The 907,266-nt window shown below is 65.3% G+C and carries 850 protein-coding genes, 10 tRNA genes, 16 pseudogenes and 1 riboswitch (2 of these 877 only partly in view); of the genes and pseudogenes, 438 read left to right on the forward strand and 438 right to left on the reverse strand.

All coding sequences use genetic code 11. From position 1 onward, the window contains the following. The 5 genes from bchY to ACQY4T_RS11515 form a co-directional block, all read right to left on the reverse strand. Positions 1-363, reverse strand: the beginning of a protein-coding gene (gene bchY, locus ACQY4T_RS11495; protein WP_428541799.1) for a chlorophyllide a reductase subunit Y. 1,119 nt of this gene lie to the left of the window's left edge; the window shows 363 of its 1,482 coding nt (coding positions 1-363); its start codon is at positions 361-363; its stop codon lies beyond the left edge, outside the window. Continuing rightward, positions 360-1,352 carry a chlorophyllide a reductase iron protein subunit X gene (locus ACQY4T_RS11500; RefSeq protein ID WP_428541802.1) on the reverse strand — a complete coding sequence of 331 codons (993 nt, stop codon included), beginning with the start codon at positions 1,350-1,352 and terminating at the stop codon, positions 360-362. Before ACQY4T_RS11500 ends, bchY begins: the two co-directional genes overlap by 4 nt. Beyond that, the gene (gene bchC / locus ACQY4T_RS11505; protein ID WP_428541805.1) at positions 1,349-2,284 is read right to left on the reverse strand and encodes a chlorophyll synthesis pathway protein BchC; all 936 of its coding nucleotides are present in this window, start codon (positions 2,282-2,284) and stop codon (positions 1,349-1,351) included. Before bchC ends, ACQY4T_RS11500 begins: the two co-directional genes overlap by 4 nt. Before the next feature lie 92 nt (positions 2,285-2,376). Beyond that, positions 2,377-3,489 (reverse strand): methyltransferase, encoded by a 1,113-nt coding sequence (locus ACQY4T_RS11510; protein WP_428541808.1) that lies wholly within the window; start codon positions 3,487-3,489, stop codon positions 2,377-2,379. 146 nt (positions 3,490-3,635) lie between these two features. Further along, complete coding sequence (locus tag ACQY4T_RS11515) at positions 3,636-4,505, reverse strand: polyprenyl synthetase family protein (protein ID WP_428541811.1); 870 nt, start codon at positions 4,503-4,505, stop codon at positions 3,636-3,638. 179 nt (positions 4,506-4,684) lie between these two features. On the opposite strand from ACQY4T_RS11515, the gene crtD reads away from it, so the two are divergent. The 3 genes from crtD to ACQY4T_RS11530 all read left to right on the forward strand — a co-directional run bounded on the left by crtD (position 4,685) and on the right by ACQY4T_RS11530 (position 8,741). Continuing rightward, positions 4,685-6,193 (forward strand): 1-hydroxycarotenoid 3,4-desaturase CrtD, encoded by a 1,509-nt coding sequence (gene crtD, locus ACQY4T_RS11520; protein ID WP_428541814.1) that lies wholly within the window; start codon positions 4,685-4,687, stop codon positions 6,191-6,193. Then, the gene (locus ACQY4T_RS11525) at positions 6,190-7,089 is read left to right on the forward strand and encodes a carotenoid 1,2-hydratase (protein ID WP_428541817.1); all 900 of its coding nucleotides are present in this window, start codon (positions 6,190-6,192) and stop codon (positions 7,087-7,089) included. The genes crtD and ACQY4T_RS11525 overlap by 4 nt, the downstream gene beginning before the upstream one ends. Positions 7,090-7,169: 80 nt before the next feature. Beyond that, a complete protein-coding gene (locus ACQY4T_RS11530; protein WP_428541820.1) occupies positions 7,170-8,741 on the forward strand; it encodes a c-type cytochrome in 1,572 nt (523 codons plus the stop codon). A gap of 116 nt (positions 8,742-8,857) precedes the next feature. On the opposite strand, the gene ACQY4T_RS11535 is transcribed toward ACQY4T_RS11530, so the two are convergent. From ACQY4T_RS11535 to ACQY4T_RS11595, 13 genes are all read right to left on the reverse strand, one after another. Next, positions 8,858-9,034 carry a hypothetical protein gene (locus ACQY4T_RS11535; RefSeq protein ID WP_428541823.1) on the reverse strand — a complete coding sequence of 59 codons (177 nt, stop codon included), beginning with the start codon at positions 9,032-9,034 and terminating at the stop codon, positions 8,858-8,860. Continuing rightward, positions 9,031-9,384, reverse strand: a complete 354-nt coding sequence (locus ACQY4T_RS11540; protein WP_428541826.1) for a hypothetical protein — start codon at positions 9,382-9,384, stop codon at positions 9,031-9,033. Before ACQY4T_RS11540 ends, ACQY4T_RS11535 begins: the two co-directional genes overlap by 4 nt. Positions 9,385-9,396: 12 nt before the next feature. Further along, on the reverse strand, positions 9,397-10,419 hold the full coding sequence (locus ACQY4T_RS11545; protein WP_428541829.1) for a phytoene/squalene synthase family protein: 1,023 nt from the start codon (positions 10,417-10,419) through the stop codon (positions 9,397-9,399). Beyond that, positions 10,403-11,920 carry a phytoene desaturase gene (locus tag ACQY4T_RS11550; RefSeq protein ID WP_428541832.1) on the reverse strand — a complete coding sequence of 506 codons (1,518 nt, stop codon included), beginning with the start codon at positions 11,918-11,920 and terminating at the stop codon, positions 10,403-10,405. Before ACQY4T_RS11550 ends, ACQY4T_RS11545 begins: the two co-directional genes overlap by 17 nt. 83 nt (positions 11,921-12,003) lie before the next feature. After that, a complete protein-coding gene (locus tag ACQY4T_RS11555) occupies positions 12,004-12,396 on the reverse strand; it encodes a hypothetical protein (RefSeq protein ID WP_428541835.1) in 393 nt (130 codons plus the stop codon). Further along, positions 12,380-13,687, reverse strand: a complete 1,308-nt coding sequence (locus tag ACQY4T_RS11560) for a DUF3422 family protein (protein WP_428541838.1) — start codon at positions 13,685-13,687, stop codon at positions 12,380-12,382. The genes ACQY4T_RS11555 and ACQY4T_RS11560 overlap by 17 nt, the downstream gene beginning before the upstream one ends. Further along, positions 13,671-14,543, reverse strand: a complete 873-nt coding sequence (bchO, locus tag ACQY4T_RS11565) for an alpha/beta fold hydrolase BchO (protein ID WP_428541841.1) — start codon at positions 14,541-14,543, stop codon at positions 13,671-13,673. Before bchO ends, ACQY4T_RS11560 begins: the two co-directional genes overlap by 17 nt. Positions 14,544-14,551: 8 nt before the next feature. After that, positions 14,552-16,315: a magnesium chelatase subunit D gene (locus ACQY4T_RS11570; protein ID WP_428541844.1), complete on the reverse strand. Its 1,764-nt coding sequence runs from the start codon at positions 16,313-16,315 to the stop codon at positions 14,552-14,554. Beyond that, positions 16,312-17,328 (reverse strand): magnesium chelatase ATPase subunit I, encoded by a 1,017-nt coding sequence (gene bchI / locus ACQY4T_RS11575; protein WP_428541847.1) that lies wholly within the window; start codon positions 17,326-17,328, stop codon positions 16,312-16,314. The genes ACQY4T_RS11570 and bchI overlap by 4 nt, the downstream gene beginning before the upstream one ends. 146 nt (positions 17,329-17,474) lie before the next feature. Continuing rightward, entirely contained in the window at positions 17,475-19,625 is a 2,151-nt protein-coding gene (locus ACQY4T_RS11580; RefSeq protein WP_428541850.1) for a GAF domain-containing protein, read from the reverse strand. Between the two features lie 20 nt (positions 19,626-19,645). Beyond that, positions 19,646-21,016 (reverse strand): transcriptional regulator PpsR, encoded by a 1,371-nt coding sequence (ppsR, locus tag ACQY4T_RS11585; RefSeq protein WP_428542816.1) that lies wholly within the window; start codon positions 21,014-21,016, stop codon positions 19,646-19,648. Between the two features lie 98 nt (positions 21,017-21,114). Next, on the reverse strand, positions 21,115-21,657 hold the full coding sequence (locus ACQY4T_RS11590) for a response regulator transcription factor (RefSeq protein WP_428541853.1): 543 nt from the start codon (positions 21,655-21,657) through the stop codon (positions 21,115-21,117). Then, entirely contained in the window at positions 21,654-22,541 is an 888-nt protein-coding gene (locus ACQY4T_RS11595; RefSeq protein ID WP_428541856.1) for a S1C family serine protease, read from the reverse strand. The genes ACQY4T_RS11590 and ACQY4T_RS11595 overlap by 4 nt, the downstream gene beginning before the upstream one ends. A gap of 148 nt (positions 22,542-22,689) precedes the next feature. Here ACQY4T_RS11595 and ACQY4T_RS11600 point away from each other — a divergent pair, with 148 nt between their 5' ends. From ACQY4T_RS11600 to ACQY4T_RS11630, 7 genes are all read left to right on the forward strand, one after another. Then, entirely contained in the window at positions 22,690-23,628 is a 939-nt protein-coding gene (locus tag ACQY4T_RS11600; protein ID WP_428541859.1) for a S1C family serine protease, read from the forward strand. A gap of 124 nt (positions 23,629-23,752) precedes the next feature. Next, entirely contained in the window at positions 23,753-24,742 is a 990-nt protein-coding gene (locus ACQY4T_RS11605; RefSeq protein WP_428541862.1) for an SDR family oxidoreductase, read from the forward strand. A 100-nt stretch (positions 24,743-24,842) separates the two neighbouring features. Next, positions 24,843-25,154 carry a glutathione S-transferase family protein gene (locus ACQY4T_RS11610; RefSeq protein WP_428542819.1) on the forward strand — a complete coding sequence of 104 codons (312 nt, stop codon included), beginning with the start codon at positions 24,843-24,845 and terminating at the stop codon, positions 25,152-25,154. Positions 25,155-25,205: 51 nt separating this feature from the next. Then, positions 25,206-25,433: a glutathione binding-like protein gene (locus tag ACQY4T_RS11615; protein ID WP_428541865.1), complete on the forward strand. Its 228-nt coding sequence runs from the start codon at positions 25,206-25,208 to the stop codon at positions 25,431-25,433. 91 nt (positions 25,434-25,524) lie between these two features. Beyond that, positions 25,525-26,244 (forward strand): pyridoxamine 5'-phosphate oxidase family protein, encoded by a 720-nt coding sequence (locus tag ACQY4T_RS11620; RefSeq protein ID WP_428541868.1) that lies wholly within the window; start codon positions 25,525-25,527, stop codon positions 26,242-26,244. A gap of 59 nt (positions 26,245-26,303) precedes the next feature. Beyond that, the gene (locus tag ACQY4T_RS11625) at positions 26,304-26,765 is read left to right on the forward strand and encodes a glycine/sarcosine/betaine reductase selenoprotein B family protein (RefSeq protein WP_428541871.1); all 462 of its coding nucleotides are present in this window, start codon (positions 26,304-26,306) and stop codon (positions 26,763-26,765) included. A gap of 63 nt (positions 26,766-26,828) precedes the next feature. Further along, positions 26,829-27,476, forward strand: coding sequence for a hypothetical protein (locus ACQY4T_RS11630; protein ID WP_428541874.1), 648 nt, complete (start codon positions 26,829-26,831; stop codon positions 27,474-27,476). Positions 27,477-27,722: 246 nt separating this feature from the next. Here ACQY4T_RS11630 and ACQY4T_RS11635 read toward each other — a convergent pair. Then, positions 27,723-27,797: transfer RNA gene (locus ACQY4T_RS11635), tRNA-Gly, on the reverse strand. 125 nt (positions 27,798-27,922) lie between these two features. Here ACQY4T_RS11635 and ACQY4T_RS11640 point away from each other — a divergent pair. The 3 genes from ACQY4T_RS11640 to ACQY4T_RS11650 all read left to right on the forward strand — a co-directional run bounded on the left by ACQY4T_RS11640 (position 27,923) and on the right by ACQY4T_RS11650 (position 30,584). Continuing rightward, positions 27,923-29,269: an LLM class flavin-dependent oxidoreductase gene (locus ACQY4T_RS11640; protein WP_428541877.1), complete on the forward strand. Its 1,347-nt coding sequence runs from the start codon at positions 27,923-27,925 to the stop codon at positions 29,267-29,269. Between the two features lie 118 nt (positions 29,270-29,387). Next, positions 29,388-30,002, forward strand: coding sequence for a glutathione S-transferase family protein (locus ACQY4T_RS11645; RefSeq protein ID WP_428541880.1), 615 nt, complete (start codon positions 29,388-29,390; stop codon positions 30,000-30,002). A gap of 3 nt (positions 30,003-30,005) precedes the next feature. Beyond that, complete coding sequence (locus ACQY4T_RS11650) at positions 30,006-30,584, forward strand: histidine phosphatase family protein (RefSeq protein WP_428541883.1); 579 nt, start codon at positions 30,006-30,008, stop codon at positions 30,582-30,584. Positions 30,585-30,645: 61 nt separating this feature from the next. Here ACQY4T_RS11650 and ACQY4T_RS11655 read toward each other — a convergent pair whose 3' ends face one another. From ACQY4T_RS11655 to ACQY4T_RS11670, 4 genes are read right to left on the reverse strand one after another with little or no spacing between them, the layout of a single operon-like run. Then, complete coding sequence (locus tag ACQY4T_RS11655; RefSeq protein ID WP_428541886.1) at positions 30,646-32,322, reverse strand: ABC transporter ATP-binding protein; 1,677 nt, start codon at positions 32,320-32,322, stop codon at positions 30,646-30,648. After that, positions 32,319-33,362 (reverse strand): ABC transporter permease, encoded by a 1,044-nt coding sequence (locus tag ACQY4T_RS11660; protein WP_428541889.1) that lies wholly within the window; start codon positions 33,360-33,362, stop codon positions 32,319-32,321. The genes ACQY4T_RS11655 and ACQY4T_RS11660 overlap by 4 nt, the downstream gene beginning before the upstream one ends. Beyond that, complete coding sequence (locus tag ACQY4T_RS11665) at positions 33,362-34,438, reverse strand: microcin C ABC transporter permease YejB (protein WP_428541892.1); 1,077 nt, start codon at positions 34,436-34,438, stop codon at positions 33,362-33,364. The genes ACQY4T_RS11660 and ACQY4T_RS11665 overlap by 1 nt, the downstream gene beginning before the upstream one ends. 58 nt (positions 34,439-34,496) lie before the next feature. Continuing rightward, positions 34,497-36,524 (reverse strand): extracellular solute-binding protein, encoded by a 2,028-nt coding sequence (locus ACQY4T_RS11670; protein ID WP_428541895.1) that lies wholly within the window; start codon positions 36,522-36,524, stop codon positions 34,497-34,499. Between the two features lie 327 nt (positions 36,525-36,851). Here ACQY4T_RS11670 and ACQY4T_RS11675 point away from each other — a divergent pair, with 327 nt between their 5' ends. After that, complete coding sequence (locus tag ACQY4T_RS11675; RefSeq protein WP_428541898.1) at positions 36,852-45,137, forward strand: hypothetical protein; 8,286 nt, start codon at positions 36,852-36,854, stop codon at positions 45,135-45,137. A gap of 176 nt (positions 45,138-45,313) precedes the next feature. Next, positions 45,314-47,008, forward strand: coding sequence for an oxalyl-CoA decarboxylase (gene oxc, locus ACQY4T_RS11680; protein ID WP_428541901.1), 1,695 nt, complete (start codon positions 45,314-45,316; stop codon positions 47,006-47,008). Positions 47,009-47,050: 42 nt separating this feature from the next. On the opposite strand, the gene ACQY4T_RS11685 is transcribed toward oxc (ACQY4T_RS11680), so the two are convergent. Further along, positions 47,051-48,124 carry an amidohydrolase family protein gene (locus tag ACQY4T_RS11685; RefSeq protein WP_428541904.1) on the reverse strand — a complete coding sequence of 358 codons (1,074 nt, stop codon included), beginning with the start codon at positions 48,122-48,124 and terminating at the stop codon, positions 47,051-47,053. Between the two features lie 194 nt (positions 48,125-48,318). On the opposite strand from ACQY4T_RS11685, the gene ACQY4T_RS11690 reads away from it, so the two are divergent. Beyond that, the gene (locus ACQY4T_RS11690; RefSeq protein ID WP_428541907.1) at positions 48,319-48,984 is read left to right on the forward strand and encodes a dienelactone hydrolase family protein; all 666 of its coding nucleotides are present in this window, start codon (positions 48,319-48,321) and stop codon (positions 48,982-48,984) included. Between the two features lie 299 nt (positions 48,985-49,283). After that, entirely contained in the window at positions 49,284-49,871 is a 588-nt protein-coding gene (locus ACQY4T_RS11695) for a septal ring lytic transglycosylase RlpA family protein (protein WP_428541910.1), read from the forward strand. Here ACQY4T_RS11695 and ACQY4T_RS11700 read toward each other — a convergent pair whose 3' ends face one another. From ACQY4T_RS11700 to ACQY4T_RS11715, 4 genes are read right to left on the reverse strand one after another with little or no spacing between them, the layout of a single operon-like run. Continuing rightward, positions 49,872-50,729 carry an S-methyl-5'-thioadenosine phosphorylase gene (locus tag ACQY4T_RS11700; protein WP_428541913.1) on the reverse strand — a complete coding sequence of 286 codons (858 nt, stop codon included), beginning with the start codon at positions 50,727-50,729 and terminating at the stop codon, positions 49,872-49,874. 29 nt (positions 50,730-50,758) lie between these two features. After that, positions 50,759-51,538: a cytochrome c1 gene (locus tag ACQY4T_RS11705; protein ID WP_428541916.1), complete on the reverse strand. Its 780-nt coding sequence runs from the start codon at positions 51,536-51,538 to the stop codon at positions 50,759-50,761. Then, the gene (locus tag ACQY4T_RS11710; protein WP_428541919.1) at positions 51,538-52,812 is read right to left on the reverse strand and encodes a cytochrome b; all 1,275 of its coding nucleotides are present in this window, start codon (positions 52,810-52,812) and stop codon (positions 51,538-51,540) included. The genes ACQY4T_RS11705 and ACQY4T_RS11710 overlap by 1 nt, the downstream gene beginning before the upstream one ends. A 34-nt stretch (positions 52,813-52,846) precedes the next feature. Continuing rightward, on the reverse strand, positions 52,847-53,140 hold the full coding sequence (locus tag ACQY4T_RS11715) for a hypothetical protein (RefSeq protein WP_428541922.1): 294 nt from the start codon (positions 53,138-53,140) through the stop codon (positions 52,847-52,849). Between the two features lie 200 nt (positions 53,141-53,340). On the opposite strand from ACQY4T_RS11715, the gene hemF reads away from it, so the two are divergent. Further along, positions 53,341-54,234 carry an oxygen-dependent coproporphyrinogen oxidase gene (gene hemF / locus ACQY4T_RS11720; RefSeq protein ID WP_428541925.1) on the forward strand — a complete coding sequence of 298 codons (894 nt, stop codon included), beginning with the start codon at positions 53,341-53,343 and terminating at the stop codon, positions 54,232-54,234. Between the two features lie 51 nt (positions 54,235-54,285). Here hemF and ACQY4T_RS11725 read toward each other — a convergent pair whose 3' ends face one another. The 8 genes from ACQY4T_RS11725 to ACQY4T_RS11760 form a co-directional block, all read right to left on the reverse strand. Further along, positions 54,286-55,287 carry a hypothetical protein gene (locus ACQY4T_RS11725; RefSeq protein WP_428541928.1) on the reverse strand — a complete coding sequence of 334 codons (1,002 nt, stop codon included), beginning with the start codon at positions 55,285-55,287 and terminating at the stop codon, positions 54,286-54,288. A 136-nt stretch (positions 55,288-55,423) separates the two neighbouring features. Continuing rightward, entirely contained in the window at positions 55,424-55,786 is a 363-nt protein-coding gene (locus tag ACQY4T_RS11730; RefSeq protein WP_428541931.1) for a hypothetical protein, read from the reverse strand. Positions 55,787-55,879: 93 nt separating this feature from the next. After that, positions 55,880-56,716, reverse strand: coding sequence for a factor-independent urate hydroxylase (gene pucL, locus ACQY4T_RS11735; protein ID WP_428541934.1), 837 nt, complete (start codon positions 56,714-56,716; stop codon positions 55,880-55,882). Positions 56,717-56,959: 243 nt separating this feature from the next. Continuing rightward, a complete protein-coding gene (locus ACQY4T_RS11740) occupies positions 56,960-57,283 on the reverse strand; it encodes an NIPSNAP family protein (RefSeq protein WP_428541937.1) in 324 nt (107 codons plus the stop codon). Positions 57,284-57,381: 98 nt separating this feature from the next. Next, positions 57,382-59,400: an AsmA family protein gene (locus ACQY4T_RS11745; protein WP_428541940.1), complete on the reverse strand. Its 2,019-nt coding sequence runs from the start codon at positions 59,398-59,400 to the stop codon at positions 57,382-57,384. Positions 59,401-59,456: 56 nt separating this feature from the next. Further along, complete coding sequence (locus tag ACQY4T_RS11750; RefSeq protein ID WP_428541943.1) at positions 59,457-60,035, reverse strand: UPF0149 family protein; 579 nt, start codon at positions 60,033-60,035, stop codon at positions 59,457-59,459. A gap of 222 nt (positions 60,036-60,257) precedes the next feature. After that, on the reverse strand, positions 60,258-61,010 hold the full coding sequence (locus tag ACQY4T_RS11755) for a flagellar hook assembly protein FlgD (RefSeq protein ID WP_428541946.1): 753 nt from the start codon (positions 61,008-61,010) through the stop codon (positions 60,258-60,260). A 21-nt stretch (positions 61,011-61,031) separates the two neighbouring features. Beyond that, positions 61,032-62,387: a flagellar hook-length control protein FliK gene (locus ACQY4T_RS11760; RefSeq protein ID WP_428541949.1), complete on the reverse strand. Its 1,356-nt coding sequence runs from the start codon at positions 62,385-62,387 to the stop codon at positions 61,032-61,034. A gap of 190 nt (positions 62,388-62,577) precedes the next feature. Between ACQY4T_RS11760 and ACQY4T_RS11765 the strand changes: the two genes are divergently transcribed. The 13 genes from ACQY4T_RS11765 to ACQY4T_RS11825 all read left to right on the forward strand — a co-directional run bounded on the left by ACQY4T_RS11765 (position 62,578) and on the right by ACQY4T_RS11825 (position 75,171). Next, positions 62,578-63,252 carry a hypothetical protein gene (locus ACQY4T_RS11765; protein ID WP_428541952.1) on the forward strand — a complete coding sequence of 225 codons (675 nt, stop codon included), beginning with the start codon at positions 62,578-62,580 and terminating at the stop codon, positions 63,250-63,252. Between the two features lie 30 nt (positions 63,253-63,282). Further along, the gene (gene flgE / locus ACQY4T_RS11770; RefSeq protein ID WP_428541955.1) at positions 63,283-64,614 is read left to right on the forward strand and encodes a flagellar hook protein FlgE; all 1,332 of its coding nucleotides are present in this window, start codon (positions 63,283-63,285) and stop codon (positions 64,612-64,614) included. 11 nt (positions 64,615-64,625) lie between these two features. Next, positions 64,626-66,155 carry a flagellar hook-associated protein FlgK gene (locus ACQY4T_RS11775; protein ID WP_428541958.1) on the forward strand — a complete coding sequence of 510 codons (1,530 nt, stop codon included), beginning with the start codon at positions 64,626-64,628 and terminating at the stop codon, positions 66,153-66,155. Further along, complete coding sequence (locus tag ACQY4T_RS11780; RefSeq protein WP_428541961.1) at positions 66,152-67,231, forward strand: flagellin; 1,080 nt, start codon at positions 66,152-66,154, stop codon at positions 67,229-67,231. The genes ACQY4T_RS11775 and ACQY4T_RS11780 overlap by 4 nt, the downstream gene beginning before the upstream one ends. A gap of 103 nt (positions 67,232-67,334) precedes the next feature. Further along, entirely contained in the window at positions 67,335-68,186 is an 852-nt protein-coding gene (locus ACQY4T_RS11785; RefSeq protein ID WP_428541964.1) for a flagellin, read from the forward strand. 87 nt (positions 68,187-68,273) lie between these two features. Further along, positions 68,274-68,738, forward strand: a complete 465-nt coding sequence (locus ACQY4T_RS11790; RefSeq protein ID WP_428541967.1) for a flagellar biosynthesis repressor FlbT — start codon at positions 68,274-68,276, stop codon at positions 68,736-68,738. Continuing rightward, positions 68,704-69,051 carry a flagellar biosynthesis regulator FlaF gene (locus tag ACQY4T_RS11795; protein ID WP_428541970.1) on the forward strand — a complete coding sequence of 116 codons (348 nt, stop codon included), beginning with the start codon at positions 68,704-68,706 and terminating at the stop codon, positions 69,049-69,051. Before ACQY4T_RS11790 ends, ACQY4T_RS11795 begins: the two co-directional genes overlap by 35 nt. Positions 69,052-69,054: 3 nt before the next feature. Further along, entirely contained in the window at positions 69,055-69,900 is an 846-nt protein-coding gene (locus tag ACQY4T_RS11800) for a DUF1217 domain-containing protein (protein WP_428541973.1), read from the forward strand. A gap of 49 nt (positions 69,901-69,949) precedes the next feature. Beyond that, positions 69,950-71,407, forward strand: coding sequence for a tetratricopeptide repeat protein (locus ACQY4T_RS11805; protein ID WP_428541976.1), 1,458 nt, complete (start codon positions 69,950-69,952; stop codon positions 71,405-71,407). After that, positions 71,397-73,781, forward strand: coding sequence for a tetratricopeptide repeat protein (locus ACQY4T_RS11810; protein ID WP_428541979.1), 2,385 nt, complete (start codon positions 71,397-71,399; stop codon positions 73,779-73,781). The genes ACQY4T_RS11805 and ACQY4T_RS11810 overlap by 11 nt, the downstream gene beginning before the upstream one ends. 401 nt (positions 73,782-74,182) lie before the next feature. Continuing rightward, the gene (locus ACQY4T_RS11815) at positions 74,183-74,485 is read left to right on the forward strand and encodes a BrnT family toxin (RefSeq protein WP_428541982.1); all 303 of its coding nucleotides are present in this window, start codon (positions 74,183-74,185) and stop codon (positions 74,483-74,485) included. Continuing rightward, positions 74,451-74,834, forward strand: a complete 384-nt coding sequence (locus ACQY4T_RS11820; RefSeq protein ID WP_428541985.1) for a BrnA antitoxin family protein — start codon at positions 74,451-74,453, stop codon at positions 74,832-74,834. The genes ACQY4T_RS11815 and ACQY4T_RS11820 overlap by 35 nt, the downstream gene beginning before the upstream one ends. Positions 74,835-74,844: 10 nt before the next feature. Next, complete coding sequence (locus ACQY4T_RS11825) at positions 74,845-75,171, forward strand: helix-turn-helix domain-containing protein (protein WP_428541988.1); 327 nt, start codon at positions 74,845-74,847, stop codon at positions 75,169-75,171. A 231-nt stretch (positions 75,172-75,402) separates the two neighbouring features. Here ACQY4T_RS11825 and ACQY4T_RS11830 read toward each other — a convergent pair whose 3' ends face one another. The 8 genes from ACQY4T_RS11830 to ACQY4T_RS11865 all read right to left on the reverse strand — a co-directional run bounded on the left by ACQY4T_RS11830 (position 75,403) and on the right by ACQY4T_RS11865 (position 82,915). Further along, positions 75,403-76,209, reverse strand: coding sequence for an exodeoxyribonuclease III (locus ACQY4T_RS11830; RefSeq protein WP_428541991.1), 807 nt, complete (start codon positions 76,207-76,209; stop codon positions 75,403-75,405). After that, a complete protein-coding gene (locus ACQY4T_RS11835; RefSeq protein ID WP_428541994.1) occupies positions 76,209-76,895 on the reverse strand; it encodes a fumarylacetoacetate hydrolase family protein in 687 nt (228 codons plus the stop codon). Before ACQY4T_RS11835 ends, ACQY4T_RS11830 begins: the two co-directional genes overlap by 1 nt. Positions 76,896-77,086: 191 nt before the next feature. Beyond that, the gene (locus ACQY4T_RS11840) at positions 77,087-77,773 is read right to left on the reverse strand and encodes a PEP-CTERM sorting domain-containing protein (RefSeq protein WP_428541997.1); all 687 of its coding nucleotides are present in this window, start codon (positions 77,771-77,773) and stop codon (positions 77,087-77,089) included. A 258-nt stretch (positions 77,774-78,031) separates the two neighbouring features. Further along, positions 78,032-78,445, reverse strand: coding sequence for a DUF3574 domain-containing protein (locus ACQY4T_RS11845; protein WP_428542000.1), 414 nt, complete (start codon positions 78,443-78,445; stop codon positions 78,032-78,034). Between the two features lie 19 nt (positions 78,446-78,464). Beyond that, on the reverse strand, positions 78,465-79,736 hold the full coding sequence (locus ACQY4T_RS11850) for a dihydroorotase (protein ID WP_428542003.1): 1,272 nt from the start codon (positions 79,734-79,736) through the stop codon (positions 78,465-78,467). Beyond that, the gene (locus ACQY4T_RS11855) at positions 79,726-80,754 is read right to left on the reverse strand and encodes an aspartate carbamoyltransferase catalytic subunit (RefSeq protein WP_428542006.1); all 1,029 of its coding nucleotides are present in this window, start codon (positions 80,752-80,754) and stop codon (positions 79,726-79,728) included. The genes ACQY4T_RS11850 and ACQY4T_RS11855 overlap by 11 nt, the downstream gene beginning before the upstream one ends. A 116-nt stretch (positions 80,755-80,870) precedes the next feature. Further along, positions 80,871-82,148, reverse strand: coding sequence for an MFS transporter (locus tag ACQY4T_RS11860; protein ID WP_428542009.1), 1,278 nt, complete (start codon positions 82,146-82,148; stop codon positions 80,871-80,873). A gap of 251 nt (positions 82,149-82,399) precedes the next feature. Beyond that, positions 82,400-82,915 carry a hypothetical protein gene (locus ACQY4T_RS11865; protein ID WP_428542012.1) on the reverse strand — a complete coding sequence of 172 codons (516 nt, stop codon included), beginning with the start codon at positions 82,913-82,915 and terminating at the stop codon, positions 82,400-82,402. 288 nt (positions 82,916-83,203) lie between these two features. Here ACQY4T_RS11865 and ACQY4T_RS11870 point away from each other — a divergent pair, with 288 nt between their 5' ends. The 19 genes from ACQY4T_RS11870 (at position 83,204) to ftsH (ending at position 104,257) form a co-directional block, all read left to right on the forward strand. After that, a complete protein-coding gene (locus tag ACQY4T_RS11870; protein WP_428542015.1) occupies positions 83,204-84,010 on the forward strand; it encodes a transglutaminase-like domain-containing protein in 807 nt (268 codons plus the stop codon). Positions 84,011-84,402: 392 nt separating this feature from the next. Next, positions 84,403-85,530: an MlaE family ABC transporter permease gene (locus ACQY4T_RS11875; RefSeq protein ID WP_428542822.1), complete on the forward strand. Its 1,128-nt coding sequence runs from the start codon at positions 84,403-84,405 to the stop codon at positions 85,528-85,530. Between the two features lie 61 nt (positions 85,531-85,591). Beyond that, positions 85,592-86,458, forward strand: coding sequence for an ABC transporter ATP-binding protein (locus tag ACQY4T_RS11880; RefSeq protein ID WP_428542018.1), 867 nt, complete (start codon positions 85,592-85,594; stop codon positions 86,456-86,458). Next, a complete protein-coding gene (locus ACQY4T_RS11885) occupies positions 86,455-87,423 on the forward strand; it encodes an MlaD family protein (RefSeq protein WP_428542021.1) in 969 nt (322 codons plus the stop codon). Before ACQY4T_RS11880 ends, ACQY4T_RS11885 begins: the two co-directional genes overlap by 4 nt. Further along, complete coding sequence (locus ACQY4T_RS11890) at positions 87,420-88,013, forward strand: PqiC family protein (RefSeq protein WP_428542024.1); 594 nt, start codon at positions 87,420-87,422, stop codon at positions 88,011-88,013. The genes ACQY4T_RS11885 and ACQY4T_RS11890 overlap by 4 nt, the downstream gene beginning before the upstream one ends. Positions 88,014-88,100: 87 nt before the next feature. Further along, positions 88,101-89,030: a zinc-binding dehydrogenase gene (locus tag ACQY4T_RS11895; RefSeq protein WP_428542027.1), complete on the forward strand. Its 930-nt coding sequence runs from the start codon at positions 88,101-88,103 to the stop codon at positions 89,028-89,030. Positions 89,031-89,245: 215 nt separating this feature from the next. Then, positions 89,246-90,847, forward strand: a complete 1,602-nt coding sequence (locus ACQY4T_RS11900; protein WP_428542030.1) for a trypsin-like peptidase domain-containing protein — start codon at positions 89,246-89,248, stop codon at positions 90,845-90,847. 118 nt (positions 90,848-90,965) lie between these two features. After that, positions 90,966-91,478: a flagellar basal body-associated FliL family protein gene (locus ACQY4T_RS11905; protein WP_428542033.1), complete on the forward strand. Its 513-nt coding sequence runs from the start codon at positions 90,966-90,968 to the stop codon at positions 91,476-91,478. Next, a complete protein-coding gene (fliM, locus tag ACQY4T_RS11910; protein ID WP_428542036.1) occupies positions 91,475-92,548 on the forward strand; it encodes a flagellar motor switch protein FliM in 1,074 nt (357 codons plus the stop codon). Before ACQY4T_RS11905 ends, fliM begins: the two co-directional genes overlap by 4 nt. A 27-nt stretch (positions 92,549-92,575) precedes the next feature. Continuing rightward, positions 92,576-93,049: a DUF6468 domain-containing protein gene (locus ACQY4T_RS11915; protein ID WP_428542039.1), complete on the forward strand. Its 474-nt coding sequence runs from the start codon at positions 92,576-92,578 to the stop codon at positions 93,047-93,049. Beyond that, positions 93,049-93,816 (forward strand): MotE family protein, encoded by a 768-nt coding sequence (locus ACQY4T_RS11920; protein WP_428542042.1) that lies wholly within the window; start codon positions 93,049-93,051, stop codon positions 93,814-93,816. The genes ACQY4T_RS11915 and ACQY4T_RS11920 overlap by 1 nt, the downstream gene beginning before the upstream one ends. A gap of 25 nt (positions 93,817-93,841) precedes the next feature. Continuing rightward, on the forward strand, positions 93,842-94,234 hold the full coding sequence (locus ACQY4T_RS11925) for a chemotaxis response regulator CheY (protein ID WP_428542045.1): 393 nt from the start codon (positions 93,842-93,844) through the stop codon (positions 94,232-94,234). Then, positions 94,227-94,880 (forward strand): protein phosphatase CheZ, encoded by a 654-nt coding sequence (locus ACQY4T_RS11930; protein WP_428542048.1) that lies wholly within the window; start codon positions 94,227-94,229, stop codon positions 94,878-94,880. The genes ACQY4T_RS11925 and ACQY4T_RS11930 overlap by 8 nt, the downstream gene beginning before the upstream one ends. 79 nt (positions 94,881-94,959) lie before the next feature. Continuing rightward, entirely contained in the window at positions 94,960-98,073 is a 3,114-nt protein-coding gene (locus ACQY4T_RS11935; RefSeq protein ID WP_428542051.1) for a hypothetical protein, read from the forward strand. A 204-nt stretch (positions 98,074-98,277) separates the two neighbouring features. Next, positions 98,278-98,742 (forward strand): adenosylmethionine decarboxylase, encoded by a 465-nt coding sequence (gene speD, locus ACQY4T_RS11940; protein ID WP_428542054.1) that lies wholly within the window; start codon positions 98,278-98,280, stop codon positions 98,740-98,742. Positions 98,743-98,785: 43 nt separating this feature from the next. Next, entirely contained in the window at positions 98,786-99,661 is an 876-nt protein-coding gene (speE, locus tag ACQY4T_RS11945; RefSeq protein ID WP_428542057.1) for a polyamine aminopropyltransferase, read from the forward strand. 90 nt (positions 99,662-99,751) lie between these two features. Beyond that, the gene (locus ACQY4T_RS11950) at positions 99,752-100,648 is read left to right on the forward strand and encodes a tetratricopeptide repeat protein (RefSeq protein WP_428542060.1); all 897 of its coding nucleotides are present in this window, start codon (positions 99,752-99,754) and stop codon (positions 100,646-100,648) included. A gap of 34 nt (positions 100,649-100,682) precedes the next feature. Beyond that, positions 100,683-102,071, forward strand: coding sequence for a tRNA lysidine(34) synthetase TilS (tilS, locus tag ACQY4T_RS11955; protein WP_428542063.1), 1,389 nt, complete (start codon positions 100,683-100,685; stop codon positions 102,069-102,071). A 260-nt stretch (positions 102,072-102,331) separates the two neighbouring features. Further along, a complete protein-coding gene (gene ftsH, locus ACQY4T_RS11960; protein WP_428542066.1) occupies positions 102,332-104,257 on the forward strand; it encodes an ATP-dependent zinc metalloprotease FtsH in 1,926 nt (641 codons plus the stop codon). Between the two features lie 318 nt (positions 104,258-104,575). Here ftsH and ACQY4T_RS11965 read toward each other — a convergent pair whose 3' ends face one another. The 3 genes from ACQY4T_RS11965 to ACQY4T_RS11975 form a co-directional block, all read right to left on the reverse strand. Continuing rightward, on the reverse strand, positions 104,576-105,949 hold the full coding sequence (locus tag ACQY4T_RS11965) for a hypothetical protein (RefSeq protein WP_428542069.1): 1,374 nt from the start codon (positions 105,947-105,949) through the stop codon (positions 104,576-104,578). Between the two features lie 350 nt (positions 105,950-106,299). Beyond that, positions 106,300-106,917: a response regulator gene (locus tag ACQY4T_RS11970; RefSeq protein WP_428542072.1), complete on the reverse strand. Its 618-nt coding sequence runs from the start codon at positions 106,915-106,917 to the stop codon at positions 106,300-106,302. Further along, positions 106,914-108,374 carry a histidine kinase gene (locus ACQY4T_RS11975; protein ID WP_428542075.1) on the reverse strand — a complete coding sequence of 487 codons (1,461 nt, stop codon included), beginning with the start codon at positions 108,372-108,374 and terminating at the stop codon, positions 106,914-106,916. The genes ACQY4T_RS11970 and ACQY4T_RS11975 overlap by 4 nt, the downstream gene beginning before the upstream one ends. Positions 108,375-108,592: 218 nt before the next feature. Between ACQY4T_RS11975 and ACQY4T_RS11980 the strand changes: the two genes are divergently transcribed. Both ACQY4T_RS11980 and ACQY4T_RS11985 read left to right on the forward strand, forming a co-directional pair. Next, positions 108,593-110,962, forward strand: coding sequence for a TonB-dependent receptor (locus ACQY4T_RS11980; RefSeq protein ID WP_428542078.1), 2,370 nt, complete (start codon positions 108,593-108,595; stop codon positions 110,960-110,962). Positions 110,963-111,235: 273 nt separating this feature from the next. Then, entirely contained in the window at positions 111,236-112,822 is a 1,587-nt protein-coding gene (locus tag ACQY4T_RS11985; protein ID WP_428542081.1) for an FAD-dependent oxidoreductase, read from the forward strand. 26 nt (positions 112,823-112,848) lie between these two features. Here the strand turns inward: ACQY4T_RS11985 and ACQY4T_RS11990 are convergent, their stop codons facing one another. The 3 genes from ACQY4T_RS11990 to ACQY4T_RS12000 all read right to left on the reverse strand — a co-directional run bounded on the left by ACQY4T_RS11990 (position 112,849) and on the right by ACQY4T_RS12000 (position 114,645). Beyond that, positions 112,849-113,151 carry a BrnA antitoxin family protein gene (locus tag ACQY4T_RS11990; RefSeq protein WP_428542084.1) on the reverse strand — a complete coding sequence of 101 codons (303 nt, stop codon included), beginning with the start codon at positions 113,149-113,151 and terminating at the stop codon, positions 112,849-112,851. 44 nt (positions 113,152-113,195) lie between these two features. Then, entirely contained in the window at positions 113,196-113,360 is a 165-nt protein-coding gene (locus ACQY4T_RS11995; RefSeq protein WP_428542087.1) for a hypothetical protein, read from the reverse strand. Between the two features lie 145 nt (positions 113,361-113,505). Next, positions 113,506-114,645 carry a DUF2336 domain-containing protein gene (locus ACQY4T_RS12000; RefSeq protein ID WP_428542090.1) on the reverse strand — a complete coding sequence of 380 codons (1,140 nt, stop codon included), beginning with the start codon at positions 114,643-114,645 and terminating at the stop codon, positions 113,506-113,508. A 171-nt stretch (positions 114,646-114,816) separates the two neighbouring features. Between ACQY4T_RS12000 and ACQY4T_RS12005 the strand changes: the two genes are divergently transcribed. Next, positions 114,817-115,464 carry a biliverdin-producing heme oxygenase gene (locus tag ACQY4T_RS12005; RefSeq protein ID WP_428542093.1) on the forward strand — a complete coding sequence of 216 codons (648 nt, stop codon included), beginning with the start codon at positions 114,817-114,819 and terminating at the stop codon, positions 115,462-115,464. A 101-nt stretch (positions 115,465-115,565) separates the two neighbouring features. On the opposite strand, the gene ACQY4T_RS12010 is transcribed toward ACQY4T_RS12005, so the two are convergent. Together ACQY4T_RS12010 and ACQY4T_RS12015 are read right to left on the reverse strand one after the other, a co-directional pair. Beyond that, complete coding sequence (locus ACQY4T_RS12010) at positions 115,566-116,027, reverse strand: hypothetical protein (protein WP_428542096.1); 462 nt, start codon at positions 116,025-116,027, stop codon at positions 115,566-115,568. 405 nt (positions 116,028-116,432) lie between these two features. Next, on the reverse strand, positions 116,433-118,454 hold the full coding sequence (locus ACQY4T_RS12015; protein WP_428542098.1) for a protein-disulfide reductase DsbD family protein: 2,022 nt from the start codon (positions 118,452-118,454) through the stop codon (positions 116,433-116,435). Between the two features lie 128 nt (positions 118,455-118,582). Here ACQY4T_RS12015 and ACQY4T_RS12020 point away from each other — a divergent pair, with 128 nt between their 5' ends. From ACQY4T_RS12020 to ACQY4T_RS12040, 5 genes are all read left to right on the forward strand, one after another. Beyond that, a complete protein-coding gene (locus ACQY4T_RS12020) occupies positions 118,583-119,872 on the forward strand; it encodes a CaiB/BaiF CoA transferase family protein (RefSeq protein WP_428542101.1) in 1,290 nt (429 codons plus the stop codon). 41 nt (positions 119,873-119,913) lie between these two features. After that, positions 119,914-121,566, forward strand: a complete 1,653-nt coding sequence (locus ACQY4T_RS12025; RefSeq protein ID WP_428542104.1) for a thiamine pyrophosphate-binding protein — start codon at positions 119,914-119,916, stop codon at positions 121,564-121,566. Positions 121,567-121,785: 219 nt separating this feature from the next. Then, entirely contained in the window at positions 121,786-122,034 is a 249-nt protein-coding gene (locus ACQY4T_RS12030; RefSeq protein ID WP_428542107.1) for a CopG family ribbon-helix-helix protein, read from the forward strand. Further along, positions 122,031-122,351, forward strand: coding sequence for a type II toxin-antitoxin system RelE/ParE family toxin (locus ACQY4T_RS12035; RefSeq protein ID WP_428542110.1), 321 nt, complete (start codon positions 122,031-122,033; stop codon positions 122,349-122,351). Before ACQY4T_RS12030 ends, ACQY4T_RS12035 begins: the two co-directional genes overlap by 4 nt. Positions 122,352-122,501: 150 nt before the next feature. After that, positions 122,502-123,491 (forward strand): hypothetical protein, encoded by a 990-nt coding sequence (locus ACQY4T_RS12040; RefSeq protein WP_428542113.1) that lies wholly within the window; start codon positions 122,502-122,504, stop codon positions 123,489-123,491. Positions 123,492-123,522: 31 nt separating this feature from the next. Here the strand turns inward: ACQY4T_RS12040 and ACQY4T_RS12045 are convergent, their stop codons facing one another. From ACQY4T_RS12045 to ACQY4T_RS12060, 4 genes are all read right to left on the reverse strand, one after another. Then, complete coding sequence (locus tag ACQY4T_RS12045) at positions 123,523-123,900, reverse strand: type II toxin-antitoxin system VapC family toxin (RefSeq protein WP_428542116.1); 378 nt, start codon at positions 123,898-123,900, stop codon at positions 123,523-123,525. Continuing rightward, the gene (locus ACQY4T_RS12050) at positions 123,900-124,148 is read right to left on the reverse strand and encodes a type II toxin-antitoxin system Phd/YefM family antitoxin (protein WP_428542118.1); all 249 of its coding nucleotides are present in this window, start codon (positions 124,146-124,148) and stop codon (positions 123,900-123,902) included. The genes ACQY4T_RS12045 and ACQY4T_RS12050 overlap by 1 nt, the downstream gene beginning before the upstream one ends. A gap of 66 nt (positions 124,149-124,214) precedes the next feature. Beyond that, entirely contained in the window at positions 124,215-125,750 is a 1,536-nt protein-coding gene (locus tag ACQY4T_RS12055; protein WP_428542120.1) for a DHA2 family efflux MFS transporter permease subunit, read from the reverse strand. 10 nt (positions 125,751-125,760) lie between these two features. Next, positions 125,761-126,852 (reverse strand): HlyD family secretion protein, encoded by a 1,092-nt coding sequence (locus ACQY4T_RS12060; protein WP_428542123.1) that lies wholly within the window; start codon positions 126,850-126,852, stop codon positions 125,761-125,763. 424 nt (positions 126,853-127,276) lie between these two features. On the opposite strand from ACQY4T_RS12060, the gene ACQY4T_RS12065 reads away from it, so the two are divergent. Beyond that, complete coding sequence (locus tag ACQY4T_RS12065) at positions 127,277-128,122, forward strand: hypothetical protein (RefSeq protein WP_428542126.1); 846 nt, start codon at positions 127,277-127,279, stop codon at positions 128,120-128,122. A gap of 267 nt (positions 128,123-128,389) precedes the next feature. Here the strand turns inward: ACQY4T_RS12065 and ACQY4T_RS12070 are convergent, their stop codons facing one another. The 3 genes from ACQY4T_RS12070 to ACQY4T_RS12080 all read right to left on the reverse strand — a co-directional run bounded on the left by ACQY4T_RS12070 (position 128,390) and on the right by ACQY4T_RS12080 (position 131,544). Next, complete coding sequence (locus tag ACQY4T_RS12070) at positions 128,390-130,240, reverse strand: TRAP transporter large permease subunit (protein WP_428542129.1); 1,851 nt, start codon at positions 130,238-130,240, stop codon at positions 128,390-128,392. Further along, positions 130,237-130,464, reverse strand: coding sequence for a hypothetical protein (locus tag ACQY4T_RS12075; protein ID WP_428542132.1), 228 nt, complete (start codon positions 130,462-130,464; stop codon positions 130,237-130,239). Before ACQY4T_RS12075 ends, ACQY4T_RS12070 begins: the two co-directional genes overlap by 4 nt. A gap of 72 nt (positions 130,465-130,536) precedes the next feature. Further along, a complete protein-coding gene (locus ACQY4T_RS12080) occupies positions 130,537-131,544 on the reverse strand; it encodes a TRAP transporter substrate-binding protein (RefSeq protein WP_428542135.1) in 1,008 nt (335 codons plus the stop codon). A 314-nt stretch (positions 131,545-131,858) separates the two neighbouring features. Here ACQY4T_RS12080 and ACQY4T_RS12085 point away from each other — a divergent pair, with 314 nt between their 5' ends. Both ACQY4T_RS12085 and ACQY4T_RS12090 read left to right on the forward strand, forming a co-directional pair. Next, complete coding sequence (locus ACQY4T_RS12085; protein WP_428542138.1) at positions 131,859-132,194, forward strand: cupin domain-containing protein; 336 nt, start codon at positions 131,859-131,861, stop codon at positions 132,192-132,194. Positions 132,195-132,298: 104 nt separating this feature from the next. Beyond that, positions 132,299-133,204 (forward strand): SAM-dependent methyltransferase, encoded by a 906-nt coding sequence (locus ACQY4T_RS12090; RefSeq protein ID WP_428542141.1) that lies wholly within the window; start codon positions 132,299-132,301, stop codon positions 133,202-133,204. A 258-nt stretch (positions 133,205-133,462) separates the two neighbouring features. On the opposite strand, the gene ACQY4T_RS12095 is transcribed toward ACQY4T_RS12090, so the two are convergent. Both ACQY4T_RS12095 and ACQY4T_RS12100 read right to left on the reverse strand, forming a co-directional pair. Further along, complete coding sequence (locus ACQY4T_RS12095) at positions 133,463-134,398, reverse strand: 2-dehydropantoate 2-reductase (protein ID WP_428542144.1); 936 nt, start codon at positions 134,396-134,398, stop codon at positions 133,463-133,465. Further along, a complete protein-coding gene (locus tag ACQY4T_RS12100; RefSeq protein ID WP_428542147.1) occupies positions 134,389-135,036 on the reverse strand; it encodes a glutathione S-transferase family protein in 648 nt (215 codons plus the stop codon). The genes ACQY4T_RS12095 and ACQY4T_RS12100 overlap by 10 nt, the downstream gene beginning before the upstream one ends. A gap of 231 nt (positions 135,037-135,267) precedes the next feature. Between ACQY4T_RS12100 and ACQY4T_RS12105 the strand changes: the two genes are divergently transcribed. Further along, a complete protein-coding gene (locus ACQY4T_RS12105; protein ID WP_428542150.1) occupies positions 135,268-135,576 on the forward strand; it encodes a plasmid stabilization protein in 309 nt (102 codons plus the stop codon). Between the two features lie 160 nt (positions 135,577-135,736). Here ACQY4T_RS12105 and ACQY4T_RS12110 read toward each other — a convergent pair whose 3' ends face one another. The 3 genes from ACQY4T_RS12110 to ACQY4T_RS12120 are packed head-to-tail and all read right to left on the reverse strand — an operon-like array spanning position 135,737 to position 138,452. Then, entirely contained in the window at positions 135,737-136,129 is a 393-nt protein-coding gene (locus tag ACQY4T_RS12110; RefSeq protein WP_428542153.1) for a response regulator, read from the reverse strand. Then, the gene (locus tag ACQY4T_RS12115) at positions 136,126-137,640 is read right to left on the reverse strand and encodes an RAD55 family ATPase (protein WP_428542156.1); all 1,515 of its coding nucleotides are present in this window, start codon (positions 137,638-137,640) and stop codon (positions 136,126-136,128) included. Before ACQY4T_RS12115 ends, ACQY4T_RS12110 begins: the two co-directional genes overlap by 4 nt. Positions 137,641-137,651: 11 nt before the next feature. Beyond that, complete coding sequence (locus tag ACQY4T_RS12120; RefSeq protein WP_428542159.1) at positions 137,652-138,452, reverse strand: sensor histidine kinase; 801 nt, start codon at positions 138,450-138,452, stop codon at positions 137,652-137,654. Between the two features lie 555 nt (positions 138,453-139,007). On the opposite strand from ACQY4T_RS12120, the gene tkt reads away from it, so the two are divergent. The 4 genes from tkt (at position 139,008) to ACQY4T_RS12140 (ending at position 143,509) form a co-directional block, all read left to right on the forward strand. Then, entirely contained in the window at positions 139,008-141,041 is a 2,034-nt protein-coding gene (tkt, locus tag ACQY4T_RS12125) for a transketolase (protein WP_428542162.1), read from the forward strand. A gap of 143 nt (positions 141,042-141,184) precedes the next feature. After that, positions 141,185-142,861, forward strand: coding sequence for a CHAD domain-containing protein (locus ACQY4T_RS12130; RefSeq protein WP_428542165.1), 1,677 nt, complete (start codon positions 141,185-141,187; stop codon positions 142,859-142,861). Between the two features lie 33 nt (positions 142,862-142,894). Then, positions 142,895-143,095 carry a hypothetical protein gene (locus ACQY4T_RS12135; RefSeq protein ID WP_428542168.1) on the forward strand — a complete coding sequence of 67 codons (201 nt, stop codon included), beginning with the start codon at positions 142,895-142,897 and terminating at the stop codon, positions 143,093-143,095. 12 nt (positions 143,096-143,107) lie between these two features. Then, positions 143,108-143,509 (forward strand): hypothetical protein, encoded by a 402-nt coding sequence (locus tag ACQY4T_RS12140; RefSeq protein ID WP_428542171.1) that lies wholly within the window; start codon positions 143,108-143,110, stop codon positions 143,507-143,509. Between the two features lie 154 nt (positions 143,510-143,663). Here the strand turns inward: ACQY4T_RS12140 and ACQY4T_RS12145 are convergent, their stop codons facing one another. The 5 genes from ACQY4T_RS12145 to ACQY4T_RS12165 all read right to left on the reverse strand — a co-directional run bounded on the left by ACQY4T_RS12145 (position 143,664) and on the right by ACQY4T_RS12165 (position 148,162). Continuing rightward, positions 143,664-144,695 (reverse strand): hypothetical protein, encoded by a 1,032-nt coding sequence (locus ACQY4T_RS12145; RefSeq protein WP_428542174.1) that lies wholly within the window; start codon positions 144,693-144,695, stop codon positions 143,664-143,666. Then, positions 144,692-145,597: an efflux RND transporter periplasmic adaptor subunit gene (locus ACQY4T_RS12150; RefSeq protein WP_428542177.1), complete on the reverse strand. Its 906-nt coding sequence runs from the start codon at positions 145,595-145,597 to the stop codon at positions 144,692-144,694. The genes ACQY4T_RS12145 and ACQY4T_RS12150 overlap by 4 nt, the downstream gene beginning before the upstream one ends. Then, on the reverse strand, positions 145,594-145,806 hold the full coding sequence (locus tag ACQY4T_RS12155) for a DUF1656 domain-containing protein (RefSeq protein ID WP_428542180.1): 213 nt from the start codon (positions 145,804-145,806) through the stop codon (positions 145,594-145,596). The genes ACQY4T_RS12150 and ACQY4T_RS12155 overlap by 4 nt, the downstream gene beginning before the upstream one ends. Then, on the reverse strand, positions 145,803-147,887 hold the full coding sequence (locus tag ACQY4T_RS12160; protein WP_428542183.1) for an FUSC family protein: 2,085 nt from the start codon (positions 147,885-147,887) through the stop codon (positions 145,803-145,805). Before ACQY4T_RS12160 ends, ACQY4T_RS12155 begins: the two co-directional genes overlap by 4 nt. 146 nt (positions 147,888-148,033) lie before the next feature. Further along, a complete protein-coding gene (locus tag ACQY4T_RS12165) occupies positions 148,034-148,162 on the reverse strand; it encodes a hypothetical protein (protein ID WP_428542186.1) in 129 nt (42 codons plus the stop codon). Between the two features lie 101 nt (positions 148,163-148,263). Here ACQY4T_RS12165 and ACQY4T_RS12170 point away from each other — a divergent pair, with 101 nt between their 5' ends. Beyond that, on the forward strand, positions 148,264-149,820 hold the full coding sequence (locus ACQY4T_RS12170) for a CoA transferase (RefSeq protein WP_428542189.1): 1,557 nt from the start codon (positions 148,264-148,266) through the stop codon (positions 149,818-149,820). A gap of 140 nt (positions 149,821-149,960) precedes the next feature. Here the strand turns inward: ACQY4T_RS12170 and ACQY4T_RS12175 are convergent, their stop codons facing one another. After that, a complete protein-coding gene (locus ACQY4T_RS12175; protein ID WP_428542192.1) occupies positions 149,961-150,971 on the reverse strand; it encodes a TauD/TfdA dioxygenase family protein in 1,011 nt (336 codons plus the stop codon). A gap of 219 nt (positions 150,972-151,190) precedes the next feature. Here ACQY4T_RS12175 and ACQY4T_RS12180 point away from each other — a divergent pair, with 219 nt between their 5' ends. Then, positions 151,191-152,552, forward strand: a complete 1,362-nt coding sequence (locus tag ACQY4T_RS12180; RefSeq protein ID WP_428542195.1) for an MFS transporter — start codon at positions 151,191-151,193, stop codon at positions 152,550-152,552. A 164-nt stretch (positions 152,553-152,716) separates the two neighbouring features. Here ACQY4T_RS12180 and ACQY4T_RS12185 read toward each other — a convergent pair whose 3' ends face one another. The 4 genes from ACQY4T_RS12185 to ACQY4T_RS12200 all read right to left on the reverse strand — a co-directional run bounded on the left by ACQY4T_RS12185 (position 152,717) and on the right by ACQY4T_RS12200 (position 156,310). After that, the gene (locus ACQY4T_RS12185) at positions 152,717-153,073 is read right to left on the reverse strand and encodes a YkgJ family cysteine cluster protein (RefSeq protein ID WP_428542198.1); all 357 of its coding nucleotides are present in this window, start codon (positions 153,071-153,073) and stop codon (positions 152,717-152,719) included. Positions 153,074-153,185: 112 nt separating this feature from the next. Next, positions 153,186-154,322, reverse strand: coding sequence for a hypothetical protein (locus tag ACQY4T_RS12190; protein WP_428542201.1), 1,137 nt, complete (start codon positions 154,320-154,322; stop codon positions 153,186-153,188). Between the two features lie 61 nt (positions 154,323-154,383). Beyond that, complete coding sequence (locus ACQY4T_RS12195) at positions 154,384-155,436, reverse strand: lactonase family protein (protein ID WP_428542204.1); 1,053 nt, start codon at positions 155,434-155,436, stop codon at positions 154,384-154,386. 1 nt (position 155,437) lies between these two features. Continuing rightward, complete coding sequence (locus tag ACQY4T_RS12200; RefSeq protein WP_428542207.1) at positions 155,438-156,310, reverse strand: hypothetical protein; 873 nt, start codon at positions 156,308-156,310, stop codon at positions 155,438-155,440. Between the two features lie 107 nt (positions 156,311-156,417). Between ACQY4T_RS12200 and ACQY4T_RS12205 the strand changes: the two genes are divergently transcribed. From ACQY4T_RS12205 to ACQY4T_RS12225, 5 genes are all read left to right on the forward strand, one after another. Then, positions 156,418-158,094 (forward strand): 4Fe-4S dicluster domain-containing protein, encoded by a 1,677-nt coding sequence (locus ACQY4T_RS12205; protein ID WP_428542210.1) that lies wholly within the window; start codon positions 156,418-156,420, stop codon positions 158,092-158,094. 113 nt (positions 158,095-158,207) lie between these two features. After that, positions 158,208-159,920, forward strand: a complete 1,713-nt coding sequence (locus ACQY4T_RS12210) for a tetratricopeptide repeat protein (RefSeq protein ID WP_428542213.1) — start codon at positions 158,208-158,210, stop codon at positions 159,918-159,920. 5 nt (positions 159,921-159,925) lie between these two features. Then, on the forward strand, positions 159,926-160,783 hold the full coding sequence (locus ACQY4T_RS12215) for a 4-(cytidine 5'-diphospho)-2-C-methyl-D-erythritol kinase (RefSeq protein ID WP_428542216.1): 858 nt from the start codon (positions 159,926-159,928) through the stop codon (positions 160,781-160,783). 62 nt (positions 160,784-160,845) lie between these two features. Then, a tRNA-Gln gene (locus tag ACQY4T_RS12220) sits at positions 160,846-160,920 on the forward strand. Between the two features lie 962 nt (positions 160,921-161,882). Next, positions 161,883-162,035: a hypothetical protein gene (locus tag ACQY4T_RS12225; protein ID WP_428542219.1), complete on the forward strand. Its 153-nt coding sequence runs from the start codon at positions 161,883-161,885 to the stop codon at positions 162,033-162,035. A 240-nt stretch (positions 162,036-162,275) separates the two neighbouring features. On the opposite strand, the gene ACQY4T_RS12230 is transcribed toward ACQY4T_RS12225, so the two are convergent. After that, entirely contained in the window at positions 162,276-162,458 is a 183-nt protein-coding gene (locus ACQY4T_RS12230; protein WP_428542222.1) for a hypothetical protein, read from the reverse strand. Between the two features lie 235 nt (positions 162,459-162,693). Between ACQY4T_RS12230 and cydD the strand changes: the two genes are divergently transcribed. Beyond that, positions 162,694-164,400 (forward strand): thiol reductant ABC exporter subunit CydD, encoded by a 1,707-nt coding sequence (gene cydD / locus ACQY4T_RS12235; RefSeq protein WP_428542225.1) that lies wholly within the window; start codon positions 162,694-162,696, stop codon positions 164,398-164,400. After that, complete coding sequence (gene cydC, locus ACQY4T_RS12240) at positions 164,397-166,028, forward strand: thiol reductant ABC exporter subunit CydC (RefSeq protein ID WP_428542228.1); 1,632 nt, start codon at positions 164,397-164,399, stop codon at positions 166,026-166,028. Before cydD ends, cydC begins: the two co-directional genes overlap by 4 nt. A 695-nt stretch (positions 166,029-166,723) precedes the next feature. Here the strand turns inward: cydC and ACQY4T_RS12245 are convergent. The 3 genes from ACQY4T_RS12245 to ACQY4T_RS12255 are packed head-to-tail and all read right to left on the reverse strand — an operon-like array spanning position 166,724 to position 171,081. Next, positions 166,724-168,325, reverse strand: a complete 1,602-nt coding sequence (locus ACQY4T_RS12245; RefSeq protein WP_428542231.1) for an efflux transporter outer membrane subunit — start codon at positions 168,323-168,325, stop codon at positions 166,724-166,726. Between the two features lie 3 nt (positions 168,326-168,328). Next, positions 168,329-169,885 carry a DHA2 family efflux MFS transporter permease subunit gene (locus ACQY4T_RS12250; protein ID WP_428542234.1) on the reverse strand — a complete coding sequence of 519 codons (1,557 nt, stop codon included), beginning with the start codon at positions 169,883-169,885 and terminating at the stop codon, positions 168,329-168,331. Continuing rightward, a complete protein-coding gene (locus ACQY4T_RS12255) occupies positions 169,882-171,081 on the reverse strand; it encodes an efflux RND transporter periplasmic adaptor subunit (RefSeq protein ID WP_428542237.1) in 1,200 nt (399 codons plus the stop codon). Before ACQY4T_RS12255 ends, ACQY4T_RS12250 begins: the two co-directional genes overlap by 4 nt. A gap of 387 nt (positions 171,082-171,468) precedes the next feature. Here ACQY4T_RS12255 and ACQY4T_RS12260 point away from each other — a divergent pair, with 387 nt between their 5' ends. The 3 genes from ACQY4T_RS12260 to ACQY4T_RS12270 all read left to right on the forward strand — a co-directional run bounded on the left by ACQY4T_RS12260 (position 171,469) and on the right by ACQY4T_RS12270 (position 173,396). After that, a complete protein-coding gene (locus tag ACQY4T_RS12260) occupies positions 171,469-172,644 on the forward strand; it encodes a beta-propeller fold lactonase family protein (protein ID WP_428542240.1) in 1,176 nt (391 codons plus the stop codon). Between the two features lie 217 nt (positions 172,645-172,861). Beyond that, positions 172,862-173,206 carry a BrnT family toxin gene (locus tag ACQY4T_RS12265; RefSeq protein WP_428542243.1) on the forward strand — a complete coding sequence of 115 codons (345 nt, stop codon included), beginning with the start codon at positions 172,862-172,864 and terminating at the stop codon, positions 173,204-173,206. Then, positions 173,184-173,396, forward strand: coding sequence for a BrnA antitoxin family protein (locus ACQY4T_RS12270; RefSeq protein ID WP_428542246.1), 213 nt, complete (start codon positions 173,184-173,186; stop codon positions 173,394-173,396). Before ACQY4T_RS12265 ends, ACQY4T_RS12270 begins: the two co-directional genes overlap by 23 nt. Positions 173,397-173,880: 484 nt before the next feature. Here the strand turns inward: ACQY4T_RS12270 and ACQY4T_RS12275 are convergent, their stop codons facing one another. Then, positions 173,881-174,660 (reverse strand): double zinc ribbon domain-containing protein, encoded by a 780-nt coding sequence (locus ACQY4T_RS12275; RefSeq protein WP_428542249.1) that lies wholly within the window; start codon positions 174,658-174,660, stop codon positions 173,881-173,883. Next, the gene (locus tag ACQY4T_RS12280) at positions 174,638-176,242 is read right to left on the reverse strand and encodes a rhodanese-like domain-containing protein (protein ID WP_428542252.1); all 1,605 of its coding nucleotides are present in this window, start codon (positions 176,240-176,242) and stop codon (positions 174,638-174,640) included. The genes ACQY4T_RS12275 and ACQY4T_RS12280 overlap by 23 nt, the downstream gene beginning before the upstream one ends. Positions 176,243-176,593: 351 nt before the next feature. Here ACQY4T_RS12280 and ACQY4T_RS12285 point away from each other — a divergent pair, with 351 nt between their 5' ends. The 5 genes from ACQY4T_RS12285 to ACQY4T_RS12305 all read left to right on the forward strand — a co-directional run bounded on the left by ACQY4T_RS12285 (position 176,594) and on the right by ACQY4T_RS12305 (position 181,182). Continuing rightward, positions 176,594-177,379, forward strand: a complete 786-nt coding sequence (locus ACQY4T_RS12285; RefSeq protein ID WP_428542255.1) for a methyltransferase domain-containing protein — start codon at positions 176,594-176,596, stop codon at positions 177,377-177,379. Positions 177,380-177,418: 39 nt separating this feature from the next. Beyond that, positions 177,419-177,871 (forward strand): bleomycin resistance protein, encoded by a 453-nt coding sequence (locus ACQY4T_RS12290; RefSeq protein ID WP_428542258.1) that lies wholly within the window; start codon positions 177,419-177,421, stop codon positions 177,869-177,871. A 334-nt stretch (positions 177,872-178,205) separates the two neighbouring features. Next, positions 178,206-178,934: a sugar transferase gene (locus ACQY4T_RS12295; RefSeq protein WP_428542261.1), complete on the forward strand. Its 729-nt coding sequence runs from the start codon at positions 178,206-178,208 to the stop codon at positions 178,932-178,934. Between the two features lie 12 nt (positions 178,935-178,946). Continuing rightward, on the forward strand, positions 178,947-180,023 hold the full coding sequence (locus tag ACQY4T_RS12300) for a glycosyltransferase (RefSeq protein ID WP_428542264.1): 1,077 nt from the start codon (positions 178,947-178,949) through the stop codon (positions 180,021-180,023). Positions 180,024-180,126: 103 nt separating this feature from the next. Then, positions 180,127-181,182 carry a glycosyltransferase family 2 protein gene (locus tag ACQY4T_RS12305; protein ID WP_428542267.1) on the forward strand — a complete coding sequence of 352 codons (1,056 nt, stop codon included), beginning with the start codon at positions 180,127-180,129 and terminating at the stop codon, positions 181,180-181,182. 57 nt (positions 181,183-181,239) lie between these two features. On the opposite strand, the gene ACQY4T_RS12310 is transcribed toward ACQY4T_RS12305, so the two are convergent. Continuing rightward, positions 181,240-182,532 (reverse strand): outer membrane beta-barrel protein, encoded by a 1,293-nt coding sequence (locus tag ACQY4T_RS12310; protein WP_428542270.1) that lies wholly within the window; start codon positions 182,530-182,532, stop codon positions 181,240-181,242. A gap of 407 nt (positions 182,533-182,939) precedes the next feature. Between ACQY4T_RS12310 and rpoZ the strand changes: the two genes are divergently transcribed. From rpoZ to rsfS, 4 genes are all read left to right on the forward strand, one after another. Continuing rightward, positions 182,940-183,350 (forward strand): DNA-directed RNA polymerase subunit omega, encoded by a 411-nt coding sequence (rpoZ, locus tag ACQY4T_RS12315; RefSeq protein ID WP_428542273.1) that lies wholly within the window; start codon positions 182,940-182,942, stop codon positions 183,348-183,350. Positions 183,351-183,356: 6 nt separating this feature from the next. Beyond that, positions 183,357-185,708 carry a RelA/SpoT family protein gene (locus tag ACQY4T_RS12320; RefSeq protein WP_428542276.1) on the forward strand — a complete coding sequence of 784 codons (2,352 nt, stop codon included), beginning with the start codon at positions 183,357-183,359 and terminating at the stop codon, positions 185,706-185,708. Between the two features lie 42 nt (positions 185,709-185,750). After that, positions 185,751-186,434: a nicotinate-nucleotide adenylyltransferase gene (locus ACQY4T_RS12325; RefSeq protein ID WP_428542279.1), complete on the forward strand. Its 684-nt coding sequence runs from the start codon at positions 185,751-185,753 to the stop codon at positions 186,432-186,434. A 185-nt stretch (positions 186,435-186,619) separates the two neighbouring features. Then, entirely contained in the window at positions 186,620-187,042 is a 423-nt protein-coding gene (gene rsfS, locus ACQY4T_RS12330; protein WP_428542825.1) for a ribosome silencing factor, read from the forward strand. A gap of 60 nt (positions 187,043-187,102) precedes the next feature. Here rsfS and ACQY4T_RS12335 read toward each other — a convergent pair whose 3' ends face one another. Next, positions 187,103-187,966 carry an MFS transporter gene (locus ACQY4T_RS12335; RefSeq protein WP_428542282.1) on the reverse strand — a complete coding sequence of 288 codons (864 nt, stop codon included), beginning with the start codon at positions 187,964-187,966 and terminating at the stop codon, positions 187,103-187,105. Between the two features lie 100 nt (positions 187,967-188,066). On the opposite strand from ACQY4T_RS12335, the gene ACQY4T_RS12340 reads away from it, so the two are divergent. After that, positions 188,067-188,510 carry a hypothetical protein gene (locus tag ACQY4T_RS12340; RefSeq protein WP_428542285.1) on the forward strand — a complete coding sequence of 148 codons (444 nt, stop codon included), beginning with the start codon at positions 188,067-188,069 and terminating at the stop codon, positions 188,508-188,510. On the opposite strand, the gene ACQY4T_RS12345 is transcribed toward ACQY4T_RS12340, so the two are convergent. The 4 genes from ACQY4T_RS12345 to hmgA form a co-directional block, all read right to left on the reverse strand. After that, entirely contained in the window at positions 188,492-189,253 is a 762-nt protein-coding gene (locus tag ACQY4T_RS12345; protein WP_428542288.1) for a DUF3750 domain-containing protein, read from the reverse strand. The two genes, ACQY4T_RS12340 and ACQY4T_RS12345, sit on opposite strands and share 19 nt — an antisense overlap. 78 nt (positions 189,254-189,331) lie before the next feature. After that, the gene (locus ACQY4T_RS12350) at positions 189,332-190,006 is read right to left on the reverse strand and encodes an alpha/beta family hydrolase (RefSeq protein ID WP_428542291.1); all 675 of its coding nucleotides are present in this window, start codon (positions 190,004-190,006) and stop codon (positions 189,332-189,334) included. Positions 190,007-190,214: 208 nt separating this feature from the next. Beyond that, the gene (locus ACQY4T_RS12355; RefSeq protein WP_428542294.1) at positions 190,215-191,417 is read right to left on the reverse strand and encodes an ABC transporter substrate-binding protein; all 1,203 of its coding nucleotides are present in this window, start codon (positions 191,415-191,417) and stop codon (positions 190,215-190,217) included. Between the two features lie 49 nt (positions 191,418-191,466). Beyond that, the gene (hmgA, locus tag ACQY4T_RS12360; protein WP_428542297.1) at positions 191,467-192,795 is read right to left on the reverse strand and encodes a homogentisate 1,2-dioxygenase; all 1,329 of its coding nucleotides are present in this window, start codon (positions 192,793-192,795) and stop codon (positions 191,467-191,469) included. A 128-nt stretch (positions 192,796-192,923) separates the two neighbouring features. Here hmgA and ACQY4T_RS12365 point away from each other — a divergent pair, with 128 nt between their 5' ends. After that, complete coding sequence (locus ACQY4T_RS12365; protein WP_428542300.1) at positions 192,924-193,679, forward strand: SDR family oxidoreductase; 756 nt, start codon at positions 192,924-192,926, stop codon at positions 193,677-193,679. Between the two features lie 20 nt (positions 193,680-193,699). Continuing rightward, positions 193,700-194,185: a MaoC family dehydratase gene (locus tag ACQY4T_RS12370; protein ID WP_428542303.1), complete on the forward strand. Its 486-nt coding sequence runs from the start codon at positions 193,700-193,702 to the stop codon at positions 194,183-194,185. A gap of 4 nt (positions 194,186-194,189) precedes the next feature. On the opposite strand, the gene ACQY4T_RS12375 is transcribed toward ACQY4T_RS12370, so the two are convergent. Continuing rightward, the gene (locus tag ACQY4T_RS12375) at positions 194,190-194,996 is read right to left on the reverse strand and encodes an enoyl-CoA hydratase/isomerase family protein (RefSeq protein ID WP_428542306.1); all 807 of its coding nucleotides are present in this window, start codon (positions 194,994-194,996) and stop codon (positions 194,190-194,192) included. A gap of 207 nt (positions 194,997-195,203) precedes the next feature. Here ACQY4T_RS12375 and ACQY4T_RS12380 point away from each other — a divergent pair, with 207 nt between their 5' ends. The 9 genes from ACQY4T_RS12380 (at position 195,204) to ACQY4T_RS12420 (ending at position 205,811) form a co-directional block, all read left to right on the forward strand. Beyond that, on the forward strand, positions 195,204-196,370 hold the full coding sequence (locus tag ACQY4T_RS12380; RefSeq protein WP_428542309.1) for a c-type cytochrome: 1,167 nt from the start codon (positions 195,204-195,206) through the stop codon (positions 196,368-196,370). Beyond that, a complete protein-coding gene (locus tag ACQY4T_RS12385) occupies positions 196,367-196,834 on the forward strand; it encodes a (2Fe-2S)-binding protein (protein ID WP_428542312.1) in 468 nt (155 codons plus the stop codon). Before ACQY4T_RS12380 ends, ACQY4T_RS12385 begins: the two co-directional genes overlap by 4 nt. Further along, a complete protein-coding gene (locus ACQY4T_RS12390) occupies positions 196,831-199,014 on the forward strand; it encodes a molybdopterin cofactor-binding domain-containing protein (protein ID WP_428542315.1) in 2,184 nt (727 codons plus the stop codon). Before ACQY4T_RS12385 ends, ACQY4T_RS12390 begins: the two co-directional genes overlap by 4 nt. Positions 199,015-199,315: 301 nt before the next feature. After that, a complete protein-coding gene (locus ACQY4T_RS12395; RefSeq protein WP_428542318.1) occupies positions 199,316-200,398 on the forward strand; it encodes a hypothetical protein in 1,083 nt (360 codons plus the stop codon). Then, entirely contained in the window at positions 200,395-200,544 is a 150-nt protein-coding gene (locus ACQY4T_RS12400; protein WP_428542321.1) for a hypothetical protein, read from the forward strand. Before ACQY4T_RS12395 ends, ACQY4T_RS12400 begins: the two co-directional genes overlap by 4 nt. A gap of 212 nt (positions 200,545-200,756) precedes the next feature. Further along, positions 200,757-202,262, forward strand: a complete 1,506-nt coding sequence (locus ACQY4T_RS12405) for an acyl-CoA synthetase (protein ID WP_428542324.1) — start codon at positions 200,757-200,759, stop codon at positions 202,260-202,262. 2 nt (positions 202,263-202,264) lie between these two features. Continuing rightward, entirely contained in the window at positions 202,265-203,407 is a 1,143-nt protein-coding gene (locus ACQY4T_RS12410; RefSeq protein WP_428542327.1) for an FAS1-like dehydratase domain-containing protein, read from the forward strand. A 348-nt stretch (positions 203,408-203,755) separates the two neighbouring features. Further along, positions 203,756-204,595: an IclR family transcriptional regulator gene (locus tag ACQY4T_RS12415; RefSeq protein ID WP_428542330.1), complete on the forward strand. Its 840-nt coding sequence runs from the start codon at positions 203,756-203,758 to the stop codon at positions 204,593-204,595. A 46-nt stretch (positions 204,596-204,641) separates the two neighbouring features. After that, positions 204,642-205,811 (forward strand): acyl-CoA dehydrogenase family protein, encoded by a 1,170-nt coding sequence (locus tag ACQY4T_RS12420; RefSeq protein ID WP_428542333.1) that lies wholly within the window; start codon positions 204,642-204,644, stop codon positions 205,809-205,811. A 76-nt stretch (positions 205,812-205,887) separates the two neighbouring features. Here ACQY4T_RS12420 and ACQY4T_RS12425 read toward each other — a convergent pair whose 3' ends face one another. Then, a complete protein-coding gene (locus ACQY4T_RS12425; RefSeq protein WP_428542336.1) occupies positions 205,888-206,379 on the reverse strand; it encodes a ferritin-like domain-containing protein in 492 nt (163 codons plus the stop codon). A gap of 109 nt (positions 206,380-206,488) precedes the next feature. Continuing rightward, positions 206,489-207,289 carry an HpcH/HpaI aldolase family protein gene (locus ACQY4T_RS12430; protein WP_428542339.1) on the reverse strand — a complete coding sequence of 267 codons (801 nt, stop codon included), beginning with the start codon at positions 207,287-207,289 and terminating at the stop codon, positions 206,489-206,491. A gap of 210 nt (positions 207,290-207,499) precedes the next feature. On the opposite strand from ACQY4T_RS12430, the gene ACQY4T_RS12435 reads away from it, so the two are divergent. Further along, positions 207,500-207,571 (forward strand) — tRNA-Thr (locus tag ACQY4T_RS12435). Positions 207,572-207,740: 169 nt separating this feature from the next. On the opposite strand, the gene ACQY4T_RS12440 is transcribed toward ACQY4T_RS12435, so the two are convergent. From ACQY4T_RS12440 to ACQY4T_RS12465, 6 genes are all read right to left on the reverse strand, one after another. Continuing rightward, positions 207,741-208,013 (reverse strand): glycine zipper family protein, encoded by a 273-nt coding sequence (locus ACQY4T_RS12440; protein WP_428542342.1) that lies wholly within the window; start codon positions 208,011-208,013, stop codon positions 207,741-207,743. Between the two features lie 35 nt (positions 208,014-208,048). Continuing rightward, on the reverse strand, positions 208,049-208,471 hold the full coding sequence (locus tag ACQY4T_RS12445) for a Rap1a/Tai family immunity protein (RefSeq protein WP_428542345.1): 423 nt from the start codon (positions 208,469-208,471) through the stop codon (positions 208,049-208,051). Positions 208,472-208,732: 261 nt separating this feature from the next. Beyond that, a complete protein-coding gene (locus tag ACQY4T_RS12450; RefSeq protein WP_428542348.1) occupies positions 208,733-208,933 on the reverse strand; it encodes a hypothetical protein in 201 nt (66 codons plus the stop codon). Between the two features lie 70 nt (positions 208,934-209,003). After that, complete coding sequence (locus tag ACQY4T_RS12455) at positions 209,004-209,198, reverse strand: hypothetical protein (protein ID WP_428542351.1); 195 nt, start codon at positions 209,196-209,198, stop codon at positions 209,004-209,006. Positions 209,199-209,206: 8 nt separating this feature from the next. Then, positions 209,207-209,536, reverse strand: a complete 330-nt coding sequence (locus ACQY4T_RS12460; protein WP_428542354.1) for a hypothetical protein — start codon at positions 209,534-209,536, stop codon at positions 209,207-209,209. A gap of 418 nt (positions 209,537-209,954) precedes the next feature. Then, entirely contained in the window at positions 209,955-210,284 is a 330-nt protein-coding gene (locus tag ACQY4T_RS12465) for an FtsB family cell division protein (RefSeq protein WP_428542357.1), read from the reverse strand. Between the two features lie 140 nt (positions 210,285-210,424). Between ACQY4T_RS12465 and ACQY4T_RS12470 the strand changes: the two genes are divergently transcribed. The 5 genes from ACQY4T_RS12470 (at position 210,425) to ACQY4T_RS12490 (ending at position 214,008) form a co-directional block, all read left to right on the forward strand. After that, positions 210,425-210,691 (forward strand): hypothetical protein, encoded by a 267-nt coding sequence (locus ACQY4T_RS12470; RefSeq protein ID WP_428542360.1) that lies wholly within the window; start codon positions 210,425-210,427, stop codon positions 210,689-210,691. Positions 210,692-210,880: 189 nt separating this feature from the next. Continuing rightward, positions 210,881-211,720: a 2,3,4,5-tetrahydropyridine-2,6-dicarboxylate N-succinyltransferase gene (dapD, locus tag ACQY4T_RS12475; protein ID WP_428542363.1), complete on the forward strand. Its 840-nt coding sequence runs from the start codon at positions 210,881-210,883 to the stop codon at positions 211,718-211,720. Positions 211,721-211,733: 13 nt separating this feature from the next. Then, positions 211,734-212,879, forward strand: coding sequence for a succinyl-diaminopimelate desuccinylase (gene dapE, locus ACQY4T_RS12480; RefSeq protein WP_428542366.1), 1,146 nt, complete (start codon positions 211,734-211,736; stop codon positions 212,877-212,879). Further along, entirely contained in the window at positions 212,876-213,445 is a 570-nt protein-coding gene (locus tag ACQY4T_RS12485) for a hypothetical protein (RefSeq protein WP_428542369.1), read from the forward strand. Before dapE ends, ACQY4T_RS12485 begins: the two co-directional genes overlap by 4 nt. After that, positions 213,442-214,008, forward strand: a complete 567-nt coding sequence (locus ACQY4T_RS12490) for a hypothetical protein (protein WP_428542372.1) — start codon at positions 213,442-213,444, stop codon at positions 214,006-214,008. The genes ACQY4T_RS12485 and ACQY4T_RS12490 overlap by 4 nt, the downstream gene beginning before the upstream one ends. Here ACQY4T_RS12490 and truA read toward each other — a convergent pair. Genes truA through def form a run of 3 tightly spaced genes read right to left on the reverse strand, consistent with a single transcriptional unit; the run spans position 213,971 to position 216,296 of the window. Continuing rightward, positions 213,971-214,792: a tRNA pseudouridine(38-40) synthase TruA gene (gene truA / locus ACQY4T_RS12495; protein ID WP_428542374.1), complete on the reverse strand. Its 822-nt coding sequence runs from the start codon at positions 214,790-214,792 to the stop codon at positions 213,971-213,973. The genes ACQY4T_RS12490 and truA overlap by 38 nt on opposite strands. 22 nt (positions 214,793-214,814) lie before the next feature. Beyond that, positions 214,815-215,723, reverse strand: a complete 909-nt coding sequence (gene fmt / locus ACQY4T_RS12500; RefSeq protein ID WP_428542376.1) for a methionyl-tRNA formyltransferase — start codon at positions 215,721-215,723, stop codon at positions 214,815-214,817. Between the two features lie 6 nt (positions 215,724-215,729). After that, the gene (gene def / locus ACQY4T_RS12505; RefSeq protein ID WP_428542379.1) at positions 215,730-216,296 is read right to left on the reverse strand and encodes a peptide deformylase; all 567 of its coding nucleotides are present in this window, start codon (positions 216,294-216,296) and stop codon (positions 215,730-215,732) included. A 243-nt stretch (positions 216,297-216,539) separates the two neighbouring features. Between def and ACQY4T_RS12510 the strand changes: the two genes are divergently transcribed. Next, positions 216,540-217,019, forward strand: a complete 480-nt coding sequence (locus ACQY4T_RS12510) for an Hsp20 family protein (RefSeq protein WP_428542382.1) — start codon at positions 216,540-216,542, stop codon at positions 217,017-217,019. A 76-nt stretch (positions 217,020-217,095) separates the two neighbouring features. After that, the gene (locus tag ACQY4T_RS12515) at positions 217,096-217,359 is read left to right on the forward strand and encodes a DUF1150 family protein (RefSeq protein WP_428542385.1); all 264 of its coding nucleotides are present in this window, start codon (positions 217,096-217,098) and stop codon (positions 217,357-217,359) included. Positions 217,360-217,502: 143 nt separating this feature from the next. Here the strand turns inward: ACQY4T_RS12515 and ACQY4T_RS12520 are convergent, their stop codons facing one another. After that, a complete protein-coding gene (locus tag ACQY4T_RS12520) occupies positions 217,503-218,228 on the reverse strand; it encodes a response regulator (RefSeq protein WP_428542388.1) in 726 nt (241 codons plus the stop codon). A 228-nt stretch (positions 218,229-218,456) separates the two neighbouring features. Here ACQY4T_RS12520 and ACQY4T_RS12525 point away from each other — a divergent pair, with 228 nt between their 5' ends. Together ACQY4T_RS12525 and ACQY4T_RS12530 are read left to right on the forward strand one after the other, a co-directional pair. After that, the gene (locus tag ACQY4T_RS12525; RefSeq protein WP_428542391.1) at positions 218,457-219,629 is read left to right on the forward strand and encodes a thiolase domain-containing protein; all 1,173 of its coding nucleotides are present in this window, start codon (positions 218,457-218,459) and stop codon (positions 219,627-219,629) included. A gap of 5 nt (positions 219,630-219,634) precedes the next feature. Then, the gene (locus ACQY4T_RS12530) at positions 219,635-220,036 is read left to right on the forward strand and encodes a Zn-ribbon domain-containing OB-fold protein (protein ID WP_428542394.1); all 402 of its coding nucleotides are present in this window, start codon (positions 219,635-219,637) and stop codon (positions 220,034-220,036) included. 83 nt (positions 220,037-220,119) lie between these two features. On the opposite strand, the gene ACQY4T_RS12535 is transcribed toward ACQY4T_RS12530, so the two are convergent. Continuing rightward, positions 220,120-220,926, reverse strand: a complete 807-nt coding sequence (locus ACQY4T_RS12535; RefSeq protein ID WP_428542397.1) for an SDR family NAD(P)-dependent oxidoreductase — start codon at positions 220,924-220,926, stop codon at positions 220,120-220,122. A 232-nt stretch (positions 220,927-221,158) separates the two neighbouring features. On the opposite strand from ACQY4T_RS12535, the pseudogene modA reads away from it, so the two are divergent. Together modA and ACQY4T_RS12545 are read left to right on the forward strand one after the other, a co-directional pair. After that, positions 221,159-221,725 (forward strand): annotated as a pseudogene (gene modA / locus ACQY4T_RS12540) (molybdate ABC transporter substrate-binding protein); the annotation flags it as partial. Between the two features lies 1 nt (position 221,726). Beyond that, entirely contained in the window at positions 221,727-221,966 is a 240-nt protein-coding gene (locus ACQY4T_RS12545; protein ID WP_428542828.1) for a substrate-binding domain-containing protein, read from the forward strand. Positions 221,967-222,088: 122 nt separating this feature from the next. On the opposite strand, the gene ACQY4T_RS12550 is transcribed toward ACQY4T_RS12545, so the two are convergent. The 8 genes from ACQY4T_RS12550 to ACQY4T_RS12585 all read right to left on the reverse strand — a co-directional run bounded on the left by ACQY4T_RS12550 (position 222,089) and on the right by ACQY4T_RS12585 (position 228,124). Next, positions 222,089-223,420: a beta-ketoacyl-ACP synthase gene (locus tag ACQY4T_RS12550; RefSeq protein ID WP_428542400.1), complete on the reverse strand. Its 1,332-nt coding sequence runs from the start codon at positions 223,418-223,420 to the stop codon at positions 222,089-222,091. Between the two features lie 48 nt (positions 223,421-223,468). Then, positions 223,469-224,650: a beta-ketoacyl-ACP synthase gene (locus ACQY4T_RS12555; RefSeq protein WP_428542403.1), complete on the reverse strand. Its 1,182-nt coding sequence runs from the start codon at positions 224,648-224,650 to the stop codon at positions 223,469-223,471. Continuing rightward, the gene (locus ACQY4T_RS12560) at positions 224,640-225,143 is read right to left on the reverse strand and encodes a 3-hydroxyacyl-ACP dehydratase FabZ family protein (RefSeq protein WP_428542406.1); all 504 of its coding nucleotides are present in this window, start codon (positions 225,141-225,143) and stop codon (positions 224,640-224,642) included. The genes ACQY4T_RS12555 and ACQY4T_RS12560 overlap by 11 nt, the downstream gene beginning before the upstream one ends. A 24-nt stretch (positions 225,144-225,167) precedes the next feature. Continuing rightward, positions 225,168-225,449 carry an acyl carrier protein gene (locus tag ACQY4T_RS12565; protein ID WP_428542409.1) on the reverse strand — a complete coding sequence of 94 codons (282 nt, stop codon included), beginning with the start codon at positions 225,447-225,449 and terminating at the stop codon, positions 225,168-225,170. A gap of 270 nt (positions 225,450-225,719) precedes the next feature. After that, positions 225,720-226,922, reverse strand: a complete 1,203-nt coding sequence (locus tag ACQY4T_RS12570; RefSeq protein WP_428542412.1) for a hydantoinase/carbamoylase family amidase — start codon at positions 226,920-226,922, stop codon at positions 225,720-225,722. Between the two features lie 149 nt (positions 226,923-227,071). Beyond that, the gene (locus ACQY4T_RS12575; RefSeq protein WP_428542415.1) at positions 227,072-227,398 is read right to left on the reverse strand and encodes an NIPSNAP family protein; all 327 of its coding nucleotides are present in this window, start codon (positions 227,396-227,398) and stop codon (positions 227,072-227,074) included. Between the two features lie 67 nt (positions 227,399-227,465). Next, entirely contained in the window at positions 227,466-227,891 is a 426-nt protein-coding gene (locus ACQY4T_RS12580) for a type II toxin-antitoxin system VapC family toxin (RefSeq protein WP_428542831.1), read from the reverse strand. Continuing rightward, the gene (locus ACQY4T_RS12585) at positions 227,888-228,124 is read right to left on the reverse strand and encodes a type II toxin-antitoxin system Phd/YefM family antitoxin (RefSeq protein ID WP_428542418.1); all 237 of its coding nucleotides are present in this window, start codon (positions 228,122-228,124) and stop codon (positions 227,888-227,890) included. Before ACQY4T_RS12585 ends, ACQY4T_RS12580 begins: the two co-directional genes overlap by 4 nt. Before the next feature lie 180 nt (positions 228,125-228,304). Here ACQY4T_RS12585 and ACQY4T_RS12590 point away from each other — a divergent pair, with 180 nt between their 5' ends. The 9 genes from ACQY4T_RS12590 (at position 228,305) to ACQY4T_RS12630 (ending at position 237,500) form a co-directional block, all read left to right on the forward strand. After that, positions 228,305-229,507 carry a pyridoxal phosphate-dependent aminotransferase gene (locus tag ACQY4T_RS12590; protein WP_428542421.1) on the forward strand — a complete coding sequence of 401 codons (1,203 nt, stop codon included), beginning with the start codon at positions 228,305-228,307 and terminating at the stop codon, positions 229,505-229,507. Positions 229,508-229,526: 19 nt separating this feature from the next. Next, positions 229,527-230,729: a pyridoxal phosphate-dependent aminotransferase gene (locus ACQY4T_RS12595; RefSeq protein ID WP_428542834.1), complete on the forward strand. Its 1,203-nt coding sequence runs from the start codon at positions 229,527-229,529 to the stop codon at positions 230,727-230,729. A gap of 15 nt (positions 230,730-230,744) precedes the next feature. After that, complete coding sequence (locus ACQY4T_RS12600) at positions 230,745-231,266, forward strand: GNAT family N-acetyltransferase (protein ID WP_428542424.1); 522 nt, start codon at positions 230,745-230,747, stop codon at positions 231,264-231,266. 95 nt (positions 231,267-231,361) lie between these two features. After that, positions 231,362-233,218: an aspartate--tRNA ligase gene (gene aspS / locus ACQY4T_RS12605; protein WP_428542427.1), complete on the forward strand. Its 1,857-nt coding sequence runs from the start codon at positions 231,362-231,364 to the stop codon at positions 233,216-233,218. A gap of 121 nt (positions 233,219-233,339) precedes the next feature. Further along, the gene (locus ACQY4T_RS12610) at positions 233,340-234,164 is read left to right on the forward strand and encodes a cell envelope integrity EipB family protein (protein ID WP_428542430.1); all 825 of its coding nucleotides are present in this window, start codon (positions 233,340-233,342) and stop codon (positions 234,162-234,164) included. Between the two features lie 240 nt (positions 234,165-234,404). Beyond that, positions 234,405-235,235 (forward strand): hypothetical protein, encoded by an 831-nt coding sequence (locus ACQY4T_RS12615; RefSeq protein ID WP_428542433.1) that lies wholly within the window; start codon positions 234,405-234,407, stop codon positions 235,233-235,235. A 150-nt stretch (positions 235,236-235,385) separates the two neighbouring features. Continuing rightward, positions 235,386-236,387, forward strand: a complete 1,002-nt coding sequence (locus ACQY4T_RS12620) for a phospholipase D-like domain-containing protein (RefSeq protein WP_428542436.1) — start codon at positions 235,386-235,388, stop codon at positions 236,385-236,387. After that, on the forward strand, positions 236,380-236,982 hold the full coding sequence (locus tag ACQY4T_RS12625; protein ID WP_428542439.1) for a chromate transporter: 603 nt from the start codon (positions 236,380-236,382) through the stop codon (positions 236,980-236,982). Before ACQY4T_RS12620 ends, ACQY4T_RS12625 begins: the two co-directional genes overlap by 8 nt. Continuing rightward, complete coding sequence (locus ACQY4T_RS12630) at positions 236,982-237,500, forward strand: chromate transporter (RefSeq protein ID WP_428542442.1); 519 nt, start codon at positions 236,982-236,984, stop codon at positions 237,498-237,500. The genes ACQY4T_RS12625 and ACQY4T_RS12630 overlap by 1 nt, the downstream gene beginning before the upstream one ends. Before the next feature lie 31 nt (positions 237,501-237,531). On the opposite strand, the gene ACQY4T_RS12635 is transcribed toward ACQY4T_RS12630, so the two are convergent. Next, on the reverse strand, positions 237,532-238,299 hold the full coding sequence (locus tag ACQY4T_RS12635) for an alpha/beta fold hydrolase (RefSeq protein ID WP_428542445.1): 768 nt from the start codon (positions 238,297-238,299) through the stop codon (positions 237,532-237,534). A 228-nt stretch (positions 238,300-238,527) separates the two neighbouring features. On the opposite strand from ACQY4T_RS12635, the gene ACQY4T_RS12640 reads away from it, so the two are divergent. Together ACQY4T_RS12640 and ACQY4T_RS12645 are read left to right on the forward strand one after the other, a co-directional pair. Further along, the gene (locus ACQY4T_RS12640) at positions 238,528-239,667 is read left to right on the forward strand and encodes a glycosyltransferase family 2 protein (protein WP_428542447.1); all 1,140 of its coding nucleotides are present in this window, start codon (positions 238,528-238,530) and stop codon (positions 239,665-239,667) included. A gap of 127 nt (positions 239,668-239,794) precedes the next feature. Further along, positions 239,795-241,249: a glycosyltransferase family 39 protein gene (locus ACQY4T_RS12645; RefSeq protein WP_428542450.1), complete on the forward strand. Its 1,455-nt coding sequence runs from the start codon at positions 239,795-239,797 to the stop codon at positions 241,247-241,249. A gap of 530 nt (positions 241,250-241,779) precedes the next feature. On the opposite strand, the gene ACQY4T_RS12650 is transcribed toward ACQY4T_RS12645, so the two are convergent. The 5 genes from ACQY4T_RS12650 to ACQY4T_RS12670 form a co-directional block, all read right to left on the reverse strand. Next, positions 241,780-242,217, reverse strand: a complete 438-nt coding sequence (locus ACQY4T_RS12650; protein ID WP_428542453.1) for a rhodanese-like domain-containing protein — start codon at positions 242,215-242,217, stop codon at positions 241,780-241,782. A 108-nt stretch (positions 242,218-242,325) separates the two neighbouring features. After that, on the reverse strand, positions 242,326-243,435 hold the full coding sequence (locus ACQY4T_RS12655; protein WP_428542456.1) for an NAD(P)/FAD-dependent oxidoreductase: 1,110 nt from the start codon (positions 243,433-243,435) through the stop codon (positions 242,326-242,328). Between the two features lie 180 nt (positions 243,436-243,615). Continuing rightward, positions 243,616-245,031, reverse strand: a complete 1,416-nt coding sequence (locus ACQY4T_RS12660; RefSeq protein ID WP_428542459.1) for a hypothetical protein — start codon at positions 245,029-245,031, stop codon at positions 243,616-243,618. A gap of 26 nt (positions 245,032-245,057) precedes the next feature. Next, positions 245,058-246,173 (reverse strand): hypothetical protein, encoded by a 1,116-nt coding sequence (locus ACQY4T_RS12665; RefSeq protein ID WP_428542462.1) that lies wholly within the window; start codon positions 246,171-246,173, stop codon positions 245,058-245,060. Between the two features lie 108 nt (positions 246,174-246,281). Then, entirely contained in the window at positions 246,282-247,148 is an 867-nt protein-coding gene (locus ACQY4T_RS12670) for a VOC family protein (RefSeq protein WP_428542465.1), read from the reverse strand. A 323-nt stretch (positions 247,149-247,471) separates the two neighbouring features. On the opposite strand from ACQY4T_RS12670, the gene ACQY4T_RS12675 reads away from it, so the two are divergent. Next, positions 247,472-248,212, forward strand: a complete 741-nt coding sequence (locus tag ACQY4T_RS12675; protein ID WP_428542468.1) for an SDR family NAD(P)-dependent oxidoreductase — start codon at positions 247,472-247,474, stop codon at positions 248,210-248,212. A gap of 161 nt (positions 248,213-248,373) precedes the next feature. Here ACQY4T_RS12675 and ACQY4T_RS12680 read toward each other — a convergent pair whose 3' ends face one another. Then, a complete protein-coding gene (locus ACQY4T_RS12680; protein ID WP_428542471.1) occupies positions 248,374-249,579 on the reverse strand; it encodes a serine hydrolase domain-containing protein in 1,206 nt (401 codons plus the stop codon). Between the two features lie 130 nt (positions 249,580-249,709). Between ACQY4T_RS12680 and ACQY4T_RS12685 the strand changes: the two genes are divergently transcribed. Beyond that, positions 249,710-250,441, forward strand: a complete 732-nt coding sequence (locus tag ACQY4T_RS12685; RefSeq protein ID WP_428542474.1) for a dienelactone hydrolase family protein — start codon at positions 249,710-249,712, stop codon at positions 250,439-250,441. A gap of 69 nt (positions 250,442-250,510) precedes the next feature. Here the strand turns inward: ACQY4T_RS12685 and ACQY4T_RS12690 are convergent, their stop codons facing one another. Further along, positions 250,511-251,023 carry an OmpA family protein gene (locus tag ACQY4T_RS12690; RefSeq protein WP_428542477.1) on the reverse strand — a complete coding sequence of 171 codons (513 nt, stop codon included), beginning with the start codon at positions 251,021-251,023 and terminating at the stop codon, positions 250,511-250,513. 380 nt (positions 251,024-251,403) lie between these two features. On the opposite strand from ACQY4T_RS12690, the gene ACQY4T_RS12695 reads away from it, so the two are divergent. Beyond that, positions 251,404-252,498, forward strand: coding sequence for a sensor histidine kinase (locus ACQY4T_RS12695; protein WP_428542480.1), 1,095 nt, complete (start codon positions 251,404-251,406; stop codon positions 252,496-252,498). A gap of 84 nt (positions 252,499-252,582) precedes the next feature. Here ACQY4T_RS12695 and ACQY4T_RS12700 read toward each other — a convergent pair whose 3' ends face one another. The 4 genes from ACQY4T_RS12700 to ACQY4T_RS12715 form a co-directional block, all read right to left on the reverse strand. Beyond that, positions 252,583-253,767, reverse strand: coding sequence for a serine hydrolase domain-containing protein (locus ACQY4T_RS12700; RefSeq protein WP_428542483.1), 1,185 nt, complete (start codon positions 253,765-253,767; stop codon positions 252,583-252,585). 440 nt (positions 253,768-254,207) lie between these two features. Next, positions 254,208-255,410: a M20 aminoacylase family protein gene (locus tag ACQY4T_RS12705; RefSeq protein ID WP_428542486.1), complete on the reverse strand. Its 1,203-nt coding sequence runs from the start codon at positions 255,408-255,410 to the stop codon at positions 254,208-254,210. A 232-nt stretch (positions 255,411-255,642) separates the two neighbouring features. Then, positions 255,643-256,446 (reverse strand): NAD kinase, encoded by an 804-nt coding sequence (locus ACQY4T_RS12710; RefSeq protein ID WP_428542837.1) that lies wholly within the window; start codon positions 256,444-256,446, stop codon positions 255,643-255,645. Between the two features lie 5 nt (positions 256,447-256,451). Next, complete coding sequence (locus tag ACQY4T_RS12715; protein WP_428542489.1) at positions 256,452-257,288, reverse strand: carbon-nitrogen hydrolase family protein; 837 nt, start codon at positions 257,286-257,288, stop codon at positions 256,452-256,454. Between the two features lie 174 nt (positions 257,289-257,462). Between ACQY4T_RS12715 and ACQY4T_RS12720 the strand changes: the two genes are divergently transcribed. Next, complete coding sequence (locus tag ACQY4T_RS12720; RefSeq protein ID WP_428542492.1) at positions 257,463-258,110, forward strand: cytochrome b/b6 domain-containing protein; 648 nt, start codon at positions 257,463-257,465, stop codon at positions 258,108-258,110. A 120-nt stretch (positions 258,111-258,230) separates the two neighbouring features. Then, complete coding sequence (locus tag ACQY4T_RS12725; RefSeq protein ID WP_428542495.1) at positions 258,231-258,824, forward strand: DUF2442 domain-containing protein; 594 nt, start codon at positions 258,231-258,233, stop codon at positions 258,822-258,824. A gap of 177 nt (positions 258,825-259,001) precedes the next feature. Here ACQY4T_RS12725 and rsmA read toward each other — a convergent pair whose 3' ends face one another. The 10 genes from rsmA to mutM all read right to left on the reverse strand — a co-directional run bounded on the left by rsmA (position 259,002) and on the right by mutM (position 271,833). Beyond that, entirely contained in the window at positions 259,002-259,823 is an 822-nt protein-coding gene (gene rsmA, locus ACQY4T_RS12730; RefSeq protein ID WP_428542498.1) for a 16S rRNA (adenine(1518)-N(6)/adenine(1519)-N(6))-dimethyltransferase RsmA, read from the reverse strand. Between the two features lie 17 nt (positions 259,824-259,840). Further along, positions 259,841-261,220, reverse strand: coding sequence for a peptidylprolyl isomerase (locus ACQY4T_RS12735; protein WP_428542501.1), 1,380 nt, complete (start codon positions 261,218-261,220; stop codon positions 259,841-259,843). Positions 261,221-261,236: 16 nt separating this feature from the next. After that, positions 261,237-263,402, reverse strand: a complete 2,166-nt coding sequence (locus tag ACQY4T_RS12740) for an LPS-assembly protein LptD (RefSeq protein WP_428542504.1) — start codon at positions 263,400-263,402, stop codon at positions 261,237-261,239. Between the two features lie 155 nt (positions 263,403-263,557). Continuing rightward, positions 263,558-264,670, reverse strand: a complete 1,113-nt coding sequence (lptG, locus tag ACQY4T_RS12745; RefSeq protein ID WP_428542507.1) for an LPS export ABC transporter permease LptG — start codon at positions 264,668-264,670, stop codon at positions 263,558-263,560. Positions 264,671-264,673: 3 nt separating this feature from the next. Beyond that, a complete protein-coding gene (gene lptF, locus ACQY4T_RS12750) occupies positions 264,674-265,885 on the reverse strand; it encodes an LPS export ABC transporter permease LptF (RefSeq protein ID WP_428542840.1) in 1,212 nt (403 codons plus the stop codon). Next, positions 265,846-267,015, reverse strand: coding sequence for an NAD(P)/FAD-dependent oxidoreductase (locus ACQY4T_RS12755; protein WP_428542510.1), 1,170 nt, complete (start codon positions 267,013-267,015; stop codon positions 265,846-265,848). Before ACQY4T_RS12755 ends, lptF begins: the two co-directional genes overlap by 40 nt. After that, on the reverse strand, positions 266,997-267,692 hold the full coding sequence (locus ACQY4T_RS12760; RefSeq protein WP_428542513.1) for a methyltransferase domain-containing protein: 696 nt from the start codon (positions 267,690-267,692) through the stop codon (positions 266,997-266,999). The genes ACQY4T_RS12755 and ACQY4T_RS12760 overlap by 19 nt, the downstream gene beginning before the upstream one ends. A gap of 52 nt (positions 267,693-267,744) precedes the next feature. After that, entirely contained in the window at positions 267,745-268,800 is a 1,056-nt protein-coding gene (locus tag ACQY4T_RS12765; protein ID WP_428542516.1) for a type III polyketide synthase, read from the reverse strand. Positions 268,801-269,083: 283 nt separating this feature from the next. Further along, complete coding sequence (locus ACQY4T_RS12770) at positions 269,084-270,514, reverse strand: FAD-binding oxidoreductase (RefSeq protein ID WP_428542519.1); 1,431 nt, start codon at positions 270,512-270,514, stop codon at positions 269,084-269,086. A 455-nt stretch (positions 270,515-270,969) separates the two neighbouring features. Next, the gene (mutM, locus tag ACQY4T_RS12775; RefSeq protein WP_428542843.1) at positions 270,970-271,833 is read right to left on the reverse strand and encodes a bifunctional DNA-formamidopyrimidine glycosylase/DNA-(apurinic or apyrimidinic site) lyase; all 864 of its coding nucleotides are present in this window, start codon (positions 271,831-271,833) and stop codon (positions 270,970-270,972) included. A 28-nt stretch (positions 271,834-271,861) separates the two neighbouring features. On the opposite strand from mutM, the gene ACQY4T_RS12780 reads away from it, so the two are divergent. From ACQY4T_RS12780 to ACQY4T_RS12790, 3 genes are read left to right on the forward strand one after another with little or no spacing between them, the layout of a single operon-like run. Further along, a complete protein-coding gene (locus ACQY4T_RS12780; protein WP_428542522.1) occupies positions 271,862-272,611 on the forward strand; it encodes a class I SAM-dependent methyltransferase in 750 nt (249 codons plus the stop codon). Positions 272,612-272,648: 37 nt separating this feature from the next. After that, complete coding sequence (coaBC, locus tag ACQY4T_RS12785) at positions 272,649-273,908, forward strand: bifunctional phosphopantothenoylcysteine decarboxylase/phosphopantothenate--cysteine ligase CoaBC (protein ID WP_428542525.1); 1,260 nt, start codon at positions 272,649-272,651, stop codon at positions 273,906-273,908. 30 nt (positions 273,909-273,938) lie between these two features. Beyond that, positions 273,939-274,439, forward strand: a complete 501-nt coding sequence (locus tag ACQY4T_RS12790; RefSeq protein WP_428542528.1) for a GNAT family N-acetyltransferase — start codon at positions 273,939-273,941, stop codon at positions 274,437-274,439. Positions 274,440-274,441: 2 nt separating this feature from the next. Here the strand turns inward: ACQY4T_RS12790 and ACQY4T_RS12795 are convergent, their stop codons facing one another. Together ACQY4T_RS12795 and ACQY4T_RS12800 are read right to left on the reverse strand one after the other, a co-directional pair. After that, positions 274,442-275,137 (reverse strand): ATP-binding protein, encoded by a 696-nt coding sequence (locus ACQY4T_RS12795; RefSeq protein WP_428542531.1) that lies wholly within the window; start codon positions 275,135-275,137, stop codon positions 274,442-274,444. A gap of 524 nt (positions 275,138-275,661) precedes the next feature. Then, complete coding sequence (locus ACQY4T_RS12800) at positions 275,662-275,952, reverse strand: hypothetical protein (protein ID WP_428542534.1); 291 nt, start codon at positions 275,950-275,952, stop codon at positions 275,662-275,664. Between the two features lie 200 nt (positions 275,953-276,152). Between ACQY4T_RS12800 and ACQY4T_RS12805 the strand changes: the two genes are divergently transcribed. From ACQY4T_RS12805 to ACQY4T_RS12820, 4 genes are all read left to right on the forward strand, one after another. Then, positions 276,153-277,487 carry an MFS transporter gene (locus ACQY4T_RS12805; protein ID WP_428542537.1) on the forward strand — a complete coding sequence of 445 codons (1,335 nt, stop codon included), beginning with the start codon at positions 276,153-276,155 and terminating at the stop codon, positions 277,485-277,487. A gap of 79 nt (positions 277,488-277,566) precedes the next feature. Continuing rightward, on the forward strand, positions 277,567-277,824 hold the full coding sequence (locus tag ACQY4T_RS12810; RefSeq protein WP_428542540.1) for a TauD/TfdA family dioxygenase: 258 nt from the start codon (positions 277,567-277,569) through the stop codon (positions 277,822-277,824). A 56-nt stretch (positions 277,825-277,880) separates the two neighbouring features. Then, positions 277,881-279,077 (forward strand): formyl-CoA transferase, encoded by a 1,197-nt coding sequence (locus tag ACQY4T_RS12815; protein WP_428542543.1) that lies wholly within the window; start codon positions 277,881-277,883, stop codon positions 279,075-279,077. Between the two features lie 403 nt (positions 279,078-279,480). Further along, positions 279,481-284,493, forward strand: a complete 5,013-nt coding sequence (locus ACQY4T_RS12820; RefSeq protein ID WP_428542546.1) for a beta strand repeat-containing protein — start codon at positions 279,481-279,483, stop codon at positions 284,491-284,493. Between the two features lie 30 nt (positions 284,494-284,523). On the opposite strand, the gene ACQY4T_RS12825 is transcribed toward ACQY4T_RS12820, so the two are convergent. After that, on the reverse strand, positions 284,524-284,802 hold the full coding sequence (locus ACQY4T_RS12825) for a hypothetical protein (RefSeq protein ID WP_428542549.1): 279 nt from the start codon (positions 284,800-284,802) through the stop codon (positions 284,524-284,526). Between the two features lie 188 nt (positions 284,803-284,990). Here ACQY4T_RS12825 and ACQY4T_RS12830 point away from each other — a divergent pair, with 188 nt between their 5' ends. Beyond that, a complete protein-coding gene (locus ACQY4T_RS12830; protein WP_428542552.1) occupies positions 284,991-286,178 on the forward strand; it encodes an iron-containing alcohol dehydrogenase in 1,188 nt (395 codons plus the stop codon). Positions 286,179-286,281: 103 nt separating this feature from the next. Here the strand turns inward: ACQY4T_RS12830 and ACQY4T_RS12835 are convergent, their stop codons facing one another. Beyond that, on the reverse strand, positions 286,282-286,866 hold the full coding sequence (locus ACQY4T_RS12835) for a ferritin-like domain-containing protein (protein ID WP_428542555.1): 585 nt from the start codon (positions 286,864-286,866) through the stop codon (positions 286,282-286,284). Between the two features lie 146 nt (positions 286,867-287,012). Here ACQY4T_RS12835 and ACQY4T_RS12840 point away from each other — a divergent pair, with 146 nt between their 5' ends. After that, positions 287,013-288,299 carry an MFS transporter gene (locus ACQY4T_RS12840; RefSeq protein ID WP_428542558.1) on the forward strand — a complete coding sequence of 429 codons (1,287 nt, stop codon included), beginning with the start codon at positions 287,013-287,015 and terminating at the stop codon, positions 288,297-288,299. An 11-nt stretch (positions 288,300-288,310) separates the two neighbouring features. On the opposite strand, the gene ACQY4T_RS12845 is transcribed toward ACQY4T_RS12840, so the two are convergent. From ACQY4T_RS12845 to ACQY4T_RS12875, 7 genes are all read right to left on the reverse strand, one after another. Next, positions 288,311-289,741 carry an MFS transporter gene (locus ACQY4T_RS12845; protein WP_428542561.1) on the reverse strand — a complete coding sequence of 477 codons (1,431 nt, stop codon included), beginning with the start codon at positions 289,739-289,741 and terminating at the stop codon, positions 288,311-288,313. A gap of 186 nt (positions 289,742-289,927) precedes the next feature. Then, positions 289,928-291,325, reverse strand: a complete 1,398-nt coding sequence (locus tag ACQY4T_RS12850; protein WP_428542564.1) for a carotenoid oxygenase family protein — start codon at positions 291,323-291,325, stop codon at positions 289,928-289,930. Between the two features lie 244 nt (positions 291,326-291,569). Then, the gene (locus tag ACQY4T_RS12855) at positions 291,570-291,821 is read right to left on the reverse strand and encodes a hypothetical protein (protein WP_428542567.1); all 252 of its coding nucleotides are present in this window, start codon (positions 291,819-291,821) and stop codon (positions 291,570-291,572) included. 191 nt (positions 291,822-292,012) lie between these two features. Then, the gene (gene mdoH / locus ACQY4T_RS12860) at positions 292,013-294,229 is read right to left on the reverse strand and encodes a glucans biosynthesis glucosyltransferase MdoH (protein ID WP_428542570.1); all 2,217 of its coding nucleotides are present in this window, start codon (positions 294,227-294,229) and stop codon (positions 292,013-292,015) included. A 137-nt stretch (positions 294,230-294,366) separates the two neighbouring features. After that, positions 294,367-295,884: a glucan biosynthesis protein gene (locus ACQY4T_RS12865; RefSeq protein ID WP_428542573.1), complete on the reverse strand. Its 1,518-nt coding sequence runs from the start codon at positions 295,882-295,884 to the stop codon at positions 294,367-294,369. 121 nt (positions 295,885-296,005) lie between these two features. Further along, on the reverse strand, positions 296,006-296,584 hold the full coding sequence (locus ACQY4T_RS12870; RefSeq protein ID WP_428542576.1) for a YqaA family protein: 579 nt from the start codon (positions 296,582-296,584) through the stop codon (positions 296,006-296,008). A 352-nt stretch (positions 296,585-296,936) separates the two neighbouring features. Then, on the reverse strand, positions 296,937-297,701 hold the full coding sequence (locus tag ACQY4T_RS12875) for a manganese catalase family protein (protein WP_428542579.1): 765 nt from the start codon (positions 297,699-297,701) through the stop codon (positions 296,937-296,939). Positions 297,702-297,822: 121 nt separating this feature from the next. On the opposite strand from ACQY4T_RS12875, the gene ACQY4T_RS12880 reads away from it, so the two are divergent. Beyond that, on the forward strand, positions 297,823-298,131 hold the full coding sequence (locus tag ACQY4T_RS12880) for a metal-sensitive transcriptional regulator (RefSeq protein WP_428542582.1): 309 nt from the start codon (positions 297,823-297,825) through the stop codon (positions 298,129-298,131). 96 nt (positions 298,132-298,227) lie between these two features. On the opposite strand, the pseudogene ACQY4T_RS12885 reads toward ACQY4T_RS12880, so the two are convergent. Together ACQY4T_RS12885 and ACQY4T_RS12890 are read right to left on the reverse strand one after the other, a co-directional pair. Further along, positions 298,228-298,797: pseudogene (locus ACQY4T_RS12885) on the reverse strand (AMP-binding protein); the annotation flags it as partial. Between the two features lie 89 nt (positions 298,798-298,886). Then, positions 298,887-299,039, reverse strand: coding sequence for a hypothetical protein (locus tag ACQY4T_RS12890; protein ID WP_428542585.1), 153 nt, complete (start codon positions 299,037-299,039; stop codon positions 298,887-298,889). A 283-nt stretch (positions 299,040-299,322) separates the two neighbouring features. On the opposite strand from ACQY4T_RS12890, the gene ACQY4T_RS12895 reads away from it, so the two are divergent. Together ACQY4T_RS12895 and ACQY4T_RS12900 are read left to right on the forward strand one after the other, a co-directional pair. Next, positions 299,323-301,008: a thiamine pyrophosphate-binding protein gene (locus ACQY4T_RS12895; protein WP_428542588.1), complete on the forward strand. Its 1,686-nt coding sequence runs from the start codon at positions 299,323-299,325 to the stop codon at positions 301,006-301,008. A gap of 80 nt (positions 301,009-301,088) precedes the next feature. Next, positions 301,089-301,292: a type II toxin-antitoxin system HicB family antitoxin gene (locus tag ACQY4T_RS12900; RefSeq protein ID WP_428542591.1), complete on the forward strand. Its 204-nt coding sequence runs from the start codon at positions 301,089-301,091 to the stop codon at positions 301,290-301,292. A 236-nt stretch (positions 301,293-301,528) separates the two neighbouring features. Here the strand turns inward: ACQY4T_RS12900 and ACQY4T_RS12905 are convergent, their stop codons facing one another. After that, entirely contained in the window at positions 301,529-302,827 is a 1,299-nt protein-coding gene (locus ACQY4T_RS12905; RefSeq protein ID WP_428542594.1) for an MFS transporter, read from the reverse strand. Positions 302,828-303,055: 228 nt separating this feature from the next. Here ACQY4T_RS12905 and ACQY4T_RS12910 point away from each other — a divergent pair, with 228 nt between their 5' ends. The 7 genes from ACQY4T_RS12910 (at position 303,056) to ACQY4T_RS12940 (ending at position 309,617) form a co-directional block, all read left to right on the forward strand. Beyond that, positions 303,056-303,946: a VOC family protein gene (locus tag ACQY4T_RS12910; RefSeq protein WP_428542597.1), complete on the forward strand. Its 891-nt coding sequence runs from the start codon at positions 303,056-303,058 to the stop codon at positions 303,944-303,946. A 92-nt stretch (positions 303,947-304,038) separates the two neighbouring features. Continuing rightward, positions 304,039-304,839 (forward strand): hypothetical protein, encoded by an 801-nt coding sequence (locus tag ACQY4T_RS12915; protein ID WP_428542600.1) that lies wholly within the window; start codon positions 304,039-304,041, stop codon positions 304,837-304,839. Between the two features lie 498 nt (positions 304,840-305,337). After that, the gene (locus tag ACQY4T_RS12920; RefSeq protein ID WP_428542603.1) at positions 305,338-305,664 is read left to right on the forward strand and encodes a hypothetical protein; all 327 of its coding nucleotides are present in this window, start codon (positions 305,338-305,340) and stop codon (positions 305,662-305,664) included. Further along, positions 305,661-305,852: a hypothetical protein gene (locus tag ACQY4T_RS12925; protein ID WP_428542606.1), complete on the forward strand. Its 192-nt coding sequence runs from the start codon at positions 305,661-305,663 to the stop codon at positions 305,850-305,852. Before ACQY4T_RS12920 ends, ACQY4T_RS12925 begins: the two co-directional genes overlap by 4 nt. Positions 305,853-306,163: 311 nt before the next feature. Continuing rightward, positions 306,164-307,840 carry an AMP-binding protein gene (locus ACQY4T_RS12930; RefSeq protein ID WP_428542609.1) on the forward strand — a complete coding sequence of 559 codons (1,677 nt, stop codon included), beginning with the start codon at positions 306,164-306,166 and terminating at the stop codon, positions 307,838-307,840. A 16-nt stretch (positions 307,841-307,856) separates the two neighbouring features. Beyond that, positions 307,857-308,642: a fumarylacetoacetate hydrolase family protein gene (locus tag ACQY4T_RS12935; RefSeq protein ID WP_428542612.1), complete on the forward strand. Its 786-nt coding sequence runs from the start codon at positions 307,857-307,859 to the stop codon at positions 308,640-308,642. A gap of 159 nt (positions 308,643-308,801) precedes the next feature. Next, positions 308,802-309,617, forward strand: a complete 816-nt coding sequence (locus ACQY4T_RS12940) for an HpcH/HpaI aldolase family protein (protein WP_428542615.1) — start codon at positions 308,802-308,804, stop codon at positions 309,615-309,617. Here the strand turns inward: ACQY4T_RS12940 and ACQY4T_RS12945 are convergent. The 4 genes from ACQY4T_RS12945 to ACQY4T_RS12960 form a co-directional block, all read right to left on the reverse strand. Beyond that, entirely contained in the window at positions 309,577-310,656 is a 1,080-nt protein-coding gene (locus ACQY4T_RS12945) for an NAD-dependent epimerase/dehydratase family protein (RefSeq protein ID WP_428542618.1), read from the reverse strand. The genes ACQY4T_RS12940 and ACQY4T_RS12945 overlap by 41 nt on opposite strands. A 66-nt stretch (positions 310,657-310,722) precedes the next feature. Continuing rightward, entirely contained in the window at positions 310,723-311,787 is a 1,065-nt protein-coding gene (locus ACQY4T_RS12950) for a zinc-binding metallopeptidase family protein (RefSeq protein ID WP_428542621.1), read from the reverse strand. Between the two features lie 107 nt (positions 311,788-311,894). Next, positions 311,895-313,250, reverse strand: coding sequence for an NtaA/DmoA family FMN-dependent monooxygenase (locus tag ACQY4T_RS12955; protein WP_428542624.1), 1,356 nt, complete (start codon positions 313,248-313,250; stop codon positions 311,895-311,897). A 165-nt stretch (positions 313,251-313,415) separates the two neighbouring features. Beyond that, positions 313,416-314,168: an SDR family NAD(P)-dependent oxidoreductase gene (locus ACQY4T_RS12960; RefSeq protein WP_428542627.1), complete on the reverse strand. Its 753-nt coding sequence runs from the start codon at positions 314,166-314,168 to the stop codon at positions 313,416-313,418. 123 nt (positions 314,169-314,291) lie between these two features. On the opposite strand from ACQY4T_RS12960, the gene ACQY4T_RS12965 reads away from it, so the two are divergent. Continuing rightward, positions 314,292-315,899: an acyl-CoA synthetase gene (locus tag ACQY4T_RS12965; RefSeq protein WP_428542630.1), complete on the forward strand. Its 1,608-nt coding sequence runs from the start codon at positions 314,292-314,294 to the stop codon at positions 315,897-315,899. A 96-nt stretch (positions 315,900-315,995) separates the two neighbouring features. Here the strand turns inward: ACQY4T_RS12965 and rho are convergent, their stop codons facing one another. The 6 genes from rho to ACQY4T_RS12995 all read right to left on the reverse strand — a co-directional run bounded on the left by rho (position 315,996) and on the right by ACQY4T_RS12995 (position 324,520). After that, positions 315,996-317,270, reverse strand: coding sequence for a transcription termination factor Rho (rho, locus tag ACQY4T_RS12970; RefSeq protein ID WP_428542633.1), 1,275 nt, complete (start codon positions 317,268-317,270; stop codon positions 315,996-315,998). 452 nt (positions 317,271-317,722) lie between these two features. Continuing rightward, a complete protein-coding gene (locus ACQY4T_RS12975) occupies positions 317,723-320,422 on the reverse strand; it encodes a valine--tRNA ligase (RefSeq protein ID WP_428530798.1) in 2,700 nt (899 codons plus the stop codon). Positions 320,423-320,607: 185 nt separating this feature from the next. After that, a complete protein-coding gene (locus tag ACQY4T_RS12980) occupies positions 320,608-321,207 on the reverse strand; it encodes a DUF2497 domain-containing protein (protein ID WP_428530801.1) in 600 nt (199 codons plus the stop codon). Between the two features lie 66 nt (positions 321,208-321,273). Continuing rightward, the gene (locus ACQY4T_RS12985) at positions 321,274-322,815 is read right to left on the reverse strand and encodes a TolC family outer membrane protein (protein ID WP_428530804.1); all 1,542 of its coding nucleotides are present in this window, start codon (positions 322,813-322,815) and stop codon (positions 321,274-321,276) included. 286 nt (positions 322,816-323,101) lie between these two features. Next, the gene (locus tag ACQY4T_RS12990; protein ID WP_428530807.1) at positions 323,102-323,788 is read right to left on the reverse strand and encodes a protein-L-isoaspartate O-methyltransferase family protein; all 687 of its coding nucleotides are present in this window, start codon (positions 323,786-323,788) and stop codon (positions 323,102-323,104) included. A gap of 195 nt (positions 323,789-323,983) precedes the next feature. Then, complete coding sequence (locus tag ACQY4T_RS12995; RefSeq protein WP_428530810.1) at positions 323,984-324,520, reverse strand: GcrA family cell cycle regulator; 537 nt, start codon at positions 324,518-324,520, stop codon at positions 323,984-323,986. A 283-nt stretch (positions 324,521-324,803) separates the two neighbouring features. On the opposite strand from ACQY4T_RS12995, the gene ACQY4T_RS13000 reads away from it, so the two are divergent. Beyond that, positions 324,804-326,348, forward strand: coding sequence for a trypsin-like peptidase domain-containing protein (locus ACQY4T_RS13000; protein WP_428530813.1), 1,545 nt, complete (start codon positions 324,804-324,806; stop codon positions 326,346-326,348). A gap of 118 nt (positions 326,349-326,466) precedes the next feature. Here the strand turns inward: ACQY4T_RS13000 and ACQY4T_RS13005 are convergent, their stop codons facing one another. Together ACQY4T_RS13005 and ACQY4T_RS13010 are read right to left on the reverse strand one after the other, a co-directional pair. Further along, on the reverse strand, positions 326,467-327,696 hold the full coding sequence (locus ACQY4T_RS13005) for a calcium-binding protein (protein WP_428530816.1): 1,230 nt from the start codon (positions 327,694-327,696) through the stop codon (positions 326,467-326,469). 788 nt (positions 327,697-328,484) lie between these two features. Further along, entirely contained in the window at positions 328,485-329,369 is an 885-nt protein-coding gene (locus ACQY4T_RS13010; protein WP_428530819.1) for a 2-dehydro-3-deoxygalactonokinase, read from the reverse strand. Between the two features lie 172 nt (positions 329,370-329,541). On the opposite strand from ACQY4T_RS13010, the gene pgeF reads away from it, so the two are divergent. The 3 genes from pgeF to ACQY4T_RS13025 all read left to right on the forward strand — a co-directional run bounded on the left by pgeF (position 329,542) and on the right by ACQY4T_RS13025 (position 331,938). Continuing rightward, positions 329,542-330,303 (forward strand): peptidoglycan editing factor PgeF, encoded by a 762-nt coding sequence (gene pgeF / locus ACQY4T_RS13015; protein WP_428530822.1) that lies wholly within the window; start codon positions 329,542-329,544, stop codon positions 330,301-330,303. A gap of 170 nt (positions 330,304-330,473) precedes the next feature. Then, complete coding sequence (locus tag ACQY4T_RS13020; RefSeq protein ID WP_428530825.1) at positions 330,474-331,370, forward strand: hypothetical protein; 897 nt, start codon at positions 330,474-330,476, stop codon at positions 331,368-331,370. 142 nt (positions 331,371-331,512) lie between these two features. After that, the gene (locus ACQY4T_RS13025; protein WP_428530828.1) at positions 331,513-331,938 is read left to right on the forward strand and encodes a CHRD domain-containing protein; all 426 of its coding nucleotides are present in this window, start codon (positions 331,513-331,515) and stop codon (positions 331,936-331,938) included. A 20-nt stretch (positions 331,939-331,958) separates the two neighbouring features. On the opposite strand, the gene ACQY4T_RS13030 is transcribed toward ACQY4T_RS13025, so the two are convergent. Continuing rightward, on the reverse strand, positions 331,959-332,993 hold the full coding sequence (locus ACQY4T_RS13030) for a glycosyltransferase family 9 protein (RefSeq protein WP_428530831.1): 1,035 nt from the start codon (positions 332,991-332,993) through the stop codon (positions 331,959-331,961). A gap of 230 nt (positions 332,994-333,223) precedes the next feature. Next, positions 333,224-333,424 carry a hypothetical protein gene (locus ACQY4T_RS13035; RefSeq protein WP_428530834.1) on the reverse strand — a complete coding sequence of 67 codons (201 nt, stop codon included), beginning with the start codon at positions 333,422-333,424 and terminating at the stop codon, positions 333,224-333,226. Between the two features lie 93 nt (positions 333,425-333,517). Here ACQY4T_RS13035 and ACQY4T_RS13040 point away from each other — a divergent pair, with 93 nt between their 5' ends. From ACQY4T_RS13040 to ACQY4T_RS13070, 7 genes are all read left to right on the forward strand, one after another. Further along, positions 333,518-333,766 carry a hypothetical protein gene (locus tag ACQY4T_RS13040; protein WP_428530837.1) on the forward strand — a complete coding sequence of 83 codons (249 nt, stop codon included), beginning with the start codon at positions 333,518-333,520 and terminating at the stop codon, positions 333,764-333,766. Positions 333,767-333,832: 66 nt separating this feature from the next. Further along, positions 333,833-334,606 (forward strand): SDR family NAD(P)-dependent oxidoreductase, encoded by a 774-nt coding sequence (locus ACQY4T_RS13045; RefSeq protein ID WP_428530840.1) that lies wholly within the window; start codon positions 333,833-333,835, stop codon positions 334,604-334,606. A gap of 117 nt (positions 334,607-334,723) precedes the next feature. Continuing rightward, the gene (locus ACQY4T_RS13050; RefSeq protein ID WP_428542846.1) at positions 334,724-335,314 is read left to right on the forward strand and encodes a TetR family transcriptional regulator C-terminal domain-containing protein; all 591 of its coding nucleotides are present in this window, start codon (positions 334,724-334,726) and stop codon (positions 335,312-335,314) included. Positions 335,315-335,639: 325 nt separating this feature from the next. Then, positions 335,640-336,794, forward strand: a complete 1,155-nt coding sequence (locus ACQY4T_RS13055) for an efflux RND transporter periplasmic adaptor subunit (protein WP_428530842.1) — start codon at positions 335,640-335,642, stop codon at positions 336,792-336,794. A gap of 111 nt (positions 336,795-336,905) precedes the next feature. Next, complete coding sequence (locus ACQY4T_RS13060) at positions 336,906-340,091, forward strand: efflux RND transporter permease subunit (RefSeq protein ID WP_428530845.1); 3,186 nt, start codon at positions 336,906-336,908, stop codon at positions 340,089-340,091. A 129-nt stretch (positions 340,092-340,220) separates the two neighbouring features. After that, positions 340,221-340,442 carry a hypothetical protein gene (locus ACQY4T_RS13065; RefSeq protein ID WP_428530848.1) on the forward strand — a complete coding sequence of 74 codons (222 nt, stop codon included), beginning with the start codon at positions 340,221-340,223 and terminating at the stop codon, positions 340,440-340,442. Between the two features lie 9 nt (positions 340,443-340,451). Continuing rightward, positions 340,452-340,631 (forward strand): hypothetical protein, encoded by a 180-nt coding sequence (locus ACQY4T_RS13070; RefSeq protein WP_428530851.1) that lies wholly within the window; start codon positions 340,452-340,454, stop codon positions 340,629-340,631. Between the two features lie 10 nt (positions 340,632-340,641). Here the strand turns inward: ACQY4T_RS13070 and recG are convergent, their stop codons facing one another. Then, positions 340,642-342,744, reverse strand: a complete 2,103-nt coding sequence (recG, locus tag ACQY4T_RS13075; protein ID WP_428530854.1) for an ATP-dependent DNA helicase RecG — start codon at positions 342,742-342,744, stop codon at positions 340,642-340,644. Here recG and ACQY4T_RS13080 point away from each other — a divergent pair. The 3 genes from ACQY4T_RS13080 (at position 342,743) to ACQY4T_RS13090 (ending at position 347,313) form a co-directional block, all read left to right on the forward strand. Next, complete coding sequence (locus ACQY4T_RS13080) at positions 342,743-343,054, forward strand: succinate dehydrogenase assembly factor 2 (RefSeq protein ID WP_428530857.1); 312 nt, start codon at positions 342,743-342,745, stop codon at positions 343,052-343,054. The two genes, recG and ACQY4T_RS13080, sit on opposite strands and share 2 nt — an antisense overlap. After that, positions 343,051-346,569, forward strand: coding sequence for a transcription-repair coupling factor (gene mfd, locus ACQY4T_RS13085; RefSeq protein WP_428530860.1), 3,519 nt, complete (start codon positions 343,051-343,053; stop codon positions 346,567-346,569). The genes ACQY4T_RS13080 and mfd overlap by 4 nt, the downstream gene beginning before the upstream one ends. A gap of 267 nt (positions 346,570-346,836) precedes the next feature. Continuing rightward, positions 346,837-347,313 carry a response regulator gene (locus ACQY4T_RS13090; RefSeq protein ID WP_428530863.1) on the forward strand — a complete coding sequence of 159 codons (477 nt, stop codon included), beginning with the start codon at positions 346,837-346,839 and terminating at the stop codon, positions 347,311-347,313. A gap of 125 nt (positions 347,314-347,438) precedes the next feature. On the opposite strand, the gene ACQY4T_RS13095 is transcribed toward ACQY4T_RS13090, so the two are convergent. Next, a complete protein-coding gene (locus ACQY4T_RS13095) occupies positions 347,439-348,038 on the reverse strand; it encodes a carbonic anhydrase (protein WP_428530866.1) in 600 nt (199 codons plus the stop codon). A 31-nt stretch (positions 348,039-348,069) separates the two neighbouring features. Further along, complete coding sequence (locus ACQY4T_RS13100) at positions 348,070-349,401, reverse strand: MFS transporter (protein ID WP_428530869.1); 1,332 nt, start codon at positions 349,399-349,401, stop codon at positions 348,070-348,072. A 222-nt stretch (positions 349,402-349,623) separates the two neighbouring features. Here ACQY4T_RS13100 and ACQY4T_RS13105 point away from each other — a divergent pair, with 222 nt between their 5' ends. The 3 genes from ACQY4T_RS13105 (at position 349,624) to ACQY4T_RS13115 (ending at position 351,926) form a co-directional block, all read left to right on the forward strand. After that, positions 349,624-349,995: a nuclear transport factor 2 family protein gene (locus ACQY4T_RS13105; RefSeq protein ID WP_428530872.1), complete on the forward strand. Its 372-nt coding sequence runs from the start codon at positions 349,624-349,626 to the stop codon at positions 349,993-349,995. Between the two features lie 75 nt (positions 349,996-350,070). Further along, entirely contained in the window at positions 350,071-351,360 is a 1,290-nt protein-coding gene (locus tag ACQY4T_RS13110; RefSeq protein ID WP_428530875.1) for an RsmB/NOP family class I SAM-dependent RNA methyltransferase, read from the forward strand. After that, positions 351,357-351,926: an N-acetyltransferase family protein gene (locus ACQY4T_RS13115; protein ID WP_428530878.1), complete on the forward strand. Its 570-nt coding sequence runs from the start codon at positions 351,357-351,359 to the stop codon at positions 351,924-351,926. Before ACQY4T_RS13110 ends, ACQY4T_RS13115 begins: the two co-directional genes overlap by 4 nt. A 95-nt stretch (positions 351,927-352,021) precedes the next feature. On the opposite strand, the gene ACQY4T_RS13120 is transcribed toward ACQY4T_RS13115, so the two are convergent. Then, positions 352,022-353,089, reverse strand: coding sequence for an amidohydrolase family protein (locus ACQY4T_RS13120; protein WP_428530881.1), 1,068 nt, complete (start codon positions 353,087-353,089; stop codon positions 352,022-352,024). Between the two features lie 577 nt (positions 353,090-353,666). On the opposite strand from ACQY4T_RS13120, the gene ACQY4T_RS13125 reads away from it, so the two are divergent. Then, a complete protein-coding gene (locus tag ACQY4T_RS13125; RefSeq protein ID WP_428530884.1) occupies positions 353,667-355,325 on the forward strand; it encodes an ATP-binding response regulator in 1,659 nt (552 codons plus the stop codon). 51 nt (positions 355,326-355,376) lie between these two features. Here ACQY4T_RS13125 and ACQY4T_RS13130 read toward each other — a convergent pair whose 3' ends face one another. Together ACQY4T_RS13130 and ACQY4T_RS13135 are read right to left on the reverse strand one after the other, a co-directional pair. After that, positions 355,377-356,669 carry an ABC transporter substrate-binding protein gene (locus ACQY4T_RS13130; protein ID WP_428530887.1) on the reverse strand — a complete coding sequence of 431 codons (1,293 nt, stop codon included), beginning with the start codon at positions 356,667-356,669 and terminating at the stop codon, positions 355,377-355,379. A 428-nt stretch (positions 356,670-357,097) separates the two neighbouring features. After that, on the reverse strand, positions 357,098-357,628 hold the full coding sequence (locus tag ACQY4T_RS13135) for a DUF3833 family protein (RefSeq protein ID WP_428530890.1): 531 nt from the start codon (positions 357,626-357,628) through the stop codon (positions 357,098-357,100). A 202-nt stretch (positions 357,629-357,830) separates the two neighbouring features. Between ACQY4T_RS13135 and ACQY4T_RS13140 the strand changes: the two genes are divergently transcribed. Both ACQY4T_RS13140 and guaB read left to right on the forward strand, forming a co-directional pair. Continuing rightward, positions 357,831-359,063 (forward strand): ABC transporter substrate-binding protein, encoded by a 1,233-nt coding sequence (locus tag ACQY4T_RS13140; protein ID WP_428530893.1) that lies wholly within the window; start codon positions 357,831-357,833, stop codon positions 359,061-359,063. Between the two features lie 138 nt (positions 359,064-359,201). Next, positions 359,202-360,722: an IMP dehydrogenase gene (gene guaB, locus ACQY4T_RS13145; RefSeq protein WP_428530896.1), complete on the forward strand. Its 1,521-nt coding sequence runs from the start codon at positions 359,202-359,204 to the stop codon at positions 360,720-360,722. A 20-nt stretch (positions 360,723-360,742) separates the two neighbouring features. Here guaB and ACQY4T_RS13150 read toward each other — a convergent pair whose 3' ends face one another. Next, the gene (locus tag ACQY4T_RS13150; protein ID WP_428530899.1) at positions 360,743-362,257 is read right to left on the reverse strand and encodes a peptide ligase PGM1-related protein; all 1,515 of its coding nucleotides are present in this window, start codon (positions 362,255-362,257) and stop codon (positions 360,743-360,745) included. Between the two features lie 400 nt (positions 362,258-362,657). Here ACQY4T_RS13150 and ACQY4T_RS13155 point away from each other — a divergent pair, with 400 nt between their 5' ends. Both ACQY4T_RS13155 and ACQY4T_RS13160 read left to right on the forward strand, forming a co-directional pair. Then, positions 362,658-363,056 (forward strand): hypothetical protein, encoded by a 399-nt coding sequence (locus ACQY4T_RS13155; protein WP_428530902.1) that lies wholly within the window; start codon positions 362,658-362,660, stop codon positions 363,054-363,056. 80 nt (positions 363,057-363,136) lie between these two features. Next, a complete protein-coding gene (locus ACQY4T_RS13160) occupies positions 363,137-363,652 on the forward strand; it encodes a DUF2244 domain-containing protein (RefSeq protein ID WP_428530905.1) in 516 nt (171 codons plus the stop codon). Between the two features lie 59 nt (positions 363,653-363,711). On the opposite strand, the gene ACQY4T_RS13165 is transcribed toward ACQY4T_RS13160, so the two are convergent. The 5 genes and pseudogenes from ACQY4T_RS13165 to ACQY4T_RS13185 form a co-directional block, all read right to left on the reverse strand. After that, positions 363,712-364,167 (reverse strand): helix-turn-helix domain-containing protein, encoded by a 456-nt coding sequence (locus ACQY4T_RS13165; protein WP_428530908.1) that lies wholly within the window; start codon positions 364,165-364,167, stop codon positions 363,712-363,714. A 168-nt stretch (positions 364,168-364,335) separates the two neighbouring features. Further along, the gene (gene lnt / locus ACQY4T_RS13170; protein ID WP_428530911.1) at positions 364,336-365,895 is read right to left on the reverse strand and encodes an apolipoprotein N-acyltransferase; all 1,560 of its coding nucleotides are present in this window, start codon (positions 365,893-365,895) and stop codon (positions 364,336-364,338) included. Positions 365,896-365,902: 7 nt separating this feature from the next. Then, a complete protein-coding gene (locus tag ACQY4T_RS13175) occupies positions 365,903-366,730 on the reverse strand; it encodes a GNAT family N-acetyltransferase (RefSeq protein WP_428530914.1) in 828 nt (275 codons plus the stop codon). A gap of 239 nt (positions 366,731-366,969) precedes the next feature. Next, positions 366,970-367,377 (reverse strand): annotated as a pseudogene (locus tag ACQY4T_RS13180) (Fur family transcriptional regulator); the annotation flags it as partial. Positions 367,378-367,567: 190 nt separating this feature from the next. Continuing rightward, a complete protein-coding gene (locus tag ACQY4T_RS13185) occupies positions 367,568-367,981 on the reverse strand; it encodes a MucR family transcriptional regulator (protein WP_428530917.1) in 414 nt (137 codons plus the stop codon). A 101-nt stretch (positions 367,982-368,082) separates the two neighbouring features. Between ACQY4T_RS13185 and ACQY4T_RS13190 the strand changes: the two genes are divergently transcribed. Beyond that, complete coding sequence (locus ACQY4T_RS13190) at positions 368,083-368,325, forward strand: sulfurtransferase TusA family protein (RefSeq protein ID WP_428542849.1); 243 nt, start codon at positions 368,083-368,085, stop codon at positions 368,323-368,325. On the opposite strand, the gene ACQY4T_RS13195 is transcribed toward ACQY4T_RS13190, so the two are convergent. The 7 genes from ACQY4T_RS13195 to ACQY4T_RS13225 form a co-directional block, all read right to left on the reverse strand. Then, positions 368,326-368,601 carry a GNAT family N-acetyltransferase gene (locus ACQY4T_RS13195; protein WP_428530920.1) on the reverse strand — a complete coding sequence of 92 codons (276 nt, stop codon included), beginning with the start codon at positions 368,599-368,601 and terminating at the stop codon, positions 368,326-368,328. A 146-nt stretch (positions 368,602-368,747) separates the two neighbouring features. Beyond that, positions 368,748-369,398 carry a tRNA (adenosine(37)-N6)-threonylcarbamoyltransferase complex dimerization subunit type 1 TsaB gene (tsaB, locus tag ACQY4T_RS13200; RefSeq protein ID WP_428530923.1) on the reverse strand — a complete coding sequence of 217 codons (651 nt, stop codon included), beginning with the start codon at positions 369,396-369,398 and terminating at the stop codon, positions 368,748-368,750. A 47-nt stretch (positions 369,399-369,445) separates the two neighbouring features. Continuing rightward, positions 369,446-370,033 (reverse strand): malonic semialdehyde reductase, encoded by a 588-nt coding sequence (locus tag ACQY4T_RS13205; protein ID WP_428530926.1) that lies wholly within the window; start codon positions 370,031-370,033, stop codon positions 369,446-369,448. A 259-nt stretch (positions 370,034-370,292) separates the two neighbouring features. Continuing rightward, positions 370,293-370,853, reverse strand: coding sequence for a NifU family protein (locus ACQY4T_RS13210; protein WP_428530928.1), 561 nt, complete (start codon positions 370,851-370,853; stop codon positions 370,293-370,295). Between the two features lie 263 nt (positions 370,854-371,116). Next, positions 371,117-371,917, reverse strand: coding sequence for a gamma-glutamyl-gamma-aminobutyrate hydrolase family protein (locus ACQY4T_RS13215; RefSeq protein ID WP_428530931.1), 801 nt, complete (start codon positions 371,915-371,917; stop codon positions 371,117-371,119). A gap of 87 nt (positions 371,918-372,004) precedes the next feature. After that, entirely contained in the window at positions 372,005-372,730 is a 726-nt protein-coding gene (locus ACQY4T_RS13220; RefSeq protein WP_428530934.1) for a LolA family protein, read from the reverse strand. Between the two features lie 37 nt (positions 372,731-372,767). Then, complete coding sequence (locus ACQY4T_RS13225; protein ID WP_428530937.1) at positions 372,768-373,994, reverse strand: MFS transporter; 1,227 nt, start codon at positions 373,992-373,994, stop codon at positions 372,768-372,770. A 49-nt stretch (positions 373,995-374,043) separates the two neighbouring features. Between ACQY4T_RS13225 and ACQY4T_RS13230 the strand changes: the two genes are divergently transcribed. Then, positions 374,044-374,853, forward strand: a complete 810-nt coding sequence (locus ACQY4T_RS13230) for an AraC family transcriptional regulator (RefSeq protein WP_428530939.1) — start codon at positions 374,044-374,046, stop codon at positions 374,851-374,853. A gap of 2 nt (positions 374,854-374,855) precedes the next feature. On the opposite strand, the gene ACQY4T_RS13235 is transcribed toward ACQY4T_RS13230, so the two are convergent. Then, a complete protein-coding gene (locus tag ACQY4T_RS13235) occupies positions 374,856-375,611 on the reverse strand; it encodes an SDR family NAD(P)-dependent oxidoreductase (protein WP_428530941.1) in 756 nt (251 codons plus the stop codon). Between the two features lie 137 nt (positions 375,612-375,748). Between ACQY4T_RS13235 and ACQY4T_RS13240 the strand changes: the two genes are divergently transcribed. Both ACQY4T_RS13240 and ACQY4T_RS13245 read left to right on the forward strand, forming a co-directional pair. Continuing rightward, a complete protein-coding gene (locus ACQY4T_RS13240) occupies positions 375,749-375,973 on the forward strand; it encodes a hypothetical protein (RefSeq protein ID WP_428530944.1) in 225 nt (74 codons plus the stop codon). A 70-nt stretch (positions 375,974-376,043) separates the two neighbouring features. After that, positions 376,044-377,060, forward strand: coding sequence for a C-terminal binding protein (locus ACQY4T_RS13245; RefSeq protein WP_428530947.1), 1,017 nt, complete (start codon positions 376,044-376,046; stop codon positions 377,058-377,060). A gap of 99 nt (positions 377,061-377,159) precedes the next feature. Here the strand turns inward: ACQY4T_RS13245 and ACQY4T_RS13250 are convergent, their stop codons facing one another. Then, on the reverse strand, positions 377,160-378,497 hold the full coding sequence (locus ACQY4T_RS13250) for an ABC transporter substrate-binding protein (protein ID WP_428530950.1): 1,338 nt from the start codon (positions 378,495-378,497) through the stop codon (positions 377,160-377,162). 181 nt (positions 378,498-378,678) lie between these two features. Here ACQY4T_RS13250 and ACQY4T_RS13255 point away from each other — a divergent pair, with 181 nt between their 5' ends. After that, the gene (locus ACQY4T_RS13255; RefSeq protein WP_428530953.1) at positions 378,679-379,860 is read left to right on the forward strand and encodes an ISNCY family transposase; all 1,182 of its coding nucleotides are present in this window, start codon (positions 378,679-378,681) and stop codon (positions 379,858-379,860) included. A gap of 380 nt (positions 379,861-380,240) precedes the next feature. Beyond that, positions 380,241-380,657, forward strand: a complete 417-nt coding sequence (arfB, locus tag ACQY4T_RS13260) for an alternative ribosome rescue aminoacyl-tRNA hydrolase ArfB (RefSeq protein ID WP_428530956.1) — start codon at positions 380,241-380,243, stop codon at positions 380,655-380,657. Positions 380,658-380,707: 50 nt separating this feature from the next. Here the strand turns inward: arfB and ACQY4T_RS13265 are convergent, their stop codons facing one another. From ACQY4T_RS13265 to ACQY4T_RS13275, 3 genes are all read right to left on the reverse strand, one after another. After that, positions 380,708-382,099, reverse strand: coding sequence for an amidase (locus tag ACQY4T_RS13265; protein WP_428530959.1), 1,392 nt, complete (start codon positions 382,097-382,099; stop codon positions 380,708-380,710). Between the two features lie 87 nt (positions 382,100-382,186). After that, positions 382,187-382,918 (reverse strand): NUDIX hydrolase, encoded by a 732-nt coding sequence (locus ACQY4T_RS13270; protein ID WP_428530962.1) that lies wholly within the window; start codon positions 382,916-382,918, stop codon positions 382,187-382,189. Continuing rightward, positions 382,911-383,735 carry a nitroreductase family protein gene (locus ACQY4T_RS13275; RefSeq protein WP_428530965.1) on the reverse strand — a complete coding sequence of 275 codons (825 nt, stop codon included), beginning with the start codon at positions 383,733-383,735 and terminating at the stop codon, positions 382,911-382,913. Before ACQY4T_RS13275 ends, ACQY4T_RS13270 begins: the two co-directional genes overlap by 8 nt. Positions 383,736-383,842: 107 nt before the next feature. On the opposite strand from ACQY4T_RS13275, the gene ACQY4T_RS13280 reads away from it, so the two are divergent. Further along, the gene (locus ACQY4T_RS13280; RefSeq protein ID WP_428530968.1) at positions 383,843-384,907 is read left to right on the forward strand and encodes an Ldh family oxidoreductase; all 1,065 of its coding nucleotides are present in this window, start codon (positions 383,843-383,845) and stop codon (positions 384,905-384,907) included. Positions 384,908-384,968: 61 nt separating this feature from the next. Here the strand turns inward: ACQY4T_RS13280 and ACQY4T_RS13285 are convergent, their stop codons facing one another. From ACQY4T_RS13285 to ACQY4T_RS13295, 3 genes are all read right to left on the reverse strand, one after another. Next, on the reverse strand, positions 384,969-385,280 hold the full coding sequence (locus ACQY4T_RS13285) for a hypothetical protein (RefSeq protein ID WP_428530971.1): 312 nt from the start codon (positions 385,278-385,280) through the stop codon (positions 384,969-384,971). 28 nt (positions 385,281-385,308) lie between these two features. Next, on the reverse strand, positions 385,309-386,442 hold the full coding sequence (locus ACQY4T_RS13290) for a bifunctional 2-C-methyl-D-erythritol 4-phosphate cytidylyltransferase/2-C-methyl-D-erythritol 2,4-cyclodiphosphate synthase (protein WP_428530974.1): 1,134 nt from the start codon (positions 386,440-386,442) through the stop codon (positions 385,309-385,311). A gap of 130 nt (positions 386,443-386,572) precedes the next feature. Next, positions 386,573-387,547 carry a lysylphosphatidylglycerol synthase domain-containing protein gene (locus tag ACQY4T_RS13295; RefSeq protein WP_428530977.1) on the reverse strand — a complete coding sequence of 325 codons (975 nt, stop codon included), beginning with the start codon at positions 387,545-387,547 and terminating at the stop codon, positions 386,573-386,575. A gap of 265 nt (positions 387,548-387,812) precedes the next feature. Between ACQY4T_RS13295 and hpnA the strand changes: the two genes are divergently transcribed. From hpnA to hpnD, 4 genes are read left to right on the forward strand one after another with little or no spacing between them, the layout of a single operon-like run. Beyond that, a complete protein-coding gene (gene hpnA, locus ACQY4T_RS13300; RefSeq protein ID WP_428530980.1) occupies positions 387,813-388,805 on the forward strand; it encodes a hopanoid-associated sugar epimerase in 993 nt (330 codons plus the stop codon). Next, positions 388,802-389,917 carry a glycosyltransferase gene (locus ACQY4T_RS13305; RefSeq protein WP_428530983.1) on the forward strand — a complete coding sequence of 372 codons (1,116 nt, stop codon included), beginning with the start codon at positions 388,802-388,804 and terminating at the stop codon, positions 389,915-389,917. Before hpnA ends, ACQY4T_RS13305 begins: the two co-directional genes overlap by 4 nt. Before the next feature lie 17 nt (positions 389,918-389,934). Then, positions 389,935-390,795: a squalene synthase HpnC gene (gene hpnC, locus ACQY4T_RS13310; protein WP_428530985.1), complete on the forward strand. Its 861-nt coding sequence runs from the start codon at positions 389,935-389,937 to the stop codon at positions 390,793-390,795. 29 nt (positions 390,796-390,824) lie between these two features. Then, positions 390,825-391,688: a presqualene diphosphate synthase HpnD gene (gene hpnD, locus ACQY4T_RS13315; RefSeq protein WP_428530987.1), complete on the forward strand. Its 864-nt coding sequence runs from the start codon at positions 390,825-390,827 to the stop codon at positions 391,686-391,688. Between the two features lie 367 nt (positions 391,689-392,055). Here hpnD and ACQY4T_RS13320 read toward each other — a convergent pair whose 3' ends face one another. The 5 genes from ACQY4T_RS13320 to ACQY4T_RS13340 are packed head-to-tail and all read right to left on the reverse strand — an operon-like array spanning position 392,056 to position 398,615. Continuing rightward, positions 392,056-392,544: an NADH-quinone oxidoreductase subunit B family protein gene (locus ACQY4T_RS13320; RefSeq protein ID WP_428530990.1), complete on the reverse strand. Its 489-nt coding sequence runs from the start codon at positions 392,542-392,544 to the stop codon at positions 392,056-392,058. Beyond that, positions 392,544-394,067: a nickel-dependent hydrogenase large subunit gene (locus ACQY4T_RS13325; RefSeq protein WP_428530997.1), complete on the reverse strand. Its 1,524-nt coding sequence runs from the start codon at positions 394,065-394,067 to the stop codon at positions 392,544-392,546. The genes ACQY4T_RS13320 and ACQY4T_RS13325 overlap by 1 nt, the downstream gene beginning before the upstream one ends. Continuing rightward, positions 394,064-395,686 (reverse strand): hypothetical protein, encoded by a 1,623-nt coding sequence (locus ACQY4T_RS13330; protein WP_428531002.1) that lies wholly within the window; start codon positions 395,684-395,686, stop codon positions 394,064-394,066. Before ACQY4T_RS13330 ends, ACQY4T_RS13325 begins: the two co-directional genes overlap by 4 nt. 5 nt (positions 395,687-395,691) lie before the next feature. Next, positions 395,692-396,609, reverse strand: a complete 918-nt coding sequence (locus ACQY4T_RS13335) for an NADH-quinone oxidoreductase subunit H (RefSeq protein ID WP_428531005.1) — start codon at positions 396,607-396,609, stop codon at positions 395,692-395,694. Next, on the reverse strand, positions 396,606-398,615 hold the full coding sequence (locus ACQY4T_RS13340) for a hypothetical protein (RefSeq protein ID WP_428531008.1): 2,010 nt from the start codon (positions 398,613-398,615) through the stop codon (positions 396,606-396,608). Before ACQY4T_RS13340 ends, ACQY4T_RS13335 begins: the two co-directional genes overlap by 4 nt. A 220-nt stretch (positions 398,616-398,835) precedes the next feature. On the opposite strand from ACQY4T_RS13340, the gene ACQY4T_RS13345 reads away from it, so the two are divergent. Beyond that, the gene (locus ACQY4T_RS13345; RefSeq protein WP_428531011.1) at positions 398,836-399,714 is read left to right on the forward strand and encodes an oxygenase MpaB family protein; all 879 of its coding nucleotides are present in this window, start codon (positions 398,836-398,838) and stop codon (positions 399,712-399,714) included. An 83-nt stretch (positions 399,715-399,797) separates the two neighbouring features. Here ACQY4T_RS13345 and ACQY4T_RS13350 read toward each other — a convergent pair whose 3' ends face one another. The 3 genes from ACQY4T_RS13350 to arsM form a co-directional block, all read right to left on the reverse strand. Beyond that, a complete protein-coding gene (locus ACQY4T_RS13350) occupies positions 399,798-400,667 on the reverse strand; it encodes a DMT family transporter (RefSeq protein ID WP_428531014.1) in 870 nt (289 codons plus the stop codon). 292 nt (positions 400,668-400,959) lie between these two features. Then, a complete protein-coding gene (locus ACQY4T_RS13355) occupies positions 400,960-402,282 on the reverse strand; it encodes a chloride channel protein (protein ID WP_428531017.1) in 1,323 nt (440 codons plus the stop codon). Between the two features lie 89 nt (positions 402,283-402,371). After that, the gene (gene arsM / locus ACQY4T_RS13360; protein ID WP_428531020.1) at positions 402,372-403,163 is read right to left on the reverse strand and encodes an arsenite methyltransferase; all 792 of its coding nucleotides are present in this window, start codon (positions 403,161-403,163) and stop codon (positions 402,372-402,374) included. A 178-nt stretch (positions 403,164-403,341) separates the two neighbouring features. Between arsM and ACQY4T_RS13365 the strand changes: the two genes are divergently transcribed. The 6 genes from ACQY4T_RS13365 to ACQY4T_RS13390 all read left to right on the forward strand — a co-directional run bounded on the left by ACQY4T_RS13365 (position 403,342) and on the right by ACQY4T_RS13390 (position 408,313). After that, complete coding sequence (locus ACQY4T_RS13365) at positions 403,342-403,569, forward strand: FitA-like ribbon-helix-helix domain-containing protein (protein WP_428542852.1); 228 nt, start codon at positions 403,342-403,344, stop codon at positions 403,567-403,569. Positions 403,570-403,709: 140 nt separating this feature from the next. Continuing rightward, positions 403,710-403,910, forward strand: coding sequence for a type II toxin-antitoxin system VapC family toxin (locus ACQY4T_RS13370; protein WP_428531023.1), 201 nt, complete (start codon positions 403,710-403,712; stop codon positions 403,908-403,910). A gap of 226 nt (positions 403,911-404,136) precedes the next feature. Next, positions 404,137-404,700, forward strand: coding sequence for a carboxymuconolactone decarboxylase family protein (locus ACQY4T_RS13375; RefSeq protein ID WP_428531026.1), 564 nt, complete (start codon positions 404,137-404,139; stop codon positions 404,698-404,700). A 171-nt stretch (positions 404,701-404,871) separates the two neighbouring features. Further along, complete coding sequence (locus ACQY4T_RS13380; protein ID WP_428531029.1) at positions 404,872-405,798, forward strand: OmpA family protein; 927 nt, start codon at positions 404,872-404,874, stop codon at positions 405,796-405,798. A 77-nt stretch (positions 405,799-405,875) separates the two neighbouring features. Beyond that, positions 405,876-407,165: a hypothetical protein gene (locus ACQY4T_RS13385; protein ID WP_428531032.1), complete on the forward strand. Its 1,290-nt coding sequence runs from the start codon at positions 405,876-405,878 to the stop codon at positions 407,163-407,165. Then, positions 407,165-408,313 (forward strand): hypothetical protein, encoded by a 1,149-nt coding sequence (locus ACQY4T_RS13390; RefSeq protein WP_428531035.1) that lies wholly within the window; start codon positions 407,165-407,167, stop codon positions 408,311-408,313. The genes ACQY4T_RS13385 and ACQY4T_RS13390 overlap by 1 nt, the downstream gene beginning before the upstream one ends. Before the next feature lie 42 nt (positions 408,314-408,355). Here ACQY4T_RS13390 and ACQY4T_RS13395 read toward each other — a convergent pair whose 3' ends face one another. Beyond that, positions 408,356-409,483, reverse strand: coding sequence for a lytic transglycosylase domain-containing protein (locus ACQY4T_RS13395; RefSeq protein ID WP_428531038.1), 1,128 nt, complete (start codon positions 409,481-409,483; stop codon positions 408,356-408,358). A 490-nt stretch (positions 409,484-409,973) separates the two neighbouring features. On the opposite strand from ACQY4T_RS13395, the gene ACQY4T_RS13400 reads away from it, so the two are divergent. Both ACQY4T_RS13400 and ACQY4T_RS13405 read left to right on the forward strand, forming a co-directional pair. Next, entirely contained in the window at positions 409,974-410,798 is an 825-nt protein-coding gene (locus tag ACQY4T_RS13400) for an ABC transporter permease (protein ID WP_428531041.1), read from the forward strand. A 101-nt stretch (positions 410,799-410,899) separates the two neighbouring features. Further along, on the forward strand, positions 410,900-411,595 hold the full coding sequence (locus ACQY4T_RS13405) for an ABC transporter ATP-binding protein (protein WP_428542855.1): 696 nt from the start codon (positions 410,900-410,902) through the stop codon (positions 411,593-411,595). A gap of 36 nt (positions 411,596-411,631) precedes the next feature. Here the strand turns inward: ACQY4T_RS13405 and ACQY4T_RS13410 are convergent, their stop codons facing one another. After that, entirely contained in the window at positions 411,632-412,975 is a 1,344-nt protein-coding gene (locus ACQY4T_RS13410) for an amidase (RefSeq protein ID WP_428531044.1), read from the reverse strand. Positions 412,976-413,007: 32 nt separating this feature from the next. On the opposite strand from ACQY4T_RS13410, the gene ACQY4T_RS13415 reads away from it, so the two are divergent. After that, on the forward strand, positions 413,008-413,841 hold the full coding sequence (locus tag ACQY4T_RS13415) for an NAD-dependent epimerase/dehydratase family protein (RefSeq protein ID WP_428531047.1): 834 nt from the start codon (positions 413,008-413,010) through the stop codon (positions 413,839-413,841). Between the two features lie 164 nt (positions 413,842-414,005). Here the strand turns inward: ACQY4T_RS13415 and ACQY4T_RS13420 are convergent. Continuing rightward, a pseudogene (locus ACQY4T_RS13420) lies at positions 414,006-414,838 on the reverse strand (TauD/TfdA dioxygenase family protein). On the opposite strand from ACQY4T_RS13420, the gene ACQY4T_RS13425 reads away from it, so the two are divergent. Then, the gene (locus tag ACQY4T_RS13425) at positions 414,777-414,929 is read left to right on the forward strand and encodes a hypothetical protein (RefSeq protein ID WP_428543073.1); all 153 of its coding nucleotides are present in this window, start codon (positions 414,777-414,779) and stop codon (positions 414,927-414,929) included. The pseudogene ACQY4T_RS13420 and the gene ACQY4T_RS13425 overlap by 62 nt on opposite strands. 20 nt (positions 414,930-414,949) lie before the next feature. Continuing rightward, positions 414,950-415,447, forward strand: a complete 498-nt coding sequence (locus ACQY4T_RS13430; RefSeq protein WP_428531050.1) for a nucleoside deaminase — start codon at positions 414,950-414,952, stop codon at positions 415,445-415,447. Here ACQY4T_RS13430 and ACQY4T_RS13435 read toward each other — a convergent pair. From ACQY4T_RS13435 to ACQY4T_RS13445, 3 genes are all read right to left on the reverse strand, one after another. Further along, complete coding sequence (locus ACQY4T_RS13435) at positions 415,437-416,012, reverse strand: Uma2 family endonuclease (RefSeq protein ID WP_428531053.1); 576 nt, start codon at positions 416,010-416,012, stop codon at positions 415,437-415,439. The genes ACQY4T_RS13430 and ACQY4T_RS13435 overlap by 11 nt on opposite strands. Positions 416,013-416,123: 111 nt before the next feature. After that, positions 416,124-416,699 carry a Uma2 family endonuclease gene (locus ACQY4T_RS13440; protein ID WP_428531056.1) on the reverse strand — a complete coding sequence of 192 codons (576 nt, stop codon included), beginning with the start codon at positions 416,697-416,699 and terminating at the stop codon, positions 416,124-416,126. A gap of 37 nt (positions 416,700-416,736) precedes the next feature. Beyond that, a complete protein-coding gene (locus ACQY4T_RS13445; RefSeq protein ID WP_428531059.1) occupies positions 416,737-418,437 on the reverse strand; it encodes a dihydroxy-acid dehydratase in 1,701 nt (566 codons plus the stop codon). Positions 418,438-418,558: 121 nt separating this feature from the next. On the opposite strand from ACQY4T_RS13445, the gene ACQY4T_RS13450 reads away from it, so the two are divergent. Continuing rightward, positions 418,559-419,272: a hypothetical protein gene (locus tag ACQY4T_RS13450; protein ID WP_428531062.1), complete on the forward strand. Its 714-nt coding sequence runs from the start codon at positions 418,559-418,561 to the stop codon at positions 419,270-419,272. A gap of 27 nt (positions 419,273-419,299) precedes the next feature. On the opposite strand, the gene ACQY4T_RS13455 is transcribed toward ACQY4T_RS13450, so the two are convergent. After that, positions 419,300-419,707 carry a VOC family protein gene (locus tag ACQY4T_RS13455; protein WP_428531065.1) on the reverse strand — a complete coding sequence of 136 codons (408 nt, stop codon included), beginning with the start codon at positions 419,705-419,707 and terminating at the stop codon, positions 419,300-419,302. A 73-nt stretch (positions 419,708-419,780) separates the two neighbouring features. On the opposite strand from ACQY4T_RS13455, the gene aat reads away from it, so the two are divergent. Further along, positions 419,781-420,449, forward strand: a complete 669-nt coding sequence (gene aat, locus ACQY4T_RS13460; protein WP_428531068.1) for a leucyl/phenylalanyl-tRNA--protein transferase — start codon at positions 419,781-419,783, stop codon at positions 420,447-420,449. Positions 420,450-420,696: 247 nt separating this feature from the next. On the opposite strand, the gene ACQY4T_RS13465 is transcribed toward aat, so the two are convergent. Together ACQY4T_RS13465 and ACQY4T_RS13470 are read right to left on the reverse strand one after the other, a co-directional pair. Beyond that, on the reverse strand, positions 420,697-421,197 hold the full coding sequence (locus tag ACQY4T_RS13465) for a hypothetical protein (protein WP_428531071.1): 501 nt from the start codon (positions 421,195-421,197) through the stop codon (positions 420,697-420,699). Between the two features lie 66 nt (positions 421,198-421,263). After that, entirely contained in the window at positions 421,264-421,833 is a 570-nt protein-coding gene (locus ACQY4T_RS13470) for a DUF4337 domain-containing protein (RefSeq protein WP_428531074.1), read from the reverse strand. A 190-nt stretch (positions 421,834-422,023) separates the two neighbouring features. On the opposite strand from ACQY4T_RS13470, the gene ACQY4T_RS13475 reads away from it, so the two are divergent. Beyond that, complete coding sequence (locus ACQY4T_RS13475) at positions 422,024-423,520, forward strand: amidohydrolase family protein (RefSeq protein ID WP_428531077.1); 1,497 nt, start codon at positions 422,024-422,026, stop codon at positions 423,518-423,520. Positions 423,521-423,625: 105 nt separating this feature from the next. Here ACQY4T_RS13475 and ACQY4T_RS13480 read toward each other — a convergent pair whose 3' ends face one another. Then, positions 423,626-424,030, reverse strand: a complete 405-nt coding sequence (locus ACQY4T_RS13480) for an AMP-binding protein (protein WP_428542858.1) — start codon at positions 424,028-424,030, stop codon at positions 423,626-423,628. Between ACQY4T_RS13480 and ACQY4T_RS13485 the strand changes: the two genes are divergently transcribed. Further along, positions 424,015-424,254 carry a hypothetical protein gene (locus tag ACQY4T_RS13485; protein WP_428531080.1) on the forward strand — a complete coding sequence of 80 codons (240 nt, stop codon included), beginning with the start codon at positions 424,015-424,017 and terminating at the stop codon, positions 424,252-424,254. The genes ACQY4T_RS13480 and ACQY4T_RS13485 overlap by 16 nt on opposite strands. On the opposite strand, the gene ACQY4T_RS13490 is transcribed toward ACQY4T_RS13485, so the two are convergent. Both ACQY4T_RS13490 and ACQY4T_RS13495 read right to left on the reverse strand, forming a co-directional pair. Continuing rightward, on the reverse strand, positions 424,251-424,886 hold the full coding sequence (locus ACQY4T_RS13490) for a TetR/AcrR family transcriptional regulator (RefSeq protein ID WP_428531082.1): 636 nt from the start codon (positions 424,884-424,886) through the stop codon (positions 424,251-424,253). The genes ACQY4T_RS13485 and ACQY4T_RS13490 overlap by 4 nt on opposite strands. Positions 424,887-425,128: 242 nt before the next feature. Further along, the gene (locus ACQY4T_RS13495) at positions 425,129-425,806 is read right to left on the reverse strand and encodes a dienelactone hydrolase family protein (RefSeq protein ID WP_428531085.1); all 678 of its coding nucleotides are present in this window, start codon (positions 425,804-425,806) and stop codon (positions 425,129-425,131) included. Positions 425,807-426,026: 220 nt separating this feature from the next. Here ACQY4T_RS13495 and ACQY4T_RS13500 point away from each other — a divergent pair, with 220 nt between their 5' ends. Together ACQY4T_RS13500 and ACQY4T_RS13505 are read left to right on the forward strand one after the other, a co-directional pair. Further along, positions 426,027-426,278 carry a GDCCVxC domain-containing (seleno)protein gene (locus tag ACQY4T_RS13500; RefSeq protein ID WP_428542861.1) on the forward strand — a complete coding sequence of 84 codons (252 nt, stop codon included), beginning with the start codon at positions 426,027-426,029 and terminating at the stop codon, positions 426,276-426,278. 70 nt (positions 426,279-426,348) lie between these two features. Then, positions 426,349-427,194 (forward strand): carboxyl transferase domain-containing protein, encoded by an 846-nt coding sequence (locus ACQY4T_RS13505; RefSeq protein ID WP_428531088.1) that lies wholly within the window; start codon positions 426,349-426,351, stop codon positions 427,192-427,194. Between the two features lie 61 nt (positions 427,195-427,255). Here the strand turns inward: ACQY4T_RS13505 and ACQY4T_RS13510 are convergent. Further along, positions 427,256-427,347, reverse strand: a tRNA-Ser gene (locus ACQY4T_RS13510). A gap of 275 nt (positions 427,348-427,622) precedes the next feature. Here ACQY4T_RS13510 and ACQY4T_RS13515 point away from each other — a divergent pair. Next, positions 427,623-427,964, forward strand: coding sequence for a VOC family protein (locus tag ACQY4T_RS13515; RefSeq protein WP_428531091.1), 342 nt, complete (start codon positions 427,623-427,625; stop codon positions 427,962-427,964). 73 nt (positions 427,965-428,037) lie between these two features. Here the strand turns inward: ACQY4T_RS13515 and ACQY4T_RS13520 are convergent, their stop codons facing one another. Further along, positions 428,038-429,351, reverse strand: a complete 1,314-nt coding sequence (locus ACQY4T_RS13520; RefSeq protein ID WP_428531094.1) for a UdgX family uracil-DNA binding protein — start codon at positions 429,349-429,351, stop codon at positions 428,038-428,040. A gap of 65 nt (positions 429,352-429,416) precedes the next feature. Here ACQY4T_RS13520 and ACQY4T_RS13525 point away from each other — a divergent pair, with 65 nt between their 5' ends. From ACQY4T_RS13525 to ACQY4T_RS13535, 3 genes are all read left to right on the forward strand, one after another. Next, positions 429,417-430,343, forward strand: a complete 927-nt coding sequence (locus tag ACQY4T_RS13525) for a DMT family transporter (protein WP_428531097.1) — start codon at positions 429,417-429,419, stop codon at positions 430,341-430,343. Positions 430,344-430,447: 104 nt separating this feature from the next. Beyond that, positions 430,448-431,287 (forward strand): PRC-barrel domain-containing protein, encoded by an 840-nt coding sequence (locus ACQY4T_RS13530; RefSeq protein WP_428531100.1) that lies wholly within the window; start codon positions 430,448-430,450, stop codon positions 431,285-431,287. A 7-nt stretch (positions 431,288-431,294) separates the two neighbouring features. Then, the gene (locus ACQY4T_RS13535) at positions 431,295-432,515 is read left to right on the forward strand and encodes an MFS transporter (RefSeq protein WP_428531103.1); all 1,221 of its coding nucleotides are present in this window, start codon (positions 431,295-431,297) and stop codon (positions 432,513-432,515) included. On the opposite strand, the gene ACQY4T_RS13540 is transcribed toward ACQY4T_RS13535, so the two are convergent. Continuing rightward, positions 432,493-433,461, reverse strand: coding sequence for an NAD(P)-dependent oxidoreductase (locus ACQY4T_RS13540; RefSeq protein ID WP_428531106.1), 969 nt, complete (start codon positions 433,459-433,461; stop codon positions 432,493-432,495). The two genes, ACQY4T_RS13535 and ACQY4T_RS13540, sit on opposite strands and share 23 nt — an antisense overlap. A 407-nt stretch (positions 433,462-433,868) precedes the next feature. Here ACQY4T_RS13540 and urtA point away from each other — a divergent pair, with 407 nt between their 5' ends. The 7 genes from urtA (at position 433,869) to ACQY4T_RS13575 (ending at position 440,607) form a co-directional block, all read left to right on the forward strand. Continuing rightward, the gene (gene urtA / locus ACQY4T_RS13545; RefSeq protein ID WP_428531109.1) at positions 433,869-435,206 is read left to right on the forward strand and encodes an urea ABC transporter substrate-binding protein; all 1,338 of its coding nucleotides are present in this window, start codon (positions 433,869-433,871) and stop codon (positions 435,204-435,206) included. Positions 435,207-435,278: 72 nt separating this feature from the next. Continuing rightward, entirely contained in the window at positions 435,279-436,913 is a 1,635-nt protein-coding gene (gene urtB / locus ACQY4T_RS13550; RefSeq protein ID WP_428531112.1) for an urea ABC transporter permease subunit UrtB, read from the forward strand. Next, positions 436,910-438,028, forward strand: coding sequence for an urea ABC transporter permease subunit UrtC (urtC, locus tag ACQY4T_RS13555; RefSeq protein WP_428531115.1), 1,119 nt, complete (start codon positions 436,910-436,912; stop codon positions 438,026-438,028). Before urtB ends, urtC begins: the two co-directional genes overlap by 4 nt. Further along, positions 438,025-438,774 (forward strand): urea ABC transporter ATP-binding protein UrtD, encoded by a 750-nt coding sequence (gene urtD / locus ACQY4T_RS13560; RefSeq protein ID WP_428531118.1) that lies wholly within the window; start codon positions 438,025-438,027, stop codon positions 438,772-438,774. Before urtC ends, urtD begins: the two co-directional genes overlap by 4 nt. Further along, positions 438,774-439,469 (forward strand): urea ABC transporter ATP-binding subunit UrtE, encoded by a 696-nt coding sequence (urtE, locus tag ACQY4T_RS13565; protein WP_428531121.1) that lies wholly within the window; start codon positions 438,774-438,776, stop codon positions 439,467-439,469. The genes urtD and urtE overlap by 1 nt, the downstream gene beginning before the upstream one ends. After that, positions 439,444-440,283 (forward strand): urease accessory protein UreD, encoded by an 840-nt coding sequence (locus ACQY4T_RS13570; protein ID WP_428531124.1) that lies wholly within the window; start codon positions 439,444-439,446, stop codon positions 440,281-440,283. The genes urtE and ACQY4T_RS13570 overlap by 26 nt, the downstream gene beginning before the upstream one ends. Before the next feature lie 21 nt (positions 440,284-440,304). Further along, entirely contained in the window at positions 440,305-440,607 is a 303-nt protein-coding gene (locus ACQY4T_RS13575; protein WP_428531127.1) for an urease subunit gamma, read from the forward strand. Between the two features lie 5 nt (positions 440,608-440,612). On the opposite strand, the gene ACQY4T_RS13580 is transcribed toward ACQY4T_RS13575, so the two are convergent. After that, the gene (locus ACQY4T_RS13580; RefSeq protein WP_428531130.1) at positions 440,613-440,876 is read right to left on the reverse strand and encodes a BrnA antitoxin family protein; all 264 of its coding nucleotides are present in this window, start codon (positions 440,874-440,876) and stop codon (positions 440,613-440,615) included. Further along, a pseudogene (locus ACQY4T_RS13585) lies at positions 440,863-441,093 on the reverse strand (BrnT family toxin); the annotation flags it as partial. The pseudogene ACQY4T_RS13585 and the gene ACQY4T_RS13580, both read right to left, overlap by 14 nt. Positions 441,094-441,305: 212 nt before the next feature. Here ACQY4T_RS13585 and ACQY4T_RS13590 point away from each other — a divergent pair. The 13 genes and pseudogenes from ACQY4T_RS13590 to ACQY4T_RS13650 form a co-directional block, all read left to right on the forward strand. Further along, positions 441,306-441,724, forward strand: a pseudogene (locus ACQY4T_RS13590) (IS5 family transposase); the annotation flags it as partial. Between the two features lie 491 nt (positions 441,725-442,215). Then, positions 442,216-442,815, forward strand: coding sequence for a reverse transcriptase domain-containing protein (locus ACQY4T_RS13595; RefSeq protein WP_428542864.1), 600 nt, complete (start codon positions 442,216-442,218; stop codon positions 442,813-442,815). A gap of 46 nt (positions 442,816-442,861) precedes the next feature. Further along, a complete protein-coding gene (gene istA, locus ACQY4T_RS13600; RefSeq protein ID WP_428531133.1) occupies positions 442,862-443,896 on the forward strand; it encodes an IS21 family transposase in 1,035 nt (344 codons plus the stop codon). Next, the gene (istB, locus tag ACQY4T_RS13605; protein ID WP_428531136.1) at positions 443,893-444,738 is read left to right on the forward strand and encodes an IS21-like element helper ATPase IstB; all 846 of its coding nucleotides are present in this window, start codon (positions 443,893-443,895) and stop codon (positions 444,736-444,738) included. Before istA ends, istB begins: the two co-directional genes overlap by 4 nt. Before the next feature lie 211 nt (positions 444,739-444,949). Beyond that, entirely contained in the window at positions 444,950-445,627 is a 678-nt protein-coding gene (locus ACQY4T_RS13610) for a reverse transcriptase domain-containing protein (protein ID WP_428531139.1), read from the forward strand. 45 nt (positions 445,628-445,672) lie between these two features. Beyond that, a complete protein-coding gene (locus ACQY4T_RS13615) occupies positions 445,673-446,149 on the forward strand; it encodes an IS5 family transposase (protein ID WP_428542657.1) in 477 nt (158 codons plus the stop codon). Positions 446,150-446,252: 103 nt separating this feature from the next. Next, the gene (locus ACQY4T_RS13620; RefSeq protein WP_428531142.1) at positions 446,253-446,561 is read left to right on the forward strand and encodes an urease subunit beta; all 309 of its coding nucleotides are present in this window, start codon (positions 446,253-446,255) and stop codon (positions 446,559-446,561) included. Further along, entirely contained in the window at positions 446,561-448,270 is a 1,710-nt protein-coding gene (gene ureC / locus ACQY4T_RS13625; RefSeq protein ID WP_428531145.1) for an urease subunit alpha, read from the forward strand. The genes ACQY4T_RS13620 and ureC overlap by 1 nt, the downstream gene beginning before the upstream one ends. Then, positions 448,270-448,746 carry an urease accessory protein UreE gene (locus ACQY4T_RS13630; protein ID WP_428531148.1) on the forward strand — a complete coding sequence of 159 codons (477 nt, stop codon included), beginning with the start codon at positions 448,270-448,272 and terminating at the stop codon, positions 448,744-448,746. Before ureC ends, ACQY4T_RS13630 begins: the two co-directional genes overlap by 1 nt. Continuing rightward, positions 448,724-449,464, forward strand: a complete 741-nt coding sequence (locus tag ACQY4T_RS13635) for an urease accessory protein UreF (RefSeq protein WP_428531151.1) — start codon at positions 448,724-448,726, stop codon at positions 449,462-449,464. The genes ACQY4T_RS13630 and ACQY4T_RS13635 overlap by 23 nt, the downstream gene beginning before the upstream one ends. Next, complete coding sequence (gene ureG, locus ACQY4T_RS13640) at positions 449,461-450,084, forward strand: urease accessory protein UreG (protein WP_428531154.1); 624 nt, start codon at positions 449,461-449,463, stop codon at positions 450,082-450,084. Before ACQY4T_RS13635 ends, ureG begins: the two co-directional genes overlap by 4 nt. Positions 450,085-450,147: 63 nt before the next feature. Further along, on the forward strand, positions 450,148-450,534 hold the full coding sequence (locus tag ACQY4T_RS13645) for a carboxymuconolactone decarboxylase family protein (protein WP_428531157.1): 387 nt from the start codon (positions 450,148-450,150) through the stop codon (positions 450,532-450,534). A gap of 127 nt (positions 450,535-450,661) precedes the next feature. Continuing rightward, positions 450,662-451,510, forward strand: a complete 849-nt coding sequence (locus ACQY4T_RS13650) for an SDR family NAD(P)-dependent oxidoreductase (RefSeq protein ID WP_428531160.1) — start codon at positions 450,662-450,664, stop codon at positions 451,508-451,510. On the opposite strand, the gene xseA is transcribed toward ACQY4T_RS13650, so the two are convergent. Continuing rightward, positions 451,505-453,040 (reverse strand): exodeoxyribonuclease VII large subunit, encoded by a 1,536-nt coding sequence (gene xseA, locus ACQY4T_RS13655; RefSeq protein ID WP_428531163.1) that lies wholly within the window; start codon positions 453,038-453,040, stop codon positions 451,505-451,507. The two genes, ACQY4T_RS13650 and xseA, sit on opposite strands and share 6 nt — an antisense overlap. Positions 453,041-453,196: 156 nt before the next feature. On the opposite strand from xseA, the gene purD reads away from it, so the two are divergent. The 3 genes from purD to rsmD are packed head-to-tail and all read left to right on the forward strand — an operon-like array spanning position 453,197 to position 455,846. Further along, entirely contained in the window at positions 453,197-454,462 is a 1,266-nt protein-coding gene (purD, locus tag ACQY4T_RS13660; RefSeq protein WP_428531166.1) for a phosphoribosylamine--glycine ligase, read from the forward strand. Then, positions 454,459-455,229 (forward strand): pseudouridine synthase, encoded by a 771-nt coding sequence (locus tag ACQY4T_RS13665; RefSeq protein WP_428531169.1) that lies wholly within the window; start codon positions 454,459-454,461, stop codon positions 455,227-455,229. Before purD ends, ACQY4T_RS13665 begins: the two co-directional genes overlap by 4 nt. Then, complete coding sequence (gene rsmD, locus ACQY4T_RS13670; protein ID WP_428542867.1) at positions 455,226-455,846, forward strand: 16S rRNA (guanine(966)-N(2))-methyltransferase RsmD; 621 nt, start codon at positions 455,226-455,228, stop codon at positions 455,844-455,846. Before ACQY4T_RS13665 ends, rsmD begins: the two co-directional genes overlap by 4 nt. A gap of 444 nt (positions 455,847-456,290) precedes the next feature. Here rsmD and ACQY4T_RS13675 read toward each other — a convergent pair whose 3' ends face one another. Continuing rightward, a complete protein-coding gene (locus tag ACQY4T_RS13675; protein WP_428531172.1) occupies positions 456,291-456,725 on the reverse strand; it encodes a hypothetical protein in 435 nt (144 codons plus the stop codon). 176 nt (positions 456,726-456,901) lie between these two features. Continuing rightward, positions 456,902-458,068 (reverse strand): acyl-CoA dehydrogenase family protein, encoded by a 1,167-nt coding sequence (locus tag ACQY4T_RS13680; RefSeq protein ID WP_428531175.1) that lies wholly within the window; start codon positions 458,066-458,068, stop codon positions 456,902-456,904. 173 nt (positions 458,069-458,241) lie between these two features. On the opposite strand from ACQY4T_RS13680, the gene pdxH reads away from it, so the two are divergent. Together pdxH and ACQY4T_RS13690 are read left to right on the forward strand one after the other, a co-directional pair. Beyond that, complete coding sequence (gene pdxH, locus ACQY4T_RS13685) at positions 458,242-458,832, forward strand: pyridoxamine 5'-phosphate oxidase (RefSeq protein WP_428531178.1); 591 nt, start codon at positions 458,242-458,244, stop codon at positions 458,830-458,832. 291 nt (positions 458,833-459,123) lie between these two features. After that, on the forward strand, positions 459,124-459,990 hold the full coding sequence (locus ACQY4T_RS13690) for a universal stress protein (RefSeq protein ID WP_428531181.1): 867 nt from the start codon (positions 459,124-459,126) through the stop codon (positions 459,988-459,990). A gap of 155 nt (positions 459,991-460,145) precedes the next feature. Here the strand turns inward: ACQY4T_RS13690 and ACQY4T_RS13695 are convergent, their stop codons facing one another. The 3 genes from ACQY4T_RS13695 to ACQY4T_RS13705 form a co-directional block, all read right to left on the reverse strand. Beyond that, positions 460,146-461,057: a tyrosine recombinase XerC gene (locus ACQY4T_RS13695; RefSeq protein WP_428531184.1), complete on the reverse strand. Its 912-nt coding sequence runs from the start codon at positions 461,055-461,057 to the stop codon at positions 460,146-460,148. A 109-nt stretch (positions 461,058-461,166) separates the two neighbouring features. Beyond that, positions 461,167-462,048 carry a TauD/TfdA dioxygenase family protein gene (locus ACQY4T_RS13700; RefSeq protein ID WP_428531187.1) on the reverse strand — a complete coding sequence of 294 codons (882 nt, stop codon included), beginning with the start codon at positions 462,046-462,048 and terminating at the stop codon, positions 461,167-461,169. A 203-nt stretch (positions 462,049-462,251) separates the two neighbouring features. Continuing rightward, positions 462,252-463,586, reverse strand: a complete 1,335-nt coding sequence (locus ACQY4T_RS13705; protein ID WP_428531190.1) for an MFS transporter — start codon at positions 463,584-463,586, stop codon at positions 462,252-462,254. Between the two features lie 163 nt (positions 463,587-463,749). On the opposite strand from ACQY4T_RS13705, the gene ACQY4T_RS13710 reads away from it, so the two are divergent. Next, complete coding sequence (locus ACQY4T_RS13710) at positions 463,750-463,845, forward strand: hypothetical protein (protein WP_428542870.1); 96 nt, start codon at positions 463,750-463,752, stop codon at positions 463,843-463,845. A gap of 617 nt (positions 463,846-464,462) precedes the next feature. Here the strand turns inward: ACQY4T_RS13710 and ACQY4T_RS13715 are convergent. The 4 genes from ACQY4T_RS13715 to ACQY4T_RS13730 form a co-directional block, all read right to left on the reverse strand. Further along, complete coding sequence (locus ACQY4T_RS13715; RefSeq protein ID WP_428531193.1) at positions 464,463-466,094, reverse strand: CTP synthase; 1,632 nt, start codon at positions 466,092-466,094, stop codon at positions 464,463-464,465. Between the two features lie 253 nt (positions 466,095-466,347). Further along, positions 466,348-466,701, reverse strand: a complete 354-nt coding sequence (gene secG, locus ACQY4T_RS13720) for a preprotein translocase subunit SecG (protein ID WP_428531196.1) — start codon at positions 466,699-466,701, stop codon at positions 466,348-466,350. Positions 466,702-466,981: 280 nt separating this feature from the next. Beyond that, positions 466,982-467,719 carry a triose-phosphate isomerase gene (gene tpiA / locus ACQY4T_RS13725; RefSeq protein WP_428531199.1) on the reverse strand — a complete coding sequence of 246 codons (738 nt, stop codon included), beginning with the start codon at positions 467,717-467,719 and terminating at the stop codon, positions 466,982-466,984. 274 nt (positions 467,720-467,993) lie between these two features. Continuing rightward, positions 467,994-468,365: a hypothetical protein gene (locus tag ACQY4T_RS13730; protein WP_428531202.1), complete on the reverse strand. Its 372-nt coding sequence runs from the start codon at positions 468,363-468,365 to the stop codon at positions 467,994-467,996. Positions 468,366-468,636: 271 nt separating this feature from the next. On the opposite strand from ACQY4T_RS13730, the gene ACQY4T_RS13735 reads away from it, so the two are divergent. The 6 genes from ACQY4T_RS13735 to ACQY4T_RS13760 all read left to right on the forward strand — a co-directional run bounded on the left by ACQY4T_RS13735 (position 468,637) and on the right by ACQY4T_RS13760 (position 476,247). Beyond that, the gene (locus ACQY4T_RS13735; RefSeq protein ID WP_428531205.1) at positions 468,637-470,136 is read left to right on the forward strand and encodes a flavin-containing monooxygenase; all 1,500 of its coding nucleotides are present in this window, start codon (positions 468,637-468,639) and stop codon (positions 470,134-470,136) included. 106 nt (positions 470,137-470,242) lie between these two features. Continuing rightward, positions 470,243-470,710: a hypothetical protein gene (locus ACQY4T_RS13740; protein WP_428531208.1), complete on the forward strand. Its 468-nt coding sequence runs from the start codon at positions 470,243-470,245 to the stop codon at positions 470,708-470,710. Positions 470,711-470,918: 208 nt separating this feature from the next. Then, positions 470,919-472,844: a peptidyl-prolyl cis-trans isomerase gene (locus tag ACQY4T_RS13745; protein WP_428531211.1), complete on the forward strand. Its 1,926-nt coding sequence runs from the start codon at positions 470,919-470,921 to the stop codon at positions 472,842-472,844. Between the two features lie 27 nt (positions 472,845-472,871). Further along, a complete protein-coding gene (gene trpE / locus ACQY4T_RS13750; RefSeq protein ID WP_428531214.1) occupies positions 472,872-474,404 on the forward strand; it encodes an anthranilate synthase component I in 1,533 nt (510 codons plus the stop codon). A 276-nt stretch (positions 474,405-474,680) separates the two neighbouring features. Next, a complete protein-coding gene (locus tag ACQY4T_RS13755) occupies positions 474,681-475,466 on the forward strand; it encodes a hypothetical protein (protein ID WP_428531217.1) in 786 nt (261 codons plus the stop codon). 340 nt (positions 475,467-475,806) lie between these two features. Then, positions 475,807-476,247, forward strand: a complete 441-nt coding sequence (locus tag ACQY4T_RS13760; protein WP_428531220.1) for a GNAT family N-acetyltransferase — start codon at positions 475,807-475,809, stop codon at positions 476,245-476,247. 13 nt (positions 476,248-476,260) lie between these two features. On the opposite strand, the gene ACQY4T_RS13765 is transcribed toward ACQY4T_RS13760, so the two are convergent. The 8 genes from ACQY4T_RS13765 to ACQY4T_RS13800 all read right to left on the reverse strand — a co-directional run bounded on the left by ACQY4T_RS13765 (position 476,261) and on the right by ACQY4T_RS13800 (position 487,936). Beyond that, complete coding sequence (locus ACQY4T_RS13765; RefSeq protein WP_428531223.1) at positions 476,261-477,184, reverse strand: efflux RND transporter periplasmic adaptor subunit; 924 nt, start codon at positions 477,182-477,184, stop codon at positions 476,261-476,263. A 13-nt stretch (positions 477,185-477,197) separates the two neighbouring features. After that, entirely contained in the window at positions 477,198-477,392 is a 195-nt protein-coding gene (locus ACQY4T_RS13770) for a DUF1656 domain-containing protein (protein ID WP_428531226.1), read from the reverse strand. 1 nt (position 477,393) lies between these two features. Then, a complete protein-coding gene (locus ACQY4T_RS13775; protein WP_428531229.1) occupies positions 477,394-479,412 on the reverse strand; it encodes an FUSC family protein in 2,019 nt (672 codons plus the stop codon). A 119-nt stretch (positions 479,413-479,531) separates the two neighbouring features. Then, positions 479,532-480,725: a glycosyltransferase family 4 protein gene (locus tag ACQY4T_RS13780; RefSeq protein WP_428531232.1), complete on the reverse strand. Its 1,194-nt coding sequence runs from the start codon at positions 480,723-480,725 to the stop codon at positions 479,532-479,534. A gap of 49 nt (positions 480,726-480,774) precedes the next feature. Then, positions 480,775-483,537 carry an XrtA/PEP-CTERM system TPR-repeat protein PrsT gene (prsT, locus tag ACQY4T_RS13785; protein ID WP_428531235.1) on the reverse strand — a complete coding sequence of 921 codons (2,763 nt, stop codon included), beginning with the start codon at positions 483,535-483,537 and terminating at the stop codon, positions 480,775-480,777. Between the two features lie 5 nt (positions 483,538-483,542). Next, positions 483,543-484,955, reverse strand: coding sequence for a PEP-CTERM-box response regulator transcription factor (prsR, locus tag ACQY4T_RS13790; RefSeq protein WP_428531238.1), 1,413 nt, complete (start codon positions 484,953-484,955; stop codon positions 483,543-483,545). 83 nt (positions 484,956-485,038) lie between these two features. Further along, positions 485,039-487,138: an XrtA/PEP-CTERM system histidine kinase PrsK gene (prsK, locus tag ACQY4T_RS13795; protein WP_428531241.1), complete on the reverse strand. Its 2,100-nt coding sequence runs from the start codon at positions 487,136-487,138 to the stop codon at positions 485,039-485,041. A gap of 33 nt (positions 487,139-487,171) precedes the next feature. Further along, positions 487,172-487,936, reverse strand: coding sequence for a sugar transferase (locus ACQY4T_RS13800; protein WP_428531244.1), 765 nt, complete (start codon positions 487,934-487,936; stop codon positions 487,172-487,174). Between the two features lie 463 nt (positions 487,937-488,399). Here ACQY4T_RS13800 and ACQY4T_RS13805 point away from each other — a divergent pair. The 10 genes from ACQY4T_RS13805 to xrtA all read left to right on the forward strand — a co-directional run bounded on the left by ACQY4T_RS13805 (position 488,400) and on the right by xrtA (position 499,461). Continuing rightward, positions 488,400-488,473: transfer RNA gene (locus ACQY4T_RS13805), tRNA-Val, on the forward strand. Positions 488,474-488,600: 127 nt separating this feature from the next. Beyond that, the gene (locus tag ACQY4T_RS13810) at positions 488,601-489,245 is read left to right on the forward strand and encodes an XrtA/PEP-CTERM system exopolysaccharide export protein (protein WP_428531247.1); all 645 of its coding nucleotides are present in this window, start codon (positions 488,601-488,603) and stop codon (positions 489,243-489,245) included. Positions 489,246-489,258: 13 nt separating this feature from the next. Further along, positions 489,259-490,803, forward strand: coding sequence for an XrtA system polysaccharide chain length determinant (locus tag ACQY4T_RS13815; protein ID WP_428531250.1), 1,545 nt, complete (start codon positions 489,259-489,261; stop codon positions 490,801-490,803). Between the two features lie 67 nt (positions 490,804-490,870). Beyond that, the gene (locus tag ACQY4T_RS13820; protein ID WP_428531253.1) at positions 490,871-491,890 is read left to right on the forward strand and encodes a P-loop NTPase; all 1,020 of its coding nucleotides are present in this window, start codon (positions 490,871-490,873) and stop codon (positions 491,888-491,890) included. A gap of 24 nt (positions 491,891-491,914) precedes the next feature. Then, positions 491,915-493,684, forward strand: a complete 1,770-nt coding sequence (locus ACQY4T_RS13825; RefSeq protein ID WP_428531256.1) for a hypothetical protein — start codon at positions 491,915-491,917, stop codon at positions 493,682-493,684. Positions 493,685-493,692: 8 nt separating this feature from the next. Then, entirely contained in the window at positions 493,693-494,673 is a 981-nt protein-coding gene (locus ACQY4T_RS13830; protein ID WP_428531259.1) for an AAA family ATPase, read from the forward strand. A gap of 17 nt (positions 494,674-494,690) precedes the next feature. Continuing rightward, on the forward strand, positions 494,691-495,560 hold the full coding sequence (locus tag ACQY4T_RS13835) for an XrtA system polysaccharide deacetylase (protein WP_428531262.1): 870 nt from the start codon (positions 494,691-494,693) through the stop codon (positions 495,558-495,560). Between the two features lie 5 nt (positions 495,561-495,565). Beyond that, entirely contained in the window at positions 495,566-496,606 is a 1,041-nt protein-coding gene (locus tag ACQY4T_RS13840; protein WP_428531265.1) for a FemAB family XrtA/PEP-CTERM system-associated protein, read from the forward strand. A 30-nt stretch (positions 496,607-496,636) separates the two neighbouring features. Continuing rightward, entirely contained in the window at positions 496,637-497,905 is a 1,269-nt protein-coding gene (locus ACQY4T_RS13845) for a TIGR03087 family PEP-CTERM/XrtA system glycosyltransferase (RefSeq protein WP_428531268.1), read from the forward strand. After that, positions 497,905-499,461, forward strand: coding sequence for an exosortase A (gene xrtA, locus ACQY4T_RS13850; RefSeq protein ID WP_428531271.1), 1,557 nt, complete (start codon positions 497,905-497,907; stop codon positions 499,459-499,461). Before ACQY4T_RS13845 ends, xrtA begins: the two co-directional genes overlap by 1 nt. Positions 499,462-499,518: 57 nt before the next feature. On the opposite strand, the gene ACQY4T_RS13855 is transcribed toward xrtA, so the two are convergent. Further along, on the reverse strand, positions 499,519-500,838 hold the full coding sequence (locus ACQY4T_RS13855; RefSeq protein ID WP_428531274.1) for a sulfotransferase family protein: 1,320 nt from the start codon (positions 500,836-500,838) through the stop codon (positions 499,519-499,521). A 240-nt stretch (positions 500,839-501,078) separates the two neighbouring features. On the opposite strand from ACQY4T_RS13855, the gene ACQY4T_RS13860 reads away from it, so the two are divergent. Next, positions 501,079-501,678: an ABC transporter substrate-binding protein gene (locus ACQY4T_RS13860; protein WP_428531277.1), complete on the forward strand. Its 600-nt coding sequence runs from the start codon at positions 501,079-501,081 to the stop codon at positions 501,676-501,678. Positions 501,679-501,699: 21 nt separating this feature from the next. On the opposite strand, the gene ACQY4T_RS13865 is transcribed toward ACQY4T_RS13860, so the two are convergent. Further along, a complete protein-coding gene (locus ACQY4T_RS13865; protein ID WP_428531280.1) occupies positions 501,700-502,578 on the reverse strand; it encodes a TauD/TfdA dioxygenase family protein in 879 nt (292 codons plus the stop codon). A gap of 12 nt (positions 502,579-502,590) precedes the next feature. After that, on the reverse strand, positions 502,591-503,487 hold the full coding sequence (locus tag ACQY4T_RS13870) for a TauD/TfdA dioxygenase family protein (protein ID WP_428531283.1): 897 nt from the start codon (positions 503,485-503,487) through the stop codon (positions 502,591-502,593). A gap of 309 nt (positions 503,488-503,796) precedes the next feature. On the opposite strand from ACQY4T_RS13870, the gene ACQY4T_RS13875 reads away from it, so the two are divergent. Next, positions 503,797-504,471, forward strand: a complete 675-nt coding sequence (locus ACQY4T_RS13875) for a hypothetical protein (RefSeq protein ID WP_428531286.1) — start codon at positions 503,797-503,799, stop codon at positions 504,469-504,471. Positions 504,472-504,485: 14 nt separating this feature from the next. Here ACQY4T_RS13875 and ACQY4T_RS13880 read toward each other — a convergent pair whose 3' ends face one another. Further along, complete coding sequence (locus ACQY4T_RS13880; protein WP_428531289.1) at positions 504,486-505,121, reverse strand: TetR/AcrR family transcriptional regulator; 636 nt, start codon at positions 505,119-505,121, stop codon at positions 504,486-504,488. Between the two features lie 82 nt (positions 505,122-505,203). Here ACQY4T_RS13880 and ACQY4T_RS13885 point away from each other — a divergent pair, with 82 nt between their 5' ends. Continuing rightward, a complete protein-coding gene (locus ACQY4T_RS13885; protein ID WP_428531292.1) occupies positions 505,204-506,280 on the forward strand; it encodes an aldo/keto reductase in 1,077 nt (358 codons plus the stop codon). A 200-nt stretch (positions 506,281-506,480) separates the two neighbouring features. Here the strand turns inward: ACQY4T_RS13885 and ACQY4T_RS13890 are convergent, their stop codons facing one another. After that, complete coding sequence (locus ACQY4T_RS13890) at positions 506,481-508,283, reverse strand: ABC transporter ATP-binding protein (RefSeq protein WP_428531295.1); 1,803 nt, start codon at positions 508,281-508,283, stop codon at positions 506,481-506,483. Positions 508,284-508,549: 266 nt separating this feature from the next. Here ACQY4T_RS13890 and ACQY4T_RS13895 point away from each other — a divergent pair, with 266 nt between their 5' ends. The 4 genes from ACQY4T_RS13895 to cysE all read left to right on the forward strand — a co-directional run bounded on the left by ACQY4T_RS13895 (position 508,550) and on the right by cysE (position 513,084). Then, positions 508,550-509,605, forward strand: coding sequence for a glycosyltransferase family 4 protein (locus ACQY4T_RS13895; RefSeq protein WP_428531298.1), 1,056 nt, complete (start codon positions 508,550-508,552; stop codon positions 509,603-509,605). 55 nt (positions 509,606-509,660) lie between these two features. Next, positions 509,661-510,851, forward strand: a complete 1,191-nt coding sequence (locus ACQY4T_RS13900) for an MFS transporter (RefSeq protein WP_428531301.1) — start codon at positions 509,661-509,663, stop codon at positions 510,849-510,851. Positions 510,852-510,949: 98 nt separating this feature from the next. Beyond that, the gene (locus ACQY4T_RS13905) at positions 510,950-511,981 is read left to right on the forward strand and encodes a YihY/virulence factor BrkB family protein (RefSeq protein WP_428531304.1); all 1,032 of its coding nucleotides are present in this window, start codon (positions 510,950-510,952) and stop codon (positions 511,979-511,981) included. Between the two features lie 242 nt (positions 511,982-512,223). Next, positions 512,224-513,084, forward strand: a complete 861-nt coding sequence (gene cysE, locus ACQY4T_RS13910) for a serine O-acetyltransferase (RefSeq protein WP_428531307.1) — start codon at positions 512,224-512,226, stop codon at positions 513,082-513,084. Positions 513,085-513,212: 128 nt separating this feature from the next. Here the strand turns inward: cysE and ACQY4T_RS13915 are convergent, their stop codons facing one another. Together ACQY4T_RS13915 and ACQY4T_RS13920 are read right to left on the reverse strand one after the other, a co-directional pair. After that, entirely contained in the window at positions 513,213-515,084 is a 1,872-nt protein-coding gene (locus tag ACQY4T_RS13915; RefSeq protein WP_428531310.1) for an alkaline phosphatase family protein, read from the reverse strand. Between the two features lie 251 nt (positions 515,085-515,335). After that, a complete protein-coding gene (locus ACQY4T_RS13920) occupies positions 515,336-516,052 on the reverse strand; it encodes a hypothetical protein (protein ID WP_428531313.1) in 717 nt (238 codons plus the stop codon). A gap of 88 nt (positions 516,053-516,140) precedes the next feature. Between ACQY4T_RS13920 and ACQY4T_RS13925 the strand changes: the two are divergent. The 3 genes and pseudogenes from ACQY4T_RS13925 (at position 516,141) to ACQY4T_RS13935 (ending at position 519,735) form a co-directional block, all read left to right on the forward strand. Next, a pseudogene (locus ACQY4T_RS13925) lies at positions 516,141-517,163 on the forward strand (histone deacetylase family protein). Between the two features lie 2 nt (positions 517,164-517,165). Then, positions 517,166-518,743 carry an ABC transporter substrate-binding protein gene (locus ACQY4T_RS13930; RefSeq protein ID WP_428531316.1) on the forward strand — a complete coding sequence of 526 codons (1,578 nt, stop codon included), beginning with the start codon at positions 517,166-517,168 and terminating at the stop codon, positions 518,741-518,743. 41 nt (positions 518,744-518,784) lie between these two features. Further along, positions 518,785-519,735 carry a bifunctional helix-turn-helix transcriptional regulator/GNAT family N-acetyltransferase gene (locus ACQY4T_RS13935; RefSeq protein ID WP_428531319.1) on the forward strand — a complete coding sequence of 317 codons (951 nt, stop codon included), beginning with the start codon at positions 518,785-518,787 and terminating at the stop codon, positions 519,733-519,735. A 6-nt stretch (positions 519,736-519,741) separates the two neighbouring features. On the opposite strand, the gene ACQY4T_RS13940 is transcribed toward ACQY4T_RS13935, so the two are convergent. Then, complete coding sequence (locus ACQY4T_RS13940) at positions 519,742-520,884, reverse strand: glycosyltransferase family 4 protein (protein WP_428531322.1); 1,143 nt, start codon at positions 520,882-520,884, stop codon at positions 519,742-519,744. A gap of 78 nt (positions 520,885-520,962) precedes the next feature. On the opposite strand from ACQY4T_RS13940, the gene ACQY4T_RS13945 reads away from it, so the two are divergent. Genes ACQY4T_RS13945 through ACQY4T_RS13955 form a run of 3 tightly spaced genes read left to right on the forward strand, consistent with a single transcriptional unit; the run spans position 520,963 to position 522,314 of the window. Continuing rightward, the gene (locus ACQY4T_RS13945; protein WP_428531325.1) at positions 520,963-521,256 is read left to right on the forward strand and encodes a type II toxin-antitoxin system CcdA family antitoxin; all 294 of its coding nucleotides are present in this window, start codon (positions 520,963-520,965) and stop codon (positions 521,254-521,256) included. Further along, positions 521,246-521,551, forward strand: a complete 306-nt coding sequence (locus tag ACQY4T_RS13950; RefSeq protein WP_428531328.1) for a CcdB family protein — start codon at positions 521,246-521,248, stop codon at positions 521,549-521,551. The genes ACQY4T_RS13945 and ACQY4T_RS13950 overlap by 11 nt, the downstream gene beginning before the upstream one ends. 4 nt (positions 521,552-521,555) lie before the next feature. After that, complete coding sequence (locus tag ACQY4T_RS13955; protein WP_428531331.1) at positions 521,556-522,314, forward strand: alpha/beta hydrolase; 759 nt, start codon at positions 521,556-521,558, stop codon at positions 522,312-522,314. On the opposite strand, the gene ACQY4T_RS13960 is transcribed toward ACQY4T_RS13955, so the two are convergent. The 4 genes from ACQY4T_RS13960 to ACQY4T_RS13975 are packed head-to-tail and all read right to left on the reverse strand — an operon-like array spanning position 522,270 to position 525,600. Continuing rightward, the gene (locus ACQY4T_RS13960; protein ID WP_428531334.1) at positions 522,270-523,115 is read right to left on the reverse strand and encodes an SDR family oxidoreductase; all 846 of its coding nucleotides are present in this window, start codon (positions 523,113-523,115) and stop codon (positions 522,270-522,272) included. The genes ACQY4T_RS13955 and ACQY4T_RS13960 overlap by 45 nt on opposite strands. Beyond that, complete coding sequence (locus tag ACQY4T_RS13965; RefSeq protein ID WP_428531337.1) at positions 523,112-523,861, reverse strand: ABC transporter permease; 750 nt, start codon at positions 523,859-523,861, stop codon at positions 523,112-523,114. Before ACQY4T_RS13965 ends, ACQY4T_RS13960 begins: the two co-directional genes overlap by 4 nt. Before the next feature lie 10 nt (positions 523,862-523,871). Beyond that, positions 523,872-524,606 carry an ABC transporter ATP-binding protein gene (locus ACQY4T_RS13970; RefSeq protein WP_428531340.1) on the reverse strand — a complete coding sequence of 245 codons (735 nt, stop codon included), beginning with the start codon at positions 524,604-524,606 and terminating at the stop codon, positions 523,872-523,874. Between the two features lie 7 nt (positions 524,607-524,613). Continuing rightward, on the reverse strand, positions 524,614-525,600 hold the full coding sequence (locus ACQY4T_RS13975; protein ID WP_428531343.1) for an ABC transporter substrate-binding protein: 987 nt from the start codon (positions 525,598-525,600) through the stop codon (positions 524,614-524,616). Positions 525,601-525,659: 59 nt separating this feature from the next. On the opposite strand from ACQY4T_RS13975, the gene ACQY4T_RS13980 reads away from it, so the two are divergent. Both ACQY4T_RS13980 and ACQY4T_RS13985 read left to right on the forward strand, forming a co-directional pair. Next, a complete protein-coding gene (locus ACQY4T_RS13980; RefSeq protein WP_428531346.1) occupies positions 525,660-526,391 on the forward strand; it encodes an SDR family NAD(P)-dependent oxidoreductase in 732 nt (243 codons plus the stop codon). Beyond that, positions 526,388-527,077: an SDR family NAD(P)-dependent oxidoreductase gene (locus ACQY4T_RS13985; protein WP_428531349.1), complete on the forward strand. Its 690-nt coding sequence runs from the start codon at positions 526,388-526,390 to the stop codon at positions 527,075-527,077. Before ACQY4T_RS13980 ends, ACQY4T_RS13985 begins: the two co-directional genes overlap by 4 nt. 23 nt (positions 527,078-527,100) lie before the next feature. Here the strand turns inward: ACQY4T_RS13985 and ACQY4T_RS13990 are convergent, their stop codons facing one another. After that, the gene (locus tag ACQY4T_RS13990; RefSeq protein ID WP_428531352.1) at positions 527,101-527,901 is read right to left on the reverse strand and encodes an SDR family NAD(P)-dependent oxidoreductase; all 801 of its coding nucleotides are present in this window, start codon (positions 527,899-527,901) and stop codon (positions 527,101-527,103) included. A 222-nt stretch (positions 527,902-528,123) separates the two neighbouring features. On the opposite strand from ACQY4T_RS13990, the gene ACQY4T_RS13995 reads away from it, so the two are divergent. Further along, positions 528,124-529,080 (forward strand): peptidyl-alpha-hydroxyglycine alpha-amidating lyase family protein, encoded by a 957-nt coding sequence (locus ACQY4T_RS13995; RefSeq protein WP_428531355.1) that lies wholly within the window; start codon positions 528,124-528,126, stop codon positions 529,078-529,080. A 37-nt stretch (positions 529,081-529,117) separates the two neighbouring features. Here the strand turns inward: ACQY4T_RS13995 and ACQY4T_RS14000 are convergent, their stop codons facing one another. Then, a complete protein-coding gene (locus ACQY4T_RS14000; RefSeq protein WP_428531358.1) occupies positions 529,118-529,918 on the reverse strand; it encodes a DsbA family protein in 801 nt (266 codons plus the stop codon). A gap of 134 nt (positions 529,919-530,052) precedes the next feature. Between ACQY4T_RS14000 and ACQY4T_RS14005 the strand changes: the two genes are divergently transcribed. The 6 genes from ACQY4T_RS14005 to ACQY4T_RS14030 all read left to right on the forward strand — a co-directional run bounded on the left by ACQY4T_RS14005 (position 530,053) and on the right by ACQY4T_RS14030 (position 536,990). Continuing rightward, positions 530,053-531,780, forward strand: a complete 1,728-nt coding sequence (locus ACQY4T_RS14005; RefSeq protein ID WP_428531361.1) for a gamma-glutamyltransferase — start codon at positions 530,053-530,055, stop codon at positions 531,778-531,780. Positions 531,781-531,833: 53 nt separating this feature from the next. Next, positions 531,834-532,142 carry a hypothetical protein gene (locus tag ACQY4T_RS14010; protein ID WP_428531364.1) on the forward strand — a complete coding sequence of 103 codons (309 nt, stop codon included), beginning with the start codon at positions 531,834-531,836 and terminating at the stop codon, positions 532,140-532,142. 216 nt (positions 532,143-532,358) lie between these two features. Beyond that, positions 532,359-533,519, forward strand: a complete 1,161-nt coding sequence (locus ACQY4T_RS14015) for a pyridoxal phosphate-dependent aminotransferase (protein WP_428531367.1) — start codon at positions 532,359-532,361, stop codon at positions 533,517-533,519. Positions 533,520-533,663: 144 nt separating this feature from the next. Beyond that, positions 533,664-534,803 carry a glutathione-independent formaldehyde dehydrogenase gene (locus ACQY4T_RS14020; protein ID WP_428531370.1) on the forward strand — a complete coding sequence of 380 codons (1,140 nt, stop codon included), beginning with the start codon at positions 533,664-533,666 and terminating at the stop codon, positions 534,801-534,803. A 134-nt stretch (positions 534,804-534,937) separates the two neighbouring features. Next, a complete protein-coding gene (locus tag ACQY4T_RS14025; protein WP_428531373.1) occupies positions 534,938-535,759 on the forward strand; it encodes an alpha/beta fold hydrolase in 822 nt (273 codons plus the stop codon). A 415-nt stretch (positions 535,760-536,174) separates the two neighbouring features. After that, positions 536,175-536,990 carry an alpha/beta fold hydrolase gene (locus tag ACQY4T_RS14030; RefSeq protein WP_428531376.1) on the forward strand — a complete coding sequence of 272 codons (816 nt, stop codon included), beginning with the start codon at positions 536,175-536,177 and terminating at the stop codon, positions 536,988-536,990. Between the two features lie 51 nt (positions 536,991-537,041). Here the strand turns inward: ACQY4T_RS14030 and ACQY4T_RS14035 are convergent, their stop codons facing one another. Then, entirely contained in the window at positions 537,042-537,326 is a 285-nt protein-coding gene (locus ACQY4T_RS14035; RefSeq protein WP_428531379.1) for a hypothetical protein, read from the reverse strand. 30 nt (positions 537,327-537,356) lie between these two features. Between ACQY4T_RS14035 and ACQY4T_RS14040 the strand changes: the two genes are divergently transcribed. The 3 genes from ACQY4T_RS14040 (at position 537,357) to ACQY4T_RS14050 (ending at position 541,124) form a co-directional block, all read left to right on the forward strand. Beyond that, a complete protein-coding gene (locus ACQY4T_RS14040; RefSeq protein ID WP_428531382.1) occupies positions 537,357-538,769 on the forward strand; it encodes an MFS transporter in 1,413 nt (470 codons plus the stop codon). Positions 538,770-539,157: 388 nt separating this feature from the next. Further along, positions 539,158-540,303, forward strand: a complete 1,146-nt coding sequence (locus ACQY4T_RS14045; protein WP_428531385.1) for a CaiB/BaiF CoA transferase family protein — start codon at positions 539,158-539,160, stop codon at positions 540,301-540,303. Next, complete coding sequence (locus ACQY4T_RS14050; RefSeq protein WP_428531388.1) at positions 540,303-541,124, forward strand: isocitrate lyase/PEP mutase family protein; 822 nt, start codon at positions 540,303-540,305, stop codon at positions 541,122-541,124. The genes ACQY4T_RS14045 and ACQY4T_RS14050 overlap by 1 nt, the downstream gene beginning before the upstream one ends. A 67-nt stretch (positions 541,125-541,191) precedes the next feature. Here the strand turns inward: ACQY4T_RS14050 and ACQY4T_RS14055 are convergent, their stop codons facing one another. Together ACQY4T_RS14055 and ACQY4T_RS14060 are read right to left on the reverse strand one after the other, a co-directional pair. Then, positions 541,192-542,148, reverse strand: coding sequence for a hypothetical protein (locus ACQY4T_RS14055; protein WP_428531391.1), 957 nt, complete (start codon positions 542,146-542,148; stop codon positions 541,192-541,194). A gap of 720 nt (positions 542,149-542,868) precedes the next feature. Beyond that, positions 542,869-543,938, reverse strand: a protein-coding gene (locus ACQY4T_RS14060) for an IS630 family transposase (protein WP_428531394.1) whose coding sequence is annotated in 2 segments (ribosomal slippage) — positions 542,869-543,449 and positions 543,449-543,938 — 1,071 coding nt in all. Because the reading frame shifts where the segments join, the coding sequence is not laid out codon by codon here. Positions 543,939-544,095: 157 nt separating this feature from the next. Between ACQY4T_RS14060 and ACQY4T_RS14065 the strand changes: the two genes are divergently transcribed. After that, entirely contained in the window at positions 544,096-545,682 is a 1,587-nt protein-coding gene (locus ACQY4T_RS14065) for an ABC transporter substrate-binding protein (RefSeq protein WP_428531397.1), read from the forward strand. Positions 545,683-545,733: 51 nt separating this feature from the next. Here ACQY4T_RS14065 and pyk read toward each other — a convergent pair whose 3' ends face one another. The 3 genes from pyk to ACQY4T_RS14080 form a co-directional block, all read right to left on the reverse strand. Further along, the gene (gene pyk, locus ACQY4T_RS14070; protein WP_428531400.1) at positions 545,734-547,167 is read right to left on the reverse strand and encodes a pyruvate kinase; all 1,434 of its coding nucleotides are present in this window, start codon (positions 547,165-547,167) and stop codon (positions 545,734-545,736) included. 319 nt (positions 547,168-547,486) lie between these two features. Beyond that, a complete protein-coding gene (locus ACQY4T_RS14075; protein WP_428531403.1) occupies positions 547,487-547,999 on the reverse strand; it encodes a hypothetical protein in 513 nt (170 codons plus the stop codon). After that, positions 547,981-548,622, reverse strand: coding sequence for a helix-turn-helix domain-containing protein (locus tag ACQY4T_RS14080; protein WP_428531406.1), 642 nt, complete (start codon positions 548,620-548,622; stop codon positions 547,981-547,983). The genes ACQY4T_RS14075 and ACQY4T_RS14080 overlap by 19 nt, the downstream gene beginning before the upstream one ends. A gap of 195 nt (positions 548,623-548,817) precedes the next feature. On the opposite strand from ACQY4T_RS14080, the gene ACQY4T_RS14085 reads away from it, so the two are divergent. The 7 genes from ACQY4T_RS14085 to ACQY4T_RS14115 all read left to right on the forward strand — a co-directional run bounded on the left by ACQY4T_RS14085 (position 548,818) and on the right by ACQY4T_RS14115 (position 553,977). After that, positions 548,818-549,576 (forward strand): hypothetical protein, encoded by a 759-nt coding sequence (locus ACQY4T_RS14085; protein ID WP_428531409.1) that lies wholly within the window; start codon positions 548,818-548,820, stop codon positions 549,574-549,576. A gap of 3 nt (positions 549,577-549,579) precedes the next feature. After that, positions 549,580-549,786 carry a hypothetical protein gene (locus ACQY4T_RS14090; protein WP_428531412.1) on the forward strand — a complete coding sequence of 69 codons (207 nt, stop codon included), beginning with the start codon at positions 549,580-549,582 and terminating at the stop codon, positions 549,784-549,786. Between the two features lie 196 nt (positions 549,787-549,982). After that, a complete protein-coding gene (locus ACQY4T_RS14095; RefSeq protein WP_428531415.1) occupies positions 549,983-550,822 on the forward strand; it encodes a class I SAM-dependent methyltransferase in 840 nt (279 codons plus the stop codon). A 164-nt stretch (positions 550,823-550,986) separates the two neighbouring features. Further along, entirely contained in the window at positions 550,987-551,532 is a 546-nt protein-coding gene (locus ACQY4T_RS14100) for a hypothetical protein (protein ID WP_428531418.1), read from the forward strand. Next, complete coding sequence (locus ACQY4T_RS14105; protein ID WP_428531421.1) at positions 551,529-552,050, forward strand: hypothetical protein; 522 nt, start codon at positions 551,529-551,531, stop codon at positions 552,048-552,050. The genes ACQY4T_RS14100 and ACQY4T_RS14105 overlap by 4 nt, the downstream gene beginning before the upstream one ends. A gap of 19 nt (positions 552,051-552,069) precedes the next feature. Next, positions 552,070-553,704, forward strand: a complete 1,635-nt coding sequence (locus ACQY4T_RS14110) for a PQQ-binding-like beta-propeller repeat protein (protein ID WP_428531424.1) — start codon at positions 552,070-552,072, stop codon at positions 553,702-553,704. A gap of 15 nt (positions 553,705-553,719) precedes the next feature. Further along, on the forward strand, positions 553,720-553,977 hold the full coding sequence (locus ACQY4T_RS14115; protein WP_428531429.1) for a hypothetical protein: 258 nt from the start codon (positions 553,720-553,722) through the stop codon (positions 553,975-553,977). A gap of 77 nt (positions 553,978-554,054) precedes the next feature. Here ACQY4T_RS14115 and ftsY read toward each other — a convergent pair whose 3' ends face one another. The 4 genes from ftsY to ctrA all read right to left on the reverse strand — a co-directional run bounded on the left by ftsY (position 554,055) and on the right by ctrA (position 557,892). Beyond that, complete coding sequence (gene ftsY / locus ACQY4T_RS14120; protein ID WP_428531432.1) at positions 554,055-554,987, reverse strand: signal recognition particle-docking protein FtsY; 933 nt, start codon at positions 554,985-554,987, stop codon at positions 554,055-554,057. Next, positions 554,987-556,216 carry a tRNA (N(6)-L-threonylcarbamoyladenosine(37)-C(2))-methylthiotransferase MtaB gene (gene mtaB / locus ACQY4T_RS14125; RefSeq protein WP_428531435.1) on the reverse strand — a complete coding sequence of 410 codons (1,230 nt, stop codon included), beginning with the start codon at positions 556,214-556,216 and terminating at the stop codon, positions 554,987-554,989. Before mtaB ends, ftsY begins: the two co-directional genes overlap by 1 nt. Then, complete coding sequence (gene dapF / locus ACQY4T_RS14130) at positions 556,213-557,028, reverse strand: diaminopimelate epimerase (protein ID WP_428542873.1); 816 nt, start codon at positions 557,026-557,028, stop codon at positions 556,213-556,215. The genes mtaB and dapF overlap by 4 nt, the downstream gene beginning before the upstream one ends. Positions 557,029-557,154: 126 nt before the next feature. Next, positions 557,155-557,892, reverse strand: coding sequence for a response regulator transcription factor CtrA (gene ctrA / locus ACQY4T_RS14135; RefSeq protein ID WP_428531438.1), 738 nt, complete (start codon positions 557,890-557,892; stop codon positions 557,155-557,157). 166 nt (positions 557,893-558,058) lie between these two features. Between ctrA and ACQY4T_RS14140 the strand changes: the two genes are divergently transcribed. The 4 genes from ACQY4T_RS14140 (at position 558,059) to ACQY4T_RS14155 (ending at position 561,306) form a co-directional block, all read left to right on the forward strand. After that, complete coding sequence (locus ACQY4T_RS14140) at positions 558,059-559,414, forward strand: FliI/YscN family ATPase (RefSeq protein WP_428542876.1); 1,356 nt, start codon at positions 558,059-558,061, stop codon at positions 559,412-559,414. Positions 559,415-559,436: 22 nt separating this feature from the next. Continuing rightward, the gene (locus ACQY4T_RS14145) at positions 559,437-559,877 is read left to right on the forward strand and encodes a hypothetical protein (RefSeq protein WP_428531441.1); all 441 of its coding nucleotides are present in this window, start codon (positions 559,437-559,439) and stop codon (positions 559,875-559,877) included. Between the two features lie 283 nt (positions 559,878-560,160). Continuing rightward, positions 560,161-560,562, forward strand: a complete 402-nt coding sequence (locus tag ACQY4T_RS14150) for a response regulator (protein WP_428531444.1) — start codon at positions 560,161-560,163, stop codon at positions 560,560-560,562. Positions 560,563-560,820: 258 nt separating this feature from the next. Beyond that, positions 560,821-561,306, forward strand: coding sequence for a hypothetical protein (locus tag ACQY4T_RS14155; protein WP_428531447.1), 486 nt, complete (start codon positions 560,821-560,823; stop codon positions 561,304-561,306). A gap of 3 nt (positions 561,307-561,309) precedes the next feature. On the opposite strand, the gene ACQY4T_RS14160 is transcribed toward ACQY4T_RS14155, so the two are convergent. Next, positions 561,310-561,383 (reverse strand) — tRNA-Gly (locus tag ACQY4T_RS14160). Positions 561,384-561,601: 218 nt separating this feature from the next. Further along, a riboswitch (SAM riboswitch) is annotated at positions 561,602-561,681 on the forward strand. A 57-nt stretch (positions 561,682-561,738) separates the two neighbouring features. On the opposite strand from ACQY4T_RS14160, the gene metZ reads away from it, so the two are divergent. Continuing rightward, positions 561,739-562,971, forward strand: coding sequence for an O-succinylhomoserine sulfhydrylase (gene metZ, locus ACQY4T_RS14165; RefSeq protein ID WP_428531450.1), 1,233 nt, complete (start codon positions 561,739-561,741; stop codon positions 562,969-562,971). 22 nt (positions 562,972-562,993) lie between these two features. On the opposite strand, the gene ACQY4T_RS14170 is transcribed toward metZ, so the two are convergent. Then, the gene (locus tag ACQY4T_RS14170) at positions 562,994-563,248 is read right to left on the reverse strand and encodes a hypothetical protein (RefSeq protein ID WP_428531453.1); all 255 of its coding nucleotides are present in this window, start codon (positions 563,246-563,248) and stop codon (positions 562,994-562,996) included. Between the two features lie 49 nt (positions 563,249-563,297). Between ACQY4T_RS14170 and apaG the strand changes: the two genes are divergently transcribed. After that, positions 563,298-563,741, forward strand: a complete 444-nt coding sequence (apaG, locus tag ACQY4T_RS14175) for a Co2+/Mg2+ efflux protein ApaG (RefSeq protein WP_428542879.1) — start codon at positions 563,298-563,300, stop codon at positions 563,739-563,741. A gap of 190 nt (positions 563,742-563,931) precedes the next feature. Further along, a complete protein-coding gene (gene folE / locus ACQY4T_RS14180) occupies positions 563,932-564,588 on the forward strand; it encodes a GTP cyclohydrolase I FolE (protein WP_428531455.1) in 657 nt (218 codons plus the stop codon). Between the two features lie 27 nt (positions 564,589-564,615). Here folE and ACQY4T_RS14185 read toward each other — a convergent pair whose 3' ends face one another. The 3 genes from ACQY4T_RS14185 to ACQY4T_RS14195 all read right to left on the reverse strand — a co-directional run bounded on the left by ACQY4T_RS14185 (position 564,616) and on the right by ACQY4T_RS14195 (position 567,514). Continuing rightward, positions 564,616-565,434, reverse strand: a complete 819-nt coding sequence (locus ACQY4T_RS14185) for a hypothetical protein (RefSeq protein WP_428531458.1) — start codon at positions 565,432-565,434, stop codon at positions 564,616-564,618. A 137-nt stretch (positions 565,435-565,571) separates the two neighbouring features. Next, positions 565,572-566,543 carry an Hsp33 family molecular chaperone HslO gene (locus tag ACQY4T_RS14190; RefSeq protein WP_428531461.1) on the reverse strand — a complete coding sequence of 324 codons (972 nt, stop codon included), beginning with the start codon at positions 566,541-566,543 and terminating at the stop codon, positions 565,572-565,574. Positions 566,544-566,764: 221 nt separating this feature from the next. Next, positions 566,765-567,514 (reverse strand): AAA family ATPase, encoded by a 750-nt coding sequence (locus ACQY4T_RS14195; protein ID WP_428531464.1) that lies wholly within the window; start codon positions 567,512-567,514, stop codon positions 566,765-566,767. Positions 567,515-567,682: 168 nt separating this feature from the next. Between ACQY4T_RS14195 and ACQY4T_RS14200 the strand changes: the two genes are divergently transcribed. Continuing rightward, positions 567,683-568,156, forward strand: coding sequence for a DUF5662 family protein (locus ACQY4T_RS14200; protein WP_428531467.1), 474 nt, complete (start codon positions 567,683-567,685; stop codon positions 568,154-568,156). A 21-nt stretch (positions 568,157-568,177) separates the two neighbouring features. Here ACQY4T_RS14200 and ACQY4T_RS14205 read toward each other — a convergent pair whose 3' ends face one another. Genes ACQY4T_RS14205 through ACQY4T_RS14220 form a run of 4 tightly spaced genes read right to left on the reverse strand, consistent with a single transcriptional unit; the run spans position 568,178 to position 573,973 of the window. After that, the gene (locus ACQY4T_RS14205) at positions 568,178-569,425 is read right to left on the reverse strand and encodes an oligosaccharide flippase family protein (RefSeq protein WP_428531470.1); all 1,248 of its coding nucleotides are present in this window, start codon (positions 569,423-569,425) and stop codon (positions 568,178-568,180) included. Then, entirely contained in the window at positions 569,422-570,849 is a 1,428-nt protein-coding gene (locus tag ACQY4T_RS14210) for a hypothetical protein (RefSeq protein WP_428531473.1), read from the reverse strand. Before ACQY4T_RS14210 ends, ACQY4T_RS14205 begins: the two co-directional genes overlap by 4 nt. Beyond that, positions 570,839-571,825, reverse strand: coding sequence for a UDP-glucose 4-epimerase GalE (gene galE / locus ACQY4T_RS14215; RefSeq protein ID WP_428531476.1), 987 nt, complete (start codon positions 571,823-571,825; stop codon positions 570,839-570,841). The genes ACQY4T_RS14210 and galE overlap by 11 nt, the downstream gene beginning before the upstream one ends. 6 nt (positions 571,826-571,831) lie before the next feature. Further along, positions 571,832-573,973, reverse strand: coding sequence for a GumC family protein (locus ACQY4T_RS14220; protein WP_428531479.1), 2,142 nt, complete (start codon positions 573,971-573,973; stop codon positions 571,832-571,834). A 382-nt stretch (positions 573,974-574,355) separates the two neighbouring features. Between ACQY4T_RS14220 and ACQY4T_RS14225 the strand changes: the two genes are divergently transcribed. Continuing rightward, a complete protein-coding gene (locus ACQY4T_RS14225; protein ID WP_428531482.1) occupies positions 574,356-574,907 on the forward strand; it encodes a polysaccharide biosynthesis/export family protein in 552 nt (183 codons plus the stop codon). Beyond that, the gene (locus ACQY4T_RS14230) at positions 574,904-575,758 is read left to right on the forward strand and encodes a penicillin-insensitive murein endopeptidase (protein WP_428531485.1); all 855 of its coding nucleotides are present in this window, start codon (positions 574,904-574,906) and stop codon (positions 575,756-575,758) included. The genes ACQY4T_RS14225 and ACQY4T_RS14230 overlap by 4 nt, the downstream gene beginning before the upstream one ends. Positions 575,759-575,787: 29 nt before the next feature. On the opposite strand, the gene ACQY4T_RS14235 is transcribed toward ACQY4T_RS14230, so the two are convergent. From ACQY4T_RS14235 to ACQY4T_RS14265, 7 genes are all read right to left on the reverse strand, one after another. Continuing rightward, the gene (locus ACQY4T_RS14235; RefSeq protein WP_428531488.1) at positions 575,788-575,964 is read right to left on the reverse strand and encodes a hypothetical protein; all 177 of its coding nucleotides are present in this window, start codon (positions 575,962-575,964) and stop codon (positions 575,788-575,790) included. 12 nt (positions 575,965-575,976) lie between these two features. Then, positions 575,977-577,383 carry an amidase gene (locus ACQY4T_RS14240; RefSeq protein ID WP_428531491.1) on the reverse strand — a complete coding sequence of 469 codons (1,407 nt, stop codon included), beginning with the start codon at positions 577,381-577,383 and terminating at the stop codon, positions 575,977-575,979. Then, on the reverse strand, positions 577,380-577,532 hold the full coding sequence (locus ACQY4T_RS14245) for a hypothetical protein (protein WP_428531494.1): 153 nt from the start codon (positions 577,530-577,532) through the stop codon (positions 577,380-577,382). Before ACQY4T_RS14245 ends, ACQY4T_RS14240 begins: the two co-directional genes overlap by 4 nt. Positions 577,533-577,632: 100 nt before the next feature. After that, the gene (locus tag ACQY4T_RS14250) at positions 577,633-578,625 is read right to left on the reverse strand and encodes an ABC transporter ATP-binding protein (protein ID WP_428531497.1); all 993 of its coding nucleotides are present in this window, start codon (positions 578,623-578,625) and stop codon (positions 577,633-577,635) included. After that, positions 578,618-579,685 (reverse strand): ABC transporter ATP-binding protein, encoded by a 1,068-nt coding sequence (locus ACQY4T_RS14255; protein ID WP_428531500.1) that lies wholly within the window; start codon positions 579,683-579,685, stop codon positions 578,618-578,620. The genes ACQY4T_RS14250 and ACQY4T_RS14255 overlap by 8 nt, the downstream gene beginning before the upstream one ends. Then, on the reverse strand, positions 579,682-580,587 hold the full coding sequence (locus ACQY4T_RS14260) for an ABC transporter permease (protein WP_428531503.1): 906 nt from the start codon (positions 580,585-580,587) through the stop codon (positions 579,682-579,684). Before ACQY4T_RS14260 ends, ACQY4T_RS14255 begins: the two co-directional genes overlap by 4 nt. A 14-nt stretch (positions 580,588-580,601) precedes the next feature. Beyond that, on the reverse strand, positions 580,602-581,540 hold the full coding sequence (locus ACQY4T_RS14265) for an ABC transporter permease (RefSeq protein ID WP_428531506.1): 939 nt from the start codon (positions 581,538-581,540) through the stop codon (positions 580,602-580,604). 224 nt (positions 581,541-581,764) lie between these two features. Here ACQY4T_RS14265 and ACQY4T_RS14270 point away from each other — a divergent pair, with 224 nt between their 5' ends. The 4 genes from ACQY4T_RS14270 to ACQY4T_RS14285 all read left to right on the forward strand — a co-directional run bounded on the left by ACQY4T_RS14270 (position 581,765) and on the right by ACQY4T_RS14285 (position 587,200). Continuing rightward, positions 581,765-582,484: a cysteine hydrolase family protein gene (locus ACQY4T_RS14270; protein WP_428531509.1), complete on the forward strand. Its 720-nt coding sequence runs from the start codon at positions 581,765-581,767 to the stop codon at positions 582,482-582,484. A 54-nt stretch (positions 582,485-582,538) separates the two neighbouring features. After that, complete coding sequence (locus tag ACQY4T_RS14275; RefSeq protein ID WP_428531512.1) at positions 582,539-584,143, forward strand: ABC transporter substrate-binding protein; 1,605 nt, start codon at positions 582,539-582,541, stop codon at positions 584,141-584,143. 14 nt (positions 584,144-584,157) lie between these two features. Further along, positions 584,158-585,759: an ABC transporter substrate-binding protein gene (locus tag ACQY4T_RS14280; protein WP_428531515.1), complete on the forward strand. Its 1,602-nt coding sequence runs from the start codon at positions 584,158-584,160 to the stop codon at positions 585,757-585,759. 100 nt (positions 585,760-585,859) lie between these two features. Then, entirely contained in the window at positions 585,860-587,200 is a 1,341-nt protein-coding gene (locus ACQY4T_RS14285; protein WP_428531518.1) for a tetratricopeptide repeat protein, read from the forward strand. Here ACQY4T_RS14285 and ACQY4T_RS14290 read toward each other — a convergent pair. Continuing rightward, positions 587,189-588,988, reverse strand: a complete 1,800-nt coding sequence (locus tag ACQY4T_RS14290; protein WP_428531521.1) for a M3 family oligoendopeptidase — start codon at positions 588,986-588,988, stop codon at positions 587,189-587,191. The two genes, ACQY4T_RS14285 and ACQY4T_RS14290, sit on opposite strands and share 12 nt — an antisense overlap. Before the next feature lie 190 nt (positions 588,989-589,178). On the opposite strand from ACQY4T_RS14290, the gene ACQY4T_RS14295 reads away from it, so the two are divergent. From ACQY4T_RS14295 to ACQY4T_RS14325, 7 genes and pseudogenes are all read left to right on the forward strand, one after another. Next, positions 589,179-590,888, forward strand: a complete 1,710-nt coding sequence (locus ACQY4T_RS14295) for an AMP-dependent synthetase/ligase (protein WP_428531524.1) — start codon at positions 589,179-589,181, stop codon at positions 590,886-590,888. A gap of 165 nt (positions 590,889-591,053) precedes the next feature. Next, positions 591,054-591,257 carry a 50S ribosomal protein L32 gene (gene rpmF / locus ACQY4T_RS14300; protein WP_428531527.1) on the forward strand — a complete coding sequence of 68 codons (204 nt, stop codon included), beginning with the start codon at positions 591,054-591,056 and terminating at the stop codon, positions 591,255-591,257. 67 nt (positions 591,258-591,324) lie between these two features. Further along, a pseudogene (plsX, locus tag ACQY4T_RS14305) lies at positions 591,325-592,350 on the forward strand (phosphate acyltransferase PlsX); the annotation flags it as partial. A gap of 318 nt (positions 592,351-592,668) precedes the next feature. Beyond that, complete coding sequence (locus ACQY4T_RS14310) at positions 592,669-593,640, forward strand: beta-ketoacyl-ACP synthase III (protein WP_428531530.1); 972 nt, start codon at positions 592,669-592,671, stop codon at positions 593,638-593,640. A 93-nt stretch (positions 593,641-593,733) separates the two neighbouring features. Next, complete coding sequence (locus ACQY4T_RS14315; RefSeq protein WP_428531533.1) at positions 593,734-594,045, forward strand: integration host factor subunit alpha; 312 nt, start codon at positions 593,734-593,736, stop codon at positions 594,043-594,045. Positions 594,046-594,147: 102 nt separating this feature from the next. After that, positions 594,148-594,385: pseudogene (locus tag ACQY4T_RS14320) on the forward strand (MerR family transcriptional regulator); the annotation flags it as partial. Positions 594,386-595,413: 1,028 nt separating this feature from the next. After that, on the forward strand, positions 595,414-603,012 hold the full coding sequence (locus tag ACQY4T_RS14325; RefSeq protein WP_428531536.1) for an Ig-like domain-containing protein: 7,599 nt from the start codon (positions 595,414-595,416) through the stop codon (positions 603,010-603,012). A 134-nt stretch (positions 603,013-603,146) separates the two neighbouring features. Here the strand turns inward: ACQY4T_RS14325 and ACQY4T_RS14330 are convergent, their stop codons facing one another. The 6 genes from ACQY4T_RS14330 to ACQY4T_RS14355 all read right to left on the reverse strand — a co-directional run bounded on the left by ACQY4T_RS14330 (position 603,147) and on the right by ACQY4T_RS14355 (position 610,378). Beyond that, positions 603,147-604,352, reverse strand: coding sequence for an acyl-CoA dehydrogenase (locus ACQY4T_RS14330; protein ID WP_428531539.1), 1,206 nt, complete (start codon positions 604,350-604,352; stop codon positions 603,147-603,149). Further along, the gene (locus ACQY4T_RS14335; protein WP_428542882.1) at positions 604,349-605,863 is read right to left on the reverse strand and encodes a DEAD/DEAH box helicase; all 1,515 of its coding nucleotides are present in this window, start codon (positions 605,861-605,863) and stop codon (positions 604,349-604,351) included. Before ACQY4T_RS14335 ends, ACQY4T_RS14330 begins: the two co-directional genes overlap by 4 nt. 753 nt (positions 605,864-606,616) lie before the next feature. Further along, positions 606,617-607,891, reverse strand: coding sequence for a formyl-CoA transferase (gene frc, locus ACQY4T_RS14340; RefSeq protein WP_428531542.1), 1,275 nt, complete (start codon positions 607,889-607,891; stop codon positions 606,617-606,619). Beyond that, the gene (locus ACQY4T_RS14345; RefSeq protein WP_428531545.1) at positions 607,888-608,682 is read right to left on the reverse strand and encodes a GntR family transcriptional regulator; all 795 of its coding nucleotides are present in this window, start codon (positions 608,680-608,682) and stop codon (positions 607,888-607,890) included. The genes frc and ACQY4T_RS14345 overlap by 4 nt, the downstream gene beginning before the upstream one ends. Positions 608,683-608,943: 261 nt before the next feature. Continuing rightward, positions 608,944-609,033: a pentapeptide repeat-containing protein gene (locus tag ACQY4T_RS14350; protein ID WP_428531548.1), complete on the reverse strand. Its 90-nt coding sequence runs from the start codon at positions 609,031-609,033 to the stop codon at positions 608,944-608,946. Between the two features lie 112 nt (positions 609,034-609,145). Next, positions 609,146-610,378, reverse strand: a complete 1,233-nt coding sequence (locus ACQY4T_RS14355; RefSeq protein ID WP_428531551.1) for an FAD-dependent oxidoreductase — start codon at positions 610,376-610,378, stop codon at positions 609,146-609,148. A 492-nt stretch (positions 610,379-610,870) separates the two neighbouring features. On the opposite strand from ACQY4T_RS14355, the gene ACQY4T_RS14360 reads away from it, so the two are divergent. From ACQY4T_RS14360 to ACQY4T_RS14385, 6 genes are all read left to right on the forward strand, one after another. Further along, positions 610,871-611,689 carry an SDR family NAD(P)-dependent oxidoreductase gene (locus ACQY4T_RS14360; protein ID WP_428531554.1) on the forward strand — a complete coding sequence of 273 codons (819 nt, stop codon included), beginning with the start codon at positions 610,871-610,873 and terminating at the stop codon, positions 611,687-611,689. 154 nt (positions 611,690-611,843) lie between these two features. Next, a complete protein-coding gene (locus ACQY4T_RS14365) occupies positions 611,844-612,170 on the forward strand; it encodes a carboxymuconolactone decarboxylase family protein (protein WP_428490978.1) in 327 nt (108 codons plus the stop codon). Positions 612,171-612,188: 18 nt separating this feature from the next. Next, complete coding sequence (locus ACQY4T_RS14370; RefSeq protein ID WP_428531558.1) at positions 612,189-613,139, forward strand: NAD(P)-dependent oxidoreductase; 951 nt, start codon at positions 612,189-612,191, stop codon at positions 613,137-613,139. A 150-nt stretch (positions 613,140-613,289) separates the two neighbouring features. Further along, on the forward strand, positions 613,290-614,639 hold the full coding sequence (locus ACQY4T_RS14375) for an ABC1 kinase family protein (RefSeq protein WP_428531561.1): 1,350 nt from the start codon (positions 613,290-613,292) through the stop codon (positions 614,637-614,639). A 101-nt stretch (positions 614,640-614,740) separates the two neighbouring features. Next, a complete protein-coding gene (locus ACQY4T_RS14380; RefSeq protein ID WP_428531564.1) occupies positions 614,741-615,463 on the forward strand; it encodes a TetR family transcriptional regulator in 723 nt (240 codons plus the stop codon). Between the two features lie 63 nt (positions 615,464-615,526). After that, a complete protein-coding gene (locus ACQY4T_RS14385; RefSeq protein ID WP_428531567.1) occupies positions 615,527-616,084 on the forward strand; it encodes a hypothetical protein in 558 nt (185 codons plus the stop codon). A gap of 10 nt (positions 616,085-616,094) precedes the next feature. Here ACQY4T_RS14385 and ACQY4T_RS14390 read toward each other — a convergent pair whose 3' ends face one another. From ACQY4T_RS14390 to ACQY4T_RS14400, 3 genes are all read right to left on the reverse strand, one after another. Then, positions 616,095-616,283 (reverse strand): hypothetical protein, encoded by a 189-nt coding sequence (locus ACQY4T_RS14390; RefSeq protein WP_428531570.1) that lies wholly within the window; start codon positions 616,281-616,283, stop codon positions 616,095-616,097. A gap of 57 nt (positions 616,284-616,340) precedes the next feature. Beyond that, positions 616,341-617,942, reverse strand: coding sequence for a chaperonin GroEL (gene groL, locus ACQY4T_RS14395; protein WP_428531573.1), 1,602 nt, complete (start codon positions 617,940-617,942; stop codon positions 616,341-616,343). A 423-nt stretch (positions 617,943-618,365) separates the two neighbouring features. After that, a complete protein-coding gene (locus tag ACQY4T_RS14400) occupies positions 618,366-619,232 on the reverse strand; it encodes an ADP-polyphosphate phosphotransferase (RefSeq protein ID WP_428531576.1) in 867 nt (288 codons plus the stop codon). Positions 619,233-619,397: 165 nt separating this feature from the next. On the opposite strand from ACQY4T_RS14400, the gene ACQY4T_RS14405 reads away from it, so the two are divergent. Both ACQY4T_RS14405 and ACQY4T_RS14410 read left to right on the forward strand, forming a co-directional pair. After that, positions 619,398-620,627 carry an aconitase X gene (locus tag ACQY4T_RS14405; protein ID WP_428531579.1) on the forward strand — a complete coding sequence of 410 codons (1,230 nt, stop codon included), beginning with the start codon at positions 619,398-619,400 and terminating at the stop codon, positions 620,625-620,627. Further along, positions 620,624-621,034: an aconitase X swivel domain-containing protein gene (locus ACQY4T_RS14410; protein WP_428531582.1), complete on the forward strand. Its 411-nt coding sequence runs from the start codon at positions 620,624-620,626 to the stop codon at positions 621,032-621,034. Before ACQY4T_RS14405 ends, ACQY4T_RS14410 begins: the two co-directional genes overlap by 4 nt. Positions 621,035-621,196: 162 nt before the next feature. On the opposite strand, the gene ACQY4T_RS14415 is transcribed toward ACQY4T_RS14410, so the two are convergent. Beyond that, positions 621,197-621,856 carry a phosphoribosylanthranilate isomerase gene (locus ACQY4T_RS14415; RefSeq protein WP_428531585.1) on the reverse strand — a complete coding sequence of 220 codons (660 nt, stop codon included), beginning with the start codon at positions 621,854-621,856 and terminating at the stop codon, positions 621,197-621,199. Positions 621,857-622,037: 181 nt separating this feature from the next. Between ACQY4T_RS14415 and ACQY4T_RS14420 the strand changes: the two genes are divergently transcribed. Further along, on the forward strand, positions 622,038-623,144 hold the full coding sequence (locus tag ACQY4T_RS14420; RefSeq protein ID WP_428531588.1) for a catalase family protein: 1,107 nt from the start codon (positions 622,038-622,040) through the stop codon (positions 623,142-623,144). 123 nt (positions 623,145-623,267) lie between these two features. Here the strand turns inward: ACQY4T_RS14420 and ACQY4T_RS14425 are convergent, their stop codons facing one another. Together ACQY4T_RS14425 and ACQY4T_RS14430 are read right to left on the reverse strand one after the other, a co-directional pair. Beyond that, positions 623,268-623,525 (reverse strand): helix-turn-helix domain-containing protein, encoded by a 258-nt coding sequence (locus ACQY4T_RS14425; protein ID WP_428531591.1) that lies wholly within the window; start codon positions 623,523-623,525, stop codon positions 623,268-623,270. Positions 623,526-623,814: 289 nt separating this feature from the next. After that, the gene (locus ACQY4T_RS14430) at positions 623,815-624,360 is read right to left on the reverse strand and encodes a hypothetical protein (protein WP_428531594.1); all 546 of its coding nucleotides are present in this window, start codon (positions 624,358-624,360) and stop codon (positions 623,815-623,817) included. Between ACQY4T_RS14430 and ACQY4T_RS14435 the strand changes: the two genes are divergently transcribed. Further along, positions 624,349-624,813, forward strand: a complete 465-nt coding sequence (locus ACQY4T_RS14435; RefSeq protein WP_428531597.1) for a WHG domain-containing protein — start codon at positions 624,349-624,351, stop codon at positions 624,811-624,813. The two genes, ACQY4T_RS14430 and ACQY4T_RS14435, sit on opposite strands and share 12 nt — an antisense overlap. Positions 624,814-624,895: 82 nt before the next feature. On the opposite strand, the gene ACQY4T_RS14440 is transcribed toward ACQY4T_RS14435, so the two are convergent. Beyond that, complete coding sequence (locus tag ACQY4T_RS14440) at positions 624,896-626,140, reverse strand: class I SAM-dependent methyltransferase (protein WP_428531600.1); 1,245 nt, start codon at positions 626,138-626,140, stop codon at positions 624,896-624,898. An 861-nt stretch (positions 626,141-627,001) separates the two neighbouring features. Here ACQY4T_RS14440 and ACQY4T_RS14445 point away from each other — a divergent pair. The 6 genes and pseudogenes from ACQY4T_RS14445 to ACQY4T_RS14470 form a co-directional block, all read left to right on the forward strand. Then, entirely contained in the window at positions 627,002-627,538 is a 537-nt protein-coding gene (locus ACQY4T_RS14445; protein WP_428531603.1) for an invasion associated locus B family protein, read from the forward strand. Further along, positions 627,523-628,710: a 23S rRNA (adenine(2503)-C(2))-methyltransferase RlmN gene (gene rlmN, locus ACQY4T_RS14450; protein WP_428531606.1), complete on the forward strand. Its 1,188-nt coding sequence runs from the start codon at positions 627,523-627,525 to the stop codon at positions 628,708-628,710. Before ACQY4T_RS14445 ends, rlmN begins: the two co-directional genes overlap by 16 nt. A 109-nt stretch (positions 628,711-628,819) precedes the next feature. Then, the gene (locus tag ACQY4T_RS14455; RefSeq protein ID WP_428531609.1) at positions 628,820-629,521 is read left to right on the forward strand and encodes a TetR/AcrR family transcriptional regulator; all 702 of its coding nucleotides are present in this window, start codon (positions 628,820-628,822) and stop codon (positions 629,519-629,521) included. Positions 629,522-629,688: 167 nt separating this feature from the next. Then, complete coding sequence (locus tag ACQY4T_RS14460) at positions 629,689-630,441, forward strand: SDR family NAD(P)-dependent oxidoreductase (RefSeq protein WP_428531612.1); 753 nt, start codon at positions 629,689-629,691, stop codon at positions 630,439-630,441. A gap of 80 nt (positions 630,442-630,521) precedes the next feature. Next, entirely contained in the window at positions 630,522-631,274 is a 753-nt protein-coding gene (locus ACQY4T_RS14465; RefSeq protein ID WP_428531615.1) for an SDR family NAD(P)-dependent oxidoreductase, read from the forward strand. Between the two features lie 197 nt (positions 631,275-631,471). Further along, positions 631,472-632,182: pseudogene (locus ACQY4T_RS14470) on the forward strand (alpha/beta fold hydrolase); the annotation flags it as partial. Between the two features lie 286 nt (positions 632,183-632,468). Here the strand turns inward: ACQY4T_RS14470 and ACQY4T_RS14475 are convergent. Continuing rightward, the gene (locus ACQY4T_RS14475; protein WP_428531618.1) at positions 632,469-632,927 is read right to left on the reverse strand and encodes a hypothetical protein; all 459 of its coding nucleotides are present in this window, start codon (positions 632,925-632,927) and stop codon (positions 632,469-632,471) included. Between the two features lie 215 nt (positions 632,928-633,142). On the opposite strand from ACQY4T_RS14475, the gene ACQY4T_RS14480 reads away from it, so the two are divergent. After that, positions 633,143-633,892: a pyridoxine 5'-phosphate synthase gene (locus tag ACQY4T_RS14480; protein ID WP_428531621.1), complete on the forward strand. Its 750-nt coding sequence runs from the start codon at positions 633,143-633,145 to the stop codon at positions 633,890-633,892. On the opposite strand, the gene ACQY4T_RS14485 is transcribed toward ACQY4T_RS14480, so the two are convergent. After that, entirely contained in the window at positions 633,877-634,053 is a 177-nt protein-coding gene (locus ACQY4T_RS14485) for a hypothetical protein (RefSeq protein WP_428531624.1), read from the reverse strand. The genes ACQY4T_RS14480 and ACQY4T_RS14485 overlap by 16 nt on opposite strands. Before the next feature lie 139 nt (positions 634,054-634,192). Here ACQY4T_RS14485 and ACQY4T_RS14490 point away from each other — a divergent pair, with 139 nt between their 5' ends. Next, the gene (locus ACQY4T_RS14490) at positions 634,193-634,357 is read left to right on the forward strand and encodes a hypothetical protein (RefSeq protein WP_428531627.1); all 165 of its coding nucleotides are present in this window, start codon (positions 634,193-634,195) and stop codon (positions 634,355-634,357) included. 135 nt (positions 634,358-634,492) lie between these two features. Here the strand turns inward: ACQY4T_RS14490 and ACQY4T_RS14495 are convergent, their stop codons facing one another. From ACQY4T_RS14495 to ACQY4T_RS14505, 3 genes are all read right to left on the reverse strand, one after another. Next, on the reverse strand, positions 634,493-635,113 hold the full coding sequence (locus tag ACQY4T_RS14495) for a histidine phosphatase family protein (protein WP_428531630.1): 621 nt from the start codon (positions 635,111-635,113) through the stop codon (positions 634,493-634,495). Then, positions 635,110-635,901, reverse strand: a complete 792-nt coding sequence (locus tag ACQY4T_RS14500) for an ABC transporter permease (RefSeq protein WP_428542885.1) — start codon at positions 635,899-635,901, stop codon at positions 635,110-635,112. The genes ACQY4T_RS14495 and ACQY4T_RS14500 overlap by 4 nt, the downstream gene beginning before the upstream one ends. 70 nt (positions 635,902-635,971) lie before the next feature. Continuing rightward, positions 635,972-636,712 carry an ABC transporter ATP-binding protein gene (locus ACQY4T_RS14505; RefSeq protein ID WP_428531633.1) on the reverse strand — a complete coding sequence of 247 codons (741 nt, stop codon included), beginning with the start codon at positions 636,710-636,712 and terminating at the stop codon, positions 635,972-635,974. An 80-nt stretch (positions 636,713-636,792) separates the two neighbouring features. Between ACQY4T_RS14505 and ACQY4T_RS14510 the strand changes: the two genes are divergently transcribed. The 3 genes from ACQY4T_RS14510 (at position 636,793) to ACQY4T_RS14520 (ending at position 639,637) form a co-directional block, all read left to right on the forward strand. Then, complete coding sequence (locus ACQY4T_RS14510) at positions 636,793-637,509, forward strand: metallophosphoesterase family protein (protein ID WP_428531637.1); 717 nt, start codon at positions 636,793-636,795, stop codon at positions 637,507-637,509. Positions 637,510-637,676: 167 nt separating this feature from the next. Then, positions 637,677-639,164 carry a PfkB family carbohydrate kinase gene (locus tag ACQY4T_RS14515; protein WP_428531640.1) on the forward strand — a complete coding sequence of 496 codons (1,488 nt, stop codon included), beginning with the start codon at positions 637,677-637,679 and terminating at the stop codon, positions 639,162-639,164. Between the two features lie 89 nt (positions 639,165-639,253). After that, complete coding sequence (locus ACQY4T_RS14520) at positions 639,254-639,637, forward strand: hypothetical protein (protein WP_428531643.1); 384 nt, start codon at positions 639,254-639,256, stop codon at positions 639,635-639,637. A 150-nt stretch (positions 639,638-639,787) separates the two neighbouring features. Here the strand turns inward: ACQY4T_RS14520 and ACQY4T_RS14525 are convergent, their stop codons facing one another. The 7 genes from ACQY4T_RS14525 to ACQY4T_RS14555 all read right to left on the reverse strand — a co-directional run bounded on the left by ACQY4T_RS14525 (position 639,788) and on the right by ACQY4T_RS14555 (position 643,802). Beyond that, positions 639,788-640,453, reverse strand: a complete 666-nt coding sequence (locus ACQY4T_RS14525) for a cytochrome c biogenesis CcdA family protein (RefSeq protein WP_428531646.1) — start codon at positions 640,451-640,453, stop codon at positions 639,788-639,790. A gap of 9 nt (positions 640,454-640,462) precedes the next feature. After that, entirely contained in the window at positions 640,463-640,867 is a 405-nt protein-coding gene (locus tag ACQY4T_RS14530) for a thioredoxin domain-containing protein (protein ID WP_428531649.1), read from the reverse strand. A gap of 154 nt (positions 640,868-641,021) precedes the next feature. Beyond that, positions 641,022-641,729: a nitroreductase family protein gene (locus ACQY4T_RS14535; RefSeq protein WP_428531652.1), complete on the reverse strand. Its 708-nt coding sequence runs from the start codon at positions 641,727-641,729 to the stop codon at positions 641,022-641,024. Positions 641,730-641,925: 196 nt separating this feature from the next. Then, entirely contained in the window at positions 641,926-642,411 is a 486-nt protein-coding gene (gene rnhA, locus ACQY4T_RS14540; protein ID WP_428531655.1) for a ribonuclease HI, read from the reverse strand. Continuing rightward, entirely contained in the window at positions 642,401-643,360 is a 960-nt protein-coding gene (locus ACQY4T_RS14545; RefSeq protein WP_428531658.1) for a homoserine kinase, read from the reverse strand. The genes rnhA and ACQY4T_RS14545 overlap by 11 nt, the downstream gene beginning before the upstream one ends. 8 nt (positions 643,361-643,368) lie before the next feature. Beyond that, positions 643,369-643,674 (reverse strand): ETC complex I subunit, encoded by a 306-nt coding sequence (locus tag ACQY4T_RS14550; RefSeq protein ID WP_428531661.1) that lies wholly within the window; start codon positions 643,672-643,674, stop codon positions 643,369-643,371. A gap of 51 nt (positions 643,675-643,725) precedes the next feature. Continuing rightward, positions 643,726-643,802, reverse strand: a tRNA-Pro gene (locus ACQY4T_RS14555). A gap of 288 nt (positions 643,803-644,090) precedes the next feature. Here ACQY4T_RS14555 and ACQY4T_RS14560 point away from each other — a divergent pair. The 6 genes from ACQY4T_RS14560 to ACQY4T_RS14585 all read left to right on the forward strand — a co-directional run bounded on the left by ACQY4T_RS14560 (position 644,091) and on the right by ACQY4T_RS14585 (position 649,993). Continuing rightward, positions 644,091-645,515, forward strand: a complete 1,425-nt coding sequence (locus tag ACQY4T_RS14560) for a cytochrome ubiquinol oxidase subunit I (RefSeq protein WP_428531664.1) — start codon at positions 644,091-644,093, stop codon at positions 645,513-645,515. After that, a complete protein-coding gene (locus ACQY4T_RS14565; protein WP_428531667.1) occupies positions 645,512-646,522 on the forward strand; it encodes a cytochrome d ubiquinol oxidase subunit II in 1,011 nt (336 codons plus the stop codon). The genes ACQY4T_RS14560 and ACQY4T_RS14565 overlap by 4 nt, the downstream gene beginning before the upstream one ends. Positions 646,523-646,630: 108 nt before the next feature. Further along, complete coding sequence (locus tag ACQY4T_RS14570) at positions 646,631-647,761, forward strand: thiolase family protein (protein ID WP_428531670.1); 1,131 nt, start codon at positions 646,631-646,633, stop codon at positions 647,759-647,761. A 15-nt stretch (positions 647,762-647,776) separates the two neighbouring features. Continuing rightward, the gene (locus tag ACQY4T_RS14575) at positions 647,777-648,178 is read left to right on the forward strand and encodes a Zn-ribbon domain-containing OB-fold protein (protein WP_428531673.1); all 402 of its coding nucleotides are present in this window, start codon (positions 647,777-647,779) and stop codon (positions 648,176-648,178) included. A gap of 412 nt (positions 648,179-648,590) precedes the next feature. Next, positions 648,591-649,046 carry a methylated-DNA--[protein]-cysteine S-methyltransferase gene (locus ACQY4T_RS14580; RefSeq protein WP_428531676.1) on the forward strand — a complete coding sequence of 152 codons (456 nt, stop codon included), beginning with the start codon at positions 648,591-648,593 and terminating at the stop codon, positions 649,044-649,046. 422 nt (positions 649,047-649,468) lie between these two features. Next, positions 649,469-649,993 (forward strand): DUF6790 family protein, encoded by a 525-nt coding sequence (locus ACQY4T_RS14585; RefSeq protein WP_428531679.1) that lies wholly within the window; start codon positions 649,469-649,471, stop codon positions 649,991-649,993. A gap of 50 nt (positions 649,994-650,043) precedes the next feature. Here the strand turns inward: ACQY4T_RS14585 and ACQY4T_RS14590 are convergent, their stop codons facing one another. From ACQY4T_RS14590 to ACQY4T_RS14605, 4 genes are all read right to left on the reverse strand, one after another. Continuing rightward, positions 650,044-651,333, reverse strand: coding sequence for an MFS transporter (locus ACQY4T_RS14590; RefSeq protein ID WP_428531682.1), 1,290 nt, complete (start codon positions 651,331-651,333; stop codon positions 650,044-650,046). A gap of 91 nt (positions 651,334-651,424) precedes the next feature. Next, positions 651,425-652,003: a 16S rRNA (guanine(527)-N(7))-methyltransferase RsmG gene (gene rsmG, locus ACQY4T_RS14595; RefSeq protein ID WP_428531685.1), complete on the reverse strand. Its 579-nt coding sequence runs from the start codon at positions 652,001-652,003 to the stop codon at positions 651,425-651,427. After that, positions 652,000-653,202, reverse strand: coding sequence for a CDF family Co(II)/Ni(II) efflux transporter DmeF (dmeF, locus tag ACQY4T_RS14600; protein WP_428531688.1), 1,203 nt, complete (start codon positions 653,200-653,202; stop codon positions 652,000-652,002). Before dmeF ends, rsmG begins: the two co-directional genes overlap by 4 nt. A gap of 9 nt (positions 653,203-653,211) precedes the next feature. Beyond that, entirely contained in the window at positions 653,212-653,490 is a 279-nt protein-coding gene (locus ACQY4T_RS14605; protein WP_428531691.1) for a metal/formaldehyde-sensitive transcriptional repressor, read from the reverse strand. Positions 653,491-653,671: 181 nt separating this feature from the next. Here ACQY4T_RS14605 and ACQY4T_RS14610 point away from each other — a divergent pair, with 181 nt between their 5' ends. The 3 genes from ACQY4T_RS14610 (at position 653,672) to ACQY4T_RS14620 (ending at position 655,233) form a co-directional block, all read left to right on the forward strand. After that, complete coding sequence (locus tag ACQY4T_RS14610) at positions 653,672-654,358, forward strand: CarD family transcriptional regulator (protein WP_428531694.1); 687 nt, start codon at positions 653,672-653,674, stop codon at positions 654,356-654,358. A 75-nt stretch (positions 654,359-654,433) separates the two neighbouring features. After that, positions 654,434-654,604, forward strand: a complete 171-nt coding sequence (locus tag ACQY4T_RS14615; RefSeq protein ID WP_428531697.1) for a hypothetical protein — start codon at positions 654,434-654,436, stop codon at positions 654,602-654,604. 200 nt (positions 654,605-654,804) lie between these two features. Beyond that, on the forward strand, positions 654,805-655,233 hold the full coding sequence (locus ACQY4T_RS14620; RefSeq protein ID WP_428531700.1) for a VOC family protein: 429 nt from the start codon (positions 654,805-654,807) through the stop codon (positions 655,231-655,233). A gap of 21 nt (positions 655,234-655,254) precedes the next feature. Here the strand turns inward: ACQY4T_RS14620 and ACQY4T_RS14625 are convergent, their stop codons facing one another. Next, complete coding sequence (locus ACQY4T_RS14625) at positions 655,255-655,992, reverse strand: sulfite exporter TauE/SafE family protein (RefSeq protein ID WP_428531703.1); 738 nt, start codon at positions 655,990-655,992, stop codon at positions 655,255-655,257. A 247-nt stretch (positions 655,993-656,239) separates the two neighbouring features. On the opposite strand from ACQY4T_RS14625, the gene ACQY4T_RS14630 reads away from it, so the two are divergent. Continuing rightward, positions 656,240-657,091 (forward strand): 3-keto-5-aminohexanoate cleavage protein, encoded by an 852-nt coding sequence (locus tag ACQY4T_RS14630; RefSeq protein WP_428531706.1) that lies wholly within the window; start codon positions 656,240-656,242, stop codon positions 657,089-657,091. A 298-nt stretch (positions 657,092-657,389) separates the two neighbouring features. On the opposite strand, the gene ACQY4T_RS14635 is transcribed toward ACQY4T_RS14630, so the two are convergent. Further along, positions 657,390-658,481: an acetoin utilization protein AcuC gene (locus ACQY4T_RS14635; RefSeq protein WP_428531709.1), complete on the reverse strand. Its 1,092-nt coding sequence runs from the start codon at positions 658,479-658,481 to the stop codon at positions 657,390-657,392. Positions 658,482-658,590: 109 nt separating this feature from the next. After that, positions 658,591-659,514: a methylisocitrate lyase gene (gene prpB / locus ACQY4T_RS14640; RefSeq protein ID WP_428531712.1), complete on the reverse strand. Its 924-nt coding sequence runs from the start codon at positions 659,512-659,514 to the stop codon at positions 658,591-658,593. Between the two features lie 155 nt (positions 659,515-659,669). On the opposite strand from prpB, the gene ACQY4T_RS14645 reads away from it, so the two are divergent. Next, positions 659,670-660,485 (forward strand): class I SAM-dependent methyltransferase, encoded by an 816-nt coding sequence (locus ACQY4T_RS14645; protein ID WP_428531715.1) that lies wholly within the window; start codon positions 659,670-659,672, stop codon positions 660,483-660,485. A gap of 157 nt (positions 660,486-660,642) precedes the next feature. Continuing rightward, positions 660,643-661,761, forward strand: a complete 1,119-nt coding sequence (locus ACQY4T_RS14650) for a hypothetical protein (RefSeq protein WP_428531718.1) — start codon at positions 660,643-660,645, stop codon at positions 661,759-661,761. 24 nt (positions 661,762-661,785) lie between these two features. Here ACQY4T_RS14650 and ACQY4T_RS14655 read toward each other — a convergent pair whose 3' ends face one another. Further along, a complete protein-coding gene (locus ACQY4T_RS14655) occupies positions 661,786-662,739 on the reverse strand; it encodes an LLM class flavin-dependent oxidoreductase (RefSeq protein ID WP_428531721.1) in 954 nt (317 codons plus the stop codon). 163 nt (positions 662,740-662,902) lie between these two features. Between ACQY4T_RS14655 and ACQY4T_RS14660 the strand changes: the two genes are divergently transcribed. From ACQY4T_RS14660 to ACQY4T_RS14670, 3 genes are all read left to right on the forward strand, one after another. Beyond that, positions 662,903-663,688: an enoyl-CoA hydratase/isomerase family protein gene (locus tag ACQY4T_RS14660; RefSeq protein WP_428531724.1), complete on the forward strand. Its 786-nt coding sequence runs from the start codon at positions 662,903-662,905 to the stop codon at positions 663,686-663,688. Between the two features lie 78 nt (positions 663,689-663,766). Continuing rightward, positions 663,767-665,953, forward strand: coding sequence for a glycosyltransferase (locus ACQY4T_RS14665; protein WP_428531727.1), 2,187 nt, complete (start codon positions 663,767-663,769; stop codon positions 665,951-665,953). Positions 665,954-666,036: 83 nt separating this feature from the next. Beyond that, the gene (locus tag ACQY4T_RS14670; protein WP_428531730.1) at positions 666,037-667,113 is read left to right on the forward strand and encodes an amidohydrolase family protein; all 1,077 of its coding nucleotides are present in this window, start codon (positions 666,037-666,039) and stop codon (positions 667,111-667,113) included. Between the two features lie 58 nt (positions 667,114-667,171). On the opposite strand, the gene ACQY4T_RS14675 is transcribed toward ACQY4T_RS14670, so the two are convergent. From ACQY4T_RS14675 to ACQY4T_RS14710, 8 genes are all read right to left on the reverse strand, one after another. Beyond that, positions 667,172-668,167, reverse strand: a complete 996-nt coding sequence (locus ACQY4T_RS14675; protein ID WP_428531733.1) for a DUF2332 domain-containing protein — start codon at positions 668,165-668,167, stop codon at positions 667,172-667,174. 108 nt (positions 668,168-668,275) lie between these two features. Beyond that, complete coding sequence (locus ACQY4T_RS14680; RefSeq protein ID WP_428531736.1) at positions 668,276-669,394, reverse strand: 5-methyltetrahydropteroyltriglutamate--homocysteine S-methyltransferase; 1,119 nt, start codon at positions 669,392-669,394, stop codon at positions 668,276-668,278. Positions 669,395-669,414: 20 nt separating this feature from the next. Further along, positions 669,415-670,206 (reverse strand): alpha/beta fold hydrolase, encoded by a 792-nt coding sequence (locus ACQY4T_RS14685; RefSeq protein ID WP_428531739.1) that lies wholly within the window; start codon positions 670,204-670,206, stop codon positions 669,415-669,417. A gap of 443 nt (positions 670,207-670,649) precedes the next feature. Further along, positions 670,650-671,303, reverse strand: coding sequence for a GntR family transcriptional regulator (locus ACQY4T_RS14690; RefSeq protein ID WP_428531742.1), 654 nt, complete (start codon positions 671,301-671,303; stop codon positions 670,650-670,652). Between the two features lie 86 nt (positions 671,304-671,389). After that, positions 671,390-671,524 carry a hypothetical protein gene (locus ACQY4T_RS14695; RefSeq protein ID WP_428531745.1) on the reverse strand — a complete coding sequence of 45 codons (135 nt, stop codon included), beginning with the start codon at positions 671,522-671,524 and terminating at the stop codon, positions 671,390-671,392. A 42-nt stretch (positions 671,525-671,566) separates the two neighbouring features. Further along, positions 671,567-672,370 carry a pirin family protein gene (locus ACQY4T_RS14700; protein ID WP_428531748.1) on the reverse strand — a complete coding sequence of 268 codons (804 nt, stop codon included), beginning with the start codon at positions 672,368-672,370 and terminating at the stop codon, positions 671,567-671,569. Between the two features lie 27 nt (positions 672,371-672,397). Next, the gene (locus ACQY4T_RS14705) at positions 672,398-672,613 is read right to left on the reverse strand and encodes a rubredoxin (protein WP_428531751.1); all 216 of its coding nucleotides are present in this window, start codon (positions 672,611-672,613) and stop codon (positions 672,398-672,400) included. A 220-nt stretch (positions 672,614-672,833) separates the two neighbouring features. Beyond that, complete coding sequence (locus ACQY4T_RS14710; RefSeq protein WP_428531754.1) at positions 672,834-673,358, reverse strand: hypothetical protein; 525 nt, start codon at positions 673,356-673,358, stop codon at positions 672,834-672,836. Positions 673,359-673,827: 469 nt separating this feature from the next. On the opposite strand from ACQY4T_RS14710, the gene oxc (ACQY4T_RS14715) reads away from it, so the two are divergent. Then, positions 673,828-675,486, forward strand: coding sequence for an oxalyl-CoA decarboxylase (gene oxc, locus ACQY4T_RS14715; protein ID WP_428531756.1), 1,659 nt, complete (start codon positions 673,828-673,830; stop codon positions 675,484-675,486). Positions 675,487-675,619: 133 nt separating this feature from the next. After that, positions 675,620-676,999 (forward strand): FAD-binding oxidoreductase, encoded by a 1,380-nt coding sequence (locus tag ACQY4T_RS14720; RefSeq protein WP_428531759.1) that lies wholly within the window; start codon positions 675,620-675,622, stop codon positions 676,997-676,999. Positions 677,000-677,021: 22 nt separating this feature from the next. Here ACQY4T_RS14720 and ACQY4T_RS14725 read toward each other — a convergent pair whose 3' ends face one another. Continuing rightward, complete coding sequence (locus tag ACQY4T_RS14725) at positions 677,022-677,690, reverse strand: aspartate/glutamate racemase family protein (RefSeq protein WP_428531762.1); 669 nt, start codon at positions 677,688-677,690, stop codon at positions 677,022-677,024. 160 nt (positions 677,691-677,850) lie between these two features. Here ACQY4T_RS14725 and ACQY4T_RS14730 point away from each other — a divergent pair, with 160 nt between their 5' ends. From ACQY4T_RS14730 to ACQY4T_RS14745, 4 genes are all read left to right on the forward strand, one after another. Continuing rightward, positions 677,851-678,270: a DUF983 domain-containing protein gene (locus ACQY4T_RS14730; RefSeq protein ID WP_428531765.1), complete on the forward strand. Its 420-nt coding sequence runs from the start codon at positions 677,851-677,853 to the stop codon at positions 678,268-678,270. Beyond that, positions 678,267-678,767: a UPF0262 family protein gene (locus ACQY4T_RS14735; RefSeq protein WP_428531768.1), complete on the forward strand. Its 501-nt coding sequence runs from the start codon at positions 678,267-678,269 to the stop codon at positions 678,765-678,767. The genes ACQY4T_RS14730 and ACQY4T_RS14735 overlap by 4 nt, the downstream gene beginning before the upstream one ends. Positions 678,768-678,794: 27 nt before the next feature. Beyond that, the gene (gene mtnA / locus ACQY4T_RS14740; RefSeq protein ID WP_428531771.1) at positions 678,795-679,883 is read left to right on the forward strand and encodes an S-methyl-5-thioribose-1-phosphate isomerase; all 1,089 of its coding nucleotides are present in this window, start codon (positions 678,795-678,797) and stop codon (positions 679,881-679,883) included. 129 nt (positions 679,884-680,012) lie between these two features. Then, positions 680,013-680,327, forward strand: a complete 315-nt coding sequence (locus tag ACQY4T_RS14745) for a hypothetical protein (RefSeq protein WP_428531774.1) — start codon at positions 680,013-680,015, stop codon at positions 680,325-680,327. Positions 680,328-680,371: 44 nt separating this feature from the next. Here ACQY4T_RS14745 and ACQY4T_RS14750 read toward each other — a convergent pair whose 3' ends face one another. Both ACQY4T_RS14750 and ACQY4T_RS14755 read right to left on the reverse strand, forming a co-directional pair. Next, a complete protein-coding gene (locus ACQY4T_RS14750; RefSeq protein WP_428531777.1) occupies positions 680,372-680,524 on the reverse strand; it encodes an entericidin A/B family lipoprotein in 153 nt (50 codons plus the stop codon). Positions 680,525-680,569: 45 nt separating this feature from the next. Continuing rightward, positions 680,570-682,135: a helicase HerA-like domain-containing protein gene (locus ACQY4T_RS14755; protein ID WP_428531780.1), complete on the reverse strand. Its 1,566-nt coding sequence runs from the start codon at positions 682,133-682,135 to the stop codon at positions 680,570-680,572. 205 nt (positions 682,136-682,340) lie between these two features. Here ACQY4T_RS14755 and ACQY4T_RS14760 point away from each other — a divergent pair, with 205 nt between their 5' ends. From ACQY4T_RS14760 to serS, 4 genes are all read left to right on the forward strand, one after another. Beyond that, positions 682,341-683,090 (forward strand): metallophosphoesterase family protein, encoded by a 750-nt coding sequence (locus ACQY4T_RS14760; protein ID WP_428531783.1) that lies wholly within the window; start codon positions 682,341-682,343, stop codon positions 683,088-683,090. 111 nt (positions 683,091-683,201) lie between these two features. Next, the gene (gene tatB, locus ACQY4T_RS14765; protein ID WP_428531786.1) at positions 683,202-683,729 is read left to right on the forward strand and encodes a Sec-independent protein translocase protein TatB; all 528 of its coding nucleotides are present in this window, start codon (positions 683,202-683,204) and stop codon (positions 683,727-683,729) included. A 75-nt stretch (positions 683,730-683,804) separates the two neighbouring features. Further along, complete coding sequence (gene tatC, locus ACQY4T_RS14770) at positions 683,805-684,548, forward strand: twin-arginine translocase subunit TatC (protein ID WP_428542888.1); 744 nt, start codon at positions 683,805-683,807, stop codon at positions 684,546-684,548. 4 nt (positions 684,549-684,552) lie between these two features. Then, on the forward strand, positions 684,553-685,827 hold the full coding sequence (serS, locus tag ACQY4T_RS14775; RefSeq protein ID WP_428531789.1) for a serine--tRNA ligase: 1,275 nt from the start codon (positions 684,553-684,555) through the stop codon (positions 685,825-685,827). Between the two features lie 3 nt (positions 685,828-685,830). On the opposite strand, the gene ACQY4T_RS14780 is transcribed toward serS, so the two are convergent. The 3 genes from ACQY4T_RS14780 to ACQY4T_RS14790 form a co-directional block, all read right to left on the reverse strand. Beyond that, the gene (locus ACQY4T_RS14780; RefSeq protein ID WP_428531792.1) at positions 685,831-686,655 is read right to left on the reverse strand and encodes an LLM class flavin-dependent oxidoreductase; all 825 of its coding nucleotides are present in this window, start codon (positions 686,653-686,655) and stop codon (positions 685,831-685,833) included. A 172-nt stretch (positions 686,656-686,827) separates the two neighbouring features. Beyond that, entirely contained in the window at positions 686,828-687,808 is a 981-nt protein-coding gene (locus tag ACQY4T_RS14785; protein WP_428531795.1) for an enoyl-CoA hydratase-related protein, read from the reverse strand. Between the two features lie 247 nt (positions 687,809-688,055). Further along, positions 688,056-688,502, reverse strand: coding sequence for a MucR family transcriptional regulator (locus tag ACQY4T_RS14790; RefSeq protein WP_428531798.1), 447 nt, complete (start codon positions 688,500-688,502; stop codon positions 688,056-688,058). Between the two features lie 262 nt (positions 688,503-688,764). On the opposite strand from ACQY4T_RS14790, the gene ACQY4T_RS14795 reads away from it, so the two are divergent. After that, the gene (locus tag ACQY4T_RS14795) at positions 688,765-689,223 is read left to right on the forward strand and encodes a hypothetical protein (protein WP_428531801.1); all 459 of its coding nucleotides are present in this window, start codon (positions 688,765-688,767) and stop codon (positions 689,221-689,223) included. Between the two features lie 1,408 nt (positions 689,224-690,631). On the opposite strand, the gene ACQY4T_RS14800 is transcribed toward ACQY4T_RS14795, so the two are convergent. Beyond that, positions 690,632-691,825 carry a DUF1501 domain-containing protein gene (locus ACQY4T_RS14800; protein ID WP_428531804.1) on the reverse strand — a complete coding sequence of 398 codons (1,194 nt, stop codon included), beginning with the start codon at positions 691,823-691,825 and terminating at the stop codon, positions 690,632-690,634. Between the two features lie 3 nt (positions 691,826-691,828). Further along, a complete protein-coding gene (locus ACQY4T_RS14805) occupies positions 691,829-693,115 on the reverse strand; it encodes a DUF1800 domain-containing protein (RefSeq protein ID WP_428531807.1) in 1,287 nt (428 codons plus the stop codon). 341 nt (positions 693,116-693,456) lie between these two features. On the opposite strand from ACQY4T_RS14805, the gene fusA reads away from it, so the two are divergent. Next, positions 693,457-695,544 (forward strand): elongation factor G, encoded by a 2,088-nt coding sequence (fusA, locus tag ACQY4T_RS14810; RefSeq protein WP_428531810.1) that lies wholly within the window; start codon positions 693,457-693,459, stop codon positions 695,542-695,544. A 96-nt stretch (positions 695,545-695,640) separates the two neighbouring features. On the opposite strand, the gene dnaQ is transcribed toward fusA, so the two are convergent. From dnaQ to ACQY4T_RS14825, 3 genes are read right to left on the reverse strand one after another with little or no spacing between them, the layout of a single operon-like run. Continuing rightward, complete coding sequence (gene dnaQ / locus ACQY4T_RS14815; protein ID WP_428531813.1) at positions 695,641-696,318, reverse strand: DNA polymerase III subunit epsilon; 678 nt, start codon at positions 696,316-696,318, stop codon at positions 695,641-695,643. Further along, positions 696,315-696,902: a dephospho-CoA kinase gene (gene coaE, locus ACQY4T_RS14820; protein ID WP_428531816.1), complete on the reverse strand. Its 588-nt coding sequence runs from the start codon at positions 696,900-696,902 to the stop codon at positions 696,315-696,317. Before coaE ends, dnaQ begins: the two co-directional genes overlap by 4 nt. 10 nt (positions 696,903-696,912) lie before the next feature. Continuing rightward, on the reverse strand, positions 696,913-697,752 hold the full coding sequence (locus ACQY4T_RS14825) for a shikimate dehydrogenase (RefSeq protein ID WP_428531819.1): 840 nt from the start codon (positions 697,750-697,752) through the stop codon (positions 696,913-696,915). A gap of 141 nt (positions 697,753-697,893) precedes the next feature. Between ACQY4T_RS14825 and ACQY4T_RS14830 the strand changes: the two genes are divergently transcribed. Continuing rightward, a complete protein-coding gene (locus ACQY4T_RS14830; protein WP_428531822.1) occupies positions 697,894-698,229 on the forward strand; it encodes an ArsR/SmtB family transcription factor in 336 nt (111 codons plus the stop codon). 2 nt (positions 698,230-698,231) lie between these two features. After that, complete coding sequence (locus tag ACQY4T_RS14835) at positions 698,232-698,744, forward strand: SRPBCC family protein (RefSeq protein ID WP_428531825.1); 513 nt, start codon at positions 698,232-698,234, stop codon at positions 698,742-698,744. A gap of 5 nt (positions 698,745-698,749) precedes the next feature. On the opposite strand, the gene ACQY4T_RS14840 is transcribed toward ACQY4T_RS14835, so the two are convergent. Beyond that, the gene (locus tag ACQY4T_RS14840) at positions 698,750-699,607 is read right to left on the reverse strand and encodes an isocitrate lyase/PEP mutase family protein (RefSeq protein WP_428531828.1); all 858 of its coding nucleotides are present in this window, start codon (positions 699,605-699,607) and stop codon (positions 698,750-698,752) included. Positions 699,608-699,673: 66 nt separating this feature from the next. Between ACQY4T_RS14840 and ACQY4T_RS14845 the strand changes: the two genes are divergently transcribed. The 4 genes and pseudogenes from ACQY4T_RS14845 to ACQY4T_RS14860 all read left to right on the forward strand — a co-directional run. Next, positions 699,674-700,096 (forward strand): alpha/beta fold hydrolase, encoded by a 423-nt coding sequence (locus ACQY4T_RS14845; RefSeq protein WP_428542891.1) that lies wholly within the window; start codon positions 699,674-699,676, stop codon positions 700,094-700,096. Beyond that, a complete protein-coding gene (locus ACQY4T_RS14850; protein ID WP_428531831.1) occupies positions 700,093-700,491 on the forward strand; it encodes a hypothetical protein in 399 nt (132 codons plus the stop codon). Before ACQY4T_RS14845 ends, ACQY4T_RS14850 begins: the two co-directional genes overlap by 4 nt. Continuing rightward, on the forward strand, positions 700,446-700,583 hold the full coding sequence (locus tag ACQY4T_RS14855; RefSeq protein WP_428531834.1) for an alpha/beta fold hydrolase: 138 nt from the start codon (positions 700,446-700,448) through the stop codon (positions 700,581-700,583). Before ACQY4T_RS14850 ends, ACQY4T_RS14855 begins: the two co-directional genes overlap by 46 nt. Before the next feature lie 44 nt (positions 700,584-700,627). Then, positions 700,628-701,644, forward strand: a pseudogene (locus ACQY4T_RS14860) (dipeptidase); the annotation flags it as partial. Positions 701,645-701,731: 87 nt separating this feature from the next. Here ACQY4T_RS14860 and ACQY4T_RS14865 read toward each other — a convergent pair. The 6 genes and pseudogenes from ACQY4T_RS14865 to ACQY4T_RS14890 all read right to left on the reverse strand — a co-directional run. Then, a pseudogene (locus tag ACQY4T_RS14865) lies at positions 701,732-701,953 on the reverse strand (transposase); the annotation flags it as partial. A gap of 35 nt (positions 701,954-701,988) precedes the next feature. Beyond that, complete coding sequence (locus tag ACQY4T_RS14870; RefSeq protein WP_428531837.1) at positions 701,989-702,501, reverse strand: winged helix-turn-helix domain-containing protein; 513 nt, start codon at positions 702,499-702,501, stop codon at positions 701,989-701,991. A gap of 295 nt (positions 702,502-702,796) precedes the next feature. Continuing rightward, complete coding sequence (locus ACQY4T_RS14875; protein ID WP_428531840.1) at positions 702,797-704,077, reverse strand: NupC/NupG family nucleoside CNT transporter; 1,281 nt, start codon at positions 704,075-704,077, stop codon at positions 702,797-702,799. Continuing rightward, positions 704,077-705,735 carry a thiamine pyrophosphate-binding protein gene (locus ACQY4T_RS14880; RefSeq protein ID WP_428531843.1) on the reverse strand — a complete coding sequence of 553 codons (1,659 nt, stop codon included), beginning with the start codon at positions 705,733-705,735 and terminating at the stop codon, positions 704,077-704,079. The genes ACQY4T_RS14875 and ACQY4T_RS14880 overlap by 1 nt, the downstream gene beginning before the upstream one ends. A 138-nt stretch (positions 705,736-705,873) precedes the next feature. After that, positions 705,874-706,488: a zeta toxin family protein gene (locus tag ACQY4T_RS14885; protein WP_428531846.1), complete on the reverse strand. Its 615-nt coding sequence runs from the start codon at positions 706,486-706,488 to the stop codon at positions 705,874-705,876. A gap of 27 nt (positions 706,489-706,515) precedes the next feature. Then, the gene (locus ACQY4T_RS14890) at positions 706,516-706,731 is read right to left on the reverse strand and encodes a hypothetical protein (RefSeq protein WP_428531849.1); all 216 of its coding nucleotides are present in this window, start codon (positions 706,729-706,731) and stop codon (positions 706,516-706,518) included. 332 nt (positions 706,732-707,063) lie between these two features. On the opposite strand from ACQY4T_RS14890, the gene ACQY4T_RS14895 reads away from it, so the two are divergent. Further along, positions 707,064-709,766 (forward strand): MGH1-like glycoside hydrolase domain-containing protein, encoded by a 2,703-nt coding sequence (locus ACQY4T_RS14895; protein WP_428531852.1) that lies wholly within the window; start codon positions 707,064-707,066, stop codon positions 709,764-709,766. A gap of 70 nt (positions 709,767-709,836) precedes the next feature. Here the strand turns inward: ACQY4T_RS14895 and ACQY4T_RS14900 are convergent, their stop codons facing one another. The 6 genes and pseudogenes from ACQY4T_RS14900 to ACQY4T_RS14925 form a co-directional block, all read right to left on the reverse strand. Next, complete coding sequence (locus ACQY4T_RS14900; protein ID WP_428531855.1) at positions 709,837-710,580, reverse strand: LLM class flavin-dependent oxidoreductase; 744 nt, start codon at positions 710,578-710,580, stop codon at positions 709,837-709,839. Between the two features lie 13 nt (positions 710,581-710,593). Continuing rightward, positions 710,594-710,890 (reverse strand): annotated as a pseudogene (locus ACQY4T_RS14905) (LLM class flavin-dependent oxidoreductase); the annotation flags it as partial. A gap of 118 nt (positions 710,891-711,008) precedes the next feature. After that, positions 711,009-711,082 (reverse strand) — tRNA-Cys (locus ACQY4T_RS14910). Between the two features lie 186 nt (positions 711,083-711,268). Further along, positions 711,269-712,714, reverse strand: a complete 1,446-nt coding sequence (locus ACQY4T_RS14915) for an NAD(P)/FAD-dependent oxidoreductase (protein WP_428531858.1) — start codon at positions 712,712-712,714, stop codon at positions 711,269-711,271. 214 nt (positions 712,715-712,928) lie between these two features. Beyond that, positions 712,929-714,083, reverse strand: coding sequence for a GNAT family N-acetyltransferase (locus ACQY4T_RS14920; RefSeq protein WP_428531861.1), 1,155 nt, complete (start codon positions 714,081-714,083; stop codon positions 712,929-712,931). A gap of 10 nt (positions 714,084-714,093) precedes the next feature. Continuing rightward, positions 714,094-714,561 carry a RidA family protein gene (locus ACQY4T_RS14925; RefSeq protein ID WP_428531864.1) on the reverse strand — a complete coding sequence of 156 codons (468 nt, stop codon included), beginning with the start codon at positions 714,559-714,561 and terminating at the stop codon, positions 714,094-714,096. A gap of 299 nt (positions 714,562-714,860) precedes the next feature. Here ACQY4T_RS14925 and ACQY4T_RS14930 point away from each other — a divergent pair, with 299 nt between their 5' ends. Beyond that, positions 714,861-715,442 carry a hypothetical protein gene (locus tag ACQY4T_RS14930; RefSeq protein WP_428531867.1) on the forward strand — a complete coding sequence of 194 codons (582 nt, stop codon included), beginning with the start codon at positions 714,861-714,863 and terminating at the stop codon, positions 715,440-715,442. A gap of 20 nt (positions 715,443-715,462) precedes the next feature. Here ACQY4T_RS14930 and ACQY4T_RS14935 read toward each other — a convergent pair whose 3' ends face one another. Then, the gene (locus ACQY4T_RS14935) at positions 715,463-716,935 is read right to left on the reverse strand and encodes a TSCPD domain-containing protein (RefSeq protein ID WP_428531869.1); all 1,473 of its coding nucleotides are present in this window, start codon (positions 716,933-716,935) and stop codon (positions 715,463-715,465) included. Positions 716,936-717,194: 259 nt separating this feature from the next. On the opposite strand from ACQY4T_RS14935, the gene ACQY4T_RS14940 reads away from it, so the two are divergent. From ACQY4T_RS14940 to ACQY4T_RS14970, 7 genes are all read left to right on the forward strand, one after another. Further along, on the forward strand, positions 717,195-717,551 hold the full coding sequence (locus tag ACQY4T_RS14940; protein ID WP_428531872.1) for an NADH:ubiquinone oxidoreductase subunit NDUFA12: 357 nt from the start codon (positions 717,195-717,197) through the stop codon (positions 717,549-717,551). Between the two features lie 7 nt (positions 717,552-717,558). Then, entirely contained in the window at positions 717,559-718,176 is a 618-nt protein-coding gene (mlaD, locus tag ACQY4T_RS14945; RefSeq protein ID WP_428531875.1) for an outer membrane lipid asymmetry maintenance protein MlaD, read from the forward strand. 68 nt (positions 718,177-718,244) lie between these two features. Beyond that, complete coding sequence (locus ACQY4T_RS14950) at positions 718,245-718,394, forward strand: hypothetical protein (protein ID WP_428531878.1); 150 nt, start codon at positions 718,245-718,247, stop codon at positions 718,392-718,394. An 11-nt stretch (positions 718,395-718,405) separates the two neighbouring features. Then, positions 718,406-719,218 (forward strand): DUF2155 domain-containing protein, encoded by an 813-nt coding sequence (locus tag ACQY4T_RS14955; protein WP_428531881.1) that lies wholly within the window; start codon positions 718,406-718,408, stop codon positions 719,216-719,218. 3 nt (positions 719,219-719,221) lie between these two features. Continuing rightward, positions 719,222-719,947 (forward strand): trehalose-phosphatase, encoded by a 726-nt coding sequence (gene otsB, locus ACQY4T_RS14960; RefSeq protein WP_428531884.1) that lies wholly within the window; start codon positions 719,222-719,224, stop codon positions 719,945-719,947. Then, complete coding sequence (locus ACQY4T_RS14965; RefSeq protein WP_428531887.1) at positions 719,944-720,717, forward strand: HAD-IA family hydrolase; 774 nt, start codon at positions 719,944-719,946, stop codon at positions 720,715-720,717. The genes otsB and ACQY4T_RS14965 overlap by 4 nt, the downstream gene beginning before the upstream one ends. Before the next feature lie 72 nt (positions 720,718-720,789). Further along, the gene (locus tag ACQY4T_RS14970) at positions 720,790-721,290 is read left to right on the forward strand and encodes a GlcG/HbpS family heme-binding protein (protein ID WP_428531890.1); all 501 of its coding nucleotides are present in this window, start codon (positions 720,790-720,792) and stop codon (positions 721,288-721,290) included. A gap of 158 nt (positions 721,291-721,448) precedes the next feature. Here the strand turns inward: ACQY4T_RS14970 and ACQY4T_RS14975 are convergent, their stop codons facing one another. Then, positions 721,449-722,594 (reverse strand): alkaline phosphatase family protein, encoded by a 1,146-nt coding sequence (locus ACQY4T_RS14975; RefSeq protein WP_428531893.1) that lies wholly within the window; start codon positions 722,592-722,594, stop codon positions 721,449-721,451. A 102-nt stretch (positions 722,595-722,696) separates the two neighbouring features. Here ACQY4T_RS14975 and ACQY4T_RS14980 point away from each other — a divergent pair. Next, a protein-coding gene (locus tag ACQY4T_RS14980; RefSeq protein WP_428531896.1) for an IS630 family transposase occupies positions 722,697-723,766 on the forward strand; the annotation gives its coding sequence in 2 pieces (ribosomal slippage) (positions 722,697-723,186 and positions 723,186-723,766; 1,071 coding nt in all). A gap of 159 nt (positions 723,767-723,925) precedes the next feature. On the opposite strand, the pseudogene ACQY4T_RS14985 reads toward ACQY4T_RS14980, so the two are convergent. The 6 genes and pseudogenes from ACQY4T_RS14985 to tnpA all read right to left on the reverse strand — a co-directional run. Further along, positions 723,926-724,258: pseudogene (locus tag ACQY4T_RS14985) on the reverse strand (alkaline phosphatase family protein); the annotation flags it as partial. Between the two features lie 194 nt (positions 724,259-724,452). Then, positions 724,453-725,070 carry a PadR family transcriptional regulator gene (locus tag ACQY4T_RS14990; RefSeq protein WP_428531899.1) on the reverse strand — a complete coding sequence of 206 codons (618 nt, stop codon included), beginning with the start codon at positions 725,068-725,070 and terminating at the stop codon, positions 724,453-724,455. A 188-nt stretch (positions 725,071-725,258) separates the two neighbouring features. Beyond that, complete coding sequence (locus ACQY4T_RS14995; RefSeq protein ID WP_428531902.1) at positions 725,259-725,558, reverse strand: hypothetical protein; 300 nt, start codon at positions 725,556-725,558, stop codon at positions 725,259-725,261. Then, positions 725,510-727,162, reverse strand: a complete 1,653-nt coding sequence (tnpC, locus tag ACQY4T_RS15000) for an IS66 family transposase (protein WP_428542708.1) — start codon at positions 727,160-727,162, stop codon at positions 725,510-725,512. The genes ACQY4T_RS14995 and tnpC overlap by 49 nt, the downstream gene beginning before the upstream one ends. 71 nt (positions 727,163-727,233) lie before the next feature. Continuing rightward, positions 727,234-727,581, reverse strand: coding sequence for an IS66 family insertion sequence element accessory protein TnpB (gene tnpB, locus ACQY4T_RS15005; protein WP_428531905.1), 348 nt, complete (start codon positions 727,579-727,581; stop codon positions 727,234-727,236). After that, a complete protein-coding gene (tnpA, locus tag ACQY4T_RS15010; RefSeq protein WP_428531908.1) occupies positions 727,578-727,973 on the reverse strand; it encodes an IS66-like element accessory protein TnpA in 396 nt (131 codons plus the stop codon). The genes tnpB and tnpA overlap by 4 nt, the downstream gene beginning before the upstream one ends. Before the next feature lie 104 nt (positions 727,974-728,077). Here tnpA and msrB point away from each other — a divergent pair, with 104 nt between their 5' ends. After that, positions 728,078-728,512 carry a peptide-methionine (R)-S-oxide reductase MsrB gene (msrB, locus tag ACQY4T_RS15015; protein ID WP_428531911.1) on the forward strand — a complete coding sequence of 145 codons (435 nt, stop codon included), beginning with the start codon at positions 728,078-728,080 and terminating at the stop codon, positions 728,510-728,512. Positions 728,513-728,519: 7 nt separating this feature from the next. Here the strand turns inward: msrB and dctP are convergent, their stop codons facing one another. The 3 genes from dctP to ACQY4T_RS15030 all read right to left on the reverse strand — a co-directional run bounded on the left by dctP (position 728,520) and on the right by ACQY4T_RS15030 (position 732,718). Next, complete coding sequence (dctP, locus tag ACQY4T_RS15020) at positions 728,520-729,569, reverse strand: TRAP transporter substrate-binding protein DctP (RefSeq protein ID WP_428531914.1); 1,050 nt, start codon at positions 729,567-729,569, stop codon at positions 728,520-728,522. A gap of 2 nt (positions 729,570-729,571) precedes the next feature. Continuing rightward, complete coding sequence (locus ACQY4T_RS15025) at positions 729,572-730,915, reverse strand: MmgE/PrpD family protein (RefSeq protein ID WP_428531917.1); 1,344 nt, start codon at positions 730,913-730,915, stop codon at positions 729,572-729,574. Between the two features lie 219 nt (positions 730,916-731,134). Next, positions 731,135-732,718, reverse strand: a complete 1,584-nt coding sequence (locus ACQY4T_RS15030) for a 2-isopropylmalate synthase (protein WP_428531920.1) — start codon at positions 732,716-732,718, stop codon at positions 731,135-731,137. A 426-nt stretch (positions 732,719-733,144) separates the two neighbouring features. Here ACQY4T_RS15030 and ACQY4T_RS15035 point away from each other — a divergent pair, with 426 nt between their 5' ends. From ACQY4T_RS15035 to ACQY4T_RS15055, 5 genes are all read left to right on the forward strand, one after another. Beyond that, positions 733,145-733,570: a type II toxin-antitoxin system PemK/MazF family toxin gene (locus tag ACQY4T_RS15035; RefSeq protein ID WP_428531923.1), complete on the forward strand. Its 426-nt coding sequence runs from the start codon at positions 733,145-733,147 to the stop codon at positions 733,568-733,570. Between the two features lie 299 nt (positions 733,571-733,869). After that, positions 733,870-735,051: a ribonuclease D gene (gene rnd / locus ACQY4T_RS15040; protein WP_428531926.1), complete on the forward strand. Its 1,182-nt coding sequence runs from the start codon at positions 733,870-733,872 to the stop codon at positions 735,049-735,051. 76 nt (positions 735,052-735,127) lie between these two features. Further along, positions 735,128-736,450 (forward strand): adenosylhomocysteinase, encoded by a 1,323-nt coding sequence (ahcY, locus tag ACQY4T_RS15045; protein ID WP_428531929.1) that lies wholly within the window; start codon positions 735,128-735,130, stop codon positions 736,448-736,450. A 163-nt stretch (positions 736,451-736,613) separates the two neighbouring features. Then, a complete protein-coding gene (locus tag ACQY4T_RS15050; protein ID WP_428531932.1) occupies positions 736,614-736,859 on the forward strand; it encodes a hypothetical protein in 246 nt (81 codons plus the stop codon). A gap of 136 nt (positions 736,860-736,995) precedes the next feature. Further along, positions 736,996-737,952: an acetamidase/formamidase family protein gene (locus ACQY4T_RS15055; protein WP_428531935.1), complete on the forward strand. Its 957-nt coding sequence runs from the start codon at positions 736,996-736,998 to the stop codon at positions 737,950-737,952. Between the two features lie 180 nt (positions 737,953-738,132). On the opposite strand, the gene ACQY4T_RS15060 is transcribed toward ACQY4T_RS15055, so the two are convergent. Further along, positions 738,133-738,444, reverse strand: a complete 312-nt coding sequence (locus ACQY4T_RS15060; RefSeq protein WP_428531938.1) for a hypothetical protein — start codon at positions 738,442-738,444, stop codon at positions 738,133-738,135. 169 nt (positions 738,445-738,613) lie between these two features. Here ACQY4T_RS15060 and ACQY4T_RS15065 point away from each other — a divergent pair, with 169 nt between their 5' ends. After that, a complete protein-coding gene (locus tag ACQY4T_RS15065; RefSeq protein ID WP_428531941.1) occupies positions 738,614-739,042 on the forward strand; it encodes a hypothetical protein in 429 nt (142 codons plus the stop codon). 194 nt (positions 739,043-739,236) lie between these two features. On the opposite strand, the gene ACQY4T_RS15070 is transcribed toward ACQY4T_RS15065, so the two are convergent. The 3 genes from ACQY4T_RS15070 to ACQY4T_RS15080 form a co-directional block, all read right to left on the reverse strand. Next, positions 739,237-739,551: a hypothetical protein gene (locus tag ACQY4T_RS15070; protein ID WP_428531944.1), complete on the reverse strand. Its 315-nt coding sequence runs from the start codon at positions 739,549-739,551 to the stop codon at positions 739,237-739,239. Beyond that, the gene (locus tag ACQY4T_RS15075; RefSeq protein ID WP_428531947.1) at positions 739,551-739,790 is read right to left on the reverse strand and encodes a hypothetical protein; all 240 of its coding nucleotides are present in this window, start codon (positions 739,788-739,790) and stop codon (positions 739,551-739,553) included. Before ACQY4T_RS15075 ends, ACQY4T_RS15070 begins: the two co-directional genes overlap by 1 nt. 292 nt (positions 739,791-740,082) lie before the next feature. Then, positions 740,083-741,153 (reverse strand): P63C domain-containing protein, encoded by a 1,071-nt coding sequence (locus ACQY4T_RS15080; RefSeq protein WP_428531950.1) that lies wholly within the window; start codon positions 741,151-741,153, stop codon positions 740,083-740,085. 322 nt (positions 741,154-741,475) lie between these two features. On the opposite strand from ACQY4T_RS15080, the gene ACQY4T_RS15085 reads away from it, so the two are divergent. After that, positions 741,476-741,904 carry a hypothetical protein gene (locus ACQY4T_RS15085; RefSeq protein WP_428531953.1) on the forward strand — a complete coding sequence of 143 codons (429 nt, stop codon included), beginning with the start codon at positions 741,476-741,478 and terminating at the stop codon, positions 741,902-741,904. Positions 741,905-743,151: 1,247 nt separating this feature from the next. Then, on the forward strand, positions 743,152-744,447 hold the full coding sequence (locus ACQY4T_RS15090; protein WP_428531956.1) for a hypothetical protein: 1,296 nt from the start codon (positions 743,152-743,154) through the stop codon (positions 744,445-744,447). Between the two features lie 8 nt (positions 744,448-744,455). On the opposite strand, the gene ACQY4T_RS15095 is transcribed toward ACQY4T_RS15090, so the two are convergent. After that, entirely contained in the window at positions 744,456-745,409 is a 954-nt protein-coding gene (locus ACQY4T_RS15095) for an IS1595 family transposase (protein ID WP_428531959.1), read from the reverse strand. A gap of 113 nt (positions 745,410-745,522) precedes the next feature. Here ACQY4T_RS15095 and ACQY4T_RS15100 point away from each other — a divergent pair, with 113 nt between their 5' ends. Both ACQY4T_RS15100 and ACQY4T_RS15105 read left to right on the forward strand, forming a co-directional pair. Next, the gene (locus tag ACQY4T_RS15100; protein WP_428531962.1) at positions 745,523-745,768 is read left to right on the forward strand and encodes a helix-turn-helix domain-containing protein; all 246 of its coding nucleotides are present in this window, start codon (positions 745,523-745,525) and stop codon (positions 745,766-745,768) included. 673 nt (positions 745,769-746,441) lie between these two features. Next, complete coding sequence (locus ACQY4T_RS15105) at positions 746,442-746,909, forward strand: hypothetical protein (protein ID WP_428531965.1); 468 nt, start codon at positions 746,442-746,444, stop codon at positions 746,907-746,909. A gap of 108 nt (positions 746,910-747,017) precedes the next feature. Here ACQY4T_RS15105 and ACQY4T_RS15110 read toward each other — a convergent pair whose 3' ends face one another. The 3 genes from ACQY4T_RS15110 to ACQY4T_RS15120 form a co-directional block, all read right to left on the reverse strand. Then, positions 747,018-747,227 (reverse strand): hypothetical protein, encoded by a 210-nt coding sequence (locus tag ACQY4T_RS15110; RefSeq protein ID WP_428531968.1) that lies wholly within the window; start codon positions 747,225-747,227, stop codon positions 747,018-747,020. A 790-nt stretch (positions 747,228-748,017) separates the two neighbouring features. Further along, on the reverse strand, positions 748,018-749,325 hold the full coding sequence (gltA, locus tag ACQY4T_RS15115; RefSeq protein ID WP_428531971.1) for a citrate synthase: 1,308 nt from the start codon (positions 749,323-749,325) through the stop codon (positions 748,018-748,020). 181 nt (positions 749,326-749,506) lie between these two features. Continuing rightward, on the reverse strand, positions 749,507-749,713 hold the full coding sequence (locus ACQY4T_RS15120) for a hypothetical protein (RefSeq protein ID WP_428492832.1): 207 nt from the start codon (positions 749,711-749,713) through the stop codon (positions 749,507-749,509). Between the two features lie 113 nt (positions 749,714-749,826). Between ACQY4T_RS15120 and ACQY4T_RS15125 the strand changes: the two genes are divergently transcribed. The 12 genes from ACQY4T_RS15125 to ACQY4T_RS15180 all read left to right on the forward strand — a co-directional run bounded on the left by ACQY4T_RS15125 (position 749,827) and on the right by ACQY4T_RS15180 (position 760,940). Further along, on the forward strand, positions 749,827-750,687 hold the full coding sequence (locus tag ACQY4T_RS15125; protein ID WP_428531974.1) for an LpxI family protein: 861 nt from the start codon (positions 749,827-749,829) through the stop codon (positions 750,685-750,687). Further along, positions 750,684-751,070, forward strand: a complete 387-nt coding sequence (gene gloA, locus ACQY4T_RS15130; RefSeq protein WP_428531977.1) for a lactoylglutathione lyase — start codon at positions 750,684-750,686, stop codon at positions 751,068-751,070. The genes ACQY4T_RS15125 and gloA overlap by 4 nt, the downstream gene beginning before the upstream one ends. 142 nt (positions 751,071-751,212) lie before the next feature. Next, positions 751,213-752,325, forward strand: a complete 1,113-nt coding sequence (locus tag ACQY4T_RS15135) for a CaiB/BaiF CoA transferase family protein (protein ID WP_428531980.1) — start codon at positions 751,213-751,215, stop codon at positions 752,323-752,325. A gap of 159 nt (positions 752,326-752,484) precedes the next feature. After that, a complete protein-coding gene (locus tag ACQY4T_RS15140) occupies positions 752,485-753,159 on the forward strand; it encodes a lipid-binding SYLF domain-containing protein (RefSeq protein WP_428531983.1) in 675 nt (224 codons plus the stop codon). Positions 753,160-753,230: 71 nt separating this feature from the next. Next, positions 753,231-753,304: transfer RNA gene (locus ACQY4T_RS15145), tRNA-Gln, on the forward strand. A gap of 454 nt (positions 753,305-753,758) precedes the next feature. Beyond that, the gene (locus ACQY4T_RS15150; protein WP_428531986.1) at positions 753,759-755,000 is read left to right on the forward strand and encodes an ABC transporter substrate-binding protein; all 1,242 of its coding nucleotides are present in this window, start codon (positions 753,759-753,761) and stop codon (positions 754,998-755,000) included. Positions 755,001-755,303: 303 nt separating this feature from the next. After that, the gene (locus tag ACQY4T_RS15155; protein ID WP_428531989.1) at positions 755,304-756,173 is read left to right on the forward strand and encodes a branched-chain amino acid ABC transporter permease; all 870 of its coding nucleotides are present in this window, start codon (positions 755,304-755,306) and stop codon (positions 756,171-756,173) included. After that, positions 756,174-757,088 carry a branched-chain amino acid ABC transporter permease gene (locus ACQY4T_RS15160; protein WP_428531992.1) on the forward strand — a complete coding sequence of 305 codons (915 nt, stop codon included), beginning with the start codon at positions 756,174-756,176 and terminating at the stop codon, positions 757,086-757,088. Next, positions 757,085-758,548 (forward strand): ATP-binding cassette domain-containing protein, encoded by a 1,464-nt coding sequence (locus tag ACQY4T_RS15165; RefSeq protein WP_428531995.1) that lies wholly within the window; start codon positions 757,085-757,087, stop codon positions 758,546-758,548. Before ACQY4T_RS15160 ends, ACQY4T_RS15165 begins: the two co-directional genes overlap by 4 nt. A gap of 94 nt (positions 758,549-758,642) precedes the next feature. Further along, entirely contained in the window at positions 758,643-759,533 is an 891-nt protein-coding gene (locus ACQY4T_RS15170) for an NAD(P)-dependent oxidoreductase (protein WP_428531998.1), read from the forward strand. A gap of 103 nt (positions 759,534-759,636) precedes the next feature. Continuing rightward, a complete protein-coding gene (locus ACQY4T_RS15175; RefSeq protein WP_428532001.1) occupies positions 759,637-760,002 on the forward strand; it encodes a response regulator in 366 nt (121 codons plus the stop codon). 182 nt (positions 760,003-760,184) lie between these two features. After that, positions 760,185-760,940 (forward strand): LexA family transcriptional regulator, encoded by a 756-nt coding sequence (locus tag ACQY4T_RS15180; RefSeq protein ID WP_428532004.1) that lies wholly within the window; start codon positions 760,185-760,187, stop codon positions 760,938-760,940. A gap of 62 nt (positions 760,941-761,002) precedes the next feature. Here ACQY4T_RS15180 and ACQY4T_RS15185 read toward each other — a convergent pair whose 3' ends face one another. From ACQY4T_RS15185 to ACQY4T_RS15205, 5 genes are read right to left on the reverse strand one after another with little or no spacing between them, the layout of a single operon-like run. Then, positions 761,003-761,179 (reverse strand): hypothetical protein, encoded by a 177-nt coding sequence (locus ACQY4T_RS15185; protein WP_428532007.1) that lies wholly within the window; start codon positions 761,177-761,179, stop codon positions 761,003-761,005. Then, a complete protein-coding gene (locus ACQY4T_RS15190; RefSeq protein WP_428532010.1) occupies positions 761,172-762,164 on the reverse strand; it encodes an ABC transporter ATP-binding protein in 993 nt (330 codons plus the stop codon). Before ACQY4T_RS15190 ends, ACQY4T_RS15185 begins: the two co-directional genes overlap by 8 nt. Beyond that, positions 762,157-763,122 (reverse strand): ABC transporter ATP-binding protein, encoded by a 966-nt coding sequence (locus ACQY4T_RS15195; RefSeq protein WP_428532013.1) that lies wholly within the window; start codon positions 763,120-763,122, stop codon positions 762,157-762,159. The genes ACQY4T_RS15190 and ACQY4T_RS15195 overlap by 8 nt, the downstream gene beginning before the upstream one ends. 10 nt (positions 763,123-763,132) lie before the next feature. Then, a complete protein-coding gene (locus ACQY4T_RS15200; protein ID WP_428532016.1) occupies positions 763,133-764,053 on the reverse strand; it encodes an ABC transporter permease in 921 nt (306 codons plus the stop codon). Beyond that, positions 764,053-765,021 carry an ABC transporter permease gene (locus ACQY4T_RS15205; RefSeq protein ID WP_428532019.1) on the reverse strand — a complete coding sequence of 323 codons (969 nt, stop codon included), beginning with the start codon at positions 765,019-765,021 and terminating at the stop codon, positions 764,053-764,055. Before ACQY4T_RS15205 ends, ACQY4T_RS15200 begins: the two co-directional genes overlap by 1 nt. 186 nt (positions 765,022-765,207) lie before the next feature. Here ACQY4T_RS15205 and ACQY4T_RS15210 point away from each other — a divergent pair, with 186 nt between their 5' ends. Further along, positions 765,208-765,834, forward strand: a complete 627-nt coding sequence (locus tag ACQY4T_RS15210) for a Uma2 family endonuclease (protein ID WP_428532022.1) — start codon at positions 765,208-765,210, stop codon at positions 765,832-765,834. A 57-nt stretch (positions 765,835-765,891) separates the two neighbouring features. Here the strand turns inward: ACQY4T_RS15210 and ACQY4T_RS15215 are convergent, their stop codons facing one another. The 3 genes from ACQY4T_RS15215 to ACQY4T_RS15225 form a co-directional block, all read right to left on the reverse strand. Beyond that, on the reverse strand, positions 765,892-767,709 hold the full coding sequence (locus ACQY4T_RS15215) for a TRAP transporter large permease subunit (protein WP_428532025.1): 1,818 nt from the start codon (positions 767,707-767,709) through the stop codon (positions 765,892-765,894). Between the two features lie 14 nt (positions 767,710-767,723). Next, positions 767,724-768,737, reverse strand: a complete 1,014-nt coding sequence (locus tag ACQY4T_RS15220; protein WP_428532028.1) for a TRAP transporter substrate-binding protein — start codon at positions 768,735-768,737, stop codon at positions 767,724-767,726. A 118-nt stretch (positions 768,738-768,855) separates the two neighbouring features. After that, on the reverse strand, positions 768,856-769,725 hold the full coding sequence (locus ACQY4T_RS15225; protein WP_428532031.1) for a LysR substrate-binding domain-containing protein: 870 nt from the start codon (positions 769,723-769,725) through the stop codon (positions 768,856-768,858). 93 nt (positions 769,726-769,818) lie between these two features. On the opposite strand from ACQY4T_RS15225, the gene ACQY4T_RS15230 reads away from it, so the two are divergent. Then, the gene (locus tag ACQY4T_RS15230) at positions 769,819-770,325 is read left to right on the forward strand and encodes a DinB family protein (protein WP_428532034.1); all 507 of its coding nucleotides are present in this window, start codon (positions 769,819-769,821) and stop codon (positions 770,323-770,325) included. Here ACQY4T_RS15230 and ACQY4T_RS15235 read toward each other — a convergent pair. The 3 genes from ACQY4T_RS15235 to ACQY4T_RS15245 are packed head-to-tail and all read right to left on the reverse strand — an operon-like array spanning position 770,322 to position 772,184. Beyond that, positions 770,322-771,101: a TerC family protein gene (locus ACQY4T_RS15235; protein WP_428532037.1), complete on the reverse strand. Its 780-nt coding sequence runs from the start codon at positions 771,099-771,101 to the stop codon at positions 770,322-770,324. The two genes, ACQY4T_RS15230 and ACQY4T_RS15235, sit on opposite strands and share 4 nt — an antisense overlap. A 33-nt stretch (positions 771,102-771,134) precedes the next feature. Continuing rightward, entirely contained in the window at positions 771,135-771,854 is a 720-nt protein-coding gene (locus ACQY4T_RS15240) for a Bax inhibitor-1/YccA family protein (RefSeq protein WP_428532040.1), read from the reverse strand. 12 nt (positions 771,855-771,866) lie between these two features. Continuing rightward, a complete protein-coding gene (locus ACQY4T_RS15245) occupies positions 771,867-772,184 on the reverse strand; it encodes a hypothetical protein (RefSeq protein WP_428532043.1) in 318 nt (105 codons plus the stop codon). A gap of 379 nt (positions 772,185-772,563) precedes the next feature. On the opposite strand from ACQY4T_RS15245, the gene ACQY4T_RS15250 reads away from it, so the two are divergent. Next, positions 772,564-774,654 (forward strand): acetate--CoA ligase family protein, encoded by a 2,091-nt coding sequence (locus ACQY4T_RS15250; RefSeq protein WP_428532046.1) that lies wholly within the window; start codon positions 772,564-772,566, stop codon positions 774,652-774,654. On the opposite strand, the gene ACQY4T_RS15255 is transcribed toward ACQY4T_RS15250, so the two are convergent. Continuing rightward, positions 774,651-775,496, reverse strand: coding sequence for a PCC domain-containing protein (locus tag ACQY4T_RS15255; protein ID WP_428532049.1), 846 nt, complete (start codon positions 775,494-775,496; stop codon positions 774,651-774,653). The two genes, ACQY4T_RS15250 and ACQY4T_RS15255, sit on opposite strands and share 4 nt — an antisense overlap. Before the next feature lie 2 nt (positions 775,497-775,498). On the opposite strand from ACQY4T_RS15255, the gene phnN reads away from it, so the two are divergent. Then, complete coding sequence (phnN, locus tag ACQY4T_RS15260) at positions 775,499-776,104, forward strand: phosphonate metabolism protein/1,5-bisphosphokinase (PRPP-forming) PhnN (RefSeq protein ID WP_428532052.1); 606 nt, start codon at positions 775,499-775,501, stop codon at positions 776,102-776,104. Here the strand turns inward: phnN and ACQY4T_RS15265 are convergent. From ACQY4T_RS15265 to phnG, 8 genes are read right to left on the reverse strand one after another with little or no spacing between them, the layout of a single operon-like run. Next, positions 776,070-776,753, reverse strand: a complete 684-nt coding sequence (locus ACQY4T_RS15265) for a DUF1045 domain-containing protein (protein WP_428532055.1) — start codon at positions 776,751-776,753, stop codon at positions 776,070-776,072. The genes phnN and ACQY4T_RS15265 overlap by 35 nt on opposite strands. Then, positions 776,753-777,892 carry an alpha-D-ribose 1-methylphosphonate 5-triphosphate diphosphatase gene (locus tag ACQY4T_RS15270; RefSeq protein ID WP_428532058.1) on the reverse strand — a complete coding sequence of 380 codons (1,140 nt, stop codon included), beginning with the start codon at positions 777,890-777,892 and terminating at the stop codon, positions 776,753-776,755. The genes ACQY4T_RS15265 and ACQY4T_RS15270 overlap by 1 nt, the downstream gene beginning before the upstream one ends. Continuing rightward, positions 777,889-778,578 (reverse strand): phosphonate C-P lyase system protein PhnL, encoded by a 690-nt coding sequence (phnL, locus tag ACQY4T_RS15275; RefSeq protein WP_428532061.1) that lies wholly within the window; start codon positions 778,576-778,578, stop codon positions 777,889-777,891. The genes ACQY4T_RS15270 and phnL overlap by 4 nt, the downstream gene beginning before the upstream one ends. A gap of 5 nt (positions 778,579-778,583) precedes the next feature. After that, positions 778,584-779,360, reverse strand: coding sequence for a phosphonate C-P lyase system protein PhnK (gene phnK / locus ACQY4T_RS15280; RefSeq protein ID WP_428532064.1), 777 nt, complete (start codon positions 779,358-779,360; stop codon positions 778,584-778,586). Further along, positions 779,357-780,223 (reverse strand): alpha-D-ribose 1-methylphosphonate 5-phosphate C-P-lyase PhnJ, encoded by an 867-nt coding sequence (locus ACQY4T_RS15285; protein WP_428532067.1) that lies wholly within the window; start codon positions 780,221-780,223, stop codon positions 779,357-779,359. The genes phnK and ACQY4T_RS15285 overlap by 4 nt, the downstream gene beginning before the upstream one ends. Beyond that, on the reverse strand, positions 780,220-781,290 hold the full coding sequence (locus tag ACQY4T_RS15290; protein ID WP_428532070.1) for a carbon-phosphorus lyase complex subunit PhnI: 1,071 nt from the start codon (positions 781,288-781,290) through the stop codon (positions 780,220-780,222). Before ACQY4T_RS15290 ends, ACQY4T_RS15285 begins: the two co-directional genes overlap by 4 nt. Before the next feature lie 2 nt (positions 781,291-781,292). Further along, on the reverse strand, positions 781,293-781,865 hold the full coding sequence (gene phnH, locus ACQY4T_RS15295; protein WP_428532073.1) for a phosphonate C-P lyase system protein PhnH: 573 nt from the start codon (positions 781,863-781,865) through the stop codon (positions 781,293-781,295). Beyond that, positions 781,862-782,329 (reverse strand): phosphonate C-P lyase system protein PhnG, encoded by a 468-nt coding sequence (phnG, locus tag ACQY4T_RS15300; protein WP_428532076.1) that lies wholly within the window; start codon positions 782,327-782,329, stop codon positions 781,862-781,864. Before phnG ends, phnH begins: the two co-directional genes overlap by 4 nt. A 101-nt stretch (positions 782,330-782,430) precedes the next feature. On the opposite strand from phnG, the gene phnF reads away from it, so the two are divergent. Next, a complete protein-coding gene (gene phnF / locus ACQY4T_RS15305) occupies positions 782,431-783,189 on the forward strand; it encodes a phosphonate metabolism transcriptional regulator PhnF (protein WP_428532079.1) in 759 nt (252 codons plus the stop codon). Between the two features lie 12 nt (positions 783,190-783,201). Next, positions 783,202-784,386 carry an alpha-D-ribose 1-methylphosphonate 5-triphosphate diphosphatase gene (locus ACQY4T_RS15310; RefSeq protein ID WP_428532082.1) on the forward strand — a complete coding sequence of 395 codons (1,185 nt, stop codon included), beginning with the start codon at positions 783,202-783,204 and terminating at the stop codon, positions 784,384-784,386. A gap of 218 nt (positions 784,387-784,604) precedes the next feature. On the opposite strand, the gene ACQY4T_RS15315 is transcribed toward ACQY4T_RS15310, so the two are convergent. The 5 genes from ACQY4T_RS15315 to cyoA form a co-directional block, all read right to left on the reverse strand. After that, complete coding sequence (locus ACQY4T_RS15315; protein ID WP_428532085.1) at positions 784,605-784,931, reverse strand: hypothetical protein; 327 nt, start codon at positions 784,929-784,931, stop codon at positions 784,605-784,607. 281 nt (positions 784,932-785,212) lie between these two features. Next, on the reverse strand, positions 785,213-785,593 hold the full coding sequence (cyoD, locus tag ACQY4T_RS15320) for a cytochrome o ubiquinol oxidase subunit IV (protein ID WP_428532088.1): 381 nt from the start codon (positions 785,591-785,593) through the stop codon (positions 785,213-785,215). After that, a complete protein-coding gene (cyoC, locus tag ACQY4T_RS15325) occupies positions 785,590-786,240 on the reverse strand; it encodes a cytochrome o ubiquinol oxidase subunit III (RefSeq protein ID WP_428532091.1) in 651 nt (216 codons plus the stop codon). The genes cyoD and cyoC overlap by 4 nt, the downstream gene beginning before the upstream one ends. Continuing rightward, a complete protein-coding gene (cyoB, locus tag ACQY4T_RS15330) occupies positions 786,237-788,240 on the reverse strand; it encodes a cytochrome o ubiquinol oxidase subunit I (RefSeq protein WP_428532094.1) in 2,004 nt (667 codons plus the stop codon). The genes cyoC and cyoB overlap by 4 nt, the downstream gene beginning before the upstream one ends. 2 nt (positions 788,241-788,242) lie before the next feature. Continuing rightward, complete coding sequence (gene cyoA, locus ACQY4T_RS15335; RefSeq protein ID WP_428532097.1) at positions 788,243-789,190, reverse strand: ubiquinol oxidase subunit II; 948 nt, start codon at positions 789,188-789,190, stop codon at positions 788,243-788,245. 507 nt (positions 789,191-789,697) lie between these two features. Between cyoA and ACQY4T_RS15340 the strand changes: the two genes are divergently transcribed. Genes ACQY4T_RS15340 through ACQY4T_RS15350 form a run of 3 tightly spaced genes read left to right on the forward strand, consistent with a single transcriptional unit; the run spans position 789,698 to position 792,378 of the window. Further along, positions 789,698-790,408, forward strand: coding sequence for an ABC transporter ATP-binding protein (locus ACQY4T_RS15340; protein WP_428532100.1), 711 nt, complete (start codon positions 789,698-789,700; stop codon positions 790,406-790,408). Positions 790,409-790,417: 9 nt separating this feature from the next. Further along, positions 790,418-791,290, forward strand: a complete 873-nt coding sequence (locus tag ACQY4T_RS15345; RefSeq protein ID WP_428532103.1) for a branched-chain amino acid ABC transporter permease — start codon at positions 790,418-790,420, stop codon at positions 791,288-791,290. A gap of 2 nt (positions 791,291-791,292) precedes the next feature. Beyond that, entirely contained in the window at positions 791,293-792,378 is a 1,086-nt protein-coding gene (locus tag ACQY4T_RS15350; RefSeq protein ID WP_428532106.1) for a branched-chain amino acid ABC transporter permease, read from the forward strand. Between the two features lie 35 nt (positions 792,379-792,413). On the opposite strand, the gene ACQY4T_RS15355 is transcribed toward ACQY4T_RS15350, so the two are convergent. Then, complete coding sequence (locus tag ACQY4T_RS15355; RefSeq protein ID WP_428532109.1) at positions 792,414-793,937, reverse strand: FAD-dependent monooxygenase; 1,524 nt, start codon at positions 793,935-793,937, stop codon at positions 792,414-792,416. Positions 793,938-794,178: 241 nt separating this feature from the next. Here ACQY4T_RS15355 and ACQY4T_RS15360 point away from each other — a divergent pair, with 241 nt between their 5' ends. After that, positions 794,179-795,036: a hypothetical protein gene (locus ACQY4T_RS15360; protein ID WP_428532112.1), complete on the forward strand. Its 858-nt coding sequence runs from the start codon at positions 794,179-794,181 to the stop codon at positions 795,034-795,036. Between the two features lie 13 nt (positions 795,037-795,049). Here ACQY4T_RS15360 and chrA read toward each other — a convergent pair whose 3' ends face one another. Continuing rightward, positions 795,050-796,240 carry a chromate efflux transporter gene (gene chrA / locus ACQY4T_RS15365; protein WP_428532115.1) on the reverse strand — a complete coding sequence of 397 codons (1,191 nt, stop codon included), beginning with the start codon at positions 796,238-796,240 and terminating at the stop codon, positions 795,050-795,052. Between the two features lie 75 nt (positions 796,241-796,315). Beyond that, positions 796,316-797,494: a pyridoxal-phosphate-dependent aminotransferase family protein gene (locus ACQY4T_RS15370; RefSeq protein ID WP_428532118.1), complete on the reverse strand. Its 1,179-nt coding sequence runs from the start codon at positions 797,492-797,494 to the stop codon at positions 796,316-796,318. A gap of 158 nt (positions 797,495-797,652) precedes the next feature. Between ACQY4T_RS15370 and ACQY4T_RS15375 the strand changes: the two genes are divergently transcribed. Further along, a complete protein-coding gene (locus tag ACQY4T_RS15375) occupies positions 797,653-798,216 on the forward strand; it encodes a glycine cleavage system protein R (protein ID WP_428532121.1) in 564 nt (187 codons plus the stop codon). A gap of 38 nt (positions 798,217-798,254) precedes the next feature. Here ACQY4T_RS15375 and ACQY4T_RS15380 read toward each other — a convergent pair whose 3' ends face one another. After that, positions 798,255-799,226: an acyl-CoA desaturase gene (locus ACQY4T_RS15380; protein WP_428532124.1), complete on the reverse strand. Its 972-nt coding sequence runs from the start codon at positions 799,224-799,226 to the stop codon at positions 798,255-798,257. 133 nt (positions 799,227-799,359) lie between these two features. After that, positions 799,360-799,998 carry a glutathione S-transferase family protein gene (locus ACQY4T_RS15385; protein WP_428532127.1) on the reverse strand — a complete coding sequence of 213 codons (639 nt, stop codon included), beginning with the start codon at positions 799,996-799,998 and terminating at the stop codon, positions 799,360-799,362. Between the two features lie 90 nt (positions 799,999-800,088). Here ACQY4T_RS15385 and ACQY4T_RS15390 point away from each other — a divergent pair, with 90 nt between their 5' ends. From ACQY4T_RS15390 to ACQY4T_RS15415, 6 genes are all read left to right on the forward strand, one after another. Beyond that, positions 800,089-800,589: a disulfide bond formation protein B gene (locus tag ACQY4T_RS15390; protein ID WP_428532130.1), complete on the forward strand. Its 501-nt coding sequence runs from the start codon at positions 800,089-800,091 to the stop codon at positions 800,587-800,589. Next, entirely contained in the window at positions 800,586-801,143 is a 558-nt protein-coding gene (locus tag ACQY4T_RS15395; RefSeq protein WP_428532133.1) for a demethoxyubiquinone hydroxylase family protein, read from the forward strand. Before ACQY4T_RS15390 ends, ACQY4T_RS15395 begins: the two co-directional genes overlap by 4 nt. A 108-nt stretch (positions 801,144-801,251) precedes the next feature. Further along, positions 801,252-801,758 carry an eCIS core domain-containing protein gene (locus ACQY4T_RS15400; protein WP_428532136.1) on the forward strand — a complete coding sequence of 169 codons (507 nt, stop codon included), beginning with the start codon at positions 801,252-801,254 and terminating at the stop codon, positions 801,756-801,758. Between the two features lie 695 nt (positions 801,759-802,453). Beyond that, positions 802,454-804,019, forward strand: a complete 1,566-nt coding sequence (locus ACQY4T_RS15405) for a Hint domain-containing protein (RefSeq protein ID WP_428532139.1) — start codon at positions 802,454-802,456, stop codon at positions 804,017-804,019. Positions 804,020-804,224: 205 nt separating this feature from the next. Beyond that, entirely contained in the window at positions 804,225-805,628 is a 1,404-nt protein-coding gene (locus tag ACQY4T_RS15410; protein ID WP_428532142.1) for a diguanylate cyclase, read from the forward strand. Then, the gene (locus tag ACQY4T_RS15415) at positions 805,628-806,881 is read left to right on the forward strand and encodes a DUF2336 domain-containing protein (protein WP_428532145.1); all 1,254 of its coding nucleotides are present in this window, start codon (positions 805,628-805,630) and stop codon (positions 806,879-806,881) included. The genes ACQY4T_RS15410 and ACQY4T_RS15415 overlap by 1 nt, the downstream gene beginning before the upstream one ends. Here the strand turns inward: ACQY4T_RS15415 and argB are convergent. Next, positions 806,878-807,840: an acetylglutamate kinase gene (gene argB / locus ACQY4T_RS15420; RefSeq protein ID WP_428542894.1), complete on the reverse strand. Its 963-nt coding sequence runs from the start codon at positions 807,838-807,840 to the stop codon at positions 806,878-806,880. The two genes, ACQY4T_RS15415 and argB, sit on opposite strands and share 4 nt — an antisense overlap. 179 nt (positions 807,841-808,019) lie before the next feature. Here argB and ACQY4T_RS15425 point away from each other — a divergent pair, with 179 nt between their 5' ends. Then, positions 808,020-809,864 carry a putative bifunctional diguanylate cyclase/phosphodiesterase gene (locus ACQY4T_RS15425; RefSeq protein WP_428532148.1) on the forward strand — a complete coding sequence of 615 codons (1,845 nt, stop codon included), beginning with the start codon at positions 808,020-808,022 and terminating at the stop codon, positions 809,862-809,864. Next, positions 809,857-810,330: a BLUF domain-containing protein gene (locus tag ACQY4T_RS15430; protein WP_428542897.1), complete on the forward strand. Its 474-nt coding sequence runs from the start codon at positions 809,857-809,859 to the stop codon at positions 810,328-810,330. Before ACQY4T_RS15425 ends, ACQY4T_RS15430 begins: the two co-directional genes overlap by 8 nt. Before the next feature lie 55 nt (positions 810,331-810,385). Here the strand turns inward: ACQY4T_RS15430 and hpaB are convergent, their stop codons facing one another. The 8 genes from hpaB to ACQY4T_RS15470 form a co-directional block, all read right to left on the reverse strand. Next, the gene (gene hpaB, locus ACQY4T_RS15435) at positions 810,386-811,834 is read right to left on the reverse strand and encodes a 4-hydroxyphenylacetate 3-monooxygenase, oxygenase component (RefSeq protein ID WP_428532151.1); all 1,449 of its coding nucleotides are present in this window, start codon (positions 811,832-811,834) and stop codon (positions 810,386-810,388) included. A gap of 130 nt (positions 811,835-811,964) precedes the next feature. Further along, the gene (locus tag ACQY4T_RS15440; RefSeq protein ID WP_428532154.1) at positions 811,965-814,067 is read right to left on the reverse strand and encodes a hypothetical protein; all 2,103 of its coding nucleotides are present in this window, start codon (positions 814,065-814,067) and stop codon (positions 811,965-811,967) included. A 71-nt stretch (positions 814,068-814,138) separates the two neighbouring features. Beyond that, positions 814,139-814,876, reverse strand: a complete 738-nt coding sequence (gene yihA, locus ACQY4T_RS15445; protein ID WP_428532157.1) for a ribosome biogenesis GTP-binding protein YihA/YsxC — start codon at positions 814,874-814,876, stop codon at positions 814,139-814,141. After that, positions 814,822-816,552, reverse strand: coding sequence for a membrane protein insertase YidC (gene yidC, locus ACQY4T_RS15450; protein WP_428532160.1), 1,731 nt, complete (start codon positions 816,550-816,552; stop codon positions 814,822-814,824). Before yidC ends, yihA begins: the two co-directional genes overlap by 55 nt. Then, positions 816,552-816,899: a membrane protein insertion efficiency factor YidD gene (yidD, locus tag ACQY4T_RS15455; RefSeq protein ID WP_428532163.1), complete on the reverse strand. Its 348-nt coding sequence runs from the start codon at positions 816,897-816,899 to the stop codon at positions 816,552-816,554. Before yidD ends, yidC begins: the two co-directional genes overlap by 1 nt. Next, positions 816,896-817,258 (reverse strand): ribonuclease P protein component, encoded by a 363-nt coding sequence (gene rnpA / locus ACQY4T_RS15460; RefSeq protein ID WP_428532166.1) that lies wholly within the window; start codon positions 817,256-817,258, stop codon positions 816,896-816,898. The genes yidD and rnpA overlap by 4 nt, the downstream gene beginning before the upstream one ends. A 26-nt stretch (positions 817,259-817,284) precedes the next feature. Beyond that, positions 817,285-817,419: a 50S ribosomal protein L34 gene (gene rpmH, locus ACQY4T_RS15465; RefSeq protein WP_160937070.1), complete on the reverse strand. Its 135-nt coding sequence runs from the start codon at positions 817,417-817,419 to the stop codon at positions 817,285-817,287. Between the two features lie 234 nt (positions 817,420-817,653). Then, on the reverse strand, positions 817,654-818,718 hold the full coding sequence (locus ACQY4T_RS15470) for an LLM class flavin-dependent oxidoreductase (RefSeq protein ID WP_428532169.1): 1,065 nt from the start codon (positions 818,716-818,718) through the stop codon (positions 817,654-817,656). 414 nt (positions 818,719-819,132) lie between these two features. On the opposite strand from ACQY4T_RS15470, the gene ctaD reads away from it, so the two are divergent. The 5 genes from ctaD (at position 819,133) to tmk (ending at position 824,617) form a co-directional block, all read left to right on the forward strand. After that, entirely contained in the window at positions 819,133-820,728 is a 1,596-nt protein-coding gene (ctaD, locus tag ACQY4T_RS15475; RefSeq protein WP_428532172.1) for a cytochrome c oxidase subunit I, read from the forward strand. Positions 820,729-820,771: 43 nt separating this feature from the next. Continuing rightward, entirely contained in the window at positions 820,772-821,785 is a 1,014-nt protein-coding gene (locus tag ACQY4T_RS15480; protein ID WP_428532175.1) for a lytic murein transglycosylase, read from the forward strand. Between the two features lie 134 nt (positions 821,786-821,919). Next, positions 821,920-822,750, forward strand: a complete 831-nt coding sequence (locus ACQY4T_RS15485; RefSeq protein WP_428532178.1) for an RlpA-like double-psi beta-barrel domain-containing protein — start codon at positions 821,920-821,922, stop codon at positions 822,748-822,750. Positions 822,751-822,765: 15 nt separating this feature from the next. Further along, positions 822,766-823,974, forward strand: a complete 1,209-nt coding sequence (locus ACQY4T_RS15490; RefSeq protein WP_428532181.1) for a D-alanyl-D-alanine carboxypeptidase family protein — start codon at positions 822,766-822,768, stop codon at positions 823,972-823,974. A gap of 22 nt (positions 823,975-823,996) precedes the next feature. Then, positions 823,997-824,617 (forward strand): dTMP kinase, encoded by a 621-nt coding sequence (gene tmk / locus ACQY4T_RS15495; RefSeq protein WP_428532184.1) that lies wholly within the window; start codon positions 823,997-823,999, stop codon positions 824,615-824,617. A 36-nt stretch (positions 824,618-824,653) separates the two neighbouring features. Here tmk and ACQY4T_RS15500 read toward each other — a convergent pair whose 3' ends face one another. Further along, complete coding sequence (locus tag ACQY4T_RS15500) at positions 824,654-825,838, reverse strand: ABC transporter substrate-binding protein (RefSeq protein WP_428532187.1); 1,185 nt, start codon at positions 825,836-825,838, stop codon at positions 824,654-824,656. 233 nt (positions 825,839-826,071) lie between these two features. On the opposite strand from ACQY4T_RS15500, the gene ACQY4T_RS15505 reads away from it, so the two are divergent. Then, positions 826,072-826,350 (forward strand): type II toxin-antitoxin system RelE/ParE family toxin, encoded by a 279-nt coding sequence (locus ACQY4T_RS15505; RefSeq protein ID WP_428542900.1) that lies wholly within the window; start codon positions 826,072-826,074, stop codon positions 826,348-826,350. A gap of 13 nt (positions 826,351-826,363) precedes the next feature. Next, positions 826,364-826,666, forward strand: a complete 303-nt coding sequence (locus tag ACQY4T_RS15510) for a HigA family addiction module antitoxin (protein ID WP_428532190.1) — start codon at positions 826,364-826,366, stop codon at positions 826,664-826,666. A 559-nt stretch (positions 826,667-827,225) separates the two neighbouring features. Here ACQY4T_RS15510 and ACQY4T_RS15515 read toward each other — a convergent pair. Next, positions 827,226-828,116, reverse strand: a complete 891-nt coding sequence (locus ACQY4T_RS15515) for a cyclase family protein (RefSeq protein WP_428532193.1) — start codon at positions 828,114-828,116, stop codon at positions 827,226-827,228. 210 nt (positions 828,117-828,326) lie between these two features. Here ACQY4T_RS15515 and ACQY4T_RS15520 point away from each other — a divergent pair, with 210 nt between their 5' ends. The 4 genes from ACQY4T_RS15520 to ACQY4T_RS15535 all read left to right on the forward strand — a co-directional run bounded on the left by ACQY4T_RS15520 (position 828,327) and on the right by ACQY4T_RS15535 (position 831,762). Further along, complete coding sequence (locus tag ACQY4T_RS15520; protein ID WP_428532196.1) at positions 828,327-829,538, forward strand: MFS transporter; 1,212 nt, start codon at positions 828,327-828,329, stop codon at positions 829,536-829,538. Positions 829,539-829,597: 59 nt separating this feature from the next. After that, positions 829,598-829,828 (forward strand): hypothetical protein, encoded by a 231-nt coding sequence (locus ACQY4T_RS15525; RefSeq protein WP_428532199.1) that lies wholly within the window; start codon positions 829,598-829,600, stop codon positions 829,826-829,828. Continuing rightward, a complete protein-coding gene (locus ACQY4T_RS15530; protein WP_428532202.1) occupies positions 829,825-830,253 on the forward strand; it encodes a DUF29 domain-containing protein in 429 nt (142 codons plus the stop codon). Before ACQY4T_RS15525 ends, ACQY4T_RS15530 begins: the two co-directional genes overlap by 4 nt. A gap of 165 nt (positions 830,254-830,418) precedes the next feature. After that, complete coding sequence (locus tag ACQY4T_RS15535; protein ID WP_428532205.1) at positions 830,419-831,762, forward strand: class-II fumarase/aspartase family protein; 1,344 nt, start codon at positions 830,419-830,421, stop codon at positions 831,760-831,762. Positions 831,763-831,925: 163 nt separating this feature from the next. On the opposite strand, the gene ACQY4T_RS15540 is transcribed toward ACQY4T_RS15535, so the two are convergent. Further along, positions 831,926-832,345: a TIGR03668 family PPOX class F420-dependent oxidoreductase gene (locus ACQY4T_RS15540; RefSeq protein ID WP_428532208.1), complete on the reverse strand. Its 420-nt coding sequence runs from the start codon at positions 832,343-832,345 to the stop codon at positions 831,926-831,928. Positions 832,346-832,422: 77 nt separating this feature from the next. Between ACQY4T_RS15540 and ACQY4T_RS15545 the strand changes: the two genes are divergently transcribed. After that, a complete protein-coding gene (locus ACQY4T_RS15545; RefSeq protein ID WP_428532211.1) occupies positions 832,423-833,013 on the forward strand; it encodes a hypothetical protein in 591 nt (196 codons plus the stop codon). Positions 833,014-833,053: 40 nt separating this feature from the next. On the opposite strand, the gene mazG is transcribed toward ACQY4T_RS15545, so the two are convergent. Continuing rightward, entirely contained in the window at positions 833,054-833,860 is an 807-nt protein-coding gene (mazG, locus tag ACQY4T_RS15550) for a nucleoside triphosphate pyrophosphohydrolase (RefSeq protein ID WP_428532214.1), read from the reverse strand. Positions 833,861-834,084: 224 nt separating this feature from the next. On the opposite strand from mazG, the gene greB reads away from it, so the two are divergent. Then, a complete protein-coding gene (gene greB / locus ACQY4T_RS15555; RefSeq protein WP_428532217.1) occupies positions 834,085-834,609 on the forward strand; it encodes a transcription elongation factor GreB in 525 nt (174 codons plus the stop codon). On the opposite strand, the gene ACQY4T_RS15560 is transcribed toward greB, so the two are convergent. Next, positions 834,606-835,526 (reverse strand): dihydrodipicolinate synthase family protein, encoded by a 921-nt coding sequence (locus tag ACQY4T_RS15560; protein ID WP_428532220.1) that lies wholly within the window; start codon positions 835,524-835,526, stop codon positions 834,606-834,608. The two genes, greB and ACQY4T_RS15560, sit on opposite strands and share 4 nt — an antisense overlap. Further along, positions 835,526-836,020: a YcgN family cysteine cluster protein gene (locus tag ACQY4T_RS15565; protein WP_428532223.1), complete on the reverse strand. Its 495-nt coding sequence runs from the start codon at positions 836,018-836,020 to the stop codon at positions 835,526-835,528. Before ACQY4T_RS15565 ends, ACQY4T_RS15560 begins: the two co-directional genes overlap by 1 nt. A 157-nt stretch (positions 836,021-836,177) precedes the next feature. On the opposite strand from ACQY4T_RS15565, the gene ACQY4T_RS15570 reads away from it, so the two are divergent. After that, positions 836,178-836,810 (forward strand): LysE family translocator, encoded by a 633-nt coding sequence (locus ACQY4T_RS15570; protein ID WP_428532226.1) that lies wholly within the window; start codon positions 836,178-836,180, stop codon positions 836,808-836,810. A 97-nt stretch (positions 836,811-836,907) separates the two neighbouring features. Here ACQY4T_RS15570 and ACQY4T_RS15575 read toward each other — a convergent pair whose 3' ends face one another. From ACQY4T_RS15575 to gyrA, 21 genes and pseudogenes are all read right to left on the reverse strand, one after another. Next, a complete protein-coding gene (locus tag ACQY4T_RS15575; protein ID WP_428532229.1) occupies positions 836,908-837,756 on the reverse strand; it encodes a Crp/Fnr family transcriptional regulator in 849 nt (282 codons plus the stop codon). Between the two features lie 692 nt (positions 837,757-838,448). Beyond that, the gene (locus ACQY4T_RS15580) at positions 838,449-839,387 is read right to left on the reverse strand and encodes an acetamidase/formamidase family protein (RefSeq protein WP_428532232.1); all 939 of its coding nucleotides are present in this window, start codon (positions 839,385-839,387) and stop codon (positions 838,449-838,451) included. A 162-nt stretch (positions 839,388-839,549) separates the two neighbouring features. Continuing rightward, a complete protein-coding gene (locus ACQY4T_RS15585; protein ID WP_428532235.1) occupies positions 839,550-840,245 on the reverse strand; it encodes an ABC transporter ATP-binding protein in 696 nt (231 codons plus the stop codon). A 25-nt stretch (positions 840,246-840,270) separates the two neighbouring features. Next, positions 840,271-840,993 (reverse strand): ATP-binding cassette domain-containing protein, encoded by a 723-nt coding sequence (locus ACQY4T_RS15590; RefSeq protein WP_428532238.1) that lies wholly within the window; start codon positions 840,991-840,993, stop codon positions 840,271-840,273. 1 nt (position 840,994) lies between these two features. Beyond that, complete coding sequence (locus ACQY4T_RS15595; RefSeq protein ID WP_428532241.1) at positions 840,995-842,059, reverse strand: ABC transporter permease subunit; 1,065 nt, start codon at positions 842,057-842,059, stop codon at positions 840,995-840,997. A gap of 10 nt (positions 842,060-842,069) precedes the next feature. Beyond that, on the reverse strand, positions 842,070-842,939 hold the full coding sequence (locus ACQY4T_RS15600; RefSeq protein WP_428532244.1) for an ABC transporter permease subunit: 870 nt from the start codon (positions 842,937-842,939) through the stop codon (positions 842,070-842,072). A 16-nt stretch (positions 842,940-842,955) separates the two neighbouring features. Then, entirely contained in the window at positions 842,956-844,191 is a 1,236-nt protein-coding gene (locus tag ACQY4T_RS15605) for an urea ABC transporter substrate-binding protein (protein ID WP_428532247.1), read from the reverse strand. A 37-nt stretch (positions 844,192-844,228) separates the two neighbouring features. Further along, on the reverse strand, positions 844,229-845,635 hold the full coding sequence (locus tag ACQY4T_RS15610) for an amidase (protein ID WP_428532250.1): 1,407 nt from the start codon (positions 845,633-845,635) through the stop codon (positions 844,229-844,231). A gap of 517 nt (positions 845,636-846,152) precedes the next feature. Further along, positions 846,153-846,524: a hypothetical protein gene (locus ACQY4T_RS15615; RefSeq protein WP_428532253.1), complete on the reverse strand. Its 372-nt coding sequence runs from the start codon at positions 846,522-846,524 to the stop codon at positions 846,153-846,155. 220 nt (positions 846,525-846,744) lie between these two features. Then, positions 846,745-846,909, reverse strand: a complete 165-nt coding sequence (locus ACQY4T_RS15620; protein ID WP_428532256.1) for a hypothetical protein — start codon at positions 846,907-846,909, stop codon at positions 846,745-846,747. 3 nt (positions 846,910-846,912) lie between these two features. Continuing rightward, positions 846,913-847,359: an efflux RND transporter periplasmic adaptor subunit gene (locus ACQY4T_RS15625; protein WP_428532259.1), complete on the reverse strand. Its 447-nt coding sequence runs from the start codon at positions 847,357-847,359 to the stop codon at positions 846,913-846,915. Next, positions 847,356-847,727 carry an FAD-dependent oxidoreductase gene (locus ACQY4T_RS15630; RefSeq protein ID WP_428532262.1) on the reverse strand — a complete coding sequence of 124 codons (372 nt, stop codon included), beginning with the start codon at positions 847,725-847,727 and terminating at the stop codon, positions 847,356-847,358. The genes ACQY4T_RS15625 and ACQY4T_RS15630 overlap by 4 nt, the downstream gene beginning before the upstream one ends. Positions 847,728-847,768: 41 nt before the next feature. After that, complete coding sequence (locus tag ACQY4T_RS15635) at positions 847,769-848,368, reverse strand: FAD-dependent oxidoreductase (RefSeq protein WP_428542902.1); 600 nt, start codon at positions 848,366-848,368, stop codon at positions 847,769-847,771. A gap of 699 nt (positions 848,369-849,067) precedes the next feature. After that, complete coding sequence (locus tag ACQY4T_RS15640; RefSeq protein WP_428532265.1) at positions 849,068-849,319, reverse strand: alpha/beta fold hydrolase; 252 nt, start codon at positions 849,317-849,319, stop codon at positions 849,068-849,070. Then, positions 849,312-850,507: pseudogene (locus tag ACQY4T_RS15645) on the reverse strand (ISAzo13 family transposase). The gene ACQY4T_RS15640 and the pseudogene ACQY4T_RS15645 overlap by 8 nt, the downstream one beginning before the upstream one ends. A gap of 397 nt (positions 850,508-850,904) precedes the next feature. Beyond that, positions 850,905-851,669 carry a hypothetical protein gene (locus ACQY4T_RS15650; protein ID WP_428532268.1) on the reverse strand — a complete coding sequence of 255 codons (765 nt, stop codon included), beginning with the start codon at positions 851,667-851,669 and terminating at the stop codon, positions 850,905-850,907. Positions 851,670-851,753: 84 nt separating this feature from the next. After that, positions 851,754-851,829 (reverse strand) — tRNA-Lys (locus tag ACQY4T_RS15655). 88 nt (positions 851,830-851,917) lie between these two features. Further along, a complete protein-coding gene (locus tag ACQY4T_RS15660) occupies positions 851,918-852,418 on the reverse strand; it encodes a peptidylprolyl isomerase (protein WP_428532271.1) in 501 nt (166 codons plus the stop codon). A 19-nt stretch (positions 852,419-852,437) separates the two neighbouring features. Further along, positions 852,438-853,028 carry a peptidylprolyl isomerase gene (locus ACQY4T_RS15665; protein WP_428532274.1) on the reverse strand — a complete coding sequence of 197 codons (591 nt, stop codon included), beginning with the start codon at positions 853,026-853,028 and terminating at the stop codon, positions 852,438-852,440. Between the two features lie 49 nt (positions 853,029-853,077). Beyond that, the gene (coaD, locus tag ACQY4T_RS15670) at positions 853,078-853,599 is read right to left on the reverse strand and encodes a pantetheine-phosphate adenylyltransferase (RefSeq protein ID WP_428532277.1); all 522 of its coding nucleotides are present in this window, start codon (positions 853,597-853,599) and stop codon (positions 853,078-853,080) included. After that, on the reverse strand, positions 853,592-856,444 hold the full coding sequence (gene gyrA / locus ACQY4T_RS15675; RefSeq protein WP_428542905.1) for a DNA gyrase subunit A: 2,853 nt from the start codon (positions 856,442-856,444) through the stop codon (positions 853,592-853,594). Before gyrA ends, coaD begins: the two co-directional genes overlap by 8 nt. A 385-nt stretch (positions 856,445-856,829) precedes the next feature. On the opposite strand from gyrA, the gene ACQY4T_RS15680 reads away from it, so the two are divergent. From ACQY4T_RS15680 to ACQY4T_RS15695, 4 genes are all read left to right on the forward strand, one after another. Further along, complete coding sequence (locus tag ACQY4T_RS15680; RefSeq protein WP_428532280.1) at positions 856,830-857,351, forward strand: hypothetical protein; 522 nt, start codon at positions 856,830-856,832, stop codon at positions 857,349-857,351. Further along, a complete protein-coding gene (locus ACQY4T_RS15685) occupies positions 857,348-859,540 on the forward strand; it encodes an acetate--CoA ligase family protein (protein ID WP_428532283.1) in 2,193 nt (730 codons plus the stop codon). Before ACQY4T_RS15680 ends, ACQY4T_RS15685 begins: the two co-directional genes overlap by 4 nt. Then, entirely contained in the window at positions 859,540-860,859 is a 1,320-nt protein-coding gene (locus ACQY4T_RS15690; protein WP_428532286.1) for a Rieske 2Fe-2S domain-containing protein, read from the forward strand. The genes ACQY4T_RS15685 and ACQY4T_RS15690 overlap by 1 nt, the downstream gene beginning before the upstream one ends. A gap of 643 nt (positions 860,860-861,502) precedes the next feature. After that, positions 861,503-862,714, forward strand: coding sequence for a heme-binding protein (locus ACQY4T_RS15695; RefSeq protein WP_428532289.1), 1,212 nt, complete (start codon positions 861,503-861,505; stop codon positions 862,712-862,714). Between the two features lie 52 nt (positions 862,715-862,766). On the opposite strand, the gene ACQY4T_RS15700 is transcribed toward ACQY4T_RS15695, so the two are convergent. Beyond that, positions 862,767-863,549 carry an SDR family oxidoreductase gene (locus tag ACQY4T_RS15700; RefSeq protein ID WP_428532292.1) on the reverse strand — a complete coding sequence of 261 codons (783 nt, stop codon included), beginning with the start codon at positions 863,547-863,549 and terminating at the stop codon, positions 862,767-862,769. Between the two features lie 233 nt (positions 863,550-863,782). On the opposite strand from ACQY4T_RS15700, the gene ACQY4T_RS15705 reads away from it, so the two are divergent. Beyond that, positions 863,783-865,153: a S41 family peptidase gene (locus ACQY4T_RS15705; protein ID WP_428532295.1), complete on the forward strand. Its 1,371-nt coding sequence runs from the start codon at positions 863,783-863,785 to the stop codon at positions 865,151-865,153. 49 nt (positions 865,154-865,202) lie between these two features. Here ACQY4T_RS15705 and ACQY4T_RS15710 read toward each other — a convergent pair whose 3' ends face one another. Continuing rightward, complete coding sequence (locus ACQY4T_RS15710; protein ID WP_428542908.1) at positions 865,203-866,246, reverse strand: bile acid:sodium symporter family protein; 1,044 nt, start codon at positions 866,244-866,246, stop codon at positions 865,203-865,205. Positions 866,247-866,704: 458 nt separating this feature from the next. Between ACQY4T_RS15710 and ACQY4T_RS15715 the strand changes: the two genes are divergently transcribed. Next, positions 866,705-867,388 carry a 3-oxoacid CoA-transferase subunit A gene (locus ACQY4T_RS15715; RefSeq protein ID WP_428532298.1) on the forward strand — a complete coding sequence of 228 codons (684 nt, stop codon included), beginning with the start codon at positions 866,705-866,707 and terminating at the stop codon, positions 867,386-867,388. A 43-nt stretch (positions 867,389-867,431) separates the two neighbouring features. Next, on the forward strand, positions 867,432-868,094 hold the full coding sequence (locus ACQY4T_RS15720) for a 3-oxoacid CoA-transferase subunit B (protein WP_428532301.1): 663 nt from the start codon (positions 867,432-867,434) through the stop codon (positions 868,092-868,094). A gap of 143 nt (positions 868,095-868,237) precedes the next feature. On the opposite strand, the gene ACQY4T_RS15725 is transcribed toward ACQY4T_RS15720, so the two are convergent. After that, complete coding sequence (locus tag ACQY4T_RS15725) at positions 868,238-868,741, reverse strand: flavin reductase family protein (RefSeq protein WP_428532304.1); 504 nt, start codon at positions 868,739-868,741, stop codon at positions 868,238-868,240. Between the two features lie 79 nt (positions 868,742-868,820). Then, a complete protein-coding gene (gene ybaL, locus ACQY4T_RS15730; RefSeq protein ID WP_428532307.1) occupies positions 868,821-870,539 on the reverse strand; it encodes a YbaL family putative K(+) efflux transporter in 1,719 nt (572 codons plus the stop codon). A gap of 445 nt (positions 870,540-870,984) precedes the next feature. On the opposite strand from ybaL, the gene ACQY4T_RS15735 reads away from it, so the two are divergent. Beyond that, the gene (locus tag ACQY4T_RS15735) at positions 870,985-872,277 is read left to right on the forward strand and encodes a protein-L-isoaspartate O-methyltransferase family protein (protein ID WP_428532310.1); all 1,293 of its coding nucleotides are present in this window, start codon (positions 870,985-870,987) and stop codon (positions 872,275-872,277) included. Between the two features lie 30 nt (positions 872,278-872,307). Here ACQY4T_RS15735 and phoB read toward each other — a convergent pair whose 3' ends face one another. The 7 genes from phoB to ACQY4T_RS15770 form a co-directional block, all read right to left on the reverse strand. Next, the gene (gene phoB / locus ACQY4T_RS15740; protein ID WP_428532313.1) at positions 872,308-873,024 is read right to left on the reverse strand and encodes a phosphate regulon transcriptional regulator PhoB; all 717 of its coding nucleotides are present in this window, start codon (positions 873,022-873,024) and stop codon (positions 872,308-872,310) included. Positions 873,025-873,092: 68 nt separating this feature from the next. Next, positions 873,093-873,812, reverse strand: coding sequence for a phosphate signaling complex protein PhoU (gene phoU, locus ACQY4T_RS15745; RefSeq protein ID WP_428532316.1), 720 nt, complete (start codon positions 873,810-873,812; stop codon positions 873,093-873,095). 20 nt (positions 873,813-873,832) lie between these two features. Then, positions 873,833-874,624: a phosphate ABC transporter ATP-binding protein PstB gene (pstB, locus tag ACQY4T_RS15750; RefSeq protein ID WP_428542911.1), complete on the reverse strand. Its 792-nt coding sequence runs from the start codon at positions 874,622-874,624 to the stop codon at positions 873,833-873,835. A gap of 73 nt (positions 874,625-874,697) precedes the next feature. Then, positions 874,698-875,594 (reverse strand): phosphate ABC transporter permease PstA, encoded by an 897-nt coding sequence (pstA, locus tag ACQY4T_RS15755; RefSeq protein ID WP_428532319.1) that lies wholly within the window; start codon positions 875,592-875,594, stop codon positions 874,698-874,700. Between the two features lie 16 nt (positions 875,595-875,610). After that, positions 875,611-876,573: a phosphate ABC transporter permease subunit PstC gene (gene pstC, locus ACQY4T_RS15760; protein ID WP_428532322.1), complete on the reverse strand. Its 963-nt coding sequence runs from the start codon at positions 876,571-876,573 to the stop codon at positions 875,611-875,613. Positions 876,574-876,591: 18 nt separating this feature from the next. Then, positions 876,592-877,611, reverse strand: coding sequence for a phosphate ABC transporter substrate-binding protein PstS (gene pstS, locus ACQY4T_RS15765; RefSeq protein ID WP_428532325.1), 1,020 nt, complete (start codon positions 877,609-877,611; stop codon positions 876,592-876,594). Between the two features lie 410 nt (positions 877,612-878,021). Then, positions 878,022-879,026, reverse strand: coding sequence for an ion channel (locus tag ACQY4T_RS15770; protein WP_428532328.1), 1,005 nt, complete (start codon positions 879,024-879,026; stop codon positions 878,022-878,024). A gap of 124 nt (positions 879,027-879,150) precedes the next feature. Here ACQY4T_RS15770 and ACQY4T_RS15775 point away from each other — a divergent pair, with 124 nt between their 5' ends. From ACQY4T_RS15775 to ACQY4T_RS15795, 5 genes are all read left to right on the forward strand, one after another. Further along, complete coding sequence (locus tag ACQY4T_RS15775; protein WP_428532331.1) at positions 879,151-880,206, forward strand: ABC transporter ATP-binding protein; 1,056 nt, start codon at positions 879,151-879,153, stop codon at positions 880,204-880,206. Between the two features lie 120 nt (positions 880,207-880,326). Continuing rightward, entirely contained in the window at positions 880,327-881,670 is a 1,344-nt protein-coding gene (locus tag ACQY4T_RS15780; protein WP_428532334.1) for an ABC transporter substrate-binding protein, read from the forward strand. Positions 881,671-881,800: 130 nt separating this feature from the next. Continuing rightward, positions 881,801-883,270 carry an ABC transporter substrate-binding protein gene (locus tag ACQY4T_RS15785; RefSeq protein WP_428532337.1) on the forward strand — a complete coding sequence of 490 codons (1,470 nt, stop codon included), beginning with the start codon at positions 881,801-881,803 and terminating at the stop codon, positions 883,268-883,270. Between the two features lie 21 nt (positions 883,271-883,291). Then, positions 883,292-884,254: a carbohydrate ABC transporter permease gene (locus tag ACQY4T_RS15790; protein ID WP_428532339.1), complete on the forward strand. Its 963-nt coding sequence runs from the start codon at positions 883,292-883,294 to the stop codon at positions 884,252-884,254. Then, a complete protein-coding gene (locus tag ACQY4T_RS15795; protein ID WP_428532342.1) occupies positions 884,247-885,158 on the forward strand; it encodes a carbohydrate ABC transporter permease in 912 nt (303 codons plus the stop codon). The genes ACQY4T_RS15790 and ACQY4T_RS15795 overlap by 8 nt, the downstream gene beginning before the upstream one ends. Positions 885,159-885,323: 165 nt before the next feature. Here ACQY4T_RS15795 and ACQY4T_RS15800 read toward each other — a convergent pair whose 3' ends face one another. From ACQY4T_RS15800 to ACQY4T_RS15820, 5 genes are all read right to left on the reverse strand, one after another. Further along, the gene (locus ACQY4T_RS15800; protein WP_428532345.1) at positions 885,324-885,899 is read right to left on the reverse strand and encodes an SgcJ/EcaC family oxidoreductase; all 576 of its coding nucleotides are present in this window, start codon (positions 885,897-885,899) and stop codon (positions 885,324-885,326) included. A gap of 9 nt (positions 885,900-885,908) precedes the next feature. Continuing rightward, on the reverse strand, positions 885,909-887,378 hold the full coding sequence (locus ACQY4T_RS15805) for an efflux transporter outer membrane subunit (protein WP_428532348.1): 1,470 nt from the start codon (positions 887,376-887,378) through the stop codon (positions 885,909-885,911). Continuing rightward, complete coding sequence (locus tag ACQY4T_RS15810) at positions 887,378-890,671, reverse strand: efflux RND transporter permease subunit (protein WP_428532351.1); 3,294 nt, start codon at positions 890,669-890,671, stop codon at positions 887,378-887,380. Before ACQY4T_RS15810 ends, ACQY4T_RS15805 begins: the two co-directional genes overlap by 1 nt. Positions 890,672-891,113: 442 nt before the next feature. Further along, entirely contained in the window at positions 891,114-894,227 is a 3,114-nt protein-coding gene (locus ACQY4T_RS15815) for an MdtB/MuxB family multidrug efflux RND transporter permease subunit (protein ID WP_428532354.1), read from the reverse strand. 18 nt (positions 894,228-894,245) lie between these two features. Continuing rightward, positions 894,246-895,622: an MdtA/MuxA family multidrug efflux RND transporter periplasmic adaptor subunit gene (locus tag ACQY4T_RS15820; RefSeq protein ID WP_428532357.1), complete on the reverse strand. Its 1,377-nt coding sequence runs from the start codon at positions 895,620-895,622 to the stop codon at positions 894,246-894,248. Between the two features lie 367 nt (positions 895,623-895,989). Between ACQY4T_RS15820 and ACQY4T_RS15825 the strand changes: the two genes are divergently transcribed. Beyond that, positions 895,990-896,571 carry a hypothetical protein gene (locus ACQY4T_RS15825; protein WP_428532360.1) on the forward strand — a complete coding sequence of 194 codons (582 nt, stop codon included), beginning with the start codon at positions 895,990-895,992 and terminating at the stop codon, positions 896,569-896,571. A gap of 236 nt (positions 896,572-896,807) precedes the next feature. Here ACQY4T_RS15825 and ACQY4T_RS15830 read toward each other — a convergent pair whose 3' ends face one another. Then, on the reverse strand, positions 896,808-897,599 hold the full coding sequence (locus ACQY4T_RS15830) for a hypothetical protein (protein ID WP_428532363.1): 792 nt from the start codon (positions 897,597-897,599) through the stop codon (positions 896,808-896,810). A 334-nt stretch (positions 897,600-897,933) separates the two neighbouring features. On the opposite strand from ACQY4T_RS15830, the gene ACQY4T_RS15835 reads away from it, so the two are divergent. The 5 genes and pseudogenes from ACQY4T_RS15835 (at position 897,934) to ACQY4T_RS15855 (ending at position 902,621) form a co-directional block, all read left to right on the forward strand. Further along, on the forward strand, positions 897,934-898,734 hold the full coding sequence (locus ACQY4T_RS15835; RefSeq protein WP_428532366.1) for an SRPBCC domain-containing protein: 801 nt from the start codon (positions 897,934-897,936) through the stop codon (positions 898,732-898,734). Beyond that, positions 898,734-899,633 (forward strand): AAA family ATPase, encoded by a 900-nt coding sequence (locus ACQY4T_RS15840; RefSeq protein WP_428532369.1) that lies wholly within the window; start codon positions 898,734-898,736, stop codon positions 899,631-899,633. The genes ACQY4T_RS15835 and ACQY4T_RS15840 overlap by 1 nt, the downstream gene beginning before the upstream one ends. 233 nt (positions 899,634-899,866) lie before the next feature. Beyond that, positions 899,867-900,285, forward strand: a pseudogene (locus tag ACQY4T_RS15845) (IS5 family transposase); the annotation flags it as partial. A 491-nt stretch (positions 900,286-900,776) separates the two neighbouring features. Then, the gene (gene ltrA, locus ACQY4T_RS15850) at positions 900,777-902,099 is read left to right on the forward strand and encodes a group II intron reverse transcriptase/maturase (protein ID WP_428532372.1); all 1,323 of its coding nucleotides are present in this window, start codon (positions 900,777-900,779) and stop codon (positions 902,097-902,099) included. A 45-nt stretch (positions 902,100-902,144) separates the two neighbouring features. Next, positions 902,145-902,621, forward strand: coding sequence for an IS5 family transposase (locus tag ACQY4T_RS15855; protein WP_428542914.1), 477 nt, complete (start codon positions 902,145-902,147; stop codon positions 902,619-902,621). A gap of 102 nt (positions 902,622-902,723) precedes the next feature. Here the strand turns inward: ACQY4T_RS15855 and ACQY4T_RS15860 are convergent, their stop codons facing one another. Both ACQY4T_RS15860 and ACQY4T_RS15865 read right to left on the reverse strand, forming a co-directional pair. After that, complete coding sequence (locus ACQY4T_RS15860; RefSeq protein ID WP_428532375.1) at positions 902,724-903,794, reverse strand: TauD/TfdA family dioxygenase; 1,071 nt, start codon at positions 903,792-903,794, stop codon at positions 902,724-902,726. Positions 903,795-904,186: 392 nt separating this feature from the next. Beyond that, positions 904,187-905,251 carry a ketopantoate reductase family protein gene (locus ACQY4T_RS15865; protein WP_428532378.1) on the reverse strand — a complete coding sequence of 355 codons (1,065 nt, stop codon included), beginning with the start codon at positions 905,249-905,251 and terminating at the stop codon, positions 904,187-904,189. Between the two features lie 423 nt (positions 905,252-905,674). Here ACQY4T_RS15865 and ACQY4T_RS15870 point away from each other — a divergent pair, with 423 nt between their 5' ends. Then, positions 905,675-907,266, forward strand: partial view of an N-6 DNA methylase gene (locus ACQY4T_RS15870; RefSeq protein ID WP_428532381.1) — the 5' portion only. Its footprint extends 397 nt past the window's final position; the window shows 1,592 of its 1,989 coding nt (coding positions 1-1,592); the start codon lies at positions 905,675-905,677; its stop codon lies off the right edge, out of view.

Raw genomic sequence — 907,266 nt, forward strand, 5'->3', positions numbered from 1 at the left:
GGGTTTGGCGGTCTCGAACACCGCGTTGCGGATGTCCTCGTAGAGTTGGCCGCGCACCAGGGATTCCGAATTGAACGGTACGTAGCCGACGGTGCGTTTGGCGCCGTAGAAGTGGGACGTGAAGGTCAGGCCGTAAACGCAGCAGGCCGAGCCGGACAGGATGGTGGCGGTGCGGCGCATGCGCAGGCCGACGCGCAGCGATCCGAACGCCGGGCACATCGATTGCGGCTGGTCGTGCGGGCCCTTGGGGTAGTCGGTCATCAGCCGCTCGAGCGATTGGCTTTTGCCGGCGGCGCGCGCGGCCTCAAGCATCGTTTCGCGTCCGCCGTGGCAGCCCGAGGTGATGTCGCCGTCCACGCTCATGACCCCTCGTAGATGACTTCGAGCGACGGCTTGTCGAGCACGGTGGCGGCGCACATGTCCTCGGTGGTGGCCGGATCCAGTACCACGTCGCGTCCGACCGCGTCGCCGGCGAACAGGCCGAGCAGGGCGTCGTGGGTCAACGGGGTCGGGCGTACCGGCGGGGCGAGGGCGACCTGTTCGGCGAGTTGCTCGAACACTGGGGCCCAGCGGCCGCCGGGCTTGCCGATGATTTCGTAGTTGGCGCTCTTGCGGCGGATGTCGTCGTCGGCGGGGATAGCGGACAGCACCGGGATGCCGACGGCGGCGGCAAAGGCCTGGGCCTCGCCGGTGCTGTCGTCCTTGTTGATGACCATGCCGGCGACGCCGACATTGCCGCCCATCTTGCGGAAGTAATCGACGGCGGAGCAGACGTTGTTGGCGACGTAGAGCGATTGCAGATCGTTCGATGCGACAACGATCACCTTCTGGCACATGTCGCGCGCGATCGGCAGGCCGAAGCCGCCGCATACCACGTCGCCCAGGAAGTCGAGCAGCACGTAGTCGAAGCCCCACTCGTGGAAGCCTAGCTTTTCCAGCAGCTCGAAGCCGTGGATGATGCCGCGGCCGCCGCAGCCGCGGCCGACCTCGGGGCCACCGAGTTCCATGGCGAACACGCCGTCGCGCTTGAAGCAGACGTCGCCAATTTTCACCGCCTCGCCGGCCAGCTTCTTTTTCGACGATGTTTCGATGATGGTTGGGCAGCTTCGGCCGCCGAACAGCAGGGACGTTGTGTCGCTTTTCGGATCGCAACCAATCAGCAGCACCCGCTTGCCCTGCTGCGCCATCATGTAGGACAGGTTGGCGAGGGTGAAGCTCTTGCCGATGCCGCCCTTGCCGTAGATGGCGATGATCTGGGTTTCTTTCTTCACCGGACCGGTCGCAGGGGCATCCGGTTCGATCGCCGCCTCGGTGCGGAGCCGGGAAAGGGCCGCGTCAAAGGGTGCGTTCATACGGTGGCTCTCCAATCGAGGATCATTTTCAGGCAGGCGGGATCGCCGAACGCGGTGCGGTAGGCGGCATCGGCGCAGGCGGCTTCGGCTCGATGGGTGATCAGGCCGTCGAGCGACAGCTTGGCGTCGTCGATCAGTTGGCGAACGGCTTGCAGGTCTTGCGGCTGCCACTGCGCGGCGACGCGCAGGCGGGCTTCGCGCATGAACGCCATCGGGAAGGCGAACGACAGCCGCTCGGCATAGAAGCCGGCCAGCACGATCTCCCCGCCGGGGGCGATGCGGGCGATCAAGGTGTCGAGCAGGCCGGGATCACCGCTGGCGTCGCAGATGCAACGATAATCCTTGCGCGGGTCGTCCTCGGGGCGCAGCACTTGGTAGCCGGTGGCGCCGTCGGCGCGCTGCGGGTTGGTTTCCCAGACCACGGGGGGCGGGGCGCCGGCGGCGAGTGTCAACCTCGCCAGCAGGCGGCCGACGACGCCGTGACCGACGATCAGTTCGAGTGGCTGGCCTCCGGCGATGGCATGTTGCGCGGTCGCCGCCAGCGCGATCAGCGTGCCGCGTTCACCCAGGTCGGGATCGATCGCCAGCGCGCGCGCGGCGGGCACCACCAGGCGGGACGCGGCGCCGCCGAACAGGCCGCGGATTTCGCCGAAGCAACTGGCTCCGGCGACGAACACGGTTTCCCCGATGCGTTGCCGGAAATCCACACCGGCGGCGGCAATGCGGCCGACCGATTCGTAGCCCGGGACCAGCGGATAGCCCATACCGGGAAACGGCGGCATGGTGCCTTGCCACAGCAGCCGCTCGGTTCCCGTGCTGATGCCGCTGAAGGCGATGTCGACGACCACGTCCGCAGGGGTGGGCGGCGTCAGGCCGATCCGGTCCAGGGAGAGACTTCCAGGTCTGTTGAGCACAACTGCTAAGGCTTCCATCCCTACCTCTTGCCGAGCCGTTTGGCCGCTAAGCACGAGAATTTCTGTCATCCTAAGTTGACGGATTGATCTGTCAACCGGGATTTACGGATTCACTTCACCGCAGCGAGGATTCGCACCAGCATCGGCTGCGGGCTGGGCAGCAGGCGGACGCGGGTGAAGCCGGCGGTGTGCAGCATGGCGGTCAGTTCGTCGGGGCGCCGCGGGCGGCCGCTGCCCATCGCCAGCAGGTAGAACAGGAAGTAGGCCTCCATGCCGCCGGCGGCCGCTGTGCCGGCCATTGGTTCGGCCAGCAGCAGGGTGCCTCCCGTGGGCAGGGCGTTCCAGGCGGCCGACAGGATGGAAGCGGCGGCTTCGTCATCGTGATCGTGAACGACTCGCACCAGGCTGACGATGTCGGCGCCTTGCGGCAACGGATCGGTGCGGAAGTCGCCGCCGAAGATGCGGGCGCGCTTGTCGAGTCCGGCGGCGGTCAGGCGCGGGCGGGCGTGTTCGGTCACCGCCGGCAGATCGAACAGCATCAGGTCGAGGCGGGGCGCGGAGGCGGCGGCCTGGATCAGGAAGGTTCCGTCACCGCCGCCGACATCCATCAGGCAGCGGTGGCGGTCGAGTCGGTAGCTGGCCAGCACGTCGGCGGCGACCAGCGGCTGCGAGGCGGCCATCAGGGTGGTGTAGGCGGCGACATCCTGGGACGGCAGGTTGGCCGGCATCGGCCCGGCGGCGTAGGGCCATAGCCGCCCCAACTCGGTGGCGGGGTGCTGGCGCCGCAGCAGGCCGACGGGATCGCGAAGATCGGTATAGAGCGGCGCGTGGTGCCGGATCATCGCGGTGACGGCGGGGTTGCCGACCAGCGCGGCCCCGAGCACGCCGAGACCGAAGCGGTCGTGGCCCCGGCGCTGCAGCAGACGCAGCGCGGTGGCGGCATGCAACAGACGGGCGGCGTCGGTGGGTGGCAGCGACAGTCGTTCGGCGATCTGGTCGGTGGTGTGTGCGCCGTCGCGCAGGATGTCGAACAGGCGCAACTGGACGCAGGCTTGCAGCACCTGGCTGTAAACGAAGCCGGCGCAGAGGTCGAACAGCGCGGTGGCGCGCTTGCGGGCGATCGGTCGGGTCAGCGGGAACGCGGTGGCGCGGCGCTGAAACCCCGGATCGGACAGCAGCCGGTTGCGCAGATCGAACCAGCGGGAGGTCAGGGTTTGCAGCACGGGAGTGTTCGGGTCACGGCCGGCGCGGGACGACCGCGCGACTTTGGGGCTCACCCCGGTAAGACGTGGGTGGCCGGGCCAGGGCCGGCCATGACACGGCGACGGCGGGGCCACGAGACGATGGAACCAGACGTCGCTTTGGCACTTTACGCGGCGCGTTGCGAGAGGTCCTTGGGCAGCAGGCGGCGGGCTTCGCTGAGGGTCAGCGCCTTCAGGGCGGCGGCGCCGGGGCAGGGCGGGATCGAGCCGGCGGCCGCCTCGGCCAGCGCCTCGAGATGGCGCAGTGCGGCGTCCACACCCATGGCAAGGGCGGCGTTGGGGCGGCCGAGGGCGAGATCCTGGCCGATCGGTTTGCCGAGGTCGGCCTCGCCGGACAGCACGTCAGCGATATCGTCGGCGACCTGGTAGGCCTCGCCCAGGCGTTCGCCCAGTTCGCGCCACGGCTGTGGTTCAGCGCCGGCGGCGGCGGCGCCGAGCGCGGTGGCGGCGGCGAACAGGGCGCCGGTCTTGGCGCGCTGGTAGCGGGCCAGATCGACACTTGGCTCGCATTCCCAGGCCTGGCCGGCTGCGATGCCGGACGGCAAGCCGGTGGCGCCGGCCATGATCAGCAGCAGCGCCGGCAACCGCGCCGAGGCATCGGCGGCGCCCCAGGCGATGGCCTGGAACGACAGCACGATCAACGCGTCGCCGGCCAGCACCGCCAGCGGCTCGCCGAACGCGCGGTGCACCGAGGGGCGCCCGCGGCGGGTATCGGCGTTGTCGAAGCAGGGCAGGTCGTCGTGGATCAGCGAGGCGCAGTGCATCAGCTCGATCGCGGCGGCGCCGGCGTCCGAGGCGGCCGGCTGGTCGTCCCCGCAAGCCGCGGCGACGGCGAGGCAGAGCCTTGGGCGGATGCGCGCGCCGCGCGGAAACACCGCGTGCCGCATGGCAGCGGCGAGCAGCGGTGGGGCGTCCTGGGTATCGACACGATCGATCGAGGCCGACAGGGTCCGTTCGATCCGGGTGATGGCATCCATGGCGATCCTCCCCTCGGCGTGTTGATTTACGGGTGTGTGTTTGCCGGGTGTGTGTCTTTGGCCGTCTGTCTTTGGGCGTCAGTTTAAGGCGTTGGTTCTTGGGTGTCTATTTTAGTTGTCGATTGGAGTGTCAGATCATATTGACACATAAGTCAACGGCGATTTTGGGGTCCGAGCAGGTGCGAACGCCACGCGTCATCGTGATCGGTGCTGGAGCGGGCGGCCTTGCGGCGGCGATCGAGTTGGCGCGGCAGGGGGCGGCGGTGACCGTGCTGGAAAAACAGCTGGCGGTCGGCGGCAAGATCCGGGTCGATGGCGCCGGTATCGATTCCGGGCCGACCGTGCTGACCATGCGGTGGGTGCTGGAGTCGTTGTTCAACGACGCCGGCGCGACACTGGACGATCATCTGACGCTGCGTCCGGCCGACCTGTTGGCGCGTCACGCCTGGGGGCCGGACCAGCGGCTGGATCTGTTCGCCGATACCGGGCGGTCGGCCGAGGCGATCGCCGCGTTCGCCGGGCGGGCCGAGGCGGATGGGTTCCGGGCGTTCTGCGCCCGCGCGCAAACCGTCTATCGTACGCTGGAAGCGCCGTTCATGAGCGCGCAGAAGCCATCGGCGATATCGCTGACCGCAGCGGCGGGGCTGGCCCCGATGTTCCGCATCTCGCCGTTCGCCACGCTATGGAAGGCGCTGGGTGAGCATTTTCGTGACCCTCGGCTGCGCCAACTGTTTGGCCGCTACGCGACGTATAGCGGGTCGTCGCCGTTCCTGGCGCCGGCGACCTTGATGTTGATCGCGCATGTCGAGCAGCAGGGCGTCTGGCTGGTCGAGGGTGGCATGGTTCGGGTGGCGGCGGAGCTTGGCAGGCTGGCAACGCGGCTTGGGGCCACGGTGCGGGTGGCGGCTCCGGTGGGCGAGATCATGGTGAACGGTGGGCGGGCGAGCGGTGTGGTTCTGACCGACGGGGAGCGTCTCGATTCGGATGCGGTGGTTTGCAACGCTGACTATGCCGCGCTGGCCGATGGTGCGTTCGGCGCCGCGGTGGTGGGATCGGCCCCGGCGGCGAAGCCCGAACGACGGTCGGCCTCGGCGGTGACCTGGACGTTTCCGGCGGTGACTGGGGGGTTTCCGCTGACCCGGCACAACGTGTTCTTCGGTGGCGACTACGCGGCCGAATTCGATGCGGTGTTCCGCGGCGGCGCGATCACCGCGGAACCAACGGTCTATGTCTGTGCCCAGGACCGCGGCGGCGTCGACCCGGCTGTCGCTTCCCCTGCCGCCTGGCGTGCCGCCTTCCCTGCGGACGAGGGCGAACGGCTGCTGGTCCTGATCAACGCCCCGGCCAATGGCGACCGGGTTCAGCTTTCGGCATCGGAGATCGAGCAATGCATGACCCGGACATTCGCCCAGTTGGCCCGATGCGGGCTGATGCTGCACCGCCGGGGGGAAGCGGTGGTGACGACGCCGGCGGACTTCGCTCGGCTGTTTCCGGCGACCGGGGGGGCGCTTTACGGGCAGGCGGTGCACGGGTCGATGGCGGCGTTTCGCCGGCCGGGCTCGCGCAGCGCGCTGCCGGGGCTGTACCTGTCGGGGGGCAGCGTGCATCCGGGTCCGGGCGTGCCGATGGCGCTGCTGTCGGGTCGGCTGGCGGCGGCGAGCGTGCTGCAGGACCTGACTTCTCGGTGACGCCGGCGGGGGGCGGCTATGCCTGGTGGTATGTCGATGCGCTGAGCGACGACGGGGCTTTCGGTATCACCCTGATCGCGTTCCTGGGCAGCGTGTTCTCGCCGTATTATGCCTGGAAGCGACGTGCGGGGCGAGGCGAGGCTGATCCGCTGCAGCACTGCGCGCTGAACGTGGCGCTGTACGGCAAGGCCAGGCGCTGGGCGATGACCGAGCGTCGGTCCGGCGCGGTCCGGCGGGGCGCGGATTTCTTGGCCATTGGGCCGAGTTCATTGGCGTGGGACGGATCGGCTCTGACGGTGTTGATCGACGAGGTCGGGGCGCCGTTGCCTCGGCGGGTCCGGGGCTCCGTGCGGCTGTATCCGTCGGCGATCGAGACCCGGGTGCTGGCCTTGGACTCGGCCGGACGGCATCGCTGGCAGCCGATCGCGCCCTGCGCGCGGGTGGAGGTTGCGCTGGATCGGCCGGGTATGGCGTGGTCCGGGCCGGCGTATTTCGACAGCAACGATGGCGACCGGCCGCTGGAGGCGGATTTCGTTCGCTGGAACTGGGGCCGGGCTCGGGTGCCGGGCGGGACGGCGGTGCTGTACGATGTGGAGCGGCGGGACGGACCGTTGAGCCTGGCGATGCGCTACGACGATGCCGGGGGCGTGACGGATTTCGATCCGGCCGCCGCGGTGGCGTTGCCGGCAACGATGTGGCGGGTGCCGCGCAAGATCAGCGCGGTGGCTCCGGCGGTCGTCGATACGCTGGAGGACACGCCGTTTTACGCGCGTTCGTTGGTTGCCGCCGAGGTCATCGGGCAGCGTGTCACGGTGATGCATGAGAGCCTTGCGATGAATCGTTTCGCCGCCACGTGGGTGCAAGCGATGCTGCCGTTCCGCATGCCGCGTGTATGATCCGGCGGAACCGAGACGGCCCTGTCGTCGTTGTGCGTTTGATTGATGACAACTCTATTTGACAGGGATGGAAAAACGCCATGGTGGATCGACAGGTTCGGCTCGGCGGGCGGTTCGCTATTTCAGCGATGCTTGGGCTGTTCGCCATGGCGATATCGGTCCCGGCTTCTAAAGCGGCCGATGCACCGAATGCCGACCTGGTGGCGAAAGGCAAATATCTGTCTGATGCCGGGGACTGCATGGCTTGTCATACCAAGGCGGGCGGTGAGCCGTTTGCCGGCGGGAAATATCTAGATACGCCGTTTGGCCCGCTGTCGACGCCGAACATCACGCCGGACCCGGAGACCGGGATCGGCAAGGTCAGCGATGATCAGTTCTACCGGGTGTTCCATCAGGGCATCGGGGCGGGGGGCGAGTATCTGTATCCCGCCATGCCGTACCCTTGGTACACCAAGGTTACACGCGACGACGTGCTGGCGATCAAGGCTTATCTGATGACGGTGAAGCCGGTGCATTCCGATCGGCTGCCGAGCAAGATGGCGTTCCCGTTCAATATCCGCACCGGACTGCTGGCCTGGAACCAGGCGTTTTTCCATGAAGGTACGTTCAAGCCGGACCCAGGCAAGTCGGCCGAGATCAATCGCGGCGCCTACCTGGTGCAGGGACTCGGCCATTGCGGCGAGTGCCACAATGGCAACAGTATGCTGGGCGCCGGGGGCGTCGCCGGACAATTGCAGGGCGGCTCGATCCAGAACTGGTATGCCCCGAACATCACCTCGGACGTGCATCAGGGCGTTGGCAAATATACCGACGACCAATTGGTCAGCTATCTGAAGACCGGACAGGCTCAGGGTATGGGCGCTGCCTCCGGTCCGATGGCGGAGACCGTCCACGACAGTCTTGGCAAGCTGACCGATCCCGACCTGCACGCGATCGTCGCCTATCTGAAATCGACCAAGGCCGAGACCACCTATGTCAGCACTGAGCGCTCGGGTTACACCGGGCAGGCGCCGGTCGGGCGGGAGACTTATCTGAACTATTGCTCATCCTGTCACCAGCCTGATGGCAAGGGCCTGCAGGGAGCGGTCGCGCCTTTGGTCAACAATGGAGCGGTGCTGGCCAAGGGGCCGCAGGATGTGGTGCGGACTATTCTGGGCGGCATCGAGGCGAAGAACACCGACGCGCCGATGCCGGCCATCGGGCAGGGCATGACCGATCAGCAGATCGCCGATGCCACGAACTATGTGCGTCAGGCCTGGGGCAACAAGGCTCCGCCGAATGCCGGTTCCGGTACTGCCGGGGAATTGCGGAAGACGACGTCCGTGGCGTTGTATGGAGCGGTGAACGGCCATTGTCCGGCGGTCGAGCCGGCCGATATCGCAGCGGCGGTGAAGGATCCGAAGACCGGCATCCAGGACGCGCTGCAAAAGACCACGCAGGCCACGGTTCTGCAGACGGTCGAGCTGATTGTGCCGAAGCTGAAAGCGGCGGTGCCGCAGGCCAAGCCGGCGGATATCGTGAACGGGCTGACGCTGGCGTATTGCCCGGTGCTGCGGCAGGACGCGACGATTCCGCAGCAGCAGAAGGCGACCGAAATTGGCCAGTTCAGTGAGCGGGTCTATTCGGAACTGCACAGCAGCGGGAAGGAGTAGGCCGGGGCGGTCCTGCCCGGTGGTGGCTGGGCGTTCCCGGTTTTCCACGGGGAATGATGGGTTTCCGGGCTGGTCGTGATGGTATAGTAACTAAGCCGTTGGGGGCGGTTTGCTGCTCAGGGATCGTTCCCCCGGCGAGGATGGGGGGAGGCCGCGGCCGGATCGGCGCTTTGGGCTTTTTCTCGGTCGCGGCGTTTGGTTCGGCGCAGGCTGTAGAGCTCCCAGAACAGGAAGCCCAGCACCACGAACTCACCGAGCGCCCATTCCCATTGGGCGCCGTGTGGCCAGTTCATGCTGCCCAGGTCGCTTCGGCGGGACGCTGTTCGGTCGCCTGTCGCGGTCTCGCGGTGGCGGCGACCAGATAGCCGCAATAGGTTGCCAGCACGAACATCAGGCCGGCGTAATCAAGCGCGGTCAGCAGTCCCGCGCCGCCGAACACGAAGTAGAACAGCGATATCTTCAGTGCGAGCACGCCGACGGCAAAGAAGATCAGCGGCCGGACGATCTGGCCCATGGCGGCGAATTCCGGGCGGATCGAGCCGGGCCGAACCGGGGACAGCCGGCGGCTGCGGTGCTTGAGCAGACTGGCCGCGATCAGCGCCAGTCCGGTGGCGATCAGTCCGATACCAAGCCAGTCATGCATCTGAGGCCTCCTTCAGGATTGCACACGCTGTTGTTGTTCCAGGCGTTCGAATAGTTCGATGGTCCACCGCACGCGCTGCTGCACGGCCCACCACGGAAGCGAGGGAGCCGTCCGGGGCGATGCGTGGACCACGGCATCCACCACGAATACTCCTTCCGGAACGCAGCCGCCAGCCAGCCGGCGCGGCAGCAGCATTCCCGGCAGGCCGGCGGCGAGGACAAGGAGCTTGCGGCGGTTGGACACGACTGCCCTGGCGGAGACTGAATCCAGGTCGCGGCGGGCGACCTCGCGTCCGATTTCGGCGTAGAGCAGGCCGGCGGCGCCGATGCCGAGGCGGCAGGTCAGCGGCAGACGGGTGATGGCGGCGTCGGCGTTGCTGTAGTGCTGTTGGGCGACCGCCAGCAGGCGGGCGACGACGCTGCCCAGCGCGGGGCAGTGTGTCGGATCGGCGAGGAAACGGTCGGGGTCGATGCCGGCCTCGGCGAGCCAGTCCAGCGGCAAGTATAGACGGCCGGCGACGGCGTCCTCGCCGATGTCGCGGGCAATGTTGGACAGTTGCATCGCCACGCCGAGGTTGACCGCGGCGGCGAGCCTGGCGCGGTCGCGCACGCCCATCACCACGGCCATCATGGCGCCGACGGTTCCGGCCACCCTGACGGCATAGGCGCGCAGCGCGGCGAGGTCGGGATAGCGGCGTCGTTCGGCGTCCCAGGCAAACCCTTCCAGCAGGGCTTCGGGCAGACCGCGCGGGATGGCGAAACGATCGACTACCCTGGCGAAGGCGCGGTCGGCGGGCAGCGCGAGCGGGCGTCCGAGGTAGGCGAGATCGAGGCGTTCGCGCAACCAATCCAGGCTGCCGCCGCCGCCATCGATGACGTCGTCGGCGTCGCGGCAAAAGGCATAAAGCGCGACCGCCGGGTCGCGGATCGACGCCGGCAACAGTTTGGCCGCGGCGTCGAAGCTCTTCGACCCTGCGCGCAGCAGCGCGCGGCAGGCACGCTGGTCGGCGGCTTCGAGGTCAACGCGCGGCGGCATGCGGCACCACGCGATCCAGCACCTTGGCCGAGGACAGCACGCCCGGCACGCCGGCGCCGGGATGGGTGCCGGCGCCGACGAGATAGAGCCCGGCTATGTCCTCGCTACGGTTGTGCGGGCGGAACCAGGCGCTTTGGCGCAGCACCGGTTCCAGCCCGAAGGCGGCGCCTTGCCAGGCGCACAGCCGATCGGCGAAATCCAGCGGCGTCATCAGCTTCGAGGTGACGACGTGGCTGCGCAAACCGGGCAGTACGGTGGCGGACAGGTGTTCCTCGATCGCCGCGCGGTATGGTTCGGCGGCGGTGTGCCAGTCGGTCGCGCCGGCCAGGTTAGGCACAGGCGACAGTACGTAGAACGCGTCGCAGCCGGGTGGGGCGAGGGAAGGATCGGTCGCCGTCGGGCGATGCAAGTAGAGCGAGAAATCCTTGGCCAGCAGCTTGCGCTTGAAGATGTCGGCCAGCAATTCGCGATAGCGCGGACCGAGCAGGATGGTGTGGTGTGCGACGTCTTCGTAGCGGCGGTCGGTGCCGAAGTACCAGACGAACAGGCTCATGGAATAGCGGGCTCGTCGCAGTTTGCGATCGGTCCAGCGGCGGCGTGCTTGCGGCGGCAGTAGCTTGGCGTAGGTCCAGGCGGCGTCGGCGTTGGATACTACAATGTCGGCCGGGATGGTTTCACCGGATACCAGTTGGACTCCCTGGACGCGGCCGCCGGCGATGGTGATGCGGGACACCTCGGCGTCGTAGCGCATGGTGCTGCCTTGGGCTTCGATCAGGTTCACCAGGCCGCAGACGACCTCTCCGGTGCCGCCCATGGCGAAATGCACGCCCCAGCGGCGTTCGAGATAGGGGATCAGGGTATAGATCGCGCTGGCGGTGAACGGATTGCCGCCGATCAAAAGCGGGTGGAAGCTGCAGACGATGCGCAGCTTCTCGTTCTTGATGAAGCGGCTGACCAGGCGGTAGACGCTTTGGTAGCCGCCTAGCCGGATCAGATCGGGGGCGATCCTGGCCATGTCCGTCAGCGAGTTGAACGGTTCGGCGCCGAGTTGTTCGAAGCCGATGCGGCAGGTGGTTTTGCTGAGCCGCATGAACCGTTCGTAGCCGTCGAGGTCGGCGGGGGCGAGAAGACTGATTTCGCGGCGCATCGAATCGGGGTCGCCGCTGCAGTCGAAACTGGAGCCGTCATCGAAACGGATGCGGTAGAACGGGGAGACCGGCTGCAAGGTCAGGTCGTCTTGCATCCGCCGGCCGCATAGGTGCCAAAGCTCTTCGAGCAGGAAGGGCGCGGTCAGGATGGTCGGGCCGGCGTCGAAGGTAAAGCCATCCTGGCGGAACACCGAGGCGCGGCCGCCGGCGGCTTCGAGTTTTTCCACGACAGTGACGCGGTAGCCGCGGGCGCGCAGCCGGATCGCGGCGGCGAGGCCGCCGAAGCCGGCGCCGATCACCACGGCATGGGGCGGGGTGGGGGGTGCTGGAGCGTGGAGGGAGGTATCCGTCAACAGGTCCATACACCGAAGTGTAAGCTAAAGGTGACAGTTTTGGCTAGGGGCCGACGCGTGGAGTTTGCTTCGGAGAACGGTATTTAGCCGAACCAGCGTTGACGCAGATCGGCCAGATGCGCGACCAGCGCCGCCGCCAGTGCGAGCGGCAGCCAGGGCCAGGCGGTTCCATCGAGTGCCGCGCGGATCGCCAGCATCAAGAAAACGCCCGGCAACAGCATCCGCACGACGCCGATCGGTCGTAGTGGGTCGTTTTCCGTCGGCTTCGATGGCTCGATGGGGCCGGGGGGCGCCGCGGTCTCGGCTTGGGCGGCGGATGCTGACGAACCCTTCGGCCGCGGCCGAGGGGTGACCTCGCGGCCCAGGGCCGAGCGATTGACGAGGCGTCGGCGTGCCAGGAGCAGGCCGATCGCCTCCAGCAACGTCAGGACGAGCACCAGATCGATGATGTGCGGCGAGCTAAAAATCCGCTGCATGTTCGTTCTCGGCCGGCCGGGTCACGCTGCGGCGGATATGGTGGATGCCAAAGAATGCCACCGCCGCGACTACGGGGATGCTGACGCCGATCGCCAGCGCGGGGTCGACGTGCAGGCCGGCGAAGCGCAGCGCCTCGGCGGCGTGGCCGACCAGGGCGGAGACGTAGTAGGTGACTGCAGCAACCGAGAGGCCCTCGACGGTCGATTGCAGACGCAACTGCAAGCGTGCGCGGCTGTTCATCGAGGCCAGCAGTCGCTGGTTCTGTTGTTCCCGCGTCAGGTCGACCCGGATCGATAGAAGGTGGGTGGCGCGGTCGACGCGCAGCGACAGCGATTCCTGGCGGCTGGCGATGGAGCGCCAGGTGTTCATTGCCGGTGCCAGCCGGCGTTCGGTAAATTCGCGCAGCGTCTGCAGGCCGGTGATACGCTGCTCGCGCAGTTCGTCGATGCGTCTGCGCATCAACTCGTAATAGGCGTCGGCGGCGCCGAAGCGGTAGCGCATTTCCGACTGCTGGTTTTCGATCTCGGCCTCAAGCTGGGTAAGGCGATCGAGCAGCGCGGGTTCCTCGGCCGGCTGCACCGATACCAGCAGCGCAGTGATGCTGGCCAGTTCACGTTCGGAGTTGGCGAGCAGGGGACCGGCGCCGCGGGCAACCGGAAGTGCCAGCAGCGCCAGAATTCGGTAGGTGTCGATTTCCAGCAGACGTTGCGCGATGCGGCCGGCCTGCCAGGGCGTTGTCGCGTGATCCAGCATCAGGTGGCGGCTGAAGCCATCGGCGTGGATTTGAAGATCGGTCAGCGCGGTCACGGCGGCGCCGGAGACGGCGGCGCCGACCGGCATGTTGCCGTCGAACCAGCAGGTCGCGATGGCGGGCAGGTCGAGCTCGCCCGGTTCGGCCTTGATCAGGGCGACGTGGGCGGCGACCACGACCTCGCCGGGAAGGGCGGCGACCCAATCGGGGGGCAGTTCGGCGATCGCGGGGTGGTGGAAAGCGTCGTCGGCATCGCCATCGGCGATGAAGGTAAAGCGGATGAACTCGGTGTGCCGCTCCCATTTGACCCGCAGCGCGCCGAGCTGGGCGCTGAAATGCAGCAGGCTTTGCGGCGGCGGTTCCAGGTTGTGGCGGCGGCACAGGTCGCTGATGGCGGCCCAGCCGGCTTCGCGTTGCGTCGTGTCGCACAGCAGCGCCAGGTAGGAGAGCCGGGAGGGGGCGATCAATGGCTCCGGCGGGCGGGCGTGCACCTCGTCGTTGAGTTCGACCCGCTGCGGGTGGTCAGCCGGCAGCTTCATGCGCCACCATGCGCCGCAGCAGCGCGGCGATCTCGGCGGGACGTTCTTCGTGCGCGAGGTGGCCCGAGCCGTGCAGTGAGACTAGTTCCGCGGTCGGCACCAGGGCTCGCACGCGAAGGGCTTCGGCCGGCGGGACCATGCCGTCCCGGCTGCCTGTGACCAGGACCAGCCGGCAACGCAGGCCTGGCATATCGCGCTGCAGGGGACGCAAGTCCCAGTTGGCCATCAGAGACAATGCGCCGTGGACGTGGCCGGAGTTGCCGGCCAGCCGGCTGTATAGCCGCATCCCCTCGGGATCGATGCTGGATCCGGTGGACCGCATCATGCGTTCGACGCTGGGGCGGGAACCGGCGAACAGCGCGAATGCCTTGGCGGTGACCGAGGAACTTGCCAGGAACCTTGCGGCGGGGCCGAAAAAATCGTTGGCCATGCCGGGAAACGGCAGCAGCGCTCCGGCCAGGCTGACGACGGCGACCGGTTCGATGGACCCTTGCAGGGTCATGTGCACGGCGATCGCGGCGCCGGCCGAATGGCCGACGGCGAGGGTGGGCCGGAGACCGAGTTCGCGCAGCAGGGCGTCGATGCCGTTGGCCACCGCGACAAGCGTGTAGCCCGAGGCGCGGCTTGGCGAGGCGGTGAAACCGTGTCCGGGCAGGTCCGGCGCCACGACGGTGAAATCGGTTGCCAGCATCGGTGCCAGGGCGCGGAACGAATGGGTGGAGGCGCCGGTGCCGTGCAGCAGCAGCACGACTGGTCCCTGGCCAAGCACCTGGACGTGCCAGCGCAGGCCGCCGGCGCTGACGAACCGGCTGGCCGCGCGGTTTGGCCAGTCGCGGCCGTCGCGGCCCCAGTTCAACCCCCTGCTCACGCCGCCGCGGCGGCTCGGACCGCGCGCGACAGGGCGCCGGCATCGGCGTACGGCAGCGGCAGGTAGTGCGCGGCCATCTCGGTGGCGATGCGGCGGGCAAACGGGTTGGGCCGCGGGGAGGTGTCGATCAACAGCGCGGCGACCCCGGACATGCGCAGCGCTCGGGCGGCTTCGATGGCCTCGGCCTCGGCGCGCGGGCGGCCGCCGGTTCCGTCGCGCGCGATGTTGGCGTGGGCGTCGGTCAGCAGGGTGATCACCGGGGTGCGGCCGGCGCGGCGGACGGTGTCGGCGAGCGTCGTTGCGGCCTCGATGCCGGCGGCCAGCGGGGTGGGGCCACCGCCGGGCAGGCCGGCGAGGCTGCGTTTGGCGCGGAGCAGGGATCCGGTCGGGGGCAGCAGAAGCTTGGCGGCATTGCCCCTGAACGCGATCAGCGCCACCTGGTCGCGGCGGACGTAGCAATCGGCAAGCAGCAGTTCGACCGCGCCCTTGGCTTCGGCCAGGCGGTGCATCGCGGCGGACCCGGACGCATCGACCGCGAACACGGTGGTGGCGCCGATGCGCTGGCGAAAGCGGATGATGCGGAAATCGTCCTTGCGCACTTCGAAACGACCGGAGCGTCGGCGCAGAACCTGCCACGGCGCGGCGGCTTTGAGGGTTTCCAGGAGATGCAGCCGAGCACCGTTGCGCGGCTCGCCTGGGCGGGTGCCGATCGGGCGGCCTCGGGTGGTGGAGGATCGGACCTGGCCGGCACGTCCTGGTGCGCGGGCGGGTGCCCTTGGTGCGTCGTTCGCCACCAGGGCTGCGAGCAGATCGACGGGCAGGGCGGCCTTCACGGCGTCCAGCACGACGTCGGAGAGGGGTTGGTCGGGCAAGGTTTGCGGGTCCGTGGCGGGGTCTTGTGTTGTCGGGTCTTGTTTTTCAGCGGGCGGTTCCGGGATTGGTTCCGGCTGCTCCTCGGTGTCGGCTTGCTGGGGGGCGGGGAATCGGGTCGCCCGCGGTGTCAGGACGAGCCGCGCCGCCGATCCGAGGTCATCGTCGGTTATCTGATCGTTGCCGGATCGAATCGCTGCGGCGCGGGCTGCCCGAAGAGCGAGGAGCGGAGCGCGGAGCGAATCGATTCCGAGTGCCAGGGCGGCATGGCACAGGGCTTCGGCGGCTGCGGGGGCGGTTTCGACCGATGCGGTTTCGAGCGATATGGGGTCGAGCGATGCAGGCACTGGCAGGGTTGCGACCGAACCGGCGATGTCGCGTAGCGACACCTCATTTAGGTCGATATGGAACGCCATCCGATCCAACAGCGATGCCGGGGTGCGTTCGTCGGGTTCGACACCTTCGTCCAGCGCCACGATGGCGAAACGGGTCGGCAGGATCCGCGCCAGTCCATCGCGCTGCAGGGTGATGGCGCCGGTATCGAGCGCGGCGCGCAGGCGGGCCTGGGTCGCGGCATCGATCCGTTCGGCCATGGCGAGCAGCACGACGCCGCCATCGGCCTCGGCCAGCAGGCCTTTTTGCGCCACCGGGCGGCCGGCTTGCAGCGTCGCGGCGAGATCGAGCCCGCCAAGCAGGCGGTCGTCACCGACGTGCAGCGGCAATCGGCGCACGGGTCGTTCCGGTGGCAAGGATTGATGCAGCAGCTTGAGGAAATGGTCGCGCACCGGTCCGGCTGCGGCGCGTATCGACAGCCCGCCCAGGCCGATCGGGTCAATGGAAAACAGCCCCAGGGATTGCAGCGCGTCGGCCCAGGCGGCCGCCCCGGTCATGGGCCGAGGATCTCCTCGGCGGCCCGGGCAACGCGGGTGCTGGCGACGGCTTCGTCCAGCGGGTTGCGGCGCAGGCGATGGCCCAGCACCATCGCCGCGACCCGGCGCAAATGGGTGTCGGCGACCTGCGCCGCGTCTTCCAGTGCCGCTACGGCGCGGCCGGCGCGGATCAGGGTCAGTTCGCCGCGCAGGCCATCGGTGCCGAGCGCCATGCACAGCCGGGCGGCTTGTTCGAGCGCGGTGTCGGGCACCAGGATGGAGGGCAGTCGGTGTTGTGAAGCAACGATCTGGCGGCGCAGCTTGTCCTGTGGTTTGCGCCAGCTTTCGGCGAACGTTACTGAATCGGATTCAAACCGGTCGCGGCGGCGGATTACTTCAACGCGGGTCGGCAGATCCATCGGTGTGCGCACTTCGACCGAGAGGCCGAAGCGGTCGAGCAACTGCGGCCGCAGTTCGCCCTCTTCGGGGTTGCCGCTGCCGATCAGCACGAAACGGGCAGGGTGACGGACGCTGAGCCCCTCGCGCTCGACCAGATTCTCGCCGGAGGCGGCGACGTCGAGCAACAGATCGACCAGGTGGTCCTCGAGCAGGTTGACTTCATCGATGTAGAGGAAGCCGCGGTTGGCGCGGGCAAGCAACCCGGGCTCGAACACCTTGACCCCGGTCAGTGCGCGTTCGAGGTCGAGCGCGCCGACGATACGGTCTTCCGTGGCGCCGAGCGGCAGATCGACGACCGGCACAGACGCGGTCTCGCTTTTTCCCTTTCCGGCGGCGCGGCAGTCGTCGCACCAGCGATCGAGTGAGGCCGGATCGCAGCGGTAGCGGCAGCCGGCCATGACCTTCATCGGCGGCAACAGGGCGGCAAGGGCGCGCACTGTGGTGGACTTGCCGGTGCCGCGATCGCCGAACGCCAGCACGCCGCCGATGCCCTGATCGACGGCCGCGATCAGCATGGCGAGCTTCATATCCTCTTGCCCGACGATCGCGGCGAACGGGAAGGCGGCGCGCGTCACCGGCGATGCTTCTGGCTGACGGCTACGGCACCGCTCAGGGTTACGGATCGGCTGGGATGCATCGCAGCGTTATCACGTGAGCGGCCTGGAGCGTCAAGCCCGGTTGTCAATGGTGCAACCAACTGTCATGTGGGGGTGACACTCGTTCAGTCGTTGGAGGAATGCCAGATCAGGTAGCCCAGCATCTCGGCGGTGCGGGTGACGGATTGTCGGATCGCTTCCAGCATGTTCGGCATCTGCGCCGGGTCGACGCTGTCGGCGATTTCCAGGGCGGCGAGCTGGGCGTTTTCCAGCACCGTGGAAAGCAGGTTGCGGAACACCAGATCGGACTTCGAATCGAGCCGGCCGATCACTGGGCGAGGCTGCTGGATCACGCCTTCCTGGAAACGCCGGCGCGCGCTTTCGGCCGCCTTGCGCTCGGTCAGGTCGGTGAACATTAGGGTGAAGCCGAGCAGGCGAGCTTGCGGGGCGAACACCGGGTCGGCGCGGACCAGGAACGGCATTGGGGTATCGAAGCGGCCTTCGAGTTCGACCTCGCCGCGCCAGCCGCGTCGGTTCTTCACCGCTTCCTGCAGCGCCTCCTCCGGGGTGGCGAACAGGGTCAGCAGATCGGACACCGAGGAGGGGCGTTTGGCATGCGGCGGCAGCAGCGCGTCGAATGCCGAGTTGATCTGCAGGATGATCCCGTCGGGGTCAGCGATGACAACCGGATTGCCTGACTGCTGTACTTGACGGCGCACTTGGTCGACCTGGTCCTCAGCGATCAGGGCGCGCACCGAGCGAAACTGGATGACGACATCGGTCACGCTTTCGCCGATCATGCGCGCGGTGGCGAGGTCGGCTGGTCCCCAGGGCTCCGCGGTGGCTTCCACTACTTGGTGCCATTGGGCGAATGAGCGACGCGGTGAAAGGGTGGAGGGATCGTCGCCGACGAGATGCGGCTCGAACGGGTTGCCGCCCCAGGTGACGGTGCGGATGCGTTCGGGTCGCAGCCAGATCAGGTATTCACCCGCCATCGTGGAGACCGGCGCCGCCAGCAGGCCGCTGGCGATCGGGGTCAGCGCGGCGAATTGCGGGGCGTCCTTGGCAAAGCCGGTGGTGGAGATGAGACCGGAGCGCGGCTGCCGATCCAGCCAGGCGGCGATGTCGCGCAGCGCGGCGGTGCTGGGGACCTCGCCGACGGTGCGCACCTCATTCTCGAAAATCAGTGCGGCGCCGGTTGCGCCAAGCGGTTCGAGCAGGGCGGTAGATCGATCGAACAGGGCGTTGCGCCAGTCGCCCTCCTTGGCGATTACCCGGACCATCTGTTGTTCCAGGCGACGGACCGAGAATTCGGCCTGGGCCTGGATGAAGCTCTCCAACGCGGCGATCCGGGTTGCCACCGCCTCGGCCAGCAATTCGCAGACCGCGCGTTCCTCGAAGTGCATGAAGCGGGGGACGTAGTGATGGCACGATACCAGTCCCCACAGCTTGCCGTTGACCAGCAGCGAGACCACCAGCGTGCCGCGAACCCCCATGTTCTTCAGATACTGCAGGTGGATCGGCGAAATGCTGCGCAGGAAGCACAGCGACATGTCCAGATGATCCCCGGTGATCGGCGACAATGGCGGGGTCAGGGCTGCCGGGGTGTATTCCACGTCGCGCAGCACGCGGACCCGGTTGCGTTCGTAGAGGCGTCGGGCGATCTGCGGGATGTCGGTGGCTGGGTAACGATTGCCGAGGAACGATTCGAGGGTTGCTTCCCTGGCCTCGGAGAACACCTCGCCATGGCCTTCGTCGTCGAAACGATAGATCATGACGCGGTCGTAACCGGTGAGATTTTTAAAGATGCTGGCTGCTTCGTCGCACAGGGCGCGCAAGGTTGACGCCGCCATGATCGCCTGCAGTGCTCGTTCCAGATGGTGCGACAATTCAACGGCGGGGCCGGCGCGTTCGAGTTCGATGATCAGGCCGCCGCCGAGTGGGCGGTGGATCAGGCAATCGAATTCACGCCGGCCGCGACCGACGATGCAGCGGACGCCGCGGATGATTTCATGCAGCGGATCGGCAAAATGGGGACGCAGCCGTTCGGCCAAATCCCCCCGTATCTGGTCCAACGATTTGCCGATCGGATCGCTGTCGAGACCGAGGAAGGCAGCGGCGTTGTCACTGACCTGAATGATTACGTTGTCGGTTTCACGTATCAGCAGGAGGGCGCCATGCGGTTGAACCGACCCGGCCAGATGAATTTGTTCGCGTTCGCAGTTTAAAAGATCGGCCTGCCCGAAGGCAGGTGTCGCGGCCGCACTAGCCGGCACAGTTCATCCTCCCGACTTGCTTATGCGTCGGAGTATGGACCCGTGCGTGAATGCCCGTCCATCTCGTACTGGGCCAGTTTCTTGTAGAAACCTTGTCGGCTCATGCCGAGGATTTCGGCGGCGGCGGTACGGTTGCCTTCGGTGAGGTCGAGCGCGGCGACGATGTAGTGGCGCTCGACCAGCCCGACCGTGTCGCGAACCAAGGAGCGCAGCGAGGCTTTGCCGGATTGTTCGATGATTGCTGCGAGCGCGGCGTGCAGACTGGGGGAATTTTCGCTGACAGAGACCCGGCGGCTGACGTCTCGTAACAACAGCGCGATGTCGTTTGGCTTGGAGGCGGTATCGCCGGCGGCGGAGATTTCGACAGCGGTATCGCCGCCGAGTTCGCCGTGGATGCTGGTGGCGAACAGGCGGACGGAACCGTAACGATTGAGGTTGGCGAGCAACGCCGCGAGGTCGGCTCCAGGCTCGGACAGCCAGCGGCCGAGCGGTTCGCCGAGCACGGCACCCTCGGCGCCGGCCTCGGCGAGGTCGAGAAACGCGCGATTGACCCGGCGGATGATGCCATCGCGATCGGTGACGACGAAGGCGTCGGGCAGGCGATCGATGAAGCTATCCAGTTTGGACCGGTCGGTTTCACGCGGCGCCGGTTCCGGTACGCCACCGGCGGGGGCGAGTTGAACGAGGAACAGCGGGCCTGGATCGCTGGTCATCAGCGAAGCCCGCACCAGCCATGCGGCACGTTGTGGCCCGAGGTGTAGCAGTACGCCGGGCGCGCGGCCGTATTGGCTGACCCGTTTCAGCATCGCCTGGAACTGGTGGCGTTCATCGGCGGCCATTTCCGGCAGCAGGTCGCGTCCACGGGTCAGGCCAAGGGCGCGCATCGAGGCCGGGTTGGCTTCGATAATCCGCAAACTGTTGGCGTCGAGCAGCAGCACGGCCTCGTTCGAGGCGTCGAACAGCAGGCGATAGCGGGTCTCGACTTCGCGCAGCTTCCAGTATTCCTGTTCCATCGCCTGCTGGGCGGCGACCAGGCGCGACTGCAGGTCGGAGACGGCATTCAGGTTGCGCCCGACGGCGATCATGCCGGCTTTTCCACCGAGACGGACGGTGGTGTACTCCATCGGAACTTCGAGGCCGCTGGGGAATCGCTGGTTGACCTGGCGGAAGGCGGAGACCCCGTTCTCACGCGCGTCGGCCAACATGCGCATGACCTTGCCGCCGAGATCGTCGCCGAAGGTGTCCACCCATGGTCGGCCGCGCCATGCGTCAATCGATTCATCGGAGACGGTGTTGGACACCATCGCGTCCTGAATGACGCCGTCGAGATCCATCATCAAGGTGACGTCAGGCTGTGCGATGTTGATGCTGGGCGGCAGCGCAATGGTGATTGTAACCTCCTGTAGACGTCACCCTCTGAGGTAGGCGAGCTTACGGCGGTTTACAGGCCAAGACGAGCGATTTAGGCCGCATTCCGCGGGTCTGCAGGTTAAAGTTCGATCACACCGCCCCGCAGGCCCTTGGTGACGGCTTCGGCTCGGCTGGCGGCGTCGAGTTTGGTGAACAGCGCCTCGAGATGGAATTTGACAGTGTGGACCGAGATCCCGAGGCGACGGGCCATCGCTTTGTTGCTGAGGCCCTCGCCGATCAGGCCGAGGATTTCGCGCTCCCTCGGGGTCAGCAGCGGCATGTCGTCGGCGGGTGCGAAGCCCTTGATATCGGGCGCGGCGGTGGAGCGCACCAGCAGGCCGGCGAACACTGCGCGCAGCGCGGCATCGAGTTGCTGGGCGGTGGCGTCGGGCATCAGCACGCCGGCCGGTGCGCCGGCAGGTGAGCCCCTGGTGAGTGCGACGACCGGCGCCTCGGCCTCTTTCGGCAATGGCGAGGACCCGCGATCCATATCGCACAGCTCCACGTCCGGGGTTTCGTCGGTGAGGAGGTGCCCGGCGGCCTGCAGCATCGCCGCCAGACCGTGGCGGCGCACCGGATCGGTGGCGTGGACCCGGACCCGGAGGCCGCCGGTCGCGGTCATGCCGGCGGGCGGGCGGCGATGGTCAGGCTGATCGCCTGCACCGCCCCGGCGCGCAGCACCCGCAGCGTGGCGGTCTGGCCGATGCGGTCGGCATTGAGCAGGGCCGACAGGGCGCGTGGCCGATCGAGTGCGCCGCCATCGATATCGAGCACGATGTCGCCGGGCAGGATGCCCGCTGTCTCGGCTGGGCCGCCGCCGGCGAGGCTGACCACCATTAGCCCGCTATCCCGGCCAGCGGACTGACGGAAGCTATCCGGGATGGAGACAGGTTGCAGACCAACGCCGAGCCAGGCGCGGGCGATGCGGCCATCGTTGAGTAGCGGGTCGATGACGCGGCTCAGGGTGGCGGTCGGGATGACGATGGTGCGCCGGCGAGGCCCGGACGTGGACATGCCGATCAGATCACCGGCCAGCGACAGCACCGGGCCGCCTTCGTCGCCGCCCAGCCTGGTGTCGAGCCGGATCAGCGCATCGATGCGGCCGCCCGCCATGCTGTGCCAGGCCTCGCCCAGTGCATGGACCATTGCCAGCCGCGCGGTTGGGTGGCCGGCGGCATCGGCACCGGCCAGCAAGGCGAGGCTGCCGACGCGGACTGCCCCGGTCGGCGGCGGCAGGGCGCCGTCGAGTGGCGCGTGCAGCTTCAATACCGCCACGTTGGTGCCGGGATCACGACCCGCCAGCGTCGCCTGCACGGTTTGGCCGCCGCGCACCACGACAAGCGAGGCGGCGTCTTGCGGCAGCGTCTGTTCCGAGGCGATGACGACATCGGGGCGCCACAGGATGCCGCTTTTCGGCTGCCTGCCGGTGCGGATGCCGACGACGACCGGCGCCACGGCGGGGATGCGGTCGGCGAGAGCGGACGAGAACTGCTCGATCATATCCATGCGCTGATGACCTCCTTGCATGGTCGCAGGTTGCGCCGGTTCGGGGCGCGCCGGCATCGGGCGGATGACCGGGATGGCGCCTCGCCGGATGGCCGGGTGTCCGGCGCCGCCGCGGGCTTCCAATTTGGGTGATGAAAGGAAGACTTCCATGCCGCTCGATGCACTGAGTGAGGAACCGGATCCGTATTCTGCCCAGGTGGAGCAAGCGTTCGACCGCGTTGGCCCGGCGGTCGTGCATGTCACCGGGTTCGGCTTGGGCGGGCGTTCGGCCGGTCAGGGGTCTGGGGTGATGTTCACGCCTGACGGCTACGTGCTGACCAACAGCCACGTCGTCGGCCGCGCCGTTCGGCTGCAGGCCAGCCTGACCGACGGTCGCGGCTTGGAGGCCGCCCTGATCGGTGACGATCCGGCCACCGACATCGCCGTGCTGCGACTTTCCGGCGCCGGCCTGCCGCATGCCGAGCTGGGTGCCTCGGCGACGCTGAAGGTCGGGCAACTGGTGGTGGCGATCGGCAATCCGCTGGGCTTCACCTGCACCGTCACCGCCGGGATCGTCAGCGCGCTGGGGCGGACGTTGCGGACGCGGGCGGGGGGCCTGCTCGACAGCGTGATCCAGACCGACGCAGCGCTGAATCCGGGCAACTCGGGAGGGCCGCTAGTGTCCGGTCCTGGGCGGGTGGTGGGGATCAACACGGCGATGATCGCGCCGGCGCAGGGCATCTGTTTCGCGATCGGCATCGACACCGCGGTGTGGGTGGCGACCCGGCTGATGCGCGACGGCCGGGTGCGCCGTTCGCGGCTGGGACTGGCGGCGCAGACCGTTCCCATCGCCACCAGGGTGCGCCGTTTCCATGCGCTGGAGCAGGCCAGCGGAGTGATGATCTCAGAGCTTGCCGCGAACGGTCCCGGCAGGCAGGCGGGCCTGCAGCCAGGCGATGTGCTGGTGTCGTTCGACGGCATTGCGGTCACCGGCGTCGATGATCTGCACCGCAGCCTGACGGAGGAGCGCGCCGGCATCGCGGTGCCGCTGCGGTTGCTTCGCCGGACCGAGTTGCTGACGCTGCCGGTGACGCCCCGGGAGGGCTGACGGCGAGGGTTCGGGATCGGCGGGCTCACGGGCTTCTGACGATTGCCGCGCGCGATCGCATGGTTGGGGCGCAACCCATGGGGCGTGCCGTCCGCTTACGTCCTGGCAACAAGGGGAACCGTCCGTGGCGAAAGTGGTGGTTATTACCGGGGCAGGCGCCGGCGTGGGTCGGGCGACGGCGCGGGCGTTCGCGCACCGACGCTGCGACGTCGGCTTGATCGGGCGCGATGTGGAGCGACTGGAGCACGCTGCCGTGGAATTGCGCGAATTGGGCGTCCGCGCGGTGGCTGCTCCGGCCGACGTCGCTGACGCCAACGCGGTCGAAGCCGCAGCCAGCCAGATCGAGCAGCACCTCGGGCCGATCGATATCTGGGTCAACAATGCGATGGCGACGGTGTTTGCCCCGGTATCGGAGATCGGCGTCGCGGAGTTCAGGCGCGGCACCGAGGTCACCTATCTGGGCACGGTTCATGGCACGATGGCGGCGCTGCGCCGGATGCGGACGCGCCGGCGCGGTGTCATCATCAATGTCGGGTCGGCGCTGGCGTACCGGTCGATCCCGCTGCAGGCGGTATATTGCGGCGCCAAGTCGGCGATCCGCGGCTTTACCGACAGTCTGCGCTCCGAATTGATCCACGACCGGGCGGGGATCAGCCTGTGCATGGTGCACCTGCCGGCGGTGAACACGCCGCAGTTCGATTGGGCGCTGAACAAGTTGGGGCGCCGGACGCAGCCGGTGCCGCCGATCTACCAGCCGGAGGTTGCCGCGCGCGCCATCGTGTTCGCGGCGTTTCATCCCCGGCGTGAGATCTGGGTCGGCTTCCCCACCGTGGTGGCGATCCTGGCCAACCGCATCGCCCCTGGCCTGGCCGATCGGTATCTGGCGGGCAGCGGCTATCGCGGGCAGATCACCAGCGAACCGAAGCCGGCCGACGCGCCGGCCAATCTGTTCGCTCCGGTGGCGGGCGAGGTCGGCGCGCACGGGCGGTTTGGGCGGCAGGCGCGCAACGAGAGCTGGGAGATGTTCACCAGCCGGCACCGGGATGCGGTCATGGTCGGCGTCGTCGGCCTGCTGTTCCTGGCGGGGCGGAGGTTGTTGTGGAAGCGACGGTGATTGGGCCGGCAGGGCCCGCGTGACTTCCGAGGAGCCACTGCATGACTGAGGTGCAAACGCATGGCTGAAGCGGACAAGATCGTGCTGTTTCACTGCCCAAATTCGCGTTCCAGCGACTGGTTCTGCTCGAGGAACTGGTGCGCCCTATGAGCTTCGGGTGATGAACATGCGGGCCGGCGAGCAGCGGCAGCCGGCCTATCTGCGGGTCAATCCGATGGGCAAGGTGCCGGCGATCCTGCACGACGGTGTGCTGGTGACCGAGCAGGTGGCGGTTTATTTGTATCTGGCCGATCTGTTTCCGGAGGCGGGTTTGACGCCGTCGATGGGTGATTGGAGGCGCGGCCCGTATTTGCGCTGGATGGCGTTCTATGCCGGGTGTTTCGAGCCGGCGTTGGTGAACCGGGCGATGTAGCGCGAGCCTGGGCCGCTGGCGATGTCGCCGTACGGCACGTCCGACAGTGTTATGTCGGCGTTGAAAACGCAGCTTCAGGCGGGTCCGTTCATGCTTGGCACGGCGTTCTCGGCGGCTGATGTGCTGTGGGGTTCGGCGCTGGGATGGACCACGCGGTTCGGCCTGGTTTCGGAAACACCGGAGATCAAGGCCTATCTCGGCCGGGTTACCGAGCGTCCGGCGGCGATGCGGGTTCGGGAGCGGGACGCGGCGCTGGCCGAACAGCACAAGACGTCATGATATTGGAACAGTGATGGCGTGTGGAATTGGTCGGATCAACTTGGCCGAATTTCGCCGATAAGTGCAGATCAATTTTGTTCAGGACGAGGCGATGCCGGACACCGGTGCAACGAGTTTTCCGATCTCTGACCGCAACCGCCTGAGGCGGACGCACGAACGCGGCCGGTTCGACAAGGCGACGGTATATGACATCCTCGATTCCGCCATGGTGGCGCACATTGCCTATGTGATCGATGGCCAGCCGTTTTGCACGCCAACCGGGTTCTGGCGCGAGGACGACAAGCTGTATTGGCATGGGTCGTCGGCCAGCCGGATGATCCGCAGCCAGTCGGCGGGGGTGCCGGTATGCGTGACGGTGACCCACTTCGACGCCATCGTGCTGGCGCGCAGTGGCTTCCATCACTCGGTCAATTACCGTTCGGTGATGGCGTTCGGCACGGCGCGGATGGTTGACGACCAGGAAGAGAAGCGGCGGCTGATGGATCGCTTCGTTGATCGGCTGTTCCCGGGCCGCTCCGGCGAGATCCGGCCGCCCACGAAGCAAGAGATGAAGGCGACGAGCTTCGTGGTGATGCCGATCGATCAGGCGTCGGGCAAGATCCGTGCGACTCATGTCGTGGACGACGAGGAGGACTATTCGCTGCCGGTCTGGACTGCCCGCATTCCGTTGCGGCAGGTGTTGGGCGAGGCTGAACCGTGTCCTCGGCAACTGCCTGGGCTGGCGGTTCCGCCCGGCATGGCGGGGTATCGGGATGGTCGTTTACTGGAAGAGGCTTTGCGGGAAGCGTTTGACGTGACGTATCCGGACTGATCGGCCGGGGGGTTTGCTGACCCCTTGCGCCACACCGCCCTGTGTGCCACGGTCGTCGGATGGCACGTATCGAAGACCTTCCCCAGGCGACCCGCGACGCGGTTCTGAGCGTTCCCTGTCCGGCGTTCGAGACGACACCGTTCGTATCCGGGCCGCCGTTGGGGCGGCGCCGGGTCGCCATCGTGTCCAGCGCGGCGCTGATCCGACGCGGCGACATGCCGTTTGCATTCGGGTCGGGCGAGTGCCGCTTTGTCGCGGCTGACACGCCGCCTGGCGACCTGCTGCTCAGTCACGTGTCGATCAATTTCGACCGCGCCGGGTGGCAGCGCGACATCAACGTGGTGTTCCCGATCGATCGGCTGCGCGATCTGGCCGCGATGGGTGAGATCGGCGGCGTGGCGGAGACGCATTACACCGTGATGGGATCGACCGACCCGGCGGCGATGGACCAGGCGGTGGACCAGATCGAGGGGCAACTGCGGCAAGAACGGATCGATTCCGTGCTGCTCAGCCCGGTCTGACCGCTTTGCACGCGCGCCGTGTGCGCGCTTGGGCATAGGCTTGAAGAACGCGGGTTTTCGACGGTGGCGATAGCGTCGGTGCGGGCGCAGGCCGAGAAGACGCGGCCGCCACGGGCGTTGTGGACCTCGGCGATACTGGGGCGTCCGGTCGGCGAGCCGGAGGATCCGGGGTTTCAGTTGCGGGTCGTTCGGGCGGCGCTGGGGTTGCTGGAGCGGACCGATGGGCCGGTGATCCTGGAGGATTTTCCGGATGACCCGCCCGGGTGGGTGGACAATCCGGGCTGGGTGGCGCCGGGAACGAATGCGTCGGATGGGTTCGCAGCGGAATTGGCGGCAATGCTACCGCTTTGGCAGGTGGCACAGGCGCGGTTCGGCCGCACCTCGGTGGGGCTGAGCTTCCAGGTGCCCGAGATGTGGCCCGGGTTTGCCGCGGCGGTGCTGGATGGGGGGCTGCCGGTGGTGGCGGAACTGGGCACCACGGCCTTGTCGGTTCGGTTCCTGTGCGATGACATCAAGGCGCTATATGGCGAGGCGGCCCAGGCGGTGGGGCCAGCGCCTTCGGCTGGGCAGGTGGATGGCTGGTTCTGGCGGCGTACTGCGGCGGGGGCGTTGCTGCGGCGGCTTCGGCTGGTGGCGATGGAGAGTGGGAACCATGCGCTGAAGACGGTGGGGGGGCGGTTTTTCGTGCCGGGGCCTCGGGTGGACGCTTGAGGCCGGAGGGGTCCTAGCCGTCGAGGTGTCCAGGCGCCGTCCCTAGCTAAACATGACAGCGCGTTGAGATGTCAACGTATGGACTTGTTCTGACGGTCAGGGTTCCGCCGTGGCGGGTGTCCGACGGAGATCTGGTGTCGCACACTGGAGCCCGGCTCAACGAGCGGCTGAGGTGAGCTTCTATGCCGGAGTGGCTAATTCTCGACGTAGGGGCCAATCTAGGTCTGTGGATTCTCAGATAAAACCTGGAGCGGGCGAAGGGATTCGAACCCTCGACCCCAACCTTGGCAAGGTTGTGCTCTACCCCTGAGCTACGCCCGCACTCCAATCCGGACGCGCCTTCTAGGCGGATTCACCCCCCATTGCAAGCATCCGCCAAGTCAACCTTTCCGCATCCCTCCCGGCACGCTATACAGATAAACCAAAGCCAGCGGGGAACCACATCGATGCGCCAGATGACACTCGTCGGCTTCCTGCAAGCACAGAACTGCACCAACTTCGTCGGTTCCTGGCGCCACCCGCTGGCCAAACAGGATTTCACCTCGGCCGAATACTACCGCCGCATCGGACGCGCCCTGGAAGCTGGAAAATTCCACCTCGGTTTCTTCGACGATCGCCTGGCGATGCCCGACCGGTTCGGCGGCGACCACGCCCACACCGTCGCCAACGGCATCCGCTGCGTCAAGCTGGACCCGATCACCATCCTCACCGTGATGGGCATGGCCACCGAACGCCTCGGTCTCGGCGCCACCTTCTCCACCACCTACTTCGAGCCGTTCCACGTCGCCCGCGTGTTCGCCACCCTCGATCTCGTCACCGACGGCCGCGCCGCCTGGAACATCGTCACCTCGATGAATGACGGCGAGGCCTTGAACATGGGCCACGCCTCGCACGGCGAGCACGACCGCCGCTACGACCGCGCCGACGAATTCCTTGAAGTCGTCATGGGACACTGGGACGCATGGGACGACGGCGCCATCGTCGCCGACCGCGAAACCGGCCTGTTCGCCCATCCCGACAAGGTCCGCCGGCTCGACTATCAGGGTGAGTATTTTCGCTCCCGCGGCCCGTTCACCGTCCCCAGATCGGCCCAGGGTCACCCGGTGCTGATCCAGGCCGGCCAGAGCGGCCGCGGACAAAAATTCGCCGCGCGCTGGGCCGAGTGCGTGTTCGTCGCCTATCACGATCTGGCCCAGGCCCAGCGCGACTATGCCAGCTTCAAGACCCAGGTTGCAGCCGCCGGCCGCGACCCGGAAAGGGTCTTCGTCTGCGCCGGCGTCTACCCGGTGGTGGCCGAAACCCGCGCCGAGGCCGAAGACCACGCCGCCCTGATCGACGCCTTGCCGAAACAGATCGACAGCCTGTCGCTGCTGTCCGAGGTGCTCAACTTCGACTTCTCCAAACAGCCGATCGACACACCGTTTACCCAGGACCAACTCGACAGTTGGACCGGCGTGCAGGGCATGCGCGACCGCATCAAGCGCGTGCTCGGCGATCGTCTGCCGACCCCACAAGACTTCATCGATATCACCCGGCGCGGCACCTTCCACGACCACCCGCGCTTCATCGGCAGTCCAAAGGACGTCGCCGACGGCATGGAGGAATGGTTCGCTACCCGAGCCTGCGATGGCTTCGTGGTCGCCGCGTCCCATGTGCCCGGCGCCTACGAAGATTTTTCCCGCCTCGTTGTCCCCGAACTGCAACGCCGCGGCCTGTTCCATACCGACTACACCGGGGCCACGCTGCGGGAAAACCTTGGCCTCGACCGCCCCGCGGTCGGCGCTTGGCAATAACGCCGCCGCCCCGCGGTCGGCGCTTGGCAATAACGCCGCCGCCCCCGCGGTCGGCGCTTGGCAATAACGCCGCCGCCCCCGCGGTCGGCGCTTGGCAATAACGGGAAAGAAACCTCAGATGAAACTATATTACGCACCCGGTGCCTGTTCGATCGGCATCCACGTCCTGCTTGAGGAAATCGGCAAGCCATACGAAACCGAACGCATGAACCTGCAGCAAGGCGAGCAGTTCAAGCCGCCGTTCACCGCCGTCAATCCGAAGTCGAAAGTGCCAACGCTGCAACGCGACGACGGCTCGGTGCTGACCGAATTCCCGGCGATCGCCTATTGGCTGGCGAAGAAGAACCCATCCGCCAACTTGCTACCCGACGACCTCGATCTGCAGACCAAGGCGCTGGAACTCACCGACTACGCCGTGGCCACCGTCCACATGCAGGGCTTCGGGCGCCAGTTCCGCCCGTCCAACTTCACACCGAACGCAGCCGATGAGGATGCGGTGAAGGCCCGCGGCAAGGAACTCGCCGAGAAAGGCTTCGCGCTGATCGACAAGGCAATGGATGGCAAGGACTACGCGATCGGACAATTCTCCATCGCCGATGCCGCGATTTTCTACGTCGAGTACTGGTCAAAGCGCGTCGGCATGACCTTACCCTCGCACTGCGCCGCCCATCTGGATCGCATGCTGGCACGTCCCGCCGTACAGCGTGTGATGCAGCAAGAGGGCCTGACCTGAACGATGAGCGCGCCCCCTGTGGACAACCTGCATCGCGTCGCATTCTGGTTCCTGCGCCATGGCGAGACCGACTGGAACGCCCAGGACCTGTCCCAGGGGAACGTCGATATCCCGCTGAACGAGACCGGGCTGGCGCAGGCTCGGTCCGCGTCTCTATTGCTGCGCAATCGCGGGATCAAGGCGATCATCTCCTCGCCGTTGTCCCGCGCCAGGGTCACCGCCGACATCGCCGCGGCCGAACTCGGCCTGCCGGTGCAGATCGATGATGGCCTGCGCGAGGTGTCGTTCGGCGTGCAGGAGGGCAAGCCGATGGCGGAATGGTTCCAGCCCTGGGTGGACGGGCTGTTGACGCCCGCCGGGGCGGAAACCTTTCCGGCCCTGACCGCCCGCGCCGTCGCCGCTATCAACCGCTGCATTTCCCGCCCGCCGATCGTTCTGGTGGTCGCCCACGGCGCGCTGTTTCGCGCCCTGCGCGGCGCCATGGGCCACGAACCGAACGTGCGCACGCGCAACGCGGTGCCGGTCTGGTGCGAACCGCCGCCAAGCGGGGAGACGGTCTGGCGGATCACCTACGCCGATTAAGCCGAGCGCCCAGATAAAGTAGCGGTCGGCGAGCCATCCCCCGGACCCGCAACCGAGCGCTCTATTCCTCCACCGCCAGGCTGTCATCCGCGTCCAGCGTGAACGCGGCGGCCATCAGCGCCCGGGTGTATTCGTGCCGCGGCCGAGCCAAGACCTCGTCGGCGGGTCCGTGCTCGACGACCACGCCATGGCGCAGCACCACGATGCGGTGCGCCAGCGCCCGGACCACCCGCAGATCATGGCTGATAAACAGATAACCCAGACTGTGGTCGTGCTGCAGCTTTTGCAGCAGGTCGACGATCTGCGCCTGCACCGACATATCCAGCGCGCTGGTCGGTTCATCCAGCACCACGAAACGCGGCTTCAGCACCATCGCTCGGGCGATGGCGATGCGCTGGCGCTGACCGCCGCTAAACTCGTGCGGATAGCGGTCGCCGATATCGGCCGCCAGACCGACCTCTTCCAACGCCGAAGCCACACGCAGGCCGCGTTCGGCGCGCAACAGCGACGGCTCGTGCACCGCCAGGCCCTCGGCGACGATCTCCGCCACTGTAAGCCGAGGCGACAGGCTGCCGAACGGGTCCTGGAACACGATCTGCATGTCGGCGCGCAGCTGCCGCAACCGACGTTTGTCCAGCTCCGCGAGGTCGGTGCCGTCAAAGCGGATACAGCCCTGCGCCTGAACCAGCCGCAGCAGCGCGTAACCCATGGTGGACTTGCCCGATCCGCTTTCGCCGACCAGCCCGACTGTCTCGCCTTCGTGCACCACCACGTCGACGCCATCGACGGCGCGGATATGCCCAACCGTCCGCCGCAACACACCGCGACGCATCGGGAAATGCACCTTCACCCCGGAACCCTGCATCAGCGTCGGCGTGCCGGGGGCCAGCGGCAATGGCCGGCCGCGCGGTTCGGCAGCCAGCAGCAGCTTGGTGTAAGGATGGCGCGGATTGTCGAAAACCTCGGACACCAGACCGGCCTCCACCACCCCGCCGTTCTTCATCACGCAGACGCGGTCGGCGTAGCGTCGCACGATCGCCAGGTCGTGGCTGATCAGCAGCAGCGCCAGGCCGCGCACCGACTTCTCCTGCGCCAGCAGCTTCAGGATCTGCGCCTGGATCGTCACGTCCAACGCGGTGGTGGGCTCGTCGGCGATCAGCAGCGCCGGGTCGTTCGCCAGCGCCATCGCGATCATCACCCGCTGCCGTTGGCCGCCGGACAATTGATGCGGATAGGCGTCCAGCCGATGCGAGGCGTCGGGAAATCCGACCTCGCCCAGCAACTTGATCACCCTGGCCCGCGCCGCCTCCTTGGTGACGCGCTGGTGCAGCCGAACCGCCTCGGCGATCTGCTTGCCGATCCTGGCCAGCGGATTTAGGCTGGTCATCGGTTCCTGGAACACCATGCCGGCGACACCGCCACGCAGCCGGCGCAGCAGCCGATCGCCGCCGCCGATCATGCTTTGGCCATCCACCATCACATGGCCCCGGCAGGAGGCGCCCGGCGGCAGCAATTGCAGCAGCGACAGCGCGGTCAACGATTTGCCGGAACCGCTTTCGCCGACCAGCGCCAGCGTCTCGCCGCGATCCAGGGTAAATCCGACGCGGTTCACCACCACGCGGCCGCCGAAGGCAACGGTCAGGTCCTCGACCGTGACCAGACTGGTCTGCCCTGCGCGATTGGTTTGCCCTACGCGACTGGTGTGCCCCGCGCCACGGTTTTGCCCCACTCGGGTCATTTGCGCCGCCCGATGCGCGGGGTCTTGCGCGGATCGAACGCGTCGCGCACCGCCTCGCCGATGAACACCAGCAGGGTCAGCAGCCCGCCCAGCACCACGAACGCGGTGATACCCAGCCACGGCGCCTGGAGGTTGTTCTTGCCCTGCGACACCAGTTCCCCCAGCGAAGGCGACCCCGGCGGCAGCCCGAAGCCGAGAAAGTCCAGGCTGGCCAGGATGGTGACCGAACCGGACAGCGTGAACGGCAGGAACGTCAGCGTCGCCACCATGGCGTTGGGCAGGATATGGCGCCACATCACCGCCGCATCCGACACCCCCAGCGCCTTGGCGGCGCGGACATAGTCCAGGTTGCGGCCGCGCAGGAACTCCGCCCGCACTACCCCGGTCAGGTTCATCCAGCTGAACAGCAGCAAGAACACCAGCAATATCCAGAAGCTGGGCGTGATGATGCTGGCCAGGATGATAAGAAGATAGAGCTGAGGCATCCCGGACCAGATCTCGATAAAGCGCTGGAACAGCAGGTCCACCAGACCGCCGCGATAGCCCTGGATCGCACCGGCGGCGATGCCGATGACCGACGAAATGATCGTCAGGGTAAAACCGAACAACACCGAGATGCGAAATCCGTAGATCACCCGAGCCAGGACGTCGCGAGCCTGGTCATCGGTGCCCAAGAGGTTCTTGCCATCCGGCGGCGACGGCGCCGGCGTGGATGGATGGCGCACCACGGTATGGTAGTTATAGCGGATCGCCGGCCAGATCATCCAGCCATGGGCGTTGATCGCGGCTTGCACCTCCGGATCCATGTAATCCGCCTCGGTCGGCATGAAATCCGACCCAAACGTGTCCTCGCTATAGTCGTGCAGCACCGGCACATACCAATGGCCGTCATAACGGATCAGGATCGGTCGGTCGTTGGCCAGGAACTCGGCGAACAGCGACAGGCCGAACAACACCAGGAAGATCCACAGCGACCAGTAGCCGCGCCGGTGGCCCCGGAAGATCGCCAATCGCCGGCGCGTCAGCGGCGAAAGATGCACTATTGCCGGGCCTCGAAGTCGATCCGCGGGTCCACCACGGTGTACAGCAGGTCGCCGACGATCTGCATCAGCAGACCCAGCAGGGTGAACACGTAAAGTGTGCCAAACATCACAGGGTAGTCGCGCTGGATCGCCGCCTGGAACCCCAGAAGTCCAAGCCCGTCGAGCGAAAAGATGATCTCGACCAACAGCGCCGAGGAAAACAGGATGCCGATAAAGGCCGCGGGGAAGCCGGCAATGATCAACAGCATCGCGTTGCGGAACACATGACGGTACAACACCCGCTGCTCGCTGGCCCCCTTGGCTCGGGCGGTGATCACATACTGCTTGCGGATCTCCTCCAGGAAGCAGTTCTTGGTCAGCACGGTCAACCCGGCGAACCCGCCGACCACCAGGGCGACCGTCGGTAATACCATGTGCCACAGGTAATCAACGATTTGCGCCGGCACGCTCCAGGACTCGCTGCCCATGCTGTGCAGACCCCGCATCGGGAACCACTGCACGAAGCTGCCGCCGGCGAACAGCACCACGAGCAGGATCGCGAACAGAAACCCCGGCACCGCGTAGCCGACCAGCACCGCGGCACTGCTGAACACATCGAAGCGGCTGCCGTCGCGCACCGCCTTGGCGATGCCCAGCGGGATCGAAACGAAATACACCAGGAGCGTCGACCATAACCCCAACGAGATCGAGACCGGCATTTTCTCGCGGATCAGTTTCACCACCGGTTCGTCCTGGAAAAAGCTGCGCCCGAGATTGAAGGTCAGGTAGTCGCGTAGCATCAGCACGAAGCGTTCCGGTGCCGGCTTGTCGAAGCCGAACATTTTCCTGATGTCGGCCACCATGTGTGGGTCCAGGCCTCGGGCGCCGCGGTAGTGGCCGTCGTTCACCGGCATCACCTCGGCGGTGCCGGCACCGGTCATGCGTCCGGTCACTGCGCCGCCGCCTTTCAGTTCGGCGATCATCTGCTCCACCGGGCCGCCGGGGGCGAATTGCACGACCACGAAATTGATCGTGATGATGCCGAACAATGTCGGTATCACCAGTAGCAGCCGACGAATCAGATAGGCGCCCATCAGGCCTCGATGCCTCGCCCGATGCGCCGCTGGGCGGGCAACCGACCCCTACGACCGCTCAAGGCCCGTGGCTCCTGGCGGCGTCGATCGCGGCGGCCTTCGCCGGATCGACCCACCAACTGTCGAATTCCAGCCCGGTGCGCACCGGCTTGCCCGGGTTGCCGAAGCGGTCCCAGAACGCCGCGCGTACCGATTGCAGATGCCACTGCGGCACCACGTACCAGCCGTCCAGCAGCACCCGGTCCAGTGCGTGCGTGGCAACCACCAGGTCGGCGCGATCCGGGGCGGATACCACCCGGTGCACCAGGTCATCGATCACCGGATTGCACACCCCCATAAGGTTCCAGCCGCCCTCCGGCTTGGCGGCGCCGCAGGTCCAGTAGCCGGTCTGCTCGTTGCCCGGACTTTCCGACTCGCCAAAGGTGACCACGATCATGTCGAAGTCATAAGTGTCGGTCAGGCGTTGGAACTGGGCCGGATCGACGGTCCGCACGTGAGCATCGATGCCCAGGCGCGCCAGCCATTGCACGTAGGGCAGGGACACCCGCTCGAACGCCGGCTGGTCCAGCAGGATCTCGAAGCGGAACGGCTGGCCTTGGGCGTTGACCAGCTTGCGGTCTTTTACCTTCCAGCCGGCCTGTTCCAGCAGCGCCAGGGCGCCGCGCAATTCAGTGCGGTTGTCGCCGGTTCCATCAGTGACCGGCAGTTCGAACGGCTTGGTGAACAGGTCGGGCGGCAGTTGGTCGCGATACTTGTCCAGCAGCGCCAGTTCCTTGCCTTCGGGAACGCCGCTGGAGGCCAGGTCGCTGTTGCTGAAATAGCTCTTGGTCCGGGTATAGGCGCCATAGAACAGGTTCTTGTTGGCCCATTCGAAATCGAACGCCATTGCCAGCGCGTGCCGCACCCGGACATCCTTGAACAGCGGCCGGCGGGTGTTCATGCCATAGCCCTGCATGCCGGTCGGCAACTTGTGCGGCAGCAACTCCTTCTTCACCAGCCCCTTCTGCACCGCGGGAAAGTCGTAGGCAGTGGCCCAGTCCTTGGCGACGTTCTCCTCGCGGAAGTCGACCTGGCCGGCCTTGAACGCTTCCAGCGCCACCGTGCCGTCGCGGAAGTATTCGGTTCGCCTGCGATCGAAATTGTTCAGCCCCCGCATCACCGGCAGGTCCTTCGACCAGACGTCGGGCACCCGTTCCATCGAAATCGTGCGGCCGAACTCGAAATGGCCGACCCGATAGGGACCCGACCCCAGCGGCGGATCGGTCAGCGGCTTTTCAAAATCGCGCCCCGCCCACCAGTGCTTCGGCAGGATCGGCATTTGGCCCAGGATCAGCGGCAGCTCGCGGTTGTTGTCGGACTTGAAGTGGAACACCACCCGCCGTGGTCCCTCGACCGTCACCGAGGCGACATCGGCGTAGTATTGCCGGAAAAACGGGCGGCCCTTTTCACGCAATGTCTCGAAGGTCCAGGCGACGTCCTCGGCGGTGACCGGCGTGCCGTCGTTGAACTTCGCCTCCGGCCGTAGCTCGAAGGCGACGCCCATGTGGTCGGCTGGTACCTCGATCACCTTCGCAAGAAGCCCGTATTCGGTCTCCGCCTGGTCGGCGTCCGACTTGGTCAGCGAGTCCCAGACCCGGGCAATGTCGCCGGGGGCGGTGCCCCTGACGATGAACGGGTTGAAGCTGTCAAAGGTGCCGACGCTGCTGAGCGCGACCTCGCCGCCCTTCGGCGCATCCGGGTTGACGTAGTCGAACGATTTGAAATCCGGCGGTAGCCCGAGCTTGCCCATCAGCGAAAGGCCGTAGGTGTGCAACGGCTCCCCTGCCGGGGCAGGCGCCGTTGCCGGCTGCTCGGCGCCGGCTGGCGTCGAGGCCGCCGGTGTCTGAGCCGCCGGTGTCGGAGCGGCCGCTGTCTGGGGCGCCGGTGTCTGGGCCGCCGGTGTCTGGGCCGCCGGTGTCTGGGCCGCCGGTGTCTGGGCCGCCGGTGTCTGGGCCGCCGGTGTCTGGGCCGCCGGTGTCTGGGCATTCGTCGCCGCGCCGGCGGCAGCTAGCCACGCTGCCACCGCAAGTCCCCGTAGCACGTGCATTTTGTGCCTCCCGTGTTTCCGGCATGATAGCGTGTGCTGTCCCGGTTCGTCAGCCGGGTTCCGCGCTACCTGGGCGTTTTGCCCTTACTGTCGGCAACGTGACGCCACCGGCTCTTCGCGTTGGAGGCTGGCGCCCCTCCGCCACTAGTGGACCCGGCTGCCGCGCAGTCGCAGCGGTTCGCTGTCAAGCACCTCTCCCCGCACACAATCGGCCGGCCTAAGCGGCGCCTTTGACCGCTGTCAACCGGCACCCGCTTAACCAGTTTTTAACCTTTCAAGCGCAAAACCGGCGTTCGGCCGCTCCATAGCTGAACTGTAACCGCTCGCATGCCCCTTTCCCTCAGCTTGAGCGGCAGCCAGGCCAGCCAGCGGATCAGCGATCAGTCCACCATCGTGCCGTTGGCCAGCGCCGCGATCGCCGACGACATCGGCCAGACCGAGACCGTGACGGTTACGCTGTCAGCCGCCGGAAACGGTACGCTGAGCAATCTCGGCAGCGGCAGCTACGATCCCCGGACAGGCGCTTTTACCGACATCGGTTCGGCTGCGGCGGTGGCCCGCGACCTTGACGCGCTGAGCTTCACGCCGACCCCGCAACAGGTGGCGCCGGGGCAGACCGTCACCACCGTATTCCGGATCAGCGACACCGATACTGCCGGGTCCAGTGTCAGCGACAGCACCACCTCGGTGATCGCCACCGCCGGCACCCTGGCACCGACGATCAGCAATACCGTCGTCAACCAGGCAGCCACCGATCACACGTTTATCGCACCGTTCGCCTTGGTGGTGATCGGCGATCTGAACGTCGGCCAGACCGAAACCCTGACGGTGAGGCTGTCGGCGGCGGCGAATGGCAGATTCACCAACCTCGGAGGCGGCAGCTACGACGCCGGCAGCGGCACCTACACCGACCACGGGTCCGCCGCCGCGATCACCGCCGATCTCGAAGCCTTGCTGTTCGTCCCGACACAAAACCAGGTCGCGCTCGGGCGCAGCGTCGCCACCGGCTTCACCATCGGCGTCACTGACAGCGCCGGAGCCGGCGCCAGCGATGCCACGACCTCGGTCATCGCCACCGCCGTCACACTGCCGACGATCAGCAACACCGTTTCTGGCCAGGCGGTCAGCGACCAGACCACGATCATGCCGTTTGCAGGCGTGACGATCGCCGACGTCAACGCCGGGCAGACCGAGACCGTAACGGTCACGCTGTCCGCCGCGGCCAACGGCAGCCTGACCAATGTCGGCGGCGGCTTCTATAACTTCCTGACAGGTGTCTATACCGACAGCGGGTCGGTCGCCGCGGTCAGCCACGACCTCGGTAACCTGGTGTTCGTGCCGACGCAGTCTCAGGTGCCGGTGGGCCAAAGCCTGACCACCGGCTTCAGCATCAGCGATACCGATATCGCCGGGCTCACCGTCACCGACAATGCCACGTCGGTTCGCACCACGGCGATCGCCGCGCCAACCATCGCCAACACCGTGGCGAACCAGGCGGTGACGGATCATGCCACGATCATGCCGTTCGCCGGTGTGGTGGTCGCCGACATCAATCCGGGACAGACCCAGAGCGTAACTGTAACGCTGTCCACGACGGCGAACGGCACGCTGATCAGCCTCGGCAACGGTAGCTACAATACAACGACAGGCATCTATACCGATGTCGGGTCAGCCGCCATGGTCAGCAGCGATCTGGGTAACCTGGTGTTCGTCCCGACCCAGGCCGAGGTTCCGGTCGGCCAGACGGTCATAACCGGCTTCACCATCAATGACACCGACAGCATGGGTGCCAGCGCCGGCGACAGCACCACCTCGGTGATCGTCACCGACGTAGCCGTGCCGGCGATCAGTGACGCCGCCGCTGGTCAGGCGGTGACCGACCGGAGAACGATCGCACCGTTCGCCGCGGTGGCGATCACCGACGCCAATGCCGGGCAAACCGAGACCCTGACGGTAACCCTTTCCGCCGCCGGCAACGGCACCCTGACCAACCTTGGCAGTGGTCAGTACAACGCCGGCACCGGGGTCTACACCGATAGCGGGTCCGCCGCCTCGGTGAGCAGTGACCTCGACGGCTTGCTGTTCGTCCCGACACCGGGCCAGGCGGTGCTCGGAGGCACCGTCGTCACCGGCTTCACCATCCGCGATTCCAATACCGTCGGCACCAGCGCCAGCGACGTCACGACATCGGTGGTCGCCACCGCCGTGGCGCTACCGACTATCAGCGGCGCCGTTGTGTCGCAGACGGTAAACGACCACGCAACGATCAACCCGTTCGCCAGCGTAATCGTAACCGACGCCAACACGGCGCAGACCCAAAGCATGACGGTAACGCTGTCGGCCCCGGTCAATGGCCGCCTCAGCACGCTTGGCGGCGGCAGCTATAATCCGGCCACCGGCGTCTATACCGATACCGGGTCCGCCGCCGCCATCACCCACGACCTCGATGCCCTGGTGTTCAATCCGACCCAAGGTGAGGTCGCGGTCGGCCAGAGCGTCATCACCCGCTTCACCCTCAGCGACACCGATACCCTGGGGTCGACGGCGACCGACAGCGGCACCTCGGTCATCACCACCGCGATCGCCGCGCCGATCATCCGCAACACCGTGGCCGGCCAGGCGCTGAACGATCAGCAGACGATCGCCCCGTTCTCCGCCGTGGTGATCACGGACGCCAATTCCGGGCAGACCGAGAGCGTGACGGTAACGCTGTCGGCGGCGGCTAACGGCAGCCTGACGCATCTGGGGAATGGCAGCTACAACGCCGGAGTCTTCACCGACCATGGGTCCGCCGCCGCCGTCACCACCGACCTCGACGGCTTGCTGTTCGTCCCGACCAAGGCCCAGGCGGGACTGGGCCAGACCATCACCACCGGGTTCACCGTCGCGGTCACCGATAGCGCCGGGTTCACCGGCAGCGACGCCACGACATCGGTCGTCAGCACCACCGTCACGCCGCCGACGATCAGCAACACCCGAGCGAACCAGGCAGCGTCCGACCAGGCCACGATCCTGCCGTTTGCCACGGTGGTGGTCGCCGACGCCAATCCGGGACAGACCGAAACCGTAACGGTCAAGCTGTCGAACACCGCGAACGGCACGCTGACCCCGATGGGCGGCGGCAGCTACAATGCCGGTTCGGGTGTCTTTACTGACACCGGCAGCGCCGCCGGGGTCACCGGCGACCTCGAGGCTTTGGTGTTTGTCCCGACGCCGAACCAGGTCGCCCTGGGCCAGACCGTAAGCACCGGCTTCACCATCACCGCCACCGATACTGCCGGGCTGGTAGCCAGCGACAGTGTCACCTCGGTCATCGCCACATCCTCGGCCACTCCGACGATCGGCAACACGGTCCCTGCGCAGGTGCTCAATGACCACGCCACCATCAGTCCGTTTTCCGGCGTGGTGTTGCAGGACCAGAATGCCGGCCAGACCGAGACCGTGACGGTGATGCTGTCCTCGCCGGCCAACGGCGGGCTGAGCCACCTCGGCAACGGCAGCTATGATCCCAGCACCGGCCTCTATACCGTCAGCGGATCGGCTGCCACCGTCACCGCCGCGCTCGCCGGATTGGTCTTTACCCCGACCGCGGCCGAGGTCGGCGTCGGCCAGACCGTCACCACCGGCTTCATCATCACCGACACCGATAGCGCCGGGCTCACCGCCACCGACTCCACCACCTCGGTGGTCGCCACAGCGGTCACCCGACCGACCATCAGCAACACCACGGCGAACCAGACGGTAACCGATCAGACTGTGATCGCACCGTTCGCGAACGTGGTGATCGGCGAATTCAACGCCGAGCAGACCGAAACCGTGACGGTGACGCTGTCGGCGTCGGGAAACGGCCAGCTTTCCAACCTCGGCGCCGGCAACTACGACATCAACACCGGGGACTATTCCGACAGTGGATCCGCCGCCGCGGTCAGCACCGACCTCAACGGGCTGGTGTTCACGCCGACGCCCGGCCTGGCCGGAATCGGCCAGACGGTGACCACACGCTTCACCATCAGCGACACTGACAGCCTGGGGCTGAGCGTGACCGACGCCGCCACGTCGGTCGTTGCCGTCGGCTTCAGCGCGCCGACCATCGCCAACACCGTGGCAAACCAGGCGGTGAGCGATCTGACCACCATCATGCCGTTCCTGGGCGTGGTCATCGCCGACAGCAACGCCGGGCAGACCGAGACCGTGACGCTGACCCTGTCGTCGCCGGCCAACGGCACCCTGACCAATCCCGGAAACGGCAGCTACGACCCGGTGCGGGGGATCTATACCGACACCGGTTCGGCAGCCGCGGTCACCGCCGATCTGCACGGTCTGGTGTTCAATCCGACGCCGCGGCAGGTCGCCCCCGGCCAGACCGTCAGCACCGGCTTCACCATCAGCGACATCGACACCGCGCAGGCCAGCACGGTCGATAGCGCGACATCGGTCATCACCACGGCCGGCACCGTGCTGCCGACGATCAGCGGCGCGATCGCCAACCAGGCGGTGGCCGCCACCGCCACCATCGTGCCGTTCGCCCATTTGGCGATCGCCGATCTGAACCTCGGCCAGACCGAGACCTTGACGATCGGGTTTTCGCCGGCCAACGGCAGCCTGACCAACCTGGGCAACTTCCACTACGACACGCTGTCAGGCAGCTACACCGATATCGGATCGGCCGCGGCGATCAGCGCCGACCTGAATGGTCTGGCGTTCAATCCCACGCCGCGGCAGGTCGCGCCGGGTCGATCGGTCACCACGGTGTTCAGCATCACCGACACCGATACCGCGCGGGCCAGCGCGTCAAACGCGACGACCTCGGTCATCGCCACCGCCGGCACCCTTGCGCCGACCATCAGCGGCTCGGTCGCGGGCCAGACGGTGACCAGCCCAGGCTCGATCGCACCGTTCTCCGGCGTGGTAATCGGCGATCTGAATTTCGGCCAGACCGAGAGCGTGACAGTAAAGCTGTCAGCGCCAGCAAACGGCAGCCTGACCAATCTCCGTGGGGGCAGCTACAACGCCACGACAGGCGTCTATACCATTGCCGGTTCCGCCTCGGCCGTCACCACCGCGGTGGACGGGTTGGTGTTCATCCCGAAGCAAGCCCAGTTGGCCCCGGGCCAGACCATCACCAGCGGTTTCACCATCAGCGATACCGACACTGCGTCGGCCCAGGCTATCGATACCGCGACAACGGTCATCACCACCGCCGGTACCCTGGCGCCGACCATCGCCGGCACCGTCGCCCGCCAGGCGGTAACCGCCCCGGGGACGATCAAGCCGTTCACCGGCGTCGCTATCAGTGATCTGAACTCCGCCCAGACCGAACGCGTGACGGTGATGCTATCGGCGCCGGCGAACGGCACCCTCACCAACCTGGGCGGCGGGACCTACGCCACCGGCGTCTACACCGTCAGCGGGTCCGCCGCCGCCGTGTCCACCGCGTTGCAGGGTCTGGTGTTCAACCCGACGCCGCAGCAGGTGGCACCGGGTCAGAGCGTCACCACGGTCTTTACCATCGCTGATACCGACACCGCATCTGCCAGCACGTCCGACAGCACGACATCGGTGATCGCCACCGCCGGCACCTTGGTCCCCACCATCAGCGGCACCGCCGCAAATCAGACCGTTGCGGCCTCGGCGACGATCACACCGTTCCTGAACGTGATGCTCGGCGACGCCAACTTCGGCCAGACAGAAACCCTGACGGTGTCGCTGCCCAGCGCGAACGGCACGCTGACCAACCTGGGCAATTTTACCTTGAGCAACGGCGTCTATACCGATGTCGGGTCCGCCGCCGCCGTCACCGCGGACCTTGAAGCCCTGGTGTTCAATCCGGCACCGCACCAGGTCGCCCCGAACCAGACCGTTACGACGGTGTTCACCATCAGCGACACCGACACCGCCTCCGCCCACACCACCAACAGCGCCACAACCGTCATCGCCACAACCGGCACGGTGTTGCCGACCATCAGCGGAGCCGTCGCCGCCCAGTCGGTAATCGCACCGGGGACGATCACGCCATTCTCCACGGTGACGATCGGTGATCTTAATTTTGGCCAGGTCGAGACCGTCACGGTGACGCTGTCCGCGCCAGCGAACGGCACGCTGATCAACCTGGGCGGAGGCACCTACAGCGCCGGCGTCTACACCGTCACCGGCACCGCCGCCGCGGTCAACAACGCCCTGCGCGGGCTGGTGTTCACCCCTGCGCAGGTTGCGCCGGGCCAGACCGTTACCACGAGCTTCACCATCAACGACATCGACACCGCATCCGCGCGCGCTGCCAGCGCCACCGCGTCGGTGATCGCCACCGCCGGAACGATCGCGCCAACCATCACCGGAACGACCGCGCTCCAGACGGTGGGCGCCGCAGGCACGATCACGCCGTTCTCCAGCGTGGTGATCGGTGAGGCCAATCTGGGCCAGACCGAGACCGTAACGGTTGCGCTCTCGTCCGCCGCGAACGGAGCGCTGACCAATCTGGGCGGCTTCAGCTACAACCAGGCGACCGGCAGCTACACCGATATCGGGTCCGCCACCGCGGTCTCCGCCGCGCTGAACGGACTGATCTTCACGCCCACGCCGTATCAGGTCGCGCCGGGTGAGACGGTGACCACCATCTTCAGCATCAGCGACGTCGATACCGCCGGGGCCAGCGCCGTCAACAACACGACATCGGTGATCGCCGTCGCCGGCACCGTGGCGCCGACCATCACCGGCACGCTGGCCCGCCAGACCGTGGCTGCGTCGGGGACGATCACACCGTTCGCCGGCGTGTTCATCGGCGATCTGAACGTCGGCCAGACCGAGACCGTGACGGTGACGCTGTCGACAGTCGCAAATGGAACGTTGACCAACCTCGGCGGCTTCCGCCCCGGTCCCGCACCCGGCGTGTACATCGATGTCGGCTCCGCCACCACGGTCACCGGCGACCTGGATGGCCTGGTGTTCAATCCGGCAGCACTCCAGGGGGTGCCGGGTCAGACCGCAACCACCGTCTTCACCATCAGCGACACCGATACCGCCTGGGCCGTCCCGGTCAACGCCGCGACATCCGTCATCGCAACGATTGGCACCGTTGCGCCGACTATCATCGGCGCTGTCGCCGCGCAGACCATTGCCGCCCCGGGGATGATCAGGCCATTTGCCAACGTCGTTATCGGAGACCTGAATTTTGGCCAGACCGAGACCCTGACGGCGACGCTGTCGGCGGCCGCGAACGGCTTCCTGAGCAACCTCGGCAGCGGCGCCTACAATGCCACGACCGGGGTGTTCACCGATACCGGCTCCACGGCCGCGGTCACGGCCGACCTCGATGGTCTGGTATTCAACCCGACCGCCAGCCTGGTCGCCAGGGGCCAGACCGTTACGACCGGCTTCACGCTCAAAGATACCGACACCGCGTCAGCAAGCGCATCCGACGGCACGACGTCAGTCACAACCACCGCCGGCATCGGCGCCAACCCGGCGGCGGATATCCTGTTGCAGAGCAACAGCGGACAACTGGTGCTGTGGCAAGTAAACGGCTCGACAATCAGTGCGGGTGGAGCCATTCAACCGAACCCGGGGCCTTCCTGGTTCGCGATGGCCGTCGGCGGGTTCTACCCTGGCGACACCTCGGACATCCTTTGGCAGAACCAGGATGGCTCGGTCGTCACCTGGCAGGTACAGGGCGTCAATGTCATCGCAAGTTCCGCGCTCCCAAACCCAGGTTCGGCATGGCACATCAAGGCTACCGGCGACTTCTTCGGCGACGGCAACACAGATGTCGTTTGGCAGAACGATGACGGCTCGATCGAGCTCTGGGACGTACAAGGAGGCACGATTGTCAAAGCCGGCGCTGTCGCCAATCCGGGGCCGGCCTGGCATATCGAGGGCACCGGCGACTTCTATCGAAATGGCAGCACGGCCATATTATTACAGAATAATAATGGTCAGGTCCTTATCTGGAAGATGAGCGGAACGAATATCATCGGCGGTGGTCCGGTCGCCAAGCCCCCGCCCTCCTGGCGTATCAAGGGCACCGGGGATTTTTACGGTAATGGCGACACGGATGTCCTGCTACAAAACGACAACGGTCAGATCGTCGTCTGGGACATGAATGGAACCAGTATCGTCGGCGGCGGAAACGTCGTCATCAATCCGGGACCCACGTGGCATGTCCAGGGCACCGGCGATTTCAACAATCAAGCAAAGAACGGCATCGTACTGCAGAACGAAGATGGATCGGTCGTCGTCTGGCAAATGAACGGCCTGCAGGTGGTCGGCGGCGGACCGCTCGCGAACCCAGGCCCAACATGGAGCCTGTTCGGCAGCGGCGAGACCATGCGGTTCATCCACAGCACCGCCGCCAACGAGACGCTGGCAGCGACCCCGACGAAGCCCGACGAGTTCATTCTTACAAGCGTCGCGGCCGGCCTGCATACGATCACCGGCTTCAACCCCGTACAGGATATCGTCGAGTTGAGCGCCGCCCAGTTCCCGACGTTCGCCTCTGTTCAGCAGGCCACCGCGGCGATCCCCGGCGGCACGATGATCAACCTCGGCAACGCGACATCGCTGATGCTAACCGGTGTCGATCCCAGTGTGCTTCATGCCAGCAACTTTGCACTGACCTGAGGTCGCTCGCGGACACAGATACCAAGGTGGCAATACGCACTGGAAACGTGCGGCGGGACTGACGCAGCGCCTTGGCGTAACCGGCTGGGTCTCCCACAATGGCTGCTCATGCGGCAGCTACCGCCTGATCAGAAGAGTTTCACGTCCAGGCACCAACCACTGACAGAGGTCAAACAATGACCAAAGAAACCGACCCGGCAACGGTGACCGACGGCTTCCACCTCGTGGTGGATGCGCTGAAACTCAACGGCATCGACACCATCTACGGCGTCGCCGGCATCCCGATCACCGACCTGGCTCGGCTGGCGCACGCCGAGGGTCTGAAATACATCGGCTTCCGCCACGAGCAGGCCGCCGGCAACGCCGCCGCGATCGCCGGCTATCTGACGCAGAAGCCGGGCATCTGTCTCACCGTCTCGGCGCCGGGGTTTCTCAACGGCATGCTGGCACTCGCCAACGCCACCACCAACTGCTTCCCGATGATCCTGATCAGCGGGTCGAGCAGCCGCGCGATCGTCGATCTGGAGCAGGGCGATTACGAGGAACTCGACCAACTCAACGCCGCCCGGCCCTACGCCAAGGCCGCCTATCGCGTCAACAACCCCGAGGACATCGGCACCGGCATCGCCCGCGCGATTCACGCCGCGCTCTCCGGCCGGCCCGGAGGGGTTTACCTCGATCTCACCGCCGACGTGCTCAGCGCGGTGATCGCCAAGGACACGGGGTTGAAATCGCTGGTCAAGGTGGTCGATCCGGCGCCGCGTCAGATCCCCGCGCCCGCGTCGATCGCCCGCGCGCTCGACCTGCTGGCCGAGGCGCGACGCCCGCTGATCATCCTCGGCAAGGGCGCCGCCTACGCCCAGGCGGATGCCGATATCCGCGGCTTCATCGAGACCACCGGCATCCCGTTCCTGCCGATGTCAATGGCCAAGGGGCTGTTGCCCGACAACCATCCGCAATCGGCAGCCTCCGCTCGATCGCTCGCCATCGGCCAAGCCGACGTCGTCATGCTGATCGGCGCTCGGCTTAACTGGCTGCTGTCGCACGGCAAGGGCAAAACCTGGTCGCCCGACACGCGCTTCGTGCAGGTCGACATCTCGCCCACCGAGATCGACAGCAACCGCCCGATCGCCGCCCCGGTGATCGGCGATATCGGGTCAGTCATGGCGGCGTTCGCGGCCGCGCTCAAGCCGGGCAAGATCAAGCCGAACGCCGCTTGGGTCGATGTCCTGGCGGTGACCAAGCAGAACAACGCCGAACGCATGGCGCGGCGTTTGAACGCCGACCCAAGCCCGATGAACTTCTCCAGCGCGCTGCGCGCGGTCCGCAACGCCCTGGTCGATCGGCCCGAAGTCACCATCATCAACGAGGGCGCCAACACGCTCGACTTCGCTCGTAACATCATCGACATGTATCAGCCGCGCAAGCGACTCGACAGCGGCACCTGGGGCATCATGGGCATCGGCATGGGATACGCCATCGCCGCCGCCGTGGTCAGCGGCAAGCCGGTGGTCGCGATCGAGGGCGACAGCGCGTTCGGCTTCAGCGGCATGGAGATCGAGACGATCTGTCGCTACCAGTTGCCAGTCATCACCTTGGTGTTCAACAACAACGGCATCTACCGTGGCGACACCGACGCGGGATCACCGTCGCCCACCGGGTTCGTCCCGAACGCCCGCTACGACAAGCTGATCGAGGCGTTCGGGGGCGCCGGCTATCACGTCACCGACACACCAGGCCTGACCAAGGCCCTGTCCGCCGCGCTGGAGGCCGCCAAACCGGCGCTAATCAATGTCGTCATCGACCCCGCCGCCGGCACCGAAAGCGGGCATATCCAGAACCTCAACCCAAAACGGGCGGTCGCGCACTAAGGGCCACGCGCGTCACCCCGAACGTTCCCGAGCAAACCAAGCTCAAGGCACCATCAGCCGATACACCCGGGCCGCCGTCCCGCTGTACAACGCGGTCTTTTCCGCCGCCGATGCGGCCGCCGTGATGCGCTTGAACGCGTTCCACAACTCGGTGTAGCCACATGACTGCTTGTCGGGCGGAAAGTTGCTTTCGAACATGCAGCGCTCGACGCCGAACGCTTCGATGCACGGCTCGACATACTGACGCCAGGCGGCGGCAAGTTCCTCCGACGATGGCGGAACCTCCCGCTCGTGGAACGCGAAGCCGAACGACGTCATGCCGATACCGCCAAGCTTGACGTTGACGTTCGGGCACTTCGCCATTTCGCGGATATCATTTCGCCAGGCGCCCAGAATTTCCGAACGCCGCCCAGAATACGGCCCGACGCCCAGCACCCCGCCGACATGGTCCAGGATGATCGTGGCATCGGGAAACGCCCGAGCCAAATCGATCGCGTCGGTTAGTTGCGGATGATACTGCCACGATTCGAAACTGAGGCCCAGTTTGGCGAGCTGTGCGAAGCCTTCGCGAAACCGCTCGTCCCTCACCAGATGACCGGGAACGTTGCGCGATGCAAACTTGCCGACCGAGGGATCGGCATCCCAGGACACGCCCTGGCGGATGCCGCGAAAGCGTCCGCCGCCGGCGGCGATTTCGGCCTCCAGCACCTCACGCACCCGCGCCCCCAGCCTGAGGTCGGCGTAGCCTATGATGCCCTCGGCGACCCGGCACGGCCCGTAATTGCCCGACGCGCTCATCGCCGCGATGCCGTTGACGAACTCGACCTCGCCGACCGGCGCCATCTCCGGCGGACCGTGTCGGCGATACATCGACTGGCATTCCAGGAAAACGGTGGCAACGATATTGTGCCCGCCGCCGATATCGGCCAGCAGGTCGGGCAGGAAGTAGCTGCCGCGCTGCGGCGTGTCCCAAAGATGGTGGTGCGGGTCGATGATCGGCAGTTGCGGTTCAAGCGCGGCCTCGGGCGGGCGCTTCCCCAGCCACTGCTTCAGTCCGCTGTCGTCGCGATGGATCAGGCCGCGATATTCGCCTTTCGAATCGCCGATCTCGGTCATTCCACCCCCTTTTTGTTGCTTCGCCGCGCAGGCGCGCAAATCGCATCCGCGTTCGGGCTGTCTACGGCCCAAGCCTACCCCGGCCCGCGCGAAACACAATATCAGCCCGCGGTCACTGGCGTCATCCGGTCACGGTTGACGGATCGGGCAATCTCGCCATGCTGTCGCCAACATACGCTTGCAGGAGGGATCACATGGGCGAGACAATCCAGTTGAAGGCCGCCGACGGCTTCAGCCTGTCGGCTTACGTCGCCGGCCCAGTCAACGCCACCAAGGGCGTGGTGGTGGTGCAGGAGATTTTCGGCGTCAATCACCATATCCGCGACGTGGCCGACCGCTTCGCCGGGCTGGGCTACGCGGTGGTCGCGCCGGCGGTGTTCGACCGCGCCCAGAAGGGCGTCGAGCTCGGATACACCCAGGACGACGTGGGCAAGGGTCGTGACATCCGCATGAAGCTCTCCGACCCCGACGTGATGAAGGACATCGAGGCCGCCGCCGGCCATCTCGCCGGCAAGAAGCTCGGCATCGTCGGCTACTGCTTCGGTGGCACTGTGGCGTGGTGGGGTGCCACGCGGACCTCCAAGTTCGCTGCCGCATCGTGCTGGTATGGCGGCGGCATCCCCGGCACCAAGACCGAGACCCCGCACTGTCCGGTGCAGATGCATTTCGGCGAACAGGATGCCTCGATCCCAATGACTGACGTGGATGCGGTACGCGCGGCGCAGCCGAAGACCGAGGTCTACGTCTATAAAGGCGCGCAGCACGGCTTCGGCTGCGATGAACGGGCCAGCTACAGCAAGCCCGACTATGAACTGGCGCAGCAGCGGACGGTGGAGTTCTTCGCCAAGAACTTGGGGTGAGTCGCGGCTTCGATCCCGCGACCGTCTCCCGGTCAATCGATCAGGTTGCGGCGACAAGACCTGATCGCCATACGCAGCCGTCCAGGCGGGTGGCATCAATATAACTGCGGACCGAAGGAAGTGAGTCGTATTCAATACTGACGACGCGTTGTCCTAACGATCCCGACATAAGTATCCTTGACGCCCTATACACACCCACACATCCGAATATCACGAAGTTTTCAGGGCACGACCCTTTGTGATCGGAACCAACTGGAGCGCCGACGCGTCTTTGCTTGGAATACTCCAGGGGTCGAATGATGAATGGATGGCGTGCCGCGACCGCGGCGGGGTGGATTTGCGTGCTGTTGCCCTATTCCACTGTCGCGGCGCCGCTGCCAGCCGACGCGCCGGGCGCCAAACAGGAAGCCGAGCGGCTCGATCAACTGCCGCCACTGCCCCCCGCACCGGCTGGCCATATTGACCACTCCGGTCGAACACAGGCCGGGCGGGCGTCGTATTATGCCGATAGCTTCGCCAACCGGAAAATGGCCAACGGCCAACGGATGAACCCGAACGCCAATGTCGCGGCCAGCAAGACCCTGCCGCTGGGCAGTGTCGCCAAGGTGACCAACCTGCGGAACGGCAAGACCGCCACCGTCAAGATCGAGGACCGAGGCCCTTATGTGGACGGCCGAGTCGTCGATCTGGCGCCTAAAGTCGCCAATCAACTAGACCTGACCCACCAGGGCGTCGCCCCCGTCGTGGTCAAGCCGGTCACCCTGCCGCAGCCGGACGGTCAGGTGAAGCTCGGCGCCGGTGCGGCCGACGCGAGCCCGCAGGAAGTGCAACAGGCGATCGAGGCAACCAGGCAACTGATCGCCCCGAACGAAACCGCCGAGAAGTAGCTACAGCACCCGCCCGGCCACCGCGTCCAGCCTGGCAGCAAGCGCCTTGTCACGGCGGTCCGGGGACGTAATCACCGCATGATCCAGTGCGCGGTCGCAGCCGCACGGACACAGCCCACGTTCGCGCCCGATCGTGGGCACCACCGAACGAACCAAGCCACGCGCGGCATCCGCATTGCTCAGCAGAATGCGCACCACCGCCTCGACCGTCACATGGTCGTGGTCCGGATGCCAGCAGTCGAAATCCGTCACCATGGCCACGGTCGCGTAGCAAAGTTCGGCCTCACGAGCCAGTTTGGCCTCCGGCATGTTAGTCATGCCGATCACGCTGCAGCCCCACGACCGATACAGTTCGCTCTCCGCCTTGGTGGAGAACTGTGGCCCCTCCATCACCAGGTAGCTGCCGCCCCGCGTCACCGGCAGCGACAATGAAGCCGCCGCCCCGAACAACGCCTCCCCCAGACGGCCGCAAACCGGATGAGCCATCGAGACATGGGCAACGATGCCGTCGCCGAAGAAGCTCTTTTCCCTGGCAAAGCTGCGATCGATGAACTGATCGACCACCACGAAGTGCCCCGGCGCCAGCTCCGGCTTCAGGCTGCCGACCGCCGACAACGACAAGACATCGGTCACGCCGCTGCGCTTCAGTGCATCGATATTGGCGCGATAATTCAGGTGCGTCGGTGACGTCGGATGACCCCGCCCGTGCCGCGGCAGGAACACGCATTGCACGCCGCCCAGCCGTCCGAACAGCAGCGCATCCGAAGGCTCGCCCCACGGGGTTTCGACCCGCCGCCAGACTTTGTCCTCCAGCCCATCGATATCATACAGGCCGGACCCGCCAATGATGCCGATCATTGGCTGGATTAGGGAATCAGGGGCCGCCATCAGTGGTGCACGTCGGACCACACCTTGCGTTTCACGGCATAGGTGATGCCGGTCATGAACACCAGGAACAGGATGACCCGCACCCCGACCTGCTTGCGCTCCACCAGTTCCGGGTTCGCCGCCCAGGCCAGGAAGGTGATGACGTCGTGCGCCTCCTGCGGCAGCTTGTTGCTGGTGCCGTCGGTATAATCCACCGTGCCGTCCTGCAGCGGCGGCGGCATGTGGATCTGATGTCCGGGAAACATCTTGTTGTAATACAGGCCTTCCCCAACCTTGAACCCCGGCGGAGCAGGGACGAAGCCGGTCAGGATGCCATAGACATAGTTCGGACCGCCCTCGCGCGCATTGACCATCAGCGACAGGTCCGGGGGCACCGCGCCATTATTCGCTGCCTTCGCCGCCGCGTCATTGGCAAACGGCGACTTGAACTGGTCGGCCGGAGTCGCCGGGCCTTGCTTGGGGTTGCCCTGGTCGTCGACGCCGTCCGGCACGGTCACCGCCGCGGCCACCGCCTCGATCTGGGCCTTGTCCAGCCCGATCCCCGACAGATCCCGGTAGTGCAGCAGATTCATCGAATGGCAATTGGAGCAGACACTGGAATAGATCTGAAATCCGCGCTGCGCTGCCGCCAGGTCATAGCTCCCGAACAGCCGCTCGAAGCTCCATTTCTCGCTCGGCATCGGCTCCTGTGCCCTCGCCGGCAGGCTGCCGACTGCCAGCGTCGCCGCCAAGACCACGGGCGCGAAGGCCGCCGTCAGCACTGCACGCAGCGAACCCATCACGCCTTCTCCATCGGCTTGGCCGGCGCACTGCCGGGCAACGGACCGCCGCCGCGTCTGCCCAGCACCGGCTGGCTGATGCTCTCCGGCAACGGCAGCGGCCGCTCCAGCTTGCCGAGGATCGGCAGGATGACCAGGTAGTGCAGGAAATAATACACCGCGCAGACCCGGCTCAGCACCACCCAGATGCCCTCCGGCTTGTGCGCCCCGCACACCCCCAGCACGATTACCGCCGCCACCCACACCCAGATCAACTGCCGGTAGATCGGCCGAAACCGCGCACTGCGCACCCGCGAGGTGTCGAGCCACGGCAGCACGAACATCACCAGCAGGGACCCGAACATCATGCACACGCCCAGCAGCTTGTTCGGCACCGATCGCAAGATGGCGTAGTACGGCAGGAAGTACCATTCCGGCACGATATCGGCCGGGGTCTGCAGCGGGTTGGCGGGAATGAAGTTGTTCGGATCGCCAAGGAAGTTCGGTGCAAAGAACACCAGCGCCGCGAACACGATCAGGAACACGCAGATCCCGACGCTGTCCTTGATCGTGTAGTACGGATGGAACGGCAGTGTGTCCTGCGGCGACTTCACGTCGATGCCCAGCGGATTGTTCGACCCGGTGATGTGCAGCGCGGCGACGTGCAGGAAGATCACGCCCACCAGGACGAACGGCAGCAGGTAGTGCAGCGCAAAGAACCGGTTCAGCGTGGGGTTATCGACGCTGAACCCGCCCCACAGCAGGGTGACGATCTTCGGCCCGACCACCGGAAACGCCGAGAACAGGTTGGTGATCACCGTCGCGCCCCAATACGACATCTGGCCCCAGGGCAGCACGTAGCCCATGAACGCCGTCGCCATCATCAGCAGCAGGATGACCACGCCCAGCATCCACAGCAGCTCCCGAGGGGTCTTGTATGATCCGTAGTACAAGCCGCGGAAGATATGGATGTAGGTGACGATGAAGAACATCGACGCGCCGTTCTCATGCACGTAGCGCAGCAGCCAGCCGTAGTTCACGTCGCGCATGATGTGCTGCACCGAACCGAACGCCAGCTCGGTGTTGGGCTGGTAGTTCATCGCCAGGAAGATGCCGGTGATGATCATGATCACCAGGTTCACCACCGCCAGCGCGCCAAAATTCCAGAAATAGTTGAAATTTTTCGGCGTTGGGAACACCCCATATTCCTTTTGCACCATCGTGAAGATGGGCAAGCGGGTGTCGATCCAGTTGATAACCGGATTGCTGAACTCACTCTTTGTCATGCCAGCCATTGTTGGTTCCCTGTCGGGGGTCAGACTGAACGGGTCAGCCGATCTTGATCTTGGTATCGGATGAGAACGCGAAAGGGGGAGTGTCGAGGTTCGATGGCACCGCCAGGGCGTGGCCGAAGTCGCCCGCCGGAGCACGGTGAGTGTCGCCCGACGGGGCGCGGTGGATGTCGCCCGACGGGGCGCGGTGGATGTCGCCCGACGGGGCGCGGTGGATGTCGCCCGACGGGGCGCGGTGGATGTCGCCCGACGGGGCGCGGTGGATGTCGCCCGATTGGGTTCGGTGAGTGTCGCCGGAAGCGGTCGGGTGGGCGGTGGCGAAGTTAGCCATGATGTCTCTCAAGTTCCCGTTCCAGCCGGGCAGCGGACACGGCTGACCGCGGGCCAGCCACCAGACCAGCCCGAAATATTGTGTGGCCCCCGCCGGGTTGCCGCCGAAGTCGGGTTCGGCGCAGTCTGCGATCCGGCCTCGCCTCCTGCAACACGTTGGCAACAGGGGTTATCCCGACTGTCGCCCAGGAACAAGCCCCCATGACTGAAATTCCATCCATCCTCGCCTACGAAGCGCTGAAGCCCACGGTCCGCGCCTGGTTCGAGCAACTGCGCGACCGCATCTGCACCGCCTTCGAGGCGATCGAGCAGGCCCAAACCGGTCCGCTGAGCGACCACCCGCCCGGCCGGTTCCAGCGCATCCCCTGGACTCGTCCGACCGAGGACAGGAAGGACGGCGGCGGCGGCGTCATCAGCATGATGAAAGGCCGGGTGTTCGAGAAGGTCGGCGTCAACGTCTCCACCGTGTGGGGCGAGTTCAGCCCGGACTTCCGCGCCCAGATCCCGGGCGCCGCCGAGGATCCACGTTTCTGGGCCAGCGGCATCAGCCTGGTGGCGCATATGCAAAGCCCGCTGGTGCCGGCGGTGCATTTCAACACCCGCATGCTGGTGACCACCAAGGGCTGGTTCGGCGGCGGCGGCGACCTGACGCCGATGCAGCCGGACAGCGCGCCGGCGATGCAGGACGCGGCGGACTTCCATGCCGCCCTGCGCGTCGCCTGCGACCGCCATGACCCAACCTATTACCCGAGCTTCAAGGCCTGGTGCGATCGCTACTTCTATCTGCCGCACCGGCAGGAGCCGCGCGGCGCTGGCGGCATCTTCTTCGACCACCACGAAACCGGCGACGCGGCGGCTGACTTCAGCTTCACCCGGGATGTCGGGCTGGCCTTCCTCGAGGTCTATCCCGGCATCGTTCGCCGGCGCATGGCACAGCAATGGACGCCGGCGCAGCGCGACCATCAACTGATCCGGCGCGGGCGCTATGTCGAGTTCAACCTGATCCACGACCGCGGCACCCTGTTCGGCCTGAAGACCGGCGGCAATGTCGAGGCGATCCTGATGAGCCTGCCCCCCGAGGTCCGCTGGCCGTGAACCGTGCTCAGCCGCTGACCGACGCTGCCACCGGATAGACCGCCCGCAGCGTCAGGCCGGCGCCGGCGAGGCGCCCGCCGAGGCCGGCACCGCCGGCGACGCGCAAGCCTTGACCGGCAGGGCCGTCTGGCCAAGCACCCAGCCCTCCCAGCGCCGGATCCATGGATCGGCCGGCGCGGTATCCGGACGCCGACCCGCCAGCACGTTCAGCACGCAGAGCACACCGAGCACGCTGTCGAAACGGTCCTCGCCGGCCGCGTCGGTGCCGAAACCGTCCAGCATCGCCCGTCGCATCGCATTATCCGGCACCGCCGCCTGCTGATCCGCCGCGATCATAAAGGCCGCGGCGCTGGCGCGGCGGTCGGCCTGCCGCCGCTTGCTGCCGCGCAACCGGATGCCCAGATGGCGCAGCGCCTCGGCCGGATAGGTCTCCGCCAGCGCCACCGAACCCGGCGCCAGCAATGCCCGGAACGCGCCCTCGAACGGCCACAGCCGCAGCCCAACCCGGTCCGGCGCACCCGGCAATAGCGCCGGCAGGATCAGCGATTGCCACGCGGCGATCGCGGCCTTGCCGGATTGGTTCGCGCCCAGCGTCCAGAACAGCGGCGCGCCGGCCGGCCGTTCGGCGGTCGCCCGATCGCAGTCGCGCGACAGCGCCGAGGCATCTGCTAACCCAAGCGCCAAGGCGTGCGACAACCGGGTCATCCCAGCCACGCCGCGGGCCGGATAGAACGGCCGATCGGGGCCGATTTCATCCAGCCGGGCGCAGACTGTGAAAAACCCCGGCAATCCCCCAAGACAACGCAGGAATTGCAGAAAATCCGCCTCCGGCCGGGTCGCGGCATAGGCGCGTGGCAGACCGATCGGCAGATCAGCCCCCAGCGCGACCGCGCCACCTCCGGCTTCGCGGACCAGGCGGGTGGTCAACGTCGCCACCTCGCCGACCAGCCTGGGTGCCCGCAGGCGCCACCCGGTCGTGCCGCGGCGGGCGACGGTCAGCCAGCGTTTGCGCGGATCGATGCTCCAATCCGCATGCGCGGCGAGGCTCAGCATGACCGGTCACGCTGCGGAGCGCCCAACCGGTGGACCCGCAGCCGCTGGACCTTTCGAGCCGCCTCGGCAGCAGCACCAGGTCGACGATCGGCCACGACGGCTGCCAGGTCGGCTGGTCCAGTGGGGCGCGCCCGCGTCAGGAACCGAACGGCCGCTGCGCCCGTTCCAGCAGGCGCCCCAGCAAGCCCGGCGGCTTCGCCGGCTTGACCACCGGCACGGCTTTCAGCTTGGCCCTTGCCTCGGCCTCCCGCTCGCGCTCCTTGCTGGCCAGCCATTTGTCCAGGCTCATGCCCGCCTTGGCGGCACGCTTGGCTTCATAGACCCGCTGGCCCTCGGTCAGCGACTTGGCATTTACTGGCTTGGCGGCGGCCGGCGCGGCAGGGGGCGACTTGGCGATCGCCGGCTTGGCAACCACTGGCGTGCCAGTGAGCGGCTTGCCAGTGGGCGCCTCGTTCGCCGCCGGATTGGCAGTCTGTGCGTTTGTCTTCTGCGGCTTCACGTCGGTTCCCCAGCTATCCCGTCGCCTTTTCGCAGCCCCAGGATCATCGATCAAGCGGTTTGCCGGCGATCGCGTCGCGCCGCCAGCCGAACCTCATCGTCCGACGGTGCATTCGATCTGACCATGCGGCTCATCGGTCGCCACGAACACCTGGTTGGCGTTGTCCAGCCCGAACGGCGACAGGTTGACCGGCAGGTAATGCTTGTTCGGACAGGCCATGGAGATGTCCGAGATCTCCGCCACCGCCTCCAGCGCCGCCATCGCCATGCGATACAGGCTGTCCTGGATGCTGGCGCTATAGGTCGAGGCAAACAGCTTCAGCAGTTCGCCCAGGATCCTCGCGTTGGCTGCCTCATAATCGCGGGGTGCGTCGCGCCAGCGCCACGACGCGTCCATTGCCGTCGCCGCCAGTCGGTCGCCGGTCTCGGGCAGCGTGGTGAAGCGGTCCTGGACGTAGTTCTCCCATCCCGAACCGGTCGACTTCATGAAGGTGAAGCCGGATACGCCCGATTCCGTGGCCATCCCGCCGCGCGTCGCGACCACCTTGGCGAACGGCTTGCCGTTGCTGTCCAGCACGAAGCCGTGCCCATGCGGCACCCCATCCACCGCCAGCCGCTGCCATTTCGTTTCATGCCCGCTGACCGTCGCGCCGTCCACGCCGGGATACAGATCCAGCAGCCTCTGCGCCACCGCCGCGCAGAACAGCTCGGTTCCCAGCGCGATGTTCTCGCGCGCCACCACATGGATGATGTTCTTCACCGTGTCGGTCGCCACCGAGGCCGCGTTCTCGGCCCGCGTGAAGGTCTCGTCGAAGTCGCCCGTGAGCATCGCCCGCACCGTCAGTTCGCGCACCTCGTGGCGGTCGCCGTTTCGATCGACGCGCATGACGCGGACGTGGTCCTTGCCATAGGTCTTTCGCAGCAGTGCCATTTCGCCATTTTCCTCTGCTCGGCTACTCATGCCGGCGGACACGAAGCGTGCCGGCAGACGCACGACCCAGACCAGCCTTCGCACGACCCAGACCGGCCTTCGCACGACCCAGACCGGCCGTGCCGTCTTTCGATGCGGCCGGCCCGCGGTCAAATTGCCGACAGTCCACGCGGTCGCTGACCGCACGCCGACCAGCCAGCCATGGCCCGCGCCGGTCCCGACGTGCGGCCCCGTGCGTTGTCGCTACCGCGCCACGGATTTCGGTGTCGGCACCATTCGCGTTATCACCATCGCCGCTCGATCCAGGTGCTCGGGCACCCGAGGCGCAATCTGTGTCTTCCAGTACTCGGACTCGTACACTGCGGCATACAGCGCCACCCGCTGTTCCTCGGAGTCGAAGCGCCGCAGCCAGATATAGACCGACGGATCGGTCTCCCCCTGAAAGCTGCCGGTGATCACCATGCCCTTGGCTACCTGGAACGGAATGATCTCGGTCTCCATGATCTTCACCCAGCTATCCAGCTTGCCGGGCAGCACCTTGTATTGCCGCAGTTCATAGAATGCCATCGGTGTTCCTCCTGTGGATTTCCGCAGCAAGCCACGCCGGCCCGCACGATGCAACTCGACCGATCCGGCCTCAAAGCGAGCGCCTCGGCGGGCGCCAACTAGCGCTGCGCCGGCGTCGCCTTCACCGCCGGCGGCAGGGCCTTGCCGCCGGCACTCGCCCTGGCCTGCTGCAGCAGTTCGCCGCAACGTGCGTCATCCGCCTCCGACGTGCCGAACTGCACCGTCGGCAGGATCGCCAGCGGCAGAAACAATGCCCCGAGCCCAACCGCCGCCCCGGCCCGCGCGGCAACTTCTGCCCCTGGCCGGATCGAGGGGTCCTTGAACGTGCCGCCGATATCGATCCTGGTGGGCAGCGACCCGACGCTGAAACGCTTGGAGTCGGTCTTCAGCGCCAGGTCGATGGTTTCCTTGCTCAGGTTGACGTTGCCGCCGACATTGGTGATCGCCTCGCCGGTATCCAATGTCATCGCTTTGAAATCCAGCACGCCGCGCTGCATTCCCAGATCACCGACAAAACACTTCACCTCGGTCTTGGTCGGCACCCCAAGCGCCGAAAGCAGCGCCTTGCCGAACTGCAGCCCGGTCAGGTCGATCAGCACCGCCGACAGGTCGCCGCCGGCCATCGCCATCTTCACCTCGCCGTTGCCGTTCGCCATCAATCCGGCCAGCGAGTCCCCGGTCGCGTCAATCGCCCCAACCCCACTGACCGACCCGGCGCCCTGGAACGTGTGCGTCGCCGCCATCAGTCGCGAAACGTCGAGGTTCTGCATCCGCAGGTCGATCCGCGCATGCACGTCCTTGGCATTGGTCGGCGTCAGATCGATATTGCTGATCAACCGGCCCTTGCCGACGCCGAAACTGATCGGATGCAGACTGATCCGGCCGCCGACCACGTCCAGCGCGACGCTGAGGTTATCGAGCGGAATGTTCCGCCCTTCGATATGCGCCCCGTGATAGCGCAGATGGATGTCCGCCCAGTCTAGCCGCGGCACGCTGATCGGCGTGTCCGGCAGCAGCTTCGGACTGGCATTGGCCTTCGCCGCCGCCTGCCTTTCCTGCGGCGTGGCGTCGCGGGTATTGGTCCGACCCGGGGTGCCGCCGATGAACCCGTTCAGGTCCACCAGATCGACCCGGTTCGAGCGCAGATCCATCGTTACCACCGGCCTCGACTTGCCCTTGATCTGGGTCGCGTTCGGCTGCTCCTCGATCGTGCCGGCAATGTCGGAGTTGCCGAGCCGCCCCTGAAAGTCCTCGAACCGGATGCGGCTGAAGCCCTGCAGATTGAGCCGGCCGGCGATCTGGTAGGCCGGCGTCTTGGGAATCGGAAACCCGACCAGTGGTTCCAGCAATCCCATGTCCGGCCCGCTGAACTTAAGCCGCACATTGGCGCCCCGGAACGCCAGCGGATCGGCAATGGTGCCATCGAGTGCCACCCGAGTCGGCCCATTCGCCACGTTCAGATCGACCGGCCATGGATGCGCCGGATCGCGCAACGACAGCAGCGCGCCGCCGACCAAACGGGCGGTGATCGGCTGCGCCGCATAGGTGCCCTTGGCGTCGACCACGATCTTCGCCGCATCGCCTTCGCCCTGGGTCGCGACATCGGCGTTGAAATCGGCTTTCAGCTTCGCCATCACCACGTGCGCGTCGGTATCGGAGATGCGCAGATCGCCGATCTTCACCGCGCTGCCGCCGCCACCGCCACCACCGGTGGCCAATTGGTAGTTCGACGCCCCGTCCGCGTGTTGCGCAGCCAGCAGTCTGGCGCCGTCGATCCCGATCAGCGGCAGCACCAGGCCATGACCCCGCACATAGCCCCAGGCATCCGCCTGGATCGTCAACGCCTTGATCGCAGCCAGCGGCGGGTCGTCGGCCGGCCAGTCCGGCGGGTTGGCAACCACCACGTCGTCCGCGGTCACCTGCACGACCCGGCCCAGTCGCACATGCAAATGACCGATCGTCACCTTGCGCCCGATCGCGGACGAGGCCTGCGACTGCACGATCGGGATGAACCAGTCCCAGTTCCAGAACAGCGCCAGCAGCACCAGCAGGACGATCGGAACGCCGATCCAGGCCAGACGGCGCGTGGTGCGGCGAGTGGTACGGGAACTTGCCATGCCGGCAGAACGCCTATGGCGGCGTCGTGGTTTCCGTGCCGATCATCAACATTCGATCAGTGCCGGATCATTCTTTTATCAGCCGCTTGCTGCCGCCAGAACCGCCGCAGCCCCAGAACGCACACCGGCAGCACCTGCTCGGCATCCTGCATCAGCCCGTCCAGCGCATCGTCGGTCATCGCCTGGCCGCCACGCTCCGCCTCCGGCAGGGTCATGCCGGCCAGGCTGGCGATCGGGATCAGCAGCATCGACGCATCCTCATCCGCCAGCGCCGGCTGCCAGGCCTCGGCCCGCAGCGTCATCGCCTGCATGAAGCCCGCCGCCCAGTCCTCGGCCACCGTGGTGCCGGCCTCGTCCTGCCACAGGATCGCCGAATACCCCAGCGGCGTGGCATCCAGGCCGGCCTCGATGGCCGCGTAACGATCCGCCATCGCCTGCTCGACCGCCCGCCGCTCCGCGGCATCGGCATAGTCCGGTTCTTCGCCGTCCCACACCTCGGCCAGCCATTCGTCGCGCGGCACCGCCTCGGGTCCGCAAACCAGGCCGGCCAGGAACCCGTCCAGTTCGGACAGATCCATGCACCCCTCGGGCGCGCTGTCGGAGTTCAGAAACTGCGCCAGATCATCGAGCGACACCGGGTCCACCCTTCACCGCCATTGATACCGCAGCATACCGCGAGGAACCCAGCCGATGGAACGGTGCATCGCGGTCGGCGCACGCGGTGCTTCGGCAACTGGCTTGTTGCCGCGCTAAAATTCTGCGTTAGCGCTCCGAACGAAGGCGCCGCGGCGGCTGAATGATGCGACTTGCCTCGCGCGGCCTGATCCGGTTGCGCCGCCCTGCGTCAAGACCGGTGGCTAACCGCCGACCGACGTCACGGCGCTGAACGGCAGCGTCAGCCCGCCCATTTCAACCTGCACCGTGCCGGCGTTGTTCACCACTGACGTCGCCGTCCCGGTCACCGTGAACGGAACTTGCGATGTCGAACCGTTGACGCCCAGCGCGGTAACGGTGACCTTGTAGGGTCCGTCCGGCATGGTGCTCCCGGCGGCGCTCTTGCCGTTCCAGGTCCAACTGTTGGTCCCGGCGCTGCTGGTCAGCGTCGCGGTCTGGATCTGCGCACCGGCCGAATTATACACCGCAATCGCCACCGGTTCGGCGGTCGTCGTGCTGAAATTGATCTCTGCGTTGCCGTTCTGCAACGAGAGCTGGCTGCTGTTCGCCGTCACCGGCTTGCCGACCATCGACGCCGACTGCTCGATCTGACTCGCCTGGGTCAGTTGGATCAACTGGGTCAGATCGCTGTTGGTGTTGATCTGCTGCTCCACCGAGGAGAACTGCACCAGTTCGCTGGTGAACTGATTGGAATCCATCGGCGCCGACGGGTCCTGGTTCTGCAACTGCGTCATCAGCAGCGACAGAAAGTCCGAGAAATTGCTGCTCAGGCTGCCCAGCGCGGTGGTGCCGGTCTGCGTCACTGCATTGCCGGTCGAGGATGTGCCCCCGGTCGACGATGTGCCCCCGGTCGAGGATGTGCCCCCGGTCGATGCCGTGGCGCCGGTCGAGCCGGGAGCGCCGGCGCCAGTCGTCTGTTGAATACTTCCACTCATGTCACGATGTCCTTTTGACCATCAGGCGGTGATGTCCAAGCCAATTCGATACGATTGTGTCGCCGGCGTGGCAGCGGTCGCGGTTGGCGCCGCGGTCGTGCCCATTTGTCGGCTGGCGGCATAGGCGCCGCGTTCCCGCGTGGCATAGCCGCCGCGGCCGCCGCTCGATCCGCCGGCATCCGACATGCCGGCGTGGCCCCGCCCGGAGGACCCAAATCCTGAGGACCCGGGCTGGCTGTTGCCGTGGCTCCCCGCCGACGTCCCGCCGTTGCCGCCGGCTGCCGCCTGAACCTCGGCCGCGGCATGGAAGCTGACGTTTCGTCCGGCGGTCGGAATGCCCGCCTGATCCAGCGTGCGATGCAATTGCGGCTGATCCCGCTGCAGCGCCAGCAACGTATTGGGATTGTCGGCGGTGATCTCGATCTGGGTGGAACCGGATGCCTCGCGGGCGATACGCACCTGGACCATGCCGAGATCGCCCGGCTGCAGGCGAACCGTCATCTGCTGGCCGCCATCGGCGGTTTTGGCCAGCGTCAGCAGTGCGGGGGCGACCTGTTCGGTCAGCGTCGCCGGGTGCGCCTGAGCCGGGGCGGCGGCGGCAGTCGCGGTTGTCACGACGGCGGGCGTGAGCGGCGGCGCTGCCTGCTCCAGCAGCGCGACGGACGGCGCATCAGGCTGCCCACCGGGTTGCGCAACGTCCGCCGCGCTCTCGACCGGATGCAGCGTGATCTTGTGGTCCGAGGCCGGGGCAGGGGCCTGAGCCGCCAGCCCGGCGATATCCGCAGCCGTTGCCGCGAACCGCAGGTTCGCCGCCGGCGCGGCGGTTTGATCCGACGCAGCCAGCCGGTCAGCCGTCGCCGGCGTCGCCGACGCGTCGGCGGTTGTCCCGGCACTGCCGCCGGCTTGGTTCGGTGGCTCCGAAGCGGACCCGGCACCCTGCTGCGCCGAAACGCTGCCGGCACCGGATGACGCCGCCCCGCCCGGCGCCGTCGCCCTGGCGGGAGCGGTCCCGTTCGCGGGTCCCGCCACGTTGCCCGCGGCAGCGCCTGCCGTCCCAGGGGCGGCTATCGCAACCCCGACCAGCGCCGCGGCTGCGGCTTCCTGACCGATGACAGCCTGTGCCGCCGGCGCCATGTCAGCGGTCGCGGTGGCCTGTGCGCCGGCACCCTGCGCATCGGTTCCCTGCGCATCGGTACCCTGTGCATCGGTAGCCTGCGCATTGTTCGCCCGAGCCTCGGCGGCCTGCCGGTCGGCTGCGCGCGCCGGTCCCGCCGCCGAGGTCGATCCAGACCTCGCGACCGGCCGATTGTCCCGCGCCGCGGGTTGTGCGTCGGCGGTAACCCGCCCGTCCGGGCCGGGCCGGGGTGCAATCGGCAAGCGCGGGGCCCCCGTGGCATCCCCGGCCGCAGCGGTCCCAGCAGCTTCCTCGCCGGACGCGGGCGCGAGCGGGCCAGCGGCATTCCGCGCCGATGTCCCCACCGCCGCGGAGTCTGTCGCCGCGGTTGGCGTGCTGGCCGGACGCCTGTCGTCAATCGCTGCTCGCCGCGGCGTGCCAGCCGAAGCGGTCGTGCCAGCCGAAGCGGTCGTGCCGGTCGAAGCGGTCGTGCCGGTCGAAGCGGTCGCCGCTGCCGTCGCCGGCGCAACAGCCGAAGCGGCTGTTGCGCCCGTCGCGGGCATTCCGGCTGAAGCCTTCACCGCAGTAACAGCCGTCGCCATCCCGCTCGCGGCGGCAGCCGCCGCCGCGACGCTCGGCGTCGCAGCCGTCGAAATCGGTGCGGCTATCGGCGTGCGATCTGCTTCCGTCCCTGCGGCGGCTTCCGGCGCGCCAGCCGAGGCGCTGGCAGTCCCACGCGCCGGCGTGCCCGCCGCCGTCCCCGCCGCCGCATCCCGGACCGAGCGCAACACTTGCCCAAACCCATCCCCGGAGGCTGACGGTGGCGGTGCGGTCACCGAGCTGACGGCGATCGGGTCAGCCGACGCAGCGATCGCATGGGCAACTGGCAACGTTCATTCTCCTGCACGGGTTTTGCCGCGAAACCTTCATCCGCCAACAAGCAATGTCCGGGCCAAGCCAAAAAGCCGCACCGAACCGTCAACCCAAGCTCGCAACGCGGCAGAAACGACCTGGCGGACCCCGGCAACCGGCATAATTTGCCGGGCTAAACAGCAAAACATCCGCGAAATCCGTCATTTCGCAGTTGGCACGCTTTATGCTGCTCCGCACCGCAATGCCGACCGCTAGACCCCGAGCAGATCCTGGAGCGTTAAAACAATGTCCTTGTTCAGTGCGATCAACACCGCGATCAGCGGCCTCACCGCGCAATCCACTTCGTTCGGCAATATCAGTGAGGACGTGGCCAATAGCCAGACCACTGGTTTCAAGCGGGTCGATACCAGCTTCAGCGACTATCTGACCACCAGCACCCCGACCGCCAACGAACCGGGCGCCGTGGTCGCCCGTCCGGACTACGTCAATAACGTTCAGGGGGCCATTACCCAAACCGATAATCCGCTCGGCATGGCGATCGCCGGTCAGGGCTTCTTCGCCGTCTCTCAGTCCACCGGCAGCGTCAACAACGTACCGACGTTCGATCCGCAGCAGTATTATTCCCGGGCAGGCGATTTCACCATGAATGCCCAAGGGTATTTGGTGAATTCGGGCGGCCAGTACCTGAACGGATGGACGGTCAATTCAAAAACTGGTGCGGCCGATCAGAACGCGCTGGTGCCGATCCAGGTGAACCAGCAGACCTACAACCCGGTCGCCACCTCCAACGTGACGCTGTCGGCCAATCTCCCCGCCACCCCGACAGCCGGAACCGCCACCGCCGCCGCGCCGCTGTCCTCCCAGATCACAGTCTACGACTCGCTCGGCACCGCCCACACGGTTGACCTGAACTTCTCGCAGACCGCAGCCAACGGCTGGAATGTGCAGGTCGGCGTGCCGGATTCCACCACCGGCTCCACTGATGCCGGATCGGCCACAGTCAACTTTGGTGCGGCAGGCGATCCGGTGCCCGCGGGCACTATCAATAACGTTGTGGCCTCCGCCACCGACCCAGGCATCACGGTGACAGGCAGCGGCGCGCCTGGCAGCGCGGCGACCCTGCAGTTTACCACGAATTTCGGCTCCGGCCCGCAGACCATCAACCTCAACGTCGGGAACTATGGCGGAACCACCGGCGTCACCCAATACGCCGGCACCGCCTATAGCCTGCTCGGCCTGACCCAGGACGGCGTTCCGCCCGGCAGTTTCTCCGGCGTCACCGCGCAGGCCAACGGCGATGTGGTGGTCAACTACAACAACGGCCAGAGCCGCACCATCGCCCAGGTGCCGCTGGTGACCTTCAACGACCCGAACGCACTGCAAAGCCAGAACGGCCAGTCGTTCACCGCCACCACCGCCAGCGGCACGCCGTTGGCCGAATCCGCCGGCACCAACGGCGCCGGCAACCTGGTCACCGGATCCATCGAAGGATCCAACGTCGATATCGCCACCGAATTCTCCAACCTCATCGTGGCCCAGCAGGCCTATTCGTCGAATGCCAAGGTGGTCACCACCGCCAATACCATGATGCAGGTCACCCTGCAGATGGTCACCTGACCGCCTGACCCATGGGCCTCGATTCCGCACTCTCGATCGCCAGCGGGGGGCTGGCGAACATCAACGCACAGTTCGCGTTGCTGTCGCAGAATGTCGCCAATGCGGCCACCCCGGGCTATGCGGTCGAGGTCGGCACGCAAACCTCGCTGACCGCCGATGGCGTCGGGCTTGGCGTTCATACCGGCCCGGCGACGCTGCAGATCGATCAGGCGTTGCAGGCCTCCGTGGTGCAGCAGAACGCCACCGTCACCGGCCTGCAGACCACCCAGACCGCGTTACAGGCGATCGACAGCGTGCTCGGCACGCCGGGATCCGGCACCGATATCGGCAGCCTGCTGGGCAACCTGCAGGACAGCTTCTCCACCCTGCTGACCGACCCCGGTAGTCAGACCCAGCAGACCGCCGTGGTGTCATCGGCGGCCTCGCTGGCGCAGGGCGTCAACACACTCAGCAACGCTTATTCGGCGCAACGCCAGGCGGCGCAGAACGACCTGTCATCCTCGGTCAACACCCTGAACAACACGCTGGCGACGATCGGCCAGCTCAGCAGCCAGATCATCGCCCTGAAGCCGACCAACCAGAGCACCGCCGACCTGGAAAACCAGCGCAACGCCGCCGTCCAGACGCTGTCGCAACTGGTCAACGTCCGCACCATGGCACAGCCCAACGGCGATCTGTCGGTGTTCACCGCCAACGGTCTCAGCCTGCCGACCCGCGCCGGCGCCGGTCCGCTCACGCTCGCCAATGCCTCGACCCCGGCGGGATCGTTCTACCCCGGCGGCGGCATCCCAGGCATCATGCTGGGCGGCAGCGACGTCACCAACCAACTCGCCGGCGGCCAGATCGGCGCCGATATCACCCTGCGCGACTCCACAATGCCGACCGACCAGGCCGAGCTGGACGAATTCGCCCAAGGTGTCTCCAGCCGGTTCGCCGCCCAGGGGCTGACGCTGTTCACCGACCCGGCCGGCAACGTCCCGACCGGCGGGGGCACCCCGGCCCAGGCAGGCTATGTCGGCTTTGCCGGCGTCATCGGGGTCAACCCCGCCGTCACCAACGATCCGTCGCTGGTCCGCAACGGCACCAACGCCATCGCCGGCAGTCCGGCCGGAGCCGCCGCGTTCACGCCAAATCCGCCCGGCGGCCCGGCCGGCTTCACCACGCTGATCTCCAGGATCGCCAACTTCACCTTCGGCACCCAGGCGCAGGCGGGGGTCACCCAGCCGGCGTTGCGCACCAACGGTCTCGGCGCCACCGGCAACCTGATTGCGCCGTTCAACGCCGCTGGCAACCCGCTGTCCGGCTACGCCACTAGCCTGGTCGCCTCCCAGGCCCAGGGCAGCGCCACCGTCACCAGCAACCTGGCCACCGAGCAGACGCTGCAAACCAGCCTGAACGCCAAGGTCTCATCGGTCAGCGGAGTCAACATGGATACCGAGCTGTCGCAGATGCTCTCGCTGCAGAACGCCTACGGCGCCAACGCCCGGGTGATCTCGGCGGTGCAGTCGATGTTCACCCAACTGCTGCAGTCCGTGCAATGAGCACCACGATCGGCTCCGGCTACGGCATCATGCCGACCCTGATCGCCAACGCCGGCAACGTGCATCAGCAACTCGATACCCTGACCCAGCAGGTCAGCACCGGCCTGGTGTCGCAGACCTACGCCGGGCTGGGCAGCCAGGCCGGCGTCGCGCTCGATCTGTCGCCGCAACTGAACAGCCTGCAGATCTATCAGAACAACATCAGCCAGGCGACCGGCACCATGGGGGTCACCCAGACCGCGATGACCCAGATCCAGCAGATCGCGGCCAGCTTCGCCGGCGACATTCCCGCGCTGACCGGTCTCAACGCATCCGAGGTCGACAGCGTCGCCGCCCAGGCCAACGCCGCCCTGCAACAGGTCGCCGATCTGCTGAACACCAAATCCGGGGACAGCTACGTATTCGCCGGCCAGGACAGCGCCAACGCACCGGTTCCCTCAGGCGACGCCATCCTGTCGTCGGGCTTCTATACCCAGATCAACACCGCAGTCTCCGCGCTGTCCGCCAACGGCGCTGCCGCCACCGCCGCGACGACACTGTCGATCGCAAGTTCGAATGCCAGCGGCACCACGCCATTCTCCCCCTATCTGTCGCAGCCCGCCTCGGCCATCAGCGCTCCGGTGGTGCAGACCGGAGAGTGGGGCGGCACGGTGCAGACCGGTCTGCTCGCGAGTGCCAATTCGGCTTCGGTGTCTTCCGGCACATCCACCACCGGGTCCTACATTCGTGACCTGATGCGTTCCCTGGCGACGCTGGGATCGCTGTCCAGCTCGCAGATCAACACCCCCGGGTTCGCCGCCCTGGTGCAGGACACCGGCAGCAGCCTGAACGGGGCCGTCAACGCGATGGCGGTCGATGTCGGCGTGCTCGGCAACACTCAGTCGGGCCTGACCAAGACGCAAACTCAACTGTCCGACACCGCGACCGCGCTGTCTGGACAATTGTCATCCGTGCAGGACGTCGACATGGCGGCGGCACTGTCCAAGCTGACCGCCACACAAACGCAACTACAGGCGTCGTATCGCATGATAACATCGGAAGGCAGTCTTTCCCTGGCGAATTTCCTTCCTGCCTGAAAATATTTGATTTGTTCATCCAATTTTAACCTTCATCCGTCACTGTCACCACCGAGCCCACAAAAAGCGGGCACATTCATCAGGACCCAAAGGGTAAACAGCCATGTCTCTGAACTCAGTAAACACCAACATGGGCGCCATGGTTGCGCTGCAGTCGTTGGAATCAACCCAGTCCCAGCTCACCGCGACGCAGAAGCAGATCTCGACCGGTTACCGGGTTTCCGACTCGACCGACGACGGCGCCGCCTACGCCATCGCCCAGGGTATCCGCTCCACTGTCGGCGCGCTGACCACCGCCAATCAGCAGTTGGGCAGCGTGCAAGGCCTGCTCTCGACCACGCAGTCCGGCTTGAACCACGTGTCCAACCTCATGAGCAGCATGCGCGACACACTGCAGCAGCTGTCGTCGCCCAGCGTAACCGGCAGCGAGCGTACCAACTACGAAACCAGCTACAATTCGATGCTCCAGCAGGTAAAGGGTGACATCCAGGATGCCGGCTACAACGGCAAGACACTGATCGGCAACATCACCGGAAGCACAGGCAGCTTCGGCCGCACCGCGGTTGTCCGTAACGACAGCGGCGCGACCTACGCCCTCACTACCTTCAGCGGATCGGCGATGTTCGGAGCGATCAGCGTAACTCCTACTACGTTCGGCGGGGCAGCCAGCGTCGCGGCGCTGATCACCGCCGGCGGCGCGTTCATGAAGCAGATGAACGCGGTCAATAACCAACTCAACGTGGTCGGCAACTCGATCAATTACATCAACAACGAGACCACCTACAACAGCGACAAGATCGACGCCCTGAACAGCGGCCTGGGCTCGCTGATCGACGCCGATCTGGCCAAGGAGTCAGCCCAGCTCACCGCGCTGCAGATCCGTCAGCAGCTCGGCACCCAGTCGCTGTCGATGGCCAACCAGGCGCCGCAGACACTGCTCAGCCTGTTCAAGTAATCGGCTTTCGGTGGCCGGCGGATCCCGACAACGGATCCGCCGGCAGCACCGGCTGAAAATGCATTCGCCCCGCGGAAGGTATCCATCGTGTCTAATCTCGTTCTCGAGCTCCGCCAGGGCGAAGTCATGATCGTAAATGGTGCGCCGATCCGCTTTCGCACCCGCTCACGCATCGAACTCACCGCCAAGGCCCGCTTCCTGTTCGGCAAGCAGATCATGCCGCCCGACCAGGTGGACAGTCCCGCCCGGCGCATCTACTTCGCGCTCCAGTCAGCCTACATAGGCAACGAAACCGAACGCGAGGGCGGCCTAGAGTCGGCCCGCACCTTCATCGCAGAGTTCCAGGCGGCAACGACATCGGACCTGGTGCGCATGATCCTCGACGAGGCCCTGCTCGCCGCCGAGTCAGACGACTGTTACCAGGCGCTCAAACTGGTCCGCCGAGTCATACAGCACGAAGACGCCGTGCTCGGGAAAATCCCAGACGTCTCGATTCCAACAGGGAACAATGATCGCCATGCTGAACACCAGTCACGCCATCCAGGCCTATAAGACCGCATCACGCTACCGCTCGCAGCGCGACCAGGAAGCCGATGTCTTCAACCACGTCACCGCCGCGCTGAAAGGCGCCAAAGGCACGACCCCGATCCGCCAGATCCGCGCGCTGGCCGACAATCGCCGGTTGTGGTTGACCGTCAGCGACCTGCTGCGCGATCCGGGAAACGCCCTGCCGGACCCGCTGAAAGCCTCCATCCTCTCGGTCGGCGCAACCGTGCAGCGGGAAATGGACCAGGACACCCCGGACTTCGACTTTCTGATCTCGATCAACGAGAACATCGCCGCCGGCCTGGCCGGAAAGCCCTGACCGATGAGCGACTCGCTCAGCTATCTGTCGATCCTCTACGGAGATAGTTCGTCCGGCGGCTCGTCGCTGCTCGATACCATCTACGGCATCGGCGGATCCCCGGCCGGATCGACCGACCCGGTCCAGGCGCTGCAATCGGCCGAACTGAACCAGGCGCAAGACGTCAAGGTGACCGCCGCGCAGCCGATGGTCAAAGCCGCCGTCGGCGCCTTCACCCAGGCGGTCAACTCGGCCAAGAGCATGACCCAGTTGCTCGCCAATCCTCAGTTCATGAACGTGCTGCTGACCGCCAACGGCATGAGCGACCAGGTCGGCTACACCGCGCTGGCAACCAAGGCGCTGACCTCGAACCTGAGCGATCCGAATTCGCTGGCCAACCAGTTGACTGACACGCGCTGGAAAACCCTCGCCCAAAAATACGATTTTTCCGCCAATGGACTGAAATCGTTACAGAACCCCGCAACCATCGCCTCGATCGCCAACGACTATGCAACCGCGAGCTGGGGGGCCAGCCAGGATCAGGTGACGCCCGGCCTGTCCAACGCGCTGGCGTTCAAGGCACAGGCCTCCAGCATCACCTCGGTCGACCAGATCCTGGGCGATCCGACACTGCGCACGGTGGTCACCACGACGCTTGGCATCCCCGAGCAGATTGCCTTCCAAAGCCTCCCCGCGCAGGAAACCGCGATCAGCTCCCGCATCGACATCAGCCAGTTCAAAGACCCGAAATTCGTCGAGAGCTTCGCCCAGCGCTACCTCATCGCCAACGCCGCCAATGCGTCCTCCTCGGGCACCTCCACATCCGACATCACAAGCCTGGCAGTCCAGGCCCGGGGAATCCTGGTCTGAGCATCCTGGTCTGATTGTTTCTTCAACGGCTCAAAAGGAGTCCGTCGCTATGGATACCATCAACCTCACCGCCGACGCCGATGCGCTGCGGCTGCGAGCCGAGGCACTGATCGATGCCGGTCGTTTCGCCGCGGCACGTCCGCTGCTGGCCGCCGCCCGCGCGATGGCACCGCCATCCGCCGAACTCAGCCTGACCGCCGCGCGCATGGCGATCGGCAGCGGCGCTTGGGACCAGGCGATCGCCGAACTCGACAGCGGCATCGAAGCCACCCCGGCTCATGGCGGGCTGCGCAAATGCCGCGCCGACATACGCCAGCGGATGGGCAACAGCGAAGACGCCGCGCGCGACGCCGCCGAGGCAGTGATCTGCGATCCGGACGACCCGCAGGCCAAGGCGATCCTCGGTATCGCGCTGCGTGAAATCGGACGTATCGCCGACGCGGTCGCCTGCCTGGCCGAAGCGGTCACTGCCGCGCCGGCCAATTACGGCTACCGCGAAGCGCTGTCCGCCGCGCTGGAAAGCGCCGGCGATAGCGATGCCGCGCTTGCCGTGCTGACCGAGGGCATCGCACTTTGTCCGGCCAGCGTCGCCCTGCGCAACGCCGCCATCCTGCTCTGCGTGCGCCGCCGCGATTTCAACGGCGCGGTCAAAATTGCCGAAAACGCCCGCACCGCCGGAATCGCCGATGCCTGCACCTTCGGACTGAAGGGCCACGCCTTGTCCACCCTCGGCCGCCACGACGAGGCCGCGCTGGCCTATCAGGACGCCCTCAAGCTTGGTCCGGAAGACCCCTACGTGCGCCACCTCGTGGTGTCGTCCGGCGCCATGCCGGATGCAAAACGTGCCCCAGAGGATTATGTCCGCACCGTCTTCGACGGCTATGCCGACCGATTTGAATCACACCTGATCTCGCTCGGCTACCGCATCCCCGGCGCCTTGCGCACCATGCTGGCCTCGCACCCGAAAGTCGTCGTCGGCATGCCGATCGGCCCGGTGCTGGATCTCGGCTGCGGCACCGGGATGGCCGCGCTGGCGATCGGCGATCTGCCGCTCGGGCCGTTCACCGGGGTGGACCTGTCGCCGCGGATGCTCGCCCACGCCCGGGTCAAGCGGCTCTACGCCGAACTACGGGAAGGCGACATCATCGCCGACCTGATGGCGCACGATCAGCAGTGGCCGCTGATCATCGCGGCCGACGTGCTGTGCTATTTCGGCGCCCTGGAAGAGCTTCTCGCCATCGTCCACAGCCGCTTGCAACCTGGCGGCTGGTTCGTGTTCTCGGTCGAGCAGGTGTTGCCTGACCACGACGGCATCGTCCCCGGCAACGGCAAATGGGCATTGCAGCGCCAGGGCCGCTACGCCCACGATGAGGAATATCTCTACGAAGCCGCCTGCACCGCCGGTTTCCGCGTGCTGCGGGTCGATCGGCCGGTGGTTCGCCAGGAAGCTGGGGCCGACGTTCCCGGTCTGCTGTTCGCCATCGAGCGCATCCGCCATGACGGTTGACGTCAGGCCCGCGCCACCCGGCGCAGGTTTGCACCGCCCAAACCTGCCCGGCGCAAGCCTACCCGGCGCAAACCTACCCGGCGCAAGCCTGCCCGGCGCAATCCTGCCCGGCATCGACCTGCTCGCCGCCGGCCGCTTCAAGGAAGCCCTGGCACCGCTGCGCCTGGCCCTCTCGCTCGGGAACGCCGCGCCCGCCACCCTGCTCAACCTCGCGATCGCCGAGGATCACGCCGGCGACCGCCAGTGCGCCCGCCGCATCTGCCGCCAGGTCGCCGCCGCTTTGCCGGACTGGGACGAACCGGTGCTGCGGCTGGCCGAGAGCCTGCGCGCCGCCGGCGAACACACCGCGGCGGAACAAACCTACCGCCAGGTGCTCGAACTCAATCCCGCGCGCCCGGAAGCGCTGATCGCCCTCAGCGGCCTGCTGCTGATGCGCGGCCAGCCCGAACCGGCGCGCGACCTATTGCTGCAATGCTGCGGCGTCGCCCCCGACAATGCCGAGGCCTGGAACACGCTGGGCCTCGCCTTGCGCGCGACCGACGCCGCCGGACTGGCGCTGTCGGCCTTCATCGCCGCCCAGCGTCTGCGCCCCGACTGCCTGGATTACGTGCTGAACGGCGTGGAGACCGCGGTCGACGCGAAAAACCTCGATCCCGGCCAAGGCGACGCCGAGCTGGCGCGTCTGTCCGTCGCCTGCGAGCAGAACCCGCTCAACCCGGTCCTTCAGGCCGGCCGCGGTATGTTGCTGGAACGCCTGGGCCGCCGCCCCGAGGCGATCGATGCGCTGGAGGCGGCGACCGAATTGGCCCCGGACGAACTGGCACCGCTGCGCCTGCTGGGCGGCGTGCTAGCCCGCTCCAGCCGGGCGCGCCAGGCCGTCGCCGTCCTGCGCCGCCTCAGCGCGCTGGACCCCGAGAACCCACAGGTCCACAACGACCTCGCCGCCGTGCTGATGCGGCTGCACCAGCACGCCGAGGCGCGAACCATCCTGCTCGATGTGCTCGGAAAGATCGGCCCCAACACCGCCATCCTCTGCAACCTCGCCAACGCCACGACCTGCGTCGGACTGCAGGACGAAGCGGTCGCCCTCGCCCGCCGAGCCATCGAACTCGACCCTGAGGCGGTGCTGGCGCGACGCGCGCTGTGCAATACGCTGCCGTATCGCGACGGCACCACCGGCGCCGAGTTGCTGGCGGCGATGCGGGACTGCTCCGCCGCGCTGGCACGATCGCCGCAGCCGCCGTTGGCGAACCCGCCCGACCCGCACCGTCCGCTGGTCGTTGGCCTGCTGTCGGGCACCCTGCGGTCGCACCCGGTCGGCTGGCTCACCGTCGCCGGCATCGAAACCCTCGATCCGGACCAGTTCAGCGTGATCTGCCTGGTGCAGAACGCCGCCCCCGAGGAACCGATTGCCCGCCGATACCGCGTCGTCGCCCGGAATTGGATCGAGGTCGACGGCCTGACTGACGCCGCCCTGACCACCGTGGCGCGCGAACACGGCATCGACATCCTGATCGACCTCGGCGGCTACGGTGACGCCGCCCGCATGGCGGCCTGCGCCAATCGGCTCGCCCCGGTGCAGATCAAATGGGTCGGCATGCAGGCCCACAGTTCCGGGCTGGCCGAGATGGACTGGTTCATCACCGACCGTTGGGAAACCCCGGACGGGTTCGAACCGCTCTACAGCGAGAAGCTGCTGCGTCTGGATGACGGCTACGTCTGCTACAGCCCGCCGCCGCACAGCCCCGACGTGGTCACGCTGCCCGCGCTCGCCAACGGCTTCGTCACCTTCGGCTGTTTCAACAACCTGGCCAAGATCACCCCCCGAGTGATCGAAACCTGGGCCGAGATCCTGCGCCGCATCCCCAACGCAAGGCTGGTCCTGAAGACCCATCAGCTATCCGACGCCGCAACCGCCGACGGCTTCCTGGCCGACTTCGCCGCACTTGGCATAGCGGCCGAACGCATCGAAACCCGCGGCTCCTCCGGTCATCGGGCCTTCATGGGCCAGTATGGCGACATCGATATCGTGCTGGACCCATTCCCCTATTCCGGCGGCCTGACCACCTGCGAGGCGCTCTGGATGGGCGTCCCCACCATCACGCTGCCCGGCCAGACCTTCGCCTCGCGCCATTCCACCAGCCACCTGAGCAACGCCGGCTTGCCGGACTGGATCACCGGTTCGGTCGATGAATACATCGCAATGGCCGTCTCCCGCGCCGCCGATCTCACAGCCCTGGCCACGCTGCGCGCCGGCCTTCGTCAGCAACTACGGCAAAGCCCGCTATGCGACGCCCCACGCTTCGGCCGCAGCCTGGGCGCGGCGCTGCGGCGAGCGTGGCAGGCGTGGTGCGCGGACAATCAATGCTGTTGAATCAATCATTTTCAACGCCGATGCACGCACATTGCCGCGGATCCCGCTATCCTCAATACCCTCACTGAACTCGTTATCGGCCGAGCATTCATAGTCGCGAATACGCTGCGAACTGGTTTCCTTGAAAAGGTCTGTGAAAACGCTTTGCCCACGACCTCTACAAAATCGGCCTGCTCGTCAGCCAGCAGCAGAATATCGCCATGAACTCCGATAACGTTGTCGTCGGGGCCAGCGCTGCCGACTTGGTCGTCCAGACCGAGCTCAAAAAGCTTATGGCTTCTTGACGCCGACGATATGATTTAGTCCAGCGTCCATCAAGATCCCCTCGAATGACCCGCAGAGCCTTGCGATCGACTACCCGAATAACTACATCTTCGTAGTTACGTTGAGGCGCGCAATTGTTGCGATTCACGTGGGATGAAGCCAAGGCAGGCAGCAACCAAGCCAAACACCAAGTCGGCTTTGAGACTGCCGTCCGCGTGTTTCTCGACCCGTTTGCACTCAGTGAGCAGGACCGCATCGAGGAGGGAGAGTATCGCTGGCAAATTATTGGATCGATCGAAGGCGAAGTTTTTCTGGTAGCGCACATGGAGCGCGAGGCCGCCGACGGAGCCACAATTATTCGTATCATCTCGGCTCGCCGAGCCGTCCGAACTGAAAGGAGGCGCTATGAGGAGGAAAAATATCGTCGGCTACGAACTTGACCTAGAGCAGCCCCCGCCCTTGAGTGCGGCACAAAGGGCGGAACTAAAGGCATTGGCGACGGTGCCGGATGAACAGATCGACACCTCCGACATCCCCCTGCTGTCCGAAGAATTCTGGAACTCCGCGATTAGCAACCCATTCTATCGGCCGATAAAGCAGCAGCTCACCGTGCGCCTAGATGCAGACGTGCTGATATGGCTGCGTTCGGCCGGGCCGGGATACCAAACCAAGCTGAACGCCATCTTGCGTGAAGCCATGGTACGGGAAGTGGCGTCGCGGGCGAGGTCTAACCGCCGCATCAGTCAGGCCGCTTCCTCCGCATTTTCAAATGCCTTTTCCTTTGCATGAGAACCTCTTCATGACCTTCCAAGAACTTATGGCTTGGCGCAAAAGACATGGATTCACGCAAAGTCAAGCCGCTAGCGTGCTCGGCATTTCCGTTAGCGAGGTCGCAAACTATGAGCGCGATGAAAATGGCAACAAGGGCAAACCTGACACCATTCCAAAGGCCATTCAACGTGCCTGTGATTCCTTTGACCGCAAAAGCGAGCTTTTATCCGCGCTCAGGTCAAAGATTAAGGACGGACTTCGGTCCGATGGACCACCGGGCCATATAACCCCGGAGGTCTTGCGAGAAATCCTCCTTGAGATCGTCGATGCAATCCAAAAGGAGAAACTCTCATAGTTATATTATTGCCACGCGTTATATATTATAAATCGGATATGCGTATCGGAGAAACCAACGCCATCAATTCCATCGATCTCTTCCGTAATCCTTGATTTTGCTGATCTGGCATTGGTGTTGAGCACGGACCTGCATCTGAAGCCGGATTCCCGTCAATCCGCCGAGATCCGCGCGCGCACATGTGTTAAAATCGCGGAACAAACCAGAACGCCTCCTTAAGCGCCCACCGCCCTAAACCTCCAACTCCACGCAAACCGGCACGTGGTCCGACCCTCGAGGCCAGTCCCGCGCATCGCGCAAGATGGTGTGGCTGCGCAGCCCCAGTTGGAGATCCGGCGTCACCCAAACATGGTCCAATCGCCGCCCGCGATCCGATGCCCGCCAGTCCTGATTGCGGTACGACCACCAGGAATACAGTTTCTGCTCCGCCGGCACGAAGTGCCGTACCGCGTCCACGAACCCGGCGTTCAGCCAAGCAGTCAGCCCCTCGGTCTCCGGCGGCGTATGGCTGACCACGCCCAGCAATTGCTTGTGGCTCCAGACGTCCTGCTCCAGCGGGGCGATGTTCAGGTCGCCGACCAGCACCGACCTCGCCAGTCCAGGCCGAGCGGCGAACCACGCCCTGGCCTCCGCGACGAAGTCCAGCTTGTGCCCATATTTCGGGTTCTGCGTCCGGTCCGGCACGTCACCCCCCGCCGGCACGTAGAAATTATGCAGTTCCACCGGCCCACCCGGAGCCGCCAGCGCCGCCGCGACATGGCGGCAATCGCCCTTGCCGCACCAGTCCGGCGCCTTCTCATGCACTTCCAACGGCACCCGCGAAAGAATCGCCACGCCATTGTAGCCCTTCATCCCGCGAAACACCGTATGCGGATAGCCCAGCGGCAACAGCGCCTCAGCCGGAAACAGTCCGTCCGGCACCTTGGTCTCTTGCAGGCAGATCACATCCGGCCGCAGTGCCTCGACCAGTCTGTCCAGCAACCCGACGCGCAGCCGCAGTGAGTTGATGTTCCATGTCGCCACGCGCAGCGAAGTCATCAGACGATGCGGGTTTTCACCGCACCGACGCCCTCGACAACGCCCTCCAGCAGATCGCCCCGCTGCACGGCGGCGACATTCTCCGGCGTGCCGGTGTAGATCAGGTCGCCCGGCGCCAACTTCACCAGCCCGGACAGGTAGGCGATCGTTTCCGGCACGCTCCAGATCATCTTCGACAGATCGGAACTCTGCCGCACCTTGCCGTTGACCTTCAACTCGATCAGTCCGCTCGCGGGATGGCCGATCTTCGAGGCCGGAACCATCGGCCCGATCGGCGCCGAGGCGTCAAACCCCTTGCCCATGTCCCACGGCTTGCCTTCCTGCTTCGCCGCGTTCTGCAAATCGCGCCGCGTCATGTCCAGCCCGGCCGCATAGCCCCAGACATGCGCCAAGGCATCCGCCTCGGCGATATCCGCGCCACCCCGGCCGATCGCCACCACCAGTTCCATCTCGTGGTGCAACTGTGTGCTCTTCGGTGGATACGGCATGTCGGCGTCATTCAGCAGCAGCGCGTCCGCCGGCTTCATGAAGAAGAACGGCGGCTCACGATCCGGATCGCTGCCCATTTCCCTGGCGTGTTCGGCATAGTTGCGTCCGACACAGAACACCCGCCGAACCGGAAAAGCGCCGCCGCTCACGACGGGCACGGCGATGATCGCCGGCGCGGAGATGACGTAATCAGCCATTCGGTAACACCTCGTTTCGGATTGACCCGGACCATGGCAACTAGGAACGGATTGGCGGAAATACGGGAAACCGCGGCATCAGGCAATGCCGCTGCCAATCTGCCCCGAGGCAGCCGGCGCCGACCCCGTCGGCACGAAGCGGCCGCCCACCATCCGGCGAGCGGCCGCTTCGATCAGGCATGGCTTGCGCCCTACCCAGCCAGCGCTGCCCGCCGGCGACGCACGGCGCCGAGGCCAGCCAGGCCCGCCGCAATAATCGCCAGGCTCGCGGGCTCCGGAACATTGACGTCCAGCACCGACGGGGTGCCGTTCTCCCGCGCGTAATACAGCGTGGTATCACCGGCCGAGGTCAGTTCGACGGTTTCCGTCACCGCGCTGGTCGGGTCGGCGGTGGTGGTGCCGATCCTCGTCGAACCCTGGTAAACGCTCGCTCCGTCGTCGTGCGTGATGGTCAGGATGGTGCCGGCCGCTAGCGTGCCAAGGTCGATGGTGATGAACGAACCGTACTGAAACCCGGACGCGCTGCCGCTGGACGCCAGGAACGTCGTCAGGGTGCTGAAGTCGGCGCCGGCCGGGGTGCCAAGGCTGCCCGATCCGCTGTAGCCGGAGATCGAACCGCCGTTGAAGAAGTTCGAGTTCAGATCGCCCGCGTTGCTGCTGTTCTGCGCGGCGGTGTTGCTGAAACTCAGCGGCCCGCTATAGCTGAACGTCGCGGTGATCGCCCCGGCTGAGTTGAAGCCATCATGCGTGGCGTCCGCCAGGAACGACTGGCCTCCCTGATTCGCGGTGCTGTCGGTGACCATGTAAGCGTTGGCATTGCCGATCCCGATGACCGCCGCGATCGCCGTCGCGATCAGCAAATACTTTGAGTAAGCCATTGTCGAGGTCTCCCTGCGGATGTTGATACCTGCGACGCATCGTTCTGATACGCCAGGTGCCCACAAGAAAATGCAAGCTGCGTGCCAAAAATACTTGCACGCAATGAAATGCCGCCGCTACCATTACACCAAATATAGGTCAAATAATACCAACAAAGCCATATCCCGAAGGACAGTCGTATTCAACGGCCCAACGCACCCGTCGAGAAACATTACACCTCGGCCACACCTTTGGCGTCACGATCCACCGAACACCTCTCAGAACGCCGCGCAAGCCGGCGCGACCGTCATGCCGACCGACTGCTGGTGGAACCGGCTCTGATACGCCGACCGGACCCGGTCGACCGCGGCCAGGCTCTCGGGCGTCTCGGGCAGCGCCACCAGCAAGACCTTGGTGCGCTGCTCGACGGTCTTGCGGGTGATCGGGTTCATCCACCCGCCATCGGCATCGAACACCGTGAAGCCGTTCGCCAGATTGGCGGTCACCGTGTCATTCAGGAACGACTGCCACTCGCCATCAGTCAGATCCTCGCGCCCGGCGATCGCTCGGCCCATGAACAGCGTGAACACCGCGACCGGCGAACCCACCCCAGGCGCGCAGGGCGCGTCATCGCCGGCCGCGCAACCGCCCAGGCTCGTGATCAGCCAAACCGCGATGATCAGACGCAACAAGATCCCATCCCCCCCAGCGTCAGCCGAACACCCGCCGGCCGCGCTTCCAGGTGCCCAGCACCACCCCCTCCAGCGCACGCCCATCGAACGGCGTGTTCTGTGCCTTGCCAGGAAGCCGCCCGGCATCCACTTGCCAGATCCGCTCGGGATCGAACAGGCACAGGTCGGCCGGCGCCGACTTGGCGATCCGCCCGGTCTCAACGCCCAGCAGGCAGGCCGGCCGCGCGGTCAGCAGGTCGATCGCCGCGGCCAAGCTCAGCGACCCGTTATGCACATGCGCCAGCGTGATCGCCAGCAGCGTCGCCAGCCCCGCACCCCCAGCCGAGGCCAGCGCGAACGGCTGGCGCTTGTCGTCGGCATCGCGCGGCTGATGGTCCGACGCGATGGCATCGATCGTGCCGTCGGCCAGCGCCGCGATCACCGCCTGGCGGTCGTGCTCCTTGCGCAACGGCGGCGACAGCTTCGCATAGCTGCGGAAATCGCCGATCGAGGTCTCGTTAAGATCGAAATACGGCGGCGCTGTATCGCAGCTCACCGCAATCCCGGCCGCCTTGGCGGCGCGGATCAGCCCCAGCGCCTCACCGGTCGAGACATGCGCGAAATGCACCGCCCCGCTGGTCAGCTCAGCCAGCCTGATATCGCGCGCCACCATGATCGCCTCGGCCGCGGCCGGAATTCCGGGCAGCCCCAGCCGGGTCGCCTGCTCGCTTTCGGTCGCGCTGCCGCCGGCGGCAAGCGAGGGGTCCTCGGGGTGCTGCACGATACGGGCGCCGAAGCCCTGCGCATACGCCAGCGCCAGCCGCATCAGCCGGGCCGGCCCGATCGCCCGCGACCCGTCGGTAAACGCCACGGCCCCGGCCTCGCGCAGCAACCCCAACTCCGCCAGCTCCTCGCCGCGGCAACCGCGGGTGACCGCGCCATATGGCAGGATCGTCAGGCTGCCGGTCTCGGCGCCGCGCGTGCGCAGCAACTGCACCAGGGCCGGATCGTCGATCGCCGGCTGGGTATCGGGCAGCGCCGCCAACGTGGTGATCCCGCCCGCCGCCGCCGCCGCCGCCGCCGAGGCGATGGTTTCGCGGTACTCGAACCCGGGCTCGCCCAGCGCGGCGCGCATATCGACCAGCCCCGGGCACAGCACCGCCCCCTCGGCCTCGATCACCGCGGCGCCCTCGGGCGCTGCCACCGAGGCGGCGAAATCGGCGATCCGGCCATCGCGCACCAGCAGATCGCCCAGCAGATCGACCCCGGAGCCCACGATACGGGCGCCGCGGAACAGCGTGTCAGGGTTCATTCCGGCGATGGTCCCGCGACAGCATGTCCAGCACCGCCATGCGCACGGCGACCCCCATCTCGACCTGCTCCTTGATCACGCTGCGCAGCTTGTCGTCGGCCACCGCGCTGTCGATCTCCACACCGCGATTCATCGGACCGGGATGCATGACGATGGCGTCGGCCTTGGCCAGCGCCAGCTTGGCCTCGTCCAGGCCCCAGAAACGGAAGAACTCCCGAGCGCTGGGCACCTCCCCGTGCGACATCCGCTCGCGTTGCAGCCGCAGCATCATCACCACGTCGGCCCCCGCCAGCCCCGCCGCCATGTCATGGAACACGCTCACCCCCAGGTCCGCCACCTCGGCCGGGATCAGCGTCGGCGGTCCGATCACCCGCACCTGGCAGCCCATCGTGGTCAACAAATGGATGTTGGAGCGCGCCACCCGCGAATGCGCGATATCGCCGCAGATCGCCACGATCAGTCCGGCGATGCGGCCTTTGCGCCGCTTGATCGTCAGCGCGTCCAGCAGCGCCTGGGTCGGATGTTCATGCGTTCCGTCACCGGCGTTGATCACCGCCGCATCGACGATCTGCGCCAGCAGGTTCGGCGCCCCGGACTGGTCGTGGCGCACCACCAGCAGGTCACAATGCATCGCGTTCAGCGTGGCCGCGGTGTCGATCAGCGTCTCGCCCTTGTTTACCGAGGACGTGGCGACCGACATGTTGATCACGTCCGCCCCCAGCCGCTTGCCGGCCAATTCGAAGCTGGTCCGCGTGCGCGTGCTGTCCTCGAAGAACAGATTGATCAAGGTGCGCCCGCGCAACAGGTCGCGCTGCGTCTTGCCCGACCGGTTGAGCAGCACATAGCTTTCCGCAAGGTCGAGCAATTGACTGATCGCGGGCGGCTCCAGCCCCTCGATTGCCAGAAGATGTCGTTGCCGGTGGAACACAAGACTTCGTTGCAGCAACCGGCATCTGGCGTCAACCGCGCCCTCCATCATGTCCCGCCGCCCAGCCGCTCGGTCTAGCCCCGCCGACATTCAGGTCGGCGCCGCCGGAGCTTGCCCCAGCTTGGCGGAACAGTCTCCGAGCGCGTCGCGAATCGCCGGCGTCATGACCCGGCGATAGCGAGCCGAGGCAGAACGGGCGTCCGAGCCTACTCGGCGACGGCAACCGGCGCACCGCGCGGCGACATGCGCAGCACCAGCATCGAGGCCAGCAGGCAGGCGAGCCCGCTGGCGACGAAGGCGATCAGGTAGCTGCCGGACAGGCTGCGCACCGCGCCGGCGCCGAACGCCGCCATGGCTCCGCCGACCTGGTGCGCGGCGAAGATCCACGACACAATCACCGGTGCGTCGCGGCGGCCGAACACCTCGTTCGTCAGGGCGAAGGTGGCCGGGCCGGTGGCCACCCAGTCCAGCCCATAGAACACCGCGAATGCCGACAGGCTGAGCGGGTCGAACCCGCTGAACGGCACCATTACCAGCGACAGTCCGCGCAGCCCATAGTACCAGAACAGCAACAGGCGCGGGCTGTAGCGATCGCACAGCCAGCCCGAGGCGGTGGACCCGATCAGGCTGAACACCCCGATCACCGCGAGCAGCGAGGCGCCTTTCATCGGGCTGATGCCGTGGTCGGCGCAGTAGGCGATCAGGTGGGTGTTGATCAACCCGTTGGTGGAGAAGCCGCACACCCCGAAGGTCAGGCACAGCAGCCAGAAATCCATCGATCGGGAGGCGCGTGCCAGCGCGCTGAACGCCACCGCGAACGGATTGCCGGCGGCGCGGCTGACTGGCACCACGGCGGACCCGCCATAGGCCGGCAGCCCGATCGCGGCGGGGGATTCCGGCAGCAGCAGCATCACCATGGGGATTACCACGGCGATCACCGCGGTGAGTGTGATCGCCACGCCCTGCCAGCCGAAATGCTGCACCAGCAGCGCCAGCACCGGCAGGAAGATCAGTTGCCCGGCGGCGTTGGCCGAGGTGAGCAGGCCCATGGCCAGTCCGGCGCGATGGATGAACCAGCGGTTGGCGACCGCCCCGGCAAAGCCGACCGCGCCGGCTCCGGACCCGATGCCGACCATCAGTCCCCAGGTCAGGAACAATTGCCATGGCTGGGTCATCAGGGTGGACAGCGCGGTGCCGGCCATCAGGATGACCAGGCAGCCGATCATCGTCCGCTTCAGGCCGATGACCTGCATCAGGCCGGTGAGGAACGGGCCGGTCGCGCCCAGCAGGATGATGTTCAGCGAGACCGCGCCAGAGATGGTCGAGATGTCCCAGCCGAAAGCCTGCTGCAGCGGCACGATCATCACCCCCGGCGCCGCGCGCACGCCGACGCCGGCCAGCATGGCGGTGAACACCACGGCCAGGGTGATCCAGGCGTAGTGCAGCCGGCCGGAGCAGGCTTTTGCGATCGGCGCGATGATCATGAAGGGTGCTTCTTTGCCGGTCGGCTAACTTAGAATTCATTTCTCCCGCCAGAAAGGCCCCAGCAATGCAAACAACGCATGGCTGCCCCAGCCGAGCGATCGCGGCGTCGCGAGGGGAAGCGAGGCGCGGGCGACGGGGCGCGGGGCGGCGAGGCGGGGGCGACGAGACGAGGGGCGACGAAAAAATGGGCGACGAGACGAGGGGTGACAGGGCGCGGGGCGACGAGGCGCGGGGCGGCGCGCGTTGGGTGTCACACCGGCTGCAGATCCTGCAGCCGCACCAGACCGGTCTGGCTGCTGAAGCACAGGGTCTGATCGCTGCCCTGCTGCTGCGAGACGCCGACAATACGGTGCTGGCCGGTGTCGTAGAGGCGAACCTGGCCCTCGCGCATAACCGCGAGGCGCCGTTGATCGGGGAAACAGGCATAGCGCATGTCGTTCTGCTCGCCGGTGGCTGACGCGGCGCCGAGCTCAGAGGGCCACCACTGGCTGGCCTGACCCGGCTCTTGCTCCGCCGCCGCCGGTGCCGGCCCCGGCAGCGCTGACAGATCGCGGCACAGGGCGTCGACGCGCGCCTTGAGCGCGTGGTTGGACATCTCGCCGATCATCAGCATGCCGCCGGCGGCCCACTGGCCCATGCCGCCGAGTTCCGGATGGTCGAACTGCGCCATCCCGCCGCCGCCGCGGCGCAGCGCCTCGGCCAGCGCGCGGCCGGCGTCGGGGCTGAAGCCGTGGCGTTGGGCGATATCGGCGATGTTGTCGGGCATTTTGAATTCCTTGCGGTTGGCTGTTTGGATCTCCGCCGCGCATGGGTCTCCCGATGGCGTAAGCTCCGGGGTAGTAACGCGTTCGGCGTGATCCGGTCGGCGCGTGCGGCCTGGACGGCCGGAGACGAAGCACGACAACCGGCGGACCTCGCGTTAACGTGTGGCGAAACGCCTTCCGCACATGCGAACGCAGCGCCCATGGGCGGCGCATTGTGCAGTATGGCAGCTTCGTGAACACGCGCTGGCCATTGCGATCAGTTAATTAAACCCTCGCCGGAGACCCCCACTGTGCAGATCAACGCCGGCTTCGACATTACCTACCAGTGCCAGCAGCCGACGCCGATGTTGCTGGCGTTGAGCGTCCACCCGTCGCGCATGCCCGACGTCACCGGACCGCACCGGATCTGGTTCGACCCGCCGATCGGCGCCAGCGAGTATCGCGACGATTTCGGCAACATCTGCCACCGTATCGTGGCGCCCCCCGGACCGTTGCGGATCTCGACGCAGTTCATGGTGAGCGACCCCGGCACGCATGACGCGGTGATGCCGCAGGCGCCGCAGCATGCCATCCAGGATCTGCCCGACGATGCGCTGGTGTTCCTGCTGGGCAGCCGCTACTGCGAGACGGATCGGCTGACCGAACTGGCATGGTCGCTGTTCGGGCAGACCGAGGAGGGGTGGCCGCGGGTGCAGGCGATCTGCGATTACGTGCATAAGCGGATCGAATTCGGTTACCATCACGCCGACCCGACACGTTCCGCATTCGCCGGCCACGCCGACGGCCGCGGGGTTTGTCGCGACTTCGCGCACCTGGCGATCACGCTGTGCCGCTGCATGAACATTCCGGCGCGCTACTGCACCGGCTACCTCGGCGATATAGGCATCCCGCCGGTCGATGCGCCGATGGATTTCAGCGCCTGGTTCGAGGCCTATCTGGGCGGCCACTGGCACACTTTCGATGCCCGCCACAACACGCCACGCATCGGCCGGATCCTGATGGCGCGCGGACGCGACGCCACCGACGTAGCGTTGTCGACGATCTTCGGCCCCAGTATCCTGGCCGGCTTCAACGTGATCACCGAGGAGGTGGCTTAGGATCGCGCACCGGTTAAGCCGCGATGCGTCGTGTTGTTGTTTGGGTTTCCGATATCCGTCAGCCGAGATCAGTGGGATTGCCGTATGCGACCGGGCCAGAAGACGCCGAGTATCGCGCATCAGGGCAGCGCGATACTTCGCTTTTTGTTTGACCATCCGGTTCACGCGCCGAATCGCGGACGCTCCGCGTCTCACGCTGGTCTGCGATCGGATACTCGTATCGCGCATCAGAGCAGCGCGATACGTCGCTCCTTGTTTGAATATCCGATTCACGCGCCGAATCGCGGAAGCTCCGCGTCTCGCTCTTCTCTGCGATCGGATACTGGTTGACCCCGTCGCAGCGCGCGGATCCGCCGCCGACGTGGCGGATCCAGCCGTCGGCCGGGCAGGCCATGCTGCTGCTGGAGGGCGACTGGATCGGCCAGTCCGGCGCGATCCCGGCGTTCCCCCCGGCTGCGCTGGACGCGGTTGGCGGCGCCCCGCTGGACGCGGTTGGCGGCGGCACGCCGCCGGGCGAGCTTGGCGGCGGCGCGCTGCTGGCGCTGGATATCGCCGGCGTCGGGCGCTGGGATACCGGCCTGATCGAGTTCCTGTGGGACGTCCGGCGCGCCGCCAACGTTCGGGGGATCAGCATCGACACCGCCAACCTGCCGGAGTCCGCCCGCAAGCTGCTGGGTCTGCTGCCCGACCGCCTGGCGGAGCCCCGAACGCCGCCGCGCCGGCGGTTCCGCCCGCTGACCTGGCTGGGCGGCCAGACCATCGGGCTGCTGACCGAGATTGGCGTGCTGAGCATCCTGCTCGGCAACACCGCCAGCGGCGGCGCTCTGGCACTGACCGGGCGGGCCCGCATGCGCGCTGTCGATCTGTTCGCCAATATCCGCGACGCCGGCCCGTCGGCACTGATCATCATCAGCGTGGTCAACTTCCTGATCGGCGCCATCCTGGCGTTCGTCGGCGCCGTGCAACTGCGCAAATTCGCCGCCGACATCTATGTCGCCAATTTGGTCGGCCTCGCCCTGGTGCGCGAGATGGCGGCGGTGATGACGGCGATCGTCATGGCCGGGCGAACCGGGGGCGCCTACGCCGCGCGCATCGCCACCATGCAGGGCAACGAGGAGATCGACGCGCTGCAAGTGTTCGGCATTCCGGTGTCGGACTACATCGTGCTGCCCTCGATCCTGGCATTGGTGTTCACCATGCCGCTGCTTTACTTGTATGGCTGCCTGGTCGGCATGGCGGGCGGCTTCGTGGTATCGATCGCCATGCTGAACATCACCGGACCGGGCTATCTGAACCAGACGCTGGGATCGATCGCGTTCAGCCAGTTCGCCTTCGGCTTCGTGAAATCGATCGCCTTCGCCATCCTGATCGGAGTGACCAGTTGCCGGATCGGGCTCAAGGCCGGGCGCAGCGCCGCCGATGTCGGCAGCGCCGCGACTCGGGCCGTGGTCACCGGCATCGTCGGGGTGATCGCGCTCGATTCGCTGTTCGCGGTGCTCGCCAACGTGGTCGGACTGTGAAGCGCCGGGCTGTGCAGGGCTCGGACTGCGAAAGCTCGGACCGTGATGGGCTTGGGCCCTGATGGCCTCGGACCGTGAAGTGGCCGGACTGGGCGACCGCGGCCTGACCAGCGCTGACCCGTCGCCCATCGGCGCCGATGCGCTGCTGTCGGTGCGCGGCGTCACCCTGGCGTTCGGCCCCAAAGTGATCCAGCACGACCTGTCGTTCGACGTAGACCGCGGCAGCATCTTTGCCGTGATGGGCGGCAGCGGCTGTGGCAAGAGCACGGTGCTGAAGGCGATGATCGGGCTGCTGCGTCCCGCCGCCGGGTCGATCCTGGTCGATGCCGAGGATTACTGGGCAGCCAGCGCCGCCCAGCGCAGCGCGACCGGGCGCCGGTTCGGCGTGTTGTTCCAAAGCGGCGCGCTCTGGAGCGGGCTGTCGGTCGGCGAGAACGTCGCCCTGCCGCTGCGCATGTTCACCCGGCTGCCGGACGCCGCGATCGCCCGCCTGGTGCGGCTCAAGCTCAGCCTGGTCGGCATGGAGCACGCCGTCGAGCAGTTGCCCTCGGAGCTGAGCGGCGGCATGCGCAAGCGGGCCGGGCTGGCCAGGGCGCTGGCGCTCGACCCCGATGTGCTGTTCTTCGACGAACCCTCGGCCGGGCTGGACCCGATCACCTCGAGCCGGCTGGACGACCTGATCGTCAATCTGCGCGACGGGCTTGGCGCTACCATCGTCATCGTCAGCCACGAACTGCCCAGCCTGTTCGCGGTCGCCGACGACGGGGTGTTCCTGGACGCCGAGACCAAGACCGCGATAGCGCATGGCTCGCCGCGGGCGTTGCGTGATAGTTGCCCCAACCCGCAGGTGGAGGCGTTCATGCGACGCGAACGTCCCGAAGCCCTGCATGCCGAAGCCCAGCCCAGCGGAGACCGCGCCAAGCCATGAACGCCAGTAAACAAGCCGCTGTCGGTGCCTTCGTGCTGGGCGGCATCGTGCTGGCGCTGGCCGCCATCGTGTTGTTCGGCAATTTCGCTCTGTTCAACCCGAGCATCCGCGCCGCGATCGTGTTCCAGAACTCGATCGCCGGACTGTCGATCGGTGCCCCGGTCACGTTCCGCGGCGTGCGCGTTGGCGCGGTGGAAAGTATCGGCATCGAGTTCGACCCGAAGACCAGTGTGGCCTACATTCCGGTGACGGTGCGCCTGGAGCCGGGCCACGCGCTGGTCACTCACACGCCGAGCGACACCAATGTCGATCTGCCGGCGCTGATCAACCGGGGCCTGCGTGCCGAATTGAACGTGCAGAGCTTCGTGACCGGCCAATCGCAGATCGATCTGGATTTCGACCCGACCTCGGCGCCGGTGCTGCACCCCGACATCGCCAGCCTGCCGGAGATTCCGACCCGCCAATCCACCCTGCAGAAGGCGCAGGAGCAACTCAGTCAACTGCCATTGCGCGACCTGGCCGACAATGCCACCGCGACGTTGCAAAGCCTGCGCGGGCTGGCCGAGAAACTGGACAAGGACCTGCCGCCGCTGGTCGAGAGCCTGACCGCGACGTCGAACCGCTCCAGCCAGACGGTGGACACCACCAACCAGGCGATCCGGGACCTGCAGGCCAGGCTGGACAGCACGCTAGGCTCGATCGGGCAGCTTGCCAGCAGCGGCGACCAGCAGCTCAATCAGCGCGGCGCCGAGTTGCATACGTTGCTCGATGCGTCCAACCAGACCATGGTGCAGGTGCGCGACCTGATGGGTGACGTCCGGGGGCTGACCTCGAATCGCGCCGCGTCGCGGGCCAACCTGGAATCGACCTTGCGCGATCTCGCCGCCGCCGCCGCGTCGCTGCGCGGCTTTGCCAACGACGTCGAGCATAATCCGCAACTGTTGCTGACCGGGCGGCGGCCGTGACGGTGTCCGCGGGGCGGGTATCCGTTGCCCGGATCGCCGGTGTGGGCTGCGTCGTGCTGCTGCTGGCCTCGTGCGGGGCGCCCCCGCTGACGGTTTACACCCTTGCGGCGCCTGCCACCGCGGCGGATGCCGCGCCGGCCGGGCGCACCAAGCTGGTGATCGCGGTTGCCCGGGTCAGCATCCCCGATGCGCTCGACACCGAGGACATCGTGGTGCGCGACGACGGCAGCGTATTGCGGCGCAGCCGATCCGGCAGGTGGGCCAGCCGGCTTTCGCTGGGCATCACCGACCGGCTGACCCAGCTTCTGGCCGAACGGCGCCCGGACGCGCTGGTGACCGACCGGCCACTCAGCGACGCGGCGATCTCGCGGGTGCTGGTCAATATCGAACGACTGGACGTGACGGCGGCCGGGGTGGCGACGCTGGATGCCGACTGGCTGGTCGTGCGGCGCGACGCCGGCGCTCCGACGCTGCCGGTTCGAGGTCATTTCAGCGCAACCGGGCCGGTCGGCACCGATCAGGATGTGGTCACGCTGGTCGGACATCTGGTGGACCGGCTGGCCGCCGCGATCAGCATCGGCCGCGGCTGACAGCGCAAGCCAAGCCGGGGTCTTGACGGTCGGGTCGGCGGCCGAGACATGGGCGCAGCAGGTTCACCGCTGAGGGAGGATCCGTCGATGCTTGCTTTGGTCAACACGCCGAACCGGCCCGACCCGATCGAATTGCGCGCCGTTGCCGACCCAACCCCGGCGCACGACGAGGCATTGGTCGAAGTGCATGCGTTTTCGCTCAATCGTGGCGAGCTGAGTTCGTTCGCGCGCAACAAGGAAGGCTGGGTGCCGGGTCAGGACATTGCCGGCATCGTGCTGCGCCAGGCCGAGAACGGCAGTGGGCCGGTCGCCGGAACCCGGGTGGTGGGGCTGGTGGATGACGCGGGATGGGCGCAGCGCGCCGCGGTGCCGGGTCAGCGGATGGCGGCGCTGCCGGAAAATGTCGACTTCGCGCAGGCCGCGGCGTTGCCGGTCGCCGGGCTGACCGCGCTACGGACGCTGCGGCACGGCGGCCCGCTGCTCGGGCGGCGGGTGCTGATCACCGGCGCGGCCGGCGGGGTCGGCAACCTGGCGGTGCAGCTCGCGGCCAGGTCCGGCGCCCATGTCACCGCGGTGGCGCGCGGGTCGCAGCGGGCGGCGGACTTGCAGGCACTTGGTGCGGCGGTGGTGTTCGACGGCATCGACAAGGTTCGGGGCCGGTTCTGGCTGATCCTTGAATCGGCCGGTGGGGCGTCGTTGGCCAAGGCGATCGCGCTGGCCGAGGCGCGGGGCACCGTGGTGGTCTATGGCAACTCCTCGGGTGAGCCGAGTTCGATCAGCTTCGGCGATTTCCGCGGCGCGGCGAACGCTCGGCTGCAGAGCTTCAGCTATTTCACCTCCGAGGCGGAGGAGCGGTTTGCCCCAGACCTGGGCTTGCTGGTGTCGATGGTGGCGGATGGGTTGCTGCGGCCGCGCATCGGCATGCAGCGCGATTGGCGAGATATCCTGCAGGTGACCGGGCCGCTGCGCGACCGCCAGGTGGACGGCAAGGCGATGTTGATGGTGCGGCAAGGATGATCGGGGGTTGAGTGTCGGGGGTTCTTCGGTGCTTGCCTGCCGCCGTCTGAGGCTTTCTCGCAGCGCCCGCGCCCCGGCACCAACCATGCGCAGCCTGGCAGGAAATGCGGTGGTTTGATTTTGCCCTGATGCCAGAGGCGTGCTAATCATGCGTGTTTGTTGCAAATTTGTGACGAACCTGTTTCCGTGTGCCATCTCGACTGGGGGAATCTGCGATGAACGCGCTGTTGCGGGCGATGTCTGATGGGCAGCCCAAGGCCGCAGTTGTTGGCGGAAATGTCCTGCGCCGAACCCTGTTGGCCGTGGCGGTGACGCTGGCGGCAAGCTGGGCGGGATCCGCGCTGGCCGAGGGGGCGGCCTCCAGCCGATCCGAGCTGATCCGCAACCTGCTGCCGACGGTGGTCAACATCTCGGTGCGCAAACTGGAGATCGTCAACAGGCCCGACGCCGGGGTGGCGATGGCCGGGATGCCCGCGGGTCCGCCGAGTGGCGGCGCGGCGGGGGCAGGCGGCTCGGCCGGAGCGGGCACCGGTGGAAATGCGGCGGCGGGCGCAAAGGTGAATGCTGCACCGGCGAACCCGATGGGGCCCGGCGATGTCAGCGACGCCAGCCAGCAGATCAAGGGCTACGGCGGGTCTGGCTTCATAATCGACCCCTCGGGGCTGATCGTGACCAATTATCATGTGGTGCAGGATGCATTCGAGATCACCGTCAGCTTCTCCGACGGCACGACGTTGCCGGCGAAGACCATGAGCGCGGCACGGCTGGCCGATCTGGCGCTGCTGAAGGTGGATGCGACCCGGCCGTTGCCGACGGCGCGCTGGGGCAACAGCGACCTGGTCGGGGTCGGCGACGAGGTATTTGCCGCCGGCGATCCGTTCGGTGTCGGCCTGTCGGTCAGCGCCGGGATCGTCAGCGCGCTGGATCGCGACATCCAGAACTCACCGTATGACGACTACATCCAGACCGATGCAACGATCAATCACGGCAATTCCGGCGGCCCGCTGTTCAACACCCAGGGCGAGGTGATCGGGGTGAACTCGGCGATCATTTCTCCCACCACCGGGTCGATCGGCCTGGGCTTCGCGCTGCCCTCGAACGACGCCAAATTCGTGATCAACCGGTTGCGCACCTATGGCTGGATTCGTCCCAGTTGGATCGGCATCAAGTTGCAGCAGGTGACGCCGCGGATCGCCGAGGCGCTGGGGATGGCACAGCAGAACAGCTCGATCGTGTCGTGGGTGTTGCCGAACGGGCCGGCGGAAAAGGCCGGCATGAAAATCGGCGATATCATCCTGCGCTTCGACAACCAGGCGCCGTCCGATGACCGTGGCTTGCTACGCCACCTCGCATCGACCCCGGTCGGCGACAAGATCACGTTGCTGGTTCGCCGGGACGGTGCCGAACGCAACGTTTCGATAACCACTCAACTATGGCCGCGCGACCAGTGGGAGGCCGAGGACGCGCCGACCAAGGTGGCCCAGCCGAAGATCGTCATCCAGCCCGATCTGGGGCTGTCGCTCGCGGCGCTGAACGCCGAACAGAGCGCCAAGATGGGGTTGCAGCAGGGATTGCACGGGGTGCTGGTGACCAAGGTGACACCCTATACCGACCCGGCGGTGCAGGGCATCGTGGATGGCGACATCATTTTAAGGGTGCAGGACACGCCGGTCGCCACACCCGAACAGGTGCAAGCCGGGATCGACGCGGCCAGGAACGACAAGCGCGAATTCGTGCTGATGCTGGTTCTGCCGAAGGTGCGCACCGTGCCGGGTCCGCGATGGATGGCGCTGCAGGTGGCGACCAGGGGCGGCTGAACTGGCCGCGGTCAGGCGCTCGCCAGGTCACCGGCGGGCGGCGGGCGGTCCGCCTGACTCCTGGCGTTGACGGCTTTCATCAACCTTTCATTAACGCTTTGCTGTCACCCTGGCGGGCATGAGTTCCCCCCCGCCCGAAGCCAAGCCCGATGCGGCCGCGGAAGCGCCGCCGAAGAAGGCTGGCAAGCGCAAGCTGATCATCATGATCGCGGTTCCGGCGGTGCTGCTGCTGACCGGCGGCGGGCTGTGGTTCACAGGCATCCTGCCGCATCTGCTGGGCATGGGTAAGCCCGATGCGCACGACAAGGAGGCGGCCAAGGTGGTGCCTCCGACCTATGTCGAGTTGCCGGAGATGATCGCCAACCTCAACAGCACCGCTCATAAGCCCAGCTACGTGAAGCTGGGCGCCAAGGTGGAGGTGGCAAAACCGGAGGATGCGGAGAAGGTGAAAGCCGTCCTTCCCCGCCTGCAGGACATGATGCAGACCTACCTGCGCGAGATGCGGCCGGAGGAACTGCGCGGGTCGGCCGGCACCTATCGCCTGCGCGAGGAATTGCTGTCGCGGGCCAACGCCGCGGTCGCTCCGGCCAAGGTCACCGACATCCTGTTCACCCAGATGCTGATCCAATGAGCGGTTCGTCGGAGCCGAACGAGGAAGAACTCGCCGCCGCCTGGGGAGCATCGACGGATGCCGACGGCGAAGGCACCGCGGTGGAGGGGGTGCAGCCGGCGCGCGAACTGAACCAGGCGGAAATCGACAACCTGCTTGGCTTCGATGATGGGCCGTCGGCGGGCGAAACCAGCACCGGCATGCAGAAGATCATCAGCTCCGGGCTGGTGTCTTATGAACGCCTGCCGATGCTGGAGATCGTGTTCGATCGGCTGGTGCGGATCATGTCCACCAGCCTGCGCAACTTCACCTCCGACAACGTCGAGGTCGGCATCGACAACATCCTGTCGCTGCGGTTCGGCGATTATCTGAACTCGATTCCGCTGCCCGCCATGCTTGCCGTGTTCAAGGCCGAGGAATGGGACAACCAGGGCCTGATGGTGATCGATTCGGCGATGATCTATTCCATCGTCGACGTGCTGCTGGGCGGGCGTCGCGGCACCGCCGCGATGCGCATCGAGGGTCGGCCGTATACCACGATCGAGCGCACCCTGGTGGAGCGGCTGATCCAGGTGGTGCTGGCGGACCTGTCCACCAGCTTCGACCCGCTGTGCCCGGTGACCTTCAAGTTCGAGCGGCTGGAGGTCAATCCGCGGTTCGCGACCATCAGCCGGCTATCCAACGCGGCGATCCTGGCTCGCTTGCGCATCGACATGGAGGATCGCGGCGGACGGGTGGAGCTGCTGCTGCCGTACGCCACGCTGGAGCCGGTGCGCGAGCTGCTGTTGCAGCAGTTCATGGGCGAGAAATTCGGCCGCGATTCGATCTGGGAGACCCATCTGGCCGAGCAGTTGTGGTCGACCGACGTGGAGCTGTCGGTGGTGCTGGACGAGCACGTGATGCGGCTGTCCGACGTGATCAACCTGAAGCCCGGCCAACAGCTTCTGCTGAATACCGCGCCCGGCGGCACGGTTTCGGTGCGCTGCGGATCGGTCGCCCTGTTCGACGGCAAGATGGGGCAGAAGAACAACAATGTCGCGGTCAAGATCGAGCGCGAATTGTCGCGGGCACCGATACCGGATCGGTTCTAAACCGTTTGTTAAGGTTTGCGGGGCACCATGACGGGCATGCAATGGAGCCTGGAAATCATCCTCGTCGTGCTGCTTGGCGCGACCCTGTTCCAGGCCATGCGGCTGGAACGGGCGCTGGGTGTGCTGAAGCGCGATCGTGCCTCGCTTGAGGCGCTGGTGGCGCACTTCAACGCCAGCACGCAGCAGGCCGAGGGCGGCATCCAGCGGCTGCGCGCGGCGGTGGACAGCGCCGGACGGCAGATCGAAACCCAACTGAGCAAATCGGTATCACTGAAGGACGACCTGGCGTTCCTGAGCGAACGCGGCGAGCGGATCGCCGATCGCCTCGACGCACTGGTGCGGACCGCTCGGCCGCTGCTGCAGGAGCGGGGGGCGCAGGAGCGGGGCGTGCAGGAGCGGGGGGCTCAGGAACGGCCGGTCTACCCGGTCGAGCCCAGCGCGACAAACGGTGGCAGTCAGGTCGAGCGCAACCTGCTGCAGGCCTTGCGGTTGGCACGCTGATGTTGAAAGTCCCGGCGCCACGGTTGTTGCCGACCACGATCACGGTGATGGCGGCGGTGTTGCTGCTGAAGTGTGGCGTGCTGCTGGAGGCGGCGTTCAGCGACAGCGCGATGCTGGACAGCGGCATGGTCGCCAGCGCCAACGCCGCGAGCTCGGACGAGACCAAGCAGCCCGAAAGCCCGGCGCCGCCGACGCGGCAGAAAATTGCCGCCGCCGCGGCATTGGCGGCGAGCCGGGCGGCGGCGCCGCAGCCTTCTGCCGAACCGGCGGCCACCCCGCAACCGGTCAGCGACAGCGAGAAGGCATTGCTGCAAGAGCTTCGCCAGCGCCGCCAGGAGCTCGATGCTCGGGCTCAGGCGATCACCGCCCGCGAGTCGGTGCTGGTGGCGGCGGAGCGCAAGCTGGGCGCCAGAGTGGACCAGATGCAGGCGCTGCAGGCCAAGCTGGAGGGCCTGGACGCAGAGCAGAAGCGCAAGGTGGAAGCCGGTTGGCAGGGCCTGGTCAAGCTCTACGAAGTGATGAAGCCGAAGGACGCCGCGACGATCTTCAACGACCTGACGATGTCGGTGCTGCTGCAGGTGATGGATCGGATGAAGGACAGCAAGGCCGCCGCGATCATGGCGGCGATGAATCCCGACAAGGCGCGCGACGTGACCGCCGAACTGGCGCAGATGCGAACCGGGCGCGACGCGTCGGGCGTGTCGGGCGGACGTGACGCGGCGATCGCGCCGGTCGCGGGTCTGAAGCCTCCGGTCTCGGGTGGTTGAACGCAACAGCAAAGGAAAGCGTGCAATGGCGATCGACAAGTCGATGAATGTGCTGATCGTGGACGACTACAAGACGATGCTGCGGATCATCCGCAACCTGCTCAAGCAGATCGAATTCAACAACGTCGAGGAAGCCTCGGACGGGGCGGACGCGCTGACCAAGCTGCGCGGCGGCAATTTCGGGCTGGTGATCAGCGACTGGAACATGGCGCCGATGACCGGCCTGCAGTTGCTGCAGGAGGTGCGGGCCGACAACCGGCTGAAGAGCCTGCCATTCATCATGATCACCGCCGAGAGCAAGACGGAGAACGTGATCGCGGCCAAGGCGGCAGGGGTTTCCAACTACATCGTCAAGCCGTTCAACGCCGAAACGCTGAAGGACAAGATCGAAAAAGTGCTGAACCATGTCCATGCTTGAGTCCGTGGATCCGGCCGGCCCCGTCGGCATCGTTGCCCTGAAGCGAAAGCTGACCGAGATCAGGGGCCAGCAGCCCGCGGCCGAGCCCGCGATGATTACCGAGGTGGTACGTGCCGTGCTGACAACCATGAGCGACGAACTGACGGTGAAGGAATCATCCCTGCTGCGCGAGGTCGAGGAGCTGGGGCGGATGATCGCCAGCGCCAAGACCGAGATCGCGGCGCTGAAGGTCGATGACATCACCGGCCACGACATTCCGTTCGCCACCGATGAACTGGATGCCATCGTCGCGCACACCGCGCACGCCACCGACGCGATCCTGGAAAGCTGCGAGATGCTGGACGAGGTCGCGGCCACGGTCAGTGGTGAGCCGGCCGAGAAACTGCAGGCGGCGACCACGAAGATCTATGAAGCCTGCAGCTTCCAGGACATCACCGGGCAACGGATCACCAAGGTCGTCGGCACGCTGAAGACGATCGAGGGCAAGGTGGCCCAGATCATCAGCACGTTCGGCCAGGGCATCAGCGCCGCGGCAAGCCCGGCGCAACGCGTCGCCACCGAGGCCGACCTGCTGAACGGCCCGCAGCTTCCGGCGCACGCGATGGATCAGTCCGACATCGATAAATTGCTTGCAAGTTTCGAATGATGTTGCTCGCCAGTTTCGAATGATCCGGCAGCGGACACCACGCAGGACAGCGCACGCTCTGGCCGCAGCCGTCGTCCTGGTGGTTGAGACAAATCTCGCCGCGGCTGCGGGCCAGGCGGCGTTACCGGCGGCGTCTTCCGCTACCCTGCCGGTCATCACGGTAGTGCGTTCGGCCACCTATTTCGACCATGGCCGGCTGGTGATCGAGACCAACGGCCAGACCGAGTATCAGGTGCGGCAGGCCGGTAATCATGTGATGGTGCGGTTCGCCGACGGCATCGTGCTGGGCCGGCCGCCGGCGTCACCGCGCAATGTGGTCGATATCGTGACCGACGGTGCCGCGCTGGACCTGACCATCCAGCGTGGCGCGAGGATCCACGCGATGCGGCTGGACGGGCGGGTCGTCATCGACATTCTGGGTGCCTGGGCAGGGCCTCGGGCGATGGAGCATCCGGCGCTCAGCATGGCGTCCTCGCCCGAGTTGGGCGGCCGTTCGGCTGGCGGTTCGGCATCGGCGATCGCGGCGCTGCAGCGGACGCCGGCGGCGGCTGCTCCGGCGAGCCCGTCCGAGGCGGGCCAAACGATGGCGCCGTCGGCCGGGCAGGGGGCGGTGGGGCAACCGGTGTCGAGCCACAGGGTCGCGGGGCAAACAGCGGCGGCACCAGCGGGGCAGGGGACTTCGGGGCAACACGGGCCGCTGCAAACGGCTTCGGGGAAAACCGCCTCCGGCCAGCGGTTGGCGAGGCAAACGGTGCCGACGGCGTCGGCGCAATCGGCGTCGGGGCAAACTTCGTCGGCGCAAACCGCGTCGGGGCAATCGAGCGCTGATCCGGACGTGGTGCAGACGACCGAACCACTGTCGCCCGGACGCGATGTCATGCCGGAGAGCGACGGCCCGCTGTCGCTGCTGGCCAGGCGGGTGAGCCTGCCGAAGGAGATGGCCGGGACGGCGTTCCTGATCCCGTTCGACGCCACCACCGCGGCGGCGGCGTTCCGCGGCGGCGACAATGCCTACATCGTGTTCGATGAGCGGCGTCCGGTGGACATGAGCATGCTGCGCGGCGATCCCGTGTTCGCTGCGGCCTCGGTGCAGCTTCTGCCCAACGGCACGCTGGTTCGCATCCCGCTCGCACACGGCCAATCGATTGCCCTGACGCAGTTTCCGCACGGCTGGCGGATCGCGGCGCTGAACGGCGAGGCGAAACAGCAGCCGATCGTTGCTTCCTTCACCGGCGGCCACCTGAACCTGGCGGCGGAACAGCCCGGCGACGTCCTCAGCCTGGCCGATCCCGATACCGGGGCGACGCTGCTGGTGGGCACCCAGCATCGCCCGGGCCAGGCGATCAGCAACATTCGTCGCGGCGCCGAATTCGTGCTGCGCCCGACCACCCAGGGCGTCGCGGTCGAGGCGTTGGCGGACGCGGTGGTACTGCGCCAGACGGCGTCCGGTTTCAGTCTGTCCGGCGGCCCTGGCGGGCTGCTGCTGTCGCCACCGAGCAGCGCCACCGACGCGCTGATGGGCGCGGCGCTGCTGACCCGGCGACTGAGCTTCTCCACCATACCGCCCGAGGCGCTGCGGCGGCTGGCGCGAGCGCAGCTCAACGACGCCGCCGAGGCGCCGCCGCTAGCGCGCGGCCTGAAGCGCCACCTCGCGGCGCAAAGCCTGTTGTCGCTCGGTATGGCGGCGGAGGCGCAGAGCCTGTTGCACCTAGCGGCGTTGCAGGACCCGAAGGAGGCCGGTTCGGCCGACACCGAGGCGCTGACCGCGATCGCGGCGCTGCTGGCCGGGCGGCCGCAAGACGCCGATGGGTTGAAGGACCCGCGGCTGGACGGCAGCGACGAGATTGCGCTCTGGCGGGCGATCCGCCAGGCGATGGCCGACGATGGCTCGCCCGGTGCCGCGGCGGTGCTGGCGGCGACCGCGCCGCTGGTGTTCCAGTACCCCCAGGCGATCCAGGAGCACATCCTGCCGCTGATCCTGGAGACCATGATCAAGGGCGGCGAACTCGATCCGGCGGCACGGCTGCTGGATCAGCGCAAGGACGATCCAAAGCTCGATTTTGCCCGCGCCACGCTGCGCCAGGCCGAGGGCGACACCGATCAGGCGCTGGCCATGCTGGACGCGCTGAGCAACGGTCATGATCAGTTCGACCGCGCCCGCGCCGCGGTGCGCGCGGTCGAGCTCCGGCTGTCCACCGGCAAGCTGGACAAGGCGGCGGCGGCGGATGCGCTCGACAAACTGCTTTACGCGTGGCGCGGCGACGGTCGCGAACTGGCATTGCGCGAGCGGGTGGCGGAGTTGCGCGGGCAGACCGGACAATGGCGTAGCGCGCTGGCGACGCTGCGTCAGGCGCAGACGGATTTTCCCGAACAGGCGGCTCCGCTGCAGCAGCGGCTGAAAGAGACGTTCGCCGCGATGGTGCGGGCCGAGGGCGAGCAGCAATTGCCGGCGATCGATTTCGTCGCCAGCGTCGACGAGAACGCCGACCTGACGCCCGGGCCCGGCGAGGACGAAACCGTGCAGCAATTGCTGGCGGACCGGCTGGTGGCACTGGACCTGCCGGAGCGGGCCAAGCCGGTGCTGCAAAAGTTGCTGCATTCGGCGAAGACCGATGTGGCGAAGGCGCGCTTCGGTCTCAGCCTGGCGAGGCTTGACGCGCGTGATGGCAACAACGCCGGCGTGAAAGCCGACCTGGATGCCTCCGAGGCTAGCGGCCTGCCGCCCGATCTGGCCGAACAGCGCACCATCATGCGGGCCGGGTCGGTCGCCGGGCTGGGCAATCCGCCAGCCGCGGCGGCAATGCTGGCGGAACTGCGATCGGCCCCGGCGACGGCCGCGCGCGCCGAGATCCTGGAGAATGCCTCGGACTGGGCGGGCGCGGAGCAGGCCTGGTCGGACAACCTGGCGCTGACGGTGCCCGAGGCCGGCATCCTGAACGAGGCGCAGACCCGGACCGTGCTGCGGCTTGCCACCGCGAGCGCGCGCGTCGGTGACGATGCCGAACTGACCAAGCTGCGCGGGCAATACGGCAAACGCATCGGGCCTGGGCCGCTGGCCGACATGTTCCGGCTGCTGATTGCCGAACCGATCAACACCACCGCCGACATCACGCGCTCACAACGCGAGGTCAGCCTGGCGGCATCATTGCCGGCGGGGCTGAAGGCGCTGCAGGGCGACCCGCCGCCGCGGTGATCGGATCGCGCGCGCTGGCGCTGACCGGTGGTGTCGGCGCGGCGGCTTGGCGGGTTGCGGTTTTCTCATCGCGCGCGGCAAAAAAAGAGGCTTGCGCCCACCCCCCCTAATCATCATGTTCCGCTGCCTTGGCCCCAGGGGACAGTGGGCGCGATTTCGCGCGTACTGTCCAACAGGCTGTCTACTGGTAGGAAGGGGTACGCGATGAACGCACTCAGCCCACTGGGGATGGTCTCGGAACTTCCGAGCAGCAACCAGATGCAGTCCGACGCTGAGCGGACAACTGCGGAAGTCCAGAAGGACTATTTCGTGCAGAAAGATGGCGTCAAGTTCGCCGGCACGCATCTGCTGGTGGACCTGTGGGGCGCGTCCAACCTGTGCGATCCCGACCACATCGACCGGGCGTTGCGCGACGCGGCGGAGGCTTCGGGTGCGACCATCCTGCACGGTCATTTCCACCACTTCTCGCCGAACGGCGGGGTCAGCGGCGTGCTGGTGCTGGCGGAGAGCCATATCTCGATCCACACTTGGCCGGAGCGGGATTTCGCCGCCGTCGACATCTTCATGTGCGGCGCCTGCAACCCCTATCACGGGCTTCCCGCGCTGAAGGCGGCGTTCGACCCAAGCCAGGTCAACCTGGGTGAGCAGCGGCGCGGACTGATCGCCTGATCGGTCGAGCGGCCGCTGGCGATGACGGCGTGGAGCGAATGCGATGTCCACCGATAGCTGGATCAACGAAACGCTGTATCCCGATTGGGGCCAGCGGTTCCGCTCGGTGCGCGAACTAGCGCGCGTAAAAAGCGCGTTCCAGGACATCGTGGTGTTCGAGAGCGCATCGCACGGACGGGTAATGGTCCTGGACGGAGTGATCCAAATCACCGAGGCGGATGAGTTCGTCTATCAGGAGATGCTGACCCATGTGCCGCTGCTGGCGCATGGCGCGGCGCGCAACGTGCTGATCATCGGCGCCGGCGATGGTGGCGTGCTGCGGCGGGTGCTGCAGCACGCCACGGTGCGGCGCGCCGTGATGGTCGAAATCGACGGCGAGGTGATCCGGCTGGCAAAGCAGTTTCTGCCCGACATCGCCGGCGGCGCCTGGACCGATGCGCGGGCCGAGGTGGTGACCGGCGACGGCATCGATTACGTGCGGCGCGCGCCGGATGCCTGTTTCGATGTCATCATCGTCGATTCGACCGACCCGATCGGGGTCGGCGAGGCGCTGTTCACCGAGGCCTTCTATCACAATTGCGCCCGCATCCTGACCTCGCGCGGGGTCATCGTGAACCAGTGCGGCGTGCCGTTCATGCAGGCCGAAGAGTTGCGCGAGACCAGTGTTCGGCGGCGCAAGGCGTTCGCGCACGTCACCGCCTATGTCGCCGCGGTTCCGACCTATGTCGGCGGCTTCATGACGCTGGGATGGGCGGCGAAGCATGCCTCGCTTGCGGCGACGCCGGTGGAGACCCTGCGTCAGCGCGCCGCAAGCGGCGGGATATTGGGGACGACGCAATACTGGACGCCGGAGATCCATGCCGGCGCGTTTAACCTGCCGCCATACATCGCCCGCCATCTGGGCATGGCATCGGGATAGGGCTCAACGCCCGGGCGCGGCTGGCGGACTGCCGCGCTGGCATATCGCGGGCTATGTTGGCGCGGTCGGATCAACATCGAGGAAGTCGACATGCGTCTGGTGGTTCCCGTAGTGGCGAGTTTTCTGCTGGCAGCGTCGGTGGCGCCGGTCGATGCGCAGGTTGACAGCCGCGAGGGCATCGCGCTGCAGAACCAGATCTATCAGCTTCGGCAGGAACTCCGCTCGGCGGAGGATCAGATGCGTGGATCTGGCAACCGTACGCCGGCCTATGCGCCGCCGCCGCAACAGCTTGGCGGCGGCAGTGGCGACCTGGTGGCTCAGTTGCTGACCAGGGTGGATGCGTTGGAGGACCAGGTGCGCCAGTTGCGCGGCCGCATCGACGAGACGCAGAACCAGTTGCAGCGTCAGAACGAGGACCTCGGCAAGCGGATCGACGACCTGGCGTTCCAGGTCAATCCGCGGGCCGCGCAGCAGGGGTCGGGATCGCCGGACTATCCTAATCAGGGATCGCCCCAAGGGCCGCCTCCCCAGGGGCCGCGCGACGGGCCAGCCGTGGCAACGCTGACGCCGCCACCGACCGCACCGCGGCCGCCGTCCGGCCCGCGCACTCCGGAGCAGGAACTGCAGGACGGCAACAACGCCATGGCGCGGCGCGATTACGTTCGCGCGGAGGCATCGGCGCGCCAGGTGCTGAGCAACCGCACCTCGCCGCGGGCATATGACGCCAGGCTGCTGCTGGCACAGGCGCTGGCGGGACAGCGGCAGAATGCGCAGGCGGCGATCGCGTTCGACGATGCCTATAACAGTTCGCGCAAGGGCAGCCACGCGCAAGATGCGCTGCTGGGTCTGGCCGGGTCGCTGGCGGCGATCAACGAGAAGAAGGCGGCGTGCGACACGCTGACCCGGCTGCGGACGGATTTCCCGCAGCAACGCGCGGACATTGCCTCCGGCGCGGCGTCGACGGCGCAGAAAGCCGGCTGCCATTAACCCGCATCCGCCCGGCGCCGTTCATCGGCTGAGCGTGGCGTTCGCCCGAACGATGGACCGGCTGGGTCCGTTCGAGCCTTGCCCTGTCCTGGCGGTGGCGGTCTCCGGCGGCGCCGACAGCATGGCACTGTCCATCCTGGCGGCGGAGTGGACGCGCCGACGCGATGGATCGGCGCTGGCGCTGGTGGTCGATCACGGGTTGCGTTTGGCCTCGGCCGAGGAGGCCAGGGTCACCGTCGAGCGGCTTGCCGGCCTGGATATCGCGGCGCGGACGCTGCTTCTTAGCGGCCTGACGCATGGTCCGGCGCTGGCGGAGCGGGCTCGGATCGGGCGCTACGAAAGCCTGATCAAGGCGTGCCGAAGCGCCGGGGTGCTGCACCTTCTGCTTGGCCATCACCAGGCGGACCAGGCCGAGACGGTGGCGATGCGGGTGCTGCGCGGCAGCCGGACGCACGGCCTGGCGGGGATGGCGGCACTGCGAGAGACCGCCGCGGTGCGCCTGCTGCGTCCGCTGCTGGGGGTCCAGCCTGCGGTGCTGCGGGATTTTCTTTGCGATCGCGGGATCGGCTGGATCGAGGACCCGTCGAACCAGGACACGCGGGCGACCCGGCCCAGGCTGCGACATCGCCTGGCGGGCGCTGGGCTTGCCGCCAGTGGGCCGGGCGCCAGTGGGCCGGGCGCCAGTGGGCTCGGCGCCAGTGGGCTCGGCGCCAGTGGGCTGGGCACCAGTGGGCTGGGCACCAGTGGGCTGGGCACCAGTGGGCTGGGCACCAGTGGGCTGGGCACCAGTGGGCTGGCGGCGGCGATCGCCGCGGTGGGCGCGATGCGGGCGCGCGAGGAGGAAGAGGCCGGCGCCGAACTCGCGGCCCGCGCGATGATCCGGCCCGAGGGGTTCGCGCTGCTTAGCCCTGGGCGGATCGGGTCGGCCGCACTGGCCGGCCTGTTGCAGACGATCGGTGGTGCCAGCTATGCCGCCGGCGCCGATCGGGTCGCGGAACTGGCGGCCGACCCGAGGCCGGCGACCGTGGCGGGGGTGCGGATCATGCCGGCGGGCCGGTTCGGCAACGGGTTGTTGATCGTGCGGGAAGAGGCAGCGGTGATGCCAGCGGTCGCGGTTGCTCGGGACACCACCTGGGACAGGCGGTTTCGGGTGACTGCACCCGACGACAAGCCGGCGGCGACGGTGGGCAAGCTGGGGGCGGACGCGGCGCGGTTTCGCCGCCTGTCCGACCTGCCGTCGGCGGTGCTGCGCACGCTTCCCGCCGTCAGGGTCGGTAATTCGCTGGTCGCGGTGCCGCATTTGCGCTATGCGACCGACGGGCACGGGACAGCCATAAGGATCTGGTTCGCGCCTGCCAGGCCGGCTGCCGGAGCGGCTTTCGTGCCGGCGTCAGGGTTTTCTCGGCGTGGATTTGCCTGCTGAACACGGTTTGCTGTTGGTTTGACGCCACGATCGGGGCGTTCCGGACGCGATCGTGCTCTGGCTTTTGCGGCGGCCGGGTCCACTTCCCGGTTGTCAATCGCGGTGGCTTGGTGGACGATCGCGGAACAGCGGGGATGTAGCCATCGGTCCCGCACACTATGTAAAGGCCTGTCGGTCGGGCCGGAGATTGCCTGACGCCCGTAACCCGATGCCCGAAACCTGATACCCCTGGGGCGGACTGAGAACGTGAGCAAACTGATATGAGCAATTTCGGCCGCAACCTCGCGCTGTGGGTAATCATCGCCCTGCTGCTCGTGGTGCTATTCAATCTGTTCCAACCCGGGGTGAACCATACCAACTCCACCCAGATCGCCTACTCGGATTTCATCACCGAGGTGAATGGCGGGCGGGTCCGGGACGTGGTGATCCAAGGCCGGACGGTTTCCGGCCAACTGAACGACGGGCGCACGTTCCAGACCTACACGCCGGACGATCCCGCACTGGTGAAGACGCTGACCGACAAGAACGTCCGGGTCATCGCCAAGCCGGAAGACAGCGACGTCAACCCGCTGCTGCACTACCTGTTGTCGTGGTTCCCGATGCTGTTGCTGATCGGCGTCTGGGTGTTCTTCATGCGCCAGATGCAATCGGGCGGCGGCCGGGCGATGGGCTTCGGCAAGAGCCGAGCGCGGATGCTGACGGAAAAGCAGGGGCGGGTGACGTTCGAGGATGTCGCCGGCATCGATGAGGCCAAGAGTGAATTGCAGGAAATCGTCGAGTTCCTGAAAGACCCGCAAAAGTTCCAGCGGCTGGGCGGCAAGATCCCCAAGGGCGTACTGCTGGTCGGGCCTCCCGGCACCGGCAAGACGCTGTTGGCCCGTGCCATCGCCGGTGAGGCGAATGTGCCGTTCTTCACCATCTCGGGTTCGGATTTCGTCGAGATGTTTGTCGGCGTCGGCGCATCACGGGTGCGTGACATGTTCGAACAAGGCAAGAAGAACGCGCCCTGCATCATCTTCATCGACGAAATCGACGCGGTGGGGCGCCATCGCGGCGCCGGCCTGGGCGGCGGCAACGATGAGCGCGAGCAGACGCTGAACCAGATGCTGGTGGAGATGGACGGCTTCGAGTCGAACGAGGGCGTCATCCTGATCGCCGCGACCAACCGCCCGGACGTGCTGGATCCGGCGCTGCTGCGGCCTGGGCGTTTCGACCGCCAAGTGGTGGTGCCGAACCCGGACGTGAACGGGCGGGAGAAGATCCTGCGGGTGCATATGCGCAAGGTGCCGCTGGCGTCGGATGTCGATCCGAAGGTGATCGCGCGCGGCACGCCTGGGTTCTCGGGTGCCGACTTGGCCAACCTGGTGAACGAGGGTGCGTTGCTGGCGGCCCGGCTGGGCAAGCGGGTGGTGGCGATGGCCGAGTTCGAGGCCGCCAAGGACAAGGTGATGATGGGCGCCGAACGCCGGTCCTTGGTGATGTCGGAGGCTGAAAAGCGGATGACCGCGTACCACGAGTCGGGTCATGCGCTGTGTGCGATGCATGAGCCGGAGTGTGATCCGGTGCACAAGGCGACGATCATCCCGCGTGGCCGGGCTCTGGGCCTGGTGATGAGCCTGCCGGAGGGCGACCGCTACTCCAAGTCGAAGTCCAAGCTGTTGTCGGAACTGACCATGGCGATGGGCGGCCGGGCGGCGGAGGAGATCATTTTCGGCCCCGACAAGGTGTCCAACGGCGCGGCCGGCGACATCAAGATGGCGACCGACCAGGCTCGGCGGATGATCACTGAGTGGGGCATGTCGGACAAATTGGGCATGATCGCTTATGGCGATAACAGCCAGGAGGTGTTCCTGGGCCACTCGGTCACCCAGAACAAGAACGTGTCGGAAGCCACCGCGCGCGAGATCGACGGCGAGATCAAGGACATCATCGATCGCGCCTACAACAAGGCGCGCCGGTTGCTGACCGAGAACGTCGAGGAACTGCATCGGCTGGCACGTGGCCTGCTGGAGCATGAGACGCTGTCGGGCGACGAAATCCGCACCGTGTTGCGCGGCGAGCCGGTGATCCGCAAGGTGGTGGATGACCCGGCGCCGGAATCGCGGCGCGCCTCGGTGCCGACGGCGGGACGGCCGGCGTCGCCGCCCCCGACCGGTGGTGCGGCGCCGGCACCGCAGCCGGGTTGAGGTGACAGTGGTGGCATTAGCCGCCATTGGCTGCGCTTTTGGATTGCGCCTTCACTAGACCGCAGACAGGGCATTCAACCCTGTCTGCTTTGGCCATTATCCGCTATTCGACGCAAATCTGCGGCTCAAATGCCCTTCGGGCGGAGCTCGCCAGGCGGAAGCGTAAGATGCATCTGGGCTGGGGATCCGCACCCGCCCGGTCTGGTAATTTGACCGTTCGACTAAACTATACAAACGCGGATTGAAGACGATTCAACCCTCGGCCGTCGAGCCGTAATGGACGATAATGCGACTGTGTTTGGGTCGTTGCGAAAAAAGCTACAGGCTATTCCAGCCGAGTTTGAAATCGGCCTCGGTCTTGCGCCGGATGTCGCTGTCGGCGAGGGCCGTGTGTGCTCGCTCGCATCCCGACATCCACTCGACACCCACGCCAGGTTGCTCACACGAGGGCAGTGACTTGTTGCCGCGGTTGGCGGCCCAGAACAGCACCCCATTCTTGAAGTCGCCATCGGCAAGGGCTTCAAACCATCGTTCGTAATCGATGCGGGCCTGCCGCCCGTCGCGGAACGGCTGACCGGCCGGTGTCACCCCAGGCTGGGACTGCCCGGTGGCGACCGAGGCTGCCGCGGCACCCGATTGCAGCGCCTCGGTGTGGTTGGACAGCACCGCACCGTTTTCCGAGATGATGGCCATCACATCATCGCTGATCTTCAGCACGAAGTTGGCGGTGCCGACCGAACGCACACCACGTTCCGCGCTGCTCACGTCCCAGGCGACGACGCCGGTCACCGAGCAGACCGCCGCACACTGCACGAAGACCGTATTCGGCTTGATCCTATACTGACGCACCGGCCAGCGCTGGACAAACTTCTGCTTCTCGACAAGCACTCTGGCCTTCGGCACGTTCGACCCATAGAAGTTGACCAGGTCGGCATACATTGGCGTCAAGCTACTGACACTCGTTCCTGTGCCCGACCAATTGGCATAGTAGGTCTGGACGAAGCCAACGATGCGCGCTTCGCGCGGCGCAAGCGTGGCGGCAGGCGGCGGCACCGGGTCAGCCGGCGGCGATACCGGGTCGGCCGGCGGGGACGGTGGATCCTCCGGCAGGGTAACGAATGCCACGCCGATCTGATCCGCGAGTTCGCGGTTCAGCCAGCGCATCTCGGTGGGCGCCGCTGACGTCATGAACACCACCGCCTTGTAGGTAAGTCCGAGACGGTCGAGATAGGCGCCGACGACAGCGTTGGCGACGCCGCTCTCTGACGCCGTGGCGCCAACCCTGGTGTAGGCAGCATGGCAACCGACATGCGAAGTGGGACCGGCGATCCGCGGCGTCCCAGCCAGCCAAATCAGACCGCAGGCGGAGGCACATATGGCATCGTTCGGCACCAACGTGGCGAAATGACTGGCCCGGATCATCTCGCCGATCCGCAGCGCTTCGGTGACAGCGCCGCCTTCGCTGGCCAGCAGGACACCGGTCTGGCGCCGCGGGTCGGGCCGCAAGGCGCCGAACCGGTCGGCATCACCGGCCGCGATTTCGCCGCTGATGCTGATCAAGTTCACGCCATTCTGCACTTGATAGTCGATGGTGGCGGCGTGGCCGCAAATCGGCAGCAGCACGCCAAGCAAAGCGGCAGCGATCCGCGGTCGCCGGTTCGTGCAATGCATCCGGTTTACATAGGAGAACATCACTGCATGCTGATTCAATACGATGTCGGTATTATACTCTATTTGTAAAATACGGCTATCGCCTCAATCGGTCCGCGCGGAGATTTGATAATATCGAAACTGCAATGTCGAGCGGGAGCATCCGCGTGGCCCGCGCCAATGGGATCGGGCTGCGGGTGAAACTGTGCCTGGTTCGTCTGATCAACTGATTATTGCGCCGTGCGCCTGGTAGCGGGCGTCGAGCAACTCAGTATTCCGGCGCGCGAACAATCGCACGGATCGGCTGGATGCATCGCCACGCCGAACGATCATCCTGGATCAAGCCGCCGTGACGGGCGCTCCGCCTGGCGCAAGGAGCCTATCTGGGGCGCTCAGGCAACCCCCATCTCGATTGCAAGCCGGACCAGATCCAGCGTCCGCGCCACGCCGAGCTTCGCCTTGATCTGGGTACACGCATTGGCCACCGTCTTGTAACTGACACCGAGCGCATCGGCGATTTTCGATAGCTCCTGACCGTCACCAAGCAGCCGCATGATCTCGAGATCACGCTCGGTCAGCCGATCGTCCTGGTGGCTGGCTTCGGCGGCCTGCAGCGCCAGCCGCTGCGCGATCTCGGCTTCGATGTAGCGCCCGCCGCCGACGACGCGCCGCACCGCCCGCAGCAGCTCGTCGGGCGACGCATTCTTGCTCAGATAGCCGACCGCACCGGCGCGCAAGGCGCCTGCCGCGTAAAGTGTTTCTGCGTGCATGCTCAGCACCAGGACGCGGGCCTGCGGATGCTCCGTCAGGATGCGTCGCAACAATTCCAGACCGCCCAGTCCCGGCAGGTTCAGGTCGAGCAGGACCAGCGACGGCCGTGTGGCGCGCACCAGCGCCAGAGCCTCGCGCCCGCTCGCCGCTTCCTCGATCACGATGTCCGGCATCGCGGCCAGGAGCCGCCGCAACCCGGCGCGAACGATGGCGTGGTCGTCGACCAGCAGAACGTTCACGCGACTTCCATCGCCGCCGCGCAGGGCAGCCGAGCGGTCACGACCAATCCCTTTCCGGTTGTGTTGGGGATGACATCGAGGGTCCCGCCAAGCCCCTCCACACGCTCGCGCATGCCTTTCAATCCCAGTCCGGTTAATCCCAGCCCGGTCGATCCGAGCCCGGTCGATCCCAGTCCGGTCAATCCCAGTCCGGTCAATCCCAGCCCGGTCAATCCCAGCCCGGTCGATCCCAGTCCGGTCAATCCCAGCCCGGTCGATCCCAGCCCGGTCAATCCCAGTCTAGGCAATCCCAGTCCGGCCGCATTACGGCCGGTGCGCCCGGCGCCGGTGTCGGCGACACGGACCGTGACCGGACCAGTTTCGAACGCCTGGACGGCGATCTCGATCCGATGCGGGCGGCCGTGGCGAATCGCATTGGTCAACCCTTCCTGGATCACGCGGTAAATCGCCGCCATGGTCGGATCGCCCAGACGATCCTCGTCGACGGCGATCGCCAGCGCGAAATCCACATCGGGCTGTCGAACGCGCCAGAAGTCGACGAGATGCGCCAATGCCGGAGCCAGCCCGGCTGCCACCGGACTGGCCGGGCGCAGCCGGTGCAGCATGGCGCGGACATGGCGTTGCATGTGCTCCACGGCTTCGCGGATCGCACGGGCGCGTTCCGCCACCTCGGGAACCCGGTCGTCACTGGCCGATTGCTCGATCGAGGCGGCGTCGAGATTGACCGTGAACAGGAACGGCCCGACCTCGTCATGCAGGTCACGCGCGAGCTCCCTTCGTTCTTCCTCCTGCAGATTGAGCAGTTGTTCGTCGAGACGCAGGTTGCGGAGCCGCACCGCATCAAGCCGCTGCGCCATGGCGTTGAATCCGTCCGCCAGGCGCCGAAGTTCGGGGGGCCCGGCGGGGTCGATGCGCACGGCGCATTCTCCCGCCCCCACCAAGGCAAACGCCGCTGAAAGCCGGCCAAGCGGCCGAAACGCGCTACCCACCACCATGCTGATCAGCAAACTGCTCAGCGCGCAGGACAAGCCGGCCACCACGAGATCGTCCTGAAACTGCGTCCAGACCTCACCAATCTCGTTGCGCGGGTCGGGCTCGATGGTGATGGCCTCGCCGGCGCCGACATCGAGGCGCTCCGAAGACCGCGAAGGCGCAAACAGCGCGGCGAACCAGACCGGAACCCTCGGTCTGACCGTGCCCAGCTTCGACGCTATGCGGGGCCGGCCAGACGCATCGTGCCATATTGCCCGGACGTGGCGATCGCCGTCGAAGGTCCGCACCAGCGGTTCGATCCCGCTTGCCGGGTCGCGCGCCCGCGGCAGCTTGTCGATGCCGTTGCGCAGCGTCTGCGCGCCGACCGCGACCGCCGCCTGGATCTCGGTCCGCACCGATCGAACCGCGTGCCATGACGCGACCGCCCCGCCAAAGCCCAGGCTCACCAGCAGTGCGATTGCCATGGATGCGATCAGACGGACTCGCAACGACATCGTCGGACGTACTCCCCAGTTTCGGATGCTATGCGAAATCCGATGCCGCGCGAAGATCGGGAAGTGTTTCCCCCGATCGCGGGAATGATTGCCATCGACTTAGCCGGTCCGTTGGGCCAACGCTTGCCGACCAAGAACGAAGACCGGGGACGAAACGCCGATGACGAAGCACCGATGACGAAGCGCCGATGACGAAACACACCCCGCGCGAGGTCCACCGTGCCGCTGTCCGGCTGGCCGGGTCGGCCGCCCTGGCGGCGCTCTGCTGTGTAACCGCCAAGGCGCAGCAGCCGGCGGCGACCCCGGAGCCAGCGCTGTCGATCAGCGTCCCGCCGGTCAACATTATCGGCGCCTCGCCCTTGCTCGGCTCCGGTGTGGATCGCGATACGGTGCCCGGCGAAACCAACGTGCTGCGGCGCAACGACCTGACGCGTGGCGGCACCACGACGCCGGACGCGGTCCGCTCGTTGAACGAGCAGGTTGGCGGCGTCAACCTCGATTCGGCGTCCGGCAATCCCTTCCAGCCGTCGCTGTTCTACCATGGCTTCGCGGCTTCGGCGTTGCAGGGGACGCCGCAAGGCCTGGCGGTCTATGTCAACGGCGTCCGCTTCAACCAGGCGTTTGGCGACACGGTCAATTTCGACCTGCTGCCTAGCCTGGCGATCGACCAGATCAACCTGGAAGGCTCGAACCCGGTGTTCGGCCTGAACGCGCTTGGCGGTGCGCTGAGCGTGCAGTTGAAGAACGGCTTCACCTACCAGGGCGGCGAGATCGAACTGTCCGGCGGGTCATTCGACACCTACGGGGCGAACTTCCAGTATGGTCGCCAGAGCGGCAACACCGCGGCCTATGTCGCCGCAAGCGGCCTGCACCAGGGCGGCTGGCGCGATCTGCAGTCCTCCGACCTCGAGAATTTCTACGGCGATGTCGGTTGGCGCGGGAACAAGGGCGAGCTGCATTTCAACGCCCTGGTGGCGAACTCTGTCCTGAACGGGCCGGGGACATCGCCGGTCGAACTGCTGGCGGTCGATCCGGCCGCCCAGTTCACCGCGCCGAACCGGATCAGCAACCGCTTCACCCAGGTCAGCCTGTCGGGCAACCTGGACCTCAGCGACACGCTGTCGCTGCAGGCCGTCACCTATTACAACAATTTCCTGCAGCGGGTGATCAACGGCAACGCCCCCAACGACCTGCCCTGCAACGATGGGTCCGGGTTGCTGTGCAGCGATTCCGGCCCCAGCACGACGACCGCAGGAGGCACCATCCCGGCCTTCCTCGGCGCCAACCCGCTGGCCTATTCAGAGCTGGACAACCAGACCACCAACACCAACGGTTACGGCATCTCGGTCCAGGCGACCGATACGCAGACCGTGCTCGGCCTCGCCAACCATCTGGTTGCCGGTTTCAGCTTCGACGGTTCGCAGACCGGGTTCACCGCCGCATCGCTGATCGGCGGCATCACGCCCGACACCAGGGAATTTGTCGGCCCCGGTGTTACCATCGACGAACCGGACAGCAATTCGCCGGTCAGGGTGGCGATCAGTGACGCCTATTATGGCGCCTTCGTCAGCGACACCCTGAACATCACCGACCGCCTGGCGCTGACCGCATCGGGCCGGTTCAATGCCGCCCAGATCAACCTCAACGATCAGAATGGCGGCGATGTGACCGGCAACCACTCGTATCAGCGCTTCAATCCCGCCGGCGGCGTGACCTACAAGGTTGCACCGTGGCTGACGGCCTATGCCGGTTACTCGGAGGCAAACCGCGCGCCGACGCCGGCCGAACTGTCCTGTGCGGGTCCGACCGAATCGTGCAGCCTGGCCAACTTTTTCGTCGGCGATCCCGACCTGAAGCAAGTCGTTGCGCATACCATGGAGTTCGGCCTGCGCGGAACCGTGGCGACCGATAGCGCCGATCGACTGAACTATAACCTCGGATTCTACCGCAGCACCCTCGACGACGATATTCTGTTCGTCAACAGCACGACGCTGAACCGCGCGTTCTTCACCAACATCGGCCAGACGCGCCGGCAGGGCGTGGACGCCAGCGTCCAATACAAGGCGCCACGCTGGTCGGCCTACCTTGCCTACACCTATACCGACGCTACCTTCCGCGACGGCTTCGTGGAGGCCGCTGGCAACAATCCGGCCGCCGATGCCGACGGCAACATCACGATCGCCACCGGCAACCGGCTGCCCGGCGTCCCGGCCCATCAAGGCAAGCTGGGATCGACCTATCGTGTCACCGATCGGTGGACGGTGGGCGCCGCCGCGATCGCGCAGAGCGGGACCTACCTGTTCGGCGACGAGGCCAACCTGACGGCGAAGTTGCCCGCCTTCGTCACGCTCAATCTCAGCACCAGCTACCGCTTGACGCCGCACATCGAACTCTTCGCCCTGGTGGACAACGTCACCGCCGAGAAATACTACACCTACGGCACATTCTCGCCGACCACGGCGGTGTTTCTTGCCCAGGCGCCGAACTCAACCAATCCCCGCGCCTACAGTCCCGCCGCGCCGATCGCCGGCTTTGGCGGCGTGCGGATCAGGTTCTAGTCCAGGCCGGATGTTCGCCCGAGACGGGTCGCCCCGATCTCGGGCGAACATCCGCTCTCGGCTAATTTCCCGCCGCGACATTTCCGACACGATGCGGCAGCCGCAGCAAACCAGCAGGCCGCCAAAAATCAAGCGACGACCGCCGCAAGGCTGCGGTTCGTCTGCCCTGGCGAGCCCCCGGCTCGCGACATGCGGTCACAACCCCGCGCGCCCGGCGAACGCCCCCCACCTCCCGTCCGTCAACGTACAACACCGAACCGCAGGACCCACCGCATGCCCCAACACGACGTCGCCGCGCTGACCGACCTGCCGGACGGCGCCATGCGCACCGTCCAGGTCGAGGACCACCAGATCCTGCTGATCCGCGACGGCCAGGGCGTGCACGCCATCGGCGCGGTCTGCCCGCATGCCGGCGCCCCGCTCGATCAGGGCATCCGCAACGCCGACCGCATCGTCTGCCCCTGGCACAAGGCCGCGTTCTGCATCCGCACCGGCGCCCTGCTCGACCCGCCGGCCGTTGATCCGCTGCCGCGCTACGACGTGCGCATCGACTCCCAGCGCATCCTGCTGACGATCCCCCCAGCCGAACCCGCCACCCCGACCTTGCCACCGGACCGGCGCAGCTTCGTCATCGTCGGTGCCGGCGCCGCCGGAGCGCTGGCGGCGCAGACCCTGCGCCAGACCGGCTTCAACGGCCGCGTCATCATGCTCGATCGTGAAAACCGGGTGCCCTACGACCGCACCGTGCTCAGCAAATTCACCCTCTCCGGCGAGCCCAACGCCGAGAAATCTCCGCTGCAACCCCAATCGTTCTACCGCCAGCACCGGATCGAGCGCCGCACCGCCGAGGTCACCCGCCTCGATGCGACGCAAAAGCGCATCGACTGCGCGGACGGCAGCAGCCTAACCTACGACGCCGCCTTGCTCGCCACCGGCGCCGATCCCATCCTGCCGAAACTGCCCGGCGCCGCGCTGAAAAACGTTTTCCTGCTGCGCAGCCGATCCGACGCCGACGCCATCCTGGCGCAGGCCGAACGCAGCCAGCGCGTCGTCGTGCTGGGGGCCAGCTTCATCGCCATGGAAGTCGCCGCCAGCCTGCGCGAGCGTGGCCTCGACGTCACCGTCGTCGGCCAGGAAACCGCCCCGTTCGCCAAACAGCTCGGTGAGCGGATCGGCAACGTCTTCGTCGGCCTGCATCGCAACAACGGGGTCGAATTCCGCCTCGGCCAGAAGGTCCAGGCGCTGCACGGCGAGACCGACGTCCAGGCCGTGGTCCTGGCCGACGGCCAGCGCCTTGCCGCAGACCTCGTGGTGATCGGCTTCGGGGTCCGGCCGGTCACCGGATACCTGCACGGCGTGGCGCCGCACCCGGACGGCGGGGTCACCGTCGATGCCACCCTGAAGGCCGCCGACGGACTCTACGCCGCCGGCGACATCGCCCGCTTCCCGTTGCACGGCGACGGCCCGCCGATCCGCGTCGAGCACTGGCGGGTTGCCCAGCAACACGGCCGGGTCGCGGCCCTGAACATGGCAGGCCAGGGGGCGGCCCAGGGCGCAGGCCAAGGCGCCCGCTACGACGCAACCCCGGTGTTCTGGACCATTCAATACCTCAAACGCCTCGACTACATCGGCCACGCCACGGACTGGGACGACATCATCGTCCATGGCGATCTGGAAAAACCCGAGTTTCTTGCGTACTATGTCAAAGCTGGATGGGTCATCGCCGCCGCCGGCCTGGATCACGACCAGGACACCGCCGCGCTGATCGAATTGTTCAACCAGCGTCGCGACTGGACCCCCGAGGCGCTCGGCGCCACCCCGGCGGAGCGGTTCAAGTCACCGGCGTCAAAGCAGCCCTGATCGCGGCCATCCGGCCTGCGTCGCGATTATCGTCCTGACGCCGGCATATGCTCGCGCAGCACCTGGTTCATCCGCACCTGCCACCCCGGACCGCTCCGCCGATAGGCATCCAGCACATCGGCATCCAGCCGCAGCGTCTGGTTGATCTTCGTGTCCGCCTTGGCCGGCCGCCCGCGACCTCGGCGCAGCATCTCAGCGGCGGCGGGGCCAAAAACCTCGGCAAACACCTCCAGGGCAGGCCGAGCATTGCGGATCTGCTCGCGGCTCCATTCGGGATTTTCCTCATCCGGGCGGGACGCCTGTTCTGTTTCCATAATCGTTTTCAACATCCAAAATCAGGCTGAGCACGGCTTAATCAAGCCACATCGCCGGCTTAACGGGCGACATGAGCGAAGGTCCAGGCCATGACCGCGAACAGCGCCGAGGTGACAGCGACGCCCGCGCCAACAGCCGCGCTGAGTGCCTTCCACGGCTCCCAGCGCCGCTGCTCTTCCTTCAGCTTGGTATCAGCGGTTTTATTGGCGATGTCCGCGCGCATGAGGTCTATCCTCAGTTCGTGTTCCTCGTCCCCGACCTCAGCTCACAATGGTTTCCGGTCCCGGAGGAGCAAGTCAAAAAACGTCAGCACACTAATCCGCGCTCGCATAGTCCCAGCGATCGTCTTGCCAAATCGCCGCCCGCGCTCACCCCACCGCGACAGGAACCCGATCATCCGCCGGTGCGCCCACCAGCACGTCACCCAGCTTCTCCAGCAGATAATCCGCGTCCGCCGCGTCCACTGCCTCCACCTGCGTCAGCACCCGGCTGATCACCCGCCCGCGGAACCGCTCCAGATCGCGATCCTCGCCGTCGAACCGCGTCTCCTCCACCACATCCACCGCCGCCCGCACCGCCGCGAACAACCCCTCGGGCAGCCCCGCCCGCTGGTAGATCGCCGCCAGCCCGCGCCGGCTCGGGTCGTGGATCAGGATCTGCGCGTTATCCACCGGGATGTCGTTCCTGACCGCCAGCGCCGCCTCGAAGAACCCGATATCCCCGCTGCACAGCGCCCGCAGGATCAGCGACGGCGTCAACCGCCCGTTGCGATGCATCTGCGCGATCATGTGCCGCAAGTCCTCGTCCGAGGCCCCGGCACTCAACCGGATGATCGCCTGCTCACGCGATGCCAGCACGATGTTGGCCGCCGTCGCCGGAGCCAGGTCGTGCGCCTTCACCAGATGCGCCTGCAACGCCTTCGACACCATCGTGACCATCCGTTCGGCCACTGCGATCGGCAGCTTGTCCCGCAACACCATCGCATGCTTGACGTTGTCGCTGCCGGCGAACCGGGTCGCCGCGCGATGCAGCGTGTCCTCGGCGATGTTGGCGCTGTTGTTCGCCATCAGCACCACCACCGCCGGCTCCTCGCCGAACCGCACCAGCACATCCGCCACCGCTTCGCGCAGGCCAGCCCGGCTCGCGACCGCCTCTTGCTTCAGCGATGAACCGCGGCGCACGATCTCGATCAGGTCCTCATCCGTCAGCACCACCGAATCCGCCAGCACCGGCAGCGCCACGAACTCGACATCGTCGGCCAGCTTCCGCGCGATCTCGCGCGGCAGATGCGGCGAGTGGCGCAACGCCCGAGCCAGCGTCGCACGCACCGTCTCGGCCACATCGCGCGCCAGGATGCCGACGATTTCCTGCGCCAGCCTGACCTCGCCCGCGGTCAGTCCGTTCGCCGACAGACCCGCCGCCACCTTGCCCGCCAGTTCGGCGCGCATCTCGGGCGAGGGCTCCGCCATCAATCGGGCGACATCCTTGGGGGAAAGAACGACAGCCATGCAACCCTCGTGCTGGACACTGGTTCGCCCCAGTGTCAGGCCGACAGATGAATAACCGGTTAACTCCCCGCCCGGCAAAGCCCTCGCGTCATGCCGGCAATGGCATGTTGTCACGAAGCCCGATAAAACCATGCGGCCGCCGCGATCTGGCCGCGAGATCCGAACCCATGGATGAACCAGAGCTTGCAGCCAGCCTTGCCCGCCGCCTCGATACCCCGCCGGCCGCCGCCCACTCCCGATTCGGCCCGCGCCGTGCTCCGCCGAGCAACCGACGCAGCGCACGCCAGGCTGCATCACGCCCCGGCCTTCGCCCGGCTTGCGGCCGGCCGGATCGACCTTGCGGAGTACCGCCGCCTGCTTGCCCGTCTCTGGGGCTTTCATCACCCGATCGAGCACCGACTGCGCGCCGCGCCCTGGCCGACCGCGGCCGCCGTGCTCCTGCCGCAACGCCGCCGCGCCCATCTGCTGCACCAGGATCTTCGCGACCTCGGCCTGCAGCCGAACCAGATCGCCGACCTGCCGCGGGTCCCCCTGGACCGCCTGCCGGCGCTGACCGATGCCGCCCGCTTCCTCGGCTGTCTCTACGTCCGTGAGGGCGCCACGCTGGGCGGCCGACTCCTCGCCGCCGCCCTCGATCCCCTGCTGGGACCCGCAGCCGTCAGCGGCCGGCGCTTCCTGCTCGGCAGCCGAAACGACCCCGCGCTATGGCGCCTGCTGTGCGAGGCGCTGGAGACCGTCGAACCGAACCACCGCGACGGCCTGATCGCCGGCGCCCGCGAAAGCTTTGCCGCCCTGGAGGCCTGGCTCGGCCCGCAGTAACTCAGCGTCTCGACAAAACCGCCCGATTGAACCGATCCGCGATTGCCGGGCCGCCAGCCATAGTCCTTCCGAACCATGCCCCGGAGCCGACCATACCGCTGCTACCAGCCGTAACCCGGCCCATACGACAGCACGTAGCCAGGCCCCCACGGGCCCCAGGCCCCCCAATTCCATGCCGGATTGGAGTACATCTGCGCGGTCAGTTCCTGCTGATCCGCCAGCCGCTGCTGCTGGATATGATACATGTACTGGTTGTACGATTGCTGTGACCCGACATACAAACAATCACAAACCAACGGATCAGAGTAGATATAGCTGACAGTATCACCATGAAAACGCTGAATGAAGCGGTGCGGCGGCAACTCGTTCAACATGGCTTGACGTTCGGGAGTATTGGCCGGCCGCACGATAAACCCAGCCGCGGCCAGATTGTCCTCGTGCTGCGCAACGATCTGCTGCGGCGTGGCGCAGCTCGCCAGCGCAAGCATGCCAAGCAGTGTAACAACTGATCTCAATCCATTGGCGCTGTTGCCGCCGACAAACCGCAGTATACTCGCACTCATCATTTCCCTCCGTCTTCGCCGCGTTGCTAATGCATTGTCACAGGCCAGTCCACCCCAGCGCCCGGCAAGCGCCTATCCGCTTGAGCGAAGTCGGCAAGGCCAAGCACCTGACGGTCACGGGGTTTGGGCCGGTCACACGCCTCGGCCCAGATCACTACCGTGCGCTCGCGCCCGTTGCCTGCGACGGCAACCGGCCGGGTCTAGGCCATGTCCTGATATCGGCCGATGTGGCGCTGAAACTTGCAACGGGAACTTGAATAGTGCTGCCACCCATATTCGACAGATATGCTTCCAAATAGACTGTACTATACATGGACTGTACTATACATGGAAATACGTGAGAAGGTCGGCTGGCTTACCTCGATGCAACGTTGACGGCGTCCAGACGTCATGCTCGCCCCCCACCTAAGACGTCCGCAACAACCCCAACACCCTCCCCTCCGTCAGGATCTGAGGCAGCACCTCGGGCTGCCCGCCACCCGCCGGGAAGAACACATACAACGGCACCCCATCACGCCCGTTCTGCCGCAGGAACGCAGTGATTGCCGGGTCCTGCCGCGTCCAATCCCCCTTCAAATAGGTCACATCATCAGCGGCAAACGCCTGCTTCACCGCATCCGTCCCGATCGCCACCCGCTCGTTCACCAGACAGGTCACGCACCACGCCGCCGTCATGTTCACGAACACCGGCTTGCCCGCCGCCCGCAGCGCCGCCAGCCGCTCCGGCGTGAACCGCTCGGCCGAGCTCTGCGCCGCCGCCCCGACCGGCGCCGTCGAGATCCCGCTCAACACCGCCAGCGCCGCCAGCACCGCGACGATAGCCGCGCTCTGCCCGATCCGCCGGCGCTGCACGGCCGAGCCCTGGGTGGTGCCGAACACCCAGCCCGCAAACCCCACCAGCACCAGCCCCGCCGCCGTCGCCAACACCCCGGCCGGCCCGGCCTCCTGGCTCACCACCCACACCAGCCACGCCGCCGCGCCATACATCGGGAACGCCAGACCCTGCTTCAGCACCTCCATCCAGCGCCCCGGCCTGGGCATCAGCCGTCCCAGCCCGGGCAGCGACGCCAACGCGACGTATGGCGCCGCCAACCCGAGACCCATCATCGCGAACACCAGCAGCGTCACCGCCGGTGGCGCCGCCAATCCCGCCGCCACCGCCACCCCCATGAACGGAGCAGTACACGGCGTCGCCACCAGCACCGCCAGTAGCCCGGTAAAGAAACTCCCCGCGGCGCCCTGCCGCGTGGTCAGCTCGTTGCCCGTCCCGGCCAGCCCCGCGCCGACCTGGAACACCCCCGACAGGTTCAATCCGACCGCGAACAGCAGCCACGTCATCGCCGCCACGAACACCGGCGAGGAAAACTGAAACCCCCAGCCCGCCGCCGTCCCCGCCGCCCGCGCCGCCAGCAGCGCGCCGGCGAGTGCAACGAACGTCACCAGAACCCCAGCGGTATACCAGACCGCGTGCGCGCGCCCGCGTCGGCTGTTCCGCCCGCCAGCAATCTGGGCCAGCGCCACCGCCTTGATCGCCAGGATCGGGAACACGCAGGGCATCAGGTTCAGGATCAGCCCGCCCAGAAAGGCAAACACCAGGATCTGCCCGAGCGGCGGCATCGCTGCTGGCGGCGGCGGCCCCGGTTTGGCATTGACCGCCGCATCCACCTGCATCCCCGCCCGGTCACGCACCGACAGCACGCCCGCAAGATCCTTCGTCGCGTCGAACCCCGCGGTCGGCCGCAACGCAAGCGTGAATCCGCCGCTGCGCACCGACAGCGGCTGCGCCGCATCGTCCTGGATCCGGCCCGGATCATCCGGAATGAACCAGGCATCGGTCACCGTCGCCGTGGTCAGCTCCGGCCCCTGCACGAACAGCGTCCCATCGGGCGAAATCCGCGCCGTCCACGGCAGCGTCCGAGGCACCGCGGCATCATGCGCGGCGAACAGCCCGGCCTGCGCCGACGGCCCCGGCGTCCCGACCGGCACGTCCAGCGAGAAATCACCCTCCTCCGGCACGCAGATGTCCTTGCACACCAGCCACCGAGCATGCGCGCGGATCTGTCCGGAGGTCGCGGTGACCTTGACCGGCAAAACCACCTCGCCGGTATAGGCGTAGGTCATCACCGGCCCCTCGGCGACCCGGCGCGGCGTCGGCCAGTCGATCGCCGATTGCTGGACCCCCGCGATCGTCAACTCCGGCGCCACCCCCGCGTCGCCCGGATTCCTCCAATAGGTGTGCCAGCCCGCAGCCAAGCGCAGCCGCAGCCCGACCCGGAACGGCACCCCCGGCCGCATCGTGTCGGTCTCGCTGATCAGCGTCGCCACCGCGCGCTTGCTGCTGACCGCGGCACTCTCCAGCGCATCCGCCGGCCGCGCCGCAATCGCGCCCAACGCCACCACCAGCAACGCCACAACAAGCCGTTTCATGCCGTCTCCGCCCGCCGTCAACCGCGCTGATATGCGCCCGCCGCATCACCCACGCCAGCCGTGGGACTTACCTTCACGGATTTTTCGCTCTAGCCTTCACTTAACGCGGTAGCAGGGGAAACCATGCGATGACAACCAATGGCGCCAACCCATCCGGCCTCAATGGGTTCGGCAGCGACTGCCTCGCCGGCGTGCGCGTGCTCGACCTGACGCAGTTCGAGGCCGGCCCATCCTGCACCGAAACCCTCGCCTGGCTCGGCGCCGAGGTGGTCAAGGTGGAAAACCCCAAGGCCGGAGACCCCGGCCGCTCGCTTGGCGGCACGCCAGGCCAGGACGACCCCTACTTCCTCAATTTCAACGCCAACAAGAAATCGCTCAGCGTCAACCTGAAAGACCCGCGCGGCCTGCAACTGGTGAAAGACCTCGCCACCAAGGCCGACGTCCTGGTGGAAAACTTCGCCCCCGGCGCGATCGAGCGCCTCGGCCTCGGCGCCGACGTAATCCGAGCGTTGAACCCGTCGATCATCTATTGCCAGGTGAAAGGCTTCGGCGAGGGCAGCCCATACGAAAACAACCTCGCCTTCGACATGATCGCGCAGGCCTGCAGCGGCATCATGAGCACCACCGGCGAACGCGACGGCCGGCCGCTGAAACCCGGCCCATCACTGGGCGACACCGGCACCGGCATGCTGCTGTCGATCTCCATCCTCGGCGCGCTGTATCGCCGCAAAACGACGGGGCAGGGCGATCATCTGCAAGTCGCCATGCAGGACGCCATGCTGCACTACATGCGTATCGCATTCTCCTATCAGTCGCGCACCGGCAAGGCCGCCCCGCGCGCCGCCGACAGTTCGGTCTCCGGCGGCAACCCGCCGATGGGCACGTTCCCCACCAAGGGCATCGGCGACAGCGACGGCGGCGGCCTCAACGACTACGTCTATATCTACACCTCGCGCGCCAACCCCGAACACTGGCGCCGCCTGCTCGCGGTGATCGGCCGCGAGGACCTCCTCGGCGATCCCCGCTACGACAGTCCCAACGCGCGGTCCGAACGCGCCGCCGAGGTCAACGACATGATCGCCGCCTGGACGCGGAAGCACACCAAGCACGACGCCATGCGGATCATCGGTGCCGCCGGCATCCCCGCCGGCGCGGTGCTCGACACGCTGGAACTGACCAACGACCCGACGTTCGAACAGCGCGGCATCATGCAGACCATCGATCACCCGGTGGTCGGCCCGTTCAAGATCGTTGCCTGGCCGGTGCGCTTCTCCGGCCACACCCCGCCGGTCAAGCCATCTCCATTACTTGGGGCGAACAACACCGACGTGCTGACCAACTGGCTCGGTCTCGATGCCGACCGCCTCGGCGCCCTGCGCGACGACAAGATCATCGGCGGCGACAACATCATCGGCTGACCGCGATGCTCAGCGATCGGCAATTCTAGGGAGAACAAGACATGGCGGAACTCACCGGCTCGGAAATCATCGCCCGATGCCTGCAAAAGGAAGGGATTACCGATCTCTTCTACATCATGGGCGGGCCGATGCTGCTGGCCGAGGCCACCTGCGTCAAAGAAGGCATCCGCATGATCGACGTCCGCCACGAACAGGCGGCGGCGTTCAGTTGCCAAGCCTATAGCCGGCTGAAACAGGTGCCCTCGGTCTGCATGGGCGCCTCCGGCCCGGGCGTCACCAACCTGATCACCGGCATGGCCAACGCGCTGGTCGATTGCTGCCCGGTGGTCGCTCTCGGCGGATCCAGCCCGTTGTCACAGTTCGGCCGCCAGGTGTTCCAGGAAATCGACCAGGTCGAACTGATGCGCGGCTGCTGCAAATATGTCGACCGGCTGATCAATCTCAAGCGCATCCCGCAACAGATCAACTTCGCCCTGCAAAAAGCCATCAGCGGCAAGCCCGGCCCGGTCTATCTCGATTGCCCCGGCGACATGCTGTACCAGAAGATCGACGAAAACCTGGTGGATTGGAGCTTCGCCGGCCGTCCGATCCTCGACAGCCGCCCGATGGGCGACCCGCGCCAGGTCGATGCCCTGATCGGCGCCCTGGCCGAGGCGAAAAATCCGCTGATCGTTTCAGGCTCCGGTGTGATCTGGTCGCGCGCCTGGGCCGAGATGCAGGCCTTCGTCGAAGCCGCCGGCATCCCGTTCTTCACCACCCCGCAAGGCCGCGGCGTGGTGCCCGACGATCATCCGTATTCGTTCCTGTCGATGCGCTCCGGCGCATTCAAGGACGCCGACCTGATCCTCGTCCTGGGCACCCGCATGAACTACATCATCGGCCATGCCGGCCCGCCGCGCTTCGGACCCACGGCCAAGATCGCCCGTATCGATATCGATCCGTCCGAAATCGCCATGGCCGCCCGCTACGTCGACATCCCCATCGTCGGTGACTGCAAGGCCGTGCTCGGGCAACTGCTGGCCGGCATCAAGGGTCGCATCAACCCCGACAAATACGCCGGCTGGCGCAAGCAACTGGCTGACGGTGAAGCGGCGAAACGATCCTCCGCCGGTGCCAACAAGCTGCAGGAAGACGGCGACATCCATCCCGTCCGCATGCTCGAAGCGGTCCGCGACTTTGCCAACCGCGACGCCATCCTGTGCGTCGACGGACAAGAGACGTTGAACTTCGGCCGCCTGACCATGCCCACCTTCGCGCCGGGCCACCGACTGAATTCCGGCCCGTTCGGCACCATGGGCGTCGGCATGCCGTTCGGCGTCGGCGCCAAGGTCGCCTGTCCCGACAAGCAGGTCATCGTCGTGCACGGCGACGGCTCGATGGGCCTCAACGCCATGGAGCTCGACACCGCGATCCGCCACAAGATCCCCATCCTGGTGGTGATCAGCCTGAACGGCGGCTGGACCGGCGATCCCAAGCGGGAAAAGCCCGGCCGCGATCTTGGTTACACCCGTTACGACAAAATCTGCGAGGCACTCGGCGGCTACGGCGAGTACATCACCAAGGCCGAGGACATCCGTCCCGCGCTGGAACGCGCACAGAAGAAGGTCGACGAAGGCATGGTCGCCCTGGTCAACGTCCGCACCGACTACCGCGCCCGCTTTGCCGGCGTGGCGTTCTCGGATTATTCCACATAGCTCGGCTTTCGGCGGTCCGCCGCGCCCAGCGGCGGACCAAGGCGACCGCGCCGGCATCTAACCGGGCCTTGCCGATCGGCGCCACTGGCTCGCCTGATCGAAACCGCGTCGGCTGGTTCTGGCCCAACGCCATCCCGCTAAGGCAGAAGGCAGGGAAATGTTTGCACGTCATACAGAGCTGTAGTACAACGTTTGCGTTGTATCACAAGCGAGTTCAGCATGCCAAAAGCAGTCACCCTCGCGGCCCGGGTCGATGCCGATCTCGACGCTGAGTTGACCCGTCTCGCCGTCGCCACGGGACGCACCAAGTCATGGCTCATCAACGAAGCCTTGCGCTCCTACGTCGCTAACGAGCAGCAGTTCCTTGCTGCCGTCGAGGAAGGTAAGCAGGCCTTGCGGGAAGGTCGCGTCGTCGACCATGAAACGGTCGTCAACGCATTTGACCGGCTTTTCGCAACAGGCGCATGACGCGGCTGCGATGGACGGAACCCGCCAGCGCCGATTTTCTTGGGATCGTGGAATGGCTCAAGGGCAGAAATCCAGCCGCTGCTGCTCGCGTCGGACGGCGTATTCTTGATGACGCCGAGCAGCTCGCCAATTTTCCCTACTTGGGCAAGCCTGGCCGCTCGCAGGGTACTCGCGAGCTGGTGGTGGCCAGGTTTCCCTATTTGATCGTCTATGCCGTTGAGCACGATGCCGCCGTTTCCGAACAGCCTCAGGCTGTCGTTATTTTGCGTGTGTTGCATGGCGCGATGCAATGGCCGCCCGACCCGAAGAACCCATAGCGCCCCAGACACGCCCTTGCGGCCACCCCCGGTTGCGGCCCGTCCGTTATGTCTAATACGCTACAGCGCCGGACCCGCCCGTCAGGGCTCATAGAACCCAACCGTCGATGACACCAACATCGCCGCGAAAAAAATCGGAAGGAAACATCAATGCGTCGATCCGACCATCGAACCCGAATCACCCGCCCCCGGCACATCATCGCCGCCGCCGCGCTGGCGGCCGGCTGGGGCGCAACCGCTCTCGCCGCCCCTCGCACCGTGACCCTGCCCGGCAATCAGGCCTACCCCGAAAGCGTGACATCGATCGCCGACGGCACGCTCTACGTCGGCAGCTTCGCCTCCGGCGGCGTGGCGCGAGTCCGGCCCGGCCAGTCCGAGGCCGAACCCTGGATCAAGCCCGGCGCCTTCGACACGAGATCCACCCTCGGAGTCCTCGCGGATGAACGCTCGAACACCCTCTGGGTCTGCTCGAACGACCTGTCCGCCATGGGTGTGCCAGGTCCTTCATCGGCCAAGGGCAGTGAATTGAAAGGCTTCGACCTCGCCACCGGCCACGGTAAACTCAGCGCCCGACTGCCGGGCCAGCACACCTTCTGCAATGATATCGCGGTCGGTTCCGACGGCTCGGTGTACGTAACCAATACCGCCGCCCCGCAGATCCTGCGCCTGCGACCGGGCGAGAAGCAATTGCAGGTCTGGGCAACCGATCCTGCCTTCACCCCACCGCCCAAGGGCGGCGGACTGGATGGACTGGCCTTCGGCACGGACGGCAACCTTTACGCCGACACCTTCACCAAGGCCGAACTGTTCCGCGTCGAGGTCAAGGACGGAAACCCCGGAACCATCACCAAGCTGCAGCCCTCCCAGCCGTTGGCGCTCACCGATGCGTTGCGCCCTGACCCGAACGGGGGCTTCCTGATGATCGAAGGTTCCGGGAAGCTCGATCACCTGACGATAAAGGGCGACGAGGCAACCGTGCAGACCCTCAAGGACGGCTATACCGGCCCGACCGGAGTAACCCCGGTCGGCAACACCGCCTGGGTATCCGAAGGCCAGCTCGGCTTTCTGGTGGACCCCGCGAAGAAGGGGCAGTCGCCGCGTCTTCCGTTCAAGCTCTATGCGGTGGATCTGTCTCGGTAACCGGCGCTTCGAAACCCGCACCGGCAAGCCGTCACCAGACCGTCGTCACTCCATAGGCCGGAAACACGGCATCGTTGGTGATGACGGTCAAACCGGTGCGCAAAGCGGTGGCGATCAGCATGCGGTCCATCTGATCGCGGTGATGCGGCGGTAGGGCGTTGGCGGCCTCGGCATCGCCCAACGACAATGGAATCTCGCGCAATCCCAGCGCCACCAGATGGCGGGCAAAACTGCCGCTCTCGCTCGGCAACGGCGGCAGCTTTCCAGTCGCCGCCTTGCGGGTCAGCTCCCACACCGTGATCGGAGACACCACGACATCGGCCCGCATCGCGTCCATGCCCGCACGGCCCATCGTCCGCCCGCCGCCGCCGAAATACGCCAGCAACGCGCACGCGTCGGCGATGAACATCAAGCCCAGCCTTCGTCCTCGATCTCCGCATCATTCATCGGAGCTAGCACCGCGGGATCATAGACATAGCCCTCCCAACCCGGATGCACGCGCCATAACCCAGGCTCGCGGCTGATCGCCGGTTCGACCGACGACAAGCGGGCAACCGGAACGCCGTTGCGCGCGATCACCACGTCTTCCCCGTTTTCAACCGCGACCAGAAGCTGCGAAAGCCTTGTCTTGGCTTCATGAACGTTCACAGTCTTCATTGCACGATTTCCTAGCTAACCGAGAACTAATCGATCCCGAACCGCTCGGTCAAGCCTCGTGCAAAATCAATCCATCACCGCCGCATGATCCGACCCGCCGCCGCTGCCCTTCTTCGGCCCCCGCATCAGCAACAGCAGCAGCAACATCGGCATCGAAAGCAGCATCATCAGCTTCCAGTCGTTGTTGTAGGAGATGATCTGCGCCTGGTGGTTCAGCATCGCGTTCAGCATCTGCGCACCGCGTGCCGTGGTCGGCATCAGGCTGGCATCGGCGCCCTGGAACGCCCGGTTCAACGGCGTCACGAACCCCGACAGCACCGAGTGCTCGATCTGGTTGTTCTGCGTCACCAGCGCCCCGGTCACCGAGATTCCGATCGCGCTGCCGACATTGCGCAGCAGGCTCAGCAGCGCGGTGCCCTCGGTGCGCAGCGCCGGTTCCAAGGTGGCGAACGCGATCACCTGCAGCGGCACGAACACGAACCCAAGCCCGGCGCCCTGCAGCATGGTGTTCAGCACCACCGTCCTGTCCGACACCGCCGGAGTCCACCCGGTCATCTGATACAGGCTGAAGGTCAGGATCACGATCCCCACCGCCATCAACACCCTGGCGTCCACCTTGTTGGACAACCGCCCGGCGACCATCATCGCCGCCATCGTGCCGATACCGCGCGGTGCCATCGCCAGCCCCGCCGTCTCCACCGGATAGTTGGCAAGGTTCTGCAGCCACGGCGCCAGCAGTGCCGAGACCGCGAACAGCACCATGCCGACCGCGAACATCACCACCAGCCCGGCGGACAGGTTGCGGTCCTTGAATACCCGCGGCGTGATGAACGGCTTCTCCGCCGTCAGCATGTGCACGATGAACAGGTAGAAACCGAGCCCGGCCAGCGTCGCCTCGATGATGATCTCGGTCGACCCGAACCAGTCCATCGTCTCGCCGCGATCCAGCATCAGTTGGAAGCCGCCGATGCCCAGCGCCAGCACCCCGAAGCCGATCCAGTCGAACTTCATCCCCGTGCCCGGTTCGGTTTTCGGCAGGAACGCCGCCATGCCCGCGCTCGCCAGCACGCCGAACGGCAGGTTGACGAAGAACACCCAGCGCCAGTTGTACAATTCGGTCAGGTAGCCGCCCAAGGTCGGACCCAGGATCGGCCCGACCATCACCCCCATGCCCCAGATCGCCATCGCCGATCCGCGCTTCTCGGGCGGGTAGATGTTCAGCATGGTCGATTGCGACAGCGGCACCAGCGCGGCGCCGAAAATCCCCTGCAACAGCCGGAACGCCACCATCTCGGTCAACGTCCCCGCCACCCCGCACAGCATCGAGGCCACGGTAAACCCGATCATCGAGATCAGATACAGGTTCTTCAGCCCGAACCGTGCCGACAGCCAGCCCACCGGAGCGGTCATGATCGCCGCCGCGGTGATGTAGGAGGTCAGCACCCAGGTGATCTGATCGGAACTCGCCGACAGGCTGCCCTGCATATACGGCAGCGCCACGTTGGCGATGGTCGAATCCAGCGACTGCATCAGCGTCGCCATCATCGCGCACACGGTGATCAGCCCGCGATACGGAACCACCTGCTCCTGCCGCCCGGACATGTCTGAAATCCTAGAACAGGTCCGACAGCGTGCGGACGTGGCCGGTGTCGATGTCGATGTCGGCGCTCATGCCGGCGCGCAGCGGCGGATCGTTCGGCTTCATGTCGACCCGCACCCGGACCGGGATCCGCTGCACCACCTTCACCCAGTTGCCCGAGGAATTCTCCGCCGGCAGCAACGAGAAATTCTGGTCGGTCGCCGGCGCCACGCTCTGCACCGTTCCCTTCCAGGTGCGACCCGGATAGAGGTCGAAGCTGACATCCACCGGATTGCCGTTCTTGGCATAGGTGAGCTGGGTCTCCTTCGGCTCGGCCTCAACCCAGACGTGATCGGTCGATACCAGGCCGAACGCCGCGCTGCTGGCCCCAAGATACATGCCAAGCTGCAGCTTGTTCACCTGCGTGACGATCCCGTCATACGGCGCCCGCACCACCGAGTGGTTCTTTTCCCGCTCGGCTTCCGCCACCGCCGACTGCGCCTGCTTGAACGACGGCATGTCCTGGGTGGCGATTTCGGGGTTGCCGTCCAGCTTGGCCAGCAGCGCCCGCGCCTGACTCTCCGAGGCGCGCACCGCCTGCTGGTCCGCCGCCAGCTTATAGCGGGCGTCGTCGGTCTCTTGCTGGGTCACCGCATGGGTCTTCACCAGCGCGGAATAGCGGCCATAGGTCGCCTGATCGGCATTGACCTGCTGCTGCTTGGCGCCGGTGTCGCGCAACGCCGCCTGATAGTCCGCCTTCGCCGCCTCGATATTCAGCCTTGTCTGCTCCAGGTTGGCGCGCGCATTGTCCAGCGCGATCTGGAATTTCTGCGGATCGAGGCTGAACAGCACCTCGCTCTTGGTTACAGCCTGACCCTCGTGTACCGGGATCGAGGCGACGATGCCGGACACGTCGGTGGACAGCGTCATGCTGTCGGCCTGCACATAGGCGTCATCGGTATCCACCCACCGCCCGCTGGACAGCCAGTAGAACCCGCCGCCGATCACCACCGCCAGCACGCCGCCGGCCATCAAGCCCCAGCGCAGCAGCTTCTTGCGCGACCGCGCCCGCGACGCCGGCCGGGTAGCGATATCGTCGCGGAACGTTGTGGTCGCTTGAGACATGATGAGGCGAATCCGATCGTAGACGGTGATGATTGTAAGCTAGCTTATTATCGTCCCATCTCAAGTCGTGCTGCTATGCACAATCGCGTTGTCACCGGTGCGAGACCTGCGGGTCTGACGTGGCCCGCCTCCGCCGCAAAGCGCCCCCAGAATAGGCCCGGTCAGGCCTCGGAGGCCGTGAGCCATAACCATCAGCGTCACCGTCAGCCATCACCGCCGGCCTCAGCGTCGGCCATCGTCGCCGGTCATCACCGCCGGCCATCATCGCCGGCCATCATCGCCGGCCATCACCGCCGGCCATCACCGCCAGCCATCATCGCCGGTCATAACCATCAAAACCCAGATGGATTCTTGTTGTGTTCATATACAACCTATAGTAGTAATATCAGAACGTAAACCGAACACCAACTTCGAGCCCCTGCCCATGACCCTCGCGAGCAACATCGACCAGACGCCGTCCCCTCAGGCGACGACCGAATGCGTCATGCAAACCATCCTCGATTTCCTGCTGCCGTTCTTCCTCGCGGCCGCCGGCGGCAATCCGGTTACCGCGCGCGCCGCGATCCGCCAACTCATCGCCGCCCACAATGCGGTGGACGCCACCGAACTCGACCTCGCCGGCCGCATTGTCGGCTTCAGCATCGCCGCGCTGGATAACCTCAGGCTGTCGATGGGTGCCGACCTGCCGGTCACCAGGCTGCTGCGCTATCGCGGCAATGCCGTCAGCCTGAGCCGCGCCTCCGACCAGGCCCGCAAGGCGCTCGCCGCGCTGCGCGCCAACCCCGAGCAGCCGCACAAGACGCCGCGTCCCTCGGTGGCGCCAGCGCCATCGAACCCATCGCCGTCAAATCCGGGGCCATCGACCCCATTGCCGCCAAATCCGGGCAGGGCCGCCGCGACCTGCTGCGCCCAACCCCATGCCGTTGCGCCCCGCGCCACCCCATCCGCCGAGGCGGTCGCCGCGCACACTGCGACCGCCCTGGCCGCCCCCGCCCCGGCCGCCCCGCCCGCATCCGCCCCGCCTGCCTCCGTCCAGCCCCGTGCCAACAGCGTGCTGACGAACAGCCGCGCGGCCGACCCGGCGTCGCATGACATCGAGGCGATGAAGCACGACGCCCGCATGCTGATGAACGCGTTCTCCAAGCACGGCGTGTCATCCGCCGCATCGATGTCGGCCATCGCCGATCCCGCCACCCTGGCCACCGCCGCTGCCCGAGCCGCCGTCGCCGCCGTCCGCCGGCCAAATCCGGGCGGTCCCCAAGCCGCATAATGGCGTCGTATCCGGCCCAAGCCGCACTGGCGGCCGACCCTGCCCAAGCCGCACAGCGGCAGCGTTTTAAGCCCAAGATAAAAGGCGAACCCTGAGCGAAGCGGTTTCAAGTCGTCCCGCTGATGGAGCAGCTCCCCGCACGCCTTCGTGTTTTTGTGTCTTCGTGTTGAATCAGGCCATCCGCCCAACGAACACCAGACCGTCGGCACCGGCCTCAACCCACCAGACGCAAAAAGCGCCCGGTCAAATCCACCCGAAACCCGCCCCCTACAAAAACCCCACACTCAGCCAAGGCACCGCCGCCACCACCACCAGACCCGCCAGCACCGCGAGCAGATACGGCCAGATCCGCCGCATCGCCGCATCCGGCGACACCCGCCCGATCGCGCAGGCAGCATAATAGCCAACCCCGAACGGCGGCGCGAACAGCCCGATCCCCATCGCCAGGATCACCACCATCGCGTAGTGCACCTCATTGATCCCGACCTGGCGGGCCGAGGGAAACAGCAGCGGCCCGAACAGCACGATCGCCGGAATCCCCTCCAGCACACTGCCCAGCACGATGAAGGCGACCACCGAAACCGCCATGAACCCGGCCGCGCCGCCCGGCATCGCCGTCATCCCCGCCGCCAGTTGGCGAGAAAACCCCGACTGGGTCAGCGCCCACGCCATCGCCGTCGCGGTGCCGATGATCAGCAGGATGGCGCCTGACAGCGCCGCCGTCTCCACCAGCATCGGATACAGCCGCCGCCAGGCAAACTGCCGATAGATCAGCAGCCCGACGATCACCGCATAGACGATGCCGATGGTGGACACCTCGGTTGCCGTCGCTACCCCCTCGATCACCGCGCTGCGAATCACCACCGGCAGCACCAGCGCCGGCAACGCCACCACGAAGGCGCGCCCGATCACCGGCCATGGCGGCCGCGTCACTCCGGCCAGGTTCTCCCGCCGGCCGCGCCAACGCGCGATCACCGCCAGCGCCACCGCCAGCACCGCGGCCGGCACCAGGCCGCCGGTGAACAGCGCCGCGATCGAGACCCCGGTAACCGACCCGATGGTGATCAGCACCAGCGACGGCGGGATCGTCTCGCTCATCGCCCCCGACGCCGCCAGCAGTGACACCAGCTCGCCCTCGTTGAACCCGCGCCGCTTCATCTCCGGAAACAGCACCGGCGCCACCGCCGCCATGTCCGCCGCCTTCGAACCGGAGATCCCCGATACCAGATACATCGCCCCCAGCAGCACATAGGACAGCCCGCCGCGCACATGTCCCAGCAGCGCCGACAGAAACCCCACCATCGCCCGGGCCATGCCGGTCATCTCGATCAGCAGCCCCAGCAGCACGAACAGCGGCACCGCCAGCAGGATCAGCGAGCTCATGCCCTCGTCCATGCGCGACACCACCACGCTCAGCGGCGTGCGGGTCAGCGTCGCTAGGTAGGCGAGGCTGGCCAGCCCGAAGGCAAACCCGATCGGCACCGACAGCAGCACCGCCGCGCCCAGCAGCCCGACGAAGAACAGCACCAGGTTCCAGTTGCCGAACCGCGTAAGGAACGGCGCGGCGAAATGCAGCCCCACCGCCAGCCCGACCACCGCCGCCACGCCAAACACCGCGTCCGCCCACGACAGCCGCAGCAGCCGCGACAGCGCGGTGATCACCATCAGCACCGCGCCGACCAGGATCGCCGCCGCCCGGTAGGTGTCGGGCATCCCCAGCGCCGGCGTCGTGATATACCACTGGTCCGACGCATAATCCCACGCCGAGGGCACCACCATCAGCAGGAACACCGCGACCGAGGCCGCCGCCAGCGCCTCGCACCGAGCCCGCCCCGCCGCCGACATGGCGCCCACCACCGCGGTCAGCCGCATGTGCTCCGATCGTTGCAGCGCGATCACGCTGCCCAGCGTCGCCAGCCACAGGAACAGCATCGAGGCCAGCTCGTCGGTCCACACCAGCGGCGCATGCAACACGTAACGAGCCATCACCCCGGCAAACAACACCACGACCTCGGCCACCACCAGCACCACCGCCGGGAGCTCGGCGATCAGCCGCAGCGCCCGGTCGATCCGCGCCGCGGCCAGACCCCGTGTCGTGCCGCCGCCGGCGTCGATCACCGCCGGCCGCCCATCAGCCCGGCGCCCATCAGTCCGGCGCCCATCAGTCCGGCGCCCATCAGTCCGGCGCCCATCAGTCCGGCGCCCATCAGTCCGGCGCCCATTAGCCCGGCGCCCATCAGCCCGGCGCCCATCAGTCCGGCGCACATTAGCCCGGCGCCCATCAGCCCGTCGCCCATCAGCCCGGCGCCCATCAGTCCGGCGCCCATCAGCCCGGCGCCCATCAGGTCGGCTCCCAAGACCGCCCGGCGCTCATCACAACCCATCGTCACGCGACATCCATCTCCGCCTGTCGGTCACGACAGAACGCCGACCTCGCCCTCCAGGATGCCCCAGGCCTGGTCGCCATACTTCTGCTTCCACTCGGCGTAGAACCCGGCGGACTTCAGCGCCTGGCGGAACGCCGGCTTGTCCACCTCGACAAAAATCAGCCCCTTGGCCTTCAGGTCGGCCGCGACCGACCCGTTAAGCGCGGCGATGTCGGCCCGCTCTTGCAGCGCCGATGCGTTCAACTCGCGCGCCACGATCGCCCGCGCATCGGCCGGCAGACCCGCGTAGCTGCGCCGGTTGGCCAGCATCCAGAACCCGTCCCACATGTGGCTGGTCATCGAGACGTATTTCTGCACCTCGTACAGTTTCGCGATCTCGATCAGCGACAACGGGTTTTCCTGCCCCTCGGCGATCTTGGTCTGCAGCGCAGAATACACCTCGGAGAAGTTGATGCTGATCGGCGACGCGCCCAGAGCCTGGAACATGCTGGTCCATAGCGGTGACACCGGCACCCGGATCTTGAACCCCTTCAGGTCGGTCGGCTGGCGGATCGGATGGGTGGAGCTGGTGATCTGGCGAAAGCCGTTGTCCCACATCTTGTCCATCGCAATCAGGCCGCGCTTGTCGATCTCGGACCGCACATAGGTGCCAAGCTTGCCGTCCATCGCCTTCCACACCGTATCGTAGTCCTTGAACGCGAAGCCGATACCGTTGATCGAGGCCGCCGGCACCAGCGTCGACAGGATCAGGCCCGACAGCGTGAACATGTCGATCGCGCCGGAGCGCAATTGCGACAGCATGTCGGTGTCTGATCCCAACTGGTTGTTCGGGAACACGGTGATCTCGACCGCGCCGTTGGTCGCCGCCTTGATCCGCGCCGCGGCTTCCTGCTGGCGCACGGTCTGCGGGTGCGTCACCGGCGAATTGTTCACCAGCTTCAAGCTGAACGCCGCTGCTCGGGCGCGCCCGGTGCCGATGGCGAACAAGGGCAGCGCGGCCCCGGCGAGCAGGCTACGGCGATGGACGGCGGTCATGTTGAATTCCTTGGGGTTTCTCTCCGGTGCTTAAATACCGGCCGCACCTTTGGTGGCAAGGGCAGGGTGGCAAGGGCAGGGTGGCAAAGGCAGGGTGGCAAGGGAGGGGGGGGCAAAAAGGGCCGGGGTGGCAAGGGCCGGGGTGGCAGGGCACCGGTGGCAAGGGCCGGGGTGGCAAGGGCCGGGGTGGCAGGGCACCGGTGGCAAGGGCCGGGGTGGCAAGGGCGGGGCCGGGTGGCGAGCGCAGGGGGCGGCAAGGACAGGGGTGGCAAGCAGCAGGTGCCGCGGGCACAATCGGCGCCCAGAGGACCCGAATGACCGACAGCCCCTATTTGTTTCGAGCCGCCGACCACGAACTGCGCCAGGTCTCCGATCGGCTGAAGCTGCGCGAGGCGATATCGGGTTTCGGCATCGCGCTGCGCTACCAGGAACGCGCCCCCGACCCCGCGGGCGCGGACGAGGCCGATTGGTGCCAAACCGGCCACTCGATCTTCATCCTGTCCGGGCGCATCCGCTACCGCTTCGATAGCCATACGGTGGAAGCCGGCCCGGGCGACATGCTGCACATCCCGGCCGGCCGCGAACACCGCCACAAGCCCAGCGTCGTCGGCCCCGACCCGGTGCATTACGTGCTGACCGAGTTCGGCTGACCTTTGGGCGTCAACCGGCGGGCGCAAACCGGGGGGCGTAATCTGGGGAGCGTAAACGTTTTGGTAGGGTTCTTGGTCTATCCTTGGTCGTTGGAGACCGAAGAATGTTCGACACTGTGGTGCGCAGTTGGTTCCATCGATCGCTGCCCCCCGGTGCGGCGATGTCGGCGCCCGCGCCGGACGCCACGGCCGAACCGGCCCCGCCGACCGCCGCCGCCGAAGCCCCGATCCGATCCGCCTGGCCGGCCGGCCGGCTGGACCTGGCGCACCGGTTGTGGGGTGACGGCTTCATCTTCCCCGGCGGCGAGATCGACACCCTGCGGCTGGCCCGCCCGCTCGGTATGTCGGCCGCGGCCAGCCTGCTGCTGGTCGGCGTCGGCAGCGGCGGGCCGGCCATCACCATCGCCCGCAACCTCGGCGCCTGGGTGACCGCCACCGACGACGATCCCGCGCTGCTCGCCTCCGCCCAGGCACAGGTCAACCACGCGCAACTCGGCAAGAAGATCAGCATCAATTCCTGGGACCCGGACGAGCCCAACTTTGCCGCCAAGGGTCATCACCATTGCCTGGCGCTGGACCCGTTCCGCAACGCCCAGCCCGAGCCCATCCTGGACCGCCTGACCGGGGCGCTGAAACCGGGTGGCCAGATCGTCATCACTTCGCTGGCCGCGCCGAAACCGCTGGACCCGGATGACCGCACGGTGCGCCGCTGGGCCGAACTGGAACGACGCGACCCGGCCGAGTTGCTCGCCCCGGTGACGGTGACCCGCATGCTGGGGCGGATGGGTCTCGATGTCCGCGTCGCCGAGGACACCTCGCAGAGCCACATCGAGCATGCGTTGCTGGGCTGGCGGGTGATGCTGCGCGACCTGGATCGCAAACCGACCCGGCGCGAGGCGGTGCCGATGATCGCCGAGGCCGAACTATGGCTGTTGCGCCGGCGACTGATCGACGACGGCCGGCTGCGGATGATGCGTTGGCACGCGATCAGCCGGCTGCCGATTGTCTGATCGGTGCGGTTCCGTCCATTGGCTCATGGAAAAAGCTCTGGCGGACTGAAGGTCAAGATTGGCCGCCGGGGGCGGTTTACGGCAAGGCCAGGGGCGTTGCCCCTAGACCCCATCAAAGGCGAGCCTTTGAAATCCGGTACTTAGTTTCACGCGGTCTGGCGGCTCCGGCCCCAGCGGCGCGCGGGCAAAGCCCTCGGCTGGCAGATCGTTTTGTGCCCACACCCAACCGTTCGGATATTGGTCCGACCCAAATCCGCGCTAACTCGGGCGCCCGTCCACGAACGGCTTCAGCACCGCATAAAGCGTCTCGTGCACCGGCGTCGGAACGCCAAGCTCGCGCCCCAATGATACCACCTTGCCCGATAGCCAGGGCAACTCGATGCGGCTGCCGCGGATCAGGTCGTGCGCCATCGACGCCATCATCGCCGGCGGCGCGGCGCGGTTGAAGCCGACGGTGCGTTCCACTGCGTCCTCAGGAATGGCGACGCCCTTGGCTCTACCAACTGCGGCGACCTCGGCGTAGGCGCGGGCGAACAGCGGTTCGATGTCAGGGTCGTCGCGCAGGGCGCCCAGCGGCGTTCGGGTCGCCGCGGTGATCGCGGCGTTGCTGGCCAGCAGGATGAACTTCATCCACAGATCGGTCAGGATGCGATCGCTGTTCGTGGCGTCGAACCCGGCCTGGCGGCAGAGGGTCAGGAAAGCTTCGCCGCGCGCGCTGGGGGTGCCGTCCAGCTCGCCGAACACCAGCCGCATGAAGCTGCCGGTCTGGCGGATCACGCCAGGTTCGGCGATGGTGGCACTGATCTGGGCGACCCCGCCCATCACCGCGCGGGCACCCAGGATCGGGATCAGCCGGTCGGCGGCGTCGATGCCGTTCTGCAGCGGGATCACCGCCGTTTCCGGACCGAGAAGGGGCCGGATCGCGGCGCCGGCGGCCTCCACGTCCCATAGCTTGACGCAGAACAGCACGACATCGACCGCCCCGATGCTGGCCGGGTCCTCGGTCGCCCTGACCGGTCTCACCACCGTCTCGCCGCGGCCGCCCTCGATCCGCAGGCCGGTCTCGCGCATCGCCCGCAGATGCGCCCCGCGCGCCACGAAGCTGACCTCGACGCCGGTATTGGCCCCAGTTGCGGCCAGTGCTGCGCCAAACGCGGCGCCGACACCACCGGCGCCGATGACGGCTATGCGCATGGATCGAACTCCCGGTCCTTCGATGGGATAAGGTCGTACGGCAGGGCGAAGCCGGGCAACGCGGCAAGCCGGTGCGACCAGGCCTGGACGTTGGGCCAGGCGGCGATGTCGAGGCCGCCCTCGGCCATGAACACCATGCGGCCCCAGCAGCCGATATCGGCGATACTGGGCGCCTCGCCCACCAGCCATTGGCGGCCTTGCAGCGCCTGGTCGACGAAGCTGACGGCGGCCAGCGCCAGCGGCCGGAAATACTCCATCACCGCCGCATCCACCTGGCGAAACCGGCTGTAATGGCGCACCTTGGCGACATTGGTGATGTTGTCCGCCTCCCACGACAGCCACTCACGCGCCCGCCAGTGGTCCTGTGCGGTGGCGCCGGCGAAGTGGCCGGTGGTGCGGGCCAGGTAGTCCAGGATGACGTTGGACTGCACGATGGTCAGCCCGTTATGGCGCAGCGCCGGAACCTGGCCGTAGCGGTTGATCGCCAGATACTCCGGCTGTTTCTGCACGCCGTGCTTGAGGTTGACGGTGCGGAAGCTGAACGGCAGCCGCGCCAGCGCCAGATACAGCATCGGCTTGTACGACGAGCTGGAGGTGAAGCTGCCGTAAAGTGTCAGGCGGGCGGGGTCGGGGATCATGTCCGCCTAGACTGCTGGCGATCGAGGCGGATGGCAAATGCCGCACGACAACGCCCGCGCGACATTGGGACCTGCCGCTCCGCACGCTCGAATCACTGCTTCATGCTCGAGAGTTCGCGATGCTCCCGCAACAGGCTAACGTTGGTGTTAGCCACCAAGCTATCTGGCGAACCGCGTGGCCGCGGCTTCGTTCACCCATGTGGCTCCCCGTTCCGGCAAAGGAAACCGACCATGCCGCGCGGCGACAAATCCAGCTACACCGGCAAGCAGAAGCGCCAGGCCGAGCATATCGAGGCAGGCTACGCGCAACGCGGCGTCTCGGAAGCCGACGCCGAGCGCCGCGCCTGGGCGACGGTGAACAAGGAGTCCGGGGGCGGTAAGGCCAGCGGCAGCGGGCGCGGCAAGGCGGAAAATCATGCGCCGTCGCGCAAGGGCGGCAAGCTTGGCGGTAAGGCGGCCGCCTCGCGTCCCGCCGCGGGCCGTTCGGCGGCGGCGAAACAGGCGGCTGCCAACCGCAAGCGCAAGGCTCCGTCCGCTTGAGGCTCGCGCAGCTAACAGGGGGAATTCCGAAGCGGCCTGCCTGCCGATCTCATCCCTGCTGCGGCGGCTTCAAGGTGCCGACTGCGCCCCCGAGGCCGACCGGACCTTAGCCTGAATCACCTGCATCGTTACCGTGGAAAGTTGGAGCCCTCGGGCTAGTCTAAGCTGAGTGCGTCGAGCTTATCGGCCCAAGGATGGTCGCAACCAGCTCGACCACTTTGAGAAGATGGAATGGTTTGCGAACGAAACTAGCGTAGCCCTGGATGCGTTGACGCACGTTGTCCTCAGGCATCGAGCTCATGATGATGTAAGGGATGTCGCGCTGCGCCTCATTTCCCCGCATCGTCTGGATCATGCTGGCGCCATCGAGGATCGGCATCATGTAGTCCGAGATCACCAGGTCCGGGCGCGAGTCGTTGGCGAGGCGCTCCAGCCCCTGCCGCCCGTTGCTCGCCCTGAGGACACTGTAGCCCTCGTCGACGAGAACCATCTCCAGCAGTTCGGCGATGGCGAACTCATCTTCGACGATCAGGATGGTGGCCATGCCGCTCATGCCGGCTGATCAATGTCGTCCGCGCGCGGTTCCGTTGCGCGGCTCTCGGACCGAGCCGTGGAATCGGTCTTCACTTCGGGGGCTGTAACGGTCGAGGCAGCTGCGGCGGCGTCGAACGCGCCACCTATGATGATTCCGGTGTCGCTGACGGTGAATTCGCGGATCGTATTGTCGAACGCGCCCTCGCGCACCTTAAGTAACGAGATCAAGCGATGCAGTCGGGCTCGGAGTTCAACGTAACGCAGCAGGATCATGACCTCGCCCAGCGAGGCTATCCCGCTCATGGGAGCACGGAAGTCGGGTCCGGCGAGTTCCTGCAATTCCACACTATATATAGTGGTGACGCCGAGCGCGCGCAACTCATTGGACAGAGCGGACCAAAAGCGCACCATCCGGTTCGGTTCGACCGCTGCCTCCTGAAACACGGAAATTCCGTCGATCACCAGACGCTTGACGTTACGCCGCCGAACCGCGTCGAGCAGCAGGTGGCCAAGTTCATCCAGAATATGTTCGCCGACGGGATGCCAGAGGATTTCCACTTCGCCGCGCTGTTCTGCGCCGGCGAGGTCGAAGCCCATCAATGCGGCTTTGTAACGAAGTCGCGCGGCGGGTTCATAGGAGCCGAACAGAAGGCCGGGCTCGGCGGCGCTGGACGCAGACAGGAAATGCAGCCCGATGGTGGTTTTGCCGGCGCCCGATGCGCCCATCACCGCGGTCATGCTGGCGACCGGGATGCCGCCGCCAAACATCGCGTCGAGATTGGCGATGCCGCACGAAAGGCGTGACCCCGACATGGTACCCGCAATCTCTGCCATCCTGAACGCGGCCTCGATCCTCGGGAACGCGGTAACACCGTCGCGCGAGATGGTGAAAGCATGCTCGCCCTGGAGGAAATCGCTGCCGCGCAGCTTGTGAGCCACAAACCTGCGTTCGGTGCGGGAGCCATAGGGTCGCTGTAAAAGCTCGATCAGCCCATCCACCATCGTGCGCTCGACCCCCAGAGTCCCATTGGAAGCCGTGGTCAAAAGGAACATGGTGCAATTGGTTAATGAGGCCAGGGTCTGCAGTTCATGGGTGAACCGCTTCATGTCGAATGTACCGGGCGCTTTCGCCTGGACGGCGGACATGTCATCGACGACCAGCAAAGTCGCCTGGTGTGCCAGAATCTCCCGCCGAAGAAGGTTTGCAAGGCCGCTCAGCCCGTCGTCATCGAAGGCTTGATAGGCACTGATGTAACGCACGTGATCGGGCATGAATGATGCGTCGAAAAACCGCATTGGGCGCAGATGGAGCATCATGCGGCCATGGTTTTCGCCGAGCACGGTGACGAAAAGGGCTCGGTGCCCTCGCCTGGCGAGGTTGTAGATGATCTGATTGGCCAGGATCGTCTTGCCCATCCCAGGTGATCCCTGGATCATGTAGAGGCCGCCCGATAGGAAACCGCCGCGCAGGATGGTGTCAACGCCTGGCACAAGGCTCGGCACCCGTTCGATTTCGACGTCAGAGTCCATTTCCTGTGGTGTCATTTCGTCTGCCGACCAGATTTAGGTGGTTCCAGAGGAAGCATCACGCTGAACATTGAACCCTCACCCGGACGGCTGTCGACTGTGATGCGGCCGCCCATGGCATCGACAAGGCGCGCCGCCACCCACAGACCAATCCCGAAACCGCTGCCTCGGTGCTGGGTCACGACTTGCTCGAACCGGCCGAATATCAGCGCCTGTTGATCAGGCCGCATACCTATGCCGAAGTCCTGCACCTCGATGCACGCATACGTCTCATGCGATCCGAGCCGAACGTTCACTGACCGGCCCATGCCGAATTTGAGCGCGTTGGAGAGTAGATTCTCGATCACCTGCTCGACCGCAAGCCGATCCCACTTGCCCGAGATTCCCCCGGCGATGTCGAGCCTAAGCGGGGAGCCGCCATGAGCGGCGTTGAGTTCGTATCTCTCGACGACCGAGATCACCAGGGCGGACAGGTCGGTCGCGGACGGTTTGAGCTGAAGGTTATCGGCCTCGATTCTTCTAACATCGAGCAAACTTGTTGCTCGTCTGATGAAGTCGCTGATGGCGAACTGCATTCTTTCCAGCATAGCCGTGACGCGCGGCGGGCAGGTTCCTTCCGCCGCCCGTGCCGAGGCTAGCGCGAGTTCGGCAAAGCCTTGGAGCGGCGTCATCGGGTTGCGCAACTCGTGGGCAGCGATGGCGATAAAATCGTCTCGGGCCTGTACCGCTTGGCGCAAATCATCCACCAGCAGGCGCAAACGGGTGAGTTCGTGGGCAGCATCTTCAGCGCTCAGATGCTGTTGATCGCTACCCATGCTGTATTGGTATAGCCGGCCTGGCGACAGAGCAGAGTGGCGCGCCGGGGCGTGTTCCCGCGGGTCTGCAGAAGTTGCGCCGGCCTTTGATGCCGGTGTTCCGGGGAGAGATCATTCGTGCGGCAAATCAGCTGAATTCCGGGCTGGCGAGTGGCTGGCCTGAAGGCACGAAGCAAACGTCGGTTGCTCATCTCGTTGATGCCGGCGGACTGCGGCGCGCGTCAGTCCCAGCGCACCGCGTGTCGCCCGGTCTTCTCGGGGACCCTAAACTCGATCTCCGGAGGATCCTAAACTCGATCTCCGAAGGTGAGGATTGAGGATTATTAAGACGCTCCGATGAGATAGATGAATTCTTGGGGGCAGGTTGTCAATGACTTCCGCACGTCGAAAGTGGCTGGGTCCCCTGGCGATGGCTTGGCGGATCGACGATCTTCGCCCGAATCAGCCGGTTGCGGCACCACCCTTGCCTCGGCTGCGCGGATGCCCGACTGTCCGCCGTCTTGGCACTGCCAAGTGCCCTCGATCACACGGTTTTCCTGGTAAGGATACCCAGCCATGTCGAACACCATGACCGACGCAAAGTCGCTGCCGGCGCCGCGCGATCAGCATTTGCGCGACCTTGCCGACTGCATCCGCGCGCTGTCGATGGACGCGGTCGAGCAGGCCAAGAGCGGCCATCCCGGCATGCCGATGGGCATGGCCGACATCGCCACCGTGCTGTTCCGTGATTTCATGCGATTCGATGCGGCGGACCCGCACTGGCTCGATCGCGACCGTTTCCTGATCTCCAACGGTCATGGCTCGATGCTGCTGTATTCGCTGCTGTATCTGACCGGCTACAAGGACATGACGATCGAGGAGATCAAGCATTTCCGCCAGGTCGGCAGCAAGACCGCCGGGCATCCGGAATACCGCCACGCCGACGGCATCGAGACCACCACCGGCCCGCTCGGGCAGGGGCTGGCGAACTCGGTCGGCATGGCGCTGGCCGAGCGGATCATGAACGCCAAGTTCGGCGATGCGCTGGTGGATCATTTCACCTATGTGTTCATGGGCGACGGCTGCCTGATGGAGGGGATCAGCCACGAGGCGATCTCGTTCGCCGGGCACCTGCGGCTGGGCAAGCTGATCGCGTTCTTCGATAACAATTCGATCTCGATCGACGGTGCCACCGGGCTTTCGGTGTCGGATGACCAGACCGCGCGGTTCCGAGCCTGTCATTGGCACGTGCAGGAGATCGACGGCCACGACACCGACGCCATCCGCGAGGCAATCAAGCAGGCCCATTCGGTGACCGACAAGCCGTCGATGATCTCGTGCCGTACGGTGATCGGCTTCGGACTGCCGACCAAGGCCGGCACCCAGAAGGCGCACAGCGACGCGCCCGGCGAGGAGGAGATTGCCGGCGCCCGCAAGCTGCTGAGCTGGGATTCGCCGCCCTTCGTCATCCCCAAGCCGCTGCTGGATGACTGGCGGGCGATCGGCGAAAAGGGGCGGCCGCAACGGATGGCCTGGGCGGATCGGGTGAAGGCGGCGCCGGACGGGCCGCGGCAGGATTTCGAGCGGCGCACCAGGGGCGAACTGCCGAAGGGTTGGCAGAGCGCGATCACCGCGGCGAAAAAGGAATTCGTCGATAGCGGCAAGGATATCGCGACCCGGGCGGCCAGCGGCGCGGTGCTGAACCACCTGTTCGCCGCCATTCCCGAACTGCTGGGCGGTTCGGCCGACCTGACGCCGTCGAACAACACCAAGGCGAAGGGCCAGGTGGAGATCAAGCCGGGCGAGTACAATGGGTCCTATGTGCACTATGGGGTGCGTGAGCACGGCATGGCGGCGGTAATGAACGGCATCGCGCTGCATGGCGGGCTGATCCCGTATGGCGGCACGTTCCTGACCTTCTCCGACTACTGCCGGCCGGCGATCCGGCTGGCGGCGATGATGCAGATCCGCACCATCTTCGTGATGACACACGATTCGATCGGGCTGGGCGAGGACGGGCCGACGCACCAGCCGATCGAGCATTTGGCCGCGTTGCGCGCGATTCCGCACCTGGCGGTGTATCGCCCCGGCGACCCGGTGGAGACCGCGGAATGCTGGGAACTGATCCTGGACGACGCGCGTCGGGCGGCACTGATCGCGCTATCGCGCCAGCCGATGCCGCTGCTGCGGCGCGATACCGGCAGCGAGAACCGCTGCGCCAAGGGCGCCTACGTGCTGCACGAGGCCGAGGGCGGCGCGCGCGAGCTGACCATCATGGCCACCGGTTCGGAACTGCACCTGGCGGTCGAGGCGCGCGCGGCAATGCAGAAAGACGGCGTGCCGACGGCGGTGGTGTCGATGCCGTGCCGGCTGCTGTTCGAGGAGCAGGACGCCGCCTACAAGAATTCGGTGCTGGGCGAGGGCACCGCCAGGGTCGCGGTCGAGGCCGGGGTCGAGATCTCGTGGGACCGCTATCTGGGGTTCGATGGACGGTTCGTGGGCATGCACGAGTTCGGTGCCTCCGGCAAGATCGCCGACGTCTACAAGAAGTTCGACATCAACACCGAGGCCGTGGTGCGGGCGGCGCGGGAGGCGATGGGGCGGCGATAAGGCGGCGGTAAGGCCTGCCGCTGGCACGGGGTGTCGCCCACCGCAACTGCTTTTGATGTCGTCCGGTGCTGCCTTTTCGCGTTATGCTGCGTTGCAACATTATGACGCAAGCTTTGTCCAATCAGGCCGGCCGGGAAGTCGAGTTGAAGCTCCTGGTGCCGGAGGCTTCGCTCGATCACTTGTTCGGGCACGCCAGGTTCGGTGTGGACGGCGCGGCGAGGCCGGAGCCTCGGCGCCAGGTCACCACCTATTTCGACACGACCGATCGAGCGCTGTCGCGTCGCGACATCAGCCTGCGGGTGCGCCGCAGCGGCGAGCGGCTTGTGCAGACCCTGAAGGCTGACAAGAAGGCTGGGCTCATCGCCGACCGGGCGGAGTGGGAATGGGCGATCGAGCATGACACGCCCGACCTCTTGCTGCTGGCGGCGACGCCGGTCGCGGCGCAGTTGCCGGTTCGGCCTGAACTGGCGCCGATGGTGGTGACCGAGATCGAGCGTTCGATCCGGCTGCTGACGCTCGATGGCGACGTGGTGGTCGAAGCGGCGATCGATATCGGCGTGATCATCGCCGGCGGCAAGCGTGAGCCGGTGCGTGAACTGGAACTGGAACTGCGATCCGGCGACCCGGCGGCGCTGTATCGGCTTGCCCGGGAGTTGCACGCGGCGGTGCCGATGACGATCGAAAGCCAGAGCAAGGCGACACGCGGTTACCGGCTGCTGACCGGAGAGCCGCCGGCGGCGCGCAAGGCCGAGGCAATCGAGCTGGCGGCAGGCGTCACCGGGGCGGCGGCGCTGCGGCGGATGCTGCACGCCACGATGGGCCACCTGCTGGCCAACCAACCGGCCGCGCTGGCCGGCGACGCCTGGGGCGTGCATCAGATGCGGATCGCGATCCGCCGGTTGCGCGCCGCGCTGACGCTGTTCCAGCCGCTGCTGGACCCGGCCGCCGTGTCGCGTTTCCAGGCCGAACTGGGTCGCATCGGCCAGCGGTTCGGCGAGGCCAGGGATTGGAACGTATTCAGCCTGCGGACCCTGCCGTGGATGTCGCGGGTCGATGCGCAAGAGGGCGGCGCGGCGGGTGAACTGCTGCGCCAGCCGGCGATGACCAGGCGCGAGGCAGCGCACCGCGGCTTCGCTCAAGCAGTCCAGGCTGCAGACTTCACCGGCTTGCTGCTCGACCTGGCAGCATGGGCGGAACAGCCCGACCTGCTGGGCGAGGCGGCTTCGCGCCAGCCGATCGAGGCGTTGTGCCCGGCGTTGCTGGATCGCCTGGCGAACAAGGTGGAACGCCTTGGCCGCAATGCTGCGCAGGGCTCCGACGCGCAGCGGCACGCCTTGCGCAAGGCGATGAAAAAGCTGTGTTACGGCATCGATTGCCTGCGCGGGGTGCTGTCGGCGGAGGCGGTGGGGTGGTATCTGCTCACCTGCAAGCGATTGCTGCGCAACTTGGGCGACAGCAACGATACGGTGACCGCGATGCACCTGGCGGGTCATCTGGAAGCCGACTCCCCGCCCAAGCACGCGACGGCCAGTGCGGCACCGAGCGGTATGGCATCGGACGGTGCGGCCTCATCAGGGTTGGCGGCGGCTATCGGATTGCTGGCGCGGCGGCTGCAACGGCGGCGCGCCGAGGCTCTGCAGGAATTTGCCAAGCGGTGGAATGCGTTTCAGGCTGCGCCTCGGATCTGGGCGCCGGGTAACTGGGTGCCGGGGAGTTGGGCGCCGGGGAGTTTGGCGTCGGGGAGCTGGGCGCCGGGCGGCGGCCGGGCGATCGGGACCGGGTCGTTGCCGGCCGGTGGGCCGCCGGGACCGACCGCATGAACCAGCGCATGAAACCATCGGGGGGAGCATGACATGGGCTTTGAACTGCGGATTGGCGGGCAGGCCATCGACCGCTTCGAGACGTCGGATGATGCCGAGGCGCGGGCAAGGGAATTGGTGCGGGAAAACGCCGACATCGTTGTGGAGATCATCGATCTGAGCACCGGACGTCCATACGCGCCGGCGGCCGGCGCCGGCGAGCGCGACGCGCTGGCAGGCAAGATCGGTTTTTGAGGAGCGAGGGCGATGACCACTCCGACCCGCCGGGCGATGACCGGCGCGACGCTGGCGGGCCTGGTGGCGGGCAAGCTTGGCGCGCCGAGGCCGGCCGCGGCCGAAGCGACCGGCGCGCAGTCCTTGCTGACGGTGTTCTTGCGCCACGACGAAAGCAAGACCCTGGCCGAGATCAATCAACACCTGAAACAGACCGGATTTTTCCGGCAGTTTCCGCCGCCGGGCATCGAGGTGGTGTCGTGGTACGTGATGATGGGCATCGGCCAGGTGGTGACCTTGAACGTGCCGCCCGATCGGCTGCGCGAGGTCAACCGGGTGCTGGAGCAGACCGCCTGGGGCGGCTTCCACACCGAGTTCTATCCGACCTACGACTATCGCCAGGGCGCCGCCGATGTCCGCAAGCAGATGCAGTGAGCAAGCCGGCGAAACCGGCGCCGGTTGGCGGCCAGAACGCGATCGCGGCCTCAGCGGAACGTTCGATGCGCGTGATCACACGATCAATCAGCTAGCTGCGGCGCGGGCCGGAGAGCGAGGTGGGCGCTGCGCGGTTTGGCTGCGACCAGACGGTTCAGGGCGATGGACAGTAGACCCGGACAGCGGCTCCGGAGCCCGGCGTTTCTGCTGGAACCGCAACGAAGAGTCGATCGAGTTGCGGCACAAAGATGGAGGTTCGAGCGCCTCGCGAGGTCGTTACGCGCCCGATGTGGCTGGGGGTTTCTCCCGGGGCTTCGTGCAGCACGTCCACGCTGCCGTCTCCACAACTAATGTAGATTCGATTGCGCCTGGCGTCGAAGTAAGCATCGTCGGCGTCGTCGCAGGTCGCCACGTCGGCGGTCACAGCGCCTGTTGCAGGGTCCAGGATCGCGATTCTGGCTGGACCGCGGAAGACCACGGCGAGCGAGCCGCCGGCATGGTCGATCGCCATCGGGAAGTTTGCTCCGCTTCCCGGTATTTTCCAGGCCGCAAGCTGCCTGCGGGTGCCGCGGTCAGCAACCACGACCTGATGCCTGTCCGGCACGTTGATGTAGATGCGACCCAGCTTCGGATCGAGTTGGAAGCTTTCCGGATGGCCGGGTAGCCGGATGTCGCCGACCCTGGCCCGCGTGGCGGGATCGATGATCGCCAGACCGCCATCGCCATATCCGATGAGAACCTGCCCGGAGATGGGATCGATGCGAACGTTGTCCGCATCCTCGCCGAGCGCGACGCTGCCCACCGGCGATAGATCGGCGGCTCGGAAGAAGCGGGCGGATCCATCGCCGGCGCTGGCCACCACGATCAGGTCCTGTTTGGCGACGTAGCCGATGCCCTGCGGCTGTTTCAGACCGCTGATGCGCCTGACGACCTTGCTGGCATGAAGATCGATGACATCGACGCTGCCGTTGCCGAGTTCGGCGACGAACAGGCGTTCTCCGGCAACATCGACGGCCATGTGATCGATGCGTCCGGAGACCCCGTCGAGCGGGATCGTTTGCTCCAGGATCAGCGGCGCCGCCGCGGCATTGGTCGCGGCCATGATGATGACGGTTGCCAGCAGCCGCGGGACGATACGCGGAACGCGCGCCGGGTCAGGTGTTCTTGGGGGCGCCGGCGGGTTCATTGTCTTGATTGAGCCGCGCTGGTGCCGGGTTCGATGGTGACGGTGGCGGTTCGGCCGACCACCAGGTTCACGCCGGGGGGCAGCGGATCGGGTTTGATCCGCACCGGGATGCGCTGGGCCAGGCGCACCCAGTTGAAGGTTGGATTGATGTTGGCCAGCAGGTCGGGGCTGTCGGTTCGCTCACGATCGGCGATGCCGGCGGCGATGCTCTCGACCCGGCCGGCGAGCAGCCTGGGGTCGCCCATCAGGCGGACCTGGACGCGGTCGCCGATATGGATCCGGGGCAGCTTGGTTTCCTCGAAATAGCCCTCGATGCGCAGCGTCGCGCTGTCCACCAGGGCCATCACGGCCTTGCCGGTGGTGACGTAGTCGCCGGGCTCCAGCGCCACGTTGGTGACAGTGCCGTCGACCGGGCTGGTGACGATCGAGCGCCTGAGGTTGAGTTGCGCCACGGCGCGGTCGGCGACCGCCTGGCGGTACGAAGCGGCTGCCGACTCGGCGCTGGTCAGACGCTGCTCCTGGGTTTCCTTGGAGACCGAGAGCTGATTGAGCTGCTGGTAGCGGTTGGCTTCGCGGTTGGCCTCGTCCATCTGCGCCTTGCGGCTGGCGACGGCGGCCTCGGCCTGGGCGAGTGCCAGTTCGAAGCGGTCGGGATCGATGCGGAACAGCTCGTCGCCGCGCCTGACGGTCTGGTTGTCACGCACCACCACCTTGTCGACCAGGCCGGAGACATCGGGGGCGATGGTGACAACATCGGCGCGGACCCGGCCGTCGCGGGTCCAGGGTGCCTCCTGGTAGTAGGCCCACAGGAAGCGGCCGGCGACGATGGCGACGGCGACGATCAGCAGGGTCGTCAGCGGGCGCCCGGAATTCAGCACCAGGCGGCGGAGAAATGGTTTCATGAGCCGATCCATAGCGGCAGGGCGGCGGCGACCACCGCCATGATGATGACGAGCAGCGACAGGTCCACCAGCGGGCGATGCCAGACCAGCCGGTAGAAGCCGACGCGGGCCAGGACGCGGCGCAGCCCGGCGGTGAGCGCCAGCGCGATCAGCGCCCACACCAGCAGGATGGGGACGAACACGCCATAGATGTCAACCTCGCCGATCATGCCGCCTGCCGGGCCGGGTCGGGTCGGTCGGCGTCATCCGGCGGTGGCTGAGGTCGGGGCCGGTACGGCGGGGCGTCGGCGAACAGGCCGCGGCGGATGCCGACCAGTTGCAGCAGCAGGTCGCGCGCATCCGCATCGGCGATGACGGCATCCAGGGCGCGGTCGATGTCGCGCAGCAGGGCGGCGGCCGGACGCAGTTCGCGACCGGCGGCGGCCTGGGCGGCGAAGCGCGCGGCGACACCTTGCAGCACGGTATCGACCGCCTGGCGCAGTGGCGGCGCCATGACGTCGCGCTGGTTCCGCAGCTCGACCATGTTGATGCCGATGCGCAGGTCGGCCAGGGCGTCCACCGCGGCGAGGTCGTTGCCGGCTCCGACCGCGGCCAGCCTGGGCACCAGCAGGCCAAGCCGGTCCAGCAGTAGTCCGGTCATGGCATTCCGTTCCTGGGCGTCGCGCTGGTGCGGGGTGTGGCTGGCGGGGATCGCCGCCAGGTCTCGCCAATCGGCGCGCAGCAGGCGCCGGGCGCTCCATTCGGCGCCAACCGAGCGCATCAGGGCGGTGACCACGGCGGCGCTGGCGACGCCCAGCACGGCGGCGAAGCTGCCATCGGCGTAGCTGACGAAGTCGGCTGAATAGGCGCCTTGCAGGCTGAGTAGGGTGGCGGTGAGGAAGCCCAGTCCGGAGCCCATCGGCTGGCTGGCGGGGCGGGCGATGAGCAGGCCGACGGGGATGAAGAACACCGCGAGCACCAGCGCCAGCATCTCGAAATCATGCACATTGGGCAGGATGGCGAACAGCCCGATGCCGACGGCGGCGACCGCAATCAAGGTGACGACGAGAAAGCTCTTCAGCGCCGGCGTCGGGTCGTCCTGGGCGGCGAACAGGCAGCAGGCGGCGGCGGCAAGTGAGGCCATGCCGCTGCCGGCCTGCCAGCCGGTGGCGATCCAGAATGCGCAAGTCAGCAACACGGTGACGGCGGCGGCCAGGCCGGACAGCACGGCCAGGCCTTGATCGTGGTGCAGCCGTTCGGGGCCACTGGTGGGCACCGCCAGCGGATGGGCGAGCGGGCCGCCGCCTTCCTCGATATGGCGGCGCAGGTCACGCATGTCCTGGCGCAAGTCGACCAGGTCGTACAGCCGCAGCAGCAGGCTGCAGCGCATCACCTGGTTCCAGTCGGCGCCGGGGTCGGTTTCGGCCTGCAGTTGCTCGATGCGACTTCGCATGCGGTCGGCCTCGGCGCGCGGTGGCGGTGCTCCGGCGCGGACCCACAGGCTGAGCTCGGCCAGCAGGTGGCGCAGGCCGGGGGTGATGGCGTCGGCGGCTCGCAATGCGGCCAGACGATCGCTGGTCGAGGACAGCACCGGCAGCAGCAGCACCATGCGCCGCTGCTGTTCGCCGACCCAGCGTGTCGCGGACTGCCAGATCGAGTTGTCCCAGGCGAGCTGGGAGGTGAGCATGCGCAGCTCCACTGCATCGGCGGCGAGCCGGAGGTGGGCAAAGGCGTTGGCCTTGTCGTCGGTGCCGTCGAGCACCTGCTGGGTCCAGGTGCTGGCGTTGCTGACCCAGGCGAGGATGCGCTCGCTGAGCAGCGGCCCGAGTTGGCGCGGGAAGACCACGGTGGCGATGACGGTGGAGCAGACGATGCCGAGCCAGATTTCCTCGACCCGGGCGAGTGCGACGTCCCAGATCGTGCCGGGAGCGTTGACGGCGGGGAAGCCGATCAGCGCGGCGGTGAAGCCGGCCAGAATGAAGACATAGCTGCGCGGGGTGCGGTCGAGCATGGCGATGTAGAGGCAGCCTCCGGTCCACAGCGCCAGGGTGGCACTGAGCAGCTCGGGGGCATCGACCAGGTTCGGCACCAGCACGATTGTCGCGATGGCGCCGATGGCGGTGCCGATCAGGCGGAAGATCGCCTTGGAGCGCAGTGAGCCGATCAGCGGCTGGGACACGATGTAGACCGTGGCCATGGCCCAGTATGGCCGATCCAGGCCGATCGCCATGGCGATGTAAAGTGCGAGCATGGCGGCGGCGAAGGTCTTCCCCGAGAACAGCCAATCGTTGGCGCCGGGCCAGGAGTTCATCGATCGTTCATCGGGCGGTGCATCGGCGGTTGCGTTTCGCGGCGGGGGCGGTGACGCTCGGCAGGCGCGAGACGCTCGGCGGGCGCCAGGCGGGGCCGGCGACAATGACGTCGATTGCGGCGGGCATTGGTCACCGTAAGACGAAATCACTGGGCGATAAAGTCGGGGGCGATAAAGTCGGGGGCGACAAAGTTGGGGGCGACAAAGTTGGGGGCGACAAAGTCGGGGGCGACAAAGTCGGGGGCGACAAAGTCGGTGCCGGTCGGGCGAAGCATTACCTCGGGCCGCGGCGGGGTTGGGCGGTTTCCGATTGCATTGGGCTGGGGCATGATCGCCGCGCGGGTGACGCGGAATTCAGGGCCGGGAGTTGATGATCATGTCGGAGCACGCGGCTGACAAGACGCAGGGTGGCCCATCACCGGGTCGGGCTGGGCAGTTCGGTGGGCGGAATGTTGCTGGGATGACGGCGCGGGATGCGTTGGGCTCGATCCTGCCCGCCGCCGGATGGTCGGCCGAACAGGCGAATGGGGTGAAGTTCAGCGGTGGCGCCGATCCGGTGCTGCCGACGCCGTTCCGGATCGGCGCCGCCGGGGCGGCGACGCTGGCGGCGAGCGGGATCGCCGCGGCGGAGCTGTGGCGGTTGCGCTCCGGCCGGTGGCAGGACATCGGCGTCGATGTGCGCCAGGCCACGGCATCGTTGCGCAGCGGTCATTACATGAAGCTGGGCGACGGCGAGGTTTCGGCCGGGCGCAATCCGATCATGGGGGTGTATCCGGCAAGGAACGGACGCTGGAGCTACATCCACGCCAATTTCCCCAACCATCGTGCCGCCGCGCTGGGCGTGCTGGGTTGTGAGGAGACCAGGGCGGCGGTGACCCGGGCGGTGGCGGCGTGGGATGCGCGGGACCTGGAGGAGGCGATCATCGCGGCGAACGGCGCCGGCGGCATGGTGCGCACCGCGTCGGAGTGGGCACAGCATCCTCAAGCGGCGGCGATCGCGTCATTGCCGCTGATGGAAATCGTGCGGATCGGCGACAGTGAACCCGAGCCGCTGCCGGCCGGCGAGCGGCCGCTGTCGGGCATTCGCGTGGTGGACCTGACGCGGGTGCTGGCGGGGCCGACCTGCGCGCGGACGCTGGCCGAGCATGGCGCGGAGGTGATGAAGATATCGGCCGAACACCTGCCGAACCTGGGGTATCAGGAGTTCGATACCGGGCACGGCAAGCTGAACGCCTACCTTGATCTGCGGGAGCAACGGAACCTCGATACGCTGCGCGGCCTGGTGCGGCAGGCGGACGTGTTCTCGCAAGGCTATCGGCCGGGCGCGCTGGGTGCCAGGGGGTTATCGCCGGAGGAGCTGGCGGCGATCCGGCCTGGGCTGGTTTATGTCTCGCTCTCGGCATTTGGGCACACCGGTCCGTGGGCTTCGCGGCGCGGGTTCGATACGGTTGTGCAGACGGTCAGCGGGATCACGTCGCGGCAGGCCGAGGTGGTGGCGGGCGAGACGGGGGCGGGCGAGGCGGGTGCGGGCCGGACCGGTGCGGGCCAGGCGGGTGCGGGCGAGACGGGTGCGCCGCAGTTCTATCCGGTGTCGGCGATCGATTACTGCACCGGGTATCTGATGGCGACCGGGGCGATGATCGCGCTGCGGCGACGGGCCGAACAGGGCGGAAGCTGGCTGGTGCGGATTTCGCTGGCGCAGGTAGGCAAGTGGATCGTCGATCTGGGCGAGGTCTCGGCCGACACACTGGGCGGCGTGGCGGAGGAATTCAGTCCCGAGGAACTGCTTGATTGGTCGATGGAAACGGAGACGCCGTCGGGTCGGCTGCGGCACTTGAAACCGGTTGTCCGACTGTCGGAGACGCCGCCGTTCTGGGCTCGGCCTTCGGTTCCGCTGGGCTATCATCAGCCGGTTTGGCCAGTGCGGGGTTAGGCGTGCGGGGGTAGGCGTGCGTAGGCGTGTCGGGCTGGGCGTGCAGGGATAGGCGTGCGGGGATAGGCGTTCGGGGCTGGGCGTGCGGGATAGGCGCGCGGGGTCGCGCGCGCGGGGACAGGCGTGCCGGGTAGCCGGGATTACGCCGCCGGGGGAGCGGCGCCCTTGATCTGGGTGCGGTGCATGACGCGGCGTGAGGTGGCCTCGAACGGGTCGCGTCGGTGCATGGTGCAGCGGTTGTCCCACAGCACCAGGTCGCCGACCTGCCAATGATGGGCGAAGCTGATCTCGGTTCGGGTGGCGTGGGCCCAGATTTCATCGAGCACTGCCCCGGACTCCGGCAGGCTGAGGCCGTCGATCCAGGCCATGCGGCGGCGCCCGAGATAGAGCATGCGGCGGTGGCTCTCGGGGTGGGTGCAGACCAGCGGGTGCAGGGTTCCGGGGGCTTGGCGCGGATCATCGGTGGGGGTGACGCCTTGGCGCAGGTACCCGCCGCTGTTGTAGGTGCCGTCGTGCTTGACCCGCAGGCCGAGGGCGTGTTGGCGCAAATCCGGCGGCAGCGATTCGAAGGCGGCGTACATGTTGCAGAACCAGGTATCGCCGCCGGTTGGGGGGATTTCCAGCGCGAACAGCATGCTGGCCTTGGGCGGGCTGGGCAGGTAGGACATGTCGGTGTGCCAGACGGCTTCTCCGGCACCCAGGCTGCCGATCGCCTCGCCGTTTTCGATTACGTTGGAAACGACATAGATTTCCGGCATTCCGCTGGCGAAGCGTTGGCCGTTCTCCTGCACCGGGGCGTGGTCGAGTTCGCCGAACCGGCGGGAGAACGCGATTAGGTCGGCGTCGGTCAGGGCTTGGGCCGGGAACACCAGCACCTGGTGGTCGATCCAGGCCTGGTGGATGGCAGCGAAATCTGCGTCGGTGATGGCGCGTAGGTCGAGCCGCGGGATCGTGGCACCGAAGCTTGTGGCACCGAGCGGCTGGGCACCGCGGCCGGTAGCACTGGGGCTGGTGACGGTGGGGCTGGTGACGGCGGGGCTGGTGACGGTGGGGCTGGTGACGTTGGGGCTGGCGGCATCGGGGGGTTGGATGGGGCGGTTCGGGGTGACGCCGATCGGGCGTGCCGGCGGGTTGGACAATGCGGTGGTCATGAACGTGTCTCCGGTGCGAACGGGCTCGGTTCTGCTTGGGACAGTATTAGGATTGGCCGGGGTTGGCGGTCAATTTGGTGCACCTGGCGGTGCATGTGACTTTCGCGGGGGCGCGGATTAGGGTCAGGCCAAGCTCGGATTGGGGCAACCTCGGATTGGGCCAAGCTGGGATTCGGGAAAGCTGGGATTAGGGCAAGCGCGGATTGGGGGGAGATAAAGATGGCCAGCATCAGTGCCAGGCTGGACCGGCTGCCGATGACCTCGGCGCACAGCACGGCGTTCATCGCGCTGGCGTTCGCCTATTTCTTCGAGCTGGGTGATCTGAACACGTTTGCCTATGCGGCACCCGCGGTGATCAGGCAGTGGGGGATCTCGGTCGGCACGGTGGCGCTGATCACCTCGGCGAGTTTCGGCGGCATGACGATCGGGGCGCTGGCCGGCGGCAAGCTGGCTAATGCCATCGGGCGGCGGCGCGGCTTCATCTTGTCTACCCTGCTGTATGGGGTGTTCTCGTTGCTGAACGCAGCGGCGTGGGACGTGGCGTCGCTGGCGGTGCTGCGCTTCATCACCGGGATCGGCCTGTCGGCGATGACGGTGATCGCCAATACCTATATCAGCGAATTCTTCCCCAAGCACCTGCGCGGCCGTTACATGGGTCTCACCATGACGGTGGGGTTGCTGGGCATTCCCGCCACCGCCTGGGTGGCTCGGCTGCTGGTGCCGGTGGCGCCGTGGGGCTGGCGGCTGATCTTCGTCTGGGGCGGTCTTGGCATCGTCGCCGCGCTGGTTGGCCGCTGGATGGCGGAATCGCCGCGCTGGCTGTCGGTGCAAGGCCGCACCGAGGAGGCCGAGGCGGAAGTGGTTCGGCTGGAGCGGCTGGCGCTGGATCGCTATGGCAGCCTGGCGGAGCCGGACCAGCAGGCCGACGAACCGATCCGGCAGCGGCCACCTTACGCCACTCTGTTCCGCTCGCCGTATCTCGGCCGCACCGTGGTGCTGACGGTGATCTCGATCACCGGGACGGTGGGGTTCTATGGGTTCATGTCGTGGGTGCCGACGCTGCTGTTCGAGCGCGGGTTCTCGGTGGTGAAGTCGCTGACTTTCGTCAGCGTGATGGCGGTGTGCAATCCGCTGGGGGCGCTGCTGGCGGCGGACCTGATGGAGCGGTTCGAGCGTAAGTGGTTCAACACCGCGGTGTCGTTGCTGGTGGCGGTTGCCGGGGTGGCGTATGGTTTTAGCAGCGATCCGACCTGGATCATGGTGTTCGGCGCGCTGGTGGTGATCAGTCTGCAGGCCGGCGCGACCGGCGGTTATATCTACACGTCGGAGCTTTATTCCACCGATGTGCGCTCGTTGGGCACCGGGATGACCTATGGGCTGGGTCGGCTGGCCAATGTGGCGGGGCCGTTCGCGGTGGCGGCGGTGTATGCCGGGTTGGGGTATGAGGCGGTGTTCGGCTTCGTCGCCGGCTGCTACGTGCTGCGTGGCGTGGCCTATGCGGTGTATGGCCCGCTCACCACCGGGCGTTCGCTGGAGGATGTCAATGCGGCGCTGATGTTGCGGCCGCGGCGGGCTTCGTAGGCGGGGTTTTTCCGCGCCGGGGCAGGCGTGGACGACCGGTCAAGTCGAGGGTCGGTCAGCGCGGGCGCAGTCGGCGGGCGTGGGCAACCGATACGCTGGGCAGTTGGCGAGCGTGGGCAGTCGGCGGGCGTGGGCAGTTGGCGAGCGCGATCCCGTGGTGGGGTTCAGTTCTCCTGATCGCGCAGCTTGGCCACGTCGGTCTGCAGGAACAGGGCGTAGCCGTAAACGGTCTCGTCGGGCTGGTTCCAGCAGACATAGCCGCGGCAGTCGTGCGGGCGCGCGTCATAGACTGTGCACATGTGGTTGTGGTCGAGGAATTGGCAGGTCTTGTAGCCCTGCTTGATGCGTTTCTCGCCCTTTTTGGTGACTTCGACGACGTGGCGCCTTTCGAACTCGGCGACGCTGATGGCGAGGTGCTTGGCAAGCCGTCTGATGTCGTCGCGGCTGACCCGAACATAGCCTGCCATGCGGCAGCACAGGGCTGGGCATTTCAGGCAGTCGAGACGCTCGTGATTAGCCATCCGGCATGATTGCGACGACGCGGGGCGGGCCGCAATGGTTGTGCCGGATGTTTTCAGCGCGGCCGTGGGCGCCGAGATCGGTTGGACCGGTCCGCTGGACGGATCGGGCGCGTTATGGCGCGGTGGTCTTGAAGTCGGCCGGGACGATGATTTCAAGCACCTCGCAGTCGGGCGAGTAGTCCAGCACGGTGTGGCGGATGCCGCTCGGCTGCAGCCAGCAGCTTCCGGCGGACATCATCTGGGTGCCGTGGCCCTCGAAGTGGTTCTTCATCCAGCCTTGCAGCACGTAGATCAACTGCAGGTCGACGTCGTGGGCGTGCGGCTGGCGGACTGCGTCGGTGCAGGGCGGGGTGAAACGGATCACATGCGCCTGGCAGAGGCCCGCGCTCGCCGCCGCGATCCCGAGGTCGCGGTAGAGCGCGTAGGCGCGCAGGCCGTCGGGCTTGAAATCCTGCTGGTCGAGGTGACTGACGGTGAAGCTGTGCGGCGCGCGGGGGGTGACGGCGTCGGCCCGGCTTTTGGCCGCCGGTGGCTTGCCCACCGAGGCTGGCAGCTTGCGCGACGCTGGCCGGAGCTTACGCGGCGCGGCAATCGGGCGCGGGCGGCGGGCGGCGGCCGGCGGGACTGTTGGCCTGCTGTCGGAGTGACGGCTGGCGGCGGTTTTTGCCGCGACGGTCTTGCGGCCGGACTTGACGGCGGCGGCCGATCCGGTGGCTTTCGGTTTGGCGGCCGGCGGCTTAGATGGGGTCCGCTGTAGCGCGGGAGGCTTCGGCGCCGGTAGCTTCGCCGCCGCGGTTTTCGCCCTGGCGGTGGACTTGGCTGGCGCATTTTTTGCCCGCGGCCGCAGAGCTGTTGTCTTCTGGGCGGTTGTCTTCTGGGCGGTTGTCTTCTGGGCGGTTGTCTTCTGGGCGGTTGTCTTCGGGGCGGTTGTCTTCGGGGCCGGGTTCGCTGGGGTCGTGGCCGTCCGGGCAGCGGCTTTGCCAGGCGGAGCTTTGCCAAGCGGAGATTTGTCGGCCGGGGACTTGCCGGACGGAACTTTGCCGGGCGGAGCTTTGCCGGTCGGGGTCTCGCCGGTCGGGGTGCCGCCGGAGGCGGTCTTTCGCGCCATCTTTGGCGCGGCTGGTGTTGCGGCGGTCTTGCCGGCGGCCTTGCGCTTCGCCGCGGCGGCCTTGGCAGCGGTCTTGCCGGCGGGCCGCGGTGCCGGTTTCATCTTGCCGGGCGCTGTTGGTCCGGTGCTGGCTTTGGCCATGGCGTCGTCCCCAGTGATACCTTTCGATTAAGAACAGTATCGACTGGATTGCGCCATGCTTTCAAGAGGGCGTCACAAAGCTGATAGCGGATGGGCTGCCGACGCTGACCCGCACGCCGGTGGGGATCAGGCTGCCCGAGGCCTGGTCGATGTGGAACACGGTGATCTCGTCGCTGTCCTGGTTGGCCACGTAGAGATGTTTCGCCCTCGGCCCGAGGGTGAAGAACCGCGGCTTGGCGCCCCCAGTCGGGAAGTTGCCGGCGTAGGTCAGCAGCCCGCTGTCGCGGGCGATGACGAACTGCACGATGTTGTCCTGGCCTCGGTTGGACACGTAGAGGTGGCGTCCGCAGGGCGAGGCAACGATCTCGGCGGTGGTGTTGCGGGCGGCGTAACCGGCCAGCAGGGTCGAGATCACCTGTCGTTCGGTGGCGCCTCCGGCGGTCCAGTCGAGCACCGTGACGGTCGAATCCAGCTCGTTGTTGACGTAGAGCACGGCCAATGTCGGATGGAACGCGGCGTGTCTCGGCGCGGCGCTGGCGGCGGAGACGATGTGGGACTGTTGCGTCGGGGTCAGGCGGCCGTGCTGGAAGCGGAAGAAGAAGGTGCAGTCGAAGCCCTTGTCGGGGACGACGACGAACTGTCCGGTCGGGTCGAATACGACGGCGTGCGGATGGGACGAGGACTGCTCTTGCGGGTCGGGGCCGGGGGTGCCCTCCAACTGGACAAGTTGGCTGACCGGCTGCAGCCTGCCGTCCGGCGCGAGCGGCATGACGGCGACCGCTCCGCTGGCGTAGTTGGCGACGATCAGGAAGCGCTCGCTGGGGTCGAGGGCGGAATCGACGGGGTTGCTGCCCTGGCAGTCCTGCTGGTTGAGCAGGGTGAGCGACCCGGTCTGGCGGTCGATGGCGAAGGCGCTGATCAGGTTGCGTCCGCCGTGCACGCTGTAGAGCCGGGTCTGGTCACGGTTCAGCGTGAACAGCGCCGGATTGTCGAGCCCGCCGACACGCTGCAGGTGGGTCCAGCCGGCACTGACCTCGTCAACACGATAGACGTTGATGCCGTTGCCTCGGCCGTCGCGATCGGGCGTGGTGTAGCCGCCGACATAGGCGAACATCTCAGTCTCCTTTTGCAGCGACGGCGTGGTGCGCCTGGTCGATGATGATTGCCGGCATCGCCGGATCGTCGGTGACGCAGCCGGCGAAGTGCACGGTCGGCGCGGCAGCGTCTGCTCGCGGGGAAGCGCCAGACGTAGAGCGTCCCTCGCGCGCGGCCAGTTCGGCGGCGATCAGGCCGGGGATGTCGTCGCGGACATGGGCACCGTGGTTGGCGAAGCAGCCGATGACCAGCACCGGGTGGTGGCGCAGGCCGGCCAGCGTATCGGCGAAGAACGGCGGCTCCTCCAGGCAGGCGGGTTCGACGCGGGCGAACAGTTCGGTGGCGGCAACCCGAGCGGCGTGGCGGTGCAGCGCCAGTGCCCGATTCGGCGCGCTGGCCGAACCGTGCCCGAGCAGGACGATCGCGGCGGTGGGTGGGGGGATGCCTAGGTTGTGGCACGCGGCCAGGGCCTGGCGCTCGATAACGCCGGCGATTGCATCGTGGACGCCGATGGCGGGGCAGATGGTGGTTCCAGGTCGGGCGGCCAGGGCGCTGGGGACGGCAATGCGGCTGAAATAGCCGTCCTCCATGAAGAACGGCACCACGCGCAGGGTGGGCGCGGTGATGCGGTCTAGGGCTTGCTCGACCGAGGGGGCGCCGTGCAGCAGCGCGACCTCGACTTGGGCGAACCTTGGGGCGAACCTTGGGGCGAACCTTGGGGCGAACCGGGCGGTGTCGCCAACGGTCGCCTCGCCCAAGGTGGCGTCGCCCAAGGTGGCGTTGCCCACGGTGGCATCGCGCAGCGTTTGGGCGTGTCGGTGCATCGCGGCGGCGGCGTCCGGATAGCGCGCCGATCCGTGGCCGATCAGCAACAAAGCGTCGTTCTCCGGCAAGGTTGTGCTCCGCGGCTAGGGGTTGAGTGGCGGGGTTAAATGTTCGGGAGGGGTCGCCGGTTTGCCCCTGCGGACTGTTCTGTCGCACATAGGGCTGAATCGAAGTCATGACAGACGCCAAGGAGTGGAAAATGGCCGAGGAGCTACCCGGGCGGGAAGCGATGGGGCGGGAAGCGATGGAGTTCGACGTCGTCATCGTCGGGGGCGGGCCGGCCGGCCTGTCGGCGGCGATCCGGCTGAAACAGTTGGCGCCGGAGGCGGCGGTCTGCCTGGTGGAAAAGGGCGGCGAGATCGGCGCCCATACGCTGTCGGGGGCGGTGATCGAGCCGCGGGCGCTAAACGAGCTGATCCCGGACTGGCAGGAGAAGGGGGCGCCGCTGGACACCCCGGCGCGCGAGGACCGCTTCATGCTGATGACCGAGAGCCGAGCGTTCAAGCTGCCGACGCCGCCGCAGATGCACAACTCGGGCAACTATATCGTCTCGCTGGGCAACGTGGTGCGCTGGCTCGGGCAGCAGGCCGAGGCGCTGGGGGTGGAGATCTATCCGGGCTTCGCCGCGACCGAGGTGCTGCAGGACGAGGGCCGCGTTGCCGGCATCGCCACCGGCGACATGGGGGTGGGCAAGGATGGGTCGGCCGCCGGCAACTTCCAGCGCGGCATGGAGTTGCGGGCGCGCTACACGCTGCTCGCCGAGGGCTGCCGCGGATCGCTGTCCAAGCAGGTGATGACACAATTCAACCTGCGCGACGGCCGCGATCCGCAGACCTACGCGATCGGGATCAAGGAGTTGTGGGAGATCCCGGCCGAGAACCACCGGCCGGGGCTGATCGAGCACAGCCTGGGCTGGCCGCTGGACCGGGCGACCTATGGCGGGTCGTTCCTGTATCATTTCGGTGACAACCTGGTCTCGTATGGCTTCGTCATCGGGCTGGATTATGCCAATCCCTGGCTGTCGCCGTTCGACGAAATGCAGCGCTTCAAGGCGCATCCGGCGATGCGCAAGCATTTCGAGGGCGGCCGGCGGATTTCCTATGGTGCTCGGGCGCTGATCGAGGGCGGCGTGCAGTCGTTGCCGAAGCTGAGCTTCCCGGGCGGGCTGCTGATCGGCGACGCGGCGGGTTTTCTGAACGTACCGAAGATCAAGGGCACTCATACGGCGATGAAGTCGGGCATGTTGGCGGCCGAGACGGTGGCCGAGGCGCTGGCGGGCGGGCATGCGGCGGAATTGGACGGCTACGTCGATCGGGTCAAGGCGAGCTGGGTGTGGGAGGAACTGTCGAAGGTGCGCAACGTGCGACCGTCGTTCGCGCGGTTCGGGATGTGGGGCGGATTGGCGTACAGCGCGCTGGATACCTACGTGCTGCGCGGCAAGGCGCCGTGGACGTTGCACCATCGGCACGCCGACAACGAAACGCTGGCGACGGCCGAGGCGGCGCCCCGGATCAGCTATCCGAAGCCGGACGGGGTTCTGACGTTCGACAAGCTGTCCTCGGTGTTCATCAGCAACACCAACCACGAAGAGAACCAGCCGGCGCACCTGGTGCTGGCGGATCCGGCCAAGGCGGTGGCGCTGAACTGGCAGGAGTATCGTGGCCCGGAGGTGCGGTATTGTCCGGCGGCGGTGTATGAGTATGTCGGCGTGGAGGAGGGCGAGCCGAAGTTGCAGATCAACGCGCAGAACTGCGTGCACTGCAAGACCTGCGACATCAAGGACCCGTCCCAGAACATCAACTGGGTGCCTCCGGAGGGTGGCGGCGGGCCGAATTATCCGGGCGGGATGTAGGCCGCTTCGGGCCGGGCGGTGTCAGTTCGGGGGTCACTGCTCCGCGGTGTCGGGCCCGGGGTGACGGCAACAAGCTGAATGACATGGGTTTTCACGGCTGCTAGAGTGAGCGGATGCAACATGCCCGTACCGCCAGGCGGTCCGTCCTGCTCGCGCTGACGCTGTTGTCGGCCTGCGCGGCGTCCCATCCATCGCCCGAGACCGCAACGTCCGAGACTGCAACCTCCAAGACTGCGACCGAGGCGGTGCCGAATGGCGTCATCGGTGATTACCTGGCGGGGCGTTACGCGCTTTCGGAGGGGGATTCGCAAACCGCGGCGAACGATCTGCTGAAGGCGTCGGGGCTGAATCCGAGCGATCCGGAGCTGACGCTGCAGGCGTTCATCGCGACGCTGCAGGCGGATCGGCCGGAAGCGGCCAAGCTGGCGCGGCGGTTGCCGGACAGCCAAGTGGCGCAGCTCGTCTTGGCCGACGTCGACATCAAGGCGGGGCGCTGGCAGGCGGCGGAAAGCCGCTTTCATGGGTTGCCGCGGCAGGGGCTGACCCAGTTGCTGCAGCCGCTGCTGGTGGCGTGGGCGCAGCAGGGTGACGGGCGGACCGATACCGCGCTGTCGACGCTGCGGCCGTATGTGGAAAATCCCCGGTTCCGCGGGATCTTTGCGCTGCACGCGGCGATGATCGCCGACCTCGGCGGGCGCAATGACGAGGCTGCCAAACTGTATCGGACCACGCAGACCGATCTGGCGCAGCCCAACCTGCGGATGGCGCAGATCCTGGCGAGCTGGGAGGCGAGGTCCGGTCAGCCGGCCGAAGCGCAGCGTATCCTGGCGTCGCTTCCCGGGGTCTCGCCTGAGCTGGCGATCGCCTTGCCGGGGCTGATGGCCAACGTCACCAAGCGTCCGGTGGCGCGGGCGAGCGACGGCATCGCCGAGGCGTATTTCACCTTTGCCGCGCTGCTGCAGTCGCAGGATGCCAATGATTTCGCGCTGGTGATGTTGCGGCTGGCGCTGGATCTGCGGCCGGATTTTGCCGCCGCGCGGCTGCTGGCGGCCGACATCGAGCAGAGCGAGCATCATCCGGAGCTTGCGTTGCGCCGGTTGAACGAGGTGCCCTCGACCGACCCGATCATTGCCATCGTGCAGTTGCGTCGAGCGGCGCTGACCGATCGGCTGGGGCGTTCGGATGACGCGATGCGAGAGCTGGAGCGGCTGGCGCGGCAATATCCGGACAGCCCGTTGCCGGATGAGCAGCGCGGCGACATCCTGCGCAGCAAGCAGCGCTTCCCGGACGCGGGGGCGGCGTATGACCGGGCGATCGCCAGGCTGTCTCGGCCGGCGGCGCAGGACTGGGTGCTGTTCTATGATCGTGGCGTGTCCGAGGAGCGCTCGCACGCCTGGCCGAAGGCGAAGGCGGATTTCGAACACGCGCTGGAGCTGTCGCCGGATCAGCCTTACGTGCTGAACTATCTGGGCTATTCCTGGGCCGACATGGGGCATCACCTGACCGAGGCGCGGCAGATGATCCAGCGCGCGGCGGAGAAGCGGCCGAATGACGGGGCGATCACCGACAGTCTGGGCTGGGTGATGTATCGCCAGGGCGATGCCAAGGAGGCGGTCAGCACGCTGGAGCGGGCGGTCGAGCTGGAACCCGAGGACTCGACGATCAACGCCCATCTGGGCGATGCCTACTGGGCGGCCGGGCGCAAGATCGAGGCGCAGTATCAATGGCGGCGGGCGTTGACCTTGAATCCGACGAAGGACGATGCCGCCAGGCTGGAAGCCAAGCTGAACACCGGGCATCCTGGCACGGTCGCCAGTGGGCAATAGGCGGCGTGTTTGCGCCTGATACGGAATTTGCGCCGGCCAAGGTAAATCTGCACCTGCACGTGCTTGGCCGCCGGCCGGATGGGTATCATCTGCTGGACAGCCTGGTGGTTTTCGCCGGCGTCGGCGACCGGCTGAGCGTTGCGGCGGCGGATCGGCTGTCGTTGTCGGTGACCGGGCGGTTCGCCGCCGGGCTGGCCGGCGAGGATGACAACCTGGTGCTGCGGGCGGCGCGGGTGCTTGCCGAACGGGCCGGGGTGGGGGCGGCGGCAAGCCTGGTGCTGGAGAAGAACTTGCCGGTGGCGTCGGGGATCGGCGGCGGATCGGCCGATGCCGCCGCCGCGCTGCGGCTGCTGTGCCGGTTCTGGCGGCTCGACCGCGGGCTGGCCGGCCGGGTGGCGTTGGGTCTGGGAGCTGATGTGCCGGCTTGCCTGGCGGGTGCTCCGGCGCTGATGTCGGGGATCGGCGAGGTGCTGGCGGCGGTGCCGGCGTTGCCGGATGTCGGGATCGTGCTGGTCAACCCAGGGGTCGCGGTGGCGACTCCGGCGGTGTTCCGAACGCTTGAGGGGGCATTCTCGGGCGCGGCGCGGTTTTCGGGGCGGGGTTGGGATGATGTCGGCGGGCTGGTCGGCTCGCTTCTGGGTTGCCGCAACGATCTGGAGGAGCCGGCCATGCGGCTTGCGCCCGCGGTGGGCGAGGCGTTGCGGGCGGTGGGGCAGGCTCCGGGCTGTATGCTGGCGCGGATGAGTGGTTCGGGGGCGACCTGTTTCGGCCTGTTCGCGTCCCCGGTGGCGGCGCGGGCGGCGGCGGGGACGATCGGACGTGACGACTGGTGGGTGTGGGGCGGGGGACTTATGGTGGAGTAGCGGTTGCGGCTTTACGCGGGCGAGCGGCCGACCTATCACGTCGGCGCGGCGGCTTTCGTGTTTGGGGCGTCGCCAAGCGGTAAGGCAACGGATTTTGATTCCGTCATGCGGAGGTTCGATCCCTCCCGCCCCAGCCAAACGAATCTGCGCTTATCAGAGCTTAATATCGTATAGGATCGGTCGGTTCAGCACGTCCGAATGGGCGATCGAAGCTAGACCATTTTCAGCCTGACTGTGCATGCCGAAAATGGTCTAGCTCTTTGTTTTGTCGCATGATTCACGCGCTTTGAACGTTCCGCCCAGCGCGATCATGCTCTATTCAGCGGCGAGGCGGTCGGTGTTCCTGGCTTCCCGGGTGCCTGCCGACATCAGGTCAAATTTGGGACGGAGCGAAACTGGTAAACGCCTGGACACCGCGGATCCGCGTGCGGCAAGAGAGTGGCCAGCGCGATATCACGTGGGCGTGGTTGAGGTTTGCTTAGAGGTGCGGTTATGCGTGCGAAAGGTTCCGCCGCCGATAAGCTTCATATGACGCCCGGGACCACTCACCTCGGTGGATGAGGCGCAGATCGATGCTCGTCGTGGCGAGGTTTATGAAGGTAGCGGGAAAGATACTCGCGGTGGCGCTCGAAGTGTTCGCTGTCCAATTGCCCGGCGCGCTGACGTTTGCACAGGAGCAGCCTTCGCTGAATGCTGTGCTGGCCGACCCGCGGGAACGCTCGGTTGTGCTTGATGCTGCGCGCCGGTCAACGGTTGTCGTTAACAACCCTTGCGCATCGGCAAATTTTGATCTTACGGACGTTGTCGTGGTCTACAGACCAGTGACAGTCGATGCCTCGGGCATAATCAATGGCGGAGCGTGGAAGCAAGTCGTTCGGGAACGAGGATGCGGTTCAAGTCGGACGTTGAACGTCCTGGCTTACGTGCAACAGCCGAGGTCTCTTGCGACCGCGCCGCTGCTGCCTGGAACGACCCGCGCCGACCCGCAGTTGCAAAAGGACGGCGCCCGTTATGCCGGGACCGCTGCCGGGCTTCCGGAAAAAACTGTGGCGTTGGGTATATCGCTGACACCGAATTTCTGCGACGGGAGGAGACCCGGATGGGCGGCGGCAAGGGTGCCGCGTGGACGGAGCTATGGACGCTGGTCTCATGCTCCGCGACGACGCAGGTTTCCATGCACTTCGTGCCGGAAAGCACGGGGACCACGATTGGCGCGGGGCCGATGAAGGTGATTCCGCACAGTTCCAAGTAGGCTGGATAGTTGCGCCCGCACCTTCCGCTGGACGCGCGTCGCTTTGATCATGGCGGCAGGCATTGCCGGGCTTACCAAAGCTTATCCCGCGGATCCTGTTGCGCCATGAAGGGGTGTCACGCCGAGTGGTCGCGAGGATCGGCGTGACGCCGCTCTTGCCTCAGCTAATCCGATGTTTGGGTAACCCGATGCCTCAGCTAACTCGACCCGGGGCAACCAGGCCGTAGAGCCTGGACGTCGCTATCGCGGCGTGGTGCGGCGCAGATCGCTGATCGCGGCTTCGACGTTCTGCCAGCGCTGCACGCCGGCGGTGTCGCCTTGCTGACGGGCCTCGGCGGCGCGTTCCTGGACCACCGCCTGGGCGCGCAGGCCGTGCACGGCCATCAGGTTCTGGGCGGTGTATTTGCTGTCGGATTGCGACATTCTGGTTTCCTTCCTCCGCGGGTTCGTCCGGGGCTGTCAGATAGGTCGGTCAGGCGCGGATCGGAAGACGAGGCGGGGTTGAAACTTCGTGAAGCTGGGTATCCGGGCCATGATCCCACGGTCGATTATCCCGCGGTGGGTGAGACTATGACTTGTTTGCAACTAACTGATCTCTTGACGAAGTTTAACCGGCGGCTGCTGTGCAGCGCCACGCCCTTGGGGTAAGCCGGCACTCATGGCACAGGCGGACACTCCCAAGGCCGCGGCGCGGTCCTGGCTACGGCGAGAACAGCGGGCTGGGGGGCGGCCCGCGCGACCGGTGCTGGTGCTGCATGTCGCGGGCCTGGTGCTGGCGATCGGGCAGGCGTTTGCCGCCGCCTCGGTGCTGGCGGCCGGGTTCGCTGGAGCGGCGGCGAACGGGGCAGCGGCGGTGGACGGGTGGGCGCTGGCGGCGTTCGGCGTGCTGGCGGTGGCGCGCGCGGGGCTGACCTACCTGAACGAGAAATTCGCCTTCGCGGCGGGGGCGGCGGCGCGGCGGCGGGTGCGCAGCGATGCGCTGGTCCGGCTGCTGCACGCCGGGCCGGCGCTGCTGCGGGCGCGTCATTCCGGCGATCTGGCCACCATCGTGGTGGACAAGGTCGAGGCGCTGGACGGTCTTTTTTCCCGCTATCTGCCGGCGGCGAGCTTTGCCGTGGCGGGACCGGCGATCGTGCTGCTGGCAGTGCTGTATGCCGACCCGTGGGCGGCGCTGGTGCTTTTGGGGTGTGGCCTGCTGGTGCCGGTCGGCATGGCGATCGCCGGGATCGGTGCCGCGGCGGCGTCGCGCAACCAGTTCCTGGCGATGGTTCGGCTGCAGGCGCGGTTCCTGGATCGGGTGCGCGGCATCGCCACCATCGTGCTGTATGGCCGAACCGAGGACGAGGCGGTGTCGCTGTCGCGGGCGGCCGCTGATTTGCGGGTGCGTACCATGCGGGTGCTGCGGGCGGCGTTCCTGTCATCTGTGGTGCTGGATCTGGCGGCGGCGTTGGCGCTGGTGGTGCTGGCGATCCATTATTTCGGCCTGCTGCGAGTGGGTGGCACGCGCGGCGTGCTGTGGCCGGCGCTGGCGGTGCTGCTGCTGACGCCGGAGTTCTTCGCGCCGCTGCGAACGTTTTCGGCCGCCTATCAGGACCGGCTGCACGCCACCGGCGCGGCCGAGTCGCTGATCGACCTGCCGCCGCTGCCTGAGCCGGTGCCGGCGCGCGAGATCCGCACCGTCGCGGCCCAAGGGGTGACGGTGGCGTTCGACCGGGTCGGGCTGACCTGGGACGCCTCGCGCGGGGCGGCGCTGGAGGGGCTGTCGTTCCGGGTCGCGGCCGGGGAGACGCTGGTGCTGGCCGGGCCGTCGGGATCGGGCAAGTCGTCGGTGATCGAGATCCTGCTGGGGTTCGTGCACCCCGATGCCGGGCGGGTGACGATCAACGGCGCCGACATCACCGACCTGGTGCCGCAGGCGCTGTCGCGGCTGACGGCGTGGATCGGTCAGCGGCCGGTGCTGTTCTCGGGCTCGATTCGCGACAACATCCTGTTCGCCCGGCCGGAGGCCTCAGTCGATGAGGTCGCGGCGGCGGCCCGATCGGCTCGGCTCGATCGGTTCATCGCGGAGCTGCCGGAGGGGCTGGACAGTCGGATCGGCGAGGGCGGCTACGGCCTGTCGGGCGGCCAGGCGCAGCGGGTGGCGATTGCGCGGGCGTATCTGAAGAACGCGCCGCTGCTGTTGCTGGATGAACCGACGGCGCACCTGGACCCGGCAACCGAGGGCGAGGTGCTGGACAGCCTGCGCCGGCTGGCGCTGGGCCGGACGGTGATCCTGGCCAGCCATTCGTCCGCCGCGCACGGATTTGGCGGCCGACGGATTGATCTGCGAGACGGTCATGCCGAGGCGGCGCGGGGTGTGGCATGACCGAACCGCTGCTGCGGATCATCGGCCTGTGGGGTCGGCAGAGCGGCTGGCTGCTGGCTGGCTTGGCGGTCTCGCTGGCGGCGCTGATCGCCGGGGTGGGGCTGCTGGCGACATCGGGCTTCAGCATCGGCGCGGCGATCCTGGCGGGTGGGGTCGCCGTGCCGGTGGTGCTGCGGGCGCTGGGTGGCGCCCGCGTGGTGCTGCGCTACAGCGAGCGACTGGTCACTCATGGCGCGACGTTTCGCGCGCTGGCCGATACCAGGGTTTGGTTCTTCCGCCGGCTGGCACGGAGTTCGGCCGGCGGGCTGGGGTTTCGCCAGGCGGGCGACGTGCTGGCGCGGCTGGTCGGCGATGTCGAGGCGCTGGACGGCCTGTATTTGCGCATCCTGCTGCCGCTGGCTGCCGCGGTGCTGCTGCTGCCGGTGCTGGTGCTGCTGATCGGTCACCGTGCGCCGGGGCTGGCCGCCGAGGTCGGGGTGTTGTTCGCCGCCGCGGCGTTCGTGTTGCCGTGGCTGGCCGCCAGGGCGTCGGGGCGGGCCGGGGCCGGGTTGGCGGTCGAGGCCGGGGCGTTGCGCATCGCGGCGCTGGATGCGCTGACCGGGCTGCGCGAAGTCCGAGCATTCGCCGCCGAGGGCCGCATGCTGGCCCTGGTGCAGGCCAAGGAGGCGGCGCTGCTGTCAGCGCAGCGCGGCATGGCGGGGCGCACCGCGCTGGCTGGGGCGGCGTCATTCCTGTGTGCCCAGCTTGCGGTGCTGGCGGTGCTGATCGAGGCCGGGGCCAATCCGGCGACGGCGATCGTCGGCGCGTTCCTGGTGCTGGCGGCGTTCGAGGCGGTCGGTGGGCTGACCCGGGCGGGTTCGCTGGCGGGGTATGCCTCGGCGGCGGCGGGACGAGTGCTGGAGGCGGCCGATGCGCCGGTGGTGGTGCCCGATCCGGCCGATCCGGCGGCGATGCCGGCGGGGACGGCGCTGCGGTTCGAGGCGGTGGAGTTCCGCTGGCAGGCCGACCGGCCGGCGGTGTTCGCCGGGCTGACGCTGGAGGTGCCGCAGGGCGCGCGGGTGGCGCTGCTGGGGCCGTCGGGGGCGGGCAAGTCGACGCTGGCGGCGCTGGCGCTGAAGGTGGTGGCGCCTCGGTCGGGCCAGATCAGGCTGGGCGGAGTGGATATCGCGACGCTGCCGGCTGCGCTGGTGCGGGCCAGGATCGGCTGGCTGGGGCAGACCACGCATTTGTTCGACGACAGCATCCGCGCCAACCTGTTGCTGGCTCGGCCGGACGCCGATGAGCCGGCGCTGTGGGCGGCGCTGGACGCGGCGCGGATCGGCGATGTGGTCCGCGCGTTGCCGGACCGGCTGGATGCCTGGGTGGGCGAGGGCGGGACGCGGTTCTCGGGCGGCCAGGGACGGCGGCTGGCGCTGGCGCGGGCGCTGCTATCGCCGGCGCCGATCCTGATCCTGGACGAGCCTTGCGCCGGGTTGGACGCCGACACCGAACGGGCGTTCCTAGAGACGCTGAACGAGACGGCGGCGGGGCGGACGGTGGTCTTGATTACCCATCGGCTGACTGGGGTGGAGCGGCTGGACCGGATTTTCCGGCTGTCGGGGGGCAAGGTGGTGGCGGCGGCGGGGTAGGCTGGGTCGGCCCCAGGTCCGCGGGCGGGTGGTGCTCGTCAGGCGTGGGTGAAGCGTTCGGGCATTGATGCTGTGGCATCAAAGGCTTTGGAACGTAGATTCACCCGGATTAAAAGGGATGAACGCGGATCGGGTCCATGGCGCCGCCAAGCTTGTAGGGCGGTGTACGAATTTGCCGCCTGTCGGGCGGGAAGGTGCTGGCGGCGGCTGGGTCGGCGGACGTTTTCCGGTCGTGCCGCAATCAAGGTAAAGCCCGGGTCGGTCATGGCTGGGTAGTGGTCATGGCTGGGTAGTGGTCATGGCTGGGTAGTGGTTGGGGCTTGCTGGTGGTTGGGGCTTGGTGGTGATCAGGGTTGGGTCGTTTGGGGCATGTGCCGGTGCAGGAAGTCGCGCATCAGGGCGGCGATCTAGGGGTTTTTAGCGCGAAATGGCCAGTGTCGAGCATGTGAATCTCGGCGTCGGGCAGGTCACGGCTGAGGGCCTCTGCGCCGGGCGGCAGAGAGTGCTTGTCGTTGCGTCACCAGATCGCCAGCAGCGATGGGCAGCCGAAATAGGCCTGGAAGTCAGGATAGAGTTGGAGAATGGTGGCCTGACTATCAATGCAAGTCGAGGCTCCAGAATCCGGGTTGCAATCGGCCTAATGCTTTTGGCAAGCCGACATGGATTGGCCCTCGGGCACCTATCGCACCAAAGCGTCAATCCGGGGGCGCCCCCGCCACACTATCAAGTGCCGCCGGCAGCACCGGTGGCGCGTGATCGAACCCCGGGGCCTGCAGCGTCCCGGCGTCCTTGGTCCAGCCGCCACCAAGCGCGTCGTACAGCGACACCACGTCGTTGGTCAGCGTTACATCGGCCTGCACCAGTTGCTGTCGCGCGCCGATCAGCGTGCGTTCAGCGTCGAGCACCTGAATGAAATTCTGCAACCCGTGGGTGTAGGCGTCGCGCGCCAGATACAGCGCCGTTTGCCCCGAACGGACGGCCACCGCCAGCTTGTCGCGCTGCGCCCGGTCGGTGCGATAGCCGACCAGCGCGTCCTCGACCTCGCGCAGGGCGTTCAGCACCGTGCCGCGATAGTTCAGCACCGCCGCCGCCTGCTGTGCCCGAGCCAGCCGCAGCGCCGAGGTCAGCCGGCCGCCTTGGAAGATCGGCAACGAAACGCTGGGGCCGAACGAGTAGAACGCGCTCGCCCAGTTGGTCAGATAGCTGGCATCGAGCGCCCGCAGTCCGAAGTTGCCGGTCAAAGAGATGTCGGGATAGAAGCTTGCCACCGCGATCCCGACATTGGCGGTCGCGGCGTGCAGATTGGCCTCCGCCTCGCGCACGTCGGGACGGCGGCGCGCCAGGGTGGACGGCACACCGATGCCGACCACCGCCGGGATCACCGGCAGCGGGGCCGACGAGCCTAGCATGGCGTCCAGCGTGCCGGGTGGCTGCCCGGTCAGGACGCTGAGTCTGTTCATTGCCTGTTCGGATTGTTTCTCGTAGCCCGGCAACTGCGACTCGGTATCCGCCAACTGCGTGCGCGCCTGCTCGACGTCGAGATCCGTCGCCAGGCCGCGGCGCTGCTGTTGCTGGGTCAGGGTCAGCGCGGCCTGCGCGGTGCGCACGTTATCCTGCTGGGTGCTGGTCAGCATCTGGCCGCCGCGAAGCTGCACATAGGCCTGCGCGACCTGCCCCTCCAGCATCACCAAAGAATCGTTGGTGGCTTCGACCTGCGCCTGGGTCTGCGCCCCGGCCTGCTCCTCGGACCGTCGCACCCGGCCGAAGAGGTCAAGCTCCCACGACGAGCTGAGACCATACGAAAACAGATCGACCGGCTGGCTGATCTGGTTCAGTGCGCTGCGACCGGCGCTGCTCAACCGGTTGCCCAGTCCGGGACTGAATTGATTGACCGCCGAACTGTCGGCCAACGCGTTCAACTGCCCGTAGGCGCCTTTCGAGAGCAGGATGCCATGCGCGCCGAGTTGTTCGCGCATATAGCTGCCGTTGCCGCTGATGGTGGGAAGGCCGGCGGCGCGGGCCGACACCTCGTTCTGCTGTGCTTCAACGACGCGAAGTACCGCCTGCTGAAGGTCCAGGTTGCCGGCAATCGCCCGCTGCATCAATTGCGTCAGCACCGGATCGCGGAAGCCGTTCCACCATCGCGGATCTGGATTGGTGCGCTGGCTGATGGTCTTGCTGGTGCGAACCGACTTGTCTTGAAACGCGGTGCCGTCGGGCGGCTTCGGCGGCGCGTAGTTGGGGCCGACTGAGCAAGCGGTGAGGCTGAGGGCCAGGGCGCAGGGGAGCAGGCGCATCGGTCAGTGCGCCCCGCCGCTCGACTTCGTTTTGATGCCGGACATAAAGAGTGCCGGTGGAACCATCAACAGCGCCAGACCGGCGGTGATCAGGAACACGTCGTTGTAGGCCAGCACGGCAACCTGTGTTGCCAGCATTTGGCTGATCTCCGCCTGCGCCTGCCCGGCGGCTTGGCCGATCCCGATCAGCCCCTGCTGCACCTGCTGCAACAGGACATTGTATGGCTGATTGACCGGCGTCAGGTGCTCGACCAGATACGACTGGCGGATTTGTTCATGTTGGGTGACCAGCGCGGTGGAGACCGAAATGCCGATGCCGCCGAAAAAGTTCCGCGACATGCTGAACAGCGCCGACGCATCGCCGTTCAGGTGTTGCGGCACGGTGGCATAGGCAATCGTGCTGATCGGCACGAACAGCAACGCAAGCGCCGCGGTCTGCGAGGCGCGGAACAGCACGAGATGGTAAAAGTCCAGTTGCGGGACAAGATTCATCGAGTAGACGGCCGCCAGCGAGAGGCTCAGGCCGCCCATCGCAATGACATATTTCGTCTGCACCAGGTCAAGGAGTTTACCGACCACCGGGATCAGCAATACTAAGACCACAGCTCCCGGCGCCAGCACCAGGCCGGCCCAGGTCGCGGTATAGTTGAGCTGCTGTTGGGCGAATTGCGGGATCAGCACGGCGCTGGCGTACAGCACAAACCCCATCATCCCCATCTCGAATGTTCCGAGGGCGAAATTGCGATCCTTGAACACCCGTAGATTGACGATCGGGTTGCGCACGTAGAGCAGGTAGGCGATGCCGAACACGAAGCCGCATGCCGACAGGATGAACATGACCCGGATGAAGGTGGATCCCAGCCAATCGTAGTCCTCCCCGCGATCGACGCCGATTTCCATGCAGCCGAGCGCCAGGGCGATGAAAAACGTTCCCCAATAGTCGAAACGCGGCGCGGTCTTTTGCTGCTGCTTCATCGCCGGCGAATCCTCCACCAATGCCAGCACGCCGAAGAACGTGGCAATCCCGACCGGCACGTTGATGAGGAAGATCCAGTGCCATGAATACTGGTCGGTCAGGTAGCCGCCGATCACCGGGCCGAGGACCGGGGCGATGATGATGGCGATGGCGGTGAGCGAGAACGCCTGCTGGCGTTTCTCGGGCGGGAAATAGTCCAGGATGATCGACTGCTGGGTCGGCTGCAGGCCGCCGCCGAAGAAGCCCTGCAGGGCGCGGAACAACAGGATTTCCTCGAAGTTGGTCGAGATCCCGCAGGCGAACGAGGCAGCGGTGAAGGCGCCGATGCAAATCAGGAAGTAGCGTTTGCGGCCAATCCGGCGGCTGAGCGCGCCGGAGATCGTCAGCACGACGCCGTTGGCCACCAGATAGGTGGTCAGGGTCCAGGTGCTGTCGTCGCTGCTGACCGAGAGCGAGCCGGCTATGTGCGGCAGCGAAACATTCACGATGGTGGTGTCGAGCACCTCCATGAACGCGCCCAGTGTCACGACAACCGCCACCAGCCATGGATTGGAGCGCGGCTTCCAGCCTTGAGTATCGCTCACCGAACCGTAACCGTGGGCTCGACGGAAATTCCCAGCGGCAGGATGTGATCTTTGTCGAGACCGTGATCGATGATGATCTTGACCGGCACCCGGCGCACGATCTTGACGAAGTTGCCGGTCGCGTTTTCCGCCGGGAAGGTCGAGAACCGGGCGCCGCTGCCCTGCTGGATGCTGTCGATATGGCCTTGCAGATGCAGGTTCGGGTAGGCGTCGACGTCCATCGTGACATGCTGCCCGGGATGCATGTCGGTGAGCTGGTTCTCCTTGAAGTTCGCGGTCACCCAGACGTCTGGCGTAACGATGTAGAACACTTGCTGTCCGGCCTGGACGAAGGTGCCGAGATCGACGTTGCGGCGGGTGATATAGCCGTCCTGCGGCGCGATAAGGTCGGTGTACGACAGGTTGACCTCGGCCTGAGCCAGATTGGCATCGGCCTGGGAAACCTGGGCCTGGCGCTGGCGCACCGTGTCCTCGGCCGACTGGATGTTCTGCTGCACCAGTTGGGCGACTTTCACCTGCGCCTCGGCATTGGCGACCGACGCCGTGGTGGACCGCATCTGGGCGTTCGCCTGGTCGATATCGGTCTGCGTCGTCGCCCGCGGATCGACCGCGTGCTGGCGTCGATAGGCCTGCTCGGCCTGCGTCTTGTTGGCCTGCGCCTGTTGCAGTTGAGCCTGAGCCTGCTGCAGCGAGGCCGGCGCCTGCACCTGGGCAATGTCGAGCGCCACCTGCGCGCTGGATAGTTGCGCCTGCGCCAGCGACAGGCTGGCCCGGGACTGATCGCGCGCAGTGATGTAGTCGCGTGGGTCGATCTTTAGCAGCAGATCGCCTTTGTGGACAAATGTATTGTCATCGACGTGCAGTTGCGTGACGTAGCCCGCAACCTTGGCGGCATAGGCGACAGCGTTGCCTTCAGTGTAGGCATCATCGGTGCTCTCCAGGTTGCGCGTCGTGAACCAATACACGGCGCCGGCAATGATCGCCGCCAACACGACCAGTGCCAGGATGATCAGCGGCCAGCGACTGCGCGGTTTTTGCTCTGGGTCATCCGGCTTATCCTCGCGCGACTGGCGGTCGTCGTCTCTTGCCTTGCCCTTCGCCTTGTCGGGGGACCGCTCAAGCTGATCGCCGCGCGGCGGCGCGGCCTGGTCGGGTTTGTCACCCCCCGGGTTCTCGCTCCTGCCTGCATCGTCCATTGTCTGGCTCAACCCCGACCCTCACTCCTCGCCGCGATGCAACAACGTCAGGAATTGGAAAAAGTCAGGTGGCGATCACGTCATGGTGAAGGCTCGGACGACGGTGTTGCCGAACCGCCGGCGGGCGGCACGGCTCACACGGCCGATCGCCGCGAAAGCATCGCCGTGGGCATCAGACATATGCGGCGGACGAGATAATGCCTGCTGCCTTGCGCCGCTTGCCGGGTGGCTGGGAGGTTATCCGGTGCGGCCACAGTTCAGCCTCTACAACTGTCTTTACGGCAGCGCGCCGGGGTGGCTTGGTGTCGCGGCGCCGGGTTTGCCGAAGCGGTACCGGGCTGACAAACTTGCACGGTCCGGAAAACAAGGACGCGGAAGGAAACATCCATGCGGCGCCACCCCACCCCGCTGCTCGCGGCGGTCCTCGCGATGTCGTTGCCCGCTGCTGCGACGGCCGAGGTCATCGTGTCCTCGAACGACGGCCACACCATCATGGACGGGCAAGGCAAGCTGGTCGCGCCGGCCCAACCCGCGCCCGACACGATCAGCGTGATCGACGTGACATCCGTCCCGCGACGCATCAAGGCCACGTTCGATGCACCCGGCAGCGTGGTGGGACCGCCCGGCGCGATCTGGCTCAGCGCCGACGAATCCTGGGGCATCGTGACCGCCGCGACCAAGGCCGACGCCGATGCCAAGTCCGGGGGGACCAAATCCGGCGGCATTTCCCCCGACGACCGGGTCGCGGTGTTCGACCTCAGCGCCAACCCGCCGAAAGTCGTGCAGACCGTCACCGCCGGGTTCGGCGCCAGTCAGGTCCGGGTCGCGCCCGATGGCCGCCTTGCCTTGGTCGCCAACCGCGCCGAGGGCACCGTCTCGGTCTTCGCCGTCGACGACAAGCGGCTGACCGCGGTCGGCAAGGTCGACACCGGCAACGCGAAATCGATGCCCAGCGCGGTGGTCTTCGTCGATGACCACACCGCTCTGCTGACCCGCGGCGGCGACAACATGGTCAGCGTGCTGCATATCGAGGGCACCAAGGTGACGATCGACCCGCGACCGATCACCACCGGGCTGGCGCCCTACAGCATGGACGTCAACGCCGCGCACACGCTGGCGGCGGTATCCAACATGGGCCGCGGAGAGGGCGACGAGGATTCGGTCAGCCTGATCGATTTGACATCGAAACCCTATCGCTGCGTCGGCACCTTCGGTGTGCCCAGCGGACCGGAACCGATGAAGTTCTCGCCCGATGGGCGCTACTTGGCGATCGGCGCGGAGCACGGCACCACCAAGCCGGCGACCAATCCATTCCACCACGATAACGGACTGCTCGGCCTCTACGCGGTGCAGGGCCAGACCCTGCACAAGCTAGCCGAGACCTCTACCGGCCCGTGGATCGAGGCGATCGCGTTCACCCGCGACGGCAAGACCATCCTGCTGCAGGGCATGCAGAATCGCCAGATCGAGGTGTTCGATTGGAACGGCCGGAGCCTGACCCGCGGCAACACCTTGGCGGTGCCGAACGCCGGCCCGGAATCCTTTGCCACATCCTGGCCTTAGAGCTTGGTGCGCTGAACCAGCAAGCGGGTGATCTTCATCGATCTGCCGCGGCGGCGGACGGTGGCTCCGTCTGGGTTCGCGCCCCCTCACGCAGCTGCTTCGCGGCCCTCCCTTGGAGGGAGGGCGCGTCCCCTGTGGCTGTTTGTTTCGTACGAAACGAACTGATTTTTTTACAGATACCGCTTTGCCCAAATCGCTTTTTGTGCCACAATAACGATTGGAGATTGAGTTCGACCCGGACAAGAGCGCCAAGAACGACAAGCAATGCGGCCTGCCGTTCGAGCGGGCGGCGGAACTGGAATGGGATAGCGCGCTCGCCGTCGCCGACGACCGACACTACTACGGCGGACAGCGGATCGTCGCCTTGGCCCCGATGCAGGGGCGGCTTTACGTGGTCTGCTACGTCATGCGCGGTCAGGTCCGCCGGATCATCAGCTTCCGCAAGGCCAACAAGCGAGAGGAGCGAGCCTATGAACAGGCCATCACTGACCGAAGCAAACGGCGAGGTCCGCGAACTGACCGCCGACGACTTCAAGGCCATGCGCCCGATTGCCGACGTTGACCCCGGCATGACCGGCGCGATGAACGCCATGCGGAACAAGGGCGGCAGGCCGAGGGTTGAAAACCCGAGGGCACACATTGCCTTCCGATGGGACAGGGACTTGGTTGCCACCATCAAGGCAACCGGGAAAGGCTACAACGCCCGTGTTGAGCGCGTGTTGCGTGAGGCGTTGGCGAAGGGCGGGTTTTGATAATCACCATTGTGGAAACTGCGAATGGTGGAGGTTGGAAAGCCAGCGGTCCTAGCGGGCCGATCAGGATAAGGCTCACCGACCACAACCGATTCGACATTATGGATCATTACGTCGATGTGGTAAGCGGCCCGGAAATCCACACTTCAGGTTTCGTCTACCGATGACCCGCTCTCCGGCCTGTCCGAGGATGAAACCTCGCTATCATTGGCGTGCCAGCGGCCTCGGGCGCCCGGCGTAGCGGGGCATCGTGTCGGGCATGAAGCTCTCGCCAGGCTCCGGTCGCTGCGCCCCGAACACGCAGCCGAGGAAATCGAGCGTCTTCTGAACCGCCCAAATCTCGTCATTGGCCGAGGGCGGTCGGATGATCGCGGGATCGCCGACCGCAATCCAACCTAGCGGGACGACGGCGCCCTGACACGGCGCCTCCGCATGACGCCAGCAATCGACCGCCGAGCGGCTGTTCGGCGGCCGTCATCGCACGCTACCCCAGCCGCGGATCCGGCACCCGCGCCGCCGCCAGAATATCCACCGCCGTCGCCCCCGCCGCCAACAGCGCCGCGGCACAGGCATTCGCCGTCGCGCCCGATGTCATCACGTCATCCACCAGCAGGATCGTCCGCCCGCTGATGCGCCCCAGCCGAGATTGTCGCACCTCGATCGAACCACCGATCTCGCGCGCGCGCTCGTCCGGCGACTTGTCCTCCAACGGCGCGGTGCGCCGCGTGCGCACCAGCCCATCGGGCAGCACCGGACGACCTGCCAGCCGAGCGATCGCATGCGCCAGCACCGCTGCCTGGTTGTACTTGCGCTCGAACAGCCGCCGCCGGTGCAGCGGCACGGGCACCAGCGCATCTGCCCGCGCCAGCAGCGCCGCCCCGGCACGTTGCATCATCGGCGCCAGCACCTGCGCCAGATCGGTCCGGTCGCCATGCTTCAGCGGCAGGATCAGCCGCCTCGCCTGCTCGTCGTAACGCAACGCCGCCCTGGCCTGGCGAAACAAGGGAGGCTGCCCCCGGCAGCCTTCGCACAGCCGCTCCGACCCACCCTGCTCAGCGGCGGCGAACGGCACCCCGCAGCCGACGCAGAATGGAGCGCTGATGAAATTGGTCCGGCCGAAACAGGCCGCGCAAAGCTGACCGTGCACGCCCACCGCATTGTCGCACGCCACGCAGCGCGGCGGCAGCAGCAGGTCCAGCGCAACGCGCCCGCCGCGCCACAGCCAGGCTGCGCGTGTGGCGCTAGGCGGCGGCGTGAGCTTCACCGGGCATCCCGAACCGCACCGTCGCGTCGCGCTGGATCTCGCGCACCAGATCGATCTCCCACGACAGATAGGCGTTCATCGCCTCCTGCACGCCGGAGTTGCGGTCGTAGGGACGCAGGTAGAAGTCGACGCAGGCGTCATCCGCCGGCGTGGTGCGGTCCTTTACCAACGGCCGGCCGAACGCGTGCCAGGCGTCGGTGCCGCCGTCCAGCACATGCACCGTCGCACCGGTCAGAGCCTCGACCTCGACCACCGCCAGGCGGCCCAGCATGCCGTCCGGTGAGGTGATCACGACGTGCCGCGCCGCCGCAAGCTGCGGCTGCAGCGACTCGAGCCGGCTGCGCACACCCCACAGCGCGCCGGGGATATGCCCGTCGCGGAAATCCACGCTGCGCCCCAGATCCAGCACCAGCGTGCCGGCGCCGCTGTCCTGCAGATGCACCAGCCCGGTCACATCGACCAGCTTCACCGCCGCGCCCAGTTCAGGCACCGCGACCGGAGCGCTGCCGGGCGCGCTGACGGCCTCCAGCCCGCCCTCGACCACGAACACGTCGCGGTGCCCCATCTGGCGCAGCCACCCGGCCGCCATCCTGGCCCGCACGCCGGTATCGTCCACCAGCACGATCCTGGCGTTCAGCACGCCGATCCAGCCGTCGGTCGCCTGCACCAACTGGCCGCCCGGCGCATTGCGGCTGCCGGGACGATGTCCGGCGCGGAACTCCGCCGGATCGCGCACATCCAGCACATACAACGTGCGTTCGGGATCGTCCTGGAACCGTGTAAGGTCCATCGCCCCGATCACCCCCACGCCAGACGTCTCGGCGAACGCGCGGGCCCGCTGCAACGCCAGCGCCGCGGTCTTCGGCGTGCCCGGCTGGAACTTCTCGGTGCGGCCGCGATCGCAGCGCAGCCCGGCGAGTTCCCACCCCATGGTGCCATTGCGCAACGCCACCACCTTGTTCGGAATACCCGCTCGGCGCAGGCTTTCGGCGCCCAGGATGCTGCGCGTGCGGCCGGCGCAGTTGACCACCACCAGGGTCTTCGGATCGGGTACCAGGTCGCCGATGCGATATGCCAGCTCGCCCCCGGGCACGCTGATCCCGGTCGGGATCGACATACGGGTGAATTCCTCCAGCGTGCGGCTGTCCAGCACCACCATGTCGCGCCCGGACTCGATCCAAGTCTTCAGCTCGGGCGGATCGACGCTCTCGGTGCCGTAATGGTGTTCCACCCATTCGCCGAACGCCTTCGACGGCACGTTGACCCCGCTGAACAGCACGTATCCGGCTGCCGCCCAGGCCGGCGTGCCGCCTTCCAGCACCGCCACATCGGTCGCGCCGATCGATTCCAGCCACTCCGCCAGGGTCTCGGCGATGCCCCGCCCGTCATCCACGCAGCAGATCCGCACCGCCAAGCCTGGCAGCAGCGCGCGGGCTCGGATCTCCTTGCGTGCCAGGCCGCAGGGGACCGCCCAGAACAGATGCGAGGCGCCGAATTCGCCATCCTCCCGCGCGTCCAGCAGCGCGAGTTCCTGCCCATCGGTGATCCAGCCATGCAGCGTCTTGGCGCTGATACGTTTCATTGTGGTATCCTTACAGCACGATAGCGCTGAACGGAACATCCAAAACGCGCGAATCGTGCGATCAAACAACGGGCGAGACTATTTCCGTCACGAAAATTCAGGCTGAAGATAGTCCGGTGCCCGGCGCCCCAAATCCATCGCATCATGCGCCGAAGCAGGCTACGAAAACCCCAACCCGGCCGCGGGACCGCGGTTCACCATCGATGGCGAAGTTTCCGACGCCGACACCAAACCCACAGCCGCAACGTCCAGAGCGGGAGGATCCCGTGACCGAAGAACCGGTCCGTGCCTGACGGTAGTGCCGACCCGACCCGCTTGGCAACGCACGGTGGCGGGCGCACATGCCGATGCATGGATTCCATGCTGGTCTTCGATCGCCGCGCCGTCCGCCGCCATCGCGACCGAGCGGCGCGCACTATACACTTGCTGGCCGACGTGCTGCGCGACGCCGCCGAACGCCTGCTCGACCGCCTGGACGATACCAACCGGCGGTTCACCGATGCGCTCGACCTCGGCGGCCGCGGCGCCGTTGCCCCGCTGCTGCGACAGCGCGGGCTGCGGGTGATCAGCGCCGACCTGTCTCCTGGCATGGCCGCGCTCAATGCCACTGCTTGCGTCGCCGCCGACGAGGAATGCCTGCCGTTCGCCGCCGCCAGCTTCGACCTCATCGTTGCCAGCCTGTCGCTGCACTGGATCAACGACCTGCCGGGCGCGCTGCTGCAGCTCCGTCACGCGTTGCGCCCCGACGGCCTGCTGCTCGCCAGCTTGCCGGTGCTGGGCACGCTGGCCGAACTGCGCGCCGCGCTGAGTGAGGCCGAGGCCGAAACCGCCGGTGGGGTCTCGCCCCGGATCTCGCCGTTTCCCGAACTGCGCGACTGCGCCAACTTGCTGCAACGCGCCGGCTTCGTGCTGCCGGTCGCCGATGTCGAGGACATCCGCCTGCTCTACGCTGACCCCGCCGCCGTGTTGACCGATCTGCGCGCCGCCGGAGAGACCAACGCGGTCCGCCAGCGCGACCGCGCCATCCCACCCCGCGCTTTGTTCCCCACCGCCCTCGCCCGCCTGCCGCTACAGGACGGCCGCGTGGCGGTCACCCTGCGCATGGCAGTGATGACCGGCTGGGCTCCGGGTCGATGACCGATGCTTGACCACAAGCTGAATCCTTGAGCAACCGCGATGAAAACGCCGTCAGCCTCGATCCCGGCAAATTTCGCCTGGGCGCGCCTGGTTCCCGAACTGCTGGTCGCCGACCTGGATCGCAGCCTGCGGTTCTGGCGCGACCTGTGTGGCTTCCAGGTCGCCTTCGACCGGCCCGAGGACCGCTTCGCCTATCTCGATCTGGATGGCGCGCAGGTGATGCTGGAGCAGCGCGGCCTGGGCCGGAACTGGGTTAGCGCGCCGCTGGAGGTGCCGCTTGGAAGGGGGATCAACTTCCAGGTCGGGGTTCATTCGATCCAGCCGATCCTGGCCACTCTACAAGCTGCTGGCTGGCCGCTGTTCATGCAACCCGAGCGAAAATGGTATCGCACGGGTTCGTTCGAGACCGGCGTGGAGCAGTTTCTGGTGCAGGACCCGGACGGCTACCTGATCCGGTTTTCCGCGCCAATCGGTGAGCGTGCGGCAGGCTGAAACCCCGGCGTGGCGACTTTCTGCCTTTCAATCCGGCCCACTGCCTATCATGCCTGCCACTGCCTATCATGCGTGCCCGCTGCCTAGCATCCGTGAAGGTTGATTGTGGGCCGGCGCGGATGCGGGAGGAGTCGGCCGCGGCGACGCCGATCATATCGTGTGCGGCACGGCCAACCCGCGGTTGTCGAGCACGCGGTTCGTTGTGTGTTCCGTCGGCTAACTGTCGTTTGACAAAAAATCTCGCCCCCGCTTACAGCCGTGTGCCGGCTTAACCGATCGACAACCCTGCACCGTCCATCTTGCGCGCTGTCGCAACCCCGCAGCCGCAGCAGTCATGTCCGCAGTCCATCGTCTCGATTTCCAAGCGCTTGCCTACGACAGCGGCCAGACCTCGCCGCCCTCGATCACGTTCGCCTACCCCGGCGCCTATCCCGGCTTCGCCGCGGCCGGCACGGACCCAAGCTACTCGATCGCCAAACGGCTCTCGGACATCGTGCTGTCGCTGGCCGGCCTGGCGTTTATGGGCATCCCGATGCTGCTGATCGCGACCGCGATCCGCCTCACCAGCAGCGGGCCCGCGCTGTTCCGCCAACAGCGGATCGGATTGAACGGGCGGCCTTTCGTGATGCTGAAGTTTCGCACCATGCATCACAGCGCCGAAACCCCCAGTGCTTTGCATCAAGCTACCCGCCACGACCCCCGAGTCACTCGCATCGGCGCCTGGCTTCGCCAAACTTCGCTGGATGAGCTGCCGCAGTTTCTCAACGTGTTTGGTGGTTCGATGTCAATGGTCGGGCCACGCCCGCACGCGCCCAACACGCGCGCCGCGGGGCGCCCGTTCGAACTCGTCACCGACCGCTACGCCGCCCGCCATTGCGTCAAGCCGGGCATGACCGGGCTTGCCCAGGTGCGCGGCTGGCGCGGCGAAACCGATACCGAAGAGAAACTCCTGCGCCGTGTCGACAGCGATCTTGAATACATCGCCACCTGGAGCATCGGGCGCGACCTGATGATCCTCTGGCGCACCATCGTGACCCTGTTCCGCACGCCGAACGCTTACTAGGAGGACGGACTGATGAGATCGGTGACCTTGGATCATCCAGCCGCCGCGGTGACCCTCGAGCCATCGCAGTCCGCCCTGCTCGATCGCCCGGCCGCCCGTTCCCGCCACCGCACGCACTATTCGGACGAATCGATCGCCGAACAATTCGGCCTGCTCACCAACCAGCCGCGCGTCGCCGTGCTGATCCCATGCCATAACGAGGAAACCGCCATCGGCAAGGTCGTCGCCGACTTCCAGGATGCCCTGCCGAACGCCGTGGTCTACGTCTACGACAACAACTCGACCGACCACACCACGCTGGAAGCGCGCGCCGCCGGCGCCGTCGTCCGGCACGAGCGGCTGCAGGGCAAGGGCCACGTCGTGCGCCGCATGTTCGCCGATATTGACGCTGACATTTATATCCTGGTGGACGGCGACGACACCTATGATGCCGCCGCCGCGCCGCAGATGCTGGCCATGCTGCGGGAGCAGCAACTCGACATGGTCAGCGCCGCACGCCACGGCGCTGTGCGCGACGCGTATCGAGCCGGCCATCGCCTCGGCAACGTGGTGCTGTCCACCTTGGTCGCCTGGGCGTTCGGTGGCGGCATCCGGGACCTGCTGTCCGGATACCGCGCCTTCAGCCGCCGCTTCGTCAAATCGTTCCCGGCGCTGTCATCGGGTTTCGAGACCGAAACCGAGCTCACCGTGCACGCCCTGGCGCTCAACATGCCGGTTTGCGAGATCGCGGCCAGCTACCGCAGCCGCCCGGCCGGGAGCCATTCCAAGCTGAACACCTGGATCGACGGCATGCGCATCCTGCGCGCCATCGTCACCCTGATCCAGCAAGAGCGCCCGCTGCAGGTGTTCTCGCTGTTCGCGCTGGCGAACCTGACGCTTGGCGTCGGCCTCGGCATTCCGGTGGTGGTCGAATTCCTGCGCAGCGGCCTGGTGCCGCGACTGCCGACCGCGCTGCTGTCCACCGGACTGGTGCTGCTGTCCTCGCTGTCGGTCTGCTGCGGCCTGATCCTGGACGCCGTGGCGCGCAGCCGCAAGGAGAGCAAGCGCCTAGCCTACCTGGCGATCCCCGCGGTGGACGCGCCGCGATGACCCGTTCCGCGGGACGCCCCGCAATGACCGGTTACGTGGGACACCCCGCGATGACCATCCACGCGAGACACCCCGCGATGACCATCCACATGGGACACCCGCGATGACCATCTACGCGGGACGCCCCGCGATGATCGCCCACGCGGGACACCCCGCGATGACCACCCGCCTGGTTGCCGGCGCCGCCGCCCCGCCGGATGGACCCTACGACGCCGACATCATCATCCTGGCGTTGGACCGCACCGCCGAAACCATCGCCGCGATCCGCTCCGCCCGCGACCAGACCGGCGTTGCGGCGCATGTCTTCGTGCTCGACCAGGGGTCGCAACCCGAGGCGCTGCGGGCCCTTGCCGAGGCCGTCGCCGAGGCCGCCGATGTCACCCTGTTGGCATCGTCGCAAAACCTCGGCGTGGCCGGCGGCCGCAACCTGATGTCCGCGCTGGGCCGCGGCCGCGCCATCGTCGCACTCGACAACGACGCCGAGTTCGCCACGCCCGACACCGTCGCCCGCATGCTCACCGCGCTCGACGCCGAACCGAGGCTGGCCGCGATCGGCTGCCGCATCGTCAGCCACGCCGACGGCACCGACGACCTGTCGTCCTGGGGCTATCCCGCCGACCTGCTGTCCTGTGCCGCGGAATGCTTCGACACCGTCACCTATGTGGGCGCCGGCCACGCAATCCGCCGAGCCGCTTGGGAACAAGCCGGCGGCTACGACTCCAAGCTGTTCTTCTGCTGGGAGGAATTCGACTTCTGCCTGCGCGCCATCGCGCTTGGCTGGCGCGTTCGCTACCGCGGCGACATCGTCGTCCGCCACAAGGTCGCCGCCGAACAGCGGGTCGGCTGGACCGCGGCGCGCTGGTTCTACTTCGTGCGCAACCGGCTCTATATCGAGCGCAAGTTGGGCCGCGGCTGGGCCGCGCTGGCCCCCCGCGCCGCCGGCTATCTGTTAAAAGGCTCACGCAACCGGCTGCCGCTGCAGACGCTGCGCGCGATCCTCGCGGCCGTCGACATGGCCCCCCGTTCGCCCACCCGCCCGATGCCCGCGGCTGGCGCATCCTACCTGACCCGCAACGACCGCGCCCACCGCGGATCGTTGCTGCACCGCCTCAGCCGCGAAGCGCTCGGCCGCCTGGCATCCGATCGCAGAGAAGCGTAGGACGCTGCGCGACCGTCAGGTCGGCGACTTCCAGTCCCGGCACCCCGACCGTGCCGATCATAGCCCCAGTTGCAGCGTCACCAGCCCGACGCCCCGGCTGTAGCCGGTCACCAGGGCCTCGGTCGCGATGCTCGACCCGTGCAGATCGGTCTGGTCGTAGGTGAACACCAATCGCGCGTTGCGGTTCAGCACCCAGGTCATCCCCACCCCGGCGGTGGTTCCGGTCTGATGGCCGCCCTGGAAGAAATCGGCCCGCTGTAACCCGATCGACGCCTTGAACAGCAGATCGCGCAAGTATTCGTGGTCGATCGTCAGCCGCGCCGACGAGTAGACCAGGCCCGACACACCTTCCTGTTCCGCCGGTTCGGTGTCGCGGCTGACCACCGCGCTCAGCGTGGTCATTCGGCTCGGCGACCAGCCAACCCCGGCCTCGGCGATCAGCGTGTTCTGCCGGGGATACAGCCGGCTGCTGAACCGACGCGTCTCACCGCCCACTAGCGCCCGCCAGCGCCACACCGGATCATCGTTGAAATCGATCCCCGCCAGCATCTGGTAGGCGGTCGAATCCGGACTCGGCTGGCCGGGCGGCGTATGCGTGTAATCCTGCCCGATCGCTCGCCCCACCAGCACCAGGTCGCGCAGCGGAGCCAGTTCGTAGCGCACCGTCACCCCGGCCTGGGCCACCACCCGGTCGCGATACGTCTGGCTGGCGGGAAGCCCCAGCAAGGTCGTGCCGGCATAGCTCCAGTTGGTCGCCTGGAGGCTGGGCGTGATGGTCCAGCGCCCGTCGGAGATCGCATACGACGCCCGGATGTCGTCCAGTTGGAAGGCGATTGGCCGATCGCTCGCCAGGCTGTCCAGCGCACCGCGATCCTCGTGCTGGGACACGTGCGCGAAGCCGATGCTCAGCCTGTCGTCGCCGATGTCGATCCGGGCGCCGGCCGACACCGTTCCGTCGGTGTGATCCTGGCTTGGTAGCGACAGAAAACGCGTATCCCGCACCGACGCCACCGCGCCGAAGGCATCGCGCGACCAGTCGGTATCGACCGACACCGAGGGGGACGTCACCACCTCCCAACTGCCACGCCTATACGGTCCGGGCAGCGCGTTGCTGGTGTAGCCCACACTTTCCTCGAGCCGCGGCGAGAAGCGCACATCGGCCTCGCGCAGTCCCAGGGGCATCTGCTCGGGATGCAGCCGGGTTTCCACCGTGACCCCGTCATCGGCGTCGTAGCCCGGCACCCCGTCCGGCAACAACGCGGTCATCAGTTCGGCGACTGCCCGCCCGGCGATGCAGACCACCAGGGCGAGGGCCGTAAAACCCGACAGCAAGGTCGATCGCGCCCACATGCGACGCGTACTATCGTCGGCAAAGCCTAATGGCCGGTTAACGCCGTCTGCCTACGATCCGATCGCGGCCGGCCAGGGGATCGTCAGGTCCCGGCCGAGCTGCCGCGGCATCCGATCCGGGTGCGCCATCGCCCGCTTTATCGCCGCGCTCGAGGCGCGACCGGCCACCCCTGGGGGCGCCGCTTGTCAGGGCGCGTCCCGTATGGACGTTGGCCGAAAGCTGACTCCCTCGCGGGTCGAACACGCTGTGCGGCCTGGCTGAGGGGGGTCGATTGGCGTGCCGTTGGGCATTCGGGCGTCGGGCTCGTGGCCGCTGAGCGGCGACGCATGGGCTTAAGTGCTTGCAAATCCACTGCCGGTCGATTAAGTGGACTGTTCCCTTTCAATATATACCGGAGGCTGAGCGCATGGCGCGCGTCACCGTTGAAGACTGCGTTCAAAGAGTGCCGAACCGCTTCGAGCTTGTCTTGCTGGCGGCGCAGCGTGCCCGCAACATCAGCCGCGGCGAGGAACTCACCGTCGGGCGCGACAATGACAAGAACCCGGTCGTCGCGCTGCGCGAGATCGCCGATGAGACAATCGAGCTGCCCCGCATCGAGCAGGACCTGATCAAGTCGCTGTCGCGTTCGCCGGAGCCGGAGCCGGCCGACGAGGAAGTTTTGGACCTGATCCCGACGGACCAGAACATCTTCGGGTTACAGGACGTGTCGGCCGACGAAGAATCCGCGACGCTGCCGACCGAAGGCGGCGAGGACCTGACATCGGAAGACCTGGAAGCGGCCATCGAGGCGGAACTCGGCGGCCGAGCCGCCCGGTAACCCGGGATGAAGGACGGGGGCTTCGGCGGTGACATGAATCGGTCCGCGCCGGCCCCCGCTGGGCCGGGTCGGCCGCTCCGGGTTGGCGCGAAAATGGTGCCCGGAGACCTGGTCGAATTGGCGACGCTGCCGGGGCCGGCGGCATTGGCGCAGTGCGCCCTGACCGGCAAAATCCTGGATTACGATCCCAAGGCGGACACCCGGCTGATCGACGCGGCCTATGACCTGGCCGAGCGGGCGCACGTCACGCAGCGGCGTGAAAATGGCGATCCGTATTTCTCCCATCCGGTGGCGGTTGCCGAAATCCTGGCCGGTTACCGGCTGGATGTGGCGTCGATCGCGACGGCATTGCTGCATGACGTGGTCGAGGACACCTCGGTCAGCCTGACGGAGATCGAGCGTCGGTTCGGCAGGGAAATCGCCGGGCTGGTCGACGGTGTAACCAAGCTGACGCGGCTGGAGCTGCAGTCCGACCGGACCAAGCAGGCGGAAAACTTCCGCAAGCTGGTGCTGGCGATGAGCCGCGACATCAGGGTGCTGCTGGTCAAGCTGGCGGACCGGCTGCACAACATGCGGACGCTGCATTTCGTGCGCGATGCGGAGCGGCGCAAGCGGATCGCTCGGGAGACGATGGAGATCTATGCGCCGCTGGCCGAACGCATCGGCATGGACACGGTGAAGACCGAATTGCAGACGCTGGCGTTCACTCAGTTGGAGCCGGAGGCTTATGGCACCATCCAGGCCCGGCTGAACTTCCTGCGCGGGCAGGGGGCGGACGTGATCGACGATGTGCGACGCGAGTTGATCCAGGTGTGTCGCGACGCCGGGGTGGAACCGACCGAGATCATGGGACGCGAGAAGTCGCCGTTCTCGATCTGGGAGAAGATGCACCGCCGGAACGTGGCGTTCGAGCAACTGTCCGACATCATGGCGTTCCGCATCGTGGTGCGGACCAAGGGCGATTGCTACGGCGCGCTGGGAGCGGTGCACTCGGCCTATCCGGTGATCGCCGGGCGGTTCAAGGATTACATATCGACGCCGAAATCGAACGGCTATCAGTCGCTGCACACCGGGGTGACGCTGCGCGAGCCGCGCAACCAGAAGATCGAGGTGCAGATCCGTACAGCGGAAATGAACGACGTGGCGGAGAATGGTGTCGCCTCGCACTGGGTCTACAAGGCGCCGGACAAGCAAGTCGACGGCACCGACGTGCAGCGCTTCCGCTGGGTGCAGGACCTGCTGGAAATCCTGGATGATTCGGCGGCGCCGGATGACTTCCTGGAGAACACCAAGCTGGAGCTGTATGCCGACCAGGTGTTCTGCTTCACGCCGAAGGGGCAGTTGATCCAGTTGCCGCGCGGGGCGACTCCGGTGGATTTCGCTTATGCGGTGCACAGCCAGGTCGGCGACACCTGTGTCGGCGCCAAGGTCAATGGCCGGCTTATGCCGCTGCGGCACCATCTGGAGAACGGCGACCAGGTGGAGATCATGACCGCGCGCGGCGGCACGCCGTCGCCGCAGTGGGACCGGTTCGTGGTCACCGGCAAGGCGCGGGCCAGGATCAGGCGCTTCATCCATCAGGAGCAGCGTCAGCAGAGCCGCGATTCGGGGCGGGTTGAGCTGACCAAGGCGTTCCGTCAGGCCGGCGTGGATGGATCGGAGAAGGCGCTGGAGCCGGCCTTGAAGACGCTGAAGCTGGCGACGGTCGACGATTTGTACATCGCCGTGGGCAACGGCAACCTGGTCGCCAAGGATGTGGTGCACAGTGCCTATCCGGAGCTGCGCCAGGCGACGCGCGGGCCGCGGATGGTGCCGCCGATGCTGCCGCGCGGCAAGTTGTCGGCGCGCCACGACGTCGATATGCCGGTGACCGGGCTGGTTCCCGGCATGGCCTACAGCTTTGCCGGCTGCTGCCATCCGGTGCCGGGCGACGAGATCGTCGGGATCGTCACCACCGGCAAAGGCGTCACCATCCACGGGCGGGAATGTCAGACGTTGACCGCGTTCGCCGCGACTCCGGAACGGTTCATCGATATCGAGTGGAACTACGAGGCGGTGGGCAAGGAGGCGGTGGGCAAGGAGGCAGCGGGCAAGTCGGGGGCGATGAAGGCGAGCGGCCATACCGCCCGGATCAGCGCGATCGCGGCCAACGAGCACGGCGCGCTGGCCGATATCTCGAACGCGGTGGCCAAGCAGGACGGGGCGATCGCCAACCTGAAGATCGTCAACCGCCAGCAGGACTTCATGGAGGTCATGGTCGACGTGGATGTGCGCGATCTCGCGCATCTGTCGAAGGTGATCGTGGGCTTGCGCGGGTTGAAGACGATCAAAGGCGTGGAACGGGCGACCGGGGGCTGATGATGCCCGGGCGTGCAAAGCCGGGGCGCGGGAAGCTGGGGCATGGCATGCTGGGTCTGCCTGGCGCCCGACTTGAATGCGGAGCGCGGCGGGCCGGTGGCGACACGGTCTGATCCGATCCCGAAATTCGGCGACCGACGGCGGATGCGCGTCGGCTTGCTGGGCGGGTCGTTCAATCCCGCGCACGAGGGGCATCGGCTGGTGGCGGAACTGGCGATGCGGCGGCTCCGGCTGGATCAGGTCTGGCTGCTGGTATCGCCCGGCAATCCGTTGAAATCGGCGAACGGGATGGCTCCGTTGGCGGATCGCCTGGCAGGCGCGGCGCGGATCGCGGACGGGCGGCGGGTGGTGGCGAGCGGGATCGAGGCGGCGTTGCGGACGCGCTATACCGTCGATACCATGCGGTCGTTGCTGCGGCGCTTTCCATCGGCGAAGTTTGTCTGGATCATGGGGGCGGACATCCTGGAGCAGTTGCCGCGCTGGCGCCGCTGGGGCGATATCGTGCAGCGGCTGGGGTTCGTGGTGCTGCCTCGGCCCAATCACTCACGGCGCGCGCTTGCGGGACAGGCGGCGCATCGGCTACGGGCGGATCGCCGGCCGGCGCGGCAAGCCGCGCTGCTGCCGGGTGCGGCCCCTGGATGGGTGTTCCTGCCGGGCCGCCAGACTGCCGCTTCGGCTACCGCGATCAGAGCGAAATCGTCGGAGGCGGACTCGCCGGGGAGGTGAATTTCGCTGTCAAACAATGGTTTGGGGCGGTCTCCGTGAACCAGGGTTATCGGATACAGCTTTAAATCAGCCGCTGAAGGACATGTGCCATAACCAAGACGCCGAAGATTTCGTCCTCGCCGGCAAGGCATAAGCCGGCGCCGCGCAAGATCGCGGTCAAGCCGAAGTTGCCGGAGGCTGGGGTGGTGCAGGGCGGCCCGCGCAAGAAGACGATCGCGGCCGGGCCGAAGCAGGCCAGGGCCGCGGCGGGGAAGGTGGCAGCGGAGCCGTCGGTGCTGGACCGGCTACAGGCGGTGATCGTCGGCAGTCTGGACAACGACAAGGCGGAAAACGTGGTCACCATGGATCTGGCGGGCAAGGCGATGTTTTGCGACCGGATGGTGATCGCCTCGGGCCTGGCGGACCGCCAGATCAGCGCGATGGCGCAGCATCTGAGCGAGAAGCTGAAGGACGCCGGGTTGAAGCGGGTGCAGGTCGAGGGCGCCGGCGGATCGGACTGGGTGCTGATCGATGCCGGCGACATCGTCATCCATCTGTTCAAGCCGGAGGCGCGGACGATGTACGCGCTGGAGAAGATGTGGGGCGAGGATCTGGATGAAGCGGTGTGACCCGCGCCCAATGATCGGGGCGGTTTGATCGGGGGCGGGCGCAGGGGTTCGGCGGCGGAGTCAGCCTGGACGCGCCACGGAGTCTTGCAGGTCGGCACCCATCCGGGTGCCCTTTGGCTCGCGGCCCAATGCCACCATGACGGCGATGATCACCGCCACCACGCCAACCACGATGGCCAGCGCCATGGCGTAATCGCCGTCGAAGCGCTGGGCCAGCCAGACCTGGATATTGGCGTTGGCGGCGGCCAGGAAGTTGCCCAACTGATAGACCAATCCGGGGAAGGTGCCGCGGATCGTCGGCGGAGACAGTTCATTCAGATACACCGGCACCACGCCCCAGGCGCCTTGCACGCAGACCTGCATCAGGAAGGCCCCCAGCCCGAGCATGATCGGGGTGGTGGAGAATGCCCACAGGCGCAGGACGGGCAGCGCCAGCAGCGCGGCGATCACGATCCGCCATTTGCGCCCGATCCGCTGCGAAAGCGTGGCGAAGCCGATGCCGCCGAGGATCGCTCCGAGATTGGCGATGATCGAGATCGCCGAAATCGTCGTCGTCGAAAGATGATGCTGCGCGCCCAGGAACTCGCTGGGATAGAGGTCCTGTGAGCCGTGGCTGAAGAAATTGAACGCCATCATGACGATCGCGGCGAACGCTACCGGCCCTCCGCGCTGGCGCAGTACCGGCCAGATGCTGGCTCGGCATTCATGATGGCTACGGGCCAGCCAGTCCGGGCTCTCGGGCACGCTGCGGCGGATGTAGAACACCAGCAGTGCCGGGATTATGCCGACCATGAACATGCCGCGCCAGCCCAGCCAGGGCAGCGCCAGATACAGCACCGAGGCCAGCAGATAGCCGCTGGGAGCCTGCGCGTTGACGGTTTCGCTCAGGCCGCGATCATGCGCAAGAAAGCGCGGCTCGATCACGGTGCGGGTATCGCGAGACCGATGCTTGGCTGCTATAGCGACGCTGAGTCGGGCACGCTGTTACCCCGGCCGCCGCAGCCAAACCAACTAGGAGGAACGCATGGTGACATGGACGCGGATCACCGACCCCGAAACGGTATCGGGCATGCTGCCGGCTTGGCTCGGACGCCGCATGGTCGGACTTCGCGGCGCGTTCGGGCTGCTGCTGACGACGGGGGACGTGTTGCGGCTGACCTCGATCGCCGCGGCGCATCAATCCTCGGAGGGGCTGGTGCTGCTGGATGTCCTGCTGGATGACGCCGGCGTGCCGGAGGGCATCGACCTGGCCTGGCGATCCAAGCATTTTCTGGGGTCGCCGATTCAGGGTGCATCGGTGGCCACGGTGAACCTGGCCCAGGTCGTCGCCGCGGTGGAATTCACGGTGGCGGAAATGGCGCAAAACCCTGGCGACGAGACGGTGCCGTTCAGCGACGAGGTGGACGTTGACCGCAGTGAGGCGGCGCCCGAAGCGGTTGGCGGCGGCGGTCAACTGCTGCCGTCCTGATCCACACCGAACCGGCCGAGGCCGGGAAGCTTGACCGCCGGGCGACGAATATCGAGACCCGCGACTGCGCCCAGGATGTTGACCTCGATCCCGTCCACCCAAGCCAGCGTCACCCCGGCGTAGCCGCCCAGGGTCAGCCGCAGCCCGGGACCGGATCGCGTCCGGCGCAGCCATTGCCCGTCGTAGGGGTAATCCTTGCCGATCGCGGTCGGCGGCAGGCTGACGCGCATCTCGGGCACCGCATCCAGGATCGCCGCGACGAAGGTGTTTGAATTCGGTCCCGGCCAGGCGCGGTAGTCGCCGGCGTTGCGCCAGGCGTAGCCGGCGATTGCCGCCTCGATCTTCGCCAGCAACGCGGTGGCGGTGTCGCCGTCGGCGGCGAACACCACCTGGGGCACCTTGCCGAACCATCGCCCATCGGGTTCGAAACCGTTGACCCGGATCGGCAATTCGCCCCAGGCGGTGTAGTCGTAGCGGCGATACGAGGATGCGCCATAGGGTTTGAAAACGATCCAACAGTGCGACGCCATGATGCCGCGCCAACGTACCGTTTGGGCTGAGAAGATGCGCACCACCGCGGCCGCGTGAGGCTCCGGCGGTGGCAGCGCGCCGATGCTGGACCGATCGGCCGAACGCCATCCGCGGCCGGTGCCGCCGGCAAGGTAGCGCAGCGCCGCGATGCCGAGTGGCAAGAGATAGACCACGGCAAACAGCGTCAGGCCGGTCTTGAAAAGCGACATCATTCGGCAGAGATTGCCATGGCGCGGCGTAACGACAACCGGCGTGGCGACAACCGGTGGCCGCGGCTGGCACGGTCATCGTCAGTCCCGCCGCGCCGCCATCCAGGATACCGCGGCATCGAGAACCGTGTGCAGAAGCTCTGTATCGGTCCGACCTGACCGCTTGGGGACGTGGAACGAGTGATCGGCCTGGTCGAACAGTTTCAGCGTCGCGGCCGGTGCCAAGGTTTCGAGCGTGCGCGCAAGCAGCGCCGGGTTGGCCAGCGCGTCCCGGCTCCCCTGCAGGAACAGCATCGGGACCCGCATCTGGGCCAGATGGCGCGCCCGCTCGTCGGCTGGCTTGCCCGCCGGATGCAGCGGAAACCCGAGGAAGACCAGGCCGCGCACCTGCGTCAGCGGGGCCTCGGCCTGGGCTTGCGAGGTCATGCGGGCACCGAACGATTTGCCGCCGGCGAACAGCGCGAGACCGGGCGCGAGCCGGACCGCCGTCGCGACCGCCGCGCGAATCGTCGCATGAGCCAGTGCCGGGCGGTCGGGCCGCTTCGAGCGGTTTTCCATGTAGGGAAACTGAAACCGCAGGCTGGCGACCGCGCGCGCCTGCAGCCCGTCGGCGACCGCCGCCATGAAGGGGTGGGTCATTCCGGCGCCGGCACCATGTGCCAGCACCAGGCAGGCGCTGGGCCTGTCGGGGGTCTGCCAAAGTCCCGAGACCGTCTGGGCGGCGTCGACCGCGATGGTTATTGGATCAACGCTCACGCTAGTGCGAAATGGTCGGAGGCGGCATCGCCGGAGACATGAGTTTCGGTTTCATACAATGCGGATCGTCGGGCTCTGGCAACGCAGGAGACGTGAGTTTCGCTCTCAAACACTGCGAATCGTCGGAGGCTGGCAACGCCGGAGACGTGAGTTTCGCTCTCAAACACTCTGGAGCGGTGTCCGTGAAGTGAGGTGAACGAATACCGCACTAAGCGCAGGTGGGGTTCATCGGCAAAAACGCCTCCGCCGCCGGCAGCGTCCCGATCTCGGCATAGTAGTCCCAGGGTGCGCGGCTTTCATCCGGTCGTTTCACTCGATACAATGTCACGTCGTAGAGCAGCCTGCCGTCCGCGCGCAGCGTGGCGGGACGGCCGAAGTAATCCACCGGCATGGCGCGCATCGCCTTGTTGACGGCGATCGGGTCGTCGGTTGCGGCCTGCGCCATCGCCTTCAGGAAGTGCAGCGTGCTGGTGTAGTTGACCGCCTGGTTCTTGGTCGGCGCCGCCTTGCGGCTTGCCATGAACCGCTTCGAGAACGCCCGGCTCTGCTGGGTCTGATCCCAGTAGAATCCGGCCGGGAAAGTCAGCCCTTGGGCAACTTGCAGTCCGAGCGCGTGGATGTCGGTGATGTAGACCAGGAATCCGGCAAGGCGAGTGCCGTTCTTGCGCAGGCCGAACTCGGCGGCCTGCTTGATCAGGTTGACCTGATCCCCGCCCACCGCGGCCAGCCCGACGATCGCTGCCCCGGAACTCTGCGCGGCGATGATCTGTGAGGAAAATTCGGTGTTACCGATGGGAAATTTCGCATCGCCCACGACCTTGCCGCCGTTTGCCTGGATCGCCTTGGCGGTGAGTGCCTGCAGCGCCGCGCCGAAGCTGAAGTCGACGGTGATGAAGAACCAGGTGCGTCGGTCCGACCCGGCGGTCAGCTTTGCCGCCCCGGTGGTCAACGCGTGGGTGTCGTCCGCCCAATGGCTGCTGGTGGGCGAACAATTCTTGGAGGTGAATTCGCTGATCGCCGAGGCGGTGATCATTACCGTCCGGCCTTTCTGCCGCGCCACCTGCTGCACTGCGGCGGCAACCGGGGTCACCGGCAGGTCGATGATGGCATCGACGCCGGAATCATACCACGCCCGGGCGATCGAGCCGGCGATGTCGGGCTTGTTCTGGGTATCGGCGTGCAGGATCTCGATCTTGCGGCCGAGCACCACGCCGCCGAAATCCTCGGCCGCCATGCGTGCGCCGAGGATCGAACCGGCGCCGCCGGAATCGCTGTACGGGCCGTTCTCGTCGGTCAGGACCGCCACCCGCACCGGATCGGATGTCGCGGCGGCGGCGGAGAACGCGGGCATTGCCGCGCTGATCGCGGCGCCGCCGAGCACGGCCCGCCGGCGGAGATTCTTGCTGGTCATGGTGGACGTCCTCCGGGCGGATTATCGGGGCTTCATGCCTCCGCATCAATCAGCGCCGGGTCGCATCGAAGCGCTTCGGCAGGGCGCTCCCATAACGGGTGTAGTCGGGCTGGAGTTGGGGCATGTTCGCGGCGTAGGCGGTGACCTGCTGGCGGAACCTGGTTTCGAACATGAAGGCCAGGGTTCCGTCCAGCCGGTGCGGCTGCAGGTCGGCGTTGCTGGCGGCCTCGAACGCGGCGCGGTCGGGGCCGTGCGGCAACATGGTGTTGTGCAGCGAGAACCCGCCGGGCACGAAACCGCCGCCGGTCTTGCCGTCGTAGACACCGAGGATCAGGCCCATGAACTCGCTCATGATGTTCATGTGATACCAGGGCGGGCGGAAGGTGTCCTCGGCCACCAGCCAGCGATCGGGAAAGATCACGAAATCGATGTTGGCGGTGCCGGGCGTGTCGCTGGCCGAGGTCAGCACGGTGAAGATGCTCGGATCGGCGTGATCGAATTGCACCGGGCCGACCGGGGAGAACCGCCGCAGGTCGTATTTGTAGGGTGCGTAGTTGCCGTGCCATGCCACCACGTCGAGCGGCGAATGGTCGAGATCGGTCTGCCACAATGCGCCGCCCCACTTAACTGTCAGCCGGCACGATGTCTCGCGGTCCTGGTAGGCGGCGACCGGGGTCAGGAAGTCGCGCGGGTTGGCCAGGCAGTTGGCGCCGATGGGGCCGCGTTCGGGCAGGGTGAACGCGGCGCCGTAGTTCTCGCACAGATAGCCGCGGGCGGCGCCGCTGGGAAGTTCGACGGCGAACTTCACCCCGCGCGGCAGCACCGCCACTTCGCCGGGCGCGATGTCGATGATGCCGAACTCGGTGCGCAGGCGCAGCGCACCTTGCTGCGGCACGAACAGCATCTCGGCGTCGGCATTGTAGAAACAGGCGTCCACCATGGACTGGGTCAGCAGGTAGACATGCGCCGCCATCCCGGCGAGCGTTGCGGCATCGCCGGCCGTGGTGATGGTGTGCACGCCGGCGGGAAAGTCGTGCGCGTCGTCGGGGATCGGGATCGGGTCCCAGCGCATCGGTGCGGGGGGCAATTGGACTTCGGCGCAGGGAGCGGTGCGCCACAGGCCGGTATCGGCCGGGCGGAACTGGCCCCAGTGCGCCACGGTCGGGCGGATGCGATACAGCCAACTTCTCTTGTTGCTGGCGCGCGGGGCGGTGAATGGCGAGCCGCTGATCTGCTCCGCGTACAGCCCATAGGCGCAGCGCTGCGGCGAATTGCGGCCGACCGGCAGCGCGCCGGGGAGCGCTTCGGTTTCGAAGCCGTTGCCGAACCCCGACTGATAGCCGGTGGTAGCGGCCACGCTGAAGGTGGCGTCGTTCATCGATCGATCTTTCGTTGCTGTGCGGGTCGTTGCTGTGCGGGTCGTTGCTGTCTGGGGCGCGGTGTGTGGGTCGCGGCCGGGACGATCATGCGGTATCCTGACCAACAGGCAAACCAGGGGGAACGCCGATGCGGGGACTGACAGGGCGTGGCGTCTTGCTGACCGGGGGCGCCAGCGGCATCGGGCGGGCGACCGCGGTCCGCCTTGCCCAACAGGGCTGCCGCGTCGGCATCCTGGATATCGACGAGGCCGGCGCCGCGGCGACGGTCGCTGCCTGCCCGAACGGGGCCTGGTACGCGGCCACCGACATCACCGACCGGGCCGCTGTCGAGACCGCCGTCGCCCGCTTCGAGGCCGAGGTCGCCCCGGTCGATCTGCTTGCCAATGTCGCTGGCTGGGAACGCTTCAGCAATTTCCTGGATACCGACATCGCGCTGTGGGATCGCATCATCGGCATCAATTTGTATGGACCGATGCATCTACACCATGTCGTGCTGCCGGGCATGGTGCGGCGCGGCTTCGGACGCGTGGTCAATGTTGCCTCCGACGCGGGTCGGGTCGGGTCTTCGGGGGAGGCGGTGTATTCCGCCTGCAAGGGCGGCATCATCGCCTTCACCAAGACGATGGCGCGCGAGATGGCTCGGTTCGGCATTACGCTGAACGTGGTCTGCCCGGGGCCGACCGACACGCCATTGTTCGACGAGTTCAAGTCCGCCACGCAGGACGGCGCCAAGGTGGGCGCGGCAATGGCCCGAGCGGTGCCGCTGAAGCGCATTGGCCAGCCGGAGGACTATCCGGGGACCATTGCCTTCCTGCTGTCTGACGACGCCGCCTTCATCACCGGCCAGACGCTGAGCGTCTCGGGCGGCCTGACGATGTCCTGACAACCGAACGGAATTTCCGCATGCCAGAAACCGACGAGTATGAACTGCTGGGGCTTGGGCTGTGCTTCGAGGACCTGCCGGTCGGGCGCAAGTTCCGCACAATTGGGCGCACCCTGACCGAGGCCGACCTGGTGAACTTCATCGGCGTCACCGGGATGACGGAGGTGCTGTTCTCCAACACCGAATTCCTGCGCGAGGAAAGCGACATCGCGCGCCGTGTGGTGCCTGGCGCGATGGTGTATGCCTTCGCCGAGGGACTGCTGGTACACGCCACCATGCAGCACACCGGTTTCGCCTTCCTGAACATGGAACTGAACGTCGCCGGGCCGACGTTTGCCGGCGATACCATCCACGTCGAGTGCGAGGTGGTCGAAAGCCGGCGCAGTGCCAGCCGGGCGAACCGCGGCCTGGTGCGCACATTCAACACTGTGAAGAAACAAGATGGGTCGGTCGCGATCACCTATAATCCGCTGCGCATGGTCAAGGCGCGCGGCGCGGGGGATTGATGGTTCAGACGGCCGAGTCTGGTGGAAATGCCGGTCTGCGCTTGGCTTGATGTGACCCCAGGCCTTCGGCCACCTCGGGTCCGGTGAAGGACAGGAACTCCAGCGCCAGCGAGGCATCGAAGGTCGGGCCGGCCTGGCGCAGCCAGTTGTTCAAGGCGTATTTGGTGAACCGGATGGCGGTCTGCGCGCCTTCGGCGAGCCGGGTCGCGATCTCGATCGCCTTGGCATCCAGTTCGTCGTCCTCCACCGCCAGGCTGATCAGGCCGATGCGTTCGGCCTCGGCGCCCAGCACCTGCTCGCACAGCAGCAGGTAGTATTTCGCCTTCGCCAGCCCGCACAGCAGCGGCCAGATGATCGCCGCGTGATCGCCGGCCGCGACGCCGAGCCGGGTGTGGCCGTCGATGATCCGGCAGTCCTTGGTTGCGATCGAAACATCCGCCAGGATGCCGCAGACCAGCCCGGCGCCAACCGCCACGCCGCGCATCGCGCTGACCACCGGCTTGCCGCAGTTGATCACGTTGTAGACGATCTCGCGGGCTTCCTTCCATTGTCGGGTGCGAGCGTCGAAGCCGTCGATCGCGTGCTGGACCATGGCAAAGTCGCCGCCGGCCGAGAACACCTTCCCGGCGCCGGTGATCACCACCGCATTGACCGTCGGATCGCGATCGACGTCGCGCCAGATATCGGCCAATTCTGCGTGCATGACGTCGTCGGCGGTGTTCATCCGGCCGTTGTCCATGGTGATCCGCAGCACCTTCGGGTGCGGCCGGTCGAACCGCAGCCGCGTGTAGCGGGCGTAGGCATCAGTCATCGTCTCGTTCTCCTCCCGGGGACCGGGTAGTGGCCACCGCATGCCGATACCGGTCAAGTCCCGCGTGTTGACTTCGTTGTTGTGGCCAGTACTGTTATGATGGCTTAAGCAGTAACCCGGGGATGGTTTTGCGCAAGGCACCGATCGCCGCGGTCATCGCAGTGCTGCTGATAGCAGGCGGGTGCTGGGCAGAGTTGGCACCCGGCCATGGCGCCGGTTCAGCAGCATGCCCGGTTTCCGCCGGCTCAGGTTGCTCGTGGCGCCGAACTCGCCGCGATCGGGGACTGCTCGGTTTGTCACACTAATCAGAGCGGTCAGTCATATGCCGGCGGGCGGGCGATACCCACTCCATTCGGGTCGATTCATTCCACCAACATCAGCCCTGATCCCGAGACCGGCATCGGGCGCTGGTCGCTGGCCGCGTTCCAGCGCGCGATGCGGGACGGCATCGATCGGAATGGGCGCCACCTTTATCCGGTGCTGCCTTATCCGCATTTCACCCGAGCCAGCGACGACGACATTGGAGCGATGTATGCCTTTCTGATGACGCGGGTGCCGATCCATGCGGCGAGGGTGCCGAACGAGCTGCCATTCCCGATCGACCAGCGCGTTGTGCTGACCGGGTGGAACTTGTTGTATCTGAGGCCTGGGCCTTGGCGTCCCGATTCCGATCACGACGCGGTCTGGAACCGAGGCAATTATCTGGTCGAGGCGATCGGCCATTGTGGCGCCTGCCATACGCCGCACAATGTGCTTGGTGCCGAGGAAGCCGGGCGCAGCCTGGCCGGTGGAGATGCCGAGAACTGGTATGCACCTCCGCTGCAGACAGCGTCTCCGGCGGCGCATCCCTGGACGCAGCAAGCCCTTGCCAGCTACCTGCGCACCGGCTTCGCCGCCGATCATGGCGCCGCTGCTGGCCCGATGACGGCGGTGACCGACCAACTGGCCAAGGTTCCCGAGGCAGACGTGAGCGCCATGGCGATCTACCTGGCGTCGCTGATGCCGCAATCGGCCGCACCGCAATCCGCGCGCGCGGTCGAGGCCAGGAGCGCCGATCCGGCGGCGCGGGCGATGTTCGATGGCGCCTGCGGCGGATGCCATGGGGCCGATGCGCCGATGAGCCGAGACGGCGCGCCATCACTGGCGCTCAGCACCGCGGTCAACGCGCCGACGCCGCGCGGCGCGATCCAGATCATCTTGCACGGCATCCCGTGGCGCGAAACCAGGCCGGCGCCCTATATGCCGTCCTTCGCCGCCGTGCTGACCGACGCTCAGGTGGCGCAAGTGGCGGGTTATCTGCGAGCCGCGTTCAGCAGCAAGCCGGCGTGGAGCGATGTTGCGGCCGAGGTGGCCAAGGCGCGAGGGGCATCATGATCCGGCTGACTGTCAACGGACGCGACCACGATGTCGATGCGGAACCGGATACGCCGCTGCTATATGTGCTGCGCGACGAACTTGGCCTGAACGGCGCCAAGTTCGGCTGCGGCCTGGGACAGTGCGGCGCCTGCACGGTGATGCTTGACGGGCAGGCGGTGTTTTCCTGCCTGACCCCGATCGCCATATTGCCTGGCCGGAATGTTCGCACGATCGAGGGGCTCGGCATGAACGCCGTGCAGCACGCGTTCATCGACGAGCAGGCGGCGCAGTGCGGCTATTGCATTGCCGGCATGGTGATGCGCGCGCAGTCCTTGCTGGAGCACAATCCGCATCCGTCCGAGCAGGAAATCCGCCAGCACATGGCGGTCAATTTGTGCCGCTGCGGTACCCATATGCGCATCCTGGCGGCGGTGCGGCGTGCTGCCGGGGCGATGCGATCGGCGCGGGTGGTGAAGCCATGAAGGCGGTGCTGCGGCGTCGCGCGCTGCTGGTTGCCGGCGGCGGCCTGATGGTGTCTTTCTCGCTTTCCGCCGAACCGCGGGGGCGGTCGGGCAGTCTAAAGCAGACCCCGCTGCTCGACGCCTGGATCCGCGTCGCTCCGGATGGCCGGATCACTGTCTTCACGGGCAAGGCGGAGCTTGGTCAGGGGTTGAAGACTGCGCTGTTGCAGGTGGCCGCGGAACAACTCGATGTCGGGGTCGGGCGGATCGAACTCGTTACCGCTGATACCGCCCGGACCGCGAATGAGGGCTTCACCGCGGGCAGTCATTCGATGCAGGACAGCGGCACGGCGATCATGAATGCCGCCGCCGAGGTGCGGGGTTTGCTGGTGAGCGCCGGCGCTGCCGAATTCGGCGTGGGTCCGGACTCCGTTTCGACGGTGGACGGATCAGTTCGAGCGCCGGACGGACGCAGCCTGGGGTATGGAGCGCTGGCGACGAAGCTCAACCTGCACGTCGAGGCGCAGCCGGAAAGCCAGCTTCGGGATCCGGCATCGTATCGGCTGATCGGCACCTCGATGCCGCGGACCGATATTCCGGCGAAGCTGACTGGTGGCGTCGCCTATGTGCAGGACCTTCGGCTGCCGGGGATGCTGCATGCTCGTGCCATCCGCCAACCCAGCGTGGGTGCGGTGCTGCTGGATTTCGACAGCGCGCCGATCGAAAGCATGCCGGGGGTCGTCAAGCTGGTGCGCGAGACCAGCTACCTGGCGGTGGTTGCGCAGAAAGAATGGCAGGCGATCAAGGCGATGCGCGCGTTGGCGGTCGCGGCGAGATGGCGGCAGACCGCGACCCTGCCCGAGGAGGCGACGGTTCTGGAAGCGATCCAATCGTTGCCGGCGCGGGATATCCCGGTGCTGACGTGGCAGGCGCCGGGGGCGCCACCGGTGCGGCGGCTGCGAGCGCGTTACACTCGTCCATACCTGATGCATGGCGCTATCGGTCCATCGTGCGCCGTGGCGCAACTCGCCGACGGCAAGATGACGGTGTGGACCCATTCCCAGGGTGTGTTTCCATTGCGCTCGGCGTTGGCTGAGCTTTTGCGCATGCCGTCCGAGCAGATCCGCTGCATCCATGTCGAGGCGGCGGGCTGTTATGGCCATAACGGTGCCGATGACGCAGCCGGCGACGCCGCGCTGATCGCGCGTGCGATGCCCGGGGTGCCGATCCGTGTGCAATGGATGCGCGAACAAGAGCACAGCAACGAACCATACGGTGCCGCGATGATCGCCGAGGTCGACGGCGCGCTGGATGCCGCGGGCAATGTCGTGGACTGGAACTACGAGGTCTGGAGCAACACCCACAATCGGCGGCCCAATGTCGGCGGGCTGATGCTGCAGAACGCCGCATTGCCTGATCCCCTGCCGGTGCCTCCGCCGGCGCCGATTCCGATGCCTGAGGGCGGCGGAGACCGCAACAGCAACCCGATCTACCGCTTCCCGAACGCCACGGTGGTATCGCACTTCATTCCCGAGATGCCGTTGCGGGTATCGGCGCTGCGCTCGCTGGGTGCCTATTTGAACGTGTTCGCGATTGAAAGTTTCGTTGACGAACTGGCCGCCGCGGCCGGTATCGATCCGGTGGCATTCCGGCTGCGGCATTTGTCTGACGACCGGGCGAAGGCGGTGGTCGCGCTGGCGGCGGAGCGCTTTGGGTGGTTCGCGGGTAGGCCGGGCGAGGGCAGGGGGTTTGCGTTTGCGCGCTATAAGAACCTGGGTGCCTACTGCGCCATTGCGCTGGGTTTGCGGGTCGAGCATGAGACCGGGCGGATCCGGCTGGGCCGGGTGGTCGCCGCGGTGGACAGCGGTCAGCCGATCAATCCCGACGGCATCCGCAACCAGATCGAGGGCGCCATCGTGCAGGCGGCGAGCTGGACGCTGTATGAGCAGGTGCATTTCGACCGCACGCGCATCCTGAGCACCGATTGGAGCGGCTATCCGATTATGCGGTTTCCGGCTCTGCCGGAGTCGATCACGGTGGATGTCGTTGCGCAGGCGGGTCAACCTTTCCTCGGGACCGGCGAGGCCGGGCAAGGCCCCACCGCCGCCGCCATCGCCAACGCGGTGAGCGATGCGACAGGTGTGAGGTTGCGCGATGTTCCTTTCACGGTGGCGAAGGTGAAGGCGGCGATCGGAGTATAGCCGTCCGGGCGTGCGATATTGGACGTTCATCAAAATTTCTCTTGCGTCATCGGATTTATTACTTGGTCCGGACATTGGAAATGCGGTGATGGACTTCGTGTTCTAGTGTCTTCGTATTGACGCCAACCCGGCGAACCGCACGAACATCCGGCCTGACCGACAACACAGTTTAAGCCGGGGCACGGCCTTATCGCGACCGCGCGGAACGCGACCTGACGGCGGAAATGTCAAACCCGGGAAATCTGTTTTCCGCCAGGCTGCGTATCCCCTCGTAGGCAACGTGACGGGGCCTTGATTGCAGATGACCTCCGAAGCTGGGCTTGACTTTGCGCGACCGAGGTCCCTGCGAGCCTGCATCCTCGCCGTCGCCGCGACGCTGACCCCGGTAGCGGCCAGCGCGCACGTGAAGTGGTTCTGCTCGATCGCCGACGTGAGCCTGCCGCCGATCGCGTTGAGCAGGGTGCTGACGCCGATCTTCGTTGCGGTCTGCTGCGGCTTTCTGCTGCTGTTGTTTGCCGGCTTCATGCTGGATGACGCGGTGGCGCAGCGCTGGCCTCGGCTTGCCTCCAGCGGCCGACTGCATGTCGAGACCGAGGAGAAGCTGCTGCGGCTCGCTGCGGGTGCGTTCTTTCTGCTGCTTTGGGACAAAGGCGCGATCGTGTTGTGGGAGCGTGGCGACGCCATCCTGACGCCCGAACTGATGGCCAGCGTCGGCTGGGTGAGCGGTCTGCAGTTCGCCATCGCGCTGTCGGTTGCGTGGCGCCGCACCTGCATTCTTGGCGCTGTCGGAATTGGCATCCTGTACGGCTTCGGGATCGATCAGTTCGGTATCTTTCACATGACCGACTATGTGTTCTTTCCCGGCATCGCCGCCTATCTGGCGCTGACAACGATTGGCACCGCTGGCTGTCTTCGGCTGCGCGTGCCGCTGCTTTCGGGCGGCCTGGCGTTCAGCCTGATGTGGACGGCGATCGAGAAATTCGTCTATCCGGAATGGACCCTGTTCGTGGTCGCCGAACACCCTGATCTTGCGTTCGGATTTCCGTGGGCGTTCGTCGTCGTGGTTGCAGGGTTCGTCGAATTCACCCTTGCTTTCTACGTGATGACCGGTCGGGGGCTGGTGCGTTTCGGTGCTGCTGCCTACGCCGCCATCTTCATCGCCGCGATTCCCGAGTTCGGGCATCTGGACGCGGTCGGCCACATCCCGATCGTCGGTATCCTGGCGGTGGTTTGCCTGCGCGGCGCATCCCCGCTGCCGCGACTGCTGGGATTGATCCAGCGCCGGCCGATCGTCAATGCCGCTGGCGTCGCTGGGTTCTACGTTGCGTCGCTGGTCGTAATGTTCGCGATGTATTACGGGCTGCAATGGGCTGAATACGGATGACGGCGCTTCAGACAGGGTGGCGCTGGCTGCCGTTCGGCCTCGGTCTGGTTGCCGGGCTGGTGCTGGCTGAACTGATGAACATGATGGTGGCCTATCCTACACCGGTCGTGGACCTTCTGCAGGCGTTGGATTTCGCCTTACTCTGAGCGTTGCAAGATGGAGAGCGAGGGCGCGGGGGCTCTTCCGGTTGCGCCCACCGGTTTGTCGCGCCGCAGTTATGTTGTCCTGGCACAACAGCTACGGCAAATTGACAACATCGGTGGTTCGGTCTGTAGTTTTGTCCGCCATGGCGAAGCTAATCGATCATACGACGTATGCGGACGCTCAACGTCTGTTTACCACCGCTCGGTTGTGGGAGATGTTCGATGGCAGTCGGGAGCGGCTGAATATCGGGTGGGAATGCGTGGACCGTCACGCGGGCGAAGGTGGGGACGCCAGCGACGCGAGGGTGGCGCTGCGAGTGGCGCACGCCGATGGTCGTGACGAAACCATCGGCTTCAAGGCTCTGGCGGCGGCGTCGTCGCGGTTCGCGCATTGGCTTGAGGCCGCCGGTGTGATGCCGGGCGATCGCGTGGCGATCATGCTGGATCCCGGCCTGGCGTTCTATGCGGCGCTGTTCGGCACGATCAAACGTGGTGCAATAGCAGTACCGTTGTTCACCCTGCTGGGGGCCGATGGCGTGCGGCTGCGTACCGATGATTGCCGGCCTCGGCTGTTGCTGGCCGATGCGGAAAAGGCGGCCCAGCTTACGGTTGCGGATGACGTGCGGGTGGTTGCGCTGGATCAGGGATTCATCGACGCGTTGGCGGCGTGGCCGGAGCGCTACGAGGCGACGACGGCGTCTGTCGACCTGGCGATCTTTCAATATACCTCCGGTACGACGCGTGAGCTGCCGGCGGCGATCAAGCACACTCAGCGTGCGCTGGTGGTGGTGATGAACGCGGCACTGTATGGCACCGGTTTGCGGCCCGGCGATCGGTTCTTTTGTCCGTCCTCACCGGCCTGGGGGCACGGGCTATGGCACGGCACGCTGGCGCCGCTGGCGTTGGGGATCGAAACCGGCGCCTATGCGGGCAAGTTCAACGCCGAGCGGCTGCTGCGCGCGCTGCAGGATTATCGGTCGAGCAATCTGTCGGCGGCGGCGACGCATTACCGCATGATCAAGAATAGTGATCGCGTCGGTGCGTATCGTTTCATGCTGCGCAAGCTGTCGTTCACCGGTGAGCCGATCGATCAGGATGCCGTCGCGTTCACCGAACATGCGTTCGGGGCCAAGCTGTGTAGCATGTATGGCACGACGGAAGTGGGGGTGATCCTCGCCAACTATCCGGGCGCCGACGATTTCGAGGTCAGGCCGGGTTCGCTGGGGCGTCCGGTTCCTGGCGTCGATGTCGAGGTGCAGCAACCGGACGGCACGCGTTGCGGGTTCGACGAACTGGGTGAGATCAAGGTGCGGCGCCACGATGCATGGTTTCCGACCAAGGATCGCGGCCGGATGGATGCGGGCGGGTATTTCTACCATGCCGGGCGGGCCGACGACGTGATCATATCCGCGGGCTGGACCATGAGCGCGGTGGAGATCGAGAACAGCCTGCTGAAGCATCCGGGCGTTCACGCGGCGGCGGTGATCGGCGTGCCGGACCCGCTGCGTGGCCTGGTGGTGAAGGCGTTCGTGGTGCCGGGTCCTGGACAGGCCACCGACGCGGCGGCGATTGCCGATATCCAGAACTTCGTGCGTGGCCGTTTGAGCCAGCACGAATTTCCCCGGGTTGTTGCCTTTGTCGATGACCTGCCGCGGACGCCGGCCGGCAAGATCAACAGAAAAGCGCTGCGGGACGCGGAAGCGGCCGGCCTAATGGAGTAAGCATGAACGACGATCCCACTCGGCGGTTTCCGAAGATAACCGACAAGGCGCTGGATGCGTTACGCGCCCGGAAGGATGTGCGGATCGAGAATACCGCTGAGCCATGGTGTCATGAGGCGACGCGGGACAACATACGGCACTACGCGCATGGCATCGGCGATGACAACCCGTTGTGGTGTGAGCCGGCTTACGCGGCGAAGACCCGGTTCGGCGATATTGTCGCGCTGCCGAGTTTTCTGTTCGCCACCAGCCGGATCATCTCGGGCTATGTCGGCGGGATCCCCGGCGTACACGCGATGTGGGCCGGCGCTGACTGGACCTGGCACCAGCCGGTGCTGCGCAACCAGGCGATCAGCACCGAAGCGTGGCTGAAAGACCTGATCGAGCATGAAACGAAGTTCGCCGGTCGGGCGATCCAGCAAATCTATCATGTCAATTTCTTCAACCCCACCGGCGATCTGGTGGCGGAGGCCGATAGCTGGTGCTTTCGCACCGACCGCGATCAGGCGCGCGAACAGGGCACCAAGTACTCCGAGGTGCGGGCGCGTCCGCCCAGGGTTTATACCGACAATGAGCTGGGTCGGGTGTCGGATCTATATGAAGCCGAGGTGATTCGTGGTGCGCTTCCTCGTTACTTTGAAGATGTGAATGTCGGGGATGTGTTGCCGACGATGGCCAAGGGGCCGATGACCGTCACCGGCTTCATCGCTTTCGCCCAAGGGTGGGGCGGGCTGTACATCCGAGCCAACAAGTTGGCTTGGCGGCAGGCGCATAATCATCCCGGCCTTGGCATCAAGAACCGGTTCGGCATTCCCGACTGCCCGGAGCGGGTACACTGGGAGCCGGAATTTGCCTTGATGGTCGGCGCTCCGGGGGCGTACGACTATGGTCCGGAACGGTGTTCCTGGCTGACCCACCATCTGACCAACTGGATGGGCGACGATGGCTTCCTGCGGCGCGCGAGCTGCAAGATCCGGCGGCACAATCCGGAGGGTGACCTGCTGTTCATCGACGGCAAGGTGGTGCGGAAATTCGATCACGATGGGCGCCATTTGGTGGAGATCGAGCAGTCGGCGCACAATCAGGATGACGAACTGTCGGTGCTGGGGAGCGGGGTCGTGGAGTTGCCCAGCCGGGGCGGCTGATCTGGGGTGTGTCGCCTGCCGCGGATCAGGAATGGGGGAGCCGACATCCGGTTTGGTCTACAGGGGTGAAGGCGTGCTTCCCGGTGATCGTTGCGATCGGATGATAGAAATCCCAGGCATGGGTTGCGTCCGCGGCTGGTTTGACCCGCCGGGCATGCATCGGGTCCAGCAGCCGGCCGTTTGACTGAATCGGAACGTTGTCGTGATGGGCGTTGACCGGCATCTGGTTTTTTTCTCGCAGCCGTTCCGATGCGGAGAGATGACAGCAGACGGTGTTGTCAACCGCCGTGATTTATTGCCCGGGCGCAACGCTGATAGGTAGGCTGCGGAATCTCGGATGAGGGGAGCATGGTAAAAATCGCGGGTGGACCGGCTACCCGGGCGACGACAAGGATCAGGCAGGTCCCGGCGCTTACGCGCGGGATCGCAATCCTGCGTCTGTTGGGGCGCGGCGATGCGGCGTTGGGCGTGCATGAAATTGCCCGCTGCCTCGATCTGGTGCCGAGTACCTGCCTGCACATCCTGCGTGTGCTGGTGGCGGAGCGCCTGCTTGCCGTCGATCCTGTAACGAAGAAGTATAGCGTCGCAGCCGGGCTGGCTGTGCTGGCAAGAAGCGCGCTGCGTCAGCATACGTTTCCCGCTGCGGTGCAACCCGATCTCGACGAACTGTCCAGGATGTACGGTGCCACCGCCATCGCGGTGGAGGCGAGCGGCTTGGAGCACATGGTGGTTGTCGCGCTGTCGCGGGCGGATTCGCCTCTGCGCGTGCATGTGGACATCGGCAGCCGGTTCCCCGCGCTGATCAGCGCGACGGGGCGGTGCATCGCCGCATTCGGCAGCCACAAGTGGTCGGAGATCAAGGCTCGCTTCGGCAGGCTGCGGTGGGATGTGCCGCCATCGCTGGCGCAATGGCGGTCGGAGGTGCGGGCTGTTCAACTAGTCGGATATGCGGTGGACGAAGGGCGCTATATCCGCGGCGTCAGCATCGTCGCGGCACCGGTCCGGATGCAAAACGGATCGATCAACGCCATGGTCGTGGTCGGCGTCAGCGAGCAGATGCGGCGGATCGGCATGGCAAAGATGGGCAAGGACCTGCGTGGCCGGGCCGCTCGGATTTCAGAGGCATTCGGCGACGCTGCGTGGGTCGATGCTGATCGGGAGCGCCGCGCGGGGGCGGTTTTGCGCTGAGGCCGGCGGCGGTTAGACTGGCCCGATCCGGCGAGGGGACCGATCCATGGACTTCCAGATCAATGCCCAGCAGCGTGAGATGATCGCCTCGGTGCGGTCGCTGGCGCAGCGCGAATTCAAGCCCAATGCGATGCGCTGGATGGATGGCACGTTTCCCTGGCGGAACATGAAGCTGCTTGCCGAACTTGGCGTGCTGGGGATGTCGGTGCCGGAGGAGTATGGCGGTCTGGGCCTGCCGATCCTGGACACCGCGCTGATCCTGGAGGAGATCGCCAAGGTGGATTACGTGACCGCGATGGCGGTGCTGGGCGAAGCCGGGGTGCAGACCCGGGTGATTGCGCGCTATGCGCCGGCCTCGATACGGGACCGTATCTTGCCGCTGGTGGTCAACGGTGACTGCGTGCTGGCGGTATGCATGACCGAGCCGCATGCCGGGACCGATGTGGCGAATTTCCGGACCAACGCGCGTGTGGTTGGCGATCGCGTGGTCCTGAAGGGGACCAAGACGCTGATTAGCCGAGCGCGTGAGGCTGGGATGTTCGTGGTGTTCACCCGGGTGGACGGCAAGCCGGGGCGCGAAGGCATCGGCTGCGTTCTGCTGGAGCCGAACACGCCGGGTTTCGAAGTGACCGGCACCTATCACACCATGGGCGGGGAAAACCTGCACGAGATCCAGTTCAACGATTGCGAGTTGCCGCTGGAGAACCTGGTCATCCGCGAGGACGGGTTTCGCCGGCTGTTGTCGGCGTTCAATACTCAGCGTTGCTTGAACCCATCGATTTCGTTAGGTCTGGCGGAGGGCGCATTCGATGAGGCGGTGAGCTATGTGCGTGAGCGCACCGTGTTCGCCAAGCCGATAGCCGACTTCCAGGGGATTCGCTGGAAGCTGGCCGACATGTTCAAGGACATCGAGGCGGCGCGCGGTCTGCTGTATCGCGCCTGTCTGACCGCCAACCCGTTTCCCGATGCGTTCATGGCGGCTTCTGCGAAAATCTTCTGCAACGAGATGTCGCTGCGGGTCACCAGCGAGGCGGTGCAGGTGCATGGCGGTTTCGGCTTCACCGACGAGTATCCGGTGTCGCGGCTGTATCGTGGCGCCCGCTACGGTTCGATCGGTGGCGGCGCGTCGGAGACGTTGCGTGACCTGATCGGAAAGAAGATTGTCGGGGATTTCGATGCGGCCGACGGGATCATGGGGCTCGTGCCGGGCGTCTGAAGTTCGCCATAGCAGGGTCGTCTTGAGGTGATCCGCCGACCGAGGCCGCCGCCGGTCGGCGGCGACCCTGGCGCGATTATGCCGCGGCCTTTTCGGCGCGCTGCGCCAGCTCGGTCGAGTAGTCGTCGGCATTGTAGATATCCTTGACGATCGACTTCAGTTTGGTGGCGTCGTCCTTCAGTCCCAGGGCGCTGGCGTATGCCGCGGCGGTGCCGAAGCCGGCCAGTCCATAATGCGACATCCGCTGGTATTGCGAGATGATGACCAGGTCGCGCAGAGGGCCGTCGAGATCGTGTTCAGCCGCGTGCGTCTTGGCTTCCTCCACCAAGCCTTCCATGCCCTTGCAGTGTTCCTTGCGGACCCGGCCGCCCTGGGCTTCCAGGACTGACTTCAGGGTTTCAGTGTGCCGGCCGATGCCGGAGACCGATTTCTCCAGCAAATCTTTCAGCTTCTTGTCGGATGCCTGCTGGCCGAGGGTTTTCATCACCCGCTGCATCTGGTCGTTGGCCGACCAGAGGTCGCGCACTTCGTCGATATAGATTTCTTTAAGGGTTTCCGTTGAAGCCATGCTGTTAACTCCTGTGCGGCGCAGTCCGGCGGGGGGCCGACGGGCTACGCTCGTCGCCGCAACGCCGGGGCTGGTTCAGGGTTTCCGGTGCACCCGAACAGGGGGAGCGCTATGGCTGCATCTGCTGGACGAAGCGTGCCCGTTGCTGGCAGGCGGAGATCAGGAATGACAAATCCGTTCCGGTTGAGACATAACGAGCGCCCATCCGGACGCATTGCGCCATCAGGTCGTCGCGCGCGGCCAATCCGCCCACGCCGACGTGTTTGCCGACCTTGGCGGCTGCCGCGATCGATCGGGTGAAGGCGTCCTTCAGCCTGGGATGATCGAACTCGCCGGTGATGCCCATCTCGGCGCAGAGATCGTTACTGCCGATCAACAACATATCGACGCCCTCGGTGGCGATGATGGCCTCGACATTTTCCAGCGCGGCGACGGTTTCCAGCATCACCACCAGGGAGGTGGCGCGGTTCATCGCCGAGTTGAGCGTCGCCGCGGGGAAACTGCGATACTGGTAGTGCGACAGCGCGCCGCCGGCGGATCGGTTTCCCAGCGGCGGGAAGCGGACCAGATCGACCATCGCGCGCGCTTCGTCGGCGGAGCGAACATGGGGGGTGATGACGCCCATGGCGCCGCCATCCAGCACGCGGCCGATATAGTCCGGGGTATTCGCGGGCACCCGGACCAAGGGCGTGATGCCGATCTGCTGGGCGCTGATGCAGATCTGGCAGCAGGTGTCGATCGAGAGGGTGTTGTGCTCCAGGTCGACATAGAGCGTGTCAAAGCCGGCGGTCTTGGCGATCGCGGCGATCTCGATCGAGCGCGCGAGGCGCACCGCCATCGATGCCACGACCGCACCGGCGGCGAGTTTTTCCTTCATGTGGTTGCGTAGGATGTCATCGGGTCCGGACATGTGGGTCTCCGCAGGGAACCCGGGCAGGGTGGGGACAAGAGGCGTGGCCGGCAAGCCTGTGGGTGGTAGCACGATTGAGCTGCTGGCTGAGAATGGGGTGCTTCGTGGAAACGAGCGGCGCACTGCGGGGCCGCTGGGCATGCTGGCCGGAACAAGGGTTGCACCGCCTGGGTCAACCGGCTAGGAAACCCGCCCGTCTCACAGTCTGGCGCTGCTGTAGCTCAGTGGTAGAGCACTCCCTTGGTAAGGGAGAGGTCGAGAGTTCGATCCCCTCCAGCAGCATCAATTTTCAGTCGCTTAGGGTTATCGTTCCTGTTTGGAACTATGCGACGGCCGTCTCCTCGACAGGGTTGCCGAGGATTGCTTGTTCACTCGCCAACGATCTCGACGCCGGGCAGCGCGGCGAGCATGCCGCCGTCCGGTCGATCATGCACAGACCGCGACGATGCGGCTAGTATTGCGAGCGCTGGCCGTTGTAGTAGCCACGCTGGTATGATTCGTGTTCGTTATTCTTCCAGGAATTGACCAGCAACCCGCCGGCGAGACCGGCGGCGGCGCCCACACCGGCGCCCAATCCGGCATTGCCGCCCAATGCGCCGAGCACCGCGCCGCCCGCGGCGCCGATGCCGGTGCCGGTCGCGGCGCGTTGCTCACCCGGTGTCAGGTTGGCGCAGCCGCCGAGCGAAACGGCGACGACAACCCATGCCAAGACAAAGTTCTTCATAGCGCGGCTTCCTCCGAGGTTGTCGCCTGATGGGTTCATTTCGATGCGGGTCGATGGGCGGACGCATGCGGGCATGGATACTGATAGATCAGGAACCGCATCAGGCCGAGCACCGCGGGTTCAGTCATCCGGTTGGGGTCGGCGTTGGCCCATGTCACAAACCGAGCCAGTGCGTCGTCGTATGACGGTCTTGGTGTCGGCAGGCAGAACGGCTGGCGATCCGCTCGGGTGACGGCCTCGTAGCTGAGTGCCACGCCGACCGCGCCGTCGGCGAAGCCGCGGCAGAAGCTGTGCGCCACGTGCATCATCGGGTCGTCATTGCCGGCGCTGCACAGTTCGATCAGGTCGCGGGTCGACCGCGGCGGGAACTGGTCGCGATTGACCGTCGCATGGGCGGCGGCCGGAGCTACGGCGCCGAACACCGCGATTGCGCATGCCAAGTTGGAAAGTCGGATCACGTTTTACTCTCCCGGGGGTCGACGACCCAAAGCGATTATCATGGCCAGGATGGCTGAAAAGCAGAATCAGCCTAACCGGTTCGATCATGTTGACAACCGGCTAGCCAGTGCCTGCTGAGTCACGGTTGCGCGGGACCGGCCGCCCCTACGGTGATCGGCCCCCGACGGTAATCGGCGGGGTCAGCCCGGATGGCTGTTGCCGTCCGGGGGCGTGGGCCGGTCAGGGCGTGGGCCGGTCACCGAAGCCGCGGGCTGAGCTGATCAGTATCCGTGCCGTCGCTCCGACGGTTTGGCGAATGGGTCGGTAACGTAGCGAAAACGTTGATCCCGAGCGATCCAGCCCCTGGCCGCCGCCTCGGTGGCGAAACCGGCCGCGGTCTGCGGCAACGCTCCAACCCTGGCGATTTCGACGGCGAAGCTGTCGTCGTCGCGGTGGACGATGCGGTACGACGTGTCGGTCATGCTCCACCCCGCCGGTCAGTCGCCACTTCGGCCGCGGCTGACGCGACGGTCAGGCAATGCGGTGGGATGGTCACGAGCCACCGCGAACGGGCGCGGAATCGTCGGCCCGGGATACCATCGCGGCGGCGCGCTGAACCGTGATTTCTTTCAGCACATGCACGCCGCCGGCGGCGGTCGCCAACTTGACCTCGCCATGTTCATCGTAGATCGAGACGACGTGACGGGCCTGCACCATCAGCAGGCTGCCGGTCGCGGTCTCGAACATGGCCCAGTTCACCGCGCCCCGCGGGAGATCATCAGCTTGATGTAATCGGCTCGGCTGGTGCCGTCATAGGACATTCCAAACGGCTTCTTTTCGGTGGTTGCCGGTTTGGTCTGCACGGCGGCGGCCCTGGTCCGCTTCATCCTGGCGTTGGTCGGCGGGACGATCGGGCGGGCAACCGCGACGCTGAGTTCGGTGGCGGCGCGCCCTGATCCGTCGGAACGGCCTTCGCGCCACGACGCTACGTCCTTCCGCAGTTGGTCCTTCATCGCGCTGGCCGCTTGATCCGCTTCATCGGTCTGCCCGGAATCTGCCGGCGTCGGCTGATCGGTCTTGTTCATGCTGGCTTCCTTCTGATGATCGGTCGCGCCGGTCGGTTTGCGCCCTGCGTTGAGCGACGAGTGGGGAACTGCGTTGAACGACGCGGGCGCTGGACGGCCCTGTCGCCGATCGGGTCAGCACCGGACTGACGGGATATTTTGACCGGGGCGGCGGAAACTGGGGTAGACATGCACCGGGGCAGGCGAGGGGTCCTCGCGCAGAACATCCACCTGATGTGCGCATGATGGCGACAAAATGCAAGTCCGAGGCCGGCTGGCGCGTGATCCGCGCTGATGTCCGGCGTCCAAAGTCCGCCGCGCCAAGCGAACCTTGGTTCGCGCCACTGGCTGTTTGGTGCAGGTGCAGTGGCCTGCTTGTCTCTTCGGTGCGCCGCATCGTGCGGCGCTTCGGCATAGTGCGGCGCTCCGGCGGCAGGATTTAGAACAGCTTGTCCTGCGGCCCGAGTTTGACGATCACGTCATTCGGGTCGGCCAGATTGAGCATCGCGCGGGCACGCTCGTCCAGCGTGTCCGGGTCCAGGTGGCGGGCGCGCAGGCCGGAGACGCGGATACTCCAGGCATCGCGTTCCGCCTTCGCCGCCGCCTGATCCGCCACAACCTCATGCAGAAGCTGTTGCCGCTGAGCGTAGGCCACCAGCCCGCGATCACCCTGGGTGGCGTTCCAGCCGAAGTAACCGGTGATCGCCAGGAACACCGCTGGTGCGACCATCATGCGGGCGCGTCGCTTCAATTCTCGGCCGAGTGACATCGCTCACCCCAGGATTCGCCGGGCGAACTTAGCGCACGGCCCGCGTCCAGTGAACGAGAAAACGCCATCAAGCGGACGAATTTTCGACATTTCCAAGGGTCATCGTGCGTACTGATCCAATAAGGGAAGGGGACGATCCGATGCGATTTCGCAGGCTGACCCTGGCGCTGTGCGGCCTGGTCACCGCGCTCGGTGTGGTGGCGCCGGCGTTCGCTTATGACGACCGGCGCGGGCAAGATCGTCGTGAGTGGCGACAACGCGAATGGCGGGACCATCAATGGCGAGAGCATGACTGGCGAGAACCTCAATGGCGCCAGCAGTATTGGCCCCCCGCCCTGGCGGTCAGGCCGTACGGCAACTACGCTCCGCCGCCGGTGTTCTACCACAATCCGACCTTGTATCGCTGAACGCGGCGCTTCCTATCGCTGAACTCGGCGCCTCGGTCGGGTTTCTCGCCCGCGGCCCTGGCGGAGACCCGGCGGTTTACCTGATGGCAGCTGTCGTCGCGGCGTCGTGGGCCGGCCGGCATGGCGCGTTGACATGCAAGGATGCCGAACGCATCGTCCGGCCGCTGCAATCCAGGAAACGGCCGCGCAATGTCTCAACACAGCCTGCAATACCTGATCGAGGACCTTTGGGAGCGCCGCGAAACCCTGTCCTCGTCCACCAAGGGTCAGGCGCGCGACGCGGTCGAGGCGGCGCTCGACGCCCTGGACAGCGGCGAGGTGCGGGTGGCCGAACGGCGTGAGGCCGGCTGGGCGGTCAATCAATGGCTGAAGAAGGCGGTGCTGCTGTCGTTCCGGCTGACCGATTCGGCGGCGATGGAGGGGCCGGGCGGCGCACCGGTCTGGGACAAGGTGGCGCTGAAATTCGCCGGTTGGGGGGAGAACCGCTTCAGGCAGGCCGGCTTCCGCGCCGTGCCGGGTGCCGTGGTTCGCCGTTCTGCGTTCATCGCGCCAGGGGCGGTGCTGATGCCCAGCTTCGTCAATGTCGGCGCCTGGGTCGGGCGTAACACCATGGTGGATACCTGGGCCACGGTCGGCAGTTGCGCCCAGATCGGCGCCAATTGCCATCTGTCGGGCGGCGTCGGCATCGGCGGCGTGCTGGAGCCGTTGCAGGCCAACCCGGTGATCATCGAGGATGACTGCTTCGTCGGCGCCCGATCCGAGGTCGCCGAGGGCGTGGTGGTGGAGCGGGGCAGCGTGCTGTCGATGGGGGTTTTCATCGGCGCCTCCACCAAGATCGTCGACCGCTCCAGCGGCGAAATCTTCATCGGCCGGGTGCCGGCCTATTCGGTAGTGGTTCCAGGGTCGCTGCCGGGCAAGGCGTTGCCGAATGGCTCGACCGGGCCATCGCTATATTGCGCCGTCATCGTCAAGACGGTGGATGCGCAGACCCGGGCGAAGACGTCGATAAACGAGTTGTTGCGAGATTGATGGACGCCTTGTGATGGAGGGCTGGGGCACGGCCACGGACCTGACGGATCCCGTGCCGCTGGCACAGGCGCTGATCCGCTGCGCATCGGTGACGCCGGCCGACGATGGGGCGCAACAGGCGCTTGGCGCGATGCTTGGGGCCTTGGGCTTCAGCGTGCAGCGCCTGCGCTTCGGCGAGGTCGAGAACCTGTTCGCGCGGCGGGGCGAGTGCAGTCCGCATCTCTGCTTCGCTGGGCATACCGACGTGGTGCCCCCGGGGGCGGCGGACTGGCGGGGCGATCCGTTCGGCGGCAAAGTGCGAGACGGCGTGCTTTATGGCCGTGGCGCCTGCGACATGAAGGGGGCAATCGCGGCGTTCGTCGCCGCGGTCGCGCAAGCGCCTCGCGCGGTGGGTCGGGAGGGCTCGATCAGCCTGCTGATCACCGGCGACGAGGAGGGTCCTGCCACCGACGGCACGGTCAAGGTGCTGGAATGGATGCGGGTGAACGATCAACTGCCGGATTTTTGCCTTGTCGGGGAGCCGACCTGTCCGGTGCGGCTGGGCGACATGGTCAAGATCGGCCGGCGCGGCAGCGTTAACATGAAGCTCGCGGTGAACGGGACCCAGGGTCACGTGGCGTATCCGCATCGGGCCGACAATCCGGTGCATCGGCTGATCCAGGTGCTGGGTGCGTTGACCTCGGCGCCGCTGGATGCCGGCACCGACTGGTTCGAGCCCTCGACGCTGCAGGTGACCAGCATCGATGTCGGCAATGGCGCCACCAACGTAATCCCCGCGGTGGCTCGGGCGGCGCTGAACATCCGCTTCAACGACCGGCACAGCGGAGCCTCGCTGACCGCTTGGGTGCGGGCCACGCTGATGCGATACGCCGAACGCTTCGACCTGGAATCCAGCGTCAGCGGCGAGTCGTTCGTGACCGAACCGGGAGCCTTGGTGGAGTTGCTGCGCGATGCGATCCGTAGCGCGACCGGGGTGGATCCGAAGCTTGATACCGGCGGCGGCACGTCGGATGCGCGGTTCATCGCCCGCTACTGTCCGGTCGCCGAGTTCGGTCTTGTCGGCGCCACGATGCACCAGGCCGACGAGTGCGTGCCGGTGTCCGAACTGCGCGACCTGGCCAGGATCTATCGGGACATCATCGTGGCCTTCCTGGCATGAGCCAAGGCTCGGTGCCGCGCAAAAGCATCCTGCTGGGGATACTGCGCATTGCGCGCGGCCGGGCTGACGGTGTGGGCTGCTTCGGGTCGACCTCGCAGGCGTTCCTGTCCAGCCTGGCGCCGCTGGTGGCGTTTCCGTTGGTCGGGGCGATCCTGGCGATGTTCAGCGAGGGGCCGAGGCGGGCGCTGACCGGCCTGGCGATGACGCTTTGCGCGCTGCTGACACCGGCTGTGGTGTCGTTCGAACTGGCGCGGATCTGGCGGCGCGGCGAGGCCTGGGCGCGCTTCGCCACGGCGTTCAACTGGTGCGAGTGGATCCTTCCGGTGCTGGCCTGCTTTGTCATGGTGCCGCTGAGCGTGGCGATCGGCGCCGGCATGAGCGAATCGGCGGCCAGTTTCGTGCTGGTATGCTGCCTTGGCAGCTACGGGCTGTGGCTGCACTGGTTCCTGGCCCGCAAGGCGCTTGGCTTGTCGCGGTCGCGGGCCGTTGTGCTGGTATTCCTGGTCAACTTGGCGACCGCGCTGGTGGTCATCGGCCCGCGGCTGCTGGGCAACGACCTGGGATGAGTTCGGTCTCGGTCGTGACCCTTGGGCTGAACGCGGCGTTGCGGCTGGCGCGCGGCCGGGCGGATGGCGTCGTGCTGGTGCCGAATGACCGCAAGACCATCGTGCGCAGCTTCTGGTCGATCGCATTCTGCCTGCCGGCGGTGGCTTGCCGGTTGCTGATGTCCTGGCAGGACAGCGGGGTGCCGACCGATGCCGTCCATCTGCTGGCTCGCGAGTTGATCGTTTTCGTGGTCGGCTGGCTGGTGTTCGTCGAAGTGACCTATCGCCTGGCGCCGCTGATTGGGCGAGCCGATCGCTGGGGCCGGTTCATCGCGGTGTGGAACTGGTGCAACGTCATCGAGGGCGTGCTGATCATTATCGGTGGTCTTCCCGGCGTGCTGGGGGCGCCCCCGATCGTCGATCAGGCGTGCGAACTGGTTACCATCGGCTGGGCGCTGTGGCTGGAGTGGTATGCCACGCGACTGGCGTTCGGGGTCACACCGCTGGCGGCGGTCGGGCTGGTCCTGCTGGACCAGTCGATCGGCATCATGCTGGCTTCGCTGGCGCTGATGATGGGGTCCTGATTGCCGCTGGCGTCGCGTGGAACGAGCTGTCCTTATAGCCGACGCTGATCAGCGCCAGACCCTCGGGTGGGGCGGTGGGTCCCGCGGCGGCGCGGTCCCGGGCGGCCAGCGCCTGACTGACCCGCTCGACCGGCCAGCGTGCCTCGCCGACAAGTTTCAGCGTGCCGGCCAGATTGCGCACCTGGTGGTGCAGGAAGCTGCGCGCCTCGGCGGTGATTTCGACGATGTCGCCGTGACGGGTGACGTCGAGCCGTTCCAGCGTGCGGATCGGCGAGGCGGCCTGGCAGGAGGCGGCGCGGAACGAGGTGAAGTCGTGCCGGCCGAGCAGACGCTGGGCGGCCTGGTGCATGGCGGTGGCATCGAGCGGGGCGGGGACGTGCCAGACCCGTCCGGCCATCAGGCCTGGGCGGCTGCGCCGGTTGAGGATGCGGAAGCGATACGACCTGCGGTCGGCTGCGAACCGCGCGCTCCAGTCCGGCGCCACGGCGACCGCGTCCAGCACCACGACGGGATGTGGTTTCATGTAGAAGTTCAGCGCGTCGCGGATGGCGCCGGCGCTGTGCGAGTCCGGCAGATCGATGTGGGCGACCTGGCCCTCGGCATGGACGCCGGCGTCGGTGCGCCCGGCGACGACGCTGGCGACCGGCTGGCCGGCGTTGAGGTGGGCGGCGGCCTGCTCCAGCACTTGCTGGATCGACAGGCCGTTGCTCTGGCGTTGCCAGCCGACGAACGGGCCGCCGTCATACTCTAGCAGCAGCGCCCAACGGGTCGTCGAGTGGGTCATTGGGCGTGGGTCATTGGGCGGGTCATTGCCCAAGCAGGGTTCCGGGGGGCACCGGATGGCCGCGCAGGAAGGCGTCGGCGTCGAGCGGGGCACGGCCTGGCAGTTGCACCCGGGTCAGCCGTACGGCACCGCTGCCGCACGCCACTGTCAGCCCGTCATCCAGCACGGTTCCGGCGGTTCCGGACCCGCCGGCGGGCCGGGCCGCGAGGATTTTCAGCGGGGCGCCGGCAAGGCTGGTGAAGGTGCCGGGCCACGGGTCGAATGCCCGGATCCGGCGGTCGATGACAGCGGCGGATTCGCGCCAATCGATGCGGCCATCCTGGCGCGACAACTTGGCCGCGTAGGTCGCCTCCGCCTCCGGCTGCGGCGCCGGCGCGGGCGAGGTCGCAAGCGCGTCCAGGATCAGCTTCGCGCCGATCGCGGCGAGCGCGTCGTGCAGCGTGGCGGTGGTGGTTTCGCCGCTGATCGGGATGCTTTGGCGCAGCAGCATCGGGCCGCTGTCGAGGCCGGCCTCCATCTGCATGATGGTGATGCCGGTCTCGGTGTCGCCGGCCAGGATCGCGGTCTGGATCGGTGCGGCTCCACGCCAGCGCGGCAGCAGGCTGGCATGGATGTTGAGGCAGCCGCGATGCGGCGCATCCAGCATCGGCTGCGGCAGGATCAGGCCGTAGGCGGCCACCACCGCGGCACCCAAATGCAGCCGGCGGAACGCCTCGGCCGCCTCTGGGTCGGTGCGCAGCCGGGCAGGAGTACGTACCTGCAGACCCAGCCGGGTGGCTTCGACCTGCACCGGGCTGCGCCGGATTGCGTGGCCGCGGCCGGCGGGGCGCGCCGGCTGGCAGTATACCGCGGCGATGTCGTGGCCGGCGCCGTGCAGTGCCCGGAGGGCGGGAACGGCGAACTCCGGGCTGCCCATGAAGGCGATGCGCATGCGCGTTCACCGTTTCCGTTCGTCTTGCTTCAGCCGCTGTTCCTTGGCCAGCCGACGCATGATCATGTTGCGTTTCAGCGCCGAGAGGTGATCGACGAACAGCACCCCGTCCAGGTGGTCCAATTCGTGCTGCAGGCAGGCCGCCAGCAGACCGTCGGCCTCGATCTGACGCCTGGCCCCGGTTTCGTCCAGGTAGCGTAGCTTGATCCGAGCGGGGCGGCTGATGTCGGCGTATTGACCGGGCAGCGACAGGCAGCCTTCCTCGCGGGTGGCGAGTTCGTCGCTGGCGGCGACGATTTCGGGATTGATCAGGCTGCGCGGTTCCGGTTTGTCGTCCGGGGCCAGGTCGATGACCACAAGGCGAAGGCCTCGGCCGATCTGCGGCGCCGCGAGGCCGATGCCAGGGGCTTGATACATCGTTGCGAACATGCGTGGGATCAGCTCGCGCACGGTATCCCGGTCCGCTGGCTTCACCGGTTGGGCGCGTGCCTTCAACATCGGGTTTGGCGCGATCAGGATCGCCAGCGGCTCACTCGCCGCCTGTGTCGCCGTTGGATTTTTGTCGCTGCTCATTGTCTCGCTGCATTTAGAGTACGATGGCGTTCAGCGGAACGTCCGCGGCGGGCGAATCACGTGAAAAATCAGACCGCGGGACGTTTTCGGTGGCCACGGCGAGGGTGCAATTGATTTTGCTCAAGGCCGACTCGGGCGGGCATCCTAAACCTCTTGAATCCGCCGTCGTGGCTGCCAAGATGTTGCGTAGCCGAGATGCCTCGACAGGGTTTCGGCGGTTTGCTTCGCTCGTAGGAGGGGGCCTTGACGACCCGCATGTTTACTTCGCCGCTTTTCCTGGGCTTCGACCACCTCGAGCAAATGCTGGAGCGTGCGTCGAAGACATCGTCCGATGGCTATCCGCCATATAATATTGAGCAGACCAGCCCGACCGGGCTGCGTATCACGCTCGCGGTTGCCGGGTTTACGATGGACGATCTGCAGATCACCCAGGAAGACAACCAATTGGTCATCCGGGGGCGACAAACTGACGACAGCCAGGGCCGAATCTTCCTGCACCGAGGCATCGCGGCGCGGCAGTTCCAGCGGTCTTTCGTGCTGGCCGAGGGGATCGAGGTCAAGGGGGCATGGCTCGACAACGGCCTACTGCACATCGACCTGGCCAAGCCGCAGCCCGAGGTTCGCGTCAAGACGATCCCGATTACACGTAATACCTCCTCTTCCGCCATGCGACCGAACGGTGCCGATCTGGGCGCCCTGGTCGACAGCAAGGCGGATCGATGAGGCAGCTTGGGCCTTTGGCCTCGCAAGCACCGACAGCGCTTCGACAAGGCTGTCGTCAGACAGGAGTACACAAGCGATGAATATCGACCCAGCCGACCAAATTGATGCTGCGTCTTCGCCGGCCGAAATGATCCCGTTCGATGTGAGGCATCTGTCGGAACAGCAACTCGCCGCGCTTGGGGTGGCGCACATCGCCTATGTCAAGCCGGTGATGGTGAACGGCGTGCAGGGGTTCGCGATTCATGCCGCTGACGGCACGCCGATGGCAGTGGCGGGCGACCGCGAGGTGGCCATCGCCGCTGTCATGCAGCACGAGATGATGGCGCTTTCAGTACACTGACGGTCCCGCGAGGCCGGTTGGCCGACGCCGGTTAGCCGGCCGTGGCCGACCGTCGGGCGGGACGGCGCTTTTTGGCTTGGGACCGGAGTGACTGTGGCCTGAGCTGGCGGCGAGGCCTGATACAGAGATATAATCCGGCGCAATCAATTGTCCGCCGCCAGCGTGACCACCGGGGTGAACATGTACCCCCCATACCTCACTGTCTTGATGAAGGCGGGATCTTTCAGGTTGGTCTCGATCTTGCGCCGTAACCGGCTGATCTGCACATCGATGCTGCGGTCGAACACCGCCGCGGCTCGGCCGTGCACCAGTTCCAGAAGATCGTCGCGCGACAGCACCTTGCGCGTGTGCTGACAGAACACCAGCAGGATGTTGAACTCACCGCTGGTCAGCGGGCGGGACTTGCCGTCGGGGGAGAACAGTTGTCGCCGGCCGACGTCCAGCCGCCAACCCTCGAACACCAGGACCTGCGGCGTCTCGGCCTGGCCTGGGTCGTTTTGCACGCTGCGACGCATCACCGCGCGCACCCGGGCCAGCAGCTCGCGCGGGTTGAACGGCTTGGGCAGATAGTCGTCGGCGCCCATTTCCAGGCCGACGATGCGGTCGGTGTCGGCGCCTCGGCCGGTCACCATGATGATCGGCACCGAGGACTTGCCGCGGATCCGGCGGCAGATCGAGAGCCCGTCCTCGCCCGGCAGGCCGACGTCGAGGATCACGCAGTCCAGCCGGCCGCACGCCATGACCTGGTCGAGGTCGCGTCCGGTTCGCGCGGCGGCCACCTCGAAGCCGTTGTCGCTCATGTAGGTTTTCACCATTCGGCTGATTTCGGGATCGTCCTCGACGATGGCGATACGGGATAAAGCGTCCATGGCCCACCTTTCGGCCGCGAGATTGCCACCGCATGGAGCTCACGAACAAGTGTAACCTGTATGCGGAAACAAATTGACATGTTCGAGGTGGTCAACGATCGCCCGGAGCGGCTATCGGACGCGGGGTAGCCGAGCGCATACCGATCCGTATAATCGTCCGCGACGTCGCGCCCCGGCTATCCGTGGGGCCGACCCTTGGCCCGCGGGCCGATCCCTGGGGAGTGAAGCATGAGTTTGAAAGCTGCGGCCTATATCGCGGGTGCGTGGGAGCACCCGACTCGCAAGGCGCCGGACAAGTCGATCGCGCTATTGCACGCCGAATGCGCCAAGGGCGCGCTTGAGGATGCCGGACTGAGTAAGGACGACGTCGACGGCTATTTCTGCGCCGGCGACGCGCCGGGCGCGCTGGGCCCGCTGTCGATGGTCGACTACATGAACCTGAAGTGCCGCCACGTGGACAGCACCGATGTCGGCGGATCGTCCTACCAGGTGGCGGTGGGTCACGCGCTGGAGGCGATCGCGGCGGGCCGCTGCAACGTCGCCCTGATCACGCTGTCGGGGCGGCCGCGCAGCGAGGGCCAGGCCACCGGTACCGCGCCGCGGCCCGGCAATCCCACCGCGCCGGAAATGCAGTTCGAGTTCCCCTACGGTCCGGCGACCGCCAACCTCTACGGGATGTGCGCCGCTCGGCACATGCACGAGTATGGCACCACCAGCGAGCAGCTTGCCTGGATCAAGGTGGCCGCGTCCCACCACGCCCAGTACAATCCGCACGCCATGCTGCGCGACGTGGTCACGGTGCAGGACGTGGTCAGTTCGCCGATGGTTTCCACCCCGCTGCACCGGCTGGATTGTTGCGTGATCAGCGACGGCGGCGGTGCGTTGGTGCTGACCAAGCCGGAGATCGCCAAGAGCGTGAAGCGGCCGCTGGTGAAGGTGATCGGGGTCGGTGAATCGCCCAAGCATCAGTCGGGCGGTGATCTGGATCTGACCTACACCGCGGCGCGCTGGTCAGGGCCCCCGGCGTGGGAGATGGCCGGGGTCAAGCCGTCCGACATCAAATACGCCTCGATCTACGACAGCTTCACCATCACCGTGCTCATGCAATTGGAAGATCTGGGGTTTTGCGAAAAGGGTCAGGGCGGCAAGTTCGTCGCCGACGGCAACCTGATCTCGGGCAACGGCAAGCTGCCGTTCAACACCGATGGCGGCGGGCTATGTTCGAACCACCCGGCCAACCGCGGCGGCATCACCAAGATCATCGAGGCGGTGCGCCAGTTGCGCGGCGAAGCGCATCCGAAAGTGCAGGTTCCGAACTGCAACCTTGCTATCGCTCACGGCACCGGCGGCGCGCTTGGCACGCGCCATTGCGGCAGCACCGTGATCCTGGAACGGGAGTAACCGACATGGCCGACACCGCGCGCAAAATCCAGTTCATCGGCAGCACCGAGACCAATCCGGAAACCAAGCCGTATTTCGACGGCGCGTCCGCCGGCAAGCTGATGGTGCGGCGCTGCACCCATTGCAACAAGGTGCATCACTATCCGCGCGAACTGTGCCCGTTCTGCTTCGGCGCCTGCACCTGGGAGCAGGCCTCCGGCAAGGGCACGATCTACACCTTCAGCGTCATGGAGCGGGCCAATCCGCCCTACGCCATCGGTTACGTCACGCTGGCCGAGGGCCCCAAGATGCTGACCAACTTTGTCGACTGCGACTTCAAGGCGTTGAAGATCGGCCAGCCGGTGAAGGTGGTGTTCGCCAAGACCGAGGGCGACGGACCGTCGATGCCGGTGTTCGCCCCCGCCTGAGCGGAGCGGGCCGTTTCAGGGCCCAGGGGGCCAGGGGTTCAGGGGCCAGGGGTTCAGGGGCCAGGGGTTCAGGGGCCAGGGGTTCAGGGGCCAGGCTCGATCGGCATGCGGGCAATGCTCAGCCATGCCACCGGCGCACCGGCGGCTTCGGCTGCCTGGGGCGCCGGACGCGAGGCGTCCCAGTCGGCGGCGATGAAGCGTCGGCCGCTGACGCCGGCCGCCTGATCGGAGACCAGCCAGAGCAGCGGCGGCAGCATGATCTCGGGCCGCAACATCTTGGACCGGTCGCCGGCCTGGGCTCCCACCAGCGGCGTATCGGTGGTGCCGCCGGGGACCAGGACGTTGGCGGTGACTTCGGTGCCGGCCAGATCGGCGGCGAGCACCGCCATCGACGATTCGAGCGCGGCCTTGCTCGATCCGTAGAGCAGGTGGCCGGCGCGGACCATGGTTCCCAGGCTGGTGGTGACGGTGATGATGCGCCCGCTGTTGGCTTGCAGCATGTGCGGCAGCACCGCCCGCGACATCAGGATCGGCGCGGTCGCATTGATGGTGACGAAGCGCTGCCATTGTTCGGGGGTGATATGCCAGAAGCGGATCGGATGGCTGCGCTGATCGGGGCGGATCGCCGCCTGGCCGATGCCGGCGTTGTTCACCAGGACGTCGATGCCACCGAACCGGGTGATGGTTTCGGCCGCGATCCGCTCGAACGAATCGGGCTGCGCCAGGTCGGCATTGAGCGGTGCGATCGGCGCCGGCAGCGTGCCCAGCCCGTCGGCGTTGAGATCGACCGCGATGACGTTGAACCCGGCGTCGGCCAGACCGAGCGCCATGGCGCGTCCCAGGCCGCTGGCGGCGCCGGTGACGATGGCTGTCTTTTGTGGTGTCGGCATTGTCGGTTCCTCCGCGAGGCAGTGTGCGGCGAGCGCGGCGGGATGCCAAATCGCGCTGCTTCTGTCGGCGATCGGCGGGTCATTGCATGGCGATGCGGGTCTATCTCAGAGACGTGAATTGGGGCGGCGTTATTTCCGTGTGAGCATAGCGCTCAGGAATCTTTCAGGAAAACTCGCCATGTCTATTCGACGCACACGTATTGCGCTCGTGCCGACTGTACTGTTGCTCTTCATGGTTGTATTTGCCGTCGCCGCGCGGGCGCAGTCGGTGACCCTGGTCGCCGCCGGCAGCCTGAACCTGGCGCTTTCGCAGGTTGCCGATGCCTTCACCGCGGCGACCGGCATCAAGGTGGCGCAGACCTATAGCCCGTCGGGCACATTGCGACAGCAAATCGAAAGCGGGCTGCGGCCGGACGTGTTCGCCAGCGCCGACACCAACAGCCCGCAGACGCTGCAGCAAGAGGGATTGGCTGGCCCGGTGCAGGTCTTCGCCAGCAACCAGAACGTTGTCGTCGTCCGCTCCGGCTTCGGCCAAGCGGTGAACCCGTCAAACCTGCTGAGTGTACTGCTTGATAGCTCCACCAGGATCGGCACCTCGACCCCGGTCGCTGACCCCGGTGGAGACTACGCGCAAGAGATTTTCCAAAAGGCCGACGCGGTGCAAGCGGGGGCGACGGCGACCTTGCAGGCCAAGGCGCAGGAACTGGTGGCGAATGCGAACGCGCCGGCGGTCCCGGCTGGAACCAACAGCCTGGTCTATTTCCTCGACACGACGCAGACCGTTGACGTGTTCATTTCCTATGTTACGAGCTGCGGTGCAGGCCCGTGTGCTCGATCCCGCGCTGCACATCGTATTTCTGCCGCGAGAACTGTCGGTGGCAGCACCATTCGGGCTGACGGTACTCAATGGCGCATCCTCCGAGGGGCGGCAGTTCGCCGATTTTATTTTGTCTCCGAAGGGACAGCAGATACTGGCGAGTTACGGATTTATCCCGGCTTGCCGGACGTGGGCGCGGAATCCGTTTCGTGACGTTTGCTAGACGATAGTCAGCCTGACTCAAAACAAAGCGCTGCGCCCAGCAGGCCAGAGATAGCGCGTTTGGGCATCCCGGCGAAATACCAGGTCTATACTGAGAGCCCACGCCAGGTTTGACTGGCGCGGCTAGGTCGGCGCGCCGATCACAAGGCAGACATTTTGGCCGCCGAAGCCGAACGAATTCGATATTGCGTGGCGCACCGTGGCCGGACGGGCGACATTCGGCACACAATCCACCGGCAGTGCCGGGTCCGGCAGATCGTAGTTGATGGTCGGCGGCAGCAAGCCGGCGCGGATCGTCAGCAGGGTGAAGATCGCCTCGATCGCGCCGGCCGCGGTCAGGCTGTGGCCGATCATCGACTTGTTCGACGATATCGGGATCGATCCGGCCCGGTCGCCGAACACCGCGGTTATGCCGACCCATTCCATCTTGTCGTTCTCCGGCGTGCCGGTGCCGTGCGCGTTGATGTAGTCGATCGCCGCCGGGTCCAGCCCGGCATCGGCCAGAGCGTTGCGCATGCAGGCGATGATCGGTTTGCCGTCGGGCGAGGACCGGGTGCGATGGAACCCGTCCGCCACCTCGCCGCAGCCCTCGATCACGCCTAGTACCGTGGCGCCGCGGGCTTGGGCGGCGGCGAGGCTTTCCAGCACCAGGGCGCCGGCGCCCTCGGCCATCACGAAGCCCTCGCGGTCCTTGCTGAACGGGCGCGACGCCGAAGACGGCGGATCGTTGCGGATGGATAGCGCCGACAGCAAGGAGAACCGAATCAGGCTCTCGGGGTTGACCGAAGCGTCGGTGCCGGCCACCAGCGCGCACTCGGCTTCGCCGCGGCGAATCGCCTCGACCCCAAGCTGGATCGCGGTGCCGCCGGAGGCGCAGGCGGTCGAGGTCGATACCGGCGAACCCTTGGTGCCGAACCGTTCAGCCAGGTTCTCGCCGACTGATCCGAAGAGGAAGCGACGGTAATACGGTTCAAAGGCTCCGCTGCCGGCGGCGCGCAACAGGTCGTCGTAGGTTACTGTTTGATCCGCGTCCGACTCTTTGCCCCCGCCTAACTTTTGGCCTGCCTCTAACTTTTGGGCCGCCCTGGATGCGGCCGCCATGGCGAGACGCTGGGGCCACTCCAGCTCCACCGGCGGCAGTGCCAGGAACAGCGGCCCGGGGAAATCGCCGAACCGTCCGATCCGGGCCTGGGCGATGGCTTCCTCGATGACCAGTTCGGCCATCCGTTCCGACAGGGCAGGGGCAGATTGGTCCACTACAGGAACGAAATCGACGGTGCCGGCGATCGTCGTACGCAGGCCGTCGATCGGGAAGCGGGAGATCCGCCGGATGCCGGACACCCCGGCGGTCAGCGCCTGCCAGTTGGCCGGCTGGCCCTGGCCCAGCGAGGTGAGCACGCCCATGCCGGTCACCACGACGATGCGGCGGCCCAGATGATCGGTGTCGATGGTCATTTTGGTCCCCCTCGGATGGCGCGCTTTGGGTGCCTCGGCTCGACCGCTTCAGGCGGCGGTGACAAGGGCCAGCGATTCGCCGCGCCAGTGGCCCCAGGACGTCACTAGGGCCTGCCGCAGCGGCGTTGTCATCGGCTTTTCGGCGGGCTCCAGCGGCGGGAACAGCGTGGCGTGGCGAACCGCCAGCGCGGCGAGCGCCAGGCTGGCTGGGAAGGACGGCTCCAGCGCATGGCCCAGCGCCGTGGCGGTGGCGCGCACCGGGATTGCCAGGTCCGCCAGGAACGTCGCTTCCTCTCGTGTCGCCGCGGCGACTCCGGAGGCGCCGGAGATTACCGCGGCTTCGGTCGGATGATAATGCGGTGCCATGGTTTGGAGCTGCGCCTTGGCATTGCTGGTCGCCTCACCTGGCAGGCGTCGGCTGCGGTCGGTGCGGATCGCGGCGATGTGCGCCCACGCCGGCGCCCCCCGAGCGGCGGCATGGGTTCGGGATTCGATCACCAGGAAGCAGCCGACCGATCCGAGCATCAGGCCGCCGCCGGAGGTCTGGCGCGCCCAGATCGGATAGAACGGGGCTTTGCGCTGCATTCCACCCATCTCGTAGTGCAATAGGACATCCGGACGCTGCGCGTTGTATGACCCGCCGACCAGCATGATTTCGCCCTGGCCGGCGGCAATGCGGGCGCAGGCGATGCGCACCGCGTCGGCGCCGGCGGCCTCCTCGCCCATGAAGGTGCGGGACGATCCGATGACGCCATGCACGATGGAGATGTTGCCGGCCAGCAGATTGGACAGTTGCGCCAGGAACAGCGTCGGCCGCAGCTCGCCCTGCAAATGCTGGTTCAGATAGAGTCCCGGGTTGGCGGCGTGCGGATAGCCGGACAGCAGCGCCGAATCGACGGCCTGGTCACGCTCACCGCCGCCGGCCGCGACGATCATCCCCATCCGTGACAACAGTTCGGTGTTGCCTTTCGCGCCGGCCTGCTCCAGCGCCAGGCCGGCGGCGAATACGCCGATGCGCTGCCAGGGCTCCATCTGGCGCTGATCGCCGCGCTTGGGAATCTGGCGGTCGAAGTCCAGCGCGGCCAGCGGATGCACCGCGAAGGGGGCGTAGCTGGTCAGGTCGAGCACCGGGCGGAAGTCGTTCAACGCCTGCCAGTGCGCTTCGGTGCCGCAGCCGAGGCTCGACACGATGCCGATGCCGGTGATCAGCGCGTCGCGGTCATGCGCCATCGGCTGACCCGTCCGCGGCCTCCGCCGGGGGCAGGAACGCTTCGGCCAGCCCGATGCGATGGGCGGTGGCGATCATCGCCGCGCGCAATGTCGGGTTGGGGAACACCACGACCCCGTAACGCAGTTCGGCGTCGGCTATTTTCTTGCCGCCGGCCGTGATCGAGGCCTTGGCCACGGCGTAGCCGGAGCCTTCGTGCAGCAGGGTTGCCTCGGTGCGCAGGTCCTGGGCGGGTGGGACGATGGATCGCATCTTGGCTTTCTCGACCTGGATCAGGAACGGCATCCGGGCACAGCGCAGGGTGGCGAGGATCAGCCAGCCGCCGGTTTGTGCCATGATTTCAATCATCAACACCCCTGGCAGGATCGGGTAGCCGGGGAAATGGCCCTCGAACACCGGGGACCGGTCCGGCACCTGGCCGGCGGTGGCGATGCGGCCGGCGCCGACGTCGAGCTCGATGATCCGATCGACCATCTGGAAGTATTCCAGGCGCATCCGGTCAAGCCGCCTGGGCGGCGGTCATGCTGCCTTGGCCGCCACCAGCTTGTCGATGTTGGCGCAGAGGTTCTTCAGCACGAAATACTCGTCGGTGGTGACCTTGCCGGCGTTGACGTCCTGGGTCCACTGCTCCAGCGGCATCTTGATGCCGAACGACTTGTCGATGGCAAACGCGACATCGAGGAAGTCCAGGCTGTCGATGCCGAGGTCGTTGATCGCATGGCTTTCGGGCGTGATCTTGTCGGGTTCAATGTCACAGGTGTCGGAGATGATCCCCGCCACGGTTTCGTACGTCGATGCCATGCCCAAAGCCCCTGAGAAAGTCCGCGCGGCACTAACATTCTCGCCCATGGGTGGCAAGAGTCGGCAAGCAAGGCCGGGCTCTGCCCGGACCCGCGAAGGGGGCGACGCCCCCTTTGATCCCATTGATTAAGGGACTGGGTGAGGAGGGGGCTACTCGGGGAATGCAACCACCTCGGTCGCCCCCTCCTCACCCAGTCCCCTATACCGGGTTCCAAGGGCCGTCGGCCCTTGGCGGGGTTCGGGGCAGAGCCCCGACCTTCCTGTCGGCCCTCACCCCGTGGCGACAATCGCGGCGGCGGCGTCGGTCAGCACCTGGCAGCCGAGGGAGATGTCCTGGTCGCTGGTATTTTCGGCGTAGTGGTGGCTGATGCCGCCGATGCTGGGGACGAACAGCATGGCCGAGGGCAGCCGTTGGGACAGGATCTGGGCGTCGTGGCCGGCGCCGGATGGCATCGACTGGTGCTGGCCGGGGGCGTGGGTCTGGGCGGCGGTGGTCAGGGCCTGGCGGAACGCTTGATCCATCGCGCTGGGGGCGGTGGTGCCGCGCTGGGCGATGCTGACCTCGCAGGGGCCGTTGGCGGCTTCGGCCAGCAGTTCGTCCAGCGCGGCGTCCAGCGCGGCGAGCATCGCGGGATCGGTATCGCGGAACTGGAACACCAGTTCGGCGGCGCCCGGCACGATGCTGGGGGCGCCGGGGTCGAGCTTGATATCGCCGGTCGTCCAGACCGTGCGTGGTCGGGCGATCGGCGGGAATCGGGCTTCGATGGCGGCGACCAGCTTGACCAGCGCGACCCCGGCGTCGCGGCGCACCGCCATGCGGGTGGTGCCGGCGTGGTTCTGCTGGCCCTTGAACTGGATGCGGAAGCGGTGGCTGCCGACGATGGCGGTGACGATGCCGAGGCGCAGATGGTGGTCTTCCAGGTCGGCGCCCTGCTCGATATGGGCTTCCAGGTAACCGCGGTAGCGCGCGGGGTCGATGGTCTGCCGCGGGCGGTCGGCGAATCCGGCCTGACGCAGCGCGTCGCGCAATGAGAGGCCGGATTCGCGGTTGGCGCAGGCGTCGATTTCGGCCTCGGTCAGCAGGCCGCAGAACGACCGGCTACCGATGAACGAGCCGAAATGGCCTTCCTCGTCGGCCCAGGCGGCGACGTCGATGCCGCGACCGAGACTGCGGGCGACTTCCAGGCCGTAGATCACGCCGAGGGCGCCATCCAGCCAGCCGGCATGGTTCTGGGTTTCCATGTGGCTGCCGATCAGCAGCTTGGGCCCCGGTGTGGGGTCGCGGCCGAAGACGTTGCCGATGCCGTCGATCGAGGCGTCCAGCCCGGCCTCGGTGAGCCGGTCGGCGAGCCAGTGACGGGCCTCGACGTCCGGCGGGGAGAAGGTCGGGCGGTGCACGCCGGTCTTGTATTTGCCGATTTCGCGCGCCGCGTAGAGGTCGCGGAGCAAGCGGGTTGCGTCGATCGCCGGCATGTCGGTGTCCCTTGGGTATGATCGCGTCGCCAGGCTTTAGGGTTGGCCTGGCATCGCTCCGGTCACGACTTCACCGCATGACGAGCTGATCTGTCCATCGCGCGCATGGCAGGGTGACTGGGGGTTTCACGCTGCCATGCAACGCGGGGTTACTTGACGCTGGAGTAGGGGGTTGGGCCGAGGATGTAGTTCGTCACCTTGGCGACGATCGGGCCGTTGGCCTCGGTCTTGGCGCGCGCGGCGTGCCATTCCGGGTCGGCCTGGAAGGCGGTCCACTTGGTTTCGCGTTCGGCGAGCGATTCCCAGGCCAGCATGTAGTAGAGCGTCATGTTCGATTCGCCGATCAGCGTGGTCCAGAAGCCGGCCTGGCGAATGCCGTGGCGCTCCCAGATCTTCAGCGTGATGGTGCTGAAGCGGTTGTTGAGGTCGGGCAGGCGGCCGGGAACGGTTTCGTAGATGCGCAGTTCGTAGATCATGGTTCCTCCGTCGGGTAGTCTGCGGCGGAGTGTGGGACCGCAGCGGCAGGCGGGCAAGCCGGCCCGGCTAGACCAGTTCGGCGTCCACCGCGAAGGTGGTGGCGGCATCGGCCAACCGCCGGTCGAGCGTACAGAGCCTGGCGCCGTGGTCCGCCGCGACGGCGAGATGCATTGCGTCGGCGGCGCGCAGTCCGAGGCTGAACTGCTCGACGAAGCGGGCGGCGGTGGCGAAATGGTCCCGGTTGATCGGTAGAACGGTCAGGGATTCGGTTCGCAGCCGAGTGAATACGCCGGCCAAGCGTGCCCGATCGGCGGCGTCGAGTTCTCCCGAACGGACCTTGATCGACAACGCGGAAGTCAGTTCGGTGACGACCCAATCGCTGATCAGCAGGGTTTCTGGTGGCTGGCGTCCAAGCCAGGCCTGGACGCGACGGGTGGCGGCTTCGTTGGCCAAGGCCGCCACCAGCAGCGATGTGTCGAGGTAGACCGTCAGTAGCGGTCCTCATCCCGCATGGCGCGGACCAGTCCCGAGCGTGCGCCTGGGGCCAGCGTGTTGGTCACGGCGCGTAGCATCGCGACGTCAACCGGCTTGCGCGGACGCGCAACGGCGCGAAGTTCCACGACCGGTTCGCCGCGGCGGCTGATCTGGACCTGCTCCCCGGCCTCGGCGCGGGCGACGAGTTCGCTGAGGTGCGATTTGGCCTCAGCGAGGTTGATGGCGTCCACGGGATCGTCCTGACCAAGTTGTTAGTCACATATAGGCGTTTGCCATGGACCCGGCAAGTGGTCAATTGCACGCCCCTGACCGCTGCCCGGCATGGCTGCGGGCCCGCTCGGGACACTGCCGGTTGATCCGCCTGCCGCGCGCGGGTAGGGTCCCGCGCCCATTTCGTTCTGGTATGCCCGATGTCTCTCACCGCCGAACGGCTCGACCGTATCCAGCCCAGCCTGACCATCGCGATCTCCACTGTCGCGCGGCGGATGATCGCCGAGGGCAAGAACGTCATCAGCCTGTCGCAGGGCGAGCCGGATTTTGATACGCCGCGCAACATCAAGGATGCGGCAATCCGAGCGCTGGAGGCGGGCGAGACGAAATATACCGATGTGGCGGGTACGCGGGTGCTGCGCCGCGCGGTGGCGACCAAGTTCGCCCGCGACAGCGGCATCGAGTACAAGCCGGAGGAGATCATCATCTCGACCGGGGCCAAGCAGGTGCTGTTCAACGCCATGCTGGGGACGTTGAATGCCGGCGATGAGGTGATCATTCCGAGCCCTTGCTGGGTCAGCTATCCGGATATCGTGACGCTGGCCGACGGCAAGCCGGTGCTGGTGCCGTGCGGGCAGAACCACGGCTTCAAGCTGCGCGCGGAGGACCTGGAGGCGGCGATCACGCCGAAAACCCGCTGGTTCATGCTGAACAATCCGTGCAACCCGACTGGGGCGGCGTACAGCGCGGATGAGCTGAAGCCGATCTGCGAGGTGCTGATGCGGCATCCGGAGGTCTGGGTGCTGACCGACGACATCTACGACAAGCTGGCGTACGATGGCTTCAGGCCGGGCACGATCGTGGCGGTGGAGCCTCGGTTGAAGGAGCGCACGCTGACGGTGCATGGGGTGTCGAAGTCGTATGCGATGACCGGCTGGCGGATCGGCTTTGCCGGCGGCCCGGTGGCGCTGATCAAGGCGATGGACAAGCTGCAGAGCCAGTCGACCTCGAACCCGAACTCGATCGCCCAGGCGGCGGCGGTGGAGGCGCTGCTGGGGCCGCAGGACACGGTGGAGGCGATGCGGTTGGTGTTCGAGCAACGGCGCGACCTGGTGGTGGAGATGCTGAACTTGGCGCCGGGCATCAACTGCAGCACGCCGGATGGGGCGTTCTATGTGTATCCGTCGATCCACGGCTGTATCGGCAAGACCAGCAAGGGCGGCGTGGCGATCAAGGACGACGAGGCGTTCGCGCTGACCTTGCTGGCCGAGGAAGGAGTGGCGACGGTGCATGGCGCGGCGTTCTGCTATCCCGGCTACATCCGCATCAGCTATGCCAACGCCACCGAGGAATTGCGCGAGGCGTGCGTGCGCATTCAGCGCTTCTGCCAGGGGCTGCACTGAGATGAGTGAGGCGGCGACGATGCCGGGGCTGTCGCGGCGGATCGGCCGGGTCGAGCTGGCCGCCAGCGTTCGGATGACGATCAAGGCGCGTGAACTGCGGGCAGCGGGCAAGCCGGTGATCACGCTGACCACCGGGGAGCCCAACTTCGACAGCCCGCCGCATGCGATCGAGGCGGCGTATCAGGCGGCGCTGAAGGGCGACACCAAATACCCGCCGCAGGATGGCACTCGGGCGCTGAAGGAGGCGATCCAGCGCAAATTCATGCGGGATTCGCGGCTGGATTACGCGTTGGAGGAGATCACCGTCTCGAACGGCGGCAAGCAGTGCCTGTTCAATGCGATCATGGCGACGGTGGACTCCGGCGACGAGGTCATTATCCCGGTGCCGTCTTGGATCGCCTACGCGCAGATGACGCAGCTTTGCGGCGGCGTGCCGGTGCTGGTGAACTGCCCGCAGAACAATGGCTTCAAGCCGCGGGCCGAGGATATCGACGCGGCGATCACGCCGCGCACCAAGTGGCTGATCCTGAACAACCCGAACAATCCGACCGGGGCGTGCTGTTCGGCCGCGGAAATCGCCGAGATCGCGGTGGTGATGCGCCGCCATCCGCATGTCTGGGTGCTGTCGGACGACATGTACGAGCATCTGGTGTTCGACGGGTTTCAGCACGCGACGTTCGCCCAGGTGGCGCCGGACCTGAAGGGTCGGACGCTGACGGTGTCGGGGGTGTCGAAGACCTATGCGATGACCGGCTGGCGGGTCGGCTTTGCCGGCGGCCCGAAGACGCTGATCAAGGCGATGACGGTGATGCAGGGACAGGCGACGGCGGGAATTTCGACGCCTGGACAGGCCGCCGCGACCGCCGCGCTGGACGGTCCTCAGGACGGCGTCGATGTGCAGATCGCGGCCTATAGGCGGCGCCGCGACCTGGCGGTGGAGCAGTTGAACGCGGCCAAGGGCATCAGTTGCCACAAGCCGGAAGGCGCGTTCTACGTTTTCCCCAATGTCGCCGGCTGCCTGGGCAAGACCACCGCCGGCGGACGCACGCTGCACAGCGACGAGGATGTCTGCCTGGCGTTGCTGGAGGAAAACCTGGTCGCAACGGTGCACGGGGCGGCCTATCACATGAGCCCGTTCCTGCGTATCAGCACGGCGACGGCGGACGACCATCTGGCCGAGGGCCTGCGGCGGATCCAGACCTTCTGCGAAGGCCTGCGCTGAGCTGTGGCGGGCAGCGTGGCCAACGCGGGCTGGGTGATCCGAGAGGGGCGGGACGCCGATGGCGACGGCATCATCGCGCTGATCGCTTCATGCTGGTCGCAATATCCACGCGTGATCATGGATGTCGACCGGGAGATGCCGGAACTGCGTGCGCTGGATAGCTACTATCGGCGCAACGGCGGCCGGCTGTGGATCGCCGAGTCGGACGCCAGGCTTCGCGGCATGATCGCGGTCCGGCCGAGCGAGCCGCCGGGTTGGGAAATCTGCCGCGTCTATGTCGATCCAAGGTTGCACGGGTCGGGCCTGGGTCATGCCCTTTTGGATCGGGCGGAGGGCCACGCCGTCGTGGCCGGTGCCCGGCGCCTGGCGCTGTGGAGCGACACCCGGTTTCACCGCGCGCACCGGTTTTACCAGAAACGGGGTTATGCGCGGGTCGGTCCGGTCAGGGTGCTGAACGATCTCTCGAACTCGGAGGAGTTCGGCTATGTCAAGCAGATGGATGGTTCGGCGGCTGAGCCTGACAATCGCTTGACTTGACCAACCGCGCGGGGCTTGTGTGCCGGCCTGATGCCGGAGGGCCCTGACGCAGAGGGCCATCGGGCCTGGCCCATTCATCCTCCAGGACCTCAACGATGCACGCCTACCGTAGCCATACCTGCGGCGCCCTGCGCGCCGGCGACGCAACGACCGAGGCCCGGCTGTCGGGCTGGGTACACGCCAAGCGCGACCACGGCGGCCTGCTGTTCATCGACCTGCGTGACCATTACGGCATCACCCAATGCGTGTTTGCCGCCGGCTCCCCGGGGTTCGCCGCTGCCGACGCGGTGCGGCCGGAGAGCGTCATCACCGTGACCGGCCAGGTGGTGATGCGCGAGGCCGGCACGATCAACCCTCGGCTGCCGACCGGGGAGATCGAACTGCGGGTCACCGACCTGGTGGTTCAATCCGCCGCCGAGGTGCTGCCGATGCAGGTTGCCGGCGATGAAAAATTCCCCGAGGACATCCGGCTGAAATACCGTTTCATCGACCTGCGGCGCGACAAGTTGCACCACAACATGATGCTGCGCAGTCGGGTCATCACGTCAATCCGGCGGCGGATGATCGAGCAGGGGTTCCTGGAGTATCAGACGCCGCTGCTGACCGCGTCCTCGCCCGAAGGCGCGCGCGATTTCCTGGTGCCGGCTCGGTTGCACCCGGGCAAGTTCTATGCCCTGCCGCAGGCACCGCAGCAGTTCAAGCAGTTGCTGATGGTCGCTGGCTTCGACCGCTATTTCCAGATCGCGCCGTGCTTCCGCGATGAGGCGTCGCGCGCTGACCGGTCACCGGGCGAGTTCTACCAGCTCGATTTCGAGATGAGCTACGTCACGCAGGAGGACGTATTCAACACCATCGAGCCGGTGATCGCCGGTGTGTTCGAGGAATTCGCCGACGGCCGGGCGGTGACCAGGCCGCCGTTCCAGCGCATCCCGTACGACGAGGCGATGCTGGCGTTCGGCTCCGACAAGCCGGACTTGCGCAATCCGATCCGCATTGGCGATGTCACCGAACATTATGCCGGGTCCGGCTTTGGGCTATTTGCGCGCATCGCCGCCTCGGGCGGCATCGTCAGAGCAATTCCGGCGCCGGGGGCGGGGGCGCAGCCGCGCAGCTTCTTCGACAAGCTGAACGATTGGGCGAAGGCGGAGGGGCAGGGGGGCCTGGGCTACATCACGTTCGACGCCGAGGGTCCGAAGGGGCCGATCGCGCGCAACCTGGAAGCCGACCGGGCCGAGGCGATCCGGATGGCCTGCGGCCTGCAGCCGGGCGATGCGGTGTTCTTCGCCGCCGGCAAGAAAGATGTCGCGGCCAAATTCGCCGGCACGGTGCGAGGCCGCCTGGCGGAGGAGCTCGGGCTGATGGAAACCGGCAGCTTCCGGTTCTGCTGGGTCACCGATTTTCCGATGTTTGAACTGAACGAGGAAACCAGGCAGGTCGATTTCAGCCACAACCCGTTCAGCATGCCGCAGGGCGAACTGGAGGCGTTGAACAGCCGCGATCCGCTGACCATCAAGGCGTACCAGTACGATATCGTTTGCAACGGTATCGAGCTGTGTTCGGGGGCGATCCGCAACCATCGCCCCGAGGTGATGATCCGCGCCTTCGAAATCGCCGGCATGACCGGCGCCGATGTGGAGCAGCATTTCGGCGGCATGCTGAACGCGTTCCGCTACGGCGCGCCTCCGCACGGCGGCGCCGCCCCGGGGATCGACCGCATGGTCATGCTGCTGGCCGATGAGCCGAACATCCGCGAAGTGATTCTGTTTCCGCTCAACCAGCAGGGCGAGGACCTGATGATGGGAGCGCCGGCGGAAATTCCCGCGGCGCGGCTGAAGGAATTGTCGTTGCGGCTGGATGTCGCGCCGGCCAGGCCGAAGGCGGGGGCGGAGCCGCTGTCGGCTGAGGCCGGAGCAACGAACGCGGAGGCGGCGCCGAGGGTCAGCGGTGGCTGAGACTGGACGCGGCGCGATGATAGGCGGTGGCGCACGGTGCCGACGTATGGCTATGTTAAGATGCCGGTTCGCGGCGACGTTCAACCGCCGGTTCGCGGCGACCTTTCCAGCGGAGTTGTCCATGCGCCTTCCCGCCGCCCTCGGCGCGCTGCTTCTGACCGCCATCTGTGGTGTTCAGCCGGCCCTCGCGGCCAATACCGCGGCGCCGACCGCGCCTGCGCTGCCAAGCCCGCTGATTGCGCACAAGGCGCTGTATTCGCTGACCCTGGACAGCGCCAAGAGCAATGACGTGGTCGCGGCCCGTGGCACCATGGGCTATGAGGTGACCGATGCCTGCGACGGCTGGGCGGTGCGCCAGCGGTTGAACATGACGATCACCAACGCCGACGGCCAGGACATCCAGATGGCCTCGGACTATGCCACCTGGGAATCCAAGGATGGGCTGAAGTTCCGCTATCACATGCGCCAGACTACTGACACCGCGGTCACCAGCCAGACCGACGGCGAGGCGTCGCTGCAAAAAGTCGGCGGTCCCGGCGAGGCGCACTACAACTCACCGCATGACACCACCAGCGCGCTGCCGGCGGGCACCCTGTTCCCGATGGCGCACACTGCCGCGATCATCGCGGCGGCGCGCGACAAGAAGCATTTCCTCGCCCTGCCGCTGTTCGACGGCACCGACGAGAATGGCGTCGAGGACAGCTTCATCGTGGTGATCGACTGGAAGCCGCCGACGCCGAACAAGTGGCCGACGCTGTCGCCGTTGCCCAGCACCAAGGTCAACATCGCCTTCTTCGACCACGGACCCGATTCCATGATGCCGTCGTACGAGGTTGCGATGCGGTATTGGGAGAACGGGGTGGCCGACGATATGAAGATGAACTTCGGCGAGTTCGTGATGAACGCCAAGATGCAGGAGTTCGCGCCGCAGCCGCATCGGTGCTGAGGGCGCAGCGCTGGGCAGGGGCCTTCCGCAACGCGCGGGTTCGGTTCGGGCCAAGCTGATGGCAGACCGGATCGAGCAGAAAACATCGTCTCGGCGTGGCTTGCCTCGCAGAACCTGATCTGTCAGTCTGACAGTCAAACCAACGGATTTACACCGGTCTCAAACGTAGGCTTACGTTAGGGATGAAGAACGGTAACGCGTTGCTTGATTTTTTGCGACTTGTTCGGGACCGACGCAGGAATGAATTCGCCTTGGACATCGCTGGTCGCGCTTTTACTGTTCTTGCTGGCGAGCGGCTTTGGCGCCTTTGTCAGGCCCAAGCTGAACGAACGGCACAGAACCCGGGAGACGATCGAGCTACTGCAGGTCACGGTTACCATGCTGGTGACATTCGCCGCGATCGTGCTGGGTCTTCTCATCACGTCGGCGAAGAACAGCTTCGACACGGTGGAGGCGGACGTGCGAAGTTATTCGGTGGCGCTGATGCAGTTGGACCAGGCGCTGGTCGCGGCCGGTCCTCCCGGGCTGCCGATCCGGGAGAATTTGGCGCGTTATACTGCCGCCGCGATCGCGTCGACCTGGACCGGCGAAGCGCCGCCCGAGGGGAACTATTATCCCCGCAGTCTGGCGAAGTCACCGACTGATCTGGCGGAGGAGAGCTCGTCATTGCGCGCGGTGCTGGCCATGGTGCAGGCAAGCATCCGCGACCTGGCGGACACTACGGTCGCGCAACGGGATATCCAGGCCGAGTGCCAGCGTCAGATGGATCGCGTGTTCAAACTGCGTTGGGCGCTGATCGAAGCCTCTCAAGGGTCGCTGTCAGTGCCGTTTTTCATTGTTCTGGTGTTTTGGCTGTCGGTCATCTTCCTCTGCTTTGGTCTCAGTTGTCCGGTCAATCCTTTGTCTATCGTCATTACCAGCCTGAGTGGTGTGGCGCTTACCTCGGCGCTGTTCGTGGTGATCGATTTGAATACCTTGTTCGACAATGGCTTTTTCACGATTTCGAGCCAATCGTTGCGGGCCGCATTGACCGAAATGCCCCACCCCGCGGCACAGTTGGCAACCAAATGACTGGATACCGATTGACGCCAGGTGCCGGATTGACGCCAGGCTCAGTCGCCCGGCAGAATTCGTCTTGTCGATGCGACGCGCCGGCACGCGCCGCGGCAGCAAAGCCATTGTGAAATACGCCGACCCCGGCACTGGCAGGGAGCCCTGAAGGTGGTCCACATCTACCAACCCCGCGCCGTCAGCGTGGTCACTCAGCCCGAGGCGGGTGTCGGTCCGGTCGTCACGCTGATCGAGCAGGCAACCCAGTATATCTGCGTCAAGATGTTCACTTTCACTTCGCCTATGCTGGTAACCGCGTTGGTCGCGGCGGCAAAGCGCGGCGTGCTGGTGCGCGTCATGCTCAATCCGCACCGATCCTCGGGCAGCCGAGCGAACGATGAGACGGTTGAGCTGTTGCGGGCAGGCGGGGTCGTCTGTAGCTGGACCAACCCGGCATTCGTGGTGACACATGAAAAGTCGTTGGTGGTGGACGATCGGACTGTATTGATCGCGACATTCAATTTTTGTGAAAAGTATTTCTCCCTGACGCGCGACTATGGCGTGGTGATCGACGATGTCCGACTGGCGCGGGAAGTGATGGCCTGCTTCGAGGCGGACTGGGCGCATCGGTCGTTCGAGATACCGCCCGACACCTGTTTGATATGGAGCAACCGCACCTCGCGGCGGGCGATGTGCGAGTTCATCGATGCGGCGAAGGTAAAGCTGCGGATCCAGCACCCGAAGTTCAGCGACGTGACGGTGCTGGACCGGTTGTTGAAGGCGCTGGATCGCGGCGTCGAGGTGCGGGTGTTATGTGGCGGCCGGCATGGCATCAGCGAATACGATCTGTTGGACACCTTCTCGTCGTTGCGCGCGCTGCATCGGGCTGGCGCCTCGGTACACAAACAACATGGCCTGCGGACCCACGCCAAGCTAATGCTGGCCGATGACCGTTATGCGCTGCTGGGTTCGATGAACATCGACCGCAGCGCATTCGACCTGCGCCGCGAACTGGGCATCCTCATGCAGGTGCCGGATGCGGTCGGCCTGTTGGCCGCTCGGTTTCGTGCGGATTGGGCGATCTCGAGTCACTACGACGCACCAGACCCGCTCGATGAAGTCATACCGATCGAGACCGATCATCCGCTGGACCCCGAGATGGCTCATGAATGACCGCGCCGCGCCGCCAGCGACGAGCGACGTCGGGGGGACGCTGGCGCCAGCCGAACCGCCAAGCCTGCTCAAACTGGCGAGCACCTTCAACGGCATCGCGCTGGCCAGTTTCGGTGGCGGATTGTCGGCCTGGTCACGCGAGATCGTCGTTACCCGCCGCGGCTGGCTGACCGAGGCCGAGTTCCTCAGCGCGATGATGCTGTGTCGATTGCTGCCGGGGGCCAATCAGGTCAACGTTGCGGTGTTCGTCGGCGCAAGGATGCGCGGTGCCCTGGGCGCGCTGGCTGCGGTGCTGGGACTGATCACCGTGCCATTCGGGATCATCCTGTTGTTGATCGCTTTCGCCGCTCAGCAGGAGACTCCAGCGATACGCCACGTCATGGCGGGGCTGACCGCGGCGGGCGTCGCACTGACGCTTTCGATGGTCTGGCACACCGGGCGCAAGTCGCTGACCTCGGCGGTACCGCTGGGGCTGGCGGCGCTGACCGCGATCCTGTCGGGTGTGGTGCGAGCGCCGCTATGGGTCACCCTGCTGTTGCTGGGCTCGGCCGGGATCGCGTGGGCCTGGCGTCGGGGCCTACCGGCGGCGGGCTGATGCGCGGTTATCAGATTTGCCTGGTGTTCGCCAGCGCCTCGCTGCTTTCGTTTGGCGGCGGCAATGCGATCATTCCGCAGATCCAGCAGCAGGTCGTAAACAGCTATGGCTGGTTGACGGTCACGCAATTCGCCGATGCGTTCGCCATCGCCCAGGTTGCGCCGGGGCCCAGCACCTTATTGGTCAGTGCGGTCGGGTATGAGGCGGCCGGGCTTTACGGTGCTCTGCTGGCGACGGCGGCAATGATCCTGCCCGCCGCCGTGCTGATGTTCGGGGTCGCTCGCGTGTGGCAGCACATCCACCAGTCGCGCTGGCGTCAGGCGATCGAGGACGGGCTGGCGCCGGTCACCATCGGGTTGATCCTGTCGAGTGCGATGGTAATTGCCTGGTCGGTCGAACATTCCTTGACCCAACTCGCACTCACGGCGGCGGCGACGGTGGTGCTGTGTTCGACCCGGCTGAATCCGCTGGTGGTGATGGGCGCCTGCGGTTTGGTCGGCTGGGCTGCGGGGGCGTGAGGGTGCGGGCGAACAAAGCCGGATATTTTACCTATACCTGCCCAGCCGCATCCAGGATCAGCCTGGTGATGGTATCTGGCTGGCTGATCAGCGACAGGTGGCTTGCCTTCACCTCGATCGTCGTGGCGCCCATGCGCTTCGCCATGAACCGCTCAAGGTCGGGATCGATCGTTCGGTCCTCGGTGGACACGGCATACCAACTCGGCTTCGACCGCCAGGCCGCGTGCATGGTCCTGCCGGCCAGCAATCGGCGCTCGAACGGCGCCTGCACGGCGTAGAGCACCCGCGCCTTCGCCGCCGGCAGATCAGCGGCGAAGTCGTGCAGGAATGCCGCTTCGCTGAGTTGCCCCCAATCGCCCGACCAGACGATGCCCGCCGTGGCCGGTGGGGTCGGAAACCGTTTTGCAAGTTCTGTGTAGTCCTCGCCGGCATCGGGCGCCCGCGCCGCGATATAAACCAGCGCGCTTACCTTGGGATCGATCCCGGCTTCGGTGACGATCATGCCGGAGAACGAATGGCCGACCAGCACAGTCGGACCATCTTGTCGCGCAAGGACGCGCTGCGACGCCGCAACACCTTGGTCCAGCGTCGTCAACGGGTTTTGCACCGACGTGGCGTTGATACCGGTGGCTTGCAGCCTTTGGATGACCTCGGACCAGCATGACCCGTCGGCGAACAGCCCGTGCACCAGGACCACGTTGCGGGCTTTCGGTACTGCCTGTTTTGCCTCCGCGCCGGGAAACGTTGCGCTGGCTGCGCCCATCGCCGCGGCGCGAGCCATGAAAGTGCGACGATCCAAGTTCGGTTCTCCCATGTGGTCGGCTCTCGCGGAGAACTCGACGGTCCACCCTCGACGCGACGATGGCAAGGCCGCTACCCCCGGCATTGACGTGCCCGACCGCGCCGGGCCGGGGCGAAGCCCGCATGCGGCGCCGCATGACCCGGCAGTTGCCGACCGGCTCTTGACCGCCGATCGAGGTCTTGTATCTCTCGCCTCCGCCGCTCACGCGGAGCTGATCGGAGATCCATGCCCGAGACCACTGTCCAGTCCGCGCCTTCGGTGGCCGCCCAGCCCGGCGGAATGCCTGTGCTCAGCGTCATCGTTCCCTGCTTCAACGAACGGCCCAACGTCGTGCCGATGATCGCCAAGCTGGACGAGGCACTGGCCGGCGTCGCGTGGGAAGTCATCTACGTCGATGACAACAGTCCCGACGGCACCGCCCAAGAGGTGCGTCGCATCGCCGGCCACGACCCACGGGTGCGCTGTATCCGCCGCGTCGGGCGCCGCGGCCTGGCGTCCGCGGTGATCGAGGGTGCGTTGTCGTCCTCGGCCGACTACGTCGCGGTGATCGACGGCGATCTGCAGCATGACGAGACCCGGTTGCCGGTGATGCTGTCGTCATTGCGCGCCGGCGGTTACGATCTTGCCGTCGCGAGCCGTTACGCCGAGGGCGGCGATAGCGCCGGGCTGCCCAGCAAGTGGCGCCACATGCTGTCCGATGGCGGCATCTGGCTGGCGCAGGCGTTCATGCCGGTGCGGCTGACCGATCCGATGAGCGGCTTCTTCATGCTGCCTCGGTCGCTGTTCGAGCAGTTGGCGCGCGGCCTGAACGGCCAGGGTTTCAAGATTCTGCTCGACCTTGTGCTGAGCAGTTCCGCGCCGTTGCGGGTGCTGGAGGTTCCCGCCCGGTTCCGCGAACGCGCCGCCGGACAGAGCAAGATGGACGCGCTGGTGGTGGTCCAGTTCGCCGGCCTGTTGCTGGACAAGCTGTGCGGCGGGTTGCTGCCGTTGCGGTTCTTCTCATTCGCGCTGGTCGGGGCGCTGGGTATTTTCATCCACCTGGCCGTGCTGGCGACGGTGCGGCACAGCAGTTCGTTGTCGTTCGAAACCGAGCAGGCGGCGGCGACGATTGCCGCGATGGTGTTCAACTTTCATCTGAACAACTCGATCACCTATCGCGACCAGCGGCTGAGCGGGCCGGGGCTGTGGCGGGGATTGCTGCTGTTCACGGTGGTCTGCGGCTTCGGTGCGATCGCCAATGTTGGTATTGCCCAGATACTGTATGAGCGGCACACCGCGTGGAGCATCGCCGGCGGCATCGGTGCGCTGATCGGCGTGGTGTGGAACTACGCCATTTCCGCCACCCTGGTGTGGCGATCGCGATGACAGTGGGGGATGACGCAAGGTTCGAGGCGCCCCTGGCAGCGGCACCGGCCTGAGGGTGAAGCCGCTATCGATCCGCCGACCTCCCGCGGCGATCAGCTCCGGGTTCGGGGGCGGTCCGGCGTCGCCGGTGAGGCGTCTCGTCGCCGTCGTGGCGGTGCTGACCCTGCTTCGGCTAATTGTCGCGGCGGTGGCGCCGCTGGCACCGGACGAGGCGTATTACTGGGTCTGGTCGCATGCCCTGGCCGGTGGTTATGTCGACCATCCGCCGATGGTGGCGCTATGGATCAAGGCCGGCACGATGCTGGCCGGGCAGAATGCGCTGGGCGTTCGCCTGCTGGGCCCGCTGGCGGCGGCGCTGGCGTCGTGGATGCTGTTCGACGCCGCCCAAGTGCTGTTCCCGAACACCAGGGGCGGCATCGCGGCAGTCATGCTGTTGAACGCGACGCTGTTGCTGGGCGTCGGCACCGTTATCATGACGCCGGACTCGCCGCTGCTGTTCTTCTGGACCGCGGCGCTATGGGCGCTGGCTCGGCTGGCGGCCGGGGGCACCGGGGTGTGGTGGCTGGCGGCGGGGCTGTTCGGCGGTCTGGCGCTGGACAGCAAATACACCGCGCTGTTGCTGTGGATCGGCGTCGGGCTGTGGGTGCTGCTGGTTCCCGCCGTGCGGCTTTGGCTTTGGCGTTGGCAGCCCTGGGCGGCTTGCCTGATCGGGCTGGTGCTGTTCGCGCCGGTCTTGGCGTGGAATGCGGCGCATGGCTGGGCCAGCTTTGCCCGGCAAGGCGGCCGGGTGGAGGATTGGCGTCCGGCGCGCGCCGCGGACTTCCTGGCGGAACTGGTCGGCGGTCAGATCGGGCTGGCCACTCCGTTGGTCTGGGCGCTGTGCATGATCGCCCTGGTGGTCGCGGTGCGGCGATCCTGGGCGGGGCGCGATGTGGGGTGGTCGCTGCTGGCGGCGTTGTCGGTGCCGCCGGTGCTGGTGTTCGTGCAGCATGCGTTCGGCGACCGGGTGCAGGGCAATTGGCCGGCGATCATCTATCCGGCGTTGGCGGTCGGCGCCGGCGGCCTGGCGCTGACCCGGCGTTGGTGGGTCGGGGCGAGCGCCGTCGGGTTCGCGATCACCGCATTGGCCTATTTGCAGGCCACCACCGGGTTGCTGCCGCTGCCGCCGCGGATCGACCCGATCGCGATACGGCTGGACGGATGGGATGCGGTGGCACGACAAGTGGCGACGCTGGGCGAGGCCGCAAATGCCAGCTACGTGGCGGCCGACAATTATGCTGTTGCAAGCGAACTGGCGTGGTGGATGCCGCCGGCGCTTCCGGTCGTTGCGACGGGTGAACGCTGGCGATCGACGACGCTGTCCCAGGCACCAATCGCCGGACAGACCGGCCTGCTGGTCGACGATGCGGGCCGGGTGCCGGATGCGGCGGTCTGGACGGACGTCGAGCGGATCGGGACGGCGGCCCGGCCGGGCGCTCCGGGTCGCGGTTTCACGGTCTATCGGGTCGCCGCGGTGAAGGGCGGCGGTTACACGGTTGTGCTGCCGCCCCGGCAGTCTGGTGGCATCGTCGTGGGCAGGTAGCGTCGGCGTATGGTTCGGTTCGTGGGCAGGCTCGCGAACTGGACGCCCGGCCGATCAGTCCAATGGACGATGGCCATATTTTCCGACAACCATAACAGATGCTCGGCCACCTCTCGTTCGGGGTTTCGAACTTGGATCGCGCCATCGGGTTTTAGGATGCCGCGCTCGCCCCGCTCGGCCTGACCCGTGTGTGGACAAAGACGGATGCTGCCGGTTATGGCTCGGCAGGCTACGGCGACATCCTGGCCTTGAAGCAGCAGCCGGTTGCAGTGACACCGCCAAGCCGAGGCTTTCACCTCGCTTTCAACGCTCCAACGCGAGCGGCGGTCGATGGATTCCATTCAGCGGCCTTGCGGGCCGGCGGAAGCGACAACGGCGCCCCTGGCCTACGACTACACTACGGGTCAACCTACTATGCTGCGTTTGTGATTGATCCCGACGGATACCCGATAGAAGCAGTCAATCAGTCACAAAGGTTGAGGTGCAGCAACCCGCGGTGAATGTTTGCCGCCCCGCGCTGTCGCTGCTTGCTATTCGGCGGCGGCAAGCAAACTGCCCGGTTCATGCGAAGCGGCCACAGGATGCCCGTCGCGACGCCACCAGTCGAGGCCGCCGAGCAGTTCCTTGGCGCGAAATCCCAGGCGCGCGAGCTTGTATGCACCCTTGGTCGATGCATTGCAGCCGATCCCGTCGCAATACACGACATAGACTTTGCTGCGGTTGAGGCTTGAGGTGGTTTCCGCGTTCATCTCGCGATGCGGAAAGTTGACCGCACCGGGAATATGGCCCGCGATGTATGCCGCGCGGGGGCGCGCGTCCATCACGACGATGTCGGCAACGGCGGCTTTGAGATCAACGGACAAATCCCATGAGTCGGTCTGGAATCGAAGCTTTTCGCCCATCATCGTAGCGATTTCACCCGGCTCAGGCGGGCCAAATTCAAGAACCGCAGACATCGCGTTCGCCATGATCGACCTCCATCCCCGATGAACATCCCGATCCTGAGTTAACCGGCTTTAAGGCTCAAGCCCATGAGGCAACAAATCAGTCAGGCGCACGATGTCCGGCGAACGAGACTACGACTCGGTGCGCGAAACTTGCAGCACGTGATCTGCGATCGCCAGTGACGCGGTCAGGCCCGGGCTTTCGATGCCGAACAGGTTGATCAGCCCGGCGACGCCGTGGGTTTGCGGCCCCTGCACCACAAAATCCTGTCCCGTCACCCCCTGCGGCACGATCTTCGGCCGAATTCCGGAGTAACCCGGCTGCAAGCCGCCATCCTGCAGCCCCGGCCAGTATTTGCGCACCGCCGCGTAGAAACTGTCCGAGCGCGATGGATCGACGGTGTAATCGATCGTATCGATCCACTCGACGTCCGGGCCGAACCGCGCCTGGCCGCCCAGATCCACCGTCAGGTGGACCCCGAGGCCACCGGGCACCGGCACCGGGTATATCAGCCTGGAGAACGGTGAGCGCCCCGACAGCGTGAAGTAGTTTCCCTTGGCATAATAGGCCGTCGGCACCCGTTCGGCGGGCATGCCGCGCAAGCGGGTGGCCAACGCCGGTGCGTGCAGGCCGGCCGAGTTTACCAACAGCCGGCAGGACAGCGTCATTGGGTCGGCGCCGCCGATATCGATCTCGAGCCCGCGCCCCGCCACCCGGCCGCCCAGGACGGGGCTGAAAAATACCGGAACCGCGCCGGCGTGCTCGGCGTCGCCCTGCAGCGCGAGCATGAACGCGTGGCTGTCGACGATGCCGGTGGCGGGCGACAGCAGCGCACTGGTGCACCTGAGGTTGGGTTCCAGCGCCACCGCCTCGGCTGCGGTAAGCACCCGCATGCCCTCGACGCCGTTGGCCTCGGCACGCTGCTTGATGCCGGCCAGCAGTGCGTCTTCCTGTGGGTTGGTCGCAACGATCAGCTTGCCGCAGTTTAAGTGCGGCACGCCCTTCGCGGCGCAGAACGCATACAGCCGCCGCCGCCCAGTGACGCAGAACCTGGCCATCAGGCTGTTGGCCGGGTAGTAGATGCCAGCGTGGATCACCTCGCTGTTGCGCGACGAGGTTTCGGTACCGATGGCCTCGGCAGCGTCCAGGATGATGACCTCACGCCCGGCCATAGCGAGCGCGCGCGCCACCGCGAGGCCGACCACCCCGGCGCCCACCACGACGCAATCGACTTGCTCCACGCCGGTCTCCTTCGGCCATCCACGCTACGATCGGCCACGGGTTAGGCTGGCGGCGACGTGGAGTCCATACACACCGGATCGGCGTCGGCAGCGAGCCCTGGATCGATCAGTCGCCTTAAGTCGGGCTTGATCGGTGGACCGACCATGCGCCAGCGCGGGCCTATCACGGCACGCGCTGGGTTAGCCGGCCTGTTCGACGATCGCCAGGGCGGCATCGGATCCGGCGAGGATTTCGACCAGGCGAAGCTGCTCGGTCGGCGCCAGGCGGCCGCGCATGGTGTCGGCGGTGATGGCCTCGGTTGCCTTGCTGAGCAGCAGATCGTAAGTCGCGGCGTTGCCGGCCGCGCGCGCCTCGGTTTCCAGCATCCGCAATCCGCGCGCCGCGGCTTCCAGGGGGTCCATGTCCGTCGCGGCCGAGGCGACGCCGATCCGGCTCAGCGGCGCCAACAACTCGTGCTGCAGGCCAGCGGCGAAGCGGGCTTCGCAGGCCGCGGCAAGATGCCGCCTGGCGGTCCGCAGCCGGTCGCGGCGCGGGATGTTGGCGTCGATCAGTCCGAGGTGTTTCAGCAGGCTAGCGATCCGCGCCGCCGCCGCTCCGGCATCGGCCAGGGTTCCGGCGGCGATGCGGGTTTCGATCCCACCCTGGGGTTCGAGCCGGCGCAGCAGCAGGTCGGCCGCTTCGTCGGTCGCGGTGCGGATGACGCTGTCCGGCAGGCCGCAGTGCCGAGTTGTCAGCAGGTCGGCCGCTTCGGGCAACTGGTCCAGCAGCATGGCGACCAGCATCGGCAGAGCCGCCCGGTTCGCCTTGTCCACCCGCTCGAGCATCGCGGCGATCGCGTCCGGTTGTGCCGGCACCAGGCCGAACGCGGCGTCCAAACGAAGTCTATCGAGCGTGACGGCTTCGGCCAGCAGCGCAGCGACGGCGTCGGCCAGCGGGCGATAGCTGTCGGCGCCGAGGCCGGTCTCGCCCCAGCCTTCCGGCACCGCGGCTTCGGTCAGCGTAGCGGCGGCAAGCGGCCACAAGGTCTGCCCGGAATGGGCGATGACGTCGATATCGGCCGTGCTGTGGCCAGCGATTTCGCTGCCGAACGTGGCTACCGCAGGGCCCATCGCGCGGCGGACATGGTCGGCCATCGGCTTGATCACGCTGCGCGGTATCAACGGCTGACCGGGTCGCCAGCGTGCCGCGCGAACCATCAGCAGGTCGAGCGGGTAAAACAGCAGCCGGGCAAAGCGCAGCGGCCGCGGCGGCCGCAGCACCGCCAGGCGCGGGCGCAGCGGCACGATCAGGAAGTCCGCCGGTCCGCGCTGGATCATCGCGTCCACCGCCGCCACGATCTTGAGTATCTGCGGGTCCGAGGCACCAACCAGCGCGCGTTTCATCGCATCGAGGGATGCGCCTGACTTCATCGCATCGGGGGATGCGCCTGACTTCATCGCATCGAGGGATGCATCTGGCGTCATCGCGTCGAGGGATGCGTCAGGCGTCATCGCGTCGAGGGATGCGTCTGACTTCATCGCATCGGGGGATGCGTCTGACGTCATCGCGTCGAGCAATGCGTCTGGGGTCAACGCGTCGGGGGATGGGTCGTCCATCGGGTTGGGCCTGCTCCTCACTCTGTTCAAATGCTCATTGCCAGCAGCTTTTCGTTGCGCTCGATCAGGCGGAACGCGGCGCTGCCGGTGCGCCAGGCGTCGCGCTGGCTGGTCACTCGGCACAGTTGCGTCATCGCCTCCGCGGGGATTGCCGCTCCGACCCATTGCAGCACCTCACGCGGCAGCACCGGCAGCAGCGGCGCTGCCTCCAGCAAGGCGGCGCGGCGCGAGGCGGCGGTGTTGGCCGCGAGCCACAGCAGGCTGATCCGTTCCCAGCCGTCCAACAGCCAATCGCAGCGTGCCGAGGCAGCTACGACGCTGTCCGGGTCGCTGATCTGGCGCCTGAGCAGCCGGGTGGGATCGGTCAATGCCATTTGGGTGGCCCGCAGCACCGCAATCCCGCTTTGCACGGCCTGGAGCATGGCGGTTCTGATGGTTTCGCCCAACCCGCTGATATCCGGGTCGGGATCGGATCGCAGCCAGTCGGATGGGTCGTCCGCGGTTTGCTGCAGCCGCGTCAGCAGCCGCGGCAGCCTGGCATCGCGATCGACGGCCGTGATACCGATCGGGGCGAACAGGTCGCCCAGCGCCGCCAGCACGTCCGACAACTCGGCTGCCGGCCGGCCCATCGCGTCGGCGAGGTGCCGCAGCACCAGGTTTGCCTTGTGCTCGATCTCCAGCGTCCGCTGCGCTGGTTGTCGGCAGCCCGGACCATCGGGATTCTCCGGCTCGACCAGGGCCGTCATCAGCCGCAGCCGCGCCAGCAGCCGCTGTGACCTGTCCTGCGCCAGCGCGGCCTCGGCAGCCTCGGCGGCGCGGCGTCCGGCGAAGCCTTCCCGGGCGACACGCAGCGTCGCGTCACGGATCGAGGCCGGGTCGACCGTCGCCAGGTGGCGGAAGCGCTTGAACAACATGGTATCGTGCAGCGTGGCGTGGCACCGGGCACGCACCGCGGGCCAGGTCAGCACATAGACGCCGCGCGCGCCCGACGGGTTGGGCAGCACGATTTCGAGCTCCCGATCGATCGATTGGCGAACTCGCGCCCCGGCCAGCATCGGCGTCGTAAAGTTCACGCTGACGCCGCGGCTGCTGAACGTCAGCGGGTGCTCGGTTTCGTCGGGCGGTAGGGCCTGATCTTTCACCGTCGCAGGGTAGCCACCAACAGCTTAATCAATCCTTACCCGCGAGGATGCCGATGGCCGCGCCGCGTGCTTGCAGGCATACCGGGGGGTGGCGTAGCGGGCATCGCCTCAGACGCTGAATTCGATGGTTACCCCGAAGGCCTCGCGCGCCGGAACCAGCACGCTGGTACCGATACGGTCCCAGCCGCGGATACCGCCGGCGTCGAGCGCGGTCTGCACCGCATCCAGCGACAGGGTGCGGATGGTCAGCGCCGCCATGTAGTCACGCCGGCCACGGCTGTCCGGCGCCGCGCCACCGAGCATTTCCCAAAGCGCCGACGGCGTGACCACGTCGAACCGCGCCAGGCCCAGTATCAACGAGCAACCGTCGTCGGTCTGGCGCACCGCGCGGGCGCCGAACATGCGGGCGAACAGGCTGCCCAGCCTCGCCGGGTCCTCGGCCGCGATGACCGCGCGGGCAACCCCGACCGCGGCATTGGAGTGCTGGCGCCAGGCGTCGCGCCAAACCAGGTCACGCGTCAGATGTTGACAGAAATAGAACCGTCCGGCCGGCGTGGCGTCGCGCCGCAGTTGCGTGGTGCGGAACACCGCGTCGCGTTGCTCGCTCTCGGCGCAGCAAATCGTGGCGTCGTCGGCGGTCATCACTTCGATCGGCACCGGACGGGAGAATTGCTTCGGCGGGTCGATCGGCACCGCGTTGCGCAGCATGGCCTGGTGCGTCGCGTCGGCGTTTTCGGTGCCGAACACCAGCCCATTTAGCCCGAACGGGGCGGCCATCAGCTCCGGGCGGCTGTCGTCGCCTGAGGGGGCACCGAGCAGTTCGAGATAATCGGTGCCGAACATGGCCAGGTGGTTCATCGAGCCCAGGGTATGGTAGCCGCGCGGCGTGAGGGTGAACCCCAGACGGCGGTAGGTATCGGCGACATCGTCGAGGCGGTCGCGGGCGTTGACGACGACATGGTCGAGCGTGGGCACGGGGAAATCACAAGGCATATACGAAGATCCCGATCATTTGGCCGCCGATCGTCGTGCGACCGGCCAGGCACTGTTGGACAGGATTGACAGAGCGGGCAAGGATAATGCGGATGCGCCCCTGCGCGTCACGGCCGTCTTCCGCTTCGGTGGGGCCGGCGTCAAGCCGGCGTGATGAGTGCCGCGCCAGCTTGGTAGGGAAACGTCGCACGCGGATAAGCCCCCCGCGGATAGACCCCTGGCAAATCTTACCCCTCTGGGATTTTCGCTCGCCGCGGCCTATGTTCGCCGGTTATTAGCCAAGTGCAGCGCAAAGGATCCGGATCATGTCCGCCGGCCAACAACCTGTTCTGCTGCTGACCGGTGCCAGCCGCGGCATCGGTCATGCGACCGTCAAGCGCTTCAGCAGCGAGGGCTGGCGGGTGCTGACGATGTCGCGCCAGGCGTTCGATCCGCGCTGCCCCTGGCCGGGCGGGGAGCGCAACCACATCCAGCTCGACCTGTCCGACGTCGATGTGGTGCGCGATGCGCTGCCCGAGATCAAGCGCATCGCCGGGGGACGGCTGGACGCGCTGATCAACAACGCGGCGATTTCGCCCAAGCATCCCGACGGGCGCAAGATCAGCAGCCTGGAGATGGCCTACAAGGACTGGCTGCACATCTTCAACGTCAATTTCTTCTCCGCGATCCTGCTGGCCCAGGGCCTCAGCGACTATCTGATCGAGTCGAAGGGCAGCATCGTCAACATGACCTCAATCGTTGGGTCCCGCGTGCATCCGTTCGCCAGTGCCGCCTACGCCACGTCCAAGGCCGGGCTGGCGGCGCTGACCAGGGAAATGGCCAACGATCTTGGGCGCTATGGCGTGCGGGTGAACGCCGTGTCGCCGGGCGAAATCGACACCGCCATCCTGTCGCCCGGCACCGATGAATTCGTGCAGCGCGAAATCCCCATGCGACGGCTGGGCAAGCCGAACGAGGTCGCCGACCTGATGTTCTTCCTGTGCTCGAACCAGGCGATGTACATCACCGGCTCCGAGGTCCATATCGATGGCGGCCAGCGGGTCTGATCGGCAGCGCAATTCGCCGCCCGTGCCGCGGCGATCGAGAAGGTGTGGAGCGGGAAGATGGCGGCGCTTGGGGCCGACGAGGATACGCGGGCGACGTATCTGGCGGTTTGAATTCTGCCGGTCGCGTCAGTCGCGCAAATCAGGTCTCCGAGGTGCAGCGATCATCCCGCCGATGACTGATCCAGCGATCGGTAGACCGCGCTCTCGAACCCATCGAGCGCCTGCAGCACGGTCGGGTCGGCGAACGGCAATGTCTGGGTCAGCAACACTCCGGCGATCTTGCGGACCGGGTCCAGCCAGTAATAGGTGTTGTTCAACCCGGCCCAGGCGAGGCTGCCGGCGCTGCGCCCGGCCGGCCCCGGCTGGGTGTTGATCAAGAAACTCAGGCCCCATTTCTTCGGCATGCCGGGGAACAGCTCGACCGGATTGGACAATTCCGGCACCTGCGTCGGCAGCGGGCCGACCTCGAGCGAGCCGATGTGGTTCTGGCCCATCAGGGCGACGGTCTCGGGTTGCAGGATGCGGCCACCATCGAGTTCGCCGTGGTTCATCAGCGCGCGCAGGAACCGCAGGTAATCCGCAGCGGTAGAGAACAGTCCGCCGCCGCCGGGATAGAATTCGCGCTCTGTCGCGGGCGGCGGGGCAGGGGTCGGCCGCAATGAACCGTCGGGCTGGCGGGCGTGGATGCGTGTCAGGCGGAAGTCCCACTCCGGTCGTTGTATGAAGCTGGTGTCGGTGACGGCGAGCGGGGTGAAGATGTGACGCTGCATGTAGGCTTCGAGATCGAGGCCGGAAGCGATCTCCACCATGCGGCCGACGATGTCGATGTTGATGCCGTATTCCCAACGTTCACCCGGATCGAAGTTCAACGGCGCAGTCAAGGCAGCCAGCCTGCCGGTGCGGGCGGGGGGCAGGCCGGTGATTTTGGCGTAGCGGTTCATCTCCTGGTTCCAGGTGTCGTAGACGAAGCCGGCGGTGTGGGTCAGCAGGTTGCGCAGGGTGATTTCGCCGCGCGGGGCGCGCATGATCGGCATATCGTTGGCGTCGAATCCGAGCAGGACCTTGGTGTCGGCAAGGAACGGCAGGATTTCGCGGGCCGGTTGGTCGAGCGCGAGCTTGCCTTGCTCTGTCAACTGCATCGCCGCCGTAGCGGTGATCGCCTTGGTCATCGAGGCGATACGGAAGACCGCATCGGTGGTCATCCGCTGCGGCAGCGACAGGTTCCGGCGGCCGAACGCCGACTGATAGATCACGCCTTTACTGTCGGCGGCCGCGGCGACCAGGCCGGCGATCTTCCCGCCGCCGACCGCGGCGGCGAGCACGCTGTCGATTAGCGCCGCGCCGCGCATCGGAGGTTCGGTTGCCATGCGTCCATCGCTTTCACGTCGGTTTCGTCTCCGGGCACTGGTAACCTAACATTCGCCGGCAGCGGCTTGCAAACCGACCGAAGGCGCGTGAAACTGCCGTTCAGGGATCAACAATTCGGGGAGCGTCAGGATGCTCGAACAAGACGTGACAGTAACGACAAAGCACGGCCGGATGCCGGCTTTCGCTGCCTGTCCAGATGGGGCAGGACCGTTTCCAGCGGTCATCTTCTACATGGATGCGCCTGGCACCCGCGAGGAACTGCGCAATATGACGCGCCGGGTCGCCAAGCAAGGTTACTTCTGCCTGCTGCCGGATATGTATTACAGATTGGGAACGGTCCGGTTCGACATTCCGCGCCGCGACGACGCGATGTCGGGGGTAATCCGGGCATCGATGAACAGCATCACCAACGCCCTGGTGACCGATGATACCGCGGCGATGCTGGGTTGGTTCGACGCGAACGACAAGGTCGGTACCGGTCCGGTGGGCTGCGTCGGTCATTGCATGAGCGGATGTTATATCACGACCGTTGCGGGCAGATTTCCGCATCGCATCAAGGCGGCGGCGTCGTTGTACGGGGTCAACATCGTCACCGACAAGGCGGATTCCTCGCATCTGCTACTGCCTCAGGTGACGGGCGAGCTTTATTACGCTTTCGCTGAACACGACCAATCGGTTCCGGCGTCGGTGATCCCGGAGCTTCGCGCGGCGCTGGCGAAAACCGATGTCGCCAACAGCGTGAAGGTGTTCGATGGGACGCATCACGGTTTCTGCTTCGCCGAACGGGCGGTATATCACGCCGCAGCGGCGGAACAGACATGGAGCGACATATTCGACCTGTGGAAGCGCAAACTGACCTGACGCTTCGGACGCGGTGTCGGGGCTGTTTTCGGCCAGCGTTGCCGGGAACAGTCGGCCGGCGGCGGATGCTCAGCGCACCGAGGTGATGGCGTTGCGGTTCTGCGCCCAGGCCTCGGGCGTAGAGGCAGCATCGATCGGCCGCGATTTACCGTAGCTGATGGTCTCAATGCGACTGCGCTGGATACCGTGGGCCACCAGATAATCGCCATCGGCGGCGGCTCGGCGTTGGCCGAGGGCGAGGTTGTACTCCTCGGTGCCGCGCTCGTCGCAGTTGCCGGCGACCCAAACGTTGACCTGGGGATATTGCTGCAGCCAGCTGCCCTGTCGGTCCAGCGTGGCGATCGCCTGCGGGCTGAGGGTGTTGCGGTCGGTGTCGAAGAAGATGCGATCACCGGCCGACTGGGTCAGGTCTTCCTGGCTGCCCGGCGTGGCTCGGCCGGCACCCGCAGCGCCGGCGCCGCCTGCTCCGCCCGGGCCAAATCCGCCGCCGCCGGATCCGTTAGCGGTCTTGGACTCATCGGATGAGGAACAGGCGGCAAGCAAGGCGACGCCGAGCAGGCAGGCAAGGGTCCGGTGTTTCATGAGGCATCTCCGGTCGGGTGATGTGGCCGCCGCGTTGTAGCCGGGTGGCCCCGATTCGCGGCACGGTTCTAATGCTGTAACGGATATCCGGCTAGCCCGGCCTGGCCGGCAATACCCCAGCGTGTTGTTTTATAGCATGATACGGACACGCAATAGAAAGGGATCGTGGCAAGCGCTGACGGAACCCTTGTTGGGCCCATTATGATTACAAATCCGCGTGACAACACCGGAGCATTCTTCCAGAAGTTGTCAATTTTTCAGCACATTACGAAACTGCGGATTGTTTACATTTGTAAACACTCCTGCCCCGGACAAAGGATGACGAGAACCCCGACGGCTAGAACGGCTTAATACGACGTATCGGGTTGAACGGAGTAAGCGTGGGAGCTGTTGATCGAACATTCGACGACTTGTGGGGGGCGGATCGGCTGCATGCCTCCCGCTGGGCTCGTGTTCTCGCTGTTGTCGTGATGATCGGGGCAGCCGCATGTGCGCTGCTCCCCAACGTACCCGTCCTCTATACGCGAATTTTTCTGTTTGCAGGGGTGCTTATCGGGGCGGCATGCTATGGGCTGGCGATCGGCCTCTCGGCGGCCACGGTCGGTTTCGCCCTGCTGCTTTGGCGGGAAATCCAGTCGGCCGGAAATCTTGTTGCCGCCCCGGTCATAGCCGCTGTGGTCTGGTTTGCGGTGGCAAAGTTCGCCGCGGCGCTGATCGGGTTCCAGCGAAAACAATATCAGAGACAGAAGGATGCCCGGTGTCATGCCGAGGCCGTCGTTCGGCAGCAGACGTTGCTGCTGCATGAAATGACCCATCGCACGCGGAACGACATGCATCGACTGCATGGGATGCTCAATGTCCAGGCGCGCGATCATCCGGAAGCTTCGGATGTGCTGGGCCGGGCAGCCAGCCACTTGCTTATCCAGGCACGGCTCAACGAGAGGCTTGCGATGCGTGGCGCTCAGAAGGTTATCGAAAGTCAAGGCTTCCTCGACGATCTGGCCGGCGACATCCGAGGTATCATCGAAAGCGATCGGAATATCGGGGTAGTTGTTTCCGCTGAAAACCATCCTCTTGCGCCCGCGATCGCCGCACACATCGGCCTAATCGTCAACGAATTGGTCACCAACAGTCTGAAGCATGCATTCCCTGCGACCGCGGTGGGGATCATCCGGGTGATCTTTCGGCGCGTCGGCGACGACAACGGCCTGTTTGAGCTGACGGTCAGCGACAATGGGGTCGGCTATGAAGTATCTGGGCACTCGAAGGGCCATGGCCATGGCCTTTTGCATGGCCTCGCAGCCCAGTTGGGCGGCAGGATGATGATCGCGGGAAGCGAGGTCGGTGGGACGCAGTGTCGCCTGCTGTTTCCGGCGGAAGCGCCGCCGGCGCCACCGGGAGCTTTTCCCTCAAATTCGAATGTGACTTCCAACCGCTTCAATCCGGCACAGCCGCCAGTAGAAAAATTTGGTTAGGACGTCGAAGGTCAGTGAGTGCGTCAACCGGCATTGGCGGCTTTCGAAGCATTTCCCCAAACTCGGTTGAGCTTTTTCAGCGGCCTAGTCGGTCACCGCCGCGTAAACCATGTCGCGGAACAGCAGGCGATAATGTTCCCGCTGCACCGGTGCCTGGATCATCAGCGCGGCGTATAACCGTTCGACCGGATCGACCCAGAACGTGGTGCCGGCCGCACCGCCCCAGTAATAGTTGCCGATCGATCCGGGAAACGGTGCCATGCCGGCGGCGGTGCGAACCGCGAAGCCAAGACCGAAGCCGTGGCCGGGGGGCAGCAGATCGACCGCTCCGGTGATGCTGCCGAGGTGGTCGGAGGTCATAAGTTCCACGGTCTTGCGTCCCAGCAGGCGGGTCGCGCCCAACCGGCCGTTGCCCAGCAGCATGCCCAGGAAGCGGGCGTAGTCCATCGCTGTCGCGACCATGCCGCCGCCGCCGGACTCGAACATCGCCGGGCGGCGGATATCCAGCAGGGCGACATCGATGCCGTCGTCGGGGTCCTTGGCGAACGGTTCGGCGATGCGGGACTGGTCGGCGGTGGGCACCGAGAAGCCGCTGTCGGACATCCCCAGCGGGACCAGGATCCGATCGGAGAGGAAGTTGCCCAAGGTCTGGCTGGAGATCACCTCGATCAGGCGGCCGAGTACGTCGGTGGAGCGGCTGTATTCCCAGACGGTGCCCGGTTGGTGCAGCAGCGGCAGGCCAGCGAGTTCATCCACCTGGTCGGCGTTGGTCTGCTTCAGGCGGGCGACGCGGGCCTCGCCGTAGGCCTTGTGGATCGGGCCGGTACCGCGGAATTCATAGGTCAGGCCGGAGGTGTGGCGCAGCAGGTCCTGGATGGTGATCGGGCTTGTCGCCGCGGTCAGTGTGTAGCTGTCGCCGGAGACGACACCGACCCTTGTATTGGCGAAGGCGGGGATGAACTTGCTGATTGGGTCACTCAGCAGCAGGCGGCCCTCTTCCCACAGCATCATTGTCGCGACCGACACGATCGCCTTGGTCATGGAATAGATGCGGAAGATCGCATCGGTGCCCATGGGCGCGTCGGAGGCCGGGTCGAGCCGGCCGAAGCTCTGATGGTAGGCGACCTTGCCGTGGCGGGCGACCAACGCGACGGCGCCTGGGATGTGGCCGCTGGCGACGCGGTCGTTCAGGGCCGCGGACAGGCGGTTCAGCGCGGCCTCGCTGAGGCCGACTTCCTCGGGCTTGGCGCTTGGCAGCGGTTCGATCATCCGAGCGGTCCTCGTGGTGGGCTAGGTGTGCAAGTATCGCCGGATGCGCGGTGAGATCAAGCCGGCGATCTGAGGTCGGCGGCTTGATCAGCCGTCCTGGTGGCGAGGGGTGATGGCTGGAATCCGGACCATGACGCGCATCCCGGATCACGATCGATCCCAGACGTTGCCATGGCCGGAAAGACGGGCGCTTCGCGTGAGGTGGGCGTGGTGGTTGCTTAGTATACTCAGACGTTGGTGAGCGTACAAGAAACGTTAGGCAGTCGATGAAAAATCTATACTTGACAAATAATGAAATGTCCGCCCGTCGGGGGCCCCATCCCTGCGGCCGCTGCGCAATGGTGGCGGCGGGGCGGGACAGAAGTGTTTTTTGCTGGGTGGGAGCGTTTCTGGTCCCAACGATATGGGCTTAGGTAAACGAAGGACGCTGCATTGCCGATCTATGCGGTGGCGCCCAGCTCCGTCCGCACCAGTTGAATCCAGTACGCCGAACCCAAGGTCAGGATCTCGTCGTTGAAATCGTAGTTCGGGGTGTGGACATGATGCACCGATTCGTCCTTGGTGGTGCCGTTGCCGATCATGATGAAGCCGCCGGGGCGAGCCTGCAGCATAAAGGAGAAATCCTCCGACCCGGTGAACGGCGCGCAGTCGGTATCCACCTTGTCGGTGCCGACCAGGGCGGTGGCGGCGGCAATCGAGTGCGCGGTCGGTTCGGCTTGGGTGATCAGCGGCGGGTAGCGACGTTCGTAGGTGACCTCGGCTGAGCAGCCGAACACGGCGGCTTGGGCGCGGGCGATTTCGCCGAGGCGCTGTTCCATAAGGTCGCGGACCTTCGGGTTGTAGGACCTGGCTGTGCCGATGACGGTGACACGGGATGGGATGATGTTGGGCGAGCCGGGGTCGCCGCCCGCGACCGAACCGACGCTGACGACAGCGGTATCGGCGGCGGCGACGTTGCGGCTGACAATGGTCTGCAGCGCCATGATGAACTGCGCCATGGGCAACGTGGCGTCGGTCGACAGATGCGCCCCGCCGCCGCCGTGACCACCGGTTCCGGTGAAGCTCACCGACCAGGTGTCGGACGCGGCGAGGAAGGCGCCGGTGCGGGTGCGGAACTCGCCCGCCGGGATGCCCGGCATGTTGTGCATGCCGTAGACGGCATCGACCGGGAAGCGGTCGAACATGCCTTGGGCGACCATCTCTCGGCCGCCGCCGAGGCCTTCCTCGGCCGGCTGGAAGATGAAGGCGACGGTGCCCCCGAAGCTGTCGGGATGTTCGGCGAGCCAGCGGGCCGCGCCCAGCAGCATGGCGGTGTGGCCATCATGGCCACAGGCGTGCATCTTTCCGGGCACGGTCGAGCCGTGCGCCCGGTTCGGCACTTCCTGGATGTGCAACGCGTCGAGATCGGCACGCAGGCCGATCGCGCGCTGCCCCGGCAGGCGACCCTTCAATGTCGCCACCACGCCGGTTGTAGCGATGCCCTCGGTGACATCCAGACCCCAGGCGCGCAGCCGTTCGGCGACCAGCGCGGCGGTGCGGGTTTCCTCGAACCCGACTTCGGGATGGCGATGGATATCTCGTCTGATCGCGATCAATTCCGGTTCGTAGGCCTTGAGGTCGGCGATCAGGTCGAGCGGTGCCATGGGACTCTTTCGTTGACGTTGACAAACATTGTCGCAGGTCCAGGCTGAACGGAAACGCCCGGCGCTCCGGCCGACCCACAAGAATCGGTCGCTGGCCCAGAAAGTTTTGTTCAAGCTGAACATGTTTTCGCAGTCTGCGCAAAGGGTGTCAGTCGAGCGTGATTTGGCCGGTTGATACCAATAGTAGCGATTACGCCAGTGCCTCCCAGCGGCCAGATCCAGATTCGCCCCGTTACACCGTGAACTGCTCGGCGATGATGCGTTCAGACAGGCCCTGATCGGGGTCGAACAGCACGGTCACCGTGACCGAGCGATCTTCGCTGACAGCGACCGAGACGATGTCGCGCACCTCGGTGAAATCGGCCACCGCCGCGGTCGGGCGCTTGTCGGTCTCCAGCGCCTCGAACAGGACCTCGGCACTGCTTGGCAGCAGGGCGCCGCGCCAACGCCGGGGGCGGAACGCGCTGATCGGGGTCAGCGGCAGCAAGTTGGCCGACAGCGGCACGATCGGGCCATGCGCCGACAGGTTGTAGGCGGTCGATCCGGCGGGGGTGGAGATCAGAACGCCGTCGCAGGACAATTCCGCCAGCCGCACCCGGCCGTCGATCAGGATGCGGATCTTCGAGGCCTGGCGCAGTTGGCGCAGCAGGCTGACCTCGTTGAATGCCAGCGCTTCCTCGATCGTGCCCGAGGTGGTGACCGCACGCATCCGCAACGGGTGCAGTTCGGCGGCCTGGGCGCGCGACAGCCGAACGGGCAGATCATCCTCGTTATAGGCGTTCATCAGGAAGCCGACCGAACCCCGGTTCATGCCGTAGACCGGGACCTCCAGCGCCAGCACCTGGTGGATGGTTTCCAGCATGAAGCCATCGCCGCCCAGCGCCACGACGACGGCGGCTTGCGACAGCTTGCATTCGCCGTAGCGCCCGATGAGGCTCTGGCGCGCCTCGGTGGCGATCTCGGTGGGGGCGGCGACGAAGGCGATCTGGCCGGCGAGGAAGCCGCGATCCTCGCCGATTGGCGGGCCGGAAACCAGCCCGCTCAAACCCGCTTCCTGTGCTGCAACACTGGCATGTCGCGGCGCACCCTGGACGTCAGGTCGGGGTCGATGCGCGCGGTGGTCCAGCCGATGCCGTCCGACACCTGGGCGACGAGGTGGCCCCAGGGGTTGACCACCATCGAGTGGCCAAAGGTGAAACGCGGCTCGCCCTTGCCTTCGAGGTGCTTGCCCCAGGTGGCCGGAGCGGCGAACCAGCATTGCGTTTCGATGGCGCGGCCGCGGATCAGCGCTTCCCAATGGTCCTTACCGGTGGCCAGGGTGAAGGCGCTGGGCAGGAAGATCAGGTCGGCGCCCTGTTCGCGCAGCGTCCAGAACAGGTCGGGGAAGCGCACATCGTAGCAGATGGCGCAGCCGACGGTGACGCTGCCGGCCTGGTAGGTGACGACCTCATCGCCGGCGCCGTAGCTGTTGCTCTCGCGGTAGCCGGTGCCGTCGGGGGCTGTGATGTCGAACAGGTGGATTTTACGGTAGCGCGCCAACTCGCTGCCGTCGGGGTTGAACACCACTGTGGTGTTGAACAGTTTCTCCGGTCCTTGTTCGATGATCGACCCGCCGTGCACATGGACCTTGGCGGCGCGGGCGGTTTCGCGCAGGAACTCGTAGGCTTCGCCGCCGGGCTGGTTGGACCCTTTCGGCGGCAGTACTTCGGCGTTGGCGCCGCGGGTGGCGCGGTCGCCGCCGAGCGAGTCCCAGACCTCCGGCAGACTGACGATGTCGGGACGGTCTTGTTCGACCGCGGCCTCGATCAGTTGCCTTGCCTGTGCGATGTTTTCGGCTTTGTCGGCGCCGGGGTTCATCTGCATCACGCTGACGCGCATTGTTCGGCCTCCGATCGGATGGCACGGTTTCGCGGAGTCGCCGCGCACGGCATTGCAAACTCGGTGGCAGTCGCCAGTTCGGCGGCTGTAGGGCGCAGGAAAGCTTATCCACCGGCTGGAGGCAACAGGGGTCGCACGGTGCTATGGTGCGTCGCGGCAGCGAGGGGCGGGCGGATGCGGCGGATCAAGGTGTGGGATTTGCCGGTGCGGCTGTTCCATTGGGCGATCGTGGTGCTGATCTTCTGTTCCTGGGCCACGCAGGAATGGAACCACATGGAGTGGCATGTGCGCAGCGGCTACGCGATCCTGACGCTGTTGCTGTTCCGCATCGTGTGGGGCTTCGTCGGCAGCGACACGGCCAGGTTCGCGCGATTTCTGCGCAGTCCGGCGGCCGCGCTGCGGCATCTGGCGCGCATCCGCCGCCCGGAAGCCGACCGCGAGATCGGCCACAACGCTGCCGGCGGCTGGATGGTGCTGCTGATGCTGGTGCTGATCGGGGTGCAGGCGGGAACCGGATTGTTCGCTAATGACGACGCCAACACCGAGGGGCCATTGATGCACTTGGTCGGCAAGGACCAGAGCGACTGGCTGAGCCATATCCACTCGCTGAACTTCAACCTGATCGAGGCGGTGATCGTGCTGCACGTGGTGGCGATCGCGGTGTATGCGGTGCTGAAGCGGCAGAACCTGGTGCGGCCGATGCTGACCGGGACGAAACTGATGCCGGCGGACGCGGCGGCGCCTCGGCTGGTGCGCCCAATCTGGGCGGTGGTGGCGCTCGCGGTGGCGGCGGGGGCGGTAGCGTGGCTGGTGCGGTTGTAGGGCACGGTATCGCTTGGCGGGGCGCGAAGGCAATGGATTTGAAAACCCATCACGCCAGGTTACTCACTGGCCATGGTCGCAGTTTTTCGTGCCATGGTCTTCGCGTGGTAATTTTCGTAGATGATCACCGGCCGGTCCATGTGCGTGTCTTCGGCAACGGCCAGGCGAAAAATCAATCTGACCGGACTGGCCGGCAAACCCGAGTTGGTCTGGGCTGAAGGGATGACCCGGGCCGAGGTTCGACCCGCCCCATACGGCTTGTTGTCGAACAAAAGCCGCTACTCCGGACGCGCTGGGAGACTATCCACGGGCGAATTAGCTAACGCCGAGATCGACGCATTGCTGAAACTTGGTTACTCCGCCCGCATGACGGAACCGCGTGCCGCTTCCGCTCGCTACGACCCCTCGGGCAGTCGGGTCATCATCGAGCTGACCAACGGTTGTACTTTCAGCTTTCCGCCTGGATTGGCGCAGGGGCTGGAAGACGCGACCGAGGACCAACTCGCCAGTGTGGAAATCATCGGATCCGGGTATGGGCTGCATTGGGAGGCGCTTGATGCCGATCTGTCCGTGCCGGGTCTGCTGGCCGGCCTACTAGGGACGAGGGCGTATATGGCGCGCCGTGCGGGGCAGGCGACGTCGGTCGCGAAGGCAATCGCGGCGCGAGTGAACGGGGCTCGCGGTGGGCGCCCGCGCAAGGCCGCACAGGACTGATCGCGCGGACGCCGAAGTGGCGTGCTGGTCGAACAGCCGTCCTTCCGGTCAAGCCGCATCGCTCCCAGTGCCAGGTCCATGCGAGAAGTCTCCGCCCTGGTCGGGTGCGCGCCAGTCGGGTGCTTCGAGCATTACGACGAGCGATCCCCACACCGACCACCACACAGCCATTTCCCCTCAATGTGTGGCGGCGGTCAGCCCGACCAGCCGATCGAACTCGACCACCGACAGGGTCTCGGCGCGCCGCTCGGGTGCAATGCCGGCCCGTGCCAGCAGCGCCTCTCCGCCCAACGTGCGCAACGATCCGCGCAGCATTTTGCGACGCTGCCCGAAGGCGGCGGCGGTCAGCGACTCCATTGCGGCGACTAGCCCCGCATCGGGCTGGATGGTGTGCGGCGTCAGGCTAACCACCGCCGAGGAGACTTTCGGCGGTGGGGTGAAAGCCTCGGGCGGCAGGCGCATGACTACGCGAGCCTCGCAGGTCCACTGCGTCAGCACCGACAGCCGGCCGTAGGCGGCGGTACCGGGGGCGGCGCAGATCCGGTCCGCCACCTCCTGCTGGAACATCAGCGTCAGCCGCTCGAACGCGGCGGCCTGGCGTAGCCAGCGGATCAGCAGCGGCGCGGCGATGTTGTAGGGCAGATTGGCGATCATCCGGCGTGGCGAGGCGACCAGGGATGCGGTGTCGAGCGCCATCGCATCAGCCTCGATCACGCGCAACCGGGGGCCGGTGGCTGCCGCCAGTTCGCCCAGCGCGCCGATCGCGCGCCGGTCCAGCTCGATCGCAGTGACGCTGGCAGCGGCGGACGCCAACAATGATCGGGTCAGGCCGCCGGGCCCGGGTCCGACCTCGATCACATGGCGGCCCGCCAGATTACCGGCATGGCGGACGATGCGGTCGGTCAGGTTGGCATCGAGCAGGAAATGCTGGCCCAGTGAATGCCGCGCGGCCAGGCCGTGGCGGGCAATAACATCGCGTAACGGCGGCAGGTCCGCCAACAGCGGTCAATCTCGGCTCAGACCCCGTGATCACGCTGGTCGATCGTGGCCTTGCGGCGCAGGTCGCGCATGGTCTGACGCGATAGCATCTCGACCCGCTCCCCGATCAGGCGGTGCTGGATTTCCTCAGCCGTGATGGCGCCCAGGTTTTTCTGGTCGCGGGTGCAGACCGTGATCACCGCGATGCCATCGCGTGAAATCAACGGTTCAGTGGGTTTGCCCAGCGGAATGGTTTCCAGCAACTTGCGGAACGCCGGGGGATTGACGCCCTCGACCCGAACGTCACCCGGATCGGCCGGATGGTTGGGTGAGTTGTTGGCCTTCGCCGCCGCGTCCATCTGGTCGCAGCCTTTTACCGTGGCACCGAGGGAGCGGGCCTTGTTCAGCGCCTGGCGTTGCTGCTCGGTCGGATTCTGCGGATCGGTCAGCGGTGTGGTAAAGGCCATGAATGCTTGGCGCAGGGTCACCACGGTCGCCATTTCGTTGCCGATCTCCCGTTTCGCCTGCAACATGACCACGGAAAATCCGCCCGGTACGCGGACCGGATTGCTGATCGCGCCGACCGGCATCTGGGTGACGATGCGGGCGACGGCGGGGTCGAGCTGGTTGGTCTGCACCCAGCCGAGTTGACCGCCCTCCAACGCCGACTCGGCCTGGCTGAACTGCGCCGCCACCACGGAAAACGCCGCGCCAGCATGCAGTTCAGAGATCACCGTCTCGGCGAAACGCTGCGCGTCCGCGCCGTTGGCCGGGTCGTCTACCGGGATGAAGATCTCGGCCAGTTGATATTCCGGCCGGCCGACCTGCTGGGACTCCAATTTCTGCTGTTCGGCGACGTCGGCCTCCGACACGCCGACCCGCTCCGAGACGATCTGACGCAGCATTTGCGACCAGGCAAGCTGGGCGCGGATCTGGTCGATCAGAGTGCGCGCGCTGACCCCGTCGGACGCCAGTTTCGCCCGCAGCGCGCCGGGCTGCATGTTGTTGCGGGTCTCGATGTCCTTGATCGCGGCGGCGATCTGGGCGTCCTGGATGACGATCTTGCGGCGCTGGGCTTCCTGCACGCGCAGCCGCTCGTCGATCAGTTGGCGCAGGATCTGCGGCCGCAGGCGGTCGATCACGTCCGGCGACAGGCCCATTCCGGTGGACAGCGCGAACAGGCGGGCACGATTGGAGATATCGGCCTCGCTGATGACGTCGCCATTGACCACGGCGGCGATGCGGCTGGTGTCCGCCATCTTCTGGTCGTTCGTCGCGCCGGTGGCGGGCGGGTTCGGTTTCACCGCTTTCGCCGGCGTCGCGGCCAGCGTGGCGGTCGAGCAAGCCATCAGCAGCGTCAGCAGCGCGAGTACGCCCGGGACGCTTAGGGGGATGTGGCCGCGGCGAAGGGTCGGCATGTCAGGCACTCCCATGCTACAGGGCGCGATAGCCGAATTGGCCGATCGTCTTGAAGGTCAACAGGAACAGCACTGTGGTACTGCCGCTATCGCCATTGATGCTGGTATAGCGGCGGTACAGCCGAAGATCAAAGATGAAGCATTCGTCCTCGTAGATCGCGTCACCGGCGACCGAGACCATGCGGTTGGTTGCCAGGTCGCGGCGGACGTCGCCGCTGACCCGGTAGTTACCCCATTTGGAGGATGCCCCCAGCGTAATCTCGTTGCGCGGAAAGTAGTAATTGTTGCCGGCGGGGGGCGGCGCCGGCTGGTCGTAAAAGGTGTAAGGATCGAACGTGGTGTAGATATAGCCTGCCGAAACCCGCAGCCGGTCCACCCCGGCGGTGCCGACGGCATCGGCGAAATGGGTTGCCAGCGAGTCCTTGTCGAGCCGGGTGCGATAGGTCAGGTCGAGCCACCTTGTGGGCGAGAAGGTACCGCGGGCCACGATGTCGGACACCTGATCGTGCAGACCGGATGATTCGGGGAACAGGTTGTCTTTTTCAGTTCGGTAGGATTGCCCGACGAGGCCGTCGAAGGTGGTTCCGCCCAGATACCAGGCACCGTGCAGCCCGACATTGGCGCGCACCCCGCCCTCCAGCCGATCGATGCCCGGGAAGCGGTTGAAGCCGAACAGATTGGCGTCGGTGAATTCAAAATCCAGGCTGTCCTCGTTCGGGATGCGCCGTATCTGGCTGTCGCCGGTCTGTGGCGCGATGATCATCTGGGCAATCGGCTCGATGATCTGGGTACCCCAGGCGCCGCTATCGCGGGCGAACGGCCAGCGAAAATCCACCGCCGCCTGCGGCAGGGCGCGAGCGGTGCCGACACTGTGGTCGGAGGCGAAGTTCGGGGTCCCGTTGAAATCGGTTGCATCGTAGGCGGCGGCGTCGGCGTGCAGGGTGACCTTCCAACGGTCGCCCAGCGAACCGGTGAACGGCCGCTCGTAGTCCATCGTCAGCGCGCCGCGGCGGGTGCTGGTGCCGCTGCTGCGGATCACGTTGAAGGCGCCGGTGGACAGCGAGAAGCGGCCACCGAGCGAATCCGGCGTGCCGACGAAGCTGTACTGGTAGCGCGGCAGCACGGTCGGCAGCGCGCTGCTGTTGATGGCTTCGTTCAGCGCCTGGTAGGATTTCGAATCCAGGCGGGCGTACGAGCCCTGACCGAACCCCTCGATGTAGAACTGGCTAATCAGCACGTTCTGATCGCCGGTCAGCCCCTCGGTCAGATGGAAGTCACGCACATAATCGGCCGAGGAGGCCCGGTTGACACTGAAGCCCCAGCGCCAGGTGTCATCATAGGCGAACTGGCCGTCGGTCACGAACGAGCCTTGCGGCGACCCGTTGATGTAGCCGCCCGATCCGTTCACCAGCAGCGAGCCATCGTTGAACTTGCGGCGATACTCGATATCGAGCTGCGGGCCGGCCTCGGTCGTTATCATCGGGATGATGGTCGCGTCGGACTGATCGTCGATCACCTGGTAATACGGCTGGCCGTAAAACGCGCCGATGTTGGACGAGGTGCCCAGCAGCGGGGGCAGAATGCCGGATTCCCGTTTCACCGACGGATCTGCGGTCCAGAAATACGGGAAGTACGCCACCGGGATGCCGAACATCTGCAAGGTGGCGTCGTGGTACTCGATTTTCTTGTGCTCCAGGTCCTGCACGATCGACGTGGCGCGGATCTGCCATAGCGGCGGGCGGGTGGGATCCTTGGCGCACAGGTTGCAGGTGGTATAGACGGCCTTTGAAAGCTCGTTGATCTGGCCGCCGGTGCGCTGCACACCATTCGCCGCCAACTTGCCGTTCTGCTGCAACAGCGCGCGCATATCCTTCAGGATGCCGTCGTTCATGTTGTTCTGCATCTCGGCGTAGTCCGAGAACAACACTTCGCCGTCAGGTTCCAGCAGTACGACATGGCCGGTGGCGGCGGCGACGCCGGTGTTGCGGTCGAAGGTGATCTTGTCGGCGCGCAACACGTGGCCGTTCTGCCATGCTTCAACATGCCCGGTCGCGGTGACCAGGGATTTGTCCTTGTCGTAATCCACCTGATCGGCGGTGAAGGTGACCGGCTCGCTGCGGTTTATCTGGTGGCTGGACGGATTGGTGTTGAGCGCGCCGAACTGGGCGTGGGCCGGTTGCAAGCCGAGCAATCCCAGCACGGCGCACAACGCGAGGGCGCGCCAGACGGGAATTTCCAGGCGGAATGGGATGCGCCAGGCTTGGCAGCGCCCAGCTTGGTTGCGCCGGGTTCGGAAGAGAACGCCTTGTGGTGTGGAATGCCGCGCGCGATGCATTCTCAGCCGTCCTCCGTATGCAGCAGCAGGGCGACGGCGAGCATAAGGCCCGACGCGGCCGGCGCCCAGGCCGCCAGCACCACCGGCAGGGCGCCGGACTGGCCGATCTGTTCGGCGATCTTCGACACCACGAATAGCGCGAATCCCGCCGCCACGCCGCTGGCGATCATCTGTGCCACGCCGCCACGCCGCGCCGGGCGCATGGAAAATCCGGCGGAAACCAGGGTCATCGTTGCCGCCAGCAACGGCAACGCAAGCAGCGCCTGGAAATGCAACTGATGACGCACCGATGAGAAGCCGGACCGATCGAGCAGGGCGATGAAACCGGGCAGCGCCCAGAACGACAGCGTATCGGGCGAGGCGAAGCTCTCCTGCACCCGGCTGACTGTCAGGTCGGTGGGCAGGTTGATCAGCCGCGGCGGCTCCGGCAACTGTTCGGGGCGGATGGAGCGGGCGTTTTCCAGCATCCAGTTGCCTGGGCCCAAGGTGGCATTGGTCGCCTCGATGCGGCTGAGCAGCTTGTCCGACCCGTCCAGGCGGAACACGCTGACGCGTTGCGCCGTGAGCTGGCGGTGATGCAGTTCCACCTGTTGGGCATGGATGATGGCGACGCCTTTCGGCGAGCTCTGGCGGTCCGATTGGCGCAGCCAGAGTTGACCGCCATTCAGCGCCAGCGGACCGCCCCCGGTGCTCAGATAGGTGTTGTCCATCGCCTCGGCCCTGGCCAGCATCACCGATGACACCGGACTGACGAGGGCGGTGGCGATCACCCCGAACAGCACCGCGCACAGGGTCGGCGCGGTCAGGAACTCCCACGCCGAGACGCCGGCGGCGCGGGCGACAATCAGTTCGGACGAGCGGGTCAGGCGCCAGAAGCACAGGATGCCGCCCAGCAGCACGGCGAACGGCAGGATCTGCATCGCCTCATACGGCAGGCGCAGCGCGGCGATCTGGCTGACCGTGCCGAAGCTGACTTCGGGGTGGCTGGCGGACCGGCGCAGCAGTTCGATGAAATCGAACATCGACACCAGGCCGGACAGCGCCAGCAGCATGCCGAGCACGGACAGCGCGAACTGACGCACGATATAGAGCGAGAGGGTGACCGCGGCGGTCATCGATCAGGCTTCCGCCGGCTGCGGCTGGAACAGCCGGATCGGCGGCCCTAGCAGCAGCCAGGCGCAGATCAGGCCCGGCACCGTAGCGTGCAGCCACATCAGGAACAGCAGGTTGTTGTCGCGTGCGCCCAGTGTGCCGAAAGCCAGGCCCAACGCCAGCAGCAGGACCATGGCGCCGACCGTGACCAGCGGGCGGGCGACGCCGCCATGACGCCGGAAGATCCCGCCCAGCGCCGAGAACAGCCCGACCATGGCGTATGACAACGTGGTCAGCGGCGCGGTCAGCCGCTTGTGGCCCTCGGCAAGCCATTTCGACCGGTCACGCGCGAAATACGGATGCGGGTTGAGCAGGTCACCGAGCGGCACCTCCGACATGTCGGCGGGGCGAGCGGCTTCGTCCTTGGTGGCGTCTGCGAGGTCGATCTCGTTTTGCTTGAAGGTCAGCATGTCGAGCCGGCCAGTTTGGTGGTCGATCTCTTGGCGACTGCCGTCCTGCAGCAGCACGCGCGGACCCGACGGGCCATCGATCAGCCGCCCGCGCTCCGCCAGGATGGTGGCGTGAGCGGTCGGATTGCGGGCGTCATCGACCAGCACGCCGTGCAGGGTGCCGTCCTGGTCGCGTGAGCGGATATAGACGGTCAGCTTGTCGGATAGCGGGGTGAACACGCCGTCCTGCAGCAGGAAGGCGGCGAGCCGGTTGCGAATTTCCCATTGGAATTGCTTGAAATCGTTCAGCGACGCCGGCACCGCCCAGAGGCTGAGGATATAGCCGGCGATGGTCGCCAGCAGCGCCACCGCGAGCGCCGGGCGCGCCAGTGCCCAGGGCGACAGCCCGGCGGAGCGCATCACCGTCAACTCCCGATCGGTCGCCATCCGCTGGTAGGTGAACTGGATCACCACATAGGTGGTGATCGGCAGGATGACGGCGATGAAGCTGGGGATCAGCAGACTGGTGAGGTGCAGGAAAACCAGCAGCGAGAGGCCGCGGTTGACCACCAGGTCGACGAAGCGCAGCGACTGGGTCAGCCAGATCAGCGCGGTAAGGCCGCCGGTCGCCACGACCAGCGCGACGAGCACCTGACGGAAGATGTAGAAATCGAGCCGGGTGAGCATCTTGCCGGAGCGCATGGCGGCTTTCTGCGGCAGGCTTGGGCGCGATGCAACCCGACTTTTCTTCATGCCCCCGTAGGCTGATCCCCCGGCGCGGTCGGTGATGCGAGGCGGGTGCGATTCGCCGCGTGATGCAGCAGCGAGGGAAACCACACGGCGGTTCGCGTCAGGGCGGCTTGCACCGAACCGGTCATGCAAGCGTGATGCAGCAGGCCGGCCAGCCGCATCTGCCGGCGCAGGGTCCCCGCCAGGCCGTGGTGATAGGTGGCCGAGTCGCCGCCCGCCAGCCAGGTCTCGGCGGCGCTTGTTCCGCTGTGCAGGGCGATGGCCATGCCGTCTCCGGTCAGCGACGGAATCACCGCCGCCTGGTCGCCGAGACGGAAAAGGCCGTCGGCGGCAGGCGTTCCGGACTGGTAGCCATAGGGGACGCCGGCAACCGCGAGCGGGCGCGCCAGCAGGGCCCGGGCGCCGGACAGCAAGGCGCTGAAACGCCGGCTGTGCTGCGCGACCCCGGCGAGCAGGTCGTCCCAGGTACCGCCGTGGCGCAGCAAGGCCTGACGCTGGGTCGCGATGCAGAGCACGGTCCGGCCGTCCTCGACCGGCTGCATGCCGGCGTAACCGCCTGGGAACAGGGTCAGTTCGATGGCGTCGTCCAGCATCCTGGCCGCGTCGGGCGCGAGGGCGAAATACATCTTCATGCCGACGGCGCCGCGATCGGCGCGCGCCCGTGGCAGGTCGCGCAGGTCATGCTTGCCGGTTGCCAGGAAAACGGTGTCGGCGCTGAACGCGGTCTGGTCGGTGGTGCGGGCGATCCATTCGCGCGGCGCTGAAGCCGAAGCCGTGGAGGCTGAGATGGTCGGGGCCTCGCGGGCCAGTTGGCGAACCGTTTGGCCGCCGCGCAGGATTGCCCCGGCGGACTCTGCCACGCGCAGCAGGGCGGCGTCGAAGCCGCGGCGGGACAGGCCCATGGCCGGGAATGGCAGCGTGGCCTGCGCCACCCGGTTGCGGTGGACCAGCCGGACTTGGCGGATCGGGGCGGCGCCGAGCGAGGCGGGATCGACCCCCAGCGCCTGGGCGCGGCGGATCGTGTCGATGCTTATGAAATCGCCGCACACCTTGTCGGTCGGCCCGCTGGCGCGCTCGATCATCACCGGGCGGCAGCCGGCCCGGGCCAAGGTGATCGCGGCGGCGGTTCCGGCCGGACCGGCGCCGATGATCAGCGGGTCTCGACGCACAGCCGGAACGGGACATACCAGGCGATCGTCGCCTGTTGTTCGGTGATGCCGGCGCGATGCAGCAGCGCTTCCCACTCGGCGCGGATGAACGACCTGGCGATGGAGACCTGGCCGTCCTCGCGCACGAATTGGTGCCACCGCGCGATCCGGGCGAGCACCGGGAAACCGTAGTACGGCAGCACGTGGCGGTGCAGGTCGCTGATGAACCAGCCTCGGGCGGCGTTCCGGGGTAGCCAGCGCAGGAAGCTGACCACCTGGTCGTCGGTCAGGTGGTGGGTGAACTGGGAGGTGATGATGAAGTCGAATTTGCGCTCCGGCCGATAGGCGAAGGCGTCGTCGTTGATGAATTCGATGCCGGCGGCGGAACCGGTCGCGTCCCGCGCCGCCGCTGTGGCCCAGGGGTTGAGGTCGATGCCGGTCAGCCGGGCGCGCGGATAGCGCGAGCGGATCTTGCGCAATGCGTCGCCGTGGCCACAGGCGATGTCCAGCACCGAGAAGTCGTCGTTGGCGCGCTTGCCCAGCCAGGACAGCATCGGGCGGTGCGTCAGGGTGACGACGTTGACCCTGGACAGGTCGCGCAGGCAGCGCCGGTAGTCCTCGAAGTCGGCGCAGTCGGTATCCATCCGCTCCGGCTGCGAGCTGCGATGCGCGAGCCCCCTCAGCCGGACTGGGGTCATTGGGCCCGGTTCATTGGGCCAGGTTCATGGGACGCGGATCATCTGGCGCGGTTCACGGTCGGCTGAAACCGAAGCTCTCGACCGAGAGGCCGGGTCCGAAGGCCATCGCCATGCCACCGCCGCGCGCGTCGGTATCCTGCAGGATGCTGTGCAGCACGAACATCAGGGTGGCCGAGGACATGTTGCCGTAGTCGCGCAGCACCGCCCGCGAGTGACGCAGCGCGTCGGGTGCCAGGCACAGCCCGTGCTGCACCGAGTCGAGGATCGACCGGCCGCCGGCATGGACCGCCCACAGCTTGGGCGGGTCGCGCGGCAGCAGCCTGACGCCGTGTTCGGGCAGCCAGCGGCGGATGCGGCCGGGCACCTGGCCTGACAGGTGCATCTCGAAACCGTCGTTGCCGATCTCCCAGGTGATCAGGTCGTGGCTGCGCGGGATGATGGCGGCCTGGAACCGGCCCAGGGCGATGCCGGTCGGGTCGGCGCTGACCAGGGCGGCCGAGGCGCCGTCGGCGAACAGCATGAAGCTGAGCATCTTCGGCAGATCCTGGAAGTCTTCCTGCAGGTGCAGGCTGCACAGTTCCAGATTGACCACCAGCACGCGGGAGGCGGGATCGGCGCGCACGATCTGGTCGGCCAGTTTCAGCACATTGACGGCGGCGAAGCAGCCCATGAAGCCGACAATGGTGCGCTGCGTTGCATCGGGCAGACCGGCCGCCCGCATGATCTGGAAATCCAGGCCGGGGGCGGTAAAGCCGGTGCAACTGGCGACGATCAGGTGGGTGACGGCGTTCGGATCGAGGTCCAGCTTGCGCACCGCGGTCATCGCCAGATCGAGCGCATGCGGCTGATACAGCGCCATCCGGGCGGCGGTCGAGGGGAAGGCACCGCGGCGATAAAAGCCGGTGACGTCGAGAATCTTGTCGCGCGGCCTTGGTCCGGGTTCGAAGATCGCGTAGCGGTGCTCGATGTCGGACAGTTTGGCCATGCGGTCGAACAGCACGCGCTTGTGCCAGTCGGCAACCGTATCGCGGCCGAATTCGACGAAGGCGGCGTGAATGTCGTGCGGTGGGACCGCGGTAGTGATCCGGTTCAGCCAGGCCTGGGTCACGGGCGGTCCTTCGATGATCCCCCGGATGTGGGGGTGCGGGAACGTTACGCCAGGGTGGCGGCTGGCTACGGTTTGGCAATGTGACCGTTTAGGGTGAGCTTGCCTGTGTCCCGCGTCCGCGGCCGGCGATCGCGATGCAACCCCAGACGATGGACTTTGATGGTTTGTTTCAGTGCTCGGCTTATTTCTCTTTCGGAGGATTTTCTCTTTTGGAGGATTAGGGTTGCAGGTTCGGATTTGTGACAGTAGTCGGCAATCGTGCCGGAGTCGATGGCGGCTGCCCCTACGGCAGTACCTTGCCGGGGTTCATGATGCCGCCCGGATCGATCGCCGCCTTGATCCGCTGCATCAGCGCCAGCTCGGTGCCGCCGCGCCAGTCCGGCATCATGTATGGTTTCAGTCTGCCGACGCCGTGTTCGGCCGAAAAGCTGCCGTCGTATTGGCGCACCACCTGGTTCACCGCGTCCATGATGATGTGGTCCTGGGCCAGGAACCATGCCGCGTCGGACCCGACCGGCTGCTCCAGATTGAAGTGAATGTTGCCGTCGCCGATATGGCCGAACGGAACCACGCGGACCCCGGGCAGAAGCGCCTCGCAGGCGGCGGTGGCCTGGCGGATGAAGCCGGGGACTTTCGACACCGGCACCGAGACGTCGTTCTTGACGCTGGCGCCTTCGCGTTTCTGCGCCTCGGAGTGTTCCTCGCGCAGGCGCCAGATCGCCGCGCGCTGGGCGTCGGATTCGGCGATCGCGGCGTCGTTGACGATGTCTTCACCGAGCGCCTGCTCCAGGATCTGTTCCAGCATGTCACGCAGGCCGGCGCCGGGGCGCGGCGAGGCGAGTTCCACCAGCACGTAGAACGGCGCGGGTGCTTCCAGCGGCAGCGTGGCGCCGGGGATGTGCTTGACCACGAACGACATGCCGAGGCCGGACATCAGTTCGAAGGCGCTGATCGAGGCGGCGTCGTGGGCCTGGAAACGGGTAAATAACGACAGTGCGGCTTCCGCCGAGTTCACCCCGCACAGCGCGACCGCGGTTTCCTTCGGCTGTGGTGCCAGTTTGAGCACGGCGGCGGTGATAATGCCCAGCGTGCCCTCGGAGCCGACGAACAACTGCCGCAGGCAGTATCCGGTGTTGTCCTTGCGCAACCGGCGCAGCCCGTTCCACACCGTGCCGTCGGGCAGCACCACTTCGAGGCCCAGCACTAGGTCGCGGGCATTGCCATAGCGCACGGTATTGTTGCCGCCAGCGTTGGTTGCCAGCACGCCGCCGATCTGCGCGGTGCCTTCCGAGGAGATCGACAGCGGCAGCAGGCAGCCTTGTTCGGCGGCGGCGAGTTGGGCGGCCTTCAGGGTGACGCCGGCCTCGATGGTCAGCGTCAGGTCGGCGGCGTCGAGCTCGCGGATGCGGTTCAGCCGAACGGTGGACAGGACCAGTTCGGATCCGTCCTCGTTCGGCACGGCGCCGCCGACCATGGATGTGTTGCCGCCTTGCGGCACGATCGGCGTGCCGGCGCGGGCGCACAGCGCCACCACGGCGGCGAGTTCCGCCGTGGTGCCGGGTCGGATGACGCCGCTGGTGCGGCCTTGGTAGAGCCGGCGCCAGTCCTCGGCGTAGGGCGCGGTGTCGGTGGTCTCGGTCAGGATGCCGCGGTCGCCGACGATGGTTCGGATGGCGTCCAGCAGATTGGCGGCGGGCAGGGCGGCATCGGGCATCGGCGGTTCCTTTCTGGTCGCTCGTTTAGCGCGGGTTCTGATTGGATGCACGCGCGGGGCGCATTGCTGAACGCCGGTTGCAGTCGAGAGGGCGGTTTGGGAGGCGAATGAAGGCGGCCACCAGATGTCGTTACCAAGGACGTTGTCCCCTCCGATGGCGGATTGTGCTTGCGCCGGAGTGGCCGGCATCAAGCCCAAGCCGCCTTCGGCGGTCGCTCCGCGAGGCTTGACCCGGGCCACTTCGACGCAGCGAGGCTCGGTATCGGAGTGTCGGTTGGTGTGCTCAGCGTGCGCGCCTGATGATCGAACGGCTGAAGCTGGCACGGCCAGAGCAACCGCTGCGCCGGATCCCCGCCAGCGCCGTTCCGACCACACCGACGATGCAGCACAGACCTTTGGCTTGCCGAATACAGGCGGCTTATGCCGCTCGTTCGGCGCCAATCCGCGAAGATGGCTTAGCGCTGGGTCCTAGGGCAATAGAAGGAACTGCGGCCGGATTGGACGATGCGTCTGATGCCGGAGCACGACGGATCGGCCGGGGCGCCCCCCGAGGCGATGCCGGGGCAGCCGGGGCAGGGCCGGCCTTCGCGGCCGTAGACATTGAAGGCGTGCTGGAAATATCCCAGTTCGCCGTTGGTCTGGACATAGTCGCGCAGCGACGACCCGCCGGCGGTGATCGCCTCGGTCAGGGTCTGCTTGATGGCCGGGACCAGGCGTTTGGTGCGTGCGCCGGGCACCGTGTAGGCGAGGCGCTGGGGCGAGATGGCGGCGCGGAACAGCGCCTCGCAGACGTAGATGTTGCCCAGGCCGGCGACGACCTTCTGGTCGAGCAACGCGGCCTTGATCGGTGTCTTCTTGCCGGCCAGGGCGGCGGCGAGCACCGCTGTGGAGAAGCTTTCGTCCAGCGGTTCGGGTCCCAGCCCGGCCAGCAAGCGGTGGCGGTCCTCGCGCTCGGTTTCGATCAGGTCGACGGAGCCGAAGCGGCGCGGATCGACGAAGCCGACCCGCCAGCCGTCGTCGGTTTCCAGTTCGAGATGTTCGTGCAGGGTGATGGCGTTGCGTCCGACCGGTTCGGCCAGCATGCGTCCCGACATGCCCAAGTGCAGCAGCACCGACCAGCCGTTATCCAACCGCATCAGGATGTATTTGGCGCGGCGGCGGAAGCTGGTGACGCGGGCGCCGGTCAGGGTGGCGGCGAGGCCGGGGGGCAGCGGCCAGCGCATATCCGGACGGCGGGCGACGGCACGCAGCAGCATGCGGCCTTGCAGGCGCTGGCGCAGGCCTCGCATCACGGTCTCGACTTCGGGGAGTTCCGGCATGGGTGGTTCCAGGATATACAGCCAGATCATGAGCGACCATCCCGCAGCGAGCGTCGATTTCGGCTTCCGACGGGTGGAGCGTGGGGCAAAGGCGGCGCTGGTGCGTGGCGTGTTCGACAGTGTGGCAGCGCGCTACGACCTGATGAACGACCTGATGTCGCTGGGCATCCACCGGGTGTGGAAGCAGATCTTCATCAGTGATTTGCAGCCGACTGCTGGGCACGTGCTGCTGGATCTCGCGGGCGGGACCGGCGACATCAGCTTCGGCTGGCTGCGGCGCGGCGGCGGCCCGGTGCTGCTGAGCGACATCAACTACGCCATGCTGTCGATCGGGCGTGACCGCGCGCTGGATCGCGGCCTGGGCGCCGAGGTCAGCCTGCTGGTGGCTGACGCCGAGACGCTGCCGCTGCCGGATCGCTGCGTGGATCGGGTCTCGATCGCGTTTGGCCTGCGCAACTGCACCGACAAGGCGGCGGTGCTGCGCGAGGCGCGGCGGGTGCTGAAGCCGGGGGGACGGTTCCTGTGCCTGGAGTTTTCCCGCCTGCGGGTTTACGCGCTGGGCCCGGTTTATGACGCCTGGTCGTTCGGGGTGCTGCCTCGGCTGGGGCAGATGGTGGCGGGCGATGCGGAGAGCTACCGTTATTTGGCCGAGAGCATTCGAACATTTCCGGCGCAGCAGGAACTGGCGACGATGATGCAGGAGGCCGGGCTTGACAGGGTCAAGGTGCGCAACCTGTCGGGCGGGATCGCGGCGATCCATTCGGGATGGCGGCTGTGACTTCGCGGGTGCGGGTTGCCGGGTCGGGCGGGGTGGGATGGCGGGCAAGGAGATGACCGGCGAAAAGAAAACCGGCAAGAAGGTGCTGCTGATCGTCGCGGGCGGGATCGCGGCCTACAAGGCGTTGGAGTTGATCCGCCTGCTGCGTCGGGCCGGCTGTGGGGTCAGTTGCGTGCTGACCGACAATGGCGGGCGGTTCGTGACGCCGCTGTCGCTGCAGGCGCTGAGCGAATCCAAAGTTTACGCCGATCTGTTCTCTTTGACCGACGAGTCGGAGATGGGGCACATCGAGCTGTCACGCGCGGCCGACCTTCTGGTGGTGGCGCCGGCGACCGCCAATATCCTGGCGAAGATGGCGGCCGGCGTGGCCGACGACCTGGCCACCACGGTGTTGCTGGCGACCGACAAACCTGTGCTGGTGGCGCCGGCGATGAATGTGCGGATGTGGCTGCACCCGGCGACAGTTGCGAACATGGCGACCCTGGCGGAGCGCGGCGTGCATGTCGTGCAGCCCAACGAGGGGCCGATGGCGTGCAACGAATTCGGTCCCGGCCGGCTGGCCGAGCCGCCCGAGATCCTGGCCGCGATCGAGGCAGTGCTGGCGGGCCCGACGATCGGAGCGGCCCCGACGAGCGGTGCATCGGCGCCGCTGGCGGGCCGGCACGCGCTGGTGACCAGTGGTCCGACGTATGAGCCGATCGACCCGGTGCGCTACATCGCCAATCGTTCGTCCGGGCGGCAGGGCCACGCCATCGCGGCGGCTCTGGCACAACTGGGTGCGCGGGTGACGCTGGTGTCGGGTCCGGTCAGCGTTGCCGATCCGGACGGCGTCAGTGTGGTGCATATCGAAAGTGCGCGCGAGATGCTGGACGCCTGCACGTCCGCGTTGCCGGCCGATATCGCGGTGTTCGCCGCCGCCGTAGCGGATTGGCGGGTGACGACGGCGGCGGTGGGCAAGATCAAGAAGCGACCGGGTGCCGAGCCGCCGACGCTGTCGCTGGTGGCGAATCCGGACATTTTGGCCTCGATTGCCGCCGCCGGCCCGGAGCGTCCCAGGCTGGTGGTCGGGTTCGCGGCCGAAACGGATGACCTGATGGCCAACGCTCAGTCCAAGCTGGCGCGCAAGAACGCCGATTGGATCGTGGCGAACGATGTCTCGCCGAGCAGCGGGATCATGGGTGGCGCGGAGAATGCGGTGCATCTGGTTTCCGCCTCGGGCATCGAGACGTGGCCGCGCCTGGCGAAGGACGATGTGGCGCGGCGGCTGGCTCGGCGCATCGCCGAGACGTTCGGCTGAGTGGGGGAGCGGCCTTGGCGGATCCGTCGGTTGCGGCAAGAGGATCTGCCGCTGCTGCGGCCATTGCGGCTGGAGGCGTTGCGTCGGCACCCCTCGGCGTTCGGTGTGGCGTTCGAGGAGGAGAGGTGCGGCGATCTGGGCCGGCTGATCGGCGAGGCGCCGAGTGTCACGCTGGGCGGCTTTGTCGGCGCCGCGCTGGTGGGATCGGTCGGCATGGTCGTTCCGGAGCGGGTCAAACAGCGGCACAAGGGTCACGTCGTCGGGGTTTACGTCGATCCCGCGTGGCGGCGGGCGGGGCTGGCGCGGGCGTTGCTGGACGGGCTGATCGAGCAGGCTCGGGCGCAGGGCCTGGTGCTGTTGACACTGTCGGTCACGGTGGGCAATGCGGCGGCTCGGAGTTTGTATGTCGGCGCCGGGTTCTCGGTCTATGGCGTGGAGCCTCGGAGCTTGCGGGTCGGAGACGACTTCCTGGACGAGGAGTTGATGGCGCTTCGATTGGATCGGACGGGAGCGCCGGTGGCTGAGGGGTGAAACTAGTGCGGCAAGGCCAGCGTCGCGACAGTTCCAGCATCGCCGTCCATCGACAGGGAGCCGTCATGGCGGGCGGCGAGACCGCGGGCGAGTGCCAGACCCTCACCGGCGCGAAGCTTGCCGGCGAAGCCCCAGCCGTTGTCGAGCACGGTCAGTGTGGTGCGGCAATCGTCGCTGACCAGGCGGACGGCGATGCGCCCGGTGGTACGGCCCTTCATGCCGTGCTTGACCGCGTTGCTGATCAATTCGTGGGCGCTGCGCAGCACCGCTTCGCGCAGGTTTGCCGGGCAGTAGCCGCGGATCGATATGCCGACGCGGATCACCTGATCGGTGTCGCGCATCATGTCGACCACCGCGCCGGCCAGATGGCGCAGCCGTTCCGCCATCGGCCCGGGCGCATTGGTCAGCCCGAACAGCGCGTCGGAAATCGTCGCTGACAGGCCGATGCGGTGTTCCAGTTCCTGGACGATCCTCTCGCCTTGCGGCGTGTCGCCGAGGCCCGGGGCTTCGGCGAACACGGCGATGATCCGCTGCAGCGCGTTCTTGGTATGATGGCGCAGTTGACGTAGGTCGAGTTCCTGTTCGGCGAGGTCATGATCATCGCTGCCGCGCGGGTCGGTGAAGCGGGTCATGGGCCGGTTCTGTTGGGTGCCGGCGTGGCGCCGCATGGCGGGCATGTAGGTAGCGACTTGCGACATGGCTAAAGCTTTCTGGTTTCGATGCGCTGTCGTTGCTGGGGGCGCATGTGAACGATGACGCCTTAAAATACGGTTAAGGGCGTTGTTCTTGGGATGGCCCGAGTCGTACGCGAGAAAGTTCCCTAAGTCAATCGATTTTTGCTATTTGATGGCATATTTATCACATGATGCAACTGTATGTTTCGAACGCGGTGGTAATCGCCCCAACGCACGTGTGTCCGACTGCCTGTATCGGTGGCCGGGATGCCGCACCTTTTGATGCGACCGGGCGGTGCAACCCGCAGCTTGGTTGGGCGCCTTATGAAGCAAAATGCATTGGCATTTCCAGTGCTCGCTGATCGGTCGTGCGGTTTATTCGCGGCGGTTCGATCGGTGACGTCCTGGATGTTCACGCGGACCAGCGGCTTTGACCGGTTTCCCGGCTGTCGACCTAGGACTGGGCGGGTCAGTACTGGACGTTGTCGCTAGTGCCGTTCGCTGTCGCGGCGGGGACGACCGATTCGGTTCACTAGTGCTGGGGGTGATCAGGCGGGCAGCAGTTCCGCCACCAGGGCGTCCCATTCCTGTTGCAGCGTATTGCTGGCCGGCGGGCGGCCGGCACGGCTGTACCAGTAACTCGCATTGGACGGGTCCGGCTCCTTGCGGTGCAGATAGGCGTGCACCGCTGCGCCGGCTGGACCGGACTCGGACTGGGCGCATTGATGGGCCTTGCCCCAGTCGCCCTTGGCGTCCCACCACAGCGCCTGCAGCGACAACGAGGCGGCTTGCGGCGGGGCGGCGGCGGTAAGCGAGTCGCGGAATTGCGCAGGGTCCATGGTCAAGCCGCCTTTGCGGTGGATCGGATCGAAGTCGCGCGTTACTGCCGAGATGGAGGGTGCCTGGCGTCGGTCAAGGGCATGCACGCACTCCTGCAGTGCGGGCGATGCGGCCCCCCGAGGTGGTTGACCCGCGGCAACTTGGCGGGGGATGCTCCGCGCTGATGGCCGGGACAACACGGCCTCGGGGAGAATGTATCATGGCCGGGCCGAACCTGTCGGCGACCGAAGCCGCGTTGGAGGGGCAGCGGATCGGTCCGCTACAGCTTCGGGTGGCGGCAATCTGCCTGCTGGCGCAGACCTTTGACGGCTACGACCTGAGCAGCATCAGCATGGCGGCGCCGGCGCTGTCGCAGGCGTGGCACCTGCCGGGCGCGGCGTTTGCCAGCAGCTTCGTGATGTCCAGTGTGGGTATCATGGCCGGAGCACTGATCTCGGGTCCGATTGGCGATCGGACCGGGCGCAAACCGGTGCTGCTGGCCAGCTTGATACTGCTGATGGTTTCGTCGCTGGCCTGCGTCTGGGCCGCGAGCGTTCCGGCGTTGGCGGCGTTGCGCTTTTTCACCGGGTTCGGCATCGGTACGCTGATGCCGGCGACGGTCTCGCTGAGTTCGGACTACCTGCCGGACCGTCTGCGCGCGAGCGTCATTATGGTGGTCTTCACCGGGGCGCCTTTGGGCGGCTTCCTGGGCGGCCAGTTGGTGGCGCAATTGCTGCCGATCTACGGCTGGAAGGTGATCTTTGTCATCGGTGGCATTCTGCCGATGCTGTTGATCCCCGTGGTGCTGTTCTGGCTGCCTGAATCACCCCGATTTCTGGTCAAGCGCGGCCGGCTGACGCCGCGCGCCGCGGCGTTGTTGCAGCGGCTGAAAATCGACCCGACCGCGACCGGCGACGGGTTGGACGTAGCCAGCGGAAATCCCGTGGCCGGATTGTTCCGCGACGGCCTGGCGCCGATCACGGTGCTGGTGTGGACGCTGTATTTCGCCAACCTGATCAGCATGTATCTGATCGGCTACTGGATGCCGACGGTGCTGCACATGTCGGGGCTGACGCCCGCGGACTCGGTGTTTGCCGCCAGCCTACGCGATGCCGGACCGTTGCTGAGCATCTTTATTCTCGCACCGCTCAGTCAGCGGTTCATGCCGCAGAGCGTGTTGGCGTTCAGCCTGGGGGCGGGGATCGTCGCGATCGGCGTGGTCGGGTTGCTGGACCTGCCGTATCTGCCACTGCTGGTGACGATCTTTGTTATCGGCTGCTGCACGACGGGCAGCATGACGGTGATCAACGGGATGACCGCGGCGCTGTATCCGGCTCGGGTGCGCAATACCGGGATGGGCTGGGCGCTGGGGATCGGACGCCTTGGCGGCATCGGCGGCCCGTGGCTGGGCGGCCTGCTATTGGGGCTGGGCTGGCCGCCACGGCAGATTTTTCTATTCGCATGCGTAACCGCGTTGGTCGCCGCGGTCAGCGTCATTCTGCTGCGGCTGCAGGTTCGGCGGCGGCCGCCATTGCCCGTGCTGGGGCGGGCGTAGAGCGTCAGGCGTGTAGCGCCCGCGCGTTTGGGCGGCGCGGCTTGCGCCGGCGCGACAAGCTTCGCAGGATGCGACGGCATTGGAATTTCAGATCCAAGAGATGCATCCTGGCTTTGCCGCCGAGGCCGGTTCGATCAACCTGTTGCTGTTCGACCTGAATGCGCACACGACGCAGGCTGGCTTCGTCTACCGTCACAGTTGGCGGGTCGGCGATCTGGTGATCTTGGACAATCGCTGGACGATGCATCGTGGCCGCCCGCTCCAGGAGGACCAGCCGCGCGACCGGCGCCGAGCGACGACGCTGGACACCGGGTCGAGCCTGGAGGAAGCGGCGTAGAGCCATCTCGCGGCGGCGAATGGTTTGCCGCGGCAGGGGCGGGCAGGGGAAAGCACATGAGCCTGGCGTTGCAAGGGATTCGCGTCATCGACATGACGCACAACCAGGCTGGGCCGGCCTGCGCCCAGATATTGGGATTCCTCGGGGCCGACGTGATCAAGCTGGAGGAGCCGAAAGGCGGCGACGTCGCGCGCACCAACATGCGCGACAAGCCAGACAGCGACAGTCTGTTCTTCCTGATGCTGAATGCCAACAAGCGCAGCCTGACGCTGAACCTGAAGAGCGAGGAGGGGAAGGCGCTGTTCCGCAAGGTGATCGCCGAATCCGACGTGCTGCTGGAAAATTTCGGCCCCGGCGCGCTGGACCGGCTGGGGCTGGGCTACGATGCGCTGGCGAAGCTCAACCCGCGGCTGATCTATGCCACGATCAAGGGGTTCGGGACGTATGGCCCCTATAGCGGCTACAAGAGCTTCGAGCCGATCGCCCAGGCGATGGGCGGTGCGATGGCGGTGACCGGGTTTCCGGAGAACCCGCCGACCTACGTGTTCCCCGCGATCGGTGATTCCGGCACCGGCATGCACATGGCGATCGGTATCCTGGCGGCACTGCAGCAACGGCACAGCAGCGGGCAGGGGCAGCATGTGGAAGTGTCGATGCAGGATGCGGTGGTCAATCTGATTCGCGTCAGCCTGCGCGACCACCAGCGCCACGGTCATCCGCCGCCGCGGGTCGGCAACCAGCTTGGCCACACGGTGCCCGGGACGACCTATCCTTGCGCGCCGGGCGGGGCGAACGACTATGTCTATATCTTCGTTCAGCCGCAGATGTGGAAGCCGTTTCTTGCCGCCATCGGGCAACCCGAACTGGCTGACGATCCGCGGTTCGCGACCGCCGAGGCTCGGTGGGACAACCGCGACGCGTTGAACGCCGTCGTTGGGCGCTGGACGTGTTCGCGCGGCAAGCACGAGGTGATGCGGATCCTGGGCGAGGCGGGGGTGCCCAGCGGAGCCTGTCAGGATACCGCGGAGGTGCTGGCCGACGAGCATCTGCTTGCTCGGGAGATGATCGTGGAGGTCGATTTCCCGACCCGGGGCAGCTATCAGACGGTTGGATGTCCGATCAAGCTGTCGGCGTCTCCAGCCGAGATCACCCGTCCGCCGCTGCTTGGGGAACATACCGATGAGTTGCTGCGGGGGCTTTGCGGGGTGGATCCGGAGGAGCTGCGGCGGCTGCGCGACGGCGGCGTAGTGTAGCCTGGTTTGCGGGACGTCGGCTTGAGGGAGATTGTATAGGCGGGCACTATAGTATGTCCCGTTAAGTAAATGCTAATGAATATTCTCAAAAAACGAATTTGACATTCAAGCATCGACTTGCGATGGTGGGTTTATCGCAGACTGTTCTATTTGCTCGCGGCTTCGCGTCCAGGTCGAGGCGCGGCCGAACCGTTGCCTCTTTGGGGCAGATATCGAAGGGCCTGATGCGTCTTACCGAGGGTCATTTGGATCAGCACATTCTTATTGACGGGCGACGGCCGGTTAAACGTTGCGGGCATCCCGCGCGGGTTGGCTGGCGGCGGTGCGGTGCAAGGCCGGGCGAGCGGCGGATCAGCCGCGGATCCGGTTCGGGGGCAGCGATGAGCAGCGAACCGCGACACACATGAGCGGCATGCAGTCCTCGGGTACCCACACCTATTACTGGTCCAATGGATATGGGGGCGCCTGGGGCTCCGCGGCGAACTGGTTCGATGCCACCGCCGGGACGGTTGCCGCGGTCGCGCCGGGCAGCGGTGCCAGCGTCGGCATCAACGGCGGGGTGAACGAGACTTTCATCAATATCGTCGGCGGCGGGGCGGCGGCACAGCTTGCGATCAGCAACGAAGTACTGCTTTGGGGAAGCGACGCGGTTGCCGGTTCGGTGGCGCTTGCCGGCGCCGCCGATCTGGAACTGGATGGCGGGGCCAGCCTGTCGGCGGTCGCGCTGGCCCTTGCCAACGGCGCATCACTGGAGGTTGGCGGCGGCAGCACCGCGACGGTGAGCGGGGCGGCGACGCTGGCGGCCGGTTTCCTGGTCGCCACCAATGGCGGCAAGGTGCAGTTGAGCTCGTTGATCGCCAACAGCGTCAACAATGGGTTCGTCACCGTCGGCGGCACTGTTGCGGTGGATGGCAATTCCTCGATCGAGATCGGCACCACCGGCGCGGTGGCGCTGGGCGCGCTGACGATCGATCGCGGTTTTTCGGCGGCGGTGAGCGGTGTCATCGACGGCAACGTCGTTGTCAACGGGATGCTGGGTGTGCAGGCCCATGGGACCCTGGCGATCGATCTGGCGGACCCGTTCGGCAATCCGCAGGGCATCTCCGGCAGCGGCACGCTGGGCTTGAGCGAGAACAGCCTGCTGACGCTTGGCATAGCGGACAGCGCTGCGATCCGGTTCGGCGGCCCGGCCGGCACGCTGGCGCTGGATGTGCTGCCGAGCGGGACGATCAGTGGCTTTGCTTTGGGTGATGTGATCGAGATTGTCGGTCATGGCAGTGCGCTGGCAACCGGGGTCAACTACAGCCAGACCGGCAGCAACGTCGCTACCCTGACCTTGTCGAAGGGCGGGGTCTCGGTGGGGACGCTGGCGTTGGCCGGAGATTACACGGGCAGCCTGTTTCACCTGGCGGTCGATCCGTATGGCGATGCGCTGATCTCGCTGCAGACCATCGGCAGCGCCGCGGCGCAGCCCAGCCTGATCGTCGGTTCGGCGGGTTACGACACGCTGAACGCGACGGCGAACAATCAGACGTTGACCCCGCTGGGCGGCAACGACTTGCTTGGCGCGGGCAGCTTCACCGGGATCGACTTCAAGGATACCAGCGCCGACCTGACCGGGGCGACGATAACGGCGTTCGGCACATCTTCGATGATCGACCTGACCGACATGAATGTGGCGACGGTCTCGGTCGGCTATATTTCAGGCGTCGGCGGACTGGGCACGTTGAGCGTCGCCGACGGCACGCATGCGGCGAGCATCGGGTTGATGGGCAATGCGTTGCCGCCAGGTTACTTCACCGCCGGGTCGGATGGCGCCGCGGGCACCTCGGTGCAGTTCACCGCGGTGAACACAGATGCCTATCTGTTCGGTTCGACGGTGGGCGGGTTCGCCACGGCGGCGAAGTGGCAGGACGTCACTAGCGGCGGTCCGGCCGTGCTGGCACCGAGCTATGGCAATGCGGTGACGATCGCGGGTGGTGCGGCGATGAGCAGCGACGTCACCGGGACAGGCTTTGCCGCCAGCCTGGCTACCAGCGGCAATGTGCTGCTGTGGGGCAGCCTGGCGATCGGCACGAAGGTGAGCGGGGTCAGCGGCAACTTGTCGCAGAGCGGCATGCTGGTGCTGGACGGCGCGGCTAATCTTTCGCTGGCGGGCACGGCGGCGATCGGTGGTCTGGTCGAGGTTGGGGGTGCCAGCAGGCTGACCGCGGCGGGGCTGGTGTTTTCCGCCAACTCCGGGTCGTTGCTGGCGATCAATGGCGGCGCGGTGCAGGCGGCGGCGGTGCTTCCGGTGGCGAGTTATTCCGGCGGGGCGCAGTATGATACCTCGGTCATCGGCGTGGACGGTGCTTCCAGCATCGAGTTCGGCACGCTGGGAACGGTCGCCAAGGGTGCGCTGACGATCGACAGCGGCGTGGCGGTCGATCTGGCCGGAACCATCGACGGCAACGTGGTGGTCAACGGCACGCTGATCATTGCCGGAACGCTGGCAATCGCGCCGTTCGGTTCGGCGCCCGGGTCGATCATCGGGGCGGGCACGATCGCGCTGACCTGGGGCGACATGCTGACGCTGAGCGGAGCCGACAGCGCCTCGATCCTGTTCAGCCAGGCGTCGTCGGGGGCGGCCGCCAGCAGTGCCGAGACGCTGGTACTGTCCGCCATCATGCCGACCGGGACGATCAGCGGGTTTGCCGCGGGTGACGTGATCACCGTGGCGCGGGCGGTTACCGGTGTCAGCTACAGCCAGAGTGGCGGCAGCGGCAGGCTGACGCTGCTGAACGGTGCCAGCGTGGTTGGCACGCTGAACCTGGCGGGCGTTTATGTCCCCGGTCAGTTCCAGGTGCAGCAGGCGGCCAGCGGGCTTTCGAGCAGCATCATCTATACGGCGGCGCCGAGCATGGTGACAGGCAACCAGATCAGCGGCAACGGCGATAGTTACAGTTGGAACAACACGGCTGGCGGGGTTTGGAGCAACTCGGGCAACTGGACCGACACGACGGTTGGCGCGACGCTGTCAACCGCGCCGGGTAATGGCAACGCGGTGTTCATCAACGACGCGACCGGGATCGACGCGGCGCAGGTGATCTCGGGCAACGGGTCGGCGGCTTCGCTGAGCATTTCCGGCGCCGCCAACACGGTGTTGACCGGGACGTTATCGGTGGCCGTGCAGTTTTCCGTCGCCAGTTTCGGCGCCGGTTCGGGTGACGTGGGGTTGAGCAACGGCGCGACCCTGATGGCTGGCAGCCTGAATGTGACGTCGCCGCTGACGCTTTCCGGCGGCAGCGTGCTTACGGTGCTGGGGTCGGGCGGCGGCAGCTTCGTTTCCGGCAGCCTTGGGGTGTTCGGCGGCAGCGCGGTGACGGTGATCGGCGGGAGCAGCGTGGTGACCGGCACGATCGCGGTGGACGCTGCGTCGAGTTTCGAATTCGGCGGGGTCGGAGGCGCGGCGGCGGGCGCGGTGACGATCGATGCCGGGCAGGCGCCGACGCTGCAAGGGGTGGCGACGATCGCGGGTCGGCTGGTGGTGAACGGCAGCTTGCTGGTCTATTCGGGAACCATCGGCGGTTTCGCCGGGTCGGTCGGTTCGATCAGCGGCGGCGGCACAATCACGATCGGGGCGTTGGGGCCGTCGGGGTTGCTGACCTTGAACGCCTCGGACAGTGCCGCGATCGCGTTTCAGGGGTACTTTATCGGCGGCGTTGCCTATGCGAGCGAGACGCTGGTGTTGAATGGGCCGTTGCCGACCGGGTTGATCAGCGGTTTTGTCGCCGGCGACAGCATTATTGTGGGACGCACGGTGACCGGTGTCGCCTACACACAGATGAGTCCCGGTCAGGGCACTCTGACGTTGACCAACGGCGCGACGACGGTCGGGGCGCTGACGCTGAGTGGAAACTATGCGGCCAATCTGTTTCAGCTCGACGTTGCCGCGGCGACCGGGTTGGCGACGATCTCGGTGCAGAGCGCGATCAGTGGGGCGGGCAGTGCGTTTGCCGATAATGGGTCGCATGGCTATGGCTGGGCCGGCGGCAGCGGCGGCAGCTGGAACTCGGGCGGCAACTGGATCGATACGACGGCCGGGGTCACGCCGGGCACCATGCCGGGGGCGTTGGATCCCGTCAGCATCGCCGGCAGCATGGTTGCCGGGCAATACACGAGTATTGGCGGCAATGGGTCGGGCGCCAGCCTGACGATCAGCGGCAACGTGCTGCTGACCGGGCTGATTTCGGTTGGCGGCCAGGTGCAGGTAGTTGCCGGGTCGGGTACGTCGGGCGCGCTGGTGCTGGATAATGGTGCCGGGCTGACCGCCGGGGGCGGGGCGACAGTGACCGGCCGGCTGCAGGTCGAGGGCGGCAGCTCGGCGACGATCGCCGGAAATGCGACATTGCTGGGCGGGTCGCTGCTGGCTTTGGGCGGCAGCACTTTGCAAGCCGGAGGGCTGATCGGCAACGGCGGTGGCGATGTGATCGTGGTGGACGCCAACTCCAGTCTGCGCATCGGTGCGCCGACGACGGCTTATGCCGGCACGTTGACGTTGTCGCCCTCGGCGACCGCGGTGTTCTCCGGTTCGATCTACGGCAGTGTGGTGGCGAACGGTGCGTTCTGGGTCAATGCCGGGGGCGCGCTGATGATCGACATGGCGGGAACTGCCAAGAGCGACCCGTTCGAGGCCAATCCGACGGTTAGCGGGTCCGGCAGCTTCTTTTTGACCGAGGGCAGCACGTTGGGCCTGGGTGTCAGCGACAGCGTGGCGATCCAGTTCGCTGGCCCGAATGCGACGCTGCTGCTGGCGGCGCTGCCCACGGCCTCGATCAGCGGCTTCGTCGCCGGCGACACCATCCAGGTGGACCAGACGGTGACCAGCCTGGTGTTCAGGCAGGTGACCGGGTCGAGCGCCACGCTGACCCTGAACAACGGTTTCAACTATGTCGGGACGCTGAAGCTGGCGGGCAATTATAGTGCCGGCAACAATGCCTTCCACCTCGATTCGGCGGCCAATGGGGCGACGGCGGTGATTACCCTGCAGTCGCTGCAGATCGCGCCGATGCAGCCGACATTGATCCAGGGCACCGTCGGGTCCGATCTGCTGACGGCGACCGCGAACGGGCAGATCCTGACCGGGCTTGGCGGCGGCGACACCATGAGCGGTGGCGGTTTCGGGGGGATCGTGTTCAAGGACGTCACTGCGTCGTTAGGCGGCAGCACGTTCACGGGTTTTGCCACCTCCGACATCGTCGATTTCACCGACTTGAGGGCCGCCGCCGCGGTGGTGAGTTACGGCAATGGGGCATTGTCGGTCAGCGATGGCGTCCATTCGGCGACGCTGGGCCTCGGATTCGGCAGCGCGCCGCCGACTGGTTCGTTTCACATAGCCAGCGACGGTGCCGGGGGGACCAGCCTGACCTGGCATTGAACCGAGCATCGAGTCGACGACCGGTTGAAGTCAGTGCTGCAGCACCGGCAGGGCGATGTGGATGGCGATCAGGATCAGCACCAGTATCACCGCCACCCGGATCAGGCCGCCGAACAGCCGCAGCGCGCCGATGATGAGCAGGACCGCGACGGCGACCAGGATCGCGGTCTGGATCGGCGGCGGCAGTCCGAACTGGGTAAGCTGGGCGCGCAGCCAGACCTCGACCGTGACCAGGGCGGCAACGACGACGTTGCCCAGCGAGATCAGCAGGTCGAGCAGGCTGCGGACGAAATTCGAGGCGCTGTTCATCGTGTTCTTCCCGGGGCCAGCATCGGCGCATGAGGTCGTGCCGAAGTGTGGCGGATTACAGGTTTTGTCACCGGATCGTGACGATTTTGCACCATCTTGTCGGTGCCCTCGGCAGTTGCATAACACCGGCGATCGTGACGCGCACCGTGCCGCGCGCTACACCGACGGGGTCAATCGGAGGAACGGTCATGACCACGATCGCGATGAATTTCGCTTCACCCCGCCTGTTGCTGGTGCAGGCCGGGGCAGTTCGCCAGATCGCCGAGGTGCTGGCGAAGTTCGGGCTGTCGCGGCCGTTGGTGGTCAGCGATCCGTTCATGGTCAGTTCGGGGCACCTGCGACACTGCCTGGACCCGCTGGCGGCGGCCGGGCTCGCGGTATCGGTTTTCAGCGATACCGTGGCGGACCCGACCGACACGGTGGTCGAGGCCGGTGTGGTGGAGCTGAAGCGTGGGGCGTTCGATTGTTTGATTGGATTCGGCGGCGGGTCGCCGATCGATACCGCGAAGGCGATGGCGATCCTGGCGGCGGGTGGCGGCAAGATGCGCGACTACAAGGCTCCGTTCGCCGCCGATCGGGGGGCGCTGCCGGTGATCGCGGTTCCGACCACGGCGGGCACCGGCAGCGAGTGCACCCGCTTCACGGTGATCACCGACACCGAGCGCGACGAGAAGATGCTGATCGCCGGGCTGGGGGCGCTGCCGCTGGCGGCTTTGGTGGATTACGAACTGACCTATTCGGCGCCGCCGCGCACCACCGCTGACACCGGGGTGGACAGCCTGACCCACGCGCTGGAGGCGTATGTGTCGAAGCGCGCCAACCCGATTTCGGATGCACTGGCGCTGTCGGCGATGGGGTTGATCGGCGGCAACATTCGAACGGCGTATGGCGAACCGCGCAATGCCTTGGCGCGGGAGGCGATGATGTTGGGGGCGACCGAGGCGGGTCTGGCATTCTCCAACAGTTCGGTGGCGCTGGTGCATGGCATGTCGCGGCCAATCGGGGCGCATTTCCACGTACCGCACGGGCTGTCGAACGCGATGCTGCTGCCGGCGGTGACGCGGTTCTCGGTCGGCGGAGCGGAGGCGCGCTATGGCGAGGCGGCGCGGCGCATCGGTTTCGCCGCGGCAGCGGATGGCGACGCGACGGCGGCGGCGAAGCTGATCACCGGGCTGGAGCGGCTGAATCGGGGTCTGTCGGTGCCGACGCCGGCCGATTACGGGATCGAGGAGGCGGCGTGGAGCGGCAAGCTGGGATTGATGGCCGAGCAGGCGCTGGCCTCGGGCAGCCCGGGGAACAATCCGGTGGTGCCGACGGCGGAGCAGATCGTCGGGTTGTATCGCGAGGTGTGGACCGGGGCGGCGGCGAACCGGTAGCCCAAGGGTTCCTGCGCTGGAAGCGGTGTGGCGCGGCTGGACCGTTTGTGCCCAAGCCGTGGTCCAGCTGGCGCGGGTCGGCCGCGCCAACCGGATCGTTGAGTCAATCCTTGAGCGGCGGGGTGCCTTCGTGAGCGACCAGCAGGTCGTGCATGTCGGTGGCGTGTTCCTCCTCGACCGAAAGAATGCCTTCCAGCATGACCCGTGTCGACGGATCGTCGTCGCCGAAGTAGCGGATCAGTTCGCGGTAGTGGTCGACGGCGATGCGTTCGGCGACTAGGTTTTCCTTGATCATGTCGATCAAGTTCTCGCCCTCGGCGTATTGCGACGCGGACCGCGTCGCCATGCCTTCGGGGTTGAAGTTTGGGGCGCCCCCGAGCTGGTCGATGCGTTCGGCGACCGACATCATGTGGGCCTGCTCTTCCTTGGCGTGTTCGGCGAATTCGGCCTTGACGCCCTCGCTGGAAATCCCGGTCGCGGTGATGGCGTGCATGGTGTAGCGCAGCACGCAGACGATCTCGGTCGCCAGCACCGATTGCAGGATTTCGATCGCCTTTTTGACGTCGCCGCCATAGGTCGTGGTGATCAGGCCGTCGGACATGTTCTGCCGGGCACGCTCGCGTAACGTCTTGACGTCAGTCAGGAACGGCTTCTTTGAGGCGTCTTTGCTGGTTGGTGCGCTGCTCACCACGATCTCCCGTTATTGGTCGGACTCTCTACATCGCTACCTAGTGCGGCATGGCCGGATTGACGAGGCGCCAAAGGCGCTCGGTCGGCCGGTTGACTTGACATTCCTGTCATCCCCTTCCCAGGCTGGCAACAGGGGGAGAGACGATGAAACTGTTCGGCACCGTGCGCTGGGCCGTCGTGGGGCTGTTGTTCCTGGGCGGGATGATCAGCTACCTGGACCGCGCAGCGCTGTCGGTGGCGGCGCCGTTGCTGAGCAAGGAACTGAGCCTGTCGCCGGCTGAACTGGGGATGGTGTTCAGCGTATTCTTCTTCGGCTACGCGGCGTTCTGCTTCGTCGGTGGCTACGCGTCGGACCGGATCGGCGGCAGGAACGTGTTCGCCATCGCATCGGTCGTGTGGTCGGTGTTCTGTGGCTTGACCGCGATGGTGTTCAGCTTCGGGTCGTTGCTGATCGTGCGGCTGATTTTCGGCATGGGCGAGGGGCCGTATGGGTCGGCGGCCAACAAGCTGGTGAGCAACTGGTTTCCGCGCCGCCAGCAGGCAACCGCGGTCGGGTGGGCGAATGCCGGAACGCCGCTGGGCGGGGCGCTGGCTGGTCCGATCGTCGGGTTCATCGCGTTGGCTTGGGGCTGGCGGGCATCGTTCGTGATCATCGCCGCCATCGGGTTGTGCTGGTCCGCGGCCTGGATGCTGATGGTGACCGAGCGCCCCGAGCATAATAGTCATGTGAGCGCGGCGGAGGCCGCCGAGATCGCGGCGGATCAGGACGCTGCCACGAGTGGGCCGACGGTCTCGCTGGGGTCGCTGCTGGCTCGTCCGGCGGTGCTGGCGACGGCGTTCGCGTTTTTCGGCTACGCCTACATCCTGTATTTCTTTCTGTCGTGGTTCCCGACCTATCTGACGACGGCTCGGCATCTGAGCCTGCAGAGCATGAGTTTCGTCAGTACCATCCCGTGGCTTTTGGGGTTCATCGGGTTGGCGGCGGGTGGATCGGTGTCCGATGCCATCTTCCGCATCACCGGTAACGCGGTGCGGGCGCGCAAGCTGGTGCTGGTGGTGGCGCTACTGATTGCTGCCTTGTGTGTCGCTTTGGCTGGCAGCGTGGAGACCGTTCAGGCTGCGGTCGGGCTGATGGCGGTGTCGGTTTTCTTCATGTATCTGACCGGCAATACCTATTGGGCGATCATCCTCGACACGGTGGACAGGGACCGGGTCGGCGGGGTCGGCGGGTTCGTGCATCTGATCGCCAACCTGGCGGGGATCGTTGCACCCTCGGTTACCGGGTTCATGGTGCAGGCGACCGGCGGCAGCTACGCTGGTGCGTTCGGTCTGGCCGGTGGGATCGCCGTGCTGGGGGCGCTGTCGGTTGCGGTGTTCGTTCGTGCGCCGGTGGGATCAGTGGGGTTGGCGGCGGCCGGCACTCGGGTGTGAGTGCCGCCTGGTCAATAAATCGCCCCCGAGGTGGGATTTGCAATCGTGTCGGGCAGCGGTCCGGGGGCGGTATCTTGTGCTATCGGTTTGCCCGCGGTTTCCGGCCCCAGGAAGGTGCAGGCGAGGCCGACGAGCAGCATGCAGGCGGCCAGGAACAGGAAGGCGGGTGTCACGGCCTGCGCCGTCGCCTTGGGCGAGACGAAATTATCCGCCCCGGCGATCAGCGCCAGGCAGAGCGGGCCCACCACCTTGCCGCAGCCGTTCGCGGCCTGGGACAGTCCGGCGGCGCGGGCACCGAGGCGCACGCCGTAGGCTTCGACGGCCCATGGGGTGATGTTGGAGGCCTCGCCTTCCAGGAACAGCGAGGTGACGATCATCGCCAGCACGAACACCGGCACGCCGATCATGAAGACCGGCTCGTAAGAGTAGGCCGCCAGCGCCAGGGCCACGGCGGCGCCGTAAGCGGTGACCTCACCGCAGCGTTTGCGACCGAGCCATTGCGCCAGGAACGAGAATAGGACCTTGCCGGTCAATCCGGCGGCGGTGACGTAGACGAAATAGGCGGCGGCCTGGCGGGGGGTGATGCCCAGCAGCAGGGCGACGACGGTCGGCCCCCAGAGCAGCATGCCGTAGATCGCGGTGGCGAGGCCCAGCCATGTCAGGCCGACGAAGGCGAACAGCCGCGGGTGGTGCAGAAGTTCACTCAGGCTGGCGCGTGGCGCGATGGGGGGTGGGACGGTGGGCAGCGGTATCGTGTCCAGCGGCGCCCGCAGCGTCCATGCGACGGTGGTTCGGGCGTCGGCGAAGCGGCCCTTGACGGCCAGCCAGCGGGCCGATTCCGGCAGCGCGAAGATATAGACGAAGCCCATCAGGGCCGGGACAAGGCCGAGCGTGGCGACGCCTCTCCAGCCTAGCACGCCCAGCAGGTTGGCGGAGGTGAGCGCGGCGAGGAAGCTGCCGAAGGTGGCGAACACGATCAGAAGGCTGGTGACGACGGTGCGGTTTCGGGTCGGGGTGTATTCGACGATCAAGGCGGTGATCGCGGTGGCGCAGCCGGCCAGGCCGACGCCGACGAAGAAGCGCAGCACGGCGAATGTCATCCAGTCGCCGTCGCGGACCAGTGCGATGCTGCCGGCGGCGATGGCGCAGACGAAGCTGCCGGCGACCAGCATTGCCTTGCGGCCCCAGGCATCGCTGAGCGGTCCCCAGACCAGGGCGCCACAAATCGCCCCCAGGCCGCCGCCGAGCAGCATCAGCGAGGATTGGCCGTAGGTGAGATGCCATTGCGGCCCGACCACGGCGACGAGGTAGCCGACGACGAAGAAATCGAAGAAATCGAGTGCGGCGCCGACTGCAAGCAAGGCGAACAGGGTCCAATAGCGGGCGTCGAGGCGGCCGCGATCGAGGTGACCCAGCATGGCCTCGGTGGTCACGGATTGCATTGTGTTGCTCCCCTGTTTTCCGGATCGAGCCGGTTGATTTTGCTTGGACGTCAGACATCGCCGGCGTCGAGGTCGTTGGAGGGTAAGCCGAATTGGGCGGCGGCGCGCAATAGGTCGGTTTCAGCCTGCCGCTAAAGGCTGAGTTCGGTTCGCACGGTGGGCCGGTCAAGTCTCGGCGGCGGTCGTTCAGGCGGTGCGGCTGACCCAGTTGCCGTGGAAGCCGAATGGCACGCGGTGGTCGAGCTTGACCGTGGCGATTGGTCCTCGCTGGATTGCGTCGGTGTCCAGGACCAGCAGATCGCTGCGGCGCTCGGCGGCGCGCCAGGCGACGGTCAGCAGCCAGCCGTCGCCCTCGGGTGCGGAAGGGCTGCGCGGTACGAAAACCGGCTCCGACGCCGCGTCGCCGGGCGGCAGCGTCAGTTGGTCGCGGCGTCCGGACACCAGATCGAGCCAGACGATGGTATCGAGGGCGCCGTCTGGACGGGTCTTGCCGGCAAAAGCGCCGAACCGGTTGGCCGAACCGGCGCGGCGTTCGTCGAAGCGCGGAAATTCGCTGGTCATGTCGTCGAGTTCGGTGGATTTGAAGGCGTCGGTGCCGGCGTCGAGGTCCAGCGTCCAGCGCTTCAGCCTGGCGCGGGTGGCGGCCGGGTCCGACGGGCGGCCATCGGCGCGCGGGAACAGCGGCGGTTCGTCGTACTGCATGACATCGGCGACGATCCGGTTGCCGTCGTCCCAAGCGTTCATGACGTGAAACACGAAGCAGGTCTCGGCGCGGAACCAGCGCAGCGAGGCGACGCCCTGGTCGCGGCGGATCACTCCGATATGGCCGCCGAGGTCGGGGTCCCAGGCGTAGGGCATCTGCCCGGATTGGGCGCGTTCCAGGCTGAAACCGAGCGGAAGTATTGGGAACAGCACGTGCCGGTCGGTGACGGCAAAGTCGTGCACCATGCTGCTGTAAGGGGCTTCGAACGGGTCGAAGCGGGTCACCTTGCCGGCTGACGTGATCGTGCCGTAGGTCATGCCGGCCGCCTGTTCGCCGCCGGATGCGTAGCCGAAGAACACCATTTCGCCGGTGATCGGATCGATCTTCGGGTGGGCGGTGAAGGGACCTCGGAGCGCTCCGGCGAAATTTTGTACGCCGCGCGTGGATAGTGTTGCCGGGTCGAGTTCGAACGGCAGGTGGGCTTCCTCGAGCGCCAGCAGGCGACCGGCGTGGAACACGATGCTGGTGTTAGCGACGCCGGTATCGGCGAGGCGGCCGTCGGGGTCGGGGGGGCCCTCGAACGCCGGTGGCAGTGAATGACCGGCGGCGTTTTCGGCGCGCCATTTATCGGTGCGGACCCAGCGGTTTTGGTAGCTGGCGCGGCCATCGTGGAGGCGGAAGGCGTGGATCATGCCGTCGCCGGCGAACCAGTGATGGCGTGCCGGGTCGAGCGGCATGAACTGTGGATTGGGGCCGTTGCGGAACAGCGTGCCGTCGAGCCCGCGTGGCAACTCGCTGATGACCGGAAGGCCGGTCAGGTCGTATTCCTGGTGGATCGGCTGGAAGTTTGCATCGGTATCGAGGCTGGGGCTGTCCGACATCGAAGGCCTCGCGAGGTCGATCTTCACATTGTTCGATCGCGTGGCGGATGACAAGTCCAACGGTTCACGGTGCAATGGCGGTCAGACTGGCAAGCGACCGAGTGGCAAGGCTACCGAGTGGCAAGCGAAAGAGTGGCAAGCGACAGAGTGGCGTCAATCACGGTTTGGCCCAGCCGGCAGCGGCGTGGACGCGGATCGCATCGCCTTGCGTATCATCAACCGTCGGCGCGGGTCGGTGCCCGCGTCATGCGCCGGCGGTGGGACCGTTCAACGATAGCTGACGGCCGACCAGTTCGGCCAGTACGGTCGGTGACAACGGTATCGTCGGCACCAGCAGAAATGGTTGCTCTGGTTTTGCCGGCGGGTCGGCAGCGGCTGGGTCGGCTGGGGTGTGAGGTCCGGCGGACGACGGGGCGGCAACCGAAGGCAGAGAGGAGGTCCGATCAGGTGGCAGGTAGCCACTTCCGCCCATCGCGGACACGGTATCGATCGACATTATTGATAATCCTGTCCAATGTCCCCAATAACGCAAAGCAGCCGTAAGTAGCGGGCAAGGCCGGCAGCAAACGACGAAAAGCAATCGGCGGCCAGAAACCAGATCAGCAATCGACGTGCCATAGTTACCAGCTTGATTCGGCGAAACAAATCTTGCCGCGAGGCTCGGCGGATTTTGCCGATGGGCAAGCTCTATCGAGCAGTTTTTGCCGGGCGGCTGATCGGGTCGGCATCGCGTCTCGCCAGCGCCAGCAGCCGGTCCAACGCCGGACCGTCGGACAACACGGCGGCTTTCTCGGCGGCGTTCAGCGCGGGCCACACGGTGTCCAGGCATTCGGCCTCGGCCAGTTGGGCAGTGCCGGTCAGCAGCGCGACGTTCAGCGGATCGATCCCGGGCCGGCGCGGCGGCGGCAGCATTTGCCGATGGGCGGCCAACAGTGCCGGGTCGTGCAGCAGCGCGGAGACGCTGTCGGGCGCCGGTTCGGCCTGTGGTTCGAGCTCCGAACGGCGCGACAGCGCCTGGGCCCGACGCAACACCTCGGGCGGATGCAGTTCCTCGGGTATGCGCAGCAGGCCGATGCGCCGCAACCCCATGCCCAGGGACCGCCGCCCGGTCAGCGCGGCGAGCGGGACCGCCAGCGCCAGACCCAGCACCACGGGCAGCATCCACAGCGCCAGGTAGGGCGAGACCGCCCAGGCGCCGATCCCCAGCAGCACGCCGAGGATGGTATGGCGCCGGTACAGCCGGACGATGTCGCGCAACGGTACGCCGCCGTCGTCGCGGCGTTGCGCGTTCCACCCGGAGTCGCGTCCCAGCAGGATGGCGACGACGTCGATCGATTGGGTCAGCATGACCACCGGGGCCATCAGCCCGGCGATCAGGGTTTCCAGCAAAAGGCTGCCGAGCAGCCCGAGGAATCCGCCGCAGCCGCGGCGGAGATCGCGATGGGCCATGACGGTGAGCATGCCCAGCAGCTTGGGCACCAGCAGCAGCGCCATGGTGCCGATGAACACCCACATGGCTCGCACCGGGTCGATCACTGGCCATTGCGGGAACAATGACTTGCCGTTGGAGGGGAAGTAGTCCGGCGGGATGAAGCGCGCCTGCAGCGCGATCAGCACGCCGCTCAGCAGGAACAGCAGCCAGAGCGGGGCGGTGATGTAGGATCCGATTCCGGTCAGCAGGTGCATCCGGCTGATCATGTGCAGGCCGCGCGCCGGCAGCACCGCCATATGCTGCAGGTTGCCCTGGCACCAGCGGCGGTCACGCACCGCGAGGTCGATCAGCGACGGCGGGCTTTCCTCGTAGCTGCCTTCCAGGCCCGGCATCATGTGGATGGCCCAGCCGCCGCGGCGCATCAGCGCGGCCTCGATAAAGTCGTGGCTCATGATATGGCCGCCGAATGGTTTGCGGCCGTGCAGCTCGGGCAGGCCGGCCTGGCCGGCGAAGGCGACGGTGCGGATCAGCGCGTTGTGGCCCCAGTAGTTGCCCTCGGCGCCGTGCCACCAGGCGATACCGTGCGCGATCAGCGGGCCGTAGACCCGGCCGGCGAACTGCTGCATCCGGGCGAACAGGGTGGTGCCGCCGGTGATGATCGGCAGGGTCTGGATCAGGCCGACATCGGGATGGGCCTCCATTGCGCGGACCAGGGCGAGCAGGGTGTCGGCGCGCATCACGCTGTCGGCGTCGAGGATCAGGAATTGCGGGTAGGCGGCGCCGAAGCGGGTGACCCATTCGGCGATGTTGCCGGCCTTGCGGGCGGTGTTGTCGGCGCGGTGGCGATAGAAGATGCGGCCGGCGCCGCCGGTTTGACGGCACAGGTCGAGGAAGGCTTTTTCTTCCTCGATCCAGACCTCGGGGTTGGTGGTGTCGCTGAGTATGAAGATGTCGAACAGATCGCCGGCACCGAGGCACTGGATCGCTTCGACGATCGCTTGCAGGCCGGCGGTGACGCGGGAGGGGGATTCGTTGTAGGTCGGCATCAGCAGCGCGGTGCGGGTCGCGGGTAGGGTGCCCGGCGCGGCGAGGCGTTGTCCGCCGCGGGCGAGGACCGAGGCGAAACCGGCGATCGCGCTGGTGAACGACAGCGCGATCCAGGCGAACAGCGCGACGAACAGGGCCAGCATGAAGATTGCTAGCGGGGTGGCGCCGTTGACCGCCAGCACGCGGTACATTTCCCGAGCGCCGAACCCGGTCATGACGATGGCGCCGCCGATGACGAGCAGGCGGCGCAGGGCCATGGCGCGCGGCGCGGAGGCGAAGCGGCCGGACCGGGGCGGGTCCGACGACTGGGTCGGTGGCGCCTGACCGGCTGACGCCTGGCGCGGCGACGTTTGGCGCAGCGACTGGGTCGGCATTGCCAACGGCGCGTCCGGCGGCAGTGGTTGGAACGTCAGGCCGGCGTCCATGTCAGGCCCGTATCCATGTCGGTCTTAGATCCATGTCGGTTCTGGGTCCATGTCAGCCTTAGGTTTACCTTACTACTGGGTCCGGGCTGGTCTTGGGTCCAACTCGGTCTTAGGTCCACCTCAGCCCTGGGCCCAACTCAGCCCTGCGTCCAACGGTAGATCCAGGTTTCGGTCAGCGGTTGATCGGCTTGCATCAGCCTGGCGTGCAGTTCCACTAGCTTGTTGTCCTGGATATCCAGTTCGATGCTGACACGCCAACCGCTGACGTCGGGGTTGGGTTGCGCGACCGCGCTGATGATCTTGCCTTTGTCGCTGCCGACATCGAGTGCCGGGGCGCTTTCCGGGTTGAGGGATTTCAGCGAATCGCCGACGAAATCGATGATGAACTGCCGGTGTTTTTGGTCGAACGACAGCCCGCAGCGGGTTTGCAGGGTCTGCGCCAGCCTGACCTCGCCGGGCGGTGCCCAGCACCAGTGCAGCCGATAACTTCCCAGATACTCGCCCTTGGCCCGCAGCGGGTCGTGCGGGCGCCAGAATGCCACCACGTTGTCGTTGACCTCACGGTCGCTGGGGATTTCCACCAGTTCGACGACGCCCTGGCTCCAGTCGCCGATCGGCTCGACCCAGAGCGAGGGGCGTTTCTCGTAGCGGCTTTGCAGGTCCTGGTAGTCGACGAAGGCGCGTTTGCGCTGGGCCAAGCCGAAACCGCGCGGGCTGGTATCGGCGAACGCGCTGATCTGCAGATCGCGCGGGTTGGCGAGCGGCCGCCACAGGGCCTCATCATGGCCGGTGCGGATTTGCAGGCCGTTGGAGTCGTGCACCGCGGCGCGCCAGTCGTCGAAGCGCATGCGGTCGTTGGCATCGAACAGGAACATGCTGGTCAACGGTGCCAGGCCGGCCTGGGCGATGTCGGTGCGCGGATAGATCGCCGTTTCGGTGTCGAACACGGTGTCGTTGCCGGGGCGGATGGTGAAGCGGAACGCGGCCGTGGTGCTGGGGCTGTCGAGCAGGGCGTGGATGGCGATGATATCGGCACCTGGTGCCGGGCGTTCCAGCCAGAATGAGCGGAAGACAGGGAATTCCTCGCCGCCCGGGTCGGCGGTCTTGATCGCCAATCCGCGTGCCGAGAGCCCATATCCCTGGCCTTTCGCCACGGCTCGGAAATAGCTGGCGCCGAGGAAGGCGCACAGTTCGTCGGATCCGTTCGGGTGGTTCAGCGGGTATTGGATGCGGAACCCGGCGAAACCGAGGTCGCCGGTGCTGGGAGCCAGCTTCTCGAAAGTGAACATATCTGAGCTGTAGGCTACCGGCTCGGCCTTGCCGTCGGCGACCTGGAAGATGTTGACGCGGTCATGATAGATGTAGCCACGGTGGAAGAACTGGGCGGTGAACTTGCGCCCCTGTCCTAGCCACAGCGCCTTCGCCGGATCGAAGCGGATGCCCTGGTAGGTGTCGTAATCCAGCGTCTTGAACGGCGCCGGCAGGGTGCTGTCGGGGGCCTTGTAAGGTTGCAGCGAGAGTTGGCGCGCCATGTTGCGCACCGTCGCGCCGTCAAACGGCGTGGCGGTGGGCGCCGGGTTAGCGGCGCCGGCGCGATCGGCGGCGGAGACGATCGGCAGGGATGCGCCGGCGGCAAGGAAAACGCGACGAAGCAAAGGTCACCTCCGAAGGGATGCGCGATGTGGTTGGGGGCGCAAGGGTACTGAATTATGGCGGTGCGGCGCACATTTGGGTGAAACGGCGAATCGCCATGCGGTGGCTAACGGGGACCCCGGCTTAGAGGAATTTCAGGGCCAGGAACCCGCCGACCACGCCGATCGCCAGGGCGCTGGTTACCAAGGTTAGCCATTTCTCGATGAAATGGCGAACCGCGTCGCCGAAGAAATGCAGCAGCGTCGCCACGAGGAAAAACCGAGCGCCTCGGGTCAGCAGGCTGGCGGTCATGAACACCCAGAAGTCGAAGCGGGCGGCGCCGGCGGCGATTGTAACGATTTTGTAAGGGATTGGCGTCAGGCCCTTGATTAGGATGATCCACAGCCCGTATTCCTGGAATTTGGCCTGGAATGCCTGGTAGGCAGGCCCATAGCCGTACAGGTGCAGGATCGGCTGCGCGACCCGATCGAACACAGCGAACCCGATCAGGTAGCCCAGTGCCCCGCCGATGACGCTGGCGACCGTGCAGATCGCGGCGAACCGCCATGCGGACCGTGGCTTGGCCAGCGCCATCGGCACCAGCAGGGCATCTGGCGGGATCGGGAAGAAGCTGGCCTCGGCGAAGGCGATCAGCGCCAGCCACGCGTCCGCGTAGGGTGAGGCGGCGAGCATCATGACGCGGTTGTAGAATCTGCGCAGCATGGGGTGGGGTTTAGCAGTCGGCGCCGAGCGGGTCACGTGTTCGTTGCCGATTCTGGCGTGCGGCCCCGATGTTCGAGCGAAGGCGACGGAGGCGACGAGCAGGCGGTTGAGAGCGCTCTGTATGCAGGGTCGCTTAACCGGCGACCTCTGGCGCGAATGATGATAGCCATGCGCGGGCCTGCTTGATGTGCTTTTGGCAAAGCCGCGGACCGCACAGGGTGGCGGCACAATAATCGGCCGCGCTGCGGCTCCTGTTCAGGCCTCGGCGCGCTCGGCTTCATAGTGCGAGAGGCTATTTGCTTGGAAGGCCGCAGGGGGACGTTCGTCGATGCTCGAACGTCCCCGTTGCGGACTATTTCCGGCCGTTGGCGTGCTTGCCCTTTGCATCAGCCTTCGAAGCAGGCTTCTCGTCATCCGGATTGATTGGAGCGAGCGGCATGCCTCCCTTCGGCTCCGGAGCGGCAATGTATTCGAAGGGCGCCTCGTTCCATGGCCCGCGCGCGTCCTCGCCCTGGGACAGGTTAAATACAAGGTTTACGGTGTCATCCGGCGGGATGTTGCCGAACATCGGGTCATCGAGCTTGCCCATCTGGTCGAGCGCCTTCATGAACATCGCCGCGTGGGTAATTTCGCGCGTCAGCAGATGATGTAGGGTCTTCTTCGTGCCCTCATCGTCACAGGCCTTGATCAGGGCCTCATAGGTCTGCCGCGCACCGGCCTCCGCTGAAATGTTGGCACGGAGATCCCGGACGACGTTGCCACCCTCCTGAATGTAGGCGGCGGTCCAGCAGCTTCCCTGGCTGTCGAGAAAATGCGGGCCGCCACCCTTCAACTTGAAGATTGGCGCCTCGTAAGCCGTAGTCTGATCCATCTTGCTGGTATGTTGGGCGATCAATTTGCCGACCATTTCTAGGTGGCTGAACTCCTCGATCGCGATATCCTGCAGCATGTCGCGGATCGCAGCGTTTTCGACGTGAAAGGACTGCACCCAATATTGCAGGGCTGCGGTCAGTTCGCCGGTTGCGCCGCCGAATTGCTCCAGCAGGAACTGACCGAAGACGGCGTTGGGCTTGCCGACGCTCACCGGCTGGATAAGCTCTTTGCGATGTAGGAACATTAAAACCTCACTAATCGAGTTTCTCAGCAGCTTAACGCCAGCATTGTCTAGCGTCGGCGCCGCGCCCAGATAGCCCGACAGCGGCCTTGGATATGGTACTGAGTAGGGGTATAACTCAGGGATGGAATACGAGTTCCGGGACGGCCGACTATTTGTGCTCAGAACGGCCGAGGAGAAAGCGCGGATCGTCGAGCGGCTGAAGAAGATCGAAGGCCAGGTTCGCGGCGTGCAACAGATGGTCGAGGATAGCCGCTATTGTCTTGATGAGGTCCAGCAGGCCAATGCGATTGTCGCCGCGATGCGTCAGGTGGAAATCCTGATTATCGAAGACCACCTGAACGCGGGCATGGATTTTGCTGTGAAATCGCAGGACATCAATGCGGCGGTAAAAGATATGATGGCCGTGCTGCGCGCTGCGGTTCGACGTTAGGCGCGAGGCGGTCGAGCAACGCGACCTGTTTTGGCGGGCTCTGGTCTCCGCATCTTTGGCACCGGATCGTATGTTCCAGATGCTTGGGCATCAGACTCAGGAATACCTATCGCAGCCGGAAGCGCTGGATCTTTCCGGTCTGGGTTTTCGGCAGAGCGGGGACGAACACCACCGAGCGGCGCCGAAGCGCAATGGGAAGATCGCCAGGCCGCCGAGGCCAAAGATGAACGCCAGCGGCGGCGAGCCGACGAACACGTCCTGTGGGATGACCCCGAGCACTTTGCTTGCGCAGCCGTCGGCGACGATCAGCAGGTCTCGGTGGAAGTGCATCGTCGCCTTTGGCTCGCCGGTGGTATTGGAGGTGAGGCCCAGCAGTGCGACGTCGTCGCGTCCGGTCGGCACCGCGTCGAACCGCACCGGCTTGGCCAGCGCCACGCGATCGAGTTCGGCGTCGTGGTTGGCGCTGCAGTCGAAGCCGACGACGGTTTTGACGAAGCCGCTGTGCTTGGCGCAGCCAGTTTGTCCATCAGACGGGTGTCGCAGAGCGCCAGGCCGATCTCGGCCTTGTCGACGATCTGGGCCGGCCAGTTCGCCGGTGCGCAGCATCGGCATGGTGTTGACCACCACGGCGCCGGCCTTGGTGGCGGCGAGCCAGCAGGCCACCGTCGCCGGATTGTTGGCTTAACGGGTCAGCATCCGGTTGCCGGGAACGATGCCGTAGTCCCGGGCGCAGGCGATGCGGTTGGTCCAGTCGGTCAGTTCCTTGTAGGTGCGGTGGCGTCGTAGGTGCGGTGGCATCCGTTGCCGATCGGCGCGGTGATGTCGCCGAAGCCCTTGGCCACCGTGGCGTCGGTCAACTCGACGGTGGCGCTCAGTTGTTCGGGATAGATGAAACCATCGAGCGGCACGTCCGGCCACAGGTGTCATGCGGGGGCAGGCGGTCGCGGGTGAAGCTGTCGATATGGGCTGAGAATCCAGCATAGTGCGTTCCAAGTGTCATGGCGTGCCGCCGGCGGGGGAGCTTGCCGCGGCCCAGCCGGGCGCAGATTGCCGTGTCGCGGTGGTTGCGACAATGCGCGTTCACGGCCGCGGGGTTGTCCGTGGGAAAATCGCGGTCCTATATGGCGCCAGTCGGGGACGTCTTGTCGGCGAAGCCGGTTGATGCGCCCAACCAACGGAGACGCAGCCAGGATGCCCACTACTGTCGCCCGCCTGCTGGCGGATAGTCTTGAAGCGCATGACATCGACCAGATCTTCTGCGTGCCGGGGGAGAGCTATGTCGGTCTGACCAGCGTGCTGAGCGAGCGGAACTCGATCCGCATGATCGTCTGCCGGCACGAGGGCGGGGCCGGCTTCATGGCGGTGGCCGACGGGCGGCTGCGCAGCCGGGCCGGGGTTTGCATCGTGTCGCGCGGGCCGGGGTTGTCGAACGCGATGGTGTCGCTGCACTCGGCGTTCCATGACGCGACGCCGCTGGTGATGCTGGTGGGGCAGGTCGAGCGCCGCGATTTCGGGCGGCTTGCGCTGCAGGAGCAGAATTACTCCAAGCTGCTGTCCGACGTCACCAAGAGCGTCATCGAGGTCATCGAACCGGAGCAGGCGTCGGAGGCGATCGCGCGGGCGTTCCACCTTGCCGAGAGCGGAACGCCCGGCCCGGTGGCGGTGATCCTGCCGGAGGATATATTCGACCAGCCGACCGATGCGGAACTGAACCAGCCTCGGCCGCGGGTGGTCGCGGGACCTCGGGCGCAGGATCTGGAGCGGCTGGCGGAGATGCTGGCGCAGGCGGAGCGGCCGCTTATCCTGGTGGGCGGGGCGCTGCTGGCAGACAGCTTGTACGATGAGGCGGTCTATGATGATCTGCGGCGGCTTTCCGAGCAATGGGTGCTGCCGATCAATCCGACGCATCGGCGGCCGCAGTTGTTCGACGCAAGGCATCCGAATTATGGCGGCTACATGGGGATCCGGGTGCCTCCGGCGCTGATCGCGGAGATGAAGAAGGCCGACCTGATCGTTGCGCTGGGGGAGCGGCTGAGCGACACCGTGAGCCAGTCGTACAGCTTTCCGGCGGCGCCTCAGCCGCAGCTTCCGCTGGTGCATATCTGGCCGGACCCGAACGAGGTCGGCCGTGTCTGGCGCGCCGATCTCGGCATGCCGTGCGATCCGCATGAGGTGGTGAAGAGCCTGCTGGCGTTGAAGACGCCGACCGATGCGGCGAAGCGGCGCGGCTGGGTCGATGGGCTGCACAAGATCCATCTGTCGTTGCTGGAGAAGACCTGGGAGCCGACCACCGACGGGGTCAACTTCGCGGCGGTGGTTTGCGAGATCGACAAGCATCTGGCGGACGACGCGGTGGTGACCTCCGACGCCGGGAATTTTGGGTCGTTCCTGCATCGGTATATCGGCTTCAAGCCGGGCCAGGAGTTCCTGTCCTCGGTGGTGGGCGCGATGGGTTCCGGCGTGCCGATGGCGGTTGCCGGGTGTCTGCGCCGGCCGGGGCGGCAGGTAGTTGCGTTCGTGGGGGATGGCGGCGCGCTGATGATGGGCAACGAGATCGCCACGGCGTGCCAGTACGGCGGCGCTCCGATCGTGGTGATCTCGGACAATTCCATGTACGGAACGATCGGCATGCACAGCTATGTGCGCTATCCGGAGCGCAAGTTCATGGAGGCGACGCGGCTGACCAACCCCGACTTTGCCGCGTGGGGGCGGTCGTTCGGGGCCGAGGGCATCACCATCCGCGAAGAGTCCGAGGTTGCCGAGGGCGTTGCCCGGGCGTTCGCGGTGAAGACGCGGCCCGTGGTGCTGCACTGCCTGACCTCGGCGGTGCAGATGAGTGCGTGGCGGCGGTTTCAGGGGGGTGGGGCGTTGGCTTAGGGGGCGGAGCACCTGCCGGGGCAACGTTTTACTCGTAATGGTCGACCGAGCGATCCATAATCGGAGGGCAGGAGACACCGATGCTTGTCATTGAGGTCGAGCGTGAAGACGACGGACGTTGGGTCGCTGAGGTGGCCGCTCTGCCGGGCGTGCTGGCTTATGGCACTACCAAAGCGGATGCGCGGGCACGAGCCGCCGCCTTGGCGTTCCGGGTGCTGGCAGACCGCATCGAACACGGCGAGCCCATTCCGGAGGAGGTCCCGGAACTGTTCGCGGCGGCGTGACTACTTGGCCGTCGGCTAAAGCCGGTGCTGTTTTGCGTGCGCTTATTCGGATCGGGTGGACGATCAAGCGGCAGTCCGGGTCTCACCGGACGCTACCCGGCCGGGATGGCCGGACACGGTTTTCTCGTTTCACGACAATGCGGAAATCGGGCCACGCATGCTGGCGCGTATATCCAAACCTACTGGGCTCAATGCCGAAGACCTGTAGCGGCCAAAGGTAAGGCGCGAGGCTCGGCCTACTCGGCCGCCGCCACCTCGACGCCGACGCGGCGTGGGATGTGCAATCCGACGGCGCAGATCACCATGCTGGCGGCGGTGAAGGCGGCGAGGCCGTAGAGGCCGCCGGCGAAGCTGCCGGTCTCGGCCTTCAGCCAGCCGACGATCGCCGGTCCCAGGGCGCCGCCGATATTGCCGAAGGCGTTGATGAAGGCGAGGCCGCTGGCCGCCGCGGCGCCGGTCAGCAACATCGTCGGCATGGCCCAGAACGGGCCTTTGGTGCCGTAGAAGCCGGCGGTCGCGAGACATATTCCGAACAGCGACCACCAAGTGCCGATGGTGGCTCCGGCGATCACCAGGCCCAGTGTCGCCATCCCGCAGGTCAGGAACAGCAGCCAGCGACGGTCGCGCAACCGGTCGGAGAGCCAGCCGAAGCCGAACATCGAAATCGCGCCGCAGACATAGGCCAGGCTGGTGACGTAGCCGACGCCCATGTTGGTCGCACCCAGCGCCTTGATGATCTGCGGCACGAACAGCAGGAGACCGAGGCTGGCGGTGACGATCCCCAGATAGTTCAGCGAGAGCAGCAGGATTTTAGGGTTAGTCATCGATTGCAGGACGTTGTACTTGCCGCCGCTCTCGACCGCGCGGCGTTCGGTTTCCAAGGTGCCGGCGAGCCAGTTCCGCTCCGGTTCGGTCAACCAGCTTGCCTGGGCCGGCCTGTCGGTCATGGCGACCAGCACGAAGCAGCCGATGATGACGGTGGGCAGCGCCTCCAGGATATAGATCCACTGCCAGCCCTTGAGGCCGAGGACGCCGTCCATGCCGAGGATGGCGGTGGAGATCGGGGCGCCGAGCGCCACCGAGACCGGCAGTGCCAGGGTGAAGGCGCCGATGATGCGGGCGCGATGGCCGTCGGGGAACCAGTAGGTGAACAGCAGCAACACGCCGGGAAACAGTCCGGCCTCTCCGGCGCCGAGCAGGAAGCGGATGACCAGGAAGCTGGACGGTCCCCAGACGGCGGCGGTGAGCGCCGAGGCGATGCCCCAGGAGATCATGATGCGGGCCAGCCAGAGCCGCGCGCCGACCCGGTCCATGATCAGGTTGCTGGGGACCTCGAACAGCACGTAGCCGAGGTAGAACGCACTGGAGCTGAGTCCGTAGGTCCAGGCGTCGAGACCGATATCCTTGTTCATGGTCAGGGCGGCGAAGCCGACGTTGATGCGGTCGATGTAGCAAAGCAAGTAAAGCAGCACGGTGAGCGGAAGAATGCGCAGGTAAACCTTGCGCATGGCCGATGTCTCGATCGCACTATCCATCGATGTTGCCTCCCAGGCATGGATTGCGGCTTGTTCGGCCCGTTTGGATCGCCGCGCTTATGCGGCACAGTGTTCCGTATTGGGCTGGTTTTGCAAGCGGCAGTCGGGGACTTGGCGATGCGCCCTCATCGCTCGACGCGGGCGTCCGGCGTCGGGATGGACCGGGCAACACGCCAGGGATAGGATGCGGGTCGGGATTGAACGCGGACTGAAGGGGAGACCATCGAGATGGATACCAATGTCGCTACCCCGACTTTCGATCGGACCACCGAAGACCTGGGCAACATCGTCGAGCTGGGCCACGTGAATGTGCGGGTGCCGGATCAGAGCAAGGCGATCGCATACTACTTGATGGGTCTCGGCCTGACTCGTGACCCCTATCTGATGGCTGGGCTGGACAACATGTGGGTCAATGTCGGGCGCGGCCAGTTCCATCTGCCGACGCGCGGCACCGACGTGGTGCGCGGCACCACCGCCCTGGTGATGCCCGACCTGGAAGCGCTGTTAAAACGTCTGGACGCCGCGAAGAAGTATTTGGAGGGCACCAAGTTCAGCTTCCGTGAGACGGGCGACACGGTGGAGACGGTGTGTCCATGGGGCAACCGGATCCGGGTTCACGCACCGGATGCGTCGCGCTTCGGTGCCATGCGCGTCGGCATGCCGTATGTCGAGTTCGACATCCCATCGGGCACCGATCTGGCGGCGATCGCCAAGTTTTACGTGGAGATCCTTGGGGCGATCGCCGGGGTCGCCAGTGATGACCGGGGTCCGTATGCCTGGGCGCGCACTTCGGCGGAGAGCAAGGTGATCTACCGTGAGACCAACGCGCCGCTGCCGGAGTTCGACGGCCACCATATCCAGATCACCCTGGTGGACTTCTCCAGCCCGCACAAGAAACTGCTGGAGCGCGGCCTGATCAGCGAGGAAAGCGACCAGCACCAATATCGCTTCCTGGATATCGTCGATGTCGACAGCAACAAGCCGCTGTTCCGCATCGAGCACGAGACACGGAGCATGCGTCATCCGATGTTCGGCCGCACTTTCATCAACCGCAATCCGGACATGACCAACCGCAATTTCGTTCCGGGCTACGAAGTGGGGCTTTGGGCGCTGAACTAACGGTTGGACGGTCGAAGCATGGCCAGGCGTGGCGTGGCCGGGCAGGAGCTTGACCATCAGCACACGAGGCAACTCAAGCGGAGCATCCGATCATGGCGCTGGAGCCGTATAATGTCGTCGCCATCAATACCTCGAAGGCGTCGGAGAACAAGATCCACGACGACGCCACGGCGCGGCGGTTCGGCTTCAAGGGTGGCTTCGTCGGCGGGGTGAACGTCTATGCGTTCATGACTCACCTGCCGGTGCGGCAGTGGGGCCTGGATTGGCTGGAACGCGGCACCGGGGAGGCACGGTTCGCCAAGCCGGTCTATGCCGATGACGTTGCCGAGGTTGCCGGGGTAGCGGATGCCGACGGGCTGGCGTTGACTGTCCACAGCGAGGGTGTTCTGTGTGCGACGGGGCGGGCGGCGCTGGCGTCGGAGTTGCTTCCGGCGCCGGCTTTGGGCGAGTTTCAATCCGTGCCGGCCCGCCTCGAGCGGGCTCCGGCCGATGAGGCGAGCCTCAGGATCGGAGACTGGCTGGGTATGATCCCGCTACCGGTTACCGCGGCGTCGCACGCGCAGGATCTGGCCGATATTGGTGAAACCGATCCGATTTACGAGCGGGAGCAGATTGTGCACCCGGTCACGATCATGCGGTGCTGCAACTGGGTGTTGAGTCAGAACGTTATATTGCCGGCGTGGATCCATATGGGCAGCAACGTTCGCAATCTGGGCTTGGCACGTGTCGGGGACACGCTGAACGCGCGGGGGCTGATCACTAAGAACTACGAGCACAAGGGCCACAAATGGGTCGAAGTCGACGTCATGGTGGTGGCCAATGAGACGACTCCGATCATCCGGGCGAGCCACATCGCGATCTACCGGCCGCGACACCTGGCCGAGGCGGCGTAATCGACAGGACTGGCGGCCTTCACGACAGGTGGTGACGTTGAGCATGCCGCGCCTGAAGGCGTGATCTGTGATCGGGCCAGCGTGTAGTCGACCGGGTTGCGGGCGATGCGCGCCCGCTGGGTGTTGCATCGATCAATCCAGCCGGTGTTGATCGGGAGCGAGCCAGTATGGACCTCGCGGGATTGCCCCGCCCCGGTGCGGGCTAGCGGCGCCCCTGCCTGAACTAGGCGGTCACGACGGAGTTGTTCGCGATCGGCTCATGGAGCAGGAAAGCTGACCCCCTGCCAGCCGGTGAAATTGGTCGAGCCGACTTGGATCGCGACGTCATCGGAGGGTGCGGCAGGCGTCAGGCTGATTCCCTCACCGGTACTTTTGTTGCCATGCGTTGTCTAATGTTTTACGCTGTAATATAGGAGTGATGATTGGACCGGCCGCATCCTGGCCATCGTAGAGCGACTGGAAGTTGGGCAGGCCGATTTGGTCACGAAGCAGGCTGATTTGGTCGCCGGGCAGGCCGATGTGGTCGCGGGACAGGGCGGTTTGGTTGCCAAGCAGGCCGATTTGGTCGCCAAGCAGGCCAGCATGGGCGCCGATTTAACCCGCCTCCGGGTGGACATGATGGCCAGAATGGATCGGCTGCAGTACAGCCTGACGGCGATCCGAGACGATATCAGCATCAACTACGGCACCGCCGAGGCGGCGCAGCGGGCCAACGACAACACCCGCACGGAGCTGCGCGCGCTCAGTGAGGTGGCGAGTAGCCTGGCGCGTCAGATCCGCCGGCTGGATACCGAGGTTCGGATCCTGAAGGGCGATGACTCTTGAGAAGACGATCGGCCACCGGCAAGAACCCCTCGCTCAAGAGCGACGTCCTGGGCATTCGCCTGGAGGCCGCCGAGCGGGATGCGCTGGAACGCGCGGCGCGGCGGGACGACCGCCCGGTGTCGACGATGGCGAGAAAGATCATCCTCGATTGGTTACGCGAACACGACCTGTTGGAAACTACGTCGTGAACACCTCGATGCAGCGGACGGAACGTCGGATGGATCACCCCGCCTTAAACTCGTAACCTCTTCCGACCGGCTGGCATCGCGATAGAGCCATTGCGCGATCGACCCGTGAGGCGGGTTAATCGGTCAGGGACGACCGCGCCGGGCGAGCAGGGTAATCGCATTTGGATTTCTGTCGGCGCTACCGCCGGACGCGGCGTGACCAATACAAGCGGTTGGAAGCGCGGATGCACGCCGATGCCCCCCAGTTGTAGCGCGGCCTCGGGGCAAGCATGATGACGGGAAACGACGAAGCCGTTTCGGGGAGGGGAGCAATGACCGACGCCGCGCCCAGTTACCAGCACGGCGCCTCCGACCAGCCGATGATCGGCGACACGATCGGGGTGCATTTCGACCGCACCGTCGCGCGCCACGGTGCTCGGCCGGCGCTTATCGTCCGCCAGCAGGGTATTAGCTGGACGTGGTCGGAATTGGCGGCTCGGGTCGAGGCCGTTGCCGCCGGCCTGGTGGCGTTGGGGCTGCGGCCGGGTGAGCGTGTCGGCATATGGTCGCCGAACAATGCCGAATGGATCATCACGCAATATGCCACCGCCAAGGCCGGGTTGATCCTGGTCAACATCAATCCGGCCTATCGGCTGACCGAGGTGGAGTACGCGCTGAACAAGGTCGGCTGCCGGGCATTGATCACCGCGACGCGGTTCAAATCCAGTGATTATATTTCCATGATCAACATGTTGGCACCTGAACTTCGCGTGGTATCTCAGGGTGAATTGCATGCGGCCAGGCTGCCCGCGCTGCGTTTGGTGATCCAGATTGGAGGCAATGACCCGGGCTGCCTCGGATTCGACCAGATCGCCGGCCTCGGGCGGGAGGTCGATCGGCAGCGGCTGCGGGAACTGGTTCCCCTGCTGCAGTTCGACGATCCGATCAACATCCAATTCACCTCGGGAACCACCGGATTGCCCAAGGGTGCCACGCTGACCCACCATAACATCTTGAACAACGGGTTCTTCATCGGCGAGGTGATGCGCTACGGCGAGCAGGATGCGGTCTGCATCCCGGTGCCGATGTATCATTGCTTCGGCATGGTGATTGGTTCGCTGGCCTGCATGACCCACGGCGCCGCCATTGTCTTCCCGTCCGAGGGTTTCGATCCGCTCGCGACCCTGCAGGCGGTCGCCGAGTATCGCTGCACGTCGCTCTATGGGGTGCCGACGATGTTCATCGCCGAGTTGGATCATGCTGAATTTGGGAAGTATGACCTGAGCAGCCTGCGCACCGGCATGATGGCGGGGTCGCCATGTCCGGTGGAAGTCATGCGGCGGGCGATCCGCGACATGCACCTGACCGAGATGACCATCGGCTACGGCATGACCGAGACCAGCCCGGTCAGCACCCAGACCCGGATCGGCGATACGCTGGAAAAACAGGTTGGCACGGTTGGCCGGCCGCATGCGCACGTGGAGATCAAGATCATCGACGGCGATGGCCGCATCGTGGCTCGTGGCACCAACGGCGAACTGTGCACCCGCGGCTACCCGGTGATGCTGGGGTATTGGGATGAACCGGAACGGACCGCCGAGGCGATCGACCCGGCCGGGTGGATGCATACCGGCGATCTGGCGACGATGGACCAGGATGGCTACTGCGCCATTGTCGGGCGCATTAAGGACCTGGTGATCCGTGGCGGGGAAAACATCTATCCGCGTGAAATCGAAGAATTCCTGTATCGCCATCCGGCGATTGTCGAGGTCCAGGTGTTCGGCGTTCCCGACCAGCGGTTCGGCGAGGAACTCTGTGCCTGGGTGAAACAGCGGGCCGGGGAGACCCTGACCGAGGATGACCTCAAGGCCTTCTGCAAGGACCAGATCGCGCATTACAAGATCCCTCGCTATGTCCGCTTTGTCGATGAGTTTCCGATGACCGTGACCGGGAAAATGCAAAAATATCTGATGCGTGGGACGATGATTGAAGAACTGGGTTTAACCTGAGATCGGAGGAAATCATATGCGCTGGGCACGTTTCGATCAAAATGGCTCGCCGGCTTACGCGGTGGTCGAGGGCGACACCGTCATTCCGGTTCGCGGCTCTCCGTTCGATGCGTGGGAGCGCAGCGGGCAAAAGCTGCCCCTGGCCGACGTGCGGCTGCTGGTGCCGGTGGTAACGCCGACATTCTATGCGGCCGGGATGAACTATCCTGAGCATGTGCGTGAAGTTGCGGAAAAGGTGGGGCAGAAGCCCAATCTGCCGGCGCGGGCCGATGTCGGCTACCGCGCCAACAACGCGCTGATCGCCCATGGCGAGGCGATCGTGATTCCGGCCGATGCGACCGACCAGATTCAGTACGAGGGCGAGCTGGTGGTGGTGATTGGCCGCAAGTGCAAGGGCCTGACTCGGGAAAACGCCTTGTCGGCGGTGCTGGGCTACAGCATCGGCAACGACGTCAGCGAGCGCACTTGGCAGAAGGCGGACCGCACCCTGTGGCGGGCGAAGAACACCGACACCTTCAAGCCGATGGGGCCGTGGATCGAGACCGACGTGAAGCTTGAGGATCTGGTGACCAAGGTCAGGCTGAACGGCGAGCAGCGGATCGCTTTCCCGACCAACCATATGATCTTCGGTGTCGTCGACTTCCTGGTGAACATGACGACGTGCCTGACGCTGTATCCGGGCGACGTGGTGTGGATGGGCACCGAGGGGGCGACCGCCAACATGAAGCATGGCGACCGCATCGAGGTGGAGATCAGCGGCATCGGCACGCTGAGCAATCCTGTCGTGCGGGAGGGGCATTGACGGTCAGTCTGATCGTTCGGGCGTGATGGTCGCTGGCTGGGGCTGGTTGCCGCGGTCTGATCGCGGATTTTTCCGGGTTGGCCGCGGCATGTCGTGTGGGTGCCGGAACGCCGGTTCAGCACGTTGAACGAAACTAGCGTCCGAGGAGGTGGGTCATCCATGCAAGCAGCGATCGGCGGCAATCTCGCCAAACAGAAGCTCGCGGCGAACGATCTGGTGCTGTGCTTCGGCGTCAATCAGTTGCGCACACCCAACATCGCGATGATGGCCGCCGCTTGCGGCTTCGATGCGCTCTACATCGACCTTGAACACAATCCGACATCGCTGGAAACCGCTGCCGGCATCTGTGTCGCCGCGATCGGCCTGGGGATCACGCCGATCGCCCGGGTATCCTCGCACGATCCGCATGATTCTACTCGCGTCCTGGACTGCGGCGCGCAAGGCGTGATGGTGCCGCACATCAACACCGCCGAGGAGGCGCGGGCGATCGTCGAGGTTTGCCGGTTCGCCCCATCCGGCCACCGCTCCGCCGCGGGAACCGTCCCGTCACTTGGCTATGCGCAACTGTCGCAGCCGGAGATCTGCCGCCGGCTGAATCAGGAAACTTTGCTGATTGCCATGATCGAGACCCCGGAAGCAGTGGCCAATGCCGACGCCATCGCCGCGGTCGAGGGGATCGACACCCTGCATATCGGGTCCACTGATCTGTCCACCGAGATGGGTATTCCCGGCGACTACCGCCATCAGCGGATGCGCGATGCCTTTGAAGCCGTTACCCGCGCCGCCAGGACGCACGGCAAGTCGATGGGCGTCGGCGGGGTGCGTCAGGATGTCGCGTTCCAGTCCTGGCTGCTTGGACTGGGTGTTCGCTACCTGACCAGCGGGTCCGACACGCTGTATATCCTGAGCGGCGGGCGGGCCGATGTGGCGCAGATCAGGGAGGTGGCAGCAGCCGCTGTTGCTGGAACAGCTTGAACCATTTGCGAAACATCAGCTCGGTGTCCATGACTTCGTGGAATCCGGCCTGCCTGAGCTTGATGGTGGAAACGATGGCCGGTGGGCCCGGTTCGGTGTGGCCGTAGCGCATCTGGTAGTCGGCGTATTCCAGCGACAGGCCGACGAAATCGGCAAGCGGAGGGGACAGCAGCGCGTGGCGCTGACGGACCTGGTCCCAGTCGGCGCTGCCGAGCGACTGCAGCAGGAACGGCTCGTCCGGGCCGGGCTGCATGCCGACTGCGCGGGCGATCGCCGGCCAGACGTTGGGCCAACTGAAGACGTCGCCGTTGGTGACGTTGAAGGTCTGGTCGCGCGCCGCCTCGGCGTCCCCGGCCCAGGCGATGGCGCGTGCCAGCAGGTCGGCATCGACCGCCTGACCGACCCGTTCGGCACCGCCGGGATAGGGCAGGATGGGGCCGCGTTGGCGCATCACCGCGGCATGCGCCCCCAGCACCGGGATCAGGTTCATTGCCCCGCCGATTGCCTCGCCGATGATGAGCACGGGGCGCAGAATGGTGAAGCACCAATTCCTCTTGGCGCGGACGCGGCGCAGGTAATCCTCTTGCGCCCAATAGAAGTTGGGCTGTTCGCGCAGGTCGGAGCGGCCTTCGCGGGCCGGCACCGCCAGCGGGCGGACATGCACCCCGTAAGCCTTGGTTCCCTGCAGCAGGGTCACATGCCGTAGTCCGGTGGCCGCCTTCAGCAGGGGATCCAGCAGGTTGCGCAGCATCCGGCCGTTGGTTTCGATCTGGCGGTCATCGCGCCAGCCCTCTACCAGCCCGGGCAGTTCGAACAAGGCGGCATAGACCAGGTGGGTGACGTGCCCAAGGTTCGCCGCCGCATCGCGGCAGGCGGCGGCGTCGGTCAGATCCAGGGCGACGTGCATCGCCTTGACTCCCGGCGGCGAACGCCGCGACAGGGCGATCACCTCACAGTCGGGCGCCTGCGTGAAATGCTTGAGCGCGGCATATCCCACAAGCCCGGTGGCCCCTGCTACCAGCACGGTTCTTTGCGCCATGGTCGTCATACTCCGGGGCACAGATTACCACTGCCGGGCGCCGCCGCACCACCGTCGCCGTGATGATCAATCGGCCGCCCGTCCATGCACCACGTCATGCACGAAACCCAGTTTCGCGACCACGGCAGGGGTCAGCACAAACGGGTAGAGGTCGGGGTTTCCCATCGCCCGATTGAGGCTGTTCATGGCGAAGGTCAGCGGCAGCCAGGCGGAAATGATCTCGGTCATGCTGGCCGTGTGGTAGGCATCGAGATCGATCGAGGCCGACAGCGCCTGACCGCGGAGCAAACGCGGCTGCACGCTGATGCCGAAGGCGTGGGCCATTTCCAGCGTGTCGATGATGTGCAGGTAGTGCGCCCAGGTCTCCGCCCAATCCTCCCACGGGTGGGTGCTGGCGTACTGGCTGACATAGTGTCGCTGCCAGTCGGGGGGCGGGCCGTTGTCGTAGTGGGTTCGCAGCGCGGCCTGGTAATCCTGGGTTTCGTTGCCGAACATCGCTCGGCATTGCGGCAGTCGGCCGCCGTCGCGGATCAGCACGTCCCAGAAATAGTGGCCGACCTCGTGGCGGAAATGGCCCAGCAGGGAGCGATATGGCTCGTTCATCTGGGTGCGGCGGCGTTCGCGTTCGGCGTCATCGGCCTCGATCAGGGCGATGGTGATGATGCCGTTGTCGTGTCCGGTCATCACCCTAGGGCCGGTGGGATCGGGGCGGTCGGCGAGGAAGTCGAAGGCCAGCCCATGCAGCGGGTCGTCGATCCGGTTGTTCAGCGGCAGGTTTAAGCGCATCAGTGAGTAGAACAATTGGTGCTTGGCGGCTTCCAGACGTTGCCAGCGGTGCAGGTTCGACGGCTGCGTCAGGTCGGGGATGATCCGATTATGGCGGCAGGCCGGGCACTGGGTTGCATCGCCGTCGGCGGCAACCAGCCAGTTGCAGGCGAGGTTCGCAGCATTGTTGCAGAACCGCATGGGGTGGTCCCAGGAGGCCAGCGGGCGAAACAGGTTGCCGTCGGGTTGGAGTGCCGAAATGGTCATCTGTTGCGGCAAATAACCCAGCCGATGGCCGCACGTTTCGCAGCGTGTGTTGTCGAAGTAGAGTGCGCTACCGCAGCTTTGGCACTCGAACAGCCGCATCCGGCATTTCCCTATCCAGCAGGGCGGGATATGGGCAGCGGCGGCCTGCGACCAACGTGGCGACGGCGTGTCCGGCGATCACGTCAGCGGGTGGGCGACGGGTGCGATCATTCCGCGGCCTGGGTCGGCCGCCAGGCGTTTCGCCGGGGCACTGGTAGGCCGAGGTTTTCGCGCAAGGTGGCGCCGGTGTATTCCGAGCGGTACACGCCCCGGCGTTGCAGTTCCGGCACGACGAAGCGGACGAAATCCTCGAAGCTGCCGGGCATGTGGGTGCCGGCGATGACGAAGCCGTCGCAGACGCGTTCGGTGAACCAGAGTTCCATGCGGTCGGCGATGTCCTTGCCGCTGCCGACGACGGCCTGGCCTGGCCGGCCCCGGCGCGTCACTTTCAGGAAGTCGGCCACGGTTGGGTTTCGGCCGGCGACACGCATGACGTGATCACGCATTGCCTGCATCCCGGACATGCCTTCCAGCTCCTGCGTGCTGAAGGCTTCGTCCATCGATTTGGTCTTGAAGTCGAAATTCATAGCCTCCGAAAGCAGGGAAAGGCCGTCCACTTCGCGGTAGTGGGAGTTGATCAACGCCATCTTGTCCTCGGCCTCGGCGCGGGTTTCGGCGACGACGGGATAGGCGATCGTATTGACGGTTGTCAGGTCGGGGTCGCGGCCCAGGCGGGCCACCTCGGTCTTGAAGTCGGCGTATTGGCGCTTGCCTTCGGCGAGGTCGTGATAGGAGACGAACACGGTTTCGGCCCAGCGGGCGGAGAAGGTCTTGCCGCGGTTGCTGGCGCCGGCCTGGATCACGACGGGGTGGCCCTGCGGGCTGCGGGGCACCGTGAAGGTGCCGGATGAGTTGAGGAATTTTCCTTTGTATTCGAGGCGATGCACCTTGTCGGGGTCGGCAAACAGGCCGGTGGTCTTATCGACGACCAGCGCGCCGTCTTCCCAGCCATCCCAGCAGCCGTGGACGATCTCCATGAACTCATCGGCGCGATCGTAGCGCAGGTCGTGGTCCATGTGGACTTCGCGGCCCATGTTGTGGGCTTCGCCGTCGTTGACCGAGGTGACCACGTTCCACGCCGCGCGGCCGCCCAGCATGTGGTCCACGGTCTGGAATCGGCGGGCGACGTCGAACGGTTCGTAGTAGGTGGTGGAGGCGGTGGACCCGACGCCCAGGTATCTGGTGCCGAAGCCCATCGCCATCATGGTTGCGACCGGATCGATCTTGACCACGCGGACGCCGTTGGCGACGACCTCGGCGGGGTTGCCGCCGTAGATGTCGGGCATCGCCAGGCGGTCGTCGAAGAAGGCGAGCTGGAATTTTCCTTCCTCCAGCACCTGGCCGATCCTTTGGTAGTAGGCGGCGGAGGTGAAGTCGCTGCGGGCCTCCGGATGGCGCCAGGCGCTTGCCAGGGTGGTGCAGTTCTGCGCCTGCAGGAAGCCCACCAGGACCATTTGCCGCATTGTTTTGTCTCCTATCCTATCGGCGCCGGTGCGCCGAACGGCGGTTCGGCCCGACCGCTCACCAGCGGGTCCGAGGGTCACGCGTTTCGGGTGGTAGTCTGGGCAGAACCGTAGCAATGTCCAGACGGACGCGAGACTGCTTGCGGCGGCTTGCTTCGGTGCGGTCTAGAACTGATAGCGCCGCAAGCCGCCGTCCACCGGAATCACCGCGCCGGTCACGTAGCGCGCCAGCGGCGAGGCCAGCCAGATAGCCATCACCGCAAGATCCTCCGGTTCACCCCAGTAACGAACGGGGATCTCGGTTTCGGCGAAGTGCTTGCGGTAGTCTTCCGGATAGTTGCGCAGGATCTGCTCGCTCATGATCCGCCCGGGCGGGATCGAGTTAACCGTAATGCCAAACTGGCCGACCTCGCGCGATAGTCCCTTGGCCCAGGCATGGATGCCGGCCTTGGCGGAGAACGCGGCGTTCAGGTGCTCCGGTTCGCTCTTGCCGGTGATGTTGATGATGCGGCCCCAGCGGTTCGCGATCATGTTCGGCAACAGCGCGTGGGTCAGTTGCCGGGGGCGGGTGAAATTCAGCGTCATCGCCTCGGTCCAGTGTTCCTCGGGCGCATCGACCGCCAGCTTGCGGCTGCCGCCGGCGTTGTTGACCAGGATGTCGATGTGTCCCAGGGCGTTAAGCGCCGCCTCAGCCAGGCGCGCCGCGGCGTCGTCCGGCATCACGTCCTGCTTGACCAGGATCGGGCGCGGATGCTGGGCGGCTTCGACCTCGGTGGCCATTGCCTCCAGCAGTTCGAGGCGGCGGGCGGCGGCCACCACGCGCACGCCCTCTGCCGCCAGGGCCTTGGCGATGGCCCGGCCGATTCCCATGCTGGCGCCGGTTACCAGGGCGGTTTTTCCCCCAAGTTGCAGATCCATTTGTTGAGCTCCCTGGTGTTGATCCTTCTCGCACACTGGCGCGGGATTGCCGCCGCATTGGCAACCGCCGGTGTGGTGCCATAGCTTCGGCGCGTGGTCCAGCAACGGACCGGAGGAACGACGATGTCCATCTTCGAGCAGAACCTCGATCGCCGGCCGGCGAACCATGTGCCGCTGTCGCCGGTTTCGTTCCTGACACGGTCGGCGCGGATCTGGCCGGACCGGGTGGCGGTGATCCATGGCGAGCGCCGCTTCACATATGCGCAGTTCCTGGAGCGTGCCAGGCGGCTGGCGTCCGCACTGGCGCAAGCGGGGGTGGGGAAGGGCGATACGGTGGCGATCATGGCACCGAATACGCCGCATATGCTGGAGGCGCACTATGCGGTGCCGATGCTGGGGGCAGTGCTGTGCTCGATCAACGTGCGTCTCGATGGCGCCGCGATCGACTTCATTCTGCGCCATTCGGAAACCAAGGTGCTGCTGACCGATACCGAGTTCGCCGGGGTGATGGCGCCGGCGGTCGCCGAGGCTGCGATCCTGGTAGTCGATATCGACGATGCGGGCGGCGAGCGGATCGGTGAGATCGAGTATGAAGAGTTCCTGCGCAACGGTGACCCGGCGCATCCGGTGCGGTTGCCGGATGACGAGTGGCAGGCGATCGCGCTGAATTACACGTCGGGCACCACCGGCAATCCCAAAGGCGTGGTGGCGCATCATCGTGGTGCCTACCTGAACGCCTGCGCGAATGCGCTGACATTCGGGTTGACGCCGCAAAGCGTGTATCTCTGGACGCTGCCGATGTTCCACTGCAACGGCTGGACCTATACCTGGGCGGTGACGCTGGCGGGGGGCACCCATGTCTGCCTACGCCGGGTGGAACCGGCGCAGATTTTCGCCGCGATCGCCGAACACGGGGTGACGCATATGTGCGGGGCGCCGGTAGTGCTGACAATGCTGATCCATGCACCATCGGCGGCACGTCGCGTCTTCGACCAGACGGTGAAGATTGCCACCGGCGGTGCGGCTCCGCCGTCGTCGGTGATAGCGCGGATGGAGGCGATGGGATTTTCCGTGCTGCATCTGTATGGACTGACAGAGAGCTATGGACCGTCCACGGTGTGCCTGTGGCAGCCCGACTTCGACGGCCTGTCGATCGATGACAAGTCCGCCTTCATGGTTCGGCAGGGTGTCAATACGCCGATGCTGGAGGAAGCCGCCGTGCTGGACCCGGCAACCATGCAGCCGGTGCCGGCGGATGGCGCGACGATGGGCGAGTTGATGCTGCGCGGCAACACGGTGATGAAGGGATACCTGAAAAATCCGCCGGCGACGGAGGATGCCTTCGCTGGCGGCTGGTTCCACAGCGGCGACTTGGCGGTGATGCATCCGGATGGTTATGTCGAGATCAAGGACCGCGCCAAGGACATCATCATTTCTGGGGGCGAGAACATTTCCTCGCTCGAGGTCGAGGAAGTTTTGTACCGGCATCCGGCGGTGATGGAAGCGGCCGTGGTGGCGCGTCCGGACGAGAGGTGGGGGGAGACGCCGCAGGCTTTCGTGACGCTGAAGTCCGGCGCCGAGGCGTTGACGGACGGCGAGATCATCGCCTGGTGCCGTCAGCACCTGGCGCACTACAAGTGCCCGCGGTTCGTGACGTTCGGGGCGCTACCGAAGACCTCGACCGGGAAGATCCAGAAGTTCGATCTGCGGGAGCGGGCGCGGGAGGGATGATCCGCCGCGGTTGACTCGAGCAATATCGGTTCAGGCAAATTATTGTCCGAAAGAGCGATTCACGCTTTTGGTGATGCCACCAAAAACGATCGCACTCTAGGTATTCATCGCGTCGAAGAAATCATTGTTGGTCTTGCTGTATTTCAGTTTGTCCAGCAGGAACTCCATCGCATCTACTGTTCCCATCGGGTTCAGGATGCGGCGCAACACCCACATTTTCGACAACGTGGCTCGCTCGACCAGCAGTTCTTCCTTGCGGGTGCCGGACTTGGTGATGTCGATGGCCGGGAACGACCGTTTGTCCGATAGCTTGCGATCCAGGATGATTTCGGAGTTGCCGGTGCCCTTGAACTCCTCGAAGATGACCTCGTCCATGCGGCTGCCGGTGTCGATCAGTGCGGTGGCGATGATGGTCAGCGAGCCGCCTTCCTCGATGTTGCGGGCGGCGCCGAAGAAGCGTTTCGGGCGCTGCAAAGCGTTGGCGTCGACACCGCCGGTCAGCACCTTGCCGGACGACGGAACCACCGTGTTGTAGGCCCGAGCGAGGCGGGTGATGCTGTCGAGCAGGATCACCACGTCGCGCTTGTGCTCGACCAGGCGCTTGGCTTTTTCAAGCACCATCTCGGTCACCTGGACGTGGCGGGTGGCCGGTTCGTCGAAGGTGGAACTGATCACCTCGCCCTTGACGCTGCGGGCCATATCAGTAACTTCTTCCGGTCGTTCATCGATCAGCAGGACGATCAGGAACACTTCCGGGTGGTTCGCCGCAATCGCCGAGGCGATATTCTGCAGCATGACCGTCTTGCCGGTGCGCGGCGGCGCCACGATCAGGGCGCGCTGGCCTTTGCCGACCGGAGAGATCAGGTCGATCACCCGCGGGGTGAAGTCCTTTACCGGGCCTTTCGCGACGGACTGGAAATTCTCCATCTCCATCTTCAGGCGTTCTTCCGGATACAGCGGGGTCAGGTTGTCGAAGTTGACGCGGTGGCGCACCGCGTCGGGCGGTTCGAAATTGACCGTATCGACTTTCAGTAGTGCGAAGTAACGCTCACCATCGCGCGGCGCGCGGATCTGGCCATCGACCGAGTCGCCGGTGCGCAAGCCGAAGCGGCGAACCTGGCTCGGGCTGACATAAATGTCGTCGGGACCGGCCAGGTAATTCGCCTCGGGGCTGCGCAGGAAGCCGAATCCATCCGAGAGGATTTCCAGCGTGCCCTCGCCATGGATCGCTTGATCGTTGTCGGCGAGGTTTTTCAGGATCGCGAACATGATGTCCTGCTTGCGCAGCGACGAGGCGTTCTCGACTTGCAGGGATTCTGCGAAGTTCACCAGTTCGGCTGGCAATTTTTGTTTCAGTTCAGCAAGATGCATGATCGGTTGCCTGGACGTGAGGGTACAAGACGGGCGTGGGGAGAGCCTGAACGGGTAAGGGGCGAGCATCGCCCCACGGTTCGCGGCGGATCGGATTTCTGGAATCGAGGCTGGATCGGCGAATGCACGACCGCCTGAAAGTCAGGATGGATGTATATAATAGGAACAAGGCTGGGTTTCGTCAATGCTTTAGATACGGTGCCTCTGGGTAATCGCATTTGGATTTTCTGTTGGCGCTATTCGCCGGTCGTGGCGTGACCGAGAGAAGCGGTTTACAACCGCCGATGCACGCAGATAAGAGTTACGCTGACAAATGGGTGCAAAGACCTTGCGTATCCTTTCCGCATCCGTGGTTCCAGCATTGTGCATCTGAGGCAAATGGAATTGCACTGAACGGAACCCTCAGGGTTATCGCTTGGCCGATCGAGAAGTCCGGCTTAGGTGGGCGAATCTCATCCAAGACGATCCAACGCCGCTTGCAGCCGGGCAATCTCGAGGACCATCCCCTCGAGCCGTTCGCGGTTCTCTGTCACCACCGGTTCGGGCGCGCGGTTGACGAAATCGGCGTTGGCCAATTTCTGCCGCAGCTTGCTGGCGTCTCCGGTCAGTCTGTCGCGGTCCTTCAGCAAACGATTCCGTTCCGCAGAAATATCGATCAGATCCTGCAGCGGCAGCACGACGGTGATTTCGTCCAGCACTGCCTGGGCGGATCCCTTCGGCACCTCACCGGTCAGCAGCCGCACATCGGAGGCTCGAGCCAGCCGCCGGATCGCTTCGTGCCAGCGATCGACGCGCCCGAGCATTTCGGCCGAGGCACCTTGCAACAACAGTGGGGAAGGCTTGGACGGCGGCACGTTCATTTCGGTGCGGACGGAGCGGACCAGCCCGATCAGGCGCACCACCCAGTCGAGTTCGCCGCGAGCCTCGGCCGCGTCACGCACCGGAGAGGGATCGGGCCACGCCGCGCGGATCAGGCTGCACGCTTCGCCGTATCCGAAGCGATCCCACAGCTCCTCCGTGACGAACGGGATCGCCGGGTGCAGCAGACGCAGGATGAGCCCCAGGACGTGCGCGGCGACGGCGCGGATTTCGGCCGCGTCGGCCGGATCGGCCGTCGGGGCCAGCAACGGCTTGGCGAACTCCAGGAACCAGTCGCAGAACGTATTCCAGACAAAACGATATCCCGCGGCGGCGTAGTCGTCGAAGCGATAGGCATCCAGCGCCGCCGTCGCCTCGGTGACCGCAGTATTGGCCTCCACCAGCAGCCAGCGTGACAGCGCCAGGCGCGCGGTGGAGGGATCGAACCCGGGTGCGGGCCGCACGCCGTTGAGTTCGCAGAACCTGGCGGCATTCCACAGCTTGGTGACGAAGCCGCGGTAGCTTTCGACCCGGGATGCACTCAGCTTGACATCGCGTCCTGGTCCGGTGAGCGCGCAAATGGTGAAGCGCAGCGCGTCGGCGCCATAGCTGTCGATCAGGTCCAGCGGGTCGATGACGTTGCCCCTGGATTTCGACATCTTCTGGCCGCGCTCGTCGCGCACCAGGCCATGGATATAGATGGTGCGGAACGGCACATCGCCCATCATGTGCAGACCCAGCATCATCATCCGAGCGACCCAGAAGAAGATGATATCGAAGCCGGTGACCAACACATCGCCGGGGTAGTAGCGTTCCAGCTCCTTGGTGCGGTCGGGCCAGCCCAGGGTGGAGAATGGCCACAGGCCAGAGCTGAACCAGGTGTCGAGCACGTCCTCGTCCTGGGTGATAGCCTCGTCGCGGCCGTAATGATCGCGCGCCTGGGTGGCGGCGGCGGCCTCGTCCTTGGCGACGAACACGGTTCCGTCCGGGCCGTACCAGGCCGGGATACGGTGCCCCCACCAGAGTTGGCGAGAGATGCACCATGGCTGGATCCCTCGCATCCAGGCGAAGAAGGTGTTTTCCCATTGTTTCGGCACGAACACGGTCTTGCCGCTTTCGACGGCCTCGATCGCCGGCTTGGCTAGCGCCTCGGCGTTGCAATACCACTGGGTGGTCAGCAGCGGTTCGACCGGCACCCCGCCGCGATCGCCGTGCGGCACCTGGTTGGTGTGCGGTTCGATCTTGTCGAGCAGGTCCAGGCGATCCAGTTCCGCGACGATGGCGGCGCGCGCGGCGAAGCGTGACTGCCCGGCCAGGGTGCGCACGAAGCCGGGGTCGGCCACACCGGGCCGCGATTGCAGCAGGGGTTCGATTTCGGCGAGTGTCACATTGGCCTGCCGGTCCAGCACCGAGGGCATCGCCAGATCGTGGCGCCTGCCGACCTCGAAGTCGTTGAAATCATGCGCCGGGGTGATCTTGACCGCGCCGGTGCCCTTCAGGGGATCGGCGTAGGCGTCGCCGACGATCGGGATCGACCGCCCGACCAGCGGCAGGATTGCGCGCTTGCCGATCAGCGCCGAGAGGGTCGGGTGATCGGGGTGCACCGCGATCGCGGTGTCGCCCAGCATGGTCTCCGGCCGGGTGGTCGCGACGATGATGAATTTGGCTGGGTCAGCCTCGATCGGATAGCGGATATGCCACAGCGATCCTTTCAGTTCGCGGTTTTCGACCTCGAGGTCGGAGATCGCGGTTTGCAGCTTGGGGTCCCAGTTGACCAGTCGCCGGTCGCGGTAGATCAGCCCTTCGTCGAACAGCTTGACGAAGGTTTCCTTCACCGCGGCGGACAGGCCGTCATCCATGGTGAAGCGCTCGCGCGGCCAATCCAGCGAGGCGCCGAGGCGCCGCAACTGCGTGGTGATGGTGCCGCCGGATGCGGCCTTCCATTGCCAGACGCGGTCAACGAACGCGTCGCGTCCGATACTCCGCCGGTCCTTGCCCTCGGCGTCCAGCAGCCGTTCGACGACCATCTGGGTGGCGATGCCGGCATGGTCGGTGCCCGGCTGCCAGAGTGCATCGCGTCCCTGCATGCGACGCCAACGCACCAGCACGTCCTGCACGGTGAAGGTCAGCGCGTGTCCCATGTGCAGGCTGCCGGTGACGTTCGGCGGCGGGATCATGATGGTGAAGGGCGGAGCGTTGGAGTCAGGATGGCAGGCGAAGCTGCCGGCGTTTTCCCAGCCGGCGTAAAGTTGGGGTTCGATATCGCCCGGAACGAACCGGCTATCCAGTGTCATGACTCTCTCCCGCGCGGCACTTTTGCGCGCGACGACTTGGTATGTCCCACGCTATTCCGCGCGACTTCCTGCCGAATGATACTCTGGCGCGAAACCGGGGTTTCCCGGCGGCCGGGCCGGCGATGCAGAGTCCGCGAAACGATCGCGTTTGCCGGTGCCGCCATTGGCGAGCTTCGCTGGGTTGATCAGGGAGTCGCGCGGCCGACCACCCGTTCGATTTCGGTGCGGACCAAGCGTTCGACCATCGGCGGCAGATTGGTATCCAGCCATTCCTTCAGCAACGGGCGCAACTCGGCGCGCACGATGTCTTCCAGCGTCGGTCCGCCGGCATAAACCTGGGTCGCGCGTCCGGCGGCCAGCGTGCGGACCAAGCTGCCGACCGAGGATGCCGCCGCTGCCGCTGCTTCGGGTGCCACCAATCCGGGTATCAGCGGGTCAAACGGGTCAGCGGTCGTCAGTGCCTCGTTTTCCTGCTGCAGCGGTTCGGCTTCCAGGGGCGCCGGGGCCGGCCGAACCGGGAGCGCGGGCTGCGGACTTGCGGCCGGGTGATCCGCGGCGGCGGTTTGGGAGATCATCATGGACTGATCCAGCAGCAGCACATCGTCGTCCGCTGGCGGCGGTTCGGCCATAGTCGGTTTGTCGAGGGCGGGCGGTTTGCCCAGCGCTGGTGGTCTGTCCACGCTTGGCGGTTTGTCCGATGCCGGGGTTTCAGGCATGGACGGTGGTTCGGCGGGGGCGTCGTCATCGTTCAGGATGCGTCGGATGGAGGCAAGGATTTCCTCCATTGAGGGGTCGGCACCATCGGCAGTCGCAGGTGAAGGCGGTTGGTTTTTCATGTTTACAACTCGGGTTCATCGGCCGGGCTGGCTGGTGGCATAGTCGGCGAGACCAGCCCAGCGGTCCTTGACAGCCTGATAATACGCGGTTTCGTCATACAACGGCACCGGAAGATGCAGATCCCTCGCGGTCAGCCGCCCGATCGCCACGGCAACCGCGTAGGAGGCGGTGATCACTTGCGAAAGGTTCTGCACCAGCGTGGTGCGTGACTGCAACAAAAGCTGGGTTGCGTTCAATACGTCCAGCGTGGTCCGGCTGCCGACGATGGCCTCGCGTTCGACGCCTTCCAAGGCGACCTCGTTGGCGCGGATCTGGGCTCGGGTGCTGTCGGCCGAGGCCTTGGCGGCGGCCAGGGTATCCCAGGCCTGTACGGCGTTTTGCACCGCGGTGCGCTTGGCGTCATCGATCAGTCGCTGGGTCTGCTGCTCCGACTGCCGCGCCTGGCGGACGGCGGCATATTCGGCTCCGCCTTGATACAGCGGCACCGAAACCTGGGCGACGACCTGGTAGCCATTGGCATTGGTGCTGCGGCTGCCGGCGTTGTTTTGCTGGAAGGTCTGGCCCTGCAGGCTGACCTGGGGCAACAGGGCGGAAAACGCCACGTCGATCGCATCTTTAGCGGCGGCATCATTGAACACCGCGGTGATCACGTTGGGATTATTGATGGTGGCGAGCTGGGAGGATTCCTGCTCGCTGTGCACCGGCAGATTGAGCGGCTGCGGTTCCACCAGATTATCCGGCGGGAACACCCCGACGATCTGCTGGAAGGTGCCGCGGGCGGTTTGCAGGTTGCCGACGGCGGTCTCCCGCGTCGCCCGCGCGCCTTCCAGCGCGGCTTCGGCCTGGGCGACGTCGGTGCGGGTGATCTCACCAACGCGGAACCGGTCGTTGGTGGCCTGAAGCTGTTTGGCCAACACCTGCTCGTTGTTGATATCGAGCGCCAGCAGTTGCTGTGCCTCGATGACCCCGACATAGGCGCTAACGCTGTTGTTGAAGCTGGTCTGCTCTTGGGCGATGAGATTGGCGCGTTCCGAGTATACCTGGTTTTTGGAACGGTTGACGTTGGCCTGGGTCTTGCCGCCGGTATAGAGGTTTTGCGTCACGCTTGCCTGGGCGGTGCCGATCAGGCGGTCGGTCTGGACGTTGAGGATATTGCCGGTCAAGCCGTTGTAGGCGCGTGATACTCCGTCGCCGGAGCCGGCGGAACCGGCCAGCACCACCGTGGGACGCCAACCGGCTAGCGCGGTCGGCACGTTTTCATCGGTCGCTCGCAGCTTGGCGCGTTCGGCCTGTAGCGCGGGCTGATTGGAATAGGTCGCGGCCAGCGCTTCACTCAACGTATGTGGAACGTTTCGCGCCGGTGCGATGGTCGGCGGCTTGGCGGTGGCGGACGATGTCGGTGCGACCCTGGGCGCGGTCCGCCGACCCTGTTCCTGCGCTAGCCGGGTGGGTCTCGCTGCCCGATGCAGCGGCGTTGCGGGCGAGGTTTGAGCCGCGGCGGAGGCGACGAGGGCAAGCAGGCTGAAGCCGGCTAGCAAACCGTGACGGAAACCCATTCCGGACCCCTTCTTTCAGCACATCGCCGGCCGCGTGCTGGCCTATGGGAGGACCATTGGCGGCTCGGCTTATTATGGAACGGCTGCAGTCGTCACGAAATAAGATTCCGCGTCTTGTCCCGAGTCCGGAGTTCGTCTTATCAGGCGAACTTCAGACTCAGGACCCCTGGCTGCTTGATTCGGTGGCCTGCTGATCCCAAACCCGTGCCGCACGGTGCGGCGAACGTCTAGGACAGCACACTCAGATCTATCCAGCATCGGCCTCACCCAATCGCCGCTGTTGCAATCAAAAGACGAAAGTCGGTGCGCGTCGCAGCGACGGGATCGGCGGGGTGGCACAGTCGAACAGCGGGGAGATGCCAAGTCCGGCGGCGGTTGCCTCGGCGATCACCGCCTGGGTTATCCGCCCCTCGGCATAGATCGCGCTGAGGATGCGTCCGGTTTCCTGTTGGGTCTGCGCCGCAAGAGCGGGGGGAATGCTCGGCACGGCGCCTTCGATCAGGATAAGGTCGTATGGCGCCAGAGCCGGCCAGCCCTTGGCCAAGGGACCGACAACCAGGGTCACTCCCGGTGCTTCGACCGGCAAAGCGGCGCCGGCGATCGCCAATAGTGCGGCGGCTTCCTCCAGCGCGGTGACGCGACAGCCACAGGCGGCCAAAACCGCGGCGCCGTATCCGGTGCCGGCGCCGACCACCAGGACACGCTCGTTGTCGCGCAGGGTCGCGGCCTGCAGCAGCCTGGCGAACACCATCGGCTCCATCAGGAAACGGCCATCGCCCAGGGGCACGTCTTCGTCGGCATAAGCCAGCGCTGCTACGCTGAACGGCAGGAAACGTTCTCGCGGCAGGCGCCGCATCGCAGACAGGATTCGCGGGTCGGTTACCCGGTTGGGCCGGATCTGGCTGTCCACCATGCACTTCCGGGCGCCGGCAAAGTTGTCGGCAGGGGCGAAATCCTCGGCTGGCGTTGCCATTTTGTGACCCGGTTACAAGGGAAGGTAGCTGCGGCGGCGGCTGTTATAGACGCGCGACGTTGTAGGGCAAACCCGTCGTGATCCGGCCTCCGGCGATTTAGCACCTGGTGTTGCCGATCATCGCGCCGCCCGCGCCTGAGACCGTGCGGCAACAGCATCGGTTGGCTGAGGCGGCTGCGCCTCAGCCAACCGATCTCAGGCCGCGTCTTCCTTGCGATCGCGGATCTTGACGTAAGCCAGCTTGGCGTGTTCGCCACAGTATGGCTTGCCGGGGACCGAGACATCATCACAGAAGCGGAATGTCTTTGTTCCCGGTTCGCCGATCGGCCAACAGCAGGACGGGGTCGAGCGGCGGGTCTGGATCGGCGCCGACGGCATGGTCGGCCGCGGAGCCGGTGCCGCGACCTGCGCCGGGGGCAGCGCCCTCGGGACGAAGCCAGGCGGCGATCGGATCGGCTGGACGTTGGCGGCGGCCGCCACCGAGGCCACGCCCGTGCTGGCGAGCGGCGGCAGCGTGGGTCCCGCCATCCTGGCATACGCCGCGGGGCGGTCCACCGCGGGTTTTACGACGTCGCGCCGGATTGGCGAAGGACGAGCGTCGAGGTCAAGCCGGTGAGCCTTGCCGACGATGGCGTTTTTGGAAACACCGAGCCGGCGACCGATTGCCGCGGTGGAAAGCCCTTGCGCCCAGAGATCCCTCAAATCCCGGATCGTGTTCTCGTCCCATACCATATGCTGGACCCTTTTTCTGACTCTACCCACTAGATACAGTATTGAGTGGGAGAACCGGTGGCAACGAGTTAATCGTTCCGGGCAGCAGAATACTGTGGACAAAGCAGCGTCCGGCTTGGTGGGCGGCAACCGGTCTGGCCGTGGGCGGCAACCAGTCTCGCCGTGGGCGGCGACCTGGCGGTGCGTGGTTCGGCGTATTTGCTCGGCATCGGCGCTCGGGCCCGGTTATTCGGGGAGGAGATTCTTTCCCACCTTCGGTCTATAATTCTGTTTGAGGATGCCGATGATAAAGCGCCGCCGATTGATTCGCGGCAATTCCGTTCTGTTGCCGGATGAAGACGATGCCAATGTCGGCCGCGGCGGACCCGACACCGGAGCACTGACGATGGACAGACGCCAAGCAGGCCGAATTCTTTCGGCCGCCACGATGATGATCATGCTGGCCGGCGCCAGCGCGGGCCCGGCGATGGCTGACGATATCGGCCCGAACCAGGCCGAACTGATCCATCGCCTGCTGCCGACGGTGGTCAACATCGCGGTCAAGAAGAACGAGCCACCGGCGCCCGACGTTTCGTCGACGAGCGTGAGCGCGAACACGCCAACCCTGCCGGCGGACACGGTCTCCAACATCAAATCCTATGTCGGGTCGGGTTTCGTCATCGATCCATCCGGGCTGGTCGTCACCAACTATCATGTGGTGGAGGATGCGTTCGAGATCACCGTGACGTTCTCGGACGGCGAGCGTCTGACGGGAAAGATGTTGAGCGCATCGCGTCTGGCAGACCTCGCGCTGGTGCAGGTGCACGCCAAACATCCGTTGGTGGCGGCGCATTGGGGCGACAGCGACAAGCTACAGGTCGGCGACCAGGTGTTCGCGGCGGGCGATCCGTTCGGGGTGGGTCTGTCGGTCTCCGCCGGCATAATCAGCGGATTGAACCGCGACATCCAGAATTCGCCGTACGATGACCTGATCCAGACCGATGCCACGATCAATCACGGCAACTCGGGTGGTCCGTTGTTCAATATGCAGGGTGCGGTGATCGGGGTGAACTCGACGATCCTGTCGCCCACCTCCGGCTCATCGGGTATCGGCTTCGCGATACCGTCGGCCAGCGCGCATTTCGTGATCGACCAGTTGCACACCTACGGCTGGGTTCGTCCCGGCTGGATCGGCGTCAAGGTGCAGACGGTTACCGCCGAAATCGCCGACGCGACGGGCATGTCGCGGCCGGAAGGATCGATCGTGTCCTGGGTGCTACCCAACGGGCCGGCAAAAAAGGCCGGGTTGGCGATCGGCGACGTCATTCTGCGCTACAACGGCGCCGCACCGAGCGACGAGCGGGCGTTGTTGCGTGACATCGCTCATACCCAGGCGGGTGAGAGGATGACGCTGCTGGTGAGGCGCGGCGGTGACGATCATGACGTTGTCCTCGCCGCCGAGCAGTGGCCGCGTAACCAATGGGACAAGAACGACGCGCCAAAGCCGGTGCAGCGGCCCAAGATCAATGTCCCGCCCAACCAAGGGCTTTCGTTGTCTCCGCTGCCGCCGGATGACAAAGCCAAGCTGGCGGCCTCGGTCGGGATGGGCGGCGTGCTGGTGACGAATGTTGTGGCGAACTCCGACGCGGCGAGCCGGGGGATGGCGAATGGTGACATTATCCTGCGCGTGCAGGACAAGCCGGTGGCGACTCCGGACGAGGTGACGCAGGGGGTGGACGCAGTCCGCGCCGAGAAGCGCGGCTTCGTGCTGATGCTGGTGCTGCCGAAGAAGTCCACCGTGGCTGGGCCGAAATGGGTCGCGCTGCAGTTGGACCCGGCTGGCGGATAGCCGGGCCTGGCCGCGTAGCAGGCGTGTAAAACCGGGACGGTCCGTTCGTTGCCAGGAGCCAGAGGTTCGCCAATTAGGCGAATCTCTGTGCTACACCATCTGCTTATAACGAATGACTTTAGCTGAAGTTCGACTTCGACAACGAGTTGATATCCTGGAAGGTGATTTTCGTTCCATCGGTCAGGCCGATGGTCACCGATCCGTTGGCCGACGTCTGGTTGGCCAGTGCGTTGTCGGCCTCGCTGGCGCTGTATCCGACAAGATCGATCTTGATCGAGGACGGCTGGAATATACCGGTCACAAGTTCGGTTCCGCCGGCCTGGCCGTTGATGAACTCGAACACGCCGTTGCCGAACGGAGACGTCACGGTGGCAGTTCCCGCGCCGCCGACGAAGGTGTCGGAGCCGCTGCCGCCGATCAGCAGATTAGTGCCGCTTCCGGCGCTCAGTGAATCGTTGGCGGACGATGCCAGGGCGCTGAGGGTCTCGTTGCCCGACCCGGCGGTCAGCACCTGGTTGCTGATGCCATAGGCCATCAGTTGGTCATTGTTGCCGCCGCCGACCAGGGTTGCCGGGCCGTCGCCGGCCATAAGGTAGTTGTTTCCCGCCGATCCGCCGACGATATATTGCGATCCGGTAAAGCCTGCCGACCCGATGTAGGTATCGCTGCCGGTGCCGCCATAGATCGTCGAACCGCCGGCGCCCCCGATGAATAACAACTGGCTGTCGCCGCCACTGACCTGGTCACGACTGGCGCCGGAGGCATCGACGGTCTCGGCGCCGGAACCACCCGAGATCGAGTCATCGCCGTTAGAGAAGATCAAATCCTTGCCGCTGCCCAGCAGGATCGCGTTGCTGCCGCCACCGGCACCAATCGTCGCATTCACCGAGTTCAGCGCCGAGACCACGTCGTTGCCGCTGCCGGAATAAAGTGACCAATTCCCGGTTCCGCTGGTGAACAGCCGATTATCGCCGCCGCCGGCCAGCACCGATCCAGACCCGGCCGAAGCGACGAATGTCAGATCGGTCGTCACGTCGGACAGGATCGTTTGGCCGGACGTTCCGTTACCGAACACCAACGCCGGACTTGGCTTAGTAACGAGGTCGATGGAATAGCCTTGCGGCATGATGAAGAACGGGTTCTGGGCCTGGACGAAAGCGCCGGTGACACTCGCCGGAACCGTCGGCGGCGGTACTCCGTTGTCGGGCTCGGTCAGTATCGTTCCGGCTGCGATACCGGCATTGATGCCAGCCGCCACTTGCTGCGCCAGAAGGAAATTGGATGTAGTGTCGTAACCAATGCTGATGGTCTGGTTCTGACTTCCATGAATAGTAACGTACGACACCATGGGTATGCTGGCCTCCCCGCGCCGGTCTGGTTCAACTTGCTCTACTATCCCGGCGGGACCGGGGTAAGGCAACCACGAAAACAGTATTGTCCAAGGCCGTCGGCGAAGTATCGTTTGAACCTGCAATATTATCTATTAGGCATCGTATGATTTTTGATTAATTATGTCGATTTATTAAAAACAGCGCTCTCCGATCATTGTCGATTGACAACACATCCGCGCTCGGGCGAGCGATTTCAGCCATCTATTGTCTGGTTTGCGGGCCGCCACGGTGGCCCGCGCGGGCGAACGAAGAGCACCTTCTACCGTTGACAAAAATTTAGATGTTGTCGGAACGTGTTCACTAACGCGTGAACATACATCCGACGCGCGGATTTGGGCTGGGATTTGGTTTTGGAGGCGGCCTTGGACCAAGCTTGTGTCAGCCGACTCCGCGCGCGGGCGTTGACGGAGGTGGCGGAAGAGGTCGATGGCGGAAGAAATCGGTGACAGAAGAATGAGGACGACGCAAGGTCGATACAGATAAGTCGTGAATCGACGCGGGCGGAGGATACTGACATATGTCAAGGCGACACTGGCGCTGCGCCATGCCCGGGATCGTCCGGTGCCGGATGAGGCGATCGGCGGTAGCGGTCTGAGCAGATCGCAACGGTTTGCAACCAAAGCCGGGCCTGTCGTATCGACTTAAATATCGATGTCCGTATTGACGCCGCGATGATCCGGACGGATTGGTGAGGCCAAATTCCACAGAGCGATCGGCGTCCGGTCGCAGCGCCGCGGCAATTATGTCAGTTCCATTGCGCATATTCCGCCACCAGCGCCAGGCCGCGGGCGGCGGCCTCACCGTCATGGCGTTCGGCATAACCGCCGCAGGCAGTGATCGCCTTGGCATACAGTGCGGTCAATTCCGGCGCGCCGATCACTTGCACCACGTCGGTCGCGGCCGACGCCAGCGCGGCGCGCACTTCGTGCCCGATCAGGATGCCCGAAAGATAGGCCGGTGCCTCGGACTCGCTCAGCCGGTTGGCCAGCGCCAGGGCACGCACGCCGAACAGGTGATGCAGCAGGCCGCCGGAGTCGGCCGAACGCGCGATCCCGGAATCGAATGGCGTGCCGTCGGAGGGGCCGTCGCGCATCATGCGGGCCAGGATGGTATGGCCGCGCAGCGCGCCGAACGCCTCGCCGGTCATATGGGTGGTGAAGCCGACGATGCGGCCGCCCGCGACCCGGACCCATTTCGAGTGCGTGCCCGGCAGGCAGGCGAGGCCGCCGTCGCGCAGCAGCGCCTCGATGCCCAGCGCCTGGGTCTCTTCGCCGCGCATGACCTCGGCGACACCGGCTTCGTCGACGCCGGACAACCCGGGGACCAGTTTCACCCGAGCCCAATCGAAGCCGATATCGACCAGCGCGCTGGCCAGTTCGGCCGGACCGGCCGGGCAGGGGAGATAGGGTGCCTCCTTCCAGCCCTGGCGGCTGCCGATGGTGCCGCTGAGCAGCACGCGGTCTTCACCGGCCGCCAGCCAGGGGCCGATTTCCTCGCGCAGCGTGTCACCGAACCGTCCGTCCGGCACGTTCAGGATGCCTTTCGGGCCGACGCGCCGGTCACGGATGACGCCGTCGCGACCGACGCGAAACGCACGGAAGCTGGTGTTGCCCCAATCGATCCCGATCATAGCGTTTCCTCTTCCGGATTTGAGTCTCGTTGCAGCGTAATACGGTTCGGCGCCGAGGCGAAAACGTCGTCGTCCATTTAACCCTTGATAGCCGCCGGGCGATAACTTCGGTTGACCGGCGGCGGCCAAGCCCGCACACCAGCTTGATGCTCTTGGACCGGAGTCGCATAGCATGGCGGAAGCCCTGACCGCAGACGGGCTGGGGGCGCGGCACGGGTTTTTCACCCGCCGCGGTGGCGTGTCGAGCGGTCCGTATACCAGCCTCAACTGTAGCCTCTCCAGCCGCGACGCACGCGCCGCGGTGCTGGAAAACCGCGCCCGGGTCGCCGTTTCGTTGGCGATCGAACCAGGCCGGCTGCTGGGTTTGACGCAGGTCCACGGCAGTCGGGTGATCACCGCGACCCAACCTTGGAGCGCCGGCCAGGGCGAATCCGCGGACGCCATGGTCACTGCCGAACCCGGCCTTGGGCTTGGCATCATCACTGCCGATTGCGCGCCGGTTCTGTTCGCTGCGTCGGGCGGGGCCATCGTCGGCGCGGCACATGCCGGCTGGCGCGGCGCCGTGGCCGGCGTGCTGGAGGCCACGGTCGCGGCCATGGTGGCGCTGGGGGCCACGGCCGGCGGCATCGTTGCCGCCATCGGCCCGTGCATCACGCAAGTCTCCTACGAGGTCGGAGCTGATTTGCGCGACGCCGTGCTGGGGCACTCGATCGCCGATGCGGCGTGGTTCACCGAAGGACGGCGGCAGGATCGTTGGCAATTCGACCTGCCGGGCTACTGTGCTGCCCGTCTGCGCCGCGCCGGCGTGGGGCACGTCATCGTGACCGGCATCGACACCCTGGCCGCGGCGGACCGCTTCTTCAGCCACCGCCGAAGGACGCTGGCGAATGGCGGCCCGATCGGGCACCAGATTTCGGTGATTCGGCCGGCTTGACCCTGCCGGGGTGATGGCGGCGGACGGCGTGCCGGCCGGGTGCGCGAATCACCGGGCCGCCGAACCCGAGGGCTAGGACGTGCGGAAGCGCAATTCGCCTATCCGCAAGCCCTGGGGACAAAAAAGAAAGCCTCTTCCGGCGCCGTTCCGCATCTGCTTGAAGCTGGCGGATGATTGCTCGTCTCGGCCTTCTGGCGCTGCTGCTTTGCTTGAGCGTATCCGCCTGTGGCGACCTGCCGGAGCCTTTCCTGGGCAATCCGGGCGCGACCGCGCAACGGTTGGCCAAGCCGCTGACGCCATTGCTGGCGGTGCCCCCTGGGACCGACACGTTGTTGCCGGATGCGGCTAGCCGGGATCTGGCGAAACAGCTTGCCACCGCGCTGCAGGCGACCGAGGTCCCGGCGATGGTGCGGCAACCGGCGAAGACCGATTGGCGGCTGGTGACGCGAGCCGAGCGCGATGGCAACGGCGTGAAACCGCTGTTCAGCGTGCAGGATCCTCAGGGCAAGGAACGCGGCAGCGCGGTGGGTGAGGTGGTGCCTCTGAAAGCCTGGGCCAACGCCGATCCGGCGCTGATCCAGCAGGTCGCCGCCGAGGCGGCGCCACGGGTCGGAGCCGTGCTGACCAGCATCCGCATCGCGCACGACAAGGCTGATCCGGGCAGCTTGTACAACCGCGCGGCCAAGGTAGAGGTCGTCGATGTCACCGGGGCGCCGGGTGACGGCGACCAGACCTTGACGCAACAGATGCGGGCTCGGCTCGCGGTGCTGGGGCCGGTGGTGCTGACCACGCCGATCGGGGCCGACTTTGTCGTTCAGGGCCAGGTCAAGGTAGTTCCGATACCAAAGCGGCAAGAGCGGGTCGAGATCCAATGGGTGGTGAAGACCGCGTCGGGAGATGAGCGCGGTCGGGTCGTGCAGTTGAATGAAATCCCGGCCGGCACGCTGGACCACTACTGGGGCGATGTTGCGGTCGTCGTTGCCACCGAGGCATCGGCCGGGGTCAACGACGTGATCCTGCGCCAGTCCGGTCATGAACCGAACCAGACCCGTCAGTCCGCCAAGTAGCGCAGCCGCCGGCGCCACGATTCAAAGGAGCGGTGGAGCTATTGCCCGGAACCCGCAGTTCCGGCATAGCAAGTTGCGTGGACGGAAAATCCCTGCCGGGTTGCCGTCGTTGAAAAAATGCCACGGCAGAAAGGGAGATTGCATGTTCCGTCGCTCATTGGCTGTTGCCAGCCTCGCCGCTTTGTTCGCCGGTCCGGTGTACGCGGCGAGCGTGAAGTATGATGCCGCTCTGACGCCCGCGTCCGAGGTTCCGCCGACCAAGTCGACCGGATCGGGCGAGGCGAGCGTCACACTCGACACCGCGACGCACGAGATTAGCTGGGACGTGACCTTCAAAGGCTTCAGCAGCGCGGTGACCGCGGCGCACATTCACGGCCCGGCGGCGGCCGGCAAGAATGCCGGCGTGGTGGTGCCGTTGGGCAACGCGCCGACTAGCCCGATTCATGGCAGCAAGAAGCTGACCTCGGAGCAGGAGCAGCAACTTACGGCGGGGATGTACTATGTCAACGTCCACACCAAGAACAATCCAAGCGGGGCGATCCGGGGCCAGTTGATGAAAGCCGAGTAAGCGGCGCCGCGGCTGCCGTGTTAGCCGGGGGCGATGCGTCCCCGGTCGGCCTGGATCGCCTGCAGCACTTGGGGTAGGCTGACACGCGCCATGCCGTCATGCAGCCCGATATCGGGCGCGGCAACCGGAACGATCTGGCTGGCGTGGTCGAACGCCCGAGTAGTGCCGAACAGCGCATAGGTCCTGGTGCCGGTTGCTGCGGCAATGTTCATGGCTCCGGTGTTGTTGCCTACGTAGAACGCCGCCGCCGACAGCACCGCCATCACTTCGGGCAGATCCCAACCCAATACGGGCCGGGCGCGAGCGCCGTGCTCGCCCAATGAGCGTACGATATTGGTCATCGAGGCCTGGTCCTCGGTGCCCCCAACCAGCGCCAGCATCGGCCATCCCGCGTCCAGCACCGCCGCGGCCAGGCCGGCGAAACGCTCGGTGCCCCATTGGCGTAGATGCTCGCTGCTGCCGATGCCGATCGCGACGAAGCCGCCAGGTGGGGCGCCGAGCCGCCGCAGCGCCGCCTGCCGTGCGGGTTGGGAAACCGTAAGCCGCGGTTCGGCCGAGTGCAGCATGATGCCGGCAGCCCGCAGATAGCGGGTCGCCCTGGTGTGCTGATGCAACGTCTTCACATCCAGCGGCAGAAAAGGGCCGGTATTGAGAAACCACCGCTGCCGACCCCAGCCGTAGCCGCGTCGATCCGGGATGCCTGCCATCCAGGCGGCTGCCGCCAGACGGTCGCTATGGTGCAACAACACGATCGAGCCGAAGCCTCGGCGCCGCAGGCTGTGGACCAGGCGGCGGAATCCGCCGATGCCGTCATGCGCGCCGCGCCGACGGCCGCCCGGATTTAGATCCACCGGCATGATATCGGCGATGGCCGGATCGCCGGCCAGAAGCTGATCGGCCAGGGCGCGAGGCTTGGCCAGCAGGGTGACCGCGGTGCCGGCGTGGGTGGCGATGGCGCGGATGTGCGGCACGTGCCAGACCATATCGCCGATGCCGGGCAGCGGCTGAATCACCGCGACCGGGTGCCGGTAGGGCGGCGATGCGGTTCCGGTCAACGCATACCGAGGTTTGTTCCGATCACTGACAGAGGCCCAGCATGCCACAGACCGGCTTCAGGCCCAATTGACTGGTTTGCTTTGCGAGCGCGCTGTTCGCTGGGGACCGCCGCGACCGCGGGGTGCCTGGGTGCGGCCCTTGAATCGGCAACAGCAGCAGGACTCAGGCAGTTTGGTGGCGATCAGCGGAACGTTGTCGGTCATGTGGGCGATGCCCGAAGCCTGCTGGTTCAAGACCGCTGCAGCAGCGCCGCCTGCGATAGCGGCACCAGGGCAGACGTCGAAACTGCCCTGCAGAGCAGGCGGACGGCGACGATCCGCGGCAATGACTGGGCCGCGCGGAACAGCATCGACGCAATTGTGAAGACGATGATGCAGACGAGCAGCCGCTGGCGGATGGGCGAGCCGCTTGACCGGGGCGTGATGATCACGACGGCGGTGATATAGAAGGTCAGTTCCCGTCGAAGCTACGGAGAAACTGCCTGGCATAGACGGCAGAGCGACGTTCGCGATGGTTTGATCCCATGATTGCCAAAGCCTTCGAGCCGATTGCCACCGCGGTGATCATCGCCCGGTGCGTGTGTCCGATGTGGTCATTGACCGCGGCGGTGCTGCGCGAACGGCCCGCAGAGGACGGTTTCGCACGCTGGGACCGCGTGCACCGACGGGGCATGCCGCCACCCCTGATTGAGATCGCCGGTGTCGGCGGGATGTCGGCACGGTCTGATCGCGGTCATTTAATAGCTGTTTTCGGATTGGTCCGATACTTGTGACCACCCAGGCTGTTGTCTTCGGGTAATCTGTCGGCCCGCGAACAGTTCTGGCTCTTGGAGGCTCGCATGGCGACATGGCGCGATCAGGTAGCGCTTGTGACGGGAGGCGGCCGAGGCATTGGACGGGCCATCGCAAGGCGGCTGGCGCGGGAAGGTGCATCGGTCTGCGTGAACTATGTGTCGCGCGCCGATGCCGCCGAATCGCTGGTGGCAGACATCGTCGCCAATGGCGGGCGGGCAATCTCGGTGGCGGCGGACGTGGCCGACGACGCTGCGGTGGAAGGCATGGTGGACCGCGTCGCGGCGGCGTTCGGGCCGGTGACGATCCTGGTGAACAACGCCGGGCTGTCGTACAAGGCCTCATTGGAAAGCTACGATCCGGAGAAGCTGGAGCGCATGCGCCAGGTCAATGGCGACGGCGTCATTCACACCACCCGCGCGGTGATGACCGATATGCGCCGGCAGAAATACGGCCGCATCGTCAATATCACCTCGATCGCAGCGATCGGCACCGCGCTGCCGGGCAATGCGTTCTACGCCGCGACCAAGGCCGAGGCGCAAATTCTCACCTTGCGCTTTGCCCTGGAGCTGGGGCCGCACGGCATCACCGTCAACGCTGTCGCGCCCGGGTTCATCCAGACTGATATGACCCGCGGCAGCGATGAGGAAGCATGGAAGCAGCGGTCGCAGAAGATCGCCGCCAGCGCCATGCTGGGCCGCGTCGGCGACCCGGATGATGTCGCCAACGCGGTGGCATTCTTCGCGTCACCGGACTCGGGGTGGGTGACCGCGCAGGTGCTGGCGGTTGACGGCGGCCGGATGGACTACGTCGGGCACTGACGCTTGGCGGCCGGGTCGGTGACGTTCCCGGCGCCACGCGGCCGGTGACGACTGGCGCCTGAGGCGCTGCAGATAGCACCCCTTGAAGTTTTAAGATGACCGGTCATATTGGACGACATGGCGAGATCGTCATCCCATGATGTCCGAGACCGGTTGCTCGAAGCCGGTGTCCAGACCTTCAGCAAGTCAGGGTTCAATGGCTGCAGCGTACAGGATATCACCGACGCCGCCGGCGTGCCGAAGGGTTCGTTCTACAATCACTTTGAAAGCAAGGAGGCCCTCGCCGCGGCGGCACTGGAACATTATTGGGTCTCGGGGACCTGCGACCAACTGGGTATCCTGACCTGCGCCAGCCTGTCGCCTCGCCAACGTCTGCGTCGATATTTCGAGGTCGCGACCTCGGATATCGCGAAGATCAACTTCACCTGCGGCTGTCTGGTCGGCAACATGGCGGCCGAATTGTCCGACCATAGCCCGGTCATCGCGGCCAAGCTTTCCGACATCTTCAGGGGTTGGAGCCGACAGGTCGGTGCCTGCATCCGTGACGCCCAGGCCGCCGGGGAGATTGAATCGACGGCCGATCCGGACCAACTCGGCATCTTCGTCCTGAATGCGTGGGAGGGAGCAGTGTTACGGGCGCGGATTGAGAAAACCGAGCGTCCGTTGCGGCAATTCGTCGAGACGCTGTTTACCAGTTTGCTACATTAGAAGCACGATCGCGCTGAACGGAACGTCCATAGCGCCTGAATCGTGCCATCGGACAAATAGCTAGAATACTTTCAGCTTGCACATCGGGCGGGAAGTATTGTGCACCCTGAAATTTGCCGGGCGGAGCGTTCCCGAGCCCGCGGATCATGCGATTGACAAAGCATCTAGCGTGGCCGGGTAAAAGTCCCCGGAAGCGCTTAAGAACCGAGAAACACCTTTGTTTGCATCAGGAAGTAAGATGACTGGTCACCTTGATAGCATAGTGCTCGACCGCGACGCCCCATTGGCGTCGCTGCGCCGCCGTCCTCGGTTGTGGTTTGCGGGCATGGCGATTGTGCTGCTTGCCGGCGGGGCCGCGCTGGTCGGCCCGAAATTGCTGCACAACACGCATACGACCTCGACTCAGCCGCCAGCGCCGCCGCCGCCACCCGTGACGGTCAGCGCTCCGGTGCAGCGCGACGTGGCAAGCTGGACCACCTTCACCGGCCAGTTCTCGGCGGTGGACTATGTCGAAATCCGCGCCCAGGTCAGCGGCTACCTGACCGAGATCCACTTCACCGACGGCCAGATCGTTCACCAGGGCGACCTGCTGTTCGTGATCGATCCGCGACCTTACCAGATTGCCCTGCAGCAGGCCTCGGCACAGATGTTGACCGCGGCCGCCGGGCTGCAGCTTGCCAACCAGGAAATTGCCCGCACCACGGAACTGCACCGCCGCGACTTCGCCTCCGGCGAATTGCTGGACCAGCGCGTGCAGCAGCAGCGGGCGGCACAGGCCGCGCTCGACCAGGCCGAGGCGGCGGTCCGTTCGGCCAAGCTCAACCTAGAGTTCACCCATATCACCGCGCCGCTGACCGGGCGGATCAGCTCGCATCGCGCCTCGATCGGCAACCTGATCGGGGGCGCCCAGAGCGGGATGACGCCGACCTTGCTGACCACCATCGTCTCGCTCGACCCGATCCATCTGGATTTCGACATGAGCGAGGGCGACTACCTGGCCTATCAGCGCTACCTGCAGGGCCAGCACGGCGGCGGCCCGATCGATCATACGGTCGAGGCCAGCCTGAGCGACGAGCAAACCTGGACCCGGCGCGGCAAGCTCGATTTCATCGACAACCAGATGGATCGCGGCAGCGGCACCATCCATGCCAGGGCGACGCTGCCGAACCCCGATCTGTTCATTGCAGCGGGCCAGTTCGCCCGGTTGCGGCTGCCCACCTCGGCGCCCCGTCCGACGCTTCTGGTGCCGGACTCGGCGGTGTCGACCGACCAGTCGCGCAAGCTGCTGATGACCGTCGCGGCGGACGGCAGCGTAGTGGCGAAACCGGTTGAGCTCGGCGCGCTCAGCGGTGGGCTGCGGATCGTCAACGGTGGTCTTGCCGCGAGCGACCGGGTCATCATCAACGGCCTGATGCGCGCCCGTCCCGGCACCAAGGTGACGCCGCAGCCGGGCAGCATCGCCCCGCCGGCGCAAAGCTGACCGGCACAAAGCTGAGTGGAACCGTGACCGCGGCATCGCCCGCGACAGTATCGAACAACCAGACCGCGACGACTTCAGCCTGAAGCAATCGCGGTCGCAGGAGCGGCTCGTATGCGCCTATCTCATTTCTTTATCGACCGGCCAATCTTCGCCACTGTGCTGGCGGCGTTTGTCACCATCGTCGGCGCCGTCGCCTATTTCACCTTGCCGGTGGCGCAGTATCCCGAGATCGCGCCGCCGACGATCCAGGTAACCGCGACCTATCCCGGCGCCTCGGCCGAGGTGATCAGCCAGACCGTTGCCACGCCGCTGGAGCAGCAGATCAACGGCGTCGAGAACATGCAGTATTTCAGCAGCCAGGCCACCGGCGACGGCAAGCTGACGGTGACGGTGACTTTCAAGCTGGGAACCGACCTCGATACCGCGCAGGTGCTGACGCAGAACCGGGTCTCGATCGCCCTGCCGCGGCTGCCGGACGCGGTGCAGCGGCTGGGCGTGACGGTGAAGAAGAACTCACCGGACATGCTGATGGTGATCCATCTGTCGTCGCCGGACGGGTCGCGCGACCAGCTCTATATGTCCAACTACGCCACGCTGCGGGTGAAGGACCAACTATCCCGCGTGCAGGGCGTTGGCGACGTGCAGATCTTCGGCGGCCGCGACTACGCGATGCGGATCTGGCTCGACCCCGATAAGGTGGCGGAACACGACCTGACCGCCGGCGAGGTGGTGTCCGCCTTGCAATCGCAGAACGTGCAGGTCTCGGCCGGTGTGCTGGGCCAGCCGCCGGTATCGACCCCCGGCGCCTTTCAACTGAATATCGACACCTTGGGCCGGCTGACCGATCCGGCGCAGTTCGGCGACGTGATCGTAAAGTCCGACAATGCCGGCCGGGTGACGCGGGTGCGCGATATCGGCCGGGTCGAGCTTGGTGCGCAGGATTACGGCGCCAATGGCTACCTGGACCGGCTGAACGCGGTGCCGATCCTGGTCTATCAGCAGCCGGGATCGAACGCGCTGTCCACCGCGCTGCATATTCGCGAAACGATGCAAGGCCTGTCGAAGGATTTTCCGCAAGGGCTGCGCTACGACATCGTTTACGATACCACGCTGTTCATCGCCCAGTCGGTGCATGAGGTGGTGAAGACGATCCTGGAAGCCGTCGCCCTGGTGGTCGTCGTGGTGATCGTGTTCCTGCAGACTTGGCGCGCCTCGATCGTGCCGATCGTGGCGATCCCGATCTCGTTGATCGGCACTTTCTCCATCCTGTCGGCGCTGGGCTTTTCGCTGAATAACCTGTCGCTGTTCGGGCTGGTGCTTGCGGTCGGGATCGTGGTCGACGATGCCATCGTGGTGGTGGAAAACGTTGAACGAAACCTGCGCCTGGGCATGGCTCCGCGTGAGGCGGCGCATCGCACCATGGACGAGGTCGGCGGCGCGCTGATCGCGATCGCGCTGACCTTGTGCGCGGTGTTCATCCCGTCGGCCTTCATCAGCGGCATTTCCGGTCAGTTCTTCCGCCAGTTCGCGGTGACGATCGCAGCCTCGACGGTGATCTCTTGCCTGATCTCGCTGACCCTCAGCCCGTCGTTGTGCGCGCTGCTGTTCAAGCCGCATCAGGCGACGCTGGGCGAGCAGAAGCCACGCACATTGCTGGCGCGGCCGTTGTTCGCATTCTTTGGCCTGTTCAACCGCGGCTTCGGGTGGCTGTCCGATCGCTACGGCAAGCTGACCGCACGACTGATCCGTATGAGCGCGGTGGTGCTTGCGGTCTATGCCGGGCTGATCGGACTGACCGGGTTGCAGTTCGCCCGGGCGCCTACCGGGTTCATTCCGGATCAGGATTTGGGCTATCTGATCACCGTCATCCAATTGCCGCCCGGCGCGTCGTTGGAGCGCACCGATGCGGTGGTGCGGAAGGCGACCGATATCATCCTTGGCACGCCCGGGGTGGCGCACGCGGTGCCGTTCGCCGGCTTCGATGGCGCGACGTTCACCAATGCGTCGAATGCCGGTGCGATCTTTTCTCCACTAAAGCCGTTCGAGGAGCGTCACGCCAAGGGACAGGATATCGGTTTCGTGCTGAACCAGATGCGTCAGCGGCTATCCGGCATCCAGGACGCCTTCATCATCACCATCCCGCCGCCGCCGGTGGCCGGCATCGGCACCGCCGGCGGCTTCAAGATGATGTTGCAGGACCGCGAGGGACTTGGACCGGCGGCACTGGAAGCGGCGGCGCAGGACCTGGTCGGCGCCGCCAATCAGATTCCTGGCCTGGTTGGCGTGTTCACCCCGTTCAGCACCCGCACCCCCAGCGTGTTCGCCGATATCGATCGGGTCAAGGCACAGAAGCTTGGGGTCACGCCCAGCCAGGTATTCGAGGCGATGCAGGTCTACCTGGGGTCCGCCTATATCAACGACTTCAACTATCTTGGCCGCACCTACGAGGTCACCGCCCAGGCTGACGCCAGGTTCCGCTCCAGCGTCGAGGACATCGCCCGGCTGAAGACCCGCAATGCCGCCGGCGCAATGGTGCCGATCGGATCGGTGGCGCGGCTGCATTCCTCGACCGGGCCGTACCGGGTGCCGCGCTATGACCTGTATCCGGCGGCCGAGGTGCAGGGCAGCACGCTGCCCGGCGTGTCATCGGGCTACGCGCTGACCCAGATGGAACAACTCGCTGCCCGCCGGTTGCCGCCCGGAATCGGCTTCGAATGGACCGATCTGGCCTATGAGCAACGCGCCGCCGGCGACACCGCGCTGCTGATCTTCGGCGCCTCGGTGTTGTTCGTGTTCCTGGTGCTGGCGGCGCAGTATGAAAGCTGGACGCTGCCGTTGTCGGTGGTGCTGATCGTGCCGATGTGCCTGCTGGCCGCGGTGACCGGCCTGCTGATCCGCGGGCTGAACGTCGATATCCTGGCGCAGATCGGCTTCGTGGTGCTGGTTGGGCTGGCGGCGAAGAATGCCATTTTGATCGTCGAGTTCGCCAAACAGGCCGAGCAGGCAGGTGCCAGCGCGGGCCAGGCGGCGATCCAGTCAGCGCGCACCCGGTTGCGTCCGATCTTGATGACGTCATTCGCCTTCGTGCTCGGGGTGATCCCGCTGGTGCTGGCCAGTGGCGCCGGTGCCGAGATGCGCCAATCGCTCGGCACCGCGGTGTTCGCTGGCATGTTGGGTGTGACCGGGTTCGGGCTGATCTTTACCCCGGTGTTCTACGCGGTGATCCGCCGCGTGTTCGCCGGGCGCCGAAGTGGGGCACGGGCTGCCAGGCGGGCTATCGGTGCGCCTGCAGAATGACTGCCGTCGCCGTTGCTGAACGACTGCCTTTGCCGGTTTTGAATCTATTCGATGTGACCTACCTCACAAAAGTAATACGCCGACTGGCGTAAGTTGCGTCCATCGATTCTCCAACACCGAGGAACTCAGATGCGACGCTTTGCGATTTCCTTGCTTGCGCTTGCCACGGTTCTTGTGATGGCGCAGCGCGGCTTTGCCGAACCTCCCAGCGCGGGGGTGCCGGGTCAGGCCGCGGCGCTCACCAAGCAGCCTCCAGCCCATCCGGCCTCCGCCTCGTCCTCGGATGCGGCGGCGTCGGCGGATGTCGGGCGCGGCGAGGACTTCGTCCCCGTCGGATTTGGTTGGGGCTAAGCTAGGATCATGAGCTTCATCGTCGCCGGCTGCGCGCTTCTGCTGGCGCTGATCGCCAGTAGTTTGCTCGACGGCAGGTCCGCTTGCGGTGAGCGCGATGCCATGTCCGATCCGTTCGGGCGGTGTGATGTCAAACCTGAGGCTGGCAGCTGTTTTCACGACTCGGAATGCTTATCCGATGGCCAATAGGTCGGTGTGCCTAGCCAGCGGCCAGCGTCCGCATCGCCGCCGTGCGCTCGAACAGCCGCAGCAGCAGGCGCACCGCCTTGCCCCGCGCTGTTTCCAGTTTCGGATCGCGCGACAGCAGCACCGCGGCGTCCCGGTGCGCCATGTGCAGCAAGCCCTCATGTTCCACCGGATCGGCCAGCCGGTGGCCGGGCAATCCGGCCTGGCGCGTGCCCAGCGCATCGCCACCGCCGCGCAGCCGGAAATCCTCGTCCGCGATCAGGAACCCATCATCGGTATCGCGCAACAGCGTCAGCCGCCGCCGAGCGGTGTCGTTCACCCAGTCCTCGTGCAGCAGCAGGCAGAACGAGGCAGCCGAACCGCGTCCGACGCGCCCGCGCAGTTGGTGGAGCTGCGCCAGCCCGAAGCGTTCGGCATGCTCGATCACCATCACCGAGGCTTGCGGCACATCGACCCCGACTTCGACCACCGTGGTCGCCACCAGCAGCCGGATGGTCCCGGCGGCAAACGCGGCGAGCGCCGCATCGCGCTGCTCCGGCGTCTGCTGACCGTGGGCCAGGCCGACCCGATCGCCGAACAGCCGCCGCAGATCGACGCACCGGTCTTCCGCCGCGGCGACGTCCAGCGCCTCGCTTTCGGCTACCAGCGGGCAGACCCAGAACACCTGCGCGCCCTCGTCGAGCTTGCGGGCGACGCCGTCCAGCACGGTGGGCATGGTGCCCAGCGAGTGCAGCGTGGTGCGGATCGGTAGCCGGCCGGCGGGTTTTTCGGTCAGCCGGCTGACGTCCATCTCGCCCCATTGGGTCAGCAGCAGGGTGCGGGGGATCGGGGTCGCGGTCATGATCAGCACGTCGGTGCGTTCCCCCTTGGCCCCGAGGTTCAACCGCTGGGTCACGCCGAAACGGTGCTGTTCGTCGATCACCGCCACTGCCAGATCGCGATATTCCACCGCGTCCTGGAACAGCGCATGGGTGCCGACGACGATCTGGATCGATCCATCCTTGAGGCCGCGCAGCAGCCGCGCCCGCTCGCGGCCCTTGATCGACCCGGTCAGCAGGGCCACCGGCAGCGGGCAGAGCTGGGTCAGGGTGCGGAAATGCTGCTTGGCCAGGACCTCGGTCGGTGCCATCAGGGCGGCCTGCTTGCCGGCCTCCACCGCGCGCAGCATCGACAGCAGCGCGACCAGCGTCTTGCCCGACCCGACGTCACCCTGCAGCAGCCGCAGCATCCGCCGCGGTGAGGCCAGATCGGCGTCGATTTCGCCCAGTGCCTGTTGCTGCGATCGGGTCAGGGCCAGCCCGAACCGTTGCATGGCGACGGCGCGCAGCCGGGAATCGCCGATCAGCGGCTGTCCCGAACGGGCGCGCACTCGGCCGCGGATTACCGCCTGCGCCACCTGGCCGGCGAGCAACTCGTCATAGGCGAGGCGCGCCCGCATTCGGCGGGGGGGTGGTTCGCCGGTCGGTGCCTGCACGGCGCGCAGGGCTTCCGAGAACGGCGGCCACTTTTCCCGCTGCAGCAGCGCCGGATCGTGCCATTCCGGAAACCCCGGCAGCAGATCCAGGGCCTGTGCCAGCCCGGTGGCGACCTGGCGTGGCCACAGCCCGGCGGTCATCGGCCACACCGGTTCGATCAGTGGGATCCGGTCCGCCTGCTCGGCCGGCACAAGGTGGTCGGGGTGGGGAATGGTCAGCCGGCCGTTGAACAGATCGAGCTTGCCCGAGACCACCAATTTGGCGCCGGGCGGCATCTGCGTTTCCCGGGTGAAGCGGAAGAACACCAGTTCGGCCGAGCCGGTGTCGTCCTTGACGATAATCCGCCACGGCTGGCGCGAGGTTGCCGGGCGTTCGTGCCGTACCACCTCCACCGCGAGCGTCGCCACCGTGTCGGGTCTGGCCGCGCGGATCGTCGGCCTGGCGCTGCGGTCGAGGTAGGATTCGGGCATGTGGAACAGCAGGTCGATCACCCGCTCCCCGCCGGTGGCGCGCTGAATCAGCCCGGCCACGACCGGTCCCATGCCGCGCAAACTTGTCAGGGGCGCAAAAAGCGCGGCAAGCGGGTCGGTATTCACGGGCTGACAGCCAGAGTGGGCACGGTTATATGACGTTCGGCACATGACCGAACCAGATCATCCAAGCCCGGGTGGGTCCGACAACGCGGCGCCGGGGGGCTCGGCGTTCGACGCCCGGCGCCGGCGGCTGCTGTATCGTGCCACGCATCGCGGGACGTTCGAAAACGACTTGATGATCGGCGGATTCGTACGAGCGCACCTAGCGATGTTAACCGAACCGGACCTCGATGCGTTAGAGGCGGTGATGCAGATACCTGACACCCACCTGACTGACTGGCTGACCGGACGCGTGCCGATCCCGCCGGAGGAGGACACGCCGATGCTGCGGCGCATGCGGGACTTTCTGGCGCGATGAGCGATTCGATCAGGCTGCCGGTGGCCAAGGGCCCGGCAATCAGGGCCCCTGGAATCGAGGCCCCGGGGATTAGGGTGTGGGGTGCGCCGGAAGGCTGGGACGCCTTCCTGCTGGCGCGGCGCCGCCGCGAACATCCGGGGTCGGTGCTGCATGTCGCCCGCGATGACGCCCGCATGGCCCGATTGGCCGAAGCGCTGGGCTTCGTCATGCCCGAGGCCGAGGTGCTGCGCTTCCCGGCCTGGGATTGCCTGCCGTACGACCGCGTCTCGCCCAACCCGGCGCTGGTGTCGGAGCGCATCGCCACGCTGGCCAGGCTGTTGGAGCCACCCGGCGGCCCTCGCATCGTGCTGACCACGGTCAACGCCCTGGTGCAGCGCGTGCCGCCGCGTTCGGCGTTCGCCGGGTCCAGCATGGAGCTGTCGGTCAACGGCCAGGTCAAGCCGGAGCAACTCGCGCGCTACCTGGAAGCCAACGGCTATGGCCGTGCCGGCACGGTGATGGAGCCGGGCGAATACGCCATGCGCGGCAGCATTATTGACATCTTTGCCTCGGGCGAGAGCGAACCGGTGCGGCTGGATCTGTTCGGCGATACCATCGAGTCGATCCGGGTGTTCGACCCGTCGTCGCAGCGCAGCGCCGGGCGGCGCAAATCGCTGTCGCTACGCCCGGTTTCCGAGGTGCCGCTGGGCAAGGACTCGATCGCCCGCTTCCGCACCGGCTGGCGTGAGCTGTTTGGCCAGGAGGCGGCGTCCGATCCGCTATATCTGTCGATCTCGGACGGGCGGCGCCATCCTGGCATGGAACACTGGGTGCCGCTGTTTCACCCGACCATGGAGAACCTGCTCGACTACCTGCCCGACGCCGCGGTCAGCCTGGATCACCAGGCCGATGAGGCGTTGGACTCGCGGCTGGAGATGATCGCCGACCACGCGCAGGCCCGCAAAGCCATCCCCCGCGATGGCGAGGTGCCGTATCGGCCGATCCCGCCCGGGATGCTGTATCTGGATCGCGCCGGCTGGGACGAGATGCTGTCGTTCGGTCCGCTGCTGGGGTTCACGCCGTTCATCAAGCCCGATGCCGCCGAGGGCATCGACGGCGGCGGACGGCCCGGCCCGGTGTTCGCCCAATCGGCGGGCGGCCTGTCCGCCGCCGGGCCAGGCATCAACGTGTTCGAGCAGCTTCGCGGCCAGGCCGAACGCTGGAACGCCGAGGGCAGGCGGATCGTCATCGCCGCCTGGACCCGCGGGTCGCGCGAACGGCTGACCAACCTGCTGCGCGAGCACGGCTTCGGCAATGTCGCCCAGGAGGAAGACTACGCCAGCATCCGCCGCAAGCCGACCGGGTCGGTGTCGCTGGTGGTGCTGGGGGTCGAGCGCGGCTTCGTCGCCGAACGCATCGCCCTGGTCGGCGAGCAGGATCTGCTGGGGGAGCGCATCTCGCGGCCGCCGCGCCGGCGCAAACGGGCCGACCAGTTCATCGCCGAGGCCACCGAGATCGCCGAGGGCGACCTGGTGGTGCACCAGGAATACGGCATCGGCCGCTACGACGGGCTGGCAACGCTGCACGTCACCGGCGCGCCGCATGACTGCCTGCGGTTGATCTACGACGGCAGCGAAAAGCTGTTCCTGCCGGTGGAGAACATCGAGGTGCTGTCGCGCTACGGCAGCGAGCACCAGGGCGCCGCGCTGGACCGGCTTGGCGGCGTCGGCTGGCAGACCCGCAAAGCCAAGATGAAGCAGCGCATCCGCGACATGGCCGGCGAACTGATCCGCATCGCTGCGGTGCGCAAGATGCGCGACGCCGACACGATGGCGCCGCCCGAGGGCAGTTGGGACGAGTTCTGCTCGCGCTTTCCGTTCGCCGAGACCGAGGATCAGTCGCGTGCCATTTCCGACGTGCTGGAGGACCTCGCCGTCGGCAAGCCGATGGACCGGCTGATCTGCGGCGATGTCGGCTTCGGCAAGACCGAGGTGGCCCTGCGTGCTGCGTTTGTCGCGGCGATGTCGGGGTCGCAGGTGGCGGTGGTGGTGCCGACCACGCTGCTGGCGCGCCAGCACTTCCGCACCTTCACCGCGCGCTTCGCCGGCATGCCGGTCAAGATCGGGCAGTTGTCGCGCATGGTCACCGCGCGCGAGGCGGCCGAGGTGCGTCGCGGGCTGACCAGCGGCGAGATCAACATTGTCGTCGGCACCCATGCTCTGCTGGCGAAGTCGGTGGAGTTTTCCGATCTTGGCCTGCTGGTCGTCGATGAGGAGCAGCATTTCGGCGTCGCCCACAAGGAGCGGCTGAAGGCGTTGAAGGCCGATGTTCACGTGCTGACGCTGACCGCGACGCCGATTCCTCGTACTTTGCAGCTTGCCTTGACCGGCGTGCGGGAGATGTCGGTGATCGCCACGCCGCCGGTCGATCGGCTGGCGGTGCGCACCTTCATCATGCCGTTCGATTCGGTGGTGATCCGCGAGGCGCTGCAGCGCGAGCGGTTCCGTGGCGGGCAGGTGTTCTGCGTGGTGCCTCGGATCGAGGACCTGCAGCGGATGTCGGACCGGCTGCGCGAGATCGTGCCGGAGGCGCGCACCATCCAGGCGCATGGCCGGCTGGCGCCGACCGAACTGGAACGGGTGATGACCGAGTTCGGCGACGGCAAATACGACATCCTGCTATCGACCAACATCGTCGAGAGCGGGCTGGACATGCCGGCGGTGAATACGCTGCTGATCTATCGCGCCGACATGTTCGGGCTGGGCCAGTTGTATCAATTGCGCGGCCGGGTCGGGCGCGGCAAGCAGCGCGGCTACGCCTACCTGACTTGGCCGCCGAACCATCGCCTGTCCGTCGCGGCGGAGAAACGATTGACCGTGATGCAGACGCTGGACGCGCTGGGCGCCGGCTTTACCCTGGCGTCGCACGATCTGGATATCCGCGGCGCCGGCAATTTGCTGGGCGACGAGCAGTCGGGCCATATCCGCGAGGTCGGGATCGAGTTGTACCAACAGATGTTGGAGGACGCGGTCAGCGACATCAGGGCAGGGGAGGGCAAGCACACCAGCCAGGAGCGCGACTGGACGCCCAACATCTCGCTCGGTTTGCCGGTGCTGATCCCCGAGGAATACGTGCGTGACCTGCCGGTGCGGCTGGGGCTTTACCGCCGCATCGGCGCGCTGGCATCGGATGCCGAAAGCGATGCGATGGCGGCGGAGTTGGTCGATCGCTTCGGCAAGCTGCCCGAGGAGGTGGACAACCTGCTGGGTGTGGTCGCGCTGAAGCGGGCGTGCCGGGAGGCCGGGGTTGAGAAGCTGGAGGCCGGCCCGAAAGGCATGGTGCTGACGTTCCGCGGCAATGTTTTTTCGAATCCCGCCGGCTTGATCCGCTGGTTGTCGAGCAAAGGTGGCATGGTGCGGCTGCGGCCGGACCATAAGCTGGCGATCTCACGCGATATGGATGTGGTTACCCGGCTGAGGTTCGCTCGGGACACGCTGGGGGCGTTGGATCAGATCGTGCGGCAGAAGGCGGCTTGACGATCGCCCGAGCCGGTGGTGTCCCCCGTGACATCGGCTTTCGACAACAGGATATTCTACCGTGAATCTCGATGGTCTTGCGAAGCTTCTAGAGGCAATAGCAAAGCTAATCGGCGTGGTAGCTTGGCCCTCAGTAATCGTTTGTCTTATTGTGCGATTCCGCTCTAATATCGGCGATTTTATATCGAATCTAGGTGAAATGACCGTTAAGGGAGCTGGAATTGAAGCAACTGTAAACTTGTCCAGAATGAGGCAAAGGCAGCGCTTGTGGAAGCCATCGTGTCGAGGACAGAGGAAAACGCTACACCGGAAAGTACTGCGACCGCGGCTAAAGAAGCAGTTCAGGTAGTTGGCGATGTAAACGTCAGAACGTTAAGAAAACTACAAGATTCGCGCGTTTTATGGGTAGATGATAGGCCGGAAAATAACAAATATGAGAGGCAAGCGTTAGAAGCCATCGGCGTGGAAATTGTTAATTCTACGGCGACCGATGACGCTATATACAGACTACGTTGGCAGTCGTTTGACGCTGTCATCTCCGATATGGGTCGACCACCTGACTCTCAAGCAGGTTATACTCTGCTTGACAAGCTACGTTCCTCCGGTAACCAAATTCCTTATATTATCTATGCCAGTTCGCGTTCGCCGGAACATCGGGCGGAGGCAAGACGCAGAGGCGCCGTCGATTGCACAAATCGGGCACCAGAACTTTTTGCGATGGTCGTGTCCACTCTTAGCAACTGAGAGCCTGGATCGAATTTTTTTCTGTTAGCCTGTGGCGATAGGCCTGACGAGCAGAGCTTCCGGGGCGTAACGCACCGCGCCCGGGGGCAGACCGTGGCTTGGCTGCGGGTCACTACGACAGCACCTCATTTCACCGCGGCGGTAATTGTAACATTCAGATCAGTCACCAGCCCGCTACCCAGCGAATAGACCCAGCCGTGCACGGATAGATCCTGCCCGCGCGCCCACGCATCCTGCACGAACACGTCGGATGACACATTTTCCACTTGTCGCATGACGTTGAGTTCGCACAACCGATCCAGCCGCGCGCGCTGATTGCCGATCTTTTCGAGTTCGTCCCGGTTGGTGCTGAACACCTCGCGGATCGGATGCAACCAATGGTCCACCAGGCCGCGTCGCCGCCCATCCACCGCTGCCGCGATGCCACCACAGCCGTAGTGACCCACGACGATGATGTGCTTGACCTTGATCACATCGACAGCGAACTGCAGAACCGACAGGTAGTTGGCATCCTGCGGTGGCGCCAGATTCGCGACGTTGCGATGCACAAACAACTCGCCCGGGTCCAGATCGACGATCTCGTTCGCCGGGACCCGGCTGTCGGAACAGCCGATCCACAGGTATTCCGGCGCCTGCTGGCCCTCCAGTCGCTTGAAGAACCCGGCATCGGCGGCGACCTTCCGTGCCGCCCAGGCTCGGTTTTTGGCTTTCAGATGGTCGAGCATGCGCTGATCCAAGACACGATCCGCCGCTAGGTCAAGGTCCCTGCACTGTCGGACGCGCCGTATCGACACCCGCTACCGCATCGAGTTCCGCGACGGTGATCGGTGCAGCGCGGATCACCACCAGATACATCAGCGCCGAGAACAGCCCGATTGCCGCGCTGACCAGCAGCGCCGGGGTGAAGCTGCCGCTCGCCTGGACGATGAAGCCGGTCACCGTGGGCGCCAGCGCGCCGCCGAGATAGCCGCCGAAATTCTGGATCGCACCCAGGGACGCCGTGCAGTTCGCCGGCGCCGCCACCGACGCCAGTGCCCAAGACATGCCACTGGCCGACGCGCCGAACATCAACGCCGCCGAGATCGCCGCTACCGCCATGAAATCGCTCGGCGTTTCCGCCGCGACCACGGTGAACCCAACCATCCCCAGCAGGCCGACGATGACCGGGATCTTTCGGCTGTTGACCGGCGAGAACCCGCGTCGCATCAGCCAATCGGCGATCCAACCACCGCCGATGCTGCCGACCACCCCGAAGGCGAACGGAACCGCCGCGACCAGGCCGGTCTTCGGTATCGACATATGCCGCTGCATTTCCAGGTAGCCGGGCAGCCAGGCAAGGTAGAGCCAACCCATGTAGACCACGCCGAAGAAGCCCAGCACCAGACCCCAGGTCGTGCGGAACCGGAACAAGCCAAGCCATTCGGCCAGCCGCACCGGAGCCTGGCTGCGCGGCTCCTCGCCGTCGGTCAGGTAGTGACGTTCCTCGTCGGTGAAATGTTCCTCGGTCGGATCGCGGTACAGCAGGAACCATGTGGCGGCGACCACCACGCCGGCCAGGCCCATGATGCCGAACATCCAGCGCCAGCCGAAGCCGATCATCAGCACGGTGAGGATCGGCGGCGCGATCGCCGGTCCCAGCGAGGATGTGCAGTTCCATGTCCCAGTCGGCAAACCTCGGTCGCGTACGTTGTACCAGTCGCGCACCACGCGAACCGCCGAGGAAAACATCGGCGCCTCGCCAAGCCCGAGGAACACCCGGGCGATGGAGAACTGCCAGAACGAGGTGACAAATCCGGCGACCGCCTGGGCGATCGACCACAGCCCAAGCCCGGCCGCCAGCAACCGATGCGGTCCCACCCGATCGACCAGCGCGCCACCCGGCAGTTGCGCGAACGCATAGGCCCACAGGAACGCCGACAGCAGCAATCCCATATCGGCGATCGACAACCCCAACTCGTTGCGGATCAGTGGATTGGCGATCGACAGTGTCGAGCGGTCGAGATAGTTCAAAGTCCCCGCGATCACCAGCATGATCAGCGCAGAGCGTTGTCTGCGCCTGATGCTGGCCGGAGCGGTTGGTCTTGTCATGCAACGTCCTCCCGCGAAGGTCTTTTACGGTTTCGCTTCGGTGCAATGATACAGAGTGATGCCGGCCCGACAATGGCGATTGCGATCACGTTGATTTGGCGCGCGGGGTTTGGCGCGATGTTCGTTGCGGGGGTTTGGCGCGAAGGCGGCCCAGTTCGACATTGACAGCCTGTCTCGGGTAGGCTGGCGCAGCTTTGAAACTTGCATCGGGAACGGAAGACCATGGCCGGCAACGCGCAAAAAATCATCGAGCTCGATCGTCAGCGGATGACGGCGATGGCCGAGCAGGACGTTGCTACCTTGGACAAGGTGCTGGCGGACGATCTGATCTATACCCATTCCTCGGCGCGCCTGGACACCAAGCAGAGCCTGATCGGTGCGATGCAGTCGGGTGCCACTGTCTATACTTCGGTCGAACCGTCCGACGTGGTGGCACAGGATCTGGGTGATGCGGTAGTGCTGACCGGTGTCGCCGCGATCAGCGTCAATTCCGGCGGCAAGGCGAACTCGTTTCGGGTCCGTTTCACGGACGTATATGCCAACAGGGCCGGACATTGGCAGATGGTGACCTGGCAGAGCACCCGCCTGGGCTGACCCTGGTAACCGTATCGGTTTCCGGTGAAAGATGCCTGAATTTCCCGATCTGTCGGCCTCGCCCGACCTGCCGGCTTGACCCCCGCCGCGCGGATCGCCGCCGCCATCGACCTGCTGGAGGTGGTGGAAGGTGCGGCGAAACGCCCCGCCGATGCCATTGCCAACGACTTCTTCCGTGCCCGCCGCTACATCGGCTCCGGTGACCGGCGGGCCGTTTCCGAACGCGTATGGACCGTGCTGCGTGCCCGTCGCCGGCTGGGCTGGTGGCTGGGCGAGGCGTCCAGTACTCCGCGCCTGCTGGTCGCCGCGTCTCTGCTGCTGGAGGGCTGGAGCCAATCAGGGGTCCAGCAAGCTTTCTCCGGCGGCCAATTCGCCGCCGCCCGGCTGGATCGCGTCGAGGCCAGCGCGCTGGGCAGGATCGAGGGCCATACGCTCGACCATCCCGACATGGCGGAGGCGGTTCGGTTGGAAATTCCGGACTGGCTGCTGGGCCGCCTCGCCGCACGCTTTGGCTGCAGCCTGACCGACGAACTGGCCGCGCTGTCGCGGCCAGCAAGCCTGGATCTCCGCGTCAACCTGCTGAAGACCAACCGTGACGAGGCGCAAGCGGCGCTTGCCGCCGAGGGGTGGGACGCGGTGCCGACCAGGCTCTCGCCTTGGGGCTTGAGGATCGACGGCCGCCGCCCGGTCACCAGCGGTCCGACGTTTCAGTCCGGCCTGGTCGAGATCCAGGACGAGGGTAGCCAGCTTGTTGCCGCAATGGTCGGGGCCGCGCCCGGCATGCGCGTGGTCGACTGGTGCGCCGGCGCCGGCGGCAAGACTTTGGCGCTGGCGGGGGCGATGCACAATCGCGGCCAGATCGTCGCCTGTGATGTGTCCGCCGCGCGCCTGGACGGGGCGCTGCGCCGGCTGCGCCGCGCGGGTGTGCATAATGTCGAGCGCCATCTGGTCGAACCCGGTGACAAATGGGTCAAACGTCGCGCCGGAAGCTTTGACCGCGTGCTGGTCGATGCACCCTGCACCGGCACTGGAACCTGGCGTCGCAACCCCGACGCCCGCCAGCGGTTGAATCAAAACGATCTGGCGGAACTGCTGCCCAAACAGGCGGCGATCCTGGATACGGCGCAGAGTTTAGTTCGCAAGGCGGGGCGATTGGTTTACGCTACATGCTCGGTTTTGGAAGAGGAAAACGAGGCTCAGGTGACCAGCTTTCTGCTCCGCCACCCCGAGTTCGCCATCGTCCCGCTGGCTCGGGCCTGGCCGCTGCATCAACCGCCGCCCAATGGCGGCGAATTTTTATCGCTGACCCCGGCCGGCCATGGCACCGACGGTTTTTTCGCCGCGGTGCTGGAGCGCGGGGCGTGATTTCGTTGCGGAAGGCGCGTGTTGCCGACGCCATCGCGATCGGAGCCGTCCATGTCGCGGCATGGCGCAGCGCCTATCCCGGCATTCTGCCGGATGCATTTCTCGCCCGGATGTCGGTCTCGCGGCAGGCGGCGTTCTACGATGCGGCGATCCGCGGCGGCACCGGCGTCACCGTTGCCACTGCCTCGGGCATGGATGTTCCGGTCGGCAGCGGTCCGCGCATCATCGGTTTCACCACCGCCGGGCGGGCGCGCCACATCGAGATCGCCGGCAGACGCCTGGGGGAAGGCGAGGTCGAGACCTTGTATGTGCTGGACGACTGGCGCGAACGTGGCGTGGGTCGCCGGCTGATGCGTGCCGCTGCCGCGCATTTGGTGGATGTCGGCTGCCGGTCGGCATTCCTGTGGGTGTTGCGCGACAACCCGAGCCGCTGGTTCTACCAGCGCCTCGGCGGTCGCTCGGTTGCCGAACAGACGATCCAGATCGCCGGTCAGTCGGTGCAGCAGACGGCGTTTGTCTGGGACCCGATCGAGCAACTGTTGGCCGCTTCGCCGCAAGCGTCGTGATCAATCATCGCCGCTGAAGCATTGCCGGCTGGCGGCAAAGCCTGGCAGATCTACGGCCCGGATGTTTCAGGTTCCGCCCAAACCGCGATGGCGCCCTATATCCCAAACAACCGCTTCGCATTGCCACCGGCAATCGCCGCCCGGGTGGCGTCGTCGAACGACGTCACGGACGCGATGTGGCCGAGGGGATCATATTCACCCATGTCGTACGGATAATCCGTGCCAAGCAGGATTTTTTCCGGACCGAACAACTTGACCAGCGCCTCCAACTGCTCCGGTGTGAAGACAATGGTATCGAGGTAAATCTTCTTCAGGTAGAAGCTTGGCGGCTTCGGCAACCTTCCGCGCGCATCGCTGCGGGCGCCCCATGCATGATCGGCGCGTCCGGAATAGGCCGGCAGGTAGCCGCCGCCATGTGCGGCGATGATGCGCAGATCGGGATAGCGTTCCAGCACCCCGTCGAAGATCAGATGGTGCAGTGCCATCGTGGTATCGAGTGGGTTGCCGATAACATTGCTGAAGTAGAACCGGCCGAACCGCCTGGGTTCGGTGAAACCGCTTGGGTGGATGAACACCACCGCGCCGAGCGCCTCGGCCTTGGTCCAGAATGGCTCGAATGACGGGTCGGAGAGTTCCAGGTCGCCGACATGGGCGAGCACCTCGACGCCCTTCAAGCCAAGCACCTTCACCGCGTGTTCCAATTCCGCGGCCGCGGCCTCACCGCCAGCCTGCAACGGCACGGACCCCATCGCAGCGGGGATCCGCCTCGGTTCCTGGGCGGCTATGGTGGCCACGCCTTCATTGACCATGCGGGCCGCCTCGATGCCGACCTCGGGGGCCAGCGCGTAATAGCACTGCGCCGGGGCCGGGCTGATGATCTGCGCATCCAGCCCCATGGCGTCGAAGTCCCGCATCCGCAGCGCCAAATCCACCAGGTTCGGCATGCGGTCCTCGTCCTGCTTTCGGGTCAGGATGCGGGTTTCCTCGGTGTAGACGCCGGCCCGCGGATCGGGGGTCAGGTGCGGCCGGGCATAACCGGCCGCGGCCGGCACCTGCACATGGGAATGGATATCGACAGTCAGGCCGCGCGGTCGGGCTTCGATGCCGGGACGCCCGTGCTGGCGTGCCGCCGTCAGGTCGTAGCGGTTATTTGGAGCAGCCATCACAGTGTCCCCTTGGGATTCATTATCGCGCACTGTTCCGCTATCGCGACGGCGAAATTCGGCAATCTTGTCTGCTCTCGGCAGACCGACCGGCGCCCGCGGTTCTGATGTAATCGACTGAGTTAGAGCCTATTCCGCGCCGCCAAGTTCTACAAATGCGGCGCTGCACTGCGCCCGGCAGGACGCGAAAGCCGGTCCTGGAATCGCGTACAAGATCACGAACTGGTGTTTCCGCAGTTCATCCAGGTCGGCAACCAACGGATTGTCTGCAGCGCAACCGGCCCCTGGTTGGCGGTTTTGTGCCGAAATGCTTGGCTGACACCGCATAGTGCGCGTAGCCTGGGGTCGGTGCGCGTCCTGTGTCTGCTCAGCTCGCGGGCAGCCGATGGCCGGGCTTCCTGTGGTTGTGTGCTCAACCCGAACAGCCCGCGAGACGTTCTGTCTGCTATGATACATAGAACTCGTACACCATCACACGTCCGATGCTGAGCAGATGCGGGCGTGAGCCGGCGCGCATGCTGGACTCTTGGGATGGCGGCGTGCCTCCAACCATGGGTGCGATGTTGCAATGCGCGTGATGCCGACCGACCGAACCCGACCGCTCGTGCTGAACGTCGATGCCGACGCGGCGAACCGCAAGCTCAAGACTCGGTCGCTGGCGGGCGGCGAGATGGACGTGCTGGAAGCCGACAGGTGGGTCACTGCGCTCGAAGTCATTGGCAGGTGCCAGCCGGCGTTGGTTTTGCTTGATGTCAACTTACCCGACGCCGACGGGCGGGATGTTTGTCGCCGCATCAAGACCGAATGGCCCGACGTCATTGTCATCCAGATTTCGGCCACCGAGGTCAGCCCCACCGAAACGATGCTTGGCCTTGAGAGCGGCGCGGACTGCTACTTGAGGACGCCGGTCGAGCCGGTGGAATTGATCGCCGTCACTCGCACAATGCTTCGGCTGCGACGGGCGGAATGCCTGGCACAGGAGACCAGCGAGCGATACCGCATGATCATCGAAAGTGCGATCGACTGTGCGATCTTCACCTTCGGTTTGGACGGCCGGATCACCAGTTGGAATTCCGGCGCCCAGGCTATGCTCGGATACTTGCCGGAAGAGATGGTGGGCGAGCCGAGTTCTTGCATTTTCGTGGCCGACGACATCGCCGCCGGGGTGCCCGACGCGGAAATGCGCGCCGCCAACGCCGGTGCCAGCGTGCGGGCCGAACGCTGGCACCGACGCCGCGATGGCAAGCTGTTCTGGTCCAGCGGCCGCATGGCGGCGTTGCGCGACCGCCGTGGCGACGTCGCCGGATACCTCAAGATCCTGTATGACCGCTCGATCGAGAAGCAGACCCGCGATGCGCTGGAGGCGCTGAATTCCGACCTCGAGGATCGCGTCGCTGAACGCACCCACGATCTCGCCACGGCCAACGAGCGGCTCCGCGCACAATTTGCCGAACGCGCGACCGACGGCGAGCAGATCCGCCAATTGCAGAAAATGGAGGCGCTCGGCCAGCTTACCGGTGGCATCGCGCATGACTTCAACAACCTGCTGACGGCGATCCTCGGTGGTTTGGAGGTGACCCGGCGCCGCACCGAGGACCCCAGGAGCCTGCGGCTGATCGACAGCTCGATAAGCGCCGCTCAGCGCGGCGCGAAGCTGATCGCCCAACTCATGGCGTTCGCCCGCAAGCAGAGCCTGCATGTCGAGTATTTGCCGTTGAACACGCTGGTTCGGGAGATGCAGGAATTGCTGGAGCGGAGTGTCGGCACGGCGGTTCACATGGTCTATGATCTGGCACCCGACGCGTGGCCGGTGATGGCGGACGCCAACCAGATCCAGACCGCGCTGCTGAACCTGGCGATCAACGCGCGCGACGCGATGCCGGATGGCGGCACGCTGCGGGTCGCCAGCGGCAATGTTTGGGTCGGCGACGCTGAGGTCGACCTTGCGGCCGGTGCCTATGCCTGTCTGACGGTCCAGGACAACGGTGCGGGCATGTCCGAGGCGGTCAAGGCACGCCTGTTCGAACCATTCTTTACGACCAAGGAAGTCGGCAAGGGCACCGGACTGGGACTGGCCCAGGTCTATGGCTTCGTCCGCCAATCAGGTGGTACAGTAAGGGTCGCAAGCACCCTGGGGCAGGGCACCACGATCAAGATCCTGCTGCCACGCGCGGCCGAACCGCCGGCCGACGCAGCGGTCGATGCATACCAAACCTCCGGCGCGCCGCCTGGATGACCCGCCGCCGCGACGCGCGGCCGCGGGGCCACGCCAGACGCGGCTCGACGACTACGGCTTCTTATAGATCCGTTGCACTTGTTGTTGGGCACGATGCATCGCGCGCTTAGGATCCATGCTGCCGGACACGGTCGCGGCGAACATGTCGACTACGATGAAGTTGGCGAACACCGCCGCGGCCGCCGGGTTGGGGGTCTGTGGCCAGGACACCGAGCGGGTGTCCTGGGCGGCTTTGCCAAATGGGGCGATCTTCGGATCGCTTTGCCAGATCGGATTATCGGCGAAGCCCTTCAGGCTCTGGGTGGTGAACCCGGCCGACTTGGTAATCAGTGTCGGATACTGCGGCGCTTCCATCAGGAAGTTGATCAGCACCTTGGCGGCCGCCGGGTATTTCGTGTAGCGGAAGATGACCATCGGATCGACGCGGTTCTGCGCCGTGGGCGCGCCGGCCGGGCCGATCGGCATCGCGGCATGATCCATGTCGGCGGCGATGTCCGGCGCGGTCTTCTTTGCCTGCGTGTAAATCGAGATGCCGTTATTGGTCAACGAGCACTCGCTGGCCAGGAACGCGCGGTTATTGTTGATATCCATCCAGGACAGCACACCGTTGATCAGTGTGGGATACAGAAGCTGGGCATATTGCAGCGCCGCCAGGGTCTGCGGCGACTCGATCGCCGGCGCACCGGTTTCATCGGTAACTTTTCCACCGAAAGCCCAAAGCAGCCAGTAATTGAAGTTATTGGCATCGTTGACCGCGTGTCCGAAGGAGAACCCGGCAGGGTGGTCGATGCGACGCAATCCCTGGCAAAGTTTCAGCAAGCCATCCGTGGTTGCCGGAAAACTGTCGAAGCCGGCCTGGCGCATCCAGGATGTCCGATAGTTCAGCAGGGAACCGACGACGAAGATCGGGATGCAGATCCAGCGGCCGTCCTGCGTGCCGTAGTCGACGCAGACCTGATACCAGGGGCCATGCTTGTCACCGAGGTGCTTGGCGAGGTCGGTCAAGTCCACCAGTTTGTCGGCGACAAGGTGGGCGGTGGTGTTCTGGGTCCAGATGATGTCGGGGCCGGATCCGACCTGCGCGGCGAGCGCGGTTTTTGACGGCAGATCGTCCTGGTTGATGTTCTCGATCCGCACGGTGACGCCGGTGGCCGCGGCAAACGCTGCGATGTTCGCGGCCGTGGCCTCGCCCTCGGCGGGCAGGAACGTCGACCCGCGAAGCAATTGCAGGCTGGCGCCCTTCTCGGGCGTGAATGGCTGTTCGGCGGCCCAGGCGTGGGCCCAGTCGAGCAGCATGGTGCCGAGCGCCGCGGATTGCAGCGCGCTGCGGCGGGTGAGCGGCATGGTTTCCTCCCGGATATTGTTGCCGAGACCATGAACCAAACCGCCGACTGGCGTAAAGCGACGGTTGCCGTTGGGCGTGGCGCGAGAGTGCGGCCGGGCGAATTCCGATCATGGCGGTCCTGCTGGACACGACGCACGGGACGCGGCAGTGCTGGACAGGGAACCGGTGCAACCAATGTCCGATTAGCCAACGGGACCGTTATGAAGCGATTGATCACCTGGTCTTATCTGGCTGTCGCACTCTGCCTGAGCGGGTGTGATCATCATGTTGCTCCGGCCCCGACGGGAGTTGCCGCCCCGGGGCATAACTGGCTGGAAGGGGGTGGCGGTTGACTCCGATCCGGGCCGACAGAGCCGGCAAGGTTCGCCGGAACAGCCGGAGATAGACCGACCGGGGCAGGTGGAGGACGGCGATCGCCGGATTACTTTCAAGAGCCTTCGCGGCTGATCCGTTCCGAGATGTGCGCGACAATGATGCCGAACACCCGGATCGTCGCCTCGTTCAGCAGTGTGCGACCGTCCGGCTGTAAATAAAGCCACTGCTCCATTTCTCCGCCGAACGGATGCTTCATCGGATAGCGCAGGTGAAACAGGTTGCCGTACGCTTGTCCCTGTACGGGTCCGGAGGCCCCGGTGAGGGTTGCGGTGTAGTTGTGGGCGTCCAGGCGGTGCATCATCCAGGTCCGGGTCCGCGGCGCGTCCTGGTCGACCGTAACGCTTTGGACCAGGCGGAAGCTTCCATCTGGCAGCGCCTGCCCGAGCCCAGCGACCCGAAGATGTCCGGTTGGTGCACCGGCGCGGTTCTGCAGCACGCCGGTCGAGTTGGTCTGTCCGGCGAAAAAATTCTCCGGCAACATTTGCGGCGTGCTGCCTGCAAAACTCCGCGGCGACAGCACCCGGTCGCAGCCTGCAAGGCAGACCGCCAGAAGCATGAACGTGCGGATTGATTTTGCAATCATGGTCGGCTTTACCGCTAGGTGGCATCACGCTGAGCCAAAAGTTCGTCACGGCGGCGATCGGCGGTGGTGGAAGACGTCGACAAACGGCCTGCCGGATGTTTGTCATGGTTTCCAATTAGCATCAAGTAACAGATCGCGTGTGGGCTTTACAGCCGGACAGGCCCGTGCGGTGCTGTCGGCAAGAAGGGATTGGGAGGAAACGATGGCGAGGCAGGCCACCTTGAAGCGTCGTGGCGTGCTCGCGGCGGCCATCACGCTGCCCGTGTTGAGGACCGCTCGTGCGGATCCGCCCGTTGTGACCTTCGCCATGATCAGCCCGCTGTCCGGCCCGTGGGCGCGTGAAGGCGAGTTGCAGCGGGGCGGCGCTGAGATGGCGATCGACGACCTCAACGCAGCCGGCGGGATCAAGGCGTTCGGGGGTGCCCGGGTCCGGCTGGTGCAATTCGATGCCGGCGATTCGGCCGAAAAGGCCAAGGACGCGGCGCAGCGGATGATCTCGCAGCATCCCGATATTTGCGGCGGGTTCGGCGCCTGGCTTTCCACCTTTACGCTGGCGGTAACCGAGGTGACCGAGCGGGCGAAAATTCCCTGGTTTACCCAGGCTTACTCGGACCTGATCACCAGCCGCGGATTCCACTACGTCTTCCAGTCCTCGCCGACCGCGGTGGATCAGGCGGAAAAGGCGCTGCCCACCATCCTTGACCTGGCGCAGCGGACGACGGGGAAGCGTCCGAAGCGGGTGGCGATCATTTCCGACAATACCGCATCCTCGGTCAGCTTCCTGAAGCCGATCCGTGGCCACGTGCTGACCGACCTTGGGCTGACGGCGGTGGTGGACGAGGTGTTCACGCCGCCGCTGACCGATGCGACGACGCTGATCCAGCGGGTGCGGTCGGCGCGGCCGGACTTCCTGCTGGCGCTGCCTTCAAATGTGCCGGACGACAAGATCATCCTGGACAAGCTGGCGGAGTTCGGGATGGGCGGCGGCAAGTTACCGGTGGTCGGCAGCGGCGGCCATTGGGCGACGCCGGAACTGGTGGCGAATGCCGGCCGTGACGTGGTGCAGGGCTTGATGATCGTCACCGCCGGAGGCGCCGGCAAGGGGCTCGAGAATATCGAGCGGCGCTACACCGCCCGGACCAAGGAGCCCTGGATGCTGCAGGAACCAATCATGGCTTATGGCCACATCAAGCTGCTGGCGCTGGCGGTGGAGCGGGCGGGCAGCGCGGACCGGGGCAAGGTCGCGGAGCAGATCCGCGGGTTCGATCTGCGCGACGGCCCCGCGCTGCTGTTTCCCGGGCGGCACGTGCAATACGATCAGGCCGGGCGGCGGGTCGATGCCAAGCTGATGATCGTGCAGTGGCAGGATGGCCGCATCGTCACCACCGACCCACCGGAAATGGCGCAGGCGGCGGCGGTCTGGCCAAAGGCATAACGGCCGTTTCGTCGGGGGATGCGCCCGCGGGCGCCGGCGTCCGCCAGGATTGCCACCTGTCATCAACCAGACGCTTGCAGACTCCCCGCCACCCGCCTATGTGGGGGCGCCAAGGTAGCGGAAAGGCTTCCCCCGCCCATGGCGTTCGATAATCCTCGACAGACGCATCCTGATTCCACGCCGGCAGGTGTGGCGTACCCTCGGGTGGAGGAGGCCCTGGCGTTCGACGATGTGCTCGTCGTGCCGGCCTATTCACAGGTGCTGCCATCCTCGACCAGCACCGCCACCCGACTGACCCGCGGCATCACGTTGAACATCCCGTTGATATCCGCCGCGATGGACACCGTCACCGAAGCCGAAATGGCGATCGCCATGGCGCAGCTTGGCGGCATGGGAGTGATTCATAAGAACCTAACGCCCGATGAACAGGCGGCCCAGGTGCGCCGGGTAAAGAAATACGAATCCGGCATGGTGGTAAACCCACTGACCATTCACCCCGACCAGACGCTGGCCGACGTCAAGCTGCTGATGGCCACGCAGCGGATCAGCGGTATTCCGGTGGTGGAGCGCGAAACCAACCGACTGGTCGGCATTGTCACCAACCGCGATGTCCGCTTCGCCGTCGAACCCAGCCTCAAGGTCTATGAGCTGATGACGCGGGAGAACCTGGTTACGGTGACCGCCGATGTCGGTGCCGAACGGGCACGTCATCTGCTGCACAAGCATCGCATCGAGAAGCTGATCGTGGTCGATGACAATTATCGTTGCATCGGGCTGATCACCGTCAAGGACATGGACAAGGCGGAGTCGCACCCGCTCGCCAACAAGGACGAGCTTGGCCGGCTGCGCGTCGCGGCTGCGACCGGCGTTGGGCCGGACGGCGAGGCCAGGGCGCGCGCGCTGATCGCCGCTGAGGCCGACATCATCGTGGTCGATACCGCGCACGGCCACTCGGCTGCGGTGATGCGCGCGGTGGAGGCGATCAAGGGCGCCTCCAACACCGCCCAGGTGATCGGCGGCAATGTCGCCACCCCCGAGGGTGCTCTGGCGTTGATCGAGGCCGGAGTCGACGCGGTGAAGATCGGCATCGGTCCGGGCAGCATCTGCACCACCCGCATCGTCGCCGGTGTCGGCGTGCCGCAATTCACCGCGGTAATGGAGACGGCGGTGGCGTGCCGGGAGCACGGCATACCCTCGATCGCCGATGGCGGCATGCGGACCAGCGGCGACGTGGTCAAGGCGATAGCGGCGGGGGCGGATTGCTGCATGATCGGCAGCCTGTTCGCCGGCACAGATGAGGCCCCGGGCGAGGTGTTCCTGTATCAGGGGCGGTCGTACAAATCGTATCGCGGCATGGGCAGCATGGGGGCGATGGCGCGCGGTTCGGCCGATCGTTATTTCCAGCAGGATATCAGGGATCAGTTGAAACTGGTGCCGGAGGGGATCGAGGGCCGGGTCGGCTACAAGGGGCCGGTCGGCAACGTGGTGCATCAACTGGTCGGCGGCTTGAAGGCCGGGATGGGCTATACCGGCAGCGCGGATATCGGCTCACTGCAGGCGAATACGCGGTTTCGGCGGGTGACCGGGGCCGGCTTGCGCGAGAGCCATGTGCATGACGTGGCGATCGACCGTGAGGCGCCGAACTACCGCCAGGATTGAGGCCCGCGTCGAACGCTCGGTTATTCCGCGTCCTGAGCGTGATCGAGGACTTCGACGGTCCGCCGATACAGCGCCTCGGCCCGCTCCGGCGATGCGCCAACGCAGACCACGCCGAGCTTGCCGAACTCCGACAGCGCACCGATCAAGTGGAAGACGACGCCTTCGTGCACCGTGCCGTCGTAGTGCAGTCCGTGCAGCACCGCGACGTCCACCAGATCGGACGGTGTCAGACCTTTGTAGTGCGGTGCTTCCAGATTGTCCGACGCATAGTAGAACCGCGGTTGTCCGGCCGGCGTGCGAAACAGGCCGGAGACCGGATCGTAGGCGCCTCCGGTCAGCAACAACAGCATCAGGAAAGGATGCGTGGTGCCACCTTTGCGCAGGTTGAGTTCGATGCCGTAGTGGCGCCATGTGCTGCCTCGCCGGGTGGATATGAAATCGATGGCGAAACGCCCTAAGACGCCGCGTTGCCCAAGCAGTCTGGCGACTTTGGCGGCTGCTTCCTGGATCTGCAGCCGGTAGGCCTCATCGGCGGGGAACTGGCAGCCCAGGAAAACCTGGCCCTGCAACACCTGATCGTGGGTGGAAACCGCTTCGACATAGCCGAACGGGTCGACGTTGAACTGGGCCGAGGGTGAGCGTTTTTCATCCGCCTCGATGAAGGCTTCGACGACCGCGCCCATTTCCCGCACCTTGGCGCGGAAGCTATCCCAGGTCATGCCCTCGGCCTGAATCGTCAGATGCGGCAATCGGTCGGCGATCCAGGGCGCCAGGCCGTCGCCGGTCGGGGCGTCTTCGAATTCGAACGCGGCGTTGCCTTCGCCGGAAATGCCTTCGTTGAGCTTCACCACGGCGCGCCGCAGGTTCGGGTTTCGGGCTTTCAACGCGGCCAGGGCGGCTACGACATCGGCTTCGTCGGTCAGGTCTTCGGCGCCGTCCGGCACGCTGATCCCGGCTTGGCGCATCAATCGGCGGCCGCCGGTTTTCGACCCGAGGGGCTGCAGTTCCGGATCGCAGCCGTAGATCGGCACGCCGAGGCGAATTGCCAGGCTCCGTTCCCATGCGGACACGGTGTAGGCGGTGATGTAGGCGTTGCTCGGGTCGCCGATCGCTTCGCGCACACGGGCGAGCAAACGCGGGCGCGCCATAATCTTTTCGCTGAGCGGACGGGTGGTGCTATCGAAGCAGGCCAGCATGGTCAGTCGTGCGCGGGCATGCTGCGCGGGAACCCCCTGCAGCAAATGCAGATAGTAGTCGATGATCGTTTCTGAAACCGGCTGACTGGTCAGATAGATCAGACGCGCCCGCGGCAGGCGGAGCAGCATCAGCATGCCGAGCATACGCTCTTCATAATGATGCACGCCGGCGATGCCGGATGCCATTTCCGGGTCGACGCTCATGCTGGGCACCACAACGATTGTCCGCGGGGCTGTGCGGTCGGGAATGATCCTGTCGAACAAAGCCGGCAGAGCGGACTGGAGTTGGGCGTAGGCTGCCTGCTCATTCAGCGGTGGTGCATCCTGTTGATGGGTCAACGTTCTCCCTCCTGAAAGCCGATCGGTGCTCGGCGGACATGCGAGACTGTCGGTGATCGGGTGGCGACGATAGTCCACGCCGCCGCCATCGGTGCGACTTCGGCTGCCGCATGCCACACCAACCTCCCACCGGTTCTTATAACGGCAGGCGGCACGCAGGTTCGGGCACGTCCAAGGTCTTGCGCCAGGCAAAGGGCAGCTTCGACCAGCATGCCGAACTCCGTGCTTGCAATGATGCTGCGCTGCACAATATGAACCGGATCGCATCTTCGCGTGATTGTGATGAAGGGCCCCTCAAGCCATGCGACAACCGGACCGCCGCGACCCGAGTCGAAACAACAATCCCGGTGGTACCTCCCAAGGGACCTCATGGGCTGCCTGGTTGCCGGTTTTGGCGGCAATGGCAATCATGGTCACTGGCTGCCTCAGCACCTTCCTGGTGCTGCAACTCGACGAGTTTCGTCCCCATGTCGGCGACATTGTCGCCTTTCGCGCCGGATCGCAGGATACCGACATGTGGCAGATGAGCGTTCCCGCGACGTTGGTCGCCGGCGCGCCAAATGCGGCCTGCGCGCTTGATCCGAACGTGATTGCGCAGAAGGGCGGCAGCCTGATTGTCGAGGGCCGCCAGGACGAGCCGCCAGTGCGGTATCTGGTGCATTGGGCGGGGTCCGGAACCGCATCGGCGCCGGGTGACTGTGGTGTGTCCGCCAATCTGCTGATGTCGCGCACTGATCTACAGCGATTGGCCAACGCGGCGGGTGGATTTGGCGTTGGCGACAAAGGGATCGTTCAGTAAGCGAGACACCTGTCAGCCGGTGGCAGCGCCTTTGCACGCGGGCCTCTGGATGCGGGTGCATGTGGGCTATAGGATACCTGATGTCAACGACTCAGGCGCCCGTGTTCGAGGCTTTCATCGTTCCTCATCGCAGTCTGACGCGCAAAGGCGTGCTGGTGGTGGTTGGCGTACTTGCTGTTTTGACCGCGGCCATGGCGTTACGTTTCTGGTTGATCGGCGCATGGCCGGTTGTTGTTTTCAGCGTCGTCGAAGTACCGTTGGTGGTCCTGTTGCTGACGATCAACCTGCGCCGGGCGCACGCCAGCGAACTGATCATGCTGAGCGCGCAAGCAGTGACCGTGGTTCGCACGGATCCCACCGGCCGGCGGCAGCAGGCGTCGCTGCCGTCTGCCTGGTTGCGAGTCGACCTCGATCCTGGCCGCGGCATGCCGCGCGTGATGTTGAGCAGTCGTGGGCGGGGCTGGGAGGTTGGTGGCTTCCTGCACGAGGCGGAGAAGAGGTCGCTGTTCGCCGCGCTGAGCGATGCGTTGCATGGCCTTCGGAACCCGCGCTTCGACAATCCGCAGCTTCGGGACCCTGATGCGTATCGGGAGTAACGCGAAGCGGGAGTGACGGGCCTCTGAAGTGACGCGCATCGGGAGTGACGCGCGAGGCTTCAGCTTTCGACGGGGCCCATGGATTTGATCAACTCGAACACCCGCTTCCGGATGGCGGCATCGGTTATGCGGTAGTAGGCGCGCACCAGTTCCAAGGTCTCCCGCCGGCTCAGGGTGTCATCGCCGAATGGGTCCTGTTGTTCGGCACCGCCGACCCGGCGGCTTGGCACGCCACCGAAGTTGGCCGCCAGACTGTCGGGCATATCGTCGAAGAAGAAGCTGATCGGTACATCGAGGACACGCGACAGGTCGAACAAACGCGATGCGCCGACGCGGTTTACACCGCGTTCGTACTTCTGCACTTGCTGAAATGTCAAACCAAGAGACTCGCCTAATCGTTCCTGACTCATCCCGAGCAACGTGCGGCGGAGCCGAATTCGAGAACCAACGTGTACATCGATCGGGCTGGGGCGCGATTCCCGCTCACTCCCCACGACTTGTTCGGCCCCTGCCATGAGTTTCGTCCTCTTTCGGTGGCGGACCCAGTAGTCTGTCCCCTGTTGACCGCGCCGCCAGCGGCTTTCGGACAAGGAACTAGACTACTATCTAGGAGCAGTTCAGTTGGTCTGCAACCAAAAATTGTCAACTCGCAGGAAATTTTACAGCAAGTGGTAATATATCTGTCAACTAATACAAAAATTAGCACGAAATCTCCGTCGTCTCGTCCAGCTGCTGTAAAGTCCGGTAACCAACGAAATTACGGCTGCGCCCGCAGGTAGCACCAGACCGACCCTTGCATACAAAGGCATCAAAACTGGCGCCGGCAAATGCACCGGCAAAATCCCAGTTGTTTGCATCTCGATACGGCCTAATTCATGACCTTTGCTGTCGAATGCCGCCGATATGCCAGTATTCGCTGCTCGCAGCAACGGCAGGCCCTCTTCCACCGTCCGCAAGCGGGCCGCTGCGAGATGCTGGCGAGGACCGCTGGAGTTGCCGAACCAGGCGTCGTTGGTGATATTTATCATCCAGTCAGGTCGATCCGCCTCGTCGACGACCTGGTGGGAGAAGATCGCCTCGTAACAAATCAACGCTCCGACCGGCGGAATGCCTGGGATCGTTAGAGTCCGGGGCCCAGGGCCGGGCGCGAAGCCGCCCCCAGGGACCACTTGAACCCCGACCGGCAGCCAGTCGGGCTGATACTCGCCAAATGGAACCAGGTGCCATTTGTCATAGATCGCCTCGATCAGTCCCGTTGCGCCCAGCGCGAACAGGCTGTTACGTGGACGTCCGGCCGCATCGAAGCGCACCGATCCGACCAGCGCCGTGGCACCGCCCGCTGCGTCGGCGATAGCGGCGCGCGCAGGCGCGTCCGTTTGCAACAAAGCCGGGCTGGCGGTTTCCGGCCAAACCACCACCGCCGGATGGCCGTTTGCCTGCGCCACCGCCTGCCGCGTCAGGGCCAGATAGTGGCGGAAGATCGAGACCATCATCGCTTGATCCCATTTCTGCCCCTGAGCCACGTTGCCCTGGATCAGCAGTATTGTGAGGTCCGGTCCGGGCGGCGTTTTCTGGTCCAGCCGGATGATGCCGAACCCGCACCACAGCGCCAGCAGCGCCAAGCCGCCTAGGCGCCATGCCCGGTCCAATACGGGTGTCGCGGCCAGCAGGATTGTCGCCAGGGTCATCCCATGCACCCCAATCAACGACGCCGGCTGGATCATGATGTCGCCCAACCGGCCTGGGAACTCCCAAACGCTGCCGAGCGGGTTCCAGGGAAAGCCGGTGGCGACGAATTGGCGGGCGAGGTCGCCCAATACCCAGGCGCCGGCAAGCGTCAGCGCGGCGGGCCAGCCTCCCGCTGCCCACCAAGCCACGGCGGCAGGCACGGCAATGAACACCGCGAGCACCGCCGCCAGCCCCGGCACCGCGAACGGCACCAGCCACCAGAAGCGCGCTGCCTCGATCAGGATCGCCTCGGTTATCCAGTACAGCCCGACCAGATGCAGCCCGAAGCCGAACCACCAACCCCGTCTGGCCGCCACCGCCGGGCCCGGCGCGCCCTGGATCAGGCACAACAGGACCGGAATGCCGATCAACAAAGCCGGCAGGGCGAAGATTGGCGGCAGCGCCACTGCCGAAATTGCTCCGCCCAGCATCGCGGCGACATCGGCGCGCCAGCCGCGCAACGCCGACAGCCGAGCGGTCAGCGTCTTCAGGCGGCTGCTCATCGAGCGCGGCATGCGCGGATCAGTCCGGCGTTTCCCGGCCTAGAAGCTGGTAGTGTTTGATGTATTTGTCGGTTACCAGATCGGTCTGCACCACGACCGCGACATCCGTCGTGTTAAACTGCGGATCGATCACCGCGCCGTCGCCGACGAAGCCGCCCAGCCGAAGGTAGCCTTTGATCAACGGCGGCAGGCGGGTCAAGGCGGCGCGGACTTCGGTTTCGTCGGGATCGAGCCGGCGCATCTCGACGTAGCGGTGGGGCAGGGCGCGCGGACGCACCGAAACGGGTGCCAAGTGGTTATAATAAAGATAGGTCAATTCTGGCGCCAGAGCGTCGGGATCGATGCCGGGCAGACTGGCGCAGCCGAACATCAGCTCGATCTTGTGCAGGTACACATAGGCAGCGATGCCACGCCACAACAACTGCATGACCGAGCGGTTGCGATAGTAGCCATCGACGCAGGATCGCCCAAGTTCCAGGATACGCCCCGGGATCGCTTCGATCCGGGCGATGTCGTACTCGCTCGAGGAGTAGAAGCGCCCGATCCGGCGAGCCGCCTTGCGGTGGATCAGCCGATAGGTGCCGACCACGTTGCGCAGGCCTTCGCCCAGACCATGATCAACCACCAGCAAATGGTCGGCCACGGTATCATAGACGTCCTTGTCGCGCTGGGTCCGGCTGGTTTCGCTGTCAGCCTTGGCTCCCAATTCCTGATAGAACACCCGATAGCGCAGCGCCTGGACCGCGTCGATCTCGTCCGGGCCGGCGGCCAGTCTAACCCCGAGGTTGCCGCTGCGAAGCTCGGTGAATGGTTCGGTCGGGTCAGTCGTTACGGCCGCCTGGCTCATCGGCTGGGTCCTTTGATCGTGCCGCGGAGCCGCGGATCGCCGCCGCCAGAGGTGGCGTCCCGGCCCGGCGCCAGGTCCGACCGACCGTGTCCGATGCTGTCACCGCCGAACGCGTCGGCTTTAGAACTCGCGGGTGCCGCAATGGCGTGATCGCCTTGACCGACTGGGGGGCCGGTGGCTGAAGCCCCAGCGTCGAAGCCCCCGCCATCCTCAGACCGTCGGTCATGCGCGCCAAGCGGCGATCCTTGGCGCCGCCCGAAGAGTTCAAGCCGTAGGGACACCACGTCAAACCCCAGTCTTGCGGCGATCGCGCGCATTAGACGCTCGTGTTCGGGGTCCTGGAATTCGATGACCTTGCCGGTCTCGACATCGATCAGATGATAGTGCGGACCGTCCTCTGACGGCTCATAACGCGCGCGTCCGCCGCCAAAGTCGCGTCGTTCGAGGATTCCCTGTTCTTCGAACAGCCGGACCGTGCGGTAGACCGTCGCGATCGAGATGTGCTGATCGAGCGCCGAGGCTCTGCGATACAGTTCCTCGACGTCGGGGTGATCGCCAGCCTCGGACAGGACCCTAGCAATGACCCGTCGCTGGCCGGTCATCTTCAGGCCACGTGAGATGCACAGGCGCTCGATCCGCGATTCCATACGGTTCCTTGCGGTCATTACCCGGTCCGTCCCTGCCCGCGGACGTCCCGAGCAACCGCATACAATGCCAAGGCAGTGTCAGGGAAGCCTGTGCCGCTGGCAGTGTCCACCACAGAGCCGGTGTCCCACCTGATTGAACACTATGAATCTCGATCCGTCCGGCCCTGCGGTGCTTCCGGCATGGAAGCCGTCAGCGGCCCGACGTGCGGTGCGTGCCCAAACCGATTTGCTTGGCCAACGTCGACCGTTTCTCGGCGTAGTTCGGGGCAACCATCGGATAGCTCGAGTCAAGCCCCCATTTTTCGCGATACTGCTCCGGTGTCAGGTTGTAGGACGTGGACAAGTGACGCTTCAGCATCTTCAATCTTTTGCCGTCCTCTAGGCAGACGATGTAATCGGGAAACACCGACTTGCGAATCGGTACCGCAGGCTGAGCCTTTTCCGCCGGGGCAGCAGGGGCATCGCTGATACGTGACAGTGTATCGTACACCACTTTGATGACATTCGGCAGAGTGCCGGTGTCCGTGTCGTTGTTGGCGGCGTGCGCCGAAACGATCTGCGCGGTCAGCCCAAGAATTGCGGTGTCAACCGGCTTCTCAACCATTGTATGACCTTTCTAATTATTGTCTTGGACCTATATATGAATGCGAATCAAGGTCGCGCAACTGCGACTGGATAACTTCAATAAAGGTCGTCGTGTCGTCTGTGCAACATGTAACCCGCGAGTTGGACATTACAAGCGATATTTGTCCGATGACTTTCGTCAGAACCCGACTGGCTTTGGACCGGTTGAATCCGGGCGAGACACTTCTGGTGTCGCTGCGGGGCGAAGAGCCGCTCCGCAATGTCCCCCGCAGCTTGGCGGAACAAGGGCACGAGGTCCTGTCGCTAGAGACCGATCCAGCAGGGATCAGCCGATTATTGATCCGGCGCGGCGCCGCCGGCTGATCAGATCAGGTCGCGTCGCAACACCAGCGCGTCAGAATTATCCGAATAGTAATGCGGGCGCGTTCCTGCCTTTACAAATCCCATCCGCGCGTAGAGCAGACGGGCCGCGCGATTGGCGATCGATACCTCAAGAAACAGCCTTGCAGCGCCCATTGCCGCTGCCCGGACTGTTGCATCGGCAATCAAAGCGCTGCCGATGCCGCCCCGCCGCAGCTCCGGGCGCACAGCGAGCGTAAGGATTTCCGCCTCGTCCGCCGCTATCCGGACCAGGATCATTCCACCTCGCGGACAGATCAGTCCGAATACGTTCGGCAGTGCCAATTGCAGGCTGAAGACATCGCGGCTCCAGGCGTCGGGGGCGCCAAAAGCCGCGGCGTGGATCGCCGCTATCAAATCGCAATCGGCTTCCGCCGCGCGATAGGTCACCGGGGCGGCGGTGTCGCGCCCGGCAACTTGGCCTCCACCGGATCGACATAGAGCGGTTCGGCGGGCAGCGGGCGAATCGCGCCGCGATGGCGCCGTTCCGCCACCTGGGCGATGTGACGCCCGGTGGGCAACCGGGCATCGGTCAGCATCACGTCACAGCCTCGGGCGGCGAGTCGGCTGGCGACTTCGGCGGCGGCTCCGCCGGCCACCGCGATCGGTCCTGCATGGTTCGGCAGTTCGGTCAACGTGAGCGATGTCACCTCGTCTCCGACTTCGAGGAAGATCCGGCCGCGTCGGCTGATGGTAGCGCACCACAACGCGCGGCCACCGAGGTGGGGAAGCGAATCGGCGAGTACCTCGCCCACGGTAACACCGATCAGGGGACGACCGGCGGCGACGGCGAGCCCTTGCGCCAGTGCCAGGCCGCCGCGGATGCCGGTGAAGCTACCGGGGCCGACGGTCACCGCGACCAGATCGAGATCGGCGGCATCCAGCGCAGCGTCACGCAGGCAATCCTGGGCCATGACCGGCAGGACCGAGGCATGGCCACGGTCCAGATCGCGTTGGAAGCCCGATACGATTGCACCGTCGGCGACGATGGTCGCCGAACAACGTGCCACCGCCGAATCGAGCGCCAATATCCGCATGCCGTGATCACGCTATCCCGGATGGACGCCTACGCAAGTGCGGCGCGTCAGGCCAGCAGGCAGGCCTCGTCGAACGGCAGTCTGGGAGAACGGTCAAACAGCCCGGTGGGATCGCCCTGGCCGAGGTTGACCAGGAAGTTCGACCGCCAGCCGTTGTGGCTGAAAAATGCCGCATCCACCTTGGCATTGTCGAAGCCTGACATCGCGCCGACGTCAAGGCCGAGCGATCGGGCGGCGATCAGCAGGTAGGCGCCCTGTAGCGTGCCGTTGCGGAACGCCGTGGTCGCCGCCAGCGCGTCGTTGCTGGTGAACCAGGAGACTGCATCCGGGTTGTGCGGAAACAGCTTCGGCAGTTTCTCGTAGAACTTTGGATCATATGCAACGATCACGGTCACCGGAGCGGCGATCGTCTTCTCGGTATTTCCTGACGACAATGCCGGAGCGAGCTTCTGCTTGGCTTCCTTGCTGCGGACGAAGACGAAGCGTGCCGGCGACGAGTTGGCCGAGGTCGGCCCGAACTTCAGCGTGTCGTACAGTTGGTGCAACGTTTCATCGGTTATCGGCGTGTCGTGCCACTTGTTGTGGGTGCGCGCTTCCTTGAACAGCAGATCGAGACCGACGGCATCAATCGTCATTGGCAGCTCCTGGGCAAATGATCGCACTGAGCGAACAAGGCACGGTCGATCTGAGTCGGCTAGCGTCCCGGGTCTGAAGTTCGCCATATCGGCCGAACGTCAGTCTCGCGACGCTAGCTCTTTGTTTTCAGTGGCCTCCTGTTCCCAGGCATCCGCCGCATAAGGCGACGAATTTCTGGGGCAGGACACCGACGGCATTTGACGACCCGTGCTGCGGTGCAGCGTGAAAGATGCGTCCGCCGGCGTCAACCGTCTTGGATTACAATTCGACCTGTTCCACGCCGACGACTTCCGGGATGTAATGCTTCAGCATGTTCTCGATGCCATGCTTGAGCGTGGCGCTGGAGGACGGGCAGCCCGAACAGGCCCCTTGCATGTGCAGGCGAACCACCCCCTCGCGAAAGCCGCGGAAAACGATATCGCCGCCATCACCGGCGACCGCCGGGCGGACCCGGGTGTCGAGCAGTTCCTTGATCTGATCCACCACTTCGCGGTCGGCCGGATCGACGTCTTCCTCATCGAAGTCGGCTTCGTCGCCATCGACCACCGGACGGCCGGCGACGAAATGGTCCATGATGACGCCCAGTACTTGAGGCTTGAGAGTCTGCCAGGAGATCTCGTCGTTCTTGGTGACGGTGACGAAATCGCCGCCGAGAAACACCCGCGCCACGCCTTGCAACGCGAACAGGTCGGTCGCCAGCGGACTGCGCACGGCGGTCACGGCGGAAGCGAAGTCGGCGGTGGAAAGGCCCATCACGTCGCGTCCCGGCAGGAACTTCAGCGTGGCGGGGTTCGGCGTGCCTTCGGTTTCGATGAACATGGCGGAGACCTGTACTGTTCTGCGATGTGACTAATCCGGACCCTGGCAGTCCTGTCTAGATGTGCCGATACATCGGGCGAAACCCCCGGCGTGACAAGGGGGAAAGCCGGCGCACTAGCGAACCGCCTATATCCGTGCAGGTTTGCCCACGCCCACCCTTCCGCGCCGACCCGTCCGCGCACCCTTCCGCGCCGACCCGTCCGCGCCCACCAGTCCGCGCCGAGCCGTCCGCCGACCGGCCCGCGTGGATCAGTGCGCGCGGGTTATTCCGCGGCGACGGACACTGCGCCAAGCCGAGCGGCATCGGCGTAGGCTCGCACGGCGGTGCCGAACTGCTCGAAGATCGCACGCGAAAGCGTGTCGGTCTGCCAGTCGTATTCCGGGTGCCATTGCACACCGACCGCGTAACCTTGGCTTGCGGCCACTCGAACCGCCTCGATCAGGCCGTCCGGCGCGGTGCCTTCGGCGACCAGACCGGGAGCGAGCTTATTGATCCCCTGGTTGTGCAAGGAGTTTACCGCGATCCGCGTTGCACCGGCCAAGCGGTGCAGCCAGCCGCCCGGGGTGACCCGGATCGAATGCGCCTTGCTCTGGCGCAGTCGCGCGGACGGCTGCATCGGCGTGGAATGATCCATCCGGTCCGGGAGGTCCTGGATCCGTTGGTGCAGCGATCCGCCGAGAGCGACGTTCAACTCCTGAAAGCCACGACAAATCGCCAGCAACGGAACCCCGCGCGCCACCGCCGCTCGGATCAGCGGCAGGGTGATGCCGTCACGGTTTGGATCCTCGTGCGTGCCCTCGGCGTGCGGCGGACCATCATACAGTGTGGGTTGGACGTTGGAGCGGCTGCCGGTCAGGACGATGCCGTCGAGGCGTTCGAGCAGGGTCTCGATGTCCGCGGTGGGGCCGTTGGCGGGCAGCAAGACCGGGACGCCGCCGATCACTTCATCGGTTGCCCGGACGTACGTGTCGGAGGCGGCATGGTTCGGCATTCCAAAAACGCCGAACTGCTTGGTGCAGCAACTGATGCCGATCAACGGCTTGACGACGCGGGCAGACCTCATGTCAAGAAATATCATTCCCTATCTTGGCGACAAATAGAAGGGTTTTTCGTCCCATGTGACACATGTCCGTCATGCACACCGCCCATTTCATCCCTGTTTCGCCGCCGGCGGACTGATTTGCTCGAACAGTTGCGGGTCGAAGCTGCCGCCGAGTTGAACGTTGTACAGGGTGACGTGAGTTTCGCGTCGTTGCGCGTCCACCACGGTCCATTGCCGCAGATTGAGCGGCGGATCGGCGAAGATCAGCGTCAGCGAGCCATCGCCGGGGCTATTCGTTCGCACCAGCGTCAACTGGATCTGGCCGGGAACGCGTTGGATGTCGGTCACTGTCACCCCATGGCCGGACAATTCGACGTGCTCCGCCAACAGGATGCCCAAAGGCGTGCGGCCCAGCCCGATATTCGTGGTTTGCTGCAGCGAGGAGTCGTGGAAGGTCAGCACGCCGTGGGCGGCGATCAGCAGGAACGGCGCCGGCGGGTCGTACTGGAAGCGCATGCGGCCGGGGCGTTCCAGCCATGCGGTGCCTTGAGAAACGCCGCCGTCGCCGGCCACCTGCAGGAAGTGCGCCTTGAGCGTCTTGAGCCCGTTCAGGTAGTCCTGGATCCGGACGATATCCGCCTGATCCTGGGCGGACAGGGCGATCGATGGCGACGCCCTGGCGGTCAGGCTGAAGGGCACCAGAGCGGCGGACAATTGCAGGAGGCGGCGACGAAGCATCCGCCAGATGTGGCGGTTCGGCTCGTGGTTTGCAAACGCCGGGGCAGCGAGATCGTTGCGGCTCGACAAGGTGGCATACGACCCGGCGGTAGGCATCGACCGGATCGCGACCTCGCCCCGCTTGCCGCCGCCGCTATTCCGCGGCGATCGGCATCGCGGGCGTGGCCTCGGCCCACAGGGCGGGTTGCAGTTCCTCGCGCCGGTTCGGAAAGAACAGCGCGCAGCCCAGCGTGACGACCGAGAACGCCGACAGCACCATGGTCACCGTGGCCACGCTGCCGGTGCGCTCATACAGGACGGAAACCAGCGGGGCGGAAGCGGCCGCGCCCAGGAAGCCGACGAAGAAGCGCACGGAATAGATCCGAGCGCGCAATGCCGGCGAGATGTAGCGCGCCGCCATCGTCTCGTTCACCGTCACCTGGCCGAAGATCGACGCTGCCACCACGGCGGCCAGCGGCAGAACCAGCCAGCCTTGCGCGAAGGACAACGCCAGCATCGCGGGTGCCAGCACCAGACTTACCGGCAGGAACACCTGCTTCAGCGTGCTGCGGTCGATCATCCGCCCGACCGAGAACTGGGTTAGCGCGCCGCACAGGGTGACCAGGAAAGCCGCCAGTCCGACCAGCGGCAACAGGCTGGCATTGCCCGCCAGGCGTTCCTGCATCAGCTTCGGCAGCAGGATCGTGTAGGCGTTGAACACCAGGCCCGACGACATCGCGATCAGCATCAGCACGACCACGGCGCGGCGGACCAGGTGACGCGGGATCGGCGGAAACGGGCGAGCGTTGGCGTGAGCGCTGACATGCGCCAAAGGCGTCCGCATCCAGCACAGCCCGGCCACCGCGCACAGCAGGCCGGGAGCGACGAATGCCGCACGCCAACCGATCTGATTGGCGAGAAACGCTGTTACCACCGGCGCCAGTGCCACGCCGAAGTTGCCGAACACACCGTTCACTCCGATCGAGCGGCCGGGTTTGTCCCCGGCGGCCTCGACCAGCATCGTGGTGCCGATCGGATGGTAGATCGCGGCGAAGGCTCCGGCCAGGGCAAGGGCAATGGCCAGCATTGCCGGCGAGTGTGCAGCGCCGGCGCCGATTAGGCTTAAACCGGTGCCAAGGAAAAATGCCGTCATCACCGTCTTGCGGCCGAACCGCGCCACCAGCCAGCCTTGCGGCAGCGACAACAGGCCATAGAACACGAACATGCCGGTGGCGAGGGCCAGAATCGGGCCGTACGACTCGCCGAACGGACCGCCCCGAACCGCCATCGCCAGGACCGCGGTGGGCAGGATCAGCAGGCTGTAGTGGGTTATGCTGTGGGCGGTGTTGATGAACACGATCTGGCGGGTAGCTGGGGTCATGGACCGCGTATCCTTTCCTTTGTGGCCAGTGTAGGCTGTCGTTATGGCGATGTCTGGCCAAAACTTGTCGCGCATCGGCCAAAATCGGTTGCGACCGTTCGAACGGGCGCCGCGGCCGATGGTCGGCTACGCCTGCGACTACGCGCCGGGGCACGAGACCGGGCAGCATCGGCATCCTCGGGCGCAGTTGCTGTTTGCCAGCGCCGGGGTGATGCGGATCACCACCGAGGCTGCGCTGTTCACCGTGCCGCCGGGAACCGGGCTCTGGGTGCCGGCGGACACGCGCCATGGCGTTCGCATGGACGGCTTGGTGAGGATGCGGGCGTTGTTCCTGCGCGCCGATGCGGCGGCCTCGGGACCGTCTTTGGCAACGGTGATCGCGGTGTCGCCGCTGCTGCGCGAGCTGATCCTGACGGTGTGCGGGGAGCCGGTGGTATGGGACGCACGGGGGCCGATCCGGCTGGTCGCGGCGCTCGTGCTGCACGAGATCAGGCGCGCCGGCACCCGGCCGCTTTCGCTGCCAGCCTGTAGCGATCCCAGGCTGCTCCGGGTGGCCGCGGCGCTGATCGCCAATCCCGCCGATCCACGCGATCTGGAGGATCATGCGGCGGTCGCCGGCGCTTCCGTGCGCACTCTGGCGCGACTGTTCCGCGGCGAGACCGGCATGAGCTTCCAGCAGTGGCGGCGGCAGTTGCGGATGACCGAGGCGTTGGCGCGGATTGCCCGCGGCGAGCTCCCGAGCCGGGTGGCCGTTGCTGTCGGCTATGCCAGCGTGCCGGCGTTCGGGGCGGCATTCCGCGAGACGTTCGGCACCACGCCGGCGACGGCCGCGCCGAGAGCCGGCACCGCGTCCGCGTAGGTTTAGATTACCAGTCCGCCGTCGACATGGATGGTCTGGCCGGTGACGTAGCCGGCGGCCGACGAGGCGAGGAACCCGACCATGGCGGCGACATCTTGCGGTAGGCCGATCCGTCCCAGCGGGATCCGGGCGGTCTGCGGCGACAACGCGCCCGCGCCGATGGCTCGGTGGGCGCCTTCGTCCTTGCGGATGAAACCAGGCACCACGGCGTTGACGGTCACGCCGCTGGGGCCGAGTTCGATCGCCAGGGCGCGGACCAGGGCCTCGAGACCGGCCTTGGCGGCGGCGGAGGCAGGGAAGGCTGGCAGGTCGACGCGATAGGCGTGGGCGACAAAGCTGGAGATGGCGACGACCCGGCCGTCAGTTGCGCCGCGCAGATGCGGCAGGGCGGCCTGCGCCAGGCGGAAGAAGGCGCCCTGGATCGACTGGATGGAAGCTGTCAGTGCCTGGTCCGTCAGGTCGGCGAACGCGGTTCGATCGGCGAAGCCGGCGTTGCTGATCAACACGTCCAGACCGCCAAACTGGCACGCCATGGTTGCCACCAGCTTTGCCGCCACGGACGGATCCGCGAGGTCGCCGAGGGCGACTTCAGCCAAACTCCCGGCATCGCTGACTTGGCGCGCCACGACCTCGGCGCCCTTGCCGTTGCGCCGGGTGTGCACCAGGATCGCGGTTCGCGGTCCGGCCATGGCACGGCAGATCGCCGCGCCGATGCCGCTGGCCGCGCCGGTGACGAGAATGCTGCGCAGTCGCTCCATTGCCGCAGCAGAGCACGCCGTCTGGCCCCGCGTCGAGATGGTGGGCAAATCGGCAACACGGCCCGCACGATGAACCGGCGACCGGAAACATTTGTCGGGTGATAGCGTTACATCCGCCACCAACAGGGAGTGTTTCGATGCGACGTATCATTCTGGCCGCCATGCTCGTCGGCTTCACCGTCTCGGCGCACGCGGCGGACGACACCAGCAACAAGAAGCCCGCGGGAACCGCGAAGGGCGCCGCGGTCGGCGCGGTGGCCGGACACGAGGTCGGCAGTGGACATGCGGTTGCCGGCGCCGCCACGGGGGCCGCCATCGGACATCATCAGTCGAAGAAGGCCGAGGCGTCCCAGTCGAAGTAAGACCGCGCCGATTGCGTCACCTGGCGGGTCGTTATAGGACGGCGGAAAGGCAACGAAGGAAGCAACCGCGATGACCCGGGCTACCGTGCTGTATTCGGAAAAATCCTATGCCGACGACAGTGTGGAGCAGCGGATCTACGGCCCGGATGTGCGGGTGATATTCCCGCCAGAGCCCACTACTTCGCTGGCCGATCTGTCGGATGCCGACTGCGCGGCGGCCGAGGGATTGATGATCCTGCGGTTCAAGGTTAATGCCGCCGACCTGAAACGATTCCCCAGGCTGCGGGCGATCTGCCGGATGGGCGTCGGCTATGACAATCTGGACCGAGCGGCAGCGGCGGACCGGCAGATCATGGTGCTGAACGTGCCGGACTACGGCACCACGGAGGTTGCCGATCATGCCATGGCGCTGGTGCTGTCACTGCGCCGGGGTCTGTTGTTGCATCATGAGGCTCAGCGTGCCTCGCCGCCGGCGGTCTGGCGCTATGTCGATGACCCGCTGGTGCGACGTTCGTCGGTGCAGACCTTCGGCATTGTCGGGATGGGCCGCATTGCCACGGCTGTCGCGTTGCGCGCCAAGGCGTTCGGCTTCCGGGTGGTATTTTATGACCCGTATCTGCCGAACGGAGTGGAACTCGGCCTCGGCATCGAGCGCGCGGCGACGCTGGAGGCGTTGCTGGAGCAGACCGACACGCTGTCGGTGCATGCGCCATTGACGCGTGACACCAGGGGGATGCTGGGGCTGCGGCAATTGTCGCTGCTGCCGAAAGGGGCGGTGGTGGTGAACACCGCGCGCGGCCCGATCATCGACATCGATGCGCTGGCGATACTGCTGAAAAGCGGGCACCTGGCCGGGGTCGGGCTGGACGTGGTGCCGGTGGAACCGCCGGTCGAACCGGTGCCCGAACTGCTGCTTGCGTATCGGGCGCGCGAGGCCTGGACGCTGGGTCGGCTGATCATCACGCCGCACTCGGCATTCTATACCCCGCAGGCTTGGGACGACATCCGCAGCAAGTCGGCCGAGACCATGCGGGCCGCGTTGCTGGGCCCGCGGCCGCAGAATGTGATTTCACCGGAGAGTGACTGAACCAGGGTTGCCGTGCCGCGCGCCGCTGGTTTCAAGACCCGGTTCGACGGCAGGCGGCTTGCCGACTGTTGGATTTCACCGCCGGAGAAGATCCGCGGGTTATCGGGTGAACCCCTCGAGTTCGTCTTTCGCCCAATCGATCGACTGCTTGATGGACTGTCCGGCGACCAGCTTCGACACCATCGTGGGGATCAGGCCGCGGTTCCACGCCTGAACCCCGATGTCCGGCGGTCCGGACGATCCGGTCACATAATATTCCGCATCGTGCCACGGACGGATCGGATAATTGTACACGGTGCCCTTGGGCGGCTCGACCTGTTCCCAGATCTTGAAATCCGACATCGACGCGTAGGGCGGGATGTCATAGCCGCTGACCGCGGTGGTCAGTGTCTCCATCTGTTCGCGCGCGCCCAGGTAGGCCAGCAGGTCGCGCGCCGCGGTCTTGTTTTGCGCGAACGACCACAGGCCGAAGAAATAGGGCCGCATCGGCACCATGCGGCCCTTGGGTCCGCGCGGATTGGGGAAGGTCCAGCAGTCGGCGGCGACCTGGGGCGCGTCGCGCTTCGCCACTGCCCAGGCCGAGGGCGGATTCCAGATCATTGCCGACTTGCCGGAGATCAGCGCTCGGTTGTTGGAGGCATCGTCGTAGCTGATGGTATCGGATGGCAGGAACGGCACCATGCGCTTGGCGTATTCAAGCGCCGCCCGGACATTGTCGGAATCGACGGTGATGTCGCCTTTGGCGTCCACCAGGTCGGCACCGAACGCGCCGAACATGGCACCCCAGGTCTGGTTCGAGTCCGTGGTGGTGCCGCAACCGAAGCCGAACGGGAACCCGGCCTTGTGGCACGCTTCGGCCGCCTTCAGTTGGGTTTCATAGGTCCAGTCGGCGGATGCCGGCGGTGTCGAGGGGTGGTTGGGAAATAACGCCTGGACGTCGATCCCGGCATATTGCTTCAGCATGCTGATCCGGGCGCAGGCGGTCAGCGGCGCCGATCCCCAGGCCACCGGGACGGCTCGCCAGTGGCCTTCGGACACGCCAAGATATTCGTAGGCGTGGCCGATCTTGCCGTATTTGGCGATGAACCCGGCCATGATGTCGTCTACCGGGTCAAGCTGATCGGCGTATTCGTGTACCGACCACATGTCGAAGGCGTAGACGTCGTGCCCGGTCTTGGCCTGCGCCTCGGCTGCCATGGTGATCATGATCTTGTTGCCGATCGCGGTGAGAAAATCGAGCTCAACGTCGACTTTGTTGTTCTCGGCCCAGGCGCCGACCAGCTTTTTCATGGCATCGTTGCCGGCGGGCACCCAATGGTCCCACAACGCCACGCGGAGGCGGCCGGCGGCTCCCGCGGAGCGAATGTTCACCAGCGGAAGCGCTGCCGCGGCGGTGCCGAAACGAAGTGCCTTGCGGCGGCTAAGGCGTGGCTGCATTGTCGTTGTTCCTCCCCAAGCGGCGGACGTTCTTGCCGACCTTATTTCGATTGATCGGAGTATTGCCCAACATTTCCGATTGGACAAGGAAGCTGTCGCTTGACTGTCGGTAGCACACGATATGTCCGGTTTAGGTAGCACACGATCTGTCCGGTGATGCGGGGCTCTTTGGAGAGCCTGGATGCGCCGGACGGAAGCCCTACAGGGTGTGCGGGTGATCAAGTTCCGGAGCGAGTTCGAGCGCCATGAAGCCGGTGAGCTCAACCAGATCGATGCGGCGGCGCTGCTTGGCGTCAACGAGCGGACGCTCCGGCGTTGGTGCGTCCGGTTCGACGACGCCGGCGAGAGCGGGCTGTTGGACCGGCGTCTCGGCCAGGTGTCGGGCAAGCGGGTGCCGAGCGAGCGCGAGGCGCAGATCGAGACCCTGTATCGCACCCGCTACAGCGGCTTCACGGCGAAGCACTTCCACGAGCACCTGGTGCGCGATCACGGCTTCGCCTGGGGCTACACCTGGACCAAGGTGTTTCTGCAATCGAACGGCTTGCTGCCACGCGCCACAACGCGCGGCGCGCATCGCCGCAAGCGGCCGCGCCGGCCGCTGCCCGGGATGATGCTGCATCAAGACGGCTCGCGCCACGGCTGGATTGGCGGGCTCGATGCGATGGACCTGATCGTGACCATGGATGATGCGACGAACACGATCTACTCAGCCTTCGTGTGCCCCGAGGAGGGCACCGTCTCGACGTTCCAGGCGCTGCTGCAGGTGTTTGGCGAGCATGGCTTGCCGCTGAGTTTGTATACCGACCGTGGCAGCCATTACTTCCACACGCCGCGGGCTGATGGGCCGGTCGATCGCAAATCTCCGACCCAGGTTGGGCGGGCGCTGGCGCAGCTGGGTGTGGAGCACATCGCGGCCTACTCCCCCGAGGCGCGTGGCCGTTCGGAGCGTCTGTTCGCGACCTTGCAGGACCGGCTGGTGAAGGAGTTGGCGTTGGCTGGGATCGGCACGGTTGCGGCGGCCAACGATTTCATCCGTGAGGTCTATATGCCGGCCCACAACGCCCGGTTTGCGGTGCAGGCGGAGCAGGATGGCTCGGCCTTCGTGGCGATCAGCGGGGTCGACTTGGCGGAGATCTTGTGTGTGCAGGAGGACCGCCAGGTGGGCCACGACAACACCGTGGTGTTCCACCAGCTGCGGCTGCAGATCCCGCCCAGTCCGCTGCGGGCGCATTTTGTCAAAGCGACGGTGAAGGTGCGGCGGTATCACGACGGCAGCCACGCGATCTTCCACGGGCCGCGTTGCCTTGGCCGCTACGACGGGCACGGCGCGTTGCGGGCCGGTGCTTTGGGCGCGGCGGCATGACGCCCAACCAAGTCAGCGCCGGTGGATTTATGGATAACGCCAGCGCGTTACCCACAACCCCACCGCCACCGCATCAGCCGCAGCAAGCCCAAGCGCTGTCTATTTCGCCAAGCAACAGCCCCCCCGGGGAGATGACGAACATCGGTCGCCTGATGCGCCGCCAGAGCGACCGTCGGTTTGTCCACGCCGGATAGGCGGGGACAAAACGGCAACAAGCGGACAATTAGAGTGCTACCTAAACCGGACAAGTTAATTAGCTATCGACAGGAAGCTGTCGCTTGACCAAGCGGTGGTGAAATAATGCAGAACTAGCCGTCATGGCGTTCGCAGCACTTTCGGTATGGTGGCGACCAAGGGCAGGCGCTTGATGGGAAGGGCCGATGATTCAGGTAACGAGGACGCTGACGCTCGACGAGCGGGCCTTGCAGGAGACGTTCATCCGAGCCTCCGGACCTGGCGGTCAGAACGTCAACAAGGTCGAGACCGCGGTGCAGCTTCGTCTGTCGTTGGATCGCGCTGGTCTGCCGCCGCCGGTCCGCGCGCGACTGGAAAAGTTGGCGGGCAGGCGGCTCACGCTGGACGGCGACATCATGATCACCGCCCAGCAGCACCGCACGCAGGAGCGCAATCGCGCCGAGGCGATGGCCGCGCTGATCGAGCTGATCCGGCGCGCCAGTGTTGCGCCAATCCGGCGGATAGCGACCAAGCCAAGCCATGGTTCGAAGCTGCGTCGGCTGGAGCAAAAGGCGCACCGGGGCTGGCTGAAGCGCGGACGTGGCAAGAACGATCCGGAGTGATCGTGGAAGGTGACAGCCGGTTACTGGCCGGTTGGCGGGCGCCGGTTGGGCTATGCCGCCGTCGGGCGTCGCGTCCTGGTTCCCAACGCGCGTTCCAGCGCGTCGCCGACCTGCAATACAAGCGCGTCCTCGAACGGGCGGCCACCGATTTGCAAGGCCAGCGGCAGGCCTTTGCTGGTGAAGCCATTGCATACCGACAGCGCCGGTGCGCCGATGACGTTGAACGCGCGGTTGAAGAACGGCTGGAACCCCGAGGCCATGGAATCCTCACCGATCGGTCGTGCCGGACAGCGAGCGGTGGGGAAAACCACCACGTCGACGGTCTGCATCACGTCGAGGAATTCGGCGACCAACCGGGCGCGCTCGCGCTGCGCGTTGATGTAGTCCACGGCCGAAATGAAGGCACCGGCCATCAGCCGGTGGCGGCCGAATGCGCCGTAGAGTTCCGGCGCTGAACGCAGCCATTGTTGATGGATCGCATAAGCTTCGGCGCGGGCGATCAGGCTGCCGCAGTCGGCATAGGTTGCGAACGGCGACAACGTCACGTCGCCGACCGCCGCGCCGAGGTCGCGGAGTGCCCGCAGGCTCGATTCCAGCGCCGCGATGGTTTCCGGATCGGTGCGCAGGTCGCGTTCGAAGAAGTGCCGCACCACGCCGACCCGCAGCCCGGCCAGTGACTTGCCCATTCCGGCGGCATAATCGACCGGCGTGACCGCGGCGCTGCCGGGGTCGGCGGGATCGTGGCACGCCAGCACCTGCATCATCAACGCGCAGTCCTCGCTGGTCCAGCACATCGGCCCAGCGTGATCGAGCGAGAACGACAGCGGCAGGATGCCGCGCCGGCTAAGCAGGCCATAGGTCGGCTTGTGGCCGGCGATGCCGCACCAGGCGGCCGGCCCACGGATTGATCCGCCGGTATCGCTGCCCATCGCGCCCATGCACAATCCGGCGGCAACCGCGGCGCCCGATCCGGATGACGATCCGGACGGGTCGAGCGACGCGTCCCACGGATTGCGCGCCGGCGGCCACGGCAGATCGAAGGACGATCCACCGATGGCGAATTCCCAGGTCGCCAGCTTGCCGGTAATGACGGCACCAGCGTTGCGCAGCAGGTGCACGGTGAAGGCATCGTCAGTGGGGATGTGGTCCTTGAACAGCGCCGAGTGTCCGGTGGTGCGAACCCCGGCGGTATTATAGATATCCTTCAGCCCGATCGGGATGCCATGCAGCGGCCCCTTCCAGCCGCCGCCGGCGATCTCTGATTCTGCCCTGGCGGCGTCAGCCATTGCCTGTTCTTCCAGCAGCAGCAGATGGCTGTACAACGTGGTGTCGAGCTGCTTTATCCGCGCGATGAAGGCCTTGGTCAGCTCAACCGGCGATAGTTTGCGGGCTTTGATCTGGATGGATGCCTGCGCGACGGTCAGGAAATGCAGGTCGGTCATTAAATCATGCCTTCGGCTTGCAGTCGTATGCCGAGGATTAGCAAGACCGATACCAAAGGACGGCATCGACCCGACCAAGCAGGCAAATCACTCCATCAGCCAGCCGCGGTCGCGCAGCAGGACCGGCGTCGAGGTCTGCGCCTCGCGCTCGGTCGGCGGCATGGCGAGCCATAGCTGCAGCCGCTCCAGCACGCGGCGAGTAGGGAGCGCCAGCGGCAGGGCCTGCGCCTCGGTCATGCCCCAGAACCGCAATCCTTCCAATTCTCCGTCGCCCGCGAGTTCGCCGCGGACATGCTGTTCATCCACCACCAGGAACCTGGCGTTGAAGCGCATCGGCAGGCCGGGAGGGGTCACCGCCCGGGCAAGGTAATGCAGCGCATCCAGCCGGGGCGGGTGGCCGAGCGTGAGGCCAGTTTCCTCTTGCAGCTCGCGCGCCGCGGCGGCGGCCAGGCCGTGGGCCATCGCAGCGTTGGTCCGCTTGCGCAACGCTCGTTCGGTTGGGGGGGATAGTGGCGTCGCGGACGGCGCCTTCAGGTCGGCGCGATCCACTCGGCCGCCTGGGAACACCAGGCGGTTCGGCATGAAGCGATGGCTGGCCCCGCGCATCCCCATCAACATGTGCGGCTCGCCGCTGCCGCTTCGCAGCACGATCAGGCTGGCGGCGTGTTTGGCCCGGACCGTCCCGCCGGCAGGCGGGCTGGGGTTTGTGGCTCCTGGAGTACTTGGGTCGGGTCCGGCGGGGGCACCGAAATCGGTGCGGCCGTCCGCTTGGTTGGTGACGGCGCGCTTGGGCGGCAGCGGGGAGGCGTCATCAGGCAAGATCGAAGCCCTTTGTCTTCAGGTAGGCCGAGAAGCCAAAACGTTCGGGTACGGAAAGTTGGCGGGCGGCGTTCTCGCTCCAGCCGACGCCGTCGCGCGGCGGGTAGACGTCGTTGTTCTTCAGTGCGCCCGCGGCAACCGGATCGCGGGCGTTGCGACGATGATCGTAAGTCGCGACCTCGGCTTCCAGCCCGCTGTCGTCGTAGCGTTCGCGGTGCACCACGACGGATGGCGGCAGCCGCATCGACAGCGGCCGACGGAACACTGGCCAGCCTAGGCTCAGGCCGGCAATCGGGTAAACGCCGGGCGGCAGACCCAGCAGCGGCGACACCCGCTCGATATGGCTGCGCACGTAGCTGATCGGGCAACTGCCCAGGCCGACCGCATCGGCCGCGGTGATGAACTGCGCCATCGCCAATGAGCAATCGACGGCGGTGTTGAGGAACGTGTCCAGGTTGTTGTTGGCATGCGGCATGCCGTGCATCGCGCACAAACGCTGGCCACGCCGCATGTCGCCGCACCAGACCAGAAACACCGGAGCGCCGGCGATCCAGTCCATCGTGCCGATCCAGTCGGCGATCTGCTTGATGCGTCCACGGTCGCGCATCACCACCACCGAGAACTGCTGCAAGTCGGATTTGGCCGGGGCGGACTGTGCCGCCGCCAGCAATGCGTCCAGCAGTGAATCGGCAACCGGCTGATCGGTGTAGCGACGGGTCACGCGCCGGTCGATCAGCCCAGCGACCGGATCGGGGATTTCGACCCCCGGCAGGTCGATGCCGAATCGACCCCGTAGCAGGGCCTGGGTGTCAGCCATGGTCGATGCCTCCGCGCATTGCTAATCGCCGTCCGTCACCCTTGCCGGAACCCCCGCCACGCGCAAGGCTCGCGACCAGGCTAGCCTAACGTTCCAAGGAGTCGTCGATGCCCGCATCCTATGCCGATCACCGAGCCCAGTTGAAAGCCATTCTGCTGGCTTGGGGCATGCCGGCCGACAACGCCGAGACAACATCGGAGATTTTGTCCTGGGCCGACCTGCATGGAGTGGACAGCCACGGCATTTCGATGGTGCCAGGCTACGACGCGTTGCGTCGGTCCGGACGGGCGCGGATGGACGTGCGGCCGACGATCATCAAGCAGACGCCGGTGTCGGCATTGGTCGACGGCGGCGGCGGTCTCGGGCACGTGCCGGGTCATTTTGCCATGTCGGCGGCGATCGCCAAGGCTGGCAGCGCCGGGGTCGGGATCGCCGTGGTGAAGCACTCGGCGCATTTTGGCGCCGCCGGATACTATTCGCTGATGGCGGCGCGGCAGGGGCTGGTGGGGATGTCCTGCACCTCGGCTTCAGGTATCCAGGTGGCGCCGACGTTCGGCAAGCAGGCTCGGCTGGGCACCGATCCGTGGTCATTCGCCGCACCCAGCGCGGATGGGGTGCCGTTCCTTCTGGACATGGCGACGACGACGGTGGCGGCCGGTCGGATCCGCAACAAAGCCAATGAGGGACTGCCGACACCGGACGGCTGGGTGCTCGACGCCGAGGGGCGGCCGTCGAACGACCCGCTGGTCGCCAAGGAGAACGGCGGCTTGCTGACTTCATTGGGTGGATCGCCGGAGAATTCCAGCTACAAGGGCTACGGCCTGGCGGTGATGGTCAACATTCTGGCGTCCTGCCTGTCGGGCACGACGTTGATCACCGATCCGATGCACACCAAGCGACCTGTCGGCATGGACATCGGACATTTTTTCATGGCGATCGACCCTAATCTGTTCCGTGAGTCGGGAGACTTCCAGGCTGACGTGGCGAGCTTCATGGCGGCGCTGCGCGGCACCACGCCGGTCGATCCAGCTCAGCCGGTCATGGTGGCCGGCGATCCGCAGTGGAAATTTGCCGAAACCCGGATGGCGAACGGTATTCCAGTCGGCGCCGGACTGATGCGCCAGGTCCGCCAGATCGCTCAGGCCGCCGCGGCGCCGTGGTTGCTGGATTAGTTGGACAAGCCTGGTGATGGCGTTGGCCGCGAAGGCAGTCCGGCGCCCGCGCGGCGAAGGTTCATGAGGTCCAGTGTGGCGGCTGCCAGGCCCAGCCCGAGGATGTCGGCGACCACCAGCCGGGCATCCATAGATTGCCGTGCCCGGCAGCCGGCACATATTGGCCTTTTGCCCACACATAGCCGGTGCCGTTCCAGTCCCAATGTCCCGGCTGCCACATCAGCGGTTCGACGGTCACCGGCGGCCTTGGGATCACCTCAGTGATCAGCGGCGGCACCGGAGGGTAGCTGTTGGCCTCGGATGAGGGCGGCTGTTGACAGCCTGCCAGCAGGCTGACGGTGAGCAGCGCGGCCAGGGTGATGGATCGTGTCATGGTCTCGCGGGTCTCCTGCGGTGGGGGATCATTCCGGCACGACGATGGATACCGCGGCCTGGGCGGCGATACCCTCGCCGCGGCCGGTGAAACCCAATTGTTCCGTGGTCGTGGCCTTCACCGAGACGCAGCCGCGATCGACGCCGAGCAGGTCGGCCAGCCGCTGGATCATTGCTGGGGCGTGCGGGGTGATCTTCGGCCGCTCGCAGATCAGCGTCACGTCGGCGTTGACCAGGCGGCCGCCGCGGGCGGCGATCCGTTCCGCCGCGTGAGCCAGGAAGCCCGAGCTCTCGGCGTCCTTCCAACTGGCCTCGCTGGGTGGGAAATGGCGACCGATATCACCCTCGGCGAGCGCACCGTAGATCGCGTCGCACAGCGCATGGATGCCGACATCGGCGTCGGAGTGCCCGGCCAGGCCTTTGTCGTGCGGCACTCGCACCCCGCACAGGAACAACGGGCGGCCGGCTTGCAGCACGTGGACATCGAAGCCGGTGCCGATACGCGGGATCAATCGCCCCGCCATGATACGCTCCAGCCGGACCAGATCCTCGGGATAGGTCAATTTGATATTGTCGTCCGATCCGGCGACGACCGCGACCGTGTGTCCCGCCGCTTCCAACAATGAGGCATCGTCGGTGGCCTCCCGCAGGCCCGACCGATAGGCTGCCAGCAGTGCGGCGAACCGGAACGCCTGCGGCGTTTGGGCGCGGAACAGCCCACTGCGCGGCACCGTTTCGGTGATCACGCCGCGCACCACCCGCTTCAGCGTATCGGCGACCGGGGCCGCCGGAATGGCGCCGGGTGATTGCCGCAACGCAGCCAGCAGGGCAGGGATGGTGCCGAACGGAATGACCGGCCTGGCGGCGTCGTGCACCAGCACGATGTCCGGGGCGTGCGGGGCCAGCGCCTCCATCCCGGCGCCGACGCTGTCCTGGCGAGTCGCGCCACCGGCGATCGTCGGCAGGCAGTTGGCGACCCCGCTCAGCGCGGCTTCGATCGCATCGGCATCGCCGACCGGCTGCAGCAGGGACACCTGCGCGGCCAGCGCCTCGGCGGCATGGCGGATCACCGGCTTGCCGGCGAGGCTGAGGAACTGCTTCGGGGTCTCTGCGCCGAAGCGTGAGCCGATTCCGGCGGCGACGAGGATAGCGGCGATGCGCATGGCGCCGACAGATGCCGTTACGCGCCCCGTTCGTCAATGAGAAGCAGGTGCCTCGGGATCAAACCCGCCGTTGTCGCGGTTGCGGCTCAGCAAGCCGCGGGGGCGCCGGTGCAGCAGAGGCTTGGCCCTGCTAGTTCGGCCGGTGCATGCGGAGCCGGCGCATCTCCACCAACTGCCAGATCAGCAGGATCGGCACTGCCAGCACAAGGTCGCGGGCGCGGCGAAGCAAAGAAACTGCTAGTGACAATTCCGGTGGCACACCGAAAATCGCGCCCAGGCCGGCATAGCCCGCCTCCTGCACGCCGGCGTTCAACGGCACCAGGAAGGCAACCGCGGCCGCCGCGCTCAACAGCGCCTCGATCGCCAGCGCGTTGGCGAAGTCGATCGGCACGCGCAACGCCCGGTAGGCGATCCAGCCGGCCGCGCCGGTAGCGATCCAGCCGATCAGGTGAATCACGAAACCCAGCGCCAACCGTCCGGTGTGACTGTAGATCCGGCCAAGCTCGGCCTGCAGCAGCTCGAAGCGGTCCCCGGCATCGGCGAACCAGCGGCCGGCGATGCGGCGGCCGATGCGGGCGAATACCGGTGCGGCACCCTTCTGCACCCAGACAAAGCCGAAGCAAGCCAGCACCGCCAGTCCGATTCCCACCTCGAGCGGCAGGGCAAGCGCCGAATGTGGCGCGCGGGCCAGCAGAATGCCGAGACCGATACAGGTAAAGGCGATCTGGGCAAGGAATTCCGCGGTCACATCCACCACCGTGGAGGCCGTGGCGGTGTGCCAATCGATCCCGTGCAGGTTGACCGCCCGGGCGCCGAACACGAAGGCCCCGATTTGCGAAAACGGCAGGCAGTTGGCCGACGCGTCGCGCACCATGCGGCCCCAGATCAGCACAAAGGGCCGGCGCATGCTGGCTGACGGGATGATCACATCCCAGCCCAGGCCGAGGATCACGAACACCAGGACTTGCCAGCCGACGATGAAGCCGAACTCCGGCCAGCCGATTCGGCTGATCGCGGTGACGATGTTGCCGAAGCCATAATAGGATACCAGCAGTACCGCGACGAGCAGCCCGAGCAGGGCCAGGATGTAGGACAGGCGTTTCATTCTGGGCGGCTTCTGCCCGCGTGGGGACGCCAGGGCAAGCTTCGACTGCATGCCGCAATCCGGCGCGGACCCGGTCTTGCCGTGGCCCCGGTCTTGCCAGGGATCCGGTCTTGCCGCGGACCCGATCTTGTCGCAGACCGGATCTTGTCGCAGAGCCGGTCTTGCCGCAGATCCGGTCTTGCCGCGGACCTGGTCTTTCCACAGGTCTGGTCTTGCCGTGGCCCCGCTACACGGGCAGAAGCCCACGCATCGGGATGGAGGCGCCATGACAACCCTGGTAACAGGCGCGACGGGCTTTGTCGGGTCGGCGGTGGCGCGAGCCCTGGCGGTGCGTGGGCATGATTTGCGCCTGCTCGTCCGCACGACCAGCGATCGCCGCAATCTTGCGGGGCTGGACGCCGAGGTCGTCATCGGCGACCTGACCGATCCCGATTCGCTGGTCCGTGCCGCCTCCGGCTGCCGTTATGTTCTGCATGTCGCCGCCGACTACCGGGTCTGGGTGCCCGATCCGGCGGCGATGCTGCGGGCCAACGTCGATGGCGCGGTCGCGATGGTGCGCGCCGCCGCACAGGCCGGTGCCGAACGCATCGTCCACTGCAGTTCGGTCGCCGCGCTCGGGCAGATCGGCGACGGCAGCGTGGCGGACGAGGCGACGCCGACCAACGAGGCCGATTTCGTCGGTGTCTACAAGCGTTCGAAATACCTCGCCGAGAAAGCCGTGCTGGAACTCGCCGGACGTGACCAGCTGCCGGTGGTGGTGGTCAATCCGGCGGCCCCGGTCGGTCCGCGCGACATCAAGCCGACACCCACCGGCAAGATGATCCGCGACGCCGCGGCCGGACGCATGCCGGCCTACCTCGATACCGGGCTGAACATCGTCCACGTCGACGACGTTGCCGAGGGCCATGTGCTGGCGCTGGAACGCGGCCGCTTGGGGGAGCGCTATGTGCTGGGGGGGGAGAACATGCTGCTGAAGGACGTGCTGGCGCTGGTCGCCGATGTCGTGCACCGCCGGCCGCCCTCGATCCGGCTGCCCGAGGCGGCGGTCTGGCCGGTGGCGTTGGTGATGGAGAAGCTGGCGACCCTGACCGGCATCGCGCCGATGATGACCCGCGACCATCTGAAAATGGCGCGCAAGAAGATGTTCTATTCCTCGGCCAAGGCAACGGCCGAGCTGGGCTATCAGGCGCGGCCCGCGCGCCTCGCGGTGCAGGACGCGGTTGCCTGGTTCCGCGCCAACGGGATGCTGGCGCGATGACCACGCTGGCGGTGCTCGCCTTGCTGATCTGGATCTATCTGATCTTCGCCCGCGGCAGTTTCTGGCAGGCCGGCCCAGTGCTGCCGGTGGCCCATCCGGTCACCGCACCGTCGGTGGCGATCGTGGTGCCGGCGCGAGACGAGGCACCCCTGATCGAGGCAACGCTGCGCTCTTTGCTGGCACAGGATTATGCCGGGCCGTGGCGGGTTATCCTGACCGATGACGCCAGCACCGACGGCACCGGCGACATCGCCCGCGCGATCGGCGATCCGCGCTTGACGGTGCTAGCCGGCGCGCCGCGGCCGGCGGGCTGGACCGGCAAACTGTGGGCGGTCTCGCAAGCGGTCGCGGCAGCCGAGCAGGCCGAGCTGGTGTTGCTGACGGATGCCGATATCGTGCACGAACCGGCGCATCTGTCGTCGCTCGTTGCCCGCATCGAGCGATACGGCCTCGATCTGGTTTCAGAGATGGTCAGGCTCGCTTGCGACAGCCCGGCGGAGCGGGCGCTGGTGCCGGCGTTCGTCTACTTCTTCCAGTTGCTGTATCCGTTCGCCTGGGTGAACGACGGTCTGCGGGGAATCGCCGCCGCGGCTGGCGGAACGATACTGATCCGGCGGCGCGCATTGCAGCGGATCGGCGGGGTTCAGAGCGTGAAGGATGCGTTGATCGACGATGTCGCGCTCGCCGCGGCAGTCAAAAAAGGCGGCCGGATCTGGCTCGGGCATGCCGATCTGGCGCGATCGGTGCGGCCATATCCCTCGGTCGCCGAGATCTGGCGGATGGTCGCCCGTACTGCCTTTGTGCAGCTTCGCTATTCAGTGCTTCTGCTGACCGCCACCACGCTTGGCCTTGCGCTGATCTTCCTGGCGCCCCCGGCGGCCACGCTGCTGGGGCAGGGACGTGCGTCCTGGTGCGGCTTGGCGGCCTGGATCATGCTTTCGGGGTCGTATCTTCCCACTCTGCGTCGGTTTGGTCGCTCATGGCTTTGGGCGCCGCTGCTGCCGGCGATTGCCGCGTTCTACATGGCCGCGACGATCGGATCGGCAGTAAATCACTTTCGCGGCCGCGGCGTGGCCTGGAAAGGGCGCGCGTATCAGGGCGCCGGCGTATGACCCAGGCGAACATAGGCATGGCTGACGTGTCCACAGTTGATGTATCCACTTTGGCCGATGTCGAGACGTGGTCTGGCAAGGGCCGTCACGACGAGAATTTCCCCGTCGGGTCCCACCTGATCGCGCGCCGCCACCGCGAACCGATCCATCGTTATTACAGCTTCGCCCGCAACGCCGACGATCTCGCCGATTCGGCCTCGCTGTCCGCGCAGCAGAAGATCGCCCGTCTCGACATCATGGAAGACGTCCTGCTTGGGCACCGGCAAACCGGTTCGCCGAGCGCGGCGGCGTTGCGGGTCAGTCTGTCTAGCACCGGAATCACGCCGAAACACGCGACGGATTTGCTGGTCGCGTTCCGCCAGGATGCGACCAAGCTGCGCTATGCGACGCTCGGGGAGCTCTACCAATATTGCAACCATTCGGCGGTGCCGGTGGGCCGCTACGTGCTGGACGTGCATGGCGAGAGCGGCGATTGCCACGCGCCATCGGACGCGCTCTGCACATCGTTACAAATCATCAACCATATTCAGGACTGCGCCGCCGACCTGGCCGAGCTTGATCGTTGCTATCTGCCGCAGGCTTTGCTGGATCAGTTTGGTGCCTCGGTCGAGGATTTGCGCCGGCCGGCCGAGACACCTGCCTTGCGCCGCGTTTTCATGGTGTTGCTGAAGCAGGTCGATCGGATGAATCACGAAGCATCGGCACTCCCGAAAGCCGTGCGCGACCGTCGCCTGCGCGTGGAAACCGCCACCATACGCGGTCTGGCGACCCGTCTCACCAGGCGGCTGACCGGTAACGATCCGTTGGCGAAGCGCGTCAAGCTGCGGCCCGTTGACGCGGTTTTCAGCCTGCTGGCCGCGGCGCCCAAGCTGCTATGACTGCATCCGGTAGCACGGCGCGCGGCGCAATGACCGGCCGTTCGACGCCGCTCGGCGCCGCGCAACAGGATCTGGACGCGGTGGAGCAGATCGTGCGCGCGGCTGGGACGTCGTTCTACCACGGCATGCGCGTGCTGCCGCCGGACCGGCGCCATGCGATGTATGCGATCTATGCGTTCTGTCGGATCGTCGACGACATCGCCGACGAAACCGGATCGCTGGAGGAGAAGCGCCGCGGCCTGGCAGCATGGCGAGACCGAATCGCCGCCGCCTATCAGCGCCGTGCCGACGGGCCGGTGACGCGCGTGCTGACGGCGGCGATACCGCGGTTCCAGTTGCGGGCCGATGATTTCATCGCCGTCATCGACGGCATGCAAAGCGATGCCGAAACGGTTGTGGTCGCGCCGGACATGGCCGTGCTGGACCTTTATTGTGATCGCGTCGCGTCTGCTGTCGGGCGATTGTCGGTGCGAGCATTCGGCGATTCAACTCCGGCAGCCGATCGGGTCGCCCATGCGCTGGGGCGGGCATTACAGATGACCAACATCTTGCGCGATATCCAAGAGGATGCCGAGCGGGGGCGGATTTATCTACCACGGGAGTATCTGCGCGATGCCGACGTGCCGGCGGATCCGGCAACGATCCTGAGTGCACCGGGACTGCCCGAGGTTTGCGAACGGCTGGCGCGGCTGGCTCATGAATACTTTCGCCAGGCTCAAGAAGCGATGCGGCAGTGCAATCCGGTGGCGATGAAACCGGCCCGGCTGATGGCGGCGACCTACGACACAATACTCTCGCTGCTGGAACGGCGAGGTTGGAAACGACTGAATGAGAGGGTTAGTTTGCCGAAATGGACAAAACTGTGGCTGGCGTGCCGCTACGGGCTGTTTTAGCGTCTTGAAGACCGCCGGGTGACGAAATTTTCTTGCCATCAGACCCTATGCCGATACAAAATAATCTCAGTCGGTTAGGTGAGAATCTCGCCCCGACCGTCAATCCGCCCGCGCCCTTCACACCCATCCGGAGCCATGCTCGTGATATCCTCATTCAAGCGCCTGATCGTTGCGCTGGCATTTGTTGTGCCGGCGGCTGCCCTGGTTACTTCTCCGGTCATGGCGTCCAGTCATCACAGGACGAAGCACCATTCGTCGGCCCACAAGTCGAGCAGCCACAGGAACAGCCATGCCAGGAAGTCGACGCAATCGACTGCTGGCTGAAAACCCTGTTGCGGACCTCTCCCGTTCGCGGGAGAGGTGGTTTTTACCTTGCGTTGGCCTCAAGCAACGATCGCAGCCCGGCCAGAATTTGGGCCGGAGGCGGCGGGCATCCCCCGATTTTCAAATCCACCGGGATGGAAAGTCCGCTACCGCCCAGAACCGCGTAGCTGCCCTTGAAAACACCGCCGTCCACGGCGCAGTCACCGACCGCGACCACCCATTTCGGGTCCGGCGTCGCATCCCAGGCTTGTTCGAGCGCCGCCTTCAGGTTTCGGGTTAACGGGCCGGTCACCAGCAGGACGTCGGCATGACGCGGACTTTCCACGAAGCGCAGTCCGAAGCGTTCCAGGCCATACACCACGTTGTTCAGTGCTCGCAGTTCCTGCTCGCAGCCGTTGCAGCTTCCAGTATTGACGTGGCGTATCGCCAGGCTGCGGCCGAGTCGGGTCTGCGCCGCCGCCTCCAGCCGAGCGCGCAGCGCCGCCGTGGTTTCGGGGTCCGCCTGACCGATGGTTTCGGGCTTCAGTGACATCACAAATCCATTCCGGAAGCCGGCAAAGCCAGCGAGGCTCGGATCAGCGCGGCATCCGCGGCCGGGGCATCCCGCAGCACGTGTTCGGCCAGCGGCCAGAGCGCCCAGCCGGGATCGCGCGGGAAGGCGGCGGCGATCTGTCCGTGATCGAGTTGCATCCAATGCCAGACATCGCCGCGAGACGACTCGGCGCAGGCGATGCCCTCGCCGCTGACCTGCGGCAGAACCATGCCGACCGGTCCGTCCGGCAGCCGGTCGAATGCTGCCGCGACCAGTCGAAGGCTTTCGCCGATCTCGAAAATCCGCAGTTGCTGTCTGGCAAGCGCATCGCCCTCGGAGCGGATCGCCAAACGCGGGCTTAGCGCGCCGTAGCCGGTCGAGAACACCATCCGGCCATCGAACGCCCGTCCCGACGCCCGCCCCACGGTGCCACCGACGCCCAAAGTGGCTGTGAGTTCACCCGATGCGCGGCCCAAACCGGACAGGACCGCGGACAGTGCTGGCCGCTCGTGCATTCGGCGGATGCTGTCCAACTCGGAGGCGATCGCGCCCAGCACGCGCAGGATGGCCTCGGCGCCGCCCTCGGCGATGTCAACCGCAAGGCCGCCGGGCACCACGCAATCCATCAGCAGCCGGTGGCCGAATGCCGCATGCGACGTCTGCGACAGGTTTTCCCGCAGCATGCCGCATCGCGTCCACACCAGTTGCGCGTCTGCAAGGCGGCCGACCTCGGCGAGGTTGTCGAGGTGGGCGGCGATCCGTTCCATCTCCAGCAACACGATCCGCAGCAAGGCGGCTCGCGGCGGAGCCGTAACTTGCATGGCTGACTCGGTGGCCTGGGCGAACGCGACCGAATGGGCGACGGTGGCATCACCCGACAGCCGGGCGGCGAAGCGGGCGGCGGTGCGTGGCGACTTGCCGCGCATCAGGCTGAGCACTCCCTTGTGGGTAAAGCCGAGCACCGCCTCGGCGTGCTGGATGGTGGCGCCATTCAGGGTCAGGCGAAGATGCGATGCTTCGTCGACCAGACCCCAAAGCGGTCCGAGCGGAAGCAGCATCGCGTCCGGCCGATCGACGGCTTGCAGCAGCGACGTTTCGGCGCTGTCGCGCGGTTGCGGCCGGATCGCCATCGGCCGGATTTGTGGCCATTGGCCGTGATCGAGCCAGGGCCGCGCATCGCTGCCGTCCTCAGCCGTGTGTCCCCAAAGGTCGCGGATCATCCGCTCATACGGCACGGCGCCGGGCAGCACCGGGGACAACGCCGGGTAGCATCCGGCTTCAACTTGGGTGGAGACCGGCACGATGGTCAGCGCGTCGGGGTTCTGGAACAGCGCGTGCACGTGTGTGGTGTCGGCCCAATGGGCCAGCAGCGTCCACGACTCGGTCATCGAAGCCTTGGCGAGGGCGGTCCAGCCGGTGTGCGACAGGACGCTGCGCCGCCAGGGCCGACACGCTTCAGCGTGCGCTGACCGCACGATATCGCTGGCGGTGCTTGACCGGTTGCGTTCTGCGTCAAGTGTCATGTACGTCCGGCCGTCAGGATGCGCCACCAGTGGACCAGCCCGTCGGGGGCGAAGTAGCCCGCGAACACCGCGAGAAGCAAGGGCAGCCAGACAAGCGACGGCAACATTGGCCGTGGTGAAAGTTCGGGCCAGGGGCGGGGTGTGCTGGCCAGCACGATCGGAACCAGCGCCGCCCCGACGCCAAGCAGCAGCCAAGGGTCCTGCGCGCTGATCGTCAGCACCACCAGGACAAGACCGGGAAAGACCCCCAGTGGCGGGATGCCGCCCAGACCGGCGATCGCCAGCGATACAGCCGGGCGCCCATTGAACCTGGTCGCGGAACGCGACAGGATAAGCAGGACCAGCAGGACCAGCGCGGCGAACCGTCCCTCGGCGTGGCCGATGCTGATGCTCAGCGCCGCGATGCTGGCCTGGGCCAATTGCAGCAGCGCCACGCGATGCAGCCGGACCGGGTTGATCAAGCGAATGGCGCAGGCCAGCAAGGCGAGTAGGGCGATGCCGGCGGCGATCGCCTGCACTTCGGGTGGCCACGCGGCTTGGTTCGCCAGGCGCAACATCAGCACAACCAGAACTACCGCCAGATGCGGAACCACGGCCGCGACCATTGCAAGACCGCCGAACAGGCTGAACGCACCGAGCAAGGACGGTGCGGCAACCGGCGGTGTGGCCGGCAGCAGAATACCGAACAGGACCAGGCCGGCAGCGGTGAACGCCAGCACTGCATCGCGCCAACGGCGCGACAGCGTCGGCAGCAAAGCCGCCGCAACCGCGGCGAGCACGGCCAGCCACACCACCATCAGATCCGGCGCACACACCGCGATGATGCCGCAGGCGGTCTGCGCCCATGCGGTTGCTCGGCGCATCGGGCTGCGCGTTTTGCGGTTGCGCTGGGCGCAAACACGCAGCACGCCGTCCAGACCGAGCAGCGGCGCGAACACCGAAGCCAGCGAATCGAGCGGAACGATCAACGTCGCGACAAACAGCGCTGCCGCCAGCGCGAGATCGATCCATCCCAGCCAGCGTGCGTCGAGCGGCAGGTTCGGCATCCAGGACTTGCCCCGGACAAGAGGCTCATACCGTGGCGAGGAGGCGATGGCCGGTACCAGCAGGCCCGCGGCGAGCGGCAGCGGCAGCATCAGGCAGGCCGTCGGCAGCAGCAGGGAGGCGGACAGCATTGGCGGCTCGGCAACCAGGCATCCAGCGAGCACGATGCCGTTTTGCAATGCGACCAATGCGATGACCTGCATCAGCGGGTGGGAGCGGGTTGCCGCCAGCAACACCGACAACAGGACAACGGTGAGGGGCAGGCCGAGGCTGCCTTGCGACTGGCACAGGATCGCCAGAATGGCGGCCGCGGCGATTGCAAGTTTGGCTCCCCCGAGCGCGGCGGCGCGCGGCTCCAGCATGGGCGTTTTGTGCCGTAGCAGCCAGATGCTTGCGCCAAGGATCAGCGGTGGCAATCCGAGCAATGGGCGCTGCAGCACCGCGGCGGCGACCGCGACCGCGACGGACTGCACCGCCAGCAGGAGCGCCGCGGCGCCAAGCTGGCTGGTAACGAGCAGGGCGAAGCACATCACCAGGGCGAGCCCGGTGCTGCCTTGCGCCAGTGGAGTGGACATCGCGGTCATACCGTCCCCGTGCTAGCCAGGACCATGATGGTGGCCAGCAGTGCCAGCAGTGCCGCAACGCCGATCAGGTCGGATAAACCGCGGCGGGGAACCCGGCCCAACATAGTCTGGACCGCTGACAGGCCGACGGTGAACGCCGCGAGTTTAACCGCCCAGGATGCCAAGCCGATCAGCCAGCCCAGCGGAAAGCCGCCGGCGCCGGCCATCCCGATCGGCAGGAACAGGGCGCCGATGAGATCGATCCACACCAGCCGCCGCAACCAGACGGTGATCCGCAAGATCGCCAGGTCGGTACCGCTTGCCATCTGCTGCAGGCCGTCCTCGGTCGCGCTCGCTTCGGCGAACAGCAGCGCCAGCATCGCGGTCAGTGCGACCGCAGAGGCCGCGGCTGGCAGCAGCAGCCCGTCGCGCTGTTGGGCGATGATCAGATCGAGATTGAAGTTGCCACCGATCAGCGCGAGGCTGACCACGGACAGCATCAATGCGGGTTCCGCCAGCACGGCACGTGCGCAGCCACTCTGCGCGGCCAGCGCGGGCAACGGGGCGCCGCAATCCAGGGCGGCGAGGCTGCCGGCGATGCGCGCCAGTGCCAAAAGCGAGACGGCGACCAGGACGTCGGCCAGTGGCGCCAGCGCCATCCCCAGGCTGAACGACGGCACCAGGGCGGCGGCGGACAGAGTCGCCCCAAGCGCAACCGCCGGTGCCAGCCGCGAGACCACGGAAGCGCTTTCCATCGTGAGCGGGGTTTTGCGCCAAAGACGCGCCAGGTCGTGCCACGGTCGCAGCACCGCTGGACCAGCTCGGCCGCCCAGCCGGGCGCCGACCCAGTCGAGTGCGCCGGCGACCGTCGGTGCCGCGGCCAGCATCAGGACGATGTGCACGATCTGCGCCAGAAGCGACAACACGAAGCTCATCCGCTGGTCACCGCCAGGACCAGCAGCAGCACGGTGAAACCGGCAAGCACGATCCACAGCCCGGCCATGCCGGAAAGTGGCCGGGACACCACCCACCATGCGACTTGGCGCCATGCGGGGCGCCATGCGGCAAGGCGGAAGGCCACGCCGGGCGTTACGGCGGCTGGCGATGCCGCGTCGGGTGATGGTAGTCCGGGTGATGACACTCCGGGTGATGGCAGTCCGGGTGATGGCAGTCCGGGTGATGGCAGTCCGGGCGATGCGGCTGGTAGCGAGGCCACCTGGGGCCATGCCGATCGGGGCAGCCGCGGCTTGGACAGCGCCGGCACGAACCCCTCGCCGGCGGATTGCGCCGCTGGATCGCCGAACGGAAGTCCGGGCGGAGGCTCCATTCCATCCGCCCAGACACCGGCTGTCTTAGCTTCCATGCGCGACCAGCGCGGCACCTGCAGCACGATCGCGGTTGCCAATGTCAACAGAGCGAACACCGAAAGCGCTGGACAGCTCGGCGAAGATATCGAGGGCAGCAGCACTGATAGCCCAAAGCCGCCGCCGGGCGGAGTGCCGCTCAGCGCCCGGATCGCCGGTTCGCCGAAAGCCCAGGTGATCGGTCCGGGCAGCAAACCGGCGACCAGGCAGAGACCGGCCAGCGCCAGCAGGACGCTGCGGGCGGTTGACTTGCTCTCCCTCGCACCGGCGCCCTGCGGCGTGCGCGGTCGGCCGAGCACTGCTGTGCCGAGCAGGCGGACCGAGGCGGCGGCGGCAAGGGCGGCGGACAGTGCGACGGCGCCACCGATCAACGCCAATGGCAACTGGAACAGCAGACCTCCGGTGCGCGGCGCCGACCGGATCGATTCGAACAGCAGCCACAGGCTGACGAATCCGAGACCGGGCGGCAGCGTGGATAGACCGAGCAGACCCATGGTCAGTGCCGCGGACGAGGCCGGCATCGCTTGCACTAGTCCGCCCAGCCGCGATAACCGCCAGGTGCCGGCACTGGTGCCGATCGCGTGCGCCGCCAGTGTCGTCAGCACTCCGGCGACCACGGCGCCGACAGCGGATAGAAAACTCGCGGCGAATGCGAAGGCGGCGGCTCCGGGCAGGTCGGCCGCCCGGGTGATCAACGCGAGCCCAATCCCAGCGGCCGCGAGGCCGGCCTGTCGGCGTATCAGGCACAGCACCGACCCGTCGATGTCGTCATGACGCGCGGCCAACCAGCCCTCGACGACCGCGAGGGTGCCCCCGCCGAGCAAGAGGACGAAGCCGAAGGTGGTTTGGTTGGCCGCGGCCGCCAAGTCGGCGATCATGCGCAGCAACAGATAGCATCCGAGGGGAATCAGCACGCCCCCGGTCAGCGCGTTGCGGACCCAGCATCGCTGCTCGGACCAGTGCCATATCAGGGCGACGACGGCGGCAGCGGTCAGCGCGGCGGCGGCGGTTGCGCGTGCGGGATCGATCGGCGCGGCGCGGATGGCATCGAAGCGTGGGGCGAAGCCCACCGGGGCGAGCAGGCAAACCGCTGCCAGCATGAGGAACGGGACCAGCAGCGTCGCCCCACGGTTCGGCTTGGCGTCAGCGAACCGGATGGCGCCGCAGGTCACGCCGAGGCCGATCACCAGGGTCATGCCGTCGGCTGCCAGCAGTGCCAGAACCGTGCCGGCCAGGCAGAAAGCGATGGTCCGCGGGCCGGCGTCCAGCCTCGGTTCGGCGGTCATTGCCGGAAACGCGGTGGTGACCAAACCGGCCAGGAAGACCATCGCCAGAAAGACCATCGATAGCGAATCGAGAGCCAGGTGCGGCGCCAAGCCAGGCGGCCCGACTGGCAGTGTCAACGCCGCCGCCGGAGCACGCATGAGCAGAGGCCCGATAGAGGCCAGCATGCCCAGGCCGGCCAGCAGCATCGCCAGCAGCCGCGCCACTGCAGGCTGTACGTCGGTGCCGAAACCGCCCAGCAAAACCAGCGCAACGGCGTCCAACGCCACGAACAGGAGGATCGGATTGCTCACCGGCGATACGCTACCACCGCGGCCCGGATTCGTGGCGGACGGTCAGCGATTGGTGAAGCATCGTCCGACTCCGGCCGTTCAATGACCGCGTTGCCGAAACGGCAAGCCGACGGGTGCGGCGCGACGCAACGTGACGCAGGATTTATCGTTGAGGCTGCATGACATTGTTCTGGGCCCGCGCGGCGCCTTGTGCGCCGATCCCGCAAAACGGTGGCCGCTGATGCCTTATCCGGTGGCCAGCGCGTTTCCACCTCGCTCGTTGCGCACGATGGTGACGCGGCCGATCAAGGACGTGATCGCCTCCGAGGTGGTCGCGCTGTTCAACGACCGATCTCGCGGCGAGAAGCCGGTGGTGCGGCGGCCTGACGGCCTGTTTGGGCCACAAGCGGTCGCCTGGCGCGTGCATGGCGACGTCACCTCAATGATGGTCGGCGGCGTCGCGGGATTATTGTTGCAGATGCTGCACCCGGCCGTCTTGGCTGGGGTGTGGGATCACTCCAACTTCCGGGCGGACATGCATGGCAGGCTGCGGCGCACGGCCCGTTTCATCGCGCTTACCACTTATGGCGGGCGGCCCGAGGCAGAGGCAACGATCGCCCGGGTCAGTGCGATCCACAACCGTGTCCGCGGCACTCTGCAGGACGGCAGAGCCTATGCCGCGAACGATCCCGCGTTGCTGGCGTGGGTTCACGTGACCGAGGCGACCAGCTTCCTCGACGCCTGGATGCGCTATGGGGAACCGCGCATGTCAGCGGTGGATCAGGACCGCTACTTCCAGGAGATGGCGAGGATTGCGGTGGCACTCGGCGCCGACCCGGTGCCGCGGACCCGGTCAGAGGCGCGCGAATTGATCAGGCGGACGCGGCCGGCCCTGGTATGCGATGCGCGCACCCGGGAAGTCGCGCGGCTGGTGCTGACGCAGCAAGCGCCGCACGTGATGGCGGAGCCGTTGCAGGCGCTGACGATGCAGGCCGGCGTCGACCTGTTGCCATCCTGGGCGCGGCAAATGCACCGCTTGGCAATGCCGTCACTGAGCCGCCCGCTGGTGCGTGTCGGCACGCTTGGGATCGCCCGCACGCTGCGCTGGGCGTTCCAATGAACCGGCTTGGTCCATCGGTCACCCGCTGATCCAGCGGCCCTTGGCGAAGCGCGAGCCGCCCGAACCTCAGGCCGGCTCGCGCCTCAGGCCGCCTCGCGCGGTGCCGAGGCGACCAGCCAGCAGCCGGCCGAGGCGACCACTAGCCCCAGCACCGCAAGGGGGCTGAGCCGCTCGCCGAGGATGACCCAGGCAAGCAGCGCGGCGGTGCCCGGGACCAGGTAGAAGTTGGCACTGACCCGAGCCGCCGACCCGCGCGTCAGCATGGCGAAGTAAAGCCCCATCCCGCCCAGCGAAACCATGACCGTGTTCCACACGGTTGCCACGACGGCGCCCCTGGTCCAGTCGGCTCGGGAGGTTTCAAGCAGCCACGCACCCAGCGCCGAGACCGCGGCGGCGGCAACGAACTGGGCGGTGGCGCCGGGAAGCAGCGGTACGCCCCGGCAGAAGCGCCCGAAATACAGCGTCCCGGCGACCAGACCCAACACACCGACGAACGCCAGTAGCAGGCCTTGGAAACGCGAGGCGTTTTCCAATGCGGCATATCCCACCACCAGTCCGACACCGGCCATTCCCAGCGCTAGTCCAAGCCACTGACGGGAACGCAATCGCTCGTGCAGTAACACGACCCCGAGTGCCGCGGTCAGCAGCGGGGTCAGCGATTGCACCAGCGCGATCTGAGCGGCTGGCGCCAGTAGCAGCCCGACATGCGGCGCCATCAGGCCGATCGCGTTCAACAACGTCCCGGCGACCGCGCAATGCAACCAGCGCCAGCCGCCCAGCGGCCGCCACGACCGGCGCAGCAGCAGCATCAACGCCACCAGCACGACGGCGCACCCGGCCATGCGGACGGCGACGAACAGCAAGGGCGAAATCTGCCGCAGGCCGGTCTTGGCGGCGATGAACGATGAACTCCACAGCAGCACGAACAACAGCGGGGCGAGCTGCGTAAGCATGCTGACGGGCGGCTGGACGCGGACCGCCGGAGTTTCAGGATTGCGATCAAGCGCCACGCTCAAGGGTTTGCTCCCGCTTGCCGGTACGCTCGTTGAACCTCTCAGACCGGTTGGTTCGGCCTGAAAACCAGTGAACGACGGCCCAAACCTATCATCCTCGAAGCAGCCACGCTGTTTCGGCCTTATCCCATCTTCGGGCGAGCCGGCCCGATCTTGCATCCCGGCGAAGCTTATCGCAACGCAGCCACCATACGTCGAGTCGAGCACCCGACCAGACCGCTCCCTTCGCATGTCAGGATACCATCGTATCCGGAGTTTGATCGCGGACGCGTTGGCGGGCGCGAACCTGAGTGTCGCTCAAGCGGGCGTCGTAGATCGACCGCGGCTCGATGGTGCGGGCGAGCAGTGTGGCGGTGGCAACCACCAGCAGCAGCGGCACGACCGCGGCGCGGGCGTATCCGGTCAACTCCATCATCAGCACCACGGTCGAGACCGGTCCCTGTGTGGTCGCCGCCAGCATCGCCCCGGCGCCGAGCAGCGCGAACAGTCCGGGTGGCACGCCTGGCCACAGCCATGCCCACGGCAAGCCCAACACGCCACCCAGCATCGCCCCGAACGCCAGCGACGGCGTGAACAGGCCGCCGGGGGCGCCGCTGCCCAGGCACAGCAAGGTGGCGACGGGGCGCAGCAGCACCAGGGCGATCAGCAGCGGCGGCCCAAGCTGTCCGTTGAACGCCAGTTCGGCGACGTCGCGACCGTTGCCCAGCAGTTGCGGGAAGCGGATCGACGCCGCGCCCAAGGCGATCAGCGCAACGACGGGCGCCACCAGGCGGCGCCAACCGGTCGGCTTGTGGCCATCGACCCAGGCGACGGATCGAACGAACACCACCGAGACCAGACCGATGACGGGCCCGGCCAACAAGGCCCAGGCGGCACTGCAAGGCGAGCCATGAAACGCCGGGATCGCATAGGTCGGCGCGTCAGGCAGGAACGCCCAGGAGACCCCGGTCGCCACCAACGAAACCACCAGCGCGGGCAGCACGAAGCGCAGGGCCAGGGCGCCGCGCAGCACTTCCAAGGCGAACAGCGCGCCGCCCAGCGGCACGCCATAAGCGGCCGACATCCCCGCGCCGGCGCCACAAGCGACCAGCAACCGGCGTTCCTCGTCGCTCAGGCGTGTCCGGTCCGCCATCACGTTGGCAATCACCGCGCCGGCCTGCTTGGGTGCGCCCTCGCGTCCCAATGCCGCGCCCATGCCGACGATCAGCACCGACAAGGTGGCGCTGCCCAGCGTGCGCAGCGCCGGTAGCCGGCCCGCCTGGAACCAGATCGCGGCGGTGATATCGATAGCGTTGCCGCTCGTCAGCCGTCGCAGCAGCACTTGGCCGGCGGCGGTCAACAGCCCGGCGCCGGCCAGCACCACCAGATGGCGCCACGGCGGCGTTTGGGATGCCGCTGCCAGCAGATCGAGCCCACCACCGCCCCACATCATGTGCTGGGTCAATTCAAGCAGCTTGGTCAATGCCGCCGCGCCGAGGCCGGTTCCCGCCCCAGTCAGCACGACCGCGATCCAAAATCCGACGGCACTGCGCTGCGCCAGGATGGGCCGGATCATCGCCGGCCGATATCAGCCATCGGGCCGCCAGCAGAGCCTGGCTGCTCGATCGTCGATCACCGCGTTCACGCCCCCGTCGTCGGCCGCTCTTACGGCTTGCGCGCCTGGATAAACGCCGAGGCGACGCAGTCCTCGATACCACGCCCTGGCGCCCAGCTTGCAATCAGGTCCCGGCTTTCGGGCTTTACGGTGATGTCGATCCGGTCAAAGCCAACCGTCGCCAGCCAAGCATGGAGCTGTTCCACCGGCGCGGCCCCGGCCATGCAACCGCAGATCAGGTCGGCGTCGCCCCGCAGCTCGGGCGCTAGCGGCGCGATGTTCACGATGTCGGAGATCGCCAGCCGGCCGCCCGGCTTCAGCACCCGGAACGCCTCGCGGAAGACCTGCTGATGGTCGGGCACCAGGTTGATCACGCAATTTGACAAAATGACGTCGGCAAAGCTGTCGGCGACCGGAAGGTGTTCCAGTTCGCCCAGGCGGAACTCGACATTGGCCGCGCCAATCCGGGCGGCGTTATCGCGCGCCTTGGCCAGCATCTCGTGCGTCATGTCGATCCCGACCACCTTCCCGGCCGGTCCCACCGCCCGGGCGGCGAGGAAGCAGTCGAACCCGGCGCCGCTGCCCAGATCGATCACCGTCTCGGCCGCCCGCAGCGCCGCGATCGCCCGCGGGTTGCCGCAGCCGAGACCAAGGTTGGCGCCGTCGGGAACCGCTGCCAGGTCGGCGTCGGAGTAGCCCATCGCCCGCGCCTTGTCGGCGGCGTCGGGCGAACTGGTCGGCGCACAACATGAAGCGGCTGGGGCGCGGCCGTCCGCAGGGTCGGCCTCGGCAATGCTGCCGTAACGGGTGCGGACCAGCGTCTTGACGTCGTGGCTGTCCATGAAGCGGACTCCTTCTTGGCGGTTTGCGGGCGGATCGGTGTGTCGGTCAAAGCCCATCGAGCGGCGGCAATTGATGCCGCGGGACGACGTTAAGCTGTCACCTTCATCAGTGAAAGATATTGCCGTGAAACCCCACCGTTTTGCTATCACTGCCATCAACGACAGCGGAGTGATCGCAATGGGCGGTATCAGCGTGCGAAACCTTGACGATGACCTGCTGGCTCGCCTCAAGCGCCGAGCCGCACGGCACGGGCGGTCGGCCGAGGCCGAAGTTCGCACCATCCTGCGGCACGCGCTCAGCGGCGAGTCGGAGCGTTCGTTCGATGATCTGTCCGCCGCCCGTGCGGGCGCTGAGCGCAGGCCGGGAACGCACGCCAGCGGAAATACTGCTGCGGGAGACCCGTGATGGACGATGAGTGTTTTTGTCGTCGATGCCAGTATCGCCATCAAATGGGTCATTGAGAACCAGGAACCGCCGCGGCACTGTTGTTGCGACGGCATCGGTTACTCGCGCCTGATCTGTTAATCCCGGAGTGCGCCAACGTCTTGTTGAAAAAGGTCCGGCGCCGCGAAATCTCCGAGGACATTGCCCAGGTGGCAGCCGGCATCCTGGCGCGGTCCGATATTGAATTCGAGCCGATGGCCAATCTGATGGAACAGGCCACGGGGTTTTCGATGCTGATTGGGCACGCGGCGTATAACTGCTTCTATCTGGCGCTCGCCGGTGCCTACGAATGCGATTCGTGACCGCGGATGAAGCGCTGCGACAGACGGTTCTGGAAGGCCGCCTGCCAATCAAGCTTGTGCTGCTGAAAGATCTGGATCCCTGATCGGCGCGGCCTCTGCCACGCATTCCGACGTGTGCGACGGCTCACCGCCCCAGGCCTCGTTCAATCCGCCAAGGCGGTCTAGGCTGGTATTCCAACGGCGCATCGCCGATGCGAGACTTTGATCCGAAGGGAACCAAGCCGTCATGTCCGAAACCCGTTTCCCGCCGCTTTCCCACGAGCAGATGACGGACGAGCAACGTGCCGTGGTCGATTCGATCCAATCCGGGCCGCGTGGCGCCGGCCTGCGCGGTCCGTTCAACGCCTTGCTGCGCAGCCCGGCGCTGTGCGACCTGGTGCAGCGGGTCGGCGCCTACGTGCGCTTCGGCAGCTCAATTCCGGCGCCGTTGAATGAGCTTGCGATCTGCATGGCGGGCCGCAAATGGGGCGCCCAATATGAATTCTACGCCCACCGCCGGCTGGGCATCGACGCCGGGCTGAACCCGGCGATCCTCGACGCGATCGCGGAGGGCCGGCGCCCGGCGGAAATGACCGGTGACGAAACCATCGTCTATGAATTCGTCACCGACCTGCTGTCCACCGGTCAGGTCTCCGGCGCCCGCTATGGCGCCGCGATGAATCGCTTCAATGAGCGTGGGATCATGGATCTGGTTGGCGCCGTTGGCTATTACAGCCTGGTTTCGATGGTGCTGAACGTCGCTCAGGTGCCACTGCCGGAAGGCGAGGCCGCGCCACTGAAGCCGCTCTGAGGTTCGACTCTGCCCGGGCTCCGCGCCCGGCTGGCGACCCCACGGACTGCGCCCTGGACCCCACGTGCGGCACGAATTGCCTGCCATCAACGTGATCAGCGGGGTCGTAAGAGCGACAGGAATTTGAATTTCATCATTGCTTCGGGCACCAACTTCTGGGCGGAGGTGTGGATGCCGAGACAGACGAGCTGGGCGGTTGTGCCCGCATGGCTTACCATGATGACCGTGACGCTGCTGGCCGCGGGATGCTCCGTCCCGTCGGGTGCCCCGATTTACGCGCCACTGGCTGCGCCCCAGGCGCAACTGTCGGATCCGCAGCTTGACTCCCGGTTTGCTCGGCTCGCCTCGCAACTCGCGATGCTTATGCCCGGGACCGACATGGTTTCTGTAGCGCCCGGCACTTGTGGCCCAGCCGCCGCGCCTGTCGTCCACCTGGTCGTCCCCGAACCGGTGCTGTTCGCCACTGCCAGCGATCAGCCGGGGCCGGACGCGGCCGGCGCGATTGATCATATCGCTGCCCTGACCGAGCGGGAGGTGCCCGGCGCCGCGATGACGGTGCTGGGGCATACCGACTCGGTGGGATCGGACGCCTACAACATTGATCTTTCGCAACGCCGCGCCGTCACCGTGCTGCATGCCCTGGTCAGCCGTGGACTTGATCCGAATCATCTGACGGCGATCGCCATCGGCAAGCGCCAGCCGATCGCCGATAACCTCACCACCGAGGGACGCGCGCGCAACCGACGCGTCGAATTCCTGGTCTCCCGCTGCCTGGCGGCCAATCTGGCGGTGGCGGCGGCCGCCCCGCGCGAGCGGGGTTTGCTGGCGCCCGAGAACGCGGCGAACCAGCCGGTCGAGGTGATGCGGCTGGACCCCGCCGGCGCCTACGGCATGGTTCGGTTGACCGAAGTGTCGCTTAGATCACCCGAGGCAGACCGGCTGCAACCCGTCGCGCTGCGGGTGTCGGCCCCGGCGCGGCCGTCCGCGCTGTCGCCGCCGGTCGCCCTGGCACGCCCGGCACCGGCTCCCCACTATCAACCGCGCACGCTTTCGCCGGAAGTCCAGCGCAACCCGCTTGGGCCGGCCGTGCCGTTCTGAACACGAAGGGCAAGAAGTTGGCAGGCGTCTTCCACCAAACCGCGCCCGATGGGTTGAAGCCGGCATTCGAGGCCGCGATGGCTTTTCCGCTCGAGCAGGTGAACGCGCTGCGTGCGACGCCCGAATCGTTGATGGAGCAAGCCGGCCAGGAAGCCGCGTTCGGCCGGATCAGCGTCAACGACGATGGGCTGACCGCGGGCGGCCGGCTGCATGTGATCGAGCCAGCAAGAGCGGTGCTGGCCCAATGGCGCCAGACGCGGCGACCGTTCGACGTGGCGATCGAGCCGAAGATGCGCGCCATCCGCGCCGCGCAGGACGTGGAGAACGAAATTGCCGCCGCGCGGGGGCGTGCCGAACGCGATGAGCACGATGCCGAGGCCAGGCTGGAGGGCGACGAACACTACCGCCGCCTGCGCGAGGATTTCCGTGTCGCGGACACCCGCTATCAGCGGATCAAGGCCGATCACGAAAACCGCGACGCCAACATGTCGGCCTATCATCCGGCGTACTGGGTTGCGCTGCTCTGCATCGGCGTGGCCGAGTGGCTGATCAACTACGACGTGTTCTTCCTGTTCGCCGGCGTGGTCGCGATCGCCGCCGGGGCCACCATCATCATGGGCGTGCTGCTCGCCTTCGCCGCGCACGGCCACGGGTCGCTGTTCAAGCAGTGGTCGTATCGCTTCGGTGAGCATCGCGACGCGATCGATCGCCGCGGCGACTGGCGCATGCTGGCGTTATCGACATTTTCCCTGCTGATCGTGCTGCTCGCCGCGGCCGGGTCGCGCTACGCGGCGGTGATGCACCAGCTTGCCGGTCAGCCCGACATCAATCTGCTCGGGGCGGACGCGCAGATCTCGGTCGATCCGATGCGCGACGTGCTGCTGAGTCTGCTATGGAACCTGATGGCCTGGGCGGTCGGCGTGTTCATCGCCTATATGGCGCATGACAAGGACCCCGACTTCATGGACGCGACCCGCCAGTTCAACCGGGCGCACCGGCGCTACCGGCGGCGGCGCCGGCCGGTGGTCAATCGGGTCAGCCAGATCACGGCCAGGCTGACCAAGGATATCGAGCGACTGGAATCGGCGGCCCGCACCAAGGCCGCCGACGTCGCCCCCGAACGCGCGCTGCTGTCACAGGTCGACAGGCACGAAGCGGCGATCCTCGCCGCGCTGGCCGCCGTGGTGCGCGGCAACGCGCAGCTCTATCACGCCAACCTGGCGCAGATGGCGGCATCGCTGGCGGCATCGCCACGCGGCGCGGTCACCATCGAGCGGGTCGGGCCGCGTGCCGGTCAGATCAGCCTTGGCGACTTCCGGAACGAGGCCGTCACCGTCACCCCCGATATGATCCGCGAGCTCGGCTGATGCCGATCACCCGGATCATCGCCCTGCTCGCTATTGTAGGCGCCGGCAACCTGCTGTGCGCACCGTCCTGGGCGTTGTTCGACAATTACGGCCTCGACGCCTCGTTCTGCCAGCAACCCACGCTGCGCAGCACCGTCGTCTATATCGACGACATGATGATGGCGGACGGGCAGTCCGAGTGGGCCACCAAGCTGGCAGCGAAGCTGCGCGCGACACTGACGCCCGGAGAGCGGGTTTCGGTGGTGCGGCTGTCGCCGGCCAACGGCCAGAGCAAGGAATACTGGTCGGGCTGCTGGCCCGATTACCCGGCCGCCAGGAAAGCGACACTGGCCAATCAGACCTACATCCTGCAACAAAACCCGCTCGACCGGATCGCCGACCAGAAGAAATACTTCATCCGCGATCTCGGCGCGGCGGTGACCCGGATCTATCTCGACAGCAAGCGTCCGCCGCAGGCCGTGAGCATCCCGGCCGCCAGTCCGCCGCAGAAGCAGATCCTGCGCGCCCTGGCATCCGACGAAGGCCGCTTCTCCGACAGCGCCACGACGATCCGCGCGATCGTCTATTCCGATCTGGCCGAGAACAGCGACCTGGGTTCGGTGTTCCAACCCGGCCCAGCCGACCCGCCGGCATACGGTCAGCGGCTTGGTTCGTATCTGCGCCATGGGGTGTTCTACGATTACGGCATGGGCCAGGACGTTCATGGCGACCCGGCGTTCCCGGAACGCGCGCGTGCGTTCTGGAACGCGGCACTGCGTTCGATGGCGGCGACGGTGATCGGCCTGGGGGCGGATCTGAATGTTCCCAACACACTGCCGATAGAGGCCTATACTTGGCCGGTGACATTGGCGTTCGATAGCCAGCCGTTGGATGGCAGGCTGTCGCTGCTGGTTGGCGAGGACGGCAACCTGGTCGATAGTTCGCTGGGCATTTCGCGGCTGGGTTCGGCAGCGCTGAGCGGCACCTTCAAGTGCGCCGATCAGAATACCGCGTGCCGGCTTGAAGCCGAGACAGCGACCGGGATCGCCACCAGCGCACCCTCGGAACTGCTGAGCCTGCGAGGAACCGCGAAAGCGCTGGCCGGTAAGCTCGGGGTGAGGGGACAAAACACCACGTTCGCACTGAAGACCGGCGAGCCGGACGACTGATCCGAACCGGCTTCCTAGTCTGGCCGCGCCGCAACGGCGATCCTACGACTGTGATTCGGGCGACAGAACGATACAGCTCGAACGGCCGTGGGTGATCTTCTGGCACGCCTCAACCGCAGTGTCGCGCGACATCCCGGTCATCCTCGCACGCCACAGCACGGTGCGACCCTGGTGCACGCTGGCGACGAACGGGTGCGCGACGGCGAGTTCCACATGGGCGTGGAGCTGTGCCGCGGCCAGCGCGCCGTGCGCCTGACCTTGGTTGGCGAAGGCGCCGATCTGGATTGCCCACGGGCCCGGCGTTGCGGGTCCGTGATGGAACGGCGCAGCGTCGGCGGCATTAGCCGATGCGATCAGCCGGAAACCGCCATGCGGCGGGGCCGGTGGGATCGGTGGCGTGCTGACCAGCGCGTATTGCTGTGGCGCCGGCATGCCACGGCGCGGCACCTCCGGCAACTGCGCGACCTCGACCGGCAGGCGCCGCGGCAATCGTCCGCCGCCGGCCTTGGCGCGCGCCAGCATGACCGGGTGGCTGTAACGCTTGCCAGGTGGAATGTTGATCGGCAGCGTGTTCATCGCCATCTGGTCGGCGGTCGAGCGGTTGTTCGGATAGATGCCTCGGAGGTTTGGGCCGATCATCGCGACATAGCGACGAGTCTCGTCCGGCAGCGGCCGCACGTTTGCAAGGTAATCGTCCAATCGGGCCGGCCCCGCGTTGTACGCCGCCAGGAAGCCGGGCGAGCCATAAACCTCATACATTTCCCGCATGTAGGCGACGCCGGCGATGATGTTGTCGTGCGGATTGAATGGATCGTCGCCGAGGTTGTAACGATCGCGCAGCTCGTCATAGGTCTCCGGCATCACCTGCATCAGTCCCATCGCACCGGCACCGGAGGTGATCAGGTCGCCGTTGCGGTATTCATCGCCGCCGGACTCGACCCGCATCAGCGAGCGGATCCAGATTTCGGGGATGTCGAACCGGGCGGAGGCTTCACGGATATAGGGGCCCCAAGGGTCCTCCGCCGGGCCGGGAGCGGCGTAGTTGTGCCTGGCGTGGGCGACGTAGCGGGCCGACTCCCTAATGGCGTCCTGGTGTTGGACCGTGCCGCAGGCCGCCAGCGCGGCCAGCACGGCGACCGTCCCGGCGGCGCGGAGACGCCGCGGTGCCACCAATTTGCGCAGCTCGGAGGTGGCAGACCGACCAGCGCCAGGACGGCCAGCGCTAGAACGGCCAGCGCCAGCCGCACGGGCGTTGCAGCCGCCAGGGGCGCCGTGGCAGATGACAAATTGGTCCGGTTCGGTCATACGTTGGCGACTCCGTGGGGTCGGGCGAATCGGACCGATACGGTATAGAATCGGCTGCCGTTTATCCTATCACTAAGGAACGTTGTCTAAGCCCCTAGACGACTTCCATCTTTCAAGCAAGTCATCTCGACTGGGTGGCGAGCGAAAAAATCGCGCGGCAAAATCCGTGAGTTCGCAGTCGGATTTTCCGGCATCGGGCGACGTCCCAAGGGCGAAAAAAGTTACGATCCGGCAATTTCTGGCCGAGCGCGAACGCCGCAAAACCGCACGCAACCACCTGCGTGTTGTGCCGCTCCGTCGAATGCGCTAAGCGCCGCGCGGTATGAGCAGTGCTGCCACAACGACCGCTCCCGCCATGGAGCTAAGCCTGCGGGCGGACGTGACCATGGTCACCCGGAACCGCCGGGCACTGGCCGACATTGCCGGCGGGATCAGGCTGTGGCGCCTGGCCTGGGCACTGGGTTGGCTGGATATCCGCCTGCGCTATCGCGGCTCGATGCTGGGCCCGTTCTGGCTCACCATCTCCACCGGCGTGATGGTCGCGTCCTTGGGCCTGTTGTATTCGACGCTGTTCAAGCTGAACATGCACGATTACCTGCCGTTCCTGGCGTTGTCCCAGGTGTTGTGGGGCTTCCTGGCGGCGCTGGTGTCGGAAGCCTGCACCACCTTCACCGACGCCGAAGGCGTGATCCGATCGGTGCGGATGCCGTTCTTCGTGTTCTCGATGCGCGCCTTGATCCGCAATGCCATCGCGCTGGGCCACAACATCGTGGTGATCGTCGTCGTGTTCGCGATCTTCTCGACATGGCCCGGATGGGAGGCGCTGCTGGCGATCCCTGGGCTGCTGATCTGGGTTGTGGACGGGTTGGCCCTGACTTTGCTGCTTGGCGCATTTTGCGCTCGCTTCCGCGATATCCAGCCGATCGTCAACAGCGTGATGCAGATTGCCTTCTTCATCACCCCGGTGATCTGGAAGCCGAGCCAGCTCAGTCCATCCAGTATGGAGAAGCTGGCACTGAACCCGTTCTTCGACCTGTTGGAGATCGTTCGCGGCCCGTTGCTCAACAGCGACATCGCGGTGACGACCTGGATCGGAGCGATCGGCTTTAGCCTGGTGCTCTGCGTCATTTCCTGGGCATTTTTCGTTCGCGCCCGTGGCCGCGTGACGTTCTGGGTCTGACCATGGCCGTCAAACCACTGCAGCCCGCGGCTGTGATTGACGTGCACGACCTTTCGGTCCTGTTTCCGCTGTATCACGGCAGTTCCCGCAGCCTGAAAAAGATGGTTGTTGCCGCCGCGTCCGGGCGGCTGGCGCAGGACCAGCAGCAGCGGGTCGTGGTGCGCGCGCTGAGCAACATCAACCTCCACCTGCAAAGTGGTGACCGGCTAGGTCTGGTTGGGGCCAATGGCGCAGGCAAGACCACGCTGCTGCGCGTGCTGGCCGGCATCTATGAACCCGTGCTCGGCCGGTTGCGCGTCAAGGGCAGCCTGAATGCGCTGCTCGACCCAAACCTGGGGATGAACCTGGACCTGACCGGGCGGGAGAATATCCTGCTGCGCGGTCTATACAACGGCCTGCCGCGATCGTCCGTGCCGCGGCTGGAGGAAGACGTCATCGAATTCGCCGGACTGGCCGACTTCATCGATCTGCCGGTGCGGATCTATTCGGCCGGCATGGTGGTGCGGCTGGGCTTTGCCCTGGCCACTGCGATCAAGCCGCAGATCCTGCTGATGGACGAATGGTTCCTGGCCGGCGACGCGTCGTTTCTGGAGAAGGCACGCCAGCGGCTTGAGGAGATGGTCCGCGGCGCCGACATCCTGGTGCTGTCAAGCCATCAAGTCGACATTGTCGAAAGCTGGTGCACCAGGGTGCTCTGGCTCGACCAGGGTCACGTCCTTGCCGACGGTCCGGCCGAGGAGGTGCTCGACCGCTATCGTGGGGCCGTCCCCGAGCAGCCGGTGGCAGCGCTGGCGTAGCGATCGAATGGGCGCTGCCACTGAGGTCTGCAGCTTTTACTTTCGGTTCAGCGCCGCCTCCATTGCGTTGGCGACGCCGAAAAGCCGTGCGTCGCCCATCGTCTCGCCCATCAGCATCAATCCGACCGGCGCCTCGCCTGGACGGTGGCAGGGTAGCGAGATGGCGCATCGATCGAAGAAGTTGCCCAGCGCCGTGTTGCGCAGCACCAGCATGTTGACGCTGTTGTAGGCCCGCTCGTCGTCAAGATCGGCGATCCGCGGCGCGATGATAGGCACGGTCGGCATCAGCACGCAGTCGAACCCGGCGGTTGCCTGGTCGAAGCTGCCGATCAACCGGAGGCGCGCCTGCAGCAGGTCGATATAATCGGCCGCGCTGATATGCTCACCGCGGGCGATGCGCACGCGGATGCGCGGGTCGTAGCGCGAGCCCTGGGTCGCCAGCAGCCGGCGGTGCCAGGCATAGGCTTCGGCGGCGGCGAACCCGCCAGGCGCGTTGACCGTGGGCAGTTCGTCGAATTCGGCGAAGCGGGTGCGCTCGATCTGCGCGCCGGCGGCGGACAGTGTGGACAGCGCTCTGTCGAACGTCGCGGCGACGCTGGCGTCGATGCCGTCGAGCACCACGTTTTCCGGCACCGCCAGATGCAAGCCGTGGACCCGAGCTGGTATTGGCGGCGTTGGAGGCTCGCCCGCCAGGATTGCATCGATCCGCGCGCAGCAGGCGACGCTGGGTGCCAGCGGGCCGACCGAGTCCAGTGACGGCGCCAGCGGCAGCACGCCGCTGATCGGGACCCGCCGTGCCGTGGGCTTATATCCCACGATGCCGCAGAACGCGGCCGGGATGCGGCACGACCCACCGGTATCGGTGCCCAGGCCGGCCGCGGCCATGCCGTCCGCCACCGCCACCGCGGTGCCTGACGAACTGCCGCCCGGAATCCGCCGCGACGCCCGGTCCCATGGGCTTGCCGGTGTGCCGTGGTGGGGGTTGATGCCCAGGCCGGAGAACGCGAACTCGGTCATGTTTACCCTACCGATCGGGATGAAACCGGCTTGCCGCAGACGTCCGACGACCGGGGCATCGGCCTCGGCTGCCGGCGCGTCGGCCAGGACAACCGAACCCGCCGGCGTCGGTTCGCCGGCAACGTCGAACAGGTCCTTCAGCGCGACCGGTATGCCGGCGTAGCGCCCCGGCGTGCGGCCGTCGCGGCGCATCAGATCGACGGCGTCCGCCATGGCGCGCGCCTGCTCGGCGTGCACCTTGATGAAGGTCCGCCCACCCTCACCGTTGGGATCGCCGATGCGGGCCAGGCTTTCCTCGATCAGCGATCGGCTGGTGATGGTCCCGGCGGCCAGGGCCTGGGCGAGTTCGTCGATCCTGCGCATGATGCCTCCGCTGAGAACCCATGGAGCATGCCATGACTGACACGCCTGCCAAGCCGATACTGTTGACCGGAGCCTCCGGCGCGCTGGGCCGCGTCCTGGTCCGGTCGTTGGGCGCTCTGGGCTGGCGGCTGGTGCTGACCGATATCGCGCCATTTCCCGACCCGATTCCCCAAGGCGCGGCGTTCACCCGGGCCGACCTGTCCGACGGGGTGACGATGCTGCGCTTGGCCGAGGGGTGCGGCGCGATCGTCCACCTGGGCGGCGTATCGGTGGAACGGCCGTTCGAGGAGGTCATCGGCCCCAACATCCGCGGCCTGTACCACATCTACGAAGCGGCGCGGCGGGAAGGGGCGCGGGTGATCTTCGCATCCTCCAACCACTCGGTCGGCTTCCACGAACGCTCCGAGAGCCTGCCCGCCGACACCCAGTTCCTGCCCGATGGCTATTACGGATTGTCCAAGGCGTATGGCGAACTCATGGGCCGCATGTACTGGTTCAAGCACGGCGTGGAGAGCGTCAACCTGCGCATCGGTTCGGCGATCGGCGAACCGATGAATGCGCGGATGCTGGCGTCCTGGCTGTCGTATCCGGATTTCTCCCGGCTGGTGGAACGCTGCGTGCTGACGCCGCGGGTCGGCCATGCGGTGATCTGGGGAGCGTCGAACAACGCCCGGATGACTTGGTGGCGCGATGATGCGCGCGCCGCCCTGGGCTGGACGCCGATCGACAGCGCCGACCCGTTTGCCGGGCAGCTTGCCGGCGCGGTGAGCGGCGATCCGGTGGAAGAACGTTACATGGGCGGCGCCTATTGCTCGATCGAGTATTCGCGCAGCGAGCCGGCACCGATATGGGGACAGATGTCATGACGATGCTCGGGTGTGGGAGTCGCTGGCGATCTGCGGGTACTGCGCTGAGTTGCAGCCGGCGCCGTGGCCGGCCGAGCGGGCGGCGCGTGCGAAGCGGCGGCGGAGCCGGCTGACTGGTGGATCGAGGGGTATAAAACGACCGGGTAGCTCTGCGCGGTTCCACCTTAGGCCGGCACGTCGCCCTGCAGCATCACCCGATACAAATACCGAGTCTGGCCTGTATCATAATCGCCATTAGCCTTATGCAACAAAAGTCTATTGTCCCACATCACCAGATCGCGCGGGCGCCATTCGTGGCGGTACTGAAATGCTTCTTGCGTCGCATGGTGCAGCAGTTCGTCCAGCAAGGGCAGCGCCTCACGGTGGTCCATGCCGACGATCCCCTCGATTCGGATCGGATTGATGTAGATCGCTTGCGGCCGTTTTCCGGATGGGTGCGAACCAGCGGATGCAGGACTGCGTTTGGCGCGCGTTCCTGGTTCGCCTCCGACAGCCGCATCAATTGGCGGGCGCTGTGGCTGCTTTGATATACATGGATCGCCATCAGGTCGGCGATGCGCGCCCGCCTGGCTGCCGACAGCGCCGAGTAAGCGGCGGCCATGTTGGCGAATTGCGTGTCTCCGCCGACATCAGGCAACGTAACCGCGTGCAGCAGGGTCGCCTTCGGTGGCCGCGTGTCATTGGAATGGTCGGTGTGCCAGCCCTCGCCGGGAACGTATCGGGTGCCATCGGGAAACCGGTCTTGATTGGAGATGTAATGAATCGCCGGGCATCCGGGGACGGCAAAGCGAGTATTGTGCTGGTGGAACGTCGTCCCGAACAGTTGCACCGCGACCAGCACCTGTTCCGGCGTCAGGTGCTGGTCGCGCACCACCAACACTGCGTGCCGGACGAACGCCTTGTTGAGCACGGTCCGAGCTTGATCGGAGATTGACATGCTCAGATCGATCCCGATCGCCTCGGCGCCGGTATGGCTGGTCAAGCGCCTGATCTCCATCGCCGATCTCCCCGCTATGGCGGCCAGCCTAACCGCACCGGTGGGTCACGTCACGGTTGGCCGGCTTGACGCCCAGGCGTTGCGATCCTGATTCAGCGTTGGGGGTATCGGATGCGCTGGAACGATGACGACCCGAGGTGGATGAGATACGCAATCGCGCTGGCCAGGAAGGCCGACGCCGAAGCCGGCAGCAACGCGATCGGCTGCGTCATCGTTCGCGATGGGGAGGTCATCGGGGAGGGTTGCAACGAGGTCGGCCTGCGCCACGACGCCACCGCCCACGCCGAAATCGTTTCGATGCGCCGAGCCGGCGAGCGCCTGCAGTGCCATGAGCTACGGGGCGCCGTGCTCTACACCACCCTGCAACCGTGTGGCATGTGTGGCATGGCTTCGATCTGGGCCAAGATCGGCCGCATTGTGTTCGGCGCTGGTCGAGATGATGTGCATCCTCAATATTTTGAGGATCGCCACCTCGACGCGGTCGATTTTATCCGCGACGCGTTTCGCGACGACCTTTCGATCCAGGGCGGCCTGCTGCGCAAGCAGTGTGCCGAGCTTTACTTGCCGCCAGATGCCGACGTGCCGAAAGATCGGCAGGTCAACCGTTGACTGGGGCGCCGGGCGGGTGCAGGGCGACGCCGTCATACAGTTCGGCCAACGGAACCGAGATGCCGATTTCGGGCATGTGCAATATCGTGTCTCCGGACACGATGTGTCCCACCCAGTCGTCGCTGGAGCGGGCGAACACGGTTGCCTGCCGGCGGTCCTGTGCCAACATGACGTAGCGCTGAACCGATGGTGTGTCGCGATATTCCTGGTTCTTGGCGCCGATGTCGGTACTGGCCGTGCTTGGGCTGAGGACTTCGAAGACCACCACCGGATCGGTCACCACGAGGGCGTCCCCGGGAACCGGCGTGCAAGCAACGAATGCATCAGGGTAGCGGATGGATCCCGCCACAAGGACCTTCAGATCGGCGGTGTAAAGTTGGCATCGCTGACCGCGAAGGCGGCCGCCGACCGCGATCGCCAAGTTGCGCTGCATCGCCGAATGATCTGCAGTGCCCCCGGTCATCGCCACCGGCATGAACCCGTCGAACTCCCAGCGCAGGTCCTGCCCCTGCTCCCAAAGCAGGAATTCGTCCAGGGTCATCGGCCGTTCAAGCGCAATGCTCATGGGAAAACCTTATTCCGAAAGGCCCACTGATAACTCATCACCAACCGATGCTGAAGCAATGCGCCGAGTTTGCAGTGCCGAAGGATGCCGACGTGCCGGGAGGCAAGCGGTTCAGCCGCGCACATCGGCGTCGGGCGAGGGCGAGGCGACCCCCTCATACAGTTCGGCCATCGGGATCGAGATGCCGATCTCGGGCATGTCCAGAGTCTCGCCCGCGGCCACGATGTGGCCGACCCAGTCACTGCCTGAGCGAGCGAACACGGTTGCCTGCCGGCGGTCCTGTGTCAGCATGACGTAGCGCTGAACCGATGGTGTGTCGCGATACTCCTGGTTCTTGGCGCCGATGTCGGTGCTGGCCGTGCTCGGGCTGAGAACCTCGAAGATCACCACCGGGTCGGTCACCACCAGGGTGCCGACACCAAGCGGCGTGCATGAAACGTAGGCATCCGGGTAACGGATTGATCCGGCGGTACCAATTTTCAGGTTGCTGGTGTATGGTTGGCACGGTTTGCCGCGAAGCCGGCCGGTCAACGAGAATATCAGGTTGCGCTCGATCGCCGAGTGCTCCGACGTGCCCCCGGTCATCGCCACCGGCGCGAAGCCGTCGAACTCCCAGCGCATTTCCTGTCCGTGTTCCCAAACCAGGAACTCGTCCAGGGTCATCGGCCGCTCAAGCGCGAGGCTCATGGCAAACCCTCACATCGATGACGCTGATGCTACCATATCACCCCTCGGCGCGCAGCACCGCCAGATCGCAGCCTTCATCGGCCTGCAAGACTTGATCGGCAATCAGCCGGTCCCAGCCTCGTTTTGGCTTGGCCGGCGGTTTCCAGTCTGCTCGCCGGCGCTGCAACTCGGCCTCGGGGACCAGCAGGTCCAGCGACCGCGCCTTGACCGACAGGCGGATCCGGTCGCCGCTTTCCACCAGCCCCAGCGGGCCGCCGGCCGCCGCCTCGGGTGTGATGTGCAGCACGATGGTGCCGAATGCGGTGCCCGACATCCGGCAGTCGCTCATTCGCACCATGTCCTTCACGCCGGCCCGCGCCAGGCGGGAGGGGATCGGCAGGTAGCCGGCTTCCGGCATTCCCGCCGGAGTCAGCGACCCGGCATTCTTCAGCACCAGGATATCCGCCCCGGTTACCTCCAGTTCCGGGTCGTCGATCCGGTCCGCCAGATCTTCCAGCCCGTCGAACACCACCGCTCGCGCCTCGGTTTCGAACAGGGCAGGGGTCGCGGCGCTGCGCTTGAGGATCGCCCCGCGCGGCGCCAGCGACCCGAACAGCGCCACGATCCCGCCGACCGGCGACACCGGTTCGGCGACCGAGCGGATATAGCGCCGATCGACGAAAGCCGGTTCCAGCAGCCGTTCACGCAACGACAGTCCGGTCACGTCGATCGAGTCCAGATGCAGCAGGTCGCGCAACTCCCATAGCAGCGCCGGCATGCCGCCGGCGGCGTGGAAATCCTCCATGTAGCCGTCCCCCGTCGGCTTCAGGTCAACCAGCACTGGGGTAGAATCCGAAAGCGCGTTCAGCGTGTGCAGATCCACCCGTATCCCAAGCCGGCCGGCGATCGCGGTCAGATGGATCAGCGCGTTGGTCGACCCGCCCAGCGCCAGCAGCACCCGCAGCGCGTTCTCCACCGCCTGCGCGGTCATGATCTGGGACGGGCGGATCGGCTGCTCGATCAGCCGCACCGCCAGCGCGCCGGCCTCTTCCGCGGCTCGTAGTCGATCGGCATGTACCGCCGGGATAGAGCCGTGGCCGAGCGGCACCATGCCGAGCGTCTCGGCCAGGCAGGCCATGGTGGAGGCCGTCCCCATCACCCCGCAGGTTCCCGCGGTGGTCGCCAGGCGGCCTTCGATCAGATCGATGCGATCCTGGGTGACGGCGCCGGCGCGGTACTGTGCCCAATAGCGCCGGCAGTCGGTGCAGGCCGACAAACGCTCGCCTTGGAACGGCGTTGCCAGCATCGGCCCGGTCACCAGTTGCACCGCGGGCACGTCCGCCGAGGCCGCCGCCATCAGTTGGGCCGGCACGGTCTTGTCGCAGCCACCGACCAGCACGGCCGCGTCCATCGGCTGTGCGGTCAGCATCGCCTCGGTGTCCAGAGCTGCTAGGTTGCGGTAATGCATCGAGGTCGGAAACAGCGACGGTTCGCACAAGGACACCGTCGGGAACGGCATCGGCAGGCCGCCGGCGGCCAGCACGCCGCGCCTGACGGCCTCGATCAGTTCCGGCATCGTTCGGTGGCAGTTGTTGTAAGCCGATCCGGTGTCGACGATTCCCACCACCGGACGGTCCAGCATGGCCTGCGAATAGCCCATCGATTTGGCGAACGACCGCCGTAGATAAAGCGCGAAATCCTTGTCGCCATAGTTGGCCGTATTGCGGGCCAGGCCGCGCTTCGCTGGGATGTTTGTCATGCCGGGAACGATAGTCCCGGATGCTTCGGTGGTGAAGAGCGCCACCGGTGCATTATCAAATTGTTGTGACTCTGACCGTCTCATCGGTTACCAAGCGCCCGTAACCGATGGAGCCGGCGGCTTGAATCTCCGTTTTCTGGTCAGGGTCATTGCGCTTTTTGGCATGTCCGCGTGTGCGCCGACCTATTCGCCGGACACCTATGCAAGCAATGCGGCGCAGCAGGCCAATAAGGTCGAACAAGGCGTGGTTGTCGGCCTGCGCCCGGTTGCGGTCAGTGCTACCGGCACAGTCGGCACGCTGACCGGCGCGGCGGCCGGAGGGATCGGCGGCTCGCAGGTGGGCGTCGGGCCGTTCAGCGCGCTCGCGGCGCTGGGCGGGTCGTTCGCCGGCGGCCTTGCGGGATCGGCAGCCGAGCACGTGACCGCGGACACCCGGGCCTACGAGTATATTGTTCGCAAGCCGAACGGCGATCTCGTCAGCGTGACGCAGAACGACAAGACGCCGCTGGCGCTGGGTCAAAAGGTGCTGGTGATTGCCGGCCTGCAGGCCCGGGTGGTGCCTGACTACACGGTGCCTCCAGTGGTGTTGCCGGCCAAACCGGGCGCCATAGCCAAGGCCGAGGCCGCAATCGCTGCGAAACCAGAAACCGATGAGGCCGCGGCCAAGCCAGGCACCATGCCGATATCGGCGGTCACGGCAGTTAGCGCGGCACCGGCGGAGGTGGCACCAGCCGCGCCGCGGGCCGCCGCAATTCCGGCCGGCGCGCCGCAGAGTGCGACAAGCTCATCCAGCCCGGCCGACCCCGCCGGGTCGGGCGCCAGCCCGGCGCCCTAGCTTCGGGCCGGCGATGGCCGGCCGGGACTACGGATCAGGTGGCCCTTTCAGTTCAATGACGTTGCCCTCGGGGTCGGACACGTAGATCGACGGTCCCTGACCTTCGGCGCCGTAGCGGGACGCCACCGGAGCGGGATCGGCGCCGCAGGCTCGCAGGTGGGCAATGATTGCGTCAGCGTCGAACGGATCCACCCGCAGGCAGAAATGATCCAGGTTGCGGCCCTCGGCAGCGGGCGCGGCGCCTCCCTTCGCTCCCAACGGGCCATCGACCGGCACCAGGTCGATCAGTGCGCTGCCGGCCCGAAGCTGATAAAGCCCCAGCGTTTCCTGCACCTTTTCCACCGAGCAGCCGAGCGCCTCCTGATAGAAGCTCATCATCGTCCGCAGATCGATCACCCGCAGCACCAGATGGTCCAGATGCGTGATGGTCAGCATTGTTTCGCGCCTTTCCACTTTGGCCGTCCGATCTGGCCTTCCAATCCGCCTGGCCAAGCCTCACACTATGGGCATGTCCCGACGCTCGGTGGAAGTCACGACGGACCTTGTGCTGCGGGCATATCGTCACGGGCTGTTCCCGATGGCGGAGGGGCGTGCCGGCGACAAGCTGTTCTGGCTCGACCCGATCAAGCGCGGTGTGCTGCCGCTGGATGGGTTCCATCTGTCTCGTCGGTTGCTTCGCACGGTGCTGTCCGACAGCTTCATCGTCACCGCCGACCGTAACTTCGCCGGGACAATCGCCGGCTGCGCCACGCCGCTGCCGGATCGCACCGACACCTGGATCAATCCGCAGATCGAGCGGCTGTTCACCGAGCTGTTTCGCATGGGCCACGCCCATTCGGTCGAGGCCTGGCAAGGCGCCACCCTGGTCGGCGGGCTGTACGGCGTGGCGCTTGGCGGCGCGTTTTTCGGTGAGAGCATGTTCAGCTTCGCCCGCGATGCCTCCAAGGTCGCGTTGGTGCACTTGGTTGCGCGGCTGCGGCTGGGCGGCTTCCGTTTGCTGGACACCCAGTTCGTGACTGCCCATCTTGCACAGTTCGGCGCGGCCGAGATCCCGCGGGAGATCTACAAGCAGCACCTCGCCGAGGCGGTGGATCATCCCGCGGTGTGGCTGGCGGATCCCGGCGATGCCACACTGGAAGCGGAGTTTCGCGGCCTGGCCGGCCAAAGCGCGGAATAGCGGTTCGAAGCCGGCGGCGTGCGGGGGAAACCGCTATCCGATACGGTCCGGCTTCGGCGGCGTTCAGCGAGCAGGCGCATGTCGCGCGGCGTCTCCCGGAACGCCGGCTGTTGCTTTAGCGGCAAGTCGCCCGCAAAACCGCGATCCTGCCTCTATATTCGCCCCAGTGGGCGCTCAGTTTTGTTACATAATCGCAATGGTGCCGCCCGCGCCGCGGGGCATGGCCGTCAGCCGGGTCGATCGGCTGCTACCGCGCGGAGCCGCCGGCGAAGGCGGGCAAGTCAAGCCGCACTGGCGGACGTTGGCTACACGCACCGAGGTACAGGGCCGCGGCGGCAAACACCAGCGTGGCGATGTCGGCCATGTTCGCCAGCCGGGGCACCCCCGGTTGCGTAAGGTCTGCGGCAAGCATCGCCAACGCGATGCCTCGATGCGGCCGCATTGCCGACCGCAACGGATTCCGTTGCGCCGTAGTCGGTCGTCTGAACACTATCCGCAACCCGACCAGCGCAACCATGCCCAGCAGCAGAAGCGCCATATCGGCGAATCCGGCGCTGGCGTCCCAGGTGGTTACCGCAATGGACAGCTTCGGTAGTCGCGAAGCGATCCACGCCAGCGAGGCCATATCGACACAAAAACAGGCGGCCGTTTCGCGGCTGACGTCAACTCGATAGCGGATCAGATCGGACGCCGGCTGAAACAGCCGCTCGATCAGCGCATCGTCCAGCGCGGCGAAGGCTTTCCGCATGACAGTTCACTCACGAAATCGTGATCATGATCGTAGGCCAGATTGTCAGCGGTGAAGTCAAGGATTTCAGAACAAGTTCGTCGCGACACCCAATGAGGCCGCGGCCGCGGCGGCGCCGATGACGGCGGCGCCGATGGTTAGCCAGCGTATCCCGGTGATGATCGACACCGATGCCAGCACGATGGCGATTTCGAGCGCGCCGACGGTGTATTCGAAGCTGTGGTAGCGGTGTCCGGCGTGGTCGCGCTCCGCTTCCTCCTGTTTCGCCTTGATCTCCAGTTGTTTCATGCCTTCACCGCCCTGTGGATCGTTATGCATCCGAGCGGCATTGTCCCTGGCGTCCTTGATGCGGGCCTGGATCGCCGGATCGGCGGCATTGGGCAGGCTGGCCAGTATACCGGCCTCCGAGGTTCGCACCACCGCGCGGACATTGCGGGCCTGGAAGAACGCCCAATCGTTGGACAGCGCCACGTGGTGCGTCAGGTAGGCGTTTTGGGCTGCCTTACCGCCGATCTCGGTCACCGCCAGCACTGCGGCGAGCAGCGAGACCAGCATTGCGACCCGACGTGCCCAGGGATCGGCGTGCGGGGCATGTCCTTCAATCGTCTCGTGCGCTCGTTCCATCGACTCGCTCATCGCGGCTTTCTCCTGCGGGGGCGGCAAGACTTGGTCATAAACGCCTGACGCGGCCAGACGAAAATCCGGCATGGCGGGCGCTGTAAAGTGTGGGGGCCTCGGCCGGTTCCCTGGCGAAATGACAGCGTGGTGGCGGGGTGATACCCTGCCACCAAGCGCGGCACCCAAGTCGCGCGCGGGGAAGTGTGCCATGAAATATCTGACCGACGAGATGATCAGCGGCCTGTTACCGGCGGAGACGTCATCGTTCGCCTCACCGGTGCCCACGCAGATCGTCTCCAGCGACGAGTTCGAGCCAGTGCCCCAGAGCGCCCGCCAGCGCGAGGTCGAGGTTCGGCTGACCGACATGAGCGACCGGATTTCGCGACGGCTGGGCACTTCGCGGCGGGCGTTTTTCCAGACCGCGGCGGGGATGGCGGCTTCGTTCGTGGCGATCAACCAGGTGTTCGGCAACCTGTTCGAGGCAAGCGAGGCGGAGGCGGCGACGCCGGAGCTGGCCGACGCTCGGGCCGGGGCGCTGGCGGGACAGATGGTGATCGACGGGCATACGCATTTCCTGCGCGACGACACCAGGCTGACGGGATTTGTTGCCGCCCGCGAGGCGGTTGGGCAGTTCGGCTGGAACAAGGAGCTGGCGGCCAAGCCGCAGACGCTGGATGATCTGAAGTTCAACAATTACGTCAAAGAAATTTACATGGACAGCGACACCAAGATCGCGTTGCTGTCGAACTCGCCATCCGACGTGCCGGCGGACTGGTTCATCCCGCAGGAGCAGGTGTTCAAGACCCGCGAGATGGTCAACGCAAAGGCTGGGTCGAAGCGGATGATGGCGCATTTCACCATCACCCCGGGCCAGCCGGGCTGGCTCGATCAGGTTGACGAGGCGATCGAACGTTTCAAGCCCGATTCGTGGAAGGGCTACACCGTCGGCGACAACACCCACAAGGAGCTGGCCAATTTCCCCTGGCACGCCGACGACCAGAAGCTGATGTATCCGTTTTACGAGAAGATCGCGCGGACCGGCATCCGCAACGTCTGCATCCACAAGGGCCTGTTTGCGCCGGCGGTCGAGGCGAAGTTTCCAAGGCTGCGGCCGTATGCCGACGTCAGCGATATCGGCCACGCCGCGAAGGACTGGCCGCAGTTGAATTTCGTGGTCTATCACGCAGGGTATCGCTGGGTCGGCGGTAGCCCGGCGGACGGCATGGCCGAATTCGACCAGACCGGGCGAAGCTCGTGGGTGTCCGACCTGGCCGAGATCCCGGCGAAATACGGCGTGCACAATGTCTACGGCGATGTCGGCCAGTTGTTCGCCTGGACCTCGGTCGCCGAACCCAGGCTGGCGGCGGCGCTGATGGGGATCCTGATCAAGGGGCTGGGGCCGGATCACGTCGTCTGGGGCACCGACGCGGTCTGGACCGGCGCGCCGCAATGGCAGATCGAGGGGCTGCGCCGGCTGGAGATCCCGTCCGATATGCAGAAGAAACACGGCTTCGAACCGCTGGGCGCGGCAGACGGCCCACTCAAGACGGCAATCTTCAGCGGCAACACGATGCGCTTATATGGTCTGGAGCAGCACGCGTCCTTGGTCCCGCACGATCGTTTCGCGACCATCAAGGCGGACTGCCAGGCCAACGGGCCGGGGCGGAGCAACCTGCGTTACGGCTATGTCAGCAAGCCGGGGTAACGTTTTCGGGTCACGCCGCCTGCTATTGGGGTTGGTGCTCGGCGTCGTGGTGCGCGAGGCCTCGGCACAAGTCGCGGTGAAGATGTCGGCACTGGACGCCAAGTATCAGGACAGGCCGCATGGTGGGGGAGTTGCCAGGCGTGCAGCTTCTTTCGTCGGCCTGCATCGCGTCAGGTTGTAGCGGGCGACGTCAGTCCGCACGGTTGGTGCCGGCTGTTCGACATGCCGGATTGATCGAAGGGGTGCTTGGCTACCTCGAGCAGCGGGACACGTGCCAATCGGACACGGAATTGAGTCTTCGGCGACGCACACCATCGCAGGCGAACAGGTCAGGTAGATCGCCACTACGTCGCCCCGGTTCACGCCCAGGCTGCGCAGCCTGTTGGCGCAGCGTGCGACTTGGTCGCGCAGTTCGCGGTAGGTGATGCGGCGGACATCGCCCGACTCACCCTCCCAGATCACCGCGTCACGGTCGGCGGTGGCAGGGTTTCGGCATGGCGGTCGACGCAGTTGTCGGCAACGTTGAGCAAGCCTCCGGCATAGTAACGAAAATCGCCAAGCTCGCCCTGCCGAAGCTCGTCCCCGGGCGCATCCACCGCATGTGCCGCGCCGCCCATTCCCAGTACTGGTCCGGCCCCAATGGCTATTTAGGCGGCGCGCGCTTTTGCCAGCAATTCAGCTTGGGCATCGAGGCGCCAGCGGTCGGGCAGCGGGGCCAGTTTGGCACTGGTTAGGGCGGCGACGGCTTCCATGGCTTGGGTTTCCCTATTTTTGTGTGGCGCGGCCGCCTCTGTGGTTCAGAGCCTTCAACGAACACCCCGCGCAGCGCCAGCGTGGTCAGGCTGCACGCGATGGACCCGACGCATTTGCCTGGGCGCGGCTTGTGCCATTCGACCGACCAGTTCATCGCACCCAACAGCAGCAGGCGCAGGTGGGCCAAGTCGGTGTCGGGACGAATCGCACCGCGCGCCGCAGCATCGGCCAGAACATCGCGCCGCCACTGCTCATACTGCTCGCGGCTATGCATCGTGGCTGCGCGCACATGGGGCGGGACGTGGCCAAAGATGCGGATGTTGGCGCCGGTGTAGTCGTCCTGTTCCCGCAGGGCATGCAGATGGGCGCTGATCGCGGCTTGCACCCGTTCCGCCGGCGCCGCGTGGGGGCCTAAACGGTCGACTCGCCGGCGGGATTCCTCCGATACGGTGGCGACGCCGGTGTTCAGCACTTCGATAACGATCTCTTCCTTGGAGGCAAAATGATAGTACAGGCTCGCGGTCTTCATGCCGCACACGGTGGCGATATCGCGCACACTTGTCTCGGCGTAGCCGCGCTGACGGAACAGCCGGGCCGCGTGGTCCAGGATCATGCGGCGGGACCTGTTGGGCGATGGGTCCGGCGCTGGCTTCAATGCGGCGCTCATCTACCGGACGTTAGTTTGGTGGGTTTGGCGGTTTCAAGATTGGGCGGATCGGGGGAGTAGGGGTCGTTTCACTTCGACGGCCGGTCCAGCCATTGATGAAAGAAGTCGCGCATCTGCCCACGCGTGGCCACCGTGGCGGCTGGATCGAACTGCAGGAAATGACCGAGATACCAACGCGGTGGCGCCGGTCAGTGGAACGCGCGTGTAGCGGCAGCGCGAAGTGCAATTTGGACCCCGGTTTCATTCTGACCCTTTATCATTACCTCGCAGTCCGCGGCGGGTGTCCGTTCATCGCCGCCTCCGATAAGGATTAGAGTATGCAGCGTCATGATCCCACTGCTCCAAGGGCAAGCCGGGTAGTAGGCAACGGCTGCCCGGAAATGAACTGTACTCTCGAGTGGTCCGCGCTGCGCAACCATCAACGCCGCCAATCCGTCCGTTGAAAAGCCGAGCACGGCGACGCGCGTCGGGTCCACGAAGGAGTGCTTATCGAGCCATCCAATTGCAGCATAGGCGTCAAGCGCTTCCGCCGGAGCTCCGGCCCCACAGTTGCAGGCATTGGCCGAGCCCAGTCTATCCAGCACCAGGACAACATAAGCCGCCGTCTGAAACTCCCGGCCACGTATGATGTAGGTAAGTCCGAAACCCTCGCAGCCATGCAGAATAACGATCGCGGCTTGCGGATCCGCGCTTTTGGGCCGAAGCATGTAACCGAGTAGCGGCTGTTTGCTGCGCGCGCTGCTGAGCTCGGCCCGCGTCGGCGCGACTTGGACCAGTTCTTCAGGTCCGCATGCGGGTTTAACGTAGATTGAGACGAGGACGGCAATAAGACAGAATATCCCAAGCCGTGCGGCAGTGACTCTCATGCCGGTTTCTCCCACGACTGACAAAATCCTGCTCTCGACGGCACAGGGTCATTCCGATACATAGCATGAAGGCCAATGTTCGATGCTTCGACCACCTTCTTGTGCTGCGGGCGTTCATCATCGGCACACTCCGCGGCTGGGTCGCAGTCTTGCCCACCACAGAACTCTCTCGCCGGACCCGAAGTCGGACCGGGTCACTCCCTATGAAAGGTGCATGCGCATGACGCTTCGGGTGACCGGCGAATCAGCCATTACCTGTCCTCTCTGCGGCACGTCCAAAACCCAGATGATGCCGACCGACGCCTGCCAGTTTTTCTACGACTGCACCGGATGCGGAACGTTGCTGCGCCCCAAACCCGGCGATTGCTGCGTTTTTTGCTCCTTCGGGACCGTCCCGTGCCCGCCCATTCAGGAGGCAGGCCGAAAGGCTGCCGTAGGCGGCGGCGGTTGTCACAGTCCGAACTGTTCGTGATTATCGGGGTAGCGCACGCCGAGGAAGCCGAGGCTGCCCATGCGGGCAAGCACATCGCGGGGAACCGAGAATGCCGGTTCTGCAAACCAGATCGTGCCCCGGGGCGGAGTTTGATCGCAACGCCGCCGCCCATTCAGACGTGCTGGAGCAACTGCGTGATCGCCACCGCCACTTCCTGCGCGGCGGCATCGTCATCGGCATCGGCATCGGCATAGTCAGTGCAGTGCCCTGCATGATCATTGCCAACGACGCCACCGTGAAGAGTGTTCGTTCCCTCAAAGAAACGGTCAAGAAGCATTTGCGCGCAAGAAATCGCCTTCGAGAACAAGCTGCCGTGCCTCTATCTGGTGGGCTGCGGAGGCGCCTACCTGCCGGGAGCAGGATCGAGTGTTCCCAGCAGTGCCGCATGTCCGCCGCGGGCCTGCGGCAACTGTCCACGGTGTTTGGGGCCGCCACCGCGGGAGGCGCCTATATCCCAGCCCTGGGTGATGAGGTGGTGATGGTGCGCGGCTCGGGTCGCATCCATCTCGGTGATCCGCCAATCGTCAAGGCAGCGATCAAGGAGGTGGTCGACGGCAAGACGCTGGGCGGCGCGGACATGCACACCAACGTGTCCGGCTTCGCCGACTACCTCGCCGAAACCGAACTCGGCGCGCTCCACAAGCTGCGTGACATCGTCGCCGCGTTGAATTTGCCCGCGACGCCCGCGGCCACCGCGCCAGGGCCGCCCACCTTTGCACAACCCGGCCGACCTCGGCGGGGTTGTCGGGGTCGATCTGCGGCGCCTTACGACGTGCGCGAGGTCCTCGCCAGGATCGTCGATGGCAGCGAGTTCGAGGAGTTCAACCCAGGTTACGGCTCCACCCTGGTCTGCGGCTTCGCCCAGGTCCGCGGCGAACGTATTTCCGACTGCTGAGAGTGAATCTGGTTTGACGCCTAGGCACATCGGCAAAAACGTATGCTGAAGCGATAATTCCTGGCGGAGAGGGAGGGATTCGAACCCTCGGTACCCCGCAAAGGGTACAACGGTTTTCGAGACCGCCCCGATCGACCGCTCCGGCACCTCTCCACGACGGCGAGCCTGAGACGGGGCACGCCCGAACCGTGACCTAGCCGCTAACCCCCCGCCGATGCAAGCGCCGGCAAGATAACCGAACTGTTTCTCGACGTACCAAGTGTCCCTGCCGATCAAGCGCGCTGTCGTTTCCCCATCGGTCCAACGATGCGCGGCGAAACTCCCCGCCAAGCGCGCTGCGAAGCCGCCGCAACCAAGAGCAACGCCATCCTCTTGCCCAACCCCAAGCGTAGTGAATTAATACCGTGGACCTAGACGCCGGGGGACACATGACCAGACTGACCTGGGAACACATCCATCTGCGCTCACCGGACCCCGAGGCGACCGCCAATTGGTACCACGATAAGCTGGGGGCGGAGATCGTTAGAGCCAGGCAACCTGACGGCTCCTGCCGCATCGACCTCAACCTGGCCGGACAAAAAGTCTTCATCGCCAAGGCGCAACCCGGTTCGACCGCTGTGGCACCGTCCTCACCCTATCTCGGGCTCGACCATTTCGGGCTGACAGTCGACGACATAGACACAGCCGTCGCCGACCTGAAGGCCAAGGGCGTCCACTTCACGATGGACGTAACCACCAATCGCCCAGGAGAGTGCGGATCGCCTTCCTGAAGGCGCCCGAAAACGTCTCCATCGAACTGATCCAACGCGGCTAGCCTCGCCGACGGGCCACCCACCAACGCCGCTAGACCCGATCCTCCGCCACGATCAGCGCCTTGATCGCCCCCAGGTCGCGGACAAACGCCTGGTATTCCCGAGCCTTCGCCGCCGCATCGGGAATGCGCAACAGAAACGACGGATGCACCGTGACGAACACGGTCTGCCCGTCCGGCGCGCGCATCTGGCGACCGCGCTCGCGGCTGATGGTCACGCCGCGGCCCAGCCCGGCACGTGCCGCCGACGCGCCCATCAGCACCACCAGACGCGGCCGCAAATGGACCCGTTCGACATCTAGCCAGAACTTGCAGGCCTGGATTTCCGGCACTTCCGGCGTCTGGTGGATCCGGCGCTTGCCGCGCTGGGTGAACTTGAAGTGCTTGACCGCATTGGTGACGTAAACCATTCGGCGGTCGAGCCCGGCCTCTTCCATCGCCCGGTCCATGATCTGCCCTGCGGGTCCGACAAACGGGCGCCCGATGGTATCCTCCTGATCGCCAGGCTGCTCACCGACGAACATCGCGGCGGCATCGGCGGGTCCCTCGCCGAACACCGTCTGCGTCGCCGGCGCACATAGCGGGCAGCGTTGGCAGACAGCGGCCTCGTTCGCCGCATCCCGCAGCGCCGGGTCGGATTTCGGATGCAGCACGACCGGACCCAAGGGCGCCCGATCCGGCGGACGCGATATCTCGTCCAAAGCCTCCGCTTCGGGAACCGAGACATCTAGCGTTGCCTCCCGCAGCAGCGTCTCGCGCTCCGCGTCCCACCAGGCCCGCAACGCCGCATCGTCCGCGGCTTCGCGCAGGCCCGACCCGAACCGTAGTTCGGAGCGGTCCCAGTGCGCCGCGCCGTCGGGGGTCACAATCGACAGCGCCAGGTCGGGGAACCGCCGCACGATCAGTTGGGCGTTCGCCGCCAGCACGAAATGCGCCGGCTCAAACCAGCCGACGAAGCGGGTTGCGCCGCCCTCGGGTACCGCCAGGTAGCGCATGTGGGTGCGCATGCGATGGGCGTCGGCACGCACCGCCAGTGCCATGCGCCGGACCGCCGCCAAGTCGGGATCGGGGTCGCCGCCCAGCAGCTTCTCGCCCTGGTTCACGCGCCAGAACAGCTTGTACAGCAGGCTGAAGCGGTCCGGTTCGCGCGCCTGAATCGCCAGCGCGGCCAGCGATACAAGTTCGCGCGGAACCTGGAAGCCGCTGGACTCGGCTGCCACATCGGTCGCCTCGCCGCCAACAGTCCAGGCCAGCGCCGCCGGCGTGACGCCCGCCAGGATCAGTCCGCGGGCGACCTGGCGCCAGCCATCCCAATCGGTTTCGCCGCGCAGCACGATGGTTTGCATAGCGGCAGCAAACTCCAGGATGGATGGGTTTCCAAGCCCGCGTTTCTGACTATGGTGCGCCCGGCATGGTGCGTACCTTTTGGCATTCGGCCTGGTGGCTGCTGGTGGCGGCCAACTTGTTTTGGGCCGGCAATATCGTGCTGGCCCGAGGACTCGCCGGGCAGGTTCCGCCGGTGTCGCTGGCGTACTGGCGCTGGACCGGAGCATTCATCGTCTCGGTCGGTTTTGCCTGGCCCGGGCTGAAGCACGATCTGCCGATCATGTTGGGACGGTGGAAGATGATGCTGCTGCTGTCAGCCACCGGGATCGCCTGCTACAACACGATGTCGTATATCGGCCTGACCAGCACCTCGGCGCTGAACGTGCTGTTGCTGCAATCGGCGACGCCGCTGATCATCATCGTCTGGGCCTATCTGCTGTTTCGCGAAACGCCGACCATCTGGCAGGCGCTGGGCGTGCTGGTCTCACTGGCCGGCGTCGGCGCCATCGCCGGGCACGGATCGCTGCAAATGCTGGCGCGCCTGCATCTTGCCCGCGGCGATCTGTGGGTGCTGGGCGGGCTGCTGATCTACGCGTTGTATTGCGTCATTCTGCGGCAGCGCCCGGCTGTACGCCCGCTCAGCTTCCTGGTCGTCGCGATGGGCATCGGGTCGGTCATGATGCTGCCGTTCATGTTGTGGGAGTATGCCGCCGGGGCCCGGATCCACGGCGGCCCTTGGTCGTACGCGGCGATCGCCTATACCGCGGTGCTGCCGTCGTTCGTTGCCTACCTGCTGTTCAACCGCGGAGTGGAGTTGATCGGCGCCGCCCGAGCCGGCCAGTCGATGCACCTGATGCCGTTGTTCGGCAGCATTCTCGCCATCGTCTTCCTGCACGAGACGTTCCGCATCTACCACGTGTTCGGGATTGCGGCGATCGCGGCCGGCATCGGTCTTGCCTCGATCCGCGCCGCGCCGGGCCGTGCGACGGTGCGGAATCCCACCACAACGTGATCCGGTGGAGGCACGCAATACTTGATCGGGCGCGTCATCGCGCGCACGTGATCTCCCTCCATCCGGGGGCGCTGATGCAACGATCGTCTTTGGTTATTGTGATAATGACGATTCTATCGTGCGGTATGGCCAGCGCCGTGGAGGCGACGTCGACGCAGGCTGCCGCACCGCCTCAGCCGACGGCGACTCCGCAACCGCCGCCCACCGCCGTGCCGCCGCCAACCGGTGCGCCGCCGCCGACGGCGGGCACCACCCAATCGCCCTCGCCCCAATCGCTCCCGCCTGGCGCCGTGCAGGCGCCTTCGGCTTCGTCCACCGCGCAGGCGCTTCCGGCCTCGTCCGCCGCGCCGGCGCCTGCAAAAACGGGCGTTACGGCGTCTTCCCCGGCACCGGGCGCTGCGCCGCCGTCAAACGTGGTGCCGGCCTCGCCTTCTGGGGGTGCCGCACAGGCTTCGCCACCCACCGGAACCGCGCCGCCGCCTCCCGCCGCCGAAGCGACCCCGGCGCCGCAGGGCACCGCTAAGGGGGCGCCTGCGCCCGACGCGCTCCAAGTCCCGCCGCCACCCGCTACATCGCCGCCTCCGGCTACCACACCGCCGGCGCAAAGTGCGGTTCAGTCCGTATCGCCCGCAGCGGCCGAGGCCATCCTGGGCCAGCGCGTCACTGATCAGGACGGCAAGGACATCGGCCGCCTGGTGGACGTGCTGGTGAACGTCAGTGGTCAGCCGCAGGCGGCAGTGATCGACTTCGGCGGCTTCATGGGGGTCGGCAACCGCAAGATCGCGGTCCACTGGAGCGCGCTGCATTTCACTCCGGGAGACGCCAAGCGCAAAGTCACGCTGGAGATGACGCCCGACCAGATCAAGGCAGCGCCAGAATTCCTCAATACCGACAAGGCGGCCTCGGTGGTCACCCCGGCGAACACCGCCGCGGCATCGCCTTGATCGCGTGATGCCGCGCCTCGCTCTGCGACGACCGGGAGCGAACCGAGCCCTCGACCTGGTCAATTTTTTCGTCGCCGATGTGCAAACCGGGTTTGGTCCGTTCGTCGCGGTCTATCTGACCACCAATAAATGGACCCAGATCGACATCGGCTACGCCCTGACGCTGGGCACCATGACCTCGCTCATCAGCCAGCTTCCGGCCGGTGTGTTGGTGGATGCGATGCGCAACAAGCGGATCGCCGCCAGCGGGGCGCTGGTCGGCATCATCGCCGCCGCCCTGTTATTGGCGGTGCGGCCGCAGCAACTGCCGGTGCTGGTGGCGCAGATGCTGCACGGCTTTGCCAGTTGCGTCATGACACCGGCGATCGCGGCGATCAGCCTGCATACCGTCGGCTACGCCGCTCTGGGCGAGCGGCTTGGCCGCAACGCCCGTTATGCCTCGATCGGCAATGGCCTGGCCGCCGCCGTCATGGGCGCAACCGGAGCGTATTTTTCCTCCCGGTTCGTGTTCCTGCTGACCGCCGCGCTGTGCGTGCCGGCGCTGGCCGCGTTATGGTCGATCGGCGCCGGAGAGCATGCCAGGGCGCAGACCACCAGCCGGGTGATGGATCTAGCCGGCCTGAAGCGGTTGCTGGTCGATCGGCGGCTGCTGATTTTCGCCACCTGCGTGATGCTGTTCCATCTGTCCAACGCCGCCATGCTGCCGTTGGCCGGCGCCGAGGTGACCATGCGGGCAGGCCATTTCGCCAACCTGATCATCGCCGCCTGCATCGTCGTGCCGCAGGCGATCGTCGCGCTGATGTCGCCGTGGGTGGGACGCATGGCCGAGACCGTCGGGCGCAGGCGTCTGCTGCTGCTGGGTTGGGGAGCACTGCCGCTGCGCGGACTGCTGCTCGCGGTTCTGCCAGGTTCCTGGCCGCTGGTGATGGGACAGGCGATCAGCGGTGTCAGCGCCGCGGTGTTCGGCGTGCTGCTGCCTTTGCTGGCGGCCGACCTGACGATTGGCACCTCGCACTTCAACCTGTGCATAGGGGTTCTGGGATTGGCGATGTACCTCGGTGCGGCCGCCAGCACGACCATATCGGGCGGAATCGCCGATAGCGCCGGCATGGAGACGGCTTTCATGGTGCTGGCCGCGGTCGGCGCGGTCGGATTCCTCGCGGTCTGGCTGGCGATGCCGGAGACGAAGCCGGATCGGCCGTCGATTAGTCCCGCAATTCAGGAATGACCCACAGCGGCTTGTCACCACGAACCACGCGTTGGCAGTTGTCGAACGCGTTGCGGAACCTGGTATACTGGTTGTCCCAGGTCGGGCCGGCGAGATGCGCCGTCAACACCACATTCGGCAGCGTGAACAGCGGGTTGTTCGGCGGCGGCGGCTCGCTGTCGAACACATCCAGCCCGGCGCCGGCGATTGTGCCAGCCGACAACGCCTCGATCAGCGCCGGTTCGTCCACCACCGGGCCGCGGCAGGTGTTCACCAGATAGGCAGACGGCTTCATCATCTTGAACTGTGCCGCGCCCATCATGTGCCGGGTCGGCTTGCTCAGCGGCACGTGCAGCGACACCACATCCGAGGTGCGCAACACCTCCTCGAACAACGCGAAGCGGACGCCGAGTCCATCTGCCTGGTCCTCGGTCAGTCGGACGACGTCGTAGTACTGCACAGCCATGCCGAACGCCTGGGCGAGGCGCGCGGTCTTCTTGCCGATAGTGCCGAGCCCGATGATGCCCAGCGTGCGGTTCTTCAATTCATACAGCTTGACGTCGTCCACATTGTTACCGCGCCAGCGGCCGGCGGCGACGTTGGTATGCTGCCAGACGAGGCGACGGCACACCGCCAGCATCAGCAGGATCGCGTGTTCCGACACCGCGGTGGAGTTGGCACCGCCATTGCTGCAGATCGGCACGCCGGCGCGTCGCGCGGCTTCAATGTCGCATCGGTCGTAGCCGGCCGACAGCAATTGAACCAGCTTCAGTTTCGGGGCGGATCGGTAGAACGCGTCGTCCATGGTACCGTCGCCGAAGCCGACCAGGCAGACGGCGTCGGCCAAGGCCGCGTTGAATTCGGCGCTGCCATGCCGAGCGACCACCGTGTCCAGATTGGCTGGCAGCAACTCGCGCGCGACGCTGACCTCGTTCAGCGGGTTATCGGCAATGATGATCTTGGTCATCGTTCCCCCAGGCTATGATCTTCGGGTCTGGTCTTCGATCGATCAGCCTAAATCGGTTTCCCCACACGCGCCAAAACCGCGCCTCCGCAGCCGTCGCCCAAGCCGTGGGCAATTCGCCGATCTCAACGATGCCGAATTTCTGGGCATTCAAGTAATTCGGATCGGATTATTGCGCGCCAAGGCTCTCCCAACCCGGGCACCGCCCTAACTTCGTTTCTCGTCAGAACCCTGCAGATCCCGGATGTATTCCAGATCGAGCCGGACCGCCAGGCCTGCCCGACACCGAGGCAGGGCAAAGCCATCGGCCAGCCCCCTGCCGTTGGCACATTGATTGCATGGAAGTCTTAGCCGTCCATCAAGACGGGGAACAACAAACCGAAACAACAACAGGCGCGGGACAGTCACTGATGTCATTGGACGAACCCTTTCTATCTCGACGCGGTCTCGGCCGTCTCGGAGTGGCCGCGGCAACGCTGGCCGCGGTCGGCACCGCCAAACCCGCAACGTCCCAGGCGCAGCCGCAACCCACCGGCGGCACCATCAAGGTCGGCATCCTGCATTCGCTGTCCGGCACCATGGCCATCAGCGAGACCACGCTGAAGGACGTCATGCTGATGCTGATCGATCAGCAGAACAAGAAAGGCGGCCTGCTCGGCAAGAAGCTGGAGCCCGTGGTGGTCGATCCGGCGTCCAACTGGCCACTGTTCGCGGAAAAGGCCCGCCAGCTTCTATCGGTTGACAAGGTCGCAGCTGTATTCGGCTGCTGGACCTCGGTGTCGCGCAAATCCGTGCTGCCGGTTTTCGAGGAACTCAACGGCATCCTGTTCTACCCGGTGCAATACGAGGGCCAGGAGTGTAGCCGTAACGTATTCTATACCGGCGCGGCTCCGAACCAGCAGGCGATCCCGGCGGTGGATTACCTGATGCAGGAAAACAACGTGAAGCGCTGGGTACTCGCCGGCACCGATTACGTCTATCCGCGCACCACCAACCAGATCCTGGAAGCCTACCTGAAGTTGAAGGGTGTCGCGCCAACCGACATCATGATCAACTACACGCCGTTCGGTCAGTCCGACTGGCAGAACATCGTTTCATCGATCAAGCAATTCGGCTCCGCCGGCAAGAAGACCGCGGTGGTGTCGACCATCAACGGCGATGCCAACGTACCTTTCTACAAGGAACTCGGTAACCAGGGAATCAAGGCCACCGACATTCCGGTGGTGGCGTTCAGCGTCGGTGAAGAAGAACTCGCCGGCGTCGATACCAAACCGCTGCTCGGCCACCTGGCAGCCTGGAACTACTTCGAGAGCGTCGATACCCGCGAAAACAAGGCATTCATCAAGGAGTGGAAAGCCTTCACCAAGAACCCGAAACGTACCACCAATGACCCGATGGAGGCACACTACATCGGCTTCAACATGTGGGTGAAGGGCGTGCAGAAGGCTGGCACCACCAATCCCGACGCGGTTATCGAGGCGCTGATCGGTGTGTCCGTGCCCAATCTGTCCGGCGGTTACTCGGCGTTGATGCCGAACCATCACATTACCAAGCCGGTGCTGATCGGCGAGATCCAGCCCGACGGCCAGTTCAACATCGTTTCCGAGACGCCGGGCCTCGCCGTGGCCCAGGAATGGTCGCCCTACGTCGAAGATACCAAGGACCTGATCGGCGACTGGCGTGCGCCATTGAAATGCGGTGCGTTCAACGTGAAGACCGGCACGTGCACCGCGGGCAAGAAGGCATGATCGCCTGATTGCCCGAAGGGGGCGGCCGTTTCCTCCCGGCCGCCCCCATTCTTTTTTGCTGAAGGATGCGCGATGCGTTGGCTGATCGCAGCATGGCTCTTGCTGATAGTCGTGGCTCTGGCTGTCGTGGTTCTGCCCACGCCGCCGGCGCGCGCCCAGGCCGGCGACGAAGACGCCTACAGCGAACTCGCCGGATCGGCCCTGACGATATCTCCCGCAGCGTTTGAGTCGGTACGCCGCGGTGTCGAGCAACTCGCGATATCGGGTGATCCGCGTGCCGCCGCGGTGATCGGTGCGCTGCATGACGGCCTGCTGTATGCCCGCGACGATCGCGCGCTGTTCATTCAGCAGCCCGACGGCAAGTATACCGACGCCCGCACCGGAGCCCCGGCGCCGGACGTCAGCGATGACGATGTGAAACCAGTCCGGGTCAATAACGCCGTGCGCGGCGCCATCGACGAGGCGCTGGGCGTGCTGCAACTGTTCGCCCCGGATGCGCCGACCCGGCTGCATGCCGCCTCGGCGGTGTTCACCTCGCACGACCCCGCCGCCCTGCCGGCCTTGGACAAGGCATTGGCCAAGGAAACCAACCCCGAGGTCAGGCGACGCATGCAGCAGGCACAGGCCGCCGCGCTGCTGTCCGCGCCCAATGCCAGCCAAAGTGATAAACTCGCCGCTGTGACGACGCTTCGGGCGCGCGGCGATCAGGACGCCCGCAGCCAGTTGGCGGCACTCGCCGGCCAGTCCGGCCCGGTCGCCACCGCCGCCGCCGCCGCCGTGATCTCGATCGATCGCATCCTGCAGATCTGGAGCCTGGCGGAAAGCGTCTATTACGGCATCAGCCTGGGTTCGGTGCTGCTTCTGGCCGCCGCCGGACTGGCGATCACCTTCGGCGTGATGGGCGTCATCAACATGGCGCACGGCGAAATGGTGATGATCGGCGCCTACGTGACCTTCGTCGTGCAGCAGCTGATGCATGCCTATCTGCCGTCGCTCTACGCATTCAGTCTGCTGATCGCGGTGCCGATGGCCTTCCTGGTCTCGGGCGGTATCGGCGTCGCGGTCGAGCGCAGCCTGATCCGCTGGCTCTACGGCCGCCCGCTGGAAACGCTGCTGGCGACCTGGGGTCTATCCCTGGTAATGCAGCAAGTAGTGCGTTCGTTGTTTGGCGCCAACAATCGCCAGGTCGATACGCCGGGCTGGATGAGCGGCGCGTTCCAACTCGGCGGCCTGACGCTGACCTATAATCGGGTCTACATCATTCTGTTCGCCTTCCTGGTGATCGCCGCCCTGATGGCGGCGCTGCGCTACACCCCGCTCGGGCTGCGCATGCGCGCCGTCACCCAGAACCGCCGAATGGCCGCGGCGATGGGCATCCGCACGCCGTGGATCGATGCGCTGACCTTCGGCCTCGGTTCGGGCGTGGCCGGCATCGCCGGCGTGGCACTCTCCCAGATCGACAACGTGTCACCCAATCTGGGCCAAGGCTACATCATCGACAGTTTCATGGTGGTGGTGTTCGGCGGGGTCGGCAACCTGTGGGGCACCACATTGGGGGCGCTGACTTTGGGCATCGTCAACAAGTTCCTCGAACCGATCGCCGGGGCGGTGCTGGCCAAGATCGTCGTGCTGGTGCTGCTTATCCTCTTTGTGCAACGAAACCCGCGCGGCATGTTCCCCCTGAAAGGCCGAGCGGTGGAGGCGTGAAGCTCGATCGCTCCACCTCCATCACTCTGGTCGCGGTCATCGGCGTGGCCCTGCTGTTGGCCCTCTCCAACCAACTGACCGCGGCTTCCTCGGGCCTGCATGTGTCAACCTACGTGATCGCTTTGGCCGGAAAATATCTCTGCTTTGCCATGTTGGCACTGGCTATCGATCTGGTCTGGGGCTTCGCTGGCATTCTGTCCCTGGGTCATGCGGCGTTCTTCGCCTTGGGCGGCTACGCCATGGGCATGTATCTGATGCGCCAGATCGGAACCCGGGGGGTCTACGGCAACGCAATGCTGCCCGACTTCATGGTGTTCCTCGGCTGGAAGCACTTGCCCTGGTACTGGCACGGCTTCGAATGGTTCGGCTTCGCCATCCTGATGGCCCTGCTTGTGCCGGCGCTGCTGGCCGGGGTGTTCGGCTGGCTGGCGTTCCGCTCCAGGGTCACCGGCGTTTACCTGTCGATCATCACCCAGGCGCTGACCTACGCTCTGCTGCTGGCATTTTTTCGCAACGACATGGGATTCGGCGGCAACAACGGGATGACCGATTTCAAGGACATCCTAGGGTTCAACGTGCAGGCCGACGCCACCCGCTCGGCGTTGCTGGTGATCTCGGCCGTGGTCTTGTGCGCGCAGCTGCTGCTCGCGCGCTTTATCGTCGACTCGCGCTTCGGCAAAATCCTGATCGCGGTGCGCGATACCGAAAGCCGCACCCGGTTCCTCGGCTACCGCCCGGAATCCTACAAGCTCGTGGTGTGGGTGCTGTCGGCGGTGATGGCGGGGATCGGCGGCGCTCTCTACGTGCCGCAGGTCGGCATCATCAACCCCAGCGAATTCGCCCCCGGCAATTCGATCGAGGCCGTGATCTGGGTCGCGGTCGGCGGCCGCGGCACTCTGGTCGGCGCCATCCTCGGCGCCATCCTGGTGAACTTCGGCAAGACCTGGTTCACCAGCGCGCTGCCGGAGATCTGGCTCTACGCGCTCGGTGCGATGTTCATCTTCGTCACGCTGTTCCTGCCGCGCGGCGTGATGGGCCTGTTCCGCGCCCGCGCGCCCAAGGAACCCGAACCCGAGGCGCCGGCCGTCGCGGCAGCGCACGAGGTGACCGGGTGAGTGACACCGCCGACACGCTGCTTTATCTCGATGGCGTCACGGTCACGTTCGATGGATTTCGCGCGCTCAATGCACTTTCGCTAGTACTGAGCGAGGGCGAGATGCGCGCAGTGATCGGCCCAAACGGCGCCGGGAAAACCACGATGATGGACGTGATCACCGGCAAGACCCGCCCCGACAGCGGCAAGGTGGTGTTCTCGCGCGGAACCGACCTGACCCGACTGGACGAACCGGCGATCGCATCGCTGGGCATCGGCCGCAAGTTCCAGAAGCCGACAGTGTTCGAACCGCAAACCGTATGGGACAATCTGCTGCTCGCACTGGCGGGTGATCGCGGCACCAGGTTCATGCTGTTCGCGCGCGAGACCCCCGATGAAAAACGCCGGATCGAAACGATATTGGAGACCACCCGGCTGCAGGACCATCGCTTCCGGCGAGGCGCCGATCTGTCGCACGGCCAGAAGCAGTGGCTGGAGATCGGCATGCTGCTGGCACAGGAACCGCAACTGCTGTTGGTGGACGAACCGGTAGCCGGCATGACCGACGCCGAAACCGAGCAGACCGCGGTGTTGCTGCGCGAGATCAATCGGACGCGCAGCGTGGTTGTGGTCGAGCACGATATGGCGTTCGTGCGCGCCTTGGGTGTGAAGGTCACAGTGTTGCACGAAGGCTCGGTGCTGTCCGAAGGCTCGATCGACGCCGTCAGCGACGATCCGAAGGTCATCGAAGTGTACTTGGGCCGCTGATGCTGGAAGTGGAGAAAGTCGATCTGCACTATGGCGCGGCAATCGCGCTGCGGCAGGTCTCGATCCGCGTCGATGTCGGAGCGGTGACCTGCCTGCTGGGACGCAATGGTGTCGGCAAGACCTCGACGTTGCGAGCCATCGTCGGCGCGCACCCGATCTCGGCCGGGTCGATCCGCTGGCAGGGTGAGGAGATTTCCCGCCTGCCGATGTACGAACGGGCCAAGCGCGGGATTGCCTGGGTGCCGCAGGGACGCGACGTGTTTCCCCTGCTGACGGTGCGCGAAAATCTCGAGACCGGCTTTGCCGTTCTGTCGCGCAGCCAGCGCAAACTGCCGGATGAGATATTCGACCTGTTTCCGGTTCTGAAGACCATGCTGCGGCGCCGCGGCGGCGACCTCTCCGGCGGTCAGCAACAGCAACTCTCGATCGCTCGGGCGCTGGTCATGAAGCCTCGATTGATCGTGCTGGACGAACCGACCGAGGGCATCCAGCCAAGCATCATCAAGGACATCGGGCGGGTGATCGCGCTGTTGCGCGGCCGCGGCGATATGGCCATCCTGCTGGTGGAACAGTATTTCGAATTCGCCCAAGAACTGGCGCAGACCATGGTGGTGATGGATCGCGGCGACATAGTCCTGGCGGGCCGGCGAGAAGACCTGGACGAGGCAGATGTTCGACGGCGGCTGTCCGTCTGAGGTGACCTTGCTGCAGCGCGCGGTCGGCGAATTGCACGTCGCGTTCAAGCGTTTCGGCGCCGAGACGGTGCTGCAGGACCTGCGCCAGGTCGGCTGCCTGAAAGCCAGGTTTCCGCGCCGCGTCACCCCCGGCTGGATCGACATGGTGATGCTGAACACCGGCGGCGGCGTGGCCGGCGGAGACCGGCTGGATGTGTCGGTCGACGTTGCCCCGGGTTGTCAGGCCACGCTGTCGGCGCAGTCCGCCGATCGGTTCTACCGCGCGCTCGTCGCGGATGCGCCGTCCCAGGTACGGACGCGATTGACGGTGGAAGCGGACGCGGCGCTGGAATGGTTGCCGCAGGAAACAATCCTGTTCGATCGCAGTGCACTCGACCGCCGGCTTGAAATCGATCTCGCCGACAACGCCCGCTTCCTCGGCGTCGAAACGGTGGTGTTCGGGCGCACCGCGATGGGCGAACGAGTGCAACAGGGCTGGCTGCGCGACCTGGTTCGGCTGAAGCGAAGCGGCGAACTGCTGTTGCATGACGCGGTACGGATCGACGGTCCGATCGACGAACTGCTGCGCCGCACCGCGATTGGGGCGGGGGCGGTGGCGTCGGCCACCCTGATCTACGCAGCGCCCGATGCGGCTGCCAGACTGGATGCCGTGCGCGCGGCGTTGGGCGCGGCCGACGCCGCGACCAGCGTCTGGAACGCCATGCTAGTCGCCCGCATCCTCGGGGCCGACAGTGCCTCGGTACGAGCGACGGTGATTGCCGTGCTGGCAACGCTGCGCGATGATCGCCCGTTGCCGCGGGTATGGTTCTGCTGATCGAATGAAGAGGTTGCCCGGATGAACCTGACCCCAAGAGAGAAGGACAAACTGCTGATTTCGATGGCAGCGATTGTGGCCCGTCGCCGACTGGACCGCGGTGTCAAGCTGAACCATCCCGAGGCGGTGGCGCTGATCACCGACTTCGTCGTCGAAGCCGCACGCGACGGGCGCAGCGTCGCCGACCTAATGCAAGCCGGCGCAAAAGTGCTGACACGGGAGCAGGTGATGCCGGGAATTGCGGAAATGATCCACGATGTGCAGGTAGAGGCAACTTTCCCGGATGGCACCAAGCTGGTCACCGTGCATGACCCGATCCGGTAGGCGGCTCAGGGTTTCGCCGCTTTTTCCGCCAGCCAAATCTTGATCAAAGACTGATACGGAACGTCCTGCTTATTTGCAGCGATCTTGATCCGTTCCAGCAGCGGCAATGGCAAGCGCAGAGAAATCGCCGACGTGCTAGGCTCTAGGTTGGCCATGCGAACCCGCTCCGCCGTGCTCCAGTCGACGTAGTCCGTCGAATCATGGATTTCCCAGAAACGGCGTTCCTCGGCCTCGTTGGCGAACGCCGGGACCCGCTTAGGTCTTGTCATAACGCAATCGTTCCGTACGATGCATGTCCCGGGCCGAGATCACCCTGATCAGCCGGTCCCGGTCGCGCAGCGTGAAAGTAACGTGCAACCGGCGGCCATCGTCTGTTGGTCCCAAGGCGTGGAAGCGTGTTTCCATTTGTCCATGCCGCACGTCAACCGCCAGCATTAGCGGATCATTGAAAAACATCTGCTCGGCTTTAACCTGGCTGACATCGTGCTTTGCGCGTTTTTTCGATCACTGCCCGCATCCCAGTTAAAACCTCCGATGGACGAAAGCTCGATCACTAAAGTAAATAATGGCAATATACACCAAATGTAAGTGTCCGTCCGAGAACAATGCGAGTCACGCAAATCGTTTAGGTCTGCGGGTGGTTGACCGGCTCGAATCGGCTATGACTCTATGCGTGGCACCGATTTACGAGGTGCCTGATGTGGACCCCAGAGACACGCCGCCAGCATGACCGTAAGGGCTTGCGATACACCCATGATCTGACCGACCGGGAATGGGCCGAAGTCGCTTCGTTGATACCTCCCGCCAAACGGGGCGGCAACAAACGCACGGTGGATGTGCGGGAAATCGTCAACGGCCTGATGTATATCCTGGGCACTGGTTGCCAATGGCGCGACATCCCCAAGGATCTGCCGCCGCGCAGCACGATCCATGATTATCTCGACCGCTGGGCGTACGACGGAACGCTACAAAGCATCCACCACACGCTCTATGGGCGATGCCGGGAACTGGCTGATCGAACAGCCAGCCCGACCGCCGCGGTGATCGACAGTCAAAGCGTCAAAAGCGCTGAAAAAGGGGGGCCTGCATCGATCCGCATGGCTACGACGCAGGCAAGAGTGCGCCTCGAAGGCGCGCATCATCTATGGAGGAAGGTTCCATCCGGAGAGTTGTCGATTGATCCGGAAGCTGACGAGCGGCGCGGCTGGGCAACTGGTCTCGTCGAAGCCTCGTGACAAAGGCCGCCCTGGGCGGCCGAGCGATCCAACGGGCCGTAACGTGAGTGAAGTTCGAGCAGGCCTCGAAAGAGTCGATGCAGACGCCGACCCGCCTTTTGCTCGGGGAAGGCCGCGCGGACAGGGAAGCAATCGACACACGCACCTGTCTGGTCTGCCGGGGTATTGGACACAGCACGTTGGAATGGTGATGCGGGTAATCGAGGGAGACCCGTCCGGGTCGGAGGTCGCGGCTTCAACACCGCTTCGGAGCGGTGGATCGGACGGGTGTCGGACAGGGTCGTATGACCGTCGAAGCCGGGTAACGCCGGCAGAGGAAAGGACCCTGACTTCTGGTGTGCTTTCGAAGTTGGCGAAGTGGGGGTGATTGGCGATGAGCCTCGAAACACCCGATAAGATCAGGAGCCTTCAGAGAAAGCTGTACCGCAAGGCGAAGGCGGAGCCCGCTTTCCGCTTCTACATCCTCTACGACAAGATCTGCCGTGCGGATATCCTTCTGCGCGCCTATACGCTCACCCACGCCAATGCGGGTGCGCCAGGCGTGGACGGGATGACCTTCGGGCAGATCGAGGCGGCGGGTTTGGAGGGGTGGCTGGCGAGCTTGCGTGAGGACCTCGTCTCGAAGACCTACCGGCCTGATCCGGTGCGGCGGGTGATGATCCCAAAGCCCGGTGGCGGCGAACGGCCGCTCGGCATCCCGACGATCCGGGACCGGGTGGTTCAGGCCGCGGCCAAGATCGTGCTGGAGCCGGTCTTCGAGGCGGATTTCGAGGATGGTGCCTACGGCTATCGGCCGCGTCGGAGCGCGATCGATGCCGTCAAGGAGACGCACCGGCTGCTATGCCGGGGTTATACCGACGTCGTCGACGCCGACTTGTCGAAGTATTTCGACACAATCCCGCACGCGGACCTCCTGAGATCGGTGGGCCGCCGTGTTGCCACCGCTGGAAAACTGACCCACCCCGCCGGTTGAAAACTGACCCATGTGTTTAGTGTGGTGCGCTTTGCCGGAGGGACCTGTGGTTCTGGCGGAGAGCGCGATGGAGATCCGGATTTTGAAGCGGCAGGGCTTGAGCGTGCGGGAGATTGCCCGCCGTACCGGCGTGTCACGCAACACAGTGAAGCGTTATCTCAAATCGACGGAGGACCCGGGCTACACGGCGCGTCCAGCGGTTGAGGGGAAGCTTGACGCCCACAAGGTGTTTTTGTCGGAGCGCATGGCGGCTGCAGATCCGGATCGGGTTCCTGGCATCGTGCTGCTGAGCGAATTGAGGCTGCGTGGCTACACCGGCGGGATCACCATCCTGCGTGAGCATCTGGCATCCTTGCGGCCCGTGGCGGTTCCCGACCTGGTTGTTCGGTTCGAGACCGAGCCAGGTCGGCAGATGCAGGTCGACTGGGCGGTCATGCGCCGCGGCGCGGATCCGCTGTCGGTGTTTGTCGCGGTGTTGGGTCACAGCCGGATGGCCTACGTGCAGTTCGTCACCGACGAGCGGCTGGAGACGCTGATCGCCTGCCACGAGGCGGCGTTCGCATTCTTCGGCGGCACGCCGCACGAGGTGCTGTACGACAACATGCGCACGGTCGTGATCGGCCGGGATGCGTATGGTCCGGGCAAGCATCGGCTGCAACCGGGGTTCCGCGACTTCGCCCATCACCATGGTTTCCTGCCCCGACTGTGCCGCCCGTACCGGGCGCAGACCAAAGGCAAGGTCGAACGTTTCATCCGATACTTACGCCACAGCTTCTGGGTGCCGCTGGACAGCCGGTTGCGTCCGCTCGGCGTCAAGGTCGATGCCGCGACGGCCAACATCGAAGGCCGCAAGTGGCTGCGCGACACGGCAAATGTGCGGCTGCACGGCACGACCGGGCGGGCTCCGGCGGAGCTGCTTGCGGAGGAACTGGAAAGGCTTTTGCCGCTGGCGGGTCCGTGGCAGGGCGATGTACCCCGCTCGGCGCCTGTTGTGTCGATCAGACAGCCTTTGGAGACCATCACGATCCAGCATCCGCTCAGCGTCTATGAGGCTCTCCTGGCCGCGCAGGCGGTTCGGTGAATCTCCAGCACGAGCGGCTGACCCAACTTTGCCTGGACCTGCGGCTGAGCGGGGTTGCGCTGAGCTACGCCGCCGCGGCGCAGACCGCGGCCGCGACCGAGGCATCCTTCACCGACTTCCTGGAGACGGTGCTGCGCGGAGAGTTGGAGACCCGCCGGGCCCGGGCGCGGACGATGCTGTCGCGGGTTGCAGGCTTCCCGGCGATCAAGACACTGGACCAGTTCGACTTCGCGTTTGCGGTCGGTGCGCCGAAGCAGCAGATCCAGCACCTGGCAGGACTGGGCTTCATCGATCGCGCGGAGAACGTGATCCTGCTGGGACCATCGGGGGTCGGCAAAACCCATATCGCCATCAGCCTGGGGTACCTGGCGACACAGGCTGGGATCAAGACGCGGTTCATGCCGGCGGCCGATCTGGTGCTGTTGCTGGAAACCGCGCAGCGCCAAGGTCGGTTAAAGGAAGCCTTGCATCGGGCCGTCTCGATGTATCGGCTGCTGATCATCGACGAGATTGGCTACCTTCCGCTGTCGCGCGATCAGGCGAACCTGCTGTTCCAGGTGGTCGCCAAACGGTATGAGCGCGGGTCGATCGTGCTGACCTCGAACCTGACCTTTGGCAGTTGGGATCAGGCACTTGCCGGGGATGCCGTGCTGACGGCCGCCATGCTCGATCGACTGATGCATCACGCGACCGTCGTGCAGATTGGCGGCGACAGCTACCGGCTGCGCGACAAGAGGAAGGGCGGCATCATGCCAAAGTCCGCGCCTCACCCACCGTCACAGGTCGATGCGGCAACTACGGCTCTCCCAGGGCCGATCGCCGAGAACCGGCCGAACCCATGATCCCGCCGTCGGTCGCCGACCTCAAGCCCGGCGTCTGCGACGCCCCGCTGCGCGGCTGCGGGGCTTGACCTCGGCGCCCAACAGCGAGGCAGGCTTACATGCCGTAACGCACCACTGCGTCCTGAGGCAGCCGGGTGGGTCAACTTTCAACCGGCGCCCCACGCCACCGGTGGGTCAGTTTTCAACCGGCGTTGACAACGGGAAACGGCGCATGAGCGGTGGCAAGAGCAACACGCGCGGCACACCCCAGGGTGGGGTCGCCAGTCCGTTGCTCTCCGTCATTTACATGAACCGATTCCTGAAGCATTGGCGCCTGACGGGACGCGGCGAGGCGTTCCGCGCGCATGTCATCTGCTATGCCGACGACTTCATCATCCTCAGCCGCGGACACGCGGAAGAGGCGCTGACGTGGACGAAGGCGGTGATGACGAAGCTCGGGCTGACGCTCAACGAGGCGAAAACCTCGGTGAAGAATGCCCGGCGTGAAGGCTTCGACTTCCTTGGCTACACACTGGGACCGCGTCACCTGCCCAATGGGGGCCGCTGGTACCTGGGGGCGAGCCCGTCCAAGAAAAGCGTGCAGCGGGTCAAGGTGAAGGTCGGCGAACTGCTGGTGCCCGGCAACAAGGGCGCTTGGGACGAAGTGCGGGCACGGTTGAACCGCGTCCTACGCGGTTGGTCGGCCTACTTCTCCTACGGCGCTCTCGCGTCGGCATACGAGACCGTTGATCAGCATGTCTATGACCGGACGCGGCACTTCCTCCGTCAACGACACAAAGTGCAGGGGCGCGGAACGGACCAGTTTTCCCGAGACCATGTCTATGGGGAGTTGGCCGTCCGAAGCCTTCGACGCGAGCGCAGTCGGTCGTCGCCGTGGGCCTTGCGGTGAAGCCAGTCGGAAAGCCGGATGCGGGAAATCCGCACGTCCGGTTTGATGAGCGGGGATGGGAAACGGGGCACTTCGCCACCGCGCCCGTCCTCGACTCTACAGATCAAGGGCAAGAAGCGCCATATCGTCGTCGATACGACAGGCTTGCTGATGCATGCCATCGTGCATGCGGCTGACCTTCAGGATCGTGATGGCGGCGCGATGCTGATGGCCACGATGTTCGGGCTCTACCCGTTCCTGCTGAAGCTCTATGCGGACGGCGGATATCAGGGTGCAGGCTTTCAAGCTGCGATGAGAACCATCATGGCCCAAGTAAACGTGGAGATCGTCAAGCGGTCGGACCATGCAAAGGGGTTTACCGTACTACCCAGGCGCTGGGTCGTGGAACGAACTTTTGCCTGGCTCAATCGCTGTCGCCGCCTCGCCAAGGACTGGGAATGTTTGAACCGCAAAGCGCGCGCCTTCTTGCTGCTCGCCTCGGTGCGCCTCATGCTGCGTAGGCTCGCAAGAACAACGGCATGATCCCGGACAGACTCTAAAGAACCTTCCATCCGGCTCTATCGGCCCACCCGCGCCCATGCCAAGATCGTGCTCGTTCCTCGTCCAACCGACCGCAGGGCCGCCCATGATCCCCGGTGAACTCCTCCCCGAACCCAACGACATCGAACTCAACGCCGGCCTGCCCCGTTCGGTGCTAACCGTCGCCAACACCGGCGACCGCCCGATCCAGGTCGGCAGCCACTATCATTTCGCCGAAACCAACCCCGCCCTCTCGTTCGACCGCACCCTCGCCAAAGGCCAGCGCCTAGACATCGCCGCCGGCACCGCGGTCCGCTTCGAACCCGGACAGACCCGCGAAGTCACCCTGATCCCCTATCGCGGCACCCGCACCGTGCACGGCTTCCGCGCCCAGGTCATGGGACCTCTCGACTGATGGCCCGCATCACCCGTGCCGCCTATGCCGAGATGTTCGGCCCCACCACCGGCGATCGCCTGCGCCTCGCCGACACCGACCTGATCGTCGAAGTCGAAAACGACCTCACCACATACGGGGAAGAAGTAAAATTCGGCGGCGGCAAGGTAATCCGCGACGGCATGGGCCAGTCGCAATTCTCCCAAGCCCAGGGCGCCGTCGATACCGTCATCACCAACGCCCTGATCATCGACCATTGGGGTATCGTCAAGGCCGACGTGGCGATCACCAACGGCCGCATCGCCGGCATCGGCAAGGCCGGCAATCCCGACACCCAGCCCGGCGTCGATCTCATCATCGGCCCCGGCACCGAAATCATCGCCGGCGAGGGCAAGATCCTCACCGCCGGCGGCATCGACGCCCATATCCACTTCATCTGCCCACAGCAGGTCGATGACGCCATCGCCTCAGGCATCACCACCCTGGTCGGCGGTGGCACCGGCCCCGCCACCGGCACCGCGGCAACCACCTGCACGCCCGGGCCGTGGCACCTCGCGCGCATGCTGCAAGCCGCCGAGGCACTGCCGGTCAACCTCGCCTTCGCCGGCAAGGGCAACGCATCCCAGCCCCAGGCGCTCGAGGAAATGCTCCGCGCCGGCGCCTCCTGTCTGAAACTGCACGAGGATTGGGGCACCACCCCGGCGGCAATCGACAACTGCCTGACAGTGGCCGATCGTTTCGACGTGCAGGTCATGATCCACACCGACACACTGAACGAATCCGGCTTCGTGGAAGACACCATCGCCGCGTTCAAAGGCCGCACCATCCACGCCTTCCACACCGAGGGCGCCGGCGGCGGCCACGCCCCCGACATCATCAAGGTCGCCGGACTGCCCAACGTGCTGCCCAGTTCGACCAACCCGACGCGTCCCTACACCGTCAATACGATCGACGAACATCTCGACATGCTGATGGTCTGCCATCACCTCGACAGCCTGATCCCCGAGGACGTCGCCTTCGCCGAAAGCCGCATCCGCAAGGAAACCATCGCCGCCGAGGATATCCTGCACGACCTCGGCGCGCTGTCGATGATGTCCTCCGACAGCCAGGCAATGGGCCGCGCCGGCGAAGTCATCATCCGCACCTGGCAGACCGCGCACAAGATGAAGACCCAGCGCGGCCCCCTGCCCACCGATACCGAGCGAAACGACAACGCTCGGGTAAAACGTTACGTTGCAAAATATACCATCAACCCGGCGATCGCGCAGGGCTTTGCCAACGAAATCGGCTCGATCGCTGTCGGCAAGCTGGCCGACCTGGTGCTGTGGTCGCCGGCGTTCTTCGGCGTCAAGCCGGATCTGGTGATCAAGGGCGGCTCGATCGCCTGCGCCCCGATGGGCGATCCGAATGCTTCGATCCCAACCCCACAACCGGTGCACTATCGCCCGATGTTCGGTGCCCTCGGCCGTGCGGCGGCGGCAAGCTGCGTCACCTTCGTTTCGGCCGCCGCACTCGACGCCGAAATCGGGAAGACGCTGGGCCTGCAGCGCCGGCTGGCGGCCGTGTCGAACACCCGCGGCGGAATCGGCAAGCAGGCGATGATCCACAACAACGCCACCCCGGCAATCGAGGTGGATGCCGAAACCTACGAAGTCCGAGCCGACGGCGTCCTGCTGACCTGCGACCCGGCAACCATCCTGCCGATGGCGCAGCGGTACTTCCTGTTTTGATGCACGCCACGCAAGTCCTGGCCCCCGGATGCTGGGATACCGGCCAAGAGGTCGATCTCGTGCTGATCGACTACGATCATCGCTTTAGGCGCCGTATCGTTCTCGCCACGCTGTCCGGAACCGAAATACTGATCGACCTGCCTCAGGCAGTAAGGCTTCGCGACGGCGATGGATTGGTGGTGCAAGCCGGCATCGTCCGGGTTTGTGCCCAGCCCGAGCAACTGTTGGAAATCCACGCCCATCGGGCCAGCGAACTCATTCGCATCGCCTGGCATCTCGGCAATCGCCATCTGCCGGTGCAACTGCTGGGCGATCGCATCCGCATTCGAACCGATCACGTTATCGCAGAGATGATCAAAGGTCTCGGCGGCCATGTCGATCCGATCCATGCCCCATTCGATCCTGAGGCCGGTGCGTACTCGGGGGGCGCCCGCCATCACCATCACGACGACGATGAAGACCATCCTCACGCCTGAAAAAGCCGCCGCGGCGACAACCGTCGAAGCCGCATCCGCGCCTCCGCAGCGCGGCAACCGACAATCCACAGCCGCACAGGCTCTGCTGCGCCTGATGGCGTGGCTGTCCCCCGCCTTTCCGACCGGCGCGTTCGCCTACTCCCACGGCCTCGAATGGGCGGTGCAAAGCGGTGACATCAGCGACGAAACCAGCCTGCATGCGTGGCTGGGCGAAACCATCACCCACGGCACCGGCCGAAACGATACCATCCTGCTGCGCCACGCCCACCGTGCCGGCGACAACACGGCTATGCTGACCGATATCGCCAATCTGGCCCGCGCAACAGCATCCTGCCGCGAACGCCAGAGCGAATCCCTCGACCAAGGCCGCGCCTTCATGCTGGCCGCCGCGCCGTGGGGTATACCGCCGGCACCCCAGCGCATCCCCTATCCCGTCGCAGTCGGCGCGGTCGCTGCCCATCACGCCATTCCCGAACACGCAACCGCTTCCGCCTTTCTGCAAGCCTTCACCAGCAATCTGATATCCGCCGCCGTTCGCCTCGTGCCGCTCGGTCAAACCGCCGGTCTTCGCGTATTGGCGGCGCTTGAGGTCGCCATCCTGAAGGTTGCATCAGAAACCAAAGCCGCCACGCTCGACGACCTCGGCGGCTGTGCGTTTCGATCCGACCTCGCTGCCATGCGCCACGAAACCCAATACACAAGGTTGTTCCGCTCATGACCTCCTCTTCGCACGGCCCATTGCGCGTCGGCGTCGGCGGCCCCGTCGGCACCGGCAAGACCGCGCTGATGGATGCGCTTTGCAGGAAATTCCGCAACAGTTACGAAGTTGCCGCGATCACCAACGACATCTACACCAAGGAGGACGCCGAATTCCTGACCCGCGCCGGGTCGTTGCCGATGGATCGTATCATCGGCATCGAAACCGGCGGCTGTCCGCATACCGCGATCCGCGAGGACGCCTCGATCAACCTGGCCGGCGTCGCGGATTTGCGCCGGAAATTTCCCGATCTCGACCTGATCCTCATCGAGTCGGGCGGCGACAATCTTGCCGCAACCTTCAGTCCGGAACTGGCGGATCTGACGATCTACGTGATCGACGTGTCCGCCGGCGACAAGATTCCACGCAAAGGCGGCCCAGGCATCACCCGCAGCGATCTGCTGGTGATCAACAAGATCGACCTTGCACCTCATGTCGGGGCCAGCCTCGAGGTCATGCAACGCGACGCCAAGCGGATGCGCGCCGATCGTCCGTTTGTGTTCGCCAACGTCCGCGCCGGCACCGGGGTCGATGACATCGCCGCGTTCATCCAGAACCGCGGCGGCCTTCCGCCGCTCTAGCCAAAGCCTCGTCTCTGGCCGAAACTAAGCCCTTCGGCAAAGCAGCAATCGGAGGGGGCGAATATGGCTGACGAAAGACGCGCACAAGGCAAGGCGATGCGCCGCAAGCTGATGGGTGAGGCGTATGCCGACAAGCTCGACAACGGCCTCTATCAGCATCCGATCATGCAGAAATTCGCCGCCTACACCCAAGAGGCGGTCTTCGGCACGCTCTGGAACCGCCCTGGCCTCGATTTGAAAACTCGAGCGCTGATCTGCGTAATTTCGGATGCGGCGCAGGGGCGGGAGGCGGAATTGAAGATTCATGTGCGGTTCGCCCGCAACCAGGGATGGACCGAGGAGGAACTATCCGAGGCGTTGCTGCATCTCGCCGGCTACATCGGCGCGCCGTTGGTGCGCGAAGCCCTGCTGGCGGCGATCGAGACGTTCAAGGAAATGGCCGCCGACTAGACGAACTTCAGCATGACTGTGCATGCCGAAATTGATCTAGCTCATTGTTTTGTCGCATGATTTACGCGCCTTGAACGTTCCGCCCAGCGCGATCATGCTCTAGGCACTCCGACGGGACAATGCAGACATGCAAGACATCAAAGGCAAAACCGCCATCGTAACGGGTGCGGCGTCCGGCATCGGGCTGGGCGTCGCCACCGCGCTGGCCCAAGCCGGAGCCAACATCGTGCTCGCCGACCTGCGCCCTGAACCGTTGGAAGCCACGCGCCAGACCATCGAAACCCTCGGTGTTCGCGCCATCGCCGTAACCACCGACGTGTCCGACGCGGATTCGGTGGACCTGGCCGGCAAGACCGCACTGGAAGCGTTCGGCGCGCTGCACATTGCCATCAACAACGCCGGCGTGGCGATGCATGGCACGCCGCTCGAACTGGTCAGGCCGGAAGAGTGGGACTGGGTTATCGGCGTCAACGTCAGGGGAGTGATCAACGGCATCCGAAGCTTCGTGCCGTTGATCCGCCGTCACGGGCAGGGCGGCCATGTCGTCAACACCGGTTCGGTGTCCAGCCTGTTCGTCCGCGAGGGTCGCAACCAGGGCGCCTACGCGATGACCAAATACGCCGTGCTGGCGCTGTCCGAAGCGCTGGAGCAGGAACTGGCGGGTTCCGGCATCGGCGTTTCGGTATTGTGTCCTGGCGGCGTAACAACCTCGATCTTCGATTCGGCGACGACCCGGCCAGACCGTTTCGGTGGCAGCTACCGGCGGCCCCAGCAAGAGGCGTTGAAGTCCGCATTCGCCGCCGAGGCCTTGTCTCCAAACGTCGTCGGCCGCCGCGTGCTGCAGGCGATCAGGGACAACGAGTTCTACATCCTGACGCACACCGGAGAGCGCGGGAATATCACGGCGCGGCTGGATCGGATCAAGGCCGCTTTCGATCGCGCCGACGCGGTGATGCCGACTATCGACCGGTCATAGCGGCAGCCGTTCCTGGTCAACCGCGGCGCGTGCCCGGCCCGGTCCGCCTTGCGCCACCGCATCCACCTCGCCATCGCCAAACGTCAGCCGCAGCCGCCCGCCCGGCTTGACCGCCGCAGCACTGGTAATCGGCGCACCCGCCGGATTGGTCACCAGCACATAGCCGCGCCCCAGCAGCTCCAGCGGCGACGCCGCGTCCAGCCGAGGCCCAAGGCCGGAAAGGTGGGCGCGAGCTTCGCGCAGCGACGCCCGCAGCGGCGCCTCCGACACCCGCCCCGTTACCCGGTCAGCCTGGGCGCGAAGCGCCGTCAGCGCCCGATGTATCCCGCCAGCGAGGCGCTGTGACACCAACTCCAAGCCGGAACGCCGCCCCCCCAGCAGGTTCGGGGCCGACAGCCGCAGCCTCAGGCTGCGGTCGCGCACGGCTTCGCGCGCCGCCGCGGTGAGCTTGTGCGGATCGGGCAGCCGGCGCTCGATCGAGGTCAGTACCACCCGCCGGCGTGCCACCAGCGACGGCAGTGCCAGCAAAGCTCGGTCCAAACGATCGTCCAGCCGCTGCCGGGCCGACCCCAGCAAGGCCGGCAGGTCCGGGATGCCACGTTCCGCGCGGTTCAGTCGAAGCCGGCTTTCCTGCGCCAGCCGGTTTAGCCCGCTGATCAGCCGCGATGCCTTATGCACCAGGTCGGCCACCAGGTCGGACCGCGCCGGGATCGCCAGCTCCGCCGCCGCCGTCGGCGTTGCCGCCCTGCGATCCGAGACATGATCGATCAGCGTGGTGTCGGTCTCGTGACCAACCGCGGAAATCAGCGGGATGGCGCAAGCGGCCGCGGCGCGTACGACGATTTCCTCGTTGAACGCCATCAGGTCTTCCAGGCTGCCGCCGCCACGGGCGACGATCAGCACGTCGGGCCGCGGCGGATCGCCGTCCGCTGACATCGCGTCAAAACCGGCGATCGCGGCCGCGATGCGTTCCGCCGACCCTTCACCCTGCACCGGCACCGGCCACAGCAGGATGCGGCGCGGGAACCGGCGCGCGATCGTCGTGCGGATGTCTTGAATGACCGCGCCGTGCTCGCTGGAAACCACTCCGATTACGTTGGGCAGGCGCGGAATGGCGGATTTGCGAGCGGTGTCGAACAGGCCCTCGGCGGCGAGCCGTTGACGGATCATCTCGATGCGGGCCAGCAGTGCACCAACCCCCGCATACTCCATGCGTTCGATGATCAACTGGTAGGATGACCGCTCGGCGTAGGCCGAGATCCGGCCGGTGGCGATCACCTCGGTGCCGTTTTCCGGCACCATGCCCAGCCGCGGGACCGCGGTTTTCCAGACCACGCCGGAAATCTTCGCGCCGTCGTCCTTCAGCGACAGGTAGATGTGGCCCGACGGATAACGCTTCACCTCGGTCAGTTCGCCACGCACGCGGATTCGGCCGAAGGTCATCTCCAGGGTGCGCTTTACCGCACCGGAAATCTCCGAAACGGAGTATTCCGGCATGTTCGAAACCGGGCTGGGGCGTGGATCGTCCATCGCCCTAACCTATGTTAGTATCCAATCGCAGAGAAGCGCCGGACGAAGTGTCCACGAGTTGGCTGCGTGTATCGGATACTCAAACGAACAGCGCGGTGTCGCCCTTCTCTGGTGCGCGATACTGCGCCACGCCGGCATGGAACACGGGAGAATGCGATGAAAGTGCTGGTCATCGGCTCAGGCGCGCGGGAGCAAGCGTTGTGCTGGGCGATCGCCGGCAGTCCGTTGTTGACCAAACTGTATTGCGCGCCTGGCAATCCAGGGATCGCCACGCTGGCCCAATGCGTGCCGATCGGCGTGCTGGATATCACAACGCTGGTCGGCTTTGCCCAGGACAATGCGATCGACCTCGTGGTGCCAGGCCCGGAAGCACCGCTGGTCGCCGGCATCACCGACGCCATGGAAGCGGTGGGAATCGCTTGCTGCGGGCCGACCCGAGCGGCCGCTCAGCTAGAGGGCAGCAAGACCTTCGCCAAGGAGATCTGCAATGCGGCCAGTATCCCGACCGCGCTGTGGGAACGCTTCGACGACGCGGCAGCGGCGCGTGCCTTCGTGCAGCGGCGCGGCGCCCCGATCGTGGTCAAGGCGGATGGCCTCGCAGCCGGCAAGGGCGTCGTGGTCGCAATGACCGAACAAGAGGCCATCGCCGCGATCGATGCGATGATGCAGCAGAAGCGCTTCGGAGAGGCCGGAGCCGCCGTTGTTATCGAGGAATGCCTGCTGGGCGAGGAGGTTTCCTTGTTCGCGCTGTGCGACGGCACCGACGCGGTGTTGTTAGGATCGGCGCAGGACTACAAGCGGGTCGGCGACGGCGATACCGGCGCCAACACCGGTGGCATGGGGGCGTTCTCGCCGCTGCCGCGTTTCCCGGCCAAATTGGAGCAAGCTTGCCTCGAACTGATCATCCGCCCGACGCTGGTGGAGATGAAACGCAAGGGAATGCCGTTTCGCGGTATCCTGTTCGCCGGTCTGATCCTGACCCAAGACGGCGCGAAGCTGATCGAGTTCAATGTGCGGTTCGGCGATCCGGAGTGCCAGGTTCTGCTCGCGCGCATCCAATCCGACCTGCTGCCGGCGTTGCAGGCGGCCTGTGACGGAGAACTGCGTGACTTCAACCTGCGATGGAACGATCGGGCCGCCGTCGCCGTCGTTCTGGCCGCCAACGGCTACCCCGAGGCGCCGCAGCATGGTTCGGTGATCGACGGACTGGACCAGGCCGCGGCGATGCCGGCTGTCTCGCTGTTCCACGCCGGTACTGAGGCCGGACCGGATGGGACGGTTGTGGCCGCCGGCGGCCGGGTGTTGACGATTTGCGGTGTCGGAGCGGACATCGGCCAGGCGCGGGACCGGGCCTATGCAGCGGTGGATGCGATCGCCTGGCCCGGGGGTTTCTGCCGCCGCGACATCGGCGCGCTACCGTGAGCGCAACCGAGGCGGCGCGCGGCGATCGCATCGCCAAGTGGCTTTCGCGTGCCGGTGTCGCCAGCCGGCGCGACGCCGAACGGCTGTTGGCGGACGGAGCGATCCGGCTCAACGGCAAGACCGTCACCCATCCGGCGACCTTCATCGGCTCCGGCGACGTGGTGCAGGTCAACGGCAAGGTGGTCGACCAACCCGATCGCACCCGCGTATGGCGCTATCATAAGCCGGAAGGCCTGGTCACCACCCACAAGGACCCCGAAGGCCGATCCACCGTGTTCGACAAGCTGAGGCATCAGTTGCCCAGGGTGATAAGCGTCGGGCGCCTGGACCTCACCAGTGAGGGTTTGCTGCTGCTGACCAACGATGGCGGTCTGGCACGCCACTTGGAACTGCCGTCCACCGGCTGGCTGCGGCGCTACCGGGTGCGCGTCTTCGGCGTGCCGAACCCCGCCGCGCTGAACGCGCTCAGCCGAGGCGTGACCGTCGGCGGCGTGCGCTACGGCCCGATCGAGGCGGCCATCGACGCCCGCACTGGCGACAACACCTGGCTTGCCGTCAGCCTCCGGGAAGGCCGCAACCGCGAAATCCGCCGCGTCATGGACCACCTCGGACTTTCGGTTTCGCGTCTGATCCGGGTGGCCTACGGGCCGTTCCAGCTCGGTCTGCTTGAACGTGGCGGCATCGAGGAAATTCCACCCCGCGTGCTGCGCCAACAGCTCCCCGCCGAAGCCGGCGCGCCCCCGCCGCTGTCGCGACACCGCCGATAGTGCGGATCGTCGCTGGTGCTTGGCGCGGCCGCAAACTGGTAGCGCCGCCGGGGCAGGGCACCCGCCCCACCGCCGATCGGGTGCGGCAGGCCTTGTTCGACATGCTGACCCATGCGCCCTGGGGCGGCCGCGCGGTGATCGAGGGCGCGGTGGTGCTGGACGCCTTCGCCGGAACCGGCGCCCTGGGATTGGAAGCGCTGTCGCGCGGCGCGGCCACCGCGTGTTTCATCGAGCATGATCCCGCCGCGCTGCACGCATTGCGGGCCAATGTCGCGGCGTGTGAAGCAGAGCGGCGGACCCAGGTGATTGCGGGAGATGTGCTTTCCACTTTCGGCGGCCGACGATGCGATAGAGCCAACAGCGCGCGGCACCATCGCCTCCATCATGACGAAACAGGTTACTTGGCGGCGCAGGCTTCCCTGGTCCTCCTAGATCCACCCTATGGCCAGAACCTGGTGTCTCGTGCGCTCAGCCATCTGAGCGAGGTTGGCCGTGTCGCGCCGGGGGCCTTGATCGTTGCTGAACTCGGACGGGACGAAAGCTGGCGTCCGGAGGATGAGCTTCTGGCGGAACGTCAGCACGGCGCGGCTCGGGTTCTGGTCTTTCGCGTTGCATGAGGCTTCGGCCCCGAGTATCGGAAGTCGACCCAGTCATGACCTCGGGCCCACCAAAATCGCCGGAAATCCCTGGGTTTGGAAAGCTCGCTAATTCAATGTCTTGCGGAACAAGCGATACCAGCAGACGGTTGCGTTGGCTCGTATGTGATTTCCGCCGGCTGTCAGGATTTGAAAGTAATCCTCCGGAATCGCGTTCTTTATACTGCGATGAGCAGCGGATGCGGAATGCCGATACTGACGTTAACGGATTTAGGCTCGATCGCAAACTGGACCGGCATCCCGCCGGACAGGTCGTAATCCGCGAGGCTGGCGGTTTCGACAAAGTCCTGCGCCTGCTTAACGCTCCCGAGGGTCGTGATTTCTTCCTCACGGCTGTTGATCTCCTCCCGATGCGCGCCGCCAGTTGTGATGGGCCCGACATACCGTTACTCTGGCGCAGTGCAGCTATGACCGGTATTCGGACGGTATCGGCAGGTTGTTCGCAGGGTTGGTGTCGTGCCTGGATATCCCCGTGACCAAGTTGCCGCCAAGGAGGACCTGCAGGTCAGCTTCGAGCGCGTCCGCCGCCTTTTTTGGGTAGACTTCCGCCTCAGAGACACGAACCGAAAAGGTCTTGATGTGCTTCGCACGCTTCGCCGTGTCCTCGACAGTTGCCTTCGTCCACTTGTAGAGCGGGAAGTGTTCAGGGCCCTCCCTCTCGGCTTCCGCGACATAGCTTTGAAAGGCGTCAAACTGGCTCGCCAAAGTCGCGTGATGCTTGTCCAGGATCTCTGCCAGATCTCGGAACGTTGGATTGTTGCGATCGCTTCGCGCTAAATCAGCCATTTCGTCCGATAAATAGACCCGAAGTTGATAGTGCCATTGTTCATTCATGCGCATCCCCACTGGCTGTCATGCTATCTTCGGCAACCGAACCGATTTGATATCGGCAAAGCATATTTGAGCCCTGGGCGAGCAAAAAGGCTCGGCATCACTACGTGGGCGGATGATCACAGCACAACGGCCGCTCGCGGGCTCAACATCTGGCGAGCTTCCACGCCCCGCGCCACCTGGCCTCAATAACTCCGCGGCAACTCCAGAACATGCTCCGCCAGATACGACAGAATCAAATTCGTGCTGATCGGCGCCACCTGATAAAGCCGGGTCTCCCGGAACTTCCGTTCGATGTCGTATTCCTCGGCGAACCCGAACCCGCCATGGGTCTGGATGCAGGCCTCCCCCGCCGCCCATGACGCCTCGGCCGCCAATAGCTTCGCCATGTTGGCCTCCTCGCCCGGCGTCTCGCCGGCTTCGAACTTTTCACATCCCGCCTGCACCATCAATTCCGCCGCCCGCATCTGCGCATACGCCCGCGCCAGCGGGAACTGGATGCCCTGGTTCTGACCGATCGGGCGGCCAAAAACCTGCCGCTCCCGCGCGTAGTCCGACGCCTTGCGCAGAAACCACTTGGCGTCGCCGATGCACTCCGCCGCGATCAGCAGCCGTTCGGCGTTCATCCCGTCCAGGATGTAGCGGAAGCCGCGCCCCTCGACGCCGATCAGGTTGGCCGCCGGGATCACCATGTTGTCGAAGAACAGCTCGGTGGTGTTGTGATTCATCATCGTGCGGATCGGCCGGATCGTCAGTCCGTGGCCAAGTGCCGCTCGCATGTCCACGATGAACGTCGACAGTCCCTCGGTGCGCTTGGCCGCCTGGTCCTTCGGCGTCGTCCGGGCCAGCAGCAGCATCAGGTCGGAGTGTTCGGCGCGGCTGGTCCACACCTTCTGGCCATTGACCACGTAATGATCGCCGTCCCTGCGGGCAAACGTCCGCAACGAGGTCGTATCGGTCCCGCTGGTCGGCTCGGTCACACCGAAAGCCTGCAGCCGCAATTCGCCGGTCGCGATCTTCGGCAGGTAGGTCTGCTTCTGCTCGTCGGTGCCGTGCCGCAGGATGGTGCCCATGATATACATCTGCGCATGGCAGGCGGCGGCATTGCCGCCCTCGGCCTGCACCGTCTCCAGGATCGCCGCGGCGGCCGACAGCGGCAGTCCGGCGCCGCCATACTGCTCCGGAATCAGCGCCCCCAGATAGCCGGCTTCGGTCAGCGCATGCACGAAATCGGTCGGATAGCCGCGCTCCTGGTCCAGCTTCCGCCAATACTCGCCAGAGAACCGGCTGCACAGCTTGCGGACCTCCTCGCGGATCTCCGCGTGCGGGTCGGGGTGCAGGGTCTCTCTCATGGCGTTCTCCGGGACCAGGCTGTCATGGTTATGTTGTTTGCCACTGGTCCGCCAACTTGCAAGGGCCAACTTGCAAGCAAAGGCCGGCGCCCAAACTCCGATGGGGCGCTTGTCGGGTGACCGGAACATGCTGTTATCGGCACCAGCACTGCTCCGCTTAGAAGGACTGCGTTATGCCGGCAATGTTAGCGACCTCCCCGTTCGAACAGTTTCAGGCCTGGATGGCGGAGGCGGAAAACTCTGAACCGAATGACCCGAACGCCATGGCCCTCGCCACCAGTACGCCGGACGGTCGCCCGTCGCTGCGCGCCGTGTTGCTCAAGGGTCTCGATCAGCGCGGCTTCGTTTTCTACACCAACAAGGAAAGCCGCAAAGGCGACGAACTCGCCGCCAACCCCAACGCCGCACTGCTGTTTCACTGGAAGTCGCTGGGCCGGCAGATCCGCATCGAGGGCAAGGTGGAACACGTCACCGACGCCGAAGCCGACGCCTACTACGCCACCAGGGCACGCAATTCCCGGCTTGGCGCTTGGGCATCGCAGCAGTCACGCAAGCTGGCCGACCGCGCCGTCCTGGAACGCCGCCTCGCCGAGGCCGAACAGCGCTTTGCCGATGACATTCCGCGGCCGCGTTATTGGTCCGGCTATCGGGTCCTGCCCCATCGGTTCGAGTTCTGGCAGGACATGCCGTTCCGATTGCATGACCGCACCGTTTACCTACGGTCGGCGGCCCAGGACTGGGAACAAACCAAGCTCTTCCCCTGAAGTTCTCCCCAAGTTCCCCCCAAGTTCCCGCAAGCCTCCCCCCGGCGCTTCCCCGAAGCTTGATGTTTGCGATGCCGAACACACTTGCAACGCCGGCGCAAACCTGCCTTGCTCCGCGGCGTGCTCATACTGACAGTGCAGCCTGAAACGCTCTGATTTTGCTTCATCGCATGGTTCACGCACGGGAAAATTTCGTCTGGAAACTCCGCCGGGAAAGGTAAGATTCCACTCGGAAAATCCCGTTAGGCGCGATCATGCCCTGGCCGCAACACCTGACAAAAGGAGCTGACCATGGCCATACGCAAGCTACTGCTGCCGCTGACCGGGACCGCGGCTGGCGAAGCCGCACTGGCGTCCGCGCTGACGATTGCCCGCGCATGGAACGCCCACGTGACCGCGTTGCACGTCCGCGTCGATAGCCGCGATGTCGCCCCGCTGGCCGGTGAAGGCCTATCCGGCGCAATGATTGAGGAAATGATGTCGGCCACCGAAAAAGAAAGCAACGACCGCGCCCATGCCGTCCGCTCGATGTTTGACCGTTTCGTTGGCCGCCATGACGTCCTGGTGCAGGAAGCCCACCCAGGCGCTGATCACGCCACCGCCAGCTTCGCCGCGGTGACCGGGCGGGAGGAAGACATCGTCGCCCAGCAGGCTCGCCTCGCCGATCTGACCGTGGTGCCGCATCCGGACGCCGGGGAGGACGTTTCATCGTCCGATGCGCTGCACGCCGTGCTGTTCGACTCCGGCCGCGCGGTGCTGATCGCGCCCCAAATCGCGCCGCCCAAGATCGGCACCAGGGTCTGCCTCGCCTGGAACGGCACCGCCGAGTCGGCATCCTCGGTGCAGGCGGCGTTACCTTGGATGAAGCGCGCCGAAGGCGTCGCGATCCTGTCGGCGGACGGTTACCAGCGGCGCGGACCCGGTGCGGCTGACCTCGCCGCCTATCTCGGGCTGCATCAGGTGCATGCCGAGATCGTTACCTTCCGCGCCGCCGGCGGCTCGGTCGGAGCAGGGTTGCTGGGCGCCGCCGCCGAGTTTGGTTGCGACTTGTTGTCGATGGGGGCGTATTCCCATTCCCGGCTTCGACAACTCATTCTAGGCGGCGTAACCCGGCACGTGCTGGAGCATTCCAAGCTGCCGGTAATGATGAACCGATAGAGCGCGTTCGTCCGAGTTTGGCGCTATCGGGGCGGCAAATTGGGCGTGAAATCGCCCCCTCGTCGCCAACTCTTGCCGGCTGCGCAGTCAGCCGGCCAACGCCCTTGCGCGGCCGCGCCGTGCGGGCCGCCCCTACGCCCCGCGCCACTCCCACACTATCCGCGCGGATGCGTCTTACGCCAAACCGCCAGCAGCGCGGTGTCATCCACCGCGATATAGCGCTGCGTGGTCGACAGGCTGGCATGGCCGAGCAGATCCTGGATCGAGCGCAGGTCGCTGCCGCCGGCCAACAGATGTGTCGCGAACGAATGTCGCAGCGCGTGCGGCGTCGCGTGCTCCGGCAGTCCGGCGCGGCGGCGATACGTCCGCAACACCCTCTGCGCCATCGCCGGGTCAAGCCGTTTGCCGCGCGCACCCACGAACAGCGGGCTGTCCGGGCGTCGATCCGGATGCAGCCTCAACCAGTCCTCGATCGCCGCCCGCACCAGCGGCAACACCGGCACGATGCGGGTCTTCGCCCCCTTACCGATCACCGTGACCGACAGGCTGGCACGCAACGCGACCGCATCGGCGACATTCAGTCCCAGCGCCTCGCCGATGCGCAGCCCGCTGCCATACAGCAGCGAGAACAGCCCAATGTCGCGCGCTTGCGTTGCCGGCGCGTCCGACACCTCCCCCACATGGTCTACCACCTCCCGAGCTTGCGGGATGCTCAGCGCTCGGGGCAAGGCAGGGCGGCCGCGGGCGGTGGAGACCAGGCGCACCGCAGTGATCTCGACCCCGAACCGGCGACTTAGGTAGCGGACAAAGCTGCGCAGCGCCGACAAATGCTGGGCCCGTGATGAGGCGGCCAAGCCATCGTTTGCCAGCCGCGCCAGCCAGGCCCGGATGTCGGCCGGGCGCAGCTCGGCCAGCGTGGCCAGATCAGCCTCTCCGCCCAGATGCCCAGTCAGAAAGCCAAGAAAACCGGCCAGCGCATGACCATAGGCCTCAACCGTATTGGCTGCGGCGTGCCGTTCCTGCTCCAGCCACGACAGGAATCCAACCCGAGCCGCTTCCGCGGCCATTGCCGGGATCACCCCCTGTGGAGGGGACCTTTGTTGCAAGTCCTTGGCCGAACGGCGGCGCATCAGGATAAGCCCGGCCCCGGGCGTGCCGACACAAGCGCCGCCGACGTCAAACCGGCTTGTCGCCCGCCACCGTCACGCGGAACCCAGACCGCGTGTGCGGCCAGTAATCCCACATCGCGCGGTGCTGCACACAACGGTTGTCCCAGAACGCCACCGAGTTCTCCTGCCAACGGAACCGACACTGAAACAGCGGGTTCTCGGCATGATCGTAGAGATACGCCAGGATCGCCGCGCCCTCATCGCGCGGCACGCCCACCAGCCGCTTGGTGAAGCCGCGATTGACATATAGCGCCTTGCGCCCGGTCACGGGGTGCGTCCGGATCACCGGATGTTCCGCCCTCGGATACACCGGCTTATCGGCAACCCCGGCGTTCTTGTAGGTGCCGCGATAGGCCTCCTCGCCATCATGCACCGCCACCATGCCGTCGAGGTACTGCTTCATCCGCTCCGATAACGCCTCGTAGGCGGCATACATGCCGGCGAACAGCGTATCCCCGCCGTGCGGCGGACACTGCTTGATATACAGGATACTTCCCATCGGCGGTTCCGGATCGCAGGAAACGTCGCTGTGCCAGCCTTCCCCGTTGGCCCGAGGACTGTCCTTGTTGGCGTGGATGATCATCAGTTCCGGATGACCCGCTGCATGAGGCGCGGCGGGATGCAGATGCAGGCTGCCGAAGTTGCGGCCGAACGACAGATGCTGTTGCTCGGTCAGACGCTGATCACGAAAGAAGATCACGCTGTTTTCGGCCAGCGCCCGGTGGATCTCGTCCATTTGGTGATTCGGCGGCGGAGCGGACAGATCGGCCCCGCCGACCACCGCGCCAATGATCGGCGTCAACTTGTCGATGGTGATGGTCTCGTACGGCGCCGCCTCATCCACCAGGTGACGATAGCGGGGACCATTGTTGCCGCGCAGCGCGCTCATGCCTGAAGCCTTTCCCGGTCGACGTCGCCCCGGATCATCGGCCCGCCGCCGGCGGATCGCAAGCCGCTCGAACTGCCTCGAAGAGCAACCATACGGTTGCATATCGCCGGATCGCCACCGGATCCAACCTTGGCCGATATCGTTTGTCCCAAAGCGGACCTCTCGGTGGGCGAACCCATCGGCCGCCGTCGCCTGGCCAGGGGTCAAACACCAGACTCCTGCGCCGCCCCCCTACTGGAGACCCGTCCCGGAACCAGACGCACCTCGCGCGGTGCCGCGATCCAGATCGCCGCCGCGGAAACCGCGCAGCACGCGATCGCCAGCAAAAACGCCAGGCGGTAGCTTCCAGTCGCGTCATGCACGGCGCCCGCTGTCCAGGGTCCAGCCGCACCGCCGCCGACCAGAGCGACGGTAATGGCGCCAAAGATCGAGCCGAAGTGCGGGCCCTCAAAAATCTCCACCACGATCGGCCCCATCACCGAGGTCGCCGCGTATCCGAAAAACCCTTGCGACCCGACCATCAAGTAAAGCAGCGGGTTTGAAGGAGCGTGCTCCAGCGCGATCAGTGCAGCGTAGCAGACCGCGAAACCACAACACGCGGCGGTCCACACCCACTCCCGCCCGACGCGGTCCGACAACGCCCCCAGGCCGATTTGACCAGGAATCGCGACGACACTGATAATGCCCAGCGACCACGCCGCGACCAACGGTTTGAAACCGATCTCGATAAGATACTGCGTCTGGTGCACCTGGATGCAGTACCAGGCGAACAGTGCGCAGAAATAGGCCAGCGCGATCCACCAGAATCGCCCGGTGCGCATCGCCCGCGCCAGCGTCCAGTCAACCGCGGCCCAGGCCGGATCGACCACGTTCGACCTCACGCCCGACCGCGTCGCTTCCGCCCTACGCGACGCGCCATCCGCCAACAGCCCGATATCCTCCGGTCCGCGCCGCACCAGTAGGTTCAACGGACCAGCGACCAGCAGCACCAGAAGCCCCATCACCCAGCACGATGTCCGCCAGCCGTCGCGGCCAATGATCGTCTGCAGCCAGGGCAGCAAGACGATCGCGCCAACCCCGGCGCCGGAAAATGCGATGCTGATCGCCAGGCCGCGGCGGCGTACGAACCAGTTCGGCAGGAACTGCGAATGCGCCGTATAGGTCGTCAGATTTGCCCCGGCACTGACCAGGACACCGAGCGTGGCATAAAGTTGCCATGGCTTTTCGATCGTCGATGCCAGGATCAGCCCGCTGCTCATCAGGCACACGCCGCTGCCAATGACGATCCGGGGACCGTGCCGGTCCATCACCCGGCCAAAGATCGGGCTCGATACCGCCGAGATCAGGAAGCCGAAGGAAAACGCGCCGGCTACAAGACCGCGGTCCCAACCGAACTCCGCGATCAGCGGAGGCAATAGGAGGGAAAACGCGGTGCGCGCGGTGACCGCGACCGCCATCGTGGCGAAGGCAATGCCGATGACTACCCAACCGTAGTAGAACGGCAACCGCGACGACCAGTGACGTTGCGCGCCTTCCATCCGATATCCCCATCCGCGGGCCGCCCGATGCTGAGCCGCCCGTGCAATCCCACTGCTTTTAAGGTCCGATCAACCACATGCCAGCCAGCCAGGTCCAGCTTTCCCTCTCGAGACCCTACGATGTCATCGTCGCCGGCGGCGGGAGCGCCGGGTTGCCGCGGCGATCGGGGCCGCCCGCGCCGGCGCCCGCACTGCCCTCGTCGAAGCGACCGGCCGCCTGGGTGGAGCGTCCACCAGTCCACCATCCGCAATCTGCTGACCTATTATGGCCTCTATACGCTCGGCACCGAAACCCGTCAGGCGGTGCGCGGCGTGGCCGAGGAGGTCGTTCCGGCAAATCACCTGGAGCGAACCCCGGTCGATGGTAACGTGGCGCTCGGCGCCTGGGGCGTGCAGTGGCACGACCGAACCAACTACGCCAGCAGCTTCGCCCCGCCGCCCGACGACGCAGCCTACGAATTTCCGCTGCGCCGCCTGATCAGCAAGGCACCCCCAACCTGTTCGCCGCCGGCCGCACCGCCGATGGCGATCGGCGAGCCGGCGCAGCCTGCGCTTCATGGTATGGAATTCGCGACCGGGCAGGCGGCCGGTGTCGCCGCCGCTTGGTTGGCCGACCGGCGTGGTTCGGGCAACAGACGTGCGGTCGCTGCTGAGACGGCAGGGGGCATTGATCGACAAGGCCGATCTGGGGCCGATGCCTGTGCTGGAACCATCCCCTCGTGGCCAGGACTCGGCACGTTACGCGGCGCTGGTCGCGGGCCCGCAACTCGGTGCCGTTGGCGTGCGGACGCAGGAAGTAGGCGGCCCACTGAAACAAACAGCCCGTGGAGCAAGAATGACATTAGCCCGCGAGTAGCGAACGTCAGACTCGAAAAACTACACCAGCCGCGCCTGACGCACCGCGGCGGCAATGAAATCGGCGAATAGCGGGTGCGGCGCGAACGGCTTGGACTTCAGCTCCGGATGATACTGCACGCCGATGAACCATGGGTGGCCGGGCAGCTCGATGATCTCGGGCAGGATGCCGTCCGGCGACATACCGGAGAACTGCAGCCCGGTTGCCTCCAGTGACGCGCGGAAGTTGACGTTGACCTCATAGCGGTGGCGATGGCGTTCCTCGATCACTGCGGCGCCGGCGTAAATTGCCCGCACCAGGCTGCCATCGCGCAGCACCGCCGGATACGCCCCCAGCCGCATCGTCCCGCCCTTAGCGTCACGCTCGGTTCGCCGCTCGATCTGGTTGCCGCGTGCCCATTCGGTCAGCAAACCGACCACCGGCCGGTCGCACCGACCGAACTCGGTGGACGACGCATCTTCCATCCCGGCAAGGTTTCGCGCCGCCTCGATCACCGCCATCTGCATGCCGAAGCAGATGCCGAAGAACGGCACCTTGTGCTCACGCGCGAAACGGACCGCCTCGATCTTGCCGGGGGTGCCGCGCTCGCCGAACCCGCCGGGCACCAGGATGCCGTGCACGTCCTGCAGGCGCTGCACGCTACCGGGTCGTTCGAAAATCTCGCTGTCCACCCATTCCAGCCGGACCTTGACGCGGTTGGCGATGCCGCCGTGCGCCAGCGCCTCCGACAGCGACTTATAGCTGTCGAGCAGATTGGTGTATTTCCCCACCACCGCGATGCGAACCTCGCCCTCCGGGGTGCTAATCTTGTCGACGATGTTGCGCCATCGGGACAAATCCGGTTCGGCCTCGAGGCCGAGACCGAAATGGCGCAGCACTTCGCGGTCCAGGCCTTCGTCGTGGTAGGCGATCGGGACCTGGTAGATGGTCGCGACATCCAGCGCCGGAATCACCGCCTCGGGGCGGACGTTGCAGAACAGCGCGATCTTGCGCCGCTCATTGTCGGGGATCGGCCGGTCGCAGCGGCACAGCAGCATATGCGGCTGGATGCCGACATTCAGCAGTTCCTTCACCGAGTGCTGCGTCGGCTTGGTCTTCAGCTCGCCAGCCGATGGGATATACGGCACCAGGGTCAGGTGGACGAACATCGCCGCCAGCGGTCCCAGCTCGTTGCCCAACTGACGGATGGCTTCCAGGAACGGCAGGCTTTCAATGTCGCCGACGGTGCCGCCGATCTCCACCAGCACGAAGTCGACCGCTTTGGAGTCACGCAGCACCACGTCCTTGATCGCGTCGGTGATGTGGGGGATCACCTGCACCGTGGCGCCGAGGTAGTCGCCGCGCCGCTCCCGCGCGATCACGTCCTGGTAAATCCTCCCGGTCGTGGCGTTGTCCAACTGGGTGGCGTGAACGCCGGTAAAGCGCTCGTAGTGCCCAAGGTCGAGGTCGGTCTCGGCGCCGTCATCGGTGACGAATACCTCGCCGTGCTGATAGGGGCTCATGGTGCCCGGGTCGACGTTAAGGTAGGGATCGAGCTTGCGCAGCTTGACGGTGAAGCCGCGGGCCTGCAGCAGCGCACCCAGCGCCGCCGCGGCAATTCCTTTTCCCAGGGAAGAGACCACGCCGCCTGTAACAAATACATATCGCGTCATGGGCGCCCATCATACCGAACCGAATCGGGCTTGGGGAAGCCCGGTGATGAGCGGTGCGGAATTGATGCCGGCGGTGGCAATCGGTTATGAGTAGGATAAACGTGATTTCCACGGCGCCGCGACCCGGCGGTTTCCGCGGAGCAGCGCTGTAGCAGAACATACGCTTGAGCCGCAACGACCACAGCGGGGAGTCGACAGCTTGATCGCGGCTTCGGCGGAACGATCCAGGCCCCAGTCCGCGAAGCCGGTGCGATCAGTTGGTCGGTGCGGACGGCCCCGCCGGCGCGGCTGGCGGCGGCTTTGTGGTGCCCGGGCCGGGCGCCGGAGCGGGAGTGGTGGCAGCAGGGGTGTCGAGGATCGAGCGTGTGGAAGACCCCGAGGTGCCGCGGTTGAGCAGCGCCAGGGTCAGCGACAGCCCCATGAAAATCACCGCCAGGATCGCCGTGGCACGGGTTAGCAGGTTGGCGGTGCCGCGTCCGGACATGAACGATCCCATGCCCTGCGAACTGCCGATGCCGAGCCCACCGCCCTCGGAGCGCTGGATCAACACGACGCCGATCAGCGCCAGGGTTACGAACAAATGGATGATCAGCAAAACTGTGCTCAACGCGCGGGACTTTCTGACGGACCTGGCCCGCGGATCGGGCCATCAAATTGGGGTCTGTATCCTATCCAGTGGTCCCGAGCCTGAAGTTCGCCATATCGGGCGAACATCAGTCTGGCGACGCCAGCTCTTTGTTTTCAGTGGCCTGCTGATCCCATGCGTCCACCGCATAAGGCGACGGGCCTCTGGGACAGGACACCAGATACACGCGGGCCAATAGTCCTGGTGGCGGCCCCCGGTGACGCCGACCGGTCGCCGGCCGAACGCCCGCCGGCTGCGCCTCTTAGCCCGCCCGGGCGGCGCGGGCAATCTCCAGGAACTCCCGCGGATCGAGGCTCGACCCGCCGACCAGCGCGCCGCCGACGTTGTCCACCGCCAGCAGCGACTTTGCGTTGGCCGGTTTGACGGAACCGCCGTAGAGGATACGGATGGCCTGCCCTGGGTCACCGAACTGGCGGACCAACTCCTCACGAATGAAGGCGTGCATGATGGCGACGACTTCCTCGGTTGCCGTCTTGCCGGTGCCGATCGCCCAGATCGGCTCGTAGGCAAGCACGCCGGTGAACGGCTTCGGCAGGCTGCCGGCGAGCTGCCAGCCGACGGCCTCGGTTTCCGCGCCGCCGGCGCGTTGGTCGGTGGTTTCGCCGACGCAGACGATCGGGGTCAGGCCGGCCTCGACCGCGGCCACGGTTTTTTCGCGCACCAGTTCATCGGTTTCGCCGTGGTTCATCCGGCGTTCGGAGTGGCCAAGAATGACCCAGGTAGCGCCGAGATCGCGCAGCATCGGCGCGGCGATGTCGCCGGTGTGGGCACCTTGGGGCGCCTGATGGCAATTTTGCCCGCCGACCGCGACGCTGCTGCCGTGCAACGCCTGGGCGACCGCGGCCAGGTGCAAGGCGGTCGGGCAGACCAGCAGTTCGGCGACGATGCCCTGGGCGCCGGCGGCAATCCCCTGCGCCAGCGCCACCGCCTCGGCCGCGAGGCAGTGCATCTTCCAGTTCCCGGCAATCAGTTGTGGCACCGAGGGATCTCCATTGCTTGCATAGGCCGTCAGCGCGCCCACCGGCTGATCTTACCATTCGGCAACGCTCTAGTTATTTGTTTTGTCGTGCAATTCACGCGCTTTGCAGGCTCCCGCCGGCACACTTATGCTTTAGCTCAGTGGTCATGAGCGTCAAGTGAGCACCCGGGCCCTGCACCCGGACGCTGTTGATCGGCCACGGCGCGGTGGGCGTCCACTATGGGGGTTGGGGATATTTGCTGACCGGGGGCGCCCGGCAACGAGAGGTTTCAGATCAACTGACCGCGCCAGTCTTCGAGGCGATGCGCAACAACAGCCAAAGCGCCGGCACACCAAAGGTCACAAGACTTGCGATAATCAGGTTGACCCGCAACGTCAGCACGCGCAGGTCCGCGCGCAGCGAAGCGAACTCAGACCGGTATTCCTGCCGCGTGGCATCGAACTCAGATTTGTATTCCTGACGCATGGCAGCCGAGGCGGCCTGGTTTTCCTGCCGCATGGTAGCGAACTCAGACTTGTACTCCTGCCGCATGACAACGAACTGCGGCTCCAGCGTCGCCATTGCTTCGGCTGCCCTGGTAGCCTTTTCCTCGGCTACCCCGATGCTGCGCAGCGCGTCATAGATTTCAACCACCATGGTGGCCATATATCGTTGGTCCCGGTTCAGAACAGCTTCTACGTAGGCGGTCCATATCGCTCTGGCAACCGCTGTTGCCCGAGCCCGTATGAGAGGCCCTCAAGACACCTGCTTGCGGGGCGCCAGCCGAGACTGAATGGTGACCAATAAACCCCGACCAGCAACGCCCGCTCTGCCGGGGATCGCTCGGTTGTCGAACCTTCGGCAAAAACCCTATCATCGGCAGATTGATGGCCGCCGACGGCCGCCCGACGCCAACAGACGGAAACCACCCCACGCCATGACCAAGACAGCACCGCTCATCCGGCCGGTCCAGCAGACCGAGCACTTCGACGTCCTGATCGTGGGCGCCGGCATTTCTGGGGTCGGCGCAGCCTATCACCTGACCCGGCAATGTCCGGCCAAAGGTTTCGTCGTGCTGGAGGCGTTGGACAATTTCGGCGGCACCTGGTGGACCCATCGCTATCCCGGCATCCGCTCCGACAGCGACCTTCACACCTTCGGCTATCGCTTCAAGCCGTGGACCAGCGCCCCGATCGCAACCGCCGCCGAAATCCGCGCCTACATGGGCGAGGTCATCGGGGAAAACGACCTGGCCCGACATATCCGCTACCGGCATAAGATCACCAGCGCCAGTTGGTCCAGCGCAGACGACCTCTGGACGCTCGAGGCCACCAGGACGGATGCCGACCAGGGGGTGCGGTTCACCGCGAACTTCCTCTGGATGTGCCAGGGCTACTACCGGCACTCGGTCGGCTATACGCCCGAGTGGCCGGGCATGGCCGACTTTCGCGGCCGGATCGTTCACCCGCAGTCCTGGCCCGATGACCTCGACTACAAGGGCAAGCAGGTGGTGGTGATCGGATCAGGCGCCACGGCGGCGACGCTGGTGCCGGCGATCGCCGAGGACTCCGCCCACGTCACCATGCTGCAGCGCTCGCCGACCTATTTCCGCACCGGACGCAACGCCATCGCGCTGGCCGAGGAACTACGCGACCTCGGCATCGAGGAAGCCTGGATCCACGAGATCGTGCGGCGCAAGATCCTGCACGACCAGGACGTGTTCACCCGCCGCTCGTTCAGCGAACCCGAGCTGGTGAAGCGCGAGCTGCTTTCGGCGGTGCGCGCCGAGCTCGGCCCGGATTACGACGTCGCGTCGCACTTCACCCCAAGCTACCGGCCGTGGCGGCAGCGCATCGCCTTCGTGCCGGACGCCGATCTGTTCAAGCGCATCAGCGCCGGCAAGGCGTCGGTCGTCACCGACGAGATCGAACGCTTTACCGAGACCGGCATTCAACTGAAATCGGGCCAGGCGCTGGCCGCCGACATCATTGTCACCGCGACCGGCTTTCACCTCAACGTGCTGGGCGACATCGCATTCAGCATCGACGGCGACCCGCTCGTGTTCTCCGATACTGTGACCTATCGCGGCATGATGTTCACCGGGGTGCCCAACATGGCCTGGGTGTTCGGCTATTTCCGCGCCAGTTGGACCTTGCGGGCGGATCTGGTGGGCGATTTCGTCTGCCGGCTGCTTAATCACATGCAGGCCAAGGGAGTGCGCAGGGTGACACCGGCGCTGCGACCGGAAGACCGCGCGATGCCGTTGTTGCCTTGGATCGATCCGGAGAACTTCAATCCCGGATACATCATGCGCGGCATGCACCTGCTGCCGAAACGCGGCGACAAGCCCGAGTGGCAGCACACCCAGGACTATTGGACAGAAAAGGATGAGTTTCCCGCGATCGATCTGGACGGCGGGATATTCGTGTACGCCTGATCAGTCGGTTCAGGCCAGCCCTGGTACTGAGGCGCGAACCCTTGATCCGTCTATTTTGTAGCCTGATTCGCGCACTCTGAGCATCTGCTCGGAACGGTCCTGCTCCATGCGGCAAAAGCCGCAGCTGAATCGGTCGTTTGATGAAAATGACGCATTTGTGACTCGTCGTCAGCGTGCCCACAACCTTGGTATTGCCTTGAGCGGCGGTTATCACGATGGCGAGGCGCGGCGGTGCTTCGTCCGGAGCGCCGGACAAAATGGCGAGGCCGCCCTCGCACGGGAGGTGACAATGGAATCCGAACGCCTGCGACAACGGGTCTTGCGAGCGACTCTTTGCCAAGTCGAACGCGGACTATTTCACATCAACTACCGCACCGATAGCGTCGCCGCCGAGGTGCACGATTTGCCGCGATACCAGCTTGGCACCAGCGGCTCCGAGGCCAAGCGCCGGATCGAACGGACGGCTCGCAAGTGCGGCTTTTCGAGCGTGCTATGGGATGACGCGATGGCAGTCACGGCCCCGCTCGCCGGCGCCGAGGTTACCACCGTGGCCGGCTTAACCGCCGGCGACTGATAGTCGGGGCCGGCCCTCGCTCGACGCGGCCGCGGGATCGCGCTTGGCAGAACCTGCAAAAACGCTAGCGGCGCAAAACGAAGGCTGAAGTTCGCCCACTGTGGCGAACTTCAGGGTCCTTATGCTCAGTCCGCGAATACCCTGTCCTTGCGGCCAAAGGCGCCGTATACGCAGCCCCGGTTTCCCACTTCCGGGCCTGTTTCGTCGCATGATCTCCCTGTTCCGCCGCTTCACCGAGTCCTGGATCGCCCGGATATTCTTCGTCATCATGGCGGTTTCGTTCGTCGGCTGGGGCATCAGCGGCGATCTCTTCCGGATGATGGGTCCGCCAAGCTGGATCGCCAAGGTCGGCGATCAGACCATCGAAGTCCCCGCTTTCCAGGCCGAATACCAGCGGGCAATGGCGCAGCGGTCCCGAACACTGCCGCCAGGCCAGGAGGCAACCGCCGATCTGCGCCGCCAGGTTGGCCAGCAAACGCTGGATCGGATGGTCGCCCAGGCCGCCCTCGCGGTGGAGTTGCGTGATCTGCGGGTGGTGACACCGGACGACGCGCTGGCCGCGGTGGTTCGCTCGATGCCGGCGTTCCAGGGGTCCGACGGCAAGTTCAACCACGCCGTCTTCACCCAGGTGCTGCAGAACAATGGCTACAGCGAGGCTCGTTTTCTGCAGCAGATGCGCGCCGATATCGCCCAGCAGCAATTGCTCTCGGCCGTCAGTGGGTCGGTGGCCGCGCCCGATACCGAGGTGAAGCCGCTCTACGAGAGCGAATACGAAAAGCGCTCGGCTGATACCGCGCTGTTTCCGCTCTCCGCCGCGCCCGAACCGGCGGCTCCTGACCAGGCCGCGCTGCAGGCCTGGTACAAGAACCACCCCAAAAGCTATACCACCCCGGAGTTCCGCCGGATCAAGGCAATCGAACTATCGCCGCAGTCGCTCGGGTCGCAGATCAGCGTCACCGACCAGGAACTGCACGCCGCCTACGACGAGCGCAAGGCGGACTATCAGAAGCCCGAGACGCGGTCGGCCGAAGTGATCTCGGCGCCGGATCAGGCCAAAGCCCAGGCGCTGGCCGCACAGTGGCGTGGCGCGCCCGCCGGCGCGGCGGGTTGGGCGGCAATCGGCACAGCGGCGAAGGCCGCGGGCGCGTCGGCGATCACCCAGGACGACGCGACCGAGGTGCAGTTTCCCGATCCCGACCTGGCAAAATCAGTGTTCTCGGCAACCGCAAATACCGTTTCCGAACCGGTGAAGGGACAGCTTGGCTGGTTCGTGGTCAAGGTAACCAAGATCACCGCCGGAGTGACGACGACGTTCGATCAGGCGAAGGACGCCCTGCTGACCCGGCTGCGCGCCGCGAAAGCCGCCGACCTGATGTATGATCGAGCTAACAAGCTGGATCAGTTGCTGGGCAACGGCACCAGTCTTGACGACCTGCCCGGCGATCTGGGGCTGATCGGGGTGGCCGGAACGATGGACGCGAAAGGCGACACGGAAACCGGCTCAGCGGCGCCGGTCCCGGGCCCTCCCGAGTTGAAAGCGACAATGGTCGCCGCCGCGTTCCAGGCCCACCAGGGTGATCCGCTGCAGTTGACCGAGGTGCAGACCCCGTCCACCGGCGGGTCGGCATATTACGCGCTGGCGGTGGACAACATCATTCCCACCGGCCGCAAGCCGTTCGACGCGGTCAAGCAGGCCGTCGCCGAGGACTGGAAGCAGGACCAGCGACGGCAAATCGAAAACCACGCGGCAACCGCGATGATGACCGCGGTAAAGGGGGGCAAGTCATTTTCCGACGCCGCGACGGTCGCTGGCGTCACCCCGAAGCTCAGCCCGCTGGTGACCCGCGATCAACCCGATCCCAACGTCGCCCCGGAACTGCAACGCGCTCTGTTCAGCCTGAAAAAGGGCGAGGCGACGGTGGTCGAACTGCCGGAGGGATTCCTCGTCGCCCAACTGGCCGAAGTGGTGCAGCCGGATCCGGCCACCGACAAGGCCGGTTATGACCAGGCCCGCGCCGCGGTCAGCCAATCGATCGGCAACGACATGGTCAACGTCTTCGTCGCCGCCTTGCGCCAGCGAGCCAGTCCGCGGATCAATCAGCAAGGCTTCGACGGTGTTGTCCAAGCGCAGTAACGGCAGGCGCGATAAGGGAGTGATGCCATGAACCTTTCGCTCACCCCTGGGATCGCCGCCTTCCGGCTGGCCTACCAGGCCGGACGCGGCAGTCTGGTGTGGCGCAAGACGGTGGCCGACCTGGAAACGCCGGTGGCGGCGTTCCTGAAGCTGGCGCACGGCCAACCCAATTCGTTTCTGCTGGAGAGCGTGGAAGGCGGCGCCGCGCGTGGGCGATACTCGATCATCGGCATGCAACCGGACCTGGTGTGGCGTTGTCAGGACGGCCGCGCCTCAGTCAATCGCCACGCGCTGTCGGCGCCGCACGCCTTCACCGCCGAGACCAAGGCGCCGCTCGACAGCCTGCGCTCGGTGATCGCTGAATCCCAGTTGGAGGTGCCCCCGCACATGCCGCCGATGGCCGGCGGGCTGGTCGGCTATCTGGGCTATGACATGGTGCGCCAGATCGAGTCTCTTCCGGCGAAGAACCGCGATGTCATAGGCGTCCCGGAGGGCATCATGCTGCGCCCCACCCTGTTGGCGATCTTCGATAACGTCAACGACGAACTGACCGTAGTGACGCCGGTCTATCCGGCCGGCGACGTCTCGGCCGAGCTGGCTTGGAAGCGCGCCATGGGCCGCCTCAATGCCGCCGAGGCAGCGCTGGACCGCCCGTTGCCCCACCAGCCGCCGCCGGTCATGCTACCCGACCCGCCGGCACCGGGGTCCAATTTCTCCAAGGCCGACTTCATCGCTGGAGTGGCCCGGTGCAAGGAATACATCGCCGCCGGCGACGCGTTCCAGATCGTGCTGTCGCAGCGCTTCAGCGTGCCGTTCGCGCTGCCCGCGTTCTCGTTGTACCGCGCGCTCCGCCGGATCAATCCGGCACCGTTCCTGTTCTACCTGGACTTCGGCGGGTTCTCCATCGTCGGCTCGTCGCCCGAGGTTCTGGTGCGGCTGCGCGACGGGATCGTCACCGTGCGCCCGCTCGCCGGCACCCGCCGACGCGGCGCCAACCACGAGGAAGACCAGGCGCTGGAGGCCGAACTGCTGGCCGACCCGAAGGAGCGCGCCGAACACCTGATGCTGCTCGACCTCGGCCGCAACGATGTCGGGCGGGTGGCGGCGGTCGGTTCGGTCAAGGTGACCGAGAGCTTCATCGTCGAACGCTTCAGCCACGTGATGCATATCTCGTCCAACGTGGAGGGCCGGCTGCGCCGGGGACTGGACGCGCTGGACGCGCTGGCCGGCGGCTTCCCGGCCGGCACGCTGTCCGGCGCGCCCAAGGTGCGGGCGATGCAGATCATCGAGGAGCTGGAGCCCGACCGGCGCAACATCTACGCCGGATGCATCGGCTACTTCGCGGCCAACGGAACGATGGATACCTGCATCGGGCTGCGCACCGCTTTGGTCAAGGACGGCATGATGTACGTCCAGGCCGGCGCCGGCGTCGTCGCCGACTCGGTGGCCGAGGCTGAATACGAGGAATGTCAACAAAAGGCGCGCGCACTGGTGCGGGCGGCGGAAGAGGCCGTGCGCTTCGCCGCCGGCAAAGCCGGGGGAAACGCCACCGGCGACTGAACGCTCGGGTATGGCGACGCGTCGGCGCGCCGATCTTCAGGAGGGAAGATGTTGGGTAGCGCCGACCTGCGACGATTCATCGAACACGGCTTCTTCCGGATCCCGCAAGCCTTCCCGCGGCAAATTGCCAACCGGCTGCGTAGCGCGCTGTGGCATGCTGCCGGTTGTGCCCCTGACGAACCCGGCGAGCTGGAACCGACCGGTAATCCGTCTGGGACCAGCGCCTGATCGGCACGGTGCACGGCCGCTGGTGTCCCCGAGGCCGCCAACACCGCCATGCTGTATCAGGCATTCGGTAGCCTGGTGGGGCAGGGGCGGTGGCAGCCTCGGATAGATGTCGGCAACTTCGTGATCGCCCTCGCCGGCCGACCCCGGCGAGGATGGCACGTCGATCTCAGCTTTCCCGGTGACACCGGCGGTGCTGCACTGGACGATTATTTCACATGGCGGGACAATGTCAGGTCACGCGGTCGCGCCTTGCTGATGCTTTTCCTGTTTTCCGACGTTGGCCAAGACGATGCGCCGACACGGATCCGCGTCGGCTCGCATTTTCCCATGGCACGGCTGTTGGATACGGCCGGAAAAGCCGGGATCGGTCAAATGCCGCTCCGCGATGTGGGCAATCAGTGTGAGGTCGCCTTGGCCATCGGCGAAGCAGCTGCCGTGTATCTGTATCACCCTTTCCTGATCCACGCGGCACAGAAGCACCGTGGCCGAACCGCGCGATTCGTCTCCCCGCCGCCGCTCGGGACGGCCGTTCCGTTGCGTCTGCAACGATCCGATAGCACATACTCGCCGGTCGAGATTGCTATTCGGGCAGCGCTGCGAGCTTCGCCTAGCCGATCGCTGAATACGAGGTGGCGGCCGTGCGACGCCCTTGCGATCCTCGGCATCGTGGCCGATTTCTTGGCACCGCTGCCGAGTCATCGTTGTCGGGTGTCGGCGGCAGATATTGCCGCGCCACGCGTCCGGCTCAAGACTGTCGTTCGAGCCGATCCGGCACCCGGCTGCGTGAAGCCAGACCAGACATGGAGGACCAACGATGCCATTCTACGAACATAACGAAGTCCGTATCCACTAGCATCACTGATTCCATCGCCACGGCATATGGATGGGCCGGGACGTCATCCGGCAACACCAGCACGGGGGTCTGGCAGGCGCGGACGAAATCACGCGATACGGTCATTACGAAGTCGGGGTCGGTGCGGTACATCCTGGTCAGGAAAGCCTCGACTGGCGCCGAACTCCGAAGTCAGCCTGTTTCCCTGGAAGGACCCGAAGGACCGGATTCCCGTGGTGGTACGCCAGGTGCGGTCGTTCCTGCGAGCACACGGACCAGCAGCCGGGGGCCAGGCCTGAATTCGCGCCAGCCGGCGCCGAAAACCTCCGATGGAGGTTTGTCGTGATCTTGCCCCCTGGCCTGCGCCTCGACATCGAGGACGACCCGATAGAAGCCGACATCGAGGTCCTGCCGCGCGAGCTGGAGAACTTCAACGAAATCCGCTGGCCGCGACATCAGCCTTGGAAACCGCTCGGCGTCTTCGTGCGGGATGCCCAGCGCGTCGTCGCCGGACTTGCGGGAGAAACCTACGGTGGTTGGCTGTTCGTCCGATACCTGTGGGTGACCGAGGAACTGCGCGGCCAAGGGTTTGGGCGTCGGCTATTGGGTGCGGGCGAAGATCGCGCGCTCGACCGCGGATGCCACTCCGCCTGGCTCGATACGTTCAGCTTTCAGGCTTCCGATTTCTACTTGAAGCTTGGTTATCAGGTCTTCGCAGAACTTGATTGGTCCGAGGACCACAAGCGCATTTTCTTGCGCAAGAAGTTGATTCCAAGCATTTGACTACCAGCCGTCATCACCGGGAAAACAGCCCGGAAATGATCCCGTGCGTCGTCCCCGGCCCGTCCGTCGCACGCGCTCCTACCGTCACCGTCGCGGTCTCGCCGGCCGCCAGCAACACACCCCCGGGTACTTCGTCGATGTGGATACGCACCGGAATCCGTTGCGCCAGCCGAACCCAGGTGAACACCGGACTGACCGACGCAAGACCCAGCGTGCCAGGATCATAGTTCGGCGAACTGATGCCCCGGGCGATGCTGTCGACATGGCCCTGCAGCGGCGCATCGAACCCCATCAGCCCGATCGCCGCCGGATCGCCGATATGGATGTTATGCAGCTTGGTCTCCTCGAAATACGCCGCCACCCAGAAACTGTCGCTATCCAAAATGGAAATGTTGCGGGTCCCCTTGGTCGCATAGTCGCCCAGGTGCAGCAATAGATTGGAGACATACCCGTTCACCGGCGAAACCACCTTGGTGCGCTGCAGGTTGATCCGCGCTTGCGACAGATTGGCCATCGAGGATGCGAAAGCCGCCTGCGCCACATCTGCATTGGTGGTGTAGGTCTGTCTCTCCTCCACCGAGGTGGTCAAGGTTCCCAACTGCTTGCGCCGCTCGGCCTCGGTATTGGCGTTCTGCAGACTGGCCTGTTTGCTCTGATAATCCGACTGTGCCGCGGCAAGCGCCACCTGGTAATCGAAAGGGTCGATCTCGTAAAGAAAATCACCCTTGTGCACGAACTGGTTGTCGCCGACCGAGAGCGTGATGATCCGGCCCGACACCTCCGGTGCGATGTTCACCACATTGGCCTGCACCTGGCCGTCCCGCGTCCACGGCCCGACCAGATAGTGGTTCCACATCCAGACCCCACCTGATGCCGCGCACACCAGGATGAGCAGGGTGATGAAAACCCGAATGACGCGTTGCCCCGACCTGAACATGCAACCATTCGCCTCAGAACAACATGACCAAAAGCGACAGGATGCAGATATACAGTCCTGTCTCGGCAAGCGGTGTGTGCCATGACCAGCGCGCGAAATGCAGCCGCACCAGGATCGGGCGCAACAGCACGTAGATGACCAGCGCGACCAGCATGTAGGCCAGGATCGGTGCCATGAAGACGCCGCCGATGTTGGTCTCTTTCCACATCTCAGGACCCCAGCGGCAATCCAGCAAGACGCAGCAGGCATCGCGCCCGCGGCATTAGCAGGGCCGCCCCATATAAGCCCGACGCAGCCTGTATGGCGCCAGGGAAGGCCGCGGGCGCGTCGGCCGACCCGAGCGCCGAACCGGGCGCTCGCGCGGCGGCCAGCAACGCAGCCCCGGCGGCATGCAGTGCCCGACCCGATGGCCGCAGCAGCGCTGCGCGAGCGCGCGCCACCTCGCCGGCCAGGGCTGGGGCCTCGCTCAGGGTGGCATCCAGTGCGTCGACGGTCCTGCTGAGCGTGGCGCTGAATGCGCCCAAATCGTGAATCCGCGACAGCAGGTCAAGCCGAGCCGGCGTCCGCCGCCCCAACCATAACAGAGCCGCGGCAAACCTGTCGTACTGCAACGACAGCATCTGCACCCGATCCAATCGATGCCGCCGCCGCAACGTCCGGCGCACATCGCGCACCGCCGCGTTGGTCACCCGGAACAGCCGACGCGGCGGAGACACCGGCAGGATCACCGCGAACCCCACGATGACCGCCAGAACCGACCCCACCATCTCCAGCGCGATATTGAAGAACGACGTAAGGTCGTAGTTCGGCGGGTTTGCCGGGGCCAGCATCAAGGCATACCAGATCAACATCCCGGTGCTGGGGCCCGCTCCCAGATTCGGATGACGCGCCAGTGCGCAAGCGACCAGCGCAAACGGCGCCACCGCCAGCACGAACAGCTCGAAATCGCCCGTCTGCGGCAACAGCAGGAACTCCACCAATCCGCCGGCAACGATCGCCAGCGGGAATTGGAAACCGAACAGCATCGCTGCCCGGGTCGGATCGGGCTGCATCCCCAGCAACGCCACCACGGCCGAGATCTGCACCAACAGGAACGTTGCGCCGCCCCAATTGCCGTAAATGCAGAACAACGCCGCCAACCCCACCACGATCGCGGTTCGCGTCGCGTTCAGCGCGGCGCCGACAAGATCCGGCTGGCTGGGCAACCGCACTCGCCGCAGCGGCGCCCGCCCGTCCGTCAGCGCACCCAGCCCGTCCAGCGCAAAGCCATGCTGCGCCACCAGTTCGTCCAAGCGCTCCAGCAGGAACACCTTTTCAATCTGCGGCGACCCATCGGCCAACAGATCAAGGCGCGGACGATCGGCGGCGGGATTGCGCAGTGCCTCGATCGTCCGGCCAATGGCCAGCCGCACTGTCTCGTCTGACTCCACCCGCGCCAGTCCAGCCCTGATGGCGTGGCCGGCGGATGCCATCCCAAGCAGACCCCCGATCGCGCTGCGTGCACCGGCCGCACGCGCCCGCCCGGCCGGCAGTTCGCCGGCGACGAAGGTGGCCTGAGTGCGCAGCGCCAGCACCGCGGTCGCCCACTGCGCCTGGTCGGTAACCGACATGGTCGCCGCATCGCCCCGCAAGCTACCAATGACCCGCTCGGTCGTCTCGTCGATCAACTGCTGCAACTGCCGGGTGAGGGCCTGCCACGCATCGGCGCGCCCGAACATTCCGTTCACCAGTGCCAGGCTGCAAACCCCGACCAGGATCGCCGCGATCCGGTCCAGCGCCGTCAGGAAAACGTTCTGCGGCAGGTCAATGTCGGTGATCGCGACAATCGCCAACGTATAGCCAGCCAACGTGGCACCGTAGGCGCGAAAATCTTTCAGCAAGGACGCGACGAAACTGCAGCCGGCCAGCCACAGCGTGAACACGATCAGCATCATGCTCCGGTCCTGGCCGAACAGTGCCGTGACGATCACCGCGACCACGCCCCCGATCAGCGTGCCGGCCACCCGATACAGCGCCTTGGACATCGTTCCGCCGAACTGCGGCTGAGCCACGATCGCCACGCAGATACCGGCGGTCGATGCGCTGGATAGCTGGATCCAGAAACAGAAATAGTATGCCAGCATCAGCGCCAGCGTCGTCCGCACGGCAAACCCCACCGTGTCCGGCGGAAACCCGCCCGGCAATTCCAACCATGGTTCGGCCGGCTGCGCCGTGGCAGAGGCGGACATCGACGACGCTCCGTGGTTTCACCCGCGGCATAAAGCACGATCGTCGGCAGCCTGAAAATGGCCCAACCCCGCCAGTTCCGGCCCTGGCAAACGCCCAACCATCACACCGTAGCGAGCAATTAACCGACCGGCGCCGACCGCAACCCCCCAACCACCCGTCGGAACAGCGCCAACTGACCGGCCGTCGTCTCATCCCAACTGAACGGCTCCGCATACGCCCGCGTCGCCGCCCGCTCGGGCAGCGCGGCAAACAGCCGGCCCACGCCCTCGGCGATCCCATCGGGCGTATTCGGCTGGTAGATCACCCCCGCCGCTGGCGCCCGAACGACTTCGGGGTTGCCCCAGATATCGGCGGCGACCACTGGCGTGCCGCACGCCATCGACTCCAGCAGCACGTTCGCCCAGCCCTCGCGCGATGATGCCAGCACCGAGGCATCCGCCGCCCCGTAAAGCGCCGCCAACGTTCGGTGCGGCCGCGACCCGAGCAGCCGCACCCGGCCCCCGAGACCCAACTTGGCGATCAGCCCCGCCAGCCGAACCCGCTCCGGTCCTTCGCCGACGATCATCAGCGCAAAGTCCGGCAGGCGCCGCATCGCCTCGATCGTGCGGTGATGACCCTTGCGCTCGATCAGCGCGCCGACCGAGATCAGCGTCGGTCCGGTCAATCCCAACACCGCGCGCGCTGCGGCGCGATCCTCGGGTGGACGAAACAGGTCGGTCTCCACCCCATTGCGCAGCACGGTCACCTTGTCATCCGGGGCACCAAGCTCGACCAGCGCCGCCTTCAGCGCGGCGCTGACCGCGATTAGCGCCGAGGCGTCGCGGATCGCCGCCTCGATCAGCCGCCGAGGCTGGCGGTAGCGTGGGATCAAGTTCACGTCGGTGCCGCGCGCCGTCATCACCACCGGCAGGCCGAACCGCCGTCCAAGCCAGGTGGCGGCCACGCCGTCGGGATAAACGTAGTGCGCATCGATCAGGTCAAAGCGATGGCCCGACGCCAGGAGGCGCGCCACTTGCGGCACCATCGCCCGGTATAGCAGCCAGGGTGCCCCCGCCATGCCCAGCTTCGGGATCACCGGAAACCGCGGATGCCGGATTGCGATGCCATGCCGCTCCTCCGCGGCCGGCGCCGCGGCGTTCAGCGCCCAGTCGCCAAACCCCTTCCATCCGCTGGGGAACCAGGGCACCGGCGCCAGCACGGTGCTGCTGGCCTGACCGCTCGCCAACAGGTGACGCAACCGGTTCTCCACGAAAATCCCGTGGTTCGGCCTGGCCGCGTGCGGGAACAGCGTGGAGAACGTCAAAAGCCGCACCGGCCTCATACCAACCCCCACCGCGGCCCCGCACCCATCATCAGGCGTCTCAGGTCCCCTTCGTCATGTCATTCAGCATCTTCTGAGCGTCGTCCTTCTCCTTGAACGAACCCTTGTTCTCGACCACGCGCTCCAATTGCTTCTTCGCTTCGAGGGCGTTGCCGGTGTCCCTCAGCGCCACCGCGTAGTGGTAGCGGATGCGTGGATCCGACCCGGCCGTGCTGGCCTGGCGCAGCAGCGCCACGCCGCCTTGCGGGTCGCCCGACATGGTCATGATCCAGCCCAGCGTGTCCGCGGTCGTCGCGCTGGGCGCCAGCACGTAGGCCTGCCGCGCCAGCCCCCGAGCCTTCGCCTCATCGCCCTGCTGCTGGTACACCCAGGCCAGGTTGTTCAACGCCACCGGATCGTGCGGCTTCCGACGCAGCAGCGTTTCCAGATACTTCGTCGCTTCGTCATACCTGCCGCCGGCGATCGCCACCTCCGACGCCTGCTCGGTCGCCGCCATGTCATCGCCGTGCTTGCCCAGCCAATCGCGCAACAGCGCCTGGGCGTCCGCCGCCCGCCCCGAACGCAGCAATGTTGCCGCCAGCCGGCTCACCAGCAGCTCGGACGGCGCCGCGTTGTTGGCATCGGTATAGGCCGTCACCGCGTCGGCCGGCCGGTTGGCCGCCAGATAGACATCGCCGCGCAGCGCGTCGAGCGCCGGGAAACCCCGGTTCTCCGAGCGCAGCCGATCGGCGGTGGCCAATGCAGTCTCGATCCCGCCGGACTTCAGATCGATCGAAACATAGTCCCGATAGAGCTGATAGTTGTTCGGATTGGCGGCGATCCCAGCGCTGACCTCGCTGCGGGCGCCTTCGAATTCACCAGCCTCCACCAGCAGCGCGACAAGCTGACGCCGGGCCTCGACCGCCCGGGGATTGATCTTGAGGATCTCTTCCAGGCTGTCGCGCGCCTCTTTCTTGCGTCCCAGCGCCAGGTAAGCCGCCGCCTTCAGCCCCACGACATTGACTGCCTCGGCATTGCCGCCGGTCGCCCCCGCCGCCAGGTCCAGCGCCTTCTGCGCCGAACCGGACCGGATATACACCTCGCCCAGCGCAACGGTCACCGGCGTCGAGGCCGGAGCAACCGCGTGCGCCCGCTGCAGCAAGGCGATCGCATCCGGCAGCCGATTCGACTGCACGTAGGCCGAGGCCAGCATCGACAGCGCCGGCTGCACGGTCGGCTGCGCCGCCAGCACATCACTCAGCAACGCCTCGCCCGCTGCCCTGTCACCCATCATCACATCTAGCCGGGCAAGATTGATCTTAGCCGGAACGAAGTTGGGGTATTTCCGCACCAGATCGGAGAACACCGCCTTGGCCCTCGGAAAGTCGATCTCGGCGAGCTTCAGCAACCCATCCAGGTTGCCGACCGAGGCGGTGTCCCCCTCGGCGGCACGGATTTTCGCCAGCGCATCGGCCGCCTTCGCGTTGTCACCGGTGGCCAGCGCGGCAAAGAACAGCGCCTGCCCCACCGCCGGCGCCTTGGGCGCCAGTTTCAAGGTGTGCTCAAGGTCGCCCACCGCGGCGTCGGGATCGCCCATGCCCAGGCGCACCGACGCCATCCTTGTCTGCACCCCGACATCGTTCGGCGCCAGCGTCTCGGCCTTCTGGAACGCCGCGATCGCCTCGGTGCCTCGCCCGGTCGCCGCATAGGCAGTGCCCAGCATGTCGTAAACCTCGGCGTCACTCTTGCCGGAGTCGGCGATCTTGCTCAGCGTCTCCACCGCCTGGTCCGGCCGCTGCTTGGCCAACTGGATCTTGGCCAACAGCTTGTACGCCGCCAAATCGTTCGGTGCCCGTGCCAGATATTTGCCGGCCGCCTGCTCGGCTTGTTCGTTTTGCCCAAGCTGCGCCTTCACCATCGCCCGCACGAAGTAATAGCGCGGCAAGCGGTCGGCAACGCTGGAAAGCCGCTCCAGGTCGGCGTCGGCGGCCGGGAAATGCCCGGACTGCGCTTCGGTGATCGCCAGCAGATAGATCGCCTGCAGGTTGCCCGGCTGGGCTTTCATCACCGTCTCGATATCGGCCCTGGCAGCGTCGTTTTTGCCCACCGCAAGTTCGAACTGGGCGCGGGTCAAGTACGCCGCCAGCACGCCCGGCTGGTCGCCGATCAGCCCATCGAGGACGGCAATACCGCCCGGCATGTCGCCCTTCAGCCGCAGCACCTCCGCCTTGGCCAGCAGCGCCTCGACCGATTTTGGCTGCGCCGCAATCGCCTGATCGATCTTGGCCGCGGCCCCGGCAAGGTTGCCGCGTCCGATCGCCAGCCTAGCGTCGGCCAGCAACGGCTCCACCGCTCCGGGCGCGTCCTGCTCGGCCGCGGCGAACGAGGCCGCCGCTTCGTCGGGGCGTTTCAATCCGATCTCGGCGTAGCCGCGCGCCACCAGGATCGCGGCATCCACCCGCTTGTCCTTGCCGTCCGGCTTCAACCCAGCCAGCAGGTCGTCGTACTTGCCCTGCCCCAGCAGTGCCCGCGACAGCAGCGGCACGCTCTGCTGCGGATCGAAGCCGCGGTCGCGCGCCGCAATCGCCTCACGTTCGGCGGCAACGTTGTCACCCAGTTCCAAACTGACGCGGCCCAGCCAGTAATGCGCCTCGGCGTTTTGCGGGTCGCCGCGAACCGCATTGCGCAGCTCGATCTGGGCGGTCTTGAGGTCGCCCTTTTTCAACGCCGCCTTGGCGTCCGACAGATAGTCCGCGTGCGCCGCGATCGGCAACAGGCCGACCCAGGCGCCGAGCATCATCCCGCCGAGAGATCCGTAACGCATCCGTCTTACCCCTGATCGCATTGCACAGTCGTTTCACCGGCATCTACACTCGCGCCGACTGCCTCGAGCCCATGCCCGAGCCCGTGGACATCGAGCAGGCCGTACAAGGTCGGTCGGCTGATGCCCAGCAGCCGCGCCGCCACCGCCAGCGTATTGTTGCTGCGAAGCAACGCCTCTTGAACCACTTCGCGTTCGGCTCGCAGCCGAGCGCTGCGGATATCGAGGTCCGGCAGTTCCGCGCCTGGCACCGCCAATTCCAGATCGACTGCATCGATCAGCCGCCGTTCGGCCATCACCACGGCTCGCTTGAGACGGTTTTCCAGTTCCCGCACATTGCCCGGCCAATCATGGCTGCTCATCGCGTGCGTGGCATGTTCGGTGAAGCCGCGGAAGCTGCGGCCGAATTCCTGGTTGAAGCGGTTCATGAAAAAGTTCGCCAGCAGCATGATATCGCTGCCCCGCTCGCGCAGCGGCGGAATGCGGATGGTGAAGGCGTTCATCCGATACAGCAGGTCGCCGCGAAACACCCCCTGGCTGATCTTGTCTTCAAGGTTGGCGTTGGTCGCCGATACTATGCGCACGTCGACCTGGATCTTCTGTCGGCCGCCGATGCGTTCGACGATCTGGTCCTGCAGGAAGCGCAGCAGCTTGACCTGCAGCGGATGCGGCAGGTCACCGATCTCGTCGAGGAACAGCGTGCCCTTATGCGCACTCTCGATCTTGCCGATGGTCTGCTTCACCGCCCCGGTAAAGGCGCCGCGTTCGTGCCCGAACAACTCGCTTTCCAGCAGGTTCTCCGGGATCGCGCCGCAGTTGATGGCAATGAACGGCTGCGCGGCACGCGGCCCCAGGTCGTGCACCGCCCGTGCCAACGCCTCCTTGCCGGTGCCGCTCTCGCCTAGCAGCAATACCGGAACGTTGGTGGTGGCAATCTTTTCGATGTCTCGGCACACCTTCAGCATGCCTGGGCTGGCGCTGACGATCCGCTCGATCGGCGAGCGCGCCGGCGCGGCCAGCAGGCGGCGGTTCTCGTCTTCCAGCCGATGCAGGTTCAGGCCGCGATCGATGATCGTGCGCAGCACCTCGATCGCCACAGGTTTTTCACAGAAATCATAAGCCCCGGTGGCGACCGCGCGCAGCGCGTGCTGGCGCTCGCCGTTGCCGGTGACGACGATCACCTTGGTCTGCGGCGCGATCCGCAGCACCTCGGACAGCGTGGCGAACCCTTCACTGACCCCGTCAGGATCGGGCGGCAGGCCAAGGTCCATGATCGCGACCGGCGGGATCTCGCGCTTCACCAGCGCCACCGCCTGCGCCCTGGCGTGCGCCAGCAGTACCTCACAGGCCGGAAACGCCCACCGGTACTGCGAGCACAGCCCCTCATCATCCTCGACGATCAGCAGTTTTGGTTTGGACATGAATGCTTCCTGTCAGAGGTCGGCGCCCGGAACCACGATCGAATAAAGCGTGCCGCGCGGATTGTGCGTCTGAATAAACGTTTTCAGCATGCGGCCTCAGGCTGAAATTCGGCCGGCGCATGATCCTGCGGCGGTTCGGCCACGCCGGCCTGCACCAGCGGCAGCATGATCCGCATCGTGGTGCCGCCGAACGGACGGGTCAGCACCAAAAGGTCGCCGCCGGCATCGCGCAACAGCTCCCGCGCCTGATAGGCGCCGATGCCGTGACCGTCAGCCTTGCTGCTGCGCAGCGGGCGAAACAGCTCGTCGCGAACGAATTCCGCCGCCATGCCAGGGCCGCGATCGACGATGTCGACCACCACCCCGCTCGCTTCCAGCCGCAGATCAACGGTGACCGCGGCGCCCGGGCCGGAGGCCTCAGCGGCGTTGTTCAAAAGGTGAGTGACCACCGCATCGAACGCATCCGGATCGATCGCCGCGCCGGCAGCCTCGCTTCGATCGGCAAACACGATGTCTCGCTGCCGCGTCATCCGGCAGGTCTCGATCAGGTCGCGCAACCGGTCCGCCGGTGTAATCAGGGCATGGCTGCGCTCCTGCCGCTCGACCTGCAGCCTGGACAACAGCCGGGTAATTTTGCCGACCGAGGCCCGCACCGTCGCCAGCATGTCGCGCTGGAACGCTGGATTGTCGGCGTAAACCTCGGCATTGGTCAGCAGCATGGACAACTGGCCGGACACGTTCTTGATGTCGTGGATAACGAAGGCGAAACGCTGGCTGTATTCGCGAAGCTGTTGCGTCTGGGTCAGCACCTGCATGGCACGCTGTTCCGCCACGCGGCTGGCGATTTCACGCCCGATCACGCGTAGCAGGTCGTACGCCTCGCGGTCCAGCTTGAACTGCGCCCTTGATCGCGCCAGAACAACGAATCCAATTAATTTGCCGAAATGACTCAGCGGTAGCACCAGCCAGCACCGGGGCAATTCCGTCAGCCAGCCGACGGACCCTGCATGGTCCTCCAGCCGGACGATCCAGTCGCCGTGCTTGAAGCACGCCACCAACGGATGGCCCGGCGGAATCGCCGCCGTCGCCGCCGGCATATTCCATGACCCGGCCCAGGCGAAGGCGACATCCTGCGGCGGTCGCACGAACAGCGCGCCGGCCGGACTGTCCACCACCTCGGCCGCGGCTCGGATCGCTCGTTTGTGTAGCGCGATGAACGCGTCCGGCGCGGTCAGCGCATCGATGCAACGCATCCATTCGCGGCGATAGTCGTAGCGGTGAGTGAAGAAGTGCTCCACCACGATGGATCGGATGCGCGATCGCGCCGTCCCCGACGTCAGCATAACCGCCACCGCCAGGATGGCACCGAAGATCAACGACGTCTCGGCAACCCGTCCCCATTCCGACCCGCCGCCGCGGAACATCTCGCCGGTTAGCGCGATCGCCAGCAGGAATATGCCGCTGGCGATCAGGCTGAAACTGTGGAACACCACATCGCGGGATACATGGATGTCGATCTTCCAGCGCCGGTCGCGGATCGAGGCCAGAGCGATCAGCGGCGCCGCCAGCATGACCGCCGGAGCGCGGGCCTCGATCAGATCGAACGACAGCCGGTGGAATAGGACGGCATCGGCATACAGCAGCAGATCGTAGCCAAACACCGCGCCCAGCCCGACGCAGAGCAGGTTGATGTGCCAGCGTGTCTCGGCCGGCGTGTTGAAATACAGATTTTCCAGGATCAGCAGGTTTGCCACCGCCAGGCCGATCCGGGTCGCGGTGCCAAGCGACAGCAGGCTGGCCGACCCATCCCCGCCGAGCCAGTCGAGCAGGGGAGCCAGTGCGAAAATCAGCAAGCCCAGCAGCCCCATCGTCCGGAAGGCGCTGGAAACCTGCTCCCGCGATCCCACCGACCGGCGGTATAGGTGAAGGACGAACCCATACCAGGCGAGCAGGCGCCCGATTTCCAGCCAAGAAACGACACGCCCGATCCAGCTCGCCCGTTCGGCGCCCGACCAGGCCACGGCAAAGCCGGCCGCCCATATCGCGGTCACCGCGCAGGCGAACGCCAGCCAACCCGCGCTGCGGCCCACCGGCGGCTTCGCCAGGATCAGCGCCGCCAGCACGCCATAGACCACGGCGCAGGCGCCATACAGAATCAGGATTGCGGGAAGCTGCAAGGTCATCCGCCTGCGCCGGTCATCACCCCCGGGCCGTGATCAGCCGTCGCCCCGGCGCGGCAGCCCAATGCAAACCGTCGCCAGCAAGGTGACCAGGTCCAGTATCAGACCGTGGTGCTTCACATAATACAGGTCGTAGGCGAGCCTCTTGCGCGCGTCCTCGACCGTCCCGCCCGCACCCAGATTGACCTCGGCCCAGCCGGTCAGGCCGGGCCGGACATCATGGCGCTGGTGATAGAGCCGTATCGAGCGTGCCATCTGTCCCACCACGTGCGGCCGTTCCGGACGGGGTCCGACCAGGCTGACGTCGCCGCGAACCAGGTTTATCAGTTGCGGCAATGCCTCGATCCCGCTGGCGCGCAGAAAGCCGCCAATCCGGGTGATGCGCGCCTCCCGCGGCCGCCGCCGGCCAAAGCCCAGGCCCAAATCCGTGGTCATGCAGCGGAAGCGCAACAGGGTGAATGGCCGGTCCAGTAGCCCGACACGAGGCTGGCAATCGAAAACCGAGCCGCGACTGTCAAGCCTGATCGCCACCGCGGTCATCGCCAGTAGTGGTAGCAGCCCAATCAGCAGGCAGCCGCCGATCGCCACGTCGCACAGCCGTTTCAACGCCTTTGACACCGCCCCGGGTGCCAAGCCGTGCTCGCAGCGAAAATCCTCGGCGGTCATCCGGTCCGGGTTTATTCGCCCAATATACTTTCGCCGGGGTGCCGCGTCATCCAGCAGTGGCAGCCCGCGCCGCTCGCCGTTCGACGAAAGCCCGGCCACCGGGACAGGCAAATGGTGCGCCGCTGCGCGCTGCATTCAGACGTTCCTTTCTATCCGCGCGCCGCCGTCATCGCCGCGGCCCGTTCCGACCAGCGAAACCAGAAGTCCTCGCGGAGTCGGTTTTCCCGCTGTTATGACAAATTGCCCAAAGACAAGACCGGTGGCTTGACCCAAGGGCAGGACCGATACCTAACAAGAACGTTGCAGGGTGAGTCAACAGATTTGTTTACAGTGGCCCCTAAATTCCTGATCCACAGTGCCGGCAATTTCGTCGCGGTTAGACAATATCCTTGTGATTGCCTCAGAACCTGCTATCAAGGGCAGGCTATCACGGTTGGTGACAATCCGAAGTAGCCATTTGATCCGCCGGCGGTCGTTCGTATGTCTGTAATGATTGATCATAACGAGGCCGTCACGGCCACGATTGCCGATCGGGAACGTCGTCGGTCGCGACTTACCCGTCCCGACGGGTCGCCGCTGCCGTCCCGATGGTGCCGGGAGGCGTGTAGCTCATTGGCAGAGCGCTGCCTCAACATGGCAGAAGAGGGGGTTCGATTCCTTCCGCGCCTACCATCGCTTTCCGGACGCGACGTGCCGGACCTTTATTCCGATGGGGCGCCCCTATGCGCTCCGATCCTTACTTGAGGTTAACGTGACCCTCCATCGGCCCGATCAGACGCGATGCGACTCTTCCTGGCCCATGGCCGCGCTCCGGCCCACCGCCTCCCGCCGGCGCGGCCTCGCCCTGCTGCTGTTGTTGGCACTCGGCGGCTGCGGCCTGTTCGGGTCCCCGCCGGCGCCCCCGGTGGTCGATACCACCGCGGCCAAGCCGGCGGACGATTACATCATCGGCTCCGGCGACCAGCTTAGCATCTTCGTCTACCGCAATCCCGACCTTAGCGAGGCCGGCGTCGCGGTCCGCCCCGACGGACGCATCTCGACCCCGCTGATCGAGGATATTGCCGCCGCCGGCAAGACCCCCACCCAACTGGCGCGCGAGATCGAGCAGCGGCTGACCAAATACATCCAGGCCCCCAACGTGACGGTGATCGTGCGCGGCTTCATCGGGCCGCCCGACCGTCAGGTGCGGGTGATCGGCGAAGCGGTCGATCCGATCGCCATCCCATACCGCGACCACATGACCCTGCTCGACGTCATGATCGCCACCAAGGGGTTGACCAAATTCGCCGCCGGCAACCGCGCGGTGATCGTGCGCACCGACGCCGGCGGCAAGCAACAGACAATCCACGTCCACCTCGCCGACCTGATCAAGGACGGCGATATCAACCAGAACATCGCGATGACCCCCGGCGATACGCTGATCGTGCCGCAGTCCTGGTTCTGAGGAACGACCGCCGATGGAGCAAGCCCGCGTCCTGCTTTCCCGCTATCTGCGCGCGGCGTGGCGGCGGCGCTGGTTGGCGGTGATGGTCGCCTGGCTGCTCTGCGGCCTGGGCTGGGCCGCGGTGTACTCGATCCCCAACCAGTACGAGTCCTCGGCTCGGCTATACGTCGATGCCGATGCCGTGCTGACCCCGCTGCTGCACGGTCTGGCCGCCGACACCGCGCCCTCCAGCCAGCTTGAAATCCTGCAGCGCACCCTGCTCAGCCGACCCAACATGGAAAAGCTGGTCTCCAAGACCGACCTCGATCTCAGCATCAACAGCGCTGCCGACCGCGACCGCTTGCTCACCCGACTGGCCAACGAGATCAAGGTCAACCCGCAGACCAAGAACCTGTTCACCATCACGTATCGCGACAAAAGCCCCGAGCTGGCGCACGACGTGGTGCAGACCCTGCTGACCATCTTCGTCGAAAGCGCCACCGGCGGGTCCCGCGCCGACATGGAGAACGCCCGTCGTTTCCTGGAACAGCAGATCAAATCCTATGAACAGCAGCTTCGCGCCGCCGAACAACGGCGAGCGGATTTCCGCGCCCGCTACATCGAGGTGCTGCCCGCCGACAACAGTCCCAACGTTCCGGCGCTGGAAGGCGCCCGCAACCAAGTGGAAGCGCTGGACGGCAGGCTGCAGGATGCGCTCGCTGCCCGCGCCGCGCTGAAAAAAGAGGTCGACAGCACGCCACCGATGCTGGTGACCGAGGCCGGCGGCCTGGGGGGCGGCCCCGCCGGCAGGAGCACGCTGCAGGAAGCCGAGGATCAGCTTCGCGTGCTGCTGCTGAAGGATACCGACCAGCATCCCGACGTCATCGCCCAGCGCAAGCTGATTGAATCGCTGCGCCACGCACCGGCCGATAGGGCAGCCCCCACCGCCAACGGAACCCGAACTCCAACCCTCACCGCCCGGCGCTCGGTTCCCAACGCGGTCTATGATCAGTTGAAGGTCAAACTGGTCGATGCCGATGCTGCCGTGGTCTCGCTGCAGCGCCAGCGCGACGACGCGGTGCGCTATCGCGACCGTCTGGAAAAGGTCCAGCACGAACAGCCGGGCCTGATCGCCGAATACCAGAATATGGACCGCGACTACAGCGTGCTGCGGCAAAAGTACGAAGAACTACTGGAGCGCCTGCAGTCGGCCAACATTGCTCAGGCGGCCGATACCCAGGCCGACAAGGTCAAGCTGCAGGTCATCGACCCGCCCCGCGTGCCGCGGCTTCCGGTGGCGCCGAACCGCATGCTGCTGGTCACTGGCGTGCTGCTGGGCGCGCTGACGGCCGGCGTCGGCATCACCGTGCTGTTGGCGCAATTGGACCGGTCATTCGCCACCATCGACGACCTGCGCGGCCTTGGGCTTCCGGTGCTCGGCGGCATCTCGATCCTGACACTGGTGCCGTTGCGCCGGCGACTGATGGCCGCGCTTCGGGTCGCCACCGCCGTCGCGTTGCTGGTCTGCGCCTACGGCGGAATTGTGCTGCATATCCTGCATTCGACGGCGCTGATCTAGTGACCCATTCGACACCCGCCCCCGACTGCTCGGTGACGACGTTCCCGGCCAACGGAGCCGTCCTGCTATGCTGACACCGAAATCCTCTCATCTGGTCGAACGGGCGGCCGAGCGTCTGCTGCTCTCCGGCGGCCTGAACAATCCGGAAACACAACTACTGTTTCCGCCCGCCGATGCGGCAATCGCCGAACCGCCCGCCCACCCGGCTGAGCACGCCATGGCGGCACAGCGATCCTCGCTGTTTTCCCGACCCCGCCCGCCGGCACGACCCGCGGCCGGCCGCCCCCGCGACCCAGTCCCCCTTGCCCCAGTCCCCCTGACCCCGGTCCCCCGGGCCGACCCCACGACCCCAGCGCCCTGGACCCCCCCAGCGGTCGGCGCCGCTGCTCTGCAACGTGCCAGCATGATTGACTGGTCGCGCAGCCGCACCCGTATCTCCGAGGAATTTCGCCTGGTGCAGCGCCAGATCCTGCGCGCCGCCTTCGGCCCGGACGCCCAGCCCGGCTTCTCCAACCTGGTCCTGGTCACCAGCGCCCGGCCCGGGGAGGGCAAAAGCTTCATCGCCGCCAACCTTTCAGCCAGCATCGCCCGCCAGGCCGATCACCCCGTGCTGCTGATCGACGCCGATGCCAAGCGCGAATCGATCTGCTCCAGCCTCGGTCTGGCCGAGGCCGCCGGGCTGCTCGACTTGGCGGCCAACCCGCGGCTTGATCCCGCCCCGATGATCGTCAAGACCCCGATCGAGCTGCTTTCGATCCTGCCCATCGGCCGTGACCGCGAACGCAGTGCCGAGCTGTTCTCCGCCACCGAAATGGCGCGGCTGATCCAGAACCTCGGCCGGCGGTATGCCGACCGCCTGCTGGTCCTCGACGCGCCGCCGTGCCTTTCGACCTCGGATCCGGCGCTGCTCGCTCAACTGGTCGGCCAGATCCTGTTCGTGGTCGAGGCCGACCGCACCCAGCGCGAGGAAATCGAGGCCGCGCTCGACCTGGTCCAGGCCTGCCCCACCATTACCATGGTGCTGAACAAGCAGCAGACCTCGGCGCGCCACAGCTTCGGCGCCTACTCGTCGTACTACGCTCCCTGAACCGCCAAGCCGCGCCATTCCGCGATGACCGCCGCCGAACCGAATTGCCCACGCCCCGGCCGCATCCGATCGCGCGCCATCGCGCTGGCCGTGGCGCTGCTGCTGCCCACGGGTGGAGCGATGGCATTTCCGCTGCTCGACGCCAGTGACGCCGATCAAACCCCGCCAGGCAGCGAACTCGCCCCTTCGGACGTCAGCGATCTGCAGCATCAGTTGCAACTGGTCAACGGCTTCGCTCCACCGGTCGGCGGCGGCTGGACGTTTGTTCCCAGGATCGACCTGCAGGAAGAACTGACCGACAACGTCCTGCAACTGCACAGTCCGCGGCGCGCTGACCTGGTGACCTACCTCTCCCCAGGCTTCAGCCTAGCCGGCGACCTGCCGCGCATCCAGCTGTCGTTCGATTTCGCCCCGACCCTGGCGCTGTACGCCCGCACCGGCGACCTGAACTCACTAACCGAACAGATGAACGGCCTCGCCAGCATCACGCTGGTGCCCGACCTGGCCTATGTCGATGTCCGCGCCATCGCCGGCGTGCAGAACCAGTTCGGCGGCATCGGCGGTATCGGTGGCGTTGGCGCCCCATCCGGATCCGCCGCCGCGGCGCAGGCGGCGATCCCGACGCTGGCCGGCAACAACCAGGGTCTCAGCCGAAATACCGAAGTCCAGACCTCCAGCTTCGGCATCTCTCCCTATCTGCTTCGCCACCTCGGCGACTGGGGCAACGCCAAGCTCGGTTACTCCTTCAACGTCACCGAATCCGATCCGTTGACTGGGTTCGCCGCCTCACCGTTCCCGACCGGGGGCGCGAATGCCCAGACACTGGTGTCCAACGAAGAGATCGCGCACTTCGACACCGGTGATTTCCTGGCCTCGCTGCAAAATAGCTTCGACATCGACCTGCGCCAGGACCAGACCACCGCCGGTGCCGGCAGCACCGATTTCTTCACCGGCCTGCCCGAACAGGCGAGCCAGAATTCCTCCTCCACCCGCGCCATCTTCGACGACAAGCTCACCTATCAACTGTTCCGAGGCTTCTCGGTTTTCGCCTCCGGCGGCCACGAGGACATCACCTACACCGGCCTCGGCCAGCAATCGGTTCACGACCTGATCTGGAGCCTGGGTGCGACCTTCGCGCCCAACCCCGACAGCTCGCTGACCCTGAGCTACGGCCACCTGGACGGCTTCAACTCGTTCAGCGCCGACGGCTATTACGCGCTGACCCAGCGCACCCGAGTGTTCGCCAGCTACGGCAGTACCCTGGGCACCCAACTCGAATACGTGCAGAACCAGCTCAACCTGGCGACCGCGGCCCCGAATGGAGCCCTGGTGAATGCCCAGACCGGCGGGTCGTTATTCGGCACCTCCAATGCGCTGGCAGTGCAAGACGGCGTGTTCCGCACCTCGACCCTGACGCTGGGCAGCCAGACCACGCTGAACCGCGACATCATCTCGATCAGCTTCCTGCTGGCGAAACAACAGGGCTTCGGGGGCGCCTTCACCAGCACCACGCAAAGCAAGTCCGCCGGCGTAAGCTGGCTGCACCAGATGCGCCCCGACATGACGGTCAGCGCGGCATTTTCCTATGCCATTCAGGATCAGTCCGCCGGTGCGATTTCCGCCTTCAATCCAGGCAACAATACATCGTTTTCCGCGACGCTGGCCTGGTGGTGGCAGATTTCCAATACCGTCAGCGCCAACGTACGCTATACATTCCTGCAACGATCCGCTGACGTTACCGAATTTGACTTCTACCAAAACATTTTCCTGGTCGGCATTACAAAACGTTTCTGAAAGCTTCCGTGTTCGACAAATTCTACAACCTCTCCGGCCTGCCGTTCCTGCTGACCCCCGACACCCGATTCTACTTCGGGTCGGAAGGCCACAGCCGAGCGATCGCGCACCTGGTCTACGGCCTGTCGCAGCAGGAAGGCTTCATTGTCATCACCGGGGAGGTCGGCGCCGGCAAGACCACGCTGACCGAACAACTGTGCTCGCAACTCGACCGCAACACCTATGTCATCGCCCGGGTCGTCACCACCCAGGTCTCCGGCGACGACCTGCTGCGCCTGGCGATGGCCAATTTCGGCCTTGGCGACACGCCGGGCACGGAAAAATCGACGTTACTGCGCCGCTTCGAACACATGGTGCGCGACCAGCGCCGCCAGGGCCGGCGCTGCCTGCTGGTGATCGACGAAGTACAGAACCTCTCGCTGGCGGCGATGGAGGAACTGCGCATGCTGTCCAACATTACCGTCGACGGCCGGGCCTCGCTGCAGACCGTGCTGCTCGGCCAACCCCAGTTCCGCCCGATCCTGGCCAGCCAGGACTGGGAACAACTGCGCCAGCGCGTGCTCGCCTCCACCCATCTCGGCCCGCTGACCGAACCGGAAACCCGGCTCTATATCGAACATCGCCTGCGCACCGTCGATTGGCGCGACGATCCGCTGTGGGACGAGGCGGCGTTCACCGCCATCCACCGCCACACCGGCGGCATCCCGCGCCGGATCAACACGCTGTGTTCCCGCGTGCTGCTGTTCGCCGCGCTCGAGCAAGCCCACGCGGTCACCGCCGCAATGGTCGATGCCACCGCCGAAGAGCTCAACCGCGACCTCGGGATCGGACCACAACCGACGTCCGCCCCGACCGCCCCGGCCAGCGACGATCTGCGCCACCGCGTCGTCGCCCTGGAACAGCACTCGTTACGCCAGGACACTCTATTCAAGCAGGTCCTCGACCTGATGGAAGCGCAAACCACTGGCGTCGCCTTGGGGGCAGTATGAAGCAAATACAGAACGCCATGACGGTCGACGTCGAGGACTACTTCCAGGTCCAGGCATTCGCCCACTGTATCGATCGCTCTGACTGGACTTCGTTCCCGTCCCGCGTGGAGGCCAATACCAACCGCATACTCGACCAATTCGCCGCCGCCGGAATAGCCGCGACCTTCTTCACGCTGGGCTGGGTGGCGCAACGCTGTCCCGCGCTGATCCGCCGTATCGTCGACGATGGCCATGAACTGGCCAGCCACGGCTGGGACCATACCAGGGTCGATCGCCAGGACCCCGAAACCTTCCGCTCCGACATTCGCCGCACCCGTACGTTGCTTGAGGACATCGGGGGCGCCAGCGTCACGGGCTATCGGGCGGCGACATTCTCGATCGGTGCGCGCAACATGTGGGCATTCCCGATTCTGCGCCAGGAAGGCTACCGCTACAGTTCCAGCATCAATCCGATCCGACACGATCTCTACGGCATGCCGGACGCACCGCGCCTGCCGTTTCGCCCCGACCCCGACGGAGTCATCGAACTGCCGATGACCACGCTGCGCCTCGCGGGCCGCAACTGGCCATGTTCCGGCGGCGGCTACTTCCGCCTGCTGCCCACCGTGCTGTATCGCGCCGGGCTGACCCGGATCAACCGCCACGGCCAGCCCGGCATCTTCTACTTCCACCCATGGGAAATCGACCCCGCCCAACCGCGCATCCGCAACGCCGGCTGGAAATCCCGCCTGCGGCACTACACCAACTTGTCACGCATGGCCGGCGATCTCGACCATCTGCTGCGCGACTTCAACTGGGAGCGAATGGACCGGGTTTTCGCCCCTCTACTGGGCGAAACCCCGGCCAGCCCCGCCGTGCCTTCCGCCACCGAAGCCGAGGCGGCCTGACAGCGATGTCGGTCTCGGTCCGCACCCTCGATGTCGTCAGCGAACCCGCCTGGGACCGCTTCGTCACCGCGATGCCCGCCGGCAGCTTCTTTCACCTCGCCGCCTGGGCCAGGGTGATCGAGGCCGCGTTCGGCCACGAAACCTTCTACAGCTTCACCGAACGCGACGGCGCCATCACCGGGGTGCTGCCATTGGCGCGGGTGAAATCCCTGTTGTTTGGCGACACCCTGATCTCCAACCCGTTCTGCGTTTATGGCGGCCCGTTGACCGCTGATGCCGAAAGCCTGGCGGCGTTGATCGCCCACGCCGAACAACTGCTGGCACGCAGCCCATCCAGCGCGCTCGAATTCCGCCACCGCGATGGCGGCGAACCCGCACCCCCTGGCTGGACCGACCGGCCCGATCTTTACGTGACCTTCCGCAAATCGATCGAGGCCGACCACGACCGCAACATGAAGGCGATCCCGCGCAAGCAGCGGGCGATGGTGCGCAAGGCGATCCAGAACGGCCTCACCTCCACCGCCAACCGCGATGTTGTCGCACTGCACCGGATCTACGCCGAAAGTGTGCGCAATCTCGGCACTCCGGTGTTCTCGCGCCGCTACTTCCGCATCCTGATGGAGTGCTTCGCCGACGCAGCCGACATCGTTACCGTGCTCGACCAGCAAACCCCGATCGCCGCAGTGATGAACTTCTATTTCCGCGATGAGGTGCTGCCATATTACGGCGGCGGTTCAGCGGCCGCCCGAGGCCGCGCCGGCAACGATTTCCTGTACTGGGAAACCATGCGAAGGGCGGCCGATCGCGGCAGCCGGCTGTTCGACTTCGGCCGTTCCAAGATCGGCACCGGCTCGTTCTCGTTCAAGCACAACTGGGGCTTTGACCCCGAACCGCTGAACTACAGGTTTCGCCTGAAACCAGGCCACCCGATGCCGGACCACAACCCGTTGAACCCGAAATACCGAACCTTCATCGCCGCCTGGAAACGCCTGCCGCTGCCGCTGGCCAATCTGCTGGGTCCATCCATCGTCCGCGGCATCGGCTAGCCATGATCACCGGACAACGTCCTGCCGCCGATGTCTGACCTGTTGTTCCTGGCGCAACGACTGCCCTATCCGCCGACCAAGGGCGAGAAGATCCGCGCCTTCCACGAACTGAAATACCTGGCGCAGTGGTATGACATCCACCTCGGCTGCCTGATCGACGATCCCGACGACCGCCAATACATCGACGCGTTGCGCCCGCTGTGCCGCGACATCCACGTCGCCCAAATCAACCGGCGCACCGCCCGACTGGCCTGCCTCACCGGCCTGCTGACCGCCGACGCGCTCAGCGTAATGTATTTCCGCCATCGCGGGCTGATCGACTGGGTAAACAACGTCGTCGACACCGTCCGCCCGGCAATCACTTTCGTGTATTCGTCCAACATGGCGCCCTATGTCCTCGACCTGCCCAACACCGGCAAAACGGTGGTCGATCTGGTCGATGTCGATTCCGAGAAATGGCGCGCCTTCGCCAACGCAACAAAAAGCCCGATGCGCCCGGTCTACCGTCGTGAATGGCGCAAGATCGCCGAACTCGAGCGCCGCATCGCTCGCCACTGCGCGCTGTCGGCGCTGGTTTCCGACGCCGAGGCCGCATTGTTCGCCCGCCACAATCCCGATTGCGCCAAAACCATCCGCGGCGTCAGCAATGGCGTCGATTATCGCTACTTCGACCCGGCGTCGCACTATCCGCCGCCATACGATACCACGAGGCCGAATTTCGTCTTCACCGGCACCATGGATTACCCGCCCAACGGCGATGCCGCGGCTTGGTTCGCCGCGGAGATCCTGCCGCTGATCCAGGCCAGCCTGCCCGCCGCCCAGTTCCACGTCGTCGGCAGCAACCCCAGCCCCGAGGTGCGAAAGCTGGACCAACGGGCTGGCGTCTTCGTCTCCGGCCGAGTGCCCGACGTCCGGCCTTATATCGCCCATGCCACCGCCGGCGTCGCTCCGATGCGGATCGCCCGAGGCATTCAGAACAAGGTGCTGGAGGCAATGGCGATGGCCCGTCCCGTTGTGCTCACCGCCGGTGCGCTCGAAGGCATCGCCGCCGTCCCGATGCTGGAAGCCATCCTCGCTGACACCGCGGCTGATTTCGCCGCAGCCTGCTGTCGTCTGGCCATCACGACGGACGGCGTCGCGATCGGCGCCGCCGCTCGTCGTCGTATCATCAGCAACTATGACTGGGACGCGACGTTGCGCGGCTTCGACGACATTCTGCGCCCGGGGATGCCGCCGGCCGAGGCCGTGCACCGCTCAGCGCCGGTGTCGCATCTGCAACCTGTCGAAAGCAGTCACTGATGAACGCGCCCGTGCTGGACCACGTCGCTCCGGTTCGGCTGCATGCTGACCCCGCTGCCCGGGATCGGCGCCAAGTCGGCCTGGCGGCCGGCTTCGGTGTGTTGCTGCTGGCTGCGCTGTTCCACCCCGAGGTGCTGGCCGCGATCCGGACCTGGAACGACTCCACCGCCTACAATCATTGTTACATGGTCATACCGATCACACTGTACCTGCTGTGGGACCGGCGTTCCGATCTCGTTGCGCTGCCGCCGCGCCCAATGCCTGCAGTCCTGCTGCTCGGTCTGCCGCTGGCGGCCGTCTGGCTGCTGGCTGAACGCCTGGGGATCATGGAGGGAAGGCAGCTCGTCGCCGTCAGCTTCGTCGAATTGCTGCTGCTCGCACTGCTCGGCCCGCGGTTGTGGTGGGGGATGGCCGGCCCGCTGCTTTATCTTTACTTCCTGGTTCCGTTCGGGGAGTTCCTGACGCCCGACCTGCAGGCCTTCACCACCGGGTTCATCCGTGTCGGCCTGCAGGTGCTTGGCATTCCCGCCTACATCGACGGCTACACCATCGAAATCCCGCAAGGCACCTTCTTCGTTGCCGAGGCCTGCGCCGGGCTGCGCTTCCTGATCGCCGCGATTGCCTTCGGCTGCCTCTATGCGCTGTTGATGTATCGTACTCCACTACGGCGCGGGTTGTTCGTGCTAATTTCCATTATCGCGCCGATCGTCGCCAACGGCTTCCGCGGCCTTGGCATCGTCTATCTTGGATACCTGCTGAATAGCGCCCAGGCCGCAGCCGCCGACCACATCATCTACGGCTGGCTGTTCTTCTCTGCGGTGATCCTGCTGCTGGTCGTGCTGGGACTGCCGTTCCGCCAGGATCAGGTTCCTACCGCTTCGGCAGCACCGCGAACCCAGCCTCACGCCACTCCGCCAACCATGCTTCGAGCAGGCTTCATCACGCTGGCGACAGTCGTCATCGCGGCGCTCAGTCCGACGCTGGCGGCCGCCCTGACCAGCGCCACCGCGACCCCGGTTGCCGCGCCCTTAGTCATTGATGTCGGTCCCGGCTGCATCGTGCGCGCCATCGCCCCGGACGCCGCGATGCTTCCCTCCCGCACCCAGCTCGTCAGGTGTGGCGGTTTAGCGATGCAGATGACCTGGCAGGCATTCTCTCCGCGGATCACCGCCGCTCCGCTGATGTCGGAGCGTCGCCGTCTGGTGGTTCACGCCGACACCGAGGGGCACGAGGAGCACTGGCTGGCGACCGGCGACGCTACCCCCAGCACCTGGCGGATCATCACCTCCAACGATCCCGCGTTCGCTGTCGCCGTGTCGGTTTGGGTCAACGGCAAGCCGGTCCGGCCCGGGCTGGCAATGCGGGTCGGAATGGCGATGGACAGCCTCTTCGGATCGAATTTCGCGCCAATTGTCGTGACGCTGACGCCGGCGGTGGACTGGACCGTGCTGAACCCCGCCGAACGTCGGGAAGCCGAGTCCAGCCTGGCGACATTCCTGCGCAACCACGGTACTCTCGACCAAACCATCGCCACCCTGTCGGCCCGCTTGGACTGAACCGGTGCCCAACGCGCTCACCCGGCGCGGGCGCCGCTGGTCTGTCATGAGCACAATTCAGGACTGCAGGGTCGGCTCTTCACCGCAGGCGATCTGTTCCGACAGATTGGCGCGACGCCTCGGCGCCGCCTCCCCGGTGACGCCGAAATGCACCATGTATGGCCGGAACTTGGCCCGCTCTTGCTGTTCATCGAGCCCGTGATCCTCGAAGTGGTAGCTGTGCTCGCCGTAGCCACCGTTCGGCCTGGCGGCGACTTGTGCTTCGATATCGGCCGCCAGGCGGGGTGCCAGCGTCATGCCGAAATGGCGGTATACACCCTCGACGGTGCTGACCGGGTCGCTGATCAGGTCGATATGGTGGACGTGACAGATCGGGTTTGGGAAGCCGGCGTCGTCGCCCGCCTCCATCATCCGGCGCGTCCCATCCAGCCAGCGCCGGCTCTCGTGCGGTCCAAGCGCGCGCGGATCGAGCCGGCGGGTGAACGGGCGGCGCAGGACCTCGGTTAACTGAGCCTGAGACAGCAGGACTTTCACCGGATCACGATGCACGAATACCAGCCTCGCGTCCGGATAGACCGCCCGGATCGCCTGCAACGCAAACAGATGTTCCGGGCACTTCAGCACCCAGCGCTGCGCTCCGCTCGACGTGCGGCCATCGCGCGCATCCCACTGTTGCAGATCCTGGTGCTGCAGAAACTGCAGGAACCGCTTGTGAAACCGATATGCAGGCAGATGACGAAGGACATCGGCGTCCAACCAGTCGCTGTAGGACGGTACGTTATAGTTGGTATCGAAGCGCAGGCTGCGAAACACGTGGGCGGTGATCTCGCTGCATTCTTGCGGCGAGGTTGCTCGCAGCGGGTGCAGCGCAGGGAATTCCGGCGCCAGCCACTCGAAGGCTCGCAACTGGCGGGTAACCCTGGCGATGCGCTGTTGCTGCGTTCCAGCCGATGGTGACGGGGCAATCGTTTCCCACACTGCCGGCGCTCTGTTCACCCGGTCCATCAGCATCAAACGATGTAGAAAGGTGGTGCCGCTGCGCGGCAGACCGGTGATGAAAACTGGCCGGCGGATCGGCGTCTCATCGATCGCCGGACTGCGAGCCGCCGCATCCTGCAGGATCAGCAGATTGGACAGGAACCGAACGACATCCCACTTCGTTGCCTGCCGGCCCACGATGCTGAGTGCTGATTCAGCATAACACGCGTCGAGCAGCCGAGTCAGCGGGCCAATGAATGACGCATCACCGAAATCGCTTAGCCCTGTTTGGTGTCTTGCCTTGCGAATGAGCGGATCGGGGTCCAGCGGCCGATCCATCAAGCCAAGTGACGCACCGACCCTGTCCGACAGGCGAAGCGCCGTGGTCGTGATCGTCAAAGTCAAGTCTCCCGCGTAAACGCTGCGATGCTGCCATCTGATAATGAGTCTAGGAGTCGAAAACCGACTACCAGGACACAAAACAGTGAGCCGACGTGATCCAGAAACATGGGTTCGGAGCCAACGCTCGCTTTGTATCTGGATGATGTCAGCTAAAACCCCAACATGGTGTGCCAACGACGAAATATCGGGTATAGGGTCGTTCCGATGAATACGATTTACTGTTGCCGGCGTGGATTTATGGCGGGTGTCGCCGCGATCTTCGTCGGCGTAGCGGTTCCGGCTCGCGCGGCCGACATCAATGCGGTTATTGAGCCGATACAGCGCCTTATCGACGGTCTGCTGCAGATAATGAAGGCCGGTCAGGCGACGCCGTTCCGCCAGCGCGTCAGCATGCTGGCTCCGGTGATCGATCAGACATTCAATCTCAGTGTAGTACTTCAGGAATCGGTCGGCGCAACCTGGGCGGCATTGCCACCGGAACAGCAGGCCATGCTAACGGAAGCATTCCGCCGTTACACGGTTGTGAGCTATGTCAACAGCTTCATCAACTTTAACGGTCAGCGTTTCGAAATCGCCCCGACTACCCGAGCGGTCGGCGTCGAGCAGGTGGTGCAGACTCGGATCATTCCCAAATCGGGGACTGGGCATGAGTTGGATTACGTGATGCGTGATGGGGCATCCGGCTGGCGTGCGGTCGATGTGTTGGCGGACGGCTCGATCAGCCGCGTCGCGGTGCAGCGGTCGGATTTTCGCCGGCTATTGACTAGGGGTGGCCCGAAGGCCCTGGCTGACAGCTTGCGCAGCAAATCCGCTGACCTTTCCGATGGAGCCGCCTGATCCCGTGAAGCGCGGCCCTGTTCACGCCGCCATCTGCTCGACGGTCACGGTGTCACCGGCTACCGTGGTCCGGCGCATATCCCGCACCTCGGTTTCATCGAAGCGCCGCACCCGATGCATGGTCGAGCGGTTGTCCCACATCACCAGGTCGAACTGTCTCCACCTGTGTGAATAGGTGAACCGAGGCTGCACCGCGTGCTCTGTCAGGTCACGAATCAGCGCACGCGCTTCCGGCATCGGCCAGCCGATGATGGTGCCGATGTGGGACGACAGATAGAGCGACTTCCGCCCGGTGGCCGGATGCACCCGGACCAACCGTTGCCGCACCGGCCTGAAGCTGGCTCGTTCCTGATCCGTGATGTCGGTGAAACCAAGCAGCCCGCGGGAATAGATCAGCGAATGCTCGCAGACCAGATCCTCGATCTCGGTCTTGGTCCTGTCGTCGAGCGCGTCGTAGGCAGCGCGCATGTCGGCGAATTCGGTGTTGCCGCCGGCGTCGACCACGATGCGGCCCGATAGCAGCGAGAATTTCGCCGGCACCGCCTTGAACGAGCTATCGGAGTGCCAGAGCTGGTTGCCGAGGTTAAACAGCCGCCGCCGGTCGTCGCGTGCCAGCGGCTTATGGTCCACGCCGAGGTTCGAAACATCCGCCATGTCGGGATCCAGCCGACGCCCGGTGACGATAGTGGCCGAGGCGGTGTCCTCCAGCGCTCCGAAATTGCGGCTGAATGCTTTCTGCTGGTCATCGGTGAACCGTTGATCGTGATAGATCAGCACGGCGTATCGATCCATGCCGGCCTCGAGTTCGGCGGCCTGCGCCTGGGTCAGGGCCTGGGTTATGTCGATGCCGGAAACCTCGCCAACGAAGCTCGAGGCCAGTTGTTTGATCGTAATGGACATGGCGTTCCTCCGTTATTCAGCGGCGAGGGCAGGGGCCTGCGGCGCCGTCACGCCGGTTCCCTTGATCGATGTCCGGCGCAGGTCGCGCACCTCTTGCAGGTCGCGGAAGCGTCGAACGCGATGCATCGTGGTGCGGTTGTCCCACATCACCCGGTCATCAACCCGCCAGCGATGCGCATGGACGAATTCCGGCTGCGTCGCGTGCTCGGTCAGATCACGAATGAACGCGCGCGCCTCCGGCATCGGCCAGCCTACGATGGTGCCAATATGGGCCGAAAGATACAACGACTTGCGCCCACTTACCGGATGGGTCCGCACCAATCGATGCCGCACCGGGCGGACCTTGCCCTCGTTGCCCGGGCCGTAGTCGGAAAAACCCAACTCGCCGCGTGAGAAGGCGATCGAATGTTCGGTGACGAATTCCTCGATAGCGTTTTTGGTCTTGTCGTCAAGTGCGTCGTAGGCGGCTCGCGTGTCGGCAAACTCGGTGTTGCCGCCAGAATCCGGGACGACGCGCGCCGACAGCAGCGAATATCCCGCCCCGTTCGCCCGGAACGAGGCGTCGGAGTGCCATAGCCGGTTGCCCAGCGAATACATCCGCCGACTGTCGTCCCGCGCGCGCAACCCTCCGGCGGGGTCGAGGTTCGAGATATCGCCAATCTCCACCGGGCCCAGCCGCCGTTCGGCGGGCTTCGACATCTGCCCGATCAACGTCGCTTCAAGTTCGCCGAAGTTGCGGCTGTAGGCGAATTGTCGCTCGTCGGTCAGCTCCTGGCCTGGGAAAACCAGCACGGCATAGCGATCCATCCCGGCCTCGATCGCCGCCACCGCATCGGATGACAAGGTCAAGCTGATATCGATGTCGGAGACCTCGCCGACGAACCTCGGGTTCAACGCCGTGATACGCATGTTCAAACCGCCTCCTGCCGCGTGTGGTCCATCGAAACGGTCAATCACTGTAACCGCGATCGCGCCAATTTTCCAATCCTGGCCCCGCCGGACGCGGCCAGGAAGAAGCGCACCGAGGTTGGTTCGAAGATGCCTCTGTCGCTCGCGGCCTCCATCGGTTGCTTGCTCGGCCCACGGCCCGCGCAGTACTATTCGCCTCCGAATCGGCTGGATGGCCGAGTCACGGCGCAGCTCATTGATCCCGCAACGGAGTGTCGCAATGCAAACCAGACCGACCCCGGCCCCGGCCGACCGCATGAGAATGTCCTGATGCTCTCCCAACTCGGACTGCCGGTCGCCGAGGTGAACACCCCCCGCAAGCTGGTCGTCAAACCCCCCAACCCGGTCGATATTCGCGCGATCCACGTTTCCGGCTACCAGCGTGAGGCGCGCGATTTCTACGCGACGCCGTCCTGGGTAACCGAGGCGCTGCTGGCCCATGTCCAATTCCGCGGCCCAATATGGGAGCCGTGCTGCGGTGACGGCGCAATGTCCAGCGTGCTCGCCGCGCACAGCTACGACGTCGCCTCGACCGACATCGCCGAACGCGGCTTCGGCCGCCCGGGCGTCGATTTTCTCACCTGCCGGACGGTGCCGGACGGGTGTCGAAGCATCGTGACCAATCCGCCCTATGGCGACTCAGGTTCGCACCAGGGCCAGTCTCGCTCTTCTGCGGCGATGATGGGCTTTCTGCGCCATGCGCTGATGCTGACCGCCAGCGTGGAAGGACAGCTCGCGTTGCTGGTGCGCCTGCAATGGATTGCCGGCAAACGGGTGGCCCAGGTGATGTCGGCCGCGCCGTTCGCCGCGGTGATCGTGCTGACCCACCGCATCCGCTGGTTCGACATGGGGCAGCGAACCAACCACGCCCAACACCACCACGCCTGGGTGGTGTTCGACCATGCCCATCCCCCCGGTCAGCCGCCGGCGATGTTGTTCGCCTGAGTGGCGGCCAGACCTCACAAAGGACGTAGCGCCTTTGCGGTCGGCCAGCCGGTCATTGCCGCTTCGACGATGGCAAGGAGTGAAGAACGCGTCGCCCCATCCCGCGCCAGCACGGACAAGCCCTGCGTCAAAGCTACGACGAGGCCAGCCAGCGCCGCGGCGTCGGTATGCGGCGGCAGAAGGCCGTCGGCGATGTCACGTTCCACGCGCTTACGAAATGCAATGGCGACACCGCGCCGGATGTCGGCGATCGCTTCCTGAACATCGTGCGACGCGGACGATCCGCTGGCGGTCGCACTCGCCAGCAGGCAACCCTTCGGCGTCGAGTCTCCGGTATAGGCCGCGGCGATTGACTTGAGCATTTCGCGTGCAGCGTTATGGGCCGTCGGCGCGTTGTTGATCCTGCGCTCCAATTCCTCCGGGTCGCCGACATACAGACGCACGGCCTCGAGGAAGAGCTTCTTCTTGTCCCCGAAAGCCGCGTACAGGCTGGGCGCGCTTACCCCCATCGCCGTTGTCAAATCGACGATCGAGGTGGTTTCGTAGCCATGGCGCCAGAACGTCGTCATCGCCGTTTCCAGCGCGGCATCCCGGTCGAACGAAAGAGGACGGCCCGTCTTGCGACGTGGCGGGTGATCGGCAGCTTTCATAGTGATCGTTCAAAAACACCTTGACCGGCCAACCTGGCGGGTCCATGACTTTCATAACGAACATTATGAAAGACAACGCATCGTGTCACTCACAAACTTTCGCACCCTGGGCCGCTCGGGCCTGGTCGTCAGTCCACTGGCTCTCGGCACGATGACATTCGGTCCCGGCGAGTGGGGCGCCGATGACGCGACCTCACGCGCGATCTTCGACGCCTATCGCGCCGCCGGCGGCAACTTTGTCGACACCGCCGATATCTATTCCGGGGGCGCCAGTGAGGAACTGGTCGGCCGCTGCATCAAGCAGACCAAGAGCCGCGACGACATCGTGCTCGCGACCAAATTCGCGTTCAACGCCTCGGCCAGCCCGCTGACGGCCAGCCCGGCGGGCGGCGGCAATCCGAATGCTGGGGGCGCCGGCGCGAAGAACATCTACCGGGCGCTCGACGCATCGCTCAAGCGGCTCGGGACCGACTATGTCGACCTCTATTGGATGCACATCTGGGACAGCGTAACGCCGGTCGAGGAGATCGTGCAGACGTTGGGCGACCTGGTCCGGGCAGGCAAGATCCGGTATTATGCATTCTCCGACATGCCCGCCTGGCTCGCGATGAAAGCAGCCACGATCGCCTCGGAGCGCCGCATACCCGGTCCAATCGCCATCCAGGTGGAATATTCGCTGGTCGCGCGTGACGTCGAGGACGAGCATATCCCGGCGGCGCGCGAGGCAGGCATGGGGGTGATGCCTTGGAGCCCGCTGGCGGGCGGCTTCCTGACCGGCAAATATCACCGAGGAAACACCAGCGGCATTGGCCGGCTGAGCGGCGCAAATCCGTTTGGCGACAGCAAGTTCGTCGAGCGGAATTGGGTGACTCTGGAAGCACTGAAGTCCATCGCTGCCGAGCTGGACCGTCCTGTGGCGCAGGTCGCTCTGGCGTGGGTGATGGCGCGTCCCGGTATCACCTCGACACTCGTCGGGGCGAGCAATGCGCACCAACTGGAAAGCAACGTGGCCGCTTCCGAGATCGCGCTCAGTAACGACCAGATCAGCCGATTGAACGCCGCCAGCGCGCCCGCGCCTGGCTTCAGCACCGGGCTGACGATGCCGGCGATCCGCCGCATGGTCTTTGGCGGTCACGGTGTCTCGGGCTGGGGTGAGTAGTGGAGCGCCATTCGGCCGCCGGCCTGCGCCTCCCGTCAGGCCTCGAACTCGAAGCTGGTTCGCCTCACGCTGTCTTGGGTGCGATCGCTTTTGGTAGCATCACCAAAAGCGGGAATTGCCTCTCATTATCAAACAATAAGTTGCGGACCATTATCAGTTTAACTGCACCGATAATGCCGTAAGCAGCGGCAGACCATGCGTCAGGCCGCCGCAGCCACCGGATCCATCTGCTGCCTTCGCAACAGGTCGCGATAGGGTCCGGCCCGCTCCGCCAGGTCGGAGGGAGTGCCGTCGTCGACGATATGCCCACGGTCCATCACGATGATGCGGTCGAAGCGTTGCAGTGTCGACAGCCGGTGCGCGATGGCGATCACGGTGCGGCCCGCCATCAGCCGGTCCAGCGCATGCTGGATCGCCTGCTCGGATTCGGTATCCAGCGCGCTGGTGGCCTCGTCCAGCAGCAGGATCGGTGCGTTCTTCAGCAATGCGCGGGCGATCGCCAGGCGCTGTCGCTGTCCGCCGGACAGCTTCACCCCGCGGTCGCCGACGATCGTGGCGAAGCCGTCCGGCATGGCCTCTATGAAGGACCGGCAGTGCGCCATGTCGGCGGCCGCCAGAACCTCGGCCTCGGTCGCGTCGGGGCGTGCGTAGCGGATGTTTTCCAGCACCGAGCGGTGGAACAGCGACACATCCTGCGGCACGAGCGCCATGACGTCGCGCAGACTGTCCTGGGTCACGTCGCGGATGTCATGCCCGTCGATCGAGATGCGGCCGCCGTCAACCTCGTGGAAGCGTTGCAGCAGTGCCAGCACGGTTGACTTGCCGGCGCCCGAGAGACCGACCAGCCCGACGCGCTGGCCCGGAGCGATCAGCAGATTGAAGTCGTTCAACACCGCGGCGCGATCCGCGTAGGCGAAGCACACGCGTTCGAACGCTACCCGGGCGGGACCGGCGGGCAGCGGGCGCGCGCCGGGCCGGTCGTTCAGATCGTGTGGCGCGAGCAGTGTCGAGATCGCTTCCTGCAGCCGGGCGACGTGCTGGGTCAGATCGACCAGCGCCACCGCCAGATCGCGGCTGCCGTGCAGGATGCCGAAGGCCAGGGCGGTGATCAGCACCAGATCGCCGACCTTGGCCTGGCCGTTCTGCCACAGCACGATGCCCCAGGCGATCACCCCGGCGGTCAGCAGCGCGGTCAGCACCGCATGCAGCAGCCGGATATGCTCAAGATAGAACAGGCTGCGGCGGCGCGAGGCCATCTCGGTCCGGATCCGGTCGCCGACCCGGGTTCGCTCGCGGAACGTCGCACCGAATGCTCGCACCACGGCGAAATTGCCGAGGATGTCGACCAGCTCGCCGTCCACCGCGGCAGCCTTCTCGGCATAGTCGCGGTGCCGCTCGGTGCCGCGGCGCGCCATGACGAACACCACCGCGCCGAGCAGCAGGGCGATCGCCATCAGCGTTGCGGCCAGCGCCAGGTTGACTGTACCGATGACGCAGATCGACAGCAGCACGCCGAAGCTTGGCGGCAGCACGTTCCAGGCCCCGGTGCTCTCTACGGTGAATGCGGCGTTGGCGGTGGCGGTGATGCGGCTGGCCAGCGCCCCCGGCAGGCGGTCAGCGAAGTAGCTCGGCGAGTGCCCGGCCAGATGAGCGAACAGGTCTCGCCTGATGTCGCCGGTGACCGCGACGAAGGCGCGATGCGCGGCGTAGCTGCCGACGCGCCAGGACAGATTGTCCGCCGCCACCAGGGCACACAGCAGCGCGAACGCGGTCCATACTTGATTTCCCGCTGCCTTCGGCCCGGACGCAACGATGTCCACCAGGTATTTCATGCCGTATTGGGTGGACACCGCGCAGGTCACCGCGGCGATGACCGAAAGCAGCACCACCAGGTGGCCGGCGGGATGGCCGCGCATGTAGCCGAACAGAAACCTCAGCGGGCGTCCGCGCATCGTAATGAAGGTTTCGGGACGCGGGACCTGGGTCCCCGGACGGTGCGGCATGGCGAAGGCGGACTCCTTGAGCCGGGATAGGATGCGGACCCGGGCCGCTGGGCTTGCCTTCGCCATGTCCTGCCTGGAAACCCGTCGGGGCGGAAACCCCAAAACTGGACCGAACACGCCGACTTTTCGCCACATTCGAGAACTATAACCGTCCATAGATAAGCGCCTCTGGATTGTGAAGTCAAGTACAAGTTGAGTGGATGTGATCACAAGAAAAAAGCGCTTTCCGCCACCAAATTAACAGTCCATTCAGGGGCCGAATACTTATGCGTATTGCTCAAATATCGCCTCTGTTCGAGGCGGTGCCACCAAAGTTGTACGGCGGAACCGAACGCGTGGTCTATTCGCTGACCGAGCAACTGGTGGCGTTGGGCCACGACGTCACGCTGTTCGCCAGCGGCGATTCAGTAACCTCCGCCAAGCTGGCCCCAATGCGCGATCAGGCGCTGCGCCTGGATCCCTCGGTCAAGGACTGGATCGCCATATACTATCGTATGGTCGAGCTGATATACCGGCGTAAGGACGAATTCGACGTCCTGCACTTCCATATCGATTACTTTCCGCTATCGCTGTTCAGCCGCCAACAGGTGCCGTTCCTGACCACCTTGCACGGCCGGCTGGATATTCAGGAATTTGTCGACGCCTACGCCACCTTCGCCGATTGTCCCTTCGTTTCGATCTCCAACAGCCAGCGACGGCCAATCCCACAGTTGAACTGGGTGCGCACGGTGCAGCACGGCATGCCGGCCGACCTGCTGACCCCACAACCCAGCACGCAGGAGTATGCCGCCTTCCTCGGCCGCATCTCGCCGGAAAAAGGCGTCGAACGCGCCATCAGGATCGCTGGCCGGGCCGGGCTGAAACTCAAGATAGCCGCCAAGGTGGATAACGCCGACAAGGAATACTACGACACGCTGATCAAGCCGTTGATCCAAGGCAACCCCGATGTCGAATTCATCGGCGAGATCAACGACGCACAGAAGCCCGCCTTCCTGTCCGGGGCCCACGCGCTGATTTTTCCGATCGCCTGGCCGGAACCGTTCGGCCTGGTGATGATCGAGGCGATGGCCTGCGGCACTCCGGTCATCGCTTTCAACTGCGGTTCGGTGCCGGAGGTCTTGGATCACGGGGTCACCGGTTTCATCGTCGACGACATCGATCAGGCGGTCGCCGCGTGTGGCAAGATCGATACGATCGACCGCGCCCGCGTCCGCGCCACGTTCGACCGCCGCTTCACCGCCCGTCGCATGGCCGAGGACTATGTCGATCTGTATGAGGAACTTGCCCAGCCGGCAACCAGGCTGCACGCTCTGACGGCATAGGACGGCCGGCGGGCACCGCGCCCGACATCAGGCCTCGCTCAAGGCGTTCAATCACGTGCGAAGCCGGCTGGGCCTGAACGGACTGAACTTCTTCACAGCCGCGGTCCAGGCAGGGTTCGGCCCGTTCATCGCGGTCTGGCTGACGCTCAGTGGCTGGACACTCGGCGCGCTTGGCCTGGCACTGAGTATCGGCACCTTCGCCGCGCTGCTCGGCCAACTTCCCGGCGGAATGCTGGTCGACGAGATCCACCGCAAACGGATTCCCGCCGCCGGCGCGCTGATCGCACTTGGCGCCGGTGCCTTGATGCTGTGCCTGGCACCGACCCAGAAGCTGGTGTTCAGCGCCCAGATCCTGCATGGCCTGGCCAGTTGCGTCATGACCCCGGCGATCGCCGCGCTGACGCTTTCGATATGCGGCCACGACAGCTACGGCGAACGGCTTGGCCAGAACACCCGCTACGCCTCGCTGGGTAACGCCGCGTCGGCTGCCTTGCTTGGCGCGGCGGCAGCAGTGATCTCGGAGCGGGCGGTGTTCCTGGTGACCGCCGCCCTGGTGGTGCCGGCGCTGGCCAGCCTGTTCATGATCCGTATGGCGGACTGCGCCGACCCCGAGGATGACCACTCGGCGCTGCGCCACCCGCGGGAGCGAGAGCACAAACCCTGGCAGATCTTCGCCGATCCCACGCTGCACGTGTTCGCCGCCGCGGTCGTGCTGTTCCAGCTTGCCAACGCCGCGCTGCTGCCGATCGCGCTGAGTGGTTTGACGCGAGGCGGCGGAGCGCCTGGCCTGGTGGTTTCGGCCACGATCATCGTGCCACAGATCGTCACCGCGCTGCTCGCCCCCTGGGCCGGCACCTTGGCGCAGCGCATCGGCCGGCGTCCAGTGCTGATGGTCGGATTCGCCGCCGTGCCGCTGCGCGCGCTGCTGTTCGCCGTGGTGCCAGGCGCGCTGCCGCTGACCGTCCTGCAGGCGCTGGACGGCGTCAGTGCCGCGGTGTTCGGCTTGATGCTGCCGTTGATCGCAGCCGACCTGACCAGGCGAACCGGCTTCCTCAACCTGGCGATCGGCGCACTCGGCTTGGCGTCCGGCCTCGGTGCCACCTGCGCCACGCTAATCGCCGGCTGGATCGGCACTCGGTTCGGTGAGGCGACGACATTCCTGCTGCTGGCCGCGGTGGGAGTCACGGCGGTCGGCTTGCTTGGGATCGCCATGCCGGAGACCCGACGGCCCAGACCTGCCGCCTGAAGTTTGCCAGCTCCGCCGCCCCCGGCACCCTCCGATCGCCGCCGGAACCGCCGGCGACAAATACCGTTATGCTCGTAACCCCGCCATGGAACCCGACGATGACCGAGTCACGCCTGGACCAGTTGAAGCGCGACCTCGACGTCATCGCGCCGCCACCGACTGAAAAACCGGCTCGCAGGACCAAGCGACAGGTTCGGGGCATGGCCAGCGAACCGCACCAGATTCCGCCGCGCCGCTGGAAGGACATCCTGGTCCGGTCCTGGAAAGAGGTCTCGGACAACAACATCTTCCTGGCTTCGGGCGGCGTGACCTACGCCGTCCTGCTTGCCCTGTTCCCCGCTCTCGCCGCTCTGGTCTCGATCTACGGCCTGCTGTTCGACCCGGTCCAGGTGGAACGCCAGGTCGCCTCCATGTCCAACGTCCTGCCGCCGCAAACCGCACAGTTGATCGGCGACGAGTTGCACAACCTGGTCACCGCCCCGCACGGATCGCTCAGCATCAGTGCCGGCATCGCCCTGCTGCTGGCGCTGTGGAGCGCCTCACGCGGCATCAGCGGGCTGATCAGCGCATTCAACATTGCCTACGACCAGAAAGAGACCAGGGGATTCTTCAAGCTCAACCTGCTCGCCATTGGGCTGACCCTGCTAGTGCTGGTTGGCGGAATGATCGTCATCGCCCTGGTCGGCGTGCTGCCGGCGGTAATCCAGTTCGTCGGCCTGACCGGGTCGGCCAAATGGCTGCTGCTGGTGCTGGAATGGCCGCTGCTTCTCGTAGTGGTCATGCTCGGCCTCGCACTGCTATACCGGTTCGCACCCAATCGCCACATTGCGCGCTGGCACTGGGTTTCCCCAGGGGCGATCGTTGCCACCCTGCTGTGGCTGATCGGATCGCTGGTCTTCACCATCTACGTCTCGCATTTCAACAGCTACGATAAAACCTACGGATCGCTCGGCGGGGTCATCGTGATGCTCACCTGGCTGTATCTGTCCTCCTTCGTCACCCTGTTCGGCGCTGTGATCAACGCTCAGGCCGAGCACCAGACCGATGCCGATTCAACCGTCGCCCAGCCTGAGCCCACGCCCGGTCTTCGCGCCCGCGCCGCCAGTGTTATCGGCGGGCCGGCGTCCTGAGAACTCGGGTCGTCCCGGATCAGGCCACTGCGTCACGCCACTTCCGCGAGGCAATCGCCGCCAGTGTCTGAAATCCAAGCAAAAACAATGGTTTGCCCGGCTGTTACTCGTCCCGAGCAGGACTCACCCGAAACCAGGCACGCCGTAAGTCGATAAAGGGAGTTGACGAAGCTCCCGCTCATCCGAACATGTAGCTGAAAGCGTCCCATCACGGGCAGCTCGAACTGCGGAAACCCAGGAAAATGCGCCCAAGCCCGTGCCACTTGACGCTCGTCCACCCCGATCAGGCCGCGGCCGTCACCGACGCGCTCTGGGCTCGGCTGCGCCAGGAAGCCGAGGCGGCCTATGAAGCCGAACCCAAGCTTGCTTCGCTGTTCTTCGACTCGATCCTTAATCAACCCAGCTTCGAGGCCGCGGTGTTCCACCGCGTCGCCGCCCGGTTGAAAAACGACACCATCTCGCTGCCGCTGATCGTGCAAGCCTTCGGCAAGGCAGCCGAGGATGACGGCTGCCTGGTCGAGGCCGCCAAGGCCGACATCGCCGCGGTGCTGGACCGCGACCCGGCCTGCAACCGGTTGATCGAGCCGTTCCTCTATTTCAAGGGCTTCCACGCCATCCAGGCACACCGGCTGAACCACTGGCTGTGGCACAACGGTGAACGCGATTTCGCGCTCTACCTGCAAAGCCGCTCGTCGGAGGTGTTCCAGACCGACATCCACCCGGCGGCAACGTTCGGCCATGGCATCTTCCTCGACCACGCAACCGGCCTCGTCGTCGGGGAGACCGCAACGCTCGGCGATGACGTCTCCTTGCTGCATCACGTCACCCTCGGCGGCAGCGGCAAGCAATCCGGCGATCGTCATCCCAAGGTCGGCAACGGCGTGGTGATCGGGGCTGGGGCTGCCATCCTCGGCAATATCGAGGTTGGCGCACACGCCCGCGTCGCCGCCGGTTCGGTGGTTCTGAAGTCGGTGCCGGCGCACGCCACGGTGGCGGGCGTGCCGGCCAAGGTCGTGCGTATCCTCGAAACCGACGAGCCGTCTCGATCGATGAATCAGGCATTGAGCGATCTCAGCTACGAGTCGTTTAACTACACCATCTGACGCCGTCGTCACGTCTGCCCCCGATGCCACGACCGGCTTGGCCACACCGTCCGCGAGCACCGACGGGCCCTGGCCAAAAAAAGGCCGGAGCAACGCGCTCCGGCCTTCGTTCATCGTTTGCTCGGTAACTACCCGCCTTGGCTGAAGTTGAACATATCCATCAGGTCGCCGATGGCCGGCCGGTTGCCCGGAATATAGTCACTCGGCCCCGGCTGCGGATCAGGCAGATTATCCCGGCTGCGGCCCGAGATCGGTGGCAGGCTCCAATTCTTCTCGATGAACTTCAGGATCGAGACGTGATCCGTATAGGTGTGATTGACGTGCCCCCCAGTCGAATACGGTGACACCACGATCAGCGGGATCCGGGTGCCGTCGCCGAAAAAATCCAGCGTCTGGATATACCCCGAGTCGTAGTACCCGCCGCCCTCATCGACCGTGATGAACACTGCCGTGGACTTCCAAAGCTCCGGGTTCTTTCGCAACTCACGCAGCAGCTTCTGAGTGAAGTTCTCGAAAATGTCGAACTTCGAGGAATCCGGATGACCGTCGTTCAGGCCCGATGGCTTTACGAAGGAAACCGCCGGAAGAGTACCGGTGTGCAGGTCATTATAGAAATCCGCGGTATCCTGCGTGGCAACATTGCGCAACGACGGATCAGCCATGAACTTCGACTGGTAATTGAACGGGTTGCAGATGTTGCAGTACAGGTTGTTCGGGTTCGTCGGCTCTGCCACCGATTGATCCCAGCCTTCGCCAAACCAGGCGAACGACACCGCCTTGTTCAACAGGTCGTCGCCGATGCTTGGCGTCGAGACCGGCGGAACAGTGAACGTCGTCGGATCGATCGAGCCGTCGGAGTAGTAGCCGGGATTGTAGTTGTTCAGCAGGTAGTAATGCCCCGCGTCGCAATTGGGGTTAACCTTAGTGGGAAGTGCGCTCAGGTAGTCAAGGATCGGCTTGACACCCGGCTGGCTCGAATCGCTGCACTCGCTGTACGAACCGCCTTTGCCGGTCGTCGAGCTGCCGTAACCGTCATTCGTATAGACGTTGTTGGTGCCGCTTTGCGGATCGGGGTCCTCGATCTGGCCGCTGGGCGGCGGGGTCGCGTTGCCCTTGCCGTCGCTATACCAGAGCGCGTCGCCGAACCCGGCGAAGATGCTGTCGAGACCAGTGCCGCCCTTGGCCGGCTGGTGGTAGTTGTCGCTGATCGTGTATCGGTCGGACAGCTTCTTGAAATACGGCATGTCGCCCTCTGCGACATTGTAGAAGCCCATCGACACCGACCCTTCGCCCGACGGCGTGATCCCGCCCGGGGTCAGCGCCGCGCCGTTGGTGCCGGCCCCGATCGTTGCCTCGACCCACGGGAACAGGTCATTCAGGCAGCCGCTGGGATTGCTCGACGTCGCATGGCTGATATCGCAATCGACCTGCTGCCACATCTGGTAGAACCGGTGCACCGGACTGGCGGTGTAGGCATCGTACGGAATGCCCGGGCTCAACGAATAGGGTCCGTTCGGCAGGCTGCTGACATTCGGCAAGCGTGTATCCAGCGCCCCCGAGGTCAGCCCGGTCGCGCCGGTCAACAACAGCTTGTAGCCGCGCGGCAGCAGGTCGCTGGTCGCGTCTTGCGCCTGTGCGATTGTATTGAACGGCGGAGCGCTGTCGCTATTGGCCTTCGGACCGCCGGCGTTCAACGGCGGCAGGGTCTGATACGGGCCGGTCTTCGACGGCGCAATCTGGAAACCGGAGGTGTTGCTCGCCATCGACTGCGCCGCCTTGGCGAAGTTTGGCCCCGCGCTGCCGTCGGCGTTGACGATGCCCTCGGAAAGCAGGTTGTTGACCTTGTCGCCGGACGGCGAGGTATAGGTGGCGAATAGGTGGTCAAAGCTGCGGTTCTCGCCGTAGATGACGATCACGTGCTTGATCGGCGTCGTCGTGTTGTCATCGTTGGCCTGCAACGGCGCGGCGAACGCGACTGGCGCAACGAAATTTGTTAGCATCGATAACATCGCCAGATAACTGACGGTCGTTCGACGTTCCCGTAGCATAGTGTTTTCCTCACTGCCTGATGGTGGACAGCGGAATACCTATCGCCGCTAGGTTACGCCCGACTTACAGTTGAATGTCGGTTTCAATACTGACGAAACTGCAAATATTACGCCCTCGTGAAACCAATCCCGTGCTTCGGGCGCCAACACCATGCCCCGACGACGCGTCGCACCGCGCCACGCTGCGCCCAAGCCAAACCAGCCTACATTGGCGGCAGCAGCCCATTCCTGCCGACGCCAACCCGCGTCGCCGTCAGCGTCTCGTCGGGATTCTGCATCGCGAACACGATGACGTGAGCACCCTTCGTCAGCGCCGCCACAGTCGCCGGAGCATAGGTGATGATCGGCGCCGTCTCCGGCACGAACACGGTTTGCTCGCCGCCCTTATAGGTCAAGGTCAAGGTGCGGCCGTTCGACACTTTCAGGTCTCCAACGGTCCCGTTGGTCATGCTGCTGTCGGCCCCCAGGTCCCACGGCCGATGGCCCTCGCCGACACCGCGCATCGATTCCGGGAACACCTGAACTTCCAACGCTTTTAACGTGCCGTCCGGCTGCTTCACCGCGGCGGTGCCGATAAACGACCCTGGCTTGATAGCCGTCACCGCGATCGGCTCGATCCAGGTCACGGTGGCATTGTTTGCCAACCTCAACGAGACCTCGTGGCCGGTGCGCGTGGCGACCCGCATTTCATGCGGGTTGATAACATCGATCACCCCTCGCACCCGGGTCGCCCCGGCCGCCGGCTGCTGCACTTCCTGACTGGCAGGAGCTGCCACCATCGGACCCGCGACCAACCCGATACCCAAGTTCGCGGCAGCAACAAACAATACAGCCCTAGAAACCGCCATCGCAGCCTCCCCGTTTACGTTGAATGTGCAATAAAGGCACAGCATCAAACCCAAGCAGACCAGGAAACGCAAGTGAACAAATTTGCATGCCACCCAGGCCAGCCCTACGCTTCGTCCATACATTCGCCTCGAACAACGGTGGCCTCGCTGGAGCTTTTGAATGATCGTCATCCCCACCGACCACGCCGCCCATGATCCTGATCGCTTCACCCACCCCGGCGACACGCGCCCCTACTGGGAGGTTCCGGCTCGGGCCGATGCGCTGCTGGGCGCGGTGCGCGCCGCCGGCCTCGTCACCAAACCCTGCACCGATCATGGCCTGACCCCAATCCAGCGCCTGCACGACGCCAACTACCTCGATTTCCTGCAAACCGCATTCACCCGCTTTCAGGCGCTCGCCAACCCCGGTCCGATCCTGCGCGCCCCAGCCTACGCTGTGCGTCATCGGGCACGCCGGCCAGATGCGGTGATGGGACAGGCCGGCTGGTACCTCAGCAGCGTCAGCGCGCCGATCGTCGCCGCCACCTGGACCGCCGCGCTCGGCTCCGCCCACGCGGCGATCGACGCCGCCGATAACGTTGTTCCAGAGCAACGATACGCCTACGCGCTGTGCCGCCCGCCCGGCCATCACGCCCATACCGACATGGCCGGAGGTTTCTGCTACCTGAACAACGCAGCAATCGCCGCGTAACGCATGCTCGACCGAGGCAGCGGCCGCGTCGCCATCCTCGATTTCGATGTCCATCACGGCAATGGTACCCAGCAGATCTTCTACCATCGCGACGACGTCCACTACGTTTCGGTCCACGGCGACCCCGCCGGCCTGTATCCCTGGTTTGCCGGATACGCCGACGAGACCGGTGAAGGTTCGGGCCTCGGCTGCAACCTGAACCTGCCGCTGCCACCCGACACAGGCGATGACGGTTTTGCCGCCGCAGTAGGGCAGGGGCTCGACGCCATCGCCGCCAGACGCCCGTCGGCACTGATCGTGTCGGTCGGCTTCGACGCCCAGCTTGGCGACCCCGCGGCCAATCTCGCCGTCACCGCCGGCGGCTTCGAAACCGTCGGCCGCGAAATCGCCGCGCTCGGTCTGCCCACCGTGCTGATCCAGGAAGGCCGCTACCTCGTCGAACGACTCGCCGCCAACCTAACCGCCTTCCTCACAGGCCTGGAGGTGATCTGACCATGCGTCGCCGCAGCCTCCTCGCCGCCGCCGCCGCGCTCGCCGCGCCCCGCATCGCCCGCGCCGACAAAGCCAGCGTGCTGCGCTTCATCCCGCAGGCCGACCTCAGCATACTCGACCCGATCTGGAGCGGTGCCTACGTCACCCGCAACCACGCCATGATGGTGTTCGATACCCTCTACGGCACCGACAGCGCATACCGGGTTTCCCCGCAAATGGTTGCAGGCGATACCATAACCGCCGACGGCCTGACCCGCGAAATGAACCTGCGCGACGGGCTGCTGTGGCATGACGGCGAAAAGGTGCTCGCCCGCGACTGCGTCGCCAGCATCCGCCGCTGGGGCGTTCGCGACAGCTTCGGCCAGACCGTCATGGCGGTCACCGACGAACTCTCCGTCCCCGATGACAAGACCATCCGGTTTCGCTTGAAACGACCCTTCCCGCTGCTGCTCGCCGCCCTCGGCAAGCCAGGCTCCAACGTGTGCTTCATGATGCCGGAACGCCTGGCGGTCACCGATCCGTTCAAGCAGATCACCCAGATGGTCGGCAGCGGCCCGTTCCGCTTCCAAGCCGATCAACACGTCGCCGGCGCCCGCGTCGTCTACCAGCGCAACCCAGCCTACCTGCCACGCCCCGATGGCATGGCCAGCTTCACCGCCGGCCCCAAGGTCGTGCATGTCGACCGAGTGGAATGGACCGTCATTCCCGACGCCGGCACCGCCGCCGCCGCCATGCAATCGGGCGAAGTGGATTGGTGGGAGGCGCCAACGTTCGATCTGCTGCCGCTACTTAAACGCAGCGAAAACCTGACCATACCGCCCGCCGATCCGTTGGGTTTCCTCGGCAACATGCGGCTGAACCATCTGCAGCCGCCATTCGACAATCCCGCACTCCGCCGAGCCTTGCTGGGCGCCGTCAGCCAGGACGACTACATGGCAGCAGCGGCCGGTGATCCGGCCAACTGGCGCTCCGGCGTCGGCGTCTTCTGCCCCGCCTCGCCGATGGCCAGCGCGGCCGGCATGCAGGTGCTGACCAGTCCCCGCGACCTCGCCGCGGTCGCCAAGGCGGTCGCCGCCTCGGGCTATCAAAATCAGCGTGCCGTGCTGCTGGTCCCGTCCGACTTCCCGGTGCTGAAGGCGCTGGGCGACGTCGGCGCCGACATGCTCAAGCGCATCGGCATCAACGTCGATGCGCAATACGCCGATTGGGGCAGCGTGGGCCAGCGGCTGGCCAAGCAGGACCCGGTCGACCAAGGCGGCTGGAGCCTGTTCCACACCTATTGGTCCGGCCTCGACGAATTCGACCCCGCCGTGCACACCTATATCCGGGGCAACGGCAAAGCCGCCTCGCGCGGCTGGCCCACCAGCGCGAAACTCGAGCAACTGCGCAACGACTGGCTGTTCGCCACCGACCTCGCCGACCGCAAGCGGATCGCCGCGCAAATCCAGCAGCAAGCCTTCCTCGACGTCCCCTACATCCCGCTCGGCCAGATCCTGGCGCCCACCGTCCACGCCCGTTCCGTCACCGACGTGCTGCCCGGCTACGCCCTGTTCTGGAACCTGCGCAAAACTGAAACTTGACTCAGTCAACTAAATCGCCGACCCTCTCCAGGGAGGCTGCCATGACCGAGTCCCAACCCATCGCCCCAGCCATCGCCCAACCCGACACCATCGCCGCCATCCGCCGGTTCGGCCGTTACTACACCCGCCAACTCGGCCTGCTGGGCGAGGGTCTGCTGAAGTCCGACTTCTCCCTGACCGAGGCTCGCGTGCTCTACGAACTTGCCCACCGTTCGGCGCCAACCGCGGCCGACCTCTGTCGCGATCTGGCGCTGGATGGTGGCTATCTCAGCCGAATTCTCAAGGCGTTCGACCAGCGCGGCCTGATCAGCCGATCGGTGTCCCCGCATGACGCCCGGCAGGCCCTGCTCGCCCTCACCCCGGCCGGAGCGGCGGCCTTCGCACCGCTGGATCGCGCCTCGCAACAAGACGTCCGAGCGATGATCGACCGCCTCGCCCCGGCCCAGGTAACAGAGCTGGTCGGCGCCATGCGAACAGTCGAACAGCTTATCAGCAACGACGCATCCCCGGTCGCCCCCGTCACCCTGCGACCGCACCGGCTCGGCGATCTGGGCTGGATCGCGCATCGGCAGGCCATTCTCTATGCCCAGGAATACGGCTGGGACGAAACCTACGAAGCCCTCGCGGCGGAAATCCTCGCCGCCTTCGTCAGGCACCACGACCCGCGCGCTGAACGCGGCTGGATCGCCGAACGCGACGGCGTCGCCGTGGGTTCGGTGTTCGTTATGCGCGCCTCCGAAACCATGGCCAAACTGCGCCTGCTCTACGCCGAACCCGCTGTCCGAGGCACCGGACTCGGCCGCCGCCTGGTCGATGCGGCCACCGCTTTCGCCCGCGACAACGGCTACCGCGGGTTGACGCTTTGGACCAACGACGTGCTGCTGCCGGCCCGCCGCATCTACCAGGCCGCCGGCTTCACCTGCGTCGACTCCCAGCCGCACCATTCCTTCGGCAAGCACCTGGTCGGCGAGACCTGGGAACTGCCCCTGTAACGCCGATCATCGGGCCCTCGCCAGCACCGCGCGGTAAACCGTCAGCGTCGCGTCCTGCATCGCCCGCACCGTCGGTACCGAGGCCCTGGCCCGCTGCCCCAGCGCCGCACTCTCCGCCGGGTCCATATCGAGCGCCACGCCGATCGCCAGCGCCAGCGCCACCGGGTCGTTCGGCGCCACCCGCCAGCCGGTCTCGCCATGGCGCACCGTCTCCACCGGGCCGCCCAGATCCGCGGCGATCACCGGCCGCGCCATCGCCTGCGCCTCGATCACCACCCGCCCGAATGCCTCGGCCTGGGTCGAGGCGTGCACCACCACGTCCGACAGCGCCAGCGCCGCCGGCATGTCGTCGCACGGCCCCACCAGCCGCACCCGCTCGCCGATCCCCAGCCGCATTGCCTGACGCTGCAGTCCCTCGGCGTAGCGGTGGCGCCCCTGGTGCGACCCGACCAGCACGCACATCACCCCCGGCCGCCCCAGCCGAGCGATCGCGTCCAGCAGCACCGCATGTCCTTTCCAAGCGGTCAGCCGCCCGGGCAGCATAACGGTGCTGACACCCTCGGGCAGGCGCCATTGCGCCGCCAGCTTGGCAATCCGGCTGCCCGAAACCGCCGCCGGATCGAACACCGCGGGATCGACGCCGCGGGGGATCACCCTGATCCGACCCGGATCGACGCCATGCCGCCTGGCCACCAGATCGGCGATGAACCGGCTCGCGGCGATGACGATGCATCCCCGCGCCATCACGCTGTTGTATCGGCGCTTGAACGGCAGGTCCTCGCCATAGGTGCCGTGATAGGTGGTGACCAGCGGCAGTCCGGTGCGCCGGCAGGCCAGCCACGCCGACCACGCCGGGGCCCGCGACCTTGCGTGGATCAGGGATACCTTGCGCTCACGGACCAACGCCTCCAGCGCCCGGGCGTTGCGCCAAATGCCGAACGGCGATTTGGCGGCCAGCGGCAGCGTAATGTGGATGCCACCGGCGCGCTCGATCTGGCTCGCCAGCGGTCCCCCCGCGCTGGCCACCAGGGCCGTGGCCCCGGCTTCGGCGACCGCCTGGGCGATCTCCACCGTGCTCCGCTCCACGCCGCCGGTGACCAGCGAGGGAAGCACCTGCAACACCACCGGGGGATCGGGCAAAGGCGACATTGGCAGACCGTATCATGCTTGCCATCGGACGAAAGCACGGGCAAATTCACACGGGTTCTTTGACACGGAAATGCTGCCATGTGGACCACGCTCTACGATCACAACGCCAAACGCCGCACCGTCAGCGTCACCTTGAATGCCGACCTGGTCGCCCGATCGGCCGCGCACGGCATCAACATCTCCCGCGTCGCCGAAGCAGCGCTGGTAGTCGCGTTCGAGCAAGCCGAGAAAGCCAAGATCCGCGAGGAAATCCGCGAAGCCACGCAATACATCGACGCTTATGTGGCCGAACATGGGCATCCGTTCCCGGAGTCTCGGGCGATCTTCATGCCCGACGAAGACGACGTTGAACCGAACGACGATGCAGCATGACCTGTTTGCCAACCCAAATCGCCGGGAGCGACAGAGCTATCCCCTCATCGTCGACTTGCAGGCCAATGTGGTCGAGGGTCAAAATCGGATCGTTGCCCCGCTGACTCCAGTCAAGGCGCAAACTCCGAACACCAGGCTGGCACCGATCGTCACGCACGACGGTCAGCATTACGCTGTATTCATGAATTTGATGACCAACCTTTCCGCCCGCCTGCTGCGCCATCCGCTCGGCTCTATCGCCAACTACCGCGACGACCTGACCCGAGCCCTGGACTGGCTGTTCTTCGGGATTTGAAAGCATGACCGAAACCACCGGCCACCTCGACCGCGGCAACGGCACCAAACTCGCCTGGGCCCATCAAACAGGCCGCGAGCCCACCGTTGTGTTCCTGCCCGGCTTCCGCTCCGACATGACCGGCGACAAGGCAACCGCGGTGGCCGCGTTCTGCGCGGATCGAGGCGTCTCCATGTTGCGCTTCGACTATTCCGGCCACGGCGCCAGCAGCGGCGATTTCCTGGCCGGCACGATCGGTGCCTGGACCGCCGACGCGCTGGCCGCGATCGATGCGCTGACCACCGGCAAACTGATCCTGGTCGGTTCCTCGATGGGCGGCTGGATCGCCCTGCTTGCCGCCATCGCGCGACCCGACCGCGCAGCGGCGCTGGTCGGCATCGCCGCCGCGCCGGACTTCACCCAGCGCCTGATGTGGGAGGCGATGACGGCGTCGGAACGAGCCACACTTCAGCGCGACGGCGTGCTCCATGTGCCCAGCCAGTACGGCGATCCCACCCCGATCACCCAAGCGCTGATCCAGGACGGCGCCAACCATCTGCTGCTCATCGGCCGCATCCCGATCCGCTGCCCGATCCGGCTGCTGCACGGCCAGGCCGACCCCGACGTGCCCTGGGACTTCGCGCTGCGCATCGCCGAACAAGCGGAAACCGGGGACGTTCGCGTCACCCTGGTGAAAGACGGCGACCACCGCCTGTCACGCCCGGCCGATCTGGCGCTGCTACGCCAGACCGTCGCCGCGCTGCTCGAGCAGGATAGCCCGTAACCCTTCCCGATAGCTCGGATACAGCCACTCGATCCCCAGCGCGGCCTTGGTCTTGGCGCTGGCAATCTTGCGGTTCTCCGACCAGAAACTCAGCGCCATCGCGCTCATCGCCGAGCGCGCCGTCTCGAACGCCACCTCAGGGGGCGCCGTCACTCCCAGCAGAGCGGCCGCCTCGGTCACCACCGCCGCACTTTCCGAGGGCACGTCATCGGCCAGGTTCAACACCCGCCCGCCGGACCGCCGGTCCTGGCGCATCGCCGCCACCACGGCGCGCGCGATGTCGTCACGATGGATCCGACCGAACTGGTGACCCGGCTTGATCATCCGCCGACCGCGCCCCGCAAGCAGGTCGTCGAACGCCGATCGCCCGGGCCCATAGATCCCGGCCAGGCGGAAAACATCCACAGCGCACCGATCGGCGAAATCGGTCCAAGCCGCCTCGGCATCCAGTCGGCGCTGCCCGCGCGCCTGTGACGGCGCAGCGGGAGTATCCTCATCCACCCAGGCGCCATCCCGGTCGCCGTAAACCGCGGTGCTGGACAAATACCCGATCCAGCGCAGCGCCGGCGCCGAGGCGATCGCGCTCCCGTGGCGCCCGAGCACCGGATCGCCGGACGCATCCGGCGCGGCAGTGATCAGCAGATGCGTCGCCGACCGGATCGCCGGCTCCGCCGCATCGAATGCAATCGCCCCGTCCGCGCCGTCGCGGCGCGTGCCGCTGACCGAAAAGCCAGCCGCCCGGGCTGCCTGCGCGACCGCGGAGCCGCAATAGCCCAGGCCGAAAATCAGCAGACGGTTCATCCCATGCCTCGCCGTCGCAGAACGAACCCGCCGACCGCTCCCAGGCCGAAATTCAAAATGATGCCGGCCAGCGCCAGCAAAACCAAGGCCGCGAACATCCTGGGCATCTCCAGACGAAAACTCGATTCCAGGATAAGATAGGCTAGCCCCGATGCGAACCCACCCGACCCGGCGACCAGTTCCGCCACCACCGCCCCGACCAGCGCCAGGCCGCCCGAGATCCTGAGGCCCGACAGGAAATACGGCAGCGCCGCCGGCAGCCGCAACAGCGCCATGGTCCGCCAGCGGCTCGCGCCATACAACCGGAACAGGTCGTTCAGTTCCGGTTCCGCCGAAGCCAACCCGGCGACCGTGTTGGCGAACAACGGGAAGAACGCAACGATCGTCGCGCACACCACAAGCGCGACGAACGGCTCGCCGACCCAGATGATGATCAACGGTGCGATCGCCGGCAGCGGCGTGACCTGCAGTGCCACCGCCCAGGGCCCGATCGCGGCCTGAGCCAGCCGGCTGGCCGACATCGCCACCGCCATCGCCGCCCCCAGCAACGCCGCCACCAGCAACGCCGCGAACGTCACCAGCAGGGTCGAGGCCAGCGCCCGCAGCAATCCCACCGGATCGGCCGCGAACGCGCCTACGATCGCGATTGGACCGGGCAATTGATACACCGGCACGCCGCCGATCCGCACCGCTGCCTGCCACAGCACCAGCGCGCCCAGCCCGAACAGTGCCGGCGCATATCTCACCGCCCCAACCTCATTGCAGCGCCGCTTCCAGGCCGCGCCCGATCTCGGCCACCAGCGCCGCATATGCCGGGTCCAGCCGGGTCTCCGGCCCCGGCGTCAACGTCGAGTCGATCTCGCGGTCGATGCGTCCAGGCCGCGATGTCATCAGAAGGATCCGTCGTGCCAGGAACGCCGCCTCGTAGATCGAGTGAGTCACGAACACCACGGTGCACCCGGCATCCCGCCACACCGCCAGCAAGTCGGCCTGCAACCGGTGCCGAGTGAACTCGTCCAGCGCCGCGAACGGCTCGTCCATCAGCAGCAAGCGCGGCCGTGTCACCAGCGCCCGCGCGATCGAAACCCGCATCCGCATCCCGCCTGACAATTCCCGCGGCCTTGCGTGCTCGAAGCCGCCAAGCCCGACGCGGGCCAGCGCCGATGCCACCTCGGGCGTCGCCGCCGCGCGCGACAGCCCGCGCAGCCGCAGCGGCAGGAAAACGTTGTCCTCGGCACTCGCCCAGGGCAGCAGCGTGGCGTCCTGAAACACGTAGCCGATGTCCCCGGGCGCCGGCGCCTCGCCGTCCCACTCCAGCCGGCCGTCGTCAGGCTGGTCCAGCCCGGCGATCAGCCGCAGCAAGGTCGATTTGCCACAGCCCGACGGCCCCAGCAGGGCGACGAAGTCGGATTCCGCCAGCCGCAGCGAGGTGTCGCGCAACGCTTCCGTGCCACCCGGAAACCGCCGCCCGACATGGCTGACGCTCAGCAACGCAGGCTCAATGCTTCAGATCCATCCCGACCTTATGATCAACGAACTGCAACGTGTACGCCTTCTTGACATCCAGCCCCTTCGGATAGACTCCGGCCGCCACCGTGGACTGATAGAACTCCGCCCATCTCTGGTCGGTCATCGCGCCGATCCCCGACGTCAGCGCGTCTCCCGAATCCAGGATGCCGTGCGCCTTCAGCGTACCGATCCCATAGCTGATCAGCGCGTCGTTCATCTCCGGGTTGGCCTGCTTGATCAGCGCGTTGCCCGGCGCCGGATCGCCATTCAGATAGGAATACCAGCCCTCGATCGAGGCATCGACGAAGCGCTTCACCAAGTCCGGCTGCTGCTCGATCTTCTTGTCCGACGTGGCGATCAGGCTGGCATAGCCCTTGAAGCCGGCATCCGCGATCAGCAGCACCACCGGATCGAAATGCGCCGCCTGCTTGATCGAGAACGGCTCCGATCCGAGGTAACCTTGCTGGATCGCCGATTTGTTCGCCAGGAACGGCGCCAGGTTGAAAGTGTAGGGCCGGATCTGACTGTCGCTATAGCCGTATTTCGCCTTCAGGAACGTCCACCAGCCGACGCGGGTATCGGCGCTGATCATGATCGGCTTGCCCTTCAGCGCCGGAAAGCTGTCGTTGCCCTCGCCCGGATGGGCGATCAGCACCGACGGGTCTTTCTGGAACATGCCGGCCACCGCGCGGAACGGGATATTCTCCTTGGCAAAGTTCAACGCCAGGAACGAGTTCGACGAGATATTGAAATCCAGCCGCCCGGCCAGCAGCAACTGGGTGTGGTTGACCTGCGGGCCGCCCTGCTGGATCGTCACGTCCAGCCCATGCTTGGCATAAATCCCATTGGCGACGGCCTGATAATACCCGCCGTATTCCGCCTCCGCCTTCCAATCCAGACCAAAGGTCACCTTGTCGTTCGCATGGGCGACGCCGGAGACGAACAACAGACATAGGATCGCGGCCAGCCGACGCATCGGGGAGTTCCTTTCCGGTGGTTCGCGGCGACAATGCCACCGATCCACCCGGAGGCAAGATGGGTGCGCACCTAAGTTTCGGGCTGGCCGGCCGGCGGGCCATCGTCACCGGCCATCGCGGCGGCATCGGCGGCGCCATCTGCGACGTCCTAACGCGCGACGGCGCCGAGGTGATCGGCCTCGACCTGCCCGACTTCGACCTGTCCGACAGCGCCACGCTGGAACATCGCCTGGCCACGCTGATCGACCACCGCCCGATCGACATCCTGGTCAATAACGCGGGCGTAACGGTTCTCGGCACCGTTGTGGAAACCCCGCCCGCCGAGGTCGAGCGGGTGTTCCGCGTCAACTTCCTCGCGGCCTACACGCTGATGCGCGCGGTGCTGCCCGGCATGGCCGGCCGCCGCCGAGGCGCCATCGTCAACATCGCATCCGATCAGGCGCTGATCGGCAAGCAGGTCAGCGCCGCTTACGGCGCATCGAAAGCCGCCATCGCCCAATTGTCGCGTTCGGCCGCGCTGGATTGGGCCCGCTTCGGCATCCGGATCAATTGTATCGCTCCCGGTTCGACACAGACCGCGATGCTGGATACGGTGATCGGCGATCTGGCCGCCAGATACCCCGACCGCTTCCCGGTCTCCTCCACCGAAGCCTACAAATCAAGCGTGCCGCTCGGCCGCTTCGCCGACCCTGCGGAGATCGCCGCCGCGGTCGCATTCCTGGCATCGGACGCCGCATCGTTCATCACCGGCGTGGTGCTGCCGGTCGATGGCGGCGGCACCGCGCAATGACCCTCGCCGTCGTCACCGGCGGCACAAGCGGCATCGGCCGCGCGGTCGCCGACCGTCTGGCGCAAGCCGGTCGCGAAGTGCTGGTGCTGGCGCGAACCCCGACGCCATCGCCGCATCGCTTCATCGCTTGCGATGTCGCCGACCCGGCCGCCGTGCGCGCGGTGTTCGCCCAGCTGACCCGGATCGATACGCTGGTGAACTGTGCCGGCATCGCCGGCGCCAACCCGCTCGACGGCGACGATACGCTATGGCACGCCATCATCGATTCCAACCTGCACGGCACCTATCACTGCTGCAAAGCCGCGCTGCCGTTGCTGCCCGACAGCACTGGCCGGATCGTCAATATCGCCTCCGTACTGGGTCTGCGCGGCGTACCCGACCAGACCGCCTACTGTGCCGCCAAGCATGCCGTCGTCGGCTTCACCCGAGCCTTGGCATTGGCGCTTGCACCGCGCGGCATCACTGTCAATGCGCTGTGTCCCGGTTGGGTCGAAACCGCGATGGCCGAGCAACGATTCACCGAGTTGGGCATCACCGCTGAACAAGCCGCCGCCGCGGTGCCGACCCAACGCATTGCCTCGCCGGAGGAAGTTGCCGATGCAACGATCTGGCTGCTGCGGCCGGAATCCAGAGGCATCACCGGCCACGCCCTGCCAATCGACGGCGGCGGCCTCGCGCTGCCCTGAACCGCTCGGCGTCCGACCCAAGTCTAATGCGCCCGGTTCGGGCCAACCAGCGTGGCACCCCCATCTACCACCAAGGTCTGACCGGTAATGTAGCGGGCCTGCCCCGACAGCAGGAACCGCACCGCCGCCCCGATATCCCAACCAGTGCCCTCCAGCCCCAGCACCGAGGCTTGTCGACGAGTGTCGCGTGCTTGATCCGTCATGCCCCGCCCATACACCATTGGCGTATACACCGGTCCCGGCGCAACGCAGTTCGCGCGCACGCCCTGTGGCCCATGATCCACCGCGATCGCCCTGGTCAGCGCAATCACCGCGCCTTTGGAAACGCTGTAAGCGGTCAGCCCGCGCGGCCGCAGCGCCGAAATCGACGACACGTTGACGATCGACCCGCCGCCGGCGGTGCGGATCATCGCCGGAATCGCGTGCTTGCAGGTCAGGAACATGCTGTCCACGTTCACCTGCATCACCCGCGCCCAGTTCGCCTCGGTTTCCTCGACCACGGTGCCCTTGCTGCCGATGCCCACGTTGTTATCCAGGCAATCGAGCCGGCCCCAGCGCGACACTGCATGCTCGACCATCGCGGCACATTGATCCGATAAAGTAACGTCATAGCCGGCCGCCGCCGCTGTCCCGCCCTCCTCGGCGATCATCGCCACCGTGCGTTCGGCCAGCGCGACATCGCGATCGACCACCAGCACGTAGGCTCCGGCCCGCGCCAGCAGCACCGCCGCCGCTCGGCCGTTGCCGATCCCGTCACCCTGCGCCCCGCCACCGGTTACAATCGCCACCTTTCCCGCCAGGCCCCATTCCTCGTTCGGCGTCATTGCATCTGTTCCCCGTCCGGCATGATTCAGGCTGCCACATCACCGGATGATGTCACCATGGCCAGACCATGCTAGGCAAATCGCCTCGTTCCCTGGCCCAAAGCCGAGGCCGCGCGACACCGCCCGCAGCCCCGAAAGGCAGAGCCGTCGGTGCGAGCCGGCGCTGGCCGAAACGCCAATCCCGTGACAAGCTCCGTCCAGAAACAGCGGGGAAACCAACACATGGTCACCTTGGGCAGCGGCGATTTCACCTACCAACCGGTTGACGACTGGGCGAAACTTCCCCCCGGCTGGTCGTTCAAGGAGATCGGCGGCATCGGCGTGGACAGCCGCGACAACGTCTACGTCTTCAACCGCGGCGAGCACCCGATGGTCGTGTTCGACCGCGACGGCAACTTCCTGCGCTCCTGGGGCGAGGGCATCTTCCCCCGTGCCCACGGCGTCTTCGTCGCTCCCGATGAAACCCTGTGGCTCACCGACGATGCCGACCACACCGTCCGCCAGTGCACCACCGAAGGAAAGGTCCTGCTGACCCTCGGCACCCCTGGAAAACCCGCCCCATACATGAGCGGCGATCCGTTCCACCGCTGCACCCACACCGCAATGTCGCCGCAAGGCGATCTTTACATTTCCGACGGCTACGGCAACGCCCGTATCCACAAATACGCCCCCGACGGCAGACCACTGCTGTCCTGGGGCGGCCCAGGCACCGATCCGGGCGAGTTCAACATCCCGCACAACATCACCTGCGACGCCGACGGCTGGGTCTACGTCGCCGACCGCGAGAACCACCGCGTCCAGGTGTTCGGTGCCAACGGCAAATACGAAACCCAATGGAACAACCTGCATCGTCCCAGCGGATTGTTCATGCCGCCCGGCAAATGCCCGATCTGTTACATCGGCGAAATAGGCCCGGTCGCCGCAGTCAACCGCAACGTTCCCAATCTCGGCCCCCGGGTCTCCATCCTCGACCACACCGGCAAACGCCTCTCCAGGATCGGAGGCATCGGCCCGGGACTGGGACCCGATCAGTTCCTCTCGCCGCACGGCCTATGCGTCGACCGCCACGGCGACATCTATGTCGGTGAGGTGTCCTGGACCAACTGGCCACAGACCTTCCCCAACCAGCCAAGGCCCGACAACCTGCGAAGCCTGAGGAAATTCCGCAAAACCACATAGGCCCGGCCGACCCCCACCAGCACCATCCAAGCCGTCGCTAGCCGCCCCGACCCTCGGCGACCGCCTTCTGCAGTTCCGCCAGGTCCACCGCCCCCGGCACCAGGTTGTCGCCGATCACAAGCGCCGGAGTCCCCTGGATCCCCAACCGATGCGCCAACGCCAGGTTGGCATCGATCCGCGCCTGCACCGACGGTGCATCCATGTCGCGCGCCATCCGCGGCCAATCCAGCCCCAGCGCGTGGGCCGCCGTCTCGACCTGGCCGATCGTCGTGTCGGGCGGCAACTGCATCACCGCCGCGCGCATCTTGTCATAGGCGCCCTGCTGCTGAGCCGCCAACAGTGCCTTGGTCCCCAGCACGCTGGCCGGCCCCAGAATCGGCAGGTCCTTGTATACCAGGCGGACCCGGTGATCAGCCGCCAGCAGCTTCTCCATCACCGGCTCCATCTTGCGGCAATACGGACAACGCGTGTCGAAAAACTCGACGATCGTCACGTCGCCGTGCGGATCACCCGCCACCGGATCGGCCGGGGTGACCAACTGGTTCCGGCTCTGCGCGATCGCGGCGCGCGAGGCCTGCTGGCCGCGCTCGCCCTCGTCCGCCTGCAGCGCCACCACCGCATCACGCAGGATCGAGGGGTCCTGCTTCAGCGCCTCGCGCACGATCGACACGATCTCCGCCCGCTGCGCCGGCGTAAACTCCGCCGCCCTGGCAGCACCCGCCCAGGCAGCACCCACCCAGGCCAACAGCACCAGGCCGCCCAGCACCAGCGCCCCGGACAATGGGCCCCGAAGCCGGCGGCCAGATAACGGTCGCGCGGAAAGCAGCAGTCGGCTCATGGCAGGTTCCTCGACCGGACGGCGATATCCTCGGGTTAAGCCCTGGAACCCGCCGCGGTGCAAGTCAAACCGCCCAACCGCCACACCCCAGCCCCCGCCCGGCCGTGTGGTTGCCGCTGATGCCGAAGCCGTCTATGGCAATCTCGCTTGAGAAATACCACGCGGTCCCCAGGATCGGCGATTCCACGATTGAAAACCCGATGGCTGGCGAGACCGACACGATGGATGCAATGCGTCGCGGCACGATGATCGATACACCGCAGGCCCCGACGCCGCAGTTAGCTACTCGCTTGCCAGCCACTCGCTTGCCAGCCACTCGCTTGCCAGCCACTCGGTTGGCAACCACCCATTTGGCACCCCAATTGGCACCCACCCAATTGGCACCCACCCTGCCAGCAGCGAAACCCGCAGCCGGATCGACCCGCCGGCGACGCCGCCTCGGTCCGGTCCGATCCTGCCTCGCCCTGCTGGCCCTGCTGTCCGGCTGTTCCACCCTCGACAACGTCACCAGCAGCGTGCTGGGCAACAACGGCCCGCCCCCCGGCCAGCCCGGCTACGTCGCCGGCTTCCTCGGCGGCGTCGTCGCCGATGAGCCGCGCGCCGTGCTCGCCGGACGCGAGATGCTGTCCGCCGGCGGCACCGCCGCCGATGCCGCGGTCGCCGTCGGCCTGACCCTGGCCGTGACCTACCCCTCGCGCGCCGGCCTGGGCGGCGGCGGCGCCTGCATCGCCTATGGGCCCGCCCCCAGATCCACCGCCCGCGGCCTGCCCGAGGCGGTGATGTTTACCCCCGCCGCCCCCGCCAGCCCCGGCCCCGGCGCCGATCGCCCCGCCGCGGTGCCGCTGATGGTGCGCGGGATGTTCCTGCTGCAGGCGCGCTACGGCAACCAGTCGTTCGACGCCATGGTGACACAGGCCGAACAACTCGCCCGCGCCGGCGTGCCGGTCTCCCGCGCCCTGGCCAAGGACCTCGCCGTGGTGTCCGGCCCGCTGCTGGCTGACCCCAATGCCCGCGCGGTGTTCAGCCACAACGGCGTGGCGCTGACCGAGGGACAGTTGCTGCAGCAGCCCGACCTCGCCTCCACCCTGGCGCAGATCCGCACCGCCGGGGTCGGCGACATGTATCAGGGCAACCTGGCGCACCGCATCGAGGTCGCCTCGGCCCAGATCGGCGGCCCGCTGCAATTCTCCGACCTGCGCGCCGCGCTGCCCAAGCTGGCGCGCCCGCTAGTGCGCAATTATCGCAACGACAAGGTCGCCTTCCTGCCGCCGCCGGCCGACGGCGGACTGGGCGCGGAGGCCGCGTTCGACGTTCTCGTCCGCAACCCCAACGACACCGCCGCCGCGATGGCCCGAGCCCTCGCCGTCGTCGCCCGGTTTCGTGCCGGCGGCATAACCCCCGAGGCGGTGCTCGCCGCGCACGATCTGCCCAGCCCCGACCCGACCCCGTTCCCCGCCTCCACCAGCTTCGTCACCCTGGATCGGTTCGGCGATTCGGTCGCTTGCGCGCTGACCATGAACAACCTGTTCGGCACCGGGCGCATCATGCCCGGCCTGGGTTTCCTTGCCGCCGCCTCGCCCGCCGCCGTGCCGCCGCCGCTGCTGTCGGCCGGACTGGTGTGGAACGACAACATCAAGGCGTTCCGAGCCGCCGCCGCCGGGTCGGGTCAGGCCGGCGCCCCGCTCGCGGTCGCCGACGCGCTGATCAACACGCTAAGAACCGATCGTCCGATGTCGGTGCCGGTCCCCGAACCCGGACGCGCCAACGTCATCGCCTGTGGACAGTATCTGCCAGGGGAGAACGGCCGATGCGGCTGGGCAAACGATCCGCGCCAATATGGCCTGGCGCTGGGCGCCAACTGACCCGACTTCAGGCGGACCCTGGGCGCCCACCGACCCGACGCACCAGCGCCCTGATGATCGCCAGCCTCACCGTCGCATTGCCGGCCATCGCGCAAGGCCAGAGGGCCGCCGACCCGGTCACCGTCGGACCGGGCCGCATCGTCTGCAACGCCGCGTTCTGTGAAATGGGCAGCAGCGCACGCCCGAAGCAGCGGGTTCGCGTCATTGTCTCCAACCTGCCGTTCGATGAAATCCATCGCTTGCGCAAATGCACCGGCGTGGCGAAACCTTGCATCGTCACCATCCAGGGCACCCAGCAAGGTGACGCACTGAAACTCATGGCCACCGGCATAAGCTGGCAAAACGACCAGGGCCAAGACTAGCAAGCCAACCAGCAACAGCACGGCTAGTCGCATCCTCGGCAGTCCCATCCCGAGCCGTCCCATCCTCGGCCGTCCCATCCCGAGCCGTCCCATCGTGTCGTGACCGGGCTCGGCCCTGCCACCTGCGACTTGCCGCGCCAAATCTCGGGTGGTTCAACCGCGCCCTGCATGACAAGCTGGCATGCCGCCGCCACCCACCGCCCAAGGATCCACCCGATGGCACTGAAAATCGGCAGCGGCGCCGCCGCGCCCCCCTTCATGGTGATGGACGTGATCGCCGCCGCCAACGACCGCCAGGCCGCGCTGCCCCCCGGCGCGCCCCACGTTATCCGCATGGAGGTCGGCCAGCCCGGCACCGGCGCCCCCGCCGGCTCCGTCGCCGCCGCCCAAGCCGCCCTCCGCTCCGGCCACCCGCTCGGCTACACCGAGGCGTTCGGCTTGCGCTCACTACGCCAGCGCATCGCCGCCCACGCCGCGTCCTGGTATGGCCTCGACCTGCCGATCGAGCGCATCGCGGTCGCCGTCGGTGCCTCCGGCGCCTTCCCGCTGGCGTTCCTCGCCGCCTTCGACGCCGGCGACCGCATCGCCCTGGCGGCCCCGTTCTACCCGCCCTACGTCAACATCCTGACCGCCCTGGGCATGACCCCGGTGATCCTGCCGGCCGGCCGCGAAACCCGCTTCCAGCCCAGCCTGGCGATGCTGCGACAACTCGACCCGCCGCCCGACGGCCTGATCGTCGCCAGCCCGGCCAACCCCGCCGGCACCATGCTGCACCCCAACGAACTCGCCGCCATCGCCCGCTGGTGCCACCACAACGGCGTTAGGCTGATCAGCGACGAGATCTATCACGGCCTGAACTACGACAGCCCGATCGCCTCCGCCGCCCAATACAGCGATAGCGCCATAGTGGTGAACAGCTTCTCGAAATACTTCTCGATGACCGGCTGGCGCGTCGGCTGGATGGTACTGCCGCCCGACCTGACCCGCCCGGTCGAGCGCCTGGCGCAAAACCTGTTCATCAGCGCCCCCCACATCGCCCAAATCGCCGCCGAGGCCGCCTTCGACTGCCACGATGAACTGCAGGCCAACGTCGCCCGCTACCGCCGCTCCCGCGATCACCTGTTGGCCGCGCTGCCGGCCGCCGGCTTCACCCGCCTGTCGCCGGCCGAGGGCGCGTTCTACCTGTTCGCCGACATCGCCGACCGCTCCAACGACAGCGCCGGATTCTGCGCCCGCATGCTGGCCGAGGCCGGCGTCGCCGCCAGCCCCGGCCTCGATTTCGACCACGCCCGCGGCAACCGCTTCGTCCGCTTCAGCTACTGCGGCCCCGAAGCCGATATGCGCGAAGCGGCCAAACGCCTTGGCACCTGGCGATAGCTCGGCGCGCGTCGGCGCATATGAATAACTGGTAGCGCCAAAAATTATAGTTCGACCCTCCCTGCAACCCCCGGAACACCGGCACGTTCGGGCGCCAAGACCTGTCAAATCGCCAATCCCGCCAACCAAAGGAGAGCAGTCCGAATGAAAGCCGTCATCTACAATGGCCCCCGCGACGTCACCGTCAGCAACGTGCCCGACGCTCGGATCGAGAAACCGACCGATGCCGTCGTTCGCATGACCGCCACCAACATCTGCGGTTCCGATCTGCACATGTACGAAGGCCGCACCAGTTTCGAGAAAGGCCGCGTATTCGGCCACGAAAACCTCGGCCAGGTGATCGAAATCGGCCCCGGCGTCGATCGCGTGAAGAAGGGCGACTGGGTCTGCCTGCCGTTCAACGTCGGCTGCGGCTTCTGCGAAAACTGTGAGCGTGGACTGACCGGCTTCTGTCTCACCTGCAATCCCGGCACCGCCGGCGCGGCCTATGGCTTCGCCGAGATGGGACCCTACCAGGGCGGCCAGGCCGAACTGCTGCGCGTCCCCTACGCCGACTTCAACTGCCTGAGCTTGCCCGCCGACGCGGCGGAAAAGCAGGACGACTACGTGATGCTGTCCGACATCTTCCCGACCGGCTGGCACGCCACCGAACTGGCCGGCGTACTGCCCGGGGAAACCGTCGCGATTTACGGCGCCGGCCCGGTCGGCCTGATGGCCACTCACTCCGCCATCATCAAGGGCGCGGCCCGTGTCTTCGTCGTCGACTCCCACGACGACCGACTGGCCCTCGCCAAGAAACTCGGCGGCATCCCCGTCGACATGCGGCGCTGCGATCCGGTGCAGGAAATCCTCGGCCACACCGACGGCCTGGGCACCGATCGCGGCTGTGAGTGCGTCGGCTACCAGTGCTGCGACCGCCACGGCAAGGAAGCCAGCAGCTACACCATGAACAGCCTGGTCGCATCGACCAAGGCCACCGGCGGCATCGGCGTCGTCGGCGTGTTCGTGCCGCAGGACCCCGGCGCCAAGGACGAACTGGCGAAGCAAGGCAAGATGGCGTTCGACTTCGGCGCCCTCTGGTTCAAGGGCCAGCAGATCAAGACCGGTCAGGCCAACGTCAAAGCCTACAACCGACGGCTGCGGGACCTGATCCATGTCGGCAAGGCAACCCCGTCCGCCATCATCTCCCACCGCCTCGGGCTGGACCAGGCGCCCGATGCCTATCAGCATTTCGACGCCCGCGACGAAGGCTGGACCAAGGTGGTGCTGAAGCCCGCCGCCTGATGCCGATCGCTGCTTGTGTCCCGCCCGCGAGCGACGCGGCGGGCGCAACAGTGAAGCCACTCGGATGGAAACCTTCATGCCACGAACCCGAGGTTCGCCAACCCCGGGTAAACCAACACCCCAAGGGAACAGTCATGCCATTCCTTGATACCAACGATCGTACTTCCTTGTTCTATAACGACTGGGGCAGCGGGGCCGCCGTCGTCCTGATCCACGGCTGGCCGCTCGATTCCGACATGTGGGAATATCAGTCGGTGTTCCTCGCCAGCCAGGGTCTGCGGGTGATTGCCTACGACCGCCGCGGCTTCGGCCGATCCAGCCAGCCGTGGACCGGCTACGATTACGATACGTTGGCCGATGACCTGCATTGCGTGCTGGAAAAACTCGACCTGACCGACGTCACCCTTGTCGGATTCTCGATGGGCGGCGGTGAGGTCGCCCGCTACATGACCCGCCATGGCGGCGAGCGCGTGGCCAAGACCGCGCTGGTCTCGGCCGTCACCCCATGCCTGATGCAGACCCCGGACAATCCCAACGGCGTCGACAAATCCGTCTTCGACCAGATGATCGCCGGACTCGAGAAAGACAGACCCAACTTCCTGGCCAGCTTCGGCAAGCAGTTCTTCGGCGCCGGGCTACTGAACTTCACCGTCACCAGCGAAATCCTGCAGTGGTCGTTGATGATGGCGATGCTGGGCTCGCCAAAGGCAACGATCGATTGCGTCCAGGCGTTTTCGCAGACCGACTTCCGTCCCGACATGGCGGCGTTCCGCCGGCCAACCCTGATCGTTCACGGTGATAGCGACGCAACCGTGCCGATCGACAAATCCGCCCGCATCGCCGCCGCGATGATCCCAGGCTCGGAACTGAAGGAATACGCCGGCGCCCCGCACGCGCTGATGTTCACTGAAAAAGACCGGCTCAACCAGGATCTGCTCGCGTTCATTCGCGCCTGATCCATCCGACGTTCCATGGGACATCCGGCCGGTTCCCCCGCCGGTCGGCTGTTGCGCCGCCGATCGTCGGGCTGGTCGAGCCGCCAAAATCTGCAGTAACGATCAACATTGCATCCGCGATCCCGTTGCTCCGATTCACTGCCCGTCGGAATAAAACCCAAGGTTTATATTTCCGATCCCCCTTTTTTATCTCCCACATAGTTGATTTGCCGCCTGGAACGCGCCCTCAGCCGGGCGGTTAGTTGTCAGCCGTGTCGCTGTGATCGCGGCTTTCGAGGATGCCATCCAAATGCCATACCGAGTGTTCGAGCGAAGCGCGCGGCTCCTCAGCGTTGCTGGACTGATGACATGCTCATTGCCCGCCATCGCGCAGACCATCTCCCCGCCCCCGCCACTGCCGACGACGCAGCAGGCAATGGCCGCCGATCAGCGGCAGGGAAGCTTCTTTCAGTTCAATGGCGCAAATATTTTCTATCAGGTGGCCGGCCAGGGCGCCCCACTCATCCTCATCCACGGCTACCCCCTATCGGGCGATATGTTCAAGGGTCAGCTCAGCGGATTGAGTTCCACCTTCCAGGTGATCACCCTCGACCTGCCCGGTTTTGGCAAAAGCACCGCACCCGACGCGAATGGCTCCATCGCCGGCTACGCACAATACGTGCTGGCCCTGATGGATCAGCTCAATATCCAGCGCGCCATCATCGGCGGCCACTCGATGGGCGGCCAGATCACCTTGGAGATCTACCACGAGGCGCCCCAGCGCGTATCCGGACTTCTCCTGATCGACACCAACCCGATGGCGGCCTCGATCGTTGAGCAGGCGGAGTTTCCCGCATTCGGCCTTCAGGCCAGCAAGCTCGGCGTTCCCTCGATTGTTCCAGCATTGGCGCCGCAAATGATCACCGGTGCGGCCTTGAAACGGAATGATCAGCTATCCAGCACCATAATGAACATTCTTGCCGAAGGCTCGGTGAATGGGGCGATCGCCGGAGGTCAGGCACTCGCCACCCGACCCGATTACACCTCCCTGCTGGCCTCGATCGCAGTGCCCACCCTCGTCGTCGTCGGGGTCGATGACCCGGTCTATCCGGTATCGATCTCGCAACAGACCGCCAGCGAAATCCCCAACGCCCAACTTGCTATCATCCCAGCCGCCGCGCATGCCAGCAACCTTGAACGACCACAGTTGGTCAACCAGGCGATCGAAAGCAGCGGCCTGGCTGGTCAGTAACATCAAGCAAGGGTTTTCGCCGCCGATGCGCTGCCTCAACACTGCGGGCAATCAAACCAACCCCACCGTCTTCGTGCCGCACGCTCGCGCCGCCCTGACCAAATTTCCATCCAGCGTGGCCAGCGGCAACCCCCGACGCTGCGCCAAATTCAGATAGGCCGCATCATGAACCGTCAGCCGATATGCTTCGGCGCGCTCGCGAATGCCCGCGATCGCGGCCCGAGCCGCTTCCTGGTTCGTACGCTGCTCATCCGGAACGATTGGTACGACCTGCTTTCCACGCCGCGTGATCATCACTTCCTCGCCGCGCTCGACGACGTCGAGTAGTTGCCCCAATCTGTTCTTCGCCTACGGGGAGGTTGTCAAATGAGTCCAGCGCCAGTCAGCGGAAGCTGGGCCGACGTACTGGGGCAGGGGCGTCTTCCGCGCTTTATCCTGATTTGCCTCGCCGTCTGGCTGAACGCCGCCGACAGCCTGATCACCGCCACCATCATGCCCAGCGTCGGACGCTCTTTGGCAGGCTACGCCTACTTCGGCTGGGCCACAGCGGGCTATCTGATGGGTTCGGTGCTGGCAGCCGCTAGTTCCGGGGTGCTTGCTGTGCGGCTTGGTCTGCGCTCGGCCACCATCGCCGCCGCCCTGCTGTACACCGGTGGATGCGCATTGAGCGCCGCAGCTCCTGAGATCTTCACATTTCTCGCGGGACGCATCCTGCAAGGTTTTGGTGGAGGGTGGCTCGCCGGCCTCGCCTCCGTTGCCATCGGACTGCTATTCGCCAACCGCCTGCTGCCGCGCGTCTACAGCGCCATCAGCTCGGTTTGGGGCGTCGCCGTCCTGATCGGCCCCATGCTGGGCGGCCTGTTCGCCGACGCCGGCTCCTGGCGAGCCGTCTTCTGGCTGTTCGCCGCGCAAAGTGCGATCGTCGCAGCGGTTGCAAGGGCTATCCTGCCAGCCGAGACAACTACCGCGTCCCAAGCCGTGGCCTGGCGCGCACTTGGCGTCATCGGCATCGGCATCGTCCTGATAGCCTTCGGGGATTTGGCCGACAATTTTCTCGGCGCGGCCGCGCTGATCGCGTTGGGCATCGGCGCCTTCGTGCTCGCGCTGAAGCTGGACGCGCGCGCCGCCGTGCGCCTGTTCCCGCTCGGCTCGGGCGATCCCCGCACCGTCCATGGCGCCGGTTATGCGACGCTCTTCCTGTTCTACGTCGCAACGATGGGACTGACCGTGTATGGACCGGCTGTGCTGCAGACGTTACGAGGTCTCTCGGCACTGGCCGCGGGTTACGTGGTTGGTGCCGAAGCCCTGTTCTGGACCGCCCTGGCTCTTCCAGTGGCGGGGCTGAGCGGGAACTGGCCGAACCGGCTCATCCGTCTCGGCGCTGCAGTCATCTTTGTCGGATTGCTGGCGTGTGCATTGGTATTCGATGACGGCCATCTCGTCTGGGTGGTGATTGCCACCGGCTCGGTTGGTGCAGGGTTCGGCCTGTCCTACGCATTCATCTCCCAGGCCATCTTGGGCGCCCTCACCGACGAGGAACGAGCCATCGGCGGCGCCGGCATCGCGACGGTGCGGCTGACCGGCGCGGCGGCCGGTTCCGCCATGGCCGCGGCGGTCGCCAATCTTGCCGGGTTTGCCAATGGGTTCTCCTGCCAGGCGGCGCGAACAGCCGGAGTTTGGGTCTTCCTGGCCGCGCTGCCGCTGGCGCTGCTGGCGTGCCTGAGCGCCTGGCGCATGGGTGCGGAGCGTGCGGTCAATCCCAGACTCCTCCCGATGTAAAAGTATGAACTTGATCTGACGGTCGTCCCTATCCTGGTGGGTGACCGACAAATATCTGTTGTCGTAAGCACGCTGCCTTCTCGCAATCTTTGGCTCTGTGGATTGCCGCAATACTTATTGGCGATCGGCCAGTATCGTCTGACCACGATCCCCTGGTTCTCAGTAGAGCGGCGGCAGCGGTCGTTCAGCGTCTCCGCAGCGGAACTCGGCCACAGCCTCGTGGACCCGCTTGCCATGAGCCCGCGGACAACCGAACATCGTAGCACCTGTTCAATGGCTAAGGTGGCGTCGCGCTCGTTGTCGCATCTGATCCTGGCGATGCTGAAGACCGGCAGACAGCCCAGGCGGCAACCTGTCATCACGATCGCCGCAACATGGAGCAAACATCATGGCGGGTGCGCTCGATCACCTTCTTGTTCTGGACCTGACAAGCCACTTGTCCGGACCATACTGCGCAATGCTGCTGGCGGACCACGGCGCCGAGGTTATCAAGATCGAACCGCCAAAAGGCGATTCCGCGCGTGGCATGCCGCCGTTCGTCAACGGTGAAAGCGCGCCGTTCATGACGTGGAACCGTAACAAACGCTCGGTCGTGCTCGACCTGAAACTGCCCACCGACAAGGACGCGCTGCTGAAGCTGATCGATCGGGCCGACATACTGGTGGAGAACTACCGCCCCGGCGTGCTCGATCGGCTCGGCTTTGGCTGGTCGGTGCTGCATCGGCGCAACCCGCGATTGATCCTGGCGTCGATCTCGGGGTTCGGCCAGACCGGCCCATACAGCAGCCGCGGCGGCTTCGACCTGATCACCCAGGCGATGTCGGGACTGATGAGCACCAATGGTCCCGCCGAGGGGCCGCCGCATCGGCTGCCGATCGCCATCTCCGACGTCACCGCCGGCATGTTCCTGGCGTTCGGCGTGCTGGCCGCGGTCGAGGTTCGGCACCGCACCGGCGAGGGCCAGCACGCCGAGACCTCCCTGCTGGAGGCCGCGACGTCGCTCGCGGTCTATGAATCCGCGCATTACTTCGCCACCGGGACACGGCCGGAACGGATCGGCCAGGCGCATCGCGGCAGTTCGCCGTACCAATGCTTCCAGACCGCGGACGGCTACATCACCGTCGGTGCCTCGCAACAGAAATTCTTCATCCAGTTCTGCGAGCTTGTCGGTGCGCCGGAACTGGTCGCCGACCCACGCTTCGCCAGCAACGCCGAACGGGTCACCCACAACGACGCGCTGGTGACGCTGCTGGCCGACCGGCTGCGTGCGCAGCCATCGGCGCACTGGCTGGCGGCGCTGGAGCGCCTGGGCATCCCGGCCGGCCCGGTGCTGCATTACGATGAGGTCTACACCGATCCGCAAATATTGGCTCGCGACATGGTGGTCGAGACCCATCATCCTGTCACCGGGCCGTTTCGCACCATGGGCGTGACGGTCAAACTGTCCGCCACGCCCGGGTCGGTCCGCCGCGCCGCCCCTCGCCTTGGCGAGCACACCGACGAGATCCTGAACCAACCCAAGGCCGCCGAATGATGTCCGACCAAGCCGACAAAGCCCACCGGTTCCGCACCCTGCACCAGGCCGCCGACAGCTTCGTCATTGCCAACGCCTGGGACGCCGGTTCGGCCCGCATGCTCACCGCTCTGGGTTTCAAGGCGCTTGCCACCTCCAGCGGTGCATGCGCCGGTGTGCTGGGTCGGCGCGACGGCACGGTGTCCCGGACCGAGGCGTTGGCGCATTGCAAGGCGATCGTGGAGGCGACGGATCTGCCGGTTTCGGCTGATCTCGAGAACGGGTTCGGCGATACGCCGGAGGCAGCCGCCGAGGCCATCCGGCTCGCCGCCGAAATCGGTCTGGTTGGGGCGTCGATCGAGGATGCGACCGGCGATCCGGCGCAACCGCTGTTCGAACCGGCGCACGCGGCTGATCGTATCGTCGCCGCCGTGGAAGCGGCCCGGTCGATGTCGTTTCCGTTTACCTTGACCGCACGGGCTGAAAACTATCTGCGCGGCAATCCCGACCTGGATGACACGATCCGGCGCCTGCGGTCCTTCCAGGCGGCCGGCGCCGACGTCCTGATGGCGCCGGGCCTGCCGGACCTGGATGCGGTGCGCGCGGTGTGCGCCGCCTTGTCGCGTCCGGTGAATTTCATGGCTGGAATCACCGGCAAGTCCTTCGCCGTGGCGGCGCTATCGGCAGCAGGCGTCAAGCGCATCAGTTTGGCGACGTCGTTGTATCGCGCCGCGATGACGGGCCTCTTCGAAGCGGCGAAGGAGGTCCGTGAAAGCGGCACGTTCGGCTACCTCGACAGGACATTGCCAACTCCGGCCTTCAACGCCTTCATGGATGAATAGCTCCGGTCGCCGCCCAAACCCCGGTTCTTGGGCGTTCGGGCGGCCTCCGGATAAGGCGCGGTTTCGGTCAGGCTCGGGTGGACGTGGAGACCCGCCCGTCAGTGTGCGGCGTTACCATCGTCCGCCGCTGGACGGCAAGCGACCCGCCGATCGCCGCGGCGATCAGGCCGAGCAGCAATACTACAAGCCCCGCGAACGACGCGGTGGAAACCGCGGCTGCGCTGTCATCGGCGGCGGTTTTGGCGCTTTGGATCGCCTGGTCGCGGACCTGTTTCAGCTTGGCCTGATTGGCGTCGAACTGCTTGGCCGCGTCGTCGTGGCTGATCTTCAACTGCGCAGCCATGATGGCGACCACTTTCTCCTTGGCGGCGGGGGCATCGCTGCCGCCCTTGGCATAGGTGGCGAGGTTCGACGCAACCTCCTTCTGGGCATCCTGCGGCGACATAGTAGCCGGGTCGGGATTGGCCGGCTGCAGATACGACTGAGCCTGCTGCTTGACCATGTCGGGCGAAATCCCGGTCGCCTGAGCGGCCGGCTTGGCGGCGTCGCTGATGCCGCTTCCAGCGGCGCCGGCGAGAGTGCTCAATGCCGAAAATCCGCCGCCGATGATGCCGCCGATCGCCGACGTCAGCAGCCAGAAAGTCAGCAACGTCGCGATACCCCAGGTCACCAGGCCATGCAGAATGCCATCAAAACGAATTTCGATCCCGGCCAGCCAGGCCGCAACGTAGCCGCCGGCAAACAGAGCAATGCAGCTGCTGACCACCCACCAGATTCCAGCCCCCATCCCAAGGCTTCCGGCGGCTTGTGTGCTGGCGGCATTCGCATTGACCGTTCCGAGCCCGATGCCGGCGCCCAGCAGACTGAGCAGCAGTTGGATGGCGACGACGATTATCACGCCGCCGAAGATGGCGCCCCAGGAAATCCGCCGGTGCAGGTGGGACCCGTCGCTGAAGGCGGTAGCCGCCGCCACGTCGGTCGCGGTGGATCGAGGCATCTGGGGACTATAGGTGCTAGTGGACAAAGCTTCCTCCTGAAGCGGGTCCGGGGCACGACCGCGCCCCGGACGGTTGAATTTTTTTGATCTTCGATTTTCGCCTGCGGTATTGCGGTTCGCGTGGCGGCGTCCGCTTGGTCTGATCGTTAGAGCCGGTTTGATGTAAAGGGTGATCTCCAGGGTTTTTGCCGTGTCGCTCGATGCGGGTTTCATGCCGCAAAAACCTGGCAGAGGCGTCTACGATTTTGCTGATCGGGTTGCCGGATACCAGGTACGATCGGCCCAACAACGCCGCTTCGGTTATTCGGTTGCATGATGCTTGGATGCACTCCCGCAAGCGAACGCGACGGATCTGCCGGTTTCGGCTGATCTGGAACAGGGTTTTGGCGACACGCCGCGGGCCACCGCGACCGCCGTCCGGCTCGCCGATGAGCGTGGGCGGGTCGGGGCTCGATCGAGGATGCGACCGGCGATCCGGCGCGCGTGCTGTTGGAATCGACGCAGGCGGCCGAGCGTATTCGCCGCGGTGGAAGCGGCCCGGTCGATGCCGTTTTTCGGCGCCGGCATTCCAGCCCTCATCGGCGCCAGCGAGGCTGGCGTCAGCGAGGATAGCAGCCAAGAGTCGCAGGATTTGCTCCCGCAGACCGACAGACGTTCTTAATGACAAAAATATTAATACTTGTAGCCACGGGAACCCCCGATTCCGCATGGCCTGAACTGATCGGCTGGCGTCTAATACCAGCCGCCCTAGACATTGACTGTTGCCCACTCCCTGGTGCCAATGGATCGGATTCGATCTGGATCATCGACCAGCCAGTTCCAGGCCTCTGCGCAAGCCTCGAGAATCTCGTCGTAGCTGTCCCAGACGCAGGCGGAGAGTTTGTTGGCGCGAAGGTAATCCCAGACATTCTCCATCGGGTTGAGTTCCGGGGCGTAGGGCGGCAGCGGCAACAGCACGATGTTGTCGGGCAGCTTGATGTCGCCGCCGCGCTGATGCCACCCGGCGCCGTCACAGATAATCGCCGCGATCGAGCCGGGCGCGACCTGCGTGCTGATCTCGGCGAGGTGCAGGTTCATGCATTCCATGTTGGCGGCTGGCGCGATGATCGCCGCGCCGACCCCGCGTGCCGGGCAGATCGCGCCAAAGATGTAGGCGGTGTCGTGGCGGTTGTCGCGCAGCATCGGCGGACGCGAACCGACCGGCGCCCAGACATAACTGAGCGAGCCTTTCTGCCCGACCCTGGCCTCATCCTGGAACCAGATCTCCACCGGCGTGGCCGCGGTGCAGCCGTTCAGGGCTTGCTTCAGGCTGGCACCGAAGTTTTTTTAAAAGCCTCCTGCGCCGCCGCATCCTTCCTGGGATGATACGGCCGCGGCTGCAGCTGGGTGAGCTTCAGTTTGTGCAGCCACTTGCCGATCGTGCGTTCGGGTACGGTGACCGAGAACCGCCTTGTCACCTCGGCGCGCAGATCGACACAGCGCCAGCGGATGACCTTATGGATGTTCGGATCAGGCCCGGCGATCACCAGCTCGCGCAGTTCCGCCATCTGCGCCTCGCTCAGTTTGGCGCGCGCCCCCGGTGGCTTGCGCGACACCAGGCCGTCAAGGCCGGCATGGTTATAACGATGCACCCAGTCGCGCAGGGTCTGACGGTCCATGCCCGCCTGGCGCGCGGCATCAAGCCGCGAGACCCCGTCGTGGATCATCGCGATTGCCAACAGCCGCCGGGCCTGGCCGGCGTCGTCGCTCTTCGCCGCCAGGGCACGCAGTTCCGCCGGCGCGTGGTCGATGCGAGTAATTTTGATCGCTGCGCTCATCGCGTCCTCCAATGCAGCGAATCGATGCTGCAGCGAGAGCGAATCGTACTTTCGCGGTCTTGAGAATCGGGGGGCCGAGGAATCGAGCGAGAGTCGTCTTCAGTGGCGGCTGGTATAATATAATAAAAGCCTGTGGAACAAAGTAAGGGAAGCAAGCATGCGGCGACGGACATTCATGGCGGCGGCCGCCGCGCAACTCGCCGTACCGGCGGTCAGCCGAGCCGCGGAGCGGACTTTGAAGTTCGTGCCACAATCGGACTTGGCGGTGCTCGATCCGATCTGGACCACGGCCTACGTGACCCGCAACCATGGGTTCATGGTCTGGGACACGCTGTATGGCCAGACCGGGCCGGCGAACGCGTTCAAGGCCACACCGCAGATGGTGGCGGGTCATGTCGTCGCCGATGACGGCAAGTCCTGGACGCTGACCTTGCGCGACGGATTACTGTTCCACACGGGGGAAAAAGTGCTGGCGCGGGACTGTGTGGCGAGCATCCAGCGATGGGCGGTGCGGGACGCATTTGGCCAGGCGCTGATGGCGCGGACGGATGCACTCACGGCGCCGGATGACAAGACGATCGTGTTCAAACTGAAACGGCCCTTCGCGCTGTTGCCTGAGGCACTGGGGCATTCCTATTCGAACATGTGCGCGATGATGCCGGAGCGTGTGGCGAAGACCGATCCGTTTCAGCAGATCTCCGAGGTGGTCGGCAGCGGACCATTCCGGTTCATTGCCAAGGAACGTGTTCCGGGCTCGTTCGTGTCTTATCAGCGGTTCGAGCAATACAAGCCTTGCCCAACTGGCAAACCGGACTGGACCGCGGGACCCAAGCTGGTTCATTTCGACCGCGTTGAATGGCATGTGATACCCGACCCGGCCACCAAGGCGAATGCATTGCAATCGGGTGAGGTCGACTGGTGGGAGGACCCGACCAGCGATCTACTGCCGATGTTTCCCAAAGGCGGTGATGTGAACGTCGCGATCAAGGATCCAACCGGGGAGTGCATGGTGATGCGGCCGAACTTCTTGTATCCGCCGTTCGACAATCCTGCTGTCCGGCGGGCCTTGCTGGGCGCGATCCACCAGTCCGAGTTCATGACGGCGATGATGGGAACCGACAAGGCGCTGTGGAAGGTTCCGTGTGGCTATTTCCCACCTGGTACGCCGCTAGCCAGCGACGCCAGTATCTCAGCACTGCCGTCCGGGCCACCAGACTACGCGAAGGTCAAGGCGGCGCTGAACGCCGCGGGCTACAAGGGCGAGAAAATCGTTTTCATGGCATCCACCGACCAGGCCACCTTGAACGCGCTCGATGAGGTCGCCAACGACGTGCTGAAGCGCGCCGGCCTCGATCTGGAGTATCAGGCGACCGACTGGGGATCGGTCGTGCAACGCCGGTCGCTGCGCAAGGCGCCCGCCGATGGCGGCTGGAACATGTTCATCACCGGGTTTGCCGGACTGGATTTGTCGAATTCGGCTGGCGACCTGCCGTTGTGCGGCAACGGCAAAAGCGCATGGTTCGGTTGGCCGACCAACCCGAAGATGGAAGATCTGCGCAACGCCTGGTTTGAGGCGTCCGATCTGGCGGCGCAGAAAAAGATCGGCGCCGACATCCAAACCGAAGCATTCAACTCCGTCCCATACTTTCCGCTGGGCTTCGCCTATCAGCCGACCGCTTTCCGCAAGGATATCAACGACATGATGGATGGCTTTGCGATCTTCTGGAACGTGCGCCGCAGTTGATCGGCGGATTGACTAGCCGAAAGCTGATCAACGAAGAAAACCAACCTACCGTTACTTAACCGTGGCGACCCGCAGCGCGTTGGTGGTCCCGGAATGACCGAACGGCACACCGGCGGTGACCACGATTTCATCGCCGTGCGCGGCGAACCCTTCCGACAGCGCCACCCGTCCCGCCCGGGCGACCGCCTCGGTCATCGAATGCACGTCGGGCGTGATCGCCGCGTGCACGCCCCATACCAGCGCCATCAGCCGCGCGGTGTTCTGGTTCGGTGTCAGCCCGATCACCGGCGCTTCCGGGCGTTCACGCGCCACCCGCAGCGCGGTGCTGCCGAGCGCGGTGAACGCCACGATCGCGCTCGCCCCGATGGTGCGTCCGACCTGAGCGGCGGCCGCGGCAATGGCATCCGCCGCGTTCTTTTCGGGCAACACCCGCGACGCGTCCATCCCGGCGCGCCAGCCGGCATCCTGCTCCACCCTGTCGACGATGCGGTCCATCATATTGACCGCCTCATAGGGGTACTGGCCGGCCGCGGTCTCGCCCGACAGCATCACCGCGTCGGCGCCGTCGAACACCGCCGTGGCGACGTCGGATGCTTCGGCGCGGGTTGGGGCAGGGGCGCTGATCATGCTCTCCAGCATCTGCGTCGCCACCACCACCGGCTTGCCCAGCGCGCGCGACAGCCGGACGATACGCTTTTGCGCCAGCGGCACTTCCTCGGGTGGCAGTTCGACGCCCAGATCGCCGCGCGCCACCATCACCGCGTCGGTCAGCGCCAGGATCGCCGGCAGGTTGTCCAGCGCCTGCGGCTTTTCCAGCTTCACCATCACCCAGGCGCGCCCGTCGATCAGCCGCTTCGCCTCGACCACGTCCTCGGGCCGCTGCACGAACGACAGGCCGATATAGTTGGCGCCGTGCGAGACGGCGAATTCCAGGTCCTCGCGGTCCTTCGCGGTCAGCGCCGGGATCGGCAGCACCACGTCCGGCACATTGACGCCCTTGCGGTCCGATAGCGGGCCGCCGACGACGCACTCGGTCTCCAGCGCTTCGCCGCGCTTATGCACCACGCGAAGCCGCAACTTGCCGTCGTCTAACAGCAGCGAAGACCCGATCGAGGCCGCCTCGATGATCTCGGGATGCGGCAGGTTGACGCGCTGGGAGTCGCCCGGCGTCGCGTTCAGATCGAGCCGGAACCGCTGGCCGGTCTGCAGATGGACCCGTCCGCCGCCGAACCGTCCGACCCGCAGCTTCGGCCCCTGCACATCGGCCAGGATTCCGATCGGGCGGTCGAAGCGCGCCTCAAGCTCGCGGATCATGGCGAAGCGCGCGGCGTGATCCTCGTGGCTGCCATGCGAGAAATTCAGCCGGAACACGTCGGCACCGGCCTGGAACAGCCGGGTCATCACCTCCGGCGAGGAACTGGACGGGCCGAGCGTGGCGATGATCTTGGTGCGGCGGCGGCGGCGCATCTTCGGGCGAACAGCCATGGAAATTCCTTCGTGTTGCTCAAGCTTTTTGTTTGTCGCGCGGGTCTCACGCCATGAACGTTCCGCCGGGCGAGATCAGCGTGTCGGCGATCATGGCTAGAGCATCATGGCGATGAGCGGAACGTGCCGGTTGCGTGAATAGCGCGATAAAACGGAGAGTGAGACAGAGATCATCGGGCTAGCTATCGCTCCCGGCGCGGCTGCCCGGATGTCGCCAGCTCGTAAACCTGTCCGGTTTTCGTAGCTCATGATCTGTCCGCTTCGTTCTTGTTCTGATCCGGGGCATGCCCCGGATCAGAACCGCCGCCATGGAAGCGTGTCATGCGGCAACCTTCAGCGGCTCGGTCAGGCTGCCGTTTGCGTCGTAGTCGGCCAGCCGATGCGGCCCCCACAGCACCGCCAATCGACCATCCGGATAGGCATGCACCCGCACCGTCGTCTTAACGAAGTGCGGCCGCAAACGGCTGGCTGGCAGTTGCAAGCTCAGCCCACCCCACTTGATGGTGTTGTCATGGCCTACCGTGCGGTCCTCCTGGATACACAGGATCTCCCGCCAGGCCCCGATCGTATCGGCCACGAAGGCCGATCCCGGTTGCTCCGCTTCGATCGCAAATCGCTTGTTGTGCTCGCCAATGAAGGTCTCGCGGAGCCAAACGTTGGCCGCCTCGACGGTGGTGATCCCGGCCAGTTTGAACTCCTTCGGAAGACGGTCCTGCAGGGTATGGAACACCCGCTCCGATCGCCCACGCGCTTGCGGCGAGTAGGCCGCGATATGCTCAACGCCGAGCTGGCTCAAGGCGCGCCCCACCTGGGTCAGCGCCGTCTTCGACACTTTGCCACCCGCTTCGGGGTGACAAAGTAGTGGCTGCCGCGGTCGGTGTAGAGCGAGCAGAACAAGCTGTGCGACGCCACCACCTCGCGCAGACCTTGCAAGCTGGACGCGGTGCCTTCCTGGTCAACCAGGAAGGCCGAGTAGAGCGCGCTGGTGGCATCCTCCATCGTCACCACCAGGTCGTAGGCGCGCGCCTCGCCAGGCAGCCAGGCATGCGTCGAGGCGTCTTGATGCAGCATCATGCCCACCATCGGCCGGCGCGGCCGCTTCTTGCGGTGCGCCGAGCGCGTCTTGGCCTGAACCACCAAGCCTGCGCGCTGCAGATGCAGCTTGGTCACCGTGTAGCCCAGCACATACTTGTGCCGCTTGCGCAACTGCTCGTGGAAGTGCTGCACCGTGAAGCCGCGGTAGAGATCCCGATACAGGCCCAGCATCCGCTCGATCTCCGCCGCCGGCGCGCGACGCAGCGACGGCGCCAGACGCCGGTCGTCCAGACCCGACACGCCAAACTCCTGATGCCGATCGCGCCAACGGCGGAAGGTCCGCTCGCTGATCCCAAGCAACTCAGCCGCTTCCATCTGGCTCAGCTCCGACCGCTCGGAGCGGCCTAAATAGATCTGCAAAACGCATCCGACGTATGCCCTCGTGAATGCGTGCCCGATCCATCTGCATACCCCCGACCCAGGAGATCCAGATGACCAGACACTTCACGAGCTACCAAACCCGGACAATTCACTAGCTAGCCACAGGCGCGGCTGCCCGGATTGAAATATGGCGCTAATATGTTAGCCTTCGCCAAAGATCCGGAGAGACGCCTCATGATGTCCCCTCGTCAGGCGCAATTTCGAGCCGTCTACCGCGCTCAGATCGCCCCCGCCTATCATGGCCTGATCCACGTGGCGCTGATCTACCTGATCGGGGGGGCCGCGCTTTGGTATGCGGCGTGCCAAATCCACGACGCTACTTTGGCGCAATGGCTGGTCGTCCCCGCCGTGGTGGTCCTGGCCAACCTGTTCGAGTGGCTTTTGCACGCCCAGGTCATGCACCGCCCGCGTCGCGGCCTGATGGGCATCTACAACCGGCACACCTTGGCGCATCACCAGTTCTTCACCCAGGACGCGCCCTATCACGACACCACGCGCGACTATCGCATCGTATTCTTTCCACCGTATGCGCTGATCGCCTTCCTGGTGATGGCGGCGATCTTGGGCTCCATCCTGGCAACGCTGTGGTCGGCCAACGCCGGCTGGTTCGTGGTCTGCGCCGCCGCCTGCATGTACATGAACTACGAGTTCTTCCACTGGTGCTGCCACGTTCAGGACGACCGCATCCTGCGCCGTGTGCCGTTCGTCAACACCATCCGGCGGCATCATATCGCCCACCACAATACGGCAATCATGATGCATCGCAACATGAACCTGACCTACCCGTTCGCCGACTGGCTGTTCGGCACCAGCGACTTGAACCGCGGCCTGCTCGGGCATTTGTTCAACGGCTACGGCACGCGCTTCATCCGCGGCGACATGCCGAAACCACGCTCCGGCGACCGGCCCACGCCGGTGATGGCGGGGGAATAGAGCGTGGCCGTCACCGTTCGGGACACCTCGCCGCGCAAGCGCAACGTCGCCTCGCTGGTCGGCGGCTATGTCATCGCCGTCGGCTGCTTCGTGCTGTGGATCCTGTGCGCCGGCCAGTTGACGCAATGGCCACCCAGCCCGACGCTGATCGCCGCCGGTCTTGTCGTGGCGGTGGCAATCGGAGTCTGGATCCGCCTGGCCGACCTGTAGCGTCGAGCCAACCGCGGCCGGCATCTCGTGTCCTGCCCCAGAAGTTCGCCGCACTTTGCGGCGGACGTATGGGATCAGCAGGCCACTGAAAACAAAGAGCTAGTGTCGCGAGGCTGATGTTCGCCTGATATGGCGAACTTCGGACCCGGGACACCAGGCGCCTTCATCCGCAAGGGTCCGCAAGGGAGAGTATCTGATGCCAGGCCAGCGAGTTGAGGACCATTATGCCGGGTCAAGCTCCGGAGCCGACATCGCCGCCCGGATCCTGCAGGCGCTGCGCACCGCCAACGGCACCGATGCGGCGATCGATCCCGAGACACTGGCGCCATTGGACCACGTTCACGGCCGCGGCGTGCGGGCCACCCAGGACCTTGTCGCCTTGCTGGACCCAGGGCCGGGCGAAGCGATCCTGGATATCGGCAGCGGCATTGGTGGGCCGGCGCGATGGATCGCCATGATGTTCGATTGCAGTGTCACCGGCGTGGACCTTACGCCCGCGTTCTGCGATGCGGCGCGGGCGCTGAACAGCGCGGCAGGGATGGCCGATCGGGTGCGCATCGTGCAGGGCAGCGCGCTCGATTTGCCGGTTCCCGAGGCCGGCTTCGACCGTGCTTATTCGCATAACGCGGTGATGAATATCGCCGACAAGGCGGCGGTCTATCGCCAGGCCTTTCGCGTGCTCAAACCGGGCGGACGGTTGGTGTTGTGCCATATCAACGCAGGATCAGATGGGGCGCCCGAATTTCCGGTGCCATGGGCGGCGGCGGCGCGCAACAGCTTCCTGGCAACGGATGCGGAAACGCGTCGCGATCTGGCCGCGGCCGGGTTCGAGATCCTGGCGTTCCGCGATGTCTCGCAAGCCAACCTGGCGGACGGCGCGGCGATGCGGCAGCGAATAGAGCAGCAAGGTCTGCCGACGGTGGGGGTGCACGTTCTGATGGGCGAGCAATACCTGCGCTGCCGGCTGAATGCGCAGCGAGCGGCTGAAGACGGACGCACGCGGGCAGTTGAAATCGTGGCCCGCAAGCCGGCCTGACAATTGCCCCGGAGCGCGAGCCCTCACCATGCCAACAATATTCCGAAACCCTTCGCTGGCCTCGCCCCTCGCTTGGTGCTGGGAAAGATAATTGGGACCAGTCCCTAAGGCAGTTCTCTTGCAGAGGTCCGATGCCTTCCCATGCCGATCATGAGCAAGTCCCGATGAGGAGCTTTGCAGCACTGCTCGCAGCAGCACTCAGCCTCGCATTCGCGCCGCTGGCGCTCGCTGAGACATGGAGCTGTCCCGATGGCTACCAGGTGCACGCGGGCCTCAACACTGATTTCGTGTCGGACGGCGTCAAGCGTGCCTTCATCGTCGTGCCGCCCAGGCACGCCGATCGACCAGCCCCGGTCTGGGTGCCGCTGACCGGGTCCGTGGAATCGACCAACGACAACCTTTACGTCCAGCGCAGCGGAGCCAACGCCAAGCTGGCGGAGCATGATTTCATGGTTATCGGGCCAGTCCGCGAATGCGCGAATCAGGATTCGAACCTGCGCGCCGGCGTCTGCAACGGGCCGGGTCATCAGGGCTGGGCCTGGAATCCCTGGCACGAGGGTCGCGCGCCCGGCGCGGCGGGCCAACCGTTCCAGACCGACGAGGGGCCGGACTCGCGGTTCCTGGTCGCGATGGTCAAGTGCGTCGGCACGAAGTTCCCGCTCGACGCGCGTCGGCTTATATCGGCGGCATTTCGTCCGGCGGGACGATGACCAATCGGGCGCTAACCTTCCGGCAAGACTTCTGGGCCGGCGGCATGGCGGTATCCGGGGAGCGGTACGTCACTCGCGACGACGGATCGGCGCTTTCGTTCGATGCCGCCCGAAACGCCGTGAAGGCTGCCCCGAACGTGATCCATCAGGGTCGCGTCGGCCCGTTTCCGCTGGGGTCGAAGCCAGGACCGATGATCGTCATCGTGGTCTGGGGCGGTGACAAGGACATCTGGTACTGTGGCGCGGTGCTCTGCGCGGACTACCGTCCGAGCACCCAGGCGGCTTCGAATTACTATGCCTCGTTCGAGGATGTGGTGGAGGTTTCCTGCACGGTGCACGACGGTCATATGTGGCCGCAGGTGAACACCAACGCCTTCAACCTTTGGGCGCTTGATACGCTCGCATCGTTTCCGAAAGGTTCGCGGCCAGACCAGTTCAGGCTCGCGCCGCCGCCGCAAGGTTACGCTTGCAAGCGCGGACCGTTCACCGATCATTATGGTCCGGGCGCGGGCGGTTGAACAGGTGATCGGGTCGCGCATGATGAAACTATCGTTGCCGGTCGCGTGCGCCGCGATTGCTGGCGTGCTTCTGCTCGGATTGAGCCTTGCGCGGTCCACGGTCAGGGCCGCACCGCCGTCCGGCGATGGCAACGGCGTCATCGGGATGTTGAGCGGCGAGGGCGGCGATCCCGCGCTCGGTGGCACGCTCTACGGCGCGCGTTGCGCGGGCTGTCACGATCATCCGGGCGGCCGCATAACGTCCAAGGCGGTGATCTCGGACAATACCCGCGCCTTCATTGCGGCGACCTTGTTCGGCGGCATCATGCGGCCGATGGCACGGGGTCTTTCACCGCACGGGATCGCCTCCGTGGCGGCCTACCTCTCTACTCGCGATGGCGGCGCGGTCAGCGGCGTCGGGCCGGAAGCCCCGCTTTGCAAGAGCAAGCCCGAGGCCATTGACCTCATGCGGCTGGATCAATGGAACGGCTGGGGGCGCACGGACGAGCAGCCGCGCTTCCAGCCCGATCCCGGCTTCACGGCGGCGGAGGTGCCGCGCTTGAAGCTGAAATGGGCTTTTGCCTACGCCAACTCGCGCGGGGGTCAGGCGACGGTAATTGGCGACAGTTTGTTCCTGAACGCGTCTTCCGGCGCGGTCTACGCGCTGAATGCGAAATCCGGGTGCGCCTACTGGCGCTTCGACGCGCCGGCCCCGACCCGGAGCAGCATCGTCGTTGGCCCGTTGGCGGACGGGCCAAGCCACTTCGCCGTCTACTTCGCCGACTATACCCGCACGGCTTACGCGCTGGATGCCGATCGCGGCGTTGTGCTTTGGAAGACGCAAGTCGATACCCAGCGCGAGGTGCAGATGACCGGGTCGCCGACGCTGCACGACGGGCGGCTATTCGTGCCCGTCTCGTCAGCCGAAGAAGCGATCGCCAAAGACCCCTCCTATCAGTGCTGCAAATTCCGCGGTGCAGTCGCGGCGCTGGATGCGCGGAGCGGCAAGCTGCTATGGAAGACCTACGTCACGCCCGAGCCCGCCAAGCCGTTCAAATTGAACGCTGCCGGGGCACAGATGTTTGGTCCGGCGGGCGGTGCGATCTGGTCGGCTCCGACCGTGGACGACAAGCGTCACCTGGTCTACGTGGCCACCGGCGACTCCTATACCGACCTGGACTTTCCCAACGCCGACGCGATCCTCGCGCTGGACGAGGCGAATGGGGCGATCCGTTGGTCCAATCAACGGACCCGTGACGATACCTACATCGACGGCTGCCACAGTCCGCGCCCCGGAGCCAACTGCCCGACGAAGCTCGGGCAGGACGCCGACTTCGGTGCATCGCCGATCCCGGACACCGCATCGAATGGGCGCCAAACCCTGCTGGTCGGGCAGAAATCGGGTGAGGTCGCTGCGCTTGATCCGGACCACGACGGCACGGTCCTCTGGTCGCGGCGACTGAGCGCGGGAGGTCCGCTTGGCGGGATCGAGTTTGGCCTGGTGGCCGACACGGACACGATGTTTGTGCCGATCTCGGACATCTACGTCCCCTCGGCGGAAGCGGAGCCGGGTCTTTCGGCGCTGCGGATCAGCGATGGGGCGATCCTGTGGCGAACCCGCCTTCCGAAGCAGTCGTGCGCGTGGCGGAACGTCTACTGCTTCCCGGGTATCTAGCAGGCCATATCGGCGATGCAAGGCGTGGTCTTCGGCGGCTCCATGGACGGCCGCTTCCGTGCCTTCGACGCTTCAACCGGACGGATCATCTGGGAATACGATACCGGCTCGACGCCGGTCATGACGGTGGCAGGTCATGACGCGCAGGGTGGTGTGCTGGACGGGGCCGGTCCAACAATCGCGGGCGGAATGGTCTACGTCAGTTCAGGCTACTGGGGTCACTCGGATCGGCCTGGCACGGTGCTCATGGCGTTTTCGGTTGACGGTCGTTGACATCGCCTGCCGCCGAGAGGCGGCAACTTCGGCACCCAGCGTGGTCCGGGCTTGAGGCGGGGTGGCGCGATCGAACTCTACGCGCCAGCCTCGGCGCCGACCAGGCCGCGGGCGAACTCCTCGGCGTCGAACGGGCGCAGGTCGCCGGCTTTTTCTCCCACCCCCACGGCATGCACCGGCAACCCGAAGGTTTCCGCCAGTGCGACCACGATGCCGCCCCTGGCACTGCCATCCAGCTTGGTGACGACAAGTCCGCTCACCGCCACCATTTCCTTGAAGATCTTGACCTGCTGCACCGTGTTCTGCCCGGTGGTCGCGTCCAGCACCAGCAGCACCGAGTGCGGCGCGGTGGCGTCCTGCTTGCGCAGCACCCGGATGATCTTGGCCAATTCATCCATCAGCGCGGCCTTGTTGTGCAGCCGCCCGGCGGTGTCGATCAGCAGCACATCCGCGCCGTCGGTCTTCGCTCGGGTCAGCGCATCGAACGCCAATCCGGCCGAGTCAGCGTTCTTGCCGCCGGCAACCACCGGGGTTCCAGTGCGATCACCCCAGATCTGCAGCTGCTCCACCGCCGCCGCGCGGAAGGTATCGCCGGCCGCCATCACCGCGCGCCGGCCTTGCTCCTTATAGATCTGCGCCAACTTGCCGATCGTCGTGGTCTTGCCGGTGCCGTTGACGCCGACCACCAGCACCACGTGAGGGCGGCGCGCCGGGTCGAGTTCCAGCGGCTTGGCGACCGGCGCCAGGATGGCGGTGATTTCCTCGGCCAGGGCTTGCCGGATCTCCTCGTCGGTCACTTCTTTGCCGAAACGGGTGCGGCGGAACGCGGCAATCACCTTGGCGGAGGCCGCGGTGCCGAGATCGGCCGAGATCAGCAGTTCCTCCAGTTCCTCCAGCGCCTCGTCGTCCAGCCGGCGCTTGCGGAACACCGCGGTGATGCCGCCGGACAGTTTCTGCGTGCTGCGCGACAGGCCTTCCTTCAGGCGCGAGATGAAACCACCGAGCGCCATCAGGCGGCCTCGGCCAGCAGTTGGTCCGCGGTCGATCCGGTGACCGTTGCGCGGACCAGCCGGTTCGCCTCGATCGGCCGTGCCAGACGGACAGGGGCGAAATGTTCGCTGTGACCGGACTGATCGGACTCGGTCAGCAACCAGATCTGCCGGCCGATCTGACCGGCGAAGAAACGGCCTGCTTCGCTCGCCCCGGCCGCGCGCAACGCGGCGGCGCGGGCCCGGCGCACCGGCTTGGCGACCGCGGGCATCCGCGCGGCCGGAGTGCCGGGGCGTTCGCTGTAGGGAAACACGTGCAGATAGGGCAGGGCGGCCTCTTGCACGAAGCGCAGTGTGTCTTCGAACAGCGCGTCGGTCTCGGTGGGAAAGCCGGCGATCAGATCGGCGCCGATGGCAATGCCGGGGCGCAGGTCGCGGGCGCGATGGATCACGCCCATCGCCTCGGCGCGCGAGTGGCGGCGACGCATCCGCTTCAGGATCAGGTCGCTGCCGGCCTGCAGTGACAGATGCAGATGCGGCATCAGCCGCGGCTGTTCGGCGATCAGGCGCCAAAGATCGGCGTCGATTGCGGCCGGGTCGATCGAGGACAGCCGCAACCGGGGCAGTTCCGGCACCGCCAGCAACAGCCGCCGGATCATCTGACCAAGCGAGGGCACGCCAGGCAGGTCCGCGCCGTACGAGGCGACATCGACCCCTGTCAGCACGATCTCCTGATAGCCGCGGGCGACCAGCGTGCGCACCTGCTGGGCGATCGCGCCGATCGGAACCGAGCGGTTCGGACCGCGGCCGAACGGGATGATGCAGAACGTGCAGCGGTGGTCGCAACCCTGCTGCACTTGCACGAACGCCCGGGCGCGCGTGGTGAATTCAGTGACCAGGTGCGCCGCGGTTTCGCGCGCCGCCATGATGTCGGATACCGCTGATCCGGCGTCCGGTCGCCAGTTCTCCGGCCGCAGTTTGTCGTCGTTGCCCAGCACGCGGTGGACGTTGGGCAGTTCGGCCCAGGCGGCGGGATCGATCTGCACCGCGCAGCCGGTGACGACGATCCGCGCGCCGGGGCGTTCGCGCGCCAGTTTGCGGATCGCCTGGCGCGCCTGACGTTCGGCCTCGGCTGTCACGGCGCAGGTATTGACCACGACGGTATCGGTATGCTCCGCCGACAACCCGCGCATCACCTCGCTTTCGTATGTATTGAGGCGACAGCCGAAGGTCAGGATATCGGCCGTCATGGCGGATAGGTCCCCAGCGCGACCTGGCCGCGGAAGCTGGTGGCGACCGGTCCGGTCATCAGCAGGTTGCCGTCGTCACGCCACTCGATATCCAGGGCGCCGCCGTCGAGGATGACCGTGGCGCGCCGGTGGGTCAGGCCGCGGCGATGGGCGTTGACCAGTGTGGCGCAGGCGCCGGAACCACATGCCAGGGTCAGGCCAACGCCACGCTCCCACACCTTCAGCCGGATGGTTTCGGGATCGAGCACCTGGGCGAAGCCGATATTGGCGCGCTGGGGGAAGATCGGATCGTGTTCCAGCTTCGGACCCAGCGTGGTTACCGGTGCGGCGTCCAGGTCGGGCACGAACACCGTCGCGTGCGGGTTGCCCATGCTGGCGGCGGCGGGTGCGCCGGGCAGGTCCAGTTGCAGCGTATCCATCGGATGGGCCAGCGGGATGTCGGTCCAGTCCAGCCGGACCGGCCCCATATCGACCTGGATAAGACCGTCTCCGCGCCGAGTGGCGGTCAGATCCCCCGAAACGGTGCGAATGATCGCATCGCTGCGGCTGGTTTCCCGCAGCAGGATGTCGGCTACGCAGCGCGCCGCATTGCCGCATGCCCCCGCCTCGGAGCCGTCCTGGTTGTAAATCCGCATGAAGCCGTCGGCCGACGGCGTGGGCTGGATGACGATCAACTGGTCGCAGCCGATCCCGGTGTGGCGGTCGGCCAGCGCCGCGATTTGAGCCGGATCGACGTCAAAGCGGTGCGCGCGCTGATCGAGGATGACGAAATCGTTGCCGCAGCCATGCATCTTCACGAAGCAGATGGTCATGCCGCGATATAGAACGGATTGCGGCCGACGCACCAGCGGACGGTCCTGCCGGGGCGCCGGGCGTCACAGACCGCCCGTGTTGCCGGTCACGTCGTTGAGACGCGACCGGCGCGAGGATACTTCAGATCAGGCGGCAGGCGACAAGCGCGGAATGCGCAGCGGTTCAAACGCCGGTGCCACCGGTTCCTGCGGCGCCGCCTCGCGAATCATGTAGCCACGGCCCCAGATCGTTCCGATAATGCCGTCGGCGCCGGCGCGGGCCAGCTTCTTGCGCAACTTGCAGACAAAAACGTCGATGATCTTAACCTCTGGTTCATCCATCCCGCCGTAAAGATGGTTGAGGAAAGCCTCCTTGGTCAGCACCATGCCCTTGCGCAGAACCAGCAACTCCAGGATCGCGTATTCCTTGCCGGTCAGGTGCACATCCTTGCCGTCCACCGATACTTCCCGGCTGTCGAGGTTCAATTCCAGCCGGCCGAACCGCACCGTTGGCTGGCTGAACCCCTTGCTGCGGCGGATGATGGCCTGCATCCGCGCCAGCAACTCGGCCTTGTCGTACGGTTTGGTGATGAAATCGTCGGCCCCCAGGCTGAGCGCCTTGACCCGAGCCTGCGGCAGCGTCACGCCGGACAGGATCAGCACCGGGGTGTCGTTGCGCGACACCCGCATGCGCCGCACGACCTCGAAACCCTCGATATCGGGCAACGCCAGATCGAGCAGAACAATGTCGTATTCATAATGGCGCAGCAACTCCAGCGCGTCTTCCCCGCTGTCGGTCTGATCGACCACCGCACCGGCAGCCTTCAGCATCAACGTGATGCCGCGGGCGGCAATCAGATCTTCTTCAACCAGAAGGACGCGCATCCGGCCTCTCCTTAACCAAGCATGAATGAATGTATATCACCATTGCGTGTTTTTGGCTAACATTTTCTCAACGAAATATTGTAATTTTTGCCGATGATCACTGAATCCGCCGAATTGCATGCGAATGTATACAGAACACGAATGTTATTTGGACATTTCAGTGTCAATGATACGTTATAATCTCGTGACGCGAGTGGATGCCTGTAAAGCACGCTTGCGTCGCACCCAGATCGCCGAAATCAGCGGAACCGTTACAAAGATGCTGGGCCTCGTCGTCGAGGTAGAAGGGCTGACCGGGCTTGCCGCGATCGGCGATCGGCTGGCGCTTCGCACCCTTCGAGGCCGTATCGTTCCGGCCGAGGTGATCGGCTTTCGCGACGCGGCACTGCAGGCAATGGCATATGGATCGCTCGACGGCTTGGCGCACGGCGCCAAGGCGCTGCTGCTTGGTGGGTCCGATGCCATGCTGGATGTCGCGTCCGGCTGGCTCGGCCGGGTCATCGATCCGCTGGGAAACCCGCTCGACCAGGCGGGTATTCTGCTGGGCGGGTCGCACCCTAGATCGACGCGCGTCGCACCGCCCGAGGCAACCTCACGCGCCCGCCTTGGTCCGCGCATCGATCTGGGCGTGCGCGCGCTCAACTGCTTCGCCACCTGCCGGCAAGGTCAGCGCCTAGGTCTGTTCGCCGGATCGGGTGTCGGGAAGTCGACGCTATTGGCGATGCTGACCCGCGGCACCGCTTGTGATGTCGTGGTGCTGGCATTGGTCGGTGAGCGCGGTCGCGAGGTCCGGGATTTCATCGAGACCGAGCTTGGCCCGGAAGGGCTGGCGCACGCGGTGGTGGTGGTGGCGACCTCGGACTCGCCGCCGCTAATGCGCCGTCAGTGCGCCTACACCGCTATGTCGGTTGCCGAACATTTTCGTGATCAAGGGCTGTCGGTGCTGTTGCTGATGGACAGCGTCACCCGGTTCTGCCTCGCCCTGCGCGAGATCGGGCTGTCGCTGGGCGAGCCGCCGGCAACCCGCGGCTACCCGCCCAGCGTGTTCGCCGAACTGCCCAGGCTGCTGGAACGCGCCGGGCCCGGTCCGGTTCGCCCGGATGGCACCGCTGGGCAGATCACCGGGCTGTTCAGCGTGCTGGTCGAAGGCGATGACCAAAACGAGCCGGTGGCGGACGCGGTGCGCGGCATCCTGGACGGGCATATCGTCATGGACCGCAAGATCGCCGAGGCGGGGCGCTATCCAGCGATCGACGTGCTGCGCTCGCTGTCGCGGGTCGCTGCCTCCTGCCTGGACGATGCCCAGACCGCCGCACTGCGCCGCGCGCGGGCGATCCTGTCGCTGCACGGCGAAATGGCTGACATGGTCCGTTTGGGCGCTTACCGACCCGGCACCGATTCGGCGGTGGACGAGGCGTTGCGGCTGACCCCGGCGATCGAGGAATTTCTGCAACAGGCGCCGGGCGAGCGGTCCGAGTTTGTTGAGTCGTTCGAGCGTCTGAACCAGGCATTGGCTGGCTAAGTTGCCCGGGGATCGGTTGCCGGTGTTGCAGGCGGTGCGGCGACGGGCGGTCGAGTCCGCCCGCCAAGCGCTTGCGGCCTGCCTGCGGGCCGAGGCCGAAACAGTCGCTCGGATCAGCTTGCTCGAAGTCTCCGCGCGGCGGGACCGGGCGATTAGCGATAACTGGGAGGACGGCCATCAGTTTCAGGAGATGGCGGCTATCCGGTCCGCCGTGGCGCGAGAGGAACGCGGCGCGGCCGCATTGCACTTGGCTGAGGCCATAACCGCTTCGGAGCAGGCGCGGGTGGTGCTCACAGCCGCGCGAACCGCGGCGGAGGCGGTGGACCAGTTGATCGCTGAACGGGCGACGGCCAGTCAGGCTGATGTCGTCAGGCTGGCGCAACACGAGTTGGACGACATTGCGCGTCCGGCCCGTCGACACGCCGGTCAGCTTCACTCACCACCCGGGCGCCCCGGAACATAGGCTGATAATCGCGCCGGCGAACCTTCAAAACGCCTGAAACCCGGACCAGGTCGATGCATCGGGGGCCAATGAAGATTGTCCCGCAAGTCGTGGACGGCCGTGTGACACAGGGTCAGAACACAATTCGGCATGGCGCGCACGGATCGGGCTTTTGAATAGGCAACGAAATTTAAGCTGCAATCCGTTTCGGTCACTTCGAAAAAGCCCGTCGCATCACGAGAAATTGCCGCGACGATCCCGGCATTCTTGGGACCTCTGCGTTAGATTGAGGGTTATGGATCGGATGTCCATTGCAAGAAGCTGTAGTTTCACGGAGCCGAACGGCACGCATACCGTTCTCGTCGTCGAGGACGAAATGATGGTGCGGATGCCGATTGCCGAGTATTTGCGCGATTGTGGCTACAACGTAGTTGAGGCCGGCGACGCCAAAGAGGCGATAGCGGCGATGGACGGCGACGAGCCGGTCAGTCTTGTGTTCAGCGACGTCAGAATGCCAGGAAAGATGGATGGTTTTGCCCTGGCCGAGTGGTTTCGCTTTCATTACCCAACGGTGCCGGTTTTGCTAACCTCCGGCTACGGTGGCAGAACCGTCCCCGCAGCCACGATCCCCAGCGCCAGGTTTATCGAGAAGCCGTATTCGCAAACCCAGGTCGCAACCCGCATCGCCGCATTGCTCGATGCGTAGTCGTTGCAGCGTTGCCAATTGTGTGCGATGCTGCAATGGACTGGGCGAGGTCTGGGTTTGCGTCAGTAACCGGTCTTCGGGGGCTGAACCTGCCTCTTGCTAACACCTGGCACACTGCGGTGTAGCGCATAGCGGTTACAAACCGGGTCTTGTTCAATGGCGAAAATCTGCTCCCGAATGGCGGCCTTTCACGCAGGAGCGATTTGCTTTGGGCCTGCGGCTTCGGGTCTGTTGTTCTCTCCGGCAAGGAGAGGCGATATGAAGCGGTCACGGATGTCGCGGACATGGCTGCTGTCGGCCTGCTTTGTTGGGCTGGCGGTACCAGCGGCCGGTTTGCGAGCCCAGGGCGCTCCTCAGCAGTCTCAGTCACAATACCAGGGGTTAGGGGACTCGCCAGAAACGCCGTCAACGCTGGACAAGGACTACGGGCTGTCGTTTCTCGGCTCTCTCGGCTCCGATCAGCAGAAAACCATGGCGCCAATCAAGCAACCGCCGCCGCCGATCGATTTCTTCAAGGAGACGCCGCCTTCCGAAGGATCGCCGTTTTCTCAGGACACGGCGCCGTTCCGCTTGCCGAAGCCGCGTTCGGTGGGCCGCTCCGACATGGAGACACCGCTCTACACCACGACCGACGGGTCAGAAATCGCCGGCACCCGTTCGCAGGATACCGAGACGCCGCTGTTCGATGACGGTTCGGATACCGCTGATCGAGGCGCCAACCCATCGACACGGACACCGCGATAGAGCTGGAGCGGGTGAAGGGAATCGAACCCTCGTGTGCAGCTTGGGAAGCTGCCGTTCTACCATTGAACTACACCCGCGTCCCAGCAGACTTTTAATCGCTTCCCGCAAGTGATGCAATTCGCCCGCGCGCCAGTCGTTCAGGCGTTAGTTGGTCAGCCTTCGGTTGGTCAGCCTTCATGTGGCATTGGCGCCAATATAGTCGGATTGCCGCCCGCCGCGGTGACCACGACGTCCCGGGTCCGCCCCTGCCGTTGACGCATCGTCGGTTTTAGCCGTATCAGCATCGGGCCGGCACAGTTCCGGCCCTCGTGATTTGTCCGGCCGGATTGCGGCGAGGTGAAACAAGCGCGCTAAAGAGGCCAGCATCAGGCTCGGTTTTTCCGAACCCAAGCTGCTCAACGGTCGGGCCAACGCGCAAAAAGGCCCTGGCACATGACACGCGATCCCTCCCGACTCGATCTGTCCCGTTTGGGCGCCGCCACCCGCCTCGTGCATGGCGGCATTGAGCGCAGCCATCATGGCGAAACCGCGGAAGCGCTGTTTCTAACCTCGGGCTACGTCTACGATGACGCCGAACAAGCCGAGGCGACATTCGCCGGCACGGTCGAGCACTATCAATACTCCCGGTTCGCCAATCCGACAGTGGCCATGTTGGAGCAGCGGCTCTGCCTGATAGAAAGCGCCGAGGCGTGTCGCACCACCGCCACCGGCATGGCCGCGGTCAACGCCGCGCTGCTGGCGCACCTGAAGACCGGTGATCGCGTGGTGGCGGCACGGGCGTTGTTTGGGTCGTGCCATTGGATCGTGTCGACCTTGTTGCCGAAATTCGGCATCGAGGCTGAATTCGTCGATGGCGCCGATCTGGCGCAGTGGCAGGCCGCGCTGTCGCGCCGAGCCGATCTGGTGCTGCTGGAAACCCCGTCCAACCCGATGCTAGAATTGGTTGATTTGCCGGCGGTGGCGGAATTGGCGCATGCGGCCGGGGCGATCGTCGTGGTGGACAATGTGTTCGCCACCCCGCTGCTGCAGCAACCGCTCAAGTTGGGCGCCGATGTGGTGGTTTACTCCTGCACCAAACACATCGACGGTCAGGGAAGGGTGTTGGGCGGTGCGGTCCTTGGCCGCGGCAAATGGATCAACGACGTGTTGCAGCCGTTCATCCGCAACACCGGCCCAGCGCTGTCACCGTTCAACGCGTGGGTCCTGTTGAAGGGGATCGAGACCCTTGCGCTGCGGGTCGACGCGGCCAGCCGGGCCGCTGCGTCGATCGCCGACTTCCTTGCCGAGCAGCCGGGGGTGACGCGGGTCTGGTATCCGACGCGCGACGACCACAGGCAGCAGGCGCTGGCACGGCGACAAATGAGCGCTGGGGGAACAGTGGTGACGTTCGAGGTCGCCGGCGGCAAGACTAGCGCCTTCCAGGTGATGAACCGTTTGCAACTAATTGCCGTTTCCAACAACCTTGGGGACTCCAAGTCACTGGCAACCCATCCGGCCACAACGACGCATATGCGGATCGGCGAGCAGGAACGCGCGCGGCTTGGCATCACCGACGGCGTCATCCGCCTTTCGATCGGGCTCGAGGATGCCAACGACATCGAGCAGGACCTCCGTCAGGCGCTGTACTGCCCGGCCGCTCGGATATCAGGGCTGGCGGCCGACTGACCGTAAGACCCGAGCACGCTGGTCACATCTGATTTTTGCTTCCCAGATGACGATTTGTATCCATTGCGGCAAACACAATTTGGCAGACTCGTTTCTTAAACACTTTGTCCGGCGATCCGATCAAGCTTCGCCTCGATCCGCACGCGGAAGGAGTGTCACGGCCAGCAGTCGAACCAGCCAGGCCCACCGCCACCAAGGTCATCCCGCCGTCCTGGACAAACCCGTTGGATTCGTCCTTGATCTGAAGTCCCGGCAAGGCAAGAAGGTGTGCTGTCATGTCGTCTGAAGATTCCAAGCCCGGCCGCGGCAAGCGTGCGACCTCGCCCATGATCCAACCGCAGCGCTCAGGCCGCGCCGCTGCTCCCGTGCGTTCTGACTATGCGCGCACGACTCGCGATGTCCACGTCTCGGTCCGCTCGTTTTTTCTGGCCGATCAATCGCAGCCGGACGAGAATCATTTTGTCTGGGCCTATCGCGTGAAGATAGAGAATCAGGGAGCGGAGCCGATCCAGTTGCTGCGCCGCACCTGGCAGATCACCGATGCGCGCGGCCGCACCCAGCACGTGCATGGCGCCGGCGTTGTCGGCGAGCAGCCGCTTCTGGAGCCGGGCGAGAGTTTCGAATACACCTCAGGGACACCGCTCGACACGCCGTCCGGCTTCATGGTCGGCGCCTACCACATGCAGGTGCCGTCGTCGGGTGAGAACTTCGATGTCGCCATTCCAGCCTTCAGCCTGGACAGCCCGCATCAAACCGGCAGGGTGCACTAGGCTGACCCGGGGTCCATGAAACCCGGCCGTGGCGTGCTCTTGCCCGAATGCAAGTTCCCCGGGCAGAACGCAGCCGCCGCCAATCCTGGATTACCACGCCACCTGACAAACTTGAATTGCGGGGCCCAGAACCGGCCCCATATCGCGTCGAATCGCACGGTCCTGTTGATAAGCCGGAGGAGTCTGCACGGTGAATATCGTTACGCCCGCCTCGAACCGCCCCACCAAGGCAGCGGCCGCCAGTACGTCGGCGGACCGGCACCCTACGCGTGAACAGGCGGAAGCGGCCATTCGCGTGCTGTTGCGCTGGGCCGGCGATGACCCCGACCGCGAAGGCCTGCGCGACACGCCATCCCGGGTCGCTCGGGCCTATCAGGAATACTTCGTGGGGTACGCGGAGGATCCAGTGGCGCTTCTGGAACGCACCTTTGAAGAGACTGACGGCTACGACGAGATCGTGCTGCTGCGCGACATCAGGCTGGAGAGCACTTGCGAGCATCACATGGCGCCAATCATTGGCCGGGTCCACGTCGCCTACCTGCCGCACCGCCGAGTGGTCGGCATCAGCAAGCTGGCGCGAGTGGTTGATGCCTATTCCAAGCGCCTGCAGATCCAGGAAAAGCTGACAGCGCAGATCGCCAACACAATCCAGGACGTGCTGATGCCGCGCGGCGTCGCGGTGGTGATCGAGGCAGCCCATCAGTGCATGACAACACGCGGGGTCCACAAACCCGGCGTCACCATGGTCACCAGCCGCATGTTGGGCGCGTTTCGCGACAATGCGGCGACGCGGCGAGAACTGTTGGCGATGATCGGCAACCGAGGCTCGAATATCCTTACCGAGTAGACTTCGCCGCCCGGCAGCCGGTCATCCCTATTGCGGCGATTGCGTCGGCGGATACGGTTGATCGGCCGACGGCGGCTGATATCGCGGCTGCTGATATGGCTGCGCCTGATCCGGTGGCGCTGTGGGATACGCTTGCGAGGGCGGATATGCTGGCGTCGAAGATGGATAAGCTGGCGCCGGCGGATAGTTCTGCGGCGGCTGATAGGGCTGCACCGGCTGATCCGATTGCGGCTGGCCAGATTGCGGCTGACCAGATTGCGGCTGACCGGGTGATTGGCTCAGCGGCGCCTGCTCCACCGGCGTATCGGGCGCCACCGTGTTGGTCAGCCAACTCCTGAGGTTGTGGCGGATCTGGTATTCGAACTCGATGTTCATGTCGATCATCATGCTCTTGGTCAGGTCGTAGAGCACGCGGCGAAGGTGGTCCAATTGACCGGTGTGGCGACTTTGGACCCGGGCCTCGGCAAATCCAAGCTGCGTGCCGGTATCGCTCAGGATAGTCAGCGACACGGCCATCGACCCCAGAATGACATTGCCCTCGCGCGTCAAGGTTGCGTCCAGAATAGCGAACACTGCCTGGTTCGCGGTGCCAAACGCCTGCAGGCGGTCGCCGGCCATGGCCTTCAGCGCCTCCACCGGAGGCGACGGGTCCTGGTTGCTGACATCCGGTGGCACGCCGGACGGCACGAAACGCTGCTCGATCTTGACCGAGGCCACGTTCAGTTGGATCGGCGGCAGGTCATTGTAGCGCAGCGCGTTGAACGCGACCTCGTCATTTCCTCCGCAGGCTGCGAGCGCGAGCGGCAGCAGCAGCACGAAGCGGCGGTTCAGATTTGCGGGTGGCATGAAGGCAGGTGGTTCCTTGTTGGCCAGACCAGTCGAAATTTGTGCAACCGGAATGCGTGGGGCAGGGCAGGCGGGGCGGCCAGGGGAATAGAGGCTAGCAGCGACCGGTGCAAACCCCCTTCTGGTCGGCCTTGGGTCTACCTCGACGATCCCGGCCGCGAGCTTTGTCCGTGCACGTCCTGGCGCGGGAACCGGAAATCATAGTTGCAAAATTCACAGGTCATAACGATATCATTATCGACGGTCATGTGATCCAGGTCATCCGGTGGAAAGCCCTCTAGAATGCTCGCCAGGCGGGCGCGCGAGCAGCGGCAGCCGAACGACAGCGCTCGGGCACGGTCCGCGGCAACGCCCTCGGTATGGAACAGCCGATACAGCAGCCGATCGGCGGGCAACTCGTCGTCCAGCAGTTCCCGCTCGGTTGCCGTGGCCGCCAGCGTCGTCGCGGTGTGCCAACTGTCCTCCTGTGCGGCTTCGTTCAGGGCCGGATCGATGCCGCCGGCGCCGGCGACCTTCTCCAGGATCAACGCGGCGGCACGCCAGCCCGCCGCGGTTTGCTCGCAGGCCAATTGGACCTGGCAGCGCAACTGCTCGCTGGTGTCGAAATAATGCAATGCCATCTCGGCCAGCGAGTCACCTTCGATCGCGACGATGCCCTGATGGCGATTCTGCTCGCCGCCTGGATCGACAGTGAAGGCGAGGAAGCCGCCGCCCAGCAGCGCCGCGGTCGAGGGTTGCGGATCGCGGGCGAGCAACGCGTCCAGTTTGCTGGACCTGACCAGGGCGTGGCCGCGCAGTTCGCCCGCGTCGGTGCAGTCCGCTAGCAGCATCGAGATCGGCCCGTCGCCCTTGGCCTGCAGGCTGAAAGAGCCGCGAAATTTCAGCGCGGTGGACAACCCGGCGACCAGTGCCAGGGCCTGCCCGACCAGACGGGTCACCGCCGGATGGTTGTCATGGCGAGTCAGCAGCGCGTCCGCCAGCGTGCCCAGACGCACGAGGCGCCCGCGGACCGGTCGGCGCGGCAGAAAAAACGGCAATACGGCGCGCGGCACTACAAGATCGGGTACCGGCGGACGGCCGCTATCTAGGAAGGCTGGCGTATCGGACATCGCCGCAAGATAGTGATCTCCTTCCCGTGGCGCTACCGGGTTGCCGCGGGAGCCGGTCGCGCACATCGCTCGAACAAAGGGGCGGACCGATGGGCCGTCGGCCAGGCTATGACAGCGGAGTCAATATGCTCACCCACATTGCGCTGGTGCGCGCTTGACAGCCCGGCGGTGTGACGGGAAACGTGATCTTGGCCGGGTGGTCACTGTTCGAAGGCGATGCGTCAGCCGGTGAAAATGGCTTCCATGAACACCTCGGGGTCGAGATAAAATTCACGCAAGACCCTGAAATGCTCCGTTAGCGTGAACGACCGTTCCACCAGGCCGAAATCGGTCAGATGCAGCAGCGTCGCGCCAGGGTAGGCCATGAGGAGCGGGGAATGGGTCGCGATGACGAATTGTGCGTCGCCGGAGTTCTCGGCCGTCTGCAACAACTGCAGAAACTCAATTTGCCGGGAGGGAGACAGCGCGGCCTCCGGTTCGTCGAACAGAAAAACCCCCTGGCCATGAACGCGATTTCTGAACACTTCCAGGTAGGCTTCTCCGTGTGAGCGTTCGGAAAGGGATCTGCCGCCGTAGGCCCCCGTGGCGTCGAAGTCGTCCACCTGGTTGATGAAGCGGGCAAAGGTTTCGGCACGGGTGTAGAAGCCTTTGGTTACCTTTGGCAGCCATGCCGGCCTGAGATATCTCCCCAACATTTCGCCGTCATCGCCGCCCACGGCGTAGTTCTGGTTTCCACCGTAGCGACCGAATCCGCAAACGTGGGCGAGCGCCTCGACAATGGTCGATTTGCCGCTACCGTTGATCCCGGTCAAGATTGTAACGGCATTGGTGAATTCGAGTTGGAACGGCTCGGCGCTGATCGCCGGGATTGAGAACGGATAGATGGCGTGATCGGGCACGCGATCCATCATCAGTTCCACCCGCTTGAGAAAAGGTGCCCGAAGTGAGGTATGGCTGGTTTTGCGGCTCATTCTATCGCGACGCGTCCATTCAGCACCGTCGGCACATCGACGCCAGTTGGATCGCATGACTATGCGACGCGTCCGCGTGGCGACGCAACGCAGGGTCACCCGAGGCGCTCGTCGCCCGACGAAAACAAAGCAACCGGCCCTGCATCACTCAAACATAGGTTCGGATACATGAGCGATCAGTCAGGATCTGGTCATGACAGCCGAGCCGATACGCTGGCCCACATAGCCCTGGTGCGCGATCACCTCGACAGCTTCGTCACCGAGATGCTTAAGCCCGGCGCCGGACATGATGGCAGCAAGCTGACCCCAGCCGAGAAACCGACGTTTGACCGGGTGCTGCCCTTGCTGGCCGGCGCCGCCTATGGCTCAGCCGAATACCAGGCGCTGCTGGATCACGCCAAGCCGATGTTGCAGCACCATTACGCGCACAACTCGCACCACCCTGAGCACTACGGCGAACGCGGCATTGCCGGAATGGATCTGTTCGATGTTGTCGAGATGGTCTGTGACTGGATGGCGTCGGCCCAACGCCACCCGCGGGACGGCGTCAAGCTGGCGCACAACGTCGCTCTGTTCCACATCGAGCCACAGCTTGCCAGCATTCTGGCCAACACCTTGGCTCGCTGGCCAACGTCCGGCTGAACGGCACTCCTGTAGCTGCCGCTACACCGCCGCGCGGCATCTCAAGCCGCCGGTCAGCGGCCGGATCATGTTGACCCCCAGGGCGCGGGCGTTGACCCACAGGCTGTACGGACTGACCAAGACCTGACTCAGCGTCCAGATCATCACCGCCTGCCACGGGTCGGTCGGGCGAAACAGCAGCACGCCGACGGCACTCGCGGCCATGCCGGCGAGGTTGGCGTAGAGCGTGAACCGGGCCTGCCCGGCCGCGATCAGCGCCACGCCGGCAGGAAACGACAGCGTTGACCATGCCATCAGGCCGACCAACGGCAGCGCCGCCTGTCCGGTGGCGATCCAGCGCGGACCCATCAGCAGCGCCACCGCCTGGGTCAGCATGATCGCCAACAGCCCGCACAGCGGAAGAACCGCCGCCGCGCACCAGCGCAGCCAGCGATCGACCTGCGCCAGCAGCGCGCGCCGGTCGTGCTGATGTTCCGACAGCGCCGGCAGCATCAGCCGCCACAGCGCGGTGAATGTCAGCTCGCGCACGCTATCGACCAGGCGGAAGGCGATGTGCACCTGCCCCAGCACCGCGGCGCCCCCGGTTGCGCCGATCAGCACCGCGAACAGCCGGTAGCGCCCGATCAGTACTAGCGTGGATGCGGTCAGCGGGCCCCCGACGCTCAGCAGCGAGCGCACCGCCGCCCAGTCCAGGCAGCGGGCGGGCGTCCAGTTCCGCCCGATCAGCAGGGAAAGCGCGCCAACGCTGGTGGTAACGCCCTGTTGGCAGACCAGCGCCCAGCCGCCAGCCCCAGCGAGCGCGGCCGCGGCGCCGACCGTCGTGCCCAAGCCCTGGCCGATCAGTGTCCGCAACGCGAGCCGACGGTATGCCCGTTCGCGCGTCAGCAGCCCCTGCATCACGCCCGCGGCGCCGACCAGGGGCAGCGGGGCGGCCAGCACCAGGGCCATCGGGATCAACCGATTATCGCCCAGCAGGGCGGCCAGGCCCCAGCCGGAGGCTGCCTGCAACAGCATCGCGATGCAGCCGACGCCGCTCGATGCCCAGAACGCGCTCGACAGGATGCGGTCGTTGATGGTGGCCCGCTGCACCAGGGCGTCGGCGAACAGCGCATTGACCACCACCCACAGCACGACATGCACCGCCGTCGCCGCCGCGCCGATGCCGAACTCGGTCGGACCGACGATGCGGGCGACCGCGAACGAGGTAATCAGCGACAGGAGGGCGGAAACCCCCGCCTCGAGGCCGGACCAGAAGGCGTTGCGCCTCATGCCGGCCGGCGCGTCGGGATCCGCGGGCGCAGCGAGACCTGCGGGCGCAAGCACAACGTCGACAGCGCCGCGACGAACGGCGGCAGCCACATGATGCGGGCCTGGTAGCGGTCGTGCGGCGCCGACAGGCTGCCGGTGATCATCGCGCTCAGCGGCAACGCGACCAGCACGGTCAGCAGCAGACCGGTGCAAGCGGCGCGCCGTCTGATCGCGACTGGCAGCAGCAGCGCACAGCACAGGATCCCGGTCAGCCCGAAGATGCGGTGCAGGAAAGCGAGTACGGGCGGCATCGCCAGGCTGCCCGTTTGCTGCCGCGCGGCGGCATATTCGGCCTGCTCACGCGGGGGAAAATGCCGCTCGATCACCGGCGACACCTGGATCGGCCAGGCATTCAGGCCATCGCCGCTGGCGAACCGGGTGAGTTGCTCCAGCCCGTTGCCAAGCGCCGCCCGTGCCTCGCCCAGCGGATCGGCCAGCAGCGCGGCGGTGATGATCGCCCCGGCCTCGCGGGACACAACTTTCGGGCCCCCGGCGCGGCGCAGCGGACTGTCTTCGGTCCACAGGAAGTCGTCGGAGTTGGCCGGGAAGCGGTCGAGGAAGCGGCACAGACACCACTGTCGGGCCGGGCAATCCTGCCGCAGGGCGGCCATTCCGGGGCCGTCGTAGATCACCCGCGCCAGCAGGAACACGTTGCCGAATGGCGAGATCGCAAATCGCTTGTGGGCGGCGAGATTGACCCCGCAGAGGCCGAGCACGGCCAACGCCGGAGGCAGTACGATCAGCAGCCAGCTGCGGCCGGCTGAAAGCCGCGGCGGCGCCGAACCGGTTGCGATCGTCACGCTGGCCGGTCGAAGCCGGCCGGATCTCGCGCCGCTCGTGATCGCGCCTAGCGCCAGCAGCACGCACGCGAGAGGCAGGCTGGACATTTGCGTGGCGATCATGCACCCGGCCAATGCCGCCATAGCGACGCGCTGGCGTGGCGACAGCCGTTCCGGAACCCAGGCCAGCAACCAGATCGCCAGAACCAGCAGCGGAGTGAACAGGTCCGGCATCAGTTGGCAGACCAGCCATGGCAGCCAGGTGCAGGCCGATAGCAGGCCAACGCCGGCGACGAAAGCGATCCCCCAGACGCGCCCCGGCGCCCCGGCGAACAGTCCCAGCGCCTCGGCGACCAGCCACAGCACCCAGGCAGCCAGCAGCGCCTGCGCCACGATCACCGGCCAGACGCTGATGGTGGCGTGCAGCGGCAGCATGAACAGCGAGTAGAACACCGGACGGTCCCAGCCGGCGTAGTGCTCGATCGCCTGGGACAGATAGGTCCCGCTGTCGGCGAACACGATCGGATAGCCGTTCCACAGCGCCGGCCACAGCAGCAAGGCAGCCGCCGCCGGCACCGCCCATAGCGCGGTCCGATCAGTTGCCATAGCCACCCGGATGCGATTGACGCCAGGCGAAGGCGGTTGCGACGATATCGTCCAGGTCCTCGTGCATCGGCCGCCAGCCGGCCTGCCGCGCACGCTGTGAGCACGCCACCAGCACCGCGGCGTCGCCCGCCCGGCGCCCGACCACCTGATACGGCACATCCAGCCCGGAAACCCGCTCGACCGCGGCGATCACCTGCTTGACCGAATGCCCGGCGCCGTTGCCCAGGTTCCACACGACCGAACCCTGCGCCAGTGCCTCCAGCGCCAACAGATGCACCGTGGCCAGGTCCGAGACATGCACATAATCGCGCACGCAGGTGCCATCGATCGTCTTGTAGTCGTCGCCGAACAAGTCGAGCGCGGGGCGGCGGCGCAGCGCGGCATCGATCACCAGCGGGATCAGGTGCGATTCCGGCCGATGGTCCTCACCCAGCCGCCCGGCCGGATCGGCGCCGGCGGCGTTGAAATAGCGCAGGCAGGCGGCACGCAGCCCATGAACCTGGCCGGCCCAGCGCAGCGCCCGCTCGATCATCCATTTGCTGTCGCCATAGGCCGATTGCGGATCGATCGGCGCGTCCTCGGGGATCGGTTCGGCGCTGTCGAGGTTGAACAGCGCCGCTGTCGATGACAGCACGAACCGCCCCACGCCATGCCGCACGCAGGCATCGATCAGCCGGATGCCATTCGCCGCGTTGTCCAGCAAATAGCGCATCGGCATGCGCATGCTTTCGCCGACTTGCGACAGCGAGGCGAAATGAAACACCGCGTCCCACGTCCCGTGGCCCAGCACCGCGTCGAGCTTCGCGGCATCGGCGAGATCGGCCACCACCAGCCGCGCCGCCCCGGGCACCGCCGTTCGGTGGCCGGTGCGCAGGTTGTCCAGCACGGTGACCTCGTCGCCCCGATCCAGCAGGGCGGCAACCAGGTGGCTGCCGACGTAACCGGCCCCGCCGGTGACAAGGAAACGCTGCGTCATCAATGACTACTCCCGGAAATACGCTTTGTAGCGGCGGTGATATACCCCCGCATCGGCGTATCCGGACCGAAGATGCACGCGCGGATCGACCCTTGTCAGCACGGTTCCGATGACCGTTGCGTGGGCATCGCCCAACACCTCCAGCGCGTGCAGCAGGGTTCCCGCCCGGGTCGATCGCCAGCGCACGCACACCAGGGTGGCGTCGGCCAGCGCGGCGGCCACCCGGGTCTCGGTCATCGCCTCGATCGGCGGCGCGTCGAGCAGGATCAGGTCGTAGTCGGCGCGCGCCTCGGCCAGCAGTTGCTTCATCGCCTCGGACAGGAACAGGCCCAGGATGTCGGCGCCGGGTTTTCCGGCGGTAATAAACCGCATCCCGGTCAGCGGATCGGTCTGCAACGCCTCGCGCCAGCTGGTCTCGCCGCGCAGCACGTCGGTCAGGCCCAGCGGGGCCGCGCCGCGTGACCGGGGCGTGGCGCCGGGTGCGCCCTGCAGCCGCTGCTGAAATGTCGGCTGGCGGACGTCGCACTCGATCGCCAGCACGCGCTCGCCATCCAGTCGGGCGGACCGGCCCAGCGCGATGCTGATCAGCGATTTTCCTTCCGCCGATCGGGCGCCGGTGACGGTCACGATCCGCGGGCGATCGACGTCGAGCGACACCCCCGCCCGCAGGAAGCGCACTTGTTCAGCAAACGAGGTCAGCGGCCGGCGGACGACATAGTCGTATACTTTCAGATGCCCCAGCGCCCGCCGACCCACCTCGGGGATCAGCGCCAGGCAAGGCAGACCAGTCAGCAGCCTGATCTGGTCGCCGCTGCGCAGCGTGCCATCGGCGAGCTGCAGGATGTGAACCAGCACCAGGCCGACGAACACCGCGCCGGCGACCGACACCGCCATGGTCTGCATCACCCGCGGCGATGTGGGACGGTCCGGCGGGATCGCCTGCGAAATCTCGTGCGCTTCCGAGGACTCGATCGTGGCCTGTTGCGCGGTCTGCTGGATACGGTCCAGCACCGCCTGCAACTGGCCCCGCGCCGCCTCCAGGTCGCGGTTCATCGCGTTCAACGGGATTTCCGCCCGGGTGGCATTCTCCGACGCGATTTTCGCCTGCGCGAACAGGTTCTCGAGCGAGGTCACGCGCTGGGCCGCGGCATGCTGTTCGGCATCCGTCGCGGCCACCACGCGGGCGACCTCACCGTTCAGCGCGCGCTGCCCGTCGGCGAACTGCCGCTGCAGGCTCTGCGCTTCCGGATGCGCGCTGCCCAGCCGTGCCTGCTGCGCCTTGATCTGCCCGGCAAGCTGGTCCTGCTGCGCGCGCAACGCCGCCACCGACGGCGCGATCGCCGCTTGCGCCTCGGCACCGGCTTTGCCGCGCGCCACATCCAAACGGGCGTTGGCGGCGGCCAGCTCGGCTTGGGCCTTCGCCAGGTCCTCGGCCAGATTGGTGATCTGCTCGTTCTCGGTCCCGGCGTGCATGCCCTGGCTCAGCGCATGTTCGGCGCGATAGGCCGACATCCGCTCTTCCACCTGGCGCACCTGGCGGCGCAATTCAGCGGCCTGCCGCTCCAGCAAATTCGTCGCGCTCTCGACGGCTCGGTGCTTGGCGGCGTATTGCTCCTTGATGTAGGCGTCCATGGCGTTGTTGACCGCGGCGGCGGCAACCGTCGGGTCACTGGCGACGAAGGTGACCTCCAATACATGAGACATCCGGACCGGAACGGCGTGCAGCGCGTCCTGCACCGCCTGCATGGTGCGATCCCGCGTATGGTCGGGCGCCGGGCCATAGACCGGCTGATCCGGCGGCGCATCGATCTCCATGCCCAGCAGGTATCGCAGGGTCGTTACTGTGCTGCCGATTGTGTGCGAAAGCGTGCCGGGCGGGCGCAGCGCGGCGTTGAATTCGGGGTTGTTGAACAGGTTGCCGCGTTCTGCCACGCGCTGCGCGATGTGCAGGCTGTGCAGGATTTCCGCCTGACTGGCCATCATCGCCTCGGTGGTCGGATCGGCGCGCAGGATACTTTGCAATTCCCGCACCTTGTATTCACTGGGTTCATAGATCAGCGCGCCGGTGGCGGTGTACAGCGGGGTGATCTGGCGCAGCGTCAGCCAGGCGCATAGCGGTATCAGAACGATGGTAGCAAGAAAAGTCATGCGTCGCTGACGCAACGAAGCGAGAAACCCCGGCAGACCGTCCTGCGACGATCCGCGCTGTCGGTCCTGGCGCCGTGACCCCGGATCGGGAAGCGGCGCTGTCCCCGAGATGTCCGCGGGCCTGTCGAGCATCCGCCTGGTTCGGCCTTTTGGTCGCGCCGGGAACTTTTTTCGCGGCGGGTTGAATGAGAACACCTTCGTAGGCTGCGAATGCTTAAGATTTCGCTAATAGCGGTGGGGTCTGCCGCATCGTGCAAAGCATAGTGGGCGAGAACGAATCATCGGCGCGGCGTTAACCAAATATTAGCGAACCGGATCGTATGTGTTGCGGGCCGGAAAGCCGGCACTCTGGCTGCAACCCTAAAACAGGGTTCCCCACATCGTGCGACCGCTGTTGTGTTTGCTGTTCTGTGTGCTCGCCACGGCCTGTGCTCCGGGCAGCCGCCTGGCGGAGCTTCCATCGCCCGACCCCGGCGCGTATCGGCTGGGGTCGGGCGACGTGGTGCGGCTGATCACCGTGGGCGACGACAGCCTGACCGGCGAATTTCGGGTCAGCGACAGTGGCGCGATCGCGTTGCCCATGCTGGGCAGCACCCATGCCGCCGGATTGACGCCCGACGCGCTGGCGATCGAAGTCAGGGATGCCCTGGTCAAAGCCAACCTCTACACCGCACCTTCGGTGTCGGTCGAGATCACCACCTACCGGCCGATCTTCGTCCTGGGTGAGGTCAGCAAGCCTGGCCAATACCCGTATCAGCCCGGCATGACCATGGTGACCGCCGCCGCGGTCGCTGGCGGCTTCACCTATCGCGCGATCCAGGATTATGCTTCCATCGTGCGGTCCAACGACGGCGTTGCCGTCGAAGGCAAGGCCACGCGGCAGAGTTTCATTCAACCCGGTGACGTGATCACGGTTTACGAGCGCAGGTTTTGAGGCTGTTTCGCGTCGCCGCCCTGCTGTCATCGCTGGCGGTGACGGCAGCGGCGCAGCCGGGTTCCTCCACCGCGCCGACCCCGATGTCAGCCGTTTCTTCTTCGCCCACATCGCCGGCGCCGGGGCCGTTGCACATCATCGGCGGTCCCGGCACCGGCGGCTGCATCGCCGGTGCGGTCAGCCTTCCGCCGCAAGGCGACGGGTTTCAGACCATCCATCCGGATCGCAGCGCGTTCTGGGGTGCGCCGCAGACCATTGCCAACCTGCGGTTGTTTGCGCGGGAGACCGAAGCGGCGGGGCTGCCCACGCTGCTGATCGAGGATATCTCTCGCGCCCGCGGCGGCCCGCTGCCGGGCGGCCATGTCAGCCATCAGATCGGGCTGGACGCCGATGTCGGTCTCGACATGCGGCCGCGGCCGCCATTGCCGGCGTCCGACCGCGAATCCGTCGTGCTGCGCAGCATGGTCCGCCCGGACGGGCGCGACATCGATCCGGCCGCCTGGTCGCCCGCGGTCATTTCGCTGCTGCACATTGCCGCCGGTTTGCCCGATGTGGACCGCATCCTGGTCAACCCGGCGATCAAGCAGCAGATCTGCCGCCAGGTGAGCGGCGACCGCGGCTGGCTGCATCTGATCCGGCCTTGGTACGGTCACGCGGCGCATATGCATATCCGCTTCCGCTGCCCGGCGGGCCAGACCGATTGCGTGCAGGCGCCGCCGCCGCCATCGGGGGATGGCTGCGATGCGACGTTGCAGTGGTGGTTCGATCAGTTGAATGCGCCGGCTGAGCCGCCCAAGCCCTATCGGCCACCGCCGGTGCTGGCCGCCTGCCGGGCAATCCTCGCCGGCTGAGACCGGCTCCGCTCGGGCCCGATCGAGCGCTATCCCGGCTTCAACCGGAACGCGCTCAGCGGCTCCTGGCCGTACGGCCGCGGACCGCGCAACGTGGCGGCGGCGCGATCGAGGTCTTTCACCAGCGCTTCCAGAATCGGCATGTCGTCGGGTTTCGGGCGCAGCCCGGTCGCCTTCACCCGCGCCTCGAATTTCGCATCGCTCATCGCGGCCTCTCCTCAGGCCGCCAGGGCATTGGACATCGCCGGCCGCTGGCTGCGCCATGGGGTCGCTTGCTCGTAAGCATGACCGGCGCGGAACACGGTGGCCTCGGCGAACGGCTTGCCGACGATCTGCATGCTGACCGGCAGGCCGCCTTCGCCATAGCCGGTGCAGACGCTCAGCGCCGGCAGACCGGTCAGGTTGAACGGCATGGTAAAGTTCGGACGCTCGAACATCGCCCATTTCGGCACTTCGGTGATTTTCGGTGCCTCCGACGGCGCCGACGCGGTGATCAGGATATCGACGCCGGCCATCGCCTCGCGCATCTGCAGGCACAGCACGCGCCGCCGGCGCAGCGACTGGACGTAGTCCGAGGCGCCCATCAGCGCACCGAACGCCAGGCGATCCCGCATCAGCTCGCCATAGTCGTTGAACCGCTCCTTCAGCCACGGTTCGTGTATCGCGTAGGCCTCCGCCGTCAGGATCACCCAACCGGGGGCGTTGTAGTCCATCATCGGCGCAACGGTGACATCGCGGATTTCGGCGCCCTGGTCGCGGAACAGGCCGATGGCGTCCTCGATGCCGCGTTTCGTCGCCGGACTGACCGGGTTGTCGACTTCGTGGAAATGGCGGATCACGCCGATGCGCAGACCCTTCACGCCGGTATCCAGTTCGGCACTGAAGTCGGCCACCGGACGGTCGGCACTGGCCGGGTCGAGCGGATCGTGCCCGGCCATCGCCTGCAGCAGCAGCGCGCAATCCTGCACCGTCCAGGCCAGCGGCCCGGTATGGTCCAGCGTCTGCGACAACGGCAGCACGCCGCGCCGGCTGCACAGCCCATAGGTCGGCTTGATGCCCGCCAGACCGCACAGCGCCGCCGGTCCGCGGATCGATCCGCCCGTGTCGGACCCGGTGCCGCCCAGAACCAATCCCGCGGCGACCGCGGCCCCGGTGCCGGAGGACGATCCTGAAGTAAAATGGTCCGGATTCCAAGGATTGCGCGCCGGCGGCCAGGGCAGGTCGAAAGACGGCCCGCCGATGGCGAACTCATGGGTGGCGAGCTTGCCCATCATGACAGTACCGGCCTCGGCCCATTTGCGCACCACCACCGAATCCTCGGTCGGCACGTTGTGCTCCAGCAGTCTGGAATGACCGGTGGTCCGGATGCCGGCGGTATTGTAGATGTCCTTGTGGCCGATCGGGATGCCGTCCAGCTTCCCCTTCAACGCCCCCGACATCATGCGGTTTTCCGCCGCCTTGGCATCGGCCATCGCGCGGTCCTCGGTGACCAGCAGGAAGCTGTGCAGCGTCGCATCGAGTTTGCTGATCCGTTCGAGGCAGGCACGGGTCAGTTCGACCGGCGAAAGCTGTTTCGCCGCGATCAGCCGGGCGGCGTCGGCGATTGACGGGAACGGCGCCATCATTTCACCTCCGGCGTGAAAACGACCGAGGGTTCGGCTTCGCGCGGCATCGGCGGGGTGGCGCGGGCGACCATCGCCTGGAACATCGGATAGGCCGCGAACAGCACGGATTTTTGGGCCTCGCTCAGCCGCAATCCGCTGCGGTCGACCATTGTGCCGAATTCCTGTTTTTCCATTGCTGCTTTCCCCAAATCTCCGCCTCTCCGGCGGTTGTGTCACGCCCGGTTTCGCTCGGCCAGCCCGGCAGACTTTTTACACTTCGACAGCTTGTTTTGCCCGCACGCAGCGGGCCATCGCCCCGGCGTCCGTCGTCACCATCGGGATCTCGCCCTGCCGGCACGCATCGATAGCGTAACGGCAACGCGGCGCGAAAGGACACCCCGGCGGCAGGTCCGCCAGATTCGGCGGACTGCCGGAAATCGTCTCCAGCGCCCGTCCGCGCATGCCGCCATGCACGGTCGAGGACAACAGACCCTGCGTATACGGGTGCATCGGGCTGCGCATCACCTGGCGGGCGGTTCCGGTCTCAACGAAACGGCCGGCATACATCACCGCGATCCGGTCGGAGATCTCGGCCGCCGCGCCGACATCATGGGTGACGAAGACGATCGCCATGCCAAGCTGCTGCTGCAACTGTCGCAGCAGCAGCAGGATCTGGATCTGCACCGTGACATCCAGCGCCGTGGTCGGCTCATCCGCCAGCAGCACGCTGGGCTTGCAGGCCAGCGCCAGCGCGATCATCGCCCGCTGCCGCGTGCCGCCCGACATCTCATGCGGAAAATTCTTCAGCCGCCGTTCGGGTGAGGGGATCCTGACCTGTTCCAGCAGGCCCAGTGCGCGTTTCGTCGCGGTACGGTTATCGCAGCCCTCGTGCTGCACGATGGTTTCGGCTATCTGTTCACCTATCGTATAGACAGGATCGAGTGCCGCCATCGGTTCCTGGAAGATCATCGACACCGCGCCGCCGCGCAGCTTGGCCAGCGCGGCGGCGGGGAGTCCAAGGATCTCCTGTCCGTTCAGCCAGACCTTGCCCGATACGCCAGCGTAAACGGGCAGCAGTCCCATCAGCGCCTTCAGGCTGACGCTCTTGCCGGATCCGGATTCACCCAGGATGGTCAGCGTCTCGCCGGCCTGCAGCGAAAAATCGACGCCATTGACTGCCGCCACATCGGTGTTGCGCCGGCTGAAGCGAACCGTCAGGTCCTCGACCCGCAGCGCCGCTGGGCGGATGCTCCCGTCAGCCATGGTGCACCGTCGCGGCTTGGGCCTCGGCAATATGGCAGGCGACCAGATGCGTCGGATCGGCCGCGCCATTGAACGGGGCGACCAGTGCCGGCGCGGTCTCGGCGCACTTTGGTTGAGCGAACTGGCAACGAGTGCGGAACCGACAGCCCGAGGGCGGGTTGATCGGGTTCGGCGGATCGCCGGTCAGCGGCATTTCCGTGGTGCGGCGGTCGGGGTCCAGTGTCGGCTTCGAAGCGAACAGGGCGCGCGTATAAGGGTGGCGCGGATGGCGGTAGATCTCGTCCACCGGACCCGCCTCCACCACCCGGCCGAGATACATCACCATCACCCGGTCGCTCATATACTCGACGACATTCAGGTCGTGGCTGATGAACACATAGGTCAGGTTGAGGCTTTGCTTCAGGTCGGCAAGCAGGTTCAGCACCTGTGCCTCGACCGATTTGTCCAACGCGGCGACCGCCTCATCGAGGATCACCAGCCGCGGTTCCAGCGCCAGCGCGCGGGCGATGTTGACCCGCTGGCGCTGGCCGCCGGACAGTTCGTGCGGGTAGCGACGGGCGTATTGACGCGGGTTCAGCCCGACGCGCGACAACAGGCTTTCGGCCCGTTCGTACGCCTGCTTGCGGGGCAGGCCGTGCATGCGCGGTGCATAGGCGATGCTCTCGGCCATCGTCATGCGCGGGTTCAACGAGGTGTAGCTGTCCTGAAACACCATCTGCATCTGCCGGCGCATGTCGCTGACCGCGATGCCGCGCTTGGCGCCGACCTGATCGCCGTCGAATACGACGGACCCGGCGTCGGGCTGCATCAGCCGCATCAGCAGCCGCGCGGTGGTGGATTTGCCACAGCCGGATTCACCGACGATGCCCAAGGTCTCGCCCTTGCGGACCGAGAACGAGATGTCATCGACCGCCTGCACGGTGGCGACCTGGCGGTTCAGCAGACCGCCGCGCACCGGGAAATGCTTAGTCAGATGCTCGACCATCAGCAGCGGCTGCGCCGGTCCGCCGCGGTCCCGCGCATCGACGGTGCGTGGCTGTTGTAGTGGGCTTGGGGTCATTGATTCAGCCTCACATCCATCGCGCTACGGACGCCGTCGCTCATCATGTTGAAACACATCGAGGTGATGAAGATCATCAGCCCGGGCAGCGCGGCGACGTAGGGCTGCACATAGATCGCCTGGCGCAGCGAATTCAGCATCAGCCCCCATTCCGCCCGCGGCGGGGTGACGCCCAGGCCGAGGAACGACAGTCCGGCCGACAGGATGATCGAGATGCTGATCAGGCTGGTGGCATAGACCATGATCGGGCCCAGCACGTTGGCCAGCACGTGGTGGCGGATGATCTGCAGCGTGGTGCTGCCGGAAGCGCGTGCGGCCTCGACAAAATCGAGGTTCCGCGCCTGGGTCGTTACGGTCTCGGAGACCCGCACCATGGGTGGAATGAATACCACCGCCAAGGCAATGATCGAGTTCAGCAGGCCGTTTCCAAGCAGGCCGCAGATCGCGATCGCCAGCAGGATGGAGGGGAACGCGTAGAACACGTCCATCGTGCGCATGATCAGGGTGCCGAGCAGCCCGCCGGCATAGCCGGCGAGGATGCCGAGGAAGCCGCCGACCAGCAGCGAGATCGTCACCGGCAGGATCGCCGCCAGCAGCGACAGGCGACCGCCGTAACACAGCCGGGTCCACAGGTCGCGCCCGGTCTCATCGGTGCCAAGCCAATGGCCCGGCGTCCCGATTGGTTTCAAACGAGCCAACACACTGCCGGCGTAGGGGTCATAATGGGTGACCAGCGGCGCGCCGAGGGTGATGAACAGGACGCCCAACAGCACCAGGGTGACGGCCATGGTGACCTTGTCGCGCAGCAACCTCTGACCGACCGATTTCCAGTATCCGGAGGCCGGGGCGACGAGCGCGTCGGTTTTCGATACCAGCCGGGATTCCAGCATGACGTCTGACATGGCGGGACCCTTGTTCAACGCCGGATACGCGGGTCGATCGCCGCCTGCGCGATATCGACCAGCAGGTTGAGCAGCACGAAGAATGTCGCCAGCACCAGGATCGTTGCCTGCAGCACCGGGATGTCGCGGCGGAAGATCGCCAGGTTCAGCAGATTGCCCGACCCCGGCCAATTGAACACCGTCTCCACCAGGATGGACCCGCCCAACAGGTAGCCGAATTGCAGTCCCATCAGCGCCAGTACCGGCGGTGCGGCGTTCTTGGCGATGTGGCGGATCACCGGCCAGCGGGTGAGTCCCTTGGCGGACAACGCGCCGACAAAATCCTGCCCCAGGATATCCAGCACGGTGGCCCGAACCAGCCGCCCGATCACCCCCATCGGTATGAGCGACAGGGTGATCACCGGCAGCAGAAGGTATTGCAATCGGTCATACAGCGGCAGCGAATCATCGCCCATGCCCTGGGCCGGCAGCCAGTCGTGCAGCACCGCGCAGAACAGCACCAGGACGATGGCGCACCAATAGTGCGGCAGCGAAACACCGATGGTGGCGATGGCGGAAAACAGCTTATCCGGCCAGCGGCCATAGTACATCGCCGAGAGCATGCCGAACAGGATACCGAGCGAGAAACCCAATGCGGCGGCCGGGATGGCGAGAATCAAGGTATTTTTAAGTGCAACGACAAGCTGTCCCCAAACCGGCGTGGCGTTGAACACCGATAGCCCAAAATCGCCGTGCAGGGCGCGCAGCAGCCAGAGCAGGTATTGCATGTAGAGCGGCTTATCGAAGCCGAACGCGGCCTTCATCTGGGCGATCACCTCGGGCGAGGCCTCGGGCGGCATCAACATGTCGATCGGGTTGCCAGGCACGATGTGCACCAGTCCGAACACGACCAGCGAGACACCCAGCAGGATCGGGATGGCCTGCAACAGGCGGCGGATGGCGAACAAGAGCATGCGGTCGCTTTCTCCGGATGCACGGATCGGTTGAGGAATAGGTAGCCGGCGAACAGGTCGGGGCGCGGCCCCATGCTGCGATGCAGCAATCCCACTGGTAGCACACGCGGCGGCGCTGTCCAGGGGCGGGCTGAGTGATTTATATGCGGTTGCGTGAATTCAGTCACGCGCATAGCGTCCGACGACCGTTGAAGTTCAATCGTTAGGCAGAGAGGAAGCAGACCATGCACGACAGCACTATCTATCCGTCAGTCGTCCAGCGGGTTGAACAGCGGAGAGGCGATCTGCGGGTGTTCGACCGCCTGGATTCTAAGCGCACTGCCCATGTCGTGGTCGATCTGCAGAACGGCTTCATGGCGCCCGGCGCGGTGGCCGAAATCGCCGAGGCCCGCGCCATCGTGCCGACCGTGAACCGGATCGGCGCGGCGGCGCGCGCCGCCGGCGGCCTGGTGGTCTACATCCAGAACACTTTCGACGCCGAGGCGATCCGCACCTGGTCGACCTATTTCGACCATTTCTGCTCCGCGTCCCGCCGTCAGGGGATGATCGAGGCGTTCACCCCCGGTGCCGAGGGTCATGCGCTGTGGCCGGGCCTCGACGTCCGAAACCAGGACCTGAAGGTGCGCAAACGCCGGTTCGGCGCGTTCGTCGCTGGGTCGTCGGATCTGCATGACATTCTGCAGCAGCGCGGTGTCGATACACTCATCATTACCGGAACCGCGTCCCAGGTCTGCTGTGAATCGACCGCTCGGGATGCGATGATGCTGAACTACAAGGTGTTCTTCGTGGCCGACGGCAACGCCACATTCACCGATCAGGAACACAGCGCCACTCTGTCGGCAATGGCCTACACGTTCTGCGACGTCATCGCGTCGGACGCGTTGCTGAAGCTGATCGGGCAAGGCCAGGCCGCCGCCAACATCCCCGAACAGGCCGTGGCATAGGCCTTGCAATCCTGCGGGGGGATGGATTGCCATCGGCAGGCAATGGGGCAGGGCATGACAGTTTCGCGACGCGGTCTGCTGGTGTCCGCGGCGGGCGCCGCGGCATGGCCAGCTATCCAAGGGCATGCCGCCAGCCCTCAGGTTCTGCGTATCGGCATGACCGCGGCCGACCTGCCGACCACGCACGGCATTCCGAACAACGGTGGCGAGGGTTATCGCTTCCTCGGCTACCCGGCGTACGATTCGATTGTGAATTGGGACTTCACCCATACCGACAAGCTGGCCGACATCGCGCCCGGCCTATTCACCGCCTGGCGCATCGATGAGGCCAACCCGCTGCGCTGGATCTGCGACGTTCGCCAGGGGGTTAAGTTTCACGACGGCAGCGATTTCACCGCCGATGCGGTGATCTTCAATTTCGGCCGCATCTTCGACGAGAAGGCGCCGCAGTACGACGCCCCGGCGGCTCCGATCGTTCGTGCAACGGTCTCGATGATCGACAAATACGAAAAGGCCGATGACAAGACGATCGTCATCACCACGAAATATCCGTTCAGCTTCCTGCCCTACCTGTTGACTCGCATCCTGATCGTCAGCCCCGCGCAGTGGCAGGCCACTGGCCGCAACTGGTCGGCATTCGCCAAGAACCCGTCGGGCACCGGACCATTCAAGATCACCAAGGTCGTGCTGGGACAATACGCCGAGATGTCGCGCAACGAGTCCTACTGGGACAAGGCGCGCATCCCCAAACTGGACAAGATGATCGTCTATCCGATGCCCGAAGCCACCACCCGGGTGGCCGCGCTGCGCTCGGGTCAGGTCGACTGGATCGAGGTCCCGCCACCGGATTCGATCCCCTCGCTCAAGGCCGCCGGCCTGCAGATCAGCCTGTGGCCCTATCCGCACACCTATCCCTACGTGCTGAATTGCACCGACGGCTCACCGTTCAAGGACCCGCGGGTGCGTCAGGCCATCAACTACGCCGTCGATCGTGCCGGGCTGTGCGATCTGCTGAACGGCACCGCCAAGCCAGCGGATGGCCTGTATCCGGCGGACAACCCGGTGTTTGGAACGCCGCAGAATCGTTATAACCACGATCCGGAGAAGGCCAAGGCGCTGCTGAAGGACGCCGGCTACGGACCCGACAAGCCGCTGAAGGCAAAGATCATGATCTCGACCTCGGGGTCCGGCCAGATGGTGCCGATCCCGATGAACGAATTCATGCAGCAGAACTTCAAGGCCGTCGGCATGGACATCGATTTCGATGTGGTCGAGTGGGGCACCATGCTCGTGGCGGTGCGCGCCGACCCGAAATCACCGCCCTCGCACAACGACGACGGCATCAACATCAGCCTGAGCTACACCGATCCGTCGTCGATGTTTCGTTACTACGCCAAGGACAGCTATTCACCGGTCAACTACAACTGGGGACACTGGGACAATCAAGCCGCCACCGACCTGCTGGAAAAGGCCCAGTCCAGCTTCGACAAGACCGAGCAGGACAAGCTGCTGGCCGAGGCCCACGCGATGGTGGTGGACGGTGCGCCATGGCTGTTCATCGTGCATGACCTCAATCCGCGGGCGATGTCGAAGAAGGTGACCGGGTTCAAGCCGGCGCAGAGCTGGTACCAGGATTTCACCCAGATCAGCATGGCATGAGAGGCCTCAATCGAATGCTTAGACGCGATCTGCTTGCAGGCGTTGCCGCCGCCGCGGTTCCGACGCTGCCGGCCGCGGCGGCCTCCGCCGGCGGCACGCTGCGCATAGCCATGACGGCGGCGGACCTGCCCAGCGCGCACGGAATTCCGAATAATGGTTTCGAAGGCTACCGCTTCCTGGGCTATCCGCCCTATGACGGGCTGGTGAACTGGGACCTGCGGCACCATCCGGACAAGCCGGCCGATATCACGCCCGGCCTGTTCACCGCCTGGAAGATCGACGAGACCAACCCGCTGCGCTGGATCTTCACCGTGCGGCAAGGCGTGAAGTTCCACGACGGAACCGATTTCAACGCCGACGCGGTGATCTGGAACCTGCAACGGATCTACGACGAAAAATCGCCGCATTACGACGCAACCGCGGCGCCAATCGTCAAGGCATCGGTGTCGATGGTGGTCGGCTACGAAAAGCCGGACGGCAACACGATTGTCATGACAACGAAGTATCCGTTCAGTTTCCTGCCCTATCTGCTGACCCGCATATTGATGGTCAGCCCGACCCAATTCGACAAGGTAGGCAAGACCTGGGCAGCATTCGGCAAGCAACCGGCAGGCACCGGCCCGTTCAAGATCACACGTATCGTTCCCGGCCAATATATCGAGATGGTGCGCAACGAGGCGTACTGGGACCCCACCCGGATTCCCAAGCTGGAAAGGCTGGTGGTCAGTCCCATGGCGGAAGCCACCACGCGCATCGCCGCTCTCAGGTCGGGCCAGGTCGACTGGATCGAGGTGCCGGCACCGGACTCCATCCCGTCACTGAAAGCAGCCGGTTTCGTCGTCACACTCTGGCCTTATCCGCACACCTATCCATACTGCCTGAATACCGAGGGCGATTCACCGTTCAAGGATCTGCGGGTGCGCCGGGCGATGAATTACGCGATCGATCGGCAAGGTCTGTGCAGCCTGTTGAACGGCATCGCCAAGCCGGCGGTCGGGCTGTATCCGCCGGGTAATCAATACTTCGGCGATCCGACGCAGCACTATGATCACGATCCGGCCAAGGCGAAGGCGTTGCTGACCGAAGCCGGCTACGGGCCCAACAAGCCGCTTAAGGCCAAGATCATGATCTCCACATCCGGGTCGGGCCAGATGCTGCCGATCCCGATGAACGAATTCCTGCAGCAGAACTTCGCCGCCGTCGGCATGCAGATCGATTTCGACGTGGTCGAATGGGGCACCATGCTGGTGGCCATCCGCAGTGATCCGAATGCCCCGCAGTCGCACGGCGATCAGGGCATCAACATAAGCCTCAGTTCGGTCGATCCGTCGTCGATGTTCCGCTATTACGCCAAGGACAGTTTCTCGCCCACCAACTACAATTGGGGCCATTTCGACGACCCGACGGTTACCACAGACCTGAAACAGGCGCAGGCAAGTTTCGATCCCGCCGAACAGACCAGGCTACTGGCCGCGGCGCACGGCAAGATGGTGGACCAGGCGCCCTGGCTATTCATCGTGCATGATCTGAATCCGCGCGCGATGTCGAAGAAGGTCCGCGGCTTCGTGCCGGTGCAGAGCTGGTTCGTCGACTTTACCCAGATCTCGATGGCTTAGCCGACCGGCCACCTCGCCCGACGCTGAAACGGCGCCCCGACGCTTTGAAGCGCGCTCCCGTGCGGCCATACTGCCGCGACCCGAACCCGGGAGGACCAAGATGCTCCAGGATTGCCGCGGCCTGCCGCTGACCACGGTTTCACACCAGGCGGTTGACGCTTTCGATCGTGCGATCGACGGCTATTTGGGCTACCGCGCCGATATGGCCGAACGGATGGAAGCGGTATTTGCCGCCGACCCCGACTTCGCCCTGGCGCACTGCCTGATGGGCTATCTGCTGCTGATGGGCTTCCGGTCCGATGCGTTGGGTGCGGCGCGCGCCGCCTTGGCCGCCGCCCGCCGAGGCGACGCCACGACGCGTGAAAAAGCCCATGCCCAGGCGCTGGCACACTGGATCGACGGCGACCCGGACCAGGCTGTGGCGGTATGGGATGACATCCTGCGCCAACATCCGCACGACATCCTCGCGTTTCGGCTGGCGCATTTCGTCAATTTCTGGTCCGGCCGGCCGCAGGCGATGCTGGCGTCCGTAATCGCGGTCGAGCGGCACTGGAGCGACACGCTGCCCGGCTACGTCGCCATCCTGGGGTGCCGCTGCTTCGCGCACGAGGAGGCCGGTTACTACCTCCAGGCAGAGAATGCCGGGCGCGAAGCGGTGCGCCGCGATCCGACCGACCTGTGGGCCGCGCACGGCGTAGCGCACGTGCTGGAAATGACTGGACGCCGGCTGGAAGGCATCGCCTGGGTCGAGGGTCTGCAGTCAGGCTGGTCCGCTGCCAACAACCTGAAGCACCATCTGTGGTGGCACCAGGCGATGTATCACCTCGAACTCGGCGACTTCGCCAAGGTGTTGGAACGCTATGACGCCGGTTTTCGCGATCTGGCCTCGCCGCTGACCGGGATCGCTCCGGACCTCTATATCGACGTGCAGAACGCCGCCTCGATGCTGTTCCGTCTGGCGCGCCACGTCGTCGGCGTCGGCGATCGCTGGGCCGAACTGGCCGACAAGGCGGAAACCCGGATCGGCGACTGCCAGTCGGCGTTCACCTTGCCGCACTGGATGATGGCGCTGGCCGCGACCGGCCGCGACCAGGCCGCCGCTTCCATGCTATCCGGCATGCGCGACTTCGCCGCGGGCACCCAGCCGATCGCCAGGCTGGTGGCCGAGGTCGCCCTGCCGGTCACCGAGGCGGTGCTGGCCAACGGCCAAGGCCGCCACGCCGACGCGGTGGCCGCGATGCGCCCGGTGATCGGCGAGATGCACCGGATGGGCGGCAGTCACGCCCAGCAGGATGTGCTGGAGCAGCTTTATCTCGATTCCGCGCTGAAGGCCGGGGCCGATGGCGATGCGCGCATGTTGCTGCAGCGCGTGGCCGGGCGAAATCCCGTTCCGCCGGAGCGTCGGCGCGGTTATGCGATGGCCGCGGGACTACTGTGCTGATCCTTCAAGCTCGTCGATGAAGCCCGAGATCACGTCCAGCCCCTTGTTCCAGAACGCCGGATCGGATGCGTCCAGCCCGAACGGCGCCAGCAGTTCCCGGTGACGCTTGGTGCCGCCGGCCCGCAGCATGTCGAGATACTTTGCCTGGAAGCCCGGATGCCCAGACTGGAACACCGCATACAGTGCATTCACCAGGCAATCCCCGAACGCATAGGCATAGACATAGAACGGCGAGTGGATGAAGTGCGGCACATACGACCAGAACACGCTGTATTCGGGGGTGAACTCGAACGTCGGGCCCAGGCTTTCGGCCTGTACCTGCATCCATAGTTCACCGATCCGCTCCGGCAGCAGTTCTCCCGACCGGCGCTCGTCGTGCAGCAGGGTCTCGAACTGATAGAAGGCCACCTGGCGGACCACGGTGTTCAGCATGTCCTCGGTCTTCGCCGCCAGCATGATGCGGCGCTGACCCGGCGTGGCGGTGTCCAGAAGCGAGCGGAAGGTCAGCATCTCACCGAACACACTCGCGGTTTCCGCCAGGGTCAGCGGCGTGTGCGACATCAACGCGCCCCGCGGAGCGGCCAGCACCTGATGCACCCCGTGGCCCAGCTCGTGCGCCAGCGTCATCACGTCGCGCGCCTTGCCGTGGTAGTTCAGCAGCAGATAGGGATGCACGCTGGGCACCGTCGGATGGGCAAACGCACCGCCCGACTTGCCGGGGGTCAGCCGCGCATCGATCCACGGCTTGTCGAAGAAGTCCTGTCCGACCTTGGCCAATTCCGGGCTGAACGCGCGGTACGCCCCGAGCACCTGTTTGGTCGCATCCGGCCATTCGATCAGCCGGTCGTCATCGTTCGGCAACGGCGCGTTGCGATCCCAGTGCTGCAGCTTTGGCAGCCCAAGCCATTTCGCCTTCATCCGGTAATAGCGATGCGACAGCCGCGGATAAGATTGCCGCACCGCGGTCGCCAGTGCGTCGACGACTTCGTCCTCCACCATGTTGGCCCGGTTGCGCAAGCTGGCGGGGCGAGGATAATGCCGCCAATTGTCTTCGATCTCCTTGTCCTTGGCCAGCGTGTTGGTGATCAGCGAGAACAGCCGGATATTGTCCCCGAAGGCCGCGCCAATGGCCTTGCCGGCACCCTCACGCACCGACCGGTCGCGGTCGGACAGCCGGTTCAGCGTGTCGCTGACGGTTAGCGTCTCACCGTTCAGCTCGATGCGCATGGCGGCGACGGTTTCCTCGAACAGCCGCACCCAGGCGGCGTTGGCGGTCAGGTCCCGCTCGTGGTTCAATTTTTCCAGCTCGTCGCTGAGTTGATGCGGGCGGAATACCCGCAGATCGCGCAGCCACGGCCGGTAGCGCGCCAGCGCCGGATCAGCCAGCTTGGCTTCCAGCAGCGCGTCGTCGACCCGGTTCAGTTCCAGCGAGAAAAAGATCAGGTCGCTGCTGATCGCGGTCACCCGCTCGTTCACCGTCTGGTAGAAGCGCCCGATCACCGGATCGGTCGAATCGCCGGCGAACAGCAGTTGAGCATAGGACGCGACGCGGCCCAGTATTTCCTGGATACGCTCATATGCCGCGATCACCGCGGCCAACGCGGCGCCCGACAGGCTCGCCAGCGTCCCGCCATGCGCCTGGGCGAAGCTTTTCGCCATCTGCTCCGCCAGCGTCAGATCCGCCGCCACGGCGGGATCGTCGGCTGAGGCGTAAAGGTCGGACAGGTCCCAGGCTGGGAGGGTGGCGGCCGGCAGAGCCTGGGTTGCGGCGGCGGTTGCGTCATTCATCGCGGATTTCATGTCCCAAAGCATGATCGCGCCGGGCGGAACGTCAAGGCGCGTGAATCATGCGACAAAACAAAGACCCAGACCATTTTCGGTCTGGCCTGCTGCACGCTGGCGTCATGTAGGCTACACGAAGCGAACGTCAAAGGGCGCGATTGGCCCGAGCCTGACCGAACCGGGCAGCGGAGGATGCGTGCAAGCCAACCCGACATGGCCGAACTTGGCCTCGATGATGTTCGCGCTGGCCCGGCAATGGCCGTCGCGGCCGATGCTGCGCGGCTGGCGCGACGGCGGCTGGCACACCATCCGCTGGGGTGAGTTCGGCCGCATGGCCGCCTCCTGCGCTCGGCATCTGCGCCAGGCCGGGGTCGCGGCCGGCGACCGCGTCTTGCTGTGCATGGAGAACCGGCCCGAATTCCCGCTGACCGAGACCGCGCTGATGGCGATCCAGGCGGTGCCGGTGCCGGCCTACACGACCAATACGGTGGATGACCACGCCCATCTCCTGCGCGACTCCGGCGCGCGCACCGCGGTGGTATCCTCCGCCGCCCTGGCCGATCGTCTGCTGGCGGCCGCCGCCAAGGGCAACGGTCTGCAACTGCTCATTGTCACCGACGGCGTCCCAAGCGTCGATGCCGGCGCCGCCCGGGTGCTATCGTGGGCAGACCTGATCGAGGACCAGCGCCCGCCCGACGACGTCGCCGCCGAAGTCGCCGCTATCCCGCCAACCGCGCTGGCCTGCCTGATCTACACCTCGGGAACCGGCGGGTCGCCGCGCGGCGTTATGCTGCCGCACCGGGCCATCCTGTCGAACTGCGCCGGCGCCGCCGAACTGGTGCGCCCGCTCGGGCTGCGCGACGAGGTGTATCTGTCCTACCTGCCGGTGTCGCACGCCTATGAACACACCGTCGGGCAGTTCTTCATGCTCAGCCTGGGCACCGAGATCGTCTACGCCCGCGGCGTCGAGCACCTGGCGGCCGACATGCTGGCGGTGCGCCCGACCATCCTGACCGCCGTGCCCCGCGTACTGGAGGTCATCCGCATGCGTGTGCTGACCCAGCTCGCGCGCGAGACGCCGTTGCGCCAGCGCCTGTTCCAGACCGCGGCCGCGATCGGCCTGAAGCGGGTGGACGGGGAGCGGCTGACGCTGTCCGAACGGCTGCTCGATCCGTTGCTGGACCGCCTGGTGCGCGCCAAGGTCAGGGCGCGATTCGGCGGCCGCCTGGTCGCCGCGATGTCGGGCGGGGCGCGGCTGGACCCGGAGGTCGGCCGCTTCTTCCAGTCGCTCGGCATGACCATCATGCAGGGCTATGGCCAGACCGAGGCAGGGCCGGTGATCAGTGCCAATCCGCCGGATGCGATCCGTATCGATACCGTCGGCAAGCCACTTTCCGGGGTCGACGTGCGGATTGCTGGGGACGGCGAGATCCTGGTGCGCGGCGGACTGGTGATGGACGGCTACTGGAACCGCCCGCGCGACACCGAGGCGACGATCCGCGACGGCTGGCTGCATACCGGCGATATCGGTGAACTCGATCGGGGCTACCTGCGTATCACCGACCGAAAGAAGGACATGATCGTGCTGTCCGGCGGCGAGAACGTCTCGCCGGCCAAGATCGAGGGCATGCTGATGGCCGAAACCGAGATCGCCCAGGCGGTCGTCACCGGCGAGGGGCGCAGCGGCGTCAGCGCGCTGGTGGTGCCCGCCGATGGCCACGACGACGTCGGGGTGGCGCTGGCGATCAGCCGGACCAACTACCGTTTGTCGGTCACTGAGCGCGTCCGCAAGCATGCCGTGGTGTCCCCATTCACTATCGACAACGGGCTGCTGACACCGTTGCAGAAAATCCGCCGCGTCTTGGTGATGCGGGCCAATGCCCATATCCTGGGCCGGCTGCACTAAACAGACAGGATGGTTTGGGGGAACGGGTGGTTGGATTGATCAGCCATTGCGATGGCGCGGTTGCTCTGCTAGACGGCGCGGCTCGCGTTTTTGTCCGATCGTGGATTTCTGTCAGGCCTCGCGCGATGCGCGGGGCGCATGCCGTTAGAGAAGGGGCGTCGTCCCATGGCTGTACCCAAACGAAAGACTTCGCCGTCGCGCGCCGGGATGCGCCGCAGCCACCAGGCGCTGCCGCACGAGGCGCACGCCGAATGCCCCAACTGCGGCGAAACCAAACGTCCCCATCACGTCTGCAGCCATTGTGGTTATTACAACGGGCGGGAAGTGGTCGCGGCCGGCAAGCCGCTGCGGGGCGCTGTCCGGATCTGAGACCGGGTCGCGCGGCGCCCATGGTGCGCCCGTGACCACCGGTCCCTTTACCCTGGCGGTGGACGCGATGGGGGGCGACAATGCCCCCGATATGGTCGTCCAGGGCCTGGAGATCGCGGCGGAACGCCATCCCTCGGCCCGCTTCTTGCTGGTCGGCAACGAACCGGCGTTGACCGCGCTACTGGCCCGCAACCGGCGCGCCCAGGCGGCCTGCACCGTGCGACATGCGCCCGACGTGATCGGCAACGAGATGAAGCCGACCGCGGCGCTACGCAGCCGGCGGTCGTCGATGCGGGTCGCGGTCGATGCGGTGGCAAGCATGGAGGCATCCGGCCTGGTGTCGGCCGGCAACACCGGCGCGCTTCTGGCTTTGGCCAAGATCGTCATCAAGTCGCTGCCAGGGATCGACCGTCCGGCGATGGCCGGCATCGGGCCGTCCGCGCGGGGCGATGTCGTGATGCTGGACCTCGGTGCCAATGTGCAGTGCGACGTGCGCAACCTGGTGCAGTTCGCGGTGATGGGCGATGTGTTCGCCCGCACCGTGCTGGGCCTGACCGCGCCGACCGTCGGGCTGTTGAACGTCGGGTCGGAAGAGCTGAAAGGCAACGATACGGTTCGCGAGGCGGCCGAAATCCTGCGCGCCAGTCATCTGGGCCCGCAATTCTGGGGCTTTGTCGAGGGCCACGATATCGCCGCCGGCACCACCGATGTCATCGTCACCGATGGCTTTACCGGCAATGTCGCGCTGAAGACCGGCGAGGGTGCGCTGAAGCTGATCGTCGAGTTCCTGAAGCAGATCTTCAGCGGCAGCCTGGCGGGCAAGCTGGCCTACCTGCTGGTCCGCCCGGGTCTGGATCGACTGCGCGAGTGGCTGGATCCGCGCCGTTACAACGGGGCTGTGATGGTCGGGCTGAACGGCGTGGTGGTCAAATCGCACGGCGGAACCGACGCGCAAGGCTTCGCTCACGCCGTCGATGTCGCCCTGGACATGGTGACGCACCGCTTCAACGATCGCATCCGCGAGGACTTGGCGCGGATCGCGCTGGACAAGCCAGACTCGGCTGGGACCACCGAGGCCGAGCGCAACGTCCCGGAAGCGGGTGATTCCTCAGCCGTGGGTACGTCGAGCAGAGAGCCAAGGCACAACCAGCCTTGCAGTGTTGAAGAGCGTCGCCTTGGCCAGCGCTGCAACGAGCAGCCGGCCAATCAGCAGGCTGACATCGGTCACGCCGTGAAAGCGGACTTCCTGGAGCAGCGGCAAGCAGGAGAACCGCCGTCCGGGCCGCCCTCGTCCGGGCCGCCCTCGTCCGGGCCGCCTTCCAAACCGCTTTCGGGGAAGCTGCCCGCGGGTAATTCCCGATTGGATAGCGACGAAGACCCCCAGTTCGCCACCGCCTGATCAGGATCCGCGATGCCGCTTCGTTCCATCCTCGCCGGCTGTGGCGGCTATCTCCCCCAGCGGGTCGTCAGCAACGACGAGCTGTCGCGAACCGTCGATACATCGGACGAATGGATCCGTGAGCGCACCGGGATCAAGCAGCGCCACTTCGCCGCCAGCCACGAGACGGCGGCATTCATGGGCGCAAAAGCTGCCCGGGCGGCGCTTGCCGATGCCGGCGCGACCGCCGCCGACGTCGACGCCATCATTTTGGCAACCAGCACCCCGGACCAGGCCTTTCCGGCGACCGCGCTGCGAGTGCAGGCGGAACTCGGAATCAACCGGGGTTTCGGTTTCGACCTCTCGGCCGCCTGTGCCGGTTTCATCTACGCCCTGTCCGTCGCCGACGGGCTGATCCGAGCCGGGCAGGTGCGCGGGGTCCTGGTGATCGGTAGCGAGGTTTACTCGCGCATCCTGAACTGGCAGGACCGAGGAACCTGCGTGCTGTTCGGCGATGGGGCAGGGGCGGTGTTCCTGCGCGCCAGCGATCCGCGAGACGACGACCGGCGCGGCGTGCTATCCACCCACATTCATGCCCAAGGCAGCCTGGGCGGCATTCTCTACGTCGATGGTGCCGTCGGCCAACCCGACCGGCCCGGCCACCTGGTGATGAATGGACGGGAGGTCTTCCGTCACGCGGTGACGCGATTGGCCGAGGCGGTGGATGAAGCGCTTGCCGCCAACGGCTTGGCCTATGCCGACATCGACTGGCTGGTGCCGCACCAGGCGAATAGCCGCATTATCAATGCCATGGGCAAGAAGCTGGGATTGCCGTCGGAGCGGGTTGTGATGACGGTGGACAGACATGCCAATACATCGGCAGCCTCCGTCCCGCTTGCCTTGGCCGAGGCACGCGCCGACGGACGCATCCGCGGCGGCGACCTAGTGTTGCTGGAGGCACTGGGCGGCGGACTCACCTGGGGATCGGCGTTGGTCCGGCTCTGAGCGCGAACTTAGGACAGGCTGCAAACCCCTGATCCATTAAGATTTTTACAGCGAAATCTTGACGTGTCGGGATGATCTGCATACCGTCGGCCTATGCTGACCATTACCCGCGCCCACATCGCCGAAATGATCTACACGCAGATCGGGCTGTCGCGGAACGAGTCGGCCGATCTGCTGGAAGACGTGCTGGAGCGCGTGGCCACTCGCCTGGAACAAGGTGAATCTGTTAAAATCAGTGGCTTCGGAACCTTTTCTATCAGACAAAAGGGGCGCCGCATCGGCCGCAACCCGAAGACCGGGGAGGAAGTGCCCATTCTGCCGCGCCGCGTGCTGGTGTTCCGGCCCAGCCACGTCCTGAAGGCGCATGTCAACGGTACGACGCCTGGTGCGGACGACGATGAATGATCCGGTTCGCATAACGCCTGATGCCGGGGGCGGTCCGTGGACTCGCCGGTGAGCGGTGACTTGGGCCATGACGACATCGTGCATGGCGTGCGGTCTCGGCTGAAGAAGGCCCCAAATGCTTTTCGGACAATCAGTGAGGTAGCGGACGATCTTCACATCCCGCAGCATGTCCTGCGGTTCTGGGAGACAAAATTTCCGCAAGTCAGGCCGTTGAAGCGCGGCGGCGGCCGACGCTACTACCGCCCGGACGACATCGTGCTGCTGCGGCGGATCGCGGATCTGCTCTACACCCAGGGCTATACGATCAAGGGCGTGCAACGGCTGCTGCGCGAAGGCGGCGGTCAGTTGTCCGACGACATCCCGCCGCCGACGGCGGACGAACGCGCCGCAGCCGAGGCGGAGAAGGCGGCACTCGCCCCGGCCGAACCGCCGCTGATCCCGGGGCTGGGACTGGTGTCGCCGCCGCCGGGGCTGGCGCAAGTGGCTCGCGGCGTTGCGCGGTCACGGCCGGACGGCGAACCCGAACGGCTGCGAGCGTTGCTGCTGGAGGCGTTGGGCGAACTCGAAACTCTGCGGGCTCGGCTGGGATAGGGTGCCCCGGGGCTTGGGCCTAATGGAACAAGCCTATAAATCAATCGCCACAATCGTGCGTGTCGGCAGTTGAATCCGAGATGATCGGAAGATGCGCTCCGCAGCGTCGAACATCGTCAGTGGGCCGCAGGCTTCAGCCCAGCGGGCATTGCGGTGACGCAGGCGGAGTCACAGGCCATCGGACGCAGCCGTAACTTTTGTGGACGACGGAGCCACTCCTTACAACTTCGTTACGTCATAAGTAACATCGGCCATCCAGGACGACCGTTGGTATAAGCCTTCTTTCGCGCGGCACGCCTGGCAACCCAGCGCGTATAATGCGCATCGTTTACAACACATTCCGTATACGTAATTTTCTTCATACGAGAGCCCGTTAATTCGAGCCCGTAGCGCTGCCTGTGCGGCGCGCTCCGGCGCCGTCCGAAACAGTTCGGCATTGAGCAGAAAAGGCGCGACCGCGCGCCCGGATGATTACCGCGACGGTTCACCGGCTTGGCCGAGGCGCGTCCGAAAGACGCAGGCTTGTTGGAGGAGCCTACAGCGCAAGCGCCTGCTTCACCCTCCTCGATTGGGGTGCGAGCCATTGAGCGTCGAGCAACGCCACGATCGTCTGGAGATCGCCGACGACCGCGAAAGAAACGCTCTTGCTTATCACCGGCCAAGCGACTCGTAACTCGAAAAGCACAATCACGGGTTTAGAAACTTTACGGTATACAACCGCATGTTGGCCCCGTATATGCGCCACAGAAACAATCAAACCGAGTGGGTCTAGCAAGCATGCCATCGTCGAGCATCACGATCTCCACCATTTCCGGTGACGACGTCCTCAACGCTGCGGAAGCGGGTTCCGTCCTGCCCATCAGCGGCACCACTTCGAACGTTGCAGACAGCCAGACCGTTACGGTTGATTTAAACTCCAAGTCTTATACGACCACGGTGACAGGTGGCGCCTGGACGTTAAACGTTCCGATAACAGACCTAACTCACACTTCGTTGCCGGACGCCCGCTATATTGTGACCGCGAACGTCACAGATTCTATTAATGGCTTAGCGCAGACAACCCGAAACCTAACGGTAGACGAGACAGCGCCGGCGGTGACGGCAGTCCTGACAAGCGACACCGGCACCTCGTCAAGCGACGCGGTGACCAAAATCGCCACGCTGCACGGCACCGGCGATGCCAACACGGTGGTGACCTTGACGGAAGGCGCCAGCCCGCTCGGTACTACCACCGCCAACGGCGCCGGCGCATGGAGCTTGACGCCCTCCTCGCTGACAGATGGGGCGCACACCATCATCGCCAGCGAGACGGACGCCGCCGGCAACACCGGCACGGTATCCGTCGCCTTCACCCTCGACACCATGGCGCCGGGGGCGCCGAGCGCCCCTGTGCTGGCGGCGGCCTCGGACAGCGGAGTTTCCAGCACCGACGACATCACCAACGTCGGCCGGCCCATCTTCACCGGCACCGGTGAGGACGGTGCCACCGCCACCCTGCTCGATGGCACCACCACGATCGGCACCGGCACGGTAACCGCCGGCGCCTGGTCGATCACCGCCGCAACGGCGCTAAGCCAAGGCTCCAACAGCATCACCGCCACTCAGACCGATGTGGCAGGCAATACCTCCAGTGCCTCCACCGCGCTAAACGTCAACCTCGACACCACCGCGCCGGCGGCGCCGGGCGTCCCTGTTCTGGCGGCGGCCTCGGACAGCGGAGTTTCCAGCTCCGACGACATCACCAACGTCGGCCGGCCCATCTTCACCGGCACCGGTGAGGACGGTGCCACCGTCACCCTGCTCGATGGCACCACCACGATCGGCACCGGCACGGTAACCGCCGGCGCCTGGTCGATCACCGCCGCAACGGCGCTAAGCCAAGGCTCCAACAGTATCACCGCCACACAGACTGACGTGGCAGGCAATACCTCCGGTGCCTCCACTGCGCTCAACGTCACCCTTGACACCACACCGCCGGCGGCGCCGACCGCCCCTGTTCTGGCGGCGGCCTCGGACAGCGGAATATCCACCACCGACGACATCACCAATGTCGGCCTGCCCAGCTTCACCGGCACCGGTGAGGACGGTGCCACCGTCACCCTGTTCGATAGCGGCACCATACTCGGCTCCGGCACGGTATCCGCCGGCACCTGGTCGATCACCGCCGCCACGACGCTGAGCGAAGGCACCAACAGCATCACCGCCACACAGACCGATGTGGCAGGCAATACCTCCAGTGCCTCCACCGCGCTAAACGTCACCCTCGACACCACACCGCCGGCGGCTCCGGGCGCCCCTGTTCTGGCAGCGGCCTCGGACAGCGGAGCATCCAACGCCGACAACATCACTAACGTCGGCCGGCCCAGCTTCAGCGGCACCGGCGAGAACGGTGCCACCGTCACCTTGCTCGATGGCAGCACCACGATCGGCATCGGCACAGTATCCGCCGGAACCTGGTCGATCACCGCCACCACGACGCTGAGCGAAGGCACCAACAGTATCACCGCCACACAGACCGATGTGGCAGGCAATCCCTCCAGTGCCTCCACCGCGCTCAACGTCACCCTCGACACTACACCGCCGGCGGCGCCGAGCGCCCCTGTTCTGGCAGCGGCCTCGGACAGCGGAGCATCCAACGCCGACAACATCACTAACGTCGGCCTGCCCAGCTTCACCGGCACCGGCGAGGACGGTGCCACCGTCACCTTGCTCGATGGCGGCACCATAATCGGCTCCGGCATGGTATCCGCCGGCGCCTGGTCGATTACCGCCACCACGAGGCTGAGCGAAGGCGCCAACAGGATCACCGCCACACAAACCGATGTGGCAGGCAATACCTCCAGTGCTTCCAGCGTGCTCAACGTCACCCTCGACACCACACCGCCGGCGGCGCCGAGCACGCCCGACCTGCTGACGCTCTCGGACACCGGAGCATCCAGCACAGACAACATCACCAACGTCACGCTGCCCATCTTCAGCGGCACCGGTGAGAACGGTGCCACCGTCACCCTGCTGGATGGCAGCACCACGATCGGCACCGCCACGGTATCCGGGGGCACCTGGGCGATCCTCTCCGCCACGCCGCTGAGCGAAGGCGCCAACAGCATCACCGCCACACAGACCGATGTGGCAGGCAATATTTCCGTTGCCTCCAGCCCGCTGAGCGTCACCCTCGATACCATCGCGCCGGCGGTGACAGCGTTCCTGACCATCGACACCGGCGCCTTGCCGCACGACTCGGTGACCAACACCGCCGCGCTGAACGGCACCGGCGACGCCAACGCGGTGGTGACCTTCACGGAGGGCGTCACCCAGCTCGGCACCACCACCGCCGACAGCACGGGCGCATGGAGCTACACGCCCGTGCTGACAGATGGGGCGCACAGCATCACTGCCAGCGAAACGGACACCGCGGGCAACTCTGGGTCGGCTTCCATCGCCTTCACCCTCGATACCGCAGCGCCGGTGGTGACGGCAGCCCTGACAAGCGACACCGGCGCCTCGCCAAGCGACAAGATCACAAATGACGCCAGGTTGCACGGCACCAGCGACGCCAACGCGGTGGTGACCTTGACGGAAGGCGGCGCCACGCTTGACACCGTCACCGCCGACGGCAGCGGCAGATGGAGCTCCAACCCCTTGCTGAACGATGGGGCGCACACCATCACCGCCAGCGAGACGGACACCGCCGGCAACACTGGGTCGGCCGTCATCACCTTCACCCTCGACAGCACCGCGCCGGCGGCGCCGAGCACGCCCGACCTGCTGGCGGCCTCGGACAGCGGAGCATCCAGCACCGACAACATCACCAACGTCGGCATGCCCAGCTTCAGCGGCACCGGTGAGAACGGCGCCACCGTCACCCTGCTCGATGGCAGCACCACGATCGGCACCGGCACGGTATCCGCCGGCAACTGGTCGATCACCGCCACCACGGCGTTGCACCAAGGCGCCAACAGCATCACCGCCACACAGACTGACGTGGCAGGCAATACCTCCGGTGCCTCCACCGCGCTTAACGTCATGCTCGACACCGCGGCGCCGGCGGCGCCGAGCACGCCCGACCTGCTGGCGCTCTCGGACAGCGGAGCATCCAGCACAGACAACATCACCAAGGTCAGCCGGCCGATCTTTAACGGCATTGGCGAGAACGGTGCCACCGTCACCCTGCTTGATGGCACCACCACGATCGGCACTGGCACGGTAACCGGGGGCACCTGGTCGATCACCGCCACCACGCCGCTGAGCGAAGGCGCCAACAGCATCACCGCCAAACAGACCGATGTGGCAGGCAATATCTCCAGTGCCTCCAGCCCGCTGAGCGTCACCCTCGACACCACGGCGCCGGCGGTGACGGCAGCCCTGACAAGCGACACCGGCGTCTCGTTAAGCGACTCGGTGACGAAGAACGACGCGCTGAATGGAACCGGCGATGCCAACGCGGTGGTGACCTTGAAGGAAGGCGCCACCACGCTCGGCACCACCCCCGCCAACGGCACGGGCGCATGGAGCTTCACGCCCTCCTCGCTGACAGATGGGGCGCACACCATCACCGCCAGCGAGACAGACGCCGCCGGCAACACCGGCTCGTCTTCCGTCACCTTCACCCTCGACACCATCGCGCCGGCGGCGCCGAGCACGCCCGACCTGCTGGCGCTCTCGGACAGCGGAGCATCCACCACCGACAACATCACCAACCTCGGCCTGCCCAGCTTCAGCGGTACTGGTGAGGCCGGTGCCACCGTCACCCTGCTCGATGGCGGCGCCACGATCGGCACCGGCACGGTAACAACCGGCGGCACCTGGTCGATCACCACCGCCACGGCGTTGCACGAAGGCACCAACAGCATCGCCGCCACACAGACCGATGTGGCAGGCAACACCTCCAGTGCCTCCACCTCTCTAAGCGTTACCCTCGACACCACGGCGCCGGTGGTGACGGCGGCCCTGACAAGCGACACCGGCGCCTCGTCAAGCGACGCGGTAACCAGGAACGACGCGCTGAGCGGCACCGGCGACGCCAACGCGGTGGTGACCTTGACGGAAGGCGGCACGCAGCTCGGCACTACCACCGCCGACGGTACGGGCGCATGGAACTTCGCGCCCCCCTCGCTGACAGATGGGATGCACACCGTCATCGCCAGCGAGACGGACACTGCCGGCAACACTGGCACGGTTTCCGTCGCCTTCACCCTCGATACCGCCGCGCTGGCGCCGAGCACGCCCGACCTGCTGGCGGCCTCGGACAGCGGAGCATCCAGCACCGACAACATCACCAAGGTCAGCCTGCCCAGCTTTAGCGGCACCGGTGAGAACGGTGCCACCGTCACCCTGGTCGATAGCGGCACCATAATCGGCACCGGCACGGTAACCGGCGGCAACTGGTCGATCACCGCCACCACGGCGCTGAGCCAGGGTGCCAACAGCATCACTGCCACACAGACCGATGTGGCAGGCAATACCTCCAGTGCCTCCGCCGCGCTAAACGTCACCCTCGACACCATAGCGCCGACAGCGCCGAGTGCCCCCGTTCTGGCGGCGGCCTCGGACAGCGGTGCATCCAGCACCGACAACATCACCAATGTCGGCCTGCCCAGCTTTAGCGGCACCGGCGAGAACGGTGCCACCGTCACCCTGCTCGACAGCGGCACCTTAATCGGCACCGGCACGGTAACTGCCGGCGCCTGGTCGATCTCCGCCGCCACGCCGCTGACCGAAGGCGCCAACAGCATCACCGCCACGCAAACCGATGTCGCGGGCAATATCTCCAGTGCCTCCACCGCGCTAAACGTCACCCTCGATACCGCAGCGCCGGCGGCGCCGAGCACGCCCGACCTGCTGGCGGCCTCGGACAGCGGAGCATCCAGCACCGACAACATCACCAAGGTCAGCCTGCCCAGCTTTAGCGGCACCGGTGAGAACGGTGCCACCGTCACGTTGCTCGATAGCAGCACCATAATCGGCACCGGCACGGTAACCGGCGGCAACTGGTCGATCACCGCCACCACGGCGCTGAGCCAGGGTGCCAACAGCATCACTGCCACACAGACCGATGTGGCAGGCAATACCTCCAGTGCCTCCGCCGCGCTAAACGTCACCCTCGACACCATAGCGCCGACAGCGCCGAGTGCCCCCGTTCTGGCGGCGGCCTCGGACAGCGGTGCATCCAGCACCGACAACATTACCAATGTCGGCCTGCCCAGCTTTAGCGGCACCGGCGAGAACGGTGCCACCGTCACCCTGCTCGACAGCGGCACCTTAATCGGCACCGGCACGGTAACTGCCGGCGCCTGGTCGATCTCCGCCGCCACGCCGCTGACCGAAGGCGCCAACAGCATCACCGCCACGCAAACCGATGTCGCGGGCAATATCTCCAGTGCCTCCACCGCGCTAAACGTCACCCTCGATACCGCAGCGCCGGCGGCGCCGAGCAAGCCCGACCTGCTGACGGCCTCGGACAGCGGAGCATCCAGCACCGACAACATCACCAACGTCAGCCTGCCCATCTTCACCGGAACCGGTGAGAACGGTGCCACCGTCACCTTGCTCGATAGCAGCACTATAGTCGGCACCGGCACAGTAACCGCCGGCACCTGGTCGATCACCGCCGCGACGGCGCTGATTGAAGGCACCAACCGCATCACCGCCACACAGACCGATGTGGCAGGCAATACCTCCATTGCCTCCACCCCGCTGAACGTCACCCTCGACACCACAGCTCCGGCGGTGACGGCGGCGCTGACTAGCGATACCGGCGCCTCGTCACACGACTCGGTGACCAGGAACGCCGCGCTGCGTGGCACCGGCGACGCCAACGCAACGGTGACCCTGATGGAAGGCGCCACCACCCTCGGCACAACCACCGCCAACGGAACGGGCGCATGGAGCTTCATGCCCATGCTGTTAGACGGGGCCCACACCATCACCGCCAGCGAGACGGACGCCGCCGGCAACACTGGCTCGGCTTCCATCTTCTTCAACCTCGACACCACCCCGCCGGGGGCGCCGAGCACGCCTGTTCTGGCGGCGTCCTCGGACAGCGGAGCATCCAGCACAGACGACATCACCAACGTCAGCCTGCCCAGCTTCAGCGGCACCGGTGAGAACGGTGCCACCGTCACCCTGTTCGATGGCAACACCACGATCGGCACCGGCAGGGTCTCCGGCGGCAACTGGTCGATCACCGCCGCCACGGCGCTGATCGAAGGCACCAACAGCATCACCGCGAAACAGACCGATCTGGCAGGCAATGTCTCCACCGCCTCCATGCCGCTGGTTGCCACGCTTGATACGGTTGCTCCCACGGTGACAGAGGTGACGGCATCGCCGTCCGACGCAACTGTGCAGGTCGGACAAACGGTAAGCTTCACGGTCGGGCTAAGCGAGGCTGTCACGGTCAATGCCACCGCCGGCGAACCGACACTTAGTCTGAGCGATGGCGCAACGGCCACCTATGTGTCAGGTTCGGACACAGACGCCCTGACGTTCAGCTACACGGTTGCCGCTGGCCAGGCAGCAACAGATCTGGCGGTAACTGGCGTCGACCTGAACGGTTCGACAATCACCGATGCAGCGGGAAATGCCGCGGATTTAACAGGGGCCGCTAGCGACCCGCCCGGCACGCTGACGATCGCGGGCGTAGCACCGGTCGCGGAGTTCGACGCTGCCTACTACCTGGCGAACAATCCGGACGTGGCCGCCGCCGGAGTTGATCCGGCAGAACATTACGCAACCATTGGCTGGAAGGAGGGGCGCAACCCGGATGCCTTCTTCAACACCGATTACTACCTGAACCAAAACCCCGACGTCGCCGCGGCCGGCATCGATCCGCTGACACATTACGACACCATTGGCTGGAAAGAAGGCCGCGATCCCAGTGCGGATTTCAGCACCGACAAGTATCTGCAGGCCAATCCGGACGTGGCTGCCGCAGGCATCGACCCGCTGCTACACTACCTGGAATATGGCGCCCCGGAAGGACGCATGGCATTCATTGCCCAACCGCATGGGGTCGGTCAGCAAAATCCGCTGGTCGACAACACTTATTACTTCGCGCAGAATCCGGACGTGCGAGCGGCCGGTGTCAATCCGTTCACCCAATACGATACCTTCGGGTGGCATGAGGGGCGCAACCCGGATGCGCTATTCAACACAACCTACTATTTGCAACAAAATCCAGACGTGGCCGCGGCTGGAGTGGATCCGCTGCTGCACTATGAGCAATATGGCTGGCTGGAGGGTCGCAATCCCAGCCCTGACTTCTCAACCAACGCTTACCTGAACGCCAATCCCGACGTAAAATCGGCGGGGATTAATCCGCTGGTCCAATACGAGGAGTTCGGGATGAAGGAAGGACGCGCTATCTTCCACGTCTAAAATGACTGCATTGCTCTCCCATGGCCGGGCCGTTCTCGATGCGGCACGGCCATGGGGCATTTGCGCGGCTCTTCCTGGACCCGGGGTGCGAAAGATTGAACTGAGCGAGATCCAGGGCCTGAGGTATCCAGGGCCTAACCCCCGAACGCCGAGAGTCCGGTCTGCGCCCGCCCCAGGATCAGCGCATGCACATCATGCGTGCCCTCGTAAGTATTCACCGTCTCCAAATTCATCACGTGACGGATGACGTGGTACTCGTCAACGATGCCGTTGCCGCCATGCATGTCCCGAGCGATCCGGGCGATGTCCAGTGCCTTGCCGCAATTGTTGCGCTTCAACAGGCTGATCATCTCCGGCGCGGCATCGTTTTCGTCGATCAACCGGCCCAGCCGCAGCACGGCGTGCAGCCCCAGCGTGATCTCGGTCTGCATGTCGGCCAGCTTCTTCTGAACTAGTTGCGTCCCGGCCAGCGGCCGGCCGAACATCATCCGCTGCAGGGTGTATTCGCGGGCCGCCTGCCAGCAGAACTCGGCCGCCCCCAGGGCACCCCAGGCAATGCCATAGCGGGCGTTGTTGAGGCACGAGAACGGGCCGCGCAGCCCCTTGACCGACGGCAACTGGTTCTCGGCCGGAACAAACACATCCTGCATCATGATCATGCCGGTGACCGAGGCACGCAGCGAGAACTTGCCCTCGATCTTCGGCTGGCTCAGGCCGTCCATGCCGCGTTCCAGGATATATCCACGGATGTCGCCGGTGTCGTCCTTCGCCCACACCACCAGCACATCGGCGATCGGTGCGTTGGTGATCCAGGTCTTCGAACCATTCAGCAGGAATCCGCCGTCGACCGCCTTCGCCCGCGTCCGCATCGATGCCGGATCGGACCCGCCATCTGGTTCGGTCAAGCCGAAACAGCCGACCAACTCGCCAGTGCGCAACCCAGGCAGATATTTCTGCCGCTGGTCCTCCGATCCGAAAGCGTGGATCGGATACATCACCAGGGACGATTGCACCGAGAACGCCGACCGGTAACCCGAATCAACGCGTTCCACCTCACGCGAGATCAGGCCGTAGCTGACGTAATTGATGCCCGCACAGCCATAGCCATCCAGAGTGGCGCCGAGAAAACCCATCTCGCCGAATTCGTTCATGATCTCGCGGTCGAATCTTTCCAGCCGGTTCGCCATCAGCACGCGCGGCCACAGCTTCTCCTGGCAGAACGCATGGGCAGCGTCGCGGATCGCTCGTTCGTCCTCCGACAGGGCGGTTTCAAGGCGGAGCGCATCGTCCCAGGCAAACCGTGTGAAATGGCCTGCCGGGCGCGGCGGGGCGTCGTTCATGCATCGCTCTCCCCAGTTCGCGCCAGTGGGTTGGGTCGCGCGCGCAGCGACATGAAGGCTGGAACCTCGTCGCCGAAGCCAACCACCGCGGGCCCGAGGTCTTCGTCGCGACGGTAGCGGTCGCGCCGGCCTTCGTCCCGTCTTGGCTCCTCGCGCCTCGGCTCTTCCCGCCTCGGGTCCGGCCGACGAGCGTCCCCGCGCCTTGCTTCCTCGCGCCTCGGTTCGCTGCGCCGCGCAGGACGATCCGCGGCAATCGCCAGTTCAGGTTGTTCGGCAGAACTCGGCTGTGGGCGCTCGGAGTGCCCCGGACGTCCCCGCTCACCGCGCGGCTTGTCGGTTTTTTCCCGGCTCTCCCGAGCCTTGGGCTTCGCGGCGGAAGGCTTCGGCTCCGTCGTCTTGCGCCCGCGGCGCTTGCGGCCGTCACGCTCCGCCCAATCCACCGGATCGAGGCCCTCGACCAGGATCGGCGGGATCGGATGGCCGATCAGCTTTTCAATCTGCTCCACGGCATAGCGATCGTCGGGCGCCGCGATGGTGAAGGCCTTACCCTCCAGCCCGGCGCGACCGGTGCGGCCGATGCGGTGAATGTAGTCCTCGGCGTGGATCGGCACGTCGAAATTGAACACGTGCGACAGACCTCCGATGTCCAGCCCACGAGCCGCCACGTCGCTGCAAACCAGCAGGCGAAGCTCATTTGCCTTGAACTTCTCCAGCGTCGCGAAGCGCACCGTCTGGGCCATGTCGCCATGCAGCGCACCGGCATCGAAATTGTGCTTGCTCAGCGATTTGTACAGGATATCGACATCGCGTTTGCGGTTGCAGAAGATCAGCGCATTCTGCACCGCCTGACTGCGGATCAGCCGGCGCAGCGCTTCGCGCTTGTCGTGATCGGCGACCAGAGCAATTCCCTCGGTAATCGTCGTGGCCACCGAGGCGGCTCGGGAAACCGCGATTTCCTTTGGGTTGGTCAGGAACGCATTCACCAGCCGGCGGATTTCCGGCCCCATCGTGGCCGAGAAGAACAGCGTCTGCCGGGTCGCCGGCAACATCGAAACGATCCGCTCGACATCGGGGATGAAGCCCATGTCCAGCATGCGGTCGGCTTCATCGATCACCAGCAGCTTGGTGTCGGTCAGCAGGATGGTGCCGCGGTCGAACATATCCAACAATCGACCCGGCGTGGCGATCAGCACATCGACACCGCGGTTCAGAACCTCTTTCTGGTCGGACATGCTCTCGCCGCCGATGATCAGGGCATGCGTCAGCTTCAGATACTTGCCATACTCGACGAAATTCTCGGCGACCTGCAGCGCGAGCTCCCGCGTCGGCTCCAATATCAGGCTGCGCGGCATGCGGGCCCGGGCGCGCGAGCCGGACAGGATATCCAGCATCGGCAAGGTAAAGCCTGCGGTCTTGCCGGTCCCGGTCTGTGCCGTGCCCATGACGTCGCGGCCCATCAGCACGTATGGTATCGCCTGCTCCTGGATCGGCGTCGGATGTCGGTAGCCCATGTCGTCGATGGCGCGCAGCACCTCGTCGGACAGGCCAAGATCGGCGAACACGGTGCGCGCTGTTTCCGGTGGCGGACCCGCCTCGATCGGGATCAGCTCGGGCTGGCCGTCCGTAACGTGCTGGGGTTCCGCATAAGTTTGTTGCTCGCCTGCTGAACGGCGCTCCGCTGCATCGGCTTCGTCCGGGGCCGGATCATCGACCTGACGCTCGGGCTCATGCTCGGATCCGGATCGGTCGGCAACGTCTCGCGCGGTGGCTTCGCCTGGCGGCTGTGTGTTCGCTCGAACCGGCAGTTCGGGGTCGAACGGTCCGGCGCCGGACAGATCCCCTTTCCCAGAAGCACTCGCCCCAGAAGCGCTCGCCGCCCCGGAGTCGATCGCGACGCCGGTCGCCTCGGCGACGTTCGGGCTCTTTACGGCAAGCTTCGCTGCCTGGTTCGCCGCGACACGAGGCTCCGCGTCGGTGGGTTCCCGTGGGGCGGTGGTGGTTTCGTTCAAATCCGGTCCAGTCGATTGCGTGGGTGCGTTTGATGGTCGATCATTCCGCATTTGGCGGCGGGCGCAGTGCGTGTACCCTGTGGCCAAACGCAAATCCCGCATGCGAGGTGCCCAGCATCCACTCGCTCACCGGGCCGGGTATCGGTATTGCCAGGACAAAAGTCAAGGACCAGCAAGGCGCCACGTCACAGCGATGCTGAACCTTGCATCCGATCGACCACCCGCAACTCCAGATGCGAGGCCGAGTGCCCAGGCTCATTCAGCCGCCGCTCGCTGCGCCCCGCCGAGCGCTCCGGACGCCAGCGCCTCCGCTACCTGGCTGTCGTCGAGCTGCAGCACGCTGCGCAAGATCTCCTCGGTATGCTCGCCCAGCAGCGGCGAGCGTTTCACATCGGAACCACTGTCCGACATCTTGATCGGATTGCCCACCGACAAGTAGCGGCCGCGCGTCGGATGCTCGACCTCGACCACCGTGCCGGCGGCGCGTAGCGACCGGTCCTCGGCAAGTTCTTTCATCGACAGGATCGGACCGCAGGGAATGTCATATTGGTTGAGTATGGTCATCGCCTCCAGCTTGTCCTGCGTCATTGTCCAGGCCTCGATCGTGTCGAAGATCGAGCGCAGCCGCGGCAGCCGGGCGGGGGGCTTGGCATAGTCCGGGTCGGTCTTCCACTCCGGCTTGCCGATCACGTCGCAGATTGCTTCCCAGACCGGCGCCTGAGCGATGAAGTAGATGTAGGCGTTGGGATCGGTCTCCCATCCCTTGCACTTCAGGATCCAGCCGGGCTGGCCGCCGCCCGAGGCGTTGCCGGCGCGCGGCACCGCTTCGCCAAATTCGCCTTCGGGATACTGCGGATATTCGGTCAACGGTCCGTGTGCCAGGCGCTGCTGGTCGCGCAGCTTGACCCGGCAGAGGTTCAGCACGCCGTCCTGCATCGCCACATCGACCCGCTGGCCACGCCCGGTGGTGTTGCGCTGGAACAGCGCCGCCACGATCCCCAGCGCCAAGTGCAGGCCAGTACCTGAATCGCCGATCTGCGCTCCGGTCACCATCGGGGGCCCGTCGTCGAACCCGGTGGTGGAGGCCGAACCGCCGGCACATTGGGCGACATTCTCGTAGACCTTGCAATCCTCATACGGGCCGGGACCGAAACCTTTGATCGAGGCAAGGATCATGCGCGGATTGAGTTGCTGGATACGCGCCCAGGTAAATCCCATGCGGTCCAACGCGCCGGGGGCGAAATTCTCCACCATCACGTCGCATGAGATGACCAGCCGTTCCAGAACATCCTTGCCGACCTTGTGCCGGCCATCGATCTCGATCGAGCGCTTGTTGTGGTTCAGCATGGTAAAATACAGGCTGTCCACGCCCTTGATGTCCTGCAACTGACCGCGGGTGATGTCACCCACCCCCGGACGCTCGACCTTGATCACGTCGGCACCGAACCACGCCAGCAATTGGGTGCAGGTCGGGCCCGACTGCACGTGGGTGAAATCCAGAATGCGGACGCCGTCGAGTGCCTTGGTCATGCCAATTCTCCCTGAACTATGTTATTCCTATAACCTTTGATCCTGTCGGCGGCCGTGCTCGCCGCCACCGCCTGTGGTTCTGGTTCCAGGTCCGCTGGTGCGTCGATGAAATCGCCGTGCCGCTCGACATGCGCCGCCAGACCCAGCGTGTGCTCGCGCACCCTTTTTTCCGCCAGGTCCGGATCGCCGGCCCCTAACGCCGCGATGATCGCCCGGTGATCCGCCACCGAACGCTGCGCCCGGTTGTCTTGCGTTATCGTCACTGCCCGTACCGCGCGCATGTGGATGAACAGCGTATCGGTCAGGCGCGACATCAATTCGATTCCGCCCAGCCGGATGATGGCGCGGTGGAATTCCATATTGGCATCCGAGTATTCGGTCAGATGGCCCGACGGGTCGGCATCGAACGCGTCCATCAGCCGGGTCAGCGCGGCGATTTCCTTCGCCGGCGCGGCACGCGCCGCAAGCCGCGCCGCCATGCCTTCGATCGCCGCCCATACGGTGATCATCTCGACGATCTCACGCTTGGTCTTGCGCACCACAATGATGCCGCGGCGTGGGATGGAGCGAACGAAACCTTCCTGCTCCAGCACCGACAACGCCTCGCGGATCGGCGTGCGGCTGACCCCGAGGTCTTCGCCAAGCTGGCGCTCATCCAGCCGGATATCCTCGGCGCGGCGGTAGATGTCCATCTCCATGATCGCCCGCTTGATCGCGTCGCAGGCCTGCTTGCGCAGACCCAACTTGATATCCAGCGGTTTGATCCGAAGCCTCGGCTGGGTGTGTGACAACCCTGTCCTCCGTCGCTGCGGTATTCTGTATTTTGTATACCAGGGCTGGTCAAGACTGCTGGACGTGCCCGGACTGCTGGACGTGCCCGGACTGCTGGACGTGCCCGGACTGCTGGACGTGCCCGGTGGGCCAAGATGGCGTCTGGCCGGAAACAAACCGATGATACTGCCACACCTCCGTCCGCTCTTTGGTCCGGGCGAGCGAGATCGCCATCCGATCCTGAGCGGGGTCAGGTCGCCGGGGCGGCGGCATTGTTGAGACTACGCCGCCCCAGAAAACACCGCCCCAGAAAACACCGCCCCAGAAAACACCGCCCCAGAAAACACCGCCCCAGAAAACAACGTCAACACGGTCAGGCCGGCTCGAGCACGAGGCGGTACCTTTGGCCGATGCGCATGGTGAGGATGGCTCGCTTCTGCTCGCGCGCCTCGATCGCGGCCGACATTGATCAGCCGATCGCGATCAGGCCCGGGCTGGATCGCCGGCCATGTCTCCCGGCGGGTCCGCACTGATGCGCGGATAGGACAGCGCTGGCTGACGATGCCACCATCGCGCCATCGTCTGCATTGTCCGAATCCGACCCCGATGCAGCCGCCAGATGGGTCTCTGCTCGGTCGAAAGCGCGCGCCGATACTCCGAATCGTGCAGCGCCTTTTCGTCGCAAGACCGCTTTACCGGATCGTCGTAGAAAGAACCGATCTTGGCCGCGTTCATCCCCGGCGTTCGCAGCCATCTTGGAATGTGCAGCGCGGTAAGCTGTTCGACATCGGTCAACAGCCGCACCATGCCCATCCCGGTCGCCGGACAAGCAGCCTGAAACGCGTCCCCGATCATCACGACACCATCCCGCCGATGCCGTTCCGAAGTGTAGAGGTCGATCGGCCGCCCCACCACCGGCCCGGTCGGGCGGTAGGCGCCCATGACCGAGGCCAGCCCCGGCAGCGTGCCGCGCAGCCCTGCCGCCGGATCGGCCATGAAAGCCCGTGTCCAAGGCTCCTTGTAGTCGCGGTAGGTGAACAGATTGACCCGCGTCGTCGCACCCATCGTGAAGGCCGCCAGATAGTCGATCCGGTCACGGATCTGCTCGCGCTGGTAGACCAGGAAGGAATGCTCGAAACAAGTGTCGCCAATCGGCTCGATGTCGAAACCGAAGGTCAGCGAATGCGCCTGCCGGATCAGCCGCCGACCGATCCCGAGGGCTTTGCCAATCGCCTGTCCCTGACCCGTCGCCAGGACGACAAGACGGCCGGTGATCATACCCCCGTCGGACAACCGCACCCGCTGGATCGTATCGCTGGTGTCGACCTGGGCGACCCGCCCGATCACGGTCCGAACCTCCGGCGGCAAGGCTGCACGCGCCCGGTTGACCAGGTCTTCATAGCGCAGGCCGTAGTTGATCGTGCCGCTGGTCCCGACGATACGTCCGGCCCGGGCGAGCGTCACTGTTTCCCCACGGTATAGACCAAGCGTCAGGTCATCGAGGAAGCCGAGGCGGCGGAGCTGTCCGATCTGCGGACCATCCAGATGTTCGGCTCGGAAATCAGGCGGATAAACCGCATGATAATCGATCAGACACACTGTGTACCCGGCCCGCCCCAGCAGCGTCGCCGCCAGCGTCCCGCCGACGCCGCCACCAACGACGACGATGTCGAAAGATCCGGGATCATTTGAACGATCCGAAACGAGACTGGTCACTGATCGCCGCTCCGAAGATACCGAAACGATGTAGCGGAAATCTGTCATGGTCCGGTAATCAACAGCGAATGAGCGGTGATCCTCGCAATTCGCGGACGCCAACCAAACTAAAGCTGCTTTGGAACAAAACTCGTGATTCAGACAGGATTTTGATGCAACGCCGCTGCCATCAGCCCCATCATGCGACGGGTTAGTACAACTAAGCGCCGAATTGTCCCGGATGTGTGACCGCTGTTGTGGCATCAATGATGTTTCGTCACGATCGTTTTATCTTGTGCATCCAGATCGCGGCCACTGTCTCGTATGCAGACACAGTCTTCGCCCGCCACCGCCGCCGCTTGCCAACCGCCAAACGGATGCGCAGCATGGGGCGGTCAATCCGAAGCCGTGCGGCTGGCTAATGCTCGACCGGCGCGGCGCCGCCGACCTCGGCGGCCCCGTACCGGTGCATCGGCGGCCCAGCGCAACGAGGCATCGAACGGAGGAACCTGAATGCTGGATTTGATGGGAAAGGTCGCAATCGTCGCCGGAGCCGGGTCGGTTGGCCCAGCGGATAGCGAAATCTGGGGCAACGGCAAGACCACCGCCATCCTGCTGGCCCGGCAGGGCGCCTCGGTCTTCCTGGTGGACATCAACGAAGCGGCGGTCGCGGCAAGCCGGTCGATCATCGAGGCCGAGGGGGGCACCAGCGCCACCCACCACTGCGACCTGACGGTCGCCGCCGACGTCCAGGCGATGATTCAGGCCTGCCTGCGTCACTTCAAGCGGATCGATATCCTGGTCAACAATGTCGGTGGGTCAGCCCCCGGCGACCCGGTCTCGATGGCCGAGGAGGTCTGGGACCGCCAGATCGAGTTCAATTTGAAAACCGCTTTCCTGGGCTGCAAATACGTGCTGCCGGTGATGCTGGAGCAGGGCACGGGGACGATCGTCAACATCGCCTCGGTCGCCGGCATGCGCAACGACTTCCTCACCGGCCGGTCCCATGTGGGCTACAGCGCCGCGAAGGCCGCGGTGATCCAGCTTTCTCGCTCTGTTGCCGGCACCTACGCCAAACAGGGCATCAGGGTGAACACCGTCGTGCCGGGGCTAATGCACACCCCGCTGGTCGAGTATCGGCTGGCCCACACGGTCGGCGGCAACGACGCCCAGAAACTGATCGAGGCGCGCAACGCGGCGGTGCCAATGGGACACATGGGGGACGCCTGGGACGTGGCGCACGCCGTGCTGTTCCTGGCCTCCGACGAGGCGCGCTTCATCACCGCGACCGAGATCGTGGTGGACGGCGGCAGCACTGCGGCGATGCCCTGATTTTTGCCCGCGGCTATGTGACCACGCGTCGCCGATCGCAGGCCTGTCTGGGCGCCCGAAAGCTGCGCGCCAACCGGTCCGCGATCATCGCCGCGATTGGACAGGGCAACCGGCTTGGTGTGCAATGCTTCGACCCCCAACAGGAGGAAAAACCATGGCCCAGGTTCCATCATCCGCATCCCGCGACCGCGTGCGCGACACCGTGCCGAAAATGATCGAGGTCACCGAACAGGTCCTGTTCGGCGACATCTGGGAACGCCCGGAACTATCCAAGCGTGACCGCAGCCTGATCGTCTGCGCGGTGCTCACCGCCACCTATCGCCCCGAGCAGCTTCGCGGGCATCTGCAGCGTGCCTTGGACAACGGCCTGACCAAGACCGAAATCTCCGAAATGATCACCCATGTCGCGTTCTACGCCGGCTGGCCAGCGGCGATGTCGGCAGCCAACCTCGCGCGGGAGATTTTCGAGGCCAATCCGTAAGCTGAGGGGACGCGAACGATGAAGGCGGGCTTTATCGGCCTTGGCACCATGGGCGCCAGCATGGCCGCGAATCTGCAGAAAGGTATCCAGAAAGACGGCCACACCGTCATGGTTCACGATGTCCGCCGCGACGCCGCAGCAACCCACCTCAAGAACGGCGCGGTGTGGGCCGACACGCCGGCCGCGATTGCCGCCACGTGCGACATCGTCTTCACCTCGCTGCCGGGACCGGTCGAGTTCGACGCGGTGAGCTATGGCGACGCCGGGCTGCTGTCCACGATCCGCGCCGGCGTGGCCTATTTCGACCTGACGACCAATTCGCCGACCACAGTGCGCGAGGCGCACACCGACTACCAGAACAAGGGCGCTCACCTGTTCGACGCCCCGGTCAGCGGCGGCCCGCGCGGCGCGGCGAGCGGCAAGCTGGCGATCTGGTGCGGCGGCGATGCCGAGGTGTTCGCCAAGTGGAAGCCGGTGCTGGACACCATCGGCGACGCGGCAACCCATATCGGCCCGATCGGTGCCGGTTCGGTCGCCAAGCTGGTGCACAACTGTTACGGCTACATTGCCACCGCCGCGGCGGCCGAGGTCTTCAGCATGGGCGTGAAGGCCGGAATCGAACCGCTGGCGATCTGGGACGCGGTTCGCCAGGGTGCCATCGGCCGACGCGGCGCGTTCGAGTCACTGACCGACCAGTTCCTGCCCAACAATTACGAGCCAGCCGCCTTCGCCCTGCGCCTGGCGCACAAGGATGTCAGTCTTGCCACCGCTCTGGGTCGAGAGCTCAACGTGCCAATGCGGCTCGCCAACCTGGCCCTGGCCGATCTCTCGGAGGGGCTGAACCGCGACTGGGGTAATCGGGACTCGCGGTCGATCATGCTGCTGCAGACCGAACGCGCCGGGGTCGAGATCAAGGTCGATCCGCAACGGCTGGCCGAGGCGATGGAGAACAAGACGAAGAACGGTTGACCGCCGCCGCTGCTCCGCGGCGCAGACATTGGAATTGCCCAACCGGATCAGTGGTTGCAATCGGCCGCGGCGTCGCAAATATGTTGGTTGATGCGCAACCGAATGAGAACCACCCGATGACATCCCAGGCTCGGCCCTGTCTGCCTCGGCATGGCCATGTCGGGTAGCAGCCTGTTCGGCGAGTTCCGCCGCTTCGCTCGCACCTCGGGTGCCGTTGGCGGGATCGCCGCCCGCGTCGCTGGAGAACGGGTCTTCGGCATCAAGACCGATCGGGCCTCGCATGCCGAGGATCTGAAGACCATCCTCGGCGGCCTGAAGGGGCCGCTGATGAAGGTCGCCCAGTTCCTGTCCACCGTGCCGGACGCATTGCCCGCTGAGTACGCCGCCGAGCTGGCGCAGTTGCAGTCGAACGCCCCGGCCATGGGCTGGAATTTCGTCCGCCGACGCATGGCCAGCGAACTCGGGCCGGACTGGCAGACGCGATTTGCGTCCTTCAGCCACGAAGCCGCCGCCGCCGCCAGCCTGGGGCAGGTGCATCGCGCCCGCCTGCCGGACGGAACCGAGGTCGCGTGCAAACTGCAATATCCCGACATGCCCAGCACGGTAGAGGCCGACCTGCGGCAGTTGAAGCTGGCGATGGCGGTGTATCACCGCATGGACAACGCCATTCAGCAAGACGAGATCTACAAGGAATTGCGCGAACGCCTGCGTGAGGAACTGGACTACCTGCGCGAAGCGTCGCAGATGCGGTTGTACGGCCTGATGCTCAATGGCCAGCCGGGCGTGCACGTGCCGGTTCCGATGCCGGCCTTCAGCACGCATCGTCTACTGACCATGACCTGGCTGGACGGAAGGCCGCTGATGCAGCGCCTGGCCGAGGATCCGCCGCAAGAGGAGCGTAATCGGATTGCCGAGGCGCTGTTCCGTGCCTGGTACGTGCCGTTCTATCGCTTCGGCGTGATCCATGGTGATCCGCACCTGGGAAACTATCAGGTGCGCCAGGACGGATCGGTCAATCTGCTCGACTTCGGCGCCATTCGGGTATTCGGGGCGCGCTTCGTCTCTGGGGTCATCGAATTGTTCGAGGCGGTGCGCGACCACGACGACGACAAGGCCCATCACGCGTACGAAACCTGGGGCTTCACCGATCTGTCGCGGGAAAAGATGGACGTGCTCAACATGTGGGCCCGGTTCCTCTACGAACCGCTGACCCAGGACCGCGTGCGAAACATACAAGAGACCAACGATCCAACCTTCGGCCGCGAAGTCGCCGAGCGTGTGCATGCCGGGCTGAAGCGCACCGGCGGGGTGATGCCGCCGCGCGAGTTCGTGCTGATGGATCGCTCTGCGATCGGGCTCGGCGGTGTCTTCGTGCGCCTTAAGGCGGAACTGAACTGGAGCCGCCTGTTCCACGATCTGATCGCCGATTTCAGCGAAGCGGCTTTGGCCCAACGGCAGGCTGCTGCGTTGGCTGAGGCCGGGGTTCCGTCGGCGCGCTAATCCAACCGTCAACGCCGGGCGCGGCGCACGGCCCGAGCTGCCACCGATTTGCCGACGAACCAGGCTTCCGGTCCAAAAAAGACCAGCGCAGGAGCCCCGTCATGATCGAACCGACGCCATTGCGACCCCGCCGCAAACGGCGACCGACCGGCAGCCTGGAAGCCCGCAACCAGGACGCCCGCCAGCGTATCCTGACCGCCGCTGGCGACCTGTTCCGAAAACATGGCGTCGATGGCGTCGGCGTCGATGCGGTGATGCACCAGGCCGGCCTCACCCACGGCGGATTCTATCTCCATTTCGCCTCCAAGGAAGCGCTGGCCGCCGAGGTCTCCCAGTCGATGCTGACCAAGGCCGCCGCCAAGTGGGACAGCATCAGCCGCTCCGCGGACCCCGACGCGGCGCTCGTTCAGAACGTCGACCACTACCTTGACCCGAGCCGCGTCGCCTCGGCGCACTGCTGTCCGCTCGCCACCATCGGCCCCGACGTCGCTCGTCGTTCGGCTTCGCGGCAGGCCGTTGCCGGTGCCCTGCGAGGCATGCTCGACGCGCTCGCTCGTGTACTGCCGGAGCGCCGGCAAGGCGCCCTTGCCGGATTGTCCACCATGGTCGGCGCGGTCGTGCTGTCCCGCCTCGCTGATGATCCGATACTTGCCCAGGCATTTCTCACCGCCGCCTCCGACAGCATCCTGCCGCCCAGACCGGAACCCTCCGCACCCTCGAACCCGCCGGCTTCGATCCCACCGGCGTCGGTTGCTTTAACATCGACCCCAACAGTCTCACCGATATTGGACGGTGGGTTTTCAATTGTTGGCGCCCCAGCCTGACAGGGACTAGGCGCACCCACTGAGCCTCCCATATCGAAGCTGGCACTGTTTGGAAATGCCTGCATGCGCACCCTGGTCAGCCTGTCGATTTTGGCGCTTTGTCTTTCCGCCTGCGGCACACTGCCGGCATCCCGAGGCACCCCATACCTGCCGCCTGGTGTCTACGGCGTTTACCAGGATAACGACATCGGTGCGATCAATCAGTCGGCCTGGGCGTTCGGCTCACCCGCCAACACTAGGGGCAATCCAATCGACGCCGCGAAGGCGGTCGTCGCGCTGGAGTATCTGTCCGGTGAACTGAGGGAAAACCCCCGCTGGTTCAGCATGGACGAATCGATAAAGCTCCGCATGGGCCAGGCGCGTGACCAGCTTCGCGCCGTTCTCGGCATCCGCCCCGGCACCCCGTCGCAACTTGTGGTCAACACCCTGCTGGCATTGAGCCTCGATCTGCAGACCGCCAACGGGCCGGCGGCGGGCAAGGTGCTGGCCTCACCGATCTTTGCCTACCCGCCGCAACAGACCATGCAGATCCTGGCAAACCTGCCCTACGTTCAAGAGGCGAATCTGGCGACCGCGCGGGCTCAGGAACAATCCTTCCCAGTCGGCGGCAATCGCGGCTGATTGCGCAGCCTTACCGCTCGGCCTTTTTGCCCTTCGCCGCTTCCGCGGTTACTTCGGCCGAGATCCGCGCCAGCACGCTTTCCACTCCGCCCGGCGCGGTTCGCGCCAATTCCGTCGCCGCGCGCCGCAACGCCTCACGCCGGATCAGCTCCGTTGTCAACGCCTCCCGCGCCGGATCGGGCTTGTCTTGCTCGGTCATCGCGTCCTCCGTCGCGCCCGCCGCACGCGATGCGGCGAGCGCCAAGCTTTATAGCAATCAGGCGTCCTTGGCCGGCGGTTCCACATGATCACCAACCATCGCCTCGGTGGTGATCATCAGCCCGCCGATCGAGGCGGCGTTCTGCAACGCGCAGCGCACCACCTTTGTCGGGTCCAGGATCCCGGCCTTGACCAGATCCTTGAAGTCCCCGGTCTGCGCGTCGAAGCCCCAGTTGTAGTCGTCCTTGTCCAGCGTTTTGCCCGAGATCACCGCGCCGTCCTCGCCACCATTGGCGGCGATCTGGCGCATCGGGGCCAGCGCGGCGCGACGCACGATCTCGATCCCGACCCGCTGATCCTCGTTGTCGCCCTTCAGCTTGGCCAGGATCTGCGAGGCGCGCGCCAACGCGACGCCGCCGCCCGGCACGATGCCTTCCTCGACCGCCGCGCGGGTCGCGTGCAGCGCGTCATCGACGCGGTCCTTGCGCTCTTTCACCTCGCTCTCGGACCCGCCGCCGACGCGGATGATGGCGACGCCACCGGCCAGCTTGGCCAACCGCTCCTGCAGCTTCTCCTTGTCGTAGTCCGAGGTGGTTTCCTCGATCTGGGCGCGGATCTGCGCACAGCGGCCCTGGATGTCGGCCTTCTTGCCGGCGCCCTCGACGACGGTCGTGTTCTCCTTGTCGATCAGCACCCGCTTGGCGCTTCCCATCATCGCCAGCGTCACATTCTCCAGCTTGATCCCAAGGTCCTCGCTGATCAGCTCGCCCTTGGTCAGGATCGCCAGGTCCTCCAGCATTGCCTTGCGCCGGTCGCCGAAGCCCGGCGCCTTGACAGCGGCAACCTTCAGGCCGCCGCGCAGTTTATTTACCACCAGCGTCGCCAGCGCCTCGCCCTCGACGTCCTCGGCGATAATCAGCAAGGGACGCCCCGACTGCGCCACCGCCTCCAGCACCGGCAGGATCGACTGCAGGCTAGACAATTTTTTCTCGTTCAGAAGAATGTAAGGGTTTTCGAGTTCGACCGTCATCTTCTCGGCGTTGGTGATGAAGTACGGCGACATGTAGCCGCGGTCGAACTTCATGCCCTCGACAACATCGAGTTCGGTCAGCGCGGTCTTCGCTTCCTCGACGGTGATGACGCCCTCGTTGCCGACCTTTTGCATCGCCTGCGCGATCATCTTGCCGATGTCGGCCTCGCCGTTGGCCGAAATCGTGCCGACCTGGGCGGTTTCCGCCTGGGTGGTGATTTTCCGCGACCGCTTCTTCAGTTCCTCGACCAGCGCGGTCACCGCCTTGTCGACGCCGCGCTTGAGGTCCATCGGGTTCATCCCGGCGGACACCGCCTTGGCGCCCTCGCGGATGATCGCCTGCGCCAGCACGATCGCCGTGGTGGTGCCGTCGCCGGCGATGTCATTGGTCTTGCTGGCCACCTCGCGCACAAGTTGAGCGCCCATATTCTCGAACTTGTCAGAAAGCTCGATCTCCTTGGCGACGGCAACGCCGTCCTTGGTGCTGCGCGGTGACCCGTAGCTCTTGTCCAGCAGCACGTTGCGTCCCTTGGGACCCAGTGTGACCTTCACCGCCTCGGCGAGGGTATCAACCCCGTGCGTCATGCGCTGGCGGGCATCGCCTCCGAATCGAACGTCCTTGGCAGGCATGTGCGTATCCTTCCCGAAAATCGACTGCGTCGCCGGCTGCTGACCGGCACCGGCCGGTGACGAGGTTATCAGTCGCTCGCCGAACGCGCTGGCGAGCGGGCGATCAGGCAAGTTAAACCTGCCCGCCGCGACAGATTTGGTTCACCGGTGCGCCGCCTTTAGCACTCTTCCCGTGCGAGTGCCAGGGGCTAATTCCGTCGGCCGCCGCGCTTGGCGAAAGCCGACTGGGGTGTTCACCCGTTGCTGGCTGTCAACGCGCATCCGTCGTGTAGTCGTTGGCTGGCGTGCTTGGACCCCCCGCGTGGCGGAGATTCAGCCTGCTCCTCGGCGATCGCCGGCGACTATCCCGCGACGGCTAGACTTTACGGGTTGCGGCTGCAGCAGCGGTGCATGAAGTGGACTGGGCAACGTTCCAGCGCGGGTCTACTCCGCCAGTTGCCTGCGAATTGCCATCAGTTCTTGTCTACGGTCATCGCTGGTTTCCGGATATGACATTTTCAGCTTTTGCAACGTCTCCAAAATGATCATCGATACGATCAACCGAGCATTGTCCTTGTCGTCGGCGGGGACGATGTACCAGGGCGCGTGGTCGGTGCTCGTGGTGCTCAGGCATTCCTGGTAGGCCGTCATGTACTGAGGCCAGAACGAACGTTCCTTGACGTCGGACCGACTGAACTTCCAGTTCTTCTCCGGCTCGTCGATGCGGGCCAAAAAGCGCTTCCGCTGTTCGTGCCTCGACAAGTGCAGGAAGAACTTGATGGTCCGGGTTCCGTTTTCATGCAGATGGCGTTCCAGGTCCAGAATGGAGCGATAACGGCTTTTCCAGACAGCGGCTTCATTGATCGGTTCGACCAGGCCCTCGTCGTGCAAAAGTTCCGGATGCACGCGCACGACTAGGACTTCCTCGTAATACGAGCGATTGAAGATGCCGATGCGCCCGCGTTCCGGCAATTGTCGGTTGGTCCGCCACAGAAAATCGTGCTGCAGCTCGGTTTCACTCGGTTGCTTGAAGCTGTACACTTGACAGCCCTGTGGATTGACCCCGGACATCACGTGCTTGATCACGCCATCCTTTCCCGCCGCGTCCATGGCCTGGAAGATCAGCAGCATGGCGTGACGGCGGGAACTGTACAGCAACTGCTGTTGCTCGCTCAGCGCCGCGACATGGTCGTCCAGGATCTTGTGATAGTCATGCTTTGATCTGTAGACCTTCTTCACCTCGGTCGGCCACTTCTTCAGCTCAACATGGGCGCCCTCGGGGACACGAAAATCCTTGGGTTCGATTTTCATCGCTTTCCTTCAGCAGGCGCCTGTTGCAAAGCAAAGACGGCTTCTGCGGCGTTGCGCTCCTAGCGTCAAGCCGGCGCATCGAACCGATCAAAGGGCCTGTCGTGGCCGAACCGATATTGACGCCCGCCGCCGTCGCGGGCCTGATCACGCGGGGAGGACTCGCGGATGCGGCTTGGTGACGAAGCGGAAGCGATGCGCCGTGGCGAGATGGGCGCGGCCAGGCGTTGGGCGGTCGAGCACCAGATCCGCGTCGGTGGTTACCTCGGGGCACGCGACCTCATTGCCGTGCGACAGGCCCATATCGTGGCTGACAGCGAGTCGCTCGGCGAAGCCGGCGTGGTGCTGCTTGAACGCCTCGCGGCGATGCCGGAAACCGAGCGGCTGGTGCGCATCCCAACCATAACCGATCCGCGCGGCACCGACTTCGGCGCCGCGGCCCGGTTGCGTCAGCAGGACTGGATAGTCGCGCTGGAGCGCCGCACCTGCAACGCGTTCGCCGCGCTTGGGATCCTGATGACCGACACTTGCATCAACTACCAGACCATCATGCCGCCGGTGCGCGGCGAGCACATGGCCTATGGCGACACCGGCGTGGCGATCTACTGCAACTCGGTGTTCGGGGCGCGGTCGAACTTCGAGGGCGGACCGTCCGCGCTGGCTGCCGGGCTGACCGGCTTCACCCCGCGCTATGGCTACCATCTCGACGAGTGCCGCCGCGGGTCATTGCTGATCGAGGCGGCCTGGACGCCTGGCGCGCTGCACGAATGGGGCGCGTTCGGCGGCGTGGTCGGCCGCCTCGCTGGGGATTACTGGCGGGTGCCGGTGATCCGCGGCCTGGACCGCGTGCCCGGATCGGACGAGCTGAAACACTTCGGTGCCGCGATGGCAAGTTTCGGCAGCGTCGCGATGTTTCATATCGAGGGCGTCACGCCCGAGGCAGCCAATGCGTTCGACGCGGCGCCACCAGCGCCGATCACCGTGGGACGCGCCGACACCGCCGCTCTGCTGGGCGAATACGCCGGCGGCGGCGACGCGGTCGATGTCGTGGTGTTCTCGTCACCGCAGTTGTCGCTGCTGGAGTTGCGGATGTTGGCCGAACGCCTGGACGGACGCCGCGCCACGGTGCCGCTGCTGGCGATCACCAGCCCGCAAGTGAAGCCCGACGCCGACCGCATGGGCCTGACCGCCCGGATCGAGGCGTCGGGCGCGATGCTGCTGTCCGGCATGTGCTTCTATCAAAGCTATGCCCGTGAACTGGCCGAGGCGAACGGCTGGAAGCGACTGGCGACGAATTCGGCCAAGCTGACCAACATCCTGGGCGGCTATGGCTACGCGCCGGTGCTGTTGTCGATGGACCAGTGCATCGACGCCGCCTGTTCGGGCCACTTCCGGTGACCGCCTACCCGGCGAAGGCGGCGATGGGCCGCTCGGTTCGCGGCCAGGCGCTGGTGGCGAGCGACGGATTTTCCGCGCGCTACGACCTGGATCGCACCGCCGGTGTGTTCTCGCGGCCCCAGCACGCGCTGTTCGGACGGTCCTATGTCGGGCTGGTGCTGATCCTGGACCGGGCCAAGGGCGGCGTGGCGACGGCGTGGATGCTGCACGAAATGGCGGCACGCGGCATGCTGCCAGCGGCGCTGGTGTTCAACACCGTCAATCCGATCATGGTGCAGGGCGCGGCGCTGGCCGACGCCACGATGATGTCCGGCTTCGAGGTCGATATCACCCGCGCGGTAGCTGACGGCGCGCTGGTGCAACTGGATACAGCGGTCGCTCCGGCGATGCTGCGAGTGCTGGGCTGATCGCCGATCACGAGGGCAAAGGAACACCAACGTGGCGTCGGCGACTGCATCGGCATGGTGGTGATCGAGGGAACCGTGCGCTGCGGGCGCAGCCGCAAACGCCGCCGGCGGAACGGGCAGCCGAGGTGCTTAGGTAGCGCGGCGCGGCCGCGAAACCAGGCATCATCGTGCCGCCGCGGCCGCGGCGTGGAAGCGCCGAACCTGGTCGATATCCTTATCATGCGACCCCCGCTTGTCGGTCCTAGTCTTGGAATCGACACCAGCCGGTCGAACCGCGCGAATCGCGGCGGCGACGTTGTCGGGTCCAAGGCCACCGGCGAGGATCACCGGTGTGCGCACCGATCGGACGATTTGGCGGCTGATGCTCCAGTCATGCGTGACACCCAGTGCGCCGATCTGCCGATCCCGAGGATGATAACTGTCGAGCAGAAGGAAATCCGCGATACCGTCGTAGCTACGTGCGATGCGCAGGCTGGGTTCACCGAACACCGGCACGCTGCGCATGATAACCAGGCCAGGCGATCGGTTCTTCAGCTTTGCAGCGTCTGCCGGGCCGAGCAGTTCAGCAGCCGCGCCAAGGTGAACGATGGCCGGGGTGAGGTGGCGCAGCGCGGTTTCGATCTGGCTGAACTCGGCGGTCAGAAACAACGCCACGAATTTCGATGGAGGAATGATATGGCCGGCGATCCGCGCCGCCTCCGCGACCGACAGTTCACGCGGGAACTCTCCATCACCGATCAGCAAGCCGATATGGCTGATGCCGATGGCTGACAGCGCGGCTGCCTGTTCGGGTGTGGAAACCTCGTAAATCTGGGTCAGCATGGGCATTGCCTGATGGCTTGCCGGAGGCACCCAAGCGCGTGTCCGGATCGTCGTCAAGCGTGTCACCAACGCAGCCGTTGGACAGTCGCAAGCGCTGCGCGAGCAATCTTGCGGTTGTGAACAAAGGCCTCGGAACGGCTGCGGCCAAGCGGCGTTTCCGGCCGGAACCGAAGGAATCCTTATGAGTCAGTCAGCCTCCGCCCCCGACAACCCGCTCAAATTCGAGCCGGACATGGAACATTTTGAGGAGAACGAGGCCGATACCGAGATCGGGCTGGAAGATGCGCTGAAGAGCATCCGCGAGACCACGTTTGAGCATTCCGGCCACGCGATGCGCAGCGTGCATGCCAAGTCGCACGGCGTGTTGTTCGGCAGCCTGGCGGTACCCGAAAATCTGCCCGGCGTGCTCGCCCAGGGGCTGTTTTCAAAGGGCGGCAACTATCGGGTTGTGATGCGGCTCTCGACCGTGCCGGGCGACATTCTGAATGACAGCGTGTCCACACCGCGAGGCGTGGCGATCAAGGTGATCGGCGTGGACGGAGCCCGGTTGCCTGGCAGCGAAGCCGACGTGACGCAGGATTTTCTCATGGTTAACGCGCCCGCCTTTAGCGCACCGACCGCGGCGAAATTTCTCGGCAATCTAAAGACCCTGGCCGGCACAACGGACAAATACGAGGCGGTGAAGGAAGTCCTGTCCCGCGTTGCTCGCGGTACTGAAGCCATCCTGGAGGCGTTCGGCGGGAAGAGTTCCACTGTCGTCACCATGGGAGGCCACGCGGCGACCCACATCCTGGGTGAGACATTTTACAGCCAGACGCCGTTTCTGTTTGGCCGCTATATTTGCAAGTTCGCGCTGGTGCCGTCCTCGCCCGGACTGCGGGCGCTGACCAGGCAATCGGTCGACGTGAACGCTCGCCCGGATGCGCTGCGCGAAGCGGTGATCGAGCATTTCGGCCGCGACGGTGGCGAATGGGAGTTGCAGGTTCAGCTCAATACCGACCTGCAAACCATGCCGATCGAGGACGCGTCAGTGCCGTGGCCGGAAGACAAGAGTCCATACGTTACTGTCGCACGGATCTCGGCGCCGGCACAGGATGCCTGGAGTGCCGAGAACGTGGCTGCGGTGGATGACGGTGCGTCATTTGCGCCGTGGCATGGGCTTGCCGCACATCGTCCGCTTGGCGGCGTCAACCGAGCGCGAAAGGATGCCTACGCGAACGCCGCCGAATTTCGCGGCAGCCATAACGGTTGTCCAATAAAAGAGCCCCCAGGCGGCGAGTTCGGCTAGCCGGTCGAAGGGTGCATGAGGACCAAGTCAGGACCGCAAGTAGTGTGCCCGATCCTGGCCGGCGAGTCGCGCAAGTCGACTGCCAACATGGCCGTTGTTAATTCGTTATGATTGGCGGTTGTATCACGGAGGCAACTCTCGCCCCGCCAACGCACGATAGACCGTGTTGCGTGACACCCCAAGACGCCGAGCGGCTTCACTGATGTTGCCGGATGTGGAAACCAGCGTTTCGCGGACATTCCCGCGGATTAACCCCCTCAACCTGGCTGGCGTAGAAGCAGCGGCACCCTGCGTCTCGACCGGCGCCCCATCGAGCACGGCGGCGACATCCTCACCGGTAATCGCGGCGCCGCTCGCCGACAAACTCAGGCGAGTCAGCACGCTCCGCAGTTGGCGGATGTTGCCCGGCCGTCAGCCAGGAGATCCTTGGCGTGGTCGACATCTCCGGCCCGCCCACTACTTATCAGCGCACCAACCTCAGGCGTATCGCGCAGCACACTGTATCGAAAGGCGGCGCGTTGGGGTATGCGACTGTAACTTCGTCACGCCAAGATGCCGAGCGCTCTGAACAGTTGCCTTAAGTCGGCTAATTAGGCGTTGTGCTACTCCGAAAACTATTGTTCCACGGTCGTACCATACGGGATTCGAACCCTTGTTAGCGCCGTGAACGCTAGCCTTGGGCTGGCTTGAGGATGCCGGCAAGCACGTCACGCATCGTTCGCGGGCGGCGGCCGAGCAGCGTTTCCAGCGTGGGGTCAACCGCGGCGAAGTCGCCCCGCCGGGCGCCCCGAAATACCCCGAGCAGCATCTCCACCATCGGCGCGGGCAGGCCGTCGGCCACTTTCGCGTCGCGCCATTCGTCGTCGGATACCATGACCCGCTTGATCTCGCGCCCGGTCAGTTCCGACCCGATGGCGGCAAGATCCGCCATGGTGAACGTCTCAGGCGCGGTCAATGGGGGCGTGATGCCGTCCAGGCGTCCTTCCTCAGCAAGCAGGATCGCGTCAGCCTCCGCCAAGTCAGCGCGCGCGGTCCAGCTCACCGGACCGTCCTCGGGGGCGCGGATTTCGCCGGTATCGAAAGCGCGGCCGACGAGGTGGAACGCACTCTCGGCGTAGAAGCCGTTTCGCAGTGACGTGAACGGCATCCCTGCCTCGGCGAGGAACGCCTCGATCGCGGCGTGATCACTGAAGGGCGATGCGGCGTGCGTGCCCATGTGACTCTCGGGTGGGACCTCCATGTCGGCTTCGGCCTCGCCAACCCGGCGATCTTCGCAGCAATGTATGGCGACCCGCGTCCCGGCGCGACGTCGCCCGCAGCGGCTCGGGCGCTGGCGATGCTGCGGCAGCGGATGCGGTCGCTGGCACTCGCCGGGCGGCTACGCGTCGATGAGCGTCGGGCGGCCGACATGGTGCGCGCTGCCGCCTGCGGCGTGGTTTTCATCCTTCTGGAGCTGCCTGTGGATGAACCCGATGCCGGCCTGTCCGCGGCGACGCGCGAGGCCGTCATTGCTGCGATCATCACCGATGGGCCGGGACCGCAACGGCTGACTCTGGCGTCGGTTTCGACCACGCTGCGGGCGTTGCTGCCGGGCGCGGGTGGATTGACCGAAGGTGAACGGCACCTGCTCGCCGAATGGCTCGATCGGATGGTCCGATCCGCTTTGTGAAACAGTCCCTTCAAGCCCGTCGCGGACCACTGACGAGGTCCGCGGCGCTAGATCGCAAGACTCAGGCGAAGCGCGGGTCCCGCTACCCAGGCGCGGCCAGCAGCAAACGGTTGATCCGCTCCAGCGCCTCGAAGGTCTGCCGCCACGCCTTGGCGAAAACCTCCGGCTTGCTGCCGCGCCCAGCCAGGATGGCGCCGATCTGGCCCACGCTGCGCTCGCCATCGATCAGCGGCAGGATCGCCGAAGCCAGCGGCGGCAACGCGACCGGCAGCCGCAGCCCGTCGAAATTGATCAGCAAGGTGCCGTCCGGCCGGATCCAGCCCGCCATGGTCTCGCCCGAGATCTCGCGACACACTGGCACCGCCGTCTCGGCCAACGGATCCGGGCGCGGCGGCACCGCGTCGTCACGCACGCAATAGACGATGTGCACCGCCATGTTGCCGGCCAGCGCCTCGGCCAGCGCCGCATGCTCGATCGCATCCATCGCCTCCAGCCTGGCGCGCAGCTTGGGGTCGGGCAGCAATGGAGCCGGGTCGTAGCGGATCGGTTCCACCCAACAGATCACCCTCAGCCCGGCCTGGGTCAGTAGCGCGTTGAGCTCGGGCACCGTGAACGCCCGATCCCTTGGGTTCAGCAGCAGATCGTAGAGCCCAGCGTCGCCGCCATTGACGTGATCGTCAAAGTTGCGGTTGATCCGCAGCCACTGCGTCTCCGGCAGATGCCGCATTACCCGCCTGGCCACGTCAAGCCGCTGCTGCGGCGGCTGCTCCGAGGGCGCCAGCCGGCCTAGCGCGTCCTGCATCATGTATACCCCGGTGCGGCCGTGTGGCGCATACACCATCAGCCCCATGCCGCCGTTCGGCGCCAGCACAGACAGCAAGGCCCGCAGCCCCGCCGCCGGATCGGGCAAATGGTGCAGCACCCCGCAGCAATCGATATAATCGAACAGTCCGAGCCCAGATCCCGGCAACTCCAGCAGCGACTGCTGTTCCCAGGCGATGTTGGTCAATCCGCGCGCCTCCGCCCGGCCGCGAGCGATCGCCAGCGCCGCGGCGGACCGATCCAGCCAGGTCACCCGCCCCGCCCGACCCAGCCGCGCCATCTGCTGCGCCAGCATGATCGTGCCGTCGCCGGTGCCGCCACCGGCGAACAGCGCGTTCAGCGCCATCGACGTCGGCCGCGCCGCGCCGAACACCCAGTGATCGACCTCGCGCAGGTGACTCGGGCTGCCGACGATCAGCCGTTTCGCCTCCTCCCGAGGGTCGCGCTTCGGATACGGATAGGCCTCGTACTGCCCGGCGAGGCGAAGATCGGTGGCATCGGTCATCCCGCCCGCATTTAGAGTATCCGGCTCCGCCCGGCTACCTTCGCACCCCGATCCGTGCGGAAAGCCGACGCGGGCCACGCTCTCACCGGCAAGCCTCGGATCAATCCGCCGCGCGCCCGCGACTCCGCCGCCAGTAACATCCCGCCCAAAGCTGAGCCAAACTGCCCCGATGGTTGAATCCAGGACGCGCGGCTACTCCGGCATTGGCGCCGAGGGAATCTCCAAGTCGACCAATATCGGCGCGCTGCTGCGCACCACTCATGTTTTTCCGCGCGTCGTTCTGCTTCACCATCGCCACCGGCTGGGACTCCCGCGCTCCGCGCGCACCACCTACACCGCCCATACCCGGCTGCACGTGCCGACTTGGCGCTACCCGACATTGAACGACCCGTCGCTGCCCGCGGCTGCGCCCGGGTCGAGGTCGAACTGCTGCCCGACGCCGTCGATCTGCCCACCTTCCGTCAATCGTGGCCGCCGCCTACGTGATCGGTCCGGAACGTGCCGATCTGCTGGCGCGGTGCGATCACATGATCCGCATCCCGACCCGATCCGCCGCCAATCTCGCAGTCGCCGGTGCGCTGGTGCTATGTGACCGGCTGCTGCAGCGAGGTCGGTTCGCCGATCGCCCAGTCGGCTTGCGCGGCCCGCTCGATACCCTCGCACCGTCCGGCCACGGCGCGCCTCGCTTCCGCAAGACCAACCCCGACTGGCTGCGCCCCTATTCGCCACAATACGATCCGCCGCAAAACGACCGGGAGCGCCCCCCGATCCGCCGCCCCCTGGCGCGGCGCACAACAACGCGAATAAGCGATGACCGCGCCGCGCTTGGCAGGCGTCCCCGCCGGCCCTATTGCTGCGCCGATGAACACTCGATTCCGCCGCCTGCTGACCGTTGCCCTGCTGCTGGCCATACCGGCCGCCGCCGCCGAGACCAAGAAGACGCCGCCCCCGACCCACAAATCCGCCGCCCTAGCCGGCCCGAAAATGATCGGCCGGTTCGATGACTGGACCGCCGCTACTCACACTGAATCCGGCCAGTCCGTCTGCTACGCCTTCACCCGGGTGCAAAGCTCGGCCCCCGCACTCCCCAGCCGAGGCCCCGTGGTGCTGACCGTGACCGAGCGTCCCGCGGGCCGCGACGCCGTTGCCATCGAGGCCGGTCTGACCTACGCCGCCAACGCCACCGTCACGCTGCAGGTCGATCAGACCGGCCTCGACTTCTACACTTCGGGCCGCAACGCCTTCGCCCGTGACGGCAAGGCCGCGGTCGTCGCCTTCACCAAAGGCAGCCGAGCCATCGCCCGCTCGCCGGCACCCCATGAAGTTACCGATAGCTTCAGCTTGAAAGGCTTCAGCCAGGCCTACGCCGCGATCGTCAAGGCATGTCCGGCGAAATGACCGACCTGTCCGCCGCCGATCGCACCCGTATCCTGGCAAAGTCCGCGCTGTTCGATCCGCCGGCGGCGACCGCGGCCGACGGCCGACGCGACCTCGTCGGCCTCGATCGAGCCGAACTCGCCGCCGAGATCGACGCCATCGGCGAACCATCGTTCCGCGTCAAGCAGTTGTGGCACTGGATCTACCACCAGGGAGTGACCGACTTCGCCGCCATGTCCTCGATCGCCCGGCCCTTGCAGGGTCGCCTCGCGGACCACTTCGTCATCGGTCGACCCCAGGCCGCCATCGTGCAAACCAGTACTGATGAAACCCGCAAATGGTTGTTCCGCTTCCGCGATGGCCAGGAAGCCGAGACCGTCTACATCCCCGACCCGGCCGAGGACCGCGGCGCGGTCTGTGTCTCCAGCCAGGTCGGCTGCACCCTATCCTGCCGCTTCTGCCACACCGGCACCCAGACCCTGGTGCGCAACCTCGGGGCCGCCGAGATCGTCGGTCAATTCATGGCCGCCCGCGATGCCTACGGCGAATGGCCGTCGCCCAAGGGTGAGACCCCGAGGCTGTTGTCGACCATCGTGCTGATGGGCATGGGCGAGCCGCTGTACAACTACGCCAACGTCGCCAAGGCAATGAAGATCGTCATGGACAATGAAGGCATCGGCCTGTCGCGCCGCCGCATCACGCTGTCCACCTCCGGCGTGGTGCCGATGATGGACCGCGTGGGGGCGGAACTCGGCGTCAACCTCGCGGTCTCGCTGCACGCCGTGCGCGACGACCTGCGCGACGAACTGGTGCCGCTGAACCGCAAATACCCGATCGCCGACCTGCTCGCCGCCTGCCGCCGCTACCCCGGCTCCTCAAACGCCAGGCGCATCACCTTCGAGTATATCATGTTACAAGGAATTAACGACTCCGCCGCCGACGCGCGCGAACTGGTGCGCCTGATCGCCGGCATGCCGGCCAAAGTCAACCTGATCCCGTTCAACCCGTGGCCGGGTTCGCACTACCAACCCACCGGCAAGGCCGCGCTCGACCGCTTCGCCGCGATCGTCAACGCCGCCGGCTTCGCCGCCCCGATCCGCACCCCGCGCGGTCAGGACATCCTGGCCGCCTGCGGCCAGTTGCGCACCGACACGAGTATGGGCAGCAAACCACCGCGCGCCGTTTTATCTTGACCGCAGTGCCAATGTTGATCCAGCTCCGGCAGCATTAGCTTAAATTTGGAGCGAAAGCTCCTATATCTTGCCGCTGGTGCTGTAACGGCAGCGGCAAAGGTTAGGAGCGATGGCAACAGAAGCAAGCAATGGCCCCAAGCGTGCCCGTGGTCGGCCCAAGAACTTTGATCGCTCGATTGCCCTGCGTCAGGCGATGAAGCTTTTTTGGGAGCGCGGTTACGAAGGCGCCTCGTTCGACGATCTGATCACCGCCATGGGCATCAGTCCGTCCAGCTTCTACAACTCGTTCGGCAGCAAGGAGCGGTTGTATCAGGAGGCCACGGAGGCGTTCATGGCGCGTTCCAGCGAATGGTTTGCCGGCGAACTCGGGGCCGCCATAGATGCAAAGACAGCCTTCCACCAGCTCCTGAATGCGGCTGCGCGCGAGGCCACCCTCGATGACATGCCTTCGGGCTGCATGATCTCGCTGGCCGGCACGCATGTCTCCCCAGCGCTCATCGCCTTGCGAGACAGAATGGCAGGGTATCGGCGCGCCGGACAGTCGGCGATGGCCGATCGCATTCGCAGAGGCATCAGCGAAGGCGACGTGCCGAAAGATACCAATGTCGAAGCGCTGGCCGCGTTCTACAGCGCGTTGTCGCGCGGCATGGTGGTTCAGGCACGCGATGGGGCGTCCCGCGAGCGTCTTCTGGAGATCGTCGAAGTCGGCATGCGCGCCTGGCCCGCGGTGCCGAGCGGGCACGCGCGAGCCAATCACCAGCGGTCACGGGCGCAATCCCCAGCCACGAGCGCCCGGGTCTCGCCGAAATAGGCACCTCGCCAACCGGGCCTGATGCGCGGACTACTCCCCGCCAAAGCAGCCACTCGGTAATTGTTGCCGCCGCTCCAGTATTTCCCTTGATTGCAGGTCCGTGCCGCTCCACCTGCAATTTATTGGAGCGATCTCTCCAATTTCACCGTGATTAGGAGAGTGCCGCCATGGCAAGGTTCACCGATAAGATCGCTGTCGTAACTGGCGCCTCGAAAGGCATCGGCGCGGGCATCGCGAATCGGCTCGCGGCGGAAGGCGCGTCAGTTGTTGTCAACTACGCGTCGAGCAAGGACGGTGCGGACCGGATCGTCCGTGACATCGTGCAGGCTGGCGGCAAGGCGGTCGCCATCGGCGCCAGCGTGACGAACGAGGATGAAGTGACGCGGCTGTTTGAAGAAGTTCGCAGGGCCTTCGGGCGCGTCGATGTGCTGGTGAATAATGCCGGAATTTATGCTCCGGCACCGATCGAGGGTCTTTCGGTCTCGGAATTCAACCGGCACTTCGACACCAACGTGCTGGGCCTGCTGCTGGTGACGAAGGCCTCGCTCCCGCTATTCCCGGCGAACGGCGGCAGCATCGTCAATATCAGCTCCGTGGTCAGCACGCTCGCGCCGCCAGCCGCCGCGATCTATGTCGGCACGAAGGGCGCGGTCGACTCGATCACCAAGTCCCTGGCGAAAGAACTCGCACCCCGGAAGATACGGGTCAACGGCGTCAATCCTGGATTCGTCATCACTGAAGGGACGCATTCCGCGGGCATGGCTGGCGGTGAGTTCGAGGCTTATGCGGTCGCCAATACGCCGCTCGGACGCCCCGGCCAGCCCGAGGACATCGCGGCGTCGGTCGCGTTCCTTGGCTCCGACGACGCGAGCTGGATTACCGGCGAGTCACTGCTCGTCGCCGGCGGCGCGGGAATGTAGCCGCTTGGGGGCACCCCGCCTCCGAACCATGCAGAAAAGCTAAATTAGAAGCCTCTCAATCCATGAAAGGGCCAGTCACAATGGCCAGCAGATTTACCGACAAAGTTGCCGTCATCACCGGCGGCAGCAGCGGCATCGGGCTTGCGGCCGCCAAGCGGTTCGTCGAGGAAGGCGCCTATGTCTTCATCACCGGCCGGCGTCAGGCGGAGCTCGACCAGGCCAAGGCGGCGATCGGACGGAATGTCTCGACGGTCCAGGGCGACATCGCCGATCTTGGCGACCTCGACCGGTTGTATGACCAGGTTCGCGAGGAGAAGGGAAGGCTCGACATACTCGTAGCCAGCGCTGGCTACGCGGAAGTCGTGCCTCCCATGGCCGTCACGCCCGAGCATTTCGACAAGATGTTCGGCATCAACGCCCGTGGGACGTTCTTTTCTGTCCAAAAAGCAGTGCCGCTGATGCGCGACGGCGGCGCGATCGTGCTCGTCTCGTCCGGCGCGCACATGAAGGGCGAGCCCGGCTACGTGACTTATGCTGCCACCAAGGCGGCCGTCCGATCCTTCGCAAGGAGTTTCGCGGCCGATCTCAAGGGCCGCGGCATCCGCGTGAACAACCTGAGCCCGGGGCTGATCGAGACGCCGATCATCAATGGCCAGTTCGCGACGAAACAAGCAGCCGACGGCTTCCGCGAGATGTTCAAGCAGATCACGCCGCTGGGCCGCATCGGCCGGCCCGAGGAGATGGCGGCTGCCATCCTGTTCCTCGCCTCTGACGACAGCAGCTACAGCACGGGCATCGACCTGGTTGCGGACGGCGGCATCACTCAGCTCTGAGAGGCCATCGCCACCAGGCCGCGACGGTCCCAGCCGATACACCCCAGTGGATGGAAACTTCTATGTACATCAATAAGTCACGCGACACCGCACCGACGGCCGCCGGCCTGGCCGCCAAGCTGACCGCCAACACCATCACCACAGCCGATGGCACCGTCCTGCATTACAAGGACTGAGGCAGCGGCCCGCCTGTCGTCTTCAGCCATGGTTATCCGCTGTCGTCGGACGCCTGGGAAAACCAGATGATGTTCCTGTCCCAGCACGGCTTCCGCGTCATCGCGCATGATCGCCGCGGGTTCGGCCGGTCGAGCCAACCAAGCCAAGGCTATGACTATGATACGTTTGCCGACGACCTGGCCGTGCTGATCGATGCGCTCGATCTGAAAGACACCACACTTGTCGGCCACTCCATGGGCGGCGGAGAAATCGCCCATTATATCGGCCGTCATGGCGAAAAGCGCGCAGCGAAAGCCGCCTTCGTCGCGGCTGTTACACCCTTTCTGCTGAAAACCGAGACGCATGCCGGTGCACCCAAGGAGGTCTTCGACGGCATGCGCGCCGCAGTGCAGGCGGATCGCTCACAATATTATCGGGACACCACGATGCCCTATTACAGCTTCAACCGTACTGGTGCGGATGTCTCGGAAGGTGCGCGCCAAAACTTTTGGCGCCAAGGCATGATGACCGGTATCCTTGCAGCCTATTATGCGATCGGCGCCTTCTCGGAAACGGATTTTCGCGAAGACCTGGCAAAGATCAGTGTGCCGACGCTGGTCGTGCATGGGACAGACGACCAGATTGTGCCGATCGAAATCTCCGGCAATTTGATGGCAGGCATCGTCAAGCAAGCGCAACTCTTGCGTTATGAAGGCGGCTCGCACGGCTTGCCAATTACACAAAAGGATTAGTTGAACGCCGATCTGCTGGCCTTCCTGCAGTCATGAATAGATTTGCTGAGTCGGGTGCCGCTACGTGCGCCGGCGCAGTGGTTCAGACCGGTCCTAGTCTAGGCGCAGCTTTAGTCATCGTTGCTTCAACCGCAATGACCCGTCAGCACGCCGCTCGATCGGCCCGGCGTCCCGCCTGGCCCGGTGATCGGTTTACCGAGCTGCGGCGGACCTAATGGTCCGCGGCGCCATGGCCCCTTTTTGGTGATCGGATCGTCGTTGATGACCGGCTCACCTATCATCTCTTTCAGCCAAATGCGCCGACCTTGGCGGCGACCCGCAGCAGCAGAAGCAAGGTCGGCCCGGTAATGGCGTAGAGCAGGGCAACCTGCCATTTCACCAGCCGCAAATCAGCGCGCACGGCAGCAAACCCCGAGCGGTGTTCCTGCCGCACATCGGCGAACTCGGCTTTGTATTCCTGCCGGACAGCGGCGAACTCAGCTTGGCTCTCTTGCCGCAGGGCAGCGAACTCAGCCTGGCTCTTTTGCCGGACAGCCGCGAACTCAGCCTGGCTCTCTTGCCGCATGGCAGCGAACTCAGCGTGGCTCTCTTGCCGAACAGCGGAGAACCCAGCCTGGTTTTCTTGGCGCATGACGGCGAATTGCGGTTCCAATGTTGCCATCGCCTCGGCCGCTTTGGTGGCCTTGTCCTCGGCCACACCGATGCTGCGCAAGGCGTCATAGATTTCGACAACCATGGTGGCCATTTACGCCGGTCCTGATCCACCTGTTTTAAACAGGATTACCCTAGCGGGTCCATATCGGTTCGGCAATCGCTCCGTCTCGCCCCAACCGGCGCCGCAAATTCGGCCGTGCCGGAACCAGCCAAAGCACCCGACCCGCCGGGTAGCCTGGCGAGCGTACTCACCACCCCAATAGACCGGCGTTGAATCAACCCGCCCTGCGGTCTACCTTGCCATCCATGGCACGCCTCAGCGTCAACCTCAATAAGATCGCCCTGCTGCGGAATTCCCGCCGCTCCGGAGTGCCCGACCTCGCCCGCTTCGGGCTGCTGGCGCTGCACGCCGGCGCGCAAGGCCTGACCGTGCATCCGCGCCCCGACCAGCGCCATATCCGCGCCGACGACGTGCCGATGCTGGCCGACCTGATGCGCCCCTTCCGTCCCGCCAAGGAATTCAACATCGAGGGCTACCCCGACGACCGCTTCATTCAAATCATGCAGGCTTACCGCCCCGAACAGGCAACTTTGGTGCCCGACGCGCCGACCGCGTTCACCTCCGAGGAGGGCTGGAAACTCGATGCCGCCGAGGCCAGGTTCGCAGCCCCGGCGATCGCCAGGATCAAGGCGCTGGGCTGCCGGGTGATCCTGTTCATCGATCCCGACCCCCAGGTGATCGACAGAGTCCGCCAGGCCGGTGCCGACGGCGTGGAAATCTACACCGGCTCCTATGCCGCCGCGTTCCGTGAGCACCGCCACCAGCCGATCCTGGAACACATCGAACAGACCGCCGCGGCAGCCCGTTCGGCCGGGCTGCTGGTCAACGCCGGACACGACTTGAACCTGGCCAACATTCCGCCGCTGATCGCCGCGGTCCCGTTCCTAGCCGAGGCCTCGATCGGCCACGAGCTGACCGCCGACGCCCTACAGGGCGGCTTCGCCACGACCGTCAGCGCCTACGCCAAGGCGCTATCCGCTCAGCCCGGCGGCTGACACCGCGCCGCCTGGCCCTCCAAGCCAAGTGCCGCAGCTTCATATTCCTCGGCCAGCGAAGTCAGCGCATCGATGATCCGCTGATCGGAAACCTTCGACACCATGGCCCGATAGTGCTCGGCCTTGGCTCGCAACCCGGCAGGTGTGGCAGGCGCTGACATGACTCGATCTCCACCCTCGCAGGTGGAACGTCCGACAGACGTCAACGTTCTCGCCAACCATGCCCGACGCTTTGAGTTGATCGCCCACTTGCGGCGATGTAAATGGCTCTCACATCCACAGCCGACGGATGAGGGCGCGATGTCGTATCTGAACACGGCGACCTACCAAGAGCGCGAAAAACAATGGCGAGAACAGGCCGCAGGCCTGCCGCCCGGTCCCGATCGCGACGCCTGCCTGGCGCTTGCCGGCGGCTATGGCAATCTCATTGCCCTGCTCGACAAGCTGATTGCGCCGTCTGATTAAAGAACGCGCATGCCCCGCGCGAATTCCGCGCTTGGGAAAAGCGTCCGAACAGATCCGTGGTGTCCTGGTCATCCTGGTTGGCAGCTAAAGGCGGCTTTGACTTCCCTGACGATAAACCAGATGAAACCGCCCAACCTAATACCCCGGCAGCTCGTTCACGCATTGCACCCGCCAGCCGTCCGCCGACCGTTGCAACCTGGTCAGCGACAAGTTCTGCACCGACAAATGCAGCGCATTGTCCGCTCCAATGCCCAGCGCATGGGCGATCGCGCCTCGGATCGCCCCGCCATGGCTGATGATCACCACCTCGCGCCCGGCGTGGGTCTCGGCTAGCCGCTCCATCGTCGCACCGACCCGGACGATCACCTCGGCCATGCTCTCGCCGCCGGGCGGCTTCTCGTCCCCCGCCAGCGGCCAGAACGCATGCGCCTTCAACTGCAACCTGGCCGGCAGGTCATGGTGCGGCAGCCCCTGCCACTCACCCAGCGACTGCTCGGTCAGCCCGGCTTCGACGCGCAAATCAGCGGCCGGGTAGCCGTGCGCGAAGATCGTCTCGGCGGTACGCCGGGTGCGCGACAACGGCGTCACCAGCCAATCCGCCGAACGAGGCAGCCGTGCGGCCAGTGACCGATACATCGGCGCCTGCTGCAGCAAGGTCGGCTCGCACAGCGGCACGTCCAGCACGCCATACAGCATGGCGCGGGCGTTCTCCGCCACCAGTGCATGGCGGATCAGCCAGAAACCGGTCTCGATCATTCGCCGATGCTGATCAGCGCGCCGCTAACCCGTGCGGCGTGGAACTGCCGAGCAAACAGCAGCGCCGCGGCGCCCAGCCAGACCACGTTCAGCGCAAACGCGGCACCGAGATGATCCCACCGGATCACACCCTGCAGCAGCGCCGCCCGCATCCCCTCGAACACATGCGTCGTCGGCAGCGCGTAGGAAAACGGCCGGATGAACGCCGGCAGCACCGAGACGGGGTAGAACACAGCGGAAAACGGCGCCAGTCCGAACAATATGCCCCACGCCAGCGGCTCAGCGCCGGACCCGTGCCGCAGCACCAGCGAGACCACTGCCAGCGCCACCGCCCAGCCCATGATCATCAGATTCATGAAGAACAGGATCAGGATCGGCCCCATGGCGAACAGGTTGAACGCGTAGAACGCCCAGGCCAGCAGGATCGCCGGTATCACGCCCAGCAGCATGCGCACGATCGACATGCCGATCAGCGCCAATATCATCTCGAACGGGCGCAGCGGGCTGACGAACACGTGGCCCAGGTTGCGCGACCACATCTCCTCCAGGAATGAGATCGACATCCCCATCTGACTGCGCAGCGTCACCTCCCACAGCAGCACCCCGCCCAGCAGCGTGGCCCCGGCCATCACCGCCGAATTGCCCATCCGGGCGCGCAGGAAGCTGGAGGTGAAGCCCCAGATGCACATGTTCAACACCGGCCAGTAGCCAAGCTCCAACATGCGCGGCCAGGATCGGCGATACAGCGCCAGATGACGGTACATCAGGCCCCAGATCCGGCGCAGCATCGGCCTCACCAACTGCCACTCCGGATCGACCTGGCCGCACCCGGATGCACCGCCCGGCCAAGCTCGCCCCTCATGCCGCTACCACCTGGCGGCGATCACGGGCGATATCGAGGAACACGTCCTCCAGGTCGTGGCGGCCATAACGGGTCAGCAACTCGGCGGGACTGCCGCGATCCACCACCCGGCCGTTCTTCAGCATCACCACATCGGTGCAAAGCCGCTCCACCTCGGCCATGTTGTGGCTTGCCAGCAGGATGGTGCAGCCGCTCTCCGCCCGGTATTGCTCCAGCCAACTGCGCACCATGTCGCCGGTATCGGGGTCCAGGCTGGCGGTGGGTTCGTCCAGCAGCAACACCTCGGGCTGGTTGATCAGCGCCTTGGCCAGCGCCACGCGGGTCTTCTGCCCGGCCGACAACTGCCCCGCCGGACGGTCCAGGATGGCGCCAAGGTCCAACTCGCGCGCCAACACCGCGATCCGCTCGTCAACCCTGGGAACGTTGTAGAAATGCCCATAAACCCGCATGTTCTCCTTCACCGTCAGCCGAGCCGGCAGCGCGACGTAGGGCGAGGAGAAATTCATCCGCTCCAGCGCCGCGAAACGGTCCTTGCCGATGTCGTGCCCCAGCACCGTGATGCGCCCCGAACTGGGGATCAACAGACCCAACAGCATGGCAATGGTGGTGGTCTTGCCGGCCCCGTTGCCGCCCAGCAGCCCGATCGTGGCGCCGGTTCGCGCCGCGAAGCTGATGCTGTCCACCGCCAGCACATCGCCGTAGCGCTTGGTCAGATTTTCGACCTGAATCGCGTTCATAGCCATCCGATACGGCGCTTGCGCCATTTCGCCAAGAGAGATTGGCGCGATCGCCCACTCCGGCCTACTCTCATCTGGTGATGATCGAACTTATCGCAGCCCCCGCGACGCTGCCGCCCGGTGAGCGTGTCTATGCCGTCGGCGACATCCACGGCTGCCTCGACCGGCTGGTCGCGCTGCACGAATTGATCGCCGAGGACATCGCCGATCGCCCGGTGGAACATACCACCCTGGTGCATCTGGGCGATTACGTCGATCGCGGCACCGACAGTGCCCAGGTGGTCGACTGGCTGATCAACCGCCCGCCGGTTCCAGCCGACGAATTCGTCAATCTGATGGGCAATCACGAACACATGATGTTGTCCGCCGTGGTCGGCACCGAGCGTGAGGCACCCAGCCAATGGCTGGTCAACGGCGGGGCTGACTCGCTCGCAAGTTGGGGCATTGCCCGCACCGTCCCGGCCGCTGAATGGGCTGCCCGGATTCCCCTGCAGCACCTGATGTTCCTGCGCGACCTGGCAATCAGCCGCCGGATCGGGCCGTACCTGTTCGTCCATGCCGGCATCCGCCCAGGCGTGCCGCTGGACAGCCAGACGCGCCAGGACATGATGTGGATCCGTGAGCCGTTCCTGTCGTCCTCGGCGGATTATGGCGTGGTCGTGGTGCACGGGCATACCCCAAAGCGCGATCCCGTGGTGGCGGCCAATCGCATCGCCATCGATACCGGCGCCGTGCTGGGCGGTGCGCTCACCTGCGTGGTGCTGCAAGAGGACCGATTGGGGTTCCTGACAAGCTAGACCGAGTTCGTGGCCTTGTCGCAATGTCTCGGGCCGGGTCGCTTATACGACATAATGAACAGTTACGCCGCCCGCTTGCGACAAACTCAACCGCCAAACGCTTTAGTGTGCGACGCGATGCGAACAGAGGTTGCACCGGTGTGATGGCCTTGTTAACGGCAGCTTAGATGAATCAGATCACGCCCGGCTCCACGCCGCGCCCGGATGAACCGCAGCCGGACCTCGCCGCGGCGGTTCGCCGTCTCGTGCACACCAATGTCCTGGTCATTGGCGATGTCATGCTCGACCGCTACACCTACGGCGAAGTGACGCGGATCAGCCTGGAAGCGCCGGTGCCGATCCTGGCGATCGACCGCGAGGTCGCGCTCCCCGGCGGCGCCGGCAACGTGGTGCGCAACCTCACCGCGCTGGGCGCAGCGACCGCGTTCATCTCGGTGGTCGGCGATGACCAAGCCGGATCGGATCTCACCGGGCTGATCGGCGGCCAGCCGAACGTTGAGCCCTGGTTGCTGGTCCAGGGCAGCCGCACCACCACCTTAAAAACCCGCCTGATCGCCGCCGGCCAGCAGTTGTTGCGCGCAGATCGCGAACAAACCGACCCGATCCATCCCAAACTGGCCGAACGGCTGGTGCGCATCGCCATCGACGCCATGGCCGCGACCAGCGTCACCGTGCTGTCCGACTACGGCAAGGGCGTGCTCGGCGGCGAGGTGGCGGCAAACCTGGTCCAGGCGGCAAAAAAGACCGCACGCAAGCTGATCGTCGACCCAAGGGGCAGCGATTTCGCCCGCTACGCCGGTGCCGACGTGGTGATGCCAAACCGCCAGGAACTCTCAGCCGCGGCCCGCATGCCGGTGGAATCCGAGGCCCAGGTCGTCGCCGCCGCCGCGCATCTGCGCCAGCAACACAACTTCGGCGCGGTCGTGGTGACGCGTGGAAACGACGGCATGACGCTGGTCGATGACAGCGGATCGCAGCATTTCCCTGCCGAGGCAGCCGACGTGTTCGATACCTCCGGCGCCGGCGACACCGCGCTGGCGATGTTGGGCGCGGCGCTGGCCGCCCAGCTCGAACTGTCGGTGGCGGTGCGGCTGGCAAACCTGGCGGCGGGGATCTCGGTCGGCAAGGTCGGCGCCTCGGTGGTGCGCGAGGGCGATCTGCTCGCTGCGCTGACCCCCCAGCACAGCGCGCTGCGCAAGGTCGTCAGCCGCGAGGAGGCGGTGGAGCAGGCTGAACGCTGGCGCCATCGCGGCTGGCGGGTCGGCTTCACCAATGGCTATTTCGATCTGCTGCACCAGGGTCATATCGCCCTGCTGGAGCAGGCCAGAGCGGCGTGCGACCGGCTGATCGTCGGGTTGAACGCCGATACCGGCGTTCGGCGACAGAAAGGCGCGCCCCATCCGGTGCAGCCAGAGCCGGCCAGGGCTGCGGTGCTGGCAAGTTTCGCCTGTGTCGACCTGGTGTGCCTGTTCGAGGAAGATTCGCCCGAGGCCCTGATCGAGGTGCTGCGGCCCGACGTGCTGATCAAAGGCGCCAACCATGCGATGGAGGACGTCGTCGGCGCCGACCTGGTGCGCGGCTGGGGCGGGCGGGTGCTGCAGATCGATCTGCTGGCGGAGCAAATGCCACAGCCGGTGACCCCGGTGAAAGGCTGACCGGGGGGGGCGCCTGATGCGGTGGACTTCACCGATCCAACACGGCGGTAGCAACAAGGCCGTCACGACGGCATAACGGAACGAACAGCATGACGCGCGTCCTTCTGATCGGTATCAAGCCCGAGGCAGTCGACTTCTCCGATCCTGATTTGCCGCCGGGAACCACGCCGGAGAAGATCGCGGCTGGGATCCACGCGACCCTATCGGATATGAAGGCGCGCGGCTGGGAGGCGGCCTTCTGCTCGATCCTGACCGACGACAGCGCCGAAGCAACGATCGCTGCGTCGCTTGCAGAGCACTGGGACTGCATCGTCATCGGCGGCGGCATCCGCATCCCATCACGCGGCCTGGCGTTATTCGAACGGGTCATCAACGCCGTGCACAGCGGCGCGCCACAGACGCCGATCGCCTTCAACACCGCCCCAAACAACTCCGCCGACGCGGCGGCGAGGTGGCTGAGAATGGGCGCTTAAAGCGCGATCTTCTGATCAGTGCCTACCCAGCCTCCCGTCCCGTTACTCCGCCGATCGCGGCTTTGGGCGACTCTCAAGCCGCGAGGCCAACCTCAGAACCGCGTCGTCAGGTTGGTCAGCCACGCCGGCGAGGCCGTGACCAGCACGGTTTCAACCGAACGGTCGGCACCGGTCAGGATCAGCACCGAAACCAGCAGCGCCGCCCCCCCCCAGCAGCGTCCTGCCGGTCCTGCCGGCGCCGCCCAGCCGCCCCCGCCAGCGGCCGAACGCCTCACGCGACAGCAGCCCGAGCAGCAGCAGCGGCACCGCCGTGCCAAGGCCGAACGCGACCATCACCGCCGCCACGCTGCCCAAGTCCTTTCCCTGCGACGCCAGCACCGAGGCCGCGCCCAAAGTCGGCCCGACACACGGGCTCCAGATCGCGCCCAGCAAAACCCCAAGCACGAACTGCCCGCCCGGGCCGTCGAATGATCGCCCCGCCAGCAGCCGATTGCCGGCGTTGCCGATGCCGCCGGTGGCGAGCGCGAACCGCCGCTGCAAGCCCCCGCTCAGCAGCACCACGCCGATCCCGGCCAGCAGCACGGCGGCGATGTCGCGGAACACGTCGCCGTCCAGGCCGATCGAGAAACCAACGGTTGCCACGAACAACCCGATGCTGACGAACGACAGCACCAGCCCCGCCGCCAGCGCCGGCAATCCCAGGCGGTGACGGGCCAGCGCCGGACCCAGCACCAGCGGCAGCACCGGCAGCACGCAAGGCGACAGCGTCGACAGCACGCCCGCGGTGAAGCCGAACGCAATGCCGCCGAGCGCCATCCGAGCGGTTTAGCCGGCCGCTTTCGCCAACAGCGCCTTGATCGCCTCAGGATCGGTCGCGCCGGTCGAGCGGCCTTCCTCGTGGCTGCCGTTGAACACGATCAACGTGCTCTGCATGTTGGCGCCCATCTCGCGGACCGCGTCCTTCTGTGAATCGAAGTCGATATGATACACCACCAGGTGCTCGAACGCCGGCTCGCTCAGCAGTTGCGACAGGATCGGACGCTGCTTGGCGCAGACCGGGCACCACGGTGCGGTGATCTCGACCAAGATCGGCTTGCCGGCCTGCTGCGAGGCGGAAAACGCCGCCTGGCTGAACGTGACGGCGTCCGCGCCGGCCCAGACAGCCGGCACGCCGGCGACCGAGAGGCCGATTGCCAGGAGCGCGGCAGGCAGCAGTCTGTTAAGGCGCATGACGTTTCTCCGTCGGCAAGTGGGGGTATCGCGACAGCCGCCGCACCATCGCACTTCTGGTTCCGCAAAGCGATCCTGCGCGCCGTCCAATCACTCAGCCTCCCGCTCCCGCCAGCCTCCCGCTCCCGCCAGCCTCCTGCTCGTCGCCCCTGCGTCATGGCCGGTCCTGGCCCCGGCCCGGCCACCGCTCGCCCCAGCCGTCGGCGAACGCAACCTCCGCCAGGGGCTTGCGCGTCACCGGACCATAGCGGCCGCGCGGGTAACCGATCGGCATCAGCGCGAAGCTGAAACTGTCCGCCGGCATCCCCAGCACCGCGCGGACGTCATCCTCGTACAGCAGGTGATTGGTGGTGATCACCGTCCCAAGACCAAGCCCGCGGCAGGCCAGGATGATGTTCTGAATCGCCGGGTAGATGCTCGCCCCGCGAATCCGCTCCTGATACGCCAGGTGCTCTGCGTAGCGCGCCCGCACCGCCGCCGGCAGCCGATCGCGCGGCGGCATCTCGCGCGTGGTCAGGCACGGCACCAGCAGCACCGGAGCATCGCCCAGATGCTGCCACAGATAGGCTCCGGCGGCCATCAGCCGGTCGAACTGCTCCTGCGTCATGTGCGCTGGCCGGCCCCTGGCTGCGTAGATCGCGCTCACCTCATCGGACGCCCGGCGATAGATCGCTCCGAGCTGGCGGCGCTTCTCGGCGTCACGCACCACGATGAACGCCCAGTTCTGCGCATTGCCGCCCGTCGAGGCCCGGATCGCGGCGTCCAGCACACGGCTGATCAATGCTTCGGGCACCGCGTCCGGCTTCAGCCGCCGCAGCGCCCGCGCGGTATAGATCGCCTCGAACAGCGCAATATCGGTCATCGTCACCTCCGGTGCAGACGTGATGTCCAGGAAGCACGGCCCAACCGTGTCATGACCCGCACGATCCCACCACCCGCCACAAGCGCCGCCGCGCCCCATTCCCGCGCACCGCCGTCCCCCGCCGCTCAGCCGTCGCCGAACGCCGCCAACCAGTCCCGGGCCCCGCGCCCACCCCGCGCACCACCGTCCCCGCCGCTCACCCGTCGCCGAACGCCGCCCGCCGCGCCTCGGTCGCCAGCCGGTCGGCCCGCTCGTTCAGGTCGTTGCCGTCATGCCCGCGCACCCACCGCCAATCCACCCGATGCACCTCCCCCGCCGCCAGGATGCGCTTCCACAGATCGATGTTCGCCACCGGCTCCCCGGTCGACCCGCGCCAGTTCCGCCGCACCCAGCCGGCGATCCACCGAGTGATCCCGTTACGCAAATACTGGCTGTCGGTATGCACGATCACGTGGCACGGCCGCTTCAACGACTCCAGCCCCATCGCCGCCGCGGTCAGCTCCATCCGGTTGTTGGTGGTCGCCGCCTCGACCCCGGACAGTTCCTTGACCACGTCGCGGAACGTCAGGATCGCCGACCAGCCGCCCGGCCCCGGGTTCGGCCGGCAGCCGCCATCGGTCCAGATCTGCACCACCTTGTCCGGTTCCGGCGGCAGCGACACCACGATGTCCTCATAGGCCATAGGCACGACCGTCAGTGGCCGACAAATGAAACCGCAGCCGGCGCAAATACTCCAGCGGGTCCTTCCGAGTAACCAGCGCGCCCGGCGGCGTATGCAGCCAGTCGAACAGCCGGGTCAGCAAAAACCGCATCGAGGCCCCCCGACACAGCACCGGCAGCGCCGCCTGCTCCTCCACCGACAACGGCCGCAGCCCATGATACGCCGCCAATAGCGCTCGGCTCTTGGTCACGTTGAAGGAAAAATCCGCCTCGAAGCACCACGCGTTCAGGCAGACCGCGACGTCGTAGGCCAGCAGGTCAGTGGCGGCGAAATAGAAGTCGATCACCCCCGACAGCTTGTCGTTCAGGAAAAACACGTTATCGGGGAACAGGTCGGCATGGATGTGCCCGCCCGGCAGCCCCCCCGGCCACGCCGCCAAAATCCCGCCCAGCGCCCGATCCAACTGCTCGGCCAGCCCGTCCTGCACCTGGTCCGCCCCAGCCCGGCAGCGCACCAGCAACTCGGTCCACGCCGCCGGCCCCAACGCGTTCTCCCGCCGCGGTGCGTAGTCCGCCCCAGCCAGATGCAGTTGCGCCAGCGCCGCCCCGACCGGCGCGCAATGCTGCGGCCGCACCCGCCGCGGCCAAACCCCCGGCAGGAACGTGGTGATCGCCGCCCACTTGCCGCACAACCGCCGCAACGCCGCGCCGTCGCGCCCATGCACCGGTTCCGGACACACCAGCCCGCGCCGCGCCAGGTGCTCCATCAGCCCCAGGAACCACGGCAACTCGTCCGGATCGACGCGCTTTTCATACAGCGTCAGGATGAAGTCCCCAGCCGAACTGCGCAGCGAGTAATTCGAGTTCTCCACCCCCTCGGCGATGCCGCGGAAGGCGATCAGCGTGCCGATGTCGTAGTCCGCCAGAAAAGCGGTCAGCGCCTCGTCGGTGACCTCTGTATAGACAGCCATGCCCGGCGTCAGTGCGTCCAGTTCTCGATCCGGCTGTACTTGAAATTGTCGGCGTAGGCCTTCGGCTTGACATGCCTGGTCTGCGGCAGTTCGACATCATAACGGATACCCGCCCGTTCGGCGAACGCGACGGCTTCCTCACGCGAGTCGAACGACAGCCTCACCTGGGTCTGGGTGTCGCCGCCGCCGGTCCATCCCATCAGTGGGTCGGCGCGCCGCCCGTGCGTCGGGATGAACTCCATTGCCCAGTCCTTGGTATTGCCCCACCCGGACTGCATCGCGGTCTTCGGCGGCTGGAAAATCCGGGCACGCATGCAAGTCGTCTCCCTGAGATCGGCATGATCGGCCGGATCATGCGCGTACGATGGTCGGGGCGGCGGGACTCGAACCCACGACCTCCTGTACCCAAAACAGGCGCGCTACCAGGCTGCGCCACACCCCGACGAGATCGGCCGGACCCTATGGGTCGCCGCGTTCCGATGCAAGGAACATTCGCCGATCCGGGGGCGCCGATCCGGGGCGTCGATCCGGGGGCGCCGATCCGGGGGCGCCGATCGGGGGGCGCCGATCCGGGGGTCGTCGGCGAACCGGCCCTGGTGTTTAATCCGCACCGGACGCCATATGCGATCCGCAAACCCCAGCTCCGCCCCAGCGGGGCCGCCGAAACGCGGGTCGCCGAAACGCGGGGATCTTGGAAACACGTCCCACCACCGCCAAGGAGAGACAGGCCATGCACCTGGATCCGGTTTTTCTGTCCCGCCTGCAGTGGGCCTGGGTGATCGCCTGGCACATCCTGCTGCCGGCCTTCACCGTCGGGCTCGCCTCGTTCATCGCCGTGCTAGAGGGCCTGCATTTCTTCACCGGACGCGAGATCTGGTTCCGCATCGCCGGCTTCTGGACCCGGATCTTCGCGGTCTCGTTCGGCATGGGCGTGGTCTCGGGCATCATCATGCCGTTCCAGTTCGGCACCAACTGGGCACGGTTCTCCGATGCCACCGCGAACGTACTCTCACCGATGTTGGCCTACGAGGATCTGATGGCGTTCTTCTTGGAAGCGTCATTCCTCGGCGTGCTGCTGTTCGGCCGCTCGCTGGTGCCGCGCTGGGCGCATTTCTTTGCCGCCCTGATGGTGGCCACCGGCACCTTGATGTCGTCGTTCTGGATCCTGGCGGCCAACAGTTGGATGCAGACACCGGCCGGCTATTCGATGCAGGACGGGCGGTTCTTCCCGGCCGACTGGCTGGCGATCATCTTCAATCCGTCGTTCCCATACCGGCTCGCCCACACCGTCACCGCGTTCTACATCACCACCGGTTTCGTCGTGCTGGGCGTCGGCGCCTACCTGTTCCGCACCGCCCGCTCGACCGAGGAAGCCCGGCTGATGGTCAGGATGGCGCTCAACCTGCTGATCGTGCTGGTGCCGCTGCAGATCGTGCTGGGCGACATGCACGGCCTCAACACCCGCACCTGGCAGCCCACCAAGCTGGCCGCGATCGAGGGCGACTACAATAGCGAAAAACCCGACGGCCTGGCGCTGTTCGGCATCCCCGACGATGCCGCGGCGCGGTTGCGTTACGCCGTCAGGATCCCCCATCTCGGCAGCCTGATCCTGACCCACACCTGGGACGGCGAGGTGCGTGGACTGAAACATTGGCCACGCGAGGACCGCCCACCGGTCTGGCCGGTGTTCTTCGGCTTTCGCATCATGGTCGGCATCGGCCTGCTGATGCTGGCAACCGTGGTCACGGGATGGGTCCTCCGCCTGCGCAACGAATTGTTCTTTACCGGATGGTACCTGCGGCTATGCCAATGGATCGCCCCGCTCGGCTTCATCGCGGTGATCGCCGGCTGGACCACCACCGAGGTCGGACGCCAGCCCTGGACCGTGTTCGGCCTGCTGCGCACCACCGATTCGGTCTCGCCGTCGCTGACCGGCGGCAACGTGCTCGGCTCACTGCTGCTGTACATGGCGGTCTACCTGCTGATGTTCCCGACCGGCATCGCCTTCATGTGGGGCATGGTGCGCGGCGGCCTGCAAGGTGACGCGCAGCAGCGCCACCCGGTCGAGGGACTGCAGGCCCAGGGTCCGGTCACCGCTCAGCCACAAGGTCCGGTCGCGGCGCCCCCACAAACCGCACCTGGCGTCGGATCATGACCAGCATGGCGCTCGACCTGGTCCCGATATGGACGCTGATCCTGGGGGCAGGGGTGTTCTTCTACGTGCTGCTGGACGGCTTCGATCTCGGCGTCGGCATACTGTGGGGATTTGCCCCCGAGCCGTCACGCGATCTGCTGATGAACTCGATCGCCCCGGTGTGGGATGGCAACGAAACCTGGCTGATCCTCGGCGGTGTCGGGCTGCTGGCGGTGTTCCCGCTGGCCTTCGCCATCATCATTCCGGCGGTGTACTTTCCCATCCTGGCCATGCTGCTCGGCCTGGTGTTCCGCGGCGTGGCGTTCGAGTTCCGCTTCAAGCAGCCGCAACTGCGCCAGTTCTGGGCCAACGGCTTCTGCCTCGGCTCAACGGTCGCCGCGTTCTCGCAAGGCGCGGTGCTGGGCGCGCTGATCCAGGGCTTCAAGGTCGATGGCCGCAACTTCGCCGGCGGCTCGTTCGACTGGCTGACGCCATTCTCGGTGCTGACCGGGGCGGCGCTGATGGCCGGCTATGCCCTGCTGGGCGCCGGATGGCTGATCATGAAGACCGACGGCGCGCTGCAGGCCTGGGCCCGCCGGATGGGTCGGATCTGCTTCGGGGGCGTGCTGGCTGCGATCGGCATCGTCAGCATCTGGACCCCGCTGTTGGACCCCGCGATCGCCAACCGCTGGTTCGCCTGGCCCAACATCATCCTGCTGGCGCCGATTCCGCTGATCACCCTGGCGATCGCGGCACTGGAGTGGCGCTCGCTGAACCGCGACGGCAACGCCGGGCCGTTCGCCGGCGCCATGGGGCTGTTCCTGATGTCCTATCTCGGCATCGCCATCAGCCTGTGGCCGTTCATCGTGCCGCGTCACTACACCCTGTGGGACGCCGCTTCGGCCCCCAGCACCCAGGCGTTCCTGCTGGTCGGCACGCTGGTGCTGCTGCCGGTGATCATTACCTACACGGCCTGGTCATACTGGGTGTTCCGCGGCAAGGTTCGCTCCGACATCGGCTATCACTAAGGCGGTTCCGATGACATAACGACTTGCTCCGCTGCACCACGCCGCCGACCCGCCGCGGTTTTCCCGCCGCCGCCACCGCGCGGTATCCTAGCGGCACGGAGGAACCCCATGTTCGACCCGAACGAACTAACCGACAAGATCGCCGTCATCGGCGTCGGCAACACCAAATACGGCAACTTCCCCGAAACCGACGATTACGGCCTCGCCGCCCAGGCGTTCCGCAACGCCGTCGCCGATTGCGGCATCGACAAGAACCGGATCGACGGCGTCCTGGTCTCGCGCATCCCATACTACGCCCGCATGGGCGAGATCCTCGGCCTCAACCCGCGCTGGACCATCACCCTGCCCGGGCACGGCCGCATGTCGGGCATGGGCATCATCGAGGCGTCGATCGCCATCGCCACCGGCCAATGCGACTACGCGGCGCTGCTCTACGCCAATATCGGCCGCTCCCGCCGGGTCAACTACGGCGGCGACGAAAGCCCCGGAACCTGGGACCCGTGGGGCTTCACCTCGCCCGGCGCCGCCCACGCCATGGCCTTCCGCCGCCACATGGAACTCTACGGCACCACCACCCGCCAGCTCGCCGAGGTCTCGGTCGCGATCCGCCATCACGCCTCGCTCAACCCCGACGCGGTGATGCGCACCCCGATCAGCATCGACGACCACGAAAGTTCCCGCCACATCACCGCGCCCCTTCGGCTGCTTGACTACTGCCTGATCAACGACGGCGCCGTCTGCCTGATCCTGACCTCGGCCGAACGCGCCCGCGACTTCGCCAAGCCGCCGGTGCTGATCGCCGGCTGGGGTGCGCGCGACACCTTCAGCCCGTCCTCGATCGCCAATTTCGACCTCGATTTCTGGTATCCGGCGATCCGCGACGCAGGCCAGCAGGCCTACCGCATGGCCGGCGTCGGCCACGCCGATATCGACGCCCTGATGTGCTACGACAATTTCTCCCCGACCGTGCTGTTCAGCCTCGAGGGCCTCGGCTTCTGCGCCCAGGGCGAATCCGGCGGCTTCGTCGAGAACGGCGCCCTGCGCCGCGGCGGCCGCCTGCCGGTCAACACCGACGGCGGCCACCTGTCGAATTCCTACATGCAAGGCTGGGCGCTGAACGTCGAGGCGGTGCGCCAACTGCGCGGCGAGTGCGGCGCCCGCCAGATCGCCGACTGCGAGGTCGTGCAATACATCCAGTCCACCCCCTGCACCCGCTCGATCATCTACCGCCGCGGCTGAACAAGGAACCCTGCGATGACCTACGACAAGCCATTGCCCAATCGGGACACGCTGAACCAGCCGTTCTGGGCCGCCGCCGCCCAGGGCCGGCTGCTGCTGCAGCACTGCCCGGCCTGCGGCGACCGCCGCTTCCCGCCAACCCCGGTCTGCCCGCAATGCCTGGCGGGCGACCAGGACTGGGTCGAAGCCTCGGGGCAGGGGACCCTGGAGTCCTGGATCGACATGCACCGCGCCTATTGGGACGGCTTCAAGGACGAACTGCCCTACCGGGTCTGCCTGGTGCGGCTGCAAGAAGGCCCAGTTATGGTCAGCAACTTGGTGGACAACGCCGATAACCCGCGCCTCGGCGCCTCGGTGCGGGTGGTGTTCGACAAGGTGACCGACACCGTAACGTTGCCGAAATTCACCCTGACCTGACACGTCACCGGATGTCCGCGAAGCGTCGCGAATCCGGAAGTGCCTGCAGCCCGCTAAAAATAGTGATTCACCAATTACTCCGGCACGACTGGTTCCCTGATGTCGTTTCATCATCACCGGACCCTTGGCGGACTGCCGGAACAGTATTGCGAAGGTCGTAGCGTTCCACTCGCGTGAAGTCCGAAGGTCTGGTTGGTGGTCAGCACCACGCCCCGGGAGCGGCCCACCCTCTCCGCCGGGCTTGGCCGATCTGCGTTTACCAGCATTTGAATTCTCGCTCAGTCCCAACGCGCCGACCCATAGAGCTCGGGCTTGGCGCCCCCAGACAACCTCCCGCCCCGCATCGCCCGGCGTCCGGCTTGACAGCCGCAACCACCACGGTCTGCCATCCTCACCCAAACGGATACGCCCCATGCCCCATATGTCGCTCCACACCCCGGTCGGAGACATCACCCTATTCGAGTCCGAAGCCGCCATTGTTGCGCTGGATTGGGGCTGGGTGCCACGGCAAGACCCCTCGCCGCTGCTGCAAACCGCTCGCGACCAGCTCGAGGCCTATTTCGACGGCGCCCTGACCGCGTTCGACCTGCCGCTCGTTCCGACTGGAACCGCCTACTGCCGCCAGGTCTGGCAGGCACTGCAAGCCATCCCCTACGGCGAGACCCGGAGCTATCGCGACATCGCCGAAAGGGCAGGGGGGAGCGCGCGATCCGTAGGTCAGGCCAATGGCCGCAACCCGGTCCCGCTGATCATCCCCTGCCATCGCGTCGTCGCGGCAAACCACCTCGGCGGCTATTCCGGCGGTGACGGCCTGCCGACCAAACGCTGGCTGCTCGAGCTGGAGAGCCCGTCCCGGACATTACTTTGAACCCGGCGTGATCGCGGCTGCCCGGTGGGCAGGCAGATTTGATCGCGGACCGACCAACTCGCACCTCGCCTCCACCCCGGGTCGCGATTCGGCTCGCGTTGGTCGGACCATAAGACGTCCGCCTCCGTGGTGAGGCGTGGGGGCGAGCGGCCATGCAGATCATCTCAAACCGCAGTTCTGACCAGCCCGGCCCCAATCCAACAATCCGGCAAGGACCAATCCGAGCGCACGGCATCGGATTGGGTCGGCGGAGCGAATTGCCACCAGCGCCGCAGCTTGATCCATTGGCGATCATAGCGCGGCTGCCGCAAGGCAACGCCGGCGAACATTGGCTAACCGCGACTTCGTTACTCGCCGCGACCTCGCAAGATCTTGTGTCGGCGGCTACGGTCGTCGGGGTTGAACCTTCTGGGGGGACCACCGTGATCAGGACCTTCGTTGCGCACATCCTGTCGAATTACGTGCTTGTTTTCCTGGTGATCGGCCTGTTCGCCGCCGCCGTGGCAATCGCGCGGGCGCCGCGGCCGCTGAGCGGCGCCATGGTGTCCGAGAAACTTCTGGCCTGGTATGTGCTGTTCAACATCGGCGTGATGTATCTGGTGAATTTCGTCTTCCACGTGTTCTTCGGCCAGCTTGCCGCGGCGTTCATCGGCTGGGCCGACAGCCCGTTTCAGGTCGAGGTCGGAATGGCCAGTCTAGGCTTTTCAATCGCCGGCTTCATTTCCGCTTTCGCTGGCTTCGACCGGCGTTTGGTCGCCGTCACCGGTCCCGGCGTCTTCATGCTCGGGGCCGCCGCCGGCCATGTTCGACAAATGCTGACCGCCGACAATTTCGCGCCGGGTAATGCAGGGGTCATCTTCTACCTGGACATCCTGATTCCGTTGTTCGGCTTCGTGTTGCTCTGGCGGCGATATCACGACCGGGGGCTTGATGCGGCCCGGCGATAGCTACGCGTTTTGGAGGGAAGGGTCCGGCCCGGATTGCGATACGTGCCGAACTACTCCGCCGCCCGCATCCCCCCCACCGCCACCGGCGTGTCCTCGCCAAGCGTGTGGCGGGTAAAGCCGAACGAGACCGCCGCGCCGATCAGAGACAACATGCCCGCCAGCACGAACGCCGACGAAAAACTGCCGGTGATTTGCACAATATAACCCGTAACGATCGGCGCCAGCAGACCGAACACGTTGCCACCTAGCACCATGAACGCGAACGCGCGCCCGGCGTCGCCTTGCGACCGCAGCAGGTCGCTCGCCAGCGCCGCGTTTGTAGCGCTGGCTGTGCCGCCAAAGCTCACCGGAAAGATCGTCAGCACCACAACCGCGGTCAGAGATCCGACGAACGGGATCGCCACCCCGACCGAGCACAGCAGCAGGCAACCCACCACCACGATCCGACGGCCGCCGCGACGCATCGTATCGGGCGTCAGCATCGCATCGCCGATCCAGTTGGTCAGGATGATCACTGCCCCGCCAACCAGAAACGGTACCGAGGTGAACAACCCAGAGTTCACGATCGACAGCCCGCGCACCGTCTGCAGATAATTCGGCAGCCAGCTCAGATAAAGGTAAACCGAGTACACCGCGCAGCCCTGCGACACTGCCAGCCCCCACATCGAGGGCGAGCGCAGCAGCCCGCGATAGCCGATCCCATCATGGCCGGCCAATGTCTCGCCGCCGTGTCGTTGCGCCAGGATCCGCTGGCGCTCTGGCTCCGGCAGCCAGCCGGTGCGTTCCGGTGTCGAGACAAATGCCAGCCACACCACGACCCAGATCAGTCCGATCGCACCGGTAATGGCGAATGACCAGCGCCACGACGTGGCCTCGATCAGCCAGGCGACCAGCGGCGCACTCAGCGCCGGGCCGAACATCGTGCCGGCCTGGATAAGTCCGACGGCCAGCCCGCGTTCCGTTGCTGGAGCCCAGTCGCGCACCCCGCGATAGCTTACCGGGAAGGTCGGCGCCTCGCCCGCGCCGAGCCCAAGCCGGGCCAACAGCATGGTGCCGAAGCCGATGGCCAGGCCGGTCAGCATCTGCGCCACCGACCAGAATGCCGCACCGATCGCCGCCACACGGTGCGCCCCGTAGCCATCCACCAGCCGTCCGGCCGGCAGCATCATGACAACGTAAGCCCACAGAAACGACGAAAACAGATAACCAAGCTGCAATGGTGACAGGGCGAACTCCTGCGCCACCGATCGCCCGGCAACCGACATGTTGATGCGATCGAGGTAACAGATCACGTTGAACACGAACAGCAGGAAATACACCCAGTAGCGGCGATGGGTCACTGGCTCGGCCTCCCGTTGCCGGTTCTGTTCCGGCTGAGCGGCGAACTGTAGCAGCGCCGCCCGGCAAGTCGAAACCGGACGCCGCCCTGCTTCAGCGCTTGGTCAGGCCGCTGACCCGCAATATCACACCATCCGCGCCGGTTCGGCTCGGTACTCGAGTCACGTTCATCGTCCAGCCGCACGCCGCTTGCGCGAGTTCCTGTTCGACCTTGGCACCCTTCAGCAGCAGGCAAGTCCCACCATCGGCCATGAACCGGACGGCGAGCGGCAGCAGACGAGGCAGCGGTGCCAGCGCCCTGGCGGTGACCAGGGGGGCTGCCGGCACCACAGCGTCCTCGATCCGGCAGCAATGCACCGTCGCCGGGGCCTCGGTTTCAAGCACGGCCGTGCGCAGGAACGCCGCCTTGCGCCGGTCGGACTCGATCAGATCGAACCGCACTCCGGTGGCGATCGCCAGCACCAGGCCGGGAAACCCGCCGCCGGTGCCCAGATCGATCGCGCGGTCGATTCCCACCGGCATAAGCGCCGCCAATTGCAACGAGTCCGCGATATGGCGGTCCCATACCACCGCCGTATCGCGCGCCGCGATCAGGTTCAGTGTCGCATTCCAGCGCAGCAGCAGTTCCTGGAACCTTAGCAGCCTTGCGTTCGCCGAGGCCGGCAGGGTCAACGCGGCTGCACCTCGACGGTGACGTGCGACAGCTCGGCGAAACGGCGCAGGCGCTGGCGGTAGTCCTCCGGTGGCCGGTTCCGTCCACTGACCACCGACAGCACCGCGCCAAGGTGCCCGGGCCCCAGCCGCCAGACGTGCAGATCGGTCAATTTGTCTCCATCGGTCTCGATTTCCCGCCGCACCCGCTCGGTCAACTGGCGGTCCGGATTCATATCGAGCAAGATACGTCCGGTGTCGCGCACCAGCCCATAGGCCCAACTGGCGATGACGCAGGCGCCGGCGATTCCAGCCAGCGGGTCCATCCACAGCCAGCCGAAGGTGCGCGCCAGCAGCAGCCCGACGATGACCAGCACCGATACCGCGGCATCCGCCATCACGTGAATCACCGCCGCGCGCAGGTTGTTGTCGCGGTGCGCGGCATCACCGTGGGCGTGTTCCTCGAACGCCACCGCGGCCGCCGCATCGTTCAGATGCAGGTTCACGGTGAAGGCGTGCGGTTCGGGTATTTCCTCGACGCTTTCAACCACGCCAGCGCTGTCGGCGAAGCTGAAACGCTGGCGGGACCCGTCGGGGCGCACCGTCTCGGCCCACAGCGCATCGGCCGACAGCGCATCGGCCGACAGCGCATCGACCGGGACGGCTTCGCGCACGCGGAACCGCGGCGGCACGGAATCCTCGAAAATGTTCAGGGTTAGCCGGCGGCCGTCGAGATCGACCGGATGACTGTCATCATGTCCGTGCTGATGGCCGTGATGGTGATGCGCACCACTCAGCAGCCAGGCGCTGACGATGTTCACCGCCAGACCCAGGCAGGCGATCGGGATCGCCTCGGAGAACACGATAGGCACCGGAGCCATCAACCGCCCCACCGCTTCCCAACCGATCAGCAGTGCGATCATCGCCAGCACGATGGCACTGGTGAACCCGGCCAGGTCACCCAGCTTCGCCGTGCCAAAGGTGAACCGGGCATCCGTGGCATGGCGCCGAGCGTAGCTGTAGGCCAGAGCGGCGAGTAGAAGGGCGCCGGCGTGGGTGCTCATGTGCAGTCCGTCCGCCACCAGTGCGATCGAACCGAACAGCAGACCGCCGACGATCTCCAGCAGCATCATCGCGCCGCATAGCCAGATCACCGCCCAGGTCCGCCGTTCGGCGTGTTCATGACCCTCGCCCAAAAACACGTGGCTATGCGGTTCCATCGGTGGACCTTATTTCAGGTAGCTGCGCACGACTTCCAAGAGCTGGTCGACCGCGGCGCCGTTCAGGGCGCCGGGGTGGGAAGCGGTATCGACCAGATGCGTGCGCACGTGGTCCTCGACCACCTGTGCCATCAGCCCGGCCATTGCGCCGCGCGCGCCGGCGATCTGGTGCAGCACCTGCTCACATTCGGCTTTATCGTCCAGCGCGCGCTCGATCGCGTCGATCTGTCCGCGCAGTCGTCGCACCCGAACCAACAGCTTCTGCTTGTCGCGAGTGGTGTGCGTCATGGATAGGGGGATAGCCTATAGCAGGGCGGGTCCGCAACCGCGGATTAGGCGGTTCCAGTGCTGGCGCGCCGCGCTTCGGGGCGCAATGCGCCCCACGCGCCGCGGCTCGACGCGCGGCGGTTGGCCGCGCGCCGGTGTATCCTTGGCGGACATTCCCATATAAGATGCAGTTTTAACGAGGGTGGACAAATTGGCGGCAGCAGAAATCACGACAGCCATGGTGTCAGCGGCATTCGGGGCTACGGCGGCGCGTCCGAAGCGGCGCGATGATGATCCGTTCAAGACCGGCGATTTTGTTGTCTATCCGACCCACGGGGTCGGCAAGATTGACAAGATCGGCTCCGAGGTCATTGCTGGCCACAAACTGGATTTGATCTACATTTCGTTCGACGAAAACAAGATGACCCTGCGGGTGCCGGTGGCTCAGGCGCGGGTCACCGGGCTGCGCAAGCTGGCTTCTCCGCAAGCCATGGCCGAGGTGATGACCATTCTGGCCGGCCGCCCCAAGGTCAGCCGGTTGATGTGGGCCAAGCGGGCGCAGGAGTTTCAGGCCAAGATCAACTCCGGCGACCTGAAGATGGTTGCCGAGGTGTGCCGCGATCTGCAGACCGCAGCCAACGGCTCGGCGCCGAGCTACAGCCAGCGCAACTTGTTCGAACTAGCGATTGATCGACTGGCTGGAGAGTTTGCCGGCGTGGCGGGCACCGATAAGGCGGACGCCATTGTGCAACTGACGCAGAAACTGGTCGATGGCCGTAGCGCCGATCAGGCTAGGTCGGAGGTGCGTGCCGAAAAGGCTCGCGCGGATCAGGCCGATGCTGACGGCGCCCAGGAAGACTCCGTTTCGCTGGCGCCGACGTCGGTATAGAAATAGCCTATCTGGACCTGGCCGCATGGTCGGCCGGCCCATGCAGCAACGCCGAAGCGGACACGAGAGGCGAGAATGGTATTCAAACCGAATTATAATCTACAGCGCGCTGAACGCGACCGCGCCAAGCAGGCCAAGAAGGACGCCAAGGCACGTGAACGCGAAGACGCTGCCGCGCTACGTCGCAAGGCCGAGCAGGATGGTGCCGCACCAGCCGCTGATCCGGAGGAAGTTGGCAATTCGTAACAAATCGGCAATCGAATTCGATACGATTTTGCCTCGCAACAGCTCGCTGGTCTAGAAATCGCCAATTTCTCGGCTGGGTGCCGCGGAATCCGCCTCGTAGCGGGCCGGCGCGTAGTGAAGTTGGCGCCATGGCTGGGCTGACCGTGACCGACCAAGCCGAACGCCACCGGAGATCAGATGACTCTTCCGGAGATCACATCATGAAGGGTGCAACGCCGCGGGTCAGCCAGATTCTGGAAACCTCACTCTACGTGGCAGACCTTGACCGTTCGCGGACATTCTACGGACGGGTGTTCGGCTTCACCGCGTTCATGATGGACGACCGGATGTGCGCCATGGAGGTGCCAGGGGAGCAGGTGTTGCTGCTGTTCCGCCACGGCGCCACCAGCCAACCCGCGCCGGGGCCTGATGGTGGCTTCATCCCACCGCATCATGGTTGTGGCTCGCTGCATCTGGCGTTCGCCATTCCATACGGCGAACTTGCGACTTGGCAGGATCACCTGACGGCCGAGGAGATCGAGGTGGAGAGCCGGCTCGGCTGGCCGCATGGCGGCACGAGCCTATACTTCCGCGATCCCGACGGCCATTCGCTGGAGGTTGCGACACCCGGGCTTTGGCCCAATCGGTAGACCAAGGCAGGTCGGGACCTTTCAAATACTCGTCCAGACCAGGGTCAGGCCGGAGATCGCGAGCAGGCCAAGCATCAACTCATGGAAGCGTTTGTCACTCAGGCGCCGGTAGGTGTGGGCGCCAAGCCAGGCGCCGACGAGAGTACCGGGTAGTGCGATGGCGATGAGCCAGCCAAGCTTGGGCGTCAGCAGGCCTGAGACGGCATGCCAGACGACAACGGCGGCCAGGATTGCCAGGTTGAAAAGCTGGAACACGCTGCGCCGCTGATCCTTGGTCCAGCCTCGCAACGTCGCCCAGACTGTCGGCAGAGGGCCCGACAGTCCGGCAAGGCCGCCCAGGATTCCGCCAGCGAAACCAACCACGCTGTCGGTCATGCGGCCGCCCGATACCAGCCGAGGCTGGCCGGGGGTCAGCAGCATGAAGCCGGAAAAGGCGATCAGGAAAATCCCTACGGTGAGCCGGAAGACATCGACGTCGAGCCTGGACAGCAGCATGGTTCCGACCGGAACTCCCAGGAGTCCGGCGAGGATCATCGGCAGAACCCGGCGGCAATCGATCGCATGCCAGATCGTCGGCAGCGCCTGGGCCTGGGCCACGACCGAGCAAACCGCGACCAGGGTGGCGGCGGGAGCCGGGGCGATCACGTGCAGCCAAAATCCAAGAGCGATCAAGCCGGTGCCGAAGCCGGCGAGGCCGGTGACGAAACCGCCCGCCAGCGCGCCGGCAACGACCACCAACGCGGTCGAAGGGGTCAACATAGTGATTCAGTGGCCGATCGGCAGGCGCTGCGCGGTGTCAGCATCCGACGACTCCAGCCAGCGAACATTGCGAGCCTAGCGGTATCCGCGCCTGGCGGTCCGGATCAGTGGGCGACAGCGCACGGGTGGACTCGGCCGAATTCGGCTGGTGCAAGCAGATGCCGATGACCTGGGGGCAGACCAAGTCTGGTCGTGCGTGCCTCGCCGCAGCACACTGGGTCGGGTCGGATACCCGCAAGGAAACGCCGTGGCCAAGATCATCATTAGTTGCGCCGTCACCTGCGCGATCCACACGCCCAGCATGTCGGAGTGTCTGCCGATCACGCCGGAGCAGATCGCTCGGTCCTCGATCGAGGCGGCGGAGGCGGGCGCGGCGATCATTCATCTGCACGCGCGCAACCCGGCGGATGGGTCGCCGACGCCCGATCCGGCGGTGTTCATGAACTTCCTGCCGGTGATCAAGCAGAGCACAGACGCGGTGGTCAACATCACCACCGGCGGCGGGTTGACGATGACGCTGGAGGAACGTCTTGCGGCGCCGCGGCTGGCGCGGCCGGAGATGTGCAGCCTGAACATGGGCAGCATGAACTTCAACATCTCCCGCGCTGGGGACCGCATCAAGACATGGAAGTATCCGTGGGAGAAGCCGTACCTGGACGCCACGGACAATTTCATCTTCCGCAACACGTTCAAGGATATCGAGGGCATCGTCGAGCGGCTGGGCAAGGTGCACGGCACCCGGTTCGAGTTCGAGTACAACGACATCGGGCATCTGTATAACCTGGCGTACTGTCGGGATCGCGGCATCGTCGAGCCGCCGCTGTTCGTGCAGTCGATCTTCGGCATCACCGGGGGCATCGGTGCCGAACCTCGCAATCTGCTGTTCGCCAAGGAGACGGCCGACCGGCTGTTCGGCGATGCGTATTGCTGGTCGGTGCTGGCGGCTGGGCGGCACCAGATGGCATTCACCACAATGGCCGGTATCAACGGCGGCAATGTGCGGGTGGGACTGGAGGACAGTTTGTATATCGGCAAGGGGCAGTTGGCGAAGTCGAACGCCGAGCAGGTGGCGAAGATCCGGCGGATCTGGAGGATCTGAGTCTGGAGATTGCGACACCGGCGGAAGCGCGCGCGATATTGAAGTTGAAGGGCAGCGATCGCGTCGGGTTTTAAGACCGGCAAGGACGTGCGCGAATCCGGATGGATCGCAGGACCTATTGCGATCGGCTGGGCCAAGCCGGCGACGAACAGCTTCGCGGGCGGCCAGTACTTTCCGGCGATTTGCACGTTCGTTTCGGCAATGATCATCTGGTTCGTCATCAGGCCGGCGCTGTCGGGCTACTTGCCGGTGGGTCGACCGACTGCCGCGTGGTAGCGGGATCTTGCCGAACGCAGGTTCAGGCAGGTTCAGCCAAGTGCCGGACCTCGTCGCGGATTGGCCCGTCGCGCGGGGCATCGAGCAAGGTGGTGAACCAATGCGGCGGCGGGTTGCGTCCAGCGGCGCGGTCGAAGCGCAGGGCGCGCAGACCAGCCTCGGCGTCGGGTGGCAGGCGATCGGGGATCGGCTGGTCGTTCAAACTTCCCCAGATCAAGGCCCAGCAACGGCCGACGGTCCAGGGGTTGTAGCCGCCGCCGCCCAGCACCACCAGACGGGTGGCGCGATCGCGGACGGCCTGGACGACGGCGCGGTGAGTGTTGTTGGACAGCGACAGTTTGGCCAGCGGGTCTTCCTGCAGCGCGTCGGCGCCGGCCTGCAGCATGATCGCTTGCGGGCGGCAGGCGTCGATCAACGGCAGCACGGCGTTGGTCATGATGTGGGCGAACTCGGTGTCGTTGCAGCCGGCGGGCAGCGGGAAGTTGCGCGCGTCGCCGCCGGCGCGGTCGGTGGCGGCGCCGGTGTGGGGCCAGCGGTTGGCCTCGTGCAGGCTGATGGTAAGCACGCGGGGGTCGTCGTGGAAGGCGTCCTGCACACCGTCGCCGTGATGGGCGTCGATGTCGAGGTAGACGATGTTATCGAGGCCGAGGTCGAGCCAGGTGAGCAGTCCCAGCACCGGGTCGTTGAGGAAGCAGAACCCGGCGGCTCGGGCCGGGCGGCCGTGATGGGTGCCCCCGCCGGGGCAGTGCACGATGCCGCCCTGGGCGGTGAGGCGCGCGGCCAGCATTACGCCGCCGGCGGAAATCGCCGGGCGGCGGTAGACCTCGCGGTAGACTGGGTTGCCCTCGGCGCCGATGCGGAAGCGGGCGCGGACGGTGTCGCTGACGGTCTGGTCTTGTTCCGCCTGGCGTAGCGCGGCGAGGTATTCGGGATCGTGGAAGCGGGTGAGTTCTTTCTCCGACGGCATCGGCGCGTCGCGGTAAGCGCTTTCGGACAGCCAGCCGAGGGCGCGGCAGAGATCGGTGCAGACCGAGACGCGTGGTACGGCGAGGGGGTGTTTCGGGCCGTAGCTGGAGTTGCGGTATATTTCGCTGCCGATATAGAGCGGGGTCATGGGATGGGGGGTGGATCCGCTACGGACGATTATTGGTATGGTCAAATAGTGGGAAACCGGGCGAAGCCCGGTTATGACACGGAGGCGGGTATGACACAGTGCGCGGTCGCTAGGTCCGTTGCGGCATCCCCTGGGGGATGATGGTCTTGACGATCGAGGCGTCGAGCGCCTCATAATCGTGGTAGCCGATGGTGGCGTAGAGTTCGGCGCGGGTCTGCATGTGCTCGACCATGTTCTGGGTGCCCCCGTCGCGGCAGATCGCGGCGTATAGTTTCTGTTGTGCCTTGTTGGCGACGCGCAGGCTGCTGACCGGCCAGATCACCATCTTGTAGCCCATCGCCTGGAACTCCTCGGCGGTGAAGAACGGCGTGGTGCCGAACTCGGTCATGTTGGCGAGCAGCGGCACGCCGGGCAGCCGGGCGGCGACCTCGCGGAACATGTCCGCGGTCTTCAGGGCTTCCGGGAAGATCGCGTCGGCGCCGGCCTCAATGAACAGGTTGGCGCGGGCCACCGAACCGTCGATGCCCTCGGAGGCGGCGGCGTCGGTGCGGGCGATGATGTAGAGGTGGCGACGGGCCTTGCGGGCGGCGGCGATCTTGGCGGCCATGTCGTGTGGGTCGGCCAGCCGTTTGTCGTTGAGATGGCCGCACTTCTTGGGCAGCAACTGGTCCTCGATATGGACCGCGGCGGCGCCGGCGTCCTCGAAGCTGCGGATCATGTGCATGACGTTTAGCGCTTCGCCGTAGCCGGTGTCGCCATCGACCAGCAGCGGCAGGGCGGTGGCGCGGGCGATCTGGCGGATGAAGAAGCATACTTCGTCGACAGTGATCATGCCGAGGTCGGGGATGCCCATGGACGCGGTCATCGCCGCGCCTGACAAATAGAGGCCGTCGAATCCCGCCTGTTTCGCCTGCAGACCGGCCTGGCCGTTGTGGGCTCCGGGCAGTTGCAGGATACCGGGACGCTCAAGCAGGGCGCGGAACCGGACTCCGGCAGGCGCGCTGGGAAGATCGTCGGCGACGAGGTAGGTCATGGCGGGCTCCTTTTGGGTTCCCGATAGCGGATCGGGCGACGGAAGAACAGGGCGGCAGACGCACCGGCATCGGGGGTTGCCCGGCGCGGCGCGTAGCGGTCTGGCGGATTTGGCGCGGCGCCGCTAAAGGCCCATCCGGGAAAAAGGGGGCGGCAATGACCGAGCAACCGTCTCGGCGCGAGCTGAACCGGGCGATGTGGGACGCGACGGCGCCGCTTCATGTCGCCTCGGCGTTCTACGATGTGGCTGGATTCAAGGCTGGGCGAAGCCAACTGCGGCGGCACGAAATCGCCGACCTGGGAGATGTGAGCGGCAAGCACCTTGTCCACCTGCAATGTCATTTCGGCATGGATACTTTATCCTGGGCGCGGCTTGGGGCTGAGGTCATCGGGGTGGATTTCTCCGAACCGGCGGTGCGGACGGCGCGCGAGCTGGCGTGTGATATCGGGGTAGAGGCGCGGTTCGTGACCGCGGACGTCTACGACGCGGTTGCCGCGGTCGGGCATCGTCAGTTCGATATCGTATATACTGGCGTCGGGGCGCTGTGCTGGTTGCCCGATATCGAGCGTTGGGCCCGGATGGTGCATGATCTGTTGCGGCCGGGCGGCGAGTTGTATCTGTTCGAGTTTCATCCGGTGAAGTGGATGATCGAGGCCGCGGCGCCGAGCGCTGTAGAGATTCGCGACAGTTATTTCACGCCGTCCGAGGGGTATCGCGATGCCGGCGGAGTGACCTATGCCGACACCTCGGCGGCTTCTGCCGCGACCGTGCAATGGAACCATCCGCTGGGCGAGGTGGTTACGGCGCTGGCGCGGGTGGGGCTGCGGATTGAAAGCCTGCGCGAACTGGATCGGGACGTGCTGCGACAATGGGATGTGATGCAGCCCGCAGACGATGGGATGTACAGCATGCCGCCGGATCGTCCATCGCTGCCGTTGATGTATGTGTTGAGGGCACGGCGGCCCGTTTAGGTATCGATATGCGGGTAGCGGAACGCCGGCGTTACACTTCGATTCATTTGGTTACAGGTTCTTCAGCCTTCCTTTACTTTTGGCTTCCAGGGTGGGCGAACAGCTTGGCCGCGTCTGCAAGTTAATCGTTGCAGCGCTATCGTTCCGGAAACGATGCATGATTGAGCACGTGGTAGTGGTCGGTGATCTGTTGCGACCCCAAGGCGACGGGCGCCCGGGTGGCGTGGATCGCCCCACGCTGTGGCTGTGCAACGCCCTGAAGCGTTCAATCCAACTCGCCAGCGGGCTGCAGCCAAGGGCGCTGACAACCAGCGACGACCCGGCTCTTGGGAACTGCATCCGCTCAAGCAGCTCGGCGGCCGATGCCGATGCCAACTGGGCCGCGACTTATGAAGGCCTGCCTGGATTGGCGTCCCTGGAGCAGTTGCTGATGGCACGATTGCAACGCTGCTTCTGTATCGGCTACGAAATGCCGCCGTGGCTCAAGCGACTGCTGAGCGAGCATCGGGTGCCGTTTGTCGATCTGCGGCTGGGTCCAGTCCGGTTCATGGACGACCTGCTGTTTGCCGCGCTCGGTTCAACCCTGGAGATGCAGGCGGGCCTGCTTTCGATGGCGATGCAGGAAAGCGAGGTCCACGCCACGGCTGGGCTGCGCGAGGCGATGTGCCGGCTGATATCGGAAGCCGCGGTTCCGGACAACACCTTGCTGGTTGCCGGTCAGCGGCGGTTCGATTCCAGCCAGATCGTGGATGGAACGTTCTTCGACGCGTTTCCCAGGGCGGCTGAAATTCACCGCATCTGTGCGGGCTATTCGGCGGTGGTTCTCAAGCCGCATCCGCTGGATCGTCGCCATTCGTTGCTGGAGGTCGTGGCCGGGGCACCGGCCAATGTGATCGGCGTGATCGACGACAACGCCTACCGGATGATGGCGCTGCCGCAGATCAGCGCGGTGCTGACGGTGAATTCCGGCTTGGCGGTCGAAGCAGGGTATTTCGGCAAGCGGGTGCACACACTGGCGGCGCTGCCGATCCGCCTGGCGTGGCGTGGGGACGTCGCTGATCAGGAGCGGCATGTGTCGCTGAACGATGTGGTTTTGACGCCGGATTTCTGGCGCCTGATCCTGGCGCCGTATGTGCCGGTCACCGCGGCGGATGGCATGCAGCTTCCACCGAAGCCGAACCGGCTGCGCATTGCCTTGGATAGTTTCTGGAACTACCAGCAGATTGACACCGACCTGATTCCGCGTCCGAATAACACACTTGCTCCAGCAATGTAACGAATGCCCGCGGTTGGCAACGCCTTATGCGGCGGCCTTGCGGGGTTTGGGCCAGCGTGCGGCGACCTGGGGCAGGACCTCCTCGGCCAGCCGTCGGGTTTGGGTCAGCATGTCGGCGTCGCCCTCGGCGATCGGGCGAAGGATGAATTTCGACGCGCCGGCGGCGACATATTCGCTGAGGCGGCGCAGGATCGCCTCGGTGTCGCCGATCGCGAACAGGTCGTGGGGATCGCGGCCGGTGCGGTCGCGGTATTGCTGCATCACTTTCGCCACGCCTGGATCGTCGGACGACCCAAAGCGGAACGCGAAGGCGGCGCCGTAATGATCTTCGTCGATGGCGCGTCCGGTTACGGCTAGTGCCTGCTTGATTCCGCTGATCACCTGGGCCACCGCGTCGGGTGCCTCGGGGCCGGCCTGCCAGCCGGTGCCAATGCGGGCGGTGCGTTTGATCGCGGCCTCCGAGGCACCGCCGATCCACATCGGCAGATCGGGCTGCACCGGCAGCGGTGCGATCGAGGCCTTGGTCAGCTTGAAGTGCCGGCCGTCAAAATTCAGCGACTCGCCGGTCCATAGCCGGCTAATGATGTCCAGTGCCTCGTCGGTCTTGCGGCCACGCGTGGTGGTGTCGGTGTGCATCGCGGTCCATTCCGCGCCGCGCGGGCTGCCGATGCCGAAGCCGGGCAGCAGCCGGCCGTTGGACAGCACGTCGATGGTGGCACATTGCTTGGCCAGCAGCACCGGTTCGCGCAGCGCGACCGAGACGACGTTGACGCCGAACTTGATCCGCCTGGTGCGTCCGGCGATGGCGGCCAGGGTGGTCATGCTCTCCAGGATCGGCGCGCGGCTGACGATGCGATCGGTCTGCCAGATCGAGTCCAGGCCGGCTTGCTCGCATAGGTCGACCCAACGCCAGAAGCCGTCCGAGGTCTGAAACGGGTATTCCATGATGCCGACGCCGACCGCGATATTGCGCGCCATCCCGGGTCTCCTGGAGGTGTTGGTTTGATGGTCCTGCGATTCCGCGCAGCAGGCAATGGCCGTGACGCGGTTTCCAGTCTGGGCTGTTTCCGGCGACGCGGTTTCCAGTCTGGCGGATCGGGCCTAAAGTTGCCGGCATCGAACATCAGGGCAGGAAACCATCATGCAGCACGGCACCTATGAACATATCGCCGCCGACATGGCCGGCAACGTTGCCACGATCGAGGTGCAGCGCGGTCCGAACAATTTTGTCGACACCGACATGGTGGCGGAAATCGCCGACGCGCTGGAAGTTTATGATCGCACCGCCGACGTGCGCGCCATCGTGCTGTGCGCCGAGGGCAAGCATTTCTGCGCCGGCGCAGATTTTGGTAGCCGGGGCCCCGACGGTGTGGCGCGGGCCACCAAGCGTGGGCGGCATCTTTACAAGGAGGCACAACGGCTGTGGCGCACCGGCAAACCGATCGTCGCGGCGGTGCACGGCGCCGCGGTCGGTGCGGGGGTTGGGCTCGCGGTGATGGCGGACTTCCGCGTCGCCTGCCCGGAGGCGCGGTTTTCCACCAACTTCACCCGGCTGGGCTTCCATCCGGGTTTTGGGCTGACCGCGTCGCTGCCTCGGCTGATCGGGACGCAGAACGCGGCGATGATGCTCTATACCGGGCGCCGGCTGACCGGGGAGGAGGCGCTGCGGATCGGCCTGGTGGATTACCTGGTGCCGCTGGACCAGGTGCGCGCCAAGGCGCTGGAGGTGGCGACCGAGATCGCCGGATCGGCGCCGCTGGCGATCGTTTCCACGCGTGAGACGCTGCGTCGCGGACTGGCTGACGCGGTCGCCCAGGCGACAGAGCGTGAGTATGAGGAACAGGACTGGCTTCGCACCACCGCCGACTTCAAGGAGGGAACCAAGGCGATGGGCGAGCGGAGGGCGCCGAACTTCGCCGGCAGGTAGTGTCCGTTCCGCTGCACTTAACGGTTCTTTAAGGACTCGGCGGTAGGACTGGGCCTCTCGGGACGGAGGCCCCTCAGCTTGAGCCAGTCGCTAAGCGTTGCACGAATCCGTCTCGCGGTGTTCGTCGACGCCGCGCTGTGGCACGGGCTTTCCTGTGCCCGGGCATTGAGCGGGCGGTCTCCGTTCGTTGCGAAACAACTGCGTCGCGCGGTGCTGCTGCTGTGGTGGACGGCGACGCTGCAGCTTGGCACCCATATCGGCTACTTTGTGCGTGCCAGGCGGCTGCGTCGGGTGGTTCCGGCCGCGCCGGCCGCGGCGGTGACCGAGACCATCGATCCGCGGGCACTCGACATTCCGTATTCGGAGACCCCGGTGGTATCGGTGATCATTCCGACCTATGGGCAGGTGGAGCACACGCTGCGCTGCCTGGCCTCGATCGCGGCCAACCCTGCCGGGGTGGCGATCGAGGTGATCGTTGTGGACGACGCGTGGGGCGGCGCGGGTGGCGAGGCCATCGGCCTGTTGCGAGGCGTTCGGTTGCTGCGCAACGAGGCCAACCTCGGATTTCTGCGGAGCTGCAACCTGGCGGCCGCATCGGCTGTGGGCGAGTATCTTTTGCTGCTCAACAACGATACCCAGGTTCTGGATGACTGGCTCGAGCCGATGCTGTCGCTATTTCGCCAGCGGCCCGATACCGGGGCGGTGGGTGCCAAGCTGCTTTATCCGGATGGGCGGTTGCAGGAAGCCGGCGGCATCATCTGGCAGGACGGGTCGGGGTGGAATTTCGGCCGCCTGGAGGACCCGGGCAAACCGGCCTACAACTACGTCCGCGAGGTGGATTACTGCTCCGCCGCGGCGCTTATGGTGCGACGCCGGGTGTTCGCCGAACTGGGCGGCTTCGACGAACGCTACGCTCCGGCCTATTATGAGGACACCGACCTCTGCTTCCGCCTACGGCGCATCGGTCTGAAGACTCTATACCAACCGGCAGTTCGAGTAGTACATCATGAGGGCGTTTCGCACGGACGCGACACCTCGGTGGGGATCAAGTCGCATCAAGTCGTCAACCGGGCGCGCTTCGTCGATGTTTGGGCAGATGTGTTGACGCGTGAACATTACAGGGCCGGCGATCACGTGTTCCGCGCGCGCGACCGGACGATGCATCGCAAGGTGGTGTTGGTAGTCGATCATTATGTTCCGATGCCTGACCGGGATGCTGGTTCCCGAGCCATGATGGCGTGCCTTCGGGTGCTGCTGGACGCCGGCTTCACGGTCAAATTCTGGCCGCACAACCTGAGCTACAAGGCAGCCTATACCGAGGTGCTGCAGGACCAGGGCATCGAGGTGTTTCATGGTCCCGAACAGGCGCCGTTCGACAGTTGGATCAGAAGCGTTGGGCGCGAGTTCGATCTGATCATGGTCAGCCGGCCCGATGTCGCCGAGGACGTGATGCCATCGCTGCGGCGGCACTGCCGGGCTCCGATCGTTTATTACGGACACGATCTGCATTTTCGCCGCATGCGCCAGCAGGCCGAGGTGACCGGCGATGACCGGCTGCTGCGTCTGGCCGAGCATATGCGGGAGCGGGAGTTCTCGATCTGGCGGCAAGCGAAGCTTTCACTCTATTTGTCGGAGGAAGAGGCGCAGATCGCGCTGGCACTGCAGCCGGACGCTAAGATCGGTTCGGTCGTGCCGTATTGCTTCGATCGGTTCGGCGACGCCAGGACAGCACCGGCCTGCCGCGAGATCATCTTCGTTGCCGGTTTTGGCCATCCACCCAACGAGGACGCCGCGGTGTGGTTCGTGAACGAGGTGCTGCCGCTGATCCGGGCCGACGTTCCGGAAGCGCATTTGTCGATCATCGGCTCCAACCCCACCGAACGGGTGCGGGCGCTGGGCGGGGACGGCATCGCGTGGTTCGCCAATGTGACCGATGCAGAGTTGGAGGCAGCGTATGATCGGGCACGTGTCGCGGTGGTGCCGTTGCGTTGCGGCGCCGGGGTGAAGCTGAAAGTGGTGGAGGCGTTGCGCACCGGAGTGCCGCTGGTCACCACTCCGGTCGGGGCACAGGGGTTGCCGGGGCTGTTCCAGGTGGTGGCGGTGGAGGACGATGCCCAGTTGTTTGCCGCCGCCGTCGCCGGTCTGCTTCAGGATGACGCGGCGTGGGCAAAAGCCAGTTCGCGACAGGTGGATTTCGCGCGACTGCGGTTTTCGCGGGAGGCGATGACGGCTTCGCTATTGGGCGCGCTGGAGGTTGCCGCCTAACCGGGTCGGGCCGCTGAATAGCGTGTTGCCACTCAGGCGGTCGCGTGGCTGGATGGCGGCCTGGATCACCGGGAGTGACGCTCATGCCGAGCGAGCCACAGCAACGCGAGCCATTTCATCATCCGCTTGTGCGTGCGGACTGGCTGGCCAAGCTGACCGAGGCGGTGCTGGACCCGGCGCAGCCGATCATCGACCCACACCACCATCTGTGGAAGGCGCGGCCTGATCCGTACTTGCTGCCCGACCTGGTGGCGGACCTGGTTTCTGGGCCGGGCGGAGGACACAACGTGCAGGCCACGGTGTTCATCCAATGTGGATCGGAATACCGCACCCAGGGTGCCGAGGACATGCGCCCGGTCGGAGAGACCGAATTCGTCGCCGCGGCGGCGCAGCAATGCGAAAGCGGCCAATACGGCGCGCTGCGTGCCTGCGCCGGGATCGTCGGCCACGCCGACTGTCGGCTGGGCGAACGAATCGACGCTGTGCTGGCCGGCCATGTCGAGGCCGGCGGCGGCCGCTTCAAGGGAATTCGCCACAGCGGCACGTGGGACGCAGCAATTGCTCCAACCGCGCCGCCAGGGGCGCCCGCCGGGCTGTATCGCGATCCGGCTTTTCGCGCCGGGTTTGCCCGATTGCGCGACTTCGGGCTGACCTTCGAGGCGTGGCTGTATCATCCGCAACTTTCTGATCTGGTAGATCTGTTGCGCGCGTTCCCGGAGCAGAAGGTGGTGCTCAATCACTGTGGCGGACCGCTGGGGGTGGGGCCATACCAGGGTCAGCGCGCCGAGGTGTTCGCGCAGTGGCGCGCCTACATCACGGAGCTGTCGAGCTTCCCCAATCTTTACGTGAAGCTGGGTGGGTTGGCGATGAATGTGAACGGGTTTGGCTACCACCAAGCACCGCTGCCGGCTTCGTCGGGCGAGATGGCATCGGCGTGGCGGCCTTATTTCGAAACCGTCATCGCCGCGTTTGGAGCAGATCGCTGCATGTTCGAGAGCAATTTTCCGGTCGACAAGGGGATGTGCAGCTTCGCCGTGCTTTGGAACGCGTTCAAGCGCATCGCGGCCGGATACTCATCAGACGAGAAAGCCGCGTTGTTCTACCGCTCGGCGCAGCGGTTCTACGGTCTGCCGGAGGTGGAGGACTTGCGGCTGGACTGAACGACATGCGCCGCTGACAGGTGGTTCTCAAGCCGACGTCGGCATGCGAGCCAATGGTTCAATCCGGATCAGCGATCCATTCGATGGCCGCGCCATGCGGATCGGTCCAGGCGACGGGCTTTCTGTTGACCGACAAGAGGAAGCGGCCTGCCTCGCTGGGTTTACCGGCAGTGTCCGATAGATCGGGCATGACACGTGGCGATTCGTTGCATATCCAGTAGGGGCTGAGTGACGTCACCCTATCGGCGAAGGCGTGTCGGTCAGCCTGATCCGTGACATAGGCCAGCACGGCAGTGTGGAACACCACCAGCGTCGCGTCTGGTGGGGCCTCCCTGCAGAGCGACGCCAGTGCATCACCCGTCAGGCTTGCTTCGACCAAACGCGGCTTCCGCGTGGCGGCAACGCAAAGGGCGCCACGCAGCCCGGCGAGACGCGAGGTCTGCTCAGGCCAGACCAGTGTTTCCAACCAGGAAGATTGATCCGGGGCCGCCGCGTCGAGCGGGTTCAGGTCCAGGCCCGCCCTCCAAATGATCTGCGGCATACGCGTCGGGAGGGGTGTTTCTGCGCTCACGGCGCAGCAGAACACGGGATAATCCCCGTTGCCGTCCCCGGGATGGATCGAGCGAGAGCCGAAGTCGTAGCCGTAGAAGTCCGGCAGCAGGCACAGCCCGGCGGACGCGCCGACCTCGATCAAGGCCAAGGGCTGCGGCAATCGCGCCAGCACCGGGAGCAGCGTCGCGCAGCGGGCGGGCTCATTCGTTTGGGTCGAACGCGTCAGCATCACCGAGCGGACGGCTTCGGCATCGGCGAGGAGGCAATGCTTGAAGCCTGGGAAGTCTCTGGGAGTGCCTGTGAGGGATCGCACAGCCGCGAACAGGAGGTTGGGCTGCTGCTTCTCCGGAGGGAGCGCCATCAGGAAGTCGATCACCTCCGCGTCGTTCGCAACGCCCCGGGCAAGCGCTTCGTAGAGCGGTGACCGACCACGCGCTTCGTCGTTGGCAAAGCGCATATAACGTCTCGAAAGTGTGTCTGAGATCAAAACCTTTATGGACATGACGTTTACTCGTAGTCCGTTAAGGACGCTTGGATCGCAAATATACGGCATAGACGCGCGACGCGTCGCTGTTTGTCTTCAACAGGCTCCGGAAACTACGCTGGGGGATCAGACATCGCCCCAGACGTTGCGGGCCACCTCGACGCAGCGGGACAGTTTTGCCCATTGCTGCTCCTCGGTCAGCGTGTTGCCTTCCTCGGTGGAGGCGAAGCCGCATTGGGGTGACAGTGCGAGCTGTTCCAGCGGCAGGTATTTCGCGGCCTGATCGATGCGGCGTTTCAACTCGTCCGTGCTTTCCAGTTCGCCGGTCTTGCTGGTGATGATCCCGAGCACCACGATCTTGGGGCCGCGCGGGACGAAGCGCAGGGGTTCGAAACCGCCGGCGCGTTCGGTGTCGTATTCCATGAAGTAGGCGTCGGCGTCGATCTGGTTGAACAGGACCTCGGCCACCGGTTCGTAACCGCCCGACGCCACGAACGTTGAGCGGAAATTGCCGCGGCAGAGGTGCATCGAGATCGTCATCCCTGGCGGTCGGCCGGCGATCGCCTGGTTCAGCATGTCGGCATAGATGGTTAGCAAGTTATCGACGTGTTCGCCGCGCGCCTTCAGCATCGCGATCTGTTCGGGGTCGCACAGATAGGCGATGTTGACCTCGTCCAGTTGCAGGTAGCGGCAGCCGGCGACGCCGAACGCCGCGACAGCCTTGTGATAGGCGGTGCCGAGGTCGGCGAAGAAGCCGTCCAAGCTGGGATAGGCGGCTTTATCGATCGCCTCGCGGCCGCCGCGGAAATGCACCACCGAGGGTGACGGGATGGTTTGCTTGGCCACCGAATTCCGCACCTGGCCGGCGAGGAAGCGGTAATCCTCGATCATCGTCGGTTGGGTCCAGCCGATGCGTCCGTTTACCCGCAGCTTGTGGCGCAGCGGGACGTTGCCGTGGAACTGGATTTTCTCCTCGGGTTCGTAGATCTCGACGCCATCGAGGCCGGCGACGAAATCATAATGCCAGTAGGCGCGGCGGTATTCGCCGTCGGTGGCGGCACGCAGGCCGATATCCTCTTGTCTGGCGATGGCTGTGGCGATGCAGGTGTCCTCGATCTGGCGCAGCGCGTCGGGAGGTAGGATGCCGGCTTTCCACTTGGCGCGCGCTTCATGCAGAGGCTTCGGCCGCAGCAGGCTGCCGACATGGTCGGCGCGGAACGGCGGTTGGCTGCTTGACGTGGTCATGACCAGGTTGCCTCCATGCTTCAGATGCCGCCGATCCAGTCCCGAACGGCACGGACCACGGCTTCGGGTTGTTCGGGAATCAGCGCATGGCTGGCTTCCTGGATCACCACCACCGTCACCCGAGCCGCGCCCAGGTCGTCGCGGATCCCGTCTCGAGTATCCGCCGGACGCCACGGGTCAAGCGCCGCCTGCAGGTCCAGCACCGGTGCCGACCCGGCGTTCCACCAGTCGTCACGCGGCGTCGCGGCACTCGCCGCGCGCTGGCTCTTCGACGCGAGCGGATGCCAGTTGTCCAGCCAACCGATGGGATCGTGACCCGGCGCGAAGAACGCCACGCGCAACGCGGCAAGCCGGACCGCATCTGGTAGCGTGGAATCGATGCATTTCGCCAACTGCTCACGCAGTGCCGGATCAGCCGATTTGGCCGCCGCCGCCGCCAGGATTACACCGCGAACCAGGTCGGGGCGATCCGCTGCCAGGCAGCGCCCGACCCACTGCCCGAACGCATGCCCCAGCACGAACGCCGCACCGTCCGCCAGCCGCTCGATCACCACCGCGACGTCGCGCGCGTAGTCGTGCAGCGTCAAGTCCTGCATCGGCCCGAGGCTGCCGCACATTCCCCTGGGCTGCGGCCGCAGCACGCGAAATCCCACGCCGGCAAACATCTCGGCAATCGCATCGAAATCCTCGGAATCTCGCGACGATGACGGCAGCAGGACAAGAGCATCCCCCGCCCCGGTGTCCGCTTCATCCAGTATGACGTCGATCGACACGCTGTCGTAAGCGACGGAGACCCGCCGGCGCTCGCCCATCTGTCTGCCTCCCTGGTGTTCGGCGGCAGGCTAGCTGGAAGCGTTGCGACACGGAACCCAGGTCGGCGGCGCGGCGCTTACCGGCGTGGCCGCCCCATAAGCGCGAAGGCCAGGGTTTTCAGGCCGTGGGCGCTGCTTTGAGTTGGGGTTCAACAATACATTAGCGAAGTGCGGTTTTGAGCTCCGCATTCACTGGGTAGATTAGCAAAACGGAGAGCATTTTGTCCCGCAGATCCTGCATTCGGGACACTCGCAGTTTACCGATATGGTAGGCGGAAAGCCTTTGGGCCTCACCATCGCTTGGATCAATAGGCGTTATCTCAGACTGAGCTCGAAACTTCATCCTACCCGGACTGGAACCCTGACCTCCTCTGCTCGCCTAACGCCGGCTCGTGTTACACGAATCGTGGTCTGGATCGGATCATAGAGTCAGACAAAGCGGCCTAAGCGCGGCTTTGCAAGGGCTGCCGTCCACTTTTCCCAATAGCCTCGGTAAAGATCGGTTCCCATGTTCGGATATGTTTTCTCAACAGCGGCTTGATCGACTTTGCATCGCCGGCCGCTGCCAAATCGATCAGCCGATAATGTTCCTGCACGGAGCCGGCCTGACGCTCCATGCCTGCCCGCGACGCAATGCCGTACAGCCGCATCTTGTCGCGCAGCGCCATCGCCATTTCCGTCAGCAACACGTTGCCGGCGGCAGCGATGAAGGCATAGTGAAAGCGCCGGTCCGCCTCCAGATACTCTCCAATATCATCGGCAGCCACCGCATCCCTGATGTCGTCAGCCAGAGAATGCAGCCCGGCCAGGGACTCCTCAGGACGATTGGCAAGTATCTCAGCGGCGCGAACCTCAACAAGCTCCCGAACGTCGAAAAGATTGCGCAGGTCTTCAAGCGTCGTCGCCGTCACCTTGAAGCCACGATTGCGCAGCGGCTCGATAAGGCCGTTGCGAGCGAGTTCCAGCAACGCCTCACGGACCGGCGTCGTCGAGACCCCTAGATCGGCCGCCAATGTAGGAACCGAATACATCGCACCAGGCAGGCTCTGGCCCGAGACGATCTCGGCGCGCACACGCTGCAGGACCTGTTCGCGCAAATTCTGATCCATATTCGCCCTGTCTGTTCTGTGCTTGATTTGGACCTTTCAACCGAGCCCAGGCCAAACGGCAATACAGCGTGGCTCTATGTCGTATTGGCCGCCGGCGTATGGGCGCCGCCCTCCATCTGGACAAGGACTTCTGTGAGACGCAAGCCAAGCGCCGCCTTGGAGGCCTTGTCCAGACTGCCCGATGCGTAGCGCACATCCATGATCGACATCTTGCGTTCCGCTTCCTCTTCCGCTGGCTGGGCTTGATGCTATCAGTCGTCATCGCCGCTGTGTTTTTCCCATTCACAAACCCGCGCGTTGTCGGGCATGGTCGTCTCGACGAAGAACACATCAGTGGTATCGGCGACCTGGCACTCGATCGTTTCCGCGCCGGAGACGCCAAGGCTGTCCCTGTGGCCGAGCGTGACGTCGCCCGAGGTCAGCTCGCCATCCACGACGAACACATAGACGCCGTGCTGTGCTGAGCGCGGGGTGTAGCTGTAAGTGCCAGCCCGATCGGTCACCATGCGTGAGACACGCAGATCCTGCGGGACGGGAAGCGCTCCATCGGCGTCACCAACCAATTGAACGATACGATTTCGGCGTTCGCGAAGGTCGAAATGGGAGCGCAAATACGAAGGAGGCAGGTAAAGCTGATTCGGCATCAGCCACAGATAGATCGCGTGCATATCCTCGGGACCGATGCTCAGCTCGGAATGCTTGCCGCCTGAGCCGGCCGAGAACAGGTAATAGTCTCCCTGCCGCAGTTGATCGACCGTGCCGCGTCCCGCCGTATTGATATGCGTCAGTTCGCCTTCCAGGACAAAGGCGCAGATGACGAAATTATGGTGTGGATGCATGTTGTAGCCACATCCCGCACCATGGAACGTTTCGTCTCCCCACACGCGCACCGCGCCGAAGCCAGGGCGCCCGCTCTGGTATTGGTGAAAATTAAAGCAGGAGCCCCGGCTGATGAAGCTGCCGGGATGTCCAGCAACATAGGACGACGCGCTTCCCTCGGAATGGATCACATCATGGCCGCGGTCCTTCGCGCGGAGCACGAACGATTGTGTCATTGTTTGCTCTCGTTGATTGAAGGTTGATCAGGCTTTCTGCGCGAGATCCTGTCCCCCGGCGGCGTAGCCGACTACGACCATCTCGAATTGATCCTTGGGCGTACCGCAGTCGGGGCAAATCCAGTCCTCGGGGATGCCGTCCCAGCGTGTTCCTGGCGCGAGGCCGTGCTCGGGCAATCCCAAAGCCTCATCGTACGAGAACCCACAACCGAGGCACATCAAGCGCTTGAAGGTGATCTCCATGGGCCTTACCACGCGTTTAAGAGACGCGCGACGTATTATAGTAGCGCGCTACCAAATGCAAGATCAATTCCACATCAGCGCGCGGCTTACCGAGGACCGCCGCTTCAGATCGGGCAAATCCGCACCGAAGACCAAAGCACTAAACGGCCAAGACCCGGACAGTCCATTATCTTATAATAACAGCCTCAGCATAGCTCATACAACCGATCGCGCTCAGCACTTAAGTGCCTTCCGTCTTCTGGACCACCTTTAGATCCTCCCAGCCGTTCTCATCGTGCAGCGCAAAAAAATCGTCTGTGTATTTCTCGTATTTCTCTGCCACATCAGAGGCGACGTCGACACGTCCTTTTACTCGTTTTCGCAGGTATTCCTCGCGTGATTTCAGAATGTAGTGGTTGCACTGGCCAATGGTTAGCGATATTCTCTCGGTCCGGCATTCATCCCGCACGGCACAGGGAAGTCCAGCCGGATCGCCATAGTAGCCAGACGTCAACTGGCAGCTATGGGGATTGTTCAATGCACCAATCTTGCGCGCCCGGGCCATGGTCTTGATCCATACGTTGAGGAAATGACCCGGAGCGGCCGTCCGGGTAAACCGTTCAATTACCGGGCGGTCATCGTAATGCAGAAGTCCAGACGAACCAAAAAACCGCTGATTGAATGCGATTGCCGAACAGTCCTCGGGAATCCGCCCCAATAACGCGGCAACGCTGGAGTCATGGTGCAGAACAAGAAATTCATCCACGTCGAGGAATGAGATCCATTCGGTCGAGCATTGTCGAACAGCATCGCGATAGGCAGGGAGCTGGGGCAGGGAGCTGGGGCTGTTCCCCCATCCGGTTCGGCCAGGGGCCTCCGGCGCGATGCAAAATGGGAAGGACTGAGGTGCTTTCGTCTACTCTCGTTGTCATAAACAACGATCTGGTCGAAATTCAGCAATTTGTACCAAGCAAGCCACTCCAAGAGGTAGGGGGCCTCGTCACGGACAATTCCACACAGCGTTACGCCAGGTTTGGTGGCTTGGTCCAAGGCCGCCCTCCCAGGTCCGGATATCGCCAAGACTGTACTGATCCCGCGAAGTCTAGCAAGCGCTCACCTGACTTCTCGGCTCGGATCGGCCTGCCCCTTTGCAGCGCCCCAATAATCGCCCAATCTCACGGTCAACGCCGGACGCAGCCACACTCGGCCTGCCCGGAAGCGGCAAGGGGAAACATATGAGCAAAATCGACGGCGCCACCCTGATGGCACAAAGCCTTAAGCAACAGGGCGTCCAATACATGTTCGGCATCGTCGGCTTCCCCGTCGGACCCATCGCCAGCGCCGCGCAAAAGGCCGGCATCCAGTATATCGGCATGCGCAACGAACAATCCGCCTCCTACGCCGCCCAGGCCGTCGGCTACATGACCGGACGGCCCGGAGCCGCCCTCGTGGTCTCCGGCCCAGGCGTCGTCCACGGCCTCGCCGGCCTCGCCAACGCGCAGCAGAACTGCTGGCCAATGATCCTCATCGGGGGCGCCTCGCCGACCTACCAGAACGCCATGGGCGCGTTCCAGGAAGAACGCCAGGTGCAGATCGCCTCGCCGTTTTGCAAATTCGCCCACGCCGTCGAGCACGTCCACCGCATTCCGTTCTACGTCGAAATGGCGGTGCGCCACGCGATCTACGGCCGCCCAGGCGCCAGCTACCTCGACATGCCCGACGACATCATCCTGGGCGAGGTCGAGGAAGAGAAAGTCCACCAGGCCGCCACCATCGGCGAGCCCCCGCGAATGGCCGCGATGCAGCAGGACATCGACACCGCGCTCAACGTGCTGGAAACCGCCGAACGCCCGCTGGTGATCGTCGGCAAGGGCATGGCCTGGTCGCGCGCCGAGGACGAAGTGCGCGCCTTCGTCGAGCGCACCCAGGTGCCGTTCCTGGCCTCGCCGATGGGCAAGGGCGTGATGGACGACACCCATCCGCTATCGGTCGGCGCCGCCCGCAGCCACGCCCTGCAAGAGGCCGACGTCATCTTCCTGCTCGGTGCCCGGCTGAACTGGATCATGCATTTCGGCCAACCGCCGCGGTTCAACAAGAAGGTGCGCATCGTCCAGCTCGACATCTCGCCCGAGGCGATCAGTCAGAACGTCCCAGCCGAGGTCGCCCTGGTCGGCGACGGCCGCGCCATCGTCGGCCAGCTCAATAAGGCGCTGGAGACCCGCCAGTGGTTCTATTCCAAGGACACCCCCTGGCACGCCGCGATCGCCGAAAAATCCGCCGCTAACGCCCGCCAGATCAAGCCGATGATCGACGACCACTCGACCCCCACCAACTACTACCGAGCGCTGAAGGACATCAGCGCCTGGGTGCCGAACGACGCGGTGATCATCGGCGAGGGCGCCAACACCATGGATATCGGCCGCACCCAGTTGCCCAACAGCGCGCCCCGGCTGCGGCTCGACGCCGGCAGTTACGGCACCATGGGCATCGGGATGGGCTTCGCCATTGCCGCCGCGGTGGTGCACCCCGATCGTCCGATCGTTTCGGTCTCCGGTGACTCCGCGATCGGCTTCTCCGGCATGGAGATCGAGACCGCCTGCCGCTACCAGTTGCCGGTCAAGGTGGTGGTGCTGAACAACGGCGGCATCGGCGGCGGCATCGCCGAATTCCCGGAAGATCGCGGCAAGCTGCCGCCCCGCGTGCTGACCATCGGCGCCCGCTACGACAAGATGATGGAGGCATTCGGCGGCAAGGGCTGGTACATCGAGGACCCCAAGGACCTGCGCGGCGCGTTGGATGCCGCGATGGCGTTCGACGGGCCAGCCCTGGTAAACGTTCGGCTGCATCCGGAGGCCGGGCGCAAGCCGCAGCAGTTTAACTGGCACACGGCCTGACGCGCGGCGGCGGGTCGAGGGGCCGACCGGGCGGCAAGCGTTCACGGAAACCCGGCACGGAATGCCGGTGAAGACTTGCAACGAGACCGCCTTCCGTCCACTTTCTGGACCAGCCACCGATCAGGAAAAGGTCATGTCCGTCGAAGCCGTTATCGCCGCCGCGGCCAATTTTCTGGGCGAGCGGATCACAACCAACGGCGCGCTGCGCGACCACCATTCGCATGGTCAGGATACCCAGCCGCCGGTGATGCCCGACGCCGTTGCTTTCGTGGAATCCACCGACGAAGCATGTCGGCTTATGGCGCTCTGTCATGCCGAACATGTCCCGATGGTGCCGTGGGGCGCGGGAACCTCGCTGGAAGGGCATGTGACGCCGGTGCGCGGCGGCATCACGCTGGACCTCTCGCGGATGAACCGGGTGCTGGGTGTGAGCCAGGCGGACATGGATTGCCGGGTCGAGGCTGGCGTGACGCAGGAGCAGTTGAACACGCATTTGCGTGATGTCGGGTTGTTCTTTCCGGTCGATCCGGGCACTTCGGTTTGCACCATCGGCGGGATGTCGGCGACGCGCGCCTCGGGCACCAATGCGGTGCGCTACGGCACGATGCGGGACAATGTGCTGGGGCTTTCGGTGGTGATGCCGGACGGGCGGCTGATCCGCACCGGGGGGCGGGTGCGCAAATCGTCTTCCGGCTATGACCTGACGCGGCTGTTCGTCGGCTCTGAAGGCACGCTGGGGATCATCACCGAGATCCAGCTTCGTCTGTGGGGCATACCGGAGGCGGTGTCCTCGGCCACCTGCCAGTTCCGCACGTTACAGGATGCCGTCGAGACAGTCATTGCCATCCTGCAATTGGGTATCCCGGTGGCGCGGATCGAACTGCTGGACGATGTGCAGATGGCGGCTTGCATCGCCTATTCGAAGCTGCATGGGCTCAGTGAACTGCCGACGCTGTTCTTCGAGTTTCACGGAACTCCGGCCGGGGTCGCCGAGCAGGCTGGTCAGGCGGAGGAGATCGCCGCGGGGTGCAACGGGCTGGGATTTGCATGGGCAACGGAGCCGGCCGCGCGCGCCAAGCTGTGGCAGGCCCGCCATGACGCGCTTTGGGCGTGCTTGGCCTGGAAGCCGGGTCATAAAGGCATCGCGACGGACGCGATCGTGCCGATCTCCCGGTTGAGCGAGGCCATCCTGGGCGCCAAGCAGGATATCACCGCGTCCGGTCTGACCGCGCCGATCGTCGGCCATGTCGGGGATGGCAACTTCCATACCGTGATCATGGTGCCCCCGGAACCCGACGGAATGGTGCGGGCGTGGGACCTTGACAAGAAAATCGTGGCCCGGGCGTTGGCACTGGGTGGTTCGTGCAGCGGCGAGCACGGGGTCGGTATCGGCAAGCGGGAGTTTCTGGAGCAAGAACATGGTGCGGAGGCGCTGACCGTGATGCGTGCGGTGAAACAGGCCCTGGACCCACGCGGCGTGATGAACCCGGGAAAGATATTCCTCAATTCATGATGGTTTCGCAGCCTATCCAATCTTATCGGCGATAGGCCTGCTCGGCCCGATCCTGCGCCAGGATTCCCAGCGCGAGACCCGCGGCGGATTGGGTCGGGTCGATCACCGGCAAACCCAGCGCATCGCGAACCGCCGCGGCGTGATGCGCCATGCCGGTGCATCCGAGGATTAGCGTCTCGGCGCCCAGATCGGCAAGCTGGTGTCCGGCGGCCAGAAGGGCCGCGCCGGCCGCGTGCGGGTCCAATAAGCTGTCCATCGAGACGTTCAGCGCCACTTCCCCGGCCAGGCGGTCGTCCAGCCCCATCGCGCGCAGAACCAGGCGGTGGCGCGCCTTGGACGACTCGACAAGCGCGATCACGCCGAACCGTTCGGCGCGCGCCACCGCGGCGGCGACCGCGGCGCGGAAGATGCCGAGCACTGGGCGCGGGGTGACGGCGCGTACTGCCTCGATCCCTGGATCGGAGGCGCAGGCGATGACGTAAACGTCCGCATCAGACCGCTCGACCAGACGGCACATCGGTTCCACGACGGCGTGCCATTCGCGCCAGCAGTAGATCGCCGGCGGCCCTTCCGAAAGTGTCGCGACGTCGAAGTCCGGTCCGGCAGCGAACCGGAACGGTGCCAGGGTTCGCGAGATCGCCGCCGAACATGCCTCGGAGCTATTGGGATTGATCACGAGGATACGGGCCATGCCAGCATTCTTCCGCCGGCGCGGGCCAGGGATCAATGGGAACCGATATGGTATTGCGACGCAGCAAGGCTTATGTTTCAGGTCGATTTATCGCCCGTCTGCGCTAACCCGATGACTCATCGGGGTTAATCTTCTGCCAGGCGACCAGAAGGACCTGAATATGAACCATGTGCGATGGCAGCCCGATCGGTCTGTCGCAACCAATGCCTGGCCGCATCCGTCCCTGGTCACCGCGATCGGCCGGGGGCTGATCGGGCGCTGCCCGGCTTGCGGAAAGGCCCACCTATTCAACGGTTTTCTTCGTGTGGCGAACACCTGCCAGAACTGCAAGGCACCGTTGGGGCTGGCCCGAGCCGATGACGCGCCGCCGTATTTCACCATCCTGGTCACCGCTCACATCGTGGTGCCGCTGCTGGTCATGGTCGATCGCATGGGCCAGCCGCCGATCTGGCTGATGTCGGCAATCTTCGTTCCGTTGACGTTGTTCGTGGCGCTCGGTTTGCTGCGGCCTATCAAGGGCGGCACGGTCGGGTTGATGCTTAATTTGAACATGTTGAAAAGCGACGTCGCCGAAACATGAGCAGCTCCGCGGTCAGCGCCTCACGCCTCGATCGGGTCGTCCTTGATGGCGAGGTGCCGAACAATCTTTCGCCCTTCATCGAGGCGGACCGCGAGCAGGCGGTTGCCGACCTGGCAGCGGCGAATCACTTCGCGCCGCTGATCGGCACCGAAACGCCGGGGCCGTATGCGCTGCATTTGTCGATCCTGGAAGGGCGGCTGATTTTCGACATAAGGGACGTGGGGGGTTACCCGCTGACTGCTGTCGGGTTGGCGCTGGGGCCGTTTCGGCGACTGGTCAAGGACTACCAGATGCTCGTCGACAGCCACATCAAGGCGGTCGAGGAAGGCCGCGAACAGCGCATCCAGGCGATCGACATGGGTCGGCGGGGCTTGCATAACGAGGGCGCGGAGCTGATGACCCAGCGGCTCGCCGGCAAGATCGACATCGATTTCGATACTGCTCGGCGGCTGTTCACCCTGGTCTGCGTGCTGGCGCAGCGTATCGCCTCGAGATGAGGATCTGATCACGATAAGGATAGGGCGATGAAGATCGACGGCATCGCTTATCGCAGCGTCTGGCTGGGCCCTGACGACGGCTGGTCGGTCCACATTCTGGACCAGACCAAACTGCCGTGGTCGCTGGAGGTGCTGCGGCTGGCCACCCGGGACGAGGCCGCTCACGCGATCAAATCGATGCAGACGCGCGGTGCTCCGCTGATCGGGGCGGTGGCTGCTTATGCGCTGTGCCTGGCGCTGCGCGCGGATGCCTCGACCGAGGCGATGGAGCGCGATGCCGAGCTGATCGCCGCGACGCGACCGACGGCGGTCAATCTGCGATGGGCGCTGGACCGGATGCTGACCCGGCTGCGCAATACGCCGGCGGCGGAGCGGGTCGCTGTCGGATATGCCGAAGCGGCGCTGATCGCCGACGAGGACGCGGCGCAAAATGCCAATATCGGGTTGCACGGGCTGCCGCTGATCGAAGCCGCGGTGCGGCCCGGGCGGGCGGTGAATGTGTTGACCCACTGCAATGCCGGGTGGCTGGCCACAGTGGATTGGGGCACCGCGCTGTCGCCGATCTACACCGCGTTCAACGCCGGCGTCGATCTGCATGTCTGGGTCGACGAGACGCGGCCGCGCAACCAAGGCGCGGCGTTGACCGCATGGGAGCTGGGCAAGCATGGCGTCCCGCACACTGTCGTGGCCGACAATGCCGGGGGGCATTTCATGCAGCACGGCATGGTCGATCTGGTGATCGTCGGCGCCGACCGGGTGTCCCGCACCGGGGACGCCGCCAACAAGATCGGCACCTACCTGAAGGCGCTGGCGGCGCGCGACAACGACGTGCCGTTTTGGGTGGCGATGCCGTCCACGACGATCGACTGGACGCTGTCCGATGGGGTGGCGAATATTCCGATCGAGCAGCGTCCGGCGACCGAGGTGACCGAGATGACCGGGCGACTGGACGATGGCTCGATCGCCACGATGCGGATTGTCGCCGCCGACAGCGCGGCGGCCAATCCGGCGTTCGATGTGACGCCCAGCCGGCTGGTGACCGGGCTGATCACCGAACGCGGCCGCTGCGCGGCGACGGAAGCGGGGTTGCTGGAGCTATTTCCCGAACGGCGATGATCGGGGCGAAACTCGGTATCCGATCGCATAGAAGCGTCCGACGCCGGGTCGCGCCGCTGATCCTGACGGTGACCCACTTCAATCCGGGCACGGCCATGCGCGCAGGTGTTCCGGCCGGATGCAACGGTAGTGTACAATCGTGCTCAGCGCGACGAACTGGCGGACAAGGTCCGCCGGGCGAACATCCTGAACGAGTTCCAGCCGTTCGATCCAGCGCTGATCGTTCCCCGCCATGGCGGTCCAGGAACGACCGATATCGCGCTTGACCTGGCCTCGCACATCGAGGCCGTGGGGCGGCGGGTGCGGGCGTTGCGCTCGGCTGGACAGTCCGTCGGCGAAATTATCCGCGACTACAAGCCACGGATAATAGCGGCGCCGCCGGATTGGCAGCATCCGGGCCTGATCGATTGGGACATCAACTATTTTGCGGCGCAACCGGCATGACGCGGCCGGGCGTGGTCCCGACGAGACCACCCGACGAACGGGCGCTACTGCGTCGCCTTGTCGGCCGCGTGGCTGATTGCATGACCGCCGGCCGAGAGATCCTGGCCGGCTCCGGCAGCGGTATTGCAGGCTGCCAGCATCGGCGAAATGCCTAGCAGTGCCAGCAGGGTAAGGGCGATCGAGAGGTTTCTGCGCATGGCGATACTCCTGAATATTCTGTGCGGTGTTGGGGTCGTCAGAATTCAGCGTCGGCCGCCTCCGAGCAACGATCCTAGCACGCCCCGTACTAGTTGGCGCGTCACCGTGCTGCCGACGGTTCGCGCGGCGCTGCGGGCGAGACCCTCGACCACGCCCGGATGGTATCCACCGCGCGGGCCGGTGGATCCGAACAGGATGTTGGACAGGCCGCCCCACGGGTTGGCCTCGGCTGCCGGCGAATGCGGTGCTTGCGGATTCGGCGCCTGGGGGGAAAGTGGCGACGAGGCGGAGGGGGTGACCTGCTGGTGAGCCTCGGGCGGCACGGCCGCCCCACCGCCGGCGCGGTCGCGCAGCATCTCGAATGCCGATTCACGGTCGATGGTCGTCTCGTAGACCCCGCCGACGATCGACTGCTGGATCAGGGCCTGGCGTTGTTCGGGGGTGATCGGGCCGATCTGGGACGCCGGCGGCAGCACGAAACCGCGCCGGGTGATCTCGGGCGTGCCCTTGGCGTCGAGAAAGGAGATTAGCGCCTCACCGACGCCAAGTTGGGTGATCGCGGTTGCCGCGTCCAGCGCCGGGTTCGACCGCATGGTGTCGGCCGCCGCTTTCACCGCCTTCTGGTCGCGCGGGGTGAAGGCGCGCAGGGCGTGCTGCACCCGATTGCCGAGTTGGGCGAGAACCTTGTCGGGGATGTCGAGCGGGTTCTGCGTGACGAAGTAGACCCCGACGCCCTTGGATCGGATCAGCCGGACCACCTGCTCGACCTTGTCCAGCACAGAGCGCGGCGCGTCGTTGAACAGCAGGTGCGCTTCGTCAAAAAAGAACACTAACTTCGGCTTGTCGCGGTCGCCGACCTCGGGCAGCTTCTCGAACAGTTCCGACAGCAGCCACAAAAGGAAACTGGCGTAGACGCGGGGGCTGTTCATCAGGCGGTCGGCGGCGAGGATATTGATCATGCCCTGACCGTCCGCGGTCTGGATCAGGTCGTCGATGCTCAGCATCGGCTCGCCGAAGAAATGCTCGCCGCCCTGGGTTTCGATCTGCAGCAGGCCACGTTGAATCGCGCCGACCGAGGCTGGGGAGATGTTCCCGTACTGGGTGCGGAAGCGGGCGGCGTTGTCGCCGACGAATTGCAACAGCGCGCGCAGGTCCTTCAGATCGAGCAGCAACAGGCCGGTGTCGTCGGCGACCTTGAAGACGATGGACAGGACGCCTTCCTGGGTCTCGTTTAGGTTGAGCAGCCGGGCGATCAACATCGGGCCCATGTCGGAGATCGTGGCGCGGACCGGATGGCCTTGCTTACCCCAAACATCCCACAGGGTGACAGGGCAGCCTTGCCAATGCGGCTCGGGCAGGCCAAGGGCATCCAGGCGCGTCTTCATGCGCGCGGAAGGCGCGCCGGGTTCAGCAATCCCGGCCAGGTCGCCCTTGACGTCGGCCATGAACACCGGCACGCCGATGCGGGAGAATTTTTCTGCTAGCACTTGCAAGCTGACGGTCTTGCCGGTGCCGGTGGCGCCGGTGATGCAGCCGTGGCGATTGGCGAGCGCGGGCAGCAGCCCGAGATCGGTTTTGCCGGATCGCGCGAAGATCAAGGGTTCAGCCATGCGCCAATGCCTCATTGTTGGGTGGTCCGGTTCCACCGACGCCTGAAACCTGGCGTTGGATCGGACCACTCGGCTGTTGCCAAGCCAGTGTAGTTCAGGATCGGGCGGGCTGTCATATCGGGGTGGGCGCATGTTGTTGCCGGGTCTGACAGGTGGCCGCGGCCGAGTTGATTGCATTGCGATAGCGGTGTAACGCCAATGCGCAATGATCGAACTCGCCGCAGCACCCGGCTGTTTGCCTCCGGGCCGACGTATCTACGCTATTGGTGACATCCACGGCTGCGCCCGGCAACTCGGAAATCTCCACGAGATCATCGCCGAGGACCTTGCGCGGCGTCCAATCGGATCCGCGTTGCTGCTGCACATCGGCGATTACGTGGACCGCGGCGCGGACAGCGCGGGGGTGATCGCTCAGCTGCGGGATGGCTGCCCGGTTGCCGGGGCAGAGATGGTCAACCTGATGGGCAACCATGAGAGTACCATGCTCGACGCCTTGGCTGGGGACCGTGCGGCGGGCACCGACTGGCTGTTCGCCGGTGGCCGGGCGGCGCTGCAGAGCTACGGCATCGATCCGGATAGTCCGCGCGACAGGTGGGCCAGCTTGATCCCCCGGGCGCATCAGGATTTCCTGCGCAACCTGATGCTGATGCACCGGGAGGGGGGATACGCCTTCATCCATGCCGGCGTCCGCCCCGGCATCGAGCTGGAACGGCAGGCGCGCGACGACCTGTTGCGCGCGCGCCAGCCGTTTCTGTATTCCGAGGCAGATTTCGGCGCCGTCGTGGTGCATGGCCATACCCCGGTGAACGCGCCGGTCGTGCGCCACAACCGCATTGCGATCGACACCGGCGCGGTGTTTGGCGGCAAGCTGACCTGTGTCGTGCTGGAGGCCGACACGCTGGGTTTTCTGGCTGCCGATCCGGTTGATCAGCCGGTCTCCATTGCCCATAGGTAATGTGACCGCTGCGGATTTCGGGTGCAGGTTCGACGGCCGGCTTTCGGACTTGCGGTTTCCCTGGACCGCGCTTGATGCTAGCTAGCGCCCCCCGGAGACACGCGCGCACCCATGTTCGATTTCGCCTGGTCGGAAATTGCCTTGATAGGAGCCGTCGCGCTGATCGCGATCGGGCCGAAGGACATGCCGGCGGCGATCCGCACGGTGTCGAACATGATCAAGAAGGCGCGCCGCATGGCGGCCGAGTTCCAGACTCATGTCGATGAGATGGTCCGCGAGGCGGATCTTGGCGATGTGAAGAAGGCGTTCAGCGATATCCGCAACCTGGACATTCCCGGCCTGCTGGAAAAGCACGTCGATCCGGATCGCTCGATCCGCGACACCTTCGCGGAAGACCCGTTCAAGCCGACCTACCCGGCGGCTAGCGGGGCCTCCACCCTGGAGGAGGTCACCGTCGCCGAGCGTGGCGGCGCTGAACCAGTGCCTGAGTCTAAGGTCGCGGCCGAGATGGAGAAACCGCTGGCCCCGGCGTTCATTCCGCCCGGCCTGGTGCCCCCGCCTGAGACCCGGGCCGCCGCGCCGCCGGCTGAGGCGCCAGCGTTCATTCCCCCCGAAGCCGTGCAACAGCGCCAGCCCTAGGCGCAGGCAGCCGGCGGAGCATTGAGAAAGCCGAACGTGGCAACCATAAAAGACGACCCGATCAACGACAAGCCGATGCCGCTGCTCGAACACCTGATCGAGTTGCGTCGGCGGCTGATCTGGTCGGCGGCCACCTTCCTGGTGTGCTTTTTCATCGCCTACTACTTTTCCAGCGCGATCTACTACTTTCTTGCCGAACCGCTGGCCAACGTGCTGCGCGCGCAGGGTAATCCTGATCCGCACCTGATCTACACCCAGTTGTACGAGGCGTTTTTTACCAAGATCAAGGTGGCGTTCTTCGGTGGCGCGTTCGTCGCCTTCCCGATGATCGCGGCGCAACTCTGGCTGTTCGTGGCGCCTGGGCTGTATCGCAGCGAGAAGCGCGCGCTGCTGCCGTTCCTGGCGGCCACGCCGGTATTATTCGTGCTGGGCGCGGCGCTGGCATACTACTTCGTGTTTCCGTTCGCCTGGCGGTTTTTTGCCAGTTTCCAGACCTCGACCGGCGGCGGCGGGGTGCCGATCGAATTGCTGCCGAAGGTCAGTGAGTACCTCGACCTGGTGATGAAGCTTATTTTCGCGTTCGGCATCACATTCCAGCTTCCGGTGGCGCTGACGCTGCTGGCGAAAGTCGGCATCACAACTTCCGCGCAACTGAAGAAGTTCCGCCGCTATGCGTATGTCGGCATGTTCATCATTGCGGCGATCCTGGCGCCGCCGGACGTGATCACCCAGACCGGTCTGGCATTGCCGTTGATTGCATTGTACGAAATCTCCATTCTGAGTGCCAAGTGGGTTGAACCCAAGCCGGTCGAGGTCTGAACCGATGCACGACATCCGTGCCATCCGAGCCGATCCGGACAGCTTCGATGTCGCCCTGGCCCGCCGCGGGCTGGCGCCGGCGGCGGCCTCGGTGCTGGTGCTGGATGCTGATCGACGGGCGGCGCAGACCGCGCTGCAGGACAAGCAGGCGCGGCGCAATGCGCTGGCCAGGGAGATTGGGCAGGGCAAGCATGCCGGCAGCGACACCGCCGCGCTGGAAGCCGAGGCGACCGCTCTGCGCGGCGACATGGACGGGCTGGAGACGCGAGTGCCCGAACTCGACGCCGGCATCAGGCGGGTGCTGGAGGGGCTGCCGGCGGTGCTGGATGCCTCGGTGCCTGATGGACCCGACGAGAGTGCCAACGTGGTATTGGCCGAGGTCGGGGAGAAGCGCGATCTTGGCTTCGCGCCGAAACAGCATTTTGAGCTTGGCGAGGCGCTTGGGATGATGGATTTCGCCACCGCCGCCAAGCTGGCGGGGGCGCGCTTTGTCGTGCTGCGCGACGGGCTGGCGCGGATGGAGCGGGCGCTTGGTCAGTTCATGCTGGACCAGCAGACTTTGGAGCGTGGTTACCAGGAGATGATCGTTCCGTCCCTGGTCAACCAGGCGACTGCCTATGGCACCGGCAGCCTGCCGAAGTTCGAGCAGGACCTGTTCAAGACTACCGACGGCCGCTACCTGATCCCGACCGCCGAGGTGCCGCTGACCAACACGGTTGCCGGTGAGATCGTGGCCGAGAAGCAATTGCCGCTGCGGCTGACCGCGCTGACCGATTGTTTCCGCAGCGAGGCGGGTTCCGCCGGGCGCGACACCCGCGGCATGCTGCGCCAGCATCAGTTTCGCAAGGTGGAAATGGTCTGCATCGCCCATCCCGACCGAAGTGGCGAGGAGCACGAATGGATGACGCGATCGGCCGAACTGATCCTGGAGCAGCTTGAGCTGGCGTATCGGCGGGTGCTGCTGTCGTCCGGCGACACCGGATTTCAATCGACCCGCACCCATGACCTGGAGGTCTGGCTGCCGGGGCAACAGATGTGGCGGGAGATTTCGTCCTGCTCGAACTGCAAGGACTTTCAGGCGCGGCGGATGAATGCTCGGTTCCGGGCGGCGGATGGCAAGACGGTGGGCTATGTTCACACCTTGAACGGGTCAGGGCTCGCACTGGGGCGGGCGCTGATCGCGGTGATGGAAAATTACCAGCAAGCCGACGGCTCGATCGGCGTGCCTGAGGTGCTGCGTTCCTACATGGGCGGAGCGGAGCGGATCAGCGCAGCGTAACTTTCAGGCGCGCAACCCAGCGATGGTTTCCAACTGGCCGGGGTCGTCGGGCGGAACCACAAGCAGCACGTCGTCGATGCCCAGATCCTGCAGCCGGTTCAGCCGATCCTTGGCCTCATGCGGGGGACAGAACAACGAGATCTTCGGCACGTGGCTGATCGGCAGGCTGGGCGGCGTGTCGCGGAAGTCGGTGAGCACGTTGGCCAGTACCGCGCGTTTGCCGCCCGCGTTGCGGAACATTTTCAAGCCGATGGCCAGGTCCTCGGGCGCGGTGTGAATGCCCGAAGCGATCCAGCCCTGGAGCACCTTGGCTGAAAGGTTGATCCAGCGCTCGCTGCGCCAAGCGCCGAGCAGGACTTGGGGGCCGCCCTCGGTTCCGGGCCAGGCCGACAAGGCGGGGCCATAGACCGGCTCGCCAGCCCAGACCCGGCGCATGACGTCGAGATAGGCGGTCAAGGTCTTGAACCGGGCGTCGTAGTTGGCCTGCACCGCGTCGAAGTCGTGGCGGGTGGATCCGCTGCCGATGCCGAAGCGGAGCCGGCCCTGGGATAGCGCGTTCAAGGTCTGCACCCGGTGGGCGTGTTCAACCGGATGACGCAGTGGTAATTGCACCACGCAGGTGCCAAGCTCAATTCGCGATGTTTGTGTCGCCAAAGCACCGAGCAGAATAAGCGGGTCGAGTGTGGGCTTGCCGCGGGCGAAGGCGTCGGTGACCCACAGGCCCTGGAAGCCGAGTGCCTCGACCTGACGGGCGAGGGTGGAGACGTGGTCAACCACGCTCAGGCCGGAGTGTGTGGCGGATGGTATTGTGACGATGCCGATACGCAAGCGTTGTCTCCTTCTGTCTTTGGTTGATGGCATTTCGCTCGGGCAGCCGCCACAGCAGGCTGCGTAGCGAGGCCATTCAAGGGCGGAGCATCGGACTGTTTACTGAAAGACGGTTTATCTCTTTATTAAGCACACGCGCCGAGGGCGTTTAGCTGAGTGCGATCGTGCTGATTTATTGTCCGCTGAACTTCGCCTGACGTTTCTCGCGGAATGCGGCTACCCCTTCGTTATAGTCGCTGGTCATGCCGGCACGACTTTGCAGTTTCGCTTCGAGGTCGAGCTGGCTATCGTAACTGTTGTCCATCGATTCCCAATACATTCGTCGGATCATGCCCAATGACTTCGGGCCGGCGGCGAGGCCGTGCGCCAGTTGCATGGCCTTCGGCATCAAGTCCGCGTCGTCTTCCAGGCGGTTGATCAGGCCCCAGGCGAGCGCGGTTTCGGCCGGCAGTCGGTCGGCAAGCAGCGAAAGCTCCATGGCGCGCGCCATGCCGATCAGACGCGGCAACAACCATGACGAGCCGCAATCAGGAACCAGGCCGATGCGGGCGAAAGCTTGCAGAAAGGAGGCGGAGCGCGCGGCGATGCGGATGTCTCCGGACAGCGCGAGGCTCATGCCCGCACCGGCGGCGATTCCGTTGATCGCGGTGACGACCGGGATCGACAGCGCGCGCAGCCGCAGGAACATCGGATTGTACCAGGATTCGAGACTGCTCTTCAGTTCGCCGCTTGCCTCTGCGGTTCGGTCGCGCGCCGGCTGGTCGGGGTCGTTGAGATTGGCGCCGGAACAGAACGCGCGTCCGGCGCCGGTGATGAGCAGGCAGCGTGGCGGGTCCCTTTCGACGCGATCCATCGCGGTAGTCATGTCGTCACGCAGTTTTTGTCCGAAGGCATTGAGGACGCCGGGGTCGTTCAGCGTCATGACCGCGACGTTGCCGATGGTTTCAAGAAGGATTCTGCCGTGCTTCATGTTGCGCTGTCCCCAGGTCGGTTCGCGGCGTGATGCGGGTCGCCAGGGTAGCAGCCCAGTTGCGGAACGCCAGGGCCAGCGATCGCCGAGTCGGGGAGCCAATGCACCGAGATTGAGGGGGTGGTCCGCGTGTCGCAACTGGGCCAAAACGATTTGGCATGGCGCAGGGGCCCCCAGCGCCATCAGCGACGAAGTCGGCTGTCGCTGCGAGTCGAATCCGGAACTAATGCTGGCTTGCGTATTGTTATGAACGCCGGCACTATTTTAGCCCCAACGGCTTTCCACGGCGGCGGCTAGATGGGGCAGTGGAGGAGCCGTCCAGGCTGAGAAGGGCCAGCTTATCGCCTTTGACGACGTCTCCGGGGCCGGGTAGGGCGATCCGAACACCAATGAGGTGGCCAGTCCTTCCGACCTCGTTTCGACAAAACTTTCAAGTTCGAGCGCTAGTTTTCCGGCCGGCTTTGCGTGCGGTCTTCTTTGCTGGCGGGGCGACGCTGCGGCTGCGACCGAGTCCCATCTTCTTTGCCAGGCTGGAGCGGGTTTCCGCATAGTTTGGTGCCACCATCGGGTAGCTTGAGGGCAAACCCCACTTTGCACGATACTGATCGACGGTCAGGTTATGCTCTGTCATCAGGTGCCGTTTCAGCATCGTCATCTGCTTGCCGTCCTCAAGGCAAACGATGTAATCGGGGAACACGGACTTGGTGACTGCGACGGCGGGTTTGGCGGCCTCGACCGGGGCGACTGCTTCACCAACGTTAGACAAGGTCTTGTAGACCTCGCGAATCAGGCCAGGTAGATCCTCGACCGATACCGGATTCTTCGTCACGTGAGCACTTACGATTTGAGCGGTCAGGCCCAACACATCTTCTACCATCTGTTCTTTCCTACAACTCAGCGCCGTTGATATAGGACAGATCGGTTCACCATGCCATAGTCCTTTTAGCTAAAATTTTCTATAACTGGCCTATGCGAGCCCATGCAGTTTATCGAAGCATGGGTTTGTCGCCGCCCTGGCCACCAAACAGTGGGACGAAACACGGAACTGGGCTTGACTGGAAAGGTTGCACTGGTAACCGGCGGCAACCGAGGATCTGTGCGGCGGTTGCCGGTGAACTTGCAAGAGAACGTATGCATATTTGACTGGTGGCCCGCGATGCGGCAAAAGCGCTGAAGTCGCCGATACCCTTGTAAGGACAGAAAATATCGGCATTCGGGTAATTGACCTGGATTGCCCGACCCGGCAGCGCCAGCGCAAACATTGCGCAGGCAGTCGGGCATTTCGGTCGGCTCGATCTGTTGGTGAGCAATGCCAGGCCAACAAGCTGTCGGATTTCTTCAGCTTGACAAAAGAGGACGGGCAGAACGGCTTCGGGTTGGAATTTCACGTCAACGTGAGGTTAACCCGCGCGGCATGGCCGCGCGGGCGCAAATCCAAAGGCGACATCGTCAGCATCGTTGGCACCGGGTCTCGCTTCGGGTGCGGCGAATTCACCATCGGCGCGTCGGTTAACGTTGCACTGCTGACTTATATCGGGACCAGAGCGGATATTCGCATGGAGCGGGCGATTCGGATCAAGGCGGTCACGCCTGGCTGACAGAGAGCGACCGTTTCACTCGCAATGTAGAGCAGGTGATGCGCGATCGTGGTCTGGGCCGTGACCAAGCTTCACGGTTCCTGGTTTCTTCGCATGGCGCCACCCAGGGTCGGCAGCCCGAGGAAATCGATTGTCTGGTGGCTTATCTGGTGTCCGCCAAGGCTGGCTTCACTCGGGCCTGCATTCATCAACATCGACGATAGGGCGGCGTGACCGTTGCATGGTCAGGATGGTGCTCGGCCACGAAATGTCGGGCTTGGCCGCAGTGACGCCACGGCGAATCAGTGTGCGATCAAACTGTGCGGGTGTGACGGCAGGCCTTGTCATTACAGAAAGGCCATCATCGGTCCCATTCGGCGGCCGTCAGTTCTGCATGGCGATCCTGACCTCCGCCGGATCGCCGGTCTTGATGATCCAGGCTGCCGAGAGCTCGGCCATGCCAAGACTTATCGCACTAGGCGGCTGCGCTCAGGATCTGCGAAGATGTTGGCCTATTCGAATGTCCTTCCCCCCAGCAGCCCCTTCAAATCGATGGCAAGCCATCCTCGGCTCTCAAACGGCCGCGAACACCGCCGTGTCGGCAACGTCGGGTAGGGTATTCCGGCGCGGCAACGCAGCGATGCAATGACAAGCAGAGATGATGCGGTAACGACAAACTGACGGCATCTGCGGCGACAATCCAGAACGACGACCTGCCCGATGCGGTGCGGCAAGAGGCGTCGCGGTCGTGTTTCAACATCCTGGACTGCATGCTGGGCGGCGCGCGCCACGACGGGGTGGATTTCGTCGATCGGTCGCTTGGCGGTTTTTCCGTCGAACCCGTGGGCACGCTGATCAGGCCGCGGCGGCAGGTCCAACGGTCTGCACGCGGTGCTGATCAGTTGCCTTGCATCGAGCGTTTGAAGTTTCGACGACACCTACGACCAGGCGGTGATGCATTCCAGCGGCCCGGTCGTCGCCGCCGCGCAGGTGGTGGCCGAGATGCGGCCGGTATCGGGGCACGACTCCCTGGCGGCCGTCGCGCTGAGGGTGGACCTGACGTTTTGCGGTCGCCCTGCTTCGCGGTTCGGCCCGAATTCGGAACATGGATACCCAGATCGCGGTGAAGAATTCGGCGTTGAAAGCAGTTCCAACACCGGTGGAGGCAACGCTGGGTCCGCAGCGGGCGGCCGCTTCGGCCGAGGTCAGCATCACCTGACCGACGGGTCGCGCCACAGCAGCCGAATCGGGCATCGCATCGGCAGCGCCACGCGTCCAATGAGCGGCGCTGAATCGGAGGCGAAGTTCGCCGCCGTGGCGGTTTGGCTGCTGGGGCAGCAGCGCGCCGAGACGTTGATGTGGCAATGCTGGGATTTGGCAACCGGCTGACGCCGGGGACGTGCCACGGACGACGATTATATCAGAACACCTACACTCTGATCATTCCCGGTGTCGCCGCCACGGCTTCGCTGTTTGGGAAGACCTTCGCCAGCGCAGCGGCGTCCAGGCCCAGATGCGCGGTCAGCATGCCCTTGGCGACCGCGCGCAGATCGGCGGTCGGAGCCAGGTCGCGGTTCTCGAATAGCTGACCGGATTGCAGGCCGGGCCACGTCGCCTGCACCCGTCCGCCGCTGACGACGCCGCCGACGAGGAATGCGACGGTCGCGGTGCCGTGGTCGGTGCCCTTGGTGCCGTTCACCCGCGCGGTGCGGCCGAACTCGGTCATCACCAGGACCGCGGTCTGATCCCAGGCCGGACCAAGCGCGGTCTTCAGCGCCACCAGCCCGGCGTCAAGCTGTTTCAGCGTCGCATTCAGGCGAATGGTCTGCGCGGTGTGGGTGTCCCATCCATCGATCTCCAGCGCGGCGATTCGGGGACCGTCGGGGGCGGCCAGCATATCGCCGGCGGAGCGGGCCAGCGAGGCGAAGGCGCCGGTGCTGGCGGAATCAGCGGGATGCTGGTCGGCCGCCACCACCGAAGTGCTGAAACCGCGCGCGCGCAACCCCTCGGCGATGGCGGGACCGGTGACTGGGTCGTGCCGATTGAGCGCGGCAATGCTGGCGTAAAGGTCGGGCGTCGGGGTGGCGAAGCCGTGCGGCGCCCAGTTCGCCACCCGCGCCGGGCCGCGCAGCAGCAGCGGCACCGAGACCCCGACCGCGAGCGCATCGCCCTCGGGACGCGGGTTCGCTGCCGGTGGCAGCGCCATGACCGCACGGTTCAGCCAGCCGCTGGTCATGCGGTGGTCGGCGCCGGATTCCAGGTAGTCCTGCGCCTCGAAATGGCTGCGCACCCGGTAGGCGCCGGCGACCGCGTGGACGATCAGCGCCTGGTTGTCGCGGTACATGTCGTGCAGGCCGGAGAGCGCGGGATGTAGGCCGAAGAAGCCGCCGAGGTCGAGCATGCCGTCCGGTTGGCCGGGCGGCGGCGGCACGATCTCGGCGCGCAGCGCGGCGAGACCGGGGTCGCCGTACGGCACCACCGCGGACATACCATCCAGCGCACCGCGCAGAATGACGACGACGAGGCGCTTGTCTGTGGGTGCCGAGGCCAGCGCCAGTGCGCTGCGGCCGAGGCTGAAGCTGGTGGCAAGGCCGAGCAAGACGGTGCGGCGGGACAGGATCATGGATCAACGCCTCTGGAATTCAGGACTGGTCAGCAACAAGGTCATGGCATCCCGGCGCGAGCCGGCACGCGCCATCGCCTGGCGGGTTTCGGGACGCAGCAGCGGGCCCATGGTGGTGTCGGCGATTTCGACCACGTCGCGGTCGCCGATGCCGCCGGCGAAGCCGCTGGCCCAGTCGATCCGACGTAACATCGCCTCGGGCGCGGCCCAGTCCTCGGCGCGATCGGGCCAGCCGTTCGGTGCCGGCGCTCCCCATAGCGGCTGACCGAGGCCAGCCAGAATGCCGAGCATCGGCAATTGGTCTGGCGGGATGTCGAGCGAGCGGACGCTGGCCAGCAGGTAATCGATCGGCGTGCGCAGCTTGACGCCGGGTTCCCAGGCGGCATCCAGCCGCACCAGCGCGGCGGACGCCGCGCCGAGATCGCCGTTGGTGTCGCGCAGCACGGCCTCGATGCCGCGGACGGCGTCCGCCGGGGGTTCGTCGGCGACGAAATGGCGCACCAGCTTGGTGGCGAGAAAGCGGTGGGTGGCAGGATGATCGGCGAGGAACGCCAGCGCCTCGACACCGCCTTGCTGATCGGCGGGAAACTGGCGCCCCAAAAGCGTTTGCGGGCCGGGTTCATGGGCCAGCGGCCGGTAGCGAAACCCCGGCGGGTCGGATTTGAGGTCGATTGACCAGCCGGTCAGGATCTTGGCGAACGACGTCACATCGGCCTGCGAGTAGCCGGCGGCCGGGCTGATCGTATGAAGTTCCATGCACTCGCGCGCCAGGTTCTCGTTCAGGCCGCGGTGGGTGCGGCTTCCCAGCGGGCTATCGGGGCCGAACGAGCGGGCATTTTCCAGATACATCAGCATTGCCGGGTGACGCATTACCGCGGCCAGCATGTCGCCGAAGCGGCCGGTGACGTGCGGGCGAATGGCCTCTTGCATGAAGGCGGCGGCGACGCAGGCACAGGCACCCTGGCGGCGCGAGATGGTGAAGTGGTTGGCCCAGAACCAGACTAGCCGTTCGCGGAACGGCGCCGGGGTGGTCACCGCGTTGGCCAGCAGGGCGGTGGCCTGGTCCCTGAACAGCGCGGCGGAGCGGCGCTGTCCGGGCGGCGGCTTGGTTTCCCGGTCCTGGCGCAGCGCGGCAAGGCCCTTGGCCGTCGTCGGCGGGTCGTCGAGCCGGGTCGGGTCAGGCCGACGCAACTGGTCCAGCAGCCACGACGCCGGGTCGGCGGGCGGCGGTTCGCCGGGTCGGCGGCCAAGACCGAACCGTGTCAGGGCTTGAGCAGTGCGCGTATCCATACCGGAAAGTCTAACTGGCTATGATGTGTCACAGTGTGATAAAGCGTTTGAAAGGTTGTTGCTTCGGCTCCGCCCAACCTGTGTGTTCAGCGCCATCCGGTGCTTGCCGAATCTATTACTATCTTGGGTCAGAGGCGCCTTCGGCGGTGGCGCGTTGATGGCGCGGGGGGCAATTCGCACTTGCAAAACCGGGCGCGCTATCGCATTTCCCGCATTACATAACCGGTCGAGCGTTCGACCGGCACGATTGGGCGGGCGCGCGGGGCTTTCCCCAGATCCAGCGATGGGTCGCGCGCCCTTTCTTATATGCCCGCCCGTTGTTCGTTTGATGGAGGTTCGCCGTGTCTGTTACGCCGCTCGATAAAATACGCAACATCGGGATCACCGCGCATATCGACGCGGGCAAGACGACGACGACCGAACGGATCCTGTATTACACCGGCATGTCGCACAAGATCGGCGAGGTGCACGACGGCAACACCACGACCGATTACATGGAGCAGGAGCGCGAGCGCGGCATCACCATCACCTCGGCGGCGGTGACCTGCGAGTGGAAGGACACCCGCATCAACATCATCGACACGCCGGGCCACATCGACTTCAACATCGAGGTCAATCGCAGCCTGCGCGTGCTTGACGGGGCGATCTTCATCATCGAGGGCGTTGCCGGCGTGCAGCCGCAGTCGGAGACCAACTGGCGCCTGGCAGACCGCTATAACGTGCCGCGGCTGATCTTCATCAACAAGCTGGATCGGACCGGCGCCGACTTCTACCGCGCGTTCGACACACTTCTGGAGAAGCTCGACATCGTCGCGCTGCCGTTGCAGTTGCCGATCGGCGTCGAGGACGGTTTCCTGGGCGTGGTCGACCTGGTGGAGATGAAGGCGATCATCTGGGAAGGCGGCGAGCTGGGCGCGAAATACCATTACGAGGACATCCCCGCCGACATGGCCGAGCTGGTGGCGACGCACCGGCAGACGCTGCTGGATACCGCGCTGTCGGTCGATGAGCAGGCGATGGAGGAATATTTCGACAAGGGCGACGTCTCGATCGAGACGATGAAGCGCTGCATCAAGCGCGGCACCATTGATGGCGCTTTCCGGCCGGTGCTGTGCGGCACCGCGTTCAAGAACAAGGGCGTGCAGCCACTGCTCGACGCGGTGATCGACTATCTGCCGTCGCCGATCGATGTTCCCGGCATCGCCGTCGCGGTCGAGGAAGGCGAGGAAGAGACCACCGCCGCCGATCGCCGCCGCATCCCGGCCGATCCGAAGGCGCCGTTCGCCGGCCTGGCGTTCAAGATCATCAACGACAAATACGGCACGCTGACCTTCGTGCGGGTCTACGCCGGCACGCTGAAGTCCGGCGACATGGTGCAGAACACCACCAAGGGCCACCGCGAGCGGATCGGGCGGATGTTCCAGATGCACGCCGACAAGCGCGCCGAGATAAAGGAGGTCGAGGCCGGCGACATTGCCGCCTTTGTCGGCCTGAAGGACACCGGCACCGGCGACACCCTGGCGTCGAACGATGACCCCGTGGTGCTGGAGCGGATGGCCTTCCCGGTGCCGGTGATCGACATCTCGGTCGAGCCGCGCACGAAGGAAGCGGTGGAGAAAATGACGCTGGGCCTGCAGAAGCTGGCTGGCGAGGACCCATCGCTGCGGCTGCGCACCGATCAGGAAACCGGCCAGACCATCCTGTCCGGCATGGGCGAGCTGCACCTGGAGATCATCATCGACCGGCTGCGCCGCGAATACGGCGTCGACTGCAACATCGGCGCGCCGCAGGTGGCCTATCGCGAAACCATCTCCAAGCGGCACACCGAGACCTATACGCACAAGAAACAGTCCGGCGGGTCGGGTCAGTACGCCGAAGTGAAGATCATCTTCGAGCCGCTGGAGCGCAACACCGGGGTGGTGTTCGAGAACAAGGTGGTCGGCGGGTCGGTGCCGAAGGAATACATCCCGGCGGTGGAGAAGGGCATCAAGGTGCAGGCCGATACCGGCGTGTTGGCCGGGTTCCCGACAGTGGACTTCAAATACACCCTGGTTGACGGCAAGTACCATGACGTCGACTCCTCGGCACTGGCCTTCGAAATCGCCGCCAAGGCCTGTTTCCGCGACGGCATGAAGCTGGCCGGGCCGATCATCCTGGAGCCGATCATGGATGTGGAGGTGACCACGCCGCAGGACCACGTGGGTGACGTGGTGGGCGATCTCAACCGCCGGCGTGGGCAGATCCAGAACCAGGAGAGTTCGGGCTCGACGGTGATCGTGCGTGCCCATGTGCCGCTGAAGGAGATGTTCGGCTATATCTCGCACCTGCGCAGCATGACGAAGGGGCGTGCATCGTTCACCATGCAGTTCCATCACTATGATCCGGTGCCGCGCAACGTGGCGGACGAGATCATGAAGAAGAGTGCCTGACAGGCACGATGACTTTGGCGCGGCCGTCAACGGGCGGTCGCGCCGAGCGATGCAGTTGCCGTGGCCTCCGCGTTCAGGCCATCAGAGTTCGGGCCATCACGGCAGCAGCCAGACCGGGTCCTTGATCCGCGCCAGGAACGCCGCATGTGCCGTCAATTCCGCCTGGGCCGGCATGATCGGATGCGGCGTGCGCGGACCAGTGTGAAGGTAGACCGTGACCGGTCCGCGCGCATCGTGCGCGGCCAGCGACAGGCCGCGCTGGCGGCCGCCGGTTAGTTCGACATAGACCTCGGCCAGCAGCTTGCAGTCGAGCAGCGCGTTGTGGGTGGTGCGCGCCGACAGGTCGATCGAGAACCGCCGGCACAGCGCGTCCAGGCTGTTCGGCATGCCGGGGAAGCGGGTTTTCGCCAGGGCCAGCGAGTCGATCATGCGATCGCGGGCCAGCACCGGGAGGCCGGCACGGGCGAATTCCATATCGAGGAAGGCGAAGTCGAACGCAGCGTTGTGCGCGATCAGCCGGCTGTCGGCCAAGAACGCCGCAAGCTGGGCGGCGACATCGGCGAACAGCGGCTTGCCGATCAGGTCGCTGTTTGTGAAGCCGTGGACACGCGATGCGTCGGGGGGAACGTCGCGCTGTGGATCGATCAGCGCGTGGAAATGCTTGCCGGTGGGCAGATCGTTGATCAACTCCAGCGCGGCGACCTCGATCACCCGATCGCCGTTCAGCGGATTCAGCCCGGTGGTCTCGGTGTCGAACAGCACGCCTCGGGTCATGCGCGCAGCGTCCGGATGAAGCGGCGCAGCGCTTGCAAGGTATGAGCGCGCGACAGGCCGGTGCGCACCACCAGATCGGCGCGGCGGCGCTTTTCGGCGTCCGGCATCTGGCGGGCGATGACCGCCTCGACGTCGGCCCTGGTCATGCGCCTTCGTTGCGCCACCCGGTGGACCTGGATCGCGCGTGGGGCGGAGACGACGACCACGGTATCGACCCGGCTTTCGCCCGTGGTTTCGAACAGCAGCGGGATGTCCAGCACCACGGCGCGCTGGCCGGCGCGGCGGGCGCGGGCGACGAAGGCGCGTTCCTCGGCTTCGACCATCGGATGCAGGATGTGCTCGAGCCGGGTCAACGCGCTTGGATCGCCGAACACGGCGGCGCGCAAGGCGGGGCGGTCGATGGCGCCTTGGCTTGTGGTGCCGGGAAACGCCGCCTCGATCAGCTTGACCGCGCGGCCGCCCTTGGCCTGCAGCCGATGCACCGCGAGGTCGGCGTCGAACACCGGGATGCGGGCTCGGCGGAACGCCGCGGCGGCGGTCGATTTGCCCATGCCGATGCCGCCGGTCAAACCGATAATCCTCAAGCGGGGGTCCTCAGGCCGGCAGCAGGTCAGCGGCGACGAAGCGGCGCAGGGCGTCGTCCACCGTCGGTTCGGTGCCGAACCAGGCGCGGAAGCCCGGTACCGCCTGGTGCAGCAGCATGCCGAGGCCGTCCACGCAGTTGATCCGGCGGGCGCGCGCGGCGGCGAGCAACGGCGTTTCCAGCGGCACATAAACAATGTCGGCGACGGTCAGCCAGGGCCTGGCGCGGTCCAGATCGATCCGCAACGGCGGTTGGCCGGCCATGCCCAATGGAGTGGTGTTGATCAGCAGGGCGTTGTCGGGCAGGGCATCGTCGCGCGCGTTCCACTCGACCACCTGCAAGCCTGGCAGTTCGCGGGCCAGGGATTCAGCGCGCGATCGGGTGCGGTTGGCGATGCTGACCGGCACGCCGAGGTCAAGCAGCACCGCCGCGACTGCCCTGGCCGATCCGCCGCCGCCAAGGATGAGCGCCGGGCCGGCGGCGGGGTCCACGCGGTGCGCCCTCAGGTTGGCCAGGAAGCCCCAGCCGTCGGTGTTGCTGCCGGTGATCCGGCCGTCGCGAAACACCATGGTGTTCACCGCGCCCGCGCGGCGCGCGGATGGTTCGACCTCGTCACAGACCGCGAACGCGGCCAATTTGTGCGGGATCGTGACGTTGACGCCGGCGAACCCGGCCAGCATCAGCCCGCGGATCGCCGCCGGGAAATCGGCGGGCTCGATCGGCAGCGGCAGATAGGCACCGTCGATGCCGTGGCGTTCAAGCCAGAAGCCGTGCAGCCGGGGCGAGCGGGAATGGCCGACCGGCCAGCCGGTGATCCCAGCGAGGCGTGCGGTGCCGGAGAGAATCGTCATGCGGTGGATTTTATCGGGTGACGCGGCCGATGTCATTGCGGAGTAGCGGTTTCGTTCGGCGGCCGGCTCACGCGGGTACCGGTCGTTGGGCACGGCGGGGCTTTACTTTGCATAACTGGTCAGTTATATAGCCATATGGTTATGCAAAGCTTGCTGGACATGACGTTCGCCGCACTCGCCGATCCGACACGGCGTGCCATCCTGATCCGGTTGGCGCGCGGCGATACCACGGTTGCAGAACTGCAGAAGCCGTTTGCAATCAGTCAGCCGGCGATCTCGAAGCACCTGAAGGTGCTGGAAGTTGCCGGGTTGATCGAGCGCAGGCAGTCGGCCCAGTCGCGGCCACGGCATCTGAATGCCGCGGCGCTGAATGAGGCGACTGCGTGGTTGCGGCATGTGCGCACCCTGTGGGGCGACAGCTTCGATCAACTTGACGATTTTCTGAATGAAACGCGCTCAGCCACCGAGGAGGGATAGAAATGGAAGCGAATGAAACCGCCAAAGCCGAGGAATTCGTCATCAGCCGTGTGTTTCGCGCGCCGCGTCCACGGGTTTGGGACGCTTGGACGAAGCCCGACCAGCTTAGCCGGTGGTTCGGCCCAAAAGGTGTCACGACAACGGTGCAAGCGCACGAGCTGCGGCCGGGCGGGGTGTTGCATGCGCGCATGGATACCCCGGATGGCGGGCGGATGTGGGCGAGGTTCTTCTACCGCGAGATCAGCGCGCCGTCGCGCCTGGTCTGGATCCACTGCTTCTCGGACGAGCACGCCGGGGTCGTGCGCGCGCCGTTCTTCGACGGCAACTGGCCGCTCGAGCTGCTGACCACGGTGACGTTCGCCGACGAGGGTCCGGCGACGCGGGTGACGCTGACCTGGGCGCCGCTGAACGCGACCGAGATCGAGCGGCGGACCTTCGCGGCCAACATGGGCTCGATGAACCAGGGCTGGACCGGCAGTTTCGAGGTGCTCGACGGGCTGCTGGGGGGCGCCTGAAAGGTTCAGGTGAGGAACTTCTCGGTCCAGCTCTTGTAGTCGCCTTCGCGGGTGACCTTGGCCATCAATTCGGACGAGGCGATGCCCTGCAGGCCCGATGGCCGGGTGCCTTCGCGCAAAGCCTTCAACGTGTCGTAGGTCGCCTTAACCGCGGCGGAGAACGGCTGATGGCCTTGCAGCGCGATGCGCACGCCGCGACTGGCGAGGTAATCCTTGTCCTGCAGGTCGGCCGAGACGCCGCCCAGCATCAGCGGGATGGTGACCTCGGCGGCGATCGCATCGAGGTCCTGGCGGGTTATTCCACCGGCGATGAACAGCGCGTCCACGCCGGCGGCCTGATAGGCCTTCAGCCGCTTGATGCCGTCCGCCAGACCGGTGATCAAGGGCGAGCTGGTGCGCCCGATCACCACCAGTTCGCTGTCCTGGCGCGCGGCCAGCGCGGCGCGCATCTTGCCGATGCCCTCGTCGAGCGAGATCACCGTCGGCCTGGTCTCGCCGAAGGCGCGCGGCAGATCGGTGTCCTCGATCATCAGGCCGGCGACACCGGCGGTTTCCAGTTCCTGAACGGTGCGCATCACGTTCAGTGCGTTGCCGTAACCGTGGTCGGCATCGACCATCAGCGGCAATGCACCGGCGCGGTTGATCCGATAGGCCTGGTCGGCGAACTCGGTCAGCGTCAGCACGATCAGGTCAGGCGCGCCGAGCACGGTGAAGGAGGCAATGGAGCCGGCGAACATGCCGACTTCGAAGCCGAGTTCCTCGGCGATGCGGGCCGAGATCGCGTCGTGCACCGAGCCGGGATGGATGCAGGCAGTGCCTCCGATGACGGTTCGGTAGCGTTGGCGGCGATCGGTCCAGTGCATGGTTTCCCCCGGTGCGAAGCGGCGGCATAGTAGAGCACGAACGCGCGCAGCGGAACGTCCCCCAACCTGGGTGAATCGGGCGATGAACGAGGCTGGTGCTGGCGGGGATGGAGAAGGGAGACGGCAGGCATGGAGCATCATTACGCCGACCTGGGCGACGTGCGGCTACACTACGTGACGGCGGGGCGGGGCTTCCCGTTGGTGCTGCTGCATGGCTGGCCGCAGAGCTGGTATGAATGGCGGCTGGTGATGCCGGGCCTGGCGGAACGGTTTCGGGTGATCGCGCCCGATCTGCGCGGATTGGGCGATTCGTCACGGCCAGCGGATGGCTACGACAAGAAGACGGTCGCCGGCGATATCTGGCGGCTGGCGCATGACGTCCTGGGGATCGATCGGTTCCATCTGGTCGGCCACGACTGGGGCGGTCCGACCGCCTATGCGCTCGCCGCCGCGCATACGCGTTGCGCCGGCTGGCGATCCTGGATGTGACGATCCCCGGCGACGGCAGTCCGAACATCAGCCAGGGCGGCCGGCGCTGGCACCACGCGTTGCATCAGACCCTGGATCTGCCCGAGGCCTTGGTTTCGGGCCGCGAGGACATCTACCTCGGCTGGTTCTATCGCAACTACGGGGCTCGGCCGGATGCCATCGCGGAGGCGGATATCGCCGAATATCTGCGGGTTTACCGCCAGCCGGGCGCGTTGCGCGCGGGGTTTTCGTATTATCGCGCGATCCCGCGTGACATCGCCGACAACGCGGCGATCGCGGCCGGCTTCAAGCTGCCGATGCCGGTGCTGGCGCTGGGCGGAGATCGTTCCTGGGACGCAGGATGGAGGTGGTGGAGTCGCTGCGCCGCCTGGCGGTGGATGTGCAAGGCGGCATGATGGAGAATTGCGGCCATTGGATGCCCGAGGAACAGCCGGCGGAACTGCTGGGCCGGCTGCTGGGGTTTTTCGGCGAGGAGGAGAGGTCATGAGCGCAGGCGAAACGCGGCCTCGGCGCATGGATGAGCCGGCTGAAATGGCGATTTTCGATGGGCACAACGATGCCGTGCAGCATCTGCGGGAATATCGGCCGGGCGGGCGGGATTTCCTGGTGCGTTCGGATGATGGCCATCTTGACCTGCCGCGTGCCAGGGAAGGCGGCTTGATCGGCGGCCTGTTCGCGATGTTCGCCAAACCGGAACGCCCGCCCGAGGGGGACCTGATCAAGACCGGATCGGGATACGAGGTGCGCCTCGCGGCTCCGCTCGACCCCGCTTACGCGCGCGAGCGGATCGACGCCCAGTTGCTTGCCCTAAACCGGGTGGTGGATCGGGCGGATGGCCAGATTCGCTGGGCAAGAAACGTCGGTGAGATCGAGTTGGGACGGCGCGACGGTGCCTTCCTGATGGTGCTGCACATGGAGGGCGCCGAGGCGATCGGCCCCGATCTCGATAATCTGGAGCGCTTGTATGCCGCCGGCCTGCGCTCGCTTGGTCTGGTCTGGAGTCGGCCGAATATTTTCGCGCACGGCGTGCCGTTCGCGTATCCTCGATCCCCTGATACCGGGCCGGGCCTGACGGCGGCAGGCGAGCAGTTGGTACGTGCCTGCAACCGTCTGGGGATCATAGTTGATCTGTCACACCTCAACGAGCGAGGTTTTTGGGATGTCGCGGCGCTGAGCAACGCGCCTCTGGTCGCCACCCATGCCTGCGCTCATGCGATCTGTGCATCGACGCGCAATCTGACCGATCGCCAGCTTGATGCGATCCGCGCTTCGCACGGCGTTGTCGGGTTCAATTTGTGTGTCTGTGACGTGCGCGCTGATGCGCGGCTGGATGCCGACACGCCACCTGACATCGTGGTGGATCATTTGACCTACCTGGTGCACCGGCTTGGCGAGGACTGCGTGGCACTTGGATCGGATTTTGACGGCGCGATGATGCCAAGGCCGATCAAGGACGCCAGCGGTCTGCGACATCTGGTCGCGACCCTGCGTGGCCGGGGCTTCGATGACGCCGCGCTGCGAAAGCTGTGCATGGAAAACTGGCTTCGAGTGTTCCGGCAGCGTAATCTCGCCACCGCGCTGATGCCACCCGGCGCCGTCACAGATAATCGCCGCGATCGAGCCGGGCGCGACCTGCGTGCTGATCTCGGCGAGGTGCAGGTTCATGCATTCCATGTTGGCGGCTGGCGCGATGATCGCCGCGCCGACACCGCGTGCCGGACAGATCGCGCCAAAGATGTAGGCGGTGTCGTGGCGGTTGTCGCGCAGCATCGGCGGACGCAAACCGACCGGCGCCCAGACATAACTGAGCGAGCCTTTCTGCCCGACCCTGGCCTCATCCTGGAACCAGATCTCCACCGGCGTGGCCGCGGTGCAGCCGTTCAGGGCTTGCTTCAGGCTGGCACCGAAGTTTTTTTAAAAGCCTCCTGCGCCGCCGCATCCTTCCTGGGATGATACGGCCGCGGCTGCAGCTGGGTGAGCTTCAGTTTGTGCAGCCACTTGCCGATCGTGCGTTCGGGTACGGTGACCGAGAACCGCCTTGTCACCTCGGCGCGCAGATCGACACAGCGCCAGCGGATGACCTTATGGATGTTCGGATCAGGCCCGGCGATCACCAGCTCGCGCAGTTCCGCCATCTGCGCCTCGCTCAGTTTGGCGCGCGCCCCCGGTGGCTTGCGCGACACCAGGCCGTCAAGGCCGGCATGGTTATAACGATGCACCCAGTCGCGCAGGGTCTGACGGTCCATGCCCGCCTGGCGCGCGGCATCAAGCCGCGAGACCCCGTCGTGGATCATCGCGATTGCCAACAGCCGCCGGGCCTGGCCGGCGTCGTCGCTCTTCGCCGCCAGGGCACGCAGTTCCGCCGGCGCGTGGTCGATGCGAGTAATTTTGATCGCTGCGCTCATCGCGTCCTCCAATGCAGCGAATCGATGCTGCAGCGAGAGCGAATCGTACTTTCGCGGTCTTGAGAATCGGGGGGCCGAGAAATCTAGCGAGAGTCGTCTTCAGTGGCGGCTGGTATTACCGACGCAACGACGGCAAACCAAAATGCCTTCGCCAGAGGGTTCATGAAAATTCTCCCGCATCCAGCATCGCCGATCATTATGCTGTCCGGCCGCTGGTGTGCTTGATCGCCGTTGCTGTCGGCTTCACGTCGTTATACGTGGCGGGTGAGCGACCCAGCGGGCAGTGCGATCAACTTTATCCCGCCAGCGCCCCGGCCACCGCACCGCTCATGCAAGTTGCCAGCGTTCCGGACAGGATCGTGCGCAGGCCCAGGTTTACGATCTCGGCGCGGCGCGCAGGCACCATGGCGCCGAGACCGCCGATGACGATGCCCAGGCTGCCGAAATTGGCGAAGCCGCATAGTGCGTAGGTCAGCACCATGCGGCTGCGCGGGGAAAAGGTTTCGGGGGGCAGCTTGGAGAAATTCAGGTAGGCGACAAACTCGTTCAGCACGGTTTTTGTTGCCATCAGCAACGAGGCGGCTTGGGTCTCGGCCCACGGCACGCCGATCAGCCACATTAGCGGGCGGAACGGCAGCGCGAGCAGGCGTTGCAGCGTAACGGCACCGCCATCCCAGGTGCCCAGCAGGCCCAGCGCCATATTGACCAAGGCGACCACCGCCACGCTGACCAGCAAGACCGCGATCACGGCGGTGAGGATAGGCACACCGTCCATGGTGCCCTTGACCAGCGCATCCAGGCTGCTGTGCGGCGGATCGTCCAGCACCAGGCTGCCCTCGGGTCGGTCTGAGGCATCGAATGGCACCATCAGCGCCGCCACCGCCAGTCCGGCCGGGGTGCTGATGATCGAGGCGATCAGGATGTTGCCCAGCGCATTGGGAACGAACGGGTCGAGAAACGAGGCGTAGATGATCATCACCGTCCCGGCGACGCCGGCCATGCCGCAGGTCATCAACGCGAACAGTTCTCCGCGCTGCATCCGCGAAACGTAGGGCCGCACCAGCAGAGGCGCTTCGATCATGCCGACGAACACATGCACCGCCGCACCGAGCGCCAACGGGCCGCTGATGCCCATCGAGCGGCGCAACACCCAGGCGAACGCGCCGGTGATGCGTTGCAGCACGCCCCAATGGAACAGCAGGGACCCCAGTGCGCTGATCGTGAGGATCAGTGGCAGCGCCTGGAACGCCAGGATGAAGCTGGCACCGGGATGGGCCTCGGCGAAGGCCGGCGCGCCGCCGCCGAGGTAGCCGAACACGAACTGGGTGCCAACCAGCGTCGCCGCATGCAGCGCGTTGGCGGCATCGTTCAGCCAGAACATTGCCCGGTTGGTGCCCGGCACGCCGATCAGCAGGAGCGCGAATACCAATTGCAGGGCGACGCCGCAGGCGACGGTTCGCCAGGGGATGCGGCGGCGGTCCTCGCTGCACAGGAAGGCCAGCAGCAGCAATGCGGCCAGCCCCAGAGCGGCATGAAGGATGGGGCCGGCGTGCAGCATCGGGCCGGCATGCGCCATCAACCGGCGGGTTTCTGATTGAACGGAAAGTAGGCCGGGAACTCGCCCACCGCGGTCATGTCCACTTCCACCATGGTCAACCCCTTGATCGCCAACGCCTTGGCAACCGTATCGCCAAATGTATCGGCATGGGAGACGCGGAAATACGGGATGTCGGACAGCGCGGACAGCTTTTCCAGATCGGGGCTGTCCAGGTCGGCATAGTAACGCCGTCCCTGGGCGGTGGCGTCCTGGATGCGCTTGATCACGCCGTAGCCGCGATCGTTCATCACGATAACGGTCATGTCCAGGTTCTCCTGCACCGCCGTCCAAAGCTCGCCGACATTGAGGAAGAAGCCGCCGTCGCCGGTCATGACGACGGTCTTGCGATCGCCGGCCGCGGCGGCGGCGCCGATGCCCAGGCAGAGCCCCTGGCCGATTCCGGCGCCCACCGGATAGACGTTCTGGTTCGGCGCGTCGAGCGGGAACACGCGGTTGCCCCAGGTGGTATTGCCCTGGGTGACGTCGCGCGCCCAGATCGCATCACGCGGCATCACCTTGCGCAATTGCTCGCTGAACGTGCCGTAGGCGCCCAGCGTGTCGATGAACGCCCGCTGTGCGTTGCGTTTCAGCTCGGTGAATTCCTCGACATAGCCGGAAGCGACCTTGAGTTTGCCTTCGATCCGGCTGACCAGGGCGTCGAGTGTCGCCGCGGCGTCGCCGCAGACGAAGTATTGGCTGGCGTAGGTGCGCCCATTGGCCTCGGGTTCGGCGTCGATCTGGATCAGATTGTCCGGCAGCTTGACGTTGAAGTCGTTGGTTTCGTGGCCGCGCAGGCGGCAGCCGACGACCAGGCATAGATCGACGGTCTTGTAGAAGTCGGTGACGATCGGCATGCCGCTGCCGGTTAGGCCGCCGAGGTTCTGGGGGTGGTCCTCCGGCACAGTGGCGCGGCCGTTGAAGCTGGTGACCATGCCGAAGCCCAGGTCGAGCAGCCTGGCGGCGGCGCGACCGGCGGTCTTGGCGCCATTGCCCAGCCACAAAAGCGGCCGCTTGGCGGCGATCACCCGTGCCGCGAGTTCATCCAGTTCGGTCGCCGTCGGCACCCGAGGCGGCGGCAGCGGCAGCACGAAATTATCAAGCATCGCCGGCCGCTCCAGCTTGGTGCGCTGTAGGTCGATCGGCACCTCGACGCTGACCGGCCCCATCGGCGGAGTCATCGCCTGCACCGCCGCCTGGGTCAGCACGCCCAGCGCGTTCTGCGCCGAACGGATGCGGTAGGCGGCTTTGCAGACCGAACCCATCATGGCGAGCTGATCGAAGGGGTCGTGCACCGAACCCATGGCGCGATCGGCGAATTTGGTCGAGGTCAGGCCGGTGATGTGCAGCACCGGGGATCCGGCGAATCGCGCCTCGATCAGGCCGCCGATGGTGTTGGCCGCGCCGGGGCCGGTGGAGGACAGGATTACCCCCAGGCCGCGCGAGACGCGTGCATAGCCATCGGCCATGTGGGCGCCGCCGAGTTCGCCGCGCGCCATCATGAAGCGGATGGTGTTGCGCCGGCCGATCCCGTCCAGCATCGGAATGTTGTGCACGGAGGCGATGCCGAACACGGTGCTGACGCCGCACGCGGCGAGGAATTCGGCGACGAGATCGCCGACGGTGTAGTCGCTGGCCATTGTGTGAACTCCCACGGTCTGCGGACGAAGCTGAAACAGAGCTCTGGTCGCGTCAACGGCGCTGGGTCGGGGCTTGGGCCGTCAGCGGCACGGGGTTGGTGCGGGGCGCGGCGGTTGACGATCCGGAAAGCGGTGACGTCATTCGGGGCCCGGCCGGGCAGTCGCCGCCAGTTCCAGCAGCGCTCTGTCGACCGACGGATTTATGCCTGGCGCAAGGTATTGCAGGGGGCCGCCATCGTTGCGCGAAGCCAGCAGAAAAGGCGCGGCCGAAGCGGCACTGTTGTCGAACAGCATCAGCAAATCGGCGCGCGGCGCGAACCATTCCAGTTCCTTGTGCGAGCGATGATGCCGGGCGATCGCCGTTGCGGGATCCACGTCGTGTCCACCTTTGGCAGCACGCTCACTGACCCGAAGCGGGGCAAGTTCCGGAGGATGAAGAGAAATGTAGATGAGCCCGAACCGAAACCCGTTCGCCTTCGCCTGCAGAACGTCGTCACGGTACTTTCCGGACGACAAGACCGTTTCTACCACGAAACTGAGGCCCGCTTCTACACAGCGTTCCACTTGCTGATCGGTCGCAATCGCGGCCTGAAGATTGAGTTCCGATGGTCGGGCTTTTGGGAACCGCTTGCGGAGTGCCAGGGTGTGTTCGTCAGCGTTCAGCTTGATGAGGTCTCGATGCCCGAGATCGTCAAGAAACCGGCCGGCAAAGCTGGACTTTCCCGCACCGTTGGGTCCGGCGATCAGCCACATCCATCTGGCCATGCCGGCGGGCCATCGTCACTGACGGGGAACGGCGCGTGCCTTGACCGGACGGCGGACCACCAGCTTGCCTTTGACAGCGCCATGGGTCGGGATGTCCAGACGATCGTTTTCCGCTACCTCCGCTTTGGCTGCGCGGATGAACGAGCGTTGCGCCAAAGCGATCAACGCATCGGCATCATCGAACAAAGCATCGTCGTTCGCCGCGTCCTTCGGTTTGCGCACAGCCGCCATCGCGCTTGCTCCTGTTCATCTAGTCAGTTGCATAGTGGTGTTTTTGGCAGCGTTTCGCAAGATTTGCTCCGCTATGGGTAAGTTTGATACGCGGTCTATCATCGGCTGATTCGAATGAAATGACCGTCAATCCGCAGCGCGGCCAACGGAAAATGGGCCCGACGGAAAATCGAGATGCCCAAGCGGTTCCGTGATACAACGCCCGAGGTTCGTCAGCCTGCGCGTTGCCAGACTGACAATACCGCCGGGGCGACGCTCCAGCCATTTGTTTTGTCACACTATTCGCGCACTTTGAACGTTCCGCCCAGCGCGATCACGCTTTAGGATTGGGCATGCCAAGTCATCTGCTGGACACCACCGAGGGCCTACGGCTTGCCGACCGAGCCGCTTGGCTGCGTTGGGGACCATACCTGTCCGAACGGCAATGGGGCACCGTGCGGGAGGACTACTCGGCGGACGGCGACGCATGGAACTATTTCCCGTTCGATCATGCCCATCTGCGCGCCTATCGCTGGGGCGAGGACGGCATCGCCGGCTTCACCGACGACCGCCTGCGCTGGTGCCTGTCGTTGGCGTTGTGGAACGGGCGTGACAAGATCCTGAAAGAGCGGCTGTTCGGGCTGACCAACGAACAGGGCAATCATGGCGAGGACGTCAAGGAACTATACTATTTCCTCGACGGCACCCCGACGCATTCATACATGCGCATGCTGTACAAATATCCCCAGACCGCGTTTCCGTACGATGCGCTGCTGGCGGAGAACCGCCGACGTGGCCTGGATGAACCGGAGTATGAGCTGCTGGACACCGGCGTGTTCGACGGCGACCGCTACTTCGATGTGACCGTGGAGTACGCCAAGGCGACCCCGGACGACATCCTGGTTCGCATCAGCATCGATAACCGTGGACCCGAGCCGGCGGAGCTGCATGTTCTGCCGCAGTTATGGGCGCGCAACACCTGGGACTGGCGAACGGGAATCCCGGAACCCGGATTGGAACTGTCGAATGGCGGCGTGATTGCCTGGCACAACCGGATGCCGACCCGCCTTCTGTCGATCGATAGCGATGCGCCCTGGTTATTTTGCCGAAATGAGACCAACAGCCGGACGCTGTACGGATCGCAAGAGCCCGGCCCGTTCAAGGACGGCATCAATGACTTCGTCGTGGCGGGACGCGGTGACGCGGTGCATCACAGCAAAGGCACCAAATGCGCGGCTCATGTGCAATTAACCGTGCCAGCAAATGAGCGCCGGGTGGTTCGGCTGCGTTGGCGACCGGTTGATGCTGACGTGGCGGGGACCGGCGAGGCCGTGGCCGGGGTAACTTCGGGCGCCCAAGCCGACCCGTTCGCTGACCACGACGCGGTGTTCGGTCGGCGGATCGCCGAAGCCGACGAATTCTATGCTGCGCTGCAGACCCGCGTGGCCGACCCCGATGCCAGGCTGGTGCAGCGTCAGGCGCTGGCAGGCATGCTGTGGTCGAAGCAGTTCTACCGCTATGACGTGCGCCGGTGGCTGGAAGGCGATCCATTGCAGCCGAAGCCTCCGCCGAGCCGCGAGGCGATCCGCAACGGCGACTGGCAGCACCTGAACAACCGCGACATCATCTCGATGCCGGACACCTGGGAGTATCCCTGGTATGCCTCCTGGGACCTGGCGTTCCAGTGTGTCACCTTCGCGCTGATCGATCCGGAATTCGCCAAACAGCAGCTTCTGCTGCTGACACATGAATGGTTCATGCATCCGAACGGGTCGCTGCCGGCCTACGAATGGAACTTCGGCGACGTCAACCCGCCGGTGCATGCCTGGGCGGCGTGGCGGGTGTTCCGGATGGATGCCGGGCTGCGCGGCACGGCGGACTTCGAGTTCCTGGAACGGGTGTTCCACAAACTGATGCTGAATTTCACCGGCTGGGTCAACCGCCAGGACGTCGAGGGGCGCAACGTGTTCCAGGGCGGCTTCCTGGGACTGGACAATATCGGCGTGTTCGACCGCAGCAAGAAGCTTCCGGTGGCGGGGCGCATCGACCAGTCGGACGGCACCTCGTGGATGGGGATGTATGCGCTGAACATGATGCGGATCTCGCTGGAGCTTTCCACCCGCAACCGCGTCTATCAGGCGATGGCGACCAAGTTCTTCGAGCACTTCCTGGCGATCGCCGCGGCGATGACGCAACAGAATGGCCGCCGCGGGCTGTGGGACGAGGCCGATCAGTTCTACCACAATGTGCTGCGGCGACCGGATGGATCGGCGATTCCGCTGCGGCTGTTCTCCCTGGTCGGGCTGTTTCCGCTGTTCGCGGTGGAGGTACTGGAGCCCGGGGTGGTGGAACGCTGTCCGGAATTCGCCGAGCGGCTGCGGTGGGTGTTGAATCACCGGCCCGACCTGGCCGGTCTGGTATCGCACTGGGATGTCGAGGGACAAGGCTCGCGCCGCCTGCTGTCGCTGCTGCGCGGCCACCGGATGAAGGCACTGCTGCGCCGGATGCTGGACGAGACGGCGTTTTTGTCGCCTTACGGAGTACGCAGCGTGTCGCGCCAGCATCTGGACAAACCGTTCACGCTCGACCTGGACGGTCAGCACTTTCAAGTGGGCTACGTGCCGGGAGACAGCAACAGCCGGGCGTTTGGCGGCAACTCGAACTGGCGCGGGCCGATCTGGATGCCGGTGAATTTCATCATCATCGAGTCGCTTTACGGCTTCCATCACTACTATGGCGACGATTTCCGGGTGGAGTATCCAACCGGGTCAGGCGTCACGCACAGCCTGCGCGAGATCGCCGATGCGCTGTCCGCCCGGCTGATCCGGCTGTTCCTGCGCGGTCCGGACGGCAAACGCCCGATATCGGGCGATGTGGCAAGGTTGCACGACGATCGGTTCTTTCGTGACCACGTGCTGTTCCATGAATATTTCCACGGCGATACCGGGCAGGGGCTGGGGGCGTCACACCAGACCGGTTGGACCGGTCTGGTGGCATTGCTGCTGCATGGACGGGAGCCGGATGACCCGACGCAAATGGACATGCCGACCGGGTAATCGGCGCGACCGCTCAGTTCGGGTGCCGGCTACGCGGTCCGTATCGGCAGGGGCCGCGACGACGTCGGATTCAGGCCAGTTTCGCCAGCACCGCTTCACCGAACAGACGCATCGATGCTTCGGCGGCTGCCAGCGGCAGATCGTTGAAGTTGACCTGCAGTGATGCGGTCTCGAAGCCGCCAACCTGACGCTGGTAGGTGGCGATGGTGTCGAGAATGCGTTGCGGCGTGCCGGCCCAGATGGCGCATTTTTCCACCTGGGTCTCGAACGTCTCGCGCGCCAGCCCGGCAATGACCTTGTCGTAGCCCTTGTAGTCCGCCGAACGTGTGTCCGAGACCCAGGCCGATGCGGCGGTCACCAGTGACCGCAGGTACCGCTGAAATGGACCGCGGGCGAGCCGCTCGGCTTCCGCCTGGTCTTCGTGGCACAGCATGTGGAAAGCCAGCATCACCAAACCGCGGCCGGGGTGGCCGGCGCTGCGCCAGGCCTCGCGATAGAGGCCGATCAGTTCGGCCATCGCCGCGCCGGCCATCGGGATCGCCATGATGCCATGGCCCAGCGTGCCGGCACCTTCGAACGATTCCCCGGACCCCAGGGCCGCGACATAGAATGGCGGGCGCGGCAGCTGCGTCGGACGCGGCAGTGAGGTTACGTTTTGAAAGCTGTGGAATCGTCCGGCGGCGGTGACGGTTGGTTCCTCCAACAGTCGGCGCACCTGTCCCATGCCTTCTTCGAACCGGGCTAGGCTTTCGTCCAGCTTGACGCCGAAATGGGCGAACTCGTGCGACAGGAAAGGCGCGGGTGAAGCCGACATCGAGCCGCCCGTCGCACAGCGCGTCGAGCATGGCGATCTCGGCCGCGAGCTTCAGCGGGTTGTTGAACGCCGGCAGCACCGCCCCGGTGACCAAGCGAGCATGACGGGTGATCTGGGCGGCGGCGGCCAGGAAGATCATCGGATTGGGGCTGGAACCGCCGTATACGTTGAAGTAGTGCTCGATGGTGCGGACATGGTTGTAGCCGTAACGATCGACCAACTCGACGAGATGCAACGCGTCCTGCCAGTAGTCGCGCGCCGACTTCTGGTCGGGGCCGATATCGGGAAAGAACTGGATGCCGACCTGCATGATTCCGGTGGATCCCCCGGAGGATTGCGACGCGTAGCGATAGCACGAAGTCACAGGGGCGCCACAGGGGCGGAGGACGCCGGGCACGCGCGGTCAGGAAGGCAGCCGGGATCGGAAATGGAGGTCCGGGCCGGAATCGAACCGGCATCCGCGGATTTGCAGTCCGATGCATCACCACTCTGCCACCGGACCCCCGGGTGCAGGAGGCGGTATATGGTTCGCCGCTAGCTTTAGGGTCAAGAGGCGTATTGGGTCGAGCTAGGCGCAAAAGAGAATCGGTATGCGCGCCGTCACCCACAGAGAAGTCCAACCGAATCCAGCGGTATCAGGCGGCGCGGGTGGGCCTATCGCCGGGCACGAGCGTGGTCGTGACCGGCCTCAGCCCCGAGCGGTGGCCTGGTCCGATGCGCGTGCTGGGACTGATTGCGTGGCCGTGCCGGCTAATTCGTGGGGCGTGGCTGACGGCTCCGAGCAATCCGCAGCCTGACGCGGAGAAACGGCGCTTTGCTGCTCGCCAGAACGTGCGCGATCGGATCGCTCGGCTAGTGCCCGGTCGACGCCGGTCATCAGCCGCGCGCCGCTGCCGTAGGTGATCCAGGCCCAGACCCAGTTCAGGTAGACTACCATCTTGTTTCGCGCGCCCAGCAGCAGGAACAGATGGACCGCGCCCCAGAGCAGCCAGGCCAGAACTCCGGTCATGCGCAACCAGCCAAAATCAGCGACGGCGGCGGATCGACCAAGCACCGCAAGTTGGCCGTAGTCGCGATAATGGAACGGCTTCGGCGCGCTGCGCCCTTCGATGCGGGCACGGATCATCCGCCCGAGATAGTGGCCCTGCTGCTTGGCCACCGGAGCCAGCGCCGGCAGCGGCTTGCCGTCCGAGCCGGCCATTTCGGCAACGTCACCTATCGCAAAGATGTCGTCGTGGCCGACAACCGAGCAGTCGGCACTGACCTTGATCAGTCCGTGGCGGCCGGTCTGGGACTTGATCCATCGCGCCGCCGGCGTTGCCTCGGTGCCGGCACACCAGAACACGTTCGCCGCCGCGATCCGCTGCCCGGCGGCGATGATGCCGTCGTCGCGCACGTCTTCCACGGTTTCCCCGGTGCGGACCTCGACGCCCAGCGCCTCCAGCTTGCTTTCGGCATAGGCCGATAACCGTTCGGGGAACGACGCCAGCAGCCGAGGGCCGGCCTCGCAGACCACTACCCGGGTGGACTTTGGGTCGATATGGCGGTAGTCGCGCGCCAGGGTTGAACGTGCCAGTTCGGCGATCGCGCCGGCCAACTCGACGCCGGTGGGTCCGCCGCCGACCACGATGAAAGTCAACAAGGCGCGGATCTCGCCGGGATCGGTTCGGCTTTCGGCGCGCTCGAAAGCGCCCAGCACATGCAGGCGGACGCGTTCGGCGTCATCCAACGTTTTCAGCGAGATTGAACGCGAGGCCCAGTCGGCGTGGCCGAACCAACTGTAAACGCTGCCGGTCGCCAGGATCAGGAAGTCGTATGGGATTTCGCCGGTTTCGCTGACTCGGACCCGACGCCCGACGGTATCGACACCGTCGACCTCGCCCATCAGGACGCGGACGTTGGGTCGGCGTGAGAAAATCGACCGGATCGGCACCGCGATGTCGGATGGGGCGAGCGCGGCGGTGGCAACCTGATACAGCAGGGGTTGGAAAAGGTTGTGGTTGGTGCGGTCGAGCAGGGTGATGTCGACCGCCGCCGGCGCCAACGCCTGAACCACGTTCAGTCCGCCAAATCCGGCGCCCACGACCACCACGCGCGGCCACTGTTCAGACGATCCACCGGCTGTCGCGGTCATCTGGCCACCGCCGGTGCCGCGCGGGTCGGCAGCGCGCAGCCGAACGCATGGTGGTCGATCTGGTCGATAGCAAAACAGACGACGCCTCGACTGAAGGTCATGGCGTGAACCTCGGAGGTGAATTGCACGTCGTGGGCGTGCTCATACGCCTAAGCGGTGCGGGCGGTGCCGGGTTCCCGCCGAGCGGGTGAGAAGCATGCCCCCGCGGCTGGGATCAGTCGTCGCCTTTACGGAATGGAGACTCCTCGGCAAGCGCCGCCATCTCGGCCTCGATTCCGGCGCGCTCTTCGGTGAGAAAACTGGCCACCGCCCGACGCAGCCCGGTGTGGGCGATCCAATGTGCCGAATAGGTCGGTTTCGGCATGTAGCCGCGCTGTATCTTGTGCCGCCCCTGAGCGCCGGCCTCGACCCGCTGCAGGCCGTGCTCGATCGCCCAGTCGATGGCACGGTAATAGCAAAGTTCAAAGTGCAGAAACGGCCAGTCGCCTCGGCAACCCCAGTTGCGTCCGTACAGCGCCTCGTCTCCGGCCAGGTTGAGCGCGCCGGCGACCGGTTTGCCGGCATTTTCGGCATACATCAGCACGACCCTGTCGCCCATGCGCTGCCCGAGCAGGGAGAAGAACGATCGGGTCAGATAGGCCGATCCCCATTTGCGATCCACGGTCGAATGATAGAATGCGTAGAATGCGTCCCAGTGCCGTTCGGTGATGTCGGAGCCCGACAACGCATGGAATGTCAGGCCGGCGGCATTGGCGTCGCGCCGCTCGCGCCGCAGTATCTTGCGTTTACGGGACGACAGCGTTGCCAGGAAAGCCTCGAAATCGGCGTAGCCTTCATTCTGCCAATGGAATTGCATGCCGATGCGGCGCAGCCAGCCGGCCTCGCCCAGTCCCGCCCATTCCTGCTCGGTGCAGAATGTCAGGTGCACCGAGGACAGCCCGAGCGACTGGCAGGCTTGCTCCAGGGCGTTGGCCATTGCCGCTACCGGAATGGCGGCGTCGGGGTGGCGCAACAGCCGCGGGCCGGGCACCGGGCTGAACGGCACCGCCGCCTGCAGTTTCGGATAATACCGCTCGCCCGTCCGTTCCAGAGCGTTGGCCCAGCCGTGATCGAACACGTATTCGCCGTAGCTGTGCGACTTGGCATACATCGGCACAACCGCGACGATCGCCGCGTCGCGTCGCAACACCGCGTGCTGCGGCAGCCAGCCGGTGCGGGCGTTGGCCGAGCCGCTGTCCTCCAGCGCACTGAGGAAGCCGTGACTGAGGAACGGATTGCCTTCCCCCGCGCAGGCGTCCCAATCGGCGGCATCGATCTCGGCGATCGCGGGATGCATCGTCAGGGTCAGGGTGGCCGCGGCATCCGCCATCCGGGGCAGCCTAGAAGATTTCAAACATGCCCTCCACCTCTACCGCCGCATCGGCGGGCAACGATGGCACGCCGATGGTGGTGCGGGCGTGCCGACCGGCTTCCCCGAACACCGCCACGGCGAGGTCGGAGGCGCCGTTCATCACCAGGGCATGCTGGGTAAATTCGGACGGGGCAGCGATGAAGCCGCCCAGCCGGACGACCCGTTGCACGCGATCCAGGTCACCGCCACAGGCCGCTTTCAGGTGCGCCAGCACGTTGATGAAACAGAGCCGGGCGGCTTGCTTCGCCTGGTCGAGCGAGACGCCCCGACTGACCTTGCCGGTGATCGCGACCTCACCGTCGATCGCTGGCACCTGACCGGAGACGATGACCAGGCGGCCGGTGACGACGTAGGGCACGTAGTTGGCGAGCGGCGGCATCGGGCGGGGCAGGGTGATGCCGAGTTCCGCCAGCGCTGCTTCGATCCGACCCGCCATGAGATGCTCCTTCGGGACATTGCATTGCAGCGTAACCCATGATGGCACCGAGCCAAAGGGGGCCAGGGCACGGCTGAGGCAATTCGCCGAGCCAGTCCCGGATCAGCGGTATTTGGGTCAACTTTGCGGCTATCTGCTTGATGCGGCACATTGGCTGCAAAGATAGATCCTACGCGGACCCTGCGCCGCGAAGGGACCAGGAGATGTTTTCAGCACCGGGATCGGAAAGCGGCGACAACGTGACACCGACACTGGCCTCTCGCGGCGAGGGGAGCCGACTGATGTCGCTAGGCTTGGTCATGTTGCTTGGCGCTTGCGCGGCGTCGACGGATTCGGCGTTCAGCGTGCTACCGGGGCCGGGAAGGGATCAGGCCGCGTTCGGGCGGGATGAGCTTATCTGCCAGCAACATGCGGTCGCGCATACCGGCTACAATGCCTCGGTGACTCCGGCGGCGCCCGCGGCGGGCAATCCGGGCGCAATCGCCGCGCCTGGCGTGCCGTTCGACGCGACCGGGTACTTGCAGTGCATGGCTTCGCGAGGGGACACGGTGCAGGCCCAGCCCACCGCGTACCCCCCAGGAGTTTACCCGGACGAATATCCCTACGCGTATCAATATGGATATCCCTACGCCAACCCATATGGTTTGCCCGCCGAACCTGGATATCCTTATCCGTTCTACAACGGCGGCTTGTACGGCGGTCTGGGCCTTGGCTTCGTCTTCGGCAGCGGGCGGTTTTACCATGGTCCGTTTGATCACGGGGGGTTTCACCACGGATTTCACGGCGGCGGCTTCGGACATCATGGCTTCGGACACGGCGGCTTCGGACACAGCGGCTTTGGTCATGGCGGCTTTGGTCATGGCGGCGGCGGGCATCGATAGGCTGCGCTGGGCTGGAATCTTCAGCGCTGCACCACTCGCAGCCCGCGACGCCGAACCCGTGGTGATGCCTCGGCGGGCAGTTCCAGCGGCAGCAGCGGCGACTGATCGCGTGCGCCGTGGCCAACGGTGTCGGCTTCCTCGATCTCGGCATCGGGCAAGTCGCGCCGGCCCAGATAGTTCGCCGCCAGATTGCGGAACGCATAGTCCAGCAAGGACGTGGCTGCATGGACCGCGGGGTCACCCTCGACCGGTCCGGCCGGGCCGAACCGGGTGAAGGTGAATGCCTCGACGAATCGCTCGAGCGGCACGCCATGTTGCAGGCCCAGGCTGACCGCGTGGGCGAAATTGTCCATCAGGCCTCGGAACGCCGCGCCTTCCTTGTGCAAGGCGACGAATATTTCTCCCAGCGAGCCGTCGTCATATTCCCCGGTTCGCAGGAACAGCTTGTGGCCGCCGACGGATGCCTTCTGGGTGTAGCCGCTGCGCCGTCCAGGCAATTCCCGCCGCGGCACCGCTGCGGACCGCACCGCCAGTGGCACCGGGCGCGGCGGCATAAGGTGGATGAACGGCGCCACCGCGTCGTGCATCGCCGCGTGCGCCACCGACCCGTGTAACGGCAGAGGATTGCCGCCGGCAAGCGCGGTCGCCAGTGCTGCCTCGGCGGTGATGCCGTTCGCTCCCAGCCACGCCTGAGTGGCTCGGGTCAGGCCGCCGGCATGACCGACGGCAGAGAATGTCGGGGCGATGCCGCCGGTTTCGCAGCCGAGCAACGCCTCGGTCAGGCTGGGTTGCGCGATCGACGTGGTGGTTCGATGCAGCACGCCCTCGATCGCCGTCGCCGCCGCGCGGGCGGCGTGGGCAGCCGCCGGCAATCCTGCTACCGCGGCGCGGGCAGGGGGCATCGGCCAGTCGAATGGCGCTGGCCGCACTGGTCCAGCCAGCCGTGCGAGGCGCCCGGAGGCTGCGTCCGCCCGTCCACGCACGATCGCGACGATGCAGCGCGCGATATCGCGTGCCGCCTCGGTTGCGTAATCGAGTCCCAGCGCGGCCAGCAGCCCGGCGAGGTCGGCTACCCGGATACTGATATCGCGCGCCAACGGGGCGGCGAATCGCAGTGCGATCACCGCGGTTTCGACCGCCTCGGCGAGGTCCCCCAGATCCATCTGCGCATCGCTGTCGAGGAACGCCGGCAGGTTCAGCACGAAGCCCGGGTCATCCTCGGCATCGAGCCGCCAGACCGCTTCGGTCGGCGCGGCGCGGCGCAGCAAGAGCAGTCGGTGCAAACGGTCGGCGAGTGGGATATCGAAGCCCGCGGTTGCGGCGGCTGCGGCGATCGGCGCGATCCAGGCCTGCGCGGCTCCCACCAGTGTGACGGGACCCTGGTGCCGCGCCAATCCGGCCAGCGCGGCGGCGGCGGAGTCGTCCCAGGAGGTGGGCAGCGAGACCGGGCGCGTCGGGGCGTCGGGATCGGGCGCCGCCTCGGTGCGCCGCATCCGCACGCCTTGCCAGATCCGATGCGGCAAGGTCCGATGGGGAGCAAACCGAGGGCTTTTCATGGCGCCGATGTTATTCGCCGCGGGAGCGGGCGAATAGCTTATTTGGTGGCGAGATGGGTTGGGTTGCCCAAAATGTTGTGGATAACTCCTTCCAGGGAAAAATCCGCCAAGCCGCCGATCGGACCCTAGCAGGTGGCGTTGGACACCGCATTTCGGTGGGTGGACCTGACTGCGAGGCATGCGTATATGTGGCGCCATGAATATCGGCACATGGATCTTCACCAAGCTCAAAGGTCGCCAGATCGGCACCGACGCGGTGGGCAACATTTACTACGAGGAGAAGCGCCAGCGCCCGGACAGCCTGCGCAATCGTCGCTGGGTGATCTATGCGGGACGCCCGGTGGAGGCCAGTGCCGTACCTCCGGAGTGGCATGCATGGTTGCATTACACGACCGATGCTCCGTTGCCGGACACTGGCCGCAAGGTGTGGCAGAAGCCGCATTTGCCGAATGCGACCGGCACGGCGTCGAGCTACCGACCGCCCGGGCATGATTACGAAGGTGGACAGCGCGCCCGCGCCACCGGCGACTACGAAGCCTGGACACCGAGTTAGCGTCACGATGGGGCGTCATGGTGTCGCGGAGACGCTGACCGGCGCGTTGGTGCTGGTGGTGGCTGTAGCCTTCCTCGCTTACGCCGTGGTGCACTCCGGCCGCACGGCGGGATCAGGCTACACGTTGCTGGCCCGATTCGACCACATCGACGGATTGTCGGTCGGCGCCGACGTGAAGATCGCCGGCGTCAAGGTCGGCACGGTGAGCGAGGCAACGATCGACCCGAAGAACTTCGTCGCGGTGGTAGCAATGGACATCGAGGACAGCATCCAGCTGCCGAAGGACTCCGCAGCCTCGATCGTCAGTGAGAGTCTGCTGGGCGGCAAGTACATCTCGCTGTCGCCTGGCGGTGACGAGACCAACCTGAAGCCCGGCCAGACCATCACGATCACGCAATCTTCGGTCAGCCTGGAGGAACTGCTGGGCAAGTTCATCTTCAGCGTGACCAGCCTGAATGGATCGAAAAGCGGCCAAGCTGGGAGCGGTCAAGGGGGCGGCGGCCAGGGAGCGAGCAATCAATCCGACGGCAAACCCGCGGGGGGCGCCCCGCAGGGCGCCTCGCAACCGGGCGGAACCGGTTCGGCCGGACAGCCGTCTGGTGCCTTGGCGCCTCTTGCGAAATGATCCCGCCTGCTCCCACCAGTTGGCCCGGGCTTGACGGCAATGCGGTCGGTTGCCGTGAGAAGCTCAAAATGCTGGCGGAAAACTATGTCGAAGTGTCGCAGGTGCTGCAGGATGCTTTCGAGGACGCGGTTCTGATGGGGGTCGACGAACAGGCGATGCGTCGGGTACTGGCCCAGATTGTCGCTGGTCTCGACTCGCCTAAGCGTGGTGCGGGATGAGGACGGTCGGCGTGGGCCGATCGGTCGTGACCCACTGGGCGCTGCGCGGGGTTGTCGTGGCGGCTTCGATTTGGGCGATGCTCCCGGGGGGCGCGATCCTTCCCGCCCGGGCGCAGAACGGGCCGTCCTCCGGCGGAATGCCTCCATTGCAGGAGCAGAAACGGCCCGGCGGCTATCCGGCCGCCCCGATCGCGCCGACCTGGCAAGGCGGCCAAGGCAGCGCCGGGCAGAGCATCCTCGGCGGGCGGGACGAGTCCGGGCAGAGCACGGGTGGGCAGGGTATCCTGGGTGGGCAGCGCGTTCCCGGGCAAAGTGTCCTGGGGGGGACCGGTGGCGACGGGCAGAACGTATTGAGCAGCCCGGGCCCGGTTCAAGGTGGGCCGCCGCAGGGCGATGGGTTGCCGCAGGGCGAGGGCGGTCCGGGGCAAACAATTCCAACACCGGATACGAGGGCGCCCGACGCCGGCGATCAGGCGCAGGCGCCGCAGTCGGCCCCGGTGGCGCCCCCGGCGCCAATCGAACGACCCAATGTGTGGGTGCCGGCGACAGTGGCGAAGCTGCAGGCGCTGGACAAGGTTGATGCACAGGCCAAGGAACTGACGATCAAGGTTGGCGAGACCGCCCGCTTCGGATCGCTGACCATCGCGGTGAAATCGTGCATAATCCGGCCGCCTAATCTGCCGGCCGACGCCGCCGCCTACCTGGCCGTCACCGACAGCCACCCCGACCAGCCGGGCTTCGACGGCTGGATGCTGCAGGACGAGCCCTCGGTGTCGATGATGCAGCATCCGATCTATGATCTTCGCGTCACCGGCTGCGCCTGACGCATGGACCACCTGCCGCCGTTCAGCCGCGCCGCCCTGCTGCTGGATATGGACGGCACGCTGGTTGACCTTGCACCGACTCCGGATGCGGTCAGCGTGGCCCCGGGCTTGCGCGACACGCTGGCGGCACTGCGGCAGGCGCTGAGCGGAGCCCTGGCGATCGTCACCGGGCGTCCGATCGAAACCGTGGACCGGCTGTTCGGCGACGCTCCTGGCGCGGTCGCCGGGGAGCACGGAGGCGCCATCCGCCACGCCGCCGGTGATCCGATCGAGCGCGTCGATCTGCCGTCGCCGCCGCCGCACTGGCTGGCTGAGGCCGAAACGCTGGTGCGGTCCCACCCGGGCGCCTTGCTGGAGCGCAAGGCGCGCGGTTTCGCGCTGCATTACCGTGCGGCGCCGAACGCGCGGGACGCGTTGCGCGTCGCGTTGGATCGGTTGCTGGGGACAGGGCCCGGTTTCGAACTGCATCCCGCGCACATGTTGTGGGAAGTTCGCCCGCTTGGCGCCGACAAGGGAAGCGCGGTGGCGGCGCTGATGCAGCGTTGCCCGTTCGCCGGCCGGTTGCCGATCTTCATCGGCGACGACGTCACCGATGAAGACGGCATGCGCGAGGCACGCAGACGCGGCGGCGCAGGCTATCGTGTCGATGCGGTGTTCCGCGACCCCGACGGCGTGCGATCCTGGCTGCGCCGTTCGGCTGAACTCGGTGACTGGGCGCCATTGTCATGAAGCTGGCGGATTTCGATGTCCTGACGTTCGATTGCTATGGCACGCTGATCGATTGGGAAGGCGGCATTCATACCGCGCTGGGACCGTTGCTGTGGCGCGCCGGCATCCCGCTAGACGGCGGTGCAGCGTCGCCGGCCGGCGAGGGACTTCCGCGGGCGGGCGTGACCTGGTCGCGTAACGCGGTGTTGGAGGCGTTTGCCCGAGTCGAGGTGCGCCAGCAGGAAAACACCCCTGGGATGATCTATTCCGATCTGCTGGCCGAGGTGCACGGCCAGTTGGCAGCCGAATTCGCCGTGGCTCCCGATCCAGCCGAGGCTGCAGAGTTCGGCGCCTCGATCGCTGACTGGCCGGCGTTCCCCGATACCGTCGAGGCGCTGGGATACTTGCGGCGACATTTCCGCCTGGTGATCCTGTCGAACGTCGATCGAGCCAGTTTCCAGGAGACAAGCAAGCGCCTGGGGGTGACGTTCGATGCGGTGCATACGGCGCAGGAGATTGGGTCGTACAAGCCTGATCCGCGCAACTTTGACTACCTGCTTGATCGGCTGAAGCAGCAGGGGTTTGCGCGACAGAAAATCCTCCATGTCGCGCAGAGCCTGTTCCATGATCATGTGCCGGCCAAGGCCATCGGCCTGGCAAGCGCCTGGATCGACCGGCGGAGCGATGCCGGCGGCTGGGGCGCGACCGCGCCGGTGACTGCTGAGGTCAGCTACGATTTCCGCTTTACCAGCTTGGGACAATTGGCTCGGTCGCATCGCGCCGGCGAATGAGAGCGGCCCGGGTGTCACGCCATTAATTGTTGTGGCCTGAACCGAACCCGTGGCGAACAGGAGGAGACAACAATGTCGGCCAACAAGCGGTGGCTGATTGCCGCGATGGGTGCGGTGTTCCTGACGACCAGCGCGTCGGCGGAGGACCTGCTCACGACGCACCGCCTGTCGGCGGCACTCGCCGGCGAAGCCGTGGCCGCGGCGGTTTCGAGCTGTGCCAGCCAGGGGTATGGCGAAACCGCGGTTTTGGTGGACGCGGACGGTGTGCGTCAGGCGGTGCTGCGCGGCGATCGCGTCGGTAGTCATTCGCTTGATAGTGCGAACGACAAAGCCTACACCGCCGCATCGTTCAAGACCGATACCAGCGCGCTGGTCGAGCGAGCGAAAACGGTGCCGGGCTTTGCCGCGTTGTTCACCCAAATCCCGCATCTGGTGCTGTTCGGCGGCGGGGTGGTCATCAAGCTGGGCGATGAAGTCGTCGGTGCGATCGGCGCCGCCGGTGCGCCGGGCGGCAACCTCGACGAGGCCTGCGCCCGCGCGGGACTGGACAAGATCCGCGATCGCCTGAAGTAAAGCGCACCTTGGTTCCACTGGCTGAGCCGAGCCGGTCGAGAACGGTCGGCCCTGGTGGATACGGGTCGATACTTCGCTCTACGAATGGAACGGCTGGCGGCCGACAGCAGGGCCTGCTGTCGGCTGCTCGATTCATCGTGGTGATTGACGCAGCGTGATCATTTGGTCAGCACGGTTGTGCCTTCCGTTTGCGTGGCCTTTAGCAGCCTTGGATCGAGGCCGAGCGCGGTCAGGATGGTCGGAGCGATCTGCGTGGTGTAGGAGAGTGTTTCGACCACCTGCGGCTGGATCCGCGGCGCGGACAGCAGCAGCAACACGTTGCGGTCGTCGTCGGAGAAGCCGCCATGTTCGGCGAGCTTGGTGCCGCTTGTGCAGATGATGCCGTGGTCGGTCACGGCGATGAAATCGGGCACCCGACTATTGGCGAACGGGTCGCCATACAGCGCGGTGAGCGAAGTCCGGTCGAGCAGCTGGGAGATGTGAAGGGTTGCCGCGTTGGCCAGCAGATAGGCCTTGGCGGCGTCGTAATCTGCCTGCTGCAGATCAGGCTGCAGCCAGACCAGTCCGGCGTCGTCGCAGATCTCGAAGCCCTGGGTGCCGAAGCCGGGTGTGCTCTGGAACGGCTTGTCGGACTGGATGGCGCGGGCCTTCGGATCGATCGGCGACTGGCCGTGTTTGGCGCTGACGATGACAAGGGTCGAGTCTTCGAGACCCTGCGCGCTGAGCGCTTGCTCGAACTTGCCCAGGGCGTCATCGACGAACTGGAGTTGCAAGGTCAGGGCGTTGCCGGGGGTTGCGTTGCTGTCCAGGTAGCCGCCGGTCAGGCTTGGGGCATCGTCATAACCTGCTGTTGCGAGCTTCTGCCCGACGCTGACCGCCTGGAAGTTCATGCCGAAGATCGCGGGCACGCCGGGATGAGCGGTCGCGATACTGTTTAGACCGTTGATCCAGTTGATGACAGCATTCACCTTCAGCGTGTCGTAGGTCCGCACGCTGGCGAAGCTTGTGGTATAGTCCTGGCCGGCCGGAGCTCCGGGAACCTGCGAGTTTATCTCTGGCGCGAAAAGATCGTCGATGCCCTTGCCGGATGGCCCGCTGAGAACCTCATACGCTGGATGTTTGTCCGACCAAGCGGTGACGCCGCCGGCCTGCTTGATGATCTCGAAGATGGTGTTGGTGCGGATGTATTGGTGCGGGTAGATCGGCTCGCAACCGCCGCTGACCGCGCGACGCTGCATGTTGTCTGGGTCCAACTGGGTGTCGACCTGACCGAGCGTGCCGCCGGCTGTTATACCAGCCGCCACTGAAGACGACTCTCGCTAGATTTCTCGGCCCCCCGATTCTCAAGACCGCGAAAGTACGATTCGCTCTCGCTGCGGCATCGATTCGCTGCATTGGAGGACGCGATGAGCGCAGCGATCAAAATTACTCGCATCGACCACGCGCCGGCGGAACTGCGTGCCCTGGCGGCGAAGAGCGACGACGCCGGCCAGGCCCGGCGGCTGTTGGCAATCGCGATGATCCACGACGGGGTCTCGCGGCTTGATGCCGCGCGCCAGGCGGGCATGGACCGTCAGACCCTGCGCGACTGGGTGCATCGTTATAACCATGCCGGCCTTGACGGCCTGGTGTCGCGCAAGCCACCGGGGGCGCGCGCCAAACTGAGCGAGGCGCAGATGGCGGAACTGCGCGAGCTGGTGATCGCCGGGCCTGATCCGAACATCCATAAGGTCATCCGCTGGCGCTGTGTCGATCTGCGCGCCGAGGTGACAAGGCGGTTCTCGGTCACCGTACCCGAACGCACGATCGGCAAGTGGCTGCACAAACTGAAGCTCACCCAGCTGCAGCCGCGGCCGTATCATCCCAGGAAGGATGCGGCGGCGCAGGAGGCTTTTAAAAAAACTTCGGTGCCAGCCTGAAGCAAGCCCTGAACGGCTGCACCGCGGCCACGCCGGTGGAGATCTGGTTCCAGGATGAGGCCAGGGTCGGGCAGAAAGGCTCGCTCAGTTATGTCTGGGCGCCGGTCGGTTCGCGTCCGCCGATGCTGCGCGACAACCGCCACGACACCGCCTACATCTTTGGCGCGATCTGTCCGGCACGCGGTGTCGGCGCGGCGATCATCGCGCCAGCCGCCAACATGGAATGCATGAACCTGCACCTCGCCGAGATCAGCACGCAGGTCGCGCCCGGCTCGATCGCGGCGATTATCTGTGACGGCGCCGGGTGGCATCAGCGCGGCGGCGACATCAAGCTGCCCGACAACATCGTGCTGTTGCCGCTGCCGCCCTACGCCCCGGAACTTAACCCGATGGAGAATGTCTGGGATTACCTTCGCGCCAACAAACTCTCCGCCTGCGTATGGGACAGCTACGACGAGATCCTCGAGGCTTGCGCAGAGGCCTGGAACTGGCTGGTCGATGATCCAGATCGAATTCGATCCATTGGCACCAGGGAGTGGGCAACAGTCAGTGTCTAGGGCGGCTGGTATTACATCCGCAACTAAAGCGGTGGAAAAGTCATAGCTTTTGTCGAGTTCCTCGAAATTGGTCAGCTCGGCGCCGGGGGTGCCGGTGCATCCCGGGTCGGCCATGCCTTGGCCGGTGTAGGATGCTTTCGAGGGGTACACGGTGCGGTCGTAGCTGTCGTCGTAGAACAGCCCCGCCGTCTTCGGAGTGGCGCCGGTCACCTGCGCGATCATGCCGGGATAGCTATCGGACGGCGCAGTGGTGAAGGCGTTCGGGTAGATCAGTCCGGTGCCGGCGAGTTTGGCGAAATTGCTGTTCGGATTGTTCTGGATCCAGTTGGCAAGGTCGATGGCGTGCATGCCGTCGACACTGATCAGCAGCACATGTTCATAGCCGGAGCCAACGGCCGGGTTTTTGCTTTCAGTTGGTTGGCCGGCAATGGTCGGCGATGCCACGACAAAAGCGGCTGTCGTCGTGACAAGATAGTTCCAGAATGACCTCATAGGTTTTGGCTCCCCGTTCGATGCGAACGAGGGGTCTTATGGTTGCCGGCGAAGTAATCCGGATGACACGGGAATGACGCGAAGGTTACACCAGGGAAATCCATTCCCTAATTGAGCCACGTTCGCGTGTGCATCCCAGTCCACTACGGATCCGAACCGGCGCAGGCTGCCTCGCCTCGATCGGCGGCAGTGAGCTAAGACCGCTCCGCCGCTGCCGCCGCCGCATCGATCGCCGCCGCGATTGCCTGAACCTGCTGGTCTGGGATCGCGCTGCCTGCCAGGCGCAGCCGCAGAGCGGTCTTCAGGTTCTCGACCGCCCGGATGATCCGTGGGTCGGGTTCCAGGTTGCGCTGTCTGGCGATGCCGTCGATGCGCGCCTGGATGGCGTCGGCCGCGGCCTGGTTGGCGTCGAGGAACGCCGTCCCAGCTTCGGTTGCCGTATACAATTTCTTGCCGTCCGCCGTCGCGACGCTGGCCAGCCCCTGTTCCTGCAGCATCGTCAGCGTGGGGTAGATAACTCCGGGGCTGGGGCTGTAGCCGCCGCCCATCCGGTCCTCCAACGCCTTGATCAGGTCGTAGCCATGGGCCGCCCTGGTTGCGATCATGCCGAGCAGGATGAAGCGAAGGTCGCCGTGGTCGAATATCCGGCGCCGTCCGGGGCGGTGATGGCCGCGACCGCCGAAGCGCTCGCCGGCTTCCAGCGGGTCCCGAACGAAGCGCCGGTCGGCTGACCGGTCTTCTGGATGGTCGTACGGCAGGTCGTGCCTTGGCGCATGCGACTGGTATCGGCGGCCGTGGTGGTGATGACGCATAGTTTCTGATCTCCTTGAAAGCCGGGCGTGATGTCACCGGCAATCGAGATATAAATAAGACATATCTTGAGTCAAGATATATCTTCATATTATCGCCCAATCGCTTCCGGCAGCGGCAGATCTTGCTATTGTTGAGTCTTCCCCAACCGGAGACACACCGTAACCATTCGGCGTGGGCCGCAGGACGTCTATTTCTGATTGTTCCGACGCTGCAGGATTGTGGGATCTTGCTTGTGCATTTCGACGAGGTCAGTGAGGGTTTCGATCCCGAAGTCCGTGAATGCCATTACCCCATCGTCAGTGTCCCCGTAGACCCAGATGACGCCGTCTTCGGTGTCCATCTCGTCGGCGACATCATGGAGCCAGTCCACGCTCTCGCCGAGTTCCTTCGCGACGCGGTTGATCGTTTTGACGGAATGAACCTTGTTGACGTGCACGATCAGGCCGCCAGAGCTGGATCGAGAGATAATCGGGACGGCCAGTTCCACGGCAACAGTTCATCCAGTCGATGCACGGGATGGGCCGCGATGCGTGAGAGCACGTCCGCGAGCCACGCCTGTGGATCAACGCCATTCATTTTTGCTGTGACGATGAGACTGTACATCATCGCCGCACGCTGCCCGCCGCGATCGGACCCACAGAATAGCCACGCGCGTCTTCCGAGAGCCACACCACGCAGCCCGCGCTCGGCGGCATTATTCGAAAGGCACACGCGGCCATCTTCGAGGAACAGCCTGAAGGCAGCGGGTCGTTTGAGAATGTAATTGATCGCCTTGGCAAGATCATGCCCGCGGGACAGCCGATCCAGTTGCGCGCACAGGTAAAGCTCCAGTTCCTCGACCAGAGGCCGGCTTTTGTCCCGGCGAACCGCCAGTCGTTCGTTCGCGCTTGTCCCGTTGATCGATCGCTCGATCTCGAAGAGCGCGTCGATACGGCGCACAACCTCGATCGCGATTGGTGACAGCGGGATCTCCTTCTTGCCGGCCGCCTTGCGCCGGGCGTTCTCCTCGATATCAGCCATGGCAAAGAATGGGCGCCGGGCATGCACCCAACACGCCGCCTCCACGATGGGCCCGGCCGTTCGCCCTGGCTCATAAAGCTTTCTATATCCGTCATAGGCGTCCGCCTGGAGGATGCCGGCGTACCCGGCCACATGTGCCTGGGGGTGCTCGCCTTTCCGATCGCGCGAGTAATGCAATATCGCCGCTGGCGGCCCCGTTCCGCCAAAAGGTTTGTCATCGCGAAGATAAATCCAGCAACGCGCGATATCGGTTTTTCCGGAGGCCAGAACCGGAACCGTCGTATCGTCCGTGTGCAGACGCTCAGCCGCCATGACATGAGCCTCGATCAGGCGCCAGAGGGGATCGAGCACGCGGCAGACGGATCCTACGGCGTCGGCCATCGTCGACAGCGCGATCGGCACGCCTTCCAGGGCGTAACGTTCGGCCTGGCGGTTCAGTGGCTGGTGTTGCCCGAACTTCTCGAACATGATCATCGCGAGAAGGCTTGGGCCGGCCCACCCCCTGGGCACGACATGGAACGGCGCCGGCGCCTGCGTGATCTTCTCACAGTCACGGCAGGTGAATTTCTCGCGCACCGTCTCAATCACCTTCCATCGACGCGGCTGAGATTCCAGCGTGCACGTCACGTCCTCGCCGAGTTTGCGCAGACGGTTGCCACCACAACAGTCGCACGTCCTTGGCGGATCCATCACCACCCGCTCGCGCGGCAGGTGTTCGGGGAATGTGTTGCGCTCAGGGCGCTGACGCGTGAACCCGGTCACGCTGGTCGTTCTGGCGATCGCGGCTTCCGCGGCGAGTTCGTCTTCCGTGGCTTCGGCTTGCAGCTCTTCGAACACGAGCGCCAATTGGTCGATCAACCGCACCGAGCGTTCGGAACGTTGCCCATACAGTTGGCGTTCCAGCCTGGCGATCCGCAATTTCTGATGGGCGATCAGCGCCATGTCCTGTGAGGCTTTGGCACGCGCGATGGCCAGTTCTGCGGCGACTTCCAGGGCCTTCGCGCGCTCAATGATCAACACCGCTTTCAGCGCGTCAATGTCGTCCGGAAGACCGTCGCGAACTTCATCCATGGAGCTGAGAGAATCATAAGCCGCTCGATTTGCGATACCCCAAAATGCATGAGAGCGGATATTTTTTCGTTTCAGCCAGCGCTCGTCGGCCGCCATGTGAGTTGAGGATTTCTCCAATCAATCCCTTCAAGCATATAGGCCATCTGAGCGGGTGAAATTGCTACCGCGCCATCCGAGGCAGAAGGCCAGACGAACCTTCCACGATCGAGACGTTTGGCATAAAGCGAAAGTCCAACACCGTCATGCCAGAGAATCTTGGCAAGGTCCCCACGGCGTCCCCGAAAAATGAAAAGATCTCCGCCGTGCGGATCACGTCTGAGACCCTCTTGAATCTGTAAGGCCAATCCCCGCATGCCACGGCGCATGTCCGTGTGACCGGTCGCTATCCAGACCCGGCCAGCTGTTGGAACGGGAATCAAGATCGCAGCGCCGTCAACACACGACGCAAGGCAGCGAGGTTCACGTCACGACCAACACGCACCTGTCGTCCGTCGCCCATTTCAATTTCGATCAGGTCTGACCGTGTCTGCGAACGAGTGGACGACGATGTACGTTCCGGTTGGCTCGTCGACGACATCGGGTTCATCGGTGTCCCGAATACCCTTACCGGAACGAACGCCGGTGTCCCGCTCTCGCGTAAGGTCCCGTCGCGCTGCTGTCGGCGCCACGCGTAAAGGAGACTCTCACAAATACCGTTCCGCGCCGCCACCGCCCGCACCACCGCGTCGGGCTCAGTCGTCTCGGCCAGGATCCGAAGCTTCTCCTCGATGCCCCATCGACGCCGGCGTTCCCGCCCCGTGATGATCTCCACCACCCCATCCATCGCCCACCTTTACCACACAGTTAACCAGCGACTTAAGGAGGCAAGACCCTCAGAGCCAGGCGGCCGCCAGCGGAGGGATACGACACACCAGCATGAAGCGATTTTTCGGCAGCCATGACCCCAGTGCGGACGGCTTTCCAGTCAGCCGCACTGACCAGGAGTGGCGCGAGCGGCTCGATCCTGGCCAGTTCAACGTTTTGCGCAAACATGGCACCGAGCGAGCCGGCAGCAGCGCACTCAATGCCGAGAAGCGGCCTGGCACTTTCCGCTGTGCCGGCTGCGACAAACCGCTGTTCGAAACCGGCGCGAAGTTCGAAAGCCACACCGGGTGGCCAAGTTTCACCCAATCGCTGCAAGGCGCCGTCGCCACCACCGAGGACCGCAGCCTGTTCATGAGTCGCACCGAGGTGCATTGCGCCGATTGTGGCGGTCATCTCGGGCACGTGTTTCCCGACGGACCGCGCCCGACCGGCTTGCGTTATTGCATGAACGGTGTGGCGATGATGTTCCAGCCGGAAGATGCTTGATTCGGGGTCAATCGGTGGCTTCGACCGCGGTGTCGATACGGGCCAGGAAGTCCGGCGAAATCCGCATCTCCCGCGCGACTTTGTCCTGCTCGCCCAGCATACGTTTGCGTTGGTCAGCTGATTCTTCTGGCGCAACGGCCGCCAGTTTTATGCCGTTTTGTTTCAGTTCCCGCGCGGCGTGGTCCTGCGCGGCCGCCAGGTTGGCCCGATAGCTAGCGATGTTCGCCGTCCACAGGTCGGTGACCAGGACCTTCAATTCGGGCGTCAGCGTGGCCCAGAATGTCCCGCTGATCATCGGGATATAGGCACCCATCGATTGGTGGTCGATCAGCCCGAAATGCAGCCCGGCATCCCATAGCTTGGCGCTGGCGCAGCTCTCGTCGGTACTTTGCAGCGCATCGAAGGTGCCCTGCGACAACGCCAGCGGCACCTCCGGCCAGGCGGTGGTGGTTGGCACGGCGCCGAAGAACCTGGCTCGCCAGGGCTGCGCGAAACCGCCCGAATTGCGGATCTTCAGGCCGCGCAGATCGGCCAACCGCCGCAGTGGCCGTCGCGTGCTGTACCAGTTGGTGAAGCCCAGATCGATCCAGCGCCCGGGGATCGTCACTCGCAGCTTCTGGCTGACCTGACGGTTCACCAGGTCGCCGGGGACGCCGTCGATTGCGCGGTGGGTGGTCTCGATCGGCTGGCCATAGAACAGCGGCAACTGCGCCAGATCGGCCTCGGGGACGTAGGCGGACACCAGCCAGGTGCCGGGAGCCGCCATCTCCAGCTGTCCCAGCACCAGCGCCTTGATCACGTCGCGATCGGCGAACAACTGGCCGCTGTCGAACAACCGCGGCGCGATGGCGCCTTGTGACGCTGCCTGGAGCTTGTTCAGGAAGTCCGCGATCGACACGGTTCGGCCGTGGCTGGGCGACGTGTCCACCGACACGCGCATGTGGAACGGATCGGCGCGCGCGGTGCGGATGAACGGCGCCCGCAACGGCGAGCCGACGGTTGACCCGAGCGCTGCCCCGAGCGTCGAACCGAGAACGATTCGACGCCGGATCGCCATGGTCAGGCTCCGGCGGTAAGGTCGCGCGCGCTGATCGACTGGATCGCCGATAGCCGCTTGAACAGCATTTCGGCCGGGATCGGCGAGTGACCCGCGTCCAGGCAGTCGGCGAACTTGTCGTATAACTGCGCGTCGGTCAGCGGGCGCGACGGATGCCCGGTGGCCCGCGCCACCGGATCGCCGACGACGGTCTGGCCGCCGGCGAGGCTGACCGTCACCTGGTCGTGCGGCGCGGCGCCCGGCAGTTCCGGGTCGTAATCGGTGGTGGTGACGATCTCCACCTTGCGCATCAGCGCCTGGATGTCGGGCCGTTGCACGAATGCGTCGGTCAGTTCGCGCAGTCCGACCCGCTGGGCGACGATACCGCTGGCCATGCAGAACTCGATGCTGAACTTGGCCGCCAGGCCGGTGTCGGGCTGGTGGTTGCGCAGCACGGTGGCGAAGTAGTCGCTGAGGCTGACGGTGATCTTATCAACGCTGTCCGGCTGGATCGGACTGGCGTGGACCATATCGAGCATGCAGTCGATCGCCCGATGCGTGCAATAGCAGGTGGGGTATTTCTTGATGCCGAGGCCCTGCGAGAGGATCGCCCACTCGCTGCCGGCCTTGCTGGCGCCGTCGCGGTCCTCGGTGTTGGCCGGGGAGATCGCATGCAAGAAGCCCTGCGGATGTTCCAGCGCGTCGGTGTTGGCAGTGAAGCCGGCTTCGGCCAGGCGGGCGGCGATGACGCCGGCATGGGCGGCCTTGCCGGCATGGAACGGCTTGGTCATGGTGCCGAAGTTCGCCATCAGGCCGGCCGACTGCGAGGCGCCGAGGGCGATGGCGATGGCGGCCTTCTCGGCATCCAGCTTGCGCAGCTTGGCGCAGGCCGCGGCGGCGCCGGGCGCGCCATACAGCCCGGTCGGGTGCCAGCCCTTCTGATGCAGTAACCCGTTATCGCGCCGGAACAACTCGGCCCAGGTTTCGTAACCGGCGACATAGGCGGTGATCATGTCGGCGCCGGACGATCCGAGGTGTTCCGCCTCGGCCAGGATCGCCGGCACTAGCACGGTGCTGGGGTGGCCACGCAGCGCCACGTCGTCATAGTCCAGCGCGTGCGCGGCGGTGCCGTTGATCCAGGCGGCTTCCGGAGCCGGGGCATGGCGCGCGCCGAAGGTCAGCGTCGCCAGGCCGTCGGCCGGCGCAAGCGTCTCGGTCATGATCCGAACGCTGTCTTCGTTGCGTCCGGCGATCATGGTGCCGATGGTGTCGATGAACCCCATGCGGGCAATCCGCGCGGCCTCTTCGGGCAGCCGGTTGGGCGACAGATCGGCGACGAACTGTCCGAGCGATTTTGTCAATGTCATGGACGGTTGCTCCGGTTCGACGGATCGGGACGGCGCGATTGATTCGCGCCGGTGTTTATGCCCGATATTCCCGCGATCAGCCGGCACGTCAACCCGAGTGGGTTCGGCGGGGCAAATCGCTAGACGAAACGATCGCCAGCAAAGAAGATTACAGACGAAACAATCAGCGGGACCGCCGCGGTATCGGAACACCCGAAGGGATGCCGATACCACGTCCGATCAGGCGGACAGCGCCGCCGGTTCGGTCCGCAGCCGCTTCACCATCAGCTTGTTCAGCGCATGGATATAGGCACGGGCGGAAGCCACGATGGTGTCGGCGTCGGCGCCCTGGCCGTCGACCATCTTGCCGTTCTCCTCCAGCCGGACCGTGGTCTTGGCCTGCGCATCGGTGCCCTCGGTCACCGCGCCGACCGAGAACAGCACCAGATTGGCGGTGTGCGGGAAGATCGCCTGGATCGCGTTGAAAGTCGCATCGACCGGCCCGTTGCCCGTCGAGTTGGCCGACCGGATTTCGCCATCCACCTGCAGTTCCAGCTCCGCCCGAGCCGGGCCCTTCGACCCGGCATGCATGTCCAGCGAGACGAAGCGGATGCGTTCGTGGTCGCGCACCACCTCATCGTCGACCAGGGCGATGATGTCCTCGTCGAACACCACCTTCTTGCGGTCGGCCAGGTCCTTGAAGCGGCGAAACGCGTCGTTGAGCTGGTTGTCGCCGACCTTGTAGCCCAGCGTGTTCAGCTTGTCGCGGAACGCGGCGCGGCCCGAGTGCTTGCCCAGCACCAGGCTGTTCTTGGTCCAGCCGACGCTCTCGGGCGTCATGATCTCGTAGGTGGCGGCGTGCTTCAGCACGCCGTCCTGGTGGATGCCGGCTTCATGGGCAAAGGCGTTGCGGCCGACGATCGCCTTGTTCGGCTGCACATCGAACCCGGTGATGGTAGCCAGCAGCCGCGACATCCTGAGCAGCCCGGTGGTCTTGATGGCATTGTGGTGCGGAATGGCGTCCTGGCGGGTGCGGATCGCCATCACCAGTTCCTCGAGCGAGGCATTGCCGGCGCGCTCGCCGATACCGTTGATGGTGGATTCCACCTGCCGAGCGCCGGCGCGGATCGCGGCCAGGGTGTTGGCGACGCCGAGACCCAGATCGTTATGGTTGTGGGTGGACAGGATCACCGTCTCGACCTTGGGAACCTTGGCGCGGATCTGACCATACATCCGCTCCATGTCCTCGGGCAGCGCATAGCCGACGGTGTCGGGCAGGTTGATCGTGGTGGCGCCGGCGTCGATCGCCGCCTCGACGCAGCGGGCGAGAAAATCGATATCGCTGCGGGTGGCATCCTCGGCCGACCATTCGACGTCGTCGGCGTGCTGGCGGGCGAGCTTGACCGAGTCCACCGTCGCGGCGATCACCTGATCAGGCTCCAGCCGCAGCTTGTATTTCATGTGCAGGTCGCTGGTGGCGATCACGATGTGGATGCGCTTGCGCTTGGCATTGCGCAGTGCGTCAGCGGCGCGCAGCACGTCCTGGGCGCCGGCTCGGGCCAGGCTGGCAATCACCGGGCTATCGTCGCGCTGACCGATGCTCTCGGCGATCGCCTTGACGCTTTCGAAGTCGCCGGGCGAAGCGATGGCGAAGCCGGCCTCCAAAACGTCGACGCCCAGCTCGGTCAACGCCTCGGCCATGCGGATCTTCTCGTGCAGGTTCATCGAGAAGCCGGGCGACTGCTCGCCGTCGCGCAAGGTGGTGTCGAAGATGATGATACGGTTGGCGTCCAGCTTGCCGAAGCTGGGATGGGTGATGGTCATTGGCTGGTTCCTCGGGCTGGTGACACGACTATAGCCTCAGGGGTTCCCCTGAGCGAGCCGGCGTTCAACAACCCGGCGCGACGCTCAGGGGCGGCTAAGTCGAAGCAGCAGGAGCAGGCCAGGGGTGCGCGATGACGCGGACGCAAGTGCGTCGGCGGTCGACATCGCGGGAGAGGCGCCTGGCATTCCGGCTTTTTAGCCGGGTCCGCCGGGTCGCGCAACAGGGCATCCCCTGACCGAGCCCAACGCACGCGTTTACACGCGGTTAACCCGAAACAAGCAAGCTGGTGCGGTTAGCGCTCCGACGCAGCCGGACGCTAACGACAATTTCGGGCCGAGAATATGAACGACAAGACCCTGCTATCGCCGAGGGGCAGCCCGGGCGGGCGTCACACGCTGCGAATTTCGGTGCCGGGTGAGGCTGCGGTGCTGACCGATCAGGACAGCGAACCCGCGGCACCCGCCGGACGCGTCGTTCTAGCGTCGGCGCCGAAGATCCGCGCGGTTTACTGGTGCCGTTTCTGGCGCGACGCTCTGCGCCCGGAATTCTACAAGAAGCGGCCCGTGGTGATTGTGTCGCGTGACAACCGGCTGGACGGCCCGGCGCTCGTTGTTCCGCTGACGACCAAGCCGCAGGTGTCGAATAAATGGGCCTACAAATTGGCTGAGAACCCCAACCCGAGGAAGCCTTCGCTGGAAAGCTGGGCCGTGTGCAACCACATCTACACGGTATCTTGCGCTCGTCTGGAACAAATGGACGGCGGCGTCCCAAGAATGCAGCAGCATGATTTCGACGAGGTGGTCAAACTGATGCTTCGAGCCCTGCCGAATCCGCCGGTGGAGGAGAAATGACTCAAGGTTGCCGAAGCAACGCGGAGGTCACTCGTTTGGGACGCCGCCACGACGGTATTAGGAATTCACGCTTCCATAAAAGGCCTTGTTGCGGGGGAAGCGATGCACTACGTTCGTAGTAGGCATCTTCTCTAGGTGACCTTCGCCCGGCGACGGGAGTTAATATGCGCCGCACTGCGGTAGCATAACCAAGGGGCCCTTTTGGGTCCCTTGGCATTTCAAGTGGCTTGTTCGACATCTCAAAATCACCAGCCGACGTGGTCTTTGGCCTTTCGCACGTGGCCGTGTACAACCGCCCCATGGCCAGACCCTCCCGTTCCGACCCACCGCCGCCCATTCTCATCACCGCCACCCAGGCGCTGGAGGCATTTTGCCAGCGCATGCACGGCGAAACATTCGTTACCGTCGATACCGAGTTCATGCGCGAACGCACCTACTGGCCGGAGCTCTGCCTGGTGCAGATCGCCGGCGACAACGAGGTCGCGGTGATCGATGCCCAGGCCGATGGCATCGATCTATCCTGCCTCGGCACGCTGTTCGCCGATGCCGCGGTCACCAAGGTGTTCCACGCCGCGCGCCAGGACATCGAGATTTTCGTGCTGCGCTACGGCGACGTGCCGCGTCCGCTGTTCGATACCCAGGTCGCCGCGATGGTGGCGGGATTCGGCGATCAGGTCGGCTATGACGCGCTGGTCTCCAGCCTGACCGGGGGGACCATCGACAAGGCGCACCGCTTCAGCGACTGGTCGGCGCGGCCGCTCTCGGCTGCCCAACTCGCCTACGCCGCCGCCGACGTCACCCACCTGCGGGACGTCTATATCCGGCTCAGCCGACGGCTGGAGCAGGAGGACCGGCTTGGCTGGGTCGCCGAGGAAATGGCGATCCTCAACAATCCGGCCACCTATCGCGCCGATCCGGAAACCGCGTGGGAGCGGCTGCGCCCGCGCACCAACAACCGGCGCCTGCTGCAGATCCTGAAACAGGTCGCCGCCTGGCGCGAGAAAGAGGCGCAACGGGTCAACATCCCGCGCCAGCGACTGATCAAGGACGAGGCGCTGCTGGAGATCGCCGCGACCGCTCCGGCGACCGCCGAGGCGCTGGCCCGGGTGCGCGGGGTTACGCGGGGCTTCGCCGAAGGCAAATCCGGTTCGGCGCTGATCGAGGTTCTGGCCGCGGCGCGGCTCGTGCCTGACGCCGAGCTGCCGCCCGGTCCGCAGCAACGCGACAATGTGCGCCCGTCGGCGGCGCTGGTTGCGCTGCTGAAGGTGCTGCTCGCGGCAAAAACCGAACAGCATCACGTGGCGCCGCGCCTGGTTGCGAGTTCGGACGATATCGAGCGCCTGGCGTTGGAGGACAACCCCGATATCGGGGCGTTGCATGGCTGGCGGGGTGAAGTCTTCGGCCACGACGCCCTGCTGCTGAAGCAAGGACGCATGGCGCTCGGGGTCGATGGCAGACGGGTGAAGTTCATCGCGATCTGAGCTGGCCGCCCGACTCATCTTGCAAACATGCAGATATCTTTATATAGCGCCGCGACCAGTCAGGAGCAGGCACATCATGGCAACCGCCGCGACGCAAGATTTCAAGGTGAAGGATCTGTCCCTCGCCGAGTGGGGCCGCAAGGAAATCAGCATGGCGGAGACCGAAATGCCCGGTCTGATGGCGATCCGCGAGGAGTTCGCCAAATCGCAGCCGCTGGCTGGCGCTCGGATTGCCGGCTGCCTGCACATGACGATCCAGACCGCAGTCTTGATCGAGACGCTGACCGCGCTTGGCGCGACGGTGCGCTGGTCGTCGTGCAACATCTTCTCGACCCAGGACCATGCCGCGGCCGGTGTCGCGGCGGAGGGAATTCCGGTGTTCGCCTGGAAGGGCCTGACCGAGGATGAATTCTGGTGGTGCATCGAGCAGACGGTGCGCGGTCCCGCCCAAGCGACTGGTGAATCCTGGACCCCGAACATGATCCTCGATGACGGTGGCGACCTGACGCTGCTGATGCACCAGAAATATCCTGAAATGCTGGCCGATGTGCGCGGCATCTCGGAGGAGACCACGACCGGGGTGCATCGGTTGTGGGACATGGCGAAGGCCGGCAAGCTGCTGACCCCGGCGATCAACGTCAACGATAGCGTCACCAAGTCGAAGTTCGACAACCTGTATGGCTGCCGCGAATCCCTGGTGGACGGCATCCGCCGCGGCACCGACGTGATGATGGCCGGCAAGGTCGCGGTGGTGAACGGTTTCGGCGATGTCGGCAAAGGGTCGTCGGCGTCGCTGTGCAATGCCGGCTGCCGGGTGATGGTGACCGAAATCGATCCGATCTGCGCGCTGCAGGCCGCGATGGAAGGTTACCAGGTTGTCACGATGGATGATGCCGCGTCGTTGGGCGATATCTTTGTCACCGCCACCGGCAATGTCGACGTGATCACGCTGGAGCACATGCGGGCGATGAAGCACCGCGCGATCGTCTGCAACATTGGCCATTTCGACTCGGAAATTCAGATCGAATCGCTGCGCAATTACAAATGGGAGAACGTCAAGCCACAGGTCGATGAGGTCGTATTTCCGGACGGCAAACGATTGATCGTGTTGTCGGAGGGCCGCCTGGTGAACCTCGGCAACGCCACCGGCCATCCAAGTTTCGTGATGAGCGCCAGCTTCAGCAATCAGGTGCTGGCGCAGATCGAATTGTTCAATGCGCCGACCGGCCGGTACGAGCGCACGCTGGTCTACACCCTGCCGAAGCACCTCGACGAGAAGGTCGCGGCGTTTCATCTAGCCAAGGTCGGCGCGAATCTCACGAAGCTGTCAAGCAAACAGGCGGCATATCTCGGCATCGCCGAGACCGGTCCGTTCAAACACGATCTCTATCGCTACTGATGAGTTTGCGAAAATGAATTCACCGGCTTTTCATGGTAGCGTGCTAGTGGACCGAACCGGGTCAGCCTAATTGACCTCCGCGCTGCCTTGAGCTGCCGTTGCACCGGACCGCCCGAGCAGGAGGCGACGCGGCGAAAGTACGACCTGATTAGGAAACATCACAATGTTGACTGGTCACTCCATGCATAAGCCGCCGTTCACCGCTGCGGTGCGCGAGGCATTGCAAGGTGTCAACAACTCGATGATCGAAGCCGACCTGTTGTTCCTGGAAGCTTGGGAGATGCACCGATCATCGCATTTGGGCGTCACCCTGCGTGTCAGTCAGATCCGGAGGGCCAATCCGGCGCTGGCGGCGGCGATCGATGCGGAACTCAGGGGTTCGAGGATCGCCGCATTCAAGCACAATTAGCTTAGACGCCGCGCCTGCGCCACAACGGATCCGCGCGCGTACGCAGGTGCGGAGCCGTTGCCATGGTGGTCGGTTTGACCGGTTGTGCGGGGGCGGCCGATGTGGTGGCATCCGTGTTTACCGAAGGGACCGCTGAATGGCCACCCACAAGCTTGCCGCTACCCCGGAAACCGTGCGCTGGGGCGTTTTCGACGCTGCCTTTCCGCCCCTCATTACGATTGCATCAGGCGATGCCGTGATATTGGAATGCGTGTCGGGTGGTCCGGAGGTGATGCCCGGGCCGAGTTCGGGTTTGAAGATTCCTCCGGCTCTGGCAGCGATCCATGCCGCCAATGTGCCGCGCGCGCCGGGCCATATCATCACCGGTCCGGTCGCCATCGCCGGCGCCGAACCCGGCGACGCGCTTGAGGTCCATATCGACAAGATCGAGTTCGGCAACGACTGGGGTTATTGCGGTTTCCGTCCGTTGGCCGGGACCATCCCGGAGGATTTTCCCGAACAATTCCTGTCCCACATCCCGGTCGACCGCGCCCGCGAAACCTGCCGCCTGCCGTGGGGCACCGAGCTGGCGCTTTCGCCGTTTTTTGGCGTGATGGGTGTCGCCCCGCCGCCGCATTACGGTGCGATATCGACCGTGCAGCCGCGTGAGCACGGCGGCAACCTGGACAACAAGGAACTCGGTGCCGGCTCTAGCCTGTTTCTGCCGGTTTGGGCCCCCGGCGCGATGTTTTCCGCCGGCGACGGGCATGGCGTGCAAGGCGATGGCGAGGTCTGCATCAACGCGCTGGAAATTTGCCTGACCGGCACGTTCACGCTGACCGTGCACAAGGGCGGCGGGGCACGTGACCCGCTGCTGGCATACCCGAGGGCCGAGACCGCCAGCCACTACATCTCGATGGGCATGAACGAAGACCTCGATGTGGCGATGAAGACCGCGTTGCGGCAGATGATCGCCTTCATCACCGGGCGGACCAACCTGTCGCGTCAGGAAGCCTATCAGTTCTGTTCCCTGGCGGTAGATTTCCATGTCACACAGACGGTAAATGGCGAAAAAGGCGTGCATGGGCTGCTGAAAAAGGGACTGCTGGTCTAGTGTCCTGCCGCAGAAATCCTTCGCATGATGCGGCGGATTTCTGGGATCAGCAGGCCACTGAAAATAAAGCGCTAGCGTCGTGAGACTGATGTTCGCCCGATGTGGCGAACATCAGAATCGGGACGCTAGCCTGGTGCCGCTGCGTTGAGCCGCGGCCCAGGGCCATTGCGCGGCGTGCCTTCAGGGACTGAAGAAGTTCGCCGACACCGAGGATCGCGCGATCAGTTCGCGCAGCGCCGGGTTTTGCTCGCTGTTTTCCGCCGCGAGTGTTTCCATCGGCACGAAAAACTCGTGCGCGTGAGGAAGCTGGTGGCGAGCGAAGCCCTTGTAGTGATCGCTTTTGAGCCCGTACAGGACCCGCATCTCACGAACCGGTATCACCACGTCGTTGAACGGCTCGTGCGGAATGATGCCCGTGGTCCTCCATCTCGGTGTCGGATCGGTTTCGGTGATCGGTGCCAGCAGCCATTCGATCGGGCAGACGCACATCATGGAGTGAGTGCTGGGGGCGAAGCGCGATCGCTTGTCGAGCAGGTTCTGGATCGTGCTGCAGGCCTCGATCGCCAGTATGTCCGGTATTATGTAGCAGATACACCAAGAGCACCGATATCGACGGATAGCGTTGACGTGGTATAAAAGGGCGACTCGATAGGAGGCGCCTGTGACCGACCCCGTTCTTGCTGCACTCATAACCCGCCGCGCTGAACTGACTGGCAAGATACATAGCGCACAAGGCGAGCTGCAACAGATGCACGCGGACCTTGCCAGCCTGGACGCGGTGATCCGCCAGATCGACCCGGAGTATCGGATAGACGCGATCCGGCCCCGCTATCGGCGCGCTCCGCAAGCTGGCGAGTTCGGTTCAATCAGCCGGACGGTGCTGGATCATCTGCGGCGATCGGGCAAGCCGTTGTCAGCTAAGGACCTCGCGGGCCGGATCATCGCAGAACGCGGCTTGAACACGGGCGATCCCAAACTGCGGAGGCAGATGAACAAGCGCGTGGATATGGCGCTTCGGTACCAGCGAACGAACGGCATTGTGCGGGAGCAGCATGAGGATGGCGCGCTTGGGTGGGAAATTGAAAGCTAATCTTCCCACCAAACGCTAATCGACTTAGTCGCGCTGAGCCGTAATCCTATTAATCGTTTTTAGTGGGAGCGCTTCAGACATCTTCTTGGCCATGGACCGAACCAACTTTTCGGGCGCCGGCTGCTTGTAGATTTCCGTCAAAACCCTCCGGGCAAGGATTTCAGCATCGTTCATAACAGTCTTTTTGTCCGTCATCATCCCACTCCTAACTCACGCACAATGCGATCCCAAGCGCGGTCAACGACAAGGTCCGCGAAGAACGGAATCCAAAACTTTCCCCTGATCTTTTCTTCTTTCATAAAGCTCCTCAGTCCCTCGTTTACCTCAATCGCCGGAACCAACTCCTTTGCTAGATCGTCCCGGCGAATTTTGGCGCCTGACGGGAAAACCCTCCTAATGAAGTCGTAATGCATTTTCGCTAGGTCGATCCATATCTGAGAGTCTCTTTCGTAGAATTCAACCAAGCCCACGTCGTCAAGACGATTAGCGGTGGCGAGAGTCAGCGCCATCAGCGTATCTCGCGTACGGTTTCAACGGTCACTCCAACGCCCCAGGCTAGGGTGACGATAAAACAGATGACGGAAGTCTCAACCATTCCGTTAAAGGACGCCCATTTTCCCAGTATTGCCAATGTCGCCGAAAGGGCGGCGAGGCCAACGCCGATCGCCGCGACTAATGCCCGTCGCCGAAATCGCTGGCGCACCGCGCCCCGAGCCTCCCCATCGACATATTCTGTTGAGATAAACATTATCGGTTGCCTCCGTCGATGGCAACATAAAAATATGACCTTGACCGGAAAAGTTGCGTCAACTAGGCCGTGCACATGATGATCTCGCCCGAACAATGCCGCGCCGCTCGCGCATGGCTTGGATGGTCTCAGCCGGAACTGGCAAGGCGTGCACAAGTTGGTCTATCAACCGTAAGGGATTTTGAGACGAGGACGCGCTCCCCGATCGCCAACAACCGCCGAGCCATACAAAGCGCCCTGGAAGCAGGCGGACTAAGGCCCGTGCACAATAGTGACGGCATCGCCACCGGCATCACTCTGGTGCAGCCAGCCGCTCTATCTCCTGACTGATGAACAATTCACCTTGATCCGGTGGGTACGCCTGCTTGAAGAGCATCTCAAAAAACTTCCACTGCCCAGCAGGAGTCGCCCTCAGCAGAGTGATCGTGGATTTGATGAGATCATCAAGATGAGGATCACCGACCCCGTCAGGGTCATCCTTCCCGCCCGTGAGTAACTGAAAGTTCTTTTTCTTGCGGCGCTTGGTAACCGGGTCAGGCGGGTTCCGCCGTTTGATTTCGTCGTGCACGCCGGGAGGTAAGCGACTGTAAACAAGCTTGTTTGTCAGCCTCGCTATGTACAGAGAACGCGCGGAAGACGAGGCATCAAACTTCCAGCCAAGCACCCTATAAAGCTGTTCATAATAGGAAATTGGGAATTTGGTATGGTACGGCCGAAACTCTGGCAAGACGTAAGCGGACAGCAACTGCTGTAGATTGTTATGTGCACGGCGCTTTTGATACCCAGTTGCTTCATCAATCAACGCGTCTATTGCAAGATCGGCTAGACCATTCAAGAATGACTGGGCTTTTTCTGCTATCTTTTCTTGTGACGGCCCCAGCACGCCAGCGGCATGTGCACGCACCCAAACACTCAAAAGGCGCCGTAAAACTGTGCCTGGGATGCCCTCTGCGATTGAGGAGCTGTTCTCTCCGCGATACCGGATTGGGTGGCGCAGGAGGTGCACCAAGGTCTCATCTTCGAGAATGAAAGGGCGGAGGTTTTTTTGCGCAAGGTAGAGCGGGAAGTGCATCCCGTCCTCTTCAGTACGACGTGTGGACAACGCGCCGCTGCGATACATGCCAAGTACGCGCATAAATTCCGTGCCTGAGATCACGCGGATTTCGCCGTCCAAAACGGCACAACGGAACTTCATTCCCGCGAGATCAACCACACCCTCATCAAGGGCGTGGTGCACGGGCTTGATATCCTTATTAGACCATCGCCTCTCAGCGGCTTCTTTAGCGATCTCCTTGCGTCGCTCAGGTGTCAGTGCCGTTGCTCTAGCGAGGCCACCACGCTTTTGTTTGCTTCCATCTGCCATGCTGCGACTCCGTTTGAGTAAGCATGGTATGGACGAAATTAGCGATTCGCAAGCATTTTGTGCATTGGTGTGCTTGCTACATAATACCGGAAATCTTACCTTTCATCCAGCCGGGCATGCCCAGAAGCCATTGAGGCTGCAAAGCTATGGTGGAGGCGATTTCAGATCCACAATCGCTAAGCGTCAGCCTTTTGCGCTTCAATCCCCAACGCAAAAACACAAGGGGGAGACTGCCGGTATTATGTAGCAGATACACCAAGAACACGGATACCAACGTAAAGCGTTGACGTGGTATAAAAGGGCGACTCGATAGGAGGCGCCTGTGACCGACCCCGTTCTCGCTGCACTCGTAACCCGCCGCGCTGAACTGACTGGCAAAATACATAGCGCACAAGGCGAGCTGCAACAGATGCACGCTGACCTTGCCAGCCTGGACGCGGTAATCCGCCAGATCGACCCTGAATATCGAATCGACGCGATCCGGCCCCGCTACCGGCGCGCTCCGCAAGCTGGCGAGTTCGGTTCGATCAGTCGGACGGTGCTGGATCATCTCCGGAGAGCGGGTAAGCCGATGTCGGCTAAGGACCTTGCGGGCCGGATCGTCGCGGAACGGGGGCTGAACACGGGCGATCCAAAGCTGCGCCGGCAGATGAACAAGCGCGTCGATATGGCTCTGCGATACCAGCGGACAAACGGTATGGTTTCCGAGTCGCAGACGAATGGCGCTGTCGGCTGGATCATCACGGGCTAAAGCCGAGATTAACCGTTGCTTTACAATTAGCTGGCACTCTCCGGCTATTCCATCCGACGGACGACCATGCACATTCTGGCTCTCATCGGAGGCGCGTGGCTTCACCTCGTGGGCGACGTCGGCTTGTGTTTGGTCGGCGGTGTCATATCGGTCGGGCCGACAGGATACGTGTATGACGAGTTCTACACGTATCCTTCTCGGGCCGCCGCTGCATTTGAGCTTCTGCCTGTGCCGATGGGGCTGTCATTCTTTGGCCTGATACTGGCTAGATGGGGCTTTGCGGGGTTCTAAGCCAGGGAAAGCCGGCGCGAGAGAGTTCTATTCCTGTTCCGTGAACTGTTTCACGCGGAATGACGGAACAAATTCGGGCATCATGACTAGCGTTAGTTTCCGCGACTTTCCGCTATCGCGGCCTCCGAGCCTTCTCTCTCCACCTTGCTTCGACCCACTTCTCGGCCTCTTCCTCGGAGCTAAAGCCCCGCACGGTGGCCGTTTCACCGTTGCTGAACTTGATTTCGACGATGAAGCCGTCATCCTCCCGACTGATTGTATACCGATCCATGACGCCCAAAGCCGAGTTAAGCCGCTACCCCGGACGGGAACGAACAACCTGGGGTTGTGGTTGCGTTAAAATCCATTAGGGAGTTCGCAACCTTTATCGGTTATCTGGGTGTAGCCGGCTGTGGTTTCGCCCACGGGCGCCAAGAACCCTACAGGCGCACGCTTCACGGCGATGCGCCTGTTTGGCGTTCGTGAGAGATGGTGCTGCGGTGTGGGATTGAGGGTGCGGCGGTTTACTGGGAGATTGTAGGCACCTAGATAAGGGGACTAACTGTGGCAGGCCGACAGCGAGGAACAAGTCCAAAACGTCGAATTGCAGCACCTGACCGACTTGATGTGCAGGGCAGGAGACACATGGCTAATCAATTGATTTATTTGGGAAGCGGTCACCACAAGCGTTTCCCAGGCGACTATAAGTTTCAACCTCCGGTAAACCCTCGTCCGTGGAAATCTCTTTGCGATGGTAAACGGTGTATACTACGGTCGGAAGCGGAATCACTTCTTAAGGCCGGGGTTGCCGCCGGTCTTTTTAGTGATTTCCCCCAGGATGGGTTCCCAAAGTACGTGTGGTGTGTCGAAGGGAGCGATGTTTACGAGGCTAAAACTGACAAGAACGCATACCACGGGTATCTCCTCGAAGAAGATGACGAATTTCGGGCGGTCGTTATGAAGGAATGGGAAAAGCGATGCACCCGGGGCTGATCTTCACGGCAGAGTGGGAGCGCCTTGATGAGGGCACCACGGAAGAACGCGCTTGCTTCGCTGCGGTTGGGATTCAGTGCAACGGTCATTGGCTGACCGAGGGGCGCGACGGGTTTGTAAACCGCATCCGCACTGAGCCCCTATTGTCCGGCTATCATCTGGCCGAATGGATGGCTTGGAATTGGTGGCGCTTGCGCTGGGAGCCGCGCTCTAGCGTTCATGATTGGGTTTTTGCCCACCGCATGACGACAATCGGCCATGGTTATGTGTGGCCAAACATTACGATATACTCTGACGGTGAGCGCACGGCATTAATTGCAAGACCAACTGAGGATAGATCTGAGACAGCATTTCGCTATATTAGCAGCTATGCCGCAATTGTGCCGTCGCAGACATTCGAGAATGCCGCCGATCGGTTTATCGAACAGGTCGTTGGGCAGTTGCAAGCAGAAGGTCTCAACGAAACCAATTTGAACCACGTCTGGGCTGAGGTAGTTAACGAGCGGCAAGATCACTCAGTCGCACAACGTCGCAAACTGGAGGCAATTTTAGGTTATGATCCGGACGAGGGCGACCAGTCCGAAATAGATCGTCTTGCGGCTGATGCGCTTTCGTTGGGTGAGCAGGCCGTTGAAGAACTTGCTGCGGAACATGCGACGGGCGGGGAGTTTTTAACTGCCGATGGCTTGCGATCAATTGCCCATCATAGCGGATTTGCGGCCTCCATTAGAGATGCGGTTCGGCTTGAAACAGCGACACGATTGCCTTCTGCTCGCGACGTTCCAGCATGGCGTCTGGGAGCGGAAGCGGCCCGCGCGCTCCGTGCCCAGGAAAGCCTCGGTGTAGGATCCATCAGCGACAAGAGGCTCGCTGGCTTGGCCGGCACGGGAGAGCAAGCAATAACTACGAACAGGGCTGCGAAGGGAATTGCGTTTGCACTAGATCAAAATGAGTCCCGGGGATGCGTCGTGTTCAAGTCTCCTCGGAAAGCAAACCGGCGATTTGAGCTTGCTCGTCTTTTGGGGGACAGAATTGTAAATCCCCCATACGGCAAATTACATGTCGCCACTCGCGCTGTCACCTACCGACAACAAATGCAACGCTCGTTTGCCGCTGAATTACTGAGCCCATTTGAGGTCGTAGACCAAATGATGGAAGGAGACTATTCCTCAGAAAAACGAGAAGAGGTTGCAGAGCGGTTTTTTGTCTCGGAGCTCACGATTCGAACAATGCTCGTAAACCATAAGAGGCTGGATCGAGAAGAACTGGAGGCGGCCTAATAATTAGGCTACCGCTGCCAATACCCCGCCCACAGTCGGCTAACTGGATGCGCTAGAGCCGCGCCAGTCGCCATCTCGTGCTGCATCCCGTTGGCCGTCCGCCGGTTATCTTCCTTCCAAGCCATCTCGCCAGCGTAAGCGCCCAGATATTTTCCGCTGATGTGGTGATGCTGACCAACTTCGGCGCGGCGAAGGCGAGAGAAGTAGCTTTCCGCCTGATTGGTGCAAGCGCCGTCCTGGCTGTAGGCAATCGAATGGTTGATCCGGTGCATCTCGTAATGGCCGTGTAGGCGGTCCCAGGCGGCAGCTTCGTCGGCGTGAACTATCGCGGTTGGCATCACGTGATCCCGGATGACGGGAACCGCTGCGGCCTCGCTGGTGGCGACCGTGGTGAAGGTCTGGCCGTCCCGCTCGCGGGCGACGACAACCGACTGGCGCTTGCCGCTCTGCTGTTCCGGCAACCGGCGATCAACGCGCTCGGCCTTGACGTTCTTCTCTTTGACCTTGCCGCCGAAGTAGGCGCCGTCGATTTCAACCGTGCCGCTTAGCATAATCTGGTGCCGATCGGCGCCAATGGCTTCCCGGATTTTGTGAGCCATTACAAACGCTGTCTTGTATTGCACGTCCAGATCGCGGCCGAGCTGCAAAGCGGAGATGCCTTTGACCGCATTCACGAAAATCGCGATTGCGGCCAGGTAGTCTCGGATCGGAAGCTTGCGGCTGGCGAAGATCGTCCCGCTGGTGACGGTGAACTGCTTGCCGCACGCTGCACACTTCCAAAGCTTGCGCGCGCGGTATGTGTAGACCTTGGTGCATTCGCAATAAGGGCAGAACGCAGCTCCGCCGTTATCAGCGAATCGGATAGCCTCAAACCGAGCATGAGCTTCATCGTCGGACATCCGCATGATGGCGACTAGCGAAAGCGAGCGGGCCTTGGCGGAAAGAAGGAAGTGCTGAGCCACCGGATAATCCCCAACGGTTTTCGTTGAGGTAAGTTATATCCGCCTATATAGCGCACGTCAACGGAAAACGTTGGCCTTGACTAAATCCGTTCGTCACGTTTACAATGCCATTTATGACACCAGAGCAATGCCGGGCCGCTAGGGGATGGTTAAGCTGGAGCCAAGGGGATTTGGCGAAAGCGTCCGGCGTCTCTCTTTCTACCGTGCGCGACTTTGAGAAAAGTCGGCGTGCTCCGATACGGAACAACCTTGAGGCTATGGAGCGCGCTCTCACGGGCGCGGGCATTAAGTTCCTTCCGTCAGGCGTAGAGGGAAAGCAGACACGGCCAATAAAGTTGACCGAGTCTGCTGATGCCTAGGCTAGAGCCGGTTGCCGCCCTGATGACCAAAGATCGGTACCGCACGGATCAGACGAAACGTCTCGCCAGCCGCGATCTTCTTCACAGACCTAATAGGAATGCCAATTTCGGCGGCCGCACGAGAAAACGGCCATCCATTCTCGACCGCCCACTTTGCTTGTCCGGCTTGTATCTCAGTTGGACGGAGCTTCCGGGGGCGGCAGGGACAAAACGGACAGGGGCAGCGTCTGTCAAGATGGAACATCCGGGCAATCCTAGTATTGCCTCGGATAGAACGCAGGGAACGTTGTCTTTTAGGCATGTGACTGGGAACTCCTTAATATTCAGGAATTTCAGCCTTGAAAATCCACGCCGGACGTGCGATCCTGCATCCGGGTTGATACCCAAGATTTTCAAGGCTGGTAGGCTTTGAACGTTCTTTTGCCGGCCCAAACGACGGGACATCGTTTGGGCCGGTTTCTATTTTGAGCCGTATCTTATGCCAGCATGGGCATTAGTCACCGGGGCAATCTCCTGGCTTCCACATTAAGCCATTCACCGAAACGCAGCGAATCGACGTGCGGCATGACTCGACTCTAGAGATACCGGATTCCACTCCTTTGTCCAAGACATTTTGCTTAATCCTCGGAAGTGGTGTAGAATCTTTCTAGAATCGGAATTAGGATTGGAAGTGATGTCGTTAGACAAGGCGAGAGAGGACCTTGCCGAACTTGACCGGGCCGTCGCGCAGTTGCGATCGAAGCTAAGCGACGTTGAGGCGCGTGCCAGTAAGATACGGATTTATATAGAGATGGCTGAAATGTATGGAGAGACCTGTCCGACCTCATCCAGCGATCATCATGATCTAGCGGCCCCGCCAAAGCGAACTCGCGCATCCGGAGGAATTGTTGACAAGGCCCGCACTGCCGTCATCGCTATCCTTACGGAGCGAAAATATCCGACAAGCACTCGCGATTTGCTCTCGGAACTTTTGTCGCGTGGAATACCGGTTGGCGGAGACAAACCCAGTAGCAATTTATCAGGCATGCTTTCCAAAAGCCTGGATTTCAAAAGCGGCGCGCACGGCTGGAGCTTGGCATCATGGGACGAGTCACAATCGACTACTGATGCGTTCGAAGAAAAAGAAAACGAGACCGCTTAAGGCGGCTATTCCCCCCCCTTTTGCCTTCTATCGGAATATCCGTGTTTTGTTCATACTTGCGCAAACGACATAAAGGCTGCCTGCAGGGCAATGTCCGATGTGTTCTGCTTAGAGGTCTGGGCCCAGCGCGGTGCTTGCAACGTAGCCAGACAGCCACGCTTGACCTTTTTCAAACGCCGATTGCATGCTATCGAAGGGCTCGGAACAGGAATAAGTAACCGTTGCGCAATCGTCTTTTTGAATCTCCCAACGATACGGAAATTTGCCGGGAGCGATACGACGGACAACTACCCGGTAATCCATTGAATTGATCGACATCGTAAAGCGATCCTGGTTTAGAGCTACATGAAGAAACCTCCTCGCATCATCATCGAGAAATGGTGAACAAGAGGTAAATCTGGTAGCAGACACTGAACGACCGACGCCAACTAATATGACTAATGTCACCGCCCCTGGTGTATCTGCTACATAATACCGAGTATGTCTGCGAACGGTTCTGCGAAGCTGCCGCCGAAGTTCAGCCATAATCCGTCGGGCAGGGTGCGCAATCGGGTGCTGCCGGGTATCTTGAGGTAAGGACCAGTGATCCGGGTTTCATCCTCGGATGGCCGCCCGCGCAACCAGGCCTCCTTGCCGCGCCTCGGTTTAACGCCGGGGGGACGCTGACCCCACCGCTTGAGCCGGCTTTTCACCAGGAGGTCTAATGACGCTTTTGCCCGCATAAGGTCCACCCCGGAAGCCACAACCTATGCGTGTAATAGCAAAACGAAAATTGTGGGAAAGCGACCATCTCACGAAAAGGTGAATACACGAAACTATCCCAATCGTTGTTCTTATCTTGAGACGATCACCTCGGGATAAGGCTCCTCGTACTGGTGACGGTGCACCGCCGGCGATTACCGCAGTTCGGTTTCATCGGCAATCATCGTTACCGTCAGCCGGCTATTCCGTTTCCGTGAAATAACGTCTGAACATCGCGACGCAAGTTGGAACCGAGATGTCTCGTGGCTGTGTTTCGGTGTGCGAAATCTAATTTCGCCAAATAAAAAGCCGGCGGACCAAGGGACCGCCGGCTTTTTCAAGGATCGCGACTGGCGCGGAAATCGCTTCAGTGACGCTGCGATGGCGCGATGTAGTCGCGGCGAGGAGCGCCGGTGTAGATCTGCCGCGGACGGCCGATGCGCTGCTGCGGATCCTCCATCATTTCTTTCCACTGGCTGACCCACCCAACGGTGCGCGACACCGCGAACAGCGCGGTAAACATGCTGGTCGGGAAGCCCATCGCCTTGAGGATGATGCCGGAGTAAAAATCGACATTCGGGTAAAGCTTACGATCGACGAAATACGGGTCGGAAAGCGCGATCTTCTCCAGTTCCAACGCCAGGTCCAGCAGTGGGTCGCCCTTGATGCCGAGTTCCTGCAGCACGTCGTGGCACGCCTTCTGGATGATTTTCGCGCGCGGGTCGTAATTTTTATACACGCGGTGGCCGAAACCCATCAACTTGGTATGATTGTCCTTGTCCTTAACGTCGGCCAGGAATTGCTTGATGTTCTTGGTGTGGCCAATTTCGGCCAGCATTTTCAGCACCGCCTCGTTGGCGCCGCCATGGGCCGGACCCCACAGGCTGGCAATTCCGGCGGCGATGCAGGCAAACGGATTGGCCCCCGTCGAGCCGGCGAGGCGAACGGTGCTGGTGGAGGCGTTCTGCTCATGATCAGCGTGCAGCATCATGATCAGGTCCATCGCCCGCGCCAGGACGGGATTGATCTTGTATTCCTCGGCCGGCACGGCATGGAACATGTAGAGGAAGTTTTCCGCGTATGACAGATCGTTGCGTGGGTACATGAACGGCTGGCCGATCGCATATTTATGCGCCCAGGCGGCGATGGTCGGCACCTTGGCGATCAGGCGGAACGCGCTGATGTGGCGGCTGTCGGGATCATGAATGTCCAGGCTATCGTGGTAGAACGCCGACAGCGCGCCGACTACGCCACACATCACTGCCATCGGATGGGCGTCACGGCGGAAGCCGTTGTAGAAGGTGCGCAACTGTTCATGCAGCATGGTGTGCAGCATCACACCATCGTGGAATTCCTTGGCCTCGGACGCGTTAGGCAGTTCGCCGTTCAGCAGCAGGTAGCAAACTTCGAGGAAGTTGGATTTCTCCGCGAGCTGCTCGATCGGGTAGCCGCGATACAGCAGGATGCCCTCATCGCCGTCGATGTAGGTGATCTTGCTGTCGCAAGAAGCGGTGGCGCCATAACCCGGGTCATAGGTGAACAGGCCAAGGTCGCCGTAGAGCTTGCGAATGTCGAATACGTCCGGACCGACGCTGCCGGACAACAGCGGCAAGCTGGTGGACTTGTTCGAGGCATCCAGGGTTATGGTGACAGACCGTTTGGCTGGGGCGCTCATGCGCGATGTCCTCATCTGGGGTGCGATAGGCACGCCACCTCCCGGCAGATGGGCTCCCGACAGCGGGGGTTATCGTGCCGGCGCGGCGATCAGGAGAGGATTATGGCGCTCCGCGTCGCGACGCAACCTTCGCACACGCAGCAGAGCAGCGTCCAAAAATTGTGCGGGGTTAGACCGGTGGCTAGTGCATCACCAGATGCCGGCGCGGGCGCAACGCCGGGATCGGCCGCGCCTGCTCGGCCTGGCACGCACGAACGGCCTTGCGCAGCGCCAGTAAGGTTCGGGGGAGATTGAGGTTTACCGCTTCCTCGGCCAGCATGGTCAGGCACTGCAGCACGCTGGTTACGGTGGCATGCCGAGCCGCCTCGGGCAAATCGTCGTCAATCATGACTGGCGCAATCTCTGTAGGCTGTCTCACCCGAGCGTGAGATAAAAGCCAAGCTTGTATGCGGAAAATCCGATGCCGGTTGCAATGAGAGAGTCTGTCCTTCGGGATATGCAATGAAAAACCAGGCAGAAATGCCACGCCGGCTGGGCATCATCGCCGGCGGCGGGTTGCTTCCGGCGCAGGTCGCGGCGGCGGCGCGGGCGGCGGGGCGCCGCGTGTTCATCGTCGGTCTGGACGGTTTCGCCGATCCGGCGGTGCTGGCCGCGTGGCCGCACGAGATGCGCCGGATCGGCGCGGCCGGCCGCATCATCGCCAGCTTGCGCGAGCATGGCTGCCAGGATCTGGTGATGATCGGACCGGTGCGGCGGCCGTCGCTGCTCGACCTTCGGCCCGACGCCGAGGCCGCCAAGCTGCTGGCGCGCATCGGACGCGCTGCGTTCGCCGGCGATGACGGGCTGCTTGCCGCCGTGATACGCGTGCTGACCGAGGAAGGTTTCCGGGTCATTGGCGCGCAGGAGATCATCCGCGAGGCGGTGGCGCCGAGCGGGGTGCTGACCGCGGTAGCGCCCGATGCCCAGGCGATGGCCGACATCGGCCGCGGCATCCAGGTTGCCCGGCTATTGGGATCCGCCGATGTCGGGCAGGGGTGCGTCGTGCAACAGGGTCTGGTGCTTGCGGTCGAAGCGATCGAGGGCACCGATGCGATGCTGGCCCGCGCCGGGATGCTGCGCCGCGATGGGATCGGTGGAGTATTGGTGAAACTGGTGAAACCCGCGCAGGACACGCGGGCCGATTTGCCCACCATCGGGCCGCAGACGGTTCGCCATGCCGCCGCGGCCGGGCTCCGGGGGCTTGCTTTCGAAGCCAGGGCAACCATTCTGGCTGACCGCGAGGCCTGCCTGGCCGCTGCCAACGCGGCGGGGCTGTTCCTGCTGGGCCTCGATCCTGGAACCTATGAGGGAGACTTCCAATGAGCCGCTACCTGCACACCATGCTGCGCGTCGGCGACCTGCAGAAAAGCATCGACTTCTACACCAAGGGTTTCGGCATGAACGAAATTCGTCGCAACGACGTGCCCGACGGCAAATACACCCTGGCGTTCGTCGGTTACGGCAGCGAAGAGAGCAATACTGTGATCGAACTGACCTACAATTACGGCACCGACAAATACGATCTCGGCTCGGCGTTCGGCCATTTGGCCATCGGTGTGCCGGACGTGGCCGCGACCACCGAACAATTGCGCAAGTTTGGCGCCAAGGTGACCCGAGAGCCAGGCCCGGTGAAGTTCGGCAAGACCATCATCGCCTTTGTCGAGGACCCGGACGGTTACAAGATCGAGCTGGTTCAGCGGTCCTAGGCCGGGAACGGTGCAGCGGGCGATGGGCGATCAGGCCGCATCCGGTTGCACCGTCCGCCGCGCTGGGCGTTTTACTCGGCTGACGAAACCAAGGCTCGGCCATCAAGGCTGGGGTGACCAAAATTGGAAAGGAAGCGGCTGCATGGGACCGTTGGCGGGAGTGAAGATCCTCGAGTTCACCGGCATTGGCCCGGCGCCGATGGCGGGCATGCTGCTGGCGGACATGGGGGCGACGGTGCTGCGGATCGACCGCGCGACCGCGGCCGACCTGGGCGTGCCGATGGCCCAGGAGCATGAATTCACCCATCGCAGCCGAGCGCTTCTGAAGCTCGATCTGAAGCGGCCGGAGGCGATCGCTAGGGTGCTGCGGCTGATCGATGGCGCCGACGCCCTGATCGAGGGTTTCCGTCCCGGGGTCATGGAACGCCTGGGTCTCGGGCCCGAAGTCTGTCTGGGCCGCAATCCGAAGCTCGCCTACGGGCGGGTGACCGGCTGGGGGCAGCAAGGTCCGTTGGCGCAAGGGGCCGGCCATGACCTGAACTACATTGCCCTGACCGGCGCGCTGCACGCGATCGGACGGGCCGGGCAGAAGCCGACGCCGCCGTTGAACCTGGTGGGCGACTACGGCGGCGGCGCGCTGTATCTGGTGACCGGATTGCTGGCGGCGATCATCGCGGCGCGGACCACCGGTGTCGGCCAGGTGGTCGACGCGGCGATGGTCGATGGCGCGTTGTCGTTGATGACCCCGATCTATGCCATGCAGGCCGGCGGGCGGCTGAGCGCTCCGCGCGGCGAGAACCAGCTCGATTCCGGTGCGTACTATTACGAGGTCTACGAGTGCGCCGACGGCCAGTTCATCTCGCTGGCGCCGATCGAGGCGAAGTTCCACGCCGAACTGCTGCGCCTGCTGGAGATCGATCCGGCGTCGATGCCGGCGCAGCGCGAACGTGATGGCTGGGCGGCCTGGAAGGAAGTGCTGACCGCGCGCTTCCTGACCCGCACGCGGGACGATTGGTGCCGTATCCTGGAGGGGTCGGACGCCTGCTTCGCTCCGGTGCTGTCGATGGCGGAGGCGCATCGGCATCCGCACAACCAAGCGCGCGAGGCGTTCATCGAAGTCGGCGGTCACCGCCAGCCGGCGCCGGCGCCGCGGTTTGGCTCGACACCCTTAGGCCGTCCCCGGGCGCCCGGATCGGTGTCGGTTGCCGAGACGCTGGCGGCCTGGAACCTGTCGCCGGATGACGTCGCGGTTTGACCTTCACTGCCGTAACGGTTTCTCGGCTTTCGGCAGCGACCGTGCCATCTGTGTCATCACGCAGTCGTCATCAATCGGGTGCTACCGTCGATCTGGCGGAATGAAATATGCAATTCCCGTGGGCGTATTGATTTCGCCAGGGCAAGAAAGGAAGATGAAATGCTGACTCGAGCGGAATTTCTAGGGGGGGCCACGCTGTTTACCGGGATGCTGCTGTCACCATTGGCCCGGGCCCAGTCGGATGAATTATCGGTCATCCAGGGCGCGGAAAAGGTGTTGCGCGATCTTCGCAAAGACAAAGCGTTCGGCAACGCGCAGCAATTGCTGCGCCGGGCGCGCGGCGTGATGATCGTGCCGAACCTGTTGAAGGGCGGCTTCTTTGTCGGCGGCGAAGGCGGCGAGGGCATAATCCTGGCGCGCGGTCGGGAAGGCTGGGGACAGCCGGCGTTCTACGTGATCGGGGCGGCCTCGTTCGGCCTGCAGATCGGTGCGGAGGCGGCGGAGGTGATTCTGTTCTTCATGACCGAGAAGGGGCTGAACGGCGTGCTGAACAATGACTTCAAGATCGGCGCTCAGGCCGGTATCACCGTCGTCACGCTTGGGTCGAACGTCGAGGGCGCGCTGAGCGGGCCGAACGTGCCCGATATCGTGGCGTGGTCGTCAGCCAGCGGGCTGTATGGTGGGCTGACCGTGGACGGATCGGTGATCCGGGCGGAGCCGAACAAGGACTCGACCTTCTACGGTCGCCACGTGACCTCGAAGGAGGTGCTGTTCGGCCCTGTTTCCAGCACCCGGACCGGGACGCTGCGCCGGGAGTTGGCCGGTCTGACGTAAAGCCCGGGCCTGTTGCGGCCGCAGTTGCGGCCCTTGGGCGGGCATGGTATGGCGCCCGCCCTGCGGCCTGTTGGGGGATAGTTTAGCGGTAAAACTCCCGGCTCTGACCCGGGCATCCTTGGTTCGAATCCAGGTCCCCCAGCCAGGCTTCCGACCCGGCGGCGCGCACGCAGGGAACGCGACCAGCGGGCTGCGCACACAGGGAAATCACGCCTGGGGCGGCCAATATTTCCGCTAGTTGGCATGCCGCCCGTATCGCAGTGACGTTGCTTGAAAGTTACCTTCGGGATCGGTTTAGCTTCGGCGTCAGGCAGGTCGTGAGAATCGTAGGATCACGTTCACCGTCTTCAGCGCCGTGGCCGTGCCGCTTGAACTGCACCGGGATCAACGGTCTGGTCGGCGATGGATGCGTCGGCGCTGGCGATTCAGCGAGCGGATTGCCCCGGCTCCGTTGTCGTTCTTGTCATGACACTACGGGTTGCGCCCGCATCCACAATCCAGCAATTTGTGACCCTGGTCAATCTTGTATCGGGCGCATCCTGGCTCGGGCAATCAGTGCGGATGGCGTACGGGTGAATATGACAAAAGGGAAACGGGCGATGCGCCTTGGGCACGGGAACGTCTTGTTCGGCGCGGTATTTGGCTGCGTCGTCGCGGCCGGGGCGGCGCCGGGCGTCGCCAGGGCGGCGGACCCGATCAAGATCGGCGTGATCGCCGAAACCTCGGCGATCAGCGGCGTGGGCATTCCCAACGCCGCCAAGATGGCCGCCGATGAGATCAACAAGGCCGGCGGGGTCAACGGCCGGATGATCGAGATCGTCGACTACGACGATCACAGCTCCGCGGTCGATGCGGTGCGGGCGTTCCAGCGCGCCGCGCAGCAGGACAAGGTTTCGGCGGTGATCGCCAGCTATATCAGCGAGGTTGTGCTGGCGCTGGAGCCCTGGGCCGGCCGGTTGCACATGCCGCTGATCACGCCGGGCGCCTCCAGCAACGAGATTACCAAGCGGGTGCATGACGACTACGACCACATGAAATACGTATTCCACGGCTATCTGGCGTCCACCCAGATCGCCGATGTGGTTTGCGAGGCGGCCAAGACCTTGATGGTCCGTGACCTGCACGTGCATAGCGCGGTGGTGATGAGCGAGGATGCTGCCTGGACCATCCCGCTGGATCAGGAGTATTTGAAATGCTTGCCCGCCAACGGGCTGAAGGTGCTTGACCACATTCGTCTGTCACCCGACACCACCGACTTCACGCCGATCTTCAACAAGATCGAAGGCGAGAAGCCAGACGTCATCGTCACCGGCGTCAGCCATGTCGGCGTGCAGCCCACCGTGCAATGGCAGCAACAACAAGTGCCTATGCCGATGTATGGCGTATCGAGCCAGGCCACCAACAGCACCTTCTGGAAGGACACCAACGGCGCCACCGACGGGGTGATCTTCAACATGGCGGCGGCACCGGATGTCGCGGTGACACCGAAGACCATCCCGTTCGCCAAGAATTATCAGGCAAGGTATGGCAATCTGCCGGGTTACGCCGCCTATCAGTCCTATGATGATGTTTTCATGTGGGCCGACGCGATCCGCAAAGCCGGCGGCGCCGACCCCGACAAGATGGTCGCAGCGATGGAGCAGACCGACTACGTCGGCACCATCGGGCGAATTCAATTCCTGCCGAAGACCGACACGTTCGCGCACGGCATGCGGATCGGTGAAGGCTACATCACCGGCCTGATGGTGCAGTGGCAGAAAGGCAACCCGGTGACCGTGTGGCCAACCAACGTCGCCACCGGCAAGATGATGTTCCCGGCGTTCACCAAGCTGCCGCAGTGACCTTCCGGCGCGGTGCCGGGAATGCGCCTCCGCCGTGGTGGGGCCAGTCGCTTGGTTGAGCCAATCGCTTGGCTGGGACAGTCGATTGTATGGTCGTTGCCATTCCCGGTCGCATGTCGCGGCACCGTCCTGACCAGTGATTGACGCGTTGGATCGGCCACGGATCGTATGCCGCCACATGATGGCGGACCGAGCTTTTGCCGGGCCGCTGCATGGCCGGCAGCCGCATTGTCCGACGCATGCCCGCACCGCCGCCGGGGCAACTGCCCCTTTCTGCAATTCGGCCAGGGCGGACGGACTTTGATGCTCGCATTGCAAATCCTGATCGACGGGTTCGCGATCAGCAGTCTGTACGCCCTCGGCGCCACCGGCTTCACCCTGATCTTCGGGGTGTCCGGTGTGCTCAACCTGTCGCACGGCGCGATCATGATCGTCGCTGCGGTGGTCGCATGGTGGGTGGCGGAGACCGCGGGGGCGTATGTCGGAGCCGCCGTCGGAGTCATCGCCAGCCTGGTTTGCGCATTCATCACCTACCGGGTGATCGTACGCCCGATCCAGAACTCGCCATCCATTCCGCGGGAGGAAAAAGAAATCTTCGTGCTCACCGCCACGCTGTTGTGGGGCATCATGCTGCAGGAGGCCATTTCCTATCTGTTCACCAACAATCCCAAGACGGTGCGTCCCCTGGTCGAGGGCGTGGTGATGATCTTGGGCGTGCGCACGCCATGGAACGAGGTCCTGACCGCGGCACTGTCATGGGCGGTGATCGGGCTGCTGTATCTACTGGTCAACCGTACGCGCACCGGCAAATCGTTGCTTGCGGCGGCGATGAACCCGCGCGGGCTGACCCTTTTGGGGTTCGAACTGTCCAGCATCTATGTCCTGGTCTGGGTCATCTACGGCGTGCTGGCCGGGATTGCCGGTGTGCTGCTGGGCGCCTTCCTGGGCGTGAGTTCCGACAACGCCGGCACGCTGACCGCCAGCGCATTCTCGATCGTGGTGCTGGGTGGTCTGGGCAGCGTATCGGGCTCGCTGATAGCGGCCTATGTGGTCGGGTATCTCGAGACCCTCACGGCATACCTGGTCTCACCGGCGATCCGCACCGTGCCGGTGCTGCTGCTGCTGGTCGCAGTGGTCTATGTCCGGCCGCAAGGCCTGCTGGGGCGCAGATAGATGCGGTCCCGAACCTTTCTCGTCGTCGTCCCAGCCCTGCTGGTGATGGCGCTGCTGCCGCTTGGGGTCGGCGGCTACATTCTTGGCCTGCTCACCCTCGCGTACTACTACGCCGTGTTCGCCATGTCCTGGGACCTGCTGTTCGGCTTCGCCGGTGAGGTCAACTTCGGCCCCAGCTTCCTGATCGGCGTCGGCGCCTACACCGCGGCACTGCTGAATCATTACTGGATGTGGCCGATTCCGGCCTGCCTGGTCGCCGGCGCTATCGCCGCGGTCATCGCCGGGGCGGTCCTGGCGGTGCCGGCGTTGCGCCTAACCGGTCCGTATTTCGGTCTCGTCACCCTGGTTGCCGTGTTGCTGTTGCAAAACCTGCTGGTGCTGTTCGCCGGCGTCACCGGCGGCGAGATCGGGCTGGACCTGCCGGACGTTCTGTCGATCGACGATCACACCAACTACTATTACGCGCTGGCTTTCATGACGGTCAGCGGCGCCATCCTGTTCGGGCTGTCGGTCTCTCCGGTCGGGCTGATCCTGCAAGCCAGTGGACAGGACGCGATCGAGGCCGCCGCGCTCGGCTTCAACGTCACCAAGCACAAGCTGGCGGCGTTCTGCATCAGCGCGTTCTTCTCCGGGCTGGCAGGCGCGATGCTGATCTTCTACCTTGGCACCGCCTCGGTCGGCACCGTGGTGGACATCGCCGTCGGAGTGAACGTGATCATCGCCGCCGTGCTGGGTGGGCGGCGCACCATCATCGGCGCCGCGGTCGGTTCGATCTTCCTGATCGGCGCGGGCGAAATCCTGCGCCCGCTGGGCCAATTGTCGACCTTCGTGGTGTCGGCCATAGCGCTGCTGGTGATCCTGTTCTTCCCTGGTGGTTTCATGGGACGCCTGCTGCAGGCCGGAGGCCGCGAATGACCGCGCTGCTGGAGGTCAGCGGCCTGACCAAGCGGTTCGGCGGACTGGTGGCGGTGAACGACATCGGTTTCTCGATCAGCCCGGGCGAGATCCTCGGCCTGATCGGTCCGAACGGGTCCGGCAAGTCGACGGTGATGAAATGCATCATGGGCATCGAGCGGGCGAACGCCGGGCAGGTCAGGCTGGCCGGCGTCAACGTGGCCGGATGGCCGACCCACCGCATCGCGCGCCAAGGCGTGGGCATCGTGTTCCAGCACGCTCGTCCGCTGCACCGGCAAACGATCCTGGAGCACATCAAGCTGGCGCTTTTGCCGGACAATCTGTTGATGCTGGCGACCGATCACGGCGTCAGCCGCAGAGCCGAGGAGATCGCCGCGCGCGTCGGTCTGACCAAGGTGATCGACCGGCTGCCGCGCACCTTGGCGTTCGCCGACCTGCGACGGCTGGAACTGGCCAAGGCGATCGCGCGCAATCCCAAGGTCGTGCTGGTCGATGAACCGTTCGCCGGCCTGACCTCGGGCGAGGTCGCCGACTTTTCCGCCCTGATCGGCAGCTTCCGCGCCGAGGGCCACGCGGTGCTGCTGGTGGACCACAACGTCAAGAGCGTGGCCGCCCTGGTTGACCGCGTGCTGGCGATGTATCTGGGCGAGAAAGTCGCCGAAGGCACCGCCGATCAGGTAATGCGCAACGAAACCGTCCGCCGGGTCTATCTTGGCGGCAAGATCGAAACCGCCGCCAGGCCGGAACGCGAGGGCAAGGACCGCACCCCGTTGCTGGATGTGCGCGGGCTGGGCGTGCTGTATGGCAAGGCCACCGCGTTGGACGACGTCTCGATCCATATTGGCGAAGGCGAGTTCGTATCGGTGGTCGGTCTGAACGGTGCCGGCAAGACCACGCTGTTCAACGCGATTTCCGGCCTGTTGCCATACAGCGGCACGATCGACTGGCGCGGCGCGGCGTTGGCCGGTCGAACCCCCGGCGTCATCGCCCGCGGCGGCATCGTGCAATGTCCCGAGACGCGGGAGTTGTTCGGTGACATGTCGGTGCGGGAAAACCTCGATCTTGGCGGGCAGCATCTTTCGCTGGCGGAGGCGGCGACGCAGCTTGATTGGCTGTTCGGACTGTTCCCGATCCTGCGCTCGCGCCAGCGCCAGGTTGCCAGGACATTGTCGGGCGGCGAGCAGCAGATGCTGGCAATCGCCCGGGCGCTGATGATGAAGCCGAAACTGCTGATCCTGGATGAGCCGACGCTGGGCCTCGCCCCGGTGATTCTGGAACAGTTGTCCAAGGCATTGGAGATATTGCGTCAGACCACTAATATCACCGTGCTGCTGGGCGAGCAGAACGTGACGTTCGCCTTGCCACACGCGGATCGGGTCTACGTCATCGAACACGCGCGGATCGTCTGGGAAGGTGACCCCGGCCGGTTCGCCGAAGAAGCCGGCGCCGGCTATCTGTAGGCGGCGGCACGCCGGCGCGGCCTGACAGATCGAGCGTGTTGCGCCATGCTGGCCCGCACGCCGGATGGTCCGGTCGGAACAGGGAAATCAGACAATGAAAGTTGGCTTCATCGGTGTGGGCAACATGGGCGGCCCGATGTGCCGCAACATCATCCGCAACACCAACCATGAGGTGGTGGTGCACGACCTCAATCCCGACGCCCTGAAGGCCTGCAGCGATCTCGGCGCGTCCGCCGCCGGCTCGGTTGCCGATGTCGCCTCGCGCTGCGATGTGGTGATCACTTCGCTGCCAATTCCGCGCGTTGTCGAGGAAGTAACCCTGGGCGCCGGCGGGATCGCCGAGAATGCCAAGGCGGGGACGGTGTTCATCGACCTCTCGACCAACTCGCCGGCGACAGCGAAACGGGTGAACCAGGGCATGCAGGCCAAGGGGATCGCGATGCTGGAGGCGCCGGTGTCAGGCGGCACGTCGCGCGCGGCGGATGGCACGATCGTCATTATGGTCGGCGGCGAAGCCGCGGTCTTCGAGCAGACTCTACCGCTGCTGAAATCGTTCAGCGGCGAGGTGATCCACGTCGGCGAGATCGGCTACGGGTCAACCGCCAAGTTGATCAACAACATGCTGGCGTTCTGCAACTCCGCCGCCGCGGCCGAGGCGCTGATGATCGGCAAACGATCGGGGATTGACCTAAAAAAGCTGGATGCGGTGATCCGCAATGCCAGCGGCATGTCATCGGGCTATGCCAGTATGTCGAGCAAGACGCTGGCCGGCGACTTCAACGCGACGTTCGCTCTGGACCTGGCGCACAAGGACCTTCGGCTGGCGCTGGAGATGGCGGATGACCTGGGGGTCCCCGGGCTGATCGCGCCTCAGGTCATGAACCTGATGCGGATGGCACGCGGCATGGGACTGGGTGCATCCGATTCGGCATCGGTGGTGCGGGTTTACGAAACCGCTTTGGGAGAGGATATTCGCGCCGGTTAAGCGGACAAAGCCGCCAAATCAGCAAGCAAGTGGCGGTGGACAGTGGTAACTGGGCGCCAAAGTGTGCTTGGATGCGGCATTTAGACCGAACCAGGGTGTCAAAATGAGCGAGCAGAATAGGATTCTGGTTGTTGAAGACGACCCCCTGGTGTCGGAGGTCATCACCGCCGCACTTGACGATACCTATCGCATAACAGTGGTCGACAACGCCTCCGCAGCGGTCGATTTGCTGCAGGACCGGGAATTTCGGCTGATGCTGCTGGATTGCACGCTGCCCGGCGGGGTGGACATCAACCTGATCCCGGAGGCTGACAAGGCCGGGACCGCGGTGGTGTTGATGTCGGGCGATCCTGGCCGAATGGCGAAGCTGACAGAGCAGCCGCTGCCGTTCGTGCTCAAGCCGTTCAGCTTGAGCGGCTTGATCGACACTGTCGAAGCCGTGCTGGCGCCCCGAAATCGAACGGGCTGACAAAATAGACGAGCCGCGGCCTGGATGGTCCTGGAGTTTGACCAGGGCTACTCAGGAGTGTCGGCATCCTCCATTTTCCAACCAATTTTCGGCGCCGAATGGTCAATAGCTAACGTGACGCGAAAATTCTGAAAAGCGGCGGCAATCAATGTCAAAATGCCGCATGGGGACAGACTGATCACATGCCACGCGTCAGGACACAAGTGAAGGCATTGGAAAATGGGTCGCACGTGGCCGGTTCGGACAAACAGGCTTTCGTCGAGCGACTGCAGACCATCCTGACGCACTGGCCAAGCGCCGACCGGTTGGCGCGGGCGATGGGCGTTTCATCGTCAGCATTTCGCAAATGGCTCAAAGGTGAGGCGGAGCCGAGTCGGGAGCGTCTGGTCGCGCTGGCTCGGACCGCTGGCGTTGGCGTGGCGTGGCTGGCCGAAGGTGAGGGACCGGAACCGGTCTTTCAGCCAGCGGGCGGAGCGCGGCGCCGGCAGGGTGTGTGCGATGCCTTGGATGGGCCGGACTGGAGCGGCTTCGTGCTGCTGCCTCGGCGGGCGGAGGCAGCAGCGGCCGGATCGGTGACGCCGGAGGCACCTTCGGGCAGCGAATTCATCGCCCTGCGACACGACTGGGTGCGCTCGGTCTGCAGCGTGGAGCCAAGCAAAGTGGTGCTGGAGACCGCGGTCGGCGAGTCGATGACGCCGACAATCCGAGACGGCAACACGCTGCTGATCGACAGCACGGACCAGACGTTCCGCAATTTCGGCATCTACGTGCTGGAGATCAACGGGCAACGGCTGGTCAAGCGGGTCCAGCGCAAGCATGACGGCAGCCTGGTGCTGATCAGCGACAACAACGCCTATCAACCCGATACCGTCAGCCCCGACGCGGCAAACGACGTCACCGTGGTAGGCCGCGTGGTGTGGGCCGGCGGCACGGTATGACCCGGCGCCTGGTCGCTTGATACGCCCCGCACGTCCGGCTCAGTGCGAATTGGCCCGCTACTTCAATGCGTTGCGGCAATCGGGGCGCAATTGGTGCGGCCCGATGCGACGCAATCCTGGGTCGCCGCGGCGTGGCGCAACTGCTGGACCACGAACAGCACGCCGACGATCAACGCCAGCAGCAAAGCCAACCCGACCGCCGCGCGCAGCGGTGATCGCCCGTCATCTTGGTCAGCCATCGCGGCCTTCCTCGACGGCATGGCAGGCGACCTGAACGTTGTCGGCGGCAACATGGGCCGGCTTTTCCTCCCGGCAGCGCTGATTCGCCAACGGACAGCGCGGATGGAACGAACATCCGGGCGGGGGCGCGATCGGACTGGGAAGCTCGCCGCCCACCGGGGTGCGCGCGCGTCCGACCTGCTCCAGATCGGGAATCGCGTCGAGCAGCAGCCTTGTGTAGGGGTGGCGGGGGCGGCGGAAGATCGCCTCGGCCGGACCTTGTTCGACGATGCGGCCGAGATACATCACGCCCAGGCGGTCGGCCATGTGGCGCACCACCGCCAGGTTGTGGCTGATGAACAGATAGGTCAGGCCGAGCCGCTGCTGCAGGTCGCGCATCAGGTTGAGGATCTGCGCCTGGACCGAGACATCCAGCGCGCTGGTGGGTTCGTCGCAGACCAGGAAGTCCGGCTCGCTGGCCAATGCGCGGGCGATGGAGATGCGTTGGCGCTGGCCGCCGGAGAACTCGTGCGGGTATTTCAGGCCGTCGCGCACCGCGAGCCCGACATTGGCGAGCAGCGTCCCGACCCGCCCTTGCACCTCATTCGGCCGGTTTGCCAGGTTGAAGGCGCGGATCGGTTCGGCAACGATATCGCTGACCCGCCATCTGGGGTTGAACGAGGCGTAGGGGTCCTGGAAGATCATGTTCATCCGCCGCCGCATCGCCGGCTGGGCGCGGGCCGAGGACAACGCCTGGTTCTCGAACAGGATGTCGCCGTCGCTGGGTTGATAAAGGCCGACGGCGAGGCGGGCGATGGTGGACTTGCCACAGCCGGATTCACCGACCAGCGCGAAGGTGGTGCCGGGGGCGATCACGAACGAAACGTCGTCCACGGCGCGCAGACTTCGACGCGGCTCGCGGGTGAACAGCCGCTGCAGAAACGGGCGGGAGACATCGAAGTAATGCGAGACCGCAACGGCCTCCAGGGTTGCCGGGTCAGCCATCGGCGTGCAGCCAGCAGGCGGCCCGCGTCGGACCGGCGTCCAACAGCTCGGGTTGTTGTGCGCGGCAACGGTCGAACACGCGCGGACAGCGGGGATGGAAACGGCAGCCGGATGGGATGGCGTCGAGCCGGGGCATGGCGCCGTCGATCTGGCGCAGGCGGTTCACCCGGTGCTCGAGCGAGGGGATGGAGGCCATCAAGCCGTCCGTGTAAGGGTGCGCCGGGTGGCGGATGACGGCGCCGACCGGGCCGATCTCGGCGATGCGGCCGGCATACATCACGGCGACGCGGTCGGCGGTCTCGGCGATGACGCCCATGTCGTGGGTGATCAGCATCACCGCGGTGCCGTGGTCGCGGGTGAGGTCCTTCAGCAGGGTAATGATCTGCGCCTGGATCGAAACGTCCAGCGCGGTGGTGGGTTCGTCGGCGACGATCAGCGCCGGTTCGGCGCAAAGCGCCAGCGCGATCACCACGCGTTGGCGCTGGCCGCCGGAGAACTCGTGCGGGTAGGCGTCGAAGCGCTGGGCGGCCGCCGGGATGCCGACGCGATCGAGCCAGCCGGTGGCCCTGCGGCGAGCGTCGGCGTCGGACAGCCGCATGTGGGTCTGCATCGTCTCGGTCAACTGGCGGCCGATGGTATAGAGCGGGTTCAGCGTGGTCAGCGGGTCCTGGAAGATCATGCCGATGCGCCGGCCGCGGATGCGGCGCAGTGGTTCGGCGGCCAGGTTGTCGATGCGGCTGCCGTCCAGCCTGATCTCACCCGCGGCGATGCGGCCGGGGCGCTCCAGCAGGCCGACGATGGCGGCGCCGGTCAGTGATTTGCCGGCACCCGATTCGCCGACCACGCCGAGGATTTCGCCGGCCTTGATGGCGAACGAAATCCGGTCGAGCGCGCGCAGCACGCCGTGACGGGTCGGGAATTCGACGGTCAGGTCGCGGACCTCGAGCAACTCTGTCATCGCGGATGCATCATCTCAGCCTGGGGTTCAGCGCATCGCGCAGCCAGTCGCCCAGCAGGTTGATTGCCAGCACCATCAGGATAAGCGCAATGCCGGGGAACACGCTGACCCACCACTGGCCGGAGAACAGAAAGTCGTTACCAAACCGTATAAGGGTGCCGAGCGAGGGTTGTGTGGACGGCAGCCCGACGCCGAGGAAAGACAAGGTGGCCTCGGCGATGACCGCCTGGCCAAGACCGAGCGTTGCGATCACCATGACCGGTCCGATGACGTTCGGCAGCACATGGTTGACCATGATGCGCCAGGATGGAACGCCGATCACCCTGGCGGCCATGACGTAGTCCTTGTTGCGCTCGACCAATGTGGACCCGCGCACGGTGCGGGCGAAATTGGGCCAAAGGCTAATGCCGATGGCGAAGATGATGACGTAGATCTGCAGCGCCTCGCGCATGGTGCCGGGAAGGGCCGCGGTGATGACACCATCGACCAGCAGCGCGGTCAGGATCGAGGGGAACGTCAGTTGCACGTCGGCGATGCGCATCAGCAGGGCGTCGCTGACGCCGCCGAGGTAGCCCGCGAGCAGGCCGACGCCAACGCCGACGATGATTGCGAACAGGGTGGAAAGGACTCCCACCACCAGGCTGATCCGCATGCCGTACATGATCGCCGACAGCACGTCGCGGCCCTGGTTGTCGGTGCCCAGGATGTTGGACCAGTCGGCGTCAGGCATGCCGATCGGCGGCTTGAAGCTGTCCATCAGCGACAGCGAGGCGACATCCATCGGGTCATGCGGGGCGAGCAGCGGCGCGAACAGCGCGGCGACGATCAGGATCAGCGCGATCAGGGCCGACACCAGAGCCACCGGCGAGGTGCGGAAGCTGTAGCCCATGTCGCTGTTCCAGGCCCTGGAGACGGGCGAAGGATCCGACATCAGCGGCGTATCCTGAGGCGCGGATCGACGGCATAGTACAGCAGATCGACCACCAGGTTGATCAGCACGAACACCAGCCCGATCAGCATCAGGTAGGCCGACATCACCGGAATGTCGGCGACCGCGACGGATTGGACCAGCAGCAGGCCCATGCCGGGCCACTGAAATACCGTTTCGGTGACCAGCGAAAACGCCACGATGCCGCCGAACTGCAAGCCGATGATGGTGATGACCGGGACCAGCGTGTTCTTCAGTGCATGGCCGAAATTGATGGTTCGGCTGGTCAGCCCGCGGGCTCGGGCGAACTTGATGTAGTCGGTGCGGAGCACTTCCAACATCTCGGCGCGCACCAGGCGCATGATCAGGGTCATCTGGAACAGGCCCAGGGTGACGGAAGGCAGGATCAGCGAGCGGATGCCGGCCCATGAAGTCAACCCGGTGGACCACCAGCCGATCTGCACCACCGGTCCGCGGCCGAAGCTGGGCAGCCAGCCGAGTGCGACGGAGAAGATCAGGATCAGCAGGATGCCAAGCAGGAAGGTCGGCAGCGAAACCCCAACCAGGCTGCTGACCATGAACACCCTCGACAGCAGCGTGTTGCGGTGGATGCCTGTATAGACACCCATCGGCACACCGATGGCGAACGCCAGCACCGAGGCGGTGATCGCGAGTTCCAGCGTCGCCGGCAGACGCTCCTTGATCAGGCGGCTGACCGGCTGCGCCAGGCGGTAGCTGATGCCGAAATCGCCGTGCAGGGCGAGCCAGAGGAAATGGCCGTATTGCACGAAGAACGGTTGATCGAGGCCGAGCTGCTTGACCAGTGCCAGCCGCTGCGCCTCGGTGTGGTCCTGCCCGAGCAGAATGTTCACCGGATCGCCGATATAGTTGAACATGGCGAAGGCGATGAAGCCGACGACCAGCAGGACAGGGATAGCCTGAAGCAGTCGGGAACCGATGAAACCGAACATGGGAGCGGCCAATAAGGCGGATCGGCGCGGCTTTGCCAAGGGGGGATTTGAAGGGTCTTCCTCGGGTGCCTTGGCCGGGCGAGCGGGGGGTCGGCTGGTCGCCCGCGGATTTGTCGTGCCGGATATCCACGAATTGGTGAGAGCGCCTGGATGTGTGGTAATCGTTGCCTGTCAGGAGCGCCAACGATGGCTGATCCAGCACTACAGCCTTGGACCGTTGCCCAATTCTTCGAGTGGCAGGCTCGCCAGACCGAGCGTTACGAGCTGGTGAACGGCGTTCCGGTTCGAATGATGGCGGGCGCGCGAAACGTTCATGACGACATCGTGGTCAACCTGCTGGCAGAGTTGCGTGGACAGTTGCGCGGCAGCGGCTGCCGCGCGTTCACCGGTAACGGTAGCGTCGAAACGCTCCCCGGGCAGATCCGGCGGCCGGACGCGGGTGCGGACTGTGGCGAACGCGATCCCGATGACATGAAGGCCGCATTGCCCCGCATGGTCGCCGAGGTTCTGTCGCCCTCCACCCGCGACTTCGACACCTTCGAGAAGTTCGCGGAATACAGGCAGGTCGAGAGCCTGCAGTACATCCTGGTCGTCGAGCCGAACGCGCCGGAGGTCGTGGTCTGGTCGCGAGACCCGGGCCGGGCCTGGGTTCGCCACGTGCTGGAAGGGCTCGACCGCAGGGTGGAGATGCCCGCGATCGGGGTTACGCTGGCGCTTGCCGAGATTTATGACGGCGTGGCGTTTCCGGCGCGGCCCCGTCTGGTCAGGCGCGAGGAGGCGCAGGCCGAATCTGGTCCCTCGAGCGAGGGGTAGCGGGCCCAGCCTCCGCGTGCGGGAACCAGGGGAGGCGGGTGCAAGGATCGATGCCTATTAGGGCAGAAATCCGGTAGAAATCCAGGGCACCGCCGCCACGACAATCAACGCCACGACAAGCACCCCCATGTAGGGCCAGATCCGGCCGAAAGCTTCGTCGCTGGACACCTTGCCGATCAGGCACGTCTGATAGAACCCGACGCCGAAGGGCGGTGAGAACAGCCCGATGCCCATCGCGAAAATCGCAACGATCGCGTATTGTACCAGGTGGATCCCAAGCTGCTGGGCGATCGGGAACAGCAGCGGTCCGAACAGCACCATCGCCGGCAGACCCTCCAGCACGCTGCCCAGCACGACGAACAGCAGCATCGAAACCGCCATGAAGCCGTATTTGCCGCCCGGCAAACCGGTCATCATATCGGCCAGCGTCTGCGCGAAGCCGGCCTGGGTCAGCGACCAGGCCATCGCACTCGCGGTGCCGATGATCAGTAGGATGGCACCGGATAGCGCCGCCGTCTCGACCAGGATCGGCACCAGCCGACGCCAGTCGAAGCAGCGATACACCGCGATGCCGACGACGATGGCGTAGACCACGCCGACCGTCGCCACCTCGGTCGCGGTGGTGATGCCGGCCAGCACCGCGTAGCGGATCACGAAGGGCAGGATCAACGCCGGAACCGCGACCACGAACAGCCGCCCTACCGTTCGTGCCTCCACGCGCCCGGCGCTGGGGCGTTCATGCCGAGTGCGGAAGAACACCAGCGCCGCCAGTCCGATCGCGGCGAAGGCCGCCGGCAGCAACCCCCCGGTGAACAGTGCCGAGATCGATACCCCGGTCACCGCGCCCACGATGATCAGCACGAGGCTCGGTGGGATCGTCTCCGACATCGCGGCCGAGGCAGCGAGCTGCGCCACCAGTTCGCCGGGCGCCGATCCGCGGCGGCGCATCTCGGGCAGCAGCACCGGGGCCACCGCCGCCTGATCCGCCGCCTTCGACCCGGAAATGCCCGAGATCAGATACATCGCGACGATCAGCACATAGGACAGGCCGCCGCGCCGGTGGCCCACCAGCGCGGCCAGGAAATCGACCATGGCCCGGGCGATGCCGGTCATCTCCAGCAGCAGCCCCAGCACGACGAACATCGGCACCGCCAGCAGCTCGATCGACGACATCCCCTGGTCCATCTGGCCGATGACGACCGCGAGCGGAATGGTGGTGGTGAAGTAGATGTAGCCGAAGGTGGCGATGCCGAAGCTGAAGGCGATCGGCACGCCGATGAAGATGCAGATGCCGACGATGCCGATGAAGAAAATCAGCAGGTCGGCGTTGCCGAGATCGTCGAACTCCGGCTCCAGACCCCACAGGACCAGCCCGATTGCCATGCCGATGCCCAGCACCAGGACAAGCTCACGCCAGGTCGTGCCATGGAATAGCTGGCGAAGCGCGACGTAGAACAGCAAAGCCAGCGCCACGAGCTGTCCGCCGATCTCCCACGAGCCGGGGATTTGCATGACCGGAGTCAGGATCGCTTGTTGCTGCACAGCGTAGGAAATGCCGGGGACGACCAGCCCGACCGCCACCACCGCGACGATCAGCGCCGAGAAGCGCCGGGCGAAGCGCTGCCCGCGGATACCGATGCGGCCCACGATCACGGTCATGCGCATGTGCTCGGCGCGGCTGAGCGCGATCACCGCGCCCAGGCTGACCAGCCACAGGAACAGGATGCCCGCGAGTTCCTCAACCCAGACCAGCGGGCTGTCCAGCAGGTAGCGCCAGACCACGCCGGCAAACAGGATTGCGATCTCGATGACAACCAGGATAGCGGCGACGCCCTGCGTTGACAGGTCGACCAACCGGTCCAGCCGCCGCAGCATCGCGCTGGCCGGGTTCAGGCGGTCAATCCGGTCGCCTTCTCGAGTGCGGCCCAAAGAGCCGGGCTGAACTTCGCCTTCCAGGTCTTGTAGAAGCCGGATTTCACCAGCGCGGCCTGGAACTGCGCCTTGTCGGGGGTGGCGAATTCCATGCCCTGCTGCTTCAGCTTCGCCTCCAGCGTGCCGTCCAGCTTCTGGTTGGCGGCGCGCTGCGCTTGGGCCTGCGCGTCGAACGTATCCTCGACGATCTTGCGGTAGTTCGCCGGGATGGTGTTCCAGAACAGGCCGTTCACCAGCAGCCAATAGCCGACCCACATATGGTCGGTCAGCGAACAGTATTTCTGCACCTGGTAGAATTTCTGCGTCTCGATATTGCCCAGCGGGTTTTCCTGGCCGTCCACGACGTGGGTTTGCAGGGCGGTATACAGCTCGGAGACGTTGATGGTGGCCGGGGCAGCGCCGAGGTCCTGGAACAGCGACAAGGAAATCGGGCTGGGCGGGACGCGGATCTTGAAGCCGTGCAGATCCTCGGGCGTGTTGATCTGCTTTGTGCTGGAGGTGATCTGGCGGAAGCCCTCGTCCCAGATGCGGTGCATCGGGATCAGGCCGGTCTTGGCGATATCGGCGCGGACGATGTCGCCGACAGCGCCATCCAGCGTGTTCCAGGCCATTTCGGGGGATTTGAACGCAAAACCAATATTGTCGATCGCGGCACTTGGCACCAGGGTGGCCAGGATGTTGTCGCCGATCGCCATCATCTGCATCGCGCCGGAGCGCAGGTTGGACAGCATGTGGCTATCGTTGCCCAATTGGCTGTTCGGAAAGATCTTCACGTCCACCGCGCCATCGGTCGCGTCCTTGATCTTCTTGGCCGCCTCCATCGCGTTGACGGTGGTCGGGTGGTCGGTGGAAAGATCCAGGCCGAAGCGGATGAAATAGTGGCTCGCGGCTCGGGCGGGACGGATCGCCATGGCGCTGGAGGTGACCGCCGCGCCGGTCAGGAACTGCTTGCGGGTCATCAGCGGAGCCATTGGTCGATCCTTCCGACACGGCGGCCGATGCTGGCCGCTTCAAGCGCACGACAATCACGACAGGCGATGCGCGTCAACCGAGGTCGAATGTGACGCCTGATCGGATACCGGACCGATTTCAATCACTGGACCGCTGCCGAGTTGCCTCGGTGATCAGCCAGTCGCGGAATTGCCGTAGCTGGCGGATCCGCAGGCGATCGGGCAGGGCGACGAACCAGTGGCCCTCGGCGGCGGCGATCGGCGGGTCGGGGGCGATTTCGGCGAGGATCCCGGCGGCCAGCATGTCGGCGACGAGATTGCGATCGACCACGGCGGCGCCGATGCCGGCGGTGGCCGCCTGCACCGCCAGGGCTCTGGTCTCGAATGTCAGGATCGGCGCGGCATTGGGCCAGCCAAGGGCGGCGGCGATGGTCGGCCAGTCGGCATCCCGGGTGCGGGCGGCGAGGCGGGGCAGATCTTGCGGCCGGGCGTTGGCTTGCAGCATGCGAGGGTTGCTGACGACGACCGGGCGGTCGCGGAACAACAGTGTTGCCTCCAGGTCCGGCCAATTGCCCTGGCCCCAGCGGATCGCGCATTCGAACGGTTCGGCGGACAGGTCGACCGGCCGCATGCCAGTGCTCAGCAGCAGGCGCGTGTCCTGGTGGCGGGACTGGAAGCCGGTCAGCCGGGGAACCAGCCAGAGTGTGAGGAAACTTGACAGCGTCGAGACCCGAACGTCGCCCGCCTGATGTCCGGCCTCGGTGATCGCGGCATCGATGCTGTCGAAGGCCGCGGCCAGGCGGCGGCCAAGCCGTTCACCGGTTTCAGTGAGCCGGGCGTGCGGGCCGCGGCTGATGAACAAGGTCATTGCCAATGTCTGCTGCAACTGGCGCAGCAGGTGGGACACCGCGGAAGGGGTCACGTTGAGCACGTGCGATGCGCCTGCCAGGCTGCCGGTGCGGGCTGTCTCGGCGAACGCGCGCAGGGCGCGCAGGGACGGGGACGACATGAGAAATCCTCATGCTACGGGTGCGCCTTCTCACTACCCGTCGTCGGTGGTTTGCGCCAGGATCAGGCGTCCCTTGGGAAGCGGAGGGGTTGGATGTTGAAAGCCTATTTCGACCAGTTCGCGGTCTATAACAGCTGGGCCAACAGGCGGGTTTACGAGGACGCGGCGACGCTGCCGGACGAGGTGCGCAAGCGTGGCGCCGGACTGTTCTTCGGCAGCCTGCACGCGACGCTGAACCATGTGCTGGTGGCGGATTACATCTGGATGCGACGCTTCACCGGCGATGGTCCGCTGCCGCAGCGCCTGAACCAGATATTGTATGAGGATTTTTCCGAGTTGCGGGCGGCGCGGCAAGCCGAGGACGAGCGGATCGTTGACTTCGTGACCGGGCTGCAGGAGTATGACCGGGTGATCACCTACAAGAACTCGACGGGAAAAACGTTCCGGCAGCTGCTCGGGGCGGCACTGGCGCATTTTTTCAATCACCAGACGCATCATCGCGGTCAATTGCACGCCGGTCTGACGATCGCGGGAATACGCGAGCCGGCCTCGCTGGATCTGGTGGCACTGCAACGCTCGGGGGCAGACGTAAAGGCCTAGCCCGGTGGTATCGCCAGCCCAAGCGAAGCCCGGGTCTTCGGCTTCTGCTGCAGGAAACCCCGCTTCATTCGCCGGCGTTTCGCCGACAGCAGATTGAGCGCCTCGACCATGATGGAGAATCCCATCGCGGCGTAAACGTAGCCGCGCGGCACGTGGAAGCCGAGGCCGTCGGCCATCAGCATCGTGCCGATCAGCAACAGGAACGACAGCGCCAGCATCTTCACCGAGGCGTGCCGGTCGATGAACGACGACAGCGGGTTCGATGCAGCCAGCATCAACATCATGGCGACGACGATAGCCGCGACCATGACCCAGATTTCGTTGGCGATGCCGACCGCGGTGATGACGCTGTCGAGCGAGAAAACGATATCGAACAGCACGATCTGGATGATGGTAGCGACGAAGCCAGGGTGGCGGCCCGCGGCCGGCTCGTGCTCGTCCTCACCTTCGACACGCAGGTGGATCTCCCGCGTGCCCTTGAACATCAGGAAGCTGCCGCCGCCGAGCAGAACCAGATCGCGCCAGGAAAAACTCCAGCCTGCCAAAGAAACGACAGGCTCGGTCAGGTGAACGATGAAGGCGATCGATCCGAGCAAGGCGAGCCGAGTTCCTAACGCCAAGGCAAGGCCGATTTTGCGGGCCTTGCCTTGTCGCTCCGCCGGCAGCCGCCCGGCAAGTAACGCGATGAAGACAAGGTTGTCGACGCCCAAGACGATCTCGAGCGCCGACAGGGTGATGAAACTAGCCCAGATGTCGGGGTCCAGCAGCCAGTTCATGGCAGTCAGCCGCGACGTTTCCGGACCGGAGGATCAGCGGGCACGGCGATCCCCGGACAGGTTCAGCAGCATGACGAACAGGTTGATGGCGTCGAGGTAAAGTGTCAGCGCCCCCATGAGCGCGGTCTTTGCTAGGTCGCCCATGCCGCCCGCGTAGTAAAGCTGCTTGATGCGTTGCGTGTCGTAGGCGGTCAGCCCGGTGAAAACCAGCACGCCGATGATCGAAGTGACGAAGTGCAGCATGCTGGATGCGACGAAGATGTTGACAACACTCGCCAGCACGATGCCGATCAAGCCCATGAACAGGAATGACCCGAGGCGCGACAGGTCTCTGCCGGTCGAGTACCCGTACAGACTCATCGCCGCGAAAGTCCCGGCGCTGATGAAGAAGACGCGGGCGATGCTGGTGCCGGTGTAGGCCAGCAGGATGCCGGCAAGCGATAGCCCCATCATGCCCGAATAGGCCCAGAATACGGCTTGCGCCGTGGCGAAGCTCATGCGGTCGATGCGGAAACTCAGGAACAGCACCGCGGCCAATGGGGCCAGCATGACCAGCCAGATCAGCGGAGTTCCGGCGATCTGCTGGTAGAGGCCGGTGGCGGTGGCGAGGTAGGCGACCAGTCCGGTCAGGCCGACGCCGGCGGCCATGTAGTTGTAGACCGACAGCATGTAGCGGCGCAGCCCGGCGTCGACGGCCGGCTCGCCAAGTCCAGTTGGGCCGGTTACTCGGCTGGTGTAGGCGTCGGTGTTCATGGGATTTCCTTTCTAACGAGAGTTGGGCGCAAGGCCCATCCAGTGCGGTCGGCGGCGTTCGATCCATTCCAGGACGCGATCAGTGGCACGTTGCAGAACAGGAACGTCATCAGCTAGCAGGACAATGCCGAGCGGCAACATCCACAGGCCGAAGACGGGGAGAATGCTGAAGATGCTGCCAATGATCAGCAGCACGCCGGCCGGAATGCGCAGCCATCGTGCCGAGGGCTGACGCAACCGGCGAATCATGCGCTGAAAGCCTTCCGGCAGGCGCCTGATCAACAGGCCCAGGCGGCGTTCCCGTTCCTGGTCCCGTTCAGCGTCACTCATCAGGGCTTGATCTTGAATACGGACAGACAAAGCCACGGCTCCTTGTTGCAGGGACCGCGTCGCACATGCTGTGTCGGGGTGGCTGATCGGCGGGGGGTGGAGATCGTCGGGCCCACGGATCAACCGCTTTCCACCATAACAGCGTGGAGCACGGCGATCCGACATCACGAGGTTGGGCGACACCATGTCGTCGTCCTCGTCAGAGGGGCCCGGATCTGTTGCAGGACCATTTGGGGTATCGCCCGGGGTTTACAAGCCTGGCTTGGTCGCGAGTTTCGGTCGGGGCGCCTTGCTGTTGCGATAGGATGACGCCGGGTCCACGATGACTTCGCGGTAGCGTAACGCCGCGCTGCAAAAAACAGAGGAACCGTTCGTCACCATGTCTCGATTTGCCGCCCTGACGCCGCTTTTGGCACCTCGTTCCGTTGCCGTACTTGGCGCATCCTCTGACCCGACGCGCATTGGCGGGCGTCCGATTGCCTATATGCGGGCGCAGGGTTTTCCCGGCGCGCTGTATCCGGTCAATCCAAACCGAGCGGAAATCCAGGGACTGAAGGCCTATCCTTCGGTTGCGGCTCTGCCGGAAACGCCGGATGTGGCGATCGTTGCAGTGCCGGCTGAACTGGCCGCGGGCGCCATTGACGACCTGGCGAAGCGTGGCACGAAAGCGGTGGTGATGTTCACCGCCGGCTTTGCCGAGATGGATGATGCCGGGGCGGCTGCCCAGGTCAAGATGGTGGCGACGGCGCGGGCGGTGGGGATGCGTATTCTTGGGCCCAACTGCCTGGGCGTATTCGATGCCCGGCAATCATACTATGCAACGTTTTCGTCGTCCTTCGACAGCGGCTGGCCGGTGCTGGGGCGGATCGGCATCGCCAGCCAGTCCGGTGCCTATGGCACGCATCTCTACACGCTGGCCCGCAACCGCGGCATCGGCGCGTCGCTTTGCGTGATGACCGGCAATGAGGGTGACGTCACGGTAGGCGAGTGTATCGGTTGGCTGGCGGAAAACCCCGAGGTCGATGTGATTGCGGTCTACGCCGAAGGTATCCGCGAGGCGCCCGGACTGATCGCCGCCCTGGAAGCCGCGCATGCGGCGAAGAAGCCGGTCGTGATGCAGAAAGTCGGACGCAGCGAATTGGGCACCAAGGCGGCGAAGTCACACACCGCCTCGATCGCCGGCGATGATGCGGTCACCGAGGCGGTGATGGCGGAATTCGGAGTATTCCGAGCGCGTAACAGCGAGGAGATGCTGGACATTGCCCATACCGCAACGCGCAAGATCTATCCGGTGGCGAATACCCTTGGTGTGATTACCGTTTCCGGCGGCGCCGGCGTGCTGATCAGCGATGTGGCCGAAACTCTCGGCCTGTCGATGCCGGAGATGCCGCCCGAGGCACAGCGGAAGTTGCGTTCGCTGGTGCCGTTCTGTGCGCCGCGGAACCCGGTGGACGCCACCGCGCAGGTGTCCAATGACGTAACATTGGTCAAGACCTTTACCGAGTCGATGGTGCGTGAGGGCGGCTACAGCTCGGTGCTGGGGTTCTTCAGCATGACCGCGTCGTCGCGTCGCTGGCCGCAGATCCGCGAGCAACTGAACCTGGTGCGGGTGGAGAACCCGGGCCGGCTTTATGTGCTTTCAGTCATCGTGCCGCCGGAACGGCGCGATGAGTTGGAGGCCGATGGCTGGGTCGTGCATGAGGACCCGACGCGGGCCGTAACCGCGATCGATGCGATGGGTCGTTACGGTGCCGCATTTGCAAGCAAACCGAGCGACGCTGCGCCGGCGGTTGCGCCGGTCACGCTGCCGCCAGTGACGCCGTCGGAAGCCGAAGCCAAGAGGTTGCTCGGCGCCGCCGGCATCGCCTCGGCCCCGGAGGCCGCCTGCGTGACGGCGGATGAAGCGGTGTCTGCGGCGGAACGCGTCGGCTTTCCGGTGGTGATGAAGATCCTGTCGCCCGACATCATGCACAAATCGGAAATCGGTGGCGTGCTGCTGGACGTCGCTGACGCGCAGGCAGTCCGCGCTGGCTACGCGCTGTTGCTGCAGCGAGCCAAGGCGGGAGCGCCCGCAGCCAGGATCGAGGGCGTGCTGGTCGCTGCACAGTTGCAAGGCGGCGTCGAGTGCATCCTCGGTATTCACCGCGATCCGGTGTTCGGCCCGATGGCGATGTTCGGCCTGGGTGGGATCTTCGTCGAAGTTCTGAAGGATGTCGTGTTCCGCCGCTGTCCGTTCGGCAGCGACGTCGCAGAGACGATGATCCGCTCGATCAAGGGTGCGCCGTTGCTGCTCGGCGCGCGCGGGCGCAAGCCGGCCGATGTAAAGGCGCTGGCCGAGATGCTGTCGCGGCTGTCCGGGTTCGCTGTCGCTGCCGGCGAGCGGCTGCAGTCGATCGATCTGAACCCGGTTTTCGCGATGCCTGAAGGGCAGGGTGCGTTCGCCGCCGACGCGGTGATCGAGATCGGTTAAGGATCGAGCGCTTCCAGCACCAGGTCGAAGGTTATGCACACCGGGTTTTCGCCGCGACGCAGCCAGCCCTGGTGTACCTCGCCGCCCATGTCCACGACCAACATGTCCAGGGCAGCGATGCCGTCGCGTATGGTGCCGCTACGGACCAAAACCTCGGTGGCGTGATCCTCGACCTCTCCACCGCCAGTGAAACGCGCGCCGATAAGGCTGCCGAGGCTGCCGCGCACGATGGCATTGCCGAATCCATGCCTGCCCGCAATGGTTTCGAGGGCTTCGAGGATGTCCTGGTTCGGCTTGATGCGAGCGACCAGGCCTCTTCCGGCAACGCCGGCGCCTGCGTGCGGCTGGAGCAGCGTAAAATTGGTTTCGCGGTCGGGCTTCGCCTCGATGCGGATGGAGCGAAGTCCCCAGGCGACCGCCTCCCCCGGTTCCGCGACGATGGTTTCAGACGGAAGGATATGACCACCGCGACGGCTGCCGCCAGGCTCGACCCAGACGCCATGGCAGTGGATGAAAGGCTTGCCGTCGGCCCAGCCGAAGGTGGCGTTAGCCTGTTCGATAAACGTGGTGCCTGACGGCGAGCGCGGCGCGGTGAAGTAGGCAACATGGGACGCGTCATCGGCGGGACCAGGCATCACGTATCGGAACGGATTCAGGGCGGATTTCTTCAGCACGATTGTGGCGCACTGGAACCCAGCCTCGACCAGCGGTTCGGTAACGGCTTGGTTCAGCGACACGCCCGGCCGCAAGGCCAAGCGCAGCGGGTGAATATCGCCCTGGAATGCGTCGATCCGGCTGGGGTGGGCAGGACCGGGCTGGCGCAGCGACCGGATCGCGTCCATGGATGCTCCTGACGGTTGATCAAACGGCAAGCTATATTCAGGTTCGCAGCGGTCAATGGGGAATGGCGGTGCTGATACTCGTGGTCGGTCCCAGCGGTGCCGGAAAGGATACATTGCTGGGGATGGCGCGCCAGGCTCTGGCCGAAGACGCGCGGTTTCGCTTCGTGCGTCGGGTGATCACACGGGCCACCGATGCCGGCGTCGAAGCTCATGACGCGGTGTCGGAAGCCGAGTTCGCGCAACGGACCTTCGCGCTGCGCTGGCAGGCACACGGGCTGCACTACGGCATCCCCTCGAACGTGACCGACGATCTCGTGCGCGGTCTCGCCGTGGTGGCAAATGTATCGCGCGGCGTCATCGCCCAAGCGGCGGAGCGGTTCCCGACGCGGGTGATCGTGGTGACCGCTGCGCCCGAAATCCTGGCGCGAAGACTGGCCGACCGCGGACGCGAGACCGCGGCGGACGTGGCGAAACGGCTCGGCCGAGAAGTGACAGTTCCGGAACACGTTCCGGTCCACACCGTGGTCAACGACACGACCCCGGCGGCGGCGGCGGATCGTTTCGTCGCCGCGCTTATCCGAGCAGCGCGATGCGCTCCGCCAGGTTGAATGCGGCGCCCGGCGCGGCTTGGGTGAACAGGCAGATGTCCGAGACACGCCGCGGGACCGCCAGCGCCGGCGCGAACCAGGCCTGCGCCGCCGGCAGGAACACCGCTTTTTCCGGATCCGAGAGGCGTCGCGTAAGCGTCATGTGGAAGAACCAGGTGCTAAACACGTAGGGATAACCCCAGCGGATTAGCATCGCATCCTGGTCCGGCGTCAGCCGGGCTCGGCGCCGGCGAGCGAGTTCGTCCTGGGTGGCGGGCGCGCGAAACGAATCAAGTTGTTCCACGCATACATCGGCTAGCGCCTGCAGCGCGGCGCAGGAGACGGTTTCTCGCAGCGCCAGGAAGCCGCGCAGATCGGCCACTGCCAGCGGCGGCAGCTCGAACGGTGTGATGCCGGCGGCAACCTCGCGCACGGCGGCGACGAACCCGGCCCAATCTGTGCCCTCGGCAAGACGCATCGGCGGCTTCAGCGTGGCGTGGAAACCGTAGCCGCGCGGTTCGCCGGTGATTTCGCCAATGCCATCCAGTGTCGGCTGCGGCACCGGGGCATTGGTCTCCGGGTCGCGGCCGAGCCAGCGGGAACTCAAACGCGTCAGCGGATCGTCGGGCAGGGCAGCGTAGTAGATCGCTACCCGAACGGGCGCGGTCATCAGATCACTCTTTCGCCCGCACACCAGACCTGCCGCACGATCGGCAGGCTGCCGAGTAGACTGATGCGGACGAGATCGGCACGCAGGCCGATCCGTAGTTGGCCGCGGTCGCTCAGGCCTGACATTTGCGCCGGGTGATCGGAGATCATCGCGACTGCCTCGGGAAAGCCGATCGCCTCCTGCCCGGCGCATTGAAAGGCGGCTTCGACCAGGCTGGGCGGGACGTAGTCCGAGGCGAAGGCATCGACCGCCCCGGCCCGCAGTAGATCGACCGCGTTGACGTTGCCGGAATGCGAACCACCGCGCACGATGTTGGGTGCTCCGGCAATCACCCGCATGCCCGCTCGTTTCGCTGCCGTCGCGGCCTTGAGGGTGACCGGAAACTCGCTGATCCGAATGCCGTCGGCTGCGTTTTCCGCGATTTCCTCCTCGGTCCGATCGTCGTGGCTGGCGAGCACGATCGAACTGCCGCGCACCCGGTCCAGCAGTGCCCTACGATTCGGGTCGCGCAGACGCGCCCGCTGCTCTTGCATCTGCTGGATGCGGCGCTCAAGAGTGGTCTCATCGAGGCCATCCCTGCGGCGCAGCTTGCGGTAGAAATCCATGTTGGCGTACTGGCCCACGCCGGGGCAATGATCCATCAGACTTATGATGCGCACCAGCGGATGATCGGCGACCGGATCGAGCAACTCCAGCATGTCCTGCGCCGGGACTTCGCAGCGCAGATGCAGGAAATGGTCGGATTTCAGCAGACCGGCCTGGGTCAGCGCGTCGAGATCCACGACGCCGTCCTGGAAGGTCTTGATCCGCTCCTTGTCGAAACCAAGATCGCCCAGGCACAGCGCATCGAGCACCGTAGTCACGCCCGCCGCGGCGCATTGCGCGTCGTGCGCGACCATCGCCGAACGCGACGGCCAGCGGGCAAGGCTGCGCGGCTGAACCTGACGCTCGAGATTGTCGGTGTGAACATCGACCACGCCGGGGATGACCGTATCCCCGGCGAAATCAATCGCTCGGCTGGACTGTGATCGTCCGGAGTGAATATCGGCGATCACCCGGCCGTGCAGCACGATGGTTCCATGCAGCGTTTCGTCCGGCAGCACCAGGATCGCGTTGGTTAGAATCGTCTCCTGGTTCATGCCGCATCCTGGTAAGGCGTCAGGTTGAATAGCCGGTCGGCGATGGCGTCGCGAACATCGGCCTCGTGGCAGATCGCAACGATTGCGCTGCCCGCCGCCTTCGCCTGTCGCACCATCGCTATCACGACCGCTCGGTTTTGTGCGTCCAGCGATGCCGTCGGCTCATCCAGCAACAGGATGGGATGACCGGCGATGAAGCCGCGCGCCAGATTGACGCGCTGTTGCTCGCCGCCGGAAAAAGTCGCCGGCGGTATAGCGTGCAGGCGGGCCGGGATATTGAGTTGCAGCAGCAGCGCCCGGGCCCTGTCGCGCGCGGTTTCCTGGTCGATGCCGCGGGCCAGCAGCACCTCGGCGACGACGTCGAGGGCCGACACCCTGGGAACCACACGCAGGAACTGGCTGACATAGCCAAGGGTTTCCAGCCGCACCGCCAGGATGGTGCGCGGATCGGCGGAGGCGATGTCCACCATTTCGCCGTGGTGGCGGATCAGGATGCTGCCGCCTTCCGCGCGATAGTTGCCATACAGGCTGCGCATCAAGGTGGACTTGCCGGCACCGGAGGGGCCGGACAGCACCACGCACTCGCCCGCGCCGACGTCGAGGTCGACGCCGGACAGCACTGGCATCACCAGGCCGCCGCGCAGATGCAAGGTGAAGCTCTTGGCCAGTGATCGGGTGCTTAGCATGACGGTCATGCGTTGAGCACCGAACTGACCAGCAACTGGGTATAAGGATGCCGCGGGTCGTCCAGCACCTGGTCGGTCAGCCCGGTCTCGACGACACGGCCGCGCTGCATCACCGCGATCCGGTGCGCCAGAAGGCGGGCGACCGCGATGTCGTGCGTGACCAGCACCACGGCGATGCGCAACCGCGCCACCAGTGACCGGATCAGGTCGAGAAGTCGTGCCTGCACAGAAACGTCGAGGCCGCCAGTTGGTTCGTCCATGAACACCAGGCGCGGGTGGGTCACCAGGGTGCGGGCGATCTGCAATCGCTGCAGCATGCCGCCGGAAAAGGTTCGCGGCAGGTGGTCGATGCGGTCAGCGTCGATCTCCACCTGCGCCAGCCAGTCGAGCGCGGCGGTTCGGATATCGCCGTAATGCCGCGCGCCCTGGGCCATCAGACGCTCACCGACATTGCCACCGGCGCTGACCGCCATGCGCAAGTTCTGGCGCGGGTCCTGATGCACGAAACCCCAGTCCGAGCGGTGTAGCGTGCGCAGCGCCGGGGCCGGCATGGCGTGCGCGTCGTGCAGGCGGCAGTCGGGATCGCGATACCACACCACGCCGGTGTCCGGCGCCTGGCGCCCCGACAGCACGTTCAGCAGCGTGGTCTTGCCGGAGCCGGATTCGCCGACCACAGCCAGGATCTCACCGGGCCAAAGATCAACATCCACCTCGGCCAGCGCAATGATCGCCCCGAAATTCAGCCCCAGGCCGCGACCCGACAGCAGGGTTGGTTCAGTCATTCCGCGGCATCCCGCAAGCCGTCGGCACCGACATGGCCGCTCGCGCGCCGTTCGGCGCAATGATCGGTATCGGAGCAGACGAACAGCCGCCCGCCGTGGTTGTCGATGACGACCTCATCCAGGTAGGAGTCGGTCGCGCCGCACAGGCCGCACGGGTGCGGCGCATTGATCGCTCGGAACGGATGGTCGGCGAAATCCAGTGATTTCACCCGCGTCCAAGGTGGGATGGCATAGATCCGCTTCTCGCGTCCGGCGCCGAACAGTTGCAACGCCGGCATCATGTCGAGCTTTGGATTATCGAACGCCGGGATCGGGCTTGGCGACATCAGGTAGCGCTGGTTCACCATCACCGGATAATCGTAACTGATGGAGACCTGACCAAACCGAGCGATGTCTTCATATAGTTTCACATGCATCAGTCCGTAGTCGGCCAGTCCATGCATGCGTTTGGTTTCGACACGACTGGGTTCCAGACGGGACAGCGGTTCGGGCTGCGGCACCTGATAGACGATGATCTGGTCTTCGCGCAGTTGCTGCTCAGGGATTCGGTGCCTGGTCTGGATGACGGTCGCCTGTGCGGTCGATGTGGTGGTGGCGACGCCGGCGGTGCGGGCGAAGAAGCGCCGGATCGAGACCGCATTGGTGGTGTCGTCGGCGCCCTGGTCGATCACCTTCAGCACGTCGTCAGGACCTAGGATCGACGCCGTGACCTGGATCCCGCCGGTGCCCCAGCCATACGGCAGCGGCATCTCGCGCGACCCGAACGGCACCTGATGGCCCGGGATCGCAACGGCCTTCAGCAGCCCGCGCCGGATCATCCGCTTAGTCTGCTCGTCCAGGTAAGCGAAATTGTAGCCTTTCACTCCGCCGTCTCCTCCGCGCGCATCCGCCGCACGTTCTGCAGTTCGCTTTGAAAATCGACGTAGTGCGGCAGCTTCAGGTGTTCCACGAAGCCGGTGGCCTCAATGTTATCGGAGTGATACAGCACGAATTCGATGTTCTGCGCTGGGGCAGTCACGTCTTCGCCCAATTCGCCGGCGCGCATCGCGCGGTCGACTAAGGCCATCGCCATTGCCTTGCGCTCACTAAAACCGAAAACCAGTCCGTAGCCGCGGGTGAACTGCGGGGGCACTGTCTTGGAGCCCTTGAACTGATTGACCATTTGGCACTCGGTCAGCACCAGGTCGCCGATGTCGATGGAAAAACCGAGTTCAGCAGGTTCGATTTCGACCGAAACCTGTCCCATGCGGATTTCGCCGGCGAATGGATGCGACCCGCCGTAGCCGCGCTGTGTGGAATATCCGAGGCCCAGCACGAAGCCTTCGTCGCCGCGCGCCAAAGCCTGCAGGCGGACATCGCGCTGGGCCGGGAATGTCAGTGGATCGCGGGTCAGATCGCCCGGCTCACGATCCGATGCGACGTCGGCTTCCAGCAGTCCTTCACGACCAAGGATATCCGGCACCCGTGGCATGGCTTGAAGGTCTGGCGATTTTGATCCGGAACCGGAAGCAACACTGTCATCGCGAAGTAACGTAAAATCCAGCAGCCGGTGCGTGTAGTCATAGGTCGGCCCCAGTACTTGTCCGCCAGGCAGATCCTTGAACACGGCGGAAACCCGACGCTCGGTCCGCATCGCCGCGGTTTCAACCGGCGCCGAGTAGGCGAAGCGCGGCAGCGTGGTGCGATAGGCGCGCAACAGGAACGCCGCCTCGATCAGGTCGCCTTGAGCCTGCTTGATCGCCAGCGCGGCGAGTTCGCGATCATACAGCGATCCCTCGGCCATGACCCGATCGACGGCGCGACCGAGCTGCTGTTCGATCTGGCCGACCGAGAGGGCCGGGCTTGCAGGGTCGCCGCGCCGTTCCTCGGCCAGCCAGCTATGGGCGTTGTCGATTGCTTGCTCACCGCCCTTGACCGCTACGTAGGCCATGTTCAGGCTTCCTGGATGCTGATGCTGCGGGGTAGCGCGGTAAGTCGATCGCCGGCGCATAGGATCAGGTCGATGCCGCGCGGATACAAAGCGTGATTGCGTTGCCAGATGGCAGCGAAATCGCCGGGCAGGCCGTCGATGACCAGCACTCCGGGTGCAAACAATCCGGGACCTTCGATCAGATAGCGTCGGCCGGCGGTCAGCGATGTGACCTGCAGGATGATCGTTGCCGAGGTTTCCGGCATATCATCGGAACCATCCGAAAAAATCGTCAGATCGGGCAGCGTCGATCCGATCGCGAACGTCGCCTGTGCAGGCGAAACGATCGGCGCGCCGGTGTGAAACGAAATCCAGGTGCGCAGCTTGGTAACGATGGAGTCAAGCCACAGCGGAGTCTCATGATCGGCGAGCGTCAACACGACCGCGGCCGCCGCGTCGCATAACGGTGCCGGAGCGGTCACGCCGCTGACGGCGTGCGGCGTGCCAGGCCTTGCCATTGCATCGAGCACGGCGCGAAAACACCCCTGTGCAGCGGCAACGGGATCGGCGAAACCAGGAGACAGATCGTTGCTCATGTGCGCATCGTCTGCATGGCGAAGAACTGCACCCGGGTCGCCGCCGCCTTTGCCGCGCGAGTTGCCGCAAGTTCTGCTTGTTCGCGGTGCAATGGGGCGATGACGCGGGCTTCGACATCCGCCGTCCAAGCCTGATCCTGCATCAGCGCATCGACCACGGCGGCGAGTTCGGCACGCCGCTCTTCCCGCCCAGCGACGTATGCGTGGCCGACGAATCCGGCATCGGTTCGAACCGTGCACCGCGTCACCGAAATCTCTCCCAGGTTGAACGCCGATCCGCCGCCGCCGGTTCGGCCGCGGGCCATCACCAGCCCGGCTTCAGGGCCGCGGATGATGGCGTAGCCGGGGAGTTTTGCGCACTCCTCCAGCAGGGCGGCGATACGATCCGCGGTTGCACGCGCCAGCGTGGCCATCCAGCGGCGGCGAGCAGGGCAGGGGTGGTCGGTGGAGACAAAGTCGTTCATGCCTGAGGGTCTTGTTTAGATGTCTAGACAGGTATACGTCTGCCGGGCTAGCGTCAACCTCGAATGTGCCATTGCATGTTCGCGGAATGGATGAAACATCGATGAACGCGCCCGCCGATATGGATAACCTGATGATCCGTCCGGTCTATCGGCAGGACGGGATTGCGCTGTGGCGTCAGATCGTCGGCAAACTGCAGGCCGACATCGCGTCCGGCGGCCTGAAACCAGGTGCGCAACTGCCGACCGAAGCGGCGCTGTCGGCCCAGTTCGGTGTCAATCGCCACACCGTGCGACGGGCGCTGGAGGAGCTGTCGCGTGACGGGCTGGTGCGGGTGGAGCAGGGCCGCGGGTCGTTCGTCGCCGAGGACGTGCTGGAGTACAATGTCGAACCGCGCACCCGCTTCGCGGAATGGATCCGCAAGCATAACAAGGAACCCTCGGGCATCGTTCGCCAGTTGCGCGAGATTCCCGCCGATGCGCGGGTCGCCGCCGGCCTCGGGGTGCGCGGCGGCAGCCGGGTCGTGGTGCTGGAACGTCTCGGTTTCGCCGATGACCGCCCGGTCAGTCTCGCCAGGCACTTTTTCCCTTCCTTGCGGCTAAAGGGCATGTTGCAGGCATTGCAGGCGACGCCGCGTATTACCGAGGCGCTGCGCGCTGTCGGTGTTGACGACTACCTTCGCCAGCAGACCCGGGTGACCGCCAGGTTGCCGACCCAGACCGAGGCGGATCTGCTGCGCATGGCGCGCAACCGCCCTGTATTGGTCACCGAAAATATCAACGTGGATCATGCCGGCTCGATCATTGAGTTCACCACGGGGTGCTATCCGACACCACGGGTTCAGATCGTCTTCGAACCATGAAGGTCTATACAAATGCATGACTTAAGTATTGCAGGTGGAACGGTTCTGCTGGCGTCCGACGGGCCGGTAAAGACCGACCTGGCGATCGCCGACGGGCTGATCGACCGGGTCGGCGAGACGGGCCTGGGCGGCGGCGGCCAGCAGCTTGACGCCACCGGGTTGCTGGTGCTGCCCGGGATCGTCGATCTGCATGGCGACGCCTTCGAGCGTCAGATTCAGCCCAGGCCGGGTGTGAATTTCCCGACCGAGCTGGCGCTGCGGGATACCGAATCACAACTTCTGGCCAACGGCATCACCACGGCGTTCCACGGCGTGACCCTGTCGTGGGAACCCGGGTTGCGCAGCCTGACCGCGTGGCGCGCCTTGCTGGCGGCGCTCGATGCCGGGTCGTGGACCTGCGACATGCGGGTGCATCTGCGGTGGGAGGCCTATAATCTCGACGCGCTGGAAACCGCGGTCGCCGACATCGAAGCTGGGCGCGTACACCTGCTGGCGTTCAACGACCACACGCCGTCGATCTTGCGAAAGCTCAAGGACCCGATCGAGGGTGCGAAGTACAGCGGCCGCGCCGGGATGAAAATGGAGGCGTTCAGCACCATGGTGGATACCATCGCGTCACGTGCCGATGCGGTTCCCGCCGGTCTGGACCGGATTGCAACGGCGGCGCGGACGGCGGGGTTGCCGATGGCGAGCCATGACGATGACAGCATCGCGGCGCGCAACGGTTTTCGAGAACTTGGAGCCAGGATCTGTGAATTTCCAATGGCCGAGGACGTCGGACGGGCTGCGGTCGAGGCCGGCGACTTCGTTGTCATGGGCTGCCCGAACGTGGTCCGGGGCGGATCGCACCTGGGATGGGCTTCGGCCGCACGCCTTGCCGAGGCGGGCGTCTGCACCGTGCTGACGTCGGACTATTACTATCCGGCGATGATAAGGGCGGCGTTTATCCTGGCTGACCGCGGGGCGCTGGACTTGGAGCACGTCTGGGGGTTGATCTCGGAAAATCCGGCGCGGGCTGCGGGGTTGACGGACCGCGGGACGATCGCGGCCGGGAAGCGCGCCGATCTGGTGCTGGCCGATTCGGCGACGTCGCGGGCGGTTGCAACCATCGTCGGCGGCCGAATTGCCCATCTGACAGCCGAGGCGGGAATGCGTCTGCTGGCGGGTCAGGTCATCCGGAAAAGCTCAGAGCGGTGAGGTAGTGTTTCCATCGCGATGCGTTAGGCAACGACCTGTTTCAGCCACGGCTCATGCGGCGTAAGGGGGCTGCCCATCTTCGCATCCTCCCGGGGTGCCTGATCCTTTGAGTCTGCGCCGCGATTGCGATCAGCCCGGCGCCGCGCGCGACGCCCAGTCGCCGCGGCGGTAACCTTCGATAGCAACCTGCGCCGCTCCCGCTATCCCAGCCATCCGGTTCAATAGCCTGGCGGGGGATAGTAGCCCGGAGGAGCCGAATAGTACACCGGTGGCGGGGGGTAGTAGGCCGGCGGGGGTGGGTAATACACCGGTGGCGGGGGCGCATACGCCTGTGAGGCAATAATCCCGCCAGCGACCGCCGCGGCGCCAAGGCCGAGCAGAACTCCGCCGACGCCGGGGCCTCGGTGATAGCCGCCATGATATCCGCCATGCCAGCCGCCGTGATATCCGCCGCCATGGCCGTGCCAATCGGCATGCGCCGCTGGCGCCGCTAGCAGCCCCGCCGCGACCGGCGCGGCGATCAAAAGAGCCTTGAAGCGCAACATGACTTTTAACTCCTGCATTTCAATCGTTGCGGAATATGGGTATGCACAGTGACCGGATTGAGGCGGAGGTGCGCCGGTTTGATGATTTTTTCTTCACGATTCGTTCGTCCCGCACGCCCGGGTGTGGACCAATCAAGCGCCGCACGCCACGGCGGGGCATCTCCGGACGTTCGGATTGGAAGCAACTAACCAGGGCGAGGCGCCTCTGCCGGCACCAAGCAACCTAGACATTACCGAACAGACGGGTCAGCAAAAGCGCCAAGTTCAGAACGCAACCGACGTCAGCGCTGCATCTGCATGATCTGATCCATCGGCATCATATTGTGGTTCAGGTGCGTCATGATCCACAGAGACCCGCCGATCACCAGGAACACGATCAATACCCCAAACGCCAGCGCCATGACGTTGTTGACGTTGTCGGGGCCGCTGGTGATGTGCAGGAAGAACACCAGATGGACACCCATCTGCGCGATCGCCAGAACCGACAGAGCCACCGGAATGCTGGGTCCCCAGACCAGCGTGGTGTGGGAAATGAAGAACGCCACGACGGTCAGCAGGGTCGCCAGACCGAGCCCGATAACGTAGGGAAGTACGCCTTCAACCTCTTGGCCGCCGGGCGCGACGTCCGTGCTCTCCGGCTCGGTGTTTTCGGCGTGGCTCATTGGCCGGCCCCCATCAGGTAAACCACGGTGAACAAGGCAACCCAGATGATATCGAGGGCATGCCAGAACAGGCTGAAGCAAAGCACGCGGCGCAGGATATCCGGCCGATAACCTTTGGCGAACACCTGTGCCATCATCGTCAGCAGCCACAGCAGACCGCAGGTGACGTGCAGCCCGTGGCAGCCGACCAGGGTGAAGAATGCCGACAGGAAGGCGCTGCGGGTCGGGCCGGCGCCCTTTGCCACCATGCCGGCGAACTCGCGCACCTCGATACTGAGGAAGGCCGCCCCCAGGATGAACGTGACCGCCATTGCGCCGAAGAACCAGAGCCCGTTGCGGCGCTGGGCGCCGATGCTGGCGATGCCGCAGGTGAAGCTGGACAGCAGCAGGCATGCGGTCTCCAGCGCGACGTTGCGCAAATCGAACAGGTCGTGGCCGCTCGGGCCGCCGGCGGTGTTCCCCACCAGCACCGCGTAACTGGCGAAGAAGGCGGAGAACATGATGATGTCGCTGAGCAGGAAAACCCAGAAACCGTAGCCGACGACGATCCGCTTGTAGGCAAGCCCGCTGATCGGGTGCGCCGGCACTCCGCCGCGCTCGGTCCGCCGCGAGTCGCTGCTGCCGGCCGTTCCCTGGAACGCGCTCATGTGGTCACCCGCAGCCCGGACAGTGCCTCGCTGCGGGCGCGGCGGTTGGCTCGGTCGATGCGCGCCACCTGCTCAGCGGAAATGACGTATTCTTCCTGATCGCGCCACGCGAATACCACGAAGGTGGCGAAAGCGCCGAGCAGTCCCACACCAACCAGCCACCAGATATGCCAGATCAGCGCAAACCCCGTGAAGGTGGCGAAGAAGGCGCAAATGAAACCGGTCGGGCTGTTACGCGGCATCTCGATCGCGGTGTATTCCGGCTCATCGCGCAGCTTCGCCTGTCGGATCGCGCGCTGCTTGATGCCCCAGTAGAAGTCCTCCGCCTCGATGGTCGGCAGCACCGCGAAGTTGAACGCCGGTGGCGGAGACGAAGTCGACCACTCCAGCGAACGCCCGTTCCAGGGGTCGCCGGTCAGGTCACGCAGCTCATCACGGTGGCGGATACTGACCACGAGCTGGGCGATCTGCAGGATGATGCCGCACAGGATCAGCGCGGCGCCGACCGCCGCGATAATCAGCCAGGGGTGCCATTCGGCGACATCGTAGTGCTGCATCCGACGGGTCATCCCTTCCAGGCCAAGCACGTAAAGCGGCATGAAGGCCACGTAGAAGCCAACCAGCCAGAACCAGAACGCAGCCTTGCCCAGCCCGTCGTGCAGCCGGAAGCCAAAGGCTTTTGGAAACCAGTAGTTATAGCCGGCGAACGATCCGAACAGCACGCCGCCGATGATCACGTTGTGGAAGTGGGCAACCAGGAACAGGCTGTTGTGCAGCATGAAGTCGGCCGGCGGCACGGCCAGCAGAACCCCGGTCATGCCGCCGATCACGAAGGTAACCATGAAGCCCAGCGACCACAGGATGGGGGCGGAATACACCACCCGGCCGCCGTACATGGTGAATATCCAGTTGAACACTTTCACGCCCGTCGGCACCGCGATGATCATCGAGGCGATGCCGAAGATCGCATTGACGTCGCCGCCCGCGCCCATGGTGAAGAAGTGATGCAGCCAGACAGTAAAGGCGAGCACGCAGATCGCCATCGTCGCCATCACCATCGACCGATAGCCGAACAGCGGCTTGCGCGAGAACGTCGCGATGACTTCCGAAAACACGCCGAACGCCGGCAGGATCAGGATGTAGACCTCGGGATGGCCCCACGCCCAGATCAGGTTCATGAACATCATCACGTTGCCGCCGGCTGCGTTAGTGAAAAAATGGAAGCCGAGGTAGCGGTCGAGCAGCAGCATCGCCAGCGTCGCGGTCAGGATCGGGAACGCGGCGACGATCAACAGGTTGGACGCCAGCGCCGTCCAGCAGAACATCGGCATCCGCATATATCTCATGCCGGGGGCGTGCATCTTCAGCAGCGTGGTCACCAGATTGACCCCCGACAGCAAGGTGCCGACGCCCGAGATCTCCAGCGACCACAGGTAGTAGTCGACACCCACTCCGGGCGAGTAGGCGATCTCGGACAGCGGCGGATACGGCAGCCATCCGGTGCGCGCGAACTCGCCGATCACCAGCGAAAGGTTGATCAGCAGCGCCCCGGTCGCGGTCAGCCAGAAGCCGACCGAGTTGAGCGTCGGGAACGCCACGTCGCGTACACCAAGCTGCAGCGGGACGACAAAATTCATCAGCCCGATGACGAACGGCATCGCGACGAAGAAGATCATCAGCGTGCCGTGCGCGGAAAAGATCTGGTCGTAGTGTTCGGGCGGCAGATAGCCAGGCGAACGGAATGCCAGAGCCTGTTGCGATCGCATCATGATCGCGTCGCTGAAACCGCGCAGCAGCATCACCATCGCGAGGAAGGTGTACATGACGCCGATACGCTTGTGATCGACGCTAGTGATCCATTCCCGCCACAGATAGGGCAGCCACCCCTTCAGCACGACCGTCGCAAGCACGCCGATGATCACCAGGCCGACCACGGTGGATGCGGCCATCGGGATCGGCTGGTCGAGCGGAATCGCTGACCAGCTCAGCTTGCCCAGCATGTTCACTTCTCCGACCTTGACGATACATCGAGACTGGGTGATCCGGTTTGCGGACCCGGCCCGGGCGGCAGTTGTTGTGTCGCCACCCGTTGGAACAGTCCGGGATCGACCGCGTGATAGGTGAACGGCGCAACCTTTATGCTCTGCTTGGCAAGCTCCGTGTAGGTCGCGGAATCCAGCGTCGGGCCGGTTTTGCGTGTCGCGTCGACCCAGGTGGAGAATTGCTCCGCCGGCACCGCGCGCACGTCGAAGTGCATGTCGGAAAAACCGTCACCGCTGAAATGGCTTGCCAGGCCATGAAAGGTGCCCGGTGCGTCGGCCTCCAGGTTCAAATTCGTCGTCATGCCGTTCATCGTATAGATCATGCTGCCAAGCTGAGGGATGAAGAACGCGGTCATGACGCTGGCCGAGGTCAGCACGAAGTGGATCGGCACGCCGGCGGGGACCACAAGCTGGTTGACGCTGGCGATGCGCTGATCGGGGTAGATGAACAGCCACTTCCAATCCAGCGAGACCACCTGGACCTGAAGCGGCGGCGCCTTCGACGCCAGCGGCTGGGCCGGATCGAGTTCGTGCGCCCCGATCCAGGTGACCCCGCCCAGCAGGATGATGACCAGCAGCGGAATTCCCCAGACGATCATTTCGATTCGGCCGGAATACTCGAAATCCGGCAGATAGGTGGATCGCGTGTTGGAGGCGCGGAACCACCAGGCGACACCAAAGGTCGCCGCCAGCGTCGGCAGGACGATGGCGAGCATGATCGCCAGGGAATCGATCATGATGGTCTTGTCGGCCATGCCCACCGGGCCCTGCGGATCCAGCACCGCCGGCTGGCAGGCCGCGAGAAGCAGCGGTGCCAGAACGACTGCGGGGCGGCCGAACCGACCGATCGTCGGTCGACGACGCGAAGGTCCGTGGCTGTCCGGCGGTGTGTCCGGCTGGGCGCGCATCGAAAGCTTCCTCACGTCGTCGCTTAGGTTCCTACGATAAGGATCACCGCCCTGGCCGCTACCATGGCGCCGGTCACGCCTTCGCTAGCTGTTTATTCCGTCCGTAACCGATGGGGCTGATCCAGGGGCCCGCTCAGCCCGCACGACCCTGGTTGACCAGCGCACGATTGCGCTGGATGGCCGCTTGCCGCACCGGTCAGGAAACGGGCTTTACTCGCTCGATTGATTTCCAAACACGGAGCTCACGAAGAACCACGAAGGCGCACGGAGAATGTTAAAGCGTCAGACAACAAAACGGCCACGTTGGACGTCGGGCCGCCTTACCGCGAACGTTACCCGCATGCAGCGCCGATTACCGGCCATCGCCGGTGAATTGCCCCAATTTGAGCCGTTGACTCGACTGGTCTGCTTCGTCAGTTTTGATCTGCCTGCGAGAGGCCAATAAACACAGGAACCGAGGCGTATGGGGGGCTACGGCTGCCACTGCATGACAGGCTGGACGCGCGCGTGACCAACCTGCTCGAGGCCTCCGGCCTCCATGCCGCCTATGGTGAAACCCGGGTGCTTCATGGCACCGATTTCGCCGTCGCCCAAGGCGGCGTCACCGCGCTGCTGGGCGCCAACGGCGCCGGCAAGACCACTACTTTGCGGGCGATCTGCGGCCTGGTCAGGACCTGGGGCAACATTACGCTCGACGGCAAGCGTATCGAGGGCATGGCCACCGAGGACATCGTCCGCCTCGGTGTGGCTCATGTTCCCGAGGGTCGCGGCACGTTCATGGAAATGACGGTCGAAGAGAACATGCGGCTGGGCGCTTACAGCCGTCCGGCGCGTCATACGACCGACGATTTCGACCACATGTTCGAATACTTCCCCCGCCTCAAGGAGCGCTACAAGCAACAAGCGGGTACCCTGTCCGGCGGCGAGCAGCAGATGCTGGCGATCGTGCGCGCGCTGTTGATACGGCCCCGCCTATTGCTGCTGGACGAGCCGTCGTTCGGCCTGGCGCCGTTGATTGTGCAGGAGATTTTCCGCATCCTGGCGCGCATCAAGCAGGATGCCGGCGTCAGCATCCTGCTGGTGGAGCAAAATGCGGCGCTGGCGCTGCAGTTCGCCGAACACGCCTATGTGCTGGAGACCGGCCGCATCGTGATGGCGGGGTCGGCGGCCGAAATCAGCCAGGACGAGGGCATCCGCCGCTCGTACCTCGGGTATTAGGGAGGCACGATGCTCGCGGGCGTCATTCACCAGATCATGTCAGGCATCGCCACCGGCGGTATCTACGCCTCCGTGGCGCTGGCCCTGGTGATGATCTACCAGGCGACCCACCACGTGAACTTCGCGCAAGGCGAGATGGCGACATTCTCCACCTACATCGCGCTGACCTTCATCAATGCCGGCTTTCCCTACTGGGTGGCGTTCATTTTCGCCGTCGTGCTGTCCTTCGCCATCGGCGTGGCGATCGAGCGGATCCTGATGCGGCCACTGGCGAACGCACCGGTGCTGGCCTCGGTTGGCGTGTTCATCGGACTGCTGCTGGTGATCAACGCGATGAGCGGCTGGTTTTTCGACTATACCATCAAGCAGTTTCCCTCACCGTTCCCCGACCACCCGATGCTAGGCGGGTTCCTGTCGGGCCACGAACTGGGCTCCACCTGCGTCACGCTGCTGGTATTGATCGCGGTCTACCTGTTCTTCCGCCACACCAGGCTGGGGCTGGCGATGCGGGCGGCGGCGTTCAATCCGACGTCCTCCCGCCTGGTCGGCGTGCGCGTCGGCTGGATGCTGGCGCTGGGCTGGGGCCTGGCGGCGGCGATCGGCGCGGTCGCCGGATGCATGGTGGCGCCGGTGGTCTTCCTGGATCCCAACATGATGTCCGGCATCCTGCTCTATGCGTTTGCCGGCGCGCTTCTGGGCGGGATCGATAGTCCCCTGGGCGCGGTGCTAGGCGGCTTCGCGGTCGGCGTGATCGAGAATCTCGGGGGCGCCTACCTGGTGGGAACCGAGCTGAAACTGACGCTGGCACTGGTCATCATCGTGGCGGTCTTGACGATCAAGCCAACCGGCCTCTTGGGCCGCCGCGTGTACAGCCGGGTATGACGATGCGGACCCTATGGATCGTCTCCGTCCTGGTGTTGCTCGGGGTGCTGGTGCCCTTGCTGAGCTTCACCAACTACCATCTGTTCCAACTGACGATGGTGGTGATCTATGCCATCGCCATTCTCGGCCTCGCGCTGTTGACCGGGTTCAACGGGCAGATCTCCCTCGGGCATGGCGCGTTCTATGCGATCGGCGCCTACACTACGGCCATCCTGATGGCATCGTGGAACGTGCCGTATTGGGCAACGCTGCCGATCTCGGCGGTGGTGTGCGCCGTTGTGGGATTCCTTCTGGGCCTGCCGGCGTTGCGCCTGGGCGGCCTATACTTGGCGCTGACCACCTTCGCTCTGGCCACCGCGATCCCGCAAATCCTGAAATACAAACTGTTCGAGGACTGGACCGGCGGGGTGCAGGGTCTGGTGATCGACAAGCCGGACGCACCGTTCGGGCTGCCCTTGTCGCCGGACCAATGGCTGTATCTGTTCACCGCGGCGGTCGCGGTGTTGCTGTATGTGATGGCCTGGAACCTGGTGCGCGGTCGCATGGGGCGCGCAATGATGGCGATCCGCGACCACGCGATGGCGGCCGAGGCGATGGGTATCAACCTGCCGATCGTGAAGACCCGCACCTTTGCTCTGAGCGCGATGTACACCGGTTTAGCTGGATCCCTCGGCGCGATTGCAGTGCAATTCGTCGCGCCTGACAGTTTCAGCGTGGTGGTGTCGATTTTCCTCTTCGTCGGCTTGATCGTCGGCGGCGTATCGTCGATCGGCGGCACGCTGATCGGTGCCGCTTTCATCGAATTCGTGCCGAATTTCGCCGACAAGGTGTCAAAGGCGGCGCCGGGCGCGGTTTATGGGGTGATCCTGATCGCCGTCATGTTCCTGATGCCGGCTGGGGCAGGGGGGTTCCTTTATTCCCTCTGGCGCAAGCTGCTGGCCGGGCGGTCGGGACAGCTCGCACCGCCGATGCAGTCAGCCATGGTCGACGCGGTGCCATACGAGGAACCCACGCCCGAACTGGCGGACCTGTCGCCCCGTGGGGCGTTTGCACCGCGGCCGGCCGGCTCCGAGCGTCGTCCGGACTGATCGGCGAAGGTCAAGATTCGCGCAGCGAAAACGGCCTACTGAACCAGTGAAATTCGATGTGCAGCGAAGTAGGCCTCCAGTTGTTCGGGGGCCTGATCGGTGGTCGCCAACGCCACGTAGGTATCGGGACGAAGCAGGTAGACGGCGTCCCGTGCAAGTCCGGCGGCGGCGTATGCCTCCTGCCAAGCGAACACATGCAGCGTGACATCGTGGCTCCGACACCAATCGCAAAGCGCTGGGCTGGCGATGCCATAGACATGAATCTGCCAGCCTATGGTGTCGAACGTGGCGAAATTGTCGACATCAGGCACTGGTGCCCATGGCAGCCGGTCGCCGCCCCGGACGCTTCCGGCTCGCCCAGCGCTGATGGCGCTGTCACGGTAGGCAACGACAATCTGCGATACCGCGCTGAAGACGTAGTCTCGGGCGGCTTCGAACCGGAATAGCGTGGGCATGATCAGCGGTGCCACCCGGGTGCGGATGAAGTCCGCGACGCGCCCCTCGGCGGTTGCGAAGTTGAACACCCGGTCGGTGGTGGCAACCAACTTCAGCGCGAAGCTGCGGCGTTCCGTCTGATAGGTGTCCAAAAGAGCGTCGGACGCCGCCTCGGTCAGGACCGCCTTCAGTTTCCAGGCAAGATTGATGGCATCGCCAAGGCCGGTGTTCATCCCTTGACCACCGGCCGGGCTGTGGACATGTGCGGCGTCGCCCAGGAGAAAGCACCGGCCCATGCGGAAATGCTCGGTTACCCGGTGATGCACGCGATAGGTCGAAAACCAACGGACCTGCCGCACTTCAACCTTCATGTTCTCGATGGCACGCTGGCTGACATCCTCGAACTTCAGGTTCTCCGGATGCTCCGCGCGGTCGTCGCGCACGGTGCCGATCAGCCGCGCGTGACCTTGACCGGCCAGCGGGAAAACCGCGAGAAAGTCGGCTTCGTCCAGATCGACATGCAGCTCGCCATCGAGTGCCGGGCCTTCCGCCGTGACGTCGGCCACATAAAACACCTGGTCATAGGTGCCCCCCGGAAAGCCGCTGCCGATTGACTGCCGAACCAGCGAACGGGCGCCGTCACAGCCTGCAAGATAAGCGGCGTCGCAGGTTTCCTGTTGCCCATCTGCCCGCTGCAACGTGGCGGTCACCCGATCACCGGTATCGCTGAAGCTTTGCAATTCAGTTTGCCGCTCGACCCTGACGTCAAGCGCTTCAAGCCGTTCAATAAGCAGCCGCTCGTGCTGGTCCTGGGCATAGGTGAACGGTCCGTAAGGAGTAAGATCGGCCGCAAAGTTATCGAATGAGACTCGCGTTTGCTTTTTGCCCTGGACCCAGAGATTGATCGCGGGGACCTTACGCCCCTGCGCCAGGACATCGTCTGTCAGGTCCAGTTGACGGTAGAGCTCCAGGGTACGGGCCTGAACGGCGACGGCACGCGAGGTCGTGCCCGGACCCTCGGTCTTGTCGATGATGCGCACCTTCACGCCTTGCTTGGTAAGCCAAAGGGCGAGAGCAAGCCCGGTCGGACCTGCGCCGGAGATCAGGACATCGATGGGCGTCATTGCTTGTTCCTTCGCTGCGTCGGCCGTGCAGCATCCTCGGTTGTTGCACGATGGCACAATCGTGGTGGCTTGGAGGTGACTTCAGTCCCTGACTCGCAGCCCCCCCGGGGGCCGCGCCCGAGCCGCCGTTCGGGGACGGCAGTACACCTTCTGCAGTGCGCGCGTGGATCCGCGCGTTGACGCGAAGCTCGGCATTTGGCATCGGGTGGTCAACGACAATCTGCGGCAGCGGGGCTGAAGCATGAATATCGAAGCCGGATCCGAGGCCCACAAGGAACTGTTTTGCCGTCAGTTCATCGACACCCACACGGTGTTCGATCCGGCGGCGCTGCCATGGCCGGAACTCGACGAAGCGGAACTGGCGCGGCTGCGGGGCGTGCCGTTCTGGCAAGAGGTTTACCACACCGAGCGCCGCGCCGGAGCCATCGTCGATGCATTTACGCCTCATGTGAGCGATCCCGTGGTGCGCGAAGCGGTCGCCCTGCAAGGCGTAGAGGAAACCCGCCATGCCATGCTGATCCGCGTGCTGATTGACCGTTATGGCCTGAATGCGACCGAACAGCCACTGGAGGCGTTTCCGGCCGACCTCGAAACCGCCTTCATCGATTTCGGGTTCGGCGAATGCCTCGATGCGTTCCTGGGCTTCGGCGCCTTCAAGACGGCCCGGCTGTCGGGCTTCCTGCCGGAGGGCATGTTTGAGATCTTCGATGTGCTGATGTACGAAGAGACCCGGCACATCGTTTTCTTCATCAACTACATGGCCTGGCGCGAAAAGCGTCGCGGCCACATCGCGCTAACCCGGGCGCTGAAATCAACTTGGTTCTACGGCCGCGCCGGGCGCCGGCTGCTCGGCATGGTGCGACGCGGCCAGCAGCCGAACGACGGCCACGACTTTGCCATCACGCAGGCCAATATGTTCCTCGACGGCTTCAGTTTCCGGGGCTTCGTCGAGGACTGCTATCGCGAGAACGCCCGCCGCATGAGCGCCTTCGACCCCGACCTGATGCAGCCCCGGCTGCTGCCCGCGGTTGCCGATCTCGCGGTGCGCGGCCTGCGGCTGTGGGACAAACGGCGGCCGCGGCGGCGGCTGCCCGGTTGATTCGGTAACAAGTTTAAGCCAGCAATCCCAGGCCCCAGCCGCCGACCGCCCCCAGCAGCACCACCAGCCAGGGCGGCACGGCCCAGAGCGTCAACAACAGGAACGCCACTAGCCCAAGTCCAAAATCAGCCGATGTATGCATCGCCCCGGTCCAGATCGGGGTAAAGAACGCGGCCAGCAATACGCCGACGACGGCTGCGTTGACGCCGCGCAGCGCGGCCCGGACACCGGTTCGGTGGCGCAGCGTATCCCAGAACGGCAGCAAGCCGCCGACCAGCAGGAACGAGGGGGCAAAGATCGATACCGTCGCCACCAGCGCGCCAACCCAGCCGTTTGGAACCGGGGCCTCGATCGCGCCGAGGAACGCGGCAAAGCTGAACACCGGGCCCGGCACCGCCTGGGTGGCACCATACCCGGCCAGAAACATATCCTGCCCAACCCACCCAGGCCGCACCACCGTCGCCTGCAGCAGCGGCAGCACGACATGGCCGCCGCCAAACACCAGCGACCCGGCCCGGTAGAACGCATCGACCAGACGCAGAACCCGTCCGCCCGAGGTCTCCGCCAGCAACGGCAAGGCGAACAGCAGCATCAGGAACGCCAGCAGCAAGGACGCCGCAATTCGCATCGGAATGCGGACGCCCAGGCTCACCCCCGGCTCGGTGTCGGGCAATTCGCGAGGCAGAGCAGTGAAGCCGATGATCGCACCCAGCAGGATCGCGGCGATCTGGCCGAACGACGATGGGATTGCCAGGCACACCAGGCAGGCGGCAACGGCGACGCTGGCGCGGGCGCGATCGGGTGCGAGGCTGCGCGCCATGCCCCAGACCGCCTGGGCAACGACCGCCACTGCCACCAGCTTCAACCCCCGCAGCCAGCCAGCCTGCGCCAGGCTACCCATCCCGCCGACGCCGTAGGCGAATAGCGTCATCGCCGCGGCGGACGGCAGAGTAAACCCGACCCAGGCGGCGAACATGCCGATCGGACCGCCTCGGATCAGACCGATCGCCATGCCGGTTTGCGATGACGCCGGTCCCGGCATGACCTGGCACATCGCGACGATGTCGGCGAAGCTCGCCTCGCTCAGCCATTGGCGTTTGGCCACCAATTCAGCACGAAAGTAGCCGAGGTGGGCAATAGGGCCGCCGAAGCTGGTGCAGCCAAGGCGCAGGAACACCAGAAAGACTTCAAGCGCCCGTCCCATCAGCCGAGGCCACCCCGCCCCAGCCGCGGGATCATTGCCGGGCTTGGGCGCCCCGGCACAGCATCGCGGTCGTCCTCAAGCGTTCGCCGAGGTGAGCAATTCCATTGCCGCCTGCACGCCGCCGGCCCGGTGCGGAACACCAGCCGCGCGCAGCCCCATCTCCACCCCGGTCAGCGCGCCGGTAAGGGACAGCACGCCGAGGTCGCCCATGTGCCCAATGCGGAACACCCGGTCCTCGATGCGGCCGAGGCCGTTGCCGAGGCTCATGTTGAACCGCTCCAGGATCACGTTGCGCAGGTTGTCGGCGCTGTGACCTTGCGGCGTGCGGATCGCCGTCACCCCCGGCGCATAGGCGGCCGGGTCAGCGCATTGCAATTCCAGACCCCAGGCAGCGGCGGCCAGCCGGGTCGCCTGGGCATAGCGATCGTGGCGGGCGAACACCGCCGGCAGACCTTCCTCGGCCAGCATATCCAGCGCTTCGTTCAGCGCGTAGAGCAGGCTGATTGCCGGCGTGTAGGGGAAGAAGCCAGTCCGGTTGGACGTCACCAGCGGTTCCCAGTCCCAATAACTGCGTCGCGACCCGCCAGCGCGCGCCGCGGCCAGCGCCTTGTCGCTGATCGCGGTGAACGACAGGCCCGGGGGCACCATCAGGCCCTTCTGTGATCCGGCGATCGTCACATCGACAGCCCAGCCGTCATGCTGATACTCGGCGCAGCCAAGCGACGATATCGCATCCACCATCAGCAGGGCTGGATGGTCGGCCCGATTGATCGCCTGCCGCACCGCGGCGATGTCGGTCATGCAGCTTGTCGAGGTCTCGCTATGCACCGCGCAGACCGCCTTGATGCGCCGTTCGCGGTCCTCTTGCAGGATTTCACCGATGGCGAGCGGATCGGCGCCACGCCGCCAATCGGTCTCCAGGCTGACGACGTCGAGGCCGAAGCGAAGCGCCATCTGCTCCCACAGATGGGAGAATTGGCCGGTGCGGCTGATCAGGATGCGATCGCCCGGCACCAGCGTGTTGGCCAGGGCCGCCTCCCAGGCGCCGGTGCCCGAGGCTGGGAAGATTCCGATGGTCGCCGCCCCGGTCTGGAACAGGCCGCGCAGCTTGGCGACAATATCGCGCCCAAGCGCGCCGAACTCCGGGCCTCGGTGGTTGATCACATTGCGATCCATCGCCCGCAGCACCCGGTCGGGCAGGTTGCTCGGCCCGGGGGTCTGCAGGAAATGGCGGCCGGAGACGAAGTTCGACATCGGGAACGCATTCTCCACGGAAACGGCGGGTTACAACCACGTCAGGACTGGGATTGCAACAACCTTGGCACTTAATGGTCCGCTCCGGGCTGGCCGGAGCGACCCTCAGCCGTTATGTCGGCCTCGCCCTGGTTCCTTCAACAACGGATGCACCCAACATGGCCACATTGATCTTGACTGTCGTTGGTTCGGATCGCCCCGGTCTGGTGCGCGCACTGTCCGAGGCGGTTGCCGCGCGTGGCGGCAGTTGGCTGGAAAGCCGCATGGCCCGACTGGCCGGTCAGTTCGTCGGCATCGTGCTGGTGGAGGCGCCCGAGTCGTTGCTCGATGATCTGCACCGGCTTGAAAGCCAGGGCCTGCGGATTGTCGCGCAAACTGCGCCAGGGGAAGCCGCTGGCGGCAATCCGGGGCGCGCGCCGGTCAACGTCGCGGCCGACCCCGCGGCCGCGGCGACAATGCACCCGCGGCTGTCGCTGGAGGTGGTAGGCAACGATCGCCCCGGCATCGTGCGCGACATCGCCCAGATCCTGGCCGGCGGCGGGGTCAATATCGAAGAGCTGACCACCGATGTGGTCAGCGGATCGTTCAGCGGCGAGCCGTTGTTCCGGGTCACGGCGCTGCTGCGAGCGCCGAGCGCGGCGGCGGTGGATGCGATGCGGGCAGGGCTGGAGCAACTGGGCAACGAACTGATGGTGGACATCCAGCCGGCGAACGACAGCTAATCAACCGGCGACATCTCAGCCAGCGGGATCGGGCGCAGTCACGGTTCGGCAGGTTGCTCGATCGGGGGCGCCACCATGGTCCGCTTGTCCGGCGTTGCGACGCCCGATGCCAGCCCGATCGACTGCAACATCCGGATGGTCACGAAAGTGACATCGATCTCCCACGGCCGGTGGCCATGCCGCGCCGAACGCGGATCGGCATGGTGGTTGTTGTGCCAGCCCTCGCCATTCGAGATCAGCGCGACAATCCAGTTGTTTCGGCTGTGCTCGCCGGTCTCATAGCTGCGGTAACCCCATAGATGCGATGCTGAATTGACCGACCAGGTGATGTGCCAGACCACGACGGTGCGAACGAACACGCCCCAGATCAGCAGGCTGGCGCCGAACTGGGCCGCCCGGGCCACACCCTTGCCGGACACCAGTCCGATCGCCAGGCCGCCCAGGAAGAACGCCGCCCATGAACCGAGCATGATCAGCGGATACAGGGCGGAACGCTCCATCCGCCGGTAGAACGGATCGCGCAGGATATCTTTCGCGTAACGTTCATAGATGCCGAGCCGGATCAGGTCGCGGTTGTGCACCAGCATCCAACCGACATGGCCCCAGAAAAAAGCCACCAGCGGGCTGTGCGGATCGTCCCGCCGGTCGGCCTGTTCGTGATGCCGCCGGTGTACCGCCACCCAGCGCGCCGGGGTGTCCTGCATGCAGCACACGCCGAGCACGGCGAAACCGTGCTCCAGCCATTTCGGGCAGTTCAGCCCGCGATGTGTCAGCAAGCGGTGAAAGCAGAGGTTGATGCCAAGGGTGCCGAATACATAGAGGCCAATGACGGCCAGCGCGACACCGGTCCAACTAAACAATCCGGGCAGCAATGCCAGCAGCGCGAGCAGATGATAGACGACGACGGTGATCGCGTACGGCCAGACGATGCGGTGCCGATCCACCGCCGCCGGCAATGGCAGGCGCGCTGTCCCTGGCTGCAAGCCGGCGGCGGAATGCGGGATGCTCAAACTAGGTTCCTTTATAAGGTTTCCGTCGCCGCTCCGGCTTGCATGCGGCAGACATCGATGCAGCCGTGGAAATACGCCCGGGTTACGCGTTCCTTCGCACCTGGCGAGATCGCCCAGGTTTAGGGGTCAGAGGTCAGACAATCGGTGTCGCGGCGACGTATCGTTGGAACGCCGGCCGGCTGCTCAAGCGGTCGTACCACGCGCGCAAGGCCGGCATCTCGGGGCGGGTCAGGCCTAGGTAGTCCATGCCGAACCAGCGATGCGCATGCACCCCCCACGGAATATCGCACAACGTGAAATCGGCACCGGCGATGTGGTCGTGACGGTCCAGCTTGGCGTCGATCATGCGCCACGCATGGGCGGCTTCGCCGATCGCCGTCGCCACTGCCTTTAGGTCGCGCTTATCGGCCGGAGTGCGAACCAGACCCCAGAACACCGCCGTCATCGGCCGGCCCAGTACGTTGTGCTGAGCGTCCATCCAGCGGTCGATGTCGGCGCGCAAACGCGGCTCGGTCGGCCACAGTGGCGAACCCGAGGCGTGCGCCTGGCCAAGATAGCGCAGGATGACGTTGCTCTCCCACAACGTGAAATCGCCCTCCTGCAGCGTCGGCACCAGCCCGGTCGGGTTCATTGCGCGATAGTCCGCCGTGTCCGTCTTGCCGAACGCACCGCCGACGTCGATCCGCTCGAACGCCAGACCAAGCTCGCCCAGCCCCCACAGCACCTTCATCACATTGCTTGACGTATTGCGTCCCCAGACGATCCGCTGCACGATTTTTCTCCCCACCGGAGTGTCCAAACTAAGCCGACCGGCGCGTAGCGGCAACTTGCATCGCGGGATCAGCGGGGGCACACCGGAACCATGCGGCTTCGTCCCCAACCACGAACCCTTGCCGTTGTGACCGTCCTTGGTGCCGCGGCGGCGTTGGGCGTGGCCCATGCGTCAGAAGTATGGGACGAGCTGGTGCCCTGCGCGCTTTGTCTGCTGGAGCGTTGGCCGTACCGGCTCGTGATCGTGCTCGGGCTGCTTGCGGCATTCGCTCCACCTGGGCTGGCGCGGCTGCTCTTGGTGGTCGCGGTGTTCGCGCTGTTCACTGACGCGGGCATTGCCGCGGTGCACGTCGGGGTCGAATTTCATTGGTGGCCAAGTCCGTTGCCGGAATGTGCCGCCCCGCACCTCAGCGGCGGTTCGATCGCCGAGCGGTTGGCCTCGATGCCGTCGCGCCCGTCCAAACCCTGCGATGACCCAAGCTTTCTGATCCCGAACGTGCCGATTTCGATGGCGGCGATGAACCTGGTGTTCGCCCTGGCATTCGCGGCGCTGCTGGCCATCTTGCTATCACGCAGCAGGAGCAGACGATGAGCATCGGACTTCCAGGCGATCCGACCGCCGAGCAGATGGCCGCACGGATGATCCGGGTGGACCATGCCGGGGAATATGGCGCCACGCGGATCTACGCCGGCCAACTGGCGGTACTGGGCCGCGGCGCCAAGGGCGACGTGATCCGCCAGATGCAGTCCCAGGAGCAGCTTCATCTGCGCACCTTCAACGACATGATCGCCGATCGCCGGGTGCGCCCGACGGCGATGCTGCCGTTTTGGCACATCGCGGGATTTGCCCTAGGCGCGGTAACGGCGGCGCTGGGCGAACGCGCCGCCATGGCCTGCACCGTGGCGGTCGAGGAAGCCATCGACGACCACTACACTGCGCAGTTGGAGACACTGGACGAACTCGAAGAGTCAGGTTCAGAAGAATCCGCGCTGCGCCAAGCCGTGGAAAAGTTTCGCGCCGACGAGTTGGAGCACCGCGACATCGGGCTGTTGCAGGGCGCGGAGCAGGCGCCGGGATATCGGCTGCTGTCGCGTGTCATCAAGGCCGGCTGCCGCGTCGCCATCGTCATCAGCGAGCGGGTGTAGGACGAAATCTTCCTGATCTCGCCACAATTCTGGCAGGGTTTCGACGTCTTTATGTTATGACATTGCGCCTATGTGTTCTGACATCCCTTGTCGACGCCGGAGCCTGTCGTGTTAGCCGGTCTTGCCAGGATCCTGCCAGCGCGGGCCCAGCCGGCTATTGCCCCTGGTCTGCTTGACTACGCCGCCGGCGCGCTCGGCAGCCTGATCGATGATGCTCGCCAGCGGGCGATCGCCGACGGGGTACGGCCAGTTCCGGCCGGGATTTACCGCGCGTTGCTGGGGTTTTTCCCGTCGGCGCTGCTGCGGACATGCCGATTTGCCGCCGGCCGGTCGCATGCCCTGACCCTGCCGGCGCTGGCATTCTCTTACGGCGACGCCACGGCGATTACGTTGGGCGACGTCATCTTGTTCAAGAACGAGCGTATCGCCGAGAGCGATTGGAAGGTCTGGGCGCATGAACTGACCCACGTGATGCAGTATCAGCGCTGGGGCCTTCACGGTTTTGCCGAACACTGCGTGCGCGACAGTAATGCGGTTGAGCAGGAAGCGACCGACAACGCCAAGCGTTTTTTGGCATGGCTTCCGCGCCGGGGTCTGCCGGCGCCCTCGCGTTGATATGTGTCCAGGGCCGCCCAGGACTTTTGGACTACTCGTTATAAACTATCGACCGAAGTGCCGAGTCCTCCGATGATGCCGGTCGGCGATGCATCGTGAAGCGATCTAGAACCAGCACCATAGCACAAAGTTCTGGTATCAGAACTAGAATCGAAAGCTCCACGGATTTCACCAGGACAACACGGCCGGACGTCGCGCTATCAATATAAAACCATGACCTTATAGGCAAGAGCGTAAAATAATTGACACGTTCTGGGTAATAAATGAGGCGCTGGATCGTGGGCTGAGGGAATTCGATCGTTTTGGCACCAGTGATGACCAGAGCAACGTCGAAAAACCAGCGAAGGCAGTCAAATATCTTTATTCATCCAATGAAGACCCAGGTCCTGTTAAGAGCCATCGCGACGCAATCAATAATTGGTTGACTTCAAGTTCCGGCGGCCTAATAAGTTTTGCGAAACGGCCGACGGGGACTTGAACTAATGAAGACTTCAATGCTCGCGGACAGTGCGAAATCGACCGCGCCGTCTGCCGCGCAAGGGTTCTTCAGGCTTCGGCCCACGGCGGGCGAATGTTTCGTGTTCAGTGGCTCTGGCGTTGTCGGCTGGGTTGCCGACAGCCCGCTTGTTCGCCGGGTGACTGCCGGCAGGTTCGTTATTGTATAACCATCCGAGTATAACCCTGGGGGTTGCAGCATGGCCGCACTGATTATCAATGGGAATACGACGGTCGCGTCGGGCAGCTACGGTCCGGTATCGGTAACCGGAGGCGCCACCATCAGTGAGGCCTCGGGGCAGACGGTAACGTTTGACTCCGTTACCGAGAGCCCCGGGATCACCGGGGTCAATTTCGACGCCTCAGGCAGCAGTCACCTCACCCTGGACGGCGTCATCGCCACCGCGCCGACCGCGTTGAATATCGGCGACGGCGGCACCATCGAGCTCGGCAGCAACATCAGCGGTCATTCGGGAGTCATCGCGTTCAGCCCCGGCGATAACAACTCGGTGCTGATCTTCGATCCCGGCGTGGCCAACAGCAGCCTGGATCCGATCACGCTGTTTGCCAACGGCGACACGATCGACGTCTCGGCGCAGATCTCGTCGATCAACTACAATTCCTCGCACGACCAGTTGACCGTCAACCTTGCCGACGGCAGCGCCGAAATCCTCAACGTGGTCATAGCGCAGAACCAGAGTTTCAGCTTCGCCGGCAGCGACATCCTGGCGACCTGCTTCGCGGCGGGCAGCCGGATCGATACACCGTCCGGGCCCGTGGCGGTGGAAGATCTGAAACCAGGCGATACGGTGCTGCTTGCCACCGGCATGACACGCCCGGTGAAATGGATCGGCTGGCGTCACATTCAGGTGCAACGTCATATCGATCCCGACGCGGTTTGCCCGATCCGCATCAAGGCTCATGCCATCGCCGAAGGCGCGCCGCGTCACGACCTGCTGGTCTCACCCGATCATGCGATCTTCATCGACGGCAAACTGATCCCCGCCCGACTGCTGCGCAACGGAGCCACGATCGTCGAAGCGCGTGAGGTTGACACCGTAACATACTTCCATGTCGAGCTCGATGCGCACGACGTGCTGCTGGCCGAGGGTCTGGCCACCGAAAGCTACCTCGATACCGGCAACCGCGCTTCGTTCCAGAACGCCGGACTACCGCTGCTGATGCACGCGGACTTCAACGGACCTGGCGGCCAGGCACGACGTGAAGCCGCGTCGTGCGCCCCGCTGGCCTGCGACGCCGCGCGCGTGGAGCCGATCTGGCGATCGATCGCGCAGCGAGCCGAGGCACGCGGACTGATCACGGCGTCGGTCGAAACAACCGACGACCCGGAGCTTTGCATCCTCGCCGGCGGCAAGCGGATCGCCCCGCTCAATCGGGCCGGTGGGCGATACACGTTCATGGTTCCGAGCAGTGCGGGAGACGTGCGGCTGTCCTCGCGGACCGCGAAGCCGTCGGTGCTGCGGCCATGGATCGAGGATCGCCGTTCCTTGGGCGTAATGGTGCGGCAGGTGTTGGTCAAAACCGGCCAGGACCACGAGACGATCGCGATGGACGATCCTCGGCTGACCGACGGGTGGTGGGCGGCCGAAGGCGACTCGGTCGCGATCTGGCGTTGGACCGCGGGCGACGCCGCGTTGCCGATCAAGCATGGGCCAGCCGTGATCGAGGTCATGGTTGGAGACGTCCAATCATATCCGATCGAAAGCGCCGATCATGCGGGTTCCGCGCTGCGGGATTGTGCCTGAGAACAGCTAACGCGTAGAGCCGCGAACCCGTCTCACATGCCGCTCGGCTGAACCGCCGGCTGGCATGTGAAGCCGGTCAGTAAACGCCCGCTCCGGCGCGGCGCTTTCGAGTCTGACCTGCCGACCGCATAAAATCCCCGCCGGCAACCTTTCGTTAATCATTTGATTGTTAGATCACGGCCTGCCTCTTCGGGGTGCGCCGTGCATGTCTGAAATGCTTCTCGATCCGCCGGCGCCGGCCTCGCCGCAACAGGCCCCGCACGACCCTGTACGCGACGCGCTGATGGAAAGCCGCCAACGCTGGCGGCACCTCGTCGGTTTGGCGACCGATCTGGCGTTTGAAACCGATGCCCAGGGTCATTTCGTGTTCATGACCCCCGACACCGTACTGGGATGGCCGTCGAGTTCGCTGATCGGCCAATCCGCCGACCGTCTGATCGACGATGATGCAACAATCGCCACAATCAATCCGTTCTGCCCGGCAGTCGAAATCCGCCGCCATCGTGCCTGGCTGTGCTGCGCCGACGGCAGGCTGGCGCTGGTGAGCATTTCGGCGGTGCCCCTCCGGAACGCCGCCGGTCAAGTCGTCGGCGCCCGCGGTGCCGGCATCGACGTGACCGACTCCGATATCGGGTCGATGCAAGTCGCCGGCCGGCTACGGCGGGGGCAGGTGCTGCACTACATCCTCACGCAGGTGAAGCGGGAGACCGAAGTCGATGCCATGATGGACGCCGGGCTGGGGGCTTTGGTGCACGCATTGGGCGCCGAGGGTGCCGTAGCAATCGGCGCTGTCTGTAACAGTTCTGAGATCGGTATACTGCATGAATACGGCGCCGGCGCGGCAGAGGTGCTGCCGGTGGCGTCCAAGGTCGTGGCCAATAGCGGTTCCAAGGCAAGCCGCGTCACCGCTCCCGATGGGCGCAGCGTGCTGGCGATCGGCTGCGACATCCGCTCCGGCCTGCCAGCCGGTCTGGCCGTCTGGCGGGCGGCTGGATCGTGTCAATGGGATCAGGACGATATCGCACTGGCCGGCGCGGCGGTTTGCATCGTCCGCATGGTGCTGGAGCATGAGGCGCTGCAGCGGGAAATAACCCTGCAGGCGCGGACCGATCCGCTGACCGGACTGCTCAATCGCCGCGCCTTCCTTGAGGAAATGCGCCGCCAGATCGCCAGGCTGGATCGGCAGGAAGAGCCGGGAACGCTGATGTTCGTCGACATGGACGCGTTCAAGCTGGTCAACGACCGCCTGGGCCATGGGGTCGGCGACGAGGTCCTGGTTCAACTTGCCGACGTCTTGCGCAAGCTGGTGCGGCCGTTCGACCTGATCACTCGGCTGGGCGGCGACGAATTCGCGGTGTGGTTGAGCGGTGCCGATCACATGACGGCGGCCGAACGCGCCGACTACCTTTGCAAGACTGCGCCGCAAGAGTTGCAGGCCCTGCTGCCCGAGGCGTTCCCCAAGCTTGGAGTCTCGGTCGGAATTGCCACTCGCCGAGCCGGCAGCCATGAGTCGATCGAGGAACTCACCCGGCGCGCCGATATGGCAATGTACGAAGTGAAGCGCAGTGGCCGGCGTCATTGGCGCGTGTCACTGCTGGAAGGCGACTGATGAGCGCGGATGAGGCAACCCGCGTCCGCCAGAGCGTCTCGGCTAGCACCAGCCCCGACGTACTCCGGATGCTGGCCAGCGACCCGTCGGTGACGGTACGAGCCAGCCTGGCGCTGAATCCCGCGCTGCCGGAATGTGTCAGCGCCATCCTGGCCGAGGATACCGACGCGCGGGTGCGCGCCATCCTGAACCGCAAACTGTCCACGCTGACCCCGAACCTGAGCAACGACGACCGCCAGCGCGTGCAGCGCGACGCGGTCGCCAACCTCACGGCGATGGTGGCGGACGCGGCGCTGCGGGTGCGGATCAGCCTCGCCGAGGCGGTCAAGGACCTACCTGACGGACCGCGCGACATCGTCCTGCGGCTGGCGCACGACCCGGTGGTGATGGTGTGTGAGCCGGTGATCCGGTTCTCGCCGATGCTGACCGATGAAGACCTGGTGGCGCTGATCGCGGCCCGACCGCCGGCTTCGACCGTGATGGCGGTGGCTCGGCGTCCGAGGATCGCCGAGACCGTGTCCGATGCCATCGTCGACAATGCCGATGTCGCGGCGATCGGCGCGTTGCTGGCAAATCCGACGGCGCAGATCCGCGAGGCCACCCTGGATTCGTTGGCGGCGCAGTCCGAGGAACGTGCCGACTGGCAAGCGCCGCTGGTTCGCCGCCCGCATCTGTCGCAGCGCGCTCAACGCATGCTGTCAGAGATCGTATCCGGCCATTTGCTGGAAACCCTGTCCGCCCGCGCCGACCTTGACCCCAGGATCGCCCAGTCGCTGCGTTCGGTGCTGAAACCGCCGCGGCCTCGGGCGACTTCGGAAATCGCGGCAGACGAAACCCGGGCCCTGATGCAGGCAAGGGTGCAGAAGTTGCACGCAGCCGGCCGGGTCAGCGACGAGACGATCCTGTCCGCACTGAGCCACAATGCAACCGCCGAAGCGGCGGCGATGCTTGCGGCCAAGGCCGAGGTCCCGGCCGCCGTGATCGATCGCGCCTGTGCCCTGCGCAGCGCGAAAGGCATCGTCAGCCTGGCGTGGAAAGCCGGTCTGAAGGTCGAGACCGCGGCCACTTTGCAGGTGGCTCTGGCGCAACTGCCGCCGGACAAGGTGCTTCGGGCCATGGCGAACGGTGATTTCCCGCTGTCGGAAAGTGAGATGCACTGGCATCTGACGTTTCTCGACCTGCCGGACCGGACGCAGCAAGCCTGGACACCGCGCCGGCTCGCGCCGAATAGCCCTGGCGCGGCGCCAAACTAACGCTTGATCAGGGTTCCGGGGCCAGCCTCGGTGAACAACTCCAGCAGGCAGGCGTGTGGCACACGGCCGTCCAATATGACCGCGCCTTTGACGCCCTGGCGCACCGCTTCGACGCAGTTTTGCACCTTCGGGATCATGCCCCCGGTGATCGTGCCGTCGGTGATCCGCTGTTCGACCTGGGCAAGGCTGAGCGAAGCAATCAGGCTTTTGTCCCGGTCGAGCACCCCCGCCACGTCAGTGAGCATCAGCAGACGCGTCGCATTCAGCGCCCCGGCCACCGCCGCCGCGACGGTGTCGGCGTTGATGTTGTAGGTCTGTCCGTCGGCGCCGATGCCGACCGGGGCGATCACCGGCACCAGGCCGCCACCGGTCAGCGCATGGATCACCCTCGCATCGACCGCGACCGGTTCGCCGACGAAGCCCAGGTCCAGCACGCGCTCGATCCGGCTGTCCGGGTCCAGCGTGCTGCGTTGCAGCTTGCGGGCTCGGATCATCCCGCCATCCTTGCCGCAGACACCGACCGCAAGCGCCCCGGCCTGGGTGATCAGCCCGGCCACGTATTTGTTGACCGTGCCGGCGAGCACCATCTCCACCACTTCCACCATCGCCGCGTCGGTGACCCGGAGCCCGTCGATAAAGGTGGACTGGATGGCCAGTCGTTTCAGCATCATGTTGATCTGTGGGCCGCCGCCGTGCACCACCACGGGATTGATGCCAACCTGCTTCAGCAGCGCGATATCGCTGCCGAACTGCTTCGCCAGGTGCTCCTCACCCATCGCATGGCCGCCGTATTTCACCACCACCGTCGCGCCGGCATAGCGGCGCAGGAATGGCAGCGCCTTGGCAAGCACATGCGCCTGTTCCGTCGCCGCGGCGATGTCGACCGCAGTCACCGCCGCGATCTGTCCTTCAGCCGACGCGGTGACAGCGCTGACTGCGGTGGGTGTTTCGCTCATCAGGCGGCTTTAGGGCGGCACGGCGTGATCGGTCAAGCCGAGCATCCGACCGATGCCGAAAGCGCCGCGTGGGCGACAAATTCGCTCGCCGGGACAGCCGCGTTAACGGTTCGGTAAGGCGACCGGGATAGCCTTCACCTCGGTCGCGGCCGTCGCGGCGTTGTATCGGCAGGAGTTGGTGGGTGCAAGAAGCTCAGGCAGGACCGCCGCTGGACCGCCTCGCCGGCGGCAGGCCGGCGTTCCGGCCGAATCAGGGGCTTACCGTTGCCCGAACCAGGGCCGACCGCCGACTGGCGGACAAGGTTCTTGGGCTGCTGCCGCTGGGCGTCGCTGTGATTGATGCCGAGCTCCGGCTGTTGTTCTGGAATGAGCAGGCTGCCTTGCTGTTCGGTGTGCCACCGCTGATGGCCGCGGCAATGCCACCGCTCGGCGAAATTCTGGCCGGCGTGGCCCAATTGACCGCTCGCCAGCGCGACGGCATCATCACATTCGCCGCCGCCCGCATCGCGGCCGGAGATCGCGCCGAACCGGAAAGCTGCCTGCGCATATCCCTGCGTCGCGACCATCGCCTCGTCATCCAGTTGCACCCGATCGGATCGGGCCGCTGGATGCTGGTCATCGACGATGGCCGATTGGCGGTCACCGCCGGGCCAAACGGAGCGGCGGATGGTGGTGTCGCCTGGCTCGATCCGCTGACCGGACTGCACAATCGCCGGCACTTCAACCAGGTGCTGCGCGATCTGGCCGAGGCCGACTGCCCCGGCACCGAGCATCCCATCGGGCTCCCCGTTGGGAACCCCCCCATTGGGCACCTGATTGGGCATACCGTTCTGACGATCGATCTCGATCGGTTCAAGGCGATCAACGACACGCTGGGCCATGCGATCGGCGATGCGCTGCTGTGTCTGGTGGCTAAAAGGCTGCGCCAGGAAACCCGCGCCGACGACCTGCTGGCGCGGCTGGGCGGCGACGAATTCGTCATCCTGATCGCCAGCGGCGAACGAGCCGAACCGCTGGCCGCCCGCATGGTTGACGTGCTGTCGCGTCCATTCCTGGTCGAAGGCCACGTCGCCAATATCGGAGCCAGCATCGGCATCGCCGGGTTCGTCGCCGGTGAGGCGTCGGCCGACGACCTGATGCGCTACGCCGAACTGGCGCTGTATGACGCGAAATCCGCCGGCGGCGGTACATGGCGGCTGTTCGACCCGGCGATGGCAGCGCAGGCGCAGGCCCGGCGGGAGCTGGAGACCGCCCTGCGCAAGGCACTGACGATGAACGAGTTGTCGGTGGTCTACCAACCGCAATTGAACGTTCGCACCCAGCGTTTGACCGGTTTTGAGGCTTTGCTGCGTTGGTCGCATCCGACGCTCGGTCAGGTGTCACCGTCCACCTTCATTCCCGTGGCCGAAGAGATCGGCTGCATCGTCGCATTGGGCGAATGGGTGCTCAAGACTGCCTGCCAGGAAGCGACAAGGTGGCCCGCGGCGATCTCCGTGGCGGTCAACGTTTCACCGCGCCAACTGGGAGACAGCGAGCGCTTGGCCGCCGCGGTTCATTCGGCGTTGCAGTCGTCCGGACTGCCGCCGCAACGGCTGGAGCTGGAGATCACCGAGGGTGCGATGCTGTCGCCCGATCCTCATGTGCTGGAAACTCTGCATCGTTTGCGTGCCAGCGGCATTCGCATCGCGATGGACGATTTCGGCACCGGCTATTCGTCACTCAGTCAGTTGAGATCGTTTCCATTCGACAAGATCAAGATCGATCGCAGTTTCGTCGCCGAGCTGGGTTTCGACGGGGAGGCGGCGGCGATGATCCAGGCGATTGCCACGCTGGCTGCCGGTCTTGGGATGACAACGATAGCCGAAGGTGTCGAGACCGAGGATCAGGCGGCGCTGGTCGGGGCGCATGGCTGCACCGACATACAGGGTTACCTGCTGAGCCGACCGATCGCGGCGCTCGGGATAGACGAGTTCATAACCCGTTACGCCGGCACTTCGCCAGAAAGAGAGCATGAGCACGATGAATAAGACGAGCAGGCCCGGATCACTCTATCGTTTGATTTACTGCAGCCGAAACGCTATCGGTCAGGGCGCGTCGCCCGATACGATGCAGCAGGAAGTCAGAGCGATCCTTTGCGCGTCACGCCGCAACAACGAGCTGGACAATATCACCGGCGCCCTGCTGTTCACCACGTCGGGCTTCGCCCAAGTACTGGAGGGTCCGCGGGACGTCGTTGAGCGCACCTTCGAGCGGATCAGCGGCGATCCGCGCCACGCCGACGTGACGGTGCTGAGCTTCACCCCGACCGAGCGGCGCAGCTTCCCGGACTGGTCGATGGGTTGCAGCGGGCAGATGTCAGCCTTTACCCCCGACCCGCTGGTGCCTCTGCTGGCGGATACGCATTCAGCCGGCCCGCGCGCCACGACCGGCAGCGACGTGCTGCATCTGCTGGAGAAAGTGGTCCAGCGTGAGGATGAGTGGGTCCCGGCATAGCATCATCGGCGAATCTGCTGACCGGCACCTCTTCGACAATCACGCGCTAACCCGATCAATCCCGCCCTAGGAAATCCCGCACCCGATCCGTCACCTGCTGCTTCGGGAACATCGACGCCAACGCCCGCGCTCGCGTCAGCGGGTCGCTGGCGAAGAAACGTTCATACAACACCTGACGGTTGCCGAACGAACTGCAGGCGATATCCCACGCCAGGTGGAACAGCTTCACCCTGTCCCGGGCGGTGGAATGATCGGTCGCCAGATACTGCTCGATATGCCCCGCCAGCGGGCCGGTCATATCCGCCTCGGTGGGCAGGATCATCAGGCTGGACGACCCCAGAAGCTGCAGGATCTCCACCATCTTCGGATACGCTGTCATGAACAGGTTGCGTGTCGTTTCCGCCGGCAGCGCGGCAGGGCACATGATGCCCCATTCGTCCAGCTCGGCATCCGCCTCGGCGGCACGCATGCAGGCGCGCATCAGTTCGGCATACATCACCAGTTCGCCGATCCGCTCCTCGGCGTGCGGCAGGTGTCCATTCCCCAAAGTCTCGGTGATCAGCAGCGCCACGCCCAGCACCAGTTCGCATTTCGCCAGGTTCTTGGCACAGCCCTGGTGCGCGGTGTGTGCCGAGGAATGGGTGGTCGAGGCGGTGCCGTTCAGCAGCCCGACATCGCCATTGATGAAGATCCGCTCCCACGGCACCACCACGTCGTCGAAGAACACGATGCTGTCCATTTCCTCGAACCGCGACCCCAACGGATGGTCGAAGTGCGACTTTCCCTGGTCGAAGCTGTCGCGGCACAGGAACCGCAACCCGGGCGTGTCGCACGGGATGGCGAAATTCAACGCGAACGGGCTGTACTGCTCAAGATGCTGCGCCACCCGCGGCGAATACACCGCGATCTCGTCGGCCAGCGGGCCGAGCGTCGCCAGCACCCGAGCGCCGCGCACGACGACGCCGGCCGAGGTCTCCTTCACCACCTGCAGCGCGGTACCCTGCTCCAGGTTGAACATCCCGCTGACGTTGCGGCTGCGCTGCAGGTTGATCAGCGCGTGCGTCAGCACAAGGTCGTTCGCGGCTATATAACGATGATACCGGCGCATGTTTTCGGCGTATTCCGGCTTGGCGCGGCCGAAATAGTCCGCCGATCCGGCCCAACAGGCAAAGGTCACGTTCATGAAGTCGGGCGAGCGGCCCATCATGCCACAGGTCGTGCGCGCCCAACTCAGCATCATCACCCGCCGGCGCTCCAGGTCCTCTCGGGTGCGAGGGATGATGAAAGACAGCCCCAGCCGGTCGCCGATGTCGGGGCAGTCAAAGGTCATCGCATCGCGGTGCGCGGGGTCCGATTGCAGATCATAGAGCGATGCGATGGCGCGGGCGCCCCCGGCCAGACCCGGATGGGTCGTAACATCGGTGACACGTTCGCCGCGCAGCCAGACCTCGGTCTGGCGGGCTCGCAGACCAGCCAGATATTGCTCGCCCGTGCGTGCCGCCATGGCGTGTCTCCCGCGTGGTCATGCCGATTGGGTCATACCGGCTGAACTCTCCGGTGCCGACGCAGTTGGGTCAAGCGGACGGCGCGAGCGCCATCCAGGATGTCGGCGCGAGACTCAGCGCAGCGCCGTTTTACCAAGCCCCCAAAAGCGTCGCGCGAACGGTTTGCGCGGCGATGACAGCCATGATCGGTACTGCCTCCAGCGGCTCGTCTTCGACCAGGGCATGCGCCACCAGCACCACATCAGGAGCCCTGCCGCGCTGCCTGGCCTCGCCCGTCGCCTGCAGCCACAAAGCCATCATCAAGAACCGTTCGGCCCATTCGGTGCGCTTATCCGGCAGGATCTCGTTCATCACCGCTTCAGCCATCGCGGCCTGATCGGTGCGCGGCAGCTTGGCCAACGCCTGCTGCACCCGTGGTCCATCCTCGTACCAACTGGTGAATACGTCGTCCTCCGCCATCCACGCCAGACCGCGTGCGAACCCTTCGGCGATCCCCTCCGGCGAGCGATCGTGCGGGTCCAGCAGTTCGAACATTCTGTCTGCCTCGGCCTTGATATCGAGCCGGCGATCCTTCCACTCGGTCCCGCCTAGCAACTCGGCCATGTCCAGCAACATCGGGGGTGGCACGGCGTTACGATCGACCGCGGTGCCGATGCCATGCTGCACCAGCGTGTCGACGAAGGCCTTGTCCACCCGGGCGTGCGGCGCTGACATCTGTGCCTCGCGCATCAGCTTGGCGATCTTGCCCCGCGAAACATCGGGATCGGCCCAGGTGTCCACCACGCCGGTGCCGTGGCGCACCAGTAGACCACCGAAAAATCCCTTCTTGCCGGCCCGACTGGCGACCAGCAGACTCTGTGCGCCCGACCCGTCGATCGTCGAGGCATAGAATTCCAGATCGGGGATCGCACGCGGCCACGCACCGGTCTCGACCCCGCCCAACCGGGCCTTGCGGACCATCGCGTCAAGCGGCGGCCGATCGGCGGCCGGTATCCAGTTGCGCACGACAATCGCCCGGCGCAGTGCATCCGGCGACATGGTATCCGGCCGCGCCGTCTGCTCCAGCGCGGCGGACGCGCCTTGGCGGACCTCGGCGTCGTCGTCCAGCAGCATGATCGGCACCGCGTCGCGCAGCACGGCATGCGGCGACAGAGCCAGTTCCGTGGCCATGAATTGACGCAGCATCGACGGCAGCATGGCGCCGGCGGTCTGTAGCGAATGGATCACCTCGAACGGCGATGAGACCATCTTAGACAGTTCGTCCATGAAGCCGCGCAATGTCTCCAGCATCTGCTCGGGCGGCCCGAGATCCTCCTCGGGTTTGAATCCGGCATCGGCCAGCGCCATCTGCAGCGATTTGGAGACCGGCACGCGAGCCTGGGTCAGCGCGCTGCACATCATGAACCAGTCATCCTGCGGTATCGCCACTTGATCACCCAGCGCGATCAACCGCTCGCCGAACGCTTCCAGCATGTCGTCGGCCCAATCCCATCCGCGGTCCTGCCGGTAGCGCACGAACTCGAGCTGCAATGCCAGCATCGACTGGTAGGCAAGCACCAAATCGTCGTCGCGTTTGGTGGCCGACGCCGCGCTCACCAAAGCCTCGGTGATCACCGGCAAGGTCTGCGGTGTCTGCTCGAGCCAGCCGCGATCCTCCAGATTGACGTCGGCGTGCGCGCCGCGGGCAATGCGCTTGGCGATCGCCTTCACCCGGTTGCGGTCGAGCGGCGTGGCTGCCGGCGGTTCGGATGGGTCGTCACCGATCAGCGGGACATCATCGTCGTCGTCATCCAGGGCCGCCATCAGATCGGCGAACTCTTCGTCGTCCATGCCGGCGTCGTCGAGTTCCTCGATCAGCGCATCTGTCGCCGTCTCGATGATGTTGGTCTCACCGGTCCGGCTGACCCGTGTCTGCCTCAATTCCTCGATCTCGAAACTCCAGGACCCATCCACCGTCGCGGCGAACGCCGGATGGGACAATGTCACGCGGAACTGGGTCCAGGTTTTCAGCGCCTCGATTCGCAGCTCGCAGGCGCCGTCGGCAAGCTCGATGGTTTGCCGCTCCAGCTCCGTCGTGCCGTCGCCGGTGCGGCGCCCGTCCGACAGCTTCCGCTTGTAGACCTGCTCGTTGTCGGGGTCGAAGAAGTAATCGCTCAGTAGCATTTCAGCGACATGGACCAGCGACTGGTCGACCTCATCGGGGTCAGGAACAGGGGTGGTGCGTTTCGCCATGGTGGTTCCCCTCGATTGAGCCGGACCGGCGGCTTGCCGCATAGGCGACCGACGGGGCGGCGCCCGATGGTCTAGTCCACGAGCGACGCCAGTTCCGCCCTTAGCGCTTCGATGCCGTCCCCGGTTTCGCTGCTGGTGGTGACTATGCGCGGGAAGGCGGCCGCATGCGAGCGGGCCAGCGCCTCGGTGGCATGGATTTTTGGTAACAGCGCCACGGGCTTGACGCTGTCGATCTTGGTCAGAACCAGTTGAAAGGTTACCGCGGCGCGGTCCAGCAGGTCCATGACATCATGGTCGGCTTGCTTGAACTCGATGCGGGCGTCCATCAGCAGCATCACCCGACGCAGCGTGGGGCGGCCGCGCAGATAGTCGAACATCATGCCCTGCCAGTCGGCTTTAATGTCCCTGGAGGCCCGCGCGTAGCCGTAGCCCGGCATATCGACCAAGGTCAGCCTGCCGCCCAGATCGAAGAAATTGAGCTGCCGCGTACGCCCCGGTTCCGACGAGATCCGAGCCAGTGAGTTGCGTCCGGTCAGCGCGTTCAGCAGCGAGGATTTGCCCACGTTCGACCGGCCGGCGAAGGCGATCTCGGTGCCCGCTGGGGGCGGCAACTGATCCAGCTTCTGGGCGCCGAAAAAGAACCTGCACTCGACCGCGAACAGCAAGCGACCGGTTTCGAGAGCCGCCGCCTCGGCCTGCTGATGCGTCTGCCGGTCAATCAAGTTCGGGTGGTCGATCAAGTTCGGGTGGTCGATCAAGTTCGGGCCAACGATGGTTTGGCCAGCCGGGTACGGCGCTGGATCAGCCATTGCTGCGCCACCGACAGCGTGTTGTTCCAGCTCCAGTAGATGATCAGGCCGGCGGGAAACTTCGCCATCATGAAGGTAAAGATGACCGGCATGAACTGAAACAGCCTGGCCTGCACCGGATCGGGCGGCGGTGGGTTCATCTTCTGCTGCAGGAACATGGTGCCACCCATGATCAGCGGCCAGGCGCCGATATGCAGCAGGGGAAGGTAGGCGGCCGGATTGAACGGAAGCAGCCCGAACAGGTTGAAAACGTTGGTCGGGTCAATCTGCGACAGGTCGTGGATCCAGCCGAAGAACGGCGCCTGGCGCATCTCGATGGTGACGAAGATCACTTTGTACAGCGAGAAGAACACCGGAATCTGCACCACCATCGGCAAACAGCCCGAGGCCGGATTGACCTTCTCCGCCCGATACAGGCCCATCATCTCCTGCTGCATCTTTTGCGGATCATCCTTCAGCCGTTCTCGCAGCGCGGTCATCTTCGGCGCCAACAGCTTCATCTTGCTCATCGAGCGGTACGAGTAGTTCGCCAGCGGGAAGAACAGCGCCTTGACGAACACGGTGAACACCATGATGGCAACGCCGAAATTGCCGATCAGGCTGTTCAGCCAGTCGATCGCGATGAAGATCGGGCGGGTCAGGAACCAGAACCATCCCCAATCGACCGCATAGTCGAAGCGCGGAATGTGCAGACCGACTTCGTAGTCATGCAGGATCGAAAACACCTTGGCGCCGGCGAACACGTGGCTCACCGTCGTGACGTCGCCATTGGCCGGAGCGGTCAGCGGATCGGTCGAGATGTAGTCCACCTGATAATGATCGCCGTGGTCCTCGACATGGCGGAAATTGACTTTGGATGCCACAAGCTGGTCGGGAACCAGTGAGGTCAGCCAGTATTTGTCGGTGATGCCCGCCCAGCCACCATTGGTTGTGGCGTCATAGGCCAGGCCGTGGTTCTTTTCGCCCTCGGACTTCGTCTTGTCGTAGGAGGTCTCCTGCAGCGTTCCGCCGACCTCGCCGAGCAGGCCCTCAAACAGGACGTAATAGCCGGCGACTTCAGGTTTATAGTCACGCCGGATGCGCGACCACGGGAACAGTTGCACCGGCTGTCCGGTGGCGTTCTTCACCGTCTGGTCGACCGCGAACATGTAATTGTCGTCAACCGACATAACGATCTGGAAGGTCAGCCCGGCGCCGTTGTTCCACGACAAGGTGACCGGCCTGCCGGGCGCCAGCACGCCAGCCGATGCGGCCCAGACGGTGTCGTTGCCGGGCAGCTTGATGTCCGCGCCGGGGCCCGCCGTCCAGCCGTACTGGATATAATACGGATGGTCCTGCGACCGCGGCTCCAACAGCCGCACCAGCGGAGAGTCCGGATTGATGGTCTCGCGGTAGTCCTTCAGCACCAGATCGTCCAGCTTGGCGCCCAGCAGATTGAGCGAACCCTGCACCCGCGGGGCATCGATCTTCACCCGGGGAACGTTGCTCGGTTCGGCGGCCGGGGCAGGCGGCACGGCCGCACCGGGCGCTCCTTGCGCCGGGGCCGCCGTTGGCTCCGTGGTTTGGGCGGTTTGCTGGGGCACCGGCTTGCGCAGATGCGGCGCGATCAGCATCTGAAAACCCAGCAAAATCGCCAGCGATACCGCGATCGCCAGGAACAGCCGCTTCTGGTCCATCAATGCCCCTTCCGGCAAAGCCCGTCTTGGCCGAGCCCCTCTGGGCAACGCCTCGTATGGCCATCCGCCGTTTGGCAAGGGTGCGTATTCGGGTCAACCCCGGGCACCGGATCGATGCCCCCTTCGTGCCACGGGTTGCAGCGCAGGATACGCCTTGCCGCAAGTGCCGTTCCGCGCCCCGCGCCATGCACGCGCAAAGCCTCAACGGCATATTCGCTGCAACTCGGCCAGAAGCGGCAGTGCGACCCGATCACCGGACGCAGCGTCCATTGATACACCCGGACCAGCCCGATCGCGGCGGCCGCCGCGCCGGCCTGTAACCCGACGACCTGGGCCGACCATGTCATGCTCCGGTCCGATCCAGGGCGCGCCTGATGTCGGCCTGCAAGGTGGTGAAATTACGCCCGCGCGTACTGGCACGCCCGATCAGCACCAGGTCGACCCCCGCAACCGGGCGTTCGGCGAGCAACAGGCGCGCGGCCTCCTTCAGGCGCCGCCGGGTGCGATTGCGGACCACTGCGTTGCCGACCTTTTTGCTCACGGTGAAGCCCAGCCGGGCCGGATCGGCATCCGGCCGGGTTCGCACTTGCAACACCACCCCGCCGACCGCGGCCTTGTTGCCCGACGCTGCCACACGCAGGAACTCGGGGCGCCGTTTCAGCCGGCCGGGTTTTGCGCCAGCCGATGGCGGATGCTGGGCTGGCATCGCAGCACGTCAGCGCTTCGCGCCGGTCAGGCGGACAATTTCTTGCGGCCCTTGGCGCGGCGATTCGCCAGCACCTTGCGACCGCCCACCGTTTCCATACGGGCACGAAATCCATGCCGACGCTTGCGGACCAGCTTCGACGGTTGATACGTACGCTTCACGACTGCTCTCCGAGAACCTTTTGCCCGAACCGGCCGCCAAATCGTCCCGCCGGTGTGGCCCTTGCAAGCACGCCGACGGGTGCGCCTGCTCAGGCGACCCGCGGGAGCGGCGGCTTATACGGATGCTCCAGTCACCCGTCAATTGTCACGCATCGCGGACGGCAAAATCCGGCGTCGCGGCCACAACCATGCGCAACCGACGCACCGATGCGATGATTGAGCTGTCCGTAAGCGTTATAACCGCGCCATCACCGTCCGCGCGAATGCCTCGGCCAGCCGCCATTTCGTTTCGTTGCCGACGGCAAACACCATCTCCTGCAGACCGTCGCGCTCCAGCGCGCGGATTTGCTCGATCAGCTCATCGGCGGTTCCCACCAGGCAGGTATCCCGGATCAGTTGCTCATCGATCAATTCCGCCTCGCCCGGATGCAGATCGGTGTAGTGGAACTCGTGGGTGCGGAAATGCCGGTGCTCGGGCGGAGTCTGTTCCACCAAGGCGCAGTATGACTTCCAGATGCGACGCAGGAAGTCCGGCGGCTCGATTCCGGTCTCCTGGACCATGTCGTAGAAGTAATACACGCTCGCCATCACGTTCGGCCCGATCGAGCGTTTCAACCGGTCGGAGTCCGCTGCCTCCCCCGGCTGCAGCAGCGCCACGTTGACCAGAGTGGCATTAAGGAACCCACCGATATCGCGACCAGTCCGAGCCGCACCCTGGCGGACATGGCCCAGCGCATCCTGAACCGCCACGCCGCGCGGCGGTATCGCGAACACCAGGCCATCGCCATACTCGCCGGCCAACGCCATTGCGCGCGGACCAAAACCCGAGACATAGACCGGGATTCTGGGCTGCAGGTTGATGAACCGAGTGTCATGACGCAGCATTTTCACCGGCCGCGACCGACCCTCGAAGGCGTAGTCCATGACCTTGCCGTCCAGCAGCCCGGTCAGCACGCGCAGATAGTCCCCGAACGCCGCGATTTTCATCGGCTTCTGGCCCATCGTTCGCATCGCGGTATTGCCGGTGCCGATGCCCAGGAATACCCGCCCGGGCGCCATCCGGTTCAGCGTCGCGATCGCCGCCACGTGAACCGGCGGGATGCGGGTGCCACAGATCGCGGTACCGGGTCCGATGCGCAGCCGCTTGGTGGTCTGCGCCGCCAGGGTGCAGACGGCATATACGTCGGAGTACATCATCTGGCTGTCGGCGACCCAGGCGGAATCGTAGCCCAGATTCTCGATGAAACTGAAAAACCCGATCTCGTCGATATCCGCCATGATGCAGAAGCCGAATTTCATCGTGCGTCGCCCATCCGTGGCACCGGTCCACGGCCGGCCGGTTCGCAGCCTGCCGGAGACCGTCGGGCGCGGTCAATCCGCTGCTCACACATTGCTGTGCGACCAATGCCTTGCTGGTCGGCCGCCGCCGGCCTCCAGCGGCGGCACAATGACCAGACGCCCGGTGGCCGCCGAGACCGTTTGTGCAGCACGATCCGATTACCTGGTTCGCTGCCCCGGCACCGCCGGCGCGAATTGGCTACCGCCGGAGCGCATTGGGCTGTTGCATCTCGATCCGTCCCGCGCCACAACATCGTCGCTCAGATCGTTCAGGCTGCGCCAGGCCGGGGCCGAAAAGCAGCGGCGAATCCGGTCTGTCTGAACCCTGGTCGCGATTGGCCGTTACCTGCAAGAACGCTCGCCGGAGAATAACGCGTGTCAGCTACAACCCATGACCACGAGCATGACGATCATCACGGCCACACCCCGGGCTTCGCCGAGCGCTGGCTGTTCAGCACCAACCACAAGGACATCGGTTCGCTCTATCTGATGTTCGCGGTCACGGCCGGCGTCGTCGGCGGCATCCTATCGATGATCATGCGGGCACAGTTGATCCATCCGCACAACGACATCGTCACCTCGGGCCAGGAATGGAACACGATCATCACCGCCCACGGCCTGATCATGATCTTCTTCACGGTCATGCCGGCGCTGATCGGCGGCTTCGGCAACTGGTTCATCCCGTTGATGATCGGCGCCCCGGACATGGCGTTTCCGCGGCTGAACAACATCAGCTTCTGGCTGCTGCCGCCGGCTTTCGTGCTGATCATGATCGGCTTGTTCCTGGGCGAATCCGGCACCGGCTGGACGCTGTATCCACCGTTGTCGCTATCGACCTACGAGTCCGGCATCGGCATGGACTGCACCTTGTTCGCCCTGCATCTCGCCGGCGTTTCGTCGCTGCTGGGCGCGATGAATTTCATCGTCACCATCTTCAACATGCGCGCCCCCGGCATGACGCTGCACAAGATGCCGCTGTTCATTTGGAGCGAACTGGTCACCGCCTTCCTGCTGGTGCTGGCGATCCCGGTGCTGGCCGGCGCCATCACCATGCTGATCTGCGACCGTAATTTCGGCACCGCGTTCTTCGACCCCGCCGGCGGCGGCGACCCGGTTCTGTTCGAGCACCTGTTCTGGTTCTTCGGCCACCCCGAGGTCTACATCATGATCCTGCCGGCATTCGGGATCGTCAGCCACGTGGTCTCGACGTTCAGCCGGAAACCGATCTTCGGCTATCTCGGCATGGTTTACGCCATGATCGCCATCGGCGTGGTCGGCTTCGTGGTCTGGGCGCACCACATGTTCGTCTCCGGCATCGATGTCGATACGCGTGCCTATTTCATGGCTGCCACCTTGATCATCGCGGTGCCGACCGGCGTCAAGGTGTTCTCGTGGATCGCAACGATGTGGGGCGGTTCCATCGAGCTAAAGACCCCGATGCTATGGGCGATCGGCTTCATCTTCGTGTTCACCATCGGCGGCGTAACCGGCGTCGTGCTGGCCAACGCCGGCATCGATGAAGTGGTGCACAACACCTATTATGTCGTCGCCCACTTCCACTACGTGCTGTCGCTGGGCGCGGTGTTCGGCATCTTCGCCGGATTCTACTACTGGATCGGCAAGATGTCCGGCCATCAGTATCCGGAGTTCTGGGGCAAGGTGCATTTCTGGCTGACCTTCATCGGCGTCAACCTGACCTTCTTTCCACAGCATTTCCTCGGGCTGTCCGGCATGCCGCGGCGTTATCCGGACTACCCGGCGGCGTTTGCCGGCTGGAACTTCGTGTCCTCGATCGGCGCGTTCGTCAGCGGGCTGGCAACAGTCGTGTTCCTCTATGTCTGCTACCGCACCTTCGTGTCCAAGGAGCACGTCGCCGACAACTATTGGGGCGAGGGGGCCACCACGCTGGAGTGGACCCAGACCTCGCCGCCGGCACACCACACTTATCTTGAACTGCCGATGATCCGCTGAATCCGATTGCTCCGGCGCGGGTCGGCATGGCAGGAAGCGCGCCATGTCGACCCGCCCCCCGCCGCCGACCGGCGGTTTGCCGATCCGCCACTTGCCGACCCGCCGCTTGCTGTTGGCAAGCGCTGTTCCGGCCGTGTTGTCGGTGCCCGCCTGGGCGATCCCAAGCGATAGCTTCCGAGGCTTCCTGAACAGCGTAAGGATCGACGCAGGCCGGGCGGGCATTCGACCGACCACGCTGGACAGTGCCTTCGCCGGCGTCGAGCCGAACCAGAAAGTGCTGGATCGCGACCAGCATCAGCCTGAATTCACGATGACCTGGGCGCGCTACCGCAGCCTCGTCATCACCGAAAAGCGCATTCTCGCCGGCCGCCAGGCGGTCATCGCGAACCGAGCGCTGTTCCAGCGGGTTGAACAGCGCTACGGCGTCAATGCCGCCCCTATTGCCGGCATTTGGGGCCTCGAATCCAGCTTCGGCACCGGCACCGGCGATTTCCGGGTGGTCGAGGCGCTGGCCACGCTGGGCTGGGAGGGCAGGCGCGCCAGCTTCTTCCGGGGTGAACTGATGGCGGCGCTGAAAATCCTCGACCACGGCGATGTCGCACCCACCGGAATGACCGGATCCTATGCCGGCGCGATGGGCCAGCCGCAATTCATGCCGTCCAGCTACCTGCGTTATGCGGTGGATTTCGAGGGCAACGGCCGACGCGACATCTGGACCAGCCGCCCCGATGTGCTGGGCTCGATCGCCAACTATCTGGCACAATCGGGCTGGCGTCCGGGGCAGACCTGGGGCCAGGCGGTCAGCCTGCCGCCAGGCCTGGACGCGGCGGGACGCGAGGCCAAACGCCCGCTCTCGGAATGGGTGCAGGCCGGCGTGCGGCCGGCCGGCGGACGCTGGGAGGCGACGTCGGAGACCCCGACCGGGCTGGTGGCGCCGGACGGATCAGGCGGCGAGGTATTCGCCGTGTTCGGCAATTTCGCCGCGATCCGCCGCTACAATCCATCCGACTTCTACGCCATCGCGGTCGGCCTGATTGGCGATCGGGTGTTGACGTGACGTCGGGCCCCGTCAGCGAAGGGATGGGGTGGCCACGATTTGTTCCAGCAAGCCTGCCGGCCATTCCCTCGCTTGCCTCAACCCTGGCGCTTGCCTCAACCCTGGCTCTAACGCTGGCCGCGTCATGCTGTAGTGTGACACCGGCGCTGCATCCTGACCCCCACTACGTCCTTGGGAAGCCATACCAGGCCGAACATCACTGGTATTATCCGCAAGAAGCCTTCGACCTCGACGAAACCGGTCTGGCCACTGTGGCGAAGAACGACTCCCCTCGGCTGACCAGCGACGGAGAGGTGTTCGACCAGACCGCGCTCGCGGCGGCCCACCCCACGATCCAGCTCCCGGCCATTGCGCGTCTGACCAATCTGGAAAACGGCCGCGAGGTGACCGTCCGTCTGAACGACCGCGGCGCGGGTGATCCGCACCGCCTGGTCGAGATCACCCGACGCACCGCCCAACTGCTCGGCATTCCACCAGACAGTATCGCCCGCATACATTTGCGCGTACTGCCCAGTGACAGCCATGCAGCGACGGATGCACTGCCCGACGCGCCAAGGCTGGCGCTGAACATTGCCCCGCGCGGCGGGTTCCAGGTCGCCGAACTGGCGCCCCCTCCCGGCGTGCGCCAGAGCGACCGCGAGGCGTTGCCGGCTACCAAAGTGGTTGCCGCGGCGGAGTTCCAGACCCCGGCGCCGCCGCTGCGGCTACCCGAAATCGTCAGTCAGACGGCGGCGCGGCCGGGACGGCTGATGGTCCGGCTGGATAGCTTCGACGAATATCACTACGCGGCGGTGCAGCGTGCCAAGATGGCCGCGGCCGGTGCCCGCATCGTCCCGGTGCTGGATGGCCGCACCCGCCGGTTCCGGGTGGATGTCGGCCCGTTGCCCGACATCGCTCGTGCCGACGCGGTATTGGATCAAGCCCTCGCATCCGGCATCCCGGATGCCAGGATCGTGGTGGATTAGAGAGGTACCGTCGAGATGCTGACCCGTCGTCTTGGCTTGCTTGCATCCGCCCTGGTGATCGGGGCGGGATCGGCTCTGGCGCAATCGAAACGGCCATCCGCGCATGGCCGCAAAGCCAAGGGCGACGCCGCGCCCGCCGGCGATCCAGCCGACACCCCGCTAGGCCCGGTCGATACCACCGCGCGGTGGGCCTACATGCAGGACTTCAACACCGGTGCAAGCCTGCTGGAAAAGCAGCCGGACGAGGAAATGCCGCCATCCTCGATGACCAAGCTGATGACCATCTACCTGGTCTATGACCGGCTGAAACAAGGCCGCATGAAGCTCGACGACGAACTGCCGGTGAGCGAAAAAGCCTGGCGCATGCAAGGCTCGAAAATGTTCGTTCCGGTCGGCGGGTCGGTGAAGGTGGAGGACCTGATCCGCGGCGTCATCGTGCAATCCGGCAACGACGCTGCCATCGTGCTGGCCGAAGCCATCGGCGGATCGGAAGAACAGTTCGTCGAACAGATGAACGCCAAGGCCAAGCAACTCGGGCTGACGCATACATTCTTCAAGAATTGCACCGGTTGGCCCGATCCCGAACAGCACATGAGCTGCCGCGACATCGCCACCCTCGCCGGTCATATCATCCGCGACTTCCCCGAATACTACCATTACGATGCCGAGAAAACCTTCCGCTACGACGGTATCGAGCAGGGCAACCGTAATCCTATGGTGCAGAAGGGCACGGCGGACGGACTGAAGACCGGCCATACCGATGCCGGCGGTTACGGCCTGGTCGCCAGTTCGAAGCGCAACGACCGCCGCCTGATCCTGGTGCTCAACGGCCTCGAGTCGATGCATCAGCGCGCCGAGGAGTCCGAACGCCTGATGGACTGGGGATTCTTCAACTTCGAGGATGTCATGCTGTTCAGCGCCGGCGACGTCATCGAACATGTCCCGGTCTGGCTCGGCACTGAGCCAGCCGTGCCGGTGGTGGCGGGCCGCGACCTGACCGTTACGATGCCGCGCAACTGGCGCAAGAAGGCCTCGGTCAAGCTCAGCTACGATGCGCCGCTGACCGCCCCGGTCGGCAAGGGCGACACCGTCGGCCAACTGACCCTGACCGGCGACGGCGTGCCGCATCTCGATGTTCCGCTGCTGGCCGCGGTCGATGTGCCTCGGTTGGGGCTGCCGGGTCGCGCCATGGCGGTGCTGTCGAAATACGTGACCGGCACTTGACTGCGCACAGCGTGACCGGCGCATGACCTTGGGCCGCTTCATCACGCTGGAGGGCGGCGAGGGTGCCGGCAAGACAACTCAATCCGCCTTGTTGGCGGATGCGCTGATCGCGCTGGGGCTGCAGGTCATCCGCACAAGGGAACCGGGCGGCACGCCGGGTGCCGAACTGCTGCGCGGTATCCTGCTGGACGGGTCGATCGACTGGGCGCCGCGGGCAGAAACGCTGCTGCATTTCGCCGCCAGGGCCGAACACTTGGCAAAGACGATCCTGCCCGCGCTGCATGCCGGCAGGTGGGTGATCTGCGACCGGTTCCAAGACTCCACCCTGGCCTACCAAGGCTATGGACAGGGGGCGCAGCGCGACCTCATCATCCTGCTGGCTGACCACTCAGAAGTGGCGCCCGACCTGACGATCGTGCTGGACCTCGACGAACCGATCGCCACCCAAAGGATCGGCCGGCGAGGCGACGCCGCCGACCGCTATGAACGCCTGGACGCGGCGTTCCATGCCCGTGTTCGCCAAGGTTTTCGCGAAATCGCCGCCGCCGAACCGAAGCGCTGCGTGCTAGTGGACGCCTCGGCGAGTGTCGAAGCCGTCCACACCGCCATGATGACGGCGGTGCGGACCCGGCTGCTTGATTGATCCGGCCGATTTGAACCCTCGGCCTGGCGACCCGTATCAGTAGGCCAGCGCCTCCTGCTCGACCGGCACCCAGCGTCCGTTCTTTACCACGGTCAGGAAAGACTTGGTCGATGCGTGATGTTGGTCGGGTCCAAATGACAGCACCGAACCAAAGATATCCTTGTAGTCGTGGATGCTCTCCATGCCCTTGATGAAACTGTCGACCGTCAGGTCCTTGCCGGCGTTCTGCAGTCCAAGCAGAACCAGGTGGGCGGCGGTGTATCCGACTTCGCCGTGGAAGTTTGGCTCGCGGCCGTAGCGCGCCTTGTACTTCTTGGCGAACGCCTGGACCTCGGGGCGCGGGTCGTCGGGATAGGCATACAGGGCGGGGGTCATGCAGTAATAACCCTCGGTGGCGCCCCCCGGCAGTGACGCGATCGCGGTGTCATAGGACGCGAACTGGCCCACCAAATCGACATTCCAGCCCATCTTGCGCACTGTCTGGATGATGATGTTGGTGTCGCGCACGATGGTGCCCAGCATGATCGCGTCACAACCGGCATCGTGCAGTTTTTCCATCGCCCCGTTGAAATCGGTGTCGGTCGGGCGGTGCGCGGTGGTGGCCACGACCGTCAGGCCCAGCGCCTGGGTCTCCGCAACCACGCCGGCCAGCACGTCCTTGCCGAAGTCGGAATCCTGATAGGACACGCAAAACTTCTTGCGACCCTTGGTTTGTGCGAAGTATTTCACCGCCGACCGCATTTCATCGTAGTACGAGGCGAACTGCGCGAATTTCAACCGATTGTAAGGCTCGTACATCGACCGCGCGGCGGTCAGCGGAAACATGTTTGGCACGTCCTTGGCGAACTGAGCCGGCATGTTGGCATCGTTCATCGGCGTGCCGCCGTCGCCGATCGCCAGGAAGATGTCGTCGTTGTTCAGCAGCTTGTTCATCGCCTGAACCGCGCGCGGCACGGTGTACTGCATATCCTCGGCAATGAACTTGATCTTGCGGCCATTGACGCCGCCGGCGGCATTGGCCTCGTCGAACGCCATCCGGATGGCGTCGGTGTTGTTGACCCCCTGGACGGCCGTGACACCCGAAAGATCAGAGGCTGTTCCGATGATGATTTCGCTGTCGGTAACCCCGCGAACCGGGGCGGCCGCATGCGCCATCGAGACGGTCAGCAACAGACCGCCGGCAAGAACCGGCAGCCAGCCCTTCACAGACTTCAACCTCATCGTTCACCCCTTCCCTGACTCGGCCGTGCCATCACCGCCAAGACTTGTTGATTTGCCAGGCATTGCCCGGACCGCCGGACGCTAGCCGGGTCCACGCGGCGCGCCAAGGGGCGGGGAAGAAGGCCACGACGTTGCCCTTGACCCGGAAGGGCTTGGCGGGGGTGCGATGAACCATCCGGCGAACAAACCCAACGTAAAATTGACACCCGTTAGGCTACAGGCTACGCTTGGGCGTGATAAAGAGCTTTCGGCATCGCGGCTTGAAGCGGCTTTTCGAGCGTGGCGACCGGGCGCAAGTCGGCGCTGATATGCTCGACAAGATCGAGAACATCCTTGCGAAACTGGATACGTCGAACGCGCCGGAAAAGATGGACCTGCCCGGCTACCGGCTTCACCCACTCAGGGGCAACCTGAAAGGTTTTTGGGCCGTCACGGTTCGCGCCAACTGGAGGATTGTCTGGCGCTTCGAGGGCGAGGACGCCGCGGACGTAGACCTGATCGATTACCACTAGGAGACTTCAACTCATGCCGATGAAGAACCCCCCACATCCCGGCCGGATTGTCCGGCAGGATTGCCTTGGGCCCTTGGGCTTGAGCGTGACGGATGGCGCGAAGGCGCTTGGCGTCTCGCGTAATGCCCTGTCCGAACTGGTGAACGAGCGGCGCGGCATTTCCCCGGAAATGGCGATCCGGCTTGATAAGGCGTTCGGTGGCGGCGCTGACTCTTGGCACCTCATGCAGGCCAACTACGACATGGCGCAGGCCATGAAGCAGGCCGACCAGATCAAGGTGCAGCGCTTTCCCCAGCCAACCCTTGGGGCAGAATGACCGACGTAAACCGCACAGCATTGAGGTGAGAACAATCAAAAAGCACAGAGTGCGGACCGTCGAAATAATGGATGAGGTCGCTAAATCCGAGGCTTGCGGCAGGATAATCAAAGATCCACCTGACTGGTCCAAAATTCCAGTATTATAGAGTAATATTTGCAGCGCAATGCAGCGTTTAGTTACATGGGCGGATTGAACCGCGTCGCGGGGGCCTCCGACGCGACGTGCAGAAAGCCGCCTACGTTGGAAGCTTGAACCCTTTGCGCATGGTTCCTGCATCCGGAAGCTTGAACCCTTGGCGCATTGGTTTCGGGAACAGACGGCGCGCATTTTGCCTGTCGTTGGCGCGAAGCGGACGCGGTGCCTTCGCCCTGAACTTGGGGACAAAGCAAATACATACCTCTCCCGGTTGGTCAGCAACATGCCCGAGCGTGCAAGGCACAAGTAGTACCCGTGAAGCGCACGGCCCGTCGCCTCGATCGATCCGTGTGTGCCATGGCTCTCGAACAGGATCGGCCGCACCGATCATCGGACACGATGACAGGTTAAAAGCCAGTGCTTATACAATCACCACCGGTCGCACCGGAGCGCCCGTCGCGCCGCGGATCTTGGTCGCCAGCAGGATGAAGCAGGCGGCGTGGATGTGCGCCGCCGCCAGTTCCTCCAGCGCCAGGTTCTCGATCAGATACACCCCGCATTCCGCCAGGGCGAACTGGTGCACCGGCATCAGCAACGTCTTGTCAGGGTTCGGCAGCACCTCGACCGCCATGTTGTCGGCACCGATCGCCACGATGCCCTGGTCGATCAGCCATTTCGCCGCCGCTACGTCCACGCCGGGTTCACCCTCCAGGTATCGAGCGTTGTCGATGCCGAAATATCGCCCCCAGCCGGTGCGGATCAGTGCGATATCGCCGGGCTCGACCGCAAATCCGCCGTTGTCGGCCGCCCGCTTCAAGTCATCGGGCGACACCGTTTCCCCCGGGCCCAAGTGCGACGCGCCGCCGACGTCGAAAAGCACCGCTCGTGTGATCATCGGCGGCGCATGTTCGATGCCCAGGCGGTCCAGTCCCCAATCGGTCACCACCTCGGCCGCCTGGTTGCCGTTGTACAGCATCTCTCCGTTGGAAAAATGCCCAAGCGCATCGATATGGGTGCCGACATGGGCGGTCATCTCGATGCGTTCCAGATTGGTCCCGGCGTCGTTGGTCGCACCCATCCGGCGGCGGCGCTTGATGGTGTCGCGCCAGGACCCGAAGATCGACATCAGGAACGGTGTCTGGTTCGGCGCCATGAATGGCGCGCCCATGTAGATCTCGTGGCTTAGGTCTAAAACCCGGCCCTGTCGTACCGAGGCCAACGCCGCCAGCCGCTTTTCGACGGTCAGCAGGTTGCCGGCGCCGATCTGGTCGGTCGGTCCCCACCGCGAGTGGCTGTGTATCAGGTTCGGCATAACGCTGCTCCGTTTCCGTGCTGGCGACAGCGTGCCATCGCCTCGCCGGGTCGGGCAACCAGGTCCCAACCACCCGGCCAGCAGCGCCACCAGTGGCGCAACCCAGGCGACATCGACAGCACCGCGCGCAATCGACGGAAAACGCCGTCACCCGTCCGCCGTGCCCGCGCAGGGCTGGGCAACCGGCGCGGCGCCGGACATGGTTGCCCGATGTCCGATCTGAAACCGCCCTCCAACGCCCGTCTCTGGCTGTTGCTCGCCGCCGCCTTCGGCACTTTTTCCATCGGCGCCGGCTTCATGCACGCCTACACCGTCTTCCTGGTGACCTTCATCGATGCCTTCGGATGGTCCAGGGCCCAGGTCTCGCTCGCCTACGCGGTGTCGCAGATCGTCAATGGGATCAGCTCACCGCTGGTCGGATGGCTGGTCGACCGTCTGGGACCGCGGCGGCTGATCCTGATCGGCGGCTCGTTGCTGACCGCGGGCCTGCTGGCCAATTCCTGGGCCACCCAGCTCTGGCACATCGTCGTGCTGTATGGCGTGGTGATGACATTGGGCGCCAACTGCCTCGGCCTGGTGGTGTTCGTGCCGCTACTGTCGCGGTATTTCGTGCGCAACCGAGGCATGGCGGTGTCCGTCGTTCAGTCGGCCAACGGTTTTGCCCGGGCGTTCTCGGCGCCGGCAGCGACGCTGATGATCTCCGGCCTCGGCTGGCGCGGAGCCTATCTGTGGCAGGGCCTGTTCATGGGCGTGCTGGTGCTGCCACTGGCCTCGCTGTTCCGTGGAGTAGGGCAGGGCGGCCGTCGCCAAAGCGCCACCGACGCCGAGGGCTGGACCGTCCGCCAGGCGGTGCGGACGCCGCACTTCTGGCTGCTGTTCTCGGTCTATCTTTTCACCGGCCTGGGCAGCTTCCTGGTCGCGCTGCACCAACTGGCGTTCGCGGTGAATATCGGGTTCAACCAGCTCTACGCCGCCGGAGTGCTAGGCATGGGCGCGTTCCTGTCGCTGCCGGGCGTGATCGTCACCGGCACGCTGTCCGACTATGTCGGGCGCGAGGTATCGGCAGTGGTCACCTACGGTACATCTATCCTCGGGGTGATCTTCGGGCTGCTGATCACCTCGCCCGATCAGCATTTGCTGCTGTGGCTGCACGCCTGCTTCTTCGGGCTGACCTGGGGCGCGCGAGGTCCGGCGATCACCGCCAAGACCGCCGATTTGTTTCCCGGCCCCAACCTGGGCGCCATCCTTGGGGTAATCACCATCGGCACCGGCCTTGGCGCGGCCGGAGGGTCCTGGCTGGCCGGTTTCGTGTTCGACACTACCGGCAGCTATCGGGTCGCCTTCAGCCTGTCGATCGTATTTTACGTCGCCGGCGGGATCGCCTTCTGGGCGCTGCGCCGGCCGCCGGCAATCCAGGCGTAGTGGACAACCGGCGCGCCGGACAGGCATCCTTCGTTTGCTTGCCGACAGCGAGGCCCGCCATGTCCGATGTGCTGCTTCCGCTGACGCTGGATTTCCTCGCCTGGCTCGCGGCGCGACCGCGCGACTATGCCGTTGTGATGGAGGCCTGGCGCACATCCTGTCCCCGGCTGACGGTGTGGGAGGACGCGATCGACGCCGGCCTGGTCACCCGGAGCGCCGACCGACCGACCCGGATCGAACTGACACCGCGCGGAACCGCGCTGCTGGCTGCAAACCGGGGCAACCGATGACCGACTATGACACCGACATATTGGTCTGGTCCGAACGCCAGGCCGACCTGCTCCGAAAGGTTGCCGCCGGCGAGCGGATCAACGACCAGGTGGATTGGGAAAACGTCATCGAGGAGATCGAGAGCGTCGGCGACGAGCAACGCCACGCCGTCGAGTCGCTCCTGCTGCGCGCATTGCTCGATATGCTGAAAGCCGACGCTTGGCCGCTGTCGCGTGACGCGCCGCACTGGCAGTCCGAAGCCCGCGTGTTTCGCGCCCAGGCGGCAAATCGCTTTACCCCCTCGATGCGGCAACGCCTTGATCTGGACCGGATCTACCGCCAGACGCTGCGGGCGCTGCCCGAGACGATCGACGGGCAACCTCCCTTGCCGGTGCCGGAGGTGTGCCCGGTGACGCTCGACGAACTGCTGGACGACGGGTCGTGACTTGACTGCAACGGCGCGACCCGGTCAAGCAAATCACCCCGCTGCCGCTGATCCATGGCCTGACTGCCTCCAACGTTGCCGCAAAGAGCGGCGACGGAAGCCACCCAGTTGCATCCTGTGACGCCGTCTGGCTAAACCGCCGCCGCGTCACCAGGAGCAGCCGTCATGCCCGTCAACCCCGCCGACAGCCCCATCCTGGGCACACTCTACGGCAGCGACGCGATGCGCGCGGTGTTCGACGAGTCGCGCTATTTCCAGCGCATGCTCGACGTCGAGGCCGCACTCGCCCGGGTCCAGGGCCGTCTCGGCATCATCCCCAATAGCGCGGCCCAGGCGATCATCGCCGCTGCCCGCATCGAAAACCTCCGCACCGAGGACCTCGCCGCCAGCGCCCGCAACGTCGGCTATCCGGTCGTCGGCCTGGTCGCCGGCCTGTCCAAGGCAGCCGGGGAGGCCGGCGGCTGGACCCATTGGGGTGCCACCACACAGGACATCATGGACACCGCCACCGTGCTTCAGGTTCGCGATGGCCTTGACCTGATCGAGGCCGAGTTGGCCGCCATCCTGGCCGCGCTGACCGCCCAGGCCGACAAGCACCGAAACACCGTGATGGCCGGACGCACCCATCTGCAACAGGCGCTGCCGGTCACCTTCGGCCTGAAATGCGCGGTCTGGGCGATGCCCTTCCTGACCCATCTGGATCGGCTGCGACAACTGAGGGTTCGTGTCCAACAGGTCGAATTCGCCGGCGCCGCCGGTACCCTGGCCTCGCTCGGTGACCAGGGCATCGCAGTGATGCAAGCGCTGGCCACGGAACTTGGTCTGACGCCGCCGCTCGCACCCTGGCACGTCTGTCGCGATGCGCTGGCGGAAACGGTCAGCTTCCTGGGGCTCATCACCGGGTCATTGGCAAAGATCGCCACCGACATCATCCTGCTGGCGCAGACCGAGGTGGGCGAGGTCGCCGAACCCTATGACGCCGGACGCGGCCAGTCCTCCACCATGCCGCAGAAGCGCAATCCGATCGCTTCGGAATACATCCTCGCCGCCGCCCGCATGGTCCAGGCCCTGGTCCCGGTCATGCAGGGCGCCATGGCGCAGGACCACGAACGCGCCACCGGCCCCTGGCAGGCCGAGGCGCTGGCGCTGCCGCAAGCCTTCGTCCTCACCCACGGCGCGCTGCTGCACACCCGCGCGATCGCGGAGGGCATGGTGGTCGATGCGGCCAAGATGCGGGCCAACCTGGATCTGACCCACGGACTGATCGTGTCGGAGGCGGTGATGATGGGCCTCGCTCCGGTGCTCGGTCGCGGCGAGGCGCACCACATCGTCAAACGGGCCTGCGATATCGCCTTGACCGAGAAAGTATCGCTGGCCGACGCCCTGACGCGAGAACCATCGGTGTCGGCCCGCCTCGACCGCGCCGCGATCGAGAAACTGATCGATCCGGCCAAGTATCTGGGCAGCGCGCAGGGCTTCATTGACCGCGTCCTGGCCGCCGCCAGGTAGATCCCAACCCAGCGCCGAGCCCCAGCGCCGAGACGCAGCGCCGGGCGGCGTCCAAGCGGACCTAGAGCGCTTTCAGGGTGACCGTAAACGGTCACCGCGCTCTAGCTCTTTGTTTGAGCGAGCAACTTTATCAGCCTGACTTTCCTGTCAGGCTGATGTTGCTCTAGCCGAGCGCGCCCCATGACAGCACGCGGCGGATCCGGACCGCGATGACCGGAAGCGGGCCGAGCTCCATTTCGCGGTATTGTGGGTAGCGAGCGCGCAACTGCTGCTGTGCCTGGTCGTGCTCGTCCCCCGCGGTCAGGATCTCGGCCGCACCGCGCAGCATGATCCAGCCCAGCCGGGTCCAGTCCTCGTCCCAGACGTCCACCGTAACCGCCACCGCCGGGTTTTCCTCGATGTTGCGGATGCGCTTCAGCTTGATGTCGCCGCGCTTGGGTTTCTCATCGACGGTGATGTAAAGCGACAGCCCACTCAGGCAGAAACACACCGGCACCAGATGCGGCGCGCCGGAGTGATCCGCCGTCGCCAGATGCGCCACCCGAGCGCGGTCGATAAACTGCCGTTGCACATCGCTCAGCATGGCGCCACCATACTGAAGATGCCGCCGGACGGCGACCGGTATGAACGCTGATCCGCCGCGTTGAGGGAGGACACATCATGGCCGATGCCGCGATCAGCCCAACAAGCACGACTGCCAAACTGCCGCGCACGCCGCCGCAAATCCTCGGGCCGTTCTATCCGTTCATGCTGACGCCGACCGAGAGCGGTGACCTGACCGGCGGCGGCCAGGCCAAAGGCACCATTCTGTATCTTTCCGGACGCATCCTGGCGGACAATGGCCAGCCGGTTGCCGGCGCCAAGGTTGAGATCTGGCAGGCCAACGCCGCCGGGCGTTATCCGCACCCGAACGACGAAAATACCGAGGCTGCGCTGGACGACAATTTCAACGGCTTTGCCGTGACCAAAACCGACGGACAAGGGCGCTACGCATTTAAGACCGTGCGGCCGTCAGCCTATCCGGCGGCTCCGGGGCGGTGGCGCCCGGCGCACATCCATTTCTCGGTCACCGCGAAGTACGAGCAACTCGTCACCCAGATGTATTTTGAGGGTGACCGCTATAACGAGACCGATAGCTGGCTGAACAGCGCCAGCCGCAAGGACCTGTTGATCACCGACCCTGCACCGGTGATCGGCAAGGAGCCGGGGGCGCAGCAGGTGACGTTCGACATCGTATTGACCCGGGGATAGCGGCGACGATCATGGTTGATCGGAAACTGGAGCGGTGATGTCACCGCCGCTCCGCCGCTTTCACCCTTTGCCATCCGGCTTCCATTTCCGCCAGGGATAGCTCGGACAGAGTCTTCGCCTCCGCGTCAAAAATGCGCTCCATGGCATTGAACCTGCGACAGAATTTCTCGTTCGCCAGCCGTAGACAGGTCTCCGGTTGCAGACCCAGCTTGCGCGCCAGATTCGCCAGCACGAACAGGAGATCGCCCACTTCGTCGCCCAATCGAGTTGGATCAGCGTCTGAAAGTTCGTCGCGAAGCTCTTGGATTTCCTCGTCAAGTTTCGCCAGAACCTGATCCACGTCCGGCCAGTCGAAGCCAACCCTTGCGGCACGGCCGGTCAACTTCAGCGCTCGCGTCAAGGCGGGCAGGGCGGTCGGCACGCCGGCCAGCGCGCCGGATTGCCGCCGCGCCGCTCGTTCGGCCGATTTCTGCACCTCCCACGCCGCCGTCTGGTCGGAGGCATTCCGTGCGGCGGCATCACCAAACACATGAGGATGGCGCCGTATCATTTTGTCACTGATGGATTTCGCGATCTCGGCGAACCCGAACAGGCCAGCCTCCTCGGCGATCCGAGCGTGGTAGACGACCTGGAAAAGCAGGTCTCCCAGCTCGTCCGGCAGCGCGGAAAAATCCCGCTGCGCAATGGCATCCGCGACTTCATAAGCTTCTTCAATGGTGTATCGGGCAATGGTCTCGAAGCTCTGCGTCCTGTCCCACGGGCAGCCCGTCGCCGGATCGCGCAGCGCAGCCATGATCTCGAGCAGGCGGCGGAGTTCGGCTTCAGCCGAGACGGCGGGATCGGACATTGCACAGCTAGTCTAGAGCATGTTCGCGCCGGGCGGAACTTTCAAGGCACGTGACGCATGCGACAAACACCGAATTAGGCCATTTTTGGCATGCACCGTCATGCTGAAAATGGTGTTGTCCGGCTGGTCGCATGCAACGCCCGGTTTTCGCTCGAAGGGACTGGCTGGCTCTTGATCATCGCAAGGATTGATCGACAACCGGTTTGCCGGTTGATTGCCGCCGCATGGACGATGACCTTGACGACGCGCCGCTACCGCAACTGCCCGGCGGCAAATTCTACATGACGCCATTGGGTCGCCAGCGGCTGCAGGCGGAGTTGGCGGCAACCCGCGGCGAACGGCACCGCGTGGTGGAGATCGTCGCCTGGGCCGCTGGCAATGGCGACCGCAGCGAGAACGCCGACTACAAAGAGGGCAAGCGCCGGCTGCGCGAGATCGACCGCCGGCTGCGTTTCCTGACCAACCGCATCGCCCATGCCGAGGTCTTCGATCCGGCCCAGCAGACCCAGCGCGACCGGGTGTTCTTCGGCGCCACGGTGACCTACGCCAACCAGCGTGACGAAGAACTCACCGTCACCATCGTTGGCGTCGACGAGGCCGACATGGCGGCAGGGAAAATCAGCATCGGCTCACCGGTTGCACTTGCCCTGCTGGGCGCGCGTCGCGGCGACGAGATTTCCGTGCGCACCCCGCGCGGGCCCGAGGCGCTGGAAGTCGTCGACATCACTTACCCGCCGCCACCCTCCTAAGCCGCCTTCGCCAACCGGATCCCGCTGGCGTCGAACGCGCTGAGCAGCGCCGCCCTCTGCGCCTCGGTCAGCGCAAGGTGCGGCGGACGAATGTTCAGCCACCGCGTATCGCCGGTGTTCCGCGCCACCAGCGTCTTCAGCGCCGGGATCAGCGGCACCGAGGTCACCGCCTTGCGCGTCGCCGACAAAATCTCCTGCGCCGCAACTGCCTTGGCGTTGTTCCAGTTCGCATAGACCTCGGCGCCCAGCGCGCAATTCACGTTCGACGCCGCGGTGATCGACCCCGCGCTGCCCTTCCGCAGCAACGACAGCAACAACGAATCATCGCCGGCATAGATCTCGAACCCGGCGCCGGCGAAAGCCTCGACGTAGGCCAAGCTGTTGGCATAGTCGCCTGAACTATCTTTGATGCCCTTGATCTTGCCGGGGTTGGCCCGCAGCAACCGAGCGATGAAATCGACCGAGAACGGGATCGCCGACTGCTGCGGAAAATTGTACAGATACAACTTGATGTCGCCGCCGACGCGCTGGATCACCTCGTGGAAGTAAGCCAGCAGCCCGTCATCGGATGGGTTCTTGTAGTAGAATGGCGGCAGCAGCAGCGCGCCCCGGCAGCCTAATTCGCCGGCCTTGCGGGTCAGCAGCACGGTGTCGGTCATCGCGGTCGTGCCGGTCCCCGGCAGCATCTTCGCCGCCGGAATCCCGCGTTCGGCCAACCCCTCCAGCACCGCGATCCGTTCGCTGACGCCAAGGCTGTTCGCCTCCCCGGTGGTGCCCAGCACCGCCAGCCCGTTGCAGCCATTGGCGAGCAGCCAGCGACAATGCGCAGCCATCCGATCGAGGTCGATCGACAGGTCGGCGTTCATCGCCGTCACCACCGCGGCATTGATCCCGCCATACAGGGCGTCCTTCAGCATCACGCCGTCTCCTTCAGATCCTCGGGCCGTTCGTCATCCTTCGGCCGGCTGGCCCGGGGTGGCTTGCCCGGCCATTGCACGACATGGTCCTCCAGCGCGCCGGCGCGTCGTTCACTCACCGCCCGACCGCGCACCGAGACGCCGGCTCGATGCACCGTATCGGGGTCTCCCGATACCAGCGGATGCCACCAGGCCAGGCCCTTGCCGTCGCGCACTCGGCGATAGGCGCAGGATGGCGGCAACCAGTCGATCGCCTGGAGTGCTGCCGGGGTGAGGCCGACGCAATCGGGGACCCGACGCTGCCGACGCGGATAGTCGCTGCAACGGCAGGATTGCAGATCCAGCAACCGGCAGGCGACGTTGGTGAACGACAGCTCGTTGGTCTCCTCATGCCGCAACTTGTGCAGGCAGCAGCGGCCGCAGCCGTCGCACAGCGCTTCCCATTCGTCCCCGGTCATCTGCTCCAGCGACTTGGTCTTCCAGAACGGCTCCATGACCGCGGACCCTACAGCCGGCGCCCCCGGCAGGGCAAGGAAGCGTCTTGTTGGGCATCGGAATCGCCGGCGGCGGTATCTCGTGTGTGCGGTGGAATACTGCCATCATGGCAGGCTCGATCATCTGGCCGATCGGCCAAAAATTAGGAGCAGCCCGGTGCCGGCTTTATCCAATCTGACCGGATTCGCACTGTTGACCCTAGGGCTGGCGCTGACGCCCGGCCCCAACATGATGTATCTGGTGTCACGCTCGATCTCCCAAGGGCGCGTGGCCGGCCTGATATCGCTATGCGGGGTCGCGGTCGGTTTCCTGTGCTACATGTGTAGTGCGGCCTTCGGCATCACCGCGCTGCTGCTGGCGGTGCCCTATGCCTATGACGCACTGCGGTTCGCCGGCGCGATGTATCTGCTGTACCTTGCTTGGCAAGCGGTCAGGCCCGGCGGCCGGTCGCCGTTCCAGGTGCGCGTGCTGCCGGCCGACAGCGGGGCGCGGTTGTTTGTCATGGGCCTGTTGACAAACCTGCTGAACCCCAAGATCGCCGTGCTGTATCTGTCGTTGCTGCCGCAATTCATCGATCCGGGTCAGGGCGGCGTGCTGGCGCAATCGTTGCTGCTGGGTGCGACACAGGTGGCGATCAGCATCAGCATCAACGCGGTCATCGCGATGACCGCGGGAAGCATCGCGCTGTTTTTAGCGAAGCGACCATGGTGGCTGGTGGCGCAACGCTGGCTAATGGGCACCGTTCTCGCCGGCATGGCGCTGCGGATGGCGGCTGACTCGCGCAGGTGAAGGGGGGGCCTTATGGCGGCATCTGCGCCAATCTCGATGGCCCGCTTGCAAGCATCTTGGGCGCCGCGCTGTGAGCATCCCGGGCGGCAGGCCGGCGTCAAGCCGGATCGGCGTCGTTATCCTGATCGTCCCCCGATATGGCCGAGAGTGCGGCGATGTCAAACGAAGCCACGGTTCCGCCGGACAGGCTGATCCAGCCGGCGTCGCGCCAGGCGCCCAGATGCTTGTTGACGAGTTCCCGGCTCACACCGGCCATCAGGCCCAATTCACCTTGCGACAGGTGCAGCCCAAGCCGGTCCGGGGGGTGCCGGTCCGATGGCGCCAGTCTGGCCAGCAAAAGCACAGTCTTGGCCAGCCGCGCCGGCGCGGTCCGTGCTCGGCTGTCGATCAATTGCTCCGTCATACGCTGCATTTTTTTATTGGCCAGGCGAAGCAGCGCGAGCAAGCCCTCGGGCATCCGATCGAACGTCTGGCGGAATTGCCTGGCATCGATGATCAGCAGCCGCGCGGGCCCGAGAGCGGTGGCATCGGCGCCGCGGGTGCGGGCGTGAAGCGCCGATATCTCGCCGATGCAAACACCCGGGCCGACGATGTCGAGGAACAACTCGCCGCCATCGGCGAGCGGCACCGAGAGTTTGACGAAGCCTTCCAACACCAGGGCGACGCTGCTGGCCGGGTCGCCCTGGCGGAAGATCAACTCTTGGCGTTTCAGCGGCCGAAGTCTTGACCAGCGAAGCAAGGTGCGATGCGCGTGCCGCGGCAAGGTGCCGAGCGCGGGGTGGGCGGCGATCAGCCGGCACACCGCAGGATCAGCGTCCACTGCGGCTTCGGTGGCGCTGGCGATCGGTTGGGCATAGGCGGCGGCTGAGTAGATCACCGCCGGATCGATGTCGCCCGCGACATGACGACCACGACGCCCCATCTGGGATTGATTTGGCATCGGCATCGGGAGTCCCCTCATGTAATTTCGTATCGAACCGGGGGTTTGCCGGCAGCGCGTCGGGCCGGCGACTAAAGCGTCGTCAAAACCGTGGCTTGGGTTTTGAACGTCATGTACCTAGTTCTGATATTCGACGGCGAGTATATGTTGTCGGCTATGCTTGCGCTAATCGGGACATATTCCATTGCAAGTTCATTCGTTACTTACCCATGGATGATATCCCAGACAGATTTCCGATCACAGTGATCATGGGGTTTACCGGCTGCGACGCTAGCCCAGCGTGATTTATATCGTTCGCGCAAGAACGGCGACCGGGCGCCGTCCGCGGAGATCATGGAGTTCGCCTGATCCATTCGACACGCAGGGGCCGGCGAGGGATGCCGAGCGGGGTTTCTGACTGGGGACTAATCGGCGGATCGGTCCGCCGGTCGGGGTCGCTTGCTGGCACGCCAGCGGCGGTCTGTGCTCACCATCACCACGGAAGCGTAATTACTTACGCGGACAACCCACCAAGGCGGCCAATCTCAATCACAGGCTTCGCCAAGTGGACAGCAAGCCGCTGTTGATGCAATCCGCGCGCGCAACATCCGTCGACGAGACACGGGGGGCAAAGTCTGCACAGCGCGCGAAATGAGGCTCAACATGCCGGCACCATCAGCTCAAATGCTACCGGTTAACTTGGCATGCCCTGGCTTCGCCTACAGATGATGCTTCGCAAGCATCATGTGCACGCCTTTGTTACCGTCCACCGTCTGCGTCACACGAAGGTCGCCCACAAGTGAGCACAGCATGTAGGCTTGATTGCGCGATAAATTAGTGCGCATGCAGACATGCTTCACCATCTCACGAACTGCCTGCTTGGCAGCATCGTCGAGGTCCTCGTCGAGACCGATGGAAATGAGATAGGTCGAGTTCTCTGCAAACGGGGTTGTTATCTTCAGATCCTTGCGCACGGTAAGGCGAAATGTGCCTTCGAGACCGGTCTCCAGTGCGGTAATACATACCTCGCCATCGCCCTGCACACCGTGGCCGTCGCCCGCCATGAACAGGGCGCCCTCGTTGAACACCGGGAGGTAGAGAGTTGTACCAGGCTTCAGCTCTTTGTTGTCCATGTTGCCGCCGAAGGCGCGCGGCACCGGCGAGCCGCAGCGGCCCCATGCGCGCGGGGGCGCGACGCCGATGATACCAAAGAAGGGATCAAGCGAGATTTCCGTGCCCCAGGGCAGCATCATCGTGCCACGGACGCGGTCAATTGTGGGATGGATAGTTTCATACTCGGTAAACTCGTCCGGCAGCGTCCCGAGCAGCGGCATGATAGCGACGAATCCCCAATCCATCGTTGGCTTCGCTTCCAAGATGTCGACCTGCAACGTGTCGCCGATCTCGGCTCCGCGAACGTAGACGGGGCCGGTGATGAAGTGTGGACCCGGTCCGGCAGGGAGTGCCGCAAGTGCAGCGCGATACTCCGGCGGCACGCGTGCGGCGTCGGGTGGCAGGCATTCCTTGCCGCCGGCCGGAAAGGAGACGAGTGAAACGGTGTCACCCGAGGCGACCTCAAGCACAGGCGGCGTAGTCGCATCGAGATAGCCGAGAACCATGTTCTCTGGTGTCGCGGGAATATCGTGATGCTGTGCCATGCTGGTTGCTCCAGGTTCTAGGTCAAAGTCGAAGGGTGCGGCTTTCATCTATTCGGGATCGTCTTCGCCGCTGCCAAGGCGTCCGCCGGACGTTCGTCGCAGCATCACCCGAGAAATCCCTTGGTCGGTCGATCCAACATCCACAGCGTTCTCTGCGATGGCTCACAGGAGCAGGTGTTGTCGGACGCGCTCCGACGTCACCTGCTCCTGCGGGATGGTGGCGACCACGCGGCCCTTCTCCATCACACAACAGCGGTCCGCCAATGTCAGAATCGTCTCGAGGTTCTGCTCAACGAACACGATCGTCGTGCCGAGCTCATCGCGAATGCTGCGCAATACGCGCACGATCGTTTGCACCACGCTGGGCTGCACGCCTTCCGAAGGCTCGTCCAGCAGGAGCAGATCCGGGCCGCCGATCAGCGCGCGTCCGATCGTAAGCTGCTGTTGCTGACCTCCTGACAGGGTGCCGGCGAGCTGCCGCCTCCGCTCCTTGAGCACTGGAAAATATTGGTAGACGAGGTCCGCTCGGCGCTGACGCCGGTTGGCTCCGATGAGCTCGCCAACAACCAGATTCTCTTCTACCGTCATGCGTGGAAATACCTCGCGGCCCTGGGGAATGTAGCCAATGCCACGCCGCGCGCGGTCGTCGGCGGCGAGCCTTGTCACGTCCTCGCCCGCATAGCGGATGCTGCCGGAAGTTGCGCGCAGCAGCCCGATGAGACAGCGCATCGTCGTGCTCTTGCCAACGCCATTGCGACCGATCAGTGCGACAATCTCGCCTCGCATGACGCCCAACTGCACCCCGTGCAGGACCGGGGAACCGCCGTAGCCGGCGCATAGACCGGCAACCTCGAGCATGGCTCTGCCGTCGGATGAAGATGCATCAGACACTTTGCGGAGTGCCAAGATAGATCTCCGCCACGCGCGGATCAGCGACGATCTCGGCGACACTGCCGCGCGCGAACACTTGGCCAAGATGCAGCACCGTAACCCGTGTCGCGATCTGCCGCACAAAGGCCATATCGTGCTCCACCGCGACTATAGTCATGCCCTCGGAAGCAAGGCGCAACACGAGCTCGCCGGTGCGGAACGTCTCCTCAGGCGAAAGCCCCGCAGTGGGCTCATCAAGCATCAGCAAGATCGGCTTCAGTGCCACTGCCATGCCGATTTCGAGCCACTGCTGCTGGCCATGGGACAGTTCGCCGGCGAGGCGGGTCGCATCCGCCGAGAGCCCAAGCAGGTTGAGCAGCCGTTCCTCCTCACGCGGGAGCTCCCCAAGCGAAACGTGATGCTGCATGGCGATATTCAGGTTCTGCCGCACCGGCAATGCCCGGAAAACGCTGGGCGCCTGCATCTTGATGCTCATGCCGCGTTGCACACGCGCAAACGGCGGGTCGTATGTCACATCATGGCCGCGGAAATGCACACTGCCTGCGGTGGGCGCATAGGTGCCTACCGCGAGCTTGAACAGGGTGCTTTTTCCCGCGCCGTTTGGGCCGATGAGGCAATGCACATCGCGCTCGGCGACGCTGAGTTCGACGTCGCGTACCGCCATAAACCCGCCGAACCGCCGGCTGACGGATTTGAATTGCAGAAGATCCTGCATCCTACGCCTCCCGCGGTGGCACGCGGCGGGTCTTCTGATGGCGATGCAGCGAAACGCGCGTAATCAGGCCGCCGAGCCCGACTACAAAGCCGCGCGGCACAAACATCACCGTCGCCATGAGGAGCGTTCCCATCAGCACGAGCGCCGCGTCCTGGCTGTAAACCGTTAGTGTCTGGAAGCCAAACAGCAAGAAGAACGTGCCGATTAGCGTCGCCGTTAGATCGCTGCGACCGGAGAAGGCGACCCAGATGATCGGCATTGCGGCGGCCGGCAGCCCGATACTGGAGGGCGTGATGAATTGGCCCCAGCTCGTGTAGAGGATGCCGCTGAGACCGGCGAGCGTGCTGCCGAGAACGAACACTCCGAGCTGGTAGCGCCGCACGTCGTAGCCCAGTAGCTCGGCGCGTTGCGCGTCCTCCCGAATCGCCACCAACACGTTGCCAAATCGCGAATTGGCAAGGATGCGCAGCAGCAAATAGGTAATAACGAGGCCGGCCAGGAGTACGTAGTAAAGTCGACTTTCCTCCAAGGTCACAGCTCCGCCCGGCCAGGGCACCGTCAGCGGATCCATGCCCTGCATGCCGTTGAAGCCGTTGAGCCGCGCTTCGCCAATCGCCCATTCCGGTCCGGCCGTCTGGCCAAGGAAATAAGCCAGCGCAAGAGTGACTGACAGCGTAACGATGCCGAAGAATACGCCGCTTATACGGCCATAGATCATAAAGTAACCGAGCAGTGCGGCGGCCACCGCCGCCAACAACAGCGCGCCGGCCAAGCCGGTCAATGTCCCGAACGGGCCGTTGCCGAGATCGGTCGCGATGACGCCGTAGCCGTAGCCAGCCAGGCCAAAGAAGAATGTCTGGCCGAACGAAAGCATGCCGCACAGGCCCCACATCATGCACAGGCCGAGCGCCATGAAGATCCAGACGAAAAAGTAGGCGAAGTTGCCGACGTCATAGGCATCTGCGAACAGGGGATAGGCGAGCGCCGCGACCAGCACGACGGCGGCGCTGCTCCAGAATAGTGGCCCGCGTCCAATCGCCTGCGGCCCTTCGAGCAGTTTCAGCACATCTCGCTCCCTAGGCCGAGCGCTTGGCGAGCCAACCGGTGAACCCGTCCGGAAGCACGCGGATAATCAGGATGACGGCGACCAGCAGCCCGATCTGGCCGATGATCTGGCCGTACCAGGCGTTGAGACCGGATCGGATGATGGCAAGAACCAACGCCGCGGGCGCAGTACCAAGCAGCACGCTGGATCCGCCGACCACAACCGTGACGAACGCCTCTACGATGAAACTCGCTCCCATCGTCGGGATCAGCGACATGGTCGGCGCGTAAAGTGCGCCGCATAGGCCGGCGAGCCCAGCCCCCACGCCGAAGCTCAGCGCATAGATACGGCTTCGTCGCACACCGAGCGCCTGCGCCATCGAAGCGTTCTGCATCACCGCGCGGGCGTGAACTCCGAAGCGGGTGCGCATGAACAAAAACCAGACGAAACCCAGCACGGCGAGTGCCGCCACAAACAGCACGACGCGGTAGGTGGAGAAGCTATAAACTCCCACATCAAACCCGCCCAACGGCGTGCCTACGCCAGGGAAGGTTGAGCCCACCAAGATAAGCGTGCCCTGGGTGATGACGAGGCTTAGCCCCCACGTCACCAGCAAGGAGTCGAGCGGCCTGGTGTAAAGTGGCCGGATCAGCGCGATTTCAAGCAGCATGCCAACGATGAACGCGACGAGTGTGCCGCAGGCTTGCGCAAGCGGCAGCGGTAATCCCGAATGATTAGCCGCCGCAGTGACATACACGCCGCACATTATGAACTCGCCGTGCGCCATGTTGATGACGCCCATCATGCCAAAAATGACGGCAAGGCCAGCCGCCGACAGCACGAGGAAGGAAAATACGTCTGCAAACTGATAAAGGCTGGCGAACAGGTTGCTCAACAACATAGCGTGTCGGCTCCGGCTACTTCTTTGGAAGGTTGTCCGGCGTATACTGTTCGTGCGGGTTGCTCTCGAGCAGATTGCAGCCGATCTGGGCTAACCAATAGGGCGCAATCTCTCCGAAATCCTTTTCCACATGCACTTTATTGTCACCGTCCACCGAGATGAGCCGCATGTGGTGTGAGCAGTGCTGGCTTTTAGGGTCGATGACAATCTGCCCCTCCGGCGCGGTGAATGCGGCCTTACCATCAGCCATTGCTTTGCGAATGTCCGGAAGCTTTGTCGACTTTGCCTTCTCAACCAGCATCTTGTACTGATGCACAGCGACCCAAGCATTGTAGCCCATGTCGTTGATGTAGACCTCGTTCGGGAACTTGGTCCGCCATTTCTTCACGAATGCCAAGGCTTCCGGTGTATCGAGCTCCTCAAACCAGTTAGCCGTGGCGTACATCCCTTTCATCACGCCCGGAGGGAACCTCTTGTGCTCAAAACCCAACATGATCTTGACCGGGCTGCCCATTGGCAGATGGACGCCCGCCGCGTTCTTTTGCTCGTAGAACGAGGACTGTGCGGCTCCGACGTCCAGCATGTATAACCAGTCGGGCTTGGCGCGCTGGATATTCTGGATGGTTTGTGCGAACTGCGACACGCCGAGCGGGATGAACTCCTCGCCAACAAACTCTACGCCCAGCGGCTTCATGACCGAATGCCCCCACTCGGAGGAGAGGTGGCCGAAGTTATAATCGGCGGCGATGGTGTAGACTTTCTTGCCAAACTTCTCGACCATCCACGGCAGCAGGGTCGAAAGCTGCTGCTCAGGAACTGCGCCGTTGCTCAGCATATGAGCGTCGCAGACGCCACCCTCGTATTGATTAGTGTATATATAGAAGGTCTGAGTGCGGTCGACGATCGGACGGATCGCTTCGCGTGACGCGGAGGTGATACCGCCAATCAGCACATCCACTTTGTCTCGCTGCAACAGCCTGCGAGCGAACTCCTGATAGCGCGCGTTGTCGCCTTGCGGGTCGAGGTGCGTCAGCTCTATGGGTCGGCCCATGATGCCACCGGCCGTATTCACCTCCTCGACCGCGAGCTGCGAACCGTGCAGTTTCGGCAGACCAATCGCGGCAAGATCTCCGGACACATCCTCCAGCAAGCCGATCTTTATCGGCTGCCCGGTCGCCGCGCGCCCTGCACTGGGCAGCGCGTCCAGAAGCGCGGTGGCGGCAGCTCCGATTAGCAGATTTCTCCGTCTCATTCTGTGCGACCTTCATTCAATGTTGGCGTGAGGGCTGCTAACAGCCGAGATCGGGATGTTCGGCGTGGAATCCGGTGGCGCTTTGGAACGCGTGGCCGGCGCGCAGGAGGGCTGATTCCGACAGATGCGGCCCGACGAGTTGGAAAGCGATCGGTGTGTGCGCATCTGTAAAGCCGCCCGGCAGCGTGATGGTCGGGCTTCCGGTCATGTCGAACGGGCAAGTATAGTTGAGCAGCGCTGCCATCAGCGCCGGGTCTTCGCCTGCCGTCATCATCGTCGTGACCGTCGGGGAAGCGAAACCTTGCGCTGGTGCCAGTAGCAAGTCGACACGGTTGAACAACGTGGCGATGCGTCCGCGAAAGTCATTCCGGCGTAGGACGATCGCTTGATAGTCCATGCCTGTAGTGCGGTGGCCGAGCTCGATCAACGCTGAAAGCGACGACCCATAGTCGCTCTTGCGCGCGGGCCAAGTTGCCCTGTGCGCAACTGCCACTTCGACCCCACAGAGCGGGAACCAATCTTGCACAATCTGCGAGGCGTCAGGAAATTTGACCGGAACGACCTTGGCGCCGAGCGACTGCAACGTGGCGAGCGCCGCCCCCAACACCGCCTGCGTCGCGGAATCCGTCGAGGATGCCATCCAGGCTTCGTCCACGCCGATCCGGGTGCCGTTGATGCCTCCGGAAAGCTCTGCCACATAGTCGGGCACGGGTGCTTGTAGCGCCGTCGGATCCTTTTCGTCGGCGCCTGCTATGGCTGCGAGCACTGCTGCTGCATCCTCCGCGTTGCGCGTCATCGGCCCAACGTGATCTAGCGTCGCCGCGAGCTCGAAGACGCCGTAGCGGCTGACCCGGCCCCAGGTGGGCTTGAGGCCGGTGAGGCCTTGGGCGGCACAGGGGAAGCGGATGGAACCGCCCGTGTCGGAGCCGAGCGAAGCGTAGCAAAGGCCTGCTGCCGTCGCGACGCCGGAGCCCGACGACGAAGCCCCCGACCAGCGATCCGCCGCCCAGGGGTTGACCGGAGGCGAGACCTCCGGATGGTGGTCAACATAAGCGCTCTCTGTAAGCTGCAGCTTGCCGAGGACAATTGCGCCGGCCGCCTCCAGTCGTGTCACTACGGTTGCAGTGTCAGCCGGCCTGTAGTCCTTGTAGATCGTCATTCCGGCGGCGGTGGGCGAGCCCATGATCCAGCAGAGGTCTTTTACCGCAATCGGCGCGCCGTGCAGCGGACCCTTGATCTCGCCCCTTGCGATCTCCGATTCGGCGTTCTTTGCCGCGAGGCGGGCAGCATCAGCCATCACCAGGGCGTAGCTCTTGAGCCCTGCGTCTAGACTGGCAATACGCGAAAGCATCGCCTCCGTCACCTCGACGGGCGAAAGCTCCTTGTTGTGCACCTTTCGTGTAAGTTCGACGAGGCCGAGATAGTAAATTTTGTCCAATGCCATGCTCGCCTTCTTTCAAGTGCATCGCGCGCCGCGCGGCAAACATCATTTCGCACAACATCAATGTTTGATGCTCATGCGTTTGGAGAACCACGCAAACGCAATGCCTAACGGCAAAGCGAACGCAAAAAATCGATGAGGGATGCAACGGAAAACGCAGTACTCACCCTTAGTAATTCCTTGTCCCCCAGCATGCGGATATGCATCTTTCGACAACCCTTGAGCAGCCGCAGCACTCTGTCAACACTGCAATGGCCGAAAATCGTGACGTTTAAATCTTCTTGTGAGTGCAGGGTTCATAGCTGCCCGAATCAATGCAGATTCTGCGTTGTCTATTAGCATCAAGCCTAGAAATTAGGAGCTGACCCGGACTGATGCCGTAACCTCTTCACGAATTCATAGGCGATCCAGCCTTCGGCCCGAAGACGCACGGGCTGCCGCCGCTGTCGAAACTGTGCAGCGGCGCCAGGCCATCTTCCATGCCGAACGCCCACTAATGGGCTGAGCAACGGACGATCCGTCATCCATCCACGTCTTTCCCATCGAGCCCCATCAGCATCATATTGACCACGAGAGCGCTTTTGCGCTCTGCGCGGTCGGCGATCCGCCCGGCAACGATGCCGCCGATGGGCCGCATGAGAAAGCCGGCCGCGAACGCGCCGGCGGCGCCTTGAAGTTCCAGGATCGGATCGGAGGACGGGAAGAATTGTCGCCCGAGAATGGTCCCGAACACGCCGTAGAGGACGAAGCGCAGAACTCGATCGCATAAGCCGCGACGGTCAGCGCGACTGACATGACCAGCCGCCGCCGAGCGGCGAGAAGTTTGTGTAATGGAGGGGATGTCTTTTTCCGTCACCGGCGCGCCAGCGGCTTGGAGTTCGCCCGTCCGCATTCTGCCTCGCGCAGATGATGTGACCGTTCAGGTCACTTTAGTTTTCCGGGGTGCAACCGCGAGCCACGCTTCGTGGGTTGGGGCATCGCGTCGATCCGGCTTTTGCATCTCGCTGAGCATGACTTGCTATGATAAGCATGCTGCCAAAATTGGGTCAGCGTTACGCTCGCCGGGCGGTCGGGTGTAATTTGTCAGAGCAGCTCCGGCCCGCGTCGCATTGTCATGTCATGCAATCTAGTTCGGCGAACTCACCCGGAGCCAGCGATAGGTCCTGGTTCGCGATAGTGGCGCGGGCATGGATGGTGCCGGAGCTTCGGTTGACCGCGTTGTCCATGAAGTCGACCGTTCCGCGGTAGATCCGACCCTGGCCACCGAACTGGAGCACAACCTAGCCGCCCGAGGCATGGCCCCCTTGGCTGACTTGATACTTGATGAACTCATCCTGGCTCATATCGAAGTCGATATAGATCGGATCGAGTGAGACGATCGTCGTCAGCAGGGTGGTTGGGCGCGAACCGCCGCGACTTCCGCTCACAAGGTCACCCACGGAAACCAGGTGATTGCTGATCCGCCCGGTGAACGGAGCGGTGACGTGGCAGAACTCCAGGTCAAGCCGCGCGTCCAGAATGGCTTGGGTCGCGGAGGCCACCGATGCGGAGGCTGCTTCCTGTTCGGCCTGGCGTTGATCGACCGTCTCCACCGTCCCGAAGCTGGTGGCTTTAAGTTGCTGGGCGCGCCAGAGTTCAACCTTGGAGAGTGCGAGCCGGGCTTCTGAGGATTGCAGCGTCGCGGTTGCTTGTCGCAGCCTGATTTCGAATGGCCTCGTGTCGATCACGAACAGCAGGTCGCGCCGGCGAACAAACGGTCCGCCAACGCATGTCCCTCGGCGATCGCAACCGGCGTCAGGTTGACGCGGTTTGTCACGTCACCGATGGCGTAGATGTTCGGGACAGTGGTTACATAGGAATTATCAACGCAGACGGCGCCTTCGGCGTCACTGGCGATGCCCGCGCCGTCGATGCCCAACGACTCGGTGTTCGGTTTGCGTCCCACGGCATACAGCACGCCGTCCGCGACAAGCTCGATTCCATCGTTCAAGTAGAGAACCAAGTGATCCGATCGCCGACCAATGCGTGTGACCTGCCTGCCCAGATGGACGGAGACACCGGATCGGCCTACCGCGTGACCGAGACGGGTCCGCAAATCGATGTCGAATCAGCGCAACATCAAAGCGCCGCGACAAACTAGCGAAACTTGGGCGCCCAGACCGTGAAAGATTCCGGCAACTCCGCAGCGATATAGCCTCCGCCGATGATCACCACCCGTATCGGCATATGCTGGAGGTGGAAAGCTTCGTCTGACGTAAAGATCGCGTTTCGAAGATCGGGCCCAAGATCGGCATAACCGGGGACGACGGGACGGCCGCCCGTGGCGATCAAGATCCGGTCGGCTGTCACGTTTCTCCGGTTCAAAGCTATCGTGTGTGCGTCAACAGGTGTCGCCTGCTGGTTGAAGATCGTGCATCCGGCCTGGCACAGCAGCGATGTATATACGTCATTCAGCCGAGCGATCTCGGCGTCCTGGGCGGCAATCAGTGCCGCCCAGTCGTGGGCTGCGTCTTCAAAATCCCAGCCGAGGGCACTGGCGTCACGCAGGGTTGCCGCATAGCCTTCGGCCATGGTGAGCAGCTTTTTCGGAACGCAGCCAACATTGACGCAGGTTCCGCCCCACCGCCGACTCTCCGCGATCCCCACCCGGGCGCCGTGCTGTGCCGCGACTCGCGCGGATCGTACGCCGCCTGAACCGCCACCGATGACAAAATAATCGAAATCTGCAGAGGACATCGCGGAAGCTCGGAGCTTATAGGGGTGAATGAGGACACTGGCATCAGTCGACCAATTAAAGTCGGCGGCCGATAATGAAGGTCCGCGGGAGCTCTCCGTGAGTCCGGTTGCAAATCCAGTCGTCGTCAGCGGGAGGTAAACCGCCAAACTTGCTCGGCCAGAAACCTTCGCATTAGCGGGACCATCTCATCCAGCCGGTCCTCGAGGGCGAAGTGCCCAGTATCCAGAAGGTGCAGTTCGGCCTTTGGAACGTCGCGCAGGAACGCTTTCGCGCCTTCAACCGGAAAAATGGGATCGTTCTTTCCCCACATGATCGGCGTGGGAGGCTGGTGAAAGCGAAGGCACTCCTGGAAGCGCGGATAGAGATCGACATTCGTGCGGTAGTCGTAAAACAGATCTAACTGAATTTCGCGTTCCCGGGGCGATCAAGAAACAACTGGTCGTGCAACCATGCCGCTGGATCCACACGCGATGGGTCCTGGACGCCGTGCACGTATTGGAAGCGCGTCGCGTCCGGAGTCAGCAGCAAGCGAAGCGCGTCGCGATGATCGCGCGAATTCTCAGCCCATAACGCACGAAATGGCTCCTAGAAACCCTGCAGGCCTTCCTCGTAGGCGGTTCCATTCTGCACGATCACGCCGCTTACGCGCGTCCGATGCTTCAGGGACAGGCGGAAGCGTACCGGCGCGCCGTAATCCATTACGTAGATAGCATAGTGGGACCTATCTGGTCGAGGAAGGCAGCGATCAGGTTCGCGATGGCGGCAAAGCTGTACTCGAAGTTGGCCTTGTCGGGCCTCGACGAAAGTCCGAACCCCGGAAAATCCGGCGCGATGACGTGGTATCTATCGGCAAGGGCCGGAATCAGATTTCGATACATGTGTGACGAGCTGGGAAACCCGTGCAGCATGACTAGGGACCCGTCAGGAATTAACTGCATCATCTCATCCATAACGAGGCCGGATCGTATAATTCCAGTTGTCGTGAAACTCGTCGCGAGCGATGCTGATCGAGGCCATGTCCTCGTCTGATACCACGATGCCTTTCGGATAGCTGTTTCGGTCCGCACCGTCAGCCCTGCATCGGTCGTCGTGGCGCCGATCAGATCGACGATCACCTGATAGCTCACCAGCGGTCTGGCCCGCCAGTTCATGCTGATGAACGAGAACAGCCGGTGCTCGATCTTGTTCCATTTGCTGGTGCCGGGCGGCAAGTGATGGACACGGATGTCGATGCCGAGTTCGGTTGCCAGCCGTTGCAGTTGGCGTTTCCAGAGCCGCACGCGCGAGCCGTTGCTGCCGCCACCGTCGGCGGTGATGGTGAGGTATTTGGCTTCCGGGTAACGCTTGGCGCCCACATGGTACCACCAGTTGCGGATCGTCTGCACCGCGAAGGCGGAGGTGTCATGGTCGACGCCAACGCTGACCCAGCCGGCGTTGGCGGCAATATCATAGACCCCATAAGGCACCGCACGGCCGAGTTGCTTGATCAGGAAGTCATGCACCCGCACCGCCTCGGGGTCGCCTTGCGGTCGCCACGCGCGGCCAGCATTCTTGAAGTCGCCGACAATCTTCTTCTTCTTGGTATCGACCGAGATCACCGGCTGCTGCGCCGCCAGGGCTGAGCTGACGCGCGCGTTGATGTGGACGAATTGGGCGTCGCGATCGGCATGCCCCTCGCCCTCGCGGGTCTTGCGGTTGGCCTGCAGGCTGAACTTCTGCTGCTTCAACAACTCGCCAAACACGATGTGGCTGATCGTGTGGCCAAGCGCGCCGAGTTCAGCCGCCAGACGGCGCAGGCTCTTGCAGGTCCAGCGCAATGGCGACATCGGATCGCCGCGCTCGCTTGGACCGACCAACCCAAGCAGGTCATCCAGCAGCGTCGCATTGGTCGCCACCAGCTTCTTGCGCCCGCCGCCGGGGCGGCGAACTCGATCAGACGGCAATGCCCCCATGGCGGAGAGTTCGCCCAGCCCGCGCCCGATGGTACTGGCGGCGAGCCCGGTCGCTCGCGACACCGCGGCAATCCCGCCATACCCGGCGCTGCGCGCCTTGGCAGCGGCAAATGATCTCCGCCGGCGCTCATCAAGCAGCGCTGTACAGGTGGTGAAACGGTCGCGGATGGGACTGCTATCGATCATCTCGGCACGCTATGAAACCGACGCGTGACCTGGGAACTCCCGGTAGCAATGGAAAGACCCACTCGATTCGCCTATTTCCTGCCGGACCCTTAGTGCTCGTCGCCCGTGCGAGTGAACGTGTGACACCGAAGGGTCTGGAGGAATTCTACGAGCTCACCGTCCCGGCATCAGACACTGACATCCGGCGGCTGATCGACGATGGCGTCCTGGAGCCGGGGACGTCGAGGTCGTTGAATCCGCTCCATTTGACGACGACCTCGGAGCACTGGAAGAAGATCCAATCGGTCAGACAAAGAACTGCCGGCAATCGACGATAGACACGGTCATAAGTATATGACCCTGATGGCTGGACTAACTGGAAGTAGTATGGGCAATGAAATGTGGGCTATACAGTTTTCTAAAATAAACCGGCCACTTTACCCAGTGGAGCGGAATCTTCCTGATCCAGGTCCAGGCGAGGTTCGCATTCGGTTCGAAGCCTGCGGCGTCTGCCATAGCGACGGGGCAGGGCGGCGGGCGAGTTGCTGGCTCTTTGCGGCGCCGTCGCCGGTGATGACGGCGACCACGCCCTTGGCGCGCTCGAAGCTTTCGATCGCCTCGCGAAACTGGCGGTCCAGCACGGTGCAGTCGGAGACCACGAGCGCGGTGGCGAACAGCTTGTTGTCGGCTGCGCCGTGCAGGTCGACCAGGAAGTGCGCGGTCCAGGCGATGGAGTTGGTCTTGCCCGACCCGGCCGAGTGCTGGATAGGTAGCGCCCGCCCGGCCCCTCATTGAGCACCGCGTGCACCAGTTTGCAGGTCGCCGCCAGCTCGTGGAAGCGCGGAAAGATCCAGGCCACTTGCTGTTGGGCACTGCGCACCGGGATGATGTAGCGGCCGAGGATCTCCAGCCAGCCGTCGCGCTGCCAAACGCTTTGCCACAGATAGGCGGTGGGGGCGCCGCTCGGCTTCGGTGGTTTGCCGGCGCCGTGCTCGTGGCCCTGGTTGAACGGCAGGAACGCGGCCTCGGCCTCGGCGAGGCGGCTGGTCATCCGCAAATCCTTGTTCGACACCGCAAAATGCACCAAGGCGCCCCCGGGGAAGGACCGCAGCAATTCGGTGGTGTTCTTGCCCGGGGTCCTTGGGTTGCGGTCGCAGCGGAATTGGTCGACCGCGTCCGGCACGGACTGCGTGTAGTCCTGTTGAAGGAGAACCGCTTGCAGCCATCAAAACGAGCTGAAATGAAAAATGCAAACGGTTGGTTAGCTTGGTGAGCCCGGTGGGATTCGAACCCACGACCCCAAGATTAAAAGTCTCGTGCTCTACCAACTGAGCTACAGGCTCACCGTCGGGCTTTGAACGCCATGCCGGGCCGCCGGTCAAGCATCGCCGGGCAGCAACCGGCGCATGCCCGACACCAACGTCAGGCCGATCAAGCAGCGTCGGCGGCGACCGACAGTTTCTCGATCTTGTCCGGATCCGACACCGTGCCGCCGCCACCGCTGCCACGCTTGATCTGGTCGACCAGATCCATGCCCTCCACCACCTGGCCCCAGACGGTGTATTGGCCGTTCAGGTGCGACGCCGGCTCGAACGTGATGAAGAACTGGCTGTTGGCGCTGTGCGGGCTTTGGCTGCGGGCCATGCCGCAGGTACCGCGGACGAATTTCGCCTTGTCGGAGAACTCGGCGCGGATATTGTCCAGGTCGCTGCCGCCGGTACCGGTGCCGGTCGGGTCGCCGCCCTGGGCCATGAAGCCCTCGATCACGCGGTGGAACACGGTGCCGTCATAGAAACCCTTGCGCGCCAGTGTCTTGATCTGTTGCACGTGCATGGGTGCGATGTCGGGCAGCATCTGGATCACCACGCGGCCCTGTTTGAGCTCCAGATACAGTGTGTTCTCGGGGTCGAGAGCCGGCTTCGAGTCACTCATCGCTGTCTCCTTATGGATACTATTTCACGTCGGCCGCGACGCGCATGTGTACGATCCGGTCCGGGTCGTTGACGATACCACTGCTGCCGCTGCCGCGCTTGATCGCGTCGACATACTCCATGCCGCGAACGACCTGGCCCCAGATGGTGTATTGGCCGTCCAGCGACGGGGCCGGGGCGAACATGATGAAGAACTGGCTGTTGGCGCTATTCGGCGCGCTGGTCCGAGCCATGCCGCAGACGCCGCGCACGAAGTGGCGCTGACTGACTTCCAGCGGCAGATCGGGCAGCTTGCTGCCACCGGTGCCGGTGCCGCTCGGATCGCCGCCCTGGGCCATGAACCCCTCGATCACACGGTGGAACGGCGTGCCGTCGTAAAAACCCTGGCGGGCCAGCGTCTTGATCCGCTCGACCGTCTTGGGGGCGACCTCGGGCAGTAGCCGGATCACCACGCGGCCCTGTTTCAGGTCGAGGTCGATGGTGTTCTCGGGGTCAGTGGACTGCGCGGAACTGGTCTGCGCCGAACCCGGGCTCGCACCAGTCAGCAGCGGTGCGGCCAGGGCGGTGATGCAGACCGCGGTGCTGGACAGGATCAGGGTGCGGCGGTGCATGGCGCCCTCCTTCGAAGCATAATGGGCCAAAAATCCGTGCGAGACAGGGTCAGCCGCGGATGCGCTGCAGAATGCGTTCCAAGGTCGTCGGCGGCACGAACGAAGAGATATCACCGCCCAGCCTGGCAACCTCCTTGACCAGGCGCGAGGCGATGAACTGATGGGTTTCGCTGGCCATCAGGAACACGGTCTCAACGTCGGGGGCCATACGGTAGTTCATGCCGGCCATCTGGATTTCATAGTCGAAATCCGACACCGCGCGCAGGCCGCGCACGATCATCGAGGCACCGACCTGGCGGGCGAAATCGACCAGCAGGGTATCGAACGGGATCACCTCGATGACCATGCCGTTCCGGCTGGCGATGGTGGCGATCTCGGCGCGCACCAGTTCGACCCGCTCCTCCAAGGTGAACAGCGGGCCCTTGCCGGTGCTGATGGCGACGCCGACCACCAGCCGGTCGAGCAGCCGAGCGGCACGGGCAATCACGTCGAGATGACCGTTGGTGATCGGGTCGAAGGTCCCGGGATACAAGCCGATCCGTCGCGTCGTCGGGTTGGCGCGGTCAGCCATCGCTTGGCTCCCCGGGGTTTGGACTGTGGTTTTCCTCGTCCGGGCCATGCGCGCCCGGTGCGTCGGGATGGCCGCCATCCGCCGGATCCGAACCGACATCGGGCCGATCATCTTGTGCGGCGCCGTTATCGTCGGTGTCGTCCTCCAGCACGGTGAACACGCTGGTCACGTGCTCACCCTTGTCCACGCGGAACAGAGTGACCCCCATCGCCTGCCGCCCGGTGGTGCGGACCTGATCGACCGGGACGCGGATCAGCCGCCCGGCGTCGGTCACCATCATGATATCGTCGCCTTGGCGCACCGGGAAACTCGCCACCACGGTCTTGCCGTTGCGCGGCACCAAAGTGATGTTGCCGATGCCCTGTCCGCCGCGCCCGGTGACGCGGTACTCATAGGCCGAGGTGCGCTTGCCGAAGCCCATGTCGGTGACGGTCAGCAGCATTTCCTCGGCGATTTCCATTTCGGCGAAGCGGTCGGCCGACAGCGTCACCTCGGCAATGTTTTCCTCGAATTCGGCGGCCGCTTCGCCGGCGACAATATCGGCCGCCGGGACATCCGCGACGGCCTCGGCCTCGGCCTCGCCGTTGCCGTTGTTGCGGCGTTTGGCATTGGCCTGCTTCAGGTAGGCCAGGCGGTCTTCCGGGCTGGCTGGGACATGGCGCAACACCGATAGGCCGATGACCTCGTCGCCGTTCAGCAGCCTGATGCCGCGCACGCCGGAGCTGTCGCGGCCAGCGAACACGCGGACCTGATCATCGAGCAGCCGGAAGCGGATGCAACGGCCCTTGCGGGTCGCCAGCAGCACGTCGTCGCCCTCGCGACAGGTGGCGACACCGATCAGGTGGTCGCCCTCGTCCAGCTTCATAGCGATCAGACCGGCGGCGCGCACGTTCTTGAAATCCGACAGCCGGTTGCGCCGCACATTGCCCAAGGCGGTAGCGAACACCAGGTGCAGGCTGTCCCACAGGGTCTCATCCTGCGGCAGCGGCAGCACCGTGGTGATGGTATCGGCACCCAGCTCTGGCAGCAGGTTGACCAGCGCCCGTCCCTTCGCCGTCGGGCCAGCCTCCGGCAGCTTCCAAACCTTGACCCGGAACGCCTTGCCGCCCGAGGAGAAGAACAGCACCCATTGATGGGTATGGCCGTTGAAGCTGCGGGTGACGATATCATCGCCGCGCATCCCCGCCCCCGACCGTCCGCGTCCGCCGCGATTCTGCGCTCGGAACGTCTCCAGCGTGGTCCGCTTGATGAAGCCGTCGCGGGTGATCGTCACCACCATCTGGCCCGGCTCGATCAGGCTCTCGTCGTCCTGGTCGGCCAGCGCGTCGGCGATCTCGGTCATCCGCGGACTGGCGATCTCGCGGCGCGCGGTGGTCAGTTCCTCGGTCATCACCTCCATGCGGCGGATGCGCGAATCGAGGATGTCGAGCAACTCGCGGATCTTGCCGGCAACCTCGGTCATCTCGGCCTGGATTTTTTCGCGTTCCAGCCCGGTCAGCCGTTGCAGCCGCAGCTCCAGGATGCCGCGCGCCTGCTCCTCGGTGATCCGCACCGTGCCGTCGGCGGCAATCACGTTGCCGGGTTCATCGATCAGCGCCAGCAGCGCGCCGATATCGGCCGCCGGCCAGTCGCGGTCCATCAGCGCGGCGCGCGCCGCGGCGGCGTCGGGGCTGGCGCGGATCAGCCGGATCACCTCGTCGATATTCGCCACCGCGATGGCCAGCCCGACCAGGTTGTGCGCCCGGTCACGTGCCTTCCCCAGCTCGAACCGTGACCGCCGCAGGATCACCTCTTCGCGGAACCGGATGAAGCACGACAGCGCCTCGCGCAGCCCCATCTGCTTCGGCTGCCCGTCGTCCAGCGCGAGGACGTTGATGCCGAAGCTGGTCTGCAACTGGGTGAACCGGAACAGCTGGTTCAGCACCACCTCGGGCGTGGCGTCGCGCTTCAGCTCCATAACGATGCGCATGCCCGAACGATCGCTCTCGTCGCGCATTTCGCCGATGCCCTCGATGATCTTGCCGCGCACCAGTTCGGCGATCTTCTCGATCAGCGTCTTCTTGTTCACCTGATAGGGAATTTCGGTGACGATGATGGCCTGGCGGTCGCGCCGGATCTCCTCGAATTCGGTCTTCGCCCGGATCGTTATGCTCTCCCGCCCGGTCTCAAACGCCGCGCGAATGCCGGAACGGCCGATGATGATGCCGCCGGTCGGAAAATCCGGCCCCGGAACGATCTTCATCAGCTCATCGAGCGAGAGATCTGGTTCGGCGATCAGCGCCAAAGTGGCGTCAATGATCTCGCTCGGGTTGTGCGGCGGGATGTTGGTCGCCATGCCGACCGCGATGCCGTTGGCGCCGTTGATCAGCAGGTTGGGGAACTTCGCCGGCAGCACCAGCGGTTCTTTTTCCGTCTCGTCGTAGTTCGGCTGGAAGTTGACGGTGTCGCGGTCGATGTCTTCCAGCAGCAGCGCCGCCGCCTTGGCCAGCCGCACCTCGGTGTAGCGCATCGCCGCCGGGTTATCGCCGTCGACCGAACCGAAATTGCCCTGCCCATCGATCAGCGGCAGCCGCATCGAGAAGCTCTGCGCCATCCGCACCATGGCGTCGTAGATCGAGGCGTCGCCGTGCGGGTGATACTTGCCCATCACGTCGCCGACCACGCGGGCGGATTTGCGATACGGCTTGTCCGGCGTGTAGCCGGCTTCATGCATGCCGAACAGAATACGTCGATGCACCGGCTTCAGCCCGTCGCGGGCATCCGGCAGCGCCCGCGCCACGATCACGCTCATGGCGTAATCGAGGTATGAGCGGCGCATCTCCTGTTCCAGATTGACCGGCTGCATGTCGCCGTATGGGCCGGTCGGGTCCACGGGCGGGTCGGGTGTGTCGCTCAAGTCTCAATCCATTGTTCGCGTCCGCACGGAAGCGGGCTGGGCGGGGTGTGCGTCCGACCGGCGCTTGATAGGCTGATTCGGGCGCCGTGGCGAGGGGTGAGTTGGGAGCCCAAGGCATTCGCCGGATCGAGCCGGCGCGGAAGCTCGTTGCCGGCGCGGAGAAGGCGACGTCGGGCCCGCCGGGCCAGCCAGGGATGGCCGTCGCCGGCCGGATGGCTCGCTTTGACCTGGCACAACCTGTATAACGCGGCAAAGCCGTGGGGGGGACAATATGGCGGAGATCCTGGTGCTGGGGATTTCGCACTATCCGCCGCTGACCGGGCATGATTAGCGGATGTCGGATATCTTGCGGCGGATGCAGCGCAATCCCGCTCTGCCCGAACATTTGCGCCAGCCCGAGGGTTGGCCGGCGGAGATCCGGGCTGAATGGGCCGGCGATCAAGGCACCGCGTCAACCAGCCGGCATCGGGCGGCGCTGCTGGGGCGGATGAACAAGACCCGCGCCGCGCTGGATGCATTCAAGCCGGAGTTCATCCTGATTTGGGGCGACGATCAATACGAGAACTTCCGCGCGGACATTATCCCGGCCTACTGCATCAGCGCGTTCGACGGTTTCAACTTCTCGCCGCCGGCTGCCAACGTCTGGGGCGAGACCGACAAGCTGCGGCACGGCGACTACCAGGCCTGGCGGCAGTATCCGGGCGCTTCAGTCGAGGATAGCGGCCAGCAGGAAATCCTGAACTGGATGTGTCTGGTCGTTGCCTTGCACGCCCTGGAGCGCAGACCCAAGGACCTTGGCTTCGTGGATACCTGGATCTTCAATTCGTCGAAGACTTTCCTGGTGGCGCCGCCATGATGATTTCTCCCGATGCCATGCGGGATGTCTATGCGCGGCAGGATCTGGAGCGGCTGATCAACCCGCGCCTGGTGGCTGTCGTGGGGGCCTCGGAAACGACAGAATCTTTCGGCGAACGCACGCTGGCCAATATGGCGGATTTCACCGGCGAGGTCGTCGCGGTCAATCCGAAATACGCCACGCTGCTGGGGCGTCGCTGCATGCCGAGCCTGGCGGCAATTGGCGAGTCTCCCGATTGCGTGGTGCTGTGCGTGGCGCGTGCGATGGTGCCGGACATGGTGGCGGCGGCCGGAGCGGTGAAGGCCGGCGGGGCGATCGTCTATGCGTCGGGCTTCAGTGAAACCGGCAAGCCGGACCGAGTGGCCGAGCAGGAGGCTCTCGTCGCGCTGTCACGCCGCCATGGCGTTCGGCTGGCCGGCCCAAACTGCGTCGGACTGGCCAACACCGCGTCGCGCGCAGGCCTCAATTTCATGCCGGATTACGCAACGATGGGGCATCGCCGCGGCCCGGTCGGGATCGTTTCGCAGAGCGGTGCGCTCGGCTACAGCATGCTGCAGGCGATGGGGCCGGGGATCGGCTTCACGCACTATCTCGCGGCCGGCAATTCGGCCGACGTGGATGTCTGCGACTACATCTCCTACCTGGCTGAGGATGAAGATACCCGCTCGATCATTTGCCTGTTCGAAGGCATCAAGGATGGCGGGCACTTCCTGCGGGCGGCGTGCAAGGCGCGCGACGCGGGCAAGCCGTTGATTGTTTACAAGGCGGGCACCAGCGTCGCCAGCGGCCAGGCGGCGCTGTCGCACACCGGGTCGATCGTCGGGTCGGCGGCGGCCTATCAGGCGGCGTTCCACGAGGCCGGCTGTATCGCTGTAAACGATCTGGAATCGGTGCTGGAGCGGGCGAATTTCTTCGCCAAGGCATCGGCGCCGGCCGGCGGTCTCGGGGTTGGTGTGCTGTCCACGTCCGGCGGCGCATCGGTGATCAGCGCCGACAAGGCCGAGCAGCACGGCGTGCCGCTGCCCGGCTTGGCGGCAGCCACGGCGGCGGCGCTCGATACCGTGGTGCCGGAATTCGGCTCGGTCGCCAATCCGTCCGACCTGACGGCCGAGGTGCTGAAGACCGCCGAGACGTTCGGCTTCTGCCTGGACGCGTTCGTTGCTGATCCGGGCTATAGCGCGCTGGTGATCCCGATGGTGTTCGCGCACGCGTCCTCCAGTGGCGCGCGGGCCGTGCGATTGAGTGAAACCGCGCGGCGCACCGATCGCGCGATCGCCGTGGTATGGATGAACGAGTGGCTGCAGGGGCCCGGCAGCGAGGCGTTCGACCGCGATCCCAGGGTCTGCACGTTCCGCTCGGCCGACCGCTGCTTCCAGACGTTGCGATCATGGTTCGAATGGCATGCGCGCCGGGCCCGTCCGGCCCTGGCGCGGGTTCGGCTCGCGCCCGAATCCGCCGCCGGCGCGGCTCGCGCGGTGATCCGATCGGCCAGGCCGGTGCTGGCTGAGGTGGAATCAAAACGGGTGCTGGCGGCCTATGGCATTGCGGTGCCGCGCCAGGAGCTGGCGGCTGATCCGGATGCGGCCGCCGTCGCGGCGGCTCGGATCGGTTTTCCGGTGGTGGCCAAGATCGTCTCAGCCGACATTGCACACAAGACCGAGGCCGGCGGGGTGGCGCTGTCGCTGCGATCAGGCGACGAAGTGCGGCTGGCGGCGACCGCGATCCTGGCGTCGGCGCGGGGCTATGCGCCGGAGGCGGTGATCGATGGGATCAGCGTGCAGCAGATGCTTGAGGGCGGCATCGAACTGGTGGTCGGCGTCAAGCAGGATCCGCAGTTCGGTCCGCTGATCGCTGTCGGGCTTGGCGGCGTGGCCGTCGAGTTATGGGGCGATACCGCGGTCCGGCTTGCTCCGGTGGGACCGGATGGCGCACGGGAGATGGTGCGGAGTTTAAGGAGTTTTCCGCTGCTGGACGGCTATCGCGGAGCGGCGAAGGTCGATCTGGATGGACTGGTCGGGCTGATCTGCCGATTGTCGGAAATGGCATTCGAACTTGGCGACGTCATTCAGGAGGTCGATATCAATCCGGTGATCGCCCGGGCCGACGGCGTGGTGGCCGCCGACGCTCTGGTGGTGACCCGCAAGCCGGACCAAGTCGGCAATGACACGCTTTTGAGGGGACGCTGCTGATGCTGTCGCATGAGGACAATGAAAGGCTGACGCGGGTCGGTTGCGGCACGCCGATGGGTGAGTTGTTCCGGCTGTACTGGATCCCGTTTTACCCCGCCAAGGACCTGATCGCCGACGGCCAGCCGAAACGCATCAAGCTGCTGGGCGAGGACCTGGTGGTGTTCCGCGACGCCGAGAACCGGGTGGGCCTGATCGCCAATGCCTGCGCCCATCGCGGCGCGCCATTGATGTTTGGCCGTAACGAGGCCTGTGGCATCCGTTGCGTCTACCATGGCTGGAAGTACGACGTGACCGGCGCGGTCACCGACATGCCCGCCGAACCGCCAACCAGCCGGCTGGCCGAACGGGTCAGGATCAAGGCATATCCGTGCCGCGAGCGGAACGGTGTGGTCTGGACCTACATGGGGCCGGACCCGCTGAATGCGCCGCCGCTACCCAACATGGAATGGAATCTGGTTGCGGACGAAAACGTTGTCGTCACTTTCCGGGTGCAGGAGTGCAACTGGCTGCAGGCGCTGGAGGGCGAGATCGATTCGGCGCACGCGCCGATCCTGCACGGACGGATCGACGCCAAGGGGGCGATCGCCGATTGGATCGCGGCGAAAGACCTGAAGCCGATGTTCCAATCGATCCGCCAGGACTTCGGCGTCAGTATCGCGGCTCGGCGAAGGTTGGACAACGACAAGCTGTATTGGCGGGTCAATCAGTTCCTGATGCCGTTCTATTCGCTGGTGCCGCCGCAGTCCAAATTCCCTGATCTGAGCGGGCATGCCTGGGTCCCCATGGATGACGAGCACACGCTGTGCCTGATGTTTTCCTATCACCCGACAGAGCCGCTGTCGGAGCGGACCCGCTCGATGTTCCTCGACGGCCATAACGGACGCGAAAGTGGGCACGTGAGCCGCAACGCGTACGCGCCAAAAAGTCCAGTGACGCCCTATGCTGACTTCTGGACCAAGTACAATCCTGGATCCGGCTTCCTGTTCGACTATGAAAGCCAGCAGACCACCTGGTTTTCCGGTCTGCCTGGCCTGTGGGTGCAGGACGCCGCGTGCCAGTCGGGGCTGGCGCCGATCTATGATCGCAGCACGGAACATCTGTGTAGCAGCGACGCCGGGATCGTGATGGTGCGCCGGCTTTTGCTCGACAGCGCTGCCGATTATGAGCAGCGCCGGTTGAAGCCCCCAAGCGTCGACGATCCGGACGTATTCACGGTCCGTGCGGTTTCGTTGACGCTGGACGAGGGAATCGGCTGGGCCGATGCCGGTGATCGGCCGATGCGAGCGAAGCCAGGCAGCGGGTTCGGTTATCAACTTTGAGAATGGCATAGGCCAGCGCTGCGCCATAGGGTCGATCCCCGCGGGGATCGCGAATGTCGCCCGAAGGCGCGGTCGCCATCACGCGGCTGGGTTATCGACTTCAGAGCCTAACCCGAAAGTGCCTGACGCGGCGGTTGGAGACGATGACAATTCATGGAATCTTCGTGTCATTGTATCTTCGTGTTAAATTGAAACTCCGCAAACTTGCTGGCAGTGAATGGGTGGCACCTATTCGACTAAATCCTCCGTCTATTACCTCAGATTGATTATATTTGCCGTTTATTAGGCTTTGTAAACACAAAGACACAATGACGCGAAGGTCGCATCGCCGCCGGCTTTCTCACCTCGTCTGCTGTGTGCGTCGGTCAGGGGATTCAAGTCGCAACAGCCGATACGGCAAGCACGCTGTTGCCGTCTGTGATGAACAAAATCCCCGCGCGGAACACGGCAGACCTTCCGGCATCCAAAGTGTGAGCTGATTCACAGTCTGGCGGTCGTTCGTGGGCTATAGGCTGTCAGTCGGCCGGGTCATCGGCGGTCCGGTTGCGGACTAGACTTCATCAGCCGAAGCCGCTGCCGTCCCGGTCTTGGCAAGTAAGCCAGACGCGGTGCTCACAATAGTCCAAGTACAGGAGACTCCCATATGAAAGACAGAATTTCGTCCGAGCGCTTCTCGGGCCGGAACAATACCGATGGCCTGGGGCTGCTGGCCGATCTTGCGGGAACCTGGAGGGGGAAGGGGTTCAACCTGATCGCCCGGCCCGATTTCAAGGACAACACGGACCTTTACTTGCAGCTAAACCAGACCCGAGAGACGTTGACCTTTGAACCGATCGGCTCGCCAGTTCCGAACCGCGGCTTCGGCCAGGACGACATCGCGCTGTTCGGGCTGACCTATCTGCAGAAGATTACTGATGCCGGCGCGGATGGCGCGCTGCATATCGAGCCCGGCATCTGGGTGACGCAACCGAACACCGATTTCCCACCGCAATCCGTTGCCAAGCCGGGCCAACTCGTCGCCAGGATGGGCACCATCCCGCACGGCAACGCGCTGTTGGCGGAAGGTGTCGCGGAGCCTTTCGTGGGTCCTCCGGTGCTGACGGTTCCGGGCAGCCAGTACAGCTTCTCGCGCTTTCCGTCGTTCAACAGTACCCCGTTCGCGGTTCCGCCCACCGCGCCGGGGATCGTGTTCAACGCGGCGGGATCGTCCGAACGGCTGACCGCCCCGACCGTGCCGGCGACGCCGTTTCCGCAATACGATGTCAGCGTGCCGATCGGTCCGATCCCAGCCGGTCCGTTCAACCCTCCGTTCACGCTGAACACGCGCACGCCGTTCGCTACAGCACCGGCGGAACCGCCCCTGCCGCCGAACATCCATGGGGTTGCGATGCAGGACATAGTCAACGATCCGATGCTGTTATTGCAAAACGACATCGAGCGTCTGGTAGCTGACGGCTACACATTCGAAGGCACCGCGCTGAACATCGCGACGGCGACACCGCTTAGTTTTCTGACGGAGCGTAACTCAGGTGCTCAAGGTGCCACGGCGCAGGTCCAGGTGCCGTCGTTTGGCGGCGGGATCGAGAATATCCAGTTTCTGCAGGGTGAGAGCCCAGTGGTCGGCGGGACACAGGAACTGCAGGAGAATGCGCAGACTGCGATTGTCTATGCAACGTTCTGGATCGAGAAGGCGACCCACAAGGCGACCGGGCACGAGTTCATGCAGCTTCAATACGCCCAAATGGTGGTGCTGAACTTCCCGATCCTGCATCTCTTGCGGGGAACCCCACCGGCTTACGTGAACCTGGGGTGGCCGCACGTCTCGGTGGCGACCCTGCGCAAGAGCTTTGGCTAAATGCCACGCAGGCTCGGATCGCGATCGGACCCGAGCCTGTGGGCGACCCTGATCAAGTGCTGGACGAATTGAACGCGCCGCCGTCGAGCAGCAGGTTCTGGCCGACGATGAAGCTGATCTTGGCCGAGCACAGGAAGGCGCAGGCGTCGCCGAACTCGGTTGGGTCGCCGGCGCGGCCGGCCGGGGTCTTGGACAGGCGTTCTTGCACCAGGTCGTCCACCGGGCGGTTGCTGGTTCGGGCGGCCTGTTCGAAGCCGCCGCGCAGGCGGTCGGTGAGGAACGGGCCGGGCAGGATGTTGTTGATCACCACGTTGTGCTGCGCGACCTGACGGGCGAGGCCGGCGACGAAGCCGGTCAGGCCGGCGCGGGCGCCGTTGCTCATGCCGAGTTCGGCGATCGGCGACTTCACCGAGCCTGAGGTGATGTTGACGATGCGGCCGAACTTGCGCTCGATCATGCCGTCGATCACGGATTTGATCAGGAAGATCGGCGCCAGCATGTTGCCGTCCACCGCCTTGATCCAGGCTTCGCGGTCCCATTCGCGGAAGTCGCCGCGGGGCGGGCCGCCGTTATTGTTGATCAAGATATCCGGCGCCGGACAGGCGGCGAGGGCGGCGGCGCGGCCTGCCTCGGTGCTGATGTCGCCGGGCACGGCGGTGACCTTGGCGCCGGTCAGTTGACGGATTTCGCCGGCGGTCTGGTCCAGCGCGGCGGCGGTGCGGGCGGTGATGACCAGCTCGACCCCCTCACGCGCCAGGGAGATTGCACAGGCCCGGCCGAGTCCCTTGCTGGCGGCGCAGACGATGGCTTTCTTGCCTTGCAGTCCGAGATCCATGGATCGTTCCCCGTTTGAGTGGATGGGCGGCGACATTACCAGGGCGAGATTACCAGGGCGATCCGGGCTCGCCTATGGTTCGGCCGCCTGGGTGAGGAAGCTGGTTTTTCGCTTAGGTCTGGACCAGCTCGGGCGGATGTGACAACGATGTCACGCGTCGGTCATTGCGCAATGGCGGGGCAATCCGATTTAGACCAACATCACACTTCTTTCGGCAGTAGCAAGGTGGCGCGATGAGAATGACGAAGATCGGGGTCGCTTTGTTGGCCGGGACCAGCTTCGCGGCCGGTTGCGCCGTCGCCTCCAACGGCGGGATGTTCCCCGCCGCTGCGCAAGGGTCCAACCAGCAGCAGACCTATCAGATGCTGACCTTGTTCAGCACGGTGCTGGACCGGGTTCGCGCCGATTACGTCGAGCCGGTGTCCGATCGCACGCTGATCGACAACGCGCTGAACGGGATGCTGACCGGGCTGGATCCGCACAGCGCCTACATGACCGACCAGCAGTGGCACGACATGCAGACCGAGACCAGCGGCAAGTTCGGCGGCATCGGCCTGGAAGTGACCGACAATGCCGGGCTGCTCCAGGTGATCAGCCCGATCGACGGCACGCCGGCGGCGGCGGCCGGCTTGCTGCCGGGTGACCTGATCACCGCGGTGGACGGCAAAACGGTCGAAGGGTTGAGCTTGAACGACGCGGTGTCCGAGATGCGCGGGCCGCCGAACACCGAGGTTCACTTGATCGTCAAGCGCGAGGGCGTGACCACCCCGATCAACGTGACGCTGACGCGCCAGATCATCCATGTCGAGACGGTAAAGAGCCGGCTGATCGATGACATCGGCGTCATCCGCATCAGCGAATTCACCGAACGGACCGATCCCGGCGTACGCGACGCGATCAAATCGTTTCGCGCCCAGGCCGGCGGCCACCTGCGCGGGCTGATCCTGGACCTGCGCAATGACCCGGGCGGCCTGTTGGATCAGGCGATCGCGGTGTCGAACGACTTTCTGCCGGGTGGCGGGATCGTGTCGACCCGGGGGCGGCACTCGGACGACGATCAGACATGGTCGGCCAAGTCGACTGAGGACGTGTCGGGTGGCCTGCCGATCGTGGTATTGACCAATAATGGGTCGGCCTCGGCGTCAGAGATCGTGGCCGGGGCGCTGCAGGACAACCACCGGGCGCTGGTTCTGGGCACGCAGTCGTTCGGCAAGGGATCGGTGCAGACGATCTTCCCGCTGGCCGGCAACGGCGCGGTGCGTCTGACCACCGCGCGCTACTACACGCCGTCGGGCCGGTCGATCCAGGGCGTCGGGATCACGCCGAACGTCGAGGTGCAGGAGACTCGCACCCCGGCGCCACATTTCGCGCCGGAGCACGAGGCCGACCTGCAGCACATCCTCTCGGTGCCGGGCAGCAGCACGAAGGCGTCGCCGCCACCGCCGCCCGCGGTGCTGCCGGTGGCGGCTGGGCAGATCCCGCGGTTGCCGCCGGAGAATTGGCCGAAGTTCGATCCGAAGAAGCCGGCGACGGATTTCCAGTTGCAGCAGGGTCTCGTGCTGGTGCGTGCGATCGTGGCGAGCGGCAAGGCGGCGTCGCGGTAGGGAACTCCGCTGTCCGAGCCGCTGGTCGCTTCAGACGGAGCCTGGTTAGCTAGCTCTGCACGGCCGCGTCGATGATCGGCAGCGCCGCGCCAGCGCTGGCCTGAGCTGTCGCGGCACGCTTCGCGAAGCGACGCGCGAGCCAGGCGCAGACCACGAGCTGCATCGGGTGGTAGAGCATGATCGGCAGTACGACGACCCCCAGTGTCGGACCGGAAAACAGCACGCTGGCGATTGGAATGCCGGCGACCAGCGATTTCTGCGAGCCGCAGAAGACAACGGCGACCTGATCGGCGTGACCAAGGCCGAAGGCGCGCGCGCCGGTATGGGTGATCAGCAGTGCCGTCGCCAGCAGAACGGCGACAACCAGGCCCAGCGCCAGGAATATCGGCGGCGGTAGCTGGTGCCATATCCCATGCATGACGGCCGCGCTGAATGCGGTATATACCACCAGCAGGATCGAACCCCGGTCGGTTAACGCCAGCACCGACCGATTTCGCGCGGCCCAGGCTCCGATCCATGGCCGCAGCAAATGCCCGACGATGAACGGCAGCAAGAGCTGACCGAGGATCTTCCACATGCCAGAAGCATCGATCGCGCCGCCATGTAAGTGGGCCATGAGACTGAACAACAGCGGTGTGAGCAGCAGACCAGCCAGGCTCGACGCGGTAGCCGCGCACACTGCGCCGGCGACGTTGCCTTGCGCGATCGAGGTCAGCGCAATGGATGACTGCACGGTGGATGGCAGCGCGCAAAGGAACAGCACGCCTAGCACCAGCGTGCGGGTCAAGGCATGCGGAAAAAGCGCGGTGAGCGCGGTCCCCAGAATTGGGAACAAGACGAACGTCGTGGCAGCGATGGCAAGATGCAGCCGCCAGTTGGTCATTCCCGCGATAATCGCGTCACGCGATAGCCGCGCGCCCTGCAGGAAGAACAGCGATCCGATGGCGAATATGGCCAGCGTGCTGAAGATGGTGGCACCGATCCCGCGGCACGGCAGCACTGTCGCGACGGTCATGGTTGCCGCGAGGGCGAGCACGAAGGTGTCGGGTCGCCATCGGCTGATGGTTCGGCTGAGCTGACTTGCCCCCGACATGTCGCGTTCCTCCGGCGCTCTCGTGAGCAGATTTCGCATGAAAGTGGCTTCGCAACTGTGAAGAAGCTCACAACGGTGATGGATTATCGGTCTTGTCTCCTAACGAGTTGATTTGCTTCCCCAGTCTGACCGTTGCCTCGGTATTAGACGGCACCGGCTAAGAGTCGGTTTCGCCGAGTCCATTAGTGTTGACACCTAAAAACCCAGAAGTAGTCATTATTGATGCGGCGATTTCTTGCATTGCGCCCCTTTTTTACTTGGTTACTGGACGCGGGCTTCGGGCAGCTAAAACACACGCACCAGTCGCAGGGCTGAAGTCCCAATAGGTGCGGTTGTCTAGCCAGTAGTTGGCGTCGCAGCCGTAGGGCCTGAGCGGTCCCCGCGCTTCGCCATCTTGGCATCGGCGGTTCGCGGCGCTACACCGAACCGACACTCGCCGCTTGCAGGAAACGCCGCGCATGATCAACAAGATCGTCCAATCCATGCCCGACCTGATGGCCGACATCAAACACGGCTCCGTCGTCCTGCTCGGCGGTTTCGGCGCGGTCGGGCAGCCAAATGCGTTGATCGACGGGCTGATCGAGCAAGGTGCCACCAGGCTGACAGTGGCCTGCAACAACGCCGGCGCCGGCCATACCGGTCTGGCTCGGCTCATGGAGCTTGGCCGGGTAGCCAAGATCATCTGCTCGTTCCCGCGCAGTTCCGACCCGGTGGTATTCGAAACACTATATCGGGCCGGCAAGATCGAGTTGGAGATCGTCCCCCAGGGTACCCTGGCGGAGCGAATGCGCGCGGCGGGTGCCGGCGTACCAGCGTTCTTCACCGCAACCGGGGTCGGCACCAAGATGGCGGTCGGCAAGGAACATCGCGAGATCGACGGGCGTACCTACATCCTGGAGCAGGCGTTGCCCGGCGATGTCGGGCTGGTGGAAGCGTGGGAAGCCGATCGCTGGGGCAACCTCACGTTCAAGCAGGCCGGTCGCAACTTCAACCCGGTGATCGCCACCGCCTCGGCGCTAACCCTGGTGCAGTCCCAGCATATCCGCGAACTGGGTGAGATCGACCCCGATCACGTGGTCACGCCGGGCATCTTCGTGGACCGCGTGCTGCACGTGCCATACGGTGATCCGTCGGGGTTCTGATCAGCATCGCGCAGCGTTACGGCGCAACAAGGAGACCTATCCGATGTCCGCTACCGAAGCCGGGTTCAAACCATTCAGCCGCCTGCAGATGGCGCAACGTGCAGCGTCCGATATCCCCGAAGGATGGTACGTCAATCTGGGCATCGGCATCCCGACCATGATTGCCGATCACGTTCCTCGCGAACGGGAGGTGATCTTCCACTCCGAGAACGGCGTGCTGGGGATGGGACCGGCGCCGGAGAAGGACAAGATCGAGCCGTGGCTGATCAACGCCGGCAAGCAATACGTCACCATGCGGGCCGGCGGCAGCTTCTGTCACCACGCCGACAGTTTCACCATGATCCGCGGCGGCCACCTAGATCTGTGCGTGCTGGGTGCGTTCCAGGTCGCCGACGACGGCGATATCGCCAACTGGGCAACCAGCGAGAACGACACCGCTCCGGCGGTCGGCGGAGCGATGGATCTGGCGGCCGGCGCCAAGCGGCTATGGGTGCTGATGGAGCACACCGCAAAGGACGGTTCGGCCAAGCTGGTTGCGAAGTGCAGCTATCCGCTGACCGCGCCGGGGGCGGTGAAGCGGATCTATACCAACCTGGCGACGATCGACGTGACCGAGCGGGGATTCGTGGTGCTAGGCATGGCGCCTGGGCTCGGTTTCGACGACCTGCAGGCGCGCACCGAGGCGAAGCTGCATCTGGCGTCCTGATCACGGGAGAACGATTCGTAGTAGAACCTCTTTAGGGTCCGAACAATTTGCGGTTGGCGTTCTGGTCGATGATCGGCGCGTCGAAGGATTGCTCGCGTGGCGTGCTGGCCCTCCCGGGGTAGAACATGTCCCCGTCGATGCGTTCAACCTCCGTAATACACGTTGTCGCCAAGGTCCTTCATTTCCAGGATGGCCGCATCGGCGCGGCCTTTCGGCGGTTGCATGACGTGCGCCTCGGTAACCTCGGCGATGACGATATGATGGTCGCCCAATTCGGCGATCTGGGTGACCGAGCACTCCACCGCGGCGATGGCGGCATCGAGGATCGGGGCGCCGTTGGCACCGGCATGGAATTCCTGCCCGGACAGCTTGCCGCCCTCGACCGCGGCCGGCTTGAAAAAGGTGAAGGCGACGCCCTTGTGCTCCTTGCCAAGCATGTTGAGCGCGAACTTGCCGGTTCCCTTGACCACCGTATGGGCGCCGGAATCAGCTTTCACCGCGACCACGATCAGTGGCGGCGCGAACGATCCCTGGGTGACCCAGTTGACCGTGGCAGCGCCGATATTGCCTTTGCCGTCATCGGCGGTAAGGACGTAGATCCCGTATGGGATCATGCGCAGTGCGGTCTTCCTGGCGTCAGCGTCCATGGTTTCCTCCGACTAACACTGAAGCCTCATTTTAGGCCAAACCAGCGTCCGAGTCTAAGTCGGGCAGCGCGGCCACGCCTCAACTCGCACCCTGCACGACCGCGTTTGCCTGCGGCTCAGCGCTGCCACCATCGGCCGCGTGCTCCAGCATGGCTCGGGCGATTTCACGTTCCCCCATCACCACGGTGGTGGCGCCATGCTGACGGAGATGTTCCACGGCGGTATCGAAATGAGCGCGGGCGATGATCTCGATGTCTGGATTTGCAGCGCGCGCCTGTTCAACGATCTGGCCGGCTTCGAAGGCATCCGGAATGGCAACCAGCAGCAGTCGTGCCATCGCCAGGTGGGCGGATTTCAGCATCTCGGGATCGGCCGCATTGCCGGTTCGCACCTCAACACCGCGGTCGCGCAGTGGCTGCACCGCCGCATCGCCGGCCTCCATCACCAGAAGCTTCCAGCCGTTGCGCAGCAGCCCCTCTGCCAGCAGGCTGCCGACCCGACCATATCCCACCAGCACCGCGTGGCCCTGCAACTTCGTGACGGGATGTTCGACCGGCGGCGGTGGCGCCGCGTGTTTTGCCGCCGATGGGACTTCGTTGCGCCTGTCGGCCCAGGTCTTCAGGCGGCCGGCAACCAGGAACAGCAACGGATTTAGCAGGATCGACAGGATGGATGCGCCCAGGAGCAAGTCACGCCCACGTTCGTCGAGCAGGCCGAGCCCGATCCCAAGCGCCGCGAGGATGAACGAGAACTCGCCGATCTGCGCCAGTCCCGCCGCGATCGTCAGCGCCGTGCCGGATGTCTGACGCAGCAAGCACAGGGTCAGGAAGGCCACCGCCGGCGTGCCGAGGACGACCACCGCCAGCGTCTCTAGCAACGGCACAGGATCGCGTATCAGCACGGTCGGATCGAACAGCATGCCGACCGAGATGAAGAACAGCACGGCGAAGGCGTCGCGCAACGGCAAGGTTTCCTCCGCCGCGCGCTGACTGAGCTTGGACTCGCTCAATACCATGCCGGCAACGAACGCGCCCACGGCAAACGATACTCCGAACAGTTCGGAGGCCACGAAAGCAACCCCGAGTGCCACCGCCAGCACCGACAGGCGGAACAGTTCGCGTGACCCGGTATGGGCGACGTAATGCAGCACCGCCGGGATCACCCGCCGGCCGATCACCAGCATCAGCGCAACGAAAGCCACCACCTTGCCCAACGTAACCGCCACGGTGAAGCTGAGTCCGGATAGACTCAAGGTCGTCGGCGCATTGTGGCTCAGCAGCGGCGCCATCACCGGCAGCAGCACCAGCGCCAATACGGTCACCAGGTCCTGGATCACCAGCCATCCGACCGCGATATGCCCGCGTTCGGTATCCATGATCCGGCGCTCTTGCAGGGTGCGCAGCAGGACCACCGTGCTCGCCACGCTGAGAGCCAGGCCGAACACCAGTTCGGCGCCGAGCGGAAGTCCCAACAGCCAGGCGACCCCCATGCCCATCGCGGTGGATAGCGCGATCTGGATCAGCGCACCCGGAATCGCGACCGCGCGCACCGCGATCAGGTCGCTGACCGAGAAATGCAGCCCAACGCCGAACATCAGCAGGATGACGCCGATCTCGGCCAGTTGCAGCGCCAGGCCCTGGTCGGCCACGAACCCAGGGGTGAACGGCCCGACCGCGACGCCGGCCAGAAGATAACCCACCAGCAGCGAGATCTTCAGCCGGTTGGCGATCGTGCCCAGTATGAAGGCGAGGCAGAGCCCGATGACCAGGATGGCAATGAGCGGGCTCTCGTGGGACATAGCCTGGGCCTCTGTCTGGCGGATCGTCGCGGTGCCGTTAAAGCGATGGGTCGGTCGGGTCCACCGCAAGGCTAGCACTTTCGTAGGCCGAGCCGGGTTGTCATGCCGTTCGGTCATCGATCTGAATGTGCCGCTGCAATGGATCGGACTCAGGGCAGGCCGGCGGAGCCGTAGGTTAGGGACTGGCAACGCGGGTTTTGATGAAGTTCCCGACGACGGTCAATGGACGAGCAGGGCAACGCCGTATCCGGCAGCGTCGGATCGGCGGAGTCGCGAAAGCCGCCATCTCTTGGAAAAACGCCGCTGGTCGGGCCGTGGCGTTACGATAAGCTCGACGGAAGTCACGCCGGGCCGGCGGAATCTGCTTCGCCAAATCCGCCTGTCTCGCCGCCGGGCGGCTTTTCAGGGCCGGGCCCTAGTCGACCGCAATCTGAAAGGAGACCTGATGGCGGAACTTGAGCAGAACGACATCGCGGCCCACAGCGGCCGGTTCATCGCCATGCTGGATGACGCCTTTCGCCGCTACGGCGCCCCCGACGGTCTGCCGGCGCGGCTGCGGGATGCGGTAGCGGCGACGCCGCGGCACCGTTTCGTGCACCACTTCCGTGTCGGGGACGGCGCATTGCAGGACTTCGACGCCTCACCGGAGCAGACGCTTGGGACTGTCTACAGCGATCAGGTCATGCGCCACGTGGATGCCGCCGGCGAACTGTTGCCGTCGTCCAACTCACAACCGAGCTACGTGCTTTGGCTGCTGAACCTGCTCGCACTCGAACCGGGGCAGGCGGTGCTGGAGATCGGTTCCGGGTCGGGCTGGCTCGCGGCGGTCATGGCCCGGCTGGTCGGCTCAAGCGGCAAGGTGGTCGGCGTCGAGCTGATCCCCGGCCTTGCGCGGCAGAGCCGGACCGACCTGGCGAAATGCGGGATCGGCAATGTCGAGATCATATGTGGTGACGGCATGCGAGGCCACGCCATCAGCGCTCCCTACCATCGCGCGATCATCACTGCGGCGACATGGGATCCCCCGGCGATACTGTTCGAGCAAGTGATGGACGGAGGCCGAACGCTGGTGCCCATCGAGTTGCGAGACGGCAGCGGCTGCGAGGTGACCGTGCTGCGCCGGCAGCGGGACGTATTGTTCGGGGAGCGGGTGGTGCCGGGCCGGTTCGTCCCGTTGTTTGGCGCTGGGCAGGACCGCGCCGGGACGTGTCGCCGGCTGGAAACCCTGCCACTGTGGAGCCGGTTGTCGGCTCAACCAGGCATGCGTTGGGCTTTACCTCTCGGGGCATTGCCGCTCGGCGGCCCGGCGCCCATCGCGGCACAGTTCCGCAGCTTCCTGGGCCGCACCGAACCGGGCCTGGTGGTGGCGGCGACGGAGCCGGACGCCAAATGGACGCCGTGGCGCCCAGCGCAAGCCAGCCTGCCGACACCGCCGTTCGGCCTGGTGGACGACGCGGATGGTTCACTCGCACTGTGGGATGCGGGCGAGCTGCTCGGCTACGGCGGTCCATCGGCCGCCGAGCGTCTGGCGCGGGCCTATGCAAGCTGGGCGGAGTTCGGGCTGCCAGGCCTGGGTGCGTTCGCGCTGGAGATCCACCGGACCGATGCCGCGCCGTCCGCCGCCCGCGGTTGCTGGGTGGAGCAAAGAGGGGCGACCGCGCTTGCCTGGCGCTTGAGGCCTGACGCGGCGAAGTGGCGCAACCTGCTTCAGGGCACCGCGCAGCCACTCGATGAATAGGCAGAAATTTCGGTCCGCCGCCCGAACCCTCTACAGCGGCTCGGTATCCAAAGCGTAACCGGCGGTGCGCACGGTGCGCACGACGTCCAGTTCGCGCTCGCCGTTGATCGACTTGCGCAGGCGGCGGATATGCACGTCAACCGTTCTTGGTTCGACATGGATGTCCGGTCCCCAGACCGCATCGAGCAGCTCCTCACGCGAGAACACCCGGCGCGGATGCAGCATGAAAAACTCCAGCAGCCGGAACTCGGTCGGACCGAGATGCACCCGGCGCTGGTTGCGGGTCACCCGATGCGACGCCAGGTCCATTTCGATGTCGTGGAAACCAAGTTGTCCCTTGACCGGAACGGCGTTGGACCGCCGCAGAAGTGCGCGCATGCGGGCCAGCAAAGCCTCGATATTGAACGGCTTGGTGATGTAGTCGTCGGCCCCGGTATTCAGCCCGCGCACCGCATCCTGGTCCTCGGTGCGGGCAGTGACCATGATCACCGGCAGGTCGCGGGTCGCGGCGCGGCGGCGGATCTGGCGGCAGACCTCGAGGCCCGACATGATCGGCAGCATCCAGTCCAACAGCACGAGATCGGGTTGCGACTCTGCGATCCGGGTCAGCGCTTCCTGCCCGTCGCCGGCTTCCTCGACCCGGAAACCCTGCTTTTCAAGGTTGTAGCGCAACATCGTGGCCAGCGGCGCCTCGTCCTCCACCACCAGTACAAGTGGCTTGGGCAGGCTGGACATACCGTCAAGCATGGTGGTCTCCGCTGTAACTGAGCGCACGATTGAGGTCTCCTGCCCGCACGGTTAACTCACGATTTGAACTAATCCTTCGGCCGCACCACGGTATAGGCGGAATGATCGCCCTTGGGCCGGACGTCGGGTATCGCCTCGCCCTCGACGGCGTAGTACACCGTTTCAGCGACGTTGGTGGTGTGATCGCCGATCCGCTCCAGGTTCTTGGCGATGAACAGCAGGTGGGTGCAAGGCGTGATATTGCGCGGATCTTCCATCATGTAGGTGATCAGCTCGCGGAACAGCGCGTTATAGATGTCGTCCACCACGCGGTCGGCGCGCCAGACCTCGACCGCCTTGGCCGTATCGTTGGATCCGAAAGCATCGATGATCGACTTCAACTGGTCCTGCACCAGATGCGCCATGTGGGCGAGACCGGACAGCGAATAGGGCAGGGTATACTGGCCCAGCACGATGCTTCGCTTGGCGACGTTGGCGGCATAGTCGCCGATCCGTTCCAGGTCGCCGGTGATCTTCAGCGCAGCGACGACACGGCGCAGATCCCCGGCCATCGGCTGGCGCAGCGCCAGCATGCGGATGACGAACTGCTCGACATCGCGTTCCAGCGCATCGACCTTGGGGTCTTCCTCCACCGCGCGGATCGCCGCCGCGCTGTCACGGTTCATGATCGCCTCGGCCGCCGATGCGACCTGGCTTTCGACGATGCCGCCCATTTCGATCAGCATGTCGCGCAGCCGCTTCAGATCGTTGTCGAAACTCTTCACCAGGTGCTCGGTTGCATCGGACATCGCGAGGGACCCTTTCCAGCTCAGCCAAAGCGGCCGGTGACGTATTCCTGGGTGCGCTTCTGTTTTGGCGAAGTAAAAAGCTGCGCCGCCGGAGCGCATTCGACCATTTCGCCAAGGTAAAAGAAAGCCACCTGGTCGGCGCAGCGCGCGGCCTGCTGCATGTTGTGGGTGACGATGGCGATGGTGAAGTCGTGCTTCAGTTCGTCGATCAGTTCCTCGATCTTCAACGTGCTGATCGGATCCAGCGCGCTGGTCGGTTCGTCGAGCAGGATGACCTCGGGCCGCACCGCGATGGTGCGGGCGATGCACAACCGCTGCTGCTGGCCGCCGGACAGACCCATGGCGGAGGTTTGCAGGCGATCCTTGACCTCACCCCACAGCGCGGCGCGGGTCAGCGACCATTCGACGCGTTCCTCCATCGCCGATTTCGACAGCCGTTCGTGCAGCTTGACCCCGAACGCGATGTTGTCGTGGATGGTCATCGGGAACGGGGTCGGCTTCTGGAACACCATGCCGACCCGGGCGCGCAGCGCGTTCAGATCCATCTTCGGATCGATCAGGTTGTCGCCGTCCATCATCGCCTCGCCGGTGGCGCGCTGGCCGGGATACAGGTCGTACATGCGGTTGAGCACGCGCAGCAGGGTGGATTTCCCGCAGCCGGACGGTCCGATCATGCCGGTGACCTGACGCTCCGGAAGCTCCAGCGCGATGCTCTTCAAGGCGCGGTGGTCGCCGTAGAAGAAGTCGAGGTTGCGGATGGCGATGCGCGGTTCGTTCATCGTCGCGCTGGAACGCGCCTGGATGCCGCCCATGATTTCGATCTTGCCAACCTGCTCCTGGCCAGCTTGATTCTGGCCGGATGTCGCCGTTGCGCTCATGTTCACCTCATTTCGCCCGCTGCAGCACTAGCCGGGCAGCGATGTTGATGGCCAGCACACCGAAGGTAATCAGCAACGCGCCGACCCAGGCGAGTTGCACCCAATCCTGGAATGCCGATCCGGCATATTGGTAGATCGTGACCGGCAGGCTGGCCATCGGTCGGCCCAGGCTGAGCGACCAGTTCAGGTTACCCAGGCTGGTGAACAGCAGCGGCGCGGTTTCCCCGGCGATACGTGCCACCGCCAGCAGGATCCCGGTGGCGATGCCTTGGCGCGCGGCGCGATAGCAGATCAGCACGATCATTTTCCACTTCGGCGCACCGAGGCCAATGGTGGCCTCGCGCAGCGCCGGCGGGATCAGCCCCAGCATGTCTTCCGTGGTGCGCACGACAATGGGGATGACGATGACCGCCAGGGCCAGGCAGCCGGCGATGCCGGAGAAGCCGCCCAGTGGTTCCACCATCAACTGGTAGATGAACAGGCCGATCAGGATCGAGGGCGCCGACAGCAGCACGTCCGACACGAAGCGGACGGCGTTGGCCAAAGTCGAACCGCGACCATACTCGGCCAGATAAGTCCCGACCATCAGGCCGATCGGCGTGCCGATGGCGGTGCCGATGGCAGTCTGGATCAGGCTGCCGACGATGGCATTCAACAGCCCGCCGTTCGATCCCGGTGGCCTGGTGCTGTTGGTGAACACGCCAATCGACAGCCCGGTGACGCCGCGCCAGATCAGCGTCAGCAGGATCGAGGCCAGCAACGCCAGCCCGATCAGGGTGGCGAGCAAGCAGGCCAACTTGATCACGCTGTCGACGCGGCGCCGACGCACCCCGAGCGAGCGAGCGACATGGGGGTTCTTGGCCGCACCCGGAATGGCGGCTTGGGTAGTCGTGCTGGCGCTCATGTCACACGTCCAACCGTCATACCTTAAGCCTGGGCCGCAGCAACATGCGCGAGATCGCCAGCACGATGAACGAGATGACGAACAGGATGAACCCAAGCGCCAGCAGCGAGGCCAGCTTGAGGCTGCCGGTGGGGCTCTCCGGAAACTCCAGGGCAACCAGGGAAGCGATGGTGTTGCCGGAGGAAAACAGGCTGGGAGAGATCCGGTTGGCGTTGCCGATCACGAACGTCACCGCCATGGTCTCGCCCAGCGCTCGGCCAAGCCCCAGCATGATGCCGCCGACCACCGAAACCCTTGTGTAGGGCAGTACAATCGAGCGCATCACCTCCCACGTGGTGCAGCCGACGCCGTAGGCGGATTCCTTGTATACCGGGGGTACTGTGTCGAACACGTCGCGCATGGTGGCGGCGATGAACGGGATGACCATGACGGCGAGGATCAGGGCGGCGGTGACGATGCCGGTGCCGAACGGCGGGCCGGAGAACAGGTCTTGCAGCACCGGGACGCCGTCGAACAGGTTGATCATCGTCGGCTCGACGTAGCTCGACATGATCGGCACGATGACGAAGAAGCCCCACATGCCGTAGATGATCGACGGCACCGCGGCAAGCAACTCGACCGCCGTGCCGACCGGGCGACGCAGCCATGATGGCGACAGCTCGGTCAGGAAGAAGGCGATGCCGAAGGCCAGAGGCGTCGCCAGCGCCAGCGCCAGCACCGAGGTCAGCAGGGTGCCATACACCGAGACCCCGGCGCCGAACACCTGGCGCACCGGGTTCCACTGTGTGGAGAACAGGAAACCCGGCCCGAACTGGCGGAATGCCGGCAGCCCGCCGATGAACAACGACAGGATCAGGCTGCCCAGCAGCAGCAGGACCAAGAGGCCGGAGATGCGGCAGGCCGACTCGAACACCCTGTCGCCAACCCCTGACCTTCGGCTGGTCGACTGCGGGGCGGAATGAACGACCGCTTGGCTCACTAGTCTAGACCCTTGCCTTCACATCGTGCCCGGTACCGCCTTCTGCCATTCCGCCCGGATCGCGGTCTGCACGCTTTCTGGCAGCGGTATATACAGCAGGCCCTTGGCGATGTCGCTGCCATGGGTGAAGCCCCAGTCGAAGAACTTCTTGACCGCGCCGCTCTGCGCCGGATTTTTCGGGTCCGTCGGCAGCAGCACGAAGGTGGCGGATTCGATCGGCCAGCTTGCCTCACCCGCCTGATCGTTCAGGTCGATGGCGAAATTCTGTACCTTCGACCAGTCGGCACTGGCGGCGGAGGCCTCGAACGCCGCCATCGTCGGGGCCACGAACTTGCCGGACTTGTTCTTCAGCAGCACGGTGGTCAGGTGGTTTTCCGAGGCGTAGGCGCTTTCATCATAGCCGATCCCGCCGGGGATCTGGCGCACCGTGCCGGCGACACCATCGCTGCCCTTGGCCCCCGCGCCGCCCGGCCAACTGACGCTGGTGGAGGACCCGACCTTGTCCTTCCACTCGGGGCTCTGCATGCCAAGGTAGTCGGTGAACACGAAGGTGGTGCCGGACCCGTCAGCCCGATGCACCGTGGCGATCGACAGGCTGGGCAGCTTCAGCCCGGGATTGAGCGCGGCGATCGCCTTGTCGTTCCACTTGGTGATATTGCCCAGGTAGATGTCGGCCAGCACCGGACCGGTGAGCTTCAACTGGTTGGCCTGGATGCCAGGAAGATTGACGATGATGTCCACGCCACCGATCACGGTGGGAAACTGCATGAGTTTGTGAGTGGTCAACTGGTCCGCCGCGACCGGCATGTCGGAGGCGCCGAAATCGACCGTGCGGTTGTTGATCTGGTTGATCCCGGCGCCTGATCCGATCGCCTGGTAGTTCAGTGTGACCTGGGTCGCGCTCTTCGAGGCATCGCCCCATTTGGAATAGATCGGGGCGGCGAAGGTCGAGCCGGCTCCGGTGATCTGCTGCGCCTGAGCGGCGGATACGGTAAGACCGGCCAGGCCAATGGCCATGACCGCTGCGGCGAATTTCATATGTGGTTCCTCCTCGGGGGAATCGCGATGGCGCGCGATTACCCTAGGAGGCGATGGTGAAGGCCATATTGCACTTTTATGACAGTTGAATGACACCGGTTCGGGTAGCAGCGACCTGGGTAGGCAGCGGCCTGGTAAGGTCGTGCGCGGAACCGGGCTTCAGTTATATCCCCAGAACCCGCTCTGGCCGGTTGCGGGTCCGATGCTGGGCCCGTACGAGGTCCCCGTAGTAGAGACGCCCGGAATTGGAGATGTATCCGGCGTCTGCCCGGGAACGGCCGCCGGAGTCGGCGGCAGCGGCCCACCGGGGCCGGTGATGCCGTATGCGCCGGGACCACCAGAACAACCGGCCAAAACGATCAGCAGGACGGAGGCCAATATCACGCGCATGCGCAAAGCTTGCGCCGAGATCACGCCGACTGTCCACCATTCGCGCTTGCCACGGCATGATCGTCGGGTCGAATGTCCGGCCCAAGCGGTGTGATGCTGTCAGGCTGACCGGCGCGCGCCCGCAAAGCCCCCGCAAAGCCATCGTCCGCCACTAACGCGCTGATGCGCGACAGGTCGGCGATGGCGCCGCCAGCCCCATCCTGTCGGATCATGTCGCCGAAGCGCATGCCGAAGCGCACCCGTCCGGCGGCATAATCCTTCATGTCGCGCACCATGGCCGACAGCGCGTGATCGTAGACCTCGATCGTCAGGAACAGTCTGGCGCCGGCCTCGGTCAGCGATGCGGCGTCGTGGCCGAACAGCGGACTGTTGTCGTCGATGACGTGCATTAGCGTCCAGGGCATGACGAACAACGGCAGATCGGATTGCTCCAGGCGTAACTCGTGGATGCGTCGTAGAAACGGGCCATCCGGCGTGCGATCCGCCGCCAGCAGGAACAGCCGTGCGCTGGCGTTGGTCATGACCGTCACCCGACCGTTGATGATGCGCAGCATCAGGGCCAGCTTGCCATTCTGCACGCTGACCACGGCATTGTCAGCCGCCACGATATTGGCCTTGGCGCGGGAGAACCGGACGAACAGCAAGCCGGTGGCGATGGCGGTAAGTGCCATACCAGTAACGATTTCCACCGCCGAGACGATGTGGCCGTATGGCGTGGCCGGCGCCATGACGCCGTAGCCGACAGTGGCCAGGGTTTCCACGCTGAAAAAGAATGCGTCCGCGAATGACCCGGCGCGGGCATTGTTGACGCTGCCCGGACTGAGCTCGTAGAGCGAGGCGAACACGACATTGATCGCCAGCCACAGACCCAGCATGGCCAGGATGAAGCCAGGCCACGGCAGGCTGACCGCCAGGTGATACGGATCGTGCCGGTCGAACCGCGCGGCGCCCAGCTTGGACAAGCCATACTCGGCGCGTCCGATGCGGACCGGCTTGGGCTCGTGCGGAAGCTTTCGATTTGCCATAGCGCCAAGCTTAACCAGGCCGCCGCACCGGCGTCACCCTTTGCGTGCCGCGCCGCCGCATGCGATGAAAACACAACCGCCGCGCCGACCACAGCGCGGCCAGCCAATGGGGGAAACGACAGGCATGGCAACAGTGTCGGTGCGCGACGTTCGCAAACGCTATGGCTCGACCGAGGTGCTGCACGGCGTCAGCGTCGAGATCGCCGACGGCGAGTTCGTCATCCTGGTCGGCCCCTCGGGCTGCGGCAAGTCAACCCTACTGCGGATGATCGCCGGGCTTGAGAACATCACCGGCGGCGAAATCGCGATCGGTGGCCGCGTAGTCAACGACGTCGCGCCGAAGGAGCGGGATATCGCCATGGTGTTCCAGAACTATGCGCTGTATCCGCACATGACGGTGCGCGACAACATGGCCTTCGCTCTCAGCCTGGCAAGCGCCCCCAAGCCGGTCATCGAACAAAAAGTCGGCCGCGCGGCGGAGATCCTGAGCCTGGCGCCCTACCTGAACCGCTATCCCCGTCAGCTATCCGGCGGCCAGCGCCAACGCGTCGCGATGGGACGCGCGATCGTGCGCGATCCGCAGGTGTTCCTGTTCGACGAGCCGCTATCCAACCTCGATGCCAAACTGCGCGTCGCAATGCGGGCCGAGATCAAGGAACTGCATCAACGGCTGACAACCACCACGGTCTATGTCACCCACGATCAGATCGAGGCGATGACCATGGCCGACAAGATCGTGGTGATGAACGCCGGCAATGTGGAACAGATCGGCGCTCCTTTGGACCTGTATGACAACCCGGCCAATCTGTTCGTCGCTGGTTTCATCGGCTCGCCGGCGATGAACTTCCTGAAGGGCAGGGTGGATGGCGGCGCGTTCCGTTCCGATAGCGGCACGTCGCTGCCGTTGCCCTCGACCCGGGGCGTGTCCGACGGCAGCCCGATCGTCTATGGCATCCGCCCCGAGCACTTCCAGCTCAACGGCGGCGTCCCCGCCAGGGTCAACGTGATCGAGCCGACCGGTTCGGAAACCCAGGTGATGGCCGAGTTCGCCGGCGCGCCGATCATCGCCGCATTCCGCGAACGGGTGCTGGCCCGGCCGGGGGAGACGATCCAGATCACGCCCGACCCGGCGATGGTGCATCTGTTCGACGCCGCCACCGGCCTGCGCCTCTCAGCTTAACTCCCGTCGCGCGATCGCTTTGCCTTTTACGCCGCTCGGCGGAATACTCCGACATCAGGGGTCGCCGGAAACCGGTCGCCGACGCCCCGCACGCGAAAAGACCGGCTAGGGAGTGTGCACATGTCCATCACCCGGCGCCAGTCGCTTGCGCTCGCCTCCGCATCCGTCGCGGCGGCGTCAATTCCCCCCGTCGGCGCCCGCGCCGCCGTCACCGACGTGCCCACTGCAAACGTGCCGCCGCCGAACTACAAGCCGGAAAAGGGCGCCGAGCTTCGGGTGCTTCGGCCGGCGAAGTTCATCGACCCCGATGAAGTGTACTGGCGCGCGAACACCAAGAAATACACCGAGGCGACCGGCGTCCCGGTGCGCGTCGATTTCATCAGTTGGGAGGATATCCGCCCGCAAACCGCGGTCGTCGCGAACACCGGCGCCGGACCCGACATCGTGCTCGGTTTCAGCTCCGATCCGCAGATCTATGCCTCGAAGATCACTGACATGACCGATCTCGCCGACTATCTCGGGGCGAAATACGGCGGCTGGCAGGAACTGGCGATGCTGTATGGGACGAAATGGAACACCAAAAACTGGATCTCGATCCCCGTCGGCGGAGGAGCCGGGCCGACGGTGTACCGCCAATCCTGGGTCAAGCAGGCCGGCTTCGACAAGATCCCCGACGATCTCGACGGGTTTCTTGCGCTGTGCCAAGGCCTGCACAAGATCGGCCACCCCGCCGGCTTCGCGCTCGGCCACGCCCTGGGCGACGCCAACGGCTACGCGTCGTGGCTGCTGTGGTCGCACAACGCGATGCTGGTCGATGAACGCGGCAAGGTCGCACTCGATTCAAAGGAAACCATTGCGGCACTAAAATATGCCACCGAGCTGCAGAAGACGCTGGTGTCGGGAACGTTGTCGTGGAACGATTCCGGCAACAACAAGGCCTTCGCCGCCGGCGATATCGGCCTGACGTTCAATGGGGTGTCGATCTACTACGTACTGAAGACTTCGCCCGATCCCAAGCTGAACCAGATGGCAGCCGATATCCAGCACCAGGTGCTGCCGAAAGGCCTGGCGCCACGCTCGCCGATGTCGGCCACTCCGATGAACGCGATGGTTTTCAAGCACACCAAGTATCCCGAAGCCGCCAAGGACTATCTGCGCTTCATGATGGAGGCGGATCAATACGGCCCCTGGCTGTCGAACTGCATCGGCTACTGGTCGAATTCGCTGAAAGCCTATTCGAAGATGAAGTTCTGGACCGAGGACCCGAAGTTGATACCCTATGCGTCCGGCATGGACACCCCATACTACGACGGCTTCAAGGGACCGGTCACGTCGGCGTCCTCGGCGGTGACGGCGAACTACACCGTGGTGGACATGTTCGCCGCCGTGGTCACCGACAACGCCACGCCCGAGGGCGCGGCGAAACGCGCGGCGCAGCAGGCGGCACGCTATTACAAGACCTGAAAGACCGCGACCGGGTCTGTTCCGCGCCGCTGAATCCGCCGCCGACTTGTTGGCGTGTGCCACACGCGCTAGGCATGAGGCCGGATTGGCGACGCGCAGAACGCCGCCTGGATTGACGGAAGGAAACTGAATGGCTGGCTTGACTCGCCGTGATACCCTGCTGTCCGGCGCCACCAACCTGATCGGGGCGACAGCGCTGCCGCTAGTCGGCGCTCGCGCCGCGGATGTAGTCGGCGCTCGCGCCGCGGATGTAGTCGGCGCTCGCGCCGCGGATGTAGTCGGCGCTCGCGCCGCGGATGTAGTCGGCGCTCGCGCCGCGGATGTAGTCGGCGCTCGCGCCGCGGATCTTGACGTGCCCACGGCGGATGTGAAAGCGCCCGGCTTCAAGATCGAGTCCGGAGCGACGTTGCGGGTGCTGCGGCCCGCCAAGTTCGTCGATCCGGACGAAACCTTGTTCCGCCAGAACAGCAAGAAATTCACCGAGGCGACCGGCGTCGCGGTGCGCGTCGATTTCGTCGGCTGGGAGGATATGCGGCCGCAAACCGCCGTTGCCGCCAATACCGGGGCCGGCCCCGACATCATCGTCGGGTTCGGCGCCGACCCGCAGATCTACGCCGACAAACTGCTGCCGATGAACGACCTGGCCGACTACCTGGCCGCCAAATACGGCGGCTGGCACCAGTTGGCGCTGCTCTATTCGCGCCGCTGGGGCAGTAATGACTGGCTGGCGATCCCGATGGGCGGCAGCGGCGGCGCTTCGGTGTATCGCATGTCCTGGCTGAAGCAGGTTGATTACGACCAGGTCCCGAACGACCTCGAAGGCTTCCTGGCGATGGCCGAAAAACTCAACAAGGCCGGCCATCCGATCGGCTATGCGCTGGGCCATGCGGTCGGTGACGGCAACGGCTTTGCCGATTGGCTGCTATGGTCGCACGGCGCGGCGCTCACCGATGAGAAGGGCAAGGTGTCGCTCGATAGCAAGGCAACGATCGACGCGCTGAACTACGCCCAGCAACTGTATCCACACATGATCAGCGGCACGCTATCTTGGGGCGATCCCAGCAACAACAAGGCCTACGCCGCCGGCGACATCAGCCTGACAAATAACGGGGTGTCGATCTACTACGTGGCGAAGAATTCGTCCGACCCGAAGCTGCAGGCGATCGCCGCCGATACCAACCACCAGGCACCCTCGCTCGGACTCGCCAAGCAGACGCCGCAATCCTCGCTTGTGGTCAACGCGATGACTTTCAAGCACACCAAATATCCCAATGCCTGCAAGGAATATCTCCGCTTCATGATGGAGGCGCCGCAATACGCGCCTTGGCTGGCCGGCTGCCTCGGCTACTGGTCGAACTCGCTGAAAGCCTACGGCAAGATGGCGTTCTGGAATGCCGATCCGAAGCTGAAGCCGTATATCGACAGTATGGACACGCCGTATTACGACAGCTACGCCGGCCCGATTTCCGCGGCATCCTCGGCGGTGGCGGCGAACTACACGCTGGTCGATATGTTTGCCTCCGTCGCCACCGGCAACGCCACGCCGCAAGCCGCCGTGAAACAGGCCGCTCGGCAAGCCGCCAGGCATCTGAAGGGCTGAAACACGGGGGGGAGCCGAGGCATGGACGCGACGACCGCCGACATCGACCTGCAATGGAGGCCGCGGAAGCGGCATGGCCGCATCGCGCGGCTGTTCGATTACAAGCCGTTCCTGGTCTTCCTGTGCATGCTGCCCACCGCCGGGCTGCTGCTGATCTTCCTGACCTATCCGCTGGGTCTGGGCCTGTGGCTATCGCTGACCGACACCACGATTGGCCAGGCCGGGCAGTATATCGGGTTGGAAAATTTCCAGTCGCTATTCGACGACCCGGTGTTCTGGGGCGCGGTCTGGTACACCATCTTCTATACAGCCGTCGCCACGGCGGGAAAGTTCCTGCTGGGTCTGTGGCTCGCCTTGCTGCTGAACCATCATCTGCCGTTCAAGGCGTTCATCCGAGCGATCGTGCTGCTGCCGTGGATCGTGCCGACGGTGCTCTCGGCGATCGCCTGGTGGTGGATCTACGATCCGCAGTTCTCCATCATTTCCTACATCCTGGTGGACGTGCTGCATTGGCGCAAACACTACATCGACTTCCTCGGCGCGCCCTGGCCGGCCCGCTGGTCGCTGATCGTCGCTAATATCTGGCGCGGCATCCCGTTTGTGGCGATCACTTTGCTCGCCGGACTGCAGACCATCTCGCCGTCGCTGTATGAGGCGGCGCTGCTCGACGGCGCCAGCGGCTGGCAGAAGTTCCGCCGCATCACCGTGCCGCTGCTGATGCCGATCCTCTCGGTGGCACTGACGCTGTCGGTGCTGTTCACCTTCTCCGACTTCCAACTGGTGTATGCGATCACCCGCGGCGGCCCATTCAACTCCACCCACCTGATGGCAACCTTGGCATTCCAGCGCGCCATCCCGGGCTCGCAACTGGGTGAGGGCGCGGCGATCGCGGTCTCGATGATCCCGTTCCTGCTGGCTGCAACGCTGGTGTGTTTCTTCGGCGTCGGGCGGCGCAAATGGCAGCAGGGGTCCGACAATGACTGACGTCGGCGTGGTCGCGCAAGAAATCGAGCTCGCCGCTTCCACCAAGGACGCGCCGGAAATCCTGTCCTGGGATTCCCGCGCGCGACGCACCATCACGATCTACATCCCGCTGGCGATCTTCGTCATCGTGCTGCTGTTCCCGTTCTACTGGATGGCGATCACCTCGATAAAGCCCGACTTCGAGATGTACGACTACAAGAAGTACAACCCATTCTGGGTGCACTCCCCAACCCTGGAGAACATTCGCAAACTTCTGTTCGAAACCGAGTATCCGCGCTGGCTGATGACCACGATGGGCATCGCGACCGCGGCGACGTTCCTCTCGGTCGGCGCCAGCTTGCTCGCCGCCTATGCGATCGAGCGGCTCCGCTTCAAGGGCGCGCAGCATGCCGGGCTGGCGATCTATCTGGCCTATCTGGTGCCGCCGACCATCCTGTTCATTCCGCTGGCAACGCTGATCTTCCAGTTCGGTTTGTTCGACAGCCCGGTGGCGCTGATCCTGACCTATCCGACCTTCCTGATCCCGTTCTGCACCTGGCTGCTGATCGGCTACTTCAAGTCGATCCCCTATGAGCTCGAGGAATGCGCGCTGATCGACGGCGCCTCCCGCCTGCAGATCCTGCGCCGGATCACCCTGCCGCTCGCGGTGCCCGGCCTGATCTCGGCCGGCATCTTCGCCTTTACCCTGTCGTGGAACGAGTTCATCTACGCGCTGGCTTTCATCCAGAGCACCGAGAAGAAGACCGTTCCGGTAGCGATCCTGACGGAACTGGTGACCGGGGATGTCTATCAGTGGGGATCGTTGATGGCCGGCTCACTGCTGGGATCGGTGCCGGTAGCGATCATCTATTCCTTCTTCGTCGAGTACTACGTGTCATCGATGACCGGGGCGGTGAAGGAATAGTCGGGCGCCCACCCCGTCAGCGACATCGATAAGGATGCCAATAGCACCAGCGGGCGTGTCCCGGGCCAGGACCCGGTTCTTCGATGACACACGCGCCGAGCGACGTGGTGATTGCCAGAAGCAGAATAAGCCGCCGTAGCATTCGGGTCCCCTCCTTAAACGCCCCTAATCAGAGGTCGCCGGGTCGACAGATGAATGCTGATGCATGATCAGCCATTTGCCGTGTACCGGCGCGTAGATAAATGTAAAGCGGGCTTTGACCTTCGCGCGGGCGCTCGGCTGATCGCCATCAATGGTGAAGGTGTAAAGCCCGATGTCATAGGCAATATTGCATCCTGTTCTGATCGCCCTGGCGGTGACCTCGGCCTGCGGTGACTTCTTCAGGAAGTCGGTGAAGTATTGCCCGATCGCCTCCGACCCGATCAGCGGGCCGTTCTGGATCGTCGGCAGCAGGGTCGCATCGGGCGCATAAAGCGCCCCGACCGTATCGGCGCGCTTGGTCATCAGCGCCTTGTTCCACTGCTCGAACAAATCGATCACCTGCGCCTTGGTGATCGTTTCGCATTCGCTGTGGTGGCTGGCGCTATGGTGGCTGACCGGCTTGCGCGCGGCAAGCGTAGCTGGCCAGCCCAGCGTGCCCAAAACCGCCAAGCTAGCAACGAAGAACCCACACGTCGACCCGCGCATCACCGCCGCCCCCCTCTTGCGCCGGATAATTGTCCGGAACACCGGTTGCGGCAAGCCGCGCGGTCAGGGAAGCAACGGATTTTCGGTTTCGATGTGCACCGGCAACTCGGCCGAGGACCAACCGCCGCCCAGTGCCTCGATCAGCGCGACGCTGGCAACCAGGCGGCTCTGTTGAATGGCCAGCGCGGACTGCTGGTCCGACAGCAACAGGTTCTGCTCTGTTATAACGCTGGTGTAAGGCACCGTGCCGGCGCGATAGGCATTTAGCGTCGCGATCACCGCCCGATTGGTGGACGCAACGGCGGTGGCCTCGGCGCGGGCCTGCAGTTGCAGGATACGCAGGTTCGACAGCGCATCCTCGACCCCCTGGAACGCGCTCAGCACCGTTTGCCGATAGCTCGCCACCGATGCGTCATAGGTCGCTCGCTGGGCCTGTACTGATGCGGTGCGAAAGCCGCCCTCGAACAAGGTCTCGGCACCGGCCGCGCCCAGCGACCAGAATTGATTACTGACATCGAACAAGTGGCCCAGCGGGCTGCCGGCATACTCGCCCAGCGCCGACAGCGAGATATCCGGGTAGAAAGCGGCGATCTGCACCCCGATCAGGGCATTTTCCTGCGCCATGCTGCGCTCCGCCGCGGCGATGTCGGGGCGACGCTCCAGCAGCACCGACGGCAGCCCGGGCGGGACCACCGGCACGTTGCTCGCCAACGGCGCCTGCGCGATGGAAAGCGCGGCCGGCGCCCGCCCGGTCAGCACGGCGATGGCGTGCTCGAACTGCTGGCGCTGGATGCCGACCGCGATCAGTTGCGCCTGGGTCGATTGCAACTGCGCCAGCGCGGTGACGTAGTCGATGCTGGATGACGTGCCGGCGCGATACTGGTTCTGGGTGATCTGCAACGCCCGCTGGTAGTTGGCGACGGTATCGGTCAACAGTTGCCCCAGCGCATCCTCGGCCCGCAGGTCGAAGTAATCGGTCGCCAGCGTGGCCTGCGCCGAAAGCGCCGCGTTGGCCAGATCCGCGGCGCCGACCCCGGCCGCGGCCTTGCTGCTTTCGACCTGCCGGCGGATGCGGCCCCACACATCCAGATCCCACGCAACCGTGCCGCTCACGCTGTATTCCGTGCCGCTGCGGGAACTGCCGCCAAACGACGACCCGCTGGTGGCGAACATCGTCGAGGTTCCGCCGCCACCACCGCTGGCGCCACTTCCGCTGTGAGTGACACCGGATGACAGCGCGACGGTCGGGAACAGGCTGGCGCGGGCCTCCGCGACCAAGGCGACGGCATTGCGATACTGCGCCTCGAACTGCTTTACCGTCTGGTTGGACACCACAACCGAGCGCTCCAGGCGGTCGAGCTCGGGGTCGCGGTAAACCGACCACCAGCGGCCTTTGTCAATGGTGTCGGCCGGCTGGCTGACCTTCCAGCCGGCGACCTCCTTGAAGGCGGCCGGCGTCGGCGCGGCTGGACGCCGGTAGTCCGGTCCGACCATGCAGCCGGCCACCACAAAACACATCCAGAAGGGCCGCATTACTCCGCCACCTGCGGCGCGGCCGATCCGGGAAACACGCGATGCCATAGTCGTTTACAGTACAACCGAAAGCGATCCAGGTACAGATACACCACCGGTGTGGTATACAGCGTCAGCACCTGGCTGACCATCAGCCCACCGACGATCGAAATCCCCAGCGGGCGTCGCAACTCACCGCCATCGCCAAAGCTCAACGCCAGCGGCATCGCCCCCAGCATCGCAGCGCTGGTGGTCATCATGATCGGACGGAACCGCATCAGGCAGGCCTCGAAGATCGCCTCGCGCGGCGACAGCCCGACCGTGCGCTCCGCTTCCAGCGCAAAATCGATCATCAGGATGGCGTTCTTCTTGACGATGCCGATCAGCAGGATCACCCCGATCAAGGCGATGATGCTGAACTCGATCTTGAACAGCATCAATGCCAGCACCGCGCCAATGCCAGCCGAGGGCAGCGTGGAGATGATGGTGATCGGATGGACGTAGCTTTCATACAGCACACCCAGCACGATGTAGATCGCCAGCAGCGCGGCGCCGATCAGGATCGGTTCGCTGTTCAACGATGCCTGGAAGGTCTGCGCGGTGCCCTGGAACGATCCGTGGATCGACGCCGGCATGCCGATCCACAGCATCGCCTGCTGCACCGCCGCGGTGGCTTCGCTCAGCGACTTCCCCGGCGCCAGGTTGAACGAAATCGTGGTGGCCACGAACGGCCCCTGATGGTTGACCGCCAGCGCGGTGTCGCCGGGGCCGTAAGTCGCGAACGACGCCAGCGGCACCATGGTCTCGGCGCTGGTGCTGACCGCGGCGCCGGACGACGCGCTGCCCTTGCCGACATTGGCCAGTGCGTTGTTGGCAGCGTTGCGCGAGGAACTGGATGCGATGGTCGCGGCGGTAGTCGTGGTGGTGGCGGCTTTGCCCGCCGCGGCAACCGTGCCGACCACGGCATTCGAGGTCTCGGTGCCCGAGGCATTGCCGCCCGCGGTCGAGACGTAGATCTGGCGCAAGGTTTCCGGGCTTTGCCAGTAGCTCGGCGCCACCTCCATGATCACATGATACTGGTTCTGCGCGCTGTAGATGGTTGAAACCTGACGTTGCCCGAACGCATCATACAGCGTGTTGTCGATCTGTGCGGCGTTGACGCCTAACCGGCTGGCGGTCGCCCGGTCGATCACCAGATCGGTTTCCAGACCCTTTTGCTGCTGGTCGGAATTGACATCGCGCAGCATCGGATCGTGCTCCAGTTCCGTTACCAGCTTGGGTGCCCATTCGTACAGTTCCGCGGTGCTGTCGGCTTGCAAGGTGTACTGGTAGGCAGCGTTGCTCTGCCGCCCGCCGACGTTGATGTCCTGGATCGGCACCAGGAACAGCCGCGCCCCCGGCACCACCGCCAGCTTGCGGCGCAACCGTGACATCACCGCATCGATTCCATCCCGCTGCGCCAGCGGCTCCAGCGCAACGAACACCGACCCGGTATTGGTCTGCGCCGCGCCGCCGCCGCCCCCCGAACCGGTGAACCCGACCACGCTCTGTACCGCCGGATCGTGCTGCACGATGCGCGCCAGATCGGTCAGCTTCTGCTGCATCGCCTGGAACGAGATGCTCTGATCCGCCTGCAGCCGGCCGATCATCCGCCCGGTATCCTGCTGCGGAAAGAACCCTTTCGGCACGATCACGTAAAGCGCGACATTCAGCACCACGGCAACCAGCAGCACGATCAGCACAACGAACGAGTGCCGCAGCGACCACGCCAGGGTGCGGCCATACAGGTCCTGCGCCCGGTCGAACAGCGTTCGCCGCTTCGGCAGTTGCACCGGCGATGGCTTCAGCAGCAGCGCGCACATCATCGGCGTGGTGGTCAACGAAATTACCAGCGAAACGGTAATCGCCAGCGACAAGGTCACGGCAAATTCCCGGAACAGCCGCCCGACGATGCCGCCCATCAGCAGGATCGGCAGGAACACCGCGATCAGTGACACGCTGATCGAGATCACCGTGAACCCGACCTCCTTGGCACCGAGCAGCGCGGCCTCGACCCGCGGCATGCCGTCCTCGATATGGCGGGAGATATTTTCCAGCACCACGATGGCATCATCGACGACGAAGCCGGTGGACACCGTCAGCGCCATCAGCGACAGGTTGTCCAGGCTGTAGCCCATCAGGTACATGGTTCCAAACGTACCGATAATGGAGACCGGGACGACGACCGCCGGGATCAGCGTGGCGCGCACGTTGCGCAGGAACAGGAACACCACCAGCGTCACCAGCCCGACCGCGATCAGCAGAGTGCGTTCGGTGTCGTACAGGCTGGATCGGATCGTCGTGGTGCGATCGTTGGCGATCAGCAGGTTCATGTCCGCCGGCAGCGCCGCCATCAATTGCGGAATCGCCGCCTTCACCCCATCCACCGTCTTGATGATATTGGCGCCGGGTTGGCGAAACAGGATCACCAGGACCGCGGGTTGCCCCTGTGACAGCCCGGCGTTGCGCAGATTTTCCACCGAGTCCTGCACGTCGGCCACGTCCGACAGCCGCACCGCGGCGCCGTTGCGGTAGGCGATCACCAGCGGCCGATAATCCGCCGCGTGCGTCGCCTGGTCGTTGGTATAGAGCTGGTAGTGCAGGCCATCGCTATCGATCGAACCCTTCGGACTATTGGCGTTGGCCGAGGCCAATGCCGCGCGGACATCCTCCAGCCCGATGCCGTACTTGAACAATGCCGTCGGGTTCAGCTCCACGCGGACTGCCGGCAACGCGGCGCCGCCGATGATCACCTGGCCGATGCCGTCGATCTGCGACAGTTTCTGTGACAGAACATTAGCCGCTGCGTCGTACATCTGCCCGCGCGTCAGGGTCTTCGATGTCAGCGCCAGGATCAGCACCGGGGCGTCGGCCGGGTTGACCTTGCGATAGGTCGGATTGCTGCGCAGGCTAGCCGGCAGGTCGGCCCGCGCCGCATTGATCGCGGCCTGCACATCGCGAGCCGCCCCATTGATGTCCCGGTTCAACCCGAACTGCAGCACGATCCGGACCGACCCGACCGAACTGGTCGAGGTCATCTGGGTCACGTCGGCGATCTGTCCCAGGTGCCGCTCCAGCGGGCTGGCGACGCTGGTCGCCACGGTCTCGGGACTAGCGCCGGGCAGTTGCGCCTGCACCGAGATGGTGGGGAAATCCACCTGCGGCAGCGGCGCCACCGGCAACTTGAAGAAGGCGAAGAGTCCGGCCAGCGTGATGCCGATGGTGAGCAGGGTGGTGGCAACGGGTCGCGCGATGAAGGTAGCCGAAAGGTTCATGCGGCCGTCCGAGGACAAGCACGCCCAAGAGGAGCACGCGTGGTCGACGGCGACCTGGTGTTCGTTGGCCTGCGGCCGGGTTCTACTGGTAAGCCGCCGAGACCCGCGGGTATGCAATCAAGATCTTTCGCGCGGGAGGCAAAACAATTTTTAACACGGAGGAAGGGCGAGAAGCACGCAGGGCCACGGAGAATGCGGACAGCTTGCCCCGGCGGCCGGGTCACGGTCGTGGGGTGCCCATTCGCAAACCCGAAATCTGGACGGAAACGCAGGGAGGCAATCCGCGTGCAGCGCCGGGCTCTGCCGCTCCGTGGCGCTCCGTGGTGCTCGTTCTTCCTCCGTGTTAAAATTTTACCGGCTTGCAGCATGCCATCCGTTTGCAGCATGCTAAGAGTCTTGGTCGCGGCCCCGCCACCTTGTCGCGCCGTCGTCGCCGGCAAACTCACGGCGCACCGCCCGGCGCCAATTTCGCCTGCGGCTTGCCGCCCCCCAGCCGCGCCGCCAGGCGGTCGAACATTAGATAGGTCACCGGTGTGGTGAACAAAGTCAGCACCTGGCTGACGATCAACCCGCCGACGATCGCCACCCCCAGCGGGCGCCGCAGTTCCGACCCGGTGCCGTTGCCCAGCATCAACGGCAGCGCCCCCAGCAGCGCTGCCATCGTGGTCATCAGGATCGGGCGGAACCGCAACAGACACGCCTGGTGGATCGCCTCGCGCGGCGGTTTGCCATCCTCGCGTTCGGCCACCAGAGCGAAATCGATCATCATGATCGCGTTCTTCTTCACGATGCCGATCAGCAGGATGATGCCAATGATGGAAATCACGTCGATGTTGTCGCCGGCGATCAGCAGCGCCACCAGCGCGCCGGCGCCGGCCGAGGGCAGCGTCGACAAAATGGTAATCGGATGCACGAAACTCTCGTACAGCACCCCCAGCACGATGTACATCGTCAGGATCGCCGCCAGCACCAGCAGCAGCTCGTTCGACAACGATGCCTCCAGCGCCGACGCCGCACCCTGGAATGCGGTGACGAAACTCGCCGGCAGCCCGATATCGGCCTCGGCCTGGCGCACCGCCGCGACCGCGGCACCCAGCGACGAACCCGGCGCCGTATCGAATGAAATCGTCGTCGCCGGAAACTGCGCCAGATGGCTGATCTGCAGCGGCCCAGGCTTCTGCTCGATCTTCACGATGGACGAAAGCGGCACCTGCCCGGTGGTGGACGCGGCGGACGGCAGCCGGATCGCCGACAGCGCGTCCAGTGAGGTCTGCAGATCGGGATCCGCCTCCATAATCACACGATACTGGTTCGACTGCGTATAAATCGTCGAGATGATGCGCTGCCCGAACAGGTCGTACAGCGCGTTGTCCACCGTCGCTGGTGTGATGCCGAAGCGCGCCGCGGTCTCCCGGTCGATCACCAGGTCGACCGTCAAGCCCTGGCTCTGCAGGTCGCTGGCGACGTTGCGCAAGTCGGGTGACTTGTCGAGCTCCGCCACCAGCTTCGGCACCCATTCGGTGAATGCCCCCAGATTGGGGTTCTCCAGCACGAACTGATACTGCGTGCGGCTGACTGACGCATCGATGGTCAGGTCCTGCACCGGTTGCAGATACAACGATACGCCCGGCACGTCCGCGGTCTCTTGCTGCAGGCGGCGGCCAATTTCGGTGGCGTTCAGGCTGCGCTGGTCCTTCGGTTTCAGGTTGATCAGAAACCGCCCGCTGTTCAGCGTCGTGTTGCTGCCATCGACGCCGATGAACGAACTCAGGCTGGACACGTCGGGGTCCTTCAGGATCGCCGCCGCCAGCGCCTGCTGGTGTTCGGCCATGGCGCCATAGGACACCGTCTGCGCCGCCACCGAGATGCCCTGCAGCACGCCGGTATCCTGCACCGGGAAGAACCCCTTGGGCACGACCGTATACAGCAGCACAGTGACGCCCAGCGTGATCAGCGCCACCAGCAAGGTCAGCGGCTGATGATCCAGCACCGTGCTCAGCGCTCGGTCGTAACGCCCGATGATCCAGTTGAAGCCGCGTTCCGCCCGCAGGTCGAACGTGCTGCGCGCCGAGTCGGGTCGGTGGTGCAGCAGCCGGGCACACAGCATCGGCACCAGGGTCAGCGAAACCACCGCCGAAATGACAATCGTCACCGCAAGCGTAATGGCGAACTCATGAAACAGCCGTCCGACCACATCGCCCATGAACAGCAGTGGAATCAGCACCGCCATCAGCGACACCGTCAAGGATATGATGGTGAAACCGATCTGCTCGCTGCCCTTCAACGCTGCGGTCAAGGGCGGATCGCCGGCTTCGACGAAGCGCGAGATATTCTCGATCATGACGATCGCATCATCGACCACGAAGCCGGTGGACACCGTCAGTGCCATCAGCGACAGATTGTCCAGGCTGAAACCCAGCAAGTACATCACCGCCAGGGTGCCGACCAGCGAAAGCGGCACCGAAAGGCTCGGAATGATCGTCGCCGGCAGGTTGCGCAGGAACAGGAAGATCACCAGCACCACCAGCGCGACCGCCAGGCCAAGCTCGAACTCGACGTCGGCTACCGAGGCGCGGATCGTCACCGTGCGATCGGTCAGCACCGCGACATCGATCGCCGCCGGCAAGGTCGCCTGCAACTGCGGCAGCAAGGACTTGATGGTGTTGACCACCTGGATCACGTTGGCACCCGGCTGGCGCTGAACATTCAGGATGACCGCGGGCGTAGAGTTGGCCCAGGCGGCCAGCTTGGTGTTCTCGGCGCCGTTGACCACGCTGGCGACGTCGCGCAAGTGGACGGGTGCGCCGTTGCGATAGGCGATCACCAGATCGAGGTATTGCTTCGGATCGCTGATCTGGTCGTTGGCGTTGATCGTGGTGGCCTGCGCCGGCCCGTCGAAGTTGCCCTTCGGCGTATTGACGTTTGCATTGCCAAGCGTGGTGCGCAGGTCGTCGATGTTCAGCCCGTAGGCCGCCAGCGCGCGCGGATTGACCTGCACCCGCACTGCCGGGCGCTGGCCGCCGCTGATGCTGACCAGCCCGACCCCCTGCTGCTGCGAAATCTTCTGCGCCAGCCTGGTGTTGGCCAGATCCTCGATCTGCGTCAGCGGCAACGTCTTCGAGGTCAGCGCCAAGGTCAGGATCGGCGCGTCCGCCGGGTTGACCTTGGCATAGATCGGCGGCGCCGGCAGATCCGTCGGCAACAGATTCCCCGCCGCGTTGATCGCCGCCTGCACCTCCTGCTCGGCAACATCCAGGCTGACATCGAGGCTGAACTGCAAGGTGATCAGCGATGCCCCGGCCGAACTGGTCGAAAACATCTGGTTCAGACTCGGCATCTGCCCGAACTGCACCTCCAGCGGCGAGGTGATCGAAGAGGTCATCACCTCGGGACTGGCGCCGGGGTAGAACGTCTGCACCTGGATGGTGGGATAATCCACCTCGGGCAACGCCGAGATCGGCAGGAAGCGATACGCGACGATGCCGACCAGCAGGATCGCCGCCATCAGCAGCGTGGTCGCGACCGGCCGCAGGATGAACGGGCGGGACGGACTCATGCCACGATCAGCCCGCGGTCATTGCGGCGCCCGGCGGCGATGCGCCGGGGTCGCCGGCTGGTCCGGCGTTGCCGCGGCCGGCGGCGTGTTGCCCGGAGCGGTGCCCGTCGTTGCCGCGCCTTGGTCGCCGGGTGACTGCGCGGCAGCCGCCTTCGCGTTGCCCCGCGCCGCCGGCAGACTGACTGCGGCGCCGTCGCGCAGCCGGTCGGTGCCGTCAGTCACCACCCTCTCGCCCGGTTTCAGCCCGGACAGCACCGCCTCGAACCCGCCATCGGTCGGACCGACCTTGATCGGGCGGACCGAGACCGTGTTGTTGGCATTGATCAGGTAAACGAAAGTGCCGGGTTCACCGCGCTGCACCGCCGGCACCGGCACGCGGACCGTGTTCTGCATGGTGTTCACCAGCAGCCGAGCGTTGACGAACTGATTGGGATACAGCAGCTCGTCCGGATTGGCGAACATCGCGCGCAGCTTCAGCGTCCCGGTGGTGGTGTCGATCACGTTGTCGATCGTGCCGAGTTGTCCGGTGGCGAGCAGCCTGGTGTTGGCGCGATCATAGGCCTCGACCGGCAGGGTGGCGCCGGCGCGCACCCGCTGGATGATGTCGGGCAGGTTGTCCTCGGGCACCGAGAACAGCACCGAGATCGGCTGCATCTGGGTGATCACCACCAGGCCGCTGGTGCTGGAGGTCTGCACATAGTTGCCGAGATCGACCAGGCGCAGCCCGACCTGACCGTCTATCGGCGAGACGATGTGGCAATACGCCAGGTTGACCTTGGCGGCGTCGACCGCGCCCTGATCGGTCTGCACCAGGCCGGTGTCCTGCTGCACAAGGTAGCGCTGGTCATCCAGTTGCTGCTGGGCGATCGAATCCTGCCGTCCCAGCGTCTGGAACCGTTTCAGGTCCGACTGCGCCTGCGCCAGCAGTCCCTGATCGCGCGCCAGCGTGCCCTTCGCCTGCTCCAGCGCCGCCTGGTATGGCCGCGGATCGATCTGCGCCAGGAAGTCGCCCTGCTTGACCACCTGGCCCTCGCTGAAGCCGATCTGCTGCAACTGGCCGTTGATCTGCGTCAGCACGGTCACGGTGTCGAGCGAGGTGACCGTGCCAAGCTCGTTCAGCATGATGCGGATATCGCCGGTGTCGATGGTGGCGAAACCAACCGGCTGCGCCGCCGCTTGGGCCGCCGACTGGGCGCCGCGCCTGGCGCTGGCGGCTTTCGACGCCGGCTCGGCCTGGCGATGGGTCCACAGATACCAGCCGCCGCCCAGCAGGGCGATCAGGATCAGCGAGGTCAGGACCCAGTAGCCGCGACGCGACGGCCGCGTCACCTGGGTTTCGCGTGACGCGGGATCGGGAGCGACCCGGGTATCGGCCCGGTCAACGCGTTCGTCCATCCGTGGTCACGTCCTTCGTCGGTTGCCAGTCGGTGCGGCGTTCAGATCAAGCAGCGGCCCGCGTTGCCCACCAGAGTTGCGGCGACCCCCCATGCGCACCCGAGGAGATCGCACCCGAGGGGATCGCGGGGGATCGCAACCAGGCGGATCGCGCCCAAGGGGATTAGGCATCCGACCCGTTGCCAACAAGCAAAAGCCGGCATCAGTTACGCTAATTTTGCGTTCGTTACACGAAGACATGTCGGTTCGACCCGCTGGCCGGGCGGAGGAAAATTCATCGAAGCAACCATATCCGTTTGAAAAGACCCGATTATGATCGCCACATCGCCTGCCACAAGGTTGTTTTCAACAGCCGACGGAGACCGTCATGCGAACCCCTCGACTCGCGCTCTTGGCTGCAACCGCGGCGATCATCCTGGCCTTGTATGGGGGTATCGCCCAGGCCAAAGGTCCAGAACGCAACGTCATGACCCTGCGCCTGCCCGACGGGCAGATCGAGCAGGTTCGTTACGCCGGAAACGTGCCGCCGACGGTCATCGTGGCGCCCGATGCGATCGCCGCGCCGGTCTTCACTGCCGACCCGTTTGCCATGCTGGACAGGATCAGCACGCAAATGCACCTGCAAGCCGCGGACCTATTCGGCGAAATCAATTCGATAAATCCGGGGCAATCAGAGCGTGCGGGGCAATTTGGCGGTTTCGCAACGATTCCAGCGGCCTCGGCCCCGAACTTATGCATGCGTAGCGTTCAGATCAGCTTCGACGGCAATGGCACCGCGCCGCATGTCGTGTCGCGCAGTTCCGGCAATTGCGGCCCAAGCACCGCGCCGGCCACCCCGGTGGCCGTCCCGGCGGCTCCCTGGACCAGGCAGGCTCCGCACCCGATCGAGGCCAACGCGCACAGCCCGCGCGCGGGTTTGGTCCGCATGGTCAGCGACCTGCCGCGCTGAGGTTGGCGGAGTCGTGCTGATCGGTGCCGGACGGAGGTCGGGTAGGATCTCCCGGTTCGGCACTGCGCCGGATCGGGGCGGGACGGTGGCGGTAGATTGAACCCCGTCGTCGGATGGCTGGGCCAAGATCGCCCCTGCCATCGCCCCTGCCATCGCCCCTGCCATCGCCCAAGACATCGCCCCCAAGACATCGCCACCACAATGGCGCGGTCTGGCGGCGCGGTCCGCTCGATGGTTTATACGCTGATGTTGGCCAGCGACGAGGCGGTTGCCGGGTCTCCCCCGTACGCCGCGTTGGCATTGTAGGCGGACAGCGCGAATTGTTGCTGAAAGCCATCAGTGTAGCCGGGCTTCCACGGGTTCGCGGTCCCGTCGGGAGCAGTGGTCCCAAGGTTGGAAATATCGTTGCTCCAGGACGGTGGCGACCCCGGTCCGGGACCGGCGGCCGGCGCGGTGCCGGATGTCGAGGCGATGGTGCCGAAAGCGGCCGTCACGCTCTGCAGGTCCTGCAGCAGCGTGCCGCCAGCCGCGGCAGAGACGGTATCTGATGTGGCCGAACTGTCGCCGCCCGCCGACGTTCCGCCCCCCGACGTTCCACTGGTCGACGTTCCGCCCGCCGACGTTCCGCCCGCCGACGTTCCGCTTGCCGACGTTCCGGTCGTGGAGGTTCCGGTGAGGCTCGCCAGCAGGGACTGCATGTCGGTCAGCAGCCCGGCTTGCGGATCGGCGGCGGATTGACCGGACTCCGCATCGTCGGACGACACGGCGGAGGCTTCGCCGTTCTGGCCGCCGGGCGGTGCAGCCGTGGCGGCGCCCCCGCCGAACGCGAGCAGAGCGAGGGACATGCCGTCCGACAATGCCCCGGAAGTGCCACTGGGCGCGGCAGTGGTGGTGGTCGAAGACGATGGCGTTGGTGTTCCGACCGTCGAGTCCCAGATGCCGCCGAGATCGGGCGGCGCGGTGGGAGTCGCTTGGTAGGCGCTGAGCAGCGCCGCCCGGTCGTTTTGCCCGGAAATGGAAACAGACACGCCTCGATACTCCTTGACTGTCATTCGGCCCGATATGGCCAGCGATCAACTGCATGATCCGCGCCAACGCCGAGGCGTTCAAAAGCTTGACAATTCCCGCCGCCCGCACGGCAAATTCTGCTCCCCGGCCGGGTCCATCCGGCAACCATTGCCGCCCCCCATACCGCCCCGCCAACACCACCTCGCCGGCGGCCGCGGGAACCCGTTGCCGTCCCGCCGCGTTCGCAGCCCGGCACCCCCGCGGCGCTCGCAGCCGCAGGGCGATCCGGCCTTGGTTGCGCGTTCGGAACCCGCCCGGTAACGTCCGCCACGCTCAATACAGGATGACTATCGCATGGACATGACGGGCGAGCGGCTGATTCCGGCGCCGAGACAAACCGTTTGGCAAGCGCTCAACAACCCCGAGGTGCTGAAGGCCAGCATTCCCGGCTGCGAGAGCCTGGAGAAACTCGACGACGACCAGATGAAGGCCACCGCCGCGGTCAAGGTTGGGCCGATCTCGGCTCGGTTCTCCGGCAAGGTGCAACTGAGCGACATCGATCCGCCGAACGGCTACCGGATCAGCGGCGAGGGGCAGGGCGGGGTGGCCGGCTTCGCCAAGGGCGGCGCCGACGTAGCGCTGGCCGACCAGGGTGCCGAAACCCTGCTGAGCTACAAGGTCAATGCCCAGGTCGGCGGCAAGCTGGCGCAACTCGGCGGCCGGCTGATCGATGCCACCGCCAAACAGATGGCCGATGCCTTCTTTGACCGCTTCAGCAAGCAAGTGCAGGCGATGTCGCCGGCCGCGGACCATGCCGAACCGGCGGCCGCTCAGACCAGCCCAACCGAGGCGCCTCAGCACAACCCAACCGGGGCCCCAAAGCACAACCCGACCGGGGCACCTCAGCCCAGCCCGGTGGCGGCGAACGCAACCCAGCCAGCGTCCGGCGACCGCGCACTCTCGCCTGAACGCGCCGAAGCCGCCGCCAGCCAGACCATGGCCGAACCGGTCGCGGTTGCCGTCAACCCATCACCAGCTGCCATTTCAATATGGTCGCTGATCCCGCGTGAGCCGTTCGGCCTGCCACTCGTCGCTTGGCTCGGGTCGGGTGTCTTCGTCATCATGATACTGCTGATGCTGGGAAGCATGCTGTAGTGACAGCGCTGCCCGCCACCGTCGCCGACACCGCGAAACTGCTCGCCGACAACGGCTACATTGCCGACCTCGAACTATCCACCACGGTGCATCTGACGTTGACCATGCAGCGTCCGCTGTTCCTCGAGGGCGAGCCCGGCACCGGCAAGACCGAAATCTCCAAGGTACTGGCAGCCGGGCTGCAGCGCCGCCTGGTCCGCCTGCAATGCTACGATGGTATGGATCTCTCGGCGGCGGCCTACGAATGGGACCACGCCCGCCAATTGATGGCGATCCGCCTGGCCGAGGCCGCCGGCCACACCGATCGCGGCGAACTGTCGCGCGACATCTATACAAAAGAGTTCCTGCAGGCCCGTCCGCTGCTATCCGCGATCGACCCGGACCTGCCGCCGGCCGTGCTGCTGATCGACGAACTCGATCGCGCCGATGAACCGTTCGAGGCGTTCCTGCTGGAACTGCTCGCCGATTTCCAGATCACCGTGCCGGAATTCGGCACCGTACGCGCGGCAACCCGCCCGGTGGTGATCCTGACCTCGAACCGCACGCGGGAGGTGCATGACGCGATCCGCCGGCGTTGCCTGTATCATTGGGTCGACTACCCCGACGCCACCCGCGAGCGAGCGATCCTGGCGGCCAAGGCGCCCGGCGTGCCGGCCCGTCTTGCCGACCAGGTGGTCGGCTTCGTGCAACGCCTGCGCGGCGAGGAACTATTCAAGCTGCCCGGCGTCGCCGAGACCATCGACTGGGCCCAAGCATTGACCTACCTGAACAAGACCGAACTGACCGCCGGCGATGTCGACGACACGCTGGGCGTGCTGCTGAAATACCAGGACGACATCGCCAAGGTCCGCGGCGCCGAGGCCGCTCGGCTGGTGACCGAGGTCGGTGCGGCTGGCTAAAGGGTGCGTCGTCTTGGAACCAGCGCTCGAGCTGAACTTCTCGTGCAATCCCGATATTGCCGCTGCTCTGGAAACCCCTGTGCCGCCTTCGCAAAGCACGCAGTTGATGGAACCGGGATCTAAGTGTCCGTCCGAGAACAATGCGGGTCACGCAAATCGTTTAGGTCTGCGGGTGGTTGACCGGCTCGAATCGGCTATGACTCTATGCGTGGCACCGATTTACGAGGTGCCTGATGTGGACCCCAGAGACACGCCGCCAGCATGACCGTAAGGGCTTGCGATACACCCATGATCTGACCGACCGGGAATGGGCCGAAGTCGCTTCGTTGATTCCTCCCGCCAAACGGGGCGGCAACAAACGCACGGTGGATGTGCGGGAAATCGTCAACGGCCTGATGTATATCCTGGGCACTGGTTGCCAATGGCGCGACATCCCCAAGGATCTGCCGCCGCGCAGCACGATCCATGATTATCTCGACCGCTGGGCGTACGACGGAACGCTACAAAGCATCCACCACACGCTCTATGGGCGATGCCGGGAACTGGCTGATCGAACAGCCAGCCCGACCGCCGCGGTGATCGACAGTCAAAGCGTCAAAAGCGCTGAAAAAGGGGGGCCTGCATCGATCCGCATGGCTACGACGCGGGCAAGAGTGCGCCTCGAAGGCGCGCATCATCTATGGAGGAAGGTTCCATCCGGAGAGTTGTCGATTGATCCGGAAGCTGACGAGCGGCGCGGCTGGGCAACTGGTCTCGTCGAAGCCTCGTGACAAAGGCCGCCCTGGGCGGCCGAGCGATCCAACGGGCCGTAACGTGAGTGAAGTTCGAGCAGGCCTCGAAAGAGTCGATGCAGACGCCGACCCGCCTTTTGCTCGGGGAAGGCCGCGCGGACAGGGAAGCAATCGACACACGCACCTGTCTGGTCTGCCGGGGTATTGGACACAGCACGTTGGAATGGTGATGCGGGTAATCGAGGGAGACCCGTCCGGGTCGGAGGTCGCGGCTTCAACACCGCTTCGGAGCGGTGGATCGGACGGGTGTCGGACAGGGTCGTATGACCGTCGAAGCCGGGTAACGCCGGCAGAGGAAAGGACCCTGACTTCTGGTGTGCTTTCGAAGTTGGCGAAGTGGGGGTGATTGGCGATGAGCCTCGAAACACCCGATAAGATCAGGAGCCTTCAGAGAAAGCTGTACCGCAAGGCGAAGGCGGAGCCCGCTTTCCGCTTCTACATCCTCTACGACAAGATCTGCCGTGCGGATATCCTTCTGCGCGCCTATACGCTCACCCACGCCAATGCGGGTGCGCCAGGCGTGGACGGGATGACCTTCGGGCAGATCGAGGCGGCGGGTTTGGAGGGGTGGCTGGCGAGCTTGCGTGAGGACCTCGTCTCGAAGACCTACCGGCCTGATCCGGTGCGGCGGGTGATGATCCCAAAGCCCGGTGGCGGCGAACGGCCGCTCGGCATCCCGACGATCCGGGACCGGGTGGTTCAGGCCGCGGCCAAGATCGTGCTGGAGCCGGTCTTCGAGGCGGATTTCGAGGATGGTGCCTACGGCTATCGGCCGCGTCGGAGCGCGATCGATGCCGTCAAGGAGACGCACCGGCTGCTATGCCGGGGTTATACCGACGTCGTCGACGCCGACTTGTCGAAGTATTTCGACACGATCCCGCACGCGGACCTCCTGAGATCGGTGGGCCGCCGCATCGTCGACCGGAATGTGCTGCGGCTGATCAAGCTGTGGCTGCAAGTGCCGGTCGAGGAGCGGGATGGCGACGGGAAACGGCGCATGAGCGGTGGCAAGAGCAACACGCGCGGCACACCCCAGGGTGGGGTCGCCAGTCCGTTGCTCTCCGTCATTTACATGAACCGATTCCTGAAGCATTGGCGCCTGACGGGACGCGGCGAGGCGTTCCGCGCGCATGTCATCTGCTATGCCGACGACTTCATCATCCTCAGCCGCGGACACGCGGAAGAGGCGCTGACGTGGACGAAGGCGGTGATGACGAAGCTCGGGCTGACGCTCAACGAGGCGAAAACCTCGGTGAAGAATGCCCGGCGTGAAGGCTTCGACTTCCTTGGCTACACACTGGGACCGCGTCACCTGCCCAATGGGGGCCGCTGGTACCTGGGGGCGAGCCCGTCCAAGAAAAGCGTGCAGCGGGTCAAGGTGAAGGTCGGCGAACTGCTGGTGCCCGGCAACAAGGGCGCTTGGGACGAAGTGCGGGCACGGTTGAACCGCGTCCTACGCGGTTGGTCGGCCTACTTCTCCTACGGCGCTCTCGCGTCGGCATACGAGACCGTTGATCAGCATGTCTATGACCGGACGCGGCACTTCCTCCGTCAACGACACAAAGTGCAGGCGCGCGGAACGGACCAGTTTTCCCGAGACCATGTCTATGGGGAGTTGGCCGTCCGAAGCCTTCGACGCGAGCGCAGTCGGTCGTCGCCGTGGGCCTTGCGGTGAAGCCAGTCGGAAAGCCGGATGCGGGAAATCCGCACGTCCGGTTTGATGAGCGGGGATGGGAAACGGGGCACTTCGCCACCGCGCCCGTCCTCGACTCTACAGATCAAGGGCAAGAAGCGCCATATCGTCGTCGATACGACAGGCTTGCTGATGCATGCCATCGTGCATGCGGCTGACCTTCAGGATCGTGATGGCGGCGCGATGCTGATGGCCACGATGTTCGGGCTCTACCCGTTCCTGCTAAAGCTCTATGCGGACGGCGGATATCAGGGTGCAGGCTTTCAAGCTGCGATGAGAACCATCATGGCCCAAGTAAACGTGGAGATCGTCAAGCGGTCGGACCATGCAAAGGGATTTACCGTGCTACCCAAGCGTTGGGTCGTGGAGCGAACTTTTGCCTGGCTCAATCGCTGTCGCCGCCTCGCCAAGGACTGGGAGTGTTTGAACCGCAAAGCGCGCGCCTTCTTGCTGCTCGCCTCGGTGCGCCTCATGCTGCGTAGGCTCGCAAGAACAACGGCATGATCCCGGACAGACTCTTAGGCCCGGTTCTTAAGCCCATGACATTGAGAGGACTCGATCGCGCGAGGATTGCCGGAAACACATTGGCAAAAATTGCCACATCGGCTACGCTTGCATCCCCAGATCGGCCGCCTGTCGAATCTCGAACCCCCGCCGCGCCGCGTCATACGCCTGCCCGACGATGCCGCCCCGCACCGTTCCCGCCTCGACTGACCGATACGCCGGCCGCCAGCTCTCCGGCAGCCCAACCCCGTCCGGAGGCGCCAGCCAGAGCCGGAACAGGCAGCGCCGCAGCGCCGGATCGTCATGGTCCTCGAACTCGGTCCGCGAGTGCAGCGTGACGTGGTTATTCAGGATCTGCATGTCGCCCGGCCGCAGATACATCGAGTGCATCACCCCCGGCCGACGCAGGATCTCGTCCAGCAGATCCAGCGCCTGGTGCTGCCGCGCGGTCATCGCCGGCACGCCCCCGATCGCCTGCGCCGAACGCAACCGGTTGCGGTTCCATTTGCTGAACAACAGCCCATCCCGCCAATCGTAGATCGGGTTCGGGTAGAACGCCGCTTCGTCCGCCGCCTGCTCCTGCTGGCGGCTGAAATAATGCGGCTGGTGCAGCAATTCCACTAAATCCGGCCGCTCGGCCAGCATCGCCTGATGCGCCGTCACCGAACTCGACACCATGCTCATCCCGCCCGACTTGGCGACGTTGTAGCAAGTCAGCAGCACGATGTCGGCGCTGTCGGTATGGAAATCCAGATCCGTGTTCGACGAGTAGCCGCGTCCCTTGCCGGTGCGATAAACCGTCCCGGCGTCGCGCACCGCGGTCATGAACGGACTGGCCTTGCCCTGCGGCCGAGCCACGCCGGTATGCAGGCCAATCGCCCAGGTCAGCAGTTCGAACTCATCGGCGGTCAGCCCATCGCGCGGCAGGCCACGCAGGATCGCGAAGCCGGTGCCGTCGCGAACCTCGTGCAATGACGCCTGTATGATCGGCCAGGCCGACCCCAGATCGAAATCATCGCGACGGTAATCCAGCAGCGTTTTCGCCGGATCCGCCGCTTTGCGCACCGCGGCGGTAAGGTCGCGTCGGGCTGCATCGTCAAGTTCGCGGATCCAGCCGCAATCGGCGCCCAGGTCGTCCACGCTCCAGGCTGCTTGTCTGTTGGCATGCCTCATCCGGCTACTCCATTCGCTTAACGCGCTGCATCATGCGCGGTCCGGGTCTTGCGGCAAAGCGGGCGGGCGGTCGCGTGCGCCAAACCTGGCCCCCGTCAGTCGGCCGCCAGATGCAGCAGGCAGTCCGAGTTAGCAGCCGGGGCAGCCTGGTCCGTTCGGTGAAGAAAGCTGGGCGACACTGCGGTTTTGAAAGATTGCACCGATCCCTATGCGGCGGATGACGTTAAGCAGCACCAAAGCACCGCCTGTCGCCCGCTTCATGATCCGGAGGTGTCAATGAGCTTCCTGCCGAAGACAACGGCGACGCGTTTTGCCCAGGCTCTCCATGGGCTCAAGCCGCAAGTCTTGTTGTCACCCGTCGATCGGAAAGGCCGAGCCGCGACAAGCGCCCATCACGGCGCGCTGGACCCGCCCACCGCCATCGTATCGCTCAGTTTAGCGGAGACGATCTCAACCGTATGGTCGATCGCGGCATGCGGCATACCAAGCTCATGCGAGATCATTTTCACCAGCAAATCGACCCGCTCGATTACCGGCGCCCCGCTGGCTACCGCGCGAGCCACTGACGAGGGCTGACGCAGGCTTTCCGCGGCCTTGGCGTATTTCTCGAACGGCACCTGATCCGTGGTGTCGGCCCCCAGCCGTCGAACGACGGCATCGACATGCTCATAGATCGACTGCGAAAGCTTCAGATCGTGGTGCACCGCGTCGCGGATCGACCGCGGTTCCTGCGCTGTGATGCAGCGATAGTTCCCGGTCAACAGCATCGACCACTTCGCCAGCGGGACGAACAGCGAGTCGGACACCCTCAGCTTTACCGGCACGCCCTGGCCGTCCAGCGTCACGGCGTCGATATCGGACTCGAGCTCCCGAAGTATCCGGGTGTGGACCTCATCCGCAAACGCCGCCGCCTTGAAGTTTGTTGGCAAACCGACCTGAAGAACGTTCGCCGCCGCCTCTGGAACACGGAACGCCTGCGGATCCGGCGAGCAGAGCGACACCAGCCCCGGCTTGAACGGTTCCCAGACCCGGGCGTCGGTGTAGGCTGCGTGCAGATCCATGGCTTCCAGCGCCGCAATCCGCTTGAGATAGGCCAGCGGCGGCATGTTCATGATCGACAGACACGGCAGGTTCGCCGCGGCGATCCTGGCCATCAGAACGCGGATCGCATCGTCGGAGTATTGCGGCTCCTGCATGGCCAGAGCGACCAGGTCATAGCGTGAAAGGTCGACCTGATCGGGTGGGGTCGCGTCCAGTTTTCCCGCAAGGTCGCGTGAAAAGATCGCCCGGTGGGCCGGCTCGCCACTCAGCTTGATGCGAACCTCGGTGCCATCGCGGTTAATAAGGCCTGCGGTCTTCTTCCGGCAAACCAGGGTCACCTTGTGACCAGCCATCAGCAGCTTGGTTGCCAGCAACGAGCCATAGGAGGCTCCGAGAACTAAAACGTTGCGCGCCATGCTTTAATCCCGCCTAGGAAAGAAGCGCTCCGGGCCGCGCCTTGGGTTCACAGGCCAACAGCCCTACTCGAAAGGAATTACCGAATTTACCGCACCGTGATAAACATTACAATCAGGCGGCAGCGGAAGAGCTGGCGATGGGTCAACCATGAATTCGTCCACCTCCATCGCAATCGATCGTGACGTGGTTTTCCTCAGCGGGTCGAGATTGGTCGCTCGTCCGGTATTTCTCAATTCACGATCTGCCGGCGGCGACCGTCCGGCAGTCGGGCCGCTACGCCCCCATCCTCAGATCTGCCGCCTGGCGAACCTCGAACGCCCGACGCGGGAGCGACCGGACGGATGTCCTGCTTCAGTTCAAGCTGGCGTGATATTCACCATCTCGTAACGTGCGCCGAGTCGTAAGTTTGGAGTAATATCGCGTTGAAGCACCCAGACCCGCTTGCTGCGGCGGTTTCCCGCTTTGGCGCAACGTTGAAGTCAAAGCTGTCAGGAAAGGGTTTGGCCGGGGCACCGGAAGATCAGCTTCGGGCGCCCCTGGAGCATCTGATAGGTGAACTTGCCGAGATACTCTTCTTCAATCCGGGCGACGTCGTGGCGGTCGGAGAAACCACGCTTTCCGCCCTCAAGACTCGCCCTGATTATGCGATAAAATCCAAAAACGCCCTGGTCGGGTTTGTTGAGGTCAAGGCTCCGGGTAAAGGGGCCGACCCGCGCCGGTTCAAAGATAACCATGACAGGGCTCAGTGGGACAAGCTGAAGTCCTTGCCCGACCTCATCTACACGGACGGCAACGCCTTTTCCCTCTGGCGAAACGGGACTCTCTGCGGCGAGATCGTGAAGCTGACAGGAGAGGTGGAAACTGCGGGCGCGGCACTGGCGGCTCCGCCTGGCCTGCCACGGTTGTTCGGGGATTTCCTTCGATGGGAACCCATTCCCCCGACCAATGCACGCGCGCTGGCGGAAGTCAGCGCGGGCCTCTGCCGCCTGCTTCGCGACGAGGTCGCGGAACAACTCACGCTCGGCACCCCGGCGTTAACAGGACTCGCCGAGGATTGGCGCAAGCTTCTGTTTCCCGAAGCAACCGACAACGAGTTCGCCGACGGTTACGCGCAGGCCGTGACCTTCGGCATGCTGATGGCGCGAGCACGAGGGGTTTCCCTCGCCGATGGCCTCGACCGGATGGCCAAGGCCCTCGCCAAAACGAACACGGTGATTGGTGGTGCCTTCCGTGTACTGACCGATGATGTCGATGGACAGGATGCCCTGAAGACCTCGCTCGGCACGTTAACCCGCGTTCTGGGCGTGGTGGATTGGGCTGTCATCGGCAGGGGCGACCCCGACGCATGGCTATCTTTCTACGAACACTTTCTCGAAGTTTACGACAACGATCTGCGCAAAAAGACCGGCTCCTACTACACGCCGCCCGAGGTCGTGACGGCCATGGTGCGGCTGGTGGACGAGGCGTTACGCGACCCCAGCCGCTTCGCCGTGTCGGAAGGCCTGTCATCTGCTGATGTGACGTTGGCGGATCCGGCCGCGGGAACAGGAACCTACTTGCTTGGCGTGCTCCGCAGGATCGCCGAAACTACCACGGCGGACCAGGGCGCGGGCGCGGTGCCGGCCGTGATCCGCGACGCGCTGAAACGGACCATCGGATTCGAATTGCAGTTTGGTCCCTTCGCGGTCGCCCAATTGCGGTTACTCGCTGAAGTGGCCGACCTGATGAAGGTGACAGGGACCGTGCCGGGTAACCTGGGGCTCCGGCTCTACATCACGGACACGCTGGGCAATCCTTACGCAGCCGAAGAATACATTCCACAAATGTTAAAGCCGCTGGCTGAATCGCGGAAGCAGGCCAACGAAGTGAAGCGGGGCGAGCCGATCACTGTCGTAATCGGGAACCCGCCCTACAAGGAGAAGGCCAGGGGAAGGGGCGGCTGGGTAGAGTCAGGCAGCGTGAATACGTCGGCACCTCTTCAGCGCTGGATGCCGCCCGCTGCGTGGGGCGTCGG

This window comes from Rhodopila sp., assembly GCF_965277825.1.
Classification (GTDB): Bacteria; Pseudomonadota; Alphaproteobacteria; order Acetobacterales; family Acetobacteraceae; genus Rhodopila.

Coding starts and splice junctions, on each gene's coding strand:
- ACQY4T_RS12725 (WP_428542495.1), top strand. CDS start 258,231: ATGATCACCGGCCGGTCCATGTGCGTGTCTTCGGCAACGGCCAGGCGA.
- ACQY4T_RS15030 (WP_428531920.1), bottom strand. CDS start 732,718: ATGACCATCACCCATCCCAGCTTCGGCAAGCTGGACGCCAACCGTATC.
- ACQY4T_RS15360 (WP_428532112.1), top strand. CDS start 794,179: ATGAATATCGAAGCCGGATCCGAGGCCCACAAGGAACTGTTTTGCCGT.
- ACQY4T_RS15585 (WP_428532235.1), bottom strand. CDS start 840,245: ATGCTCGAGGTTGCCGGTCTATGCGCCGGCTACGGCGGTTCCCCGGTC.
- ACQY4T_RS13985 (WP_428531349.1), top strand. CDS start 526,388: ATGACCCTCGCCGTCGTCACCGGCGGCACAAGCGGCATCGGCCGCGCG.
- ACQY4T_RS14030 (WP_428531376.1), top strand. CDS start 536,175: ATGGCCGCCGATCAGCGGCAGGGAAGCTTCTTTCAGTTCAATGGCGCA.
- ACQY4T_RS13235 (WP_428530941.1), bottom strand. CDS start 375,611: ATGGAGCGACTGCGCAGCATTCTCGTCACCGGCGCGGCCAGCGGCATC.
- ACQY4T_RS13975 (WP_428531343.1), bottom strand. CDS start 525,600: ATGCGTCGGCTGGCCGCGATCCTATGTCTGTTGTTCGTCTCCGGCGTC.
- ACQY4T_RS13040 (WP_428530837.1), top strand. CDS start 333,518: ATGATTGCCAAAGCCTTCGAGCCGATTGCCACCGCGGTGATCATCGCC.
- ACQY4T_RS15815 (WP_428532354.1), bottom strand. CDS start 894,227: ATGAGTCCGTCCCGCCCGTTCATCCTGCGGCCGGTCGCGACCACGCTG.
- ACQY4T_RS15060 (WP_428531938.1), bottom strand. CDS start 738,444: ATGATGTGCGTCTGCCCGATCGAATGGCTGCTGGCACCGATCACCGAA.
- ACQY4T_RS13530 (WP_428531100.1), top strand. CDS start 430,448: ATGACGATTCTATCGTGCGGTATGGCCAGCGCCGTGGAGGCGACGTCG.
- yidC (WP_428532160.1), bottom strand. CDS start 816,552: ATGGACCAGAAGCGGCTGTTCCTGGCGATCGCGGTATCGCTGGCGATT.
- ACQY4T_RS13465 (WP_428531071.1), bottom strand. CDS start 421,197: ATGCGGAAAGCCTTCGCCGCGCTGGACGATGCGCTGATCGAGCGGCTG.
- pdxH (WP_428531178.1), top strand. CDS start 458,242: ATGCCGGCAATGTTAGCGACCTCCCCGTTCGAACAGTTTCAGGCCTGG.
- dctP (WP_428531914.1), bottom strand. CDS start 729,569: ATGGCGATCCGGCGTCGAATCGTTCTCGGTTCGACGCTCGGGGCAGCG.
- ACQY4T_RS14950 (WP_428531878.1), top strand. CDS start 718,245: ATGCTGGCGGAAAACTATGTCGAAGTGTCGCAGGTGCTGCAGGATGCT.
- ACQY4T_RS12960 (WP_428542627.1), bottom strand. CDS start 314,168: ATGGATCTGCAACTTGGGGGAAAAACCGCCCTGGTAACCGGCGCCAGC.
- metZ (WP_428531450.1), top strand. CDS start 561,739: ATGACACGCGATCCCTCCCGACTCGATCTGTCCCGTTTGGGCGCCGCC.
- ACQY4T_RS13255 (WP_428530953.1), top strand. CDS start 378,679: ATGCGCCGGACGGAAGCCCTACAGGGTGTGCGGGTGATCAAGTTCCGG.
- ACQY4T_RS15290 (WP_428532070.1), bottom strand. CDS start 781,290: ATGGCCTACGTAGCGGTCAAGGGCGGTGAGCAAGCAATCGACAACGCC.
- ACQY4T_RS11875 (WP_428542822.1), top strand. CDS start 84,403: ATGCTGCTGCTGGAGGGCGACTGGATCGGCCAGTCCGGCGCGATCCCG.
- ACQY4T_RS13120 (WP_428530881.1), bottom strand. CDS start 353,089: ATGGCTGCTCCAAATAACCGCTACGACCTGACGGCGGCACGCCAGCAC.
- chrA (WP_428532115.1), bottom strand. CDS start 796,240: ATGGGACGGGCGCTTGAAGTCTTTCTGGTGTTCCTGCGCCTTGGCTGC.
- ACQY4T_RS11700 (WP_428541913.1), bottom strand. CDS start 50,729: ATGATCGGCATCATTGGCGGGTCCGGCCTGTATGATATCGATGGGCTG.
- ACQY4T_RS15790 (WP_428532339.1), top strand. CDS start 883,292: ATGGACGCGACGACCGCCGACATCGACCTGCAATGGAGGCCGCGGAAG.
- ACQY4T_RS14390 (WP_428531570.1), bottom strand. CDS start 616,283: ATGACCGAGCAAGACAAGCCCGATCCGGCGCGGGAGGCGTTGACAACG.
- ACQY4T_RS12625 (WP_428542439.1), top strand. CDS start 236,380: ATGAATGACCGCGCCGCGCCGCCAGCGACGAGCGACGTCGGGGGGACG.
- ACQY4T_RS12290 (WP_428542258.1), top strand. CDS start 177,419: ATGAAAACGCCGTCAGCCTCGATCCCGGCAAATTTCGCCTGGGCGCGC.
- ACQY4T_RS12280 (WP_428542252.1), bottom strand. CDS start 176,242: ATGAAACGTATCAGCGCCAAGACGCTGCATGGCTGGATCACCGATGGG.
- cyoA (WP_428532097.1), bottom strand. CDS start 789,190: ATGCGCGCCCAGCCGGACACACCGCCGGACAGCCACGGACCTTCGCGT.
- ACQY4T_RS14825 (WP_428531819.1), bottom strand. CDS start 697,752: ATGACGATTCTCTCCGGCACCGCACGCCTCGCTGGGATCACCGGCTGG.
- ACQY4T_RS12255 (WP_428542237.1), bottom strand. CDS start 171,081: ATGGACGATGCAGGCAGGAGCGAGAACCCGGGGGGTGACAAACCCGAC.
- ACQY4T_RS14400 (WP_428531576.1), bottom strand. CDS start 619,232: ATGAAAATCGAACCCAAGGATTTTCGTGTCCCCGAGGGCGCCCATGTT.
- dmeF (WP_428531688.1), bottom strand. CDS start 653,202: ATGGAACCGCATAGCCACGTGTTTTTGGGCGAGGGTCATGAACACGCC.
- ACQY4T_RS13890 (WP_428531295.1), bottom strand. CDS start 508,283: ATGCCGCACCGTCCGGGGACCCAGGTCCCGCGTCCCGAAACCTTCATT.
- ACQY4T_RS11615 (WP_428541865.1), top strand. CDS start 25,206: ATGTCGGCGTTGAAAACGCAGCTTCAGGCGGGTCCGTTCATGCTTGGC.
- ACQY4T_RS14720 (WP_428531759.1), top strand. CDS start 675,620: ATGTCCGTCGAAGCCGTTATCGCCGCCGCGGCCAATTTTCTGGGCGAG.
- ACQY4T_RS12375 (WP_428542306.1), bottom strand. CDS start 194,996: ATGACTGATGCCTACGCCCGCTACACGCGGCTGCGGTTCGACCGGCCG.
- ACQY4T_RS14085 (WP_428531409.1), top strand. CDS start 548,818: ATGATGTCCCCTCGTCAGGCGCAATTTCGAGCCGTCTACCGCGCTCAG.
- ACQY4T_RS14155 (WP_428531447.1), top strand. CDS start 560,821: ATGAAGCGGTCACGGATGTCGCGGACATGGCTGCTGTCGGCCTGCTTT.
- ACQY4T_RS11780 (WP_428541961.1), top strand. CDS start 66,152: ATGAGCACCACGATCGGCTCCGGCTACGGCATCATGCCGACCCTGATC.
- ACQY4T_RS12855 (WP_428542567.1), bottom strand. CDS start 291,821: ATGTCGATCGATACCGTGTCCGCGATGGGCGGAAGTGGCTACCTGCCA.
- fmt (WP_428542376.1), bottom strand. CDS start 215,723: ATGCGCATCGCCTTCATGGGCAGCCCGGAGTTCGCCGTTCCCGCCCTC.
- ACQY4T_RS13275 (WP_428530965.1), bottom strand. CDS start 383,735: ATGGCTGACACCCAGGCCCTGCTACGGGGTCGATTCGGCATCGACCTG.
- ACQY4T_RS11820 (WP_428541985.1), top strand. CDS start 74,451: ATGAGGAGGAAAAATATCGTCGGCTACGAACTTGACCTAGAGCAGCCC.
- ACQY4T_RS14235 (WP_428531488.1), bottom strand. CDS start 575,964: ATGAGCGATGCGAAATTCGAGGCGCGGGTGAAGGCGACCGGGCTGCGC.
- ACQY4T_RS15110 (WP_428531968.1), bottom strand. CDS start 747,227: ATGTCGATCAATTCAATGGATTACCGGGTAGTTGTCCGTCGTATCGCT.
- ACQY4T_RS11695 (WP_428541910.1), top strand. CDS start 49,284: ATGAATGGATGGCGTGCCGCGACCGCGGCGGGGTGGATTTGCGTGCTG.
- ACQY4T_RS13500 (WP_428542861.1), top strand. CDS start 426,027: ATGACGCTTCGGGTGACCGGCGAATCAGCCATTACCTGTCCTCTCTGC.
- ACQY4T_RS11545 (WP_428541829.1), bottom strand. CDS start 10,419: ATGCCGCCGCGCGTTGACCTCGAAGCCGCCGACCAGCGTGCCTGCCGC.
- arsM (WP_428531020.1), bottom strand. CDS start 403,163: ATGGACAGCCACGACGTCAAGACGCTGGTCCGCACCCGTTACGGCAGC.
- ACQY4T_RS12660 (WP_428542459.1), bottom strand. CDS start 245,031: ATGGACGACCCATCCCCCGACGCGTTGACCCCAGACGCATTGCTCGAC.
- ACQY4T_RS14885 (WP_428531846.1), bottom strand. CDS start 706,488: ATGTGGCTGATCGCCGGACCCAACGGTGCGGGAAAGTCCAGCTTTGCC.
- ACQY4T_RS12560 (WP_428542406.1), bottom strand. CDS start 225,143: ATGCGCCTGGAATACTTCCAGATGGTCGATCGGATCATCGAGCTCGAC.
- ACQY4T_RS12990 (WP_428530807.1), bottom strand. CDS start 323,788: ATGGCAACGCCAGCCGAGGATTTCGCCCCTGCCGACAACTTTGCCGGC.
- ACQY4T_RS12405 (WP_428542324.1), top strand. CDS start 200,757: ATGTTCGATGGCAGTCGGGAGCGGCTGAATATCGGGTGGGAATGCGTG.
- def (WP_428542379.1), bottom strand. CDS start 216,296: ATGAGCAGCGACAAAAATCCAACGGCGACACAGGCGGCGAGTGAGCCG.
- ACQY4T_RS15615 (WP_428532253.1), bottom strand. CDS start 846,524: ATGCGGACGGGCGAACTCCAAGCCGCTGGCGCGCCGGTGACGGAAAAA.
- ACQY4T_RS13675 (WP_428531172.1), bottom strand. CDS start 456,725: ATGCGCATGAATGAACAATGGCACTATCAACTTCGGGTCTATTTATCG.
- ACQY4T_RS14495 (WP_428531630.1), bottom strand. CDS start 635,113: ATGATCGAGACCGGTTTCTGGCTGATCCGCCATGCACTGGTGGCGGAG.
- ACQY4T_RS15185 (WP_428532007.1), bottom strand. CDS start 761,179: ATGGCTGACCAAGATGACGGGCGATCACCGCTGCGCGCGGCGGTCGGG.
- ACQY4T_RS12820 (WP_428542546.1), top strand. CDS start 279,481: ATGAGCGGCATGCAGTCCTCGGGTACCCACACCTATTACTGGTCCAAT.
- ACQY4T_RS15510 (WP_428532190.1), top strand. CDS start 826,364: ATGCCGATGAAGAACCCCCCACATCCCGGCCGGATTGTCCGGCAGGAT.
- ACQY4T_RS13800 (WP_428531244.1), bottom strand. CDS start 487,936: ATGCAGCGCGCAGCGGCGCACCATTTGCCTGTCCCGGTGGCCGGGCTT.
- ACQY4T_RS14315 (WP_428531533.1), top strand. CDS start 593,734: ATGCTGACCATTACCCGCGCCCACATCGCCGAAATGATCTACACGCAG.
- ACQY4T_RS13980 (WP_428531346.1), top strand. CDS start 525,660: ATGGGTGCGCACCTAAGTTTCGGGCTGGCCGGCCGGCGGGCCATCGTC.
- ACQY4T_RS14660 (WP_428531724.1), top strand. CDS start 662,903: ATGCAGCACGGCACCTATGAACATATCGCCGCCGACATGGCCGGCAAC.
- ACQY4T_RS13220 (WP_428530934.1), bottom strand. CDS start 372,730: ATGCCTACCGCCGGGTCGTATGCCACCTTGTCGAGCCGCAACGATCTC.
- ACQY4T_RS12455 (WP_428542351.1), bottom strand. CDS start 209,198: ATGTTCGAGACCGCGACCGGCAGCCTGCTGATGGTGCAGGCCCGTCAC.
- ACQY4T_RS13735 (WP_428531205.1), top strand. CDS start 468,637: ATGACCAAGACAGCACCGCTCATCCGGCCGGTCCAGCAGACCGAGCAC.
- ACQY4T_RS13185 (WP_428530917.1), bottom strand. CDS start 367,981: ATGGTTGAGAAGCCGGTTGACACCGCAATTCTTGGGCTGACCGCGCAG.
- ACQY4T_RS15235 (WP_428532037.1), bottom strand. CDS start 771,101: ATGAACTGGCTGCTGGACCCCGACATCTGGGCTAGTTTCATCACCCTG.
- ACQY4T_RS13305 (WP_428530983.1), top strand. CDS start 388,802: ATGACCACGCTGGCGGTGCTCGCCTTGCTGATCTGGATCTATCTGATC.
- ACQY4T_RS14385 (WP_428531567.1), top strand. CDS start 615,527: ATGCGCACCCTGGTCAGCCTGTCGATTTTGGCGCTTTGTCTTTCCGCC.
- ACQY4T_RS15100 (WP_428531962.1), top strand. CDS start 745,523: ATGACACCAGAGCAATGCCGGGCCGCTAGGGGATGGTTAAGCTGGAGC.
- ACQY4T_RS11670 (WP_428541895.1), bottom strand. CDS start 36,524: ATGCACGTGCTACGGGGACTTGCGGTGGCAGCGTGGCTAGCTGCCGCC.
- ACQY4T_RS11685 (WP_428541904.1), bottom strand. CDS start 48,124: ATGACCGAGATCGGCGATTCGAAAGGCGAATATCGCGGCCTGATCCAT.
- ACQY4T_RS11850 (WP_428542003.1), bottom strand. CDS start 79,736: ATGAACCCTGACACGCTGTTCCGCGGCGCCCGTATCGTGGGCTCCGGG.
- ACQY4T_RS12720 (WP_428542492.1), top strand. CDS start 257,463: ATGCGGCGGATCAAGGTGTGGGATTTGCCGGTGCGGCTGTTCCATTGG.
- ACQY4T_RS14925 (WP_428531864.1), bottom strand. CDS start 714,561: ATGGCGGGTCGGATCGAAGCAGCGCTGGCGGAACTCGGCATCACCCTG.
- ACQY4T_RS15070 (WP_428531944.1), bottom strand. CDS start 739,551: ATGGCGCTGACTCTCGCCACCGCTAATCGTCTTGACGACGTGGGCTTG.
- ACQY4T_RS15820 (WP_428532357.1), bottom strand. CDS start 895,622: ATGGACGAACGCGTTGACCGGGCCGATACCCGGGTCGCTCCCGATCCC.
- ACQY4T_RS12630 (WP_428542442.1), top strand. CDS start 236,982: ATGCGCGGTTATCAGATTTGCCTGGTGTTCGCCAGCGCCTCGCTGCTT.
- tatC (WP_428542888.1), top strand. CDS start 683,805: ATGCCGCTGCTCGAACACCTGATCGAGTTGCGTCGGCGGCTGATCTGG.
- ACQY4T_RS14265 (WP_428531506.1), bottom strand. CDS start 581,540: ATGCTCTTGTTCGCCATCCGCCGCCTGTTGCAGGCCATCCCGATCCTG.
- ACQY4T_RS12875 (WP_428542579.1), bottom strand. CDS start 297,701: ATGTTCCTACATCGCAAAGAGCTTATCCAGCCGGTGAGCGTCGGCAAG.
- ACQY4T_RS11785 (WP_428541964.1), top strand. CDS start 67,335: ATGTCTCTGAACTCAGTAAACACCAACATGGGCGCCATGGTTGCGCTG.
- ACQY4T_RS14205 (WP_428531470.1), bottom strand. CDS start 569,425: ATGAGGCGCAACGCCTTCTGGTCCGGCCTCGAGGCGGGGGTTTCCGCC.
- ACQY4T_RS12610 (WP_428542430.1), top strand. CDS start 233,340: ATGCGCCTTCCCGCCGCCCTCGGCGCGCTGCTTCTGACCGCCATCTGT.
- ACQY4T_RS15710 (WP_428542908.1), bottom strand. CDS start 866,246: ATGTCGGGGGCAAGTCAGCTCAGCCGAACCATCAGCCGATGGCGACCC.
- pstS (WP_428532325.1), bottom strand. CDS start 877,611: ATGAAATTCGCCGCAGCGGTCATGGCCATTGGCCTGGCCGGTCTTACC.
- prpB (WP_428531712.1), bottom strand. CDS start 659,514: ATGACCTACCTCGTCGCCGACGATCTTCCCAGCGCGCCTGCCGGAGTC.
- ACQY4T_RS13595 (WP_428542864.1), top strand. CDS start 442,216: ATGAGCCTCGAAACACCCGATAAGATCAGGAGCCTTCAGAGAAAGCTG.
- ACQY4T_RS14015 (WP_428531367.1), top strand. CDS start 532,359: ATGGCACTGAAAATCGGCAGCGGCGCCGCCGCGCCCCCCTTCATGGTG.
- ACQY4T_RS12020 (WP_428542101.1), top strand. CDS start 118,583: ATGACAACCAATGGCGCCAACCCATCCGGCCTCAATGGGTTCGGCAGC.
- ACQY4T_RS12325 (WP_428542279.1), top strand. CDS start 185,751: ATGGCATGCTGGGTCTGCCTGGCGCCCGACTTGAATGCGGAGCGCGGC.
- ACQY4T_RS13165 (WP_428530908.1), bottom strand. CDS start 364,167: ATGGCAGGGGCCGAACAAGTCGTGGGGAGTGAGCGGGAATCGCGCCCC.
- ACQY4T_RS13050 (WP_428542846.1), top strand. CDS start 334,724: ATGGCGAGATCGTCATCCCATGATGTCCGAGACCGGTTGCTCGAAGCC.
- ACQY4T_RS13365 (WP_428542852.1), top strand. CDS start 403,342: ATGGGCGGTATCAGCGTGCGAAACCTTGACGATGACCTGCTGGCTCGC.
- ACQY4T_RS14700 (WP_428531748.1), bottom strand. CDS start 672,370: ATGACACAATCGTTCGTGCTCCGCGCGAAGGACCGCGGCCATGATGTG.
- ACQY4T_RS13680 (WP_428531175.1), bottom strand. CDS start 458,068: ATGAGAGAGACCCTGCACCCCGACCCGCACGCGGAGATCCGCGAGGAG.
- ACQY4T_RS12400 (WP_428542321.1), top strand. CDS start 200,395: ATGACGGCGCTTCAGACAGGGTGGCGCTGGCTGCCGTTCGGCCTCGGT.
- cyoC (WP_428532091.1), bottom strand. CDS start 786,240: ATGAGCGCGTTCCAGGGAACGGCCGGCAGCAGCGACTCGCGGCGGACC.
- pucL (WP_428541934.1), bottom strand. CDS start 56,716: ATGGCACTGCTGCGAAAGACCTATGGCAAGGACCACGTCCGCGTCATG.
- rlmN (WP_428531606.1), top strand. CDS start 627,523: ATGTCCGGCGAAATGACCGACCTGTCCGCCGCCGATCGCACCCGTATC.
- ACQY4T_RS15155 (WP_428531989.1), top strand. CDS start 755,304: ATGCTCGCATTGCAAATCCTGATCGACGGGTTCGCGATCAGCAGTCTG.
- ACQY4T_RS11990 (WP_428542084.1), bottom strand. CDS start 113,151: ATGTTGAAAACGATTATGGAAACAGAACAGGCGTCCCGCCCGGATGAG.
- ACQY4T_RS13390 (WP_428531035.1), top strand. CDS start 407,165: ATGCCGATCACCCGGATCATCGCCCTGCTCGCTATTGTAGGCGCCGGC.
- ACQY4T_RS14490 (WP_428531627.1), top strand. CDS start 634,193: ATGTCGTATCTGAACACGGCGACCTACCAAGAGCGCGAAAAACAATGG.
- ACQY4T_RS12085 (WP_428542138.1), top strand. CDS start 131,859: ATGACCGACAGCCCCTATTTGTTTCGAGCCGCCGACCACGAACTGCGC.
- ACQY4T_RS14250 (WP_428531497.1), bottom strand. CDS start 578,625: ATGGCTGACGGGAGCATCCGCCCAGCGGCGCTGCGGGTCGAGGACCTG.
- ACQY4T_RS13175 (WP_428530914.1), bottom strand. CDS start 366,730: ATGAGCCAGGCGGCCGTAACGACTGACCCGACCGAACCATTCACCGAG.
- prsK (WP_428531241.1), bottom strand. CDS start 487,138: ATGACCTTGCAGCTTCCCGCAATCCTGATTCTGTATGGCGCCTGCGCC.
- rnd (WP_428531926.1), top strand. CDS start 733,870: ATGGCCAGACCCTCCCGTTCCGACCCACCGCCGCCCATTCTCATCACC.
- ACQY4T_RS13435 (WP_428531053.1), bottom strand. CDS start 416,012: ATGAGCATTGCGCTTGAACGGCCGATGACCCTGGACGAATTCCTGCTT.
- mtnA (WP_428531771.1), top strand. CDS start 678,795: ATGAAGATCGACGGCATCGCTTATCGCAGCGTCTGGCTGGGCCCTGAC.
- ACQY4T_RS15025 (WP_428531917.1), bottom strand. CDS start 730,915: ATGACATTGACAAAATCGCTCGGACAGTTCGTCGCCGATCTGTCGCCC.
- lptG (WP_428542507.1), bottom strand. CDS start 264,670: ATGACCGCCGCGGTCACCCTCTCGCTCTATATCGTGCGTCAGTTCGCG.
- urtB (WP_428531112.1), top strand. CDS start 435,279: ATGCGTTGGCTGATCGCAGCATGGCTCTTGCTGATAGTCGTGGCTCTG.
- ACQY4T_RS12080 (WP_428542135.1), bottom strand. CDS start 131,544: ATGACCGCCGTCCATCGCCGTAGCCTGCTCGCCGGGGCCGCGCTGCCC.
- ACQY4T_RS13280 (WP_428530968.1), top strand. CDS start 383,843: ATGCCCGCATCCTATGCCGATCACCGAGCCCAGTTGAAAGCCATTCTG.
- ctrA (WP_428531438.1), bottom strand. CDS start 557,892: ATGCGCGTCCTTCTGGTTGAAGAAGATCTGATTGCCGCCCGCGGCATC.
- ACQY4T_RS14900 (WP_428531855.1), bottom strand. CDS start 710,580: ATGTCGGCTTCACCCGCGCCTTTCCTGTCGCACGAGTTCGCCCATTTC.
- ACQY4T_RS12490 (WP_428542372.1), top strand. CDS start 213,442: ATGAGTTCGGTCTCGGTCGTGACCCTTGGGCTGAACGCGGCGTTGCGG.
- ACQY4T_RS14605 (WP_428531691.1), bottom strand. CDS start 653,490: ATGACGCACACCACTCGCGACAAGCAGAAGCTGTTGGTTCGGGTGCGA.
- ACQY4T_RS14285 (WP_428531518.1), top strand. CDS start 585,860: ATGCTCCAGGATTGCCGCGGCCTGCCGCTGACCACGGTTTCACACCAG.
- ACQY4T_RS13430 (WP_428531050.1), top strand. CDS start 414,950: ATGCGCTGGAACGATGACGACCCGAGGTGGATGAGATACGCAATCGCG.
- ACQY4T_RS13520 (WP_428531094.1), bottom strand. CDS start 429,351: ATGCAAACCATCGTGCTGCGCGGCGAAACCGATTGGGATGGCTGGCGC.
- ACQY4T_RS13635 (WP_428531151.1), top strand. CDS start 448,724: ATGAAGACCATCCTCACGCCTGAAAAAGCCGCCGCGGCGACAACCGTC.
- ACQY4T_RS13535 (WP_428531103.1), top strand. CDS start 431,295: ATGCCGCGCCTCGCTCTGCGACGACCGGGAGCGAACCGAGCCCTCGAC.
- ACQY4T_RS13385 (WP_428531032.1), top strand. CDS start 405,876: ATGGCTTTTCCGCTCGAGCAGGTGAACGCGCTGCGTGCGACGCCCGAA.
- ACQY4T_RS14635 (WP_428531709.1), bottom strand. CDS start 658,481: ATGACCCCGCTCTATATCGGCAGCGAAATATACCGCAACTCCAGCTAC.
- ACQY4T_RS11915 (WP_428542039.1), top strand. CDS start 92,576: ATGACGGGCATGCAATGGAGCCTGGAAATCATCCTCGTCGTGCTGCTT.
- ACQY4T_RS14705 (WP_428531751.1), bottom strand. CDS start 672,613: ATGGAGATCACCTTCAAGCGCTTGATGTGCCTCGGTTGTGGGTTCTCG.
- ACQY4T_RS13405 (WP_428542855.1), top strand. CDS start 410,900: ATGGTTGTTGCCGCCGCGTCCGGGCGGCTGGCGCAGGACCAGCAGCAG.
- ACQY4T_RS12390 (WP_428542315.1), top strand. CDS start 196,831: ATGAAGGCGGTGCTGCGGCGTCGCGCGCTGCTGGTTGCCGGCGGCGGC.
- msrB (WP_428531911.1), top strand. CDS start 728,078: ATGAAGCGATTTTTCGGCAGCCATGACCCCAGTGCGGACGGCTTTCCA.
- ACQY4T_RS11645 (WP_428541880.1), top strand. CDS start 29,388: ATGAAACTATATTACGCACCCGGTGCCTGTTCGATCGGCATCCACGTC.
- ACQY4T_RS15610 (WP_428532250.1), bottom strand. CDS start 845,635: ATGGCATTGGACAAAATTTACTATCTCGGCCTCGTCGAACTTACACGA.
- hpaB (WP_428532151.1), bottom strand. CDS start 811,834: ATGGCGGCACGCACGGGCGAGCAATATCTGGCTGGTCTGCGAGCCCGC.
- ACQY4T_RS13810 (WP_428531247.1), top strand. CDS start 488,601: ATGGCCGCGCTCCGGCCCACCGCCTCCCGCCGGCGCGGCCTCGCCCTG.
- ybaL (WP_428532307.1), bottom strand. CDS start 870,539: ATGTCCCACGAGAGCCCGCTCATTGCCATCCTGGTCATCGGGCTCTGC.
- ACQY4T_RS13245 (WP_428530947.1), top strand. CDS start 376,044: ATGACCCGGGCTACCGTGCTGTATTCGGAAAAATCCTATGCCGACGAC.
- ACQY4T_RS13940 (WP_428531322.1), bottom strand. CDS start 520,884: ATGTCGCCTTTGCCCGATCCCCCGGTGGTGTTGCAGGTGCTTCCCTCG.
- ACQY4T_RS15705 (WP_428532295.1), top strand. CDS start 863,783: ATGAGAATGACGAAGATCGGGGTCGCTTTGTTGGCCGGGACCAGCTTC.
- ACQY4T_RS14575 (WP_428531673.1), top strand. CDS start 647,777: ATGACCTACGACAAGCCATTGCCCAATCGGGACACGCTGAACCAGCCG.
- ACQY4T_RS13230 (WP_428530939.1), top strand. CDS start 374,044: ATGTCTGGCCAAAACTTGTCGCGCATCGGCCAAAATCGGTTGCGACCG.
- ACQY4T_RS13000 (WP_428530813.1), top strand. CDS start 324,804: ATGATAAAGCGCCGCCGATTGATTCGCGGCAATTCCGTTCTGTTGCCG.
- ACQY4T_RS14940 (WP_428531872.1), top strand. CDS start 717,195: ATGAATATCGGCACATGGATCTTCACCAAGCTCAAAGGTCGCCAGATC.
- ACQY4T_RS13080 (WP_428530857.1), top strand. CDS start 342,743: ATGACCGAACCAGATCATCCAAGCCCGGGTGGGTCCGACAACGCGGCG.
- ACQY4T_RS11705 (WP_428541916.1), bottom strand. CDS start 51,538: ATGGGTTCGCTGCGTGCAGTGCTGACGGCGGCCTTCGCGCCCGTGGTC.
- ACQY4T_RS14150 (WP_428531444.1), top strand. CDS start 560,161: ATGTCCATTGCAAGAAGCTGTAGTTTCACGGAGCCGAACGGCACGCAT.
- ACQY4T_RS15635 (WP_428542902.1), bottom strand. CDS start 848,368: ATGTCCTCTGCAGATTTCGATTATTTTGTCATCGGTGGCGGTTCAGGC.
- ACQY4T_RS14115 (WP_428531429.1), top strand. CDS start 553,720: ATGCAAGGCGTGGTCTTCGGCGGCTCCATGGACGGCCGCTTCCGTGCC.
- phnH (WP_428532073.1), bottom strand. CDS start 781,865: ATGAGCAACGATCTGTCTCCTGGTTTCGCCGATCCCGTTGCCGCTGCA.
- ACQY4T_RS14565 (WP_428531667.1), top strand. CDS start 645,512: ATGACCAGCATGGCGCTCGACCTGGTCCCGATATGGACGCTGATCCTG.
- ACQY4T_RS13580 (WP_428531130.1), bottom strand. CDS start 440,876: ATGACAAGACCTAAGCGGGTCCCGGCGTTCGCCAACGAGGCCGAGGAA.
- ACQY4T_RS15230 (WP_428532034.1), top strand. CDS start 769,819: ATGTTGAAAGCCTATTTCGACCAGTTCGCGGTCTATAACAGCTGGGCC.
- ACQY4T_RS11795 (WP_428541970.1), top strand. CDS start 68,704: ATGCTGAACACCAGTCACGCCATCCAGGCCTATAAGACCGCATCACGC.
- ACQY4T_RS15545 (WP_428532211.1), top strand. CDS start 832,423: ATGGCCGATGCCGCGATCAGCCCAACAAGCACGACTGCCAAACTGCCG.
- ACQY4T_RS12555 (WP_428542403.1), bottom strand. CDS start 224,650: ATGGCGCATGACCGCGACGCGCTGATCACCGGCATCGGCATCGTGTCG.
- ACQY4T_RS12650 (WP_428542453.1), bottom strand. CDS start 242,217: ATGGCGAACGCGATGTCTGCGGTTCTTGAATTTGGCCCGCCTGAGCCG.
- ACQY4T_RS13335 (WP_428531005.1), bottom strand. CDS start 396,609: ATGAGCTTCGTGTTGTCGCTTCTGGCGCAGATCGTGCACATCGTCCTG.
- ACQY4T_RS11640 (WP_428541877.1), top strand. CDS start 27,923: ATGCGCCAGATGACACTCGTCGGCTTCCTGCAAGCACAGAACTGCACC.
- ACQY4T_RS12930 (WP_428542609.1), top strand. CDS start 306,164: ATGACCGACGCCGCGCCCAGTTACCAGCACGGCGCCTCCGACCAGCCG.
- tnpC (WP_428542708.1), bottom strand. CDS start 727,162: ATGGATGAAGTTCGCGACGGTCTTCCGGACGACATTGACGCGCTGAAA.
- ACQY4T_RS11675 (WP_428541898.1), top strand. CDS start 36,852: ATGCCCCTTTCCCTCAGCTTGAGCGGCAGCCAGGCCAGCCAGCGGATC.
- ACQY4T_RS11880 (WP_428542018.1), top strand. CDS start 85,592: ATGGCCTCGGACCGTGAAGTGGCCGGACTGGGCGACCGCGGCCTGACC.
- ACQY4T_RS11590 (WP_428541853.1), bottom strand. CDS start 21,657: ATGACCGCGACCGGCGGCCTCCGGGTCCGGGTCCACGCCACCGATCCG.
- ACQY4T_RS13295 (WP_428530977.1), bottom strand. CDS start 387,547: ATGAAACGCCTGTCCTACATCCTGGCCCTGCTCGGGCTGCTCGTCGCG.
- arfB (WP_428530956.1), top strand. CDS start 380,241: ATGATTCAGGTAACGAGGACGCTGACGCTCGACGAGCGGGCCTTGCAG.
- ACQY4T_RS15270 (WP_428532058.1), bottom strand. CDS start 777,892: ATGAACCAGGAGACGATTCTAACCAACGCGATCCTGGTGCTGCCGGAC.
- ACQY4T_RS13695 (WP_428531184.1), bottom strand. CDS start 461,057: ATGGCCGCGGAAGCGGCTCGGGTTGGATTCCTGTCGTGGCTGGAGCAG.
- ACQY4T_RS12420 (WP_428542333.1), top strand. CDS start 204,642: ATGGACTTCCAGATCAATGCCCAGCAGCGTGAGATGATCGCCTCGGTG.
- urtE (WP_428531121.1), top strand. CDS start 438,774: ATGCTGGAAGTGGAGAAAGTCGATCTGCACTATGGCGCGGCAATCGCG.
- ACQY4T_RS13945 (WP_428531325.1), top strand. CDS start 520,963: ATGTGGACCACGCTCTACGATCACAACGCCAAACGCCGCACCGTCAGC.
- ACQY4T_RS13620 (WP_428531142.1), top strand. CDS start 446,253: ATGATCCCCGGTGAACTCCTCCCCGAACCCAACGACATCGAACTCAAC.
- ACQY4T_RS12090 (WP_428542141.1), top strand. CDS start 132,299: ATGTTCGACACTGTGGTGCGCAGTTGGTTCCATCGATCGCTGCCCCCC.
- ACQY4T_RS11650 (WP_428541883.1), top strand. CDS start 30,006: ATGAGCGCGCCCCCTGTGGACAACCTGCATCGCGTCGCATTCTGGTTC.
- bchC (WP_428541805.1), bottom strand. CDS start 2,284: ATGGAAGCCTTAGCAGTTGTGCTCAACAGACCTGGAAGTCTCTCCCTG.
- ACQY4T_RS13345 (WP_428531011.1), top strand. CDS start 398,836: ATGCCTTATCCGGTGGCCAGCGCGTTTCCACCTCGCTCGTTGCGCACG.
- ACQY4T_RS11920 (WP_428542042.1), top strand. CDS start 93,049: ATGTTGAAAGTCCCGGCGCCACGGTTGTTGCCGACCACGATCACGGTG.
- ACQY4T_RS14445 (WP_428531603.1), top strand. CDS start 627,002: ATGAACACTCGATTCCGCCGCCTGCTGACCGTTGCCCTGCTGCTGGCC.
- ACQY4T_RS15590 (WP_428532238.1), bottom strand. CDS start 840,993: ATGCAGGATCTTCTGCAATTCAAATCCGTCAGCCGGCGGTTCGGCGGG.
- ahcY (WP_428531929.1), top strand. CDS start 735,128: ATGGCAACCGCCGCGACGCAAGATTTCAAGGTGAAGGATCTGTCCCTC.
- ACQY4T_RS15375 (WP_428532121.1), top strand. CDS start 797,653: ATGGCCACATTGATCTTGACTGTCGTTGGTTCGGATCGCCCCGGTCTG.
- ACQY4T_RS12780 (WP_428542522.1), top strand. CDS start 271,862: ATGAGCGACCATCCCGCAGCGAGCGTCGATTTCGGCTTCCGACGGGTG.
- ACQY4T_RS11775 (WP_428541958.1), top strand. CDS start 64,626: ATGGGCCTCGATTCCGCACTCTCGATCGCCAGCGGGGGGCTGGCGAAC.
- ACQY4T_RS13880 (WP_428531289.1), bottom strand. CDS start 505,121: ATGAAAGCTGCCGATCACCCGCCACGTCGCAAGACGGGCCGTCCTCTT.
- ACQY4T_RS13645 (WP_428531157.1), top strand. CDS start 450,148: ATGGCTGACGAAAGACGCGCACAAGGCAAGGCGATGCGCCGCAAGCTG.
- ACQY4T_RS15805 (WP_428532348.1), bottom strand. CDS start 887,378: ATGCGGCCCTTCTGGATGTGTTTTGTGGTGGCCGGCTGCATGGTCGGA.
- ACQY4T_RS11600 (WP_428541859.1), top strand. CDS start 22,690: ATGCCGCTCGATGCACTGAGTGAGGAACCGGATCCGTATTCTGCCCAG.
- dnaQ (WP_428531813.1), bottom strand. CDS start 696,318: ATGACCCGAGGCGTGCTGTTCGACACCGAGACCACCGGGCTGAATCCG.
- phnG (WP_428532076.1), bottom strand. CDS start 782,329: ATGAACGACTTTGTCTCCACCGACCACCCCTGCCCTGCTCGCCGCCGC.
- ACQY4T_RS15600 (WP_428532244.1), bottom strand. CDS start 842,939: ATGTTGTTGAGCAACCTGTTCGCCAGCCTTTATCAGTTTGCAGACGTA.
- phnL (WP_428532061.1), bottom strand. CDS start 778,578: ATGCTAAGCACCCGATCACTGGCCAAGAGCTTCACCTTGCATCTGCGC.
- ACQY4T_RS12735 (WP_428542501.1), bottom strand. CDS start 261,220: ATGCCGACCCTTCGCCGCGGCCACATCCCCCTAAGCGTCCCGGGCGTA.
- ACQY4T_RS12310 (WP_428542270.1), bottom strand. CDS start 182,532: ATGTGGGCGCGATCGACCTTGCTGTCGGGTTTTACGGCCCTCGCCCTG.
- ACQY4T_RS13100 (WP_428530869.1), bottom strand. CDS start 349,401: ATGACAAGACCAACCGCTCCGGCCAGCATCAGGCGCAGACAACGCTCT.
- ACQY4T_RS12205 (WP_428542210.1), top strand. CDS start 156,418: ATGACAGACGCCAAGGAGTGGAAAATGGCCGAGGAGCTACCCGGGCGG.
- ACQY4T_RS12845 (WP_428542561.1), bottom strand. CDS start 289,741: ATGCAATCCGTGACCACCGAGGCCATGCTGGGTCACCTCGATCGCGGC.
- ACQY4T_RS12415 (WP_428542330.1), top strand. CDS start 203,756: ATGGTAAAAATCGCGGGTGGACCGGCTACCCGGGCGACGACAAGGATC.
- ACQY4T_RS11570 (WP_428541844.1), bottom strand. CDS start 16,315: ATGACCGGGGCGGCCGCCTGGGCCGACGCGCTGCAATCCCTGGGGCTG.
- prsR (WP_428531238.1), bottom strand. CDS start 484,955: ATGTCCAAACCAAAACTGCTGATCGTCGAGGATGATGAGGGGCTGTGC.
- ACQY4T_RS14290 (WP_428531521.1), bottom strand. CDS start 588,988: ATGAATGACGCAACCGCCGCCGCAACCCAGGCTCTGCCGGCCGCCACC.
- ACQY4T_RS14245 (WP_428531494.1), bottom strand. CDS start 577,532: ATGGTCGACCGCAGCGGATTGCGGCTGAGCGAGGCCCAAAAATCCGTG.
- ACQY4T_RS15580 (WP_428532232.1), bottom strand. CDS start 839,387: ATGGCACAGCATCACGATATTCCCGCGACACCAGAGAACATGGTTCTC.
- ACQY4T_RS15405 (WP_428532139.1), top strand. CDS start 802,454: ATGGCCGCACTGATTATCAATGGGAATACGACGGTCGCGTCGGGCAGC.
- ACQY4T_RS12145 (WP_428542174.1), bottom strand. CDS start 144,695: ATGAACCCGCCGGCGCCCCCAAGAACACCTGACCCGGCGCGCGTTCCG.
- ACQY4T_RS13840 (WP_428531265.1), top strand. CDS start 495,566: ATGTCGGTCTCGGTCCGCACCCTCGATGTCGTCAGCGAACCCGCCTGG.
- ACQY4T_RS15640 (WP_428532265.1), bottom strand. CDS start 849,319: ATGGATGAGATGATGCAGTTAATTCCTGACGGGTCCCTAGTCATGCTG.
- ACQY4T_RS14365 (WP_428490978.1), top strand. CDS start 611,844: ATGGCCCAGGTTCCATCATCCGCATCCCGCGACCGCGTGCGCGACACC.
- ACQY4T_RS12575 (WP_428542415.1), bottom strand. CDS start 227,398: ATGATCTACGAACTGCGCATCTACGAAACCGTTCCCGGCCGCCTGCCC.
- ACQY4T_RS12155 (WP_428542180.1), bottom strand. CDS start 145,806: ATGATCGGCGAGGTTGACATCTATGGCGTGTTCGTCCCCATCCTGCTG.
- ACQY4T_RS12010 (WP_428542096.1), bottom strand. CDS start 116,027: ATGAGTGCGAGTATACTGCGGTTTGTCGGCGGCAACAGCGCCAATGGA.
- tkt (WP_428542162.1), top strand. CDS start 139,008: ATGTCGAACACCATGACCGACGCAAAGTCGCTGCCGGCGCCGCGCGAT.
- mdoH (WP_428542570.1), bottom strand. CDS start 294,229: ATGGACGCCGGCCTGACGTTCCAACCACTGCCGCCGGACGCGCCGTTG.
- ACQY4T_RS15210 (WP_428532022.1), top strand. CDS start 765,208: ATGGCTGATCCAGCACTACAGCCTTGGACCGTTGCCCAATTCTTCGAG.
- ACQY4T_RS14240 (WP_428531491.1), bottom strand. CDS start 577,383: ATGATGGCGCCGTTCCCGTCAATCGCCGACGCCGCCCGGCTGATCGCG.
- ACQY4T_RS14620 (WP_428531700.1), top strand. CDS start 654,805: ATGAAGGGTGCAACGCCGCGGGTCAGCCAGATTCTGGAAACCTCACTC.
- ACQY4T_RS13155 (WP_428530902.1), top strand. CDS start 362,658: ATGGCAATCATGGTCACTGGCTGCCTCAGCACCTTCCTGGTGCTGCAA.
- ACQY4T_RS13215 (WP_428530931.1), bottom strand. CDS start 371,917: ATGAGGTCTGCCCGCGTCGTCAAGCCGTTGATCGGCATCAGTTGCTGC.
- oxc (WP_428531756.1), top strand. CDS start 673,828: ATGAGCAAAATCGACGGCGCCACCCTGATGGCACAAAGCCTTAAGCAA.
- ACQY4T_RS14530 (WP_428531649.1), bottom strand. CDS start 640,867: ATGCGCCTTAACAGACTGCTGCCTGCCGCGCTCCTGGCAATCGGCCTC.
- ACQY4T_RS12965 (WP_428542630.1), top strand. CDS start 314,292: ATGTCCATCTTCGAGCAGAACCTCGATCGCCGGCCGGCGAACCATGTG.
- ACQY4T_RS14625 (WP_428531703.1), bottom strand. CDS start 655,992: ATGTTGACCCCTTCGACCGCGTTGGTGGTCGTTGCCGGCGCGCTGGCG.
- ACQY4T_RS14485 (WP_428531624.1), bottom strand. CDS start 634,053: ATGTCAGCGCCTGCCACACCTGCCGGGTTGCGAGCCAAGGCCGAGCAC.
- ACQY4T_RS14460 (WP_428531612.1), top strand. CDS start 629,689: ATGGCAAGGTTCACCGATAAGATCGCTGTCGTAACTGGCGCCTCGAAA.
- ACQY4T_RS15080 (WP_428531950.1), bottom strand. CDS start 741,153: ATGGCAGATGGAAGCAAACAAAAGCGTGGTGGCCTCGCTAGAGCAACG.
- oxc (WP_428541901.1), top strand. CDS start 45,314: ATGACCAAAGAAACCGACCCGGCAACGGTGACCGACGGCTTCCACCTC.
- ACQY4T_RS12615 (WP_428542433.1), top strand. CDS start 234,405: ATGAATTCGCCTTGGACATCGCTGGTCGCGCTTTTACTGTTCTTGCTG.
- ACQY4T_RS12285 (WP_428542255.1), top strand. CDS start 176,594: ATGGATTCCATGCTGGTCTTCGATCGCCGCGCCGTCCGCCGCCATCGC.
- ACQY4T_RS11515 (WP_428541811.1), bottom strand. CDS start 4,505: ATGGATGCCATCACCCGGATCGAACGGACCCTGTCGGCCTCGATCGAT.
- ACQY4T_RS12520 (WP_428542388.1), bottom strand. CDS start 218,228: ATGGACGCTTTATCCCGTATCGCCATCGTCGAGGACGATCCCGAAATC.
- ACQY4T_RS13865 (WP_428531280.1), bottom strand. CDS start 502,578: ATGTCCATTACGATCAAACAACTGGCCTCGAGCTTCGTTGGCGAGGTT.
- ACQY4T_RS12245 (WP_428542231.1), bottom strand. CDS start 168,325: ATGCGCCTGCTCCCCTGCGCCCTGGCCCTCAGCCTCACCGCTTGCTCA.
- ACQY4T_RS15715 (WP_428532298.1), top strand. CDS start 866,705: ATGATCAACAAGATCGTCCAATCCATGCCCGACCTGATGGCCGACATC.
- ACQY4T_RS13815 (WP_428531250.1), top strand. CDS start 489,259: ATGGAGCAAGCCCGCGTCCTGCTTTCCCGCTATCTGCGCGCGGCGTGG.
- ACQY4T_RS14915 (WP_428531858.1), bottom strand. CDS start 712,714: ATGACCGCGACAGCCGGTGGATCGTCTGAACAGTGGCCGCGCGTGGTG.
- ACQY4T_RS12840 (WP_428542558.1), top strand. CDS start 287,013: ATGAAACTGTTCGGCACCGTGCGCTGGGCCGTCGTGGGGCTGTTGTTC.
- ACQY4T_RS13740 (WP_428531208.1), top strand. CDS start 470,243: ATGCGGCAAAAGCCGCAGCTGAATCGGTCGTTTGATGAAAATGACGCA.
- ACQY4T_RS14440 (WP_428531600.1), bottom strand. CDS start 626,140: ATGACCGATGCCACCGATCTTCGCCTCGCCGGGCAGTACGAGGCCTAT.
- ACQY4T_RS12115 (WP_428542156.1), bottom strand. CDS start 137,640: ATGGACTCTGACGTCGAAATCGAACGGGTGCCGAGCCTTGTGCCAGGC.
- ACQY4T_RS15150 (WP_428531986.1), top strand. CDS start 753,759: ATGCGCCTTGGGCACGGGAACGTCTTGTTCGGCGCGGTATTTGGCTGC.
- yidD (WP_428532163.1), bottom strand. CDS start 816,899: ATGACATGGTCGGCCCAGGTCGTCGGGTTACAGGCCGGCGCGGCGGCC.
- ACQY4T_RS12700 (WP_428542483.1), bottom strand. CDS start 253,767: ATGATCGAACCGCTGCCAAGCGCCAAGCCCGAGGAAGTCGGCCTCAGC.
- tatB (WP_428531786.1), top strand. CDS start 683,202: ATGTTCGATTTCGCCTGGTCGGAAATTGCCTTGATAGGAGCCGTCGCG.
- ACQY4T_RS11930 (WP_428542048.1), top strand. CDS start 94,227: ATGCTTGAGTCCGTGGATCCGGCCGGCCCCGTCGGCATCGTTGCCCTG.
- greB (WP_428532217.1), top strand. CDS start 834,085: ATGGACGATGACCTTGACGACGCGCCGCTACCGCAACTGCCCGGCGGC.
- ACQY4T_RS15255 (WP_428532049.1), bottom strand. CDS start 775,496: ATGGACGCGATCCGGTCGCTGCGCCAGCCCGGTCCTGCCCACCCCAGC.
- ACQY4T_RS12485 (WP_428542369.1), top strand. CDS start 212,876: ATGAGCCAAGGCTCGGTGCCGCGCAAAAGCATCCTGCTGGGGATACTG.
- ACQY4T_RS14760 (WP_428531783.1), top strand. CDS start 682,341: ATGATCGAACTCGCCGCAGCACCCGGCTGTTTGCCTCCGGGCCGACGT.
- ACQY4T_RS11740 (WP_428541937.1), bottom strand. CDS start 57,283: ATGGCATTCTATGAACTGCGGCAATACAAGGTGCTGCCCGGCAAGCTG.
- ACQY4T_RS11900 (WP_428542030.1), top strand. CDS start 89,246: ATGAACGCGCTGTTGCGGGCGATGTCTGATGGGCAGCCCAAGGCCGCA.
- ACQY4T_RS15190 (WP_428532010.1), bottom strand. CDS start 762,164: ATGGCTGACCCGGCAACCCTGGAGGCCGTTGCGGTCTCGCATTACTTC.
- ACQY4T_RS13525 (WP_428531097.1), top strand. CDS start 429,417: ATGGTGCGTACCTTTTGGCATTCGGCCTGGTGGCTGCTGGTGGCGGCC.
- phoB (WP_428532313.1), bottom strand. CDS start 873,024: ATGCTTGACGGTATGTCCAGCCTGCCCAAGCCACTTGTACTGGTGGTG.
- ACQY4T_RS13135 (WP_428530890.1), bottom strand. CDS start 357,628: ATGATTGCAAAATCAATCCGCACGTTCATGCTTCTGGCGGTCTGCCTT.
- trpE (WP_428531214.1), top strand. CDS start 472,872: ATGAACCTTTCGCTCACCCCTGGGATCGCCGCCTTCCGGCTGGCCTAC.
- ACQY4T_RS13485 (WP_428531080.1), top strand. CDS start 424,015: ATGGCGGTCGACGCAGTTGTCGGCAACGTTGAGCAAGCCTCCGGCATA.
- ACQY4T_RS14190 (WP_428531461.1), bottom strand. CDS start 566,543: ATGTCCGATACGCCAGCCTTCCTAGATAGCGGCCGTCCGCCGGTACCC.
- ACQY4T_RS15720 (WP_428532301.1), top strand. CDS start 867,432: ATGTCCGCTACCGAAGCCGGGTTCAAACCATTCAGCCGCCTGCAGATG.
- ACQY4T_RS11805 (WP_428541976.1), top strand. CDS start 69,950: ATGGATACCATCAACCTCACCGCCGACGCCGATGCGCTGCGGCTGCGA.
- ACQY4T_RS14685 (WP_428531739.1), bottom strand. CDS start 670,206: ATGGGCGAGCGCCGGCGGGTCTCCGTCGCTTACGACAGCGTGTCGATC.
- ACQY4T_RS11895 (WP_428542027.1), top strand. CDS start 88,101: ATGCTTGCTTTGGTCAACACGCCGAACCGGCCCGACCCGATCGAATTG.
- aspS (WP_428542427.1), top strand. CDS start 231,362: ATGCACGCCTACCGTAGCCATACCTGCGGCGCCCTGCGCGCCGGCGAC.
- ACQY4T_RS14465 (WP_428531615.1), top strand. CDS start 630,522: ATGGCCAGCAGATTTACCGACAAAGTTGCCGTCATCACCGGCGGCAGC.
- ACQY4T_RS12065 (WP_428542126.1), top strand. CDS start 127,277: ATGACCCTCGCGAGCAACATCGACCAGACGCCGTCCCCTCAGGCGACG.
- ACQY4T_RS13755 (WP_428531217.1), top strand. CDS start 474,681: ATGCTGTATCAGGCATTCGGTAGCCTGGTGGGGCAGGGGCGGTGGCAG.
- ACQY4T_RS15560 (WP_428532220.1), bottom strand. CDS start 835,526: ATGCTGAAGGACGCCCTGTATGGCGGGATCAATGCCGCGGTGGTGACG.
- ACQY4T_RS12975 (WP_428530798.1), bottom strand. CDS start 320,422: ATGACACTGGATAGCCGGTTCGTTCCGGGCGATATCGAACCCCAACTT.
- ACQY4T_RS12385 (WP_428542312.1), top strand. CDS start 196,367: ATGATCCGGCTGACTGTCAACGGACGCGACCACGATGTCGATGCGGAA.
- ACQY4T_RS12120 (WP_428542159.1), bottom strand. CDS start 138,452: ATGGGTAGCGATCAACAGCATCTGAGCGCTGAAGATGCTGCCCACGAA.
- ACQY4T_RS12980 (WP_428530801.1), bottom strand. CDS start 321,207: ATGGAGGAAATCCTTGCCTCCATCCGACGCATCCTGAACGATGACGAC.
- ACQY4T_RS14785 (WP_428531795.1), bottom strand. CDS start 687,808: ATGGCGCTGGGGGCCCCTGCGCCATGCCAAATCGTTTTGGCCCAGTTG.
- ACQY4T_RS15735 (WP_428532310.1), top strand. CDS start 870,985: ATGGCGGAACTTGAGCAGAACGACATCGCGGCCCACAGCGGCCGGTTC.
- ACQY4T_RS15205 (WP_428532019.1), bottom strand. CDS start 765,021: ATGTTCGGTTTCATCGGTTCCCGACTGCTTCAGGCTATCCCTGTCCTG.
- ACQY4T_RS11825 (WP_428541988.1), top strand. CDS start 74,845: ATGACCTTCCAAGAACTTATGGCTTGGCGCAAAAGACATGGATTCACG.
- ACQY4T_RS13745 (WP_428531211.1), top strand. CDS start 470,919: ATGATCTCCCTGTTCCGCCGCTTCACCGAGTCCTGGATCGCCCGGATA.
- ACQY4T_RS15245 (WP_428532043.1), bottom strand. CDS start 772,184: ATGAGTGACGCTGAACGGGACCAGGAACGGGAACGCCGCCTGGGCCTG.
- ACQY4T_RS14185 (WP_428531458.1), bottom strand. CDS start 565,434: ATGCCACCCGCAAATCTGAACCGCCGCTTCGTGCTGCTGCTGCCGCTC.
- ACQY4T_RS13130 (WP_428530887.1), bottom strand. CDS start 356,669: ATGCCGCTCACCCGCCGCAGCGCGCTGCAATCCGCGGCGCTCGGCACC.
- ACQY4T_RS11625 (WP_428541871.1), top strand. CDS start 26,304: ATGGCACGTATCGAAGACCTTCCCCAGGCGACCCGCGACGCGGTTCTG.
- ACQY4T_RS13425 (WP_428543073.1), top strand. CDS start 414,777: ATGCTCAGATCGATCCCGATCGCCTCGGCGCCGGTATGGCTGGTCAAG.
- ACQY4T_RS11975 (WP_428542075.1), bottom strand. CDS start 108,374: ATGGCAATCGCACTGCTGGTGAGCCTGGGCTTTGGCGGGGCGGTCGCG.
- ACQY4T_RS15660 (WP_428532271.1), bottom strand. CDS start 852,418: ATGAGTGACTCGAAGCCGGCTCTCGACCCCGAGAACACACTGTATCTG.
- speE (WP_428542057.1), top strand. CDS start 98,786: ATGTCCACCGATAGCTGGATCAACGAAACGCTGTATCCCGATTGGGGC.
- ACQY4T_RS12945 (WP_428542618.1), bottom strand. CDS start 310,656: ATGGCGCAAAGAACCGTGCTGGTAGCAGGGGCCACCGGGCTTGTGGGA.
- ACQY4T_RS14730 (WP_428531765.1), top strand. CDS start 677,851: ATGAACCATGTGCGATGGCAGCCCGATCGGTCTGTCGCAACCAATGCC.
- ACQY4T_RS14005 (WP_428531361.1), top strand. CDS start 530,053: ATGGCAATCTCGCTTGAGAAATACCACGCGGTCCCCAGGATCGGCGAT.
- ACQY4T_RS13445 (WP_428531059.1), bottom strand. CDS start 418,437: ATGACAAACATCCCAGCGAAGCGCGGCCTGGCCCGCAATACGGCCAAC.
- ACQY4T_RS13955 (WP_428531331.1), top strand. CDS start 521,556: ATGACCGAAACCACCGGCCACCTCGACCGCGGCAACGGCACCAAACTC.
- ACQY4T_RS12715 (WP_428542489.1), bottom strand. CDS start 257,288: ATGCGCGTCAGCGTGATGCAGATGAACCCCGGCGCCGACAAAGCCGAA.
- ACQY4T_RS13400 (WP_428531041.1), top strand. CDS start 409,974: ATGGAGCTAAGCCTGCGGGCGGACGTGACCATGGTCACCCGGAACCGC.
- ACQY4T_RS13630 (WP_428531148.1), top strand. CDS start 448,270: ATGCACGCCACGCAAGTCCTGGCCCCCGGATGCTGGGATACCGGCCAA.
- ACQY4T_RS12950 (WP_428542621.1), bottom strand. CDS start 311,787: ATGCGGCTGTTCGAGTGCCAAAGCTGCGGTAGCGCACTCTACTTCGAC.
- ACQY4T_RS14525 (WP_428531646.1), bottom strand. CDS start 640,453: ATGGCGCTCGGCGGCATTGCGTTCGGCTTCACCGCGGGCGTGCTGTCG.
- ACQY4T_RS11725 (WP_428541928.1), bottom strand. CDS start 55,287: ATGCTGAGCCTCGCCGCGCATGCGGATTGGAGCATCGATCCGCGCAAA.
- ACQY4T_RS15315 (WP_428532085.1), bottom strand. CDS start 784,931: ATGTTGCGCTTCAAGGCTCTTTTGATCGCCGCGCCGGTCGCGGCGGGG.
- ACQY4T_RS12045 (WP_428542116.1), bottom strand. CDS start 123,900: ATGTTCATCGCCGACGCGTGCGCGTTGCTGGCGTATTTCGGCGGCGGC.
- ACQY4T_RS12015 (WP_428542098.1), bottom strand. CDS start 118,454: ATGAAACGGCTTGTTGTGGCGTTGCTGGTGGTGGCGTTGGGCGCGATT.
- ACQY4T_RS12035 (WP_428542110.1), top strand. CDS start 122,031: ATGACGCGGCTGCGATGGACGGAACCCGCCAGCGCCGATTTTCTTGGG.
- ACQY4T_RS11755 (WP_428541946.1), bottom strand. CDS start 61,010: ATGAGTGGAAGTATTCAACAGACGACTGGCGCCGGCGCTCCCGGCTCG.
- gyrA (WP_428542905.1), bottom strand. CDS start 856,444: ATGCAGCCGGTCAATCTGGAACAGGAGATGCGCCGCTCATACCTCGAT.
- ACQY4T_RS11810 (WP_428541979.1), top strand. CDS start 71,397: ATGACGGTTGACGTCAGGCCCGCGCCACCCGGCGCAGGTTTGCACCGC.
- ACQY4T_RS12050 (WP_428542118.1), bottom strand. CDS start 124,148: ATGAAGACTGTGAACGTTCATGAAGCCAAGACAAGGCTTTCGCAGCTT.
- mlaD (WP_428531875.1), top strand. CDS start 717,559: ATGGGGCGTCATGGTGTCGCGGAGACGCTGACCGGCGCGTTGGTGCTG.
- ltrA (WP_428532372.1), top strand. CDS start 900,777: ATGAGCCTCGAAACACCCGATAAGATCAGGAGCCTTCAGAGAAAGCTG.
- ACQY4T_RS15795 (WP_428532342.1), top strand. CDS start 884,247: ATGACTGACGTCGGCGTGGTCGCGCAAGAAATCGAGCTCGCCGCTTCC.
- ACQY4T_RS15140 (WP_428531983.1), top strand. CDS start 752,485: ATGCTGACTCGAGCGGAATTTCTAGGGGGGGCCACGCTGTTTACCGGG.
- ACQY4T_RS14105 (WP_428531421.1), top strand. CDS start 551,529: ATGACCAATCGGGCGCTAACCTTCCGGCAAGACTTCTGGGCCGGCGGC.
- ACQY4T_RS14570 (WP_428531670.1), top strand. CDS start 646,631: ATGTTCGACCCGAACGAACTAACCGACAAGATCGCCGTCATCGGCGTC.
- ACQY4T_RS13005 (WP_428530816.1), bottom strand. CDS start 327,696: ATGGTGTCGTACGTTACTATTCATGGAAGTCAGAACCAGACCATCAGC.
- ACQY4T_RS15470 (WP_428532169.1), bottom strand. CDS start 818,718: ATGAAATTCGGCTTCTGCATCATGGCGGATATCGACGAGATCGGGTTT.
- ACQY4T_RS12640 (WP_428542447.1), top strand. CDS start 238,528: ATGCCCGAGACCACTGTCCAGTCCGCGCCTTCGGTGGCCGCCCAGCCC.
- ACQY4T_RS13350 (WP_428531014.1), bottom strand. CDS start 400,667: ATGCTTACGCAGCTCGCCCCGCTGTTGTTCGTGCTGCTGTGGAGTTCA.
- ACQY4T_RS14025 (WP_428531373.1), top strand. CDS start 534,938: ATGCCATTCCTTGATACCAACGATCGTACTTCCTTGTTCTATAACGAC.
- ACQY4T_RS13835 (WP_428531262.1), top strand. CDS start 494,691: ATGACGGTCGACGTCGAGGACTACTTCCAGGTCCAGGCATTCGCCCAC.
- ACQY4T_RS11595 (WP_428541856.1), bottom strand. CDS start 22,541: ATGGATATGATCGAGCAGTTCTCGTCCGCTCTCGCCGACCGCATCCCC.
- mtaB (WP_428531435.1), bottom strand. CDS start 556,216: ATGACGGCCGATATCCTGACCTTCGGCTGTCGCCTCAATACATACGAA.
- ACQY4T_RS13410 (WP_428531044.1), bottom strand. CDS start 412,975: ATGCGCAGGATCGACGAACTCGCCCAGGCCCTGGCCGCCGGGACCATC.
- ACQY4T_RS14695 (WP_428531745.1), bottom strand. CDS start 671,524: ATGTCGATCATGGATGTGCGCTACGCATCGGGCAGTCTGGACAAGGCC.
- yihA (WP_428532157.1), bottom strand. CDS start 814,876: ATGGCTGATCCAGCGCCGTACCCGGCTGGCCAAACCATCGTTGGCCCG.
- ACQY4T_RS13905 (WP_428531304.1), top strand. CDS start 510,950: ATGACCGAGTCACGCCTGGACCAGTTGAAGCGCGACCTCGACGTCATC.
- ACQY4T_RS14260 (WP_428531503.1), bottom strand. CDS start 580,587: ATGTCAGACGTCATGCTGGAATCCCGGCTGGTATCGAAAACCGACGCG.
- ACQY4T_RS13495 (WP_428531085.1), bottom strand. CDS start 425,806: ATGAGAGTCACTGCCGCACGGCTTGGGATATTCTGTCTTATTGCCGTC.
- ACQY4T_RS13715 (WP_428531193.1), bottom strand. CDS start 466,094: ATGACGCGATATGTATTTGTTACAGGCGGCGTGGTCTCTTCCCTGGGA.
- ACQY4T_RS14330 (WP_428531539.1), bottom strand. CDS start 604,352: ATGAACGACGCCCCGCCGCGCCCGGCAGGCCATTTCACACGGTTTGCC.
- pstB (WP_428542911.1), bottom strand. CDS start 874,624: ATGGGCGGCATCCAGGCGCGTTCCAGCGCGACGATGAACGAACCGCGC.
- ACQY4T_RS15480 (WP_428532175.1), top strand. CDS start 820,772: ATGTCGACCCGCCCCCCGCCGCCGACCGGCGGTTTGCCGATCCGCCAC.
- ACQY4T_RS12450 (WP_428542348.1), bottom strand. CDS start 208,933: ATGACCGACACGTCGTACCGCATCGTCCACCGCGACGACGACAGCTTC.
- ACQY4T_RS14805 (WP_428531807.1), bottom strand. CDS start 693,115: ATGGATACGCGCACTGCTCAAGCCCTGACACGGTTCGGTCTTGGCCGC.
- ACQY4T_RS12680 (WP_428542471.1), bottom strand. CDS start 249,579: ATGGCAACCGAACCTCCGATGCGCGGCGCGGCGCTAATCGACAGCGTG.
- ACQY4T_RS12055 (WP_428542120.1), bottom strand. CDS start 125,750: ATGTCCGGGCGGCAGGAGCAGGTGGTTCCGTATCGCGGGCTGATCACC.
- ACQY4T_RS13615 (WP_428542657.1), top strand. CDS start 445,673: ATGAGCGGGGATGGGAAACGGGGCACTTCGCCACCGCGCCCGTCCTCG.
- ACQY4T_RS12935 (WP_428542612.1), top strand. CDS start 307,857: ATGCGCTGGGCACGTTTCGATCAAAATGGCTCGCCGGCTTACGCGGTG.
- cyoD (WP_428532088.1), bottom strand. CDS start 785,593: ATGAGCCACGCCGAAAACACCGAGCCGGAGAGCACGGACGTCGCGCCC.
- ACQY4T_RS15860 (WP_428532375.1), bottom strand. CDS start 903,794: ATGAGGCATGCCAACAGACAAGCAGCCTGGAGCGTGGACGACCTGGGC.
- ACQY4T_RS12185 (WP_428542198.1), bottom strand. CDS start 153,073: ATGGCTAATCACGAGCGTCTCGACTGCCTGAAATGCCCAGCCCTGTGC.
- ACQY4T_RS14020 (WP_428531370.1), top strand. CDS start 533,664: ATGAAAGCCGTCATCTACAATGGCCCCCGCGACGTCACCGTCAGCAAC.
- ACQY4T_RS15490 (WP_428532181.1), top strand. CDS start 822,766: ATGCTGACCCGTCGTCTTGGCTTGCTTGCATCCGCCCTGGTGATCGGG.
- ACQY4T_RS13570 (WP_428531124.1), top strand. CDS start 439,444: ATGTTCGACGGCGGCTGTCCGTCTGAGGTGACCTTGCTGCAGCGCGCG.
- ACQY4T_RS15135 (WP_428531980.1), top strand. CDS start 751,213: ATGGGACCGTTGGCGGGAGTGAAGATCCTCGAGTTCACCGGCATTGGC.
- ACQY4T_RS12895 (WP_428542588.1), top strand. CDS start 299,323: ATGCCCACTACTGTCGCCCGCCTGCTGGCGGATAGTCTTGAAGCGCAT.
- ACQY4T_RS15395 (WP_428532133.1), top strand. CDS start 800,586: ATGAGCATCGGACTTCCAGGCGATCCGACCGCCGAGCAGATGGCCGCA.
- ACQY4T_RS14890 (WP_428531849.1), bottom strand. CDS start 706,731: ATGGCGGCTGTGCGCAAACCGAAGGACGCGGCGAACGACGATGCTTTG.
- ACQY4T_RS14680 (WP_428531736.1), bottom strand. CDS start 669,394: ATGACCACGTCAAGCAGCCAACCGCCGTTCCGCGCCGACCATGTCGGC.
- ACQY4T_RS13650 (WP_428531160.1), top strand. CDS start 450,662: ATGCAAGACATCAAAGGCAAAACCGCCATCGTAACGGGTGCGGCGTCC.
- ACQY4T_RS14045 (WP_428531385.1), top strand. CDS start 539,158: ATGGCGGGTGCGCTCGATCACCTTCTTGTTCTGGACCTGACAAGCCAC.
- ACQY4T_RS13820 (WP_428531253.1), top strand. CDS start 490,871: ATGCTGACACCGAAATCCTCTCATCTGGTCGAACGGGCGGCCGAGCGT.
- ACQY4T_RS11535 (WP_428541823.1), bottom strand. CDS start 9,034: ATGAACTGGCCACACGGCGCCCAATGGGAATGGGCGCTCGGTGAGTTC.
- ACQY4T_RS11925 (WP_428542045.1), top strand. CDS start 93,842: ATGGCGATCGACAAGTCGATGAATGTGCTGATCGTGGACGACTACAAG.
- ACQY4T_RS15180 (WP_428532004.1), top strand. CDS start 760,185: ATGCCACGCGTCAGGACACAAGTGAAGGCATTGGAAAATGGGTCGCAC.
- ACQY4T_RS13140 (WP_428530893.1), top strand. CDS start 357,831: ATGGCGAGGCAGGCCACCTTGAAGCGTCGTGGCGTGCTCGCGGCGGCC.
- ACQY4T_RS12305 (WP_428542267.1), top strand. CDS start 180,127: ATGACCATCTACGCGGGACGCCCCGCGATGATCGCCCACGCGGGACAC.
- aat (WP_428531068.1), top strand. CDS start 419,781: ATGTCCCGACGCTCGGTGGAAGTCACGACGGACCTTGTGCTGCGGGCA.
- ACQY4T_RS14830 (WP_428531822.1), top strand. CDS start 697,894: ATGCAAAGCTTGCTGGACATGACGTTCGCCGCACTCGCCGATCCGACA.
- ACQY4T_RS12170 (WP_428542189.1), top strand. CDS start 148,264: ATGTCGGAGCACGCGGCTGACAAGACGCAGGGTGGCCCATCACCGGGT.
- ACQY4T_RS15685 (WP_428532283.1), top strand. CDS start 857,348: ATGATGATTTCTCCCGATGCCATGCGGGATGTCTATGCGCGGCAGGAT.
- ACQY4T_RS13380 (WP_428531029.1), top strand. CDS start 404,872: ATGCCGAGACAGACGAGCTGGGCGGTTGTGCCCGCATGGCTTACCATG.
- ACQY4T_RS12985 (WP_428530804.1), bottom strand. CDS start 322,815: ATGGGTTTCCGTCACGGTTTGCTAGCCGGCTTCAGCCTGCTTGCCCTC.
- ACQY4T_RS12850 (WP_428542564.1), bottom strand. CDS start 291,325: ATGTCGGACAGCCCCAGCCTCGATACCGATGCAAACTTCCAGCCGATC.
- ftsY (WP_428531432.1), bottom strand. CDS start 554,987: ATGGCGCTCGGTGGTTTCATCTCGCGCCTGAAGGAAGGCCTGTCGCGC.
- frc (WP_428531542.1), bottom strand. CDS start 607,891: ATGACCAAGGCACTCGACGGCGTCCGCATTCTGGATTTCACCCACGTG.
- ACQY4T_RS12470 (WP_428542360.1), top strand. CDS start 210,425: ATGCGATTTCGCAGGCTGACCCTGGCGCTGTGCGGCCTGGTCACCGCG.
- ACQY4T_RS14195 (WP_428531464.1), bottom strand. CDS start 567,514: ATGAGCCGCAAAACCAGCCATACCTCACTTCGGGCACCTTTTCTCAAG.
- cysE (WP_428531307.1), top strand. CDS start 512,224: ATGCGCCCAAGCCCGTGCCACTTGACGCTCGTCCACCCCGATCAGGCC.
- ACQY4T_RS13845 (WP_428531268.1), top strand. CDS start 496,637: ATGTCTGACCTGTTGTTCCTGGCGCAACGACTGCCCTATCCGCCGACC.
- ACQY4T_RS12570 (WP_428542412.1), bottom strand. CDS start 226,922: ATGCCGGCGATCGACGCAACCCGCTTGCTCCGCGACCTCTACGCGGCG.
- ACQY4T_RS13455 (WP_428531065.1), bottom strand. CDS start 419,707: ATGCTGACCATCACGCATCTGGACCATCTGGTGCTGCGGGTGATCGAT.
- ACQY4T_RS12175 (WP_428542192.1), bottom strand. CDS start 150,971: ATGACCACCGCATTGTCCAACCCGCCGGCACGCCCGATCGGCGTCACC.
- ACQY4T_RS12195 (WP_428542204.1), bottom strand. CDS start 155,436: ATGTTCGCCTATGTCGGCGGCTACACCACGCCCGATCGCGACGGCCGA.
- ACQY4T_RS12595 (WP_428542834.1), top strand. CDS start 229,527: ATGCCGGGGCTGTCGCGGCGGATCGGCCGGGTCGAGCTGGCCGCCAGC.
- ACQY4T_RS14405 (WP_428531579.1), top strand. CDS start 619,398: ATGCGGCTTGGTGACGAAGCGGAAGCGATGCGCCGTGGCGAGATGGGC.
- ACQY4T_RS11885 (WP_428542021.1), top strand. CDS start 86,455: ATGAACGCCAGTAAACAAGCCGCTGTCGGTGCCTTCGTGCTGGGCGGC.
- ACQY4T_RS15050 (WP_428531932.1), top strand. CDS start 736,614: ATGTTGACTGGTCACTCCATGCATAAGCCGCCGTTCACCGCTGCGGTG.
- gltA (WP_428531971.1), bottom strand. CDS start 749,325: ATGAGCGCCCCAGCCAAACGGTCTGTCACCATAACCCTGGATGCCTCG.
- ACQY4T_RS12460 (WP_428542354.1), bottom strand. CDS start 209,536: ATGAACAAGACCGATCAGCCGACGCCGGCAGATTCCGGGCAGACCGAT.
- ACQY4T_RS12800 (WP_428542534.1), bottom strand. CDS start 275,952: ATGGACCCTGCGCAATTCCGCGACTCGCTTACCGCCGCCGCCCCGCCG.
- ACQY4T_RS15520 (WP_428532196.1), top strand. CDS start 828,327: ATGTCCGATCTGAAACCGCCCTCCAACGCCCGTCTCTGGCTGTTGCTC.
- ACQY4T_RS15690 (WP_428532286.1), top strand. CDS start 859,540: ATGCTGTCGCATGAGGACAATGAAAGGCTGACGCGGGTCGGTTGCGGC.
- dapE (WP_428542366.1), top strand. CDS start 211,734: ATGGAGGGCTGGGGCACGGCCACGGACCTGACGGATCCCGTGCCGCTG.
- ACQY4T_RS15350 (WP_428532106.1), top strand. CDS start 791,293: ATGCGGACCCTATGGATCGTCTCCGTCCTGGTGTTGCTCGGGGTGCTG.
- ACQY4T_RS12365 (WP_428542300.1), top strand. CDS start 192,924: ATGCGGGGACTGACAGGGCGTGGCGTCTTGCTGACCGGGGGCGCCAGC.
- flgE (WP_428541955.1), top strand. CDS start 63,283: ATGTCCTTGTTCAGTGCGATCAACACCGCGATCAGCGGCCTCACCGCG.
- ACQY4T_RS13250 (WP_428530950.1), bottom strand. CDS start 378,497: ATGCAGCCACGCCTTAGCCGCCGCAAGGCACTTCGTTTCGGCACCGCC.
- ACQY4T_RS15075 (WP_428531947.1), bottom strand. CDS start 739,790: ATGTTTATCTCAACAGAATATGTCGATGGGGAGGCTCGGGGCGCGGTG.
- ACQY4T_RS12915 (WP_428542600.1), top strand. CDS start 304,039: ATGGCGCTGGAGCCGTATAATGTCGTCGCCATCAATACCTCGAAGGCG.
- ACQY4T_RS12005 (WP_428542093.1), top strand. CDS start 114,817: ATGAACCAGAGCTTGCAGCCAGCCTTGCCCGCCGCCTCGATACCCCGC.
- ACQY4T_RS15605 (WP_428532247.1), bottom strand. CDS start 844,191: ATGAGACGGAGAAATCTGCTAATCGGAGCTGCCGCCACCGCGCTTCTG.
- ACQY4T_RS12075 (WP_428542132.1), bottom strand. CDS start 130,464: ATGGGCGCCGGGCTGATGGGCGCCGGACTGATGGGCGCCGGGCTGATG.
- ACQY4T_RS12140 (WP_428542171.1), top strand. CDS start 143,108: ATGACCACTCCGACCCGCCGGGCGATGACCGGCGCGACGCTGGCGGGC.
- ACQY4T_RS13210 (WP_428530928.1), bottom strand. CDS start 370,853: ATGTTCATCGAAACCGAAGGCACGCCGAACCCCGCCACGCTGAAGTTC.
- ACQY4T_RS13915 (WP_428531310.1), bottom strand. CDS start 515,084: ATGCTAACAAATTTCGTTGCGCCAGTCGCGTTCGCCGCGCCGTTGCAG.
- ACQY4T_RS13240 (WP_428530944.1), top strand. CDS start 375,749: ATGCGACGTATCATTCTGGCCGCCATGCTCGTCGGCTTCACCGTCTCG.
- ACQY4T_RS13195 (WP_428530920.1), bottom strand. CDS start 368,601: ATGATCCTGGTCCGGATAGCGGCGGACGAGGCGGAAATCCTTACGCTC.
- ACQY4T_RS13875 (WP_428531286.1), top strand. CDS start 503,797: ATGCTCTCCCAACTCGGACTGCCGGTCGCCGAGGTGAACACCCCCCGC.
- ACQY4T_RS14800 (WP_428531804.1), bottom strand. CDS start 691,825: ATGATCCTGTCCCGCCGCACCGTCTTGCTCGGCCTTGCCACCAGCTTC.
- ACQY4T_RS15785 (WP_428532337.1), top strand. CDS start 881,801: ATGGCTGGCTTGACTCGCCGTGATACCCTGCTGTCCGGCGCCACCAAC.
- mazG (WP_428532214.1), bottom strand. CDS start 833,860: ATGTCCGATCCCGCCGTCTCGGCTGAAGCCGAACTCCGCCGCCTGCTC.
- ACQY4T_RS14325 (WP_428531536.1), top strand. CDS start 595,414: ATGCCATCGTCGAGCATCACGATCTCCACCATTTCCGGTGACGACGTC.
- ACQY4T_RS15775 (WP_428532331.1), top strand. CDS start 879,151: ATGGCAACAGTGTCGGTGCGCGACGTTCGCAAACGCTATGGCTCGACC.
- ACQY4T_RS15665 (WP_428532274.1), bottom strand. CDS start 853,028: ATGCACCGCCGCACCCTGATCCTGTCCAGCACCGCGGTCTGCATCACC.
- ACQY4T_RS13490 (WP_428531082.1), bottom strand. CDS start 424,886: ATGATCCTGGACCACGCGGCCCGGCTGTTCCGTCAGCGCGGCTACGCC.
- ACQY4T_RS12825 (WP_428542549.1), bottom strand. CDS start 284,802: ATGAACAGCGCCTCGAATTTCGTCCGCAGCCTGCTCGACCTGCTGATC.
- ACQY4T_RS12525 (WP_428542391.1), top strand. CDS start 218,457: ATGAGTTTGAAAGCTGCGGCCTATATCGCGGGTGCGTGGGAGCACCCG.
- ACQY4T_RS12880 (WP_428542582.1), top strand. CDS start 297,823: ATGGAATACGAGTTCCGGGACGGCCGACTATTTGTGCTCAGAACGGCC.
- ACQY4T_RS15240 (WP_428532040.1), bottom strand. CDS start 771,854: ATGAACACCGACGCCTACACCAGCCGAGTAACCGGCCCAACTGGACTT.
- ACQY4T_RS12395 (WP_428542318.1), top strand. CDS start 199,316: ATGACCTCCGAAGCTGGGCTTGACTTTGCGCGACCGAGGTCCCTGCGA.
- ACQY4T_RS15415 (WP_428532145.1), top strand. CDS start 805,628: ATGAGCGCGGATGAGGCAACCCGCGTCCGCCAGAGCGTCTCGGCTAGC.
- pyk (WP_428531400.1), bottom strand. CDS start 547,167: ATGGCTGTTCGCCCGAAGATGCGCCGCCGCCGCCGCACCAAGATCATC.
- ACQY4T_RS11745 (WP_428541940.1), bottom strand. CDS start 59,400: ATGGCAAGTTCCCGTACCACTCGCCGCACCACGCGCCGTCTGGCCTGG.
- ACQY4T_RS13285 (WP_428530971.1), bottom strand. CDS start 385,280: ATGACACGATCCATCACCCTGGCCGCGCTGCTCACCGTCAGCCTGCTG.
- ACQY4T_RS15390 (WP_428532130.1), top strand. CDS start 800,089: ATGCGGCTTCGTCCCCAACCACGAACCCTTGCCGTTGTGACCGTCCTT.
- ACQY4T_RS11655 (WP_428541886.1), bottom strand. CDS start 32,322: ATGACCCGAGTGGGGCAAAACCGTGGCGCGGGGCACACCAGTCGCGTA.
- apaG (WP_428542879.1), top strand. CDS start 563,298: ATGATCCAACCGCAGCGCTCAGGCCGCGCCGCTGCTCCCGTGCGTTCT.
- ACQY4T_RS13265 (WP_428530959.1), bottom strand. CDS start 382,099: ATGACCGACCTGCATTTCCTGACCGTCGCGCAGGCATCCATCCAGATC.
- ACQY4T_RS13765 (WP_428531223.1), bottom strand. CDS start 477,184: ATGTTCAGGTCGGGGCAACGCGTCATTCGGGTTTTCATCACCCTGCTC.
- ACQY4T_RS13960 (WP_428531334.1), bottom strand. CDS start 523,115: ATGAACCGTCTGCTGATTTTCGGCCTGGGCTATTGCGGCTCCGCGGTC.
- ACQY4T_RS12425 (WP_428542336.1), bottom strand. CDS start 206,379: ATGGCTTCAACGGAAACCCTTAAAGAAATCTATATCGACGAAGTGCGC.
- hemF (WP_428541925.1), top strand. CDS start 53,341: ATGACTGAAATTCCATCCATCCTCGCCTACGAAGCGCTGAAGCCCACG.
- ACQY4T_RS12000 (WP_428542090.1), bottom strand. CDS start 114,645: ATGGCTGTCGTTCTTTCCCCCAAGGATGTCGCCCGATTGATGGCGGAG.
- ACQY4T_RS15525 (WP_428532199.1), top strand. CDS start 829,598: ATGTCCGATGTGCTGCTTCCGCTGACGCTGGATTTCCTCGCCTGGCTC.
- ACQY4T_RS14965 (WP_428531887.1), top strand. CDS start 719,944: ATGAAGCTGGCGGATTTCGATGTCCTGACGTTCGATTGCTATGGCACG.
- ACQY4T_RS15200 (WP_428532016.1), bottom strand. CDS start 764,053: ATGTCGGATCCTTCGCCCGTCTCCAGGGCCTGGAACAGCGACATGGGC.
- ACQY4T_RS14545 (WP_428531658.1), bottom strand. CDS start 643,360: ATGGCTGTCTATACAGAGGTCACCGACGAGGCGCTGACCGCTTTTCTG.
- ACQY4T_RS14675 (WP_428531733.1), bottom strand. CDS start 668,167: ATGTCCATAAAGGTTTTGATCTCAGACACACTTTCGAGACGTTATATG.
- recG (WP_428530854.1), bottom strand. CDS start 342,744: ATGTGCCGAACGTCATATAACCGTGCCCACTCTGGCTGTCAGCCCGTG.
- ACQY4T_RS15165 (WP_428531995.1), top strand. CDS start 757,085: ATGACCGCGCTGCTGGAGGTCAGCGGCCTGACCAAGCGGTTCGGCGGA.
- ACQY4T_RS11710 (WP_428541919.1), bottom strand. CDS start 52,812: ATGGCTGGCATGACAAAGAGTGAGTTCAGCAATCCGGTTATCAACTGG.
- ACQY4T_RS12705 (WP_428542486.1), bottom strand. CDS start 255,410: ATGGCACCGCTCGACCTGATCGCCGACCTCAAGGCCTACGAACCGGAA.
- ACQY4T_RS13515 (WP_428531091.1), top strand. CDS start 427,623: ATGACCAGACTGACCTGGGAACACATCCATCTGCGCTCACCGGACCCC.
- ACQY4T_RS13825 (WP_428531256.1), top strand. CDS start 491,915: ATGACCGCCGCCGAACCGAATTGCCCACGCCCCGGCCGCATCCGATCG.
- ACQY4T_RS14040 (WP_428531382.1), top strand. CDS start 537,357: ATGAGTCCAGCGCCAGTCAGCGGAAGCTGGGCCGACGTACTGGGGCAG.
- ACQY4T_RS15055 (WP_428531935.1), top strand. CDS start 736,996: ATGGCCACCCACAAGCTTGCCGCTACCCCGGAAACCGTGCGCTGGGGC.
- ACQY4T_RS15575 (WP_428532229.1), bottom strand. CDS start 837,756: ATGCCGATGCCAAATCAATCCCAGATGGGGCGTCGTGGTCGTCATGTC.
- ACQY4T_RS13935 (WP_428531319.1), top strand. CDS start 518,785: ATGACCGAGTCCCAACCCATCGCCCCAGCCATCGCCCAACCCGACACC.
- ACQY4T_RS13325 (WP_428530997.1), bottom strand. CDS start 394,067: ATGACACTTGACGCAGAACGCAACCGGTCAAGCACCGCCAGCGATATC.
- ACQY4T_RS14360 (WP_428531554.1), top strand. CDS start 610,871: ATGCTGGATTTGATGGGAAAGGTCGCAATCGTCGCCGGAGCCGGGTCG.
- coaBC (WP_428542525.1), top strand. CDS start 272,649: ATGGCGGGCAAGGAGATGACCGGCGAAAAGAAAACCGGCAAGAAGGTG.
- ACQY4T_RS15770 (WP_428532328.1), bottom strand. CDS start 879,026: ATGGCAAATCGAAAGCTTCCGCACGAGCCCAAGCCGGTCCGCATCGGA.
- ACQY4T_RS15825 (WP_428532360.1), top strand. CDS start 895,990: ATGCGAACCCCTCGACTCGCGCTCTTGGCTGCAACCGCGGCGATCATC.
- ACQY4T_RS13475 (WP_428531077.1), top strand. CDS start 422,024: ATGAAATATCTGACCGACGAGATGATCAGCGGCCTGTTACCGGCGGAG.
- ACQY4T_RS12515 (WP_428542385.1), top strand. CDS start 217,096: ATGAATATCGACCCAGCCGACCAAATTGATGCTGCGTCTTCGCCGGCC.
- ACQY4T_RS11965 (WP_428542069.1), bottom strand. CDS start 105,949: ATGTTCTCCTATGTAAACCGGATGCATTGCACGAACCGGCGACCGCGG.
- ACQY4T_RS11855 (WP_428542006.1), bottom strand. CDS start 80,754: ATGTCGGCGGGGCTAGACCGAGCGGCTGGGCGGCGGGACATGATGGAG.
- ACQY4T_RS15540 (WP_428532208.1), bottom strand. CDS start 832,345: ATGCTGAGCGATGTGCAACGGCAGTTTATCGACCGCGCTCGGGTGGCG.
- ACQY4T_RS14580 (WP_428531676.1), top strand. CDS start 648,591: ATGCCCCATATGTCGCTCCACACCCCGGTCGGAGACATCACCCTATTC.
- ACQY4T_RS13225 (WP_428530937.1), bottom strand. CDS start 373,994: ATGACCCCAGCTACCCGCCAGATCGTGTTCATCAACACCGCCCACAGC.
- ACQY4T_RS13290 (WP_428530974.1), bottom strand. CDS start 386,442: ATGCGCATCGCCGCTATCCTCGTCGCCGCCGGAATCGGCTCACGCTTC.
- ACQY4T_RS12430 (WP_428542339.1), bottom strand. CDS start 207,289: ATGTCCGGACCCGATGACATCCTACGCAACCACATGAAGGAAAAACTC.
- ACQY4T_RS15835 (WP_428532366.1), top strand. CDS start 897,934: ATGGACATGACGGGCGAGCGGCTGATTCCGGCGCCGAGACAAACCGTT.
- ACQY4T_RS12590 (WP_428542421.1), top strand. CDS start 228,305: ATGTCTCTCACCGCCGAACGGCTCGACCGTATCCAGCCCAGCCTGACC.
- ACQY4T_RS12380 (WP_428542309.1), top strand. CDS start 195,204: ATGGCGCCGGTTCAGCAGCATGCCCGGTTTCCGCCGGCTCAGGTTGCT.
- ACQY4T_RS14970 (WP_428531890.1), top strand. CDS start 720,790: ATGTCGGCCAACAAGCGGTGGCTGATTGCCGCGATGGGTGCGGTGTTC.
- ACQY4T_RS13870 (WP_428531283.1), bottom strand. CDS start 503,487: ATGCGTATCACGGCGTTGAACCCGAGGTTCGTCGGCGAGGTCTCCGAC.
- ACQY4T_RS14280 (WP_428531515.1), top strand. CDS start 584,158: ATGCTTAGACGCGATCTGCTTGCAGGCGTTGCCGCCGCCGCGGTTCCG.
- ACQY4T_RS15695 (WP_428532289.1), top strand. CDS start 861,503: ATGAAAGACAGAATTTCGTCCGAGCGCTTCTCGGGCCGGAACAATACC.
- ACQY4T_RS15310 (WP_428532082.1), top strand. CDS start 783,202: ATGCATGACTTAAGTATTGCAGGTGGAACGGTTCTGCTGGCGTCCGAC.
- gloA (WP_428531977.1), top strand. CDS start 750,684: ATGAGCCGCTACCTGCACACCATGCTGCGCGTCGGCGACCTGCAGAAA.
- ACQY4T_RS11985 (WP_428542081.1), top strand. CDS start 111,236: ATGCCCCAACACGACGTCGCCGCGCTGACCGACCTGCCGGACGGCGCC.
- ACQY4T_RS14615 (WP_428531697.1), top strand. CDS start 654,434: ATGGTATTCAAACCGAATTATAATCTACAGCGCGCTGAACGCGACCGC.
- ACQY4T_RS13125 (WP_428530884.1), top strand. CDS start 353,667: ATGCCGACCGACCGAACCCGACCGCTCGTGCTGAACGTCGATGCCGAC.
- xseA (WP_428531163.1), bottom strand. CDS start 453,040: ATGGACGATCCACGCCCCAGCCCGGTTTCGAACATGCCGGAATACTCC.
- phoU (WP_428532316.1), bottom strand. CDS start 873,812: ATGTCCGATGCAACCGAGCACCTGGTGAAGAGTTTCGACAACGATCTG.
- ACQY4T_RS12870 (WP_428542576.1), bottom strand. CDS start 296,584: ATGCTGCGCAGATTCTACAACCGCGTCATGATGCTCGCCGCCTCACCC.
- ACQY4T_RS14500 (WP_428542885.1), bottom strand. CDS start 635,901: ATGCTGCGCCGGATCTGGGGCCTGATGTACCGTCATCTGGCGCTGTAT.
- ACQY4T_RS12410 (WP_428542327.1), top strand. CDS start 202,265: ATGAACGACGATCCCACTCGGCGGTTTCCGAAGATAACCGACAAGGCG.
- ACQY4T_RS14310 (WP_428531530.1), top strand. CDS start 592,669: ATGCCGCTTCGTTCCATCCTCGCCGGCTGTGGCGGCTATCTCCCCCAG.
- ACQY4T_RS14200 (WP_428531467.1), top strand. CDS start 567,683: ATGAGCGATCAGTCAGGATCTGGTCATGACAGCCGAGCCGATACGCTG.
- ACQY4T_RS11835 (WP_428541994.1), bottom strand. CDS start 76,895: ATGGCTGATTACGTCATCTCCGCGCCGGCGATCATCGCCGTGCCCGTC.
- ACQY4T_RS11500 (WP_428541802.1), bottom strand. CDS start 1,352: ATGAACGCACCCTTTGACGCGGCCCTTTCCCGGCTCCGCACCGAGGCG.
- tsaB (WP_428530923.1), bottom strand. CDS start 369,398: ATGCGGATATTGGCGCTCGATTCGGCGGTGGCACGTTGTTCGGCGACC.
- ACQY4T_RS14645 (WP_428531715.1), top strand. CDS start 659,670: ATGACCGAGCAACCGTCTCGGCGCGAGCTGAACCGGGCGATGTGGGAC.
- ACQY4T_RS14505 (WP_428531633.1), bottom strand. CDS start 636,712: ATGAACGCGATTCAGGTCGAAAATCTGACCAAGCGCTACGGCGATGTG.
- phnK (WP_428532064.1), bottom strand. CDS start 779,360: ATGACTGAACCAACCCTGCTGTCGGGTCGCGGCCTGGGGCTGAATTTC.
- dapD (WP_428542363.1), top strand. CDS start 210,881: ATGTCTCAACACAGCCTGCAATACCTGATCGAGGACCTTTGGGAGCGC.
- ACQY4T_RS15195 (WP_428532013.1), bottom strand. CDS start 763,122: ATGACAGAGTTGCTCGAGGTCCGCGACCTGACCGTCGAATTCCCGACC.
- ACQY4T_RS15810 (WP_428532351.1), bottom strand. CDS start 890,671: ATGAACCTTTCGGCTACCTTCATCGCGCGACCCGTTGCCACCACCCTG.
- ACQY4T_RS15090 (WP_428531956.1), top strand. CDS start 743,152: ATGCACCCGGGGCTGATCTTCACGGCAGAGTGGGAGCGCCTTGATGAG.
- galE (WP_428531476.1), bottom strand. CDS start 571,825: ATGACGCAGCGTTTCCTTGTCACCGGCGGGGCCGGTTACGTCGGCAGC.
- ACQY4T_RS14990 (WP_428531899.1), bottom strand. CDS start 725,070: ATGCGTCATCACCACCACGGCCGCCGATACCAGTCGCATGCGCCAAGG.
- ACQY4T_RS12830 (WP_428542552.1), top strand. CDS start 284,991: ATGACCACGATCGCGATGAATTTCGCTTCACCCCGCCTGTTGCTGGTG.
- ACQY4T_RS15440 (WP_428532154.1), bottom strand. CDS start 814,067: ATGGCGAAACGCACCACCCCTGTTCCTGACCCCGATGAGGTCGACCAG.
- ACQY4T_RS12300 (WP_428542264.1), top strand. CDS start 178,947: ATGAGATCGGTGACCTTGGATCATCCAGCCGCCGCGGTGACCCTCGAG.
- ACQY4T_RS13160 (WP_428530905.1), top strand. CDS start 363,137: ATGTCAACGACTCAGGCGCCCGTGTTCGAGGCTTTCATCGTTCCTCAT.
- ACQY4T_RS14870 (WP_428531837.1), bottom strand. CDS start 702,501: ATGAGCGCAGCGATCAAAATTACTCGCATCGACCACGCGCCGGCGGAA.
- phnN (WP_428532052.1), top strand. CDS start 775,499: ATGCTCCTGACGGTTGATCAAACGGCAAGCTATATTCAGGTTCGCAGC.
- ACQY4T_RS15170 (WP_428531998.1), top strand. CDS start 758,643: ATGAAAGTTGGCTTCATCGGTGTGGGCAACATGGGCGGCCCGATGTGC.
- ACQY4T_RS11665 (WP_428541892.1), bottom strand. CDS start 34,438: ATGGGCGCCTATCTGATTCGTCGGCTGCTACTGGTGATACCGACATTG.
- ACQY4T_RS15535 (WP_428532205.1), top strand. CDS start 830,419: ATGCCCGTCAACCCCGCCGACAGCCCCATCCTGGGCACACTCTACGGC.
- ACQY4T_RS14110 (WP_428531424.1), top strand. CDS start 552,070: ATGATGAAACTATCGTTGCCGGTCGCGTGCGCCGCGATTGCTGGCGTG.
- ACQY4T_RS12685 (WP_428542474.1), top strand. CDS start 249,710: ATGCTCGAACAAGACGTGACAGTAACGACAAAGCACGGCCGGATGCCG.
- ACQY4T_RS11840 (WP_428541997.1), bottom strand. CDS start 77,773: ATGGCTTACTCAAAGTATTTGCTGATCGCGACGGCGATCGCGGCGGTC.
- ACQY4T_RS13065 (WP_428530848.1), top strand. CDS start 340,221: ATGCGACGCTTTGCGATTTCCTTGCTTGCGCTTGCCACGGTTCTTGTG.
- rnpA (WP_428532166.1), bottom strand. CDS start 817,258: ATGCCAGCCCAGCATCCGCCATCGGCTGGCGCAAAACCCGGCCGGCTG.
- ACQY4T_RS12905 (WP_428542594.1), bottom strand. CDS start 302,827: ATGGATAGTGCGATCGAGACATCGGCCATGCGCAAGGTTTACCTGCGC.
- pstA (WP_428532319.1), bottom strand. CDS start 875,594: ATGAGCGCCAGCACGACTACCCAAGCCGCCATTCCGGGTGCGGCCAAG.
- purD (WP_428531166.1), top strand. CDS start 453,197: ATGAAAGTGCTGGTCATCGGCTCAGGCGCGCGGGAGCAAGCGTTGTGC.
- ACQY4T_RS14790 (WP_428531798.1), bottom strand. CDS start 688,502: ATGGTAGAAGATGTGTTGGGCCTGACCGCTCAAATCGTAAGTGCTCAC.
- ACQY4T_RS11540 (WP_428541826.1), bottom strand. CDS start 9,384: ATGCATGACTGGCTTGGTATCGGACTGATCGCCACCGGACTGGCGCTG.
- ACQY4T_RS13070 (WP_428530851.1), top strand. CDS start 340,452: ATGAGCTTCATCGTCGCCGGCTGCGCGCTTCTGCTGGCGCTGATCGCC.
- rnhA (WP_428531655.1), bottom strand. CDS start 642,411: ATGGCCTATGAGGACATCGTGGTGTCGCTGCCGCCGGAACCGGACAAG.
- ACQY4T_RS12690 (WP_428542477.1), bottom strand. CDS start 251,023: ATGAAACACCGGACCCTTGCCTGCCTGCTCGGCGTCGCCTTGCTTGCC.
- ACQY4T_RS15410 (WP_428532142.1), top strand. CDS start 804,225: ATGTCTGAAATGCTTCTCGATCCGCCGGCGCCGGCCTCGCCGCAACAG.
- ACQY4T_RS13020 (WP_428530825.1), top strand. CDS start 330,474: ATGATTGCTCGTCTCGGCCTTCTGGCGCTGCTGCTTTGCTTGAGCGTA.
- ACQY4T_RS12295 (WP_428542261.1), top strand. CDS start 178,206: ATGTCCGCAGTCCATCGTCTCGATTTCCAAGCGCTTGCCTACGACAGC.
- ACQY4T_RS14475 (WP_428531618.1), bottom strand. CDS start 632,927: ATGGCCACCATGGTTGTCGAAATCTATGACGCCTTGCGCAGCATCGGT.
- ACQY4T_RS13470 (WP_428531074.1), bottom strand. CDS start 421,833: ATGAGCGAGTCGATGGAACGAGCGCACGAGACGATTGAAGGACATGCC.
- ACQY4T_RS13355 (WP_428531017.1), bottom strand. CDS start 402,282: ATGATCCGGCCCATCCTGGCGCAGCGCAGTGCCGTCGGATTTTGGATC.
- ACQY4T_RS13095 (WP_428530866.1), bottom strand. CDS start 348,038: ATGCTCGACCATCTGAAAGCCAAAAACCGAGCCTGGGCGGCACGGAAG.
- ACQY4T_RS14455 (WP_428531609.1), top strand. CDS start 628,820: ATGGCAACAGAAGCAAGCAATGGCCCCAAGCGTGCCCGTGGTCGGCCC.
- ACQY4T_RS14170 (WP_428531453.1), bottom strand. CDS start 563,248: ATGACAGCACACCTTCTTGCCTTGCCGGGACTTCAGATCAAGGACGAA.
- ACQY4T_RS11530 (WP_428541820.1), top strand. CDS start 7,170: ATGGTGGATCGACAGGTTCGGCTCGGCGGGCGGTTCGCTATTTCAGCG.
- ACQY4T_RS15370 (WP_428532118.1), bottom strand. CDS start 797,494: ATGTCGAACTTCGTCTCCGGCCGCCATTTCCTGCAGACCCCCGGGCCG.
- ACQY4T_RS15855 (WP_428542914.1), top strand. CDS start 902,145: ATGAGCGGGGATGGGAAACGGGGCACTTCGCCACCGCGCCCGTCCTCG.
- ACQY4T_RS13930 (WP_428531316.1), top strand. CDS start 517,166: ATGCGTCGCCGCAGCCTCCTCGCCGCCGCCGCCGCGCTCGCCGCGCCC.
- ACQY4T_RS14520 (WP_428531643.1), top strand. CDS start 639,254: ATGACGCGCGTCCTTCTGATCGGTATCAAGCCCGAGGCAGTCGACTTC.
- ACQY4T_RS12105 (WP_428542150.1), top strand. CDS start 135,268: ATGCCGCGCGGCGACAAATCCAGCTACACCGGCAAGCAGAAGCGCCAG.
- ACQY4T_RS13205 (WP_428530926.1), bottom strand. CDS start 370,033: ATGACGATTGATGCCGTCGGTCTCGATCTGCTGTTCAAGGAAGCGCGC.
- ACQY4T_RS15105 (WP_428531965.1), top strand. CDS start 746,442: ATGTCGTTAGACAAGGCGAGAGAGGACCTTGCCGAACTTGACCGGGCC.
- ACQY4T_RS12345 (WP_428542288.1), bottom strand. CDS start 189,253: ATGATGTCGCTTTTCAAGACCGGCCTGACGCTGTTTGCCGTGGTCTAT.
- ACQY4T_RS11620 (WP_428541868.1), top strand. CDS start 25,525: ATGCCGGACACCGGTGCAACGAGTTTTCCGATCTCTGACCGCAACCGC.
- ACQY4T_RS12530 (WP_428542394.1), top strand. CDS start 219,635: ATGGCCGACACCGCGCGCAAAATCCAGTTCATCGGCAGCACCGAGACC.
- ACQY4T_RS13990 (WP_428531352.1), bottom strand. CDS start 527,901: ATGACGCCGAACGAGGAATGGGGCCTGGCGGGAAAGGTGGCGATTGTA.
- ACQY4T_RS11860 (WP_428542009.1), bottom strand. CDS start 82,148: ATGATCATCGCGCCGATCGCAAAAGCCTGCTCCGGCCGGCTGCACTAC.
- hpnC (WP_428530985.1), top strand. CDS start 389,935: ATGGCTGACGTGTCCACAGTTGATGTATCCACTTTGGCCGATGTCGAG.
- ACQY4T_RS12150 (WP_428542177.1), bottom strand. CDS start 145,597: ATGAAACCATTTCTCCGCCGCCTGGTGCTGAATTCCGGGCGCCCGCTG.
- ACQY4T_RS12940 (WP_428542615.1), top strand. CDS start 308,802: ATGCAAGCAGCGATCGGCGGCAATCTCGCCAAACAGAAGCTCGCGGCG.
- pgeF (WP_428530822.1), top strand. CDS start 329,542: ATGGCGGAAGCCCTGACCGCAGACGGGCTGGGGGCGCGGCACGGGTTT.
- rho (WP_428542633.1), bottom strand. CDS start 317,270: ATGCATCTTGCTGAACTGAAACAAAAATTGCCAGCCGAACTGGTGAAC.
- hpnD (WP_428530987.1), top strand. CDS start 390,825: ATGACCGGCCGTTCGACGCCGCTCGGCGCCGCGCAACAGGATCTGGAC.
- ACQY4T_RS14210 (WP_428531473.1), bottom strand. CDS start 570,849: ATGGCAACTGATCGGACCGCGCTATGGGCGGTGCCGGCGGCGGCTGCC.
- prsT (WP_428531235.1), bottom strand. CDS start 483,537: ATGCGTTACGGATCTCTCGGCGGGATGATGCTCGGCGCCTGGGTCGGC.
- ACQY4T_RS12675 (WP_428542468.1), top strand. CDS start 247,472: ATGTCCGCCGGCCAACAACCTGTTCTGCTGCTGACCGGTGCCAGCCGC.
- ACQY4T_RS12440 (WP_428542342.1), bottom strand. CDS start 208,013: ATGAAGAACTTTGTCTTGGCATGGGTTGTCGTCGCCGTTTCGCTCGGC.
- rpmF (WP_428531527.1), top strand. CDS start 591,054: ATGGCTGTACCCAAACGAAAGACTTCGCCGTCGCGCGCCGGGATGCGC.
- ACQY4T_RS15515 (WP_428532193.1), bottom strand. CDS start 828,116: ATGCCGAACCTGATACACAGCCACTCGCGGTGGGGACCGACCGACCAG.
- ACQY4T_RS15500 (WP_428532187.1), bottom strand. CDS start 825,838: ATGAGGTTGAAGTCTGTGAAGGGCTGGCTGCCGGTTCTTGCCGGCGGT.
- ACQY4T_RS13055 (WP_428530842.1), top strand. CDS start 335,640: ATGGCGATTGTGCTGCTTGCCGGCGGGGCCGCGCTGGTCGGCCCGAAA.
- ACQY4T_RS12190 (WP_428542201.1), bottom strand. CDS start 154,322: ATGGCCAAAGCCAGCACCGGACCAACAGCGCCCGGCAAGATGAAACCG.
- ACQY4T_RS12100 (WP_428542147.1), bottom strand. CDS start 135,036: ATGATCCCCGACCCCGCCCGCCTGACACTTTACGGCAGCTTCACCTCC.
- ACQY4T_RS15250 (WP_428532046.1), top strand. CDS start 772,564: ATGTCTCGATTTGCCGCCCTGACGCCGCTTTTGGCACCTCGTTCCGTT.
- ACQY4T_RS11560 (WP_428541838.1), bottom strand. CDS start 13,687: ATGAAGCTGCCGGCTGACCACCCGCAGCGGGTCGAACTCAACGACGAG.
- truA (WP_428542374.1), bottom strand. CDS start 214,792: ATGACCCACTCGACGACCCGTTGGGCGCTGCTGCTAGAGTATGACGGC.
- ACQY4T_RS12465 (WP_428542357.1), bottom strand. CDS start 210,284: ATGTCACTCGGCCGAGAATTGAAGCGACGCGCCCGCATGATGGTCGCA.
- ACQY4T_RS13730 (WP_428531202.1), bottom strand. CDS start 468,365: ATGGCCACCATGGTGGTTGAAATCTATGACGCGCTGCGCAGCATCGGG.
- ACQY4T_RS15225 (WP_428532031.1), bottom strand. CDS start 769,725: ATGTCGTCCCCGTCCCTGCGCGCCCTGCGCGCGTTCGCCGAGACAGCC.
- ACQY4T_RS11830 (WP_428541991.1), bottom strand. CDS start 76,209: ATGACTTCGCTGCGCGTGGCGACATGGAACATCAACTCACTGCGGCTG.
- ACQY4T_RS15700 (WP_428532292.1), bottom strand. CDS start 863,549: ATGGATCTCGGACTGCAAGGCAAGAAAGCCATCGTCTGCGCCGCCAGC.
- ACQY4T_RS12535 (WP_428542397.1), bottom strand. CDS start 220,926: ATGCCGACACCACAAAAGACAGCCATCGTCACCGGCGCCGCCAGCGGC.
- ACQY4T_RS13700 (WP_428531187.1), bottom strand. CDS start 462,048: ATGAGCGCGCTGCGCGGCAACAATGGTCCCCGCTATCGTCACCTGGTG.
- ACQY4T_RS15345 (WP_428532103.1), top strand. CDS start 790,418: ATGCTCGCGGGCGTCATTCACCAGATCATGTCAGGCATCGCCACCGGC.
- ACQY4T_RS14840 (WP_428531828.1), bottom strand. CDS start 699,607: ATGCACTGGACCGATCGCCGCCAACGCTACCGAACCGTCATCGGAGGC.
- ACQY4T_RS14420 (WP_428531588.1), top strand. CDS start 622,038: ATGAGTCAGTCAGCCTCCGCCCCCGACAACCCGCTCAAATTCGAGCCG.
- ACQY4T_RS12545 (WP_428542828.1), top strand. CDS start 221,727: ATGTTACGAGCTGCGGTGCAGGCCCGTGTGCTCGATCCCGCGCTGCAC.
- ACQY4T_RS13575 (WP_428531127.1), top strand. CDS start 440,305: ATGAACCTGACCCCAAGAGAGAAGGACAAACTGCTGATTTCGATGGCA.
- ACQY4T_RS14550 (WP_428531661.1), bottom strand. CDS start 643,674: ATGCGTGCCCGGATTTTCCAGCCGCCGAAGACCGCGATGCAGTCCGGG.
- ACQY4T_RS13375 (WP_428531026.1), top strand. CDS start 404,137: ATGTCCGAAACCCGTTTCCCGCCGCTTTCCCACGAGCAGATGACGGAC.
- ACQY4T_RS14480 (WP_428531621.1), top strand. CDS start 633,143: ATGGCACGCCTCAGCGTCAACCTCAATAAGATCGCCCTGCTGCGGAAT.
- ACQY4T_RS14655 (WP_428531721.1), bottom strand. CDS start 662,739: ATGGCGCGCAATATCGCGGTCGGCGTCGGCATCATGGAATACCCGTTT.
- ACQY4T_RS12210 (WP_428542213.1), top strand. CDS start 158,208: ATGCAACATGCCCGTACCGCCAGGCGGTCCGTCCTGCTCGCGCTGACG.
- ACQY4T_RS13105 (WP_428530872.1), top strand. CDS start 349,624: ATGGCCGGCAACGCGCAAAAAATCATCGAGCTCGATCGTCAGCGGATG.
- ACQY4T_RS13610 (WP_428531139.1), top strand. CDS start 444,950: ATGAGCGGTGGCAAGAGCAACACGCGCGGCACACCCCAGGGTGGGGTC.
- ACQY4T_RS13060 (WP_428530845.1), top strand. CDS start 336,906: ATGCGCCTATCTCATTTCTTTATCGACCGGCCAATCTTCGCCACTGTG.
- ACQY4T_RS15530 (WP_428532202.1), top strand. CDS start 829,825: ATGACCGACTATGACACCGACATATTGGTCTGGTCCGAACGCCAGGCC.
- groL (WP_428531573.1), bottom strand. CDS start 617,942: ATGCCTGCCAAGGACGTTCGATTCGGAGGCGATGCCCGCCAGCGCATG.
- ACQY4T_RS14100 (WP_428531418.1), top strand. CDS start 550,987: ATGAGGAGCTTTGCAGCACTGCTCGCAGCAGCACTCAGCCTCGCATTC.
- ACQY4T_RS12135 (WP_428542168.1), top strand. CDS start 142,895: ATGGGCTTTGAACTGCGGATTGGCGGGCAGGCCATCGACCGCTTCGAG.
- ACQY4T_RS14140 (WP_428542876.1), top strand. CDS start 558,059: ATGATACGTTATAATCTCGTGACGCGAGTGGATGCCTGTAAAGCACGC.
- ACQY4T_RS12900 (WP_428542591.1), top strand. CDS start 301,089: ATGCTTGTCATTGAGGTCGAGCGTGAAGACGACGGACGTTGGGTCGCT.
- ACQY4T_RS14755 (WP_428531780.1), bottom strand. CDS start 682,135: ATGGCTGAACCCTTGATCTTCGCGCGATCCGGCAAAACCGATCTCGGG.
- ACQY4T_RS12270 (WP_428542246.1), top strand. CDS start 173,184: ATGCGCCCGATTGCCGACGTTGACCCCGGCATGACCGGCGCGATGAAC.
- ACQY4T_RS13770 (WP_428531226.1), bottom strand. CDS start 477,392: ATGTGGAAAGAGACCAACATCGGCGGCGTCTTCATGGCACCGATCCTG.
- ACQY4T_RS12110 (WP_428542153.1), bottom strand. CDS start 136,129: ATGAGCGGCATGGCCACCATCCTGATCGTCGAAGATGAGTTCGCCATC.
- cyoB (WP_428532094.1), bottom strand. CDS start 788,240: ATGCTGGGCAAGCTGAGCTGGTCAGCGATTCCGCTCGACCAGCCGATC.
- ACQY4T_RS13860 (WP_428531277.1), top strand. CDS start 501,079: ATGGCGGGTGTCGCCGCGATCTTCGTCGGCGTAGCGGTTCCGGCTCGC.
- mutM (WP_428542843.1), bottom strand. CDS start 271,833: ATGCCGGAACTCCCCGAAGTCGAGACCGTGATGCGAGGCCTGCGCCAG.
- ACQY4T_RS12550 (WP_428542400.1), bottom strand. CDS start 223,420: ATGACCATCGACACCGATCATCTGGGCCGCCGCATCGTCGTGGTGACC.
- ACQY4T_RS12260 (WP_428542240.1), top strand. CDS start 171,469: ATGCGGCGCCACCCCACCCCGCTGCTCGCGGCGGTCCTCGCGATGTCG.
- ACQY4T_RS12805 (WP_428542537.1), top strand. CDS start 276,153: ATGGCCGGGCCGAACCTGTCGGCGACCGAAGCCGCGTTGGAGGGGCAG.
- ACQY4T_RS14255 (WP_428531500.1), bottom strand. CDS start 579,685: ATGACCCCAAGCCCACTACAACAGCCACGCACCGTCGATGCGCGGGAC.
- ACQY4T_RS14750 (WP_428531777.1), bottom strand. CDS start 680,524: ATGCGCAGAAACCTCTCGATCGCCCTTACCCTGCTGGCACTGCTAGGC.
- ACQY4T_RS13540 (WP_428531106.1), bottom strand. CDS start 433,461: ATGACCAAGATCATCATTGCCGATAACCCGCTGAACGAGGTCAGCGTC.
- ACQY4T_RS11865 (WP_428542012.1), bottom strand. CDS start 82,915: ATGCCCGACAACATCGCCGATATCGCCCAACGCCACGGCTTCAGCCCC.
- ACQY4T_RS14415 (WP_428531585.1), bottom strand. CDS start 621,856: ATGCTGACCCAGATTTACGAGGTTTCCACACCCGAACAGGCAGCCGCG.
- ACQY4T_RS14010 (WP_428531364.1), top strand. CDS start 531,834: ATGATCGCCAGCCTCACCGTCGCATTGCCGGCCATCGCGCAAGGCCAG.
- ACQY4T_RS15125 (WP_428531974.1), top strand. CDS start 749,827: ATGAAAAACCAGGCAGAAATGCCACGCCGGCTGGGCATCATCGCCGGC.
- ACQY4T_RS12025 (WP_428542104.1), top strand. CDS start 119,914: ATGGCGGAACTCACCGGCTCGGAAATCATCGCCCGATGCCTGCAAAAG.
- tmk (WP_428532184.1), top strand. CDS start 823,997: ATGACCTTGGGCCGCTTCATCACGCTGGAGGGCGGCGAGGGTGCCGGC.
- ACQY4T_RS12165 (WP_428542186.1), bottom strand. CDS start 148,162: ATGCTTCGCCCGACCGGCACCGACTTTGTCGCCCCCGACTTTGTCGCC.
- ACQY4T_RS12995 (WP_428530810.1), bottom strand. CDS start 324,520: ATGGTATGGGACGAGAACACGATCCGGGATTTGAGGGATCTCTGGGCG.
- phnF (WP_428532079.1), top strand. CDS start 782,431: ATGAACGCGCCCGCCGATATGGATAACCTGATGATCCGTCCGGTCTAT.
- ACQY4T_RS15725 (WP_428532304.1), bottom strand. CDS start 868,741: ATGGACGCTGACGCCAGGAAGACCGCACTGCGCATGATCCCATACGGG.
- ACQY4T_RS14275 (WP_428531512.1), top strand. CDS start 582,539: ATGACAGTTTCGCGACGCGGTCTGCTGGTGTCCGCGGCGGGCGCCGCG.
- ACQY4T_RS12320 (WP_428542276.1), top strand. CDS start 183,357: ATGAAGGACGGGGGCTTCGGCGGTGACATGAATCGGTCCGCGCCGGCC.
- cydC (WP_428542228.1), top strand. CDS start 164,397: ATGACCGAACCGCTGCTGCGGATCATCGGCCTGTGGGGTCGGCAGAGC.
- ACQY4T_RS12910 (WP_428542597.1), top strand. CDS start 303,056: ATGGATACCAATGTCGCTACCCCGACTTTCGATCGGACCACCGAAGAC.
- ACQY4T_RS12955 (WP_428542624.1), bottom strand. CDS start 313,250: ATGCGGCAAATGGTCCTGGTGGGCTTCCTGCAGGCGCAGAACTGCACC.
- ACQY4T_RS11555 (WP_428541835.1), bottom strand. CDS start 12,396: ATGCAGCGGATTTTTAGCTCGCCGCACATCATCGATCTGGTGCTCGTC.
- ACQY4T_RS12340 (WP_428542285.1), top strand. CDS start 188,067: ATGGTGACATGGACGCGGATCACCGACCCCGAAACGGTATCGGGCATG.
- dapF (WP_428542873.1), bottom strand. CDS start 557,028: ATGACCATCTGCTTCGTGAAGATGCATGGCTGCGGCAACGATTTCGTC.
- ACQY4T_RS11995 (WP_428542087.1), bottom strand. CDS start 113,360: ATGCGCGCGGACATCGCCAATAAAACCGCTGATACCAAGCTGAAGGAA.
- xrtA (WP_428531271.1), top strand. CDS start 497,905: ATGAACGCGCCCGTGCTGGACCACGTCGCTCCGGTTCGGCTGCATGCT.
- ACQY4T_RS15120 (WP_428492832.1), bottom strand. CDS start 749,713: ATGATTGACGACGATTTGCCCGAGGCGGCTCGGCATGCCACCGTAACC.
- ACQY4T_RS14650 (WP_428531718.1), top strand. CDS start 660,643: ATGATTGAGCACGTGGTAGTGGTCGGTGATCTGTTGCGACCCCAAGGC.
- ACQY4T_RS13775 (WP_428531229.1), bottom strand. CDS start 479,412: ATGTCCGCCTCTGCCACGGCGCAGCCGGCCGAACCATGGTTGGAATTG.
- lnt (WP_428530911.1), bottom strand. CDS start 365,895: ATGCCGCGCTCGATGAGCAGCCGCCTGAAGACGCTGACCGCTCGGCTG.
- ACQY4T_RS12230 (WP_428542222.1), bottom strand. CDS start 162,458: ATGTCGCAATCCGACAGCAAATACACCGCCCAGAACCTGATGGCCGTG.
- ACQY4T_RS14430 (WP_428531594.1), bottom strand. CDS start 624,360: ATGGGCACGCACGCCGCATCGCCCTTCAGTGATCACGCCGCGATCGAG.
- ACQY4T_RS12095 (WP_428542144.1), bottom strand. CDS start 134,398: ATGCGCATAGCCGTCATCGGCGCCGGTGGTGTCGGCGCCGCGTTTGGC.
- hpnA (WP_428530980.1), top strand. CDS start 387,813: ATGACAACCCTGGTAACAGGCGCGACGGGCTTTGTCGGGTCGGCGGTG.
- ACQY4T_RS11905 (WP_428542033.1), top strand. CDS start 90,966: ATGAGTTCCCCCCCGCCCGAAGCCAAGCCCGATGCGGCCGCGGAAGCG.
- hmgA (WP_428542297.1), bottom strand. CDS start 192,795: ATGAACGACGCCACCTTCAGCGTGGCCGCTACCACCGGCTATCAGTCG.
- ACQY4T_RS12760 (WP_428542513.1), bottom strand. CDS start 267,692: ATGACCCCAGTCCGGCTGAGGGGGCTCGCGCATCGCAGCTCGCAGCCG.
- ACQY4T_RS15780 (WP_428532334.1), top strand. CDS start 880,327: ATGTCCATCACCCGGCGCCAGTCGCTTGCGCTCGCCTCCGCATCCGTC.
- ACQY4T_RS11800 (WP_428541973.1), top strand. CDS start 69,055: ATGAGCGACTCGCTCAGCTATCTGTCGATCCTCTACGGAGATAGTTCG.
- ACQY4T_RS13440 (WP_428531056.1), bottom strand. CDS start 416,699: ATGAGCCTCGCGCTTGAGCGGCCGATGACCCTGGACGAGTTCCTGGTT.
- ACQY4T_RS11690 (WP_428541907.1), top strand. CDS start 48,319: ATGGGCGAGACAATCCAGTTGAAGGCCGCCGACGGCTTCAGCCTGTCG.
- ACQY4T_RS14375 (WP_428531561.1), top strand. CDS start 613,290: ATGGCCATGTCGGGTAGCAGCCTGTTCGGCGAGTTCCGCCGCTTCGCT.
- ACQY4T_RS12815 (WP_428542543.1), top strand. CDS start 277,881: ATGAGCCTGGCGTTGCAAGGGATTCGCGTCATCGACATGACGCACAAC.
- ureG (WP_428531154.1), top strand. CDS start 449,461: ATGACCTCCTCTTCGCACGGCCCATTGCGCGTCGGCGTCGGCGGCCCC.
- ACQY4T_RS13690 (WP_428531181.1), top strand. CDS start 459,124: ATGGCCATACGCAAGCTACTGCTGCCGCTGACCGGGACCGCGGCTGGC.
- ACQY4T_RS12795 (WP_428542531.1), bottom strand. CDS start 275,137: ATGTCGCAAGTCGCTACCTACATGCCCGCCATGCGGCGCCACGCCGGC.
- serS (WP_428531789.1), top strand. CDS start 684,553: ATGCACGACATCCGTGCCATCCGAGCCGATCCGGACAGCTTCGATGTC.
- ACQY4T_RS14000 (WP_428531358.1), bottom strand. CDS start 529,918: ATGAGCCGACTGCTGCTTTCCGCGCGACCGTTATCTGGCCGCCGGCTT.
- ACQY4T_RS13320 (WP_428530990.1), bottom strand. CDS start 392,544: ATGTCACTGAAGCCCGAAACCATCGGTCAGGCGGACCCCGAAACCACG.
- ACQY4T_RS13505 (WP_428531088.1), top strand. CDS start 426,349: ATGCCGGTTCTGCAAACCAGATCGTGCCCCGGGGCGGAGTTTGATCGC.
- ACQY4T_RS14220 (WP_428531479.1), bottom strand. CDS start 573,973: ATGACTTTTCTTGCTACCATCGTTCTGATACCGCTATGCGCCTGGCTG.
- ACQY4T_RS14370 (WP_428531558.1), top strand. CDS start 612,189: ATGAAGGCGGGCTTTATCGGCCTTGGCACCATGGGCGCCAGCATGGCC.
- ACQY4T_RS12565 (WP_428542409.1), bottom strand. CDS start 225,449: ATGGCATCGACGTACGAAACCGTGGCGGGGATCATCTCCGACACCTGT.
- speD (WP_428542054.1), top strand. CDS start 98,278: ATGAACGCACTCAGCCCACTGGGGATGGTCTCGGAACTTCCGAGCAGC.
- ACQY4T_RS14270 (WP_428531509.1), top strand. CDS start 581,765: ATGCACGACAGCACTATCTATCCGTCAGTCGTCCAGCGGGTTGAACAG.
- ACQY4T_RS12770 (WP_428542519.1), bottom strand. CDS start 270,514: ATGCCCGATGCCGCCCTGCCCGCCGCCAATCTGCTGGACGCCATCCGA.
- ACQY4T_RS14515 (WP_428531640.1), top strand. CDS start 637,677: ATGAATCAGATCACGCCCGGCTCCACGCCGCGCCCGGATGAACCGCAG.
- ACQY4T_RS12225 (WP_428542219.1), top strand. CDS start 161,883: ATGGGCGGCGGCAAGGGTGCCGCGTGGACGGAGCTATGGACGCTGGTC.
- ACQY4T_RS12030 (WP_428542107.1), top strand. CDS start 121,786: ATGCCAAAAGCAGTCACCCTCGCGGCCCGGGTCGATGCCGATCTCGAC.
- ACQY4T_RS14335 (WP_428542882.1), bottom strand. CDS start 605,863: ATGGGCTACCGACATCCGACGCCGATCCAGGAGCAGGCGATACCATAC.
- ACQY4T_RS13010 (WP_428530819.1), bottom strand. CDS start 329,369: ATGATCGGGATCGATTGGGGCAACACCAGCTTCCGTGCGTTTCGCGTC.
- ACQY4T_RS12370 (WP_428542303.1), top strand. CDS start 193,700: ATGCCAGAAACCGACGAGTATGAACTGCTGGGGCTTGGGCTGTGCTTC.
- ACQY4T_RS13045 (WP_428530840.1), top strand. CDS start 333,833: ATGGCGACATGGCGCGATCAGGTAGCGCTTGTGACGGGAGGCGGCCGA.
- ACQY4T_RS11980 (WP_428542078.1), top strand. CDS start 108,593: ATGACGAAACACACCCCGCGCGAGGTCCACCGTGCCGCTGTCCGGCTG.
- ACQY4T_RS15430 (WP_428542897.1), top strand. CDS start 809,857: ATGAATAAGACGAGCAGGCCCGGATCACTCTATCGTTTGATTTACTGC.
- urtA (WP_428531109.1), top strand. CDS start 433,869: ATGTCATTGGACGAACCCTTTCTATCTCGACGCGGTCTCGGCCGTCTC.
- ACQY4T_RS12355 (WP_428542294.1), bottom strand. CDS start 191,417: ATGACCAGCAAGAATCTCCGCCGGCGGGCCGTGCTCGGCGGCGCCGCG.
- ACQY4T_RS14050 (WP_428531388.1), top strand. CDS start 540,303: ATGTCCGACCAAGCCGACAAAGCCCACCGGTTCCGCACCCTGCACCAG.
- otsB (WP_428531884.1), top strand. CDS start 719,222: ATGGACCACCTGCCGCCGTTCAGCCGCGCCGCCCTGCTGCTGGATATG.
- ACQY4T_RS13705 (WP_428531190.1), bottom strand. CDS start 463,586: ATGGAAGGCGCGCAACGTCACTGGTCGTCGCGGTTGCCGTTCTACTAC.
- ACQY4T_RS14670 (WP_428531730.1), top strand. CDS start 666,037: ATGCCGAGCGAGCCACAGCAACGCGAGCCATTTCATCATCCGCTTGTG.
- ACQY4T_RS14380 (WP_428531564.1), top strand. CDS start 614,741: ATGATCGAACCGACGCCATTGCGACCCCGCCGCAAACGGCGACCGACC.
- ACQY4T_RS14930 (WP_428531867.1), top strand. CDS start 714,861: ATGTTGCTTGGCGCTTGCGCGGCGTCGACGGATTCGGCGTTCAGCGTG.
- ACQY4T_RS14875 (WP_428531840.1), bottom strand. CDS start 704,077: ATGGCGCATGCCGGCCCGATGCTGCACGCCGGCCCCATCCTTCATGCC.
- ACQY4T_RS12180 (WP_428542195.1), top strand. CDS start 151,191: ATGGCCAGCATCAGTGCCAGGCTGGACCGGCTGCCGATGACCTCGGCG.
- ACQY4T_RS15355 (WP_428532109.1), bottom strand. CDS start 793,937: ATGACGCCCATCGATGTCCTGATCTCCGGCGCAGGTCCGACCGGGCTT.
- coaD (WP_428532277.1), bottom strand. CDS start 853,599: ATGGCTGACCGCGCCAACCCGACGACGCGACGGATCGGCTTGTATCCC.
- ACQY4T_RS15215 (WP_428532025.1), bottom strand. CDS start 767,709: ATGCTGCGGCGGCTGGACCGGTTGGTCGACCTGTCAACGCAGGGCGTC.
- ACQY4T_RS12160 (WP_428542183.1), bottom strand. CDS start 147,887: ATGAACTCCTGGCCCGGCGCCAACGATTGGCTGTTCTCGGGGAAGACC.
- ftsH (WP_428542066.1), top strand. CDS start 102,332: ATGAGCAATTTCGGCCGCAACCTCGCGCTGTGGGTAATCATCGCCCTG.
- fliM (WP_428542036.1), top strand. CDS start 91,475: ATGAGCGGTTCGTCGGAGCCGAACGAGGAAGAACTCGCCGCCGCCTGG.
- ACQY4T_RS14920 (WP_428531861.1), bottom strand. CDS start 714,083: ATGGCGGATGCCGCGGCCACCCTGACCCTGACGATGCATCCCGCGATC.
- ACQY4T_RS13895 (WP_428531298.1), top strand. CDS start 508,550: ATGCGTATTGCTCAAATATCGCCTCTGTTCGAGGCGGTGCCACCAAAG.
- ACQY4T_RS14880 (WP_428531843.1), bottom strand. CDS start 705,735: ATGGCCAGCGACTACACCGTCGGCGATCTCGTCGCCGAATTCCTCGCC.
- ACQY4T_RS11950 (WP_428542060.1), top strand. CDS start 99,752: ATGCGTCTGGTGGTTCCCGTAGTGGCGAGTTTTCTGCTGGCAGCGTCG.
- ACQY4T_RS14835 (WP_428531825.1), top strand. CDS start 698,232: ATGGAAGCGAATGAAACCGCCAAAGCCGAGGAATTCGTCATCAGCCGT.
- ACQY4T_RS15865 (WP_428532378.1), bottom strand. CDS start 905,251: ATGGCGCGCAACGTTTTAGTTCTCGGAGCCTCCTATGGCTCGTTGCTG.
- mfd (WP_428530860.1), top strand. CDS start 343,051: ATGAGCGATTCGATCAGGCTGCCGGTGGCCAAGGGCCCGGCAATCAGG.
- ACQY4T_RS15265 (WP_428532055.1), bottom strand. CDS start 776,753: ATGACCGCGCCCGTTCGGGTAGCGATCTACTACGCTGCCCTGCCCGAC.
- ACQY4T_RS15160 (WP_428531992.1), top strand. CDS start 756,174: ATGCGGTCCCGAACCTTTCTCGTCGTCGTCCCAGCCCTGCTGGTGATG.
- ACQY4T_RS13025 (WP_428530828.1), top strand. CDS start 331,513: ATGTTCCGTCGCTCATTGGCTGTTGCCAGCCTCGCCGCTTTGTTCGCC.
- ACQY4T_RS14895 (WP_428531852.1), top strand. CDS start 707,064: ATGCCAAGTCATCTGCTGGACACCACCGAGGGCCTACGGCTTGCCGAC.
- ACQY4T_RS11715 (WP_428541922.1), bottom strand. CDS start 53,140: ATGGCTAACTTCGCCACCGCCCACCCGACCGCTTCCGGCGACACTCAC.
- ACQY4T_RS15565 (WP_428532223.1), bottom strand. CDS start 836,020: ATGGAGCCGTTCTGGAAGACCAAGTCGCTGGAGCAGATGACCGGGGAC.
- ACQY4T_RS14535 (WP_428531652.1), bottom strand. CDS start 641,729: ATGACCGATATTGCGCTGTTCGAGGCGATCTATACCGCGCGGGCGCTG.
- ACQY4T_RS15220 (WP_428532028.1), bottom strand. CDS start 768,737: ATGGCTCCGCTGATGACCCGCAAGCAGTTCCTGACCGGCGCGGCGGTC.
- ACQY4T_RS14510 (WP_428531637.1), top strand. CDS start 636,793: ATGATCGAACTTATCGCAGCCCCCGCGACGCTGCCGCCCGGTGAGCGT.
- guaB (WP_428530896.1), top strand. CDS start 359,202: ATGGCGTTCGATAATCCTCGACAGACGCATCCTGATTCCACGCCGGCA.
- ACQY4T_RS14935 (WP_428531869.1), bottom strand. CDS start 716,935: ATGCGGCGCACCGAGGCGGCGCCCGATCCCGACGCCCCGACGCGCCCG.
- ACQY4T_RS15680 (WP_428532280.1), top strand. CDS start 856,830: ATGTCGGATATCTTGCGGCGGATGCAGCGCAATCCCGCTCTGCCCGAA.
- ACQY4T_RS14725 (WP_428531762.1), bottom strand. CDS start 677,690: ATGGCCCGTATCCTCGTGATCAATCCCAATAGCTCCGAGGCATGTTCG.
- ACQY4T_RS13995 (WP_428531355.1), top strand. CDS start 528,124: ATGGTCACCTTGGGCAGCGGCGATTTCACCTACCAACCGGTTGACGAC.
- ureC (WP_428531145.1), top strand. CDS start 446,561: ATGGCCCGCATCACCCGTGCCGCCTATGCCGAGATGTTCGGCCCCACC.
- ACQY4T_RS12040 (WP_428542113.1), top strand. CDS start 122,502: ATGCGTCGATCCGACCATCGAACCCGAATCACCCGCCCCCGGCACATC.
- ACQY4T_RS12060 (WP_428542123.1), bottom strand. CDS start 126,852: ATGTCTCAAGCGACCACAACGTTCCGCGACGATATCGCTACCCGGCCG.
- ACQY4T_RS13330 (WP_428531002.1), bottom strand. CDS start 395,686: ATGTCCACTCCACTGGCGCAAGGCAGCACCGGGCTCGCCCTGGTGATG.
- ACQY4T_RS13950 (WP_428531328.1), top strand. CDS start 521,246: ATGCAGCATGACCTGTTTGCCAACCCAAATCGCCGGGAGCGACAGAGC.
- cydD (WP_428542225.1), top strand. CDS start 162,694: ATGGCACAGGCGGACACTCCCAAGGCCGCGGCGCGGTCCTGGCTACGG.
- ACQY4T_RS15175 (WP_428532001.1), top strand. CDS start 759,637: ATGAGCGAGCAGAATAGGATTCTGGTTGTTGAAGACGACCCCCTGGTG.
- ACQY4T_RS14735 (WP_428531768.1), top strand. CDS start 678,267: ATGAGCAGCTCCGCGGTCAGCGCCTCACGCCTCGATCGGGTCGTCCTT.
- ACQY4T_RS13415 (WP_428531047.1), top strand. CDS start 413,008: ATGACTGACACGCCTGCCAAGCCGATACTGTTGACCGGAGCCTCCGGC.
- rpoZ (WP_428542273.1), top strand. CDS start 182,940: ATGGCGCGCGTCACCGTTGAAGACTGCGTTCAAAGAGTGCCGAACCGC.
- ACQY4T_RS14065 (WP_428531397.1), top strand. CDS start 544,096: ATGCGGCGACGGACATTCATGGCGGCGGCCGCCGCGCAACTCGCCGTA.
- ACQY4T_RS14095 (WP_428531415.1), top strand. CDS start 549,983: ATGCCAGGCCAGCGAGTTGAGGACCATTATGCCGGGTCAAGCTCCGGA.
- ACQY4T_RS14560 (WP_428531664.1), top strand. CDS start 644,091: ATGCACCTGGATCCGGTTTTTCTGTCCCGCCTGCAGTGGGCCTGGGTG.